Here is an 897,196-nt window from a genome sequence, read left to right on the forward strand (position 1 = left end):
CGGCTCTGGCCGCGATGGAAGGCAACAACCCGGAAATCGGCGAAGAGAAAATCAAGGAACTGATGGCGGCTGTTGATGACTACATCGACACCCCTGAGCGCGCCGTTGACCAGCCGTTCCTGATGCCGATCGAAGACGTGTTCTCGATCTCGGGCCGTGGTACCGTTGTTACGGGGCGTGTCGAGCGTGGCGTGATCAACGTTGGTGACGAGATCGAAATCGTCGGCATCCGCGACACCGCGAAAACCACCTGCACCGGCGTTGAAATGTTCCGCAAGCTGCTGGACCGCGGTGAAGCCGGCGACAACATCGGCGCCCTGCTGCGTGGTGTGGACCGTGACGGCGTTGAGCGTGGCCAGGTTCTGTGTAAGCCGGGTTCGGTTACACCGCACACCAAGTTCGAAGCCGAAGCCTACATCCTGACCAAGGAAGAAGGCGGCCGTCACACTCCGTTCTTCGCGAACTACCGTCCGCAGTTCTACTTCCGTACAACTGACGTGACCGGCACCGTGACCCTGGCCGAAGGCACCGAGATGGTCATGCCCGGCGACAACGTATCGTTCGGCGTTGAGCTGATCGCACCGATCGCGATGGAAAACGGCCTGCGCTTCGCCATCCGCGAAGGCGGCCGCACCGTCGGTGCGGGTGTCGTTTCCAAAATTATTGAATAATTCGCACTTGCGAATGATCAAACGGAAAGGGCGTCCCTCGGGACGCCCTTTTTGTTTGAACGCAATGATCCCGAGACACACCAAATGTAGTGTGTCGAAGATCATCGAGTAATCGGTAGGCCAGGCTTCAGCCCGGCTCGTCGTTGAGATTGAGAAGGCCGCTCCCTAAGGGGCGGCCTTTTTTGTGGCGAGCCCTTCGCTGCGAAAGTCATCGCCGAACATTTGGCGTTAGCGCATAGTACTCAATAATACGACCGGGTTCCGCGATTCCGTAGAAAGACTGAACAGTTGATTTCGTCTTACAAAATAGATGTAATTTCATAATCTATTACTTTTCACGATTTTTGTGGGGGATTTCCCATGCCTTTGTCAAAAAATGAAATGCAGGAACTAAGACATCCTACTGAGACTCCACGCTTTTACATAACCTTGTTTGTTTTGATTCCGTTTGGTTTCGTAACGGCGCTGCTAACAGTCGCAACTTTTGGAACCATTCTTTTGCTGGTTCCGATCATCCTTTTCTCGCTGTGGTTTAGCCTTAGGTTGGCTGTCGCGCATTGGATGAACAATTTTGTCCAGGTTTCAGCGGCGTCTTTCCCTGAAGCCAACGATGCGATCAAAGAAGCGAAGGAGCTTTTTGGTTACAACCGAACGGTCGAGGCATATGTTCATGAGGATGGATCTTACAATGCATCAATCCTGTCGCTTCTCAACACCAAGATATTGCTTCTGAATTCCGAGCTTCTGAGGAACGAAAACACTAAGGACGAACTGCGATTTATTGTGGGGCGATTTGTGGGCGCATTGGCAGCTAAACATTTCCGGTTTGGCTGGTTGCAATTCTTCATTAACAGTGTGGAGAAGCTATTGATCTTCAATATTTTGCTTTTCCCCTACGAACGCGCAACCAAACTATCAGGCGACAGAATGGGATTGCGCATGATTGATGGCAACACTCGGGTCGCTGTGAGGTCCATGATGAAAATGGCTGTAGGCTCCGAGATTGCTGACCGTGTCAACATTCGCGCGTATGTCGCACAGGGAAGAAAATACAATGGGAGTTTCTTTGGCTGGTTGGCCCGTGCTTTTTCGTCTTTCCCACACCACTGCACACGTGTGTCAGAGCTTATCGTCTTCGCGAAACAAAAATACCCGAGAAGCGTTTCCGCTTCCCGTGGCCGGGCCCGAAAACGCCGTGTCAGCGGCGCACGAATGGCTACATAGCGACTGACTTTGTGACCCGGGATCCATTCGGCACAGACCCAGTCAGCCGCCGCCATAAGCTGCTGAATTAGGACAACCCACCCTCAGCCGCCGCGCGAACGGCCCGGATGTTCTCACCATAAACCTCAGGCTGATCCACTGATCCACCCTTGAACACAGCCGACCCGGCCACCAGCACATCCGCGCCAGCCGCCGCAACCAGTGGTGCGGTCTTGGGATCAACGCCACCGTCAATCTCGATATGCACAGGGCGGTCGCCGATCATCTGGCGCAGTTTGCGGACCTTGGCGGTCATGTCGATGAACTTCTGGCCACCGAACCCGGGGTTCACGGTCATGACGCAGATCAGATCGGTCAGGTCCAGAAGATGCTCGACCGCCTCGGCTGGGGTGCCGGGGTTCAGGGCGACGCCAGCCTTCATACCTGCGGCGCGGATGGCCTGCAGGGTGCGGTGGGTGTGCGGGCCGGCCTCGACGTGGGCAGTCAGGATGTCGGCACCCGCATCGGCGTAGGCCTGAATATAGGGGTCAACCGGTGTGATCATCAGATGCACGTCCATCACGGTTTTCACATGTGGGCGGAACGCCTTCACCGCCGGGGGGCCGAAGGTGAGGTTCGGCACGAAATGGCCGTCCATCACGTCGACATGTACCCAATCTGCGCCTTGGGCTTCGATGGCCTGAATCTCGGCCCCGAAATTGGCGAAATCGGCGGACAGGATCGACGGGGCGATCTTGATGGTGCGGTCAAAGCTCATGGCGGCCTCGTGTCAGCAAAAGAGTCGCGGTCGCGTATACCCGCGCCTTGCCCCGATGGGTAGCCCTAGTGGGACGTGCGGCGTTACAAAACTTTCACCGCAGTGACACATATCCGTTTACTGGCATCTGTAGCTGACCGCCAACACGAATTGGGGGTGGCACGTGCTGCGGATCGAGAAACTGACCAAGCGCTTTGGCGAGAATACAGCCGTGGACGCGGCAACGCTGGATGTGGACAAGCCGTGCATGATTGGCATCATCGGGCGTTCGGGCGCGGGCAAGTCGACCCTGTTGCGGATGATCAACCGTCTGACGGATTCGACTGAGGGTCAGATCCTGTTCAAAGGTCGCGATGTAACGCAGCTGAAAGGCCGTGAGAAACGCGCCTGGCAGGCGGATTGCGCGATGATCTTTCAGCAGTTCAACCTGGTGCCACGCATGGATGTCGTTTCCAACGTTCTGCACGGCACGTTGAACCGCCACTCGACGCTGGCGACGATGTTCAATCTGTATCCAATGGCCGAAATTCACCGCGCCATCGATATTCTGGACCGTCTGGGCATCGCCGAACATGCGCCCAAACGAGCCGAGGCGCTGTCGGGTGGACAGCAGCAGCGTGTGGCCATTGCCCGCGCCCTGATGCAGGACCCCAAGATCATTCTGGCGGATGAGCCCATCGCCTCGCTCGACCCGATGAACGCGCAGGTGGTGATGCAGGCGCTGCGCCGTATCCACGAGGAAGATGGCCGCACCGTCATCGCCAACCTGCACACGCTGGACACGGCGCGCCGCTATTGCGACCGCGTCGTGGGAATGCGTGACGGTCGCATCGTGTTCGACGGCCTGCCCGAGCAACTGACCACCGGTGTCGCCCGCGAAATCTATGGCGCTGATGCCAGCTTCTCGGAAGAGGCGACCTCGACCGAGATCGACACTCTGGACGCCACCCAGAAGGCCCTGATGGAAGCAGAAGCCACCATCTAAGCCACCCGACCCCTTTCATCGACCGGCCGATGAAAGGCCGGCACAAAAACCTGGAGAGAGACAGATGAAAAAACTGATTGCTGCCCTTGCTGCAACCACCGCCTTGGCCGCGCCGGTCCTGGCTGACGACATCAGCGAGTTCCGCATTGGTATTCTGGGCGGTGAGAACGCTCAGGACCGCTTGAACAACAACGAATGCCTGCGTGAATACACCGAAGAAACACTGGGCGTTGAAACCAAGCTGTTCGCGCCTGCCGACTATGATGGCGTGATTCAGGGCCTGCTGGGCGGCACCATCGACATGGCGTGGCTGGGCGCATCGGGTTACGCAAAAACCTATCTGAGCGACCCCGAAGCGGTCGAGCCGGTTCTGGTCAAGGTCAACACCGATGGCGGATACGGCTACTACTCGATCGGGTTTGCCCGCAAGGACAGCGGCATCACCTCGCTGGAAGACATGAAGGATAAGACCTTTGGCTTCGGCGATCCGAACTCGACCTCGGGTTACCTGATCCCGTCCATCGAAATCCCTCAGGCCACTGGTTCGACCATGGAATCGGGCGACTACTTTGGTGAAGTGAAGTTTACCGGCGGTCATGAGCAGACCATCGTGGCGGTGAACAATGGTGACGTGGACGGCGGTGTGACCTGGGCCGACGGTCTGGGTGACTGGGAAGACGGTTTCAACTCGGGTGCGCTGCGCCGCGCGGTTGATGCGGGTCTGATCGACATGAACGACATGGTCATGATCTGGCAGTCCAAGCCGATCCCGGAAGGCCCGGTTGTTCTGCGTACCGCTCTGCCTGCGGATGTGAAGGAAAAGATGACTGCGCTGATGGCGGGTCTGGCCGAAAAGGACCGTGAATGCTTCTACGGCGTTGCCGCTGGTGAGGCCAAAGCGTTCGAACCGATCACCCATGACGCTTACGAAATCATCATCGAAGCACGCAAGCTGAAGTCGAACTAAGCCTGCATCCTCCAAGATCGGGGTCCGGTACCTGCCGGGCCCCGTTTTTCCACTCAGGAGCATTCCATGACAGACCTGTCCGCAGGGCCCCCCAGCGTCGCCCAAATCCGGGCCGACTATTCCGAGATGACACGGCGCAAGCGGGTCTATGGTGGTATCCTTCTGATCCTGTTTGTGGCGCTGATGGTCGCCGGCTTTCGCACCGCGGACAGCCGCAATGCGGGCAGCTTTATCGACGGCTGGCACCGCATCTTCGATTACCCGTCCGAGGTTCTGGCCGAGGCGTGGGAGAAGATCGGGGCGATGCCCGAGAATCTGGTCACGTTCTTCCCGGCCCTGATCGAGACCATCAATATCGCCGCAGCATCGACCCTGATCGGGACCATCGCAGGAACGTTTCTGGCCCTGATGTCGACGCGGGGCATGGCGCTTTGGCCTTCGCTGATCCCGCTGTTCCGCCGCATTGCCGACATTTGTCGGGCGATACCGGAGATCGTGATCGCACTGGTCCTGATCTTTGTTCTGGGCGGTGGTCCGGTTCCGGCGATGATCGCGATTGCCATTCATACGGCTGGGGCCTTGGGCAAGCTGTTCTCGGAAGTGAATGAAAACGCCTCGCTGAAACCGGTCGAGGGGCTGCATTCGGTCGGTGCGAACTGGTCACAGCGGATGTATCTGGGTGTGATCCCGCAGGTCGGGCCGAACTATGTCAGCTATGCCCTGCTGCGGTTCGAGATCAACATCCGCGCCTCGGCCATCCTCGGCTTCGTCGGGGCCGGTGGTCTGGGCTATGAGCTGCGCAACTCGATGTCCTGGGGGCAGGGGCGCTATGACGAGGCCGCCGCCATCTTCCTTCTTCTCATTGTCACTATTGTCGTCGTGGACCAGATCTCGGGTGTGCTGCGCGACCGCTTGACCCACGGGTCGGAAAAAGGAGCTTCGGTATGAGCACCTTCGCAACCGATCTGACCGTTGTTGAACTGAAGGCCGAAGCGGACCGTCTGTTCAGCCGAAAACGTCTGGTGAATTTCGGCTTTCCGGCTTTGGTGCTGGTCTATCTTGTCTATGTGTTCTTCGCCTTCGACGTGCCGGGTTTGGCAGGGCGGGCGAACCTGGAAAACGGCAGAACTCTGGTCGCCGACAGTTATAGTTACAAAACCCATATCGAGCGGGACAATCGCACAGGTGAGGTCTCAGCCGCCATCGAAGGAGAACGCAAGGGCGCCTACCCTGATGGCGACGCGCCGGAGTGGGTGACACTGGGCGAAACGACGGTGATCGATCTGGAAGACGGTCATGTCGTGCGTTTTGGTTCGGAGACCATCGAATATGACATTCCCGGCTACGGCACCGTGCGCGCCACGCCGACCCGATCCGCCGGGGTGCAGGCCGAACTGCCGCCGGGTGATGTGCCCGACTGGATCAATGTTTCAAAGAACCGGATGGCGATCACCACGGATGCCGGTCGCCTGACCGTGACCCGGAACCGGGCCGAGGTGTTTCGGTATTTCACCGGGTGGGAGCTGTTTTGGTTCACTTTGGACAGTCCCTATTATGGCCAGTCATTCTCCGATCTCGCCGGGCGCGCTGCATCCGGCGAAGCCGGGGCGATCTTCAACGATTTCTGGACCAACAAGATGTGGCGGCACCAGGACGTGGCCTGGGCCATATTCGAAACGATCCTGATGGCGTTTCTGGGCACGTTCGGCGCGGCCATCGTGGCCCTGCCACTGGCGTTTCTGGCCACGCGCAACTTCAACCCGCTGAAATCCGTTCGGTTCGCCACACGACGTATCTTTGACTTTGTGCGCGGCGTGGACGCCTTGATCTGGACGGTTGTTCTGGCCCGCGCCTTTGGGCCCGGCCCGTTGACCGGCGCTTTGGCCATGCTGGTGACGGATACCGGCACCTTCGGCAAGATATTCTCGGAAGCGCTGGAGAATGTGGACCAGAAACAGATTGAGGGCGTGCAATCAACCGGTGCAAACGCGCCGCAGCGCTATCGCTTTGGGGTTATCCCGCAGATCACCCCTGTTTTGTTGAGCCAGCTTCTCTATTTCCTCGAATCCAACACCCGCAGCGCCACCGTGATCGGTGCGATCACGGGCGGCGGTATCGGCCTGTTGCTGACCCAAGCGATCATCACGCAGAAAGACTGGGAAGAGGTCGCCTATTACATCGTCCTGATCATCCTGATGGTGATGCTGATGGATTGGTTCTCGGGCTGGTTGCGGCGTCGCCTGATCCAGGGTGAGACTGGGAAGGCACGCAAACCGCGCAATCCCAAGCGCAAACCCTTCCTGCTGCCCTGATCTGACAACGGACGAGACAATGCCACGACTGCGCGCGGATCAGCCGTTCATCCATCCCGATTGCCAGATCAGTAACAGCCAGTTCGGGGAATATGTCGAAATCGGCGCAGGCAGCCGCCTCGCCAATACGGTCTGGGGTGACTATTCCTATTGCGACCGGACCTGTGACATTGCCAATGCCGAGATCGGAAAATTCGCCAATATCGCCAGCTTCACCCGGATCGGGGCAACGGATCACCCGATGGAGAAAGCCTCGCTGCACCATTTCCTGTACCGGTCGGCAGACTATTGGGACGGCGAAGAGGACGATGCCGAATGGTTTGCCCACCGCTCCAGCCGGACGGCGCGGATCGGCCACGACACCTGGATCGGTCATGCGGCGATCATCAAGCCCGAGGTTTCCATCGGGCATGGGGCGATCGTCGCCTCTGGTGCCGTTGTGACCAAGGATGTCGCGCCTTACACCATCGTTGGTGGCGTCACAGCGGCCCAGATACGCCGTCGGTTCTCTGACATGGTGTCCGAACGGATGCTGGCCCTGTCCTGGTGGGATTGGGACAATGCCCGTTTGCGGGCGGCCCTTCCGGACTTCCGCGCCCTGAGCGCCGAAGCCTTCCTGGAGAAGTACGAATAGGAAAAAGGCAAACTCTCCCGCGCCCGCTGGTGCATCGGCTGCGCCGATCCCCCTTGGCGGCCTTGGGCCCGGCGCCGCGCTGCGCGCGGCGCTACGCCCAACGGGATGAGGCCTCCGGCAGGAGGTCGAAGACGGGCGGGAGCCCCTTGGGTTCAATCCTCATTCAGGGTCAATGTCACACGCTCGCCGGCGAAAACGGTTCGGCCATATTCCACAGGATTGCCGTCCGGGTCGGCGTTTATGCCGATGGAAAACAAGACTGGAGCCCCTTCTGCCATACGCAAATGAAGCGCCTGTGTTGCGGTCGCCGCCCGCGCTGTCAGCCGGGTCGAAATTCGGGTGTAATCGGAAATGCCACAGGTTTGCAGGGCTTTGGTAACGGACTGCGTGTCCGAGAGGGCCTTGAGCAGATCGGGAAACCGCTCAGCCGGAAACACACTTTGAAACAGGCCGATGGGTTGCCCGTCCGCCAAAGACAACCCGTCATAGACGTGAACCGAGGCACCTTGTTCAAGCTGTAAAGCCTCGGCTTCTGCCTTATCCGCCGCACGGGTGGTCAGCGCGAGAATTTTCTTGCCGGGGATCTTGCCGCCGGCTGAGATATTCTTGTGGTAACGCACCCGCTTGCCAATGGGATAATCTGTGGGCCGCGCTGCCACAAACACGCCCGCTCCGCGCCGTGCGTGGACCAGCCCCTGATCGGCCATATCCGCCAGGGCACGCCGCACCGTATGGCGGTTGACCCCATGGGTTGCCGCCAGCTGCGCCTCGGTCGGCAGGCGATCGCCGGTTTGATACCGCCCTTCGGCGATATCCGACGTCAGGCTCAGGGCGATGCTTTTCCAGATCGGCGTTTTGCTCATGTCACCAAATATTCACAGAGTTCCGATTGCACGGCGGGCGCGCGCACGTTAATATTTGTCTAGTTGTATAGTATAGATAGACAACCCAGCCAAGAGGCTTTGATGACACATCAAACAGAAATCGCGACGGCTGCCCGGCAAGAGTGGATGGGCCTTTTGGCGCGCGCTCCGGAAGATGCGATGTTGACGCTTTGGAAGGATCTTGCGGACCGTCCCCCTTTTGAGTGGCTGCGTCGGCCCGAAACCGGCGGCGTGATGGTGCGCGGACGCGCGGGTGGAACCGGTGCGCCGTTCAACCTGGGTGAAATGACGGTGACGCGTTGCTCGGTCGTTCTGAAGGACGGCACGGTTGGGCATGGCTACGTTCAGGGACGCTCGAAACCCAAGGCCGAGGCGGCGGCGGTGATCGATGCGATGATGCAGACGGCGGCGGCGCCAACCCTGCGGTCCGAACTCCTTGATCCGCTGAAACAGCAGATGCAGGCGGCCAAGGACACGCGGGTTGCCAAAGCAGCCGCAACCAAGGTCGAGTTTTTCACGATGGTCCGGGGGGAAGATTGATGTCGGCGCAAACGCAATTCTCGGGCGGCTTCGACAACGCACCGATTCAGGCCGCCCATGCCTTTCGCGCTGCCATGACGGTGATGGCGCGCCCTGGCGAAATCCGTCCGCTGACCGGTGTCGTGCCACCCAGCCCGCTGTCCGTGGCCGCCGGAACCTTGCTTCTGACGCTATGTGACCCGGAAACCAAGCTGCATCTGGCCGGGGCTGTTGACACCGATGCTGTCCGCAACTGGCTGACTTTTCACACCGGCGCACCGCTGGTACCCGCGCCCGAGGCCGACTTTGCGGTTGGGGCGTGGGATGCGTTGGCCCCGCTTGATGTCTATCGTATCGGAACGCCGGAATACCCCGATCGCTCGGCCACTCTGATTGTCGAATGCGAGGCTCTGGAACAGGTGGGCGCCACCTTGTCCGGTCCCGGCATCAAGGATGTGGCGCATCTGTCTGTGCCCGACATCGCTGCGTTTCAGGCGAATTCGAAACTCTACCCGTTGGGGTGCGATTTCTTTCTGACCTGCGGCGAACAGGTCGCTGCCGTGCCCCGCAGTACGCAGATCAGGGCGGAGGGCTAGGTCATGTATGTCGCTGTCAAAGGGGGCGAAAAAGCCATTGAGAACGCCCATAGCTGGCTTGCCGAGGAACGGCGCGGCGCGACCGATGTGGCGGAACTCAGCCTCGACCAGATCCGGGAACAGCTGAGCCTTGCGGTCAATCGGGTCATGGCCGAAGGGTCCCTGTACGATCCTGATCTCGCCGCTTTGGCGATCAAACAGGCGCGCGGGGATCTGATCGAGGCGATCTTTCTGATCCGCGCCTATCGTACGACCTTGCCACGTTTTGGCTATTCGAACCCCGTCGATACGGGCGCGATGGCCTGCGACCGGCGTATCTCGGCCACGTTCAAGGACGCGCCGGGTGGGCAGGTTCTGGGGCCGACCTTCGACTACACTCACCGTTTGCTGGATTTCAAACTGGCTGCTGACGGCGAAGTGCCAGCCGCGCCCGAAGGCGCCGCTCGCACCCAACCAACGCCGCATATCACTGAGTTCCTTAAAGGTGAGGGGATCATTCAAGACGAACCCCTTAGCGACGAAACCCCCGGCGATCTGACACGCGAGCCGATGGAGTTTCCGTCAAACCGCCCGCTGCGTCTGCAATCCCTGACGCGCGGGGATGAAGGGTTTGTGCTGGGCATGGCCTACTCGACCCAGCGCGGTTACGCGCGCAACCACGCCTTTGTCGGCGAGTTGCGGATCGGCAAGGTCGCGGTAGAAATGGACATCCCCGAACTGGGCTTTGCCATCAACATTGGCGAGGTCGAGCTGACCGAATGCGAGACGGTCAACCAGTTCAAAGGCTCAAAAACCGAACCGCCGCAATTCACGCGCGGTTATGGGCTGGTCTTTGGTCAATCCGAGCGCAAATCGATCTCGATGGCTCTGGTCGACCGGGCGCTGCGGTGGGAGGAGTTGGGAGAGGACAATCTGGGTGCCCCCGCGCAGGACGAAGAATTTGTTCTGAGCCATGCAGACAACATTCAGGCCACAGGGTTCCTCGAACACATCAAGTTGCCGCATTACGTGGATTTTCAGTCCGAACTGGAACTGGTGCGCAAACTGCGCCGCGAGGCGGAAGAACGCATTACACCCAAGGAGGCTGCGGAATGAGATCAGTCGCCGCCACCGCCGCCGTCGCACCCACCGGCATCAAAGCCGCTACCGCCGCTCCATCCGTCAGCGCCGTGATGCCCGTGAGTTTGACCAGAATGGTGACGTTTTCGCGTGGGCAGTCGGATTTTGTAAATCACAAAGGCCAGCGCACCGAGGATAAGCACGACCTGCGCGAAAGAAATATCCAACAAAATCAATTCTCCGTTCGAAAAGCCATGAGGACTGCATCATGAGCGAATACAACTTTGCATATCTGGACGAGCAGACCAAGCGGATGATCCGCCGTGCGATCCTGAAAGGTTTGGCCGTTCCGGGCTATCAGGTGCCCTTTGCCAGCCGCGAGATGCCGATGCCCTATGGCTGGGGCACGGGCGGGGTGCAGGTCTCGGCCGCGACGCTGACGCCGGATGATACGTTCAAAGTGATTGATCAGGGGGCGGATGACACCACCAATGCCGTCTCGATCCGAAAGTTCTTTGAGAACACGGCAGGTGTTGAAACCACGGAAGAGACGGAAAAGGCGACGGTCATCCAGACCCGCCACCGCATCCCCGAGGCCAAGCTGACCGAGGATCAAATACTGGTCTATCAGGTGCCGATCCCGGAACCCTTGCGCTTTCTGGAGCCGCGAGAGACCGAAACGCGGAAGATGCACAGCCTTGAAGAATACGGGCTGATGCATGTGAAACTGTATGAAGACATCAGCCAGCACGGGGCGATTTCGACCTCATACGCTTATCCGGTGAAAGTATCCGACCGCTATGTGATGGACCCGTCGCCGATCCCGAAATTCGACAACCCCAAGCTGGAAATGGACGCGATCCAATTGTTCGGGGCCGGGCGGGAGCAGCGGATTTACGCAGTGCCGCCGCACACCAAGGTCGTCAGCCTCGATTTCGAGGATTATCCGTTTGAGGCCACCAAGGCCGATCACGCCTGCGATCTGTGCGGGGCCGAAGACAGCTATCTGGATGAGGTTATCATTGATGATGCGGGCAACCGGATGTTCGTATGCTCGGATACCGATTACTGCCACTCGCGCCGCGCGGCGGGCCGTTTGGGCCGATTGGGCGAAACACAGCCAGAATTGCAAGGAGAGATGAGATGACAGGAAGGCCTTCGATTGTTCCCTATTTCAGCTATGTCGATGCAAAGGCTGCGGTTGAGTTTTTGCAGCGTGCGTTTGGGTTGGAGGTTGTTCAGGCCTTTGATGGCGAGGACGGTCGGCTGATGCATGGCGAGATGCGATATGGCAACGGCATCATCATGATGGGCACGGTCGACGATGCCGTGCAGGTGCAGAGCCCCGGCGTTTATCTGGTCGTCGAGGATGTGGACGCCCATTTCGAAACCGCAAAGGCGGCTGGCGCCGAAATTGTTTACCCGCCCGAGGATACTGAATTCGGAACGCGCCGTTATCGGGCGCGCGATTCAGAAGGGCATGAGTGGTCGTTTGGCAGCTATCAGCCTCAGACGGTTGCTCCGGATTGGGGCGCGGAATGATGGGGCAAAACGTGCCATTGTTGAGCGTCAAGGGCATCGAGAAACGCTATGGCACGCGGATCGGCTGTGCAGATGTCAGCTTCGATCTCTACCCCGGCGAGGTGATGGGGATTGTTGGCGAGAGCGGGTCGGGGAAATCCACGCTGCTGAACTGTCTGGCCGGGCATCTGGTGCCGGATACGGGGCAGGTGATCTTTGACACCCGTGCAGATGGACCGGTGGACACAGTCACCATGTCGGATCCCGCGCGCCGGATGCTGGGTCGCACTGATTGGGCCTTTGTGCACCAGCACGCGCGCGACGGGTTGCGCATGTCGGTCAGTGCCGGGGGCAACATTGGTGAACGGCTGATGGCCGTAGGCGACCGGCACTATGGCGATATCCGGGACAAGGCGATTGACTGGCTGGGCAGGGTCGAGATCGCTGCATCTCGGGTCGATGACCGCCCGACCGCGTTTTCCGGCGGCATGCAGCAGCGGTTGCAGATTGCGCGCAATCTGGTGACGGGGCCACGGCTGGTGTTCATGGATGAGCCGACCGGGGGGCTGGACGTCTCGGTTCAGGCGCGTCTGCTGGACCTGCTGCGCGGGTTGGTCCGCGAGATGGGCCTGAGCGCGATCATCGTCACCCATGATCTGGCCGTGGTGCGCCTGCTGGCGGATCGATTGATAGTGATGAAGGACGGGCATGTGGTCGAGGCCGGGTTGACCGATCAGGTGCTGGACGATCCGCAACATGCCTATACGCAGTTGCTTGTGTCCAGCGTCCTGCAGGTTTGAGTATTTGGGAAAAGATGAAGTGATGATTGAGCTGAAGGACGTCAGCAAGAGCTTTACCCTGCACAACCAGGGCAGCGCGGTCATTCCGGTGATGGAAGGGGCTTCGCTGAAGGTGGCGCCGGGCGAATGTGTTGCCCTGACCGGGGCGTCCGGTGCTGGGAAGTCCACCTTGATGCGGGTGATCTATGGCAACTATCTGGCCGCGTCCGGTTCGGTTCTGGTTGCTGGGTTGGATGTTGCGCAGGCCGAACCGCGCGAGATTCTGGCTCTGCGGCGGGACACGCTTGGCTATGTCAGCCAGTTTCTGCGGGTTGTGCCTAGGGTACCGACGCTGGAGGTAGTGGCCGAGCCGTTATTGGCAGTTGGGTGCGATCGGCAGATGGCGTTGGACAAGGCGGCGGGATTGTTGGCGCGGCTGAACATACCGGAACGGCTATGGTCCCTGAGCCCGACGACCTTTTCCGGGGGTGAGCAGCAACGTGTGAATATCGCGCGCGGCTTCGCGCATGAGTATCCGGCGATGTTGTTGGACGAACCGACCGCCAGTCTGGATGCACAGAACCGGGAAACCGTTCTGTCCTTGATCGATGAGGCCAAGGCGCGTGGCGCGGCGATTGTTGGGATATTCCACGACGTTGATGCGCGTGATCGGGTCTGCGACCGCGCGGTGGATGTGTCCACATTCACGCCCGGACAGGCGGCATGACACTCGCCCCGGTCATAGCGGTTGTGGGTCCATCAGGCGTTGGCAAGGACAGCGTCATGGTGGCGCTGGAGGCGCGCGCGCCGGGTATTCAGCGATTGCGGCGGGTGATCACCCGGCCCGAAGGGGAAGAGGGCGAGGAGTTCGACCGTGTCTCGGTCGAGGTGTTCAAGCAGATGGTGCTGGACGGTGCCTTTGCCATGCATTGGCCGGCGCATGGGCTGCTGTATGGCGTACCAGCCGGGATCGCCGAACAGCGACAGAGTTGTCAGGCGGTGCTGGTCAATTTCTCGCGCGCTGTGCTGGTGCAGGCGCAGAAGGTGTTTGGCGATCTGATCGTGATTTCTCTGACCGCTGATGCCGAGGTGCTTGCACAGCGTCTGGCCGCGCGGGGGCGCGAAAGCGCGGCGGATCAGGCCAAGCGTCTGGGCCGGGCCAAAACGTCCCTGCCGGACGGGCTGAACCGGGTGATCGAGATCGACAACTCGGGCGCTTTGGATGACACGGTCAGCGAAATCCTTGCGCGGCTTCAGCCGGAAAGGGCGTAGCGATGGATCAGGTGAAACCGACCGTCCTGAGCCTCGCCCATCAGGGCCAGATCGTTGATCTGGAAGGGCGACGGCAGCAGCGGGGCCAGATGAACGGCCAGTGCGCTTTCGACGTCTGTCAGCGTGGCTTTGTCCAATCGCCCGCTGAGCGTGATGTGGAACCGGAACGCGTCCAGCACATAGGGATAGCCCCACTGAACAAGATTGACGTCCTGTTCCGGGGTCAGCTTTGCCGCCCGGCGGCGGGTCAGTTCCGCCTCGGACGCGGGCGCGCGAAACGTATCCAGATCCTGCACGCAGCCAGCGGCCAGAGCGTTCAGGGCATCGGTGTTCCCAACGGGGCGCAAGGCCAGAAACCGGCCCAGACGCGCGATCTCGAGCCCGTCCAGCGTGACCGGCGCGTGACGCGCGGCCAGCGCTGCGCAGGAATCGTGCAACGCGTCAACGGTTTGGCCGTCCCGCAAGCGAAAGGGCGGCTTCATCGTTGCGTGCAGCCCGTATTTGCGCGGAACCTCGGTGACGGTGGCCACGTCGATGCCGTCGACAACCGGGTGCGTAACCTGCGTTCCGGCCTCCATGTCCCAGCCCAGCCAACGGGTGGCAAATCTCGTCCATTCCGCGTCAGCGGGCGGGGCAAAATAGATTGCGTATCGCGTGAATGTCACATTGGCCTCCTAGCTACGTGGCCGTTCAATATCTCAAACTGCGTGAAGTTCAGATGACAGAAGAAATGATCCTTGCCAATGCCACGCTTGTGTTGCCCGAAGAGACCGTTACCGGCAGCGTTCGGATCGTCGGTGACACCATTGCGGAGATGGATAGGGGTACTTCGGTTCCGACGGGGGCGATCGATTGCGGCGGCGACTATGTCTGCCCCGGATTGGTGGAGTTGCACACGGACAATCTGGAACGCCATATTCAGCCGCGCCCCCGGGTGGACTGGCCGCATGCCGCCGCGATCCTTGCCCACGATGCCGAGTTGGCCAGCACCGGGATCACCACTGTCTTCGATGCCATGCGCGTGGGCTCGATCCCGTCAGGGGCCGCGCGATACGGGAAATACGCCCGTGGGCTGTCCCAAGAATTATGGGACCTGCGGGAACAGGATGCGCTGAAGATCAGCCATTTCCTGCATCTGCGGGCCGAGGTGTGCTCGGAAACGCTGGTCGAGGAACTGGATGAGTTCGGCCCCGAGGATCGGGTTGGGCTGGTGTCGATCATGGACCATACGCCGGGCCAGCGGCAGTTTCGCGATCTGTCAAAGTTCGAAGCCTATATGAAGGGCAAATACGCGATGGACGACGATACGTTTTTGCAGCATGTGGCGCAGTTGAAGGGCCTGCGCGACCAGCACGGTGACACGCACGAGGTCGAAACCGTGAAGGCCGCCCAAAGGTTCGGGGCGGTGATCGCCAGCCATGATGACACGACCGAAGATCAGGTGAAGGTTTCTGCAGGCCACGGCATTCGTCTGGCCGAATTCCCGACAACGGTCGAGGCCGCGCGCGCCTGTCATGACCACGGCATCAAGGTGATGATGGGGGCGCCGAACATCATACGTGGCGGCTCTCATTCCGGGAATGTGGCGGCCGAGGAACTGGCCCGGCTGGGTCATCTGGACATCATGTCGTCGGACTATGTGCCGTCGGCCCTGTTGCTGTCGGCAGTGCGTCTGGGTGAGATGTGGGGCGACATGGCACGCGGTCTCAGGACCGTCACTTTGGCCCCGGCGCAAGCCGCAGGGTTGCACGACCGGGGAGAACTGCGCAGCGGCGCGCGTGCCGACCTGATCCGGTTTCAGATGCGGGGCGATGTTCCGGCCTTGAAGGCGGTCTGGTCGCGTGGGCAACGCGTGGCCTGATCAGGCCAGATAGAACAGGTACCGGTCCGGTGCAATGGTTTCGGGCCCTTCGATCTGATCGAAGCCCACCAGTGGCTGGCCCGAGATCAGCAACCCTCCGGGCTGCATCACCTGCGCGATCAACGGGCTGAGGCGGGCAGCTTCGGCCACGTCCTCTTCCTTGATCCCACGTCCGAAATCATAATGCGCCATGGCCATCTTGTGGCCTTCACGGGCCAGCCTTTCCAGCATCGGCTCGGCCTCGCCTTGCAGGAAATCCTGTTCGGGCGGGGTGCTGTCGGGGTGGCATTGCAAAACCCGGTCCATCACCCAGATGCGCCGGTTGGGCAGGATCTCTCGCAGGTGGTCATAGGTGCGCCCGTTGCCCAGGCCCATGTCCAGCACATCGCCGTCCTTATCCGCGATCCGGGATGCAGCCCAGTTCAGCCCGTCGCGCTGGGCTGTCAGGCGACGCAGCATGGAATCCAATCGGCTCATCAGGGGAACTCCGTTCTTCAGGTCTTGGGGGCGGTCCACGCCTGTGCGGGGCCGTCCAGTAGTTTCGTCAGCAGGGCCTCGGTGAAGGCCCAGATGTTCGGGTCGTGGACAAGGTGGTGGGTCAGCACTCCGAACGGTTCAGCATTGTCTGCCCGTCCATTGCGGCGATCCTTGAGAAAGTCCACGACCTGCAAGATCAAAACATCCGGAGCAACCAGCCCGCGTGTTCCACGCCAGTCAATGGGATCGAGATGAGTGTTGATCTGCTCCAGCCCCGGGGCGGCCATCGCAGCCCTGCGCGGCGTTGCCGTGGACAGGATGCGAAAGCCAAGCGCGGGCAGTTGCGCAACGGTTTCATCGCCGATCCTGTTCCAAGGGGGGACAAACATCGGTCGCAGCCGATCACCGAACATCTCTGTCATACGGGTAAGCCCCGCTTTTGCATCGGCGACAACCGCATCCAATGGTCGATGTGCCCTAAACTCGGACTTCTTTTCCCCCTCGGGCGCGTGGTTCTGATGCGCCCATCCGTGGACAACGGGGATCAATGCCGGATGCTGTTCGACATATCCCGCAAGTTTTGCATCCGCATCCCGGGGGATCACAGCCAGATGGACAGTCAAGCCCAACCGCTGGGACAGGTCGGTTAGCCTGTCCAATTGCGGTGTAAGCGTCGTCGCATCATCGTCCCGCCACCACAGGGGCAGGGTCAGGTCGCCCTCGCGCCACAGGGCCAGTTCGGCGTCCAGCGGGCTCCAGTCGGGGTTCATGGCCGTTGCTCCCACAAGTGTTTGGCGATCTTGACGCTGCGCTGTGCGCCGTCAAACCCTGCGCGTTCGGGCTTTCGCCGCCCGTCGGAAATCACGCGTTCAACCCGCTGGGCCAACGCAGACCCGGTCAGGTCCTGACTGTGCAGCAGCTCGATCGCGGGCAAACCCGAGAGACTCTGACCGCGCAGCCCCTGTTCGACTTCCTTGCCATCGTCAAAGGGCACAAACACCGCAGGCGTACCACATTGCAGGATATCCAAAGCGGTGTTGTAGCCGCACATGCTGACCGAGGCCGCGGCATGGGGCAGCATTTGTCGGAAATCCGGGCGCACGGGTTCCAGTGTCACCGGTGCCCCATCAACGTACCCGGACAGCTCGGCAATGCGGTCCTTTGCGTCCCGCCCGCCCACCAACAGGCGCCAGCGCCTGTTGGGCATCTTTCGGGCGGCCTCGATGGCCGCGCGAAAGATCGGCTCGCCGACAGATCCGCCGCCTGTGCTGACTAAAACTTCGTCCCGTCCCACGGCGTCTGGATGCGGGCTTGGAGCTTCTGGTGCGACAAACCCCGTATAATGCAGCCGTTTTGCAAGGTGCTCCGACACCGGCCAACTGACCGAAAGCGGGGTGATGTTTTCATCAGAATGCACCAGCACACCGTCATAATAACGTTGCACAATCTCATCGGCGCGTTCGGCCTTCGCGGGTTTCGAGGGCGGTGCCAGAATGTCCCGGATCGAACAAAGAATGATGGGCCGCGATTCCAGTGCGTGTGCGGCTTCCAGACCCGCTTCAAACTCGGCGGCCAGCACACGGCGGCCAAAGGGGAAAAGCTCGGTGATCAGAACCTGGGGCTGAAAGCTGTGTATCGCCTGAACCAAACCGGTGCTCCGCGCAGTCAGATACCCTGCATCGGCGACCTCGCCGGTCTCTGTCAGAAGGCGCGTGAAATTTGTCCCGTCCGAGCGCAACGGCGGCAGGCCAAGCAGGGTCATGCCGTCCGTGTTCAATTGCGGCGCGGGCATACCGCCCGACACAACCAGCACCTGCTGCCCATCGTCCACAAAGGCGCGGCCCAATGTCAGCGCGCGGCTCAGATGACCTGTGCCCAGCAGATGGGTGACGACGATCATCACTCTCATTGCGTCACTCCGCGAAGGATCAGGCGCACAGGGTCAGGTTCGGCGGTCAGGTCAGGCATCTCAACGATATAAAGCCGATTGCGTTTGATCTTGAAAGGCGCGGGGCCTTCAAAATTCCAACCCCAGGCGCGGGCGAGGATCACCCGCATGATGCCGATATGGCAGACCGCGACCGTGTCCCGCTGCAACCCAGACAGCCATGGTTGCAAGCGACGCCAGACCTCGGCGGGGCTTTCGCCATTGGGCGGGCGGTAGTCCCAGCCCCAGTCTTCGATATGGCGATAGCCGCTTTTGGGGTCTTCAATCAGATCGACGCCGCGCAGCCCCTCCCATTCGCCCCAGTTCATCTCGGTCAGGGCCGGAGATGTATGCGGAATGCGACCCGATACCAACTGCGCCGTCTCGTGGGCGCGGGTCAATGGGCTGGACCAGATGTCAGCCTGCTGCCAGCCCGACGGAAGATCGTAGCCCGCCAATTCAGCCCGCGCGTCATCATCAAGGGAAATATCGCTGCGCCCTTGTATCTGCCCGGCGCGGTTCCAGCTTGTGTGTCCGTGTCGCAAGAGGGCCAGTCTGGTCATGCCGATGCCTCCACCAACGGGCGCACCGTTGACCAGAATATTTCGGTCGCGCGCGGCATCAGGTGATGCGCCGCCACATGCGCCCGCGCGTCGGCACCAAGGGTTCGGCGTCTGGCGGGGTCATCCAGCAGCGCCTGAAGATTCATGGCAAATCCCGGTACCCCGGCGTCCACGGATGGGTAATCCGACGGACAGAGAACATCCCGAACCCCCGGCCGATCCTGCGCCACAACGGGCAGGCCGGCTGCCTGCGCTTCGAGGTAGACCATCCCATAGGCCTCATTCACGCCGGGCCAGACGAACAGGCTGGCGGCTTGGTAGGCGGTTTGCAGAGCGTCCCGATCCAGTTGACCCAAGAAGGTGACGCGATCCGCAAAGGGTGCCATCAGGGTCTCGACCTCGGGGCGGGCGGGGCCGTCCCCTGCGATGTTGAGGTGCCATTCGCCGGTCAGATGCGCCAAGGCTTCGGCGAGAATGGTGTACGAGGCCAGCTTGTCCCCGTGGCGCATCATCCCGACGCTCAGCATCGGGCCGTCCGCGGTGCCGCTTGGCGGCAGGTCGGAGATCGGCAAAAAGGGTGGCAACTCAACCAAAGCCTGATTGTTGCAGCGGTCGCGCTGCAGGGTGATCAGGTCATTTGCCGTGTGATAGAAAATCACCTGCGCCCCATCGCAGGCCGCGTGCGCCGCCCGGGCGAAGCCCGACCAGGGACCGGTCAGGCGGCTGGAGGCGCGGGTGCTTTCCAACTGAACATAAGGAATGCCGCGCGCCTTTGATACGGCAGGGCCCAACAGATCGGGGGCCTTGTAGTAGTTGTGATAGGTCACCCAAAGATCGACGTCCGACGGCAACCGGGAAATCAACCGCTGCGCCTCGGCCTCAGACGCCAAACGCAGCGATTGCTGATGTGCCGCGTCTCCGGTTTTGTCATAGATGCGCAGGTCCGAGATCAGATCGACCCGGTCCCCTTGCGCCGAAATGGCCTGCATCAGGTTGCGGGCCATTTCCCGGTCGCCCGAAGGTTTTGGGCTGTCGGGGGACTTCATCGGCGCATAGAACGCGACGCGCGCCATCAGGCGGCATCCGTGCACAAAGCGCTCAGCCGTTCCGACAATCGAGCGATGCCCGGGTCCATCCGAAACTCGGCAAGCAAACGATCATAAGCGGCTTGGGCCATCTGGGCAGTTGTCGCTGGCTGCGCCGCCATCTGGGCCATCGCCTCGGCCAAAGCCGCCGGGTCGTCCTGGGACAGAACGCCATGCGTTCCGGTTTCGATAAACTCGGGAATCGCGGAAACGGGCGTCGAAAGAATCGGCAGTTTTTGCGAGGCCGCTTCCATCAGGACATTCGGCAACCCGTCCCGGTCTCCGTCATCGGCAATTCGGCTGGGCAGCACGAACAGGTCCGCATCCCGCATCGCCGCAATCACCTCGGGCTGATCACATGCGCCTTTCCAGGTGATGCGGTGCGCAACACCCGCAGCCTTTGCCTGTTCCTGCAGCGCCTGCCCCATACCACCGCCGCCGATATGTGTCCAATGCCAGTCCAGTGTCTTGGGCAGCAGGGCGAAGGCCGCGATCAGACGGTCAAAGCCCTTTTTCTCGACCAGCCGCCCGACCGAGATCATGTGAAACGGCCCATTCGCATCGCGCAACGCGCGCTCGGGCGGGGATGGAAAGCGGCCGAGGTCCAGCCCGTGGTAAATCAGATCGACCCGATCCGGGGTATCCGCCAAACCGCGCAGGTGTTGCGCCCCGATGTCGGTGCAGGTGGCCCCGAAGGCTGCGCCATGGGTCGCTGCCTGCAGCTTTTCGCGTTTCTCCCAGTCCGGCGAGGTCCAGATATCCTTGGCGTGGGCAGAAAAGCTCCATGGAACGCCGCGCATGATGGACGCGTAGCGCGCGACCGATGACGGAGTGTGCATGAAATGCGCATAAAGCGCCCGTGTGTCGCCGGGCAGTTCCGCAGCCAGAACGCAGGCCTGCCCAAAGCGGCGGATGCGGTTGTGGGTGGGATCACGACGCAGGTCTTGCCGCCATACCCGGTATGCCTCGGCATAGCCCGGAAGGCTTTGTGCAATCGCGCGTGCGGACCAGACCCGCTGGGGTTCCTGATACAGATATTCGGGCAGGTAGTGCACGCGACCGGTAAAGCGGTCATGCAGCGGATGGCGTTTGGTGTCCGTCGGGTGGCGCAGTGACCAGATGTCAAACGTGTGGCCCGCGTCCTGAAGGGCGACCAGTTCCTGCGCGATGAACGTCTCGGACAGGCGCGGCCAGCCTTTGACCAGCACCGCCAGCTTCGGCGTATTTGCACTCATCCGGTGGCCCGTTCCTGTTCGCCGGTCAGCAGGGTTTCGATCCGGTCGGTCACGTAATCCAGACCGTCAAGCAGGCCAGCCTGGATCGTCTCAGACGGCAACGGCTGTTGCGGCAGTGCACGAATGGCCTGAATCATTGCATCAGGCGTCAGGCCATCGCGGGTTTCGTCCAGCATTCGGACAAGACCCAACCCCTCGGCCTGCGAGGCGCGGATCCACTGTTCCAGACGCGGTGTGGTACGCGGAACAATGACGGCGCGCTTGTCGAAGGACAGAACCTCGCAAAAGGTGTTGTAGCCCCCCATGCAGACCACACCGGCAGCACCGGCAAACAGGGTTTCGATCTGGGATTCGAAACCCACAGCCGTCACCCGACCATTCAGCGCCGCCACGCGGGCTTCAAAATCCTCGCGCAGTTCGCCGGACAGGAATGGCCCATAGACCAGAACGGCACGGGGCGACAGATTGGGGTCTTGTTCGTAGGCAGACAGAACCAGATTGACCATGGCCTTGCCATCGCCGCCCCCACCGGGGGTGATCAGGATATAGGGCTGTTCAGGCGGTTCACCGACAGGGCCAAGGTCACGCCGCAGATAGCCGGTCCAATGAATGCGGGACTGCGTTGCAGGGTTCAGAGGCAACCCAGCGGTCGGGTCGTAGATCGAGCGCAGGCCATAAACCCAGATCTCGTCATAAAACCGCTCGGTCGCGGTAACGGCGTCTTTCCGGTCCCATTCGGCGGCCAGCACCTCGGGCTCGTCCAGCACATCGCGCAGACCAAGGACCAGCTTGGTGCCGCAGTTGTTTTCCAGATATTCCAGCGTCGGCAACAATTCGCCGCGAAACCCGGTGGGTTCCTTATCGACGATCAGCATGTCCGGATCGAATTGCTGCACGGCTGTCTGGATCAGACCCGCGCGCAGCTCGGTCACTTCATCGATTCCCATGCCGATAGTGCGCGCGGCATAAGATCCGTCGGCGCGCTTGGTCACGCCGGGCAGGCGCACATGGTCGACGCGGCGGGGAAAAGTGAACCGCCCGGCCACGGGCGAGCCGGTCAGGATCAGCGCCGATGCGGTTGGGTCTGCCTGCGTTGCCGCCGCCGCCAATGCGCGCGAGCGTCGCAGATGACCCAAACCAAAGGTATCATGGCTGTAAAACAGGATGCGCGGCGCGCGACCGGATTTAAGAGTGTTTGTGCCGAGGCTCATATTGGTGCCTGTTTTTCTGGTCTTGGTGCAGGATCCGCGCGTTCGCACCAGTTATCTTATATTGTTAAGCCTTGCTTGCCAAAGGCGGAAAGGCCCAATCGCAAATGCGCGAGGCATTGCGAATTGGCAACAGAAGAATGTTGTATCGCGGGCATATTTCTCCGGGGTTTGGCATTGTTAGCGGAATGGTCGAAAAAACGGCCAGTTGGGCAGCGCCTGAGCGCAATACAGGTCATATTCAATTTTTGCGAAGTTGAAAATACCCGCAGTGACCCATTGCGCCAGGACCACGCCCCGGCACGATATTGAGTTCGATGGCCGTGATGGTTTGAACAGAGCGTAAGGGTTCTGTATTCTGAGCGGCATCTTGAGTTTAGGATGCAAGACCCTATGAAACCTAACTTTCTGGCTGGATTGATCCTGGCGTTGCTGACCGTTCTTCTGGTCTTGCCCGTTGGCGTTTCTGCGCAAACCTCTCTGATCCCCGGTTATCCGACAGGATCAACTGACGAGACCGAGACAGCCAGCGAAGGCGATCTGGCCGCCGCGATCCGCGCCGCCAGCGAGGCTGGCGCCAGCGTCATCGTGATCGACAGTGCGGGGCAGGTTGTGACCTCGACCTCTGGCGGAGGGGCTGCGTCCGAGGACTCGGCAGAAAACCCAATGGCCGACGGATCGCAACTGATGCGGGCGCAAGAGCGGTTTTCGAAGTTCCGCGAGTCGGTCGCCTCGCGCCTGGAAGCCTTGCCCTATTCGGTATTCGAGGTTCAGTACGTCCTGCGCCAAACCAGCCCCGATGGGCGCATTCAGACCTATGTCGAGGTTCTGGTCTGGAACGTCCTGTTCCTTTTGTTGGGCCGATGGCTGTCGACGGAAATCTACGGCAAACGCTTTGCCAAACGCTGGGTCGTGGCCCGAAGCAAAGAAAACCCCCAGGGCTATCGCGAAAAAATGCCGTTCCTTGTGTTCCGCTTCCTGATGGGAATCGGCGGAACCATATTTGCGATGCTGATGGCCCTGATCGTCGGGTATCTGTTTTTTGGCGAGGCCGAGGATATCTCGATCCAATTCACGGTAACGGCCATCTTCACAGCCTTTTTCCTGTCACGCACGGTGTCCGACCTGTGGCGGATGGTGCTGTCGCCGTATCTGAGCCAATATCGCCTGCCGCCCTTTTCCGACCGCAACGCGAAGCGGCTGTATATCTGGGCGTCGGCACTGGCCACCTATGACATCTCGGTCGTCATGTTCTCGACCTGGGTGGCGGATTTCGGGCTGAACTACAATGTCTATGCCATGGTCTATGGTGGTCTGACCATGGTGGGGGCCTTGGGCAATATCCTGATGATCCTGTTCAATGCAGGTGCCATTTCCAATGCGATCCGGGGTGGGCGCGCGCCCGGTCAGGTGTCGTGGATCTTGCGGTTCATCTCATTCGCTTGGGCCCCGGTGCTGATCATTTACATGGTATTCAGCTGGTTCAAGCTGGCAGTGGATCTGGTTCTGGAGAATGAAAACTCGGTCCCGATTGTGGCCAGCAGCTACGCGATCTTCATGTCCGTCGTCGTGGCCTATGGTGCGATGAACTATCTGCTGGAACGCTATTTCAACCGCAGCCGCCAGATCGAAGAAAAGAATGCCACGGCGGACGAACCTCTGGAGGGCGAACTCGTTTCGGACACGCCAGAGGCCACGCAACGAAAGCACACGATCCTGACCTACGAGGATCTGGCCCGCCGTGTGGCCGGTATTCTGGCCTTTGTGGTCGGTATGTACGCGCTGGTCGTGATCTGGAACCCCGAGGCCAGTTGGAGCGAGGACCTGCCCGTCGGGCGCGCGTTGGATGTCATGGTGATCCTGTTCATCGGCTACATCCTGTTCAACTTCTTCCGCATCTGGATCGACAGTAAAATCGCCGAAGAATCCGATGACGGGACCGAGGCCGAACTGGGCGATGAAGGTGGCGAAGGCGGTCAAAGTCGGTTGGCGACTCTGTTACCGCTGTTCCGGGGGGCGATTCTGGCCGTTGTCGTGGTCACGATTGTGCTGATCGTGCTGATGGAACTGGGCATCAATGTCAGCCCGCTGTTCGCCGGTGCTGGTGTGGTTGGTCTGGCCGTTGGGTTCGGCTCGCAAACACTGGTCCGCGACATATTCTCGGGCGCGTTCTTCCTGCTGGATGATGCGTTCCGCAAGGGCGAGTATATCGACATTGGGGATGTGAAAGGGACGGTCGAAAAGATCTCGGTCCGGTCGTTCCAGTTGCGCCACCATCTGGGCGCGCTGAACACCATTCCCTTTGGTGAGATCAAGGTTCTGACCAACTATTCCCGCGATTGGGTAATCATGAAGCTGCCCCTGCGAGTGACATATGACACCGATGTGGAAAAGGTGCGCAAACTGATCAAGAAGCTGGGCCAGCAATTGCTGAGCGATCCGGTGATCGGCGAGAACTTTATCCAGCCGCTGAAATCGCAGGGCGTGATCGAGATGCAGGATTCCGCGATGATCATCCGGGTCAAGTTCATGACCAAACCGGGCGATCAGTGGCTGGTGCGCAAGAAGGTCTATCAGGAAATACGCGAATTGTTTGCGCGGGAAGGTATCCGTTTTGCCCACCGCGAGGTCACTGTGCGGCTGGCAGATGACAAGAACGCCGAAGACCTGACACCAAAGCAGCGCGAGGCGGTAACCGGCGCTGTTCAGGCCGCGATTGACGAGGATTATCTGGACGATATCGGCCCCGGCGGCGACGACCGCTAGGTGCTCTCCCGCCCCTTTGGTCTGCGTCTCTGACGAGACGCCACCCAAAGCGTTGGGCCGGGCCGCGCGTGCCGCGCGGCGGGTGTGTCAGGGGGGCGGCGTCGGCCAGACGGGATCGGACGTGCCCAGTTTGTTGGCGGGACGGGGCCAGCGCAGTTCGGTCCCGCCCACGATAAGGGGCGGTTTCAGCCGGTATCCGGGCCCCCAGCCTGAATTTTCCATGGTTTTGGAATAGTCGCTTTTTGTGACTTCCCCGATTTCGTCCGCTGCTTCGGTCTTGCCCAAAACGGCAAGAAGCTCGGCCGTGCGGGCAAGGGACAGTTGCGCATGCATGACCGAGTTGCTTTGCGCCGCCTCGGCCAGTGCAGACAGGACAGCGGCTGCCATCAGGTATCCGGTTGCATGATCCAATGCCTGAACCGGCAACGGGGTTGGTTTGTCCGCCTGCGCCCAGCCCATACCTGTATGCGCAATTCCGGCGCTCATCTGCACCAGACTGTCGAACCCGCGCCGCCCGGCCCAGGGGCCTTGCCAGCCATAGGCATCCAACGTGACCTCGACTCGGTTCGGGGCCAGTTCGTCCCGCTTGGATTTGGTCAGGCCCAAGGCGTCCAAAGCACCGGGACGGTAGCCATGGACAAAGACATCCGCCTCGGCCAGCAGAGCCTGCAGTTGCGCCAGCCCATCAGGTGATTTCAGGTCCAGATAAGCGCAGTGCTTGCCCAGAGAAATATCGGGGATCACGCCGGGTTCATCCCAATCCGGTGGATCAATGCGCAACACGTCGGCCCCAAGCCCGGCGAGCGTACGGGTCGAGACCGGACCCGCCAGAACCCGCGTCAGGTCCAGCACGCGCAACCCTGCCAGCGGGCGTTCAGCGGTGGCCTGGGGCCGATCACGCAGCGTGATATGTCTGGGGCTGTGCCATCCGATCAGCAGGTCTCGGGCGACTGCACGACCTTGGGGGTGGTCCTGCCACTCGACCCGGCTGCGCATTGCAGCGGCAACGCCGCCTTCCGCGACGATGGCGTTTTCCAGATCACCAATGGACCACGACCTGAGGGCCTGCGTGACCGCATCCCGGTCGGCCTCGGTGCCCAGGACCTTCAGCGCGGCGGCCCGGTGGTGCGGCAAGTTGGTGTGCAGCCGAATCCAGCCATCTGCGGCGCGGTAATCCCCTGCGATGGCGTCCCACAGGCTGGGCATTTGCCACCCATCGGGCTTGAAGGAATAGCGAAACCAGAGCGAGGCCAGACGCTGGTTGACCTCGATGTCTGGCGCTGTCGGCGTCAGGTTCAGCGCCACCATCAGGCGCGATACCTCCTGACCCACGGCGGCAAGGCTGGCAGTTGCAAGCTCAGAGACCGCGAAGGCGCTGGGCAAAACCCCGGACCCGGTGGTGCGATAGCCGTCGGACGCCGGTAAGGAGGCAAGCAGGCTCATTGCTGATAGGGATCAAGGCTGTCGCGCAATCCGTCCCCGAGGAAGTTGAAGGCCAGAACAACGACGATGATTGGCAGCATCGGGATGGCGGTCCACGGATAGATCTCGATCGAGGCTAGGTTCTGCGCATCGTTCAGCATCACCCCCCAACTGACCGCCGGTGCGCGCAGGCCGAGGCCCAGGAAGGATAGTGCCGTTTCCCCAAGGATCATCGCCGGGATCGACAGGGTGGCCGAGGCGATCAGGTGAGACATGAAATTGGGCAGCAGGTGCTTGCGGATCACTCGCCCCGAACTGGCCCCCATCATCTCGGCTGCGCGGACATATTCCTCTTCCCGCAGGGACAGGAATTTGGCGCGCACGGATCGGGCGAGGCCGGGCCAGTCGAGGATGCCAAGAATGATCGAGATGATGAAGAACACCGCAACCGGGCTCCAGTTCGATGGCACGGCGGCGGACAGGGCCAGCCACAGGGGAAGCTCGGGCAGAGAGCGCAGGACCTCGATGACCCGGTTGATGGTCCAGTCGATGCGCCCGCCGAAATACCCGGCCATGGACCCGAACAGGATACCAAGAAAAAATGAGACCGAGATGCCGATCAGGCCCACGGTCAGGGACAGTTGCGCGCCGTAAAGGATGCGGCTGAACACATCACGGCCCAGCCGATCCGAACCCCACAGGAACAGGGTTGCGCCGTCCGGGGCGCAGAACAGGTGGGTGTCGGATTTGATCAGGCCGGCCAGCCGGTATTCAGACCCCTCGCAAAAGAACCGAATCGGGCGCGGGTCTTCGGTATCGGGAACGAATTTCCACTGGAACGTCTCCAGATCCGCCTCGGCCACGATGGGATAGATGAACGGGCCTTTGAATTCCCCTTCGTGGAACCAGTTGATCGACTGAGGCGGAGCATAAAGGTGTTCGCCGTTCCGGTCATTTGGGCCATAGGGCGCGATGAACCCGGCGAAGGGCAGCATCAGGTAACACAGCAACAGGAAGATGCCCGAAATCAGGCCCAGCTTATGTGTTCTGAACTTGCGCCAGACCAGCACCCAGTTTGGCGCGTCCAGATCTGCACGTTCCAGCTGCTGGACCGAGGCTTGAGGGTCGAACGGGGCGTCATCGACAAAGCGATCATCGGGGCGGTCGGTCATGCTTCGCGCCCCTCATACCGAATGCGTGGATCGAGCATCACCAGCAGAATGTCGGATATCATGGTGCCGATCAGCGTCAGCAAGGCCACGAACATCAGGATGAAGGCCGACAGGAACTGATCTTGCGTCTTGAGCGCCGTCAGCAGGGTCGGGCCGATGGTCTGCAGGCCCAGAACGACCGAGACCAGAACCGAGCCCGACACCATCGAGGGTAGCAGGTTGCCGATATCGGCCACGAAGGGGTTAAAGGCCACGCGCAGGGGGTATTTGGTCAGCATTCGGGACGGGGCCATACCCTTGGCGATGGCTGTTTCCACATAAGGTTTGCCCAACTCGTCCAGCATATTCGCCCGCAGGCGTTGCATCATGGCCGAGGCTCCGGATGTGCCGATGACGAAAGTTGGCACGATCAGGTGGATCAGGATGGATTTGAGTTTATCCCAGCTCATCGGCTGGCCTTCGAATTTGGGGTCCATAAGCCCACCGATGGGCAAGTTGAAATACTGATGCCCGTAGTAAAACAGGATCAGCGCAAGCAGGAAGTTCGGCGTCGCCAGACCCAGATAGCCCACAAAGGCCGAGGTATAGTCGATCCATGTCCGCGACCGCGCGGCGGCAATCACGCCAAGGGGCAGGGCGACTGCATAGACAAACAGGATCGCGGCAAGGTTCACGACAACGGTCAGCCACAGCGTATCGCCAACGATCTCGGACACCGGGCGGTCGAATTCAAAGGACCAGCCCCAGTTGCCCTGCAACATGCCCGAAAAGCCGTGCGGGCCGGGCCAGAACCCCATCCAGATCAGGTATTGCTCCCACATCGGGCGGTCCAGCGCGTATTCCGTGCGCAGGAACTCGGCCTTGGCCACGCCTGCCGATTGGCCCGAGGCCTGAAGTTCGGCGATCTGATTGCTCAGATAGTCGCCGGGCGGCAGGTTGATGATCACGAAAATCAGGACCGAGACCACCAACAGGGTCAGCAGCATCGTGAAAAAGCGATACACCGCATAGCGCAGCATGACCATTTAGCTGCTCCTGTCAGTCGGCGAAGAAGAACTCATCCGGGCGGTGAACGCCGAAATGCGCGCCGGGCTCCCACGCCCACATGGCCTGTTCCGGAACATTGCGCAAACGGTTCGAGACGACGATAGGCTGCGGTGCGCCGTTCAGGATGCCAATGGCATAAAGCTGATCGGCGTGGATATTCAGCATTTCGGTCCAGGCGGCCTCACGCTCTTCATCCGTGGTGGCGATCTCCCATTCATGGGCCAGTTCCATCAGGCGCTCGGCCTCTGGCATATCGGGGGCTTCGCCAACCTCGCCACCGGTCTGATAATACTGGCCCCATTTCGGCCAGGCCAAAAAGACCTGATCGGTCGGTGCCAGATAAGACGGCGACGTATGGGCCTGCGGCAACCCGTCATCCCACCCGAACCAGACCGAGGCCATGGTGTTCCCGGCAAAGACACGGTTGCGCAGGATGTCGCGGTCCAGCGGGCGCATCACCAGTTTGACGCCAATCTCGCGCCACGTGTCGGTGACGATTTGCAGGGCGTTTTCAACCTCTTGTCGCTCACCGGCGGTTTCGATCACCAGTTCCATGGGGCGGCCATCGGGCAGCAGGCGGATGCCATTCTTGTCGCGCTGATCCAGCCCGGCCTCGTCCAGCAGGGCATTTGCCTGATCGACATCGAAGTCGGCCCAGGCCTTGGCGTTTTCCTCACTGTAGAAGGGTGAGGCGGGCAGGACCGACATCGCCATCGGCTTTGCCAGCTTGAAGTAAAGCGCCTGATTGATCGTGTTGCGATCAATTGCCAGCGACAGTGCACGGCGTACACGCACGTCGCGCAGCACATTGCGCCAAGCTTCGTCCGAGTAGTTCAGGTTGGGATAGATCGCGATCTGCGAGGCTACGCCGGTTTTCCACAGCAATGTCTTGTAGTTGCCAACCTCTTCCCCCTTTTTCAGGATCGAGGCATCGCGGAACGCCAGACCACGGCCTTGCAAATCGCTTTCCCCTGCGTTGGTCTTGGCTGCAACCAGTCCGGGGGCAACAATCTCCATCTCGACCACGTCGATATAGGGCAGTTGCACACCGTTCGAGTCGACGCGGTGGTAATAGGGGTTGCGGATAAAGCTGTGCCGGATCTTCTTGCCCGAACTGGCATTCAACCAGGGCTGCAAGGTAGGCAACTCACTATTGTCGAATTTATACAGGTTATCCAGCTTGTTATGCAGCGCCGCCCAGCTTTTGACGCGGGCATCTTCGACCTGAAAGGCCAGTTCTTCCGGGTCCGCGAATTTCTCGTGATATTGTTTCAGAAACGCAGCGGGCCGGTAGATGAACGGCGGACGGGCCTGCGCCAGCGATTGCAGGAAGTCCGGGTTGGGGTCATCCCATTCGAAGATCACGGTGGTCTCATCCGGGAATGAAACAGTGGGTGTTTTGCCTTCGACGATCAGAAAGTCCGGCGGGCCCGAGGGGCTGAGCAATTCGTTATTGGCAACATCTTCCCACCAATAGCGAAAATCCTCGGAAGTGAAGGGCGAGCCGTCCGACCACTTGTGCCCTTCGCGCAGGTTCAGGGTGAACTTGCGGTTGCCTTCGTTTTCGAACGAGGCCAGCAGGTCGGGGACAATCTCGTAATTCTCGTCAAAGCCGACCAGACGGGCATATCCGTAAACGACCATCTGGCGGATATCCTTGGACCGGGTCACCATGGTGCGCAGGGTCCCGCCGGGCGTTCCGAACTCGCGCCCTTTGGCGGCCAGATCGACGACCAAAGGCTCTTTTGGCAAGCGTTCGGTAACCGGTGGCAAGTCTCCGGCATCAACCTTTGCGGCCCAGTATTCGGCCTCTTGCGGGGTTGGTGTTTCCGCTGCGGCGGCCAAGGTCGAAGAAAAGGCCAGCGATGCGGCAAAAAACAAATGGCGAGTGGTCTTAAACATGACAACGTACCTTATGGCCCGGCTCCAATTCCACAAGTGAAGGTATCACGGTGTCAGAGAAACGAAAGGCTTCATCCCAACTGTCCGGCGCGCCGGCGCCCAATGAGACCATTTTCAGGTCGATCGGGCGGTTGATGTCGGGTTCTGGTTGAGCGGCAATCAACGCCTTGGTGTAGGGGTGGCGCGGATTGTAGAAAAGGGTTTCGGGTGGGGCTTGTTCAACGATCAACCCCCGGCGCATCACAGCGACCTCATCGGCAATGCGCGCCACGACCGCAAGGTCGTGAGAGATGAAGAAGTAGGACAGGTTCAGACTGTCCTGCAGGTTCTCAAGCAGTGTCAGGATTTGTTCCTGCACCGACACGTCCAGCGCCGAGGTCGGCTCGTCACACACAATCAGTTGCGGGTCCAGCATCATGGCGCGGGCGATGGACAGGCGCTGGCGCTGTCCGCCGGAAAAGGCGTGCGGGTAGCGTTTCAGCATGTCGGCGTTCAGACCAACGCGTTGCAACATCTCAGCGGCCTTGTCCCGCTGTTCCGAAGTCGAGCCGATCCGGTGAATCTCCAACGGCTCAGTCATCGCATCCTGAATCCGCATGCGGGGGCTGAGCGAGCTATAGGGGTCCTGAAACACCATCTGCGCCTTGCGCTGAAAGGCGGTGCGCTGGGCGCGGCTCATTTTGTGAACAGGGATCGGGTCTTCGGTTGCGGAGGTGCGGAACAGCACCTCTCCGCCCGGATCGGGCAGTTCCGCACCAAGGGCGATCCGGGCCGCGGTGGTCTTGCCCGAGCCGCTTTCACCTACGATGGCCAGCGTCTTGCCGCGCGCAAGTTTCAGATCGACGCCGCGACAGGCATGAATTTCCTTATCTGCCTGCCAGCCCTTGCTGGCCCGCATTGTGTAGGTCTTGGAAACCCCTTTCATCTGCAGGATCAGGTCTTCGTCGGGCATCGGTATTCCGACTGCATCCTGATCCGGAATCTCGGGCGCCGCATCGAACAATTGTTTGGTATAAGGATGCGCCGGCGCGGTCAGAATAGGCGCGGCGGGGCCGGCCTCCATCACGCGTCCCTTGTGCATGACCACGACTTGCTCGGCCATGTTGGCAACCACGCCAAGGTCATGAGTCACAAGGATCAGGGCCATCCCGGTTTCGCGTTGCAATTCCTTGATCAGCCCAAGCACCTGCGCCTGTGTTGTCACGTCCAGCGCGGTTGTCGGCTCATCCGCGATCAGCAGTTCAGGCTTGGCCACCATCGCCATCGCGATCATCGCGCGTTGACGCATACCGCCGGACAGTTCGAACGGGTACGAGTCATAGGCGCGCTGAGGATCGGGGAAACCGACACGTTCGAACTGCGTCAGCACCTCTTTGCGGGCCTGCGCCTCGGACGCGCCGCGATGCAGCCAGAGAACCTCGCTCACCTGATTGCCGATCTTGTGCAGCGGCGACAGCGAGCGCATGGGCTCCTGAAAAATCATCGAAATCCGATTGCCGCGAATGCCGCGCATCTCACGCTCGCCGATCTTTACAAGATCAGCGGTGCCCTTGGAATCGTTCAGAATGATCGAGCCGCTGCGAATCTGTGCGGTTCGGGGAAGGATGCGCAGCGCTGCCCGGCAGGAAATAGTCTTGCCCGACCCGGACTCGCCCACAAGGGCAAGCGTCTGCCCGGCATCGACGTCGAAATTCACGTCTGTGACCACAGGATCACCCACGCCAAAACCAATGCTGAGGTCTTTGACGGACAACAACGCGCTCATTCGGGTTTTCCACCCCGTTGGCCGTACGGTAGCATCGGCTGTATCAACTCCCCGTGATTTTTTAGTCAGTGTCGCGCGGTTCCGCCCGTCTAGTCAAACCCGTTCTTAGACTGAAATGTCTCGGGAATATGAAAGTTATGTCTTCGCTGCTACACAAACTCTTGAGTTTTTGTCATCTAGTGCACAGCCGCCTGCGTCTATGCTGGTGAGCGGTATCAAGGAGAGATTTCCCCGTGTCCGAGAATCAAAGCCGTCTGGATCTGTTCATCGACCGCATGGTGTCGCAGCGCGCCTGTCTGGATTTTGCGATAGCGCAGACCGCAGGGATGGAGGGGCCGGTATTCGAACTGGGTTTGGGTAATGGCCGGACTTATCATCACATGATCCGGCACATTCAGGACCGCCCGGTTTACGTGTTCGAGCGCGCGGTGGCCTCGCACCCGGACAGCACCCCGCCCGAGGATCGGGTCATTCTGGGCGATGTGCGCGAGACGCTGCCCGCCTCGGTCGCGCGTTTCGGCGCGTCTGCCAGCCTGATCCACGCGGATCTTGGCGGGCATAATCGCGAGAAGAACGATGCCTTTGCGCGCCTTGTTTCCCCGCTGATCGAGCCGCTGCTGGCCGAGGGCGGGCTGATGGTGTCGAGTGACCGAATGTATTTCGAAACGCTGACTGAACTGCCTTTGCCCGAAGGGGCCGTTGAGAGGCGCTGTTTCGTCTATCGCCGATGATCCGAAAAGGACCCAACCGATGATCTTCTATGATTGTTCAACCGCGCCAAACCCGCGCCGGGCCCGCATGTTTATCGCCGAAAAGGGGATCGACATCGAAACGCGCGAGGTCTCGATTGCCAAGGGCGAGCAACTGGAGGATGCGTTTCTGGCGGTGAACCCGCGCGCGACCCTGCCGGTTCTGGTGACGGACGAAGGCGCGGTCCTGACGGAAAACCTGGGAATCGCGGCCTATCTTGAGGCGCGCTTTCCCGAACCGCCCTTGATGGGGCGTACACCTGACGAAAAAGGCCAGGTGTTAATGTGGCACGCCCTTGTCGAACAACAGGGCGGTGCCCCGATTGCCGATGCGCTGCGGAACGCGCATCCGGCCTTCAAGGATCGCGCCATTCCCGGTCCGGTCGATTACGCCCAGATCCCTCAACTGGCGGAACGTGGTGCGGCACGTGTCGGGGCGTTTTTTGACTTGCTTGAGGGCAGATTGGCCGAGAGCCCCTTTGTCGCCGGGGATACCTTCAGCCTCGCCGATATCTCGACCTTCGTTTTCGTCGATTTCGCGCGCGTGATCAAAATGCGGATACCCGAGGGCAATACCGCCACGCAAACGTGGTTTCACACGGTTCAATCCAGGCCCAGCGCCAGTCTTTGAAAGCAGCCAAAACAGGCGGGTGTCTGATTGGGTCGATTACTGTACAGAAATGTCTAGACAGAAGTGAACAGTGCCACTAGCGTCTTTCCAGGTTCTGATTAGGGGAGGTCGGGATGAAATCCCAATACCGTGTCGTGGTCATCGGGGGCGGCGTTGTTGGCGCCTCGGTTCTGTATCATCTGGCCAAATTCGGCTGGTCGGATGTTGTGATGCTGGAACGGCGGCGGCTCGCCTCGGGCTCGTCCTGGCACGCGGCGGGTGGCATCCATGCGCTGAACGCGGATCCGAATATGGCCTCGCTACAGGCCTATACCATCGACCTGCTCAGCGAGATTGAAAAGGAATCGGGCCAGAATATCGGGTTGCACATGACCGGCGGCCTGACGCTGGCTGGCACGCCCGAACGGTGGGAGTGGTTGCAGGCCAATTACCGTATCTTCCAGTCTATCGGGATCGATGACTGCGAGTTGCTGACCCCGCAAGAGGCACAGAAACGCTGCCCGATCATGTCCACCGAAGGCGTTCTGGGCGCGATGTGGGCGGATCGCGAGGGGTATATCGACACCACCGGCACCGTTCAGGCTTATGCGACGGCTGCCAAGAAACGCGGGGCCGAATACTACGAAGAAACCAAGGTCGAACGCCTGACGCAGACGGCCGATGGCTGGGAAGTGGTGACCGACAAGGGCACGATTACCTGCGAACACGTGGTCAACGCCGCCGGTCTCTGGGCCAAGCAGGTGGGCCGCATGGCGGGCGTGGAACTGCCGGTTTCGCCGCTCAAACACCACTATCTGATCACCGACACGGTGCCCGAGGTCGCGCAGGCCGATTTCGAGATGCCGATGACCGTGGACCTCGAAGGGTTCACCTATATGCGGCAGGACCAGAAGGGCGTTCTGGTCGGTATCTATGAGGTCGATCACGAACACTGGGCAATGGACGGCGCGCCGTGGAATTATGGCGAAGAGCTGTTTCAGGAACAACTCGACCGGATCGAGAACGAGTTGACGCTGGGTTTTGAGCGCTATCCTTCGATCCAGAACGTGGGCATCAAGACATGGGTAAACGGCGCGTTTACCTTCTCGCCCGATGGCAACCCTCTTGTCGGGCCGGTGCCGGGCAAGCGGGGCTATTGGTCGGCCTGCGCGGTGATGGCCGGGTTCCTTCAGGGTGGCGGCGTTGGCAAGACGCTGGCCGAGTGGATGATCCATGGTGAGCCCGAAGCCGACGCATGGCCGATGGACGTGGCCCGTTACGGAGACTTTGCGCAGAACAAGCGCTACATCCGCGAGACGACAGGCCAGTTCTATTCCCGTCGCTTTGTGATGACCTATCCGAATGAACAGCTTCCCGCAGGCCGTCCGTTGAAAATGACCCCGGCCCATGATGCGATGACCGAGGCGGGCTGCAAATGGGGCGTCAGCTGGGACCTTGAGGTGCCGCTGTATTTTGCGCCGAAAGGGTTCGAAGAGACGCCGACGCTGAAACGCTCGAACGCGCATGACATCGTGGCCGAGGAATGCAGGGTGATCCGCGACGGCGTTGGGCTGCTGGATATTTCAGGCTTTTCCCGGTTCGAGGTCACAGGGCCGAATGCCGAGATCTGGCTGGACAAGATCATGGCCTCGAAACTGCCCGCGCCGGGTCGGGCCAAGCTGGCCCCGATGCTGGGCGAGAACGGGCGCCTCAAAGGTGATCTGACCGTCCTGAACTGGGGTGATGGCACCTGGTGGATCATGGGCAGCTACTATCTGCGCGCCTGGCACATGCGCTGGTTCGACGATCACATGATCGACGGGGTCGAGGTCCGCGATCTGGGCGAAGAATACTGCGGGTTCGCCGTGGTTGGCCCGAAATCGCACGCAGTGGTCGAGAAACTGGCCGAACAGGATATCTCGGGCCTGAAATTTATGGGCTGCGGAGATTTCGACATTGGTTTGGTCCGCGCCCGCGTGGCCCGCATGTCGGTGACGGGCGAGAAGGGGTACGAGATCAACTGCCGCTATGGCGATCACATCAAACTGCGGCGCATGCTATTGGAGGCCGGGGCCGAGGATGGCATTCGCGAGTGCGGTTTCAACGCAATGCTGTCGACTCGGCTTGAGAAAAGCTTTGGCATTTGGTCCGCCGAGTTCACCCAGGCCTATACCCCCGGCATGACCGGTATGGATCGCTGGATCGACTGGGATAAGAACTTTGTCGGCAAAGACGCTGCCTTGGCCGAGCGCGGTGGCAACGGCCCGGCGCAGGTGCAGGTAACGCTTGAGGTGGACGCGCTGGATGCCGATGCCAGCGGCTATGAACCCATCTGGTCGGGCGAGGACCGCGTTGGTTTCGTCACCTCGGGCGGTTATGGCCATTACACGGGCAAGTCGCTGGCCATGGCTTTGGTCAACCGCGACAAGGCCGCGCCGGGTACGGAACTGACCGTGCATGTGGTGGGGGTCGAACGACCCGCATGGGTGATCGCCCCATCGCCATATGATCCGCAGGGCAAGGCGATGAGGGGCTGAGGATGATCTCGCAAACCCCTGAGCGTGGCAGGCGACGGCGCGGACGCGGGGCCGAGGCCGCGCCCGCACCCAGCCGCGACGTAAATTACCGCCAATTGCGGAACCCGTTCCCGCAAATGGAGGTGTTCCCCGCCGATCAGATCGCCGATATGCACGAAACGGCCTTGCGCACCCTTCAGGAACTGGGGGTCAAAGTCCTGTTGCCCGAGGCCCGACGCCTGTTTGCGGCAGGTGGCGCAAAGGTGGATGACGACAGCGAAATGGTCTTTATCGGGCGCGATATGGTCGAGGCAGCTGTGGCCTCGGCCCCCAAATCGATCGCGTGCCGCGCCGGGGCACGGCGCAGGGATTTTACTTTGGATCTGGGTTCGCTGGTGTTTCAGCCCGGTGCTGGCGCACCCAACGCCACCGATCTGGAACGCGGGCGACGCCCCGCGACCGGGCAAGACTATCTGGAGTTCCTGAAACTCACCCATCATTTCGATGTTTTCCAGATGATCTCGCCCCAGGTCGAGCCGCAGGACGTGCCGACCCATCTGCGGCACTATTTCACCACGCAGGCGCAGATGGAACTGACGGACAAGTTCCCCTTTTTCTATTCGCGCGGCACGCCGCAGGTGATGGACAATTTCCAGATGCTCGCCATGGCACGCGGTCTGACGGATGAGGAGTTCCGCGCCAACCCGCACTGCTACACGATTATCAACACCAACAGTCCCCGCACGCTGGATATTCCAATGGCGCAAGGCCTGATCGACTTTGCGCGGCATGGGCAGATGTCGATCATCACCCCGTTCACACTGATGGGCGCAATGGCCCCGATCACCGTGGCAGGCGCAATCACGCTGTCCCATGCCGAGGCACTGGCGGCGCTGACCCTGACCCAACTGGCGGGTCCCGGCGCGCCGGTTTGTTACGGCACCTTCACCAGCAATGTGGACATGAAATCGGGTGCGCCCGCCTTTGGCACGCCTTCGCACTTCCAAGCCTCGCTTGCGGCAGGGCAACTGGCGCGGCATCTGGGTCTGCCATGGCGGTCGGCGGCGGGGTCGGCATCGAATATCAACGATGTGCAGGCCGCCAATGAAAATCAGTTTGGCCTCTGGGGTTGTCTGATGGCCGGGGCCACGGTGATCATCCATTCGGCAGGCTGGCTTGAGGGCGGTCTGACGGTATCTTTTGAGAAGATGATCTGCGACGCCGAGGTGCTGAACATGGTCGCGGAGCTTTGCGCCGGTGCGCAGGCCGGGACCGCCGAGATCGGCTTTGACACGGCGCTGGCCGAGGTCGAACCCAGCGGCCACTTCTTCGCCTCCAGCCAAACGATGGAGCGCTACAACACCGAGTTCTACCAGCCCCACGTCCACGACTACGCCAATTTCGGCACCTGGACCGAGCGGGGGGCCGCTGATGCCAACCATCGCGCGACCGGTGTCTGGAAGGCAATCCTGAACGATTTCAAGGCCCCTGCTGGCGACAGCGACCGGCTGGGTGCCTTACATGATTTCATCGCGCGCCGGACCGCCGAGGGCGGCGCACCGCCGGAGAGTTGAATGAACACCAAACCAATTCTGCATCGGGATGATCCACTGGCTGAACCCTTGGTCGGCAACATCAAGGTCACGCGCGACGACTGGCTGAATGTGGCCATGGACGTGCTGATCTCGGACGGTGTGGACCAGATCAAGGTCCTGAACCTGGCCGAGCGCATGGCAGTCTCGCGCTCGTCCTTCTATTGGTATTTCAAATCCCGGCAGGAGCTTCTGGACGCGCTGCTGTCGCGCTGGCAGGCCACCAATACGGCTGCGTTGGTCGCGCAGGCAGAGGCACCGGCCAGGACGATCACGGCAGCGGTCTGTAACGTGCATCGATGTGTGGTGAACACCGACCTGTTCGATACGGCGCTGGACTTTGCGGTGCGCGACTGGGCGCGCAAATCCGGCAAGGTGCGCCGGGCATTGGATCAATCGGATGCCCGACGATTGCAGGCGCTTCACGCCATGTTCGCGCGTTTTGGCTATTCCGAGATCGAATCCGAGACCCGCGCCCGCGTGCTGTATTACATGCAGATCGGATACGATCTGGCGCAGCTGAACGAGCCGATGGAGACGCGGCTGTCGATGGTTTCGCATTACCTGTACGTATTCACGGGTGTCGAGCCGCGCCCCGAAGAAGTGGAAGAATTCAGCGCCTATTCCAAGCGCTATTGGGAAGGAGACACAGAATGAGCCAACCGGATGCAATCATCATAGGGACCGGAGTGATCGGCGCCGCCATCGCGTTTGAGATGGCCAAGGCTGGATGGAAGACTCTGTCGCTGGATCGCAATGCGCAGGTCGGGCACGGCTCGACCGCAGGGTCTTGTGCAATCATTCGGATGCATTATTCGACCTTCGATGGCACGGCCTTTGCGTGGGAGGGTTATCACTACTGGCGCGATTGGGCCGAATATCTGGGCCTGCCATCGGATGCCAATCTGGCGCAGTTCCGTGAAACGGGCTGTCTGGTGATGAAAACCGATGCCAATGGCATGCTGGAAAAGCACATGAAGAACAGCGCCGATCTGGATTGCCCGTTCGAGGAATGGTCGCCCGACAAGGTTGTTGAACGCTTGCCGGTCTATTCGCTGGATAGTTTCGCGCCCGCGCGCCGCATGGATGATCCGGAGTTCGGCCAACCCAATGGCCGCAAGATGCAGGGCGGTGTTTACTGGCCACAAGCGGGGTACGTGACCGACCCGGCGCTGTCGGCGCAGAACCTGATGGACGCGGCCAAACAACACGGGGCCGAGGTTCGCACCGGGGCCGAGGTGGTCGAGATCCTGACCGACGGCGGTCGTGTGGCCGGGGTCAAGCTGGCCTCGGGCGAGGAAATCCACGCCAAAGTGGTGGTGAACGTGGCGGGGCCGGGATCGGCCATCATCAACAAACTGGCGAATGTGCTGGACGATATGACCATCGAAACCCGCCCCCTGCGGCAAGAGGTGGTGCATGTGCCCGCCCCCGAGGGGTTTGATTTCGAAAACGACGGCACCATCGTCTCGGACAGCGACATCGCTTGTTATTGCCGCCCCGAGCATGGCAATCACATCCTTGTGGGCTCAGAAGACCCGGAATGCGACCCGCATCAGTGGTGCGAGGATGACATCCACTACAACCGCGATTTCACCGACCAGTGGACCACGCAGGCCATGCGCTACGCTCAGCGTGTGCCCAGCCTTGGCATTCCGTCCAAGACCCGCGGGGTGGTTGACTTGTATGACGCCTCGACCGACTGGATTCCGATCTATGACAAATCCAGTCTGCCGGGGTTTTACATGGCCTGCGGCACCAGCGGGAACCAGTACAAGAACGCTCCGATCGCCGGGAAGTTGATGACTGCCCTGATCAATTATTGCGAGGGCGGAGCGGATCACGACGCCGAACCGCTTCAGTTTGAACTGCCCTACATCAAACGCATGATCGATGTCGGCTTTTATTCGCGCAAACGCCCGATCAACGAGGAAAGCAGTTTTTCGGTTTTGGGGTAGTCGAAAGGCGACCAAACGTTCTGAATGACTGGAGGCCCAAATTCTAGCGGGTCACACCTTGGTCAATATGCTGGTCATTGCCGCGCGACGGAAACACGACGCGGTCCCCGTCAGTTTGCGAAAGTAACCCAGGCCCAGGCCATGGCGATGTAGGTCAGATTGTGCATCAACTGGTCCAGACCTGCCGCGCGCCAGAATGCGGGCTGGTTGGGCTCCAGCCGTTTTTTGTCGGAATAGCTGGCTTTGGCGTAGTCGATATTGAAGTGAATGAACCACTCAAGCGCGCCGATGATCAGGATAAAGGCCAACGGCGTGCCAAAAATCAGAAAGACAATGATCGAGCCAACAACATGCACAGCGGCATGCTGCGCACGGCCCATGTGAAGATATTCACCCCGACCGGACAACATTTTCGGTGTTTGTAAGTAATAGTCAGCGAACATATGTTTGATCTGCAACAAGCAGAGCATGACAAACACTGCGCCAAAACTGGCAGTCAAAAGTTCCCTCCCGAAATCGTCCTTCAGCGGATACTAGGCGTGAATGCGTCAATTGGTAAATGAAGTAGTTCACATTTGGCAAAGAAATCTGAGGCTCGAAAACGTGTTTGCGAAATTTTGCTGGGATTGTGTAGATTTATACTGTTCAGTTTTCCGGCATATCGCCAACCATGAGTTTTGAGTACAAGCAGGGGCAGGTTCCATAGAGCGCACGATCTTTCGTTTTATCTGGAAGTATTCCAAACGCGACCAGCTGATCCTGCTGGCCGTGACCTCGACGCTGTTTCCCTTGCTGTACCTGACGTTGGAGTTGCCCAAACGCATCATCAACGATGCGATCGGTGCCAGCAGCGATATTGTGGATGTCTGGGGATACAGCCTGCCGCAGACCAATTTCCTGATCATCCTGTGTTTTGCCTTTCTTGCGGCAGTTCTGGCCCATGGCCTGATGAAAATGCGCATCAACACCATGAAAGGGGTGCTGAGCGAACGGATGCTGCGGCGCTTTCGCTATCAGTTGATCAGCCGTGCCCTGCGTTTCCCGCAGCCCTATTTCGAGCGGGTCAGTCAGGGCGAGATGGTGTCGATGATCACCGCCGAAAGCGAGCCGATGGGCGGGCTGATGGGGGATGCGATCAGCCAGCCGGTTCTGCAGGCCGGGCAAATGATTACAATCCTGTCCTTCCTGTTCCTGCAAAGCGTCTGGTTCGGTCTGGCGGCGGTGGCTCTGATCCCCTTGCAGGCCTGGTTGATTCCGAAATTGCAGCGCCAGATCAACCTGTTGAACAAGAAACGCATACAAGAGGTGCGCGTGCTGGCCGCCCAGATCGGCGAGAACGCCGCCGGTGCCTCGACCCTGCGCGCCAATGGTGGCTGGCGCTATCGTCGCGCAATGATCTCGGATCAGTTGGGGCGGTTGTTCGGGATCCGGTTCGAGATCTATCAGAAGAAGTTCTTTATGAAGTTTATAAACAACTTCATCTCGCAACTGACCCCGTTCATGTTCTATCTGGTTGGCGGCTTGCTGGTGCTGCAGGGTTCGGTCTCGCTGGGGGCACTTGTGGCGGCTTTGGCAGCGTATAAGGACCTGAGCTCGCCGTGGAAGGAACTGCTGACCTATTACAACCAGACGCAGGATATGTCGCTGCGCTGGGACGTTGTGATCGAACGCTTCGCGCCTTCGGGAATGCAGGACGAGAGACTATTCGAGGGTGAGCCACAGGCACGCCCGCATCTGAACGGCGACATCGTTCTGGATCACGTCTCGGTCCGCGATATGGACGGCAATCAGGTGCTGGACGATCTGAACCTGACGTTCCCGGGCGGCAAGATCATCGGCATCGCGGCCCCAAGCGAAGAAGATCGGCGCGCCGTAAGCGAATTGCTGACGCGCGAGATTCTGCCAAGCGCGGGCAAGGTGGCAATCGGTGAACATAATCTGTCCGAGCTTCATCAGGGTGTGGTGGCGGCGCGGATCGGCTATGCCTCGTCCCGGCCAGTCATGTTTCAGGGCACGCTGGGTGACAATGTCATGATGCCGATGCGGTTCAAGCCCTTGTCCGATCAGACGGATGATCCGGATTTTGCCGAAACCTTGCGGGCGGGCAACAGCGACGATCCGTTCCAGACCGAATGGCTGGACCCGTCCCTTGCCGGTTTGCAGGACGCCAGCGAGTTGCGGGACTGGTGGTTGAAGCTGATCGATGGAATGGGATCGGGTGCCGCCTTGTTCCAACGCGGGGCCGAGCAGGTCTTTGATCCGGACACCCATCCGGAGCTTGCACGCAAATTGATCGATCTTCGCCCAAAGGTTCAGGAGGCTGTTCAAAAAGCGGGCCTGACGCAGCAGGCGCTGATCTTTGATCGCCAAAGCTATAACCCCGCGTTGCCGGTGGCCGAAAACCTGTTGTTCGCCACCCCACGCGTTCCGGTGACGCAGGATTTGCTGGCCAAACAGACCGTCTTCCTGGGCCAGTTGCGAGAGTTGGGTCTGGATGAGACGCTGATCGCCTTGACGCGCGACGTGATCGATATGTTGCGGCAGATCTTTGGTCTTGATGGCACCGATCACCCGCTGTTCCGCAAACTGGGGCTTGAGGCCGCAACCTACGAGACTGCTGTCGAACTGGTTGAGCGGACACGGAAAGAGGGTGCCTCGGGTCTGGACGACGAGCAATTGGCCAACCTGCTGGCCGTGCCATTGGTGATTTCCGCGGAACAAATCGGCCCGGCCTTCACGGATGAGCTGAAGAACCGCATTCTCGAACTGCGGCACAGCCATTCCGACAAGCTTTTAGCGCGGTTGCAAGATGTATTCGTTTCACTGGACCCGGATCAGTTCGCCCCCGGTCTGACGGTGATGGAGAACGCGCTGTTCGGCAAAGTCAGCCAGATCGGTGGCGCGCGATCCGATGAGGCCCGCAAGCTGATCGTCGATGTGCTGGCCGAAAACGGCGCGCGGCTTTTGGTTGTCGAGTTGATCTATGACGTTCCGGTTGCGCTGGGCGGTCAGAACCTGCCCGCCGTGTTTGCCGAGCCGCTGGCCTTCACCCGCGCGACGATCAAGAAACCCGACATCCTGATTCTGGAAAACGCGCTGGCCAGCTATGACATGCAGACGCAGGTAGCGGTCTACAAAAACCTGCGCGAACTGATGCCGGACACCACGGTCGTCTATTTGAACGATCAGTTCGAGAATCCGGACGTATTCGACATGTATGTCGAAATCCGGCAAGGTCGTGTGGTCACGGACGAAGGACCTGCGGACGTGGAAGAAGACAGCGCCGCCTCGGCTGACCTTGCGCGCAAGCTGCGCGCCCTGGAACAAACACCTCTGTTTTCCGGCCTGGATCGCAGACAATTGCGTCTGCTGGCCTTTGGTGCGCGTTGGTTCGAGGCGATCCCGGGGCAGGTCGTGTTCCTGAAGGACGATCAGCCGACCGATGGGGCCTATGTGGTTCTGGAAGGTGAGGCGGGCCTGTTCCTTCCGCAACCGGACGGCCCCGATCAACTGATTACCAAGGTGGGACCGGGTGAGCTGGTGGGCGAGTTGGGCCTGATCCGCAAGGAACCCCGCGCGCTGAGCATGGTGGCCGAGACCAAGATGTCCTGCCTGCGCATTGGTGAGGAGGAATTCCTGGCTGTGGTCGAAAACGACGCTGCGACCGCCTTCAAGCTGATGCAGGTGATTGCCGGTTACGTATCGAACTGACCGCTAACCGTCGGGCTTGCAGAAGAGTTCGTACAGCAACCCGATCACCTGCCGTGTGTTCCCATCTGCCAGCGAATAATAGATGGTCTTGCCATCGCGGCGGGTGGACACCAGATTTTCCTCGCGCAGCCGCGCCAGCATCTGGCTGACGGCCGCCTGCCGGATTTGCAGCAGGTCTTCCAACTGCCCAACCGATTTTTCCCCGTCGCCCAAATGGCACAGGATCATTAGACGCCCTTCATGGGCCAGTGTCTTGAGATAGGCCGCGGCGCTTGCCGCGTTTTCTTTCATATTTGCCGACGTATCAGGGGTTTCGTCGGTTAGTTCATTCAGGGTCACGGGTAGGCCACTTGTCCGATTGGGGTTGGCGCAATATGCCCCAACCCATACGGGCTTGTCACCCCTCGGTGGCGGGGGCTCCGCCCTGAAAGGCGTTGCCGTTGGCATAATCGCAGGGGTCTTCCTGCATTTGCAGGTGCAACCCGTCCCCGGTGTACGGGTGCGCGCGGGCCAGATCTTCGTTGACTTCGATCCCCAGACCGGGCGCGCTTGGTGGCGTGACAAAGCCGTCTTCGACCCGGATTGCGCCATTGATCAACTGATCATGGAACGGTGTTTCGATGGTTTCCAGCAACAGAAGATTCGGAATTGATGCGGCCAGATGCGTATTCGCGGCCCACTCCACCGGACCGGCATAAAGATGCGGGGCCATCTGCGCGTTGAAGACCTCGGCCATGGCGGCGACCTTCTTCATCTCCCATATCCCGCCAGCGCGGCCCAGGGCGGGTTGCAGAATCTCGGCGGCACCGGCGCGCAAAACTGCACCGAATTCGGCCTTGGTGGTCATGCGCTCGCCGGTTGCGACCGGGATGCGCACGTTGCGGGCGACGCGGGCCATATCCTCGATATTGTCCGGCGGGGTGGGTTCTTCGAACCACAGCGGCGAACAGGGTTCCAACGCCTGCCCCAACCGGATTGCGCCCGCCGTGTTGAACTGACCATGGGTGCCGAACAACAGGTCGGCTTTGTCTCCAACCGCTTCACGGATCGCTTTGCAGAACGCCACGGACATCGAGATGTCGGACATCGCGGGCATATGCCCACCCCGGATCGTATAAGGGCCAGCCGGGTCGAACTTGACCGCGGTATAGCCGCGCCGGACCATTTCAGCGGCGCATTCCCCGGCCTGATCCGGAGCGGTCCAGAAATCATTCAGGTTATGCTGGGGCAGGGGATACAAGTAGGTGTAAGAGCGGATGCGTTCGTTCATCAGCCCGCCCAGCAAGGCATAGACAGGCCGGTCCCGATCCTTGCCCAGAATGTCCCAGCAGGCGATTTCGAGCCCCGAGAACGCGCCCATGACGGTCAGGTCCGGGCGTTGGGTGAAACCGCTGGAATAGGCGCGGCGGAACATCAACTCGATATTCTCGGGGTTTTCGCCCAGCATGTGCCGTTCGAACACATCGCAGATCACGTGGCGCATGGCCTCGGGACCGATGGATGAGGCATAGCATTCGCCCCAACCGGTAATGCCTGTGTCGGTGGTCACTTTGACCAGTATCCAATAACGCCCGCCCCAGCCCGGTGCGGGTGGCGCTGTGATGATGATATCGAGGTCCTGCAGTTTCATCCCGTGCCCTCCGGCCCTGTGGGTTTGACGTGTCGACGCGTGCGATGCGCCGGACTGTTTCAGCCACGGTGGCGCGGGAAGATGCAGGCCGCAAGGCGGAAATCGTCAGTTTGATGTCGCTGTTACGCCCTGGATTGGGCGGGCACGCAAAAACAGCACACACCCTGCCAGCATCAGAACCAGCGCCAATAGGAACGGCGCGCCGGGCAGGTAGACAATTGTGTCCGGTCTGATGAACTGCGCGAAGATGCTGGTCATCAGCAGGGGTGAGATGACCATCGACAAGGCATGCAGCGATGTCAGGACGCCCTGCAATTCCCCCTGTTGCGAATCCGGTGTGGCGCGCGACATCATTGCCTGCAGTGCAGGAGTAATGACGGCGCCGATGGCGGTGATCGGGATCAGCATCAGGGCGATCAGGCCGTTGGTCAGAAAACCCAGAATACCAAAGCTGACGATTTCGAAAACCATCCCGTATATGATTGTCACCCGTTCACCCAGATAGCGGGTGGCAGGGCGGATCAACCCGCCCTGAACGGCTGCCATAGCAAGGCCGTACACGCCCAATGACACGCCGATCATCTGCGGGGACCATCCGAACCGCTCGGTCGTGAAATAGGCCCAGATGGCCGGATAGACATAGATCGACACCGAGTAGAGGAAATAGACCCACAGCAAGGGGCGAATGCCGGGCAGGGCGGCAATAGCCTTCAACGAATTGATCGGGTTCGCGCGCCTCAGACTGAAGGCCCGGCGGGTCTTGTCCGTCACCGTTTCCGGCATCACGAACATGCCAATGGCAAAGGTCAGTGCAGACAGGCCCGCAGCCGCCCAAAAAGGCGCGCGGGTGCCGTATTCGCTCAGCAATCCGCCCACGACAGGGCCCAACACAAAACCGACGCCAAAAGCCGCCCCCAACAGCCCGAAATTCGCCGCCTTGTCCTGCGGTTTCGAGACGTCGGCCATGAAGGCGGCCGCCGTTGAATGCGTGGCCGCCGTGATGCCGCCGACGATACGACCCGCCAGAAGCAGCCAGATACTGCCCGCCAGCGCCATGACCACATAGTCCAACGCCATGACAAACAGGGATACCAGCAGAACGGATCGGCGTCCGTAAGCATCGGACAAGTTACCCAGAATCGGCCCGAACACGAACTGCATCGCGGCGAAAGCGGTGCTGAGGATGCCACCCCACACCGCCGCATTGGCCAGCGTACCGCCCTGAACCTCGACAATCAGTTGGGGCATGATCGGCATGACCAACCCGATGCCCATTGCGTCGATCATGACGATGGAAAGAACAAAGACAAAAGGCAGGCGCATCAGAACCGTCACGTCGTTTCAACCCTCGCACCCTAGGCGGGGTTACTACGTTAGGAAAGAGTTGCCCGAGGTCATCTATGTTTGGTGATGCGACAATTGCTGTTTCAGATCAGACAGGATGTTGGCCAGTTGATCCGGGTGCGAAAAGAAGGCCGAATGCCCCGAGTGGATGGTGCGTCGGAACGCGGACGGGATGCCCTCGCTCATCTTGCACTGATACTCGAACGGTACTGTGTGGTCATCGCTGGTGGCGATATAGGCGCGCGGGACCTTTTGGTAGCGCGCGCCAAGATGCAAGGGTGTATCTTGCGGACGAATGGCCTGAGGACACAAGCGTCCAAAGGCGTAGGGCGTGATGTCCGGGTCGCAGTCGTGGTAGAACAGCTCTCTCACGCAGTCCGGACGGACGGTATAGGACAGCCCGTCGGCGGATTTTTCCACCGCGTCGGCAATCGTCTGGCTGGGTCCGCGGCGGCGCATCTCGACCATCGACAGACCATCCTGCGGGACATAGGCGCTGAGGTAGATCAGCGCGCGCATGGCATCCGGCTGCGCCTCGGCCGCGGCACTGATGGGATACCCGCCCCACGAATGACCCACGATGATCGTTTCCGGGGTTGTCGCCGACAGGATAGAATCCCTGCACCCATCCAGCGTGACATCTGCAATGGGGGTTGGATCAGCGCCATGGCTGGGCATGTCGATGGCGCGGACCGAGTGGCCGAGGGATTCCAGCACAGGAATCAGGTCGCGCCAACACCACGCGCCGTGGCAGGACCCGTGGACCAAAAGGAAATCAGCCATGTATTGGCTCCTTCAAATATGCCCGATACCGGTCAAGAATTCGTTCAGCAAAGCTGCGTAGTCTTCAGGTTTTTCCACGCAGGGCAGATGGCCCGCCCTGCGCATCAGTTTAAAATCTGCGCCCGGGATCAACTCGACCGTCTCGCGCACCAAATCCGGTGGGGTCGAGCCGTCCTCGCTGCCGGCGATGCCTAAGGTGGGCAGCCGCAAGCCGCTGGTGGGCGTATAAAAATCCGTGCCCGCAATGGCCGCGCAGCATCCAAGATAGCCTTCGACCGGCTGCCCAACCATCATATCTCGCCACGGCAGATGTTTCTGCGCTGCCCGGAAATCCCGGGAAAACCAGCGCTCCATCGTGGCATCGGCCAATGCTTCGATACCGCCCTGTTGCACGGCCTGTATCCGATCCTGCCAAATCGGCGGGTTGCCGATCTTGGCTGCGGTGTTCGACAAGACCAGCGCGCGGACCTGATCCATGCGTTTGACGGCCAGACCTTGCGCAATCATACCACCGATGGACAGACCGACAAAGACACAGTCGCGCACCTCAAGGTGATCCAGCAACCGTTCGACATCCCGAATCAGAGCACCCATGGAATAAGGGCCACGCGGGACTGAGGATTGCCCATGCCCGCGTTTGTCATACCGGATGATCCGCAGCCCGGCGGGCAGATGGGGCAGAATTGCGTCCCAAAGATGCAGATCGGTGCCCAGCGAATTGGCAAAGACAATAGGGGCGCCATCCGGGGCGCCATCGATCCGGTAATGCAGCTTTACATCGCCAAAATCCGCGCAGGTCATGCGTTTGATCCTTCTGTCCGTGTCGATGTTTTGCACAGAACTGTGGCGATTGTCAGGTCAGGAATTCCAACGCCTTTGCAAATACTTCCGGGTCGGCGTTTCCGCCGGATGCCACCACGATCACGGCGTCACCTTCGATCTCGTCTGTCCGGAACAGGGCCGAAGCCAGCGCCACGGCCCCGCCTGGTTCCAGCACGACTTTCAGGCGTAGGAAGGCCAAGGCCATGGCACGCAGCGCCTCGTCCTCGGTGATCGACAGGCCGGGGCCGCAAAGGCGTTTGAGAATCGGGAAGGTGATTTCACCCGGCTGCGGGGTCAGAATCGCATCGCAAATATTGCCCGAGGTCGCCGCGTTCTTCTGGATCTGCCCCGTTGCCAAAGAGCGTTTTATGTCATCGAACCCCTCGGGCTCACACGGGCGGGGGCGCAGGTCGGGGGCGTGTTTCTCCAGCGCCAGCGCGATGCCCGAGGTCAGACCGCCACCGCCGCAACATACCAGCACATCGGCCTGAGTAACGCCCAACGCTTTGGCCTGACGTGCGATCTCAAGGCCCACCGTGCCTTGCCCGGCGATGACCTGAGGTTCGTCATAGGGGCGGATCAGGGTCAGCCCGCGATCCGAGGCCAAAGCCTCGCCAATCTCTTCACGGCTATCGCTCGCGCGGTCATACAGCACCACTTCACCGCCCAAAGCGCGTGTGTTGTCGATCTTCAACTGCGGCGCGTCCGAGGGCATGACGATCACCGACGCCACGCCATGTTTCGACGCCGCCATGGCAATGCCCTGCGCGTGATTGCCCGAGGAATAAGCGATCACCCCGCGCTGCCGTTGATCCGGTTCCAGCGCCGAGATGGCCGACCACGCGCCGCGAAATTTGAAGCTGCCGGTGTGTTGCAGGCACTCGGGTTTTATCAGAACACGTCGACCTGCGATCTGGTCCAGAAAGGGCGAGGTCAGAATCGGGGTTTCCCGAGCATGTCCATGCAGCCGTTCAGCGGCGGCTTCGATCAGTTCAATCGTACTCATGTCACACTCAGGACCCTGCGAATGATGTCTAAGGATTCGGGTTCATCCAGAAACGGGACATGCCCGCGATTCGGAACCTCGGCCAAAATCAAGCCGGGGTGGCGGTTGTGCATCTCGGTCAGCGTCTCGGCACCCAGAACATCCGAATTTGCGCCCCTCAGCACGCCTGTTGGAATGTCGCGCAGGGCGTCGAAGAACATCCACATATCCGGGATCGCGCCGGTAGCCGCCTGTTCCAGCAAAGCCGTGCGCAAGGCAGGATCGTAGCGCAGGCTCAGGCCGTCAGAGGTTGCCGCGTACTGGATCTCGGCCTGCGCACGCCAGCGTTCGTATGGAACGCCCGGGAATTGCGGCTCCATCACGGATTGCAGGGACTTGGCGGCTTCGTCATAGGTTTTCGAAACCGGGGTCTTGCCGACGTAATCCATGATCTTGGCGATGCCCGCAGGTTCGATCACGGGGCCCACATCGTTCAGGATCACATGCGTCAAGCGTTCAGGGTGGCTGGCGGCAAGGGCCATGGCGATCAATCCACCGCGTGACGTGCCCAGAATCGCAGCTTTCGGCACATCCAGATGATCCAGCAATTCGATCGCGTCGTGGGAATCGCGAAAGATGTTGTAGTTCATGAAATCCGGATCGTAATCGGACTGCCCGCGCCCTCGGTAGTCCATCATGATCAGACGTTTGTCGCCAAGGTGCGGCTGCACGAACAAGAAATCGCGGCTGTTTCGCGTCAAACCCGCCAGACACAGCACCGGTTGGCCAGAGCCTGTATCCTCAAAATGAAGCCGTATGCCGTCGGAGGTTGTGAAGTCAGGCATCAAAGCCCCGCCAGTTCAGGGATCGAGGTCAGGTCGGACAGCACATGCGCGGGTGTCCAGGGCAACCGGTCCATCGGTTCACCGGCGCGATTGACCCATGCGGTGACAAAGCCGTATCCGCTTGCCCCGGCAGCGTCCCAGCCGTTCGAACTGACGAACAAGACCTCGTCACGGGCGCAGCCGAACCTGTCCTGAACCAGATCGTAGACCCGGACATGCGGCTTGAAGACACCAACACTTTCGACCGAAAGCACATCGTCCAGAACGTCCTCGATCCCTGCCGATTTCACCGCGCCTTCCAACATCGGGGGCGAGCCGTTGGACAAGATCGCCGTTTGCAGGCCGCCATCCTTGAGCGCCTTCAGCATGGCCGGAACTTCGGGGTAGGCTTGCAGTTCCCAGTACAGGTCCAGCAGGCGCTGCCGCAGTTTGGCATCGCCTTGCAGCCCTGCGGCTTCCAGCGCCCAGTCCAGACCGTCCTGCGTCACATCCCAGAAATCGGCATGGGCATCGGCGACGGCCCGCAACCACGTGTATTGCAACTGTTTCAGACGCCAATGCCCAGCAACCTCGGGCCAGGTGTCGCGCAATGCCTCAAAGCCGGGCTCGGATGCGGCCTGACGGGCGGCTGCGGCCACGTCGAACAACGTGCCATAGGCATCGAAAATACAGGTTGTGATTGCCATCTGCTCCCCTCCACATTCGCGCGCAGGTTGGCACACAAGGGCAGCGCGTTAAAGGGCGAAGGGTTTACATCATTGTGTAAGACCCTAGGGTTGGCCGCTCATTTCCCAAACGGTCCGGAGGCCCCAATGACCGACATCAAACAAGGCGACACGGTTCGCATCCACTACACCGGGACGCTGCTGGACGGTAACGTCTTTGACAGCTCGGACGGGCGCGATCCGCTGGAGTTTGTCGTGGGCTCGGGTCAGATCATCCCCGGTCTGGACGGCGCCATGCCGGGGCTGGCGGTCGGGGACAAAAAGCGGGTCGAGATTGCCTGCGTTGACGCTTATGGCCCGATCAACCCGGCGATGCGGCAGGTTATTCCTCGGGAAGGCATTCCGGATGACATTCCGCTTGAACCCGGTACGCAGTTGCAGATGCAAACCCCGGACGGTCAGGCGCTGCCGGTTATGGTGGTCGAGGCGAATGAGGCGACCGTGACGCTGGATGCCAACCATCCATTGGCCGGGCAGGACCTGATTTTCGAGATCGAGGTCGTCTCGGTCAACTGATCGTGGGGCTATCCCAGTAGGGCTTCGATCGCGCCGCGCACCTGCGGCTGCGTAAAGAACACGAACAGCACCAGCAGAGTGGTCAGGGTCAGCAACAGCACGCGGGCGCGTTGGCTCAGGAAGCCCGATTTGCGTCGGGCCGTCCGGGCATTGCTTGCGATGATCTGGTCAAATTTGCTCATGCTGCAATCCCTGCCGCTGAAAGATGGTTAAATCTTGGCGGCGGCAGGGAAAGATATGGTCACATGAAATCGGGCTGTGGCATTCCGAGCACGTGAAAACCGCCATCGACGCGGATAATCTCGCCCGATGTGCAGGCACCGGCGTCAGATGTCAGGTAAACCGCTGTCCCGCCAACAGCCTCCAGCGTGGCGTTCGAACGCATCGGTGCGTTCTGGTCGCAGAATTTGTAGGTCTTGCGCGCGCCGCCGATGGCCGCGCCCGCCAGCGTTTTCATCGGGCCGGGTGAAATGGCGTTCACGCGGATGCCTTCGGGGCCCAGATCATTGGCCAGGTAGCGCGTTGCCGACTCCAGCGCGGCCTTGGCGACGCCCATGACGTTGTAGTTTGGAACAACGCGGTTCGACCCCTGATAAGTCAGTGTCAGCAGCGAGCCGCCATTGTCCTTCATCATTGGATAGGCGCGGCGTGCGACTTCGACAAAGGAATAGGCCGAAACGTCCATCGAGTGCTTGAAGTTCGCCCGTGTCGTGTCCAGGAACCGACCCGCCAGTTCCGACTTGTCGGAATAGGCAATTGCGTGAACCAGAAAATCAATCGTGGGCCAACGCGCGGCCAATTCTGCGAAGGCACGATCCAGCGAGGCGTCATCGGTGACATCCGCATCCACCATGAAATCGCTGCCAAGACTTTCGGCCAGCGGCGCCAACCGCTTGCCGAATGCCTCGCCCTGATAGGTGAATGCCAGCTCTGCACCGGCTTCGTGCATGGCCTTGGCGATGCCCCACGCAATCGAGCGGTCATTGGCGACGCCCATGATCAGGCCGCGCTTACCCTTTAGAAGTTCCGACATCACATTCACCCGTTATACTTTGACAGAATCATGGATCCGTTGGTGCCGCCAAAGCCGAAGCTGTTGGTCATGACACTGTCCAGTCCTGCGTTTTCAACTGTTTTCGTTGCAATTTCACCGGGCAGGATGCCTTCGGCAAGTGTGTCGACATTGATCGACGGAGTAATAAAGTCGTTGTCCAGCATCAGCAGGCAGAAGATCGCCTCAAGCGCGCCAGCCGCGCCCTGCGCGTGGCCGGTCATCGACTTGGTCGAGGAAATCGGCGGCACGTTGCCTTCGCCGAAGATGCGGCGGACGGCTTCGACCTCACCCACGTCACCGACCGGGGTCGAGGTGCCGTGCGCGTTGATGTAGCCCACCTTACGGCCTTCGGGCAGCGTATCCAGCGCCAGTCGCATGGCGCGTTCACCGCCTTCACCGGATGGGGCCACCATGTCGTGACCGTCCGAGGTGGCGGCATAGCCCGTGACCTCGGCATAGATCTTGGCACCGCGCGCCAGCGCATGTTCCAGCTCTTCCAGCACGACGATGCCGCCGCCGCCCGAGATCACGAATCCGTCGCGGCGTTCATCAAACGCGCGTGAGGCTTTTTCGGGCGTGTCATTGTATTTCGACGACATTGCGCCCATCGCGTCGAACAGGCAGGACAGGGTCCAGTCCAGTTCTTCGCCACCGCCTGCGAACATCACGTCCTGCTTGCCCAGCATGATCTGTTCCGCCGCGTTGCCGATGCAGTGCAGCGACGTCGAGCAGGCCGAGGTGATCGAGTAGTTGATACCCTTGATCTTGAATGCGGTCGCGAGGTTGGCGGAAATTGTCGAACACATGCATTTGGGAACCGCAAAGGGTCCGATCCGCTTGGTTGCGCCAGTTTTCAGCACCGTCTGATGCGCCGTCAGCATGGCGCTTGTGGATGGCCCGCCGGAACCGGCCACCAGACCGGTGCGCGGGTTGACCACCTGGTCTTCGCCCAACCCGGAATCGGCAATCGCCTGGCTCATGGCGATATGGGCATAGGCTGCGCCGGGGCCCATGAACCGCAGGGTGCGCTTGTCCACATGCTCGGCCACGTCGATCTTCAGCGTTCCGGCGATCTGGCTGCGAAAGCCATGTTCGACCATCTGTTCGTTGGCTTCGATGCCGGATTTGCCAGCTTTCAGCGAGGCCAGAACCTCTTGGGCATTGTTGCCGATAGAGGAGACGATCCCCAGACCGGTGACAACTACTCGACGCATGTGCGTGCTCCTTACATTCGGGCCGGTCAGGCTCAGGCTTCGGACAGAACGACTTTCATGTCTTTGACGTCGTAAATCATTTCACCGTCCGCTTCGACGATACCATCCGCGACGCCCATGGTCAGGCGGCGGGTCTGGATCGCCTTTTTGAAATCAATTTTATACGTCAGCATCTTGCGGTCCGGGCGCACCATTCCGGTCAGCTTGACCTCGCCCACGCCGACCGCCATGCCGCGCCCCTGCCAGCCGCGCCAGCCCAGGTTGAAGCCGGTCAGCTGCCACAGGCCGTCCAGACCAAGGCAGCCGGGCATGATCGGGTTGCCGGGGAAGTGACAGTCAAAGAACCAAAGATCGGGCGTAATGTCGAACTCTGCCAGAACATGGCCTTTGCCATGCGCACCCCCGTCTGCCGAAATATCGGTGATCCGGTCCATCATCAGCATCGGCGGGGCGGGCAATTGCGCGTTGCCGGGGCCAAAAAGCTCGCCTCGGGCGCATTTCAGCAGATCGTCTTTGTCAAAGCTGCTCGGGAATTGGGCCATTCTTGCCGCCTCTCCTGCCAGGGGTCAGTTCGTTAAATCTGGCCTCGTCTAACACCCGTATGCAAGGTCCTGCAAGAGCGGCAGGCCACGTCATGGTGTTCCAGCGACACTCTTTTCCCTGCACCCGCAAGGTTTTTGCGAATGAATTTCATTTGAAATTCCCGACCAAGCGACCCTATATATATAACCAGCAAGAACGGGTATCGGATTTATGACACCTCAGAGCCGGAACATAGCGACAAATTGGTTGGAAGGCGCGGGTTTGCGCCCGACGCGTCAGCGTGTGGCATTGGCCGAATTGCTGGTTGGGGACGGGCGTCATCGTCACGTGACAGCCGAAAGCCTGTTTGACTCGGCCAAGTCCAATGGCGACGCAGTGTCGCTGGCGACGGTCTACAACACCCTGCGTGCTTTTTGCGACGCCGGTGTTTTGCAGGAAATCACGGTGGACGGATCGAAAAGCTATTTCGACACCAACACGCATGACCACCCGCATTTCTTCTGGGAAGACGAGGGCCGCCTGAGCGATGCGCCATCAGAGCAACTGGTCATTCAACGCCTTCCCGAAGCCCCGGAAGGGGTCGAGATCGCCTCGGTCGACGTGGTTATCCGCCTGCGCAAAAAGCAGTAACCTAAAACGCCGTTAGTCTGTCCAGCAGGGTTTGCTCGGCCAGAGCGACTGTTGCATCGACCGGTCCTGTCCCGTGCCGGGCCAATACGACAGCCTCGGGCGCGTCTTTGTCTGTAATCGGAAGGCTGACCAAGGGCTTGGCGTCGTAGCTAAGCGCATTCGAAGGGCTGGCATAGCTGATCGCGATCCCCTCGCCATGTGCGGCAAGGCTGCGTTGAATCTCGAGCGTTGCGGCCCTGTGCGCGACCGTTGGGTGCAGCCCGTTTTGCCGGAACAGGGTCAGCACATGCTGCGCGGACAGGCCTTCCTTGGACAGAATAAGGGGGTCATTTGCTAACCTTGCCAGCGAAACAGTTCCAGCCGACGCCAGGGGATGATCTGGGGGGACAAGGGCGCAAGGCACAGAGTCGAACAGCTTTTGCCGGACAAAACCCGCATCCATGCCCAGATCATAGGTGATGGCAATGTCGATCTGTCCGTCGATGAGGCAGTCCTGCAATCCCTCGAAGCTTTCAACCCGGTAGGACACAGCAACATCCGGCATGACCGCCTTCAGGGCCTGCAACGCCGAGGCCAGATGGAAGGGTGCCAGATCGACGAAACAGCCCAACCTCAACTGGGATGATCCCTGTGACACGGGCGAGGGGCCTTCGGTCGCCGCCGCCGCGCTTACCAACCCTTGTGCCTGTTCGATGAACCGGCGGCCCTGCGGCGTCAAAGCCATGGCCGCCCCGCGCCTGCGGGTGAACAGAGGATAGCCAAGATGCGATTCGACCCGCGTCAGCGCAGTGGACAGCGCCGGTTGCGAGACATTGAGGGCCTGAGCCGCCGCAGACAGGCTGCCATGACGCCCGATGGCGCAGACATATTCATACTGGCGCAGGGAAATATATAACATCAGGTTATTTATAACTTCCAAAGATATGATTTGAACAGAAGACATGGTTGGCATTTAACCGATGCAAACATCAAGGAGGTCGCCATGCCACATCCCCTCGTATCCAAAGAGATGATCGACACTTACCAGACCGACGGCGTTGTCCTGATAAAAGGGCTGTTTGCCGATCACGTGGATCAATTGCGCGACGGCGTGGCGGCGAACATGGCAGAGCCTGGGCCCTATGCCTCGGAGAACAGAAAAGAGGGTCAGACCGGCCTGTTCTTTGACGATTACTGCAACTGGACCCGAATTCCGCAGTTTCGCGAGGTGATTGAGAATTCTCCAGCGGCCGAAGTGGCGGCTGATCTGATGCAGTCGAACAGCGTGCAGATGTTCCACGATCATGTGCTGGTCAAAGAACCCGGCACCTCGATGGCGACGCCCTGGCATCAGGACGGGCCGTATTACTTTGTCGAAGGGCAGCAGACCATCAGCTTCTGGTCACCGCTGGACCCGGTGAAACAGGCCACATTGCGTTGCGTTGCCGGATCGCATCGCTGGGAGAAAGAAGTTCTGCCGACCCGCTGGGTCAGTGAAGAGGGGTTCTTTCCGGATGAAGGCCAGTACATTCCCGTTCCCGATCCGGATGCCGAGGGCATGAAGGTTGTTGAGTTTGAGATGGAGCCGGGCGACGCCGTGGCCTTCAACTACCGCACGCTGCACGGTGCGCGTGGCAATCATTCGGACAGCCGCCGCAGGGCGTTCTCATTGCGGTTGGTTGGGGATGACGCGCGGTATGTGGACCGTCCGGGCCGGACCTCACCGCCATTTCCGGGGCATGACATGGTTCCGGGTCAGCGCCTGCGCGAGGATTGGTTCCCGGTCTTGCTGCAACGCTGATAGGGGGCTCTGCCCCCGCCGCGGCAAGCCGCGGCTCCCCCGGGATATTTTTGGCCAGATGAAGAGCGGATCAGAACCACTGGCCGGGCTCCATCAGACCCAGCTCCATCAACTGATCTGACCGCCATTGGAACGGAACCGAGTTGCGCCAGCGGAAGCTGGGGATGTCGAAGGTGGAGCCCGCATTGCTTTTCAGGGCTTTTGCAGCGCGGAACGAGCAGATCGCAGTCGTCAGGTTGTGATGCCAGGGGCAGGAATAGGTGTTGTATTCGGGCTGGTTGAATGTGTGGTCCGGTTGAAGCGTTAGCTCTTTTTCGGTCTTGAACAGGGCGATTCTGTCGATGCGGCGTCGTTCATAGGGGATATGGTCCTCGAACCGCCAACGCAGACCGCCGGACATGTCGAGTTGACGGTCGAGCGGTTGCCCCGTGGCGTCGTGGCGGGTGTGGGCATAGTAACCGGTGCTGTCGAGCATGGCGCTGTTCGGGGCGACGCCATTGGGGAATTGCGTCAGATCATCCGCGTACAGGTCGATCACATGGCATAGCATCGACGCGCGGCGTTCCTCGGTATGGAAGGCCAGCATCTCGCCCACGCTGCGCGTTTCGCAGAACGGGTAGAACAGGTACTCGGCATTGTAGCAGTAATACAGCCAGATACCCGGCGCGGCCTTTGTGATGCGGTTGACTGTGTCGAAGACAACGGACCCCGGGGCGCATTTCAATGTCACGCGATGCACTTGTTCGCTGATGGCCGCGCTCAGATCGAACTCGGCGGGCATGAAGGCGATCACGGATTTGAACCCGAGGCTCAGGTGGTGGTGCAGCGTGCTTTCGACCTCGACCTCATCCTCGGCAAAGACAAGCGCGACGGGACCTTTGCGCAGAGCGGTCTGACCCGATTTCAGGAAGGTATCGAGGGATTCGTACTGCATCGCCTGTTTTCGTTCGCGCCTTGCTGGAAAGTTCCGCCAAATTCGGGTAATTGCGCCCGCATTGCAAGCGGCGTTCGAAGCATATAGATGACGCCGATCCAGCGACTGCAAAGGCCCGATCCATGTCCGAACCGAAAAAGCTGTTTATCAAGACCTATGGCTGTCAGATGAACGTCTATGACAGCGAGCGCATGGCCGAGACGCTGGGCGGGCAGGGTTATGTCGAGACCAAGTCGGCGGACGATGCGGATATGATTCTGCTGAACACCTGTCACATCCGGGAAAAGGCGGCCGAGAAGGTGTATTCCGAACTGGGTCGGTTCAAGGGGCTGAAGGCCGAGAAACCCGATCTGAAAATTGGCGTTGCCGGGTGCGTGGCGCAGGCCGAGGGCGAAGAGATCATACGCCGTCAACCGTTGGTCGATCTGGTGGTTGGCCCGCAAAGCTATCACCGCTTGCCCGAGATGGAGGCCAAGACGCGTACCGGGGCCAAGGCGCTGGACACGGATTTCCCCGAAGAGGACAAGTTCGAGAAGCTGAAGAACCGCCCCAAGGCCAAGCGCGGCCCGACGGCGTTTTTGACAGTGCAGGAAGGCTGCGACAAGTTCTGTGCCTTTTGCGTCGTGCCCTATACCCGCGGGGCCGAGGTCAGCCGCCCGGCGGATCGTATCATCCGCGAAGCGCAGGATCTGGTGGAACGTGGGGTCCGCGAAATCACCCTGCTGGGTCAAAACGTCAACGCCTATCACGGGGCGGGCCAAAATGGCGACATGACGCTGGCCGGTCTGATCTGGGCGTTGAACAAGGTTGATGGGCTGGAGCGTATCCGCTTTACCACCTCGCACCCCAATGACATGGCGGATGATCTGATCGAGGCGCATGGCACCTGCGAGAAACTGATGCCGTATCTGCATTTGCCGGTTCAGTCGGGCTCGGACCGGATATTGAAACGGATGAACCGCAGCCACACGGCCGAAAGCTATCTGCGCCTGATCGAGCGTATCCGGGCGGCGCGTCCCGATATCGTTATGTCGGGTGACTTCATCGTCGGATTCCCGGAAGAAACCGAAGAGGATTTTCAGGCGACGCTGGATTTGGTTGAGCAGGTCAAATACGGCTATGCCTATTCGTTCAAATACTCGACCCGACCGGGTACTCCGGCGGCAGAGCGGGCGCAGGTGGATCCGGATGCGGCCGATGATCGTTTACAGCGCTTGCAGGCCTTGATCACGCGCCATCAACGCGAAATTCAGGATGCGATGGTGGGCCGGACGGTGCGTGTCCTGTTCGAAAAATCCGGGCGTCTTGACGGGCAGATGGTGGGTAAATCCGAGTATCTGCATTCGGTTCACGTCAAGGGCCCTGAAATAGCGGTTGGAGATCTGCGCGACGTTCGCATCACCGAATCGGGGGCAAATTCGCTGGCGGGTGAACTGCTTTAGGTTGACGATTATCCGTCGATGAATGGCCAATTGTGGTGTTTGTTTCCAAAATTTACCCTTGATTTATTGCTTGGAACTATGTTCCGACGAAGGTCAGATTTTTGACAGACGAATATGGAAGCGTCTTTCAATTGTCGTTGGGCGTCGAATCACAGGCCTTGTCGACGTGTGATGGAGGGTACGAGTGGAAGTTCTTAGGGCATTGAAAATACCGGGTCCCTGGCGTGTTTTGCCGGTGGCCTCGGTCGTGACCATTCTGGCCAGTGCGACCATGGCGGGGGATGTGATCGGGGATATCACCGAACCGGATGTGGTCAGCCCGTTGCGTTACAGCAGCGATGTCCAAGCGTTCTACCTTGGATTGGGGGCAGGTTACGGATCGGGCGGCGATGATCGCTTTGGCCTGAGGACCAGTACCGATGTTTTTGCGATTGGCGAACAGGACGTTAGCGGATCTTACGGTGAAATCCGCGGCGGTTGGCGGGGCGTTGTCCCGACAAGCCTGGGTCGAGACTATGTCTACGGGTTCGAGGTTGGCTACAATTTCGGCTCGTTGGACGACACTGTCTCAACGCAAATCGGCAGCGATACCGTGCGCGGCGGAACCGAGATTTCGAATGTGCTGTCCGTGCGCCTGCGAAATGGCCTGACCAACAAAAGCGGGCGCATCCTGTATTTCGTGAGCGTTGGATATGTCTGGGGCGATATTGAAACCACCAGCAGTATCTCGTCCGAATTCGCCAGCCAGTCGTTTGAAGACTCGGACCGCCGTGGAGGATTCTCGGCCAGTATCGGGGCCGAGCATAAGTTGAACGACAATTGGTCGATCACCGGAGAGTATGAATATATCCGCTTCGACTCGCGCGATGTGGACCTCGGTTCCGACTTTTCGACCAAATCCACGCCCGGATATCAGGGGCTGAAATTCGGCCTCAACTACACGTTCTGACACGGGTCCTTGATGTGTCGCCGCCCCGGTCGGTTGGCGGTTTTGTCATCTGCTGCGGAATTTTTGAATCTGTGGCTTGCGCCCACCAAGATTTGTTGTCTACGCTTGGGGTGAAACGCCAAGACAGGAGAACGGATTGGCCATCGGTGCCCTGACCCCACCGCAAGATGAAATGCCCCAGCGCGAGGCGTTTGTAGAGTTTCCCGATAACCGTTTGTTGATTGATCTTTGCGGCGAATATGACCGCAATCTGACCGACATCGAACACAAGCTGTCCGTGCAGATCGTGCGCCGTGGCAACCAGTTGGTTGTGATGGGCGAAGAGGATGCTCAGAAACAGGCGATTGAGGTTTTGCAGTCGCTTTATGCCCGTCTTGAGGGTGGCCGCGACGTCGAAGCCGCCGATGTGGACCGCGAATTGCGCATGGGCAATTCCGAGCAGGGCACGGGCAGTCGCGACGGCGATCAGCTTGAGATGTTCAAGGGCGGCGCGGTTGAGATCAAGACGCGCAAGAAACTGGTCGAGCCGCGCACGGATGCGCAGAAAGCCTACGTGCAATCGCTGTTCAACAACGAATTGGCCTTTGGCATCGGGCCGGCGGGGACCGGCAAGACCTATCTGGCCGTGGCCGTTGGCGTGTCGATGTTCCTTGGAGGGCATGTGGATCGCATCATCCTCAGCCGCCCTGCCGTCGAGGCGGGCGAAAAGCTGGGCTATCTGCCCGGCGACATGAAGGACAAGGTCGATCCCTATATGCAGCCGCTTTATGACGCGCTGAACGACTTCCTGCCGGGCAAGCAGCTGGCAAAACTGATCGAGGAAAAGCGAATCGAGATCGCTCCGCTGGCGTTCATGCGCGGTCGCACGCTGGCCAATGCCTTTGTGGTGCTGGATGAGGCGCAGAACGCCACGACCATGCAGATGAAGATGTTCCTGACGCGATTGGGCGAGGGCAGCCGCATGGTCATCACCGGTGACCGGTCGCAGGTCGATCTGCCGCGCGGCGTGCAATCGGGGCTGGCGGATGCCGAGCGTCTGCTGAAGACCATTCCAAATATCAGTTTCAACTACTTCACGTCCAAGGATGTGGTGCGCCACCCGCTTGTCGCCGCCATTATCGAAGCGTATGAGGCCGATGCGGGCCGTGAGACAGGTTGATCCATGGCTCCGAGACGGGGCTTTGGGCTGACAATATGAACCTGGAAATAACAATCGAAGACCCGCGTTGGCAGGGGCTGGAGGCGTTGACCAAGCCAGCCATTGCGGCGGTTCTGGAGTATTGCGCGTTGGACGCCGAAATCTGCGCGATCAGCGTTCTGGGCTGCGATGACGACCGCATCGCCCAGCTCAACGCTGAGTTCCGGGGCAAGCCCGCGCCCACGAATGTGCTCAGCTGGCCTGCCGAGGATCTTGCCGCCGAGGAGCCGGGCGGCAAACCCGACCGACCCGAGCCGGATTTCACTGGCGAAATTGCGTTGGGTGACATCGCGATCTCACATGACACCTGCGCGCGCGAGGCTGCCGAGGCGGGGAAATCCACAGATGATCACGTGACACATCTGATCATTCACGGAATGTTGCATTTGCTGGGCTATGATCACATTCGTGACCCGGATGCCACCTTGATGGAGGCTGTTGAGGTCGAGATACTTGGCAAACTGGGTATCGATAACCCATATAATGGATGAAGCGGGTACTTTCACCCGGACAATTGGAACAGGAAAATGGGCGACACAGACGGCAGTTCTAGGGCGGCGCACAGCGCGCAACCACAGGACAGCACCACGGAAATAGCTGAGAGAAGCGGTTTCTTTTCTCGGATTTTTGACGCGTTTACCGGTCAGGACGAAGATCAGGAAAGTTCTGTCAACGGCCAGCAGGTCGCGGCCCATCAGCCCCGAGGCATGATCAACCTGCGCCGGATGCGGGTCGAAGACGTTGCGATCCCCACGGCCGAGATCATCTCGGTTCCCTCGACAACCACCAAGGACGAGTTGGCGCAGCTGTTCCGCGAAAGCGGCCTGTCACGCATACCGGTCTATGAAGGGACGTTGGACACGCCGCTTGGGTTTGTTCACCTCAAGGATTTCGCGCTGACGCATGGGTTCAACGGCGGATCGGCCGAGTTCGATCTGGTGTCAATGCTGCGCACCTTGCTTTTTGTGCCGCCGTCGATGCCGATCGGTGTGCTGATGACCAAGATGCAAACCGAACGCCGCCACATGGCGCTTGTGATCGATGAATATGGCGGCGTCGATGGTCTGGTCACCATCGAGGATCTGATCGAACAGGTCGTGGGTGAGATCGCCGACGAGCATGACGCCGACGAAGATCAGCTATGGGTTCAGGAAAAGCCTGGCTGCTACATCGTTCAGGCCCGCGTGCCGCTTGAGGATTTCGAGGCCGAGATCGGCCGGTCCCTGACCAGCCACGAGGATGTGGACGAGGAAGAAATCGACACTTTGGGCGGTCTTGTGTTCCTGCTGTCGGGTCGCGTGCCTGCGCGGGGCGAGGTCGTCCTGCACCCAGAAGGCCCCGAGTTCGAGGTTCTGGACGCCGATCCCCGGCGCATCAAACGCCTGCGTGTCATGCTGCCGGACGTGACTGCATGACCCCTGTCCGGGGCTGGCCCTTCAGCCTGAGATTTGTTGCAGCCGCCGCGTTGGGGGCGCTGGGCGCATTTGGTCTGGCCCCTTTCGGGTACTGGGTCGCCACTCTGCTGGCTTTTGTGCTGATAGCTCCGCTGTTCCTGTCATCTGAAACCCGTGCTCGTGCGGCTTGGTTGGGCTGGGCTTTTGCGACCGGATATTTCGCCCATGCTCTAAGCTGGATTATCGAGCCGTTTCAGGTAGATGCAGAACGCCACGCCTGGATGGCCCCTTTCGCCCTTGTCTTCATGGCGGGTGGGTTGGCGCTGTTTTGGGCGGCGGCGTTCTGGGTCTCGCACGGGCGCGGGACCGCAATGCGACAGGCCCTGTTTTTGGCTTTGGCCCTATCGCTTGCCGAGTTTGCGCGGGGATATGTGCTGACCGGATTTCCTTGGGCTGGACTGGCTCAGGTCTGGATCGATACGCCTGCAGCGCAGCTTTTGTCCTTGATTGGGCCTTACGGTCTGGGGGCGCTGATGCTGATGGTGACGCTTCCTGTTGGTGCGGCGCTGACGGGCCAGCGAACCGGGCGTGGGTTTCTTGTACCCGCCGTTTTTGTTGTGGCAAGCGTTGCGTTGACACTGGGCTATGCCGGTTCAAGGCCATCTGTTCTGAACACCGAAAACACAGTGCGGCTGGTCCAGCCAAACGCGCCTCAGCACCAGAAATGGGACCCGGCCTATGCGCCCTTGTTCTTCATGCGGCAGATCGAGTTCACCGCGGCCGAGCCGCGGCCCGATCTGATCGTTTGGCCGGAAACCGCGGTTCCCGCATGGCTCAGCAGCGCCGATCCATATCTCGAAGCCATTGCCGATGCGGCGCAGGGCACGCCCGTCGTGCTGGGCATTCAGCGCGGCGACGGCCCGCGGATCTATAACTCGATGATCTATCTGGATGAGGTTGGCGCGCGGACAGGGCTCTATGACAAGCACCATCTTGCCCCGTTTGGGGAATACATCCCGTTTGGCGATCTGCTCGGCCAGTTCGGCATTCACGGTCTGGCTGCAACGACGGGCCACGGCTTCAGCGCGGGTCCGGGGCCAGAGCTGTTGGACATTGGCGCCTTGGGCCGTGCCGTGCCGCTGATCTGTTACGAGGCCGTGTTCCCGCAGGACGTCAACGACGCGCCGGGGCGGGCGGATTTCCTGTTGCAGATCACCAATGATGCGTGGTTCGGCACCCGGTCCGGCCCCTACCAGCATTTGGTGCAGGCTCGTATGCGCGCGATTGAACAAGGCCTGCCCCTGATGCGCGCCGCCAATACCGGAGTGTCGGCGATGATCGACCCGCTGGGTCGGGTTACCGCGTCCTTGCCCTTGGGTGAGGCGGGCTATGTCGATGCCGTTTTGCCACAACCGCAGGCTCAGACCATTTATTCCCAAATCGGGGATAAAGCTGTCTTTGTCGCGCTATTGTTGCTTTTTTCCGGTGTCTTGGCCTTTGCCCGCAGGGGGCGATCTGAATTACCGATTGACCCGGTTTAACAAGGCGCGTATCCCCGCAAAAGCCTGTCACAACGGCTTCCTGGCGTGACAGAGAAATCTTAATGGAGCACTTTTATGTCCAGACAGAACTATACATTTACTTCGGAATCGGTTTCCGAAGGGCACCCGGATAAGGTTTGCGACCGGATCTCGGATGCCGTCCTTGACGCATTTCTGAATGAAGAACCCGAAGCACGCGTGGCGTGCGAAACCTTTGCGACCACGGATCGTGTCGTGATTGGTGGCGAAGTAGGTCTGTCTGATCAGGAAAAGCTGCACGACTATATGGGCCGCATCGACGAGATCGCACGCGCCTGTATCAAGGATATCGGCTACGAGCAGGACAAGTTCCACCACGAAACGGTCGAGGTGACGAACCTGCTGCACGAACAATCGGCCCATATCGCGCAGGGCGTGGATGCCTCGGGCGATAAGGACGAAGGTGCTGGTGATCAGGGCATCATGTTCGGTTACGCAACGACCGAAACGCCCGCGCTGATGCCCGCGCCGATCCAGTATTCACATGCGATCCTGCGGCGTCTGGCCGAGGTGCGTAAAAACGGGTCCGAGCCTGCGCTGGGTCCGGACGCCAAATCGCAGCTGTCGGTTGTGTATCGCGACGGTAAACCGGTTGGCGTCAGCTCGATCGTGCTGTCGACCCAGCATCTGGACGAGGCGCTAAGCTCTGCCGACATCCGCGCCATTGTTGAGCCTTACATTCGTGAAACTCTGCCCGAAGGGTGGTTGAACAACGAAACCGAATGGCACGTGAACCCCACGGGTAAGTTCGTGATCGGCGGCCCCGATGGCGATGCCGGTCTGACCGGGCGCAAGATCATCGTGGATACCTATGGCGGCGCGGCCCCGCATGGCGGCGGCGCGTTCTCGGGCAAAGACCCGACCAAAGTGGACCGCTCGGCTGCATATGCGGCCCGTTATCTGGCGAAGAACGTGGTTGCCGCGGGTATGGCCGAACGCTGCACTATTCAGCTCAGCTATGCGATTGGCGTTTCCAAGCCGTTGTCGATCTACGCGGACACGCATGGTACAGGGGAAATCTCGGATGCCGAGATCGAGCAGGCCGTTGGGCAGGTCATGGACCTGACCCCACGCGGTATTCGCCAGCATCTGCAACTGAACAAGCCGATCTACCAGCGTACCGCAGCCTATGGCCATTTCGGGCGCACACCTGATGCTGATGGCGGTTTCAGCTGGGAACGGACCGACCTGACGGATGCGTTGAAAGCGGCGGTCTGACTTTCTGCTATCAAAAGGTGCGCCCTGACGGGCGCGCTCTTCTTTTTTTGAAATATCTCGGCGGTCGCTATCGGTTGCGCCATTGGTCCGAGAAACCAAGGGCGACGGGCTTGCCCCCACCTCTGCCTCTTGCCACTCGTGAGTTGTCACAGTATGGCGACCGCCATGAGCACCGAGACCCCCCAACGCCCCCGCAGAAACTTCTATGGCCGCTTCAAGGGGAAGACCCTGAAGCAGAGCCAGAAGACGTATCTGAACGAAGACCTCGACGCCCTGTCGCCCGGCGCGGTGGATTGGGAAAGCAATCCTGAACGCCACCCTCTGGACCTGAATACCCTGTTCGGTGGCAAGGATGTCTGGCTTGAGGTCGGCTTTGGCGGCGGTGAGCATCTGGTGCATCAGGCCGCGAGCAATCCGGATATCGGGATCATCGGGGCCGAACCCTATATCAACGGCGTCGCCATGTTGCTGGGCAAGATCCGTAAGGCCGGGGTTGAAAACCTGGCCGTACATCCCGGCGATGCCCGCGACCTGTTCGACGTTTTGCCTGAGGCGAGTATCTCACGCGCCTTCCTGCTGTATCCCGACCCCTGGCCCAAAACCCGGCATCACCGCCGCCGCTTTGTCACGCCCGAGCATCTGGAACCTCTGGCCCGCGCCCTGAAGCCGGGGTCGATCTTCCGGGTTGCGACCGACATTCCCGACTATGTTCGCCAGACGCTTGAGGAAGTCCCCCGCGCAGGGTTCGAATGGCTGGCCGAGCGCCCCTCGGACTGGCGCGAGCCGTGGGACGACTGGATTTCCACCCGGTACGAACAGAAGGCGCTGCGCGAAGGGCGTACGCCCCACTATCTGACGTTCCGTCGACTGGGTTAGCTGTCGTTCAGCGCAGGGAATGCACGCCCTTTGGCAAACCATGCGATCCCAAAGGCCCATAAGGCGATGGCCTCGACAATGAAGGTCAGGTTCAGGCTGTTCCACCATTTAAGGAAACCCGGCCCGCCGATTTCGCCTTTGATCGCCAGCACCGCGACGCAGGCCAGAATGGTCAATCCGCAAATGCTGTAAAGCTTGTTGCGCCGCCGCTTGCTGTCGATCATCACGCCGTCCTTCTCGTGCCGTTGCGGGATGACCCGTTTCAGCACGATCAGGCAGTAGAGACCCAGATAGACGAACAGAATGCCTGCGGCGATCATGTGCCAGTTGCTGGCGGTGCTGAACAGGTTGAAAAAGCCTTGATCCGGTGCCTGTCCGACCTTGATGGGCGGGGCGTTCTTAACCTCGACAAAGACGCGCGACAGGAATGTCTGATGGCTTTCGCAGCCGCTGTCTAATGTGGGGACTGAGGCAACGATAAAAGCGCCGAACCCGGCGACGCTGCTCAGCGTGTCCTCAAAGAATGTATCACCTGTATAGGCGATCAGGAATCCACCAACGAAATAAAGCAACCCGACAAAGATCGCCCCCAGAAACTGGGCATAGTAAAAATGGCTGATACTGTCGCGAAAGCAGCTGCCGCCAAAGACTGCCCCGCCAGCCAGAATCAACGGCAGGCCGAAGGCAACGAGGCCGACAAGGAAAGCCAGCCTTTGTTCAATCTTGCTTTCAGGGCGCAGTGGATCTTTGGGGTGAAACAGGTCTCGGGGCCCTCGGGCCATCAGGGGTAAGGCGTCGGCCATGGCGTGTTCCTTCAATGTCAGGTTCAAAAATCAATCAAATCGAATGGCGGTATTGTAGCACCGAAGCGGCGTTTCTCACAGAATTAGCCGTTCGCCGGACCAAAGCGGCGTTTTGCGGGACCTTTGACGCTGGACCAACCGGTCCCAATTCGCTAAGCGGCTTGGGCACTGATAGCGCAAAAGGAGCCCCCATGTCCGGACACGGTACGCCCATTCCGATGACTTCGCATCCCTGCGGTCCGCTGACCGGTACTGCCGAAGTCCCCGGCGACAAGTCGATCTCGCACCGGTCCTTGATTTTGGGCGCGATGGCGGTTGGTGAGACAAAGATCTCGGGCCTTCTGGAGGGTGAGGACGTTCTGGACACCGCCAAGGCCATGCGCGCCTTCGGGGCCGAGGTGACGGATCATGGCGGTGGCGAATGGACCGTTCATGGCGTGGGCGTCGGCGGTTTTGCTGAACCCGATCAGGTGATCGACTGCGGCAACTCGGGCACCGGCGTGCGGCTGATCATGGGCGCGATGGCAACCTGTCCGATCACGGCGACATTCACCGGCGATGCCAGCCTGAATAAACGCCCGATGGCGCGGGTTACGGATCCTCTGGCGCTGTTCGGGGCGCAATCGGTGGGCCGCTCGGGTGGGCGTTTGCCGATGACTATTGTGGGTGCGGCAGAGCCTGTGCCGGTGCGCTATGAGGTTCCCGTGCCTTCGGCGCAGGTGAAGTCAGCTGTTCTGTTGGCCGGTCTGAACGCGCCCGGCAAGACCGTGGTGATCGAGCAAGAGGCCACGCGCGACCATTCCGAACGGATGCTGGCGGGCTTCGGGGCCGAAATCACGGTTGAGGACACCGATGAGGGGCGGGTCATCACCCTGACCGGTCGTCCCGAGTTGAAACCGCAAGTCATTGCCGTGCCGCGTGATCCCTCCAGCGCGGCATTCCCGGTCTGCGCGGCGCTGATCACGCCCGGCTCGGACGTGCTGGTTCCGGGCATCGGCCTGAACCCGACCCGCGCGGGCCTGTTTACCACGCTGCGCGAAATGGGCGCGGACCTGACCTATGAGAATGAGCGTGAAGAGGGCGGCGAACCGGTTGCCGATCTGCGCGCGAAATACTCTCCGAATATGCAGGGGATTGAAGTTCCGCCCGAGCGCGCGGCGTCGATGATCGACGAATACCCGGTGCTGTCCGTCGTTGCGGCCAACGCTACCGGCACCACCATGATGGGCGGCGTGAAAGAGCTGCGCGTCAAGGAAAGTGATCGGATCGACGCGATGGCGCGCGGCTTGCGGGCCAACGGCGTCACGGTGAACGAAGGCGACGACTGGTGGTCGGTTGAGGGGCTGGGCATTGGCAACACCCCCGGCGGCGGCACCTGTGAAAGCTTTCTGGATCACCGCATTGCAATGTCCTTCATGATCCTTGGGATGGGCGCCAAGAGCCCTGTGACGGTGGATGATGCGGGCCCGATTGCGACCTCGTTCCCGATCTTCGAGCCTTTGATGGCGCGCCTTGGGGCGCAGCTTGTCAGAAACAATCGGTAAGTCGGACAATGACACACAGTTTCACCGTTGCGATTGACGGTCCGGCTGCGGCGGGCAAGGGCACAGTATCAAAGGCCGTCGCGGCGCATTTCGGGTTTGCGCATCTGGATACGGGGCTTCTGTACCGCGCGGTTGGCCGCCGTACGCTGCAAGGTGTGGAGGCTGTGGAAGCGGCGCAGTCCCTGACGGCAGAAGAACTGGATCAGGGCGATCTGCGCACGGCAGAAATCGCTCAGGCCGCGTCCAAAGTGGCTGTGATCCCCGAGGTACGAGCCGCATTGGTTGATTTCCAGCGCGCCTTTGCCCGGCGGGCAGGGGGTGCGGTTCTGGACGGGCGTGACATTGGTACCGTGATTTGCCCACAGGCCGAGGTGAAACTGTTCATCACTGCCAGCCCCGAGGTGCGGGCGGAACGGCGGTTTCTGGAACTTCACGCCAAAGGGGCCGACGTGACGCGGGCACAGGTGCTTGAGGATGTGCGCGAGCGCGATGCCCGCGACGCCGAACGCAGCACAGCCCCGATGAAAGCGGCGGATGATGCCGTTCTTCTGGATACGTCCGACCTGAGCATCGACGAAGCCCTGGCCGAGGCGCTTGCGGTGATAACACAGAAACTGCCCGCGACACGGTAGCGACGCGGGCAGATCGGTGAGATTACAATTCGCCAACGGCGATGCTTTGAATCTTTGACCACTGATCGTCAGCAGTTTTCGCCGTTCCAGCAACATCTTTCAGGAAGGCGGCGCGGGTTTCGGCGTTCAGGAACAGATACAGCTTGCCATCTGCGACCAGATATTGATCCGGGTCGCCGTCGAACTTCTTGCCGACCGAAACACCAAACGAGCAAAAGCCACCATGTTGCGGCAGGTAAGCGGCTGGGTTGGCCTCGAACGCTTCGCGGTTTGCGGCGGTGGTAAAGTAGTAGGACGCCCCGTCATAGGTGGCGGAATGGGTCGCAAAACCTTCGACCGGGTTACCGTCATTGACCAGCGCAACAAGATCGACGCCGTGGGCGGCCAATGGCGCTCCGGCAGCGGAGATGCCGTTGGACACATTGATTTCATCTGCCGCAAAAGCGGGTGCGGCGGCCAGCGGCAGGGTTGCGATCAGAGAGGCCAAAACAAGTTTCTTCATGGTCTAGTCCTTTTCATTTTCTGTTTCGGGCCGAACCGGGTGTCGGCCTGTGAAACAGACATAGAGGCGGGGTTTTGAACGCGTTATCGCAGAAAGGCCCGCGTTTCTTGCAGATCGTTCAAACCTACGGGCCTTGCATAAAATCCTGTTCACTAAGCTTTGTTTGGTCAGGGGCCATGGCAGCGCCTATGGTTGGCTGGACACTTGCAGGAGATTGATCATGATCCGCCTCGCCCTTGCGCTGATGTTACTGGCCGGAAGTCTTGCCGCCCAAGAGGCTGAGCCTCCGATGGATTATGAAAGGCTGGGCAAGATCCTGTTTGCCCTGGACCCCGAGGCGCAGCCGATTGGGCCGGGGTTTCAGCTTACGATCTCGGACGTGCCGGTTCTGGTTGTCACAGATGTCAGCACCAACCGGATGCGCGCGATGGTGGCGGTTCGCAGTGCCGATGAGCTGACGAAAGCGGAACTTCACCGCATGATGCAGGCCAATTTCGACACCGCCCTTGATGCCCGTTACGCGATTGCCAACGGAACCGTTTGGGCGACGTTCATCCACCCGCTTGCATCCTTGCAAAAGGACCAGCTGATCTCGGGTCTGGCGCAGACGGTGAATATCGCCGCGACCTATGGCACATCCTACACCGGCGGCGCGATTCAATTCGGTGGCGGCGACAGCGATGAGTTGCAGCGGCAGCTGATCGAGGATCTGCTGAAGAAGGGCGAGGAAATCTAGGGGTTTACGTTGAACTTGATGCTTGTCGCTTGCAGCGTTCACAGGTCCGGGCAGTGTGGGAACCCCCAACAAAATATAGCGTCATAGACCCTAGCTGGACACAAGAAAGATGCTATAGTCTCCCATAGCAAAAAGGGACAGCTGCAACAAAAAACCCAAACAATAAAGGGAAGCAGCCATAAAATCCCCCAAGCCAACAGGGACAGAAATACATGAACAATCGTTTGCGCAAAATCACCATCGTGGGTGGCGGCACGGCGGGATGGATGACCGCGCTTATCCTCGAAATGGTGCTTTCCCGCACATCCGCTCCCAAAGACCGCCCGCGCATCTGCCTGATCGAAAGCCCCAACATCTCGACCGTGGGGGTGGGCGAGGCGACGGTTCCACGCATGCCGGTCACACTGCGTCAGGCGGGCATTTCCGAGCGCGACTTTTTCCGTGAAACCAATGCTTCGTTCAAGCTGGGCGTGAAGTTCTGCAACTGGAACAAAGACGCCAAGGGCAATCGGATCGACTACGTAAACCCCTTTGCCCATGGGCAGTTGCTTGAGGGGTTGGAGGCCGCCGAGTATTTCCTGCGTTTTGGCAATGGGGATCGGGACTTTACGCAATCGATCTCACCGCACGACGATCTGGCCCGTCTGTGCAAGGGCGGGCGGGCCTTGGGCCAGCCGGAATTCGAACAACGCTTTGGCTATGCCTATCATCTGGATGCCGTGAAATTTGCAGGCATGCTGACCAAGGTCTGCACCAAGCGCGGCGTCGAACATATTCAGGATGAGGTGCAAGCGGTCGAGCTGGACGAGCAGGGCAATGTCAATCACCTGATGCTGGAACGCAAGGGCCGCCATGACGTCGAGATGGTCATAGATTGCACCGGCTTCCGCGGATTGATCATCAATCAGGCCCTTGGCGAGCCGTTCAAGGACTATTCCGAATACCTGCCGAATGACCGCGCCATGGCGTTGCAGGTCGAACATCCCGATCCGGAAAAGATCGAAAGCGTTACGCGGTCGACTGCATTGGGTGCGGGCTGGACGTGGCGGGTGCCGCTCTATAACCGTGTGGGCACCGGATATGTGTATTCGTCGGCGCATCGGACCGATGATCAGGCGGCGGATGAATACCTTGAATGGCTGGGCGACAGCGGCAAAGGTCTGACGCCGCGCGTCATCCCGATGCGCGTCGGGCGCGTGCGCAATGCCTGGGTCAAGAACTGCGTCGCTATCGGCCTGTCCGGCGGCTTCATCGAGCCGCTGGAAAGCACCGCGATCCACATGATCGACCACGCCGTCCGCTGGTTTGCCGAGCATCTGCCCACGCGGGACATCGAGCCGCAGTTGCGCGACAGATACAATCGGCAGGTGAACAAGCTGTATGACGAGGTTCTGGATTTTATCTGTCTGCACTACCGGTTGGGCAACCGCACGGATGACCAATACTGGATCGACGCGCGTACCGAGATGAAAATCCCGGATCGACTGGCCGAGAATCTGGAATTGTGGCAGCACCGCCTGCCGATGGAACACGATATCGAGTTCGCAACGCTGTTCAATTTCCGTGTCTATCAGACGGTGCTTTTGGGCAAACAGGTCTATGACACGGGATATGGCACCGGCATTCGGGATCGTATTCGTCCGTTGAAAAAGCCGATCTGGTTCCAGTGGTGGAAAGGCGCAAAGGTGGACCTTGCGCAGATCCTCAAGACGATGCCGGACCACAAGACGCTGCTGCGTGATATCCGGGGTGAGTTGAAGCGACCTGCCTTTGACAAGGCCGTAGCGGCGAAACCAACGGTGGCGATGCCCGGCACGGCTCCGGCACCGCTGGTGGTTCAGAACATGCCGAACCTTGCCGAGATTCAACGCGGCGAGAAGGACTTGCAATTGTTCTAGCAAGCCCTTCGGGTGCGCGAAAAACCAAGATGATGGCGGTTTACGCCGGTACAGGCACCGGCGTCCGCTCACCCAGCAGATAGCGGATCACATCGACGTAGTCGAAAGCCAGCGAGATCACGATTGTCAGCAGGGCAAAGCGGATGATCCATCTGGGCGGTGTCGGCATATCCGCGCGGGCCTGTTGGAACCACAGGTAAATGGCCAGCGGCGTCCAGAACGGGATATGGCCCAGCCCCATCAGCCGCACATAGCCCATCTGAGTGAAGATAAACTTGACCCCCAGCGCCGCCAGCACGGTGCCGACGACCGTGACAACCGCAACAAGGCGCGATTGCCGCCAGATCAGCAGCGCAAAGGGCAGGATAAAGGCCCCGAGGGCCAGGACTTTCATCCAGATCTGGATCCACTGGGGCTGCTGTGAAACGATAAGGTCGAACTCTCCCATGGGGCGACGGCTCCTTGTCTTGTTGTGATTGACCGTCAGGTGCCGTGTCCCGCCAGCAGGGGCAACCGGCCAGGCGCGGCATCAAGCAATTGTGAAACCGGCGGGTTCGGGCATGTCTTCGGGCGCGGATGGCTTTCGACTTGCGGGACCGGACCCAACCCGCTATAGAGCACCCGTCTTAACACGGGCGGTCAACGTCCGGATGACGTATCTGAGCAGGGCCGGGTCACCTCGGCCCTTTGTGTTTGTGTAATCGGATGCGCCCCGGATCACGCCTGAAGGCACCATGAAACAAGACCGGCGGAGACAACCGCTCGGCCAGCAAAAACGTATGTAAAGGAAAACAACGCCACATGGCTAACGCATCCATGGAGGAATTCGAAGCCCTCCTGAATGAAAGCTTCGAAATGGACACACCCGAAGAGGGTTCTGTTGTCAAAGGCAAGGTTCTGGCGATCGAAGCTGGCCAAGCCATCATCGACGTCGGCTACAAAATGGAAGGCCGCGTTGATCTGAAAGAATTCGCAAATCCCGGCGAAGCCCCTGAAATCGCTGTAGGTGACGAGGTCGAAGTTTACCTGCGCGCCGCAGAAAACGCCCGTGGCGAAGCCGTCATCTCGCGCGAGATGGCCCGCCGTGAAGAGGCATGGGATCGTCTGGAAAAAGCATATGCCGACGACCAGCGCGTCGAAGGTGCAATCTTTGGTCGCGTCAAAGGTGGCTTCACCGTCGATCTGGGTGGCGCAGTTGCGTTCCTGCCCGGCTCGCAGGTTGACGTTCGCCCCGTGCGCGACGCTGGCCCGCTGATGGGTCTGAAGCAGCCGTTCCAGATTCTGAAAATGGACCGCCGCCGTGGCAATATCGTTGTGTCGCGCCGCGCAATCCTGGAAGAATCGCGTGCCGAACAGCGTGCCGAAGTCATCGGCAACCTGTCCGAAGGTCAGACCGTCGAGGGTGTCGTCAAGAACATCACTGAATACGGTGCATTTGTTGATCTGGGCGGCGTTGACGGCCTGCTGCACGTCACCGACATGGCATGGCGTCGTGTCAACCACCCGTCCGAGATCCTGACGATCGGCGAAACCATCAAGGTTCAGGTCATCAAGATCAACAAAGAGACCCACCGCATCAGCCTGGGCATGAAGCAGCTTCAGGAAGATCCGTGGGATCTGGTTGCTGCGAAATACCCGCTGGGCTCGGTCCATCAGGGTCGCGTCACCAACATCACCGACTACGGCGCGTTCGTCGAGCTGGAAGCTGGTGTCGAAGGTCTGGTGCACGTGTCCGAGATGTCCTGGACCAAGAAAAACGTCCACCCCGGCAAGATCGTTTCGACCAGCCAGGAAGTCGACGTCATGGTTCTGGAAATCGACGGCGCCAAGCGTCGCGTGTCTCTGGGCCTGAAGCAGACCATGCGCAACCCGTGGGAAGTGTTTGCAGAAACGCACCCCGAGGGCACCGAGGTCGAAGGCGAAGTCAAGAACATCACCGAATTCGGTCTGTTCATTGGCCTCGAAGGCGACATCGACGGCATGGTTCACCTGTCGGACCTGTCCTGGGACGAGCGTGGCGAGGATGCGATCCAGAACTACCGCAAAGGCGACGTCGTTCAGGCGGTTGTCTCGGAAGTGGACGTCGAGAAAGAGCGTATCTCGCTGTCGATCAAAGCCCTGGGCGGTGACAAGTTCGCCGAAGCCGTGGGCGGCGTGAAGCGTGGCTCGGTCATCACTGTCGAAGTGACTGCTATCGAAGATGGCGGCATCGAGGTCGAGTACGAAGGCATGAAGTCCTTCATCCGTCGTTCCGACCTGTCGCGCGACCGTGCCGAACAGCGCCCCGAGCGTTTCTCGGTCGGTGACAAGGTCGACGTCCGCGTGACCAACGTTGACAGCAAGACCCGCCGTCTGGGCCTGTCGATCAAGGCACGCGAGATCGCCGAAGAGAAAGAGGCCGTGGAACAGTACGGTTCTTCCGACTCGGGCGCATCGCTGGGCGATATCCTGGGTGCAGCGCTGAAATCGGGCGACTAAGTCCGGGCGCAGTCCCAAACATGAATTACGGCCTCGCGCACCCGCGCGGGGCCGTTTTTGTTGCGAATCAATATGTTCCGATTCATCGGCTTATTCGGGGTATCGCTCGCGCATTAAGTGTGGAAAACGGGAAAACTGGCAAAAAATCGCGTGAGTCCGCGCCAAATTCCCATGCCTTCGCCCATAGTTTGCTTTCCCCTGATCCGGCTTTTTCCCTATACTGTCAGAACAGTAGACCTGTCACACCGGCCGCCTGGGAGGGGTAGTACGAATGATCCGTTCAGAATTGATTCAGAAGATTGCCGACGAAAATCCACATCTTTATCAGCGTGACGTCGAGCGGATCGTGAACACCGTATTTGAGGAAGTGACAGATGCCATGGCCCGCGGCGACCGGGTCGAGCTGCGCGGATTTGGTGCATTTTCTGTGAAAAAGCGCGATGCCCGTGTCGGGCGAAACCCTCGCACCGGTGAGACCGTTCAGGTCGAAGAAAAATGTGTACCATTTTTCAAGACGGGTAAGTTGCTAAGGGACCGATTGAACGGTAAAGCCTGACCCCATGATGCGCTACCTTCGATATGCTTTTCTCGGGACCCTTGGGATCATCCTGATTTCGGTGTCTCTGGCCAATGTTCAATCGGTTGAACTCAAGCTGATGCCTGACGCTCTGGCCGAGTTGCTGGGGTTCAATCTGACCACCACTTTGCCCTTGTTTCTGGTGGTGCTGGGTGGAGTTGTGGCCGGTCTGGTCATCGGGTTCCTGTGGGAATGGCTGCGTGAGCACAAGCATCGCAAGGACGCGACCGTGAAAAAAGGCGAAGTCCGCAAGCTTGAGCGTGAAGTCAAGAAGCTGAAGAAAAAGCAGAACGAAGGCAAAGACGAAGTTTTGGCCATTCTGGACGAAGCCAGCTAAGGCGCACCCAATGTCCGATGTAAGGTTCAAGATCTGCGGCTTGTCCGTCCCTGATCATGTGCGCGCTGCGGTCGAGGCCGGGGCGGGCTATGTTGGGTTTGTGTTCTTTCCCAAATCGCCCCGTAATGTGACGGCAGCAGACGCGGCCGAATTGGCGCATCTGGTTCCGGCAGGTGTTGCAAAAGTGGCTTTGGTCGTCAACGCGACGGATGAGGAATTGGACGCCATTACCTCAACCGTCGCGCTGGACATGTTGCAACTGCATGGCAAGGAAAGCCCCGACCGTGTGGCGCAAGTGCGGGCACGCTACGGCCTGCCCGTGATGAAAGCCATTGGCGTGGCCGAGGCCGAAGATCTGGCCGCGATTGACCTATATTCAGATGTGGCCGACCAACTGCTGATCGATGCCAAGCCACCCCGCAATGCAGAGCTTCCCGGCGGCAACGGGTTGGCCTTTGACTGGCGCTTGCTGGCCGGTCGCAAATACTGGCGGCGTCCCTGGATGCTGGCCGGCGGCCTGACGCCTGAAAACGTGGCTGAAGCGGTGCGCATGACCGGTGCGCAGCAGGTCGATGTTTCATCTGGCGTTGAATCGGCCCCGGGCGAAAAGGACGCGGCCCTGATCAAAGCCTTCGCAGCCGCGCTGGGGTGATCTGATCCGCGCCTTGTTTCGTATCTCCTGCAAGGGGAGATGGAACATGCTGGCAGCCATTGGCGGTATTTCGTTGAAACATTGGTATAACGCGCCCGAGTTCTTCTGGCGCACGCGACAGGCGTTGCATCAGGCCAAGGGCGACCCGCTATGCGTCCATGCGGACGTGTTCCATCAGGCGGGCCTCTATTTCTCGCTCAGCGTCTGGCAGGATATCGAGGCGATGCTGACCTTCGCGCAATCCGGCCCGCATCGCCGCGTGATGCTGGCGGCTGACCGGCTGGCAAATGTGAACCGGTTTTATCACTTTCCTTGCATTGGCGTACCGACGCCCCAGCAGGCCGTGGACGTTTGGCAGCAGTACACAGATCGCGCGTCATGATGCGTTTTGCCCATGGCAAATCCCGCCGCCACCTCCTATGAACAACGGGTACGACGAGTGGAGACACCCATGGCCAACGATCTTTTCAACTCTTTCATGTCCGGCCCCGATGAACAGGGGCGTTTCGGTATCTTCGGCGGACGGTTCGTCAGTGAAACGCTGATGCCCCTGATCCTGTCGCTGGAAGAGGAATACAACAAGGCCAAGGATGATCCGACCTTCTGGGCCGAGATGGATGATCTGTGGGCCAATTATGTGGGCCGCCCCTCGCCGCTGTATTACGCCGAACGCCTGACCGAGCATCTGGGCGGCGCGAAGATCTACCTGAAACGTGATGAGCTGAACCACACCGGCGCGCACAAGATCAACAACGTGTTGGGCCAGATCATTCTGGCACGCCGCATGGGCAAGACCCGGATCATCGCCGAAACCGGGGCAGGGCAGCACGGCGTGGCCACCGCCACCGTCTGCGCCAAGTTCGGCCTGAAATGCATCGTCTACATGGGTGCCCACGACGTACAGCGTCAGGCCCCGAACGTGTTCCGCATGCGTCTGCTGGGGGCCGAGGTGATCCCGGTAACAAGCGGCAGAGGCACGCTGAAAGATGCGATGAACGACGCGTTGCGGGATTGGGTAACCAATGTGCGCGACACATTCTACTGCATCGGCACCGTCGCTGGCCCTCACCCCTATCCGGCAATGGTCCGCGACTTCCAGTCGATCATCGGCAAGGAAGCCAAAGAGCAAATGATGAAGGCCGAGGGCCGTCTGCCTGACACGATCATCGCAGCCATTGGCGGTGGTTCGAACGCGATGGGCCTGTTCTATCCGTTCCTCGACGACAAAGAGGTCAACATCATCGGCGTCGAGGCCGGCGGTAAGGGCGTGAACGAGAAGATGGAACACTGCGCCTCTCTGACCGGTGGTCGCCCCGGTGTGCTGCATGGCAACCGCACCTATCTGTTGCAGGATGACGATGGCCAGATCCTCGAAGGCTATTCGATCTCTGCCGGGCTGGATTACCCGGGTATCGGACCGGAGCACTCATGGCTGAATGATATTGGCCGCGCAAACTATGTCGCAATCACCGACAAAGAAGCGCTGGAGGCGTTCCAGCTGTGCTGCGCTACCGAAGGTATCATTCCGGCGCTGGAGCCCAGCCATGCGCTGGCCCACGTGATGAAAATCGCGCCGGAACTGCCCGAAGATCACCTGATCTGCATGAACATGTGCGGTCGCGGGGACAAGGATGTGCAGACCGTGGCGAAATACCTGAACTTCGACATGTCAGACACCGAAGGCCGCACAGCGGACTAAGCGCTAAAGCCTTTGAACGGATGGAACCGGCCCCACATGCATGGGGGGCCGGTTTTTCTTTGTCCTACGTGCAGAACGGTTTCGAACCCTTCGAACTACGCGGTGCCAAACGGACCTAAAAACGGTTCATTGCAATAAAGTTCAGGTGCTCCCTCGTGCACTCTCGAGGACGCGTTGGCCAATCGGGCCTTGGCGGGCTGTGGTCTTTGATGCCGAATTTAAGGCGGCGTCAGTTGGTTTTGGTGGAGTGTTGACGCAATATGTCCAGCGGCACAATCTCCAGCGCCCGCTGATGCGTGGCCTCAAGATGCACCTGCGGGGCGCAGCCTTCGTCATGGGCTTGCAGGAACCGGCCCGCACACAGGCACCAGCTATCGCCGGGTTTGAGGCCGGGAAAATCGAATTCGGGACGTGGGGTGCTTAAGTCGTTTCCGACATATTTCGAATAGGCCAGAAACTCGGCGGTCATCACAGCGCAGACCGTATGGCTGCCCTGATCCTCGGGACAGGTGTTGCAGGCCCCATCGCGGAAGAACCCGGTCAGGGGATCGCGCGAGCAGGGGGCGAGAACGCCCCCCAACACATTGATGCTGTCCTGCTTTTGCATGGACCTACCTTACAGGCTTTCGGCAATCTTGCGAAACATTCCCAAATTCACATCGTTCATGCCCGGTTCACGGAACTTACGATCCGCAGCCGTCGAGACGATCAGAACACCGCGCGCCCGGTCGATATAGATGTGCTGTCCATAGACACCACGGGCCATAAATTCACCTTCATGCGCGCCGGGCGGGATCCACCATTGATAGCCGTAGCCGTATTCATCGGGCGCTGTCGGGGCGCTGGGCGCAACGGCTTCGGCGATCCATTCAGCCGAAACGATCTGCTTTCCGTTGTATTCGCCCTCTTGCAGGATCATCTGACCGAACCGGGCGAAGTCTCGGGTGGTGAAGTTCAGACCGCCCAACACAAACGCAACCCCGTCACCATCGGTGATGTAGAAGCCATCTTGTTCCAGACCCAGCGGCTGTATGACCTTTTCCGTCAACAGGTCTGTCACGCTGCGCCCGGTCGCACCACGGATCACCATGCCGATGACATGGGTGTCGATCGATACATATTGCCAATCCTCGCCCGGGGTTACGAACGTGTCCTGCAACGAGGCCGCGAAATCGTCCAACTCACCGCCCAAAGCAATAACGCGGCCCATCCGGTTAATGTCCGAGTCGTAGTCCAGATAGTCTTCGTCGAAGGTGACGCCGCTGGCCATGTTCAACACATTGCGGATCGTCGCGCCGTCATAAGCTGTGCCCTTCAGGCTTGGCGCGTATTTCACCACCGGATCATCCAGCGAGTCGATAGCCCCCTCGGCCATCACGATACCGAACAAGGTGGCAAGATAGCTTTTGGCGACCGACCAGGAGATTCGCCGATCCTCGGGCGTGGTGCCCTGATAATAGTCTTCGAACAGAATCTGCCCGTCCTTGATCACCAGCAAGGATGTCAGCGACCGTTCCTCAAACCATTGGTCGGTTCCGTCAGGCAGCTCGATACCAGCGCCATAAGGAAGTTCGGACACCGGCCCGTCACCGCGCGGCAGGTTCGCCGTTAGGAATGCCTCATCCATATGAGAGAAATTGTAGACAATTTTCTCCTCCGAAAACAGAGAGTTCACGGCCATCAGGCGCTTGATCTCTTCGCGCTTCCAGAATCCGACAACCGCCGCTGCAAGCACCAGAATGAGCAGGATGCGCAGCACCCACTTCAACAATTTTCTCATAGATCTCCTCCAATTTGCGGATTGTTGTAGAACGCGGTTCGTTCAATTCGCAATTGGGACGTGGCGGCACTGCACGCGGATTCTACTTGAACTTATCCAGCAGTTTTTGCATCGCCGAACGACCGTCCGGCTGGGTCTCTGGTTCGGCTTTGATTGCAGGCGCGGCCGGTTTTGAGGCGGGCTTTGACGATCGCGGTGGTGCGGTGCGCAGGGCGACCGCATTCATGAACTTGCCGCCATCGCCATCGGCCAGGTGCCCGGCACCATCCGAGACACCGCGCAGCACATCCTCAAGCCAATCGCCATCGGCTTTGGCAAAGTCGCCCAGCACAAAGGGCGACACCATTTCCTTGCGCCCCGGATGCCCGATGCCCAGCCGAACCCGGTCGTAGGCAGGGCTGATATGTTCGTGGATCGAGCGCAAACCGTTATGCCCGGCATGCCCGCCGCCCGCTTTGACGCGCACTTTGCCGGGGGCCAGATCCAATTCGTCGTGAAACACGGTCACGTCGGTCGAGTCCAGCTTGTAGAACCGCATCGCCTCGCCCACGGATTGGCCCGAGCGGTTCATGAAGGTCTGCGGTTTGATCAGCAGCACTTTTTCGCCGCCAAGACGCCCTTCGGCGATCTCGGCCTGAAATTTGGACTTCCAGGGGCTAAACCCGTGATCCTCGGCAATCCGGTCCACGGCCATGAAGCCGATATTGTGCCGGTTGCGGGCGTATTTCGAACCCGGGTTCCCCAATCCGACAAACAGTTTCATCGTCTCGCCCTTCGTGCAGTGCAGGGGGTTGATGGCACGGAATACCACCCGATTCCAGCCCTACCAAAAGAAAACGGGGCCCGAAATGAGCCCCGTTTCAAAATCCAAACCGTTGGGTCCGGATTTATTCTTCTGCAGCTTCCTGGCCGACGACTTCTACTTCGTCCGCGGCCACTTCTTCGCCTTCTTCATCGTCGCTGGTCGACAGACCGGTCGGCGCCGAGATGTTGGCGATCACGAAGTCACGGTCGATGGTCGGCTTGGTGCCAGCAGGCAGATCAACCGACGAGATGGTGACAACGTCGTTGATGTTCAGGCCGGTCAGATCAACGGTGATCTTCTCGGGAATGTCACCGGCGGTGCACATCAGTTCGACTTCCGGGCGAACAACAGTCAGAACGCCGCCCTTCTTGATACCGGGTGCTGCTTCTTCGTTGATGAACTCAACGGGGATGTACAGCGCGATCTTGGTGGTCCGACGCAGGCGCATCAGGTCCAGGTGGGTCGGCAGGTCTTTGACGACATCACGCTGAACGTCGCGGCAGATGACGCGAACGTCTTCGTGGCCTTCAACCTTCAGGTTCCACAGGGTCGACTTGAACCGACCTGCTTTCAGGCGCTTGAACAGAACGTTGAACGGGATCTGAATTGGCAGCGGCTCTTTATCGCCACCAAATACAATGCCCGGAACCATGCCGTCGCGGCGTGCTTGACGAGCGGCGCCCTTGCCTGTCCCCGTCCGTTCCAGAGCTACGAGATCAGGAATCTCTCCAGCCATGATAATTCTCCAATGTTAGGGCGGGCATCCTCCAAGGCTGTATGCCCGCGTGAAGTCGCGTCCTTAGCTTGATTCATTGGGTTTGGAAAGGGGTTTTTGGCGGTTTTCCTTTTTGCGAGGCTCTGCCTCGCGCTCCGGGATATTTATAGCCAGATGAATAAAGGATCCATGCTTCATCTGGCCACAAATATCCCGGGGGAGTCGCCCGGAGGGCGGCGGGGGCAGAGCCCCCTACACACGCCCATCAGCTTTGCCAACGCCCGCCGAAATCTTCTGGGACCAACAGGTTGTGACGACCCAGATCGGTCACTTTGCGTTCTCCGCAAAGCGCCATAGTGGTGTCGAGCTCTTTTTGGATCACCTCAAGGGCGGTGGTCACACCGGTTTGTCCCATCGCACCCAAGCCATAGACGAAGGCGCGACCGATATAGGTGCCTTTCGCACCAAGCGCCAAAGCTTTCAGAACGTCCTGCCCCGACCGGATGCCGCTGTCCAGATGCACTTCGGTATCTCCGCCAACCGCATCCATGATTTCCGGTAACACCCGGATCGAACTGAGCGCGCCGTCCAGTTGGCGACCGCCGTGATTTGACACAATAATAGCGTCTGCCCCCAGTTTGGCCGCCATTTTTGCGTCGTCGGCGTCCAATATACCCTTCAGGATCACCTTACCGCCCCATTGCTCCATCAGCTTTTCGACCTTCGTCCAGTCCAGGCTTGGATCGAACTGTTCCGCGGTCCATGCGCCCAGCGAGGACGCATCCGAAATGCCCTCGACATGGCCAACGATATTCCCGAACTCTCGCCGTTTGGCGCGCAGCATTTCGATGCCCCAAGACCATTTGGTCATCAGGTTCGCGATGGTTTTCGGGGTCAGCTTTGGCGGTGCGGACAGGCCGTTTTTCAGATCCTTGTGCCGCTGGCCCAGGATTTGCAGATCCAGCGTTATGACCAGAGCGGAACAATTTGCATCTTTCGCGCGCTGGATCAGTCGGCTGACATAATCTGTATCCTTCATTGTATAAAGCTGAAACCAGAACGGATTGGTTGTGTGCTCGGCCACATCCTCGATCGAGTTGATGGACATGGTGGACAAGGTGAACGGCACGCCGAATTCCTCGGCGGCCTTGGCGGCTTTCATTTCCCCATCCGCATGTTGCATTCCGGTCAGTCCGACAGGTGCAAGCGCAACAGGCATCGCTACATCCTGTCCGATCATTTGCGACGCTGTCGAACGCCCGGCCATGTCCACCGCGACCCGCTGGCGCAGTCGGATTTGTTCGAAGTCCGAGCTGTTTTCGTGAAAGGTCTGCTCGGTCCAGCTGCCGCTTTCCGCATAGTCGTAGAACATGCGTGGTACGCGGCGTTCATAGATGCGTTTGAGGTCTTCGATATTGGTAATCACGGGCATGAAGCAGACCTTTTAGGTTTTGGTTAGAATTTCTTACCAAGTTTTGAAGATCCTCACTACGCCTTTCGTGATTGCCTTTTCCGTGTTCACTCCCCGGCAAAACAAAAGCCGCAGCGGGGTGACCCGGCTGCGGCTTGATTCAAGTAGTTTATGATGTGTTTATTCAGACGGAATGTGCCCCGTCGGACAGGGATTTGACAAAATCCAGCACCTCGGCAACCGGCTTGCCTGCGCCGATCTGGCTGACAATGGCCGAACCGACGACCGCGCCGTCTGCAACAGTTGCAATCGCGCGCGATTTTTCAGGTGTGTTGATGCCAAAGCCGACGATGACGGGCAGATCGGTTGCGGATTTGATCCGTGCGACCTCGGGTCCGACATTGGTGGCTTCGGCCTCTGCCGCGCCGGTGATGCCCGTGATCGAGACATAGTAGACAAAGCCCGAGGTGTTCTGCAGGACGCGCGGCAGGCGTTTGTCGTCGGTTGTAGGCGTGGCCAGGCGAATGAAATTCAGGCCCGCCGCCTGAGCGGGCAGGCAAAGCTCTTCATCTTCTTCCGGCGGCAGGTCAACAACGATCAGGCCATCGATTCCCGCAGCCTTGGCATCCGCCAGAAACGCGTCCACACCCCGGCTGTAGATCGGGTTGTAGTAGCCCATCAGCACAATTGGCGTCGTGTCGTCGCTTTCACGGAAAGCGCGCGCCAGATCCAGTGTCCGCTGCAAGGTCATGCCGCCGTCCAGCGCGCGTTGACCTGCGGCCTGAATGGTGGGGCCGTCGGCCATCGGGTCGGTAAAGGGTAAACCCAGTTCGATCACGTCCACGCCTGCGCCCGGCAACCCTTTGACCACCTCCAGCGAGGTGTCATAATCGGGGTCGCCCGCCATGACATAGGCAACAAATGCTTTCTTGCCTTCAGCTTTCAGGGCGGCAAACTTGGCGTCGATACGGGTCATCGGATGTCCTTGCAATCAGGTTTGGACCTGATGTGCAGAAAGTTTCACCGAAAATCAATCCCGCCCGGACCAGAACGGATCAGAAGCCCAGATGATACCGCAAGAGAAGGGTGTTCACGCCCGGGTTCGGGTCCTGCGTGCTGGCGTTCGACTTGTGGGTGATCGCAACCGAGATTTTGTCGCCGCCATTCAGCGTATAGCCGAGGCCCAGAAGGCTGCGGATCTGGAAACTGCCGCCCAGATCGTTTTCATCGCTGCCTTCATTGTAGTATCCCGGCATCACGCTGCCTTCGACAAACCAGCGGTCGTTGAGGCTGTATACCCCGATCAGACCGGCCCCGAGATGGGCGCCGCCATCGGCGTCAACTGACAGGGCCGCACCCCAACCGGCGCTGAACCGGGTCGCCTGGTGAAAGGGTTGATGCTGGTATTCCAGCGAAACAAGTGCCTGATCATCGGCGGCATCATCGGAAAAATCCGCGTATCCGGCACCAAAAATCAAGGATTGAGCCTGGGCTGCTGCAGGAAGGGCAAGCGCCAAAGCAGAGGCGAAAAGAAACTTCTTCATAACCGTATTTCTAAGGCTGTTACATCGTTACGCGCTAAGTGGTTATCGTAAGATGTAAATTTCAATTCGCGCAAGAACACGATTTAGGAACAGTTTCGTGATGTGGCCATTTGGGCTCGGTCCGTTTCGCGTCACGCTACTGCTTGCGCATTCCACCGCAGGTGCATAGAAGACGCCGTCACATCGCTTTCAGGAGGCCGCAATGGGCTTTAAAATGGGAATCGTGGGTCTGCCGAATGTGGGCAAGTCGACCCTCTTCAACGCGCTGACCAAGACCGCGGCCGCGCAGGCGGCGAATTTCCCGTTCTGCACCATTGAACCCAATGTGGGGGATGTGGCGGTTCCTGACGACCGGCTGGACAAGCTGGCGGCGATTGCCTCATCGAAGCAGATCATCCCGACCCGGATGACGTTCGTGGATATCGCTGGTCTGGTCAAAGGGGCTTCAAAGGGCGAGGGGCTGGGCAACCAGTTTTTGGCCAACATTCGCGAGACGGACGCCATCGCCCATGTGCTGCGTTGTTTCGAAGATGGCGACGTGACCCATGTGGATGGTCGCGTCGATCCGGTGGCCGATGCCGACACCATCGAGACCGAGCTTATGCTGGCCGATCTGGAAAGCATCGAAAAGCGTCGCGCCAATCTGGTGCGCAAGCTGAAGGGCAACGACAAAGAAGCGCAGCAGCAGGAGCGTCTGCTGGCCGAGGCGCAGGCCATGCTGGAAAACGGCAAACCCGCGCGTCTTGTCGAAGTGTCGGATGAGGACGCCAAGGCGTGGAAGATGCTGCAACTGCTGACCACCAAGCCGGTGCTCTATGTCTGCAACGTATCTGAGGAAGAAGCCGCCGAGGGCAATGAATATTCGGCCCGCGTGGCCGAAATGGCCGCAGCGCAGGGCAATTCTCACGTCATCATCAGCGCCAAGATCGAAGAAGAGATCAGCCTGCTGGAACAGGACGAAGCGCAGATGTTCCTGGAAGAGATGGGCCTGGAAGAACCCGGCCTCGACCGTCTGATCCGGGCCGGTTACGACCTGCTGAAGCTGGAAACCTATTTCACCGTCGGCCCGAAAGAGGCCCGCGCCTGGACCATCCGCACCGGCACCGCCGCGCCGCAGGCCGCTGGCGTGATCCACGGGGACTTTGAAAAGGGCTTCATCCGTGCAGAAACCATCGCCTATGACGACTACATCGCCGCCAATGGTGAGCAAGGGGCCAAAGAGGCGGGCAAGATGCGGGCAGAGGGCAAGGGCTACATCGTCAAGGATGGCGATGTGATGCACTTTTTGTTCAACACCTGAGGTTGTGTTGACCCTGCGCGTTGCGGATCGGTCGGATGCGTCCAACATCGCCGCGATCTCGATCGAGGTCTGGATCGGCACCTATCTCAAACGCGGGGTCAGCGGCTTTTTTGCGGACTATGCACTGGCCGAGTTCACGCCCTCGCGGATCGCGGAGCTGATCTGCGATCCCGAGGAATTCATTCTGGTATCGGACAATGCTGAGGGGATCGACGGGTTCATCCGTTTGTCCCCAGCACGCGATGCGCCGGTTGCAGGGTGGTCTGGCACAGAGATTTCCACCTTTTACGTTCAGCCGCGTCATCACGGTAAGGGTGTTGGTACGCGCCTGTTGAATGCGGCGCTGGCGCATTGTCGGGAACAGCAGGCCGGGACGGTCTGGCTGACGACCAATGCCGAAAACGATCCCGCCATCGCCTTTTATCTTGCGCAGGGGTTTGAGCAGATCGGCGAAACCCAATTCCGTATCGGGGATCAGGGTTTTCTGAACAATGTCTATGCATTGCGCCTGACCTGACTCTTTTCCCTGCTGCAAAAGCAGCTAGTCTGAGCCTCTGACCTAAACTTGGGAAACCGGTGCATGATCGAAATCCGCGACCTCCAACTGCTCAGCGCCCTCGCGCGGCATCGTCATTTTGCCAAGGCGGCCGAGGAATGTGGAATCTCGCAGCCTGCCTTCTCAATGCGTATCCGCAACCTTGAGGATCGGTTGGGCGTTTCCATCGTCCGCCGTGCCAACCGGTTTCAGGGCCTGACCGAAGAGGGCGAGATGATTGTCCAGCGGGCGCGGCGCATTCTGGACGACACCAAGGCATTGGAACAGCAGGTGCTAGCCGCCAAGGGTGAGATCACCGGGACGCTGATCCTCGGCGTGATTCCCACCGCGATTGCTTTCACCGGGCGTCTGGTCAAGCGGTTGCGGGACGCTCATCCCCGTATCGTCACGCGGATCGAGACCATGTCCGCGACCGCGATCCAGCACCGGCTGGACGAGGGCAGTTTGGATGCGGGCATCACCTATGGCGACAGCATCGGCACCGATCTGCGGCAGGTGCAGCCCTTGTATGAAGAGACCTATGTTTTGCTGGTCCCGTCTCACATGACGGATGAAACCGGCCCGATCCCATGGGCGCAGGTGGCCGAATTCCCGCTCAGCTTGTTGGAGCCGCAGATGCAGAACCGGCGCATTCTGGATCGGATTTTCGCCGAACAGGGCCTGCACCCGGATGTGGTGGCCGAGACCAGCGGCTTCACCGCCTCGATGGTGATGGCGCGTGAGGGGTTGGCGGCCACCGTTGTCCCCCGCGTTTTGGTGCGGGCGCTGGGCGATCTGAGGGGGACGCGCGTGTTGCCTCTGGTCGATCCCGTAGTCAGCAAACCGATTTGTCTGGCGACCCTGACCCGCGACCCGGAACTGCCCACGGTCGAGGCCCTGCGCGCTGTGGTGACGTCTTTACGGTGATAAGCTGTCGTTATCGTGCGATTGCGACAAGCGATTTGACGATATGCTAGTCTGATGAGACACGAGCCTTAATCGGAGGGCATCATGGCACCATTAGACACCAAGCCATCAGGCGCACCCAAGGGCGTCTGGAAGTCAGGTAAAGGCAAGGGGCGGCACACGCCCAAAGGCCGTCAGTTCACGGATGAGGCACAGGCGGAAATCACACGCCTGCTGGGCGACCGCCCACGCCGTCGCGACCTGCTGATCGAGTTCCTGCATCTGATACAGGATGCGCACGGCCATATCAGCGCCGACCATATCGCCGCGCTGGCGGTTGAGATGCGGATCGGACAGGCCGAGATTTATGAGACCGCTACATTCTACGCCCATTTCGACGTGGTAAAAGAGGGCGAGACGCCCCCGCCCGCGCTGACCATCCGCGTCTGCGATTCTCTGTCCTGCGAAATGGCCGGTGCCCAGCAGTTGCAGAAGGCGCTGGAAGACGGCTTGGACGCGTCGCAGGTCCGCGTGGTGCGCGCGCCCTGCATGGGCCGCTGCGACACGGCTCCGGTGCTTGAGATCGGTCATAACCACATCGACCGCGCCACCCCCGAAAAGGTGCAGGCGGCGATTGCGGCAGGTGACACCCACGCTCATCTGCCCGACTACGAAACCTTTGCCGCCTACGCCGAAAATGGCGGCTATGCCAAGCTGAAAGACCTGCGCGACAGCGGCGATTGGGAGAAGGTGCAAGAGGACGTTCTGGCCTCGGGCCTGCGTGGTCTGGGCGGCGCTGGCTTCCCGTCCGGCAAGAAATGGGGTTTCGTGCGCATGAACGAAGGCCCGCGCTATCTGGCCGTGAACGGGGACGAGGGCGAGCCGGGCACGTTCAAGGACCGTTACTATCTGGAACGTACGCCGCATGTCTTCCTCGAAGGCATGTTGATCGCCGCTTGGGCGGTCGAGGCCGAGACCTGCTTTATCTACATGCGCGACGAATATCCGGCGGTGCTGGAGATCCTGCGCCGCGAAATCGCCGCGCTGGAAGATGCGGGGATTGTCGAGAAAGGCTATATCGATCTGCGCCGCGGTGCCGGTGCCTATATCTGCGGTGAAGAATCCGCGATGATCGAGTCGATCGAGGGCAAAAAGGGTCTGCCGCGTCACCGTCCTCCGTTCGTGGCGCAGGTTGGGGTCTTTAACCGTCCGACCTTGGTGCACAACGTTGAGACGCTGTATTGGGTCACCAAAGTCTGCCGCGAAGGTCCGAAATGCCTGAGCAGCACAGAAAAGAATGGTCGTAAGGGCCTGCGCAGCTATTCGGTCTCGGGCCGGGTGGCGCAGCCGGGGGTCTACCTGCTGCCTGCGGGCTCGACCATTCTGGACGTGATCGAGGCTGCCGGTGGCATGGCCGAAGGGCAGACCTTCAAGGCGTATCAGCCGGGTGGGCCGTCCTCGGGCCTGTTGCCCGCATCGATGGATGATATCCCGCTGGATTTCGACACGCTGCAACCGCATGGCACCTTTATCGGGTCGGCCGCCGTGGTGGTCCTGTCCGATCAGGACACCGCCCGCGATGCGGCGCTGAACATGCTGCGGTTCTTCGAGGATGAAAGCTGCGGCCAGTGCACGCCCTGCCGGGCGGGCTGTGAAAAGGCGGTGAAGCTGATGCAGGCCGAAAAGTGGGATCAGGACCTGCTGGAAGATCTGTGTCAGGTCATGGGCGATGCGTCCATCTGCGGTCTGGGGCAGGCGGCCCCGAACCCGATCCGCCTTGTCATGAAACATTTCGCTGATGAAATCTGAGGGGAGACAGAGCCATGCTTGATGCAAGCCCAAACAAGACCGTCACCTTCAACCTGAACGGCGAAGACGTCACCGTGCCCGAAGGCTGGACCATCTGGGAAGCCGCCAAGGGGCAGGGGTTCACTATTCCGCACCTGTGCCACAAGCCGCAGCCGGGCTATCGGCCTGACGGCAATTGCCGCGCCTGTATGGTCGAGGTGGAAGGCGAGCGTACGTTGGTCGCCTCGTGCATCCGTCCGGCGGCGGACGGCATGGTGGTCAAGACCGACAGCGACCGCGCCGAGAAATCGCGGGCCATGGTCATGGAACTGCTGGTCGCCGACCAGCCCGAAGAGGCGCATGACACCTCAAGCCATTTCTGGGATATGGCCAAGCTGAACGATGTTTCAGACAGCCGTTTCCCGGCAAAAGAGGCCGAGAAAATCCCGCTGCTGGATGACAGCCACGTCGCGATGCGCGTCAATCTGGATGCCTGCATCAACTGCAACCTCTGCGTTCGCGCGTGTCGTGAAGTGCAGGTGAATGACGTGATCGGCATGGCCGGTCGCGGGCATACCGCGCAGGTGGTGTTCGACCAGAACGATCCTATGGGCGATTCAACTTGCGTGGCCTGTGGCGAATGCGTTCAGGCCTGCCCGACCGGTGCCCTGATGCCTGCCACCGTGCTGGATGACCAGCAAAAGGGCGACAGCAAGGATTTCGATAGCGAAACCGAAAGCGTCTGCCCGTTCTGCGGTGTCGGCTGCAAGGTTTCGCTGAAGGTCAAGGACGGTAAGGTCAAATATGTCGAAGGCATTAACGGCCCCGCCAACGAAGGCCGCCTGTGTGTCAAAGGTCGGTTTGGTTTCGACTATATCCACCACCCACACCGCCTGACCACGCCGCTGATCCGTCGTGAAGACGCGCCTGAAAAGGGCTTGAACGTCGATCCCGGCAATCTGGACACCCATTTCCGCGAAGCGACCTGGGAAGAGGCGATGGATCTGGCGGCCTCGAAGCTGAAAGCCCTGCGTAACGAAGACCCGCGCAGCGTTGCGGGCTTTGGTTCGGCCAAATGCACCAATGAAGAGGCGTATCTGTTCCAGAAGTTCATCCGTCAGGGTTTTAAGCACAACAATGTCGACCACTGCACGCGTCTGTGCCACGCGTCGTCTGTTGCGGCTCTGATCGAGAACGTGGGTTCCGGCGCTGTGACTGCGACCTTCAATGAGATCGAAAACGCGGATGTGGCGATCATCATCGGGGCGAACCCGATTGAAAACCACCCCGTCGCCGCGACCTATTTCAAGCAGTTCACCAAGCGCGGTGGCAAGCTGATCGTGATGGACCCGCGCGGTGTTGGTATGCGCAAGTTCGCTGATGAAATGCTGCAATTCCGTCCGGGGGCGGATGTCTCGATGCTGAACGCGATCATGAACGTGATCGTCGAGGAAGAGCTGTATGACAGCCAGTACATCCACCGCTGGACCGAGAACTGGGAGGCCGAGAAAGAGCATCTGCGCGCCTTCACGCCCGAGGCGATGGCCCCGATCTGCGGTATCGAACCGGATCAGTTGCGCCGCGTGGCGCGGACCTTTGCGCAGGCCAAGGCCGGTCTGATCTTCTGGGGCATGGGCGTCAGCCAGCACATTCACGGCACCGACAACTCGCGCTGTCTGATCAGCCTTGCGCTGATGACCGGCAATGTCGGCAAACCCGGCGCGGGTCTGCATCCGCTGCGGGGGCAGAACAACGTGCAGGGGGCCTCGGACGCAGGTCTGATCCCGATGTTCTTGCCGGATTACCAGTCGGTCATGGACGATGGTATTCGCGCCAAGTTCAACAACGTCTGGAACTCGGACGACTTTTCGAACGAGAAGGGCCTGACCGTTACCGAGATCATTGATCAAGCCTATGCGGGCAACATCAAGGGCATGTACATCATGGGCGAAAACCCGGCCATGTCCGACCCGGATGTGAACCACGCGCGCGATGCACTGGCCAAACTGGATCTGATGATCGTGCAGGACATTTTCCTGACCGAAACGGCGAACTATGCCGACATCATCCTGCCAGCTTCGGCGCTGTATGAGAAAAACGGCACGGTATCGAATACCAACCGTCAGGTACAGCGGGTGCGGCCCGCCGTGACCCCTCCGGGTGAGGCGCGCGAGGATTGGAAGATCACGGTCGAACTGGCGCAACGGATCGGGCTGAACTGGGATTATACCGACGTGTCTCAGGTCTTTGCTGAGATGAAGCTGACCATGGCCTCGCTGGACAACATCACGTGGGAACGGCTTGAGACCGAAACCATCACCTACCCGTCGCTGTCCGAGACCGACCCGGGGCAGGCGATTGTGTTTGGCGATGGCTTCCCCCGCGCGGATGGCAAGGCGCGCTTCACCCCGGCCAGTGTCATCCCGCCGGATGAAGCGCCGGATGACGAATACCCGATGATCGCCACCACGGGCCGTCAGTTGGAGCATTGGCACACAGGGTCGATGACCCGCCGTGCCACCGTTCTGGACGCCGTGGAACCGGAAGCGAACTGTTCGATGAACCCGCGTCAGCTAAAACTGATGGGGATCGAGCCGGGCGAAACGATCCGCCTGACCACGCGCCGCGGCTCGATTGAGATCATGGTACGGGCCGACCGGGCGATTGCCGAAGATATGGTGTTCATCCCGTTTGCCTATGTCGAGGCGGCGGCGAATATCCTGACCAACTCGGCCATCGACCCCTACGGCAAAATCCCCGAGTTCAAGTTCTCGGCCATTCGCGTCGAAAAGATCGAAGACGCTATCGCGGCGGAATAGGCAGGAAAGCCATCTGAAACGACCAAGGTCGGCCCAAGCAAGAGCCGACCTTGGTTGCACTGTTTCTTTTCCCAAGACCGGAAAGAATTAGCCCGAGACCAGAACCTTGCCTTTCTGGGGTTTTGGCATCTTGCCTTTTGCCTGCTGCACGACATGGGTGATTTCATGGGCAATCAGCTTATTGTTCTTTGAATCCGCACCCTTGCCAAAGTAGATGTCGTTTCCGTTGGTGAAGGCCTTAGCCTTTAGCTCTTTGCAGATATCGGCGGCATTCCCGCCGATGTGAACGCGGACCTTGGACAGGTCGGCACCCAACGCGCCTTCCAACCCGTCGCGCAGTTTCTTCTCCAGCTTGGTTGCCTTGGTCCCGGACACTTCGGTTCCGATCGCCTTTACTTTCGCCTTTTTGTTTTTCAATGCCCCGACGATTTTCTCGGCTTCTTCCGCTTTCATAAATGGCTCTCCGTATTGATTTCGAAGCCTTTTTTGCGCCGACCCGGTTCTGGGTTCAGTGACACGTTTCACATATAGAAATCAGATTTTTTCTTTTTTTTGAGAAAGGATTGGATTTTACCCGACGTAGGTAGCGCAGCGTTGTGGTCACACACTTCCATACTGGACAGACGGGAAGTTTATCGGCCTCATATTCTGACCCAGCGGAGACGACTTCAGATGACCAATAGCCCCCTGTCCGGATATGACGGACCTTACCCGGCCCCTGTGGAAATCCGGGGCTTTGACGTGAAACCGGAATGGATCGACTATAACGGCCATATGAATGTGGGCTATTACGGCGTCGCCTTCGATAATGCCTTCGAGGTTCTGCTGGTCGAGCATCTGGGGCTTGGTGAACCTCAGGTACAGGCCTACGGGCAGGGGCCGTACATTCTGCAGGCCCATCTGCATTTTTTGCGTGAGGTGATCGCTGGCGCGCCGTTCTACTTTCGGTTCCGATTGCTGGACGCTGATCACAAGCGCGGCCACTATTTCGCTCAGATGATCTCAGAGGAAGACGACGCCGTCTGCGCGACGCAAGAGGCGCTGTTCATGAATGTCAGCCAGCAGACCGGGCGGTCGGTTGCTTATCCGGATTGGGCCATTGCGCGCCTGGCGCGGATGGTGGAGGACCACAAAACCTTGCAGAGCGCCCCTCAGATCGATCACCCAATCGGTATTCGCCGTTAGTAATCGCGTTCGAAGAACAGGCCTATGCCGGTTTCGCCCCGGCCATCGACCGTGCCCCGGACCGTAAAGTTATCGTTCACGTCCAGGTTCAGGTTCACCTCGGTATCGCCCTCGGTGTTGACGGTGAAGTCCGTGTAGAGATTGTCGCTGAGATACGCGCCCGCGCCCAGGCGACCTGCGCCGCCCTCGGTCGCGCCGATATCGATGGTGTCGACGCCGGTAGAGTCGCGCAGCCCTTTGGTGGCGTCGCCGCCCGCACCGCTGAGCTGCGCCAGCGACGCGGCCATTTGCGCGATGATAAACGGCGAGAGTTCCGAGAACCGGTTGCCGAACAACAACATGGCCAGCGCCTCTTCGGCGGGGCGTTCGGGGTCCGAGAATACATCGACTTCCGGGGAATCCAGCGGTCCGGCGATTTCAATCGTGGCGGTTCCATCCGAGGTGCTGGCAGACGATTCGAACTCGATATACGGGGTCAGATCGCCTTGCAGTGTCACGATCCCCTTGGTCAGAGCCAGCCTGCGGCCCAGAATATCGAAATTACCCCGGATCAATTCAATCTGGCCCGAGGGGACAACGGATCGTGTCGTGCCTCCGATGAAAATCCGCCCACCCAGTTCCGCGTTCACGCCGCGCCCGCGCACAAAGACGGCTTTGGGGGCCAGCAGACTGATATCCAGCGCAATGCGCGAGTCGCTTTGGGCGGCTTCCTCTTTCACCACCAATTGCGCCCGTTCGCGGGTGACATATTGCGCGCGGCTTTCGCCGATATGCGTAATCTCGGGGATCGGTGCCGCGCCCACGGCACCCGAGGCGGCGGCGAGGTTGATATTGGTTTCCTCAAACGTGATCTGACCTGACAGGGAACTGTTTCCGGCCAAAGCCCCCGCAATGACAATCTGACCGTTGAGCGTGGTCTCATACAGCAGTTGATCGGTCAGCACGAGGCTATTCAATGCGGTGGTGATCTGGGCGTTGAACGGCGGCGTCAGATCGACCGGGCCAGACACGGTAAACCCGCCACCGGCGCGCATGCCGCCATTCATTGAGATGGTAGCGCGGCTTTGCGCCAGATCAACCGACCCACTGATCCCTGTCACCGTCTGTCCCGCAGTTGGAATCGCAAAGGACGTTCCGGATGTGGTGATAGACCCGCTTAGGGACTCAAGCGCCGGTGCGCCCTTCAGCGTCAGATCGAACCGGGCCGCGCCTTCGATCTTGTTCGGTGTGATGAAGATATTGGCGATGCCAAGGTTGACGCCGCCCTGTGCCCTCAGATCAGCCGTGCCAGCGGTTTCGTCGAACGTCCCCGCCACGGTGCTGTTGATCCCGGCAGGTCCTTCAGCCTTGGCGTCGATGGTCCAGACCCCGTCTGACCGCTTTGCATTGCCGGTTGCCGCGACGGTGCCGGGGAAATCCGGCACAAACCGCTCGATCCGGTTGAGCCTGGCGTCAAAGTCCAGATCGGCAGAGCCATCGGTATCGACCGTTCCGACAAGGCTGGCGTAAGAGCTGTCGGGCCCCTGCAGATTGGCCGTGCCTTCCAGCCCCGATCCGGTTGGCGCAACATTGCCGTCCAGTTTCAGGGGGCCGGTGAGTGTTTCCGACAACCGCCCCAAGTCGTCGAGGGCGGCGGTAAAGTTCAGCCCCCCGGTCTCGCGGCTCAACTGACCCGAAGCATTGGCGGAAAGGGCCGTTCCTTTCAGGCGGAAGGTGCGGATGTTCAACCCGTTCTCATCGTTCAGGGCATCCACGGTCAGGGTCGTGCGCCCCTGCAGCAGCGCATCCACCTGCTCGATCCCCGCGCGGATGTCATCTGCCTTGACGCTGCCGTTCACATCGAAGGCCTTGCTGCCCACTGCGCCCTTGCCTTGAAGCTGCGCCTCGACCGATCCCGCCAGATCGCGGTTTGCAAGGCCCGAGAACAAGGACAGGTTTGGAACATCCACACTGGCCGTACCATCGACCGCAATATCTCCGGTGGGATCGTCAATCGTGGCCGCAACCTGGGCTGTCACGGCGTTTCCGTTGACCTTGGCCTCGCGGATCGTAATCTGATCCTCAGACACGGCCCCGTCAAACTCGACCGAAGTTTGCCCTGTCAGAAGCGGATCGATATCCGCCATCCCGGTTTTGATGTCCCGGCTTGTCATGCTGGCCTTACCATCAAACCGAGGCGTTTTAACGGCCCCGCTCCCTTGGACGCTGGCGTTGACCGACCCCGCCAGATCGCGGCCCGCAAGGCCCGAGAACAGCGTCAGGTCGGGAATAGACGCACTGGTCGCGCCATCGAAAGCAATGTCGCCGGTTGGATCGTCAATCGTCGCCGCGACTTGGGCCGTTACGGCATTCCCGTTGACCGTTGCCTCGCGGATCGTGATCTGATCTTGCGACAGCGCCCCGTCGAATTCGACAATGGTTTCGCCTTTCAGAAGGGGGTCAATCTCGGCCATCCCGGTTTTGATGTCGCGTGCCGTAACGCTGGCTGTGCCGTCGAATTCAAGGGTTTGAACCGTTCCGGCCCCTTGCAGGCTGGCCTGAACCGAGCCGCCAAGTTCGCGTTTCGCCAGACCGGAAAAGACTGACAGATCGCGCGCGGATAGTTTGGCCTGACCGTCAATTGACAGGTTGCCATCAGGGGTTGTGACCGTCCCGCTTGCCTGCGCCCGTGCCGCATCCGCAATCAAGGTAAAGTCGCGCAGGGTGATTCCATCGGCTCCGCGTTTGGCATCGACTGTGATGGTTGTCTCGCCCCGGATCACCGGATCGATGTCGTCGCGCCCGGTGGACAGATCGCTGCCCTTGACCTCTAGCTTGACGTCAAAGCTGCCCTCCAGCGGTGAGCCTTTGCCCACCAGCCGGGCTGATGCCTGCCCGCCCAGCTGCAACTGCGCGAGATCAGAGAACCGGGACAGATCCGTTGCGTCCAGCGAGGCCGAGCCATCCACGGCCAGCCCGCTGGTCAAACCGCTGATCAGCGCATCGACGCCCAGCGTATAGTCCGAGCCCACCAGCTCGAACCCCGACAGGTCAAGCGACTGATCGCTGCCATAGTCGAACGCCCCGTCCAGCGTGATCCGGTCCCCCAGCGCGGTGTTCATCGCAGGGTCTGCCAGATCAAGCCCGTCCAGCGCCGCCTGCACGTCGCCATCGACGTTGACGATGTCGCCCTGTTCCAGCGTGCCCTGCGCGGTGATCTGCGCCCGGTCCAGACTGATCTGAGGCGATTTGAACGCGTTGGCCGTCAGACTCAGGTCCCACAGATTGCCATTCGCCTGATCGAACAGGGCCGAGATTTGAGCGGCTTCAATCGATGTCTCACCGCCCGAGGCTGGCAAGACAACAGTTTCCCCATTGGGCGGCGAGATGCGCCCTTGCAACGCTGCCAGTTGCAAGGTCCCACCCGCCGCCAATTGCAACTCGCCTTCCAGATTCAGGGCTTGGGACGTGAAATCCAGATCGCTGATCTGCAACGCGCCTTCGGGCTGTGTCTTGCCGTCGACAAACAGGCGTGTGTCCTGACCAAAGAATACGTCCATGTCGTCGGCGACAAAGGGGGTCAGATCACCGCTTAGGTCCGCAGTGAAGGCAATCCCGTCTTCGGCCGTTTCATCCTCGGCCGTTGCCGAACGCAACCTGACCTGACCGGCCACCCGTTGCTGGTTGTCGCTGCTCAGTCCGATATCGGCGGTGAAATCGGTCAGCGGCCCTGATCCCTTGGCGGTCAGTCCAATGGGCGGGCTATCGGGGATTTTCAACGCCGTCGAGATCAACCCGCCCGAAGCTTCGGTCACGTTCAGATCCAGATCGATCTGACTGTTCGAGTTCTGGAACCCTGCCGCCAGCGTGATCTCATCCCCTGCACGGTCCAGCCTTGTAATGTCGAGATTTGTGTCCAGCGTACCGTCCGCCAATGAAAGGTCGCCAGTGACGGTCAGTTCTGCGGCCACGCCGATCAAGGGCTCACCCAAGGCCAATTCATCGATCCGGATCTCGCCGATTTCGATTGAGACCGGCAATTCCGGCAATTGAAACGGCTGGGTTTCTGCTGACGGGGGTGGGGCCTCGGTCGTTGTAGTGCCCGGAGCGCGGGCCACGTCGATCTCTTGCGCGGTCAGGGCGTTGACCGAAAACCGGCCCCGGATCAGGGCAAGACGGTTCCAGTCCAGTTCCGCCCCTTTGATCGTCAGCCAGACGCCTTCGTCATCGGCCACCGTGATCTCTTCTATCGTTGCGCGTGAGCTCAGCGCGCCTTCCAAGCCTTTTACAGTTACGTTCTGATCGTCTCCCGACAGCGTGTCCTGCAGGAACCGCTCGATCATGCTGCCGCCTTCGTCCTGTGCGTATGCCGAAACCGGCGCGCAGGTCAGTGTGACGACCAGAACGGGGTATGAAAGACGCTGTATCAAAAGGCCTGTCCGATCCCGATGTAGAACTGCAACCCGTCGCCCGTGTCGCCCTGAACGGGCACGGCAAGGTCAAAGCGCAGCGGGCCAAAACCGCCCAGATCATATCTGACCCCAAGCCCAGCCCCGGCATGATCCTCGGCCCCGGTGCCGACGAATGAGGACGTGTCTACAATACCGTAGTCATAAAACCCAACCAGCGACAGGGTGTCGGTGATCTTGCCGCGCACCTCGCCAGAAAAGCCCAGGAACGATTTGCCGCCCGCAACGCCGGTGCCTACCGGAATGCCAAGGCTTTCAAACGGTTGCCCACGCACCGTCCCGGCCCCGCCCGAGAAGAACAGAAAGTCCGGCGTCACCCCATCCGGTGGTGGCCCGATGACCGAGCCCAGCTGGACCCGCCCCGCCAGAACAAGCCGGCCGCCGGTTCCAAGGCTGGTATAGGCGCGACCGTCAAAGAACAGCCGGATGCCGGTATCCGTACCCGAAAGCCCAACAAACGGCATGACCTGCGAATCCAGATAAAACCCTTTTGTCGCACTGACCTTGCTGTCGCGCTGATCCCATTCGGATCGGAATGGCAGGATAAAATACCGGAACTTGCGCCCGTCACCATAGGCATCATCTGCGTTCGACCACTGAAAGCCCGCCGACGCCTCGGCGTATAGCTGATCCGAAAAGGTGCGCCGTGCACCATAAGCCAGCGAGGCGACGGTCACGTTGTAATTGTCGGTGTTTCGACGCTCCAGCAGCGCGCTCCAGAAGGTGTTGTCGTCGGGGCCCAGCCGGTCGGGTTGATCCAGTCGCAGGCCAATGCGTCCATCCAGATCCTCGGCCCCGCCGATATTGCGCAGGGCGGCTTCGAACCGCAGACGTTCGGCCCGGCGAAAGACATTGCGGTGGGTCCAGGTGGCGGTGACGTCGACACCATCGCGGGATGCAAGCTCGACACCAAAGGTCAGACGGCGTTTGGGCAGATCTTCGAAGGTTGCGTCGAAATCCAGCGTCCCATCGGGGTTTGGCGTCTCACGCTCTTGCAGGGACACCACGTTGAACGTCCCGGTGCGGCGCAAGCGGGTGCCGACTTTCTGGATTTTGGCGGGCGAATAAACCTCGCCGCTGGGAAAGCCAGCGATCTTTTCAATCGACCGGTGACGAACATCGGTGTCGCCCTTGATGAACATCTGGCCAAAAGTCAGTCGCCTGTCCGGGTCCAGATCAATCTCGGCGTCCAGCCGCGCCTGGGCATGGCGCGCGATCACCCGTTGCCCGGCCACACTTGCCTTGGCGTGGCCCGCATCGCGCCACGCCTGAACACCGGCCGAGGCCGCCTGTTGGATCGCGCCCGTGGTGGCCAGCTTGCTGGTGGCGAATTCCTCGGGCAGCACCGTGTCAGGGGCCAGAGGTTGCACAACTGCCGTGCCGAATTTGAAGGTCGGGCCGGTTTCCACTGTGATAACCGCGCGGTTGATCTGATTGGGAACGGTGAGCGAGCTCATCTCGGCCGCTTCCTGCCCGTCCAGTTTGATACTAACGACCGGGCTGAAATACCCCTCGTCATACAGGATCTGTACCAGCGTCCGGTAATCCGACAGGGCGGCAGACAGAATTTCCAGCGGCGTGTCCAGCCCGCGATCTTCGGCGGTGGCGACGGAAGAGGTTTCTTTCAGGCGCTCGACAACTTCCTTGGGGGCTCCGGGGGCGGTCAGTGTGGTTTCCAACGCAACCAGCGTTGTTGGCGCAAGGGCGGTGACAGCGCCCAATAGCCAGCATCTCAGACCGCGTCGCGGCTTGCTTCCCTGCATCAGTTGGCTCCAACTGCCCCCGAGTCGAAATCTCTTGTGCCGTGTTTCTGCACGGCTCTTTGAATTCAAGTTAGAGCATCTGAAACCGTTTGGGGGAAGGGGTTAATCGCGCGATGCGCCGAATTGCCGTGATCCGTGACCGCGTTACAGCCCGGCGTTGCGGACCCATCGGATGATGGCATCGCGATCTTCTGGTTCCATAAAGGTCACATTGGCCGGCGGCATCGCATGGGTCACACCGGCCTGCAGGTAGATCTGCTGCGCGTTGCGGGCAATATCCGCCTCGGTTTCCAGCAAAACGCCTTTGGGGGCCCAAAGGATGCCCTCCCAAACCGGCTCACGTGCATGACACATCGAACAGCGCCCCAGAACGATATCATGTGCCTGCTCAAACCCCTCGGCAGCCGCGAATTTCTGTTCATAGGGCGTCAATGGCTGCGCCTCGGCCTCTTCAATCGGTTCATACATCGGTGCGGTCGACAGCCACATGATGGCGATGAACAGCAAGGCGGTTGCCAGCCAGGTCCAGGTGGGGTTGCCTGCACGCGCGTGGCGGGTGTTGAAATAGTGCCGGATGGTGACGCCCATCAGGAACACCAGCGCGGCAATGATCCAGTTGTACTGGGTCGCGAATGCCAGCGGGTAGTGGTTGGACAACATCAGGAACAGAACCGGCAGGGTCAGATAGTTGTTGTGGGTCGAGCGCAGCTTGGCGATCTTGCCTAATTTCGGGTCGGGCGTGCGGCCATTCTTCAGATCATCCACAACGATGCGCTGGTTCGGCATGATGATGAAGAACACGTTGGCCGTCATGATCGTGGCGGTAAACGCCCCAAGATGCAGCATCATCGCGCGCCCGGTGAAAATCTGGTTGTAACCCCAGCCCATAGCCACCAGCAGGACGAACAGCAGTACCATCAACAGGGTTGGACGCTCGCCCAGACCGGATTTGCACAGAAAGTCATAGACCAGCCATCCGATAGTCAGGGACGCTGCCGAGATCAGAATGCCTTGCCACAGTGCCAGATCGGCCTTTTCGGCGTCGATCAGGTATAGTTCTCCGCCGACCCAGTAGACGATCATCAATAGCGCCGCACCGCTGAGCCAGGTCGAATAGCTTTCCCATTTGAACCAGGTCAGGTGGTCGGGCATCCGCTCGGGCGCGACCAGATATTTCTGAATGTGGTAGAAGCCGCCGCCATGCACCTGCCATTCCTCGCCATCCGCAGGGCCGGGGATATTGCGGTTCAGGCCCAGATCCAGCGCGATGAAGTAGAAGGACGATCCGATCCACGCCATGGCCGTGATCACATGCAGCCAGCGCACGGCAAATGCCATCCAGTCCCAGAACACGGCAAAGTCGTACATGAATGAGGTCTCCGATTGGTTGCCGCCACACTAGGCAAACGGGCTTTTCTTCGGTATTCCCGTATATTGTCAAACTGTATCAAAAAAAACGATAAGATGTCCTATCTCGACAATATCCGCACCTTCGTCAGGGTTTATGATCTGGGCAGCATGTCCGCCGCCGGGCGCGATTTGCGGATTTCACCCGCCGTGACCTCGGCCCGGATTTCTCAGCTTGAGGATCATCTAGGCGTGCGTCTGTTTCAACGCACGACGCGGAACCTGTCACCGACCGAGCAGGGCAAGGCGTTTTACCCCGGCGCGGTGGCGGTGCTGGATGCGGTGGATGAGGCCGAAGCGCAGGTGACGCATCTGACCGAAGCCCCGCGTGGGTCTCTGTTCGTGGCGGCTCCGCTGGGGGTGGGGCGGCGGTTGCTGGCCCCGCATGTGCCTGATTTTCTGGCGGAATATCCCGAAATCGATGTGCGTTTGCGCCTGACGGATCGATCCGTTGACCTTACGACCGAGGGGTTGGATCTGGCCTTTTTCATCGGTCAGCCCGAGGACAGCACCTTGCGCATCCGCAAAATCGCCGATTGCCAGCGCGTGCTGTGCGCCGCCCCTGACTATGTCACGCGGCGGGGGATGCCTGCGACGGGGGCTGATCTGGTGAAGGACAAACACGAATGCCTGAACCTGCGCTTTCCCGGCGCGACCGAGTTTCAGTGGATGCTGGAAACCGCCGACGGCCCGAAACGCTATGCGGTGTCAGGCCGGTTCGAATGTGACGACGGAGACGTCCTGACAGATTGGGCGCTGTCCGGGCAGGGCATTGCCATGAAGCCGGTGTTTGAAGTGGCCGATCACCTAAGCGCGGGTCGTCTGGTGGCCGTCGCGCAGGATACGCCGCCCGTGCCGGTGCAGATGGCGTGCCTTTATACACACCGCCGCCATCAGGACCCCAAGGCGCGCCTGTTCATGGATTTCATGATCGAGCGGATCGGAAAAGTCGTCCGAAACTCGGAATTGCCAGCCGGGTAGCGCTCCTGCCCCTGTTTGTGCCGTTCCGGCACCGCACAGCGTTGGGCCGGGCGCCGCAGCTGTGCTGCGGCGCGGGTGCGACGGGATCGGGTGTGGCGTTGCCATTGATAAAAGCGCAACCGCGCCGGGCCCGCAGGGCGCGGCGCTGGGCCCAACGGGAAGGGACCCTGAAAGGGTCTCTGACCGGCGGGAGGGTTAGCTGCCGCGATAGGTCGAGTAGCCGTAAGGGGAAAGCAGCAGGGGCACGTGGTAATGTGCGTCGGGGTCGGACATACCAAACCGGATCGGCACCTGATCCAGAAACAAAGGGTCATCCCCGTCTTGTCCTGTCGCGCGCAGGTAATCGCCGGCGAAGAAGATCAGCTCGTATGTGCCCGTCTTGAATGTCTCCTGCGGCAGGATCGGGCTGTTCGTGCGACCATCGGCATTGGTTTCCATCTCGACCAGCTTGCGATGGGAATTGCCGGACACGCTGTACAACGCGATTTTCAACCCGGCGGCGGGGCAGCCCCGGGCGGTGTCCAGAACATGAGTTGTCAGATAGCCTGCCACGAAAGCCTCCCTCAGATACGTCACTTTGCTGTGACACAGTGTGGCGCAAAGATCAAAACAGGGGAAATGCCGAAAGAACCGGAAACAGCGTTCGGATTGATTTGATAATCATTGGCGAATTTCTAGGATAAGCCTGTCGAAACATCCAAAACCGGAAGACGCCATGCAACCGCCTCGATACCCCCGCGACATGATTGGATACGGTGCCAACCCGCCAGCGGCGCAATGGCCGGGCGGGGCCAAGCTGGCCGTCCAGATCGTACTGAATTACGAAGAGGGTGGCGAGACCTGCGTTCTGCACGGTGATGCCGCGTCCGAGGCGTTTCTGTCCGAGATCGTCGGCGCGGCGCAATGGCCGGGGCAGCGTCATTGGAACATGGAATCGATCTATGAATACGGCGCGCGGGCCGGGTTCTGGCGGCTGCATCGCTTGATGCAGGACCTGCCGATCACGGTTTACGGCGTGGCATCGGCTTTGGCGCGGTCGCCGGATCAGGTGGCCGCGATGAAAGACGCCGGTTGGGAGATTGCCAGCCATGGGCTGAAATGGGTGGAACACAAAGACATGCCCGAGACGCAGGAGCGCGCCGAAATTGCCGAGGCGATCCGGCTTCACACCGAGGTCGTCGGTGAGCGCCCGCGCGGCTGGTACACCGGGCGCTGTTCCGAGAACACGGTGCGTCTGGTGTCCGAAGAGGGCGGGTTCGATTATGTCGCCGACACCTATGACGACGATCTGCCCTATTGGGCACAGATCGACGGTCGGGATCAGCTAATCGTGCCCTACACGCTGGATTGCAACGATATGCGCTTTGCCACGCCGCAAGGGTTCAATGCGGGCGATCAGTTCTTTTCCTATCTCAAGGACAGTTTCGACGCATTGTATGAGGAAGGGCAGGCGGGGGCGCCCAAGATGCTATCCATCGGGTTGCATTGTCGTTTGATTGGGCGACCGGGCCGCGTCATGGCGTTGAAACGTTTTCTGGAATACGCGCGCAGCTTCTCGGATGTGTGGTTTGCCACCCGGTTGCAGATTGCTGAACACTGGGCACAGACCCACCCGCCGCAATCCCATCCGAAGCCGTCGCAGATGGGACGGGACGCGTTTGTCGAAGCCTATGGGGGCATTTTCGAACACTCGGCCTGGATTGCCGAGCGGGCCTATGATCTGGAACTTGGGCCTGCGCATGACACCGCAGGCGGGTTGCACAACGCCTTGGCGCGGATGTTCAGGTCGGCCTCTGAGCCCGAGCGGTTGGGGGTTCTGACAGCGCATCCTGATCTGGCGGGCAAGCTGGCGCAGGCCAAGCGGTTGACGCAGGAAAGCACGTCCGAGCAGGCCTCGGCCGGTTTGGACGCGCTGACGGATGAGGAGCGCGTGGCCTTTACCGAATTGAATACGCGGTACACTGAAACGTTCGGATTTCCGTTCATCATTGCGGTGCGGGATCATGACAAGGCTTCAATCCTTGCGGCCTTTCAGCGGCGGATTGAACAGGATCGCGATACCGAGTTTGCCGAGGCCTGCCGTCAGGTTGAACGCATCGCCGAATTCCGGCTGCGGGACGTGTTGCCCTCATGAGCCGCCGGATCGTTGCCGAGCCGCTGACCGCTGAGCAATTTGCGCCTTTTGGTGATGTAATCGAAGGGTCCGGCGATGCCGACAAGATCATCAATCAGGGGCAGTGTGGCCGGTATCATGATCGGGCGCTGCTGGATTTCTCTGACGGGCGCGCCGGGATCAGCCTGTTCAACGCCAACCCGCGCGCGCTGCCATATGCGCTGGATATGGTCGAGCGGCACCCGGAGGGCAGTCAGGCCTTTATCCCGATGACCCATCAGCCGTTTCTGGTTGTCGTAGCACCCGATGAGGGAGGGCAGCCTGGGCGGCCCAGGGCCTTCATGACACGGGCCGGGCAGGCCGTGAACTATCACCGCGCTACGTGGCATGGGGTGCTGACGCCTTTGCATGGTCCGGGCCTGTTTGCCGTGGTGGATCGCATCGGTGAGGGTGCGAATCTCGAGGAATTCTGGTTCGACACCCCCTATGAGGTGATCGCGGGCTGACCCCGGAAGGCTCCCGCCCGGTCAGAACGCATCGAAGATGCGCGCTGACCCGTTGGGCCCGGCAGCGCGCGGGCAGGCCCGCCCGCTGCGGTCAGTCCGGATCAACCCGTCGCCATCAAACGGGCCACGTCCAGCATGCGGGCGGAAAAGCCCCATTCATTGTCATACCAGCCGAAGACACGGACCTGATTGTTGCCGACCATTCGGGTCTCGGGGCCTGCGATAACCAGCGATTCGGGGCGGGATCGCAGATCGGACGAGACCAGAGGCAGATCGGTCCAGCCAAGAACCGCCGAAGCATCGACCGCTTCGCGAAACGCGGTGTCGAAAGCCTGTTCGCTCATGCCGCGCCCGAGCGTTACCACAAGGTCCACCGCCGAAACGCTGGCGGTTGGAACCCGCACCGCTGCGCCCGAAATCCGTCCGGCCAGATGCGGGAGAACAACGTCGATCAGGTGGGTCGCGCTGGACGTGGTCGGCACCATCGACAGCGCCCCTGCGCGCGAACGCGCAAGATCGCCGCGCGGCGCGTCGACCATCGGCTGGCTGTTGGTGTAACAGTGGATAGTGGTCATATGGCCCGAGACGATGCCGCCGATCTGATCCAGTGCCCGAACCAGCGGCGCGAGGCCATTGGTGGTGCAGGATGCGTTCGAGACGATGCTGGCATCACCCAACTGATCCTCATTGGCACCCAAAACCACCGTCAGTTCAGCCGCAGGCGAAGGGCCCGAGATCAGCACCTTGCGCGCGCCAGCCGTCAGCCCCCGGCCGGCGACATCGGATGAGCGTGCAATGCCGGTGCAATCCAGCAGGACGTCAACGCCTGACAGATCGATATTCGCCAGATCGGAACTGTGCGTCATCGGCACCGTGCGCCCGTCAATGATCAGGGCTTCGTCACCAGCGGACACGTCCCCCGCATAGGGGCCAAAGGTGCTGTCGTATTTGAACAGATAGGCACAGGTGTCCAGCGGTGCGATATCGTTGATCAGCACCAGCTCGATATCTGATCCTTGCGGCTGGGTCAGAACCTGCCGCAGGATCGTGCGGCCGATGCGGCCGAATCCGTTGATCGCGAGTTTCATGCGCAAGCTATGGCAGGCAGATCAGGCGATCTCAACGAAAGTATTGTACCAATTTCAACCGCAACTGACCTGCGAGAAGAACTGCCCCGAGATGTTCTGATACATGCTGGCCACGATCGGTTTGCATCCGGTTGCCTGCTGGATCGCCGCGATGGCCTGCAGGGTGCGCAGGCGTGGTGGCGGGCCGAACGGGTTGAGGTTGTTGTTGTCGCGGGTGGCGCGGTAGATGACCGGCTCGTCCGAGACTTTGGTCACGGCCCACGTCCGGCTCATGACAAAGACCGATTTGGTCTCATCCTTGGCAGCGACCGGCGTGGACAAGGTTGCGGCCACGATGGCGCATGCGGCCAGAGCCATCAGGGGGGTACGCAGTTTCATCAGCCAGTCTCCAATACTCAAACAATGGAATTTGCTGGGATTTCAGCAAATTCCGGGGCCGCTGTGAACCCCTGCAGGGGTAAAAGGCGATGAAACCGGGTTTAGCGGGGCAAGGATAACGGCATATGCCGGTTCACGTCCTTGTACAGAAGATACCGGAATCGCCCCGGCCCACCCGCGTAACAGGCCTGCGGGCAAAAGGCGCGTAGCCACATGTAATCGCCCGCCTCGACCTCCACCCAGTCCTGATTGAGCCGGTAGACGGCCTTGCCTTCCAGCACGTAAAGCCCGTGCTCCATCACATGGGTTTCAGCAAAGGGGATCACGCCGCCGGGTTCGAAATTGACGATGTTGACATGCATGTCGTGACGCAAGTCCTGCGGGTCGGCAAAGCGGGTCGTGGACCAGCGCCCTTCGGTTCCGGGCATTTCAATCGGGGCCACGTCGCGTTCATTGGTGATGATCGGATCGGGGACGGGCAGGCCGGGCACGGCCTCATAGGCCTTGCGGACCCAGTGAAACCGTGCCACGGCGTCAGATCGGTTGTGCAACGTCCAGTCCGCGCCGGGTGGGATATAGGCGTACCCCCCTGTATCCAAATTATATTCCGTTCCGTTCAGCGTCAGATGCACGGCCCCCTCGACCACAAACAGAACGGCCTGAGCGCGCGGGTCTGTTTCCGGCTGATCGCTGCCACCGCCGGGCTGAACCTCCATGATGTATTGCGAAAACGTCTCGGCAAAGCCGCTGAGCGGGCGCGACAGGACCCACAGGCGCGTGCCCTCCCAAAATGGCAGATAGCTGGTCACGATGTCGCGCATCGTACCCTTGGGAATGACCGCATAGGCATCGGTGAACACGGCCCGGTCGGTCAAAAGCTGGTCCTGGCCGGGGTGCCCGCCGAGGGGCGAAAAATAGGTTGGTTGTGTCATCATGTGCCTCGGGTTCGTTTGCGGGACACTATGCGGGCAAACCGGGTGCGGCCTCTAGCGCTGGGCTTGCGATAGGTTTGTTCGGGATAATTTGAAGGTCGCCGCCGTAGGGGTTGGCCACGCCCCCGCGCAGGTATATCCTTGAAGTCAAAATTGATTTCAGTTCAGCGAGGCAGAAATGAAAGCCCGGGTCTTTTTCGCATTGGCACTACTTAGCATGGCAGGCGTTACGACGACCGCCTCGGCCAAACCCTTGTCCCGAATCATCGCCGAAATGGGGCTTTCGCCTGCGGATTTCGAAGTGGCAAACAAAGCGTCACGCAGCTTGCTGACCGACGGCACGCCCAGCGTCGGCAAGGAGATCGGGTGGAGCAATGGCGAAACCGGATCAAAGGGGACAATCCGGATTGATGCGGTCGAGGGCAATTGCGTCCGGCTGCAACACGACATTCAGCCCGAAGGCAAAGAGGCCTCGCGCGGGGTCAGAACCCGTCAATGCAAGGATGCGGGCGGCAACTGGGTGATGGCGCCCTGATTGCGCTAGTAACCGCGCGCCCGGTCGACCTCATTCAGCAGCGGCGCGCCGGTTGTCAGCCGCTGGAAGTTTTCTGCCACATCCGACAGCGCATCGCCCAGATGCCAACCGGACACATGGGGCGTGATTGTAACGCTTGGGTGCTGCCAAAGCGGGTTGTCGGCTGGCAGCGGCTCGTGACTTGTCACATCCAGAATCGCATGGCCGGGCGTGCCCTGATCCAGCGCGGCAATCAGCGCACCCTCGTCAATCAGATCGCCGCGACCGGCGTTCAATAGCTGGCTGCCGGGTTTCATCGCCGCCAGCATCTGCGCGTCGAACAGACCCACCGTTTGCGGGGTCGAGGGCAAGATGGCGCAGACATGATCGCACTGCCCCAGCAGACCGGGCAAGGCATCGTCGCCATGCAGGCAGGTGACGCCCTCGATCTGCTTTGGCGACCGGCTCCAGCCCAGGACCTTAAACCCAACGGCGCGCAGCATCCGCGCGGTGCGGTCCCCGATATGACCCAGACCCAGAACGCCGACGGTTGTGTGGGGCGTGAAGGTTGGTTCCTTAGGCAGCCATTCTGCGCGGGCCTGCGCGGCTTCGTGAAATGCCATATGACGCTGGGCGCGCAGGATGTAGGCGACGAACCATTCGGCAATGCCCTGTGCCGGTGCATCCGGTTTCAGGCGCGCAACCCGCATGTGGTCGGGCAGGTTGGGATTTCCGACAATCGTTTCGACACCCGCCCCAAGCTTTTGCACCAGTTTCAGGTTTGGCAGCTGGTGCAGGTGGTCGTCTTTCAGGCCCACGACCGCAACCATCGTAATCTCATCGGCGTTGCCGATTGCGTCCGGCGTGCGAATATCGGCACCGGGGATCGCGGACCGGATGTCATTGGCGATGTCCGCATCGCTGATCCAGTTGGTCAGGCCGGTGTCTATCAACAGCGCCATGGGCGGTTCCTTCTCTTGAAATTGAACGTGGTGACGTTCCGTCACGCAACTGGACAGAGTCGCAACAGTTAAGCCATCCTCGGTCCGTAAGGTACAGCCCGGATTTCACCCGGCAGGAGGGAATTTCATGAATATGTCATTTGGTTTGCGCGAGGAAAACCGCGCCCTTTTGCAACGTGTCGCCGACATGGTCCGGGATGAGATCATGCCGCTGGAAGAAGAATACCAGGCCGAGATCAACAAGGACGACCGCTGGCAATATACCGAACGCCAGGCCGAAATCCTTGAGGGGCTGAAAGCCAAAGCCAAGGCCGCCGGTCTGTGGAATTTCTGGCTGACCGACAGCAACAAAGGGTTCGGGCTGACCACGGTTGAATATGCTTATTTCGCCGAAGAGATGGGCAAGACCCCCCTTGGGGCCGAGGTGTTCAACTGTTCCGCCCCCGACACCGGCAATATGGAAGTGTTCGAGCGTTACGGCACCGAGGCGATGAAACAACAGTGGTTGAAGCCACTGCTCGACGGCCAGATCCGCTCGGCCTATCTGATGACCGAACCGGATGTGGCTTCATCCGATGCGACCAATGTGTCGATGTCCTGCGTGCGGGACGGCGATGACTATGTCCTGAATGGCGAGAAATGGTGGTCATCCGGCGCGGGCGATCCGCGCTGCAAGGTCTATATCGTGATGGTCAAAACCGGCGGCGAGGATCAGCCCAAGCACAAGCGCCAGTCGATGATCGTGGTGCCCGCCGATACGCCCGGGATCGAGGTTCTGCGACCCATGCAGGTCTACGGCCACGACGACGCGCCGCACGGCCATATGCATATTCGGTTTACCGACGTGCGCGTGCCCGCAGAGAATATCCTCTTGGGCGAAGGCCGCGGGTTCGAGATTGCGCAGGGCCGCTTGGGGCCGGGGCGCATTCACCATTGCATGCGCGCAATCGGTCAGGCGGAAAGCGCACTGGAGCAGATGTGCAAGCGTTCCATGCAGCGTGAGGCGTTCGGCAAGAAGCTGGCGCAGCTGGGTGCCAATTACGACATCATCGCCGAATGCCGGATGGAGATCGAGATGGCCCGCCTGCTGTGTCTGAAAGCGGCGTGGTACATGGATCAGGGCGATGCGCGGGCCGCGGCCCCGTGGATCAGCCAGATCAAGGTGGTTGCGCCTCGGGTCGCGCTGAAGGTGATCGACGAGGCGGTGCAGATGTTCGGCGGGCAAGGGGTCAGTCAGGACACACCACTGGCCACCGCCTGGACTCATGTGCGAACCCTGCGACTGGCCGACGGACCAGACGCGGTTCACCGCCGTCAGGTCGCGCGGGCCGAATTGAAGAAACACACGCAGGAAAAGGTCTGACGCACCGCATGACCAGGTACGAATTCGACAACGTCGCCTATTTTCATCAGCGAGAAGATGGGGCTTTTGTCGGCAACGACCCGGCGCGCGGCCCCTGGTCAGCCGATCATTGTCACGCGGGGCCCGTCAGCGGCCTGATCGTGCGCGCTGCTGAAACCGAGGTTGGGCCCGAGAAGATGCTGACCCGTCTGACGGTTGATCTGCTGCGCCCTCTGCCCCTGTCGGGCTTGCGGGTGGCGGCAGAGACTACACGGCACACCAAAACGCTAGCCACCACGCGGGTGACGGTGCACGATCTGGACGACACCCTGTGCGCTACGGCGACAACCATGCATCTGGCGCGTCGTGATCTGGGCACAGTGCCCAATGTCCACGTCACTCAGCTGCGGTTCGAAGATGCGGTTGATGGGCCTTTCCCGATCGGTGAACTGCGCCACGACCTTCCGGGATTTGCCCATTACAGCGACATCAGATACCCGGCAGGGGGCAAACAGGGGGCCGGGCCGAAAGCCATCTGGATGCGCACGCCGAACCTGTTGGGGGGTGAGGTGCAATCGCCGATCCAGTCGCTTTGCCCGCTGGCCGATTGCGGCAACGGTATCTCGTGGAATGCGCCAACGGCGGAAATGGGGTTCATGAACACCGATCTGACGGTGAACATCCATCGCGAGCCGGTCTCGGACTGGTTGGCAGCCGACTCGATCTCGCACTGGCAACCTTCGGGCGTCGGCATGTCGCAATCGGTTCTGTATGATGCCGAAGGGCCAGTGGGGACAGCGCTGCAAACGTTGGTTCTGTTCCCACCCACATGATGCGCTCGGCCGGTTTCTGCGGTGAAGCCGGGAAACGCATTGCCGCTGCGGTGTTGCCGCCCTATCTTGCCGGCATGCGTTGGCTGATACCCATTCTGACTTGCTGCCTGCCGATCCCCGCGCTGGCCCACCCGCATGTCTTCATTGACACCGGGCTGGAGTTCATCGTGGACGAAGCAGGCAACCTGACCCATGTGCGCGTGACCTGGGCGTATGACGAATTCTACTCGCTGCTGGTTCTGGAGGATTTGAAGCTGGATCAGGACGCAGATGGCGTTCTGACAGAAAGCGAAGAGGCGTATCTGACCGGGTTCGACGCGCAATGGGTCGAAGGCTACAACGGTGATCTGGTCGTGACTGCCGGTGGTGCGCCGGTCAAGCTGTCCGGTCCGCTGGAACCCCACGCGACAGCCGAGAACGGGCGCGTCGTGACCACGCATCTGCGCGAGGTCGAAGGGGGTGCCGTGCCAGCTTACGCCTTGTCGGCCAAACCGTTTGATGAGACCTACTATACCGCATACGAAGTCAACCGGCCCGTGACCGTGTCCGGCCCGTCCACATGTTTTATCGAGCGTGTCGATCCCGATATCGATGGCCAATTGGCGCAGATGCGGGCGTTTCTGCTGACATTGGATGCGGATTACGATCTGGAGGAAAACGACATCCCTCTGGTGGGCGAGAACTTCGCGACTGAGATCCTCGTGTCATGTCCAAATACCTGATCGTTCCGGTTGCCATCGCCTTTGGCCTGTTGGCCTGGTTCTGGGGAAGCGGTGGCTTTGACAGCCTCGCCGCCTGGGCCGCGGGTGAGCAGCGCGAGTTTCAGAACCAGATCGCACGGGCCTTGCGGGCAGCGCGGGCCGAGCAGCCGCAAGCCGTGGCAACGCTACTGACCGTTTGTTTCGCCTACGGGTTCTTTCACGCGATCGGTCCCGGTCACGGCAAGGTCCTGATCGGAGGGTACGGTCTGGGCCGCCGCGTCGCGTTCTGGCGCTTGTCCGCGATCAGTGTGCTGTCCAGCCTTGGGCAGGCGGTGACGGCGGTTGTTCTGGTCTATGCCGGAGTGCTGGTTTTTCAGCTGTCGCGCGAGACCTTGGTAGGAACGACCGAGCAGGTGATGGCCCCCATCAGCTACGCGGCGATTGCAGCGATTGGCCTGTGGCTGGTTTTTCGGGGGGTGCGTAGCTTTGTCAGGCGGTCCCGTAACGATGCCAAGCCTTCCCATGCCCATGATCACGACCATGACCATCACCACCAACACGATCACGATCACGATCACCACCACCATCATCACCACGAGGGCGAGGTCTGTTCGGATTGCGGCCACCGCCACGGCCCCAGCGCGGAAGAAGTCGCCAATGTCGGCAGCCTGCGCGAGGCGATCATCCTTATCGCAGGCATAGCCGCGCGCCCCTGTACCGGGGCGTTGTTCGTTCTGATTCTGACCTGGCAGATGGGTATCGCAATGGTCGGTATCGCCGGAGCCTTCTCGATGGCGCTGGGCACGGCACTGGTTACCACCTTGGTCGGCTGGACGTCATTTGGGCTGCGCGGCGGGCTGCTTGCTTCGGCCTCGGCCACCCGGTTTGCATCCGTTCTGGCCCCGACCATCGAATTGGTGGCGGGGCTGGTGATCGCGGTTATAGCCGGTGGTCTGCTGTTGCGCGCGATCTAGGTCAGTCGAAAACCGGCTCGGGGTAACCGACCCGCGCCAGATACAGCCCTTGCGGCGGGCATACCGGCCCACAGGCCGCGCGGTCGGTGGCCTGCAACGCGTCGCGCACGTCCTCGGGTGACCACGAGCCCGCGCCAACGCGTTCCAGCGTGCCGACGAAACTGCGCACCTGATTGTGCAGGAAGGACCGGGCGCGGACGTGGAAATGAACCTCGGGGCCGGAAAAGCCCTGAACCCGCTCGACCCGCAACTCATCCAGAGTTTTGACCGGGCTGGCCGCCTGACAGATCGACGAGCGGAACGTGGTAAAGTCATGCCGCCCGATCAGCATGTCGGCGCCCTTCTGCATGGCATCGACATCCAGTTGATGGTTGACGCGCCAGACCTGCCCCTTGTCATGGGTCGCAGGCGCACGGCGCATTAGGATGCGGAACAGGTATTGGCGTTCGACCGCCGTGAACCGCGCATGCCAGTCGTCCGCAACCTGCGCGGCCTGCACAATGGCCACCGGTTGCGGCTTGAGGTGATAGTTCAGCGCCTCGGACAGGCGGAACGGGTCCCAGTCCTTGACCAGATCGCAATGGGCCACTTGCCCCAACGCGTGCACACCCGCATCGGTACGCCCGGCGGCGGCAATGGTGTGATCGCCCGGTAGAATGCGGGACAAGGCGTGCTCGATGGCACCTTGCACCGACGGCAAGTCCTTCTGCCGCTGCCAACCGGCAAACGGTTCCCCTTGGTATTCGACTTTCAACGCATATCTGGGCATGCGCCGCTGGTAACGCGCGGCGCGCAAACGGGCAAGGGGGCGAAAGCACTGGCATGTCCGAAGGCGGCTACCTATCTTGGGCAAAACGATAATTGCGGGGCGACAGTTTGGTCATCTCATCCCTGGCAGACAGTCTGGTGCGCGGCGTCGAAACCATTGGCGACAGCGTGTCCGAGACGTTTTTCGAGCCGGTCATCCGTCTGGGCGTCACCGGTCTGGCGCGATCTGGCAAGACGGTTTTCATCACCTCGCTGGTGGCAAACCTGCTTGATCGGGGCCGCATGAGCGGCCTTGTCGCGCAGCAGGAAGGCCGGATCAACGCCGCATATTTGCAACCGCAACCGGACGATACCTTGCCCCGGTTCGACTATGAATCGCACCTGTCCGACCTGACTGGCCCTCAACCACACTGGCCCGACAGCACCCGCGCCGTGTCCGAGCTGCGTCTGTCGTTCAAAGCCCGCCCTGCCGGGTTGCTGGCCGGTCTACAGGGGCCGCGCACCGTGCACCTGGACATTGTGGACTATCCGGGTGAATGGCTACTGGACCTCGCGCTGTTGGACAAATCCTATGAGGATTGGTCGCAGGAGACGCTCTCGCGCATCGAAAACCGACCTGACGCGGCAGAGTTTCTGAAACAAGCCCGCGCAACCGATCTGACGGGCGTTCATGACGAACCGACTGCACAATCCCTGGCTGCCGCCTTCACGACTTACTTGAACCAAGCACGGGACGCCGGGTTCTACGACTGTACGCCGGGGCGGTTCCTGTTGCCGGGCGATCTGGCAGGCTCTCCGGTTCTGACCTTTGCGCCATTGCCGGTTTCCGAACCCTCGCGCCGCCGTACCCTCCAGCGCGAGATGGAGCGGCGGTATGAGGCCTACAAGGCGCAGGTGGTAAAGCCGTTTTTCCGCGACCACTTCTCGCGCATTGATCGGCAGGTGGTTCTGGTCGATGCGCTGGGCGCGATCCACAAAGGCCCGCAAGCGGTCGAGGATATGCGCCGGGCCATGGGCGATATCCTGTCGGCTTTCCGTCCGGGTCGTAACGCGTGGCTCAGCCAGTTGCTGCTGGGCAAACGGGTCGAACGTATCCTGTTCGCCGCTACCAAGGCCGACCACCTGCACCACACGCAGCACCCCCGTCTGACCGCGATCATGGAGGCGCTGACACGTGAGGCGCGCGACCGGGCAAGCTTTGCGGGGGCCGAAACAGCGGCGCTGTCGCTGGCCTCGCTGCGGGCCACAACCGAAGAGATGCGCAGCCATGACGGGGTCGAATTGCCCTGCGTGCGTGGCACGTTGCAGGACAGTGGCAAGCAGGCGGCGTTTTACCCCGGTGAACTGCCGGACGATCCGGCCCACTTGCTCGGCCCGGCCCGGAACGGGGCCGAGACTTGGCTGGGCGATGATTTTGGTTTCATGAGGTTTGCCCCGGCGCATCTGACCCTGCGCCCCGGCGATGGCCCACCGCATATCCGGCTGGACCGGGCCGCGCAGTTCCTGATCGGAGACCGGTTGTGATCGTAACTTTGCGCCCGGCCCGCAGCACCGATGCCGGAACGACCGGGGAAATCCTGCACGGGTTTGCCCGCGAAAACGACTGGATGCCGGAATTGCACAGCTGTGCCGAAACCATCGCCTTTTGCGGTCGCATGATTGATCAGGGCTGGGTCACGGTGGCTGAAACCTCGGATGGGGTGGTTGGGTTTCTGGCGTTGAACGGGTCGGATATTCATTCGCTGTACCTGACGGCCGCTGCGCGCGGGCAGGGGATCGGGGCGCAGTTGCTCGACCATGCCAAGGCGCGACATCCGCAACTCAGCCTCTTTGCCTTTCAGGCCAATACCGACGCGTGCAGGTTCTACGAACGTCATGGCTTTGCCGAGATTGCCCGCAGCGACGGGGCCGACAATGATGAAAACCTGCCGGACATCAAATATGTCTGGCGTACCGAAAGGGCAGCACATGGCTAAAGGCCCGGTTCTGATCGATCTCGAGGAAGATGCGCCCGCCGCTGACGTGGCCATGGCCCCGCCGGTTCCGGACCTCGCGCAGCCTCAGGGTCAGGCGATGCAAAGCGCGGCCCGTTTTGCTGCCCGCAAGCCCTCGGCCCTGTCGCGGTGGTTCTGGAGCTTGGCGCTGGCGGTTGTCGGCGCTGCGATCTCGGTCGCCGCGTGGGACTTCGCCACCTCGCTGGTCGCCCGCGCGCCTGTGCTGGGGTGGATCGTCACCGGATTGATCGCGGCGCTGGTTTTTGTTGCTCTGATCATCGCAATCCGTGAACTTGCAGCGATTGGCCGCCTGTCCCGCGTCGACGGGCTGCGCCGCGCTGCGGATGAGGCGCTGGCCGACGCCGATCTGGCCAAGGCCCGTGCCGTTACGACTCGCCTGATCGCCTTCTACAAAGGTCGGGATGAGACCCAATGGGGCCGCAACCGCTTGTCCGAACGAATGCCCGAGCAATTTGACGCCTCAGGTCTGCTGGCTTTAGCCGAAGATGAACTGCTGGCCCCTCTGGACGCTGCCGCCAGCCGCGAGGTTGAAGCGGCAGCCCGGCAGGTGGCAACGGTAACCGCTTTGGTGCCGCTGGCGCTGGCGGATGTGGTGACGGCTTTGGCCGCCTCGCTGCGGATGATACGGCGGATAGCGGAAATCTATGGCGGACGGGCCGGGTTTCTGGGCAGTTGGCGTCTGACCCGCGCCGTTTTTGTACATCTGGTCGCAACCGGCGCAGTCGCGGTGGGCGACGATTTGCTAGAGCCGGTTTTGGGCGGCTCGGTTCTCAGCAAACTGTCCCGCCGGTTTGGCGAGGGGCTGGTGAACGGCGCACTCAGCGCCCGGGTTGGCGTTGCCGCGATGGAGGTGTGCAGACCCTTGCCGTTCTCGGATCGTCACAAACCGTCGACCGGCGCTGTGATCAAACGCGCCTTGAAGGGGCTGTTTTCCAAGGGTTGATCTGACGCAAAGCGCATCTGCCAGCCATTCGTCACACTGAATGTGACGGAGGGCCAGCCATGACAGATCACGGTCACAGCCAGCAGGAGATCGCCCAGCGGATCAATGCCCCGCCCGGTCGCGGCGTTCTGCGCGATGTGGTCTATGGCGGTATCGACGGTTCGGTCACCACCTTCGCCATCGTGGCAGGTGTCGCCGGGGCAGGGTTGTCGTCCTTTGTCATCGTGGCGCTGGGGTTGGCGAACGTTCTGGCCGATGGATTCTCGATGGCGGCGGGCAACTACTCGGGCACCAAGGCGGAACTGGACAACATCAAGCGGATTCGCGCCATCGAGGAACGCCACATCGCCCTTTACCCACAAGGCGAACGCGACGAGGTGCGCGCGATTCTGGCGCAGAAGGGTCTGTCGGGACCCGTGCTGGAGGATGCGACTGCGGCCATAACCTCGAACCACGAAAGCTGGATAGACCTGATGATCGAAGGCGAATATGGGCTGGGCAGTGTCGATCCGCACCCGATGAAGGCCGCTCTTGCCACGTTCTTTGCCTTTCTGGTGGCCGGGATGATCCCTTTGTTGCCGTTTCTGGTGTCGCTGAACAACGCCTTCGCTGTTTCGGCGTGGATGACGATGGGTGTCTTTTTCGCCATCGGAGCGCTGAAAAGCCGCTGGTCGCTGGCCCCGTGGTGGCGTTCGGGTCTGGAGACGCTGCTGATCGGCGGTGTCGCGGCGCTGATTGCCTATCTGGTGGGGTCGCTGTTTCACCCCTGACCCTGCGGTTTTGTCGCAGATCGCCTGACACGTCTGGCGCGTTCCCATGTTTCCGTTAGGCTGAGGCAAAACGGATTTGACAGCCAATGCATTCTGACGATCTGCGCGGGAAAAACATACTGGTTCTGGGCGCTTACGGGTTTATCGGTGCCGCTGTTGCGCGCGCATTGACGGCTGAAGGTGCAAGCGTGCGCGGGCTGGTGCGCAGCTTGCCGATGGGGAACAAGGTTCTTCCGGGGACACAACTCATACAGGGCGATCTGTGCAATCTGAACCGACCGAAGGACTGGCAGGACCTGCTGCAGTCGGTCGATATCGTGGTCAATTGCGCAGGTGCCCTGCAGGATGGCGGGCAGGACGATCTTGAAGTGGTCCACCACACTGCAATCGCGGCCTTGGGTCAGGCTTGCGCTGCACGGGACATCGCGGTGATCCAAATCTCGGCCATTGGGGCAGAGCCGGATGCGCCGACGCCATTCCTGAACACCAAGGCCGCCGGGGACGCCGCTTTGCGGTCCTCGGGCGCGCGCCTTTGGGTGCTGAAGCCAGGGCTGGTGATTGGGCAGAGCGACTACGGTGGCACCGCGCTGTTGCGCATGCTGGCCGCGATCCCGTGGGTACAGCCGCTGGCTTATCCGGACACCCCTGTGCAGTGCATCGGAATGCCGGATCTGTGTCGCGTCGTTCTGTCCGCCGCCATGGATCGGCTACCACAAGGCACTTATGATCTGGTCGAGGACACACCCCATCCGCTGGCAGAGGTGGTTGCGGCCACGCGCCGTTGGCTTGGGTTTCGCCCAGCCTCGGCCCATTTGAGGATTCCGTCCGCATTGATCAAACCCATCGCTGCCGGGGCTGATCTGCTGGGTCGGTTGGGGTGGCGATCCCCGCTGCGCAGCACGGCAATGACGGTCATGGCGCAAGGCGTGATCGGTGATCCTGCACCATTTCGGCAGGCCCCGGGGCAGGCGCTGGCGTCCTTGCCGCAGATCTACGCCGGATTGCCCTGCGGTCGCGAACACAGGCTGACCGCGCGCATGACCCTTCTGATGCCACTGGTCGTTGGGGTGCTGAGCCTGTTTTGGCTGCTCTCGGGTCTTTTCGGGCTTTTGGGGCTGTCCAATGCGGCGCAGGTCCTGATCGGGGCAGGGTGGGCGGTGCCCGTCGCGATGCTTGGCGTGGCGTTCTGGTCGATGGTCGACATTGCGCTTGGGCTGGCCATTCTGTGGCGACCCTGGGCCACCCGCGCATGTCTTGCGCAGATCGGGGTGGCGCTGATTTACCTGATTTCCGCCTCGGTTCTGGTGCCCGGCTTGTGGGCCGATCCACTGGGTCCGTTGGTCAAAGTGCTTCCTGCAATGACCTTGTCCCTGATTGCCATTCCGATGTTGGAGAGCCGCTGATGGACCCCGATCTGATCCTGCGCTGGCTGCATGTCATCGGCGCCTGCGTGTTGTTGGGAACCGGCGCTGGCATCGCGTTTTTCATGCTGATGGCCCACCGTAGCCGGGACGCACATCTGATTGCGCATACCGCAGGCATCGTGGTGCTGGCTGATCTGATCTTCACAACAACCGCCGTCATCCTGCAGCCGATCACCGGGACCGCGCTGGCCTGGCGGTTGGGCTGGTCGCTGAGCGAGGGTTGGATCGCCTTGTCGCTGGTGCTGTATGTGCTGACCGGGTTGTTCTGGTTGCCGGTGGTGTGGATACAGATCAGGCTGCGGGCCTATGCGCGGGTTGCTGCGGATGCAGGAAGCCCAATGCCCGCAAACTACACCCGCCTGTTCCGTATCTGGTTCATATGCGGAATTCCGGCGTTTCTGTCGGTGCTGTTGATCCTTTGGCTCATGATCGCGCGCCCGGCGATCTCGGTCCTTTAGCGTGTTTCCCGCAACAGCGCGCCTTTACCGGGATTTCCGTACTGTCGCCCGATCGCTCGCGCGGTATAGCTTGCCCGAACGATATTGAACGGAGCCTGAATTGGAATCGCTGCTTGTTCTTCTTGGCCTGATTGTACTGGCCATTCCGGTAACGATTGTCGTGCTTTTGGTTGGCCAAGCGCGCTTGCGCCGCCGGGTTGAGCACCTTGAGCGGCAAGTACAGGCGCTGTCGCCGGGTCAGGCTGAGGTCGAACTGCCAGAGGCCGTGGCATCGGCGCCAGAGCCAAAAGCCGAGGTGGATTTGCCCGCATCAGAGGCCGCGCCCGGCCCATGGTCGCCACCTGAACAAAAGCAGGATCCTCCGGCTGCCGACGAGACCGAGCCATCAGGGGCCGTTGTTTTCCGGCAGGATCGCTTTGCGGCCCTCGGGCTGTGGCTGCGCGAGAACTGGTTTTATGCGGTTTCGGCCCTGTCTTTGGCCTTGGCCGGTATCTTTCTGGTTCAGTACGGGGTTGAAAATGGGCTGCTGCCCCCGGCGGCGCGGGTCGCTGCGGCTTTGGCCTTTGGGGTCGCGCTGATCGTGGTGGGCGAAGTCATTCGCCGCAGGTTCGGCGATGACGATACAGCCTCGACCGCGTATCTGCCATCGGTCTTTTCCGGCGCGGGCTTGGTGACATTGTTCGGCGGCATTCTGGCCGCCCGGCAACTCTATGACCTGATCTCTCCCGAAACGGCGCTGGCCGGCATGGTTCTGGTCGCGCTGGTGGGTCTGGTGCTGGGCTGGTTCCACGGGCCGCTGCTGGCTGCTGTGGGACTGATCGGAGCCTTCTCGGCCCCCTTTATGGTCGGCGGCTCATCCGATGATCCGACCTGGCTCTATGGCTACTTTGTCATCCTGACCTTGCTGGGTCTGGGTATCGATACGGTGCGGCGCTGGGCGTGGATTACGGTGCTGACGCTCTTTGCCGCCTATATTGCCTGCCTGCTGCTGGTTCTGTCTTCCCCGTTGACCGAGCCCGGTTATCTGACCAGCGTCACCGTGCTGGCACTTCTGGCCATTGCAATTCCCAACCGGCGCATCTGGCCCGATCACGCGGGCCCCATGGTGGCCGAGATCATCCGGCGCAAGAAGGGTGATCCGTGGCCCGCCTTCCCAACCCGCGTGGCATTTTCCGCAGTGGCCGTCAGCTCGGCCATCCTGTCCCTGCACTGGGCGGATTCGGCGGGTGAGTTCTGGCTGACCACATGCTTGCTGCTCGGGTTGGCTTTGGCACTGCTTTTGTGGGCCAAGGACGCACCTGCCTTGCAGGATGTCACGGTGTTCCCGGCTGTTGGTCTGATCGGTTTTGTCGTCGCGCATGGCCTCGAAAACGGCACCGTCGCGCGCACCTTCGCGGCCACTTATGCCGAGACGCCCGAAGCAGATGCCCCGCTGGTCGTCACGATACTGGCCGCGTTGGGCGTGCTGGTGTCAGTTCTCGCGGCTTGGCGATCCTTCAACGCGAACCGATACGCCGCCATCTGGGCCGGGGCCGCCGCCGTATTCGCGCCCGCCATGGCCATCGCGCTGGAGGTCGGCTGGCATCCGGCCAAGGTGATCGGCCCGTACCCTTGGGCGCTGCACGCCATCGTTTTGGGTGCGGTGATGGTTGGTATGGCGGAACGCTTCGCCCGCGTTGATGGCGAGAACCGGATGCGGCCCGCGCTGGCCACGCTCTCAGCGCTGTCCTGTCTGGCCTTTGCCTGCGTGATCGTCCTCAGCTCAGCTGCCCTGACGATTGCGCTGGTCGTGACCATCGTGGTCGCCGCTGCGCTGGACCGACGGTTCACCTTGCCGCCGCTGAGTTGGTTCATCTGGGCAGGTGTGTTCACAGTAACCGTACGGTTGGTTCTGGACCCCGGCCTGCGCTGGGCCGAAAGCGCACCACTTGCCGAGATGGCGCTGGTCTACGCTTCGGCGACGCTTGGGTTCTTTGTCGGCTGGGTGCTGATCAAACCGTTGGACCGTCCGATCGCCAAGCTGCTGCTCGAAAGCGCGGCCTGGGCGACCGGAGGCATCTTGCTATCGCTGCTTCTGCTGCGCTGGCTGGAGGCGTTTGGTGAGGGCGGGGCCGAGAACAGCCATTGGGGTCTGGGCCTGCTGTCCGTCATCTGGCTGCTGCTGGCCTATGCGCAGGTGCAACGCTTCGAACTGGGCGGCAAGCTGACCTATGCGCGCTATGCTCTGGCGATTTTCTTCGCCGGTCACGGGGTGCTGCGTCTGGTCGAAGCTCTGGTAGATCGCAATCCGCTGTTGAACCCCTTGGCCGAGCCGGTTCTGGGCCCTCCGCTGTTGAACACACTGGCGGTGGCCTATCTGATCCCCGCGCTGGCCATCGGGTTTTCGGCCTGGCGGATTACGTCCATGCCCAAGCATTTGCGGCAGGTCAGCTACGGTGCAGCTTCGGGTTTGGCGACCGTCTGGCTGGGCCTGACCATCCGCCATGTCTGGCAGGGTGCCGAGGGCATGTACGAGGGCAACGGTGTGACACAGCCCGAGCTTTACACCTATACGCTGACCCTTTTGATTGTCGGTGCGGCGTTGTTCTACCAATCGCTCGCGCGGCGGTCCGACCTGATGCGCAAGGCGGGGCTGGCGGTGATCGGACTGGCGGTGGCCAAGGTGTTCCTGATCGACATCGCGGGCCTTGGCGGTCTGATCCGCGTCTTCTCGCTGCTGGCGCTGGGCCTCGCGCTGGCGGGGCTTGCATGGCTCAATCGTTGGGCCAAGCTGCGCCATTTGCCGCAAGGCTCGGAACCTCTGGACCATTGAGAGCGGGCGTCATATAAGCGCGGCCATGTTTGACCGTTTGGCCATCATTATTCGAATTATATCCCCGGCGCTCTGATCCTCGAGACGCCGGGCAAAGGTGTTTGAGACTTCGCACCGACCGCTTCGATCCTAGTACGACCAGATCACCCAAAGGACGCCCCCAATGTGCGCCGACACGACCCAAACACCTGACTACAAAGACACGCTGAACCTGCCCAAAACCGATTTCCCCATGCGCGCCGGCCTGCCCAAGCGCGAACCCGCATGGCTGGACCGTTGGGCAAAGATCGGCGTCTATGACCGCCTGCGCGAGAAAGAGGGCCGCACGCCCTTTACCCTGCATGACGGCCCACCCTACGCGAACGGCCATTTGCATATCGGCCACGCGCTGAACAAGACCATCAAGGACATGATCGTGCGGTCCCATCAGATGATGGGGTTTGACGCGCGCTATGTGCCCGGCTGGGATTGCCACGGCCTGCCGATCGAGTGGAAGATCGAGGAACAGTACCGCAAGAAAGGCAAGAACAAGGACGAGGTGAACGTCGTCGACTTCCGTCAGGAGTGCCGCAAGTTCGCCGAGGGCTGGATCGACATCCAGCGCGAAGAGTTCAAGCGTCTGGGCATCACGGGCAACTGGGCCGATCCCTATATCACCATGGACTATCACGCCGAGGCGGTGATCGCCGACGAGTTCATGAAGTTCCTGATGAACGGCACGCTCTATCAGGGTTCGAAACCCGTTATGTGGTCGCCTGTTGAAAAGACCGCGCTGGCCGAGGCCGAGGTCGAGTACCACGACAAGGAGAGCTTCACGATTTGGGTGAAGTTTCGAGTTGAGAAGACTAGCGTTCCTCAGTCAGGCGTCTTTCTCTCGGAGCAACTGGAAGAGGCAACTGCACTACGTGAGAAGCAAGTTGCAAAAGCTAAAGAACTACTCGGTGCTTACGTTGTAATTTGGACCACAACACCGTGGACCATGCCCTCGAACAAAGCAGTCGTGTACGGCAAGGATATTTCCTACGGCCTGTACGAAGTCACCGACACGCCGGAGGAATGCTGGGCCAGTGTTGGCGACAAGTTCCTGCTGGCTGACAATCTGGCCGCCGACGTGCTGGGCCGTGCGCGTCTGAACGACGATCAGTGGACCCGCGTCCGTGACGTGACCGCGGATGAGCTGGAAGGCGTTCAACTGACCCACCCACTGGCCGGGGCCGAGGGCGGCAATGGCGAATGGGACGGCATCCGCGACTTCCGCGCCGCTGAGTTCGTGACCGACACCGAAGGCACCGGTTTCGTCCACTGTGCGCCGTCGCACGGGATGGAAGAATTCGAACTCTATCGTGATCTGGGCATGCTTGAGCAGGTCATCACCTATAACGTGATGGACGATGGCAGCTTCCGCGCTGACCTGCCGTTCTTTGGCGGCAAATACATCCTGTCCCGCAAGGGCGGTGAAGGTGACGCGAACAAAGCTGTCATCGACAAGCTGGCCGAGGTTGGCGGGCTGCTGGCCCGTGGCAAGATCAAGCACAGCTATCCGCATTCGTGGCGCTCGAAGGCTCCGATCATCTACCGCAACACGCCGCAGTGGTTTGCATCTGTTGATCGCAAGCTAGACGACGGCATGGGTGAGATGGGCGACACCATCCGCGAACGCGCCCTGCGGTCCATCGACGAGCTGGTGAAATGGACGCCGCAGACCGGCCGCAACCGCCTGTATTCCATGATCGAGACCCGCCCGGACTGGGTTCTGTCGCGCCAGCGCGCCTGGGGCGTGCCGCTGACCTGCTTCACCAAGAAGGGGGCGCTGCCCACCGACGCGGATTACCTGCTGCGCAACGAGGAACTCAACGCCCGCATCAAGGCTGCGTTCGAGAAAGACGGTGCAGACGTCTGGTACACCGACGGCTTCAAAGAGAAAATCCTCGACGGCATTGCCAACCCGGATGACTACGATCAAGTGTTTGACGTGCTGGACGTTTGGTTCGACTCGGGCTCGACCCACGCATTCGTTCTGCGTGACCGTGAGGACGGGACCGAAGACGGCATCGCCGACGTCTATATGGAGGGCACCGACCAGCACCGGGGATGGTTCCATTCGTCGATGCTGCAGGCCTGTGGCACTAAGGGCCGTGCGCCGTACCGGAACGTGGTGACCCATGGCTTCACGCTCGATGCCAAGGGCAACAAGATGTCCAAGTCGCTGGGCAACACCATTGTCCCGGAGGAGATCGTGAAGCAATACGGCGCGGATATCCTGCGCCTGTGGGTTGCTCAAACCGACTATACCGCTGACCAGCGGATCGGACCGGAAATCCTGAAGGGCACCGCTGACAGCTATCGCCGTTTGCGCAACACGATGCGGTTCATGCTGGGTTCTTTGGCCGACTTCACCGAAGCTGACCGGGTCGATCCGCAGGACATGCCGCGTCTGGAACGCTGGGTGCTCAGCCGTTTGGCGGAACTGGATGAACAGGTGCGCAAGGGCTATGCGTCCTTCGACTTCCAAGGTGTGTTCAGCGCCGTGTTTACCTTTGCCACGGTCGATCTGTCGTCTTTCTATTTCGACGTCCGCAAAGATGCTCTCTATTGCGACGGTGATACCCTGCGCCGCCGATCAGCCCGTACGGTGCTGGACATCCTGTTCCACCGCCTGACCACATGGCTGGCCCCTGTACTGGTTTTCACCATGGAAGAGGTTTGGCTGGAGCGGTTCCCGGGCGACGACAGCTCGGTCCATCTGGTGGATTTCCCCGAAACGCCCGCCGATTGGCGCGACGTCGAGTTGGAAACCAACATGGCCAAGGTTCGCCGCGTGCGACGTGCCGTGACCGCCGCACTTGAGGTGCAGCGCCAGGACAAGGTGATCGGATCGAGCCTTGAGGCCGCGCCGATTGTAAATGTCGAGGATGGCGAAACCCGCGACTTGCTGGCGACGTTTGACGTGGATGACATGTGCATCACCTCCGGCCTGACCGTCACGGGCGATCCGGCCCCGGCCGAGGCGTTCCGCGTACCGGAAATCGAAGGTGTTGCGGTGATTTTCGAGAAAGCCGAGGGCAAAAAATGCCAGCGCTGCTGGAAGATCCTGCCGGATGTCGGGCTGCACGCGCATGAAGGCGTATGTGGACGCTGCAACGAAGCACTGGGCTAAAGCGAACCGCCCCCTCGGGTATCTGAGGGGGCGATTTCAGTTCAGGGCTGCTTGGTCTGAGGTGTCGGGTTGAACAGGTCGAACCCGATTTTCGGGTCCGTCAAAGCTTTCCAGACCTCATAATCGGTAAAGTACCCGGAATGCCCTCCGGGATTGACCGGTATGTTGCGATCCGAGAATATCAGACCGCTTTCGATTTCAGTGCCGACGAAATCATCCTGCCGGAAGATGTTGAACCACGCGGCATTCAGTTTTCCGGCAACGACCGTAAACATCTCGGGGAAATAGCGCTGGTAGATATGCGTGACCGGGCAGCCCATCGTGATCAATGTCAGGTTCCGCCCGTTTATCAGCCGTTGCACCCGCGGATCGGCCAACATCTGGGTCGCAATCACAGTGCCCTGAGAATGCGAGATCACGGTGATATGGTCCGCCGGAAAGATGTCCAGTACATAGTGCATTGTGCGATAGAACCGCTCGTCAATGGCGGTACGGTCCGGGTAGTTGTGGATTCTGCTGTTCAGATCTGCGCTGATGAAACATCTGTCGCGAATGGCATAAGTCACAATGTCCCGCGCCACGCCCAGCCCGGCAGCAACAAAATCTGAAAACCGGTACATCAAAGCCGTCGCGCCCAGCACGATCAGGCCGATCTCACCGTGAAAACAAGCAAGCCGATCCAAAGCCCAGGCAATGACGTAAGCGTCGTTCAGGGTGGTTTTGCAGACAGAGCCATGGTGCGGGTTCGTGACAATCTCGCGGATCGTCACCAGAACCAGCACAATCGCCCCAAACAAAAAGACCCATTGCGCAAACCGATTGACAATCGCGCGGCTGATCAGCCCGTTGCGGGCATGCAGGTTCGCCTTGAATTTCCGACGACCGGCAAACAGCCCGCCACCGACCAAAAGCAACAGAACGATGGCGATGAACACGGCGCTTAGCGTTTCGATCGAGTCGCGGAGGTTGGCGTCGAACAAGGTCTGGAGCTGACCGTCCGACAAGAAATCAACGGTTTTCAACATCTGTTCGATGGTTAACCACAGGCCCGAAATGAAGAACATCCAGAAGATCATCATGCCGGCGCAAATGCTTGGATAAAGCCGCCTGTGTTCTGTCAGATTGTCGTTGATCTGAATGGGGGCGGCGGACATCAAATACAGAAGTAGTGTCAGGAAGATCAGCGTGGCCCAGAAGACCGACAATATGTAGATCTGAAAGCCAACAAAGGGTTCCAGGATCAAAGGACAGAACGTTGTCTCTGACGGGATGCAGTTGCGAAATTCAGCGCCAACCGGCCCGAGGGCCAGGCCAAGCGCCAGAACGACGCCCATCCCGAACATGCCGCGCCAAAACACCCGTCGCAGATAGGTCGGGGCGGAAAAACCACGCAGCAGACCAACAACAGCTCCGCCCGCGTAAAGCGCGAGAAGCAGCCAGAACAGCAATGTCGGGCTTTGAAAAAATCCGACCGGGATTCTGTCGATCATTATCACCGCCGCGCCCAGCAACAGGTAGGCGTTCAGGGTCGCGACCGCGCCAAAAAAGATCCAGGTGAACAGATGAACCAACTGTGCGGCGAAGGTGTTCCTGCCGTTGGGGGCGTCCGGGGCGATATTCTTGCGCTGATGGGTCTGTTCGACATTGTCCATCGCCAGATAGCCCAGCGCCAGAACCACCCAGATCAGATCCAGTATTGTCTTGATGGCCCCTTTTGGCGCGGGCGAACGATCTGCCCAATAAACCTCGGCAAACAGGGCCTCGTCGCTGGGGACCGAGGGTTTGGTTACTTTCCGCAGGTTAACCTTATAGAGCTTGGCATTGCGCGGGGTGCCGTTGAACGTTGTCTCGGCCAGCTCGATCATGCCGCGTTCGACCTCGATCGGGGGTTTGGGTCGCCCGTCCAGCCAGGTCGTGGCCGCGCCAACGACCTGATCTACCGTTTCACCGGGTTTCTGTTCGCCGATACCATGAACTGTGAGGACAAGATGCCGTCCCATTCCCCCAAAACTCCAACGCATAAAACAATGCCATCAGCATAGCACGGGCCGAGGGTTTTCCCAAAAGGACGCGCTTATCTGGCGATTTGTCTAAATTTGCGACGCGGGAATTGGCCAACTGGGCCCGGCCAAGACCAACTGCGCCCGCGCTGTTTCAGCAGGCGGGTGCAGGATGAACTTGGACCTCTGCGGCGTTGTCAGGCGGACGGTCAGCCTTCCTCTTCCTCGGGATCGAAATTCGCGATCACAAGGTTTTCGAGGAATGCGATCAACTCGTCCTGCTGTTCCTCGGGCAGCGCAATGAACGCGTTCTTGCTAAGCTCCGCCGCGCCGCCATGGGCCATAATCGCCTCTCGCAATGTGGTGGCATGGCCGTGGTGCAGCCACGGTCCCGTCGAACCGACACCTGCCAGCGACCGCGTGGGCCAAACCGAGGCACCGAAGCCATAAGCGTCAATCGGATCGGCAAGCTTGGGACCCATGTCGTGACGGCGGAAATCGGTGTACCAGAACACGGTTGCGCCGGTCTCGCCCTTGCTTGGGAACGCGCCCAAATGGACCTCGCTGCCATCGGCCATTGCGATCCGGTTGTTGGGCTGATCTTTGGTCAGGTCAAACCACATGGGGTTTTTCCCGTCCAAACCCAGTTTGGCAGCGATTGCGCCGCTGGGCAGTTCTTCCTCGCTATATCCCGGCACGGCGCTGGGTTCGGAAAACACTGCATTGTTCAGATCGACGCTTGGCACGTGGCAGGACGTGCACCCGGCATCCACCAGCCGCTGTTCGCCGCGCAACAGCTTGTATTTCTCATCCTGGGTCAACTCGACCAAACCCAGTTCCGCAAGTTCCAGCTTGGAGGTTGGCCGCTCTAACGCAGCCATATAGAGCGTGACAGCGGTGACGTCTCCGACTGTCAGTTCGCCGGTCACACCATCAAAATCTCCGTCCTCGTTTCCGACCAATTCGACCGCCTGCATCCCCATCTCGTTATGGGCCGCACTTCTGGCAAAGCTGCGCAGGGTCGCGTGCAAGCCTTTCCAACCGAAAGGACGCACGATCAGGTCCTCATCGATTCCGTAGACCTCATCGTAGTTAATGTTGGCCTTGCAGGTTGTTCCGTCCACCTCGGCCGAGGCTGTAAGCGCGCCAAAGGAAATTCCCTTTGAGACGAGGTAATGCTTGATCGGGAAGCTTTCGTTACAGGTTTCCTTGGCCAGCGCGGCTTCCTGTTGCTTCAGGTCTTGGGTGATTTCCTCGGCGACCCGCTGCACTGCTCCAAGGCCGAACAGATGCAGGGTGTTGCGTTCCAGAAAGCTGGATGGATCACCCGAATGCGTCGGGTCGATCACAACGTTCATCGCCATCGGTCCCGCCCCGTTGGCCAGCGGGGCAGAGTGGCAGGAAATGCACGAATGCGCCTGTGGGCCGCCTTCGCGGGCGGGAAAATGTTCGGCCCAATCCCCGGCGCTGGCCAGATCGGCGCGTGGCAGGCGCGAGAAATACTGGCCATCTGAGACACGTGCACCAACCCCGCGCTCCATCGTATAGTCCGCTTCGGTTATTTCGTCGCCGGCCTCAAAGGCATAGACGAAAGCCTTGAGCCGGTCCTTGCCCAACCGCGACATCAGGTCTTTCTGATCGACCGGCGGAGGCGTTTCGGCCAAAGCAACTGAAGCTGATAAAACAAGCGAACCTACAACAATAACGCGAATCTGATTTCGCATCCCATCCCCCATTGGCGTTGATTTCAGCTGCCCTCACGTTAGGGATAACAATTCATCACGACAACGTTTTATGTGAATGCGTGTTTGTTTAAGTGGATGAGCGCCGAGCCTTGCGAAACTGAGCCCGCTCTGACAGCATCGCGACATGCCGATGATTGCCGTTGAAACGCGTTTTGGATGCCTTGGGGTGGAAGAGCAGGACGGCTTTGTCAGGCGTCTTGTTTGGCATGGTGCAGACGAAGGTGAACCGACGGCTCTGCTGCACGAGGCCGCGGCCCAGTTGCGGGCCTATGATGCGGGTCAGCTTGACCGTTTCGACCTGCCGTACCGTGTCGAAGGGTCCGCGTTTCAAAAGCAGGTTTGTGATCTGATGTACGCGATCCCATTGGGTGAGACACGCACATACGGGGACATCGCAAAAGAGCTGGGCCAACCTGCGCAGCCGGTGGGGCAAGCCTGCGGGGCAAACCCGATCCCGGTCATTATTCCCTGTCATCGGGTGCTGGCCGCCAACGGTCTGGGCGGGTTTTCCGGTGATGGCGGGATCGAGACGAAGGTGGCCCTTTTGCGTCATGAAAAGGCAGCGGGCCTGTTGATCTGAGTGACGGAAATCAGTTGCAATCCGAAATCCGGATGCTCAACTTATATTTGATGCTGATTTTGAAGGATCCTATTGCATGATGACCGACGCAGACCGTGCCGCCCGCAAGAAGGCCATTATTGACAAGCTGATGTCGTTAGAGGCGCAGGAACTGGCGACCGCTCAGGCGCATTACGATGCCTTTCTGAAAGACGCTCAGCTGGATGACCGCGAGGGCCACGACAAGGACGATATTGCCGCCTCGCGTGAGAATGCCGATCTGGCGGCCGCTTTTGACGCCCCGGTCCATGCGCATCACGCCAAGATCGACGTCATTGAAAACACCGATTTCGGCCTGACCGATACGGTGCAGCCGGGTGCGATCATCAAGTTCAACAACCGCCGCTTTGTTGTCTGCGTTTCCACGACGCGGTTTGACGTGGACGGCAAGACCTATATGGGCATTTCAACGCAAAGCCCGATCTATCTGGCCATGGTTGGGCTACAGGCCGGAGATGTCTTTACCCATAACGGCACCGAGTTCGAGGTTCAGGACGTCCTGTAACCCCCTCTAGGTATTGCGCTGCGGTATGATCTGCTGCGCGATACCGGCAAAGGTCAGATACAGGCTGGTGACAACCAGCCCCCAATGCGCCCAGCTTTCAGGGTGGAAATCGACCCAGGCTGCCCAGCCCGCAAAGAAGGTCCAGGCCAGGGCCATCGGCAAGGTCAGGCTGCGCCAGCGTTCGGTCCGTACGGGATGGACGAATTTCAGCGGCAGGAACATTGCAATCGACAGCAACGTCACCAGCACCAGGCTGAACCAGAAGTTGGGTTCAAGCGCGAAAATCACGATAACCACCATATTCCAGCATCCAGGGAAGCCGGAAAACGAGTTGTCCTTGGTTTTCATGCGCGTATCGGCAAAATACATCGCGCTTGCAAAGGTGATGACAATGATTGCAAACCATCCGGTCCAGCCATCCATCAACCCGGATTTGAACAGGGCATAGGCCGGAATGAACACGTAGGTCAGGTAATCGATGATCAGGTCCAGCAGGACGCCATCGAATTCAGGCGCGTTTTTCTTGACGTGATAGTGTCGGGCCAAAGGACCGTCGATGCCATCGACTATGAAGGAAACGACAAGCCAGAGATACATCAGGCTCCACTTTTCCTCGACGGCGGCCAGCATGGCCAGCATGGCGAAAACGGCGCCCGTTGCGGTGAAAAGATGGACGGCTAATGCTTTGAATCTAAGTGTCATGCGGCTGTCATGTACGATGCGTTGGCGAGATGCAAATCAAAAGCCCGCTTAAGTTGCAGAAGTCTTCAGGACGCAGCGTTCCAGGCGTCACGCTTTGGGATGCGCACGGTTGTAAACCTCCATCAACCGCGCGGTATCGACGGCAGTGTAAGCCTGAGTGGTCGATAATGAGGCGTGGCCCAGCAGTTCCTGAATTGCACGCAAATCCCCCCCGGCCGTAAGCAGGTGGGTGGCAAAGCTGTGTCGCATGGCATGAGGTGTGGCCGTTGACGGCAGGCCCAGTTGCATCCGCGCCTTGGCCATCGCGCCCTGAATGGCCCGCGGGTTCAGCCGCCCGCCGCGCACGCCGCGAAACAAGGGCGCATCGTCGGCCTGAGGGTGCGGGCAGAGTTTCAGGTATCGGGTCACGGCCTCACGGGCGGCGGGTATGACCGGAACAATGCGTTCTTTCCCGCCTTTGCCCATGATGCGCAGGGTTGCAGGCAGCGGGGCGTCGGCTCCGGTCAGGGACAAGGCTTCGGATATCCGCAAACCGCAACCGTAAAGCAGAGTGACCACCGCCACATCGCGGGCAGAAACCCAGTCCGAGGTCGATTGCAGCTCGACCGTGTCGATCATCGCGCGGGCGGCGTCTTCTGCAAGGGGGCGGGGTAGTTTCTTTGTGAACTTGGGCGCGCGGGTGGACAGGACGGCGGTGGGTTCAAAGCCTTCACGTTCGGCCAGCCAGCGGTAGAAGCTTTTGACAGCGGAGAGTTTACGCGCCAGCGACCGCGCGCCGACGCCCGATCCGCGCTGATCCGCCATCCAGGCCCGCATGTCCGATACGGTAATGCGTTCCAAAGCGGCCAAACCCTGACGATCCCCGTGGTGCGGGGTCATGAAGGACAGGAAATCGGTGACGTCACCGCGATAGGCGGTTTGTGTGTTGTCCGATCGCCCGGCCAGCGCGCTGAGGCTCTCCAACCAGTGTTGGAGGGCGTCCCGGCAGGCCGGGGAGATCAGGCTCACGACAGCCAGTGACGCATCGACCGTTCGAAAACGCCTGCAAAAAAGGCCAGAAGATCAGTGCCAAGCTGCGGGGTAAAGTGGCGCGGATCCGACGCGCCCATCACGATCATGCCGGGCAAACGGCCCGCGCCCAGATCCAGCTTAAGGCAGGCCTCGGACCGCAGATGGGTTGCTCCGGTTCCATAGACGCGCGGGTTTGCGCGTTGAATTTCGCGCAACGTGACCTCGCGGGCCGGGCCGCCGCGGTCATAGGTCAGGTAGGTATCGACAAAACCGGGCTCGACGACGGTCAGAACACCGCCCAGCTTGTCGATGGCCGGATCGTCCTGCACCACCGTGGTTTCCAGAACCAGCGTGACGCGGTCGACCCGCAGGATCTCGGCCACGTCATTGCCCAGAACCTTCAGGAAGTCCTCGAACTCGACCGGTTCCAGCAGCCGCAGAATGGCGCGGTGCACTTGATTGGTGCCCGCCAGATTCTCGTAAGCGGCGGCGATGACCGAGCGGTGCGTGTCTTCCAGCCGGTCCAGCCGCGCCTCGAGCCGTTGCATGGCGATACCGCGCAGGTCGATCACATTGTCTCCGCGCGCCTGTTCATTGGCGGCCACAAGCGCCTGCATCAGATCCTTGTCGTCCAGCAACGCGTCGGGCTTGGCCAGAATCGCGGCGCGGAGGTTATCCTCGAGTTTTGGGTTGCTGCTCATGTCCCGTCCGGTCGGTTTTTTGTTTTGGCGGCTTATACCATGACAGGTCGGGATTGCCTTGGAAAAAATGCACGTATGGGTGGATTTTGGTGCGATCTGTGCTCGAACGGCTCCCGCCTGCAACATCCTGATCCGGGGATCAGGCGTTTGCAGTTGGGCCGGGCGCGGCACCTGTCGGTGCCGCGCGGGCGCTAAGGCTTTGAGGTCAGAGGATCTTCTGACCGGTTTTGGCCCAGTCGGCCAGGAAGGTTTCAAGGCCCTTGTCGGTCAGCGGGTGATCGGCCAGTTTCTTGATAACGGCAGGCGGTGCGGTAATCACGTCTGCACCGATGCGGGCGCTGTCGGTCACATGGTTCACGGTACGGATCGAGGCGGCCAGGATTTCGGTCTCGAACCCGTAATTGTCATAGACCTGACGGATATCGGCGATCAGGTCCATTCCATCGAGGTTGATGTCGTCCAGACGACCAATGAAAGGAGAGATGAAGGTCGCGCCCGCTTTGGCGGCCAGAATCGCCTGATTGGTCGAGAAGCACAGCGTGACGTTGACCATCTGGCCTTCGTCGCTGAGCGTTTTGCAGGTTTTCAGGCCCGCCCAGGTCAGCGGCACTTTGACCGCGATGTTCGGCGCGATCTTGGCCAGCTTGCGGCCTTCGGCGATCATGTCCTCGGCCTCGGTCGCGACCACCTCGGCGGACACGGGGCCGTCGACCAGATCACAGATTTCCTTGGTCACTTCCAGAATGTCGCGGCCCGATTTCAGGATCAGCGAGGGGTTGGTGGTCACACCGTCCACCATGCCCAGATCGTTCAGTTCGGCGATGGCGTCGATCTCGGCTGTGTCTACGAAGAATTTCATGAGGGCAGTCCTTTGATGGGTTGGCCTTGGTCGCGGATGGCTTTACCTCAAAGAAACCCCTGCTGGAACCCCCTGCATAGGATATGCCGTGAGCGCTAACGGATTTTTCGACGAAGGAGAGCTGGTAGCGGTGCTGACAACGCAGCCGCTGGACCGGACGCTGGATTACAAGGCGCCCGAGGGTGGGTGCTTTCTGGGCGCGTTTGTCGAGGTGCCGCTGGGGCCGCGCAAGGTGTTGGGCGTGGTTTGGGGGCCGGGGCAGGGTGGTTTTGACCTTGCCAAGGCGCGGTCGGTGATCCGCGTTCTGGACGTTGCGCCAATGCGGGAAGAGATGCGTCTGTTTCTGGGCAAGGTGGCCGATTACACGTTGACACCCATGCCCGCGATGCTGCGTCTGGCGACGCGCGCGCCGGGGTTGGGTGATCCGCCATCGATGCGCAAGATTTACCGGCTGGGCGACCGTGAACCGGACCGGATGACCGATGCCCGGACGCGGGTGCTGGAGGTGTTGCGCGATTATGGCGGGCTGGCGTTCACGCTGAAGGAACTGGCCGAGCAGGCGGGTGTGACCTCGTCTGTTGTCAAAGGGTTGGTCAAGCAGGGCGCGGTGCGCGAAGAGGACAGCCCCCGCGATCTGCCCTATCCGCATCTGGACCCGGATTTGCCCGGCAAAGACCTGAGCGAGGATCAGGCCGCAGCCGTGGCGCGGTTGCAGGCCGGGCAGCGGACCGGGGATTATGGCACCACGCTGCTGAAAGGCGTGACGGGGTCTGGCAAGACCGAGGTCTATCTTGAGGCCGTGGCCGAGGCGCTGCGGCAGGGGCGGCAGGCGTTGGTCTTGTTGCCTGAGATCGCTCTTACCGCCGAGTTCCTGACCCGGGTTGAGGCGCGGTTTGGTGCCCGTCCGGCGGAATGGCATTCGGGCGCGACGATGACCGAGCGTCGCCGGGTCTGGCGCATGGTCGGGCAGGGGGATGCGCAACTGGTGGTAGGCGCGCGCTCAGCTTTGTTTCTGCCGTTCCGCAATCTGGGGCTGGTCGTTGTCGATGAGGAACACGACACCTCGTACAAACAGGAAGACGGCGTGCATTACAGCGCCCGTGACATGGCGGTTTTGCGGTCGGCCATCTGTGGCGCGCGGGTGATTCTTGCCAGCGCGACGCCGTCGCTGGAAAGCTGGGCCAATGCCGAGGCGGGGAAATATGATCGGCTCGACCTGACCTCTCGGTTCGGAGCGGCGGTTCTGCCCGAGATGAAGCCCCTCGAAATGCGGGCCGAGCAGATGCAGCCGGGGACGTGGATTTCTCCGTCGCTGCGGCAGGCGGTGCGGCAGCGGATCGAGAGGGGCGAACAGTCGTTGCTGTTCATCAACCGTCGCGGCTATGCCCCCGTGACGCTGTGCCGGGCCTGTGGGGAACAGATCGCCTGCGACCATTGCGACGCGCGGATGGTCGAGCATCGGTTCCTGAAACGCCTGATGTGCCACCAATGTGGTGAAACCAAGCCGATGCCCGAGACCTGCCCGTCCTGCGGGGTCGAGGGTAAGCTTGCCCCGGTAGGGCCGGGGATCGAGAGGCTGGCGGAAGAGGCCGAAGCGACATTCCCCGAGGCGAAGATTGCGATGCTCAGTTCCGACTTGTTCGGCTCGGCCCGGGCGCTGAAGGCCAAGATCGAAGAAATTGCCGAGGGGGATGCGGATATCGTCATCGGCACGCAACTGGTGGCCAAGGGGCACAATTTCCCCAAGCTGACGCTGGTGGGCGTGATTGACGCCGACCTCAGCCTGCATGGCGCCGATCTGCGGGCGGCGGAGCGGACGTTCCAGTTGATGCGGCAGGTGGCCGGGCGCGCAGGGCGGGCGGACAAGCCGGGGCAGGCGCTGTTGCAGACCTTTCAGCCGGAACATCCGGTGATCCGGGCGATCTTATCGGGGGATGAAGAGGGGTTCTGGAAGGCCGAGGCCGCCGGGCGGCAGGCCGCCGGGGTGCCTCCTTACGGGCGCATGGCGGGGATCGTCCTGTCGGGGCCCGAAGTTGGGCCGGTTTTCGACATCGGCAACGCCATGGCCCGCAACGATGCGCCTTTGCGCCAGATCGGCGCGCAGGTGTTTGGCCCCGCGCCTGCGCCGATTGCGCGTATTCGGGGCCGCCACCGCGTGCGTTTGCTGGTCAAGGCCCCCAAGGGTGCTCCTATTCAGGACGCCATCGCCCGCTGGATCGCGCCTTTGCGTCTGAAAGGCGATATTCGCCTGACCGTGGATATCGATCCGCAGAGTTTCTACTGACCTCTGCATCTGCGCAGGGCGGCTGTGCAGCATACCCCTCGCCAAGCTGCGAAAATGGGCGTAGAGGGGTCTCATGCTGAAACCCATGCCGCTATCCGAGGCGCAAAGCCTGCCGTTCTGGCGTCGCCCCATCACGCTGTTGTTCGTGATGGCGATGACCATGCCGATTGCCTTCAACGGGTGGAGCGCGCTGCTGAACAACTTCGTTATCGAGGTGGCGAATTTCGACGGCGCGGATATCGGCCTGCTGCATACGGTGCGCGAGATCCCCGGCTTTCTGGCGGTCGGCGTCATCGCGGTGATCATCTTTATCCGAGAGCAGGTTCTGGCGATGATCTCGCTGATCATGCTGGGCGTGGCGACGGCTGTCACGGCGTGGTTTCCCAGCCTTGGCGGGCTGCTGTTCGTGACGCTGTTCAGCTCGATCGGGTTTCACTATTACGAGACGGTCAATCAGTCGCTGCAACTGCAATGGCTGCCCAAGGACCGCGCACCGCAGGTGCTGGGCTGGCTGGTGGCGATGGGCTCGGCAGCGACGATGGTGGTCTATGGGCTGATCGTGCTGACCTGGGACCGGTTCGATCTGTCCTATAACTTCGTCTTCATGGCGGCGGGCGGCGTGACTGTCCTGCTGGCGCTGTTCAGCCTGATTGCCTATCCGCAATTCGACGCGCCGACGCCGCAGACCAAAAAGATCATACTGCGTCGCCGCTACTGGCTGTACTACGCGCTGCAATTCATGGCTGGCGCGCGGCGGCAGATCTTTGTCGTGTTCGCGGGCTTCATGATGGTCGAGAAATTCGGGTTCGAAGTGCACGAACTGACCAGCCTGTATCTGATCAACCTGATGATCAATATGATGGCCGCGCCGCTGCTGGGCAAGGCGGTGGCCAGGTTCGGCGAACGCCGCACGCTGATTTTCGAATATGCCGGACTGGCGATTGTGTTTGCAGCCTATGGCGGCATCTACTGGTTCGGCTGGGGCGTGCTGCTGGCGGCGATCCTCTATGTGATCGACCATGTGCTGTTTGCGCTGGCGCTGGCCCTGAAAACCTATTTCCAGAAAATCGCCGACCCGGCGGATATCGCGCCCACGGCGGCGGTGGCCTTTACCATCAACCACATTGCGGCGGTGTTCCTGCCTGCGCTTCTGGGCTTGCTGTGGGTCGTCTCACCCGGTGCGGTGTTCGGGCTGGCCGCGGCGATGGCGCTGATCTCGTTGGCGCTGTCGCTGCTGATCCCGCGCCACCCGGAACCGGGCAATGAAACAATCCTGGCGAAATACGCCCCGGCCCCCGCTGAATAAGCACCAGTGCTTGACCTTGGCGGGCCCGCGCCATAGGCGCTGTTTCAACTGAGACAGGAGGCCCCCATGCCCACATTCACCGCGCTTACCACTGTGACCGGCAAGACCGCCGCCGAAGGTCTGGGCGAAGCGATGGAGCGTCTGGACCCGGAACCAACCGGTGTCGGCGTGTTCGAGGTCGAAGACGGCTCGGGCCTGTGGGAGGTTGGCGGCTATTTCACCGAAGCGCCGGATGAGACCGCGCTGGCCGTGCTTGCGGCTGCGTTTGACGCCAAGCCCTTTGTCGTCTCGGAACTGCCCGAAACCGATTGGGTCGCCCATGTGCGCCGTGAACTGGCCCCGGTCGAGGCGGGGCGGTTTTTCGTCTATGGCAGCCATGATGCCGACAAACTGCCCGAAGGCCGCATTCCGCTGCTGATCGAGGCGGCGATGGCCTTTGGCACCGGACATCACGGCACGACTCTGGGCTGTCTGAAAGCGTTGGATCATTTGCTGGATCAAGGCTTCACCGCCTCGAAAGTGGCCGATATCGGCTGCGGAACCGCCGTTCTGGCCATGGCCGCCGCGCGCGTTTGGGATGGCGACATCATCGCCAGCGACATCGATCAGGTTGCCGTCGATGTAGCCGAAGCAAACCTGACCGCCAATGGCATGTCCGGTGCCGTGCGCTGTGTCGAGGCGGCGGGATTTGACCATTCCGAGTTGCAGGCCCTGGCACCTTACGACCTGATCTTCGCCAATATCCTCAAAGGTCCGCTGGTGGCCCTGTCTCCGGAAATCGCCGCGAATCTGCGGCCCGAAGGCTATGCCATTCTGTCGGGAATCCTGAATGAGCAGGCCGATGATGTTGTAACCGTTTATTCCCAAAATGGATTTAATCTGGCAAATCGAGCCGAGATTGGTGAATGGACGACGCTAATCTTAAGCAAACAGGGCTGAATTTAGGCCATTTACAGGAGTTTTGTGGATTTTCGCCACGCTTTTGTCGCAATCTCTACTTACCGTTTTCCAATCAAGTCGAGGGGGGCGGTTTTGAGGAGGCTGCCATGACGGTAAAGCAACTGGATTTCGATCAGCGCGTTCATCGCCTGAACAAGAAACATCAAAAGATGAGCCGGGGCTACCGCGCCACGATGCGCAAAGACGGCCTGGTTGTCATGAAACCACAGCGGGTCCGATCTGCGGTGCCCGCAAAGGTGCTGCTGTTCTGTCTGCTCGGGTTCTTCGGGTTCAAGGCGTTCCTGCTCTCCAGCCTCGGACCAACGGGGTACCAGTTCCGGATCGACAGCCTGAACGAAGGAACCTCGGTCGAGAAAGCGGGTGCCTGGGTCATGCAGATTGACCCTCTGTCCGAGACTCTCGCGGTCCAACTGAACAAAATTCTCTACTAAACGAACCTCCTGAAGAAAAAAACACCGCATGCTGAATGGCACGCGGTGTTCTTTTTTGCCCCTCAGGGAGGAGGAAGGGGCCTATACGCGGTCGCCGCTTTTAGCGACGACGCTGGATGATGTCGTCGATATCGCCACGGCACAGGCCGATATCGCTCAGTTCACGATCCGTCAGGCCAGCCAGCGCCTTGCGGGTTGCGCGGGCGTCGTTCCATTCTGCAGCGACGTTGAACGCCGATACGAAAAACGCGCCGATACGGCCAGCGAGGCCGAACGAGCCAGTGGTGGCGATGCGGGTGGTGTCCAGTGCAGCCATATCCTGTTTCCTTCTGGTTTGTGTTTACGTTTGATCAGTCGATCTGAGCGGCATCTAGTGTTGTCATATAACCTTCACAAGATCATTTTTTGCATGTGTCCTATGCATTTTTTGCAAGGCTTCACGAGGCTGTAATCCCCTTAAATATTTGGTGAATTTACCTTCATCCGGGTGCCGCTTTCAGACCCGTTTCAGGTCGCAAATACACCTTTGGGTCGCGGGTGGGATACTGGTGTCGCTTTCAGACTTCCGGTCAATTCGCTTGGAAAATGTTCACGCTTCGTGCTAGGCGTTGAAAAAACATCACATAACCCGAGCAGGCCGAGGCACAACATGCGAATTCTGGGCATTGATCCGGGGCTGAGAACCCTGGGATGGGGCGTCATCGAATCAAATGGCAGCCGCCTGAGCCACGTTGCCAATGGCTTGTGTAAGTCGGATGGGGATGATCTGGGTGAACGGCTGCTGTCCCTGCACAATCAGATTGTCGAGGTTATCGCGGATCATCAGCCGGATCAGGCCGCAATCGAACAGACATTCGTGAACAAGGACGGGGCAGGGACCCTGAAACTGGGTCAGGCGCGAGGGGTTGCCCTGCTGACACTGGCGCAGGCCGGTCTGCCGGTGGGGGAATATGCACCCAACCGGGTCAAAAAGACCGTGGTCGGCGTCGGCCATGCCGAGAAAGAACAGGTTCTTCACATGGTCAAACTGCAGCTGCCCGGCTGTGCGCCGAAAGGCGCGGACGCGGCGGATGCGCTGGCGATTGCGATCTGTCATGCGTATTACGGCAAGACGCAGCAATCGCGGGTGAAAGAGGTACGGGCATGATCGGAAAGCTGACGGGGCGTTTGGACTATCGCGCGGCGGATCACATTCTGATCGACGTGCGCGGGGTTGGGTACATCGTCTATTGCTCGGACCGGACAATGGCGGCGTTGCCCGGCGTAGGCGAGGCGGTCTCGATCTATACCGACATGGTCGTGCGCGAAGATCTGATGCAGCTTTACGGATTCCTGTCGCTGGTCGAGAAGGAGTGGCATCGGCTGCTTTGCTCGGTTCAGGGTGTGGGGGCTAAGGTCTCGCTGGCCATTCTGTCGGCGTTGGGGCCGGATGGCGTGAGCCGTGCGATTGCGCTGGGTGATTGGGCTGCCGTCAAGGCGGCCAAGGGCGTGGGCCCTAAAACGGCGCAGCGGATCGTGTTGGACCTGAAAGACAAGGCGCCGGGTGTGATGGCCATGGGCGGCACTGTGACCGAGGCTTTGGATGGTCCCGCGCTGGACGTGGTTGAGCGGTCCGAACCTGCGCCTGCACCAAGGCGGGCGGCAAAAGCGGCCTCGGGCTCGGCGGCGGCTTCGGCGGGCGCTTTGTCTGCGCTGTCCAATCTTGGATACGGCCCGTCCGAGGCGGCCTCGGCCGTGGCAGAGGCGGCGGCCAACCTGCCGGAGGCGGGTGAGGCGGACCTAATCCGCGCTGCGCTGAAACTGCTGGCACCGAAAGGGTGAGTGAATGGTAGACGCTGATCCCACCCTACGCCCCGATCCGTTGCCCGAGGATAACGACCGCGCCCTGCGCCCGCAGGGTCTGGATGAGTTCATTGGTCAGGCAGAGGCGCGGGCCAACCTGCGCATTTTCATCCAATCGGCCAAACAACGCGGCGAGGCGATGGATCACACGCTGTTCCATGGCCCTCCGGGGCTTGGGAAAACGACTCTGGCGCAGATCATGGCGCGCGAGTTGGGGGTGAATTTTCGCATGACATCCGGCCCGGTTTTGGCCAAGGCGGGCGATCTGGCGGCGATCCTGACCAATCTCGAAGCGCGCGATGTGCTGTTTATCGATGAGATTCACCGCCTGAACCCGGCGGTGGAAGAGGTGCTCTATCCCGCGATGGAGGATTTTGAGCTGGATCTGGTGATCGGCGAAGGCCCCGCTGCGCGGACGGTTCGGATCGAGTTGCAGCCGTTTACGTTGGTGGGGGCGACCACCAGGATGGGGCTGCTTACGACGCCACTGCGGGACCGGTTCGGAATCCCGACGCGGTTGCAGTTCTATACGGTGGATGAGTTGCACGAGATCGTCACGCGAAACGCCCGCAAGCTGGGCGCGCCCGCTGATGATGATGGCGCGCGCGAAATTGCGCGGCGATCACGTGGGACGCCTCGGATCGCGGGGCGGTTGCTGCGGCGGGTGGTGGATTTTGCCATTGTTGAAGGCGACGGGCGCATTACCCGCGAACTGGCTGACGGGGCCTTGACGCGGCTGGGCGTGGATCATCTGGGGCTGGACGGTGCGGACCGGCGGTATCTGAAGCTGATCGCCGAGAATTACGGCGGTGGGCCAGTGGGGATTGAGACAATGTCAGCGGCTTTGTCGGAAAGTCGGGATTCGCTGGAAGAGGTGATCGAGCCCTATCTGTTGCAGCAGGGTCTGATCCAGCGCACGCCACGCGGGCGGATGTTGGCGCAGAAGGCCTGGACGCATTTGGGTATGGCCGCGCCACGGGGTCAGAACGATCTGTTTGGTTGAAGTGCTTGCCTTTAGATTTTATGCCTCCGGCGGGAGTATTTTTGAAAAGATGAAGGGCCTGGCGTGACACCCGATCAGATTGAGGCACTGTTTACGCGTGAAAGCGGTGAGTTCCTGTTTGCGCGTTGGGGGCGGCCCATCGTGCCGATTGTCTTTGGTGTCGAGGACGAGACGCTGGCGACTGTCAAAGGCGCGTTCGAGGCGGTCGTGACGCTGGCCGGGCACAAGATGGCCGAGACCGACCCTGAATTGGGTGCCAACTGCATGGTGTTCTTCTTTCGCGATTGGCAGGAACTGCTGGAGGTGCCGGATCTGGATCGTCTTGTTCCCGACCTTAGCCCTTTGGTCGAGCGATTGTTGGCAGTGGATGCCAATCAATACCGGATTTTCAGGTTTGAAGAGGATGGCGCGATCCGGGCGGCCTTTGTGTTCCTGCGAATGGACAAGGAATTGTCCAAGGTGCCCGCGGAAACCCTTGCGCTGAGTCAGGTGGTGCAGACCATCTTGTTGTGGTCCGACACCGCGTTTCGCGCGCAGTCGCCCTTGGCTGTGGCGGGCGGGGCGACGATCCTGCGGCCTGACATTGCCGGGCTGATCCGGGCTGCTTATGATCCTGTTTTGCCGGGGGCGGCGCAGGATGTGTCACATGCGCTCAGGCTGTTTGCCCGGTTGGAGCCGTCGCAATGAAACACATCTACCCGGTGCGCGTTTTTTATGAAGACACCGACATGGGCGGCGTCGTCTATCACGCGAATTACCTGCGGTTTATCGAGCGCGCGCGTTCGGATTGGGTACGCAATCTTGGCAACGACCAGAACGCCATGCGCGAGGAAGGCATTGTCTGGGTCGTGCGCCGGGTCGAGGCCGATTACCTTTCGCCTGCGAAGTTTGATGACGAGTTGATTGTCGAAACCGAAGTGACCGACATATCGGGCGTGCGCCTGACCATGGCGCAGCTTGTGCGGCGGGGTGAGACCGAGATATTCCGCGCCTCGGTCACCGCTGTGTGCATCAACAAGGACGGCAAGCCGATCCGCCTTCCGGCAGAGATTCGCGCATTGATGTAACAATTTGTAGGGCAAGGGTGGTTCTGTTGGCTTTTCAGCCCCAACTGCGTTAGCGTTTGGCAAAACAAGGCCAAACGAACGGCCGTCAGGCAAAAACAAAGAGCAGGTTCATGGAAGCTGAAACGCTGGCGCTGGCGCAGGAGATCGACTTCTCCATGTGGGGGCTGTATGCCCGCGCGACCTTTATCGTCAAACTGGTGATGTTGATGCTGGTTGGGGCGTCCATCTGGTCCTGGGCGATCATCATTCAGAAACTGATCAACTACCGGGCCGCTCGACGCGAGGCGCAGGTGTTTGATGAAAGCTTCTGGTCCGGGAACCCTCTGGACGAGCTGTTCGAACAGATCGGCACGCAGCCCGGTGGCAGTTCGGAAAAGATTTTTGCCGCTGGCATGATCGAATGGCGCAGGTCGCATCGTACCGATGGCGGGCTGATTGCCGGGGCGACGGCGCGGATTGATCGGTCGATGGATGTGGCCATCGCGAAAGAGGCTGAGACCTTGCAAAAAGGCTTGCCCATTCTGGCCACCGTCGGTTCGACCGCTCCGTTTATCGGCCTGTTCGGAACCGTTTGGGGCATTATGAATGCCTTTATCGAGATTGCCGAGCAGCAGAACACCAACCTCGCCGTGGTTGCTCCGGGGATTGCCGAGGCGCTGTTGGCCACTGGTTTGGGCCTTCTGGCTGCGATCCCGGCGGTGATTTTCTACAACAAGCTGAGCGCGGATAGTGACCGGATTGTAGGCGGTTACGAAGCCTTTGCCGATGAATTCGCGACGATCCTGTCGCGTCAGTTGGATAGCTGAGACATGGGGGCGGCGGTTCAGCAACCTGCGGGCGGGAACGGGCGCCGACGCGGACGGCGGCGTGGGCGCGCGCAGCCTATGGCCGAGATTAACGTGACGCCTTTTGTCGATGTCATGCTGGTTTTGCTGATCATCTTCATGGTGGCGGCGCCGTTGCTGACGGTCGGTGTGCCGGTTGATCTGCCCAAAACCGCCGCAAGTGCATTGCCGGGCGACAGTGAAGAGCCGCTGACCGTCACCCTGACAGCCGATGGGCGCGTTCAGATCCAGACCACGGATGTGTTGCGGGAAGAACTGGTCGGACGGTTGCGCGCCATCGCGGCGGAACGCAGCAGCGACCGCGTATTCCTGCGGGCAGACGGGGCGATCCCCTACGCGCAGGTCATGCAGGTTATGGGCGCGCTGAATGCGGGCGGGTTTTCGAATGTGGGTCTGGTGACGGATACCGGCGGGCCGACGCTGGACGATGGGTAAAGGTGGGGTTGCGCGGTGGATACCGGCACCAAAATCTCGGCGATTGCGCATGTCGGCCTGATCGGCTGGGCCTTGTTCGGCGGCACCTTCCGGTCCGAGCCGTTGCCGATGGCTGTGCAGGATGTTTCCGTGATTTCGTCTGAGCAGTTTGCGGCGCTTCAGGCGCAGACGGACGCGCCCGAGGTGCCGGAACAGCCCGGCACCCTGGAACAACCTCCGGAGCCCGAGATTGAGGCCAGCACGCCCGAGGCAACGCCGGAAGAACAGCCGCGCCCCGGACCCGTGGCCCCGCCAGAACCGGAACCTGAGACGATCCCGGAAACGGTTGAAATACCACCAGAACCCGAGTTGCCGGAAGAACCTCCGACTCTGACGGAACCGGAAACAGCAGCCTTGCCCCTGCCGCCGGGCCCCGAGGCGCAACCCAGCCCGTCCGAGCGGGTCGCGCCCGAAGCCATCGCGCCACCGCCGCCCGAAGCCAAGCCGGACGAGGTGGAAACGCCGCCTGTGCCCTTAGACGAGGGCGCCGAGACGCAGCAGGAACAGCAGGATCAGACCGCCCCAGAAGAGGCCGCGCCCGAGATCGTGACAGAGGCCGAGGAAACCGAGGAGCAATCGCCGCTGACCTCGCCGCGTCCACGTGTGCGTCCCAACCGCCCGGCACCTGCGCCGGAGCCAGAGGTGGCCGAAACCCCGAATCCCGAGCCGGAAGCGCCGGCGCAAACCAATGACGATGCCATCAATGACGCCTTGGCCGAAGCCTTGGGCGGAGGCAGCGAACCGTCCGGCCCGCCGCTGACCAGTGGCGAGAAAGACGCCATGCGCGTGGCGGTGTCCCAGTGCTGGAATGTCGGGTCGTTGTCGACCGACGCGCTGAATGTGGTTGTGGTCGTCGGCTTTTCGCTCAACCCTGATGGAACGGTTATTGGGGGCAGCGTTCGGCTGCTGGACAGCTCTGGCGGGTCTGCGGGTGCTGAAAATCAGGCTTATCAGGCGGCAAGGCGTGCAATTTTGCGCTGTGGCGCGCGTGGATACGATCTGCCTGCTGACAAATACGATCAGTGGCAGGATATTGAGATTACATTCAATCCCGAGAGGATGCGGATCAAATGATGAAACTTCTGACCAGCCTCTTCCTTGGTCTGACCCTGATGTCGGCCCCGGTATACGCGCAAAGCGGGCCGTTGCGTCTGGAAATTGACGAAGGGATCATCGAACCCTTGCCCTTTGCGGTTCCGAATTTCGTGCCCGACGGGCCTTCGGCGTCGCAATATGCAATTGATATTTCGCGGGTCGTCGCGGCTGATCTGACTGGAACGGGGCTGTTCCGTGAAATCTCTTCGGACGCGTTCATCAGCCGTGTCAGCAGCTTTGATGCGCCGGTCCAGTTCGTGGACTGGAAAGCGATCAACGCGCAGGCGCTGGTGACCGGGGCGGTGAATGTCTCGGGCAAGCGTCTGACGGTCCGGTTCCGGGTGTGGGATGTGTTCTCGGGGCAGGAGTTGGGCAACGGTCTGCAACTGGCCGGAACCACCGACGGGTGGCGGCGGATGGCGCATAAGGTGGCCGATCAGGTCTACAGCCGGATTACCGGCGAGGGCGGGTATTTCGACAGCCGTGTTGCGTTTGTGTCGGAAAGCGGCCCCAAGGATCAGCGCCTCAAGCGGTTGGCGATCATGGATTACGACGGGGCGAATGTTCAGTACCTGACCGACAGTTCCGCCATCGTTCTCGCCCCGCGCTTTTCGCCGACCGGGGACCGGCTGCTTTATACCAGTTACGAAACCGGCAGCCCGCGCATTTACGTGCTGGACGTGGGCAGCGTTCGGCGGCAGGAGTTGAACACGCAGGGCGGCACCATGAGCTTCTCGCCCCGCTTCTCGCCGGATGGGCGGTCGATTGTCTATTCGCTGATCCAAGGCGGGAATACTGACTTGTGGAAAATGGATCTGGCCTCGGGCCAAAGCACACGCCTGACCAACACACCTGCCATTGAAACTGCCCCCAGTTATTCGCCGGACGGCAGCCAGATCGTTTTTGAAAGCGACCGTTCGGGCACGCCTCAGCTGTATGTCATGCCCGCTAATGGCGGTGAGGCGACGCGGATCAGCTTTGGTCAGGGCCGCTATGGCACGCCCGTCTGGTCTCCGCGCGGTGACCTGATTGCGTTCACCAAGCAAAACAAAGGCCGGTTCCATATCGGTGTGATGCGCACCAATGGAGATGAGGAACGGCTATTGACCTCTTCCTTCCTGGATGAAGGGCCAACATGGTCGCCGAACGGGCGCGTCATCATGTTTACCCGCGAAACGCAGGGTGCCAGCGGTCGGGCGACACTGTATTCGGTGGATATATCAGGTCGAAACCTGCGCCCGGTGCGCACGCCGGACGGGGGCAGCGACCCGTCCTGGGGACCGTTGCAAAATTGATCACCGCAAAAGCGCGGCAAAGTTCACAAGAAACCGTCTCTGTGATAGACAGGCGGCAATAAACAAAACGACGAGGCACATGAGATGAACGTATTGGGCAAAATCCTGGCCGTGGGCGCGCTGAGCGTTGTTGCGGCCTGCACCAGCAATGATCCTTCGGATTTGGGGGGCTTCGGCTCGGGCGGTGCTGGTGGCGCGCTTGTACCGGGTTCGCCAAGTGATCCACGCTCACCCGCGTATTTCCAGCAGACGGTTGGGGATCGGGTGTTGTTTGCGGTGGATCAGTCGACCCTGTCGCCACAGGCGCAAACGGTACTGCAAGGGCAGGCGGATTGGCTGCTGGCCAACCCGGACTACGTGGCCACAATCGAAGGGCACGCGGACGAGCAGGGAACGCGCGAATACAACCTGGCACTGGGCGCACGGCGCGCGAATGCAGCGCGCGAGTTTCTGATTTCGCGCGGGGTGGCGGGCAACCGTCTGACCACTGTCAGCTACGGCAAAGAACGCCCGATCGAGATTTGCAGCACCGAGGATTGCTATTCCAAAAACCGCCGCGCGGTGACGGTGCTGACCGGTTCAACCTTGGGGTAAGACGATGAGACTTGCAGGATGGGTTTTGGCCGCAGTTGTTGCAACGGCGGGCGTGGCACAAGCGCAGGATCAGCAGACGCTGGCGGATATCCGGCAGGAACTGACGGTGCTGCATGTGGAAATACAGCGCCTGAAGCGCGAGTTTTCGACCACCGGCTCGCCCGCGCCAAACCTGTCCGGCAGTTCGGTCCTTGAGCGCGTAGACGCGATTGAGGCCGAGTTGCAGCGGCTGACACGCCAGACCGAGCAGTTGAACCAGCGGGTGCAGAATATCGTGACCGATGGAACCAACCGGATCGGGGATCTTGAGTTCCGATTGGTCGAACTGGAAGGTGGCGATCTGTCCACTTTGGGAGAGACGTCAACGCTGGGCGGAGAAACTGAGACGACCGCCGCGATCACCCCTGCGCCCACGCAGCCCAGTACCTCGGACCAAGGTGAACTGGCGGTGGGTGAGCGGGCCGATTTCGACGATGCCTCGCAAGCGCTGGCCGATGGCGATTTCCAGACCGCCGCGACGATGTTTGCACAGTTTGATACCTCGTACCCCGGTAGTCCTTTGGCCCCCGAAGCGCATCTAAAACGTGGACAGGCGCTTGAAGGTCTAGGTGACACGCGCGAGGCGGCGCGGGCGTTTCTGGCCAGCTTCACCGGGGATTCCGAGGGGGCCGTTGCGCCCGATGCTCTGTTCGAACTTGGCGCGGCGCTTGGCCGTTTGGGCCAGACCGAACAGGCTTGCATAACACTCAGCGAGGTCGGAGTGCGCTTCCCCTCCTCTGGCCCGGCGGCAAGCGCCACGCAGGAAATGGCCACCTTGGGGTGTTCTTGAACAAGACCCCCACCAGCCTGACATCCGAGATTCGCGCGCGGCTGCCTGAACGGTTGCCGCAACGGCTGGGCATTGCCGTCTCGGGCGGGGGTGACTCGGTGGCGTTGATGCATCTGCTGGCTGAGATTGCGGCGAACGACGGTGTTAACCTACGCATCGCAACAGTGGATCACGGCCTGCGCCCAGAAGCCGCGCAGGAGGCCCGGCTGGTTGCAGGGCAGGCGGCTGAACTTGGCCTTCGACACGACGTTCTGAAATGGCAAGGTTGGGACGGCAAGGGCAATCTGCAGGATCAGGCGCGTCAGGCGCGCTATGCCCTGCTGACGGACTGGGCGCGGCAGAATGAGATTCCGATGATTGCCTTGGGTCACACGGCGGATGATCAGGCGGAAACGGTGCTGATGCGACTGGGTCGCGCCGCTGGTGTCACCGGTTTGGCAGCGATGCCCGTCTCGCATCATCGGGACGCCATCGAAATGATCCGGCCCATGCTGGGGATCACGCGTCAACGCCTGCGTGACCACCTGACCCAAACGGGCGTCACATGGGTCGAGGACCCATCGAATCAGGACAAAAGGTTCGACCGGATCAAGGCGCGCGAGGCTTTGGCCGGGCTAGAACCTTTGGGCGTAACTGCAGAATCCCTTTCGCGTGTGGCAAAAAATCTTGCACAAGCGCGTGAGGCACTGGCGCTTTATGCGCAGGATTCCGCACGCAAGACCACCACAGTTGTGGACGGGGACGTGTGTCTTGATCGGTCGGCGTTTGCCGCGCTGCCCGCTGAAATCCAGCGGCGCGTATTGATTGGCATAGTCGCCTGGATTTCCGGACCCGGTTACCCACCGCGCCAAACGGCCGTGGATCAGGCCATTGATGCCCTGCAAAGCGGGCAGGCCGGGTCGTTGAACGGCTGCCTGCTGGTGCCAAGGGGCGGGAATACTTGGATTTGCAGAGAGTTTCAGGCCGTCTGCAACCTCTCATCAACCCCGTCGGACAGTTGGGACGGTCGCTGGGTCCTGACCGGTCCTGCACCCCAAGGCGTAGAAATTCGCGCATTAGGTGAGGTCGGTCTGGCGTTGCTGCCGGATTGGCGCGCGACCGGTCGCCCGCGCCTTGCGTTGCAGTCCTCGCCAGCGGTCTGGCGCGGGGATGACCTGTGCGCGGCACCTCTGGCAGGTTTCCCGAATGGGTGGACCGCAGAGCCCGCGCCGAACCGGCCCGAGCTCTACGCTTCGTTTTTATCGCATTGAACCTGCCACAATCCTCTCTATTTTAAGAGACAACACGGCAGATCCCCATCTGCTGATATCTTTTGGGAGAATTTCCTTGGGCAACGCTCGCAATATCGCCTTCTGGGTCGTTCTGTTCTTGCTGATCCTTGCACTGTTCAATCTGTTCAGCGGACCAGGCGGAACACTTCAGAGCAATGAACGAACCTATTCCGACTTTGTCAGCGCCGTGCAGAACGGTGAGGTCAAGAATGTGACGCTGGATGGCGAACAGATTCGCTATACCACAGAAACCGGCGGGACCTTCGTGACCATCAAACCCGGCGATGCCGAAGTCACCAAACTGCTGATCGACGAAAACATCCCCGTGCGCGCTGAGAAACAGCAGCAATCGGGTTTCCAGTCGTTCCTGATCACGCTGCTGCCCTTCCTGCTGCTGATCGGTGTCTGGGTCTATTTCATGAACCGGATGCAGGGCGGCGGCAAAGGCGGTGCGATGGGCTTTGGCAAGTCCAAGGCCAAGATGCTGACCGAAAAGCATGGCCGTGTGACCTTTGACGACGTGGCAGGCATCGACGAGGCCAAGGAAGAGCTGGAAGAAATCGTTGAATTCCTGCGCAACCCGCAAAAATTCTCGCGTCTGGGCGGCAAGATCCCCAAGGGCGCGCTGCTGGTTGGCCCTCCGGGTACCGGTAAGACGCTGCTGGCCCGTGCCATTGCGGGTGAGGCGGGCGTGCCGTTCTTTACCATTTCGGGCTCGGATTTCGTTGAAATGTTTGTGGGTGTCGGTGCCTCGCGCGTGCGTGATATGTTCGAGCAGGCCAAGAAGAACGCGCCTTGTATCGTGTTCATCGACGAGATCGACGCCGTTGGTCGCCATCGCGGTGCTGGCTATGGCGGCGGGAACGACGAACGCGAACAAACCCTCAACCAGTTGCTGGTCGAGATGGACGGGTTCGAAGCCAATGAGGGTGTGATCATCCTGGCCGCGACTAACCGTAAAGACGTGTTGGACCCCGCGCTGCTGCGTCCGGGCCGGTTTGACCGGAATGTGACCGTTGGCAACCCAGATATCAAAGGTCGAGAGAAGATTTTGGGCGTGCACGCGCGCAAGACCCCATTGGGCCCCGATGTCGATCTGCGCATCATCGCGCGCGGGACGCCGGGCTTCTCGGGTGCCGATCTGGCAAACCTCGTGAACGAGGCCGCCCTGATGGCTGCCCGTGTGGGTCGTCGCTTTGTCACCATGGAAGATTTCGAGAATGCCAAGGACAAGGTGATGATGGGGGCTGAGCGCCGCTCGATGGTGCTGACCCAGGACCAGAAGGAAAAGACGGCCTATCACGAGGCTGGTCACGCTGTGGTCGGTCTGGAATTGCCGCTGTGCGATCCGGTCTATAAGGCGACGATCATTCCGCGCGGTGGCGCGCTGGGTATGGTTGTGTCGCTACCGGAAATGGACCGCCTGAACTATCACCGCGATGAGTGTGAGCAGAAGCTGGCGATGACCATGGCCGGTAAGGCTGCCGAGGTCATCAAATACGGTGAAGATCACGTCTCGAACGGTCCGGCTGGCGACATCATGCAGGCCAGCCAGTTGGCCCGCGCGATGGTGATGCGCTGGGGCATGTCGGACAAGGTCGGCAATATCGACTATGCCGAAGCGCATGAAGGCTATCAGGGCAACACCGCCGGTTTCTCGGTTTCAGCGCACACCAAAGAGCTGATCGAGGAAGAGGTGAAGCGCCTGATCCAGCAAGGCTATGAGCGCGCGCATAAAATCCTGACCGACAAGAACGAGGCTTGGGAACGTCTGGCGCAGGGGCTGCTGGAATACGAAACCCTGACCGGCGATGAGATCAAGCGCGTCATGAATGGCGAGTCGCCCACCGAAGGCGACGACGAAGGCGACAAGCCGGATGAGGGCAGCGCGCCCAGCGTCACGGCCATTCCCAAGACCAAACCCAAGAAAACCCCGCCCGAAGGTGGGATGGAACCTGAGCCAACCGCATAAACAAAAAAATCCCGGAGCCAGCCTCCGGGTTTTCTCTTTTCATCAGGTCGGTGCCGGGCATTATGCGCGCAAGGACGCTGATAAGAAGGGAAGGCCTATGCCGTTTTTGCGCGAAACCGAGTTCACTGGCGAAGTGATCTGGCTGGGCCATGTACCGGCAGGGCAGTCGTTGCGGGCTGAGCCGGTTGATACCTTGCAGCTAGATTTCGACGGTGTGCGCGGCGAACGGCATGAAGGGCTTAACCGGGCGTCCTGCGTGCGCGTCAAGAACCTGTATCCGCAGGGCACCGAGATCAGGAACGTCAGGCAGCTGTCGGTCCTGTCGGCCGAGGAATTGGCCGGGATATCGGCCGAGATGGGGTTGGATGATCTTGATCCGTCGTACCTTGGGGCGTCGATTGTCGTGAAGGGTATTCCCGATTTTTCGCATGTTCCGCCATCCTCGCGCTTGCAGGCCGACAACGGTGCGACGATCACCGTGGATATGGAAAACGCCCCCTGCGTTCTGCCGGGGCGTGAGATTGAACAGGATCACAGCGGTCACGGTGCCGCCTTCAAACCCGCAGCCAAAGGGCGGCGCGGGGTGACGGGTTGGGTCGAACGACCCGGTTCCCTGCGAATTGGCGGCAAAATGCGATTGTTTGTCCCTGATCAGCCAATCTGGCAGCCATAAGGCCCATTCGTTTCCGATTTGAAACTCACGATATCCGGCGACGCCGTTTCGCGGCATGAATATGTCGGAATCCATAGCCATCGGAATTGTGTACGACTGTATGGGTTGCACAGCGCCGACGCGCTGCGTCGGTTTTGCAAGGCATTCAATCAGGGACCCTGGCCAATGAGCTACAAATCCGACATCGAAATCGCCCGCGAAGCGAACAAGAAGCCGATTCAGGAAATCGGCGCCAAGATCGGCATCGATTCCGCCGATCTGCTGCCCTATGGCCACGACAAGGCGAAAGTCAGCCAGGACTTCATCAACTCGGTGCAGGACCGTGAAGACGGCAAGCTGATCCTTGTAACCGCGATCAACCCAACCCCGGCAGGTGAGGGTAAGACCACGACCACTGTGGGGCTGGGTGACGGTCTGAACCGCATCGGCAAGAACGCGATGATCTGTATCCGTGAGGCCTCGCTCGGCCCGAACTTCGGCATGAAGGGCGGCGCTGCAGGTGGCGGGTATGCGCAGGTTGTTCCGATGGAGGAAATGAACCTGCACTTCACCGGCGACTTCCACGCGATCACCAGCGCGCACAGCCTGCTGTCGGCGATGATCGACAACCACATCTATTGGGGTAACGAGGCCGAGATCGACACCCGTCGCGTTGCATGGCGTCGCGTGGTCGACATGAACGACCGTGCCCTGCGTCAGATCACGGCGTCTCTGGGCGGCGTCAGCAACGGTTTCCCGCGTGAGGCCGGTTTTGATATTACCGTGGCCTCTGAGGTTATGGCGATCCTGTGTCTGGCGAACGACCTGAAGGATCTGGAAAAGCGTCTGGGTGACATCATCGTCGCCTACCGCCGCGACAAGACCCCGGTCTACTGCCGCGATATCAAGGCCGAGGGCGCAATGACCGTGCTGCTGAAGGACGCAATGCAGCCGAACCTGGTGCAGACGCTGGAAAACAACCCGGCCTTTGTCCACGGTGGCCCGTTCGCGAACATCGCACACGGCTGTAACTCGGTCATCGCGACCAAGACCGCTCTGAAAGTCGCAGACTATGTCGTGACCGAAGCGGGTTTCGGGGCCGATCTGGGTGCCGAGAAGTTCATGAACATCAAGTGCCGCAAAGCGGGCATCGCTCCGTCGGCTGTGGTGCTGGTTGCCACCGTGCGCGCGATGAAGATGAACGGCGGCGTGGCCAAGGCTGATCTGGGTGCCGAGAATGTTGATGCCGTGAAATCGGGCTGCGCCAACCTGGGCCGTCACATCGAAAACGTGAAATCGTTCGGTGTTCCGGTTGTGGTCGCCATCAACCACTTTGTCACCGACACCGATGCCGAAGTAAAGGCCGTGAAAGACTATTGCGGCGATCACGGGGTCGAGGCGGTTCTGTCACGTCACTGGGAACTGGGGTCCGAAGGCTCGGCTCCGCTGGCCGAGAAAGTGGTCGAAATCGTCGAGGGCGGCACCGCGAACTTCGCGCCGATCTATCCTGACGAGATGCCGCTGTTCGAAAAGATCGAAACCATCGCCAAGCGCATCTACCGCGCTGACGAGGTTCTGGCCGACAACAAGATCCGCAATCAGCTGCGCGAATGGGAAGACGCGGGCTATGGCAACCTCCCGGTCTGCATGGCGAAAACCCAGTATTCGTTCTCGACCGACCCGACCCTGCGGGGCGCGCCTACCGGCCACTCGGTTCCGGTGCGCGAGGTGCGGCTAAGCGCCGGTGCGGGCTTCATCGTGGTTGTCTGCGGTGAGATCATGACCATGCCCGGCCTGCCCCGCAAACCCGCGGCTGAGACGATTCGCCTCAACGACGAAGGCCAGATCGAGGGCTTGTTCTAAGCGCCTGAATGATACATCTCGTGGTTCGGGGGTATCCCCGGACCACAGGAGATTAAAATGTCCATTCTGACACTGCCGCAAGACTGTCACTCGATGCCGGAGTTGCGGGTTCAGATCGACAAGCTGGATCGCCAACTGATCGAATTGCTGGTGACGCGCGCGGGCTATATCGACCGCGCATCCCAGTTGAAACCGGCCGAGGGCCTGCCGGCCCGTATCCCGGATCGTGTTGAAGAGGTGGTGCAGCGCGTGCGCGCAAGCTCTGACGAATTGGGCATGGACCCGGATTTGGCCGAAAAGCTGTGGCGCATTTTGATTGACTGGTCGATCGCGCGGGAAGAGCGCGTGCTCGGCCCTGACTGAGAAACCGGGCGCTTCCTGCGCCCGATCCGTTTTGAAAGAAGGGATCACAGGATGGTAGCCCAGGTTATCGACGGGAAGGCTTTTGCCGCCAAGGTGCGCGCTCAGGTCGCCGATCAGGTCGCAAAGCTGAAAGAAGAAAACGGCATCACGCCCGGTCTGGCGGTGGTGTTGGTGGGCGAGGACCCGGCCAGCCAGGTCTATGTGCGGTCCAAGGGCAAGATGACTGTCGAGGTCGGCATGAACTCGTACGAGCACAAGCTGGAGGCCGACACTTCGGAGGAGGATCTGCTGGCGCTGATCGACAGGCTGAACAATGATCCGGCGGTTCACGGCATTCTGGTGCAACTGCCGCTGCCGGGGCATCTGAACGAAGACCTGGTGATCAACTCGATCGATCCGGCCAAAGATGTGGATGGCTTCCACATCTCGAATGTGGGCCTACTGGGGACCGGTCAGAAGTCGATGGTGCCTTGCACGCCACTGGGCTGTCTGATGATGCTGCGCGACCACCATGGCTCGCTGTCCGGGATGGATGCGGTTGTGATCGGGCGGTCGAACATCGTGGGCAAACCGATGGCGCAACTGCTGCTGGGCGACAGCTGCACCGTGACCATCGCGCATTCGCGCACCAAGGACCTGCCGGATGTGGTCCGCCGCGCCGATATCGTCGTGGCCGCCGTGGGCCGCCCCGAGATGGTGCCGGGCGACTGGATCAAGGAAGGGGCCACCGTGATCGACGTGGGCATTAACCGCATCGAACGTGACGGCAAGAACAAGCTGGTGGGCGACGTGGATTATGCCAGCGCGGCAGAGCGCGCAGGCGCGATCACTCCGGTTCCGGGGGGCGTCGGTCCGATGACCATTGCCTGCCTCCTGGCCAACACACTGACCGCGTGCTGTCGTGCCAACGGTCTGCCGGAACCCGAAGGTCTGACCGCCTGACCCTGCTGGCGCGGGTGCATCCCGTGCTATAACCCGGAATACTCAAGATGCCCTGTCCCCTATATCCGGGGGCAGGGCATTTCTTTGAATGGGTTTGCTTGTATTCGATTTCGTGATATGTCCGATATTCCAAGTGGTTACTAAGTAAGATCGTAGTTTTCCGGGCAAGTGTTTGTGTGACGCGGGAAATTGCGCTCGGAATACGTATGAATATCGAAGTCAGTGAGATCAGAACTGTTCTAAGCCCTCAGCGCATCGTCGCGGCGCTCGTTTTTCTACCATTGCTGGCTTATGTGTTTCCGCCCTTCATGGACGGGGAATTGCCGTTCGGTCTGCGCCTTGTGTTCTGGGTCGGTGTGATGATCATCGCACTCAGCGCGACATGGACTGCCCGGAAACTGCTGCGTGACAAATTGGTGCTGGTCAAACTGCCGTGGCGTGATCTTGCTTTTGCCACCGTGATGCTGGCTTTGCTGACGCCGATGTTGTGGTTGCTGGCCTGGGTGTGTTTCACCTGTATCGGCAAGATGGCGCCCGAGGCGCATGCGGTCGCCGTCTACGGCATCCTGTTCGCCGCAGGTCTTGTGCTGGTCCGCCGCGGTGATCTGCATACTCGGGAGGCCGAAGAGAAACCTGTCCAGCCGCGACTTGTCCGACGTTTGCCCGCCGGGTTCGAAGGAAAGATTTTCCGCCTGACCGTGAAGGACCACAACGTGGATGTCGTCACCTCTGAGGGGACGTTCACAATTCGGTCCCGACTGACAGACGCCATCGATGAAATGGAGCCTGTACCGGGCCATTGCTCGCATCGCTCGCATTGGGTCACGGACGCGTCGATCATGGGCGTCGAGAAGGCCGAGGGCAAAACCTTCCTGCGACTGGTCAATGGCGATCTCGTGCCCGTCAGCCGCAAGTACAAGCCCATGCTGGAAGAGGACGGGCTGATCTGAGCCTAACGTGGCATCGGCACCATCTGAGGGGTTGGGCCGGTCAGAATGGCCTTGGCCCGAGGTCCCAATAGCGTCGTCAGAACATGATCTGTGCTGCGCAGCCCGCCGGTATAGGTGCCGTAGGCTGGCAGGATCAGCCGGGCGTGGTCCAACAGGAAGGCAGGCCGGGAAATCGACCTGCCCCTGAGCGTCAAACGCGCTTTGGGGTGAAAATGCCCTGAAACCTCGCCTGTTGCGTCGGGTTGTGCGATGTGGCGAAAGACAAGCGGCCCGCAGGTCCATTCAGACAGATGTGCGCCGCCCAGCTCGATCGGTCCCGGATCGTGATTGCCTTCGATCCAAATCCAACGTCGACCAGCTTGCAGCGCCGCTATTCGCAGCTTTTCATCCGCTGCCAAAGCGCTGGAAGCGTCCAGATCGTCAAAGCTGTCGCCCAGACAAACCACGACCTCACCCCCTGTCCGGTCAAGGTCCGCCGACAACCGATCCAGCGTTTCACGGCTGTCATAAGGCGGAAGGGTCAATCCACTGCGCCGCGCCATCCTTTCGGACTTGCCCAGATGCAGGTCCGAGACACAGAGCATGCTCTGCCCCGGCCACCAAAGCGCGCCGGAGGGCAGGGCAAAAAGATCCGCACCGCAAAAGGAAAATCCCAATTTGTTCATGGTAGGTTCATTATATGTTTCAGCGTTGCGCGCAAGGTATTTTATAGATTGTCCAGCCCGGCGGCTTCCAGCAGGCGGGCACTTTCCTCTGCCAGCAAGCGTTCCTCGGCCGCGCCTTTGACCGGGATTTTACCGACTTCCAGAAACAGCGGTGCCGCCAGCGGTGAAACCCGATCAAGGCGCATCAGATCAATCCGGTCGCCGATACGCGCGATCATCGCTTCGATGCGGCCAAAATCGACCAGACCGCGCATGGCTTCTTCGCGGGTGATTTGCATCAAAAGGTGGTCCGGGTCGTATTTCAGCAGCGTGTCATACAGGATGTCCGATGAAAACGTCGCCTGCCGCCCGCTTTTGCGTTGCCCGCCCGTGTTGCGCTCGATCAGACCAGCTATTGTGGCCGAGGCGCGGAAGGTTCGTTTCATGACGGCATTTCCCGCCAGCCATGTGTCCAACCCCTGCCGCAGCGCGTCCAGACGGAACAGCGGGCTGGGGTCCGTGACCGCATCCAGACCCCAGATCAGGGTGGCATAATCCGTGGCGACAAAGCCAAGGGGGGCCAGACCCGTCTCCTCCATCCGTTTGGTCAACAGCAGGCCGAGCGTCTGCTGCGCATTGCGCCCGGCAAAGCCGTAGACGCACAGATGCTCGCGCCCGTCGCTGGGGAAGCTTTCGATCAGCAGGCGGTCGCGCTGGGGCAGGCGGGACATGTCCCGTTGCAGGGCCAGCCAGTCGGCGGTGTGGCGGGGCAGTTGCGGCCAGTCGAGTTGGGCGAACATGCGCAGAATACGGTCGCTCAGCTGGGTCGAGGTGGCGAATTTCGTCCCCATGAAGGTGGCGATCTTGGGCTTTTTATCGGCGCGGCGGCTGACCTCGACCACCATCTCGCGCAGGCCTTCATAGCGCACGATCTGACCACCGATCAGGAAGGTATCTCCGGGTGTAAGCGAGGCGGCAAAGCCTTCCTCGACCTCGCCCAATGGCTTGCCGCCGCGGTTGCGTTTCAGGCGCACCTTCAGGGTGTCGGTGTCCTGTATGGTCCCAAGGTTCATGCGGATGCGCGCGGCGGCACGGGGGTCGCGCAACTGCCACAGCCCATCGGGGCGCTGCAGCAGCCGCTGCCAGCGGTCATAAGCGCGCAGGGCATAGCCACCGGTTGCGCAAAACTCCAGACATGCGTCGAATTCCAGACGGGTCAGATCGGCAAATGGCCCGGCTGAGGTCATTTCCGTGAACAGTGCGTCAGCCTCGAACGGCCCCGCCGTCGCAGCAATCAGGATATGCTGGCAGAGCACATCGCGGGGGCCTGCGCCGCGTGGCTCGCCGTCCAGTTCATGCGCTTTTGCAGCCTCTAGCGCGGCGACGCATTCCACCACTTCAAACCGGTTGGCAGGCACCAAAAGGGCCCTGGACGGCGCGTTGTAGCGGTGGTTCGCCCGCCCGATCCGCTGCACCAATCGCTTCACGTTCTTGGGCGCACCGATCTGGATGACCAGATCGACATCCCCCCAGTCGATCCCCAGATCCAGAGAGCCGGTGCAGACGATGGCCCGCAGATCACCACGCACCATGGCGGCCTCGACCCGTTCACGCTGTTGACGGTCCAGACTGCCGTGATGGATACCGATGGGCAGGCCATCATCATTCGCAAGCCACAGATTGTGAAAGAAAATCTCGGCCTGCGCGCGGGTGTTGTGGAAGATCAGCGTGGTCTTGTGCTGCCGGACCTGCTCCAGCACTGCCGGGATCGCATAAGCCGCACCGCCGCCGGACCACGGGGGCATTTCTTCGGTTGTCAGCATCGCGATGTCGGGGTTAGGGCCGGGATCGGCCTGAATGATCCGGCACGGGTCCGGGTGCCGCGCCAGAAAGCGGGCGATCCCTTCGGGGTCTTCGACCGTCGCCGAAAGACCCACGCGGCGCAGATCGGGGCAGAGGGTTTGCAACCGTGCCAGCGCCAGCATCAACTGATCCCCACGTTTGCTTTCGGCAAGGGCATGGATTTCATCCACGATCACCCTCTGCACCCCATCAAACATGCGCGGGGCGTCCTCGTAAGAGGTCAGCAGGGCCAGACTTTCAGGTGTTGTCAGCAGGATATGCGGGGGGTCCGCCCGCTGACGTTTCTTTTGCGTCGCGGATGTATCGCCGGTGCGGTCTTCGATGCGGATGGGCAGGCCAATCTCATCCACCGGCGTGCGAACGTTGCGTTTGATATCCGCCGCCAAGGCTTTCAGCGGTGAGACATAGATCGTGTGCAACCCGCTATGTGCGCCCTCGGCCAGTTCAGCCAGAGACGGCAGAAACCCGGCCATTGTCTTGCCGCCCCCGGTGGGGGCGATCAGCAGCGTGGCCGGATCACGCGCCCGGTCGAACATGTCTTGCTGATGGGGGTGGATGGACCAGCCTTTGGCCGAAAACCAATCGGTGATCCGGGCGGGAATCTGCGTCATGGGCGCAGATTAACCGCCCTCGTGCCGGAATGGCACGGCGTTATTTGACGATTTTCTCGTCCTTGACGAACATGTTGGCCCAGGCGCGGTCAATCAGGTCGGGGCTCATCTGATAAGGGATGCCCTCAAACTCGCAGATCGAGATCATCTGATCGATCAGGAAGATCGGCTGATAGTTCGCATAGATATTGTCGATGGTCGGGTATTTGACCTTCAGCAGGTGGACCAGAGCGGCCTCATCCAGCGGCATGCCGCGTTTGCGGGCCACCATGGCGAAGATCTTCAAGAAGTTCTCCTGATTGGGGCCGTCGATCTTGATCTTGAAAAAGATCCGGCGCAGGGCCGCTTGGTCGAAAATCTCGTTCGGGTGGAAGTTGGTCGAGAAGATGACCAGCGTATCAAACGGCACCTCGAACTTTTCACCCGATTGCAGGCCGAGGATATCCTTGTTCTCTTCCAGCGGAACAATCCAGCGGTTGACCAGCGCCTGCGGCGGTTCGGCCTGTCGCCCAAGGTCATCCACGATGAAGATGCCGCCGGTCGATTTCAACTGCAACGGGGCCTGATAGGTCCGCGCGGTGGGGTTGTAGACCAGATCCAGCATGGACAGCGACAGTTCACCACCCGTTACAACGGTGGGGCGTTCGCATTGCACATAGCGCGAGTCGAACCGTTTGCGGCGGCGCAGGCTGTTGGGGTCGTCGGCTTCCTGCTCGATCGCGGTGTGCACGATCGGGTCATAGACGGTGATTACCTGACCGGCATATTCGATAGCATAGGGCACATAAACATTGTCGCCCAAAGCATCGCGGATACCGTTCGAGATCGAGGATTTACCATTGCCCGGAGGGCCATACATCAGGATCGAGCGGCCCGCACTGACCGCCGGACCAAGATGGTCCAACAGGCTGTCGGGCAGGACCAGATGGCCCATGGCACCGACCAATTGCTCACGCGTGACCTGAATGTTACGGATCGACTGGCGCTTGACCTGCTCGCGATAAACGTCCAGCGGCACCGGCATCGCGCCGAAATATTCAGACTGGCTCAGCGCGTCCAATGCGCGGGCCTTGCCTGCATCGGTCAGCTGATAGCCCATCTCATTGCCGCTATTGGCGTTCAGGGTGCCTGTCGCTTCGATCAGTTTCTGTTCGCGCGCGATGTCGATCAGTTCCTGCGTGACCGAACCGGGCAGGCAGACCGCCTCGGCAACTTCGGACACAGTACTGGCGTTCTTACGGAAGATCGTTTTCAGCAGAATGTCCCGCATCATCACCAGCGGAAGCTGCATCTCCCCCAAACCTTTGGGGGCGGGAGGGGCCATAACAGAGGAAGCTTGCATATTCATGAGCGACGCTCGTCCATCCAAAAAATCACACAAATGCCCGCAAACGGGCGACTTGTGGGAAATCTGGCCCAGCTTTATGGCGGGACCAAGGCAGCGGCATGGCGCGGTGATGATAGTTTACGAACCGTAAACAGTGCCCAAAATCAAATACATCGCCAAAGCCCCGGCAAGGGCAAGGCCCATCGGGAACTTTTTGCCCCGGTCCCAGCTTTCCCAATGCGGCGCGATTGCGCGCAAGCGGGTGTGGCGGGCCAGCCGATGCGTGACTACGGCACCCAAAACGGTTGCCATCAAAATCGCAAGCACGACACCCAAGTCCTGAACCCAGACAAACGGTGCAGCCGCCGCCAGAAACTTGGCATCACCCGCGCCGACAGCGCCGATGGCATTCAGGACCATACCGGCGATCAGGATCACGGGAAGATGCAGCAATTGCCAGACATAAGGCGGAAAGGCGACGGGGAATGGCCCCAGCTTTCCGCTGAGTGTGCTGGTCGACCACGGGGGCAGGGCGATCAGCCCGACAACCACATAGACCAGCGCCAAAGCCACAACGGCGTGGTTCTTGATCCGCATCTCACGCATATCGGTGAAGGCGACGTAGAAACAGATCGGCAGAATGAACGGCAGAAACCACACCGCCGCCCGAACAGGGATGTCCATTTAGGTGGATTCCTCAAGCGCACGCAGCGAACGGACGGCTTCGTCGAAATGCTGCGGATGGGTCGAGATCGCCTCGCGGAACAGGTTCTTGGCTGTGGTTACGTCGCCCTGTTTCACAGCCGAGATCCCCATGGTGTTCAGCAGGCGCGCCCGTTCGATCTGTGACATGGGAACAACCGGCAGGCTGTAATTTCCCTGTGCAGAGCGGGCCAGAACCAGATTGTTCTTTGCGGTAAACAGCGAACTGTCCTGCCGGATTGCATCGGTGAACAAACGCTCTGCCTCGGCGTATTGCCCGCGTGAGAGTTTTGAGAACCCCCAGTTGTTCATCACGCTGCCCGGGCGCGTGGTCAGGCCAACCGCAGTTTCATAGAAATGGTCTGCGCGTTTCCATTCTTTTCTGGAATCGGCCACGACCGCCTCGAGCCGGTAACGTTTGAACGTCTCATAGGTTGGCGGAACCGTGTCCAGAACCGATTTGGCCTGCGCCCAATCACCATTTCTGACCAGAGCATCCGCGTACTCGACCTTGTCCGAGCTGTTGGCCCCTTTCATTGTCGTCACGCGTTTCCAGGCCGATACCGCTTCGGTCGTGCGTTTGGCGCGCCCAAGTGAAATGGCCAGACCGCGTTGAAGGTCGATCCGGTTGGGGCTTTTGCTGGCTGCGTTGTGGAAATATGTCACCGCCTCATTCGGGTCCGCCGCGTTCAGCAGAACATCGTTCAGGTTGGTTTCGTCGATGACGTTCACTTCCTGAAACGTGCGTTCAACCTTTTCTTCGGCGGTTTCCTTTTCGCAAGCGGCTAGAATGAGCCCACTGAGAATGAGGGATGGAATCAAGAATTGGTGGCGCATTTTTGCGTCCTTTACTGCTCTTGCCTCGATTACTGGATTTTGCGTAGCGTAAATTGCCCGTCGCCAAGCTGCTCCAGCGTATATTCTTGTTCTTGGGGGGTATTATTAACAGGATTTTCCATTTTTGCGAGTGCTAAGCGCAGATTGTCGCGAATTGCGTCACTTTCGCCATTGTCCAGCGCAAAGGCCCGTTGAAAGACCTGAGCGGCTTCGGGGTATTCCTGCAATTCCATCAGCAGAACACCCAGATTATTCCAGGCGATGGGCCAGTCCGTATCATCCTCGACCGCCTGCCGCAGCAGGGGTTCCGCCTGACCCAATCGACGCAGCCCAACATTGGCGGTTCCCATCGAGGTCAGGACCTCCGGGGTCATCCCCTGATCCAATGCGGCGCGGGTAAAGCTTTCCAACGCAAGTTCGTATTCACCCGCCGCCATCAACCGGTTGCCAACGGTGATGTGGTCGACCGACTTGCCTTTGGGATCGACGCCCGGCGCATCCAGCCCATTGGACAGACCGCCTTCTGTGCAAGAAGCCACCGTGGCGATCACCACAGTGGCTTGAAGCAATCGGCGTAGCCGGGACCGGACGCACCTGAGTTTTGTTTTCATAAGCGATCCATCAGCGACCAAAGCTCGAAATCACGTTTGCCGAGGGGCCGACCAGAATGATCAACAGCGGCGGCACCGTCAGCATCATTGTGACCAGAGTCATTTTCGTAGGCAACTTGTTTGCGGCTTCTTCTGCCCGCATGACCCGTTTGTCACGCATTTCACCGGCATAAACCCGCAGAGCTTCGGCAATCGATGTACCAAATGTCGCCGATTGGATCATCACGGTCACAAATGAACTGACATCCTGCACCCCGCAGCGGGTTCCAAAGTCCCGCAAAACGGTGTCCTTGTCCTTACCGGCCTTCATCTCATAGGCGACGACCTCAAATTCCTGAGCGATGTCGGGGTAGGAGGATTTCATTTCACTTGCGACGCGCACGATGGCCTGATCAAGGGACTGCCCTGCTTCGACACAGACCAGCATAAGGTCGAGAGTATCAGGAAACCCGGACGTGATTGCCTCTTGCCGTTCGGCGACCCGGCGCGTGATCCAGTATTTCGGGATCATGTATCCCACGCCGCCCGGCAACAGCACCCGGATGACCATTTGCTGAGTGGTGAATTCCTGGTCACCGGAAAACACGGTTATCAACAGAACGCCCAGAACAATACCAATGATCCCCAGGGCGAACTGCGCAAAGTGGAAAAACCGAACCGCGTCCTTGGACTGATAACCTGCTTGTCTCAGTTTCAGCTGGACGGCCGAGTATTCTTCCTGGTCCTTCGGCTCAAGGAAAGTTGCGAATTTCTCAAGCTGCTCATTCTGGCTGCCGTGCCGCAGCTTGTCTTTCTTGTCCTTCTTGGTCGCCTTTGGTGCCGCATTGGCGCGCTGAAGCTTTTTGAGCGGATCCTCGGGCTGGCTCATCATCAGCGAGACAGCAACACCGATCAGGACAAGGCCAAGAATTCCAACCACGATCAGAGGGCCAAACTCTCCCAAGTTCTCCGTAAGCAAATCATTGATTTTTGTCAGAAACTCCATGGGATCGCCCTCAGACCTTGATGTTTGTGATGATCTTCATGACGATCAGGTTCAGCGTCAGCATGATACCAACGATGAAACAGGCCGGGATGAACCACTGGTGGTCCAGAACCTCGTCGTAGTATCCGGGATCTTTTACCAAAACGAAAACCAGACAGAAGATTGGGAAGCCGGACAGGAATTTGCCGGACCATTGCGCTTCGGCCGTGATCGCCTTGACGCGGCGGAATAGGCGGAACCGGGCGCGAATGACTTGGGCCAGGCCTGCCAAAATCTCAGCAAGGTTGCCACCGGATTGCTGTTGGATACCCACGGCAACCGCTAGGAACCGCAAGTCCTGCATATCCAGACGTTCGGCCATATCCTTCAGCGCTTCGCCCACGTCGCGACCATAGGCGCATTCATCCGCGATGACACCAAATTCGGTGCCTAGCGGGTCCTGCACTTCGTTCGCAACCACCTGAATAGTCGACACAAACGGGTTACCAACCCGCAGCGAGCGTACCATCAGTTCAACAGCGTCAGGCAATTGCTCTTCGATCATTCCCATGCGCTTTTTGGCCTTGTGGTTGACCCAGGCGTAGACGCCACCAACGCCAATCGCGATCGAGATGGCGACGCGCAGAACCATCTCAGTGGCGGTTCCGATGCTCAGCCCCATGAATGCCACAACTGACACAAGGCACATGATCATGATCAGTTGGCGGGGCGAGAACGCGATGGCCGCCTTCTGCGCCTTGTCTGCCAGCAATGAATACAGAGGGATGCTCTGCGATTTCATATGCTGTTGCATTTCCTTGCGCAGCTGTTCCAGCACCTGCTCGCGCCCGGCGCCTTTTTCCAGCATGTCGAGGCGACGGTTGACGCGGCTGTTCAGGCTGATCGACTTGCCGAAGGCGACAAGATAGATGCCTTCGACCAAGGCGAGAACCCCCACAAAGATGGCGACATAGATGATCGCCTCCATAGGCACTTGCATGTAAGTTTCTCCTACATTGTGGTTGGGTCGTAGATCGACGCCGGTAGATCAAAGCCCCACAGACGGAAGCGTTCGGAATAGTGGCTGCGCACACCCGTGGCGGTGAAATGCCCGATGATTTTGTTGTCGGGTGTCAGGCCAACACGTTGAAACCTAAAGATTTCCTGCATCGAGATCACGTCGCCTTCCATCCCCGTGATTTCGGTGATCGAAGTCATGCGACGCGAACCGTCCTGAAGACGGCTGGCTTGCACGATCAGGTTCACAGCGGATGAGATCTGGCTGCGTACGGCCTTGATCGGCATTTCAATCCCGGCCATCGCGATCATGTTTTCCAGACGCGAGATACCATCGCGGGCCGAGTTGGCGTGGATCGTGGTCATTGATCCGTCGTGACCGGTGTTCATGGCCTGCAGCATGTCGATCACCTCGGCGCCACGCGTCTCGCCCACGATGATGCGGTCGGGGCGCATACGCAGGGCGTTTTTCAGACAGTCGCGCGGGCTGACCTCACCTTTGCCTTCCACGTTGGGCGGGCGGCTTTCCATCCGGCCTACATGTGTCTGTTGCAGCTGAAGTTCCGCCGTATCCTCGATGGTCAGGATGCGCTCGGCGTCATCAATAAAGCTGGACAGCGCGTTCAGCGTTGTCGTTTTACCCGAACCCGTACCGCCCGAGACGATGATGTTCAGACGGGTCGATACCGCAGCTTGCAGATAGGCGGCCATTTCCTCGGTGAACGCGCCGAAATTGACCAGATCGTCAATGCCCAGCTTGTCTTTCTTGAACTTACGAATGGAAACCAGCGAACCATCGACGGCAATCGGCGGCACCATCGCGTTGAAACGCGAGCCATCGGCCAGACGGGCGTCAACATAAGGGTTTGATTCATCAACACGACGGCCCACGGCGGACACGATTTTGTCGATGATCCGCATCAGGTGCTTTTCATCCTTGAACGTGATGTCGCTGAGTTCCAGCTTACCGGCGCGTTCCACAAAGATCTGCTGCGGACCATTGACCAGAATATCGTTGACCGTGTCGTCCTGCAGAAGCGTTTCCAGCGGGCCAAGGCCGGTGACTTCGTCGTAGAGCTCTTTGTTCAGCTGGGTTCGGTCGTCGCGGTTCAGAACAATGTTCTTGGCTTCCAGCACTTCGCTGGCGATTGCGCTGATTTCCGCGCGCAGTTCCGCTTCACCTGCGTTCTCCAACGCTGCGAGGTTCAGGTTTTCCAGCAGTTCGCGATGCAGTTCGATCTTAATCTCGCCCAGACGCTCTTTGCGTTTTCGGTCGCGGTCCGAACCCATCGCCTCGGCCGATTTCTTTTGCAGTGGTTTGCGGGCCACGGCGTTTGGGGTAGGGGCCGCTGCCGGTGCAGCCGCTTCAGACGCTTTCGTCGGCGCTTGTACTGGCTGCGCTTCGGGCTGTTTCTTGTATCTTGAAAACACGGCTTATCCCCCCTTGGGATGGTTTTACGCGGCCTCGGCGCTGCTGCTGCCCAGGCTGTGAAGTGATTTCGCAAGTTTTGCGAATTCGCGGCGCAATGGGTTCTTTGCCGCAGAACTTGCCAAGGGCAGACCGTGATCGCCGCTTTGCATCACGGGTTTACCGCCATCCGGCAGTTGCAGATCGATCGAAATCCCAAGGCTTTCGCCCATACGTTTGACCCGGCCTTTTCCATTCAGGTCGGTGAATTTGGGTGCACGGTTCAGGGCAAAGCGCAGCTTGTTGAAGGGCAGTTCTTCGGCCTGCAAGGCGCGTTTCAGGCGCAGCGCGTTCTGGGCCGACCGCATGTCCAGCTCGATCATGGCAAAATAAACATGCGCCGCCTGCAAAACGGTTTCAGACCAAAGAACCAGCGTTTTGGGCATGTCCACGATGACATAGTCAAAATGCTTGCGCGCCATGTCGATGACGCGCTGAATGTCTTCCGGCGTGATCAGGTCTAGCGGCACCATATCGGAGGGCGCTGTCAGCACCTGCAGCTTTTCTTCATAACTTTGAAGCGCTTGCGAGAAGACCTCATCATCCATATTGGCCGTATCCGACAGCATTTCGAACACAGTTTCCCGACGCGGCAGATCCAGATATGTGGAAACGGTGCCGTACTGAAGATCCAGATCGATCAGGCAAACAGTCGGTGCGTCCTTGTCGGAAACACAGGCAAGCTCCCACGCAAGGTTCACCGCCATTGTGGTCGATCCGACACCACCGGCCAGACCATGCACAACGAATAGGGCACCTTCCTTGGCATCTCCGCCCGCCAGCGGCACCGCAGCCGCTTGCGCAACGGCAACCGGGTCAGGTTGGTTCATCCGCTCGATGGCTTCCTGCAATTCGCCTTCGGGCAGAGGGTAGGGGACAAACTCGTCCGCGCCCTTGCGCAGCAATTGGTGAAGAGCAGCAGGTGTGACGTCCTCGGCGATCAGGACCACTTTGATTTTTTTGTCTTTTGCCTGGGTGATGATCTCGCCCATCAAAGACAGGTTGTCCTCATCCTCGCCATCTATGGCCAGCGCAACAAACTGCAGTGATTCGGCTTCGGGCTGGCTGAAAAAGGCCAGCGCTTCGGCAAAGCCCAGATCACCCCATCGTTCGCCCAGCGCGGCTTCCATGTCTTCGATGAGCAGGTCGAAGTTCTGGACATCCCGGCTGATCGTGCAAGCCAAGATACCGGTGTTGTCATCTTGCGGCGTCGCGCTGGTCATAAACAATATCCTCGTTGAGAGAGGCCAGCTTCTCTTGCGGACGGATATCGTGCCGGTTGATTTGCTGTCGCCCCTATGCGGTCAATTCAGGCCGCAGGTCACCCAATTGTTGACAATGTCGCTGTGAAGTTGGGCGAGAATTTGGCGCAAAAGAACCAATTGTAGGGAAATGGGCGACGATGTCGCCCATTTCTGTCGTATTATCCACCGCTCCCCGAGTCGGCTACATTGGAAGAATCTTCAATGTAACTCGGTCGCGTCGCGCTTTCGACGTATTCGCGGTAAATGACCTGGGCGTATTTTCCGTCCAGCGTCTGCGGGCCACCGTCCACAAAGCCTGACACTTCGGTCACTGTGCGGCGATTGCGGCGGTCGCGATTCGAAGTAGCAACCAGGGGCTGGGTTTTGCCGAAGGATACGACGGCTTCCAATCTGGACCGGGAAATACCCTGTTGGACCAGGAAATTCACCGCTGCCTGCGCCCGGCGCAAACCCAGGCTCTGGTTGTAACTGTTTGAACCGACGGCATCTGTGTGCCCATAGACCCGGAACCGTGCCTCGGGGAATTGTTTGATCCAGTCTGCCTGCTGCAACAGAATGCTTTGGGCGGATGCATCCAGTTGCGAACTGTCGAAGGCAAAGTTGATCTGGCTGGGCACATCAGCCGCAAAGCGACGGCTCAGGATCTCAGCATAAGACAGTTCACCATTCATAACCTGAACGTTGTTGAGCGTCGCGTTGCCAAAGGCCCCTTGGTCGGCTTCGTAACCGGCCTCACGAGTACAGGCCGAGACGGCGACCGTAAGACCCAGTGTGATGATCCACTTGTTCATTGGTCTATCCTCCTCATCAATCCAGGACGTAGCCGTATGAGCTGCCGAAATCCTGTTTGGCGACTTCAGAAGCGGCACCTACACCTGCGCGGGTCGTGCGTGCTGTCTTACCGTTAATAAACAGGTCGAACTCACTGGGTGGCTTGACACGGTCGGTTGGCAGAGCAAGCGCCTCGCCGCGTATCGGTGATACCAGATGTGCGGTGACGATGATAACGAGTTCGCTCTGATCCCGCTGGAAATCGGCGCTGCGGAACAGGGCGCCAAGGACGGGAACATCGCCCAGCCAGGGAACTTGGCTGGCTTGATCGACAAAGTTGTCCTGAAGAAGCCCGGCGATGGCAAAGCTCTCACCGTCGCGCAGTTCCACGGTGGTCTTTGCTTGACGCACGATAAAGCTGGGAACGTTGTCCCCGTTGATCGTGAAGCTTGAGCTGGTGTCGATGCTCGATACCGACGTGCCCATTTCAAGATTAATCAGATCGCCGTCCACAACCCGTGGCGTGAACAGCATTTCGACACCGAAGGGTTTGAATTCGATGGCCACGACACCATCGTCCTGAGGAACCGGGATTGGAACCTCGCCGCCCGCAAGGAAGGACGCTTCCTGACCGGACAGAGCTGACAGATTCGGCTCAGCAAGGTTGCGGACAAGGCCCTTGGTTTCCAAGGCTTGCAACAGCAGATTGACCTGTGCCGACCCGACCCCGAAGCCAAACAGCAGCACACCGTTTTCAACAGTGACAGGCGGCACGAGGTTTTGCGGGTTGAAACCACCAACAAAGTCATCGGTTGCAATGGAAAGCGTTGAAGAGAGCTCTTTCGCGACAGAGCGGTTCATTTCCGCAAACCGTACTTTCAACATGACCTGCTGGACGCCGCCAACAGACATCAGGTTCGAAACGCGTTCAGGCGCATAACGTTCCGCCAGTTCCAGTGCGCGGGCCAGTTTGGCTGCGCTTGAAACCGTACCGGATAGAACGATGCCGTCATTCGCTGTGCGAACCTCAATCGGTTCGGCGGGCAGGATCTGACGCAAACGCTCTTTGAACTCGGTCACATCCGGGGCAACCCGGACCCGAACGTTGGCCAACAACATACCGGCGCCGTCAAACAGCGTCAGCGTCGTCAGACCGGGTGCTTTACCCAAAACATAGATGGTACGATCGGAAAGCGACGAAATGTCAGCAATGCCCGCGTTGGCAATGCTGAGTTCTGCAAAAGGTTGCTCGCTTTCAACAACGATCGCGCGGTTCATTGGAACTTCCAGTGTTTCCACTGTGCCCTTTTTGACCACGCGAAGGGTTTCAGCCCAGGCGGCATCGCCGACCGGGCCCACAACAAGCGTCAACCCCAGCAGGGTTGCGCTGATCCAGGAACGTATTGTCATGTGACCTGCCTCTCCGATCACGCCTCGTTTTTGGGTCTTATGCCCTATGGTTCAAAAGACTGCGCGAATTCCGAATTTATTGCAATAATCAATGGTTTCTGGAATTTTGTTTATGTGGACAATAGGCAACAATAACAAAAAAATGAGCCGCGCGAATGGCGCGGCTCTTAACCTGTAACGCTCTGAATTGACGTCAGTTTGTGCAGGGGATCTGGGTTTCGAACGTATCGCCGCCGCGGCGGATGCGCGTGGTGCAAATCTCTTCCTTGGCGACTTCCGGTGCAGGCGCCGTCTCTTCGATGCCCAAGAGCTTTCGCTGGTCGACTTCGATCGCAGTTGCAACCGATTCATCGCTAACCCCTACAAGGGCAAGAGAAAGCCGGCCCGTGTTTTGTGCCTGAGCCAATGCAGCGACCTGTTCCGGTGTGGCTGCAACGGTTACAGTTCGTGCAATCGTTGTCCCTGTCACATCTGAACCTGTGCTTTGGTCCACGGCAACAAGCTGAATGTTCGTCTGAATCAAGCGCGTGATCCCGCCGGTGTTCCCTTCGGTCGTACCGCTGGAGCCGGTCCAGTAAATGTCCACGTTGTCGCCAGGGCGCAGAAAACCCGAAACGCCGGATGCCACATCAACGCTGATGGCAAAAGCGCGCATTCCTTTTTCAAGGCGAGACGTCAGTCCGGCCTTCTCACCAGGTTCGGTGACCTTAACGGCCAGAATGGCCTCGTCCTTTTCCATGGTTCTCAGAATAAAGCGCTCTTGCGGGCCGGTCTCTGGGAACAGGGCCACAATTTCAGTGAACGTGCCTTCCGGGATCGCGTTTTCGGGCCAGTCGACGGCACGCACATCTTCCTGTGTCAGGCGCTCACCATATTTCAGAGGTCGATTCGAAACGTATACCGTCACCGTTGGAACAACTTCGACCTGAGCATTCGCCAGCGCTTCGGCCGCTGCCTGCTTCTGGCGGGCGAGTTCATTCTGGTACTCGGCAATATAGTTGCGCGCCATGTAAACCGCGCCCCCGGCCAAAGCCACCCCGACAATCAGAACAAGTCCGAATACCGCTCGCATGTATGCACCTCATAATTTCGTCGGTCAAAAAGTTAGCGACAGTATCGCGACTTTTGAACAGCATTATTCCTAAACTGCAATTGTGTCGAAATGTGGGACAAAATTGCCAGCAACAGCGGATTTTTACTATTCGTCTACAGGATTGCAGCCGAACCTAGGAGGAAGAGCAGTCGCAACTTCGGTTGGCGGGGTGCGCGAAAAACGACCGTCAAAGCCACGCTATCAACGGTCGTGTCAACACGTTCATTTTTTGGGAAGTTGCGTCTGGCCTTAGCCGTCGCCACCCACTGTTCCGCCACCTGAAGACGATCCTCCGCTGGAACTGCTGCCAGAAGAAGACCCTCCGCTGGAGCTACCACCAGATGATCCGGACCCTGAGCCTCCGCCAGCGGTGCCAGCAACGGTGATACCGCCGGCATTGTCGTTGTCACCAGTGCTAATGGTTGCGCTTGTCAGGGCTGTGTTCACATTTCCGCCGAAGTCGTCCGTCGCGGTGGAGATAGCGAAAAACAATGCCGAGCCCAGCCCAATGATCATGGCGGTCAACACAACCCAATCAACGGTGATGGCACCTTCTTCTTCTCTCGAAAATCGGTTAACGAACCTAAGCATGTTTCCTCTCCGCCCTCTCAGTTCCCGAGAGCCCAATAGCCCTATTTCCGGGTGCAAGTTTTCTGGGTTCATTTTAGCGTGATGTCAGTGGCGGAAATGCGGCCAAAGATTGAATTTCACGCCTTAGTCCAAGGATTGCCGGATATTTCACTCTGGGCGGTCAGAGAAAGAGACTCATGTGTGTAAAGCCCGGCATGCAGTTTTTGATGTTTATGTCCCAAACGAAAAAACCGCGCCAAACTGGCGCGGTTTGTGTTTTATGCGAAGCGCTGGCTTAGTTTCCGCCGGCGACGGTGATACCGCCTTCTGCGCCGGTGTTGTCGCCGGTCGAGATGGTCGCTGCGTTCAGAGCGGTGTTCACGTCAGTCGCCAGGCCGGTCGCGCCGCCTTCGATCTGGTTGTATGCAACGGCTGCCAGGCCGATGACTGCTGCGGTCAGAACAACCCAGTCAACTGTTACTGCGCCGTCTTCGTCTTTGCGGAAGTTCTTGAAGAACTTGATCATGTTACGTCCCTCCTAAAGGATCAAAATAAGTCTGTTAAACCTTGGCGTGTTTCAGAGCTTTCTCTCTCAGTCCGCTCCAGTCCGTCTCGGTATGCATCTATGTTTGCCCGTTGCGCGTGGCAGGAATTGGGCCAAACGCATATTTTTTTTCGTCAACCTTAACTTTTTAGATACGATTTGCGTAAAGCATTGAAATACAAGAGATAAAAATACAAACAATCGATGTGATACAGGGGTGGGCGGTGCAAAATTGCGCCAAATGAGGCGAAATTGCCCCAATTCGCTTTGTTTTTCTGGCCTTGCGGGACGTTTTGAGGTTCAAATCACCTAAAAAGAGAACATGAGGCAGGCAAATGAATCTCCGGGACGCACTTACATGCGCCGGTGCACTGGTGTTTCTGGCATCTGGTGTTGCGCCCGCGGTCGCGACCGAGCCCGAACCCCGTGGCGTATACAAAAGGATCAAGGCACCGCAGCCGGGCGAGCGTCGGCGCGTGACCGTGCAGATTTCACCTGAAGAACACGCAGCACGGCCCTCTGCGCCCAGCACCGGCACCGAGCTTGTGGTGCCAGAAATCATCAAACGCGCCAAAGTTCCGCCCGCCACCGCGCCTGACGCAGGCGTCAAAAGCAATCCCAAAGGGTCCTATAAGGCGTTCTGGGATCGCGTATCGCCCGAGATGGCGCAGGCTGGGGCGGGGCGTCTGGATGATGCGATCAACGCGCTGGCCGCGACCAGCGTCAGGTCCCCCCGTTTGCAGACATTGCAGAACATCGCGCAAGAGCAGGGGATCGAGATTTTGCGCTCGACCGTCGGGACCAATGTTTCGCCTGCTTTGGTTCTAGCCGTGATCGCTGTCGAATCCGCCGGGCGCGCCGATGCCGTAAGTTCCGCAGGTGCGCAGGGATTGATGCAGTTGATGCCCGCAACGGCGGCTCGGTTCGGCGTCAGCGACAGCTTCCAGCCCGGTCAGAACATTTCCGGGGGGGTGAAATACCTGAACTGGCTGATGGAAGAGTTCGGGAACGACCCGATTCTGGTTCTGGCTGGCTATAACGCGGGCGAAGGCGCGGTGCGCAAGCATAGCGGTGTGCCGCCCTATGCGGAAACGCGGGACTATGTGCCCAAAGTTCTGGCGGCGTTTCAGATCGCGCGGGCTTTGTGCACCACACCGCCCGATCTGATCTCGGACGGGTGCGTGTTTCAGACCAGCAGATAGAAAAAGCCCGCCCTGAATGGCGGGCTTTCTTTTTTAGTCTGGTTCAGTTGACCAATTGCGCTTCGGTTGCGGCGCGGATTTCGTCTTCGGTCACGCCCTCGGCCAATTCGATGATCTTCAGACCGCCCTCGACCACATCCAGAACGCCCAGATTGGTGATGATGCGGTCCACCACCTTCTTGCCGGTCAGCGGCAGGGTGCATTTTTTCAGCAGCTTGGATTTGCCGTGTTTGTTGGTGTGATCCATCACAACGATCACACGGCCCACACCGGCCACCAGGTCCATTGCGCCGCCCATACCCTTGACCAGCACGCCGGGGATCATCCAGTTGGCCAGATCGCCTTCTTCGTCGACCTCCATCGCGCCCAGCACCGCCGCAGCAATCTTGCCGCCCCGGATCATAGCAAAGGACGTGGCGCTGTCGAAATACGAGGTGCGGGACAATTCGGTGATCGTCTGCTTGCCTGCGTTGATCAGGTCGGGATCCTCTTCCCCCTCAATGGGGAAAGGGCCCATGCCCAGCATACCGTTCTCGGATTGCAGGGTGATGTCCTTGTCGCCCACATAGTTTGCCACCAGCGTCGGAATGCCGATGCCGAGGTTCACATACATGCCGTCTTCAAGCTCTTGCGCCGCGCGGGCGGCCATCTGATTGCGGTCCCAGGGCATTATGCGTCCTCCTTCTTGCGGGTGGTGCGCTGTTCGATGCGCTTTTCATGATCGCCCTGAATGATGCGGTGCACGTAGATGCCGGGCAGGTGGATCTGGTCAGGGTCCAACGAGCCGCGCGGCACGATCTCTTCCACCTCGGCCACGCAGATCTTGCCGCAGGTCGCAGCAGGGACGTTGAAGTTACGAGCGGTCTTGCGGAAAATCAGGTTGCCCGTGTCATCCGCTTTCCACGCCTTCACAATGGCCAGATCGGCAAAAATACCTTCTTCCATGATGTAGGTTTCGCCGTTGAAGTCTTTGTGCTCTTTGCCGTCGGCGATCACGGTGCCGACGCCGGTCTTGGTGTAGAACCCGGGGATGCCCGCGCCGCCAGCCCGCATCCGTTCAGCCAAAGTGCCTTGCGGATTGAACTCCAACTCCAGCTCGCCGCTCAGATATTGACGCATGAATTCTGCGTTCTCACCGACATACGAGCTGATCATCTTTTTGACCTGCTTAGTCTGCAGCAGAATACCGATGCCGAAATCGTCGACGCCCGCGTTGTTAGACGCGAAAGTCAGGTTTTGCACGCCGGATTGTTTGATCGCATCCAGCAGCAGTTCGGGAATACCGCACAGGCCGAACCCGCCAGCCGCAATCAGCATGCCGTCCGACAGCACTCCGTCGAGTGCCTCAGAGGCATTGGCATAGATTTTCTTCATGGAAAACTCCCCCAATGACACGGTGATGCCGCAGGTTGTGCCGCCACGTCATTGGGAAGTCAATGAAACCAAAGCGCGTAGGTATTTCTACCCGGTCGGCAAAGCATCTGCGCTGTATTGTTCCGCAAAGGCGGCAGAGGGCGGGATCGGGGTGATGACGTCAATCAGTACCCCGTTGGGGTCAGCAGCGATAAAGTGCCGTTGACCGAAATCTTCATCGCAGAGCGGTTTCAGAATTCGCAGACCAGCGAGTGTCAGACGCTTGTACTCAGCTGCTGCGTCGGCGACTTCAAAATTCAGGATCAGCCCGGCGGCACAGCCACGCCCAGCGGCTGGAATAGTGTCGTGATGGGCATCCAGAATCGCCAGATTGACGCTGGGGTCCGTGTCAGATTGCAGGTGAACGTACCAGTCGGCGGCAAAGGCAGGGCTGAACCCAAAGTGAGTTTGATAGAATTCGGCAGTGCCTTGCACATCGTTTGTTTGGATGACGGGGTAATATTGTGTGGTCTTCATGTTGCGCTCCTTCAAATTTACGTACAATCTGTATGTATGTTGAAATAAACATACAGGCTGTTTGTATGCAAGAAAAAACTACGACACCCGTCCCGAATGCAGATCGTCGCGCAGCGATGCGTGCCCGTCTGATTTCACACGCCCGCGCGCTGTTTGTTGAAAAAGGGTATGCGGACACGTCGACACCCGAGATCGTGCGCGCCGCAAATGTCACGCGTGGCGCGCTGTATCATCACTTTACGGACAAGCAGGACCTCTTCCGCGCTGTTGTCAGGGCCGAGGCTGAAGCCTTGGCGCAAGCGATCGACAAAAGCGCACAGTCCACGAGCGAGGCGCCGATGACTGCAGGCAGCATGGCGTTCTTTCAGGCCATGCGTGTATCCGGACGGGCTCGTTTGTTACTGATCGACGGCCCCGCCGTGCTGGGACACGCGGAAATGGTGGCCATCGATGCGGGCGGCGGACGCCGAAGCCTGCACGAGGGGCTTGCGGCCGCGTTGCCGCAAGCTGATTCCGCTGAACTTGAGGCGCTCTCCGACGTCTTGTCGGCCGCTTACGACCGCGCGGCATTGGCCATTGCCCAAGGGCAACCGCAAAAGCCTTATGTTCAGGTCATGACCCGACTGATCGAGGCCGCAACGCGCAGTTAAGAGCTTTTGGCCGCTGTCTTCTTGGCTGCCGTCTTCTTGGTCGCCGTCTTTTTGGCTGCGGCTTTCTTCTTTGGGGCCGCCTTTTTCTTGGTGCCCTTCTTCGCCGCCCGCTCGTTGACCAGTTCGATGGCCATCTCTTGCGTTACGTCTTCGGGCTTGATGTCCTTGGGAATGGTGGCGTTCACCTTCTCCCATTTCACATAGGGCCCATAACGTCCGTCCAGGACCTGCATCGCGCCACCATCGGGGTGCTCGCCCAGCTCTTTCAAAGGTTTGGCCGCAGCCCGACGGCCGCGCCCCGGATTGGCGCGTTTTTCGGCCAGTAGCTCAACGGCGCGGTTCATGCCGATCTCGAACACGTCGTTGGGGTCTTTGAGATTGGCGTAAACCGGCTTTGCCTCGTCGGCCAGCTGATGCATGAGGTAAGGCCCAAACCGCCCAAAGTTCGAGGTGATCATGCCGCCCTCGGGGTGTTCGCCGATCTGGCGGGGCAGGGACAGCAGGGTCAACGCCTTGTCCAGATCCATGTCATCCCTGCTCCACCCGCGGGGTAGCGAGGCGCGCGGAGGTTTCTTGTTCTCGGGCGTCGGTTCGCCGCGCTGAACATATGGACCGAACCGTCCGGATTTCAGCCAGATCTCGTCCCCCGCATCTTCGCCCAGCAGACGTTCCTCGCCCTCGGCCCCTTCACCTGCGATGGGACGGGTATAGTTGCATTCGGGGTAGTTGCCGCAACCGACAAAACCGCCGGTGCGTGAGGTTTTCAGGTGCAACTGGCCCACACCGCATTTCGGGCAGACACGCGGATCGGACCCGTCCTCGCGCGGCGGATACAGCTGAGGCGCAAGCGCTTCGTCCAACCTGTCCAACACTTCTGAAATGCGCAGTTCCGACGTCTCACCAATCGCAGCCGAGAAGTCGCGCCAGAACTTGCCCAGAAGGTCTTTATAGTCGCGGTCACCGGCGCTGACGTCGTCCAGTTCTTCTTCCAGATTGGCCGTGAATTCATAGCCCACATACTGACGGAAGAAATTCAGCAGGAAGATCGTGACGATCCGGCCCTTTTCCTCGGGGATCAGCCGGTTCTTGTCCTTGCGCACATATTCGCGGTCCTGAATCGTTGTCACGATTGAGGCGTAGGTCGAAGGGCGACCGATCCCCAATTCCTCCATCCGCTTGACCAGCGTGGCCTCGGTATAGCGCGGGGGGGGCTGGGTGTGATGTTGCAGCGCTAGCACGGCTTCGTTGTCGGATAGAATGGCGGCTTTATCTTCGGCTTTTGCGAACTGATCACGCAGCGACACCTTGGCGAACCGCGCCGGATCGCCCTGCATGATCTGCGGCAGGCGCTTTTCGTCATCGTCGGCCACATCGTCGCGGCCTTCTTCGTAGACGCGCATGAACCCGTCGAACAGCACCACCTGACCGGTAGCGCGCAGGCCGACCTGACCGTCATCGCTGCCGATCTCGACAGTTGTGCGTTCCAGCCGTGCAGCGGCCATCTGACAGGCAATGGTGCGTTTCCAGATCAGATCGTAGAGTTTGCGCTGATCTTCGTCGGTGACCTTCAGCGCCTTGGCGTCGCGCGACATATCCGTCGGGCGGATACATTCGTGGGCTTCCTGCGCGTTCTTGGCCTTGTTCTTATACATGCGCGGGCTGTCTGGCACATATTCAGCGCCATAGCGATCCGCGATTGTCTCACGCGTGGCGGCCACCGCCTCGGGTGCCATGTCGATGCCGTCGGTTCGCATATAAGTGATATAGCCGGCCTCATACAACCGCTGCGCCACCTGCATCGCGTGACGTGCGCCCATCCCGAACTTGCGGCTGGCCTCCTGCTGCAGGGTTGAGGTCATGAAGGGCGCGCTGGGGTTGCGGGCAGCCGGTTTCGCCTCGACCGAGGTCACGCTCAGTGCGCGGCTGGTGATCGCCTGAACCGCCAGTTCCGCCTGTGTCGCGTTGGCCAGATCGTGCTTATCCAGTTTCTTGCCGGCCAGAGTCACCAGACGCGCCTCATAGGTCTGGCCACGCGGCGTTTCGAACAGCGCGCGCACGGACCAGTATTCAACCGGTTTGAACGCCTCGATCTCCATCTCGCGCTCGACGATCAGGCGCAGGCAGACCGATTGCACCCGGCCCGCCGACCGGGCGCCCGGCAGTTTGCGCCACAGAACCGGAGAGAGGTTGAAGCCCACCAGATAGTCCAGCGCGCGACGGGCCAGATATGCCTCGACCAGCGGCATGTCGACCTGACGCGGGTTCTGCATCGCCTCGGTCACCGCCTCTTTGGTGATGGCGTTGAAAGTGACGCGGCTGACGGGCGTGTCCTTCTTGATCGAGCGGCGCTTGGTCAGCGCCTCTTGCAGGTGCCAGCTGATCGCCTCGCCCTCGCGATCGGGGTCGGTGGCGAGGATCAGCGCGTTGTCTTCCTTCAGCGCGTCGGCGATGGCTTTGACATGCTTGCGGCTGTCATTTCCAACCTCCCATTTCATCGAAAATTCATGGTCGGGATCGACAGATCCGTCCTTGGGCGGCAGGTCGCGAACATGACCGTATGAGGCCAGAACCGTGTAGTCGGGGCCAAGATACTTGTTGATCGTTTTTGCTTTGGCCGGAGATTCTACAACAACTACGGGCATTTAAGAGGAATCCTCGCTCGACGGGCTTTGCGCTTTGTATGGCCGTGCAAAATGTGTGCGGCAAGATCGAATTGTCAATGCGTTCCTTTGGTCACCAATGGGGGCGCGTCGATTTGGTGCGTCTTCCGGTGGGCTAATGGCCCGTTTTGTCGCCACTTTGGCGTCAACCGGCCAAGGACAGAAGACCGCCGGGTTGGCGTTGAATCCGCCCATCCAGTTCCAGATCGACCAGTATGGGGCCGATTTCCCCTGCGGTTGCGGCGATGTCGCGGATCAGCTGGTCCTCGGCAATGGGTGAGGGGCCAAGCCGCATCAGAATTTCGTTATGCAGCGCAGCGGAATTGGAGGTTGGCTTTGGGTTTGGCACAACTGCGGAGGGCGGTTTCCTGAACATCTCGGCTTGTTCAGGTGGCAAGGCGTCAATCACATCCTCCGCCGAGCGCACTAAAGTCGCCCCGTCGCGGATCAGCAGATTGCACCCCGCGGCGCGTGCATCGAACGGATGTCCCGGAACCGCCAGAACCTCGCGCCCCTGATCCAAAGCGTCGCGGGCCGTGATCAGGCTGCCGGATTTGGCGGCGGCTTCAACCACCACAACCGCTTGCGCCAGGCCTGAAATGATCCGGTTGCGGCGCGGAAAATGCCGCGCCTGCGGGGTCACGCCGATGGGTTGTTCGGACAGGCGCAGGCCGGTTTCGGCAATGTCCCGTGCAAGATCCGTATTCTCAGCCGGGTAGATCACATCCACACCACCGGCCATAACCGCAATCGTCCCGGTATCGACCGAGGCCAAATGTGCGGACGTATCGATCCCTCGGGCCAGCCCCGAGACGATGACGAACCCTTTCTCACCAAGCTCTTTCGCCAGCCCGCGCGCCATGCGGGCCCCCAGGGACGAGCAATTGCGCGCGCCGACCATCGCAATCGACCGCCGTTTCAGGACGGACGTATCCCCAATCGCCCACAGCAACGGCGGGGCGTCGGACAGGTCCATCAAGGCATCTGGGAAATCGGCGGCCCCAAGGCACAAAAGCCGCGCTTTGGCGGCTTTTGCGGCCTTGAGCTCCGCCTCAATCACGCCGGGGGGGCAAATTTCATACCCTTCTATTCCGGCAGCGCGTGCCATTTCCGGCAGCGCGGCCAGCGCATTCTGCGCCGAGCCATGTTCGCGCAGCAGCCGACGAAACGTCGCCGGGCCAACCTTGCGCGAGCGCAACAGACGGAGCCAGGAAAACCTGTCCTCTTCCGTGGTGGGTGGGAGTGGGGGGTGATTGGAAGAAAGCTGCTCTTCGGTCATCCGATGCTCCGCCTGATTGCAGAACTGGTTTACGATTGCGCGGGTTAACAGCCTGTGAATCTTGGAAAATTATACACAATCTCTTTCGAAAAACCGCAAGAGTATTCGCTAAACTGTTGAAATTTAACAAAACAAAATCTGCAGTGAATTTTTTGTCAAACGGTGGAACGCGTTGACACGAAGCCAAAAGAAAGGCGCAGGTTAACCCTGCGCCGTCCGTATCACTGGTTCGTCCGACTCAGGCGGCCGAGCCGCCGACCGTCAAACCATCCATCAGAACCGTGGGCTGACCGACCCCGACCGGAACCCATTGGCCATCCTTGCCGCAGGTGCCCATCCCCGGATCCAGTGCCATGTCATTGCCCAGCCCCCGAATCCGCTTGAGCGCCGACGGCCCGTCCCCGATCAGCGTGGCCCCTTTGACCGGCGCGCCGATCTTGCCGTTTTCGACCCGATACGCCTCGGTGCAGGAGAACACGAATTTGCCGTTGGTGATATCCACCTGACCGCCCCCGAAGCCAACGGCCCAGATACCGTCCTTGATATCGGCCACCAGCGCGGCCGGATCAGCCTCACCGCCCAGCATGATAGTGTTGGTCATGCGCGGCATGGGTTTGTGCGCATAGCTTTGCCGCCGCCCGTTGCCAGTGGGCGCAACGCCCATCAGGCGCGCGTTCTGGCGGTCCTGCATATAGCCGGTCAGCACACCGTCTTCGATCAACACAGTCCGCGAACTGGGCGTGCCCTCATCATCCACACTGATCGAGCCGCGACGGTCGGAGATCGTGCCGTCATCGACCACCGTGACGCCCTTCGAGGCGATCTGCTGGCCCATCAACCCGGCAAAGGCCGAACTGCCCTTGCGGTTGAAGTCGCCTTCAAGCCCATGACCGATGGCTTCGTGCAGCAGGATGCCGGGCCAGCCGGGGCCAAGCGCCACTTCCATCACGCCAGCCGGGGCAGGGACCGCATCCAGATTGACCAGAGCGATTCGCAACGCTTCGCGCGCCTTGTCCTGCCAATCGGTCGGATCCAGCAGCCCGCTTAGGCCAATGCGCCCGCCACCGCCTGCCGAGCCGCTTTCACGACGGCCATTCTGTTCGACAATCACCGAGACATTGACCCGTGTCATCGGGCGCACATCGCGCACCAGCACACCATCGGGGCGCAGAATCTCGACCTCTTGCACCTCGGCGCTGATCGAGGCGCTGACCTGCACGACGCGGGAATCAAGGTCGCGGGCGAAGGCGTCAATCTCGCGCAAGGTTTCGATTTTCACCGGAAAGGCGGCGGATTCGATGGGGTCCTCGTCCGTGTAAAGCCGCGTATTGGTGGCGCGCGGGGCCTCGGCCAGAGTACCGCCACCGTCGCCCACGGCCAGTCGCGCCGTCTCGGACGCGCGCTTTAGTGCGGGGATCGAAACCTCGGTCGAATGGGCATATCCGGCAACCTCACCTTGCACCGCACGCAGGCCGAACCCTTCGGACGCATCGTAGGATGCGGTGCGCAAACGCCCGTCATCAAAGACCAGAGCCTCGGATTTTCGCCGCTCGACAAACAGCTCTCCGTCCTCGGCCCCGGCTGTCGCGGACTGCAGTATAGACAGCGCTTCGTCATGCGGCAGAGCGTTTTCAAAGGGGCGAAACGGGGCTTGAGCCATGGGTTGGGACCTTTCGGGTTTGATCCAGATCAAAAATAGCGTCTGTTTGACGCAAGCATTTTGCTTTATCTACCAGCAGGAATATGGTTTTTAACGCGGCCAAAGACAACGGGAGAGGTGCGACCGATTCACACCTTTTCGCCAGGGACGCAAAGATCAAACGATCAGGACAGAACATGAAGAATGCTTTGATGCTTTCGGGCTTTATGACAGCCCTCTCCAGCCTTCCCGCCATGGCTCAGGAGCTTGAGATTATTGGCAAGCCGGTCGATGGCGGCCTTGGGTTCCAGCCTGCGGCCACCAGCCTTGCCGAAGGCATCCACAAGTTGGATACGATGATTCTGGTGATCATCACCTTGATCTGCGTGTTTGTTGCCGCGCTGCTGGTTTACTGCATCGTGCGCTACAATCAGCGTGTAAACCCAACCCCGGCGCGGTTCTCGCACTACACCCCGGTCGAGATTGCGTGGACCTTGGGCCCGATCCTGATTCTGGTCTTTATCGGTGCCTTCTCGCTGCCGGTGCTGTTCAAGCAGCAGGAGATTCCCGAAGGCGACATCACCATCAAGGTGGTCGGGAACCAGTGGTACTGGACCTATGAATATGTCGATCACGATTTCGCGTTTGACAGCTATCTGCTGGGCCATCCGGCCACGCTGGACGAAGGTGCGCGGCCTGCGGATGCAGACGTCACTCCGTTCGTGCTGGACGATGCGATGCGCGCCAAGCTGGCCGACTCGGGCTACAGCGATGATGAGTGGCTGCTGGCCACCGACACCGCCGTGGTTGTTCCGGTTGGCAAAGTGATCGTGATGCAAGTCACCGCATCAGACGTGATCCATTCGTGGACCATCCCGTCCTTCGGCGTGAAGCAGGACGGCGTGCCCGGACGTCTGGCCGAGCTGTGGTTCGAGGCTGACAAGGAAGGCATCTATTTCGGTCAGTGCTCGGAACTGTGCGGCAAGGACCACGCTTATATGCCGATCACTGTGAAGGTCGTCAGCGAAGAGGCCTATGAACAGTGGCTGCAAGGCGCGATCGACGAATATGCGGGCCTGCCGCAAAGCTATCAGGTTGCTTCGAACTAAGCACTGTGCGGGCAGGGCGACCTGTCTGCAATAAACAGCCAGCTGCGCGGGGGATCGCGCAGCTTTCGCCGCAAAAGGACCCGGAATGACCGACGCAAGCATCAATGCCAGCGCAACGACCGCTCAGGCGCACGCGGATGAGGCCAGCTTTGGCGATTACTTCGCCCTGCTGAAGCCCCGCGTCATGTCTCTGGTCGTGTTCACGGCCTTGGTCGGTCTGCTGGCAGCTCCGGTTGCGGTGCACCCCTTCGTGGGTTTCTGCGCCATTCTGTTTATCGCCATCGGCGGCGGAGCCTCGGGCGCGCTGAACATGTGGTGGGATGCGGATATCGACAAGGTGATGAAGCGTACCAAGAACCGCCCGATCCCTTCCGGTAAGGTAGAAGAAGGCGAGGCGCTGGCGGTCGGGCTGGCCCTGTCCGGTCTGTCGGTAATCATGCTGGGCCTTGCGACCAACTGGTTCGCGGGTGCGTTTCTGGCCTTCACCATCTTTTTCTACGTGGTCGTCTATACGATGTGGCTGAAGCGCACGACGCCGCAGAACATCGTGATCGGCGGCGCTGCGGGTGCGTTCCCTCCGGTGATCGGCTGGGTTGCGGCAACCGGGTCGATGTCGATCGAGCCCTGGCTGATGTTTGCCCTGACTTTCATGTGGACACCGCCGCATTTCTGGGCGCTGGCGTTGTTCATGCGCTCGGACTATGACGACGCAGGCGTGCCGATGCTGACCGTCACGCATGGTCGTCGCGCAACACGCTGGCATATTCTGGTTTACACCGTGCTGCTGGCCCTGCTGGCAGTCGGCACGTCCTTCTCGGGCATTGGCGGCCCGGTCTATCTGACCGTCGCGCTGGTGCTGAACGCGCTGTTCCTGCGCGGCGCATGGCAGATCGCGCGCCGGACCGAGGACGATTCCGAGGCAGACAACTTCAAAGTCGAGCGTGGGTTCTTCAAGCTTTCGCTTCTCTACCTCTTCCTGCATTTCGGGGCTATTCTGGTCGAAGCCCTGCTGAAACCTTACGGCTTGGGAGGCTGGTCATGAGCCTGCGCAAAAGCCACGAACTGCACCAACGCCGCTTTGGCCGCAACCTTGGGGTCGGGCTGACTCTGGCGGCGTTCATCGTGATCATTTTTGGCCTGACGGTCGTGAAAGTGTCAGGCACAGACTTTGGCATGGCGACTGAGGAGGTACAGAACTGATGGCATTGACCGGCCCGCAGAAGACGGTTGCACAAACGGTGGGTGTGGTTGTCCTGATGGGCAGCCTGGCCTGGGCCGCTGTCCCCTTCTACGACTGGTTCTGTCGCGTCACCGGGTTTGGCGGCACCACCGGCGTGGCCGAAGCGGCCCCCGAAGACATCCTGGACCGCACCGTCACCATTCGCTTTGATGCCTCAAAGGCCAAGGGCATGGCATGGGAGTTCAAACCTGTCGAGCGCGAGATGGAAGTGCGCATCGGCGAGACCGGGCTGGCCTTTTATGAGGCCTACAACCCGACCGACCGCCCTATCGCCGGGCAAGCGTCGTACAATGTGGCGCCTTATTCGGCCGGCGGCTATTTCCAGAAAATCGCCTGTTTCTGCTTTGAGGAACAGGTGCTGCAACCGGGCGAGCGGGTAGAGATGCCCGTCAGCTTTTTCGTCGATCCCGAGATGGTCGAGGATCTGGAAGCGAAATATGTGCATACGATCACTCTGTCGTATACATTCTACGAAATTGACCTGCCCGAGGGCTTTGCCGCCCTGGACGCGCAGACCGATACAAACACGAACTAACGCCTTTAGGTGAGGGACACTGATGGCACACGCAAAAGACCATGATTACCACATTCTGAACCCCTCAATTTGGCCGCTTGTCGGCGCGATTGGGGGCTTTGTGATGCTGTTCGGAGCCGTCCTGTGGATGCACGGCATCACGCCATGGATGTTCTGGGCCGGTTTGGTGGCTGTTCTTTACACCATGTTCGCCTGGTGGTCCGAAGTGGTGGTCGAAAGCCGCCAGGGCGATCACACACCGGTCGTGCGCATCGGCCTGCGTTATGGCTTCATCCTGTTCGTGATGTCCGAGGTGATGTTCTTCTTTGCCTGGTTCTGGTCGTTCTTCAAACATCGCATGTATCCGATGTACGACTATGCAGGCACTGAATACATCCAGCCGGATATCCATGCGGTTGACCCGTTCCACCTGCCGCTGATCAACACTCTGGTCCTGCTGCTGTCGGGCTGTGCGATCACCTGGGCGCACCACGCGCTGGTGCACGACAATGACCGCAAGGCGCTGATCAACGGTCTGGCCATCGGTATCGTTCTGGGCATCGCCTTCACCGCGCTGCAGGGTTTCGAATATTATGAATTGCTCGCGCATGAGGACTGGAAGTTTGGCGGCGACCAGTTCTACTCGAACTTCTTCATGGCGACCGGTTTCCACGGCGCGCATGTGATCATCGGCACGATCTTCCTGTCGGTCTGTCTGATCCGCGCGCTCAAGGGCGACTTTACCCCTGAAAAGCACGTGGGTTTCGAGGCTGCTGCCTGGTACTGGCACTTTGTTGACGTCGTCTGGCTGTTCCTGTTCTTCGCCGTCTACATCTGGGGCCAGGCCCCGCTGATGTAACACCGGTCAGGTGATCCAATTGCAAAAGCCGCCCCTTGGGGCGGCTTTTTCTCGATTAGGGCGCTTTTCGTTTTATCTAGATTTCTTCATCAGAATGCGCGTTCGACCGAAGGGAGAGGCAGCGCATTCTGATTCAAAACAAACGAAAAGCGCTTCAAGGGCGCAAGATTGCGCCCGATACAATTGCGTGGTTGCAATCCGGCCCGCGCCGCCCTTAACAAGACGCCGGTTCCTGCAATGAGGTTTGCCCCCGCCATGCGCCGCTTTTTGTTTCTGCTGATCTTCGGCCTTGCCGGTCTCGCCGTGCTGGTGTCGCTGGGCGTGTGGCAGGTGCAAAGGCTGGCATGGAAACAGGGCGTGCTGGCGGAGATCGACAGCCGCATTTCAGCCGACCCTGTGGCGCTGCCGCAGCAGATCTCCGAGGGTGTTGACAAATATCTGCCGGTCGTCGTCGAGGGCGACATGGAACCGGGTGAAATCCACGTTCTGGTCTCGGTCAAGCAGGTCGGGGCAGGGTACCGCATCATCCAGTCCTTCAGCACGCAGGGCCGGACCATTCTGGTAGATCGCGGATTTGTGCCGACCACGGCGAAACAGACCGACCGCCTGACCGGGCCTATGCAGATCACCGGCAATCTGCACTGGCCAGATGAGATCGACAGTTACACGCCCGAGCCCGATATCGATGCCAACATCTGGTTTGCCCGCGACGTGCCCAATCTGGCCGCCGCTTTGGGGGCAGAGCCTGTCTTGATGATCGCCCGGTCGCAAACCGACCCCGGCATCACGCCCTTGCCCGTCAGCACGACGGGCATTCCGAACGATCATCTGCAATATGCAATCACTTGGTTTGGTCTGGCTCTGGTCTGGGCCGCGATGACCGGGTACTTCCTGTGGCGCAGCCGTGCCAATTCTGAAAGTGACGCGACATGAAATATATCTCGACCCGTGGGCAGGCGCCCGAACTGAGTTTTGAAGAGGCGATGCTGACCGGGCTGGCCCGTGATGGCGGCCTGTACCTGCCCGCCGAAATCCCGGTGATGAGCCACGACGACATCGCCGCTTTGGCCGGTCTGCCCTATGAGGAAATCGCGTTTCGGGTGATGTGGCCCTATGTCAGCGGCTCATTTGCCGAAGGTGAGTTCAAGGACATCATCGCCCGCGCCTATGAAGGCTTCGGCCACGATGCCCGCGCGCCGCTGAAGCAGTTGAACGAGAACCACTTCCTGCTGGAGTTGTTCCACGGGCCGACGCTGGCCTTCAAGGATTTCGCCATGCAGCTGATCGGTCAGCTATTCCAGGTGGCGCTTAAACGGCGCAATGATCGCGTGACCATCGTGGGCGCGACCAGCGGCGACACCGGCTCGGCCGCGATTGAGGCGTTCCGGGGGCTGGACGCGGTGGACGTGTTCATCCTGTTCCCGCATGGCCGCGTGTCCGAGGTACAGCGCCGTCAGATGACGACACCCGCCGACAGCAATGTTCATGCACTGGCCGTTGATGGCGATTTTGACGATTGTCAGGCCGCCGTGAAAGATATGTTCAACGATTTCGACTTCCGCGACGGGGTCAAACTGGCCGGTGTGAACTCGATCAACTTTGCGCGCGTGCTGGCGCAGGTGGTGTATTATTTCTCGGCGGCCACCAGCCTTGGCGCACCGCATCGCAAGGTCAGCTTTACCGTGCCCACCGGAAATTTCGGTGACATCTTTGCCGGTTACATCGCCAAACGCATGGGCCTGCCCATCGACCGTCTGGTGGTGGCGACGAACCAGAACGACATCCTGCATCGCTGCCTCTCGGGCGAGGGGTATTTCAAGGGCGATACCATCCCTTCGATCAGCCCGTCGATGGATATTCAGGTCAGCTCGAACTTTGAGCGCGCGCTGTATTACGCTTATGGCGAGGATGGCAGCGCCGTGGCGCAGTTGATGGATGAACTCAAGTCCGGTGGCTTCAACGTCAGTCAGGGCGCGATGGAGGCGCTGCGCGAGAATTTCGACTCGGGAAGGGTGTCCGAGGAGGAAACGCTGGCGACGATCAAATCCACGCTGGGTCGCAGCGCCGAGCTGGTCTGCCCGCACACCGCCGTTGGCATCAAGGTCGCCGAGGATCACCGCGCGGCGGACGTTCCGATGATCACGCTGGCCACCGCGCACCCGGCGAAATTCCCGGCGGCGGTCGAGACGGCGAGCGGCGAACATCCGCCTCTTCCATCCCGCATGTCTGATCTGTATGAACGTCCGGAACGGGTGACGCGGATTGCCAATGATCTGGGCGCCCTTGAGGATCATATCAGAAGGCATATTGCTGAGTGACAGTCAGACAGGACCAGCTGAAGAACGGTTTTCGTATCGTCAGTGAACATATGCCGGGGCTGCAATCGGCGGCCATCGGCATCTGGGTGACCGCCGGCGGGCGGCATGAACGGATCGAACAGAACGGCATCGCCCATTTCCTTGAGCATATGGCGTTCAAGGGTACGGAACGGCGGTCCGCGCTGCAAATCGCTGAGGCGATCGAGGATGTGGGCGGCTATATCAACGCCTATACCTCGCGCGAGGTCACGGCCTATTACGCGCGTGTGCTGAAAGACGATGTGGCGCTGGCGATGGATGTGATCGGCGACATTGTTCTGAACCCGGTTTTCGACCCGCGCGAGATTGAGGTTGAGCGTGGTGTGATCCTGCAGGAGATCGGTCAGGCTTATGACACGCCCGACGACGTGATCTTTGACTGGTTGCAGGAGCAGAGCTATCACGATCAGCCCTTGGGGCGAACCATACTGGGACCAACCGAACGGGTCAGCGCGTTCTCGCGTGAGGATCTGTCGGGGTTCGTGGCGGAACATTACGGGCCCGAGCAGATGATCCTGTCCGCAGCGGGTGCCGTGGATCACGATGCGCTGATGAAAATGGCCGAAGAAATGTTTGGTCATCTGCAACCGCGCAAGGGTCTGATCCCCGAAGCGGCCCGTTTCACCGGCGGTGAGGCTCGGCAGGAGAAAGAGCTGGAGCAGGCCCATTTCGCGCTGGCTCTGGAAAGTCCGGGCTACAGTGACGATGCGATCTATACGGCGCAGATTTACTCGACTGCCTTGGGCGGCGGCATGTCCTCACGCTTGTTTCAGGAGGTGCGTGAGACGCGCGGGCTGTGCTATACGATCTTTGCCCAGACCGGGGCCTATGCCGATACCGGAACGACCACGATCTATGCCGGAACCTCGGCCGATCAGGTGGGCGAACTGGCGACGATCACAATTGATGAGATGAAGCGCGCGGCCGAGGACATGAGCCCCGAAGAGGTCGCCCGCGCCCGCGCCCAGATGAAGGCGGGGATGCTGATGGGGCTGGAAAGCCCATCGAACCGCGCGGAACGTCTGGCGCGTCTGGTGCAGATCTGGGGAAGGGTGCCCTCGCTTGAGGATACGGTCGCCAAGATCGACGCGGTCAGCACCGAGGATGTATGTGCCTTTGCCGAGAAGATGGCGGTGCAGGCCCCGGCGGCGCTGGCGCTGTATGGCCCCGTTTCGGGCGCGCCGTTGCTGGCGGAATTGCAGGAGAGGCGTGCGGCGTGATGCTGTTGGGCAGACGCAAGCTGAAACTCGAAACCGAGCGCCTGAGCCTGCGCCCGCCCGTCCATTCCGACTTCAACAACTGGACCGCGCTGCGCCGATCCTCGAAAGACTACCTGACCCCGTGGGAGCCGATCTGGGCCAAGGACCATCTGAGCCGGAAATCTTTTACCAATCGCGTCTACTGGGCGCAGCGCTCGGTCGCCAGCGGCACCGCCATTCCGCTGTTTCTGTTCCGGCGTGAAGATGACGTGCTGTTGGGTGCAATCACACTGGACAATATTCGTCGCGGCCCGGCACAAGCGGGCACGCTGGGGTATTGGACTGGGCAGGCATTCGCGCGCCGTGGTTACATGCGCGAGGCCATTGGGGCGGTTGTTCACCACGCTTTCACGCGTTTGGATCTGAGCCGGATCGAGGCGGCCTGTCTGCCGGAAAACGCGGCCTCTCGGGGGTTGTTGGAAAGCTCGGGGTTCAAATACGAGGGCGTGGCGCAGTCCTATTTGCAGATCAATGGGCGGTGGCGGACGCATGTTCTGTACGCGAGCCTTCGATCGGATCGGCGCGGCAAGACGGACGCGGGGTAAGGGGGCTCTGCCCCCGTCGCGGCAGGCCGCGACTCCCCCGGGATATTTTTGGCCAGATGAACAAGGGGCATGTCACACAAAAGTTGGCACCTGATTTGTGCCGCTCGGATATGCACAACTAAAGCGCATGACTTGGGGGCGTTCTGCGCTACACTCTGGGTATGCGCTGGTTGGTTGCGGCATTGATGGTGATTTCGGGCGAGGCTGCAGCGCAAGAGCGGCGGCCGAGCCATTGCATCGCCATTGCGGATGCAGCTCCGGGGATCGCGTATATCCACAAGGCGGCCTGGCAGGATCCTGTGCCTGAGTTTTCGGTCCGGATCAGTTATGTCGCCCATGCGTCGTTTCTGATCCAGACTCGTGGCGGGTTGAACGCAGTGACGGATTTCACCGGGTTCATTGGTGGTGCCGACCTGATCCCGGACATCGTGACCATGAACCACGCCCACAGCACCCATTGGACGGCTCACCCGGACCCCGCGATCCCGCATGTTCTGCCGGGATGGGGCGAGTTCGGTCAGGGCATCGATCACTACCTCGATCTGGGTGAGATGCTGGTGCGCAATGTCTCGACCGACATCCGCTCGGTCTATGGCGGGGTGGAGGAACAGGGCAACTCGATCTTTGTCTTCGAGGTTGAGGGCTTGTGCATCGGTCATCTGGGGCATCTGCACCACGTGCCCTCGGATGAGCAATTCGCGGCGCTGGGGCGGTTGGACGTGGTCATGGCGGCGGTGGATGGGGGTACGACAATGCCATTGCCCGACATGATTTCGGTGCTGAGGCGGCTGAAAAGTTCGGTCATCATCCCGATGCACTGGTTTTCCAGTTTCTCGCTGGATCGGTTTCTGGTCGATATCCGTGATGAGTTCCCTGTTGTGCGTGAAGGCACGTCCGAAATCACCGTTTCTTTGCGCACGTTGCCTGACCGGCCGACCGTTGTGGTGCTTGAGCCGGAATATCTGATTGATCTGGAATAAGGCTTGTGGGTGCCGTGCACCTTGGGCAATGAAGAGCAATGACCCTGAACCCCGCTGATGACCATCTTGCAGACCTGATCCGCTCAACCGTGGGGATCGATGTGCTTCGCCCGATTTCAGAGCGATATCTGGAAGAACCGCGTGGTCGGTTTTCCGGGCAGGCGGGTCTGTTGGCTTTGCCGCATTCGGTAGAAGAGGTTTCCGCCCTTGTCCGGCTTGCGTCCGAGCAGGCGGTGCCCGTTCTGCCCTATGGCGGCGGTACAGGTCTGGTCGGGGGGCAGGTGATGCCTGACGGGCCGACCCCGTTGGTGATCTCATTGGAACGCATGACCGCGATACGTGAGGTCTATCCCACCGAGAATGTCATGATCGCCGAAGCGGGCGCTGTGCTGGCCGATGTGCAGGCCGCGGCCGAGGCGGCGGGCCGGTTGTTTCCTCTGGCATTGGCGGCGCAGGGGTCATGCCGGATTGGCGGCAACCTTGCGACCAATGCGGGTGGGGTCAATGTGCTGCGCTATGGCAACGCCCGCGATTTGTGTCTTGGGCTTGAAGCCGTGCTGCCAAGCGGTGAGATCTGGCATGGTCTCAGCCGGTTGCGGAAGGACAACACGGGCTATGATCTGCGCAATCTGCTGATCGGGTCCGAAGGCACGTTGGGGATCATCACGGCGGCGTCGCTAAAGCTGTTCCCGCGCCCTGCGGCGACCGGGACCGCGATTTTTCAGGTAGCTTCACCCGAGGCCGCGATCGACCTGCTTGGCGTGGCGCGCGATCAGGTGGGTGAGACGGTAAGTACGTTTGAGTTGATCCACAGGCAGGGGCTGGACTTCTTGACCGAGGTGTTGCCGGATGTGCGCCAGCCGTTTGACACGCCGCCGGACTGGTCCGTCCTGATCGAGCTGGGCCTGCCTGCCGGGCAAGACCCATACGATGCTTTGGAGGCGCTGTTCAGCGCTGCAAGCGCAAGGGGTTTGGTCAATGACGGGGTGATCGCGCAAAGCGAGGCGCAGCGTCAGGAGCTTTGGGCGGTGCGGGAAAACATCCCCGAAGCAAATCGCTTGATCGGTTCGGTCTCGAGCCACGACATCTCAGTGCCGATTTCGGCAATCCCCGAGTTCATTCAGCATGGGGCTGAGATTATCGGGGCGCTGGGGCCGTTCCGGATCAACTGCTTTGGTCATCTGGGCGACGGCAACCTGCATTACAACGTATTTCCGCCCAAGGGGCAGAGCCGGGCAGATTTTGCCGAAGACCGCATGCTGGTCAAACAGGCGGTGCACGATCTCGTGCATGCGTTCGAAGGATCTGTCAGCGCGGAACATGGGATAGGTCGGCTTAAGACAGAGGATCTCGAGCATTTCTCTGACCCGACGAAACTGTCTGCCATGCGGGCGATCAAGGCGGCTTTGGACCCCAAGGGCATCATGAACCCGGGCGCTGTTCTAAAAATGTGATCACGGCCCAGCCGGGGCCGGGCCGTGAAGAACAGTGCTTAGGACGCAGGCAGGATCACCTTGTCGATGACGTGGATCACGCCGTTGCTTGTCTCGATATCGGCCTGAACAACGTTGGCGTCATTGACCATCACGCCCGAGTCCAGATCGATGGTGATGTCACCACCCTGAACGGTCGCTGCGGTCATGTCGTCGGACAGATCGCTCGACATCACTTTGCCCGGCACGACGTGGTAGGTCAGGACCGCCACAAGCTGATCTTTGTTTTCCGGCTTCAGCAGGTCCGCAACCGTGCCTTCGGGCAGCGCTGCAAAGGCTTCATCGGTTGGGGCAAAAACGGTGAACGGGCCCTCACCCTTCAGCGTATCCACCAGCTCGGCAGCCTGAACAGCTGCAACAAGGGTTTCAAAGCTTCCGGCGACGACGGCGGTGTCGACAATGTCTTTGCCGTGGCCATCGGCCATGGCCGAGGTGCTCAGAAGGATCGAAGCAACACTGACGGCGGCGAATTTGCGAAACATATCGTAGTCTCCCTGGTTTGGGATGCTCTCAGCAGCATCAACCGGGATACGCCGGGCGCATGGAACAGATCACATGAAACGCGCAAAGAATTGGCTTGAAAACCGGCGAAGCCGGGCTAAGCCCGAGCCTTTTCAGATTTCCACTCAAAAATATGTGATTTTGTTTGGGTCAAAGACCGTCGAATTCGCAAAGGATGTGCACATCCATGCCCATCTCTTCCAGAACCTTGCGGCCGCCCAGCTCGGGCAGGTCGATGATAAAGGCGCAAGAGACGATTTCGCCCCCCAGACGTTCGATCAGCTTGATCCCGGCCGCCGCAGTGCCGCCTGTCGCCAGCAGGTCGTCGACCACCAGGATTTTCTCGCCGGGCAGGATGGCGTCATCGTGGATCTCGACAATCGCCTCGCCGTATTCCAATTTGTAATCCTGACTGATGGTGGTGCCCGGCAGTTTGCCCTTTTTGCGGATCGGCACAAAACCGACGCTAAGCTGGTGCGCGATGGCGCCGCCCAGAATGAACCCGCGCGCTTCCAGCCCCACAACCTTGTCGATCCGTTCACCCGCGTAGGGGTGCAGCATCTGATCGATGGCCATGCGAAAACCGCGGGGATCGGCAAACAGGGTCGTCACATCGCGGAACATGATCCCTTCATGGGGGAAATCGACGATAGTCCGGATGTAATCTTTGACCGTCTTGTTTCTGGACATGAGGCAACCCTTTGGCGTCAAAACACGCCGGGCTGTTTGGCCCATCGGGGTCAGTCATGCAAGAAAAGAATACCGCCTGCGCCTATTTGCGGCGGTCTGGTGACGCCTTGGGCAACCCGTAATAACGGTACAGCGCTGCGGGCAACCACGACAGGTGCGGTTTGCGCCAGTTGCGCTGATCTCGCAAAAGAAATGCCTGAGCAGTATGAAGGTTCATTGCCATAATCCTATTTTTGTTGTTATGTGCCCGATATCTACAACCTCTATGCCATGTATATACATTGCATCGCAAAGAGATTCAAGGTTCAGACGGGAAAAAGACGCGTGGCAAAGAAAGACGGTAAGGGTTCCACCAAGAAAAACAGTCAGTTGGTCTTGCGTCTGGACAAAGATGAGCGCGATGCTTTTGTCGAATTGTGCAAAGAGCTCGACACCTCGGCAGCGCGCGAAATCCGCCGCTTTATTCGCGGTTTCATGAAGGAAAACGCCGAGGAATAGGTCAAGCAGGGCGGCGCAGTACCGCAGTCGCGATGCCCATTCCGATCAGTGCGATCCCCCCGGCGCGTGTCAGTGCGGTGATCACCCCCGCGCGTCCGATCATCACCCGCAACCGGTCGGCCAGCAGCGCATAGGCCAGCGCATTCAGCGCGGCAAGTCCGACGAATGTGGCGATCAGGATAACGAATTGCGGACCCAGAGGCTCGGCGGGGCGCAGGAACTGGGGCACAAAGGCAATGAAGAACGCAATGGATTTGGGGTTCAGCGCGGTCACTGCGGCAGCGTGACCAAAGACGCCTCGGGCGGTTACATCGCGCCCGGTCTCTACCGGGGTCAATCCGCCAGACGGGGCGCTGCGCAGCAGCTTTAGCCCTAACCAGACCAGATAGACCGCTCCAACCCATTTCAGGACAGTGAATAACGTTGCCGAGGCCAGAACCAGCGCGCCCAGCCCCAAAAGCGAGGCCGTCATTGCAATCAGATCACCCAGCGCAACCCCGGTGGCCGAGGCCACGGCGACGCTGCGCCCTTTCGACAGCGCGTAGCTGAGGACCAACAACACTGTTGGTCCAGGGATCAGCAGCAGCGCAGTTGATGCGGCGACAAAGGCCAGCCAGAGTTCGAAAGACATGGTTCACCCGGATTTGTGCAACCCGCAGCAAGCCCATTTGGCGCGCTGGGGTCAAGAGTTTTGCTGTGAGCGCCACAACATTAACCCTAGATTAAGCTTGGCGTATGTTTCTTGAATCTGGCAAACCGGCCCCCAGACTAAGGGCATCACTGCATTCGGCGGAGTCATCGATGAACCAAACTCAAAAAGTAGGGCAGGGCACCGCGCCAAGCGATGCGCCCGGTACGCGTCGCGTGATCCGGTTGTTTGTCACCTTGTTTGCTTTGGTCGCCGTTCTGTATCTGGCCGCTGTCGGATACATGTACGTAAATCAACGCAACTTGCTGTTCAAACCGATGGGGGATTTGCCAGAACCCGGCGCAATCGGGTTGGCGGATGTGGACGTCATCTCAATCCCCATGTCGGATGGAACCGAACTGACCGCATGGTCCGCACCGCCAGCCAGCGAAGATGCGCCAACCGTGTTGTTCTTCCACGGTCAGGGCGGCAATCTGGGCGACCGGGCTGCGCGCCTTCGGGAAATCCTCAACAGCGGCTACGGGCTGCTTGCGCCCAGCTATCGCGGCTATCCCGGCAGTGCAGGTGAGCCGTCCGAGGTGGCGTTCGTGTCGGATGGGCTGGAACTGTTCGACTGGCTGAACGATCAGGACAAACCCGTCGTTTTGCATGGCCAAAGCCTGGGCACGGGAGTTGCGGCTGCCGTTGCGGCGCAGCGTCCAGCGGCCGAGTTGCTCGTGCTTGAAGCCCCATTTACCGCAACCGTTGACGTGGCGGGTGAGCGTTACCCGTGGCTTCCGGTCAAAGCGTTGATGAAGGACCATTTCGCCACCCGTGACATCATCGCGGATATCGAGGTCCCAACGCTGATCTTCCACGGCTCGGCGGATACGGTCGTTCCTTCCCATCACGGACAGGCTTTGGCGTCACTGGCCGAGGATACGGCCAGCCTGTATCTGATCATCGGTGGAACACATGATGATTTGTGGTCACATGGGCTGTGGCAGGTGGTTCAGGACACGCTGCCCCAGCCCTGAGCGCATCAAAGCACTCGCCCGGCCACCGCGTCCAGCTTGGACAGCATGACCAGATCGCGCTTTTCCGGGGCCGTAAGGATCGCATATTCCAATGCCCGGTCACATCCGTGCGGGCAGGGCACGCGCACGGCCCCCAACAAGGATGGCAAACCTTTGACCAACGCCTGTCCCTTTTCGGCATTGCCGGTCAGGGTTGCGATGATGGCGGTGACATCAACCTCGCCATGGTCCGGGTGCCAGCTGTCATAATCTGTCACCATTGCGATGGAGGCATAGCAAAGCTCGGCCTCACGGGCGAGTTTCGCCTCGGGCATATTGGTCATTCCGATGACATCACAGCCCCATTGCTCGCGGTACATTTTGGATTCGGCCAGAGATGAGAATTGTGGCCCCTCCATCGCCAGATAGGTTCCGCCGCGATGGATGTTGATACCTGCAGCCTTACCGGCGGTCTCACACGCATCGCTCAGCCGCGGGCAAGTGGGGTGGGCAACGCTGACATGCGCAACGCATCCGGTGCCAAAGAAGCTTTTCTCGCGTGCAAACGTCCGGTCGATGAACTGATCGACGATCACAAAATCGCCCGGAGCCATATGCTCGCGAAACGATCCACAGGCCGAGACCGAGATCACATCCGTCACGCCCAAGCGTTTCAGCGCATCGATATTGGCGCGATAGGGCACTTCGGTGGGCGAATGCACATGCCCGCGCCCGTGGCGGGGTAGAAAGGCCATCTCGACCCCATCCAGCGATCCGGTCAGGATCTGATCGGACGGTGCGCCCCATGGCGTTTCGACCGTGACCCATTGCGCGTTTTGCAGGCCATCGATGTCATAAATACCCGATCCTCCGATCACGGCGATTTTTGTTTGGGTCACGTTCGGCCTCCGCACTGAATTTCTGATACCCGAGTTCTGCGACCCGGCGATCAAATTGGCAAGTGCAGTCAACTGTTTGTGTCTTGTGCACGTGTCCTAAGGGTGAAGTTATGCAAGAAATGCATAGCGGGTTCCCGTTAATGTGGTATCTCAGCCCGGGCTTAACCGGTAGAAGGCCCCCTTCGCGCGAACATAACGACCCACAGGACCGTCTCATGCCCCGAGCCATGCTGGCAAGCTTTGCCAACCGTATAGCCAAACCCGATCTGCGTTGGGTTCCGGACGAGGGGCTGACCGTCTCGCGCCTGCGGATCGAGCTGTTGTCGGGTCTGACGGTGGCACTGGCGCTGGTGCCCGAAGCGGTGGCGTTTGCCTTTGTTGCGGGTGTGCACCCGCTGGTCGGCCTGTACGCGGCGTTCTTGGTCGGTCTGATCACGGCTCTGATCGGTGGTCGCCCGGGCATGATTTCGGGCGCAACGGGTGCCTTGGCCGTTGTGATGGTGGCACTGGTGGCGCAACACGGGGTGGAATACCTGTTCGCGACTGTGGTTCTGATGGGTATTTTGCAGGTCATCGCCGGTGCCATGCATTGGGGCCGGTTCATTCGCCTTGTGCCGCACCCGGTGATGCTGGGCTTTGTGAACGGTCTGGCCATCGTGATCTTTCTGGCGCAGATGGGCCAGTTCAAAGTGCCCGGTTCCATGGAAAACACCGGCCATGGGATGAGCGGGGGCGAGTGGCTCTCGGGCGCGCAGCTGTATACCATGCTGGGCCTTGTGGCGCTGACCATGGCGGTGATCTGGGTGATGCCTCGGATCACGCGCATCATTCCTGCGCCACTGGCCGGTATTCTGGTGGTTGCGGCGCTGGTGATCGGCTTTGGCCTGGACGTGCCGCGCGTCGGCGATCTGGCCTCGATCGAAGGCGGGCTGCCCGCGTTCCACATCCCGATGGTGCCTTTGAACTGGGAAACACTTGAAATCATCCTGCCCTATGCCGTCATTCTGGCTGCCATCGGCCTGATCGAATCCCTGCTGACGCTGAACCTTGTGGGTGAAATCACCGGCAAACGAGGCGGAGCTTCGCAGGAATGTATCGCTCAGGGCGCATCGAACATTGTCACCGGTTTCTTTGGCGGCATGGGTGGTTGCGCGATGATCGGTCAGTCGATGATCAACGTGAAATCCGGTGGCCGAACCCGGATCGCGGGCATCGCGGCCGCCCTGTTCCTGCTGATCTTCATCGTGTTTGCCTCGAAGCTGATCGAGCAAATCCCGCTGGCCGCACTAGTGGGCGTGATGTTCATGGTGGTAATCGGCACCTTCGCCTGGAACTCGTTCAAGATCATGCGCAAGGTCCCTGCCATGGACGCCTTTGTGATCGTTCTGGTGACTGTCGTGACCGTGATGGAAGACCTTGCGGTTGCCGTTGTGGTCGGTGTGATCGTCTCGGCGCTTGCTTATGCCTGGAACAATGCCAAGCGTATCCATGCGGTCACGCGCGACTCCGAAACCGAAAAAGGCGCAAAGGTCTACGAAATCCAGGGCCCGCTGTTTTTTGGGTCCTCAGACGGTTTTGTTGAGTTGTTTGATGTGCCCAACGATCCCGACACGGTGATCGTGGACTTCGCCGAAAGCCGGGTGGTGGATCAGTCCGCGCTGCAGGCCATCGAGAACATTGCCGGTAAATATGAGGCCGCAGGCAAGCGCGTGATGCTGCGCCATCTTAGCCATGACTGCCACAAACTGCTGAACAAGGCGGGCCATCTGATGGTGGACAGTGACGATGACCCGGATTACGGCCTCGCCGTCGACTACTCTGTCCGCACCGGCATTCTGGGTGGTCACTGAGGCTTTGTGCGAGGCTCTGCCTCGCGCTCCGGGATATTTAGGGCCAGATGAATGAAGGATCCCTTGCTTCATCTGGCTGAAAATATCCCGGGGGAGGCGCGCGCAGCGCGGCGGGGGCAGAGCCCCCCAACCCCGTCAATCGTCGGGGCGGTTCAGTGAGAATAACTCGTTGACTACGGAATAATCCCGATACCCAAGCCGTGCCAGCGGTTTGAACGAGGTCACGTCGAATTTCCCGTCGCGGATGTGGTCGTCGTCGAGGTGGACGCCTGTGACCTCGCCGAATACGACCCTGTTGGCTTCACCCGGCAGGGTGACGATCTTGGTCAGTTTGCATTCCAGCGCTGCCGGCGCGCCTGCGACCCGGGCGCATGGGATGGTTTCGCACTCGACAGGTGTCAAACCGGCATGTGCAAACTCGTCGGTCTCTTTTGACAAACCCGCTGAACTTGCGTTCATTGCGTCCTGATGGGCATGGGCGACGACGTTTACGCAAAAAACCTGTGTGGCTTCGATATTCGCAATGCTGTCTTTGCCGCCGTTCTGATCATGCTTGGTGCCGGTGGTTGCAAACATCACCTGTGGCGGCGTGTAGGCGACCCCGTTGAAGAACGAATAAGGGGCCAGATTGTTGATCCCATCCGCATCGCGGGATGAGATCCAGCCGATCGGGCGGGGCGTGATGATGGCATTGAACGGGTTATGCGGCAGGCCGTGGCCGTCTTCGGGGCGATAGAACATCTGATCTCCAAGCGTTTGCCCAAGGCGTAGCGAAGTGCTAGGGCGATTGCCAGCTAGGAAAAGAGGGCAGGCGTGCAGCAATTCGGGATCAGGCCGGAAGAGCCGGACGATTGGTGGGAGGTCGAGGCCCTCTATGACCTGTGCTTTGCGCCGGGGCGCGAGGCGCTGTCGTCCTATCGTCTGCGCGACGATGTCCCTCCGGTCTCGGGCCTGTCTTTGGTGGCTCGGGACGGGCAGGGCATTCTGGCGGGCGCTATTCGGTTCTGGCCGGTCCATGTGGGCGCGGATGACGCTTTGTTGTTGGGGCCGGTTGCGGTGCATCCCACGCATCAGGGTGAAGGGTTGGGCGGATACCTGATCCATGCCGGGATCGACGCCGGGCGGACCAAGGGTTGGAAACGGGTCATGCTGGTGGGCGACGCGCCCTATTACGCAAGGTTTGGCTTTGCCCGGTTGAGTGGAGTGGAAATGCCCCCTCCGACAAACCCGGATCGTGTTTTGGGAGTGGAATTGGACTCTCAAGCGTGGGCAGGTGTGCGCGGCCCCGTTACACGCTGGATGCGCTGAGCTATTGAAACCGCGCCCGTCAGCCCCGATGTTTCCAAGACAGGAGGGCACAGATGCAGGACGTGGTTCTTGTCGAAAACGTAGATGCCGAGGCCGTGCTGGACCGGCTGGCGGAGCATTACAAATCTGCTGGCGGGGCCGGGGTAAAACTGCTGAACGCGCTGGGCGGGTCGGCGGAGTCTCTGCTTGATCAATTGCCCGAACCGGTGCGTCATGGCCTGACCGGAGCGACGGAACGGGCGCTGTGGTTGGCGATTCATGCGGCTCAGGGTTCTCGTCGCGCAATTCCGGATCAGAAACCCTGGGTCAATACCGCTGTGACAACCGCAATGGGGGCGGCGGGCGGAATGGGCGGTCTGTCCACCGCCTTGATGGAACTGCCTGCAACGACAGCGATGCTACTGCGCTCAATTCAAGGGGCGGCGGCGCGGGAAGGCTTTGATCCGGCTGAGGAAAGCGTCAAGTTCGATTGCGTTCGGGTTCTGTCGGCGGCTGGACCGCTGTCCTACGATGACGGGGCAGATCTTGGGTTCTTTTCCGTTCGTTTGACACTGACGGGCCCGGCGATGCAGCGCTTGATTGCTGCTGTGGCACCTCGGCTGTCGATTGTCTTGGGGCAAAAGCTGGCGGCGCAGTCTGTACCGGTGCTGGGCGCCTTGGCCGGAGGCGGCACCAATTACGTCTATACACGCTACTACCAGCAGATCGCCCATGTGCATTTCGGCCTGCGCCGATTGGCCATTGACGCCGATATTCCACATGTCGAACTGGTGCGGAAACTGTCGGCCAGAATGTAGGCCAATCCGCCTGTTCCTTGGCTTGAGCCTCATTATGTGGTATCCAGACAGGTAAGGGCCGCAAAATAGGATAAAAACCGGCGGTCTGGCAGACAGGCATGACCCTCATGGCGAAAGGGATTGGCGGCGATGAATGCCCGGCTTTCATCCGATCTGTTGCACGGCGCTGGAAATCTTCCGGTTTTGCCGCAAGTTGCCGCCTTGTGCTATCGGATTGAAAAGGGGCGGCCCGAAGTTCTTTTGATAACGACGCGTCAGACCCGTCGGTGGATCATTCCAAAAGGGTGGCTGATGCCTGGGCTGTCAGCGGCCGAGGCTGCCGCACAGGAAGCCTGGGAAGAGGCAGGCGTGATCGGGCGGTGCAGCCCACAGCAGCTGGGGCATTTTCCCTTTGTCAAACTGCGCGCCAAGAAGGGGCCGGCACTTTGCATGGTGGATGTCTTTCCGCTTTTTGTAAAATCCGTTGCCCAGAAGTTTCCTGAGAAAGGGCAGCGCAGGCGAGAGTGGTTCTCGCCCAAAAAAGCGGCCGCAAAGGTTGCGTCACCTGAACTTGCCGCGATTTTGCGCGACTTTAAGCCTCGGCTGCATTGAAGGGCGGCCAGAGGGGCTTGATATTGCCTTGTCGGTCGGTATCTATTCGGCAATCGATTTTTGGACGGACCATGATTCAATACGCATTGAAATGCCGTGAAGGCCACACTTTCGAAAGTTGGTTTCAGTCAGCGGAAGCGTATGACAAGCTTGCGGCGACGGGGCTTGTGACATGTGCCGTTTGTGGCAGCGCGCAGGTGGAAAAGGCGATCATGACGCCGCGGGTTCGTCCCGCACGCAACGCCGCGAAACAGCCAGAGGCTTCGACGCCGGCGCAGAACGATGTCAGCGTGGCAACTCCCGCGCCCGATGTCCAAAAGGTGCTGGCCGAGTTGCGGCGCAAGGTCGAGGAAAACTCGGATTATGTCGGCAAGGATTTTGCCAGCGAGGCGCGTAAAATCCATCTTGGCGAAGCGCCGGATCGGGCGATCTATGGTGAGGCCAAACCGGATGAGGCGAAAGCCCTGATCGAAGATGGTGTACCAGTTGCGCCGCTTCCCTTTGTTCCCAGCAGAAAGACCAACTGAGACATGCATATCCTGATTACCGGGGCCAATCGCGGTATCGGAAAAGCGCTGGCAGATCAGTATCGTAACGACGGCCATCAGGTGACGGGGACAGCGCGGGACGACAGTGCCGAAATGCGTCTGGACGTGTCTGACCCCGCGCACCACAGCGCCATGGCGGATCATCTGCAGGGACAACCAGTGGATCTGCTGATCTGCAATGCAGGGGTCTATCTGGACAAGGGGCAGGGCATTGATGGCTACCCGGCCGAGATGTGGGCGCAGAGTTTTGCGACAAATGTGACCGGTGTGTTTCTGACCGTTCAGGCGCTGTTGCCGAACCTGCGCGCGGCGCGGGGTCGGATTGCGATCATTTCATCTCAGATGGCGTCACACACACGTGCGCCGGGCGGTAGCTATATCTACCGGTCTTCCAAAGCCGCTGTGCTGAACCTGGGCCGGAACCTGGCCACCGATCTGCGCTCGGACGGTATTGCGGTTGGAATTTATCACCCCGGCTGGGTCAAGACGGATATGGGCGGATCGGCCGCAGACATCCATTTGGATCAGGCCGTATCCGGCCTGATTGACCGTTTCGACAGCTTGTCGCTGGATACCTCGGGGTGTTTTGAAACCTATGACGGGCAGGCGCACGCCTACTGAGTGTTCAGGGCCGCCTTGGGCAGTTCATAAACCTCTCCGGGTTCGATGAAGATCACCAGCAAATCGCCGCGGGTCTCATAGGTGAGTTTCGAGGTCGAACTGCTGGAATCGGGAATGCCATCGGTGAAATAGATGTTGCGCACCTCGCCATTGCCCAGACCAACGGCAAGTGTTGCGCTGCCATCGTCGCGCCGGCGCAGTTCGGCATTGCAGGTTTTCAGTGGATCTCCCGCGTTTGCGGCGCATGGGATTGTGCCCAATGCGTTCTGACCATCGGTTCCAGCCAGGCTTGTAACCTGAGCCGTGGCGGCAGAGGACAAAAGGGCGAAGGCAGCGGCAAGACGGAGCATGAATAACCTCTTGGAATGATTGCGATGCGCAGGCTGACACCGCGCCTGCCCATTGTAAAGCGGCCCTGCGTCGCAGGCAAAGCCTGTTTGCGCCCTTGCCCTTGTTCCCCCCCTCGCATATGAGGCACGGAACCATAAGTCCAAGGCGCGGAGACACCTGCCCCCATGCCCGTACTCGTAATGAAATTCGGTGGCACTTCGGTTGCCAACCTTGACCGCATCCGCCGCGCTGCAAAGCGCGTGGGCGTCGAAGTGGCCAAGGGATACGACGTGATCGTCATCGTCTCGGCCATGTCCGGCAAGACCAATGAGCTTGTGGGTTGGGTCAACGAAACCTCGCCCCTGTTTGACGCGCGCGAATATGATGCCGTGGTGTCCTCGGGCGAGAATGTGACCGCCGGTCTTATGGCGTTGACCCTGCAGGAAATGGACATTCCGGCGCGCAGTTGGCAGGGCTGGCAGGTGCCGCTGCTGACCAACGGGGCGCATTCCGCCGCCCGGATCGAGGAAATTCCGACCGATAACCTGAACCAGAAGTTTGGTGAGGGCATGAAGGTTGCCGTTGTGGCCGGGTTCCAGGGCATCAGCCCGGAAGGCCGTATCACAACGCTGGGTCGCGGTGGATCGGACACGACCGCTGTGGCCTTCGCCGCCGCGTTTGATGCCGAGCGCTGCGATATTTACACGGATGTGGACGGCGTCTACACGACCGACCCGCGCATCTGCGAAAAGGCGCGCAAGCTGGACCGGATTTCGTTCGAGGAGATGCTGGAACTTGCCTCGCTGGGCGCAAAGGTTCTGCAAACCCGCTCGGTCGAGCTGGCGATGCGCTATAAGGTGAAATTACGCGTTCTCTCAAGCTTTGAGGAACAATCCGACGAGGCCGGTACACTGGTCTGCGACGAGGAGGATATCATGGAATCCAATGTTGTGGCCGGTGTGGCCTATTCCCGCGACGAAGCCAAGATGACCGTTGTATCGGTGGCCGACCGCCCCGGTATTGCCTCGATCATCTTCACCGCGCTCAGCGATGAGGGGGTGAATGTGGACATGATCGTGCAGAACATCTCGGACGAGGGGCGCACAGACATGACCTTCTCGTGCCCGACCGATCAGGTGGCACGCGCCGAAAAGGCGCTGCTGGCGATCAAGGAAAAGGGCGAGCTGAACTATGCCGAACTGGTTGCGGATAACGATGTCTGCAAGGTCTCGGTTGTGGGAATCGGTATGCGCTCTCAGTCCGGTGTGGCGGCCAAGATGTTCAAGGTGCTCTCGGATGAGGGGATCAACATCAAGGTCATTACAACCTCTGAGATTAAAATTTCCGTGCTGGTCGACAGGAAATACATGGAACTTGCGGTTCAGGCACTGCATGATGCCTTTGAACTGGACAAGGCGGCCTAAGCTGATCGGCCAAAGGTTTCGCCTGACACGCTAATTTGGGTGGGCCATGGCGGACGGCACCGAAACAGAATCCCGCAAGCTGCTGGGGCGGCTGCGCGAAGAAATGGCGAGCGAGGCCGCCGGTCAGGAACGTCTTGACCGGATCACGCAACTGATTGCGGACAGCATTCAGCGCGAGGTGTGCTCGATCTACCTGTTCCGGGACGAAGAAACCCTTGAGCTTTGCGCAACCGAAGGTCTGTCGCCCGAGGCGGTTCACAAGACCCGTATGCGGCTGGGCGAAGGTCTGGTGGGGCGCGTCGCCAAATCCGGCAAAGTGGTGAATACGGCCGATGCGCCGTCGGCCAAGGGCTTCCGTTTCATGCCCGAAACCGGCGAGGAGCGGTATTCCTCGTTTGTGGGTGTCCCGGTGCAGCGGCTTGGTCAGAAGCTGGGCGTGCTGGTTGTGCAATCCCGCGAGGCGCGCGAGTTTTCATCCGACGAAGTATATGCGCTGGAAGTTGTCGCCATGGTACTGGCCGAAATGGCCGAGCTTGGCGCCTTTGTCGGCGAGGGCGCGGCCCTGTCGCCGTTGCACCAGCAATCTGTTCTGCTGCGGGGCGGACCAGCGCAGGAAGGGGCGGCGGAAGGCCATGTCTGGCTGCACGAACCCCGCGTGGTGGTCACCAACCCGATTGCCGACGATCCGCATCGCGAGCGTGAGCGTCTGGTCGAAGCGGTCGAAGAACTGCGTGTTGGCGTCGACAAAATGCTCGAGATTTCTCAGGGCGGCGACTCGGATCAGTTGAAGGTGCTGGAAGCCTATCGGATGTTTGCGAACTCCAAAGGCTGGATGCGCCGGATGGAAGAGGACATCGCCCTGGGCCTCAGCGCCGAGGCGGCGGTGGAAAAGGAACAATCGCAGGCCCGTGCCCGTATGGGTCAGGTGACCGACCCGTATCTGCGGGAACGGCTGGCCGATCTGGATGACCTCAGCAACCGGTTGCTGCGCATTCTGACAGGACAGGGCAAAACCGACAGTTCCGACCTGCCGCCCGATCCGATTCTGGTGGCGCGCAACATCGGCCCCGGTGATCTGTTGGAATATGGTCGCTCGCTGAAAGGTATCGTGCTGGAAGAAGGATCTGTCGGCAGTCACGCGACCATTGTGGCGCGGGCCTTGGCGATTCCGTTGGTCGTGCATGTGGGTCGGATCACGACCGAGGCTTTGAACGGCGATCACGTCCTTGTCGATGGCGATCAGGGCGTGGTGCACCTGCGCCCCGAGGACACTGTGGTCAGCGCCTTCCGCGACAAGATCGCGATGCAGGCCAAGGCGCAGGAACGCTATGCCTCGATCCGGGAAACGCCGACTGTCACGCAAGATGGCGCGCGGATAAATCTGGTCATGAACGCGGGGCTGATGGCGGACCTTCCGTCGCTGGACAATTCGGGCGCAGAAGGCGTGGGGCTGTTTCGGACCGAGTTGCAGTTTCTGGTCCGCAACCAGATGCCCAAACGGTCGGAATTGGTCACACAATACAAGCGCGTGCTGGATGCGGCGGGTGACAAGCGTGTGGTGTTCCGCACGCTCGACATCGGCTCGGACAAGGTTCTGCCTTACATGAAGCACGTGGCCGAGCCGAACCCGGCGCTAGGCTGGCGCGCGATCCGCGTTGGGCTGGACAAGCGCGGCGTGATGCGGATGCAGTTGCAGGCGTTGATCCGGGCTGCAAACGGGCGGCCGCTGACGATCATGTTCCCCTTCGTCGCGCAGGCCGATGAATTCCGCGAAGCCCGGTGGGAGGTCAACAAGACCATCGAGCGGGAAAAGCGTCTGGGTCACGTGCTGCCCGAAACGCTGGAAGTGGGCGCGATGCTGGAAACGCCCTCGCTGGGGTTCGCGCCGCAGAAATTCTTTGACGAGGTCGATTTCATCTCGATCGGTGGCAATGACCTGAAGCAGTTTTTCTTTGCTGCCGACCGCGAAAACGAACTGGTCCGCCGCCGCTATGACACGCTGAATGTCAGCTTCCTCAGCTTTATCGAGCGTATCGTCGAACGCTGCGATATCTCGGACACCCCGCTCAGCTTCTGTGGTGAGGATGCCGGGCGTCCGGTCGAGGCGCTGTGTCTTGCGGCCATGGGGATTCGGACCTTGTCGATGCGTCCGGCTTCGATCGGGCCGGTCAAAACCCTTCTTCTGCGCTCGAACCTGCAGGATGTGCGCAAGATCATCGCGGATGCGCGCCACAGGGGTGAGCAATCCGTAAGGCCATCGGTGATGGAGTGGCTGCGCAACCAGCCATAGGTGGAAAACCTGTCGCATTCCGCAAATCCAAGCTTGATTTTTCTGCGCGGCCTTTCTATTGACGCCTTAAATGTTAGCGATAACAGTTTCGCGTTTTGGGCGCTTCGTGCCGAAAGAGCCGGTCGTGCTAAGCTGACGACAGAGAATTCGAAAGGAACCTTGCCATGGTGTCTCGCGTAATTCCGGTGGATCCGTTCGACCTGGTGCTGTTTGGTGCGACAGGCGACCTGGCGCAGCGGAAGATCATTCCGGGCCTCTATCATCGGTTCCAGGTGGGCCAGATGCCGGAAGACGCCAGGATCATCGGCACAGCGCGGTCAGATATGGACAGCGCCGCGTTCCGGGATCAGGTGCGCAAATCGATGGATGAATTCGCGCCCGGCTTTGACAAGGCCACGCTGGACCGCTTTCTTGAGCGGGTCGAATATGTCCCCGTGGACGCCCTTGGCGCGGCGGGCTGGGATGATCTCAAGTCCGTTTTGCGCGAGGATGTGGTCCGCGCGTTCTATTTGTCGGTGGGGCCAAGCCTGTTCTCGGGAATCGCAAAGCGCCTTCAGGATCAGGGTCTTGCGACACCCGACAGCCGCATCGTCGTGGAAAAGCCATTTGGGCATGACCTGGCCTCGGCCAAGGCGCTGAACGAAGGTCTGCGCGCCTGTTTCGAGGAACATCAGATTTACCGCATCGACCATTATCTGGGTAAGGAAACGGTGCAGAACCTGATGGCGCTGCGCTTTGCCAATTCGCTGTTCGAACCGCTCTGGAATTCGACCCATATCGATCACGTTCAGATCACCGTGGCCGAAACTGTGGGGGTCGAAGGGCGCGGCGCGTATTACGACCAGTCCGGCGCCATGCGGGACATGATCCAGAACCACCTTGTGCAGCTTTTGTGCCTGACCGCGATGGAACCCCCCTCGAAGTTTTCGCCAAACTCGGTGCGCGACGAAAAGGTCAAGGTGATCGAGGCGTTGGAGCCGGTTGATGCCAAAGACATCGCGCGCGGCCAGTACCGTGCGGATAAGGGCGAAGGCGGATATGTCGATCACGTCGGCGATCCGGCCAGCCGCACCGAAAGCTTCATTGCGCTCAAGGTCCATCTGGGCAACTGGCGCTGGGCCGGGGTGCCGTTCTACCTGCGCACGGGCAAACGGCTGCGGGCGCGCGAATCCGAGATTGCGGTGTTCTTCCGCGACCCGCCCCATACGATTTTCCCCAATGTCGGCCCCTTGCGCGGCAATGTGCTGGTGATCCGCCTGCAACCGGATGAAGGCATCACCCTGCGTACCACGATCAAAGACCCGGGTCCGGGCGGCTTCCGCCTGTCCGACGTCTCGCTGGATATGAGCTTTGCCGACGCGCTGGGCGACGATGCCAGCGCCCCGGACGCCTATGAGCGCTTGATTATGGACGTGATCCGCGGCGACCAGACCCTGTTCATGCGCGGGGATGAGGCCGAGGCCGCCTGGGCCTGGGTCGATCCTATCATTCAGGGGTGGGAACAACGCGGCGACCGCCCGTCACGCTATGATCAGGGCAGTTCGGGGCCGGAAGAAGCACTGATGCTGATGCATCGCGATGGACGCCGCTGGCGTCAGATCGGAGGTTAGGAATGGTTCACACCGTCATCAAGGACGTCACCCAGCGGATCATCGACCGCAGCGCCGACCTGCGTGGCCCGCATCTGGAACGGATGGAACAGGCCAAATCCAAGGGCCCCGCGCGGGGGCATCTGTCCTGCAGCGGTCAGGCCCACGCCTATGCCGGCGCGGGCGATGATCAGCAGGCCATGGCCACCGGGACAGCCGGAAATTTGGGCATCGTCACCGCCTATAACGACATGCTGTCCGCCCACCAACCGTTCGAGCGCTACCCCGAGCTGATCCGTCAGGCCATTCGCGCCGCAGGCGGAACCGCTCAGGTCGCAGGCGGTGTGCCCGCCATGTGCGATGGCGTCACCCAAGGCGAGGCGGGGATGGAACTGTCCCTGTTCTCGCGCGACGTGATCGCTTTGGCGACCGGAGTGTCGCTCAGCCACAACACCTATGATGCTGCCGTGTTCCTTGGCGTCTGTGACAAGATCGTCCCCGGCCTTGTGATCGGCGCACAGGCGTTTGGTCATTTGCCCGCGGTGTTCCTGCCTGCCGGTCCGATGACCAGTGGCTTGCCGAATGACGAAAAGGCCAAGGTGCGCCAGAAATTCGCCGCCGGAGAGGTTGGTCGCGAAGAACTCATGGCCGCTGAAATGGCCGCCTATCACGGCCCCGGCACCTGCACCTTCTACGGCACTGCCAATACCAACCAGATGCTGATGGAGTTCATGGGCCTGCACCTGCCGGGCTCCAGCTTCATCAACCCCAACACGCCGCTGCGCGATGCCCTGACTGAGGAAGGCGCGCGCCGTGCGCTGTCGCTTAGCGCTTTGGGCAATCACTACACACCGGTCTGCCAGATCCTGGATGAACGCGCCTTTGTGAACGGGATCGTGGGTCTTATGGCTACCGGTGGGTCCACGAACCTGCTGATCCACCTGATCGCTATGGCCCGCGCGGGTGGTATCGTGCTGGACTGGCAGGATTTCTCGGACGTTTCTGCCGTGGTCCCCTTGGTTGCGCGGGTTTACCCCAACGGTCTGGCCGACGTGAACCACTTCCACGCCGCCGGAGGGTTGGGCTACACCATCGGCACCTTGCTCGAGGATGGCCTGCTGCATCCCGACACACTGACAGTCGCTGGGCAGGGCCTGCACAACTACACCAAAGAACCCAAGCTGATCGGCGGAGAATTGACGTGGCAAGACGGCACGGGCCACAGCCTGAACGAAAAGATCGTCCGTTCAGCCAAGGACCCGTTCCAACCCACCGGAGGCCTGTCGCGCCTGACCGGTAATCTGGGCACCGGGGTCATGAAAGTGTCCGCCGTCGCGCCTGAACATCAGGTGGTCGAAGCCCCGGTCCGCGTGTTCCACGATCAGGACGAAGTCAAAGCCGCCTTCAAAGCCGGTGAGTTTACCGATGACGTCATTGTTGTCGTCCGTTTTCAGGGACCAAAAGCCAACGGGATGCCCGAGCTGCACTCTCTGACCCCGATTCTGTCGATCCTTCAAGGACGCGGGCAGAAGGTCGCGCTGGTCACAGATGGCCGCATGTCCGGCGCGTCCGGCAAGGTTCCGGCGGCAATCCATGTCTCGCCCGAGGCGCTGGATGGCGGCGCAATCGCATATCTGCAGGATGGCGATCTGGTGCGGGTCGATGCGGTGAAAGGTGAGCTGGAAATCCTCACAGATGGCGTTCTGGACCGGGTGCCTGCGAAGGCCGATCTCTCGGCCAATCAATTTGGTGTCGGGCGCGATCTGTTCGGCACATTTCGCGCCAATGTCGGGTCCGCCGACACCGGCGCCAGCATTTTCGGAGTGTAAGCCATGTCCAAAACCCAACGCACGCGCGAGATTTGCGCCCTGGCCCCGATTGTTCCGGTTCTGGTCGTGGACGATGCTGCCACAGCGCGCCCGCTGGCCGAAGCACTTGTCGCTGGCGGCCTTCCGGCGCTTGAGGTCACATTGCGCACTCCGGCGGCTTTGGACGCAATCCGGGCCATGGCCGACGTGCCGGGCGGTGTCGTTGGGGCCGGAACGCTGGTCACGCCCGACGATGTCCGCGCCGCGAAAGAAGCGGGCGCGCAATTCGGTGTTTCACCCGGCGCGACCGACGCTTTGATTGCTGCCTGTGAGGCAGAAGGCCTGCCCCTGCTGCCCGGCGCGGCCACTGCCAGTGAGGCGATGGCGCTGCTGGAACAGGGCTATGACATGCTGAAATTCTTCCCTGCCGAAGCCTCGGGCGGCGCGCCCGCATTGAAAGCGATCGGAGCACCTCTGCCCCAGATCAAATTCTGCCCCACAGGCGGAGTTTCCCCGGCAAATGCGCGCGATTACCTCTCCCTGTCCAACGTGGTCTGCGCCGGTGGCAGCTGGGTCGCGCCGAAACAGATGGTGCAGGATGGCGACTGGGCAGGCATTGAAACTCTTGCGCGCGAGGCGTCCCGCCTGACGGATTGACGCCGCCCAAAGCAACGCTAGGGTAAGGATCAATTCATACAGGTTGATCCCATGACAAACCAAATCTCCCTTGCGCAGGGGCGCGGGTATCTGGCGATTCCGGGTCCGTCCGTCATACCCGACGCGGTTCTGCAGGCGATGCACCGACCGTCGCCCAATATCTACGAAGGCGCGCTGATCGAGATGATGCCCGCGTTGACCCGCGACCTGCGTCGCGTGGCCCGCACGGATCACAATGTCGCCATCTACATCTCCAACGGCCACGGCACGTGGGAGGCGGCGCTGTCCAACGTGATCGCACCGGGTGAAACGGTGCTGGCCCCGGCTTCGGGCCGGTTCACCCATGGCTGGGCCGAGATGGCCGATGGGATCGGCGCCAAGGTCCAACTGCTGGATTTCGGCACCGCGTCGCCGTGGGATTTCGACCAGATATCCGAGGCCCTGCGCGCGGATACCGCCCACCAGATCAAAGCGGTGCTTGCCGTGCATGTCGATACCTCAAGTTCGGTCCGCAACGATATTCCAACCCTTCGCGCGCTGCTGGACAATCTGGATCATCCGGCGCTTCTGATGGCCGATTGCATCGCCTCGCTGGGCTGCGACCGGTTCGAGATGGATGCCTGGGGCGTCGATGTCATGGTGACCGCCTGCCAAAAGGGGCTGATGACCCCGGCAGGCGTTGGTTTTGTCTTCTTCAACGACAAGGCACAGGCGAAACGTGCAACCATGCCCCGCGTCTCGCAATACTGGGACTGGGTGCCGCGCGCCAATCCCGATCTGTTCTACCAGTATTTCAACGGTACCGCGCCCACCCACCACTTATATGGTTTGCGCGCCGCGCTGGACATGATCCATGCGGAAGGGATCGAGCATGTCTGGGCCCGCCACGAACGTCTGGCACAAGCCGTTTGGGCCGCCTGCGAGATCTGGTCCCAGGGCGATGCCCTGCACATCAACATCGCCGACCGCCAGCACCGCAGCCACGCGGTGACCGCGCTACGCCTGACCGATGGACGCGGAACATCACTTCGCAGATACACCGAGACCCAATTGGGCCTGACACTGGGGATCGGGCTTGGAATGGCGGATGAAGACGGCTGTTTCCGCCTTGGCCATATGGGCCATGTAAACGGGCAGATGATCATGGGGATGCTGGGTGGCGTCGAATCCGGCCTTGCTGCGCTGAACATTCCCCGCGGCTCAGGCGCGCTCGATGCTGCAGCTGCCGTTCTTGCGGGGTAACCCCTCAACAGGATCCGCTGCTTCATCTGGCCAAAAATATCTTCGGGGGGGAAATCGCGCAGTGCGCGATTGGGGGGCAGACAGCCCCCCTGCGCCGATCACATCCCGCGCGCCGCGTTCAGCGCTTTGGGCAACGCGACCGCAAATGCATCCAGATCAGCATCCGTCCCGCAACTGACCCGGATACAGCGATTTTGCGGGGCCACAAAGGGCATCCGCACAAAGATTCCCTGCGCGATCAACGACTCCAAAACCACCTTGGCAAAGACACCATCCCGACCGCAGTCAATCGCCACGAAATTGGTGGCCGAGGGCAAGGGCACCAACCCGTTGTCCCGCGCAATCTGGTTGATCCGATCCCGAGCCGCTTCGATCAAACCCTGAACCTGTGCCAACCAAGCCCCATCCGCCAACGCGGCCAGCGCCCCGGCCTGCGCCGCGCGGTTCATCCCGAAATGATTGCGCAGCTTGTTGAAGGCCAAAATCAGTTCAGGCGCACCAATTGCATAGCCGACCCGTGCTCCGGCCATCCCGAAGACCTTGGAAAACGTGCGCATTCGGATCACGCGCGAGTCTTCCGCCGATACCGGCGCCGCCGTGCCTTCGGGCGCGCATTCGACATAGGCTTCATCCAGCACCAGCAGGCAACCCTCGGGCAGTGCCTCCATCGCGGTCACGATATCCTCCCCGCTGTGCCAACTGCCCATCGGGTTGTCCGGGTTGGCAAGATAAACCAGCTTGGCCCCAACCTCAGCGGCCTTGGCAAACAGGGCAGTTGGGTCCTCGTGGTCCTTGGCATAGGGCACCTTGTGCAAATCGCCCCCATAGCCCGCCACGTGGTAGTTGAACGTCGGATAGGCCCCATCCGAGGTCACAACCGCGTCGCCCGGACCTACAAGCAAACGCACGAGATAGCCCAGCAGCCCATCGATGCCTTCACCAACCACGATATTCTCGGCTGACACAGCATGATGGTCGGCCAGAGCAACGCGCAGATCGTGGTTTTCCGGATCTCCATACATCCAGATCTCGGCCGCTGCCTGTCGCATCGCCTCAATGGCGCGCGGCGAGGGGCCGAACACGCTTTCATTCGCGCCCAGCCGGGCCGTGAATGGCGCACCGCGCTGACGCTCCTGTGTTTCGGGACCGACAAAGGGCACGGTGGCAGGCAGGGATTGCGCAAGGGATGTATATCGTGGTCCGGTCATACGTGCAGATAAACGTAAGTCGCGCGGCTCGACAAGGCTCAGCCAAGGCCGGCCTTTGCCCTGACGTCGCAGTGGAACTCGGCCCGCCTTTCGGGGCATGCTGACAAAAACCAGAGTTGGGAGGCCCTGCATGGCGCGCGTATCCGTCGAATACAAAGACCACATTGCCCACGTAACGCTGACACGCGGCGACAAGATGAATGCGCTGGATGACGCGATGTTCAAGGCGATTGTGTCGGCCGGGCAGGACGTCGCGGCCTCGGACGCCCGCGCCGTTGTGCTGTCGGGTGAAGGCAAAAGCTTTTGCGCCGGGCTGGACATGGCCAGCATGGCGGGGCTGGCGCAGGCCGATCCGAACGAGATGCTGATGCCGCGCACGCATGAGGACGCCAACCCCTTGCAAGAGGTCGCGATGATCTGGCGGCGCGTGCCGGTGCCGGTGGTGTGCGCCATTCAGGGCGTGGCCTATGGCGGCGGGCTGCAAATCGCGCTGGGCGCGGATATCCGCATCGCCCACCCCGAGGCCAAGCTGGCCCTGATGGAGATGAAATGGGGCATCATCCCGGATATGGGCGGCATGGTTCTGCTGCCGAATCTTGTGCGCTCGGATGTGCTGCGCCTGCTGACCTACACCGCGCGCCCCATCGGCGCGGCACAGGCCGCCGAGTGGGGGCTGGTCACAAAACTCTCGGACGATCCGCTGACCGAGGCGCAGGCACTGGCCGAAGACATCGCGGGCAAAAGCCCCTCGGCCATCCGTGCGGCGAAACGGCTGATTGATGTGGCCGAGACCCGGCCCCGCGCCGACGTGCTGCTTGAGGAGTCCGCCGCGCAGGTGGAACTGATCGGCAAGCCGGATCAGATGGAGGTCGTGATGGCCCAGATGCAGGGCCGCAAGCCCGAGTTCAAATAGTCACCGCATGAAGGCCCGTCGCGCATCGCGGGCCATGTTGTATCGCATCTCAAGTTCGGCGATGCGGGCCATGGCGGCCTTGCGGGCCTCGGGGTCAGTCAGCGCGGCATAATCCTTGCGGGCGGCGTCCAGATTTTTCCGGATCTCGAATTCTTCGGGCAGCACACCGGCCTGCGCCATGATCCGGTGCCCGGCGGCAATGGCGGGATCGCCTTGCGCCTCGGCAGACCGGTCGGGCAGGGGTTTGCCTTCGCCCTCAAGCCCCTGCAACTGGCCCTCGGCCTGCGCCTTTTTGATCTGGCATTCGATCAGTTTTCCCAGCGGTCCAAACATGTCTTCACTGTACCTCAATCTCGGTCCCGGCAGCTAGCGGATTCGGTTTGTCGCCAGATAAGCGATGCCACCCGCCGCCAATCCCCAGACCGCGGCACCCAGCCCAAAGACCGTAATCCCCGAAGCGGTGATGGCAAAGGTAAGGATGGCCGCCTCGCGTTCGGCAGGCACTTCGAGCGCGGCAAAGGTTGCGTTCGCCATCACGCCGATCAGCGCAACTCCGGTCAGGGTTCCCATCAACAGCGGGTCGGCATGGGCAGCAAACCCGGTGATCGCCACAGCAAAAACGCCAAACAGGCAATAGAATACACCGGCCATGACCGCCGACCAATAGCGCTGGTCCCGGTCCGGGTGGCTGTCCTCGTTCGAGCACATCGCGGCGGTGATTGCGGCAAGGCAGGTGGCGGGGGCGCCGAACGGGGCCGACAGGATGCTGGCCCCTCCGACCGCCGAGAACAGCTTGCCCGCATCCGGCGTGTAACCAAAGCTGCGCATCACCGCGATGCCGGGGATATTCTGCGTGGCCATGGTGACGATGAACAGGGGGATGCCGATCCCGACCGCGGACGCCACCGAGAATGTGGGCATGGTCCAGACCGGCGCGGCCACCAGATGCTCGGGGCGGACGGGGCTGCCTCCGGCGTTCAGGACAACGACGATTGCCGCCGCGACCACGGCGGCGGGGACGGCGAACAGCCGGTTGAAACGGCCCGCAATGAACCAGGTCAGGATCACCGACAGGGCCTGCCACGGCAGTTCCACGGCGGCTTTGAAGGGAATGATGCACAGGGGCAGCAGCACCCCGCCCAGCATGGCCTGCGCCAGTGTCGTCGGTATCGCCGCCGCCAGCCGCCCCAGCGGTCGCCAGAGACCGGCCAGAACGGTCAGGGCCCCGGCGCACAGAAACGCGCCGACTGCCCCCGAAAAGCCAGCAGCAGGCGTGGCCGAGACCGCAAGCAGCGCCGCACCGGGCGTGGACCATGCCACACTGATCGGCTGCTTGTGCCAAAGGCTGAGGATGATGGCCGCCAACCCCATCGCAATCGCCGCCATCATCAGGCCGGATGCGGATTCAGCGCCCGATGCGCCCATCGCCGCAAGACCCTGCAACACAATCGGAAAAGAGCTGAAGAACCCGACCACCGCCACCACGAGGCCGGTCGAGATTGTCTGCACGGGGGGAAGCGGGTGCGCCATTGCTGCCTCGGGCTTGTTTGAGCAGATTGCTAACAATCGCGGGCTATCATGAGCAAGTGGAAAGCTGTGTCGCCCATAGAAAACCCCGCCAGACGGGTGGCGGGGTTCGGGATTTCCGTATTTGGAACGAGAAGAAGATCAGGCGATTTCGGCCAGACGGGCGAGCGCTTCGTTCAGTTTCGCTTCTTCCTCTTCGCGAGCGGCGAGGTTGGCTTTGGCTTCCGCGACAACCTCTTCCGGGGCCGAGGCCACGAATTTGGGGTTGTTCAGACGACCGCGCAGGCCACCCAGTTCCTTGGCCAGCTTGCCTTTGGCTTTTTCCAGCCGTTCCTTTTCCGCGCCGATGTCGATGATATCCGCCAGCGGCAGACCGAAGGAGGCTCCGGGCGCGGCGATGGAGATGGTGCCTTTGGGCAATTCGTACGCTTTGGTCAGGCTGTCGATCCGCGCCAGACGTTTGATCAACGTCTCGTTGCGGTCCCAAGCGGCTTGGCCGTTGGCGTCGATCTCGGTCACCAGCATCGGCACGTACAGACCCGCCGGAACCCGCATCTGCGCACGGGCCGAGCGGGTGTTTTCGATCACCGAGATCACCCAGTTCATCTCACGATCCGCATCGGCGTCGATCAGGTCGGCGGCGGCATAGGTCGGCCAGTCGGCGTGGACGACCATTTTCGCGCGGGTGCCGGTCAGGCCCCAGAGTTCTTCGGTGATGAAGGGCATGATCGGGTGCAACAGGACCATGCACTGATCCAGAACCCAGCGCATGGTAGCGCGGGTTTCGGCCTGTGCTTCGGTGTCGTCGCCTTGCAACAGGGGTTTCGAGAGTTCGACGTACCAGTCGCAGACCTTGCCCCAGACAAAGGAGTATAGCCCGTTGGCCGCGTCGTTGAAGCGATAGCTTTCCAGCGCCGCGTCGACTTCTTCGCACACGCGGGCGGTCTCGCCGATGATCCAGCGGTTCACGGCCGCCTTGGGTTTCAGGTCGGCGACATCCAGTTGTGGGACGGCGTCGGTAAAGACCTCGTTCATCTCGGCAAAGCGGACGGCGTTCCACAGTTTGGTGCCGAAGTTGCGATAGCCGGTGATGCGCTCACGGGACAGTTTCAGCACGCCGCCAATCGCCGCCATCGAGGCGTTGGTGAACCGCAGCGCGTCGGCGCCGAATTCGTCCACGATCTCCAGCGGGTCGATGACGTTGCCGGTGGTTTTGGACATCTTCTTGCCCTTCTCGTCGCGGACGAGCTGGTGCAGGTAGACGGTGTGGAACGGAATCTCGTTCACCACGGCCAGTTGCATCATCATCATCCGGGCGACCCAGAAGAACAGGATGTCGAAGCCGGTGATCAGAACATCCGTGGGGAAGTAGCGCTGCATATCCTCGGTCTGCTCGGGCCAGCCCAGCGTGCCAATGGGCCAGAGGCCGGAGGAGAACCATGTGTCGAGGACGTCCGGATCGCGCCAGAGACCAACCTCAGTTTGTAGACCCTGAGTTTGATCGCCAAATTGCTCGAACTCAGCCTCTGCTGACTTTGCAGATTCGGATTCGAAAAATCCGAGGTGCGTTTCAACTGTGTGGACCCGCAGGTCCAAGAGTTTCTCAGCTACCGGGCGATAGTATTCCCGAGCTTTACTTAAAGCCTCTTCGAAGTTCGCGCCGCAGAATGCAACGGGCTCTGAGAAATCTGGTTCCCATTGAGTATCACTGTATTTTGCGATACTCGGCCCATACCAAACCGGAATCTGATGCCCCCACCAAAGCTGGCGCGAGATGCACCAAGGCTCGATGTTTTCCAGCCAGTGGTAATAGGTCTTCTCGCCCGACTCGGGGATGATCTTGACCGTGCCGTCCTTCACCGCGTCCAGCGCGGGGCCGACGACCTTTTCGGCGTCCACGAACCACTGGTCGGTGAACATCGGCTCGATCACAACTTTCGAGCGGTCGCCGAAGGGCTGCATGATCGGTTTGCTTTCGACCAGCGGGACCAGCACTGCCGGGTCGTCATCCTCGCCCAGCTTGGTGCCCAGAACCGGATTGTCGGCGCGGGTCATGACGGCCAGACCGTCATTGGTGATTTCTTCGACGACCTTCGCGCGCGCCTCAAACCGATCCAGCCCGCGCAGGTGATCGGGCACGAGGTTGATCGCGTCGATCTCGTTCTCGGTGAACGCGCGCCCACGGGCGTATTCCTGCGCTTTGCCTGCCTCTTCGGCATAAGGCGCGCCATCGGCCCGCATCGCGCCTTTGGTATCCATCAGGCGGTACATCGGGATGCCGCCACGCTTGGCCACCATGTTGTCGTTGAAGTCATGCGCGCCGGTGATCTTTACCGCGCCCGAGCCGAAATCAGGATCGGGATAGTCATCGGTGATGATCGGGATCTGACGGCGATGCTCTTTCGGGCCAACCGGGATTTCACAGAGTTTTCCAACGATTGGCGCATACCGCTCATCTGACGGGTGAACCGCGACCGCACCGTCGCCTAGCATGGTTTCGGGGCGCGTGGTGGCGATCGAGATGTAATCGCGTTCTTCTTCGAGGATGACGTTCCCATCCTCATCCTTCTCGACATAGGTATAGGTTTCACCACCCGCCAGCGGGTATTTGAAGTGCCACATATGACCGGCGACTTCGATATTCTCGACCTCAAGGTCCGAGATTGCGGTCTCGAAATGCGGGTCCCAGTTGACCAGACGCTTGCCGCGATAGATCAGGCCCTTTTCGTACATATCGACGAAAACCTTGATGACCGCGTCGTGAAAATTCGGAGAATTTTCGTGCCCCGTGCGTGGGTCGCGCGGCGCGCCTGCCATGGTGAAGGCGTTGCGCGACCAGTCGCAGGAGGAACCCAGGCGCTTCAGCTGCTCGATGATCGTGCCGCCATATTCGCCTTTCCATTCCCAGACCTTGTCCAGAAACGCCTCACGCCCCAGTTCGCGGCGGCTTGGCTGTTGCTCGGCGGCCAGTTTCTTTTCCACCTGCATCTGGGTGGCGATGCCTGCGTGGTCCTGACCGGGCTGCCACAGCGTATCGAACCCGCGCATCCGATGCCAGCGGATCAGGATGTCCTGCAGCGTGTTGTTGAACGCGTGACCCACGTGCAAAGCCCCCGTCACGTTGGGCGGCGGGATCATGATGGTAAAGCTTTCGTCGCGCGATTTGTTCGCGCCTGCCTTGAAGGCTCCGGCCTGTTCCCAGGCCTTGTAAATGCGGGCCTCGGCCTCGGCCGCGTCGAATGTCTTTTCCATCGCCATGGGGTGCGTCCTGCGTCGTCAATCTCGGGTCAGCGCCTGCAATAGCGAATGGACGCGGGAAGGGGAAGGGCCTGCGCGCCTAGGTCATGCCAAAGCGGGCTTTGAAATAGGCATCGACGCGTTGATAGGCCGGTTCGTGGAAGTCGAGGGTCAGAAGCGAGTGGTCCTTGCCCGGATATTCCTTGGTTTCCAGCAGATCGCCAAAGGCCCGTTCCAACGCGTCCATCAGTTTTTTCGGGGCCAGCTTGTCGCCTTCGTATCGCATTGCCAGTCCGGGGCCTTTCGCCGTCATACCGGCCGAGGCTGCGGCGATGTCCTGCGCGCTCATATGCAGGTGCTTGCCGCCAAAAATGGGCAGGGCGGGCTGGCTGGCCACACCGCCCACCACGGCATCTTCGGCCATCAGCGTCAGGGCGAAGCTGCCACTAAGGCACATGCCGATGACACCGACTCCCGCGCTGTTTTCGCGCTGCTTGATCTCTTGCGTCAGGGCGCGCATCCATCCGGCGATGGGGCTTTGCTTGCCTCTTGCGAAGATGTTGAACTCTTTTCGCACGCAAAACAGCCGGGCGGCGTTCTTGGCCATTTCAATCTTGCCATAGGTGCCGAACAAATGCGGCAGGTAAACGCGGAACCCTGATGCGTTCAGCTTGGTTGCCAGATCCAGCGTTTCAGGCCCGATGCCCGGCAATTCCTGAAGGATAAGGATCGGAGGGCCGTTGCCGCCGACATAAACATCGTGCGTGGTGTTCTGCCCACCGGTCAGCGGGGCTGTGAATGGGAAAACGATGTCATGTGTCCAAGCCATGGCTTGCATGCTACCTGATTTCTGAAACGCAGCAACATTTGGGCGCACGGGTACCGAAAATCGCTGCTTTGGTGTGGGTTCGCAACGTGAGGCGCGTCACAGACCATGCGCTAACAATCTGCTACAAATTGTAACTCAGATAGCAATACCGCGAGCAGATCGGCTGCCCAAAAACTCATATCTGGGGTAGCTGCGACGCTCAGGTGATAGCTTTGGTCTGATATGTTGTGTTGTTTGTGTTTTGTTAATGGTTTCAGTGTCATGAAGATCATAACGCGTTTGAAATCTCTGGTTTGGGATGCTGTCGATCCGGCGGTGAGATTGGCCGTGATCCTTGGTGCCAATCGGCAACGGCTCACGCCTTCGTTCATGGCCTGTGCCTTGCCCCAGGCGTTTGGGATACCCATGATCAGGTTTGCCCCGGCGGTTGTGTTGGCGATACCTGTATCTTCGGGATCGGCGGCAGAGACCGGGGCAGCTAGGCAGGCGCACCGGTCGCTTGGAAGATACGGCCGGAGACGTGCCCAAGGCGTACAGGGTGCAGCGGGCTGAGATGTCCGCCACATCCCAAAACGAATAGGAAGTGCTGAAAGATGAATTTGTCGCGGTTGAGTAGGAGGGTTCTTGGATGGCTCGGACGGCCATTGCGATCCGAGCATTCCGCCGAGACGCCGCATCGCGAGCCGATCAGCCATGTCATCATTCTTGACGGTACCATGTCGACGCTGGAGCCGGGGTTTGAGACCCACGCCGGTCACACCTACCGTTTGTGCCGCGAGGCCGGAAGTCAGGTCTCGGTCTTCTACGAATCCGGTGTTCAGTGGGAAAACTGGAAATCTTCGCTGGACGTGATGATGGGGCGCGGCATCAACCGGCAGATCCGCCGGGCGTATGGGTATCTGGCGTCTCGGTACAAGCCGGGCGACCGGATCTATTTCATCGGCTATTCGCGGGGGGCTTATGGGGTGCGCAGTCTGGCCGGGGTGATCGACATGATCGGGTTGCTCAAGGCTGAACACGCAACCGAGCGCAATATCAAACAGGCCTACCGCCATTACGAGTGCAACCCCAGTGGCGCCGCGGCACGGGATTTTCGACAGCAGTTTTGCCATGACGAGATCGCTATCGAGATGATCGGCGTGTGGGACACGGTGAAAGCGCTGGGTCTACGCCTGCCGCTGCTGTGGCGCTGGGCCGAGGATCGGCATGCCTTTCACAACCATCATCTGGGTCGCGCCACCCGTCACGGCTATCACGCTATGGCGCTGGATGAAACCCGCGAAGTCTTTGAGCCCGTCTTGTGGAAATGCACGCCCGACTTTCAGGGCCATGTCGAGCAGGTCTGGTTTCGCGGCAGCCACGGCGATGTGGGCGGCCAGTTGAACGGGTTTGAGCAGGCGCGGCCGCTTAGCAATATCTCTCTGATCTGGATGCTGGATAAGGCCGAGATGCACGGTCTGCCGCTGCCCGAAGGGTGGCGCGACCGGTTCCCCACAAATGCCCATGCGCCGTCTGTTGGCACGTGGCGCGGGTGGGGCAAGATTTTCCTGCTGCGCAAGCATCGAAAAGTGGGGAAGGATCGGTCGGAACGGCTGCATGTCTCGGTCGCACCGGATGAGTTGCCGCGCTGGGTGCCGATGCCGGATTTCCCGTCACATCCGGCGCAGTAACCTTCGGTTTAATCGAACAGTGCCGAGGGGTGTTGGGACCGAAACGCTTCGAACGCCGCCTGAATGTCCTGTTCAAGGTTCCGTGTCAAAGAAAGGTCGGGCAGGCTGTCCCTCGGGAAAAACGCCACGTCGCTTGTCTCGGGTCCCGGTTTCGGTGTGGCCGCTACCACCTCATCACACAGAAAGAACAGCTTGTAGAAATCCCGAATGTCAGCCGGGTACGGGTGCCGTGCCTTGTGCCGAAGCGCATAAAGGTGCCGTGCACGAACGCGCAATCCGGCCTCTTCCCAAACTTCACGCTCGATGTTTTCCGCCGGAGAGCTTCCAATATCCGCAAATCCGCCCGGCATCGCCCATGTTCCGTCACTGCGCTCGCGCACCAGCAGGATGTGGCCGTCGCGGATCACGGCCCCTCGAATGTCGATGCTGGGCGTGGCGTAGCCGCCCGCATGTTCGGATACCAAAGCGTCGAGTTCCGACAGAGGGATGCGCCCCAGATCGGCCAGCATAGCGCGGGCCATGTCGGCAATCTCGTCATAGCGTTCGCGGTCGAACGGGTCTTTGGTGAAATGTTGGCCGGTTTCGGCCAGAGCCAGCAGTCTTTTTGCCCGGGTGAGCCAGGTATCCTCCATCGCGGTCGGATCCTGGCGCATCGGATTTAGCGGCGACGGTCCCGGCGCGAGCTCATGGGCTGGAAGGCCACACCCACATGTGCCTCGCAATAGGGTTTGCCAGCCTCAACGGGCAGGCCGCAGAACCAGAAATCATCGGTCGCGGGGTCACCGACGGGCCATTTGCAGGTCTTCTCGGTCAACTCCATCAGCGTCAGCTTCTTGGCCTTCTTCTCAACCTCGTTGACCTTAGCCAGCGCCTCGGGGCTGATTTCGTTGGCCGAGGGCTGCGGCGGCAATGGCTGACCGGCAGGGATGATCTGACGACGGGCCGGGACCGCTGGTTTGGCTTCTGCCGCCGGGGCAGGGGCCGGGCGCGCCGGTTCGGTTTTGGGCGCAGGCTTGGGCTTGGCCTCGGCCTTGGGTGCGGGCGCGGGTTTTTCCTTGGGTTCGGATTTCGCCGGGCTGGCGCCGGTTGCCCGGTTCGACAGGCCCAGACGATGCACCTTGCCGATCACCGCGTTGCGCGTCACGCCACCCAGTTCCTTGGCGATCTGACTGGCCGACTGGCCCTCGCCCCACATCTTTTTCAGCAGTTCTACGCGCTCGTCGGTCCAGGACATGGGTTGCCTTTCAAAAAACGGGAAAGCGGCCCCGGATTCGGGCCGCCTTGGGAATTCGTGTCAGCCCCCTATTCTAATCACTGCGCCCCGAGTTACAAGCAGTCTTCGAATCGGATTGAGGTCAGATGATGCAGAGCCCCGCAGAGCAGAGTGAACCACGGTTTGGTCCGTTCAACTGGATGGGTCTTTATACGCTGGCGCAACGCGAAACGCTGCGCTTTCTGGCGGTCTGGACACAAACCTTGCTGGCCCCGTTGGTGACCGCCGGTCTGTTTCTGCTGATCTTCAACATCGCCATCGGCCCCAGCCGGTCGGACGTCATGGGTGTGCCGTTTCTGACCTTTCTGGCCCCGGGCATCATGATGATGACGGTGATCCAGAATGCATTTGCCAATACGTCCTCGTCGATGGTGATCTCGAAGGTACAGGGTAACATCGTCGATACACTGATGCCGCCGCTCTCTCCTTTGGAGATCCTTCTGGGCTATCTGGCAGGCGGTATCGCGCGCGGCGTGCTGATCGCCTGTGTCGTTGCGGCTGCGCTGGCTTTGGTGTTGGGGATCGTGCCGCAACACCCGCTGGTCGCGTTGATCTTTGTTATCATGGGCGGCGCATTCATGGGGGCCCTGGGGCTTTTGGCCGGGATATTCGCCAACAAGTTCGACCAGATGGCGGCGATCACGAACTTCATTGTGACCCCGCTGGCGTTCTTGTCGGGCACGTTCTACTCGGTCGAGGCGCTGCCGCCGCTTCTGAACCGGATCAGCCATGTAAACCCGGTGTTCTATCTGATCGACGGGTTGCGATACGGCATGATCGGAGTCTCGGACAGCGCACCTGTTTTGGGGTTTGCGGTGTGTGGGTTGGCCACGTTGATCGTCTGTTGCGCCACCTGGCAGATGCTGCGCACCGGTTACCGGCTCAAGGCCTGACGCTGCCGCGTTTCACGCCAGACCAGGATTAGTGCTCCGGTCAGGATGACCGAGGATCCGATGACGCTGACGACATCGGGGATCACTTCGAAGATCGCGAAATCGTAAAGCGCAGCAAAGATCAGCGTTGCATAGCTGATCGGGGCGACAAATGACGCATCCGCCCGCGCCATTCCGTTGACGAAACACGCCTGCGCGCAGGCCATCAACCCTCCGATACCAGCCAGCGCGGCCCATTGGGCAGGGGTTGGAGGCTGCCACACGGCGATCACGGCGACCGTTGCAATGGCCAGCCCCATCGAGTTGTTCACCAGCAGAATCTGGATCGGAATTTCCCGGCCCGCCAGCTTTTTGATAAAGATCAGCTCCATCCCGATCACCGCCGCCGCCGTCAGCGCCAGCAACGCAGCGGGCTGAAAGCTTGCAGGCGTCGGGCGCAGCAGAATAAGCGCCCCGGTCAGGGCCACCGCAGCGGCCAGCCAGCGCCAAGGCCCAACACCTTCCTTCAACAGCGGGATGGCCAGCACCATCGCAAAGACGGGGTTGAGGAAAGAGATCGCGGTGGCATCCGCTATTGGGATGTAAGCGACCGAAGCAAACATCAGCGTGATCCCCAACCAGCCAAAACTGGTGCGACCAATGTGCAAACCCCAATGCGGCCGCCGAAGCCTGGGACGCAGCACGGCGACAGCGCTGATGATCACCAGAAACGCGAACAGAAACCGCCCATGGCTGATTTGCATCGGGTGCAAGGGCGGGCCCAGAGTGTCAGTGCCCAACGCCTTGGCCAACAGCGTCGTGGCGGCGATCAGGGCGCTTGCGACAAAGATCAGCAAAGCCGCAAGCGGTGGGTTCTGGGGCGCGGGTGTCATGTCCAAGCGGTGCGTTACATCCGGGGAAATGGCAAGTGGGAAAACCCGCGCCTTATGCCTTTCGGGTATCAGCGCAGATTCGGGGTTTTCAGATCCGACACATCCCGCTATACGACCGGCCATGATCAAAACAGCACATATCCTGCGCCTCCGACGCCGACGCCGCACAGCGTAACCGGCCCGTTTGATCCAATTGCGCGCTGTAAATCCGCGCAAACCCCACCAAATCAGTTGACGACCATGGCCCTTGTGTATCAACCACAGGGCTTAACCTACCCGAAAAGGATGATCCGATGATCCCGTCCGTTCTGCCGACCTATAACCGCGCGCCCCTGACTTTTGTGAAGGGTGAAGGCGCCTGGCTGACCGAGGCGGATGGCCGACGTTTTCTGGATCTCGGCGCCGGGATCGCGGTAAACGCGCTGGGCCACGCGCATCCGGTTTTGGTCAACGCCCTGACCGAGCAGGCACAGGCGCTATGGCATGTCTCGAACCTCTATCACATCCCGCAGCAACAAGCGCTGGCTGACAAACTGGTCGAGCACAGCTTTGCCGACACGGTTTTCTTCACAAATTCCGGGACCGAGGCCTGCGAACTGGCCGTGAAAATGGCCCGCAAGTATTTCTATGACAAAGGCCAGCCGGACCGGGTCGAAATTATTACCTTCGATGGCTCTTTCCACGGTCGCTCCTCGGCCGGGATCGCGGCGGCGGGGTCCGAGAAGATGACAAAGGGCTTTGGCCCGCTGTTGCCCGGCTTTGTCCACCTGACCTTCGGTGATCTGGATGGCGTGACCGATGCAATCACCGAAAAGACAGCCGCAATCATGATCGAGCCGGTTCAGGGCGAGGGCGGTATCCGCCCGGTTCCCGACGCGGAACTCAAAGCCCTGCGTCAGATCTGCGACGAACACGGGCCTCTGCTGATCCTGGACGAGGTCCAATGCGGCGTCGGGCGCACCGGCAAACTCTTCGCCCATGAATGGGCGGGGATCACGCCCGATATCATGATGGTTGCCAAAGGCATCGGTGGCGGCTTCCCGTTGGGCGCGGTGCTGGCCACGGAAGAGGCCGCCAGCGGCATGACCGCAGGCACTCATGGCTCGACCTATGGCGGCAACCCGCTGGGTTGCGCCGTCGGATGCGCGGTGATCGATCACGTCGCAACCCCTGAATTCCTGGAAGGCGTTAACCGTAAGGCGGGCCTGCTGCGCCAGAAACTCGAAGGTCTGATCGCCGATCATCCGGACGTCTTTGAAGAGGTCCGCGGTTCCGGCCTGATGCTGGGCTTGAAATGCAAGGCGACCAATCTGGACGTGGTGAATGCAGGCTACGACAATCAGGTTATCACCGTGCCTGCCGCCGATAACGTGATCCGCCTGCTGCCGCCTCTGACACTGACCGAAGACGACATCGCGCAGGCTGTCATCCGCCTGGACAAAGCCGCCGCGCAAGTCGAAGGCCAACTTGCCACTGCCTGATCTTCATCTTTTCCCAAATACTCCGGGGGTGTGGGGGCTGGCCCCCACCTGCCGATCAGCCAAAAGCGAAACGATATGAACCATTTCCTTGATATCCACATGACCGATCAGGGTGACCTGCGGGCCATGATCAATCAGGCCGCAGCAATGAAACAGGCCCGTCTGGGCCGCCCCAAGGCAGCACTGGACGACGAACAACCGCTCAAGGACCGCATGGTCGCCCTGATCTTCGAAAAACCGTCGACCCGGACGCGCGTGTCCTTTGATGTAGGTGTCCGGCAGATGGGCGGGCAGACCATGGTGCTGTCGGGCAAGGATATGCAGCTGGGCCATGGCGAAACCATCGCCGACACCGCCCGCGTCCTGTCGCGCTATGTCGACATGATCATGATCAGGACATTCGACGAAACGATCCTGACGGAAATGGCCGAATACTCGGATGTGCCCGTAATAAACGGTCTGACCGACCGTACCCATCCCTGCCAGATCATGGCCGACGTGTTGACGTTTGAGGAACATCGCGGCCCAATCAAAGGCAAAAAGGTGGTCTGGACCGGGGACGGCAACAATGTCTGCGCCTCGTTCCTGCACGCTGCCGGTCAGTTCGGGTTTGACCTGACCTTCACTGGCCCCGCGCAGTTCGATCCCGAGCAAGAGTTCATGGGGTTCGCCCGCCAGAAAGGCTCGAAGATCGTGGTGGAACGGGACCCGTACAAAGCGGTAGAAGGCGCGGATCTGATCGTTGCCGATACATGGGTGTCGATGCACGATTCCCAATCGGCCAAGGAACGCCGCCACAACCTGCTGCGCCCCTATCAGGTCAATGCCGAGCTTATGTCGCACGCCAAGCCCGGCGCGTTGTTCATGCACTGCCTGCCCGCGCATCGGGAAGAAGAGGTCACGTCCGAGGTGATGGACGGCCCGAACTCGGTCATTTTTGACGAGGCTGAAAATCGCCTGCATGCGCAGAAGTCGATCATGCGGTGGTGCCTCGGCGTTTAGGCCCGCCGCCTGACATCCCACACCCGCAATTTGGTGAGCGCCCGGGCGCTCGCCAGGACCACCAGAACGCACAAAGCGGTCTTGGACATGATCTCCATCGTGCCTTCGATCAGCATGGCGTGGATCACGCTGCCCAGAATGGTAATCATCGCCAGCCCCGCATGACCCAACCGCCATAGGCGAAACCGCAGGTTCAGGCGCGCCCGGCAGATGCCCAGAACAGCGGCCCCAAATGCGGTCCACATCGCAATCACGCCCCATGCCGAAAACGGAGTTGGCGATGTAAAGAGAAGGGCATCCACGACATCCGGCGGGCTTGTGATCCACAATCCACCCACGTGGATCAGGATGGCCAAGATCAGTATTATTCCAATCGCACGATGCAAGCGCCGGCTGGTCACGGGCGACGGTCCCGGCAGGTCCTTGGCTGCCAGAAGCGGCTGTAGCAACAAAAGACCCATGCTCAGAACGCCTGCGAACCCGGCGGTAATGTAGATGGGGTCACGCCATTGCAAATACGGGCTGGACGCCGCTGCAATCAGCGGAATAAGCAAGGCAACCGTCAGCGCCCCCCAGATTGCCAAGTTGCGGATCACGCGTCAGACGGGTTTTAGGACGAAATGCGCCGCCAGGGTTTTGTCCCTTGAACTGGACATGACCGGGCGCAGGAACACGGTTTCGAAGTCGCCACTGTCATAGGCCAGATGCCCGTGTGGCTGGCCAAAGGCGGGCACGATCTGCGGCATTTCCAGCCGGAATTCACCATTGGCGTCGGTCAGGGTTGCCCCATGGCTGTGCGGATCGCGCTCGTGCCCTTCGGTGGTATGTGCCCAGATCTGGATGCGTTGACCGGGCAGGGGTGCCCCGTCACCAGCGCGCCGCACGGTTCCGGTCATCCAGAACCCGCCGCCGCCAATCCGTTCGACGATCGGCGCGCCGGGGCGGTAATTGTTCGACCCGCCCCGCATCGATGGCGTGGGGGCAAGACCTGCTGCACGCGCGGATTTTGGGCGTAGGGCTACAACGCCGACCGCAGCTGCTGTACCCGTTGCAATAAGGGTTCGACGTGTCATCAGTATACGGGTCATGAATAACGCTCCTATCGATCCTGCGGCGACCTTGTGTGATCCAACCATTCAGGCGCAATCGATGGCTAAACATAGCACACCCAAGCTGGATTCCGAGTTTCTACCCTTTAGTATTCGGCAGGATTCCCCTCACGCCTGTGTGAGTGGTTGGGCCGAGGCGGCCGCTTCGGCATCGGCTTGCACGGGCACTGTGCGCTCGTGCGCTTTCCCTACTTGTTTTGCGGTATATATTTGCACTCATGAACACAATGCGGTGCAGTGGCCGCTTCTTGAGGGAGAAGAGAAATGAGTTGGAATCCGACCCACAATCCCGAATGCGTGTCCGAAAACCCGGCGCTGGATACTTTGATCATCCCGCGTGCGCGCGATTTGGGCGGGTTCGAGGTGCGTCGCGCCCTGCCATCGGTTCAGCGACAGCTTGTCGGCCCTTTTATCTTCTTCGACCAGATGGGCCCGGCGGAATTCATCACCGAAGGCGGCATCGACGTGCGACCGCATCCGCATATCGGTCTGGGCACCGTTACCTACCTGTATAAGGGCGAGTTCGAACACCGCGACAGCCTTGGCACGCATCAGATGATCTACCCCGGCGAGGTCAACTGGATGGTCGCCGGGCGCGGGGTGACACATTCCGAGCGCACAAGCGACGAAACGCGCGGCAAAAGAAACAGCCTGTTTGGTATTCAGACCTGGATCGCGCTGCCGGAACAGCATGAGGATATGGCCCCGGATTTCGAACATCACAAACAGGGTGCGCTGCCTTATATTCAAGATACCGGCGTCACCGCGCGGCTGATCCTTGGCTCGGCCTACGGCGAAACAAGCCCGGTGACCATGATGTCCGAGACCTTCTATCTGGATGTCCAGCTTGATCCCGGCGCGTCCTTCCCTCTGCCCGACGACCACGAGGACCGCGGCGTCTATGTCACCGAAGGTTCGGTTGAGATCGCGGGCGATACGTTCGAAGCCGGGCGCATGATGGTCTTTCGCCCCGGCGACAAGCTGTCCGTCAAGGCAGGGCCTTTGGGCGCGCGGCTGATGCTTCTGGGTGGCGCGACTTTGAACGAAGATCGCTATATCTGGTGGAATTTCGTCTCGTCTTCGAAGGAAAAGATCGAAACAGCGACGCGGGAATGGAAGACGGCTGATTGGGCCAACGGCGCCTTTCACCTGCCGCCCGGTGACGATCAGGAATTCATTTCGATTTCCGAGGATCTGGAACGCACCAAGCCTCGGCTCGCGCGTCGAACGTGACGTCATACGGCGGCAGGGTTGTTCTGCCCCTGTAACGCTGTGATCCTTCCCTGAAGGAGGGATCGCCATGAAAATTGTCGTCGCAGGCGCTGGTAGCATCGGGTGCTATTGCGGGGCTTTGCTTGCCGCCTCGGGGCATGAGGTCACCTTGCTGGGGCGCGCGCGCGTATTGGACCCGGTCCGGAAAGATGGTCTGACAGTCACCGATTTCACCGGGCTGCGCCGCACAGTGTCGGCTGAGGCCCTTGTGTTGAGTGAAGACCCCGCCTGTCTGGGCGAGGCCGACCTTGTCATCGTGACCGTGAAATCCGGGGCCACGTCCCAAATGGCCGAATTGATTGCGTCCAACGCTGCACAAAACATCCCCGTCTTGTCCTGGCAAAACGGGATGGAGAACGCTCGCGTCCTGAAAGACATCCTGCCCGGTTATGACGTTCGCGCCGGGATGGTGCCCTTCAACGTGGTGCCGACCGATCCGGGGACCTATCACCGGGCAACCTCGGGCGACATTGTTATCGAAGACGGCCCCGGCGGTTTGGCGGCGCGGCTGAGCAGCCCGGACCTGCCCGTCTCGGAAAGCGACCGGATCGAGGCGGTTCAGTGGGGCAAACTGGTTATCAACCTCAACAACGCCCTGAATGCGCTGTCAGGTTTGACGCTGGTGGATCAATTGACGGATCGTAACTGGCGGTGTCTGATGGCCGACCAGATGGCCGAGGCTTTGACCGTTCTGAAAGCGGCGGGCCAGCCGGTTGCCTCGACCACCCCGCTGCCTGCCGGGATGACGCCGCACATTCTGCGCCTGCCGACGCCTCTGTTCACCCGCATCGCGTCAAAAATGCTGACCATCGATCCGGCGGCGCGAACCTCGATGGCCTATGACCTGATGGAGGGTCGGCCGACGGAAATCGACTCGCTGCAGGGTGAGATCATGCGTCTGGGTCAGAAAACCGGGGTGCCGACACCGATTTGCACGCGCGTTTCAGACCTGATCCTGCAACGGCCTTCGACCCGGCTGACACCGGATCAAATCCGGCCCTGACGGCTCTGGCCTCACGCGAAGGCTGTCAGGACCCAGAAGATCAATGCTGACATGGTCGCCGCTGCCGGTACGGTGACGACCCACGCGGCAACAATGGTCATGAAATGCGACCGCCGCACCAGCTTGCGCCTTTGGTGTTCTTCGCGCGCCAGTCGCTTTTCGCTGGGGCGTTGCAGGTTCGACTGTTTCCAGCGCCGGTCCGAGTGCCATTCGCGATAGAACCCAACACCGAACACGGCCCCCACCGCGATGTGGGTCGAACTGACCGGCAAGCCCAGCCAGCTTGCAACGATAACCGTGATCGCGGCAGACAGGGCCACGCAAAACGCGCGCATCGGGTTCAGTTTGGTGATTTGGCTGCCAACCATCCGGATCAGTTTCGGGCCGAACAGGAACAGACCAAAGGAAATCCCGAACGCGCCGATGACCATGACCCAGATCGGGATAGAGACCTTGGCGGCGAAATCACCGAACTCTGCCGCATGTACGATCGCGGCCAAGGGGCCAACGGCGTTGGCCACGTCATTTGCCCCATGCGCGAAGCTCAGAAACGTGGCAGAGATCACCAGCGGCAGGCCGAACAGTGTTTTAAGCGACCGCGTGCGGTTCTCAAGCCCTTCGGATTTTCGTTTGACCCATGGCACGGTGACCGACCACGCCAGCGCACCAGTGGCCAAGCCGATCAGCAGGGCGGTCTCGGGTTCGATCTTGACGATCCGTTTCAGGCCCTTGACGGCCAGATAGGTGGCAAACGCACCGGCCATCAGCGCCACAAGGATGGGCACCCAGCGGCGGGCGGCGGCGATCTTGTCGTCTTGGTATTGGATTTTGGCCTTGATCAGCGCCAGAAAGGCGGCTGCGATCAACCCGCCCAGAACCGGAGAGATCACCCAGCTTGCGGCAATCGCGCTCATGGTGCTCCAGTTCACGGCGCTCATCCCTGCGGCTGCGATACCGGCGCCCATCACCCCGCCGACAACCGAATGGGTGGTCGAAACCGGCGCACCGACCCATGTGGCCAGATTGACCCACATCGCAGATGAGATCAGCGCGGCCATCATGGCCCAGATAAAGACATTGCTGTTTTGCACCGACATCGGGTCGATGATGCCCTTGGATATGGTCGAGACCACATCGCCCCCTGCCAGCAGCGCGCCAGCGCTTTCGGCGATAGCGGCGATGGCAATTGCTCCGCCCATGGTCAGCGCGTTGGCCCCGACCGCAGGCCCCATGTTGTTGGCCACGTCGTTTGCGCCGATATTGATCGCCATATACGCGCCAAAGGCTGCCGCAGCGACGACGATCAGGCCCCCGTCGAAGCGCCCGAAAAAGACTGCGGCTGTCAGTCCGGCCAATGCCATGAAGGCCAATGCCAGACCGGGTCCCAGCAGCGGGCGCGCGACATGAGAGTTCGCGGTTTCGACGCGCGAAATACGGTGGAGGTCAGTGTCCAGCGACTGCCAGCGGGCTTTGGATTGTGTATTCGACATTGGCTCGATCAGATCATCTATGCAATCACAGGCCGCTATCGGTTTACGGACAGCAGGGCAACGTGTCTGTCATCAAATTTTTGCAATCTCGTTACATTTCGCCAGCAATGACTGCAATTCCGGCTCGGCAACCAAGGTAGCCGCCGTTTCGGGCGAGACCCAGTTGCGGGTACGCTGATCGGCTTCGGGGAAATCCTCGGACAATTCTGCCACGGTGACATGGTAGACCGTGGTCAGAACCGGTTGTGCAGACCCGTCTTTGAGGATCTTGTCATAGGTGTAGTGACCGACCGGTTCTTTCCGGACCGCCTCGGACCGGACGCCAGCCTCTTCCCACGCTTCCTGAGCAGCCGTTTCCGCCCCGTCCAGCCCATCGATGGGCCAGCCTTTGGGGATGACCCAGCGCCCGGTGTCGCGGCTGGTGATCAGCAATATCTCTGTCCCGGCTTCGGTCTGACGGGTGCACATGGCTGCGAACTGCACCCGACGCGGGCGCAGGAACAGGGGTCTTGCGACCTCTTCCCAGATGTTTCGAAACCAGTGTGTCATTGGCACAGTCTAAAATAAGCCCCGGTCTTTCAGAGCGGCTGAGGTAACAATTACGTCAGGTAATTTCAATGAAATCGTAAAGTTTCGGTGAATTTTAGCCTGTTTTGGCGGAAATATGTGACTTTTTGTGGGGTATTGCCGTGCGTCGGGCTGGGTCAGCCTTTCAACTGACCTTGCCTGCGTTTGGCGCGCAGGGTCGGATCGGCCTGCGTTGGGTCTTCGGGCCAGGGGTGTTTCGGGTATTGCGCGCGCATGTCCTTGCGCACGTCCGCGTAGGACCCGGCCCAGAAACCGGGCAGGTCGCGGGTGATTTGAATGGGCCGCTGTGCCGGAGACAGCAGGGTGATCTTCAACGGTGTGCCCCCAACTACCGGGTGCTGAGTAACCCCAAAAAGCTCCTGAAGGCGCACCGCAATTTCCGGGGCTGCGCCACTGTAATCAATGGGAACTTTACGACCCAAAGGCGTGACAAATGAACCCGGCGCGCGCCGGTCCAGTTCCTGCGTTTGCGTCCAGTCCAGACGGGCGCGCAGGGCGGGCAACAGGTCAAACCGTTTCCAGTCTTCGGCCGAGCGGACGCCGGTGAGCATCGGCAGCAGCCAATCCTCAAGCGCGTTCATCAAGCCGTCCACCGAGAAATCGGGCAAATCGACCCCGTCCGCGCGCACCAGTTCCACCCGCGCGGCAAGGCGCGCGGCGGCTCCGTCCAGGCGCAGCCCCAGATCACGCACGCCGTCCAGCATGGCCTCAGCTACCGCGTCCTCAGGCACGTCCTTCCAGATACGATCCCCAAGCGTGATCGCGCCGAATTGCTCCTGCCGTCTGGCGACGACGCGACGATCCCGTTTGGACCAGACGCAACTGTCGACCCAACGGATCTGATCGCCGAATTGATCGCGAATCTCACGTTCCGAGATCTGAACTGCCATCCGAACCCGTGCCTCGCGCGCGTTTCCGTCGGTGTCTAGCGCAACTAGATAGGGGGCTTCGGCCAGTGTGTCGTCGTTTTCCAGAATAACCCCTTTGCCTCCTGACAACACATATCGCGGCGCATCGCCCTTGCGTCGCTGTCCAATCCTGTCGGGATAGGCCAAGGCCGCCATCGCGGCGGGGCTTTGGGTTTCGGTCTGGGGTGGGGCGACGGCCCGCAGGCGTTTTGCCTCGGCCTTGATCCGGTCCAGCGCACTCACGTTCACCTGCCAGGGCTTCCCCCTTTGAAATGCGCGCAGGTCTTTCATTGCATCCAGCCGCAACGCCAAATCGACCGGAGCGCCACGCAGCGGGTCCCGCTCGGCCAGCAAGGCAGCAAGCGGCGCGGCCTGAGCCCCGGCGCTTACCAGCATATGCCCCAGACGCGGATGCAAAGGCAGAGCTGCCAGATGACGCCCGTGATCGGTGATCCGTCCTTTGCCGTCGATGGCATTCAACATACCAAGCAGGGCTCTGGCCTCGGTCAACGCGCCTTCGGGCGGCGGCGTCAGAAAGGCCAGATCGCCAGGGTCCGCACCCCAAAGGGACAGCTCCAAAGCCAATCCCGTCAGGTCTGCCGACTCGATTTCGGCAGGTGGGTAGGCGGCCAGCGCGCCCTCTTCCCCCTTGGACCACAGCCGGTAGCAGACGCCTTCGGTCACACGCCCGGCGCGGCCCATGCGTTGGGTTGTTTCGGCCCGCGTGACCCGCTCGGTTACCAGACGCGACATGCCCGAGCCCGGATCGAACCGTGCCCGGCGCGCCTGTCCCATGTCCACGACCACGCGAATATCGGGAATCGTCAGCGATGTTTCGGCGATTGAGGTGGCCAGTACGATTTTGCGCCCGTTTTCAACCGGAGCGATGGCCGCGCGCTGGGCGGCAAAGGGCAGGGCACCGAACAGGGGTCTCAGAACACAATCCTTCGGCAAGCGTCGCGCCAGCGTTGCCTCGGCCCGCCGGATTTCCCCCTCGCCGGGTAAAAAGACCAGCACGCCGCCGCCTATTGAGCGAGTCTCGTGCACTGCGGTTTCAACCAGATCGCACAGCGCATCCAAACGGCGGGCTTGGGTGCCCAAAGGCCGATCCAGCCACCGAGTTTCGACCGGATAGCTGCGCCCTTCGGATGTGACCAACGGGGCGTCGATCAACTGCCTGACGGGCTCGGCATCCAGTGTTGCGGACATGGCCACCAGTATAAGATCGTCACGCAGCGCCCCTGCAACCTCAAGACACAGCGCCAGACCCAGATCGGCATTCAACGAGCGTTCGTGGAACTCATCGAAGATCACGGCTCCGACCCCGGGCAGGTCCGGGTCGGATTGCAGCATCCGGGTCAGAATGCCTTCGGTAACGACCTCGATCCGCGTCTGTTTTGAGACCTTGGCATCGCCGCGCACGCGGTAACCGACGGTTTGGCCCGCGCGCTCGCCCAGCGTTTCGGCCATCCGTTCGGCGGCGGCACGCGCGGCCAGTCGGCGGGGTTCCAGCATCACGATCCTGCCGTCGCACAGCCCGGCCTGCAGCATGGCCAGCGGCACGCGCGTGGTTTTCCCCGCGCCCGGTGGAGCCTGCAACACCGCACGGCGATGGTCGGTCAGGGCCGAGAGCAGTTCGGGCAGGGCGTCATCGATAGGCAGTCGGGTCATGTCGCCTTATCGCCAAAGCTTGCGGCAAGGTCCAGAAGGCCCTGCGGGAACCACGCATAAGTGCTCTGGACAAACAGGGTTCCGACCCTTCATTTAGGGCAAAATTCCAAAAGGGTCGCACGCATGGATATTGCTGAACTGGGTGAGAGGATTTTGCAGGGCGAACGCCGTGCTTTGGCGCGTGCGATTACTCTGGTCGAAAGCATCCGGGCCGATCACCGGGCACAGGCGTCCGAGCTTTTGGCCTACCTCGCCAAATCTGGCCGCCAATCGCTGCGGATTGGTCTGTCAGGCACACCGGGTGTCGGCAAATCCACGTTTATCGAAAGCTTCGGCATGATGCTGATCAGTCAGGGTCTGCGCGTCGCGGTTCTGGCGGTAGATCCCAGTTCGGCCCGGTCGGGTGGCTCGATTCTGGGCGACAAGACCCGGATGGAACGCCTGAGCCGCGAGCCAAACGCGTTCATCCGCCCCTCACCCAGTCAAAGTCATCTGGGCGGCGTCGCGCGTCGCACCCGCGAAGCCATTGCGCTGTGCGAGGCGGCAGGGAATGACGTTGTGCTGATCGAAACCGTCGGCGTCGGTCAGTCCGAGACGGTGGTCTCCGAACTGTCTGATCTGTTCCTGCTGCTGCTGGCCCCGGCTGGCGGGGACGAGTTGCAGGGCGTCAAGCGCGGCATCATGGAGATGGCGGATATCATTCTGGTCAACAAGGCGGATGGCGATCTGAAGGCCACGGCAACGCGCACCTGCGCCGATTATGCAGGGGCCCTGCGGCTGCTGCGAAAACGACCTCAGGACCCCGAGGGGTTTCCCAAGGCCATGACCGTTTCTGCGGTTGAGGAACATGGGCTGGATCAGGCTTGGGACGAGATGCAGGCCCTTAGCCAATGGCGACGCGACAAGGGGTATTGGGCCGCAAGCCGGGCAACACAAGCGCGGTACTGGTTCGATCAGGAGGTTCGGCATGCCCTGCTGGCCCGGCTGGACACGCCCTCGGCCCGCGCCGAAATGGACCGGCTGAGCACTGAGGTCGGCGCAGGCACGCTCAGCCCTTCGGTTGCGGCGCGGCACATGCTGACCGCCCTGGCGGCGGACTGACCCGACCGCCCTTGCGCGCAACGCTTGGCTAGGGACCGGTTGTCGGTGTAGTCTGAACGCAATGTGTTGATACGTTGCTTTTTACATTGATTTCAATCGGTCTTGGCCCCGGCGGTTTTGTCTGGTGCTAAGCTGACAGACGGGAACTGCCGACCATGCCCAATATTCGCGGCACCAATGGCAATGACATAATCGACGTCACCGATGACAACGGGACGTTGAACGGCACGCCGCAGGGAACGCCGATTGACAACGTTCGCGGCCGACGCGGTGATGACGAGATAACGGTCACCAACAGCACGGTTGTTGGCATCGTAGGCGGTGGGGGCGGTGATGACGACATCACAGTCACCGGCAGTACCGTGGGAACCGTGGGCGGCGGAGGCGGGGCCGATACCGTCGTTGTGCGCGGATCGGACATCTCGAACATCAATCTGGGCAATGGCAACGACACGCTGGACTTTCAAAGTTCAACCGTCTCGGGTTCGATTGATGGCGGCGGGGGCACCGATACGCTGAACCTGCCGGAAGGCACGGTGATCAATGACAGCACATTCGGGACGATCACGGTTGTGGCGGGGACCAGTTACTCCCTGTCCAGCGGATCGTTTACGCTGCCATCGGGCACGACGGTCACCTATACGGCGTTCGAAAACGGGGCCGGGTTTCCCTGTTTCACTCGCGATACCCTGATCCGGACGGATCAGGGGAACCGCCCCATTCAAACCCTGACGACCGGTGACATGGTTCTTACCATTGGCAATGGTCTGCAGGCTATCCGCTGGGCGGGCAGAAGGCGGTTCGACCTGGCAGCGATGGAGCATGACCCCAAGCTGCGTCCGGTTCGGATATTGGCCGGTGCCTTGGGGCAAGGGGTGCCGGACCGGGACCTTCTGGTGTCGCGGCAACACAGGATGCTGGTGCAGTCCAAGATCGCCCAACGGATGTTTGGCGCGGCCGAGGTTTTGATCCCCGCGATAAAACTGACCGCGCTGCCCGGTATTTTCGTGGACCAAGAGGTGCAGGAGGTTGAGTATTTTCACCTTCTCTTCGACCGGCATGAAATCATCGAAGCCGAAGGCGCACCGACCGAAAGCCTTTTCACCGGCCCCGAGGCGCTGAAATCCCTCAGCCGCGACGCGCGGGCCGAGATTTTCGGGATATTCCCGGAACTGGCGGACATAAACCACCAGTCGGATCTGGCGCGCTTTGTGCCCAAGGGGCGGCACCAGATGAAACTGGTGGCACGGCATCTGAAAAACAACAAACCCCTGTTGCAACGCCCTTGATACCGATACAGGTTCCGAGGGCCGGGCAATGCCTGCTGACATAGTGCAAAGAATTCGTGCTGGCTGTCTTGACCCTTCCTGCGATTCCCACTACACGCATCCAACCAGTTTTCGGGCGCGACTTCGGGTTGCGCCCCTTGTGATTTGGCCGCAGGCATTTTGCCCGGCCTCCAGAAACAAAGGAAGAAACCATGTCGCGCCGTTGCGAACTGACCGGAAAAGGCCCGATGACTGGCAACAATGTCAGCCACGCCAACAACAAAACCAAGCGTCGTTTCCTGCCGAACCTGAACGACGTCACCCTGCAGTCCGAAGCTCTGGGCCGTGGCGTCAAGCTGCGCATCTCGGCTGCTGCTCTGCGTTCGGTTGACCACCGCGGTGGTCTGGACGCGTTCCTGGCCAAAGCCAAGGACGAAGATCTGTCGGCGAACGCGCTGAAAGTGAAGAAGGAAATCGCCAAGGCACAAGCCTCGGCCTGATTGCTTCCACTGCCAAGCATTCTTGACCCCGTACCAGTCTGGTGCGGGGTTTTTCTGTGTTAGGGGTGCTCTGGCGTGGCGCTATTGTTGACGATTTGGAAATAAAATCACCAAACCGTGAACTAGTTCACATACAGTCAGGCGGGCGCGACGTACCGTTGATGTATTCTTCTGGCGGGGGCCGTCCGATGTCATTTAAAAGTTTCTATATTTTTCTGTTGCTTACCAGTGTTTTCAAAAAGGCATACTTGGCTTGTACCCGTATGCAGCGCCGGGTGAATCATTCCCACACCAGCCTGACCAAGGGCACCGTCAAACGGCCCGGGCTGGACTACTAAAATCCGCTTCAAGCGCGACCCTTTGGCGCTTGAAGCGTTTTCTGTCTGTGAATTATATGCGGATCAGGATGAGATCTGCTGTTCATAGCCTGTTCCCCATTGTGCTTTCCCTGTTTGTGGTTCTGACCGGGCAGGGGGTCGCCGTCTCGCGCGGCGTGGACAAGGCTGTGGGTCAGATGGTGCTGTGCACCGGAAACGGGCCGGTTGTCGTTTACATGGACGAGAACGGGCAACCTACTGCACCCCCGCACTATTGTCCCGACTATGCGCTGACGCTGCTGGGGGCGGTTGCGATTTCGCAGCCGTCACTGCCCCAAGCCCCGTTGCCCGAAATGCCGCCCCTTTTGCGGGTCGCAGAGAGCCTGATTGCACCGCCTGTTCCGCAAACACCGGCGCGCGCGCCTCCTTCGATCGTCTGACTTTTTCCAAAAAACTCAAATCTCAAGAAAAAGGAGACGTAAGATGTCCCTCAAAACCACTCTGTTTGCTGCCCTTGCAACCGCCATTCTGGCTGGTCCTGCCCTTGCCGAGGGCACAATTGTTGTCGACGACGCCTACGCCCGGTCTGCAGGCAAGGCCGCCAAGGCGGGGGCGGCGTTCATGATGATCAAGAACACCGGCGACACGGATGACCGCCTGGTCAGTGTCACCTCGGATGTATCGGCCCGGGTCGAGTTGCATACGCACAAGATCAACGATGACGGGGTCGCCCAGATGATCCATGTCGAGGAGGGCTTTGTCATCCCGGCGGGTGAAACGCACATGCTGAAACGTGGTGGTGACCACGTCATGTTCATGGGTCTGAAAGAGCCGTTCGAGCAGGGCGCGACGGTTCCGGTGACGCTGGTTTTCGAACAAGCGGGCGAGATTGTGATCGAGGTTCCGGTCGATCTTGAGCGGCAGGATAAGCACGGCCACGAACATAAGCACGAGCACGGATCGGAGTCGAACTAAGACGTCGCCTGTCTTCGGGCCGCTCCGCGGCCGTCATCCATGCGACAGGCCGGGCGATGCCCGGCCTGTTGTCGTTTGTGGCTGGTTTTGGTGAGTATGTGTTCAGCGGTTCACCGTCTTTAGTCCCACGCGGCTTTTGGCATTGCGAAAGCGCATCGCCAGCCAGACCATGACGGCTGAAATGGCCAGGGCCGAGAACGCGATGGCCCATCCCAGCGCCACGAGCGCAATGGCGGGCCAGATCATCAACACCAACCCGACAATCAGTGCAGCAAACCCCGACCCGCGCATCGAGCCGCGCTGTGGGTCGCGTTCGTGCATCTGACCGGCTGCCGCCAATGAACCGATGCCGATGATAAGCGCCCAAGCCCCCAACAGGAAAAACGCCAGTTTGACGGTGCCTTCGGGCCAGATCATCAGGATCAGACCGATCAGAACACCGCCAATGGCGGCCCCGCCCAGCAGTCCCCGACGCCCAACACCGAACAATGTCAACGCGCCATCCAGGATCAGCAACGCCCCCACGAGCCTCAGTAACAAGGCGATACTGCCCGAGGGCCAGAACAGGGCGGCGATGCCCACAGCCCCGGCCAGCACCCCGCGCAATAGAAAGGTCCACCACAGGCCGGCCAATTGCGCGCTGAGCATGTCGCGGCCCGCCATGCTGCCTTCGTCCATGATTTCACCGGTTCGGGGATCTTGGTCTGTCATGACATGGTCTCGCTTTGGTTATGTGGTCCGCTTATCGATGGTTTGTTATGTCTTGGCCTGTAACAGCCGATCAACCCATAGCGGCACAGTTTCGGTTGCCTTGCCGACCAGCCTGTCATCAAAGCTGTTGTCTGTGGGTTCGAGATTAATCTCGATCGTATGCGCCCCGAACGCCTGCGCCTCGCTCGCAAAAGCAGCGGCGGGATAGACCTGGCCGGATGTTCCGATTGCGGCAAAGATCGAGGCTGTCGCCAGATGGCCGAAGATGTCATCCATGTGATAGGGCATCTCGCCGAACCAGACCACATCGGGCCGCGCGGCAGGGGCGTTGCAGGCCGGGCAGGGCTCGGCCACGGCCATCTCGGGCGGCGCGGTCCAGCGATGTCCGCAAGAGGCGCACAGCGCACCGGCCAAAAGGCCGTGCATGTGGATGACACCCTCGGCCCCTCCGGCCTCATGCAGGCTATCGACGTTCTGCGTCACGATCACGACCTCGCCGGGCCAGTCCCGTTGTAGCCGGGCCAGAGCGTGATGGGCTGCATTGGGTTGCACCCGCGCGGCTTGAACACGGCGAGCGTTGTAGAACCCCTGAACCAGGGCCGGATTGCGGGTAAAGGCTTCGGGCGTTGCGACATCTTGAATCCGGTGCTGCGCCCAAAGCCCATCTTCGTCGCGAAACGTGCTGAGCCCGCTTTCGGCGGAAATACCGGCCCCGGTCAAAATGACGATCTTTTCCATATGTCCTCGGCGCGTTATGAGATGAGTCATGACACACCGTATCCTCTTTGTCTGTCTGGGCAATATCTGCCGGTCCCCTGCGGCCGAAGGCGTGTTTCGCGCCCGTGCCCCTCAATACAAGTCCGACAGTGCCGGAACCTCGGGCTGGCATATCGGCAGCCCGCCGTACGGCCCGATGCAAGAAACCGCCCGCACGCGCAACATCGACCTGAGCGATCTGCGCGCGCGCCAGTTCTTGGCCGAAGATTTTAACCGGTTCGATCTGATCGTAGGGATGGACGCGAACAATATCGCCGATATTGAAGCCCTACGTCCTTCAGGCAATGAAACCCCTGTACGGCTGCTCACCGATTTTGCACCTCAGACAGGGGCGGATCACGTGCCTGACCCTTACTACACGCGGGATTTCGACGGGGCTTTGGATTTGATCGAGGTCGCGGTTGACGGCCTTTTGGACCATTTGGGCGATTAGCCGTCCATCACCTTCAACTGACCGCTCAACCACGGCAGTTTCGCCATGGCGGGATCGATGATCTGGCTTTGCATCAGACGCCGCATCATCCCGGCGACCTCTTGCGGAACCTGATCGGACCAATCGGTCCGCGTGAACAGCGAGATTGTCCGGGAAAACGCGCCAAACGGGCACGGATGGGCCTGCAGATCATCATGGAACCGCGTCGCGCGCATATAGCCCAGCGGTGTCGTGATCGCCCAGCCCAACCCTCGCGCGACCATGGCCATCAGCGCCAGATGCGAGCCGATCTCGAACCGTTCCTCGAACTCCATCTGTTGTCGGGCCACATGGCTTTCGATCTGGCGGCTGATCAGTTGCTCGCGCGCATAGCGCAGGAATGGCAGCTTCTGCACAACGGCATCCGCTGAGCCTGCGCCGTTAGGGGCCACCAGAATGAACGGATCCTGAACCAGGGGGTATTCGACCACACCTTCCAGCACCTCGCCGCTATGGGCCGAGACCGCCAGATGCAGGCGCTGGGCGTCCAACTCGGCAAACAGGTCCAGACTGGGCAGGGTGATCAGCTTGAATTTCGACCGGGTCAGGCTGTCGGCCAGCAAGGTGGCCAGCCGTGGCGTTAGGTCATTGTCGAAATCGTCGATCAGGCCAATGGACAGAGTGGTCAGATGCCCCAAGTCCATCACGGTCAACTCGCTTTGCGCCATTTGCAGCTCGGCCAGAACCGCTTCGGCCCGCGACAGAAAGCTGCGCCCGGCCTGCGTCAGACGCATGGGCCGCCGCCCGTGATCCACCAGATCGGTGCCTAACGCCTTTTCCAGATTGCGCAATTGCTGGCTGACCGAGGGCTGGCTGAGCCCCGTGATCTCGGCCGCTTGCGCCACCGATCCCGTCCGCGCCAACGCCTCGAACACTTCGAGACCGCGCAGGGTCAACCCTTTCATTACCATGCAACGTCCTTTCGCTGCGCCTTTTCTGAGGGGCAGCGGGCGTCAGGTCAAGAAGAGGAAGCGCTTAGCTACAGATTGCCTGCGCCATTTGGCCGAAGTTCTGATACCGATCCCACAACGCATCATCGCGCGCCGTGCGCGACATCTTCAATTCCTGCGCCTGATGGGGGTCTTCGAACCATTTCGAGACGGTTTTCTGATCGCTGCGCGTCAACGCCTGATCCGCCACGCGTTGAATGCAACTGCACCGATCCCGCGTCGCCGCCTGACGATCTGACGCCAGACATGCCCGTTTGATCTGGGACGCGTCCACAGTCGGCGCAAATGCCGTCAGCGACGTCGCACAAAATGCGATTAAGAGGAACTGTTTCATACTCGAGCCTCGTTTTTTGCCTGCCCGGAGGGGTCTTGTGCCCCTCTCGGTCTGCGGCGGAGTATGAATCAAACAGGGGAGCGGATCAATTGGGTTGTTGGGAAAAGCGAATACACGAGTCGGAAACACCCCACCCGTAGGCCGGGCTTCGGCCCGGCGCCGCTTACGATAGATACGGCAGCCACCGTTCAATTGCTTCGATCAGCCCCTCGATTTTTTCGGGATACTTGGCAGCATATCCCGCTCCGGTCGCAGGAATACCCCACTTGATCAATGTGTCGACCGCAAGATCGCCTTTGCCTGCACACCACCTGATAAAGCTTGCCAACCCAGATTTGAACTTAGCTAGGATCGCCTCGATCCACTCGCGAGTAGGATTTTCATCTTCTAAGGCGGTCGAGAGTTCTTTCTCTGCTTCCCAGATCAACGAAATCGAACCAACCAAAAGCTCATCTTGAATGCTCTCAGGCGGGTTGTTCCCTCCGATACCGTGGCGCGCAGAGGTTCTGGAATAAGGGTCGTCGTCTAAGCCTTTGAGGGCTGTTTCAACATCCCAGCGAGCCCGAATTTGTTCGATTTCAAGGGCGACGGCATCTAGCCCGGAGCTCCAGATATCTTCGCTGATTAATGCGATCCTTCTTTGAAGCTGCCAGTCTAGCGGCTTTCCAACTAAAAACCCGTGATGCCACTCACGCCAGAATGCGAACCTCTGCCCATGAAAATACTCGCTGTAGTTGATGCGCTGATCCAAAGGCACTTTGAAATCGACAGTGTCATTCCAAAGTGGTCGATCGAATGCATCTCCCTTTGGGATACGCGAGTCGGCAAGGCTTGTGTTTAACAGTAATGCAAATGCAGCATCATAAGCATGCCGAGTTGAGAAATCTCTAGGAGTTTGGCCAAACAGGAATTGCTCCTGATCAGCCTCTGACGCAAATGATACTGCTACGCTTTCGATAGTCTCTATTGCACTAGTACTGTCACGGTTAAGCGTGGCAATGGCTGCGAGATATGCTGATGACTGCCCTATGAAACGTTCACGTGCGATTAGGTGAGCTATGGTTTGATTCAATGCGTTTTTGGACTCGATACAATGAAACCGAGAATGGACAACTGCCTGCAGCAATAGTCGCCCGTACGGAAAAACATTCTTCTCACTCGCATCGATGTTGCCGCTCAGGTTTGGAGGGGTGAAATTCCTAAAGGCCGCTCGAAGTGCAACTTCGATGCACTTGTCTATTGAGTGGCGCTCAAGTGCCAATCTGAGCTGCTCCAAATCTTCCACTTCGACCATCGCTATCTCATCGCAGAGGATTGGCGTTCCCAGACACTAAACGTGCCACCTTGACCAACCCACGATTCCTCTACATATCCCCAACCCATGACAGACCTCGCTCATATCCGCAATTTCTCCATCGTCGCGCATATCGACCATGGCAAATCCACCCTTGCTGACCGGCTCATCCAAGAGACCGGAACGGTCAAGGATCGCGACATGAAGGAGCAGTTGCTCGACAGCATGGATATCGAGCGTGAACGCGGCATCACCATCAAGGCCAACACGGTTCGCATCGACTATACCGCCGATAATGGCGAGGCATACGTGCTGAACCTGATCGACACCCCCGGCCACGTGGACTTTGCCTATGAGGTCAGCCGGTCCATGCGCGCAGTTGAGGGCTCGCTGCTGGTCGTGGACTCGACCCAAGGGGTTGAGGCGCAGACGCTGGCGAATGTGTATCAGGCCATCGACGCCGATCATGAAATCGTGCCGGTGCTGAACAAGATCGACCTACCTGCCTCTGACTGTGACCGCGTGGCCGAACAGATCGAGGATGTGATCGGCATCGACGCGACCGACGCCATTCAGGTCAGCGCCAAGACGGGGCAGGGCATCCATGAGACGCTCGAGGCCATCGTCACCCATCTGCCCGCGCCGCAAGGCACCGTGGATGCGCCGCTCAAGGCGATGCTGGTAGATTCGTGGTACGACGCCTATCTGGGTGTCATCGTTCTGGTCCGCATTATGGACGGCACGCTGAAAAAGGGGATGCGGGTCAAGTTCATGTCGAACGGCACCCTGCATCACGTCGACCGCGTCGGCGTGTTCCGGCCCGAGATGGAGATGGTCGACAGCCTCGGCCCCGGTGAGATCGGGTTTCTCACCGCATCCATCAAACAGGTCCGCGACACCCGCGTCGGCGACACGATCACCAATGATCGCAACGGCACCGAAGTTGCGCTGGACGGCTTCAAACCTGCGCAGCCGGTGGTGTTCTGCGGCCTCTTCCCCGTGGACAGCGCCGAGTTCGAAGATCTGCGCGACGCGATTGAGAAACTGGCGCTGAACGACGCCTCATTCTCGTACGAAATGGAAACCTCGGCCGCGCTGGGCTTTGGCTTCCGCTGCGGTTTCCTGGGCCTTCTGCACCTTGAGGTCATCCGCGACCGCATTGAGCGCGAATATAATATCGAACTCATCACAACGGCGCCGTCGGTGATCTATCACGTCTACATGAAAGACGGTGAGATGATCGAGCTGCACAATCCAGCCGACATGCCGGACCTGTCCAAGGTCGATCATCTTGAAGAACCGCGCATTAAGGCGACCATTCTTGTTCCGGACGAGTATCTGGGCGACGTGCTGAAACTGTGTCAGGACCGCCGCGGCATTCAGCTGGACCTGACCTATGCGGGTTCACGCGCGATGGTTGTCTATGACCTTCCCCTCAACGAAGTTGTGTTCGATTTCTATGATCGCCTGAAATCCGTAACAAAAGGTTACGCCAGCTTTGACTACCAGATGACCGGTTATTCCGAGGATAATCTGGTCAAGATGTCGGTGCTGGTGAATGACGAGCCGGTCGATGCGCTGTCGACCATGGTTCACCGCGACCGGGCAGAGATGCGGGGCCGGGCGATGTGCGAAAAGCTGAAAGACCTGATTCCGCGCCATATGTTCAAAATCCCGATCCAGGCCGCCATCGGAGGCAAGGTCATCGCCCGCGAGACCCTCTCGGCCCTGCGCAAAGACGTGACCGCGAAATGTTATGGCGGGGATGCAACACGTAAGCGAAAACTCTTGGATAAACAAAAAGCTGGCAAAAAGAAGATGCGCCAGTTTGGAAAGGTTGATATCCCGCAGGAGGCATTCATCTCTGCGTTGAAAATGGACAGTTAAATGCATCTTGTAACAAAGTCGTACTTCGATTCTTTTGTTGAAAAAAATCAGTTGTCACTGGAGCCAACAAAAGCCTTCGAAGCATTTGGGAACTTTTGTGTGTTTTCCAAGTTTTCCGCCGATTCAATAGACCCTCTTGAGTTGATTTATGAAGGTGATGACCCAGGTGTTGATGGTGCGTTAGTTTTCTTGGATGATCGCTTGATTTCCTCAGTCGAAGAGCTAATGGAAATAATGGCGTCAACCAAACGAGAGTTTGATGTAAGAATCGTTCTTGTCCAAGTAAAGAGTTCGGAATCTTGGAATAAGATGCAAATTGATTCGTTCGTCGCCAACTCAGTTGACCTACTTTCAGAAAACCCCGCTCAACCTCACTCGGAATATCTCAAGAACTTTAGAGACGTTTTTCTAGAGCTTTTTAAGAATATTGGGAGAGTTCGAGGCGGATTGCCCACGCTCAGTGCTTTCTTTGTTTCTGCAGGAGATACACCTCAGGCGGTGGAGATAAAAGCTGCCTTTGATGTCGGCTATGAGACCTTTAAAAGAACGGGCCTTTTTCAAAGCTTGTCGTTTGATCCAATCGACAGAAATGAGATCCATTCGTTGTGGTTGAGTTCAAGTGGTAGTATTGAGGCTACCTTGCCAACTATCGGATATGCGCCGTTTCCAGAAGTCCCAAATGTAACTGATGCGTATGTCGCAACAGTTAGCGCAAGAAACTTCGTAGATAAAGTTCTTAAGGATGAAGCAGGTGCGCATAGGAAGAGGCTGTTTGAAGAAAACGTCCGGGACTTCCTTGGCATCGACGCTGACGTCAATTCCGAGATTGCCGAAACCTTAAATAACGAAGAAAGAAAATCACGATTTGGATTAATGAATAATGGTATTACAATTGTCGCCCCCGAGGTTAGGCCCGCTGGACAAAATATCTTTATTCGCGACTTTCAGATCGTAAATGGCTGTCAAACCTCGAATATGTTGATTAATTTCGATCATCTTATTGATAATAGCGTGTCGCTAATGGTGAAATTGGTGAAGGCCGATGATGCGGAAATAGTTGACGACATCGTCCGAGCAACAAATCGGCAATCTAAGGTCGAAGACGCTCAATTTGCTTCAACACTCGCGTTTTTGAGGACAATCGAGACTTATTTTGTCGCTAAGGGTGGTTCGGATGCTAACCGATTGTATTTTGAGAGACGAAAGGGCCAATACAGAAACGAAAATGTACCGGCGCTGAGATTGTTCGACGTTCGAGAAACAGCTCGATGTTATGCTGCGACCGGCCTGCTGCGACCTGACATTTCGAGTCGATACCCCAATCGCCTCACTGCAGAGCTACTAAACGAAGTCTATAGTCGGGATGTCCCTGAGAATGCATATTACTCTTCGTGCTTTGCGTTATATCGAGTCAAAATCCTGACTTCAAATAGACGGTTAGATACTCGATATTCGAAACTCCGGTGGCATATTCTTACTGCTATATCGCAATACTGCAGGCTTACTAAAGCCCGAAGAGCCGACCTTTTCGATGAGATAGCAAACTTGTTCAATGCTTCTACAGATGAAAGCTTTTCTAAGCTTTCTAGAATTATTGAGGTGGCAATCCCTGATCCAGATATTTCTAGAGATGTTTTAAAGGGGCAGTCTCTTACACAGAATATTTTTTCTAATTTGCAAAGGGAATACGGATAGAGTTTGAGAATTAGCCGTAGGGCTAATAAAGCACTGGAAGAGCGTCTCAAACCCTTCGTTAAGTTTCCTTTAGGTAAGTTGTAACCGCCTCTCCCCCTCCCAATCTGTTCGACAAGGCCATTGACGGCCACGATCTGACGGAGGAGAGACCATGACCAGATATATGACTGCCGGAGCGGCCGCTTTGGCCTCGACCCTCGCCCTTGGCAGCGCGGCTGCCGACACCACGCCCGATCTGCGCGGCACCTGGACGGCCAGCCAGACCACCGTGTCGCCGTCAAACGCGGCCACGGGCGATGCGCCTCGGTTCAACCAGTCGGAATGGGTGCTGGAGATCCAGACGCAGCAGGAGAACGTGTTCTGGGGGCCCAGCATGTGGCGGCGCAATGCGATGGATGACTGGACGTTGTATGAGGCGACCGGTTCGATCAGTCAGGACGGCTCGGGCAAGATCGGGATCGTCGAAAGCTCGGCCGAGCCAGCCGTCGGTGTGAACGCGCTGATCGATGCGCGGTATGAGGATGGCAGGATCTATGCGGATTTCCGTAGCCTGCGGACCGGAACGACCTACAGCACCGTTCTGGAACGACAGGTGAACTGAAGCGTTTTCGGCCTGATCGCATGTAGGGGGTACCTGCCGTCCATTCCGGCGGCCTGTAATAGGTAGCTAAGGTCAGGTCGGAGCGCTTCTCAGATCAACGGCCCCGAGTCGTTCGATTCGGGGCGGTTTGGGGGTGGATTCGGCTGCGAGACCGTTTGTTTTCAAGTTCGCACCTGCAGCATCGGGCGATTTTTGGACCTGTGCCCGGTGTTTCGACTTTTCCGGCACCAAGCCTGCGCGGTTGCAAAACTTCTCGATTTATCCACATCGCACTCCAGCCAGATATCAACAGGTTATCCCCGTCTAATTTCCATGCTGCAGTGCTATTTTCTTGCCGGATAAAGGGCGCAATGTAACAGTCTTACTACCGCAGCACTTCTTCGGATAGGGCGGCGGGGCGCAAGGGCCAAGGTGGCCGGAGAAAGTTGAGTAGATCTTAGGATTTGGCTTAGTTTGCAAAGGTTTGCCAGGCGGTGATCGGTCAGTGTTGGGTGTCCGCCCAGTGGTGATAGGTCAGCGTTTGAAACGGTTCAGGCGCGCTGCGATGGCCTTCGGGTTCAAAGCGGCAGCCACAGTTTCGCAAGGGGCTGAGGCAACTGGATCGACGCACCCCTCGGGGCAAGTCGGACCGGTAAGGCGTCAGGAGTGTCCGAAAGGATGCATGCAAAGACCGCGTCTGCGCACCTGACGCCTTTTCCTATTCAGGATCAAGGTTCCATACAGGCTACCACTTACGACCCCCGCAAATGGCAACGGGGTTCTTTCGTTCGCACGAAAGAACCCCGTCTTAACGCCAGAAATGCAATGCCGCGTCTATGCACCTGTGCCTGTCAGCCTAGCGCCTTCGGATCAGGTTTTCAACAATATGTTGATGCAATTCTACGCGACCCCGCAATATGCTGGGCGTGTCAGATGCTTTCCTGAACGTCGGTCGCGGCGTTCTGGATCGCGTCTCCGGCCTTTTCAATGTCTTTGCCAGCGCCTTTGGCTGTTTCGCAGGCGGTCAGTGCAAACAGGCTCAGGCCAATCAGAATTGCGCGGATCATGCTTGTCTCCTTAGTGCTCGATCCTGTGTTCGGTAGCACCTTTTCCAACGACGGGCCAGCGTTAGGCAACGTCGTCCTGACAAAACAGTTCGTAGACGGTTTCCAGCATCTTGCGGGGGCGATCATCCGCGAGCCGGTAGTAAATGGCTTTGCCCTCGCGTCGCGGCAAGACCAGACCTTCCAACCGCAGCCGGGACAATTGTTGCGACACGGCGGCCTGACGGGCGGACAGCAACTCTTCCAGTTCGGTTACAGATTTTTCGCCGGACACAAGATGACACAGGATCATCAACCGACCTTCGTGGCTGATCGCCTTCAGAAAGTTTGAGGCGCGGGTCGCATTGTCGACCATTCGGTCTAGATCATCTCGAGTCATGTCCGAAGATAGCTGGGGAAGGGCCATCACTTCTTTTCCTTGCAGGCCCGATGAGCGGGCGTTGTTTTCATTCCATAAGTGCTTTGCGTGCGAAACACTCCGTTACGTAGTTTGGACGTATTTTCCTATATGCATGAATCAAAATGTCGTGATGAATGTAAGGGGAATTTATCGTAACCCTTGTCCCTTATGATCCAGAGGCATTCGCGGAACAGGTCGGTTTCAGGCATGTCAGCCGTCGCAAACCACCAACAATTCCACAATCGGGGGCCGATGTTTGCAGCCCCCCTTGCAGCCCCCCAGTGGCGACACTAAGACTCGGGTAATACTTGTTGGGATAGTCTCCCGAACCATAGCAAATCAGGCAGGTTACGAATGTTCGATCCAGTAGACACCTACATGAATACGCTTGTCCCCATGGTGGTCGAACAGACCAGCCGGGGCGAGCGCGCATATGACATCTTCTCGCGTCTGCTGAAAGAGCGGATCATCTTTATCAACGGTCCGATCCATGACGGGATGAGCCATCTGGTCGTGGCCCAGCTGCTGCATCTTGAGGCGGAAAACCCCAACAAGGAAATCTCGATCTACATCAACTCGCCGGGTGGTGTGGTGACCAGCGGTTTGTCGATCTACGACACAATGCAGTACATCAAGCCGAAATGTTCGACGCTGGTGATCGGTCAGGCGGCCTCGATGGGGTCGGTTCTGCTGGCCGGTGGTGAAAAGGGGATGCGGTTCTCTCTGCCCAACAGCCGGATCATGGTGCACCAGCCCAGTGGTGGTTATCAGGGCCAGGCCAGCGATATCATGATCCACGCGGCCGAGACGCAAAAGCTGAAGGATCGTCTGTATGACATTTACGTGCGTCATACCGGCCAAACCAAAAAGGCGGTTGAAAAGGCGCTGGATCGTGACAATTTCATGAGCCCGGAAGAGGCGAAAGAATGGGGCCACATCGACGAGATCGTTGAAAACCGTGCCAAGATGGACACGGAAGAGGCCTAAGAGACGGACCCCGCGCCCATCGCGCGGGGGTCATTTTGAGATTGTAGCCGCCACAGTGCTGGCCTAAGCTGCACGAACATGCGCAAGGGCGCCCCGGCAGACAGGGGCGCAGGGACGAAGCCCGAAAGGTAGATCATGGCGACGAATTCAGGCGGTGACGGCAAAAACACGCTCTACTGTAGCTTTTGTGGAAAAAGCCAGCATGAGGTGCGCAAGCTGATCGCAGGACCGACCGTTTTCATCTGTGATGAATGTGTCGAGCTGTGCATGGATATCATCCGCGAAGAGACCAAAGCCAGCGGGCTGAAGTCATCCGATGGTGTGCCGACGCCCAAGGATATCTGCGAGGTTTTGGACGATTACGTGATCGGTCAGGCCACCGCCAAGCGCGTGCTGTCCGTGGCGGTGCACAACCACTACAAACGTCTGAACCACGCCCAGAAAGCGGGCAGCGATATTGAACTCGCCAAGTCCAATATCCTGCTGATCGGCCCGACGGGCTGCGGTAAGACGCTTTTGGCACAGACTCTGGCGCGTATTCTGGATGTACCGTTTACCATGGCGGACGCAACCACGCTGACCGAAGCCGGTTACGTGGGTGAAGATGTCGAGAACATCATCCTGAAACTGCTCCAGGCCAGCGAATACAATGTCGAGCGCGCGCAGCGCGGTATCGTCTATATCGACGAGGTCGACAAGATTACCCGAAAGTCCGAGAACCCCTCGATCACGCGCGACGTCTCCGGCGAAGGTGTTCAACAGGCGCTGTTGAAGCTGATGGAAGGCACCGTGGCCAGCGTTCCGCCGCAAGGGGGGCGCAAGCACCCGCAGCAGGAGTTCCTGCAGGTGGACACCACGAACATCCTGTTCATCTGTGGCGGGGCCTTTGCGGGGCTCGACAAGATCATTGCGCAACGTGGCAAGGGTTCGGCCATGGGCTTTGGCGCCGATGTGCGTGACAATGATGACCGCGGCGTGGGTGAGATTTTCAAGGATCTCGAGCCTGAAGATCTGCTGAAATTTGGCCTGATCCCGGAATTTGTCGGCCGTCTGCCGGTATTGGCGACGCTGGAAGATCTGGACGAAGATGCTCTGGTCACCATCCTGACCAAGCCCAAGAACGCTCTGGTCAAGCAGTACCAGCGCCTGTTCGAACTGGAAGATGCCGAGCTTGGCTTTACGGACGATGCGCTGAAGGCGATTGCCAAGAAAGCGATCGAACGCAAAACGGGCGCGCGGGGACTGCGGTCGATCCTTGAGGATATTCTTCTGGATACGATGTTCGAGCTGCCGGGCATGAAGAACGTGACCGAAGTTGTCGTCAATGAAGAGGCGGTCAGTTCGGACGCGCAGCCCCTGATCATTTACGCAGATGCAGCACCGGAATCTGCATCCGCAGGTTAACCCAAGCGACGGTTCAGGGGGGCTCGGCCCCCATCGTGGCAAGCCACGATTCCCCCGAGGTATTTTGAAACAGAAGAAGTGCGGATCCTTTCTTCATCTGGCTAAAAATATCTCGGAGCGCGAGGCAGAGCCTCGCAATGAATCCGGTTTGCGTGGTGGAGTCCTTTTAAGTTCTCGGTACGGTGGATCGCAGTGAAACGTATTTCTTCAGGTGGCGAATTCGAAGCCAAGGCCGGGTATTGCCGCGCCGTGGTTGCAGGTGGTTGGGTACATGTTGCCGGGACCGTCGGGCAGGGAGATGACGTTGTCTCACAATGCCGGTCTGCGTTGTCCATCATAGAAAAAGCACTGGCAGAGGCCGGAGCGGAATTCTCAGACGTTGTTCGCGTCACCTACATGTTGCCGGATCGTCATGAATTTGAACCTTGCTGGCCCATTCTGGCCGAAACCTTTGGCGCAAACCCTCCGGCGGCGACGATGATCGAGTGTGGTCTGATCGATCCGAAATACCGTATTGAAATCGAAGTGACGGCATTCTTGCCCGAGTGACGCAGTCACGCGGGTGGTACTGGACCTTTGCCCGCCTTTCGGTCATATCTTGCCTGACGAACACGCCGGAGATCACCTATGGGACTTCTGAACACTCTTTTGCAGGCTGTGACTTGGTGGAACGGGGCGACCCTGAACACGAAACTTTATACAGCGCGCAAAGGTGTCAAAGTTGGTGAAGACAATGAAGGCAACGTGTTTTACCGCAATGCGGATGACAGCAAACGCTGGGTGATTTTCAACGGTGAGGCAGAGGCGAGCCGCGTTGATCCGGACTGGCACGGTTGGTTGCACCGGACTTGGGATGAGCCGCCGACCGACAAGCCGCTGCCCCACAAATCCTGGGAAAAGCCGCATCAGGAAAACCTGACGGGCACTGCATTGGCATACACTCCGGCAGGATCGTTGCGCAGGCCTGATCCGGTCGAGCGCAAAGATTACGAGGCCTGGAGCCCCGAATAACAGAGGCGAGCAATGTCGACCCATAATTGGACCGAAGTTTTTGTCGGTGGCGCCGTATTGGCCGTTGCCGTAGCATTTGGCGTTTATGCCAGCCAATCGACCGGCCTGTCCCAGGGCGGCACTGGTTACGAGCTGGGCGCGTCCTTCCGCTCGCTCGAAGGGGTTGGTGTTGGCACCGATGTCCGTCTGGCTGGCGTCAAGATCGGCACCGTAACCGGTGTTGAACTAAACGCGGACACGTACCGTGCGGACACGACCTTCACGATTTCTGACGGCATTCTGGTGCCCGATGACAGCGCCATTGTGATTTCGTCCGAGGGGTTGCTGGGTGGCAACTTTGTCGAGGTGATGCCCGGCGGCTCTCCGTTCTTTTTTGAGCCAGGGGACGAGATTGAGGACACACAGGGCGCGGTCAGCCTGATCTCGTTGCTGGTCAAATTCGTTGCCGGAGACGGCGGCGAATGAGGGGGCTGGCGCTGACCGCTCTGCTGCTCTGCGCGACCGGCGCGGCGGCACAGCAGAAGGTTGAATCCGGGCCCGGGGCGATGCTGCGTGGCCTGGACAAGGTCAACGGTCAGACGGTCGATGTCGAAATGCAAAGCGGCGAGACTCAGCCGGTGTTTGGTCTGGACGTCGCACTAGGGGATTGCCGCTATCCGGCGGACAACCCGACGGGCGATGCCTTTGCCTATCTGACGATCTGGGAAACCGGCAAAGCCGATCAGCTGTTTGATGGTTGGATGATCGCCACGTCGCCCGCGCTGAACGCATTGGATCACGCGCGCTATGACGTCTGGGTGATCCGCTGTATCACACCGTCGGCCGACTGAGTTATCGGGGCCGTAAAATCGGCGCTGGCGTTTATCGCATCTTCCAGTGCTTTCCTGTAGCGGCTGCGCGGTATTTCGATTGCCCCGAGTGAGGCAAGGTGGGCCGTCAGAAACTGGGTATCGAACAGTTGAAACCCGGTTTGGCGAAGCCGATCGACCAGATAGGCAAGGGCGATTTTTGAGGCATCGGTGCGGCGCGAAAACATGCTTTCCCCAAAGAAAGCTGCGCCCAGAACAACCCCGTAAACGCCTCCGACCAATTGGTCATGGTCCCAGATTTCAAGCGAATGCGCGTGGCCGGCCTGATGTAGCTGGCTATAGAGATCTCGCAGTTCGGCGTTGATCCAGGTGTCGGCCCTGTCGGCGCAGCCGTCGACGACTGTGGCAAAATCCCGGTTGATAGTGACGTCGAAACCGCAATTGCGGATACGCCGGGCCAGACTGCGTGAGATGTGAAACCCGTCCAGCGGGAACACGCCCCGCAGTTTCGGGTCGACCCAGAACAGGTCCGGGTCATCCCGATGTTCGGCCATCGGGAAAATGCCGATGGAATATCCATGCAGCAGAAGTTCGGGGGTCAGGCTCATCGGATATGCCCGAAGGCCGGAGGGGTGGATCCGTCCGGCCTTGCGACTTTATTCGCCCATATTCTCCGCAAGCCAGTGCTCCAGCCAGTGGATGTTATAGTCGCCGCTATGCAGGTCGGGTTCCTGCAACAGCGCGTGAAACAGCGGCACGGTGGTGTCGATGCCGTCTACGATCAACTCTCCCAAAGCGCGGTCCAGACGGGCCAGAGCCTCGGCCCGGTCGCGGCCCTGAACGATCAGCTTGGCGATCAGCGAGTCGTAATAGGGCGGGATCGAATAGCCGTCATACAGCGCCGAATCCATCCGAACACCCAGGCCACCCGGCGCGTGATACGCGGTGATCTTGCCGGGGCAGGGCGAGAAGTTGGGCAGCTTTTCGGCGTTGATCCGAACCTCGATGGCGTGGCCATTGATTTCCAGATCGTCCTGACCGAAGGACATCGGCTCACCTGCCGCGACAAGGATTTGCTCGCGCACCAGATCGACGCCAAAGATGCCCTCGGTCACCGGGTGTTCCACCTGCAGGCGTGTGTTCATCTCGATGAAATAGAACTCGCCGTTTTCATACAGGAACTCGATGGTGCCCGCGCCGATATAGTTGATCTTGGCGACCGCATCGGCGCAGACCTTGCCGATCTTTGCGCGTTCTTCGGGAGTGATGCAGGGGCCGGGGGCCTCTTCGAACACTTTCTGGTGGCGGCGCTGCAACGAGCAGTCGCGTTCGCCCAGATGGACGGCGTTGCCTTTGCCGTCGCCGAAGACCTGAATCTCGATATGGCGCGGCGTGGTCAGGTATTTCTCGATATAGACCTCGTCATTGCCAAAGGCGGCTTTGCCTTCTGCACGCGCGGTCATGAAGGCGCTTTCCATCTCGGCAGCGTTCATCGCGACTTTCATGCCGCGCCCGCCGCCACCTGCGGTGGCCTTGATGATGACGGGATAGCCAAACTCCTCACCGATGCGTTTGGCGTCTTCCAGCGTGGGAACGCCACCGTCCGAGCCGGGAACACAAGGCACACCCAGTTCCTTCATCGTGTCCTTGGCGGTGATCTTGTCGCCCATGACGCGGATATGTTCAGCGGTGGGGCCGATGAAGGTGATGCCGTGGTCTTCGACGATCTGCACGAACTCGGCATTCTCGGACAGGAAGCCATAGCCGGGGTGGATCGCCTGCGCGCCGGTAATCTCACAGGCCGAGATGATTGCGGGCACCGACAGATAGCTTTGCGGGCTGGGCGGAGGACCGATGCACACCGATTCGTCGGCCATGCGCACATGCATCGCGTCGCTGTCGGCGGTCGAATGCACGGCGACCGTCTTAATCCCCATCTCGCGCGCGGCGCGGATGACGCGCAGGGCGATCTCGCCTCGGTTGGCAATCAGGATCTTGTCGAACATGGGCCCGCCTTACTCGATGATGACCAGAGGGGTGCCGAATTCCACAGCGTCGCCATCGCCGACCAGAACACGCTTGATGGTGCCCGATTTGGGCGCGTGAATGTGGTTCATGGTTTTCATCGCCTCGACGATCAGCAGCGTGTCGCCTTCGGACACGGACGCACCAACCGAGATAAAGGCAGGCGCGCCAGGTTCGGGCTGCATGTAGACCGTGCCGACCATGGGTGACGTCACAGCGCCGGGGTGGCTGGCCGGATCTTCCTGTGCGGCGGGGGCTTCGGCGGCGGCCGGGGCTGCTGCGGCAACGGGTGCGACGGGTGCAGCCGCAGGAACGGCAACCTGCACCGGGGCGGCAACCGCCTGAGCTGCACGGCTGACGCGGACATTCAGGCTGTCGTCGTCGCCATATTCGCGCATGACTTCCAGTTCGGTCAGGTCGTTTTCGCGCAGCAATTCGGCCAGTGCCTTGATGAACGCCACATCCGCTTCGTGTTTGGTATCTGTCATGAGTGTCCTCGACGGTTCCCCTTTGGCCCGTCTGTTCGCGCGGGCTTTGGTATGATTACGCAGCGTTATAAGCCAAGCGACCGGTCATGAAAAGCGCAGTCTGACAGGAGAAAACGAACCTTTTGCCCCTGCTGCACAGGCAGTTTCGCGTCACAGGGGCATGCCTGACAGTTTCGCCACCAGTTCCGGCAGTTTGCGCGCCCCGAATTTTTCAAGCAGGCGGGCGCGATAGGCCTCGATCGTGCGGTAGCTCAGCCCCAGTTCCATGCCGATTTCTTTTGCCGAAAGACCCCGGCAGGACAGGATTGCGACCTCGCGTTCGCGCACGGTCAACTCGACAAGGGGACGTTCTTCGGAGATATCGGAAAAGCTCCAGATTCCATGGCGAAACGGGTCGTCGGGTGTCAGAGACCGTCCACGCGCCCGGCACCAGAACAGATCGCCATTGCGCCGCCGCATCACCCGTTCGTCGGTATAATAGCCGGTGCTGCGCATCACCTGCAGGCTGCGTTCCCCGATCCGTTCCCAATCAGCGACCGAAGGGTACAGATGCAAAAGCGGCATGTTGCGATAATCGACTTCCTCGCCCCCGAAGGTGCGTGCGAATTGCAGATTGCACCGCCGGATGATCCGGTTTTCCAGTTCAACCAGACCGATGGGGGCGTATTCGAATGCGGGGTCGCTCATGGTCTTATCGTGCCGGGAATTGAGGCGGATTAGAAGGGGCCTTGCGCAGTCGCCGGATATTCTGCGCCATCGTGCTTTTTGCCGTCGGTGTCAAAGCTGTAAATCCATAGTGAAAAGTACGACTTAACTGAATGCAAAAAATAGAATAATCTGAAAACAACTGGATCATTCGCAACGCTCAGGAGGTGGAGCTATGCGCGACACTCTTACCGGAAGCCGCATACGTGAACGGCGCCAGATTGCCGGGCTGCGGCAGGCTGAACTGGCGCGTCGTGTCGGAATTTCTGCGTCCTACCTGAACCTGATCGAGCACAATCGCCGCCGGATCGGGGGCAAATTGCTGGTCGATATTGCCGGGGCACTGGCGGTTGAGCCATCGCTGCTGACGCAGGGGATCGAGGCTACGCTGATCTCGGCCTTGCGAGAGGCGGCGGTTGATGCGGTCGGGCAAGAGGCTGAGGTTGACGGGCTTGAGGAATTCGCCGGGCGCTTTCCGGGCTGGGCGGGTGTCCTGGCGCAAATGCATCAGCGGGTGATCTCGTTAGAGCGCACGGTGGAAACCCTGTCAGACCGCCTGACCCACGACCCGCATCTGGCGGCCGCGATGCACGAGGTTCTGTCGACGGCAGCCGCGATTCGCTCGACGGCGGGCATTCTGGCGGACACGCAGGACATTGATGCCGAGTGGCAGGAGCGGTTTCACAAGAACCTTCATCAGGATGCCGAGCGGTTGGCCGACAGCTCCAAGGCGCTGGTGACCTATCTGGACGAAAGCGACTCGGCCACGGACCCGCGGGGCGTACCCTTGGAGGAGGTCGAAAGCCATTTTGCTGCACGCGGTTACAGTTTCCCCGAACTCGAGGAGGGCGGGTCCGCCGATGTCAATCTGGACGGGCTGAACACAACCGCCGCGCGCACCGTGGCGCGCGAGGTTCTGGACCTGTGCGCACAGGACGCAAGGGCGATGCCGCTTGCCCAGCTTAAAAAGCTGATGGAGGAGAAAGAGCCGGACCCAATCGAACTGGCCCGCCTGTTCTCGGTCGATGTTGCAACGGTTCTGCGGCGGTTGGCCTTTCTGCCGGAAAGTGTACTGCACCGCCCGGCCGGGTTGGTTCTGTGCGACGCATCCGGCAGCATCCTGTTCTTCAAGCCGCTTCCCGGTTTTGTTCTGCCGCGACATGGAGAGGCCTGCCCGTTATGGCCGCTGTTCACCGCGTTAAGCCGTCCCTTGGTACCGGTTCGAAAGCAGATCGCGCAGCTTGGGCGCAGTTCGGCTGAATTTGAATGCCACGCCTATGCCTGGCTTCATTCAACGCCCGGATACGATCAGGACCCTGCTTATCGCTCGGCGATGTTGGTGCGCCCGGTCGGGGATGGGGTACAGGGTGTCGCCTCGACCCGGGTTGGGGCAAACTGTCGGGTGTGCCCCAGCAAAGACTGTGCATCCCGGCGCGAGCCTTCGATTCTAAACGAAGGCTTTTGACAGTATCCTGACTGAGCGCTTAATCTGGCGGTGGCAGCAGGCTTTGTGCGCCAGTTGCCATGGGGAGGAACTGCAAATATGAGCCGCAAGGTTCTGTTGATCGAGGATGAGCCGAACATAGCTGAGGCAATCCGATTTCTGCTGACCCGCGAAGGGTGGCAGGTTGAAACACATGCCGATGGGGCAGACGCCGTTCAGGTGATCCGGGCAGCGAACCCGGACCTTGTGATTCTGGACGTCATGCTGCCCGGGAAAAGTGGCATGGATATTCTGCGCGACTTGCGAGACCTGGACGACATGCAAAGCCTGCCGATCCTGATGCTGACCGCGCGCGGACAATCCAGGGATCGGGAAATGGCCGAGAATGCGGGTGTCAGCCGCTTCATGACCAAACCCTTTTCCAATGCAGAGGTGCTGACTGCGGTGCGGGATCTGCACGCGCAGGCATCCCGATTATGAGCCCCCCGGAAGAGACAGACCCCAAGCCAAAAGGCACGCGCCCCTCGCTGTTTCTGGGACGCCAAAGCTATCGCCGCCGCAGGCTGACCGACGCGGCGCGGTTGTTGCCTTTCATGGGGGCCGCGTTGCTGGCGATTCCGTTGCTGTGGCCTGACCGGGCGTCTGGGGATCAGGCGGTGCCGTTGTCCTCGGCGATGTTCTACATCTTCATCTGCTGGGGGTTTCTGATCGCCGTTGGCCTGATCTTTGGCCTGACCGCCCGTCGTCTGGGCATGCGCGGCGACTTTGACGCGGACGCCGAGTGATGGCGACGCTCAACATCCTGATTCTGGTCAGTTTGGGCTATGTGGTGCTGTTGTTCGGCGTTGCCTTTGCCGCCGACAGAATGGCTGCGGCAGGGAAGGGGAAGTGGCTACGCTCACCTCTGATCTACACACTGTCTCTGTCGATCTACTGCACCGCCTGGACGTTTTATGGTGCGGTCGGCAACGCAGCCCGATCCGGGTTGGAATATGTGACGATCTATCTGGGCCCGACGCTGGTGATGGTCAGCTGGTGGTGGGGATTGCGTAAACTGGTCCGCGTCGGGCGCAGCCAGCGGGTGACATCCATCGCGGACCTTTTGTCGTCGCGCTACGGCAAATCCAATACGCTGGCGGTCTGCGTCACCATTCTGGCCGTTCTGGGCGGCACGCCCTATATCGCCCTGCAGCTTCAGTCGATCACGCTGTCCTTTTCGATCTTTGTCGAGGCTGATCCCTCGGGCCTCTATCGTGGCGGGTCGAACGTGTTCTGGGTTGCCGCCGGGCTGGCCGTCTTTGCCATTCTGTTTGGCACCCGAAATCTGGATGCGAATGAGCGCCACCATGGCGTGGTCATGGCGATTGCGGTTGAATCCGTGGTCAAGCTGTTTGCCCTGATTGCGGTTGGCGTCTTCGTTGTCTGGGGCATTGCTGGCGGCATCGGTCCGATGATGGACAAGATTGATGCGTCCGAGATTGGCCAGTGGCATGTGGATGCCGGGCGCTGGACCACCTTCATCTTTCTGTCTGCCGCCGCCTTCGTCTGCCTGCCACGGATGTTTCAGGTCATGGTCGTGGAAAACGACGACGAAGGCCACCTGAGAACCGCCGCCTGGGCCTTTCCGCTGTATCTGCTGTTGATGAGCTTGTTTGTCGTGCCCATCGCTGTCGTCGGGCTGGACCTGTTGCCGCCCGGATCAAACCCGGATTTGTTTGTTCTGACGGTGCCGCTGTCTCAGGGCAATGACTGGCTGGCCATGTTGTCCTTTATCGGCGGGTTTTCCTCGGCCACATCGATGGTGATCGTGACGGCCATGGCCTTGTCGACGATGGTGTCGAACCATGTGGTCATGCCGATCTGGCTGAATACCCATGAAAGCGCGGGCTCGGTTTCAGGCGATGTGCGCAACATCGTTTTGATGGCGCGGCGCGTATCCATCGCGGTGATCATGGCGCTGGGGTATTTCTACTACAGCCTGTCCGGGGGTGGCGCGGCGCTGGCCTCGATCGGGTTGATCGCCTTCGCCGGTATCTCACAAATTCTGCCCGCTCTGGTCGGTGGTCTGTTCTGGCGGGGGGCGACGCGGACGGGCGCTTTGGTCGGGCTGTCGGTCGGGTTTGTGCTGTGGATTTACACGCTGCTTCTGCCCGGGATGGGCGGGGCTTGGATGCCGCAGTCGGTGTTGGACAACGGGCCGTTCGGGATCAGCTGGCTGCGCCCGCAGGCGATGTTCGGCATCGAAGGAATGGACCCGATGGTCCACACCGTGATGTGGTCCATGTCCCTGAACACAATCGCCTTCTGCGTTGCCTCGCTGCTCAGCTTTCCCAGCCCGTTGGAACGCCTGCAAGGCGCGCAGTTCGTCAACGTCTTTGACCATTCCGTCGCCCCGCGCGGGTGGACCGGATCGGTGGCGCAAAGCGAAGACCTGATGATCATGACCCAGCGGATTCTGGGCACAGGTCCCGCGCAGGAGTTCTTTCTGGCCGAAGCAGAACAACAAGGGGCCCGTTCGCACATGCCCGAACCGACGCCGGGCTTTCTGAACCGGCTTGAGCGCGAGCTCAGCGGTTCCGTCGGGGCGGCGACGGCCCATGCGATGATTGGCCAGATCGTCGGTGGCGCGTCGGTGTCGGTCGAGGATCTGCTGGCTGTGGCCGACGAATCCGCTCAGTTGCTTGAATATTCCAGCCAGTTGGAAATGAAGTCGGCCGAGCTGAGCCGTACCGCCCGTCAACTGCGTGAAGCGAACACAAAGCTGACGCTGGTGTCTGAACAGAAGGACAGCTTCCTCAGCCAGGTCAGCCATGAATTGCGTACGCCGATGACGTCGATCCGGGCGTTTTCCGAGATCATGCGCGACACCGAGGGGCTGAGCGCCGAAGAGCAAACGCGCTATGCGGCGATCATTCATGACGAAGCGCTGCGGCTCACCCGGTTGTTGGACGACCTGCTGGATCTGAGCGTTCTGGAAAACGGGCAGGTCAATCTGAACATGGGCGAGGGGACTTTGCGCTCGATCCTGGATCGCGCTGTGTCCAGTGCGTTGGCTGGATCGAACAAGGACCTGACCGTGCGTCGCAGCCGGGCGTCCGAACGCTTTGCACTGCATACGGATCTGGACCGGCTGCGGCAGGTGTTTATCAACCTGATCTCGAACGCGCAAAAATACTGCGATGCGGACGAGCCTGTTCTGACCATCTCGGCCCATGATGTCGGTGGGCGCCTGGTGATTGATTTCATCGACAACGGCGGCGGCATCCCCGCCGAGGCGCAATCGCTGGTGTTCGAGAAATTCGCCCGTGTCGGCGCCGACAAGGCCGGGGGCGCAGGGCTGGGTCTGGCAATCTGCCGCGAGATCATGCAGCGACTGGGGGGCGAGATCACCTATCTGCCGGGGCAGGGCGGGGCCGCGTTCCGTGTCAACCTGCCGCTGGCCTATCAGCAGGCGGCGCAATAAGGACCGTCTAAAGAACTTCGTAACACTCGGCGGGTTACACCAATGGTCAGGGACACGACAAATTGGTGAACTTTGGGCATGGCACAGACTGTGAACGCGGCATTGGCGCGCAAGCTTTCGGTGGGACGAGAGGATTTGAAGAACCGGCCCCGCTCGATTCTGCGGGCCTTGCGTCTGGGTTTTGCGCGGGCCGCAGCGGATCGGCTGAACCTGCCCTTGGCAGTTATCGGGGCCAAACAGTCCAACCAGCCCGCTACCGATCTGGTTGCGGATGTGGGCGACGATTGGTTGCTGTTGTTCTTCCGGGGTCCTGACGGGGTTGCCGCAGCTTGTCTGGACCCGAACACTGTGTCGGCAATTGTGCAGACCCAGACGATTGGACAGCTCACCCCCACACCGCCCGAGGCGCGCGCCTTCACCAACACCGATGCGGCAATGGTCGCACCTTTGGTGGAAGAGGCTTTGGTCAAGGCTGCAGAACTGGCCGAGATGGCAGAGGAAGAGGTCGACCTGACCGGTTACGAGTACATGGCCCGCGCCGGGGATTTGCGGTCGCTTTGCCTGACACTGGTGGAAGAGGTCTATTGCGGTTTCGAACTGACAATCGATCTGGCCGGAGGGGTCCGGCAGGGCCATATCGCATTCCTGTTGCCCCAACGCCCCTGCGACGTCGAAGAGGATGCCGGAGCGCAACCGGATGCGGGGGCACGCCTTGAGCAATCCTCGGGCGTTGTGCGGGCCGAGTTGAACGCCGTGCTGTGCCGTATGAATGTGCCGCTGTCCGATTTGTCAGCGCTGGGGATTGGCGACGTTTTACCCTTGGAACGGGCCCGTCTTGATCGCACCGAGGTTCTGGCGATCGATCGCACGCGGGCTGCAGTGGGGCGACTTGGGCAAAGTGGCGGTCTGCGGGCCGTTCGCATCAATGAACACGCAGCTTTGCCCGCCCTGTCCGATATTGAAGCACAAGACTTCATCGCAAGCCGCGCCGGAACGCCGAACCGGGACGCTGACGCAGTGGATGTCACCCCATACCCCAATGTCGCCGAAATTCCCGACCCGCTGGACACCGATCTATCATTTGCGGATTCAGATCAGATGGTCGCGGAAATCTCGCAACTGGCGGGCCTGACCGGCCCGGATGATGGCGTAGATCCGATGTGACCGAAGGGCCGCAACATCACTCTGCGTTGTTGCGAATTTGATCCAGGGCTGGGCGCAGGTTTTCCAGCTGATAGCCCGCGTTGGTTGTCGCGGAGAGAATCTCATCCGTGCTCATCCGGTCGCACTGCCCAAGCGCCCAGACGACCGAGCAGCGTGTACCGGACGCGCAATAAGCCAGCACCGGTCCGCTGCAGGTCTCGGCCATGTCGCGCTGACGCGACACGTTTTCAGGTGTCATGGTCTGATGGGTCAGTTCCAGAACTTCATATTCCAGACCCGCTGCACGCACGGCTTCGCCGATTGCATCCGACTGCATGTCAGCCGGAACTTCGGCATTCGGACGGTTGCAGATCACCTTGACGAAACCGGCTTCGGCGATGGCCGGTACATCCTCGACCGTGATCTGGGGTGAGACGGCGTAGCGGGGGGTAATAGGTCGAATCTCCATGCCAATTCCTTAGGCCGCGTTTGCAGCCCTGTCTAGCTGTGGCCCCACGTGAGGGGCGAGGAACATTCCCGTGATCATGGCCAGCAGAAACACCACCCCGCCGCTGCCGCCAAAGCTGAGCGAGGCCAGCGCCGGACCGGGGCACAGTCCCACCATGCCCCATCCCATCCCGAACAAGATCGAGCCCACAATTAACCGCCGGTCAAACTCGGCGCGCGTCGGGGCCGGAAACTCGCCGCCGGCTATGGGATGCCGTCCGGTCGTCAGACGCCATGCAAGGATCATTGGCAGGATCGCACCACCCATCACAAAGGCAAGGGTCGGGTCCCAATCCCCGAAAACGTCCAGCCAGCCTTGCACTTTAGTCGTATCGGTCATGCCAGAGATCAGAAGACCAATGCCAAACAGGGACCCGGCAAGTGCTGCGATCAATACCCGCATCATGCGATCCCCAGAATATGCCGCAGGCCCAGCACGGTCAGCCCGCCTGCTGCGATATAAATCAACGTGGCCACGATCCCACGCATTGAAAACCGGGAAATGCCACACACGCCATGCCCCGAGGTGCAGCCGTTGGCAATGCGCGTACCGACACCCACCAACAGCCCCGCTGCAATCACCAGCACCAGATTGCCGGTCAAATGCGTTTCGGCCCCCGGTGCGATCCATGGCCGCAGCAGCAAGGGCATCCCGATCACCCCGGCGAGGAAAGCCAAACGCTCGACCGCTTCGTTGCGCGCACTACCATCGACCAGTCCACCCAAAATGCCGCTGGCCCCCATGATGCGGCCATTGCCCAACAGGTATACCGCGCCGCCAAGGCCAATCAGCACGCCGCCGATCAAGCCCATCACCCAAGCCGTCGTCATGTTCGATTGATCCCTTTGTTAAAGCTTATTGATCGGCAGCTTCAGCATCACATCGCCCTGTTCATCTGCCGGCGGCATCTGACCCGCGCGCATGTTGACCTGCAAAGACGGCAGGATCAGGCGCGGCATTGCCAAAGTCGCGTCGCGCGCATCCCGCATTTCGACAAACTCTTCGATGCTGCGCCCCTGGCCAATGTGGATGTTCAGCGCCTTCTGCTCACCCACCGTGGTTTCCCAGGCATATTCATCGCGCCCGGGGGCTTTGTAATCGTGTCCGACGTAAACGCGAGTGTCATCGGGCAAGGACAGGATCTTCTGGATTGACGCATATAGCGTAGATGAAGAACCGCCCGGAAAATCGCATCGCGCGGTGCCGAAATCGGGCATGAACAGCGTATCCCCGACAAAAGCCGCATCCCCGATCACATAGGTCAAACAGGCGGGCGTATGACCCGGCGTGTGCAGAACGTCCCCACGCATCTGCCCGATGTGAAAGCTGTCGCCTTCCGCAAACAGGGCGTCAAACTGGCTGCCATCCCGTTGAAATTCGGTCCCTTCGTTGAAAACTTTGCCGAACGTGTCCTGCACGGTCACGATCTGGTCGCCAATACCGATCTTTCCGCCAAGCTTATCCTGCAAGTAGGGGGCCGCCGAAAGATGGTCGGCATGCACATGGCTTTCCAGGATCCATTCGGTCCTGAGCCCCTGGGACCGGACGTAGTCGATAATCTCATCCGCTGATTTGGTCGTGGTACGACCGGAGGCGTGGTCAAAATCCAGAACACTGTCGATGATGGCACAAGCCCCTCCGTCGGGTTCATTCACCACATAGGACACCGTGAAGGTCTGATCGTCAAAAAACGCTTTCACATTTGGGGTCATGGGGTCCTCCGCTCCTGTCCATACCTCATATATTGACGATGGAATATGTTTCAATATCCGATTTGGTTTTTGATGTCCGTCAAGGCAGGTTTGATTAATTTGGCTTAAACTTTAACCGTACCGCGCCGGATTGCCGAAAATGACGGACTCTCCGGCGGGTTTCCGCACAGTATCAGAGTAATCTGTTCCGGTCTTAATCCCGTTACCTATATCGGAGATACTGGCACCACTGGGGAGGAGCGATATGGAACCGAAATCCATCTATTCCGAAGTCGAGAAGCTTGAACAAAAGCTGGAAAACGCGTGCCTGGATACGCGTCTGGCTCTGCAACCAAGTGTCAGCAAGATTGTCGATCATATGCGCCGACAGGGCATGCATGTTCCATCCCGCCTGCGTCGGTTGGATTCCGCGTTGTGCGAAGATGCAATGGAAGCGCGGTTCGACAATATGCCGATCTAGCGCCGGGCGGTCATCCGAAGGAGATCCCGAGGATGACCAGCATCAAGCCAATCACGGACAGAAACAGGGACCCCAGGTTCCATGGCAGAACGCCCTGAACCACGGCACGCAATTCATCATCCGACAATCCGGCCTTGCGCGCCTTCATCACGCGCAGAATGCACCAGACCAGTCCGGCAAGCCCGGCCAGTGACAGGGCGGCCCCGCCCCAGGTGATGACTTCAAACATGGCGCCCCAAAAAGTTGCTGCGAATTGAACCTGCGCTTACTGGATCGCACCGGCACAGACAAGCCCGGTGACGGATTGGGTGCTTGCGACCTGCGCGGACCCGATGTATCCGCGAGGTAACTGCATCCAATTCAAGCCTTAGGGAAAGACGTCGATGGAAGATATGACCGAAGATCAGGCCACCGCAAATTACCGCGTAACCGCTGGCGAATTGCGCCAGTTTATCGAGCGGTTCGAGCGTCTGGATGCCGAAAAGAAGGACATCGCCGAACAGCAGAAAGAAGTGATGGCCGAGGCCAAGGCCCGTGGCTATGACACCAAGGTCATGCGCAAAGTGATCGCGCTGCGCAAGCGCGACAAAGACGACATCGCCGAAGAAGAAGCGGTTCTGGAGATGTATAAGGAAGCGCTGGGGATGTAACCCGGCCTAGACGTCCAGAACCCGAATGTTTGGCAGGGTTCGGATTTTCGCCATATCCTGCGCGTAAAGTTCTGAAAACGCGCTGACGATATCTGCGTTCCAGCCCGGCAGATCCAGTTCCTCTTCGATCTGGTCGGGCTGCGCATAGTCTTCAAACAAGGCGATCAACTCATCGCGCGAGGCAAGCCTGGCCCCCGATTGTTCCTGTTGGATCAGCGGCAGAAGCTGGTGTTTGCCTTGCTCGGTCAACAAAGAGGCCAGCAGCGTATGCTCGCCCTTTATCGCAACGTCATTCCCCAAACCGGCCATGGCACGCACGATGTCGCCCCAGATCAGGGGTGTGTCCTCGTTTTCCCACAGCGTGATCTTCACGTTGGGCGCCAGGTCGCTCAGGTCTTCGATCATGCTGACCCAGCTCAGGCAGCTCAGGTCCGTGGTGTCCAGAATTGACCGCGCGCGGTCAGGGTCCATTGCCGTCAGAATCTTCGGAATGAACGATCCCGGGTTCATCAGCCCGGCAAAAACCTCGACCTCTGCCCCTTCCAGAACCTCTTGCGAGTATGCAATGCGCCGTCCGGCAAACGGATACATCTGGCCATGTTGCAAGGCAGTCTTGATCGGGCCAAAGAATTTCTCGCCGGACACGATCAAACGCCCGAAACCCGAGGTATCTGGCAGAAGCGCCCGCAACTGATCCCGGGTGTCGGCGAGAGGCAGGTTTTTCAGGATCGAATCCGACATAATCCTTTCAAAATGCCGACACTTGCGCGGCCCCAGCGGAAAAGCCCCGGTCTGAGTGATGACGCCTTTGTTGGCGACCAGCGAGTCCAGCAATTGCCCTTCATCCGTGAAGGCGACCCCAGCGTGAATGACTACCTGCATATTTTCCTTGCGCCCAAAGGTTTTGCCAAGCGTTCCTCGACCTGCATCACATAGAACGAAGCCCGCCGCTTCGATAGGTTGAGTTTCACACAATCGCAGAAATTTCGGCAATCCCCAACCGAATGCTGAAATTCCGACTTGCAGTCCTGTTCCGAAGGCAGTAATCGGCAGCCAGTGCCCCTATAGCTCAGCTGGTAGAGCAACTGATTTGTAATCAGTAGGTCCGCGGTTCGAGTCCGTGTGGGGGCACCACTTAAGCCATTAAAATATTTACGTAATCCTAGAAAGTATGCGTTGGGATTTTTCTAGGTATCGGCTTTAGGTATTCAAAACCCGTCATGGTGCCGTGTTGGACCGACTAACCATCGGTCGAATCCTACCTAATACCTAATTCTTTCGTTTACATCCCAAAACGCACGCCGCCTACTATTTAAGTAACATTATCAGATGGTTGCGCGATGTCTGTACTCAAGACCTATAGCCTCACGCCGGAAGCCGCCGAACTCATCGACCTGCTTTCAGAAGAAAGGAGCATCAGCAAATCGCAACTCATTCGATCACTCGTGGAGAAGGAGATTCCAATGGCCGCGAAGCAAACTCAGATCGCCAAGGCCGACGATATCGTGGCCAAATTCTTTTCGGGCATTCCAACGACGCCGGATACTTCATGGCTCACAGCCAGAAACGCTGCCGGGGAACTGCTGGAAAAACCGAACCGCTCACTCTCATCCAAACACGCGACCGCCGTTTGGCAAAAGAGCAGCAAGCGCGCGAAGACGCCATCGACCGGGCCGACGAACTGCTTACTCGGTTCAGCCCAGAAATGCTTGCGGCGAAATACGATGCTGAGACCAACCGAGAGGCCCGCAGAGCCGCTGTACAGTTCGATCTAGACATGGCCGAGGGCGTAATAGCCTACGCCGAAAGAACCGCTGAGAGGCTTTCTGAGGCGGTGGCGGAAGACCGCCAATCAGACGCCTTACGTCCGGCTGATAAGCGCATCGCGGATTGGGAGGCTTCTATGTTGGCCAAGATCGGTGAAGCCGACCGCAAGATGGCTGAAATCGACGCCGCGCATGAGGTCGCGAGCTTGAAAGCCTTTGATCCTTTGGCCGAAATGGAAGGGCTACTTCAAATCAAGAGTCATCCCATTGGGTCGAAATGTGTTTAAGCTAGATTAGGCTTATTATGTGCTTGAGTTTTGCGTCTATGATTGAAGTGACAGAGATGTTTCGGTGATTAATTCCTTGATAAGTGCAGTATGCGGCTGCAGATTAACGAAATAGGTATCAAAGAGAGAACCCAAAATGTTTTTTCGAGTGATAGTTTTTGCACTTTTAGTTGCTAGTCCTGCCAGCGCTCAAAATATTGATTTGAACCTGCCCGAAGCCAGGCTGTTCTGCCATGAAGCTCTGACGATTTCTAACTCAAGGTTGGACGGTCAACGCGCGCAGGCTCAGGCCTGTTTAGACGCTTGTAGACAGCGACTTTACGTTCCAGACCCACAGAGCGTGGCTTGGGCATTTTGCGTAACACTGCGGGACCTAAATAGAAGAGCGAACAGGCCGGGTTGGTTCAGTTTCCAGTGACATGCTGACGACTTGGCACATACTAGATAGCTTCAGTTATCTGTTGTTTGGAATTCTCTCCTCGCTCACGGCGTCGGTGATAGTGTTTTTGGCGTACTCAATGGTTCCACGCTTAACCGCCGACGACGACTATAAAGCGCAAATAAAGTCTGAAGTCCTAGAAGGGTTTTTGATTTCTATTCCGCTTTCTTACCTTGCATGGATCGTAGGGTACATGACCGGATTTAGTCGGACGGGGGCAATTTCAGACGTAGTACCGGCAGTTCTAACCTTCTTTGGCGCTTCGGCGGCCATTCTTTCGCTCAAATTTTCAAAGGTCGTCCAAACCTCAATGGTAATTATTAGTTTCTCTACCTGCTTGTTTATTGGAGCAACGTTGGGATCAAAGCTCCTAGCGATGGAACATGAACATGACAAACGGCTTCATCTCGAATTTTTGAAGGAGCAGGCGGATGTGGAAGCAGTAATCAAGAAGTATCGGCAAGATCTTAATTTGGATTGGCCGCCTACGTATGGACTGCCAACTGGTACAAATTCCAAATAGTGGCAATAATTTCGTTTGGTAAAATGCGATTGCTTTTGATCCTCAAAGCTTGAAGCAAAATCTTGTGCATTAGTTCAGGAGTGCCCGCCGCCTAGCTTTAGGCGACGAGGCAGGGGACACGCATACGCAGTCCCTATGGCTTTTCAGCGGTTATCCCGGAGCTATTTTCCACCGCTGTCATGCCATAATTGATGCCTGTGCCTTGATGTGCTGGATAACCTTGATACGGTCGGTCCAAAGCATAGGGACACCCCGGTGGCGGTTAAATCGGCTGGTTACAATCCCTTTGGGATAACCCATGCGTTCAACCTCACGCGTGTAATGTTCAATCGCTTCTTCAGAAGCGATTTCGCGATAAGTCCAAGTGCCGCCAGTGGGTTTTGACCGACTACGTGACGTGATATCCTTGACATTCACGTCACCAACCATGTTCGGCACAATACCCTGTGATCCTAAGTACAGACAAAGGATGGCGTCCTCTCCAAGCGGGAACTGGGAAATATCCGGCATTGGAGGCAGGTCCTTTAACCGGAAATAGCTGGTTTCGTAATAGATCCGTGTCCCCAGAGGACGAACGCCGCGATATACACCGCCTGACCACATAGTAGCTTTCATCAGAAAGCCCCAAGGACCAGCCTTTTCCAGTTCATTTAAGCGCGACTTGAAGTGTTCAATGTCGAAGGACTTTTCACACTTGAAAAGCTGGCTTTCTACGCCATCGAACTTAAGCGTTTGTAGGTTGGTGTCGTCGTCCAACATCAAGACGCCATCATGCCCAAACTGTTCCAAAATCCACTGCCGTGTATCCCCGATGTGCTGGATTCCAGCTGGCAAAATGGCGACGTGCTGGGACGGCAGATCGTAGTTGGCAGCGTCTTCTGGGCGAAGGACCACCAAAGGGTCCAACTCCTTGATCTGCTCATACACACATTCCGGGTTCTTGATAAACTCCGGTCGCTTGTAGGACGGAATAGCGATACGCATCACTTACCTCCCGTCTTCTGGGAGCGAGCAAGAGCTTCTTGGCCGACTGCGGCTTGGAGCTGCATTAGTTCAGCGTCACTCAGGATCGCAAGTTCGTAGCTGATAAGGTTGATGACCTTCGATGCGAAAGTCAGTTTGGGGCGGTCCGAACGGACCATTCTTACTGAGTTTGCCATGCTATTTTTCCTTCAGCATTAGCGCGCACGGATTCCGTGCGAGGGATTCAGAATGTGTCGTGAAGGTTCGGGAGGCACGGCAGACCCAGGGCCCGTAGTTTCTTAACCGCTTTTCGCAAGCCAGTTGACTTCCCGAGGCGTAGTCGGGTCTGGACAGGGACTTAATCACTAGCAGGATCATTTATCGGCAGTCAAGCCCCGGGGAACATCGGGGATTTTCGATAGCCAACAGTCAACAGGCTTCGTGTAGGTGAGCCTTCGAAGGCCAGTAGGGATGTATAAATTATTCAACATTTACTGCGGGTTAGAGATAAATTAGGGTTAACATACTCAACCTAAGATTGCAAGAAGGGTAAGTTAATGAGTGACTATTCTCCACGGATTTCTTTGGAAGTTGGTGCATTGGATCCATTCATTGCGTCACTTACCGAAGATCAGCAACGAGTGCTCAAAATTCAGCTATCACAAAGACTGTTTGGGCAAAACCGAACAGCGGCTGCAAGCGAAGTAGAGGCTGGAGAAAACGGCATGGTTAAAACAATGCTAGATACCGTTGCAAAGCTAGGAACCAAAAGCTAACCGACTGTTGTGCCGCTCGTCAGCGCCGGTGGGTCGTTGGTGGTTGTGGACGCGGCCCTACTCTGCCTGAAGGCCGAGCATCGACCTTTTAGCCTTAATATGCTACAAGGTGGTCATTCTATCAGCAATGTTTTGGATCAGGCATGCGCGCGGCAATTATTTTATTCTTACTTTTTTCATCTCAAGCGATGGCGCTAGATTGTGGGCCTCTTGAACCATCCGCGGACGATAGGGTTTCCGTTGAGTTTCAAGGCAAGATCGACGGCGAGGTGAGCGGTTTGATATCTAGCTTGGGAGGTGTCAATGCTGGAATCGACGGGGCTTATAAAGAGATAACTCGAGCCCCTGATCTTTCCACTCTGTCCAGAGGCGAGCAGCTCTACATATGGGAAAAGCTAATTTTTTTGAAGTGTGAACTTTTGAACGAATCTCGCCTTTCGGATTCGGAAAAAAGTCGTGAATTTGATAAGTTGCTCGAACAAATGACAATTGGTCCGGCTTACGAGGATTCCAAGCTAGAGTGCGAGTTTCCCTATAATCATCTTGCTGACTTGTACCCTGGGGATGGGAAAGACCATAGCCTCCCGGAAGGTAGCAAACGGGTAGGTTTTTCTAAAGTTGGCGGAAAATCAGAATGTGATCTGGAGTGCTTGGTTCAAAGGGGCCAGTATGGAATGGCAATATCCATGTCTGCGAATTCGTTTAGAAGTTCCTCAAAGCAATTTGGTCCATACTCTCAGAAGACATATTTCCAAGCAGATAGATTTGCCTTTGTTCTACGATCTTTACTTAGCTCAGATGGAAAGGACATACAGTATGTACGAGGCTTTTCTCCAGCGGCAGAATTGAACGACCTGATGAAAAAATATGGTGCCGAAATTGGGAAATTCAATTGCATCTCAAGCGTGGAGCCAACATAGGGAGAAGCGATGTGCTCTGTCTCTGGTCCGTGCCCGTGGCACCAACGGCCGATGTCGTGAAGAAAGTTATCCACCAGGTGTAGTCATACAAGACTGACGTCAATGATCTAATTCTGGAACACGAATGCGCACCGCTATCGCTCTTTATTTTTTATTCACATCTCAAGCTATTGCGCTTGATTGCAATCCCCTTGAGCCTTCAGCCGATGACACAGTGTCACGTGAATTCCAAGGAATGATTGACGGTAAGGTCGACAGTTCGATGACACGCCTTGGTGGCGTTAACGCGAAAATCGATGGTTCGTTTAAAGAGATTATTCGTGCTCCCGATTTGTCTAATATGTCTCGAGGAGAACAGCTTTATATTTGGGAGAAACTTATTTTTCTGAAATGCGAGATTCTCCGTAATTCTCAGCTTTCAGACTCTGAAAAAAATAAAGAGTTTAACGAATTATTTGAAAAAATGCTGATTGGCCCAAATCAAACAGCAGAGGCGTCGAACTCTCAACTTGAAGCTTATAATGAAAGGGTGCGCCTGCTGGCAGATTCGATTGTCTTTGGTAGCTCTGCAAGCCAGAGCAGGATTGCGAGACAACGGTCGCCAGGTTCGCTAAATATTCAAAAGGAAGAATGCAAGAGAATTGGACGTCAAGTCCAAAAAATTGCAGAACCGATCCCAAGCATATCGGATGATCTAGAACCTGCTGCCTTTGAGCAAGTGTATAAGGAAGTTCTCAATGAGCAGTTCTACAAAAGTTCAACTCTGCTTTCTCTGCGATCCGAGGCATTGAAGTTAAAGTGCTACAACTAAATTGGTAGTTCCCAAAAAGCCGACGCAACTCTAAGCAAAATGCAAAACCTTTCTTGACGGAGAACACAAAGGCATAAACCTTGTAAGTGAAATTAGCTAACTCAAATGCCCGTTCTCTTCTTATCAAATCATAAGTGAAACGTGTTATGCTTTGGGTTCGTGGATCAGGCGGTAAGGATCTTTTGCGCTGTTCGAAAGGCACAGGTCCAACGTTGCCTACTGTCGCAAATGCAGGCATGAGCGCAGCTGCAACTAAAGCACGCTTCGTCCGCTCCGCGGTCTTTGCCCGCGTTTACAGCCAACGTGCGCCGTTGGGTGAAGTCGCCCTAGAGGTTGAGCCTGTTTTTGGGTCCTGACCCTAGCACGACACGTTCGTATTCGTATCGACCGGGCCGGGCGTTTAAATTAACCGACTACTGTAGCCCCTGTACGCCCACAGCGGCCCCGGTATAGCCGCCAACACCTTACCGACGCCCTGTGGCGCTTACAGCGTCCCTCAGCTATCTACTTTGAGCCTGCCGCCGCCCCCAAATACAACCGCTTCCACCGCCCGAACATTGTCCGGGTCAGCCGCCGCCTCAATCATTCCTACCTTGACCTCATGGAGTACCTCGGCCCGTCGTTCACCGAGTTCAATCCCGTCAACTACCCGTCCATCAATCAACGCCGAAATCACTGAGTCATCGCCGCAATAACCAAGCAGTCTATTGGTCACAGATTGAGCAGACGCCCGCAAGTCTTCAACGGTTACCTCGGTATAGACCTCCTGCGTCACACCGGACATAGCATGGACCATCAACTGCTTTCGTTGGGGTTCGAACATCGCAAACGATGCCTCGGAGCTAAACGTCCTGCGCAATCCGTGAATATTACACTGCCCACCGATTTTCTTCATCAGCCTATCCAAGACCGACCTCGGTTCAGCTAGATACCCAGCCTTACCCGAGCTAGGAAACATCCAACCATTTACAGCCTTATCAGTGCGTCGGTCCAAAATAGCAGCGACTTCCTTGGAGACCGGTATGGATACTTCACCTGTTTTCCCTTTCAGTCGACCCTCAGCAAAAGTCAGTATCTGCCCATCGCTGTCCCACTCGGAAACCTTCATGGCGCAAGCTGACTGCCTTCTTAATCCAGTAAGCAGCATCACGGCCACCGCATCCCGACCAACGACGAAATCATCCCTTACCAGCACCCTCCAGAAATCACCGAGTTTCGCTGACTCAATACGGTCTTTCTTCACTGGGGTCTTGCGAACAGCCTTGACCTTGGCCAAATTCCCAACTGGGTTCGGTGGTATGCCGTGTCGCTCGCCTTCGAGTATCCCAACATAATTCCACATCGCGGAAAGCCCACGCAATACTGCGTTCGCTGTGGCAACACCTGGCGCTGTAGAACGAACCGACGGGCCGTGTTTTCGTGCTTTGACCTCTTGGATGATCCTGCGGTATTCGACCTCAATCCGCCCAGCATCGATATCGGCCAATCTCACATCCAGTAGGTCGGCCATATACTTGCGAACACCATTGCCGTAGCCGTCGCCTTTGCCAGATTCGGCCCGAGCGATCATATCCCGCAATGTCGCTATCCGTCCTTCTTCGGCAGCAGCAACCTCCTTGGGGTCTATGCCTTGGGCCATCATGCCAAGGATTTCCCGACCCTTGGCCAAAGCATCAGCCAACCCGATAAGATCAGTCCTGCCAATGGTAATCCGCCTGGGTCGCTTTCGGGTCCCAACCTTGACGGACCCTTTGGCAACGTACACCGAGCCTTTCTTTCCGACCCGGACACCGAAACCACCCATGTCCGGGTGCCAAAAGTCTTCTTGGATCTTACCGTCTGGCAGCACCAACCCATCGATTTCTCGCTGGGTCACCTGCCCGCGACAATTTCTAGGTATACTAGCCATCGGCAGGCCCTCCGCGTTCTATGGCTTTCAACATGTCGCTGACGACATAGCGGGGGGCTTGTTTGTGTGGACGGGGATTCACCCAATTCAAATCAAACGGTCCAATAACGCGATCAATAGAGCCATCGTTGCAAACAAAAACGACCACCAAATCATCGACTTCAAGGCGGGATTTTTCAGTAATCGCTACATATGTCCCGCTGTCTGGATGCGCGCCAGATACCTTTGCCTTAACTGACAGCCGTCGTCCATTTAGGAATCCGTCGTACCCCTTCGCGCCCTTCGGTGCCTTTTCCATGCCAAGAGCTTCCTCGGCATATACTTCACCTACTGCACCCATTACCGAGTTGTCGTAGTCTCCGCATTCGCACAGCAGGCGATAGGCGAGTTGGACTTTTTCGAGCCGGGATAACCCGCTCAAATCAACCATATTCGTTACTCCATTCTAGGTATTCAAATCCCGCCGGAAGACCTTGAAACGCGTCCCTAGATTAGTCTAGGTATCCAAAATAGGTCAACTCGGCGTTTTACGTATTAGTAGGTTATACCGGCTTTAAACCGTTGAAGTAAAGTGATTTAATGCTCAAATGTCTTGAAGGTGGGTACCTAGTATACGTCTATATTACTAATTTGTAATCAGTAGGTCCGCGGTTCGAGTCCGTGTGGGGGCACCACTATCACGCCTCAGAACCATTTACCTGATTTCAATGGGCTGCCATCCCTAAAAATCGGGGTAAATTGCAGACAGTTTTGATATTCAAAAGTGATTATAGTGTGAACAACAAGCCGCTTCATCCGCACGATTAACACCGCAGTCAGGTCTGCCGCACGAGTTTGCGGAAAACTGTGCCACTAACCCTCTTGATAAAGGTCGGTCGCCTCGCAACGCCGTCCAAATTTTGCAGCTTTGAGCACAGTTGATTTGTTAGTACGGTGCTACCACAGACGCAGTCATTCAGTGTGTTAAGCGATGAAAATCAACGCTCTACTTGTTTCCGCGCTGCTGGTGAGCAGCGGGATTGCCATATGGGGGATTATTGACCCTCAAGGGCTGGGGTCCGTCTCGGTCAGCATCGTGGCGGTGCAGTTCGAAAGCCGAGGTTGGTTTATCATGCTTGAAGCCAGCGCGCTTTTGTTGCTGGCGATCTACCTTGCATTCTCCAGGTTCGGCTCGATCAGAATTGGCCCTGAAGGATCCGAGCCCGAGTTTTCCACGCCCGCGTGGATTGCGATGCTCTTTGCGGCGGGTATGGGGGTGGGGTTGCTGTTTTTTGGCGCATCCGAGCCGCTGACGCATTTCTCGGTTATTCGCGCGTTCAGCCCGGATTCTCAAGCGGCAAGTCAGGCTATCTTTGTCACCTATCTGAACTGGGGTTTTCACGCCTGGGCGATATACGGGGTCGTCGGGTTGATCATTGCCTATTTCGCTTTTCGACGAGAACGCTCTTTGTCGCTCAGCGCGCCAGTTTTGGATGTGTACGGAGACAGGGCCTGGACCCGTGCATTGGCTTGGGTGTTCGATTTTTTGTCGGTTGTCGCCATTGCAGTCGGCTTGGCGGGTTCTTTGGCCATGGGCGTGTTTCAAATCCAGACAGGTTTGGCTGGGGTCCTTGGAATACCCAACTCGTTTTACCTGACAGCGCTCATATTTGTCGTCATGTGCGTTGCCTTCCTCATCCCGCTCAGACGGGATCTGGGCGAGGGGATGTCCAAACTGTCAAATCTGGCGATGAGTATCGCGATCATCCTGTTGGTCTTTCTGTTGGTTGTCGGGCCCACGTCTTTTGCAATGAACACGATCGTTTCAGGGTTTGGGCGGTATGTTTTCAACGTCCTTCCCGCCGGGTTTTCGACAACCGAGTTTTTTGACCAAACCATATCGACCTGGTTCCAGGACTGGACACTGAATTACATGATCTGGTGGCTGGCATGGTCCCCGTTTGTGGGCATCTTCATTGCCAGAATTTCACGCGGGCGAACGATCCGAGAGTTTTTGACCGGCGTCATTATTGCGCCAACGCTGTTTTCAATCTTCTGGTTCGGTGTTTTCGGCGGGATCGGCATTTTCGACGTGCTGCAAGGAAACGGACAGTTGTTGGAGGTCAACGACCAAAGCCTTGATGCGACGACCTTTGCGTTGCTTCAACAGTTTCCCCTGCAATATGTGACGCAGTTGGCGACAATTGCAGCGGCGTTCCTGTTTGTTGTGACCAGCGTTGTCAGCGCAGGCTTTACGCTTGCAATGATTGGAACAGGCGGGGACGAAAACCCGTCGCCCGGCATTCGCACAATCTGGGGCGCGGTGCTTGGGGCCCTTGGTCTGGCCATGATCTTTGTGAACGACGTTTCTCTGGTCCGGTCGATCATCGCGCTTTCAGCCATCGCCTTTGTTTTTATCGTTCCGGTTTTGGTGATTTGCCTTCTCAAGTCTCTGTCAAAGGAGGTTTTGAAATGACTGGCACAATTGTCGATACGGTTCTGAACGTTACCGTTTTTGTGTATATCGGCTTTCTGATCTGGCTGGCGCTTTATCGTGTTTGACTAAGGACGGCAGGCAACACACCTGTCAGGTGTTTGTCGACATCTGCCGTTTCTTTTCCGGCCAGAACTCATCCACCACGACATAGGCAACGATCACAAAAATCGCAGCACTGGCAACTTGCAAAACGCGGGTGATGCTTTTGACGTCGGCCTCATCCGAAAACGGAGAGATTGATCCACCATAGACGATCAGCACCGTTGTCAACGCCGAGCCTGCCGCGGCGGCGAGCGTAGCCTGAGATTTTCCGAGTGCTCCAAGCGTTATGCAGAAGAAAAAGCACAGCAGAATTGGCGTCAGAATAATCGGGGCGATGACGTTGATTTCGTAGCAAAGGATCGACACTGCCGCACCCAGCAGGTTTGCCGTCAGCATTGCCTTGGCCACGGTTTTGCCCGCGGCAGGCATTGCCGCCAGCTGCTGGCTGAGAAGTGCCACAAAGAACAGAACCAGCAACGCCGATGCGCCGGACACAAAGAACGCCAAGGCAAATGGAACCGTGACAAGCGACATTCTGACAATCCGGCGGTGCGGGTCAAAGTCAGTTGGGGGTGCTGCTTTTTTCTCGGCCGCTGTCTGGGGTGCGGCTGGTATCAATACAAACATCAATGTCGAAACGAACCCTGCAAACAGCAGGTTCAGTGGTATCCAGAACACTAGCACCAAAGCCAGATCCTGGGATTGCAGCGCAAGGTTGGGGATCATCAATGCCCCCATCAGGGCGATGACTCCGGGCAGAACACCTGCGCCGGATACCGACCAAATGAACGACAGGATAATCCCGATGGCCACCAGAATGAGGAAAACCACCGGATAGGGCGCGAAGGTCGATGACAAAAGGAAGGAAATGAACATCAACCCAATCGAGAAGACAAACAGCTTCGCGAAGGCCGCCAGTGGCAAAGCGGCTGGGGCCTGAAGAAACAGGGCCGTGAACACGGCCCCGACAACGGCCAGAGGCCACCCCAGAAACAGCCCCAGCGCGAAGACGCCAGTTACACCCAGCGCAAGTCTGTGTACTGCGCGCCGATCCTCAGTACGCATAGGACAGGATCGAAACCGCGCGAATGTAGGCGCGGCCCACCGCGTTCAGCAGAGAACTGTCGCTAAGGTACATGATCACGTCGGCTTGCCCGTTGAGCTGAAAGCGCAGGTCATCCTCGGTGCTTCCGGCCTCGTAACCCGGCAGCACGATACGGACCGGGAAGCGCTCGGGTTCGCGAAGAAACCCCTTGGTGCTTGGGGGGCTGGCCAGTTGACCGGGTGTGTCGCCGCCGCTTAGGGAAACGGCTGCGCTAAAGCTTTCGATGACGCCGGGAACAATTTTGCCGGGATGCATGTCCAGCACCACATCTACAGGCGATCCAACCGACGCCCGACCCAGGTTGTTTTCGGTAAAATACGCCTCGATCCAGACATCCGTCGCATCCAGGAAAGTCAGCAGGTCCTGCCCGGATCGGGCATAAGTTCCGGGTGCGATCAGCAGATTTGAGATCACGCCTGTCGCCGGGGCGCGCAGTTCCGTCCATTCAAGGTTAAGCTCTGCATCCGCCAACGCGGCCAACGCGCGCTGAATCTTCGGGTTTTCAATGCCCTCGTCGCCGAGCCTCTGCTTGGCTTTCTCCAGATCTGCTTTGGCGTTTTCAAAATTCGCCTCGGATTCGGCCAGTTGCCCCCGCGCATCATCTGCTTTCGAAACGGCAATCAGCCCTTTCTTTTCAAGCGCAAAAACGCGTTCTGTCTGGATGCGCATGGTGTCCAGATCACTTTGCGCCCGTGCCAGTTTGGCCTGAGCGGCGCTGACCTCTGCCGACGAAGCGCCAACCTCTTGTGTTGCGGCTTCCAGGTCCGCTTCGGCTTTGTCGCGGTCAATTTCGTATGGTCTGGGGTCGATCCGAACCAGTACATCTCCGGCCGAGACGACCTGACCATTTTCGACCAAAACCTCGATCACCGTTCCGGTGACTTGCGGGACGATCTGGGTTGCAACGGCCTTGACCCTGGCGTTTCCCGTAAATGGCGTTTTTCGATCAGCAACCAGATACCAGACGAGAAGAACCAAAATGACGGCCAGCGTCGTCCATATTGTCTTCCTCATTGCGCCGCTCCGTCCGCGGCGTCATTGCCTTCCGGCGAGGCATCGATCCAAACCTTGAACAGTTCGTAGAAAACGGCAAACAGAACCGGTCCCATGAAGATGCCGATCAATCCATAGGCCATCATGCCGCCGAGAACACCGATCAGGATCACCAGCATTGGCGTTTCGAGACCTTTTGAGATGAAGACGGGCCGCAGGAAGCTGTCCATTACCGTCGTGGGAATGGCCAGAATGGTGAATGCCAGGGCCGCACCACCTGACATCGAACTCCACGCGTAGATGATGACCGGTAACAGAACCAATCCCGGCCCGATCTGGATGATCGAGAGGATCAGGCAAATGAATGCCAGTGTCGCAGCAGAAGAAATCCCGAACAGTGCCAGCAAAATCCAGACAACTACGGCCTGAATGGCAGCAACACCGATGACACCTTTGGTCACATTCCGGATCGTCGCCCCCGCCAGCGTCACGAATTCGCCGCCTCGCGGCGCGAACACCCGGTTGGCAAAGCGCTGAAGACCTTGCACCAATGTCGGTCCGGGGCTGAACAAGCCCCCCATGATCAACACCGAAAGGGCAAGACCCAACAACCCGATTCCGATGCCCAGAACCTTTCCAAACAGCGATTTTGTGATCTCAAGAATCTGCGCCCCGTATTTTGCAAGCGCACCATCCAGATTTCGTTCAAACAACCCCCAGACTTCGGCAATTCTTTCTCCGATCAGGGGCAAGTCCTTGATGCTGTCCGGGGCAGGTGGAATTTCCAATTCACCGCTGTCAGCCTGTTCGGCAAACTCGGACCCAAGTTCAGCAGCCCCCGACACCGCAGTGGCAATCGGCCCCAAGGTCAGCACAAGGCCAAGCAAAACCAGGATCGTTGCGGCAAGCGACTTTCGCCCGCCCAGCTTGGACTGTAGCCAATCGAATACCGGGTAAAGCGCCACACAAAGGATCGTGGCCCAGATCACCACACTTGCCAGCGGGGCGATCATTACCAATGCGCTGTAAAGGAATAACCCGAGAAAGAGCAAACGTATTGCGAGATCGACGATCTTGGCGTCCTGTGTCTTTTCCATTCCATCCCTCCGTTCCTTTGTTAACAATACACTCAAAAAATTTAATATGAATATCTTTTGTGATTTCCGGGATTTGGTCGTAAATTGGACCTTTGCGCCGCCTTGGACGGCGATCAGCCCAATCAATAAAGTCCAACCTTCAGGCGACCTTGCGGCGCTTTTATCCTTTGGCGTTTTTTTGGGTGACTATTCGTCGTCCTGAGACAGGATCGTGTTTGCGATTGTCGTCGCCGCAGCCACAAAGATGCCCAGACCTACGATGATGTAGGCCATCGTAAAGATCTTTCCTGCCGCAGTCTGAGGGGAAAAATCACCAAACCCTACGGTCGAGATTGTCACGACAGAAAAGTAGATGGAATCGAGCCAACTCCAGCCTTCAACATAGTGGTAGAAAACAGATGCCCAGAGGATCATTCCAAGCGTGAAAGCAAGCAGGCTTTTGACCCGGCCGTCCCGAAACGCGACACCTATGCCCCGTGTAATTCTTTTCAGTGAGTTCATCGGTCCCTCATATATATTGGAAATCGTATATATCATTAATTTGATGATATAAGAAACCGGGACGAGTTGGCCGTCAGAACCGTCAGAAAGATCGCGCATAAAATGACTGTTCGTTTTCAAAAAAACCCAAAAGGGCGGGTGTTTCCGTTTTTTGGTGCTGGACTGCCCGGCATCACGGTAACGCAAGTGTTCACGCGGACCGAAGTTGATTCCTGTTTGATTAAGTCACTGGAAATTGGCAACTTATCGCTAAGGTGCGCCCAGTGCTCGGAACATCAGCAGAGCCGCGTATTCAAGTGTCGCACGTGGAATTGGCCCAGCCACACAGTGCATCGAAACCAAAGGAGTAGAACGTGCGTTTGATTTTCAAAGGCGTTTTGATTTGCTGCGCGATCGCGTTTGTTGCTGTTTTGGCGGCTTGGCTGTTCCTGTCCTCGGCGCTGTTTTCTTCGCTTAGGACCGGTTTCGTTGAAAACCTGATCTCCAAAAAACTTGGTCAGGACGTCTTGATCGAGGACGAGGTGCGTTTGGGCCTTGGTCGGCAACTGCAGGTCTCGGCGGCGGGGCTGGTGCTTCCCGGTTCGTCTGGAACTGACGCCAATTTGGCGGTCATCGACGCGATTGAGTTCGAAATCTCCGCCCGCGATCTTTGGAACAGCAAGCTGTCGCTCAGCAACCTTGCCATATCGGGTGTTCACCTGAACCTGATCACCGACGAAGACGGAAATGCGAACTGGCAGTCACTTTCTACAGTGGAAACCGAAAAGCCTGCGAAGTCTCAGAACCCCTCTGTCGGCGGAATTCTGGCGGATCGTCGAGTTGACCTGACCGACGTCACCATTCTGTACCAGAACGGCCTGAACGGACTTGATCTGGATCTTCAGCTTAGGGATCTGGTGCTGGCGCGTGATGAGGGAACGAACACCGCGTCTGCCGTTGGGACCGGTTCGCTAAATGGCGAGCCGTTTTATCTGAATGGGTCATTCCCCGCGGAAGACCCGTTTCAGATGGCGATGGATTTCGAACAAATATCGATTGCGGCTGAACAGATCCCCCAAGAGAACGGGTTGCAGGTCAAGACGACCGTAGAGATTGCAGAACTTGGACAGCTTCTGGACGTGCTGAAACTTAACCGCGTGCTGGAAGGGGCGGGCAATGTGGCGGCAACCTTCAAATCGGCTGATGGCATGGCCCGGATTGATGATCTGAGCGTATGGGCTGAATTGGATGGCGGGCAAAGCCTATCGCTGACGGGCCAAATCGGAGAGTTGGGGAACCCCACAGATGTGTCGCTGACAACCCGTATTCGGCTTTATCCCGAAGACGCGGAACCGGGCCCTGCGGCATCTCGCTATGACCTCAAGCTAGTTGCGGTTGATATGGTTATGGACAGCGTGCCGGGGCAGGTGCCTCAGCGGCAAATGGTCATTAAAACCAATGGGTTCACGCTGGACACCGCGGGTGAAGGGCCGCCGCCGGTCAAGTTTTCGGAACTTTCCAGAACGCCGGACGGTGCTTTGCGGGTCGGAAACATCAATCTGCGGATCGGAAACCCGGCTGATCCGTTTGTCATTTTGAACGGATCTGTTGACGATGCGCTGCAATTGCAAGGCGTATCAGCCGAAGGTCTGATGGATATTCCCGCCAGCAGCTTGATCTCGCCCGAACTCATGGGGCCAGACGATCAGCTTGGCCGGTTTTCGGGCGACTTTCATTTGAACGGGGACATTAATCAACTTTCACTGATCAACCTTGATGGCAAGACGAGCGAAACGGATGTCTGGTCCCTTGAGGTGCACGGTACGGTTAAGAATGTCCTCAAGTTCGAAAACCTGGATCTGGCAATCGATGTTGATGTTCCGTCCGGTGCAGACCTGATGGCTGCATTGTCGCTGGACCCCGTTGAAACCGGGCGCGCGCGCTTTGGGATCGATTTGGTGAGCGAAGGCACCGATTGGAATGCAAACGCCAGCGTCGAACTTGCCGAGTCCGTATTGCTCGTGAAGGCCGATCTTGATGACGCGACAAGCGATCCTGTGCTGCGGGGCGCGATTGAAAGTGACCTGATTAAGATCGATCAACTGCGTGATATCGTTCAGGCCGCCGCGCAATTGAGAAAGCTTGGCAGCGCAGCGCAGGATGTCGAAGACGCCAGCGCCGAAGCCGATGGACCCGGCGCATTGAGAGATGTGACGCTGAAACCCATCGGACGTTCCATTCTTCTGTCGGGTATTGATATCGATGTTGATATCGACCTTCGGCATATCGAAGGTGCCAAAGGCGTCAGCAGCTTGCAAAGCGAACTGACGCTCGACGAAAACGAGCTTCGCGCCGGTCCGCTGGCATTTGAATATGGCGGGGCTCAGTTCGACGTAAGTGGGCAGATGGATCTTTCGAATGAGGCGCATCTGCTGACCCTGACCGGCAAGGCGGGCGGTTGGCGGTTGGACGACATCCTTCACACCCTGAACTTCAAAAAGGGCGCAAGCGGCACGATCTATGCGGATTTTTCGGTGACCGGAGGAACCGAGTCCGCCAAACACTTTGCCAGCACGATGAGCGGCAGTGCGACGGTTTCCATGCGCGACGGGTCAATCGAAACGCAGTTGTTGGATCTGGCAGGGCTGGGCGTTTTGCCCTGGGTATTTTCCAAGGAAAAGCAGAAGGTCGCGCCAATCGTATGTCTGCGCGCACCCCTCAGCATTTCCAACGGCAACATTTCGACCAAACAAACCACGTTGGAAACGGATCAGGTTCAGGTCGTCGTCTTTGGCGGTGTCAATATGGCCAACAAGGCCCTAGACCTGAACCTGCAACCGCGCAAGATAGGCGAGCCGCTTTCGCGCAGCCCTTGGCCGGTCACGTTGAAAGGCCCGCTGGCCAAGCCGAACGTCAAGGTCAAGGACGGGCCAAAGAGGCTCAAGCGTTCCGACGGTGCGGATCAAATGCCGGCGCAGCGGAAGCTTTGCATTCCGGATATCCTGCAATTGCAGTAGCAGTGCGTTCGAAAAATCAGTTGGGCGCGGGCACGGTCGAAATCTCGCGATTTTCCCACATTGCCTTGGCTTACCGCATTGTTTTCATTTATTCGCGCCTGTAATGAGGGCGGACGGGGGTCGCCCCTGATCACGACATGCCCGCGTGGTGGAATGGTAGACACAGGAGACTTAAAATCTCCAGGCGGAAACGCCGTGCCGGTTCGAGTCCGGCCGCGGGTACCAATCTTGTTTCGATCAGAGCTTTGGCAACAAGTTCCGACATCTGTTTTCGGCGCAACCCAAGCGATCTTGAGGCTACACCTTCCAATTTTCGCATGTTAGCCTTTTGCAGAAGGCAAGAAATCACGAGGTGCATATGCCGGTTACAGTGAAAGACATGATGGCGGCGGCCAACGCTGTCGTCCCACGGGTTGATATGGTCAAGGCGCGCGAGCTGATCGAACACGGCGCGTTACTGTTAGATATTCGCGGCACTGCTGAGGTGCAGAAAACCGGTCGGGCAAAAGGGGCGGTGCATATACCCCGTGGAATGCTCGAATTCCGGGCAGATGAAGGCCTGGAGTCTCATGACCCAAACATGCGCAAAGACCGGCCTGTTGTGATCTATTGCGCCTCCGGCGGTCGCGCCGCTTTGGCGGGCAAGCTGTTGAAAGATATGGGCTATGAACAGGTGTTCAATCTGGGCGGTTTCGCCGACTGGGTGAAAGGCGGCGGCGAGGTCGAAGACACCTGAAGCGTGGCCTGCCCGATCAACACACGGCGATTGGTTCAGGCGTTCAGAAACGCCCGGACGGCGGCTTCGAACTCGCGCGGTTTTTCGGCATGCAGCCAGTGTCCGGCACCCGGAATTTTGGCAAAGCGCGCACCGGGAAATAACGCTCGGATTTTGTCGCGGTGTTCCGGCAGGACGTAGTCAGACGCGCCGCCCGACAAAAACAGGGCCGGGCCATCCCATGCGCCATCCAGCTCTGGAAAGCTCATGATGTTTGGCATCTGATCGGCCAGCACATCCAGGTTCAACAGCCACCGTTTCCCAGCGACATCCAGCGATTGGGTGAAAAAGCTCTGCAGTGCTTTTTCAACGCCTTGATCCGCCAGTTGCAGTTCCGCATCTGACCGTCGGGTGATCGTTGAAAAATCGACTGCCCGCATCGCCTCGATGAACTGAATCTGGCTGTGCCCATAGGCGACCGGGGCGATATCGGCGACCACAAGCTTGCGCACCAGCGCGCCGTGCCGCAAGGCCAGCGTCATCGCCGCTTTGCCACCCATGGAATGCCCCAGCACATCGACCGGGCCACCGACATTTTCGATCACCTGCGCGATATCCTCGGCCAATGCAGAATAGTCGTGCCGGGGGTCCCAAAAGCTGTGCGCATGGTTTCGCATATCCACCGCAATAACCTGCCGTTCATCCGACAGCCTTCGCGCAATCACACCCCAGTTCCGAGCCGATCCATACAAGCCATGAGCGATTATAAGGGGCGGCAGCGCAGTGGGTTCGCCGTGAATGATCGTGTTCAGCATAGCCGCGTGATACCGCCCTTGCTCTAAAACAGCCAGCCCCATTGTCGCGCACAGCATCAAAGGCTAGTGTCGCGCGTCAGGAGGGGCCATGGCGCAAGACACCGACATTCAGGACCGGATCACGGAAACCGTCGCATTGCTGCGGGCCAAGCTGGGTGTGCGGGACAAAACGCTCGAGGCATCGATCCGCCGCGCCCGACACCGTTTGCCGCGCCGGGTGTTCAAACAGGCGATGATTCTGGCCAGGGCCGAACAGATGGCGGCGCACCCCAAACTGCGCCGCGTTCTGGATACGCCTGCCTTGACGAAAGCCTCGGACGAGGTTCAGTCGCACCTGACGGCGATCAATCTGGCGGATCGGCGCTGGGGTTGGTTCCTCGGCATGTTGGGCGGTCTGGCCTTCAACTTGCTGGCTTTGACCGTGTTGGTTCTGGTGTTTCTTCTGTGGCGCGGCTTGATCTGATCGCAGGTTTTGTCCTTTGCGCGGCGCTTGCCCTAGCCTTTTCTTCGCATGTTTGATGCATGCCAAAAGGGGCGGGAACGTCTACTGAAAAAAAACGGCGCCCGTTCTGGGCGCCGTTTTCTTTTTCCAAGCCGATCCGATTACAAATTCGGATAGATCGGGAACTTGGCGCAAAGGTCTGCGACCTCGGCTTTGACCTTGGCCTCGACGGCGCCGTTGCCGTCTTCGCCATTGGCGGCCAGACCGTCGACAACCTCGATGATCCAGTCGGCGATCTGACGGAACTCGGTCTCGCCAAAGCCGCGCGTGGTGCCTGCGGGGCTGCCCAGACGGATGCCCGACGTGATGGTCGGCTTTTCGGGGTCAAACGGCACGCCGTTCTTGTTGCAGGTGATATGCGCCCGGCCCAGAGCCTTTTCGGTGGCGTTGCCCTTGACGCCTTTGGGCCGCAGGTCGACCAGCACCACATGGGTGTCGGTGCCGTGGGTCACCGTGTCCAGACCGCCCTTGATCAGCTGATCCGACAGCGCCTGCGCGTTGGCCACGACCTGCTGGATGTAGGATTTGAACTCGGGCCGCAGCGCCTCGCCAAAGGCCACGGCCTTGGCCGCGATCACATGCATCAGCGGGCCGCCCTGAATGCCGGGGAAGATCGCCGAGTTCACTTTCTTAGCGATATCTTCATCATTGGTCAGGATCATACCCCCACGCGGACCGCGCAGGGTTTTGTGAGTCGTCGTGGTCGCCACATGCGCATGCGGGAAAGGAGAGGGGTGTTCGCCCGCCGCCACCAGACCGGCGAAATGCGCCATGTCCACGTGCAGATACGCGCCGACCATGTCGGCGATTTCCCGCATGCGGGCAAAGTCGATCTGACGCGGGATGGCCGAGCCTCCGGCGATGATCAGCTTGGGCTGGTGTTCCTTCGCCAGCGCCTCGACCTGATCATAGTCCAGCATGTTGTCTTCTTTGCGGACACCATACTGCACCGCGTTGAACCACTTGCCCGACTGGTTCGGGCGTGCGCCGTGGGTCAGGTGGCCGCCTGCGTCCAGGCTCATGCCCAGAATGGTGTCGCCGGGCTGGATCAACGCCTGAAAAACGCCCTGGTTGGCTTGGCTGCCTGAGTTCGGCTGCACATTGGCAAAGCCGCAACCAAACAGTTCCTTGGCGCGGTCAATGGCCAGATTCTCGGCGATATCGACGAACTGGCAGCCGCCATAATAGCGGCGACCGGGATAGCCCTCGGCGTATTTGTTGGTCATCACCGAGCCCTGCGCCTCCATCACGGCGGCAGAGACGATGTTCTCGGACGCGATCAGCTCGATCTCATCGCGCTGGCGGCCCAGCTCGGATGTGATCGAGCCGAAAAGTTCCGGGTCGCGGTCAGACAGGGATTGGGTGAAAAAGCCCGTATCACGAAGGTTGGCGTTCATTTGCGCTCCATAAACTGGGGTAAAAACTTGCGGATTTCCTATCGGAAACCCACCATCGGCAAAAGGCATAAAGCGACGATTTGGCCCGCTGCGGCGTCAAGTCTGGCCTATTGAGGAAAGGTATGTTTGTTTCGGAACCAAATGTGTAGCACCGGAAACCAGACCCAATGAAAAAAAGAATCGCCTTCCTCGCCAGTGAGGCCGAGATGGCGCAGGACGCCCGCGATCGCCTGATTGAACAATATGGCAATGCCGCCCCGCGCGACGCCGAGGTTGTGGTTGCCCTGGGCGGTGACGGTTTCATGTTGCGCACATTGAAGAACATGCAGCATCTCGACGCGCCGGTATACGGTATGAATCGTGGCACAATCGGGTTCCTGATGAACAATTTCCACGAAGAGGACCTGATGGCCCGTCTTGCCGATGCGCAGGAAGAGGTCATCAACCCGCTGGCCATGCGGGCCATGGACCAATCGGGAAAGCTGCACGAGGCATTGGCGATCAACGAGGTCTCACTGCTGCGCGCAGGCCCGCAAGCCGCACGGTTGAAAATCAGCGTCGATGGGCGCGAGCGGATGGCGGAACTGGTCTGCGACGGTGCGCTTCTGTCCACGCCTGCCGGTTCGACGGCGTATAACTACTCGGCCCATGGTCCGATTCTGCCAATCGGGGCGGACGTCCTTGCCTTGACCGCAATTGCCGCATTCCGGCCGCGCCGCTGGCGGGGGGCTTTGCTGCCGAAGATTGCCAAGGTTCGATTCGACGTACTGGACGCAGACAAACGCCCCGTCATGGCCGACGCCGATTCCATTTCCTTCCCGGATATCGACTGGGTTGAGATTCGGTCAGAGCCTGCAATCACCCATCGCATCCTGTTTGACCCGGGGCATGGTCTGGAAGAGCGCTTAATCTCTGAGCAATTCACTTAAACTGCGATTTTTTTAGATTTATTTTCTCTTGTGTGAAGAAGTTCACACGGCATTCGCTACGGATTGGCTAATCTGACCGTGCTCGGAGATCACGCTATGGTGGGAGTGAGTGGCCACCTGTACGGCGTTTTCGAATGATTGCGTAAATTTCGCGCTGGCGAGGGTGGGTGGTGCTACGCTCGTCATCAGAAATCCGGGCACATTTAAGCAGCTGGACCCCGGGCCCAATAACCCGGGGTCTATTTTGTTTTGGGGCGGTTACCCGCCCGAAAGACTGTCCCACAATGGCAGACACATCTGTCCGACACGCTCTTCGATGGCGGCGGCGGCGTCCACGGCCAGATCTTCGCGCCAGCGCCGCGCGGCAATCTGGACATTGATGGGCTGCGGACCTTTCGGCAACTGAGCCAGACGGGCAGGGACGCAGGCGGCGGGCAGGCCCAGAAAGTTCATCGCGTAGGAATAAACAGCGCAGCCCAGAACCTCATGCACGCCTTCGGCCCCTTCGGTGTCGCGGTCCGGCTTAAAGAAGGGTTGCGGCAGGAAGGGCGACAGGACCAGCGGGTAATCTTGCAGAAACAGCGACCATTCGCGCGCATAATGGCTGCGTTTGGCCAGCATTTTAAGCAGTTCGGTTTCGACGATAGGCGGGAATTCCTGAAAATAGACGTCGAAGATGTCCTGAATGGTCTGAGAGCCCGCAGCCTCGACATCCGACTTCATCAGGGTCAGCACTTCGCCCATCAAAGAGCGATAGCCAATCCGCCCGCATTCAAAGACATCGGGCGGATCGATTTCTTCCACCAAATACCCGGCATCCGTCAGAGCGTCGCGCGCAGTGTCCAGTGCTTTTTCGACCTCGGGGTGAAGGGCATAGTCAAAGGTGTTTTTGGTTAAGGCAACTTTGATCGGCCCTTCCAGATCGTCCCCGCGCCAAGGCATCGGCACGTGGAAAGGGTCTCGCGCGTCGGGCGCGATCAGGCTTGGCATCGACAGGTGCAGATCCGCGGCGGAGCGGGTCAACAGCCCTTGCACCGACATGGATTGGGCCAGCGATCCGCGCTCGGCCTTTTGGCTGGGGTTCCAGGCGGGCACGCGGCCCAGGCCGGGCTTGACCGTAACCGCGCCATTGGCGGCGGCGGGAAACCTGAGGCTGCCACCGATGTCATTGCCGTGACCCAGCGCGCCGATACCCGCCATCACGGCAGCACCGGCCCCACCAGACGATCCCCCGGGCGAGATATGCTGACCCCAAGGGTTATGGGTGCGCCCGTATAGCGGGTTGTCCGTATCGGCGCGGAAGGAAAACTCTGGCGTGTTCGTGCGACCGATCACAATGGCCCCGGCCTTTTGCAGGTTCGACACAACCGGGGCGTCATCCGGCGCGATCACGTCTTTCAACGCGACCACGCCGTTTGTGGTGGCGTGACCCTTTTGATCGACATTCACTTTGATCGTGACCGGGACGCCGAACAGCGGGCCGGGATATTCGCCCTTTGCGCGCGCCCGATCCAGATCGCGGGCACGGTCAAGCGCCGGATCGCTCAGGTCTTCGACCACCGCATTGAGGCTGGGATTGACCGCATGCATCCGATCAATCGCGGCTTGAGTTGCGGCTTCGGCGCTCAAGTCGCCGCTGCGGGTCAGCTGTGTCAACTCGGTGGCGCTGAGACGCCAGATATCGCTTTGTGTCATGGGCCCTCACTGTCTGATCGTGACAGTAGGGGGCCTGTACCTGGTTGCAAGGGGGGCGGTGCAGGCCGCCCCGGACTTATTGCGCGTATCCGATGGTTTGCAGGGCCGCTTTGATCTCGTCCAGAATGGCCGGATCATCAATGGTTGCAGGCATCTTGTAGTCCTGCCCGTCGGCAATCGACACCATGGTGCCGCGCAGGATCTTGCCCGAGCGGGTTTTGGGCAAACGATCCACCACGACAGCCAGCTTGAAGGCCGCGACCGGCCCGATCTTGTCGCGGACCATCTTGACGACCTCCTGAACCACGTCGCCATGATCGCGTGCGGCACCCGCGTTCAGACACAGGAAACCCACCGGCATCTGGCCTTTCAGCTGATCCGAGACGCCAATCACGGCGCATTCTGCGACGTCGGGGTGGGCGGCCAGTACCTCCTCCATCCCGCCGGTCGACAGGCGGTGGCCAGCCACGTTGATCACATCGTCGGTGCGCGCCATGATATAGAGGTATCCATCCTCGTCGATCATGCCCGCGTCGCCGGTTTCGTAGTATCCGGGGAAATGTTCCAGATAGGATTTCCGGAAACGGTCCTCGGCATTCCACAGCGTTGGCAACGTGCCTGGGGGCAGGGGGAGTTTTACTGCAATCGCCCCCAACTCACCCGGTTTCATCGGGTGGCCGCCCTCGTCCAGGATTTGCACATCATAGCCGGGCATCGGTTTGGCGGGCGAGCCCAGTTTGGTAGGCAATTCCTCGATCCCCAGCGGGTTACCTGCAATGGTCCATCCGGTTTCTGTCTGCCACCAGTGGTCGATCACCGGAACCTTCAGCGCGTCCTGCGCCCAGATGATCGTATCGGGGTCAGCACGTTCGCCCGCCAGATACAGCGCGCGCAAGCCGGAGAGGTCATATTTGGCCAGCATCTCGCCTTTGGGGTCCTCGCGCTTGACGGCGCGGATGGCGGTGGGGGCGGTGAAAAAGCTGCGGACATTGTGTTCCGAGATCACCCGCCAGAAGGTGCCCGCATCAGGGGTGCCGACAGGTTTGCCTTCGAACACAATAGTGGTGTTGCCGTGGATCAGCGGCGCGTAGCAGATGTAGGAATGTCCCACGACCCAGCCCACATCCGAGGCCGCCCAGAACACTTCGCCCGGATCGACATTGTAGATGTTCTTCATCGACCAGTTCAGCGCAACCAGATGCCCGGCGGTTGGTCGCACAACCCCTTTCGGCGCACCCGTGGTACCCGAGGTATAGAGGATATAGGCCGGATCATTGCCCGCAACCGGCACACATTCCGCCGGTTCAACGCCGTATTGGAAGCCATGCCAATTGAAGTCGCGTCCTTCAATCAGCTGCGCAACCTCTTGTTCACGCTGGAAAATCACGCAGAACTCGGGCTTGTGCTTTGCCATGTCGATGGCGCCGTCCAGCAAGGGTTTGTAGTGCACTACGCGGCCCGGCTCCATCCCGCATGAGGCGGCGATGATCGCCTTGGGCTGTGCGTCATCGATGCGGACGGCCAGTTCGTTACTGGCAAAACCGCCGAACACCACTGAATGCACCGCGCCAAGCCGGGCGCAGGCCAGCATCGCCTCAAGCGCTTCGGGGATCATCGGCATATAGATGATGACCCGGTCGCCCTTTTCGATACCCTTGGCCCGCAACGCCCCGGCCAGGGTGGCGACGCGGTTGCGCAGCTCGACATATGAGATCTCGCGCTTGGTATGGGTGATCGGGCTGTCATAGATTATGGCGGTCTGCTCGCCGCGCCCGTTTTCCACGTGACGGTCGACGGCGTTCCAGCAGGTATTGACCTGCGCGTCACTGAACCATTCATAAAGCGGGGCGTTATCGTCAAACAGCGCTTTGCTCGGAGGTTTGTCCCAATCGATCCCTTTTGCAGCGTCCATCCAGAACGCCTCGGGGTCGTTTTTCCAGCTATCGTAAACGTCCTGATATGCCATTTTGTCTTCCTCCCAAAGCACTGAGCACGTTGTTAGGTATCCGCCGCGTATCAAACAAGCGGCGCTTGTGACGCCGCGTCAGTTTATCGCAAAATCTTTGCAGTTCGGGTCGGAATGATCTGCAAATTATTGCAAACCTGTTTGGTTTTTTGGGCTTAGTTGAATAACCTTGCGGAAATTGCAAATTTGTTAACTTTTCTGTGCAAAGGCGACGACTCGCCGAACGCCAAAGAAGGCGTTCGGCTTTATAATCGCGCATCGCATCAGCCGTAATGTGCGACCGGGGTGCCGGCGATGGCCGCCATGTTCAGCAACCCGCGCGCTGTGATCGACGGTGTCACGATATGGGCTTTGTTTCCCATCCCCATCAGAATCGGACCAACCTCGATCCCGTCGGCTTTCATCTTCAGAATGTTCCGCACTCCGCTTGCCGCATCGGCATGGGCAAAGACCAACACATTTGCCGCCCCTTCCAAACGCGAGGCCGGGAAGATCCGGGCCCTGAGCTCCGGGTCCAGCGCGGCATCAAGGTTCATCTCGCCTTCGTAGATGAAATCTCTTGGTCGCTGATCGAGTATTTCGATGGCAGCACGCAGGCGTTTGCCCGAGCCTTCGGCCTGATTGCCGAACTGAGATTGCGAACAGAAGGCGATTTTGGGCTCCAGCCCGAAACGCCGCACATGGCGGGCCGCGCCTATGGTGGATTCGGCCAGTTCCTCGGGCGTTGGCAATTGTCGGACATGGGTGTCGGCAATGAACAGGGGGCCGTCTTCCAGAATCATCAGCGACAGCGCGCCATGCGGACGCAGGTCGCCCTTGTTCAGCACCTGCTCGACATAGTTCAGGTGCCAGCGATATTCGCCAAACGTACCGCAGATCATGCTGTCCGCTTCCCCCCGGTGCACCATGATCGCCCCAATGGCGGTTGTATTGGTGCGCATGATGGCCTTGGCCAGATCCGGCGTCACGCCCCGGCGTTGCATGATCTTGTGGTACGAGCTCCAATAGTCGTAATAGCGCGGGTCGTTCTCCGGGTTCACGATCTGGCAGTCTTTGCCGGGGCGGATGGTCAGGCCCAGCCGGTCGCAGCGGGCATCGATCACCTCGGGCCGTCCGATCAGGATCGGTGTTTCGGTGGTTTCCTCCAGAACGGCCTGCGCCGCACGCAGGACGCGTTCATCCTCGCCTTCGGCAAACACGATCCGGCGCGAGGCTGCGGCTGCGGCTTCGAACACAGGCCGCATCAGCAGGGCGGATTTGAAGACGGTCTGGTTCAGCTTTTCCCTGTAGGCATCCAGATCCTTGATGGGACGTTTGGCAACGCCGCTGTCCATCGCTGCGCGCGCCACGGCCGAGGACACAACGCCCACCAGACGCGGATCAAAGGGTTTCGGGATCAGATAATCCGGGCCGAAATTCAGCTGCTCGCCCTTATAAGCAGCGGCAGCCTCGGCGCTGGTGGTGGCACGGGCCATTTCGGCGATGCCATCGACGCAGGCGATTTGCATCTCGTCATTGATCTCGGTCGCGCCAACGTCCAGCGCGCCGCGGAAGATGAACGGAAAGCACAGTACGTTGTTCACCTGATTGGGAAAATCGCTGCGCCCTGTGGCGATGATCGCATCCGGCGCGACCTCGCGCGCGGCTTGGGGCAGAATTTCCGGGGTCGGGTTGGCCAACGCGAAGATGATCGGCTGATCGGCCATTCGGCTGACCATTTCGGGCTTCAGAACGTTCGGGCCGCTGAGACCCAGAAACAGATCGGCCCCGTCGATCACGTCGTCCAGTGTGCGCAGGTCGGAATTCTGCGCGAACTGATCCTTGTGCGGGTTCATATCCTCTTCGCGGCCCTCATAGACCAGCCCGTGAATATCGCACAGCCAGATGTTTTCGCGCTTCACGCCCAGCTTGACCAACATGCTCAGACACGCGATGCCCGCCGCGCCACCGCCGGTTGAGACGATTTTGATGTCCTCGAAGGACTTGCCGGCGACGTGCAGCGCGTTTTTGGCGGCTGCTCCGACCACAATGGCCGTGCCATGCTGGTCGTCGTGAAAGACGGGGATGTTCATGCGCTCGCGGCACAGCTTTTCGACGACAAAGCAATCCGGGGCCTTGATGTCTTCCAGATTGATTGCGCCGAACGTGGGTTCAAGCGCGCAGACGATATCGGCCAGCTTTTCCGGGTCGGGCTGATCGACTTCGATGTCGAAACAGTCGATTCCGGCGAATTTCTTGAACAGGACCGCCTTGCCCTCCATCACCGGCTTCGAGGCCAGCGCGCCGATATTGCCCAACCCCAGAACAGCCGTTCCGTTCGACACCACAGCCACCAGATTCCCGCGCGAGGTATAAAGCTCCGCGTTCGACGCATCGGCCTTGATCTCAAGGCTCGCCTCGGCCACGCCGGGCGAATAGGCGCGGGCCAGATCGCGACCATTGGCCATTGGCTTTGTGGCCTTGATCTCAAGCTTTCCGGGTTTTGGATGGGCGTGATAGTCAAGCGCGGCTTGTCTTTGGCTGCGTGAGTCAGACATCAGCGATACGGCTCCCTTCTGGTATCTAACCGTGTGGTAACCGAGTTTTTGCGGCTTGGCTACGTTGCGTCACCTATCACAGCTTGATGTCTCTTAATCCGGGCTTGGTTGATTTCCGTTGTAAAATATTTACATTCGGCCAAATCCACTCACTCAAACTGCCGAACCAGCAGAACCAAGATAGGCATGACTTTCAGCACTGAAACCAAAGCAGAGCGTTTGACTCTGCCCGTTCGATTTGCACCCGCAACCGGCGTTGCGGTGACCCATTGTGTCATGTTGGCGACGCTGCTGTTTTGCGTGGTTGGGATACTGTGGCCAACCTGGGCGATCACGCATGTTAATGAAGGCGGGATTGTCGAGATTGCATCGGCTGTGATGCTGTTCGGCGCGGCTGTGGCGGCGTTGGTAACTTTGAAGGGGTTGCCGCGAGTGTATATTTCGCTGGGCTGTTTCCTTCTGGCAGAGCGAGAGATCGACACCGAGATCTTCGCCGCAGACAGCTCGCTTGCGGCTGTATTCAACGCGATTGACAACATGCTCGATCCCACTTGGGTGCGGGTGGTTCTGGGTCTGGTCTTGCTGTTCGGAGTGGTCTGGCACGGGATCCCAACGATCTGGAAAGCCCGCAAGGCCCGTGCGCCATTCCTTACCGTTTTTGCTTTGGCAGTGTTGGCTGTCGTCGTGGCGCAAGTTGTGGATCAGGTCGCACGGCCCAAATATACGGACTTTTCCCAACTGACGCTGATGCGGCTTTTTGTTGTGGAAGAAACGCTCGAGCTATTGTTTTCGATTGGCATTTTCGCTTCGGTTCTGATCGGATGGCGTAAACACCAACAGCACGAGACACTGCCCGATGCGCCCTTTGCGTTCGAACCAGACGATAGCCGAGTTCCGCTTACCAACGAATGAGCTAAGGGACGACATCCCATTTTACACCAAGGTTCTGGGGATGCGGATGGATATGATCTATCCCGCAGACGATCCGCGGACTGCCGTGTTCTCAGGTCATGGGTTGCGTCTGCGCATCGAAAAAGATGCGCCTGAAGGTGCCGGAACGCTTCGCATCCTGACCGAAGACCCCGATGCATTTGCCGGCGGCGAAAGGGTTTTGATCGCGCCAAACGGAACCCGAATCGAGATTGAAGACCGCGACCCGCCGCTGGTCATGCCCGAAACGGTCCATTCCTTTGTCGTCCGTCGCCTTAGAGATCAGGCCCCTTGGATCATCGGGCGAGCCGGGATGCACTATCGCGACCTCGTTCCGGATCGTTTGGGCGGCTCGATCATCGCCAGCCATATCCGCATCCCCGATGGCGGGCCGGTGCCGGATATGGTGCATTTCCACAAGGTGGGTTTTCAGCTGATCTTCTGCATCCATGGCTGGGTCGATGTTGTCTACGAAGATCAGGGTGACAAGATGCGCCTGACCGCCGGGGATTGCTTTATCCAGCCCCCGGAAATCCGCCACCGTGTGCTGGAAGCCTCGGACAACGTGCAGGTGATCGAGATCGGCGTTCCGGCCGAGCATGTCACCGAGATTGATCATGAGATGGAGTTGCCGACGCCTCATTTGCGTCCGGACCGGGAATGGCAGGGCCAACGCTTTGTCTACAATCAGGCCAAGGATGCCGAGTGGATACCCTTCCGGCTGCCGGGCTATGTTTGCCGCGACACGACGATTGCCGAAAACACCAAAGGCGTGGCCGGGGTACAGGTCATCCGCCGTGGGCAGGGGGACACGGTTTGGGCCAGCCATGATACCGACATTCACTTTACCTTCGTCATGACCGGAGAGGTTACGTTGGAAGGCGAAGGGCGCGAGCCATACCGGCTGGAACAGGGGGATGCCTTTGTTATTCCGCCGGGAATGCGCACGCGGCTGGCGGACCCGTCCGAGGATATCGAATTGCTGGAAGTGACATTACCGGGAACCTTCAACACAATGCTGGAATAGGCGAAAAACACATGCTGGGGGCTTCAACTTCCCCGGCGCTTGCTATTAGGGTACGTTTTTCTGACCAACTGATCAAAAATTGGGGAATCGCCATGTCGCTCAAAGATGCTGCCCTGAAGGTTCGCGAAAACGCCCATGCGCCTTATTCGAATTTCAAGGTTGGTGCGGCGATCCTGTCGGGGTCCGGTACGCTTTACGTCGGCTGCAACGTCGAAAACGTGGCTTATCCCGAAGGCACCTGTGCCGAAGCAGGGGCGATAGCCGCCATGGTTGCCGCAGGTGAGACCGAACTGGCCGAGGTCTACGTCGTGGCCCAAAGCCCACAACCAGTACCGCCCTGCGGGGGGTGCCGTCAGAAACTGGCCGAGTTCGGTGGGCGCGACGTGAAGGTCACTCTGGCGACGACCGGCGGGATGGAAATGGAAACCACCATCGGCGATCTTCTGCCGGGCGCGTTCGACGCGTCCCATATGCAGGACGCCTGAGCCAATGGATGCCCGCTCGATCATCGCAAAACTGCGCCGGCATGAGGTGCCGACCAGCGAAGACCTGTCATGGTTTGCACAAGGGCTGGCTGATGGCGGGGTCAGCGACGCGCAGGCCGGGGCCTTTGCGATGGCGGTTTGCATGGGCGGGCTGGGCGCGCAGGGGCGGGCAGACCTGACCCTGGCAATGCGCGACAGCGGTGATGTTCTGAATTGGGACGTGAACGGGCCGGTGATCGACAAGCACTCGACCGGGGGGGTGGGGGACTGCGTCAGCCTGATACTGGCCCCGGCGCTGGCGGAGTGCGGGGCCTATGTTCCGATGATTTCCGGGCGGGGCCTTGGTCATACAGGTGGCACGCTGGACAAGCTTGAGGCCATTCCCGGTGTCACCACGCAGATCGGGCAGGACCGTCTGGCCCAGATACTAAGCGAAACTGGGGCCGCGATTGTTGGCGCAACCGGTCAGATCGCACCGGCCGACAAGCGGCTGTATGCGATCCGGGATGTCACGGCGACGGTCGAAAGCCTCGATCTGATCACCGCGTCAATCCTGTCCAAGAAACTGGCGGCCAGCCCCGAGGCTCTGGTGCTCGATGTCAAGGTCGGCAGCGGGGCGTTCATGAAAACGCTGGATGAAGCGCGCACACTGGCACAGGCCTTGACCGAGACTGCGAATGCGGCAGGGTGCCGGACCTCGGCCGTGATCACTGATATGCATCAACCCTTGGCCCCGGCGCTGGGCAATGCGCTGGAAGTGGCCGAGGTGATGAATGTTCTGACAAATGCGCATTACGCGCCGCTGGCCGAAATTTCGGCCGAGCTGGGCGGCGTATTGCTGACCGATGCCGGCATGGTCGCCACGGCGGATGAGGGGCGAGACAAGATCACTGACGTTATCCGCGACGGGCGCGCAGCCGAGCGGTTTGGCCGCATGATGGCCGCTGTCGGCGGGCCGCTGCAGTTCGTCGAAAACTGGTCACGCTTCCTGCCCGAAGCCAGCGTGATCCTTGAGGTTCAAGCCCCGCGCGGTGGGTATATCAACGCGATAAATGGCGAGGCATTGGGCCTTGCCGTGGTTGCCTTGGGCGGTGGTCGGCAGGTCGAAAGTGACGTGATCGACCCGGCGGTCGGTATGTCCGGCATTGTCCGGCTGGGCGACAAAGTCGACAAAGGCGCGCCCTTGGCCGTGGTGCATGCCGCGCGGGAAGACGCCGCGCGGCAGGCCGCAGATACGATCCTGCAAGCCATCTCGATCGGCGATGATGCACCGATGACCCCGGCGCTGGTTCATGAAAGGATCACCGCATGAGACGGGCTTTTCTGGTCGTCATGGACTCGGTCGGTATCGGCGGCGCACCGGATGCGGGCCAGTATTTCAACGGCGACGTGCCGGACATCGGGGCCAACACGGTTACCCATATCGCGCAGGCCTGTGCCGAGGGTCGCGCCGAGGACGGGCGCTCTGGCACGCTAGACCTGCCCAATCTGGACGCGCTGGGCCTTGGTGCTGCGGCGCGCCTGGCGTCGGGGGATGATACGCCGGGACTTGATGCTGAACCCTCGGGCCTCTGGGGCTGCGCGCGCGAACGTTCGCCGGGCAAGGACACGCCCTCGGGCCATTGGGAACTGGCCGGTTTGCCCGTACCGTGGGATTGGCACTATTTCCCCGACACCACCCCGGCCTTTCCCGCTGATCTGAGCCGCGCCGCGGCCGAGGCCGCGGTCACCGGCGGCATTTTGGGCGATTGCCATGCCTCGGGCACCGCGATCATTGCGGAACTGGGGGCCGAGCATATGCGGACCGGCTGGCCGATCTGCTACACATCAGCCGACAGCGTGTTCCAGATCGCCGCGCATGAAGACAGCTTTGGCCTCGACCGCCTGCTGCAGATGTGCCGGACGCTCGCGCCGCGTTTGCACCAGATGAAAGTGGGCCGGGTGATTGCGCGGCCCTTTGTCGGATCGCCTAAGGACGGATTCACCCGCACTACCAACCGCAAGGATTTCGCGATCCTGCCGCCTGCGCCGGTGCTGACCAATTGGGTGCAGGATGCCGGTCGCAAGGTGCATGCCGTGGGCAAGATCGGCGACATCTTTTCGATGCAGGGGGTCGACACGCTGCGCAAAGGTTCGGACGCCGAGTTGATGAGGCACCTTTCCGATCTGGTGGACGAGGCCGAAGAGGGCAGCCTGACTTTCGCCAATTTCGTCGAATTCGACAGCCTCTATGGTCACCGCCGCGACATCAGCGGTTACGCCCGTGCTCTGGAATGGTTCGACCGGGAAATCGGCGTGATCCTGCAAAAGCTGCGCCCGGACGACCTGCTGCTGCTGACCGCCGATCACGGCAACGATCCCAGCTGGACCGGAACCGATCACACGCGCGAACAGGTGCCTGTTCTGGTCGCTGGAAAAGGCAGCGGCCAGATCGGGCAAATCGCATTCGCCGACGTCGCTGCCAGTATTGCCCATCACCTGAACATTCCGGCGCAAGGGCCGGGGAGAAGCTTTCTATGACCGTCGCAGACCTGCCCAAAATCGAGTTGCACCTGCACCACGAAGGCGCGGCCCCGCCCGCCTTTATCCGCCAACTCGCCCATGAAAAGCGCGTTGACCTGAGCGGGATATTCAAACCCGACGGCAGCTATGACTTCCGGGATTTCGCCCATTTCCTCAGCGTGTATGAGGCCGCTTGTGAGGTTCTCAAAACGCCCGAGGATTTCCGCCGCCTGACGCTGGCGATACTTGAAGAAAGCGCCGCAAATGGCGTGGTTTATTCGGAAACCTTTCTCAGCCCCGAGTTCTGCGGCGGCGGGGATCTTCATGCCTGGCGCGACTATCTGACCGCCATTCAGGACGCCGCTGACGAGGCTGAGCGCAAATTCGGCATCACCCTGCGCGGTGTTGTCACCTGTGTCCGTCATTTCGGTCCTGAACAGGCCAAACGCAGCGCCCATTGCGCGGCGGAAACCGCAGGCGACTGGATTACCGGTTTTGGCATGGGCGGCAACGAATCCGTGGGCACCCAGGGGGATTTCAAATGGGCCTTCGACTGCGCCCGCGAGGCGGGGCTGCGTCTCACCACCCATGCGGGCGAGTTTGGCGGCCCGGAAAGTGTCCGTGATGCGATCCGCGATCTTGGTGTGGAACGCGTCGGCCACGGGGTGCGCGCGATTGAAGATCCTGACCTTGTGCACGAAATTACCGACCGTGGTATCACGCTAGAGGTCTGTCCGGGATCAAACGTGGTCCTTGGCCTGTTTCCTGATTTCGCAGCCCACCCGATTGCGCGGTTGCGCGATGCAGGCGTCAAGGTCACCGTTTCCACCGACGATCCGCCCTTTTTTCATACCACCATGCGGCGCGAATATGAGATGCTGCACGCAGCCTTCGGCTGGGACGCCGAAGACTTTGCCGCACTGAATGAAACAGCCCTGAACGCGGCTTTTTGTGACGAAGACACCCGCGCGCGGGTCAAGAAAAGACTGGAGAACTCATGAGCGATCACCTGACCGTCGTCGACCACCCGCTGGTGCAACACAAGCTGACGCTCATGCGGGACAAGGGTACCTCGACCGCCGTGTTCCGGCAGTTGCTGCGCGAAATCACGCTGCTGTTGGCTTATGAGATCACGCGGGAAATGCCGCTGACGACGCGGCATATCGAAACCCCGATGGAGGAGATGGACGCCCCCATTCTGGCCGGCAAGAAGCTGGCGCTGGTCTCGATCCTGCGGGCGGGCAACGGGATGCTGGATGGGGTTCTGGAATTGATCCCCTCGGCACGGGTGGGATTTGTCGGCCTATATCGCGATGAAGAAACGCTGAAACCCGTTCAGTACTACTTCAAGGCCCCCGAGGGGCTGAAAGACCGTCTGGTCATCGCCGTGGACCCGATGCTGGCCACCGGCAACAGCTCTGCCGCCGCGATTGATCTGCTGAAAGAGCAGGGCGCGACCGATATTCGCTTTCTCTGCCTGCTGGCCGCACCCGAAGGTGTCGAACGCATGAAAGAGGCGCATCCAGATGTGCATATCGTCACCGCCGCGCTGGATCGCGAGTTGAACTCGAAAGGCTATATCATGCCCGGTCTCGGTGATGCCGGGGACCGGATGTTCGGCACCAAGTAAGGCGGATCACTCGCCGCAGATATTCTGTAGCCGGACCCAATCGCGGTCCGGCAACACCTGTTCCAACGTGCGCCCGGCCATCGGGTCGGCCTCGATCAGGCCCAGCACGGTTTCCCCGGTGATGTCACGTGCATAGGCATAAGGGGTCGAGGGCAGGGCGGCCTGCGCGAACATCGCCAGCAACGCCTCATCCGTGACCGAGGGGCGGGGTTCGGACAAGACCTGTTCGGTATAGCTGTCGACGATCTGAGGCGTCAGCCCTCCGGTTGTCAGCAATCGAAACGCCGAGGACGCGCCCGTCCGGTCCAGCAAATCATCCAGCGGGTCCTGCTGTTCGGACCGCGCCCGTTCTGCAATAACATATCCGGCGGCGACGGCTGGATCCTCATGATCCTCGACCAATGACCGGCTGAGTAGCACGGTACCGCCCGGCAGGCTGAGGCTGTCCTGCACCCCTGCAGGCAGGATGATGATCTGCCGCACGCCGGTCCGTTTCGCCAACCGATCCAATGACGCCTGCGCATCGCGTGAGGTACAGGCACGCCCCGACACACGCTCGATCCGTTTCAGAATCGCGCCGCCGATTTCCTGCCGCTTCACCTCGGGCACGACGGACACCACATGGCTTTGCAGCGCTCCGGGCAGCCACAACAGCATGACCGCCAGAACAGCGGCAACAACGCCCCCAACGCTGAGCCACCGCAGACGCCCGGGATGCGGACGTGCCTTGTCGATGGCGCGTTGCAGCCGGTCGATGGCTTCTAGCATGGTCTTTTCGCTTTCGGCCAGCTCCAGCGTCTCATCCGGGTCGCCATCGGGGTTGAAGATCGCCGGGAAGACGCCCGGATTTTGCCGTTCCAGCGCCGCCAGTGACCAATGCGTCAACGCCCGGTCATTGAAATCCGAGATGGTGAGCGTGGCCTCACCAATCGAGACGACAACCTCGCGCCGTTGTTCATCGGGCGAGGGGCGCCACAGACCGGTGGCTTCGATCCGCTGGTACTGTTTCAGGGCGGTCATCTGGATGGGTTCTGCTCGTATTTCTTTTGCCGCAGCTTAGCACGCCCAAATCGCGTGGCGCAAACTTGTTGCGTCGGGATTGGCAATTGTGCTGGATGGCGGGACGCAGAACAGGAACATGTGGCAGATGCAGGCAGCTAAACCGACCTCACCGATTTTGGCCGCGGCCCTGATGGTCAGTTCCATGGCCATCATCGGGGTTGTGGACAATGTCGTGATTCTGCTGGCCGAGACAATAGGGCTGTGGCAATTCCACCTGAGTCGGGCCGCTTTGATGTTGCCCTTGATCGCAGGGCTGTCGCTGCTGGGCTTTGGCACGCTGCGCCCCAAACGGTTAGGGCCTGTCGTGGTGCGCAGCCTGCTGATCACCACGGCCATGCTGTTCTATTTCGCCTCGCTGGCTTTGATGCCGATTGCGCAGGCGCTGGCCGGGCTGTTTACCTCACCGATCTTTGTGCTTCTGATCTCGGCACTGGGGCTGAAACAACCTATCGGTCCGTGGCGTATCGGGGCAGTGATGATCGGGTTCATCGGCATCCTGTGCGTTTTGCAACCCAACCCAACCGATTTCGACGCCCGAACCCTGTTGCCGGTGGCGGGCGGGTTTTTCTATGCGCTCAGCGCCATTGTCACCCGCAGTCATTGCTCGGACGAAAGCACGGTGGCTCTGCTGGCGAATATGGTGATGACCCTGGGACTGGCAGGCGCAATCGGGTTGGCCTTTTTCACCGCCTTTCCGGTGGATACGCCCGAGGGGCCGGATGGGTTTGTGACCCGAGGGCTGGTCTGGGACTTCCAACCGGCCATCCCGTGGATCGTCGTGCAAGCCGTGGGGTCGACCATCGCGGTCTTCATGCTGATCAAGGCGTATCAAGTGGGCGAGCCGTCCTTTGTTGCCGTGTTCGAATATTCGGTGATGATCTTCGGCCCGCTTTTTGCCTGGGTGGCGTTGGGGCAGTCCATCGGCGTGATGCAGGTCTTTGGCATCGGACTGATTGCAACGGCGGGGGCCGTGCTGGGATGGCGCGCCAGTCGCGCAACGGCAGAGCAGGGCGTGGCGTGATCATCTCGACCGGACGCCGTTATGTGTTCGTGCATATCCCCAAGACCGGGGGCACGTCGCTGGTGTTGGCGCTGGAACAGCGGGCGATGAAGGATGACATTCTGTTGGGGGATACGCCCAAGGCGCTGAAACGTCGACGCCGCGCCAAATCCCTGAACGCGCGCGGGCGCTTGTGGAAGCATTCAACGCTGTCCGATATCGACGGGGTTCTGTCTGCCAAGGCTTTGACGTCGATGTTCGTGTTTACGATGGTGCGCAATCCGTGGGACCGGATGGTGAGCTATTATCATTGGCTGCGGGTACAGAGCTTTGATCACCCGGATGTCGGGCGCGCCAAAGATCTGGATTTCGGGTCGTTTGTCCTGCATCCGTCCACGCTGCGATCCTTTCGGCACCACCCCGCGCGCGCCTATGTGACCATGGCCAACGGGGCCGAAAGATGTGACGCATATATTCGCCTTGAGCATTTCGCACAGGACGCGCGGCCTCTGATCGAACATCTCGGGTTTGACGTGGAGCTGCCGCATCTGAACCGGTCGAAGCGGGATCGCGATTACCGTCGGTACTATACGACGCAAACAGTGGATGCGGTTGCCCAAGCCTGCGCGGAAGATATTCGGAGATTCGGATATCAGTTCGACGGATCGGCCCAGTAATCGTTTCCGAACGCGGATCAAAAGAAGTATTTACCCCGCATTTGTCTGTAAAATGTGCGCAAAAGGGGCCTCAAAAGGCCCAAATTGGGCGCAAATATGTCAGAAATAAGTCACCTCTTAAAATTCATGCTATCCGTTTTGCATCGTTAGTTTGTGCCACAAGGGGGTGAGGCACGTGTTTGAAGTAGTGAGTGTTTCGGGGTTTTCGGATCAATCTGGTGACGTTGATTTCGCCGACCCGAATAAAGCGGTAAACGCACGCCGTGGTGGTTTGTTGCGCGGCACCAAAGTTGCTACCACAAGTGGCTGGAAGTTGATCGAACGGGTTGCCGTGGGCGATCTGGTGCGAACTTTGGATAACGGGTTTCGCGAGGTGCGCCGGATTTCGACCTGTTGCGTCGTTATTCCGGCCGATGAAACCCGCGCCGATTACATGCCGATATTTGTACCCGCACGGGCGACCTATAACGGGCGGCCTGTCTGGTTGATGCCCGAGCAGGGCATGGCGCTGGATCTTGGGAAACTCGATCCCGACGCGGCGGGTGTCTCGGTTATTCCGGCCCGGATGTTGAACGGCGCGTGCCGGATGTCGGCGCAGGTGCCGGGGTCATCGTTCCAGGTGACGACTTTGTTTTTTGACACGGATGAGGTGATCTTTGTCGAGGGTGGGCTGCAGGCCTTTTGCCCGGCTGGTCGGTTCAGTGCCCGTTCGGCACAGGATCACGCGCCCTATAGGGTGGCGGATGAACAGACCGCGACGGCTTTGGTCAATTCGATTGCAATCAGGGGCGACGTTTCAGCCCTTGCAAACCCGTTGGGTGCACTGCCTGCACCCATCCCGCAGGAACCGATTTTTCCGATCCGCCCGCCATCCGGCATGCGCAGACCGGGGCGTCCGGGCAGGCCCAATGCGCCTGTCCTGTTTCTGCGGCCTGAATGGCAGACCTAACCAAACACGAAAAGAACGATGCAGGCGCGTGGTGTCACGCGCCTGCATCACTTGATCAAGCGGCTTTGGCTTCGGGGTCGAAGCGGCCATAGAAGGTCTGACCCTTCTCGGCCATCTCACGCAGCAGCGGCGGGCAGGCAAAACGCTCGCCATAGGCTGCGGCCAGTTGGTCGCAACGCTCGGCGGCGTAAGGCGCGCCGATGATGTCAAGCCAGCTCAGCGGACCACCGGACCACGGCGCAAAGCCCCAGGCCAGAATGGCGCCCACATCGCCTTCGCGGATGTCTTCCAGTACACCCTCTTCCAGCGCGCGCACCGCTTCCAGAACCTGCGCGAACATCAGACGTTCCTGCACTTCGATCAGGTCGGGCTGATCCTCGGCCAGCGGATACTTGTCCTGCAGGCCGTTCCAGTACCCGACGCGCTTGCCCTTTTCGTCATAGTCAAAGAAGCCTGCGTTCGATTTGCGGCCCAGACGGCCCTGTTCTTCCATCCAGAAGATCAGATCGTCCGAGGGGCTTTCGGGATAGGCATCGCCCATCGCCGCCTTGGTGGCACGGGCGATCTTGGCCCCCAGATCGATCGAGGTCTCATCAGTCAGCTGAACCGGACCCACCGGGAAGCCCAGTTGCCGCGCGGCGTTGTCGATCAGCACGGGGCTGACGCCCTCGGTGATCATGCGCGCACCTTCGTTGATGTAGGGGATGATGCAGCGGTTGCAGTAGAAGAAGCGTGCATCGTTGACCACGATGGGCGTCTTCTTGATCTGGCGCACATAGTCCAGCGCCTTGGCGACCGCGCGATCCCCGGTTTCCTTGCCCTTGATGATCTCGACCAGGAACATCTTCTCGACCGGCGAGAAGAAGTGGATGCCGATGAACTGATCCGGACGCGCCGAGGCTTTGGCCAGATCGGTGATCGGCAGGGTCGAGGTGTTCGAGGCAAAGATGCAATCCTCGGGGATGATCGCTTCGACCTTCTTTGTCATCTCGGCCTTGACGCCCATGTCTTCGAAGACGGCTTCGATGATCAGGTCACAGCCTTTCAGGTTGTCCAGATCCGGGGTCGCGGTGATGCGGCCCAGCATGGCCTCTTTCTTTTCAGCGGTGACCTTGCCGCGCTTCATGCCCTTGTCCAGATAGGTCTCGGTATAGGCCTTGCCCTTGTCGGCGGCTGCTTGATCACGGTCGACCAGAACCACTTCCATACCGGCCTGCGCCGACACCAGCGCGATGCCCGCACCCATCATGCCCGCGCCCAGAACGCCGATCTTCTTGACCGACTGATCGGGAACACCAGCGGGACGCACAGCGCCTTTTTCCAGCGCTTCCTTGTTCAGGAACAGCGAGCGGATCATGGCACCCGAGGACGGGTTCATCAGCACGGATGTGAACCAGCGCGCCTCGATCTTCAGCGCGGTGTCGAAATCGACCAGAGCGCCCTCATAAACCGCGCTCAGCAGCGCCTTGGCAGCCGGGAAGGCGCCTTGGGTCTTGCCATGCACCATCGCCGAGGCTCCGACGAAGTTCATGAAGCCCGCAGGATGGTAGGGCGCGCCGCCGGGCATCTTGTAGCCCTTGGCGTCCCAGGGCTTGACGATGTCGCCGTCCTTGGCATTCAGCACCCATTCCTTGGCCGCAGCCATCGGGTCTTCGGCGATCTCATCGATATAGCCTGCGCCCTTGGCTTTCTTGACGTCCAGCATCTTGCCTTCCAGCAACAGTGGAGCCGCCGCGATCGCGCCAACCTTGCGCACCATCCGCGTGGTGCCGCCCGCGCCGGGGAAGATGCCGACCATAATCTCGGGCAGGCCGAACTTTGCCTTGGGGTTTTCGGCGGCAAAGATGCGGTGCGTGGACAGCGGCAGTTCCATACCGATGCCCGCGGCGGTGCCGGGCAGAACGGTGGCAATCGGCTTGCCGCCCTTCTTGGTCTTGGGGTCCATGCCCGCAAGCTCGATCTTGCGCAGCAGGGCGTGCATCTGCATCGTGCCCTCGAACAGACCCTTGGCCGGATCGTCGCCCGCCTGTTCCTTCATCACCGCCAGCAGGTTCAGGTCCATGCCACCGGCAAACGACCCTTCCTTGCCCGAGGTGATGACGATGCCCTTGACCGCGTCATCGGCCAGCGCATCATCGATGCAGCTGCTCAGTTGCGCCAGCCCGTCAAAGGACATCACGTTCATGGTTTTCCCGGGCACATTCCAGGTGATGACGCCCACGCCATCAGAGTCTTTTGTCAGAGTGAATTCAGTCATTGTCATCTCCAATCTGGTCAGCCGTCAGCGGGCTGCCGTCTTTGCGGGTAAAGCGAAAGCCGTCGGCATCGAACTTCACCATCATGTCTAGGTCGCTGTAATAGCCGGTCTCGGTCGGGGTCCGTGTGCCCACCACCAGAAAGGTCGCGGGCGCATCGGTTTTGTTCACAAGGTGGTGGCCGTTGGCCTCACCTGCGGGAAAAGCGGCGCAATCACCGGGCTGCATCTCATGCTCACCATCATCGTCGATCAGGGTACAGGTGCCGCTGAGGACGATGGCGAACTCGTCCTGTTCCATGTGATAATGGCGCAGCGAGGACAGCCCCTGCGGTTCCAGCCGCACGATGTTGACCCCGTACTGGGTCAGCCCGCCAGCATCCCCCACAGGCTGGACAAAGCGGCCATCGCCTGCCTTTGCCAGCTTGCCGGGATAGCCCGAACCGCCCCTGAATGAGATCTGAGAGAGATCCAGCTTGGGCATCAGACCCTCTCGATGATGGTTGCCGCACCCATGCCGGACGCGATGCAAAGCGTTGCCAGACCCATTTCCTTGTCCTGACGCTCAAGCTCGTCCAGCAGCGTGCCGATGATCATCGCACCGGTTGCGCCCAGCGGGTGACCCATCGCGATCGAGCCGCCATTTGGGTTGACCAGCGCCGGATCGACGTCAAACGCCTGCTGGAACCGCAGCACGACCGAGGCGAAGGCTTCGTTCACTTCGAACAGGTCCAGATCGCTGATCTTCATGCCATTGTCGGCCAGAATCTTCTCTGTCACCGGAACAGGGCCGGTCAGCATGATGGTCGGATCGGTGCCGATCTTGGCGGTCGCCTTGATACGCGCGCGCGGTTTCAGGCCGTATTTCTCGCCAAACTCCTTGTTGCCGATCAGCACAGCAGCGGCCCCATCCACGATGCCCGAGCTGTTGCCCGCGTGGTGGACGTGGTTGATCTTTTCCAGATGCGGGTATTTCAGCATCGCTACCTTGTCAAAGCCCGGCATCTGCTCGCCCATCATCTGGAAGGACGGGTTCAGCGAACCAAGGCTTTGCATGTCGGTGCCGGGGCGCATGTACTCGTCGCGGTCCAGAATGGTCAGCCCGTTCTGATCCTTGACGGTGATGACCGATTTCTCGAACCGGTTGTCCGCCCAGGCCTCTGCGGCACGGCGCTGCGATTCAACCGCCAGCGCGTCCGCGTCATCGCGAGTAAAACCATATTCGGTGGCAATGATGTCGGCCGAAATGCCCTGCGGCACGAAATAGGTGCCCATCGCCAGCGAGGGGTCCACGGCAATCGCCGCACCGTCGCTGCCCATGGCCACGCGGCCCATCATCTCGACACCGCCGGCGATATAGGCCTCGCCTGCGCCGCCTTTGACCTGGTTCGCCGCCAGGTTCACCGCTTCCATGCCCGAGGCGCAGAAACGGTTGATGGCCAGACCGGGGATCGATTCATCCAGATCCGAGGCCAGAACAGCCGAGCGCGCCAGACAGCCGCCTTGCTCCATCACCTGCGTGACGTTGCCCCAGATCACGTCCTCGACAGCGTGGCCTTCCAGATTGTTACGCTCTTTCATCGCGTTCAGGGTCAGGGCGGACAGGCGCACCGAGGTCACCTCGTGCAGGCTGCCATCCTTGCGGCCCTTGCCGCGCGGGGTGCGCAGGGCATCATATATGTAAGCTTCGGTCATGAGACTTCTCCTTAAGCTCGATCCGACGGGTTGCCGGGCATCAGGTCATAGGGGTGTTTCCAGCCGGGCTGTTCGCTGAGACGGGTCAGCCAGGCGTCGATATTGGGCCAGTCGGCACGGTCAAAGCCGAATGGTTCGGGATAATAGAGATAGCCGCAGCAGCTGAGATCGGCGTTGGTGACACCATCACCAACAATCCAGTCACGGCCTTCCAAATGGGCATTAAGGACTTCGTAAGCCGCTTTCAGACGGCCCTGATTAAACGCAATCACATCCGGGTTACGGTGTTTTTCCGGCAGGAAATTGACCAGAAACCGCGTCAACCCGGCCATCGAGCTGAGCTTGTGGTTGTCCCACAACACCCAGCGAAGGATTTCGTAGTTCTCGTCACGGTCCTTACCGCCGAACTTGCCGGATTTTTCGGTCACATAAGCCTGAATGGCGCCGGACTGACTGGTGCGAAAATCGCCATCGACAAGAAACGGGGATTCGCCCATCTCGTTTGCGTCCTTGCGGAACTCTGGCGTGCGGGTCTCACCGTTGAAGAAATCGACAAAGACCGGCTCCCACTGCAGCCCGGACATCTCCAACGCCAGCGCCGCCTTGTAGCTGTTTCCGCTTTCTCCGAAGCAGTGCAGTTTGATCGTCATGCGATTGCCCCTCCCAAGGCGCATGTGGTCAGGTTGGAATTGAGTATTTGTAAAAAGATGAAGTGGCGACGTTTACCATTTATCAAACCGGATCTGTTTCACTCGGCTTGCGGTACAGGCTGGAGAGCCGATGACCGCAAAAGGTGAAGTCGTCCCTGTCCTGATGGCGAGTGCGCCCGGTGGCAGGGGCGCATCACGTCTTCATCTTTTCAGAAATACTCCCGCCGGAGGCGTCCGGCCGTAAGGCCGTAGCAGGCAGTTGGTTGGTGCGTGCCCTCACCGTTTTCGCGCTTCCAGCTCAGAGTTGAAGATGCGCAGCCGGTGGGTCAGATTCTCCTCGTCAATCACGCTGTTGAAGTTCTCGAACAGAAAGGATAGCGCCTCACCTTCATCCAGACCGGCCTCACGGGCAAAACCCTTGAGCTTGCGATACCCGTCTTCAGTCATGGCGACCGGAAAACGGCGGGTCAGGCGAAAACGTTTTGGCATCTTGTATCCTCTCAATAGCTGGGTCCGGGCATGAGCGCCCGGACCCAGACTGAGATCAGAAGCTCGCCGCGTCCAGAGCCATCACAGTGTCTGCGCCGGTCTGGATACGGGCCAGATGCAGCGCCGTGGCGGGCAGGCGGCGGGCCATGTAGAAGCGGCCGGTGTTGATCTTGGTCTCGTAGAACTCTTTGTCCGACGCACCACCGTCCAAGGCACCCTGCGCGGCCTTGGCCATCTGTGCCCACATCAGGCCCAGGCAGACATGGCCGAACATATGCATGAAGTCATAGGACCCCGACAGCGCGTTGTTGGGGTTCTTCATGCCCTGCTGCATGAAGTACATGCCAGCGGCCTGCAGATCCTTCGACGCCGCCTTCAGCGGTTCGATGAACGCCTTGTCATAAGCTTCGTCCTGGCCACCGTTTTCCTTGCAGAAACCCTTGACCATTTCGAAGAAGGCCATCACGTGCTTGCCGCCATCCTGTGCCAGTTTGCGGCCCACCAGATCCAGCGCCTGAACGCCGTTGGCGCCTTCGTAGATCTGGGCGATACGGGCGTCGCGGGTGTATTGCGACATGCCCCATTCCTCGATGTAGCCGTGGCCGCCATAGACCTGCTGCGCCTGAACCGTCATGTCGTAACCCTGATCGGTCAGGAAGCCCTTGATCACCGGTGTCAGCAGCGAAATCAGACCGTCCGCGTCCTTGTCACCCGAGCGATGCGCCTTGTCGATCATCGTCGCGCCCCACAGGATGAACGCGCGCGCGCCTTCGGTAAAGCTTTTCTGATCCATCAGGTTGCGGCGGATGTCGGGGTGCACGATCAGCGGATCGGCGGGGCCGTCCGGGTTTTTCACGCCGGTCACGTCGCGGCCCTGCAGGCGGTCCTTGGCGTATTCGACGGCGTTCTGATAGGCGGCCTCGGCCTGCGCCAGACCCTGCATGCCCACACCCAGACGCGCTTCGTTCATCATGGTGAACATGGCGCGCATGCCTTTGTGTTGGTCGCCCAGCAGCCAGCCGGTCGCCTCGTCATAGTTCATCACACAGGTCGAGTTGCCGTGGATGCCCATTTTTTCTTCGATCTTGCCGACCGAAACACCGTTGCGCTCGCCCGGGGTGCCGTCTTCGTTCACGATGAATTTGGGCACGATGAACAGCGACACGCCTTTGATGCCTTCGGGGCCACCGGGGATCTTGGCCAGCACCAGATGGATGATGTTGTTGGACATGTCGTGATCGCCGGCCGAGATAAAGATCTTCTGGCCCGAGACCTTATAGCTGCCGTCTTCCTGCGGTTCCGCCTTGGTGCGCATCAGGCCCAGATCGGTGCCGCAATGCGGTTCGGTCAGGTTCATGGTGCCGGTCCATTCGCAGCTGACCATGTTGGGCAGGTATTTGTTCTTTTGCTCGTCCGAACCGTGCGCCAGAATGGCCGAGGCCGCGCCGTGGGTCAGGCCCTGATACATGGTGAAGGCCTGGTTCGCGGCCGAGAACATCTCGCCCACAGCAGTACCGATGACATAGGGCATGTTCTGGCCGCCATATTCTTCCGGCATGTCGAGGCCAGTCCAGCCACCTTCTTTCACCTGCTCGAAAGCGTCCTTGAACCCGGTCGGCGTGTAGACGATGCCGTTTTCCAGCCGACACCCTTCCGTGTCGCCCACGGTGTTCAGCGGATGCAGCACATTCGCGGCAACTTTGCCTGCTTCTTCCAGAACTGCGCCGGTAAATTCGGCTTCCAGTTCATCATAGCCGGGAATATCCGACTGCGAGACTTTCAGAACGTCATGCAGGATGAACTGCGTGTCTTTGGTAGGCGCGTTATACACGGGCATGGAAAGCTCCCTTAATTCATATTTCCAGCCGGCAGGCCGAAGTTACTCGGCTGCCTTTTTTTCCTGTTTCATCGAGGCGATGACTTTTTCGCCCCAACGCAACTGTTCTTTCAGATCGTCGATTGCCTGCGTCAGTTCTTCGCGGCGCGATTCCATGTCTGCCAGACGGTCGCACGCGATCTCATAGGTGCGGGTCATCTGGGTCAGTTGCTGATCGCCCACATGGTACAGATCCAGAAGCTGGCGAATTTCCTCCAGGCTGAACCCGAACCGCTTGCCGCGCAGAATCAGCTTCAGCCGCGCGCGGTCGCGTTTGGTGAACAGGCGTTTCTGACCCTCGCGGATCGGAAACAGCAGTTCCTTCGCCTCGTAGAACCGCAAGGTACGGGGCGTGACATCATAGGTCTCGCACATCTCACGGATGGTCATCAGATCTTCGGTCATTCGTCATACTCTCGTCACTGGCGTCACTGGACATGACTTGCGCAGTTGCTGGTCGCTTTACAACATGAGAGTGACGTTTACGTAATCCAAACGCTGCGTCATTTCCAAGTTGACGTAACTTCCGAACGCGTAAACAGACTCAGGGGCAATTTTATTTCCCCCGCGTCAACCGGGAATCGGGGCGGACGCCGCCAAAACGACTGGCAGATTTATGGGCGCTTGCGGCACCCGGCAGGCATTGAGCCTGTCAGTTCAGAGATTTTGCTGTCTGGTCGCGCAGGCGCTTGAGCTCGCCCATCGCCTCGTCCAGTTGCTGGCGTTGCTGGTTCAGTTCGTCCATCTGGCGGTCGGCCATTTCGACAAAGGCAGCCATTTGCGCCTCGTTGCCCTGATCTTCATAGATCAGCAGCCACTGACGAATCTCTTCCAGCGGAAAACCGAATTTGCGCCCGCGCATGATCAGCGTCATGCGCGCACATTCGCGGGGGCCGTAAAACCGCGACCGGCCTTCCCGATCGGGCTGCAACAACTCGATATACTCGTAGTAACGCAGGGTACGCGGAGTCACATCGTACTCAGCGCACATCTCTTTGAATGACAAACGGTTGTCGGACATTCCTGGTCTCCTTGGCAGCACCGTAGGGTGTCATGAGGACGAGCGCAACAGGCGGGCTTGCCCTTTGCATCGTCCGCGGCTCATAAAGGGGCAACTTGACGACAGGAGCCAAATGTATGGCGGATATCTCAAAATTTGCGCGCCAGTTCATCCAGGCCATTCCTCACGCACAGGCACTTGGGTTAGAGCTGACGTATATTAACAATGGTGAAGCGGAAATCACCATGCCTTACAACGAGGCGCTGGTTGGCGATCCCCGGACCGGTGTCATTCATGGTGGTGCCGTATCGACAATGCTGGACACGTGCTGCGGCGCAGCGGTGATGAGCAATCCGGTGAAGCCGACAAGCACCGCAACCATCGATCTGAGGATAGATTACATGCGCGCCGCAAAGCCGGGCCAGACCATCACGACACGCGCCAAATGCTATCATATCACGCGGAACGTGGCCTTTGTGCGGGCCACGGCAACCGATGAAGATCAGGACAATCCGGTCGCCACCGCATCGGGTGCCTTCACCGTGGAGGTCAAGTAAATGGCGCGTGCACGTCCCGAACCCATGCAGGTTGTCAAACAGCGCCGGGATGCCGCGCTGACCGCTTTGGTCGAAGGTGTTCCGTATATCCGCTTTCTCAATATCAGCTTCGACCGGCGTGGCGATGAGCTGACCGGCGTTCTGAATTTTGACGAAAAGTTGATCGGAAACCCGCTATTGCCCGCCCTGCACGGTGGCGTGACGGCGGCGTTTCTTGAAGTCACAGCCCTTATTACCCTAAGCTGGGAACGTCTGTTCCCCCGGATCGAAAGCGGTGAGCTGGATGTTGCGGATATTCTGAAATCGGAAGAGACACGCTTTCCCAAGACGATCGATTTCACGGTGGATTTCCTGCGCTCAGGCCTGCCGCGCGACGCCTATGCCCGCGCCTTTATCAACCGATCCGGTCGGCGTTATGCCTCGGTTCGGGTCGAGGCCTGGCAGGACAATCACGACAAGTTGTTCGCGCAGGGCACAGGGCATTTCCTGATCCCCCAAAGCCGCTCTGACAAGAGCTAAGGAATGCACGATGCCCCGGCACCCATAACGCACGGGCGGGTGCTGAAGATCGCGGTTCCGATTGTGCTGTCCAATATGACGGTGCCGATTCTGGGTGCGGTGGACACGGGCGTTGTCGGGCAGATGGGTCAGGCCGCGCCGATAGGGGCAGTGGGGATCGGCGCTGTGATCCTGTCTGCGGTCTACTGGATTTTCGGTTTTCTGCGCATGGGCACCACCGGTCTTGCCGCGCAGGCGCGCGGGGCAGGGGATTTGGCCGAGATGCGTGCCCTGTTGATCCGGGGGCTGATGCTGGGTGCGGCGGCGGGGCTGGTTTTCATCGTTGCACAGGTTGCGATTTTCAGCGGCGCGTTTCTGCTGTCTCCGGCCAGCCCCGAGGTCGAGGCGCTGTCCCGTGCCTATCTTGAAATTCGGATCTGGGGGGCGCCAGCCACCATCGCGCTTTACGCGGTGACCGGATGGCTGATCGCGGTCGAGCGGACGCGGGGCGTGTTCCTGCTGCAAATCTGGATGAACGGGCTGAATATCGCTCTGGACCTGTGGTTTGTTCTGGGTCTCGGCTGGGGCGTTGAAGGCGTCGCCATCGCAACCCTGATCGCCGAGTGGACGGGGCTGGCGCTGGGGCTGTGGTTGTGCCGCGACGGGTTCCGGAACCGGATCTGGCGGGATTGGGCCCGTATCTTCGATGCGGCCCGTCTGCGGCGGATGCTTCAGGTGAACAGCGATATCATGATCCGCTCGGTCCTGTTGACCGGGTCATTCACAACGTTCCTGTTTGTTGGGGCCGATCTGGGCGATGTCAATCTGGCCGCCAATCAGGTGTTGTTGCAATTTCTGGAAATCACCGCCTTTGCGCTGGACGGGTTTGCGTTTTCTGCCGAGGCGCTGGTCGGTGGCGCAGTTGGCGCGCGGGACCGGTTTCAGGTCCGCCGCGCCTCTGTCGTGTCGTCGCAATGGGGCGTCGGCGGGGCCGTTCTGCTGGGCGGGGTTTTCTTTTTCGCCGGACCTGCGCTGATCGATCTGATGTCCACCTCGCCCGAGGTACGCGAGGCCGGGCGCGTGTTCCTGTTCTGGGCGGCGATTGCCCCGGTCATTGGCGTGGCAAGCTGGATGTTTGACGGCATCTATATCGGCGCCACCTGGACCCGCGAGATGCGCAATGCGATGCTGCAATCGGTGGCCATCTACGTCGTGGCCCTGTTCCTGCTGGTGCCCAGCTTCGGCAACCACGGTTTGTGGGCCGCGCTTATGGTCCTGAACCTTGCGCGCGGCGTGACAATGGGCTGGCGCTATCCCCGGCTTGAGGCTCAGGTCGCTTAAAGCAGGTCCAGCAGGTTTTCCGGTGGGCGCCCGATGGCGGCTTTGCCCCCGGCGATAGCAAGGGGGCGTTCGATCAGGATCGGGTTCTCGGCCATGGCCTTGATCAGCTCTGCGTCCGGTGCATCTTTTGACAGGCCCAATTCCTTGAATCGCTTCTCGCCCGTGCGCATCATCTGAACAGCGGATACGCCCAGAAGGACCTGAGCCGCGCGCAGTTCCTCGACCGAGGGCGCATCTTCAAGATATTTCCGAACCTGAACCTCCGCACCGCGCTCTTCCAGCAGTGCCAGACCCGTGCGGGATTTTGAACAGCGCGGGTTGTGCCAATATTCGATCACAGCCAATCCTCTCGTTTGCTACCCACGGCCTGCGCCACCGAGTCGAACCCGTCACGCGCCAGCAGGGCATCCAGCCCCTGCGCGATCTCCGCAGCCAGCGACAGACCGCCATAGACCATTGCGGTATAGAACTGCACCGCGGACGCCCCGGCGCAAATCTTGGCATAGGCTTGTTCCGCCGTGCTGACGCCGCCGACGCCGATCAGAGGGATGTTGCCGCCGGTGAGGTGACTCAACCGGGCCAGCACGCGTGTCGATTTCTCGAACAAGGGCGCACCCGACAGGCCGCCTTTTTCGTCCTTGTGCGCACTGCGCAGACCGTCACGGGACAGGGTGGTGTTGGTTGCGATCACAGCGTCCACGCCGGTCTCGGCGGCGACCTCGGCGATGTCCTGCAATTCGGCCTCGGTCAGATCGGGCGCGATTTTCAGGAAGATGGGCAGGGGGCGGGGCAGGGCATTGCGCGTCTCGATGACGCCGCTCAGCAGCGCACCAAGCGCGGCTTTGCCCTGAAGATCGCGCAGCTTTTCGGTGTTCGGGGACGACACGTTAACGGTGGCAAAATCCAGATGCTCGGCGCAATGGGCCAGCACTTTGGCGAAATCTCCCGGCCGGTCGTCGCTGTCTTTATTCGCCCCAAGGTTCAGGCCGATCACAGCATCCTTGGGACGGTTAGCCAACCGTCCGGCCATGACCTCCATTCCGTCATTGTTGAACCCAAAACGGTTGATGGCGGCCTTGTCCTCGATCAGGCGGAACAGGCGGGGCTTGGGATTGCCGGGCTGTGGGCGCGGGGTCACGGCCCCGACCTCGATAAACCCAAAGCCCGCGCGGGATAGAGGGGTCAGGACCTCTCCGTTCTTGTCAAATCCAGCGGCCAGCCCCACCGGGTTGGGCAGGCGCAGCCCCGCAACTTCGGTGCTCAGCCGGGCCGAGGTGATCGGCCCCGGCGCAGGGGCCAGCCCGGCTTTCAGTGCCTTGATCGACAGCCCATGGGCGGTTTCCGGATCCATCCGGCGCAGGGCGGCCAGCCCAAGTTTTTCGGTCAGTTTCATCCGAAGGATGCCCCGCCCTCGGTCGAACCGCAGCGGATCAGGCGCGAGGTTTCGACCGCCGCCTGACGATGCACAACGGCTTTCTGATAGTCGGGGTCGGTGACCATTTCCAAAAACACATGAGCGCTGGGATAACGGGCGATGAACACTGCATCCCACGCTTCATCCGTCGGTCCGATCAGGGTTGCCTGAAACACGCCGCGCCACAGGATCGACGCGCCCAACCGGGCAATGATGGGGGCGGTCTCAAGCCCGTATTTGCCATAGGCATCCGCCCCGGTCAGGTCGGCCCCGGCCAGTTCGTGACCCGCCGGATAGGCGGCCTTGGCGCGAAACTTGACCAGATTCAACATCTCGATGGGGTGATCGCGATCCAGCGTCTTGAAGGTTTCGAATTGCTCGCGTTCGGGATCGATATAGGCGGTCATGCCATCTCCTTCGGGAAGTGGTGGGTTTGGCCATCAAAGGGCAGCGCGCGCGACCAGACCACATCACTCATGCGGATCTGGCGATAGAGATGTGGGAACAGGGCCCCGCCGCGCGACACCTCCCATTTCAGGTCATCGCCCATGGCATCCGCGTCGCAGGCCAACAGGGTCAGCCCCTCGATACCGGCGAAATGCTTGGCTGCGGTTTCAGCCGCCTGTTCAGCGGTGGAAAAATGCACGAACCCGTCGGACAGATCGATCGGAGCCCCGTCCGATGCCCCATTGGCCTGCAACTCGGCCCATTCATCGGCCCGGAAAATTTTGTAGATCAGCATGTCTTGGGTGATGCCTCGCGCTGCGGGGGGAATCAAGTCGGATTTGCCCCTTTGACTCTTTCCCGTCCACAGCGCACGATCTGCGCAATCAAAGATAGGGAGTATTCAAATGTTGACCCGTTTCCTAACATCGGCCGCCGTGTTGGCCCTGACCGCAGGTGTTGCGGCGGCTGAGTATAAGCTGACGATTTTGCACACAAACGACATTCACAGCCGCATCGAGTCGATCAACAAATACGATTCCACCTGTGACGCCGAAGACGAGGCCGAGGGCAAGTGTTTCGGCGGCGTGGCCCGGCTGAAAACAGCCGTGGACGCCAAGCGGGCCGAGCTGGCGGATGAAAACGTGCTGCTTCTGGATGCAGGTGACCCGTTCCAGGGCTCGCTGTTCTACACCACCTACAAGGGCGCGGCCGAGGCCGAGTTCATGGAAGGTATCGGCTATGATGTCATGGCGGTCGGCAACCACGAGTTCGACGATGGCCCCGAAGGTCTTGCCGCTTTCATCGACGCGGTCAGCTTCCCGGTGATCTCGGGCAATCTGGATCTGTCGAATTCTGCTGAGCTGAAGGACAAGGTGCAAAACCACGTGGTTCTTGAGGTTGGCGGCCAGAAGATCGGCATCATCTCGGCGCTGGCAACGGATACGGTCGATACCTCCAGCCCCGGCAAGGACGTGGTGTTTCAGGACGAAATCGAAAGCCTGAAGGCCGACGTCGCGGCGCTGCAGGAAGACGGCGTGAACATCATCATCGCGCTGAACCATGTGGGTCTGGCCAAAGATCTGGAGATCGCCGAACAGGTTCCCGACTTGGATCTTGTCGTTGGCGGCCATTCGCACACGCTGTTGTCGAACACGGACGAAGGTGCTGCGGGCGCCTATCCGACGATGGTGGGCGATGTGCCGGTGGTGCAGGCCTATGCCTATTCGAAATATCTGGGCGAAGTGGTTCTGACCTTCGACGATGACGGCAATCTGATTTCCGCAGAGGGCGAGCCGATCCTGCTGGACGCCTCGGTCACTCCTGACCCGGATGTCGCAGCGCGTGTCGCCGAAATGGGCGCACCGATTGAAGAGATGAAGCAGCGTGTGGTTGCTGAAACCGGTGCAGCGGTCGAAGGGTCGCGCGATATTTGCCGGGTGCAGGAATGCGAGATGGGCAACCTTGTCGCCGATGCGATGCTGGCGCGGGTTGCGGATCAGGGGGCCCGGATCGCCATTGCAAACTCGGGCGGTCTGCGCGCCTCGATTGACGAAGGCGAAGTGACCATGGGCGAGGTCCTGACGGTTCTGCCGTTCCAGAACACGCTGTCGACCTTCGAGATCAGCGGACAGGGCGTCATTGACGCGTTGGAAAACGGTGTCAGTCAGGTGGAAGAAGTCAAAGGCCGCTTTCCGCAGGTTGCCGGTATGACCTTCACCTGGGATCCCTCGGTCGCGCCGAACGAAGGCCGTATCACCGAGGTGATGGTTGCCGAAGGTGACGGATTTGTGCCGATCGATCCAGCGGCGACCTATCTGGTCGTGACCAACAACTACGTGCGCAACGGTGGTGACGGGTACAGCATGTTTGAAGGCGACGACAAGAACGCTTATGATTTTGGTCCTGATCTGGCGGATGTGACAGCGGAATATCTGGCCGAAAACGCACCGTATACGCCTTATGTAGATGGGCGTATCAAGCAGAAGTAAGGCGCTGGTATATCAAAGAAAGCCGCATCATTTCGATGCGGCTTTTTTCGTTTGGATCAGCTGAAATCGTACTCAGGCCACAGATCGGGATCGAACCCGTCCAGCATGGGCTGAATATGCTCGGCGACGGCGCGCCAGCCACCGATCGACTTGGTCGAGATCTTGTTGCGCACCTGATCGATACTGGCTGTTCGCACTTGTTTCGTATTGTCCTCGGGGCGCACCATCGCGGGGTGCCATTCAATCTCGCAGAACGCGGCGATGTCTCTGCTGTAGGTTTCCGGGTCGGCAACCAGTTTTTCATAAGGCACGGTCAGGATGCGGCCGGCAAACGCGGCATCCCAATGCGCCATGTACCGACGGTACAGGTTGGCCGTATGCGCAATCGACTCCAGGTTCGAGGCATAGTTCATGCCGCCGGCCGGGAAACGCCGAATCCATTTTGACAGGCCAACATCCCGAGGATCGCGCAACATATTGATAACTTTCGCGTTCGGGAACGCCGCAAGGACGAAGCCGACGCGCTGGAAGTTATGGGGCATTTTGTCGACAAAGGCTGTCGAATCCTCGGGGATCGGCGGCATTAGCTCACGAAACTGCTGTGCGAACTCGCGTGCTGCATCCGCGTCGAAAGCGCGTTCGCCCGATTGGAACTCGACAGACAGATCCGCCGCCAAAGTCAGTTCGCCACAACCCGCGATACCGGGCGCGGCGCTGAGCATCATTTCCATCAACGTTGTGCCAGAGCGGGGCTGCCCGATCACGAAAATCGGGGCGGGGGCCTCGACCAGATCAGAACTGACTGATGGCTCGCCAACCGGAAACAGGTTCGTAATCGTGTTAAACTTCTTATCTTCCGCCGCAAAATGGTAGGGATTGGTTCCGTGCTGCGTCGCGTTGGCTTGCGCGAAATGCGGCATCGCCGCACCCAGCCCGTCAATCTTCGAGGTCAGGTGGGCCTTTGCGAATTGAAGCTCTTGCAAGTCGTGATCACTGGCATCTATCGCCGCTTCAACCTTGTTCAAAAGGGCAGAGGCATTACCCTTGTCGGCAATGGTCGACAATTGCAGCAACGCGTTCTTGTGGTTCGGGTCCTTGTCCACAATCGCGCGAAAAAGCGTGCCAGAGCCCTCTTTGTCGCCGCTTTGGTGCAAGGTAACTGCTTTGGCAAAGGCGACTGCCGGATTCTCGGCGTCCAACTCGAATGCGCGTGAGACATCGCGCGTATTTTCCTCCACAAAGCCGATCCTTGCGAAAGCACGCGCCCTTTTGATCAGCAGATCAGCATTATCGGGATCATTGGCCAGTTTCTGCGTCGCGTAGTCGATGATCGACCGCCAGTTGCTGCCCTTCAGCGAAATCTCTTCGATGACCCGCGCAAGTTCCTTGTTGTTCGGAAACTTCTCGGATTTTTGTTCCGCATAGGTCAGCGCGCGCTCGATCTGGCCGGTCTGCATCAACGCATTTGCAAGGTTCTCGACAAATTGCGGGTCTTCCGGCTTCATACGCGAGGCTTCGACGAATTGCGGGATCGAGCGTTTGTATTGCTTCATCTCGGTCAGGACGAACCCGGCGATGGCGCGAAAATCGCAGTCCTTCGGGAATTTCTTGATCCCCAGCTCGGCCTTTTTCAACGCCTGTGGCAGTTTTCCTGCCTCCAAAAGCTCGATTGCCTTGTCTTTCAGGGATTTCGCCGTTTGATTTTTCATGTCACCCCATGAGACCTTGTGCCTGAATGAAACACTTTCGAGGGTTCATTACCCATGTGCGGACGGTTTGCAATAACTCTTCCCAATGATGCCATGGCACAGCTTTTTGCCGCCAGGCCTGCCAATGCCTTGCCTGCCGTCACCAACTACAACATTTGCCCGACAAATCAGGTCCACGCCGTGCGGTTGGGTGAGGGCGGTCGGCAGTTGGACGCGCTGCGGTGGGGATTTCTGCCCCGTTGGTACAAGACCGAAACCGCAGGGCCCTTGTTGATCAACGCCCGCGCTGAAACACTGGCTGAAAAACCCGCTTTTCGCGATGCCTGCCGCGCGCGACGGTGCCTGATCGTAGCCACCGGTTTCTACGAATGGACCAAGACGGAACAGGGCACCCGTCTGCCCTGGTATATTCATCGCAAAGATGGGGCTCCCATCGCGTTTGCAGGGGTCTGGCAGGATTGGGGCCCTGATGACGCCCGGCAATCCACCTGCGCCATCGTCACCACGCAGGCAAACCAAAACCTGTCGGCCATTCACCACCGGATGCCCTTGATCCTTGAACCAGACGATTGGTCCTTGTGGTTGGGTGAGGCAGGCAAAGGTGCCGCGCGGCTGATGACGCCCGGAGCCGAGGATGTGTTGGAGTTTCACCGGGTCGACCCGGCCGTCAATTCCAACCGCGCGTCCGGCCCCGAATTGATCAAGGCAATCGAAGAATGAGCGCTGACAGGCTTTCCATAGGTCGCGCGGACAGCTAGATCGTTGCCATGGCTTTGAAATTCTCTGATCTCACACAGCTTTATACGCATGGGTTCGACACCGTGATCGACGTGCGCAGCCCGGCAGAGTTTGCCGAAGATCACCTGCCCGGTGCGATCAACCTGCCTGTTTTGGACAATGAAGAACGCGCGCGGGTGGGAACGATCTACAAACAGCAAAGCCCGTTTCTGGCCCGCAAGCTTGGGGCCGCGTTGGTGTTTCGGAACGCGGCCAATCACATCGAACACAGGCTCAGCCATCATGAGGGCAACTGGCGTCCACTGGTCTATTGCTGGCGCGGCGGTCAGCGCTCGGGCTCATTCACATGGACATTGCAGCAGATCGGGTGGCGGGCCGAAGTGGTAGAGGGCGGGTATCGCACCTATCGCCGTTTGGTGAATGCCTATCTGTATGACCAACCGCTGCCGTTTCGGCTGGTGGCGTTGGATGGATATACCGGGACCGCCAAAACCGACCTGTTGCATTGTCTGAACCAGCGAGGTGTTCAGGTCGTCGATCTGGAAGGTCTGGCCAATCATCGCGGGTCTTTGCTGGGGGAAAGGCCGGGCGGGCAGCCCAGCCAGAAGGCTTTTGAATCCGCTCTCTCTGCCGCTTTCTGCGCTTTGGACCCGGCACGCCCGGTTGTGGTCGAGGCGGAGTCGTCCAAAATCGGAGAGCGCATATTGCCGCCCAGCGTCTGGACCGCGATGTGCAACGCGCCGCGCATTCACGTCAGCGCCCCGATTGAGGCTCGCGCAGCCTATCTCGCCCGCGCATATGACGACATCCTGTCGGACACCGAACGTCTGCGCGACCGGCTGTCACCGCTGCGCCTCCATCGTGGGCACGAGGTTGTTGATGGGTGGTTGCACCTGATCAATGCCGGGGACAAACCGGCCTTGACCCGCGCCCTGATGGAGCAGCATTACGATCCCGCCTACACCAAGTCCCGACGGTCTTTTGCGACCGACACACTGGCGCAGATCGAGGTCGCGCGCTTAGATGAGCCGGGCTTGAATGCGGCAGCCGCCCGGATCGAACGGGCTCTGGATCAGCTTTGAAGCCGCAGGCCCGATGCTTCGGTCAAGTAACCGATGCGCACCGCCGGATAACCGGCGTTTTGCAGGTCTTCCAACACCGCGTCGGCATCGTCAGGCGCGATGGCTGCCAGCAACCCACCTGCGGTTTGAGGGTCGAACAACAGCGCCGCCTTGCCGTCCGAGGGAAGTTCGGGCGCGATTGATCTGTTATCCGCGAACAAGGTGGAATGCATACCGCTGTCGCTCAGGTCCAAGGCCCCGGGCATTGCAGGAACAGCCTCCAGATCCAGAACCGCGCCACAGCCCGAGGCGTCGCACATGCCCTTCAGGTGACCCGCCAAACCGAATCCGGTGACGTCGGTCATAGCATGAGCGTCGGCCAGAATATGCGACGCAGCGCCCTGCGGTTGCGTCATGATCTCGTAGGCTTTTGCCACGCTGGCACCATCGGCGCGCTGCGCCATTTCCGCAGCCATCATGACGCCGCTGCCAATAGGCTTGGTCAGGATCAGCACATCCCCCGGTCGGCCACCGGCCAGAGTGATCGGCGTATCCCGGCACAAACCCGTCAGCGTAAACCCAATCGTCATCTCATCGCCCATCGAAGAGTGACCGCCGACAATCTCGGCCCCGGCCTTTCGCATGACCTCGTTGGCGGTGGTCATGATCTCGCTCAGGGTGCGTTCCTGTAATGCTGCGGACATGCGGGGCAGGATCAGTGTCGCCGTCGCAGCCTGCGGTTCGGCCCCCATGGCCCAAATATCCCCCAAAGCATGCACCGCCGCGATACACGTCATCAGCACCGGGTCATTGGTCATGCTGCGCAAATGGTCTGAGGTCATGACCTGCCGCACCCCACCCGTCGTCAAAAGCGCAGCGTCGTCTCCGGGCAGGGGCGTCACGTCGGTCCGGGTTGGATCAGGCAAAGCCGCCAGCGCCTGTTGCAATGCACCGCGCCCAACCTTGGCCCCGCAGCCGCCGCACATGGGTTTGTCGCCCAGTGCCTCCGTCACTCCTGCCGCATGATCGCGCGGCAGTTCCGGGGCTTGCATCGCGGGAAGATCGCGGAACTTATTCATAAAACTCTGATCGATGTGGTTCTTCCACCGCCACATCAATGCGCCGCTGAACGAGGTGCCCAGCCGCTCGCCCAATGCGGATTTGCCGCCCAGAGAGATCAGTTTCAGGTAATCCTTTTGCGGCATATAGCGCCGCATCGTCCCGGCCCCCAGCGCCGCCCGCAGGTTGTGAAACAGAACCGGGGCTTCACGCACCGCATAAACGCCCGCCTTGGGGCGTGGGTTTTCCGTCAGATGGGCACAGTCCCCAGCGGCGAAAACGGCCGGATGGCTGGATTGAAGGTGGCCGTTCACCCGTATGAACCCGTCCTGCAGGTCCAGCCCGGTGCGGGTGATCCAGTCATAGGGGCGGGCCCCTGCGGCTCCGGTTACGAACTGGGCCTCGATCTGGCGACCATCCTGCAACGCCACATGATCGGCGGCGATTTCCTTGATCGCGGTCTGTTCCAGCACCTCGACGCCAAGCCCGGCCATTGCCCGGCGGATCGTCGCGGCGGCTTTGGGTCCGGTCGCTGTCAGGGCCGAGGCATTGTCGATCAGCGTCACCTGCGCCGCGCGCTTGCGGGATTTCAAGGCATGGGCCATGGCCATGGCCAGCTCGACACCCGCAACCCCTCCGCCGATCACGGCAACCGATGCGGGGCCGCTGCCATCCAGATACGCAGCCCAACGGGCGGCGAAAGGGCCCAAGGGTTTGGCAGGCACCGCGTGTTGGGCAAAGCCGGGCAGGGCGGGCATGTCCGAGGTAATCCCGACGTTGACCGAGGCCACGTCGAACGCCACCGGCGGACGCCCCGGTACATGAACGCAGCGCTGTGTGGTATCGATGCCATCGACCGCCCCCAGAATGACCCGCGCACCGGCAAATCGGGCCAGCTTTACCAGATCGATATCCAGTTCCCACCGGGCATAGTGCCCCGCGACATGGCCGGGCAGCATCCCGGAATAAGGCGCGGTCGGGCCGGGGTTGATCACTGTCACCCGTGCACCGGGCAGCGGGTTCATCCCCCATTTGCGCAGCAACAGCGCGTGGGTGTGGCCTCCGCCAATCAGAACCAGATCACGGGTCAGGGGCAGCGGAGGTCTATTCATCAGGATCAGTTCGTACTGTGGTCAGGGACGTCTTCGACCTGCTCGACCGCGTGGGTGGCCCAAAGCTCATCCTCACCCGCGTCCGGCAGATCCTCGGGCTTTTCATGGCGATGTATGTGCCATTTGGCAATGAACAGGGCCGTGATCGGGGCGGTCAGGAACAGAAACAGGGTGATCAGCAACTCGTGCAGGGAAAGTTTGCCTTCCAACAAGACAGAATGCGCGATCGAGGCCAGCAGCACGCCGCCAACCCCCAGCGTGGTCGCTTTGGTGGGTGCGTGCAGACGCGACATCGGGTCCTTCAGTTTGATCATCCCGAAAGAGCCCACAAAGCCGAAGATGCCAGACATGATCAGGAAGGCTGCAATCAGAAGTTCGACGAGAAAAGTCATGCCGCCCTCACTCGATAATATTGCCGCGCAGCATAAAGCGCGCGTAGGCCACGGTTGAAACAAAGCCCAGCATGGCAATGATCATGGCGGCTTCGAAAAAGATCTCGGTACCCTGATCCAGACCGTAAAGGATCATCAGGGCGATGGTGTTGATCACCATCGTGTCCAGTGCCAGAACGCGAGTGCCGACGCCATCGGCGGTGATGATCCGCCACAGGCACATCATGATTGCTGCTCCGAAACAGGCGAAGGCAAACCAGATCGCATAGTCAATCATTCGAAAATCTCCTTCAGGCGGCGCTCGTAGCGGTGCTTGATCTGGTCGCGGACCGCGTCGGGGTCGGGCGCGTCGAGGCAGTGCACCAGCAGGTTATGCCCCTGCGCTGACAGATCGCAACTGACGGTGCCGGGCGTCATGGTGATGGTGCCGGCCAGAACGGTGATCGCCTCGGGCGTGCGCAGTTCCAGCGGGATACAGACCCAGTTGGGCTGGCGGTCCCCGTCGCGCTTGAACAGGATGATCCGGGCCACGGTGATGTTGGCCATCACGATGTCCCACAGAACGACCAGCATGTATTCAACGACCATCGGCCAGTTGCGCAGCTTTGGGCGGTCGGGCCAGTAGGGTTGAGTAATAAAGGGAATGATGATCCCCAGAATCAGCCCGAAGACCAACGAGTTCAGCGACGGTTTGTTGGCCAGCAGCATCCAAACCACCGTCAGCAGGAAGGTCAGGTGCGGGTGCGGGAATACGCGGCGTAGCAGCTTGATCATTCTTCCCCTCCCAACACGGCCGAGATGTAGTGCTCGGGCGTGAACAGTTGTTCAGCGGTTTTGCTGGTGTAGGTCAGTGCGGGCCCGGCAAATATAGTCAGCAGGATCAGCCCGGCGACCAGACCGCAGACGGATGTAAAGGCCAGTCCGGGTTGCGGCTCGGGCGCGGTTTTGGGGGTGTCGTCATCTTCCGGTGTTGATGCATCGTGGCTTTTCCAGAATATCAACGAGCCTGCGCGCGCCAGTCCGACGATGGTGACGAAGGACCCGATCAGGATCACGGCCCAGACCCATCTCGCATCCGGCGCCCCGCGCGAGGCATCCAGCACCAGCAGCTTACCGACAAAGCCCGACAGCGGCGGCATACCGGCCATGGCAATGGCCCCGACAAAGAACAAGGCCGAGATCAGCCCGGTCTGCGCCATCGGTGCTTTGGGCATGATCGCGCCGCCCCGTCGTTCCATCACCAGATCGGCGACAAGGAACAGCAGCGCCGTGGCGAGCGTCGAATGGAACACGTAATACAGTGCGGCGGCGCTGGCCTGAGGCGCGAACAGCGAGATTGCGATCAGCAGCGTCCCCATCGAAGCAATAGCGCAGAAGGCCACCATCCGCGCGATATGCTGCGATCCCAGAATGCCGATAGCCCCGACCGCAAGCGTGACCAGCGCGGCGGGTTGCAGCCAGTCGCCGACCAGCCCTTGGGTCGCCTCGACCTCGGGACCGAAGGCCAGCGTATACATCCGGATGATCGAGTAGGCGCCGACCTTGGTCATGATCGCAAACAGCGCGGCCACCGGCAGCGGCGCGTTGGCATAGCTGGCTGGAAGCCAGAAATGCAGCGGCAAAACGGCGGCCTTGATGCAGAAGACCAGCAGCAGCAGCACCGCACCGACGCGCAGCAGAGCGGTGTCTTCGGGCGGGATCTCGGCCACGCGCAGGGCGATATCGGCCATGTTCAGTGTGCCGGTCACACCGTAAAGCGTGCCCAGAGCAAACAAGAACAGGGTCGAGCCCAGCAAGTTGTAGGCCACATATTGCACACCGGATTTCAGCCGCACGGACCCGCCGCCATGGGTCATCAGACCGTATGAGGCGATCAGCAGAACCTCGAAGAACACAAACAGGTTGAAGGCGTCACCGGTCAGGAAGGCGCCGCAAACGCCCATAAGCTGGAAATGGAACAGGGCGTGGAAGTGTTTCCCCCGTTCATCCCAGCCCGAAGCGATAGCGTAGAGCACAATGGGCAACGCCAGCAAAGCGGTCAGCAGAACCATCATCGCCGAAAGCCGGTCCAGCACCATGACGATGCCAAAAGGCGCGGGCCAGTTGCCAAGCTCATAGACCTGAATATCCCCTCCCGCTGCTTGGGCGGTGACGGTCAGGGCAATGCCCAGCAAGGCAACGACGCCCGAGACCGAGAAGATGCGTTGCAGGTCCAGATGATAGCGCAGGACCATGATAATGAACGGGGCCAGGATCGCGGGAAGGACGATCGGCGCAACGATCCAGTGGTTCATGCGTCTTCCTCCGGCGCGTCCACGCTGTCGCTTGCGCTCATGTCGATATGGTCGTCTTTCGAGGACAGATAGGCGGACAGGGCGATCATCACGATCACCGCCGTCATTCCGAACGAGATCACGATGGCCGTCAGCACCAGCGCCTGCGGCAGCGGGTCGGTATAGGGGACGTCTTCGTATTTGTTCAGAACCGCAGGCGCATTCAGGGCCAGACGTCCGGTGGCAAACAGAAACACGTTCACCGCATAGGTGATCAGCGACAGGCCAAGAATGACCGGGAATGTCCGTCGGCGCAGGATCAGGAAGATCCCGGCGGCGGTCAGAATGCCTACGGCAGAGGCAACCAGCGCTTCCATCAGGCCTGCTCCTTCTCTTCTACTTCGTCCTGTGGGGCATCCCGCAGCGGGTTGATATCCATCGGGAATTCCTGCGCCATGCCCGGTCGCCACGCAAAGCGCGACAGGCTGTCGAGCGCCAGCATCACCGCCCCCAGAACGGCGAGGAACACGCCTACGTCAAACAGCATGGCGGTGGCCCATTCGAACTCTTCCAGCGGGGGCCAGTTGATGTAGCCGAAGTCGCTGGTCAGGAAGGGACGCTCGTTGAACCACGCCCCCAGACCTGTGGCGGCGGCGATCAGCACGCCCCAGCCGATGGTGCCGTGATAGTAGAACCTTTGTCGTTCAATCGCCCAGGTATAGCCGCTGGCCATGTATTGCATCAGGAACGCAATCGCGACGATCAGACCGGCGATGAAGCCGCCGCCGGGCTGGTTGTGCCCCCGGAAGAAGATATAGGCCCCGACCATAAGCGCGATGGGCATCATCACGCGGGTAACGACCACCATCATCAGCGGGTGTGAATCCCCCGATTGCGGCCAGTGCGGTTTGCGATTCAGCAGGTAGCCGCGCACATTGGTGCCCAGAACCGCCTCGGTCAAGGCAAAGATGATCAGCGCGGCAATGCCCAGAACAATGATCTCACCAAAGGTATCAAAGCCCCGGAAGTCGACCAGAATGACGTTCACCACATTGGTGCCGCCACCGCCTTTGTACGAGTTCTCCAGATGGAACTCGGAAATCGTCGGGAAGGCGAAGTCGCGCAGCATGATCGCATAGATCAGCGCCCCGGTTCCCACGCCAGCAACCACGGAAATCGCCGCATCCCGCCAGCGCCGCGCGGCAGAACTGTCCCATGGCGTCTCTGTCGGCAGGAAGTTCAGCGACAAAAGCAGCAGGATCATCGTCACCACTTCGACCGAGATCTGGGTCAGTGCCAGATCCGGTGCCGACAGATAGTTGAAGGCAACCGAAACGATCAGGCCAACAACGCCGATCAACACCAGCGAGAGCAGACGGTTGCGGTGGAACCACATGATGCCCAGCGTCGCGCCGACCAGACAGATCCAGCCAATGATGGGAATGATCTGCGCGGGAATCGGAACACGGGTTTCGACACCAATGGTTCCCGTCGAATAGGCGTAATAGCCAAGCCCCACGGTGAAGGCGACGAAAATAATGGCGTAACGGCTCAGCACCCCATTGTGCAGCTCATCCGTGATCCACTGGCTGAGGCGCGTGAAGGCGTTGATGACGGCCTCGAAAATCACCTTGGCCTCGGGGCGGGGCAGAGCGTCCCACACATACTCGCCCCGTTTGTGCAGCGCCAACAGGAACAGACCGCCCAGCGTGGCCACGACTGACATATACAGCGCCGGAGTAAACCCGTGCCACAATTTCAGCGAGTAATAGGGCAGTTTCTCGCCCCCGATCACAGCGCTGGACACAACGGCCACCAATGGGCCGACGATAGCGGCGGAATAGAAGCCGATCAGCACAACCAGAACCACAAGGAACGCCGGGGCAATCCACAGCCCGACGGGTGGATCATGCGGATGCGCGGGGTAGTCGTCGCGCTGCGGTCCAAGGAACACATGGCTGACAAAGCGGAAGGAATAGGCGGCAGAGAACAACGCCGCCAGCAGGGCCAGACCCGGCACCAGATAATGCGAGTTCAGCCATGTGGTGTGTACGGTTTCTTCCAACATCATCTCTTTCGAAAGGAACCCGTTCAGCGGCGGCAGGCCCGCCATCGAAAGTGCAGCGATGGTGCCGATTGTGAAGGTGATCGGCATCAGGTGGCGCAGACCGCCCAGCCGTTTGACGTCGCGCGTTCCCGTCTCGTGATCGACGATCCCGGCGGTCATGAACAGTGCGGCTTTGAAGGTCGCGTGGTTGATGATGTGGAACACGGCGGCCACGGCGGCAAACTTGGTGCCAAAGCCCAGCAGCATGGTGATCAGGCCCAGATGCGAGACAGTTGAAAACGCCAGCAGCGCCTTCAGATCATCCTTGAACAGCGCGATCACCGCCCCCAGCAGCATGGTTACCAGACCGGTGGTGGCAACGATATAGAACCACGCATCGGTGCCCGACAAAACCGGCCACATCCGCGCCATCAGAAACAGGCCCGCTTTCACCATCGTGGCCGAGTGCAGATAGGCCGAAACCGGCGTCGGTGCGGCCATTGCGTGTGGCAGCCAGAAATGGAACGGGAACTGCGCCGATTTGGTGAAACAGCCCAGCAGGATCAGGATCAGCGCGGGCATATAATAGGGCGATGCCTGTATCAGTTCCTTGTTCTGCAGAATCACGCTCAGGTCATAAGACCCCACGATATTGCCCAGGATCAGCATCCCAGCGATCATCGCCAACCCGCCGCCACCGGTTACAGCCAGTGCCATCCGCGCGCCCTGACGGCCTTCGGGCAGGTGTTTCCAATAGCCGATCAGCAGGAAGGAACTTAACGAGGTCAACTCCCAGAAGATCAACAAAAGCAGAATGTTGTCGGACAGAACGATCCCGACCATCGCGCCCTGAAACAGCAGCAGATAGGTATAGAACTGCCCCATCGGATCTTCGCGCGACAGGTAGAACCGTGCATATAGAATGATCAGCAGACCGATGCCCAAAATCAGCAGGGCAAACAGAAAGCCAAGCCCGTCCAGCATGAAGTTCGCGTTCAGCCCCAGGCCCGGTATCCAGTCGAACCGGGCGGTCACGACCTCACCTCGCATGACCGAGGGGATGTGGATCAACAACCCCATCAGGGCCAGGAAGGTGGTCAACCCAGCGGCCGAGGCGGCTGCGTTTCGTCCCGCCCGGATCAGGAGGGCTGGAAAAACAGCTCCGATAAAGGGAAGGGCCGCGATGAGGAATAGGGACAAGTGCGATACTCCGGTCTGAGCGGTCAATATGATTGAATTGGTAAGGATAATTTATTGACTGTCCAAAAATTGCAAGGTTTCGAACGGCCTCAAAAGATGTATTCCGGATGTGATTAACCTGCGTAATAATGACGCGAACTTGAACGGGTAGCCGGTTTTCCGCGCAGCACCGGCCCCGCTGCTGTGTTAGAAAACTCCCGTCAGTGCAGGAGGGCCCCGCATGGCAGACAGGACAAACCGGACCCGAAGGTGGGTTTTGCTGGGTGGCGGGGCCGCTATCGCAGCCGGGTTTGCGATACGGGAATACCGTCTGATCCCGCAGGATTATTCTGGTGGACAGCTGGACGTATCTCAGGCGCATCAACAGGCGGTTTCGGGCGATGTTCTGCTGGTGGATATCCGCACGCCGCGCGAATGGCGCGCAACTGGCATCGGGCAGGGGGCGCAGCCGCTGGATATGCGGCGGGACGATTTTGTTCAGGCTTTGACGACGTTGACGGGCGGAGATCAATCCGCCCCCGTTGCCCTGATCTGCGCCCGCGGGGTCCGCTCAGCCCGGCTGAGCAACCAACTGACCGAGGCGGGTTTCACCAATATCATCGATGTGCCCGAAGGCATGCTGGGGTCTGCCGCCGGGCCGGGCTGGGTGCGCGCCGGGTTGCCGGTCGAAGCTTATACCGAGGGGACGTGATGGAAACGAAATACTGGCTGTCTTTTTGTTTGGCTTTTGCAGGAAGCTCGGCCCTTGCCGATTGTGGTCCGGATCAAGGGACCTGCCAGACGCCGTCGGGCGAATATCACATAGAATTGCCAAACGCCGAAAACCCGCCATTGGTGGTTTTCCTGCATGGCTATGGGGGCAGCGGTGCCGGAACCATGAGAAACCGCGCTATGGTGGACCCATTGCTAGAGCGTGGCTATGCCGTCATGGCCCCCGAAGCGCTGGAACGACCGGACAGGGGCGGCACCAAAAGCTGGAACTTCTATCCGGGCTTTGGGGATCGTGATGAAACCGCGTTTCTTAGCGAAACGGTCGAAGATGCGGCCGCGCGCTTTGGCATCGACAGTGAACGCGCGATACTTGGCGGGTTCTCGGCTGGTGGCTTCATGGTGAATTACCTGGCCTGCGCGGCACCCGATACATTCTCGGCCTATGTGCCCGTCTCGGGCGGGTTCTGGCGTCCGCATCCCGAAGCCTGCGAAGGGCCGGTTCGGATGTTCCACACCCATGGTTGGACCGACAATGTGGTCCCGTTAGAAGGGCGTCTGCTGGGCGGCGGGCGCTTTCATCAGGGCGATATCTTTGCGGGCCTCGAAATCTGGCGCATCGCCAACGAATGCGAGGATACGAAGCCCAGCGGGTTTTCGACCACCGGGCAATTCATGCGGCGCAACTGGATGGGATGCGCCGAAGGCAGTGCGCTGGAATTTGCGCTGTTTCCCGGCGGTCACAACGTGCCCAGTGGCTGGGCTGACATGATGCTGGACTGGTACGAGGGGTTGCCCGGCGGCTGATTACTCCGCCGGGGTCATTGTGCCTTTGCCTTCGATCAGCCGCTTCAATTCATCCCGGTGACGACGGGCCGAGCGGGTGATGGCCGGTTCGGCAAAATCCTCGCGCATGCCAACCATGCGGCGGGCGGTGCCTGCGGACACGCCGCTGAGCGCGGACAGCGGGATCGCCAGCGCAAGGCTGATCGCAATCGGGGCGAGCCAGACCGAGACCAATCCGGCGAGAATACCAACGCTCAGCGCGATGCCGCTGATGGTTTCCAGCGTGTGGCACAGGATCAGGGTGCGCAAGGAATAGCTGCCGCCATCGCGTGCTTGCGGCGACCAGCCCTTTTGCAAGCCCAAGGCGGTGCGGAACACGGCGATCATCTGCTGTACCATCAGGATTGGTGCATAGAGGATCGACAGGATGACCTCGAACAGGAACGAGGTGAAGAACCGCCGCCAGCCGCCGAAATCCGAATAGCGCACACCGCTCAGGGGCAGGGCGGCCACACCCAGAACCTTGGGGGCCAGCAGCATGGCGTACATGACCAGAATGATCAGCACGTGGCGCGTCTCGGTCATTTCGGGCCATTGCGGGAACAGCGGATTATCGGGGCTGAAGTAATGCAGAACCGAGGCCTCTTCGCCCTGACCGATCAGCGCCCACATCAGCAGCAGCGCAAACCACAGCGGCGACATCAGATATCCAACCGCCCCATGGAACATGTGAAACCGCGAGACCGAGCGGAACCCGCGCGAGCCCAGCAGTTTCAGATGTTGCAGGTTGCCCTGACACCAGCGGCGATCCCGCATGGCGTGGTCGATGAGGGTGGGTGGCGTTTCTTCGTAAGACCCCCGAATGCGCGGCAGGAACCGCACAGCCCAACCGGCGCGGCGCAGCAGACCGGCCTCGACGAAATCGTGGCTCATGATCAGCTTTTCCTGCCCGGTCAAGGACCGCAGCTTGGGCAGACCGGCACAAGTGGCGAAGGCCTTGGTGCGGATGATGGCGTTGTGGCCCCAATAATTGCCCTCTTGCCCGCACCAGCGGGCCAGACCTTCGGCAAAGGCGATGCCATAAACGCCATTGGCAAACTGCTGCATCCGGGCAAAGACCGATTGCGCGCCGATCAGTTGAGGGTAGCTTTGGATCAGGCCTGCGCCGGGGTCGCGCGCCAGCGAATCCGTCAGGCGGGCAATGGCGCGGCCGGTCATCAGGCTGTCGGCATCCAGAACCAGCATCGCGTCCCAATCCGCGCCCCAGCGGCTGACCCAATCGGCGATATTGCCAACCTTGCGGTCGGTGTTCTGCGGGCGGCGGCGGTAATAGAGCTTCAGGTCCGGGGCCAAGGTCGTGCGCAGCGCTTCGATACTGGCTTGCTCTTGCGCGGCGATATCCGGGTCGCGCGTGTCCGAGAGGATGAACATCGCGTATTCATGCTGACCACCACGCGCGCACAGTTCTTCCAGCATGGTGCGGGCATTGCCCAGCACGAACCACGGCACCTCGTTATAGGTTGGCATCAACAGGGCGACGCGCAGCGGTTGCGCGCGTTCCCGTCTGACCGGACGGTCCTGCCGGGACAGGGAAATCATGCCCAGAAGCACGGTGCAGACAGTGAACGAGATCCAGAAGAAGTTGAACGAGATCAGAGCCAGCAGAATGCCTTCGACCAGATTGATGCCTTCGGCCCCGAACCAATCGCTCATGACCCACAGCAGGCCCAGCGTTGCCGCCATGGCGGGCGAAAAGGCCAGCGCGCGCCAGAACCCGGCGGATCGGCGTTTGCCCGACGGCGCCCCGGCATCGCGGAACCCCGCGCGGAAATCCTGCGCGGGCATGGCCAAAGGCGCCTCGGGCGGCATGATATGCAGATCGCGGCTCATGTGGTCCAACGGTACAGCCAGACTTCGGAGGCCGGTTGCTTGCCCACCAGCAGTTGCGCGCGCAGTTCAACATAATCGCGCTCGCCGGGCTGGAACGAGAAGGCCAGACGCACACCGCCTGTATCGGGGTTGCGCTGCAACACGCCGTCCGAAGTTTCGGCATGAGGCGAATTAGCAAAGATGCGAATGGCGTCCAGATCGTCGAACAACTCGCTGGGTTCGAAGTCGATCACGGCCAGACGGCCTTCGCCGAAGGTGTTTTCCCCCATCGCCGTGTTGATGACACGCGGCATCGAGGTGCGCTGGGGTTCCTCGCCCCAGATCAAACGGTAGGTCAGATCAACCCGACTGCCTGCAGCATAGGGTTCCGCCGGACGCCAATAGGCAACGATGTTGTCATAGATTTCCTGATCGGCCGGAATCTCGACCAGTGTGACGGTGCCCTTGCCCCAGTCATCCCCCGGTTCGACCCACAGGCTGGGGCGCTTGTGATAATTCGCCTCAAGATCCGCATAGTCCGAGAATTCGCGCTTGCGCTGCATAAGACCAAACCCTTTGGGGTTGGTGTCCACGAAAGATGAGATTTGCAGGCGCGTCGGGTTGGCCAGAGGCCGCCAGATAACCTCACCCGCGCCATTGCGGATCAGCAGCCCGTCGCTGTCGTGCACGGCGGGGCGGAAATCGTCGAACCGGCTGTGGTTGGTCTGATCAAACAGGAACATCGAGGTTCCAGGCGCGATGCCGACGTGATCCAGCTCGGTGCGCGGGAACAGGGTGGCTTCGACATCCATGATGCAGTCGGCACCGGCGGTAACGTTGAAACGATAGGCCCCGGTCACGCTGGGGCTGTCCATCAACGCGTGGACCACCATGTTGCGCTGGCCCGGTTCCGGGCGTTCCAGCCAGAAGCGGATAAATTCCGGGAATTCCTCACCATCCGGATCGCCGGTTTTCAGCGCCAGACCGCGGGCGGACAGACCGTAAACCTCGTGCAGGCCGATGGCGCGGAAATAGCTGGCCCCCTGCCAGACGCAGAACTCATCTGTTTTGCCGGGGCGGTGCATTTCGGTGCGCAGGCGCAGGCCCGAGAAGCCCAGCGTGTCGTCGATAGGCAGGGTCGGAACCTCATCCGACTTGTCGAACATCGCAAGATCGAAGGCCACCGGTTTGGTCATGCCATTCTCCACCGTCGACACTTTGACCGTGCGCGGGAAGTACAGGCCCGGCGTGAAGAAATCGACGTTGAAGGGGGTCTCGGTCTCGTACCAAAGGGCGCGATCCAGACGGAACCGGATCGAGCGGTATTGCTGGTACGTCAGGTCCTGCCATTCCTGCGGCACCATCTCACGCTCGGCAAAGGGGCGGCTGGCCAGTTCACGGGCCAACTCGATCACATGATCGCGGTCAAATGGCACGTCTCCGCCCGAGGCAAAGGTGGCGGGCGCCAGAAACAGCGCGGAGGTTGAGGCCAGAAATGCGCGGCGCGTCAAAGTCATTTCTTAGATTTCCACGGATGAGATTTGAACCAGCCGGCCAGATAGGCCACTGCAATGATCATGGCAAAGCCAATCATGTTGGCGGCGAAAACGGTGGCACCATCCCGCCCAGCCTGATCCAGCGCAACGCCGATCAGACGGGCTGCCGCCATCGAGAAGACGAACACCGCAAGCGATTGCTGGCCGACCTTGGTCACCAGCTTCAGCACCACCTGCCAAACCCGTGCGCCGACACTGTGGCCCGAGGCGATCAGGCGGTGGCCATGCTCACCCGCGACGACCCAGCCCAGATAGGCCAGCGACAGGAAGTGGATGTAGCGGAACAGGCCAAACTCGGTCTTGCCGCGCAGTTCCTTGGTCAGGGGCCAGATCTCGCGGATTTCTTCGGCCAGGCCGGGGGCTGCAGATTGCACCCACAAGAACACTTTCCACGACCCGATAGGCGCGGACAGAACCAGAAACGCAATCGCCGCCCAGATCAGTGTTTTTGACACCGGCGGGGCAGGGATCCAGCCGCGCATGAAGGCAAAGCCGGTGAAGAACAGCAACTGCCAGCCGAACGGGTTGAAGAACCATTGCCGGTCCGACCAAGGCTCGGCCGGAAGGGCAAGCGCGCCGGTCTGAGCCACCAGCCAGATCGACACCGAAGCCAGCGCGACGGCCCAGAACCCGATGCGCGACAACGCCATGAACAGCGGCATCATCGCCAGCACGACCAGATACATCGGCAGGATGTCAAAGTAGTTGGGCACATAGGTCAGGGTGAAAATCCCGACCATCTGCGGCAGCGGATCGTTGAAGAAATGCTGCAGGTTCAGGGACGAGACGTAGTTCTTTGTAAACAGGCCGGAATTATCCAACGCCGCCATGGTCATGGCGACAAAGAAGAACAGACAGATATGCGCCCAATAGACCTGCCAGATGCGGAACGCCACGCGGGCGGTGCCCATCCACCAACCCTTGCGCAGAAACGCGCCGCCAAAGGCGATGGCCGAGGCCATGCCGGAACAAAACACAAAGATCTCGGTAGCGTCGGAAAACCCGAAGCGCGCCGGAATCCAGCTTGTCCAGGGGTTGCCGGGGATATGGGCAACCAGAATGATGAACATCGCGATGCCGCGATAGAAATCCAGTCGCGGGTCGCGCACGGTTGCCGGATCGGCCACCGGGGCCGCCACAGGCGCAAAATCAGAAGCGGGCGATGCAGTCGCCATACGTTTTCTGTCCTTCTTGGTCTTTTTGTTATTCGGCCGGGACGCTTTGAGCGTCTCCGCTGTCGCGGGCCGCGTCGATCAGGGCGCGGCGCGCAAGTGCGTAATTGTCCTCGCCCCCGGCACGTTTGGCGCGCCGGTCGTCCAGGATGCGCTCCACCGCGTCCAGACGCCCGGCGCGCAGGCCGGAATCGATTGTGATGCGCTCGAATACATCACGTTGTGCGTGGCTGCCACCTGCCATTTGCATGCCAGCGCGCGCGGTCGACAGGAAATCGAAGGCCGCGCCATAAAGCCCGTCGCCGAAGGCCTCCAGGCCCTTGGCCGCAGCAATGCCCGGATCGGACATACGGATCGGGGTGTCCCCCTGATTGCGTTGCGCATCCTTCTGAATGCGCTGCAACATTTTGCCCGTCGCGTCCGCGCGGTTGTCACCGGTCAACGCCAGCAGGTAATGCAAGTCGGCAAAGATCAGGCAGCCATCCTCGGTCCGCGCGGCGCTGAGGTCGGCGAGTTCTTCCCAGCGGTTGCCGACATCGATGCCCTCAAGCTCCAACCGGGACAGCAGCGAGGTTGCGTTCGAGATATCGCGGTAATCGTCCGTCTTGTCCTTGCGGATATGCTGATCATACAGCGCCATCACCTGATCGACCTGACCCAGATCCAGATGCATCAACGCCTTGTGCCACCAGACGTGATAGCGGAAGTTGTTGCAATGCGCCCAGGCGTCCTCGCGCCCGGCAAGCCAATCCAGACCCAGTTGCGCGTTGCCCGTCATCTCGTGGACGTGAGCGACAGCATGCAGACCCCAGGCATCGTCTGACACCATCCACAGTGCCTGACGACCGGCAATCTCGGCCTTTTCATAGGCGCCAGTTTCTTCCAGCGCGAAGGAATGGCAGCCCAGCAAATAGCCGCGTCCGGCATGATCCGGCTCATAAGCGGGCAGAACCCGTTCAATCGACCGGCGCATTCCCGCCGAGTCGCCCAATACAAACCGCGTTGCATGGCTGAGTTTCATCGCCAGCGTGTCGGTAGGATGGGCGCACAGAACCTCTTCGAATTTCTGCACAGCTTGCGAGGGCAGGTCGGCCAGATAGAGCGACAAAGCGTCGACATACAGCTTCTCACGCGCCGACACGGTCTGGCGTGTCATTGCCGTGTTGGCTGCGGCCAAAGCCTCGGTCGCGACGGGCAACATCTCGCGCCGACCCAGCAGAACCATGAACAGACCCTTGATCGCATGACCCAATGCGAAATCCGGCTCAAGCTCGAGCACTTTGCCCAGATGCTGAGGGGTGATTGCCGCGTGCGCCATGAACCCAAGCAGAACACCATCCCACGCTTCGACGGCTGCCGGGTGGCTGAGGGTGTTCATTTGTCCAAAAACGTCTTGTTTCATACTTGGGTCCAATCTGATTGCGATATTTGACACTGTTCGATTTATCAGAGTGTGCGGGCGCGTCGTAACAGTATCGACCCTGCTCTCGAATTGGTGAAAAGCCGTGTGCGCAAAAATTGAAAAAAACCGCCGATTCAAGGGCATGTTTCAGCAACTTGCCGCCGAAATGGGCAAGTGTTTCAGTCTTCGAAGGGGTTTTCAGCGCCTAAAACTGCATCAGTATCCGCACCGAACGCCGGCGGGGCATGCCGATATGTTACAGGCGTGCGTGACAGGTTCAGAGGATTCCCGATCAGTTTCACCTCGGCAGGATCGGCCTGCATGGCGATCTGCATGCCACGGGCCGCCACCTGATCCGAGGCAAAAACCTGATCCAACGTCCGCACCGGGCCAACCGGCACTTTGCGGGTTTCAAGCTCGGAAATCACCGTGGCCGTTGCCTGGGATTTCATTGCCGGACGCAGCACCGCGTTCAGGGCATCGCGATGTTCAAGCCGCGCGGGGTTGGTTGCAAAACGCGGATCGTCGGCCAGTTCGGGATGCCCGATGAAATCGCAGAAGCGGCGGAACTGGCTGTCATTGCCAACTGCCAGAATCACGTGGCCATCGGAGGTTTCATAAACCTCGTAGGGCACGATATTGGGATGCCCGTTACCGCGCCGCTGGGGCACATCGCCCGAGGTCAGATAGTTCACGCCTTCATTGATCAACCAGGCCACCTGCGAATCCACCAGCGCCAGATCGATCTGCTGGCCTTCGCCGGTCAGGTCGCGGTGACGCAGCGCTGCCAGAATGCCGACAGTCGCATACATGCCGCACATGACATCGGCGATGCCAACACCCACTTTCATCGGCGCGCCGTCGGTATCGCCGGTCAGCGACATGATCCCACCATAGCCTTGCGCCATCAGGTCATAACCGGGCTTGCTGGAATTGGGGCCCGTCTGCCCGTATCCGGAGATCGAGCAATAGACGAGTCCCGGAAGATCCTGAGACAAGCTTTTGTAATCCAGCCCGTATTTCGCCAGCCCGCCGGGCTTGAAATTTTCGATCAGAATATCGGCATGCGAGGCAAGGCGTTTGATTTCAGCCTGTCCCTCGGGCGTTGCGATGTCGATGGCAACGGATTTCTTGTTGCGGTTGGCGGACATGAAATAGGCGCTCAAGTCCGAGCGGTTGCCATCCCCATCCGCAACGTAAGGAGGGCCCCATTGCCGCGTATCGTCGCCGCCGGTTGCGGGGTTTTCGATCTTGATGACGGTTGCACCCAGATCGCCCAGCAATTGCGTGCAGGTCGGTCCGGCCAGAATGCGCGACAGGTCCAGAACCTTGACGCCCTTCAGCGGTCCTTCAGATGCGGCCATCATACCCTCCACGATCAATCTCGGCGGCGATCACAGTAAAGCGGTCGGCCTTTATCGCCTCGTTCAATGCTGCGCGCAGTTCTGCGCGGTTGCGCACGGTATGTCCATAGCCGCCAAAGGCGCGGCCCATCGCGGCAAAGTCGTGGCGGTCGAAATCAACGCCCCGGTTGCCCATCTGGCGCTGGCGCTGTTTCAACTCGATCAGGGCCAGCGAGGCATCGACAAAGACCAGAAAGATCGGGTTGCCCCCCATCTCGGCGGCGGTCGAAAGCTCTCCGGCGATCATCAGGAATCCGGCATCGCCCGAAAAGCTGATCACCGGGCGGTCAGGTTCGGCCAAGCTCAGGCCCATCGCCATCGGAAGGGCGCAACCCATTGTGCACAAAGCAGAAGACTGGATCAGCCCGCGCGGCTCTTGGCACTCCCACATCTGGCTCAGCAGGATACGGTGTGCGCCGCTATCGGCCGAGGCCAGCGTGTTGCCGGGCAGCACGGCGCGGGTTTCGGCGATCACACCCGCAGGGCCCCAATCGTCGTCCTGCGGGAAAGCGTGCGCCAGCGCGGCCCTGACACGAGCGGGTTCTCCACCGGGCCACGTGGCGCGCGCCGGGTTGCCTTTGGCAATAGCCTCCAGCGTCTGGCCGGTATCGGCCACCAGATTCAGCCCGGCCTGATGCATATAGTGATCGTTCACCACGGCAGAGATGTCGATGACGCGCTTTTCGTCCGGATCCCAGATCTCGCGCCAGCCGGGGCGCATTTCGATGGGGTCATAGCCAAGGCACAGAACCAGATCGGACTGTTCGATCAGTGGCACCAGATGTTTGTCGGCCAGAGGCGACAGCCCCGCGCCGCCCAGACACAAAGGGTGATCCTCGGGGATCACGCCCTTTGCCTTGTAGGTGGTGACAAAAGGAATGCTGAAATGTTCCAGAAACGCCTGAACCACACTGCGTGAGTCGTCATACAGCACATCCAGCCCGATGATCGCGACGGGACGTTCGGCCTCGGCCACCCAGCGGCGGGCCTTGGACAGGCAATCGCCTTCCGGCGCTACGGCTGCCACCTTGGCCAGACGGCGACGTTTGGGCGAAGACACACGCGCATCCGCAACAGCGATTGGCACGTCGATATGAACCGGGCCGGGGCGGGGCTGATTGGCCAGAGAGACTGCCTTATCCGCAATGATATCCGCGCCTTCGGCGGTCATCACATAGGTGGCCTTGGTGATCGAGCGGTAGACCTGTGAATGGTCCATAACCTGATGGGTATAGGTCAGCGCCTCGTCTGCATCCACACAGCCGGTCAGCACGATCATCGGCACCCGGTCCTGAAACGCGTTGGCGACGACATTGATCCCGTTCATCGCACCTGGCCCGATGGTCGCAACCAGAATGGCGGGCGCGCCGTCGCGGTGATGCACGGCCTCGGCCATGAAGCCCGCGGCGTTTTCGTGTTTGGTCAGATGGAAGGTGATACCCGCCTTTTCCAGCGCATCAACCAGCGTCAGAACCTCGCCGCCCGGCATCCCGAATGCGTGGCGGCACCCCGCCTCGTATAGCCGTTGGGCCAGAAGATCCGCAGCGCGGGGGGACAGGTCCTGCATCAGTCATGCTCCGAATTAGCCAATGGGAAGCAAATGTCTGACATCCCTAACAGAGGCAAGCCGGATCACGCCAGTGTGACTATTTGACTGCGGAATCCGCGATGGATTGAAACTTTGCGTCCAATTCTTCGGCAATCGCAGACAGCGCCGCGCCGCCTTCGTCAGCGTAAGGCTGGAAGACAAAGCTGGGCGTTTTGTAGGACAATGTCGCCGTGCCATCGTCATTTTCGGTGACGTAAAATCGGATCGGCGCTTCGATCATCGCGGCGGTCGAGCTTTCCAGAACGCGCACGGCAAAATCGTTGTTGAAAACGCCGATTACACGGTTGCCGGGGATGGTAATCCCACGCGCCGCGGCGGCCTTGGTCGGACCGGCCTGAGTGACCACGATTAGCCCATTGGCCTTCACTGCCGCTTTCGTGTCAGCGACCAACGCCTCATAGGATTTTTTGCTGTCAAACACGGCCCATCCGGGCAAAGGCTCATCCGCAAGGGCGGGCAGAGCCAGCAAACACGCAAACGCAACGACAGGTTTCATCGCAGGCCCTCCGTCAACTTGGCTGCCTGCTTGATGCCAGAATTCGCGTGTCGGCGCACTCACATTCTTGTGCTGTTACTTGTTAGTCAGCGCGTCGCTTCAACAGATAGATATCCATGATCCATCCATGTGCGGCCCGATGTCTGGTGCGATTGGCCAGAATTTCTTCGGCCACGTCGGCCAGCGGTCCGTGGATCAGAATCTCTTCCTTCATTCCGACATAGGCGCCCCACCAGATGTCATACTCGGCCATGTCCAGTGACTGGAACGAACACTCTCCATCCAGCATGACGGCCACATTCGACGCGCTCGGGGGCCAGCCCTCGTCCCGCAAACGCCGCCCGGTTGTGACGACATAGGGCGCGCCGATCTCGTTGATCGGAATGGCATGGGCCGCCGTCAGCGCTTGCAACGCGGTGATGCCCGGGATCACCCGCTTGTTCGGCTGCGGATCCAGCCGGGTCGCGATGCGCAAGGAACTGTCATAAAGCGACGGATCGCCCCAGATCAGCAGCGCGACTTTGCTGGCCGTTGGATGGGCCGAGATCGCCTCCTGCCAGCGCAGCGCAATGGCGTCGTGCCACTCATCCACGCCTTGCAGATAACCGTCCTCGGACCGCCGTTTGGGAATGTCGAAATAGGCGATCTGCGGCGAGCGGTCCGTGACCGTGGCAATGATCTCTTCGCGCAGCCCGGCCAGATCGGCCTTGTTCTCACCCTTGCGCGGGATCAGGATCAGATCGGCCTCGCGGATTGCCTGAACGCCTTGCCGGGTCACATGATCGGGGTTGCCGGTACCGATCCCGATCAGGGTCAGGTCATACATCATCCAACTCCGCCAATGGACCATAAAGGATCAGGGCAGGGGCCGTGCCGATTTCGGATTTCAGCGTGTCTGCAAGCGCGCCGATGGTGGATCGATGCAGCGTCTGATCGGGGGTCGACACGGATTCAGCCATCAGCGCCGGCGTGTCCAACGGCAGGCCATGTGCATGCAGCGCCTCGACCAGCAGGGGAAAGGTGCGCTTGCCCATGAACACAACCGTCGTGGCCATTCCGTCGGCCAAAGCGGGCAGGTTCAGATCGTCCGGTAACTGCCCGCTGACGTCGTGGCCGGTGACAAATTGCACCCGCCGTGCCGTCAGGCGACGTGTCAGCGGGATACCAGCAGCGGCGGCTGCTGCGACAGCCGAGGGGATGCCCGGAATGACCTCGTACTCGATCCCGGCCTCGCGCAACGCCACCAGTTCCTCCTCCAGCCGCCCGAACAGCCCGCCATCGCCGGATTTCAACCGCACCACGCGTTGACCGGTCTGCGCATATTCGACCAGCAGGCGGCTCACGTGATCCTGCTTGGGCGAGGGGCGTCCGGCGCGTTTGCCGACGCCGACCAGATCCGCATCCTCGCGCGCATGCGTCAGGATCGGCCCGCTGCTCAGGTCATCGAACAGCACCGCGTCGGCCTTTTGCATCCGGTCCACGGCCTTGAGCGTCAACAGCTCCGGGTCGCCGGGGCCTGAGCCTACGAAAGAGACAAAACCGCTCATGCCGAGGCCTCGGCAATCAGGTGAAAGAACGTGCCGGTGACGTTGCCGCGCACCGATCCGGTTTGGGGGCCTTCGGTTCCCTCGGCATCAAACACCCGCGCCAAGGGGGCATCGGGCTGTTCGACAATCGAGGAATAGTGGAACTCATGCCCCCGCAGGGCGGTGCCCGCCGCAAGTCCCGGCATCGGGGCGAGCAGTTCAGCCCGGCGATAGCCCAGATTGAATTTGCGCTTTTCGTAGGATGTGACCAGCCCAAGCAGCCCGGCCATCTTATGCCGCGTGCCGTCCTTGTCGATCAACCCTTCGCCCAACGCCATGTACCCGCCGCATTCGCCGTGAACCGGTTTGGTTTCGGCGTGGCGGCGCAGTCCGGTCAGGAAGGTATCAGCAGCCGCCAGAGTGCCCGCATGTAACTCAGGGTATCCACCCGGCAACCAGACCAGATCGGCATCCGTCGCCGGAGCTTCATCCGCCAAAGGCGAGAAGGGCGTCACTTCGGCCCCAGCCGCCCGCCAGCCTTCCAGCAAATGTGGGTAGGTAAAGGAAAATGCCGCATCCCGCGCCAATGCAATCCGCTGGGCCGGGGGGCGCGGCAGCGCGGCTGACGATGGCCCAGCTGGGCCTGAGGAGGCCGCCCGCTTGATCGCTTCCAGATCTACATGCTCACGCAGGAAGGCCGCATATCCGGCGATGGCGCTTTCCAGATCGGGATGTTCGACGGCCTGGATCAGGCCCAGATGCCGTTCGGGCAGGGTCAGATCACCGCGTCTTGGTAGCACGCCCAGAACCGGCAGCCCCGCGCGTTCCATGCCCAAGCGGGTCAGACGCTCGTGGCGCGGGCTGGCACAGCGGTTCAGGATCACGCCGGCAAAGGGCAAGTCGGGGGTGTACATCTTGAACCCCAGCGCCGTCGCCGCCGCCGATTGCGCCTGTCCGCCCACATCCAGCACCAGCACCACCGGCCAGCCCATCCGCTGCGCTGTCTCGGCGCTGGACCCATGCCCCAGCTCTCCGGGCTTCGCGACGCCATCAAACAACCCCATCGAGCCTTCGGCGACCACAATATCCGCCCCGTCCGCCTGCGCAGAGATCGCGTTCAACAGCGGATCGCCCATCGCCCAACTGTCGAGGTTGAACGAGGCCCGCCCCGCCGCCGCCCGGTGAAAGGCCGGGTCGATATAGTCGGGGCCACTTTTGAACGGTTGAACGGTCAGGCCGTCCTCGGCCAACGCACGCAGAAGACCCAACATAACGGTGGTCTTACCGGTGCCGGAAGACGGGGCCGAGATCAGAATGCCCGGAGGATTAGTCATCACCATGGCTCCAGCTTGACCACGGGCTGTCCGCGCCTTGCGGGCGATACCGGCGGTCATAGGTCTTGGAATACAGGCAGCTTTCGTCGAACCCTTCGCCCGCCAGCGCTGGTCCGACCATGATCAGTGCAGTGCGCGAGATGCCCTCGTCCAGTGCATCTTTCAACGTTTCCAAGGTCGCGCGGATGATCCGCTCATCCGGCCAACTGGCGCGGTAAACAACGGCCACCGGGCAATCCGCGCCGTAGGCCGGGGTCAGGTCAGCGATAACCTTGTCCAGATTGCCAATCGACAGGTGAACGGCCAGCGTGGCCCCTGTGCGGGCGAAGTTCTCCAACGTCTCACCTTCGGGCATCGAAGATGCACGGCCGGGCGTCCGGGTCAGAATCACCGATTGCGCGAGGCCGGGCAGGGTCAGTTCAGTGCCCAGAGCCGCCGCCGCCGCGGCAAAAGACGGCACGCCGGGCGTGACGCTGACCGGAATGCCCATCTCTTTCAACCGACGGATCTGTTCCCCCATCGCGGACCAGACCGACAGATCGCCTGAATGCAGTCGGGCCACGTCTTGCCCCGCTTTATGGGCCGCTTCAATCTCGGTCATGATCTGGTCCAGATCCATCGGCGCGGTATTCACGATCTTCGCGCCTTCGGGGCAATGGCTCAGGATCTCCTCCGGCACCAGCGAGCCAGCATAAAGGCACACCGGGCAAGAGGCGATGATATCGCGCCCGCGCAGGGTCAGCAGGTCGGCGGCACCCGGTCCGGCACCAATGAAATGAACGGTCATGTCTGTCCTCCGATGGCAATGGCGCAGGTGGCCAGCCGGTCGTCTGAGATGTGTCTGGGTGTAAGCAGCCGCGCGCCGAACCCGGCGGCAGCCAAAGCGGATGCTTCGGCCACGCTGCCGGTGCCATAGCTGGCGCGGCTGCGGGCTGAGCATGTCAGGGTGCGCTGTCCGACCAGGTCAGCGGGTGCAACAAGGTGCAAGGGCAGGTCAACGATTGCCGCAAAGGCGTCCAACGCGGCGTGGCCGTCCTTGTCCGCAACCGTCGCCAGCGCATCCACGGCATGGCCCGAGGACGCCTGATCGTAGGCCGCTTTCAGGCTGTCCACCGTGGCGGAGCTGGAAAAACCAAGACCGGCGACGATCATAGGGTCACGCTCCACTGCACCACAGGGTAGGCGGATTTCCATCCGCGCCGAGGGCCCAGAGCGCCCGCCTGCGCCAATTCAATCCGCAGCAAGTCGCCGCCAAGGGCCTCGTGCCATTGGGCAAGCAAAGCCTCGCTTTCCAGCGTCACGGCATTGGCGACCAGCCGCGTGCCCGGTTTCAGGTTGTCGCGCAGCCAGACCAGCAAGGCCTCGGACAGCCCGCCGCCAATAAAAACCACATCAGGCATGGCCAAGCCGGGCAGAGCGTCGGGCGCGGTGCCATGGACGACCTCCAGCCGATCCTGCCCCAAAGTGTCCGCGTTGCGCCTAATGCGGTCTGCACGCTCGGCCAGCGGCTCGATCGAGGTTGCGGTCAGGGTCGGGTCGCACATCAGCCATTCGATGCTGATCGAACCGGTTCCGCCGCCGATGTCCCACAGATGCTCGCCCCGTTGCGGTGCCATCGCGGACAGGGTCAGCGCGCGGATGGGTCTTTTGGTGATCTGACCATCCGTTTCAAAGATGTCGTCCGGCTTGCCGGATGCTTTGGGGAACGCCAGTCCGGGGCCGGTGACCTCAAGCCCGACACAGACCGGGTGATCGAACGTGCCCAGCAAGGCTTCGGTCAGCGTAACGGTTTGCGTGTTTTCGCGTGGCCCGCCCAGGGATTGCATCACATGCAGCGCGCTGTCGGCGAAACCTGTTTCGGTCAGATAGGTGGCCAATTCAGCCACCGCCTTGCCATCGCGCAGCAGCAAAATGGCACGCAACCCCGCCGCCAGATGCGGTCTCAGCCGTGTCAGCGGCGCGGCGTGCAGCCCAAAGGTCAGCGTGCTTTCCAGCGGCCAGCCCAGCCGGGCGGCGGCCAGCGAAAAGGTGGATTGACCCGGCAGGGCAGTCCATTCGCCCGCGTCAAAGGTTCTGGCAATGACCGAGCCCGCACCGAACCAGAACGGATCGCCCGACGCCAGCACAACCGTTGGCTGCCCGCGCAGTCCCGTCAGTATCGGGATGCCATCGGCAAACGGCACGGGCCATTCGATCCGTCCAGCCTGTGTTTCGGGGATCAGCGACAGATGACGGGGCGGGCCCATGACGACCTCGGCCCGATCCAGCACTTGACGACTTGCGGGCGGCAGGCCATCCAGTCCATCTTCGCCCAGCCCCAGAATGGTCAGCCACGGAGCCTTATTCATGCCCAACCTCCTGCTTCTTGGCGGCACGACCGAAGCCAATGCGCTGGCCCGCAGCCTTGCCGAAAGGGGGGTGAGCGCAATCTACTCTTACGCCGGGCGTGTGGACAATCCTCGCCCGCAACCTTTGCCGGTGCGCGTCGGCGGGTTCGGAGGGGCCGACGGACTGCACAGCTATATCTGCGACAACGCGATCACGCATGTCGTGGACGCAACGCATCCCTTTGCCGCGCAGATGAGCCGGAATGCCATCGCCGCCTGCGAAGCCGCAGGTGTTCCGCTGGTTTCGTTGACCCGACCGGCCTGGGTTCCGCAGCACGAAGACCGCTGGCAGCATGTTCCGGACATTCCGGCGGCTGTTGCTGCGCTTGAAGGCCCCGCTCGGCGCGTCTTTCTGGCTGTGGGCCGGATGCACCTGCAGGATTTCGCTGCCCAACCCCACCATGACTATTTGCTGCGGCTGGTTGACGAACCTGACAATGTGCCGCTGCCTAACGCCGATATTGTTGTCTCGCGCGGGCCGTTCACGGTTGAGGGCGACCTTGCGCTGATGAAACGCCACGCCACCGAACTGGTGATTTCGAAAAACGCAGGCGGCACCGGCGCGCGCGCCAAGCTGGACGCCGCGCGGGCGCTGGGCGTGCCAGTCCTGATGATCGACCGGCCCAGCCTGCCGCCCCGGCAGGAACTGTCCTCGGTCGTGCAAGTTCTGGACTGGCTGGCTCATCCCTGACCCTCGGCCAGAGTGAACCTTGGCGTGTAGACAATCGGCGCGCCGTCGCGTTCGATCACGCGCGTCAGAGAGGATCCGACAATCACAACCGTCTGCATGTCGGCCATATCCGGTGTCGCCTCGGCCAGCGTTGAGATTCGGATTGCTTCATCTGCCCGGGTCACGGCCCGTGCGAACAGGATCAACCGTTCTGGCTCACATTCTTCCCGCAGGATTTCCAGCGTTTTTACAAAACCTTCCGGGCGGGACTTTGAGCGCGGATTATAGAACGCCATGGCGAAATCGCCCTGTGCCGCAAGGCGCAGGCGCTTTTCGATCAGGGACCATGGCTTGAGGTTGTCGCTCAGGTTAATGGCGCAAAAGTCATGGCCCAAAGGCGCACCCGCACGGGCCGAGGCGGCCAGCATCGCGGTGATGCCGGGCAGTACGTCTACCGGAATATCACGCCATTCACGCGGCCCGTTTTCCATCGCCTCGAACACTGCCGCCGCCATGGCAAACACGCCCGGATCACCCGACGAAACCACGACCACGCGCTTCCCTTCTGCCGCCATTTGCAACGCATGTTGGGACCGGTCGATTTCGACACGGTTGTCGCTGGCATGCAGGGTCAAGCCCTCACGGTCGGCAACGCGGGCGACATAGGGAATGTAGCCGACAACATCAGTGGCCTTGGCCAGCGCTGTGGATACTTCGGGCGTCACCAGTTGTTCATCACCAGGGCCCAGCCCGGCGATCTTGACCCATCCGCTCATGGTCGCCGTCCTTGGCCATGCACGATGATAATCGAGAAATAAGGGGTAATGCCGTCCCCGTCCTCGGACAGCTTCCGCACCCGTTGATTGGGCATCTGCGCAAACTCGACGATCCAGGCCCGGTCAAAAAGACCCGCTGTCTTCAACGCCCGTTTGACCTTGTCGATATTGCGCCCGATCTTCATCACAACCAACGCATCGGTTTGTGCCATACGTCGCGCCAGATCATCCTCGGGCAGGGTTCCGACCAGCACGGTCAGCACATCATCGCCCCAGGTGATCGGGTCGCCCGTTGCCGTCCACGCGCCGGACATGCCAGTGATTGCAGGCACCACATCTACATCAGCTTCATCTCGTAAGCGGCTGTAAAGATGCATGAATGACCCGTAGAAGAACGGATCACCCTCACACAGAACAACAACGTCCTCGCCTTTGTCGGCCAGCGTTTTCAGATGCCGTGCGCAATCTTCATAGAAAGCGGCGAGCAATTCGTTGTAGCGCGGGTCTGTCACGGGAATTTCCGTGGTAACAGGGTATTCCATCGGGAATTCCACCGCGTCTCCGGGGATCATGCCGTTGACGATCTTGCGCGCCTGACCGCTGCGGCCCGGCTTGCGGAAAAACGCCACGTGCCGTGCATTGCGCAGCAGCCGGTCGGCCCGGACGCTCATCAGGTCCGGGTCGCCGGGGCCGAGGCCCACGCCATAGATTTTACCCGCGCTCATTCGGCGCGGCTCGCGATGGCGTTGATAGCGGCCACGGTGATGGCGCTGCCGCCCAGACGGCCCTTGACGATGCAGGACGGCACCGGCTGTGCCTCCCACAACGCGTCCTTGGATTCCATTGCGCCGACAAAACCCACCGGGCAGCCGATGATGGCGGCGGGGCGCGGGCAGTCGGGGTCTTCCAGCATGTTCAGCAGGTGGAACAGGGCGGTCGGCGCGTTGCCGATGGCGACCAGAGCGCCCTCCAGATGCGGCCGCCACAGCTCCAGCGCAGCGGCGGAGCGGGTGTTGCTCATCTCAGCCGCCAGCGGGCGCACGCGGTCGTCATGCAGGGTGCAGATCACCTCATTGTCGGAGGGCAGGCGGAAGCGGGTCACACCTTCGCTGACCATCCGCGCGTCGCACAGGATCGGCGCACCATTTTCCAGCGCGGTGCGGGCGGCGGTCACGAAACCGGGCGAGAAATGCACGAACTCTTCCAGCCCAACCATACCTGCGGCGTGGATCATGCGGACGGCGACCTGCTCCTCGTCGGTATCAAAACGGGCCAGATCGGCCTCGGACCGGATGGTGGCAAAGCTCTCCTTGTAGATCGCCGCGCCGTCGGTTTCGTATTCATAGGGCATCAGGTCAGGTCCATGGTCAAAAGTGTTTCGGGGCTGAGCCCGCGCTGACAGGGCTCATCCCCCGCGCGGCCCCGTTTGACAAGATCAAATCGTCCGTTGTTGCCGACCAAAGTGACGTCGGAGGGGCCCATGCGGGCACATCCCTTGGCGCAGCCCGAGACATGCAGGCTGCCGGGAACGCGCGCGGCCAAAGCGCGGGCGATGTCGCGGGTTTCCACATGCGCCTGCGGGCAGAATGGCGCGCCGGGGCAGGCGTCGGTGGTCATCAGCGGGTCGGCACCATCCGTGACAAAGTCCGGGGCAGGTATCGCCGTCCCGCCTTCCAGCAGGATCAGCCGCCACGGAGTGACACGCAGGGCTGTTGCGCCACTGTCGTCAATCAGATCGTAAAGTTTGCGGGCCGGCAGCGACCCAAAAGCTGCGCCATACAGCGCACCCAGTTCATAAAGGCCGGGGTGCAGTTTTTCGCCGACCGGGCCGGGCGCGTGTCCCTGCCATTCCTGCGGCAGCGCGTCGATGACCCGTGCCATGCGGCGCGTCTCGGGCGTATATGTTTCTGCAAACCACCGTGCCAAAGCGATGACATGGACAATGGCATTGGCCTCGGCCACAGGCCGCCCGGTCTCGCAGCCGTCGGCGCGCAGGATCAGACCGTCAGCGCCGGTTTCCAGACGAATATCCGCCGAATCCGCGCTCAGCAGTCGCGCGGGCCCGGTGTCGATGGCAAAGCCGAACTTTGCGGGCAGGGCAGGCAGTTCCGCCAGCCGGTCAATCAGTTCCTGAGTCAGGCGCGCGGTCAGATCGCCCGCCTGATACAGCGGCGTGACCAGAATGTTGCGCCGCACCTCGATGCCCGGTTCCGCATCCAGCAGGTCCAGTGCCGCCAGTTCCTTGAGCAGTGGCTGGTGGTCATAGTCCTCGACCCCCCGCAGTTGCAGATTGGCGCGGTTGGTCAGGTCGATCGAGCCATTTCCAAACCGATCTGCAAGGTCGCACAGACCCAGCGCCTGATCGACCGTCAGACGCGCCAGCCGAGGCCGCACCCGCACAACCAGCCCGTCGCCCGACATCATCGGACGGTGTGCGCCGGGGCACCAGCCCTGGACGACGGGGGCGCTCATCCCAGCCCCTCCAGATCAGCGCGGATCGAGTTTCGGCGGGTGTTCCATAGCCCGGCCTCCAAAAGGGCGCGGAACCGGTCCTGCATGGCCTGATGCGCCTGCGGGTTGGCCTCGGCCAGAAAGGCATCGACCTGCGGATCGCCCAGCGTCGCGTCGTGATACAGATCGAACAGATGCGGCGCGACCGTGCCCGACAGATGCGCGAAGGAGGCCATGTGATCCAATGTCGCCGCGATCTCGGCAGCGCCCCGGAACCCGTGCCGCTGCATCCCCGCGATCCAACTGGGATTGGCGGCGCGGGCATGGACGACACGACTGATTTCCTCGGGCAGGGTTCGCGCGCGGGGATTGTCCGGGTTGGTATTGTCCAGATGGTACAGCTGCGCCTCGCCGCCCGTCACCTTTTTGGCCGCTGCAAACCCGGCCTCATGGGTGGCGTAATCGTTGGCCAGCAACAGGTCGGTCTCGGTCAGGTCCTGCAGGTGGACAAAGCTGTCGGCATTGGCGACGCGCTGCGTGATCCCGTTGATGTCCTGCGCGATATGCTCACCTTCCAGTGCGAAGGAGCTGGCTTGCAACCATGCCTCACCCGCTTGCGCGCGGGCCTCGTCGGTGTAGGTCTCGGACAGGAGGGTCATGTTCACGCCATAGCTGCCCGGCGCGGGACCGAACACGCGCGCAGCCGGGGCCTGCCCGGCATAGGGGTTCCAGTCCGGTGCCTCATCCCGTTCGGACAAGACCCGCACCGCTTGACCGTAAAGCGCAGAGAGCGTCGGGAACACGTCGCGGAAAAGTCCCGAGACGCGCAGGGTGACATCCAGACGCGGGCGGCTGAGGTCGGTGATCGGCAGAACTTCGATGCCTGAGACGCGCTCGGACCCCTTGTCCCAGACCGGCTTGACGCCCAGCAGGTGCAGCGCCATGGCGAATTCTTCCCCGGCGGTGCGCATGGTGGCCGAGCCCCAGAGGTCGACGATCAGCCCCTTGGGATAATCGCCCTCTTCCTGCAAATGCCTCCGCACCAGTTCCTCGGCCAGTTTGACCCCTTGGGTATAGGCGGCACGCGTGGGCACGGACCGTGGATCGGTGGTGTAGAGGTTGCGCCCGGTGGGCAGCACATCCGACCGACCCCGATAGGGGGAACCCGAAGGGCCAGCCTCGATCCGTTTGCCCGCCAATGCGTCCAGCAAAGCGGTGCGTTCGGCATGGGCCGAGGGCGCGGGGTCGAAATTGCCGGTCACGTCGGGCACCCGGCCAAAGACATGCAGCCCGTCGCCGAACTGGCTTTCCTTGATGTCACAGACAAAGCGGTCGATGCGGGTAATCGCCTCGGCGGTACAGGTGGCCTGATCGAGGTCCAGGTCGCTTTCCAGCCCGATGGCCTGCGCCTCATCCCGGATATCCTCTTGCAGGCGGTCGCGGCGCTTGGGGTCCAGCCCATCGGCGTTTGAAAACTCGTCCAGCAGAGATTCCAGCCGCACCATCCGATCCGGCGTACCGCTTTCCTTGAGCGCGGGCGGGATATGGCCCAGCGTGACGGCCCCGATCCGGCGTTTGGCCTGCGCGGCCTCGCCGGGGTCGTTGACAATGAACGGGTAGATGACCGGCAGATCGCGGATCAGCGCCTCGGGCCAGCAATCGGCGGACAGGGCGACGGATTTGCCGGGCAGCCATTCCAGCGTGCCATGCGCGCCGATATGGATCAGCGCATCCGCACCCAGCCCTTGGCGCAGCCACAGGTAAAACGCCACATAGCCGTGGCGCGGAGTGCGCGAGAGGTCGTGGTAATCGTCATCGCGCAGCTCGGGCGAGCCGCGTTCCGGTTGCAGTGCGATCAGGGCCTTGCCGCGTCGCAGGGCGGTGAAATGGAAGGCTCCATCGGCGCAGGCCGGGTCATCTTCGGGCTTGCCCCAGACGGATTGCAGATCACTGCGCAGGGTTTCGGGCAATTCGGCCAATGCGGTCAGGTAGTCCTGCAGCGGCCATGAAATCCGGGCATCCGGCAGCGCATCGGCAATCGGCTCGGCAGGGGTGGTGTCATAGCCTGCGCCTTGCAGATCGGACAGCATCGCCTCGGCCGAGGTCAGCGCGTCGAGGCCTACCGCATGGGCCATCTGCCAGTCCTTGCCGGGATAGGTGGACAGCACCAGCGCAGGCGTCTGATCGGCTTTGGGTTTGTCGTGCAGGTTAAGCCAGCCTGACACGCGGTCGATGATCGCTTCGATCCGCTCGGGCTCGGCCCGGTGGGCGAAACGGGAATATTCCAGATGCGGGTCGCGCTTGCCCGGTTCCTTGAACGAGGCGATGCCCGCTGAAATCCGCCCGTCCACTTCGGGCAGTACCACATGCATGGCGAGGTCGGCGGGGGATAGCCCGCGTTCCGCCTCGGCCCATGCCTTGCGGCGCGAGGTGGCCAGCGCGACCTGAAACACCGGCACGTTGGCGGCGTCCAGAGGCGAGGTGCCCGACGCGCCTTTGCCCGAGAATGAGGTGGCGTTGATGATGGCCGACGGGGCCAGTGCCACGACCTGTTCACGCAGCCAATCCGCCGCTACAGGGGCTTTCAGCGACGGAGCGAACAGGCCCACCGCCTCAAAACCCCGAGCGCGCAGGCTGCGGATCAGGACCGCGACCGGGGCGGTGTCGGCTGAGGTCAGATAGCCGCGGTAGAAGGTGACGAGGATGCGTTTCGCATCGCCCGAAAACGCCGTATCCACCGGGATCACGCCGCGGTCCGGGCACCAAGCGCCACATTCAGGCAGAGTCTTGGCCCCCATCACCGGTCCGGCATAAAGCCCCGCCGCCAGCGCCATCTGCGCCAAGGCGGCCTGTGCCGCGACCTCTCCACCGGTGTCGCACAGATGCGCCAGCCGCCGCAGGGTCGAGACGGGAAGGGTGGAATAGTCATCCAGCCGCGTATCCTCGCGCCCATCCGCAGGCAGCACCGCCAGCGCGATGCCCTTGGCCTGCGCCAGTGCCAGAACCTGTTGCAACCCGTAGGACCAGTAGGGCACCCCGCCGATCAGGCGGATCAGGATGCCCTTTGCACCCTCCAGCGTCTGTTCGACATAAGTATCGACCGACAAAGGGTGTTTCAGCGCCGTCAGGTTCGCCAGCCGCATCGTCGGCATCCGCCCGTGAGCGCCCCCACCGCGATGCCAGCCCGCCGCAAAAGCGCCAAGGTCACTGTCCGAGAACGACAGCACCACCAAATCCGCCGGGCTCTGGCCCAGATCGGTCGGGGTCTCGGTTTCCTCTAACCCGTGGCTTTCGCGGAAGACGACGTGCATGGCTTACTCGGCAGCCTCGGTCACACCCACGAGGATATTGCGGATCGCGGCTTCTTTGATGTCGTCATGCTCGGCAATGACCACAAGGCGCGAGCGGCGCTCCTCACCGGGCTCCCAGGGGCGGTCATATTGGTGCCGGACGCGGGCACCGACGGCCTGCACCAGCAGACGCATGGGTTTGCCCTGAACGGCGGCATAGCCCTTGACGCGCAGGATGTTCAGCTCATTCGCCAGACGTTCGATCTTGGCGACCAGATCGGCGGGTTCGGTCTGTTCCGGCAGTTCGACGATGATGCTTTCGAAATCGTCATGCTCGTGGTCGTGGTGGCCGTCGTGATGCGACGGTCGAGCGTCCATGTCATCCTCGGCGGCGGCCTCAAGGCCCAGCACGACGCGCACGTCCACGGCACCTTCGGCCACTTCAACCACGGGCAGAGGGCGCGGGGCTTCGGCCGCGATGATTTCTTTGGCTTTCGCCACACCTTCGGGACCGGCCAGATCGGGTTTGGTCAGCAGGATGATGTCGGCGCAGGAGATCTGGTCCTCGAACACCTCCGACAAAGGTGTTTCGTGGTCGATCGAGTCATCGGCCAAGCGCTGGGCATCCACCGCCTCGACATTCGGGGCGAAGCGACCGGCGGCGACAGCCTCGGCATCTGCCAAGGCGATCACGCCGTCCACGGTGATCTTCGACCGGATATCGGGCCAGTCGAACGCCTTCAGCAGCGGTTTCGGCAGGGCGAGGCCTGAAGTTTCGATCAGGATATGATCCGGGCGCGGCTCCAGCGCCATCAGCGCCTCGATGGTGGGGATGAAGTCATCGGCCACGGTGCAGCAGATGCAGCCATTGGCCAGTTCCATGATGTTTTCCGCCGGGCAATCCGGGATCGCGCAGGATTTCAGGATGTCGCCATCAACGCCCACATCGCCGAACTCGTTGACCACCACGGCCAGACGTTTGCCTTGCGGGTTCTGCATCAGATGCTTGACCAGCGTCGTTTTGCCCGAGCCCAGAAAGCCGGTGATGACGGTGACGGGGAGTTTTTCGAGGTTGCTCATTTCAGGGCTCCAATCGGGGGAATGCGCGAGGCGCAGTTTTTGCGAAAATGTTCGGGGCGCTCGCGCCATTTGACCAAGCCGTCCTCGGTGGCCAGATACTTGGTCGCTCCGTCGACGATGACGTCAACGTGATCGGTTTCGTTGAGGTTCTCATAGACAAAGGTCCAGCGATCCGGCCCGCCACGCAGCACGATGGAACAGCCCTGATCGCAATTCGACAGGCATTCGACGGCTTTCAGTGTGACGCCCTCGGGCAGGTCCGCCTGTTCCAGCGCTTTGTGCAGCAATGTGCCGGGGCGCTGGTCATCATCCTCGATGGGCAGACCACGGCGGCACGTGGTGCAAACCAGCAGCTCGACCGGCGCAGTCTCGGTCATGTCTCTCATCCCCCCAAATCCTCTTCGCGGGGGACGGGGTTTCATGCGGGCCACGCGATGCACATGGACCCGACACCGGAACACCCCGCCCGGTTTCAACTTCGGGTGCTGGCAGGTCTCCCGGCTTGCGGATGTCAGAGGCCCGGTTCGTCTGGCTCCTCTGTCGGATGTCCCGCCTTCCCGGCCTGGCAGGCCAGTGGCATTGGGCACCCTCTCCGGTCACGGTCGCGGGGGCGGCTGCGTTTGGCGGATAAACCGTTGACGCATTCCCTTTTCATCGGCTGTCGCCGACACCAACGACAGGGACATGCGGCACGTGTGGGCAGGTTGTCAAGCGCGATGCGACCACCATCGCGTGGCTAGGATGAAAAGCGACCTGCCAGCGTCGCTGGGCGGCATGACGCGGTGCCCGCGACATGGTCGCATACCGGAAAACACGCAGGGAGACGCGAATAATGAAAGTTGGGTTCATCGGACTTGGAAATGTGGGCGGAAAACTCTCGGGCTCGTTGCTGCGCAACGGGATCGACCTGACGGTCCATGACCTGAATGCAGACCTGGTGGAAGAATTCGTCGAAAAGGGCGCAAAGGCCGCCGAAAGCCCGGCCCAGCTGATGCGCGATTGCGACGCGGTGATCACCTGCCTGCCATCGCCTGCCGCTTCGGACGCGGTGATGCAGGAGATGTTGCCCGAGGTCGGCCCCGGCAAAATCTGGATGGAAATGTCCACCACCGACGAGGCCGAGGCCAAGCGGCTGGGTGCCATGGTCATCGAGCGGGGCGGGGCGGCGGTTGATTGCCCGGTTTCCGGCGGATGCCACCGGGCGGCAACCGGCAATATCTCGATCTTCGCGGGTTGCGACCGGGATACCTTTGAGCGAATCCTGCCCTTCCTGACAACGATGGGCCGTCGGGTGTTGCATACGGGCGATCTGGGCTCGGCCTCGGTTCTGAAAGTTCTGACCAACTATCTGGCCACCGCCAACCTGATCACCTGCGCCGAGGCATTGGTGACCGCCAAAGCCGCCGGGATGGACCTGAACACGACCTATGAGGCGATCAAGATCTCGTCCGGTACGTCGTTTGTGCATGAAACCGAAAGCCAGGTCATCCTGAACGGTTCGCGCGATATTTCCTTTACAATGGACCTTGTCAAAAAGGATATCGGCCTGTTTCAGGACGTCGCCGACCGCGCGGGTGTCCCACTTGAGATCAACCCGATCATGATCAAGATCTTCGAGGACGGCATCGCTCGTTACGGTGACCGCGAGCTGTCGCCCAACATCATCAAACGCCTGGAAGACGCCACCGGCCTCGACATCCGCGCGCCCGGCTTTCCACCTGAAATGCAGGACGATGAACCTGAAGAACCGGGTTATGAGGTTGTCCCGGCGGGGCGCGATTCCTAAGGGAGGCGCGCTTTCGTCTTTGCGTCGCGAGGTGAAGGTATTGAAGGAAGTGGAGGCGAGTACCGGAATCGAACCGGTGTACACGGATTTGCAATCCGCTGCGTCACCACTCCGCCAACTCGCCTTTTCAAGTAAAATCAAATACTTGCCGTGGTGTGACAGGCGTTTTAGCAGCTTTCTTATGGGGCGTCCAGAGGATTGCGTGTAATTTTGGCGCCTGAGGCGGGAAATGCTGATCTGGGCCGGATCACAAACCTGTCGCACGGGCCGGGCTGTGGCAACAGGGCCGTTGCCGGTTGCTGCGGGATGTGGCAAAAGCCAAAAAAACGTGGGAATTCAGACGAGAGATCACATGACAGATTTCGCAACCCGACGCCGCACTATGGTCGATACGCAGATTCGGCCCTCTGATGTCACGAAATTCCCGATCATCGATGCCATGCTGACCGTCCCGCGTGAAAATTTTGTGCCGGATGCGCAGCGCGAGGCCGCCTATGTTGAAGGCATAATCGATCTGGGGGACGGGCGCAGCATGCTGGAGCCTCGGACTCTGGCCAAGATGCTGGACGCTGTGAATATTTGCAAAGATGAGGCGGTTCTGGATATCGCGCCGGGGCTGGGGTATTCCACCGCCGTTGCCGCGCGCATGGCTGAACTGGTGGTTGCTGTTGAAAGCGATGAGGCGCTGGCCGCAGAAGCGCAGGATGCCCTGACCGAGGCGGATGCAGACAATGCCGTGGTGCATGTGGGCCCGCTGGAGCAAGGGGCCGAGGAACACGGGCCTTACGACGTGATCATGATACAGGGCGGCGTGCAGCAGGTGCCGGACACTCTGCTCGGTCAGTTGAAAGACAACGGGCGCATCGCCTGTCTGTTTGTGCAGGATGGTCTGGGCGTCGTTCGGATCGGGCGCAAGGCTGGTGACCGGGTCAGCTGGCGCGACGCTTTCAACGCCAGTGCGCCGACACTGGACAGTTTTTCAGTCGAGTGTGCATTTTCGCTATAGTCGGGCGGTGGTTTTTTCTGCCACCTTGATTAGTTGAAAACGGCAACGCAAACTTCCCGCAGGGCAGTGTAATTTTGATTTGAGAGGATTTGGTGATGCGTGGAACGGCAACTGGTAAGCTGGTCAGGGCCTTGGCGGTGACCGCTGGTCTGGCCCTTAGCGTTATGCCTGTACGCCTGGCATGGGCGGACAACCTGACCGATGCCTTTATCGGGGCGTATAACACCAGCGGTCTTCTTGAACAGAACCGCGCGCTGTTGCGTGCCGCTGATGAAGATGTTGCCATTGCGGTGTCCGCGCTGCGTCCGATCATCAACTGGACAGTGCGCGTTTCGCAGGATTACACGCGGACAACGACTAGCGGTATAGTGGTCCGGAACGAGCCTTCGACATTCTTTACCGGCCTCACGCTGGCCCAGTTGATCTATGATGGCGGGTTCTCGATTCTCGGTAAGCAATCCGCGCAGGAAATCGTGTTGTCCACGCGCCAAAGCCTGATCGATGTCGAGCAGGCCATTCTGTTCCGCGCAGCAAACGCTTATCTCAACGTCGTTCTGCAGGAAGAAACCGTGCAGATTCAGGTGAATGACGTCGATGTGTCGGCCGAGGAGCTTCGGGCCTCGCGGGACCGTTTCGAAGTGGGTGAAGTCACGCGCACGGACGTCGCCCTGTCCGAGGCACAGCTGGCCAGTTCCCAGGCCGATCTGGCAGTTGCACGCGGTAACCTGAGCACGGCGCAGGCGGAATATGTAAATGCCGTCGGCAAACTACCGGGGGCGACCGCTGGTCAGCCCAGCCTTCCGTCACTGCCCCGGTCCGAGTCCGAGGCGATCTCGTTCGCGCGCCGCAACCATCCGGCCATTCTTGCGGCCCAGCACGAAGTGCGTGCGCTTGATTTGCAGGTCCAGCAGCAGCGGGCGAATCTGGGACCGAATGTCACGCTGAATGCGGATGCGGGCATTACGGAAAGCTATGACAATGACGATGACACCGAAAATGCGAGTGTCTCGCTGAACTTCAACCAGCCGATCTATGCCGGCGGACGTCTGGCGGCATCGGTGCGCCGGGCGATGGCCACCCGCGATGCGTCGCGCGCGAACCTTCTGAACGTGCAAAAGGACATCACGCAGGGCGTGTCCGAAGCCTATGCAAACTTTCAGGCCGCTTCGGCCAGCCTGCGGGCGTCGACCGAGCAGGTGCGCGCCTCGCAGGTCGCCTTTGACGGGATTCGCGAAGAGGCAACGCTGGGCGCACGGACCACGCTGGACGTTCTGAACGCGCAGCAGGATTTGCTGGATGCGCAGTTGAACGAGGTCGCCTCGCGCACCGAGCGTTCGCGCGCTGCGTATCAGCTGTTGCAGGCTCAGGGCCTGTTGACGGCGGAACGTCTGGGTCTGGCGGTGCAGATCTATGACCCGACGCTCTATTATAATCTGGTCAAGAAAGCCCCTGCACAGGTCAGCAAACAGAGCAAAGACCTGGATCGCGTCCTCAAAGCGTTGCGTCGGGACTGACGGGCAATACTATCTGTTGTTCGCTCTGACAGGATTGGCTACACTCGGGCCTGAGGAAAGAGCGGTAGAGCAAAATGACGGACAATGTCGTAAAAGCCGGGATCGAAGACGTTTTGTCTTCGGTCAAACGTCTGGTCAGCGAAGAGGGGCGCAAAGCCCCGTCCTCGGGTGCGCGCAAGCCCGGGCGTTTGGTGCTGACCGAGGCGTTGCGAATCTCAAAACCCGCTCAGGTTGAACAGCCCCCGCTGAAGCTGGAACCGAAATACAGCGCCGAGGAATCGGCGAAACCAATGTTGCTGCGCGCCTGTGACATCGTTAAGGCCGACGCAGCGGCCAACAGTGACGTTCCGCGTCAGGAAGAGGCCACGCCAGAGCCTGAGGCCAGCGAAGACCCGGCAACCAGCCTGAGCGCGAAGATCGAAGCGCTGGAGGCTGCGATCGCCCGGACCGAGGATCAGTGGGAACCCGATGGCGACAGTGACGATGCCTATTCGGGGACACCGACTCAGGGCCTCGCCTGGACGACGGATTCAGGGTTCGAAGAGCCCGAGCCAGAGGATGTGCCTGCAGAGCAGGCAACAGGCGTTGAGGACACAGTTGCAGCGGCCGAGCCTGAACAGGAAGAACCGCAACCGGCCACCTTCATTCGTTCGCCCGAAGTCATGCCTGTGGCTGAACCGATGGCCGAAGACGCTGTGCCCGCGCGCGACGTGGCCATCGACGAAGACGCGCTGCGTGACATGATTGCCGAGGTTGTCCGGCAAGAGCTTCAGGGCGTGCTGGGCGAGCGGATCACCCGCAATGTGCGCAAGATGGTCCGGCGCGAGATTCACCGGGCGCTGGCAGCGCAGGAGCTGGAATAACCGCTCAGTCCCGCTGCGGCGGCTGCGCAAGGTCCAGCAGCAAATCCAGGTTCATGTTCTGCTCAAGGTGATCGGCCAGATCATCCAGCGTTTGCTCGACACCATCCTCATAGGCGGTTTCGGATTTCACACCCAGTTTTGCCAGAAACTGCGCCCGAAACGCGTCGGACGAAAATATGCCGTGCAGATAGCTGCCCAGAATGCGCCCATTGGCGCTGGCTGCGCCTTCCGGGCGGCCCTCAACCTCCAGCCAGGCCCGCGCACAATCCGGGCCTTCCGTTTCACCCATGTGAATCTCGTACCCGCTGACCGGTTCGCGGTTGGGCAGGGCGCAGGCTTCGGTCAGCGTGACATGCTTTTTACCGGCCATGACAGTGTCCACATCCAGCAGGCCCAGCCCTTCAACCTTGCCCGGCCGACCGTCCACCCCGTCGGGGTCCGCGATCGTTTTGCCCAGCATCTGATAGCCGCCGCACAGGCCAAGAACATGCCCGCCGCGGCGTACATGGGCGAGAAGGTCAATATCCCAGCCTTGCGCCCGGAAATAGGTCAGATCGCCAATGGTGGATTTGCTGCCCGGCAACAGCACAAGGTCGGCATCGCCGGGCAGGGGGCGGCCTGCGGGGATGACCTCGACGCTCACACCGGGTTCGGCGGAAAGCGGGTCCAGATCGTCGAAATTGGCCATGCGCTCAAGCTGCGGCACAACGACCTTGCACGCCCCGCCGGTGTGTGAGCGGATGTCCATCATATCCTCGGCGGGCAGCTTCCACGCATCGTGAAACCACGGCACCACGCCCAGACAGGGCCAGCCCGTGCGTGCGGCTAAATCGTCGCGGCCCTCATCAAACAGCGACACGTCGCCCTTGAACCGGTTCACGGCAAAGCCCTTGATCATCTCAAGATCGCCGGGGTCCAGCACGGCCTGAGTACCAACGATCTGCGCAATCACGCCGCCCCGGTGAATGTCACCGACCAGCACCACCGGCACACCGGCAGCGCAGGCAAAGCCCATATTGGCAATGTCGCCTTTGCGCAGGTTGGTTTCCGCCGGGCTGCCCGCGCCTTCGATCAGCACCAGATCGGCGTCGCTGCACAGCCTGTCGAAGCTTTCCAGCGCGGCCCCCAGCAGTTTGGATTTGTCCTTGCGGTAATCCCCGGCCTTCATCGTGCCTGCGCGCTGGCCCTGAACGATGATCTGCGCGCCGGTGTCGGTTTCAGGTTTCAACAGGATCGGGTTCATATCCGTATGCGTCGGACGGTTCGCGGCCCACGCTTGCAGGGCCTGAGCGCGCCCGATCTCGCCTCCGTTTTCGGTCACGGCGGCGTTGTTGGACATGTTCTGAGGTTTGAACGGGGCCACCCGCAACCCGCGTCGCGTATAAGCGCGCGCCAACCCGGCCACCAATACCGATTTTCCGACATTGCTGCCGGTGCCTTGAATCATGATGGCGCGAACCATGGTCGTCTCCTATACCTTGTCGCGCAGATGACCTGATTTAAGGCCAAAGGGAAAGCCCCGGATGAACACGCCAGCGCATCTTTTGATCGGTGCTGCCGCCTTTGCGCGGCCTGCGCGGGGGCGCGTCCTGTGGGCGGCGGTGCTGGGATCACTGCTGCCGGATCTGTCCCTGTACCTGATGGCGGGAACGTCGTTGTACATCCTCGGCATCCCGCCACAGGTGGTGTTTGACGAACTTTACTTCTCGCCCGCCTGGCAAACGGTCTTTGCCATCGACAACTCATTCATTCTGTGGGGGTTGGCTTTGGCGTTGGGGATGTGGCGGGGCTGGTCGTTTCTGACGGTGGCCGCTTCCGCAGGGCTGCTGCATCTGGTGATGGATTTTTTCCTGCACGCGGGCGACGGGCGGCCTCAGTTCTGGCCGATCAGCGATTGGGTCTATCACAGCCCGGTCAGCTATTGGGACAGTGCCCATCATGCGCTGTGGGTGGCCCCTGTATCCGCCATGATCTGCCTGTTGGCCTATGTCGCCTTATGGCAGCGCGGCCTGTCCATCACGGCAAAGCTGTTCTTTGCCCTGCTGCTGATGGCCGAGGTCTGGGTGCTGCGGCAGTGGTTACTGTTTTTCTGACCCCGCAACAGAAAAGCGCGCCCCTGTTGGCGGAGCGCGCTTTTTCAAAGGGAAGTCGCCCGGTGTCTAGGCGGCTTCGGCCTGCTGAGCGGCATTGCGACGCTCGCTTTCTTCACGCGACAGCGCGACCGAGGTCCGCACGCCACGGCCAACGAACTCCATCAGTCCGCTGACAACCCGCTCATTCGGGTCGATACCGGCGCAGGACAGCACCTCGCGCCCATCGCGCGAGCGTGCCCAGCGGGCGATCTGTTCGGGGCCATTGCCGTATTTCTTGTCATCGGCGATAGCGTCATCAAGTGCAGCCAACACAACGGCCGCGAAAAGTTTGCGTGCACGATTGCCTTGCTCGTTGTTAAAGGCAGTGCCGTCAACGAAATCTCTCATCTCGTCTTCCTTGTTGTTCTTGCTCTTGCATTTTCGGCGTGACGGTCCTTATGACCTATTAGGTGCGATTCGGATACACCTAAAATGCATAGTTGCGTTGCGTCATGTGCATGGCTTGCTGCAAGTGCAGCACTAGGTCTCGTTGTCTTGTCAGGGTTGGTCCAGCCAGATATAGGGACCGCAACTGACGCATCAACCGTTTGTGAAGGATTTATGTCATGCCCAAGATAAATGGGAACGAAATTCGCCCCGGCAACGTGCTTGAGCATAACGACGGGCTGTGGGCGGCTGTGAAAGTGGATCACGTAAAGCCCGGTAAAGGCGGCGCTTTTGCCCAGGTCGAGCTGCGCAACCTGCGCAACGGATCGAAGCTGAACGAACGGTTCCGCTCGGCGGACAAGGTCGAACGTGTGCGTCTGGAACAGAAGGATCAGCAGTTCCTATACGAGTCCGACGGGATGCTGGTGTTCATGGATGCCGAGACCTATGAGCAGATCGAACTGCCCGCTGACCTGCTGGGCGAACGCCGCCCGTTTCTGCAGGACGGCATGACCATCGTGGTCGAATTCTACGAAAGCGAAGCGCTGAACGCGACATTGCCCCAGAAAGTGACCTGCAAGATCGTCGAGACCGAGCCGGTGGTCAAAGGTCAGACGGCTGCGAACTCGTTCAAACCGGCGATTCTGGACAACGGCGTCAAGGTCATGGTGCCGCCCTTCATCGGGCAGGACGAGATGATCATCGTGAACACCGAATCCATGGAATATTCCGAACGCGCGTAACGCTGCGTTACCGGATCGAAAAGACCGCGCAGGCACCCGCCCGCGCGGACTTTTATTTTCTGTGCATCTTCCGATAGCGGGTCGGATCCGGGCCGAAAAGCTCTAGCATCAGTTCGTATTTGATGCGGTTGGCGCTGACCTGCCGGTAGAAGGCGATCAGAAAGGCCGTCGGCCCCTGGATGCGTCCCAGCCCGCTGACGGCGGCAACCACGGTGCCCACATCGGTTCTGCCTTGCAGGACCAGCCAGCCGCCCAGCATCAAAACCCCGACCGTGCCCGCGCCGTTGATGACGCTCAGCAGGAACTTGGCGGACAGTTTCCATAGGAACATCCTCCGCCGGGTTTCGTAGATATCGTCGAACATCGCATCGATGTCTTTTTCGACGGCCTCAAGGTCTTCGACCGTCAGGCTGTCGGTGGCACTGCGCAGAATTTGTACGCGCCGGGCGACGAAGACGTTCACTTTGCGCTGGGACAGGAGGACAATGATGATCTGCGGCACGATCATCGAAAACGCAATCATCCCAAGCCCCGGCTGGGTGGACGAGATATAGCCGATCACGCTGATCAATGTGCCGATCTGCACCACAGGGTCCGAGAACGCGCCACCTGCGAATTTGCCCAACTCTTCAGCCTCGGCAGAGATGGCCGTGCTCATCGCGCCCTTGCGGACCGTTTCACCGGATTCGTTCAAATCGGTCGAGCGCCAAAGCAGCCGTTGCCGGATCATGCGAATGAGGTCTTCGCCCAGAGTGCCCGCGCGGTAGCCCAGAACCCATTTCAGCCCGAGGCTCAGCAGGATGACACCCATCATGCCCAGACCCAGCAGGATCAAGCGCTCGGTTCCTACATCGTCCGAGGTCAGGTGGTTGATGATGTCGCGCTGAAACTCAAGGGGTACGGCGGCCAGCGCCGCAACGGCCAAGGACAGCACGATCAAGATGATCTGCCGACCGGCACTGGCGCGCCAAATCGCAAGGTAAAGCTGTAGCATGCGGGCATCCGGGTGGTTCCGTTGCCCGTACTGTGACAGTGGGGAGGACTACGTCAAACCGGCAGGGTGTGCATAGCAACCCAAGCGTAACGGATCGGCAACAGCGTCGGATCAATCCGCCAGAGTGACAATAGCGTCTGCAGCTTGCATCGGCCCGCTTGCGCGGTCAAAGCGCAGATAGGCAATGGCGTGGTCGCCGGATCGCGTGAACAGGATGCCCACCGGTTTGCCATTGGCAGTGATCTCGGTCCCGGCGGACGCATCGCCGGTGATCCGGACGCGGCGCAGCCCTTTGCGCAGTTCGGTTTTGTGCTTCATGCGGGCGGTGACTTCCTGACCGACATAACAGCCCTTTTTGAAATCCACGCCGTTCAGACCCTCGAACCCGGATTCCAGAATGTAGCTGTCCGGTGTCAGTTCCACCCCGCTTTCGGGGATGCAGTGGCGCACGCGGATCGCGTCCCAATCGGTACCGTCATCGCCTTCGGGAATGTCAGAGTATGCGCGCCAGCCCATATCGGCATGGCGCGGATCGGGCAGGGCGCCGTCCGGTGCAGGCCCGGTACCGCGTTGCAGGTTCAGGCCAGACGGTTCGATTGTCACATCCGCCCGCAGCTTGTACATGCCCAGTCGCTTGGCCAGCCCATCCGCCATGTCCTCGGCCACGTCCAGCAGCACAGCATCGCCGTCACGCTTCAGGAAGAAGTCAGCCAGATATTTGCCCTGAGGCGTCAGCAGCGCCGCATAAACCAGCCCAGTTTCCAGCCCGCCGATATCGTTGGTGATGAGGTCCTGCAAAAAGCTCTCGGTATCCGAGCCGGTCAGGCGCAGGATGCGGCGATTGGGCATGGCAGGGTCCTCGTCATTTGCCTTGGCCTCGTGATATAGGAAGTTCCGCTGCCAAGACCAGAGGTTATCCGCCGTGCCCGCCCCGATCAGCATCGTGATCCCCACGCTTAACGCTGAAACCGCGTTGCCCGCCTGCCTTCAGGCTCTGATGGAGGGGCTGCACGCCGGTCTGATCCGCGAACTGATCATCAGCGATGGCGGATCAACCGACCAGACGTTGGTAATCGCCGAGGAAGCCGGGGCCGAGGTTGTCGAAGGACCTGCCTCGCGCGGGGGGCAGCTCAGGCGCGGCTGCGCGCTGGCCAAGGGCGATTGGGTGTTGGTTTTGCATGCAGATACCGTGTTGGATCCGGGGTGGACAAAACCTGTGGCGGATCATTTGGCGTCCAAATCGCCGGGGGCGTTTCGGTTGGCGTTTCGGGCCAAGGGGTTTGCCCCGCGTTGGGTCGCCGGTTGGGCCAACCTGCGCAGTCGCCTGTTCAGCCTTCCGTATGGAGATCAGGGGATGCTGGTCCCGCGCGAGATGTACCTGCGGGTCGGCGAATACAAAGATCAACCGTTGATGGAGGACGTCGCCCTTGCGCGCGCCCTGCCGCGGATCACGTTGCTGGACGTACGCGCCGTTACGAGTGCGGAACGCTATGAGCGGGCGGGCTGGCTGCGGCGGGGTGCTCGGAATCTTTGGACTCTGACGCGGTATTTTCTTGGGGCCGATCCGGAACAGCTGGCGCAGGCGTATCGGCGATAAGAGTTGTCCGCAGCTCGACAATGGATTTCCCCAACCGGAAAGGTGCTGCGAAACTCACCAGACACAAGGCGACGATCTGCAGGACCAGAATATGCGCGTTGGCTTGCAGATATTCCCATTCGTCTTTCAGCTTGCTGACCTGCTCGATCAGGTCGTCATAGCTTTGGGCCAGGATCAGGTAATCTCCGGCAATCGCAGGCACCTTGCGGCGCATGTTGTCGATGGCGGTTTGCGTTTCGTCATCCATCGAAGTGAAAACCAGGAACTGGTCGATATCGAACGCGTCGGCCTTGGCGGCCATCTGCTCCATCTCGTCCTTGTCGTCCCGACCGAACAGGAAATGCAGCCCTTGCAGCGGCGCGACCTCATTCGTGACTTCGATGAACAGGGGCAGATCTGCGTTGCTGGCGGTTGAGGCCGACAGAAACTCGACCTTCTCGCACAGAACGCCTGTATCCGGGTCATAGGCCGGATCGCAGAACCGCAACCGGAACCGCGCAGCGTCGCGGTCAAAGGCTGATGAGGCCGCAAATGCCACATCAATCTGTCGGTCCAGCCGAGAGCTGTCGGCCGTGTAAAGCCCCGCCAGAACCGCCACCAAAGCCCCGATGCCGCCCAATACGACCCAGACCAGATCAGCCAGTTTCCAAGCCCGGTGCCCTGCTGGCTTGCGGAACAGAAAGCCTGTTCCGACCGATCCGATCAGAAAGAACAGGATGAGCAGTGGCAACTGGTTTTCGGTCACAAATGTCATGGGGCTGAGTTTAAGTGGTCCGCCCCCTCACGCAACAGCGATCACGCGCAGTTGTTTCGTTTTACAGGATGCTCATACTGGACGCGCTGAGGTGGGAGATTTTCATGACCAAAGACATCGTTCTGATCCACGGCGCGTTTGCGGGCCCATGGTGTATGGAAGATTACGCAGGTTTTTTCCGTGATCGCGGCTGGACCGTCCACACCCCGGCGCTGCGCTATCACGGCGGTGACCCGAAGGCTGAACCGGACCCGGGTCTGACCGATACCAGTGTCACGGACTATGCCGGTGACATTGCCGAGTTCGTTCAGGGATTGGACAGCAAACCCGTCCTTCTGGGCCACGCGATCGCGGGCGTCGTGGCGCAGCAGGTGGCCGCGCGCGGCTTGGCCAGTGCGATTGTCCTGATCAACCCAAACGCCGCCTGGGGCACGCTGCCCGAAACCGACGACGAACGCGCCGTCCCGCGCGCATTGATGGAGGGCGGGGCGTTTTGGAAACAGCCCATGCGGGTCGAGTTCGACCTGATGGCCCCCTTCGCGCTCAACAAGATGCCCGAGGCTCAGCAGCACGCGGTGTTCGACCAACTCGGCCCCGAAAGCGGGCGGGTGATGTTCGAGATGTTCTTTTGGATGTTCGATGACCACCACGCCATGAAGGTCGATATCGACAAGGTCGACTGCCCGGTACTGATCGTTTCCGGCACCGAGGATCGGGCTGTGAACCCCAACACCTGCCGGGCGCTGGCGAAACTGTATGGAGACCGCGCGACTTTCCTGCCGGTCGAAAACCACGCGCATTTCCTGTTTATGGAGCCGGGGTGGGAGCGTCCAGCCGCACAAATCGCCAATTGGCTGCAGGAAAAGCTGGGTTAGGCCACACATCCCGTATTGAGATCGCCCAAACGCTGTGCAAACTCCGCGATTGACCCAATCAGGGCCAATACTCAGCGCGGAAGGCACAAGCGTGACACTGTTTGTCATCCTCATCATTCTCACGGCGGCTTTGCTGCACGCGGTTTGGAACGCCATCGTCAAAACCGCCGCTGACCGTACCACGACGTTGGGCCTTGTGGCGTTTGGGCACGTCATTCCGGCCTCGGTGATGATCCTGCTGCTGCCGCTGCCGAGCGCCGAGAGCTTCATCTACATCGCGCTCTCGACCGTCGTGCATTTCGGCTATTACTTCATGCTGGGCAAAGCGTATCAGCACGGCGATCTCAGCGTCGTCTACCCCATCGCGCGCGGCATCGTGCCCGCGCTGGTCTCGCTTTGGGCCATGCTGCTGGTGGGCGAGGTTCTGCCCCTGCAAGCCTGGGCCGGGATCGCCCTGATCGCGCTGGGCATCCAACTCAGCAGTTGGAGCGCCCTGCGATCCGGCGTCGGGCGCAGCGCGCTGGGCTTTGCGCTGGGCACCGGATTCTGTATCTCGATCTATTCGGTGGTCGACGGGATCGGTGTGCGGCTGTCAGGCAATACGCTCAGCTACTGGGCCTGGGGCGCGTTCCTGCACCTGTTCATCGCGGGGTTCGTGGGCGTGCGCAAGCGGGACACGCTGGCTGCACTGCCCGCCAAGGTCTGGATGATCGGCATCCTTGGCGGGCTGGTGTCGATGACGGCCTATGGTCTGGTGCTTTACGCCAAGAACTTTGCCCCGCTGGGCGCGGTCTCGGCCCTGCGCGAAACCTCTGTCATCTTCGCCGCCCTGATCGGGTTCATCTTCCTGCACGAGGGCAACTGGATCCGCCGCCTCGGCGCAGCCGTCCTGATGGCGGGCGGCGTCGCCCTGATCGGACTGGCCGTTTGACAGGCGTTACTTGCTGACCTGAAACGTGCTTTGCGGCTTCCAATGCATCGGCCCGGCCTCGCTTGGGACGCAGCGCAGCAGCCGTTCCTCACGCGTGTTGACCGTGGGTGTGACGGTATTGTCGCCGCTGATGACGATGAACGAGTCCATCGAATAGGCCATGCCTTCGTAATAACAAAACCGGGTCTCGGCCCCATCCGGGATCGGAGAAGCGGTGCTGAGCATCTGCTGCGCGGCGGCTGCCGAGGCCAGCAGGCCAAAGGCCAGCCCGAGGGTTAGTGTTTTCATGTCGTCCTCCCGTTCGAAAATCTGTTCGTGGTCAAATTGGGTCTTGGACGCCCGGAGCCTCAAATGTCGTTCTTGGATGACGGGTTGAGGGTAAGTGTGAAGGGGATCAACGGGTTAGGCAAGGGGGTTGCGGTGTGCCGGGCTGAAGCCCGGCCTACGCGTTGTGGAGATGTGCTGCGCTGCCCGTCCAATGCTTGATGCTTTGAACCAAGCACGCGCCCAACCAGCCCGCGATCAAAAGGCGCGGCGATTGTAGGATGGGTGTTTACACCCATCATTGAACGGTAGATTTGCCAAGTGATGGGTGCAAGCACCCATCCTACGCTTGCTGGTATTTGTTTAGTCTCGCTAGGAAGGCATCAATATCAGCTTTGTATTTTTGCGACTTAATCGTTTTGGGGCGCACTACAAGCCCGCGTTCGCGCACGTTTAGGACACCTTTGTCGTTCGTCTTCCCCCAAAGCAATCCAGATAGTTGCGCAAGTAGCTTAGCACCTACTTTGTCTTTCTCCGGTTCATTAATCACCCAACGAAAAGATCCTACTACTATGTCGGTGACAGAGTTTAGGTGGGACATGCCGTTTTGCGTAGTTCCAACTGCAATTACGCGATCTAACTTCTTTCGTGTGCCGGCTTCACTTTGAACACCCAACTCTGAGATTTCTCTCAGAAACTTATTCTGATTGTAGTCTTCAGTGTGGTCGAAGTGCGCAGAACCAGGGATGCTACCACTTTCCTTAAGAAATTGGTCAAACTTGATGAGTAGTGTGTTCACAGCAAATTTTAGTCGGTCCTCGTGCGGCTTTCCTTTCGCAATAGCATGGGGAATGACATAACAGCAGGCTTTGCAATCGTTTTTGACGGCAAGGCGTAGGATTTCTGCCTTAATCGCCGTGTGTTGTTCCCGGCTTACATCGTCGGGCTTGGTGCCGGTTGAGAACTTCAAACTATCCCCATTGCGGAAGCCGTGTTTGCCACGAAGCTGGGATACTCTGTTAGAAATGTTAAGAAGGTTTTTTGCGGGAAAGAAAACGGAAGCGTAAACGAGAAACTCTCGTTGACCATCTTGGTCCGCTTCGTCAGCGTACATAAGGTACAATTACGCCTCCTGAAAAGTGCTTTTTAAGTATTAAACATCCAACTCCTCCACAAACCGCGCATTCTCCTGAATATATTGGAACCGCAGTTCGGGCTTCTTGCCCATCAGGCGCTCGACCAGGTCGCCGGTTTCGCCGGGTTCATCCTCATCAATCGTGACGCGGATCAGTTTGCGGGATGCCGGGTCCATTGTGGTCTCTTTCAGGTCCTTGGCGTCCATTTCGCCAAGACCCTTGAAGCGCGAGACGTCGATCTTGCCCTTGCCGCCCAGACCTTTCTCAAGCCACTCGTCACGCTCGGCCTCGTCCAGACAATAGACGCGTTTGGCGCCCTGCGTCAGGCGGTACAAAGGCGGGCAGGCCAGATACAAATGGCCCGCGTCGATCATGGGGCGCATCTGGGTGAAGAAGAAAGTCATCAGCAGCGAGGCGATGTGCGCCCCGTCCACATCCGCGTCGGTCATAATGATGACCTTGTCATAGCGCAGGTCGTCGACGTTGAACTTGGTGCCAAGCCCCACACCCAGCGCTTGGGTCAGGTCGTTGATCTCGGCGTTCGTACCCAGTTTCGAACTGGCCGCGCCCAGCACGTTCAGGATCTTGCCGCGCAGGGGCAGCAGGGCCTGGGTCTTGCGGTCGCGGCCCATTTTGGCTGACCCACCCGCCGAGTCGCCCTCGACAATGAATAATTCCGTGCCGTCGCGTGTTGAACTGGAACAGTCCACCAACTTGCCGGGAAGACGAAGTTTCTTAGTGGCGGACTTGCGTTGTGTTTCCTTCTCGGCCCGTCGGCGTAGACGTTCTTCGGCTCTCAGTATCAGGAAGTCGAGAATGGCGCCGGCGGATTTCGTATCGGCGGCTAGCCAATTGTCGAAATGGTCGCGGACCGAGTTTTCCACCAGCCGCTGCGCCTCGACCGTGGCCAGACGGTCTTTGGTCTGGCCGACGAATTCCGGCTCGCGGATGAAGCACGACACCAGCGCACAGCCGCCGGTGATCAGGTCATCGCGGGTGATCTGCGCGGCCTTCTTGTTGTTGATCAGCTCGCCATACGCCTTGATCCCCTTCAGGATCGCCGCCCAGAACCCGGCCACATGGGTGCCGCCTTCGGGCGTGGGGACGGTGTTACAGTAAGACTGAATGAACCCGTCGCGCGAGGGTGTCCAGTTGATCGCCCATTCGACCTTGCCGGGGGTGCCGAATTTCTCGTTGAAGTCCACGGTTCCCGCGAATGGTTGTTCGGCATAGGTAGACGAGCCGTTCATCGTCTCCTTGAGGTAGTCCGACAGTCCGCCGGGGAAGTGGAAGGTCGCCTCGGTTGGGGTTTCCCCGTCGTCGATGGCGGATTTCCAGCGGATTTCCACGCCCGAGAACAGGTAGGCTTTGGATCGGATCGATTTAAACAGCCTTGCGGGCTTGAACCGGTGGTGGCCGAAGATGTCGGCATCCGCGTGGAACGTCACCGTAGTGCCGCGCCGGTTTGGGGCCGCGCCGATCTTTTCCACGGGACCAAGCGGGACACCGCGAGAGAATCGTTGTTCGAACAGCGTCTTGTCGCGCGCTACCTGCACGACCATCGAATCCGACAAGGCGTTGACCACGGATGCACCCACGCCATGCAGACCGCCCGAGGTCTGGTACGCTTTGCCCGAGAACTTGCCGCCCGCGTGCAGGGTGCACAGGATCACCTCAAGCGCGGATTTGTCCGGGAACTTGGGGTGCGGATCGATTGGAATACCACGCCCGTTGTCGCGCACGGTCAGGGCGTAATCTGCGTGCAGCTCAACCTCGATCCGATTGGCGTGGCCTGCCACGGCCTCGTCCATCGAGTTGTCGAGGATCTCGGCCACCATATGGTGCAACGCACGCTCATCTGTGCCGCCGATATACATGCCGGGGCGTTTGCGCACCGGTTCCAGACCTTCCAGCACCTCGATGGACGAGGCGTCATAGGTAGTGGTCGCGTCAGGCGTCAACAGATCGTCGGGCATATGGGCTGCTCTTGCTTTTGAGTTTCCCCCATTATGGCAGGGGATGTGGTTCGGGGGAAGAGGGCCACGAGGTGTTGTGGACAAATTGCTTGCGATCACCGTCGAACTTGGATTGACGGTGTGCCGTCCCTTTCAAACGCTAAAGCGGAAAGACAGTTCCGGCAGGAGAGGTTAGATCAGATCGCAGCAAACGCGCCTCATGCGGTTTCAGGACAGGTAGGGCGGTTTCGCTGAATGGACCATTGGGCGTCATGAGCTCGGGAAACAGGTCCAGAAGCTCTTGCCGGGTGGCACGTGTCATGGCGTCAAGGCTTGTGTCGCCGGGAAAGAATGTCTCGGACCAGACGCCTTCGACACGGACAAGTTCGTGCTGGTCGAACAGGATATGAACATAATCCACGTCCCGGTCCGGCGGCAGTTGAGAGATCGCGTCGCCGGTTACAAGACCCTTGGCCGGGGCCAGCATCAGGTCGTCGCCGAAAAACAGCTGAGCATTGTATGACGACACAACGATCCGGTGCTGCGGCGAAACCAGCAGGTCGCGCGCCGGGCAGCCGTGCGAAAAACTGTTGGCCCTGATGCGAATGGGGCAGAATTTCGGTTGTCTTCTCAGGTCGCGCACCGAAAGGTGCCGCCGCCCGATCCATCGGACAGGGCGGCTGCTGCCATCCGCAACGATCACGGGGTCGCCCGGGCGCAGGGTCTCGATCCGCCTGTCTCCCGAAGGGGTCAGGATCAGCGACCCGGCAGTGAAGCAGACGAAAGAGGGCAGGGTGTCATAATCCACCGGCGGGGCGGTGATGATTGAATTGTTGGTGTTTTCGATCGTGTCGCCGACATCCACATTGCCTGAGGTGACAATGATATATTGGGGGTCGGAAAACTGAATCAGCGTGAATGTGACCGGCGATCCGCCAATGTCTCCGCTATAGGTTTCAAAGGTCTGAAAGTTTGTTGAATCACCGATGAACCCCGGAACGCTGGATACATCCAACTGCTGACTGCCATCGGCATCGGGGTCTTCCAGCGTATCGTCATCGTCAATAACGGCGACCTGAAAGGAATTCAGGACGGTGACATCCGTAAAGCCAAGCGGGTCGTTATCTATTTCTAGAATCGTGACAAATTTCATTCTGCCAACTCGCGCGGTACAACTTTTTCAACAAATAGAATTCTACAATACACGACATGGGTGTGAAAAAACACATTTCAGTCGTGTTTAGTGATTACCGGGGGCTGGCAGGGATGTTCAGGCGATACACGCTCTTCTCGGGCATGGGTTCTGTTGTTTATATGTTGCCTGAAACTCTCCAAAAACGGGCAGGCCGCGTATGAGCTGGATCAGAACAATTCCCTTTGCCGAAGCCACGGGGAAGCTACGAACCCTTTATGAGCGGGTCACAGGGCCCGACAACAATGTGGACAACATCATGATGGCGCATTCGCTGCGGCCACATTCGATGGAAGGCCATATGGCGATCTACAAAAACGTGCTGCATCATTCGGGCAACACGGTGCCGAAGTGGTTTCTTGAGACGCTTGGTGTTTGGGTCAGTTCGCTCAATCAATGCAGCTATTGTGTCGAGCATCATTTCAACGGCTTGCAAAGGCTGCTGAAGGACCCGGCACGTGGCGATAAGATCCGATCAGCGATTGAGCAGCGTCGTCCCGATGATGCGCCACTGAACGCGGCGCAGATTGCGGCGATGGGGTATGCGCGAAAGTTGACCGAAGCTCCGGCGGAAATGGTCGAGGCGGATGTGATTGCCCTGCGGGAGGCCGGGTGGGACGATGGCGAGATCCTCGAGATCAATCAGGTCTGCGCCTATTTCTCTTACGCGAACCGCACGGTTCTGGGGCTGGGCTGCTCGACCAAGGGCGATGTGCTGGGCCTGTCGCCCAACAATTCGGACAATCCTGACGATTGGGGGCATCGGTAAGGTTTAGGAGGGATGTCCGCGCCAGCCCAGGATCGCCTCGGCCAGGGCTTTGGGGTTCTGGTGGTGCAGCCAATGATCGGTGCCCGGAATCGCGATCCGCGTCAGGTCTGGCGCAAAGTCCTCCAACCCATCTGTTGTTTCGGGCAACAGGGCCTTGTCCTCTGGGCCCCACAGCAAAAGATGGGGGCAGGTGATATGAAGCCGGTCCAGCGGCAATTCAGGTAGCTCGGTCAGCGGTTCACCCGGTTTGGCCACAACTAGGGGTGAGGCGCGGTACCAGTTCAACATCGCCTCCAGCCGTCCGGGGCGCGCCCACTCGGCCCGGTAGTCCTCCATCCGGTCATCAGACAGCCAGTCAAGGCCCATACCGTGGCGGAAGAACCGCTCTAGCCTGGCAAAGCGGTTATCGGCCAGCTTTTGCACGGCATCGGACGCGCGCAAATGGTTGATGTATTGCGAGGCCTCGGATTGCGCGCCTCCCGCCGCCATGGCCCGCTGAAACGGAACCGGATGCACACCGTTGGCGATGATCAGATGGCTGACCAGATCAGGCCGGAACATCGCCAACCCGTAGGCCACCGATGCACCCCAGTCGTGCCCAAAAACGGCAACTGGTGCACCCAGGTGTTCGATCAGCGCCGCCATGTCACCGACCAGCTTTGAAAGCGCATAGTGCCGAACGCCTTCTGGCGCCCAGCTTTGTCCGAATCCGCGCTGATCCGGTGCGACGCAGAGGAAGTGATGTGACAGATACGGGGCAAGATCGGCCCACGCACCGCCATATTCCGGAAACCCGTGCAGCATCAGCAACGGAGGATTACCCTTGCCGCCCCATGTTCGGACAAAAAATGTCTGGCCGTTCAGATCGGTGAAGCTGCTGTCCAACTCTTACTCCTGCGACTTCGGAACAATCGGCGCTTTCGGGCATCAGTTTGATACCAATCAAAGCGCATTTCCACTGTTTCTGCTAGGGCTTCTACAGGATAGTGAAAAAGGAAAATGTGCATGGACGCAGTGTCTCAACTCGATCTGAAATCCGTTCCGAACCAGCAGGTTCCGCCCCAAAACACGCAAAACTCAACACCCGGCCCGGAAGAAATCCGCAAGGCGTTCGAAAGCGGGAAATACCCCTATGGGCGCAAGATGGCCCGTCCGGCCTATGAAAAGCAAAAGGCGCTGTTACAGGCCGAGTTGCTGAAGGTGCAGCTTTGGGCACAAGAGACAGGGCAGCGCTTTGTCCTGTTGTTCGAAGGGCGCGACGCGGCCGGCAAGGGCGGCACGATCAAACGGTTCATGGAGCATCTGAACCCGCGTCAGGCGCGTGTGGTCGCGTTGAACAAACCGACATGGGAAGAGAAGGGCCAGTGGTATTACCAACGCTACGTGCAGGAATTGCCGACAGTCGGCGAAATGGTGTTCTACGACAGATCCTGGTACAACCGGGCAGGTGTCGAGCGTGTGATGGGGTTCTGCACGCCCAACGAGTATCTGGAATTCATGCGGCAGACACCGGATCTGGAGCGGATGCTGGTCCGCTCGGGCATTCAGTTTTACAAATACTGGTTCTCGGTCACGCAGGACGAGCAACAGCGCCGGTTCAAAAGCCGCGAAACCGATCCGTTGAAGCAATGGAAGCTGTCGCCCATCGATAAGGCAAGCCTGGACAAGTGGGACGACTATACCGAGGCGAAAGAGGCGATGTTTTTCTACACCGATACCGCTGATGCGCCCTGGACCATTGTCAAATCGAACGACAAGAAACGCGCGCGTTTGAATTGTATGCGCCATTTCCTGTCGACGCTGGACTATCCCGGCAAGGATCATGAGATTGTTGGCGAACCCGATCCCCTGATCGTCGGGCAGGCTCATCATGTTATCCATCGGTCCGAGCATATTCTGGGCACTGCCCTGCACCCCGAGGCGCGCTGAAGGTTCCCCCTGTTCCGCGTTGCACCGATGGCAGGCAGAGGTCGGATTAGTCTCAATTTGAAATTTGTTTGATCTGGTCTTGTCCCTGCGTCAAGCCGGGCATATGGCTGGTCGGATGAACAAGGTGATGACATATCCGGCCCATTTCAAGGCCATTGCTGTGCTGGGCCTGCCATTGGTCGGCGGTCATCTGGCGCAATTTGCCATCGGCCTGACCGATACGATCATGCTGGGCTGGTACGGGGTCGAGGCTTTGGCGGCGGTGACGCTGGCCAGCAGCTATTACTTTGTTTTGTTCCTGTTTGGGGCGGGGTTCGGCTGGGCCGTCATGCCCATGGTGGCCACCGCTGCGGCCGAAGAGGATGAGACCAGCATTCGCCGCTCGACCCGGATGGGGCTGTGGCTGTCCTTGCTATACGCGGCGCTGATGATGCCGCTGCTGTGGTGGTCGCACCCGATTCTGATTGCCTTGAAACAAGAGCCGCAAGTGGCTGAAACCGCAGCGGAATACTTGCGCGTGGCCGGATGGGGGCTGTTCCCTGCGCTGCTGGTGATGGTGCTGAAATCCTACCTTGCGGCGCTGGAACGGACGCAGATCGTTCTGTGGATCACGGTCGTCGCAGCGGTCGTCAACGGCCTGACCAATTATGCGCTGATCTTCGGCAATTGGGGCGCGCCCGAGCTTGGGGTCATGGGGGCGGCGATCGCCTCGATCGTGACGCAGGTCGTGTCGCTGGTGGCGGTTGTGATTTATGCCGTGAAAGTGCTGCCGGAACACAGCCTGTTCCGCCGGTTCTGGCGGCCCGATTGGGAGATGTTCGGAAGCGTCCTGCGCCTTGGTGTACCCATCGGACTAACGACCTTGGCCGAGGTGACGTTGTTCGCCACATCGGCGGTGATGATGGGCTGGCTGGGGCAGGTACCTCTGGCCGCGCATGGGATCGCGCTCAATCTGGCATCGGCCACGTTCATGGTGCATCTGGGCTTGTCCAATGCCGCGACCATTCGGGCCGGCAATGCGCTGGGCCGGCGGGATCGCCCGCATCTTGAGAAAGGCGCCATCGCGGTGACCGCCATGTCGCTGGTGATGTCCGTGCTGACGATCATCCTGTTCCTGACCTGTGCCGAACCGCTGATTTCCCTGTTTATGGAGGCGGACGACCCGCAGCGCGCCCAGATATTGCTGATCGGCACCGGGTTGCTGGCCATGGCTGCGCTGTTCCAACTGGTCGATGGCGCTCAGGTCATTGCGCTGGGGCTGCTGCGCGGCTTGCAGGATGCGAAAATTCCGATGCTGATGGCGGCGCTCAGCTATTGGGTCGTGGGGCTTCCGTCGTCTTATTACTTTGGCTTTATCCGGGGGATGGACGGAATTGGCGTCTGGCTGGGCCTTGTGCTTGGACTGGCCTGCGCGGCGGTGCTGCTGATGGCCCGGTTCTGGATGCGTTCCGTGCGCGAGGTTGGGGTTCCGGCGGAGTAGCCGTCAGTCTTTCCCCATCCGATCCGCCTTTTTACGCACCAGGACCGAGCGCAGATCGTGCATCGCCATCAAAAGCCGGTCAGTCACATCCTCTAACTGTCCGTCCGAGGCTTTGGACTGCGCCCACTGGGTGGTCAGGTTCAAGTAATCGACCGCGCGGTGAATGTCGTCTATGTCGCGCTGGGCCAACAGGGCCTTACGCTCGTCCATCCAGCGCGCGATTTCGGCCTTGTCAGCCTCGCTCAGCGTGCGTTGCCCGTGCGGCTTGACCTCGCCGTTGCGGACATTGATGACCGCGATCTGGTCCATCTCGATCCGGCGTTGGCGGTTCTCGGTGTCGATCCGAAAGACTGCCGCACCATTCTCGCGGACACGAAAGTAGTATTCGGGCAATTCAGTGGACATGAGAGGCTCCGCCTAGGTTAAGGACGCACAGAAGGTCTGAATGCGGGTGCAGGCCTGGGTCAGGGCCTCGTCCGAGGTTGCGTAGCTGACGCGGAAGTTCGGCGACAGACCAAAGGCGGCACCAAAGACGACGGCGACATCGGCCTCTTCCAGCAAGGCGGTGGCAAAGGCTTCATCATTGTCGATCAGGGTACCTGCCGGGGTGGTCTTGCCGATCAGCCCGGCGATGGACGGGTAGACATAAAACGCGCCTTCGGGGGTAGGGCATTGCACCCCGTCAATCTCGTTCAACATGCCGATCACCAGATCGCGGCGGCGTTTGAAAATCTCGTTGTTGGAGGCCAGAAAATGCTGTGTCCCATTCAGCGCCTCGACCGCGGCCCATTGGCTGATCGTGCAGGGGTTCGAGGTCGACTGAGACTGGATCTTCCGCATGGCTGCGATGATCTCGACCGGCCCGGCCGCGTAACCGATCCGCCAGCCGGTCATCGCATAGGCCTTGGAAACCCCGTTGCAGGTCAGCGTGCGATCATAAAGCCCCGGTTCCACCTCGGCAGGGGTGCAAAACTCGAACCCGTCATAGGCCAGATGCTCGTACATGTCGTCGGACATGATCCAGACCTGCGGGTGGCGCATCAGCACATCGGTGAGGGCTTTCAACTCATCCCGGCTGTAGCCCGCGCCGGTGGGGTTCGACGGTGAGTTGAAGATGAACCACTTGGTCTTGGGGGTGATCGCGGCCTCAAGCTGCTCGGGCGTCAGTTTGAAGCTGTTCTCGACGCTGGTTTCGACAACTACCGGTGTGCCACCCGCCAGCAGCACCATATCCGGGTAGCTGACCCAATAGGGGGCGGGAATGATAACCTCATCCCCGTCATTCATCGTGGCCATCAGCGCGTTATAAAGCGTCTGCTTGCCGCCGGTCCCGACCGAGATCTGTGCGGGTATGTAATCCAGCCCGTGATCGCGCTTCATCTTGGCACAAGCGGCCTGTTTCAGCTCGGGGATGCCGTCGGGGGCCGTGTATTTTGTCTTGCCAGCGGCAATCGCCGCGACGGCGGCTTCCTTGATGTTCTGCGGCGTGTCAAAATCCGGTTCACCGGCGCTGAGGCCAATGACATCCCGCCCGGCGGCCTTCAATTCGGCCGCTTTGGCCGTCATTGCGACGGTCGGCGAAGGTTTGACGCGGGACAATGTCGCAGACAGGAAACTCATGGGCGGCCTCGGTTTGTATGTTCAGCCTGACTGTCATAGGGTGCGCCCGAATGACGATCAAGCGATATGAAACCGGGAATCGGAGACCTGAATGAGCGACGAAAACGATTGGTTTGGACCAGACGCGGCGACATTTGGGGATCGGCTGGCAGGCGCGCGCGAGGCGGCGGGGATGACGCAGGCCGAACTGGCGCGTCGGCTTGGGGTCAAGAAGTCAACGATCGGGGATTGGGAAAACGACCTGTCCGAGCCGCGCGCCAACCGTCTGTCGATGATGGCGGGGATGGTCAACGTCTCGATCAAGTGGCTGCTGACCGGCGAAGGCGAGGGGATGGATGCGCCTGTGGACGAAGAGCATGCAAATCTGGATCTGGCGGGGGCCGTGGCCGAACTGCGCGCCATCCGGGGCGAGATGCGCGCCTGCTCGGAACGCGCCGCGCGGCTGGAAAAGAAACTGCGCCTGATGCTGGAGGCCAGCAAATGACCGAACCCCGCGATATTCGGATCAAACGGATGAAAATGCGGTCGATGCGGCGGGGCATCAAAGAGATGGACCTGATCCTGACCGCCTATGCCAACCGCAATCTGGACGAAATGGATGCCGACGGTCTGGACACCTATGATGCGATGCTCAGCGAAAACGATCAGGACCTGTATCAATGGGTGACAGGGCAGGTCCAACCGCCCGAGGCACTGGCCGACCTGATCGCAGATATTGCCCAGACCTTTCAAAAGTAAGGATAAAACCGGCTTAACTGATTTTTCGGGATTTCGGTTCATCGTGTCGGAAAGGCACGACTGAATCGGAGGGTCGGATGAGTATGGAATTGCAGGTCTCGGCACCGGGGACCAAAGGGTTCATGACCAGCTATCTTGAGGCGCTGGCCCTGGTGGAACGGTTGCACCGCTTGCTTCTGGACGTGATCAAGGACGAGTTCGAGCGGGTCGGCGTGCTGGAAATCAACGCAGTTCAGGGGCTGTTGCTGTTCAACATCGGCGATCATGAGGTGACGGCGGGTGAGTTGAAAAGCCGGGGCTACTATCAAGGCAGCAACGTCAGCTACAACCTCAAGAAACTGGTTGAAATGGGGTATATGCACCATCAACGGTGCGAGATCGACCGACGCTCGGTCCGGGTGCGCCTGACGCCGCGCGGGCGCGAGATTCGGGACATCGTGTCAGACCTGTTTGCCCGCCATGCCGAAGGGTTGCAAAATCGCGGTGTTCTGGGTCTGGAAGGGATCGATGATATCACAAACTCATTGCGCCGGGTCGAGCGTTACTGGACGGACCAAATCCGCTATATCTACTGATCCGGGGCGCGCGTCCGACAGCACAAGGCCCTCCAGCTCTCGGACCAGTTTGCGCGCCATGGCATCTTCGTAGGCGTCAAATCCCAGCGCGACCTCGACAAACGCATCCGGGCCGAGGATGACCCATGTGTTGTAATAAGCTGAAAGCTCACCGACCTGCACCTGCCGTTGATCGCCTTGCCTCGGATCGTCTGCGCCAATGACCAGCACGTTGATTGTGATGCCGGTGGAGTGCAGTTGAGATTTCACATTGCGCGGATGCGGCCCCAGATTGTGTTTGCCATCGCCGGATAGGTCCAGCGTCCGCTTCCAACACTCTTGCTGGTTCAGCAGGTTGGCACCGAACGCCATGGCCGAACCCACGGCGGTGCCTTGCGGGGCAGGGCTGCGTTTCACGGCATCCAGCTGTTGCCCAATGCGGGTCAGATCATCCTGGGTGCGGATCTCGGTCCAGTCCAACAGCAGTTTCTGATGATCGGGTTCGCTCCATTCGAACACGGCAATCCGTACGGGCGCGCCGGGATTGGACAGGATCAAACGCGCTACGTCCGGACGACGCAGAGCTGCCGCAAGCCCGCGCAGTTGCAACCTGTACTCTTGCGCATCGACCGAGCCCGACACATCCAACCCCAAGGCCAGAGCCTGCCTGCACTGAGCGGTGGCGTGAGTCGCGAGCAGACACAGCGATGTCATCAGGATGCGCAGCATCATTCGGTCACGTCCTGCAACGCCCCGATTTGCAGGCCCCGCAATTCCCGTTCCAGTTTCCGGCGCATTGCGCGTTCGAAATCTTCAAACCCCTGCGCCACCTCAAGAAACGCGCCGGGGCCGTGCAGAACGTTGTTCTCAAAAAACGGGATCAGGAACAATTCACCTTCAAAATCAGCGGCATTGATGACCAGCCCGTTGACCACCACGTCGCGAAAGGGAAAGTGCCGATAGGCGTTTTGCGGGCCATACCCGTCATTGTTCGACCCGTCGCCGGACAGATCGATTGTCTGAAACAGGCAGGGCGGGGCCCGCTGCAGCAAGGTCGCGCCAAAGGCCAGCGCATAGCCCATCGCCGTAGCCGACCCGGCATCCGACCGTTCGGATTGGCTGATCTGTGTCGCGGCGGCCAGCAGATCGCCGGTGTTCCGGATCATCCGCCAATCCATAATGATATGCTGTGTGTTTCGTCCGCTCCATTCGTAAACGGCCAGGGCAACGGGCATGGGCGAGGAGAAAAAGGCCTCCTGAACCTCGGGCGCGATCAGGGCGGCGGCCAGCCCTTGCCGTTGCAGCGCGTCTTCGCTTTCATCCACCGACACCGAAATATCCAGCGCCAGTGCCAGGGCCAGACGGCAGGTCTCGGCCTGGGCAGGGCTGGCCAGCGCGGCCAGACCCACGGCTATCAAGGTGCGGATCACCAGTGGCCGGTGTTGCCCATGCTGACCCAGGGTTCCGCCGGTTCCAGCGCATCGCCGTTCTGCAGCAGTTCGACCGAGATATTGTCGGGCGAGCGCACAAATGCCATGCGCCCGTCACGCGGGGGCCGGTTGATCACCACGTCATTGTCCTGAAGGTGCTGGCATGTCTCGTAAATATTGTCGACCCCATAGGCGAGGTGGCCGAAATGGCGGCTGTCATTTGGCAGCTCGTCGTCGCCATCCCAGTTATAAGTCAGTTCAATCGGTCGATCCTCTTGCCCCGGAGGCGCCATGAAGATCAGCGAGAACCGGCCCTCTTCACTGTCATAGCGGCGTGTTTCCTTGAGGCCGAGCAACTCGTAGAACGCCAGAGATTTTTCCAGATCTTTCACCCGAACCATAGTGTGAAGATATTTCAGCCCCATCACGGCAATCCTTATTCTGCATGAGTTCGCCATCAGCTTAGCGCGCTTCGGGGGCGTGTCGAGGGGGGCTGCGCACACATTTCCGGAAATCGTCCATGTGCGGCACATCATGCGGTTCCAGCGCCGGAACTGACGATATATAGTAGGCGGCGACTCATTACCGGAAAGGATGTTTTCATGCCGCTGTCTGCCGACCAACAGGCCGAGATCGAGGCGCAACGCGCGCAGTCGCATCAAACACGCCGCGTCGTTGCAGCGGGAATGGAAGATCACCTGTATACTGCGCATCAGGTGCTGGATCACGGCTTTGTCCGTGTGATCGACTATATGGGCGATGATGCCGCGATCTGTCAGGCGGCGCGCGTGTCCTATGGCAAAGGCACGAAATCCGTTCAGAATGATGAGGGTCTGATCCGCTATCTGATGCGGCACTGGCACTCGACCCCGTTCGAGATGTGCGAGGTCAAGCTGCACGTCAAGCTTCCGGTCTTTGTGGCCCGTCAGTGGATTCGCCACCGGACCGCCAATGTGAACGAATACTCGGCGCGGTATTCGATTCTGGATCGTGAGTTCTATATCCCCGCGCCCGAACATGTCGCCGCCCAGTCCGAGGTGAACAATCAGGGGCGCGGTTCGGCGCTGGAAGGAGAAGAGGCCGCGCGCGTGCTGGAAATCCTGAAGGCAGACAGCACCCGTTGCTATGACAATTACGAGGCGATGATCAATCAGGACGGCCAACAGGGGCTGGCGCGCGAATTGGCGCGGATGAACCTGCCCGCGAACGTTTATACGCAGTGGTACTGGAAGGTCGACCTGCACAACCTGTTCCACTTCCTGCGCCTGCGCGCTGACCCGCATGCGCAATACGAGATCCGGGTCTATGCCGAGATGATGTGCAAGATCGTGGCCGATTGGGTCCCATTCGCATATCGCGCGTTCGAGGATTATCGCCTTGGCGCGGTCAATCTGTCGGCTCAGATGGTCAACAGTCTGCGTCGGATGTTGGCGGGTGAAACGGTCACGCAAGACAACTCGGGAATGACCGCGCGCGAATGGCGTGAGTTTGAGGCCATCATCCGCGAAGGCTGAACCGGGCGCATATCAATCCGCTATACAGGTTGTCATGAAACTGTTACCTTGGTTTCATGACCCATGCTTCGTTTCTTTCCGTTCTGGGCCTGACCTTTGCGCTGGCTGTGCCCGCGCAGGCCAAATCCCCGATTGCCGAGGTGTTGTGCGAGCCGACTCAACGGCTGCATGACAAGCTCAAGGGGCAATTCCGGTCCGAGCGTGTGGCCACGGGAATGCGTGGCCCTGAACAGATTATGGAAGTCTGGAGCAGCGAAAGGGGCGACTGGACCATGGTCGTGACCTATGCCGCCGGTACGTCCTGCATCGTTGCGATGGGACAAGACTGGCACACGCATGCCGAGGACAAGCCAGCACGGGGGTAGGGCATTCGCCGGAAAGGGGGCGATTGACGGCCGGAAATTGGCCGCCAATCTTAATTGAAGAACCCCGTGTGACACAGGGGCGTCGTTACAACGGCTTCAAATCAGCTGCCATCTGACGGCCATCGCGCCCGTCCTGCAACTCGTACGAGACTTTCTGATTGTCTGCGAGCCCGGTCAGTCCGGACCGTTCTACGGCCGAGATATGAACAAACACATCTTTGCCCCCTTCGTCAGGGGCAATAAACCCATAGCCTTTGGTGGTATTGAACCATTTCACGGTGCCAGTTGGCATCTCCCGTGTCTCCTTCTACTTTCGCATTGTCCCACAAATTGGTGGGGCGGTGGTTGGCAAGACCGCAAAAAACGGACTGTTTCCTGATCGGGTTACAGTCCGATTTGCATGTTTCACCTTTTTCAACATTGCACGGTGAAGTAAAAAATCAAGAATAACCGCTGGAAACTGGCACAATCGCCTAAAATTGAAACAATTACCGGAGCAGTCCCCAAATGCGCCTTTATGGTCTGAAAACATGCGACACCTGCCGTAAGGCGCTGAAATCACTACCAGATGCCAAGTTTTTAGACGTGCGCAGCGACGGAGTTCCCGAAACTGTACTGGAGCAGGCTATTGCCGAGTTCGGCGGGGCTTTGCTCAATACCCGTTCGACAACCTGGCGTGGATTGGATGAGGCGCAGCGCACGCGCCCGGCTTTGGAATTGCTGCAAGAGCATCCGACGCTGATGAAGCGCCCGCTGATCGAAAATGACGGAGCATTGACGTTAGGTTGGACCGCCGAGGCGCGCGCAAAGCTTGGCGTGGCGTGATCGGGTACTTATCTGATCAGGCGCAACTGCGAGGATAATTTATGCGAAACGCCGCAATGATTTTGGGTGTCATCGCCGGTTTGGTCGGGATGATTGTTGGGTTCTTTGGTTATGGCTATGTCGAGGCGATCAAGCATTTCGGCGATATCGATGGCATCGCCGAGCAGGTGGACAATCCCGCTTTGATCCAGACGGCGTCCATCGTGGCACCGCTGCTGGCTCTTGTCGGTGGAGCAATGGCCCATGCCCGCGCGCTGGTGGCGGGTGTCTTGCTGTTGGTGTCCGCGGCGGGGATGTACTACGCGTTTGGGTTCGGTGTCTTCACCATGTTCCCCATTGCGTTTGCCGGCGTGGCCGGGGTACTTGGGCTCGCCGCTGGAAAACCGGACGAGCCCAAGGCGCATTTCTGAAGCGCTTTGCGTTAAACTTGAATCGGAATGCGCTGCCTCTCCCTTTGGTCGAACGCGCATTCCGATGAATGTGTCTCAGATAAAACGCAAAACGCTGTAGATCATTTCAGGCGCAGCAAGCGGTCCAGGGACAGCGGACCTGCGCCATGGATGACGATCACCAGGAACAGGAAGGTCCACATCACACGCTGATCCATCAGATCGGGCGCAGCGTTGAACAGGCTGCCCAGTTTGACGCCGTGGCCGGTGACATCAACAATGGTTTGGACCCAGACAAAGCCGATCATGGCCAGCGCGGCCAAGCGTGTGAACAGGCCAACCAGCAGCAGGGCGGGCAGGACAAATTCGGCCACGGTGCCAAAGAAGATCACGATGCGCTGGAAGAAGGTCATCTGCGTGACGTCCCACAAGACCGCCTCGGCCGCTTTGGGAAAGATCTGCCCGAACGCCCCGCTGGAGGGCGAAAAGATCGACCCGTCGATCTTCAGCATGGCCGAATTCCAGTAATAGACCAGCAGAACCGCGATGAAGATCAGCCGCGCAAGCGTCGGTGTGAGCCAGCCGGACGCGTGGTCCACCTTACCCAGAACGTTGTTGTGGATTGAAATCAGGGCAGTCATGTCGCCAGCCTTTCGATAGTCACAGAGGTTATTGCACCGCCTTGCAGAAGCAGTGCCAGAGTGGTTCCAAGATCAAAGTCAGGTGTTTCTGCAGCGGTTTTTTCGAACGCTTCGCCGATGGTATTGCCTGACTGAATATGTCCGATCCAGTTTGCGCCGCCCGGTGGCAGCAGATGTGGGGCCGGATCAAATTCGGGGCGGGTGATCAGCACATCCTCGGCCCCGGTGGTGGGTTTCGGGGCATCGGGTTCTGAATTGAACCGCCAGATCGCGTGAATGGGCCAGTCCGAGCAGATGATCCGCATCGACGGCGCGAACGTCAGCCGCGCTTGCATCACATCCTCGGGCGGGACGGCAAGCGCATCGGCCGGGGCCGCTTGGCTGTCGGCCGCATGGTAGGATTGCCGCAGGGCCAGTTCCAGCCGCGCCACATCTGGCAGATAGGCCAGATGCGAAAGTTGCGGCATGTTGGCCAGAAACGCGGGAAACGCCTCGCCATAGAACATCATCAGGGGCGAGGTCGGCGGGTGTTGCCGCAGAAAGATACCGGACAGCCCGTCCATGTTCTGCGCGCCCAGAAGCTTGGCGATCACCGGAAAGGCCTGATGCATGGCCTCGGTCAGGGAAACGGCGACGTTGTTGCGGTAGACGCTGAACCGACGGCCCGCCGGTTGCGCCTCGGCATCGGTCAGCCCGTCCGGAACCGGGGTCTTTGCGTCCAGTAAGGCCGCGTGAAACTCCGTTTGCGAGACGGTCATGCCGGAACCCTGTCCAGCGCCGCTTGCGCGCGTTCGGCCTCGGCCCGCAGAACCGGCCAGTCGGGGACATCCGTGTCCCATTCAACCAGCAGAGGTTTGGGGCCAGAGCGCTCCAAAACATAGTCCAGCAACGCCCAGACCGGATCCACAACTTCGCGCCCGTGGCTGTCGATCAGCAGGGGGTGGCCGTGGTCATCTTCGTCCTCGTCATGACCGCCGAGGTGAATTTCGCCCACCTGATCCAGCGGATAGGCGTCGATATATCCTTGCGGCGAGAAGTCCAGATTGGTGGCTGAAACAAACACGTTGTTCACATCCAGCAACAGCCCGCAGCCGGTGCGTTTGGCGATCTCGCGCAGGAAATCGGGTTCCGACCATGTGCTTTCCTCGAACGCCAGATAGCTGGAGGGATTCTCTAGCAGCATCTGACGACCGACGGTTTCCTGCACCTGATCGATATGCGCGCAGACCCGTGCCAGCGTCGCATCCGTGTAGGGCAGGGGCAGCAGGTCGTTGAAGAAATGGCTGTCATGGGTGGACCAGGCCAGATGTTCCGAGAAGCTGGCCGGGTTCAGCCAGCCGACCAGATGTTTCAGCCGGGCCAGATGATCCGGGTCCAAGGGGCCTTCGCCGCCGATGGAAAGGCCGACGCCATGAACCGAGATCGGGAATTGTTCTGAAAGATGGCGCAGTTGCGCCAGCGGGCGACCACCGTCGCCCATGTAGTTTTCGGCATGAATCTCAAGCCATGCGACGGGCCGGGCGTGGTCCAGAATCTGGGCGAAGTGCTGCGGCTTGTATCCGACACCCGGCGCTGCGGGCAGGCGGTTCGACCTGAGGGCATCATCCAGCATTTGCACGCTCCTTCATCGCGAAGAAAAGGGCGGGCGATATTGCCCGCCCCCAACGAGTCGTTTGGCCGAAGCTTATGCCGGCAGGTCGCGGTCCAGCTCTTCCAGCGAGCCTTGGCGCGGGGTGCCGTCTGCCTGTGCGGGCAGTTCGATATCGGCACAGGTGCCTGCATCGACCAAGGTCCATGCGTTGCCCTGATAATCAACGGTCGAGGTGCCCGCGCAGGTGGTGCCGGGGCCTGCTGCGCAGTCATTCTGACCAGCCAGCGAAACGCCATAGCACTTTTCTTTGGCCTGAGCGGTTGCTGTGGTCGCTGCACCCGATACGGCGGCTGCGACTGCGCTGGCGATGACAAGGGTTTTTGCTGTGTTCGACATCTCTGAAATCCTCTTGATGACTGGGTATGTCTGCTTGTGACAGTGACTAAGGTAGTGGGTAGTTGGCTACAGTTAAACTCACGAGCCCGTGTCTCACAACCGTGTCAGGGTACAGATTGCCCCCTTGCAGGTTAATATACTGTTTTTAAGAAAGAAAAGAGGAAATGTTACAATCCGACCCCTTCCGAGGGGTCGGATTTCCGGCGATATGGTGCCGAATGTTACAGCAGGTCGGGCGGGGTTGCGGCCTGGCCCAGCTCAATTGTTACAGCCTCAAGGGATTGAACCTGCGTCTGTTTTTCGCCAAGGCGGCGGACACTGACGGTGCGGTCTTCAACTTCACGGTGCCCGACGGCCAGAATGACCGGCACTTTGCCGACCGAATGCTCGCGGACCTTGTAGTTGATCTTCTCGTTGCGGATGTCGGCTTCGGCGCGGACACCTGCAGCCTTGAGCGTTTCGACCACGTCCATCACATAGTCATCCGCATCCGAGGTGATCGAGGCGACAACGACCTGACGCGGGGCCAGCCAGAACGGCAGTTTGCCCGCATGTTCCTCGATCAGGATACCGATGAAACGTTCGAAGGATCCCAAAGTTGCCCGGTGCAACATGAAGGGGCGGTGTTTGGCACCGTCGGCCCCGATAAAGCTGGCATCCAGACGCTCGGGCAGGTTGGGGTCAACCTGAAGCGTGCCGCACTGCCACGTCCGGCCGATGGCGTCGGTCAGAGTGAACTCCAGCTTGGGACCGTAGAATGCGCCTTCGCCTTCGAGAACTTCAAAATCGTACCCGGCAGCCTTGCAGGCGTCGCCCAGCGCCTTTTCCACCAGATCCCAGCTTTCATCCGACCCAATCCGCTTTTCCGGGCGGGTGGACAGTTTGATGGTCCAGTCGTGGAAACCCAGATCAGCATAGACCTTGGACAGGAAGGCAATGAACTTGGCGGTCTCGGATTCGATCTGATCCTCGGCACAGAAGATGTGGCCATCATCCTGCGTAAATCCGCGCACCCGCATGATCCCGTGCAGCGCGCCCGAAGGTTCATACCGCGCACAGGACCCGAACTCGGCCATCCGCAGCGGTAGATCGCGATAGGATTTCAGGCCCTGATTGAACACCTGCACGTGGCAGGGGCAGTTCATCGGTTTCAGCGCATTAATCGCCTTTTCGCGGGCATGTTCTTCGTCAACTTCGACGATGAACATATTCTCCTGATATTTGTCCCAGTGGCCCGAGGCTTCCCACAACTTACGGTCCACGACCTGCGGGGTGTTCACCTCGACATAGCCGTCGCGTTCCTGCATCCGGCGCATATAGTCCTGCAACGTGGTGTAGATTTTCCAGCCGTTCGGGTGCCAGAAAATCTGACCGGGGGCCTCCTCCTGCATGTGGAACAGGTTCATCTCGCGACCCAGCTTGCGGTGATCGCGCTTGGCGGCCTCTTCCAGCATGTGCAGGTGAGCTTTGAGCTTTTCCTTGCCGGTGAAGGCCACGCCGTAGATGCGCTGCAACATCTGGCGGCTGCTGTCGCCGCGCCAGTAGGCACCGGCGATGGACATCAGTTTGAACGCGTCGCCGGGAACCTGCCCGGTGTGCTGCAGGTGCGGGCCGCGGCACAGGTCCTGCCAGTCGCCATGCCAGTACATGCGCAGCGGTTCGTCGCCCGGGATGGCTTCGATCAGTTCGACCTTATAGGGCTCGTTGTTGGCGGTGTAGAAATCGATCGCGCGCTGACGGTCCCAGACTTCGGTGGTCACGGTGTCGCGCTTGTTGATGATTTCCTTCATCTTTTTCTCGATCAGGCCGAGGTCTTCGGGGGTGAAGGGTTCGGCGCGGTCGAAGTCGTAGTACCAGCCGTTATCGATCACCGGGCCGATGGTGACCTTGGTGTCGGGCCAGATTTCCTGCACCGCGCGCGCCATGATATGGGCCAGGTCGTGACGGATCAGTTCGTTGGCCTGAACTTCGTCCTTCATGGTGTGAATGGCGATGTCGGAATCGGCTTCGATGGGCCATTGCAGGTCCCAATGCTGGCCGTTCACCGTGGCCGAGATAGCCTTTTTCGCCAGCGAGGTAGAGATATCGGCAGCCACCTGCGCGGGCGTGACGCCTGCGTCATAGGATCTTGCATTGCCATCGGGAAAGGTGAGTGAGACGGATTTTGAATCCAGGGCCATGGTCTGGCTCTCCTCGTCGGTTTGGCGCCCACTGAACGCCCGGTTGCGGGTTATGTGTGTTCGGGTGATTTGGCAGGAGGATGTGCTTGTGTCAAGGGAGGAAGCGAGGGGCCAGCCCCTCGCGCTCCCCGAGATATTTTTGGCCAGATGAAGTTGGATCCGGGAATTGTGGATGGCTCTGTGTCGTGCATGATGTGGGGAGCAGTAATGAGAGGGTTTCATGGCAGCGACGAATTTTCTGGAGACGGCGCAGGGGCGGCGGTTGGCTTATCACAAGAGTGAGGGGGCGGGGCCGACCATCGTTTTTCTGGGCGGGCTGAAATCGGATATGGAAGGCACCAAGGCGGTGCATCTTGAAGCCTGGGCGCAGGCGCGGGGGCAGGCTTTTTTGCGGTTCGACTATTCGGGGCACGGAGAGAGTTCCGGGGCGTTTACCGATGGCTGCATCGGGGATTGGCATGAGGATACACTGGCCGCTGTTGCGGCTTTGACCGAAGGGCCGTTGATCGTTGTCGGTTCATCCATGGGCGGGTGGCAGGCGCTGTTGCTGGCGCGGGCGAACCCCGAGCGGATTGCAGGCCTGGTCACAATCGCGGCCGCACCGGACTTTACCGAGGATGGGTATTGGGCCTCGTTCACTGACGCGCAGAAGGCGGCATTGGAGGAGGTTGGCCATGTCGAACTGCCCTCGGACTATATGGAGCCTTACATTATCACCAAACGGATGATCGAGGACGGGCGGCAGCGATTGGTGCTGCGGTCGGCCTTGAACCTGCCATTCCCGGTGCGGTGCTTGCAGGGAACGGCGGATACGGCGGTGTCCACGGAAACCGCTGTGCGTCTGCTTGAGCACGCGACCAGCCCGGATATGCGTCTGTTGCTGGTCAAAGATGCGGATCATCGGTTCTCGGACGGTCCGTGTTTGGGGCTGATCGAACAAGCGGTTCTTGACGTGATGGGGGAGGGCTGATGCGGCGTTTTGGATGGATTCTCGGGCGCCTGCTGTTGGCGCTGATTGTCGTGGGTGGTCTGATTTATTGGTTCGGGCCGCGGGAAGAGGTGAACCTTCACCCAAGCTTTGATCCGCGCAAGTTCGGCGAGGGCGTTCAGGTCTATTTCGAAAGCACCGAAGCGGCCTATGACGATATTGTTCCGGGCGTCGAAAAGCGTGTGATCTGGCAGGATGGCTTCAACGAGCAGCGCACGCCCTATTCGGTGCTGTATGTGCATGGATTCTCGGCCAGTTCCGAGGAAATCCGGCCCGTTCCCGACAGGGTCGCCGACGCGCTGGGGGCCAATCTGGTCTATACCCGCCTGCAAGGCCATGGGCGCGATGGGTCTGCGATGGGCGATGCAACCGCCTCGGGGTGGATGCAGGACATGGCAGAGGGGTTGGCCGCCGCGCGGGCCGTGGGGGACAAGGTGATCGTCATGTCAACCTCGACCGGGGGCACACTGGCTGCGGCTGCTGCGCTTGATCCCGAGCTGAGTGCGGATGTCGTTGGCATGGTGTTTGTGTCGCCCAACTTCGGCGTCAACACCCCTGCGGCCTTTATCCCCGGCCTGCCTTGGGCGCGGGAGTGGTTGCCGGTTCTGATGGGGGAGGAACGTGATGTATCCGGCCCGGATCCGGAAAAGAACAAATACTGGTCTTCGGTCTATCCGTGGGAGGCCGTGGTGCCCATGACAGTTCTGGTCGAAACGGTCTATGCGCTTGATTTCTCGGGCGCTCTGGTCCCGGCGCTGTTCTGGTTCTCGGATGACGATCAGGTCGTTCGCCCCGATCGGACCCATAAGGTGGCCGAGGCCTGGGGTGCTCCGGCAACGGTTGAGTTGGTCACGATGGGACCGGGGGATGATCCGATGTCCCATGTCATCTCCGGCCGTTTGATGTCACCCGGGCAGACAGACCCAACGGTTGCCGGTATTCTGGATTGGTTGAAAGGGTTGGGGGTGCAATAGCCGCCCTTGCCGTTTCCGATCGGAGCCGATGATGCGTAAACCGGCCAGTATGTGGAGCCTTGAGACGCTGGGCCGTGTGCGCCTGTCGCGGCATTTCTTCATGCGGGACTTTCTGTATTCCGAGATTGGCAATTTTCACGAACGCCAGAACATCCCCGACAACCCGGATCTGGCGATTGAGACCGGGCGCGCCTTTTGCCAGACGCTGCTCGACCCGCTAGAGGAAACCTTTGGCCGAATAGCAGTGCGGTCCGGTTATCGGTCGCCGTCGCTGAACCAATTCGGCAATGAAAACAAACTGAACTGCGCACGCAATGACAACCCTTTGGAATGTCACATCTGGGATCGCGACGAGGGCGCGGCGCGGATTGCCGGGGCCTCGATTGTGATCCCGTGGTTCACCGACCAATACGAACAGGGGCGCGATTGGCGCGATCTGGCGTGGTGGATGCATGATCATCTGGACTATTCCGAGATCTGGTTCTTCCCCAAACTCTGCGCTTTCAACCTCGTCTGGCGACCTGCGCCGATACGTCGGATCGACAGCTATATCGCGCCGCGCGGATGCCTGCTGCGGCCCGGAGCCGAGCCTGAGGAAACACTGGCAGCCCGGCAGGCCCGATATGCTGATTTTCCCAGTTTTCTCGGCATCACCTACCCGTGAAGTTTCGCTTGCCCGGTCGCGGCAAAACTCTCATTCTGGGGGAAAACGAAGGGGTTCGGATATCCGAACTGATGGAGGCCCCGCGTGATCGAGCCGCTGGTGTTGTTACCTGGTTTTATGTGTGACGCTCGACTGTTTCGCCCGCAGATCGACGTGCTGTCGCGCGAACGGGCCGTGACTGTTGCCCCCATTTCACTGGGAGAGCGGGTCGAAGAAATTGCATCGAGCCTATTGGATCAGTTGCCGCATCGGTTTGCGCTGGCGGGGCTTGCCTTGGGCGGTGTGGTTGCGTTGGAAATAATGCGGCGCGCACCGGATCGGGTGTCGCGGCTGTGTCTGATCTCGACCGATGCGCAGGCCGACACGCCGCAAATCGCGGCTGCACGCGAAGACCTGATCATCGGGGCGCAGGCGGGGCGGCTGGACGAGGTAATGCGCAAGGTCGTGGGCTCGGACGCGCTGGCGCCGGGGCCGCAACGGATCCCGATCCTGAACGATCTGCTTGCGATGGCGGGTGATCTGGGCCCCGAGGTTTTTGTGCGGCAGATGCGTGCCTTGCAAAGGCGACCGGACCAGCAAGGCACCCTGTGCCGGATCAAAGCGCCCAGTCTGGTCTTGGGGGGAAAGCATGACACGCTGACCCCTGCGCGCAAACTCGGCTTTATGGCAGACATGATCCCGAACGCAGATTTGCACCTGTTGGACAATGCAGGGCATTTGCCGACGTTAGAGGCACCGGGCGTTGTGACCAATGCGATGCAAAGCTGGCTTCAGGTGCCGTCCAGACCCCGCTACGGGTAAAGCGCGTCGCGTTCGGATTTGTCGATCAGTTTGGGGGGCACCACAGGTTCGCCTGTCGCCGGGTCGAAAAACGGAGTTTTCTTCCAACTGCCGGACAGACGGGATTTGGCAACACGTCGAACCAAGCCGATGATGGCCGGGCCAAGCCCCTCGTGCTTTTGCTTGCCGTTGGGCTGGGGAATGAACCCGCGCGTTGTGATCGGACCAAGGGCCGAGTTATCGGCGATCCGGGCGGCAATCACACCGGCAAATGGGAATTTTGGTCCGCGTGGTGTGGTCGCAAGCGGCGCGTTGCAGCATTGGGCATACCAGCGCAACATGCCACTGGGGCTGAGTTTCATTGCCGCCAGATGTTCATGGCCCGTTTCGATCACAAACTCTTCGGGGGCGATCTGGAAAACCTCAACCGGACCGGGGGCTGGGTCGGGCTGACCGAAATACAACTGGGCCGCGCGGCAATCATGGCAGAAGCACTCGGCATGCGTGGCGAGGCGCGCACCGTCACGCGTGATGCGGCCCGTCAGCTTGCCGCACTGGCAGGAAAAGGCGAGATCGGTTGTGTCGCTCTCGCCCATGTCAATCACGCGACCTTGTTTCTGTTCGCGGCGCGGCGCTGTGGTTTGCGGCTGTTTTCATTCATGAAATCAATCACAAGCGGGCGAATGTTGTCGCGCCAGCTGCGCCCCGCAAAGATGCCATAATGGCCGGCGCCGGGCTCGACATGGCTGGCCTTTTTGCTGTCCGGCAAGCCGGTGCAAAGGTCCAGCGCCGCGATGCACTGACCGGGGGCCGAGATGTCATCATTTGCGCCTTCGACGGTTTTCACGGCAACATTGGTGATCTTGCTCATATCGACCTTGTGACCGGCCACAACAAATTCGTTGCGCGCAATCTCGCGATTTTTGAAGACACGCTCGACCGTGGACAGATAGAATTCGGCGGTCATGTCCATGACGGCCAGATATTCATCGTAAAAGCGGTTATGCGCGTCGTGGTCCGAGGCCTCATCCCGGATCACCCGCTGGATCTGGTCCGAAAAGGCTTTGGAGTGTCGCTCGGCATTCATCGACATGAACGACGCAAGTTGCAGCAGGCCCGGATAGACCATGCGACCGACGCCCTTGTACTTGAACCCGACCCGCTGGATCATGGTTTCTTCCAACTGACCCATTGTCACCCTGCGGCCGAAATCCGTGACATCGGTGGGCGTTGCATCCGGATCGACAGGCCCGCCAATCAGGGTCAGAGTGCTGGGCTGCGCCTTCGGTTCCAGCTCGGCCAGATAGGCCGTTGCGGCCAGCGTCAGCGGCGCGGGCTGGCAAACAGCGACGACATGGGTGTCGGGCCCCAGCTCTTTCATAAAATCGACAAGGTAGAGGGTGTAATCCTCGACATCGAACTTGCCTGCAGACACGGGAATGTCACGCGCGTTATGCCAATCGGTGATGTAGACCTCACAATTGACCAACAGACTTTTGACCGTGGAACGCAGCAATGTTGCATAGTGACCGGACATCGGCGCAACCAGAAGGACCTTCCGCTGTTGCTTTTCCCGCCCGTTTACCTTGAAATGGATGAGATCGCCAAAAGGGCGTTCCAGAACAGTGGTAATGTCGACAAGATGATCTTTGCCGTCCTCGCAGGTGAATGTACGGATCCCCCAGTCAGGTTTCACGACCATGCGCTGGAAGGTCCGCTCGGTCACCTCGCCCCAGGCGGCCATCCAGCTGAAGGCCGGGTTCGGAACCATCGCAAACAGGGGGTAAGAGGCCATCGCGCTGGCGGTAGAACCAAGCCATTGGTTCGTGTTGCGCATGGTCTCCATCAGGTCGTAGGTCATCATATAGCGCATGGAAGCTGCCTCCGGCGTGTAAGGCTAATAGTTTTGGACCATTCGCCGCTTTGCCCCCCGACACCCACGACGTTATTCTGCATAGCAGCGAGGTTAGGGGGATATTGTTAAAATGACAACAAGTGAAGACCAAATGCCTGACGTGACTGAAGAACATATTGAACGCCTTAAAGAAAATATGGACAAGGTCGAGACGCTGTCCAAGCGCCTGATCGAAATTATGGCGACAAAGAAGACCCATACCCCCGCTTTGGATGGTCCGAATCAAGAGCTTTTCGCAAGAGCAGCAACAGCCTACTGGGCCGAGGCGTGGCAAAATCCCGCCAAGCTGCTGGAACAGCAAATCGAATATTGGGGAAAATCGGTTCTGAACTTCGCCGAGGCGCAGCAGGCACTGGCCACGGGTGAGGTCGATGACGAGGAAAATGCGCCCGGAGACAAGCGTTTCTCGAACCCTATGTGGGAAACCAACCCCTATTTTCGCCTGATCCGCCAGCAATATCAGACAAACGCGCAGGCTATTGCGCAGGCTGTCGCCTCGGTCGACGATCTGGGCGACAAGGACAAGCGGCGGTTGCAGTACTTCTCGCAACAGATTGTCGACATGATGGCCCCGACCAATTTTCTGGCGACAAATCCTGACGCTTTGCAGAAGGCCGTCGAAACAGAAGGGCAGTCGCTGGTTCAGGGGCTCGAAAACCTCGTCTCGGATCTGGAGGCCAATGATGGCGAGTTGGTCGTAAAGTTGGCCGACGAGAACGCGTTTGAAGTTGGCGGCAATCTGGCCACCACACCGGGCGAAGTGGTCTATCGCAACCGCATGATGGAGCTGATCCAGTACAAGCCTACGACTGAGACGGTTTACGAAACGCCCGTGGTGCTGTTCCCGCCCTGGATCAACAAGTTCTATATCCTGGACCTGAAGGCGCAGAACAGCCTGATCAAGTGGATCACGGAACGGGGCTATACGCTGTTTGTCGTCAGCTGGGTCAACCCGGATGAAAGCTATGCCGAAACCGGCATGGAAGATTACATTCAGGACGGCTTTCTGACGGCGATCGAAGAGGCCAAGAAGATCTGCAAGGTCAAACAGGTCAACGCAATCGGCTATTGCATCGCCGGCACAACGCTGAGCCTGACGCTGTCCCTGTTGAAACAGCGCGGTGACAAATCGGTAAAGTCCGCCACGCTGTTCACGGCCCTGACCGATTTCTCGGATCAGGGGGAATTCACCCCGTTCCTGCAAAACGACTTCATCGACGGGATCGAGGAAGAAGTGAACAAAGAGGGCGTTCTGCGGTCCTGGATCATGGCGCGCACGATGTCCTTTCTGCGATCCCGGGATCTGGTCTATGGACCTGCCATTCGCAGCTACATGATGGGCGAGATGCCCCCGGCCTTCGATCTGCTGTATTGGAACGGGGACGGTGCGAACCTTCCGGCAAAGATGGCCGTCGATTATCTGCGCGGCCTGTGCCAGCGGAACGAGTTTGCGGGCGACGGGATCGAATTGCTGGGCCATAAGCTGAAGGTCAGCGACGTCGACGTTCCGCTGATGGCGATCACGTGCGAGACCGATCACATTGCCGCCTGGAAAGATTGCTATCGCGGCGTGCAGAAAATGGGCTCACGCTCGAAGACATTTGTGGTCTCGGAATCTGGTCACATTGCGGGCATCGTCAATCCGCCCAGCAAGAAGAAATACGGCCATTACACCAACCCCGAGATGAAGGTGGATTCCGACACCTGGTTGAAAGAGGCGGATTTCCACGAAGGGTCCTGGTGGCCGATGTGGGAGGCATGGCTGAAAAAGCGGTCCGGCAAGCAGGTACCGGCGCGTGACACGGGCGATTCGGATCATCCCGCCCTTGCACCGGCCCCTGGAACCTACGTTGTGGCCAATCCAAACGCCTGATTTCATTTTGAAACTAAAATTTTCTGCATTGCAGCAAAAAATACTTGCAATGCTGCAATGCAGAAACCATATTGTCCTCAAGCTGATGAAAGCCGGGGTGGGCCCGGTTCGGCAAAAAGGATTAGGACAATGGCAAAGACCCAAGACTTTACCGCGATCATGAAAGACGTCATGGGCGCATTTCCGGTAGACACCACCGCAATGGAAGGTGCCTTCAAATCGACCGCAGCCCTGAACGAAAAGCTGTCGGGCGTTGCACTGGACGCGGCTGAGAAATCGGCCGAGATCTCGAACAAATGGACCAAGGACACCCTGGCCAAGCTGAGCGAGATGTCCAAAGCAAAGGCAGAGCCTGCTGACTACGCCAAAGCGGCAACCGACTTCGCAAGCGCGTCGGCTGAAGTTGCAGCTGAAAACCTGGCCGCTTTCGCAGAAATCGCGAAAAAAGTTCAGACCGAAACCGTCGAGCTGCTGATGGCCGCTGGCAAAGACGCTGCTGAAGAAGCAACCGCAGCTGTCAAGAAAGCCACCAACGACGTGACGACTGCTGCAAAGAAAGCAGCCGCCGCCAAGTAAGAACGGCCGCGACAGGCACCTTATCCTCCCTACAGGTGCAATCGCGTTGGGCAGGTCCATTGACCTGCCCTTTCTTTTTGTGCTGCAGTCGCATAACCTGCGCTGCAACGCATCATCCTTGGGGAGGGTACAAGGTGTCGGACCAAGAAAAACCGCTATTGATCAAGCGCTACGCCAGCCGTCGGCTGTATAACACTGAGACCAGCGATTACGTGACGCTCGAAGACATTGCGGGGTTCATTCGGGACGGGCGCGAAGTTCAGATCATCGACCTGAAAACCGGCGACGACCTGACCCGTCAATATCTACTACAAATCATCGCAGAACATGAAAGCCGGGGCGAGAATGTGCTGCCGGTCAATGTGCTGAACGATCTCGTGCGCAGCTATATGGTGCCGGGCGGGGGTATGATGCCTCAGTTCCTGCAAAGCTCGTTCGAGATGCTGCGCGAAAGCCAAAGCAAGATGATGGAAAACATGAACGCCATGAATCCGATGTCGCAGATGCCCGGGTTCGACGCGTTGCAGGCGCAGCAGCAGGCGTTTCTGAAAGCCATGACCGGTGGTCTGTCCGGCGGCTGGTCCGGACCGGACAAGGAAGAAGAAAAGCCTGAGGCCAAGGAAGATCTGGACGATATCAAAAAGCAACTGGCCGAGCTGCAGAACAAGCTGTCCAAGTTGAACTGATACCACTATCAGAAAAAGCAAGGCCCGCATCGCGCGGGCCTTTTTCGTGTCAGGTGCCGTACACCGGAACCGGGCCCGTCACCTCACCGACCGAGGCCAGCAGGATGTCGGCGATCACATCCAACTCCTCGCGCGTCAGGCGGACGGGAAGGCGCACATCGCAGGCTTTCATCAGCATGTCGCGGGTCTGGGGCAGATCGAATGTTTCGGGCAGGAACTGCCAGTTCCAGAAGGCGCGGGCGTTGTTCTCGCTCAGACCAAAAACCTGAACCTTGACGCCGCGCGCGTCCGAGGCGGCGGCAAAGGCGCGGATCTCGTCCTCATCCAACCCGACCAGATTGAACTGGATCGAATCCGGCGCGCGACGTTCGGGCGCCAACGGGGCAGGGACGTTGATATACGGAGAACCGTTCAGGCGCTCGGCAACATAGTCATGGTTTGCCAGCCCATCTTTCACCCGACGCGCCAGTTCCGGCAGTTGCGGACGGATCACGGCGGCGCTGAGGTTGCTCATCCGCAAGTTATACAGCGGCAACTGGTTCTGCCAGCGGGCAAAGGCCTGCTCCAACTCGGGCGAGTTATCGCCGCGCGGGGTTTTGTGTTTCTTCCAGTTGCTCTCATACGCGCCGGACATGATCACGCAACGGGCCACCAGATCAGCATCGTCGGTGATCAGAATGCCGCCTTCACCTGCATTGATCATCTTGTAGGACTGGAACGAGAAGCAGCCGATCTTGCCGATGGTCCCGATGTTGCGACCGTGCCATGTGGTGCCCAGCGAATGGGCGGCGTCTTCGATCACCGGAATGTCGCGCGCGTCACACAGCTCCATGATCGCGTCCATATCCGAGGTGTGGCCGCGCATATGGCTGATGATGACGGCCTGCACATTGTCCAGCTTGGCTGTGAAATCAGCCATGTCGATGCGATAGTTCTCGGCCACTTCGCACAGAACCGGAATGCAATCTGCATGCACGACCGAGGAGGGCACCGCCGCAAAGGTGAAGCCCGGAATCAGCACCCGCGCATCGCGGGGCAGGCCCAGCGCCTTCAGCGACAGAAACAAAGCCGCCGAGCAGGACGAAACCGCCAAAGCGAATTTCGAGCCCAGAAGTTCGGCGAATTCCGCCTCCAGCAGCGCGACCGGCGCATCCTGTGGTGCGGTATAACGAAACAGGTCGCCTGATTGCATCAGGGCATCGATGGCATCTCGTGCAGCGGCGGGGATGGGTTCGGCGTCGTGGACGTTGGGGGGCAGCGTCATATTTGGATTTCCCGAATTCTAACTTTCGTTTATTTAAATCAAGCGCACAGCCCGTGCCAAGCCCCCAATCGCCGGATCGGCAAAATTTCACCAAACTGTCGCAATGGAAAATGGGGTCAGATGCCCAGCCGGTCCCGCATCGCATACCAGGTCATCGCCAGCACCAGCAGCGGGCTGCGCAGGGCGGGGCCACCGGGGAAAGGCAAGGCGGGTACGCGGGCCAATGTATCGAACCCTTCGGCCTGTCCCTGAATGGCCAGAGCCATCAGTTGACCCGCATGAGTCGCAGTCCCGACCCCGTGGCCGGAATAGCCGGAGGCTGACAAAATATTGGGCGCAACCCGCGCAAGATACGGCATCCGGCGCATCGTAATCGCAAGCGTGCCGCCCCAGGCAAAATCGATTTTGACGTCCCGGAGATGCGGGAAAATCTCGGTCATCGGTTTGCGCACCGTCGAGGCGATGTCGGACGGAAACCGATACCCATAGCTTTCACCGCCGCCAAACAACAACCGCCCATCCGCGCTGAGGCGGAAGTAATTCACCACAAATTTCGTATCCGCAACGGCAACGTCCTGAGTGAGCACGCGCGCGGCGTCGTCCCCCAACGGCTCGGTCGCGGCGATGAAGTTGTTGATCGGCATAACCCGCGCGGCCACCTTCTGGTTCAACGCACCGAGATAGCCGTTACAGGCCAGAATGACGTTCCGGGCGCGAACAGCGCCATGCTGGGTGCGGACCAAGGCGGGGTCGCCTTCGTCGATCCCCAGAACCTCGGTGCCTTCAAAAACGCGCGCGCCTGCCATATGCGCCGCCTTTGCCAGCCCAAGCGCATAGTTCAACGGATGCAGATGCGCCGCGCCCCTGTCCAGATAGCCGCCTTTGTAGGTGGGTGAAGGGCACAGCGCATGCCCCGCCTCTTCGTCCAGCAACTCGATCTGGTCATAGCCATACCGGTCCGACAAATGGGCAGCGTGGTCATGCAGGTCGTTCTGTTCCGCAACTGACAGCCCAAGCCCCGCAACGCCGGGTTTCAGGTCGCAATCAATTTTGTGCTTCGTGATCAGGGACTTGACCAGATCCTTCGCGTCTTCGGCCAGATCCCACAGCTTGGCGGCATCGTCCAGCCCGACCAGCCGTTCCAGATCTTCCTGATCCACCCGCTGCGCGCTGCCCAACTGCCCGCCATTGCGGCCTGAGGCTCCGAACCCGACACGGTGCGCCTCAAGCAGCACTACATCCATCCCGGCTTCGGCCAGATGCAGTGCGGCCGACAACCCAGTATAGCCGCCGCCAACGATACATACATCGGCGCGGGCCTCGCCCTCAAACGCCGGGAACGGCTCCAACGGATTGGCAGTCGCGGCGTACCAGCTTGCCGGATACTCGGCCTTGCGGTCATTGGAGTAGAGCAGATTCATCTTCTTCTCGTTCCAAATACGGATATCCCGAACGCCTCAACAGGCTCAGACGTTCAGCAAAAGATGCTCACGCTCCCAGGGGGAGATCACCTGCAGGAACTCCTCATATTCGGCCCGCTTCACGATGCCGTAGACGCGGGCAAATTCGGGGCCCAGAATGTCATGCAACGCGGTGGCTTCGTCGAACAGATCCAGCGCGTTGCCCATGACCTGGGGGATATCGCCGTCGCCTTCATACGCGTCGCCATAGAACTGACGACGGGGGCGTTCCTGTTGGATCAGCCCCAGATACCCGCAGGCCAGCGACAAAGCGATGCCCAGATACGGGTTGCAATCCATCCCGGCGATGCGGTTCTCGATGCGCCGCGCCTCGGGGCCCGACAGGGGCACGCGAATGCCGGTGGTGCGGTTGTCCCGCGCCCACTCCAGATTGATCGGCGCAGCGTGATCTTTGACGTAGCGGCGATAGGAATTCACGTAAGGCGCCATCACCGCCAGACCAGCGGGCAAATGGCTCTGCAGCCCTGCGATGAAGTGATAAAACGCATCCGTCTCGCCACCTTGCGGGCCGGAAAAGATGTTCTGACCGGTCTCGATATCCGTGATCGAGTGATGGATGTGCATGGCCGAGCCGGGCTCATCCTCAATCGGTTTTGCCATGAAGGTGGCGAAACAGTTGTGACGCAGGGCGGCCTCGCGGATCAGGCGTTTGAAGTAAAACACCTCATCGGCCAGCTTGACCGGATTGCCGTGGCGCAGGTTGATCTCCAGCTGTCCCGCGCCGCCTTCCTGAGTGATGCCGTCGATCTCGAACCCCTGATGCTCCGCGAAATCATAGATGTCGTCGATCACCGGGCCGAATTCATCCACCGCAGTCATGGAATAGGCCTGCCGGGCGGCAGCCGGACGTCCAGACCGGCCCATCATCGGCTCGATTGATTGGGCGGGGTCGACATTGCGGGCGACCAGAAAGAATTCCATCTCGGGCGCGACGACAGGTTTCCAGCCTTTGTCGTGATACATCTGCACAACGCGTTTCAACACGTTGCGGGGGCTGTAGGGGATGGGCTCTCCGTCCCTGTCATAGGCGTCGTGGATCACTTGCAAGGTCCAGTCACCGGTCCAGGGTGCGGCAGATGCGGTCGTGAAATCCGGCTTCAGGATCATGTCCCGTTCGATGAACCCGTCCTCGCCCGCAGCCTCACCCCAGCCGCCCGTGATGGTCTGGTAGAAGATACTGTCGGGCAGGTGGAAATAGGATTGGCGGGCAAATTTCGAGGCCGGAACGGCCTTGCCCCGCGCGATACCGGGCAGGTCCGAGATGATGCATTCCACTTCGTCCAGCCGGTGCCCGTCGATATAGTTCTGCGCGGCCTGCGGTAAGTCGTCTGTCCAATCGGCCATCAGGCCCTCGCTTTCTTCAGGAAATCTGCCATGACCTGCGCGATCCGGGCGTTGTGATCCGGCGCGGTTTGCCGGTTTGCGGCGGCTTGCATCAGATCATCGGGCACCACGCCCTTGCCGCGTGTGCGCATCAGGCCCGAAACGAAGGCGTTGGTGAACTCGGGGTGGGCCTGAACCGTCCAGATCTGATCGCCATAGCGCAGCATCGCATTCTGGCAGAAGTCGTTGTGCCCGGTGACCTCGGCCCCGTCCGGCACAGCGACAACCTGATCCTGATGCCAGGCGTTCAACCAGACTTTTTCGCCGTCATAGTCATATTCTGTGCGCCCCACGGCCCAGCCGCCATCGAATTTCCGGACGGTTCCACCCAAGGCCTGCGCGATGATCTGGTGGCCGAAACACACGCCCACAAGCGGTTTACCACTTTGATGGATTTCGCGGATCAGCGCCTCAAGCCGGGGGATCCACGGCAGATCTTCATACGCGCCATGGCGCGAGCCGGTGATCAGCCAGCCCTCGGCATCCTCTGCACCGGTCGGGAAGATTCCATCAACGACGGGGTAGCTTTCAAAATCCAGCCCGTGCCCGTCTAGCAGGTCGGGAAAGAGTGAATCGTAATCCCCGAATGTATCCCGAAGCGCATCAGGGGTGTGGCCGGTCTGTAGAATGCCGATTTTCATAAGTCACCAAATTTGATCAAATTCAGAAATACCCGAGTCCCACTCGGCGGGCAAGGGGTCAGACTGCTTCGAGGTAACTCAGCCAGTGCTGATCTTCGGGACGGTCCGCAAAGCGCGCGATTTCCTGCCGCTTGGTCATTGCCATGTTGCGGATCAGTTCGGCCGGGAACAGGCGCGTCATCAGCGGGTCCGTTTCGAACGCGTCGATGGCTGCCGCCCAACTGTCTGCCAGTTGCGGCAAGCCGTCAATCTCGTATGCGTTTCCGGTGATCGGGGCGGGGGGCGTCAGGCCGTCTTCAATCCCCAGCAGCGCCGCGCCAAGGACAGCGGTCAGCATCAGGTAAGGGTTGATGTCGCCCCCGGCCACACGGTGTTCGATCCGCCGTGCCGCCGGGGCACCGCCCGGAATGCGAATGGCTGCGGTTCTGTTTTCATAGGCCCAGCTTGCCCCCGTCGGGGCATGCGCGCTGGGCACAAGCCGGGTGTAGGAGTTCCCGTGCGGCGCAAAAATCAGGGTGCTGGCGGGCATGGCGGCAAGGCATCCGGCGACTGCAGCGCGCAGCAGATCGGTGCCTTGGGGTCCGCCATCGTCAAAGATGTTCTGGCCGTTCTGATCGAGGACTGAGAAATGCACATGCATCCCATTTCCGGCGTCATCAGCGTAAGGCTTTGACATGAAGGTCGCGGCAAACCCGTGTTTGCGCGCCAATCCGCGTGTCAAACCCTTGAAAAGCCATGTATCATCGGCGCAACGCATGGCGTCCTGATGGTTCAGGTTGATTTCGAACTGGCCGATCCCGCTTTCGGAAATGGCGGTCTGCGCAGGAATGCCCATTGCCGCGCAACCGTCGTAGAGGTCATTGAAGAACGCCTCGAACGCGTCCATTTCGGCGACGGACAGCACCGCCTCATCTGCCAGACGGTGACCTGTCACCGGGTTGATCGGCGGCTGAGGCTGAGGGCCTGAGGCGTCCAGCAACGTGAATTCCAACTCGGTCGCGGCGACCACGGACCAGCCGCGCTGCGCATAGCGCGACAGGATAGCCCCCAGCGCATGGCGCGGGTCGCCCGCAAAGGGTGCGCCGTCATCGTCATAAAGGCTCATGGGCACCAGGGCCGTTTCGGCGTTCAACCACGGGACCGGAACCGCGCCGCGTTCAGTTGGCAGCAACACGCCATCGGCGTCGCCGGTTTCAAACACCAGCGGGCTGCCTTCGATATCCGCGCCCCACAGGTCGACATTCAGTGCGGAAAACGGCATCCGAACCGCGCCTTTGGGCAGCTTGTCCGCATAGGCAGGTGGCACGCGCTTACCCCGCATCTGCCCGTTGAGATCACAGGCCGCGACGCGGAAATTGTGAAGGGCATTCAGGTCCATTGGGGCCTCCGTTCCTCGGGTTATCCGAGATGTATCGAAGGCATGTGCCCTTGTCACGAAATTTGATCAAATTTTTTCCGGCTAGAAAATTACAAGACCGCGCCGAGTCAGAACGACCCGGCGCGGCGTATTGCGGATCAGGCGAAGCTGACCCCGTTTTCAGCCATCGGAAGCTCGGCCACCAGATTGCCCGACATTGCGCGAATAGCGTTCGCCAGGGCAGGGGCCGAGGGCGGCGTTCCGGGTTCACCCACGCCAGTTGGTGCTTCGGCAGACGGCACGATATGGACGTCGATCGCGGCAATATCGCCAATCCTCAGCGGCTCGTAATCGGGGAAGTTGAACTGATCCACCGCTCCGCTGGTCAAGGTGATCTGGTCGCGCATGACGTGCCCGATCCCGTATCCGATGCCACCTTCCATCTGGGCGCGGACAACATCCGGGTTCACGGCAATACCGCAATCGACAGCACAGGTGACCTTTTCGATCTTGATACCGCTGTCCGGATCGCCCGAAACCTCGACCACTTCGGCCGCGTAAGACCCGAAGGACTTGTGGACTGCAATCCCTTGGGACCGACCCTCTGGCGCGTTGCCCCAACCCGCTTTTTCGGTCGCCAGCTTCAAGACGGCGGCCTTGCGCTGCTGGTCCGCGTTGCTGGTGTCGGACAGATGCGCCAAACGGAACTCGACCGGGTCGCGCCCTGCGGCTTCGGCCACCAGATCCATCATGGTTTCCATCGTGTAAGCGGTGTGGGTGTGACCCACCGAGCGCCACCACAGAACCGTGGTTGCCTTCGGCGTGTCCGTCAGACCCACCGCCATGCCGGGGATCGAATAGGGACTGTCTGAAACACCCTCGACCGAGCTGTGGTCGATGCCGTCATGCACCAGAACCGCCTCGAACGGAGTGCCTTTGATGACAGATTGACCTGCGATCTGGTGCTGCCAGCCGACGATGTTGCCGTCGGCGTCCAGACCCACACGAACCTTGTGACCAAAGGCAGGGCGGTAGTACCCGCTGCGAATGTCATCCTCGCGCGTCCAGACCAGCTTGACCGGGCGCGAGCGGTCGGTGACGACAAAGGCCAGCGCAGCCTCGACCTGATAATCCGCGTCCGGTGTTGCGCGGCGACCGAAAGACCCGCCTGCCAACATGGTTTTGATGTGGATCTTCTCGGGCGGCAGTTGGAAGATCTGCTGATAGGCCATATGCGGCCCGGTCGGCATCTGCGCGCCGTCATGCAGGACGATGTCACCCTCTGCCGTCTGCTCGATGGTGCAGTTCAGCGGCTCCATCGGTGCATGGGCCAGCAGCGGGAAGTAGAAGGTCTTTTCGACAACCTTGTCTGCCCCGTCGATGGCGGCTGCCACAGCGGCGACGTCAGCCTTGTTCACGTTATATGTGGGTGCTGCGTCCAGCGCCGCCATGATCTCGGCCTTGATCTGGTCCGAGTCGCGGGTTTCAGCGCCGGACATATCCCACTCGACCGCAAGCGCATCGCGTGCCTGAATCGCTGCCCAGGTGTTTTCTGCATACACGGCAACACCCGCCTGATTGGGCAGGACAGCAGCGTTGATATAGCCTTTGACGTCTTTCGACGCGCTGTCGTCAAAGCCAAGGGCGATGCCGCCCTTCGATTCCGGGCGCTTGATCATGGCGACCATCTGGTTGGGCAGGTGAACGTCCATGGCATACATCGCCTGACCGTTGCCCTTGATGGCCGAATCCTTGCGGCGAACGGCGTCATTGCCGATCAACCGGAACTCGGACGGGTCTTTCAGGCGGGGTTCAGCAGGGGCCTCCAACTGAGACGCAGCAGCCACGAATTCAGCGATGGGCGCCGACTTGTCGCCTGCCTTCACGATGCCTTCCTCGATGGTGATGCCCGACGCATCCACGCCCCAGCTTTGTGCGGCAGCGTTGATCAGCATCTCACGCGCCGCAGCCCCGGCCTGACGATATTGCAGCCACGAATTCGCCATCGCGGTGGACCCGCCGGTGCCCTGGAACGGGCCGAACAGAAGGTTGTTGTAGACATTCGGATCGGACGGGGCGAACTCGTATTCGATCTGGTCCATGGTCAGGCCGATTTCCTCGGCGATCAGCGTCGGCAGACCGGTTGCAGGGCCCTGACCTTTTTCAAAGTGCTTTACGATGGCCGTCACGGTGCCATCGGCATCGATTTTCACAAACGGGTTGAACGTCGCGGTCTCGGACGAGGCCGCCGCCAGCGCACCATCGGGTCGGGCACCAACCAGAAGCACGGCACCAGCGGCAGCAGCGCCTTTCAGAAATCCACGGCGAGAGGTGTTGATGGTCATGATCAGGCCTCCAGAATTTCGGATGCGCGCTGGATACCGGCGCGGATGCGTTGATAGGTGGCGCAGCGGCAGGCGTTGCCAGCCATGTAGTCGTCGATTTCTTCAACTGACGGTTTGGGGTTTTCAGACAGCAGCCCAACCGCAGACATCACCTGACCGGATTGGCAGTACCCGCATTGAACGACATCAAGTTCAACCCAGGCCTGTTGAACAGCAGCGCCGATTTTGTCATCGCCAATGGCTTCGATTGTGGTGATCTCGGCACCTTCGACATCTTCGACATAGGTTTGGCAGGACCGAACGGGTTCACCATCCAGATGCACGGTGCACGCGCCGCACGAGGCGACACCGCAACCAAATTTGGTTCCTGTCAGCTTCAGCTCATCACGGATCACCCACAAAAGGGGCGTGCCGGGTTCGGCGTCGACCGTGTGGGTCTGGCCGTTCAGTTTCAAAGTAAGGGTCATAGGGGGACTCTCCTGTTGGCTAATTACCTGAGTCGGTAAACTGGCGCGTTTACAAGTGGCATAATTTTCGCGACCTGTAAACTGGTGAGTTTACATAGGGTTTGACCCGCGCCGGTCAATGGGTCTATAGCTCGGGTATGAACGAATGCAGCGCCCCGAATGCGTCCAAATACGCACAGATCATTGATGCGGCCGTGGCCGAGTTTCTGGAAAAAGGGTTCGCCGCGGCCAGTATGGATCGCATTTCGGCCAAGGCCGAAGTGTCCAAGCGCACGCTGTATAAGTATTTCGAAAGCAAGGAGAACCTGTTCCGCTCTATCGTGGTGGAACTGTCAAACAGGTTCGCGGAAGTGGTCGAGATCAAGTACGAAAAGGGCCGCGATATACGCGCGCAACTGACCGAGCTTGCCTGGGCCGAAGGCCGCATTCTGATGCTGCCGGATGTGATCGCGATGTCGCGCATGGTGATAAGCGAAACCCTGCGCAACCCGTCCCTTGCGGTCGAGGCGCAGGGCAAGCTGGACAAAACAGCCGTGTTTTCGGACATGCTGCGCAATGCGGCAGAAGACGGGCAGTTAAAGATCGACAACCCCAATCAGGCCGGGAAAGAGTTTATCGGCTTGATCAAGGCCCGCGCCTTTTGGCCGATGCTGTTCAGCGGTTCGGTCCTGAGCCAATCTGAAATGGCCGAAACGATCGAGAACAGCGTCGATATGATGATCAGCCGCTACGGCATCGAGACCTGACACACACCGTGAACGACGGGCGCGTCCACCATTTGTGCCGGCGATAGGCCTTGAGAATTTAGTCTAAAAACAATGGATTGACGACCGTCGCATGCGTCCGGCACCTGATGGTTTGGAAAATTTCCACCACCGGGTAAGATGAAATTGCATCTGCTCAAAGGAAATTTCTAGTGCCTTGGGGTGATTTGGTCGAACTTCTGGGGGGCTCAGCCATCATTCTGGCTGTACTTGCCGTGTTCTGGAAGGGTGACGACTGCATATCGAAAGAGTTCAGGGATGATCTGGCCGCCTGGCTGATATTGCTTAAGCCACCCCCTGGAAACAGCCCCGTCGTTCAATCCGTTCTTGCGATGTTCGAGAAGTTCTTTGGGGAACGGCACTTGAGCTGGAAATGCCTTAGCAGATCGTTTGTTCTTTCAGCCGTTTTCTTTTTCTCGGTAGTCTTACTGATGCGACTTTTCCTTCCGGACAGTCGACAACCATTGGGCGACGAAGAAATAACTGCGTCAAACATATTCATGCTCCTATTGGCAGGATTGCTTTTCAACGGGATCGGAGACTATCCGGCGCTTTACGTCACCAGAAAGGTCTTGCAGCAGAGTTTAAAAAAATCGATGTCGCTAAGCTGGGCAATATTCTTCGATCTGGTGTTCACAGCCCTCATCATTTTTGTCATCATATTAGTAATCATATGGCTGTTCACTCAGGCCTTCGGCGCCACGTCGTCCGGTCTGCTAAAAACCGCTTTTGTCTTTCTCTATGGGTTTTTGGGCGCATTTGGCTTTGATGCTGACGGCATTGACAGCCCCTTGGGCTTTGCCGTTCTTTTTACAGCTTTCATCACCAGCTTTTGGCTCTGGGCAGCTGCGCTTGGAACGCTGCTGATCCGCTTGCTGGCCCGCTCTGGCCCGATCCTTTCCGCGCTGCAATATGCGCTGCCAATCGAAGAGAAGCCTATCCGGTCAATGGGAATCGTCGGCTTTCTGGTCTTTTTTGCCTACCTGCTGATCACAATAGCTCTGTGATCAGTTTGAATAGCGGCAAGTTGGGTGCGCCGAATTGAAACCCATCCAAAGCTATGGCTGAAAGATCTGGTTCGCGCACCGTTGAAGACCTGAAAGGTCGATAGTAATTCCAGACAAAGAAGTGCTAGACCGGACCAGCCGGGTTTCGACGGCAGGGGGGATGCAACTTGTACCCGGACCAAGACGGAGATTTGCTGTGACTGGCAAAGCAAAAACAGCAGCGCGTTTAAGCGTGGCACCGATGATGGACTGGACGGACCGCCATTGCCGGTATCTGCACCGGCTCCTTAGCCGTGAAACGCTGCTGTATACCGAGATGGTGACAGCCCCGGCACTGGTGCGGGGTGGGGCGCTGCATCTTCTCGAATACAGCCCTCAGGAACATCCGGTTGCTCTGCAACTTGGCGGCTCGGACCCGCAAGAGCTGGCGCAGGCGGCGCGGCTTGGGGCGGATGCGGGCTATGATGAGATCAACCTGAACTGCGGCTGCCCCTCGGACCGTGTGCAATCGGGAACCTTCGGGGCCGTGTTGATGCGAGAGCCGGCGCGCGTTGCCGACTGTGTCGCGGCGATGCGCGAGGCTGTGGATGTTGACGTTACGGTCAAATGCCGGATCGGGGTGGATGATCAGGAGCCGCAAGAGGTTCTGCCCGATTTTCTGACCCAAATCCGGGCTGCGGGCTGTGATCGGGTCACGATCCACGCGCGCAAGGCGTGGTTGCAGGGCCTCAGCCCCAAGGAAAACCGGGATATCCCGCCTCTCGACTATGATCTGGTGCATCGGATGAAGGCTGAATTTTCGGACATGCATGTCTCGATCAATGGGGGCATCACCTCATTGAACGAAGCGCGTGTGCATCTGGATGCCGGTTTGGATGGGGTCATGATCGGTCGGGCTGCCTATCATCAGCCCACGGATATTCTGGCCGAAGCGGATGTTCAGATTTACCAGACCGGAACGCCGTCAGACCCGATTGCAGTCGTTCAACAAATGGTGCCTTATGTCGAACGCCACCTTGCCAATGGTGGGCGTTTGCACCAGATCACGCGACATATGCTTGGCCTGTTTGCCGGGCGTCCGGGGGCCAGAGCATGGCGGCGGGCCTTGTCCGAAGGTGCGGTGCATGAAGGCGCCGGGCCCGAGGTGATGCTGCAAGCGCTGGACCGCGTCGCGCCCTTGGCCGAGGCCTGAACGAGTAACACCGGCCCGAGCCGGTATTTTTGGGGGAAAGATGCCCGAGACGATGTTGCTGGCCCAAATGCTGGGTCTTTTGCTTGTGATCGGTGCGTTTGCCGGGGTGCTGGCAGGGCTGTTGGGGGTCGGGGGTGGCATTGTTCTGGTACCCGCGTTCTTCTACGCCTTTCAGACGCTGGGCTATGGCGGTCCACAATTGATGCAGCTGTGTCTTGCCACGTCGTTGGCAACCATAATCGTGACGTCCATCCGTTCTGTTCTGGCCCATAACAAGAAGAGCGCGGTGGATTGGGACATCCTGCGCGGCTGGGGGCCGGGGATTGCTGTCGGTGCGATTGTCGGTGTTCTGGTGGCGTCGGCCCTGCGGACCGAGGCGCTGCAGGCCCTGTTTGGCGTTTTGGGTATGGTGATTGGTGCCTATCTGGGCCTTGGCAAATCCGAATGGCGCTTGGGCGATGCGATGCCAAAGGGCGTGAAACGTGCGGCGCTGTCGCCGTCGGTCGGGTTTCTGTCCGTGCTGATGGGCATCGGCGGTGGCAGCTTTGGTGTGCCGTTGATGAGCCTTTATAACACACCCATTCACCGCGCCGTCGCAACCGCTGCCGGGTTTGGCGTGATTATTGCCGTCCCATCGGTTCTGGGCTTCCTGTTCCTTGGCATCGCGGCCGAGCACCGACCGCCGCTGACGATCGGGGCCGTGAACCTTGTGGCCTTTGGAATTGTCGTGGCCATGACCATGATCACCGCGCCATGGGGGGTGAAGCTGGCCCACGCGATGGACCCGAAACCCCTGAAGCGGGTCTTTGCGGTGTTCCTGACGCTGGTTGCGCTGAACATGCTGCGCAAGGCGCTGGGATGGTAGATGACTTCTGGTCCAAGGGCTGGGTGAAGTTCCCCTATGATCCCTTGCTGGCGGCATGGGTCGCTCATGCACTTCCGGTGGCCCGACAGTCCATAGACGACCCGGTCTATGCCGAATGGCTGGATTGCGAAGGAACGTGGTTTGTGGGCGTGGATGCCTTGGCCAATGATGCGCAGGGCAGGGTCGGGCAATCGGGTCCTCTGACCGGGGTTGCGATGTCATTCATTCAGGATCACTACGGAAACCTGCCGCTTCATAGGGGGCAGGTCTCGGTCATCCATCCGGGCTATCCGCGTCCCCGGCGTGGGGAGAGTGAGGCCGCCGCGCGCTATCGCCGAAACCGGGATGCTGCGCATGTGGATGGGTTGCGCCCGATGGGTCCGGACCGCCGCCGCCGGGTTGATGAGCCTCACGCATGGATTTTGGGTATCCCGCTGACCGAGGCCAACGAAGACGCCGCCCCGATGGTGCTGTGGGAAGGCAGCCATAAGCTGCTGGGCGACATGTTCCGGGACGCTTTGGCCGGGCATCCAAGGGACGGTCTGCACAAGGTCGATATCACCGACGCCTATCAGGCCGCGCGGCGAGAGGTGTTCGAAACCTGTCCCCGGATCGCTTTACCCGCCAAACCGGGCGAGGCGTATCTGCTGCATCGCCATTGCCTGCACGGGGTTGCACCATGGGGCGACAGCGCCACCGCTGGCCCTGATGGTCGAATGATCGCCTATTTTCGCCCCGAGTTCACGGGGGGAGTGGCCGAATGGATCGAATCTCCGTAGTCTCCGCCCATTGATTTTTGGTGGAGAATTAGGGTCATGATTACAGTTCATAGAAATTCTGACGGCGCATTGATCGAAGTTGAACTGTCCGGTCAGGTCACCAGCACCGACTACTCTGAAACCCTTGTTCCCGCGATCGAGGCCGCATTGGCCGAACATGATACGGTCGGCCTGCTGGCCATCGTGCAGCCCGAATTCAAAGGGTATGACCTGGGGGCCGCGTGGTCGGACACCAAGCTGGGCCTGAGCCATTGGCGCGGCTTTGACCGGATTGGTGTGGTTGCCGATCAGGGATGGGTTCAGACCAGTGTCCGGCTGGCCGCCCCGATCCTTCCATGTCCTCTGCATGTATTCGAATTGGCCGAGCTAGAGGCCGCACGGCGCTGGATGCGGGAATCGCTGGGATCGATCCATGTCACCGATCTGGGTGGATCCTGCGTGCAACTGAGCCTTCTTGGAAAGCTGGACCCCGAGGAATATGCCAAGGCCGGGCGCGATCTGGACCTGCTTTTGCAGGATCGCGAGGGGTTCCGGCTGCTTATTGACCTGCGTGAATTTGACGGGTGGCAGGGATTGTCGGCATTGGCTGCGCATTTTCGTCTGGCCAGCGGCCATATCCGGATGCTGGATCGCGCGGCGATTGTCGGCAACAAGGCATGGCAGCAGATGGCGCAACGTGTCGCCAGTCACGTCCTTGGCACGCGCACGCAATTCTTCCCCTCGGAAGAGATCGAAAACGCCAAATCCTGGCTGTCTGCGGGCTGATTTCTGACCACATTTGATTCGAAAGCGGGCCCAACACCCGCAAAATGGCCTTTTGGGCCCTGAATATCGTCATTTTGTGACGTAAGGGAATTTGTTGGAATTTGTGGGGTTTAGTGTTTTCAACCTCAAAAACGAGGAAAATCTGAGTGTTTTCCCCGTAAAAATGAAGTTTGCATTGATTAGCTCAGCCTCGTTGCCGCGGGTTGCCACTCACATTCAGCTACGTTCTTGAGCCGACCCTCGGAGCTCGGACGCGACCCGCGGCGACATCGATTATTTAATTCACTACAGGATGCTCGAAATGACGTTCAGGACTGTCTTAAATAAAATCTTTTCCGGAAACGGAGTTGTGCTGCCTTTGCCCGGTGATTTGGCCCGTGACGATCAACAAGGCCCGATCTCCGACCAGCCTCGGACAAGCCAGTCCGAGATCATCAATCTGTTTGCAGAAGAATTGCGCGGTCGGGAACCGATTCACAGCGCGACCGATGCCAAGGACGAGGACCGGCGCGTCAAAACGAACTAGGGGTTCAGGAACCGTTCAACCGGGCCGCCCGACCGCCGCGACGTTTTGCCAGGCGCGGCTTGCGGGCGGACAGGTCTTCCATGATCTCGGCGCGTTCGCTGCTGTCCATCTTGGACCACCGGGTGATCTCGTCGATGGTGCGGTAGCAGCCGGTGCAGATCCGCTCGGTCGGGTGTACGACACAGATCTGGACACACGGGCTTTCAACCTCGTTCCGTTTCCAAACCATATTTGTCATCAGCGGTCTCCGACCAGTTAGAGAAAGCGCAGCCTGTCCAGCGCTCCCTGCAGGATATAACCGGCTGCGACGTGGTCGATAACCTGTCCGCGACGTTTTCGTGTCGTATCCGCCTCGAGCAGTGCCTTTTCTGCCGCAACCGTGCTGAGCCGTTCGTCCCAGAACCCGATGGACACGTCGGTCAGGCGCGACAGATTGCGGGCAAAGGCGCGGGTCGATTGGCACCTTGGCCCCTCAGTCCCGTCCATGTTTTTCGGCAGTCCCAGAATGACGCCGCCGATCTCGCGATCTGCGATGATCTCAAGCAAACGGGCGGAATCCAGAGTGAACTTTTTGCGTCGCACGGTTTCCAGCGGGCTGGCTACGCCGCGTATCCGGTCCGAGACCGCGACGCCGATGGTCTTTTCCCCAAGGTCCAGCCCCATCAGCGCGGTCATCGGGGGCAGGGCGGCTGCGAAATCTTCGAACGCGTCGTGGATCATTGCGCGATACCGGCTTGCAGGGCGGCCGCGTCCAGCATCTGCAACGCATCCGCGTTATCGGCAAACACCACTTTCGCTTCCTTGTGGATATCTATGGCCCGCTGGCCTTGCCCCAGTACCCCAAGTGCTGCAATCAGACGGGCCCATTCCTCGGGCGAGCCGCCTTCGGTCGCCAACCGGTCTGAAAGCTGGTCGACCATGCCCTGAATCATCTCCTGCCGTTCTTCCGGCGTCAGCTCGGCTGCGGCGGCCATATCCTCTTGGCTCGGTCCGGGGGCCGGTGCAATGTCCGGCACGTTGAAAACACCTGCTCGGAAGGCAAGCTCATCCAGTTGAACCCTGATCGCCTCGGCCCAGGGCGCGCCCTGGGGGGCGTCGCGCAGGGTTTCGATCCACATGCGATAAGCGATGTCCGGGCGTCCGACCTGCGCCAACATCTGGCCCAGATAGTACCGGGCCGGCCCGTGCCGTGGATCGCGATCCAGCGCTTGCGACAGCGCCTGCTCGGCCTCGGGCGAGACATATCCGTTGGCCGCCAGAATCATCATCTCGGCGAAATCCGCATAGGCATCGGCGGTTGCGGTGTCTCCGGACAGCTCGATCACCCGCTGCTGCGCCTGGTATCCGGCCTTGAAGTTGCCAGCGTTGGTTTCGTGCTGAGCCAACAGCATATGCCCCTGCAAATCATCGGGCCGTGCTTCAACTGTTTCGCGCAACTGGTTGAGAAGGTTCGCGTAACTTTCATCCAGCTCGCGCGGTGGTGGTGGTGTCGCCAACTCCTCGGCAGCGGCTTGCGGCGGACGGTTTGCACGCACCTCCTCGGCCAGTTCGATGCGGTCGGTCAGGGGCATGTCCGGCAGACCAACCGCGCCGATCCGCTGATACATCCACAACCCGCCGCCCGCCAGAACCACGGTCAGACACGCAATTGTGATCGCGGAAACAACGCCCGACGGCCCGGCACCCGCGACCTCTTTGGCCATCTGTGCATCTGCTGCCAGAATGCGGCGCGAGATTTCGGTACGGACCCGTTCGGCATCCGCTTCACCAATGACACCGCGCGCCAGATCGCGGTCAACGCTGGCCAGTTGTTCCCGATAGACCCGCAAATCATACGCCGCCGCAGGCTCGGCGCCGCGACGGCCACGCAGCAGGCTGTAGCTCAGGAACGCTGCGATCAACAGCGCAATGGTCAGTAGCAGAACCCAGAACGTCATGGTCTCTCCGAAATAGCTGCTTTGACTTAGACCCGTCGGACGTCCGACAAAAGGGACAAATGGCCGCGAAAGGGCGACATGTCGCAATAGTGCTATATTGTGGCGTTGCCCGGCAGGGGTAGAGTCGGCCAACACGGCATATCTGCGCACAATCACCGAACCGGATGGATTCGCTTATGAAACACTATTCAGCCTTTGCTGTGGCGCGCGAAGCGTTGCGCTATCACACAGGATGGGAACGCGCCTGGCGGTCCCCCCAGCCCAAGAAACGCTATGACGTGATCATCGTCGGTGCGGGGGGGCATGGTCTGGCGACGGCCTATTACCTTGGCAAAAACTACGGCATCCAGAACGTCGCCGTGATCGAAAAGGGCTGGCTGGGTGGCGGCAATACCGGGCGGAATACGACCATCATCCGGTCGAACTACCTGCAGGATCCGTCGGCGGCTTTGTACGAAAAGGCGCGTAGCCTGTATGAAGACCTGAGCCAGGACCTGAACTACAATGTCATGTTCAGCCCGCGCGGTGTTATGATGCTGGCCCAGACCCAGCACGAAATTCGCGGCTATCAGCGCACCGCCCACGCAAACGCGCTGCAAGGCGTCAAGACCGAGTGGATCGGCCCCGAGCGCGTCAAGGAACTGGTCCCGATCATCAATATCGACGGCCCCCGCTATCCGGTACTGGGGGCGCTGTGGCAGGAACGCGGCGGCACCGCGCGCCACGATGCGGTGGCCTGGGGCTATGCCCGCGCATGTTCGGCGATGGGGATGGACATCATCCAGCAATGCGAAGTCAAAGGCGTTCGGTCCGAAAATGGTCGCGTTGTCGGCGTTGATACCACCAAAGGCTCAATCGACTGTGACAAGCTGGGGATCGTGGTGGCAGGCCATTCCGGTCAACTGGCCGAGATGGCGGGCTTCCGTCTGCCTTTGGAGGCGATTGCCCTGCAGGCTCTGGTGTCAGAGCCGATCAAACCCTGCATGGACGTGGTCGTGATGGCCAACACCGTGCACGGTTACATGTCGCAGTCCGACAAGGGCGAGATGGTGATCGGTGGCGGCACCGACGGGTTCAACAACTACACCCAGCGCGGCAGCTTCCACCACATCGAGGAAACGGTACGGGCACTGGTCGAGACCTTCCCGATGATCTCGCGCCTGAAAATGCTGCGCCAATGGGGCGGGATCGTGGACATGACCGGGGATCGCTCTCCCATCCTGTCGTCAACACCTCTGGGCAATTGCTTCATCAACTGCGGATGGGGCACCGGCGGCTTCAAGGCCATTCCGGGCTCGGGTTGGGGCATGGCACAGCTGATGGCCACGGGGCATTCGCCACTGACCGAGGCCTTCTCGCTGGACCGCTTCAAAGAGGGCCGCTTCATCGACGAAAGCGTCGCCGCCGGGGTGGCGCACTAAGGGGCTGCCCGAAGGTGCCAAAGAACAGAATTCTGATCGGCCCGCGCGCCGACTGACCGCCAAAAGGATGACCACATGCTGATCCTGAATTGCCCCTATTGTGGCGTTGACGCCGAAGAAACCGAACTGGCCGCCGGTGGCGAGGCGCATCTGAAGCGTTTCGGCCCCGGCTCGTCGGATGACGAGTTCCACGACTACCTGTTCATGCGCGAAAACCCAAAGGGCGTTCACCTTGAACGCTGGCGCCACGCCAATGGCTGCGGCAAGTGGTTCCACGCCGCGCGCTGCACCCAGACGCTCGAGGTGTTCGGCACCTACACCGCCCAGACCTCTGAGCCGCCGCAAGAGATCAAGGACGCCATCGCCGCCAAACGGCCCGGCTGGACGTGGAGAGAGTTCTCCTGATGCTTCATCTTTTCCAAAATACTCCCGCCGGAGGCCCTGACGCCTCCACCTGCGAAAGGTCCGCACAATGAGCACCCGTCTCGCAAAACAAGGCCGTCTGATTGATCGGTCGAAAAAGGTTACCTTCACCTTCAACGGCACCTCGATGCAGGGGTACGAGGGCGACACGCTTGCCTCGGCCCTGCTGGCCAATGATCAGATGATGATGGGCCGGTCGTTCAAATACCACCGCCCGCGCGGCGTGGTCGCCAGCGGCGCGGAAGAGCCGAACGCTCTGGTCGGACTGGGGCAGGGTAATCGGTTCGAGCCGAACCAGCGCGCCACCACGACCGAGCTGTTCAACGGACTGACCGCAGCGTCGCAGAACCATTGGCCGAATCTGGAATTCGACGTGGGCGCGATCAACACCCACCTGTCGCGGTTCCTGCCCGCCGGGTTCTACTACAAGATGTTCATCCATCCGAAACCGTTCTGGAAGCATGTGTATGAACCCTTCATCCGCCAGTCCGCCGGTCTGGGCAAGGCCCCCGACAAGGACAGCCGCGATGCGGACACTTATGAGCACTTCTATGCCTTCACCGACGTCCTGGTGATCGGCGGCGGAGTGGCTGGTCTGCAGGCAGCCAAGACGGCAGCGGCGTCTGGTGCCAAGGTCATGCTGATCGAACAGACCGCGCATTGGGGCGGTCGCGCTCCGGTTGACGGCGGGTTGGTAGATGGTGAGCCTGTGGATAAGTTCGTGGAACAATTGGTTTCCGAACTCGAAACAATGGACAATGTCACGATGCGGTCCCGCTGCATGGGCGCGGGGGTCTATGACCACGGTTACGTGCTGGGATACGAGCGTCTGACCGACCACAACCCGGGCGCGCAAGGCCCGCGCCATCGTCTGTGGCGTATCCGCGCCAAACAGGTTGTGACGGCGACCGGAGCCATCGAGCGTCCGCTGTCCTTTGCGGGTAACGATGTGCCGGGCGTGATGCTGGCCTCGGCCATGCGTGACTATGTCGTGAACTGGGGTGTAACCCCGGGCGAGAAGGTGATCGTCGCCACCAACAACGATGACGCCTATCGCACGGCTATTGCCCTGAAACAGGCCGGAGTGGATGTGATCCGCGTGGTCGATGCCCGCGCCACCGCCGGACCGCTGGCGGAAGAGGCGCGCCAGCTTGGCATCCGCGTCGATCCGGGCAAGGCCATCGCCAAGGTCAAGGGCGGCAAGCGCGTCAAGAAAGTTGCCATCTGTAATCAAGAGGGCGTCGGCGGCGCGCGGGAAGAGGTCGAATGCGACGCGGTTGCCATGTCGGGCGGTTGGTCTCCGGTTGTGCATATGTGGTCGCATTGCGGCGGCAAGCTGATCTGGGATGAGGCGAACGCCCATTTCCGCCCCGACCCGTCGCGCCCGCCTCTGGGTGCAAATGGCGAAGGGTTCGTTCTGGCCGCCGGGTCGTCGAACGGTCCGCTGGCTTTGGCGGATGTTATGGCCGACGCGGATGCGGCTGGTAAGGCCGCAGCCAAAGCAGCCGGTCACAAGCCTAAGCGTACCAAGGCCCCGGTGGGCGAGACCACGGACGAGGCTCCGATGGAGGCCGTCTGGCTGATGCCCGCCAATGCCGACATCCAGCTGCGGATGAAGTCGTGGTTGGATTTCCAGAACGACGTCAAAGTCTCGGACGTTCAGCTGGCCGCGCGCGAAGGCTACGAAAGCGTCGAACATACCAAGCGTTACACCACGCTGGGCATGGCGACCGATCAGGGTAAGTTGAGCAATATCAACGGCTTAGCGATCCTTGCTGATGCGCTGGAATCAGAGATTCCGAAGGTCGGCACCACCACGTTCCGCCCGCCCTACACGCCGATCTCTCTGGCGTCGATTGGCGGTGAAGCGCGCGGAGAGGTGTTCCAGCCGATCCGACAGACGCCGATGCACAACTGGCACGACAAGAACGGCGCCGATTGGGAGCCGGTCGGCCAGTGGCGCCGGACCTATGCCTATGTGCGTCCCGGTGAATCCGTGCATGACGCGGTGAACCGCGAGGTGAAGAACACCCGCGACAACCTCGGCCTGCTGGACGCCTCGACTCTGGGCAAGTTGATCGTTAAAGGCCCGGATGCGGGCAAGTTCCTCGACATGATGTATACCAACATGATGTCCACGCTGAAGATCGGCAAATGCCGCTATGGTCTGATGTGCTCGGAAAACGGGTTCCTGATCGACGACGGCGTTGTCGCCCGCATCGATGAGGATACATGGCTGTGCCACACCACCACCGGCGGGGCCGAGCGCATCCATGGCCATATGGAAGAGTGGTTGCAGACCGAATGGTGGGACTGGAAAGTCTATGTCGCCAATGTGACCGAGCAATACGCTCAGGTCGCCGTGGTTGGCCCCAATGCCCGCAAGGTGCTTGAGAAACTGGGCGGGATGGATGTGTCGAAAGAGGCGCTGCCCTTCATGGAATGGCGCGACGGAAAAATCGGTGACTTCGATTGCCGCGCTTACCGCATCTCGTTCTCGGGTGAGCTGTCCTATGAGATCGCCGTGCCTGCGTCGCAGGGACAGGCGTTTTGGGACGCGCTGATGGAGGCTGGCAAAGAATTCGGTGTGATGCCGTACGGCACCGAATGTCTGCACATCCTGCGGGCCGAAAAGGGCTTTATCATGATCGGGGACGAGACCGACGGCACCGTGATCCCGCAGGATCTGGGGCTGCACTGGGCGCTGTCGAAAAAGAAAGAGGACTACCTCGGCAAACGCGCCCATTCGCGGACCCATATGGCCGATCCCGAGCGCTGGAAACTGGTCGGCTTGGAGACTGTGGATGGTTCCGTTCTGCCGGACGGCGCTTACGCAGTGGGCGAGGGCGTCAACGCCAATGGTCAGCGCAACATGATCGGGCGCGTGACCTCGACTTATTACTCGGCCAATCTGGGCAAAGGCATCGCCATGGGCCTGATCAAGCACGGCCCCGACCGGATGGGCGAGATTGTCGAGTTCCCGGGCACGGATGACAAAATCTACAAAGCCAAGATCGTGGACCCGATCTTCTTCGACAAGGACGGGGAGAAGCAGAATGTCTGAACCCATCAGCGCACTGAACCACGCCAGCTATGACGGCATCGCCAGGGTCGAGGAAACCGGCCTGCAGGGCATGATCACCCTGCGCGGCGACCTGTCCGACAAGGTGCTGGCCAAGGCCGTCAAGGATGCCACCGGGCAGAAAATGCCCGGCCAGCGTGAGGCTCTGGTCGATGGCGACACCGGCGTCTGCTGGATGTCCACCGACGAGTTGCTGGTGCTGGTGCCATATGCCGAGGTCGAGGCCAAACTGGCGGCGATGACCAATGCGCTTGGCGGCACGCATGCCCTGGCGGTCAACGTCTCGGACGCGCGGGCGGTGTTCCGCATTTCGGGCGCGTCCGCGCGCGAGGTTCTGGGCAAACTGTCCCCGGTCGATCTGTCACCCGAGGCCTTCCAGCCCGGCCAAATCCGCCGCTCGCGTCTGGCGCAGGTGGCCGGGGCGTTCTGGATGGACGACGCCGAAACGTTCCGTGTGGTTTGTTTCCGCTCGGCTGCCGACTATGCGTTCAACCTGCTGAAGGTTGCGGCGCAGCCGGGCAGTGAAGTGGGCGTTTATTGACCCGCCCACACACCTAAGGGATCATTCGATGGCCACCTCGTTTCAGACAGGTGGCCATTTTCCTTTTTAAGACTTTTTTCGTGATTGAAGTGTCAAGTTGCGCGACAGATGCGCGCGCGAGTTAGGATTGGTAAGTTCCCCTGTTGCGGGTGGAAAGGGGCTGCTTTATCGATATGAAAAAGACTTAAACTAAAGACATTTGGATGAACATTTTTAGACTAATCGCCATCGGTTTAATCGCCGTTTCAACTATACCTGATGCAGCGCGATCCGAAACCTATTCAGAGTCGTTCGAGTGTGTTTTTAAAAAAGGTCTGGCAAACCGGCCTACGCCCGCGCGCGTCATATTCTCGGTTGACAAGTATGGGCGCTCGGCCCTGTTGCACGAAGTTGAATTGCAGGGGATCGACACACCCAAAATCGCGGCTTCAATCAATAGAAACAGCTTTCGTTTGCTCTCCATCAGTTGGTCTGGTGAGGCGTATACGTTTTCGCGCACCGGTCGACGTACAAGGGCAGGTGATCCCCGGCGAATGGTTCTTGATTTGGGGCGTCTGGATTTTTCGATCTTCTTGAACCGTAAAACGATGCGGGCAATTGCTAGCTCAAAATCAAACGTACAAGCGTCCCATGATGGCAACGCCAATGGGACCTGCGTTGAAATTCAAACGCCAAAATAACGATATGTTGGAGCAAACTATGAAACTACAAGCAATTGCATTGGCAGTCGGACTTGCGATCGTCCCGACTGTTTCAGTTTCTCAGACCTTTAAAGAGACGTATGAATGCAACTTTAGCCGTGGCATTGCCAACAAGCCGACGCCAGAGTTCTTGATCTTTTCAGTGGATGAGTACGGGCGCTCGGCGTTCATCCATGAGGCGCGGACGCCGAATATCGATACGCAACCCGGGCCCGCCAGGGTAAAGCGCGATAGTATTCGAAACCTGTCAATCGCATGGGTCGGACAAGACTATGTCTACTCGGATTCAGGCAGAAGCTATGCGTCGAACGAGTCGCGAATTGATGCCATTGACCTGCTTAATCAGGAGTTTGCGGTCTTTGTGGACCGCCGAACGCTAAAAGCAACGGCGCGGTCATCCTCATACAGCGCATATCTGCCGAGAGACGGTTTCGCGCGAGGCAAATGTGCAAAAATCCCAACGCCGTCAAACTGATACTGATAAGGTGCTGAACATGAAAATAAGACTTCTTGCCATCGGTCTGTGTTTTTTCGCCTCGGCGGCACAAGCTGAGGTGGTAAACTATGACTGTGAACTTCACAGTATTGAAGCGCAGGGATGGATTCCCTCGCGCGTTTGGCTGAGTGTCGACGCCGAAAACAAGCGGGCCCGCGTTTATGATGGCGCGATCCGTGAAGACAACAGATTGAACGGCCAGAACGACGACAAGCCCAAGGACGCGAAGTTCAAGGTGAATCGACGCGGTGAATATCAGTTGAGTTGGCGAATTTCCCTGGTGGCCAGTGCTGGCGGTCAATTGCGCGTGTCTTACACTGGGATGCTGAACCCGCAAACCAATGAGTTTGAGATGATCGCGCGGTTCCCGCAGGCCAATGTCAGCAATCGGCCCAGCGGTGTCGGGCGCTGCAAAGCGGTCAATACGCCCGCCCTCTACTGATCGGGCGGTTAATTTGGGAAGGGCATTCAGAATGTGCTTCCCAGCCCGCACGGATAGCGCGTTCTGACTGCGTCATGACGTGAGCAAATACGTCTGGAACCTAGCTAAGGCGTCTTCATCGGTCATCGGGTGACCGGACGGTGACGCCGGACCTTCACGCTGGCATGTATGGTAGAAGGACAAAAGTTCAGCCAGGTTGCCCATCTTCTCAGCCCTGTCTTCATCGCCAAGCAAAGGCGCGTGTGTTGACAACAGCAAAGCCGGGCGTTGCCGTTTGAGCCATGAGATCAGCGCGGGCAGGACAAAGAACTCAGCCCCTTCGATATCCATCTTGACCAACGAAACGCCGGACAGGTCATTGGCCGCCTCGAACTGTTCCCACGCAATCGTCAGGGCATCCGTTCCATGCGCGCCGTCATGCAGCAGGGAACTGGTCGAATCCCCCGGCTCTCCGCGGACCGAGGCCATACGGGCCACGCCGAACTGATCCGACAGGGCGACCCCGAAGGCTGAAACATTGTGGATGTCGTTCAGGTCCAGATTCCACGCCAAATGCCGGAACGCGGTCGGGTCGGGTTCGAAACACCACACATGTCGCGCTTTGCGGGCACCGTACAGCACGGTGGGGCCGATCCACGCCCCGATATCCAGATAGTCACGATCAGGCGACAGGTATTGGTCCAGAACCGCAAAGGTTTCGGGCTCCCAGTCGCCCGCAGAGGCTTTGCGCCAGAATTTCGAATGATAGGGGTCCAGGCGGAACGGCTCGCCGTTCAGGGTGCCCGCATAGTATCCGCGGGCGCGGTAGAACATCTTGCGCGCCTGTGTCAGCATCGCGGACCTCCGGGTTTTCTTGTCTCGGCTCTTGACCTGCGGCTGCTGCCAAAGCATTTAACCTTGGGAACCGCAACTTACATTTTAACAGGGGGCCGACATGGCTTTTGAACTTCCTGATCTTCCTTATGCACATGACGCGCTGGCAGCCAAGGGTATGTCCGCGGAAACACTGGAATATCACCACGACCTGCACCACAAGGCCTATGTCGACAATGGCAACAAGCTGATCGCCGGGACCGAGTGGGACGGCAAGTCGCTGGAAGAGATCATCGTTGGCACCTACGACGCAAACGCCGTGGCGCAGAACGGTATCTTCAACAACATCAGCCAGCTGTGGAACCACAACCAGTTCTGGGAGATGATGGGCCCCGGCGGCAATGCCATGCCCGGTGAGCTGGAGAAGGCTCTGACCGAAAGCTTCGGCTCGGTTGACCAGTTCAAGTCGCAATTCAGCGCCGCAGGTGCCGGCCAGTTTGGCTCGGGCTGGGCGTGGCTGGTCAAGAACGCGGACAGCTCGCTGGCCGTGACCAAGACTGAAAACGGCGTGAATCCGCTGTGCTTTGGTCAGACCGCGCTGCTGGGATGTGATGTGTGGGAGCACAGCTACTACATCGATTTCCGCAACAAGCGCCCGGCTTACCTGTCGAACTTCCTCGACAATCTGGTAAACTGGGAAAACGTTGCATCGCGGATGTAAACCTTGACCCGACGAGGGTTCATAAAGGGCCTGCTGGCGGTGACGCTGGCAGGCCTTTTTGCTGCGTTTTACGGGTTTTTCATCGAACCGGCGCTGCGCTTGCGTGTGCGTCGGTGGCGGGTGAAGCGCTCGGATTGGCCGCAGGATCGCCCAGTCAAGGTCGCGGTCCTGACCGACCTTCATATGGCTGAGCCGACGACGCCGCTGTCTCGGCTAGAGAAGATCGTGGCGCGCACAAATGCCCTGGGTGCCGATCTGATCGTGGTTTTGGGCGATCTGACGGCCGGGCATAGCTATGTGACCAAGGATGTTCCGGTGCGTGAGACGGCCACGGTTTTGGGGGCATTGTCGGCTCCGCTAGGTGTTTACGCGATATTGGGCAACCACGATTGGTGGCAGGACAAAGCCGCGCAAGACCGGGGGCGCGGGCCGGTCGAAACCGCTGTCGAGCTAGAGCGCAACGGTATCCCGGTGTTGGAAAACAAGGCGGTAGCCTTGCCAAACGGTGTCTGGTTGGCGGGCCTTGGGGATCAGATCGCCATACGCCATAGCCGAGGTGTTTATACCGGGGTGGATGATCTGCCCGGAACGCTAGCGCAGATCCCGCAGGACGCCCCGGCAATTCTGTTGGCACATGAGCCCGACATTTTTCCCAAGGTGCCCGGCCGTGTTGCATTGACGTTGTGCGGTCACACTCATGGAGGGCAGGTGCGGCTGTTCGGGTGGTCCCCGGTCGTGCCATCGCGGTTCGGCAATCGCTATGCGTATGGCCATGTGCACGAAGATGGGCGCGATCTGGTTGTGTCGGGCGGCATTGGCTGTTCCATGCTGCCGGTGCGTTTTGGCGTAACGCCCGAGATCACCGTGATCGAGCTGTCGGCCTGATCAGAAAAATCCCGCCGATGAACAAAGTTTCATCCTGAGACGGCATTGTACCCCACCCGCCAATGCTTACCTAAGGTGAGCGGAAGGAGAAACCCGCCAACAACAAAACAGACGGCAACCGCCACACCTGCGCGGCTGTGGGCAGACGCTATGCCTGACGGATGAGGGATGCCACCTGACATCGCTACGGGAGAACACGATGGTCGCACTTGCACAAGGAACCTGGGTTATTATTGCAGACGGGGAAAAGGCGCTGTTCATGGAGAACATCACCGACGCCGAAGACCCCAATCTGGTTGTTGTTTCGGTCGAAGAACCGGATGCGCTGCCTGCAAAGCCTTCAGATCGTGCAGGGCGTCGAAATGACGGTGGTCCCAATCAGAAATCGGCGATGGAGGAGGCGTCCTGGAAAACCCATGCCAAGTCCCTGTTTGTGCAGGACCTGGCAAATCTGCTGAACCGCAAGGGGTTGAAGGGCGCGTATAAACGTCTGGTTCTGGTCGCCAGCCCCCATGTGCTGGGGCTGTTGCGGCGGCGTTTGCACAGCGACGTGCTGGCCAAGGTCGTGGCCGAGGTCGATAAGACGCTGACCAACCATCCGCTGCACAAGGTCGAGCAGGTTTTGCGGCAACGGCTAAAGCCCGCACCGCGACTTGCGTAACTGCGGCTTGGGCGGCATTTGTCGCCCAGACTATCCCAACGTATCGCGCAAAGCGGCCACGGCAGCCTCGGCGCTTTCGGCCCAAATGATGAAATCGGCCAGCGATGCGTCGGCAAAGCCCTGACCGATGACCTGATCCAGCAGCGTTTGCAGCGCGTCCCAGTAGCCATCGACATTCACCACGACGATGGGTTTGTCATGCAGACCCAACTGCCGCCATGTCAGCGCCTCGAACAGCTCATCCAATGACCCGGGGCCGCCGGGTAGAACAACGACCGCGTCGGCATTCATGATCATGACCTTCTTGCGCTCGTGCATCGTTTCGGTGATCACGAAATGGGTCAGGTCGGTTTTGCCAACCTCGCGCTGCACCAGATGTACCGGGATAACGCCAAAGGTCTCGCCGCCTGCGTCCTGTGCGGCGCGGGCGACTTCGCCCATCAGGCCAACATCTCCGGCGCCGTAAACAAGCCGCCAGCCTTCCTTTGCCAGCAAGGTGCCAAACGTTCGGGCCGTATCGGAATAGGCCGGTTTTGCGCCATTGCGTGACCCGCAATACACACAGACAGATTTCTGGGACATCGAATGGGGGCTCCGGGGTTGTGTCAGGGGTTTTGACCCGTGATAGCGGGATTGATAAATTGGCTCAACTGTCCGCCGGAACGCATTAGGAATGAATGCCTTCGCGCTGCGGAGCGAAAGGAAAAGAATGGACGCCAAGTCGGGAAACGGAAGCTCGGGCAACTTCGTATGGGGGGTGGTTGCCGGTATCATCGCAATTCTGGGGGCCGGCGGGCTGTATCTGTCCGGGGTCTTCACCTCGGCCCCGGCACCGGAAGACGTCCCTCAGGAACAAACGGCTGCGGTGCCGGCGGACGAGACTGAGCAACCGACTGAAGAAGCAGAGCCTGAGCAAGCAGCCGAAGCCCCCGCGCAGGACACCGCCGAGGTTGCGTCGGATGAGGCCGAAACCGCCGCGGAAGAGCCCGCGCCTGAGGTTGCCGATACCGCGACCGACGAGCCAACCCAAGCAGAGCCTGAGGCGGAGACCACCGAAGAGGTGGCCGAGGCCCCCGCAATCGCCGCTCCTGTCCTTGATCAGATTTTCGTTGAAAAAGACGGCAATGCTCTGCTGTCCGGCGAGGCCGCGCCCGGCAGCGAGATTCAGGTACTGCTGGACGGAGAACCCCTTCACAGCTTCACCGTGGACAGCAGCGGGCAGTTTGCCGAGTTCGTGTCGATCCCGTTCAGCGATGATGCGCAAGGTCTGGTGCTGCAAACCTCGGACGGCCAGCAAACTGCGCAGTCGGATGACTACCTGATTGCGGCGCTGCCGAAACCGGTTGAAGGCGAACAGGTGGCCAGCGCCGATCCGGTGCCAGAGCCGGAGGAAGCGCCAGCGGCACCAACCGAAGCGGACAGCAGCGATGCCCCGGCGCAACCGGAACAGCCTGCTGAAGACACGCAGGTTGCCGAAGCCGCCCCGGTCGAGGATGAAGCCGACGATCAACAGATTGCCGTTCTACGCTCGGGCGAAGAGGGGGTTGAGTTGGTTCAGTCACCATCCGCATCTGCCAGCGAACCGCAACAGGTCGAGTTGGATACGATTGGCTATTCCGACACCGGTGAGGTCGAACTGACAGGCCGCGTCAGCGAAGGCTCTGCCGTTCGCCTTTACCTGAACAACCGTCTGGTTGCGGACCTGACACCTGCCGATGATGGCAATTGGCGGGGTGAGTTGGAGGGTATCGATCCGGGCGTCTACACCTTGCGGGTGGATGAGGTTGCCACCGATGGCACCGTCATCAGCCGGGTGGAAACGCCCTTCAAACGCGAGCCGGTGGAAGTTCTGCAAGCAGCCGAGGCGACGGCTTCGGAAGAGGTTGCGGAACAGGCGGCCCCGATCCGCTCGGTCACTGTGCAAAAGGGCGACACGCTATGGGCCATTTCGCGCGAGCGTTTTGGTGATGGCATTCTGTATGTCCGGTTGTTTGATGCCAACCGCGACCTGATCCGGGACCCGGACCTGATCTATCCGGGGCAGGTCTTCACGATCCCTGAATAAAGAAACCTCTGGCCCTTTTGGGGCCAGAGTATATCTCTGACCGCAGACAAGGTACGTGATGAGACGGACGGTCCCAATGACATCTGAGGAATTGGCCGAAATCGACGAGCGAAAGTCGGGCTGGCGCACGATCCGCAAGGTCACGCCTTACCTGTGGCCGGATGATGAGCCCTGGGTGAAGCGCCGGGTCGTCATTGCGATGTCGATGCTGGTGCTGGCCAAGCTGATCGCGGTCTATACACCGATCCTGTATAAAGGGGCCGTTGATGCGTTGGCGGGGGAAGGGGTTCCGCCCGTTGCGCTGGGCGCGGTCGGGTTGACCGTCGCTTATGGCGTTGCGCGCATGATGACAGTTGGGTTTCAGCAATTGCGCGATGCGTCCTTTGCCCCGGTGGGTCAACGCGCCCTGCGTGCCCTTGCGCTTGAGACCTTCGGGCATATCCACCAGTTATCGATGCGCTACCACGTCACCCGCCGCACCGGCGGCCTGAGCCGCATCATCGAGCGTGGGGTCAAAGGCGTCGATTTTCTTCTGCGGTTCCTGCTGTTCTCGATCGGGCCCCTGATCCTGGAACTGCTCTTGATCGCCGTCATCCTGATGTGGCTGTTCGACATTTGGTATCTGGTGGTCGTGGCGGTCACCATCGCGCTTTATATCTGCTTTACTTTCGTCGTCACCGAATGGCGCGTAAAGCTGCGGCGCGAGATGAATGATCAGGACACCGAAGCCAACCAACGCGCCATCGACAGCCTTCTGAACTTTGAAACCGTCAAATATTTCAACGCGGAAACGCGCGAGACCGAACGCTACGACGTTTCGATGAAGGCCTATGCCGGGGCTGCGTTGAAAACAGCCTATTCTCTGGCCTTCCTGAATTTCGGGCAGTCTTTCCTGATCACCTGTGGTCTGATCGGGGTTATGGTTCTGGCGGCCGTCGGGGTGCAAAACGGGTCGCTGACCGTAGGCGATTTCGTGATGGTGAACGCCTACATGATCCAGATTACCGTGCCGCTGAATTTCCTCGGCACCGTCTATCGCGAAATCCGGCAGTCTCTGGTGGACATGGGCCAGATGTTCGACTTGTTGGAACAACCCGCCGAGGTCAAAGACAAGCCCAATGCGCCCAAGCTGAACGTCAATGGCGGTGAGGTGACGTTGCAGGATGTACGCTTTGGCTATGACCCGGATCGTGAAATCCTGAAAGGCGTGTCTCTGACCGTTCCGGCAGGGAAGACGGTGGCCATCGTTGGGGCGACCGGGTCCGGGAAATCCACCATCGGACGCCTGCTGTTCCGTTTCTATGACGTCACCGGAGGGGCTCTGAAAATCGACGGGCAGGATGTGCGGGACGTGACCCAAGCCAGCTTGCATGGCTCTATCGGCGTTGTGCCGCAGGACACGGTTCTGTTCAACGACACCATCCGCTACAACATCGCCTATGGCCGGGATGGCGCGACGCAGGAAGATGTCGAAGCGGTCGCGCGGGCGGCACAGATTCACGACTTCATTGCCTCCTTGCCCGAAGGCTATGACACCAAAGTGGGCGAGCGGGGGCTGAAACTGTCCGGCGGTGAAAAGCAGCGCGTTGGGATCGCCCGCACGCTGCTGAAGAACCCGCCGATCCTGTTGCTGGATGAGGCGACCTCGGCCCTTGATACGGATACCGAGCAGGACATCAAGGATGCGCTGGCCCGCGCGGGTGAAGGGCGCACTGTGATCACCATCGCCCATCGGTTGAGCACGATTGCCGAGGCCGACCGCATCGTCGTGCTCGAGGCCGGTGAGATCATCGAGCAGGGCACCCATGACGAATTGCTGGCCCGCGAGGGGCGCTATGCGCAACTGTGGAGCCGACAGCAATCCGACAGTCAGGCCGCCTGAGGCTTTCGATCAAATCGGTTGAGCTTTGAATTGACCTTTCTCCCATGGGGTGAAATTCAGGGCTGGCGCAGCGAAATGCTGCGGCGAGGTTCAACAAAGGAAATATCTATGAATAAGTTTACGGCGGCGCTGACCGCTGCGCTTTTGGTGTCGAGCACAGCGGCCAAAGCCGAAGATCTTAACTTCCTGCTGGTTAACGAGACCAGCTCGGATCTGGTTGAATTCAACGTTTCAACAAGCTCGTCCGATGAATGGGAAGAAGACCTGTTAGTCGACGGGTATCTGGCATCGGGTTACGAGGTCGAGGTTCTGATCGCCGACGGCCTGAGCACCTGCGTTTATGACATTCGCGGCGTCTTCGATGACGGCGGTACCTACGAAGATTTCGGCTTGGATTTGTGTGATCTGGGTGAATACACGTTCACCGAATAATCGGGACCGGGAGCCGGATTATTGAAGAGGGCGAACCATAGCGGTTCGCCCTTTTGTTTTACTCGGCGGCTTTCAACGGTGCGCCGGGCGGGGTGTCGGGGCGATCCTCGGGTTCGACCCGATTTGGCAGAGGCTGATCGTCCCACACAATCTCGGTCGATTGCATGGCGCGGGCGGTTCGGCCAATTGCCATGTCCTGAGCGATCCTGCTGGAACGGCCTGCGGACACCCGTGCCAGAAGCTTGCCCAGCCAAACCGCATAGGTCGTCACCCAGACGCGCAGAGCCAGGAAGGATGGCGTCACAATCAGGGTCAGCACGGTCGCGATACCCAGACCAAACACCACGGCGGTCGCCAGTTGCTTCCACCACAGCGCGGTGGGGCTGTCGATCGTGTAGCCCCCGTTTACGAAATCCAGCGACAGGCCAAACATCATCGGTGTCAGACCGGCCATTGTGGTCAGCGTGGTCAGCAGAACCGGACGGATACGCGCCTCGGCCGTGCGCACGATGGCATCGATCCGGGGCATATAGCGGCTGTATTCCTGATAGGTGTCGATCAGAACGATGTTGTTGTTCACCACGATGCCTGCCAGCGCCACGATCCCGGTGCCGGTCATGATGATCGAGAAGGGCTGCTCCATCACCAGCATCCCGATCAGGACGCCAGTCGTGGACAACACCACCGCCAGCAGCACCAGAACCGAGTTGTAGAAGCTGTTGAACTGCGCCAGCAGGATCACGAACATCAGTCCCAAAGCGGCCAGAAACGCGCTGGACAGGAAGGCCTGGCTTTCGGCCTGTTCTTCCTGATCGCCGGTCCATTCCCAGCTGATTGCGGGATCGAACGGGTCGGTTTGCAGCCACTCGGTCAGAACGGCGATACGTTCGTTTGGGTTGATCAGGCTGATGCGGGCGTCACCTGCGTCGATCACGCCGCGCAGCTCTTCAACGCTGCCTGCACCGGTCAGTTGAACAAGGTCGAACTGCTTGCCGTCCGGCGTTGTCAGGGTCGAGGGTGAAGGCGCGGCACCATCCTCAAGCGCGCGCAGAACGGCCAGACGTTTGTCGGTGCCATCGGGTCCATCGGTCACCACCTTGCTCAGACCGGGTTCGACATCGGCCTTGACGTCATAGTAACGCTCCTGATCGATGCGGTTGATCTCGGCCAGTTTGGCCACGGGTTGACGCGACACGAAGTTGGACAGCGGCACCAGCCCGTCAGGCGTGCGGACTTTCAGCGTGTCCAGGGTCGACAATACGCGGTCTTCCTCGGGCAGGCGGACGCGGATCTCGATCTCTTCATCCGTGGAGTCGGGGCGCATCTCACCCAGCAGGATACCGCGCGTGACCAGTTGCACCATGGCGCCAACAGTTGCCACGTCGGCCCCGAAACGACCCGCCTTGGCGACATCCACGTCGATCTGCCAGTCGATGCCGGGCAGGGGCAGAGTGTCTTCGATCTTGATCAGGCCGGGCATGGTATCGAACGCCTCACGCGCGGCCAGAGTGGCGCTTGTCAGACTGTCCCAACCATCACCCTTGATCCGCAGATGCACGGGCTTGGCCGAGGCCGGCCCTTGTTCCAGCGGCAGAATCTCGACCACGAAGCCGGGCAGTTCGGCCAGTTGGGTATTCAGCTCGTCCAGCACATAGTCGCCGTCATATTCAGGGGCGACAAAGTGGCGATCAAACAACCCACCCAGAATGGGTTCCGAGATGTTCGGGCGGTCTTCCCATGGGATGATCTCGAACTGAACGCGCCCGACGGTATCCGCCGGGTCCTGTGCACCGCCGTTGTTCTGGTCCAACCCGCCTTCACCGGCGAAGGAAAAGACGTTGATTACCGCAGGATGGGCCGCGATTACCTGTTCGGCGGCCAGAACCATGGCGTCTTTTTCCGCCAGCGACAGGTTGCCCCGCGCCCTTACGAAGGCGGTGGCCTGCTCGGGCTCGCTTTCGACGAAGAACTCAACGCCGCGGTTGTTTTCGCCAAAGATCGTCATCACGGTCATCACTGCAAACCCGACGGCGGCGATGGACACAATCGGCATGATCGGGTTGCCGACGAGGAACTTGATGAAATAGCCGAATGGCGTGTGCTCTTTCGCGGTATGAACCTTGGTGTCCGGCTTGCGTTCGATCTTGGCCGCACCCAGCGTGACCGATCCGGCGAACGCGCCAAAGATCATCATGACAGCGCCGATGAAGGAGCCACCACCGGGCACAAGGTAGTTCGGGTTCAACACCTGCATTGCACCCAGGAACACAAGGTAGAACGAAGGGGCCACCAGCAACGCACGCAGCCACCACGGCGTGCGGGCCCGCAGCCAATTCGAGCAGCGGTCAAAGACACGGCTGAGGCGTCCCGACACGCCGCCCATGACCGGCAGATAGATCAGCGCAACGATCAGCGAGGCGGACAGAACGAAGATCAGGGTGACGGGCAGCATCCCCATGAACTCACCCGGTACGCCCGGCCAGAACAGCATCGGCAGAAAGGCACACAGCGTTGTTGCCGTGGATGAGACGATGGGCCAGAACATCCGCTGCGCCGCCTCGACATAGGCGTGCATCGGGCCGACGCCTTCCTTGATGCGCTTGTCGGCATATTCGACCACCACAATCGCACCATCCACCAACATACCAACCGCCAGGATCAGACCAAACATCACAATGTTCGAAATACTGACGCCCATAACCGCCAGGAACGCGAAACACAGAAGGAACGAGGTGGGAATGGCAAAACCCACCAGCAACGCGGCGCGCGACCCCAGCGAGGCCAGAACAACGATCATCACCAGCGCAATCGCTGTCAGGACCGAGCCTTCCAACTGGCTGACCATCGATCCCACGATGCGGCTTTGGTCGTTCGACGTGCCGACATCCACGGCGGCTTGCAGTTCTGGCGGCCATTTGCTTTGCGCTTCGGCAACGGTTGCTTTGACCTGTTCGACCGTGTCGATCAGGTTGAACCCTTTCCGCTTGACCACCTGCAGCGCGACGGTCGGCACATTGTCGAAACGGGCTGTGCCTTCGCGGTCTTCGAAGGTGTAATTGATCTCGGCCAGTTCACCCAGCGTGATCACCCGGTCGCCGTTGACCTTGACCGGCAGCCCATAGACATCCTGCGCGGTTTTGAAGGACGAGGGGATCTTGACCGAGAATGTGCCTTGCGCCGTTTCAACCTCACCCGCTGCGATCAGCTGGTTGTTGTTTTGCACGACATTGATCAGTTCTGCTGCGGTGACGTTGTAGGCTTCCAGGCGAAGGGGGTCGATGACGACCTCAAGCAATTCGTCCCGGTTGCCCGCAATACCGGCCTCCAGCACCGAATCCAGCGCCTCAAGCTCATCCTGCAAGTCCTTGGCTACGCGGGCCATTGTGCGTTCGGGCACGGCCCCGGTCAGGTTGACGATGACGATGGGGAATTCGGAAAAGTTAATCTCGTGCAGCGAATATTGCTCGGCCCCTTCCGGGAACTCGGCCTGCGCGCTGTTCATGGCGTCGCGCACATCGGCCATGATGGCCGTCTTGTCCCAGCCAAAGTCGAATTCGAGCGCCACACCGGCATAGCTTTCGGCGGCGGTTGCCGTCATCTCTTTCAGACCGTCAAGATCCGCAAGCTCGGTCTCCATCGGTTTGACAAGCAGGTTTTCGGAATCCTCTGCCGAGATGCCCGGAAACTGGACCGACACAAACAACGCCGGGATTTCGATATCCGGCTCGCCTTCTTTTGGCAAGCTGACATAGGCAAACCCGCCGATGACCAGCGAGATGGCGATAAAGGCCAGAACCATTCGGGCCCGATCAGCGGCCCAAGCAACAATACCTGTCATTGTGACGCTTCCTGATAGGTCGGGGCGACGGTGACGCCCCGGGTCACGAATTCTTGTCCGACAACGATTATATCAGTTTTTTCCGGCAATCCGCCAATCCAGACGCCATCGGCGGTATCTCGCAATACGCGGACCGGCATGAAATCGACCGCATCGCCCGCGCCAATGGTGCGCACGCCCAACTGGCCTTCATTGTTCAGTGTCAACGCCGATTGCGGCAGCAAATGTGCCTTGGCCCCTTCGGCTGCAATGCGGATCGTTGCGGTCTGGCCGTCGCGGATGGTCAGATCGGGGTTCGGTACGGTGATCTCAACCTCGAAGGTACGGGTGGTTTCATCCGCCGACCGGCTTAGGAATGTCACGCGCCCTTCAACCTGCCGCCCGGTAACCAGTTGCGCCGAGGCTTCGGCACCGACCTGCACGCGGTTGACCTCGGTCTCCGGCACAAAGCCGACCAGCTTGATGGGGTCAAGCTGGATGACCGTGGCGCATAGCGAACCGGGCTGCATCAGGCTGCCAAGCTCTGCCGTGTCGCTTTCCAGCAGGCCCTGAAACGGGGCTTCGATGGTCAAGCGGTTGATCTCACGCCGTGCGGCTTCGACCTCGGCTGTGGCAGCTTCGATCCCGGCGCGGGTGGCTTCCAGCCCGGCTTCGGCGGACTTGATGCCGGCTTCGGCAGTGCTCATCGCGGCTTCGCTGGAAATGCGCCGGGTCTCGGACCCGAACCCGGTTTCTGACAGTTTCTGGGCGGCAGTAAGATTGATCTGCGCCTCGGCTACAAGCGCGTGCGCTTCTTCCAGCCGCGCTTCGGCCTCGGGAATGCGGCTTTCGGCTTCCAGTTTTCCGGCCATGGCTTCCGCCAGGCTGGCAGGGCGCGTGCCCGGATCAAGTTCGCACAGCAGATCGCCGGTCTCTACAAACGTACCCCGGCGTTTGGGTTCCGAGACAACGGTCGAGGTTGTTTCGGCCAGAACCTCAACCTGCCGGTTGGCTTTGGTTTGTCCACGCAGCAGCACGGCGCTGTCGATTTCGCGCGCTTCCGAACGCAGCGCGACGACGCGAATAATTGCTTCATCTGCGGCTGCAACCTGGGTTGCTTCGCCCTCGGTTGTGGAAGAGTCCTCGGCGTCACCCCGTCCGGCAAACGCAAACAGCGCGTCACGCTCGAACACAAGAAAATACAGTGCAACAATGACCAAAAGGGCGTTGATGAACGAAATCAACCGCATAAGGTACTTCTCCCAGAATTTCACGTCAGGCGGACCTGACATACATGTCTGAAAATGGGGGCGGACATGTATATTTTCTACGCTAAACTGAATAGTTCGGTTCACTTTTTTGCGCAAGAGCGGACTGCCGCTACGGTATTGTGCACAATCCGGGCCTTGGCTTGGCCGTGGTGCCGGGGTATGACATGGCGCACGAAAGCAGAAGACACAGCCCGGGGGCAGGGATGAGCGACACCGACAGTTTCATTGATGAGGTCACAGAAGAGGTACGCCGTGACCGCATGTATCTGCTGTTGCGCCGATGGGGCTGGGTCGGTGTTGTTGCCGTCATACTGGTCGTCGGCGGGGCCGCTTTCAACGAGGTTCGCAAGTCCCGCGATACGGCTCAGGCGCAAAAACTGGGCGACGAAATCCTTGCTGCGCTTGAGGAAAACGATTCTGCTGCGCGGGCGACCGAATTGCAGGCAGTTCAGCCACAATCGCCGGGCGGTGATGCCGTTCTGAGCATGCTGTTGTCCGCCGCGCAATTGGATGCCGGATCCGAACAGGACGCTGTTGCCAGCCTGAACGCAATTGCCGTTCAGGGCGATTTGCCGGAAATTTACCGGGCGATTGCAAGTTTCAAGGCACTGTTACTGCAAGCGGATACGTTGCCTGCCGCAGATCGCCGCCTGCAGTTCGAGGCTCTGGCCGCGCCGGGCGCACCGCTGCGCCTGCTGGCCGAAGAGCAACTGGCCCTGATCGATATTTCCGAGGGTGAGGTTGACGCGGCGCTGACCCGATTGCAGGCCTTGCGGCAGGATGCCGAGGTGGGTGTAGATTTGCAGCAACGCGCTGCGCAGTTGATTGTCGCCCTGGGGGGCGAGCCGGACCCGTTGGTGGCACAACAGGGCTAAGCTGGCGGTATAATAAAGGACAGGCGAGTTCGGATTGACATGGTAACACGACTATTTTCCCGTATGGGATTGCCGGTTGCGGCAATTGCCCTTACCGCTCTGGCCGCCTGTGAAGAGCCCGAGTCCATTCTGCCCGGCGCTCGCGAAGACATCCGGCCTGCCTCGGACACCGAGGTTGTGGAAACGCGCGGGTCTCAGCCGATCAGCCTGCCAGCGCAAACGGCTAACTCCAGTTGGTCGCAGAGTGCCGGAACCCCGGCTTTCCGCACCACCAACGCGGCCCTACGCGGTACGCCGCAGCGGATCTGGTCGGCGCCGATCGGCAAGGGCGACTCGCGCAAACAGCGCATCACCGCCGAACCTGTCGTGGCCGGAGGGTTGATTTACACTCTGGACGCGGTCGCGACCGTGACAGCGGTTTCGCCGCAAGGGCAGGTTGTGTGGGAGACCAACCTGATCCCCAGAAATGACGGTGATGTGGACGCGACCGGCGGCGGCATGGCCCATGCCGACGGTGTTCTGTACGTCTCCTCTGGCTTTGGCCGCCTGACCGCGATGGATGCACGAACCGGAGCGATCCGGTGGCAGAAACGCCTGAACGCCACAGGCAGCGGATCGCCGCTGGTTGCGAACGGGCTGCTGTATCTGGTCGCAGGGGACGAAACCGGCTGGACCATCGACACCAAAGACGGCCGGATTGCCTGGCAGATCGAAGGCACGCCGAGCGTCGGCAACGTTCTGGGCGCTCCGGCCCCGGTTCTGGCCTCGGACCTTGCGGTTTTTGCCTTTGGTTCCGGTGATATTGCCGCCACCTTCCGGCGGGGCGGTATCCGCCGCTGGAACGCGTCGGTTGCCGGTGGGCGCCGGGGACGGGCCGCCGCGCAGATCATCGACGTGACTGGCGGGCCGATGGTGGCGGGCGACACGATCTATATTGGCAACCATTCCGGGCGCACCGTCGCATTCGACGCGGGTTCGGGCGAACGTCGCTGGACCGCCGATGAAGGCGCGGTGGATACGGTCTGGCCTGCGGGCAACAGCATCTTCCTGATCAGCGACCGAAGCCAGTTGGTGCGCCTGAACGCTGCTGATGGCTCGATCATCTGGGCACAGGACCTGCCGGGCTTTGTCAAAGACCGTCCCGGACGGCGCGGACCGATTGTGGCCCATTACGGCCCGATTCTGGCGGGTGGACGTCTTGTCGTGTCCTCAAACGATGGCTATGTGCGCTTCTTCAATCCGGTTGACGGTTCGCAGATTTACCAGGTCGAGGTTCCGGGCGGGGCCACCACCTCACCAGTTGTGGCGGGGCAGACGCTGTATGTCGTTTCGACCAAGGGCGATCTACACGCTTTCCGTTGACGTTCAGATGCGCTAAAGGGCGCTTCTTGAGTCTTGAAAGTTGAGAACATGTCGCTGACCCTCGCCATCGTGGGGCGCCCGAATGTGGGCAAATCCACCCTGTTCAACCGCCTTGTGGGCAAACGTCTGGCCTTGGTCGACGACCAGCCCGGCGTGACGCGCGACCTGCGCGAGGGCGAAGGGCGGCTGGGCGATCTGCGTTTTACCGTGATCGACACGGCGGGGCTTGAGGATGCAACCGATGACAGCCTGCAGGGCCGGATGCGCCGCCTGACCGAGCGTGCGGTGGACATGGCCGATGTCTGCCTGTTCATGATCGACGCGCGGACCGGTCTGACCCCAACGGATGAGATGTTTGCCGAGATTCTGCGCAAACGTTCGAAACACGTGATTCTGGCGGCCAACAAGGCCGAAGGGTCCGCGGCGGATGCCGGTGTGCTTGAGGCCTATAATCTGGGCCTCGGCGAACCCGTACGCCTGTCGGGTGAGCATGGCGAAGGGATGACGGACCTCTACGCGCAACTGATGCCGCTGGCGGACGCGGCTGAGGACAAGGCCGAGGACGATACCCCCGAAACCGATATCGAGCTGGATGAGGATGGCGAAGGTGAAACGCCTCTGATCACCGCCGCCAAGCCGCTGCAGGTTGCGGTGGTTGGACGTCCGAATGCCGGTAAATCCACGCTGATCAACAAGATCATCGGCGAAGACCGCCTGCTGACCGGCCCCGAGGCCGGGATTACCCGCGATGCCATCAGCCTGCGCATCGACTGGGCCGACCCTGATGGGGACAGCACCCCGATGCGGATCTTCGACACCGCGGGCATGCGCAAAAAGGCCAAGGTGCAAGAGAAGCTGGAAAAGCTCTCGGTCTCTGACGGGCTGCGCGCCGTGAAATTTGCCGAGGTTGTCGTGGTTCTATTGGATGCTGCGATTCCGTTTGAACAACAGGACCTGCGCATCGCCGATCTGGCCGAACGCGAAGGCCGCGCCGTGGTTGTCGCTGTCAACAAATGGGACATCGAAGAGGACAAGCAGGAAAAACTGCGCGAGCTGAAAGAGTCCTTCGAACGCCTGCTGCCGCAACTGCGCGGCGCGCCTTTGATCACCGTCTCTGCTAAGACGGGCCGGGGGCTCGAGCGTCTGCGCGCCGCAATCCTGCGCGCCCACGACATCTGGAACCGGCGCGTGCCGACCGCTGCGCTGAACCGCTGGCTGACCGCAATGCTGGAACAGCACCCGCCGCCAGCCCCACAGGGCCGCCGGATCAAGCTGCGCTACATGACTCAGGCCAAGACCCGCCCGCCGGGTTTTGTGGTCATGTGCTCGCATCCCGACAAGATGCCCGCCAGCTACACCCGCTATCTGGTCAACGGTCTGCGCGAAGATTTTGACATGCCCGGCACACCGATCCGCCTGACCCTGAGGGGGCAGGGCGACAAGAACCCCTACAAGGGGCGACGCAAGAAAAATGCGGGTGCTTTGGCCAAACATCTCAAGGGTAAGGCGTAACTGCGCCAATTTTCAGCGTTTTTAGCCTCGGGGCGTGACAGCGCCTTTTCCCCGCGCTAGCATTCAGTTGCGTGCATTTGTTTCGTGTGCGCTGCTTGTACGCGGACACTCCGCACATATTTTTGGGTTAATTTTTGTCGGGCCATCGTGGGGAGCGGGCTGGATGGATCTTAGGGAATACACAAGACAATACGCGGTTCAGGACAACAAACTGGCAGCGTTGAGCTATTTTGGGACCTTCGCGGTGTATTTCGCATCGCTGGCGCTGGCGATCACATACGTGGATCGCTGGTACATCATGGTCCCGGCGGGGATTGTTTTTGCCTTTTCGGCAGTGCGTCTTTACGTGCTGCAACATGATTGCGGGCATCATTCGCTGTTTGAGACACGGCAACAGAACGAATGGGCCGGGCACGGCCTGTCGCCTTTCACCTTCGCTCCGTTCGAGGTGATGAAGCAGAACCACAACCTGCACCACGCCGGAATTGGCAATCTGGAGCACCGCGAAACCGGCGAGATCCATACGATGACCTTGCGGGAATGGAATGAGGCGGATTGGAAAAAGCGCCTGTTCTACAGACTTTATCGCAACCCGTTCATCCTCGTGCCGGTTGGGGCGTTGTTTACTTATTTCATCCGCTACCGCTGGCCCAAGAACACCGTTCGGTTCGGAGTGAAGGGCGTTGTGCTGCACAACCTTTCCATCGTCGTATTCCTGGGGCTTCTGTGGTTGATTGCGGGCACAACGGGCATTCTGGTCTGGCTGGTATTCTCTCTGCTCGGGGGGATGCTGGGCGTATTTCTTGTCTACCTGCAGCATAATTTCGAGGATACATACTGGGATCGTCGGCCTGATCTGGACCCTCAGCTGGCGGCCTTGCAAGGGTCATCGGCGCTGGATTTCGGGTGGTGGTTCGACAATGCGGTTGCCTGCATCACTTTGCACGACATCCACCATTTCAACGCGCGCATCCCGTCCTACCGGCTGCGGGCGTGTCACTACAACCTGCCGCCAGAATTTACCCCGCGTCGGATCAAATTCCCCGAGGCTGTGGCCGCGCTGACCCTTAAGCTATGGGACGAAGACGCCAAACGTTTGGTGCCGTTTCCCAAGCAGCGGCAGGACGCCAAGCTGGCTCACGGCAGGTGAGAACGCGGCGGGACAGCATCACGACTTGAAGGATTGTATATCCTGTGTATATACGGATATGCAGGGAGACAGAGAAAGGACCCATAATGACCGCATTGACCGATGTTAAGGGCGTGGGAGAAGCGCTTGCCACAGCCTTGTCCGCGAACGGTTTCAAGACAGCCGAGGCCGTGGCGAAAGCCAAGCCCGAAGATCTGGTCAAGGTCCCCAGAATAGGTCTGGCACGGGCCGCTGTGCTGATTGCTGCCGCGAAAGAGGCCGTCGCTGCGAAACCCGCCGCCGCCAAGCCTGCCGCCAAGCGCGCGCCAGCGGCACGTCGCGCGACGCCGCGCAAACCTGCGGCGCGACGCCCCGCGGCCCGCAAGACAGTCGCCGCTGCAGCCGCCGAAAAACGCGCGGAAGAGGCCGCGAAGAAAGCTGCGGCTGAAAAGGCTGCCGCCGAAGCCGCCGAGGCGAAGGCGAAGAAGAAGGCCAAGGCAAAAGCAAAGGCTGAAAAGGCCGCCAAGAAACGTGCCGAGATGGAGGCCGCGTTCTCGAAAGCCAAGGACAAGGTGAAAGCCAAGTCGAAGAAGGACAAGAAGTCCAAGAAGGACGACAAGAAAAAAGACGCTGCCAAGAAGGACAGCAAAAAGAAAGATAAAAAGAAGGATAAGAAAAAGGCGAAGAAGTAAGCGTTCCTCGCCCTTTTGGAAAGACCGGCGCTTGTCGAAGCGCCGGTTTTCTTATGCCAGTGTGCCGTCTGTTTGCAGGGTCCGTTTGCCGCCCAGATAGGGGGCCAGAACCTCGGGCAGGGTCACAGTGCCATCTGCGTTCTGCCCGTTCTCCAGCACGGCGATCAGGCAGCGCCCCACGGCCAGCCCCGAGCCGTTCAGGCTGTGGACATATTCCGGTTTGCCACCCGCTTCGGGGCGGAAACGGGCATTCATGCGACGCGCCTGAAAATCGCCGGTGGTCGAGACCGAGCTGATCTCGCGATAGGTATGCTGACCGGGCAGCCATGCCTCGATGTCAAAGGTGCGGCGCGCGCCGAAGCCCATATCACCGGTGCACAGGACAACGGTGCGGTAGGGGATGCCCAACTGTTCCAACAGGTCCTCGGCGCAGCGCAGCATCCGTTTTTGTTCCTCGTCCGATCTATCGGGATGAGTGATCGAGACCATCTCGACCTTTTCAAACTGGTGCTGCCGCAGCATCCCGGCGGTGTCCTTACCGGCGCTGCCAGCTTCGGACCGGAAGCAGACGGTGTGGGCGGTCATGCGGATGGGCAGGGCGGCCTCGTCCAGAATCTCCCCGGATACCGAATAGGTCAGTGTGACCTCAGAGGTCGGGATCAGCCACCAGCCATTGGTGGTCTGATAGCTGTCATCGCCGAATTTCGGCAGTTTGTCGGTGCCATACATCGCCTCATCCCGGACCAGAACGGGGGTCTGCATCTCGGTCAGACCGTTCTTGTCGATATGGGTGTCCAGCATGAACTGGGCCAAGGCGCGGTGGATACGCGCGACGCCTTTTGACAGGTTCACAAACCGGCTGCCGCTGGTCTTGGCGGCGGTCTCGAAATCCATTGCGGCGGCGACGGCGGGAATGTCGAAATGCTCTTTCGGAGCGAAATCGAACGCACGCGGCGTGCCCCAGCGGTTGACCTCGACATTGTCATTCTCGTCCGCGCCTTGGGGTACATCCTCGGCGGGCAGGTTGGCGATGCGGGCCAGTTGATCGGTCAGCAGCGCGTCCAGATCCTTGGCTTCGGTCTGCATCCGCGCAATCTCGGCCTTTTTTTCGGCGACCAGAGTGCGCAGGCGTTCGAATTCCGCCTCATCTCCGCGCCCCTTGGCGGCACCGACCTCTTTGCTGGCTTTGTTCTGTTCGGCCTGCGCCGTCTCGGCGGCCAGAATTTTGGCGCGGCGGCTTTCGTCCAGGCGCAGCAGGTCTGACGACACCGGCGCGTCCCCACGGCGCGCAAGAGCGGCGTCGAAGGCGGCGGGGTTTTCGCGAATGGCGCGGATGTCGTGCATGTCTCAGATCCTTAATGCGTGAATCACTAAAGCTGCTTATGCACCATATGGCTGGAAGGGTGTAGCGCTGGTTAACCAAATTGCGCTTAACTGTCTGGCGTCTCTTCGTGATGCGCCAGATGACCATCCCAATCCCCGGCTGGGATCTTCGGCTCGGGCGGGTCGGCCATGTAGGACGGGGTCATGATCTGCACATTGTTCTCGTTAAACACAGCCACGATGTTGCGGTGCAGGTCTGACCGGATTTTGGGGATAATACTGCCGCGTGTGGTGTACCCATTGATCTGATAATTGATCGCGTAATCGGCCAGCGCGGTCCACAATACAAAGGGTTCAGGCTTGGCCTTGATCCCCTTGGTGCGATGGGCGGCTTCGATCAGCATCGCCTCGACCTTTTCGGGCGGTTCCTCGTACCCGATGCCGACAGTGGTGTGCAGCAACAGACCGCTGCCGTCGGTTTTCTTCGAGAAATTCACCACATCCGAATTCATCAGCTGCGCGTTGGGGATCGAGATCAGCTCATTCTTGATGGATTTCAGATGTGTCTCCATCAGCTTGATCTGCACCACGTCACCAATGTGATCCCCGATCTGAATTCGATCCCCGATCGAGGTCGAGCGGCGATAGATCACAAACAGCCCCGCCAGCATATTCGACACGACCGAGTTTGCGCCAAGCGACAGCATCGCGCCCACCAGAATGGTCAGCCCCTGAAACGCCGCGGAATCCGAGCCCGGGATATAGGGCACAGCAAAGACCAGCGCGATCAGGATCACAACGACCCGCGCGATGTTGAAGGTTGGGTTGATCCAGTGCTTTTCGAAATCCGCCAACTCGAACGAGCCTGCTTCGACCGCGTCAAAGAACACCCGCATGCCCTTGATAATATACATCGTTACCCAGGTGATCAGGCCAAGCATGATCATATTCGGGATATAGCTGAGGATGCCTTTGAAGATCAGAAGGACGGGTTCCGTCAGGTAGGTCAGAAGCAACTGCGCGAAATATCGGGTTTCAGCAAAGGCCAGCAGGACGAAGGACAGATAGTAGTAAAAGCCCAGAAAGAAGATCACCAGCAGGACAAAATTCAGCCCATAGCGTACCAGGGCAGCAATTGCCTCGGCCTGAACGCTTTTGGCGGTGGCGGTTTCAACGTCCTTCAGGTGGCGTTTGACGAATTTCAGGGTGCGCCGTCGGATCCTGCGATGCAGCCACAGGATGGCGACGACAAAGACAATAAAGCCCAAGGTCCAGGCCGCAGCTTCGATCGCGCCCGACACGCGCGCCTGATCCGTTCTGTTCGAACGGTAGGCTTCGATGGATTGCTTGATCGCATTGCCGTGCAGAACGCTGACAACGCTCAACTCCATCTGATCCAGTTCGGCATCGGCTTCGGTGACGATTGAGACCCTTTCACCATCTGCCAGAATCCAGGTGCCAAAGTCGGTTTCTTCAAAGCTGATTGCGACCTCGGTCGCGTCCGAGGCTTCGGCGATTTCGATGATCTTGTTCTGAACACCCTCGGCCCGTTCGGGCGCGGGCAGGGCGCTTGAGCCGCGAACCTGAAACAGGATGTCCCCGTCCACGATGACTGGGGCCATAAAGGCCTCTGATTCAGCCGTTTCAGGCGCGGTCGCTTCCGCAGGTGCGTCCTGTGCCCGGACAGGACCGTCAAACCACAGGATCACCGCCAAAGCGGCCAGGAAATAACGTAACAAAAGGAAGGGCTTGAATTGCCGTGCCATATGTCCCCCTTACCCCGGACTATACCCGGTTTGGGCCATGTTCCTAGGACATATCTGCAACGCTTTGACTGTTCTTGCGGTGACAGGGTCGCGTTCAGGTGGGTCACACCGCCGCCTTTGCTTGCAAACAGACATATCAGCGCATAGGTTCCCGCCAAATTTGCGGAACGGTGCCGCAACACAAAGCAAAAGGAATATCCCATGGAAGGTGGCGCAATCGCCCAGTTTCTCCCGCTGATCCTGATCTTCGCGATCATGTATTTCCTGCTGATCCGTCCGCAGCAAAAGAAGATGAAGGAACATCAGGCCATGGTCGAGGCCGTGCGCCGGGGCGATCAGGTCGTCACGCAGGGTGGCCTGATTGGCAAAGTGTCCAAGGTCAAGGAAGGCGAGAACGAGATCGAGGTCGAGATCGCCGAAGGTGTGAAGGTGCGCGTGGTCAAATCGACCATCGCCCAGGTTCTGAACAAGACCGAACCTGCGAAGTAACTTCGCCTGACAATTCCTTGAAAAGGCAGGGTAATGCTGCAAATTGATACCTGGAAGCGGGTTCTGATCTGGCTGGTCTGTGTGACCGGCCTGATCCTTGCCCTGCCGAATGCGTTTTACACGCGGGTCGAACAATCCAACGACGCCAAAGCCGCGATTGAGCTGGGCGCAAACACCCCCGAAAATCAGGCGCAAGCCGAACAATGGCCCAACTGGCTGCCATCGTCCTTGGTCAATCTGGGCCTTGATCTGCGCGGCGGTGCCCATCTGCTGGCCGAGGTTAAGGTCGAAGATGTCTACGAATCCCGGATGGAGGGCATGTGGCCGGAAATCCGCGACGCCCTGCGGGACGAGCGGGCGACAGTTGGAACCATCCGCCGTCAGGACTCGGCCCCCGATCAGATTCGCGTCCGCATCAGCCAGCCCGAGGGGATGCCCCGCGCGCTGGAGGTTGTGCGCGGTCTTGCCCGTCAGGTGCAAACCCTGACCGGGGTTGGCGCGACCGACATCGAAGCCTTCGCCGACGGTGACACGATAGTCGTGCAACTGTCCGAGGCTGAAAAACTGGCCTCTGACGACCGCACCGTGCGCCAGTCGCTTGAGATTGTTCGCCGCCGGATTGACGAAGTCGGAACTCGCGAACCCACCATTCAGCGCCAGGGCGCGGATCGTATCCTGATCCAGGTGCCGGGGATCGGCAGCGCCGGAGAGTTGAAAGACATCATCGGAACGACGGCGCAGCTGACCTTCAACCCTGTGGTCAATCGCGGCACCGACCCTGATGCGGTTGCTGGTATTGGTCAGGAAGTCGTGCCCTCAATCGACGAAAGCGGTGTTTACTACATCATCGAATCCGCCCCGGTCGTGACGGGTGAGGAACTGGTGGACGCGCAGCCATCCTTCGATCAGAACGGCCGTCCGGCGGTCAGCTTCCGTTTCAACACATCCGGTGCGCGCAAATTCGGTGATTACACGCGCGACAATATCGGCGCGCCCTTTGCCATCGTGTTGGATGACGAGGTGATCTCGGCCCCTGTCATCCAAAGCCACATTCCGGGCGGGTCGGGGATCATCACCGGCAACTTCTCGGTCGAGGAAAGCACCAATCTGGCCATCCTGCTGCGGGCAGGGGCCTTGCCGGCCGAGCTGATCTTTCTGGAAGAACGCACAATTGGCCCCGAGCTGGGCCAAGACAGCATCGACGCCGGTAAAGTCGCCACAATCGTGGCCTTCGCCGCAGTGTTGGTCTTCATGGCGCTCAGCTACGGGCTGTTCGGTATCTTTGCTAACATCGCTCTGATCATCAACGTCGGTCTGCTGTTCGGCTTGCTGTCCCTGATCGGGGCCACTCTGACCCTGCCGGGCATCGCCGGGATCGTGTTGACCGTGGGTATGGCGGTGGACGCCAATGTGCTGATCTTTGAACGGATTCGCGAGGAACTGAAATCCGCCAAAGGTCCGGCCCGCGCCATCGAGCTTGGCTATGAAAAGGCGCTGTCGGCCATCCTGGACGCCAACGTCACCACATTCATCACTGCGACCATCCTGTTTGCCATGGGCAGCGGTCCGGTGCGCGGCTTCGCTATTACGCTTGGGCTGGGTATCATCACCTCGGTCTTCACTGCGATCTTCGTGACGCGCCTGATGGTGGTCATGTGGTTCGAACGCCGCCGTCCGAAAATGATCGAGGTTTGACATGAGACTGAAACTCGTACCCCAGGAAACCTCGTTCGATTTCTTCAGCCGGTGGAAAGTCTGGCTGGGCATTTCGGGCCTGATGATGGTGATCGCCTTTGTTTCATTCCTGTTGCAAGGTCTGAATTTCGGCATCGATTTCCGGGGCGGCACCACGATCCGCACCGAAAGCGCTCAGCCGATTGACGTGGGCACCTACCGCGACGCCATCGCGCCGCTGGAATTAGGCGATGTCACGATAACCGAGATTTTTGACCCGACATTCGGGCCGGACGAAAACGTCGCCATGATCCGCATTCAGGCGCAGGCCGATGCCGAAGCGGTTGAAGCTTCGACCATCACAGCGGTAGAAAGCGCATTGCAAACTGTGATCCCCGACATCCAATTTGTCTCGGTTGAATCTGTCGGCCCGAAAGTGTCCGGCGAACTGATCCAGACGGCGGTCATCGCCGTGGCCTTGGCCATCGGCGCGGTGCTTGTCTATATCTGGCTGCGGTTCGAATGGCAGTTCGCGTTGGGCGCAGTGGCCGCGTTGGTCCATGACGTAATCCTGACCATCGGCATCTTCTCGGAACTGCAAATCCGCTTCGATCTGGCCATCATCGCAGCACTTCTGACCATCGTTGGCTACTCGCTGAACGACACCGTGGTTGTGTTCGACCGGGTGAGGGAGAACCTTCGCAAGTACAAGAAGAAAGACCTCAAGGAAGTTCTGAACATCTCGATCAACGAAACGCTCAGCCGGACGGTGATGACCTCGGTCACAACCCTGCTGGCGCTGATTTCGCTTTATGTTTTGGGCGGCGACGTGATCCGGGGGTTTGTGTTTGCGATGATCTGGGGCGTGATCGTGGGGACCTATTCGTCGGTCTTTGTGGCCTCGACCATCCTGTTGTGGCTGGGGGTCAAGCGTGACTGGTCCAAGCCATCCAACACCGCCGGCAACCAGTTTGCCAACATAGATGCCTGAGGTTTTCGGCCAGTCCCCGCAGGGTCTGGCCGTTATCTTTTTTGCAGCGTTTCTGGGCGGGGTCGTGCGCGGCTTTTCGGGATTCGGAACCGCTTTGGTATTCCTGCCCATCGCCACGCCTTATCTGGGCCCATTCGGCGCTCTGATCGGTCTGACCATCATGGATATCTTCGGCCCCTTGCCGAACCTGCGCCGGGCTTGGGGCGCGGTGAACAAAGGCGATCTGGCACGTTTGGTGATCGGTTGCGCCGCGATTCTGCCGGTCGGTCTATGGGTGCTAACGCAAGTCGATCCCGAAGTGTTTCGCTACGCGGTCAGCGGCCTTGCCCTGATCATGCTCGCCATCCTGATCCTGGGCCTGCGCTATCACGGGCAGATCAGCCGCGCGATGGTCACGGGCATCGGCGGGGCGGCGGGGTTTTTGGGCGGAGTCGCCGGTTTGCCCGGACCAGCCGTTATCCTGTTCTACATGTCGCGCCCGCTGCCTGTGGAAGTAATCCGCGCAACCATCCTGCTATTCCTGTTTGCCTTTGACTTCCTGCTGCTGGGCTATCTCACTGGCATGGGGCAGGTAACGCTGGCCGCAGCGGGACTGGGGTTTGCGCTGGCCGTGCCAAACCTGATGGGCAACTTGCTGGGGGCCTGGTTGTTCCGACCCGACCGCGAACACCTCTACCGTGCTGCCGCCTATCTGGCGATCGCGCTGGCAGCCTTGTCCGGCCTGCCACTTTGGGGATAAATACCACCCATGCGATTGAATGAGATCACCTATACCAACGCCCAACCCATCGACGGCTACGGACCGGGCTTTTTTCGTATCGGAGGGCAGGTCCATAACGGAGGCGTCCTGACTGGTGCAACCGGAACCCAATCGTGGGAGGGGTATTCCGACTCTGAACCTCTGCTGAACCTTTCGGGCGCAATAGACGTACTGTTGATCGGCACCGGAGCCGAACTGACACATATCCCCACAGATGTGCGCAATGCCTTGGAAAATGCGGGTATCGGGATCGAGATCATGAACTCCCCAGCCGCTTGCCGCACCTATAACGTCCTGCTGTCAGAAGGTCGCCGCATCGCGCTGGCCCTGATCCCCGTGTAACCGGATCCCCCTTCATCTGGCCAAAAATATCCCGGAGAGCCGCCATTAGTGCGCCATTGGTTCGAGCGCCAATGGCGGCGAGGCTGGCCTCTCGCTCCCGCAATCACCAATATGCGCCGACATCGCCACCCTGCGGCAAATCCCGCCTTTTGCCTGCGTCCCCAATCGGATAAGCGGGTCACATGACGTTAACCGTAACCGATCTGACCATCACCCGAGGCGGCATTCCAGTGCTGGAGGGGCTGAGCTTCACGCTCCATCCCGGTCAGGCCCTGATCCTGCGCGGGCCGAACGGGATCGGCAAGACAACCCTTTTGCGTACGCTGGCCGGGTTGCAGCCCCCATTGGCCGGTCAGATAGACGGTGCCGAAGATCAGATCGCTTACGCCTCGCATTCCGACGGGTTGAAACCAACGTTGACAGTGACTGAAAACCTCAGCTTCTGGGCCTCGGTTTTTGGGACGCAGCAGATCCAGCCCGCCCTGGACGCCTTTGCGCTGAATGAGCTTTCGGACCGTCACGCTGGCAACCTGTCCGCCGGACAAAAGCGGCGATTGGGGCTGGCGCGGATGCTGGTCACGGGGCGACCGATCTGGATGCTGGACGAACCAACCGTTTCGCTGGACAAAAACGCCGTGCAGATGTTCGCAGATGCTGTGCGCGCGCATCTGGGGCAGGGTGGCTCGGCCCTGATCGCCACCCATATCGATCTGGGCCTTGATGGCGAGGTCCTGGACGTAGGCCCCAACAAAGCCAAACCCGCCCCCATCGACGACTTTGACGGAGGTTTCCTGTGATCGCCCTGTTGCTGCGTGATCTGAAACTGGCCTTCCGGGCGGGCGGCGGCTTCGGTCTGGGGCTGGCCTTCTTCCTGATTGTGACGGTTCTGGTGCCCTTTGCGGTCGGCCCGCAATCGTCGCTGCTGTCCACGATCGCGCCGGGTGTCCTGTGGCTCGGTGCGCTTCTGGCCTGCCTGCTGTCGCTCGACCGCCTGTTGGCGCTGGATTGGGAGGACGGCTCGCTGGACTTGCTGGCGACCGCACCGCTACCGCTTGAAGCGGTTGTCTCGATCAAGGCGCTGGCCCATTGGATCACCACCGGCCTGCCGCTGGTCCTTGCTGCACCCTTCCTGGGTGTACTGTTGAACCTGCCGGTTCCGGGCTTTTTCTGGCTGGTGATCTCGCTGTTGCTGGGCACCCCGGCCATGAGCGTCATTGGCACCTTCGGCGCAGCGCTCACCGTCGGCCTGAAACGGGGCGGGTTGCTGTTGTCCTTGCTGGTCCTGCCGCTTTACGTCCCGACACTGATTTTCGGCGCTGAGGTCGCCCGCCGTGGCGCCATCGGGATGGAGACACAGACACCGCTTCTCATGCTGGCCGGGATCACCGCTGCAACCATCGCCCTGCTGCCCTTTGCCAGCGCAGCGGTGCTGCGGATCAATCTGCGGTGAAGCGCCACATCTTTGACCGAGGTCAATTGAGAAAACCTCCGATTCAGACTAAATAACGGCCATGACAATCGCAGCCAAAGCCAACTCCCTCTGGGAATATGCCAACCCGCGCAAGTTCCTTGCCACCAGTGAACGTGTCCTGCCGTTTTTCTGGATCACTTCGGCAGTGTTTATCGTGGTCGGGCTGGTCTGGGGCTTTTTCTTCACGCCGGACGATTACAAGCAGGGATCGACCGTCAAGATCATCTACCTGCACGTCCCGTCGGCGCTGATGGCGATCAATTGCTGGCTGATGATGCTGGTGACCTCGCTGGTCTGGCTGGTGCGTCGCCACCATGTCAGTGCACTGGCCGCGCGGGCCGCCGCCCCGATCGGCATCGTCATGACACTGATCGCGCTGGCAACCGGGGCGATCTGGGGCCAGCCGATGTGGGGCACGTGGTGGGCCTGGGATCCGCGCCTGACATCGTTCCTGATCTTGTTCCTGTTCTACCTCGGCTACGTCGCCTTGTGGGAGGCGATTGAAGACCCCGATACCGCTGCCGACCTGACCTCGGTCCTGTGTCTGGTGGGGTCGGTCTTTGCGATCCTCAGCCGCTATGCAGTGAACTTCTGGAATCAAGGCCTGCATCAGGGCGCGTCCGTCATGCGGGCGGGTGCCGTCACCGGCACCGATACCGAAGAGAAGGTCAGCAATATCTTCTTCTATCCGCTGCTGGCGTGCATCATCGGCTTTGTGCTGCTGTTCATCGCGCTGGTGCTGTATCGCACCGGCACGGAAATCCGGGCGCGGCGGATCAAGGCGTTGCTTGCACGGGAAAGGGTGGGCGGATGATCCCTGATCTTGGAAAATACGCGGACGCGGTCCTGTCGTCTTATGCAGCCTCGATTGCACTGCTGGTCGCGCTGGTTGTCTTAAGTATCCTGCGCGGACGCAAGGTGCGGGCCGAGATGGAAAAGATCGAACAAAGGGTAACCCGGAATGGCTAAAATCTCGCCCCTGATGCTCGCGCCGCCCCTGATTTTCGGGGCTTTCGCGGTTCTGGCAGGGATCGGCATGTTCCGCGAGGATCCAAACGCGCTGCCCTCTGCGCGAGAGGGGCAGCCTGCGCCCCCGGTCGTACTGACCGAGTTTCCCGGCAAGGCCCTGTTCGACGACACGACCCTGAGGGATGGTGAGGTCAAGCTGGTCAACTATTGGGCCAGCTGGTGCGCTCCATGCCGGGCCGAGCACCCGAACCTCGAGGCGCTGTCGGACGAAGGCATCCCGGTCTACGGCATCAACTACAAGGACAAGTTGGACAACGCCGAGGGATTCCTGGTCGAGTTGGGTGATCCATACGAAGCCATCGGCCGCGACGAGCAGGGACGCATGGCGCTGGATTGGGGCCTATACGGCGTGCCGGAAACCTATGTGATTGACGGCGAGGGTACGGTAATTCTGCGCTTTGCCGGGCCGATCACTCAGCGCGTGATAGAAAGCACAATCCGCCCTGCTTTGGAAAAGGCGGCGGGCGGATAACCCCTTTGCCTAAAGCCTGTAGCCCCCGGTAACCGCCAAGGTCTCACCGGTGATGAATGCAGCGTCATCCGATGCGAGGAACCGAACGGCCTTTGCAATGTCTTGCGGTCGTCCGACGCGCCCAATGGCTGTGTCTTTTACAAACAGGGCTGTCAGATCATCGGGCCGCGGGGCCTCGGGGATGTTGATGGCCCCCGGTGCGACTGCGTTCACCCGGATACCTTCGGGCCCAAGCTCTTTCGCCATGCCGCGGGTCCATAGGTTCAGTGCAGCCTTGCTTGCCCCATAGGTTACCGCGTCTTTCGGCGGCAAAACGGCGTTCATCGAAGATATGCTGACAATCGCCGCACCCGGTTTCAGATGCGGCAACGCGGCAGTCAACAAGGCTGCGGGCACAAGCAGGTTCAAATCCAGAATGGCGCGGTGGTCGTCGCGATTGAACACCTCTTTTGGGGTCGATTTCACCGCCCCCGCGTTGTTTACGATCACGTCCAGCCGGCCAAACTTGTCGATGATCTGCTGAATCACGGCCTCCGGCTGCCCATCCTCAGTCAGGTCGGATCGAATGGACAGAGTCCCGTCACTCAAAAGCGTATGCGTCGGCTCGGTCGAAAACCACGTGAATGCGATGTGATGGTCGCGGCTCAACTCCTCGACAATCGCGCGCCCAATGCCGCGCGCGCCTCCGGTTATCAATGCCACCTTGTTCATCGCGACCTCCCCGGCGCAGCAAACCCGGTCTCTTGCGCCAATTCAACTTCTTCTGTTCAAAAATACCTCGGAGCGCGAGGCAGAGCCTCGCAAAAAAAAAGGACGCCCGAAGGCGTCCTTTCTGATCAAGTCCAAAGGCGCAGCTTTACCCCGCCTTTGCCAGATTCCGCAGCACATACTGCAGCACGCCGCCGTTTTCGATATATTCAATCTCGGGCGCGGTATCGATCCGGCATTTCAGAGTGATGGTCTTCTCGGATCCATACCCATAAACGATAGTGCAGGGCACCTCTTGCAGCGGCTCGACTGTGTCCAATCCGTGGATCGAGACGGTTTCATCCCCCTTCAGACCCAGCGACTTGCGCGTGTCGCCGCCTGTGAATTCCAGCGGGATCACACCCATGCCCACAAGGTTCGAGCGGTGGATACGCTCAAAGCTCTCGGCGATCACCGCCTTGACGCCCAGCAACGCGGTGCCCTTCGCGGCCCAGTCACGGGACGAGCCCGCGCCATATTGCTCGCCGCCGAACACAACCAGCGGGACGCCCTGTTCCTGATAGGCCATCGATGCATCATAGATCGAGGTCTGCGCGCCATCCGGCCCGACGGTGTAGCCGCCCTCGACGCCGTCCAGCATCTCATTCTTGACGCGGATATTGGCGAAGGTGCCGCGCATCATGACCTCGTGGTTGCCACGGCGGGACCCGTATGAGTTGAACTCGCGCGGCTGAACCTGGCGGTCGGTCAGGTATTTGCCAGCCGGTGTGGTCGTCGCAAACGATCCGGCGGGCGAGATGTGGTCGGTGGTGATCATGTCGCCCAGGATCAGCAGAACCTTGGCACCTTCAATGTTCGAGATCGTGCCCGGCTCGGGGCCCATGCCCTGAAAATAGGGCGGGTTCTGGATGTAGGTCGAGCTCGGTGGCCAGTCATAGGTTTCCTGTTGCGGAACCTCGACGCTTTGCCATTTCTCGTCGCCCTTGAACACGTCCGCATATTTGGTCTGGAACGCCTCGCGGGTCACGGTTGCCTCGACCAGCTCGGCGATTTCGCTTTGGCTGGGCCAGATATCTTTCATGAAGACGTCATTGCCATCCTTGTCCTGACCGATCGGCTCCGAGGTCAGGTCGATATCCAGTGTGCCCGCCAGCGCGTAAACCACGACCAGCGGCGGCGAGGCCAGATAGTTGGCGCGCACGTCCGGGCTGATACGACCTTCGAAGTTGCGGTTGCCCGACAGAACCGAGGTGGCGACCAGATCGCCCTCGGCAATTGCTTCGGACAGTTCTTTCTGGATCGGACCCGAGTTGCCGATACAGGTGGTACAGCCATAGCCAACAAGGTTAAAGCCGATCTTGTCCAGATCATCCTGCAGGCCAGCGGCCTCAAGATAGGCGGACACAACCTGCGATCCCGGTGCCAGCGAGGTCTTGACCCACGGCTTGCGGTTCAAACCCAGCGCGGCGGCTTTTCGCGCCACCAGACCTGCGCCGATCATCACATAAGGGTTCGACGTGTTGGTGCAGGAAGTGATCGAGGCGATCACGACCTTGCCCGATTCCATCGTGTAGTCTTCGCCTTTGACGGGGACCTCTTTGCCCATGGGGCGCTTGAAGGTCTCGGCCATCTCGTGTGCAAAGGCGGCCTTGGCGTCGGTCAGCGCGACATAATCCTGCGGCCGTTTCGGGCCGGAAATCGCCGGGACAATAGTGCCCATGTCCAGTGACAGGGTGTCGGTATAGATCGGCGCATAGTCCGCCCCGCGCCAGAATCCGTTTTCCTTGGCATAGGCTTCGACCAGCGCGATCCGGTCCTCGTCGCGGCCCGTATTGCGCATGTAGCGCAGGGTTTCGCCGTCGATGGGGAAGAAGCCACAGGTCGCGCCGTATTCCGGTGCCATATTGGCGATGGTGGCACGGTCGGCCAGCGGCAGGCGATCCAGACCGCTGCCGTAGAATTCGACGAATTTGCCCACGACGCCTTTCTCGCGCAGCATTTCCACGACCTTCAGCACCAGATCGGTGCCGGTGGTGCCTTCGACCATCGCGCCGGTCAGCTCAAAGCCCACAACCTCGGGGATCAGCATCGAGATCGGCTGACCCAGCATCGCGGCCTCGGCCTCGATCCCGCCAACGCCCCAGCCCAGAACGGCCATGCCGTTGACCATGGTGGTATGGCTGTCGGTGCCGACCAGCGTGTCGGGATAGGCGACCTCATCCCCGTTCTGGTCGGCATCGGTCCAGACGGTCTGGGCCAGATATTCCAGGTTCACCTGATGACAGATGCCGGTGCCGGGAGGCACGACGCGGAAATTGTTAAACGCGTTCTGACCCCATTTCAGGAACTGATAGCGTTCCATATTGCGCTCATATTCGCGATCCACATTCATCTGGAAGGCGCGGGGGTTGCCGAACTCGTCAATCATGACCGAGTGGTCGATGACCAGATCGACCGGGTTCAGCGGGTTGATCTTTTGCGCATCGCCGCCCAGCCCCTTGATACCATCGCGCATCGCTGCCAGATCGACCACCGCCGGAACGCCGGTGAAATCCTGCATCAGCACGCGGGCAGGGCGGTAGGCGATCTCACGCGGGTTCTTGCCGCCATTCGCGCCCCATTCGCCGAAGGCCTTGATGTCCTCGACCGAGACGGAAAAGCCGTCATCCTCGAACCGCAGCATGTTTTCCAACACGACTTTCAGCGCGGCGGGAAGCCTGGAAAAATCACCCAGCCCGGCCTCTTGCGCTGCGGGGATTGAGTAGTACGAGATGGTTTTGCCATTCACGCTCAGGCTGCGGCGCGTTTTGGCGGTGTCCTGTCCGACTTTGATGGGCATCTGTTGGCCTCCCTCTCAAACAACTTGGAATTCAGGGTCGCTGCATTTTATCTGCATCACTCGGGCCACCGGTTCAAGAAGGATCGGCTCGTTAAGTGCATTTTTTGTATACCATTGCACACATTTTGGTGGAAATCCTTGCAACCGGTCTCAAGAAACCTTGATTGGAGGGTGATGAGCAAAGGGTTTAAACCATTACCACACCTTATCGAATCCAGAGAATAAAGCTATTAGCCCGAGGCCAGACATGATCCGAACTGCCGCCATTGCCACTGCATTTTCCCTTTTTGCGCTTGTCCCCGTTGTGGCCAAAAGCGATCCGGTGGTGATCGAGCTGTTTACCTCGCAAGGCTGTTCGTCCTGCCCGCCAGCCGATGACATCATGCACGAATTGGCCAAACGCGACGATGTGATCGGTCTGGCCCTGCATGTGGATTACTGGGACTATATCGGCTGGAAGGACGAATATGCCGACCCCAGCCACACTGACCGGCAGCGCGCCTATGCACGGCAAGGCGGACGGACGATGATCTACACACCGCAGATGGTGGTAAACGGACAGCAGGATGTGGTCGGGGCACAAGCCCGCCAGCTTGATCAGCTGATCAATGCACATCTGACGGCGGCCCCGCAAGCCTCGGTTCAGGCGCAGCGGGATGGCGGTGCCGTGACTGTTGAGGTCTCACCCGTCGAGCTGCCCGAGGGGCAGGTCTATGACGTCCGAGTGGTCCAATATTCGCCGATGCGCCATGCCTCGATCCGCCGGGGTGAGTTGGCGGGGCATGAACTGGATTATGCCAATGTGGTCGAATCCTGGCAGATCGCCGGGCAGTGGGACGGTGTTTCGTCGCAAAGCTACACGGCGGAACTGGTGTCAGACCTGCCTGCGGTCGTGCTCGTGCAGCAAGCCGGGCACGGGCCCATTGTTGCCGCCGCCAAGGTCAGGTGATCAGGGCATTTCCTCGGGGCTGACGCCCAGCCCGTTCCAGTGTTTCCACCGGCGATGGATCCAGAACCATTGGCCCATGTGCTGACGAACCATCTTTTCCAGATCGTTATTGGTGAACTGCGTCATTTCCTTGGGATCGGTGTGCGGAACCGGCTCATGCAGAACGATTTCAAAGTCGATTCCGTTGGGTTGACGCACCGCGTAAACCGGGATCAGGACCGCTTTGTACTTCATCGCAAGTTCGGCGTTCAGAACCGAGGTGATCGCGGGTTTGCCAAAGAACTGCAGCTGTTCGCCGCCCTGAACATGCAGGTCTGATACGATCGCGATAATGCCACCACTTTTCAGCGACCGCACCATTTCCACCATTCCGCGCCGACCCTGCTCGAACATGGGTGAGCCGGTTTTGTAGAAGGCTTTGACGTAATCGTCGTTGAAATAGGGGTTTGCCATTCGGCGATAAAGGCATCCAATGGGCTTGCCGCACCGGGCCTGAAGCGCGACCCGAGCGGCCAGGTAGTGACCGAAATGAGCGGTGATCATCATCACCGGACGGCCCTCGGCAATGGCGGCATCAAGTGCCGCGATCCCGGCACCACTGATTTTGGCAGTCTTCTGACGCGCCATGAAGCCTTCGGGCGAAAAATGCTCCATGATCGCGCGCCCGGCATTGTCCGACACATCGCCCGAGATCTTGCGAATCTCGGCCTCGGACAGGTCCGGGCAGGTCAGGTTCAGGTTGCGGCGCACGCGTCTGCGAAATCCAACCACCGGGGCAAGGCCGCGCACGATGGCACCCATTGTCGCGATGCGCCGTTCATACGGCAGCAGGCGCATGGTGCCGATGACTCCCTTCAGGAACAGATTGGCGACATAGTATTTTGCAAGCTCAGTCTGGCTGAGCTCTGACTTTTCGACAGGCATGAAGGCGTCTCACCGCATATTGCGCGTTTCCCGATCAGACATACAGACCGGGGCTGGCAACCTCAAGCATCCTCATGGGTCCATGGCGACCCAATCTACGCGTCCTCTTCCTCGGCTTCGATCAGGGTGAGCGTGCCTGCATCCACCAGATTGCGAATGGCACCGACGATCTGCGTCATCGCCTCCTCGGCTTCGGCTTGTTTGACGCGGCCGCGTTCGCCCATTTCTTCGCGCAGGTTATCGGCCATGCGGGATGAGATGTTCGAAAGCACATATTCCACCGACGCCTTGTCGTCATCCGCCGCAGCACCCGCCAGGGCGGTGATCAGAACGGGTTGATCTACCTCGCGCAGGATGGCCGGAATGTCGCGGGCGGCGATACGGGTCGTGATATGGGCGAAGGTGAAAATGGACTGGCGCACAACGCTGGCGAAATCCGCATCCTCTTCGTCCAGCGCGGTCAGCAACCCGTCGCGTGTCGAGGCCGCCGATTGGTTGAGAATCGCCCCGACCCGCGCGCCGGGTCCGTCGCTGAAAGCCTGGGCTGGGCGCTGATCCAGTTGCGAGGCCAGCGACCAGCCAATCCGTTCGACCGCTTCAGGGGTGACATTGGCGGTTTTGGAGATGGCATAGGTGATCCGTCGGGCCACAGGTCCGGGTAAATGACCCAGCAATTGCGCCGCCCGCGCTGTATCGAGCTTGGAGACCATGACCGCCGCAATCTCGGTGCTTTCGGCTTGCGCCATTTGGGCAAGGTCTTCGGTTGGAATTTCGCGCAACCTTTGCCACGGGTCACCGATCTGGCGCACGCCCGCGACTTTGCGCAATCGGGCCGCCGTGGCGGGCGCGATCTTGCCGTTGATTGCGTCCAGAGCACCGGCTAACCCATGCGGGAAGGACAGTCCGATATTGTCCAGCGCATCGCCAAATTCACGCGCGACGGCATCCAGTGTAACGCGATCCACCAACCCCATCTGACCCAATTGATGGGTCAGCTTTTCCTGCAAATCGTCAGGCAGGTCTTCCAGCGGTATATCCGCGCCTTCATTCAGCAAAAGCCGCACAACAACCGCGGCCTTTTGCAGAGAGCTGAGCGATCGGGGAACAACCCTTGGGGCGTCGTTGCTGTCACCGGCGGGGGTGGCCGCCCCCGGTGCCATTTGTATCAGCGCGTTCGTATCCTGCATCTGCCTGCCGAGCGAAAATCAAGTCCACAGGCAGATTAGCGGGAATCGGGTAAAGAAAGGCTGAAGCCTAGTAGCTATATGTCAGCCCGGTTTTGATCGCGTCGCGCAGTGAGGCTTCGGCCCAGGTGCCTTCGCCGCCACGGGCCTTGATCTCGCGCCATTGTTCGATGGCCAGATCGGTGCGGCCTTCCGAGACAAAGCCCTGACCCATGTAGCTGCGCGCCAGAATGTTGTCGGGGTTTGCAGTAATCGCATCCTGATAGAACGCATTGGCCAGCGCCAGTTCGCCCATCTTGCGGTAGGTAAAGCCCCAATAGGTCAGAACACGGTCATCGCCTTGATCCATCACGCGCAGAATGTCCTGCGCATGTTCATACTGCCCGTCATAGGCCAGTTCGCGCACCGCGTCGTACAACTGATCTTGGGTGAAATTGGATTTGTTCGGCTTCACACAGCGGCCCGCAGCCTCGTCATACACACGGCCAAACAGGCATTTCTTCGTCGTGTTTGTCGGTTTCGGCGGGCTGCTGTCGCCGCCTGCGGCATGAACAATGGGGGCAAAGGCAAATGCCTGAAATGCAATCGCGGATGCTAGGACTAGGCGCATAATTTAACTCCGTTCTCGGGTCTGCTAATTGAAATCATAGTGCGATCTTCAAAAAAGCTAACACCGGACGGGTCGCATTTATTCACAAACAGGAAAGAAAACTCTTAGCTGTTTATGATTTTTGTGCAGCTTTGCGATTCCTGATCCCAAACGGCGCCATCGGCGCAGGATTGGGTCTGCTTGGAATGGCCGGTGCAGGCAAGGCTGGCCGAGGCAAAGCAGACAAGGGCGATCGAGCAAAGAACGGTTCGGATCATGATCAGTTCCTTTTGCAGAGACGTCCCGTGAAGAGTAACCGATTCTTGCTGAATCGCAAAAAAGCCCGGCCTGCTGCTGTGGCAGACCGGGCTGGTTCATGGCTTACGATGGTTTATTCACCAAAAACACGCTCGAAAATCGTGTCGACATGCTTGGTGTGATAGCCAAGGTCGAACTTCTCTTCGATCTCTTCGGGGCTCAGCGCGGCGGTGACGTCGGCATCTGCCAGCAGCTCTTGCTTGAAATCGGTCCGGTGTTCCCAGACCTTCAGCGCGTTGCGCTGCACCATGGCATAGGCGTCCTCGCGGCTGACGCCAGCTTGGGTCAGGGCCAGCAGAACGCGCTGGCTCATCACCAGACCAGGGAACTTGTTCATGTTCTCCAGCATGTTCTCGGGGAAGATCAGCATCTTGTCGATCACGCCGGTCAGACGGGCCAGGGCAAAGTCCAGCGTGATTGTGGCGTCGGGCCCGATCATGCGTTCGACAGAAGAATGCGAGATGTCGCGTTCATGCCATAGCGCCACGTTCTCCATTGCCGGGATCACAGCCGCGCGCACCATGCGGGCCAGACCGGTCAGGTTTTCGGTCAGAACCGGGTTTTTCTTGTGCGGCATGGCAGACGAGCCCTTTTGACCCATCGAGAAGAACTCGGCCCCTTCCAGCACCTCGGTCCGCTGCATGTGGCGGATTTCGATGGCGATGTTTTCGATGCTGCTGGCGATCACGCCCAGTGTGGCAAAGAAGGCGGCGTGGCGGTCGCGGGGGATAACCTGCGTGCTGATCGGTTCGGGCACCAGACCCAGCTGGTCGCAGACGTGTTCTTCCACGCGCGGGTCAATGTTGGCGAAGGTGCCAACCGCACCGCTAATTGCGCCGGTTGCGATTTCCGCACGGGCGTCGCGCATCCGGGACAGGTTGCGGTCCATCTCGGCGTAGAAGCGCGCAAAGGTCAGGCCCATGGTGGTGGGCTCGGCGTGGATGCCGTGGCTGCGGCCGATGCGGACGGTGTGCTTGTGTTCAATCGCGCGGCGTTTCAGGGCGGCCAGCAGACCTTCGAGATCGGCGATCAGCAGATCGGCGGCGCGGGTCAGTTGCACATTCAGGCAGGTGTCCAGCACGTCGGAGCTGGTCATGCCCTGATGCACGAAACGCGCCTCTTCACTGCCAACATGCTCGGCCAGATGGGTCAGGAAGGCGATGACGTCGTGCTTGGTGACGGCCTCGATCTCGTCGATGCGGGCGACGTCGAATTCCACGTCCTTGGCTTTCCACACGGCCTCGGCATTCTCACGCGGGATCACGCCCAGATCGGCCATGGCGTCGCAGGCATGGGCCTCAATCTCGTACCAGATGCGGAACTTGCTTTCGGGCGACCAGATGGCGACCATATCGGGGCGGGAATAACGTGGAATCATAAGCAGCGGCACCTTATTGTGTTTGGGCAGGAGGCGATGCGGCGGGGTTTAAACCCGCACCATCAAAGGAACAAGGTGTGAGTGCGGATATGAGACGGTTTGCCCTGATTTTAGCGATCTGGCCCGGTTTTCTGGCGGCTGAAGAGTTTCAGACCCTGTCCGGCGAAGGAATTCTGGCGGCGCTGACCGAACAGAAGCTGGATTATGGGGATGGCGTCTGGCAGACCTTTGAGCCCTCGATGCTGACCCAGTATTTCGCGGGCGGCCCAAGTGAGGGGCGCTGGGCTGTGCGGGGGGATCAGTATTGCTCGCTCTGGCCGCCATCGGATCTGTGGGCGTGTTATGATGTTCTGCAACAGGGTCAGACAATCCGCTTTGTCGATGACGCCGGCAACACAACAGATGGCGTGCTTGTTAAGCGGGGGAACTGACCCAACCCCTCCCGCAAGGATTTTCCGTTGTTGGGCAAGGCAGTACTGGACAAAGCAAGCGCGCCCGGTTCAATCTGATGGCAGCGAAACCATCAGGTTATTGAGATATGCGTATTTTTCTAGCGTCAACACTTGCTGCCTGTGCGGCCCTATGGGCGGCAGGGGCTGCGCCTGTCCGGGCCGAGACGCCTGTGACCTATACCGATGCGGGTCGGGCCTTGTTCCGGTTCTCGGTTCCGGATTTCTGGGCCCTGCGCACCGGCGGGCCGCGTGACATTGAAGATACCGAGTTAGGGGATGCCCGCGCCGTTGCGCGCGTGATGGCCATTCGACCGGTTACTGACGACACGGTCTGGATGGGCTTCGTATCGCCAGCCGGAGTTGAAGATATTCAGGACGGGGAGCGGTATCTTGAAGATATCGACAAGTTCCTTGTCAAAGATCCAAGCGTCACCAGCACCAGCGATACCCGCATCGGGGGGTTGCCCGCCCGTGTCTACCGTGGCACCGGCAACCGCGATGGTCGCCGGATCAATTTCACGGCGACCCTGATCGACCTGCCGCGAAACCGGGTGGCCGTCGTGGTGGCGATCCTGCGCGATGGGGCTGATCCGGCCTATGTGGATGATCTGAACGCCGTTTTCGCGTCGTTCCGGTCGCTGCAATGACGGAGGTTGGTATGACACGCAAACTGATCAAACGTTCTGTGCTAGCGCTGGGCTTGGGGGTCGCAGGTCTGACCCTGTCAGGCTGCGATGGCGTAAGTGTCGGCGTGGGCTATGGGTACGGGTACGACCCGTTTTACGACTCGATGCTGTGGAATGATTATTACCACGACGTCGATGTCGATATCGACGTGAACCGACCGGACCGGCCCAGACCGCCGGACGGCAAGCCGCCCAATCGACCGAAGCCCCCGGCGGGCAAGCCACCTGCGCGTCCGAAGCCGCCAATTGCCAAGCCGCCGTCGCGTCCGCGTCCTCCGGTTGCAAGACCGCCTGCGGCGCGGCCTCCGATCCATCGGCCTGCGTCGCGGAGACGCTGATTTGGGATCTGTTCCGCGCCCGGCACACAGCCGGGCCGGGCCTAGCTTTGTTCTGCCTGATCCCAAATCCGCTCGACCCAGGTTGCTGGTCGTACAAATTGGCGGATTCCCCAAAGCTTGTGCTTTGATCTGAGCGCGCGCCAGATGTGTTGGCCGGGCGGCAGGTGCGGAACCTCGGCGTGGTACTGGCCTTTGATCGCATCGGGCGGGTTGAGCGATCCGGCAAAGATCACAACGCGTGCGTCCTTGGGTGCGCGCGTGTCCAGAAAGTAGTTCAGCGGGAACTTGGGAATACACTCGATCCGGAAATGGCGGACCCAGCCGGACGGCCAGAACCTTATCCCGTTTGGCGCGTTTTTTGTCACAAAATGCTGTTCAAACCGATACGTATCCGCCACGCCCTTAGGGTCGGCGGCAAAGATATCCTGCAGCGGGGCAAGCGCACCGACCGGCATACGGTAGATCGACGTTTGCCCCAGACGGCTGAGGGGTTTGGCCACGTTGCGTGCAAGGATAACGTCGTCCGGGTCGCCGAACTCGAAGAACGGATCCAGCGAGCCGGTGATCGCGACGTCCAGATCCAGAAACAGGAATGGCCCCGTCAGATCAGCCAGCTCTGCGGCCCACAGTCTGGATTTCGGCCATTGGCCAATGGTTCGCTGCGGCATGAAGCCGGGCATCTCGGGCAGGTCATAGCATTCGACACCGGGATCGACACCGTCGCGCGAATCCGTGAAGGCCACGAACCGGAAAGGCGGCGTCGTTCTGGCACAGACCATCCGATAAAGGCGGTTGATATAGGGGGCGCCGTAGAGCGTGCCCCAGTTTATGCACACGATCTGTTTTTCCATGGCCGCGTGGGTAGCAGCCACGCGAAACAGTTCCGTGACAGGATTTCAGGTCACGCGTCCAGCAGGATCGTGGTCACAACGGAGGAGCCTTCCAGCGTGCGGTGCACGGGGCATTTATCCGCAATCTCCAGAAGGCGCGCGCGTTGGTCGGGGGTCAGGGGGCCTTCCAGCCGTATCTTGCGTTTGAACTGATCGATCTTGCCCTCGTTTGCCAGACCCGCATCCTGCGCGTGAACCTTGTCGTGGCACACATCGACGGTGATGCCGGTCAGCGGCCACCGTTTGCGCCGCGCATACATGCGTATGGTCATCGAGGTACACGCCCCAAGACCCGAGGAGACAAACCCGTAAGGCGACATGCCACGATCCGTGCCGCCATATGACACCGGCTCGTCCGCCACGACGTGATGGCGCGGCCCCGATTGAATGTCCTGCAAGAAACCATTGGGGTCCGACTCGGTCACTCGAATGACGCCTTCGGGCGCGCCCGGCGGTGGGGCAGGCGGGCAAAGCGAGACATAGCGCGACACCCAGGCTGCGATCACATCGGCCGCATATTCGGCATCTGCGGCGCGGGTGATCAGGTGGTCGGCATCGTCAAGGGTGACAAAGCTTTTGGGGTGTTTGGCCGCAAGAAAGATTGTGCTGGCATTGTCGATGCTGACCGTTTCATCCATCGGCGCGTGCAGGATCAGCAATGCGGCTTTCAGATCAGCAACCGATGGGGTCAGTGCTGCTTCGGCAATATCATCGACAAAGGCCTTGCCAATGCGGAACGGACGCCCGCCCAGCGAAATCTCGGCGCTGCCGTCCTGTTGGATCTGCGGCAGGGCATCTTCGAAATGGTGCGAGACGTGGCTGGGATCGGCCGGGGCCCCAAGGGTCACAACCGCCTTGACCGAAGGGATGCCCGCACGGGCGCGCAAAACCGCAGCACCGCCGAGCGAGTGACCGATCAACAGGGCAGGGGCCATATTCCGGCCCGCAAGATACTGAGCCGCCGCAATCAGGTCTTCGACATTCGAGGTGAAGGTGGTGTTTGCGAATTCGCCTTCCGAGTGGCCCAGACCCGTAAAGTCGAACCGCAAGACCGCGATGCCCATTGCCGCCAGCCGGGCCGAGATGCGGCGCGCGGCTGGAATGTCCTTGGAACAGGTAAAGCAATGCGCGAACAGGGCGGTTGCCAGCACCGGACCGTCGGGCAGGTCCAGTCGTGCTGCAAGTTGACCGCCGTCATGTCCGGCAAAAGTGATGCGTTCCGTGGGCATTTCGGCTCCTTCGGTTTGGGGGGATGCCTGCAATACTGTGGTGAAGCAAAGCCAGTCTCAAGGGATATGTCAAAGGCGTAACGGTAAGGTGAGGACTTGGCGGACAGGTGCACAGGACCTGTGCACTTGCGCAGGTAAGCGGTGTTGCGGCGTCCAATTGAATGACCAAACATCACAATTGGTGATGTTGTGTCGATTAAATATTCATTTTCATAATTCAACTGCCTCCCCCATCTTCACGGTATCCACACCATCGCCGGAGGAAAGCATGACACATATTACAGCAACCCCGCAGTCGCCCGGTATCGGGGCAGGCACATTGGTTACTCTTGTTCTGGTTGGCGCATTGGGTTTTGCGCTGGGACAGTCCTGGCCACTGGGCGAATTCGCAAGCGACCCGCAATTGACGCAGCCGATTGAAGACTGGCACGGCAATGTGCGTCGTTCAAATTGGTCAGAGTGAGGGCAACCTCACTCTGACCCCATAAGCCGCCCATCAAACGGGTATTTTGTCAGGTTCTCATAGCCGTCCTCGGTTATCAGTACCTGATCTTCCAGCTTGATCGAGAAATCTCCGCCCACTTCGCCAACGGCGGCTTCGACACAGAGCACCATGCCGGGTTCCAATGGATAGTCATAGGCCCCGGCAACCGCCTTGTCGGGATAGGCGACCAATGGCCATTCGTCACACAATCCCACGCCATGCATCAGGCAGCCGTACTTCTGCGCCTGAAACTTGTCGTCCAACCTGTGAGAGTTGGCCGTCAGCTCGGGGATCATCACACCGGGTTTCAGCATCTCCATATTGGTCATGATGTGTTCATGCGCGTGCTGCATGGCATAGATCATATCGGCGCGCGGTTTCTGGTCGCCGATCCACCATGTGCGTGAAATATCGATGCAAATCCCGTACGATCCGATCAGGTCCGTGTCGAATGCAATGATCTCATTCTGCTGTGTAATGCGGGGGCCGCATTCCTGAAACCACGGGTTGGTGCGCTGGCCCGAGGCCAAAAGGCGGGTTTCGATCCACTCACCCCCGCGCCGGATGTTTTCGGCGTGCAGAACGGCCCAGATGTCATCTTCCGAGGTTTTTCCGTCGCCGACATTGGTACGGGCGAATTTTTCCATCTCGGCCACGGCGGTCTCGCAGGCATGGCTGGCGCAGCGCATGGCCAGAATCTCGTCCGGGCCTTTGATGGCGCGGGTCTTTTCGGTCAGTTCCTCGCCTTCCATGATTTCGAACCCCTGCGCCTCAAGCGCGCGCAGCCCGTGCAACATGATCTTGTCGACCGCCAGACGCTTGTTTCCGCCGCCATGTTCGCCGATCAGCACGCGCACTTCGTTCGAGAACACGTCCGCCGCGATATCCACCTTGTCGCCCCGGTCGAAATAGAACAGATCCGCGCCCGACCGCTGTTCGCGCACCAACGGGTTGAACGTCGACAGGAAGGGCGAGTTCTTGTAGTCCCAGATCACCATATACCCGTCGGCGCATAGCAGCACGGCCCGGAACGGGTTGTGGGTGTTCCATAGCTGCATGTTGGTGCTGTCAGTGGCGTAGCGGATGTTCAGCGGGTCAAAGATCAACAGGCCGCCGTATCCGCGATCGACAATCGCCTGCGTCAGGCGCTTCCAGCGGTATTCGCGCATCCGTTCAAGGTTCGGTAGTTTCAACCCGGCCGCATCCCATTCGTCAAAGGCCAGTTGGGTCGGTCCGATCTCGATCCGGTTGTTGTCGTTGGGTGTTCCGTCGCCCAGTGTTTCCCCTCGGGTCGGATCGATTTTGCGGGTATCCCGGTAGTGTTGATTCACGTCACGCCTCCCTGACATGGGGTCGAGTGTGTTGAGGCCCTGATCCGTCGTCGCAGAAGATTGCGACCGTCTGCGGGTCGTTTTTTGACCGACATTGCATGGATTCGGTGGTAGCTGGGTCTCATGACTATCATTTTGCAGGAAAAAATCCCGTATGATCCGCGCAACGCGCGTGCGCTGCCCGGTGTGCAGCCTGCGTCGCCGGACGCGTGGCTGCATCAGGATGACGCCTTTGCCGCGCAGATGAGCCATCGGGCGACCCTGTTGAAAGAACGGCGCGATCAGGTGCTGGCGCTGGACCAAGGTGCCGAACCTGCGGCGCAAGAGCTTTTGGAACTGGTTCTGGCGCAGGTCTATCCTGCTGCTGCGGACAGCGTGCAGCGGCCTGACGGCGTGTCGGTTGACATCGACAGGACCCGGCCACTGGATACGCTGTGCCATCTGGTTCAAGAGGATTTCTGCATCCTGCAAAAGCAAGCCGATCAGCATGTTCTGACAGGCGCGATCCTGTGTTTTCCAGCCAGTTGGCGTTTGAGTGAGAAATTCATGCGCCCGCTGGTGGATATTCATGTGCCGGTCGCCAGCTACGACGACAATATCGCCCGGCGCGTGCAGCGATTGTTTGATGGGATTCAACCAGATCGCCCGCTTTGGCGCTTCAATGCGCTGTGGTACGAGGACCCGGAGCTTTTTCAACCCCGCAGTGCCAGCGAACCGCGGGAAAAACCAAAAGCGGGGACCACCTCATACCTGCGGAGCGAGCGTCAGACTTTGATGCGTCTGCCCAAGACTGGCGCGGTCGTTTTCTCGATCCACACCTATGTTCTGGCCGCGCACAGCCTGGCAGAAATGGAAAACCCCGCCTGACGGCGGGGCCTCCAAGGAGGGTTCTTGTAATTCGGTTACATGCCCAGAGCGGTGGCAACGTCGGCAAAAGCGTTGCTGGCATTCAGGGCGACAATGGCAAAGGTGAAGACCAGAACCTGAGTGTTCAGTCTGAAATCCTCACCCCGGATCAGGTTAACCGCCGCCATGGACAGCGCAATCGGGGTGGAGACACTGGCGATCACGCCTGTCATGCACCAGCTGCTGAGCCGCAGAATGTCGCTTGGCCGCTCGTCTTCCTCAGCGGGATCGCTGGGCGGGGTTTCTGTTGGGGTTTGGGGTTCGTCCGTGCGAAACGCGATGCTGAGCAGTTGTTCGTCTGACAGCTGGATCGGACGGGCCGCAGGTTTGGCTGCTTCGATAGGATCTTGCGGTTCGGGGATATCCAGACCTGCAAACTGACCGGTCACAGATTGAAAGATCTGTTTTCGGTTTCTGGGTTTGCTGGGGGCCAGCGTGTCAAAGGCGCTCATGAACTGTTCGACGGTCAATACCGTGTGCGGTGACAGCCATTCCACCCGCCGGGTCGAGCAGATATCGACCATGCGGTACAGAATGACGACCAGCATAAGTTCCGAGATCTCGGGATCGTCCAGCAGCGGCGACACCGGAGTAACCGTCAGGACCAACCGGTTCTGAGGGTTGGACACAACGGGCCGGGCGAGCGTCCGCAGGCCAGCCGCGCGATCCATACGTTCGTAACGTGTGTCGGTATCCGCCGCTTCGGTATCCAGCGTCAGGCGCACCATATACTGGCTTGAGACGACGCTTGCCTCGGTCCGTGACAACAGCGCTTTGCGTTCGACCAAATGGCCGTAATCTTCAAGCGTCGTGGCGACAATTGTGCCAAACCGCTCGATCGCGCCGTCTGTGTCGCCATCGAATTGCAGGCCGCCATGGTAGCTGTGCTTCCGAGCCACTGGAGTGTTCCTTTGCCGCTTATTGTCTAAGCCGACAAACTATCAACGGTTTTTGGACAGAATTTGACCAAAATGGAAAAAAATCGAAATTTCCGAGGATTGATTACGCTTTGGAAACCCTGAATCCAAGGCGTTTTGGTGGCCACTGTGGCAATTTTGTGGCCGAATTGCGTGTAGGACGTGGTGACGGAGTGTCGGGCCTAACCATCGATTCGGGCGGCCATGATGGCGATGGATTGCTGATAGACCGATGCCGCATTCCATTGTTGGATGACCGCGAAATTCGGCTGCCCCGGCTGATAGCCACGCCCCGGTTTCCATCCTTTTTTGCGAAGGAAATTCGCGGTCGAGGCCATTGCATCCGTCAGGTTGTAAAAGTCCACACGTCGGTCGCCGGTGGCATCGACACCGTATTCCAGGGCGTTGCCGGGCAGGAATTGCGTATGGCCCAGTTCGCCATGTTTTGCCCCTTTTGTCGCCATGGTGATGCTGCCCTGATCGACCAGTTTCAGTGCCCCGATCGCATGGGGGATAAAGAAATCCGATCTGCGGCAATCGTAGGCTAATGTTGTGATTGCGGAAACAACCTGACTGTCGCCCATGAAGCTGCCAAAGCCGGTTTCCATGCCGTGGATGGCCAGCAAAATTCCGGATGGCACGCCGTATTGGCGTTCCAGTGCAGCGTAGAAATCCGGGTTTCTGGCTTTGCGTTTGCGCCCTTGCGCAACAATCGTGTCGGCGCCGCGCACACGCATGAATTTATCCAGCGAGTATTTGAAACTCTTCTGATTTCGGTCGGCTGCAATGGTGCGGGTGGCGTATTGCGTTTGCGCCAGCGCATGCAGACCCTTCTTTTTAACTCCGGCACGGCGCGCCTGTTTGGCAAAGTCCGCTTTCCAGGCCTCGAACCCTGCGCTGGTATTCCCGCAGGGCGCGGTCAGTCCGACGGTCGGGATGGTCAGGGCAAGCGACAGAAAAAGCGCGCGCAGCATAGGGGCACTCCGATTGGCTGTGGTTGTGAAAGCGTAAATGCCAAGGGCGAAATGGCAAGTCGGTTAATACAGGTCCAGTTCGTCCGTGGCTTTTAGGCTTTCGAACCATTCCTCGGGCGTTTTGTCGATTTTCGCGTGTTTGACCATCATTGCATTCATGTTCGCCAGTTGCGAGGCATCGGGCCAGTGATCGGGTTGCCACAGGTTCCCACGGATGACGCATTTGGGGCAGTGGGCAAAGGCAGTTTCGACATGGATCAGCAGGACAAGTTTCGGCACCCGCCCGTTCACGGCCATACCGCTTAGCAGGTCGGGGTCAGCGCATATTCGCGCCGTGCCGCGAATGCGCAGAGTTTCCATTTTGCCGGGAACAAAGAAAATCACACTGACGCGCGGGTCTTTCAGAACGTTGTGAAACGTGTCCACCCGCTTGTTGCCGGGGCGATCCGGGATGGCGATCAGGGTGTCCGAGACCACTTGAACAAACCCCTCAGGGTCGCCGCGCGGTGAGATGTCCAGATACCCATCCGGGTTGGCCGAAGCGATCAGGCAGAAGGTGGATTTGTCGATGAAGTCGCGGCACATCTGATCCAGTGCGGACAATTCCTTGGCGATGATCTGGGGCAGAGGCGCGCCGGTGATGCGTTCCAGATCTTCGACCGAGGTTACGATGTCCGAGAATTGTGCAAACGAGGTATCGGATGACATGCGCTCTCTCCTGACCGGTTTGCATCCGAGTGTGAAAGATCATGCCAAACGAAGCAAGGGCGCCCGTTTGGACGCCCTTGCAGATGTAACCCTGTTCCGGATCAGCAGCTGTAGTACATGCCGTACTCAACCGGGTGCGGGGTATGCTCGTAGGTTTCGACCTCTTCCATCTTCAGGGCGATGTAGCCGTCGATCTGGTCTTTGGTGAACACGTCGCCCTGCAGCAGGAAGTCGTGATCGGCAGCCAGAGCTTCCAGAGCCTCACGCAAGCTGCCGCAGACGGTCGGGATATCGGCCAGTTCTTCGGCGGGCAGGTCGTACAGGTTCTTATCCATGGCTTCGCCCGGATCGATCTTGTTCTTGATGCCGTCCAGACCGGCCATCAGCAGCGCAGCAAACGCCAGATAGGGGTTTGCGGCCGGGTCGGGGAAACGGGCCTCGACGCGCTTGGCTTTCGGGCTTTCGGTCCACGGAATACGGACACAACCGGAACGGTTACGGGCCGAATAGGCGCGCAGAACGGGGGCTTCAAAGCCCGGGATCAGGCGCTTGTAGCTGTTGGTCGACGGGTTGGTGAAGGCGTTCAGGGTCTTGGCGTGTTTCAGAACACCACCGATGAACCACAGGGCCTCGTCCGACAGGTCGGCGTATTTGTCGCCTGCAAACAGTGGCTTGCCGTCTTTCCAGATCGACATGTTCACGTGCATGCCGGTGCCGTTGTCGCCTGCGATGGGCTTCGGCATGAAGGTCGCCGATTTGCCGTAGGCGTGCGCGACGTTGTGGATGACGTATTTGTACTTCTGCAGCTCGTCCGCCTGTTTGGTCAGGCTGTCGAAGATCAGGCCCAGCTCGTGCTGGCACGAGGCAACCTCGTGGTGGTGCTTGTCGACCTTCATGCCCAGACGCTTCATGGTGCTGAGCATTTCCGAACGCAGGTCCTGGGATTCGTCGATCGGGTTAACCGGGAAGTAGCCACCCTTGACGCCCGGACGATGGCCCATGTTGCCCATCTCGTATTCGGTGTCGGTGTTCCACGACGCGTCGGTCGCATCAACTTCGTAGGATACCTTGTTGATCGTGTTCGAGAAACGGACATCGTCAAACAGGAAGAATTCAGCTTCGGGGCCGAAGAAGGCCGCGTCGCCGATGCCGGAGGCTTTCAGGTAGGCCTCGGCTTTTTGGGCGGTACCGCGCGGGTCACGCTCATAGGCTTCGCCGGTGTCGGGCTCGACAACCGAGCAGTGCACGCAGATGGTTTTTTCTGCATAGAACGGATCGACATAGGCGCTGTCGGTGTCGACCATCAGTTTCATGTCCGATGCTTCGATCGACTTCCAGCCCGCAATCGACGAACCGTCGAACATGAAGCCTTCTTCCAGGAAGTCTTCGTCAACCTGATCAGCCATCAGGGTCACGTGCTGAAGCTTGCCGCGCGGGTCGGTGAAACGGACGTCGACGTAATCGGCGCCTTCGTCTTTGATCAGCTGAAGAACTGCGTCCTTGCTCATTCTATTGTTCCTCTGGTTTGAGAATTCGGTAATGGGTTACAGCGCGTCCGAGCCGGTCTCGCCGGTGCGGATGCGGATGGCTTGTTCAACGGGTGAGACAAAGATCTTGCCGTCGCCGATCTTGTCGGTCTTGGCGGCCGAGACGATAGCCTCGATGGCGGCATCGACCTGATCGTCGTCCAGAACCACTTCGACCTTCACCTTGGGCAGAAAATCGACCACGTATTCGGCACCCCGGTAGAGTTCCGTGTGACCCTTTTGGCGGCCAAAGCCTTTGACTTCGATCACGCTGAGGCCCTGGACGCCAACGTCCTGCAATGCCTCTTTCACTTCGTCCAGTTTGAACGGCTTGATGATCGCTTCGATCTTTTTCATCCCGGCTCACCTCGCATGGTTGTCAGACCCGCAGTGATCACGTCTAAGATCGCTCAGCAATGTGATTGCGAAAATGATGGCCTTAGGGCGGGGCGAAATTTGGCGCGGGGTGAAATTTTAGTCACTTTGCACAAAAAGTAATCAGAATTGAATCGCGAAGGGGTTTCGGATGGCAGAATTGCTGACAGCGGCACAGATGCGGGCGATCGAGCAGGCGGCGATTGAGTCCGGTCAGGTGACGGGCCTGGACCTGATGGAGCGCGCCGGGCAGGGCGTTGTCGACGCGATTTTCGAGGAGTGGCCAGAGTTGAGGGATCGAGGGGCCAGCCCCTCGAGCTCCCCGGGATATTTGGGGCCAGATGAAGGGGATCCCTTGCGCGCCGTTGTGCTGTGTGGACCCGGGAACAACGGGGGCGACGGGTTTGTCGTGGCGCGGTTGTTGCGGGAGTTGGGTTGGGAGGTTGAGGTTTTTCTATATGGCGATCCAGAGAAGCTGCCGCCCGATGCGCGCGTGAATTATGAGCGGTGGAAGGGGCCTACGCTGAGCGCCAACGAACTTGCTCAGTCGAGTTTCAAACATCCAGACGTTTCCATCGATGCGCTGTTCGGAACCGGCTTGGCGAGACCGATTGAGGATCCGTCCGTGTGGGAGCTTTTGTGGGCGCATGACGATGCCGAAGATGCTTGGGAGATGCGCAGGCAAGGTTTGGGGACAGATATTATTCCCCCACGAACAGTTGCCGTGGATGTCCCGTCTGGAATTTGCTCTGACTCGGGGAGAGTTTTGGGGGATGCGTTTCCCCAGCATGGCCGCCGCAGTGCCCGCTCTTCGCTGACGGTCTCGTTCCACTCAAAAAAACTGGGGCATGTCCTGAACGAGGCACCCGAGTTTTGCGGGTGTTTGGTCGTCAAGGATATTGGGCTTCATCATGAACACGTAAACACCGAGATTGCGGAAATTGTGGAGCGCCCGAATGGGGTGCTGATCGGCAAGGGTGGTGGTGTTCACAAATATGCCCATGGTCACGCCCTTATCCTCTCGGGTGGCGCGGGAAAGACCGGCGCGGCCCGGCTGGCGGCGCGGGGGGCTTTGCGGATCGGGGCCGGTTTGGTGGCGATTGGGGTGCCGCCCTCGGCCCAGATGGAGGTTGCGGCGCAGGTGACGGCCATCATGTTGCAGCGCGTTGAGGGTGCAGATGGGTTGGCCGAGGTGTTGCAGGATGAGCGGTTGAATGCTGTGTGCCTTGGCCCGGGGCTGGGAGTGAAGCGTGCGCTGCAATTGGTGCCGGTCGCGTTGGCGGCGCGGCGGGCAACAGTGCTGGACGCGGATGCGTTGACGGCTTTTGCCGACGACCCGGACGCGCTGTTCGGATTGCTGCACGCAAACTGCGTGCTAACACCACATGGTGGAGAGTTTGCGCGGCTTTTCCCGGATATTGCTGAGAAACTGACTGCGGTTCCCTTGAAAGGCCCGGCTTATTCCAAAGTGGATGCCACCCGCGAGGCCGCGAAACGGGCCGGGTGTGTTGTTCTGTTCAAAGGGCCGGATACGGTGATTGCCGATCCAAATGGCCAGTGCTCGATCAACGTGGCGCATTACGACCGTTCCGCCCCGTGGTTGGCGACGGCCGGGTCGGGGGATGTGCTGGCCGGGTTCATCACAGGGCTGATGGCACGAGGGGTTTCAGCCATGCAGGCCGCCGAGAGCGCGGCCTGGTTGCACGTGGAATGCGCGCGCCATTTCGGCCCTGGGCTGATCGCAGAAGATCTGCCCGAGCAGCTTCCATACGTATTTAGGCAATTAAATATATAAGTATATTGGGCGGGGAATGGCTCAGCGGGGCGCGAGTCGGCGGAAATCCGCCGTCAAGACCTGCGCAGATGCATAGCGAGTGTTTGCCAGACGCATGGCTCGGCGTCACAATTCACTTGTGGTGCTTGGCGAGATCTAGTGTGTGAATGTTCAAGCCTTTATAAACATTAACAAATATCAAATTTTGCGAGTTTCTGCTGTTGCGAAAAAGCAATGCTCGCGCGGGACCGATTGCGGCGCACTGGAACGCTCACGTTCCGTAAACATCTGAGCAGTACCTGAAACCTGAATTTTTCATGGTGAGTGAAATGACCCTGAACTTTAAATCCACTTCGGTTGTTGCAGTCCTTGCCGCATCAACGGCAATTCCGGCTGCGGCTGAATTGAAATATGAAAACAACAGTGGCGGCTATGTCGAGCTTTATGGCCAGCTGAACCCGGCCATTATTTCGGTCGACGATGGCGAAGAGACCGAGACCCGGCTTTTGGACAACGATCTGTCTAACAGCCGCGTTGGCCTGCGCTTGCTGCAGCCTTTTGGCAGCAACGAGTTTACCTTCCGCTTTGAAACCGGCCTGGGTCTGCCCGGATCAGCCTCGGCGGATCAGTTCGGCACCAATGGCGATGGCTGGACGCGCGAAGATCTGCGCCATGTCGATTTCGCCTTGAAAGGCGATTGGGGTAAATTCTCGGCCGGGCAGGGCAGCATGGTGTCCGATGGTGCAGCCGAAGTGGATTTGTCCTACGTCGGCACAGCGCTTTATTCGTTCACCAACGACGAGAACGCGGGCTTCTTCTACCGCGGAACTGACGGCATGCTGAGCGATATCACCGTTGGCGACTCCAGCAGCAACCTGGACGGTTCGCGCCGGGGCCGCATTCGTTATGACACGCCGACCGTCAACGGATTTTCCGCCGGGATCGCCTATGGTCAGAACATCCTGTCCAGCAGCGATGACGACGATTACTACGACATTGGCCTGTCCTACGAAAACACCTTTGCGGGCGGGGTCGAATTTGCGGCCGGTCTGGCCTATGCCGTGCGCGACCGCGACGACAACTCGGGTGAGCGCAAAGACACGATCGGCTCGGCCTCGGTTCTGTTGCCCAGTGGGTTCAGCTTTACCGTTGCAGCGGGTACGCGCGACGACGACGCGGATGGCGCGTCCGATCCCAATTACTGGTACGGCAAAATCGCCTATGAAGGGAACTGGGTGCCATGGGGCAAAACCGGCGTCGGGATCGACTATTTTGACGGTTCGGATTTTGACTCGGACGGGTCCAGCACCAAGGCGTGGGGCATCGCGGTGGTGCAGAAGATCGACGCAATCAACACCGATGCTTATCTGAAATACCGCAACCACGACTTTGACGACGGCACCTCGTTCGACAACAACGAGGCTTGGGTTCTGGGCGCGCGCTGGCGGTTCTGATCACCCGGACGATTTCCTGAACAAACGCCCCGGTCCAATCCGGGGCGTTTTTTATACTGAGAGGCGGTAAATCCGGGGTGATCCGGCCTTTGCCCCCTTGCACGCGGGCGGCTGGGCAAATAGAAGGCGTCAAATTTGCCCGGCGCGCCGTTTTGCGCGCCCCGAATCCTATGGGGACTACCATAATGCAGGTTACCGAGACGCTGAACGAAGGTCTGAAACGCGGCTACAACATCGTTGTGACCGCAGCCGAGCTGGACGACAAGGTCAACGAAAAGCTGACCGAGGCGCAGCCCGAAGTTGAGATGAAGGGCTTCCGCAAAGGCAAGGTGCCGATGGCGCTGCTGAAGAAGCAATTTGGCCAGCGCCTGCTGGGCGAAGCGATGCAGGAAACCATCGATGGTGCGATGAACAAGCACTTTGAAGACAGCGGCGACCGCCCTGCGCTGCAGCCCGAGGTCAAGATGACCAATGAGGACTGGAAAGAAGGCGACGACGTCGAGGTCGCAATGTCCTACGAAGCGCTGCCGGAAATCCCCGAGGTTGACCTGAAATCGGTCGAACTGGAGAAGCTGGTTGTCAAAGCCGATGACGCAGCCGTGGAAGAGGCGCTGAACAATCTGGCCGAAACTGCACAGGATTTCAAAGCGCGCCGCAAGGGTTCGAAAGCCAAAGACGGCGACCAGATCGTGTTCGATTTCGTCGGCAAGGTTGACGGCGAAGAGTTCGAAGGCGGCTCGGCGGAAGACTACCCGCTGGTGCTGGGCTCGAACAGCTTCATCCCCGGCTTTGAAGAGCAGCTGGTTGGTGTGAAAGCCGAGGAAGAAAAAGACGTCAACGTCACCTTCCCCGAAGAATACGGTGCCGAGCATCTGGCCGGTAAAGACGCTGTTTTCACCTGCACCGTCAAAGAGGTGAAAGAGCCGGTCGCCGCCGAGGTCAATGATGAGCTGGCCAAGAAATTCGGTGCCGAGGATCTGGAGGCTCTGAAAGGTCAGATTTCCGAGCGTCTGGAAGCCGAATACGCTGGTGCGTCACGCGCTGTGATGAAGCGCGCGCTGCTGGATGCGCTGGACGAGAAGGTGTCCTTTGACCTGCCGCCGTCGCTGGTAGAGGCCGAGGCCAAGCAGATTGCTCACCAGCTGTGGCACGAGGAAAACCCCGAGGTCGAAGGCCACGATCACGATGAGATCGAACCCACCGACGAGCACAACAAACTGGCCGAGCGCCGCGTGCGTCTGGGCCTGCTGCTGGCCGAGCTGGGCCAGAAGGCTGAAGTTGAAGTGACCGATGCCGAGATGACTCAGGCGATCATGAACCAGGCGCGTCAGTACCCGGGTCAGGAACGCCAGTTCTTTGAGTTCGTGCAGCAAAACGCCCAGATGCAGCAGCAACTGCGCGCGCCGATCTTTGAAGATAAGGTTGTCGACTACGTGTTCGAACTGGCCACCGTTGCAGACAAAGAAGTCAGCAAGGACGACCTGCAAAAAGCCGTTGAGGCACTGGAAGAGGAATAATCCTCTTCCCCCCTTTTCGGGGACCAAAAGTAAAGCGGAGCCGCCTGAAATTGGCGACTCCGCATGGGTGGCTTTGTACTATGAGGTGAGGGGGTCAGGCCTCATGAGCAAAAGCACGGGGGGTCTGTAGCAGAGCGGTCTTCTGCTCTGGCGTGAAGGTGTCGGTCAGCGCTTCGATCAGCTTCAGAACATCTTGCCGTTCCGCTTCGGTGCGCGCTGCGCTCATCTGTTCGACAAAGTATTTTTCGAGGTCAGTGAGCGGTTTGTGATCGCGATTGGCCGGATTGGGCTCAACAGCTTTCTTCGAGTTGAACAGGGCCAGCGCCTCTTCCTCGTCCAGGAAGACATCGCCTTCGATGCCAGCGAAGTCGCGGACGCCCTGAATGCGTTCATCGGTGCAATCCAACAGCGCGGCCAGTGCCGACACTTTGCCCATCGGGACAGTTTTGCCGACATAGTCATAAGGGGCACAGTTCGACCGCTGCAGAACGCGATCCATAACCGGATCGATTACGGTGATGATGTCCTGGATACCTGCGTTCTTGGCATATTCCAGCGAGCCAATCATCAGTTCACAGGTGGCATACGACACCGAGTTCTTGTCCTTGCCGCGTTTGAGACGCTGCGTGTCGACGCAAAAGCGCGTGGATTCCCACATCGTCGCGCTGCGCAGCGGTGCTTCGCCATCCAGAATGGCCGAGAAGACATCGGAAAGCATGTGAGGTCCGGTGGTCTGCAGGGCACGCACGGCTGCGACGACATTCCCCCCGTCGTCGAGTCCGATTACGTATGCAGGATCCAGGTGATCGAATTCGTCGATCTCTTTCCCGTCTTCGATATTAACGTCCCATCCAAGACGTCCGCCGAATACGCGTGCGCGCAGTTCAAACATTTCGTCGAGAACTTCGCCGAACAGGTGTCTGTTCAGCCCATCTACCACGATGATCATTTTTTCCCCCTTCGAGTGGTTGTTCGGTAAACTAGAAGTTACCGTTTTGAGGGGGTTTTTCTATTGGGGGTTTCCCGTATTTTGACGGAATTTGGGGAATTTTGTGTTTAACCTGGGGTAATAAGCCCAATTGCGATGGCCCGGCCGACGGCTTGCGGCGTGGTCAACGCGCTCAGCTTTTCGCGGCTTGATCGCAGATGCACCTCGACGGTGCGGTGCGAGATGGACAGGATGTCGCCGATATCCTGCTGCGACTTGCCTGCCGCGACCCATTGCAGGATCTCGGCCTCACGCGTGGACAGGGTAGGGTGGTACAGCGCACCGGTCAGTTCATCTGAGGTCACGACATGGTCGTGAATGTGAACGGCCATTGATTGCAGGTCGCTGATGACATGGGTGTACAGTTTACGCCATTCTTCCTTGCTGCAATTGCGGGTCGCGCTGAGCAATCCAATATCGCCGTAAGGCCCTCGCACAGGAATGGTAACGCCTTGATTCGGAATGCCAAAATCATGTGCGTCCCTGAAAACGCGCTGAAACTCCGGGCTGCGTTCAAGACGGCTCCAATCCACGGGGGCGATGCTGCGTCGGGCCATGTGGATTGTGGGGTCGATCATGATCAGACCCTGGTTCTGGTAGTGTTCGTTCCAGGCGTCGTCGTAAGTCACAAAACCGGCTACGGTACCAGCCGCAGGATTCATGCCAGCATAGGCGGCATGGTCCATTTCATGCTTGTCGCAAATCTGCTTAAGAAACTCGGTATACCGAGTTTCTGCATCCGGCAGAGTGCTCAGATCGAAAATTTCCATGCGGCGCCTACCAACTGCGGCCCATACCACAAGTCTGATGGTGTCGTCAGACCGGCAGTAAACTTAGAGTGGAACCCAACTTACCTCACGGCAGCCAGCACAACATACTTTTGAAAACATGACAAGGCGACGTGCGAAATGTCTGCGCTTTTCGACGCTGCTGGTGACGTATTAGAACATTTTTGTCACTATCGGAACGCAACTGCTAACAGAAGATCATTCCGATTGACCGCCCCATTTCACGGCGCGGGTCGTAATCCTGTCTCAACCAGCATACCGCGTGCCTTGGCTTCGGGATAGTACCCTTTTGCATATAAAAAGATGGCGCGTTGCTGATCGCCATCGGAAAGCAGCCATGCACCGCGCAGATATTTTCCCGCAAACTCAAGATTGGTGTCAGCGTCCAGCAGACCTTGCGCGTTGCCCTTATATCCCATCGAGCGCGCCGTGGCAGGCAGGATCTGGAGCAGGCCGTAATAAGGGCGGTTCACAGCCCAGGGTCTGTGCGTGCTTTCGCGGATCGCCAGCTTGTGCACCAACTCACGCGGCAACTCGTAGTGATCTGCCCATTTGTTGATCGACGCGCGCAGTTCCGGGGTCTCGTTGGGGTAGAGCGGCGGATCGAACGGTTCCGCGTCACCTCGGGATACTTCGGCGCCGCTACAGGCGGCAAGGGTGGCCATTGCGAGGAAGGCGATGATGCTGCGGCGGGGGAAAACTGCCATCTAAATTCTCCAGGTTCCGGTGCGCGATGATATGGATCGCAGTCGACGCCGCAAGATTAGCTGTGAAATTGGGCTGAATTTTGCTGGCTCGGGCAAGAAAAAGGGCCGCGCGGATGGCGCGGCCCTTTCTGTAAGGTCAGCTTGGCCAGATCAGGCTTTTGCTTCGTCTTCTTGGGCAGGGGCGTCTTCGGCCACCAGATCGTCGTCGTCCGAAGCGGCCGAGCCGATGTCGTCGAACAGTTCGGCGATTTCGAATTCAGCGGCAGCTTCTTCTTCAGCGGCCAGTTCCTGAATCGATTTGCCCGATGCCTGCAGTTCGGCTTCTTCTTCTGAGCGGGCAACGTTCATCTTGATCTCGACTTCAACCTCGGGGTGCAGGCGAACGGCGACCGAGTGCAGGCCCAGTTCCTTGATCGGAGCGATCAGGATGACCTGTTTCTTGTCGACGGTGAAACCTGCTTCGGTTGCGGCATCTGCGGCGTCACGCGGGGTGACCGAGCCGTACAGAGCGCCAGCATCCGATGCCGAGCGAATCACGATGAACTGCTGACCGTCCAGCTTTTCAGCCAGGGCTTCAGCTTCTTTCTTGGTTTCCAGGTTGCGTGCTTCCAGCTGCGCTTTCTGGGCTTCGAACGACGCGATGTTGGCGTCCGATGCGCTCAGGGCTTTGCCCTGGGGCAGCAGGAAGTTGCGGGCGTAGCCGGGCTTGACGTCAACGACGTCGCCCATCTGACCCAGTTTCGCAACGCGTTCCAGAAGGATAACTTGCATGTCAGTCTCTCCTTACTTCACGGCGTAGGGCAGCAGGGCGAGAAAGCGGGCGCGCTTGATAGCACGGGCCAGTTCACGCTGCTTTTTCGCCGAAACGGCGGTGATGCGCGAAGGAACGATCTTGCCACGCTCAGAGATGTAGCGCTGCAGCAGACGGGTGTCTTTATAGTCGATCTTCGGCGCGTTCTCACCCGAGAACGGGCAGACCTTGCGGCGGCGGAAAAATGGTTTTGCGGCCATGGTTTAGTGTCCTTTTCTCAGGCGTTGATCAACGACGCTCGCGGCGGTCGCCACGTTCGTCACGCTTCTGCATCTGAACCGACGGGCCGTCTTCGTGACCGTCGACCTTGATGGTCAGAACGCGCATGACGTCGTCATGCAGGCGCATCAGGCGTTCCATTTCCTGAACCGCACCCGAGGGGGCATCGGTCTTCAGGAAGGCATAGTGGCCTTTGCGGTTCTTGTTGATCTTGTAGGCCATCGTCTTGACACCCCAGTACTCGCTATCCACGAGGTTGCCGCCGTTGTCGGCCAGCACGGTGCCAAAGTGTTCGATCAGGCCTTCGGCCTGCGCGTTGGACAGGTCCTGACGCGCGATCATTACATGCTCATACAGTGGCATGTTCACTCCTGTTTATATCAAGGCGCATTTCATAGGCGGGGCCATTGTGATCCTTCGCGACCCTGCCACGAGAGGCTGCGCGATTCATGTGTCGTGCGAAGGATGGCCCCGTATACACGTTTCCCCGTCCGGGGCAAGGCCTGCCGGGACTGCCATGGTGAAGTCGTCCAATTTCCTTTGCTGCGCCCAATTCCTGACGCTTTTCGGCTCAAAGTTGTTAAGCAAGCCGGAACACATCCGGACAGCCAAATCTAAGACGGTAACCTTATACAGGGTGATGATGTTATGACCGCGACGAACACGAACACACTTGGCAAGCAGGCGCAGGGCGCGGGCTTTGAACATTCCGTGCCGGTCAAGATTGCATTCAAAGTGAACTGGAAAGCCCGGATCGTTCTGGCCCGCATCGTCGGAGCCTTCCTGATCGTGTCGGCCTTTTCGATGTGGCTGATGCCGGGGTCGGTGATCGGGGCCGAGGTCTGGCCGATCAAGATGGTCGCGTCGATGCTGTTCCTGATCGTCGGTGTCAGCCTGTTGACCATCGAAGTGATGGATTCACGCCCGGATGCCTATTTCGATCCGATCCGCCGTGAAGTCCGCATTCTGCAGAAGAACGAGAATGGCCGCCCCCAGACGGTTCTGCGTCGCAGCTATGAAAGCCTTGGCGGTGCCCGTTTCGAGGATGATGAAGTCCAATTGTATGACGTCGACGGCAGCCTGCTGATGAAACTGCCGTTGCAATCGGCGGATGTCAGCCGAGCGCTGAAGGGCCAACTGAGCCAAAGCGTAACAATTTTCGCCTGAGTTTTATTCTGTTCAAAAAGGAACAGAGTTTGTGAATCAAAAATACTTGTGTGCCGCCCTTGGGCGGCACATTTTTGTTTTGAGCAACCCAATCGGTTTGCATTCACAAAAAAGCGGAGACTGTTATGAAATCCACCCTGCTTGCTGCTGCCCTGGCCATGACGGCGACCACTGCCTTCGCCAGCGCCGAGAAATACGTTCTGGATCCAAGCCACAGTCAGGTCATTTTCAGCTATGACCACCTGGGATTCTCGACCACCACTGGCATGTTCTCGGGCTTTGAAGGCGAAATCATGTTCGATCAGGAAGACCCTGCCGCATCCAGCGTGTCCGTCTCGATGCCTGTGATGTCGATGTTCACCGGCTGGGAAGCGCGTGAAGATCACTTTATGACCGAGGACTTCTTTGGTGCGTCCGAAGGCGATCTGATCACCTTCACCTCGACCGGGATCGAAGTTACCGGAGACGACACGGCCAATATTACCGGCGACCTGACCATGAACGGTGTGACCAAGTCGGTCGTTCTGGATGCCAAGCTGAACAAGGTCGACCAGCACCCGATGGCCAACAAGCCCTGGGCCGGATTCAACGCGACCACAACCCTGACCCGCAGCGAGTTTGATCTGGGCCAGTTCGCCCCGTTCGTCAGCGACGAGGTACAGGTTCAGATTTCGGTCGAAGCGCAGAAAGCCGAATAAGCGCAGTTTGATCGTTACGACAGGAAACCGCCGGGTCAGCCGACCCGGCGGTTTTTTTTGTCACTCTTCGTCCCGCTCGGCAGTCAACTCGACCGAGACTATAACGTTAAAGCCCAGCGAGTCCTCTGTCGGTTGAGATGTGCCAACGTCGAAATCCATCCGGTTCAACTGCAACTCGCCTGACATGGTTGCCTGATCCTCCTGCAACTCCAGTGTGAAAGGCAGAACAACGTCCAGGGATTTGTCGCGGATCGTCAGAGGCCCCCGGGCCTCATAGCCTGTTTCGGTCTTGAACAGATCGGCCTTGAAGGCGGCGGTCGGGAATTGCGCGCTGTCAAAGAAATCCGCGCCCATCGCCTGATCGCTCACCGTACCCAGGCTGAGCGATCCGATGGCAATCGTCACATCGACCGAGCCTGCCAATCCCGGTTCGGCGGGGTCTTCGAAGGCAATCGCGGCTGTCCAGTCGCCAAAAGTCCCTGTCACAGGGCTGCCCAGCTGAGAGATAGTGATCGACAAGGTGCCATCCTCGACCTCCCATTCAGATTGCACGTCTTCAAGCTCGGCCGTGTCGGTTGCCGCTTTGGAGTGGTCATCAAATGTGCCGTTGGTCCAGCCAAAGCCCAGAACCCCCAACCAGACGATCAAGGCAGCGAATGCTGGCAGGGCCGAGTGGTGTTGTGCTGGCGGTTCGGGTGCGTCCGCCTGACCGGGCAGCATGCGACGCAGGGTGCTGTCCTTATCGACAACGTGGTGTTTCAGGGCACCCATGATGTGCAGAGCCAGCGACCCGCCCAAAACCCAGATGAACAGCCAGTGCAGCCCGGCGGTCACCTCGGCCACGTATGGCGATTTCGGAACAAACGGCAGGTTTTGGCCGAAGGGCCACAGGATCGGCGCAAACCCTTCGGCGGCGGCGTGGTGAAGCCAGCCGGTCAGCGGCACCAGAACGAATGAGGCGTAAAGCATCCAATGCACGGTTTCGGCGGCAAAAGCCTCGGGCTTGTTTTCAGCGTTCAGCAATCCCGGTTTTGTTTGAGAAAATGCCCACAGAATGCGGGCCAGTGCGACAAAGAACACCGTCACGCCAACGGTCTTGTGCAGCGAGAACAGACGGGCCGCGTGGGCAATATCCTCTTCGGATGTCGGGATGTTAGGGTCATAGATCGCGTGGGCCAACTGGTTGGCGTACCAGCCCAGTGGCAGGGCCGTGAAGATCAGCAAAGCCGTCAGCCAGTGAAAAGCCTTGGCGACGCTGCCATAGCTGGAAAAGGTATTGCTTGAGGGCATCGAACAAACGCTCCGGTATGGGTGGGCTGCCCCCAACCTAAAGCGCACGCGCAATGACACAAGTACGAGACTGCGCACATTCAAGGTGCCGCAATGCACCCTACTTGTGCCGCGTCCCATGTCAGTTTACACCCCGCCGCAACCTAACGTCATCCATGAGGTTGCAATGACACGCGCGTTCGTTTTTCCGGGGCAGGGCGCCCAGACCATCGGAATGGGTAAAGCACTGGCCGAAGCCTACCCGGCGGCCCAAGCCGTTTTTGATGAGGTCGACGAGGCGCTGAGCGAAAAGCTAAGCAGCCTGATCTGGGACGGCGAGATCGAAGAACTGACGCTGACTCAGAACGCGCAGCCCGCGCTGATGGCCACGTCGATGGCCGCGATGCGTGCGCTGGAGGCCGAAGGTGTGTCTGTAACTGATGCGGCCTATGTGGCCGGGCATTCGCTGGGTGAATATTCCGCACTGGCGGCGGCGGGTGCCTTGTCGGTGGCCGATACCGCCCGCCTGTTGCGCAAGCGCGGTCAGGCGATGCAAAGCGCGGTGCCGGTGGGTGAAGGTGCAATGGCGGCTGTTCTTGGTCTGGACCTTGAAGCGGTGCGCGCCGTAGCGGACGAAGCCGCGCAGGGCGAGGTGTGTCAGGCGGCAAATGACAACGACCCAACGCAGGTTGTCGTATCCGGCGCCAAGGCGGCGGTGGAACGGGCTGCCGAGATTGCCAAGGAAAAAGGCGCAAAGCGGGCAATTTTGTTGCCGGTAAGTGCTCCATTTCACTGTGCGCTGATGCAGCCTGCTGCAGATGTAATGGCAGACGCCTTAGCCGCGGTCGAAATCAAGGCCCCCGCAGTTCCGGTTGTCGCCAATGTGCGCGCCGAGGCCGTAAGCGACCCGGACCTGATCCGGCGGTTGTTGGTCGAGCAGGTGACGGGCTCGGTTCGGTGGCGCGAAAGCGTGCAGTACATGGCGGCGCAGGGCGTGACCGAGACGTGGGAAATTGGCGCGGGCAAAGCCCTGTCCGGCATGATCCGCAAGATTGACCGGGCCATCGCGGGCAAAGCGGTTGGAACGCCAGAAGATGTCCTAAAGGCCGTCGCGGCCGAGTCGTAAGCATAGAACGCGCCGTTCAGGGCGCCTCACGAGGGAAACAGTATGTTTGATTTGACGGGTAAGAATGCGCTGGTTACTGGCGCTTCGGGCGGGATCGGGGGCGATATCGCCCGCGCTCTGCATGGCGCTGGTGCCAATGTGGGCCTTTCGGGTACGCGGGTTGAGCCACTGCAGGCTTTGGCCGATGAGCTGGGAGAGCGGGCGCATGTGCTGCCCTGCAACCTGAGTGACACACAGGCCGTCGAGGCGCTGCCGAAACAGGCAGCCGAGGCGATGGGATCGGTCGACATTCTGGTCAACAACGCCGGCATCACGCGTGACAACCTGTTCATGCGCATGTCCGATGAAGAATGGCAGAGCGTCATTGACGTGAACATGACCTCGACCATGAAACTGTGCAAAGGCGTGATCCGGGGCATGATGAAGGCGCGTTGGGGTCGGATCGTGAATGTCTCGTCCGTGGTGGCCGCGATCGGCAATCCGGGGCAGGCGAACTATGCGGCGTCGAAAGCCGGAATGATCGGCTTTTCCAAGGCCTTGGCCCACGAAGTTGCCACGCGCGGCATCACCGTTAACGCTGTGGCTCCGGGTTTCATTACCACGGCCATGACCGAGAAGCTGACCGAGGAACAGAAAAAGGGTCTGTTGCTCAAGGTTCCGGCGGGTCGTATGGGCGACCCCGAGGAAATTGCGGCCGCCGTTCTGTATCTTGCCAGCCCCGAAGCGGGCTATGTTACCGGAAGCACCTTGCATGTGAATGGCGGTATGGCCATGTTGTGAGCGCATAACAGGACAGGCGCGAAAGCGTTTGCCTTGTGCGCGGACTATGTTATAGGCGGCGCATCTATGCAGGGGCCGGTCGTTCAGGTCGGCCTTCTACTTTCCCGGTGAGCCGGGACCCAAACCGCCCGGAACGGGCAAATCAAAGCCAACCCGTGCGGGCAAGGGCAGAACCGGGCAAACCGCCCTGAATAGGAATGAGGAATAGACATGAGCGACGTCGCAGATCGCGTTAAAAAGATCGTTGTTGAGCACCTGGGTGTTGAAGAAGACAAGGTTGCGGAAAACGCCTCCTTCATCGACGATCTGGGCGCAGACAGCCTGGACACCGTCGAGCTGGTCATGGCCTTCGAAGAAGAGTTCGGCATCGAAATTCCTGATGACGCAGCCGAGACCATCCAGACCTTCGGCGACGCGGTCAAATTCATCAGCGAAGCGTCCTAAGCGTTTCATTTCTGATCAAAAGCGGCGCTTCCGGGCAACGGGGGCGCCGTTTTTTATTGTCGGCCCAACTTTCAGGCTTGCGTGACGCCTGTTCGCTTAGCACTGTTTCCACTGAGGCGTTATTCCAAGTGGGCAGGCGATGATAAGATCCACACCGATGATCAATACGGCACGGCTGACGCTGTGTGCGATGCGGCCCGAGGATTTTGAGCGCTTTGCCGAAATCTGGCGCGACCCTTGCGTGGTTCAGCATATCGGCGGCCAGCCCCGGTCGCGCGGTGAAGCCTGGGATTCGTTCCTGCGCAATGCGGGCCACTGGCAGATGGCCGGGTTCGGGCAGTGGGGCGTTCTGCAACAATCGAATCGCAAATTGATAGGTCAGGCCGGGTTTTTCTACGCCGATCGCGGGATGGGTGAAGAATTCGACGCTTTCCCCGAGGCCGGTTGGGTCCTCGCTACCGAAGCCCAAGGGCAGGGGCTGGGGTATGAGGCCGCCCAGGCCGCGCATGACTGGTTCGACCGGATCATGCCGGGGCCGTTGGTTGCCATGGTGAATGCAGGCAACGCGACCTCGCAGAAACTGGCAAAAAAGCTGGGCTATGTGCTGACGCGCGAGGCCGAGTACAAAGGCACTCCGGTCCACTTGCTGCGTCGCAACGGACCACCGGCGCGGGCGTAACTCCGCCGAAGGCAACTTATGCCGCAAATTGACCAGACTTTGCCGATCCCGGTAAATTGGGCCGATCCATCGCATGTATGCTATTCTGGATTTCCAGAACGACTGAGCGGAGGAGAATGCTCATGCGGATTTACCCCACGATGGAATTGCAGAACGGGCGGTGCGTCACCCTGGACAAGGGTCGCCTGGACGATGCAATGATCTGGCATGTGGACCCGGTTGAAACAGCGCGCAGCTGGGCTGCCGTCGGTGCTGAATGGATGCATCTGACCGATTTCGACGCGATCGAAGGGCGCGATACCAACGCGGGGCTGGTCGAAGAGATCATCCGCAGCGCTGAAATCCCGGTACAGCTGGGCGGCGGTATGCGCAGCCGCGAACATGTCGAGCATTGGATCGACAAAGGCGCGGGCCGTATCGTGATCGGGACGTTGGCGGCGCGTGATCCGCAACTGGTGAAGGAACTGGCCAAGCTGTACCCCGATCAGATCGTGTTGGCGGTGGATGTCTGGCAGGGCTACGTGATGACCGAAGGTTGGCGCAGCCAGAGCGCTTTTACACCCGAGGCATTTATCGACGCGTTCGAAGGCACGCCTTTTGCGGCCATCGTGGTGACGGATATTGACAGCGACATGGAAGATGTCGAAGCCCAGCTTGGGCTGATTTCCGGCCTGGCGCAGCATTCGCGTACGCCTATCGTAGCAAACGGCGTGGTGCGTTCGGCTGATGATATTTCGCGGCTGGCCTATATTCCCAACATTTCGGGTGCGATGTTCGCGCGCGCATTGTTCCGCAAAACGCTGGATCTGTCTGAGGCGCTTGAGGTTGCGACGGCTGCCCATGAACCGGTAGCGCAGTTCCAATAGGACTGACCGAGAGATTTGTTCCGCCCTTTTCCACATCCGGGAGAGGGCGGTTTTTTTGTTCCAGCGGGGTGGTGAAACCCGGCTGCACGGCAAGATATGACCGGAATTGACAATATGATGTCGGTAAGGAATGCGCCCTTGCTCTTGCCCCCGTACCCCGGGGCGGGGTATGAGCGGTTCTCATAACAGGAAGCAGGCAAGAGGCACTTCATGCGCAGAGTCGTCGTAACCGGTCTGGGATTGGTCACTCCTTTGGCCAGCGGGGTCGAAGAAACCTGGTCACGTCTGCTGGACGGAGAGTCCGGCGCTGGCCCGATCACACTGTTCGATGCCGAGGCAAGCGGGGTCACCACGACCTATGCCTGCGAAGTGCCACGCGGGGACGGAACCAACGGGACGTTCAACCCCGACGACTGGATGCCGCCGAAAGAGCAGCGCAAGATCGAGGACTTTATCCTGTACTCCATCGCGGCGGCCGAGATGGCGTGCAAGGATGCGGGCTGGACGCCCGAGGACGAAGAGGATCGTCTGCGGACTGGCGTTTTGATCGGGTCGGGCATTGGTGGTCTGGGATCGATTGCGGAAACTGCAAACCTGATCCGCGACAAGGGTCCACGCCGCGTATCGCCGTTCTTTATTCCCGGCGCGCTGATCAACCTGGCGTCTGGTCAGGTTTCGATCCGGTTCGGTTTCAAGGGTCCGAACCATTCGGTGGTGACGGCCTGTTCGACCGGTGCCCACGCCATTGGCGATGCCAGCCGGATCATCCGGTCGGGCGATGCGGATGTAATGATTGCCGGAGGTGGCGAAGGCTGCATCTGCGAGATTGGGATTGCAGGTTTCAACGCGTGCAAGGCGCTGTCGACGAAGTATGCAGACGATCCGAAGAAGGCCAGTCGCCCCTATGACGTTGATCGCGATGGGTTCGTGATGGGCGAAGGCGCAGGCATCGTGGTTCTGGAAGACTACGAGCACGCCAAGGCACGCGGAGCGAAGATTTATGCCGAAGTGCTGGGCTATGGCATGTCGGGCGACGCCTATCACATCACCGCACCGTCCGAGGATGGCGACGGGGCCGAGCGTTCGATGAAGGCCGCGCTGCGCAGTGCCGGGCTGGAGCCGAAGGATCTGGACTATATCAACGCCCACGGTACCTCGACCATGGCGGATACGATTGAGCTGGGCGCAGTGGAGCGTCTGCTGGGCGATCATGCCAGCAGCGCCACGATGACCTCGACTAAGTCGGCCACCGGTCACCTGCTTGGGGCTGCTGGTGCGATTGAGGCGATCTTCTCGATCCTGGCGATCCGCGATCAGGTTGCACCGCCGACGATCAATCTGGACAATCCAGCGGTTGAAACGCCGATTGATCTGGCACCAAACGCCAAGCGCGAGCGTGAGATTAACGTGGCCCTGTCGAACTCGTTCGGGTTTGGCGGAACCAATGCCAGCGTGATCTTCGGAAAGGTCAGTTAAATGTGGCGTGCCCTGGCATCGAACGCGCTGACCATTCTGGTGGTCGGCCTGTTCCTGATGGGCGGTCTGATCCTTTGGGGCCAATCCCAGTACAAGGCCGAAGGCCCGCTGGACACCGCGATTTGCCTGCAAGTGGCAAGCGGGTCGAACATGACCCGCGTCAGCCGCGATCTAGAGGATCAGGGCGCGATCACCAGCGCCACGATCTTTCGGATGGCTGCGGATTACACCGACCGGGCGCAGCAGTTGAAGGCGGGCAGCTTTCTGGTGCGCGAAGGCGCGTCGATGGAGCAGATCATTGACGAAATCACCAGCAGCGGGGCCAGCACCTGCGGGTCCGAGATTGAGTATCGGATCGGCGTGACCCGTGCCCAGACCCGTGTACGCGAGTTGAACCCGGCGACGCTGGACTTCGACGAGATCGCGTCATTCGATGCCGCAGAAGACGAAACGCCCGAAGCCTATACTGAGAAGCGCAACGAAGCGGATACCCGCTATCGTGTGTCGCTGGCCGAGGGCGTGACCTCGTGGCAGGTGGTTGAGGCGCTGAAGGGGTTTGAAGCGCTGAGCGGTGAGGTGACAGAAATTCCCGCCGAAGGATCGCTGGCGCCGGACAGCTATGATGTCGTCGCCGGGCAGGACCGGAACGAAATCCTTCAGGCGATGCAGGAAACTCAGCAGTTGCGCATCAATGCAGCTTGGGAAAGCCGTCAGGATGGCCTGCCGCTGCAAAGCCCCGAGGAAATGCTGATCCTTGCGTCGATCATCGAGAAAGAAACCGGTGTCCCGGAAGAACGTGGTCAGGTGGCGAGCGTGTTTGTGAACCGTCTGAATCTGGGTATGCGGCTGCAAACAGACCCGACCGTGATTTATGGCGTCACCAAGGGGCAGGGCACGTTGGGCCGTGGGTTGCGACGCAGCGAGTTGAACCGCCCGACGCCGTGGAACACCTATCAGATCGATGGTCTGCCGCCGACGCCGATTGCCAACCCCGGTCAGGCCAGCCTGCAAGCGGCGGTTGCCCCGGACAGAACGGATTACATCTTCTTTGTTGCGGATGGCACCGGTGGTCACGCCTTTGCCGAGACCCTGCAGGAACATAACCGCAATGTCGCCAAATGGCGCGAGATTGAGGCCGAACGGAATTCGGGCAACTAAGCTCTGAATTTGAAAGAAAAAACAGCGCCGGTTCGGGCGCTGTTTTTTGTTGGATCAAGCTGCGGGTTTGCGACGGGGCCGCCTGCGTTTGGATTGCGACGGCTTTGCGCCGCCATTGGCGGGCTTGGGTCGGAATCCACGGCGGCGATTGTTCTGCCCGCGCGCGGGGCGTTCGGCCTGCACGGCTTCGGGCATTTCTCCGCTGGCTACGGGAATGTCGATTTTCATCAGCTTCTGAATCTGGCGCAGCAGATCGACCTCTTCCGCTGAGCAGAACGCGATGGCTTCGCCCTCGCGCCCGGCCCGTGCGGTGCGGCCGATGCGGTGGACGTAGTTGTCGGGCACCTCGGGCAGATCGTAGTTGATCACATAGGCCACGCCCGGAATGTCGATCCCACGTGCGGCCACATCTGTTGCGACCAATACGTTGATCTCTCCGGCGCGGAAGGCCTTGATGGCACGGTCACGCTGGCCCTGACTTTTGTTGCCGTGGATCGAAGCGGCGTTATAGCCATCGGCGACCAGCCCTTTCATCAGCTTCTCGGCCCCGTGTTTCGTGCGCGAGAAGACAAGCGTCAGGGCATCGGTGTCCTGCGACAGGATTTCCCGCAGCTTGCCGGGTTTTCCCGGTTTACTGACAAAGTGCACCGACTGAGTGATCTTGTCCGCAGCCTTGCCCGGAGGCGAGACTTGTACGCGCTGCGGGTTGGTCAGATACGCGCGGCTGAGTTCTTCCATCTGCTTGGGCATGGTGGCCGAGAACAGCATTGTCTGGCGCGGCGTCCCCAATGCCGGCGCGATCTTGCGCAGCGCGTGGATGAAGCCGAGGTCGAGCATCTGGTCTGCTTCGTCCAGCACCAGATGGCGGACGGCGCTAAGGTCAACCGCGCCGCGCTCCATCAAATCGATCAGACGTCCGGGGGTGGCGACCAGAATGTCGGTGCCACGGGACAGGAACATGATCTGCTTGTTGATGGACTGTCCGCCCAAAACAGTGGCCACACGCAGCTTTGTCTTTTGGGTCAGGGTGCGCAGGCTGTCGGCGATCTGGTTCACCAGCTCGCGGGTGGGGGCAAGGATCAGGGCCTTGGCGGTTTTGGGATCGGGCTTGCCCGGCTGGGCCAGCAGGTGATCGATCAGCGGCAGGCCAAAGGCCAAGGTTTTGCCGGTACCCGTCTGGGCGAGCCCCAGAATGTCATGCCCGTTCAGGGCCAACGGAATGGCCTGGTTCTGGATCGGGGTCGGTTGCGAAAATTTCGCGCGTTTCAGCGCGTCATTCAAAGCTGGCGCAAGGCCCAGCATGTCAAAGTCGAACAATGTCTATCCTTTTTCCACCCCGGGCCGAACTGGCCGGGGCGCATTTGAAACGGGTCACGCGGCAACCGCGCAACCGGCAGGGGTTTTGCGCGGCCTCGGGACTCACAGGCGAACCCTGTGCCATCCGGCCATCGCATCAAGAACCCTGCGTGAAGGGGAACTGGAGAAGTGTCTGTAGGGCGCTGTGGGGCGGAAGAAGCCCGCCAATGCTCACGCGTCAGCGCTTTGATGGGGCACATGAAGTCTGTGGCGGCGTTTGTCAAGGTGTTGAAGCTGCATTGGGTAAACCCCAAGCGCCTCGTGGTAGAGAATCTGCTGGTGTTCCTGGGCGGTTTGCGGCATCGATTTTGTGGTCCAGGCCGCTGCAATTTGAGCGGGTTGTGCCGCAACCGGAAATGATCGGCACCGAGTATCACAGATGATGTCAAGAAACTTGCACGGCTCTAACCTGAAGGTCGCAAGTGTCGCCCTTGTGTTTGGCGGCATGATGTGGGGGCTGTATTGGATCCCGGTCCGCTTTTTCGTTGATCAGGGACTAAGCGGCGCTTGGCCCGGCATCGTTATGTATTCGGCTGCTCTTGTTGGTCTGGCACCCTTTTTGTGGCGCGACAGGCGGGACTTGTTGCTTCGCTGGCAGGACCTGATGTTCAGTGGCGTGTTCACTGGTGCAGCTTTTGGCCTGTTCACGATCAGCCTGATCTATACCGATGTCGTGCGCGCGATCCTGCTGTTCTACCTCACACCAGTATGGGGAACGATTGTCGGCCTTGTCTTTCTGGGCGAGCGGCTGACCCTGATCCGGCTGTTGGGGCTTGCCTGTGGGCTTGGCGGTATGGTCATCGTCCTCGGGGGCGAGCAGATCATCCCGTGGCCCAGCAATGTCGGGGATTGGGCGGCCCTTCTGTCAGGAATGGCCTGGGCTGTGGGAACACTTGGGCTGTACCGGGCGTCAGGTATTTCTGTTCCGGGGCAGGTCTTTGCGTTCATCACCGGGGCATTGTTGCTGTCAGTGGCCAGTCTGGCCTTCAGCGCGGGCGCGTTGAGCGAGCAGAGCGACGTTATTGTCCGGGTGCTTCCGATTGCGCTGCTGTCGGTCCTATACACGCTGCCGATGATTTTTCTGACAATTTGGCCCGCAACGCTGTTAACGCCTGCGCGGGTCGGTTTGCTTTTGATGAGCGAGATTGTCGTTGGCCTGATTTCCGCTGCCGTGTTCTCGGGCGAACCTTTTGGGCTGCGCGAATTCATCGGCGCGACCCTGATCGTCAGCGCGGCATTGTTGGAAATCGCGCGGGGGTAAGGCCTGAAATCGTCAGGAGATTGACGGCGAAGTGTAAACAGGCCGCACGGTGCGTGTTGCGCGTGTGTTGCGTAAAGCATTGACTTCGCGCACTTTTTTCTATATCGATTGTGCCATGCTAGAAGAGGTGGGCAACGGCCCCGGGGCGACCCGGTGGCCGTTTTTCGTTTCTCTCGTGCGGAGAAAACTCACGCATGAGGTCACAGGCAAACATGACTTTGATTACCCCGGAAGAGCGGATTTCCCAGACGGCTGACTTGTTGCAGTCGCTTGAGCGATCCATTCGCGATCTGCGCCAGGCAGCGGAAGAACTGCGCAGGCAGATCGGAGCCGGGGAGGATGCAGATCTTGCTGGTTCAGCACGGCAACTCGGTCAGCTGGAGGGGCTGATCCGAACGTGCCAGAAAGTGGAGGCAAACTTTGTCGAACAACATCACAGACAAGCCGGAATTGCCCAAGGGGGCTATGCGCTCGACCTTGAGCGCGCTCGATTTGAAATCGGGTGCAGGTTGGCTCGCCTCCGCCGATGCTGCGGTGCGGGAGAGATTTCTGAGTGAGATCGGGGAGGGGGGGCTGTGTGCCCTCCCTTTCCTGTTCGAGTTCTGGGCGCTGCCGCATCAGTTGCCGCCCGAGGGGGACTGGCGATCCTGGGTGATCATGGGCGGGCGTGGCGCGGGCAAGACGCGCGCCGGGTCTGAATGGGTGCGACGGGTGGTCGAGGGGGCCAAGCCGTTGGATCGTGGCGAGGCCAGTCGCGTGGCGTTGGTTGGCGAGACCTTCGATCAGGTGCGCGACGTGATGATCTTTGGCGACAGTGGGATATTGCAATGCTCGCCACCGGATCGTCGGCCTGTGTGGAAGGCGTCCGAGCGCAAACTGATCTGGCCCAATGGGGCCGAGGCGCAGGCGTTTTCCGCGCATGATCCCGAGGGGCTGCGCGGCCCGCAATTCGATGCGGCCTGGGTGGATGAGTTGGCCAAATGGAAAAAGGCGGGCGAGACCTGGGATATGCTGCAATTTGCTTTGCGTTTGGGGGATCGGCCTCGGGTCTGTGTGACCACGACACCAAGGAATGTGAAGGTTTTGAAGGAATTACTGGCCTCTCCGTCCACGGTCCAGACCCACGCGCCGACTGAGGCGAACCGGGCCAATCTGGCGGAGTCATTTCTGGACGAGGTACGCGCCCGTTATGCGGGTACGCGGCTAGGGCGGCAGGAGTTGGATGGTGTGCTGCTGTCTGACGCGGAGGGGGCGCTGTGGACGGGCTCGATGCTAGAGGCGGCGCGCTGTGCGCAGGTGCCCGATTTGGATCGGATCGTTGTGGCGCTGGACCCGGCGGTGACATCCGGTTCAGGCGCAGATGCTTGCGGGATCGTGGTGGTTGGCGCGCAGGTGCAGGGGCCGCCCGGGGACTGGCGCGCCTATGTGCTGGCCGACCGGACGGTGCAGGGCGTTGGCCCGGCGGGCTGGGCGCAGGCGGCGATTGACGCAATGGATGAGTTCGGGGCCGAACGTCTGGTGGCCGAGGTCAATCAGGGCGGGCAGCTGGTGGAAGTGGTGGTGCGGCAGGTGGATCCTCTGGTCCCTTATCGCGCAGTGCGGGCCTCCCGCGGCAAGGTCGCGCGGGCCGAGCCTGTGGCCGCGTTGTACGAGCAGGGGCGGGTGAGCCACGTGGCCGGGCTGGACGCGCTGGAGGAGCAGATGTGCCAGATGACCGCGCGCGGGTTCGAGGGGCAGGGTTCGCCCGACCGAGTCGACGCGCTGGTCTGGGCACTGCATGAGTTGGTTGTGGGACCAGCGGGAGCGTTTCGGTGGCCGAGGGTGCGGAGTTTGTGAGGCTCCTATTTGGTTAAGTTACAGAAGCCCACAGATCGCATTGTCCCTGTAATACCCGTAATCAACTCGTCTTCTTCTTTGCCTGGAAAGACTGTTCTTGATGGGGACATCTTGGGATGCGCACATTCCAGTTTAGCGGTTTTCCTTGATAATCATCACATCGCAAATGTCCCCGATCTTTGAGTAATCCGCTACTAAATGTCCAAGTTCATAGAACGAGTTCACCAGCCCCGCGGAAAAACACGACAGATACTCCGAATTCTCCAAGTCCTCTGGGGAAGTGCCAGTCATATCCATTTTGAGTTTCAGCAAATTTACTGAAAACACAAAAACGTCAGACTTTATAGAGCTGCCGAAGTTGTCCTCGGATAATCTGTATAGATGAGTATCGACCACCGACATAACTTTAATCAGGGGCGTTTGCAGAACCGCAGGGATAAATTTACCATCCTTAGAGTCCGAAAGAAAAATCACTAAGACATCGGAGTCGTCTGGATTGACCCAAGTCAGATTCCGATCAAATTTCCCAACACCTCGATCATGCTGGAGAAGGTAAGAAACGAAGTGCTGTGGCGCGGCAAATGTACTAACGGAAAGCGATTCACTCGCACGACTTTTGGTTGCAGAGCTGAATGCAACTAACCCTGCAGCAAGAAGTGGAATAAGAAGTAGACGCAAATTTACAACCCCAAATACGTGCTTCGAAGAAACCTCACGCACTTATCGGCAGAGGTAAGCAATCACTTAATCTCAGCGCTCATACTCTGCATAGCATTAAGATGAAAGCAAGACGGGGGCATTTGTCTTGGTATTTTGTGGAGCCACAACCATTCGCCGCTACACCTTTGTTTAGTTTGATTGCAGCAAAGGAGCTTTAGGGCCGTTGCCCAACCGCCGTACGCCCCATTCCCAAGCCCTAAACTTCTTTCCGTCATAACTCCTTTCAACAAGCCGGGCAGAGCGGCGGCAGAAAGGAGCACAGATGGTATTCGATTTCTTGCGTCGTGGATCGGCTGGCGAGGCACTCGAGGCGAAGGCGAGCGCGGCGGGACCTGTGGTGGCGTGGCAGACGGGCGGGCGCGTGGCGTGGAGCCCTCGGGACGCGGTGTCGCTGACGCGGACTGGGTTTTCGGGGAACCCGGTGGGGTTTCGCTCGGTCAAGCTTATTGCCGAGGCGGCGGCGGCTCTGCCTTTGGTGTTGCAGGATCAGGCGCAGCGGTTTGATACTCATCCGATCCTGTCGCTGATGCGCCGTCCGAATGCGGCGCAGGGACGGGCGGAGTTGATGGAGGCCCTGTTCGGGCAGTTGCTGCTGTCGGGCAATGCTTATGTTGAGGCTGTACAGGCCGAGGAAGGCTTGCCGGTAGAGCTACATGTGTTGCGCTCGGATCGGATGAGCGTGGTGCCGGGGGCGGATGGCTGGCCTAAGGCGTATGATTACGCGGTCGGTGGCAAGAAGCATCGGTTCGCGGCGGAAAATATCTGTCATATCAAATCGTTCCACCCTCAGGATGATCACTATGGGTTTTCGCCGATGCAGGCGGCGGCGATGGCGATTGATGTGCATAACAGCGCGTCGCGGTGGTCGAAATCGCTTTTGGACAATGCGGCGCGGCCTTCGGGGGCGCTAGTGTGGAAGGGCGATGGCCATGGGGTGATGGCCGAGGATCAGTTCCGTCGTCTGTCGGACGAGATCGAGCAGAACTATCGCGGGGCGCGGAATGCCGGGCGGCCGATGGTTCTGGAAGGGGGGCTGGATTGGAAACCGATGGGTTTCTCGCCCTCGGATATGGAGTTTCAAAAGACCAAGGAAGCCGCCGCCCGCGAGATCGCGCTGGCCTTTGGGGTCCCGCCGATGCTGCTGGGGATTCAGGGCGACGCGACCTATTCGAACTATCAGGAGGCCAACCGGGCGTTTTATCGCCTGACCGTGTTGCCCCTGGTGACGCGGGTGGCGGCGGCGGTGTCGGACTGGCTGGCGGGCTTTACCGGCGAGGAGTTGGTGTTGAAGCCCGATCTGGATCAGGTGCCCGCATTGTCGGCGGAACGCGATGCGCAATGGGCGCGGGTCAACGGGGCCGATTTCCTGAGCGATGCCGAGAAGCGCGCCTTGCTGGGGCTGCCGGAGCGTGCCGATGGCTGAGGGGTATCCCCCGTTCGAATGCGCGCCGGGCCTGCGTCTGGCCGCGCATGAGCGGGTGGCCGAGATCCAGCACGCTCATCTTTGTCGGCGGTTGGATCAGATCGAAGAGATGATGGAACGGCTGGAGCGGCGGTTGTGGCTGACGGTCTATGGCGTGGCGGCGGTGATCCTGGCGCAGGCGTTTCAGTCATTCCTTGTGGCATCGCCATAAAATCAGTGAGTTACATGGAGAAGTTCATGGATTTGGAACATAAATTCGCGCGGTTTGGGGACGGTCTGTCCGTCTCGGTTGATGCGGTGATTGAAGGCTATGCCAGCCTGTTCGGGCAGGTCGATCAGGGCAGTGACGTGGTGCAGCACGGGGCGTATCAAAGCTCGCTTGCAGGGCTGGCCGAGGCGGGTCAGCGGGTCAAGATGCTGTGGCAGCACGACCCGGCCCAGCCCATCGGCGTCTGGGACGAGGTGCGCGAGGATGACCGGGGCCTTTGGGTCAAGGGACGTCTGCTGGAGGCCACGCAGAAGGGCCGCGAGGCGGCGGAGTTGATCCGCGCCGGTGCCATGGATGGGCTGTCGATTGGCTATCGCACAAAGCGGGCCGTGAAGAATGACAAGGGCCAGCGGGTCCTGACCGAACTGGAGCTGTGGGAAGTGTCTTTGGTGACCTTCCCGATGCTGCCCAGTGCGCGGGTGGCGGCAAAAGGGATAGACCCCGAGACCGCGTTTACCTGGCGCAGTATTGCCGAGGTGTTCCGAGATGCCCGGCAGGAGCTGGCGCGGATCTAGCGCCTCAACCCCCCAATAAGGAAGTGCTGATGAGCAAGACCGAGACCCCGGCCTTGACCGGAGAGGGTGCGCCCCTGGTTCAGGAGGTGAAGCAGGCAATGGCTGGCTTCGTGAATGAATTCAAGGGCCTCAAGGCCGAAGTTAAAACCAAACTGCAACAGACAGAAGAGCGACTGACTATGCTGGATCGTAAATCAACCTTCGCGGCGCGTCCGCATCTTGCGGCCTCGATCGAAGACGGCGCACCGCATCAGAAGGCGTTCGACGCTTATGTGCGGTCCGGCGAGGATGACGGGCTGCGCGGGCTCGAGATGGAAGCGAAATCGCTGTCCACCGCGGTCAACAGCGATGGCGGCTATCTGGTCGATCCGCAAACCGCTGAGACGGTCAAGTCGGTGCTGAACTCGACCGCTTCGATCCGTTCGATTGCGTCGGTGGTGAATGTCGAGGCGAACTCGTTCGACGTGCTGATCGATCACACAGATGTGGGCGCGGGCTGGGCGGATGAGGCGTCGACTACGACAGAGACCTCGACACCCGTGATTGACCGGATCTCGATCCCGCTGCACGAGCTGAGCGCGCTGCCCAAGGCCTCGCAACGTCTGCTGGATGACAGCGCGTTTGACGTCGAAGGCTGGCTGGCGGGCCGTATCGCGGACAAGTTCGCTCGTGCCGAGGCCTCGGCCTTTATCAACGGCGACGGGATCGACAAGCCCAAGGGTCTGATGATCCATCGTGCGGTGGCGAACGACACCTGGTCGTGGGGTAGCCTGGGCTATGTGGCCACTGGCATCGATGGCGGCGTCGATGCGGATGCGATTGTCGATGTGGTCTATGCGCTGGGCGCGCAGTACCGGGTCAATGGCACTTTCGTCATGAACTCGAAAACCGCCGGTCAGATCCGCAAGCTGAAGGACAGCGATGGCCGCTTCCTGTGGTCGGACGGTCTGGCCGCTGGTGAGCCTGCGCGTCTGATGGGCTATCCGGTGCTGATTGCCGAGGATATGCCGGATGCGGCGTCCGACAGCTTTGCCATTGCCTTTGGCGATTTCCAGGCGGGCTACACCATTGCCGAACGCCCCGATCTGCGCGTGCTGCGCGATCCGTTCAGCGCCAAGCCGCATGTCCTGTTCTACGCCACCAAGCGCGTGGGCGGTGACGTGAGCGATTTTGCTGCGATCAAGCTGCTGAAATTCGGCACTGCCTAAGCGGTGACGGATCCGGGGGGCCTTTTGGGCCCCTCGGGCGGCGGGCGCGGGCCGGGGTAAGATCCCCCGCGTTGTCTAGCTGCTCCCCTCCGTCCGAGCAACGTGGGGCGGCGCGTGCCCGTCATTTTCCTGAAGTGACCCCGGAGGGGTCCGAGATTGCGGAGTGAATGGATGATGTTGATCGAAGAAACCGCCATCGCGGATGCGGCGCTGCCGGTGGATCAGTTCAAGGCGCATCTGCGGCTGGGCACAGGCTTTGCCGAGGACAATGTGCAGGACGAGGTGCTGAAGGGTTTTCTGCGGGCAGCGATTGCCGCGATTGAGACGCGCACGGGCAAGGTTCTGATTGAACGCGCTTTTTCCTGGAGCCTGAACGGCTGGCGCGATCCGTCGGGCGAGGTTTTGCCGGTTGCCCCGGTCTCGGCGATTGATGTGGTCACGGTGACCGATGCGGCCGGTGTGGACAGTGTTGCTGATGACGGTGCTTATCGGCTGGAGCGCGACAGTCAGCGCCCCCGGCTGCGGCCTGTGGCGACTGCTTTGCCCAAGATCCCGACCGGGGGCAGTGCGAAGATTGATTTGACCGCCGGGCTGTCGGTGGATTGGGGCGGATTGCCCGCCGATCTGGGGCAGGCGGTGCTGCTGCTTGCTGCCCATTACTACGAATATCGCGATGAAACAGCGCTTGGCGCGGGCTGCATGCCCTTTGGCGTCACCAGCCTGATCCAGCGCTACCGGATTGTACGCTTTGGCGCAGGGGTGACCCAATGAGCGCTCCGCATCTGAACCGCAAGCTGGTGCTTGAGGCCCCCATACGCGTGGCCGACGGTGCGGGTGGCTTTGCCGAGACCTGGGAGGCGCTGGGCACAGTATGGGCCGAGATAACAGCGCGCAGCGGGTCCGAGCGATCCATCGCCGGGGTGCCGGTGTCGCGCGTTGGTTATCGCATTGTCGTGCGCGGCGCGCCCGAGGGGTCCTCGATGCGGCCTTCGCCGGATCAGCGTTTTGTGGAAGGCGCGCGCCGCTTTGTGATCCGCGCGGTTGCGGATCGGGACCCGCAGGGCCGGTATCTGACCTGCTTTGCAGACGAAGAGGTGGCAGCATGAGTTACGGCGTTTCAGCTGCTTTGCAGGCGGCGGTGTTTCAACAGCTTTCGAACGACGCCGATGTCAGCGCCCAATCCGGTGGCGCGATCTATGACGCGGTGCCCACCGGAACCATCCCCCAGACCTACGTGACGCTGGGCCCAGAGGAGGTCCGGGAAGCCTCGGACAAATCCGGCGCGGGTGCATTGCATCGGTTCACGGTTTCCGTGGTGTCCGAGGCGGCTGGTTTCAGCGCGGCCAAGATGCTGGCCGGGGCAGTGTGCGATGCGCTGGAAGGCGCGGACCTGACCCTGGATCGGGGGCGTCTGGTTGGGCTGTGGTTCGAACGTGCCCGCGCCCGGCGCACCGGAACAGGCGGCGCGATCCGCCAGATCGACCTGAGATTCCGCGCCCGCGTGGAAGACGACTAAGCAATCAACGGAGAGAGCACATGGCTGCCCAGAACGGAAAAGACCTGTTGGTCAAAGTGGATATGAACGGCACGGGCCTGTTCGAGACCATCGCGGGCCTGCGCGCCACGCGGATCAGTTTCAACGCGGAAAGTGTGGATGTGACAACGCTGGAAAGCCAGGGCGGCTGGCGTGAGTTGCTGTCGGGGGCGGGGGTTAAGTCGGCCTCGATCTCGGGCTCGGGCGTGTTTCGGGACGAAGGCACGGATGAGCGCGCGCGGCAGTTGTTCTTTGATGGTGAGACGCCGGGCTTTCAGGTGATCATTCCCGATTTCGGCATTGTCGAAGGCCCGTTTCAGGTGACCGGCATCGAATACGCAGGCTCGCACAATGGCGAGGCGACCTATGAGATGAGCCTGGCAAGCGCCGGTGCGCTGAGCTTCACGGCGCTCTGATGGCCAATCCGTGGACGGGCGAGGTGGCATTGACCATCGATGGGGAGCGGCGGGTGCTCAAACTGACTTTGGGTGCCTTGGCGGAGTTGGAGCAGGAACTGCAGGCCGGGTCGCTGGTCGATCTGGTGCAGCGGTTCGAAGGTGGGGCCTATTCCAGCAGTGATGTGCTGGCGCTGATCGTGGCCGGATTGCGCGGCGGTGGGGCCGATGTGGCGCGGGCCGATGTGATGCATGCCGAGATCACAGGCGGCCCCATGGCAGGCGCAAAAGCGGCGGCAGAACTACTGGCGCGGGCCTTCATGGTGCCGGGTGGCGCATGAGCGGGTTCGACTGGCCTGTTCTGATGCGGGCCGGTTTCGTCGGCTTGCGCCTGACGCCGGAACAGTTCTGGCGTCTGACCCCTGCCGAGCTGCGGCTGATGCTGGGGCAAGGCGCCGGGATTCCCGCGATGAACCGCGCCGGACTGGACGCGCTGTTGGCGGCCTACCCGGACAAGCAACTAGGAGAGCGTGATGACGGATCGTGACGGGTTTGACGACCTGCAGGAACGGGGCGAGGCACTGGGCGACTCGCTGAGTGATGCGGCCAGCATGGCAGCGGCGTTTGACGGGCAGATGAAGCGCATCAGCGCAGCTTTTGAAGAAACCGGCAAGGATGTCGCCACGCTGGAACGCGGCATGTCCAGCGGGTTGCGCAAGGCCTTTGACGGCGTTGTGCTGGACGGGATGAACCTGTCGGATGCGCTGGACGTGTTGAAGAACTCGCTGATCCAGACGGCCTATGCGGCAGCGATCAAGCCGGTGACGGATCACTTTGGCGGGTTGCTGGCCAACACAGTCGGCAGCGTGGTGCAAGGGGTTCTGCCCTTTGCCGATGGCGGCAGCTTCAGTCAGGGGCGCGTGATGCCCTTTGCCAATGGCGGCGTGATCAGCGGCCCGACCACCTTCCCGATGCGGGGCGGCACGGGGCTGATGGGTGAGGCGGGCCCCGAGGCGATCATGCCCTTGGCCCGCGGGCCGGATGGCAAGCTGGGCGTGCGCACCTCGGGCGGTGGGCGCGCGGTCAATGTCGTCATGAACATCACAACACCTGACGTTCAGGGGTTCCGCCGCAGCCAGGGCCAGATCGCGGCACAGATGAGCCGGGCCCTGGGGCGCGGCAATCGCAACAGATAATTCCGGGAGCAGATCATGAATTTTCACGAGGTCAGATTTCCGGCCAGCCTGAGCTTTGGCTCGGTCGGCGGGCCAGAAAGGCGCACCGATATCGTGACGCTGGCCAACGGGTTCGAAGAGCGCAACACACCCTGGGCGCATTCGCGCCGTCGCTATGATGCGGGGCTGGGCATGCGCTCACTGGACGATATCGAGACGCTGATTTCCTTCTTCGAGGCGCGACAGGGGCAGATGTTCGGCTTCCGCTGGAAGGACTGGTCTGATTTCAAGTCCGGCGTGGCCTCGGCAGATGTTGCGATGGATGATCAGGTCATCGCACTGGGCGACGGGGTGCGCGCCGCGTTTCAACTGGTCAAGACCTATACATCCGGCGGCGTCAGCTATATGCGTCCGATCACCAAGCCGGTTCTGGGCACAGTTGTGCTGGGGCTGGATCAGGACGCCGTGCGCGAGGGCGTGGATTTTGAGGTCGATCTGAACACCGGCTTAGTGACCTTTTCTGATCCGCCACCCGAAGGGGTCGAGATCACGGCAGGGTACGAGTTTGACGTGCCGGTCCGGTTCGACACTGACAAGATCCAGACCAGCGTGGCCAGCTTTCAGGCCGGTGACGTCCCGAATGTTCCCGTGGTCGAGGTGCGTGTCTGATGGCCGGAGATGTTCAGGGACTGCATGGTCATCTGCGAAGCGGGCTGACCACGGTTTGCCGCTGCTGGGCGATAACGCGCACGGATGGGCAGGAATACGGGTTCACCGATCACGATTTGGAACTGGCCTTCGAGGGTCTGACCTTCAAGGCCAGCACCGGCTTGACCGCCGCCGCCATCGAGCAGGCCACCGGCCTGTCAATCGACAATACCGAAGCGATGGGTGCGTTGTCCGATGCAGCTGTGCGCGAGGAGGACATTGAAGCCGGTCGGTTCGATGGCGCTCAGGTACGGGCCTGGCTGGTCAATTGGGCCAATCCGGACCAGCGGATTTTGCAGTTTCGCGGTTCAATTGGTGAGTTGCGGCGCGCTGGTGGTGCTTTTCATGCCGAATTGCGCGGGCTGACGGATTTGCTGAACCGGCCCGTGGGGCGGGTGTATCAAAAGCCCTGCACCGCCGTCCTTGGCGACCGGTCCTGCCGGTTCAATACGGATGCCGAAGGTTTCTGGGTCGAAGCGGATATCGTCGGGTTCGACGGGGGCACTCAGATCCGACTGGCGGGTGGAGCGGCCTCCGCGTCCGGGTGGTTCAAGCGCGGGCGTCTGGACGTGCTGTCCGGATCTGCCAGTGGGCTTTGGTCCTCGATCAAGACGGATCAGAAAACTGCCGGTGGGCGAGAGATCACCATGTGGTCCAGCATCGGCGGCGGGCTTGCCTTGGGCGACCGCGTCCGTCTGACCGCCGGATGTGACAAACGCATGCGCACCTGCCGGTTGAAGTTCAACAACCTGCTGAATTTCCAAGGGTTCCCTGATCTTCCGGGCGAAGACTGGATGATGGCTGTGCCCAAGAAAAGCAATCCGAACAAAGGGGGAAGCAGGCGGTGAAGCCCAACAGACAGGATATCGTGGACGAGGCGCGCGACTGGCTTGGTACGCCATACGTCCATCAGGCCTCGACCAAGGGGGCGGGTACAGATTGCCTGGGGCTTTTGCGCGGTGTGTGGCGGGCGCAAATTGGCCAGGAACCGGAAGAGGTGCCGATCTACAGCATGGATTGGTCCGAACCTCAGGGCGAGGAACGGATGTGGGCGGCGGCGCAGCGTCATCTGACCGAAAAGCCAATCGCGGATCTGGCCCCGGCGGATGTGGTGTTGTTCCGCATGCGTGACGCTGGCGTTGCCAAGCATCTTGGGATTGTGACCGGCATCGGCGCGGTCCCGCGATTCATTCATGCCTATTCCGGATACGGCGTTGTGGAAAACGCACTCAGCGATCCGTGGCGTCGCCGCGTGGTCGCTTGTTTTGAATTCCCGTTGGAGGACCGCTGATGGCGACTATTCTATTATCCGCAGCCGGGGCTGCGCTGGGCGGCTCAATCGGTGGTACGGTTGCGGGCCTTTCGACTGCCATCATTGGCCGCGCCGTCGGGGCCACACTGGGACGTGTGATTGATCAGAGATTTCTGAGCCAATCCGTCATGGGCGGCGGCAGCGAAGTGGTGGAAACCGGCCGCATGGACCGGTTTCGCCTGACCGAGACAGGCGAGGGTGCCCCGGTTTCGACCGTGTTTGGCCGGATGCGGGTCGGCGGGCAAGTGATCTGGGCATCGGACTTTCTGGAAACCCGCAGTGAAACCACCGAAGGCGGCGGGGGTGGCAAAGGCAAGCCCAAAGCCCCCGAGGTTACGACCGTCACCTACAGCTACTCGATCTCGCTGGCGATTGCTGTTGGCGTCGGCACGATTGCCGATGTCGGGCGTATCTGGGCCGATGGGGAAGAGCTGGAGCACAACAGCTTGAACATGCGCATCTATCGCGGAACGGCAAATCAGTTGCCGGACCCGCTGATCGAGGCGATTGAGGGCGCGGGAAATGTTCCGGCCTATCGCGGCACGGCTTATGTGGTGATCGAGGATTTTCAGCTTGCCGCATTCGGCAACCGCGTCCCGCAATTCTCGTTCGAAGTTGTGCGTCCCGCACAGAGTGACATGCCGGACTATGAAACCTCGCTTCCCCAACTGGTGCAGGGCGTCGCGCTGATGCCCGGCACGGGTGAATATGCGCTGGCCAGTCAGCAAGTGAACTATGCGCTGGGCTACGGCAAGAGCGCACCGGCCAATGTCAGCTCGGCATCAGGTCGGACCGATCTGGTGTCGTCCACGCGGGCGTTGGGACGGGAACTGCCGGGGTGCGACGCGGCCTCGCTTATCGTTTCGTGGTTCGGGGATGATCTGCGCTGCGCGTCCTGCGAAATCCGGCCAAAGGTCGAACGCCGGGATGCGGATGGTCAGGGAATGCCATGGCGTGTCTCGGGCGTCCGGCGCAGTTACGCTCAGATCGTGGCGCATGACGACAATCGACCGGTCTATGGCGGAACCCCGGCGGATGCTTCTGTGGTCGAGGCGATCCGGCACCTGAAACAGCGCGGCAAGCGGGTCATGTTCTATCCGTTCATTCTGATGGAGCAGTTGAAGGGCAACGGTTTGCCTGACCCCTGGTCTGATAACGCCAACCAGCCGCACCTGCCGTGGCGCGGGCGCATCACCTTGAATATCGCGCCGGGACGAACCGGATCACCGGATCAAACCATCTCGGCAGATGTGCAGGTGGCGCAGTTCTTCGGGACGGCACGCGCCAGCGATTTTGTGGTTGGCGACGGCGTCGTCACCTATACAGGTCCGCAGGAATGGGGCCTTCGCCGCTTCATTCTGCATTATGCGGCGTTGTGCAAGGCCGCAGGCGGGGTCGATTCTTTTTGCATTGCCTCCGAGATGCGGGGCCTGACTCAGATCCGCGGCGCTGATGGGTTCCCGGCGGTGGCGCAGCTGCGCGCGCTGGCGTCCGAGGTGCGCGAGATTTTGAGTCCAAACACAAAAATCGGCTATGCGGCGGATTGGAGCGAATATTTCGGCTATCAGCCACCCGGCACCAGTGATCGGTTGTTCCACCTCGATCCCTTATGGGCAGATGATGACATCGATTTTGTAGGCATCGACAACTACATGCCCCTGTCCGACTGGCGCGACGGCGAGAATCATCTGGATGCCGCCGCAGGCGCACCGTCGATCTACGATCTGGACTACCTTCGCAGCAATATCGAAGGCGGCGAGGGCTATGATTGGTACTATGCCTCGCCGGAAGAGGACGTGGCGCAAATTCGCACTCCGATTGAGGATGGCGAGCATGATGAGCCGTGGATCTGGCGGTACAAGGATCTGCGGAACTGGTGGTCGAACACGCACCACAACCGGATCGATGGCGTAAGGCAGGCAAACCCGACCGATTGGGTGCCGGGATCGAAACCGATCTGGTTCACGGAATTGGGCTGTGCCGCGATCGACAAGGGCACGAACCAGCCGAACAAGTTTCTGGACCCCAAATCCTCGGAATCCCGGCTTCCGGCCTATTCGAACGGGATGCGCGACGATTTCATTCAGGTTCAATACCTGACGGCAATGCTGACCTATTGGGCTGATCCTGAGGTGAACCCAAAATCACCCGTCTATGGCAAGCCAATGGTCGATCTGTCGAACGCCTATGTCTGGGCCTGGGATGCGCGACCGTTCCCGGCCTTCCCGAACCGCCGCGGGAAATGGAGCGATGGGGCGAACTACGCCCGTGGCCATTGGTTGAACGGGCGGTCCGGTGCGCGCACGCTGGCCTCGGTCGTGACCGAGATCTGTCATGGCGCAGGTGTCACCGATATTGACGTCAGCGGCCTATACGGCGTGGTGCGGGGCTATATGATCGAGGATGTCACCAACGCGCGCTCGGCCTTGCAACCGTTGATGCTGCGCTATGGGTTCGACGCGATCGAGCGGGATGGCGTGTTGCGGTTCCAAATGCGGGACGGCCTTGGCGCCATTGACGTAGATCCGGACCACTTGGCGATCAGCACCGATCTTGACGGCACCGTCGAATACCGCCGCGAGGCCGAGGCCGAGATGACCGGTCGGGTGCGCCTGCGTTTTGTCCAATCCGATTCCGACCACGATATTGTGGCGGAGGAGGCGATTTTGCCTGACGACAAAACCCATTCTGTCGCGGTCAACGAAATGCCCTTGTCGATGACACGCGGCGAGGGGCGGCAAACTGCTGAGCGGTGGTTGAGCGAGGCACGGGTGTCCCGTGACTCAGCGCGTTTCGCGTTGCCGCCCTCCATGATGCATCTCGGGGCAGGGGATGTGGTGCGGTTGTCTGACGACGACACTAGTGCCCGGTACAGGATCGACCGGCTGGAAAGCGCCAGTTTGCAACTGGCCGACGCGGTTCGCATTGAACACGGTGTCTACAAGCTGTCGGATATCGAAGACGAACCCCCGACTGTGCGGCCCTATCTGGCCCCGGTGCCCGTTTTGCCGGTCTTCATGGACCTGCCGCTGATCACCGGGGCCGAGGTGGCGCACGCGCCGTATCTGGCTGTTGCAGCGGACCCATGGCCGGGAAATGCCGCTGTCTATAGCTCGACCAATGATCAGGGCTATTCGCTCAGCGATGTGATCACCGCCCCGGCGACGATTGGCCTGACCGAAACGCCCCTGCGACGCGCGAGTGCCGGAGTCTGGGATGAAGGCCCGTTGCTGCGGGTTCGGCTGATTGACGGTCGGTTGGAATCCCAGCCGCGCGAGTCGTTGCTGAACGGTCTCAATCTGGCGGCCATCGGGGATGGAACGCCCGGCAACTGGGAAGTCTTCCAGTTCTCAAATGCCTATCTCGAAAACCCCGGAGTTTATGCCTTGTCCGGGCGATTGCGGGGCCAGCTGGGGACGGACGCCTTGATGCCGGATGCCTGGCCCGACGGCTCACTCTTTGTGCTGCTGAATGACAGCGTCTCGCAGATCAACCTGCTGCGGACCGAGCGGCGCGTGGACAAGCACTATCGCATCGGACCGGCAACGCGCGGTTATGATGATCCGGCGTATGAGCACCTGATTCACGCCTTTGACGGCAACGGGTTGCGGCCCTATTCCCCCGCGCATCTGGCGGTGCGTCATACCCCCGCCGGTTATGAGGCGACATGGGTCCGGCGCACCCGGCTGGACGGTGATGATTGGTCTGGTCTGGATGTTCCGCTGGGCGAAGAGACCGAGTTTTATCTCGTTCGGGTCCACTCGGGCGGCGCGGTCATTCGCGAGGATCTTGCGACACAGCCCCGCTGGACCTACTCAACGGCGATGCGGACGGCGGATGGCGTGACCGGAGCATTCGAGATTGAGGTCGCGCAGGTCTCGGCCATATTCGGGCCGGGCGCAACGGCGCGCGCGACCGTTGGGTAAACCGCCGCCATGCGTCCGGTTCTTCACGGCGATCTCAGTTCGGCGGCGCGGGCCTTGCTGGCCGCGCCGCGCCTTAGCCGCAAGCGCCTGTGCGTGCAGATGATTGCCGAGGCGGAGCTGGCCGACGCCCATGTTCAGAAAACCGGGCGTCTGCATCCGCTTTATGGCAACGGCTCGCTTATGGCCACAGCGTGCACTCGGGTTCTGGCGGATGAGCCGGGGTTTGACGACGTGCAATATTGTCAGTGTTTTGAAATGGTTCTGCGACAGTTGATCCGTTTTCACATCAGCCGGACGCGCAACTGACACATTTACTGGCCGCCAGATCCAGCTTCAGGCGGCCATCGGGAATCCGCTCGCCACAATCCTCGCAATAGCCGTATTCACCGTCCTCAAGGCGTTGCAATGCGGTGTTCAGGCGGTGGGCTTCAATATCTCGGTTGGCCTGCTGCGCCTTGGCCATGGCCTGATTTTGCAGCGCATCCATGCGGCTGAGCCGTCCGACCGCTTGCTGATCCAATTCCACCACAGCCTGTGCCTGCTGCCCCGAGGCGGAAAGTGCCGACAATTCGGCCAATCGCTCGCGAATTTGTGTCTCAAAATAACGGCGCTGGGACTCTTCATTTTTGTTGCGATGCAGTTCACGGGTTTGCGTTTGGTGTTTTTGCCACTAAATGGCATTCTAGGCGCAGCAAAGGATCAAAAGCTATGTTCAAAAAGCGCAGCCATGTGACACAAGTCGACCCGGTTTGGGATCGCATCACCTCGGAAGCCACCGAAGCGGTGGAGCAAGAGCCGCTGATGGGCGGGCTGGTGCATGCCTGTATCCTGCACCATCGCAGCCTTGACCGGGCTTTGTCCTATCGGGTTTCGGCCAAGCTGTGCTCGAACGAGATGTCGATGATGGTCCTGCGCGAGATCGTGGATGAGGCTTATGCCGACGATCCAAGCCTGGTCGAAGCGGCGCGGGCCGATTTGATGGCCGTATATGAACGCGATCCGGCGTGCCACCGCCTGTTGCAGCCGATTCTATATTTCAAGGGCTATCAGGCCATGCAGGCCTACCGGGTTGCACATTGGCTGTGGACCAAGGGCCGGCACGATCTGGCCTATTTCTTCCAGATGCGCTCGTCCGAGATTTTCGGGATCGACATTCACCCGGCTGCCAAGATCGGCAAGGGCATCATGATCGACCACGCCCACTCCATCGTGATCGGCGAAACTGCGGTTGTGGGCGACAATGTCTCGATGCTGCATTCGGTGACGTTGGGCGGGACCGGCAAGGAAGAGGAACAGCGCCATCCCAAGATCGGGAACGGTGTTCTGATCGGTGCCGGAGCCAAGGTTCTGGGCAATATCGAGGTCGGCCATTGCAGCCGTATCGCGGCCGGGTCCGTGGTTCTGCAACCCGTGCCATCGTGTAAAACCGTGGCCGGTATTCCCGCCAAGATCGTGGGCGAGGCCGGATGCGATCAGCCCTCGATCTCGATGGATCACATGCTGGGCAAGGACCAGTAAGGATCAGTTCAAGCGGTTCTTCTTTCGGTTCAACCGCTTGAGCCGTCGTTCCTCACGCCGTTTTTTCCGCTCTTCAAAGCGCTGTTTCTGCTCGGCTTTTTGCTGGGCGATCACGGCGGGGTCGCTGGATTTGAACTTGGAGTTCTCACCCGGATAACTGTTGGGCTTGGCGATGGCCGCAGCGGGCAGCGCGGTCGCCGTCAGAGCGATCAGTAACAGGGTTTTTGTGGTAGTTCCTAAAGCCATGGCGCACCTGTGCATCTGTGTGTTCGATGCATCCAAGGTGGTATGGGATCGGGTATTGGGCAATTGCCCGGGCGATCACGCCCGCTCACATCATGGCGGTGATCGCAAAAGGTCCCGCCGGGTTTGGACCCGGCGGGAGCGTTTCGTTCAGGCCAGCATGACCATCGGGTTTTCCAGATTGTCGACGATGGCCTGCAGCAGTTCAGCCCCAAGCGCGCCGTCAATGACGCGGTGATCGACCGACATGGTAACGGACATGACGGTGGCAACGGCCAGTTCTCCGTCATCGCCCACAACCGGTTTCTTGACACCGGAACCAACAGCCAGAATGCCCGCATGCGGCGGGTTCACGATGGCGTCGAAATTGTCGATGCCAAACATGCCCAGGTTCGAGATTGCAAACGTGCCGCCCTGATATTCATGCGGGGCCAGCTTTCGCTCGCGCGCGCGACCAGCAAGATCTTTCATCTCGGTCGAAAGGGCCGAGAGCGATTTGGTGTCGGCATCCTGCAGGACCGGAGTGAACAAGCCGCCTTCGATGGCGACGGCGACAGCCACGTCCGAGGGTTTCAATTGCAGCACGCGGTCACCCGCCCAAACCGCATTGCAGGCCGGAACCTGTTGCAGCGCGTTGGCGACGGCCTTGATGATGAAGTCATTGACGCTCAGCTTGACGCCACGGCCTTCCAACTGCTTGTTCAACTGGCTGCGGAATTTCAGCAGCGCGTCCAGCTTGATGTCGCGGCGCAGGTAGAAATGCGGGATGGTCTGTTTCGCTTCGGACAGGCGCGCGGCGATGGTTTTGCGCATTCCGTCGAGTTTGATTTCCTCGTACTCGCGAGTTTCGTACATCCGGGCGACAGCATCTGCCGATGGGCCAGCCGGGGCAGCAGCCGCCGGAGCCGCTGCGGCGGGTGCCGGGGCGGCAGCAGGTGCCGTTGCGGTTGCGCCTTCGACATCCGCCTTGACGATACGACCATGCGGGCCGGACCCAGCGATCTGCGCCAGATCAAGACCTTTCTGCGCAGCGATGCGACGGGCCAGCGGCGAGGCAAAGATCCGTCCACCATCCGCCTTGACCGGAGCCGCTGGGGCAGGGGCGGGTGCCTCGGATGCCGCTGGCGCGGCAGCCTCGTTACCCGCGGCGGCTGGGGCCGCCTCAGGAGAATTGGCAGGTGTGGCCGCGATATCATCAGCGCTTTCGCCATCTTCCAGCAGGACTGCAATGGCGGTGTTGACCTTGACGCCTTCGGTGCCCTCGGGGATCAGGATTTTTCCGATGGTGCCTTCGTCGACGGCCTCGAACTCCATCGTGGCCTTGTCGGTTTCGATCTCGGCCAGCAGATCGCCGGAGGATACGGTGTCGCCCTCTTTGACCAGCCATTTGGCAAGCGTGCCTTCCTCCATGGTGGGCGAAAGGGCGGGCATCAGAATTTCGGTGGGCATGTCTTCATGTCCTCTTACTTCGAAAATGAGTAGATCAGCGTTGCGATATCGATCAGGAGAATGGCTGCGCAGAAGGTGACGAACACCCCCACGACCACAGAGCGCGCCTTGGAGACGCGCGGATGGTTCTGTTCAAGCCATTCGGTGAACTGGCCCAGGGCGGCTGCGTCGCTGTGTTCGATGGCGGCCAGATAATCCATGCCCAGCTGCAGGCGCTGCTGTTCGAGCACGATGTAAATGACCGAGGCATAGGACACGACACAGGCGACACACAGCATGGCCCGGATCGGCCAGGCGCTTGTCAGACTGCCTTCGACTGACAGCAGATCGAACTGAAGCTGGTCGAAGGCATCCAGATTGAACGCGATGCTGACAAAGGAGACCAACAGGAACGCCGCACAAACATAAAGAAGGTTGCGGTTATTGTCCTTGCGCGCCGAGACGAGGCTTTCGAAAAGCCAGTCCACGCCCGCAGGATTATGTACGTTCCCGGGGGTCATTGCCTATCGGTAGGTCACTTGTTTGACCGCCGCGATGACCTCATCCGTGGTCACCAGCGCCAGCTTTTCAAGGTTCGCCGCATAGGGCATCGGAACATCCTTGCCGGTGCAGTTGATGACTGGTGCGTCGAGGTAATCGAACGCTTCCTGCATCACCACCGAGCTGATGTAACTGCCGACCGAGCCTTGCGGCCAGCCTTCTTCGACCGTGACCAGACGGTTGGTTTTCATCACCGAGTTGATGATCGCGCCGGTGTCCATCGGGCGGATGGTGCGCAGGTCGATCACTTCGGCGCTGATGCCGTCTTCGGCCAGCTTGTCGGCGGCTTCCAGCGCGTATTGCATGCCGATGCCAAAGCTGACGATGGTCACGTCCGAGCCCTCGCGCCAGATGCGCGCTTTGCCCAGTGGGATGGTCAGGTCATCCACTTGCGGCATGTCGAAGGACCGGCCGTAGAGGATTTCGTTTTCAAGGAAGATCACCGGGTTGGGGTCGCGGATCGCCGATTTCAGCAGGCCTTTGGCGTCAGCTGCGGAATAAGGCATGACGACTTTCAGGCCGGGGATCTGCATGTACCATGCCGCGTAGTCCTGAGAGTGCTGCGCGGCCACGCGGGCGGCGGCACCATTGGGACCACGGAACACGATGGGGCAGCCCATCTGACCACCGGACATATACAGCGTCTTGGCGGCAGAGTTGATGATCTGGTCAATCGCCTGCATGGCGAAGTTGAAGGTCATGAACTCGACAATCGGTTTCAGACCACCAAAGGCCGAACCGACCGCGATACCGGCAAAGCCATGTTCGGTGATCGGGGTGTCGATCACGCGTTTGGAGCCGAATTCGTCCAGCAGGCCCTGGGAGATTTTGTACGCGCCCTGATACTCGGCGACTTCCTCGCCCATCAGGAAGACATCCTGGTCGTTGCGCATTTCCTCGGCCATCGCGTCCCGCAGGGCTTCGCGTACGGTTTCGGACTTCATTTCGGCATCGGCGGGCCAGTCGGGGGACAGATCGACCACCGGGGCAGCCTGGGCAGGAGCGGGGGCCTCAACCGCCGCAGGGGCGGCCTCGGCCACCGCTGCGGCTGCGGGTGCAGCCGCGGGCAGGGCGGAGGCGTCTTCGCCTTCCTCAACAAGGATCGCGATGGGGGTGTTCACCTTGACCCCTTCGGTGCCTTCGGCGATCAGGATTTTGCCGACGATACCTTCATCCACCGCTTCGAACTCCATCGTCGCCTTGTCGGTTTCGATCTCGGCCATGATGTCGCCCGAGGATACGGTGTCGCCTTCCTTGACCAGCCATTTGGCCAGCGTGCCCTCTTCCATCGTAGGCGAAAGGGCGGGCATGAGAATTTCGGTTGCCATGTCTTAGTCGTCCTCTCAGGCGTAAATATCGGTCCAGAGCTCTTCGACGGAAGGCTCGGGGCTTTCTTTCGAGAATTCGGCGGCCTGATTGACGATCTCTTTGATTTCCTTGTCGATCGCTTTCAGGTCATCCTCGGAGGCGTGTTTGCCGGACAGCAGCAGCTCACGCACATGCTCGATCGGGTCGCTTTGTTCGCGCACCTTCTGAACCTCTTCCCGGGTCCGGTACTTGGCCGGGTCGGACATCGAGTGGCCGCGATAGCGGTAGGTCTTGACCTCAAGGATGTAAGGGCCTTTGCCCGAACGGCAGTGAGCCACGGCTTTTTCACCGGCTTCCTTGACGGCCAGCACATCCATGCCGTTCACGATTTCGCCGGGGATGCCGAACGCCTCGCCCCGGTGATAGATGTCCTTGGTCGAGGTCGACCGCGCCTGAGCGGTACCCATGGCGTACTGGTTGTTCTCGATCACGAACACCACGGGCAGGTCCCACAGGGCGGCCATGTTGAAGGTCTCATAGACCTGTCCCTGGTTTGCCGCACCGTCCCCGAAATAGGTGAAGGTGACACCGCCGTTTTCTTTGTACTTGTCCGCAAAGGCCAGACCGGCCCCAAGCGGAACCTGCGCACCAACGATGCCGTGGCCGCCATAGAAATGCTTCTCTTTCGAGAACATGTGCATCGAGCCGCCTTTGCCCTTGGACAAGCCGCCCTCGCGCCCGGTCAGTTCGGCCATCACGCCGCCCGGATCCATGCCGCAGGCCAGCATATGGCCGTGATCGCGGTACGAGGTGATGCGTTTGTCACCGTCCTGTGCCGCAGCCTCGAGGCCGACAACCACCGCTTCCTGACCGATATACAGGTGGCAGAACCCGCCGATCAGACCCATGCCATAAAGCTGGCCAGCCTTTTCTTCGAATCGGCGGATCAGCAGCATTTCGCGGTAGTAGGTTTTAAGCTCTTCCGCAGAAACATTTGGTTTCTTTGTGGTTTTTCGCGCAGCCATCGTGGCGATCTCCCCCTTTCGGACAGATAGTTTAGCGTTAAACTATCTTTTAGAGCATTTGCGACAGTCTGGCGAGTGCAAATGTGACGCAGCGTCGCCAGACGCGGATTCCGGCTGGCACGTGATGATAGGTTTTCGAAAAAATATGGGGCAGCGGGTGTGGGGCGGTTTACCGGATCACGATCTCATCGGCGCGGATCATGCCCAGAACCGAGCGGGCCTGCTGATCCAGAAGGTCCAGATCCAGATAGGTATCCGATAGCCTGCGGGTCAGGTTTTCCATTTCGGTGATCTCCGCATCCAAATTGGCCAGATCGCGCGACAGAGCGTCCCGTTCCGCTGCAATCTCGACCCGTCGGAACAGGCCATAGTCACCCTGCACGGCGGCAAAGGTGAAATAGACACCCAGCATGAAAGCCACCGAGAAGAAAGCAACTGAGCCCAAACCGGGGCGATTGGAACGGGACACTCTGTTTACCGCCGTATGAAAACTTGCCTCAATAACGGGTCCTTTTCGAACCTCTGTCAGCACTATGTCACAGGCGATTCGCGATGTGAATCCCCTGATTCGCAAAAATGTCAGCCTGAGTCAGAATGTCTCGCCGCGCAGGCCTGCGTCACTGTTCCAGCGCTGCGACGCCGGGCAGGGTTTTGCCTTCCATCCACTCAAGGAACGCGCCGCCCGCTGTCGAGATGTACGAGAAATCATGCGCAGCGCCCGAGGCATTCAGCGCCGCAACCGTGTCACCGCCACCCGCGACCGAGACCAATTGGCCCGACCGTGTCAGCGCCGCGGCTTTCAGCGCGGCGGCATTTGTGGCCGCGTCAAACGGTTCCAGTTCGAACGCGCCCAGCGGGCCGTTCCAGATCAGCGTCTGGCTTTTTGCGAAAATCTCCGAGATCGCGGCGACGCTTTCTGGGCCTGCGTCAAGGATCATACCCTCGTCAGGGCAGTGATCGGCGGGCAGCACCTGATGCGGGGCATTTGCCGCAAAGTTCTCGGCCACAACGATATCGGTGGGCAGGACAATAGTGCAGCCCGAGGTTTCGGCCTTGGCCAAGATCTCGGCAGCGGTGTCCTTCATCTCACGCTCGGCCAGCGATTTGCCGACGCTGATCCCCTTGGCGACAAGGAAGGTGTTCGCCATGCCGCCGCCGATCACCAGGTAATCCACCTTGTCGATCAGATTGCCCAGCAGTTCCAACTTAGTCGACACTTTCGCGCCGCCCACAACTGCGGTCACGGGGCGTTTTGGGGCACCCAGAGCGCCCTCCAAAGCCTGCAATTCAGCTTGCATCAAACGGCCCGCGCAGGCGGGCAGAAGGCGGGCCAGCGCCTCGGTCGAGCTGTGGGCGCGGTGCGCGGCTGAAAACGCGTCGTTGCAATAGACATCGCCCAGCTTGGCCATACCTGCGGCCAGGTCAGCGTCATTCTTGGTCTCGGCTGCGTGAAAGCGGGTGTTTTCCAGCAGCAGAACCTGACCCGGTTGCAGGGCCTCTGCGGCCAGTTCCGCCTCGGTGCCGACGCAATCGGCGGCAAACAGGACAGGGGCATCAAAGGCGCTTTCCAATGTCGGGACCAGCTGCTTCAGCGACAAGTTCTCGCGCCGCTCGCCGCCCGGACGCCCGAAATGTGCCAGCAGGATCGGTTTGCCACCCGCCGCCAGAATGTCGCGCACGGTGGGCACAATCCGTTCGATCCGCGTGGCGTCGGTGACAACGCCGTCCACGACGGGCACGTTGATGTCCACGCGCACCAAGACGCGTTTGCCGTTCAGGTCCATGTCGTCCAGCGTTTTCCAGCCCATCGTGCAATCCTTCGTGAGTTTGATACCGATTTAGGCGGTTCTTTTCCTTCATTTTGCCCTCAGGTCAATGCGTCACTTGGCATTCACGCGCCCGGCGCATAGGTATTTGCGCAAGACAAAACGACAGGAGGGCCAGATGGCCGAAATCAAGGATCCCGAAAACACCATCATCATCGAGCTGAAAGACGGCAATGTCGTGATCGAGCTGCTGCCCGATGTGGCCCCGCAGCACAGCGCGCGGATGAAGGAACTGGCCCGTGGGGGCGAGTATGACAACGTGGCCTTCCACCGTGTGATCGACGGCTTCATGGCGCAAACCGGCGACGTGCAGCATGGCGACATGGAAGACGGGTTCAACCTGCGCATGGCGGGCACGGGTGGCTCATCGCTGCCGAACGTTCCGGCGGAGTTTTCGAAGTTGCCGCACGATCGCGGGACGCTGGGCGCGGCACGGTCGCAGAACCCGGACTCGGCCAACTCGCAGTTCTTCATCAACTTCAAGGACAACCACTTCCTGAACGGTCAATACACCGTTTATGGCCGCGTCATCGAAGGTATGGAGCATGTGGACGCCATCACTCGTGGCGAGCCGCCTGCAAGCCCCGATCGCATGATCAGCGTGAAAGTGGCTGCAGATGCGTAAGCTGGCCGCCGCTTTTGCCCTGCTGGCCAGCCCGGCGCTGGCCACGGGGCTTCAGATCGAGGTCGAAGGAGAAGGGGCCAACGGCACCATCACCGTCGACCTGTTCGAAGATCTGGCGCCCCAGCATGTCGAACAGATCACCGCGCTGGCCAGCGAAGGCCAATATGACGGTGTCGTGTTCCACCGCGTGATCGACGGATTCATGGCCCAGACCGGGGATGTTCAGTATGGCGACCAGTCGGACGCGTCCTTTGATATGCGTTACGCCGGTCGTGGCGGCTCGGACCGTCCTGATCTGCCTGCCGAGTTTTCGGACCGCACCTTTGATCGCGGTATCGTTGGCATGGCGCGGTCAAACGACCCGGATAGCGCGAACTCGCAGTTTTTCATCATGTTCGATCCGGGCCCGTTCCTGGATGGTCAGTACACCGTCGTCGGTCAGGTCACCGAAGGGATGGAGGTGGTCGATGCGATCAAACGCGGTCACTCTCAGACCGGGGCGGTCACAGGCCAGCCTGACGTGATGAAAACCGTCACGGTCATCGAATAAACCTGTGTCCCGGCGCGGCTGACCGCGCCGGGATACCCATTTCGGATCAGTTCACCTTTTCCGAACGGCGCGGCGGGGTTGGCAGAACAGCTTGCCGGATCCGCGCCAGCATTCCGTATTCATTCACATGCCGCTGATAGGCCCGGTACGACGGTGCCTGAGACAAGCACCGTTCCTCATGCCAGGCGCGCAGGAAATAGATGACGTTGATGCCCAACAGCGCCACGCAATTGGCCACACCGGTCCAGAAATCCACGGCGATGAACGGGATCGATACCATCCACCAGCTGAGGTTCTTGCTGATATAGGCGGGGTGTTTGGTGATGTTATAGGGGAAATCGCAGGCCAGACCGCGATAGGTGAGGTTCGAAAACCGCAGCCCCATTCGTGCTGAGGCCAGAGTGTAGATGAACAGGCAGAACAGGATCGTGCAGCCCCAGATCGTATAGATGACCGGGTAATCCCACAGCCACGCGCCCCAGGCGAACCCGTCCTGCACATAATTGAAGTACTCGCGCGACAGCACCTGCCAGAAGGGCGAATAACACAGCACGCAGACCAGCCAGCCGCTGACGGTCGTTTCCGTCCACCGGATATGGGACATCAACAGTCGCGTGGCCGTTGCGTATCCGATCACCACGATGGTCAGGTCAAGGAAGAAGGAAAACCGGTAGAGGTATTCGTAAACCTCGGGAAAGGTTGTGGCCTCCCATAGCGATCGCGACTGAAAGAAGCTCCAGTCATAGACCAGATAGCAGAACATCAGTGGCAGAAAGAAGCCTTTGACCAACAGGCCCAGCAGATAGACCTTGAGGCCGCGCGCGTGCAGCGACTCTTGCCCAAGCGTCAGGACAACCCGGCCCAGATGCCACATCCCGTCGCGGGGATGGCGCATCATGAAATGGACGGATGTGACGACGCTTAGAACGACGGTCAGGATCAGCCACCAATAGTCGGCAAGCAGGGAAAAGAAGGGCCAGTACCAGTCGCCGTGGTACAGGTCGGCGGACCAATAGACCAAGGCCAGTAGCGCGGCGCTGGTTGCCAACCCCACCAGCTTGATCTGGTAGGCCCGAATATAGGCGGGGTCACGGAAGTTCTGTGGTTTGTAGACCAGCCCGCTGCCGGGCATCCGGTGCAGCTTGCAAATGGCGAATTCAGCCGCAGCCATCAGCGCAAAGATCGTCAGGGCAAACAAAACCGTTTGATCCCGGTCAGACACACTTGGCATTTCAGGCCAGAGGTAATGCAGGATCGGAATGCCCAGCATCGCAATCCATCCGGGCGTCACCGGAATAGCCGAGGCAGGGCGTTTGAAACCGGTTCCGGAGGTCATGAAAAATCTCTCATACACATAAGCCGGAGTTTTCGCCGCTTTTGGGCGAAATTCAACCAGCCAGTTCCAGGTACAAGAATTCTGCGCAGACTTGTGTCTTGCCGCAGTTCAACCGGCGCGACCCTTTTGGCCGCGCCGTGAAGGGGTTCAGTCGTCGGACGCCATTGCCTTCCAGATCAGGGCACCAATGGCTCCGCCGATCAGTGGCGCGACCCAGAACAACCAAAGCTGCGCAAGGGCAGGGCCGTCGGCAAACAGGGCAACCCCGGTCGACCGCGCCGGGTTGACCGACGTGTTGGTCACCGGGATCGAGATCAGGTGGATCAGGGTCAGGCCCAGACCAATGGCGATGGGCGCAAAGCCAGCAGGTGCTTTGTCGGACGTTGCGCCAAGGATGATCAGCAGGAAGAACGCGGTCATCACGATCTCGATCACCAGCGCGGACATCATCGAATAACCTTCCGGCGATGCCTCGCCATACCCGTTCGAGGCGAATCCTCCGACACCCTCAAACCCGGGCGCGCCGCTGACAATCACATAAAGAACAACGGCTGCAACAATGGCCCCGGCGACCTGAGCGATCCAATAGGGGATCAGATCCTTGGCGTCGAACCGCCCGCCGAACATCAGGCCAAGGCTGACAGCCGGGTTGAAATGCCCGCCCGAGATCGGACCGACCGCATAGGCCATGGTCAGAACCGTCAGGCCAAAGGCAAAGGACACGCCCAGCCAGCCGATCCCGACATCGGCAACACCCGCCGCCAGAACCGCACTGCCGCAACCGCCCAGCACCAGCCAGAATGTGCCGATAAACTCGGCCATCAATTTGGATGACATGGAAACTCCTCCGTTAAACCAATGGTTTTTAGTCTAATTCAGGAAATGCCATTTGTTAATTTTTTTGAGAAAGGGGAGTTTTTCCCGGCTTTCGTCAAATGCGGTAGGTTTGGCTAATTCCAGCTGACCGGGTCCAGCTGAAACAGTTGAGACAGTTGGTCATAGACGTCTGGATTGCTGGATTTCAGCGCCCGCGGTCGTTCGAAGAAAACCTCGACCGAGACGGCAAAGAACTCTTCATGGCCTTCGGCACCGTATGGGTCGATGACAGTGGGGTGTCCGGCTTCGACGGCGCGGACATGGGCGTCATAGGCGGATACAAAAACGCGTTCCCAGTCGGCATAGCTTTGTCCTCGGCTTAGAACCGGCACGCCATCCGTGCCGCCTGAAAGGTCGTCGATCTGATGTGCGAATTCGTGAAAGACGACGTTGTGCCCGTCATGGTCGTTCAACGCGCCTTGCTGGCTGTGCGCCCAGGACAGGATCACCGGCCCCCGGTTCCAGCTTTCCCCGGTGCGCACGATCTCTTTCTCGGTCACAACATAGCCGCTGCGCCGTTGTTGGCGGGACTTAAAGGCGTTCGGATAGATCAGAATGGTGGTCAGGTTGTCGAACCACATATCGGTGTTCACGACCAGCAGGCAGGCTTGGGCTGAGATCGACAACCGCATATCCTCGGTCACTTCCAGCCCGTCACAGCCATAGAAGCTGACCTGGTTTTGAAACAGGTTCATCTTGCCTTCAAGCTTGGCGCGCAGCTCGGACGGCAGGCGTTCGACAATCGGGACCATCGTCTCAATCGTCTGGCGCTGAGACGCAGTTAGCGGCGTTGCCAGCAACTGCGCACGCGCCTGTCTGCGCGACCACAGGTAGTAGGCAACGACAGCAGCGATCAGGGCAACAACGCTTAGAAACATGAACATGGCGCGAGCCTAAGCCAGTTCCCGCCTGACGGGAAACGCAAAACGGCCCGGCGCAGGTCCAAAAGAAAAACGCCGCAGGAAAGTCCTGCGGCGTTTTCGAATTCTATTCAGCGAATGGCTTACTGCTTGACTTCCGCCGCAGGGTTGCCACCGGATTTCGCGCTGCGACCCGGGTTCAGCGGATCGTCCTGACGCTGGACCGAGCCTTCGAAATGCGCGCCGCTTTCGATGGCGATGGTCTTGTGGATGATGTCGCCTTCAACCCGTGCGGTCGAGGTCAGGCGAACCTTCAGACCACGCACGCGGCCGACGATACGGCCATTGACCACAACGTCGTCGGCGGTGACTTCACCCTTGATGGTGGCGGTTTCGCCGATGGTCAGCAGATGCGCGCGGATGTCGCCTTCGACAGTGCCTTCAACCTGAATGTCGCCGGTTGTCTTGATGTTACCGGTGATGTGCAGGTCCGAGGACAGAACCGACGCGGGCGGCTTGGGCTTGGGCGCGGTGCTGGCCTTGGGCTCGGATGGTGCAGGGGCCGCCGGAGTCGCCGGAGCAGCAGGTTTCGCCGCCTCAGAATCCTTGGATGCGGGCTCGTTGATTTTGCTCTTAGAAAACATTTCTCGCAGCCTTAATGTAAGTCATTGGGTTCACAGGTTTTCCGTTCACGCGCACCTCATAGTGCAAATGCGTGCCGGTGGACCGTCCGGTGCTACCCATATCAGCAATATGATCCCCGCGCGAGACCCTTTGGCCAACCTTTACGTTGATCTTGGTGTTATGAGCATAAAGTGTCTCAATCCCGAAGGCATGCTTGATCTTCACAAGGCGGCCAAATCCGGATTGCCAGCCTGCATGGGTGACCACTCCATCAGCGGTTGCAAAGATGTCGGTGCCCTGAGGCCCGGCAAAATCAACGCCATTATGCATCCGCCGACCGCCGCTTTTGGGATCGCGGCGGGTGCCGAAGCCGCTGGTGAAACGCACGGCGGAATGGACCGGATTGGCAAAGGGCGCTTTTTCCGCAGCCAGACGGTACAGGTTCAGCTGATCCATCTGTTGCAGCAGTTTGTTGGCCCGGATTTCGTCAGCCGTCAGCTCTTCTTCAGTGCCGCGGCTGCTGAAGGATAAAGGGGTCAGCGGACCGCCCATACCGCTATATCCGCGCCGGACCTCTTCGATGATACGATCTGTGGGCATGCCTGCCTGACGGAACATTTTGTCCAGCGGCTCGACCGAGATTACCATGGCCTCTTCCAACTGGCGGAAGATCTCGTCGCTGCGTTCCTGCATCAGCTGGATTTCCAGCTCCAGCTCGTCGCGCTGATCCAGGGCATCCTGCGCATCGGTGGCGATCTGATCGCGTTCCTCCGCTGTGCGCGCCAGTGCCTCGGTCATGAATTCCATTTGTGCGGGGTTGGCGACCGCCGCCATATACATGTCTGATCCGTCAGCACCCTGTTGCAGGTTGGCAAGCTCGGTCCGAACCTCTTCGCGCTGTTTCATGGTCGCGCGCAGGGTGGTCTGGATGACTTCGATCCCGGTTTCCAACTCGCGCCGGCGGTTTTCCGAGGCCAGCAATTCGGACTGCATGGCCGAGATCTGCTCAAGCGCTGCATTGAACCGTTCATGCGCAGCCAGTGCTTCCTGCGCGCGGGAATCGCGTTCTGTGGACAGAATGTTCAGACGTTCCTGATAAGTCGCCTGATCGCGCTTTGCCTGCTCGCGGAAATTGCCGGATCCGATGCTGTCCATCAGCAGGATCGCGGTGGCAACCGTCGTCCAGCCCACCATCACGGCCACACCGGCAACAGCAGCTACCTGCGTTTCCGAGCTAAGCCGGATGAACCGCGTGTCTTGATCAGATTTCAGAAAAACCCGGCGTTCCGGAAAGCGGCGTTCAAGCCACGAGTGAAACTTAATTGCCAGACGTGTTCGCACGCGTCTTACCTCTCATCCCCAAGATCGGGACCGGTCGTGGTGCAGTAGCCGTCCCTTGGGGCGATTGCATAAACGGGTCGTGGCCATGCGGCAAGTTTGTTGACCAATTTGCCACAAACCTCGCAATTTTACCCCACGTGATCGGCGGGATTTTGCCGAAATTAACCGGCAAGGATCACTTTGAGACGGTGCCCGGCAAGGGCAGGTCTTCGGTCAGCGGCCAGTAGAAGTCGGGCGGCAACCCGGCCTCGGCGCGTTTTTCCTCGTTAAAGGGCGGTTTCAGCACGCCGTGGAAGTAACGCCTCACAAGCGTATGGAACACGTCCTTGGGGTCGGCATTCTCGCGCCCGCAGAGGAAGTGAAACCATTTCGAGCCATAGGCGACATGGCCCACCTCTTCGGCATAGATCACCTCTAACGCCGCGATGGCCTGTTCGGCTTTGGCCTTGCGGAAGATGTCGATCATGCTCGGCGTCACGTCCAGCCCGCGCGCTTCAAGCACCATGGGCACCACGGCCAAACGCCCCATCAGGTCCTCGGCGGTGTCTTCAGCAGCGCGCCACATGCCTGCATGGGCGGGCAGGGCGCCGTAATGGCTGCCCATCTGTTCCAGACAATCGCAAACCATCTCGAAATGGCGCGACTCTTCTTCGGCGCATTTGACCCAATCGTCGTAAAAGCCGATGGGCATGGGAACATGGCCAAAGCGCGCGATGATGTCCCAATGCAGGTCGACGGCGTTCAGCTCGATATGAGCAACCGCATGCAGCAGGGCGATCCGCCCGGCCTCGGTCCCCGGTTTGCGCTTTGGAACCTCGCGGGGCGACAGCAATTCGGGTTTGTCGGGGCGTGAGGGTTGCAGCGGTGGCGTTGCGGTGCCGATCTCAATCGGCTCGCCCTCACCCTTGCGGGCGGCAAACCAGGCGGCGGCATGGCGTTTGGACAGGGCGGTTTTCGCCCGCCCGTCCGCTGTGGTCAGAACCTCGGTGGCCATCTGGGTCAGTGTTTTGGGCACGGGTGCGCTCCGCCTGTTGATTGCAAGGCTGCGACATAAACCGGATGGCCGTCGGGGTCGAGGGACTTACATCGCCTTAACGGCCTCCAACACGGCCTCGACATGGCCGGGCACTTTGACCTTGCGCCAGATCTGCGCGATGCGCCCGTCGCCGTCGATGATGAAGGTAGACCGTTCGATCCCCATCGATTTGCGCCCATACATGTTCTTCTCGACCCAGACGCCATAATCCTCGCACACGGTTGAGTTCTCGTCGGACAGCAGCGGCGTGGTCAGCCCGTGTTTGGCGACGAACTTGTCATGCTTGGCCACGCTGTCGCGCGAGATGCCGAAAACTTGAGCGCCCGCATCCGCAAAGGCCTGAAGTTGTTCCGAGAAACCGATGGATTCCTTGGTACAGCCCGGCGTATCATCCCGAGGATAGAAGAACAGAACGACGGTACTGCCGCGCAGGTCCGAAAGGCGCACCTCGCCACCGCCGTCGCGCGGCAGGGTGAAATCGGGGGCCATGTCTGAAATGTCGGGCATTGGAAACTCCGCTAAAGGTTTTTAAAGGCTGCCCGAGATCATAGGGCGATACCAGCGGGTTAAAAGGCGTGAACAGCAAATTGGCGCAGCAGGAACAGCAAGGGGGCGATCCGCCGGAACGCACCCCACGCCGACGCTCGCGCCGACGGACGGCAGGTCTTTGGGCGATGCGGGGCACCATTCTGCTTGTGGTGCTGGCAGTGGTGGTCGGGTTCATGATGATCGGCCAGCGCATGCATGCCCCGGCATGGGTACGCGACCGGGTCGAGGCGCGGCTGGAACAGACCTTGGGCGGACTGCAAATCCGGTTCGGAGATGTCAGCTTTATCATCCACGAAGGATGGCGACCCCGCCTGCGCCTGACCGATGTCAGCATCAGCGATGCGGCGGGTCAGCAGATCGCTCAGGTCTCGGATATGCGGGCCAGCCTGGCCATGCGCCCGTTGCTGCGCGGCAACGTACGCCCCAAACGCATCATGCTGAGCGGCGCACAGATCGCACTGACCCGAGGGATGGATGGGGCGCTGACCCTGACGGTGGGCACCGATAGCTCTCCGGTGCAGGAGGCACCAAACCTGGCGCAGTTGATCGAATCCTCGGACGAGGTGTTCCTGTCGCCCATGTTGTCGGCGCTGACCTCAGTGCAGCTGGACGCGATCACACTGGATTACCGTGATCTGCGGCTGGGGCGGTCCTGGGTGCTGGATGGCGGCCACATCCAACTGACCCGCAACGACAATGAGATGCGGCTGGCGACGGGCTTCTCGGTTCTGTCGGGGCGCGATTATGTCAGCGGGATCGAGGCGAACTATACCAGCGTTCTGGGCACACCCGAGGCGCGGTTCGGTGTTTCAATCACCGATCTGCCGGCCGAGGATGTCTATGGCCAAAGCCCGGCGTTGGCGTGGTTGCAGGTGCTTCGAACGCCAATCTCCGGCGCGCTGCGCGGCAGTATTGACGGCGAAGGCGCGGTTGGGCCGCTGTTTGCCACGCTCAACCTTGGGGCCGGGGCGGTACAACCCAACCCCGAGACACGGCCAGTTCCCTTCGACTCGGCCCGCACCTATTTCACCTACAACCCCGTCGGGCATCAGATTGATTTCAACGAGGTTTCGGTGGTGTCCGCCTGGGGCTCGGTCCAGGCGGAAGGGAAGGCGTTTCTGCAAGGGGTGGAAAACGGCACCCTGGACAGCCTAGACGCACAGTTGCGCCTGACCGGCATCGACGCCAACCCGGCAGACCTGTTCCCCGAGGCGCTGAAGCTGCGGCAGGCCGATCTGGATTTCAAGATGACCTTCGCGCCGTTTCATCTGCGTCTTGGTCAGATGACCATCGAAGATGGGGATCACCGGGTGCGTGCGTCCGGTGATCTTGTGGGCCTGCCTGACGGGTGGTCGGTCGATCTGGACGCGCATCTGGATCGCATGACCTCGGATGAGGTGCTAAGCTACTGGCCCGAACGTCTGGCCCCCAAGCCGCGGGAGTGGGTGACAAAGAACCTGTATCAAGGCCTGCTGTCGGACATGGATTTTGCGCTGCGTCTGCGACCCGGGTCCAAGCCGGACCTCTATCTGGATTTCGGGTTCGAGGATGCAACGATCCGCTTTGTCAAAACCCTGCCGCCTATCGAAAACGCGCAAGGACAGGCCAGCCTGATAGATCGCCGCTTCACCGCGACAGCGCAGCGCGGGATTGTGATCGCGGATGAGGGCGGTGAGGTGGATGCCTCTGGGACGTCTTTCATCATTCCGGATACAAGCATCAAGAAATCCTCACCGGCGATTGCGCGGATCAAGGCGTCGGGCAGTGTCACGGCAGCATTGTCCTTGCTGGACCGGCCGCCGTTGTCACTGCTCAGCAAGGCCGGGCTGCCGGTTGATCTGGCGGATGGGACCGTCGCGCTGGCGGGTACTTTGTCACTGCCAATGAAGAAAGAGCTGCAGTTTCAGGACACGCAGTTCCACTTTGACGGCGATCTGGGAAATCTCAGCAGCGACAGGCTTGTCCCCGGATTTTTCGTCAGCGCCGATCTGCTGGATCTAAGCGGAGATCAGACCGGAGTTGAGATCGACGGTCAGGGCAACTTTGGCGACGTTCCGATTCAGGCCGCGTGGCGCCAACCGATCGACGGAAAAACGGCGCAGCGCAGTGAGCTGACGGGCCAGATCGAACTGTCCCCAAGGCTGATGCAGGAAATCAACGCAGGCCTGCCGGACGGGATGCTGACCGGGCAAGGCACGGCGGATATCAGCTTGGGCATCGGTGCAGGCGAACCGCCCAAGCTGTTGGCGACATCGGATCTGTCCGGGGTCGTGCTTGCCATCCCCGAACTGGGTTGGCGCAAAGGCGCGAACAGCACCGGTACTTTGATTGCCGACGTCACGTTGGGCGACCAGCTGAGCGTCGACTCCCTGCGTGTAGATGCGGCGGGATTGCGTACCAATGCTTCAATCTCTTTCCGCGAAGACGGCGAATTTGATCGCGTCCGCTTTAGCTCGTTCGATCTGGGCAATTGGCTGGCCGTTCCGGCGGAACTGATCAGCCGGGGCGGGGCGGTGCCGGATATTCGCGTTCTGGGCGGTGTCATGAATATGGGCGATGCAACCTTTGGCGAGGGCGGAGGTTCGGGCGGTGGCGGTCCGGGGCCAAAGCTGGATGTAACGCTGGATCGGCTGCAAGTGACCGAGACCGTGGCGCTGACCGGTTTCAAGGGGAACTTCCAGACCACGGGCGGTGTCACCGGCGGTTTCACGGCTGCGGTCAATGGCGGGGCCGCTGTGCGAGGGCAGGTGACACCGCGCGGCAACCGCAGTGCGGTCAGCCTGACGTCAAAGGACGCTGGGGCGGTGCTGCGATCAGCGGGGGTGCTGACGCAGGCGCGGGGCGGTGATCTGGACCTGCAGCTTGAGCCGGTGGCGGCCCTCGGCAGTTATGATGTGATCGTCAAGATCGTGAACACTCGCATTACCGACGCGCCCGCCATGGCGGCCCTGTTGAACGCCATCAGCCTTGTTGGCCTGCTGGATGAGATGGCGGGGCAGGGCATCTTCTTTTCGTCCATCGACAGCCGCATGCGGCTGACCCCAACGGACATCAAGGTGCTAAGCGGCAGTGCCGTTGGCCCGTCCATGGGCCTGTCGTTTGATGGCACAATTGATACCGTCAACGGTATGCTGGACCTGCGCGGCGCGATCTCTCCGATCTATCTGGTGAATGCGATTGGCAGTGTTCTGACGCGCAAAGGCGAAGGCGTGATCGGCTTTAACTACAGGCTGACCGGACCGCTGAGCGCGCCGAAAGTATCGGTGAACCCGCTGTCCGGTCTCGCACCTTTGTTCTTGCGCGACCTGCTGCGCCCACCTGCACCCAAAGTGTCCGACGGGCCAAATTCCCGGCCTCAGAAACCCGATGAGGTGAAACGTACCTATGGATCACCGCCAAGGGACAACTGATCCGGGGATATGGCCGAATCTGTTTTGGCCTTGTATGGCGCGGCCATGAAACTCAGCGATTTTGATTTCCACCTGCCCGAAGACCTGATTGCAACGCGGCCCGCCAATCCGCGATCCTCGGCGCGTCTGCTGGTGGCGCGGGGGGGTGCGGTTGCGGACAGCCATGTGTTCGACCTGCCTGACTGGCTGCAACCCGGTGATCGGTTGGTGCTGAACGATACGCGGGTGATCCCGGCAAGACTCAGCGGCAGGCGTCATCGTGACAGCGCACAGGGCCCTGTGTCGGCCGCGATTGAGGCCACCTTGCTGGACCCGCAAGCCGATGGCAGCTGGGCGGCATTGATCAAGCCGCTGAAAAAGGTCAAACCGGGGGAAGAGATCGTCTTCTCGGACGATCTGACCGCAACATTGGATCGCGTGGAAGACGGGCAAGCCTATCTGCGGTTCAACCTGACAGGCGAGGATTTCGACACCGCGCTGGAACAGGCCGGTGCAATGCCCTTGCCGCCCTACATCGCCGCCAAGCGCCCTGCGGACGAGCAGGACAAGACCGATTACCAAACCATCTGGGCGCGGAATTCAGGCGCGGTTGCCGCCCCGACGGCTTCGCTGCATTTCGACGAACCGCTTATGCAGGCGCTAAAGGAACGCGGTATCGAATTCAGCCATGTGACCCTGCATGTTGGCGCGGGCACTTTCCTGCCGGTGAAGGTCGAAGACGTGACCACCCACAAGATGCATGCCGAATGGGGCAGGGTCAGCGACACCGCCGCCGCCGAGATTCGTGCCACCAAAGCCGCAGGCAGGCGTGTCATCCCCGTGGGAACCACCGCGCTGCGCCTGATTGAAAGCGCCGCGCGAGGTGGTGAGATCCAGTCATGGGAGGGCGAGACCGATATTTTTATCTATCCCGGTTTCCAATTCCACGTCACCGACGCGCTGATGACCAACTTCCACCTGCCAAAATCCACCCTGTTGATGCTGGTATCAGCGCTGATGGGACAGGACCGGATGCGCGAGGTGTATGCCCATGCCATTGCACAGAAATATCGCTTCTTCTCTTACGGTGACTCGTCGCTTTTGATCCCATGAAAGACGCGTTTCGGGCCGCAAACGACAGGAAAGTCGTAGACAAGCGCGACCAGAGCGTTTTTTGATCGCACCAACGAATCCAAGTTAAGAACGGCATTTCATCGGAGGCCCCAATGTTTCAGGTCCTGTCCAGCGCGTGGGCGCTGTTGCTCGGAATGGGTCTTTTGATGATCGGCAACGGCCTGCAGGGCACCATCCTGGGCGTTCGTGGCGAGATCGAGGGGTTCTCGACCCTTCAGATGTCCTTTGTGATGTCGGCGTATTTTCTTGGGTTCCTCGGCGGATCGCGCCTGACGCCCGAGATGATCCGCAGGGTCGGGCACGTCCGGGTCTTTGCCGCGTTGGCCTCATTCATCTCGGCCGTGATGATCATGTATCCGATGCTGACCGACCCGATTGCATGGGTTCTGGGCCGCGTCGTGATCGGGTTCTGTTTCTCGGGTGTGTATGTCACTGCCGAAAGCTGGCTGAACAACGCCGCCAGCAATGAAAACCGCGGCCAGGCCTTGTCGCTGTATATGATCGTCCAGATGACCGGGATCATCAGCGCGCAAGGGCTTGTTTTGCTGGGCGATCCGGCAGGCTATGAAACATTCGTCATCGCCTCGATCCTGGTTTCGGTCTCGTTTGCGCCCATTCTGCTGTCAATTTCCCCCACGCCGGCCTTCGACACCACCAAACCCATGACTCTGCGCGAGTTGATGGGGAAATCGCCCCTGGGCTGCGTCGGCATGTTCCTGCTGGGTGGTGTATTCTCGGCCCAGTTCGGCATGGCACCAGTCTATGGCGCACGCGCCGGGCTGACATTGGTCGAAATCTCATCTTTCGTGGCCGCGTTCTATATTGGGGCAGTGGTTCTGCAATATCCGCTGGGCTGGTTCTCGGACCGGATGGATCGCCGCGTTCTGATCATGCTGGTTTCGGCTGGCGGCGGCATCGGTGCCGTGGTTGGAATGATCTTTGGTCTGGCATTCCCGGTGCTGCTGGGCGCTGCCTTCCTGATCGGCGGCATGTCCAATCCGCTCTATTCACTGCTGATTGCCCACGCCAACGACTTTCTGGAGCATGAGGATATGGCGGCGGCCTCGGGCGGGCTGATCTTCATCAACGGTCTGGGCGCAATTGCCGGTCCGCTGATCACCGGCTGGCTGATGGGTGATGCCATTTTCGGACCGCAGGGCTTCTTCCTGTTTATCGCCGCCCTGTTGTTCATGACCGCAGTCTATGCACTCTACCGGACGACACAGCGCCCGACTGTGCCTGTCGACGAAACCGGCACCATGTCCCCGGTTTATCCCACCGCATCGCCGGTTGCGCTTGAAGTGGCACAAGAGGTGGCCATCGAGGCCGCCGAAGCCGAGCAGGATACGCAGGAAGTCGCTTAAGACACGTAAATATGTCGCTAATGTTGCAATATTTTACTGTTCCAATTCTGTAAAACAGCCTTTAATGACGTTACGTCCCTGGGGAGGGCACAAGTTGGAGTTTAGGGCAATGGTAGGGCCTGAAGACGTATTGAGTTATTGGTTAGATGAAGTTGGTCCCAAAGGTTGGTATCTACAGGATGACGCGTTGGACGCGGAAATCCGGGACCGTTTCCAAACAACATGGGAGGCCGCAACCGAAGGGACATTCTCTCTTTGGCTGACCTATCCCAGCGGGGTGTTGGCCTACATCATCCTGACCGACCAGTTTCCACGCAACATGTTCCGAGGCAGCGCAAAAGCCTTTGCAACGGACAAGGCGGCGCTAACCGCCGCCAAATGCGCGGTGGATAAGGGTTGGGATATGAGGATCGATGAACCGGCCCGGCAGTTCTTTTATCTGCCCATGATGCATTCAGAAAACCTGTGCGATCAGGAACGCTGTGTGCGCCTGATGTGCCAGAACCTCAGCAGCAACCCGGGCAATCTGTTACATGCTCGGGCCCATCGTGAGGTGATCCGCAAATTCGGCCGGTTCCCCTATCGGAACGAGGCACTGTCGCGCCACTCGACCGAACATGAGACAGCATATGTCAACATGGGCGGCTACGGCACAACAGTGCGCGAGCTTCAGGCGGCGAGTTAAGTCTCGGGGACGCACCCCCTGACGGCAAGGACCCGGTCGGCGACAACGTCGCCCGAGGTCTGAATGGCTTTTTCGATCAACAGGTCCGGTTGCTCTGCCAGGTCAGAGAACCGGGCCTGAGTTGTTTGCAGCTTGTCCTCGATCGCGTTCAGCCGGTTCAGCGCCGACTTAATCCGGCGCGACGTGGCGATGTCGATAACGCTGCCATCGGTTGGCAGGGCTGCAAGCTCGCTGCGCAAAGCCGCCAGTTCCCCCCGGATACCTTGTGCTTCGTCCCGCAGAGGTGTCACAACCTGTAGTGTTTCGGCGAAATCGGTTGTGACATTCTCGACGCTCGAGGCCAGCTTCCATCCCAGAAACAGGCAAAGCGCCACCAGAATCAATGTGGCGTTGAGCAGGGCAAGAAATAGATCTTTCAGAGTTTTGGCCATGGTAAGCCTTTCGAATGACTTGTGATTAGGAAAGCGGCGCCGCAGTCGGCTGTTCTTTTCTAGCCTTTGGGATGGCGCGGGTATAGGCTGAAAACAGCGCAATCCTGCCACTGTTTACCCTGCGTCGCTTTTGTCGCGGGTAGGGTGTGTTGATGCGTTCTGAAAAATAGTTTAATGGTAAACTAAATTTCATCCGACCTGCGCCGAGAGGGACACATGGCAGCACAATCTTTTGATCTGATCGTAATCGGGGCAGGCCCCGGAGGCTATGTTGCTGCCATCCGCGCGGCGCAGCTGGGGCTGAAAACCGTTGTGGTCGAGCGTGAGCATCTGGGTGGTATCTGCCTGAACTGGGGTTGTATCCCCACCAAGGCGCTGCTGCGCTCGTCCGAAGTGTTCCATCTGATGGAGCGGGCCAAGGATTTCGGCTTGAAAGCGGACAAGATCGGCTATGATCTGGATGCGGTTGTCAAACGGTCGCGCGGTGTTGCAGGGCAGCTTTCCGGCGGCATCGGGCACTTGCTGAAGAAAAACAAAGTGTCCGTGATCATGGGCGAGGCCACGATCCCCGCCAAGGGCAAAGTGACCGTCAAGACAGACAAAGGCACCGAAGAACTGACGGCCAAGAACATCGTGCTGGCCACCGGCGCACGGGCGCGCGAACTGCCGGGGCTCGAGGCTGACGGCGATCTGGTCTGGACCTACAAACACGCGCTGCAACCGCCCCGGATGCCGAAGAAACTGCTGGTCATCGGGTCGGGCGCCATCGGCATCGAATTCGCCAGCTTCTACAATACGCTTGGCGCGGATACCACTGTGGTCGAGGTGATGGACCGAGTCCTGCCTGTCGAGGACGCCGAAATCAGCGCCTTCGCCAAGAAAGCCTTCACCAAGCAAGGCATGACCATCATGGAAAAGGCGATGGTCAAGCAGCTGGATCGCGCCAAGGGCAAGGTCACAGCCCATATCGAGGTCAAAGGTAAGGTCGAGAAACACGATTTCGACACCGTGATCTCTGCCGTTGGTATCGTGGGCAATGTCGAGAACCTGGGGCTAGAGGCTCTGGGCGTCAAAATCGACCGTACCCATGTGGTCACAGACGAATATTGCCGCACGGGGGTCGAGGGTCTCTATGCCATCGGCGACATCGCGGGCGCGCCTTGGCTGGCGCATAAGGCAAGCCACGAGGGCGTCATGGTCGCGGACCTTATCGCGGGCAAACACGCACATCCGGTCAAACCCGAAAGCATCGCAGGCTGCACCTATTGCCAGCCGCAGGTTGCTTCGGTCGGCTACAGCGAAGCCAAGGCCAAAGAACTGGGCTATGACATCAAAGTCGGCCGCTTCCCCTTCATCGGCAACGGCAAGGCCATCGCGTTGGGAGAGCCCGAGGGCCTGATCAAAACCGTATTCGACGCCAAGACCGGAGAACTTCTGGGTGCCCACATGATCGGCGCGGAAGTGACCGAACTGATCCAGGGTTACGTGGTTGGTCGACAGTTGGAAACAACCGAAGAAGATCTGATGAACACCGTCTTCCCGCACCCAACGCTGTCCGAGATGATGCACGAAGCCGTGCTGGATGCCTACGGGCGTGTGATCCATATGTAAGAAAAGGGGGCTCTGCCCCCGCCGCGGCAAGCCGCGACTCCCCCGAGGTATTTTCAAACAGAAGAAGCAGGGGATCCATACTTCTTCTGTTCCCAAATACCTCGGAGCGCGAGGCAGAGCCTCGCAAAAGACTCTTACTTATTCAAAGCGTCCAGAATGCGGGCCCAGGAGCGGATACCTTTGTGGAAGCTTTTGACGTCGTATTTCTCGTTGGGTGAGTGAATGGCGTCGTCGTCATTTGCATAGCCGACCAGCATCGAATCCAACCCGAGCACGGTATTGAAGTAACCGACAACCGGAATCGATCCGCCCATTCCGGTAAAGACGGCCTCGCGGTCCCATTCATCAGACAGCGCACCGCGCGCGGCTTCAAATTCAGGGCGGTCCAGGTTCATGACCGAGGCGGGTGAGCCTTCAAGGTCATTGTCCCACGTGACTTTGGCGTCCGGCGACAGGCGGTCTGCGACATGTTTGCGGATTTTCTTGCGCAGGGCGTCCGGGTCCATGTCGCCAACAAGGCGGCAGGTGATCTTGCAATGCGCCTCGGACGGGATCACCGTTTTGGACCCTGCGCCGTTGTACCCGCCCCAAAGGCCGTTGACCTCAAGCGTCGGGCGCGCCCATTGCTGTTCGAGGGTCGAGTAGCCTTTTTCCCCATGGGGCTGGCTGTAGCCTACCGAGTTCAGATAGTCGGCTTCGTCAAAGCCGCAGTTTTCCCACTGGCGCAGCTGCTCGGCAGGAACCTCGTGCACGCCTTCGTAGAACCCCTCGACCGCGACGCGTCCGGTTTCATCGTCGTAAAACGAGGCGATGATCTTGGACAATTCGCGCAGGGGGTTCAGCCCCGGGCCGCCGTAATGGCCGGAATGCAGGTCGATGCGTGGGCCGATGATGGTGAATTCGTCCTTCAGCATCCCGCGCAGTTGCGATGAAATCGAGGGCACGCCGCGTGACACCATCGAGGTGTCACAAACCAATGCCAGATCGGCCTGCAATTCTTCTTTGTTGGCCTCAAGAAAGGGCACCAGCGAGGGCGAACCCGATTCTTCCTCGCCTTCGAAAAAGAAGGTGATGCGGCAGGGCAGGGTGCCGTGCACGGCTTTCCAGGCGCGGCAGGCTTCGACAAAGGTCATCAACTGACCTTTGTCATCCGACGACCCTCGTCCCCGAATGACCGGGCCGTGTTCGGTGTCTTCGATGGCCGGATCGAAAGGATCGCGGTTCCACAGGTTCAGGGGATCAACCGGTTGCACATCGTAGTGGCCGTAGAACAGCACATGCGGACCGTCCAAATCCTCGCCCACATGTCCGACAACCATGGGATGCCCCGGGGTTTCGCGTTTTTCGGCCTTGATACCGATGCTTTGCAGATCGGCCACAAGCCAGTCGGCGGCCTGATCCACTTGCTCTTTGAAGGCGGGGTCGGTCGAGATGGACGGGATGCGCAACAGCTCCATCAACCGGTCGATCGAAGTTTGCAGATCGGAATCGATCCGGCTCAGCACGGCGTCTAGCGACATAACAGGGCTCCTGCGTGATTTTGGATTGTGGCGAACCTACCAGCGTAGCCGCTGCCGTCCAGAGGCGTTGAGGTGGAATTTGTGCTATCATTGGAAACCGGGCGGGCTAAGACACGGGGCCTGCGTCGTTTCCTCGCGTCTGGGGGGCGTAACTATACTTGCTCGACCCGAATGAAGTTTATATTTGATGCAGGTCAAAGTTAGGTTCTTCCGTTCGCCTGTAGTCAGGTAGCACGAGGGAACGAAAAACCGCCGGAACGCTTTAGGCTGTGACAGGTGGTGGAATACGCGCTTAGGGTGGGTGTATCACCTTGGGTGAATTAGGAGGGTCCGGTGGACTATACTGCTCAGCTCGATACAGCGATTGCCAGGCTGCATGACGAAGGACGTTACCGGACCTTTATCGACATCGAACGTCGGAACGGGCATTTCCCGCATGCGGTTCGCACTCGTCCTGATGGGTCAACGCAGAACATCACTGTGTGGTGCGGCAATGACTATCTGGGCATGGGTCAGCACCCGGTTGTTCTGGAGGCGATGCATGAGGCTGTGGATGCGGCTGGTGCAGGCTCGGGCGGGACGCGCAATATCTCGGGAACCACGGTCTATCACAAACGGCTTGAGGCCGAACTGGCCGATCTGCACGGCAAGGAATCGGCCCTGCTGTTCACCAGCGCATACATCGCTAACGACGCGACGCTTTCCACTCTGCCCAAACTGTTCCCCGGTTTGATTATCTATTCCGATGCGCTGAACCATGCCTCGATGATCGAAGGCGTGCGCCGCAATGGCGGGGCCAAGCGCATCTTCCGCCACAATGACGTCGCCCATCTGCGCGAACTGCTGGAAGCGGATGATCCCAATGCGCCCAAGCTGATCGCTTTTGAGTCGGTCTATTCCATGGATGGCGATTTCGGCCCGATTGAAGAGATCTGCGACCTGGCCGATGAATTCGGCGCCCTGACTTATATCGACGAGGTCCACGCAGTTGGCATGTACGGCCCGCGCGGCGGTGGCGTGACCGAGCGTGATCGTCTGGCCCATCGTATCGACATTATCAATGGCACGCTGGCCAAAGCCTATGGTGTCATGGGCGGCTATATTGCGGCCAGCGAGAAGATGTGTGACGCCGTGCGCTCTTACGCGCCGGGCTTCATCTTTACCACGTCTTTGCCGCCTGCGGTTGCGGCAGGGGCGGCTGCCTCGGTGGCGCATCTGAAAACGGCCCCTGAGCTGCGCGAACAGCACCAAACTCAGGCCAGTATCCTGAAGCTGCGCCTGAAAGGGCTGGGCCTGCCGCTGATCGACCACGGCAGCCATATCGTCCCGGTCATCGTCGGGGACCCTGTGCACACTAAAATCCTCAGCGACCGGTTGCTTGAGGATTATGGCATCTATGTGCAACCGATCAATTTCCCGACCGTCCCGCGCGGGACCGAGCGTTTGCGGTTTACCCCGTCTCCGGTGCATGGACCGGGCGAATTGAACCGTCTGGTGCAGGCCATGGACGAACTTTGGTCACATTGTGCGCTAAATCGCGCCGAACTTGCCGGATAACCTCACGCCAAAGTGTGCAACTTATTTGCCACGTGTTAAGCTTACGCTAACAAAAGTGACGGACGAATCGTTATGGGGGCGATTCGCCGTTAGCGCGAAACGCGTGACAGGCAGAATGGGGCAGCAGGATGATTGGGCGCAGATCACAGCGCGAAGCCGAGGAAGGTGTAGACGTCAGACCCAAAGGGTTTGACGATTACGAGGTTCGGCTTGGTGATCGAATGCGCGGTGAGCGTGCCACCATGGGCAAATCGCTTCTGGACGTTCAGCGCGAGCTTCGCATCAAAGCCAACTACATCGCTGCCATTGAAAACGCCGACCCCGACGCATTTGACACACCCGGCTTCATCGCCGGGTATGTGCGTTCCTATGCCCGTTATCTGGGTATGGACCCCGACGAAACCTTCGCCACCTTCTGCGCAGAAAGCGGGTTCGAGGTGGCACATGGGATGTCCGCTCAGGCGTCGGTGGTGCGCAAACCCTCGGGCGATTTGCCCGCGCGCGGACCGATGGGGCGTGACCCCTTCATTTCGCCCAACACGCCCTACATTCCTGGCAAGGAATCTCTGGTCAGTCAGATCGAACCGCGCGCCATCGGGTCGTCACTGGTGCTGTTGGCGCTGATCGGTGGTATCGGCTATGGCGGCTGGTCCGTTCTGAACCGGATCCAGCAGGTGCAGGTCAGCCCGGTTGAACAGGCCCCCGTCGTGCTGTCTGATCTTGATCCGCTGGATGCCGCCCGCAGCGTCTCGCCTGAGGTCGAAACAGCAGAAGCACCCAGTGTCGAGGCGCTGGACCGTCTGTACCGCCCGCAGGCCTTGGATGTTCCGGTTCTGGTGGCGCGCGATGCACCGATCTCAACGCTCGATCCGCGTGATGTGGGCACGTTCCGCCCGCCTGAACTGCCCGAGGTTGTAGTGGCCGACATCCATACCGTGGAACGCCCGGCCTTGCCGCAGGTTGTCGAACAGATCGACACCACGCTGAAGATCGTGGCCGTTGATCCGGCCTGGATGCGCGTCACGGCCGCCGATGGCAGCGTGATATTCGAAGGTACTCTGGGCACAGTCGAGCAGGGCAATGTGTTCGAAGTGCCGCTGACCGAAGAACCGCCGCAGCTGCGCGCTGGCGCTTCGGGTTCGGTCTATTTCTCGATGAACGGCAAGCATTACGGCCCCGCCGGTGCACCGGGCACCGTGGCGAAAGGCGTCGTCCTGTCCAAGGATGCGGTTTCCGAGGTTTATGCCGAGGCCGATCTTGAGGCCGAGCAGAACAGCGCCCTGAAACAATTCGTGGCCGAGCTGCAGACCGAAGTCGCGGAACAACCGTCCGAGTGATCTAGCCATTGCGGTACCCCGGTTCGCGGACTATCTAATGTCGCAACCCAGCTAGACGCGGACAGGTTCTCATGTCTCTTAATCATGTACGCCCTTGGCGCGACATTTATCGCCGCAAATCCCGTCAGATCATGGTCGGCAATGTGCCGGTCGGGGGCGACGCGCCCATCGCCGTGCAGACCATGACCAACACCCTGACCACGGATGTGGCTGCGACGGTTGCGCAGGTGCAGGCGGCGGCCGAGGCTGGTGCGGATATCGTTCGCGTGTCGGTCCCGGATGAGGCATCCGCGAAAGCGCTGAAAGAGATTGTGCGCGAAAGCCCGGTGCCGATTGTCGCCGACATCCACTTTCACTACCGTCGAGGGATCGAAGCCGCCGAGGCCGGTGCCGCCTGTCTGCGGATCAATCCGGGCAATATCGGGGATGAAAAGCGCGTCAAAGAGGTGATCAAAGCCGCCCGCGACCACAATTGCTCGATCCGCATTGGTGTGAACGCGGGGTCCTTGGAAAAGCACCTGCTTGAGAAATATGGCGAGCCGTGCCCCGAGGCGATGGTTGAAAGCGGGTTGGAGCATATCCGCATCCTGCAAGACAACGACTTCCACGAGTTCAAGATCAGCGTGAAGGCCAGCGATGTCTTCCTGTCGGCAGCCGCCTATCAGGGCATTGCCGAGGCCACGGATGCTCCGATCCATCTGGGTATCACCGAGGCCGGTGGGCTGGTCAGCGGCACCATCAAATCCGCCATCGGTCTGGGCAATCTGCTATGGATGGGCATTGGCGACACGATCCGCGTCAGCCTGTCCGCCGATCCGGTGGAAGAGGTCAAGGTCGGCTTTGAAATCCTGAAATCTCTGGGCCTGCGCCATCGCGGCGTCAACATCATCTCGTGCCCGTCCTGCGCACGGCAGGGGTTTGACGTGATCAAGACGGTCGAGGCGTTGGAGCATCGTCTGGAACACATTAAAACACCGATGTCCTTGTCGATCATCGGTTGCGTCGTAAATGGTCCGGGTGAGGCGCTGATGACCGATGTGGGCTTTACCGGCGGCGGGGCGGGGTCCGGCATGGTCTATCTGGCGGGCAAGGCCATCCACAAGATGTCGAACGATCAGATGATCGATCACATCGTGGAAGAGGTCGAGAAGAAAGCCGCCGAACTGGATGCAGCGGCAGAGGCGGCGGAGTAGCCTTCTGTCCCACAAAGGGAGGATTGGCATGTATCTCAAGGCAATTGAACAGGGCGGTGTGGCCGTCGTCACAGGGGCGGCCAGCGGTGTGGGCCGCGTATCGGCCATCCGGTTTGCGCAGGCAGGTCTTAGTGTCATTCTGGCCGATCTGCCCGGTGAGCCGCTGGATGAGGCCGTGGCTGAGGTTCGTGGCCATGCTGCGGACGAAGCCCAGGTGTTTGCTGTTCCGACTGATGTCACCAAGCAGGAAGACCTCAATGCGCTGGCCGACAAAGCTTTTGCCACGGGGCCGGTCGCCGTATTGATGAACAATGCTGGTATCAGCCTGCCGACCAAGGCATGGTCCGAGATGGAAAACTGGCTGAAACTGCTTGAGGTTAACTTTCTGGGTGTTCTGCGCGGGGTACAGGCCTTTGTTCCGCGCATGATCGAGGCCGGTCGCCCCGCCGTGGTGATCAATACCGGCTCGAAGCAGGGTATTACCACGCCGCCCGGCAATCCGGGCTATAATGTCAGCAAGGCGGCTGTACGCGTTCTCAGCGAACAATTGGCGCATGAATTGCGGCAGGCCGAGGCCCCGATCTCGGTGCATCTGTTCGTTCCCGGTTTCACATATACCGGCATGATTGCGGCGTTCCTTCCGGAAAAACCCGATGCCGCCTGGACCAGCGAGCAGACGGTGGATCATTTCATAAGCCGCATGTCAGAAGGTGCGTTCTACATTCTTTGCCCGGACAATGACGTGGACAGCACCCGCGACAACCGCCGGATCCAGTGGAATACGGTCGACCTGATCAAAAACCGCCCTCCGCTATCGCGCTGGCACCCGGATTATGCGGAGAAATTCGCCGAGTTTGAAAAAACCGGAAAGTAGAACCTTCCGCAGAATCGGCGTAACTTGGGATAAACCGCGTTGGCCCGGTTAGTTTGACGATGGCAGCGTTGACAGATCAAGAACGAGAGATTGCCCGCCTCCGGCAAAATAAATCGGGTGTACCTTTAGATTTTTGTCAGTTGGACCCCTTTGAGGGCGACCCCACAAATCGAAATGAGCGCCTTGGCATGGATCGAAGAACCCGTCGTAATCACCAGCCTTGGTCAGGACGATGCACCCAAAACCTCCGGTATTGATAGGGCTGACGATGAGCCATTCGATGCGTGCAAATTCCTCGGGTCCAAGGAGCGTTGCGAGCGATCCATCATTCAATGCTTCGGCCCAGTCTTCCTGGGGAATGCTCGGGTCAGCTTGCGACATTGCCGCTGCCATCTCTGCTTGGTCGCGGCGCCATATAACGACGGGCTTACGGCCAAAAACTAGGGTTCTAACGTCGCCAGGTTCCCAACTTTCAATAGGTACGGTTTGCATTCTCGCCTGATAGCGGGCTTCAACGTCCGCAGTTGGTTCGGCACTGGAAAACAGGTAATACAGCCCAACTGTGACTATCAGCGCAGCCCATCCTGCGGTCAGGTAGTAAAGGAAATTGCCTTTGGTCTGCATGAAATAAGTAATCTGAATCGGTTGAGAAACGGCTGATGTCTGCACTTCGCCCGGTATCGCGAATGCGTTGATTTTCGGCGCGGAGTGAACTGCGGTTTTAGGTGGGGCGGTCAACCCGCCCCATCGCGTTACCCGCGATCCGCGCGAACCCCATCCGCAATCTGTTGCATCTGATCGGCGGGCAGGAAGCCGCGCAGCATCTCAGTGCCCAGAACAAACGAAGGCGTGCCCGAGATTTGCATCCGCTGTGCCAGAGCGCGGGTGTGCTGGATTTCATCGGTGACCTGATCGCTATCCATTGCGGCGATGATCGCGTCGCTGTCCAGCCCCAGACCGTCCGAGATACGGCGCAGGGTCACTTCGGACGGCTCGCCGCTGAATTCAAGCAGGGCGTCGTGGACCTGTTTATAGGCATCAGCGCCCGCCACATGTTTGGTGGCCACGGCAAAGCGCGAGGACAGGACCGAGGCGTCGCCAAGGATCGGGAATTCTTTGATCACCAGCCGGATGTTGCCATCAGCTTCCAGCAACTGTGCCACTTCGGGCACCGCGCGGCGGCAATAGCCGCAGCGATAGTCCATGAACTCGACCAGAGTGATATCTCCGTCCGGGTTGCCGCCGACCCAGCTGAAGCCGTCATTGAACAACTCATCCGCGTTGGCCGCGACCAGTTCCTTGTCCGCGGCGGCTTCGGCGGCGGCGTTGCGCTGTTCTAGAATGTTGATCGCTTCCAGAATGACCTCGGGGTTTTCCAGAAGGTACTCACGGACCTGGGCGCCAAATTCGGCGCGCTCGGTCTCGGTCATGGCGTTCAGGTCCAGCGCCTGTGCCGGGCCTGTGATCAGGGAAAGCCCCAGAAGGGCGGGTGCTGCATGTCTGAGGATCATTTCCTGTTCCTTTTTGCTTTCTTTGCGCGTTCCGAGGCAATCAACACATCCTGTGCCCTTTGCCAACCCGGAGAGCCCTCGGGCAATTGCCCGACGGCGCGCCTTGCGTGGATCCCCGCATCGGCCAACCGGCCTTGCAGGGCATATCGTTCCGCGGTGACGGTCGCCGCCATCCCGTTATTTCCAACCTGCGAATAGGCGAGGCCCAGGTCGCGCATCAGGCGGGCGTTTCGAAAATCACGCGCCCGCGCTTTTTCAAGCACGCCCAAAGCCTCGTTAGTCTTGCCTTGCGCCAGCAATGCGCGCCCGTATCCGGCTAGAATCAATGAATCATTCGGAGCCATCTCGACCGCTTGCCCATAAGCTTGAACAGCCTCGGACAATTGTCTGTTTTCCAACAGGATTTGCCCCTTGAGCTCGTAGTAGAACGGATCGTCCGGGCGAATGGCCAGCGCTTCGTCAATGGCTGCGCGGGCACGGGCGAGATTGCGGTTTTGGTGATGGGCCGACGCCTCGCGCATCATGCGAATGTCGCGGTCGGTTTCCTCTTTGGCGCGGCGCAAGGTCCATGTGGGCGAGCGCAGAAAGGCCGAAAGCTTGCCCTTGACCCGCGCGAACCAGTAGTCGGCATTGGCGTTGGGCTCGGCCTTGTCTCCGAATTCCTCCAAAAACGCCTCGGCTGCGCGCAGACGTTCGCGGCTGGTGGGGTGAGACCGCATATAGGGGTCCTGATTGGTCAGGCTCAGCAGTTCCTGCCCGGCGAATTTGCGATGCAGCGTGACCATGCCGCTGGGCGAAATCCCGGCCCATCGCAGATAACTGGCGGCGCTTCGGTCGGCTGAGGCTTCTTCGGCCCGTGTATGACCCAGAAAGCTGCGTATGGCGGAACCTTGAACACCAGCGGCAATCCCGGCTGCGGCTTCCCCACCGCCAGCGACGGCGGCGATCAGGGCCAAGGCGGTGCCCAGGCCCGCATTGCGGTTTGCCGCCCGCAGGTTCTCGGCACGACGGGCGAGGTGCCCGTTGGCGATGTGCGCGGCCTCGTGTGCGATCACCGCTTGCAGCATTTCGGGGCTGTCGACACCCAGAATCAGACCGTAATTCAGGTAGATGGCGTTGTAGTCGATGACAAAGGCGTTGAACGTGCTGTCATTGACCACCAGAATCCGAACCCGGTTGGTGTTCAGACCGGCGGCGCGCAGTACCGGAAAGGCCAGCTCTCGCAGCCCATATTCGATATCGGGGTCGCGGATCAGGCTTTGGGCATGGCTTTGCGCTGCGGCCGTCAGCCAAACGACAGCCGCCAGTATCAGGGCCGGGATTGACGCCAGCCGGGATACGCGTTCAAAAGCCATGGCTGCAACATGGGAGATGGGCATGAGAAACTCAACCCGGTCCGGGGTCGATCCGTTTATTGTGATGGACGTGATGGAGGCCGCGCGCAAAGCGGAAGAGGCCGGACGCCACATCATCCACATGGAGGTCGGCCAACCCGGAACCGGTGCCCCCAAAGGCGCGACCGAAGCTTTGGCCAAGGCGATGCAGCAAGGGCCATTGGGCTATACGGTGGCTTTGGGCCTGCCCGCGCTGCGGCAGCGGATCGCGCGGATGTATGGCGAATGGTACAATGTCGATCTGAACCCCGAGCGCGTGGTGATCACGCCCGGCTCATCCGGCGGGTTTCTGCTGGCTTTCACCGCGCTTTTTGACAGTGGCGACCGCGTGGGAATTGGCGCGCCGGGTTATCCGTCTTATCGACAGATCCTGAAGGCCCTTGGCTTGGTACCGGTCGATCTGCCGACTGCGCCTGAAAACCGGCTGCAACCGGTGCCCAGCGATTTTGCCGGGCTGGATCTTCAGGGCCTGATGGTCGCGTCCCCGGCCAATCCAACCGGCACCATGCTGGATCACGCGGCTATGGGTGCGCTGATCGACGCAGCACAGGGGCAGGGCGCATCATTCATCAGCGACGAAATCTATCATGGGCTGGAATATGAGGCCAAAGCCGTCACCGCGCTGGAACTGACGGATGAGTGCTATGTGATCAATTCCTTCTCCAAGTATTTCTCGATGACCGGCTGGCGGGTCGGCTGGATGGTGGTCCCGGAAGATCAGGTGCGCGTGGTCGAACGGATCGCTCAGAACATGTTCATCTGTGCGCCCCATGCCAGTCAGGTGGCCGCGCTGGCCGCAATGGATTGCGACGAAGAACTGCAGGCCAATCTGGATGTCTACCGTCAGAACCGTATGCTGATGCTGGACGGGTTGCCCAAGGCCGGATTCACCAATATCGCGCCGCCGGATGGGGCGTTTTATGTCTATGCCGACGTCTCGGACCTGACCGACGACAGCCGCGCCTTTGCGGCAGAGATTCTGGACAAGGCCGGCGTTGCGGTCACGCCGGGGCTGGATTTCGACCCCGCGCGCGGTCACACGACCCTGCGGTTCTCTTACGCGCGGGCCACTGCAGATATCGAAGAGGGGCTGTCGCGGCTGCACAGATTCATGTCCGAACGCGGTGCCTTGGCCGAACAGGTCTGACCCGTTCACAAAAGGCCCTGCGTGGTATAGGCTGCCAGCCAAACGATCTCGGGAAAACTTGAGGCTATGAGCAGGATTTTCTTTTGCATCGCCCTGATCTGGGCGCTAGCCAGTGCTGCGTTTGCGCAGGATTTCAATGCGCTGGCGCGTATTCAGCCGGATCAAAGCCGCATCGTGGATACGGGGCGCACGGGTGTCCGCGTCGATCTTGGCCTTAGCCAGGGGGTGCCGTACCGCATCTTTACCCTGCGCGACCCCTATCGCATGGTCATGGACTTTCAGGAGGTCGGCTGGAGCGGCCTGAACCGAGATGATTTTCTGCAATCGGACCGGATCAGCGGCGTGCAATTTGGGGCTTATGTGCCCGGTTGGTCACGTCTGGTGCTGGATCTGGGTGCGCCGATGGCGGTGGACACGGCCGAGATGAAGATCGACCAAAACGCAGGCACGGCAGTACTGTCGCTAAACTTGAAGGGGGTCGATTTTGACGCCTTCAATGCCACCGCAGGCGTACCACATAACCCCGGCTGGGACTTACCGGAACCGGCGGTGACCGCCAAAGTGGCCCCGCCAAATGCAGATCGACCGCTGCGCGTGATGCTGGATCCGGGTCATGGCGGTATCGATCCGGGGGCCGAGGTTGGCGGGATCGATGAGAAAACCATGATGCTGACCTTTGCCCGCGAACTGCGCGAGCTGCTTTTGCGATCAGGCGGTTACGAGGTTTATTTGACGCGAACCGGCGATCATTTCGTGTCGCTGGAACGCCGCATCGCTCTGGCGCATCAGGCGGGTGTGGATCTGTTTGTCTCACTGCACGCGGATTCACTGTCCGAAGGGCAGGCCCATGGCGCGGTGGTCTATACCCTGTCGGAAGAGGCCTCGGACATGGCCAGTCTGAAACTGGCCGAGCGGCATGATCGCGGCGATCTACTGTCCGGCGTCGATCTGAGCGGGGCGGATGATCAGGTCACTGACGTTTTGCTGGATCTGGCGCGGCAGGAAACCCAGCCGCGCACGGATGCGCTGGCGCGGGCGGTTGCGAACGGCATGGCGCAGCAGGGTGGGCCGATGAACAGCAAACCCTTGCGGTCTGCCTCCTTCTCGGTGCTCAAGGCAGCCGACATCCCCTCGGTTCTGGTCGAGCTTGGATTTCTGTCCAGCCCCAGAGACCTGAAAAACATTAAAAATCCCGAATGGCGCGCCCAGATGGCGCTGGGGATTTATCAGGGGCTGGAAGACTGGCGGCAGCAGGATGTGATCAGACGATCCCTGATTGGACAGTGACCTGAGGGCGCAAAGCGGCTAGAATGCGCTTGTGGTTTTGACCCTTGGGCGGTGCGTCCCTATATAGGCGGCAGCGCGAGAAAAAGGCAGTAACGTGATCCGGTTCATTCTTTCGATTTTCGGGGCGATCTTCAGCCTCGTGACTTTGGGTATTTTCATGACCGCGCTGGTGATCGGCGCGGTATTCTGGATGTATGGCCGCGATCTGCCCAGCCATGAATCGCTGGCCCAATACAAGCCCCCGACGATCAGCCGGATTTACTCGGGCGAAGGCCAGTTGATCGACGAATTCGCGCAGGAACGTCGTTTGTTCACCCCGTCCGAGGAAATTCCCGATCTGGTAAAACAGGCCTTTATTTCGGCGGAAGATAAGAACTTTTACAGCCACCAGGGCTATGATCCGCGCGGAATCATCGCGGCAGGGGTTGAGGCGGTGCGCACGAAGGGTGAGACCGTGCGCGGGGCGTCGACCATCACGCAGCAGGTGATGAAGAACTTCCTGCTGTCCGGCGACCGTCGGGCCGAGCGCAAGATCAAGGAAATCATCCTCGCCACCCGGCTTGAGGATACGCTGGACAAGGAACAGATCCTCGAACTTTATATGAACGAGATCTTTCTGGGTCAGAACTCCTACGGCGTGACCGCTGCGGCGCAGACCTATTTCAACAAGACGCTGCAGGAACTGGCCCCGCATGAGGCCGCGATGCTGGCCGCGATGCCCAAAGCACCGTCTGACTATCACCCGGTTCGCCAAAAGGAACGCCTGCTGGCCCGCCGCAACTATGTGCTGCGCGAGATGAACCAGAACGGCTATATCGATCAGGCGACCTATGAGGTCGAGGTCGAAATGCCTCTGCGCTCGGTTCAAAACGGAGATTTCGAAAGTTTCCGTACCGCGCTGCCGCCGCGCGACTATTTCACCGATGAAATCCGCCGCCAGCTGAGCGAGGATTTTGGTGAGGGTGAATTCTTTACCGGCGGCTTCACCGTCCGCGCCTCGGTTGACGAAGAGATGCAGGTCGAAGCCGCCCGCGCGTTGCGTGAAGCGTTGCAGAAATACGACCTGTCGCGCGGCAAATGGCGCGGAACCGGCGAGGTGATCCCAGAAGAACAATTGGCGGACGAGGCGCAGTGGCGTCAGGCGCTTGCGCTGATGGAAATCCCCCGCGACGTGGTGCTGCCGACCCAATGGTACCCGGCGGTTGTGATGGACGTGGCCGAACAGCAGTTGACGGTCGGGATCGAGGATGGCCCGTCCGATGGCACAATCCCGCGATCTGACATCAAATGGATGCAGGGCAACTTCTTCGACAATTTCAAACGCGGCGACGTGATCCTTGTCATGGCCGGGGAAGAGGGCCAATGGTCCGCCCGTCAGGTGCCCGAAGTGCAGGGCGGTTTTGTCGCGATGGATGTGAACTCGGGCCGTGTTCTGGCGATGCAGGGCGGGTTCTCGTATCAGGATACGGTGTTCAACCGCGCCACACAGGCGCAGCGTCAGCCGGGATCGTCCTTTAAGCCCTTCGTTTATGCTGCAGCGCTGGACAGTGGCTACAGCCCGGCAACCATCGTCGTGGACGCCCCGATTGAGGTGAACACGCCGCAGGGCCTGTGGCGACCCAAGAACTCGTCGAACAAATTTTACGGCCCGACGCCGCTGCGCACGGGGATTGAACAATCTCGGAACCTGATGACCATCCGTCTGGCGCAAGAGGTCACGATGCCCGTTGTCGCCGGATACGCGGAACGCTTTGGGGTCTATGACCGGATGGGCGCGTTTCTGGCCAACTCCTTGGGGTCCGAGGAAACCACGCTCTACAAAATGGTTGCCGCCTACGCGATGTTCGCCAATGGCGGTGAACGGGTCGAGCCCACTCTGGTCGACCGTATTCAGGACCGCTTCGGCAAGACGATCTATCGCCATGACGACCGGCAATGTCTGGATTGCAACTCGAGCTGGCTGGAGCCGGACGAGTCACCCACTATCGAGACCAACCGCTCTCAGGTCATGGATGCGATCACCGCGTATCAGCTGACGTCCATGATGAAGGGCGTTGTGGATCGTGGCACTGCGTCGCGCTATGTGAACCTGCCGGTTCCAACGGCGGGCAAAACCGGAACGACCAACGAGTCGAAGGACGCGTGGTTCATCGGCTTCACCTCGAACATCGTAGCCGGTTGCTATATTGGTTATGACCGTCCGCGTCCGATGGGCCGGGGGGCCTATGGCGGCACAATGTGCGGCCCGGTCTTCCAGAGCTTCATGGAAAAGGCCGTTGAGAAATACGGTGGCGGCCCGTTCGAAGTGCCCGAAGGTGGCCATTTCATCAAGATCGACCGCTTTAGCGGTGCGCGCCTGCCTGCGGATGCAACGGGCGACTATGTGGTGGCCGAGTATTTCCGGGATGGCGTCGATGGCTTCATCGACCGGATTTATGACGGTGGCTTTGCTATCGGCTCGGACCTGCCGCTGTTCGAAGAGGTTCAGCGCGCAGGCGTTCAGGTGCAGACCTCGACCGGTCAGACGGTTACGGTTGGGCCAAAGGCCACGCAAGGCGACGTGACGACGGGCGGGCTTTACTGATCCGCAGCCCTGAGAAATGAGTGCAAAAGATCGGCCTCGTCATCCCTTGTGACGAGGCCGTTTGACCTCCAGAAGATCGACATGGCGCATTTGGCTGCCGCCCATTGGGCAAGCCGTTCGCGCGAAACACCAAGAGCATCGGCATAGAGCGTCAGGCAGCGTTCGATCTGCTTTGACTGGCGCACCAAATCCGGCATTCCTTTCGGGTGACGGATTGCATTTGCCAGTTCAAATGCGGGATCGCCCAGATACCCTTTGGCATCAAACACACGTGGGCCGCTGTCTGTCAGGATGACGTTGTCCGGGTGCAGGTCGCCATGCAGCGGCTGGGATGTTGGTTGGGTTTCCAACAGATGCTTGGCCAGAGCGATGGCGCGCGTCATGTCCTGCGTCAGGGGCGTTGGGCATTCCGGGGCGAACCTGTATTGAAAGAGGGGTGTCATGACGTCGGCAAGCGGGCGCAGCCCTTGCAGTGTTGGTTGTGGCGATGCGTGTAACCTTGTGGCAGTTTCTGCCAGCGCGTTCAGAGCCTCAATCACCGCGCCTTGCCGGGCTATGTCACCGAGGGTTGGGCCCTCGAGCCATTCCATCAAAATCGCCGTTTCGGTTTCTCGCAGGATTGTAACGGCACCCCGGTCTTGCCATGCTCTCAACAGATCGGCCCCACAGGCTTCGTTGCCCCGATCGGCGCGGAGATAGAATTTCAGCGCGGCATCTGCGCCGCTCGCATCGCGCACCTTCCACACCCGCGCGGCACCGGTTTCGGCGACGGGGCTGACCATGGTCAGTTGCCAGCGATCCAGAATCTCTTGCGATGGGGCCTGCATTCACTTCTTGCCTGTCTTGTGGTGGCCTTCACCTCTTGCTATCACGCAGGCCTGATTGAGCAAGTTGGGACAAGACCATGCGCGCCGAAACCCAGAATATCGTGGCGGAAATCGAAAAGTCGCTGGAGCTGTTGGCGCAGCGCATGGACTATGAAACCGCACCGCACCGGCTTGAGGAATTCAACGCGCGCGTCGAGGATCCCAACCTGTGGGACAGCCCCGAAAACGCGCAGAAACTTATGCGCGAGCGTCAGATGCTGGTCGATGCGATTGAGACCTATGAGACCATCAAAACCGATCTCAGCGACAATATCGAGCTGATCGAACTGGGCGAGATGGAAGAGGACGAAGAGGTTGTTCAGGACGCCGAAGCGGCCATCAAGGCGCTCGGGGCCAAGGCGGCGAAGAAAGAGCTTGAGGCGCTGCTGGATGGCGAGGCCGACAGCAACGACACCTTCCTCGAGATCAACTCGGGCGCGGGTGGGACGGAAAGCTGCGACTGGGCCTCGATGCTGGCGCGGATGTATGTGCGATGGGCCGAAAAGAAAGGTTATACTGTCGAGTTGCAGTCCGAGACGGCGGGCGAAGAGGCGGGGATCAAATCTGCCGCCTACAAAATTTCCGGCCATAACGCCTATGGCTGGCTGAAATCGGAAAGTGGCGTGCACCGGCTGGTGCGGATTTCGCCTTATGACTCGGCGGCAAAGCGGCATACCTCGTTCAGCTCGGTCTGGGTTTATCCGGTGGTGGACGACAATATCGAGATCGAGGTGAACCCAGCCGATATTCGGATTGATACCTATCGGTCCTCGGGTGCGGGTGGTCAGCACGTGAACACCACCGACTCGGCGGTGCGGATCACGCACATTCCGACCGGGATTGTTGTGACGAGTTCCGAGAAATCGCAGCACCAGAACCGCGACATTGCCATGAAGGCGCTGAAATCGCGGCTGTATCAGCAAGAGCTGGACCGCCGGAATGCCGACATCAACGCGGCGCATGAGGCGAAGGGCGATGCGGGATGGGGCAACCAGATCCGGTCTTACGTCTTGCAGCCCTATCAGATGGTGAAAGACCTGCGGACAAACCATGAGACCTCGGACACCAAAGGTGTGTTGGACGGGGATTTGGACGGGTTCATGGCGGCGACGCTTGCGTTGAACGTGGCGGGCAAAAGCCGGTCCGAGGCGCAGGGCGACTAAGTGGGTCGGGGGCTCTGCCCCCGCCGCGGCAAGCCGCGACTCCCCCGAGATATTTTTAGCCAGATGAAGGGGATCCGGGCGGCACAGGCTGACCCGGGAAAGATGTATTTAAACAGTGGGTTTTATTGATCTTGCGGCCCGGCTAGGCTGATTGTGACGTGAGTTGCATTGCTGCCGGAGCCCATATGAACCTCTCAGACCATTCCGCGCGGACGCTGATTTCTGACCTGTCGCACAGGCGGGTGACAGCGGTCGAGGTGATGCGCGCGACGCTGGAGCGGATCGGGCAGGTGAATGGCGTGGTGAATGCCATTGTCGCCTTGCGGGACGAAGATGCGTTGTTGGCCGAGGCGCAGGCGATGGATGAAGGGCCCATTCGCGGACCGCTGCACGGGGTGCCGATCGCAGTGAAGGATTTGGTCAATGTGGCGGGCGTCGTTTCATCACAGGGGTCGCCTTTGTTCGATGGGTTTGTGCCTGACACGGATGATCTGATTGCGGCGCGGATGCGTGCGGCGGGAGCGATCCTGATTGGCAAGACCAATACGCCGGAATTCGGGTTGGGCTCGCATACGTTCAATCCGGTCTATGGGGCGACGCGGAACCCATATGACGCCGCGCGCACCTGCGGCGGGTCCTCGGGCGGGGCGGCGGTGGCCTTGGCGACGGGGATGGTGGCGCTGGCCGATGGTTCGGACATGATGGGCAGTTTGCGCAACCCGGCAGCGTGGAACAATGTGTATGGCTTTCGGCCCAGCTGGGATCGGGTGCCGTCGGACCCGGTTGGCGATGGGTTTTTGCATCAGTTGTCGACTTTGGGACCGATGGCGCGCAGCCCGGAGGATCTGGGCCTGTTGTTGGATGTGATCTCGGGCCCCGATCCGCGCCTGCCTCTGGCTGCTTCAAGCGCACCGGTCTCACCGGTGGGACCCGCCGATCTGAGCGGCGTTCGGATTGGGTGGCTGGGCGACTGGGGTGGGGCGTTTCCGATGGAGGAGGGGGTTCTGGACCTCTGCCAAGTGGCCACACGGGTCTTTGAAGACCTGGGGGCTGAGGTCACGCATGTGCCGCCGCCCTTTGATGCCGAACAGATGTGGGACAGCTGGATCACTCTGCGATCCTGGTCGGTGGCTACCGGTCTGGAGCCCTTGTCCGGGCAACGGTCGGCCTTGAAGGACAGCGCGCAGTGGGAGTTGGACCGGGGCCTGGCGCTGACCGCCATGCAGGTTCATCAGGCGAGCGTGGTGCGGTCCGAATGGTTCCGGACGGCGGCGGAGGTGTTTCGAAGCTATGACGCGCTGATCCTGCCTGCCGCGCAGGTCTGGCCCTTTGCGGTTGAGACACCGTATCCGACCGAGATTGCCGGGCGTGCAATGGACACTTATCACCGCTGGATGCACGTGACGGTGCCGGTCAGCCTGATTGGCTTGCCCTGTCTGGCGGTTCCAGCCGGCTTTGGGGCGCAGGGGCTGCCGATGGGCTTGCAACTGTTCGGGCCGCGCGGGTCGGACGCGCGATTGTTGTCACTGGGGGCGGCCTATCACGCCGCAACCGATTGGCCAAAAAGAAGACCGGCAATGCCATAGCGCCGGGCAGGGAGGGAGGAAACGAGATGGAGAAGCCTTTTGGCGTTCCACAGATGCAAGCGGTCAACACCGCGATGTTGCGCAGCGCTTTGCGACAGGCCTGGGCCGATTATCGCCGCGCGCCGGTGTTTGGTCTGATATTTGCCGGGTTCTATGTTCTGGCCGGGTGGGCGATGGCCTGGGTGACGGTGCAAACAGGCACAACCTTTTGGCTGGTTCTGGCTGCCATCAGTTTTCCGTTGCTTGGACCTTTTGCAGCGGTTGGGTTGTATGAGGTCTCGCACCGGTTGGAACGGGGTGAACCACTTGATATGAAGGCGATTTTCGGGGTGGTGATACAGCAAAGCCGCCGTCAATTGCCTTCGATCTGCGCCATTATTGTGGTGGTGTTTCTGTTCTGGTTCTTTCTGGGTCACATGATCTTTGCCCTGTTCATGGGGCTGTCGACCATGACGAACGTGTCCACGTCGATCGAGGTATTTCTGACGCTGAACGGATTGACGATGCTGGCCGTCGGCACCGTTGTTGGCGCTGTGTTTGCGACGCTTCTTTACATGATTTCCGTTCTGTCGATTCCGATGCTGCTGGATCGCGAGCTGGATTTTGTCACCGCCATGATTGCCAGCTTTATGTATGTTTCCGAAAATAAGGCCGTGATGCTTGCATGGGGGGCGTTCATTGCCGTGCTGACATTTGTCGCCATGATTCCGTGGTTTCTGGGCCTGCTGATTGTCCTGCCACTGTTGGGGCACGCAAGCTGGCACCTGTATCGAGAAATCGCGCAAGCCGACAAGGCCGAGATCGCTAGCTGACAGCCAGCCCACCCGGCGCGGACAACGTGCTGGATTTCATGGATTGCCGGGCCGTGTGGAACACGGCACCGGCGTTCTGGCCAAGATGCTGCAACATGACCGGTTTGGGCTCCTGCGCCGTAGAAGGCCGGATCACCGTGCCGCGCCAGTGATCTGCATCGGGGGTGATGACGTAGATCTTGCTGTTTGCCCCGCCGCGTTGGGATGTCAGGATCGAGACGTGATCCCCGGAACTGGCGGCGATGCCCTGAATCTCGCGGGCTTTTGGTGGTGCGCCAGGCATCAGGCCGCGCGGTGTGTATCCGCGGACCAACGTGCATTGCGGCAAACGGGTTGCGTACAGCATCGACACTTGCGGCGTAAGGGGCTGGCTTTCGACAACTGCATAGAAGCCGGATGGAAAGGGGGTCGCGGCGCTGGGTTCGGACCCGGAGCCAAGAAACTGGGTCAGGACAGAACTGGCCGGGTGGCCCTCGGACTTGGGGATGTCGTTCAGCGGTTCCAGAACAATTCGGGCATCAATGTCGAAGAACCGGCAGATGCGATCCAGCACGTCGGGGCGGGGAAAACTTTCACCTGCCAGATAGCGGTTGAACTGGGTCCGGTTGATCCCAAGTTTCCGACACAGGGCCGAGACAGACGGATGCTGTCGCGCAAGCTGTCTGAGATTCGAACCGAACATGGCGCGAAGCTCAGCAGGGCTGCGAATGTCGTCGGTCATGTCTGTCCCCGGCGTTACCAATTCCCTGCAAAAACATGATAGCGGCGTCCGGATAACCGTACGCATATCAGCAATCGTAAAGATGACCCCAAGCAACGTATCCCCACGTCGCGTTGCGGCCACGAGGCTAACGCGCCGTAAGCCAAAGGCAATAGGCTTTATTCCAATTTGTTTGATGTTTATCCGAGAGAGGGCGGCGTTATGACAAAATTAACGCACATAAACTCAATCAGAGGCTGTCAGGCGCAGCATATTGGCACGTCAGGCCTGTCCTTGCCCCGGTTTCAACCGGTGAACCGGGGCAGAGCGTTGGTTTTTTAGTCGCCGCGCAGCAAGGCGGCGACGCCAGTGCGGGCAATCTCGATCAATCCCAGGGGGCGCATCAGATCGGCAAAGGCGTCGATCTTGTCCGGCGCACCGGTGATCTCGAAGATGAACGAATTGAGCGTGCTGTCGACCACATTGGCGCGGAAGATATCGGCCAGCCGCAGCGCCTCGACCCGTTTGTCGCCTTCGCCCACCACCTTGATGATGGCCAGTTCACGCTCGACCGAGGGGCCCTCGACCGTCAGGTCATGCACGTCATGGACTGGCACAATACGGCCAAGTTGCGCCTTGATCTGCTCGATCACCTGCGGGGTTCCGGCGGTGACAATGGTGATCCGGCTCAGGTGGCCGGTGTGATCCACCTCGGCCACAGTCAGGCTTTCGATGTTGTAACCACGGCCCGAGAACAAGCCGATCACGCGGGCCAGAACACCGGGTTCGTTCTCGACCAGAACCGCGATGGTGTGGCGTTCCTGAACGTCCGAAAACGTAGGCCGTAGGTTATAGGCCGAGTGGCGGGTGGAGCCTTTTTTGATATGTAGGGCAGACATTTATGTCCCTTTCATCATCCATCTGTGGCCGGACGCGCGAGGCGTCCGACTGAAATCTTCAAATGCGTCAGACCAGAACCGAGCCTTTGGAGTCGATCACGCCCTGTGTCTCGGCCTCGCCCAGCAGCATTTCGTTATGGGCCTTGCCCGACGGGATCATGGGGAAGCAGTTTTCGTGCTTTTCGACCAGACAGTCGAAGATCACCGGGCCGTCATAGGTGATCATCTCCATGATCGCATCGTCCAGATCGGCGGGGTCGGAACACAGGATGCCTTTCGCCCCAAACGCCTCGGCGAGTTTTACGAAATCGGGCAGGGCCTCGGACCAGGAATGTGAATACCGCTCGCCATGCAGCAGTTCCTGCCACTGGCGCACCATGCCCAGACGTTCATTGTTCAGGATGAACTGCTTGACCGGCAGGCGGTACTGAACGGCGGTGCCCATTTCCTGCATGTTCATCAGCCATGACGCCTCGCCCGCAACGTTGATCACCAACGCATCCGGGTGCGCCATCTGCACGCCAATCGAAGCCGGGAAGCCATAGCCCATCGTGCCCAGACCACCGGATGTCATCCAGCGGTTCGGATCTTCGAACCCGAGGTACTGCGCGGCCCACATCTGGTGCTGGCCCACTTCGGTGGTGATGTAGCGGTCGTGTTTCTTGGTCAGCTCTTCCAGCCGCTGCAGCGCGTGCTGCGGTTTGATGGTCTTTTCGCTGGCAGTAAAGGCCAGGCAATTCACCTTGCGCCAATCCGAGATCTGAGCCTGCCATTGCTTGACCGAGGCCGCATCGGTCTTGCGCCCGCGCGACTTCCAGACCTTCAGGATGTCTTCCAACACATGGGCCACGTCGCCGACAATCGGGATGTCCACGCGGATCACCTTGTTGATGGACGAGGGATCGATATCCACATGCGCCTTCTTCGAATTGGGCGAGAACGCATCGATGCGCCCTGTGATCCGGTCATCGAACCGCGCGCCTATATTGATCATCAGATCGCAGTCATGCATCGCCATGTTGGCTTCATACAGCCCGTGCATGCCCAGCATGCCCAGCCAGTTTTCGCCCGACGCCGGATACGCCCCCAGACCCATAAGGGTCGAGGTGATGGGGAAGCCGGTCGCGTCCACCAGCTCGCGCAGCAATTGGCTGGCTGCGGGGCCGGAGTTGATGACGCCGCCGCCAGTGTAGAAAACCGGCTTCTTGGCGGTTTCCATTGCGGCAACCAGTTCGGTGATCTCTTCCAGATCGCCTTTCAGAGCCGGCTGGTAATGCGATGTCGACGGCTTCGGCGCGTTGTATTCACCGCTTGCAAACTGCACGTCCTTCGGGATGTCGATCAACACCGGGCCGGGACGGCCGGATTTGGCGACGTGAAAGGCTTCGTGAATGGTTGCGGACAGGGAATCCGTATCCTTCACCAGCCAGTTATGCTTGGTGCAGGGGCGGGTAATGCCAACGGTGTCGGCCTCCTGAAACGCGTCCGAGCCGATCATGAAGGTCGGAACCTGCCCGGTCAGAACCACAATCGGGATCGAGTCCAGCAGCGCGTCGGTCAGGCCGGTCACCGCGTTGGTCGCGCCGGGGCCGGATGTCACCAGCGCAACGCCCGGCTTGCCGGTCGAGCGCGCATAGCCTTCGGCGGCGTGCACCGCGCCCTGTTCGTGGCGCACCAGAATGTGGCGAATGTCGTTTTGCAGAAAAATCTCATCATAGATCGGTAGCACGGCGCCGCCGGGGTATCCGAATACCGTGTCCACGCCCTGATCCTTGAGGGCCTGAACCACCATCTTTGCGCCGGTCATCTCACGTGTCATCTGCTTTGCTCCGTTCGCGACATGTGTCTTGCGTTTCGCATAAAAAAAGCCCCCGATTTTTTCGGAGGCGCATGGGTTCGATTATGGTTTACCGTTACCGGCCCATGCGCGTGGTTCCTACGATTACGACTAGCGTTCTCATCGCCAGAGGCTCCTTCTTTGCGTGCAGGGACATTATGGTCGGCGCGCAGGGGCGTCAACAGGCAATTGCACCAATTTTCTATCCTGAGGACCTGATTTTGCGACATTTTGTTGCGCAGATTGCCGCATGCTGGGAACTTCCGGCAATTTGTGGTGGAAAACCGCCGGTTGAACGGAATTTGAACTGGTCGGAATGCGTCAATGGAATGTCCGAAACGGGCATGATTGGCGGTTGTGTCTGCGCCACGCTGTGGGGGACGGAACCAACTGCGAGGCTCATCATGCTGCACGATCTGGTGGATTTGGGGCGCTATCCGATAGACTGTCCGGGGTCTCATGCCTATGACCGGATGATCGGCGACATTCAGCGCGAGTTAGAGCAGGATGGATGCGCCGTTTTGCCGGGGTTCGTGCATCAGGACGGGTTAAATCTGCTGGTGCAGGAGGCGGACGCCGTCGCGCCGCAGGCGCATCGCTCGTTCAATCGCACCAACGCCTATTTCACCAAAGACGACCCCCGGTTTGGCATCGGCCACCCGATCCGGCGCTTTTATGATCGGTCAAACGCGTTTGTCCCGGCTGACAACTTCCCGAAATCCAGCCCGCTGCGCCGGATTTACGAGTTTGACGGGTTCCTGCCGTTCATACGCGTCGCATTGGATGAACCCGAGGACAGGTTCTTTCGTTATGACGACCCGCTGGCGGATGTGATTATCAATGTAGTGGAAGAGGGGCAGGGTTTTCCCTGGCATTTCGACACCAACAATTTCACCGTCACTCTTGCCATCCAGAACGGGGAACAGGGCGGGGCGTTTGAGTATGCGCCGAACCTCCGCACCGCAGAGGATGAGAATTTCAATGCGGTGGCCTCGGTTCTGGATGGCGATATGTCCCGTGTCTGTCAGCTGGAACTTCAACCGGGCGACCTGCAGATATTCAAGGGGCGGTATTCACTGCACCGGGTTGCGCCGGTTTCCGGGGCGCGGCGTCGCTATGTGGGGATTTTTTCCTTTGTCGAGGCCGAGGGGATGTGCGGCGGGATCGAGCGGACGCGACAGCTATATGGCCGCGTTCTGCCGCACCATTACGAACGGGAAGGAACGCGCAAAGATCAGCTGCTGGATTGATACGGCCCAGCGTGTAGGATGGTGCTGTTTCTTGCGGAGGCCGGAATGTCCAACATCCTGCAACTCACGCCATTTGTTCTGTGCGCGTCACTGGACGCGCAGATCGCGTTCTACTGCACGCGGCTGGGATTTGAATGCAACTTCAGGCAGGACAATTACGCCTTTTTGAAGAACGGCCCGATTGCCATTCGGCTGTTGGAATGCCCGCCACGCGAAGATGGCAAACCCTTGGGGGACAATCAGTCCTATTATATCGACGTTCAGGACATTGACGCGCTGTATGACAGCCTGAAAGACGGGCTAAGCGACCTGCCCGAGGGGCGCGTGCGTCCACCGTTTGACCAGCCGTATTTGCAACGGGAATTCCACGTCATCGATGAGGACGGAACGCTGATCTTTTTTGGCGAGGATATTCGGCCAAGGGAGTAAGCCTCCCGTCCATCGTCGCAGCGCCTGCGGCGCATCTCCTCTGGTTGGGCCAGGCAGCGCGTGCCGCGCTGCGGCTGCGTCAGTAGCCGACGCCGGTGCCCTGCAAGACACCGTGTTCCAGAGCATAACGGGTCAGGCCTGCCGTAGACGAGATGCCCAGCTTGCGTTTGATGTTCTTGCGGTGGGTTTCAACGGTGCGGACCGAGATATCCAGCGCCAGCGCGACCTCTTTGTTCGATTTGCCCTGCGCCAGTTCCAGCAGAATGGTCTGTTCGCGGCCCGTCAATGCCTCGCGCGTGCTGTCGCCCTTGGGTTTCAGCGATCCGCTTGCGCCGGTGCACAGGTATTGCTGACCCTGCATCACGGCGTCGATGGCCTGTTTGATCTCATCGGTGGGGACGTCTTTGAGGATATACCCCTTGGCCCCGTGGCTTAGTGCGGTCGAGATATATTCGGGGCTGTCATGCATCGACAGGATCAGGATGCGCGTTTCGGGCAGGCGTTCGAGGATGATCTCGGTCGCGCTCAGGCCGCCAAGGCCGGGCATGTTCAGATCCATCAGGATCACGTCGGGGGCCAGCCCGACCGCCTGATCCACCGCCGCCTGACCGCTGCCCAATGTGCCGACCACCTCGATCTCATCATAGCTTTCCAGGATCGACTGGATGCCTTCGGCCACCATCGGGTGATCGTCGACGATGAGAACTCGGATTGTCATGTACCGGCCTTTCGGTTCGGGGTTGCGTCTTCCTGCGGCGGCAGCAGGCGGCTGAGCGGCAGGCTGGCCTCGATCGCCGTGCCCCCGCGCGGGCCGCGTGATGACAGAATACGCAGCGATCCGTCAAGCTGTTCGATGCGTTCCTGCATATTGCGCAGCCCGATCCCGGTGGTGATCTGGCCCGGTTCCGTCCGCAACCCGCGCCCGTTATCGGTGATCCGCATGGTCGCGCCCTTCTTGTGGCCACGCAGATCGATTGTAACACGGGTTGCATCCGCGTGGCGTTCGATATTGGTCAGCGCCTCTTGCGCAATACGGTAGAGGGCGATCTTGCTGTCATGGTCCAGCCGGTTGCGGAACACGACGGTCGAGAACTCGGTCTCGATTCCGGTGCGGTCGCGGAAATCATCGGTCAGGGCCTTCAATGCAGGGCCGAGGCCCAAATCGTCCAGCACGCCGGGGCGCAGGTCGCGGCTGATGCGCCGGACCTCGGTAATGGCAGTCCCGAGGTGATCGATGCCCTTGTCCAGCGGGTCCTGAGCGCCCGCATCATCGCCGCGCGACAGGCGGCGGCGGGCATTGTCCAAAGCGTAGCGCACGCCGACGAGGATCTGGCTGATACCGTCATGCAATTCACGCGCCACCCGGCCACGTTCTTCTTCCTGCGCATCAAAGACGCGCTGAGTCAGTTCCTTCAGCTTGGCATCGGCCAACCGCCGCTCGCGGATATTCAGAAGCATGCCCGAGGCAAAGACGATCAGCACAGCAGCCAGAACGATGCCGCCGATATACATGAAGGTGCGCTGAACCCGCGCCTCGACCTCGGCGCGGGCATTGGCGACGGTGGCCACGATATCGTCGATGAAGACGCCGGTGCCGACGGCCCAACGCCAATCCTGCAAACCCACCACGTAGGCGATCATCTGCGCCTCTTCCCCGGTCGAGGGCTTTTGCCACATGAAGCTGTGCCACCCGGCCCCCTGACGGGCCAGAGTGATGAATTCGTCGACAATCGGGGTGCCGTCACTGTCGGTCAGCCCTTCCCAATTGCGGTTGATGAATTGGGTCTGGCGCGGGCTGACCAGATTGGTGCCATCGTAATCGTAGACAAAAAAGAACCCGTCCTGTCCGTAGATCATGGCGGACAGGATCTGAGTGACAAGGGTTTTGGCGACATCATCATCCGGTTCGGCGCGACCGTAGATATAGGCAAACCCGTTGCGTGCCTGGGTGACGTAATTCTTCAACTCTTCCTTCTTGGCCTGGATCAGGCTGCGCTCCAGCGCTTGGATCTCGCGCTCGGCGGTGGCGCGGGCCTGATAGGCGACCAATATGGCAATCGCGGCAACGGCAACGACCAGAGGGATGGCCGCAACCAAAGACAGTTTCTGCGCATAGGTCAGCGAAACCAGATTTCTAAGTCTTTGCATGGTCGAATCGATACGCAAGCGGCGGCAAAAATGCAAAAAGATTGAACAATTCGGGCTCAAAAGGGCTGAAAAGACGCGATTGGGCTGGAGTTTCACAGGGATTAACCCGCGAAAAAGGGTCAGAAATCCGGTTTTCTACGCAGTAGTAGGTATTCCCTTTCACATCTTCGGCATTACGCTCCGGCCTATTGAATGCGACAGGCCCGGAACTGTCCGGGTTACGACTATAAAGGGGAGGAACACTTATATGGATCGTCGTTCATTTCTGAAAAAATCCGCTCTGGGCGGCTCGGCTGCTGCGGCAACGGCACTGGCGGCTCCGGCCTATGCGCAGGGTCAGCGGACCCTGACCATGGTAACCTCGTGGGGCCGTGGCCTTGCGGGCGTGTTCGACAGCGCACAGCGCTGCGCCGACAGCATCAACGCGATGTCGGACGGCAGCCTGAACGTTGAAATCAAAGCTGCGGGCGAGCTGGTTGGCGCGTTTGAAGTGTTTGACGCCGTTTCGTCGGGTCAGGCCGATATGTACCACGCGGCGGACTACTACTTTGTGGGCCAGCATCCGGGTTATGCCTTCTTCACCGCTGTTCCGTTCGGCATGACCGCGCAGGAACTGGTGAACTGGTACTATCACGATGGCGGCATGGAGCTGCATGACGAGCTGGGCTCGATCTTCGGCCTGAAATCCTTCCTGGCTGGCAACACCGGCGCGCAGGCAGGTGGCTGGTACTCGAAAGAGATCAACGGCCCCGAAGACTTCCAGGGTCTGAAATTCCGTATGCCGGGTCTGGGTGGACAGGCGCTGGGCAAGCTGGGTGCATCGGTTCAGAACATTCCGGGTTCGGAAGTGTATCAGGCGCTGTCCTCGGGCGCGATTGACGGGACCGAGTGGATCGGTCCGTGGGCCGACGAAAAGGCCGGTTTCCAGGAAATCACCAAGACCTACTACACCGCAGGCTTCCACGAGCCGGGCGCGGGTCTGTCGCTGGCTACCAACCGCGACGTGTTCGACGAACTGACACCGGCGCAACAGAAGATCATCGAGATCGCAGCCGCCGAAGCGCACCAGTGGAACCTGGCGCAGTTCCTGGCCAATAACGGTGCAGCCCTGCAGCGTCTGCAGTCGGGCGGCGTTAAGGTCATGGAATTCCCGGATGCCGTTTGGGACGCCTTCGGTCAGGCCAGCCAAGAGGTTCTGGACGAAAACATGGGCGACGAGCTGTTCAAGCGAATCCACGACAGCGCCATGGAGTCGATGGCAGCATCGTCGGCGTGGAACAACCTGTCGTCGGGTGTCTATACCTCGCAGCGCGACCGCGTTCGCGGCTAAACGCCAGTCATCAGACTAAACGGTTTCCCCGCCTGCGTGGGGAAACCTTTCCTGTTGCATATGCGCGGACCCATCATGCCGCTATAATCAGCGATGCAACTGACGCGACCCGGGGACAACATGCAGGACGATAACGGTATCTCGTTTTTCGGCGCCCTGTGGAATGGACTGATCTGGTTCATTCAGAACATTGCCGAAGCCTTCTATAATTTCGGATATGCGGTCACGCATCCGCAGCTGTGGCTGAACTGGTCCGACAAAGAAGCGATCATGCGCTTTGTCTATTACGGCGGCTCGGTCGAGTTCTTCTTTGTGGTCTTCACCCTGTTTCTGGTGCTGACGGCCATTGGCCTCTACTACCGAAACTTCATGTGGGGCATGGTGCGCGGCCTCGAAGGGTTTGCGAACACAACCGGGCGCTTCTTTGCCTGGGCGGGTTTGCTGATGGTGATCCAGCAGATCGTAATCGTCTTCATGCAACGGGTGTTTGCGCGGCCCGATATGTCTTTTGGTCTGGGTATCCCTTTTAGTCAGGATATCAGTTGGTTCGCGGAAGAACTCAAACTTTATAACGCCATGGTCGTTTGCCTGTGCTGCACCTATACATTCGTTCAGGGCGGGCATGTGCGGGTTGACCTGATCTATGCGGGTATCAGCCACCGAGCCAAGCGCGTGGTCGATATGTGTGGCGCGGTGCTGTTCATGATGCCGATGGCAGTGCTGACATGGATGTATGGCTGGTACTTTATGTGGCGGCACCTGATCGTGCCGAAACCATCGGCCAGTGACACGCTGGATCGCCTCGTGGCCAAGTCACGCGCCCTGCGCTGGAACGTGGAAACCATCGGGTTCAGTCCCAACGGGTTCAACGGCTACTTCCTGTTCAAAATCCTGCTCGTTCTATTTGCGGGCATGGTGTTCCTGCACGCGGTCGCGTTCCTGTGGCGGTCGTATCTTGAATACGTGGAAGGCCCGGAAAGCGCCGGAAAATACCTCGACAAGGACAGCCTTGGCGAGGGTGAAGAAGCCTATGAAGGCGCACATTAAGGACGGAGACCAAGACAATGCTATTCGGACTTGATGGCGTCGAGATCGGCCTCATTATCGTATTCTTCTGCCTCTTCGGAGGTATCCTGTCCGGGTTCCCGGTGGCCTTTGCCATCGGCGGGGCCGGGGTTATCTCATTCGGTATCATCGCCGCGCTGGACAGCGCCGGGCTGCTGATCCATCAGGCAATCGATACCAGCTCGCAAATGTACCGCGATCTGGTCGCAACGGGGGTGAAACCGGATTCGGTCTCGGTGTTCCGATACCCTGACTTGCCGAGGATAGGAGAACCGGTTTTCCCTGCAGGCTGGGAAACCGCGCTGGATCGCAACGTGTCCTTCATCGTGAACCGCATGAACGAACGTGTTCTGGCCGGTCAGTCGATTGAGACGCTGCTGGCCGTGCTGATGTTCGTTCTGATGGGCATCACACTGGAACGCTCGAAGATCGCAAACGATCTGCTGACCACAATGGCCCGTGTGTTCGGCCCGTTGCCGGGTGGTCTGGCGGTGTCTATCGTGGTTGTGGGTGCGTTTCTGGCCGCCTCGACCGGTATTGTCGGAGCGACCGTGGTGACCATGGGCTTGCTGGCCCTGCCGACCATGTTGCGGAATAACTACTCGCCCGAATTGGCAACCGGTGTCATCGCGGCCTCGGGGACGCTGGGGCAGATTATTCCGCCCTCGATTGTGATCGTTCTTCTGGGGACTCTGGCGGGTGATCTTTATTCGACCGCGCAGGAAACCCGCGCGGTTGAGGCCGGGTGTACCGATGCGCTGACCTATCTGGGCGAGCCTGCGGTGGTCTCGGTCGGAACCCTGTTCCAGGCGGCGCTGCTGCCCGGGATCATGCTGGCCTTGCTCTATGCGCTTTATGCTTTTGGCTACGCGCTGCTGAACCCCGACAAGGCCCCCGCAGTAGAACTGACCGGCGGCTCGGGCGAGGCGATCACGCGGTCCGAAGGTCTGACATGGTTGCTGGGTGCGCCCGCTGCGATCATTATTGGTGCGATCCTGTTGGGCAGCGCCGGGGTGATCGGCAGCCAGAATATCTCGGTCTCGGCCTTCTCGGATGTGGGGCAGGGCGCATCACTGCGCACGAACGTGTCCGAAGAGTGTAAAGCGTCGATGATCGACCTGCACGGTCAAGCGGCCTGGGATCAGGCGGTGGCCGAGCAGGAAGAGATCGACGCCGCCGGTGGCATCGCCAACGCCGAACGCCTGAGCGAAGAGGAACTGGCCACCGCGCGCGAGGCCAAGATCGCCAGCGCCGCGCCTATCGGCACGGGTGTCGCGATCGTCGTTGTTCTGCTGGCGCTGACCCTGGTTCTGGGTCGGGGCATCGCCCCGTCGCGTTCGCCGCAGCCTTTGATCGTGGGGGCGATTGGCCTGCTGTTGATGTTGCTGGTCGATATTCTGTTTATCGCACCGACGACCTCATCCGGGCTGACCTTTGTTCTGCTTGCCATACCCTTTGCCATCGCGATTTACGGGTGCAGAGAGGCCGCCGCACGCTGTGCGACAAACGATCTGATCCGGGTGGTGTTCCCACCGCTGGTTCTGATCATCGCCGTGCTGGGTTCGATCCTGGGCGGTATCACAAACCCCACACCCGCTGCGGCGCTGGGGGCGGGTGGTGCGATCATGCTGGCAGCCTATCGCAAGCTGCAGGATCAGGAGCGGTCAGGCAGCGTGATCATCTGGTCAACCTTTGCAGTGATCATCTGCCTGCTGATGGGCGTGAATTTCGATCTGCGCATCTCTCAGGGGAATGTGCCGGTCGAAACCTGGATCGCGTTTATTCTGGCTTATGCGGCATACCTTTATGCTCTGTTTGGTCTGATCTTTGGCTGCTGGGTCTTGTTCTCGAGCGGGGTTCTGAGCCCGGTGGTGCGGGAAACGGCCAAAGTAACCTCGATGGTGTTCACGATCCTGATCGGCTCGCAGTTGCTGAACCTTGTGGTGATTTCCTTCGGGGGCGAACACTATATCCAGCAATTCCTCAAGAGCTTTGACAACGAGTTCACGGTCTTCCTGATCGTGATGCTTGTGCTGTTCATTCTGGGTTTTGTGCTGGATTTCCTTGAGATCATCTACATCGTGATCCCCATCGTGGGCCCGGTGATCTATGGCGGGTCGTTTGATCCGAAATGGGTGACGATCATGGTGGCGGTGAACCTGCAGACCTCGTTCCTGACGCCGCCGTTCGGGTTCGCGCTATTCTACCTGCGCGGGGTTGCGCCGAAAGAGGTGACGACGGGCCATATCTATCGTGGCGTGGTGCCGTTTGTGATCATTCAGGTGGTGGGGATTGCGATCCTGTGGTCCTTCCCGGCGATTGTGACTATTGTGCCGGATTTGATCCCGAATTGATCTGATTGGGTGATCAAATTGAAAAAGGGGGCCTGCTGGCCCCCTTTTGCTTGTTTGTTTGGCGTTAAGGGGCCAGCCCCTTCTTGGCCTGCGGCCAATTCAACCCCGAGATATTTTTGGCCAGATGAAGAATGGATCAGGTGAACTGGATCAGGTCCCAGCGATTGCCGAACGGGTCGCGCCAGACGGCGACCGAGCCATAGGGTTCATGGCGCGGCTCTTCTTCGAAGGTGACGCCTTTGCCTTGCATGTTCGTGTGGTCGCGTTCGAAGTCATCGGTTTGCAGGAAGAAACCGACCCGGCCGCCCGTTTGGTTGCCGATGGCGGCGCTTTGATCCGGGCCGTCGGCTTTGGCCAGCAGCAGGGAGGCACCGTCAGAGCCGGGAGGTGTGACAAGGACCCAGCGTTTACCGCCGCCGAGGTCGATATCCTGTGTCAGGGCGAAGTCCAGCGTTTCAGTGTAGAATTCGATTGCAGCATCATACTCCGGCACCACAAGGGTGACGGCGTGCAGGGTTTGTTTCATGTTGGGTCAGCCTTTGGTGGGGTGGCGGTCTGGCAGATGGATATTCGCCACCTGTTCGGCAATGGGTGCCGAGGACAGAGGGTGATGAGACTCGTCCGAAAAGGTGTCGGGGTTCCGGATCTTCTGCCATTGCCCCTGCACATAGGCTTCGAGCCCTGAGAACTTGGCCTTGTACCCCATTTTCGGACTGCCGGGCACCCAGTAACCCAGGTAGATATAGGGCAGGCCGGCCTCGCGCGCGATTTCGATATGGTCGAGTATCATGTAGGTGCCCAGAGAGTTCTGAGGCTGCAGCGGATCATAGAAGGAATAGACCATGCTCAGCCCGTCATCGAGCACATCGGTCAGGCTGACGGCAATCAGGTTGCCGGTTTCGGGGTCGGCATATTCCACAACGCGGCTGCGGATCGGGGTTTCCTCGATCATCGCGGCGAATTCGAAGACGTCCATATCGGCCATGCCCCCATCGGCGTGGCGGGTGTCGAGGTAGCGGCGGAACAGTTCGTATTGTTCGTCCGTGGCCCAGGGCGATGTGGCGCGGCGTTGCAGGTAAGAGTTGCGTTTTGCCGCGCGTTTTTGGCTTTTGGTCGGGTGAAAGGCGGCAACGTCGATCCGGGCCGACAGGCAGGCCGCGCAATCTGTGCAGGACGGGCGATAGAGCACGTTCTGCGACCGGCGAAATCCTTGTTGTGACAGGGAATTGTTCAGCTGGTCTGCGCCTTCGCCTTGCAGGGCGGTAAAAAGCTTACGTTCCATCCTGCCCTCAAGATAAGGGCAGGGCTGGGGGGCCGTCACATAGAATTGTGGCGCAATTGGCAGCGTGTGTCGCATGAAGGTCTCATGTAGCCTCGGACCGGATGATAGCAACGGTTTTTGATGCCGCCAAGTGATTCACGCGAAGGCTGTTCAGGCCCGCTGATTGATCATGACTGTGCCCAGGAAGGCATCGGTCAGGCCCTGACAACGGGCGCTGGTCAGCATCATGATGATCGAGATGATCTGGACCACGAAAAACGCCATGCTGATGAAGTATCCGGCGGTATGGGCCACGGCTTTGCCCATATCCATACGCTCGCCGAAGGCATCGCGCAGCTCGATCCCCATGAAGCGCATGCCCAGCGTGGCCGAGCCGTTCGAGATGGTGATTACCCGGTAGACAAAGCTGATGACCGCATAAATCAGCGGCAGGAAGAACAGCCCCGCGCCAAATGTCAGGAAGACGGGCACGATGCACAGCAGTGAGATAAAGGCGATGTCGAACAGCCACGCGAAAAAGCGTTTGGTCGCGACGGATCGGTAAAATTCGGGCTGGCGATCAGGATCGGGCAGGTGGGTCATGTATAGCTGTCTCAGAGATAAGGTCGTGTCACCCTGTCCCGAAAATTCGGGACAGGGCAAGGGGCTTTAGGCAGGTTCGCCTTTGCCTTCGTCTTCGGTGTTCTCGCGGGCGCGTTCATCCATGAACTGGTCGAACTCGGCCTTGTCCTTGGCTTCACGCAGGCGATGCAGGAAGGCCTCGAAATCCTGCTGTTCGCGTTCCAGCCGTGCCAGAGTGTCTGCCTTGTAGGCGTCGAACGCGCTGTTGCCGGAAGGTTTCATGGCGCTCATATGGCTGTGCCAGGATTTGCGGCGGCTGCAGGACTTGCTGAACATGCGTTTGCTCCAGATCATATAGGCCAGAAGGGCCAGGCCCAGGGGCCAGAAGAAGATGAAACCAAGGACCATGGCGGCGATCCAGGCGCCTTTGCCTTTGTCGTCCATCCAGGCCTCGGTGCGGTGAAGCCATCCCGGGTTTGCAGGGGCGGCGGGTTCGGACAATGCGGTCATGTGGTCTCTCCAGGGTTTGATGTAAATTCCTTTCACATTGTCTAGATGGGGAGGTTCTGGCCGGTTGCAAGGGGTCGATGTGAAAAAGATTTACATTTTGTGGATCGGTTGACGGCAGAAGGCTTCGCACGCAGGGTGCAGGCATGACTGTAGAAATCGAAACCGCCCCTTCGCTTGCTGATATTCTGAAGCTTGAAACGCAGGTCTGGGCCGCATTGGTTAATGGTGATGCCAGCGCCGACAGGGCGCTGCTGAGCGCTGATTTTCTGGGTATTTACCCCTCTGGCTTTGCCAATCGTGACGACCATGTGGGTCAGTTTGCAGATGCACCGACAATGGCGGAGTTCAAGCTGAGCCAGGAAAAGCTGCGGATTCTGACGCCTGACGTCGTGCTGTTGTCCTATAGGGCGGATTACCTGCGCCCTGACGCCACCGAATGGGATGCGATGCTGATTTCCTCCCTGTGGGAGCGTCGGCATGGGGTTTGGGTCAACAGCTTTAGCCAGGACACTCCGGTTCAGGACCTGTGATGCGTTTGCCCCATTGACCTTGCCCTGCGGCGATGCGCAGGGTCCGGGTATGAATAATAGCCTGTCCATCAATCGTCTGCCGCGTGCGTTTGATCCCTCGCTGGGGGATGAAACGCGCGCTTTGATCCCGGATCTGAATGCTGAGCAAGGCGATCTGATCGCCGGGACGGCTGGATCAAGCCCCTATCTGAAAGGTCTGATCGAGCAAGAAAGAGAGTGGTTGCCAAACGCGCTGCACCACCCGGATGAGGCGCTGGACGAGGTTATGGCAACGGCCCGCGCGCTTGCGCCTGACCAGCTTAAACCGGGCCTGAGACTTGCCAAGCGCCGCATGGCAGTGCTGACCGCTTTGGCAGATATCGCGGGCGCATGGCCGTTGGAAAAGGTGACGGCTGCGCTGACCGATTTCGGAGCCTTGGCGGCGGATGTGGCGGCCAAGGCCGAGATTGCCACCCTGATCCGCCGCAACAAACTGCCCGGCATGACCGAGGATGACGTCGAAACCGCCGCCGGTATGGTCATTCTGGCGATGGGCAAGATGGGTGCGCATGAACTGAACTACAGCTCGGACATCGATCTGATCGTGTTGTTCGACGAGACGCGGTTTGACCCGGATGATTTCTACGAAGCCCGGCAGGGGATGGTGCGGGCCACGCGCAACTTCTGTGCCACGCTCAGTGACAAGACCGCTGAGGGTTATGTATTCCGCACGGATCTGCGCCTGCGTCCCGATCCGGCGGTGACTCCGGTCTGCATGGCGATGGAAGCGGCCGAGCGGTACTACGAAAGCTTGGGCCGCACGTGGGAGCGTGCAGCCTATATCAAGGCGCGCGCCTGCGCGGGCGACATTGCAGCCGGGCAGCGGTTTCTGGAAACGCTGCGCCCCTTTGTCTGGCGTCGGCATCTGGATTTCGCCGCCATTCAGGACGCCCACGACATGCGCCTGCGCATTCGTGAGAACAAGGGGACGGGCGGCAGCCTCTCGATCCCGGGCCACGACATGAAGCTGGGGCAGGGCGGGATACGCGAGATCGAGTTCTTCACCCAGACCCGCCAGTTGATTGCCGGGGGGCGCGACCCGGATCTTCGCGTGCGTGGGACGGTGCCCGGACTGGCAGCCTTGGCGGCAAAGGGCTGGGTGCCGGAAGACGTTGCTGAAAAGCTGACCGATCACTATCGCGCCCATCGCGAGGTCGAACATCGCATCCAGATGATCCACGACGCTCAGACCCATAAGGTGCCGAAATCTGCGGACGGGATCGAACGCGTCGCCTGCCTGATGGGGGCCACCAGCGCGGACCTGACCGCTGACCTGACCCGCCGCCTGAGCGAAGTGCACGAGCTGACCGAAGGGTTCTTTGCCCCCGGACCCGGGGCGTCTCCGACACCGGAACAAGAGGTTACGTTTGACAAGAGCATTCTGGCCCGATGGGCGACCTATCCGGCGCTGCGCTCACAACGGGGCAGGCGGATCTTTGACCGGCTCCGGCCTGAGCTTTTGTCGCGCCTCGCCAAGACGGCCAAGCCCGAAGAGGCGCTGTTGGCGCTGGACGGGTTTCTGGCCGGTCTGCCCGCTGGCGTGCAGTTGTTTTCCCTGTTCGAAGCCAACCCCCAACTGATTGATCTGTTGATCGACATTGTGGGCACGTCGCATGCGTTGGCCTCGCACCTGTCGCGCAATGCCTCCGTGTTCGATGCCGTGATCGGTGGCAGTTTCTTTGCCGACTGGCCGGGGCAAGCGGCGTTGCAGGCGGAACTGGCGCAGGCGCTGGAGGACGAGGCGGATTACGAGACCCAGCTTGATCTGGCGCGGCGCTGGTGCAAGGAGTGGCATTTCCGTGTCGGTGTGCACCATTTGCGGGGCCTGATCGATGGCGCGCAAGCCGGTCGCCAATACGCCGATCTGGCGCAGGCGGTCATCGCGGCGATCCTGCCTCATGTGGCCGACAATTTCGCCCGCAAACACGGGCCTGCACCGGGACGTGGTGCGGCGGTTCTGGGCATGGGGTCGCTGGGGGCAGGGCGGATCAATTCACAATCCGATCTGGACATGATCGTGATCTATGACCCGCTGGATCAGGATATGTCCGATGGCCCGCGCCCGCTGGCGACGCGCACATACTATGCCCGTTTCACGCAGGCGCTGATCACGGCACTGTCGGCCCCGATGTCTCAGGGTCGCCTATACGAGGTCGATATGCGCCTGCGCCCCTCGGGCAATCAGGGGCCGGTTGCCACCAGCTGGGCTAGCTTCACTCACTATCAGCAGGAAGAGGCATGGGTCTGGGAACACCTCGCCCTGACGCGCGCCCATGTGGTCGCGGGCGACGCCGGTCTGGCAAGTGATATTGAAACTTTCCGGGCCGAATTCCTGTCGCACCCGCGTGCGACCGACAAGGTGCTGCATGAAGTGGCCGAGATGCGCACCCGTCTGGCCGCCGCAAAGGCACCTGCTGGCGTTTGGGACGCCAAAAACGGCCCCGGCCGGATGATGGATATCGAGTTGATGGCGGAGACCGGCGCATTGCTGGCGGGTATCGCGGAGCGGGATGTCCGCTCGGGCCTCGACGGTGCAGTCGCTGCCGGTTTGCTGGATGTCGCGCAGGCACAAACGCTCAAGGACAGTTACGATCTATGCTGGTCGGTGCAATGCGCGGCGCGGCTGCTTTCGGGCAAGGTGATCGAAGCGGATGACATTGGCGAGGGCGGAACCGCCTTCCTCTGCCGGGCCACAGGGTTCGATCAGGTCGATGCGCTGCAAGCCGCGCTGCAAGACAGTTACACATCCGCCGCCGCGATCATCGGCAGCGTAACCAAAGAGGGCGAAGATGGCGCGCAGCACTGATCCCAACGACCCCAAGGGCCTAATCCGCGAGGCGTATAACATCGAAGGTATCGCCCTGCCGGAATGCCGCAGCATCTTCCTCGACTGGGCGCTGAGCTTGCCGGACGGGTTGGATCAGAAACAGGCGCTGACCACCTTGCACGCCGCCTATGCCGCGCAGGAGGCCGATCACCCGATGACACAGGTGCTGGCCGAGGGGTTGCAATCCGCTCAGGCCCCGAAACGACGTGGCGGCTGGCGCTCGCGCCCGCGCTAAGGGCTTTTCCTTCGCTCTGTTCGCGACTATGAGGCGGTCATGACCCAAACCGCCGAACGCCCCCGTATCCGCCTGAAACCCAAAGCCAATGCGCGCGGTCTGCGCCACGGGTTCCCGTGGGTCTACGCCAATGACATCGTCACCGACCGCCGCACCCGCAAAATCCCCGCCGGGGCAATGGCTGTGCTCGAAGATGACAAACGCGCGCCAATTGCCTTGGTGGCCGTCAACCCCGAGTCCAAGATCATGTGCCGTGTGCTGGACCGCGACCTCGACGCCGAGTTGAACGCGGATTGGTTCGAAACCCGCCTGCGCCGCGCGCTTGACATGCGCGAGCGTCTGTTCGATGCGCCATACTACCGCCTGATCCACGCCGAGGCGGACGGCTTTCCCGGTGTGATCATCGACCGCTTCGGGGACGCCTGTGTGATCCAGCCCAACGCGGCCTGGGCCGAGGCACATCTGGAAACACTGACCGAGGCGCTGGTTAAGGTGACCGGAGTGACGACCGTCCTCAAAAACGCCTCAGGCCGCACCCGCGGGCTTGAGGGGTTGGATGACGAGAACCAAATCCTGCGCGGGTCGGCCCCGGACGCGCCGGTACCGGTGCCGATGAATGGCGCGACCTATATGGCCGACCTGACTGGCGGCCAGAAAACCGGCCTGTTCTACGATCAGCGCCCGAACCATGCCTTTGCTGCCCGGCTGGTTCATCCCGGCGCACAGGTGCTGGATGTGTTCAGCCATGTGGGCGGCTTTGGCCTCGCCATGCTGGCCGGAGGGGCCGCGCAAGCTACCTGCGTCGATGGCTCCGCTGCCGCTTTGGACCTGGCAAGCAAAGGGGCCGAGGCTACCGGCTGCTCGGGTCGTTTCCGGACCCGCCAGGGCGACGCTTTCGACGTGCTGACCCAACTGGGCGAGGAGGGCGCGCAGTTCGACGCTGTCATCTGCGACCCGCCCGCCTTTGCGCCGTCGAAACAGGCACTGGATGCGGGGCTGCGCGCCTATGAACGCATCGCGCGTCTGGCCGCGCCGCTGGTTAAGCCCGGTGGCTATCTGGGCCTCTGCTCCTGCTCACACGCCGCCGATCTTGGACGCTTCCGCGACGCCTCATCGCGCGGGATCGGCCGGGCCGGACGCCAAGCGCAACTGATCCACACAGGTTTCGCAGGCCCCGACCACCCGCAACTGCCGCAACTGGCCGAAAGCGGTTACCTCAAAGCCGTGTTCTACCGGCTGTGAAGGCGGTTCTGGACACCTGCGTCATCTACCCCACGGTGATGCGAGAGATGCTGCTGGGTGCCGCCAAACTCGGCCATTTCACCCCGATCTGGTCGGCCCGCATCCTAGAGGAATGGGCCCGCGCCGCCCGCAAACTCGGCCCCGAGGGCGAGGCCCAGGCCCGCGCTGAAATCGCCCTGACTCAGGCGCGATGGCCAAAAGCCGAACGCGCGCCCGCACCGGGGCTTGAACAGCGCCTGTGGCTGCCTGACCCGGCAGATATCCACGTTCTGGCAACTGCCATTGACGCCTCAGCCGACCTTATCGTCACGGTCAACGCAAAGGATTTCCCCAAAAACATCCTTGCGGAAGAGGGGCTTGACCGCCGCGACCCCGACACTCTGCTTCACAGCTTCTGGCAAACCGACCCCGACGGCATGACCAATACCGCCACCCAAATCCTGGCCGAAGCCAACCGCCTGTCCGGCGACCAATGGACCTTGCGCGCGCTGATGAAAAAAGCCCGCCTGCCGCGTCTGGGCAAAGCACTCACTCAATAGGCGGGATCCCACTTCATCTGGCTGAAAATATCTCGGAGAGCCGCCATTGGTGCGCCATTGGTTCGAGCGCCAATGGCGGGAGGCTGGCCTCTCGCTGTGCAACCTCAGCCACCCGCCCAACGCTGCTCAAGCGCCTCCAACGCCGCAATCCGCTCACCCGTCTTCGGATGGCTCATGAGCCAGGCAGGCACCATTCCAGCCCTCTGCTGCGTCAGATCTTCCAGCTTGTGAAACAGGGATTTCTGCGGCTCGATCCCGATCCCGGCCTTGGTCAGCAAAGCAGCGGCGTATTCGTCAGCCTCATACTCATCCTGCCGCGACAGGCGCGAGGCCAGCAGTGAGGTCAGCGCATTGGCGATCATCGCGCCGACAAACGGAATGAACCGGTTCAGCACCAGGATCAGCGCCGTGCGCAAGGCGTTCTGTCCCGAGAAATCGATCATCCGACGCCGCGCATGACCCAAGGCCACATGCCCCAGCTCATGCGCAATCACGCTGGCCATTTCTTCGGCCGAAACCTCACCGTTCCGGAACTTGCGATAAAACCCGCGCGTGATGAAAATCCGCCCATCCGGCGCGGCCAGACCGTTCACCGGATCAATCTCATAAATATAAACCGGCACCCGCGCGATATCCAAAGCGGCGGCCAGCCGGTCGGTCATCCGCTTCAACGCCGGATCAGCCAGCTCGGTCGACTTCTGGTCCAACTCACGATGGGTGCGCCAGACGGAAATCCGGTACATCACAAGGCCATAAGCAATGGCGAGAAGGATCGGGGTGAAACGCAACATGGGGTAGATATGGTAGCGCTTCACGTCGAGAGCAAACAAAAAAGCCTTAAGTCGGCTGTGTGTACAAAGCGAGCTTTCCCTGCAGTTGCACCGACGTCTGCTGTTGTATTCACAGAGATCAACCGGGTTTGTCTTATTTACAAGCAGGGGTGCACGTGTAAGCGTTGAGGCATTCAAACGAAGCCGTCTTACCCATGCCTGACAAGAAGACCATCATTGAAAACCTGAATTGGACAACATCGCGGATCAGCGACCGTGTCTGGACAGTCTCTGTCGGTATTTTGGTTACTTGCATGTCTTTTGTTATCGAAGGCACTGCGAGTGACGGGGACGGCTTCTTGAGCCCTGCACGAATTGCAGGTCCGGCTTGCTTAGCAATCCTCTCGCTGGTCTGCGATTTGTTGCAGTATGTCGCAGCGGACTATCAAAACCGGGGCCTACTAAAAATTCTTGAAGAAAAGGACGAAGAAAGCGGCAGGTATCCGTACCCGTCAGCTTCAGGTACAATCAGGCGGCTGACTTACAACCTAAAGATTTTGTTTTGCGTCGCTTCTGCCATCTGGATTGGATTTGAGATGGCGCGCGCAACCATCAATGTGATTTAGGGTCGTTATGAGCGATTGGGACGGACCACGACATATTGCGCCTGAGCGGCGCATAACTCGAGCCGCTTACGGTGGCGAACCCGAGCCTCCTAACAAAGGCCCCGGGAAGTATCGAGCGCTGGCAGTATTGCTAATTGTGATTGCTGGTGGCTTCGGAGGGGCACGGTTCTACTACCATGGAGACGGTGTTCACGACTTAGTTGGCGAAGTGGCGCAACCCGGCGAGAGTCTTTCAGGTGAAGACCAAATAAGTATTACTTTGGCGTTGATTGAAGAAGGCGGGCGGGAGAACCTTGAACTTGCCCTTGGTGTTTTGATGCAGCTTTCCAGTGACCAAGACACCGAAACAGATACCAGAATTTCCGCGTTGATCCTTGTGGCGGAAATGTACGATCCAGCAACCTTCAATGCGGAAAGGTCTCCATTTCCTGTTCCAAACTCAGACGCAGCAAGAAGAATATACGCTCGCGCAGCTGACTTAGGTTCAGACGAAGCTCGAAAGCGAATGGAACGACTGGGCGAATAGTTACCTGCCCACCGCTACTTCGGAACCCGCAAATCCACAAAAAAAGCCTCACCCTCATCGCGGAACCAGCGCTCACCCTTGACGTGTTGATCTTCGTCCGTGAGCACCAAGGTGACCAGGGCGGGTGGTAGATGCGTCCGCTTTGCGGGATGTTGCCCTTGATCGGACAGCCTTCGGGCGCGTGTTCTTCCTCAACCTTGGCATTTTCCAGCGTTGCTCAGGGCAGTACCCGCTGGAAATTGGTGAATTTCGATCCGAGGCCATCTGGGTCTGCGAGAAGATGCAGCGTTCCCTAACCTCGCGACTCTACCAAGTCGGGCCGCTTGCCGAAGGGTCTGGTGCAGAAACTCCGCTAATCAGTTTTTAGAACTGCGTTTTGCAAGGCATTGCGGATTGATAGAGGACATTCGTGTACCGTACAGTAATCGGAAGTGTGGGCGCAAACCCGGCACACTGCTCACCGCGTCAGGTCCCGCATGCCCTGTTCCAGCCCGGCCAGCGTCATGGGCACCATCCGGTTCTCGAAAATCTCGCGGACCGTGCCGATGGAATGGGTGTATTCCCAGTACTTCTCGGGCACCGGGTTGATCCACAGGTTGGAACTCCACTGTTCGCGGGCACGTTGCAGCCAGACTTGCCCGGCCTCCTGGTTCCAGTGTTCGTTGGCACCGCCGGGATAGGCGATTTCGTAGGGACTCATCGAGGCGTCGCCGACAAAGATGCATTTGTAGTCCGGGCCGTAGGTGCGCAGAACCTCATGCGTTGGGGTCTGTTGATCCCAGCGGCGGCGGTTGTCGCGCCAGACACCTTCATAGAGACAATTGTGGAAGTAGTAGTATTCCAGATGCTTGAATTCGGTCCGCGCGGCTGAAAACAATTCCTCAACCACCTTGATATGCGGGTCCATTGAGCCGCCGACGTCCAGAAACAGCAGCACCTTGACTGCATTATGGCGCTCGGGCCGGGTTTTGACGTCCAGATAGCCGTGTTCAGCCGTGGCGCGGATGGTGCCGTCCAGATCCAGTTCCTCGACCGCGCCCTCGCGCGCCCATCGGCGCAGGCGTTTCAGGGCGACCTTGATGTTGCGGGTGCCCAGTTCAACTGTGTCGTCCAAGTTTCTGAATTCACGCTTGTCCCAGACTTTCACGGCACGCTGATGGCGGCTTTCCTTCTGGCCGATGCGCACGCCTTCGGGGTTATAGCCGTAAGCCCCGAACGGAGAGGTCCCGGCGGTGCCGATCCACTTGTTGCCGCCCTGATGGCGGCCTTGCTGTTCCTGCAAACGCTCGCGCAGCGTCTCCATCAGCTTGTCGAACCCGCCAAGCGCCTCGATCTCGGCCATTTCCTCATCGCTCAGATGTTTCTCGGCCATTTTGGCCAGCCAGTCGGCGGGGATGTCGACGGCATCCAGCACCTGATCAAAGCTGATCTCGCCCAGCCCTTCGAAACTGGCGGCAAAGGCGCGGTCGAACTTGTCGATGTTGCGCTCGTCCTTCACCATCGAGACACGGGCGAGGTAGTAGAACGCCTCGACATCATAGGTGGCCAGACCCTTCTTCATGCCTTCCAGAAAGGTCAGATATTCGCGCAGGGATACGGGGATGCCTGCTTTGCGAAGGTTTTCGAAGAAGGGCAGGAACACGGGCTACCCCACAAACCGCACAAGGATCAGCGACAGGATCAGGCCCACCAGGGCAAAGGCAATGCCATAGCCTGCCGCGTATTGCGCCATATCCGCAGCGTTGCCGTTGCGCTTGCGTGCGCTCAAAACGCCCAGGATTGCACCCAAAACAGCCATTCCCAGTACTACGAGCATTCGTTTGTCATCCGCTTGTATTGTTGTCCAAACGTCCAGCCGCGCCGCTTTCCACCAGCGACTGCACCACCAGATCCGAGCCAAACCCGTATCGCGCCCACCCCAGACTGTCCACCCTGACGGCGCGTGCCTGCTGCATCTGTCCGTCCTGCTTCAACGCCTCGGATTTCAGCAGTAGCAACGTCGCGAGGAGTGAGGCATTTTCGGCACGGGTCATCACATCAATGGCGCTGTCCAGCTGCGGCAGCACGTCCGGCCCGCGATCCTGTGCCAGGGCAAAGGCGGCGGTCTGGGTTGTGACGTGGGCGCGGTGCACCTCGGTTCCCGGTGTGGCGTTCAGGAACTGCATGGCGATCTGATATTGTTGCAACGCCGCTGCCGGATCGCGGAACTGGACCATGCGGCCCATCAGGTAATGCGGATAGGCGCGGCGATGGTCGGTCCATCCCAGTTGCCGACCGATTTCGGCGGCCCGTTGGGCGGCACGCATTTGCCGGGGGGATCCGGGGCCGGGGCCGAGGGATTTGTTGATTGCGTCGATCCATTCGCGCGGTGTTTCGGTCAATGGCTGCACTGCCAGCCGATCGCCGCGCGGGTTCAGACGGCTCAGCACACCCGGGATCACCGCCTCGACCTGTTCGCGGGTCATGCCGGTGCGCAGCTCGGGCGCATAGGCCGCCCGCAGGATCAGCATGTCGAACCCGGTCAGAACGGTGTGGATATTGTCGTCGTTGAACACCGAATCCGGCAGGTGATACAGGTCGTTCAACGGCCCCAGCGCCTGTGCCAGTTCTTCATGCAGGCAATCGCGCATTTCCTGAGGGCTGACATCGTAAGGGATAAAAATCCCCAATCGCTCGCGCTGGCGCAGCTCGGTCCAGCTGCTTTTGATCTTGCGCCGGTCGCGGCGGTATTCTTCCAGGCTGGAGGAGTTGGGCACCACGAAACAGGCCGCGTTTGGCAGGATGCGGTGAATGTCGCGCTGGCTGACGGCCTCGATAGTGATGTTGGACTGACCCTCGGTGATCTGGCGAATATCGATCCGGGCTTCGCGTTGCAGCCGCGACAGAAGGCTGGTCAGATCACGCTGCATACTGGGCGTGGGCCTGCCGGTCAGACGGACCGTGACCGGTGTCTCGAACCGTGTGAACACCGGCAGTTTTGTACCGCCTTCCAGTGCGAAATGCAGATCGACAAAATCCGAAGCGATGTTGGTGTTCGATCGCGCCGGAGGGGTAGGGCGCGCCGTTAAAAACGTCTTGGCCGGGGGCAGTGACCGTTCGACAACTTTCACGCTGTCCGGCAGCTCGATCCGTTCGACGGATGCGCAGGCGGAAAGCACCAGTGCCGCAGCAAGCGCGCCCCAACGCATCATGAGCGATTGTACCTGATAAAGGGCGTCAGCGTGCCGATCCGGTCATATAGCTTTCGTGCCGTGTGGTTGAAATCCTGCGTCAGCCAGTAGACCGACGGCGCGCCTTGTCGGTCAGCCTCGTCATACACCGCCTGGATCAGGGCGCGCCCGACTCCGGTACCGCGTGCTTCGGGCCAGGCAAACAGGTCCTGCAGATAGCACACCTTTTCAACCTTCCAAGCGTGGCGGTGGAACAGATAATGCGTCAGGCCGACAAGCCTGCCATCCTGTTCAGCGACAAAGCACGAGAAATCCTGCGGATCATCGCCTAACAGGCGCTCAAACGTGGTGTGGTAGACCTCATCCGGGACGGAGGTTTCATAGAACGCCAGATAGGCGTGCCACATCTCGGCCCATTGATCCCTGTCCTCAGTCGTGAGGGGGCGAATTTTCGGTGCGTTGGCCAAGCGATGCGTCCTGTTCCTGAGATAACCTTAGGTCTTTCGATGCTGACATCCACCCCGTCGCAAGGCAAGCCGCGTTCACAGCCTGTTCAAAGGCAATTTAGCGCTTGCTGCGCGCCATAAAGGCCAGACGCTCGAACAGATGCACGTCCTGCTCGTTCTTCAGCAGCGCCCCGTGCAGCTTGGGCAGGGCATTGGCCCCATCGCGTTTCAGATCCTCGGCGGTCAGATCCTCGGCCAAGAGCAGCTTGAGCCAGTCCAGCACTTCCGAGGTCGAGGGCTTTTTCTTCAGCCCCTGCGTCTCGCGGATTTCGTAGAACTGCGTCAGGGCGGTGGTCAGCAGTGCATCCTTGATGCCGGGGTGATGCACCTCGACAATGCGGCGCATTGTGGCCTCGTCCGGGAAGCGGATATAGTGGAAGAAACAGCGGCGCAGGAAGGCGTCGGGCAGTTCCTTTTCGTTGTTCGAAGTGATGATGACGATGGGGCGGTTCTGGGCCCGGATGGTCTCGCCGGTCTCGTAGACATGGAACTCCATCTTATCGAGTTCCTGCAGCAGGTCGTTTGGAAACTCGATATCGGCCTTGTCGATTTCGTCGATCAGCAGAACGACCTTTTCGTCCGCCTCGAACGCCTGCCACAGTTTACCCTTGCGGATATAGTTCGCGACGTCATGCACGCGCTCTTCACCCAGCTGACTGTCGCGCAACCGGCTGACGGCGTCGTATTCATAAAGGCCCTGCTGCGCACGGGTGGTGGATTTCACATTCCACTCGATCATTTTCAGACCCAACGCGCCGGCCACCTGCTTGGCCAGCTCGGTTTTGCCGGTGCCGGGTTCCCCCTTGACCAACAGGGGACGTTCCAGCGTGACGGCGGCGTTCACGGCGATATTCAGGTCGTCTGTGGCAACATATTCGGCTGTGCCTTGGAAACGTGCGGTCATGGGCCCCTCATGTGGTAGCGCGCGGATGCGGGCGATCTTGGTTCCGGGTTACAGAGGGGTGGGGTTTTTGACAACCCGGGTCGCTGCGTCGATTCAGCGGAAAATCGCAACGACTCCAAACCCTTTTACGTGATTCGCAGGTGCCCCGTTGTGCCGCCGGTTGAAACTTGCCCCAAAAAAACCTGCGTATGACCACTGAAAAACAACGTTTTGTTGTTTCAAGTCTCATATTTAGACAGCCCAGCGACCCGGCGCGCCGGTCCTACGTTTGTGTAGTGACAATCGTGTGCCCGTCGGATAAACGCTGCGCAGAAGGGGGTGCCAAATGTCAGGTGATACTACCGCTACCGACGTTTCAGGCCATACCGAGGGAGCAAATATGAAGCAGGAAGTTTTTCTGCCGGACGATTACCGCCCGGCCGAAGATGAACCTTTCATGAATGATCGGCAGCTTGAGTATTTTCGGCGCAAGCTGCTGGATTGGAAGACAGAATTACTCGCAGGCAGCCGCGACACGATCGAAGGGCTGCAAGACAATACCCGAAACATTCCCGATGTCGCCGATCGCGCAAGCGAGGAAACCGACCGTGCGCTGGAACTGCGCACCCGGGATCGTCAGCGCAAGCTGGTGGCCAAGATCGACTCGGCCCTGCGCCGGATCGACGAAGGCGAATACGGGTATTGCGAAAAGACAGGCGATCCGATTTCGCTGAAACGTCTGGATGCACGTCCGATTGCAACCATGACGCTAGAGGCGCAGGAACGCCACGAGCGGCGCGAGAAGGTTCACCGCGACGATTGATCGCTGCGGAATCCACAAGAACACAAACGCCGGGGCCTGTCGCCTCGGCGTTTTTGCGTTAAGCCAAGGGCATGAATATCGACGGGCTTAGATTCTGTGTCATCGGCGGCGGCATCGGCGGGCTGGCCGCAGCGCTGGCTTTGCGCCAACGCGGGGCGCAGGTGACAGTGCTGGAACAGGCCCCCGCCTTGACCGAGGTCGGGGCGGGCCTGCAGATCAGCGCAAACGGGATGCGCGTTCTGCACGCCCTGAACGTGGTCTCGGACATCCCCGAACTGGGGCAGCGATCTTACGGCACGGTGTTGTGCGACTATCGCAAAGGGCGTGTGATCAGCCGCGTTCCGGGCCCGACGGCGGGGGCGACCTATTACTACCACCGCGCCGATCTTCTGGATCTGCTGCATGACGCGGCCAAAAAGGCGGGCGTGGACATACGATTGAATGCGCGCGTGACCCAGGTGCACAAGCACCCCGCAGAAGCCGAGATTGTGTTGGCTAACGGGGAACGCCTCCGCGCCGAATGTGCCATAGCCGCCGATGGCGGGCGAAGCGCCATCCGGCCCGACTTGAACGGGCCCGAGATGCCCAGTTTCACCCATCAGGTCGCCTGGCGCGCGACGCTCCCGTGGAGTGGTGCCGAAGCAGAGCCGCGCGCAACCCTTACAATGGGTCCACGCCGCCATGTGGTGACTTACCCTCTGCGCGACCAGAAACTCATGAATATCGTGGCAGTAGAAGAGCGGTCTGACTGGCAGGAAGAAGGCTGGCGCAAGCAGGGCGATCCAGATGATCTGCGCGCCCGGTTCGCTGACTTCGGTGGCCCCGTGCGCGATATTTTGGCCGAGGTGAAGGAAGCGCATGTCTGGGCGCTGTTCCTGCGGCCCGTCGCCCAGACATGGCAAAACGGGCGTGTTGCCTTGCTTGGGGACGCCGCGCACCCAACCTTGCCTTTCATGGCGCAGGGGGCCTGTCTGGCACTGGAAGACGCCTGGGTATTGGCGCGGTCCTTCACGGACCAATCGGGCGTGGCCCGCGCCCTTGCGGCCTATGAGGCAACACGCATCCCTCGCGCCCAGCGTGTCGTCGCCACAGCTGCCGCAAACGCCCGCAACTTTCACCTGCAAGGCCCCATGCGGTTTGCCGCGCAGCTGGCGCTTTCAGCCCTGGGGCCGCATCTGACGCGCCGGTACGAATGGATTTACAGCCACGACGTGACCGCCTGATCTTTCAGATATCCAGATCCACCCAGACCGGAACGTGATCTGACGGCTTTTCATGCCCACGGACCTCGGCATCAATCCGGCAGTCGCGCATCAGGTCGGCGGCTTGCGGCGTCAGTAGAAAATGGTCGATCCGAATGCCGTCATTCCTGTTCCAGGCCCCCGCTTGGTAATCCCAAAACGAGTAATGCCCGGGCCCTTGGGTGCGGGCGCGAAACGCCTCGGTAAACCCAAGATTCAGGATCTTGCGAAAGGCCGCGCGGCTTTCGGGGCGAAACAGAGCATCCTCGCGCCACGCGTCGGGGCGTTTCGCGTCTTCGGGCTGCGGAATGATGTTGTAATCCCCGGCCATCAGCGCCGGTTCTTCACTGGCCATCAGGTCCCTGGCGCGTGCATATAGGCGTTCCATCCAAGCAAGCTTATAGTCGTATTTCGGGCCCGGAGCCGGGTTACCATTGGGCAGGTACAGCCCGCAGATCCGAATGGCCCGCTTGCCGACAACAGTCGCCTCGATCCAGCGCGCCTGCTCATCCTCGTCATCGCCGGGCAATCCGCGCGAAACATCCTCAAGCGGCAGTTTCGACAGGATGGCAACCCCGTTGAAACTCTTTTGGCCATGGGTTTCGACATTGTAACCACGCTCTTCGAACAATTCGCGCGGGAAGTTCTCGTCCACCGATTTGATCTCTTGCAGCAGAACGACATCGGGGTGCGCATTATCCAGCCACCGGGGCAGGGCCTCGGCCCGCGCCTTGATACCGTTGATATTGAACGTGGCGATTTTCATGCGCGCTCCTCCGATGCCTCAAGGCAACCTATCGCGCAGAACCGGCCCAACGGCAAGGCGGATGGCGGGTTTGCGAGGCTCTGCCTCGCGCTCCGAGGTATTTGGGAACAGAAGAAGTGCGGATTTTCTGCTTCTTCTGTTTGAAAATACCTCGGGGGAGTCGCGGCTTGCCGCGGCGGGGGCAGAGCCCCCAATTTTTCTACTACATGGAAAAAGAGGTGCCGCAGCCGCAGGATGAGGTGGCGTTGGGATTTTCGATTACAAACCGCGCGCCGATCAGTTCCTGGGTGAAGTCGATGACGGCATTTTCAAGAAACGGCAGGGAAACGGAATCCACGATGACCTTTTGGCCCTTGCCCTCGAGAACCAGATCGTCGTCCTGAGGTTTATCCAGCGCGATTTCGTATTGAAAACCGGAACATCCGCCGCCTTCCACCGCGACGCGCAGGGCTTGACCCTGATCCGCTGCGCCGATCTCGGCGAGGCGATCAAAGGCGCGTTCCGTGACTGTTGGGGGCAGATTCATGCCAATCTCCAAAGGTTTATTTCCTAAGCCGGGTACAATATATGAAACCTCAGGACAGGCGACAAGGACAAGACCTTTGGAAAGAGCGGGTTTTGCCTCGGACCCAGCCCGCGCGCGGGGGCGGCTGGTGCCGGAGGAGGAGAGCAGTTTCCGGTCATGCTTTCAGCGTGATCGCGACCGGATTATTCATGCCAGCGCGTTTCGGCGGCTCAAACACAAGACGCAGGTGTTTGTCGAGCATGAAGGCGACAGCTATCGCACCCGTCTGACCCATTCCATCGAAGTCGCTCAGGTGGCGCGTACCATTGCCGGGGCGTTGGGGCTGAACCCCGAACTGACCGAGGCCGTGGCTTTGGCTCATGATCTGGGACACACGCCGTTCGGGCATACAGGCGAGGACGCCTTGCACGCGCTGATGGCGCCCTATGGCGGGTTTGATCACAATGCGCAGGCCATTCGGATCGTGACCAAGCTGGAACGTCACTATGCCGAGTTTGATGGCTGCAATCTGACATGGGAATGTCTGGAAGGGATCGCCAAGCATAATGGCCCGGTGGTCGGCGAACTGCCCTGGGCACTGGCCGAATGCAATCAGGGGTTTGACCTTGAACTGCACACCCATGCCAGCGCCGAGGCGCAGGTGGCGGCACTTTCAGACGATATCGCGTATAACAACCACGATCTGTTCGACGGGTTGCGGGCGGGCCTGTTCACGGATGCGGACATTCAGGATCTACCGATTGTCGGGGCCTGTTTTGCCGAGGTGGGCGCCAAATACCCGGGTCTCGACCCTTATCGCCGTCGGCATGAAGCGCTGCGGCGGGTCTTTGGTGTTATGGTCTCGGACGTCATTGACACCTCGGCTGATCTGATCGCGGCGTCGGGGGCGGGGTCTGTCGAAGATATCCGGCACCTTGGGTCTCCGGTCATCCAGTTCTCGGGCGATCTCTGGACCCAGTTGAAAGAAATCCGCGCCTTTCTTTTCACGCGAATGTACCGCGCGCCTTCGGTGATGGAGGTGCGGGCCAAGGTCAGCAAAGTAGTCGAGGAACTGTTCCCTATCTATCTGAATGACCCGAAACAGATGCCGGGTCATTGGCATGACGATATCGAAGCCGCCGGTGATGAGACGGCTTTGGCCCGGATCGTATCGGATTACATCGCGGGCATGACGGACCGGTTCGCCCTGCAGGATCATGCGCGGCTGACCGGAGGCTGATCACTCGATCCCGATATAGGCCAGTGCCCAGACCTGCTGACTGGCCTGTTCCTGCGCCAGATCGGGGTCGTCGGTGGGCGGGAAGACGATCATGGTCGGGCCATAACCGCCGATGCCCATCGGGTTTCCATCGACGTGCGTGGCAACAATCGGTTGATGTGCTGAGATGCTGTCCCACGGGATTTCGGCCTGATAGCCATCCATCGCCATCGGCTTTGCCGTTTTCCCCTCGGCCCCGGCCATGGTCATCACATCTGACAGGCGCGGGCCGGAGAATGCGATGTCGCGCTGATTTCCCTCGGGGCCGTAGGCTATGGTGATCTCGACCTGTTCGAGCCCGTCCAGCATCACAGCATCGAAACCAGCCGCGCCGTCGTGCTGGACCTCAAGATAACCCAGCAGCCCGCCGTCATTCTGGCCGCGGGCGGGCAGGTTGGTCTCGGTCACGGCTCCGCCCAGTGTCAGCAGCACATGGCCCTGCGGCGCGGGCATATCGGCCCATAGTGGCGGGGCAGTGGTCAGCATCAGGCTCAGCGGCAGGGCAAGGCGCATTGTCGGATCTCCGGTTCGTGGATTTCTGCCGACACTAGCGGGCTTTGACGGTAAACCAAGCGCAAACTTTAGGCGTCCATTGACCTTGGCGTGGTGCGTGGTAAACCGCGCGGCAAGCAAAAGGACATCCGTAATGAACCTGTTTTCCGAGATCCGCGCCCTTGTACTGGACGCGCTGGCGCAGATGCAGTCCGAAGGCGCGCTGCCCGAGGGGCTGAGCTTTGACAACGTGGCGGTCGAACCTCCGCGCGATGCGGCGCATGGCGACATGGCGACCAACGCGGCGATGGTGCTGGCGAAACCGGCGAAAATGAAGCCGCGCGACATTGCCGATATGCTGGCCGGGAAACTGGCCGAGGACGCGCGCATCACCAGTGCCGAGGTGGCCGGGCCGGGCTTTCTGAACCTGCGGCTTGCGCCGACCGTCTGGCAGGGCGTACTGGCGGCGGTGCTGGAGCAGGGCACCGACTATGGCCGCTCGACCATGGGGCAGGGGCAGAAGGTTAACGTGGAATATGTCTCGGCCAACCCCACCGGCCCGCTGCATGTGGGCCATACGCGGGGGGCGGTGTTCGGCGATGCCTTGGCAAGCCTCTTGGCCTATTCGGGTCATGACGTGACCCGCGAGTATTACATCAACGATGGCGGCGCGCAGGTGGATGTGCTGGCACGCTCGGCCTATGAACGGTATCGCGAGGCCAATGGCCTCAGCCCCGAGATTGCCGAAGGGCTGTATCCGGGCGACTACCTGATCCCGATTGGCGAAGCGCTGAAAGAGAAATACGGCGACAGCCTGATCGACAAGCCCGAGGCCGAGTGGCTGGAAGAGCTGCGGGAATTCTCGACCGACGCGATGATGGACCTGATCCGCGCCGACCTGAAGGCGCTGGGCGTTGAGATGGATGTGTTCTTCTCGGAGAAATCCCTCTATGGCACAGGTCGGATCGAGGCTGCGCTGGAGTCGCTGACCGACAAGGGCCTGATCTATGAAGGCGTACTGGAACCGCCAAAAGGTAAAAAGCCCGAGGATTGGGAACCCCGTGAGCAGACTCTGTTCAAGTCGACCGAGCATGGCGATGACGTCGACCGCCCGGTAAAGAAATCCGATGGCAGCTGGACCTATTTCGCCCCCGATATCGCCTATCACTATGACAAGGTGAGCCGTGGTTTTGACGCGCTGATCGATGTGTTTGGCGCGGACCATGGTGGTTATGTCAAACGGATGAAGGCGGCGGTGTCGGCGCTGTCCGATGGCAAGGTGCCGCTGGATATCAAGCTGACTCAGTTGGTGAAGCTGTGGAAGAACGGCGAACCGTTCAAAATGTCCAAGCGGGCGGGGAATTTTGTCACCCTGCGCGATGTGGTCGATCAGGTTGGCCCGGATGTGACCCGTTTCATTATGCTGACCCGCAAGAATGACGCGCCTTTGGATTTCGACTTCGACAAGGTGTTGGCAAGTGGTCAGCAAAATCCGGTTTGGTATGTCCAGTACGCACACACACGGGTCATGGGAGTGCTGCGTAAAGCCGCAGAGCTCGACATAGCTGCCGATGACGCGACGCTCGCCAAAGCTGATCTCACTATCATCAATCGTGAGGCTGAGTTGGTCGTAGCAAAGAAACTGACAGAGTGGCCGCGTCTGGTGGAGATAGCAGCTCGTACTAACGAACCGCATCGGGTAGCCTTCTATCTCTATGAACTCGCTGGGGATTTCCATTCTCTGTACAATAAATTCAAAGATGATGAATCCTACAGCTTCATTCACGATGGCGATGTTGCCACAAGCCAGTCGAAAATCGCCTTGGCGCGGGCTGTTTCTGTTGTGATTTCAGCGGGCTTGGGTATTCTTGGCGTCACTCCGGCGCAGGAGATGCGGTAACAAAATCGCCCGAAACGCCGGTCTGAGGTAGGCAAGAAATGACCCGCGCGCCGTGTTTTTAAGGCGCAAACGGGCAGTGAGGCGGATATGGCGAGTTACGATTACTCGGGGCAGCAAGGCCCCGAGCATATGCATTACACGAATCAACCGCATGCACAGGATGCGCAGGCTGGCGATGCGCCGCGTGGCTCTTTCGGGCTGGGCAAGGCGGTGAATGTGCTGGGGGCGGTGGCTTCTCTGGCGCTGGTCGCCGGTGTCGGTATCTGGAGCTACAAGTTGGTCATGCGGGATGTCAGTGGCGTCCCGGTTGTGCGCGCCGCCGAAGGGCCGATGCGTATTCAGCCCGAAAATCCGGGTGGCCAGCCTGCCGACCATCAGGGGCTTGCCGTCAATGCCGTCGCTGCCGAAGGCTCGGCTGCGGCACCTGCGGATCGCCTGATCCTTGCCCCACGCCCGGTCTCGCTGACCGACGAAGACCTGCCCGCCGGAGAGTTGAAGCCAACCCAGGCGCTGCATGTGGTGGAAGAGCCGATTTCGAACCAGGAGGCGGCGGAGCTGCGGCAGAACGCGGTTGACGCGCTGGTCGCTGAACTGGCGGGTGAGGCTGCGCGGAATCAGCAAGAGGCGGAACCCGGTGTGCAGGTTGCCGCGCTGGCAACACCCGAGGAAGAACCCGCCATTGACCCCGCCGATCTCGCCGCATCTCTGCCCGATCCGGCGATTGCGGAGCTGCCGGGCGTGCGCCGCTCGCTGCGTCCCAACACGCGGCCCGCGCGCCGTGTTTCGGCCGCTGCTGCCTCGGAGGATGCGATCAATGCCGCCGTGAAGGCCGCGGCTGGTCTGGATGTTGACCCCGACACGCTGAGCAAGGGCACCCGTTTGGCGCAGCTTGGGGCATTTGAAAGCGCCGATGTGGCCAAGGCGGAATGGTCCCGTCTGGATGGCCGATTTGGCGAATATATGAAGGGTAAACAGCGCGTTATCCAGCGAACCTCAAGCGGTGGACGCACGTTTTATCGCCTGCGGGTACTGGGATTTGAAGACCTGAGCGACTCGCGTCAATTCTGCGCCGCGCTGGTGGCGCAAGGGGCTGACTGCATCCCGGTGGCCGTCAGGTGAGTTTCGGTGCCGCAATCACCGATGCCGAAGGTCTGCGGCTGACCGACGATGAAAGGGCCTTGTTCCGCGAGTTGAACCCGTTCGGGTTCATTCTGTTTGCCCGGAATATTGAAAGCACCGATCAGGTGCGCGCGCTCTGCGATGATTTTCGCGAATCCGTCGGGCGCAACTGTCCCATCACAATCGATCAGGAAGGCGGGCGCGTGCAGCGCCTGCGCGCGCCACTGGCCCGCGAATGGATGCCGCCACTGGATCACGCGGAACGGGCAGGGGATCAGGCCGAACGGGCCATGTATCTGCGCTATCGCCTAATCTCGCATGAATTGTTCGAGCTTGGGATCGACAGCAACTGCGCCCCAATGGTGGATACCGCACGGGCGGAAACCCATGCCTTTCTGCGCAATCGCTGTTACGGCGAGGATGCGGGCACGATTGGTCAGATCGGGCGCGCCGTGGCTCAAGCGCATCTGGATGGCGGGGTTCTGCCCGTCGTAAAACACATGCCGGGCCATGGTCGGGCGACGCTGGACACACATTTCGACCTGCCGCGTGTTGATCTGTCGCTGGACGAACTCACCGAGACGGATTTTGCGCCCTTCCGAACCCTGAACGATCTGCCCATGGGGATGACCGCGCATCTGGTGTTCGAACAGATTGACCAGACCCCGGCCACAATTTCAGCCCCGATGATGCGTGTGATCCGCGAGGTTATCGGGTTTGAAGGGCTGATCATGACCGACGACATCTCGATGAAGGCGCTCAGCGGTTCTGTCGCGGACCTGTCGCGGCAGGCGCTACAGGCGGGCTGTGACGTTGTTCTGCACTGCAATGGCAGCTTTGCCGAACGGGCCGAGGTGCTGGAAGCTGCGGGCCAGATGACGCAGGCGGCGCAGACCCGCGCAGAGCGCGCCCTGACCATGCGCAAAACCCCTGCGGAACTTGACATTCAGGCCGCCGAGGCGGAACTATCTGCCCTAATGGGCGGGCAGGTATATGAACGATAACCTTTTCAGCGAAGACCCGGTCTCGGTCGCCGATCGGCTGGCCGCCGAGGCGCTGATTGTTGACGTTGACGGGTTCGAAGGCCCGCTGGATGTGCTGCTGACCTTGTCGCGCACGCAAAAGGTCGATCTGCGAAAAATCTCGGTTCTTGCGCTGGCGCAGCAATATCTGGCCTTTGTTGAAAAGGCGCGGGCGCTGCGGATCGAACTGGCCGCCGATTATCTGGTGATGGCCGCTTGGTTGGCCTTTCTGAAATCCCGCTTGCTGCTGCCGCCGGACCCGGATGACGAAGGGCCGTCGGGCGAGGAACTGGCGGCGCATCTGGCGTTCCAGTTGGAACGTCTGCAAGCCATGCGCGACGCCGCCGCGCGTCTGATGGCGCGCGACCAGTTGGGGCGCGATTTCTTCAAGCGCGGGCAGGGCGAGGATGTGACCCGCATCCGCACCGTGACCTATTCCGCCACGCTGCTGGACCTGATGCAGGGCTATGCGCGTATCCGCACCCGCGACGAATTCCGCCCCTTTGTGATGGACCGCGATGCCGTCTTCACGATGGAGCAGGCATTGGAACGAATGCGCCCGCTGATCGGGTTTGCGGGGACATGGACGGATATGGAGACCTATCTGCCCCAAGGCTGGGACGCCGACCCGGTGCGGCGCAGATCAGCCACGGCGGCGACCTTTGCGGCCTCGCTGGAGTTGGTGAAAGAAGGACACATGGAGATCAAGCAAAGCGACACCTTTGCCCCGATCCAATTGCGCAAGAGGACCGAAACACGTGACTGACACCCCCGAAGAGACCGGCACCCTGTTCGAAGCGCCCCCGTTGGCCGAGCAGGAACGCATGGTCGAAGCGGTGCTGTTTGCCAGCGCCGAGCCGGTCACCATTGCCGACCTCGAAGCGCGGATGCCTCATGGCAGCAACGCCGCGCAAGCGGTTGAATTGTTGCAGAAACGTTATGAGGGGCGCGGTGTTCGCGTTGTGCGCGTCGGCGACGCGTGGGCGATCCGAACCGCTGCCGATCTTGGTTTTCTAATGCAAAAAGAAACGGTCGAGACCCGCAAGCTAAGCCGTGCGGCAATCGAAACGCTGGCTATCGTGGCCTATCACCAGCCCTGTACTCGGGCCGAGATCGAGGAAATTCGTGGTGTCTCGGTGTCTCGCGGGACCATCGACCAGTTGCTTGAGATGGAGTGGATCAGGCTCGGCCGCCGCCGGATGACGCCGGGCCGCCCGGTGACGTTCGTGGTGACGCCGCAGTTTCTGGATCACTTCGGGCTGGAAAACGCCCGAGACTTGCCCGGGCTGAAAGAACTGCGCGCCGCGGGGTTGCTGGAAAACCGCCCACCGCCGGGCACTATCCCGCTGGGGGAAAGACAGGACGACGCTGAGAATGAGGATCAAAGCGAGCTGTTCGAGGAAGAGTGATCGCGCCGCCCTTTTGTTGCCGCACAGGATGCCTATCTTGTGGTTTGAGAAACGGAGTTGAGCAATGAATGCCAATCGGATCATCGACATGATCGTGCGACAGGTCATGCGCCGTCTTGTCAACAAGGGCGTGGACAAAGGGTTTGATATGGCCGCCCGCAAAGGTCAAAAGCCCGATGCAGCGCCGGGTCCGCAGAAACGCCCCAACACGGCAAATCACGCAAAGAACCTGCGCCAAGCCCAGCGGATGACGCGGCAGATGCGCCGGTTCATGAAGTTTTGAGAACTACCCTACGGCCTTGAAATGTTTGGACAGTTTCAGGCCCTGACCCTGATAGTTCGACGCAATGCCCGCACCGTATAGCTGCGTAGGCATCTCGGCCATTTTCTCATAAACCAACCGCCCGACGACCTGCCCGTGCTCCAGCACAAACGGGGCCTCGTGGCAGCGTACCTCCAGCACTCCGCGCGACCCGGCACCGCCTGCGGCGGCATGGCCGAATCCGGGGTCGAAGAAGCCCGCGTAATGCACGCGAAACTCGCCGACCATGGCCAGATAGGGGGCCATTTCGGCGGCATACATGGGCGGGATATGCACCGCCTCGCGGCTGACCAGAATGTAGAACGCGCCGGGGTCGAGGATGATGCGACCGTCCGTGGTGCGCACCTCTTCCCAATATTCCTGCGGGTCATATTCGCCGATCCGGTCCAGATCGATCACCCCGGTGTGGGGTTTTGCGCGGTACCCCACCAGATCGCTGTCGGGCAGTTGCAGATCGACCGAGAACCCCAGCCCGTCCTGAATCACCGCAGGCCCATCGACCAAAGGCGATTCCCCGTGCAGCGTCATCAGTTCCGCGTCGGTCAAAGCGGCTTGTCCCTGACGGAACCGGATCTGGTTCAGACGCATCCCTGGACGGACAAGCACCGAGAATGATCGCGGGCAAATCTCGGCGTATAGCGGTCCGGCATAGCCTGCGGGGACGCGGTCAAACTCGGTTCCGCCATCGGTGATGGTGCGGGTCAACAGATCAAGACGCCCGGTCGAGCTTTTGGCATTTGCCACGGCCGTGATGCTGTCGGGCAGGGCCAGCGATTCCATCAGCGGCACCAGATAGACGCAGCCCTTTTCCAGAACGGCCCCGTCGGTGATGTCGATGCGGTGCATCTCGAACTCGGCCAGCCGGTCGGCGACTGAGCGCCCTTCGCCCGCCAGGAACGAAGCGCGTACCCGGTAAGCCACTGTTCCCAAACGCAGATCAAGGCTGGCCGGTTGCACCTGTGCAGGGATGACATCCGGGCTGGCGGTGATCTCACCGCGTGCGATCATCGCTTCGATCTGTTGGTTTGGACATACACCTGTCATTCCGATCCCCCCTGATGCCAGAGCGGGATCTGGCCAATCTGCCATAAACGTCGGTGTGATTTGGTCGGGCTAGCAGGACTCGAACCTGCGACCTTCCGTCCCCCAGACGGACGCGCTACCAGGCTGCGCCATAGCCCGACGTTGAGGTGTTCATAAAGAATTTCCCGGCAGGGGCAAGAGGAAAACACTGCCTTTTTGTCCTATCCCGCCGCTTGGGTTTCGACCCGATCCAGCCATTTGCGCAGGTCTTTCGCCAGTGGCGCGATTCGGCCCAGAAGTTCCTCATCATACTCGGACCGGTTCCAGGCCAGTGAGGCGATTCCCCCCATCAGCGGGGCTGCGTCCAGTTCGGGTTCCTGCGCGGGTGCATCGTCTGGCTGCGCCGCCTGCGGTTCGCCCAAATCCATATGAATCTGTTTCGACGCAGGGGCAGGGGCGGAAGTGAAGGGCACGACAGTATCATCACCGGCGCTTTCAGACGCTGCAACATCGTCCAGCTCTGGCGACAGCGACGCGACATGCGCGATGCCCTGTTCGCGCAGAATGCGCTGCACGCCTTTGATCGTTATGCCATCTTCATGCAGCAGCTTTTTGATACCGCCCAGCAGGCGCATATCATTGGGGCGGTAGTACCGCCGTCCTCCGGCCCGTTTGACAGGTTTGACCTGGGTAAACCGGCTTTCCCAAAACCGCAGAACATGGGCCTGAACACCGAGCCAGTCCGCAACCTCAGAGATTGTGCGAAACGCGTCGGGAGATTTGCTCATGTCCGTGCGGCCCTCGGGTTACTTGCGATTCCCGGCAGCGACGCGATCTTTCATCAGATGCGACGGGCGGAAGGTCAGCACGCGGCGCGGCTGAATCGGAACCTCTTCGCCGGTTTTGGGGTTGCGACCGATACGGGCGGTTTTGTCACGAACGCTGAACGTACCAAAAGACGAGATTTTCACCTGCTCGCCGCGCACCAAAGCGTCAGACATGTGGTTCAGAACGCTTTCGACCAGCTGCGCGCTTTCGTTTCGTGAAAGGCCCACCTCACGAAAGACGGCCTCGCTCAGATCCATTCGGGTCAGTGTTTTGTCGCCCATACCTTTTTCCCCTGTTGATATCAAAGCATAGGGTCCACGCAAATTCGCTGTCAATATCAATGAATTGCAGGCGGGTGTGTAAGCTGGAATGCGCTTGTTACCAGCGCAGGACAACCGCGCCCCAGGCCAAGCCGCCGCCGATGGCTTCGGTCACCAACAGATCGCCGGGCTTGATTTGCCCGCGCTGTTTGCCCACCGACAGGGCCAGCGGGATCGAGGCGGCCGAGGTGTTTCCGTGGTCCTGCACGGTTACGACCACGTTTTCCATCGGCAGGCCCATTTTTTTGGCGGTGCCTTGAATGATGCGGATATTGGCCTGATGCGGCACGATCCAGTCGACATCCTCGTTGGACAGGCCAGCGCTCGACAGGGCGGTTTCGGCCGTTTTGGTCAGCTTTTCAACAGCGTGGCGGAAGACCTGATTGCCCTGCATGCGCAGATAGCCGGTGGATTGCGTCGATACGCCACCATCCACGTACAGCAACTCCCGATAGCGCCCGTCCGAGTTCAGATCGGTGGCCAGGATGCCCCGGTCATCTGAGGTGCCGTGGCCTTCCTGATGCTCAAGCACCAGTGCCCCCGCGCCATCGCCGAACAAGACGCAGGTCGAGCGGTCCGTCCAGTCCATGATTCGCGAAAACGTTTCGGCCCCGATGACCAGAACGCGTTTGGCCTGACCCGACAGAATCAGCGCGTTGGCATTGCTGAGGGCAAAGACAAACCCGGCGCAGACGGCCTGTACGTCAAAGGCAAACCCCTTGGTCATGCCCAGCCGCGCCTGAACCATCGTCGCGGCGGAAGGGAAGGTCAGGTCAGCAGTTGAGGTGGCCAGGACGATGGCGTCGATATCGTCCGCCTCAAGCCCGGCATCCGCAAGGGCCGCCTGGGCGGCGTTGGTGGCCAGATCCGAAGTGGTTTCCCCATCGGCTGCAAAATGGCGACGTTCGATCCCGGACCGGGTCCGGATCCATTCATCGGTGGTGTCGAGTGTCTTTTCGAACTCGGAATTCGGAACAACGCGTTCTGGCAAATAATGCCCGACACCTACAACAACTGAGCGGCCTGCCATGCTGGGGTACTGCCTTTTTTGTTATTTTTCCGTCTGCGGCGCAGACTGCGCGGCATCTTGTGCAAGCTGGGCCGTCGATGCAACCCGTGCCGCCAATTTTTCGGCAAAACCCGACTCGGCCAAGGTGAAGGCCAGTTTGACCGCCGCCGACACACCGGTCGGGTCAGCGCCGCCATGGGATTTAACCACCGTGCCGTTCAGCCCAAGGAACACACCGCCATTTACACGTCGCGGGTCGATCCGCTTTTTCAAACGGTTCAGCGAGGTGATGGCAAGGATCGAGGCCAGCCGGGACAGTGGCGTGTATTTGAACGCCTGCCGCAGCAGGTCGCCAATCAGGCTGGCGGTGCCTTCCCCGGTCTTGATCGCGACGTTGCCGGTAAACCCATCGGTTACAATGACATCTGCCTTGTCGCCGGGAATGTCGCTGCCTTCGACAAAACCCACGAAATCGAAATTCGCAGGCTCGGCGAAATCGGCGATCATGGCATGCGCCTCTTTTAACTCGGCGCGGCCCTTGTGTTCTTCGGTGCCCACATTCAGCAGCCCGATCCGGGGGCGGTGCAGGGCCATGCCGTTACGGGCATAAGATGCGCCCATCAGGGCGTATTGCAGCAGATCCTTGGCGTCGGCGCGCACATCCGCACCGACATCCAGCATCACATTGAACCCCTGCGGGTTGCGCGAAGGCCACAGAATCGCAATCGCCGGGCGGTTCACACCGGGCAGTTTGCGCAGGCGCATCATCGACAAAGCCATCAGCGCGCCGGTATTGCCGCAGGACACCGCGCCATGCGCCTCGCCCTGACGGACGGCCTCAAGCGTGGACCACATCGAGGTCTGCTTGCCGCTGCGCACAACCTGGCTGGGCTTGTCTTCCATCGTGACCACGTCGGGGCAATCACGAAAAGCGACGCGCCCTTCAAGGACGCGCCGTTTTGCCACGAGCTTGCGCAGCATGTCTTCCGGACCGTGCAGAAGAAACCCGATATTGGGGTTCTTTTTGGCCGATTCCGCGAGGCCTGCAACAACAACTGCGGGACCTTCGTCCCCCCCCATAGCGTCAACCGAGATGGTGATCCGTTCGGCTTGCGTGGGTTGTTCAGTCATGCCTTGGCCTGCGCTCAATCAGGCTTAGGCTGCGTCTTCGTCCAGGTCGATTTCGTCGGCCTGCGCGACGACTTCACGATCGTCATAGTGGCCGCAGGATGCGCAAACGTGGTGCGGGCGCTTCAGCTCGCCACAGTTCGGGCATTCGTTCGGGTTTGCAGCAACCAGAGCGTCGTGTGCGCGGCGGTTGTTGCGACGCGACTTGGAAACTTTGTTCTGTTGGACGGCCATGGTCTCAACCTTTGTCTACTGAGGGTCAGCAGATTCGCCGCCGACCGTGGTTTCATATTTCGTTTATCGTGGTTTGACGCGCGTTTAGGGGACCAGCCCCGAAATGTCCAACCCAAAATCCGATGAGCGCGCGAAAATACTGCGATTCTCGTCATGTTCAAGTGATTTTTCTGACCGCCTGCTATGACAGGAAATCAGACCTCTGTCACTCGTCTTTTTTCAGGGCATCGCGCAATTCCGCCAGCCCTGCGAAGGGTTTGACATCCTCATCCGTCATCGCCTGTTTGCCCGGTTCGGTATAGTCGGCCTGACCCAATTCGGCCCCGTCCTTGCGTGGGTATTGGGGCAGGGCCAGCGAAAGCGCCTCGACCATCACGGCGGCTGGGTCGATCTCAGCGCCCAATGGCTCGGTCTCGTCATCTTCGGGGATTTCGAACTCGGGCTCGTCAGGGTCGGTCCAATCGGCCACAAATAGGCGCGAAACTGGGATGTCGATCCGGGTGGTCACGGGTTCAAGCGTTACCACACAGGGCTGAATCACAGTCGCCCCCAGTTTGCCGGACAGCGCCCAGTCGCGTTTTCCTGCTGCGCGCAGATCCCCGACAAAGCTGAGCTTGCGCAGGCCGAGCAGGCCCAGATCCCGGCCAATAGCCTCCAACACGTCCTTTCCCGGGCGCAATTCGAACGGGGTTGGGGCGTTTTGTGGCAGGTCGGCCACCCGCAATGCAGTAACGTCGCTCATTCGTGAGCCTTTCTATGTGTTGAACCGTGGCAGCGGTTTCTGTAATCGGATAGAAGCCGCAAGAGGCCAAGGCAAGAGGGTGCGTATGTTGATGATTGGAAACAGGTCGAAATCGGCGATGCGTTCGCTTGCGTTGGTGGCCTGTCTGGCTGTGATCACCGCCTGCACTCCGATCTTCCGGAATCACGGCTATGTGCCTCCGGCCGAGGATCTGGCCGAGATCAAGGTGGGCACGGATACACGCGAAAGCGTTGCCGAGGCGGTTGGCGCGCCCGGTGTCTCGGGGGTGGTGCGCGATTCCGGCTATTACTATGTCCGGTCCCGAATCCGCCATTATGGCCCCAAACGGCCCGAGGTCGTTTCGCGCGAGGTGGTTGCCATCAGCTTCGATCAGCGCGGTGTGGTCAGCAATGTCGAACGCTTTGGCCTGGAGGACGGGGTCGTCATCCCGCTGGAACGCCGCGTGACCGAATCCAGTGTCGAGAACACCGGCTTCCTGCGTCAGCTGCTGGGCAATATCGGCAACTTCAACCCGGCCAACATTCCGGGCGCGTCGAACTAAGTCACGGGATCGTCTTGTGAGGTTCACAGGAAGGTCACATGTCTTATGATATCGGGGCGGTAACTTGGATCTCCGGTCAGCAACCTCGGAGGATGCGACCATGGCAACAGCCGTTTTGTTGAACAAAGGGCGCTATCGGGCCCGGTTGGCGCAGTCTGAACGGGACGTGGCGGCGGCGCAGGCGCTACGGACGCTGGCCTTTGCGACGGAAAAAACCGACGCGGACGCGTTTGACGCGGTATGTTCCCATGTGCTGGTCGAGGATATGCAGGCCGGTGGGCAGCTTGTGTGCAGTTTCCGGATGTTGACAATGGGGAGCGGGTCCGAGATCGCGCACAGCTATTCGGCGCAGTTCTATGACCTGTCCAGTCTGGAAGGGTTCGGCGGGCGTATGGTCGAGATGGGCCGTTTCTGCATTCACCCCGATTGGACCGACCCGGACATTCTGCGCGTGGCCTGGGGGGCGATGACCGCGTTTGTCGACCAAAACCGGATCGAGATGTTGTTTGGCTGCTCGTCCTTCGCCGGGATCGAGACCGAGCAATACCTGGATTCCTTTGCCATGCTCAAACACCGCCATCTGGCGCCGAAACGGTGGTTGCCACGCGTCAAGGCGCCGGATGTTTTCCGTTTCGCCGCGCGCCTGCGGCGCAGGCCGGATGCGAAACAGGCAATGCTGCGGATGCCGCCTTTGCTGCGGACATACCTGCTGATGGGCGGCTGGGTCAGCGATCATGCGGTGGTGGACCGGCATATGAACACTCTGCACGTGTTCACAGGGCTCGAGATTGGGGCGATTCCCCCGGCACGGAAACGTTTGCTGCGAGCGGTGGCCGGGTGAATCCGTATTTTTAACGAGAAGAAGCAGGGGCGTTGACGCGCCAGCCCAGCCGGTTTAGCTGGCGGGCATGGCGAGAATTCCTTTGTTGCAGATGTCCGGCATTTCCCTGACCTTCGGGGGCGATCCGGTATTTTCCGAGCTTGATCTGGTGGTTCAGCCGGGCGACCGCGTGGCCCTTGTGGGGCGGAACGGGTCGGGTAAGTCCACGCTGATGAAAGTGATGGCGGGTCTGGTCGAGGCCGATCAGGGCGAGATCGTCGTGCCGCCGGGCAAGTCGGTCGGGTATATGGAGCAGGACCCCGGAATGAAGGGGTTTGCCACGCTGGGCGACTATGCCGCCAGCGGGTTGGAACCCGGAGAGCTGTACAAGGTCGAGCGTGCGGGGGAGGGGCTGAAATTCGACCCCACGCGCCCCGTTGAAACTGCCTCGGGCGGCGAGCGGCGGCGGGCGGCCTTGGCCAAGCTGATGGCCGAAGCGCCGGACCTGATGCTACTGGACGAGCCGACCAACCATCTGGATATCGAAGCCATCGCGTGGCTTGAGCGCGAGTTGGGGGCGACGCGGGCGGCTTTTGTGCTGATCTCGCATGACCGCGCCTTTTTGCGGGCGTTGACACGGGCGACGCTGTGGATTGATCGCGGTGCGGTGCGGCGGCAAGAGCAGGGATTTGATGCGTTCGAGGCCTGGCGCGACAAGGTTTGGGAAGAGGAAGATCAGCAACGCCACAAGCTGAACCGCCTGATCAAGTCCGAGGCGAAATGGGCCGTCGAAGGCATCAGCGCCCGGCGCAAGCGCAATCAGGGCCGGGTGCGGGCGTTGCAGGCGCTGCGGGCCGAGAAGGCGGCGCAGATCAAACGTCAGGGCTCGGCCGCGATGACGCTGGAGGCCGGGCCGAAATCGGGCCGCAAGGTGATCGAAGCCAAAGGGCTGGCCAAGGGATTCGGCGACACCCAGATCGTGCGAAATTTCGACCTGCTGGTGCAGCGTGGGGATCGCGTGGCCTTTGTCGGACCCAATGGGGTGGGCAAGACCACGTTGTTGAAAATGCTGTTGGGGCAAGTAGAGCCGGATGCCGGCGCGGTCGCTTTGGGCACCAATCTGGAGATTGCGGTGTTCGACCAGACCCGCGCTCAGCTGGACCCGGAGATGACCCTGTGGGACAGCCTGACCGGCGACCCCGAAATGCGGGTGTCGGGCAAGGCCGATCAGGTCATGGTGGGTGGGCAGCCCAAGCATGTGGTGGGTTATCTCAAGGAATTTCTGTTCGACGACGCGCAGGCGCGGGCCGCCGTCAAATCCCTGTCGGGTGGTGAAAAGGCGCGGTTGCTGCTGGCCAAGCTGATGGCGAAATCGTCAAACCTGCTGGTGCTGGACGAACCGACCAACGATTTGGATGTGGAAACGCTGGACCTGTTGCAAGAATTGCTGGACGACTATGACGGCACGGTCCTGCTGGTCAGCCACGACCGCGATTTTCTGGATCGGGTGGCCACAACTACTATCGCGATGGAAGGCAACGGGCGTGCCACTGTCTACGCCGGGGGCTGGTCGGACTATATCGCTCAGCGCGGAGAGGTTGCTGGGAAAAAGGGAGAAAAACCAAAGCCCTCCAAGCCGAAGGTCAAGCAGGAGGCGAAGCCGAAATCTGGCTTGTCCTTCTCGGAAAAACACCGGTTGGAGAAACTGCCCGCCGAAATCTCGCGCCTTGAGGCCGAGATCGGTAAGCTGGAAGAGTTGATGTCTGACCCCGACCTGTTCACGCGTGAGCCGGTCAAGTTCCAGAAGGCGTCTGAGGCACTGGTTGAACGGCAGGAAAAGCTGTCGGCGGCAGAGGAAGAGTGGCTGATGCTGGAAGAGAAGGCCGAGGCCGGGTAAACGGGGTCTCTTCGACGCGCAAAAGGCCACATTGAAAAAGTTTCACAAAACCGGAGCCTGGCGACTGCTCCGGTTTTGCCGTGGATGGGATCAACTTATCCGTGTCATTTCGTTCAGCGTAAACTCGGCCACGGCCCCTTCGGTGGCTTTCATATAAGCTGCGAGATGAGGCGCGTTCATATGCGTTTGCCACAGGTCACGGCTTTCCCAATTCTCATAAAACGCAAAAACACCGGGATTGCCTGTGTCCACATGCAGGTCGTATTGAATGCATCCGTCTTCGCCACGGGTGATTGGGATCAGCTTTTCAAGCTCGGCGCGGACAAGGTCTTCCTTACCCGGATGGGCCGTGATTTGAGCGAGAATGGTCAGGGCCATGATGTCTCCTTACAGGGTTGAGTTGCGATGATCCGGGATATGTGACACGTATGCAAAACACGCAAGTACGCACTATTTGTGCAGGTAGGTACCTTTTGTATACTGTCAAAGGCAGGAGGCGGCGGTGGATCGATTTGAAAGATATGACTGCAGCGCAGGCTGCCCGGTTGAGGCCGGGTTGGAGCAGATATCGGGAAAATGGAAAGGGCTGGTAATCTATCATCTTCTTGGCGGCACCATGCGCTTTAACGCCTTGTCCCGTGCGCTGGGTACGGTGACCCAGCGCAGCCTGACCAAGCAATTGCGCGAGCTTGAGGCAGATGGAATCGTGCATCGAAAGGTATTTGCCGAGGTGCCGCCCCGAGTGGAGTACAGCCTGACTGAAAAGGGGCAAGCGCTGCGCCCTGTGATCGCGGCTTTGGCGGATTGGGGTCAGAACAGGGTTATCGGAGGGGGTGAATAGGCCGGGCGGGGTTGCCGACCACGGTTTCTTTGGCCGCGACATCTTTGGTGACGACACTGCCAGCGCCGATGGTTGCGTTGTCGCCGATGGTGATACCGGGCATCAGAATGGCACCGCCGCCGACCCAGACATTCCGCCCAATGGTCACGGGCAGGGCGATTTCCAGACCCTGGGCGCGCTCGGTTGGGTCTTTGGCGTGCTGAGCGCAATAGATCTGAACATGGGGGCCGAACATCGTGTCGTCACCGATCCGGACCGGCGCTGTGTCCAGAATCACGCATCCGGCGTTGAAATAGACCCGGTGTCCAAGGTGGATGTTCATCCCGTAAGCACAGTGAAACGGTGCTTCGAGATAACACTCGGACCCAAGGTCCGAGAACAGCGCCTGCAATTCAGGGGCCAGCGCGCCGCGATCGTCCGGCGGGCAAGCGTTGTGCGCGTGAACTGCGCGGCGGGCTTGCGCCCGCAACGCGTCCAACTCGGGGTCCAGGCAGCAATACCACTGCCCGGCCTGCATCTTTTCACGCTCGGTCATTCGACAGACCTAGCGCATACGCAGCGCTCCGTCGATGCGGATGACTTCGCCGTTCAGATAGCCCATCTCGACAATGAAACCGGCAAGGCGGGCGTATTCGTTGGGATCCCCCAGGCGGGCGGGGTTCGGAACGTCAGCAGCCAGTTGCTGTTGCACCTCTTCGGGCAGGCCCGCCAGCATCGGCGTCATGAAAATGCCCGGAGCGATGGCCATCACGCGGATACCGGTCGAGGCCAGATCGCGCGCCATGGGTAAGGTCATACCCACCACGCCGCCTTTTGACGCCGCATAGGCCGCCTGGCCCTTTTGGCCGTCGAATGCGGCAATTGAAGCGGTGTTGATGATCACGCCGCGCGCGCCATCCGGCTCGGGTTCGTTTTTGGCCATTTCAACGGCTGCCAGTCGCGACACGTTGAAAGTGCCGACCAGATTGATGTCGATGGTGCGCTGAAAGGCGTCCAGCGGGTGCGGGCCATCGCGGCCCACGGTTTTGATCCCGTAGGCGATCCCGGCACAGTTCACCGTGGCGGTGATCCGACCCATTTTGCTTGCTGCGGTGGCAATAGCAGCCGCGACCGAGCTTTCGTCGGTGACATCGGTTTGTGCAAAATGGCCGCCGATCTCATTGGCAACTTGCGCGCCGCGGTCTTCATCCCGGTCCAGAATCGTGACTTGCGCACCGTGTTGCGCGAAATGGCGGGCGGTGGCCTCGCCAAGACCCGACGCGCCTCCGGTGACGAGTGCGGCTGTGTTCGACAGGTTCATGCGGATGCCTCCCAGATTTATGAACGTATGTTCAATAAGCGGCTTGGGTCGGGTGTGTCCAGATGTTTGGCCAAAGACCAAGCGTCATTTGCATCCGACGTGGGTGACGCCAGGTTAACAAATCTTCAGCCAGCGTTCATCCGGACCTCACCAGACGTCTCCATCTCGTGATCGAATAGCCTGACATGGTCAGGTGTTTCTATGTCAGGAGGTACCGACATGTTAACGAGTACGAAGCACAAATTGGGTGCGTTTGCGATTGCACCATTTGTTGGAGTTTTGATGGCAAGCAGTGCTGCGGCCGCGCCCGAGGTTTGCGATTGGCGAACAGCGCGGACGGCGGCGAATAGCGGCGATTATGCTGCGCTGTGTGACTGCACGCAGGTCACGCCGAGCTTTCTGAAGCAGCTACAGCGGCGTGCGGATTTCGAGACGACGTTGCAGAACACCGGCGCGATGTGCCCCGGTCTGGCGGCGTTGCTGACAGATCTGCCGACTGCGTCGATTTCGGACGCAGGCAGCACACGGGGCGAAGACCGCAGTTCGGATCGGGTAGCACAAGGCCCGACGGGTGGTGGAAACGATGGCGGCAATACCGGCGGCGGAGGCCAGGGCCCGGGTAATGGTGGCGGCGACGGTGGTGGTGACGGTCCCGGCGACGGTGGCGGTGACGGTCCCGGTAACGGTGGTGGTGACGGTCCCGGCGACGGTGGCGGCGATAACCCCGGCAATGGTGGTGGTGACAACCCCGGCAATGGTGGCGGTGAAGGCCCCGGCAAAGGCGGTGGTAAAGGTGGCGGCAAAGGCGGCGACGGTAAAGGTGGCGGCAAGGGCGGCGGCAAAGGCGGCGACGGCCCCGGAAACGGCAACGGGAATGCAGGCAACCCCGGTAACGGCGGCGGTAACAACAACGGTTCCGGACCAGGTACCGGCAACAACGGTAACAACAATGGCCAGGGCAACGGTTCCGGAAACGGCAAAGGCGGCGACGGCAAAGGCGGCGGCAAAGGTAGAAAGTGATGCGACAGCCTTGAACAATAATCGGCCACTTTCGGGTGGCCGAGTTTTTGTTGGCATCGGCTCTTCCCTAGCGCCCGGTCATCCTCAATTCACAAAAAAGACCAGTCGATCAAAGATCCAGCGAAAAGTTGGGCGGCTTGATCTTTGTGGCGACTGGCATTTTTTTGGCGACAGACGGCGGCAGTGCTGATTTAGCAATGCGTTCGCTTGTTTTTCCTTTCCGAAAGAAACTATCGAACCTCCAGTTGGCATCGATCGACTTTGGAAGCCCCCGCAACATCCGCTTTGTCTCTTCGGTCGCTTGCCCATTCCACCAGGGCTTCTTGTTACCCACACATTTCGCATAGAATTTTATGCGAACGCAGTATCCGGATTGTTGCTCTTCCTTTTTGATGGCCTCCAGCAGTTTGATCAGCTTTGCTTCAAAACTGTTTCGATAGATCGCATTTGCGCTGGCTGACATTGGCGTCAGGTTCTGGTTCGTGCCCGGCCCGCCAAGGCTCTGACTCAGGATATGACCTTTTTTGAACGTCTGTGCCTGAAACTCGGAGTAATCCGCAAGCATACGGATTTCGGACAAAGCCAACAGGTCGAGTATCTTGTCAACTGATGAGGCGCTGGCCAGCGCTGCCAGCGTTGACTTCTTCGAAAGCGCTTTTTGCACTTCCTTAACATCAATCAGGTCTTTGACATCCCATCGAGAATTGAAGCGTTCGACAATTGTGCATTGCCCGGCCTTGGGTGGGCTTCCTTTTTGCGACAGGCTATCTGTTGTCAGCGTACAGGAAACTTCATTCGCCCCGACCGAAAATTTTTCCCCTTCAAAGGTAATGTCGTTTCTTTTTGAAAACTTGAACGTATTTTTTAGCACCATGACACAACAATCTGCGAAACCAATACCCCGAACAGGTTAGCACAGAATGCGTCACGGCAAAGAAGTCGAGTTCACAGAAGGCCCCTGAGCACGCCCGTACGCGCTCAGGGTCAGTCGGTTTAGCCCAGTTGCACCAGCGCGTGCCGTTTCTTGCCTGCGCTTAGTTTGATGGGTGAGGACAAGGCACCCGCATCGATCATCAGCCCCGCATCTGTCAGCGGCGCGTCGTCCAATTTGGCGCCGTTTTCGGCAATCAGGCGCTTGGCCTCTTTGCCGGATTTGGCCAGACCGGATTTCACGATCAATTGCACGATCGACATACCGTCGCCCAGCTCAGCGGCGCTGAGGGTCAGGGTCGGGAGGTCGTCGCCCACGCCGCCTTTTTCGAACACTTCGCGGGCAGTTGCTTCGGCGGTTGCCGCGGCCTGTGCACCGTGGGCAAGCGTGGTCACTTCGTTGGCGAGGCGGATTTTGGCCTCATTGATCTCGGACCCTTGCAGCGCGCCCAGCCGATCACACTCATCCACCGGCATTTCGGTGTAGAGCTTCAGGAACCGCCCCACGTCCGCATCGGTAGTGTTGCGCCAGAACTGCCAGAACTCATAGGGCGAGCGCATGTCGGCGTTCAGCCAGACTGCACCGTCCTGGGATTTGCCCATTTTCTTGCCGTCGCTGGTGGTCAGCAGGGGCGAGGTCAGGCCGTAAATCTCGTGATCCAGCACCCGGCGGGTCAGGTCGATGCCGTTGACGATGTTGCCCCACTGGTCCGAGCCACCCATTTGCAGAACACAGCCGTAACGGCGGTTCAGTTCAAGGAAGTCATAGGCCTGCAGGATCATGTAGTTGAATTCGAGGAAGCTGAGCGACTGCTCGCGATCCAGCCGCGATTTCACCGATTCAAAGCTCAGCATCCGATTGACCGAGAAATGCCGCCCGATATCGCGCAGGAAATCAAGGTAGTTCAGGCCATCCAGCCACTCGGCATTGTTCAGCATCAGCGCCTTGTTCTCGGCGTCGCTGTCATAGTCGACATAGGCGGAGAATACCTTTTTGATGCCCGCGATGTTCTCATTGATCTGCTCGGGCCCTAGCAGGGGGCGTTCATCCGCACGAAACGACGGATCGCCCACCTTGGTGGTGCCGCCGCCCATCAGGGTGATCGGCTGGTGGCCGGTCTTCTGGAACCAGCGCAGCATCATGATCTGGATCAGGCTGCCCACATGCAACGACTTGGCCGTTGCATCAAAGCCGATATAAGCCGGTTTGCACCCACTGATCAGCGCCTCATCAAGGCCCTGATAATCGGTGCAGTCGGCGAGAAAGCCGCGCTCGATCATCGTGGCGATGAAATCCGATTTGGGGTGGTAGGTCATATCGTGCCCTCGGGGTTACTATTGCGGGGCACTGTATAGGCGGCAGGATGGGTAAGGGAAAGGCACCATTTTGCAAGAATTGGCAGCCTAATGCGCGGCAGTCTCAGCACCGGTTCCGGTGGCGGGCAATCGAAAGGCATAGAGCATCGCGACCACGTTCAAAATGGCCAGCGCGATGATCGGCGTTACCGGGTCGTGCAGATGCGCCACGGCACCCAGAACGGCGGCAAAGGCGATGCCGACCAGACCGGCCGTTACATCGCCCAAAGCGACCAGATAGGACCGCTCTTGTTCCTGCGTCATCTCGATCACGTAGAGGTAGCGCCCATAGATCACTCCGTTGCCGCCAAGGGACAGAAGCAGGATGACCGCGGCATAGATCCAGACATTGCTGGCATGGCCGGTCATGGTGAACACCAGCGCCATGATTGCCGAAAGCGCCGAGGTCAGACAGCCCAGCCACATCACATGCTTTACCGACACCCGACCGCTGAGCCAGCCCCACAGAATGGATCCGATCACGATCCCTGCGCTGGCACCGATCACAAAATAGCTGAGCGAGTGTTCGGTGCCGATATGGTAGGTGGCTGCGTGAATTGTGTAAAACGGCATCGCCAGCTCGACCGAGATGAACAGAACCCGGGCCAACAGGAACTTGCGGTACCACGGGTAGGCCATCCCGGTCCTGAAGCCTGTTGCAAGTTCGGTCAGGGGTTTCGGTTTCTCGACGCGTTTCGGCGGGCGCTTGATCTCTTCCTCGAACAGTCGCACCCCGGCAAAGCTGATCCCGGCTGCAAACATGGCGACCACGCCGCACCACATCACCACGATATGCCGCTGCATCGGCTGATCCGAAGCCAGCAGATCCTTGGTCACCCAGACCACAATGATGGCCAGCACACCGGATATGGTCGCCTGCGCAAACACCATCCGGTTGCGTTTGGACTCGGGCACCGAGGTGCCGTATATCTGGCTGGTGCCAAGGCTGTTGATACCCTGACACAAGCCCATGATGATGGCGGTCAGCAGGAACAGCAAAACCACCATCACCTGTGTCAGGTTGGTGGCGAACAGGGCGACAACGGCCAGAATGGCCCCCGTCAGGATGTTGGGCACATAGACGGCAAGTTTTGCGCGCGTCACGTGGTTGACGAAAGGCGAGACGAAGATTTCCGCAATCAACCGCGCCCCTGTTACGAAAGGCAACAGCAGGCCCGCGACAAAGGTAGGCGCGCCAAGGGCCAGGTACAGGAACGGCAGTACCAGACGCGGGTTCACCAACTGGCCGCCAATCGTAGCCAGCGCGCCGGACCAGAAGATCAACTGGTAGTTCCGGCTTTCAACTGCTTTTGCGTCTTTTGGCGTTTGCGCCTCGGTCATTCCCGCCCCGTTATTCGAAGATGCCCTGCAATGCTGGCGCAGAAGCAGGAATTGCGCAACGGGTTCGGTCGGGCCGAGTGTGGGCCTGCGGTCGCGCCTGCCCAAAAACGCGGCTTCTGTTTCTATTCGTCTTGCTTTGGCCGGGAAATGGCGGGCAGTGTCGAACCCGCAAGGGTAGAAAAAGAACGAGCAGGAGAATGACAGGTGCGCCCGGCCATTAAGACAAACAAGCCGATCCGAGCCCTTGGCACTATGTCCGGCACCTCGATGGATGGGGTGGACGCGGCGGTGGTGGAAACCGATGGCCACCGCATCTATGGCTTCGGTGACAGCGGATACCGCGCCTATTCCGAAGAAGAGCGTCAGATCCTGCGCGCCGCAATGGGACAGTGGCACGGGCCAGATGTCGATGCGGCGGCCGAGCTTGTGACAATCGCCCATGCCGAAGCGTTGTCGGAGTTCGACAATATCGACCTGATCGGCGTGCACGGTCAAACCCTTGCGCATGAGCCGCGCGGGCGTGGCACGTTGCAGGTTGGCGATGGCAAAGGTCTGGCGCAGGCGCTGGGCGTGCCTGTGGTCTGGGATTTCCGCAGCGACGATGTGGCCATGGGGGGTGAGGGCGCGCCGCTGGCCCCGTTCTTTCACTTTGCTTGCGCCAAATGGATTGGGGCTGATGCGCCCCTGTGTTTCCTCAATCTTGGGGGGGTCGGGAACCTGACCTATGTGGACCCAAGCTTTGACGGGCCCGAACAACCCGGCGCCCTGCTGGCGTTTGACACCGGGCCTGCGAATGCGCCGGTTGATGATTTGATGCAGGCGCGCTTGGGTCAACCGATGGACCGGGATGGCGCGGTTGCGCGCGAGGGCACCGTTGAAATGGGCGCGCTGGAACTGTTTCTGGCCGAGCCGTTCTTTACCAAGATGCCACCGAAGTCTTTAGATCGGAACGATTTTGCCGAGATGATCGGGCTGGTTCAGGAACTCAGTGATGCGGATGCGGTGGCGACTCTGACGGGGATGTGCGCGGCAGGGGTTGCGCAGGGGATCGGGTATTGTCTGAAACCTCCGTCCCGCGTTCTGGTCACCGGTGGCGGGCGGCGTAACCCGGTGTTGATGGAGATGCTGCGGGTCTCGCTCGATTGCCCGGTCGAACCGGTCGAGGCTGTTGGTCTGGACGGTGACATGCTGGAAGCTCAGGCATTTGCCTATCTCGCCGTACGTGTGGCGCGGGGTTTGCCGACCTCGTGCCCCGGCACGACCGGTGTGCAGGCGCTGGTAGGGGGCGGTGTCGTGAGTTCGGTCTCGATGAATCGGGCCGGGTGAGCCGGAACCGGAAAACAGTTCAAAAAAACAACTCATTGTGCGACGGTTGCGCGACACCCATGCAATGAGGGCCCGAGAGTATGGCAACCAAAGCCGAGCTTGAATCCGAGTTGGAAGCGCTACGCAGCCGCAATGCCGAGTTGGAGGCGAAGGGCGGGGCGGCTTCGACCCCCGGGGATCAGACCGAGCCCGTCAAAACCTCGGATGAGATTCGAAAGCTGCTGGAAGAGCACGGGATCGATCTGAGCAAAGCGCAGGCAATGGGAGAGGACGTGGTCGAGGAATTCGGCCGCCTGCAGAAGGATTATCCGATCACAGCCCTGCTGATTGCGTTTTCGCTGGGCTATGTGGTTGGGCGGGTACAGGGGTAGGAGCAACGTTATGAGCAGGCTGAGCAGAAATCTGGTCACGATCTACCGAACCGAACGCCTGATCGCGCGCCGTCGTCTGGCCGTTATGCAGCAGCAGACCATTCTGATGGTATTGGCGGGGATTGCCGCCATGTTGGCGCTGGTTCTGCTGAACGTCGCGCTGTTCTTTGCGCTTCGAAGCACGATGTCACCCGCTGCGGCGGCCGCGCTGCTGTCCATTGGTAATTTTGTACTGGCCGGGCTGCTTGTGCTGATTGCACGGCGCAGCAATGCCGAAGATGAGGTCGCACCAGCCGTTGAGCTGCGTGATATGGCAATTGCGGATATCGAGGACGAGCTTGAGGATATGGCGACCGAGGCACGCGACGTGGTGCGTGCGGTCAAAGGCATTGGGGCGAATCCTCTGGGGTCTCTGACGGCGGTTTTGGTGCCATTGATCAATATGCTGATCAAAAGCCGGACCGAGAAATAGGGGGCCGCTGCCCCCGTCGCGCAGGCGCGACTCCCCCGAGGTATTTTTGGCCAGATGAAGAACGGATCCTAGGAGTTGAGCGTGCGGGCGTAATCTTTGGTGAAGCCTGAATAGCCGTCGGATGTGGATTTCAGGTGGGTCCGGGTCCAGTCGTGGAATGCGGGAAGCTGGTGGAAGGGCACGTTCGGAAAGGCATGATGTTCGGCGTGGTAGGGCATGTTCCAGGCCAGAAACCGTATGATCCGGTTGGTGAAGGTGGTGCGCGAGTTTTCCAGCATATTGGCGACCGGTGGGCAGAGGCCGTGTTCGGCCAGAAGGTACAGGCGCAGCGCGGGCTGGGCGATCAGGACGGGGATGATCCAAAGCCAGAGCAGGAGCGTTGAGGAAAGCAGGCTGAGCAGGGCCAGTGCGTAAAGTGTGAGCAATATGCGCGCTTCGGTTCGGATCGCAGGATGCTGGCGCGTGGGCAGGTAGGGGGCGTCGATCTGTCCGAAGGCGTTTTGAGCCAACACTTTGCCCATGCCGGACCAGTAAGGTGCGCCGCTGAGGTAGAGTGCAAGACTGTGCCAGCTGTCAGGGCGCGGTTTTCCGCCAAGTTCGGGGTCTTTGTCCGGGTGGTTGGTCCATTTGTGGTGCGCCAGGTGGAAATACCGGAACCATGTGAAGGGCAGAGCGATTGGTACCGAGACCAAGTGACCAACCGTATCGTTGATCCACCCGGTTTTGAACGGTGTCTTGTGGGTGCATTCGTGGCTGAGCGTGAACAGAAAGACCAGCAGGACGCCTTGCGGGACCATAAGGGCCGGCCAGAGTGGAATTTGCGTGGCGATACCGATGCTACAAAGGGCCAAGAGCGCGAAATAGACCGCCAGATGTTTCAATCCTGCCGCGTCGGACCGGCGTTGCAGCTTGTCCTTGGTTTCGGCCGGAATTGAGGCGATGAGGGCGCGGTGGTCCATGGATTATGCCCTCGGAATGTCGAAGCCGGGTGGGGCCAGATCGAAGCCATCGAACTCGAACCCCGGCGAGACGGTGCAACTGACCAGCGTGTAATCGCCGGTGCTGCGCGCCGCCTGCCAGTGGCCTTCGGGCACGATCAGTTGCGGGGCGCCTGCGTTCAGATCGGGGGTCAGAAGGTGATCGGTCGCCGGCCCCTGATCACTTTCGCTGAGCGACAGCACCAGTGGCGCGCCGGAGTGATAAAGCCAGATCTCGGTCGCATCGACGCGGTGCCAATGGCTGCTCTCACCTTCCTGCAGCAGGAAGTAGATGCAGGTGCCCGTTGCGCGGCCCGCGTTGTCGGCGCGCCAGGTTTCTTTGAACCAGCCACCTTCCGGGTGGCGTTGCAGGTTCAGGTGGTCGATAATCTCTTGTGCGGTCATGGTATCCTCGGGGGTTTGAGGTGATTATGCACGGGTGCAAGTGATCCGCTATGGCAATTGTCGGTTCAGGTCATATGTTTGGCGCATGACCCTGACGATCCCGTTCGACAATTCTTATGCCCGCCTGCCGGATACTTTTTTTGCGCGGCAGGCACCGGTTCCGGTAAGTGCCCCTCGGTTGATTGCGTTCAACACCGATCTGGCCCGGTTGCTGCAGATCGCACCCGGGGATGTGCAGGAAATGGCCGAGGCTTTTGCAGGCAACAGCCTGCCAGACGGGGCCGAGCCTTTGGCACAGCTTTATTCCGGGCATCAGTTCGGCACTTTCAACCCGCAACTGGGCGACGGGCGTGCGGTTTTACTGGGTGAGACCATCGGGGCCGATGGGGTGCGGCGGGATATTCAGTTGAAAGGCTCAGGTCCCACGCCGTTTTCCCGACGGGGTGACGGGCGCGCGTGGTTGGGGCCGGTATTGCGCGAATATGTCGTGTCCGAGGCGATGCACGCGCTGGGCGTGCCGACCACACGCGCGCTGGCCGCGGTCGAGACGGGCGAGCAGGTGTTTCGCGAAACCCCACTGCCGGGAGCCGTTCTGACGCGCGTGGCGCGCAGCCATTTGCGCGTGGGGACGTTTCAGGTCTTCGCGGCGCGGGGGCAGGTCGACAGTTTGCGACGCCTGACGGAATACGCCATCGAGCGCCACTATCCCGAGGCCGATGGGCCGATGGGCTTGCTGCGCGCGGTGCGCGATGTGCAGGCGCGGCTGATTGCGCATTGGATGAGCGTCGGGTTCATCCATGGGGTGATGAACACCGACAATTGCTCGATTGCCGGGGAAACCATCGATTATGGCCCCTGTGCGTTCATGGACACCTATCACCCGAACACGGTGTTCAGTTCGATTGACCGGATGGGGCGTTATGCCTATTCTAACCAGCCCGACATCGCCGTGTGGAATCTGGCGCAGCTGGCGACCGCCCTGATCCAGCAGATGGAGGATAAAGAGGCCGCCGTGGAAGAGGCGACCGAGATTGTCCATGCGATGCCCGAGCAGATTCAGGATCATTGGCTGACCCGCTTTCGCGCCAAGATCGGGATTTCAGGCGCCGAAGCTGGGGATCTGGAGTTGATTTCCGATCTGCTGAAACGCATGGCCGAGCAACAGGCGGATTTCACCAACACGTTCCGCGCGCTCAGCGGTCAGGCGGCGCGGGATCAATTCACCGACCCGCAGGCCTTTGACAGTTGGGCCGAGGGCTGGACCGCGCGGTTGCAGCGCGAGCCGGAGCCGCAAACGGTCATGAACGCGGCAAACCCCGCCTTCATTCCACGCAACCATCGGTTCGAGCAGATGATCGAAGCGGCGGTGCAGGGGGATTACACTTTGTTCCAGCGTCTCGATACGGTGTTGTCGCGGCCCTATGACGACCAGCCGGATGAGGCCGACCTGACGCGCCCACCGACGCAAGGCGAGGTGGTTCACGCCACGTTCTGCGGCACCTGATTGCGGCCCAGCAGTTCGAACTGCAAACAGGTCTCGGACATTTCGATGGGCAGGGTCGGGGAAATCAGGCCGCTATCGGCCAGCATGACGGATTCGCGTTTCAGCTGGATTTCACGCCCCGACTCGGATTTCACATAGGTTCCCGAAGTGCTGCGATCGGTCAGGATCAGTTTGCCCGCCTTCATCGCAAGCACGGCGTGAAGGCGCGAAATCCAGGGTTGCGACAGAACCACATGGCAATCCGGAGAGCGCCCGATATTGAACTCGCCATTGCCCAGACACCGCCAGACCCGGTCTTCATGGCGCAGGATCAGCGTCAGTCCTTCGCGCGGCTGCCAGTTTTCCTCGGACCGCCCAAAGTTCTGGGGCAGCCTAGTCTGCATGATCGAATCCGAGTCCGGATGGATCAGTGAATAAGCAGTCTGCGGCTCGTTAAGGCCCTTTAGGCTCAGCTGGCCCAAGGGGATCAGAGTTTGCCGCAATTCATTTGGCAGCAACACAGCAACGCCCTGACTGAAACAGGCCTCACCCGGATTGGCCGCTGTCGCAAACCGGGCGGTGACGTTGACGGCCTCGCCGTATATCCCGCGCTGGCCGATCACGATGGGGCCGCAATGCACACCGATATGTACGGACAGAGGCGTGTGGGTCGAAGGTTCAATCAGCTTGAGCGCGGCCTGGTACGCGGCGCTTGGGTCTTCGAAATAGCTGAGAACATCGTCGCCCTTCTGCCCAACCGGTACGCCGCCGAACTCCAGCAGAACCGAGCGAAGCCGGTCGATCTCAAGCTGGATCAGTCGCTGGGCCTCATCATCGCCTACAGCTTTGTAAAGCGGCGTGCTGCCCACGATATCGGCAATGATCATCGTGGCGAATGTGGATTCAACGTCCAATAGCGCGGTTCCTTTTTGCGGCAGTTTAACCCCGCAGAATTTTGTGTACACTGACTTAATCTAATACTCTTAGACCATTGAATATACGCCCCCGGTATTGCAAGTCGCAAGACGCGCAGAACACCACAAATACGGGTTAATCCCGGTCGTTTTGTGACAATCTCGGGGCGGGGCGCTTGTCGGGGGCAGTGAACATCAAAAACGACTTCCAAAAACCACCGACCCTGCGCCTTGCCAGCTACAACATTCAGAAATGTGTCGGGCTGGATTTTCGGCGTCAACCGCAGCGGATCATGCAGGTTCTGAACGGCATGCAGGCCGATATTGTCGTTCTGCAAGAGGCGGATAAGCGCTTGCCGCCGCGCCCGGCCGCTTTGCCGCATTTCATGCTGGATGAGGCCGGATGGCAGATCGTCGATCTGGGCGGGGCCGGCAGTCTGGGCTGGCATGGCAATGCTGTGATCTGGCGCGGGGATCAGATCTCGGTCCGTCAGACCGGCCACCACGACCTGCCGGGGTTTGAGCCGCGTGGCGCTGTACGGGTCGAGTTTGATACGCAGATCGGACCGCTGCGTGTGATGGGGATGCATCTGGGGCTGCTGCCCGCATCCAGGCGGCAACAGATCACGCATATCCGGCGCTTCGACGATGATCTGGACCAGATGCCCACTGTCTGGGCCGGGGATTTCAACGAATGGTCGCGCCAGCCTGTGCTGGACACATTGGCGCCCGAGATGCGGTTTCTGCCGCCTGTGGCCAGCTTTCCGGCGGCGCAACCGTTGGGCGCGTTGGATCGGATTGCGCTGGGGCAGGGGATCGAGGCGCTGAACCACGGTGCACATCTGGACCGGCCCGCCCATATCGCCTCGGACCATCTGCCGATCTGGGCCGATTTGCAGCGCGCCGGATGATCTGCGCCTTGGGCGTCGAATCCCTGTGGCGCTGGGCACGCAGACGGTTTAAGACAGCACCCCAAGTAACTTCTGAGGGGCAGCATGTCCGACACGATCATCGCGCGGTGCGAGGCCAAGGGCCTGCGCATGACTGGCCAGCGGCGCACCATTGCGCAGGTGCTTGAGCAGAGCGCAGACCACCCCGATGTCGAGGAACTGTATGCGCGCGCCTCGGCCATCGATGCGGGGATATCGATTGCCACGGTCTATCGCACGGTAAAGCTGTTTGAGGAGGCCGGGATACTCGACCGTCTGGAATTCGGCGACGGGCGCGCCCGCTACGAGGATGCCGAGCGTGACCACCACGATCATCTGATCGACATGCAATCGGGCGAGGTGATCGAGTTTGTCGACCCCGAAATCGAGGCGCTGCAGGAAAAGATCGCCGCGAAACTGGGCTATAAGCTGAAAGGCCACCGGTTGGAACTGTACGGCGTTCCGCTGGACAAAGACTGACTCATCACCAATCGCGAAGGTCAGCCGCACGGGATATCATATATTCCGGGCGGTTAAGGCTTGCCTGAACGGGCGTCTTTCGATTTGGGTGAGTCAAAGAGCGGTAATTCGGGCCGCTGGTTTCAACGGATGTGATCATGAACAACGTGCACGGCATTTTGCTGGTCGTCGGCGCGATGGCGGCGTTCTCGCTTGAGGATATGTTCATCAAGCACATGTCGGCGACGGTACCGACCGGTCAGATCATGGTATTGCTGGGTCTGGCCTGTGCGGTGCTGTTTGCCCTGATGGCTGTGGCAACACGCAAACGCATCTTCAACACAGAAGCATGGCAACCCCTGCCGCTGATCCGCGCGGCGTGCGAAGGGGTTGGGGCCGTGGCTTTCCTGACCGCGCTGTCCCTGGTTGATCTGTCGACCGTGGCGGCTGTGTTTCAGGCGATGCCTTTGGCGGTGACGATGGGCGCGGCGCTGTTTCTGGGCGAACAGGTCGGCTGGCGACGGTGGAGCGCTATCGGTCTGGGTTTCATCGGTGTCCTGATGATCATTCGGCCCGGATTGGACGGATTTCAGCCGGAAACGCTGTTCGTCGTGCTCAGCGTCATTGCCATCGCCGCGCGAGACCTGATCACGCGGCGGCTGGACGCGCGGATTGCCTCATCCGTCGTGGCCTTGCAGGCCTATGTCGCGGTGGCATTGGCCGGGCTGACCCTGATGGTTCTGAACGCGCAGCCGGTGGCCCCGATGGGGTCGGCGCAAATCTGGCCGTTTGTCGGGGCGGTCGGCTTTGGCGTTCTGGCCTATTACAGCATCGTCACCGCAATGCGGATCGGCGAAGCCTCGGCCCTGACACCGTTTCGCTATACCCGCCTGATCTTCTCGATTGCGGCAGGGATGCTCATGTTCGGCGAGCGCCCGGATACGATGACGCTGGCCGGTGCCACGCTGATCATCGGATCGGGCATGTATACATTCATCCGTGAACGCAGGCTGGCGCGCGCGTTAGCAGTTGCCGCCTGACGGATCGTCGCAGGTTGGCGCAAACATTTGCCCAGAGTCGTGTTAGCGATAACATGAATGGTTTACTTTTTGCCCTGTGATGCTAAGAGGCGTGCAACTGAACGCAGCCACAGGGACGGGCCTCATGAGCACCATCATCGACATCCACGCACGCGAAATTCTGGACAGCCGGGGCAATCCGACCGTTGAGGTGGACGTGATTCTGGAAGACGGCACCATGGGCCGCGCTGCCGTGCCTTCGGGCGCATCGACCGGCGCCTATGAGGCAGTGGAAAAGCGCGACGGCGACAAGGCGCGTTATCTGGGCAAGGGCGTGCTGGAAGCTGTTGCCGCGGTGAACGGTGAGATTGCCGAAGAACTGGTTGGCTTTGACGCCACCGAACAGGTCGCCATCGATCAGGCCATGATCGAACTGGACGGGACCGAGAACAAAGGCCGTCTGGGGGCCAACGCCATTCTGGGTGTCTCGCTGGCAACCGCCAAGGCGGCGGCAGATTTCACCACGCAACCTTTGTACCGCTATGTCGGCGGCACCTCGGCCCGTGTTCTGCCGGTGCCGATGATGAACATCATCAACGGCGGTGAACACGCCGACAACCCCATCGACATTCAGGAATTCATGATCATGCCGACCTCGGCCACGAATATCCGCGAAGCCGTGCGCATGGGCTCCGAAGTGTTCCACACGCTGAAGAAAGAGCTGTCTGCCGCGGGTCTGGCGACTGGTGTGGGCGACGAGGGCGGTTTTGCCCCGAATATCGCAAGCACCCGTGAGGCGCTGGATTTCATCCTGAAGTCCATCGAAAAGGCAGGCTACAAGCCGGGTGAGGAAATCCAACTGGCGCTGGATTGTGCGGCGACCGAATACTTCAAGGACGGCAAGTATGTTCTGGCGGGCGAGGGGATCTCGCTGTCATCCGACGAAAACGCGGCCTATCTGGCCGCATTGGTCAACGACTATCCGATCATCTCGATCGAAGACGGTATGTCCGAGGATGACTGGGACGGCTGGAAAGCCCTGACCGACGCCATCGGCGACAAGGTGCAACTGGTGGGCGACGACCTGTTCGTGACCAACCCCGCGCGTCTGGCCGAAGGGATCGAGCGTGGTTGTGCCAACTCGATGCTGGTCAAGGTCAACCAGATCGGGTCGCTGACCGAGACGCTGCGTGCCGTAGATATGGCCCATCGCGCGCGCTATACCAACGTGATGTCGCACCGCTCGGGCGAGACCGAGGACGCCACCATTGCCGATCTGGCGGTGGCAACCAATTGCGGTCAAATCAAGACCGGCTCGCTGGCTCGCTCGGACCGGTTGGCCAAGTACAACCAGCTGATCCGCATCGAGGAATCGCTGGGTGAGGTCGCGGAATACGCGGGCGCGTCGATCCTGAAACGTTAAAAGAACAGGGTTGACCCCGTGGCGGCGCAAACCGCTGCGGGGTCGGCCACATTACTGTCGGCTGATCGGAACGAAGCTGACGACCAGCCCGGTTCCCGTTACACCCGCCGAATTTTCCTTGCTGAGTTCGGCAACCAGCTCGGGTTCCAGCACTTCAAGGGCCGCCGACAAATCGCCTGACGCGTTCGAGGTCGACTTGCGCGCAAAGACGATGTCCCCGGAAATCACCGACTGAATCTGATAGGCCGCCCAGTCAAACTGCCCGACATTTTCCCGCCAGCCACTGCATTTGGGCCCGTCGCCCTGTTCATTGAACAACCGGGATGCGTCCTGCAGTGTCACGGATGATTTCCTGGCATTGGTCAGCTTGTAGGAATAGTAGCGATCAATGCCGCCACTCAGCCCGGCCGAGGCGAATTTGGTTTCTATCCCACCCAACTCACCGGACGCTTCGAGCTTTTTCAGAAGGTCGATATCAGCGACGCGCTGGTCCGCTTCAAGCGTCACATCGGACAAAGGCAAGTCAAAGAAACACAGGCTTTCCAGGTTGGCAGGGCGGGTCAGGTCGTTGGTGGGGTTTTCGCGAACGTAGTACAAAGATCCGACACGGATGCCTTCACGCGGGGGTTTCAATTCACGACCGCCGGTTTCATCTGCGATAGGAACGGTTTCTCCGCATCCTACCAAGGCCGCCAGGCACAGTGCCGAAAGAGAAAAATAGACTGATTTCATATTAACTTACCTCTTAATCTAAATGCGGATACAGGATACCAAAGCGAGATTCGTTCCAAGTCTTACTTTGGCTTCCCCAAAAACCGCATGGATGGCTTCAGCCTTTGCTGCCGTGCGAACTCAAATGGAGAATGCGCACGCGCAAATGTGGGCATGACATCATCAAAAGCGCACCGAGCAGCCGAAGCGCATGTAAAACAGCTTATCAGGGCTGCCTGCTAAAATCCAAATTTCAGGTGAAACCGACGGCACCGGGTGGGTGGGAACGAGGTGGCGACAAAGAGCCTTGGCAAGTCAAAAACATCTGATTTTTCACCATTTTGATGCGAAAAAACTGACAATAACATGCTCATATGTGAACTTGTTCCTATATGAGGTACAATAATCGCGGTAATCCTTAACATATTACAGAAAGGGGGACGCGATGTCTGCTTCAAGATTCCTTCTTGTTCTTTCAGTGATTTCTGCTGGCGTTTTATCTGCCTGCACCGAGCCCGGAACCTATCCGATTACGGGGGCAGAGATCTCTCAGGATGACCCGGTTCAAGAGATGTACAATCCGGGTCTGATTTTCCGTGGGGAATCCCGCTAGAGCGGCTTGCTCATCAACATGTAGCGCTCACGCGGTTTGAAGCCCGTGCGCAGATACAGCTTTTGCGCCGTTTCATTGGTGCGATCGACTTCCAGATGCAGGGCAGTCAGCCCGGCCTCGGCCAGCGCTTTGGGCAAGTCCAACAGCACTTCGGTTGCGATGCCACGGCCCCGGACGGCAGGGCGGATGTAGATCTCGTCGACAAAGCCGTCCATGCCGCCGAACTCGACCGACCAGCCGAAGGTCAGGATAATGTAGCCCAATGGCGCGCGGCCCGGACCGATCAGATAGATGCAGCCATGCGGGATACCTTCCAACAAAGGCAGCAACGCCTCGCGTCGTTGGTCGGCATCCTGCGCGATCTGTGCCTCGGTGTGGAAAGCAGTGACCAGACCCATCAGGCGATCCAGATCCTCGGGGCGGGCAAGTCTCAGTGCGGCGCTCATAGGCGGGCCAGCCTTTCTGTCAGCAAGTCGAAAAATCCTTCGGCGTCGACATCACCCATGAACATCGCGTTCGGCGCACGATCCGTGACCCGCCACCAGTCGGCAACGGTCATGCCCAGCGTCAGCTCTGACTGGGTTTCGATCTCAACATTGATGTGGCGGCCCGAGAACAGGTCTGGCCGGATCAGATAGGCCGTCACGCAAGGGTCGTGCAGCGGTGCGCCTTCCGAGCCGTATTTTTCCTTGTCAAAGCGTTCGAAGAAATCGGTCATTTCGGCAACCGCATGGCCAACCTTGCTGTCCAGCGCCCGGAACGCATCGTTGCGATGGGGCGTGACCAGGGCGTCATGGGTTACGTCCAGCGGCATGACCACGATATGAGCGCCGGATTTGAACACAATTTCAGCAGCTTCGGGGTCGACATAAATGTTGAATTCCGCAGCCGGAGTGATGTTGCCGACTTCAAAATAGGCTCCGCCCATCAGCACGATTTCCTGCACCCGGTCGATGATCTCGGGCGCTTTCTGGAACGCTGTGGCAATGTTTGTCAGCGGTCCCAACGGACACAGCGTAACCGTTCCCGGATCCTGCGCGCGCAGGGTGTCGATGATGAAATCGACCGCGTGGCCCTCGGCCAGCGGCATCTCGGGATCCGGCAATACAGGGCCATCCAGCCCGGTTTTGCCATGCACATGCTCGGCGGTGATCAGCGGGCGGTTCAGCGGGCGGTCGCACCCGGCATAGACCGGGATATGAGTATGCCCGGCCAACTCGCACACTATGCGGGCGTTCTTGGCCGTCAGCGCCAGCGGGACGTTTCCGGCGACGGCGGTGATGCCCAGAACCTGGATCTCTTCGGGGCTGGCCAGCGCCAGCAGGATGGCGACGGCATCGTCCTGTCCCGGGTCGGTGTCGATGATGATCTTGCGCGGTGCCATGCTGTGCCTCCGGGGTCTTGAAGCGCGGACACTCGCAAGTGTCACCACACTTGTCCAGCGGTTTCAGGCCCCGGTCGGTGCGTCCACAGGCGGGAGTTTGCCGTTGGCGCGGTGTTCCTCGATCTTGACCTCATCCCACAGCGCATCCATCTCGGCCAGATCGCTTTGAGACGGCGTTTTGCCTCGGGCAGCCAGCCGTGCCTCAACCTGTTCGAACCGGCGGGTGAACTTGGCGTTGGTGCGGCGCAGGGCGGCTTCGGGCTCGATGCCCAGATGACGGCCCAGATTGACCATCACGAACAGCAGATCGCCGAACTCATCCTCAAGCGCATCGGCGTCCTTGCTGTTGCGCGCCTCTTCCAGTTCGGCAGCTTCTTCGGTGATCTTGGCCAGCACGTGGCTGGCATCGGGCCAGTCAAACCCCACGCGGGCGGCGCGTTTTTGTAGCTTATGTGCGCGCAGCAGGGCAGGCAGGTTGGCGGCGACACCGTCCAGCGCGCCTTTCTGTTCCTTTCCCGCACGCTCAGCCGCTTTGATGGTTTCCCAGTCGCGCGTCTGCTGTTCAGCCGATTTGTCGCGGGGTTCGTCGCCGAACACATGCGGATGGCGGTCGACCATCTTGTCCGACATGGTGCGCACCACGTCCTGAAAGGTGAAATGCCCGGCTTCTTCGGCCATCTGGGCGTGAAAGACGGACTGGAACAGCAGATCGCCCAGCTCTCCTTGTAGCTCATCATAGGCCTCACGTTCGATGGCGTCGGCAACCTCATAGGCCTCTTCGATGGTATAGGGGGCAATCGTCGAAAAATCCTGTTCGATGTCCCACGGACAGCCTGAATCCGGGTCGCGCAGGCGGCGCATGATTTCCAGCAAACGTTCGATACCCGCATCGCTGTCGTGGATCAGAGGATTTTCGGCCATTGCGAACCCTTTCGTTCCGGTGTCAGATGCATCCATTCCGCAGTCCCGATCAGGAGTCCACCCCAGATGCCCGTCGTCAACCGAATTGCCGATTTCTCAGCCGACATGGCCGCATGGCGCCAGCATTTGCACACGATCCCCGAACTGGAGTTCGAGTGCTTTGAAACCGCCGCCTTTGTGGCCGAGCGGTTGCGCGAGTTCGGTGTGGATGAACTGCACGAAGGTATTGCGAAAACCGGGATGGTCGCGATCATCAACGGGCAGGGTGAGGGGCCGACCATTGGCCTGCGCGCCGACATGGATGCGCTGCCGATCACCGAGGAAACCGGCGTTGACTATGCCTCGAAACACCCCGGCAAGATGCACGCCTGCGGCCATGACGGGCATACCACGATGCTGCTGGGTGCTGCGCGCTATCTGGCCGAGACGCGAAACTTCCGCGGCCGTGTGGCGCTGATTTTCCAGCCCGCCGAGGAAGAGGGCGGCGGGGCCAATGTCATGGTTCAGGAAGGCATCATGGACCAGTTCGACATCGCTCAGGTCTACGCGCTGCACAACGCGCCGGGCTTTGCCGAAGGCGCGTTCTACACCACGCCCGGTCCGATCATGGCAGCGGTCGATACGTTCGAGGTGCATATCCAGGGCGTCGGCGGCCACGGCGCGATGCCGCATGAGACCCGCGACCCGGTCATGGCCGCCTGCGCCATTGCGCAGGCGATTCAGACGATTGTCAGCCGGAACCACTATGCCTTGGACGATCTGGTCGTTTCGGTCACGCAGATCCACACCGGGACGGTCAACAACGTGATCCCCGATACGGCCTACATCAACGGCACCGTCCGCACATTCGACCCTGCCGTTCAGAAAATGGTGATGCAGCGGATGGAGCAGATCGTGCAGGGGCAGGCGGCCTCGTACGGGGTCGAGGCACGGCTGGATTATGTCGTCAGCTATCCCGCAACGATCAATGATGCCGACAAGGCGGGTTTTGCGGCCGAGGTTGCGCGGGACGTTGCAGGACCCGACAGGGTCACCGCAAATACCGGGCGTGAGATGGGGGCCGAGGATTTCTCGTACATGCTGCAGAAACGCCCCGGCGCGTATCTGTTCTTGGGACAGGGCGAGGGCGCGGGCCTGCATCACCCGAAATACAACTTCAACGACGAGATCGCGCCGGTGGGCGCATCGTTCTTCGCGCGGATCGTCGAAAAGGCCCAGCCGCTGGGCTGATGGGGGGCAGGTATGGCACTGGAAGACGCTAAGCATCAGGTAGACGAGGCCTTTACCAACCCCGATCTCAAGGGGTTGTCCTATGAGAACACATTCGGCGGCGCGACCTCGTTCCTGCGGCGGCTTTACACCAAAGAGCTGAAGGGCGTGGACATCGCCGTGACCGGGGTGCCGTTCGATCAGGCCGTGACCAACCGCCCCGGCACACGTCTGGGGCCGCGTGCGATCCGCGAGGCCAGCGCCCTGCAATCGCCCGATGCGCCGTATGGCTGGCCCTTTGATGCACTCAGCGAGCTGGCCATCGTTGACTATGGCGACATGGCCTATGACTACGCCAATATCCCGGCCTTTCCGGACACGCTAACCGATCATATCCGGACTATTCTGGCCGCCGATGTGGCCTCGGTCACGCTGGGCGGGGATCACTATATCAGCTTTCCGATCCTCAAAGCCTATGCCGAGAAATTCGGGCCGATGTCTCTGCTGCAATTCGATGCGCATACCGACACATGGGCCGACGATGATATGTCGCGCGTGGATCACGGGACGATGTTCTACAAGGCGGTGAAATCAGGGATCGTGGACCCCAAACGCTCGGTCCAGGTGGGTATTCGCACCCATAACGAGGACACGTTGGGCGTCAACATCATCGACGCGCGCGAGGTTTACGAATCCGGCCCCGCCGCCGTGGCGCAGAAGATCAAGGGCATTCTGGGCGACAATCCCGTCTACCTGAGCTTTGATATTGACGGTCTGGACCCGGCCTTTGCCCCCGGCACGGGGACGCCGGTCTGGGGTGGCCTGAGCTCGATTCAAACGCAGATCATCCTGCGGGACATAGCTGGGATCAACATCAAGGGCGGCGATGTGGTCGAGGTTTCGCCGCCTTTCGATACATCCGGAGCAACCGCGATTGCCGGGGCGCATGTGGCCACGCAGATCATCTGCCTGCTGGGGTGGAAACGCCTGATGGCTGGCAAAACGTAAACGCGACCCCTCGGGCGTTAACCAATGGTTAGCCATACCTCCGGTATGTGCTGAGGGACGTGATTTGATGGAGTGGGAACCAAACGCGCATGACTGAGTATAATCAACCGATCAGCGGCAATGATCTGGCGCGGTTTTCCGGGCCGAACACCTTTATGCGTTTGCCGCAGGCGACCTCGCTGGCGGGGCTGGACGTTGCGCTGCTGGGGATTCCGATGGATATCGGCACGTCCTGGCGCTCGGGCACCCGGTTTGGCCCCAAGCAGATCCGCAGCGAAAGCGCGATGATCCGGCCCTATAACATGGCCACATCTGCTGCCCCGTTCGACAGTTTGCAGATTGCCGATATTGGCGATCTTGCAATCAACACCTTCTCGCTGTCCGAAAGCCTAAAGATCATCAAGGACAGCTATGACGGTATTCTGGCGAAGAACGTGATCCCGGTGGCGATGGGCGGGGATCACTCGATCACTTTGCCGATCCTGCGGGCGATTGCGGCCAAACACGGGCCGGTGGCCCTGGTCCATGTAGACGCCCATGCGGATGTGAACGATGAGATGTTTGGTGAGAAGGAAACCCACGGCACCGTCTTCCGTCGCGCCTATGAAGAGGGGCTGATTGTCCCCGACAAGACCTTTCAGATCGGCATTCGCGGCTCGGGCTACGCCGCCACCGACTTTACCGAGGCCAAAGACTGGGGCTTTCGCCAGTTTCCGGCGTGGGAGTTGTGGCAACAGAACCTGACCCAGATCGGCTCGCAAATCCGCAAGACGGTCGAGGATCACCCGGTTTACATCACCTATGACATCGACAGCCTCGATCCCGCCTACGCCCCCGGCACCGGCACGCCCGAGATCGGTGGATTGACCACCCCGCAGGCGCTGCAACTGATCCACGCCTTGCAGGGGGTGAATGTGGTGGGCTGTGATCTGGTCGAGGTCTCTCCGCCTTACGACCCGTCGGGCAACACGGCGCTGACGGCGGCGAACCTGCTGTTCGAGCTGTTGTGCATCCTGCCCGGCGTGACGTCGCGGTAAAGCCGTACGGGGCACCTTGTTCCGGTGGCGGATCGGGATAGGCTGACGGGAAAAGGTTGAGGTAGGTGATGAAGATAGCCCTTGGTTTGCTTCTTTTTCTGGCCGTTGGGATGGCGGCGTATATCCGATTGGCACCGTCAGACCCAAAGCGCTGGCACGTGGCCCCTCAGGCCGATGCGGATCGTGACTTGCAGGGCGGCGTTTTGCGCGTGGTTGAGGCGGGTCCGGATGGCCTGGCGCGTCTGGATGCGATCGCAAGGGCGGCACCGCGCACCACGGTTCTGGCCGGATCGGTTGGAGATGGGATGATCACCTATATCACCCGCACCAAGGTGATCGGCTTCCCGGACTACACGACGGTCCAACAGGATGGGGATGTCCTGCGCATCCACGGGCGTTTGCGCTTTGGCCGCAAGGATTTTGGAGTGAACAAGGCGCGGGTTGATGGGTGGTTGGGGCAGATGTGACGCCGCAGGTGTCGCTTAGGACTCGGCGGTGTCGGGCGCAGGTTCCAGATCCGGCCAGTCGGACGGCAAACCAGACGACAAGCACCCTTCCTGCACCTCGCGCCACATGGGCACGTTCAGCGACATCTGGCATTGCGCCATGAACATGCGGCCATCGACCTGCAGGCAGATCATCTCACCCAGTTCAACGCGCGTGCCGGTTTTGTCGGTGCAATAACAGTCCTGAACCTTGCCATTCGGGCCGGTCACATCCGCCATAACAGGCGAGGCACACAGCAGGAATCCAAGAACGAACCGTTTCATGGGCGGAATCTTAGCACAAGGCTAGCCCTTGACCAAAGCCCCGGATTAAGAGACACCGCCGGGATGATCCCCGAAGAACGCCTTGAGCAGATAACCCAGCGATTCCAATACCTCGAAGCGGCCATGGCCGATGGCGCCTCGGGCGGGGATATTGCGGCTCTGGCCAAGGAGTATTCGGACCTCAAGCCGGTGGTTGACCAGATCATGGCGTGGCGTCAGCTGGTTGCCGATCTGTCCGAGGCCGAGGCGATGCTGTCCGACCCGGACATGAAGGAACTGGCCGAGGAAGAAATCCCGGAATTGCAGGCGCAGATTCCGCAGGCCGAACATGCGCTGCAACTGGCCTTGCTGCCCAAGGACGAGGCGGACGCCCGCCCGGCGATGCTGGAAATCCGACCCGGCACCGGCGGGGACGAGGCCGCGTTGTTTGCGGGGGACCTGCTGCGAATGTACCAGCGCTATGCGGAAAGTCGCGGCTGGCGGTTCGAGATTATCGAGGAACAGGCCTCGGATCTTGGGGGCGTCAAAGAAGTTGTGGCCCACATCAAAGGCGACAATGTCTTTGCCCGGATGAAATACGAATCCGGCGTGCACCGCGTCCAGCGGGTGCCCGAAACCGAAAGCGGCGGGCGTATTCACACCTCGGCGGCGACGGTGGCGGTTTTGCCCGAGGCTGAAGATGTGGACATCCAGATCGACGCGGGCGACATCCGCATCGACACGATGCGCAGTTCGGGCGCGGGTGGGCAGCACGTGAACACGACCGACTCGGCGGTGCGGATCACCCACTTGCCGACAGGCCTTGTGGTGACCAGTTCCGAGAAGTCGCAGCACCGCAACCGCGAGATCGCGATGCAGGTGCTGAAAACGCGGCTTTATGATCTGGAACGGCAGCGGATCGACAGCGAACGCTCGGCGGATCGGGCCAGTCAAGTGGGGTCGGGCGACCGGTCGGAACGGATCAGAACCTATAACTTCCCGCAAGGCCGCATGACGGATCACCGCATCAACCTGACGCTCTATAAGCTGGATCAGGTGATGCAGGGCGATCTGGATGAGGTGATCGACGCGCTGACCGCTGACGAGCAGGCCCGGCTGCTGGCCGAGATGGCGCAATGACCGGGGTGCAAACAGCGGCACAGGCCATGGTGGCCGCCACGGCGCGCCTGAGGGCTGCGGGCGTGGATGATCCGGCACGGGACGCGCGGGTCCTGCTGGCCCATGCGGCGCGGATCGAAGCCAGCCGCGTAACCCTGATCGCACCCGAAGAACTGCCGCCCGATATTGCCGAGCGTTACGACCAGTTGATCTCGCTGCGCGCCATCCGGGTGCCAGTCTCGCATCTTCTGGGCGAGCGCGAATTCTACGGTCGCCGGTTCCATGTCAGCCGCGACGTTCTTGACCCGCGCCCCGAGACCGAAGCGCTGATCGAAGCCGCGCTGAGCGAGCCGTTCGACCATGTGCTGGATCTTGGTGTCGGCTCGGGCTGTATCCTGATCACATTATTGGCTGAACGCACCAGCGCAAGCGGGGTGGGCGTGGATCTGAGCGAGGCCGCCTGCCTGCAAACCAGCGCCAATGCAGTGCAGCACAATGTGCAGGCGCGTGCCGAAGTGCTGCGCTCGGACTGGTTCGAGGTGGTCGAGGGCAAGTTCGACCTGATCGTCTCGAACCCGCCATACATTGCGCTGACGGAAATGCCGGACCTGTCCCCGGAAGTGCGCGAGCATGAACCCCGGATGGCCCTGACAGATGAGGGCGACGGGCTTAACGCCTACCGCCATCTGGCCGCCGATGCGCCGGATTTTCTGCTGCCTGGCGGGCGCATTCTGGTTGAAATCGGCCCTACACAGGCCACGCAGGTTGCCGCGTTGTTTGACGCCTCTGGTCTGGCGGATATCCGCGTGATCCCGGATCTGGACGGGCGTGACCGCGTAGTGGGCGCACGTCTGCCTGCTTGAAATCAACAGTATGAGGCCGAAAAACGCCGGTTTAGGTAAAAAAGCTGCGAAATATCCGAGAATCCTCTTGTCTGCCGGGGCAGGACATGTTTACTCAGGATTAGTCGGCGAGGTTGACGCTGTTGCAGCGCACCCCTGACGCCAAGCCCAAAAAAGTTGACTTCCCGTCATGGCAAACGCCGCAGAGCAGTGCAGAACACGGGTTGGTCGACAGCGAATGACAAGGCTGACGTAAAGTAAGATGAGATCTTCCAAATCCCGCTCGCGGGCCAAGAACAACCGCAATCGTCCTTCCGGCGGTAACGTCGTGAACCGTGTTTTTGACAGCTCGGGCCCCGAGGGCAAGGTACGTGGCACGCCGCAGCAGATCATTGACAAATACAACCAGCTTGCCCGCGACGCTCAGTTGTCAAACGACCGTGTCGCAGCCGAGAACTTTCAGCAGCACGCGGAACATTATCTGCGGATGCTGAGCGAGGCACAGCGCGAGATCGAAGCCCGCCGCGAAGAGCAGGAGCGCCAGAACCGCGAGCGTCAGGCTGAGCGTGACCGCGAACGCGCCGAACGGCAGGAACGCGAAGCCGCCCGTCAGGCCGACCCGGCCGAGGCACCACAACCCGATGTGATGGATTTCTCGCCCGAGGCGTCGGCGCCTGAAAGCGGGTTGGTCGAAACACCGGAAAGCAAAGGCGACGCCCAAACGGCTGAAGCGCCCGAGAAAAAAGAAAAACCCGCCCGCAAACCGCGTGCCCGCAAGCCCAAGGCCGCGCCTGCGTCAGAGGGTGCGCCCAAAACGGATGGGGATACCCCGGAAGCGGCTGAGTAAATCCCGATAGACGAATTCAAAAAGCCCCGGACACTGTCCGGGGCTTTTTTGCTCAGCGGTTCGTAATTTGGCGCGCCAGCGCACAAAAACCTTCAAGCGGGACTTGTTCGGCGCGTTCTGTGGGTTTGATCCCGGCTGCGATCAAGCGGTCCTCGATGTCGGGGGCCACGCCTTTCAGCGAGGCGCGCAGCATCTTGCGGCGTTGGTTGAAGGCGGCGGCCACAACGCGCGACAGCGTGGCTGCATCGGCCGGATAGCGCGGCTCGGGCAGGGCAGTCAGGTGGACCACGGCGCTGGAGACTTTGGGCGGGGGCGTAAATGCGCCGGGGGGCAGTGACATGGCGATGCGCGACTCGGCCCGCCATTGGGCGAGAATGGCAAGGCGGCCATAGGCCTTGCTGCCGGGTTGGGCGACGATGCGCTCGGCGACCTCGCGCTGGAACATCAGGGTCAGGCTTTGCCAGAAGGGCGGCCATTTGGGCGGGGTCAGCCAGCGGACCAGAAGCTCGGTGCCCACGTTATAGGGCAGGTTGGCGGCGACGCGGATCGGTGGCGTCAGATGTTCCAGCGGGTTGATTTCCAGCGCGTCGCCGTTGATCACCTCTAGCTGGCCCGGATAGGCCGCAGCGATGTCGTTCAGGGCGGCGATGCAGCGGGTGTCTTTTTCCACTGCCACAACCTTGCGCGCACCTTCCGAAAGCAGCCCCCGCGTCAGGCCGCCGGGGCCGGGGCCGATTTCCAGAACGTCGCATTGCGTCAGATCCCCGGCCTGACGTGCGATCTTGGCGGTCAGGTTGAGGTCCAGCAGAAAGTTCTGGCCCAGCGATTTGCGGGCCGACAGCTGGTGGGTCGCGATGACCTCGCGCAGGGGGGGGAGGGTGTCGATAGCGCTCATGATCCGGTTACCGTGGCGCGGGTTGATGGGGGAGCGCCAGAGATTTTTTGCCTCCGGCGGGGATATTTTCAGCCAGGTGAAGGATCAAGGGGTTTGTGCCATCTGTTGGGCGAGTTTCAGGGCCTCGATCAGGCTGGTGGGGTTGGCGATGCCTTGTCCGGCAATGTCCAGCGCGGTGCCGTGGTCGGGGGATGTTCGGATGAAGGGTAGGCCGAGCGTCACGTTGACGCCTCGGTCGAAATCCAGCGTCTTGATCGGGATCAGGGCCTGGTCGTGATACATGGCGATGGCCGCGTCATAGCGGGCGCGGGCGGCGGCGTGGAACAGCGTGTCTGCCGGATGCGGGCCGGTGACGGAGCAATCCTTGCTGTCCAGACCGGCGATCAGGGGCGCGATCCAATCCAACTCCTCGGTGCCCATCTTGCCGCCTTCACCGGCATGGGGATTCAGCCCCGCAATAGCGATCCTTGGATGCGCGATGCCGAATTGGCGGCGCAGCCCGTCGGCGGTCAGCGCGATTGTTTCGGTCAGCAGATCGGGCGTCAGTTCCTGTGGCACCCGTGACAGGGGGATGTGAATGGTGGCGGGAACAACCCGCAACTGCGCGCTGGCCAGCATCATCACAACGCGCTGTCGCCCCGCCAGTGCGGCCAGAAACTCGGTATGGCCCGGATAGGCAAACCCGGCCCCGTCGATCAGGGCCTTTTTGTGGATCGGCGCGGTGCAGAGCGCCGAGGCCGCGCCAGATTGCACCAGCGCCACGCCACGTTCGATCGCGTCGATCACGCTTGGGGCGCTGGCGGGGTCGGGCTGTCCGGGTGTGTTTTGGGCCGGGAAGTCCAGATGCAGTACCGGCAGCGCGTTTGGGCTGATCTGAATAGCTTCGGCCGGGTCTGCGATGTGTTGGGTTGGTGTGCCCGCAGGCAGGTGGGATGCATCGCCGATAAGGAAAAACGGGCAGGTGCCACGCAACTCAGCCCATGCCTTGGCAGCGATTTCGGGGCCGATGCCTGCCGGATCACCGCAGCTGAGCGCGATGGGGGCTGTCATTGCTCGGTTATGGATGCGTCGGCGCGCAGCTGTTCCAGCAGGCTTTCGGCAAAGGCTTGCAGGCGTTGCTGGGTCAGGGCGTTGGCGACATCAACGCGCGAGGTATCTTCACCCAGATCGCGGGTGCGGTTGCACAGCATCAGGAACATCAGCGTTTGCCCATTGTTGCGGGTCAGCGCCGTAGACACCTCGTTGCGGTCCAGCTTAGCCAGTTCCACGGCAACATCCTGCGGGATTTCCGATGGCGCGGCCTCGATCCGTTCCAGCACCTCGGCGGGTTGGTCCTTGGCGATGCCGTACAGGTCGTCGCAAGTGTCGATATCCTCGCGCAGGCGGGCAGCCTGGGCCAGCGTGTCACCGCTGCGCCCGCCGGGCAGGTAGTAGATCGCGTAGTCGATTTTCGAATATCGGGGTGCGCCGGTCGAGACCTCGCGAATACCGCGCATCTGGAACAGCGCGATGGCGTTGGGCAGGCCCACGGGCTCGGTGATCTCACCGTTTTCCAGTCCCAGAATCAAGGGTTGCAGCGCAGGTGGCAGGTTGGTGATGTTCAGCCAGTCCAGCCGTCCGCCATTGTTGCGGGTGGCAGCTGCCGAGTATTGCGCGGCGGCTGAGGAAAACGCGTCAAACCCTTGCAGGCGCGAGATTTCTTCGGCCAACAACTCGGTTTGTGCCAGGGTTTGCTGGTTCACCGGAATGATGATCTCGGACAGCAGGACCTGAAGGCCGCCACCGCCGCCCTGACCAAGGGCGCGGTTGATCTCGTCTTCGGTGGGGCGGGCCTGAGACAGAAAACGCGCGCTGATATAATCGCGCCAGGCCAACTGATCGGCCACGAAATCGCGTACCGTTTCGGGGTCAACGCCTGCATCGTCCAGCAATTGCAGGAACTGATCGGTGCTGAGTTGGCCGCGCGCGGCGAATTCGTCGATGCCGACCTGCACGTCTTCGGGGGCGGCCTGAATTCCGGCCTCACGCATGGCTTGTTTGCGCAGACGTTCATCGATCAGGGCCTGCCGGACCTCGGCCTCGGTGCCGCCGGGGATGCCCAGAACGTTCAGAAACTGGATCCGCTGTTCCAGTTCGTACCAGGTGACGATGTCCTGATTGACGCGGATCGCGGGTGAGAACAGGCTTTGGGCGCCCGACTGAGGGGCGGACAAGGCCAAGATGGCTGCTGCCAATGCCAAAGTAACCGGTTTGGAGCAACCGGAACGGAGAAACCTGACGAAACCTGTAATCAACTGCATTTTCTCTTGTATGTCTTTCCGCCGCCTTCAACGGCATATCCTGTCAGCGAAAGGGTAAACCCGAATTCGGTCGAAGGCTCAATAGTTGTTGTCGATGTAAAGCGCCTGCTTACGGACATGTTAACTTGCACGCACTCGTTCTGATAAGTCACGCCCAGCCCCAGACGAATGGGTTCCGAGGCGGCAAGATCATAGCGGGCCGAGGCGCGGGTCAGCCAGTTTTCGTCAACCCGGTAGCGCCCGCGCAGCCAGATTTCCGAAATCTCGTCATCCAGGTTTTCGGCGGGATCCGCTTCTTGCCAGACATAGCTGCCGGTGATCGCACTGCCTTCTCCGGTCCAGCCGCCGCGCAGCTCGGCCTTGGTAAAGCTGAAATCACCATCGATCAGCCCACGCCCGGCCAGCGACCAACCGTTGGCTGTATTGATCTGACCGGCCAGCAGCAGATCAGAGGTTGTGCCCTGTAGGCCCGAGGTCAGGTTGAAATTCGGGTCGGCTTCGCTGCGAAAGACCTGACCCACGGTGGCCAGCGCCTGCCAGCCGTTCGCCTTGTATCGCGCCCAGTTCACGCCAAAGACGGCGGTGGCCCCATCCTCGCGCTGGTCTTCTGCCGGGAAGCGGGACAGGGACAGAAGGTTGCCCTGATCGAATTCCTGAAACGTGCTTTCGTCATTGGGCACATCGGTATCGGACACATCGGTCCAGCCGAATTGCGCGATCGGTTCCAGAAACTGGGTCGCGCCGGATTGTTCCCGGCGGGTCATCGGATAGCGCAGGGTCAGTGCCGCGCGTGGCGTTGCACGTGTGACCTGATCCGGGAACGCGCTGTCATTGCGGATGTCGAACGTATCCACCGATGTGCCCAGCTGCACGTCGGCCCGAAGCCCTGTGGCAAAGGTCCAGCTGCGCAGCCACTCGGCGTCAAAGGTTGCACGTGCAATGTCACGCCCAACAATATCCTCGTCGCTGGTGCGTTCATGGGCGTGGGTGATAAAGCCCAGCCGCACTTCACCGCCGATGGCATTGGGGAAATAGCGCCTTTCATAGTTCAGATCGAACACACGCGAGGGGATCTCATCCTGATCCTCGCTGTCGCGCAGGGTCTTGTAATGGATGAAACTGGTGCGGAACGCGGTGTCGCGTTTGATCCGGGTCAGCGCGATTTCGCTGCGCAGGCGGTCGAAATCCGGCAGGCCGTAATCGGCGAGATAGGCGTCATCGGATGTGGTGCGCAGATTGAAGCTCAGCCGGTAGTCGTTCTTGAGGTTGAAGAAACCGTTGGCGAACAAATAGCCGCGATCCTGATCCGGTTGCACATCATCACGGGTAAACGCGCCTTCGATCTGAATGCGGCCGTTCTTGAAGGCCTGACGATAGCGATATCCCAGCGTTTTGGTCTGGGCCGACACATAAGGCGTCAGCGTCAGGTCCTTATGATCGCCGATTTTGAAGAAATACGGCACCTGCACGCCGGTCCCCAGTTGCGAGGTGCTGCGGATCGATGGCACCAGAAACCCGGTTGCCCGGTCAAGTGTCGGATCCGGCAGGCGCAGATAGGGGAAATAGAACACCGGGAAATCCAGCACCCGAAGCTGAGCGCCTTCGAAATACAACTGTCGTTCGAGCTGGTCGTGGATTACCTTGCGCGCCCTGATCTGCCACAGAGGCGGTCTGCCATTTGCGCAGACATGACAAGACGTGGCCGAGACCTTGCTGAACTGCGTATAGCGCCCCGCCGCCCGATTGGCCTGAACCGAGGCGATCTGGACCTGTTGGTCAAACACCATCCGCGCGCCGATCAACAGGCCGTTTTGAATACCTTCATCCAACTCGCCCGAATCCGCCAGCAGCGTGGTCTGTCCGGCCTGATCGATGCGGATCGGACCTTCAAGGACAAGCTGCCCGGTTTCCTGATCGAAAGTGACTCGTTGGGCGGTCAGTTTCACATCGCCCTGAAACGCCTCGACATTGCCTTCGGCGACCAGCTTTCGCTCGGGCGTGATGAAGATTTTGTCGGCCACCAGCAAGGCGGGCTGTTCCTGCTGCGCCGCTCCATCCGCAGGCGCGGGTCCAGGCGCGGTTTGCGCCTTCAACCCGGTGGTCGGGGCTGCAAAGACTAGGACACCTGCCAGCAGCGCAGATACGAGGCGCGGCATTACCCGTCCTCCGCATGCAGCAACAGGCCAAGTGACAGGAATATGGCGGCAACGGGCGGGGCCCAGGCAGCGACGTAGATGGGCAATTGACCGTTTTCCCCAAGAATTTGCGCAAAATTGCGTACGAAATAGATGGCAAAGCCCAACAGAACCGCCGTCAGAACCGCCACACCGGTTCCACCGAAACGCACGTGGCGCATGGTAAATGCGGCTCCGATCAGAACCATCGACACCAGAAAGAAGGGGCGCGCCAGTTGGACTTGCAGCCAGACCTCGTACTGCTTGGTCGAGAATCCGGCCTCGCGCAGATCCTTGATAAGCTGCGGCAGGTCGTACACAGAAACGGAGTCCTGTTGGCCCAAAGTGTCCAGAATGCGCTGACGGGTCAGCGAAGTGGGCAGGTCCAGCCGGTCATGCTCGACCGCGTTCAGTTCGGGGTTCTGGCCGTCCTCAAAGTTCCAGACCTTGGCCTGCATCAGAACCCAGCTTCCATCGATCAGCCGGGCACGGTCTGCAACGATCTGTTGGGTCGGTTTGCCGTCGGGATCGAACGAGACGATGGTGACATCACGCAGGCGCAACTCATCCCCGTTCGACGTGCCTCGGGCGTGGATCACGGCCTGACCTGTGTCGGTGCTTTGACGCAGCCACAGGCCTTCGCTGCTGATCGACAGGGCGGAACTGCCGTTGTTGCGGTAGGAATCGGACAGGCGCTGATATTCCTCGGAGGTGGCTGCTGCGATCGGATTCAGCAAGGTCACGGCAAGCGCACCGATGATCAGCGCCAGCAGGACAGGGGCCACCAGCGCCCGGATGCCGGACCGACCCGTGGCCCGCGTCACCACAAGTTCAGAGGTGCGCGCCAGCCCCACGAACAGCGCGATAGTGGCCAGGATCACCAGCAGGGGCAGCATTTCGCTGATCGCGGCGGGCGTGTTCAACAAGGTCAGTTGCAACAAGCGGCCAAAGGACAGGTCAACCTCGTTGAACCGACGCACCTGTTCGATCAGGTCGATCAGAATCATCAGGGTCAGAAAGATGCCGCCGATGACCAGAAAGCTTTGCAAAAAGCGGCGGGCGAAGTAGCGGTCCAGTATCACGGGCACAGCCCCGCTGGGCTTACATCGCAGGCAGTCTGGCCAAGGCCTGTCCCGCATATGGTCATGCGCGACGGCGTGTGCCTGCCGTTTAGTGCCACTGTCGTCTCCCCTCGAGCCTGCCGAATATTTTTTCAGGACTTTAATGCAATTGGTGGTCGGGGAAAACTGCTATCTGGTCAAGCCGGGCGACGCGGGCTAGGTCTTGGGGAACAGATTTTGAGGAGCGCGCAATGAGCAGTCTAGTCCCCATCCAGTTTCAGGCCTTCGACGTGGACGCGATGGCACAGGCCGAGGGGCGTGTCGTCGTCGTCATTCCCGCGGACCGAAAGCTGAGCCCGGCGGCCAAACGCGCCAATCGCCTGACGCGCGGCGCCGTGGCGCGGCTGCTGGAAAGCGACCGGTTTGAAAAGGTGAATGTCGGGGATGTGGTGTCGCTGGCCTGGCCAAGCGGAATGGCGGCCGAGGCGCTGGATATCCTGATCCTGCCGCGCCGCCCTGATGCAGATGAGGCGCGAAAGGCCGGGGCCAAGCTGGCCAAGCTGTCGGATAACCAACCTTTGCTGGTCATGGCCGGAAATCTGTCCCGGACCGAGGATCTGGCGATGGGCATTGCCCTGCGTTGCTATGATTTCGACGCGCACAAGTCCAAGGACAGCGACGCGCCGGGGCCGGTCACGATCAGCCATAACAAACCGGACGAGGTCGAAGCCGCCTTTGCGCCGATGTACGCGGTCGCCGATGGTGTGCGGATGACCCGCGACCTGACCAACGAACCCGCAAATGTGCTGACCACCACCGAATTCGCGGATCGTTTGGCCGAGATGGCCGAGCTGGGTCTTGAGGTCGAAGTGCTGGACGAGGACAAGCTGGCCGAACTGGGCATGCGCACATTGCTGAGCGTCGGGCAGGGCTCGGACAGCCCGTCGAAAGTGGTCGTCATGCAGTGGAATGGCGGTGACAAGGACGATGCGCCTCTGGCGCTGGTCGGCAAGGGCGTGGTGTTTGATACCGGTGGTATCTCGCTGAAACCGGCTGGTGGCATGGAAGACATGACCATGGATATGGGCGGTGCGGGTGTTGTTGCGGGCACCATGCGGGCGCTGGTCAAACGCAAGGCCAAGGCCAATGTGGTCGGGCTTGTCGGGCTGGTTGAGAACATGCCCTCGGGCAACGCGACGCGTCCCGGCGATGTGGTCAAATCGATGAAGGGCGACACGGTCGAGATCATCAACACCGATGCCGAAGGGCGTTTGGTGCTGTGCGACGTGATGTGGTACGCGCAGGAACGGTTCGAACCGGTGGGCATGATCGATCTGGCAACCCTGACCGGCGCGATCATCATCGGGCTTGGGCACGAAAATGCCGGTGTCTTCTCGAACAATGACACGTTCTGCGATGCCTTCCTGAAATCGGCGCAGGCCGAGGATGAGGGCGCATGGCGGATGCCGCTGGGTGAGGCTTATGACAAGCAATTGAAATCCCGCATTGCCGATATGAAGAATGTGGGCGGACGGCCCGCAGGCTCGATCACGGCGGCGCAGTTCCTGCAACGGTTCGTCAAGGATGACACGCCGTGGATTCATCTGGACATTGCCGGGGTGGCCTCGGTCGCGTCCGAGACCTCCTACGCGCCCAAGGGGGCCACTGGTTGGGGTGTCCGTGCGCTCAGCCGCTTTGTGCAGGACAATTTCGAGTAAACCATGGCGGCCGTCTATTTCTACCACCTGACCCAGAGGCCGCTGGAGCACACTTTGCCGGTGCTGCTGGACAAAGCGCGTCAAGCCGGGTGGCGGATTGCCGTGCGGGGCACCGATCCCGCCCGGCTGGACTGGCTGGATGAAAAGCTGTGGCTGGGGCCGGAGGAAACGTTCCTGCCCCATGGCCGCGCAGGCGGGCCGCATGATGCGATGCAGCCGATCCTGCTGACCTCGGAGATGCAGGCGGCAAATGACGCCACCTGCGTTATGTCGGTGGATGGGGCGGCGGTGGAACCGGACGAGGTTGCCGCGTTGGATCGGGTCTGCATCCTGTTTGATGGCAATGACGAACAGGCCGTTAACCATGCGCGCGGACAGTGGAAAGCCCTGACCGGCGCGGGGTGTTCGGCACAGTACTGGTCCGAAGAATCGGGCCGTTGGGAAAAGAAAGCCGAGGCGTAACGCGCGGCTGTCGCAAATTTCAGGAGGGTGACGGATGGAAATGAAGCCATTGGGTCGTACCGGCATCATGGTCTCTGATCTGTGTCTGGGAACGATGACCTTCGGGACGCAGACGTCCGAGGCGGATGCGCATGCGCAGATGGATCTGGCGCTGGGGGCAGGGATCAATTTCGTCGATGCCGCCGAGATGTATCCGGTGAATCCGGTCTCGAAGGAAACCATCGGGCGGACCGAGGAGATTCTGGGCAACTGGAACGCGGCCAACGCGGCACGCCGGGGCGATTATGTTCTGGCCACCAAGCATTCGGGGTCGGGCATGTCTTACGTGCGCGACGGCGCGCCGATCTCGGCGCAGACCATCCCTGAGGCAATCGAAGGCTCTCTGCGGCGGTTGCAGACTGAATATATCGACCTCTATCAGTTTCATTGGCCCAATCGCGGCAGCTATATGTTTCGGCAGAACTGGAATTACTCCCCGTCGGGTCACAACACCAACGAGGTTCTGGACAACATGCAGGAGTGCCTTGAGGCCCTGCAGGCGCAGGTCGACAAAGGCAACATCCGCGCCTTCGGCCTGTCGAATGAAAGCGCCTGGGGCATCGCGCAGTGGCTGCGCCTGTCCGAACAGATGGGCGCGCCTCGGGTCGCGTCGGTGCAGAATGAGTATTCGTTGCTGTGTCGGCATTTCGACACCGACATGGCCGAGCTGAGCGTTCATGAAGACGTGGGCCTGATGGCGTTTTCGCCTTTGGCGGCAGGGTTTTTGACCGGCAAGTACCAGGGCGGCGCGGTGCCCGAGGGGTCGCGCATGTCGATCTCGGCCGAGATGGGCGGGCGCAAGTCGGACCGGGTGTTTGATGCGGTGGCAGCCTATCTTGAAGTTGCCTCGGCGCATGGTCTGGACCCCACCCATATGGCGCTGGCATGGTGCCGGACGCGTCCCTTCATGATGTCGGCCATTTTCGGTGCGACTTCGGTAGCGCAGTTGGAACATATCATCGCAGGGAAGGATCTGCAGCTTTCGGCTGAGGTTCTGAAGGACATTGGACATGCGCATCGCGCGCATCCGATGCCATTTTAGGGGGCTCTGCCCCCGTCGCCTTTGGCGACTCCCCCGAGGTATTTTTGGCCAGATGAAGCGGATCCGGTCAGTGATGGGTGGGGTGCGCGCGCTCTTGCCTCAGGTCGCGCGCAGATTGGCCGTGGGCGGTGCGGAAGGCGCGGGCGAAGCTGGATTGTGAGGTGAATCCGGTGGCCAGTGCCACATCCATCAGCGGAATGTCGGTGTCGGTGACCAGACGGCGGGCCTCGGCCAGGCGCAGTTGCAGGTAGTGGTCTTGCGGTGTGGTGTTGAGGCGCAGGCGGAACTGCTGTTGCAGCGTGCGCGGGCTGGTGCCCAGACGGTCGGCGATATAGGCGAGCGGCAGGGGGTCGTCGAGCGCGGATTCCATCAGGCTGTTCGCTTTGGCCGTAAGCGCAGAGTGGCGGTGCGGGGCACCGGTGCGGCTTTGCGGTTTGGTGGGTTCCGGCGCGCCTTCGTACAGGAACAGGCCCGAGACGCGCGCGGCAAAGCCTGCGCCGTGACGCGCGGCGATGATGTGCAACATCATCTCGACCGCCGGGATCGCGCCGCCGGATGTCAGGCGGTTTTCGGATACTGTGAAGCGGTCGGGGCGGACATCTACCTCGGGGAAGCGGGCCGCGAAGTTGTCGAGGTCTTCCCAGTGGGTTGTGGCCGCGTGGCCATCCAGCAGACCAGCCTCGGCCAGCAACCAGGGGCCGCCGTCAATGCCGGCCATTGTGGCACCCGTGCTGGCAATACGGCGCAGACCGGCCAGCAGGCTGGGGGTGGCGTGGCGGGCCAGTTGGAACCCGGCCACGACGATCATCAGGTCGCAGCTTTGCAGCCGCGCCAAGGGGATGCCGGGGACGCTCAGCGCGCTGGTCAGCATCGCGGGTTCCGCTGTGGCGGTCACGTAGTCCCAGTCAAAAGCCGGGCGGTCCGCCAGACGGTTGGCGGCGCGCATCGGATCAACCGCCGAGGCGAAGCTGAGCGTGTTGCATTCATCCAGCACCAACACCGCCGTTTTCAGGGCGCGATGTTCGGGCTGGAGTATGTTTTTTGCGGATTTCATCAAGTTCGATTCGCATTCTGGCAAGTGTTTCCCCAAGGCTGCGTCAGAGTCGGGGGTGAACGCAAATCGATTGCCGGGGAGAAGCCTGGGGAAAACTCAGGGCGAAACCGGGTATAACTTGGGGAAAACACCATGCCTCTGGAAATGAACCGCGATGTCTTCATTACCTGCGCTGTTACCGGCTCGGGTGGAACGCAGGATCGCAGCCCGCATGTGCCACGCTCGCCGCAACAGATTGCCGATAGCGCAATTGCTGCCGCCAAGGCCGGTGCGGCGGTGGTGCATTGCCATGTGCGCGACCCTGAGACCGGCGCACCCAGCCGTCGGCTGGATCTGTATCGCGAGGTGACGGACCGTATCCGTGACGCCGACGTGGATGTGGTCTTGAACCTGACGGCGGGTATGGGCGGGGACATCGTGTTTGGCGGGGTCGAGAGCCCGTTCCCGGTGAATGAAGCCGGAACCGACATGATCGGGGCCTCGGAGCGCGTGGCGCATATTGCCGAATGTCTGCCGGAGATTTGTACTCTGGACTGCGGCACGATGAACTTTGCCGAGGCTGACTATGTCATGACCAACACCCCCGGTGCGCTTCGGGCGATGGGGCAGATGATGACCGATATGGGCGTGAAGCCTGAGGTCGAGGCCTTTGACACCGGCCATCTTTGGTTTGCCAAGCAGTTGGTGAAGGAAGGGATTCTGGAACCGAATGCGCTGGTGCAACTGTGCATGGGGGTTCCGTGGGGGGCACCGGATGATCTGAACACGTTCATGGCGATGGTGAATAATGTACCGGATGACTGGACGTTCAGTGCCTTTTCGCTGGGGCGGAACCAAATGGCCTATGTGGCGGCAACGGTGCTGGCAGGAGGCAATGTGCGTGTCGGGCTTGAGGACAATCTGTGGCTGGACAAGGGCGTCTTGGCTGAGAACTGGCAGTTGGTCGAACGCGCGGGCACCATCATCGAGAACATGGGCGCGCGGGTGATCGGACCGCAGGAGGTGCGCGAGAAGCTGGGCCTGGTGAAGCGGGCACCGGTTGCGAAGTGACACCTGCGGGGAAATTGGGGGCCAGCCCCCAAACCCCCGGGATATTTCTGGCCAGATGAAGAGGCGGATCGTGGACAAAGAACAACGAGCAAAAACAGCGGCAATCATAGGGGGCGGTGTGATCGGCGGCGGATGGGCTGCCCGGTTTCTGCTCAATGGCTGGGATGTGCGGGTATTCGACCCGGACCCGGAAGCCGAGCGCAAGATTGGCGAGGTTCTGGACAATGCGCGGCGGTCTTTGCCGGGGTTGAGCGATGTACCTTTGCCGCCCGAGGGGGCGTTGACCTTTCACGACGACATTGGGGACGCCGTTCGGGACGCGATCTGGATTCAGGAGAGCGTGCCGGAACGTCTGGATTTGAAGCTGAAGGTTTACAAAGGGTTGCAGGAGGCGTGCGATCCGGACGCGATCATTGGCTCTTCGACCAGCGGGTTCAAGCCGTCGGAATTGCAGGAAGGCGCGCTGCTGCCCGCGCAGATTGTGGTGACGCATCCGTTCAACCCGGTCTATCTGCTGCCATTGATCGAGTTGGTGCCGACCGCCAAGAACCCGCCCGAGATGGTGGAACGGGCGCAGGAGCTGTTGAAATCGGTTGGATTCTTCCCCCTGCACATCAGGAAAGAGATCGACGCGCATATCGCGGACCGCTTTCTGGAGGCGGTTTGGCGCGAGGCGCTGTGGCTGGTCAAGGACGGGATCGCCACGACCGAAGAGGTGGATGAGGCCATCCGCATGGGCTTTGGCATTCGCTGGGCCCAGATGGGGTTGTTCGAGACTTATCGCGTGGCCGGTGGCGAGGCAGGGATGCGGCATTTCATGGCGCAGTTCGGGCCCGCTTTGAAATGGCCCTGGACCAAGCTGATGGATGTGCCCGAGTTCACAGATGAACTGGTCGATATGATCGCGGATCAGTCGGACGCGCAGTCCGGGATGCATTCGATTCGGGAACTTGAACGCATTCGGGACAATAACCTTGTGGGCATGATGCGGGCGCTGAAGGCGCAGAATTACGGCGCGGGGGCGGTGTTGAACCGGCATGACGCGCTGCTGAAACCGGGCGCGCTGCCGACGTTGGATCAGGCGGATCTGAGCCAGCCGATCCTGACCTTGTCACGCGCCGTTCCCTTGGATTGGACAGATTACAACGGCCACATGAACGAGGCGAAGTATCTGGAAGCCTTTGCTGCTGCAACCGACCGGTTCATGGAAATCATCGGCTGCGATGCGGACTATATCGCCTCGGGCGGCAGCTATTTCACCGCCGAAAATCACATCCGCTATCATGATGAGGCCCATGCAGGCGCGAAGATTCAGGTGCGGACGCAAATGCTGTTGGGGCAAGGCAAGAAGCTGCACCTGTTCCACAGCATGTATGAGGGCGACACGCTTTTGGCCACGGGTGAGAGTTTCCTGCTGCATGTCAGCCTGCAGACCCGCCGCCCAAGCCCGCCGTTGCCCGAGATCGAAGCCGCCATGGCCAGGATAGCCAATGCGCAAGCTGATCTTCCCTATCCGGAAGGAGCGGGTGCCGCGATCCGAAAACCCGCATGACGCAGCGGGTGTTGATCACCGCGGGCGCCTCGGGCGTCGGGCGCGCGATGGCCGAGGCGTTTGATGCCGCAGGGGCGCAGGTTTGGGTGGTGGATGTCGACGAGGACGCTTTGCAGGGCTGTCCGGACCATTGGCAGTCCTCCAAGGGAGATGTGTCGGACGAGGCGCATGTCGCCGAGGTTTTCGCGCAACTGGAACAGGCCTGGGGCGGGTTGGATGTTCTGTGCGCCAATGCAGGTGTGGCCGGGCCAACCGCACTGGTTGAGGATGTGTCTTTAACAGATTGGAAAAAATGCCTTTCCGTCAATCTTGAGGGCGCGTTTCTGTGTTCAAAATACGCAGTGCCGATGCTGAAACGTGACGGGCGCGGTGCGGTGATCATCACATCATCCACGGCGGGGCAATATGGCTATCCGAACCGCGCGCCTTATGCGGCGGCCAAATGGGGTGTGATCGGGCTGGGCAAGACACTGGCGATGGAACTTGGCCCTCACGGTGTGCGCTGCAACGTGATTTGTCCGGGCGCTGTTGAAGGTCCGCGCATGGAAGGCGTCCTGCAGCGCGAAGCCGCCGCAAAGGGCATGACGCGGGATCAGGTCTATGCGGGCTATGCCTCGGGCACCTCAATGGGGCGCTTTGTCGAGGCGCATGATATTGCTGAAATGGCGGTCTTTCTGGCCTCGGACGCGGCGCGGCTGGTTTCGGGGCAGGTCATCGCGGTGGATGGTCACACGGTCAATCCTGACCCGAAACTCTGATCTGCTTTGTCAGCCTTGATTCGGGCCGCGGATCTGGCGGATTGTGCTGCGCACGGCCTGCCAGTCTTTGGCTTCCTGCGTGTTTCCGGCGGCCTCACATTCGCGCATCTTTTTAGCGGCTTCCGCCTCGGCCTGGTCGCCATGGGCCGTGTACAATGCGCGTGCATATTGGGCAGTCTGTAATGCGTCCATTCCTGTCAGCCTCCATGGAATGTCTGAGGGTTCGCGCGGTCACTATACTACACGACCCGCCAAATCGCACGATTGGGGGATTCCCTTTAGCCCTCAGCCGTCGGCAATCTGGGCGCGCAACTGGCGCAGATGTTCTGGAAAATGGCGCGCTGTCATATCCGCCTCGCGGATCAATGTGTCGAAGTGGCGGGTGAAAACCTCGATCCGGTCGCGGTCCCGGAAGGCCATATAGTGACCGCCAGCATAGAAAACACACAGCAGCGGGCCGAAGATTGTGACCGGCGCGGAATACAGGCGTTTTGCGTCGAACAGATAGATGCGCAAACGTGGGTAGAGCTGTTCACAGAGGCTCAGCAGGTGGTCGATTTGTTCCAGGCGGAAAGAAAGCGGCAGGCCCTGATAGTATCCCTCGGCCTGCGCAAAGCTGCGCATTTCAAACAGCGGCATGGCGATTTCATAGTCTGACTGCGCGCTGCGCATCCAGGACAGACGATCCTCGGAGGCACCGATGGCCTGATCTGCCGTGCGACCCAGATGCGGGGCGTATTCCCATTCCAGCACCGCGCGGGTCTTGAGCATGTCGGGTAGAGTAGCCGGCACATAGCGGATTTTGTAGCCCGCAGCCTCTTGATGCCATTGAAAAATCCGCTCATCCACCAGTGCGCGGGGGGCTTCGGTCATGGTCAGGGAACTGGCCAGTAGTTCCGCCGCGCTTTCGGGGCGGTTCGACAGGCTCAGCAGCCAATCCGCTGAAACCCCAAGCGCCGAAGCACAGCCGCCGATCACATGCGCATTGGGCAAGCGCGCGCCTTCATCGGCCAGTAGTTGAGACACTGTGGACCGGTCTACCCCGATGCTGCGGGCCAGAGCGCTTTGGCTGACATGGCGGTCCTCCATCGCGCGGGCCAGTCGCAGGCGAAACTGCGCAGCGCGGACGCGTTTGTCGAGTTTTTCATCCATGTGTTTGAAAATATCACAGGTGATGAATTTTGTTAATCATATTCAGAATTCCCAACGTCCGGGCCGGTAAGTAACACTTTTGTGAGAACAATAAAAACTGGGGTCCGGAATGGAAACGCGACGAAGATCGGTCGTGAAAGCAATCATTTGGAATGCTGTTGGGTTGGCGGTCATGACATTGGTCGGTCTGATCGCAACAGGATCGGCGGCCATTGGCGGTGCGCTGGCGCTGGTCAATACGGCCATTGGTTTGACGCTTTATGTCCTCTACGAGCGCATTTGGGCCGGGATTTCGTGGGGCCGCCATGGGTGAGCCAACGACGCCGAAGACACCCGAATGGGGCACGTTTGCGCTGATCGTCGCGTGCTATGCCACTTGGCTGGCGGTGCTGTTTTGGTTGGCCGCCTGGTCGTTATGGTTGGCGATTCCGGCGATGGGGTTGGTCGGGGCCTTGCATTCTTCGCTGACGCATGAGGCGCTGCACGGCCATCCGTTCCGCGCCAAATGGTTGAACGAGGCCCTGTTGGCCTTGCCCCTGACACTGTTTATCCCGTTCAATCGCTTCCGCGATCTGCATCTTGCGCATCATCAGGATGCCAACCTGACCGATCCATATGACGACCCCGAGACGAATTACTTGGACCCCAAAATCTGGGCGCAATTATCCGGGTGGAAGAAGCGGCTGTTTGCAATCAACAACACGCTTCTGGGCCGGATCGTGCTGGGCCCGGCCATTGGGCAGGTCATGTTTGTTCGGGACGAATGGCAGGGGATGATCCGGGGGGATCGCGCGGTTCTGGTGGCATGGGCGCTGCATATTCCGGGCGTCGCGGTGGTTTTGTGGGTTGTTGCGCAGTCGACCATGCCGGTCTGGGGATTTGTCCTGTCGGCCTATATCGGTTTGGGGCTGGTCAAAATCCGCACCTTCCTGGAACACCGCGCGCATGAGAAATCGCGCGCCCGGACCGTGATAATCGAAGATCGAGGGTTGCTGTCCTTTCTGTTTTTGAACAACAACTTGCACGTTGTTCACCACATGAACCCATCCGCGCCTTGGTATCAGCTGCCTGCGCTCTATCGGGCCGGGAAAGAGCGGTATCAGGCGTGCAACGAGGCGTATGTCTATCGGTCTTACGCGCAGATATTCAAAGAGTATTTCTGGCGGGCGAAAGACCCGGTGGCCCATCCGCTCTGGCCAAAGCCCTGATTTCGCGACAGAAGGGAAGCCATGAGCTTGTGGATTCCCGTCACCATCGCAGCCGCCTCGTTCCAGACGGTGCGGTTCATGCTGCAAAAATCGCTGAGCAGTGTGAAACTGTCCGCGGCTGGTGCGACCTTTGCGCGGTTTGCCTATTCGATGCCGCTGGCGGTTTTGGGATTGGCTGTGGCGCTGTGGCTGACCGGTGCGGCGATGCCGCCGCTGACGGCGCAGTTCTGGCTGTTTGTTGCCATCGGTGGGACCGCGCAGATATTGGCGACGGTCTGCGTTGTCGCCCTGTTCAAACAGCGCAATTTTGCGGTGGGAATTACCTTTAAGAAGACCGAGGTCATCCAGACCGCAATTGTCGGGTTTCTGATCCTTGGGGATAAGGTCTCAGCCGGTGCGCTTGGCGCGATCCTGTTGGGATTGCTGGCGGTTCTCTTGTTGTCCAAAACACCGGGCGGGGACGGGGCGTGGTGGCGTCATCTGACCAACCGCGCATCGCAACTGGGGCTAGGCTCTGGCGTTCTGTTTGCCTTCTCAGCCGTCAGCTATCGCGGTGCGTCTTTGGAACTCGGGGAAATTGACGCCTGGTTCCGCGCCTTAGTGACCTTGGCGGCAGTGGTCACGTTCCAGTTTCTCAGCATGGGCCTGTGGCTGCTGTGGCGCGACCGGGCCGAGTTGCGCGCGGTCTGGGAAACCCGATCCACCGGCGTTTTCGTCGGGCTGACCAGCCTCGGCGGCTCGTTCTGCTGGTTTCTGGCCTTCACCTTGCAAAACGCGGCCTACGTCAAAGCGCTGGGGCAGGTAGAGCTGATACTCAGCCTATTGGCCTCGATCCTGTTCTTCCGCGAGACAATCACCCGGCGCGAAATCGCCGGGATGGGTTTGCTGGGCGTTTCGATACTGACGCTGGTGCTGACGATCTAGCTGGCGCGGCGTTCGTCGAAGCTCAGCGCGATGAAGCTGGGCAGATGATCACCCATGCCGACAACCGCTGGGCCAGTATCGTCCCGGCGACCACGGCCCTTGGCGGGCTTGTCCTGCTTGCGCTCATCCTTCTTGCGGTCGCGCTTTTTCTCGTCTGTGGGCTTGACCTTTTTCTCGGGCTTGGGCGTGTCCGGCTTCGGCTCGTCCTTTACCGGGTTGTCGATGCGCGGAATGTCCTTCTGGATCAGCTTCTCAATCGCATCCAGCGCCTTCTCATCACGGCCCGAGCAGATTGTAACAGCCTTACCTTCGCGGCCCGCGCGACCGGTACGGCCGATACGGTGCACGTAATCCTCGGCATGGCCGGGCACGTCGAAGTTGAACACATGGCTGACCGATGGAATGTCCAACCCGCGCGCGGCCACGTCAGATGCCACCAGCAAACGCAATGAGCCATCGCGGAATCCGTCCAGCGTTTTCATCCGCTGGGACTGATCCAGATCGCCATGGATGGCGGCGGCGTTATAGCCGTATTTCTTTAGCGACTTGGCGCAGATGTCCACATCCGTCTTGCGGTTGCAGAAGATGATCGCGTTGGTGCATTTCTCACCCTCGGCATCGATCAACGCACGCAGAACCTTGCGCTTTCCACTGGCCTCGCGATCCCGACGCCCACCTTTGAACATGACGACGCCCTGTTCGATGGTCTCGGAGGCGGTGGCCTGACGGGCAACTTCGATCCGGGCGGGGGCGGACAGGAACGTGTCGGTGATGCGTTCGATCTCGGACGCCATGGTGGCCGAGAAGAACAGGGTTTGACGGGTGAAAGGCGTCAGCGAGAAGATGCGCTCGATATCGGGGATAAAGCCCATATCCAGCATCCGGTCGGCTTCGTCCACCACCATGATCTGAACGCCTGTCAGCAGCAGCTTACCGCGCTCGAAATGGTCCAGCAAGCGGCCCGGCGTAGCAATCAGAACGTCCACACCCCGGTCGATCAGCGCCTCTTGCTCCTTGAAGCTGACGCCGCCGATCAGCAGCGCCTTGGTCAGTTTCAGGTGCTTGGAGTAGGTGTCGAAATTCTCGGCCACCTGCGCGGCCAGCTCGCGCGTCGGGCACAGCACTAGCGAGCGCGGCATCCGCGCGCGGGCGCGGCCACGGGCCAGCAGGGTGATCATCGGCAGCGTGAAGCTGGCGGTTTTACCTGTGCCGGTTTGCGCAATGCCCAAAACGTCCTTGCCTTCAAGCGCAGGCGGTATCGCGCCTTCCTGGATCGGAGTGGGGGTTTCGTATCCGGCTTCCTCAATGGCTTTGAGGACCTTCGGGTTCAGGTTCAGTTCGTTAAACTTTGTCATGTATGTCCGGTTCAAGCGGACACTTGACCTGGCCCGCGCATCAAAATCTGCCGGGCCCGGATGGCCACGCGCAACAGGCGCGTTTCGGCTTTGGGCGCGGACATAACAAAAAGGTAGGTCAGGGTCAAATGAAGACCAGTCTGACGTTGCGCGGTTGCGTCAAATCGGGATTTTGCGCAACAATTCAGGCCCTTCCGGGAAAGTGTTTCGCGATCTTGTCGGGCAGGTTCAAGGGCCTGTGCCGGATCAGCCCGTGTTGTTCCAGCCGTGCACGCACATCGGGGTCCTGACCGCTCATTTCCGCGTAGAAGGCCCGCAGCCCGTCCATGCCTTGCTCGGCCTCGATCCAGCTGAGCAGTTCGTTTTTGCTCAGACCGCCCTTGTAACGCGGTACATTGGGCGACATTCCTGGCTGGTAAGAGCCTCGATTCATTCGGAAATCATAGTGACCGATCCAATGGTCCCAGTCCGGTGCGTGGCGGTGGCACAGCTCAAGCTGGGGCAGTTCGGTTTTGCAGGGCAGCAGTTTCTTGTTCTGAAACAGATTGTGGATTCGAAAGCTCAGGTTCGGCAATCCGGCCCGCACGAACAGCTTGCCCTGCACGTGGCTTAGAAATCCGCCCAGCACAAACCCGCCATAGGTGGGGTAGAGGTCCTGCACCAGCGCCTCGCGGCCTGGCCCCTTGGGGATATGCGCTTTGTAAAGGTCGTCGCCCCCGGCCAGCGCCTCGATCGGGCGCACCCGAAAACCGGGAATGTCTGCCGGAACCGAGCGCAAAACACCCGCAATCGGCTCGGACGACCACAGGAACTCATCCACATCGATATGGGCCAGCCAGTCCAGATTGGTACGCTTGTAGATATGGGTGGCGTGCACGGTTTGACGGATCTGGTGCTTTTCCGGCCGTGTGCGTTTTCGTTTCACCCAGAACGCGTCGTCACAAAGCCGGACCCGAACCTTTGGATGCGCGCGAAGTGCCCGAAAGGCGCGCCGGTTTGGTTCGTCAAGGTAGATGTATAGTTGGTCCGCCCCAAGCTCCAGATGGTGCGCGACAAAGCCAAGGATGTCCTCGGCAGACCCCCGCACCATTGACACGATACCCCAGGTCGGAACGTGCGTGTGATTGTCTTGGTCTGAAGCCATGCAAGTCATTGTGGCGGGGTCTGTTTTTGAGCCTGTGCCGAAATGTGATACGATAGCGCCACTTTATGAGTTCTTACATTTGTTATTGAGGAGATTACAATGCCTCGTGTTGTTCCCGCGTCATGGATGCCCGATGTCAATATGGAGCGCATCCATCTTCATTGGACGGCCGGAGCGCATAGCGCCAATGCCAATGATAAGAACAGCTATCACATTCTGATCGAATCCGATGGCACTCTTGTGCGCGGAAACAAGTCGATTGCTGAAAATGCACGCCCCATGAGTTCGAACTATGCGCGGCACACACGCGGTGCCAACACGGGCGCGATTGGTGTGTCGCTGTGCTGCATGCTGGGGGCTGAACGGTCGCCTTTCGATCCCGGCAACTACCCCATGACGCGAACCCAGTGGGATCAGGGAATGCTGGTCGTGGCGGATCTGGCCGAGAAATATAACATATTGGTCACGCCCACCAAGATCCTGACACATGCCGAGGTCGAGCCAAATCTAAACGTCCCGCAAAACGGAAAATGGGACATTGTGCGGCTGGCCTTTGACCTGTCGGTCAAGGGGTATGACGAAGTCGGACAGTTGCTGCGGTCCAGCGTCGCCGCCGCGTTGGATGATGGCCCGTTGATTGCTGCGGACGCGATGCCCGAAGACGCGAAGGCCCCAAGATACCGTGTGACGGGTGTCGCGCCTTCAACACTGAATTTGCGCCGCACACCCGGCGGTGAAAAAATCGGGGCACTGCCCGAACGTACAACCGTGGAGCGACTGGGTGTCGATGGCGAGTGGTGGCGCGTTCGCACAAGGCAAGGGTATATCGGTTACGTCTTTTCCACGTATCTCAAGGCGATAAACCCCTAGCCTTGGTCAGACCATCATCTCTTTGGTGGCCGTCAGGTTCAGCGCCGGATAGTCGCGCACGACCCGGTCGATGTCCCATTGCAAACGCGTCAGATAGACGATGTCGCCATCATGGTCATGGGCAATGTGCTGCTTGTTGGCGTTCACGAATTTCTCGACCTCGGCCTTGTCGCCGCTGACCCATCGGGCCGAAGTGAATTGCGACGCTTCGAAGCGCACGGGCAGGCCGTATTCCATCTCGATCCGGCTGGCGAGCACTTCGAATTGCAGCGCGCCGACGACGCCGACGATAAAGCCTGACCCGATCGAGGGTTTGAATACCTTGGCCGCGCCTTCCTCGGCAAATTGCATCAGGGCTTTTTCCAGATGCTTGGCCTTCATCGGATCGCCCGCGCGGACACCCTGCAGCAGTTCCGGCGCAAAGGACGGGATGCCGGTCACACGCAGCGCCTCACCCTCGGTCAGGGTGTCACCGATGCGCAACTGACCGTGGTTGGGAATGCCGATGATGTCCCCGGCCCAAGCTTCATCCGCTAGTTCGCGATCCGAGGCCAGAAACAGCACCGGGTTCGAGATCGCCATTGGCTTTTTCGACCGCACATGGGTCAGTTTCATGCCACGCTTGAAATGGCCGCTTGCCATTCGCACAAACGCCACCCGGTCGCGGTGCTTGGGGTCCATATTGGCCTGCACCTTGAAGACAAAACCGGCGACCTTTTTCTCATCCGGTGCAATCTGACGCGGCTCTGCCGATTGAACCTGCGGTTGCGGGCCATAAGCGCCGATGCCTTCCATCAGTTCCTTCACACCAAATGAGTTGATGGCCGAGCCGAACCAGATCGGGGTCATATGCCCCTCAAGCACCGCTTGCGGGTCCAGCGCGGGCAGCAATTCGCGCGCCATTTCGACCTCTTCCAGCAGCTTGTCCAGCAGATGCTCGGGCACGTGTTCCGCCAGTTTCGGGTCGTCCAACCCGTCGATCTGGATGCTCTCGGCCACCTTGTTGCGGTCGGCGCGGTCCATCAGCTCCAGCCGGTCGCGCAGCATGTCGTAGCAACCGATGAAATCACGTCCCACGCCGATGGGCCAAGCGGCGGGCGTGACGTCGATGGCCAGCATTTCCTGAATTTCGTCGATGATCTCGAACGTATCGCGGCTTTCGCGGTCCATCTTGTTACAGAAGGTCAGGATCGGCAGATCGCGCAGGCGGCAAACCTCGAACAGTTTCTGCGTCTGGCTTTCCACACCTTTCGCGCCGTCTATCACCATCACGGCGGCATCCACGGCGGTCAGCGTGCGATAGGTATCCTCGGAAAAATCCGAGTGGCCGGGCGTGTCCACCAGATTGAACCGGAAGTTCCCATAGTCGAACGACATCGCCGAGGCCGAGACCGAGATGCCGCGATCCTTTTCCATCTGCATAAAGTCCGACCGGGTCCGCCGTGCCTCACCCTTGGCGCGCACCTGACCGGCCATCTTAATCGCGCCCCCGTACAGCAGGAACTTTTCCGTCAGCGTCGTCTTACCCGCATCCGGGTGCGAGATGATGGCGAATGTCCGGCGCCGGGCGATCTCGGGCGGCAGAGAGGGTTGGTTCGAGGTATCAAGCATAAACGCGCGTATAGGCGGGGAATCCCGCCGAGGCAAGACAAAGGGGTGGTTCGAATCGGCGGGTTGTGACAGAAGGAACATATAGTGAACAAAATATGGAGTGGACCAATGAATTTGAAAGAAATCGCCGAAGAACTGGTCGCGGGATGCCGCGAGAACCGGGCCAAGGAAAACCTGAGCAAGCTCTACGCACCTGACGCAGTTTCGGTCGAGGCGCAGGACATGTCGGGTATGGGCCGGGAAACCCAGGGCCTCGAAGGCATTCGAGGCAAGCACGATTGGTGGGAAAACGCGCACGACGTCTCTGGCGCAACGGTTGGTGGGCCGTTTCTGCACGGCGACGACCGCTTTGCCGTGATCTTCGAGGTTCAGGGCACAGTGAAAGACAGCGGCGAAAGCTTTGATATGCGCGAGGTGGCGATTTACCACGTCGCGGACGGAAAAATCGTGCGCGAGGAGTTTTTCTACTGACAAAGCTCGTCTGGTCCTTCCGGTCGGGCCGGTGCAAGATAAGGCAGGACAGGGAGGATCAGAATGGATCTTGGAATTCGCGGCAAACGCGCGCTGGTCTGTGCCAGCAGCAAGGGATTGGGTCTTGGGTGCGCCGAAACCTTGGCCGAAGCAGGCGTTGATTTGGTGATGAACGCCCGCGGGGCCGAGGCGTTGGAGGCCGAAGCGGCCCGCCTTCGTTCGGACCACGGCGTGGATGTTCAGACGGTGGCCTGCGATGTGACCTCGGCCCAGGGGCAGGCGCAGGTGATCGAGGCCGCGCAGGGCGTGGATATTCTGGTGAATAACGCAGGCGGGCCACCGCCGGGAATGTGGTCAGACTGGGACCGCGAAGATTTCATCAAGGCGCTGGACGCCAACATGCTGACACCGATTGCCTTCATGAAAGCGCTGTTGCCGGGGATGATGGACAAGGGCTGGGGCAGGGTGGTCAACATCACCTCGCAATCCGTGCGTGCGCCGATTGCGGTGCTTGGCCTATCGAATGCCGCACGCACCGGGCTGACAGGGTATGTTGCCGGGACGGCCCGGCAGGTCGCGCCAAACGGGGTGACCATCAACAACCTGCTGCCGGGCATTCATGCGACGGACAGGGCGGATTCGCTCGACAGCGGCGTGGCGGCGCAGCAAGGGATTTCGATGGATGAAGCGCGTGCTGCGCGCGCGGCCACGATCCCCGCGCGCCGTTACGGCACACGCGCCGAATTCGGGGCCGCCTGTGCCTTCCTGTGTTCGCAACATGCCGGGTTCATCGTCGGGCAGAATATCCTGCTGGACGGTGGCGCAACCAATCTGACAATGTAGCCATGGCGCAAGGGTTTTCGCTGAAAGACCAGCTGTTTAACGATGAAAAAACCCGTTATCTCGCGGGGTTGTTCGCCAAGGCCGATGCATCCTTTGACGCGGATGCATTTCACGCACGGGTCATGTCGCGCCTGCTTGAGCTTGAGTTGAAAGAGCGGATGACGTGGATCGCGGACTGCCTGCAAGAGGTTGTTCCGGGTGAACTGCCGCAGGTCGCGCCCGTAATCCTGCGCGCGCTTCCTCCGCCTTTGGATCCGACAAAAACCGATGATGATTTCGGCGATTTCATCTTTGCCCCTTTGGGTGAGTGGGTGGTGTCGGTTGGGTTGGAAAACCCTGATCAGTCGCTGGACCTGCTGGCCGAGATCACGCAGCGCTTTTCGATGGAGTGGGCGATCCGCCCGTTTTTGAACCGCTGGCCCGATCAGGTTCTGGCCCGGATGCAGGACTGGTGCGCGCATGACAGCTATCACGTGCGTCGGTTGGTCAGCGAAGGCACCCGTCCGCGTCTGCCATGGGGGCAGGCCATCGGGCTGGAACTGGATGATCCGTTGCCTTTGCTGGACCGGCTGCACAGCGATCCGACACGCTATGTCACCCGATCGGTCGCAAACCATTTGAATGATGTTTCCAAGAAACAGCCTGATCAGGTGCTGGCGCGGCTGCAACAGTGGCGGGATGCGGGCGCGCAGGACGCGGATGAACTGGCTTGGATGACGTCGCACACGTTGCGGGGCCTTGTTAAGGCTGGTCATCCGGGGGCGATGGCGATGCTGGGCTATGATCCTGACGCCGACGTGGCAGTGACGATTGACCTCAACACGCAGGCCCGGATTGGCGAGGCACTGGAGTTCTCGGTGGATTTGAAAGGCCCGGATGGTCAGCCTGTACTTGTGGATTATATCATTCACTTTCAACGCCCTGGCGGAAAAACCTCAGCCAAGGTGCACAAGTTGAAACAAGCCGTTCTGAAAGATGGAAAGCTGCGACTGGACAAGCGGCACAAGCTGAAGGGAGATGCCACGACGTTCAAGCTGGTGCCCGGCGCGCACCGGCTTGAGGTTCAGGTCAATGGCAGGGTGCGGGCGGGGATCGATTTCGATCTGTTGGGTTAAATCCCCCCTCACGCTTTCGTCAAAACCCAAGATGCCGGATTGCACCGGGCGCAGCCGTGCACTAGCTGCGGTGCAGCTGTTTGCGAAAGGAAAGCTGAGATGAAGCATGAATCGGTGCAGAACTATTATGGCGAAGTGCTGCAAAGCAGTGCGGATCTGCAAACCAATGCCTGCTGCACACCGGATGACATGCCGGATCACCTCAAGCGTATCCTGTCCAAACTGCACGATGAGGTGCTGACCCGCTACTACGGCTGCGGCCTGATCGCGCCGCTGGATCTGGAAGGGATGAGCATCCTCGATCTGGGTTGCGGCGCGGGTCGGGACGTCTATGCCCTGTCCGCGATGGTGGGCGAAACGGGCCGGGTGGTTGGCGTGGACATGACACCCGAGCAGCTGGATGCGGCCCGCGCGCATCAGGAGTATCATGCCGAGGCATTTGGATATGCGGCCAGCAATGTCGAATTTCACCACGGCTATATCGAAAAACTTGACGAGCTGGACCTGGAGCCCGGTTCCTTCGACATCATTGTTTCGAACTGCGTCATCAACCTGGCAACCGACAAAGAGGCCGTTCTGCGGGGCGCGCATCGTTTGCTGAAAGACGGCGGCGAGATGTATTTCTCGGACGTCTACGCCGACCGCCGTATCCCTCAGGCAATGGCCGAGGATGAGGTTCTGTATGGCGAATGCCTGTCGGGCGCGCTGTATTGGAACGATTTCCTGTCGATCTCGCGCAAAGCAGGCTTTGGTGATCCGCGCCGCGTCACCCATCGCCCGCTGACCATCGAAAACCCGGTGCTGGAGCAGCGGGTTGCACCGCTGAACTTCCTGTCGGCCACCTATCGGCTGTTCAAACTGCCCGAACTGGAACCGGCCTGCGAGGATTACGGGCAGGCCGTGATCTACAAGGGCACCATCCCCAACGCGCCGCATCTGTTCGAGTTGGATGATCATCACGCGATTGAAAAAGGCAAGGTCTTTCCGGTTTGCGGAAACACCTGGATGATGCTGAAAGACACGCGTTTTGCGCGTCACTTCGACTTTATCGGCGATTTCTCGACCCATTATGGGATCTTCGATGGCTGCGGCGGCGAAAGCCCGTTTGAAGCGGTTGGCGAGACTGCATCGTCGGGCGGGTGCTGCTGATCCCTTGAACCTGCGGGGCGGGGTTGCTATCCCCGCCCAAGCCCGATGCTTTTGATCGGGAAAGGCAACGGGGTCCCTTGGTGACAGAAGACGCAACTCCTCCACGTCTGGAAATTCGCAATATGGTCCGCCGGTTTGAAGGGCGGGTCGTTGTCGATGACGTGTCGCTGACCATTCAGGCCGGGCAGGTGACGTGCCTGCTGGGGCCGTCGGGTTGCGGCAAATCCACCACCTTGCGCATGATTGCCGGGGTCGAGATGCAGGACTCGGGCGAAATCTATGTCGATGGAAAGCTGATCTGCGACACGGTGTTCCGGGTGCCGCCCGAACGGCGCGAGATCGGGCTGATGTTTCAGGATTTTGCCCTGTTCCCGCATCTGAGCGTGGCCCAGAACGTCGCTTTCGGCCTGAAGGGCAGCAAAGACGAAAAACGCGCGCGCGTTGAGGAGTTGCTGCGTAAAGTCGACCTGATGCGCTTCATCGACGGGTTTCCGCATCAATTGTCGGGGGGCGAACAGCAACGTGTCGCGCTGGCTCGTGCCTTGGCCCCACGCCCCCGCATCATGCTGATGGATGAGCCTTTCTCGGGCCTCGACAATCGTCTGCGCGACGGTATCCGGGATGAGACGCTGGCAATCCTGAAAGAAGAGGATGCCGCCGTTCTGCTGGTCACGCATGAACCCGAAGAGGCGATGCGCATGGCCGACGAGATCGCCCTGATGCGCCGTGGCAAGATCGTACAGCAAGGCGCGCCCTATAACGTCTACACCAGGCCAGCCGACAAGGCGGCGGTTGCTTTCTTCAGCGATGTCAATGTTTTGCGGGCTGAAGTGAATGGCGCGTTGGCGCAGACGCCATTTGGTCAGTTCCTTGCCCCCGGCATCCCGGATGGCACCGATGTCGAGATCGTCTTTCGCCCGCAACACATAAAGCTGGATTTCGACCGCAACGGCAAAGGTCCATCGCCCACCGCCACCGATGGGGTTGCCGCACGCGGCACCGTGGAACGTGCGCGTTTTCTGGGCAATGAAAGTCTGGTCGAGTTTCGGATGGACCATGACGGCTCGATCCTGAAAGTGACGGTGCCAAACGTGTTTGTGCCCAATCCCGGGCGCGTCATGTGGCTGACCATCCGGCGCGACCGCTGCTTCGTTTTCCCGGTCTAGGCCGCAATTTCCGCCAAAGTGGTGCGCGAAAGCCTCAGATTGCGTATGCGCTTTGCTTGCCGCAACGCAAGGGCGGGTCTATCAAGGGCCAAACGTGGGGATGATCGGGCACATGCGTATTCTTTTGACCAATGATGACGGGATCAACGCACCGGGTTTGATCACGCTTGAGGCGATTGCCAAAGACCTGGCCGGGCCGGACGGCGAGGTTTGGGTTGTCGCCCCGGCGTTCGAGCAATCGGGCGTCGGGCATTGCATCAGCTACACCCATCCTATGATGGTCGCCAAACTGGGCGAGCGTCGTTTCGCGGCCGAAGGCTCTCCGGCGGATTGCGTGTTGGCGGGGCTGCATGATGTGATGAAGGACACGCCGCCCGATCTGGTGCTGTCCGGGGTAAACCGGGGTAATAATTCTGCCGAGAATACGCTTTATTCCGGCACAATCGGCGGCGCGATGGAGGCCGCTTTGCAAGGCGTACCCGCAATTGCCTTGTCGCAATATTTCGGGCCACGCAATCTGGGGCTGGACGATCCGTTCGAGGCTGCAGCGCGCTTTGGGGCCGATCTGGTGCGGCGTATTCTGGATGCCACCCCCGCTGAGCAAAGCGATTACCGCCTGTTTTACAACGTGAATTTCCCGCCGGTCCCGGCGGATGAGGTTCTGGGCACCCGCACCGCGCCGCAGGGCTTTCGCCGCGACACGCGGTTCTCGGTCGAGCCGCACAGCTCACCTTCGGGGCGGCGGTTTTTGTGGATCAAGGGCGGGTATCAGCACAATCCGACCGCGCCGGGCACGGATGCGGCGGTCAATCTTGCCGGGTATATCTCGGTCACGCCGATGCGGGCGGATCTGACGGCGCATGATGCGCTTGAGGCGTTGAAGTCGATCGAATGAGCGGACTGGACCCTGAAACCGTAATGCAGTTCCTGTTTGCCCTGCGCAAACGGGGCGTGACAGATGCGCGCGTGCTGGCCGCGATGGAGCAGGTCGACCGGGGCCGTTTTGTGACAGGTCTGTTCGCGGATCGCGCATATGAGGATATGCCGCTGCCCATCGCCTGCGGGCAGACGATCAGCCAGCCTTCGGTCGTTGGTCTGATGACGCAGGCGCTGGATGTGCGCCCCAGGGACACTGTTCTGGAGGTCGGTACCGGCTCGGGCTATCAGGCGGCGATCCTGTCGAAGTTGGCGCGCCGGGTCTATACGGTGGAACGGCACCGGCGGCTGGTGCATGAAACAGGCCAGTTGTTTCGCGCGTTGGGTCTGACCAACGTGACCGCGATGTTGTCTGATGGCTCGTTCGGTTTGCCGGAACAGGCGCCTTTTGACCGGATCATCGTGACAGCTGCGGCTGAGGACCCTCCGGGCCCGCTCTTGGCGCAGCTTAAAATCGGGGGTATCATGGTGCTACCCGTAGGACAGTCAGATGCGGTGCAGCAGTTGATCAAGGTGACGCGCACCGAGGATGGTCTGGACTACGACGAATTGACGTCCGTCCGTTTCGTGCCTCTGCTTGAGGGGCTTGGGAAGGACGAGGCATAACAGGTCTTAGAGTTTTGTCGCCAAAACCCCGGAGAACAGGGGCAGGTGTTGAGGATCGACGTGATGAGAGCAGTTTCCAAATCGGCAATGCGCCGCTGTGTTACCGGGGTCGCTGCCTTGGCAATTCTTGCCGGGTGCGAAGGGCCGCTGGATTATGACCTGCGGGGGCAGATCGGCGGGTTTTCGACCACCGGTGCCGCGCAAAGCGCCACGGCCAGCCGTCCGGCACCGGATGCGCGTGGTGTGATCACCTATCCGAACTATCAGGTCGCCGTGGCCCGCCGGGGCGATACCGTCCGCGACGTGGCCGCGCGTGTGGGCCTGCCCGAAGGCGAGCTATCGCGGTTCAATGGGTTGCAGACAACAGACAAGCTGCGCGAGGGCGAGGTCTTGGCCCTGCCGCGCTCGGTCGGGGCGGCGAGCGGTGTTGACATCGCCTCGATCGCAGGCTCGGCCATTGATCAGGCGCCCGAGACGGGCTCGGTTCAGACTACAACGCTGGAACCGGCCAGAACCGCGCCAGCCCCGGCCCCAGTGCCCGCTGGGCCTGAACCGATCCAGCACAAGGTCAAACGGGGCGAAACAGCTTATACGGTATCGCGCCTTTATCAGGTTCCGGTTGAATCGCTGGCAGAATGGAACGGGTTGGGTCCGGATTTTGCGATCCGCGAAGGTCAGTACCTGTTGATCCCTGTCAAGAACCAGCCTGCGCCGCGCGCGGCTGCGGCGGCCCCGGCGGCTGAGGCAACCAACGTGACGCAACCGGGGCAGGGCTCGCCCACTCCGACACCCCCAAGCGCTACGCAGCCGCTGCCGGATGAACAGGTCGCACCGCTGACCGAGTCGCCCGAAGCTCCGGACGTTACTGCCGAAGCCCCCAGCAATACGGGCACATCGGCGCTGTCACTGCCGGTATCCGGCAAGATCATCCGGACCTATGAGAAGGGCAAAAACGAAGGCATCGATATCGCTGCCGCGCCGGGTACATCCGTTCAGGCGGCTGAGGCGGGGACTGTTGCGGCCATCACAGCAGATGCGGATCAGGTGCCGATCATCGTGGTCAAGCACAACAATGACCTGCTGACGGTCTATGCCAATGTAGATAATATTGCCGTCAAGAAAGGCGATCGGGTCCGGCGCGGGCAGAAGATTGCGGCACTGCGGGGCGGCGACAACGCCTATGTGCATTTCGAAGTGCGTAAGGGGTTCGAGTCGGTTGATCCCGAGCCATATCTGAAGTGACGTTGAATGGCCCGTTCCGGGCCATGCCTCCGGCGGAGGTATTTTTAGCCAGATGAAGCCGGGATTACGCGTTTGGGTCGTAGTCGCTCAGGCGTTTGCCGGGTTCATCTGTGAAGAGTTCCGGTTGGGGCGTGATGGATTCGATCAGGTCGATGCGGAAGACGCGAAAGCCTTCGCGTAGTTCGCACCATGCTGTAAGGGTCCAGACTCGGCCCCAGTATTCCATGTGCAGCGGGCGGATGATGCGGTCGGTCAGGGTGCCGTCGATGCGGCGATAGACGAGGTGCAGTTTCTGTCGTGCTTTGATGGCGGCGCGGATCGGGGCCATATGGGCCAGTCCGCGCGCGGCGTCAGCAAAGGGGTAGACCGCGAATTTCCAGGCATCCGCTTCGGCTACGACCTGCGTGGGCAGAACCGCGTCGATCTTTTCCGCCAGCGACTCGGCGGCTGATTTGAGGTCCGAGTCTGCAGCCTCGGCCACGATGGCCATGCCGAGGTTCAGGGCTTCGAGTTCGGAGGGTGTCAGGTTCAGCGGGGGCAGGGTGATCTGCTCGCGCACCATGTAGCCCACGCCGCGCTCGCCCTCGACCGGAACGCCCGAGGCGACCAGCGTATCCATGTCGCGGTAGATGGTGCGGACTGACACCTCGAGCCGATCCGCGATGTCCTGCGCGCGGTGCAGTTTGCCGTCGCGCAGGATCTGTATGATGTCGAACAGACGGTCAGTGCGGCGCATGACACGCCGATCTAACCGGGGTTACGCGGTCATGTTCCATAGCACAGTCTCATGGCGCATCTGGACGCTGTCGGGATTGATCACCGCCATCATGGCGGCGGCGCAATCCTGCTGCATGAATTGCGCAGCGGCATCTTGCGCGGCATTCATATCGGTCCAGACGACATAGTCGGTCCACCGGCCATCCTCGCCCTGGCTCAGCTGACGATGGGCAAAGCCGGGGGCCGACCGGACAAATGCCTCGGACGCCTGGCTGAGTTTCACGAACTCTTCCGCCGTGGTGCCATTGGCGAGGCTGAAGGTGACGATTTCCGCAACATGGGTCATTTGATTCTCCGTTGACCAGGTTTCGATGACCTCTGCCTAGTCCCTTACAACTGACATAAACCTGTCAGTTGAGAAATGCGAGCCCCATGAATCCATCCGATCACATCAAATTTGAGCACCAATTGGGGCCAGTTCCCTTTTGACGGGCAGGTTTGCGGCGTAAACACAGGCTCAGATCATATTCCGGGCGCACGGCGCCCAAGCAAAGGAGAAGAGACATGCTCAACAATATCGGCCTTCCCGGTCTTCTGCTGATTGCGGTTGTGGTGCTGGTGCTGTTTGGTCGCGGCAAGATCAGCTCGTTGATGGGTGAAGTCGGCAAGGGCATCACCGCGTTCAAGAAAGGCGTCAAGGACGGTTCGGAAGAGATCGAACAGGACGCGTCCGAGCTGGCCAAGGATGTCACGCCCGAAACCGAGAAAGACAAGGTCTAAGCGCAGATGTTTGATCTGGGCTGGACCGAGCTTCTGGTCATCGGCATCGTTGCGCTGATCGTGGTGGGGCCCAAGGACCTGCCGGTGCTGTTTCGCAATGTCGGGCGCTTTGTCGGCAAGGCGCGGGGCATGGCGCGCGAATTCAGCAGCGCCATGAACGAAGCGGCGGATCAGGCGGGTGTGAACGAGATCAAGAAGGGTCTTAATGCTGCGACGAACCCTGTGAACACGGCCATGGATGGTGTGAAACAGGCGGCGCAGGACATGGCCAAAAGCATCGACCCAACCAAATACGATCCCGACAGCGCAACCGGGAAACTGGCGGCCGAGCGGGCCGAACAAGCCAAGAAGGTTCAGGCCACGAGCGCCCGCGCCACGGCCGAGCGCAAGGCCAAGGAAGCCGCTGATGCGCTGGCCAAGGCGGAAGAGGCCGAAGCGGCGCTGAATTCCGAGAACAAGACATGAGCAAGACCGACGAAATCGAAGACAGCTCGGCCCCGTTGATCGAGCATCTGGCGGAACTGCGTACGCGGCTCATTCATTGCGTTGTGGCGTTTCTGGTCGGGATGATCATCTGCTTCACCGTGGCAACGCCGCTTTTCAACTTCCTGACGCACCCGCTGTGTGAGGTGCTGAACGAACGTGGGCAGGATTGCGGGCTGATCTTCATCTCACCGCAGGAAGGCTTCTTTGTCGCCATCAAGGTTTCGCTGCTGGGCGGGTTCATTCTGGCTTTCCCTTATATCGGAATGCAGATGTGGCGGTTCGTGGCACCGGGGCTGTATCGGTCGGAAAAGAACGCGTTTCTGCCCTTTATGGTCGCGTCACCCTTCATGTTCCTGCTGGGTGCTAGCTTTGCCTTCTATGTCGTCACGCCTTTGGCTTATGACTTCTTCCTTGGCTTCCAGCAGTTTGGCGCGGAAGGTGAGGCTGTGGTCGATGGTGCGACTGCTGCTCCGCTAAGCGTTGTGTTTCAGGGCTCGGCACAGGAATACCTGAACCTGACGATCAAGTTCATTGTGGCCTTTGGCCTGTGCTTCCAACTGCCAGTCCTTTTGACCCTGATGGGCAAAGCCGGGTTGGTCAGCGCCGAAGGGTTGGGTGCGGTGCGCAAATATGCGGTTGTTGGCATTTTGGTGTTGGCCGCGCTGGTGACGCCACCCGACGTGATCACTCAGGTCATCCTGTTCGTGGTCGTCTATGGCCTTTACGAAGTGTCGATCTTCCTCGTCGCCCGTGTCGAGAAAAAGCGCGAAGAACAACTGCGTGCCGATGGCTATTATGATGACGAAGCCGAAGCGGATGAAGAGATCATTCAGGAAGAAGAAGGCAAGTAACCTTCCCTGATCCCGGACAAAGGCGCGCCTCGGTTGGCGCGCCTTTTTCATTGGCGGCTCTTGTCGTAGTGGGCGGATCATGGTTTGAAACCGCCAGACCCTGACCCGGAGGCCCCGATGGACGATCAAGCCCTGAACCGTATCGCCGACGCGCTGAATCGCATGGCACCCGCCCCATTGGCCGCCCCGGATTTCAACCAGGCCCCGGCCTTTGTCTGGCATGTCGAGCCGGACCGGCTGGAGCCGGTGACGCAAGTCAACCGGGTCGATCTGGATCTGCTTGTGGGCATCAACCGCTCACGCGACACATTGCTGGACAATACGCGCCGGTTTGCCGACGGGTATAAGGCCAATAACGCCTTGCTCTGGGGGGCGCGGGGGATGGGGAAATCCAGCTTGGTCAAAGCAGTGCATGGCACGCTGCAGGCAGATCACCCAAACCTGAAACTGGTGGAATTGCAGCGCGAGGATATGGGCTCGGTCGCGCGCCTGCTGAACCATCTGCGGGCCGCGCCGTACAGGTTTATCCTGTTCTGCGATGACCTGTCCTTCAGCCATGATGACCAGCACTACAAATCGCTCAAGGCCGTGCTGGATGGCGGTATCGAGGGCCGCCCCGAGAATGTGGTCTTCTACGCCACCTCAAACCGCCGCCACCTGATGCCGCGGGACATGATTGAGAACGAACGCTCCAGTGCCATAAACCCGTCCGAAGCGGTCGAGGAAAAGGTCTCGCTCTCCGACCGGTTTGGTCTGTGGCTGGGCTTCCACCCCTGCGATCAGGACGAGTACCTTGCCATGATCGGCCGCTACTGCGGTGCCTACGGGGTTTCAGTCGACCCAGAATCCCTGCGCGCCGAAGCCATCGAATGGCAGGCCACCCGAGGCGCGCGCTCGGGCCGCGTCGCCTGGCAATTCTTCGTCGATCTGGCAGGGCGCAACGGCGTCCATATCGCCTGATCCCAGCTTCATCTGGCCAAAAATATCTCCGCCGGAGGCATTGCCCGGAACGGGCCATTCCCCTATAGCAGTGCCAAAATCCGCGCCGCCTCATCTGCTGTGCTGGTCAGTGCATCCCGATCTTCGCCGGGATGAAACCGCGCGCGTACGGCTGTCGGCATCGGCGCAGGTTCCACGATGGAAACCCGTGGGCCGGTGCGTTCGGTCTCGACCTGCCAACTGCGGGCCAGTGCCATCTGTGCAGCCTTAGTGGCCCCGTAGATGCCATAGAACTTCTCGCCCGCCTTGGGGTCGTCAAAGAACACTGCGTGACCGGCTTCACCCAGCAAAGGCGTTACATAAGGGATCAGGACCGAGGTGGCATTGGCGTTTGTGTTCATCGCCTTCGTCCACTCTTTCGGATCAACGAAATGCGCCGGTGTCAGGGCCGATGTATGAACGGCCGTGTGCAACCAGAGATCAACCTTGCCCCAGCGATCGTGAATGCCCCGACACAGGGTCGCCATGGCGTTTGGATCGGTGATGTCCATTGGGGCTAGGGTGGCGGATCCGCCCTTTGCCTTGATCCGGTCGTCCAGTTCTTCCAGCCCGCCGGTGGTGCGGGCAACGGCGACGATGTGATAGTCGGGGGCCAGCGCTTGGGCAAGGGCTGCGCCCAACCCGCGTGAGGCCCCGGTGATGAGGGCAATTTTGGTCTGATCGGTCATGGCAGCGGTTTGAACCCCATCGCGCAGGGCGTCAAGAGGGGGTTAGCCCCCCGGAATCGCGATCCGCCGGGTCTGGCCGCTTTGTCGCAGCATGATCCCATGTTCATCGATGGCAACAATGGTGCCCGAGCCGACCCGGCTGCCGGTCTTGACCTCTTTGACACGACCCGACGCCATACGCATCAGGGCGCGCAATTCGGCCTTGGGGCCAAAGATCCCAAGAACAGACACAGAGTTTTTCTTCAGCGCGCCCTTTTGGGTGGCCGCGCTTTTGACGGTAGCGTTGGACATGAACTGCGGTCAGGGCAGGACCCGGACCCCTTTGGTGAGTGGTAGCAGAACGGTGGTTAACAAAGGCCAAAGGGGAACAAAAGACTGCCGCCGCGTCGCAGGTTTCGGCATAAAATTCCGTTCCACCGAAACCTTTGCAAAACCAAAGGGTTCAACTTGGGGGTGTGGCGGCAACTTTTCGTGATCGGCCCGTCATCGACCAAATCGCGCAAAACCCGGACCTGAATGCCTCAACTTGATTCGCCGCTGACCTCAGCCCGAGGCCAGCTTGGCCCCGTTCCAAGATCCGCCAACGACCTCCATATCTTCGCGCTTTTTACTGACCCGGCTGCTGTTTTCCAGACTGTCGAGGTAATCGTCGCTGACACTGCCCGTGATGTAATCGCCGTCAAAGCAGGAGCAATCGAAGGCTTCGATCTCGGGGTTGCCTTCCTTGGCCGCCCAGACCAGATCGTCGAGATGCTGATAGAACAGGGCATCCGCGCCCAGTTCCTCGCGGATTTCTTCGATTTCTTTGCCGTTGGCGATCAGCTCATGCTTGGTGGGCATGTCGATGCCGTAGACATTGGGATATTTCACCGGAGGCGACGCGCTGGCGATATAGACCTTTTTGGCCCCGGCCTCGCGGCACATCTGCACGATCTTCTTGATGGTATTGCCGCGCACAATCGAGTCGTCGATCAGCAGGACATTGTGATCCTTGAACTCAAGCGGAATGGCGTTCAGCTTGCGGCGGACGGATTTCTGGCGTTCCTCCTGACCGGGCATGATGAATGTCCGACCGACATAGCGGTTCTTCACCAGACCTTCGCGATAGGGGATGCCGGTGATCTTGGCCGCTTCAAGCGCCACGGGGCGGGCGCTGTCGGGAACCGGGATGATCCGGTCAATCTCAAGCCCGGAATCCTGAATCTGCTTGGCCAACGTTTGACCCATGCGCATCTGGGTTTTGTAGACCGATACGCCATCCAGCAGAGAATCCGGACGGGCCAGGTAGACATATTCGAAGATACAGGGGGTCAGCTTGCCTTCGACCGCCTGGAATTCGTGCATGTTGCCGTCCAGATCGATCAGGATCGCCTCACCCGCGCGCAGGTCGCGCAGTTTCTTGAACCCGTTGATGCCAAAGGCCACATCCTCGGAGGCAAAGGCATAGTCGTTGCCGTCGCCATCGGTTTCGCGCACAGCCACAGACAGGGGGCGAATGCCGTACGGATCGCGGAAGGCCAGCATCCCGACTCCTGCAATCAGGCAGATGACTGAATAGGCACCCTGCACCCGCTCCATCGTCATCTTCACGCCCGCGAAGATGTTGCGGATGGGTTCGACATTGCCGTTGACCTTGATCGCATCGGCCACCTTGTCGGCCAGCACGTTCAGCAGAATCTCGGAATCCGACGTGGTGCGCAGGTGGCGGCTGTATTTGCCTGTCACCTTCTCACGCTGCTCGGCGGTGTTGGTGATGTTGCCGTTATGGACCAGATAGATCCCGTAGGGCGCATTCACAAAGAATGGCTGCGCCTCAGCCGCGCTGAGCGAACCTGCGGTCGGATAGCGCACATGGCCCATGCCAACCTTGCCCAGCAGGGTTTCAGCGTCCGTTGCGTTGAAGACGTCCTTGACCAGACCGTTGGCCTTTTTCTCGCGAAAAAACTCACCATTATACGTGACGATCCCCGAGGCATCCTGACCCCGGTGCTGCAGCATCAGCAGCCCGTCATAGATTTCCGCAAACACATCATGTGTCCGGCTTGCGATCCCCAAAATCCCACACATGTACGGGCTCCAATTTCTATGACGTTGTAACGAGAGGTTTGACCGGCATGGGGGATCGGATGGCCTGCGCCAGACGCGGGATTGGGTGTGTTTCCAAAGCCAGATGGCCAATCATCGATGCGGCGCACGCAGATGAAAACACAAAGAACAAGACCGGCAGCTCCGATTCCGTGGCGGGTTGGCCCCCACATAATGCCTTAGAACGCGCCTGTCATCAAAGGATCACAAATACACAATGCCGCAGGTGGGTTTTGTGCAACCGTGATCCGGGGCCAAGGCTGATGACATATGATTTCATTTATGCTGACATGTCGGAAAGGGCACGAAAACCAGCGGATATAGCGGGCAGGGGGCTTTTATGTGGCAAAACAGGGCACCATCGAAGAAAGATGAAACACCCAAGCGGCGGTGCCATCGATGTCGCGGCATGGGGCGGGCGCCCTGTCAGATCTGCAACGGCTCGGGCGAGGTCATCAAAAGCCGCGATATTCACGGCAAGCCGATCACCAGTCGCTGCGACGGCTGTTTCGGGCTGAAGACGATCCGATGCACCGTATGCGGTGGCGAGGGTTTCGTTTAGTTTGACACAAAAAAGCCCGGGCAGTGCCGGGCTTTCCGTAGACTGGTTAAGCAGCAATCAGTTGCCGGTGCTTTCAGCAGCAGGGGCCGAACCGTTCGAGGTGCAGCTTGCTACCAGCTCTTCATACTGCGCAGTGACCCAGCCCAGAGCGGCCTCGGGGTTCTGCTCTTCGATCTGCGAACTGAACTGTTCGAATACCTTGGCCGAGCGGCTTTCATCCACGATCGTATAGGACTGGCCGGTCATGACCGTGTCGTAGACAAAGAAGGCGATGGCAACCAGCAGGATGCCACGTGCAATGCCGAAGAAGAAGCCAAGCGCCTGATCCAACCCGCCCAGAGCGGAACGCTGCACCAGTGACGAGAACAGCGGTGTGAAGATGCTGACCACGATCAGGGCGATGGCGAAAACGGCGGCGAACCCTGTGATCACCGACAATTCGCAACTGTCGCGCAGGAAATCCCCGACAACCGGGATTTCCTTGACCAGCGGAACAGCCTGCGGTGCAAAGATGAATGCAAGGACTGCCGCCGCGACCCAACCTGCGATGGCCAGAACCTCGCGCATGAACCCGCGCGAATAGGCCAGCAGACCTGACAGCACGATGATCAGGGCCACAACCCCGTCAATTATTGTAAAACCTTCCATGGCCCTCGCCTGTTCTTTTTCTGCCCCTCGCGGCGCGACTTTAACCTGCTCCGAAGGTTTCGCCAACAAACCCAACCAAATCAGAGGGCCGGGTGAGTGTCAGACCTGCCACAGTACCGGTTTTGCCGCCAGCCGGAGCGATTGCCGACGTGAAACCAAGTTTTTGGGCTTCTTTCAACCTGTTTTCGGTCTGCGGGGCCGGTCTAAGTGCCCCGGATAGAGAGATTTCTCCGAAAACCACCGTGTCGGCGGGCAGGGCGGTGTCTTCACGCGCGCTTAGCAACGCGGCGGCAACGGCCAGATCGGCGGCGGGTTCGCCGATTTTCAGGCCTCCGGCGACGTTCAGATAGACGTCCAGGCCAGTGAACGGAACGCCGCATCGCGCCTCGAGCACCGCAAGGATCATCGCCAGACGCCCGCTGTCCCAGCCAACAACCGTACGGCGCGCCTGCGAATGGGGCGAGGGCGCGACCAGAGCCTGCAATTCCACCAGAACGGGGCGGGTGCCTTCGATGCCTGCGAACACGGCGGAACCGGGGCTTGGGGTGCCGCGTTCCGACAGGAACAGGGCCGAGGGGTTGGTGACTTGAGCCAACCCCTTGCCGGTCATCTCAAACACGCCGATCTCATCAGCGGGGCCAAAGCGGTTCTTGACGGCGCGCAGGATGCGGAACTGATGGCCGCGCTCGCCTTCGAAATAAAGAACGGTGTCAACCATGTGCTCGACGACCCGAGGGCCCGCGATCTGGCCTTCTTTGGTGACATGGCCGACCATGATGATCGACACGCCATGTCGTTTCGCAAACGTGGTCAATTCATGCGCGGCAGCCCGGACTTGTGATACCGATCCCGGCGCGCTGTCCACATTGTCGGCCCACATTGTCTGAATCGAGTCGATGATGGCGAGGCCGGGTTTTTCGGCCTCTAGCGTTGTAAGGATGTCGCGCAGGTTGGTCTCAGCCGCCAGTTGGACGGGCGCATCTTCCAGCCCCAAACGGCGGGCGCGCATGCGGACCTGCGCGCTGGCTTCTTCGCCTGAGACATAGATCGTCTTGACGCCCGCGCGCGCGAACCGGGCAGCCGCCTGCAACAACAGGGTGGACTTGCCGATGCCGGGATCTCCGCCGACCAACAGAGCAGAGGCGGGGACGAGGCCGCCGCCCAACACGCGGTCCAACTCATCCACCCCGCTGAGTGTACGGGGTGGCGGTGTCTCCTCGGTCGACAAGTCCGTGAGTGCGATGGACGTGCCCCGCTTGCCGCCGAGGGATTTCTTGGCCGGACCTGCCGAAAGTGGCACGTCCTGGGTGATTGTGTTCCATTCGCCGCACGCATCGCAGCGGCCGGACCATCTTGTATGCGTGGCACCACAGGCCGAGCAGGAGAAGGAAGTCGTCTTTGCCATGTGGCCTTTGGTGCCCGAGGATGGGCGGTTCTTCAAGCCCTTGCGGGCTTTCATCCCCGCCGGTGGCGCGCTGCGGGCTCAGGCCCGACGGGCCATCCCCCGCAGCGGGCGCTGACGCGCCTATTCCGCCGCCCGAGGGGGGGACATTGCGATGACGCTGGACGCGCTTGGATCGCTGTCATCAGGGGGGGATTGCAATTGGGCGGAAAGTTCCGGCAGCAACTCGAACAACTCGTCCCGCAGGCGGCTGAGTTGGGATTTGGCGATGGATTCCTCGATCTCGATGTCGCGGGTCCATTGGCTGAGCTCGTGCAGGATGGTCTGCGCATCCTCGATCCGCTTCTGAAACAACTCAACCTCTTCCTGCCGCTGTTGCAGGAAGGTGCGGGCGCGTCTGACACGATCCTCGCCGTAGGTTTCGGCCAGTTCCTGACTGACCTGACTCATCTGGGCCGCCGTTTCCAGAACTTCAGGTTCCAGCGCCTGCAGGTCGGGGTGATCCCGCAGAAAGGCCATCCGTTCCTTCACCGCGTCGAATTCCGAGGCCAGCGCAAACGCCCCGCTACGGTCGGCGGCATGGGCCACCTGATAGGCATGGGCGATGTCCTCCATGTTCAGCGAGAACTTCCGATGCGCGTTTTCCAGCGCCATCATCCGCGCATTGGAGGGCAGGTAGAAGGCCAGCATCAGAATCAAGCAGGTCAGGCCTATCTGGATATAGACGCCCGCATCGATGGTGCCGCCGGCAAATCCGGCCTGCATCGACAACCACGGCCAGACGCCAAGCGCGGACAGGGATGTAGCGACAACTGCGCCAAGCGCTGCGGCGCAAATCAGGAAAAAAGTCAGTCTTAAAAAGGCATTCTGAAATTGCAATGTAATGTTATGGAGCGCGGCCATGATAGTCCTTCTCCTTTTCAAACCGGTACACACCGGGCCGAAGCGGAGGGAAAGATCAAACACGCAAGGTGATCCGCTGCGGACCCGTAAACGACAAAAAACTTTGCTGCTCGAATATTAAAATGATACTCAGATTAATGTTTTCAATCAATTAGGTCTGAGGATTTCGTGAACTGGATGTCATCTCGGTAATATAACCCAGCGCAAGCGAGGCCAGAATGCAGGCGGTGAACAGGTACAGGCCCCAAGCGGTTTCGACGGTGGCGTATGAGATGCCTTTGGCCAGCGTGATATAAAGCGCGATCAGGAAGATGTCGGCCATGGCGAGCCTGCCGAGGATGTTGAGCGCGGGTTGCACGCGGGCGTCCAGTAGGTCCCATTGGATCAGGGCGGTGCCGATGGTTTTGATGTAAGGCGCGACAAGGGCGAAGATCGTGACGACCAGCGCGAGGAAGATGTCGGATTTCCACAAGGACTGGAGGCCGGTGATGACGCTGATTTCGGATAGGCCGAAGATTGGGAGGAGCCCCGCGCGCATCAGCGGGGCGAACCACGCGATGGGGTAGAGGATCAGGAGGGAGAGGGTGGCGAGGCGGAGGGTCATCGCACTAGTCGCGATGCCACGTTAGTTTTTCTTCACGCAACCTGAGCTGAATGGCTTGGATAACGATCATAAGTGCCTCAATGTCAGGTGTGGCGTGGCTTCCGAGGTATGGATACCGAGAAACGTATGGGCGGTCGTACACCTGATCAAGCAGATCTACGTGTATTCCCAGTGTCCGGTACAATTCGGTAAGTTCCTCCGCTTCAAGGTGCTCGTTTACTTCAACTAGCTCTTCCGGCAGTTCGACGTTTTGAAGAAGAGCTGAGATCTCGGCCTCAAGGCTAGGGTCGTCAAGGATTTCAAAAAGCTTAGAAATACTATGTGTTTTGCAGTTATCGATGCCGCGACACGCTATCAGCCCCTTGAGGCTAGTTTCGAGAGAAACGCCTACCAATTGCGAAAGGGGGCGTAAAATAAGTAGTTTGTCCCAATAGAAGCGATGCCGGTTAGCGAACTCAGCTTCCCAAATAATCTTCGCTGCTTGTAAGTATTTCTCAGAAATTTGAGCGAACAAGTGGGGGCTCATTGACTCCCGTTCTTCTAAGAACTTTGTCACCGCACCGCCTCAATCGGCCCTTCTGCACTCCCGCTAATGAACTGCTCCAGATACGGATCGCCCGAGGCGTCCATCTGGCCCACAGGCCCGGTCCACTGGATCACCCCGTCATGCAGCATCGCCACGTTGTCGGCAATCGCGCGGACGGAGCTCATGTCGTGGGTGATGGTCATCGCGGTGGCACCCATCTCGGTCACGATTTCTCGAATCAGGTCGTTGATGACGCCGGACATGATCGGGTCCAACCCGGTGGTGGGCTCGTCGAAAAAGATGATCTCGGGCTCGGCGGCGATGGCGCGGGCGAGGCCTACGCGTTTTTGCATACCGCCGGACAGTTCAGCAGGAAAGCGGTCGGCGACGTTGGATTTCAGACCGACGCGGCGCAGTTTTTCGATGGCGATTTCGCGGGCTTCCTCGGCTGGGCGCTTCAGGGAACCGCGCAGCAGGCGGAAGGCGACGTTCTGCCAGACGGGTAGTGAGTCAAACAGCGCCGCGCCCTGAAACAGCATCCCGAACCGGGCCAGAAAGGCATCTCGGTCGCCTTTGGTGGCGTCTTTGCCGTCCACATAGATCATGCCGCTGTCGGGTTTGATCAGGCCGAGGATGCATTTCAGCGCTACCGATTTACCGGTACCCGAGCCGCCGATGATGACCATCGAGGTGCCCTTGGGGATCTCAAGGTTCAGCCCCTGCAACACATGGTTGTCGTCAAAAGCTTTATGTACGTTCTCCATCCGGATCATAGCGAGAAGAACACCCCTGTCAGAACGAAATTGGCGGCCAGGATCAGCACGGCGGCGGCCTCGACCGAGCCTTTGGTGGCGCGGCCCACGCCTTGCGCGCCGCGGCCTGAGCTCATGCCGTAGTAGCAGCCCATGACGGCGGCGATCATGCCGAAGGCGGCCCCTTTGACCAGTGATGAGACGATGTCGCGCGTCTCAAGGAAATCCACCGTGTTTTTCAGGTAGGTCGCCGGGTTGAAGCCCAGGTTTTGGGTGGCAACCGTATAGCCGCCCATGATGCCGATCACATCGCCCACCGCGACCAAAGCAGGAACGGTGATCACCGCCGCCAGCACGCGAGGGGCGGTCAGGTATTTCATCGGATGGGTGGACAGCGTGACCAGAGCGTCAATCTGCTCGGTCACTTTCATGGTCGCGATCTCTGCCGCGATGGACGAAGTCACGCGCGCGGCGATCATCAGGCCGACCAGTACGGGGCCAAGTTCCCGCACCATGCCGATGGCGACGATCTGGGGGACCACGGCCTCGGCATTGAAACGTGCGCCGCCGGAATAGATCTGTAGGGCCAGCGCGCCACCGGTGAAGATTGCGGTCAGGCCTACCACGGGCAGGGACAGCCAGCCGATATTCAGCAATGCCATGGCGAATTCGCGCGGGTAGAAGGGCGGTCGAAAGATATGCGACACCGCGTCCAGCGCGAATAAGGCGACGCGTCCGAACGCAGCCAGCATGTTCAGGACCGCGCGGCCCAATCCGCCAAGCATCAGAATGGGGTTCATTCCACGTAACCCCGCGAGTACCTGCGGCCCAGTGACGTCAGAATTTCATAACCGATCGTCCCTGCGGCCTCGGCCAGATCATCCACCGTCTGATGGCCGTTCAGGATGCGCAGGCGTTCGGGGTCCTGCGGCAGGTCGGTGACATCGACGGTGATCAGATCCATCGAGATACGGCCCACGACCGGGCAGGGCTGATCGCCCGAAAACGTATCAATGCCGCCGCCAATCGCGCGGTGCAGTCCGTCCGCATATCCCGCCGCCACTGTGGCGATGCGCGATGGACGCCGGGCAGTCCAGCTGTTGCCATAGCCTACGGATTCTCCGACTTCCACGGCGCGGACCTGAATGACCGGCAGATCAACCGTGACCACCGGCTTGGCCCCGGCAAAGGGCATGCCACCGTACAGGCCGACGCCCGGACGGCAGAAGTCGAAATGGAACTCGGGCCCCAGCAATGTCCCGCCCGTCGCCGCAAGCGAGCGCGGCGCGGTGACACCGTCGGTCATCTCGCGGAAGGTTTTCAACTGCTGCTGGTTCATCGGGTGATCGGGCTCGTCCGAACAGGCGAGGTGGGACATCACGACCAACGGGTTCAGCGCCTCGGCCTTGGGACGCAGCTCGGCCCAGTCGGCGGGTTCCAGCCCCAGACGGTTCATGCCGCTGTCAAGCTGGATGCCGAACGGATGATCTGGCAGGGCCTGCATATGGCGCTGGAACTGCTCGGCCGAGTTGATCAGCGGCGTCAGGTCGTGATCGCGCAGCAGATCAGTGTCGCCCTCCATATGGCCGGAAAACACGGCAACCATCGGTCCGGGGCCCACAGCCTTGCGCACGGCGACGCCTTCCTCGGCGACGGCGACGAAAAACTTGCGCACACCTTCCTCGGCCAGCGCGCCGCTGACGGGTCCGGCCCCCAGCCCATAGGCGTCGGCCTTGACCACGGCGCCGGTTTCAACATTGGTCTTTGCATCCAGCGCCCGCCAGTTGCTGGCAACGGCCTGAAGATTGATTGTTAGTCGTGCTGTACTCATGCGTCGTTCATGCCATTGCGTCGTGGCAGGTCAAGGGGGTATCGGGCTTTTCCCGACAAGATACGCTGCGACATAGGCAGCATCTGGCTGAGTACAAACGGTCCGCGCGGCTGTCGAGCGTAATCTTCTGCAAAAACACCATTGTTTGAAAGGGGTTTGGATTATGTGACATCTGGCGTCAAACGCGGCGGAACCTTGGTATCGTTGATCCTCTGAGGGTCAAGCCGATCCCTGCGCAGGCGGCGACAGCAGCGGTTTTTCGTTGCTCAGATGCCGCGCCACCAGTTTGCGCTGCTGCCTGCCGCTGGGAATGAAACAGGCAGGCTTGCCGGTTTGTGCCTCAGCCGCGTTCAGCGCGGGGAACAAGGCCAGCAATTCAGCCCGCGGCTCTGGCGTGACGGCAAACACGGCCTGCGGGCCGGTGAACAGGCTTTCGCTGGGCGCGCCTTCGGCGAACAGGACAACATGACAATCAAACACCAGATGATGATAGGTGACCTGAGTGATGCTGTCGTCGATGAAGATACCGGGCAGGTCGGTCAGCCGGATTGCCGAGATCAGCACGTCCTGCGTTCCAAACATCCGCCCGGCAATCGGCGACCGCACCAGCATACGATGTTGACGCGAAACCAGCAGATCGCGCCCCGGCAAACTCTGGCCCAAGGCTCCGGCCACGATACGGATCGGGCGCAGCTCGGGTTGCGAGATCAACTCGGACTGTCGCAGAGCGCGGGAGAGATTCAGCCGCAGAGGCAGATACGCCCCGGTTGCGGTCAGGACCAAGTCGCCGGGTTTCAGGTCTTCGACGGCAATCTGCCCGCTGTCGGTCTGGATCAGAGTGCCGGTTGCAAAACAGGGCGCGCCCGGGCTGGGGTTGTCGTTGACGACGTAGTTGATGCCATCGGTCGACGTGACCGACTGCGTTGAATCCGTCAGGTCCGGATCGCTGTCGTTGCCAATGCGGTTTGCGGTCAGACCATCGGCGGCCCCTTCGGTGGCCGTGACGTCGCCGTCGAATGACACGAACCCCAGAACGGTGCCATTGTCATCGAGGGATACCGCGCCAAAGCGATTGATGCGCGCGTTCAAAACGTAATAGTCGAACCCGCCGACTGTGGTCATGGTGCCGCTATCGACCGACGTTGTGCTGCGCACTGTGCCGTTGGGGTTATACACCTCGACCGTCAGGCCCGAGACACTCTGGCCCGTGGGCACCCGGATTTCGATGAAGTCGTCATCCGGGTTGTTGAAGCCCGGACCGTTGCGATAGCGAATTTCCGAGATGATGGCTGGCAAATTCCGCGCGTCCTTTTCAGAGCATGGCCTCTATTTAGCCCCATACCCAGCCTGCCGTACAGGTGAGAGGAAACGGCATTCTCCCCGTAGGACAGGGGTGCCCGGCACCAGCTTGGGTCAGTACCCTTCGATCTCGCCGCCCTGTTGCCAGGGTTTGACCAGATTGCCAAAGCGCGTGAACTGCGCCTCAAACGACAACTCGACCGTGCCGATGGGGCCGTGGCGTTGCTTGCCGACGATAACCTCGGCCTTGCCATGCAGGCGTTCCATGGCCTGCTTCCACTCTTCCATCTTTTCCAGCTCGTGATCGCCGGGCTTTTCGCGCTCCTTGTAATATTCCTCGCGGAACACAAACATCACCACATCGGCGTCCTGTTCGATCGAGCCCGATTCCCGCAGGTCGGACAGTTGCGGGCGTTTGTCATCGCGGTTTTCGACCTGACGCGATAGCTGGGACAGGGCGATCACCGGGATGTTCAACTCTTTGGCGATGGCTTTCATGCCCATCGAAATCTCGGCGATTTCGTTGACGCGGTTGTCGGCCATGCCGCGGCACAGTTGCAGATAGTCGATCACCAGCAGGTCCAGCCCATGCGTCCGCTTTAACCGCCGTGCGCGGGCGGCAAGCTGAGAGATGGGCAGGGCAGGGGTGTCGTCGATGAACAGCGGGCAGGCTTCCAACTCTTTCGCGGCATCGACGAAACGGCGGAACTCGGCCTCGGTCATGTCGCCCTGACGGATCTTGTGGCTTGAGATTTCGGACGCCTCGGCCAGAACCCGGCCCGCCAACTGCTCGGCGCTCATTTCAAGCGAGAAGAACCCAACCACACCGCCGTCAATTGCGCCCTCGGTGCCATCCGGTTTCAGCCCGCGCTTGTAGGCTTTGGCCACGTTGAACGCCACGTTGGTCGCCAATGAGGTTTTCCCCATCGACGGGCGCCCCGCCAGAATGATCAGGTCGGATGGGTGCAACCCGCCCAACTGCTTGTCGAGATCGGCCAGACCGGTGGAAATCCCCGCCATACCGCCACCGCGCTGGTAAGCCTCGTTGGTGACGTTAACGGCTTCTGTGACCGCCTTGAGGAAGGATTGAAACCCCTGTTCGGTCTGGCCCTGCTCGGATAGCTGATAAAGCTGTTGCTCGGCCTCGACGATCTGTTCTTTCGGCTCGCTGGACACATCAACCCGCGCCGCCTTGTCCGAGATGTCCCGGCCCAGCCGGATCAGCTCGCGCCGGATGGCGAGGTCATAAATCATCTGAGCATAGTCATGCACCGCAAAGGCACTGATCGACGCGCCCGCCAGCTTGACCAGATAGGCGGGACCGCCCAGTTCCTTCAGGCCCTCATCCTCGGCCATGAAGGATTTCAGCGTCACGGGCGAGGCCAGCGCATTCTTGGCGATACGGTTGGCCGCGACCTCATAGATGCGGGCATGGACCGGGTCATAGAAATGCTCGGCCCCGATGATCGAGGCGACCCGGTCATAGAGGTCGTTATTGGTCAGGATTGCACCCAGAAGCTGCTGTTCGGCCTCAATGGAATGCGGCATGGTTTCGGCATTCTGAATCTGTGCCGCTGCCTGCTCGATACTGCTGATCTCGTTCATTGCTGCTCTCACCGTCCCTTGGGACAAGGTCCATAGCTTAGCCCTGCGAGTCGGGGCAAATTGTATGTTTTCTGGGGATATGCTGTGAATATCTCCGGGCCCCATCATCTTGAAGCATGAGGGGGCCGGACGTCAACATATTGTGCGGATTAAGTCCGCCGACCTGCCACTGTTTCCGTTTAGAAAACAGATTTCGCGACGTCAGCTTTTGTTCGCTTCCTGCCAGCCGCGCGGGTCGTTCAGGAAGGCTTCGACGCCGCTAAGGGTCTCTTCGTCAAAGGCCTTTTGCGCCTTGGCTTCGGCCAGAACATCCCACCATGTGCAAAGGCTGTGCAGCTTCACGCCATGATCGCCCAGCGTCTTTTCTGTCTCGGGAAAAATTCCGTAGTAGAAAATGACTGCCGTATGCCCACAGGATGCACCAGTTTCGCGGATCGCATCGACAAAGGACAGCTTGCTGCCGCCATCGGTGGTCAGGTCCTCGACCAGCAGCACGCGTTCCCCTTCGCTCATCGCGCCTTCGATCCGGGCGTTGCGGCCGTAGCCCTTGGGTTTCTTGCGCACATAGGTCATTGGCAACGCCATACGCTCGGCCACCATTGCGGCAAAGGGGATGCCCGCCGTCTCGCCGCCTGCGATATTGTCGAACGCCTCGAACCCAGCCTCACGCATCACAGTGACGGTCAGGAAATCCATCAGGGTCGAGCGGATGCGGGGGTATGAGATCAGCTTGCGGCAGTCGATATAGGTCGGGCTGGGCAGGCCAGAGGCCAGCGTGAACGGCTCGCGCGAGTTGAAGTGCACGGCCTTGATCTCCAGCAGCATCCGCGCGGTCAGGCGGGCGATTTCGGTGCTATCGGGGAATGAGCTGGGGATCATGGTGCAAACCTCTGGGCTGAAAACGCGTTGCGGGCTGATAGCCTGACCCTTTGGCCGGAGTCGAGGGGGTGAAAAAAGAAAAGCGGACCCCCAAGAGGTCCGCTTAGGCCCTTACGGGCAGAGCATGCCAAGGTGGGCTTAGCTGCTCATGTCATAGGCCCGCTCGCCGTGTACCGACAGATCGAGCCCGTTTGTTTCGGTCTCGGCGTCTACGCGAAGTGGGGTGATCAGTGCAACCACCTTGACCAATACAATCGTGACAACTGACGTAAAGACACCCACGATCACCAGCCCGCCCAGTTGCGCGGTCCAGGTGCCCAGACCGAACAGTGCAATCATCAGGGTGCCAAAGATGCCGCCAACCCCGTGCACCGCGAACACGTCCAGCGTGTCGTCGATATTCAGCTTGTTGCGGATCACGAACACGGCCTCCTGGCACAGGATGCCTGCCACAGCGCCGATGATCAGCGCCTGAACCGGGCCGACAAAGCCCGAGGCCGGCGTGATCGAGGCCAGACCCGCGATGGTGCCGGTCACCAGACCGACCATCGAGGCTTTGCCAAAGCGGATCTTCTCCCACAGCGCCCAAGTCAGCGAGGCGGTGGCGGCGGACAGATGTGTGACGGTCATGGCCATCGCGGCCCCTCCGTCAGCGGCCAGTTGCGAACCGCCGTTGAAGCCGAACCAGCCGACCCACAGCATCGCGGCACCGACCATAACAAAGCCCGGATTGTGCGGCGGTGTCGTGCGGTTGCGACGCGGTCCGAGGATGACAGCGATGATCAGCGCGGCCAGACCGGCGGTTTCGTGGACAACGATGCCGCCCGCAAAGTCGCGCACGCCGATCTCACCCAGAATTCCACCATCGGCCAGCATCCCGCCGCCCCAGATCCAGTGCACCACCGGCGCATAGCACAGCAACATCCACAGCGCCGAGAAAGTCAGGACAAAGCCAAAGCCCACGCGTTCCACATACGCGCCGACGATCAGCGCGGGTGTGATGATGGCAAAGGTCATCTGAAAGGCGAAGAACAGAATCTCGGGCAGGGTGCCTGCAAGGCTGTCCACATCGACGCCGCTCAGGAAAGCTTTGCCCAAACCGCCCCACAGCCCGCTTTCACCGGGGCCGAAGGCGATGGAATACCCGGCGACCAGCCAAAGAACGCTCATCAGGCAGGCGATGCTGAAACAGTGCATGAAAACGCTCAGCACGTTGCGGGCGCGTACAAGGCCGCCATAGAACAGGGCAAGCCCCGGTAGTGTCATGAACAGGACCAGTGCGGTTGCAACGATGATCCAGGCTGTGTCGGCTCCGTTCATGGGCCGGTCTCCTTTTCCCTGCGGATGCTCCGGGACGCCCATCTGGGCAGGTCGGAGCCGTGTGAGTGATTGTGCGGGGCGTTGAAGCGGAGGCGAGGTGAGGAAAAAAGAGGCAGGGGTGGAAATATGCGCCTAATTTGGCGTCTTTTGTTCAACTGATGACAGTTTTTGCATCCGTTGCGGGCGAATGCCTGAAAAACGGGCGGTTTAGGAAAAGGCCTGATGCAGCAGGGCCAGCGCATGATCCCGCGCCGCTTTGCGCACATGGTCCCGTCCCAAAGCACCGAATTCGACGGTTTCGGTGCAGGTTTCCAGCCCGTCACCGGCCAGCCCAAAGCACACGCGCCCCTCGGGCTTGAACTCGGATCCGCCGGGGCCTGCGATGCCGGTGACCGATACGGCCAATTGCGCCTGCGAGTTGCGCAGCGCGCCTTCGGCCATTTCGCGGGCGACCTCTTCGGACACTGCGCCGTAGGCGTCCAGAGTGTCAGGGCGCACACCCAGCAAGTCCTGCTTGGATTGGTTGGTGTAGGTCACAAACCCGCGTTCGACCACGGCGGAACTGCCGGGAATATCGGTCAGGGCGGCGGCCACCATACCTCCGGTGCAGCTTTCGGCCGTGGCGATCATGACGCCGCGTGCCTTTGCCAGATCAAGCAGGGCGGCGGCGGTCACAGCCCCAGAACCCCATGTGCGATACCGGCCAGAACCGCGACGCCAATCGCAGCGAACACCCCGGCGATCACATCGTCCAGCATCACGCCCATCGCGTCATTGCGCCGGTCGGCCCAGCCGACGGGGCCGGGTTTGGTGATGTCGAACAACCTGAACAGCAGGAAACCCGCAATCCAACCGGGCCAGAGCGCCGTGATCTCAATCCCGTGCGCCCAGGCCGGATAGGACACGGCCCAGAGCGCGATGAACTGGCCCGCGACCTCATCAATCACGATTTCCGACGGGTCGTGATCGTCCTGACCAGCGGTCATCACGCGCGTTGCCCACACGCCTGCGATAAAGGTCGCAACGGTGGCAATGGCCAGCAGCGGAAAGCCACCCAATGTGTGCAACAGCCAGGCCAGGGGCTGGGCGGCCAGCGATCCCCAGGTCCCCGGAGCCGGACGCAGGTGGCCCACGCCACAGACGGTTCCGATCAGGCGCGCGGCGTTCATGCCTTCACCAGACAGGCGGTGGCCAAAGCGGCGATGCCCTCACTGCGCCCGGTAAAGCCCAGACGCTCGGATGTGGTGGCCTTGACCGAGACCTGACCGACCTGCAAACCCATGATTCTGGACATCTCTTCCCGCATCGCCTGCGCATGGGGTCCGATCTTGGGGTATTCGCAGACCAGCGTGCAATCGGCGTTCGAGATGCGATAGCCCATTTGCCCGGCCAGTTCGACGGCGTGGCGCAGAAAGATCTCGCTGTCGGCCCCCTTCCACTGCGGGTCAGATGGCGGAAAATGCTGCCCGATGTCGCCCTGCGCCAGTGCGCCATAGATCGCATCCGTCACCGCGTGCATGCCCACATCCGCATCCGAATGGCCCTGCAACCCACGCTCATGCGGGATTTTCACGCCGCACAGGATTACGTGATCCCCCTCGCCAAAGCGGTGCACGTCATAGCCGTTGCCCAGCCTTACATCCATATCCAGCCCCAATATGCGTTCTGCCCGGGCAAAATCCTCGGGTCGTGTGATTTTGATATTATCCGGGTCGCCCGGCACGATGGTCACGTCCAGCCCTGCGGCGCGCGCGACCTCGACATCATCCGCTGCGCCGCCGGGATGGGCGGCATGTGCTTCGGTGATCGCCTCGTAATCAAACCCCTGCGGGGTTTGCGCCGCAAACAGGCCCGTGCGGTCCTGCGTGCCAGTAACCGAACCATCCGCCCCGGTCCAAAGCGCGTCCGTGACCGCCAGACCCGGTGCAGCGGCCTTGGCCGAGGTCAGAGCCTCCAACACGTTTCGAATAGTGTTTTCCGCCACGCAGGGGCGGGCGACATCGTGGATCAGAACGCGGGTGACGCCTTGGTCCGCCAACGCCGCCAACCCGTTGCGCACGGATTCGGACCGGTCATTGCCGCCTGCGGTCAGGGTCAGGCCACTGGTTCGATATGCCGCCCACGCCGCGTCGTCGTCGGGCGAAAGCACCAGAACGATCTGATCGACCTGACCGCGAAACCTGGCGATGGTCCAGTCTGCCACTGTGCGATCGCCCAGCGTGCGCCATTGCTTCGGCGCACCCCCTCCGGCGCGGGTTCCGCGTCCGGCGGCGACGATGATGGCGGCGGTTGTCATTTGGGGCTCGGCCTTCCGTGGTTCTCGCCATTGTTTAGGGGGCGGTGAATGCAGAGGCAATCACCCGCGTTAACGTGATTAAAAAATAGGCAAGTGATGATTTTGCAGGCTTGTGACCCGCCGTTTTGTTGTTCATATGCGCGGAATTCGATATCAAAACCCCAAATGCTCAAGGATTAGGCACGTTGACCCTGCATCTTGCTGACAAAACCCTGAACCCGCCGGTGTTACTGGCCCCAATGGCCGGAATCACGGACCGGCCCTTTCGCGATCTGGTGATGCGCTTTGGGGCCGGAATGGTCGTCAGCGAAATGGTCGCCAGTCAGGAGATGGTGCAGGCCAAGCCGGGCGTGCGCGAACGGGCCGAATTGTCTGCGGACGTGGAAAACACCGCCGTCCAGCTTGCCGGGCGTGAGGCACATTGGATGGCCGAGGCCGCCCGTCAGGTCGCGGACCGCGGCGCGCGGGTGATCGACATCAACATGGGCTGCCCGGCCAAGAAGGTCACAAATGGCTATTCCGGCTCGGCCCTGCTGAAAACGCCCGATCACGCGCTGACGCTGATCGAGGCGGTGGTCGAGGCCGTGGACGTGCCCGTCACCCTGAAAACACGGTTGGGTTGGGACGATGCGCTGCTGAACGCGCCGGATGTGGCGCGCCGGGCCGAAGGGGCGGGCGTTCAGATGGTTACGATCCACGGGCGTACGCGCTGTCAGTTCTACAAGGGTCGGGCCGATTGGCAGGCGATCCGCGCGGTGAAAGAGGCGGTCTCGATCCCCGTCATCGCAAATGGCGATATTGTTGACACCAAAGCGGCGCGTACGGCGCTGGACCATTCCGGCGCTGACGGTGTCATGGTCGGGCGCGGGGCGCAGGGAAAACCCTGGCTGCTGGCGCAGATCTGCCATGAGGTTTACGGCACCGATGCCCCTGCAATCCCGGAAGGTGCTGATCTGATCGACATGGTGCGTTCGCATTATCAGGCGATGCTGGGTTTCTATGGCGCCGATCTGGGCCTGCGCGTCGCGCGCAAACATCTTGGCTGGTACATGGATGAGGCCGGAACACCCGCGCCGTTGCGCCGGGCGGTTCTGACCTCACGGGATACAGACGAGGTCCTGCGCCTGCTGGGCGATGCCTTGAACGGCACGGCAGAGGTGGCGGCATGACCTCGGATCAAAGCATCTGGAACTCGCTGCCGGTTCCGGCCTTTATCATTGATGCCGAGGATCGGATTGCCGACGTGAATTCCTCGGGTGAGGGGTTTCTGAATGCCTCGCGCAAAGCGGTGATTGGTGAGCCGGTCTGGGATCAGATCGCCGTGGATGCCCCGCTGGAAGAGGCGTTTCTGCGCGCCCGCCAGCACGGCACGCCCTTGTTCGTCAATGATGTGGATGCAGGCTCGGGCAACCGCGCGCCGTTGCAATGCGCGCTTCAAATCGCGCCTTTGGTCGGGCATCCGGGATCGATGATCATGATCATCTCGCCCCGCGAACTGGCCGGGCGCATGACACGTGGCAATACCGTCAAATCCGCCGCCCAAGCAGCGATTGGCATGGCCGAGATGCTGGCGCACGAGATCAAGAACCCTCTGGCCGGTATCACCGGGGCGGCACAACTTCTCAGCATGAATATCCCGCCGCAAGATCTTGAACTTACAGATCTTATCGTCGCAGAAAGCCGCCGGATCGTGAAGTTGCTGGAACAGGTTGAGCAGTTTGGAAACCTGCAGCAACCTGACTTCAAACCGGTCAATATTCACGATGTTCTGGACCGCGCCCGCCGTTCGGCCTTGCTGGGGTTCGGTGCGGACATGACCATTATCGAGGATTACGATCCGTCCCTGCCGCTGGCCTTTGGGGATCCCGACCAGATCCTGCAAGTGGTTCTGAACCTGCTGAAGAACGCCTCCGAGGCCGCAGGGCCGGACGGTGGCACAATTCGCCTGCGCACCTATTTCGAACATTCGTTCCGGCTGCGCCGCAGTGATGGCTCGGGCCATTCGCTGCCCCTGCAGATCGAAATCATCGATGACGGGCCGGGCCTGCCAGAGAAAATCCGCAGCGATATTTTCGACCCTTTTGTGTCTGGCAAGGAAAACGGGACCGGACTGGGGCTGGCATTGGTCAGCAAGATCATCTCGGACCATGACGGCTGGATTTCAGCCGATTCCGTTCCGGGACGCACCGTCTTTAAACTGTCGCTGCGCCGCGCACCGGCAGAGAGCATATCGAAGGAGAGCACCTGATGGATGGCACCGTTCTGGTCGCAGATGACGACCGCACGATCCGCACTGTTCTGACCCAGGCCCTGACGCGGGCTGGATGCAAGGTGCACGCCACCTCTTCGCTGACCACGCTGATGCGCTGGGTGGGCGAGGGCAAGGGGGATGTTGTGATCTCGGACGTGGTCATGCCGGATGGGAACGGTCTGGAAATGCTGCCGAAAATCGCTCAGGACCGGCCCGGATTGCCGGTCATCGTGATCTCGGCCCAGAACACCATCATGACGGCGATTCAGGCGGCCGAGGCGGATGCCTATGATTACCTGCCAAAGCCCTTCGATCTGCCCGATCTGATGAAGCGCACCGCGCGCGCGTTGGAGCAGAAACAGCGCCTGCATACCGAGCCTGAAACCGAACAAAGCGACCGCCCCGATGAGTTGCCCCTTGTTGGGCGCACCCCGGTCATGCAGTCGCTGTATCGTTTGGTGGCGCGGGTGATGAATACCGATCTGTCGGTGATGATTTCTGGTGAAAGTGGGACCGGTAAGTCCCTGATCGCGCGCGCCATTCATGACTTTTCGGACCGGCGTACCTTGCCCTTTGTCACCGCAACCGCAGCCGATTTGCGTGATCTTGAGGGACCCGCGCGCGTCATGGCGCGTGTGCGCGGCGGCACGCTGCTGATCGATGAGATTGCTGACATCGATGACGAGATTCAGGCCCGGATCGTGCGGATGATGGACACGCCGGGCGAACACGTGCCGCGCTTTATGGCCACCAGCCAGTCGGACCTGACCGACGGAATGGAAAGCGGTCGCATTCGGCAGGACCTGTATTACCGCCTGTGCGGCGCTACGATTCATGTGCCAGCCCTGCGCGAGCGGGTCGATGACATCACCCTGCTAGCCGAGCACTTTCTGGCCCGCGAAGAACGTGACAGCGGCGCCAAACGCTGGCTCAGCACTGATGCGGTGGAACTGGTCCGGCGTTATTCCTGGCCCGGCAACGTACGGCAGTTGGAAAACGCGATCCGACGTCTGAGCCTGACAAGCCGCGCGGACGAGATTTCCAAGGCTGAGGTCGAGATGGTGCTTGGCAGTCAGCCCGAGGCCGAACCGGTTCTCGGCGGGGGCGAGCGCGAGAAGCTGTCCACGTCCGTTGAGCGGCACCTGCGGCGGTATTTCGACCTGCACGGCAACATGCTGCCGCCTCCGGGCCTGTACCAGCGTATCCTGCGCGAGGTTGAGGCCCCGCTGATCGAAATCGCGCTGGAAGCGACCGGTGGAAATCAGGCGAAATGCGCGGATTTGCTGGGAATCAACCGCAATACGCTGCGGAAAAAGATTACAGACCTCGATATTCAGGTGACACGCCGTCGCAAACTGATGTAATATCGCCACACAAAGCGTGGCATCCGGGTATCGCCTAGGCAACGACCACGACATATGGCGGTTCGTCGCGCAAGCGACACATCAGAATGAGGGCAGACGGTGGCAACCCGAGCACAGAGCGGGATGATCCCATCGATTAGTCGATGGCGAAAATCCCGAAAACTGCGCAATTTCGGCACCTTGGGGCTGGTTCTTCTAGGACCTGCCTTGGCGCTTGCAACCTATCTTGTCATTGGTCCGTTTGATCTGGGGGCGACCGCTCCGACATTGCGTCTGATTCTTCTTGCAGATCTGGTATACGTGCTGGTTGTCGCGGCCCTTGTGCTGAGCCAGTTGGGCAGCCTGATCGCGGCGCGACGGGCGAAATCGGCAGGCTCTCGCCTGCATTTGCGTCTGATCGGGGCCTTTACGCTGCTGGCGCTGGTGCCCACAGTCACCGTGGCGATTTTTGCAGGGCTGACGGTGAATATCGGCCTTGAGGGCTGGTTCTCGGACCGTGTGCGGCAGGTTGTAGGCTCATCCCTGACCGCAGCCGAAGCGTATGAACTTGAACACCGCCAAGGGCTGACACAGGACGCGGCTGTTCTGGCGCTTTATCTCGACAATGCCCGCTCGCGCGATTTCTACATCTCGGACGCAGAACTGCGCGAGGTTCTGGCGCAGGGGCAATCCCAGATCCAGCGCGGCCTGCGCGAGGCCTATGTGATCGATGGCAGTGGTGAGATCCGCTCGCGCGGGGATCGGTCTTACCTGTTCAACTACGAAGCCCCGACGCCCGAGCAGATGATCGAGGCCACGGATGATGGCCTTCTGATCATCGCCGATTGGGAAAACAATGAATTCCGCGCACTTGTGCCCTTGCAGGCCTATCTGGACCGGTATCTCTATGTCAGCCGCGAAGTGGACGGTCAGTTGCTGACCCTGCTGGACGACACCAAGGAAACGGCGCAGTTCTACCAACAGCTTGAAAGCGAACGGGGACGGGTGCTGTTCGAATTTGGTCTTTTGTATCTGGGCTTTGCGCTGATCCTGATCCTTGCGGCCATGTCCCTGGGCATGTGGTTTGCCGAGCGTCTCTCGCGCCCCGTGGGACGTCTGACAACCGCCGCGCAGCGCGTCGGCGCGGGCGACCTGAGCGTTCAGGTGATCGAAGAGGCCAGCGACGACGAAATCGCCATGCTGGGGCGGTATTTCAACCAGATGACCCGACAGTTGAAGGGCCAGCGCGACACGCTGCTGGAAAACACGCGCCAGATTGAAAGCCGCCGCCGCCTGTTCGACTCGGTGCTAAGCTCGGTGACATCGGGCGTTGTCGGGGTAGACCCGGATGGGTGCGTGACCTTCGTCAACCGTTCAGCCGAACGCTTGTTGGACTGGTCCCGCGGCGACCAGCATCTGGCCATCGGTATTGCGGTGCCTGAGTTTTTGCCTCTGTTCGAGAGCCTGAAGGACAGCGGGCAAGAGGCTGTGCAGGGCGAAATTAAAGTGACTCGCAAGGGGCAGTTGGAGAACCTTCTGGTCCGCATGGCCACCCGGCGGGGTGAGGATGGCGGATTAGAAGGCTATGTTGTGGCCTTTGATGACGTCACCGATCTGGTCAGTGCGCAGCGGATGGCCGCCTGGGGCGACGTGGCCCGGCGGATCGCGCACGAGATCAAGAACCCGCTGACCCCGATCCAGCTGAGCGCCGAGCGGATCAAACGCAAATTCTCGCGCAAACTGGACGAAGAGGATTGCGATAGCCTCGAGTCGATGACCGACGTGATTGTGCGGCAGACCAACGACTTGCGGCGGATTGTGGACGAGTTTTCGAAATTCGCACGTATGCCCGAGCCGGAACGGCGCGAAGAAGATGTTGTCGCCTTGGTGCGCGAGGCTGTGTTGCTGCAGCAGGCCGGGCAGCCAACCGTGCAGATCGATGCGGATTTGCCAGATCAACCAATCTCGGCGGATCTGGATGCGACCATGCTCAATCAGGCGCTCACAAACCTGATCAAGAACGCAGGCGAAGCCATTGATACCTTGAAGGAAAAAGGCGCGCCTGAAAACCTGAAACCACAGATCAAGGTGGCCGTTTCCGACGATGACGCGGGTACGATCATCACCATTGCGGACAACGGTATCGGTCTGCCCGAAGACCGGGCGCGGTTGTTTGAACCCTATGTGACCACACGCGACGAAGGGACCGGGCTGGGCCTGCCCATCGTCAAGAAAATTATCGAAGAACATGGCGGAGCGCTGACGCTTGAAGACGCGCCCGTATTCGACGGACAGGACCATTTTGGCGCGATGGCCGTGATCCGTTTGCCGGGGGCGAATCTGCCCACCAATTCAGCGCCACAGAAGCAGGCGATTAAAACCAACAAACTGAAAGCAGGCCAAAGATGAGCGACATTCTTATCGTAGATGACGAACGCGATATTCGCGAGCTGGTGTCCGACATTCTGGAGGACGAAGGCTATTCCACACGGCTGGCGGCAAACTCGGACGAGTGCATGTCGTCGATCAATGCCGAACCGCCGGGGCTGTTGATCCTGGATATCTGGCTGAAAGACAGCCGCATGGACGGGATCGACATTCTGAAGGCGGTCAAACGCGACAACCCGGATGTGCCGGTGGTGATCATTTCGGGCCACGGCAATATCGAGATCGCGGTCGCCGCGATCAAGCAGGGTGCGTATGACTTTATCGAAAAGCCCTTTAACATTGACCAGTTGATGGTGGTGATCCGCCGTGCGATGGAGACCTCGCGCCTGCGTCGCGAGAATGCCTCGCTCAAGCGCAAAGAGGTCAGCAATTCGGACATGATCGGCAAGTCGGCCTCGTTCCGGGCGATGCAGGGCCAATTGGACAAGGTCACCAAGTCGAACGGCCGCGTGATGCTGAGCGGCCCGGCCGGGTCGGGCAAGGAAATCGCCGCGCGCTATATCCACGCCCATTCCAACCGCGCCAACGCGCCGTTTGTGACCGTCAACTGCGCGGGGATCGAGCCGGAGCGGGTCGAGGAGGTTCTGTTTGGCCGCGAATCCTCGGAACGCGGGGTGGATTCGGGCTTGCTGGAAGAGGCTCATGGCGGTGTGATCTACTTTGATGAGGTCGCCGATATGCCGCTGGGCACGCAGTCGAAAATCCTGCGGGTGCTGGTCGATCAACAATTCCAGCGGGTTGGTGGCAGCGACAAGGTGCGGGTCGATTTGCGCGTGATCTCGTCTACGAACAAGGATCTGGACGACGAGATTGCGGCCGAACGCTTCCGGGAGGAACTGTATCACCGCCTGAACGTCGTGCCGATTGCGGTGCCGTCGCTGGAAGACCGGCGCGAGGATATTCCGGTCCTGGCCCAGCACTTCATCGAAATGTGCAACGAAACCCAAGGTCTGCCGATCCGCGAATTGTCGGAAGAGGCCGTCGCGCTGCTGCAAACCATGACCTGGCCGGGCAATGTGCGCCAGTTGAAGAACCTGATCGAACGGGTGCTGATTCTGGGCGATGGCACCGGGCCGATTGAAGCTCGAGAATTGCCGAGCGACGAGGATAAGGCCGAAGAGTCGGGCCGTGTTGTCCTGTCCGGTGCGCTGGCGACCTTGCCTTTGCGTGAAGCGCGTGAAGCGTTCGAGCGTGAATATCTGCTGACCCAGATCAATCGCTTCGGCGGCAATATCAGCCGCACCGCCAGCTTTGTCGGGATGGAGCGCAGCGCGCTGCACCGCAAGCTGAAATCGCTGGGCGTTGTGACCTCGAACAAATCCGGTGCACGCGTGGCGCAAATCGATGAGCCGGAACCGGCGGAGTGATGTACCGGAAAGGCTGTGCTGGCCATGAGCGTTCTGACATCAGGGAACAGGCTTGAAACACGCGGGTACCCCGGCTTTGACAAACGCCTGAAACGGTTGCGCCGGTCGGTCGGGTACAAGCAATCTCATCTGGCCGAGTTGCTGCAGGTGGATCAGGCCACCGTTTCAAGGTGGGAGCGGGGCGGGCAAACCCCGCCGCCGGACACTCAGCAGGCTGTGTTTGCCGCGCTAGGGCCTGCACGTGCGGATAACAGCGCCTTGCGGCGGCTGGTCATGACCTCGTCCGACTGTCTGCATCTGGTTGAAGAGGCCAGCCATAAATGCCTTGCCTATTCCGCCAGCCGGGCACGGGATTGGAAGACCAGCCAAAACGCTCTGCTGGGCGTATCACTCTGGCAATTTGCTACGGAAGAAATTCAGCAGGCCGAGGCCGAACTGGACGCCGACGGCTGGTGGGACATGCACACGCCTGCGCCAAAGGCGTTTCAGACGTCTGAGGCTGTCCATGACCGCATCCGCATCAGCGCCGGAGAGATCATCTGGGAACGTCTGTATCTGTCTGATGGAACACCGGTGCGTCTGGTCAGCGGGTCCAGACATTAGGGCCGCATAATTTATGCGTTCCGTGGTCTGATCGGGCGCTGTAGAAGCGGCGTATGACACAAGCTTTTCAAGTCCTTCTGCTCTGGCTGGCCGGGCTGGGCGCGGCGACGCAGTTTGCCAAGATCGCGGTGCCGTTCCCCCAGCTTTTGCAGCTGTATCCCGATCACGCGGAGACGATGGGTTGGCTGCTGTCGATCATCAGCCTGCTCGGTGCCGTGCTAGGGGCCGTGTCCGGGGCAATCGTGGGTCGGGTGGGGCCATTGAAGCTGCTGACCTTCGGCCTGTGTCTTGGGGGTGCGATTTCAGTGTTTCAGGCAACATGGCCCGGGTTTTACGTCATGTTGGCCAGCCGGTTTGTCGAGGGTCTGTCGCATCTGGCAATCGTCGTCGCCGCCCCATCGCTGATCGCGCAGATCACCAGCGGCAAGGCGCGGAACATGGCCATGGTGCTGTGGAGCACTTTCTTTGGCGTAGCCTTTGCGCTGAATGCGTGGCTCGGGCTGCCTTTGATCGAGCGGTTTGGGCTGACTGCGTTCTTCCTGCTGCACGGTTTTCTGATGATCGGGGTCGCGGCGTTGATCCTGATAACTCGGTTGCCCGTGCAACCCGCCTCGCCAACAGTGCCGTGGCGGTGGAGCGAGGTGCTGCATGTCCATCTGCGCACCTACCGGTCGCCTTTCGTGTCCGCGCCAGCCGTCGGGTGGTTCTTTTACACGCTGACCTTTGTGTCCTTGCTTGCCATCCTGCCGGGCCGTCTGCCCGAAGAGACAAGCGGTCAGATTGCCGGGCTGATGCCGCTGGCGGGGATCGTGCTCAGCTGGGTGGCCGTGCCATTTCTGCTGAACGTGATGCCGTGTGTTGCCGTGATTAATCTGGGGTTTGGGCTGGGTATACTGTCCATTGCTGGCGGTTTCCTCGGCCTGCCGCTGGAAATTGTCTGCGTCCTGCTGTTTGCGGTTCTGGGTCTTGTGCAAGGGGGCAGTTTTGCCGCCGTGCCGATCCTGAACCAAACCGCCGAGACGCAGGCGCTCAGCTACGGGGCCATGGCGCAGATGGGGAATGCGGGCAACCTGCTGGGCACGCCGGTTTTGCTGGCCGTTCTGTGGCGGGTTGATGAGGCCGGAATGCTGATCACCGTGATTGGTATCTACGCGTTAGCCATTTTTGCGCATCTGGCCTTGTCCCGCCGACGCGCGGCGCAAGGTTCAACCTGATTGACCGGGCGAGATGATCTGGAATGATCCGTCATCGAACTTTACAAAACAGGATTGCGTGGTCAGCGGGGGCAGGGTGGTTGTGCGGGCAAGTGGCACGCTGGATTTCACGCCCGATTTGCAGGGCGGCAGGCTGACCGGGCGATAGCCCTTTTGCGCCATGCACTGCGCCTCGACCTTGTTGCGTAGGGGTTTGTTGACATCCACCGTGTAGACATTTCCCGGCTCCCACCATCCGGGTGAGCGGTAGCACCTGCCGCGCCCGTCGCAATAGGTCCGACCGGGCCAATAGACCGGCGGGCTTTGCCGGATCTGATTGGCAACCGGCGCATCCTTGAGGGCCTGAACCTGACACTGGGTGGTTTCCGTCTGCATGCGCGAGACGCTCTCACCCTCGCGATAATACAAAGACAGGGGGCCACAGGCGCTGAGCGCCATCAGGGGAACCAGCAGGGCAACAAGTGTTTTCATGTGCTTATCTTGCCCCAGACCAACAGTTAAGACAATTCAATTGACCCCTATCGGGCCATCTGTCATTCAAAGATTTCAGGCAGAAGGGCCAGGAACATGAAGGTCATCATTTGCGGTGCGGGTCAGGTTGGTTGGCAGATTGCACGGCACCTTTCGGGCGAGCTTAACGACGTCACCGTGGTGGACAACAACCCTGACCTTGTGCGCCGCGCGACCGAAACGCTGGACGTGCAGGGCATCGCAGGCTTTGCCAGCTATCCGGATGTTCTGGATCGGGCCGGGGCGCGGGACGCGGATATGATCATCGCCGCGACCCACTCGGACGAGGTGAATATGGTCACCTGTCAGATGGCGCATTCGGTGTTCTCGATCCAGCGTAAGATCGCGCGTTTGCGGTCGAAATCCTATTTGCAGGCGATCCATTCCGACCTGTTCCGCCGCGATCACCTGCCTATTGACGTGGTCATCAGCCCTGAACGTGAGGTTGCCGCCGCCGCCATGCGCCGATTGTCGGCCCCGTCCGCCTTTGACACCGAATTGTTCATGGATGGTAAGGCGCAGCTTCTGGGCATTCGGGTGGATGAGGATTGCCCCATCGTGAACACCCCGCTGCGCCAGTTGACCGACCTGTTTTCGACCCTCAGCTCGATTGTTGTCGGGGTCCGGCGCGAGGGCACCTTGTTTGCTCCTGAATCCGAGGACCAACTGTTTGTGGGCGACGAATGCTATGTCTTCACAAGCGTAAATGACGTCGACCGCACGATGGAGGTGTTCGGCAAGTCGCAAAAACGACAGGACCGTGTGGTGCTTGTGGGCGGCGGCAATGTTGGCCTTGAGGTTGCCCGCACTCTGGAAGAACGCGAGGGCCGAGTCAGGGCGAAGATTATCGAGCGGGATCGCCAATGCGCCGAAAAAGCCGCCGAAGCGCTAGAGCGGACGATTGTATTGCATGGCGACGGCTTGGATTCCGCGTTGCTGAGTGAGGCAGGCATTGACCGCGCCGATGCGATGCTGGCGGTTACGGATGATGATCGTACCAACATGCTGGCCGCCGTGCGGGCCAAGGCCGAAGGCTGCGCGTTAGCGATTGCCTTGATCAACGACCCCAGCATGGTCGCTCTGATGGGCCCGCTGGGCATTGACGCCTATATCAACCCGCGCGCCACGACGGTCAGTTCGATCCTGCGTCATATCCGCCATGGACGCGTGCGGCAGGTCTATTCGATTGGCGATGCCGAGGCCGAGGTGATTGAGGCCGAGGTTCTGTCAACCTCGCCCATGGCCGGTCAAAGACTGCGTGATATCGACTTTCCCGAAGGTGTTTTGGTGGGGGCCGTCCGCAAAGGGGATGATGTATTGCGCCCCACGGGCAGCCTGCGGATCGACGAAAAGGACGTTGTTGCGATCTTTGCCATGGCCAAGGACGTGCCCGAGGTTGAGCGGCTGATGCAGGTCTCGATCGATTTCTTCTGATGGCACGCGTGAAACCACAACAGGTTGGGCTATTGCGGCGGTTGCCGCTGTTTTTGCTGATCTGGGGATGCGTTTCGATCTCGATGTGGGTGCCGGCGGTCTTTGCGCTGGTGCTGGATGACCACGATACCTCGCGCGCCTTTCTGTATTCGGGTCTTTTGGGGCTGTTTCTGGTGGCGACCATTTCCCTTGCATCCTCAAACCGGGTGCCGCGGCGGGGCACTTTGGGACAGCTGGCGGTGCTGTTGGGGTGTTTCACGGTCCTGCCGCTCTTTCTGGCCATCCCGTTTCACGAGGCGCTTGGCAACACCACGTTTCTGAACGCCTATTTCGACATGGTCAGCGCCCTGACCACAACAGGTGCGGATCTGTTTCCCAACCCTGATCGACTGAGCGCGCCGCTGCATTTGTGGCGGGCGATGGTGGGCTGGATGGGCGGTCTGCTGATGTGGATTTCAGCGGCGGCGATCCTGGCCCCCCTGTCGCTGGGCGGGTTCGAAGTGACCGCGAAGGGCCAGCCGGGGCGCCCCGTCTCGGGCGTGGCACAAAGTGAGACGGTTGACCCACGCGGCCGCCTGATCCGGGTGACACGCACGCTGACCCCGGTCTACGCCGGTTTGACGGCCGTGATCTGTATCCTGCTGTTGATCGCCGGAGAGCAAGGCCTGACCGCCATCTGTCACGCGATGTCGGTCATGGCGACCTCGGGCATTTCGCCGGTCGGCGGGCTTGAGGGGGCACAGGCCGGGATCACCGGTGAGGCAATTCTGCTTCTGTTCCTGTTCTTTGCCTTGTCCCGTCTGACATTCTCGGCGGATACTGCGACAAGCGGCTTTTCGCGGCTGGACAAAGACCCCGAGTTTCGGATCGGCCTGCTGATCGTGCTCGCGGTTGCCGCTCTGCTGTTTTTCCGCGTTTGGGCCGGGGTTAACGAAATTGGCGGGCAACTTCAGCCCTTGCAGGCGCTGCATGTCATCTGGGGCATGCTGTTCACTGGACTGTCTTTTCTGACAACCGCCGGGTTTGAAAGCGCCAACTGGAACGACGCGCAACAGCTTTCGGGGCTGGGAACACCCGGTCTGATTCTGATGGGCCTTGCGCTGGTCGGCGGCGGCGTCGCCACCACGGCAGGCGGCGTGAAATTGTTGCGGGTCTTTGCGCTGTACCTGAACGGCGCGCGCGAGATTGACCGGCTGATCCACCCCTCCTCGGTTAGCGGGGCCGATGGCGGCAACCGGCGCATCCAAAGCGACGGCGCATTTATTGCCTGGATCTTCCTGATGCTGTTTGCCCTGACGCTTGCGGTGTTCAACCTGCTGCTGGCCATGATGGGGTCGGGGTTCGAACAGGCGATGGTCCTTAGCGTTGCCGCACTCAGCACGACCGGCCCGCTGATCGAGCTGGCCACGGATGTCCCGATCCGGCTGATCGACCTGTCGGGTGGGGCCAAACTGACGCTGTGCGCCGCAATGGTGATTGGGCGGCTCGAGACGCTGGCAATCATCGCCCTGATCACCCCGTCGCTGTGGCGGGATTAGGCCAATGTTAAGTCTTGGCATTACTGCCTGATTTTTCATCTGGAATATCTGGGCGCAGCACTCCATACTCTGCCAGAGGGAGCGCGTTGGTCCGCAGCGCGTAGCAAGAACAACGGCGAGATAACAAAATATGGCTTCGGACAGACAGAATCTTCAGGACGCGTTCCTGAACAATGTACGGAAAGCAAAAGTCCCGGTCACGATTTTCCTGATCAATGGTGTAAAATTGCAGGGTGTGATCACCTGGTTCGACAATTTCTGCGTGCTGCTGCGCCGCGACGGACAGTCGCAACTGGTCTACAAACACGCGATTTCGACGATCATGCCATCGCAGCCGATCAGCCTGTATGAGGGCGAAGACGCCTCTTGATGGAACATGAACGGAGGCGCACCCGGGCTTGGGTGCTGCATCCTGAAATCAAGTCAGATGAACAGCGCCGTGTCCCCGAATCAGCGCTGGAAGAAGCGGTGGCACTGGCTGCCGCATTGCCCGATCTGGATGTGGTCGGGTCCGAGATCGTGCGCCTGCAACGCGCCCAGCCGGGTCTGCTGTTCGGCAGCGGCAAGATCGAGGAACTGGCCGAACGACTGCATGACGCCGAGGTCGAGCTGGTGCTGATCGATGGTCCGGTGACCCCGGTCCAGCAGCGCAACCTGGAGAAGGCGTGGAAGGTCAAAATCCTCGACCGGACCGGTTTGATTCTGGAGATTTTCAGCGACCGTGCCCGCACCCGCGAAGGTGTGTTGCAGGTCGAAATGGCAGCGCTCAGCTATCAGCGGACGCGGCTGGTGCGGGCCTGGACCCACCTGGAACGTCAGCGCGGCGGGTTGGGCTTTGTCGGTGGTCCGGGTGAAACGCAGATCGAGGCCGACCGACGCGCGATTGATGAACAACTGGTCCGTCTGCGGCGTCAGTTGCAGAAGGTGGTCAAGACGCGCACGCTGCACCGTGCGGCGCGGGCCAAGGTGCCGTATCCGATTGTGGCGCTTGTGGGTTACACCAACGCAGGCAAATCCACGCTGTTCAACCGCTTGACCGGGGCCGAAGTCATGGCCAAGGACATGCTGTTTGCCACGCTGGACCCAACCATGCGCCGCGTTGTTCTGCCTGATGGCCCCGAGGTGATCCTGTCGGACACGGTGGGCTTTATCTCGAACCTGCCCACCGAACTGGTCGCTGCCTTCCGCGCCACGCTGGAAGAGGTGCTGGGCGCCGATCTGATCGTGCATGTGCGCGACATCAGCCATGAGGAATCGCAGGCGCAGGCCGAGGATGTGCAGGCCATTCTGACCTCATTGGGGGTCGATGATGAACGCCCGATGTTGGAGGTCTGGAACAAAACCGACCTGCTGGACCTTGATGAACGCGAGGCGACACTGGCCCGCGCGGACCGGGATCCTGCGATCTTTGCGATCTCGGCCGTGACGGGGGATGGGATTGACCCGCTGCTGGCGGAAATCGCAACGAAACTGCAGGGCGTCCGCCATCAGGTCACTCTGTCCCTTGGGTTTTCCGAGGGCAACAAACGCGCCTGGCTGTTCCGGCAGGATGTGGTCCGATCCGAAGAACAGACCGAGGATGGTTTCGAAATCACCGTACTTTGGAACGACAAACAGGCGGCTCAATACTCTTCGTTATAGTATGATCAAAAGGTCCAATCATGTCTGACACGCCAGACAAACGCATATTCCTGAACGGGTATCTGGATTTCCCTGCAGATCGGCTGAACGATGTGCGCACGGCATTGCCAGATCATATCGCGCTGACGCGAGCAGAACCCGGCTGCGTGTCTTTCGAGGTTGATGAAGATCAGGACCAGCCGGGTCGGTTCAACGTTTCCGAGGTGTTTGTCGATCAACCGGCGTTTGACGCGCATCAGGCCCGCACGCGCGCGTCCGATTGGTTCAGTGTTACGCAGGGGATCGCCCGGCATTATGTGATTGAAACCGCAGGCGACAGGCGGGGCTAAATCAGCTCCTACCGACCTGCCTTTGATACTCGGCCAGGTCAAACCACCAGGATGAGGATCGCACCTTGTGGTTGGCGTCTAACTCCCATTCCTCCCACCCGCGGGTCACGACCGGGTTGCCGGTTTGCGCGTGGTTGCCCTCCAGCGTCCAAACGAACAGGGCGTGGGTTCCGGCCCATCGCAGCATATCGCAGCGCAGGTCCAGATCGGGGAGTTCCGCGTACAGATCGCGCGCCATCGTGGCTATTGCCTCGCGACCTTCCAGCGGCGTGCCGCCGTTGATGGTCATCTGACAGTCCGGCGCAAAATAGCTGGCGACAGCATCGGCATTACCGGAACTCCAGGCAATGGCGTAGTCGCGCGCGAGGTTGTTCAGGACATCCCGAATACTGGCCATGATCGCCCCCTTGGTCCCACATAGTCGGTAGGGGGATGGTAGGCGAAACCGGGCAGGGGTGCCACGGTGCCTTGCAGCATAGGGCGGGGACTCGCCGACCCGGCGGATTATCGCGGAATCAGAGTGGTCACACCAACGGCGGCGGCCCGCGCCAGATCGATGTCGAGTGACATGGGGATGTATTCTCCGCGCCGCCACAGTTGCGCCTGATCGTCATAGTAGCGCGACAGGAAATGCCCTGACTGACCGGTGGCCGTGATAAAGACGGAACTGTCGGGGTCAGCGAAATCATAGACGCCGCGATAGCCTGCGCCGTGGACATTCTGGAACGGATCCGGCCCTTCGCCCGAGGTGCGCCCGCGCAGCAGCGTGTTGTCACCCCCGCTGGTCGATTGCCGGATATTTACGAAATAGCGCAGGACCGGGACCTGTCCCAGAACCGGATGATCATGCGTCGCCTGATGCGCATCGCCCCAACGCAGCGATTCCAGGGCCGAGCCGTAATTCTCGGAAATCCAGATCAGCGCGTCATCCAGCGCCAGCCGCGCCATGTCGGTGCAGGTTTCCACCGGGGCGCTTTGGCGGACGTCGCACCAGACCGAGGCACCATCGATGTCGCGATAAACCCGTTCGATGAACAAGGGTTCCACATGCTTGAACTCGCTGGCCAGCGGGCCAAGTTCATCCGCGATCAGGCGGATCTGCAACGCGCGCAGCCAGGCGGCATAGATCAGGGGTTCGGGCAGATGCTCGTTCATCTCGCCGTTCCATTCTGCCAGCAGAGACAAGGCGATCTCGCGCTGGCGCTCGGGCGTGCCTTCGGGGGCTGACGCGCCGGTAAACCACAGATCAGCCCCGATCAGCGGCAGCAGCGACCGGGCGGTGAAGCTGACAGTGTCAAGCTGCGCCTCGATAAAGCTGTCGCGGGTGTGGACCTCTCGCGATTGCATCAGGCGTTCCCAGCGATGAACGCGCTGGGTGTCGCCCCATTCATACGAGACATGGTTGGGAAAGGGGCGGTCGATGACCTTGTTATTGGTGTTGCCTAGCAGGCCTCCTAAGGGGGCCACGAATTCGGGGTTGTTGGCATAAGGCAGGCGGCCCTGCCAGCGGTTGGCGTCAAGCCAGCCGGGGGTCGGGATACGGCCCTTGCTCTGGTTTCGCAGGTTGCGTTGCGGCATGGCGCCGATCAGTTTCATGCCGATCGTGTCCCCATCGACCAGTGACAGGTTTTGCGACGGAGCGATAAATTTCTCTCCAACCTCAAGAGCTTCCCGCACGGTGTTCACGTTCATCAAACCCATCGACGCGCTCATCGACGTGTCGTTCGGGCTGAGCGCGGTCCAGGACAGGGAAACCACATGACCGGGTGGCGTGATCGTTTCCAGATCGTAATGGCTGCCGGGCAGAACCGGACCATTCTCGGTCCAGCGCAGGGTCAGGGTAATGGGGGCTTCATCCTTGATCTCGATGATCGAGGGGCGGGTGCGGAATTCCTTGTAGCCGTCTGGGGTCAGGTATTCTTCGGGATTGTCGGGGTTCAACTGCTCGATATGCAGGTCCTGGTCGTCCAGATACGAGGATGTCAGGCCCCAGCCCAACCGGTCGCTGCGTCCGCTCATGACGGCAGGAATGCCGGGTATTGTCGCGCCGATCACGCCGCCATTGGCCAGCCCCAGATGCGCCAGATACCACACACCGGGCGCGGTGAAGCCCAGATGCGGGTCATTCGCTAATAGCGTTCCACCGCTGGCAGACCGTGTGGGTGCTGCGGCCCACGCGTTCGACGCACCGGCAAGCCCGCGTTTGGGGAACGGCGACAGCGGCGTGTCCGGCATGTCTGTTCCGGCTGCATAGCGGGGCAGACCGGGGAACAGCGCGGCATATTCTGGCAGGGCGGCGATGCCGGGGCCGGGGACGTCTGGCAGAATGTCAGAAAGGCGCGCGGGGTCGTTCAGCATCAGGGACGTGCGCGCGCGCAGAACCTCATCCTGCAAATGGCCCGACAATTGCAGCCCCATCAGCTTGATCACCGCAAGGCTGTCACCCGGTTGCCAGGGCGACACGGGGGCGTTGAACAGAAACATCTCGGGCGCGCCACGGCCCAAAGCCTCTTCGTTGATCTGAGTCAGGCGGGTGTTGACGCCAGCGGCATAGGCCCCTAGCGCGGCCTTTGTGTAATCGTCCTGAGCGTCAACCGACCGATGGGCCAAACCATAGAGGTCGAGCCGGCGCAACAGCTTATCGATGGGCACCGTCCGAGCGCCAAAAACCTCGGACAAACGACCCTGAGCGGTGCGGCGCATGACGGTCATCTGCCACAAGCGATCCTGTGCATGGGCATAGCCCAGACCGTAGAACACATCCGGGTCGGTTTCGCCAATGATATGCGGGACGTTTGCAGTGTCGCGAATGATTTCAACCGGGGAGGTTAAGCCTTGAACCTCAAGGGTTTGATCGTATTCGGGCAGGGACTGGCTGGCCAGAAAATAGACCAGCCCGATCGCGGCAAGCACCAACAGGATCAGACCCGAGGCGATACGCACCAGCCAGCGAAAAACAAGACCCATAAATGCCCCTCAATCCCGTTCGATTATCGTTTGCGCAAAGACTAATGGATGGGGCCAGCAACCGAAAGAGGAACGCGGCAGGAACCTGCCCTGACGTACCGAAAATAAGTGCCCCGCCGCACCGGAATGCGACGGGGCTTGCCAGAGGGGTGTGGTGTTCGAAACTTACGGAATGATCCGGGTGTATTTGGTGCCTTCGACCGTTGCGCCGATCTGCAGGCCCGCCTGTCCGAAGACAGCGGCCAGAACCGGTGTGCGCAGCGTGGTTGTGTCGGTCGACAATGAATCGCCCTGATCGCTGACCACGTAGCCGATGTCAGCCCCGGCGGTCCAACCGCTGGAGCGGCGGAAATCGTTCAGTGCGTCCTCGGTCATGAAGAACAAGACGTGTGCGTATTGCTGCGCGCCGATCTGAAGGCCCGCGCTGCCTTTGACGGCCGAGTAATAATCAACCGTCGCACCGTTGATCTGCAACGCGCCGCGCCCGTAGCCGCCACCGAAGACAAACCCGGCTTCGGTGATCAGGGGCATGACCAACAAGCCATTGGCCTTGTTGGCAATTTCAACCGTGTTTGGATAGCGGCTGTACATCTCGGTCAGCGTTGCGGCGACGCGTGCATCAATCGTGGCTGCGTTCGAATTGCCAACGCCGTTGCCGCATGCGGCGGTCAAGGTCAGCCCAGCCATGCCAAAAGCAAAGCCACGACGGCTCAGTCGGGGGGATTGGGAACTGCTCATATGTCCTGTCTCTTGATAAAGGTGCCTGATATGTCGGGTGATCCCGATCTTATGTGCAAGAATACGCCGATTGCCCGTATATGTCACGGGAAAGCTTTGCGCGCCTGCGTATCAATAGGCGAAATATCGCGACAATCCGGGGTTTTAGCCCTGCAGTATCTGTGCAACCTTGGGGGCGAAATAGGTCAGGATACCGTCGCACCCGGCGCGTTTGAAGGCCAGCAGGCTTTCCAGCATGACCTTGTCGCCATCGATCCAGCCGTTCTGCACCGCTGCCTGGATCATCGCGTATTCACCCGAGACCTGATAGGCATAGGTCGGCGCGCCAAACGTGTCTTTCACCCGGCGGCAGATGTCCAGGTAGGGCATACCGGGTTTGATCATCACCATATCCGCGCCCTCGGTCAGGTCGCGTTCGATCAGGCGCAGCGCTTCGTTCGAGTTCGCGGGATCCATCTGATAGGTTTTCTTGTCACCAGTCAGCGCGCCCGATGCGCCAACCGCATCGCGGAACGGACCATAAAAGGCGCTGGCGTATTTGGCGGCGTAGCTGAGGATCATCACGTTATGGTGCCCTGCGCCTTCCAGCGCCGAACGCATCGCCCCGATGCGGCCATCCATCATGTCAGACGGGCCAATGATGTCCGCGCCGGCCTCGGCCTGAGCAAGGGTCATCTTGACCAAGGCTTCAACGGTCCGGTCATTCACGATCTTGCCATCGACCACATAGCCGTCATGGCCGTTGATATTGTAAGGGTCCAGCGCCACGTCGGTCATGATCGCGATCTCTGGCGCAGCCGCCTTGATCGCGCGGATTGCGCGGTTGGACAGGTTGTCGGGGTTCCAGGCTTCGGCGCAGTCTTCCGTTTTCAGTGCTGGATCGGTGTAAGGAAAGATGCAAATCGCCGGGATTCCAAGGGCCTGAGCCTCAACCGCTGCCTTGGCTATCAGATCGACCGAGCGGCGAATGACGCCGGGCATCGAAGGCACCGGTTCTTCCACACCTTCGCCGTCGCGCACGAAAACCGGCCAGATCAGATCGTCCGTAGTCAGCGTATTCTCACGCACCAAGCCCCGAATTGCCTCGGACTGCCGGGCCCGGCGAAAGCGGGTCATGGGGTAGGGGGCGATGGTCGGTTTCATGGCGCGTGCTCCTTGAACATTGCCGCATTGGGTGGCATGAATTCGCCTAGGGCTCAAGGGTACCAATGGACGCGCCGCTGCGATAGAACCCCCTGAGGATTTTGAATAAAGGGCTGGGTTTGGACTGGTACACCTCGATCTTCGAACTCATCGACATGCGCAGCTTTTCGAATCTGTGGTTCTGGATCGTTCTGGCGGTGATGTGGTCCTCGGCCAGCCATTGGGTGATGGGGGTGCCTTACGACCTGGTCGTGCGGGCGCGCCGGATCGGCGGGCAGGTCGAGCTTGATCTGCTGGACATCGTGCGGATCAATTCCAACCGTTTGCTGTATCTGGTGGAAGTGTCGGGCGCAGTCCTTCTGGCGCTGGCCTGTTTTATATTCACCGGATTGGCAACGCTTGGGTTTTATTACGGGGTCGAATTTGCGCAGGCCCTGTTCCTGTTGATGTTCCCGATGACCATCGTCACGGTTCTGAACGTCGTCTACGCCCGTCGCTTGCGCCAGCATGAACTGACGCTGGAAAGGGTGGCAAAAGCCTTGTCTCGGTGTCGGCTTTACACCCAGATCATCGGCATGATCTCGATACTGGTCACTTCCCTCTGGGGCATGTATCAGAACCTCTCGATTGGCGTTCTTGGATAGCGAAATCTGAAAGGCAAGGCGATGAAGGCTCCGAACCACGTGACAGTCGGCGGCGCCCCGGAAGGGTTTGACGCGCAGCTTGTCCTGAACGAGATCGCGCGTTCGGGTGGGCCGGTCTGTCACGTCGCGCGGGATGACAAACGGATGGAGGCGATGCGCGCCGCATTGGCCTTCTTTGCCCCGGACATGCCGGTCTTTGTGTTTCCCGGCTGGGATTGCCTTCCTTATGACCGGGTGTCGCCCAATGCCGATATTGCCGCGGCGCGAGTGGCAACTTTGGCGGCTTTGGTGCACCAGATGCCCGAGCGGTTCGTGCTGCTGACCACGCTAAACGCCGCGACCCAGCGGGTGCCCGCGCGTGACGTCCTGCGCGAGGCTGCATTCACCGCCCGTGTGAACCATCGCGTGGATGAGGACGCGCTGCGCAAGTTTCTGGTGCGCATGGGGTTCACCCAAAGCCCCACGGTGATGGAGCCGGGCGACTACGCGATCCGGGGTGGCATCATCGACATTTTCCCGCCGGGTGAATCCGGGCCTGTCCGGCTAGACCTGTTCGGCGATGTGCTGGACGGCGCGCGTCGGTTTGATCCAGTGTCCCAGCGCACGACCGAGAAGCTGGAGGTGGTTGAACTCGCACCGGTTTCCGAGGTCATTCTGGACGAGGCTGCAATCACGAGGTTCCGCCAGAACTATCGCATCGAATTCGGCGCTGCCGGAACTGATGATCCGCTGTATGAAGCAGTTAGCGCAGGCCGAAAACACCAAGGCGTCGAACACTGGCTGCCGTTCTTCCACGAAAAGCTTGAAACGCTGTTCGATTATCTGCCGGATGCGACAATCACGGTTGATGATCAGGTGACACCGGCACGGCTGGCACGTTGGGATACGATTGCCGATCAGTACGAAACCCGTCGTCTGGCGCTGGAAAACCGCTCGCGCATGGATACGGTTTACAAGCCGACGCCGCCCGGATTGCTGTATATGGATGACGCGGCTTGGGAACAGGCTGTGGGTGACCGGCGGGTGATGCAGTTCAGCCCGCTGCCGCAGGCCAGCGGTCCCGGCGTGATCGATGCAGGCGGGCGGATAGGGCGCAACTTCGCGCCCGAACGGCAGCAGGAAAGCATCAGCCTGTTCGGCGCGCTGGCAGGTCACATCACTGACAAGCTGTCCAAAGGCCCGGTCCTGATCGCCTCGTATTCCGAGGGCGCGCGCGAACGTCTGACCGGGTTGATCGAGGATGAAGGCCTGGCCGAAGCCATTCCCGTCACCGACGGCACCCGTGTCGGCAAACGGGGGTTGCATCTGGCGGTCTGGGCGCTGGAACACGGGTTCGAAACCCCGGACCTGACGGTGATTGCCGAGCAGGACGTGCTGGGCGACCGCCTGATCCGCCAGCCCAAGAAACGCCGCAAGGCCGAGAATTTCCTGACCGAGACCCAATCGCTGTCCCCCGGCGATCTGGTGGTTCATGTCGATCACGGCATTGGCCGTTACATGGGCATGGAAGTGGTCACCGCCGCAGGGGCCGCCCATGAATGCCTGCTGCTGGAATATGCCGAACAGTCCAAGCTGTACCTGCCGGTTGAAAACATCGAACTGCTGTCGAAATACGGCCATGACGAAGGGCTGCTTGACCGTCTGGGTGGCGGCGCTTGGCAGGCCAAGAAGGCCAAGCTGAAAGAGCGCATCCGCGAGATGGCGGACAAGCTGATCCGCATCGCGGCCGAGCGTGCCTTGCGCAAGGCTCGGGTGATGGACCCACCGCCCCACGCGTGGGAGGAGTTCAGCGCGCGATTCCCCTATCAGGAAACCGACGACCAGCTACGCGCGATTTCCGAGGTGATGGAGGACATGCATTCCGGCGCGCCGATGGATCGTCTGATCTGCGGCGACGTGGGGTTCGGCAAGACCGAGGTCGCCATGCGCGCCGCCTTTGTTGCCGCCATGTCGGGCGTGCAGGTGGCGGTGGTTGCGCCGACCACCTTGCTGGCCCGTCAGCACGCGGCCAGCTTCAAGGAACGGTTTCGGGGCTTCCCGCTGGAGGTGCGGCAATTGTCGCGCTTTGTCTCGGCCAAAGAGGCGCAACAGACCCGCGACGGGTTGGCGCGCGGCACGGTGGATATCGTGATCGGCACCCATGCCTTGCTGGCCAAAGGGGTGCGGTTCCAGAATCTCGGCCTGCTGATCATCGACGAAGAACAGCATTTCGGTGTCGGCCACAAGGAACGCCTGAAGCAACTGCGCTCGGACATTCACGTGTTGACGCTGACCGCCACTCCGATCCCCCGGACATTGCAATTGAGCCTGACCGGCGTGCGCGATCTGTCGATCATCGGCACTCCGCCCATCGATCGTCTGGCCATCCGCACCTATGTCAGCGAATTCGACGCAGTCACCATTCGCGAGGCGCTGCTGCGCGAACACTATCGCGGCGGGCAGAGCTTTTACGTCGTTCCCCGCATCTCGGATCTGCCCGAGATCGAAGAATTCCTCAAAGACCAGCTGCCCGAACTGTCTTATGTCGTCGCGCATGGCCAGATGGCGGCGGGTGAGCTCGACGACCGGATGAACGCGTTTTATGACGGCAAATACGACGTGCTGCTGGCGACGACGATTGTCGAAAGCGGGTTGGATATTCCGACTGCGAACACAATGGTTGTGCACCGGGCGGATATGTTCGGTCTGGCGCAGCTCTATCAGATCCGGGGGCGGGTCGGGCGCTCAAAAACCCGCGCCTATGCTTACCTGACCACCAAGCCGCGCCAGAAACTGACCGCGACGGCCGAAAAACGGCTGCGGGTTTTGGGCTCGCTGGACACGCTGGGGGCAGGGTTCACGCTGGCCAGCCAAGACCTCGACATTCGCGGCGCGGGCAACCTGCTGGGCGAGGAACAATCCGGTCAGATGCGCGACGTGGGCTATGAACTCTACCAATCGATGTTGGAAGAGGCGATTGCCAAGATCAAGGCCGGTGAGATGGAGGGGCTGTCGGATGCCGACGACCAGTGGGCCCCGCAGATCAATCTGGGCGTCCCGGTTCTGATCCCCGAGGAGTACGTGCCCGATCTGGACGTGCGTCTTGGCCTCTATCGACGTCTGTCGTCGCTCTCGACCAAGGTCGAGTTGGAAGGCTTTGCCGCGGAACTGATCGACCGCTTCGGTGCTTTGCCGAAAGAGGTGAACACCCTGATGCTGGTGGTGCGCATCAAGGCGATGTGCAAACGGGCGGGGATTGCCAAGCTGGATGGCGGGCCGAAGGGTGCTACGATCCAGTTCCACAATGACAAGTTTGCCTCGCCTCAGGGGCTGGTGGAGTTCATCCAGAACCAGCGCGGCCTTGCCAAGGTCAAGGACAACAAGATCGTCGTGCGCCGCGACTGGAAGAAGGACAGCGACAAGATCAAGGGCGCTTTTGCCATTGCCCGCGATCTGGCGGAAAAGGTTGTGGCCGAGAAGAAAAAGGCGAAAGCCTAATCCCCGGTCACAAAGGTACAAAGCTGCCAGTCGCCCGCGTCGGATTTCACCAGTGCGGCGCGGTAGCCCACCATGGACCACAGGAAATCGCTGTGCATATAGCCGAGTGTGCCATCAGTCAGGCGGACCAGTTGGTATTCGGCGCCGTCCTGATATTCGGGCACCAGAACGACCTCGTGGCTGATGAAGTCCAAAATACCGCCACTGCGCGCTGCGGACCGGCGCAGGGTGACCCGGTCTCCGGTCACGAAATAGGCCAGAAACGGATCCAGCGCGGCGGGCAGAGAGATCTGCCATTGATGCGGCATCCAGAATTCGCCCTGATCATCGAAATAGCCGGGCTGGGACAAAGTGTCTTCCAACGCAGTCCAATAGGCTTCGCGCAGCGCGTCGGCCTGGTGGCGTGTATCCTCGGCCAGCGTTTCGGGCGGTACGGTCAGGCTTTGCCGAAACGCTTCGGGGCCGCTTTCGGTGCCGTGACTGATATAGATATCGGGGCAGGCGGCGGCGATCACGGCCTCGGTATCGCGAGCGGCGACTTTGGCCAGCAGGTTGTCGCGAAACGCCACCAGAGACGGGTCACTGCCCGCCTGATCCACGGGGGTGAAACTTTGGCGATCCGCCCAGACCGGCCCACAGATCAGCGCGGCCAGCGCAAGTTTCAGTGATTTCATTCGGCAGCTCTCATCGCGGCTTGGGCGCAGAAACAGGATGCGCCGACTGCACCGTCGGCTCGTGCCAGCGCAAGGTCAAGCCGTTGTTTGATCTGTTTGATTTCAACCGTCTCGCTGCGCGCTTTCAGGCAATCATGAAGGCCCTTCAGGCTCCAGACATTGTCCGGATGGATCGAGGCGCGGCTGAGGTTTCCGCCCAATCCCAGATCCTTGCGATAGACCGCTTCGGCCTCGGCCACATGGCCTTGTTCGAACAGCAGGGCCCCAAGTGCGTGGCGCGTGGGTTGCATCCAGCCCCACGGCTCATCATAGGGCAAGGTGTCGTCCAACTCGACCGAGCGGCGCAGGTGCGCAAAGGCGATCTCGAAATTGCCTTTGCGGTATTCAATCTCGCCGCGCAGCATCTCGGTTGCGACCTCCAGCAGATCGATAACGCGGTTGTTGTGCAGCCGCCGCGCCTCGGGCACGCAGGCTTTGGCGCTGAGGAACAGCTGTTCCTCGGCTTCGGCCTGCGCCACATCGCCGGTTGCGGCATGGGCGATGGCGCGGGCGTAATGGGTGGTTGCCGTCAGCGTGCGGAACAGGTCGGGGTCTTCGGGCAACTCCAGTGCCTTGGCCTCTTCCCAGCGGCCAAAGCGGATCAGGATATGAGGGCCCATCGACATATAGCTTTCGAAGAAATCCGCCATGGGCGGGCTTTCAACGCGCAGCATTTCTTCGGGCGTGGTGTCCCAAAGCCCCTGATTGGCGCGCAGTGCGGGCTCCATCTGGCCCAGAAACAGCGCGCCATAGATGGTGAAGTGATAGTTGTGCTGGCGATAGCCGGTATAGATGTTGAACGCGCCTTCACGTTCGTAATACTTCAGATCGGCGACCGAGGCCTTTTCGTTCCAGTGCACCACATTCTGATAGTGCCCGCAAAGCACATCGATATGGGTCGGCATATGCACAAGATGCCCGGCATCGGGGACCAGAGTGCGCAGCACGTCGCCCGCTTTCAGAGCCTTCTCGGGGGTCGGCGACATTTCCATCAGGTGAACATAAAGGTGCAGCAGGCCGGGATGAGACATGGCGGCGGGGTCGTTCTCCATCGCCCATTCCAGCACCTCTTGCGCCTCAAGTGTGGCAGCCCCGTCGGCGGGTTTCCCGGTGCTCAGGTCCCACATTTTCCAGGGCGTCAAGTTCAGCAGGGATTCGACATAGATGGTGCGCAGGTCCAGATGTCCGGGCTGGGCAGCGAAGGCTGCGCGCATGGCGTCGGCAAAGTCGAAATCCCATCGATGCATATCCTCGACCGGATCCCGTTGCGGGTAACGCGCAGGCAGGGCGTTGATCAGCGCCTTTTCGACATCGGTACATGTGTCCGTCAGCGCCAGCGCCTTCTGCGCGGCGTCATAGGCTATGCCAAGGGCCTTTTGCCGCCCCCGGTCATCCTGCAATTCCCATGGCAGGTTGTAGTTCGGACCGGCGGCATAAGCGACGCCCCAATGGGCCATGGCGCAGGCCGGGTCATGCTCAACCGCTTTCTGGAAACAGACCACAGCCTCACCGTGGTTATAGCCATAGGTCCAAGCCAGACCCCGGTCGAACCAAAGCTGGGCCTCGGCCGATGATGTGGTGACGGGGCAGGAATAGGTGCCCAAATCGTAATCATAGCTCATCAAATAACCTCCCCCGGAATGTTCAAGGCAGGTTAGCGCGTTTCACGGGATCTGCACAGGGTCAGGCGGGCAGGCGGTTTTCGATCCGGCCCATGTGAACCATCAGACCAAAGGCGACGATGCACATGGTCAGGATGCCCGTTGACAAAGGCGTGATCGAGCCATCGAACAGCAGCCCCACAGGCGCTGCGATGCCAGCGGCCAGCACCGTGGCAACCGATCCGATGACTGATGCGGCCATGCCTGCAATATGTCCCATCGGCTCCATCGCGATGGCGTTCAGGTTGCCCAGCGTGACGCCCGCCATGAAGAAAATCGTGGTTTGCCACACCACAAACAGCGCGAATGAGGCGTTGGGCGACATTGGCAGAGCGTTCAGCGTAATCACCACGGCGGTGATCAGAATCTGGCCCCCCAGCGCCCATGTGACCATGCGGCGCATCCCAACCCGCACCACGAGGGCCGCGTTCAGCAGACTGGCCGAGCCCGAGATCAGGGCCACAAACCCAAACCAGAACGGAAAGCTGTCCGCCCGGTCATGCACCACGTCATAGACGGGCTGCACCATGGTCAGCATGGTGAACAGGATACCCATGCATAAGGTCTGAACCATGATCGACAGGCGCACCGTGGGATGGGCAAACATCTCTTTCGTGGCGGCAACCATCAGTGGCAGCCGGAAGGGGCGGCGGTTTTCCACTGGCAGAGACTCGGGCAGGCGGGTGCCCATCCATGTGACTGTAATCAGGGCAAACAGGATGAACGAGACAAAGATGCCGCGCCATCCGAACAGGGCGATCACGCCTGCGCCCATCATTGGCGCGGCTGCGGGCACCAGCGTAAAGATCATCATCGCAATCGAGATGATCCGCGCCATGATGCGCCCCGAATATAGATCTCGGATAATCGCCATCGCCACAACACGCGGACCCGCCGCGCCAAGGCCCTGAACCACGCGGGCCGCCAGAACCAGTTCCAGAGAGGAACTGGCCCAGGCCACGACCGAAGCCACGATATACAGCACAACGCCGCCGTAGATGACCGGCTTACGCCCAAAGGCATCCGACAAAGGGCCGGTGAAGAACGTCCCAATCCCCATGCCCAGCACAAAGGATGTCAGGATCAGCTGCGCGCGGTTGACGTCATCGGGGCTGAGCTGCGCGCCGATCTCGGGCAGGGCGGGCAGCATCGAGTCGATTGAAAAGGCGATGGTCGAGAACATCATTGCGATCAGCGCAATGAATTCCCCTCGGGACATGCGATTGGCCATGGGCGCTCCTTACCTGTTCGCGCTATCACGGCAGATCAGGTTGCGCCAGACCGGAATTTTGCACAGAGCTCTGTGCTTCTATGCAGAGGAAGCCTCAAGTTGAGACATGATCTCGGCAATCACTTTTTCCCACATTTCAGGGGGTTGCGCGCCCGGAACGGCGTGTTGATTGGCAACGATATAGGTGGGCACCGAATTCACACCCATTTCGCGCGAATGGGTGTCGCGTTTGCGGATATCCTCGCGGTCGGCGTCTGATTTGAGAAGTTTCATGACCACGGCGGCGTCCATACCCGCGCTGTCGGCGATGTCCGAAAGAACCTCGGGGTCGCCAATGTCGCGCGCCTGAACGAAATAGGCGTCGAACAACGCATCGACGACGGCGTTCTGTTTGCCCTCGATCGCGGCCCAGTGGATCAGGCGGTGGGCGTCCAGAGTGTTGGGTGTGCGTTTCATCCCTTCGAAATCAATCGTCAGACCGGCGTTTTCGGCATGTTCGACCACAGGCGCATAGGCGCGCACCGCGCCTTCTTTACCGCCGAACTTACGCTCAAGGTATTCGCGCCGATCCATTCCGGCGTCCGGCATCTCGGGGTTCAGTTGGAACGGGTGCCATTCGATGACAAAAGGATGATCCGGCACCTTGGCCAGCGCCTTGTCCAGATGGGTCTTGCCGATATAGCACCACGGGCAGATCGGGTCGGACAGGATATCAAGCTTGACGGTCTGGGTCATTCGGAGGTCGCCTTGAAATAGGCCGGCAATGCGCGGCGCAGGAGTTTGCCGTTGCCGCCGGTCGGCAACTCGGGAAGGTGAACAAAGGCGCGCGGTTGTTTGTAGCGTGCCAGATTGGCTTGGACATAGGCGTGCAGGGCCGCGTCGTCCAGTCTTTGGGGGCCTGTGTAGAAGGCGGCGATCACAAACGTGTCTGGTTTGACCTCAACCGCAGCCGCGCCGACCTGGGTGATACCGGGATAGTGGGACAGCGCCGATTCAACCTCGACCGGTGAGACGCGATAGCCGCCTGCGTTCATCATGTCGTCGTCGCGGCCCAGATAGGTGATCTGCCCATCCACGGCCATGGCGCCCTGATCGCCGGTCAGGAACCAATCGCCCTGCATCCGGTCCGCGACTTCGTCCGGGGCGTTCAAATAGGTCAACATCAGGCCCGGGTCCGAGCGATGGATGGCGATGGTACCTTCCTGTCCCTGAGGGACTGGCCCGTCCGGTCCAAGGATCGCCACACGGCGGCCCGGCTGTGGTTGCCCGAGCGCTTCGCCGCGTGCCGGATGCGCCGGGCTGGACGAAATGAAGGTCGAGCATTCGGACATGCCATAGGCTTCATACAGCTCGGTCCCGGTGGTCGTTTGCCACTGCGCGTGCAAAGACCGCGACAGCTTTTCGCCCGCGCAAAGCCCATGGCGAAGGTCAGGCAGATCGATCTTGTCGGCTGCTTGCAGCATCTTGCGAACCACGCCCGGAGCAGCCGCAAAAATAGTTGCGCGGCTGTGGCGCAGAAGCTGGGGCAGTGCTGAGATGTCGGTGCCCGGCTCGGGGATCAGGGCGGTCGCGCCAATTGTCCACGGGTCCATCAGGCCGGTGCCCAGCGTGTAGGTCCAGTTGAACGCCCCGGCATGGCACAGGCGGTCGTTCTGGGTAAGCCCGTACCAGCCATCCACCATCATCTGCCGTGCCCAGATCGCGCGGTGGGCGTGGGCCACAGCGCGCGCCTTGCCCGAGGTGCCCGAGGTGTAGACCACATAGGCCAGTCGCTGGGGATCGCCCAGATCAAACGCAGCAGGGGGCAGGTCACGCATGGCGGTCAGCGCAGGCAGGTCGATCTGATGCGGATGCGGGGCGCAGGCCACGGACGGGTCTCGCAGGATGACGGCGGGGTCCAGATCGGCGATCATGCGGGCCGTTTCCGGTTCGGTCAGTTGCGACGATGTTGGGACCGGTACGATCCCAACGGCAATCGCCCCAAGATAGGCGATGGGGAAATCCACCGTGTTTCCCAAGCGCATCAGTGCAATGTCACCGGGTTTCAAACCGGCCTGCAACAACCCGGTGCCCGTGCCCAGAATGGCGCGTTTCAGTCGGCTGTAGCTCCAGTCATCCGTTCCATTCTGGCCGAGGACGGACAGGGCGGTTTTGTCAGGCAACTGATCCGCCTTACGCAAAACATGTGCGGCCAGATTGAACGGTTCAGGGCAGGGGGCGGGCGGCCCCTGATCAAAGATCGACAACATGCTGTCTGGCTAGCGCGGCGCTTGTCGCGTTGCAAGCACGGCTGGCTGGTTCTATAGAAAGGCCATGAGCGACCAAGATCCCAAATCCCTAATCCGCATCGCCCGCGAGTCTGGCGTCGAGACTGAACTCGAGCCGCTGGATCTTGGCGCGCGGGTGCGCGAGCTGCGCAAGGCGCGCAACTGGACGCTGGAACAGGCGGCAACACAGGCGGGTCTGGCGCGTTCAACGCTTAGCAAAATTGAAAACGGGCAGATGTCGCCCACCTATGACGCGTTGAAGAAACTGGCCACCGGGTTGGAAATTTCGGTGCCGCAGCTTTTCACCCCGCCGCAGCGGGATCAGGTGATCGGGCGGATGGCCGTCACGCGTATGGGCGACGGAACCGCGCATGCCACGGTGACATACGAGCACGAATTGCTGGCCGAGACGTTGACCAAGAAGCAGATGTTGCCCTACCGCGCGCGCGTGCGGGCGCGGTCAATGGATGAGTTCGACGGCTGGGTGCGCCATGACGGGGAAGAGTTTCTATACGTGCTGACCGGCGTTGTTCGCCTGTATACCGAGTTCTACGAACCCGTCGAAATGCGTCGCGGCGACAGCGCTTATTACGATGGCAGTATGGGGCATAACGTGGTGTCTGTCAGCGACGAAGACGCAACGATCCTGTGGGTGACGTCACTTAACTAGATGAGCGTGGGACAGTTCGTGGTTCAGGCGTTCCGTGAACAGAAAATCCTCAACCTCTTCCCGGGCTTCGTTCACGGTCAGATGATGACGCTCGGCCAGGTAGGCCTCGAACTGTTCACGGTTGTTCCACACGCGATCCATGTCCTGATCCCTCAGGTTTGGAAATCGTCGTTTGGCACGGGCATAGGTCGCGCCCAGGTCCTGCGTCAGATCTGTCCAGTTCAACATGTGCGAGCTTCCCTTGGTTTGCTTAGGACTGCTCTCCCCCACAGACAGCGTACGTATGTGTTGGCGTGACCTCGGACATGACAAAATGTCGCAGTCTGTTTTGGGGTGGTGCCGAACGAAAATGCCCGCTGCGGACATCCCGCAACGGGCGATCGGACCTGCAGTTCAGTGTGAGTGGCAGCTGGTCCGTTTGTTCTGTGTCAGGACATGAGCGACACGCGATAGGTGTCCGTAAAATAACAATTAAATCGCAGTGTTGATCTGATCTGACTAACTACAAGGTATATCGGTAAATTGCGCATAGTAAAGCGTTTTGAGGCGTCAAATTGATCTTTCGCTAAGATTTGTTGGCTGCGCGGAATATAGCCGAGGGCTTCGCGCAACATACCAGATTTGGGGGTTGGTCCCGCATGTGCCAATTTTTGCCGAACCCGGTCGATTGATCGCCGGATTGAACAGCCGGGGATTGATCTGCACCCGACGTCCTTGGGTCAGTTAGCTGTCAGCAAAAGGATCACGCCGGACCGTTACTCTTCGTACCACCAGACTTCGGGCATGTACTGAGGGCCGTCGCCATAGATCGGAAGCGTCTCGGGGAACTTCAGCGCATTTACATGCGCGATGCGGCCGACATCAAAGCTCCAGATCGGGATAACATAGCGGCCGGCGGTCAGAACTCGATCCAGCGCACGGGTGGCGGCGACGAAATCTTCCCGCGACTCCGAGGCCAGCATCGCGTCGATCATCCCGTCCACGGCGGGTGAGGCGACGCCCATCAGGTTGCGTGTGCCCGGCGTATCGGCATTTTCGCTGCCCCAATACAGGCGCTGCTCATTCCCCGGTGACAGGGACAAGGCGCGGCGGAACGGGGTCACGTCGAAATCCAACTCGGACGTGCGACCGGTGTACTGTGCGCTGTCGACCTGTTCTGTCATGACCTGAATGCCCAAACGTTCCAACGCGCGGGCATAGATTTCGACGGCGGTTTCCATCTCGGCGTCGCCCTGTTGCAGCAAAACGGTCATGCGGAATGCCTCGCCGTTCTGGTTTTGCAACACGCCGCCCTGAATGGTCCATCCCGCCTCGGCCAGCAGCTTTGTCGCTTTGCGGATATTGGCGCGGTTGCGGGCCGAGCCATCCCCTTGGGGCAGGGCATAACCTTCCAGGGTGCCGGGGGTCAGGTCCGAGGCAAAAGGCTCCAGCAGCTCTTTGACCTTGCCGGTTGCCGGGCCGGGCTGCATCGCCAGATCCGAGCCCGAGAAATACGAGGTGATCCGAGGCTGCGCGCCACCGGTGATTGTGTCATTGATGAATTCGAAGTTGAACGCCAGCGTCAGCGCCTCGCGCACGCGCCAGTCGTCAAAGGGCGCTTTGCGCGTGTTCATCACAAACCCGGTCATGCCCGAGGGCTTGCCGTGCGGGATCTCGGTCTTGATCACGTCGCCGCGCTGGATGGCGGGGAAGTTGTACTGGGTGGCCCATTTGTCGGCATTGAACTCGCGCACGGCGGACAGTTCCCCGGCTTTGAACGCTTCGAACAGTACCGTGGCGTCGCCATAGAATTCGATCCGCATGTCATCCAGATTCATCGTGCCCCGGCGGAACGGGACATCATTGCCCCAGTAATCGGGGTTCCGCTTCAGGTTGACATATCGCCCGGCCTCATAGTCGTCGATCACATAGGGGCCGCTGCCGATTGGCACATCATGCAGTTGGGCGTCGGCAAAGCTGCGACCTTCCCACTGCGCCTTTTGCAGGATCGGACGCAGACCGGCGATCAGCGCAAGTTCCCGATCCGGTTCATTAAAGGTGATCCGGACAGAACGCGGGCCGGTCTGTTCGATGCTGTCGATTTTGCCCCACAGACCGCGATAGCGCAGATGCCCTTCGGTCCCGAGGGTCTGGTAGGACCAGATCACATCTTCGACAGTTACCGGGTTTCCGTCTGAAAATTCAGCCTCTTCCCGCAGTGTAAATTCGACCCAGGACCGGTCTGGTGCAGTCTCAACTGATTCGGCTAACAGCCCGTAAAGAGTGAAAGGTTCGTCCCAGGACCGGCCCATCAGGCTCTCGTGCGTCCAAAATCTAAGCTGCCAGGGCGAGGTGCCTTTTTGCACAAACGGGTTCAAGCTGTTAAAGCCGCCCGTGTTTCCAAAAACGACCCTGCCACCTTTCGGCGCATCCGGATTGGCGTAGGGCAGCGACACAAAATCCGGTGGTAGGGCCGGGTCGCCATACATAGCTATGCCATGGGCCGAATCTGCATGGGCGAAAGAGGTCGCCAAAATGCAGGCGATTCCCGCTGCGAATGGACGAAGAGGGCTTAGGAAATCCGGGCGCATTTTGGAAACAATCCTGCTCTGGCCTTATTTTGTTGGGGATCACCGTACCGATGATTTTTCTTATTTTCAAACTTTTAGCTTGGATGAAGGCACAGAATTGCTTATAAAGGTCTCACTGCTCGATAGGTTTCTTGCCTGTATGAAACCTGCCTCAATAACTTAACGCCCGCTTCGTGCGGGCGTTTTTTTTGGTCGGTTCGCGCGGTCTTACCGCGGTATTTTAGCGGCGTCTTTCCCCGTTTTCTTTGCAGGTGCAGCATGGCATGCTGTGCCCAATCTGATGCTAAGGGAGAACGGTCATGAGCCTGTCGGGCAAAACAGCAATCATTACAGGATCAAACTCGGGGATCGGGCTGGGCGTCGCGCGCGAACTGGCCAAGGCCGGGGCGGATGTGGTTCTGAACTCGTTCACCGACCGGGATGAGGATCACGCCTTGGCCGCCGAGATTGCCAAGCAGACCGGCACCAATGCGCGCTACATCAAGGCGGACATGTCGAAGGGTGACGAATGCCGGGCGCTGATCGAACAGGCCGGGACCTGCGATATTCTGGTGAACAACGCGGGTATTCAGCATGTGTCGCCAATCGATCAGTTTCCGGTCGAGAAATGGGACGCGATTATTGCAATCAACATGAACTCGGCCTTTCACACCACGGCGGCGGCCTTGCCAATGATGCGCGCAGTGGGCTGGGGGCGGGTCGTCAATATCGCCTCGGCGCACGGGCTGACGGCCTCGCCCTTCAAGGCGGCTTATGTTGCGGCCAAGCATGGGGTTGTCGGGATGACCAAAACCGTAGCGCTGGAAACCGCGCAAGAGCCGATCACCTGCAATGCGATCTGTCCCGGTTACGTGCTGACACCGCTGGTCGAGGCGCAGATTCCCGACACGATGAAGGAATACAACATGAGCCGCGAGGATGTGGTGAAGAACATTCTGCTGGAGCGGCAGCCGTCGAAAGAGTTCGCAACGGTTGAGCAATTGGGCGGAACCGTGCAGTTCCTGTGCTCGGACGCGGCGGCGCAGATCACCGGCACGACGATCTCGGTCGATGGGGGCTGGACGGCTTTGTGAGTTTCCATGGGGGCTCTGCCCCCATACCCCCGAGGTATTTTTGAACAGAAGAAGGGGCGGGGTCTTGAAACAGATCAACCTGGCATTGCAGGGCGGTGGGGCGCATGGGGCGTTTACCTGGGGGGTGCTCGACCGGTTTCTGGATGAGGAAGATATTGAGGTTGCGGCGATCACCGGAACCTCGGCGGGGGCGCTGAACGGGGCGGCGTTCAAATCCGGCATGGTGCATTCGGGCCGAGACGGCGCGCGGGCGCGGTTGGATGAGCTTTGGAAGCGGATGGGGGCCGTGGGCGATATGCGGCTGGCCAACTGGTTTCGCGGGTTGGAGCCTGCGAGCATTGCGCAGGCCATGGAGTACTCGCTGCCGTATTCCATTGGCGATGCGTGGTCGCGGATGGTGTCGCCCTATGCCTACGGGCCGTTCTATACGAACCCGCTGGAACCCGTTGTGGACCGGTTCAATTTCAAGGAAATCTGCGCCGATCAGGGGCCGCGCCTGTTTGTCTGCGCAACCTGCGTGCGCAGCGGCAAGATCCGGGTGTTCACCGGGGAGGAGATTTCGACCGATGCGATCCTCGCCTCGGCCTGTTTGCCGACGCTGTTCAAGGCGGTTGAGATTTACGACCCCGAGACGGAGCGGACCGAAGCCTATTGGGATGGGGGCTATACCGGCAACCCGGCCTTGTACCCGTTGTTTGGCGATGATTTGCCGGATGATGTGGTGATCGTGAATATCAACCCGCTGGAGCGCGATGAACTGCCGGTGACGCCGCAGCAGATTCAAAACCGGATTAATGAGATCAGCTTTAACTCATCCCTGTTCCGCGAGTTGCGGGCGATCAATTTCGTTCAGCGATTGCTGGAGGAGGGCAAGCTGAAGGCCGGAGAGATGAGCCGCGTTCTGGTGCATATGATTGCGGATAACGAACTGATGAACAGCCTGTCGGTTGCCACCAAGACGGTGCCCAACCCGGTGATCCTGCATAAGCTGAAACAAGCGGGTCGTGACGCCGCAGACGGGTTCTTAAGGCGCCACAAATCGGACTTGGGCCAGAACAGTACGGTTGATCTGCCCGCGATGTTCGGCTGATCACTCGGGCGGCTGGGTCGGGTCTTTTTCGTTGGGATAGACCAGACCGGCCGAGATCACCAGTTTCGCGGCGTCTTCGATGCTCATGTCCAGCAGGATGACGTCTTCGGCTGGAAAGAACAGCAAAAAGCCCGAGGTCGGGTTGGGTGTGGTCGGGATAAACACGCTCAGCAGATCGCCGCCGGTTTCCGCGCGGGTGCTGACCTCTCCCTTCGCGGTCGTCGATACGAAGCCGATGGCCCAGATGCCACGGCGCGGATATTGCACCAGGCAGGCTTTTTCAAAGGACCGCTCGGTCTGGGCAAAGACCGTTTCCGAGATCTGTTTGATGCCGGAATAGATCGACCGCACGATGGGCATCCGGTTCACCAGACTTTCGGTGAACGAGATGAAGGACCGGCCCAGAATACCCTTGGCCACCCAGCCGACCAGTACGGTGAACACCAGGAAGATGATAACGCCGACGCCGCGCAGGTTGATGCCCACATATTGTTCGGGCCGGAATTGCTGTGGCACCAGCGGCAGAACGGCGCTGTCGATCCAGCCGACAACGGACCAGATCAGCCACACGGTCAACCAGACCGGAGCAATGACGACGATCCCTGTCAGGAACGACGCGCGCAGGCGCGAAAACAGGCCGGGGCGGCGGTGGGGTTCTTCGTCAAACGGTGTATTCATTACAGGTCCGGGTGATTTGCGGAATTAGTTAAGCAGTCCAACGCGCCCGTGCAATAGGGCGGAGTTACACACCGTTTGCCAACGCTTTAGCGATGTTCGCCGCCAAACGGGCGTTGTTGCGGACCAATGCGATATTGGCGGTTAGCGAGCGGCCCTGGGTCTTTTCAAAGATCCGTTGCAGCAGATACGGCGTCACGGCTTTGCCGGTGATCCGGTGGGTTTCGGCATCGCCTTGCGCGGCGGCGATGATCGGGGCCAGCTCGTCGGCCGGGATCTGGTCGGCTGCGGGGATCGGGTTGGCGACCAGTTGGCCACCGGGCAGCCCCAGCGCGCGGCGGGTGGCGTGGGCTTTGGCGATGGCCTCGGCACTGTCCATTCGCAGGGGCGCAGCGTAGGGGGATTTCGCAGACCAGAAGGCGGGGAATTCGTCCTGCCCATAGGCGATCACCGGGACGCCCAGAGTTTCCAGAACTTCCAGCGTTTTGGCCAGATCTAGAATGGCCTTGGCCCCTGCAGCCACCACTGTAACCGGCGTTTGGCCAAGCTCGTGCAAATCGGCGGAAATGTCGAACGAGGTTTCGGCACCCTGATGCACGCCGCCAATGCCACCGGTGGCAAACACCTCGATCCCCGCATATTGTGCGGCGATCATGGTGGCGGCGACTGTGGTGGCCCCGGTGCCCCCGGTTGCGATACAGGCGGCCATATCCGCGCGTGAGAGTTTGGCGACGCCCTGCGCCTGACCCAAAGATTGCAACTGATCGGGTTCCAGTCCGACATGCAGCACGCCTTCGATCACCGCCATGGTGGCCGGAACGGCCCCGGCGTCGCGGATGTCCTTTTCCACCTGGGCTGCGACCTCGACATTCTGCGGGTAGGGCATGCCATGGGTGATGATGGTGCTTTCCAGCGCCACGATGGGCTGGCCTGCGTCTTTGGCGGCGCGGACCTCGGCTGAGTAGTGGATGTTGATCACAGGGGAGTTTCTCCGGAAACGTAAGTTGCGGCGGCGTTCAGCGCGCGGGTCAGGGCCGTCTGTTCGTCGGCACCGCCCGCTTCTGAGGCGATATGGGCGGCCATGAAGGTGTCACCTGCGCCAGTGACGCGGGTTACCAGAACCGAGGGCGGGGTTTGGGTCAGAACACCCGACGACGAGCCGACGGTGGCCGAGTTGCCCCCGTCTGTCACCAGCACGCGCAGCGCGCCCCGGTCCAGAAGGCCCTTGGCGGCGGATTCGGAATCGGCAAACTCGCGCTGGCAGAGCAGACCGGCCTCTTCCAGATTGACATACAGCGTCGCGCGGGCGTGTTTCAGGAAGGGCAGCAGGCGCTCGGCCTTGCCGGGCGAGGCGGGGGCGACCCTCAGGTCGGCTTTGCCAAAGGCCGGGCTTTGCGCGATCTCTTCCAGCAGGTTCAGCGTCAGGTTGCCGTCCAGCGCAATCGGGCCTTCGAAGGGGGTGTTTTCGTATCCCAGCGGACCATGCATCAGGGGGCGCAGGATCTTGGCCCCTGCAGCCTCAAGCGAGTGTGCATCGGCAATGGCGGCGATCAACCCGTTGGCCCCTTCGACGGCCATATAGCGGTCGGTGGGCAGGTCCTGCGAGCGATAGATATGTTCAGTCACCATTCCCAGCCGTGCGCAGGAATTGACCAACTCGTCCCCCTCGGGGTCGCGGCCAATGGCGGTCAGCAGGGTCGGGGTCATGCCAAAGCGCACCAGCGTCATGGCGATGTTCATGGCAACGCCACCGGGCAGGCGGGTGATCCGGCCCGGCACGTCCGATCCCTGCCGCATGGCGCTGGCCGACCGCCCGATCACGTCCCACAGGACCGAACCGATACACAGGATGTCGCTGTTCTGAGTCATGCCGCTGTCATGCCGCAGCACCGGGGGCCTTGCAAGTCCGAACGTTAACGCCAACACAGATAAACCGCCTGTGCTGTGCGTTCAGGCTTGCGATCTGATGCGTTCGGCGGGAAACTCGGCCCGGTATGATTTGTGATTTGATTTCTATTGCAGAGCGTTGCGCATGAGCGGCTTTTTCCGCCTGATGATGGGTCTGATGCTGTTGGCGATGCCCGTCCAAGCCCAGACCCCGCCGCCGACGATTGTCGAGTTCTGGACCAAGGCAGACAGCCTGTTTCTTGAAATCACCCTGAACGCCGAGATGTTTCTGGCGGGGATTGATCCTGAAACCCATCCTGACCTGACCGACAATGCTGGCTACCGGGCGCTACGCCAAAGGGTCTCGTCCGAGTTGGAGCCCGAGGTCCGCGCGTTTGTCACCGACTGGAAGGCGCGCTTGCAGGTTGAGGCCGGTGGCCCGGTCGTTCTGGCCTATGAAGGGGTGCGCATTCCCGTTGTCGGCGATACCGCCAACCCCCGGGTTTCAAGGCTGTTGCTGACAGCGCCCTTGCCGAATGGGGCGTCCAATTTGCGCCTGACATGGCCTGCGGGTCATGGGCCGGTTGTTTTGAAACAGCAACAGGTGGCCGCCCCTTACACCGGTTATCTCATGGCCGGAGAATCCAGTCCTTCGATCCCATTGCAAGGCGGCGCGGCCCTCAGCCCTGAACAGGCGGTGCAGGTGTTCTTCCCCAAAGGGTTTTCGCGTATCGTGCCCAACGGTTTGCAAGAGATCGCGCTGGTTCTGGCCTTGGTTTTTCTGTCCCTGACACTGCGCGCAGTAATCGCCCAGATGGTGTTCCTGTCGATCGGATTGGTCTTCGGACTGGCGCTTTCGGTTTACGGAGCGTTGGGGCTGTCACCATTTGTAGCCTCTATCGCCCTCACATCCGCCATCGTCATTCTGGGGCTCTGGAACCTGATCCTGAGGCGTCTTCACGTCTTTCGATTACTGGCGGTTTTTGCTGCCGGTTTGCTTCTGGGCAACGTGCTCAGCGCCTCCGTGATCGCGATTGGCGTGCCGCCCGATCACCTGCCACCCGCCATCCTGGGATTTGCCGGGGGTGCGGTGGCTGCACTCAGCGCGGTTGCGGCGGCAGGCTATGCCGGTGCTGCCCTGATCTCTGGCGGGTCGCATCGGATGCGAGGCCGGGTATCGGTTCTGGCCTCGATCCTGATTGCGGGTGTCGGGGTCTATTGGATGGTCGCGCCGTGGATGCTTAGCTAGGCATGTGGGCCAATAGCGCGTTCAGCGCGGCCAACGGATCCTCGGCTGACCAGATTTCATCGCCGATGCCGAAGAAATCGGTGCAGGGCGACAGGTCGCGGATCAGGTCGGGGGTCAGGCCGCCCTCGGCCACAACGGGAACTTCGATCATCTCGGACCACCACTGGAACAGGTCCCTTTCAGCCAGCGTACCATCGCCCAACGACGACGTGCCGACCGGGCCAAAGGCGACGTAATCGACGCCAGCCTCGCCAGCGGTCATTCCGTCATGGCTGGACGCCCCGCAGAAACTGCCGACAATCGCGTCCGCGCCCAGTTCCTTGCGGGCCGCACGCACGGACCGGGCGGCATCATCCAGATGTACCCCGTCCAGCCCCAGCCGTTGCGCCAGCAGCACGTGGTTCGAGATTACGATGGCCACGTCGCGCGCATGGGCCACCTCGCGGCAGGCATCGGCAGCGCGGGCGATGGTGTCCTCGTCATTGCCGGCCAGCGCCAGACGAATGCACGCGATCTCGGCCCCGTCCAGCACCCGCGCCAACTGGTCCGGATAGGTGCTGAGCGTGATGGTCGGCGGTGTGATCAGATAAATCTGCGGCTGCTCGGGGGTGTCCATTGGCGCGTCCTTCGCTTTCAGTCTTTGGCGCGGTTTAGCGGATTGCGGCGGGGAAGCAAACTTTTAAGCCTGCCGAGCGGGTATTTGGGAACAGAAGAAGAGGATCGGGTTGCTCTGTCAAAGCTGGCGGATTAGAGCGGGCGGAGTTTTTCGGAGACAGCCATGCCCAGCGATACATCCCAGCCTTCCTTCGTGCTTGTGCGCCCGCAGATGGGTGAAAACATCGGCGCCGCCGCGCGGGCGATGTGGAATTTCGGGCTGGACCGGATGCGGATCGTGGCCCCGCGCGACGGGTGGCCGAACCCCAAGGCGGTGGCGATGTCCAGCGGGGCGGGGCGGCTGCTGGACGAGGCGCAGCTGTTCGATGATCTGGCAGGCGCGCTGGCCGACAGTACATTCGTATTCGCCACCACGGCGCGGCAGCGCGGGTTGACCAAACCGGTCTACAGCCCGGAACGCGCCATGCAGGTCGCGGCCCAGAAGGTGGCGGCGGGTGAAAAGGTCACCGTTTTGTTCGGCCCCGAACGGGCAGGGCTTGAGAATGAAGATATCGCCAAGGCAAACGCCATCATCTCGGTGCCGGTGAACCCGGAATATGCCTCGCTGAACCTTGGGCAATGTGTCTTGCTGACCGCTTATGAGTGGATGCGCCAGACCGGCGATGTGGTGCATGAAGCCACCGATTTGGGCAAGGGCGACTGGGCCACCGGCATCGAGGTCGAGAAACTGGTCGAGCATTACGAAGATCGGCTGGAAGAGGCCGGGTTCTTCTATCCGCCCGAAAAGGCCGACGGCATGAAGACCAACCTGCGCAACCTTTGGTCGCGGATGCGCATGACGCGGGCCGATGTGCAGATGTTGCACGGGATCATGCGGCAGATGGTCCGTTGGAAAGATAAGGGCTGAGGCTGGACCTCGCCCGTCAGTGGCCCTAGCTTGCGACGAAATCCAGGACACATGAGGACAGCATGAGCGCCAAGCGCAGCATCTTCGAAGACGTCTCAGACAGCGAAAAACAACAAGCCGTGCAGCCGGGTATGATCGACAAGGGACGCGGTGGCGCGCGCAAGGCGATCCGCGCCTGGCTGATGATCCTGTTCGCCTTGGTCGTTGTAATGATCGCCGTGGGCGGGTTGACCCGTTTGACCGACAGCGGCTTGTCGATCACCGAGTGGCGTCCAATCACCGGGGCGATCCCGCCGATGACCGAGGCCGACTGGCAGGCGGAATTCGACAAATACAAGCAGATCGACCAGTGGCGCATCCAGAACCAGTGGATGCAACTGAGCGATTTTCAGTTCATCTATTGGTGGGAGTGGGGCCATCGACAGTTGGGTCGCCTGATTGGTCTGGTCTGGGCGCTTGGCTTCTTCGGCTTCCTTGTCGCCCGCAAAATCCCGACCGGCTGGACCGGCAAGTTGCTGATCCCCGGCGCTTTGGGTGGTGTTCAGGGCGCGGTCGGCTGGTGGATGGTCGCCTCGGGCGTCACGCAGGGTGAGGGGATGACCGCCGTCGCCAGCTATCGCCTAGCGGTGCATCTGGGACTGGCCTTTGTGATCCTGGGCTTCCTGGCCTGGTACATCTTTGAACTTGGGCGCGAGGAACGCGACCTGATGCAGGCCCGCCGCGCGAAAGAGGCGAAACTGTTCTCGCTGTCGACCGGCCTGCTGCATTTCACCTTTTTGCAAATACTCATTGGCGCGCTGGTCGCCGGGATCGATGCCGGGCGGTCTTTCACCGATTGGCCGCTGATCGGCGGGCAGCTTCTGCCACCGGATGCAACCGCAATAGACCCCCTGTGGCGCAATTTCTTTGAAAGCCCCGGATTGGTGCAGTTCATCCATCGCTGCGCCGGGTATCTGCTGTTCATCTTCGCGATCATCGTCTGGCGGCGCGGCCAGACCAGTGCGCATCCGCAAACCCGGTTCGCCTTCAACGCGGCCTTTGCGGCGCTGTCGCTACAGGTCGTGGTTGGTGTCATCACCGTGCTGTATGCCGCGCCATGGCAGATCGCGATCTTCCACCAGTTCATGGCCGTCGTGGTCTGGACTCTGATCCTGCGCGCCCGCTTCCTGAGCGGCTATCCCATTGCAACTTCAATTCGTGGAGCCTGAGCCCGATGACTGCCTTTGACGACCTGATGGCCTTTCAACGCGAAACCTCGGCCCTTGGGCAGATCGCTGGCCGCCTAGGCTGGGATCAGGAAACGGTGATGCCGCGCGGGGCCGCGCCCCAACGGGCCGAGGAAATGGCCGCGATCGAGGCGGTTCTGCATGCCCGACGGTCCGACCCGCGTGTGGCGGAATGGCTGGAGCAGGCCGAAGCTTTGGACACAGCAGGTCAGGCACAGCTACGCGAAATCCGCCGGTCCTATGAGCGTACCGTCAAAGTGCCCGCCGATCTGGCGAAAGCCATCGCCCGTGTCACTTCGGCAGCGCAGGGAAAATGGGCACAGGCGCGCGCGGATGAGGACGTGTCAGCCTTCCTTCCGGTTCTGGAAGAGGTCGTGACCCTGAAACGCGAAGAAGGTGCCGCTCTGGCGCAGGGCGGCGACATCTACGACGCGATGGTCGAGGATTACGAGCCCTACACAACCGGCGCACAGATTGCGGCGATCTTCGATCAGATGCGCCCGCGTTTGGTGGCGTTGCGCGCGGCCGTTCTGGACAAGCCTGCGCCGCAGGCGCTGGCCGGTACGTTTGACGAGGCGGCCCAGATGCGCGTTTCGCAGACCCTGGCGCTGGCGTTTGGATACGACCTGAACCGGGGCAGGGTGGACAAGGCGGTGCACCCGTTCAGCTCGGGCAGCGGATCGGATGTGCGGATCACCACACGCACCAGCGAAACGGACCCGTTCAACTGCTTCTACTCGACCATTCATGAGGTCGGACACGCCGCCTATGAGCAAGGGATCGACCCGGCCTATGCGCTGACCCCATTGGGAAGCGGCGTGTCTATGGGCGTACATGAAAGCCAAAGCCGGATTTATGAAAACCAGATTGGCCGGTCGCGTGCGTTTACCGGATGGCTCTACACCCAAATGCGCGACGCGTTCGGGGATTTCGGGATCGCAGATGCCGATGCATTCTATGCCACGGTGAACCGCGTCCATAACGGCTATATCCGGACAGAAGCGGACGAGGTGCAGTATAACCTACACATCATGCTGCGCTTCGACCTGGAACGCGCGCTGATGGCCGGAGACCTTCAGGTCAGCGATCTGGAAGCCGCGTGGAATGACCGCTTCAAGGCCGATTTCGGTTATGCTGTCGACAAACCTTCGAACGGCTGCCTGCAGGACGTCCATTGGTCGGTTGGCCTGTTCGGCTATTTCCCGACCTACTCGCTGGGCAACGTTTATGCCGGGTGTCTGTATCAGGCCCTGCGCAACGCGGTGCCGGGGCTGGATGGTCAACTGGCCGAAGGGGACACCTCGGGCGCGACCACTTGGCTGCGCGAAAGCGTGCAGCAATACGGGGGGCTTTTCGCCCCGCGCGAGATCATCCGGCGCGCCAGCGGGGTCGAGCCGGGGCCGGAGCCCTTATTGGCTTATCTGGAGCAGAAATTCGGGGCGCTTTACGGGCTCTGACGATCTGCCGTCACGTTGTTGTGTGACAGCGTGGCGTTTGGCGCTGTGGTGCGTAAACTGGACATGTCCAAGCCACTTTGATCGCCGGTTCTGCGTGAAAACACAGATTAAATCCCACTTGGCTGCCGCCATAACCAGCGGCAATCTGCAATCGGCGCGCAGAGGCGTGGCAGAGCTTCGACGCAAGCTGCGCGGTGCAGAGCATGAGGTGCATTATTTTCATGATGTCGCCGATCCCTATTGCTATCTGACCGCGCAGATCCTGCCCGAATTTCAGGAGCGCTATCGCGTTAAACTGTGCATTCATGTGATCTCTGGCCCGCATTCGGATGCGATCCCCGCGCCCACGGAACATCGGCAAAACGCCCTGATGGATGCAGGGCGTCTGGCCCGCCGGATCGGGCTGGATGCGCCGCAGGAACCGGCGGCAAAGAAGGTGGAAACCGCAAAGCGCCTTCTTGCAGATGCTTTAGGAAAACCTGACGCCGCAGAACGCCTGCGTGCTGTCACCGCAGGCGTTTGGGGCAGGGAGACTATGCCCGACGACGGTGGCGTGGATCCCGGGCAGGCGATGGAGGTCGGCGACCAAAAACTCGCCGCGATGGGACATTACCTGGGTGGAACGTTTTACTATGGCGGCGAATGGTATTGGGGCGTTGATCGGCTGCACTATCTGGAGGACCGGCTTTCGCAGCTACACCTGCGTCAGGGTGATGCGCCGGTAGCGCCCTTGAAAGAAAACGCGCGGCTACCGAACATTCAGGGCAGTATGGAGCTGGAGTTCTTTTTCTCATTCCGCAGCCCATATTCCTACCTGGCTTTTGACCGCGTTGTTGATCTTGCCAACCGCTACAACGCTCGCCTGATCCTGCGCCCCGTTCTGCCGATGCTGATGCGGGGGCTGCCGGTACCCAAGCTCAAGTCCGGCTACATCCTTGGCGATTGTGCGCGTGAAGCGCGCAGAATGAAGATCCCGTTTGGTCGAATTTGTGATCCTTTGGGGCCTGGCGTCGAACGCGGGTACGCTTTGTTCGACCATGCCGAGGATCTTGATCGGTTGGCGACCTACTGCTCGACCTTCATGCGTCTGGTCTGGTCCGAGGGAGTGGACGCAGCCTCCGACAAGGGTATGGCGCGAATTGCGGGCGCCAGTGGTCTGGATTGGGGGGCCGCGCGTCAGGCTCTGGCCACTCAAACATGGCACGACCGGGTTGAGAAAAACCAAAGCAGACTGCAAGAGATTGGTCTGTGGGGCGTTCCCAGTTTCTACGTAGCCGGTCAGGCGATTTGGGGGCAGGATCGGTTATGGGCTGTGGAGGATTTGCTGCGGGCTCAAGGGTCGGGCACGGGTGGACGCTAGACCACCTGAACCAATTCGATCCGCGCGGCAACGGCGGCAAAGAACAGGACGCTGCCGACCAGCACAAACATATGCCAGATCGTGTTGTGGAACGGCAACCAATCCAGCAGATAGAATGCGACGCCCGCGGTGTAGACCAGCCCTCCGGCGATCATCAGTGTGATGACTGTGGGCGATAGCTCAGCCAGCATCGATTGACCGGCCCAGACGGCGGCCCAGCCCATGAGCAAATAAAGCGCCAATCCGAACCAGCGGAATCGGTTCGGGTCAAACATCTTCAGCGCCGATCCCAGGGTTGCCGAAAACCAAAGCCCGATCAGCAGCCCCGTTGGTTGCGTACCCGACAACAGCAGGAACGGCGTGTAGGTGCCCGCGATTTTGACGTAAATACCCGAATGGTCGAGGCGGCGCAGGAACGCGCTCCAATCGTCGTGTTCGATCATGTTGTAAAGCGCTGAGAAGGTCAGCATCAAAACCAGCGTCACGCCATAGATCGACGCGCCCAGAACGGCCACTGGGTCCGATCGGTAGTAGATCGTCAGGATGATCAGCATCGGCACGGCGATCAGGGCGGACGACACGCCAAGCACATGGATCACACCATCGCTTACGCGCTCGGCGCGGCTGTAGGCGGGGCGGATATGGGCAAAGGACCACATGTTAAGAAAGCTAGGCCTCGGATTGGCCTCGGGCAAGCGCGCCAAACGGGCGCTTGCCGATAACGTGATCCAGAACGGCAAAACGCCCGCAAGAACGGGAGCTTTGTTTCATAAGTGTTGGAAAATGTGAGGGTTACTCCTCGGTTTCCTCATCCCCTTGGTCTGCAATCCAGGCGACCGAGACAACCTCTTCCCCCTTGCCGGTGTTGAATACCCGCACGCCACCCGCGCTGCGCGAGCGGAAGGAAATGCCATCGACCGGAACCCGGATCGATTGGCCCTTGGAGGTCGCCAGCATGATCTGATCGTCGATTTCGACCGGGAAGGACGCCACCAGTTCGCCGCCGCGCATAGCCTTGTCCATCGCCGCCACGCCCATGCCGCCACGTCCACGCACCGGGTAGTCGTGGCTGGAGCTCAGCTTGCCTGCGCCGCCGGTGGTGATGGTCAGGATCAGGTTCTCGGCCGCCGACATCTCGGCATAGCGTTCCTGCGTGATCACGCCGGGGGCTGCTTCGTCCTCATCGGTCTCGCCATCGTCCGCGATACCCGCCACGGCGCGGCGCATCTTGAGGTAAGCGGCGCGTTCATCCGGGTCAGCCTCGAAATGGCGGATTACGGACATCGAGACCACGCGGTCACCATTGGTCAGCTTGATACCACGCACACCGGTAGATTCGCGCGAGTTGAAGACCCGCACATCGGTGGTGCGGAAGCGGATCGCGCGGCCCGAATTGGTGACCAGCATCACGTCTTCATCTTCCGAACAGATGCGCGCGTTTACCAGTTCCACATCCTCTGGCAGTTTCATCGCGATCTTGCCGTTGCGGCGGACATTGGTGAAGTCCGACAGACGGTTGCGGCGTACGTCTCCGGCGCTGGTGGCAAAGACGATTTGCAGGTTTTCCCATTCCTCATCCGGCACATCCACCGGCATGATCGCCGCGATGGAAACCCCGGTCGGGATCGGCAGGATGTTGACGATCGCCTTGCCCTTACCTGTCCGGCTGGACTGCGGCAGACGCCAGGTCTTGAGCTTGTAGACCATGCCTTCGGTGGTGAAGAACAGCAGCTGCGTATGGGTGTTCGCCACGAAGAGGTTGGTGACCACATCCTCTTCCTTGGTCTGCATCCCCGACAGGCCCTTGCCGCCACGCTTTTGCGCGCGGAAATCGGCCAGCGGCGTGCGCTTGATGTAACCGCCCGAGGTGACGGTGACGACCATATCCTCACGCTCGATCAGGTCCTCATCTTCCATATCGCCGGACCAGTCGACAATCTCGGTGCGGCGGGGTACGGCGAATTGCTCACGCACACTGCGCAGCTCATCACCGATGATCGACATAATGCGCTCGCGCGAGGACAGAATATCCAGGTATTCCTTGATCTTGGCGGCCAGTTCTTCCAGCTCGTCCGTGACCTCTTTGACGCCCAGTTGGGTCAGGCGCTGCAGGCGCAGGTCGAGGATGGCGCGGGCCTGAACTTCGGTCAGGTTATAGGTGCCGTCGTCGTTCATCTTGGACAGAGGATCGTCGATCAGGCGCAGATAGCCTTCGATCTCGGAGGCTGGCCAACGGCGGGTCATCAGTTTTTCGCGCGCCTCGGCGGCATCAGCCGACGAGCGGATGGTGGCGACCACTTCATCCACGTTTGACACAGCCACAGCCAGACCACACAGGATATGGCTGCGTTCCCGCGCCTTGCGCAGGTCGTAGGCGGTGCGGCGGGCGACAACATCCTCGCGGAAGTCGATGAACGAGGTCAGGAACCGGCGCAGGGTCAGTTGCTCGGGGCGGCCACCGTTCAGGGCCAGCATGTTGCAGCCGAACGAGGTCTGCATTGGTGAAAAGCGGTAAAGCTGGTTCAGCACCACCTCTGGTGTTGCATCGCGCTTCAGCTCGACCACGACGCGCACGCCGTTGCGGTCGGATTCGTCCTGAACGTGGGCCACGCCTTCGATCCGCTTCTCGCGCACGGCCTCGGCGATCTTTTCGATCATCGCGGCCTTGTTCACCTGATAGGGGATTTCGTCCACGATGATGGCATAGCGATCCTTGCGGATTTCCTCGGTGCGGGTCTTGGCGCGGATGATGACGCTGCCGCGCCCCTCAAGATATGCCTTGCGGGCACCGGACCGGCCCAGCATCACGCCGCCAGTCGGAAAATCGGGGCCGGGGACGTATTCGATCAGTTGCTCGGATGTCAGGTCCGGATCGTCGATCAGCGCCAGCGTGGCATCGACCACCTCGCCCAGGTTATGCGGCGGGATGTTGGTTGCCATACCCACGGCGATACCACCGGCACCATTGACCAGCATGTTGGGGAAACGGGCGGGCAGGACGGTTGGTTCGCGGTCCTTGCCGTCATAGTTGTCCTGAAAATCGACCGTGTCTTTTTCGATATCGGCCAGCAGCGAGGCGGCGGGCTTGTCCATCCGAACTTCGGTATAACGCATCGCCGCCGGGTTATCGCCGTCCATCGAGCCAAAGTTGCCCTGACCATCCAGCAGCGGCAAAGACATCGAGAAATCCTGCGCCATCCGCACCAGCGCGTCATAGATAGCTGAGTCCCCGTGCGGGTGGTATTTACCCATCACGTCGCCAACCGGACGGGCCGATTTGCGATACGCCTTGTCATGGGTGTTCCCGGTTTCGTGCATGGCGTACAAAATCCGCCGATGCACCGGTTTCAGCCCGTCGCGCAGATCGGGGATCGCGCGGGAAACGATGACCGACATGGCATAGTCCAAGTAGGACGTGCGCATCTCGGATTCGATAGAGACCGTCGGGCCGTCATACACTGGGCGCTCGGGCGGGGTTTCGTCCATGTTTTCAGGGATTTCTGGCGTATCGCTCACGTAAACTGCTCGTCCTTAGTGCAGACTCTATATTTTGTGGTTACATCCTATCAGACCCGGCACATAAGGTGCAAGCAAGCAACGAATCTTGCCCGGAAATTCCGAAGTAACACTCAAGTAACATCTTGTTATCCAAGTATTAGGCAGTTTCGGTGTTACTTTGAAGAGACCTTGCACGGAATTGGAGGTCTGAATGGAGCAGAGCGAAACGGAATTGATGCTAAAGGGATACGGGCTGACGACGGCAGAGTTTTTCTATCACATGCCCGACTATATCCACGTCCTGAACACGTTTATCTGGCAGGAATATGATCTGGCCCCGGATCACCCGAAACTGTTTGAATTCATCGATTTTTGGCAGCGTGAGATCGAAGGTCCGCTGCACTCGGTCAAGTTCACCCATCGCAAGATGATCGCGCCTGGCGAATGGCGCAACATGGTGGGTGAGTTTCGCGTGAATTAACGGCTTATCCCGCACGCCAGGCGTATACGGAACAGCCGGTCGAGCCTGAGGCGGTAAAGCTGTTGCCATCTTCGGCCAGACGCCCGCGCCATTTGACGGTGATACCGGGGAAATAGTCCGTCCCGCTGATCTGACCCTCGTTCACGAACATCACCGTATTGGCGGTTTGACCCAGTGAGTCGGTCAGGCGCCCGGTATATTTATTGCCGCCCGCATGTGTGTAGCGCGTCGTGCCTGTCACTTTGACAACCAAAGCGCAGGTTGCCTTGAATTGCCACGTCCCGGCCATGGACAAGCCGGTATCGGCAGGTTTTGGGGCGGGTGCCGTGGCTTTGCAGATGGTGCCGGATTTGCCTTGCAACTCTTCCAACGCATGTCTGGTTCCCAGATCATCAGCACCCAGATTTGAGCCACTGGCCGACCGATACCGGGCAAAGGCTTGCCGGGTCCGGGGGCCTGCAACTCCATCCGCGCCACCAGCACTGCATCCGAGCGCATTCAAAGCCGCTTGGGTGGCGCGCATCACCTCTTGCGTGTCTGAAACCGTAGGCGCGGACGGGGCAGAGGTGCGCTCAACATCCACTGATGTATCGGCCGAGGCCAAGCCGTCGCGCAGTTGCAGGGCGACCTCGTAGGCATAAGTCTCGGACTGATCGGCATATTTCTGAAGGAAACTGTCCAGCGCAGTCACCGTTCCAAGCGAGCGCGCAAGCTCAAGATCCGCGCGCATGTCGTCGCTTGGGCGCGCCGATGGGCTTTCTGGCGATGTGGTGCTTATGGCAGGGGTGAAATAGAATTCCCCAAGCAATTCATCGTAATAGGCCGGGATTTGCGTGTGCTGCACGCTGCTGGACAAGTCCCGTACTTCGCGCCGCAGGTCGGCCACCATGCTGCGCAGTTCCAGACCCGGCTGCGACAGGCGTGGCAGCAAGGCACGGGTGAAGACTGAATTCTCGGCTGGTTCATTATCGCTCAGCCGGTCCAGCGCCATCTGTCCGGCCCCGGCTGAAAAGATCACGAACATGCCTTCGGGTGCGTTGATGCGGCCCAGCCCACGCGTCCGTCCGACACTGCGCCCGGCGACGGTGTCAAACGGGTTGTCGCGGCAGGCGTCGATGATGGCGATTGAAGTGCGCGCACCGGTTGAGCGTACGCGGTCCAGCAGATCTGAAAGGGCGATGGATTCGGATTTCACGAAATCGGTCTCACCCGACAGGGGCGCGACGATATCTGTGGGCAACAGATAGTTTTCGCCGTCGATTTCCACCCCATGTCCGGCAAAGAATACAAACGCCGTATCGCCGGGATCCAGGCGAGAGGTGAATTCGGAGATCCTCTGGTTCATGCCGCGCCGGTCGAGGTTCAACCCCTCGATGGTCTCAAAACCCGCACCCTGCAACTTGTCCGAGACAGCGCGGGCATCGGCCACAGCTTTCTGAAGGTCGGTGACAGATTGGTATTGGTCATTGCCGATAACCAAGGCCAACCTTTCTTGCGCGCAAAGCGGCGCGGCGCAAAGTGCAAAAGCAAAAACAAGAAATCTGAACATCACAACAGCCCAACAGCAAATGACCCTTTTCCTTCTATACAGAAAAAGGGCGCAAAGGCTCAGTGACTTACATTACTTTTTGTTTTTGCCGGATCAGCCCGAACAACTGGCCCCGCCCAGAACGCAGAATTTGGCACAATGGGGGTGGTTCAGATGCACATCCGCCTCAGCCTCGGCCAGGGTTGCGCCCATTTCGAATTCGGGGGCGTAGGGCAGAAGAGTGCAGGCCAGCACAGCAGGGCGTTCAGCGCCTTTGCGTTTGACGACCATGCGCGCGCTGGCGCACATCACGGCGTCGGGGGATTTGTTCAGGATACCCCAGCAAGCGGTCGTGATTTCAGGGACTTCGACGGTTTCGTCCATTTCCGGGAACAGCACGGTCTGGCCGGGGTTCGTGGCGTCGATCTCAAAGCCGTGTTTTTCGAAAAACGCAGCGTATCCGGCGCGGCTGTCCGCGTCGCTGTCGCCCCAGACGGTGCGCCCAGCGACGGCCATATTGAAGCCGTTGTCGCGCAGCCATTCCATGCCCATCACGGTCTTGGCGAAACTTCCCTTGCCGCGTTCCTCATCATGCAGTTCGGGGCGGTAATGATCGACGGAAATCCGCAAAGTCAGCTTGTCGTTGTAGTCGCGCTGCAAGTCCAGCAGACCTTCGCGCATCTTGCGGCGCATCATCGGCAGCATGGCGTTGGTCAGGATCAAAACCTCGTACCCGCGTTCCAGTGCGGCGCGAGTCATCTCGATCATCTCGGGGTTCATGAACGGCTCGCCGCCCGTGAAGCCGATTTCGCGGATGGGCCAGTTGCGCTGTTCGATCTGGTCCAGATAGTCGGTCACTTCAGCCGCAGTGATATAGACCAGCGCATCGTTTATGGGGCTGCTTTCGATATAGCAGTTTACACATTCGATATTGCACAAGGTACCGGTATTGAACCACAGGGTTTGCGGATTTGTCAGCGCAACCGAGGCGCGGGTCTGCCCGTCTGCCGTCACCAATCTGTCTTGAAACTTGCCGATATTGGCAAGCTGGGGGGCATTGTCTTTCATTCCCGCATCCGGTTCTTTGAAGTGGTTTGACTGACTTAGCTGTTTATTGTCCTGTTGGTAAGGGCTTGGGGCTGTTCTGACAGAGTTTTGATGAATGAGAAAAAATCTCAAAAAACCTCGATGTGATTGCGCTAACATTGGACATGCCGACAGGGGCAGGGTAAGGACGGGCCATGGTTTCTCGCGTCATACCTGTTGACCCATTTGATCTAGTCATTTTCGGCGGCACCGGCGATCTGGCGCAGCGCAAGATTCTGCCTGCTTTGTTTCGCAGGTTTTGCGCAGGGCAATGGCCCGGTGATGCCAGAATCATCGGCGCAGCCCGCAGCGACCTGACCCCGGATGGGTTTCGCGAAATGGTGGCCGGTTCGCTGAGGCTGAACGCGCCCAGACGGGCGGCAGATTCGGATGCATTGCGCGGATTTTTGCAGCGTGTCGATTATGTTGCGCTGGATGCGATGTCGGCGGACGGGTGGGGCGATCTGTCGATCAGACTGACGGATGATCGCGTTCGGGCCTTTTATTTCTCGGTCGGGCCGCGCCTGTTTGGTCCGTTAGCGGAACAGATCAGATCGCATGGCTTGGTCACGGCGCAGACCCGGATTGTGGTCGAAAAACCCTTTGGTCATGATCTGGAAAGCGCGCGAACGCTCAACGCCACGCTGGCCGCGCATTTTGACGAGGGGCAGATTTACCGGATCGATCACTATCTGGGTAAAGAGACGGTCCAGAACCTGATGGCCGTGCGCTTTGGCAACATGCTGTTCGAGCCGTTGTGGAACAGCCAGTATGTCGATCACATCCAGATCACCGTCGCGGAAACTGTCGGCGTGGATGGGCGCGAGGAGTATTATGAGCGCGCCGGTGCCATGAGGGATATGGTGCAGAACCACCTGATGCAGCTGCTCTGCCTGATCGCGATGGAGCCGCCGGCCAAGTTTGACCCCGACGCGGTGCGGGATGAAAAGCTGAAAGTCATTCGCGCGCTTGATCCGGTCGAACCGCATCACATCGTTCGCGGTCAGTTCGCGGCTGGGCCGGACGGGCCGGGCTATCGTGAGGTCGTGGGCCACCCACGCTCGACCACTGAAAGCTATGTGGCCCTGAAAGCGCATGTCAGCAATTGGCGGTGGGCGGGAACGCCGTTTTATCTGCGTACCGGCAAGCGGCTGGTCGCGCGGTCCTCGGTCATCAATGTGCAGTTCAAGGACGCGCCGCATTCGATCTTTGGTGAGGCTGCGGGGCGGCACGCGAATGCGCTGTCCATCCGGCTGCAGCCGAACGAAGGCATCACGTTGAAGGTGACGATCAAGGAACCGGGGCCGGGTGGAATGCGTCTGATCGACGTGCCCTTGGACATGAGTTTCGCCGAAGCGCTGGGGCCTGAAAATCAGGATCCGCCCGACGCCTATGAACGGTTGGTGATGGACGTGATCCGGGGCAATCAGACCCTGTTCATGCGCGGCGACGAGGTCGAGGCCGCATGGACCTGGACCGACCCGATCATCGCCGGTTGGCAGGCGCGCGGCGATGTGCCCAAACCTTATGACAGCGGCAGCACAGGCCCCGGCGACGCCGAGCTGCTGATGAAACGAGACGGTCGCCTCTGGCAAGGAATAAAGCCATGAAAATTCAGGACTATGCCGACCGCGATATGCTGGCCATCGACGTCGCGAACGCCTTGGCCGGAGAGCTTGAGGCGGCGCTGCTGCACAATGAAACGGTTGCACTGGCGGTGCCCGGTGGCACCACGCCGGGTCCGGTGTTCGACGTGCTCTGCGCAGCCGATCTGGCATGGGATCGCGTGCGCGTCATGGCCACGGATGAGCGCTGCGTGCCCGCTGACAGCGACCGTTCGAACGAGCGCTTGATCCGCGAGCGGCTGCTGACCAACCGCGCCTCGGTCGCGCAGTACATCCCGCTTTATGTTCCAGGAGCCGAGCCAGAGGCTGCTCTGCCGGAAATCGAGTCCCTGATCGCGCCGATTCTGCCGCTTTCGGTTCTGGTTCTGGGGATGGGCGAAGACATGCACACGGCCTCGCTGTTTCCGGGAATGGAGGGTCTGGCCGCTGCGCTGGACAGCCACGCGCCAACGCTTGCCGTGGCCCGGACCGAGGTTCAGCCGGAACCCCGCATCACGCTGACCGCGCCGGTTCTGGATGGGGCACTGTCCAAACACCTTATTATCTTTGGTGCGGCCAAACGGGATGCGCTGGAACGCGCCATGTCTTTGCCCCCCGAGGATGCGCCGATCGCCGCCGTTCTGAGTGGCATGACCGTACATTGGGCGGAGTGAATGTTATGAAACTGGATCACCTGAAATCGCTGGCAGGCAACGCCGGGCGCATTCTGAATTTGTTCGACGCTGACCCGAACCGGGCGCAGGGCTTTTCCGCCTCAACCGGTGACATGGTGTTTGACTATTCAAAAACCCTGATCGACGCGGACGTGCGCGCAGGGCTGATCCGCCTGTGTGACGAGGCTGACCTGACCGCGCGGCGCGAGGCGATGTTCTCGGGTCAAAAGATCAATGAAACCGAAGGGCGCGCGGTGCTGCATACGGCGCTGCGCAATCTGGATGGGGGTTCGATGCAGGTCGATGGGCGGGACGTCATGCCCGACGTGCTGGACACGCTGCACCGGATGCGGGTCTTTGCCGAAGAGGTGCGCGGCGGTGCGATCTCGGGCGTTGGGGGCAGTTTTACGGATGTGGTGAATATCGGCATCGGCGGCTCGGACCTTGGCCCAGTGATGGCGACCCATGCGCTGTCGCCGTATCACGACGGCCCGCGCGTTCACTATGTCTCGAACGTGGACGGGGCGCATATTGCGGATACGCTGCGACAGCTGGACCCGACGCGAACGCTGATCATCGTCGCCTCAAAGACGTTCACGACGATTGAGACCATGACCAACGCCCGCACCGCACGGGCATGGATGAGCGACGGGGGCGGCGACCCGACCAAGCAATTCGCAGCGGTCTCCAGCGCGTTGGACAAGACACATGAATTTGGCATCCCGGCAGAACGAGTCTTTGGCTTTGCCGATTGGGTCGGTGGGCGCTACTCGGTTTGGGGACCGGTAGGTCTGCCGGTGATGATCGCCGTGGGGTCGAACGCGTTTGATGCGTTTCTGCGGGGCGGGCAGGCGATGGACCTGCATTTCCGCTCGGCCGAATGGGGAGAAAACATGCCGGTTCTGCTGGCACTTGTCGGCATCTGGCACCGTCAGGTGTTGGGCTATGCCAGCCGCGCGGTTCTGCCCTATGACCAGCGTTTGCTGCGGCTTCCCGCCTATTTCCAACAGCTTGAGATGGAATCGAACGGCAAATCGGTAGCGATGGATGGATCGGACCTGACCGTTCCCTCTGGCCCGGTTGTCTGGGGCGAACCCGGCACAAACGGTCAGCACGCGTTTTACCAGCTGATCCATCAAGGCACCGACGTCATCCCCTGCGAGTTCATGGTGGCCGCCGAAGGGCACGAGCCGGAACTGGCCCATCATCACCGCCTGTTGCTGGCAAATTGTCTGGCCCAGTCCGAGGCGCTGATGCGTGGCCGGTCACTGGACGAGGCCCGCGCCCGGATGGCCGAAAAAGGCTTTGAAGGGGCCGAACAGGACCGTCAGGCCCGCCACCGCGTGTTCCCCGGAAACCGCCCCTCGACCACGCTGATCTATCCCAAGCTGACTCCGTTTGTTCTGGGCCAGATCATTGCCCTTTATGAACACCGCGTGTTTGTCGAAGGCGTGCTGCTGGGCATCAATTCGTTCGATCAGTGGGGCGTGGAATTGGGTAAGGAACTTGCCACCTCGCTGGGCCCCATTGTGGATGGTGATGAAAGTGCGGCGGGTAAGGATGGATCGACCGCGGCATTGGTTGCATATGCTTTACGGTACCGCGATTAGCGCCATTTAACGCAGCTTGCCCTGCGGGCGGGTTGCATTTTTTAATTGTCAGACAATTAAATGCTTGGCAGGGTTCCCCCTGAGGATAAGTCTGAATTGACGCGCGGGGCCACACCCCCAGGTGTCGAGGACAAGGCGATGGCCGCACATGGCCGCGCCGAAAATGGGGAGGATGTCCATGCTGGGACAGATGATGACGCAGCCTTTGCTGATCTCGTCGCTGATTGATCACGCCGAACGTTATCACGGGCAGACCGAGATCTACTCGGTCGAAACCGATGGCACCGTGACACACACGAACTGGGCCGAGGTCGCCGGCAATGCGCGCAAACTGGCTTCCGCGCTGACCAAGCTGGGATTAGAGCCTCAGGACAGGATCGGCACGTTGGCCTGGAACAACCGGCGACATCTTGAGATCTACTATGGCACTTCGGGCGCGGGATATGTGTGCCACACGGTCAATCCGCGTCTGTTCCCCGAGCAACTGTCCTATATCATAAACCACGCGAAGGACCGGGTTCTGTTTTTTGATGCCACCTTTATCCCTCTGGTCGCGGCTCTGAAATCCGCGCTGACCGAGGTCCGGCACTTTGTCCTGATGGGACCACGTAATGACGAGGCGCTGTCCCAGATCGATGGGGTGGAGTTCTATGATGAACTGATCGAGACCGGCGATGCGGATTTTGTCTGGCCCAGTTTCGATGAAAACATGGCGTCGAGCCTGTGTTACACCTCGGGCACGACGGGGAACCCCAAGGGTGTCTTGTATTCCCATCGTTCGACTTTGCTGCACAGTTTTGGGTCAAACACCCGCGATTGCATCGGGTTTTCGGCCCGCGATGTGGTGATGCCGGTTGTGCCGATGTTCCATGTGAATGCTTGGGGCTCGCCCTATGCCTGTGCGATGTCGGGGTCCAGAATGGCGTTGCCCGGCCCGGATTTGCATGGCGAGGCGCTGGTTAACCTCATCGACACCTACGGCGTGACGCTGGCTATGGGCGTTCCCACGATCTGGCAGGGATTGCTGGCCCATGCGGCGCAATCGGGCAGCCAGCTGACCAGTCTGCAACGCACCGTGATTGGCGGCGCGGCGTGCCCGCCATCGATGATCGACACGTTCCGCGACACCTATGGCGTTGACACGATTCACGCCTGGGGGATGAGCGAGATGAGCCCGCTGGGCACAACCAATACGCCGCTTGCCAAGCATCTGGACCTGCCCATCGAAGAACAGCGCAAAATACGCGAGAATCAGGGCCGTCCGCCGTTCGGGGTGGAACTGAAAATCGTTGATGACGATGGCAATGATCTGCCCCATGACGGCGAAACCCAAGGCGATCTGATGGTGCGCGGCCACTGGGTTCTGGACAGCTATTTCCAGATGCAGGATCAGGAGTTGTTGCAGGATGGCTGGTTCGCCACCGGCGATGTGGCGACCCTGGACCCGGACGGCTACATGACGATTCGGGACCGGTCCAAGGACATCATCAAATCCGGTGGCGAATGGATCAGTTCGGTGGAACTGGAAAACATCGCCGTTGCCCATCCAAAGCTCGCCACCGCTGCCGTTGTAGGTGTACCGCATCCGAAATGGGACGAACGCCCCTTGTTGGTGGCTGTGAAAGCCGAAGGGCAGGACCCAAGCGAACAGGAACTGCTGGCCTTCTTCGATGGAAAAACCGCCAAATGGCAAATCCCGGACAAGGTTGTTTTCGTTGATGCTTTGCCACTGAACGCAACCGGCAAAGTGCTGAAACGCAACCTGCGCGCGGATTACAAGGACGCCCTGGCGGGATGATCTTGCGCGTGTGAGGGTGAATGGCTCCGGCGGTAGGGATCGAACCTACGACCAATTGATTAACAGTCAACTGCTCTACCGCTGAGCTACGCCGGAACGGTCCGCGCCGTATAACAACCAGATTTCGCGTCGTCCAGAGGGTACAGGCAAGTTTTTTTGACAGGGCAACTCTGGCCGCAATTCATTGGTGATTGCGCCCAATAGAAGCATGATTTTGAGGGGGAAGATTTTGGCTCCGGCGGTAGGGATCGAACCTACGACCAATTGATTAACAGTCAACTGCTCTACCGCTGAGCTACGCCGGAACTGAGGGCGCGTATAACAACCCGGATTTTCCTCGTCCAGTGGGGAAGCGTGCGTTTCGTAAAATTTTTTCGGGCTCAATCCTGCCGGGCAAAAACGGCGTCTGCGGACAAGGCGCCGCTATGGGTTGCCTTGGATTTTCCAACCAGATCAACCAGATGGGCAAACACATTGCGTTCCGCTGCGGGCAGAAGGGATTTGGGAGTTTCCGTGTAGATACGCTCGGCCAAGTCTCGGGCCGTGCCGGGGCGGTCTTCCAGCGCCGACAGGATTTGCGCCTCGCGCCCACGGCGGTGCTGAATCAGCCACTCCAACCGCCCGGACGGGTCGGTGATGGGCGCTCCGTGCCCGGCGTGGAAGACCGCCCATTCGCGTTCCTGAAGCCGGTAACAGGCGGTCATGAAATCGGTCAGGTCTCCGTCAGGTGGTGACACCAGCGAACTGGCCCAGCCCATCACGTGATCTGCGGTGAAACAGGTCTGGCCCCAGGCCAATGCGATGTGGTTGCCCAGATGTCCCGGCGTGTGGATCACCTCAAGCTGCCAATCCTCTCCCTCAATCACCTCTCCATCGGCGACTTCGATGTCCGGGCGAAACTGCGTATCGATGCCTTCACCGCCTCCGGCCAGACCGTTTTGGGCCAGTTGGGACATGACCGCGCTGCGCCCGGCCTCGGGCCCCCCAAAGGCGTAGATCTGCGCTCCGGTGCGTGTAGCCAGTGGTGCCGCCAGCGGTGAGTGATCCAGATGGCTGTGCGTCACAAAGATATGACTGATCTTCTGGCCCGGTTCCAAAGCCTCCAGAATCGCATTTAGATGCGCGTCCGACAAAGGGCCGGGATCAATGATTGCGATATCCCGCTGCCCCAGCAGATAGGTATTGGTGCCCCGATAGGTCATGGGCGAAGGGTTGGGGGCCAGAATGCGCCGCACCCCCGGTTGCAACTGCGTGGCAATCCCGGCGGGCGGGTTGAAATCGTCTGGGGCCTGCATTCTGTCCTCTTCCTCTTACCCGGGCAGCCCGCTAGGTTTAGCGCATGTCTTCGCAATGGCTCAAACCCTATCTGCCACACAGTCTTTACGCCCGGGCGGCGTTGATTCTGGTTGTGCCGGTGATCGTCCTGTTGCTGGTGGTCGGGAATGCGTTCCTGCAACGGCATCTTGAGGACGTGACCGCGCAAATGGTCCGTGCTGCCGCGCGCGAAGTTGATCTGATCACAAGCGCGATGAGTGACGTCGAGACGCAGCAACAGGCCATCGCTGCCGTGCGTCCCGATCTGGTTGCGCTTGAAATCAGCGCGCGATTCCTTGGCATCAATGAAGAGCCGAATATCGGAACGCGGCGCTGGTATGATTTCATTGCGCCGCAGGTCGAGGCCAACCTGCACGCCCTTTTGCCGGATCTGGATGCCGTTGCACTGCCCAACGGCCCAGACGCCCGGCTATATCTGAATACGCATCTGGGGACACTCGAGCTTGTGTTCGACCGCAGGCGACTGGCCCCGACAGCACCGCACCAGTTGATCGTGACAATGCTGTTCTTTGCGATTGTCATGACGTCGATTTCATTTCTTTACATGCGCAACCAGTTGCGGCCGATTACGCGGTTGGCTGATGCAGCACAGGCGTTCGGACGTGGGCGCGTTGTACCTTACAACCCCGGCGGGGCGATTGAAGTACGTGCAGCCGGAAACGCTTTTCTGGACATGCGTGCCCGCATTGAACGCCAGATGGAGCAGCGGACGCTTATGCTGTCCGGCGTCAGCCACGACCTGCGGACCCCCTTGACCCGTCTGAAGCTTGGCCTGTCGATGTTGCCCGAAGATGAGGCCGCGCCGCTGCAGCAAGACGTCACCGAAATGCAGTCTCTGCTGGATGCTTTTCTGGATTTTTCCCGCGGCGCTGCCGAAGGTTCTCCGGAAGAGGTCGAGCCCAAGGCGCTTGTGCGCCAGATCGTCGAGGATGCCAAACGGGCCGGTTATCAGGCTGAACTGGTTGACGTTGACGGGCAGGGCTCCGTCATGCTGCGCCCCATGGCCATTCGACGCGCGGTCGAAAACCTGATCGGGAACGCCGTCCGCTATGGCAATCGCGCTGATATTAGCCTGTCGGTCACGCCGAAAACCCTGCGCATCCGGGTCGAAGATGACGGCCCGGGCATCCCCTCGGAGATGCGGACCGAAGCGGTCAAGCCTTTCACCCGCCTTGATCCTGCGCGCAACCAGAACCAAGGCAGCGGCGTCGGCCTTGGCCTTGCCATCGTCGCTGACGTCGCCCGCGCACATGGCGGAGTGCTAAGGTTGGGCAAAAGCGACCGATTGGGCGGATTGTGCGCCGATATTATCATTGGGCGGTAGATGCGGCAGACATTTGGGCAAAGCCGTGTCGGATCAATTCGATAGCGGAACGAGAAATCTACGACCTGATTCCGTAAGAAAACCCGGTTTTCTGGTAGGCCCGGCAGGACTTGAACCCGCAACCAAAGCGTTATGAGCGCTCTGCTCTAACCAATTGAGCTACAGGCCCGCCTGAGGCTTTGAGTACCACGGTGAACGCCCGCGTCAAGCCTGACCGTTGCATAGATGCGCACAATCGACTAACCCGCCCGCAAAGCATTCGTAAGGGACCTACCATGACAGCGGGCAAGAACGGAATCACCTATGCCGATGCAGGCGTTGACATTGATGCAGGCAACGCTCTGGTCGACCGGATCAAGCCCGCCGCCAAGCGGACCAACCGCCCCGGCGTGATGAGTGGGCTGGGCGGGTTCGGAGCCCTGTTTGACCTCAAGGCGGCTGGGTATGAAGACCCCATACTGGTCGGGGCGACCGATGGTGTCGGCACCAAGCTGCGGATCGCGATCGATACCGGCGTCGTGGATGGCGTTGGGATTGATCTGGTGGCCATGTGTGTCAACGATCTGATCTGTCAGGGCGCTGAGCCCTTGTTCTTCCTCGATTATTTCGCCACCGGCAAGTTGGACACCGATACCGCTGCGCGGATTATCGAAGGTATTGCCGAAGGTTGCGCCCAATCGGGCTGTGCCCTGATCGGCGGTGAGACGGCGGAAATGCCGGGTATGTATCCCGATGGCGATTTTGATCTGGCGGGCTTCTCGGTCGGTGCGATGGAGCGTGGGGCGGACCTGCCGGATGGGGTGCAGGCGGGCGATGTGCTGCTGGGGCTGGCCTCGAACGGGGTGCATTCCAACGGTTATTCTCTGGTGCGCAAGCTGGTTGAGATTTCGGGGCTGGGCTGGGACGCTGAATCTCCCTTTGGCGGCGGCTCGCTGGGTGAGGCGCTGCTGACGCCAACGCGGCTGTATGTGAAGCCCGCGCTGGCGGCGATCCGGGCAGGTGGCGTGCATGCGCTGGCGCATATCACCGGTGGTGGCCTGACCGAGAACCTGCCGCGCGTGTTGCCCGAAGGGCTGGGTGCGCAGATCGATTTGGATGCGTGGGAGTTGCCGCCGGTCTTTGGCTGGATGGCTGAAACCGGCGGGATTGCCGAGGCCGAGATGCTGAAAACCTTCAACTGCGGTATCGGCATGATCGTTGTCTGCGCTGCAGATCAGGCAGATGCGCTGTCGGCGTTGTTGAGCGACGCAGGCGAGACCGTCTCGCGCATCGGAACGGTTACAGAGACAGCGGGCGTGGCTTATTCGGGCAAGCTGCTGTGAGTCACAAGCGCGTCGCCATCCTGATTTCCGGGGGCGGGTCGAACATGGTGTCGCTGGTCGACAGCATGACCGGCGATCATCCGGCACGGCCCTGTCTGGTTCTGTCCAACGACGCGCAGGCAGGCGGTCTGGTCAAGGCCCGGGATCGCGGGATCGCGACCGCAGTCGTCGATCACCGCCCGTACAAAGGCGACCGCGCCGCGTTCGAGGCCGAACTGCTGAAACCGCTGGAAGAGGCACAGCCGGATATCGTCTGCCTGGCCGGGTTCATGCGGGTTCTGACCGGCGATTTCGTCTCGCGCTTTCAGGGCCGGATGCTGAACATCCACCCGTCTCTGCTGCCGAAATACAAGGGCCTGAACACCCATGCACGGGCCATTGAGGCGGGTGATTCGGAACATGGCTGCACCGTGCACGAGGTGACGGCGGCGCTGGATGATGGTCCGATTTTGGGTCAGGCGCGGGTCCCCATTTCGCCCGAGGATACGCCCGAGGATCTGGCCGCAAAGGTTCTGGTGTGGGAGCATCAACTCTACCCAGCGGTGCTGCGCCGTTACGCAGAAGGCAACAGGTCTGTTCTTATGCTGCCCTGATCGCCCTTGGGTGATTTACACGCGCGTAAAAATCGTCTTATGGTCGCCTGTATCGCTCGGGACGCGGAAAAACGGGCAGTCACACAAAGAACAAGAGCAAGAATAGTACGGCGCATGAAAACCCTGACGACGACGCAAGAGCTGGCTGAATTCTGCTCGGCTGCTGCCGGATACCCCTATGTCACAGTAGACACCGAGTTTCTGCGCGAGCGGACCTATTATTCCAAACTGTGCCTGGTGCAGCTGGCTGTCCCGTCCGAGGATGAGGACAGCGCCGTTCTGGTCGACCCGCTGGCGGATGGCCTGTCGCTGGAGCCTCTGTTCGAGTTGTTCAAAAACGAAGATGTGGTCAAGGTGTTCCACGCGGCCCGGCAGGATCTTGAGATCTTCTGGGTCGAGGCCAATGTATTCCCGACCCCTCTGTTCGACACCCAGGTCGCCGCGATGGTCTGCGGTTTTGGTGAGCAGGTCGGCTATGAGACACTGGTGCGCAAGATTTGCAAGCAGGGCGTGGACAAGACATCCCGATTCACCGACTGGTCCAAGCGCCCGTTGACGGATGCGCAAAAGACCTACGCCCTGGCCGACGTAACCCATCTGCGCCGGATTTACGAACATCTTGCGGCCGAGCTTCAAAAGACCAAGCGCAGCCATTGGGTATCCGAGGAATTGCGCACGCTGACGCAGCCGGGAACCTATGACATCCGACCCGAGGATGCGTGGAAACGGGTGAAAACCCGCACAAACTCGGCCAAGTTCCTCGCCGTGGTGCGGGAACTGGCACAATTCCGTGAATCGTATGCGCAGGAAAACAACGTGCCACGCAACCGTGTTTTCAAGGATGATGCGCTGATCGAGCTTGCCTCGACCAAGCCCAAAAACCCGTCGGAACTGGGCGGATCGCGCCTGTTGCTGCGCGAGGCGCGTAAGGGTGAGATTGCCGATGGTATTCTGACTGCCGTGAAGCGTGGCGTGAACTGCCCGCCGGACCAGATGCCCAAGGTCGATACCTCGCGCGACAAGCTGAAGGTCAACCCGGCGCTGGCGGATTTGCTGCGCGTACTGCTGAAATCGAAAACCGAAAGTTCGGGCGTGGCCGCCAAGCTGATCGCGACCAGTTCCGAACTGGATCAGATCGCAGCAGGCGAGCGCGAATTGCCTGCCATGTCAGGCTGGCGGTTCGAAGTGTTTGGCGAGGATGCTTTGAAGCTGTGCGAGGGCAAGATTGCACTGTCTGCCAAAGGTCAGGCCGTCAAGGTCGTTTCACTGTAAACGCCCTTAACGCCGCCGCGATTCCAGTGCGTTTTGCTGTCCGACCACCCGGACCACGCGGATGCCCTCCAGGTCTTGCTTGGTGACATTGATCGCGTCGGACACCATGCGCGTCCTTTCAGACCCTTGTGCGGTCTGATAGGTCGGGTAGTTCACGCGAAACACAAACTCCAAAACGCCATTCTTCCGGTTTTCTTCTGATTCCAAAGGTACAAGCCGCGCCTCATATGCGCCCTGACGGATTGCAGTGCCCGAGGCATATACGATTGCCCCCGAAGGTATGGCATCGATCCGCAATTCATCGATTTTGGCGATAGGAACGCTGGTATCAACCTCTTCAGGGCGCGCAAACAGACCGCGACCGCCGCGTTGTTCGGGAATCAACGCATCCGCGTTATTTGCCGGAGCTGTCTCGACCGGGGCCGGGGTGCTGGAGCCAAACCAGTTCGACGGGTTCACCCGCGACTCGCGCCAACTGTTACAGGCGGTCAGGGTCAATGCGGCGACGACAAGGATGGACAATGATTTTTGCATGGACCCACGGTTCTTTGGCTGTATTTCAGTCAATGGGTTAGCGCAATTTCCGTCCCTTGAAAAGCCACGGCAGGGGCTGGACAGCCGTGCATCGCCGCCTTAGGTCACAATTGTGAATGCAACGGAAGGACCGCCGCACAATGGCAACGCCCGCCTTTGAAGACATCGTCGAGGATTTTGAGTTTCTGGAGGACTGGGAAGACCGGTACCGCCATGTGATCGAGCAGGGCAAGGCGATGGACCCGCTTGACGATGCACTCAAGGTTCCGGCGACCAAGGTGAACGGCTGCGCCAGTCAGGTGTGGCTGCACCCAATGATCGAAAACGGCGTGTTCCGGTTTGACGGCGATAGCGACGCATTGATCGTGCGCGGGCTGATTGCGGTTCTTCGGTCGCTGTATAACGGTTTGCCCGTTGCCGAGGTTCCCAAGGTGGACGCAGGCGGTGAATTGGCGCGGCTTGGGCTGAACGACCACCTGTCAGCGCAGCGTTCAAACGGCTTGCGTGCCATGATCGAACGTATCCGCGACGTCGCGCAAGAGAACGCCTGACCCTAACCCGGTCGCTTGGCCCAGTCTTTCAGCGTGACCTCAAGATCGCCGTATCCGGTGAGGCGGCGTTCAAATTCCAGACCCATCTTGTCGGCACAGGCGCGGGCGCGTTCGGTCAGGGCAGGGTCATCGGTCTGGGCCTGATAGACGAGCTTTGTGTAATTGCCGAAATACATGTCCCGCAGTTCCGGGTGACGGTCCAACCCTAGTGGCTTCCATACAAAGGCATCGAACTGCCGGGCCAGAAAATCCGTCAGATAGAAAGCCGTCGTTTCATCGTCGCCGTGGTCGGCGAAGGTCTGATTGCCTTCGAAAAACGAATAGCAATGGGGGCCTTTGACCATCTCAACCCCCAGACGCTCGCAGGCTTGTTGCAGCAGTCCACCGGTGCCGCAATCGGCGTAGACCACAAAGATCTGGTCGTAATGATCGCGGTGTTTGGCCACGGCGTCCTCGACCGCCTGCGTGATCCGTTCAGGATGAATGTGCAGAATCGCCGGCAGACAGGTGAGCGCCATGTGATCCCAGCCATTGCGTTTTTTCAGATCCAGGATCTCGCGCGCCAAGGCTCCGCAGGCGATCAACAGGATGCTTCCGGACGTATCGGTGGAGTATCCCTGATTGGTCAGGCTTGTATCGTCGGGCAGGGTGTCGTTCGGCATGGCTGTGCTTTCTGCGGCGCTGTGTTCAGAAAAGGACGAATGACGGATTAGGGCAAGCCTTGCACCGACATCCTGTGTCAGGTCGCCGACGCCTTGGTTCCGGACCGCTTCACTTGAGACAATCCAACAAAAAAGCCGCCCATGTGAGGGCGGCCTTTCAATCAGATATGTCTGACGGGTCAGCCTGCCAGTTGGTTGTGCTTGCGCGATACGAATTCTTTCGCTGTCTCCACCGCAACAGCGGCGTCCCGGCAATAGGCGTCTGCACCGATGGCCTTGCCGAATTCCTCGTTCAAAGGTGCGCCGCCGACCAGAACGATGTAGTCGTCGCGCACGCCTTGCTCGACCATCGTGTCAATCACCACCTTCATGTAAGGCATGGTGGTGGTAAGCAGGGCGGACATGCCCAGAATGTCGGGCTGTTCGTTTTCCAGCGCTTCCAGGTAGTTCTCGACCGGGTTGTTGATGCCCAGATCGACAACCTCGAAACCCGCGCCTTCCATCATCATCGAGACAAGGTTCTTGCCGATGTCGTGGATGTCGCCCTTCACGGTTCCGATCACCATCTTGCCTACGCGCGGGGCGCCGGTTTGCGCCAGCAGAGGCTTGAGGATAGCCATGCCACCTTTCATGGCGTTGGCGGCCAGCAGAACCTCGGGCACGAACAGGATACCGTCGCGGAAGTCATGGCCGACGATGGTCATGCCACCGACCAGTGCTTTGGTCAGAACGTCATAAGGCATCCATCCGCGTTCCAGCAGGATGTTCACACCTTCTTCGATTTCTTCCTTCAGGCCATCGTAAAGGTCGTCGAACATCTGTTCGACAAGTTCGTCGTCGTTCAGTTCGGACAGGATGATGTCTTCTTCATCAGACATGGGGCGATTCCCTGAGTTGTTTGGACCAAAGGTCCATGGTGGCATTTGTTCCGTTTTGGCTAAAACGTCGCAGTTTGACTGTGACGATTACGACCTCAGTGGTTTCGGGACCGACCTATAGGATAGAAATTCGCAACCTGCGACTGAATTCTTCGCAAGATCATTCTGCATATGGTTCAGGTCGTTAGGCGAAATCCCTTGGATTCTGTTTTTTGGCCGGAAAGCCACGTGGCACTTGCCGTAGCGGCGGTCTTTGGTTACTTTGCCGAAAGGAACAAAAAGCGAACAAATGGCCGATCATTTCACAATCCGGGGGCGGGGAACCGCATCAAACGACGCTGGTCGGTTTGAACGCTATGCCACTGTCGCAACCGATGATGGCTGGTCGGCGGACGAAGACCTGCCACCCCTGCGTACCGAGGTTCGGGATGAGGTCGCGCGGAGTGTGATCACCTATAACCGATCTCCGGATTTGCCCTTTGATCGATCGATTAACCCATATCGCGGGTGCGAACATGGTTGCGTGTACTGTTTTGCCAGACCCAGCCACGCTTATTTGGGTCTGTCCGCAGGGCTGGACTTTGAAACACGTTTGGTTGCCCGCCCGAACGCGGCGGATGTTCTGCGCAAAGAACTGTCATCGCGGTCCTACCGCGTGGCGACCATCGCTTTAGGAACCAACACGGATCCCTACCAGCCCATAGAGAAAACCCGTTTGATAACAAGGGAATGCTTGCAGGTTTTGCAGGGTTTCAACCACCCGGTTGCCATTGTCACCAAAGGCGCGCTGATCGAGCGGGATCTGGATATTCTGGCCCCAATGGCCGAGTTGGGACTGGCGCGGGTCGGCATATCGCTGACCACGCTGGATGCGGATTTGTCGCGTCGGATGGAACCTCGGGCCCCGTCACCAAACCGACGGTTGCAGATGATCCGCAGATTGACCCAAGCCGGGGTGCCGGTGCGCGTGATGACATCCCCGCTGGTTCCGGGGCTGACCGATCACGAATTGGAACAGTTGCTGGAGGAAGGCCGGGACGCCGGTGCAGACACCGCAAGTTGGATCATGCTGCGCCTACCCAGAGAGGTCTCGGGACTATGGCAAGAATGGCTGGCCCAGCATGAACCCGCGCGCGCGGGTAAGGTGATGTCCCGGCTGCGCGACATGCACGGAGGTCGGGATTACGATCCCCGTTGGGGTCACAGAATGCGAGGCGAGGGGGAGTATGCGCAGGTCATTGCGCAGCGTTTTACGAAAACCTGCAAGCGCCTTGGGCTGGCAATCAAATCCGACGCTCTGCGCTGCGATCTGTTCTCGATCCCGCCGCAGGCCGGGGACCAACTGAGCCTGTTTTGAGATGGACCGGGCATAGTCATTTCTGGGCCAAAAGGCTGCTACCGCCTTCTTCTCTGGCCTCTTGTGGACCAATTGGCTGGGCCGCTGGTTCACTTACAGCAAGGACCAAAGCCCTGACCGAAACCCGCAAACAGAGGCATTGGTCAAGAAAAAGAGCATTGGCGGCGCCAGAAGAATTCGAAGCGGCGGCACAACGAGGTTTACCGTTGTCGGCCGGATCCACATTTGACTGCTCAAAAAAAACCCCGCAAATCGCGGGGTTTTTCTCGTGTCATGCCGCCTCAGCGGTTTTCGATATCCACGTAGTCGCGGTTGGTCTCGCCCAGATACAACTGACGCGGACGGCCGATCTTGTTCTGTGGATCGGCAATCATCTCTTTCCACTGGCTGACCCAGCCAACGGTGCGCGAAAGGGCAAAGATCGGGGTGAACATCGAGGTGGGGAAGCCCATCGCCTCGAGGATGATGCCCGAATAGAAGTCCACATTCGGGAACAGTTTTTTCTCGGCGAAATACGGATCTTCCAGCGCCTCACGCTCAAGTTCCTTGGCGACCTGCAGCTTCGGATTGTCTTCGATGCCCAGCAGATCCAGCACTTCGTCAGCCGACTGCTTCATCACCTTGGCGCGCGGGTCGAAATTCTTGTAGACGCGGTGGCCAAAGCCCATCAGGCGGAACGGGTCGTTCTTGTCCTTGGCGCGGGCGATGTATTCAGGGATACGGTCAACGGTGCCGATCTCTTCCAGCATCTCTAGACAGGCCTGGTTCGCACCGCCATGGGCCGGACCCCACAGGCAGGCGATGCCAGCGGCGATACAGGCAAACGGGTTTGCACCGGACGATGACGCCAGACGCACGGTCGAGGTCGAGGCGTTCTGTTCGTGATCCGCGTGCAGGGTAAAGATGCGGTCCATTGCACGGCTGAGGATCGGGTTCACCTCATACTCTTCCGCGGGAACGCTGAAGCACATGCGCAGGAAGTTCGACGCATAGTCCAGATCATTGCGCGGATAAACGAAAGGCTGACCGGTGTGGTACTTGAAGGCCCAGGCCGCGATGGTGGGCATCTTGGCGATCAGACGGTGCGAGGCGACCTCGCGCTGATGCGGGTCCGAGATGTCGGTCGAATCGTGATAGAAGGCCGACATCGCGCCAACCACGCCAACCATGATCGCCATCGGGTGCGCATCCCGGCGGAAGCCGCGATAGAAATACTGCATCTGCTCGTGCAGCATGGTGTGACGGGTGATCGTGGTCTCGAAGGTTTCAAGATCCTTGGCGCTCGGCAACTCTCCGTACAGCAGCAGATAGCACACTTCCAAGAAGTGGGATTTCTCGGCCAGTTGGTCGATCGGATAGCCCCGGTGCAGCAGCTCGCCCTTTTCGCCATCGATATAGGTGATGGTGCTGTCGCAGCTTGCGGTCGAGGTAAAGCCGGGGTCATAGGTGAACACACCCGCCTGACCGTACAGTTTGCGGATATCGACAACGTCAGGCCCAGCGGTAGGCGAGTGAACCGGCAACTCATACTCTTTTCCATGCACGGTCAGAGTGGCTGTTTTGTTGCTATCAGTCATGATTGTCCCTTCTTCATTCGTGCGCAGGCCAGATCGTTGCCGAATCCTGCGGGCAATGACCGCGCGCAAGCGCGCAGTCCGGGTGTTAGCGGAGCAGCGTTACCCGTTTATGAAGCTTGGGTTTATTTCGCTGCCTCAGAAAGCCGCGCCAGGGTTTCTTCGCGTCCCAGCACAAGCATCATGTCAAAAACCGAAGGTGTGACGGCCCGACCAGCCAATACAGCCCTAAGCGGGCCTGCCAGCTTGCCGAACTTGACCTCCCTTGCTTCGGCAAAGGAATTCAACGTCTCTTCCAGCTCGTTCCGGGACCAGCTAGCATTTTGCAACTGCGGCGTCAATTCATTCAGTATACCATCGGATACTGATGCCAGCGCTTTTGCGGCTTTCTCATCCGGGGCAATCGGCCGTTCGGTCAGTACAAAATGCGCTTTTTCAAGCAGTTCCGGGAAAGTGCGCGCGCGATCCTTGAGGCAATACATCGCACGTTCCAGATCACCCGATTGTGTCTGTGTGAGAGCGGGCAGCTCTGCTGCCGCGAGGTAATCTCCAATTTCTTGCCGCAGCGCAGCATCATCCGAGATCGCGATGTGCTGACCGCACAGGTTTTCCAGCTTTTTCAAGTCGAAACGCGCCGGGCTTTTGCCGATTCCATCCAGATCGAACCACTCTTTCGCCTGTGCGTCGGTGAAGAATTCGTCGTCACCGTGGCTCCAACCCAGACGCGCCAGATAGTTGCGCATACCGGCGGCGGGATAGCCCATCGCCTGATATTCCTGCGCGCCCAAAGCGCCGTGGCGTTTGGACAGTTTCTTGCCGTCAGGCCCGTGAATCAGCGGAATGTGCGCCCAGACCGGAACGTCCCAGCCCATCGCCTCGTAGATCATCATCTGCCGGGCGGCGTTGTTCAGGTGATCGTCGCCGCGGATCACATGGGTGACGCCCATATCGTGGTCATCGACCACAACCGCCAGCATATAAACCGGTGTCCCGTCCGAGCGCAGAAGGATCATATCGTCCAGCTGATCGTTGCGGATGGTCACGTCGCCCTGAACCTGATCCCGGATCACGGTCGCGCCGTCCTGCGGCGCCTTGATGCGGATCACAAAAGGCGCATCGGGGTGGGTTTGCGGGGCCGCATCACGCCAGGGGCTGCGGAACAGGGTCGATTTCCCCTCGGCCCGCGCCTGTTCGCGGAAGGCGGCGATTTCATCCTGGGTCGAGAAACACTTATAAGCCTTGCCCTCGGCCAACAGCTGATGCGCAACCTCGGCGTGTCGCGCGGCCCCTTCGAACTGAGAAATCACGTCGCCGTCGTGATCCAGCCCAAGCCACTCCATGCCTTGTAGAATCGCTGCGGTGGCCTCGGGGGTCGACCGCTCGCGGTCCGTGTCTTCGATTCGCAGCAGGAACTTGCCACCGCGCCCGCGCGCATAAAGCCAGTTGAACAGCGCTGTGCGTGCACCGCCGATGTGCAGAAAACCGGTGGGTGAGGGTGCAAAACGGGTGACGACCTGATCGGACATTATTTTGATTAACCTTTTGGTAACCGCGACGGGCATAGTGTGGCGCTTGTCTAACGAGCCCGAAGGACGGGGGCAACCATGCGTGTTCTTGCACGGGCCCAGGTGGCGCTGCTGAACCAGACGGGGTTCCTGTTTCCATGGTCTCCGGTGTGTCTGTCGCTTGGGATCGGCCTGTATTTCGGATTGCGGTTTGAACCGGGCTGGCCGATCTATCTGGGCTTTGCGACCACCGGCTTGGTGCTGATCGGCCTGTGCCGCTTGTTACCTGCCGGATGGGGATCGTTGGCAATCGGGGGGGCGCTGGTTGCTGTCGGCTTTCTGCTGGCAGGTGCCCGCGCCCATATGGTGGCGGAACCGGTTTTGTCATGGCGGTATTACGGCCCCGTCGAGGGGAGGGTCGTCGCCATGGACCGGTCTGCCTCGGATGCGCTGCGACTGACGCTGGATCAGGTGCGGGTAGGGGACGTGCCGCATGATCGGCGACCGCAGCGCATCCGTCTTTCCGTTCATTCTCAGGTTGGTCCCATTGCGCCGGGGCAGCGGATTATGACCACCGCCCATCTGTCGTCGCCGCAAGGCCCGGTCGAGCCCGGCGGTTTCGATTTCCGCCGCCACGCCTGGTTTCAACGCCTTGGCGCTGTTGGATACACCCGCGTTCCGGTCATGACCATTGCCCCGCCGCAGGACGCGATGGATGGGGTTCGGATTACCGCGATCCGCATGAAGATTTCCGAGCGGGTGCGTGAGATCTTGCCGGGGGAGGTTGGCGGCTTTGCCGCCGCCGTCACCACCGGAGACCGCAGCGGTATGGGGCAAGCCGCGCTTGGGGCGTTACGGGCCTCGAACCTCGCGCATTTGCTGGCAATCTCGGGCTTGCATATGGGGCTGTTGACCGGGTTTGTCTTTGTGGCCTGCCGGATCGGGCTGTCCGCGATCCCGGCCTTGGCCCTGCGCGTTCCGGTTCGCAAACTGGCCGCTGGCTGTGCGCTGGTCGCTGCGGTGATCTACTTGATGCTATCGGGCGGAAACGTGGCGACCGAACGTGCATTTGTCATGGTCACAGTCATGTTGGGCGCGGTTCTGATCGACCGCCGTGCCATCTCGTTGCGGGCGGTTGCCGTGGCGGCGTTGATCGTGCTGGCCTTGTGCCCGGAAACCCTGTTGAGCCCCGGTTTTCAGATGTCATTTGCGGCAACCACGGCCCTTGTGGCCGTCTTTGGCACATTGCGTGACTTCGGCCCGATGCCCGGCCCCAAATGGGTGCGGCCGATAGCGGGCGTTCTTATGTCATCTGCAATCGCCGGTCTTGCCACTGCGCCAATCGGAGCGGCACATTTCAACACCATGTCGCATTATGGCCTGCTGGCGAACCTTCTGTCGGTTCCGGTGATGGGGTCGGTTGTGGTGCCCTTTGCCGTGGTGGCGGCGCTGCTGGCCCCGTTTGGGTTGGAGGCGATTGCCATTCAGGTCATGGGCATTGGCCTGCGATGGATCTTGATGATAGCGGACTGGGTCTCGGGCCTTGAGGGCGCGCAGGGTTACGTTGTCAGCCCGCCCTGGTTTATGCTGCCGGTGATGGCCCTGGGCGCGCTTTGGATTGCCCTGTGGCAGGGCCGGGCGCGGTGGATCGGCCTTGCCCCCGTTGCCCTTGCCTTTTTGTTCTGGACGTCTGGCCATCGCCCCGAGGTGCTGATCGCCGAGTCCGGTGGATTGGTGGGCGTCATAACCGAACAGGGCAGGGCGCTGAGCAAAGAAAAAGGCAGCGGTTTTGTTGCGACTGTCTGGTTAGAGAATGACGGGGACGGGCAGGATCAGGGGCACGCCGCCGGTCGTTGGCCGGGGCAGTCCGGCCTTATCCAGCGGATTGCCTTGCAGGACAAAGAGGTCATCCATGTCACCGGCAAAAGGGCCGCGCAGGAATTCACCGAATGTCATGAGAATCAGATCGTTGTTTCAGCCATAAATCTGGACATGGACGGAGATTGCAGCGTTTTTGACCCCGAACGGCTGTATGAGACCGGTAGCCTCTCCATCACTGATGGAAAGCTGATCACCAGCGCCGATCTGACAGGGCATCGTTTATGGTCCCCGAAACCTTCCGAGGACCGGCGCCAGAAGCGGGATCAGTAGGTGCGGATCAACCCGACCAGACGACCCTGAACCTTGATTTTGTCTTCGGGCAGCACCCGCGTTTCATAAGCCGGGTTTGCGGCCTCAAGCGCGATGGCCTGACCGCGGCGGAAGAAACGCTTCAAGGTGGCCTCCTGATCCTCGACCAGAGCAACAACGATGTCGCCATTATCGGCGGTCGATGTCTCGCGGATCACAACGACGTCGCCATCATTGATCCCGGCATCGATCATCGAGTCACCCTTTACCTCAAGCGCGTAATGCGAGCCCTGACCCGAAACCATGGGGCCGGGCACGGCCACACGATGCGAGACGTGGCTGATCGCCTCAATCGGCACACCAGCGGCGATCCGGCCCATAACGGGCAGTTCCATAGCGTCCACCGCAACAGGTTCAAAGTTTGCCGGGCGTTGGCCTTCAGGCTTGTCACCATCGATCACGCGCGGGCTGAACCCCGCCGTGGGTTGTCCGCCAAGGCTTTCGGGCAGTTTCACAATCTCGATCGCGCGGGCACGGTGGGCCAGACGGCGGATAAATCCACGCTCTTCCAATGCCGTGATCAACCGATGAATGCCGGATTTCGAACGCAGGTCCAGCGCGGCCTTCATTTCGTCAAAGCTGGGCGGAACACCGTCCGCCTGCACGCGTTTGTGGATGAATTCCAGCAAATCCAATTGCTTCTTGGTCAGCATCGCTCACACCTCGTCGCTCATGCGTTTTCTTTTGTTCTACGCATGTTCACGTTTTGTGTCAACGAATTTGACGATGTTCTATATCGGCAGGTAGCGCACCGTTGCCCCCGCAGGCAGAGCGGGATCGTCGGGCGGGCGCACCAACAAGGCGTTGGCCTGCGCCAGAACGCTCAGCAGGGAACTGTCCTGATCAGCACAGGCGCGGATGCCGTTTTCGTCAAGGATTGCGCGCATGTAGTGCTCGCGCGGACCATTCTCCGACAGTGGCTCGACTAAAGTGGCGGTCCTGAATGGTGTCACAACCGTATCCAAACCCAACATGCGCCGCACCATCGGGGCCAGAAACAAATAGCCGCAAACCATTGCGCTGACGGGATTTCCGGGCAGACCGACCATGGCCGCATCGCCCATCCGTCCGGCCATCAGGGGCTTTCCGGGCCGCATTCGGATCTTGTAGAACGACCGTTCCATCCCCAGCGCCTCGGACACGTCGGACACCAGATCATAATCGCCGACCGACGCGCCGCCGATTGTCACCACCAGATCAGCGCCCTCGGCCAGACCAAAGGCGGTTTCAAGCGACGACACCGTGTCCTGCGCGATGGGCAGGACGCGGACATGCGCGCCAAGCCCTTCCAGCAAGGCTTTGAGCCCGAACGTATTCGAGGCGATGATCTGGTCAGGGCCGGGCGTTTCGCCGGGCATGACCAATTCATCCCCGGTCGAAATCAGCGCGATCTGAGGTTTCCGCGTCACCGGCACCTTTGCGATATTCATGGCGGCCATCAGGGCGGCATCTTCGGGACGGATCAGACGCGGGGCCGTGATTTTGGTACCCTTGGCGAAATCCACCCCGGCGGGCCGGATGTTGGTTTTGGGACCAGGGGCGTCGGTTATGGTAATCAGGTCGCCCCGGCGCTCCACATCTTCCTGAATGACAATGAAATCAGAACCTTCCGGCACAGGCGCGCCGGTGAAAATGCGCACGGCCTGACCCGGCCCGACACGTCCATCGAAGCGATTGCCCGCAGCGGATTCCCCTACGACTTTGAACATGGAATGCAGTTCAACCTCAGCCGCTTTGACCGCGTATCCATCCATGGAAGAGGCCGCAAAGGGCGGTTGATCGCGCGTCGCTGCGACGTCTTCGGCCAGGACCCGGCCTGCGGATTGGGCCAGTGGAATATGCTCGACCGGCAGAGGGACCACCAGATCGAACAGCAGGGCGCGGGCGTCTTCAACCGTGATCATTGCGCTTCGTAACGCCCTGATTTTCCGCCGTCTTTCAGAAGGACCCGAATGCCGCCGATCTCCATCGCCTTGTCCACGGCTTTGGTCATGTCATAGACCGTCAGCGCGGCGGTCGAGACGGCCGTCAGCGCCTCCATCTCAACCCCGGTCTGGCCCGAGGTCTTTACGGTGGCTACGATCTGAACACCCGGTAAATCAGGGTCCAGCGTCAGCTCCACTGCAACCTTGGTCACCGGCAAAGGGTGGCAAAGGGGGATCAGGTCAGGCGTTTTCTTGGCCCCCATGATTCCGGCCAGTCGCGCAACGCCCAGAACATCGCCCTTCTTGGCGCGGCCTTCTGAAATCAAATCAAAGGTTTCCGGCGCCATCTTGATGTATCCGGATGCGACAGCCACGCGGTCGGTCACCTCTTTATCCGAGACATCGACCATATGGGCCTGACCTTGCGCATCGAAATGGGTGAGCGGCATCACATCACTCCGGGGATCAGCGGGTTTGACAGGATGTGCCGGGTCGCGGCGGTCACGTCGTCCTGACGCATCAGGCTTTCGCCGATCAGGAAACACCGCGCGCCGTAACGGGCGATATCGGCCAAATCCTCGGGCGCGCCCAGACCGCTTTCGCAGACGATCGTCCGGTCTCCTGGAACCAGCTTCGACAACCGCCGGGTCGTATCGAGAGTGGTCTCGAACGTCTTGAGATTGCGGTTATTTATTCCGATCAGGGGGCTTTTCAGCTGCGTTGCGCGCTCCAACTCGGCCGCGTCATGAACCTCGATCAGAACGTCCATGCCCCAGTCAAACGCGGTTTGTTCCAGTTCAGCGGCCTGAGCGTCCTCGACCGAGGCCATGATGATCAGGATACAATCTGCCCCCAATGCGCGCGCTTCGACGACCTGATAGGGGTCATACATGAAATCCTTGCGCAGGGCGGGCAGGTTGGTGGCGGCTCGGGCTGTGGTCAGATAGTCTTTGGCGCCCTGAAAGCTTGGTGTGTCCGTCAGCACCGACAAACAGGCCGCGCCACCATCTTCATAGGCTTTCGCCAGAACCGGTGGATCAAAATCCGGACGGATCAAGCCTTTGGAAGGGCTGGCCTTTTTGACCTCGGCAATCAGTCCATACCCGGTGCGGGACGCATCGTGCAGCGCTGCAGCAAAGCCGCGAACTTCGGGCGCTTCGCGCGCCTCGCTTTCCAGTTCGTCCAGCGATTTTTGCGCCTTGTCCGCTGCGATCTCTTCCAGCTTGTAGGCTTTGATTTTGTCCAGAACAGTCTCGGTCATGCGGCTTCCTGTGTGATCCGCGCCAGGGCGGTTATTTTCTCTTTTGCTTTGCCACTGTCGATGCTTTCGGCAGCCTTTTCAACACCTTCGCGCAGGTCCGAGGCCGCTTCGGCCACGACCAGAGCGGCAGCCGAATTCAGCAGTACGGCGTCGCGATAGGCCGACGACGCGCCATCCAGCAAGGCGCGAAAAGCGGTGGCGTTTTCTTCGGGCGTGCCGCCGATGATGTCCTCGAACGGGTGCACAGGCAGGCCCGCGTCTTCGGGATGCAGTTCGACCTCTTTGACGGTATCGTCTTCCAACGCAGCAACCCAGCTGACGCCGGTGATGGTCAATTCATCCGTGCCGTCCGAGCCATGCACCAACCAGGCGCGGTCGGAGCCCAACAGACCCAGCGTCTCCGCCATCGGTCGGATCAACTCGCGCGAGAACGCACCGGTCAACTGACGCTTGACGCCCGCTGGGTTGGTCAGCGGCCCGAGAATGTTGAAGATCGTGCGCGTCCCAAGCTCTTGCCGCGAGGGCATGACATGGGCAATCGCCGGGTGGTGCATCGGCGCCATCATAAAGCAGATACCGGCTTCATTCAGTGCCTTTTCAACCACTTGCGGGCCAACCATCACGTTGATTCCCATCTGCCCCAATGCGTCCGCCGCGCCGGATTTGGAACTGAGGTTCCGGTTGCCATGCTTGGCCACCGTGACACCGGCCCCCGCCACGACAAAGGCCGTCGCGGTCGAGATGTTCAGGGTTCCCTTGCCATCACCACCCGTGCCTACAATATCCATTGCACCGGTAGGTGCGGATACGGCGTTGCACTTGGCGCGCATCACAGCGGCGGCGGCGGCGTATTCGTCCACGGTTTCGCCACGTGTGCGCATCGCCATCAGCAGCCCGCCAATCTGGCTGGGGGTGGCTTCGCCGTCGAACAGAATGCCAAAGGCCTGTTCCGCCTCGGCACGGGTCAAAGGCCGATCAGCCGACGCGCCGATCAGCGGTTTCAATGCGTCGCTCATGCGGGGACTTTCAGTTCTTGCAGGAAGTTCTTGAGCAGGGCGTGGCCATGCTCGGATGCTATGGATTCCGGGTGGAACTGGACGCCGTGAATGGGCAGTTCCTTGTGTTGCAGCCCCATGATGGTGCCGTCTTCCAGTTCCGCCGTGATCTCAAGGCAGTCCGGCAGCGTCTCACGCTCGACGATCAGCGAGTGATAACGGGTCGCTTCAAAGGGTGAGGGCAGTCCGGCGAAGACGCCTTTGCCCGTGTGTTTCATCGTGCCCATCTTGCCGTGCACGATCTCATGGCAGCGCACGACTTTGCCGCCAAAGACCTGTCCGATGGTCTGATGGCCCAGACAGACGCCCATCAGGGGTGTCTTTGTCTCGGCAGCGGCTTCGGTCAGGGCAAGGCATATCCCGGCCTGATCCGGGTCACAGGGGCCGGGGCTTAGCAGGATACCGGCGGGGTTCATCGCCATGGCTTCCTGCACATCCAGCGCATCGTTGCGGCGAATGACCATTTCGGCCCCAAGTTCGCCCAGATAATGCACCAGGTTGTAGGTAAACGAGTCGTAGTTGTCGATCAGCAGCAGCATTTGGGCACTTATCTTCGCTTGGGCATTTCAGGCTGGCGATGCAGCCCCCGGCCACGGTATAATGTCGGGACATACATGCTCAGGCTTGTGCGGCAGCGTCAAGAGGACATCCCGTTCCCGGCGCGTCATCAGGCCAAGCGTCGCAGCAGACGGCGTCGGGATGGGCAATGCAGTAGACAGGCGAAAGGCACTGGTCATGGGCGGATTTATCGGGGGAATGGTCGCGGGCGCGGTCGTTGTTTTGATTCTGGGCGCGGTACTGTCGTTGCAGGCGCCGTTGGCTCAGCGAACCGCGGTCACGACCGAAGCGCCGCAACCCGAAGACGTGGTGACATCCGAGGCCCCGGAAGGTGTGGCCGAGACCGGATCGGATGCGGATCTGGTCGAAGTGCCCCCCGCTGCGCCAAATGTTGCCGAGTACCAAGAAGAGGACGCAGCCGATCTGTCAGGTCTTGAGGCCGAGGCAGATGCCCAACCTGTGATCACCGACCCGGCGCAACAGGCCGAACAGCCTGATCCTGCGGTGTCCGAGGACGTCGCGGTGCTGACGGATCCGCCCGCCGCGCCACAACTGCCGGGGGCTGCGCCAGAGGCCCCTCAGGACGATAGCCAACCACTGGTGATCGACGAAACACCCGCGCCGCCTGCAAACGAAGATGTGGCTGGACTGGAACCCCAGCCAGAACCGGCACCATTGCCGGGCACGTCCAACGAGGACACCGAAGAGAACCCGTTTGAAAACAGCCCGATTGCCGTTGAAGGCGACGAGGATGTTTTGCCCCGGACCTTGCCGCGTCTTGCAGCTCTGCCTCAGATCGGGGGGGAGGGTGAGACCAGCACCAGCTCAATCATTGGCAAACGCGTTGTTCCCTTGACCGAACGGGACGATCCGCCAGCGACGGATACGCCGGCCACGGACACGGCAGGTACGGACGGATCGATTACCATCGCGGTCGGAAAGCCCATCGAGGCGTACGCCGCGTCGTTCGATAACCCCGAGGCCAAACCGCTGATGTCGATCATTCTGATCGATGACGAGGACGCGTTTGGAGCAGAAGCGCTGCAGGATTTTCCCTATCCGATTAGCTTCGCCGTCAGCCCGTCCGACCCGAATGCAGCCGAGAAGATGGCCCGCCACCGAGCCGCCGGGTTCGAGGTGATGGCCCTGGTTGATCTGCATGAGGCAGCCAGCGCGCAGGATGCCGAGGTTTCGATGTCCGTGTGGCTTGAAGCGCTGCCCGAAACCGTGGGCATTCTGGAAGGGGTCGATACCGGCATTCAGGGCAATCGCAAACTGGCCGATCAGGTGGCCGAGATTGCGGGTGTGACAGGCCGGGGTCTGATCACGCAGGATAACGGGTTGAACACGGTCCAGAAGATCGCGGCCCGCAACGGTGTGCCGTCGGGCGTGGTGTTCCGCGATATCGACGGGGCTCGTCAGGACCCCAAGATCATGCGCCGGTTCCTGGACCAGGCCGTGTTCCGCGCCGGACAGGAAGGCACGGTTGTGATGCTGGGTCGCGTGCGGCCCGAGACGATCTCGGCCCTGCTGCTTTGGGGATTGGAAGATCGCGGCAATCGGGTTGCGATGGCTCCGATCTCGGCCGTCATGATGCGCGAAGTGCAGTAAGATAAAGAAAGGCGGCTGATCCGGGATCGCCGCCTTTTCTTATTAGTTGCCGTTGCCGGTGAACCGGGCAGCATCTGCCGCAGCCCGTCGGATCGCATTCGATTTGTGGACGGTCTCCATATATTCCGCCTCAGGGTCGCTGTCGTAAACAACGCCGCCACCGGCCTGAATATAAAGCTTCTGATCCTTCACGATCGCTGTGCGCAGGGCGATGCACATATCCATATCGCCACCCGCGCTGAAATAGCCGACACCGCCGCCATAGACGCCGCGCTTTTCCGGCTCCAGTTCATCGATGATCTCCATCGCGCGGACCTTGGGCGCGCCCGAGACGGTCCCCGCAGGCATCCCGGCAAAGAAGGCATCCAGCGCGTCTTTGTCCTCGGCCAGTTCGCCAACCACGTTCGAGACGATGTGCATCACGTGACTGTAGCGTTCGATGATGAACTCTTCTGTTGGACGTACGGTGCCGATCTTGGCAACGCGGCCTGTGTCGTTGCGGCCCAAGTCGAGCAGCATCAGATGCTCGGCCAGTTCTTTCTTGTCAGCCAGCAGATCGACCTCATTGGCCTTGTCTTCTTCGGGCGTCGCGCCGCGTGGGCGGGTGCCTGCGATGGGGCGAATGGTGACTTCATCGCCGAAGACGCGCACCAGAATTTCGGGGCTCGCGCCCACAACCTGAAAGCCGCCGAAGTTGAAGTAGAACATGAACGGCGACGGGTTGGTGCGGCGCAGCGAGCGATAGAGCGCAAAGGGCGGTTGCGGGAAATCCTGCGTCCAACGCTGGGCCGGGACGACCTGAAAAATGTCGCCCGCGCGGATGTATTCCTTCGCCTTTTCAACCGCTTCCATGTAGCCGGATTTGGTGAAATTCGACACGGGCGGCGCAACCTCGGACGCGTCCCCAAGATCGCGGGTCTCGGCAGGCATGGCGCGTTCCAGATCGCGGACCGCGTCCATCACACGCTCAGCCGCTTGGGCATAGGCGGCCTTGGCGGATTGCCCCTCACTGACCCAGGCGGGCGAGACAACGGTGACCTCGCCCTTCACACCGTCCAGCACCGCGATGACCGAGGGGCGCAGCATGATCGCGTCCGGCAGACCCAGCGGGTCGGGGTTCACGTCTGGCAGATATTCGACCAGACGCACCATGTCGTAACCCAGATAGCCAAACAGCCCGGCAGCGGCCTGCGGCAGATCATCGGGCAGGGCGATCCGGCTTTCGGCCAGCAATGCACGCAGATTGTCCATCGGATTGCCGTCCTGAGGCGCAAACGCCTCGGGGTCGAATCGGGCCGAGCGGTTCAGTTCAGACACTTCACCCTGGCAGCGCCAGATCAGATCCGGCTTCATCCCGATGATCGAATAGCGCCCGCGTACCTCTCCGCCAGTGACGGATTCAAGCATGAACGCATCTTTCTGCGCGCCGGTCAGTTTCAGCATCAGCGAGACTGGCGTGTCCAGATCAGCGGCGAGACGTGTGTAGACGACCTGATTTTCACCCGCCTCATAGGCGCGGGCGAAACTGTCGAAATCGGGGGTCAGTGCCATCTTGGTCTCGTTTAATAGCTTGCCTGCACGGCGTTCAGGGCTTGCTGATCGACCACAGGGCGGGCCCGTGTTTGCGCATCGCGCACATAGGCGTCAAAGATATTCTGGGCCAGTGCCTGATCCAGTTGAGCGGTCAGTGCTTCCTGCACCTGACGCAGTTCGTCGGTCTCGGCCGGAGGCAGAATCTCATCCAGACGCACGATCATGGCCGCGTCGTTGCCGCTGATCACGCGCAACTCGCCGGGTTCCATTTCGAACACTTCGGCCATGAAACTGGGCGGCACATCGTCCAGAAACGCGGTGCGGGTCAGGGCGTTTTCGACGCGGAACGGCAAGCCGGTTGCAGTGAAATCGCCGTCGGTTGCCAATTCCACCAGGACCGAGGCCGCCTGATCCAGCAGTGCTTTGTTTGTCTCTGCAGCAATCCAAGCGGCGGCGACGCGATCACGCGCGCTGTCCAGCGGTTCAGGGCGCGGCGGCAGTTCTTCATCCAATCGCAGGGCAAAGATCGAGCCGTCCTCAAGAAAGCCGATCTCGGGGAAGTCGCCTTCACGCACGGCTTCGGCGGCGGTGCGGAACCCGTCATAGGCGGCAACACTTTCGTCGCTGTCGCCGGTCCAGTCGATCTGGCCCAATTCCATCTCGGTCTCGGCAACCAGTTCTTCCAGGGTGGCACCACCGGCCAGCATGTCGTTGATGTCTTCCGACTGCGCCTCGATCAGACGGCGGGCGCGGTCCGAGGCGATTTCTTCGCGCAGGGCCGGTTCGGCGTCTTCAAACGGAGTGTTGTTTGCGGCCAGCGATCCGTTGATGCGGAACAGGGCAGGGCCGAAGACCGACGGCAACGGACCGACGACCGCGTCCAGTTCGGCGGCAAACACCGCATCGGCGGCCTCGCCCAGATCATCGCGTGTGACGTCGCCCAGATCGATATCGCTCAGCTCCAACTCGCGGTCGCGAACCAGTTGTTCGAAAGTCGTACCGCCGACTTCAAGCTGCGCCTTGGCATCATTTGCGGCCTCTTCGCTGGGGAAGTTCAGACGCTCGACCAGACGGCGTTCGGGCTGCTGGAATTCCTCCGCGCGCTGATCGTAGAGACGACGCAGCGTGTCCTCATCGACCTCGACCGTGTCCACCAGCATCTCGGGCGACAGGATGGCATAGGTCAGGCTTTTGGTACGAGGCAGGGTGAACTGATCCGTGTTCCCATCGTAGTAAGACTGAACCTGATCTTCGGTCGGCTCGGCGACCGGCGTGGTCAGCGCGTCAACGCCAAGCGTGGCCACGGTAAAGCTGCGACGCGCGCCGATATAGTCGACCATGGTTTCGGTCAGCGTTGCGGGCATCTTCACGCCACCAGTCACAGCGGCCTGAATGATCGTGCGCGAGGACTCCTTGCGCAGATCGTCTTCGAACTCGGTATCGGTCATGCCGATCTGTTCCAGCTGGAACCGATAGGCTTCGCGGTCAAACGTGCCGTTCACGCCCTGAAAGGCCGGGATCGCCACAATCTCTTCCTGCAGGTTTTCATCCCCGATCGAGATACCAAGCTGAGCGACCTCGTTGTCCAATGCGGCCAGCGCAGTCAGGCGCGACAGGGCCAGTTGGTCCAGCCCAAATTCACGGGCCTGAGACATTTGCAGCGGCTGACCGGTCTGCGCCTCGACGGCGCGGATTTCGCGCTGTAGCTCGCGCACATAAGCCTCGACCGAGACGCTTTCGTCGCCCACTTGCGCCACGGTCCGCACCGTACCGCTGAGATTGGTTGCGCCAAAGCCTGCGAGACCTACGAACAGAAGGCCCATCAGTATCCAGACAAAGGTTTTTGAAAGACTGTTCTTGCCTGCAGCCATAATGCCCTCTTGGTGTTTTTGGCAGGTCTCTGCCCTGTTGGTCGGGGCCCTGAATACGACGCGTGCCGCCGGGGGGCAAGCTTAGAAGGAAAGCGTCTGCAAACGATCGAACAACCGGCCGATTCCGGCCCTGTCCAGATTGGCAAAAGCCACACGGACTTGCCGTTCCCTGGCAGGGTCGCCTGCGGGCATAAACATGGTGCCCGGCAACAGCAGGATACCTGCTTCGGGGACCAGACGACGGGCCAATTCATCCGAAGGCATGTCGAACGGATGTTCGAGGTATGCGAAATAAGCGCCCAGCCCCAAAAGCCGCCAGCCTTTTGCCGTCAGTGCCTGCATCCCCTCAGCGATGGCAGAGCGGCGGTCGAGGATTTCGTCGCGCTCACCGGCCAGCCACTGGTTCAGGTTCTGCATGCCCCACAGGGCCGCAAACTGGCCGATTTGGCCGGGGCAAATCGCAACGGTGTCCAGAAATTTCTCGATCTCGGCCAGCAAGGTCGCGCTGGTCGCAATGGCGCCGACCCTGTGCCCGGTCAGGCGATAGGCTTTCGAGAAGGAATAGAGATGCACCAGCGTCTCGTCCCAGCCGGTCTGTTGGAACAACTCATGCGGTGGGCCACTGCGGCTGTCGAAATCGCGATAGGTTTCATCGACCAGCAGGTAGATGCCCGCCTCGCGCGCCAGATCATAGAAGGCGCGAACCAGATCAGCCGGGTACTCGACCCCGCCGGGATTGTTGGGCGTGACCAGGGAAATCGCGCGCGTCTTGTCGGTGATCAGAGCGCGCGCCTGATCCGGGTCGGGCAGCAGATCCTCACCGGTGGGCAGATCGATAGCTTGCACGCCTGCCATGTCCAGCCACATTTTGTGGTTGAAATACCAGGGGGTTGGCAGGATCACCTCATCCCCCTGATCGGTGATGGCCGAGATGACGGCTGAGAAGGCCTGATTGCAGCCCGAGGTGATCGCAACCTGTTCCGGCATCACAGTGGCGTCGTAATGATCTCCGATCTGGTTGGCCAGTTCGGTGCGCAGATCGTCATTGCCCAAAACGGGTCCGTAGAGATGCGCGCTGTCCTGCTGCACCGTGAAGTCGGCCATGGCCTGCCGCAGGGCCAGCGGCGGAGGATCCACCGGCGCGGCCTGGCTGACATTGATCAGAGGGCGATCATCGGGAAATGTGACGCCGTCCAGCCAACGCCGCGCCTCCATCACCGGGGGTGGGAAGGTGGCGCTGGTGCGGGTCTGGGTCATGGCGTGCCGATCTTTTGCGAGGCTCTGCCTCGCGCTCCGAGGTATTTTTAAACAGAAGAAGGGATCAGTCGGTGCCGCGATAGGGCTCGACATATTGCAGGGCCATATCCCACGGGAAGAAAATCCAGGTGTCCTGGCTGACCTCGGTGATGAACGTGTCCACCATTGGGCGGCCTTTGGGCTTGGCGTAAACGGTGGCGAAATGCGCCTTGGGATACATGGCGCGTACCAGTTCCAAGGTTTTGCCGCTGTCGACCAGATCGTCGATGATCAGAACACCTTCGCCATCTCCCATAAGCGCCGCATCTGGGGCTTTCAGAACTTCGGCCTCGCCCTGTTCCTGATGGTGGTACGAGCGGACGCTGATTGTATCGACGGTGCGAATATCAAGCTCGCGGCTGACGATCATTGCCGGGGCCATACCGCCACGGGTGATCGCAACAACCGCGCGCCATGCGCCGTCATCGGGGCCTTGCCCGTCCAGCCGCCACGCCAAAGCGCGCGAATCGCGGTGGATCTGATCCCAGCTGATGTGAAATCCCTTTTCGTGGGGCAGGCGGTCCTTGGCGCTCATGTCTTTAGCCTTTCTCGACGTCCGGGGCATCGACGGCCTTCATGCCGACAATGTGATAACCCGAATCCACGTGCAGGTTTTCCCCGGTCACACCGCCGGACAGGTTCGACAGCAGATACAGCGCCGAATTGCCCACATCGTCGATGGTCACGTTGCGGCGCAGGGGCGAGTTATACTCGTTCCACTTCATGATATAGCGGAAGTCGCCGATGCCGCTGGCGGCCAGCGTCTTGATCGGACCGGCCGAGATCGAGTTCACGCGGATGCCGTCCTTGCCCAGATCTTCGGCCAAGTATTTGACCGATGCCTCAAGCGCCGCTTTGGCCACGCCCATCACGTTATAGTGTGGCATCACCTGTTCTGCGCCGTAATAGGTCAGCGTGATCGCGCTGCCGCCTTCGGACATCATCTTTTCGGCCCGTTGCATCACAGCGGTAAAGGAATAAACCGACACATCCATGGTCAGTTTGAAATTCGCCCGGCTGGTGTCGACATAGCGACCGCGCAATTCGTTCTTGTCGGAAAATCCGATGGCATGAACGACGAAATCCAGCTTGCCCCATTTTTCTTCCAGCGCGGTGAACAGCGCATCGATCGATGCTTCGTCACTTACGTCGCAGGGCAGGACAACCTCGCTTCCCAACTGAGCCGCCAATGGATCGACGCGCTTTTTCAGAGCATCGCCCTGATAGGAAAAGGCCAGCTCGGCCCCGGCGTCGGACAAGGCGCGGGCGATTCCCCATGCGATTGATTTGTCATTGGCCAGTCCCATGATGAGGCCGCGTTTTCCGGCCATCAACTGATTTGACATGTTTGGTTCTCCGCCTGTCTTCGCGATGTGTTGCGTTGGTTTATGCCATTGGGTGCGCTGCATCAAGGCCGTGCACCCTTGCCCGCAGCAGGTTCTCGCCTTAGGCTCGGGGACAATACTTTCCAGGGGATGGAAATGACCGAGCGTGATGGCATCTTTGCTGGCTCCGATCCGTTTGAAATAGCGGCTCGGTGGTTAGGCGAGGCTGAAAAGACTGAATCAAACGACCCCAATGCAATTGCCCTGGCAACTGTCGATGCGGATGGCATGCCCAATTCGCGCATGGTTCTGTTGAAAGATATTGAACCGAACGGTTTTGTTTTCTACACAAACTATGAAAGCAAAAAGGCGTCCGAGTTGGACGGTGCAGGGAAGGCCGCTTTTGTCATGCACTGGAAATCATTGCGGCGTCAGATCCGAGTTCGTGGTACAATCACCCGCGAAGATGGGCCGAAAGCGGATGAATATTATGCATCCAGGTCACTGAAAAGCCGGTTGGGGGCTTGGGCATCGCGGCAATCACAACCGCTCAGCAGTCGGGCCGCGCTGATGGCCGAGGTCGCCAAGGTGACGGCAAAGCACGGTCCTAATCCTGCACGGCCACCGTTTTGGGGAGGGTACAGATTAGCACCAACCGAAATCGAATTCTGGGCTGACGGGGCGTTTCGTCTGCACGACAGATTCAGGTGGCAACGGGAAAAGCCGGATTCGGCGTGGCATGTGGAAAGGTTGAATCCATGACGTTCACGTGTCGCGAAATGCAACAGTCAGAAAATAAACGACTTTTTCAGCTTGAAATTGTGGGTCATTCCCATAAACAACAAACCCTTAACGAACTGCTAAAATTCGCGATGGGAAAACAGTGCCAGAAGATCTGAACAACATGTATCGCGTCCAGGGACACGTAAAATGGTTCGATCCCGCAAAGGGATACGGATTTGTTGTGTCTGACGAAGGCGGTCCGGATATTCTGTTGCACGTGAACGTGTTGCGCAATTTCGGTCAAAGCTCGGTCGCGGACGGGGCAGGGATCGAGATCATGACCCATCGCACCGATCGCGGCGTTCAGGCGGTCGAGGTGATCAGTGTTGATCCGCCTGCACGCACGGACTCGATGGTGCTGGCTGATTTTTCCGAACTTGATCCTGACGTGATCTCTGACGCCCCGCTGGTGGCGGCGCGGGTCAAATGGTTCGACAAGGGCAAGGGCTTTGGTTTTGCCAATGTCTTTGGTCGCGGCGAAGATGTGTTCCTGCATATCGAGGTTCTGCGCCGCTCGGGCCTTGCGGATCTGCAGCCGGGCGAGGCGCTGGCGATGCGGGTGATCGATGGCAAACGCGGGCGCATGGCGGCACAGGTTCTTGCCTGGGAAGCCGCGCTGGACGACTAATACTTTCATGATGCGCTGCCTTACCGTTCCTGCCGTGATCCTTACGATGTGGGCAGGAAACGTGTTTGCCGAATGCCGGCCCGACCGAGTCGAGCTGAAAAACGATCAGGCGCAGATTCGGTTCGACGTCGAGCTTGCCGTTACCCAGCAAGAACGATCCCGCGGCCTTATGTTCCGCGAACACCTTGCGAACCGGTCGGGCATGTTGTTCGTGTTCGATCCGCCGCAGCCGGTTGTGTTCTGGATGAAGAATACTCTGATACCGCTCGACATCATCTTTCTGGACAAGACCGGAGCCGTGACGCGCGTGCATCAGGGGGCCATTCCGGGCGATTTGACCCCGATTGAAGGGGGCGATGCCGTGTTTGCGGTGTTGGAAATCAACGCCGGTTTGTCCGCACGATACGGGATCGAGGCGGGAACCCAGATGCGGCACGAAATTTTTTCGCAGGGCCCCGCAATTTGGCCCTGTTAGGGCTTTTCAAATCAGATAGGCATCGTTAGGAAGGCGCACGGTCCGGGGCGTGGCGCAGTCTGGTAGCGCACCTGTTTTGGGTACAGGGGGTCGTAGGTTCGAATCCTGCCGCCCCGACCACTTTCTTCCCTTCAAGTCGGCGAGCCACCCAACGCGCGGTAAAGCGTGCTCATCGTCTTGTCCAATTCTTCGCTTTCCACCGGAACCTCAACTTTTGATCCGTTTTTCTGCGGCACTTCAAACACCAGCGACGCATCGACCCTGTAGCCGCCCGAGGTTTTGGTCGGGATCAGCCGCATGATGCTTTTGGGCAGGTCCTGAGGATCCCCGTCGTAGTTCAGAATCAGAAAGGCGGTCGCTTCGGGCGGCAAAAACTCGCTGCACGCAAAACCGCGATCCCCGAGTTTTTGAAAGGTTTCGCCGGGGCCGGAACAGCTGGCTTCGAAAGTTTCGAACAGGCGCGTGGGGTAGGTATCGAACTGCGCGCTGCGTGACGCATCGGGCACATCTTGTTGTGTGCAGGCCACGATCAGGGCCAGTGCCGGGAGAAAGCGAAACGGCTGCATCTTCTTGTAAGCCCTCAATCATTTGCGTTTTTGTCACGCGCCGGATTTGCCGGATCGCAAAGGCGCGGGATGATTCTGTTTCAGCCTAGCCAGTCGGGCGTTGGTTGATCAAACGCTGATAACTGTGCTGGTAAAAACAACAATTCCATTTTGAGAGGTTTGGGTTCGGCGGAATTTCGCCGTGGATCATTCTGTGGAGGAATCGCAGCACCGGGCCCCGACGCCTTTGTCGGGGATCGGGTCAACACAAAAGATTTCAAAAATGACCCAAAAATGCCGTTGACGATCTATGGTGAGATACGTCAGATTGTATGAGCCGAACAAGACGCCACTACATCTGGTATGAAATCCGGGGACGGCGCGGGCGAGGGACGGAACGCACACCAAAGAAATGTGCAACCGCTAAGACGGTTATGCGTTGCCACGGGCAACGCCTGATCTTCTGCGTCTGTCAGGTTCGGCATGGTGGTGGGCCCGGTATTTCATGGGTCTGACGCTGGGTAGACGGTCATTAATTCGAAGGCAGCGGACATGAAAATTGAAAGAAAATTCACCAAACCGGGGCAGGACGCATACGCAGATCTTGATTTCGTGTCTGCAACATCAGAGATCCGGAACCCCGACGGAACCATCGTTTTTCGGTTGGACAACATCGAAGTTCCGTCAAGCTGGAGCCAGGTGGCCAGCGACGTCATTGCGCAGAAATACTTCCGCAAGGCCGGTGTTCCGTCCAAGCTGAAGAAAGTAAAAGAGAAAGACGTCCCCGAATTCCTGTGGCGCTCGGTTCCTGCCGATGGTGCTGAATTCGATGGTGAGACGTCCTCGAAGCAAGTGTTCGACCGTCTGGCAGGCGCGTGGGCCTATTGGGGCTGGAAGGGCGGCTATTTCTCGGATGAAGAGGACGCGCGCGCCTATTTTGACGAGATGCGCTATATGCTGGCGTCACAGCGCGCTGCGCCAAACTCGCCGCAGTGGTTCAACACCGGTCTGCACTGGGCCTATGGCATCGACGGCCCGGCGCAGGGGCACCATTATGTCGATTACAAAACCGGCAAGCTGACCAAATCGAAATCCGCTTATGAACACCCGCAGCCGCATGCCTGCTTCATCCAGTCCGTCGATGATGATCTGGTGAACGAAGGCGGCATCATGGATTTGTGGGTGCGTGAGGCGCGCCTGTTTAAATACGGTAGCGGAACCGGAACCAACTTCAGCCATCTGCGGGCCGAAGGCGAGGCGCTGTCAGGTGGCGGCAAATCCTCGGGCCTGATGGGCTTCCTCAAGATCGGCGACCGCGCCGCCGGTGCGATCAAATCAGGCGGGACAACCCGTCGGGCCGCAAAGATGGTGATCGTCGATGCCGATCACCCGGATATCGAGCAATTCATCGAATGGAAGGTGATCGAAGAGCAGAAAGTGGCCTCGATCGTTGCCGGTTCGAAGATGCACGAGAAGATGCTGAACGGCATTTTCGAGGCCATCCGGTCCTGGGACGGGGCTGCCGATGACGCCTATGATCCGAACGCAAACGACGCCCTGAAAAAGGCGGTGCGTGAGGCTAAAAAGGTCGCGATCCCAGAGACTTATATCAAGCGCGTGCTGGATTACGCCAAGCAGGGCCACGACAGTATCGAGTTCCCGACCTACGACACCGACTGGGATTCCGAAGCCTATAGCTCGGTCTCGGGCCAGAATTCGAACAACTCGATCCGGGTGACCAACGCTTTCCTGACCGCTGTTGAGAAAGATGCCGATTGGGAGTTGATCAACCGCACCGACGGCAAAGTTGCCCGCACCGTCAAGGCGCGCGACCTGTGGGAAAAGGTCGGCCACGCCGCATGGGCCTGTGCTGATCCGGGTATCCAGTTCCATGACACCGTGAACGAATGGCACACGTGCCCCGAAGACGGTGAGATTCGCGGCTCGAACCCGTGCTCGGAATATATGTTCCTCGATGACACGGCCTGTAACCTGGCCTCGATGAACCTGCTGACTTTCCTGAAGGATGGTGAGTTCCAGGCGGCGGATTACATGCACGCTTCACGCCTGTGGACACTGACGCTGGAAATTTCGGTGACCATGGCGCAATTCCCGTCGAAGGAAATCGCGCAGCTGTCCTATGACTTCCGCACCTTGGGTCTGGGTTACGCCAACATCGGCGGTCTGCTGATGAACATGGGCTACAGCTACGACTCGGACGAGGGGCGCGCGATCTGTGGCGCGCTGACTGCGATCATGACCGGTGTGGCCTATGCGACTTCGGCCGAGATCGCCGGTGAGCTGGGCGCATTCAAAGGGTATGAGCGCAACGCCGACCACATGCTGAGGGTCATCCGCAACCACCGCCGCGCGTCGCAGGGCGTGACAGAAGGGTATGAGAAACTGGCCGTGAAGCCGGTGCCTCTGGACCACGGCAACTGCCCGGACAAGCGTCTGATTGATCTGGCCATGTCGGCTTGGGACGAAGCGCTGAGCCTCGGTGAGAAAAACGGCTATCGCAACGCGCAGGCCACCGTGATCGCGCCGACAGGGACCATCGGTCTGGTGATGGATTGCGATACCACGGGGATTGAGCCGGACTTCGCTCTGGTCAAATTCAAGAAGCTGGCCGGTGGCGGTTACTTCAAGATCATCAACCGCTCGGTGCCCTCGGCGCTGGAGAAGCTGGGCTATTCCTCGTCTCAGATCGAAGAGATCGTGGGCTACGCGGTCGGCCACGGCACCATCGGCAACGCGCCGGGGATCAACCACACCTCGCTGACCGGCCATGGTTTTGGCCCGAACGAACTGGCCAAGGTGGACGCGGCGCTGGAAAGCGCGTTCGACATCCGGTTCGTCTTCAACCAGTGGACACTGGGCGAGGATTTCTGCACCGGCGTGCTGGGCATCCCGGCGACAAAGCTGAATGACCCGACCTTCGATTTGCTGCGCCATCTGGGCTTTACCAAAGCGGATATCGACGCAGCCAACGACCATGTCTGTGGAACCATGACGCTGGAAGGCGCGCCGCATCTGAAGGAAGAACACTACGCGATCTTCGACTGCGCCAACCCGTGCGGCAAGAAAGGCAAGCGTTTCCTTGGGGTTGACAGCCACATCACCATGATGGCGGCGGCGCAGAGCTTTATCTCGGGCGCGATCTCGAAAACGATCAACATGCCGAATGACGCGACCATCGAGGATTGCCAGAAAGCCTACGAACTCAGCTGGTCGCTGGGTGTGAAGGCCAACGCGCTGTACCGCGATGGCTCGAAACTGTCGCAGCCTCTGGCCGCGGCGCTGGTCGAGGATGATGACGAAGCAGCGGAAGTGCTGGAGAGCGGTTCGACGCAGGAAAAAGCCGTCGTTCTCGCCGAGAAGGTGATCGAGAAGGTTGTGGTCAAGGAAATGATCCGCAGCCATCGCGAGAAACTGCCCCATCGCCGCAAGGGTTATACCCAGAAGGCGATCGTGGGTGGCCACAAGGTCTATCTGCGTACCGGCGAGTTCGAAGACGGCAAGTTGGGCGAGATTTTCATCGATATGCACAAGGAAGGCGCTGGCTTCCGGGCGATGATGAACAACTTTGCCATCGCGGTCTCTGTCGGCCTGCAATACGGCGTGCCGCTGGAGGAATTCGTCGACGCCTTCACCTTCACCAAGTTCGAACCGGCGGGGATGGTGCAGGGCAATGACTCGATCAAGAACGCGACCTCGATCCTGGACTACATCTTCCGCGAACTGGCCGTGTCCTATCTGGACCGCACCGATCTGGCCCATGTGAAACCCGAAGGCGCAAGCTTTGACGATCTGGGTCGCGGTGAGGAAGAGGGCGTCTCGAACGTCTCGGAAATTAGCGACAGCGCCGCGTCCAAGTCCTTAGAAGTGCTGAAGCAAATCAGTTCGACCGGTTATCTGCGCAAGCGTTTGCCGCAGGATCTGGCGGTGTTTAACGCGGGTCAGGCCGAACTGAACGGCATGGCGGAAACTGCAGCGGCCTTCGATACCCCGGTCGCGGAAACAGCCGTGGCAACCGGCATGGACGCCCGCACCAAAGCCAAGATGCAAGGGTACGAGGGCGACCCGTGCGGCGAATGCGGAAACTACACGCTGGTGCGCAACGGTACCTGCATGAAGTGCAACACCTGCGGCGCGACAAGCGGGTGTAGCTAAGGAATTGTAGGTTGGGGACCAGTGGTTGCAACACTGATCCCCGGCTGATCTCGCAATCGATTAGCGCGCTGCGAGATAAACCAAATCCGGCCCAAGTAGGGTCGACAGATGAAAAGGAAGCAGATCGGTATTTGGTGATCAATAGCGTGCTTAGAAATACAGAGTTGTCCCGAGACTTACCAACAGGAAATCGTGACCGCCTGTGAATAAGGAGCCTGCGAAATGGCAAAAAATACCGGAGACGGATATCGCCGAGGCGCTGTAACTGGACGCACACAGTTTCAGCGAGACGATGGAAATTGGCAAAAGCGTGATGAACGTACTGGCCAGTTCATGCCCGTGAAGGACGATGGCAAACCCTACAAGGGTGTCGCCAAGGAGCCTGATGGGCGAGACACTCCCAACGCTTAGTTGGGAAATATTAGCGCCCCGGCACCCCGGGGCGCAGGGGTCGGATAGCTGCCACAGGTACCGACCCCGACGAATACGGAGAATGGTCGCAAGACTTACCAAAGACCTTTCTCCACTTGGCCGACATGCCCGTGTTGGCCGCAAACAGGGTGGGGCGGAATATTTGCTCCCTCCCACTCTTTCACGGGGCGGGTGCGCTCGCCCCATGCGCAGTCCAGGCCGCAGGCAAAAAATACCGGGCGGTCAACGAAATGAGCCTGGAAGGCGAAACTGACAGGGGGCTTCGGCCCCCTTTCTTTTTTGCTGCGCCGAGTCGCCTCTTATCAGCAAGCCCTTGCCGGATCGGCTGCATTTCGTCGGGCAAGAATCGCCGACGGGCGGGTTGCGCGTTTCGTCCAGCAAGGGATTGCGGACCCGACTCGGGGAAAGTCGCAAATAATGGCGCGAAATCCCGCAGTTCAGGTCAATGGGGTGACCAGAACCGGGTTGAAGGTGTTTGTAAGACCTGTCCGGACGCAAACACGAAAAACTCACTCAGGAGGCACTAACATGAAACCGCAAAATCTGGCCGTTATTTCGGCAATCGCACTCGGGCTGCCCGCGCTGGCACTGGCGCAATCGGCGGCGGACACGAACGGGGATGGCGTGCTGACCATCGACGAAGTGCAGGCCGTCGTGCCCGAGGTGGACGCCGATACCTTCTCGGCCATGGATGCCAACGGCGACGGCGCGTTGGATCAGGACGAAGTCGCAATCGCACAAGAGGCCGGACTGCTGCCCAACAACGGGTAATCCGGCATGACAAAAGGCGGTCCGATCCCCATCGGACCGCCTGTTTTCAATATGTTACGCGGGCAAGTGAATGTTGAACTTGCTGCGCAGTTCCGCATCCAGAAGCGGATCAAAGCGGGCAGGCGAAGGCATCCCGAGGATTTCTTCCTTCCGTGCGGTGGCCTTGTCCAGCAAATCCGGCTTGCCCAGTTCGGCCCATTCTTTTGGCGACGTCCGATCCCCGAAGGTGGGGTAGACGTAATCGACCTGCATCCGGCTAAGGGTGGCGTCGGTTCCAAGATAATGCCCGGGGCCGCCCATGCAGACCTGAGCAATCTGGTCCAGAGCGAGCGTTTCGTCATTGACTTCGATCCCGCGAACACAGCGCTGCGCCTGTCCGATCAGATCGTCGCTGAGGATAAGGCTTTCGAAACAGAAACCCAGCAGCGAGGCGTGCATACCGGCGGATTCATACACCATGTTCAGCCCGGACAATCCGGCCATGACGTTCGAGCACATCTGCTCCCACCCGGCCTGCATGTCGGGCATTTTCGAATCCGAAGCACCCGCAGCAGCGCCGCCCGGCAGGTCGTAGAACTGATGCATCTGGGCGCAGCCTGCGCTTAGCAATGCCTGCTCTCCGGACCCGATGGACATGGCACCGGTCCGCAGGTCCAGACCGAAAGGCCAGGTGCCAAAAATCGCGGGTGCGCCTGGCTTTACGGCATTTACATAAACCAAACCGGCGAGACATTCTGCCGTTGCCTGAGTGATGGCGCCGGCGATGGTAGAAGGCGCGGTGGCCCCGGCCATGCCTGCGGACAGCAACAAAACCGGCATTCCGGCCTTGATGCATTCCTCCATCACTTCGCAGCTTTCGGTGGCGAATTTCATTGGAGGAACGACAAAGCAGTTCGAATTGGAAACAAAAGGCCGCTCGCGCCACTTGTCCTCGCCACCTGCAATCATGTGCAGCATCTCCATGGCCGGGGCCACGTGCGACGGTTCGGTAAACGAGGTGCCGATATGCTTGTAAGTTCCTGAACAGGCAGCATAAACCGTGTTGTAGTCCATTTCCATGTTGTCGAGAATGTCGCGACACACCATTGGGCGCTGGACAAAGTGGATGTTGTCGAGCTGCTGGCAAATCCGCGCCGCGTCATGCAGATCCTGCACGGTTGAATCGCGGTATTCGCGGCCATGGACGTCAACCATGCTGACAGCGGCTCCGGCGGTGCCATAGTGGACCTTGGTCCCGGTCAGGTCCAGATCGTGTTGCCCGTCGCGGCTGTATAGGGTGATCGACCGGTTTGCCTTGGCGATCGTATCTTCGACCAACGCGCGGGGAAACCGGATGCGCCCGTCATCGCCCAGCGTACATCCTGCACCAACCAAATAGTCGATTCCGCTTTGCGGGGCGTCGGCAAGGCCAATGGTTTCAAGGGCTTGCAGCGCGGCGTTGTGAATTTTCTCGATCTGCGCCTGCGTCAGGGGCTTGTAGGTTCCACCCTCCATGCCGGGGCGGATCGGGCGCAGATGCTCGGGCAGCGCCGAGGCACGGGCTGCTCGGCGCGCAGAGCGCCCACCGCTGCGAGAGGTGTTACGGGGTTGGTCATTCATGTCAGGGGTCCGGTCTTTGGAATCAGTCTTGAGTGTGAAGGATCAAGACAGCTGCGGACGCCCGCGCGCCGCACGCCCGCGATCCGCGCCGATGGTGCGGCTGATCAGACGTATTTTCCAAATTTCGTTCGGCATGGAACCTCGCTATTCGTGGTCGCAATAGTTGCAGCGAAGGGCGACGCGATCTGTCCCGTTTGCGACGCGGTGGTAAAAAACCGGCAGGTTTCGAAGCGGGCCTCGCGAGATAGGTGTCAGAGTCAGATTTTCTCCCGTTAGGGAAGAAATCTGTTATAGTTTATTAACTTATTGCTGAATAACTCGTGAAGTGAATTGAATTTCGGTCCCTGTAGACCACCTGTTATGTTAAGCCTGTTGCCGCTTATTTTGGATTGAGCGTGTCCTGATGACGGAGATGAAATCGCTTTCGGCCCTGATTGTCTGGATGACAATCGCCAGTGTCGGTCCCGCCTTTGCGCAGGACTGGACCGGGGCCTATGCCGGTTTCAGTTTCGGATACGCCGAGGCGGATGGCCCGGCTGGGTCCAGCGGCGACAACACCGTCTTTGGGGCGCATATCGGGTACGATCAGGATTTTGGCAATTTCGTATTGGGTGGCGAACTGGAATATAACCGTTTGTCCCTGAACCTGAGCCAGGATCAGGGCAGTCTGGACAGCATGACCAGCGTCAAGCTGCGCGGTGGATACGATTTTGGTGGTGCGTTGGGATATGTTGTTGTCGGCGCCGCCCGCGCAGAGACCTCAGCCGACAGCGATACGGCAGCTGTCTATGGGATTGGCGTGGCCTATCCGATTGGCGAGAATTTTATCATCAGCGGTGAGGCGTTGCGCCAGAACTTTGACGATGTGACCCGGTCCGAAGGGGGCCTTGGGTCGAACGTTTTCAATCTGCGCACAACTTTCCGGTTCTAGGCCGGTTACTCTGCCGCCCGTTGATCCGCCAGATTGGCCGCACACTCACAAAGGATCTGCAAGGCCGAAGCGAACCGATCATCATCCACCGTCATGGCAACACGAATGTGACCAGCAGCAGCGCGTCCAAAACTTTCACCCGGCATCACGGCAATCGCGTGTTGATCCAGCAGGGCATTCGCGAACTCTTCGCCGCTCAGCCCGGTCGCGCGCACGTCCAGCATCAGGTACATCGCGCCTTGTGCGGGGACGAGGCCAACGGTTTGCTGCCGGGCCAGAATCTCTTTGGCCAGCGCGCGGCGGCGGCGGAAAGGGGCGGCGATTTCGGCCTCTAACTCAGTTCCCGCATTCAGGGCAAAACTGGCGGCGTCCTGAACGAAACCGGGCACCCCGTAAGTGGTATGTGTTGCCAGATTGATCAGATGTGAAATCACCTCTTCCGGGCCTACGATCCAACCGCAGCGCGAGCCGGTCATGGCATGGGATTTCGACATCGAACCAACGACCAGCGTCCGCTCGACCATGCCGGGCAGGGCGCGGGGCGAAATGTGCTCACCTTCCCAAACCTGCGTATCATAGACCTCGTCCGATATCAGCCACAGGTCGCGGAGAGTGCATAATTCGGAAATGTTTTCAATCGTTTCGCGGGAATAGACAACGCCAGTGGGATTGTTGGGTGAGTTGATCAGCAAGGACACGGCCCCATCCGCGACCGCATCAATATCTTCAGCGCGGGGCTGAAAGGCATTGTCGGCCGACGTTTGAACAGCGCGCGCAATGGCTCCGGCACCGCGGATCGTGCCGGGGTAGGTCGCGTAGTAGGGATCAAGGTAAAGACCCAAACCCCCCGGATCACAGACTGCGGTATGCGCCGCGAACAGGGCGGCTTGTCCGCCGGGGGTGATCAGCACGTTGTTGCGGGACGTGGGCACGCCGGTCCGCATCTGAACCCGTGCTGCCACCGTGTCGCGCAAAAGATCGGTGCCAGGCACCATGGCATAGCCGGTATGGCCGGACCGCGCCGAAAGATCCATGGCTTGCAGGATCGAGGCATCGGTGCGGATGTCATGCTCGCCAATCGTCAGTTCGGTTACAGCGTGACCCTCGCTGATCATGCGACGCGCGCGGTAGAACACGTCCCACCCGTCGCTGCCGCCGCCGGTAAGATGCGTGATGCGATTTGACAGTTTCATGCAATGCCCCTGTTTGTCTTGACGCTGAATGGGGCAGAGCCGTCAGCGAAAGTCAATCAGCTTCGCGCGGGCAGGGTGGCCTGAACCTTTTTGGTGAGCGATGCGCGCACCAGATCGTACGAAGCGGCCAACCGATGCCGCATCTCTTCCTTATCCGCATCAAAGGGCAGGTGCACCCAACTGCGGTGAAAATACGGGGCTTTGACGCCCACGCCTGCGTCGATCAGCATCTGGGCGGTTTCGATGTCCGGTGTCTTGACCGAGACACCGTCATTTGCCGTGCCGATGCAGGCAAACATCTTGCCGCCCACCTTCCAGGCGTCATGGCCACCACCCCAGGGGTCCGACCATTCGGCCCCCGGCAGGTCGCGGCATACGGAGTTGACGAAATCCCGGCTCATGGTCGCAGAGTGCCGGGGAAGGTCCGCAAACTCAAGCCTTGGCTTGGCGCGTGACGCGTGTTATGCCACGTGCCATGAACCGGATGAACTGCATCATTATCTGCTGCATTACCTGCTGATTTATCAAGCGGGCCGGTTTCTTTCGTTTTCATCTCTGAGACAAGTTGCTAAGCCCGCGCCAACGCGCAAGCTTTAGGAGCCCGAGTGATGACGACAATCAAGCTGCACAACACGCGGACGCGGACGAAGGAAGATTTCGTTCCGATCGATGCCGAAAACGTGCGGATGTATGTCTGTGGACCCACCGTCTATGACCGGGCCCATCTGGGTAACGCGCGGCCGGTGGTGGTGTTCGACACGCTGTATCGGGTGTTGCGTCATGTCTTTGGCGCGGATCATGTGACTTACGTGCGCAATTTCACCGACGTAGACGACAAGATCAACGTGACCGCGCTGAAGCGCAAACAGGCCGGGGCCGAAGGGTCTCTGGAGCAGTTGGTCCACGAACGCTCGGATGAGACCATCGGGTGGTATCTGCACGATATGGGCGCGCTTGGGACGCTGGAACCGAACCAGATGCCACGCGCAACTGAGTTTATCCCTCAGATGATCGAGATGATCGAAGACCTGATCGCCAAGGGCCACGCCTATGCGGCCGAAGGTCATGTGTTGTTCGCGGTGGACTCGTGGAAGGAAGGCTATGGCAAGCTGTCGGGTCGGTCGGTCGATGACATGATCGCGGGCGCACGGGTCGAGGTTGCGCCGTACAAGAAAAACCCGATGGATTTCGTGCTGTGGAAGCCCTCGACCGATGATCTGCCGGGGTGGGAGTCGCCCTGGGGCCGGGGTCGACCGGGTTGGCATATCGAATGCTCGGCCATGAGCTATGAGCTGCTGGGGGAGAGTTTTGACATCCACGGCGGCGGCAACGACCTGATGTTCCCGCACCACGAAAACGAGATCGCGCAAAGCTGCTGCGCGCACCCCGAGGGTGAGTTCGCTCGGGTCTGGATGCACAATGAGATGCTGCAGGTCGAAGGTAAGAAGATGTCCAAGTCGCTGGGCAATTTCTTCACCGTGCATGACCTGTTGGAACAGGGCGTACCGGGTGAGGTGATCCGCTTTGTTTTCCTGCAGACCCATTATCGCAAGCCGATGGATTGGACCGAAAAGAAGGCGGGTGAGGCCGAGGCAACGCTGCGCAAGTGGCGGGCGCTGACAGCGGGCATCGAGCCCGCCGCCAGCGCGGCACCCTCGGTGATCGCGGCACTTGCGGATGATCTGAACACGGCGGGTGCCATTGCAGAACTCTACCGTTTGGAACGCCAGATCAGCCGTCAAAAAAACGCATCGAACGAACCTGTGAATTTGCAGGATGGATTATTGCAGAACTTCTTGGCTTCTGCACAATTGATGGGACTTCTGTTACCCGAAATGGGAGCTTGGGCGGACGCAGCATCCGTTGATCTGACCTCTCATTCCGATCGATTGGCAACGGCCCGCGCCTCAGCGATGCAAAACAAGGATTTCTCGGAGGTTGATCGTCTAAAGTCAGCCTATATCGCCGCCGGTCTTGAGGTCCGCATGAGCAAGAATGGCGTTGAACTGGTCCCCGGTCCGGGTTTCGATCCTTCGAAGTTGGAGAAAATATAGATCACCGTTCAACCCGGGGCTTGCCCGGGCAGCGCCCGACCGCCCCCATGGGCGGGCGCTTCGCATCCACCCTCGGTCGGGCACCGCCCGAACAAGCCAAAGAGCCAGAATAATGACCAAGGAACGCCTCTACCTCTACGACACGACCCTGCGCGACGGGCAGCAGACGCAGGGGGTGCAGTTCTCGACCGCCGAGAAGGTGCAGATCGCGCAGGCGCTGGATGAGTTGGGGGTCGATTATATCGAAGGCGGCTGGCCCGGCGCGAACCCGACCGACAGCGCGTTTTTTGAGGTGGCTCCAAAGACCTCGGCCCGGTTGACGGCGTTTGGGATGACCAAGCGCTCTGGTCGGTCGGCCGAGAACGACGACGTGCTGGCGGCGGTGATGAATGCGGGCACGCGGGCGGTCTGTCTGGTCGGTAAGTCGCATGACTATCATGTGACCCACGCGCTTGGGATTTCGCTAGAGGAGAATGTCGAGAACGTCCGCGCCTCGGTCGCGCATCTGGTGGCGCAGGGGCGCGAGGCGCTGTTCGATGCCGAGCATTTCTTTGATGGGTACAAGGACAACCCCGGCTATGCGACCGAGGTGTGCCGCGCTGCGCTGGAGGCTGGCGCGCGCTGGGTTGTGCTGTGTGATACCAACGGTGGCGCTTTGCCTGCCGAAGTTGGGCGCATTGTGTCCGACCTGATTGCTGCGGGGCTGCCGGGGGATCGGTTGGGCATTCACACCCATAACGATACCGAGAATGCGGTGGCCTGTTCGCTGGCCGCCGTGGATGCAGGCGCGCGGCAGATTCAGGGCACGCTGAACGGGCTTGGAGAGCGTTGTGGCAATGCGAACCTGACGGCACTGATCCCGACCTTGTTGCTGAAAGAGCCTTACGCCTCGCAATTCGAGGTCGGTGTCAGCCTTGACGCTCTGGCCGGTCTGACGCGGATCAGCCGGATGCTGGACGACATCCTGAACCGGGTGCCCAGCAAGCAGTCGGCCTATGTGGGGGCCTCGGCTTTTGCGCATAAGGCCGGGTTGCACGCCAGCGCGATTCTCAAAGACCCCTCGACCTATGAACATGTCGATCCGGCGACGGTGGGCAATGCGCGGATCATCCCGATGTCGAACCAGGCGGGGCAGTCGAACCTGCGCAAGCGCCTGACCGAGGCCGGGTTGACCGTGAAAAAAGGCGACCCGGCATTGGGGCGCATTCTTGAGCGGATTAAACAGCGCGAGGCCGAGGGTTATTCCTATGACACCGCGCAGGCCAGTTTCGAACTGCTGGCGCGGGATGAACTGGGGCAGTTGCGCGAGTTCTTCGAGGTCAAGCGCTACAAGGTCACCGTCGAGCGGCGCAAAAACAAGTACAACAACATGGTCAGCCTGTCCGAGGCCGTGGTTGTGGTGAAAGTAGATGGTGAAAAGAAACTGTCGGTCAGCGAGTCTCTGGACGAGCAAGGCAGTGACCGGGGGCCGGTGAACGCGCTGGCCAAGGCGCTGGCCAAGGATCTGGGACAATATTCGCAGGTATTGGCGGATATGCGGCTGGTCGACTTCAAAGTGCGGATCACCCAGGGCGGGACCGAGGCCGTCACGCGCGTCATCATTGACAGCGAAGACGGGCAGGGGCGGCGGTGGTCCACCGTTGGGGTCAGCGCGAACATAGTCGACGCGTCCTTCGAGGCGCTGTTGGACGCAATCCAGTGGAAGCTGGTGCGGGACTGTGACCCTCAGCAGGCGGCGGCAGAGTGACGGCGACGTTTGACGAGGATGTCAAAGCCTGTGCCGCTTTGGTGCACAAAGCCGATCCTGATCGGTTTCTGGCGGCAATGGCCGCTCCTGTCCCGGCGCGGGCGGTCCTGTTTCCGATCTATGCGCTGAATGTCGAGGTCGCGCGCGCGCCCTGGGTCACGCAAGAGCCGATGATTGCCGAGATGCGCCTGCAATGGTGGCGCGATGCTTTGCAGGAGATTGCGCAGGGTCCGACCGTGCGGCGGCACGAGGTTGTGACGCCTTTGTCTCGGGTCCTGTCGCCCCACCTGGCCGGGATGCTGGACGAATATGTGGCGGTGCGGCGGTGGGACATCTATCGTGACCCGTTCGAGGATCAGGGCCACTTTGACGCCTATATCAATCACAGTTCCGGTTCGCTGCTGGTGGCCGCGGCACAGGCCCTTGGGGCTGCGGATGAGGGTGTGCTGCGTGATTTCGGCTATGCCATAGGCGTTGCGAACTGGTTCCGCGCGATCCCCGAGCTTGAGGCGCGCGGGCGCATTCCTCTACTGGATGGCACGCTCGATGGGGTGAAGACGCTGGCAGAGGCAGCTTTGGTGCGATTGACGCGGGCCCGATCTGACCGCGATGCGGTATCGGCAGACGCCCGTCCGGCGCTTTATGGCGGGTGGCAGGCCGAATGGATTTTGAAACAGGTGATTGCACGCCCGGATCGCGTCGCGGCGGGTGCTTTGACGCAGGGTGAGGCGCGGCGGCGGCTGTCTCTGATGTGGACCGCTGCGACGGGTCGGTGGTGATCAGGCTGTTTTCGGATCGGCTGGCCTGAGGACCAGCCACAGCAGCGCTCCGCCCGCCAGGGTCAGCAACGGGATCATAGCGAGGTTGACGGCCGTCCAACCCTCGACCGGCGAGCCACCGGAACAGTTCATCAACCCGCCCGAGGCCAGCGAAGCAATCGTCACTCCTCCGAACACCAGCAGGTCGTTGAGGCCTTGCATCCGGCCTCGTTCATGCACTTCGTGCGAGGCGGCGAGCATGCTGGTTGCGCCGATAAAGCCAAAGTTCCAGCCGATGCCCAACAGGATCAGGGCGATGAAGAAATTGCCCAGTTCGACCCCTTGCAGGGCGACGACTCCTGCGCCTGCGAGGATTGCAAGGCCCAGGGCCACGATCTTTTCGACGCCGAAACGTGCGATCAGGTGGCCGGTGAAGAAGCTGGGGACATACATGGCCAGCACGTGGCTGGTGACCACATCCGCCGCGTCATTGGCCGAGAACCCGCAGCCGACAACCGCCAGAGGGGTCGAGGTCATCACAAGGTTCATCAGCGCGTAGGAGACCATGGCGCAGATGATCGCAACGGCGATGCGCGGGGTTTTCAGCAACTCCAGCCGCGACCGGCCTTTAGGTGCGTCTGCGGTGGGTTTTGGCGGCGTCGGGATGTCCAGAAAGAAGAACAGGGCCGAGCCAATGACGTTGACGGCAATCACCGCGATATATGTGCCCAGAAACGGAATGACATAGGCCTGCGATGTCAGTTTGACGATTTGCGGGCCGATGATCGCGGCGGCCAGACCGCCCGCCATGACATAGGAAATCGCCTTGGGCCGGAACGCGTCCGAGGCGGTATCGGCTGCGGCAAAACGGTAAAACCCGTGCGCGCTCATGTAGATGCCCGTCAGCAGGCTTCCCAGCAGAAAGATCGTGAACGAGCCGAGATAGAGCCCATATGCCCCGACCAGACCGCCCAACGCTCCGGCTGTTGCGCCGACCAGAAAGCCCGCACGACGGCCCCAACGCTGCATGATAGCCGAGATCGGCGTAGCGGCCAGCATTGAACCCAGAACAATCAGCGAAATCGGCAGTGTCGCAAGGCAGGGGTTGCTGGCCAGCGATTGCCCGGCCAAGCCACCAACGATGAAAATCATCGGCATCTGCGCACCTAGAATCGATTGCGCGGCGACCAGAACAGCAACATTGCGTTTGGCTTGCGAGTCGTCCGGGGTGGCTGTAGTCATCGTCATGCGCCAATGCGTATCGGTGAAAACGCTGACGCACAAGCGGCTTGCATATGCGGCTGTGGCCCCTAACGTGCGAAGCGTGTCACAAAGCAGAGATCCCATGGCCGTAGGGCGCATCATTGAAACCCCCGACTGCGTGACGGAAGGGGCCGAGTGGCTGGCCAATGCGTGCCCGCGCATGGCTTATGCGATGGAGCAGACCGGTCCTTTGCCCCTGCGGCGTAAGCCCGACGGCTTTGCCCAACTGCTCAGCGCGATTGTCAGTCAGCAGGTCAGCGTGGCCTCGGCCAACGCGATCTGGAAGCGGATGCAGGACGCAAAACTGACCGGGCCGCGCAAGATCATGTGGGCTACGGATGATGATTTGCGGGCTGTTGGATTGAGCCGTCAGAAGATCCGATACGCCCGTGCTCTGGCTGAGGCGCGTATTGATTACAAAGCGTTACGAGACGTCCCTGATGCAGATGTCATTGCCACGCTGACGCAGGTTCCGGGCATCGGCGTCTGGACCGCCGAGATATACGCCATGTTTTCACTGGGGCGCGCGGACGTCATCGCGCCGGGCGATCTGGCCCTGCAGGAAGCCGCGCGCGTTCTCTACGATCTGCCCAAGCGCCCGACCGACAAGGAGCTTCGCCAGATGGCCGAGGCGTGGTCGCCCTGGCGCTCGGTTGCGGCCCGGGTTTTGTGGGCCTATTACCGGGTGGCCAAGAAAAGAGAAGGGATCAGATGACTCGGGTTTTGAACGCGCTCAGGAAAGAGCCGGTTTCGGGCGATACACGCTCGGTCGTGGTGTTCGTGCACGGCTATGGGGCCAACGGGGCCGATTTGCTGGGCCTTGCCGACCCGCTGGGTGAACACCTGCCGGATACGCTGTTCGTGGCCCCCGACGCGCCCGAGCAGATCCCGGGAATGCCGAACGGCTTTCAATGGTTTCCGATCCCGTGGATCGATGGCTCGTCCGAAGAAGAGGCGCGTCGTGGGATGGAAATGGCGGTCGAGGATTTCAACGCTTTCCTCGACGCGCTGATGGTAGATGAGGACGTGCTGCCCGAGCAGGTCGTTCTGTTCGGCTTCAGCCAGGGCACGATGATGAGCCTGCATGTGGCCCCCCGCCGCGAAGACCCGGTTGCCGGGATCGTGGCGTTTTCGGGCCGGTTGCTGGAGCCTGAACTGCTGGCCGACGAAACCGTTAGCCGAATGCCCATCCTGCTGGTCCATGGCGATGCCGACGATGTGGTCCCGCCGCAATCGCTGCCCGAAGCCGCCGAGGCGTTGCAGGCTGCTGATTTCAAAGAAATCTATGCTCATGTGATGAAGGGCACGGGCCATGGTATCGCACCCGATGGCCTAAGCGTCGCTTTGGCCTTCATGCGCGACAAGCTGAGCCTGTAGCGATGATCGCCATCCGCCCGATGATGCCCGAGGATGTGGCCGAGGCCTGCCGCATCCTCAACCACATCATCGCGGCGGGTGGCACGACCGCATTTGAAATCCCGTTTTCAGAGGCATTGTTCGCGCAAAGCTATCTGAATGGTGCTGATAAGATCTGTTGCCATGTTGCCTTGGACGACCAGGGCGCGGTTGCCGGGTTTCAGTGGTTGGGCACCTATGACGCGTTGCCCGATGAGTGCGCCGATATCGCAACCTTCACCCGCCGCAACCCGGTGCTGCGCGGCGCGGGCCGGGCCTTGTTTGACGAGACGGAGAAGACGGCCTGCGCGCTGGGGTTTTCTGCGATCAACGCCACGATCCGGGCGGATAACCTTCTTGGCCTAAGGTATTACGAAAAAATGGGTTTCCGGGACTACTCGGTCGCGTATGGCGTTCCGCTGCGCGACGGCACCCCGGTCAATCGAATCTCGAAACGTTATGATCTGAGGAAGGGAGCGTAGTGCTGGTTGTCACAGGAATTGTCGAAGTGAACGAGGCCGGGGTTGAACAGGCCCGCGAGGCCGCTCAGGCGATGGTTGCGGAAACCGTGAAAGAGCCCGGTTGTCTGGTCTATGAATTCAGTCAGGTGCTGGGACATCCCAACCGCTTCCGTGTCTATGAGGAATGGCAGGATCAGGCTGCGTTAGAGGCGCATTTTGCGACACCGCACATGGCCGTGTTCCGCGCGGCCTTGAGTGAGGTTGGCCTGACCTCTCGCGAACTCTACACGATTACAGGTGGGCAGAAGCAGCCGCTTGGCTAATCGGGTTCAACCCCACAAGTGACCTTCGGCAAACTCGACCGAATTGCCCGCCGGGTCGCGGATATAAAGGGATCGCGCACCGCTGGGCCAGTCGAACTCGGCATCGATGGGGACGTTCCAGTCCAACAGGTGCTTGCGCATGGCGGAGATTTCATCGCGGGTCAGCACAAGGCAGACATGCCCCGGACCCCGCGCGCCATGCGGCGGAACGGGCAGGTCCGGGTTCAGGGGCGGTTGTTCGGTCTGATCCGGGTTGAACAGCAACAGGACGGACCCGCCGACACGGTAGAACACATGCCGATCGGTGATCCGCTGAATGCGCTCCAGCCCCAGAACCTCACCATAAAACTGCTCTGCCGCGTCCAGATCGTCAACGTAAAGCGCGGCCTCCAGAATGGCCGACGGGGCAGGTATGTCCGGCGTGAGTTTCATACCCGCATTTTAGCAGAGATGAGCCGCCCGTGTCACCGCCGCGTACGGCGGTCGCGTTTGCGCTGTGGGGCTGTGTTGAGGTCGGGCAAGGGCAGGCTGTCCCATTGGCCGGGCTCCAGATCATCCAGCGTCCAGTCGCCGATGCGATAGCGGATCAGGCGCAGGGTCGGCAGCCCGACCGCCGCCGTCATCCGGCGCACTTGTCGGTTCTTGCCTTCTCGGATGGTCAGTTCGATCCAACTGTCCGGCACGGACTTGCGTTCGCGGATCGGTGGTGTGCGGGGCCAAAGGCCATCCGGCTCGTCCATCTCACGCGCTTTGGCGGGCCGGGTCAGGCCGTCTTTCAATTCGACTCCATCGCGCAGCGCCTTCAGCGCGGCTGCATCGGGCTCGCCTTCGACCTGAACCCAATAGGTCTTGGCCATCTTGTGCTTGGGGTCCGAGATCTGCGCCTGAAGCCGCCCATGATCGGTCAACAGCATCAGCCCCTCGCTGTCCCGATCCAAGCGCCCGGCCGGGTAGACCCTGGGCAGATCGATGAAATCGGACAGTGTTCGACGTGGCGACTCGGCGCTGCCGCGATCGGTGAACTGCGGCAGCACGTCAAAAGGTTTGTTGAATCGAATGAACCACGACATGCCTCCGCCATAGCCTGCAAAACATGCTGTGTGCAACCTGTGGATAACTGTCATGTGCCTGTTACGGAACAGGCTTACCCAGTCTTCGAGATATTGTGGAAACTCAGGGCTTGTCAGAGATTTACCACGATATATAGTTATCTTAAGGCCGGGGCGGGTGCTCCCCGCTCTGGTGTCACAAACGGGCAGCTGAGAGCGAGGAGCGATTCTGTTATGGACGGAGACTTCAGGACCGAATTTGTAAGAGAGCCGGGGACGCTCAAGCATCACCCGGCGCTGGTTTTGAATGCCGATTACCGCCCCTTGTCCTATTACCCGCTGTCGCTGTGGCCCTGGCAAGAGGCGATCAAGGCCGCTTGGCTGGACAGGGTGGACATCGTGGCCGAATACGACGAAGTCGTCCGAAGCCCCAGCACCGAGATCCGAATACCCTCGGTCGTTGTTTTGAAAGACTATGTAAAACCCAGAAAGCGCGTGGCCTTCACGCGCTTTAATTTATTTTTGAGGGATGAGTTCCGCTGCCAGTATTGCGGCAGTCGCGACAACCTGACGTTTGATCATGTGGTGCCGCGCGCCGCGGGTGGGGTGACAAGCTGGCAGAATGTGGTTGCGGCGTGCAGTCCTTGCAACCTGCGCAAAGGGTCCAAATCACTGCGCCAGGCAGGCATGACCCTGCGCAAACCGCCGCGTCAGCCCGATGCCGAAGCGCTGCGCAATATCGGGCGAAAGTTTCCGCCGAACCACCTGCACGAAAGCTGGATCGATTTCCTGTACTGGGATGCCGAACTGGACGAAATCTAAGCCTTCGCGCGCCAGGCGGCGAGCCAGAACAGAACCAGCACCGCCGAGATTACCGCGTTCCAACCGGCCATGGACAGGCCCAACATCTGCCATGGGATCTCATCACAGCGCACCAGCGGGGCGGACATGATCTGATCCATCAGCTCTTGCGCCGATAGCCCCCCTATATCGCCCGAGGTGCAGCTGGTCGGGCCTTCCCACCAGCCTTGCTCGACGCCCGCATGAAAAAGACCGATGGCAGCGGTTGTCAGCGCGGCCAGGGCACCGGCCAGGGGCAGCAAGCGAACAGTTGGCAGGGCCAACGCCAATGCGCCGATCACAATGGCGACGCTGTGGGGGTAGCGCTGCCAGATGCACATTTTGCACGGTGCCAACCCACCGACATACTGAAAGGCCCAGGCCCCCAGCAACAGGGCAGCTGATCCGCCGGCCGCCAGCACCACATAGGTTGCGCGTTTCGTCATAGGTATCGCACCGCAAGAAAGCCGCCGAACAGCAGGATGATGAACAGCGTGAACATCAGGCCCAGACGCTTTTCAATGAAGTCCCGGATCGGCTCGCCAAATTTCCAAAGAAGGCCCGCCACCAGAAAGAACCGCAACGCGCGCGCCAGAATCGAGGTCGCGACGAAGGTTCCAAGCGGCATGCCCGTCCAGCCCGACATAATGGTGATGACCTTGTAAGGGAAGGGCGTCACCCCCGCCGCCAGCACAGCCCAGAAGCCGAAATCGTTGAAGCGGGTGTTGAACTCTTCCATTGCGTGGGCTTTGCCCATCGCCTCCAGAATGGGTTGGCCGATGCTTTCATAGGCAAAGGCTCCGATCGCATAGCCCAGCAGACCGCCCAGAACCGAGGCCACCAGAGCAACGCCGGCAATCAGCCAGGCGCGTGAGGGGCGGGCCAGAATCATCGGGATCATAAGCACATCAGGCGGGATCGGAAAAAATGAGCTTTCGACAAAGGCGACAATCGCCAGCGCCCAAAGCGCCCGAGGATGCTCGGCCAGTCGAATGGTCCAGTCGTAAAGCGATCGTAACATGGTTTACTCAGATCCCGGTCTTTGACCGTGCCAGCCAAATCACGCACCCGTGGACCCGTCAACCGCTGGGGTGCAAACAATCGCTACGAAGGTTGATTTTTGCCTCTGGACCTTCCCCGCTCTGGGCGCTAATCCAGTGTCCGTGGCCCAAGTGGCGGAATGGTAGACGCAGGGGATTCAAAATCCCCCGCCTTCACGGGCGTGAGAGTTCGAGTCTCTCCTTGGGCACCACATTTTTATCCCTGATACATGCTGAGAAACGGTTTGTTGTTCTTCATGTGGCGGCTGATCAGTGTTTTTTGCTGTTTGCCGTTTGGAACAATGCAGGCGGGTTCAACCTGTGTCGTTGCGCAGTCCAACTCGGGAAACAAAGTCAGTATTTCTTCGCGCATGGCGGCGGGGAACATTTTCAGGGCTTCGGGGCCTGTGAACAGGCTTTCGGTTGGTGCGCCATCGGCAAAAATCACCTCGTGAGAGTCAAACAAGATGTGGAAATACTCGACATCGGTGACACTGTTGTCCACGTAGATTCCCGGCCATTCGGTCATCTTTACGGCGGCAATCAGGGCTTCGGTTTGACCGAACATCCGTTGGGCGATTTGTGACGATACCAGCATTCGATGCTGGCGTGAAACCAGCAGGTCCCGGTTTGGTAAACCATTACCCAATGCGCCCTGAGTGATGCGAACCGGCCGGAGCTTCGGGTTTCGGGACAAGGCGCTTGCATCCAGCTTGCAAGACCCGATCCAACGGATGGGCTTGGCACCGTTTCGGGTTTCGACCAGATCACCTTCTTTGAGCATTTCCACCGGAATCAGCCCACCCGGCGTGGCAATCCCTGCGCCTCGCGTCAGGCAAACAGCCCCTTCAATGTCGTCATATTGAGGCGAGTTGCCGGGGATCGTGTTCGACACGGTGATCGTATAAACAACACCCGGGACAAGAGGTTCGGACGGCAGATACCCGGCAAGTATCCCAGCACCAGCGGTAGAGTTCGGGTTCGAGTCAACTTCGATCTGATACAACGTGATGGTGCTGCCATCGGGGGCCGTCAGGGTATATTGCTGTTCTGAATATACCGTAGTTGTCGGACCACCCAAAACCGTGCCGTCCGCAAAAGTGGCGGTTCCGAACTGGTTGGTGTCGTTGCCGTCTTCGTTGCGAAACAGGTCCCCATCCAGCACGTCATCGTCATCGTCAACGACCAGAATGACATCGTTGCTGCCATCATAGCCCCCAACCAACGAGACCGTATTGCCGGAAAACACCAGATCGGTACTCAGGTAGAGTTCATAGGTGGTGATCGGCATGTTTCAGATGCTCGGTAAAATAGTAATCACAAACTTTTGATCACGTTAGATCAACGTTCCAGCCTGTCAAGTCATGGTCCCGCCACCTAAAGGCCGGTTCGTTTCCCACGGGGAAAGTTACAAAAGACGCGTCACATCTGAGCGAATGGGCGAAGTATCGACAAGGCGCACTTGACAACTTGCGTCTCGGAATGAAACCTCGAAATTGTTGGGAGACATTGGAAAAATTCAAAAGTTGCACGGGTTGCATGACGAACTGATCTGACGTATCGGCGCGTCCCTCGCATTCGCGGGGCTTTTGTTCTTTCCCGCTCACACAATAAAAAATGGGAGTTCTTACATGAAAAACAGCAGCAAGCTTAGCCTCGGCGCATTTGTCACCGCGGCGATGATGGCACCGGCAGCCTATGCCGAAGAGTTCATCACAATCGGTACCGGCGGCGTGACCGGAGTTTACTATCCGACCGGTGGCGCGATCTGCCGTCTGGTGAACAAGGGCCGCAAGGAACATGGCGTGCGCTGCTCGGTCGAATCGACCGGCGGATCGGTCTACAACATCAACACCATCCGCGAGGGCGAGCTGGAGTTCGGTGTGGCGCAGTCCGACTGGCAGTACCATGCGTATAACGGCTCTTCGAAATTCGAAGAGGCTGGTCCGTTCGAAAACCTGCGTGCGGTCTTCTCGGTTCACCCCGAGCCGTTCACCGTTGTGGCCCGTGCCGATGCCGGCATCACCAACTTCGAGGACCTGAAAGGCAAGCGCGTCAATATCGGCAACCCCGGTTCCGGTCAGCGCGGCACCATGGAAGTCCTGTTGGGCGAAATGGGCTGGACCACCGATGATTTCGAACTGGCGACCGAACTGAAGGCGGCTGAACAGTCGGCGGCCCTTTGCGACAACCAGATCGATGCGATGGTCTATACAGTCGGCCACCCCTCGGGTTCGATTCAGGAAGCAACCACAGCCTGCGATTCCGTTCTGGTGAATGTCAGCGGTGACGCGGTCAGCAAGCTGGTCGACGACAACTCGTTCTACCGGACCGCGACCATCCCGGGTGGTATGTATCGCGGATCGGACGGTGACACCGCAACCTTTGGTGTCGGCGCAACCTTCGTGACCTCGGCGGATGTGTCGGAAGACGCGGTTTATGCGGTTGTCAGCTCGGTCTTCGAGAACTTCGACGACTTCAAAAAGCTGCACCCGGCATTTGCCAACCTCAAGCCCGAAGAGATGATCGCGGACGGCCTGTCGGCTCCGCTGCACCCGGGTGCCGAGAAGTACTACAAAGAAAAAGGCTGGATTCAGTAATCCGGACCCAAAGCAGGGTGCCCACGGGCGCCCTGCCACCCAAACCCGTAGCAAACGGGTGATTCAGAAGGCCGCAAAAGGCCGCGACGGGGAGACATTTGCATGAGTTCCGACACACAATCCAATCGTCCGCTATCCGAAGAAGAGCTACAGGAATTAGTTGCTTCCTCCGATGCGGGTGGGCGCAACCCGGTCGGTAATGTCGGGATATTCCTGGCCATTGTGGCAGCGATCTGGTCGATCTTTCAGGTGGTTCTGGCCTCGCCGCTGGCGAATTACATATTGCCCGGCAGTATCGTGAACAATTCGCGGCAGTTCCATCTGGCCTTTGCCATGTTTCTGGCCTTTGCGGCCTATCCGGCGCTGAAGTCCAGCCCTCGGAACTATATTCCGGTTCAGGACTGGATCATGGGCCTGCTGGGCGCGTTTGTCGCGCTGTACGGCTATTTCTTCTACCAAAAAATCGTCGATGCGGGCGGTTTGGCCGATGACACGGACAAATGGGTCGCTCTGGGCGGTCTGCTGTTGCTGTTCGAGGCCGCACGCCGCGCGCTTGGTCCCGCAATGGCGATCATCGCGACGATCTTTCTGGCCTACGTGTTCTTCGGCTCGTCCGAATGGGTGCCCGAGGTTATCCGCTGGAAGGGTGCCAGCCTGAAAAAGGCGATGAGCCATATGTGGATCACGTCCGAGGGCGTGTTTGGCATCGCGCTTGGGGTTTCAACCAAATTCGTGTTCCTGTTCGTACTGTTCGGCGCGTTGCTGGATAAGGCCGGGGCAGGGAACTACTTTATCAAAATGGCCTTTGGCGCTCTTGGCCACCTGCGCGGTGGTCCGGCCAAAGCGGCGGTTGTTGGTTCGGCGGCGACCGGCCTGATCTCGGGCTCGTCCATCGCCAATGTTGTGACCACCGGCACCTTCACCATCCCGCTGATGAAACGCGTGGGCTTTTCCAGCGAACAGGCGGGCTCGGTCGAGGTTGCCTCGTCCGTGAATGGCCAGATCATGCCCCCCGTGATGGGCGCTGCGGCCTTTCTGATGGTGGAATATGTGGGCATCTCGTATGTCGAGGTGATCACCCACGCCTTCTTGCCTGCCGCGATTTCCTACATCGCGCTAGTCTATATCGTGCATCTTGAGGCCGTGAAGCGGAACATGCCCACGCTGGGCGACCGTGACGTGCATCTGGCGCGGACCGTTGTGGGGATGTTCTCCTTCTTCATCGTCTTTGCCGGGCTCTGCTATGGCTCGCAATTCCCGGTCGATGCGGTGACCGCATGGGTGCCGTCAGCGGCTGGTCTGGTGCTGAGCCTGATTGTCTGTGCCGTCTATGTCGCGCTTTTGTATCTGGCCGCTCAGGTGCCAGATCTTGAACCGGATGATCCGAACGCCAAAGAGGTGCAACTGCCCGTCATCGCAGACATCTACAAGGCCGGTCTGCACTACCTTCTGCCGATCATCGTGCTCGTTTACTTCCTGATGATCGAACAGAAATCGCCGGGCCTGTCAGCCTTCTGGGCGACTGCTTTGCTGTTTGTGATCCTGCTGACGCAAAAGCCGCTCAAGGCGATGTTCCGGGGGCAGAGCAACCTTTACAACAGCTTCATCGATGGAGTTGCCGATCTGTGGCAGGGCATGATCGACGGTGCGCGCAACATGATCGGGATCGCCTTGGCCACGGCCACGGCGGGTGTGATCGTGGGGACGGTGACGCTGACCGGTGTGGGGCAGGTGATGGCCGATCTGGTCGAGTTCCTGTCGGGCGGCAACCTGATCCTGATGCTGATCATGGTCGGTATCCTAAGCCTGATCCTGGGCATGGGCCTGCCGACCACGGCGAACTATATCGTTGTCAGCTCGCTGATGGCGGGCGTTGTGGTCGAACTGGGCGCGCAAAGCGGGCTGATCGTGCCGCTGATCGCGGTGCACCTGTTCGTGTTCTACTTTGGGATCATGGCGGATGTGACGCCTCCGGTCGGGTTGGCCAGTTTCGCAGCGGCTGCCGTATCGGGTGGCGATGCGATCAAGACCGGGTTTACCGCGTTCTTCTACAGCTTGCGCACCGTGGCGCTGCCGTTTGTGTTCATCTTCAACACCGACTTGCTGCTGATCGATGTGACATGGGTCGAAGGGATAATCGTCGCCATATTCGCGACCATAGCCATTCTGGTCTTTACCGCCGGTACCATGGGCTATTTCCTGACCCACAGCCGTATCTACGAAAGCGTTGCGCTGATCTTTGTCGCCTTTGCGCTGTTCCGACCGGATTTCTTCATGGACCGGATCTCACCCCCGTTCCAGTCGGTGGAACCTGCCGCGTTTGAAGAAACGATCGGGCAGACGCCACCAGGGTCCGAGGTGCGACTGGTCGTGTCCGGGCCGGATTTCGACACGTTGGAGATGGTCGACACGACGGTCGTCGTCACTGTGGGCGAAGAAGAGGGTGGAGCGGCCCGGGTCGAAGCGATGGGTCTACTGCTGATCCCCGAAGACGGGCTGATCAAACTGGAAGAGCCGCTGTTTGGCGCGCCGGTCGCGGATGAGCTGGGCATCTTCGACTATTACGGGGACGAGGCCGTGCGCCTGACCTCGGTCAGCCTGCCGTCCAGCCAACCGCCCAAGCAGTTGATCTACCTTCCGGCGATGCTCTTGCTGGGTCTGATCGCCTTCCTGCAACGTGGCCGTGCCGCCAGACAAGAAGAGGTGCCCGCATGACAAAGTCAGTTCTTTGCGCCGTCGATATCAGTAACGGAGATCTGGACAGCCCGGTCCTGAAACAGGCTGCGGCGCTGGCGGATTTGGATGGGGCCCAGTTGGATGTGGTGACGGTTCTGCCTGATTTCGGGGAAAGCTGGGTGTCGGGCTTTTTCGAGCCCGACTTCCACGACAAGGCGCTGGAAGAGGCCCATAACAAACTGACCGCGCTGTGTGTGTCGGCGTTGGGCTCGGACCGCAATGCCTCGATCCGTCATGTGGTTGCAACTGGTACGGCCTATCAGGAAATCCTTAAAACCGCCGACAGCGCCGGGTCGGACCTGATCGTGATCGGGGCGCACAAGCCGGATTTCAAGGATTACCTTCTGGGCCCCAACGCTGCGCGCGTAGTGCGGCACGCGGCGGTTTCGGTCTACGTCGTCCGCTGATCCAGAGTGTGCGACCTTTGAGCTGAAGTATCATGCGACAGGAATGGCCCGAGAGCGCCGTAGGCGTGGCAGGGTATTCCTGTCTCAGAATAAAGGTCGCACGCTTTAATACCCGGTCATCTCAAGGTAGCCGCGCCCTGCGTGGCTGCCTGAGACGGTGACCGGGCCTTCCCAATATTCAAATCGCGTCGCCATCCAGGCGTCAGGGATCAGGGCCGAAACCTCGACGTTTATGTCGCGGTCAGGCAGGGTGACGTTCCATCGAATTGGCACATCCCGACCCGCAACGCGTGCGGTTTCAAGTGGTGTGAACTGGGCCGATCCATCAGGCAGTGTCTGGCTGCTGCCATCCGCATTGATCCACGTGGCCGCCGTGAAATCACTCCGTGCCCCGCGCAGGCGAAACGCCATCAGCTTGTCACCATCATCGAAGCTGAGCGAGAACCAGTCCCACCCGCTTTGATCCTCGGCCAAGGGCTGCGACGACCACTCGCGATCCAGCCAGGCATGACCGGTGACGGCGATGTCTCCGTCCGGCAAATGCAGGGTGCCTTCGACGGCGTAGAACGGTTGGGAATAGTAATAGCTCGCCTGACCGTCTGCGGATTTCACGGAATATCCGCCGTCTCCGTGAAAGACCAACGGACCTTGGGCGTTCAGGGACAGGGTATAGCCGAAATCCGCTCCATTCGCAGTCAGCGACAGCGAGTCGAAATCCGGCCCGCTCATACGCCATTCGTCGATCCATGCGGCAAAGGGTTGGGCGGTTACTCCGGCCTGACCGATGCCGCCGCGCGACAGGCGTTCCGCGAAGTAATGGCGTTCGGGCGTGGTGACGGCTGCGTGACCCATCCAGATCTGCGGGCTTTGCCAGCCGTCGGTGTCAAAGGGTTTCAGGGCGGATCGGAACAGTGTCCACTGGATGCCATAGTCGCGCCCGTCTTCGCCCATCAAGTTGGCTGTCAGGTACCACCATTCGATGCGATAGCTGGGATGCGCGCCGTGATCCCTTGGAAAGACATATTGAAAGTCGCTCTGCGGCACGTCGAACCCATCCGCCGAGCCGCCCAGACCCGCGTAGCCTTGCGCCAGAGCGGGTATCGGTAGCCAGCAAAATAGGATCAGAAAAAGGGCCTTAACGTTCATTGGCAAAAACCCTCAGTAAGTTGGCCGGGGGCAGGCGTAACAGTCGCAGCGCGGGCAGGGCGGCTGCGACAAGTGCGGCAACCAACGTCAGCAGAAACAGATACAGCCAATCCCACGGGAATACGTACATCGGCAGGCGCCATCCAAAGGCCTGGACATTAATGACAGCAAGCAGCACCCAGGCCAGAACCAGCCCCAAAGGCAGTGCCAGACAGGCTGTCAACGCCGCCAGAAGAACACTGCGCAACAGCTCGAATTTCGCCAGTTCTGCGCGATTCAGACCCAAGGCCCAAACCGGCGCGATCTGAGGCAGGCGCTGGGTCCACAAGGTCAGAAGGCTGGTTAAAATGGCGAACCCGGCGACCCCAAGCGTAAGGATGTTGAGTGAGGAGGTCACGACAAAGGTTTTCTCAAAAATCGCCCGCGATTGCGCCTTCATCGCGGCCTGCTGCACCACGTTTCGGGGCGGCAGATCGAAACGCGCGCGTAGCGATTGCGCCATCTCGGTCGCCGCGCCCGGGTTCATACGTATCCCAAAGCGCCTTGCGTCTGTCCCCGGCGCGATCTGATCCAGTTTGGTCATGGACACAATCGCCTGACCGGTGGGGTTGCCATAATCGGAATAGACGCCCGCGATTGGCAATTGATGGTCCGGCGCGATCGTCAAAACATCCCCCGGCCAAAGCTGCGCGCGGCGGGCCAGTTGCTCATTGATCAAAATGGCCTCACCCGCCATCACCCTGTTCCAATCGCCATCGGATCGGGCAATCAACGGCCAGTTATCCCGGTAGACCGGATCGTCTACGACCCCATACAAGAACAAAGGCCCGGTGGTGTGAGGCAACTCGACACTGCGGATCGGCAGGATCGCATTGACCTGAGGGGCCAGCCATACGGCCATCTCGCTGGCTTGCTGGTCATTTTGGGCAGTCACATAAATTTCGGCGGTCAGGCGTTGGTCGAGCCATCCGATGAAGGTTAGCCGGAAGCTGGAGACCATGGTGCCAACGCCGATATTTGCAGCCAGCGCCAGCAGCAGGGCCATCAGTGCCAGAGAAAGCCCCGGCAATTGCGCCCGCATATCGGCCCAGATCCATTGCGATACAGGGCCGCGCGCTTGTTTAGCACCTACCGATAGGGCGATAGACAGAAGCAGGGGCAGCAACAGGGCGGCCCCGGTCAACAATCCGGCGAGCAAGACAAACCCGGCAAGCAGGCCACCGAGGCTGGTATAGAAAAGAGTACCGCCGACAATCAGAAACACTCCGATGACCCCGGCCAATCGGTGTGTCTGTCCCGAACCGCTCCAGGCCTGCACGCCGGGCCCTTCAAGCAGTGGCATCCGGGCCAAACGCCAAAGCGCGTGGCCGCTGGCCCCCAAGGTGCCCAGCAGCGCCATGGCCAGCCCCGCAAGCGCCCATTCGGTTTGCAGGGTCAACTGTCCCGTCACAGGCGCGCCGTATAGCCCGCGCAATGTTGCGGCCACGTCGGGCAGCAGCGCGCCTGCCAGAAAGAAACCCAGGATCAGTCCCAGTGCGCCGCCGATACAGGCCAGCAGGGTCAACTCGGCCAGGATCAGCCAGACCAGCCGCCGCATCGAAACACCCAGGGCGCGCAACGTTCGGATCATCCCGCGCCGTTGGGCAAAAGCCAGCCCGACCGTGCCATTGACGATGAAGAGGCCAACGGCGAAGGACAGCAGTCCAAAGGCTGTCAGGTTCAGGTGGAAGCTGTCGGTCAGTTGCGCGGTATCGACCTGCGAATCCGGGCTGATCTGTTGCAGTTCCGGTGCGACATCCGACAGTGGCAACCGCCCGCGCGGTTGGCTCGGCAGAACGACAAGGCGCGAGATCGCACCGGGTTGACCCAGTAGAGTCTCGGCCACGCCAATGTCGGTCAGAATGACATCCGGGGGCAGGGAACGGGAAAGAAGAATGGGCGGCAGATCGCTCACCGGTTCCAGAACAGGTGCAAGATCGGGGTGCACGACAAGACGTCCAGGCGCGGTCAACATATCCGCAGGGTCGGGTGGGTCGGCGTCCTGTTCGGTCTCGGTAACGGCGGGCAGGGCCGGGTATGCCACCATATCCACACCCATCAGGCGCATTGTCCGCCCCCCAACGCGGAAAGTACCCTCGAGCACAGCTGCAACCTGCCAACCGGCCTGACGCAGTTGGGCATAACGCGCAACGGGGATGGGGCCGGTGGGATCGCGCAGTTCATCGAACTGACCAAGTGCCAGTTGTGCGTTTGCGCGGGCATAGCTGGCGCGCGCTTCGGCATTGATCGCCTGCACCGCAGACCACAGACCAGTGGCCAATGCGATCCCGATCAGCAATGTCGCAAGTTGCAGCCAGTGCGCGCGCCAATGGGAAAGCAACGCTTGTATGACCGGTCGCGTCATTGGATCCGGCCACCGGCCAGATGCACGCGCCGTTCAAGCCGCGCAGCAATTTCGGCGGAATGGGTGACCAGCAGCAGCGCCGCGCCTGTATCCGCCACAAGCGATAGCATCAGGTCCAACACAGTGGTGCTGGCGGTTTCATCCAGATTGCCCGTGGGTTCATCTGCCAGCAACAGTTTCGGGCGCGCACCCATGGCGCGGCCGATGGCCACCCGCTGCTGCTGCCCGCCGGACAGGTTCTCGGGGAAGCGATCCAGAAGATCGGACAATCCCAACCTGTCCGCCAGATGGGCGCTCCAGTCGGGATCATGGCACCCGGCCAGCCGGGCGTGGAACGAGAGGTTCTGTGCAACCGTCAGCGACGGGATCAGGTTAAACTGCTGAAACACCAACGAAACATGACGGCGGCGCAGGTCGGCCCGTCCAGCATCATCCAGCGAGGACAGGCGCGCTCCGTTCAGCGTGATCTCGCCCCCGTCGAACCGATCCAAAGCGGCTGCGAGGTTCAGCAGAGTGGATTTGCCGCTGCCGCTTTCTCCGGTCAGCGCCAGCGTCTGCCCCTGATCCAGTTCCAGCGACACGTCGCGCAGCACCGGCCGCCCGCCGGGATAGGATTTCTGCACCTTGTCTATTGTCAACAGCATCGACCGACCCACTTTTTCCCAGCAGGATGTGCAACAGTTTTGACCTATGTCCAGTGCAGACCGACCCCCGGTGCGTTTCGCCGCAGGGGCAAAATCCGCCAACCGGGCTTGTGCCAAGGCGCGGCACGGGCCATTCTGGCTGACAGAGTCATGGCTGCAATTCAGGGTGAAAAAACATGAGCTTGCTGCACCAGATTGTATGGGGCAGTGCCTTTCTGGGGCTCTGCTTTGTGGTCGAGATCTTTTTGCTGACCTGGTGCACAATCGTCATCATGAGGATGGAGCCGAAATGGTCCAAAAGCGGGCTTTTTCTGGCGACTGCTGCACCGATTGCAGTGGCTTTGGTGTTCATTGTCCTGACACACACCATTCAGGTCTGGATCTGGGCGGTTGTTTGGGTCCTGCTTGAGGTGCTGCCCGACTGGAACACGGCCCTTTATTTCTCGTTGGTCACATTCACCACGCTGGGCTATGGCGACATCGTTTTGGGCGAGGCGTTGCGAATTTTCGGCTCGTTCGCGTCGGTAGCGGGGCTTTTGGCCTTTGGCCTGTCCACCGCCTATATGGTGGCCCTGATGACCCGCGTGTTTCAGGAACGGTTCTTTTCCTAAAGGATGGGCGCAAACAGCCGGGCCAGCGGTGCCCCGAACCGGATATGGGCCGGTTGTTGTTGCAAAGACCGGGTGAGTTCATAGCAGTTCTCGAAATCCGCCAGCAGCATCCGTTCAACGGCTTGCGTTGCCCTTTGATCGAAGAACAGGGCCATCGCTTCAAAATTCAGGCGGAAGGAACGGTTGTCCAGATTTGTTGTTCCAACCGCGGCCAGCGTGTCATCAACGACAAACACCTTCTGGTGCATGAACCCGTCGGTATAACGAAACACCCGCGCGCCGCAGTCGCGAACCTCATCGAAATAGGCGAAAGCGGCCAGCCAGGGCAGGCGGTGATCGATCATGTCGGGTACCAGGATTCGCACATCGACGGCACGCATCGCCGCGTGTTGCAGGGCGGTCATGATGTCGATATCGGGCACGAAGTAGGGTGAGGCGATCCACAGCCGTTCCTTCGCCTCGGCGATGGCGGAAAAGAACAGCATCGCCCCGGTTTCGGTATCGTCTCCGGGCCCGGTTGCGACCAGCAGGGCGTTCATATCCTGCTCGGACTCGGTTCCGGCCCAATCCACTTCGTCGATCAGGTCTTCGTCGCGGGCCCAATGCCAATCCTCGGTGAAGATAAGTTGCAGCTGCCGGACGATATGCCCGGTCATCTTGATATGCGTGTCGCGCCAATGGCCAAAATGCTTGCTTTGGCCAAGATACTCGACCCCGACATTATGCCCGCCGATAAACCCGATCTCGCCGTCGATCACCACGGTCTTGCGGTGGTTGCGGTAGTTGAGTTGGAAACGGAAATTCGGCCCGCGCTGATCCTTGGGATTGGCTACGTCGATCCCGGCAGTCTGCATGGTCTCAAGATACTCGGTCGGCAGCCCGTAACTGCCCACAGCATCGGTCATGAACCGGACATGCACGCCGCGTTTTGCGGCAGCGATCAGCTTTTGCTGCAGTTTCAGACCCAGATCATCGGCGCGTACGATGTAGAACTGGATTAGGATGTAGTTTTTGGCCGCATCGATGGCGTCAAAGATCGCATCAAACGTGGCTTGCCCGTCGATCAGCAACTCGGCCCCGTTGCCGCGCGACACCGGGAGGTGCGCCAGAAACTCGAACGGGCGGGGGTTGATCGACATCGTGGACGGGTCGGGCTTGGAATAATCCGCAAAGCTTTTGATGCCTTCGACCACACGCTCGCTTTCCTGTCGTGCGATGCGATAGCCGCGAAACCGGTGGTGGCCCAGAAACAGGTACATAGGCACCGCAAAGAACGGGGCCGAGACCAGAAAGACCACCCAACCCACCGCACCTTGCGGGGTTCGGGCGGTCTGCGCGGCGCGAACGGAAAACACGACCGCCGTTACGTACAGGGCAAAAACGGCGGTCGAAACAAGCAGTGTCCACATAAGGTTCCAGGATCCGGGTGGTTTTTAGTTCGCCCCAGTGTAGACGCGAGACCAGTCCTGCGCCATATCCACGATCACCCATCCCATATCTGGGCCTTTGGCCAACCCATCGACCAGCTTGCCAATTGGGCTTTCGCGGTCATAAGCCCATTCGCGGTCTGCATCCGTGTGATGAATCAGGACACCCAATCTGGGCCCTTCGCCTGCGGTAACCCACTCCATCATCGCGAAATCCCCGTCCGAGTTTCCACCCGCAAGGATCGGTCGCTTGCCGATGGTGCGTTCGATATTGATCGGCTTTCCTTCCTTGTCATCAATGAAAGCGATGCCCGGCGTCTTGACCACGGTGGGCACGCCATCGACATGGTCGAAACTGGTATTGCCGTAGGTGCCCAACACCTGATGAGGGGGAATGCCATAGGCATCTTCGGCAAAGACCCGCATGAAATGGATGCCGCCGCCGGAGACGATATAGGTGGTGAACCCTTCGTCACGCAGATAACGCAGCAGCTCGACCATCGGCTGATAGGTCATTTGATCGTAAGGCAAGTCAGTATCCGGGTGGCGCGCCGTTTCCAGCCATTGGGCCACGGCGGCCTGAAACTCGGCAACGCTGGTGCCGGAATGCGAGGCATTGACGACCTCGATCAGCGCGTCATGACCGCCTTGCAGGATCGTGGCCAGATCGCCTTCGGCGGCGGCCTTCAGGGCAGGCGTTGTCAGGATCGACGGATCCTGCTCGGCCATGTCCGCAAGGCGATCCATGGCAAAAATGAACTGAAAATAGACGGGCTGTTCTGCCCAAAGTGTGCCGTCATTGTCGAACACGGCAATCCGGTCGGATGGGGTGACATAGGCGGGGCCATCCGGATCGGTCACGCCCTCGACAAAGTTGATAATCCGGGTGCGGGCATCGGTATCCTGCCAGCTTGGCAGCGGGTCAGCCTGTGCCATCAGGGGCAGGGCAAGCGCGGACACAACAGCGGTCAATCGCAGCATGAGAATTACTCCGTTCAATAAAGGAAGGGCCGCCATCATCGGCGGCCCCCTGAGTGGCAGGCGAACTTAATTGCCTGTCGGTGTGCTGAGCTTTTCCATCACCTGATCCAGGCTGAAGCTGGCGGCTTTCTGGCGTGGTGGGAATTCCTGGAAGGTGCTCAGGAAGTTGCCCACATATTGCTGCGCCGGCACCAGGAAATACGCCCGGTCGAGGATCCAGTCGTAATAGGTGTTCGAGGTGCGATAGCCACGCTCGTACGGGTCGCGGCGCAGGTTGACGATGATCGGCACGCGCAGTTCGGTGAACGGCTCCATCCACGCACGGAAGGTTGCCCATGCTTTCTGCTCAAGGAAGATCAGTTTCCAGTCGTCAAAGCGCAACGCCGACAGATCGCCATCGTCGGTGAAGTAAAAGATCTCGCGACGGGGGCTTTCTGTGGTCTCACCAGTCAGCAGGGGCAGGATGTTGTAGCCATCCAGATGCACTTTGTAGTCTCGGCCCATCGCGGGCGAGGAATAGCCTGCTTTCAGCTTGTCCTTGATCTCGGGGTCACCGGCAACGGCCAGGTAGGTCGGCAGCCAGTCCATGTGATGCACGATTTCGTTGTTGACGGAACCGGCCTCGATCTGTCCGGGCCAGCGCACCATCGAAGGCACGCGCCAGCCGCCTTCCCAGTTGGTGTTCTTCTCACCCCAGAACGGGGTCGAGGCCGCGTCGGGCCAGGTGTTGTAGTGTGGTCCGTTGTCGGTCGAGTAATGCACGATGGTGTTGTCGGCGATGCCCAGTTCGTCCAACAGGTCAAGCAACTGGCCAACATGCATGTCATGTTCGATCATGCCAGCGGTGTATTCGTCCGCCGGACCGCCAAAGATCTCATTGGCCTGCTGCCGCATCTCGTCTTTCACATGGGTGCGGAAGTGCATCCGCGTCCCGTTCCACCAGACATAGAACGGCGTCCCGTTGGCGTTGGCTTCGCGAATGAACTCAACAGCGGCTTCCAGCGTTTCCTCGTCCACCGTCTCCATCCGTTTGCGGGTCAGGGGACCTGTGTCCTGAATCTCGCCCCCGGCGGAGGAGCGGATTACGCCGCGCGGACCATAGGCTTCGCGGAAGGTGCGTCCGTCAGGCAGGATCGCGTCACCGGGATAGTCTTCGTGTTCGGGTTCTTCTTCGGCGTTCAGGTGGTAGAGATTGCCGAAAAACTCATCAAATCCGTGGTTTGTGGGCAGATGTTCATCCCGGTCACCCAGATGGTTCTTGCCGAACTGACCGGTGACATAGCCATGGTCTTTCAAAAGGCCGGCAATGGTAGGATCTTCGACCTGCATGCCTTCTTTCGCGCCGGGCAGACCAACCTTGGACAGGCCGGTGCGGAAAACCGATTGCCCCATGATGTATGACGACCGCCCGGCGGTGCAGGACTGCTCGCCATAGTAATCCGTAAAGATCATCCCTTCCTTGGCGACACGGTCGATATTGGGTGTGCGATACCCCATCAGGCCCATCGTATAGGCCGAGATATTGGATTGACCGATATCGTCACCCCAGATGACCAGAATGTTTGGCTTTTGATCCTGCGCCCAGGCGGGCAGGGCCAAAAGCACCGAAAGCGCACCGACGGCTGCGCGGCGTATCCCAGTACGCCAGTGTTCCACCAATTGAATAGAAGGTCGCATGTCTTGCTCCTGAATTTGCGGGCAGAACCGCCCGAGAGAATTTTTTGTGCTTTAACGTCGAGAGCCGGATCGACTACTCTGCGGATAGCTGTAAACGTCCTGTTCAAGCCCAGCTTGCGCAGGAATCGCTTGGCACCAAATTAGGCCAACAGCATGGGCCAAAACTTATCACATGATGATTTTCAAATATACCGATGTTAAAAAACAAACCTGATCTCAAGCCGTTGCAAGATTCAAATTGGCTGCAAACCCGGTCTGCCGGGTTCCGAACGGCGTTGATGGCCTGCGCCGTACACCGCAGGTATGAGGCCGGAGAAGCGCTGTATAACCACGGTGATCCGGCAGACGGCATTCATGGCGTGCTGGATGGTGGTGTCAGGCTGACCACCCCTGCGGATGACGGGCAGGAGTACGTTCTGCATCAGGAAGGGCGTGGGTTCTGGGTCGGTGATCTGGCGCTGTTTGCCAACGCGCACCGGCTGGTTGGGGTGGTCGCGACAAAGCACACCGAGGCCTTGTTTTTTCCGTCGGCCATGCTGGACAGGATGGTGCAGCAAAACCCGGAATACCTGCGCGATTTCTATGTGTTGTCACATGAAAACATGCAAAAAGCCCTGCGGATCATTGCCAACCTTGGCGTAACGGGTACGGAAAAGCGTCTGATCCTGCGGTTGCTGCATCTGGAGGAGGTTGCCGCAGACGCCGATGGCTGGCTACAGGTTTCGCAAGAGGAACTGGCCGCGATGATCGCCGTATCCCCGCCGACGCTGCACCGGACGCTGCAACGGCTGATCAAACAGGGCCTGATTGCTGGCGGCTATGGGCGCCTCAAGCTACAGGACCGCCCGGCTCTGATCGCGCTTTGCCAAAGCTGAGGTCAGGGCTGATCATCCCCTAGTCGCCCGTCCAGCGACATCAGGATGGCCACCGGGCGCAAGGCGGGGATGTGGCTGAATACGATCAGGATGCAAACGGTTAACGGCACGCTCAGGAACGCTCCGATAAGGCCCCAGACGGTGGTCCAGAACATCAGGGCCAGAACGACCAGAAACGTGGACATGTTCAGCGACCGGCCCAGCATCGCCGGATCTACGAAATTGCCGATCAGGAACTGGATGGTGCCGCAGCCCAGAACCACCACCAGAAACGGGCCGATGCTTTCGAATTGCACAAGCGCGATCATGGCCGGGAAGACCACGGCAATGATCGACCCGATCGAGGGGATGAAGTTCAGCGCAAAGGTCAGAACCGCCCATGTTTCGGCATATTCCAGTCCGAGGATGCGGAAGACGGTGTAGCTGATGCCCGCCGTGATCAGACTGATCAGGGTTTTGACCCCCACATAACGCTGCAGGCTGAATGAAATTGCATCCAGCATCGCCGAAAACTCTTTGCCGGTTTCGGGGTTGCCTGCGGCCAGTTGGATTTTCTTGCGAAAGGCCAGTCGTTCGGCCATCAGGAACGCGACATAAAGGCTGATCAGAAAGAACTGATTCAGCAGCGAGGTCGCGCTGCCCAGCAACAGCCGCGCCAGATAAGACATGTCGATACTGACCAGATTGTCGCGAATGAAGGTCGTGACATCACTGCCCACCAGCCCCGCCACGCGGTTCACCGCATCATCGAACTGGGTCTCATACGTGTTGATGCTGCGGGCGAACTGTGTCGCCTGACTGCCCAGAATATACATGATCATGAACAAACCGGCCAAAACCACAGTTACTCCGGCAATATTGGCCAGCCAGACGGGGGCTCGGGTCACCGCAATGACCCGGTCGCTGAGCGCGATGATCAGAACATTGATCAACAGGGCCATCGTCAACGGAATCAGAAAAGCGGCACCCGCATACAGCCCCAAAACAACCAGAGCTGCGATGATACAACTGTCGCGTACCACGGACAGGCTGGGGCGATAGCGATCTTTCGGGCTGTTTGGATCAAGGGTCATTCGCAAACCTGAACTATGATAGGGCGGGCGCATGCAAAGCGGGTCGGGTTGTCCTGATCCTGCACAGCCGGGTAAGTTTATGCAATGCAGTCAGTTATTTATATATCGGGATTTACGACTTCCCGGGTTCTACCGGGGCTGCGGGCGGGCTAGGGTTTCAGAATGTCGCAACCATCGATTCTACTATCCGGCCGTCTGATCAAAGCGCTGTTTCTGGCGTTTCGGCGGTTCAGCGAGAAAAACGGCTTTGTCATGAGCAGCCATGTCGCCATGTCGATGATGATGGCGTTGTTTCCGTTTGTACTGTTCACCGTGGCGCTGGCAGGGACGTTGTCGCAAGGCTATGTGACGGACGAGTTGATCGACCTGATTTTCGGCGCGTGGCCGCAGGATGTGGCTGGCCCGATTGTGTCCGAACTGCGGGCGGTTCTTCAGGGGTCAAGCTCGGGCGTGATCACGATCGGCGGTTTGCTGGCGGTGTATTTTGCTTCGAACGGGGTGGCGGCGGTGCGGGCTGCGATGAATCAGGCCTATCACGACCGGGACAGCTGGCCGTTCTGGAAGACGAGGCTGCTGTGTATCGTTTTGGTCATTCTGGGCGGGGCCGCCATTCTGATCGTCGCTGCGGTCGAGGTCGTGCTGCCCGTCTACACAACGCTGGTGTCCAAGCATACGGACGTGGATGTCTCGACTTGGCTTTCGGTGGACCGGTTGCGCTGGACCTTTACCGTGGCCGTGCCGGTGGCGACCATACTGCTGGCGCATCTTGTTCTGCCGACGCGGCGCCACCGGGTGATGCAGATCCTTCCGGGCGTGGTGCTGACCCTGCTGCTGTTGGGCGGCGGCGGCTGGGCCTTTTCGATCTATATCGCCCAATTCGCCAGCTACAGCGCCACCTATGCCGGTCTGGCCGGGGCCATGGCCGCCCTGATCTTCCTGTACCTTTGCGCAGCGATCCTGATCTTGGGCGCGGAATATAACGGCGCGCTGATGGACCTGCATAGCGAGGATGACAGCGCATGAAGTGGCTCGCCTTTGCGGTTTCCGTGTTGATATCCGGGATCGCCTACGCTCAGACCCCATCATATGTTGGATCCGAGCAATGCGCCGATTGTCATACCGAAGAAACAGCCGCCTGGGCCCAATCCCATCACGCATTGGCCTGGACCGGGGTTGAAGACGGGGCGCTGGTCGCGGGTTTTGACGGCACGGTGTTCGAACATGACGGCATGTCGGTCCGCTTCGGTTATCGTGGTGCGACGCCTTATGCGGATGTGACCGAGAAAGATGGTGTGACGACCAGTTATGACGTGCACTCCGTCGTCGGGATCGAGCCGTTGCAGCAATATCTGTTCGAAACCGAACCCGGACGATTGCAAAGCTTTGATGTCGTCTGGGACACCGAAAACAAGCGTTGGTTCCACCTCTATCCCGATCAGGACCTGCCGCCGGATGACGGGCTGCATTGGACCGGGCCGTATAAGAATTGGAACGCACGCTGCGCCGAATGCCACGCCACAGGATTCGAAAAGAACTATGATGTTCAAAGCCGAGCCTATCAGTCCCGTCAGGTCGAAATCGGTGTCGGGTGCGAGGCCTGCCATGGTCCGGGCTCGGCGCATATCGACTGGGTTGGCGGAAAATCGGTTGCAGAAGGTCTAAGCGAGTCTGGCTTTCTGATGTCATGGGGCAGGGGCCAGACCGAGGCGGAAATCCAGCAATGCGCCGGGTGCCATTCCCGGCGCGAGGCGCATGAGCAAGGCAACTCTCTGCCCGGCACGCCCTATCACGATGCCTATAATCTGGCCCTGCTGCGGCCCGGAACCTATCACCCGGACGGGCAGATTCTGGACGAGGTTTATGTTTACGGCTCGTTCCTGCAATCGAAGATGTACGCGCAGGGCGTTGGCTGTATGAACTGCCACGAACCCCATAGCGCCGAGCTGCGGGCCGATGGTAATGGCGTTTGCACGCAATGCCATTCCCCGGCGGGCAACCCCGATTTTCCGACTTTGGCGCGCAAGGAATACGACACGCTGGCGCATCACCACCACCCCGAGGGCAGCGCGGGTGCGCAGTGCAAAACCTGTCATATGATCGAACGTGTCTATATGGGCGTCGATGGTCGCCGCGATCACAGTTTCCGCGTGCCGCGCCCGGATTTGGCGCTTGGACAGGACGCCTGCACCGATTGCCATGAGGATAGGGATCAGCCTTGGGCGGCTGCCCGGATTGAAGAATGGTTCCCGAATTCATCGCATCGCGGCCCGCATTTCGGATCGTCCTTTGCCCCGGCGATGGCGGGGCAGGCGGACAGTCCCGAAGGGTTGCTGGCCATTGCCCTCGATCCCGCACAGCCGGGCATCGTCCGGGCCACGGCAGCTTATCTTTTGCAACCGTTTGGCTCTGCAGACGTGGCAGAGGCGACAGTTGCGCTGCTGGCGGATGCCGACCCGCTAATACGGGCCAATGCGGTCGCCTTGCAGCGACAGGCATCCTTCGTCGATCAGGTGCAGCGGCTTGAGCCGCTCTTGTCCGACTCGCTGCGCAATGTGCGTATATCGGCGGCGAAAGAGTTTCTGAACATTCCGCCGCAAGCCCTGACGCCGGATCAGCAAGCCCTGGCCGGGCAAGCGATGGCCGAATGGCAGGACGCAATTGCCAACCGTCTGGATTTCCCCGAGACCCATATGGTGCTGGGCGGCATGGCGCTGACCTTCCGCAATGCACCCGCCGCCGAACGGGCGTTTCGCGAGGTTGTCACGCTTGATCCGCAACGGGCCGAGGCCTGGCCGATTCTGGTGCAACTGGCGCAGATCAACCGGGGGCCGGATGCAGCACATGAGGTCGTGAAAGAAGGCCTAGGGCGCATCCCGGACGACCCAAACCTGCAAGAATTGTCCAGACAAATCGGGCCATAACATTGGCATCTGCCTGCCCGTATCGCGCCATTTTCCCGGCAAATTCTGACGTTAACCCTTAGGTCGAGGGTGTCGGCCTAAGGTGCAGTCAAAGGTGGCAATATGTCGAAGCATTCAAAGAAACTGACCATTCCACGGGGGAAGTGGGTCTCGCTTGACCAGCGGATCGCGCAGTTGCGCGAGCAAAAGCCGGTTGATCTGAACCACGGAGAGGGCCTGATGCTGCAAGGCATCGCAACCGCATCGCTGAGAGAGCAGCGTTTGCCCGGCCAGATCTCGCTGGAAGATTAACTTCAGCCGCGAAACCCGGTTGCCACCACGAATTTCTCGGAACTGTCTGAACGGGATGCGGGCGGTTTGACGTTGGCAACCTTGTCGAATTTCTGCTTCAGCAGCTTCTGCAAATCGCCCTCGGCCCCTCCGGCCAGAACCTTGGCCACGAATGTGCCGCCTTCTTCCAGCACGTCAAAGGCGAAATAAGCCGCCGTTTCGCACAGCGCCATGATCCGCAGATGGTCAGTCTGTTTGTGGCCCGAGGATGCGGCGGCCATGTCCGACATCACCACATCCGCCTTGCCGCCCAGCCAGTCTTTGACCTTTTGATCGGCGTCATCTTCCATGAAATCCAGCACATGCGCTGTGGCTCCGGCCACGGGTTCGACCTCTTGCAGGTCGACGCCCAAAACCGTTCCGATCCGCTTGCCACTTTTTTCGCCCAGCGCGTTCACCCGTTTGACGGCCACTTGCAGCCAGCCGCCGGGCGCGCAGCCCAGATCAACCACACGGGCACCCGGCACCAGAAACCGAAACTTCTCGTCCAGTTCCAATATCTTGAACGCCGCGCGTCCGCGATAGCCCTCGGCCAGCGCGCGTTTCACATAGGGGTCATTCAACTGCCGCTCGAGCCAGCGGGTCGAGCTGAGCTTGCGCCCGCGCGCAGTCTTCACCTTGACCTTCAGGTCGCGTTGCCCACGGCCTGAAGTGTTTTTGCCACTCGGTGTCTTCGCCATCAGAACGGTCCGTCTTCCAATACACCGTCCGCACTCATCTGCGCATAAAGCAGACCCTCGCGCAGCCCCCGGTCCGCCACGGAAAGGCGGTCGGTGGGCCAGCATCGAAGCAGCGCCTGCAAAATGGCCGAGCCGGACATGATCAGGGCCTGCCGGTCATCCCCGATCCGGGGGTCGCGGCGGCGCCCGTGAGGGCCGAGTTCTAAATACCCGCGTATGACTTTGTCAATCTGATCGCTGGTCATGCGCAGACCGTCCACCTTGGTCCGGTCATAACGTTTCAGCCCCAGATGGGACGCCGCAACTGTGGTCACAGTGCCGCTGGTGCCGACGATCTGAAACCCGGCGCGGGCCTGTTCGTCCTTGTAGGGGGCAAAATCGGCCAGATTTTCTTCGAAAAACCAACTCATCAGGGCGAAACGGGCCGAGTCATCTTCGACATCGTTGAACTGATCGCGCAGCGTGGCGACGCCCAAGGGAACGCTGATCCAATCCACCACCTTGGCGGCGGGAAATGGGCTGTCGGCAGTGTGGAACCCATTGTGGAGGCGCATGATTGCCGCCGGACGGTCGCGGCGCGGGACCGAGGAAATGTCGATCCACACCAACTCGGTCGAGCCTCCGCCGATGTCGACGACCAGTAATTGCTCGGTCTTGGTCGAAACCAGCGGCGCACAGGAAATCACCGCCAGACGCGCCTCTTCCTCGGGCTGGATGATCTCAAGCGTCAGGCCGGTTTCGCGCTTCACCTGACGGATGAAATCGCGCGAATTCTTGGCCCGGCGGCACGCTTCGGTGGCGACCAAACGCATGCGTTTGACCTTGTTGCGTTTCAGCTTTTGCTGACAGATTCGCAGCGCCTGAACGGTGCGCGACATCGAGGCCCGGGACAGCCGCCCGGTCCGTTCCAGACCCGCGCCCAACTGCACGGATTTGGAGAAACTGTCGACCACATGGAACCCGCTACCCTTGGGTTGGGCTATCAACATGCGGCAGCTATTTGTCCCCAGATCCAACGCAGCATACAGCGCATCAGGATCGGGTCTTGCCGGCGCGGGGCTTTCGACCGCCTTCGGGAACGCGCCCGCACCTTTGGGACGCTTGGGCGCCATTCGTCACGCCCTCCGATTTTCGAGTTAATTTGACCCTAGGCGGGGTATCGCCGACGCGCAAGTGATTTCAATATTGAATTTAACGTGAGTGTCACACAGCGTTCATACTGGAATGCGATCCCCGCGCGGGATCCCCGATACGGGATTCTCTACCAGCTTTCAGCCAGATACGGAGATTGCCATGAAAGACGAACGCACCCTGTCCTTTGATGAATACGATGAGGTCGTAAACCCACGTCCCGAAGAATGTGAATTTGATCGCGTGGTCGAACGCGCCTTGTCGCGTCGCGGATTCCTGGGCGGCGTTCTGGCTATGGGCAGCTTCACCGCCGTTGGCGGCGCGCTTATTCCTTCTGGCGCGCGCGCAGCGGCGGACCGGTTCTCGTTCGAGGCGATCCCTGTATCCACCGCAGACGACGTGATCGTACCGCCGGGCTACAAGGCCGAGGTCATGGTCCGTTGGGGTGACCCGCTGTGGTCTGATGCGCCCGAGTTTGATCACGCGACCCGTGGGACGGCCGCCAGTCAGGAGCGCGCCTTTGGCGACAATACCGATGGTCAGGACGTGTTCTATCAAGACGGGCACGTGTTGCTGGTGGTGAACAACGAATACACCAACCGCGACATTCTGTGGGGCAACAATCCCGATGCCAAGGCAGCTTCGGACGACGACGTCGCCAAGGGCATGATGGCCCACGGCGTGACCGTGGTTGAGATCGCCAACACCGACGGTACATGGGGCATCGTCAAGGACAGCCCGTATAACCGCCGCATCACGCCGCAGACCGATATGACGATCACCGGCCCTGCCGCTGCTCATGATTTGATGAAAACCGCTGCTGATCCGACTGGGACCACATCGAAAGGCACCTGGAACAACTGCGGCAACGGTATGACCCCGTGGGGCACGTACCTGGCCTGCGAAGAGAACTTCAACGGCTACTTCTCGGCAGAAGACGAAAACCACGAGGTCAGCGCTGAGTTGAAGCGCTATGGCGTCTCGGCCAGCGACTGGGGCTATGGCTGGGCCAAGATCGACGACCGTTTTGATGTGTCGAAAAACCCAAACGAGCCGAACCGCGCCGGTTATGTGGTTGAGATCGACCCGACCGATCCCAACTCGACCCCGCGCAAACTGACCGCCCTGGGCCGATTCAAGCATGAAAACGCCGAAGCGGTCGTTAACAATGATGGTCGTGTTGTCGTGTATATGGGCGATGATGAACGCGGCGAGTTCCTGTATCGCTTTGTCTCGGACGGCGTCTATGCCGCTGGCGTGGACACCAACGCCCTGCTGGAAAACGGAACCCTGTCGGTCGCCAAGTTCAATGACGACGGCACCGGTGAGTGGCTGGATCTGACGCCCGAGACAACGGGTCTGGCCTCGCAAGCCGAGATCAGCATCCACACCCGTCAGGCAGGCTCCGCCGTTGGCGCGACCACCATGGACCGCCCGGAATGGGTTGCTGCCAACCCGAACGTGGCCGAGGTGTATTGCTGTCTGACCAACAACAAGAACCGGGGCGTCAAACCGAATGCCGGGGGTGACGACACCTCGGTCAACGGTCCCAACCCGCGCGAGGCCAACAATTACGGCCAGATCGTGCGGTGGCGCCCGGACGGTGGCGATCACACTGCCTCGGGCTTTGCTTGGGATCTATATGTTCTGGCGGGTAACCCCAATGTGCATCAGGATGCCTATGGTGGCTCGGACAACGTCAACGCCGACAATATGTTTAACTCGCCCGATGGTCTGAAATTCGACAGCAACGGCCTGCTGTGGATCCAAACCGACGGCAACTATGGCAACGAAGGCGATTTCGAAGGGCAGGGCAACAACCAGATGCTGGCAGGTGACCCGGTCACCGGTGAAATCCGCCGCTTCCTGGTTGGTCCGAACGAATGCGAAATCACCGGCCTCAGCTGGTCTCCGGATCGCCGCACCATGTTCGTGGGCATCCAGCACCCGGGCGAGGACGGCAACAGCCACTGGCCCGAAGGGGGCGATGCAGTGCCGCGTTCGGCGATCATCGCGGTGACTCGCGAAGATGGCGGGCTGGTGGGTTAACCCCTCTGGACCCTTAAAAACATGCCCCGGACGCGGTTTCCCGTCCGGGGCTTTTTGGTTTTATGAAGCGGTTTCATAGTGAATTGAGGATTATGATATGCGCAATTGCAGGGGCACTGTGTAAAAGCCCGGTACACCACCCTGGGCAAAAACGTCGTTTGGAAAGCGTTGGGTGTCGAAAATCGACTGACCCGAGCCCAGATTGAAGTTTAGAACCGCCCCATCGGGTTAGGAGGAATCACAGCAATGCCTGACGTCACCATCGTTTACTGGCGCGACATTCCCGCTCAGGTCATCGTCGGCAAGGGCCGTCGTGGGGCCAAGCGGCAGTTGGAAGAACGGTTCGAGCAAGCCATCGACCGGGCTGCCATGAAGGTGAACGCCAAGGACAGTGATGCCTATCTGGCCGAATGGCGCAAGGCCGAGCCTTTCGCGGTTGAGGGCGACCCGTCCGAGATTGCCGAGGCGCAGGCCGTGCGTCTGGAAACGGAATACGATCAGGACCGCATCAAAGCGCTGATCGCCAATGACGGTTGGGCATGAGCCCGAGACAGCTATGGGAGGCCGCAATGGCTTTGCTGAACTTCAAGAAACGTGATGCGGTCGAAAACGGGCCGGTGAATCCGACCGTCGAAGCCTTCTTGCAAGGCTATTCGATCGAGGTGATGCCCCGCACCGCCGAAAAGGTCGAAGATTTCCGCTCGCTGCTGCCAGAAGGCACCCGCGTCTACATCGCCCATATCGAGGGCACGCCCATCGAAGACATGGTCAAGACCGCCAAGCGTATCGCAGCCGAGGGCTATCCGGTCATGCCGCACTTCCCGGCGCGTATCATCAAGGACGCGGCGACGCTGGAGAACTGGATCTCCATGTATCAGGGCGAAGCGGGCGTCGAGCAAGCGCTGCTGCTGGCAGGTGGCGTTGCCAATCCGCATGGTGATTTTGACAGCTCGATGCAGTTGCTGGAATCCGGTCTGTTCGACAAGGCGGGTTTCAAGCGCCTGCATGTTGCCGGCCACCCCGAGGGCAACAAGGACATCGACCCGGACGGCTCGACCAAGAATGTTGACGACGCGCTGCGCTGGAAACAGAAGTTCAGCGAAACCACCGACGCGGAAATGGCTCTGGCCACCCAGTTTGCGTTTGACGCCAAGCCGATCATCGCATGGGCCGACAGCCTGAAAGAGGCGGGGATCGACATCCCGGTCCATATCGGTATCGCGGGCCCGGCCAAGCTGCAGACGCTGATCAAGTTTGCCATCGCCTGCGGTGTTGGCCCCTCGCTGAAGGTTCTGCAGAAACGCGCCATGGACGTGTCCAAGCTGCTGCTGCCCTATGAGCCGACCGATGTGATCACCGAACTGGCCAACCACAAAGCGGCCAACCCGGATTTCAACATCACCAACGTCCACTTCTTCCCGCTGGGCGGGATCAAGACCAACGCCAACTGGGCGATCAATAACGGCGGCGCTTCGGCAAAGCCTGCAAACTCCTAAGGAACGGATATGACCCGTACAGTCGTAGAATCAAAAACAAAAACTGCCGTTCTGGGCTTTGACGAACCGTTCTGCGTGATCGGCGAGCGGATCAACCCCACAGGCCGCAAGAAACTGGCGGCTGAACTGGAAGCGGGCGACTTTTCGACCGTGGAAAAAGACGCTCTGGCACAGGTTGCGGCAGGCGCGACCGTGTTGGATATCAACGCGGGCGTTGTCTACAACTCGAACCCCAACCCGAACGAGACCGAGCCGCCGCTGATGACCAAGATCGTCGAGCTGGTGCAGGGGCTGGTTGACGTGCCGCTGTGCATCGACTCGTCGGTTCCGGGTGCTTTGGAAGCCGGTCTTGAAGCGGCTGAAGGCCGCCCGCTGCTGAACTCGGTCACCGGCGAAGAAGAACGTCTGGAACTGGTTCTGCCGCTGGTCAAAAAGTACAATGTGCCGGTTGTGGCGATCTCGAACGACGATACTGGCATCTCGGAAGACCCTGATGTGCGCTTTGACGTCGCCAAAAAGATCGTTGAGCGTGCAGCCGATTTCGGCATTCCCGCACATGACATCGTGGTTGACCCGCTGGTCATGCCAATCGGCGCAATGGCAACAGCCGGTCAGCAGGTGTTCGCTCTGGTCCGTCGTCTGCGTGAGGAACTGGGTGTGAACACCACCTGTGGTGCGTCCAACATCTCATTCGGTCTGCCGAACCGTCACGGTATCAACAACGCCTTCCTGCCGATGGCTATGGGTGCTGGCATGACCTCGGCGATCATGAACCCGGTGGCTCTGCCGGTGACACAGAAGAAGATCGCCGAGAAGAAAGAGGCCGTTGCCGCCGCTGGCATCATCCTGCCCGAAGGCATGGATGATGAGACCTTCGTGCAGATGTTCGGTCTGGGTTCCACCCTGCCGCGCGCCGGTAAGGAAATGGAAGCCATCCGCGCCGCCAACCTGCTGACCAACAATGACCCGCATGGCGGCGAGTGGATCCGGTTCAACAAAGCGCCCGAAGCGCCCGGCGCTGAGGGCGAAGGCCGCGGACGCCGTGGTGGTGGCCGCCGCCGCCGCGCCTGATCCAAAGGCTATCGCAAATTTCAGAGGCCGGGCATTTGCCCGGCCTTTTTTCGTCAATGCCGAAGCCCGATGGCCCGGTTGATCTCGCCCCCGGTGTTCACTGCGCAATAGGTGGGGAAGGGTGCCCGAGCGGATAGATCGATATCCCGCTGGATCCACTCACGCTCTTCCAATTGGTGCAGGGCGGATGACAGGGCGCGATCGGTGACCGAGGCCAGCGTTGTTTTCATGGTCGAAAAGCGCTGCGGGGTTTCCGTCAAGGCCAGTATCGGAACTGACCAATTGCGCCTCAGCAAGGTGAATTCGGTCTCATCAGGAACGGTCGCCACAATTCTGCTTGCGATTTCAGCGGCCTTCACGCCCTCTGCGGTCAATCTGAACTCGGGTCGCAGGGGGTGACCGTGACCCGGGTTTCTTTCCAACAGGCCCAATTGAAAAAGATGATCCAGACTGGCGGCAAAGGACGTCCGGCTTGCACTGGTCGCGGCAAGCAACGGGGCCTGACGGCCCGGAACCCCAGAATGCAGCGCTGCCAGAATGTTCAACGACCACGCCCTAGAGGTCAGCTTGACAAGTGTCGCAATGTCCATAAAGTATAGTTAATATAATTTCAGACATAAGGAAAGCGCAATGGCCCTGATTTCTCTGGACAACACGATTACGCTCGCAATCTCGGTTCGTGATCGTCATGCAAGCGCGGATTGGTATGGCGAAAAGCTTGGCTTCGAATTAATCCACCACATTGACGAAGCCGGGTGGAGCGAAATGCAAACCAAGACCCAAGGCGTGACCCTTGGATTGGGCGAGCAGGCAGAACCAGCGCCGGGCAACACCGTTCCGGTATTCGGCGTGGCCGACATTGCAGCGGCCCGAACTGCGCTGGAAGGGGCCGGAGTGCGGTTCGATGGCGAAACCGAAACCATTGAAGGCATGGTCAGCACCGCAACATTCTACGACCCGGACAACAATGCCCTTATGTTGGCGCAGGATTTGACCAAAGCCGGATAAGCACGTGTTTCAGAGGTAAGTCGGGAATACCCTCTGAGTGACCACCACACCTAACAGCCGCGCATTTCCTTGCAATATGGACCTGTTCCGGGAACAGTGACGACGGCGTCGGCACGTAAAAAGGTGGTCACTATGTCCAAACATCACCCCCCGAAACTCTCGGACGCGGATCTGACCAGTAAGTTGGGAAAGAAGGACTATTTCGACCAGTTGATCGATCTGCAGGCCAAGCTGGCCATCGTCCAGCAGGCGTTTCTGTTCCATGGCCTGAAAGGCGTGATCGTCTTTGAAGGCTGGGACGCGGCGGGTAAGGGCGGCACGATCCGACGGATCAGCCAGGCGCTGGACCCGCGCAGCTTCAAGGTCTGGCCCATCGGCGCGCCGCGGAATTATTACCTCAACCGCCACTACCTGTTGCGATTCTGGGAGCGTCTGCCGCCCTCGGGCGCAATTTCGGCCTTTGATCGCAGTTGGTACGGGCGCGTTCTGGTCGAACGGATCGAAAAATTGACGCCCGAACATCGCTGGCGCGCGGCTTATGACGAGATCAACGCTTTTGAACGGATGCTGACGGACGACGGCACGCGGATCATCAAGCTGTTCTTCCACATCTCGCAGGACGAGCAGATGGAGCGATTCACCGAACGGCTCACAAATCCGCTGAAACGCTGGAAACTGACCTACGAAGATTTTCGAAACCGCGAAAAATGGGCCGAGACAGAGGTGGCCGTGGACGAGATGCTGGCCCGCACCTCGACCCAGAACGCGCCCTGGCACGTGATACCGGCAAACAACAAAAAATATGCGCGTATCAAAGCGATGCAGGTTATTGTTGATGCATTTTCGAAGGATGTTGACCTGAACCCGCGCCATCTGGACAGCGAAACCCTGGATGCCGCGTGCGAGGCGCTTGATGTCGATGAGACGCTGATCGAAAGCCTGCGCGCGCGGACCGAGTGAGTTTTGAGCCGAGCCGGGTGACAATCCCGCTTGAACCCTTGTTCCCGGTGGTGCTATCCACTTCCATGCGGCGGGTATGATGTAATGGTAGCCTGTCAGCTTCCCAAGCTGAACGCGCGGGTTCGATTCCCGCTACCCGCTCCAGAGTTTTCCCCATCGGACCAAAATACTGCCGTTCGCTGGTACACTTGCGCGCGGAGTCGCGACCTTAAATTCGAAGCAGGTCGCGACCGTGGTCTTTTTGGGCTTACCCCCGGCGTCGGCGACGGCGGCCACCGCCTGTTTCGGCGTCTGCGCCACCCGTGTTAAAGCTGGGCGCGGGCAGGGTGACGACCTGACCGAGTTCCGGGAACGGGTCGGTTTTGTGCGGGATGGCGTTGGCGGCGACGAAATGGTCCTGAAACTTGGGCTCGATGGCGGTTTCGATCTTGGTGATCTCGCGCACGACCCGTTCGATCTCGGCGCGCGATCCGATGTTGCAGAGCGCAATCCGCGCACCGGTGCCAGCGGCGTTGCCCGCGCTTGTGACCTTGTCCAGCGGCGCGTCTGGGATCATGCCCAGAACCATCGCGTGTTTGGTCGAGATATGCGCGCCAAACGCGCCCGCCAGAACGACGCGATCCACGCGGTCGACCTCCATCTCGTCCATCAGCAAACGTGCACCGGCATAGAGCGCGGATTTGGCAAGTTGGATGGCGCGAATGTCGCCTTGGGTGACGGTGATGCGCGGGCCGCCTTCGGCGCTGGCGTCGTGGATCAGATAGGCATGGGTGCGGCCTTCGGGCACGCAGCGGGGGGTGCCGGTCTGCTCGGCCGAGCCAATCAGGCCGCTTTCGTCCAGCAGCCCCGCGATGCGCATTTCGGCAACGGCTTCGATGATGCCGGACCCGCAGATGCCGGTAATGCCGGTGGTGGCGATGTCTTTGTCAAAGCCTTCCTCGTCGGACCACTTGTCCGACCCTATGATGCGGAACCGGGGTTCTTTCGTCACCGGATCAATCTCGATCCGTTCGATGGCACCGGGCGCGGCGCGCTGGCCGGAACTGATCTGAGCGCCCTCGAACGCAGGTCCGGTGGGCGAGGAACAGGCCAGAACGCGGCTGGTGTTGCCCAGCAGAATCTCGGCATTGGTGCCCACGTCGACGATCAGCACCAGATCCTCGGATTTGCCCGGCTCTTCCGACAGGGCCACGGCGGCGCAGTCCGCGCCCACATGGCCCGCGATGCAGGGCAGGATGTAAATCTGTGCGCGGGGGTTCATCGCGGTCAGGTCCATCTCGCGCGCGGGCAAGGACATGGATTCCGACGTCGCCAGCGCAAACGGGGCCTGTCCCAGCTCAACCGGATCGAGGCCCAGCAGCAGATGGTGCATGACCGGGTTGCAGACAAACACCGTCTCGACAATCAGCGCGGCGTCGATCCCGGCCTCCTCGGCGATCGAGGTGGTCAGGTCATTGATCGCCTCGCGCACGGCCCTGGTCATCTCGGCATCGCCGCCGGGGTTCATCATGGCGTAGGACACTCGGCTCATCAGGTCTTCGCCGAACCGGATTTGCGGGTTCATCAGGCCCGAGGACGCCTTGACCTCGCCCGTTTCCAGATCGGTCAAGTGGGCTGCGATTGTGGTCGAGCCGAGGTCGATGGCCAGACCGTAGAGGCCGTGTTCATGCAGGCCGGGCCAGATCTCGACGATACGGCCCACCGTGTCCTTGTGGCCTTTGTGGACGGCGACGGTGACCTCCCATTTCCCTTTGCGTAGAACCGGTTGCAGCTTGGACATCAGCGACAGATCGGCGGTCACGGCGTCGATGTTCCACTGCTGGCGCAGGGCGCGTTCCAACCGCTCCAGATCGCCGGTGGGGGAATGCATGTCGGGTTCCTCGACCACCACGAAATACAGGCGTGTTGCCGGGTCCATGGTGATGGCGCGCGCGGCGGCGGCCTTGCGCACGACCTGACGGTGTACCTGGCTTTCAGGCGGGACGTCGATCACCACGTCGCCCTGCACCGACGCCTGACAGCCCAGACGGCGACCGGGTTTCAAGCCGCGCTTGTCGTCGTAGCGCTGCTCGACCGCGTTCCATTCGCTTAGCGCGTCTTCGGATACGGTGACGCCATGCTTGGGAAACTCGCCATAGCTTGGCGTGATCTGGCATTTCGAACAGATGCCACGCCCGCCGCAGACCGAATCCAGATCGACGCCCAACTGGCGCGCTGCGGTCAGAATCGGGGTGCCAACCGGGAAATGCCCCCGTTTTCCAGAGGGAGTGAAGACGACAAGAGGGTCGGTGGTCATGAATGGCCTGCCTTTGTATTCGCGCGTATGCCGCGCAAGATATGAGTTTATGCGCAAAGGGAAAGGCCATTCAGCGGCAGGTTTTGATCAACCAGCGTCGTTTTGGGCGCGGCATTCGCCGACATTTGGCAACAACTTGGGGTCAGGGGCTTTTCCTTGGGGTTGATCCATGCAATAGGGTCACCGCCAAACGGGCTTTTGCATGGGGTGAACAGATGCAGATTCGCGAGGCGCTTACCTTTGATGACGTTCTCTTGGTGCCGGGGGCTTCCTCGGTTCTGCCTGCGACGGCGGATACCAGCACGCGTGTGACGCGGCAGATCACCATGAACATCCCGCTGCTCAGCTCGGCCATGGACACGGTGACCGAGGCGCGCATGGCGATTGCGATGGCGCAGGCGGGTGGCATCGGGGTGATCCACAAGAACCTCTCGGTCGAGGAGCAGGCCCGCGAAGTGCGCCGGGTCAAACGGTTCGAATCGGGGATCGTCTACAACCCGGTCACGCTGCGTGCCGATCAGACGCTAGCTGACGCGCAGGCGCTGGTGCAGCGGTACAATTTCACCGGTTTTCCTGTGGTGGACGATCAGGGCCGAGTCGTCGGCATCGTGACCAACCGCGATATGCGCTTTGCGACCTCGGACGACACGCCGATCCACGCGATGATGACCTCGGACAATCTGGCGATGCTGCAAGAGCCTGCGGATCTGGAAGAGGCCAAAAGCCTGATGCGCGCCCGCCGGATCGAGAAACTTCTGGTAGTCGATGGCGAAGGAAAGCTGACCGGACTGTTGACGCTGAAAGACACCGAACAGGCGGTCCTGAACCCAACTGCCTGTAAAGACACCCTTGGACGTCTGCGCGTCGCGGCAGCAACCTCGGTTGGCGATGCCGGATTTGAACGGTCCGAGTTGCTGGTCGATTCGGGTGTGGACATCATTGTTGTCGACACCGCGCACGGCCATTCGCAAGGCGTTCTGGATGCGGTGAAACGGGCCAAGACCCTGTCGAATGAGGTTCAGATCATCGCAGGCAACGTGGCCACGGCGGATGCGACCAAGGCCCTGATTGATGCGGGCGCGGATGCAATCAAGGTCGGGATCGGGCCGGGCTCGATCTGTACCACGCGGATGGTAGCCGGTGTTGGTGTGCCTCAGCTGACCGCGATTATGGATTGTGCGGCGGCTGCCGGGGACGTTCCGGTGATTGCCGATGGCGGCATCAAGTTCTCGGGCGATTTCGCAAAAGCGATTGCGGCGGGCGCGTCCTGCGCCATGGTTGGTTCGATGATCGCAGGGACAGACGAAAGCCCGGGCGAGGTTATCCTGTATCAGGGCCGTTCGTTCAAATCCTATCGTGGCATGGGCAGCCTGGGCGCGATGGCGCGCGGGTCTGCGGACCGGTATTTCCAGAAAGACGCCGCCAATGACAAGCTGGTGCCTGAAGGGATCGAAGGACAGGTGCCCTATAAAGGCTCGGCCAGCGCGGTTGTTCACCAGTTGGTCGGCGGCCTTCGGGCGGCCATGGGCTATACCGGCTGCGGCACGGTTGAAGAGATGCGCAAGAACTGCAATTTCGTTAAGATCACCGGGGCCGGTTTGAAGGAAAGCCATGTGCATGACGTTCAGATCACGCGTGAAAGCCCGAACTACAGGGTGATGTGATCCGGTATTTGGATGCAGACGGCACCCTTTAGCGGGTGCCGTTTTGCATTTGCGCCGCGCCTAACAGGAAACGGAATAGGCAATGACACCTGCAGCCCGCGTTCAGGCCTCGATTGAAATTCTGGATCAGATTCTGGATGGCGCGCCGGTTGAGAAGGCTCTGACCGGCTGGGCCCGTCGCAGCCGGTTTGCAGGGTCAAAAGATCGCGCGGCGGTTCGGGATCACGTTTTTGATGCCCTGCGCTGCAAGCGGTCCTTTGCCGCGCTTGGCGGCGCATGCACCGGGCGCGGGCTTATGATCGGGGCGATCCGTGCAAAAGATGGCGATGTGGACACCCTGTTCACCGGCGATCGGCATGCCCCTGCACCTGTTCAATCATCTGAGACTGCGCGCGCGTTCACGACGGACGCGGAACGTTTTGACATCCCAGACTGGCTCTGGCCTCGGTTCTCGGCTTCGCTTGGAGATGACGCCATAGCGGCGGCTGAGGCTTTGCAAAACCGGGCTCCGGTGCATCTGCGGGTGAACCTTCTGAAGGCCGACTTGTCCCTTGCCACGGAACGCCTGAAAGCCGACGGCATAACCGCTCAACCGCTGGAGATCTGCCCAACGGCTTTGGAGGTAACCGAAGGCGCGCGCAAGATTGCGCAGAGCCGCGCCTATCTCGACGGTCTGGTCGAGCTGCAGGACGCCGCGAGCCAGGCGGTCGTCGCGGCGCTGGACTTGCGGCCGGGCCTGCGGGTTCTGGATTATTGCACCGGCGGCGGTGGGAAGGCTTTGGCCTTGGCCGCGCATCAAGGGGTCGAGGTCTTTGCGCATGACGTGAATGCCTCGCGGATGCGCGACTTGCCCAACCGGGCCGAACGCGCCGGTGCCAAGGTGACGTTGGTGACGTCAGACGAGTTGGCCCGACACCAGCCGTTTGACATTGTTCTGGCCGACGCGCCTTGTTCAGGCAGTGGCTCATGGCGGCGCGCGCCTGCGGGTAAATGGGCGCTAACCGAGGCGCGATTGCAAGAACTGACCCGCATTCAGGCGGATATTCTGGTCACGATTGCGCCTTTGGTCCGGGACGGTGGCGTACTGGCTTACGCGACCTGTTCGATGTTGGATAGCGAGAACGCAGACGTTGTTGACGGGTTCCTGAATGCAAACCCGGAATGGCGTGAACAGCTACGCAAATCGTGGCGAGTGGCACACGGAACGGATGGATTCTTTACGGCACACTTGACGCGGTAGCGCGTCACCGAATAGCAACCTTGGGTAGAAGTCCGTTGTTCTATTTTCGTTAAGCGGGAATTAACCAAATTGGGGTCGAAATACCCCAACGCCCAATTGACCGAACCGTTCATGTCCGACGCTGCCGAGTTTTTTCCCGATCCGCCCGACCAGAAATCACCGCCCGCGTGGCGCGCGGGCTCTTTGGCTGTTGTAGCGCTTGCTTTGACCCTGGCGCCGATGTCCGGTCTTTTGTCCTCGGATTGGATGTACGGCTTGTGGGTGTCGGGTGGGTCCTTGCTGGTCGTCGTGCTGGGCGTCGTCGCAAAGACGATGCTGGCAAACCGCTCGGCGCAACAGATGGCCTCGGTCATGGCCGCCTTTGCGCAGCAAGACCCGTTTCCATGCCTGATCGCGAACGCGCATGGCGACATCCTTATCGCGAACGCACAGGCCCAAAAAAGGTTTCAAGCCGATCCGGGTGCAGGCCTGGCCAAATGTTTGCGATCGGTCTTTGCCAATCCCGCCGCGATTCTGCTGCGCCTTCAATCGCAGGCGCAGGCTCAGGGGCGCGCGCATGAGGATATTGTCACCCATGACGCAACCATCCCGGTTTCTGTTTTCGGGCTTGGAAACGGCCTGTTTTGCTGGCGGTTTCACCTCAATGAGGGCGGTCCGTGGACGGATCTGTCCCTGCCGGTTTTGACCGAGGGGCGAAACGGCGTCGTGCTGGACCTTAACGCCGCCGCTGAACGTCTTTTGGGATATCGGCCCGAAAAAATGGACCAGTTTCTGCCGGATAGCCTTGGGCCCGAAGGCGGAATTCGGCAACTCACAACACAAAACGGCACGACGCCTGCCGCCGTGACACAACTGTCGCGCTCGGGTATTGGGCGCAATCTGGCGCTGGTGCCTTTGGCCGAGACACCAAGCCATGGGGTCGGAACATGCTTTGCCGATCTGCCTGTTCCGATCATGTGCCTGCTGCCGGACGGAACGATTCAGGAAGCCAACCGTCTTGCGCTGAAACTGCTGGGCGGAAGCCATCTGAACCACACCAACATCAGCCACATCATGCAGGGGCTGGGCCATCCGATCCTCGAATGGTTGGAAAGGACCGCGGCCGGAGAAGACACGCAGCGGTCCGAATTCCTGCGCCTTACCCGCGATGACAAAGAGATTTTCGTGCAGGTGACGCTGAGGCGGGTGATCGATGACGGGCAGGTCTGCCTGATTGCCGTTCTGAACGACGCGACCGAGCTCAAGACCCTTGAGGCCCAGTTTGTGCAGGGGCAGAAGATGCAGGCCGTCGGGCAGTTGGCGGGTGGCGTGGCGCATGATTTCAACAATTTGCTCACCGCCATCTCGGGCCATTGCGATTTGCTGTTGCTGCGCCATGACCACAATGATCCCGACTATGCCGATCTCGTCCAGATCAACCAGAACGCCAACCGCGCCGCAGCCTTGGTCAGTCAGCTTCTGGCGTTTTCGCGCAAACAAACCCTGCGACCCGAGGTTTTGGACCTGCGCGACACAATCTCGGACCTGATCCATTTGCTAAACCGGCTTGTGGGGGAAAAGGTGCAGTTGACCCTCAGCCATGATCCGGTTCTGAAACCCGTGCGCGCCGATAAGCGCCAATTGGAACAGGTGCTGATGAACCTTGTGGTCAACGCCCGCGACGCCATGCCGGATGGGGGTGAGATTCGGATTGAGACCGAGGTGCTGGCCCTGACAGAACCCCTGCGCCGCGACCGTGCGAGTGTACCGCCGGGCGAATATGTGACTGTAAAGGTCAGCGACAGCGGCATCGGCATTCCCGCCGACAAACTGCAAAAGGTGTTCGAGCCGTTTTATACGACCAAACGAACGGGTGAGGGGACGGGGCTGGGCCTGTCCACCGTCTATGGCATCGTCAAGCAGACCGGCGGTTTCATTTTTGTCGACAGCGCGCCGGGGCGGGGAACCGATTTCACCGTGTTTCTGCCGGTCTGCACTTCGGCCTCGGCCCCGGAGGTGGTGGAAGAGGCGCCACCGGTCGTCCAATCAGCGCGTCAGGGCGAAGGGGTTGTGCTGCTGGTGGAAGACGAAGCGCCGGTCCGCGCTTTTGCAACCCGGGCCTTGCGCCTGAAAGGCTATACGGTGCTCGAGGCGGAATCGGCCGAGGATGCCCTGCGCCTTCTGGAAGACCCTGACCTGATCGTGGACGTCTTTGTCACGGATGTGGTCATGCCGGGTATGGATGGGCCGACCTGGGTGGGCAAGGCGTTGGAAACCCGGCCTGATGCGCGGGTGGTCTTTATGTCGGGCTACACCGAAGGTGCATTCGGGGATTCAGGGCCACAGATCGCCAACTCGACCTTCCTGCCCAAGCCGTTTTCACTGAACCAACTGACCGAGGCCGTGCACCAGCAGCTTGCCTAAAGCGTGCGACCTTTAGCCTGAATTACCCTGCGACAGGAATGGCCCGCGAGCGCCCAAGGGTATTCGCGTCTCAGATTTAAGGTTGCACGCTTCAAAGGGCGACGTCATGGGTTGCGAATTCCTCGGCGTGTTTGCTGCGGAACTTTCGTTCGGTCTCGGCTGACAGGGTCAGGTCGCCCGGCGGGGAAACATTCTCGCGCGGCAGAGAGATGTCCATCTGCAACCGGTCCTGCAAAAAGCTCAGGACCTTGTCCTGATGTTCGTATTTGAAGATATGGGTTGCACCGACCCCGTTGTTTCTGGTCCGAAAAAACTGGCTTTGGCTGCCTACATCCGCAAACCCGGGGCGCGGGTTCTGCATATAGGCGCGAACATACTCATCAAAGCTCAGGTTGCGGGTCGAATGGGGATGGCCGATCCGATCCTCGCGGCTGCGAAAGCGGTACCAACTGCCCAGCCAGTCAATCGGTTCGCGTACGACGGCCATGATTTCCATCTCGGTGTCGTACATCTTTCGATACATGTTCTGAAAAAACCGATCAAACCGGCGCACCGGCGCGTGTTTCAACTCGGGTGGGCCGGTCACAACCAGATCGGCCCGCGCACCCAACGCGGTGTGGTAAGCCGTGCTGCCAGTCTTGGGGACAGATAAAAACGCAAGGCGTTCTTTATAGAAAACAAGCATTTATCGGCCCCGAACTGTATTTCACCATGATGGCAGAGTGTCGTAAACGACTCTTTAACACAATTGCCCAAAAGTAAGTTCTGTAAGTTTTAGTTGAAATGTTCTCTTTTTGGTCCCATAAGGAACAAGAGGCGAACAAAGCAGCGATTGCCGCCCGGCAAAGGGTGTGACAAAAGGGAAGGCGACAGGACAATGGCGGATCTTCTGACGATGAGCGACAAGAAAAACGCGGATAAGCAAAAGGCGCTCGACAGTGCGCTGGCCCAGATCGAACGGCAGTTCGGCAAAGGCTCGATCATGAAGCTGGGCGAGGATGCCAAGCAGGATATCGACGCAAGCTCGACCGGATCGCTGGGTCTGGATATCGCGCTGGGAATCGGCGGTCTGCCGATGGGGCGGATTGTTGAAATTTACGGGCCGGAAAGCTCGGGTAAAACGACCCTGACGCTGCATTGTATTGCCGAACAGCAGAAACGTGGCGGTGTCTGCGCCTTTGTCGATGCGGAACATGCGCTGGACCCGCAATATGCCCGCAAGCTGGGCGTCGATCTGGATGAGTTGCTGATCTCGCAACCCGATACCGGCGAACAGGCGCTTGAGATTACCGATACGCTGGTGCGTTCGGGGGCTGTGAACATGGTCGTGGTCGACTCGGTGGCGGCGCTGACGCCGAAATCCGAGCTTGAGGGCGACATGGGCGACAGCAACGTGGGCGTTCAGGCCCGCCTGATGAGCCAGGCGATGCGTAAGCTGACCGGCTCGATCAGTCGTTCGAACTGTATGGTGATCTTCATCAACCAGATCCGGATGAAGATCGGTGTCATGTTCGGCAGCCCGGAGACCACCACCGGTGGCAATGCGCTGAAGTTCTACAGCTCGGTCCGTCTGGACATCCGCCGCATCGGCGCGATCAAGGACCGCGACGAGGTGGTCGGCAACCAGACCCGCGTGAAGGTTGTGAAGAACAAGGTGGCACCGCCGTTCAAGCAGGTGGAATTCGACATCATGTATGGCGAAGGTATCAGCAAGATGGGTGAGTTGCTGGATCTGGGCGTCAAGGCTGGCGTGGTCGAGAAATCGGGCTCGTGGTTCAGCTATGGCGACGAACGGATCGGGCAGGGGCGCGAGAATGCCAAGCAATACCTGCGCGACAATTCCCGCATCGCGCTGGAGATTGAGGATAAGATTCGCGCGGCCCACGGTCTGGATTTCGACATGCCGCCCGGCGCTGCCGATGATGACGACATCCTCGAAGCGTAAAGGACGCTGACGGGAACAGCAGAAATCCCCCGGCACCCCGATGGTGCTGAGAATACTGGGAACAGGGCGGTCCATCGGGGCCGCCTTGTTTCGTTTGGAACGGCTATGCTGTGGACACTCCCCGGACGCGGCGGTAAACCTGCGCAAACGAGTATGATTTCGCGCTGAGAGAGCCTGATGCCCACGCTGAACGATATCCGATCGACCTTTCTGAACTACTTCGCCAAGCAGGGGCACGAGGTGGTTGCGTCCAGCCCATTGGTGCCGCGCAACGACCCGACGCTGATGTTCGTGAACTCGGGCATGGTGCAGTTCAAGAACCTGTTCACGGGCGTTGAAACCCGCGACTACCAGCGCGCCACCACGGCGCAGAAATGTGTGCGTGCCGGCGGCAAGCACAACGATCTGGACAATGTGGGTTACACCGCGCGGCACCATACGTTTTTCGAGATGTTAGGGAATTTCTCGTTCGGCGACTACTTCAAACCCGAGGCGATTCCTTTCGCGTGGGAGCTGATCACCAAGGAATTCGGTATCGACAAGAACCGTTTGTTGACAACGGTTTATCACACCGATGATGAAGCGTTCGAGATCTGGAAAAAGGTCGGCGTGCCTGAGGATCGGATCATCCGCATCGCCACCAGTGACAATTTCTGGCAAATGGGCCCGACCGGCCCCTGTGGCCCGTGCACCGAGATTTTCTATGACCACGGCGACCACATCTGGGGCGGGCCACCGGGATCAGCCGAGGAAGATGGCGACCGGTTCATCGAAATCTGGAACATCGTTTTCATGCAGAACGAGCAGTTCGAGGACGGCTCGATGGTGGAACTCGACATGCAGTCGATTGACACCGGTATGGGGCTGGAACGGATTGGCGCGCTGCTGCAGGGCAGCCATGACAACTATGACACTGACCTGTTCAAAACGCTGATCGAGGCGTCGGCGGATGCAACTGGCGTTGATCCCTATGGCGACCAGAACGTGCACCACCGGGTGATTGCGGATCACCTGCGCTCGACCTCGTTCCTGATCGCGGATGGTGTGATGCCATCCAATGACGGGCGCGGCTACGTGCTGCGCCGGATCATGCGCCGCGCGATGCGCCATGCGCATCTGCTGGGCGCAAAAGATCCGGTTATGCACCGGCTGGTTCCGACTCTGGTGCAATTGATGGGCGCGCAATATTCCGAACTTGGACAGGCGCAGCCGCTGATCGAAGAGACTCTGCTGCTTGAGGAAACCCGTTTCAAACAGACATTGGATCGCGGCCTGAAACTGCTGGATGATGAAGTTGCAGGCCTGCCCGAAGGTGCGGCTTTGCCCGGCGATGCGGCGTTCAAGCTGTATGACACATATGGGTTCCCGCTGGACCTGACGCAGGATGCGCTGCGCGAAAAAGGCCGAACCGTCGATACCGATGGGTTCGACGCCGCCATGGCCGAGCAAAAGGCCAAGGCCCGTGCCGCGTGGGCGGGTTCGGGCGAAGCAGCGGATCAGGCCGTTTGGTTCGACGTGCTGGACAGCGCGGGGGCCACGGACTTCCTGGGTTACGATACCGAGAAAGCCGAAGGTCAGGTTGCCGCGCTGATCGTCGATGGCGCTTTGGTCGACAAGATCGAGCAGGACAACAGCGGCTGGGTCGTGGTGAACCAGACGCCGTTTTACGGCGAGGCCGGCGGTCAGGTTGGCGACACGGGTGAAATTCGACGGCTGGAGGAGCGCGATGATGTTTCGCGCGTCGAAGACACAAAGAAATTCGCAGACGGGAAGGTCTATGCGCACAAAGTAACCGTGGATCACGGCGCTTTGTCCAAGGGCGACGCGGTTGAGTTGGAGGTTGATCACGCGCGCCGTTCGGCGATCCGTGGCAATCACTCGGCGACGCATTTGCTGCACGAGGCCTTGCGCGAAACACTGGGTGATCACGTGGCGCAGCGTGGGTCGTTGAATGCATCCGACCGCCTGCGGTTCGATTTCAGCCACTCCAAAGCGCTGACGCTGGACGAAATCCAAAAGGTTGAACGCGAGGTGAATGATTTCATCCGCCAGAACTCGACCGTCGAGACCCGGATCATGACCCCGGATGACGCGCGGGGGCTGGGTGCGCAGGCCCTGTTTGGTGAGAAATACGGCGACGAAGTGCGCGTTGTGTCGATGGGCAAGGCGCCGACCGGTAAGGGACAGGATGGTGAGACCTGGTCGATTGAACTGTGCGGCGGTACGCATGTGCGCCAAACCGGCGACATCGGAACCTTTGTTGTTCTGGGCGACAGCGCCAGCAGCGCCGGTGTCCGGCGGATCGAAGCGCTGACCGGGGATGAGGCGTTTCGCTATCTTTCGGCGCAGGATCATCGTCTGGCCCAGATCGCGACAGAGTTGAAAGCACAGCCGGATGATGTGGTCAGCCGTGTCAAATCCTTGCTGGACGAACGCAAGGCGCTTCAAAACGAGGTCGCTCAGCTGCGCCGTGACCTGGCCATGGCTGGCGGCGCGGGGCAGGGCAACGGGGCCGAGGCGCGCGAGGTCAATGGCATCAAGTTCCTGGCCCAGGCGCTGAGCGGTGTATCGGGCAAGGACCTGCCTGCGCTGATAGACGAACACAAAGCCCGTCTTGGCTCGGGCGCGGTATTGTTGATCGCGGATGCTGGTGGCAAGGCCGCCGTTGCGGCCGGTGTGACGTCGGACCTGACCGACACGGTTTCCGCGGTGGATCTGGTGAAGGCCGCTGTTGTGGAACTGGGCGGGAAAGGCGGCGGAGGCCGTCCCGATATGGCGCAGGGCGGGGGCAAGGATGCCTCCAACGCCGACGCGGCGATCAAGGCCGCCGAACAGGTATTAGGAGCGTAACATGCCCGCACTCTGGATTTCGCACGTAACGGTGACCGACGCCGAATCATATGGAAAATACGCCGAGCTGGCCGGACCCGCGATCGCCAAACATGGCGGTGAGTTCATCGCCCGCGCCGCCCGTTACGTTCAGTTAGAAGGGAAAAAGCGGCCACGGAATGTGGTCGCCCGGTTCCCGTCCGTCGAAGCGGCGGTGGACTGTTATAATTCGGATGACTACCAAACGGCGCTGGATCACGCGCGCGATGCCAGCGAACGTGAGTTGGTCGTGGTTGAGATCACCGACTGAGAATCACCAGACGCGGTGCGTTTCGGGCGCGTCGCGTGCAAGTGGGCCGTAAGTAAGCGAAAATCAGCCAAGGCGCGGATGGCATGATTGTGGCAACTGCAGGCTCGCGAAAGGCGTGAGTTTTACTTCATAAATGTCATACACTTAAGCCTGCTCAGGCGAGTATCCGATCAGGTTTCCCGTCACAATTGTGGCCATCTGAACCCATTTCTTGCCCGAAATGGTCAAAATAAGTGACGAATTTCCGCCCTTTTTCCCCTTCAGTTTCGACCTAGATTGCATAATCGGCCACGTTTACGGATAGTTTCTGAAAACGGAATATGGTCCGGTTTGACGACAATCGCTCGGAGAGACTTGGATCGAGGGACAGGCATGAAATCGAATGGCGGGAAATTCACGTCCATCTTAGGGCGCGCTGCGGCAGGTTCGGGGCGCTTTTTGGGTGTCGTTGCCATTACTTTTGGCACGTTCCTTGGGGGAACCGTTTCCCAGGCCTCGGAAGGGGCTTTCATCACCAGTGTATCCGCGTCCCCTCCGCCAACCGGCGCACGTCAGTTGTGCCGCCAGTATGATTGGGCGTGCACCACGAAACGGTCCGGGTCCCTGACCAGCCAGCAAGAGATGCAGATCGTTCAGCGCATCAATCGCCACGTAAACGCCACCATTCGCGAAGTGACCGATCAATCGCAATACAGAACTCGCGAACGTTGGGCGCTTCCGACCTCGCGCGGTGGCGATTGCGAGGATTTCGCGTTGCTGAAAAAGCGCGATCTGATCAACGCAGGTATCGATCCCAGAAAACTGCTGATTGCAACTGTGCTCGACAAACACCGCAATGCACATGCTGTATTGGTCTACCGTTCGGCGCAGGGGGATTTGGTTCTGGACAATCTGACCAATCGAATTAAGCCCTGGTCCGCGACCCAGTATCTGTTCCTTCGCATGCAGGATCCCAAACAACCTCGGCGTTGGGTTGGTGTCTACGGTAGCAGTTAACGTAAGACCAAGAACGCATCGCAAAAAGCCAGCGGCGACAGTTGCAACCGCTGGCTTTTTTGCATTCTAACCCGAGCTTAGTTCGTGCCCTGATCACCGGCTTCAGGCGAGCCGCCGCCTTCGGTTCCGTTACCTTCGGGCGAGTCACCCCCTTCGGTTCCGCCGCCTTCAGATCCACCGCCGGAGCTGGACCCACCAGAACTGGACCCACCAGAACTGGAGCCACCTTCGGACCCACCAGAGCTGGAGCCACCCGAGCTTGAACCACCAGAGCTGGAGCCACCCTCAGACCCACCGGAGCTTGAACCGCCTGAGCTTGAACCGCCCGAGCTGGAGCCACCTTCAGAACCGCCGGAACTGGAGCCACCCGAGCTTGATCCACCAGAGCTGGAGCCACCTTCGGACCCACCGGAGCTGGAGCCGCCCGAGCTCGATCCGCCGGAGCTGGAGCCACCTGAGCTTGATCCGCCGGAGCTGGAGCCACCGGAACTTGATCCGCCGGAGCTGGAGCCACCGGAACTTGATCCGCCCGAGCTTGATCCACCACTGGAACCGCCAGTAGGCGTCACGCCGCCCGAGCTTGAGCCGCCGGAGCTTGATCCACCACCGGAACTGGACCCACCACCGGAACTGGACCCACCGCCAGAGCTTGACCCACCGCCGTTTTCGTCAGCCGGACCGTCGCCGGAACGTTGTGACGGCGCGCCAATCGACGCTGTCGGGAAGTCGGTCAGAACTGCTGCGAACGCGGGGCAGGTCTGAAGCGTCCGGGCCAGAATATCTTCGAAATCCGAACGACGCTGCAGATACCGCAGCATACGGGATTCAACGACGGTACAAGCACACAGGGTTTCCGTCGATACAGACTGTTTGGCGGTCCGAACTGTACATTTCCCATCAGCCAATGCGGGACCAGCCGCGAGCAAAGGAAGTGTAGCTGATGCAAATATAACGGGTAGTATACGAGACTTGATGCGCATGGCGCTACTCCTTGAAACTCATTACTTACTGCGTCGATCTTATGCACTATTGAAACCGTGCGTTGTATGAACGACGTCACACTTTAGTCATGAATACACCTTTCTCTGGCCGAATTTACAAGGGCCGGATTGGGTGAGTCACTTGATTTTAACTTTACTAAAAGTTGAACGGCCATGAAAAACAGGGGTTAGACCTGCCGTTACGGAAGGTCTCCCCATTTTCATCATTTTTGGGATGGATGAAAAAATGTCACACTCGTGTCATTGTTTCCAATTTCGAAATCGACCATTTGCCACAATTTAGGCGGATTTCGCCATGCGCTTGCGTTCATGGGGGTCCAGAAAGCGCTTGCGCAGACGAATGGCGTTGGGGGTTACCTCGACCAGTTCATCATCGTCGATATAGGCAATCGCCTCTTCCAGCGAGAACTGAACATGCGGCGTCAGGCGTACAGCGTCATCAGATCCGCTGGCGCGCACGTTGGTCAGTTTCTTGCCCTTCAGAGGGTTCACTTCCAGATCGTTGTCGCGCGAATGCTCACCGATCACCATGCCCTGATACACTTCTGCCTGAGGGCCAACAAACATGCGGCCACGCTCTTCCAGATTCCACAGCGCGTAAGCGACAGCCTGACCTTTTTCCATCGAGATCAGAACACCAGCGCGACGACCGGGGATCTGGCCTTTGTGAGCGGCCCAGTCATGGAACACCCGGTTCAGTACGCCGGTACCACGGGTGTCAGTCAGGAATTCGCCGTGATAGCCGATCAGGCCGCGCGAGGGGACATGGGCGATAATGCGGGTTTTGCCCGCACCAGCGGGGCGCATCTCGACCAGCTCACCTTTGCGCGCGCCGGTGATTTTTTCGATCACCGCGCCCGAGTATTCGTCATCCACGTCAATGGTAACTTCTTCGACCGGTTCCAGCCGCTGACCGTTTTCTTCGCGGAACAGAACCTGCGGGCGCGAGATGCTGAGTTCGAACCCTTCACGGCGCATGTTTTCAATCAGAACGCCCATCTGCAATTCGCCACGGCCTGCAACCTCGAACGCTTCACCTCCGGGGGTGTCGGTGATGCGGATGGCAACGTTGGATTCGGCCTCTTTCATCAGGCGGTCACGGATGACGCGGGACTGCACCTTTTTGCCGTCCCGCCCGGCCAGGGGCGAGTCGTTGATGCCGAAGGTCACAGTGATGGTGGGCGGGTCGATGGGTTGGGCGGGCAGGGCTTCGTCAACCTGCGGCGAGACCAGCGAGTCGGCGACTGTCGCCTTGCTCATACCCGCGATGGTAACGATGTCGCCTGCTTCGGCCACATCGATGGGCTGTTGCGCCAGACCACGGAAGGCCAGGATTTTCGAGGCGCGGAAGTTCTCAATCAGCGTGCCGTCGCGGCTGAGCGCCTTGAGGGTGTCGCCGGCTTTCAGGGTGCCGCTTTCAACGCGACCAGTCAGGATACGGCCAATGAACGGGTCGTTGCCCAGTGTTGTGGCCAGCATGCGGAAAGGTTCGTCTTTCTTTTCGGCCTGCTTGGGCGCGGGGACGTGATCCACGATCAGGTCGAACAGGGCGGTCAGGTCCTTGCGGGGACCGTCCAGCTCCATATCGGCCCAGCCGGACCGGCCGGAGGCGTACATTGCGGGGAAATCCAGCTGGTCGTCATCGGCGCCGAGGTTGGCGAACAGGTCAAAGCATTCGTCCAGCGCCCGGTCGGGCTCGGCATCGGGCTTGTCGACTTTGTTCAACACCACGATTGGACGCAGACCCAACGCAAGCGCCTTGGAGGTCACGAACTTGGTCTGCGGCATCGGGCCTTCGGCGGCGTCGACCAGCAGGACCACACCGTCCACCATGCTGAGGATCCGCTCAACCTCACCACCGAAATCGGCGTGGCCAGGGGTGTCAACGATGTTGATGCGTGTGCCCTTCCACTCGACCGAGGTGGCTTTGGCCAGAATGGTGATGCCACGCTCGCGTTCCAGATCGTTGCTGTCCATGGCGCGTTCCGCCACGGCCTGGTTTTCCCGGAACGCGCCGGATTGTTTGAGCAGCTCATCCACCAGGGTCGTCTTGCCGTGGTCCACGTGAGCGATGATTGCGATGTTGCGCAGGTCCATGAGAGGTCAGCCTTTGAACGGGAAGTTGCCGCGCGCATAACGCGGCACGCGCAAAGTTACCACCCCTAACAGGCGTTCAATGGCCCGCAGTCTTCGAAAACAGGTGAATGATCAGAATTCCGGCCAGGATCAGGGTCAGCCCCAGAACGGCCCAGATGTCCAGTTTTTGTCCAAAGACAACGAAGCCAATTATTGCGATGAAGAATATCCCCAATCCGGACCAGATTGCGTAGACGATACCAACCGGCATGAATTTCAGGGTCAGGCCCAAAAGGTAGAAGGCAAACCCATAGCTGACAACGACCAGAACCGACGGCCAAAGCCGCGTGAATTGCTGGCTGGCCTGCAACGCAGTTGTCCCTACGGTTTCTGCAAAGACCGCAAGCAGCAGGATCAGGTAGGCTTTGGGCATGTTTTATACCTTTGTCTCAATAAACCCAGGCAAGCTTGACCACGACTTTGCAATCTGCGGCAAGCACATTCAGTTGGAAAGCAGTGCCGACCCACAACATGAAGGTCAGGTATACCTGACTATGGGTAAAGTTGAATTTGTGTAAAGTTCCCCGTGTATTGGTTTTTTTTGTTACTGAGTATTGTTTCATGACGTTATTTGCAAAAACCGTCATTCTTGCTGCGTTTGTTATCGTAGCGCTTGGGTGGCTTGCTGGCGGGGGGTCCGTCGATACTGATGCAGCCAATATGGTTGAAAAGTTGGATGGTAGCGTAATTTAAGCGCCGATCAGAACGAAGCAGAGGGAAAAGGGGCCTTTGGGCTCCTTTTTCTATTTCTGGCTATGCGCCCGCTGTGCTGTGCGTTTGAAAATAGGCGGCCAGTTGCGGCTGTAGCCACTGCCAAAGCTGCGGGGCACCGCCTTCAACCGCCGGTCGTACCCGTGTTTCCAGCTGAGCATAGGTTACGTTGTAATCGACCCACGACCCGCCACCTGTTTCCAGATTGGCCACCGGGGTCTGGAACCGGTCAACGGCCTTGGCAAACCGCGCATCCGGCGTCTCCGCCGCCTCGAACTCGTGCCACAGAGCCGCGAATTGCGTTTGCTGCGGTTCGGGAAGCAGGCCGAACAGACGTTTTGCTGCCGCCTCCTCTTTGGCGGTTTGGGCGGCGTGATCCACTTGTCCGTGGATCGGGTGATCTCCGGCGTCGATTTCGACGATATCGTGCAGCAACAGCATGCGCAGGGCGCGGGCCTCGGACACTCCGTCCTCGGCATATTCCGCCAAGACCCAAGCATAGAGCATAATGTGCCAGGAATGCTCGGCAGAATTCTCAAACCGGTCGGACGCCATCAGGCGCGAGGCGCGCAGGACTGTTTTCAACTGATCAGCCTCGGCCAGGAAGGGCAGGCGTGTTGTAAATGCGTTGGAGTCCGTATCCGCGCCGTCCAGCAGTGCCCGCGCATGACCAAAGGCCAAAGGGAAATCCTGCGCCAGATAAGCTGCGCGCCCACCGTCCAGATTATCTTGCACGACGTCAATATGATCGGCCCGAGGATGCTGCGCGCAGAGCACCTGAAATAGGGGCTGAGAGCGATCCAGAATTTTTGCAAAACGGGCGTCGGCGGATTGATCGGCCTCGAACTCCTGCCAGAGGCTTTGAAACTCCGCCGCCTGATCGGCGGGCAGCAGGCCAAACAGTTCCGAGGCCGCGGCTTGTTCAGCCTTGGCGACGGCCTGCCAGTCGGTCTGCAGATGGATCGGATGGTCGCCCACGATGATCTCAACCAGATCATGCAACAGCAACATGCGGATCACCCGGTCAATCGAAACCTCGGGTCCGGCCAATGGCTCCATGACCAAAGCCCAAAGGGCCAGATGCCAGCTATGCTCGGCCGAGTTTTCACAGCGGGACAGGTCCAGCAGGACGTTTGCCCGTTCCACTGTTTTCAACCTGTCGGCCTGTTTCAGAAAGGCGATTTGGGCCGACAGACGATCACTCATTGCTTTTCGATAGCTTTCACTTTTGAGCGGTGGTCGCTGAGACGCTTGATCACAAAGGTGCGCGCCTTGCGTTCCGCCATCCGGACGCGGATTTCGGTCAGAAATGCCTCTTCCAGCGATTGCGACGCCGCGCCCAGAACCTCACCCACCTCGACAAAGAACCGGTCGTCGCCGGTTTCGTCCATAACCTTCATCGTATCCTCGGCCAGTTTGGCGGCGAGGGTGGTGATGGTGTCAGACATCAGCGCGTGGTCTCGGTCAGGCGGCGTTTCACATAGTCGCTGACATCGGTGATCAGTGTATCCATGTGACGGTCCTGGAAGAAATGGTCTGCACCTTCGACCTCGTTATGGGTGATGGTGATGCCTTTCTGTTCATGCAGCTTGTTCACCAGCGATGTGGTGTCCGCCGGAGGGGCAACGCGGTCGGCTGATCCGTTGATGATCAGACCGGAAGACGGGCAGGGCGCCAGGAACGAAAAGTCATACATGTTCGCCGGGGGCGACACGCTGATAAAGCCCGTGATTTCGGGCCGGCGCATCAGCAATTGCATCCCGATCCACGCACCGAACGAAAAGCCAGCGACCCAGCAGTGTTTCGAGTTGTTGTTCATCGACTGCAGGTAGTCCAGAGCCGAGGCCGCATCGCTCAACTCGCCTACGCCCTGATCATATTCGCCCTGGCTGCGGCCCACGCCGCGGAAGTTAAAGCGCAACACGGTGAAACCCATGTTGTAGAACGCATAGTGCAGGTTGTAGACGACCTTGTTGTTCATGGTCCCGCCAAACTGTGGGTGCGGGTGCAACACGATGGCGATCGGTGCGTCTTTTTCCTTTTGCGGGTGGTAACGGCCTTCCAGGCGGCCTTCGGGTCCGGGAAAAATCACCTCGGGCATGTGTGCTTTGGTCCTGTCTTTTTCTTCCGAGAGCCCGGATATACTTGACGATAATCGTCGGGCACCTTAGAACGGTTCTAATATGTAGCGGCGCGTACCGTCGCTGTCCGTCGGAGATACGCACTGGCGGCGGCGGCGTCAATGATTTCGCGCGCATCTTGCCATGAGGGATTGTCAATGAAGCTTTCGACGAAAGGTCGTTACGCCATGGTTGCGCTGGCTGACATTGCGCTGCAGCCCTCGGATCAGCTTGTGACGCTGGGCGAGATCTCAGAGCGTCAGGACATATCGCTACCGTATCTTGAGCAATTGTTCGTCAAGCTGCGCCGGGCCGAGCTTGTGTCTTCGGTCCGTGGCCCCGGTGGCGGCTATCGACTGGCGCGCCCGGCCTCGGACATTCGCGTGGTCGAGGTTCTGTCAGCCGTTGACGAAACCGTTGACGCGATGACCAAAGGGGCAGGTGCATCCGGCGCGTCCTCGGGCAGTCGCGCGCAATCCCTGACCAATCGTCTGTGGGAGGGGTTGAGCGCGCATGTTTACGTATTCCTGCATCAGACGCGGCTGTCGGATGTGATCAAGAACGATCTGGCGCCTTGTCCTGCTGTTCCCAGCCTGTTCGCTGTGGTGGATGAGTAAGGCGATGGTGTTTCACGTTACAGGCAACCGAAAAAAGATGCATCCATGAATCGCGTTTATCTGGATCATAACGCGACCACGCCGTTGCGACCCGAAGCGCGGGACGCGATGATCGCGGCGATGGAGGTCTGCGGGAACCCGTCCTCGGTCCATGCAGAAGGGCGTGCCGCCAAGGCGCTGATCGAACGCGCGCGGGCGCAGGTCGCATCGGCCTTTGGGGCGGATGGAGCGGATGTGGTGTTCACTTCAGGCTCGACCGAGGGTGCGGCCTTGACGCTGGCAGGGCGCGATATGCATGGGCCCGCGATTGAACATGATGCAGTAAGAGCCTGGATTGATGAAGATATTCCTGTTTTATCAACGGGACTGGTTTCTTTGGAAGATCCGGCGCGCGCCACACTGCAACTGGCCAATTCCGAAACCGGTATTGTGCAGTCCTTGCCGTCGGGTCTGGCCGTGACGGATGCCACGCAGGCGTTTGGCAAATTGCCTGTTGCGTTCAATTGGCTGGACGTGCAGATGGCGCTGATCTCAGCTCACAAGCTGGGCGGGCCCAAGGGCGTTGGCGCGGTTGTGATGAAACGCGGCACTGATCTGGCGGCGCAGATCAAGGGCGGCGGACAGGAAATGGGGCGTCGGTCCGGAACTGAAAATGTGATTGGAATCGCGGGGTTCGGGGCTGCAGCTGAAGCAGCCGCGCGGGATTTGGCCAACGGTGTTTGGGAGCAGGTCGAAGAATTTAGAAATATTCTAGAAAACGCTCTTGAGGCCGGAGTTAAATCACCTATTTTTGTCGGGAAAGGTCAAAAGCGACTGCCGAACACTCTGTGTTTCGCGACCCCCGGCTGGAAGGGCGAGACGCAGGTCATGCAGATGGACCTGTCGGGTTTTGCAGTCAGTGCGGGCTCTGCCTGCTCCAGCGGCAAGGTTCGTGCCAGCGCGGTATTGACTGCAATGGGATTTGATGAGGTCACAGCAGCCAGCGCGATCCGCGTTTCGCTGGGTCCTTTGACAACAAAAGAGAATGTGCTGCGTTTCGCTGAAACGTGGCTTGAGAAAGAGAAAAAGCATCGCGCGCGCGCCGCGTGATCTGACGGAGGGTAAGTTATGGCCGCTTTGGACCAGACCCAGGTGAAAGAAGGTGTCGATCAGGAAACCGTGGATGCGGTACGCGAGGTCGGAACCTACAAATACGGCTGGGACACCGATATCGAGATGGAGTATGCGCCCAAAGGCGTGAACCCGGATATCGTGCGGTTGATTTCGGAAAAGAACGAAGAGCCTGAATGGATGACCGAATGGCGTCTGTCGGCCTTCGAGCGCTGGACCAAAATGGATGAGCCGAAATGGGCCATGGTGCATTACCCGCCGATCGATTTTCAGAACCAGTATTACTATGCCCGTCCGAAATCGATGGAGGAGAAGCCGAAGTCGCTGGATGACGTCGATCCCAAGCTGTTGGCGACTTACGAAAAGCTGGGTATCCCGCTGAAAGAACAGATGATTCTGGCCGGGGTCGAAGGGGCCGAAGATGCGCCCGCCGAAGGCCGCAAGGTCGCTGTGGACGCGGTGTTTGACTCGGTTTCGGTAGGGACGACATTCCAGGCCGAATTGAAAAAGGCCGGGGTGATCTTCTGTTCGATCTCCGAGGCGATCAAAGAACATCCTGAGCTGGTCAAGAAATACCTGGGCACCGTGGTCCCTGTGTCGGACAACTTCTATGCCACTTTGAACTCGGCCGTGTTCTCGGATGGCTCGTTCGTCTACATCCCGCCGGGCGTCCGCTGCCCGATGGAGCTGAGCACCTATTTCCGCATCAACGCGGAGAATACCGGTCAGTTCGAACGCACGCTGATCATCGCCGACAAGGGCTCGTACGTGTCTTATCTGGAAGGTTGTACTGCACCTCAGCGTGACACCGCCCAATTGCACGCGGCTGTGGTCGAGATCATTGTCGAAGAAGACGCCGAGGTGAAGTATTCGACCGTTCAGAACTGGTTCCCCGGGGACGAGAACGGCAAGGGCGGCATCTATAACTTCGTAACCAAACGCGCCGATTGTCGGGGTGATCGGTCCAAAGTGATGTGGACTCAGGTCGAAACCGGCTCGGCCGTGACCTGGAAATATCCGTCCTGCATCCTGCGCGGCAATGAAAGCCAGGGTGAGTTCTACTCGATCGCGATTGCGAACAACTATCAGCAGGCCGATACCGGCACCAAGATGGTTCATTTGGGCAAGAACACCAAGTCGCGCATCGTGTCCAAGGGCATCAGTGCGGGCAAGGCGCAGAACACCTATCGCGGTCTGGTTTCGATGCATCCGAAAGCCAAGGACAGCCGGAACTACACGCAGTGTGACAGCTTGCTGATCGGCGACAAATGCGGCGCGCATACGGTTCCGTATATCGAGGTCAAGAACAACTCGTCCCGCGTTGAGCATGAGGCGACGACGTCGAAGGTGGATGATGATCAACTGTTCTACTGCCGTCAGCGCGGCATGGATGAGGAAGAGGCCGTGGCGCTGGTCGTGAACGGGTTCTGCAAAGACGTGTTGCAGGCGCTGCCGATGGAATTTGCCATGGAAGCGCAGCAACTGGTAGCGATTTCACTGGAAGGCTCTGTCGGCTGATGACGCGGTCACCCCGGAACGGCATCCAGAAGGATGATGTGCTGACCTGGCTGGGCTATGCGCTGCCGGTTTTGGGCGGCCTGCTGGGGGTGGCTTACGTGAACATCAATCACATGGCTTTCATCAACCCGGTCTGGGCGGTTGGTGGTGGGGTAATCCTGGGTTGGATTGCTGCACGGCTGATCCGCAAGGTACTGGGATAGGGATTTATCGGGGCGACGATGCCCCTTGCGAGATGCAAAAGGACAAAACATGCTGGAAATCAAGAACCTGCACGTACAGCTTGAAGAAGAAGACAAGCAGATCCTCAAAGGTGTAGACCTTACGGTCGAGGCCGGCAAGGTACACGCGATCATGGGGCCGAATGGCTCGGGCAAGTCGACGCTCAGCTATGTGCTGTCGGGTCGCGATGGATACGAAGTGACCGACGGTTCGGCCACTCTGAACGGTGAAGACCTGCTAGAGATGGAGCCGGAAGAGCGCGCCGCTGCTGGTGTGTTCCTGGCGTTCCAGTACCCGGTCGAAATTCCGGGCGTCGGCAACATGACCTTCCTGCGTACGGCTGTAAACGCTCAGCGAAAGGCACGCGGGGAAGAGGAACTGTCGGCCGCCGACTTCCTGAAAGAGGTGCGCGCCAAGGCCAAGACCCTGAAGATCGACGCGGACATGCTGAAACGTCCTGTGAACGTTGGTTTCTCGGGCGGTGAGAAAAAGCGCAACGAGATCCTGCAGATGGCCATGCTGGAACCCAAGATGTGCATCATGGACGAGACCGACTCGGGCCTTGACGTGGATGCGATGAAGCTTGTGGCCGAAGGTGTGAACGCGCTGCGCGACGAAGGGCGCGGGTTCCTTGTGATCACCCACTATCAGCGCCTGCTGGATCACATCAAGCCCGATGTGGTGCATATCATGGCGAACGGTCGCATCGTCAAATCCGGTGGCCCGGAACTGGCGCTTGAGGTCGAAAACAACGGTTATGCCGACATTCTTGCCGAGGTGAACTGATGGCCTTGCCCGAAGTCAAACAAACCGCAACCGAGGCGCGGCTGGCAGCGCTGACCATGCCGGATGCCGGATGCACCCGCGCCGCGCGCGAAGATGCGCTGGCCCGCGTGCTTGAGATGGGTCTGCCCAACCGTCGCGACGAATATTGGAAATACACACGGCCCGACACTCTGGTCGCGCCTGCGGCCATGCCCGCTGCAGTCTTCGTGGATGATGAACCCTTGGTGTTCGACGAGTTCGACCGCCTCAAGATCGTGTTTATCGACGGTGTTTTCAGCGCCGAGGAATCAGATGATCTGACGCAGGAAGGCGTGAGCATTGATCGTCTGGAGGATATCTGCTGCAAGGATATCCACTGGGCCAAAGACCTGTATGGCGTTCTGGAAGCCCGCGGACAGGTTCCGGTGCAGCGCCCACTGGCCGCGCTGAACACCGCCTTTGCGTCGGACGGGGTTGCCATTCATGTAACGGGCAAGCCGTCCAAGCCGATCAACCTGATCTACCGGCACGAGTCCGCGACGTCTGACGCGATCCTGCACCACGTAATCCGCGTCGAAAGCGGTGCCGAGGCGACCATTCTGGAAACCGGCCCCGCCGCGTCGCGCTTCAACAAGTGTATGGAGATCGACATTGCCGATAACGGCACGCTGCATCACGTCCGCGCGCAGGGCAGGGATTGGGAGCGTCGGGCCGCGACCCATATGTTCACCCGTCTGGGCACCGAGTCTGTCTACAAGTCCTTCACCCTGACCGTGAATGGTGTGCTGACCCGAAATGAACAGGTTGTCGAACTGACCGGCGATGGCGCCGTCGCGCATGTGGCGGGGGCCTGTGTCGGCGATGGTGACTTTCACCACGATGACACCGTCTTCATCACCCATGATGCGGTAAATTGCGAAAGCCGTCAGGTGTTCAAGAAAGTGCTGCGCAACGGTGCGACCGGCGTTTTTCAGGGCAAGATCCTTGTGAAAGAAGGTGCTCAGAAAACCGACGGCTATCAGATCAGCCAGTCGCTGCTTCTGGACGATGACAGCCAGTTCCTCGCCAAGCCCGAGCTTGAGATCTACGCCGACGACGTGGCCTGCTCGCACGGCTCAACCTCGGGCGCGATTGACGAGACCGCGCTGTTCTACCTGCGCTCGCGCGGGGTTCCGACCAAGGACGCGACCAATATGCTGACGCTGGCGTTTCTGGCCGAGGCCGTCGACGAGATCGAAGACGGCGCATTGGCCGAGGCCATCGTAAGCCGTCTGGAAGGTTGGTTGGCGCGCCGCAGCTGATGCCTGTGTCGTCAGATATCGTTGCCACATACCGGGGGCCGGGGCGTGTCGTGCGCCGGCTTCTGGATATGGGTCCGCGCGAAGACCGGGCGCTGATTTTCGTCATGGCCTTCTGCATTGTGTCCTTCATCGCTCAGATGCCAAGCCTTGCGCGCCGTGCGCATCTTGAAGGGGTGGAGCTGAACATGCTGCTGGGCGGTGCCTTGCTGGGCTCGGTCTTTATCCTGCCGTTGTTCTTTTACAGTCTGGCGCTGATCTCGCATTGGGCCGCGCGTTTGGCGGGTGGCAAAGGGACGCCCTATGGCGCGCGTCTGGCGTTGTTCTGGGCCTTGCTGTCTTCCGCACCCTTGGTTCTGCTGAACGGACTGGTTGCCGGGTTCATCGGCTCTGGTCCAACGCTTACCCTTGTGGGTTTGATTTGGGTTGCCGTTTTTGTCTGGTTCTGGTTATCCGGACTGCGACAAGTACAAAGGTCCGCTGAATGAATACTCCGAACCTGGGTCAACTGGCGGTTCTGACGCTAAGACAACCCGCCGAGGCGGCGCGTCAGCTCTTGGCCCTGAACCCGGGGCGCGAGGTGCTGTGGCTGGCGTTTTTCCTTGCTGTTGTGCTGAACTGCATAATCCAGTTGGGCATTGACCTGTCGATTCCGGTTGTCGAAGGCGATGCTGGCCCGATTACGGAAAGCGTTCCGATTGTATTGGTTCGCTCGGCAGGTACGATGATGTTCAGCATCCTTGCCTTCCTGTTCGTCGGCCGTTTTCTGGGCGGAACGGCGCGGTTCGAGGGGATGATGGTGCTGATCGTCTGGGTGCAATACCTGCAGATCGCGGCATTGCTTGGCGTCCTGATCCTGAGCCTGACGATCCCGTTCCTGATGGCGGTGTTGCTGTTGGCCACCGCGATCCTGAGCCTCTACATCACGTTGCATTTCCTGAACGAAGCGCATCAGTTCGGATCGCTGTGGAAATCGTTCGGCGTGGTTTTGTTGTCCGCTTTGGTTGCGGTTCCTTTTGTCCTTATGCTCGCCCCCGTGGCGCCCGTCTAGGAAGACAACCCTATGTATGATGTGCAGAAAATCCGCTCTGATTTTCCGATCCTGTCGCGGCAGGTGAACGGCAAGCCGCTGACCTATCTGGACAACGGGGCCTCGGCGCAGAAACCTCAGGCGGTGATTGATGCAGTGACCCGTGCCTATGCCGAGGAATATTCGAACGTCCATCGCGGTTTGCACTACCTGTCAAACCTCGCAACCGAGAAATACGAAGGCGTTCGCGGCACGATTGCACGTTTCCTTGGGGTGGCGAATGAGGACGAGATCGTCCTGAATTCGGGCACCACCGAAGGGATCAATCTGGTCGCGTACGGCTGGGCCATGCCCCGGCTTGAGGCTGGCGACGAAATCGTGCTGAGCGTGATGGAGCATCACGCCAATATCGTGCCCTGGCATTTCCTGCGCGAACGGCAGGGCGTTGTTCTGAAATGGGTCGATGTGGATGCCGATGGCGGCCTTGATCCGCAGGCCGTTCTGGATGCGATTGGACCCAAAACCAAACTGGTGGCCGTGACGCAATGCTCTAACGTTCTGGGCACGGTTGTGGATGTCACAGCCATCACCCAAGGCGCCCATGCCAAGGGTGTTCCGGTTCTGGTGGACGGTAGTCAGGGCGCGGTTCATATGCCTGTCAGCGTCGATGAGATTGGCTGCGATTTCTACGCGATCACCGGGCATAAGCTCTACGGCCCCTCGGGGTCCGGCGCGATCTTCATCAAATCCGAGCGTATGGCCGAAATGCGCCCCTTCATTGGCGGCGGCGACATGATCAAAGAGGTCAGCAAGGACCAGATCACGTACAACGACCCGCCGATGAAGTTCGAAGCCGGAACACCCGGCATCGTTCAGACCATCGGTTTGGGCGTGGCTTTGGACTACATGATGGATCTGGGGATGGAGAACATCGCCGCCCATGAATCCAGCCTGCGCGATTATGCGATGCAACGCCTGACCGGGTTGAACTGGCTACAGGTCCAGGGCACCCGCCCGGACAAGGCCGCGATCTTCAGCTTCACGATGGATGGAGCAGGGCACGCGCATGACGTCTCGACCATCCTTGACAAAAAGGGCGTCGCCGTGCGCGCCGGTCATCACTGCGCGGGTCCGTTGATGGATCATCTGGGCGTTACTGCGACCTGTCGGGCGAGTTTTGGCCTGTATAACACCACCGATGAGGTCGACACGCTGATCGAAGCGCTTGAACTGGCGCATGATTTGTTTGCGTGAAACCTTGCCGGGACCCGCAGATTTCCAGTTGCACCCGACCCGGAACAAGGTTAGCTAACGGCCAAGGCACCTGTAGCTCAGCTGGATAGAGCGCTGCCCTCCGAAGGCAGAGGCCAGAGGTTCGAATCCTCTCAGGTGCGCCATCTTTCATTAGATTTAGGATCCGCACTCCGGTCGGATCGCCCGGTCGGATTGCATTGCGCAAAACAAACCCCCGTCAGAGGATCTGTGGGGGTTCGGAACAATTGGTTTTAACGAGGCGGATTAGCCGCGCCAGGTGCGGACCACGCCGCAATCCATATGTACGAAGTTCGACCGGTAGTATTGGCCTACACCGCCCGCGCGGCACGACATCGCCGCTTTGGCCATTTGCGAGACGGAACGCGAGCCAAGGCGAAGGTCTGCCGCCTGGCCTTGCATGTGCAGGGAGTTCCGGGCAACGCGGCGGGATCTGGAACGCAGCATGGCGTTTGTCTGCGGCGAACGATAGCCGGACAGCAGCATGTAAGGCTCGTTCACGTCCAGAAGATTGTGGGCGGCGGCCATGATGTCGACCGTGCGCAAATCCATGCTTTTGACCTGATCGGTCCGCCAGTCGCGCATGAAATGGTTCACTTCCTTGACAGCATCCTTGATGTATTTGCCGTCAACCCAATATATCATATCGATCCGTTCGCCTGTGCGACCGGAATACATGCGGATACGACGAATGTCGCCGCCGCCGCGAAGAAAACCTGCTGCATTGGAATAAGTCGGTGCTGCAGCAACTGCTGTGGCTGCGAATGCCCCCAATAGGGCACGCCGGGTCAAGCCCGATGTACTGCTCTTGGTCATTTTTGTTTCGTCCCGTACTGTTCCTGCCTGCGCACGATGTTACGCGCGCTGTATTAATATTTTCCCATCCCAGATGGCGAATTTATGGCACAATCGGATTCGGTCGCCAAGAAGTGTTTGATACTCACCTTTTCAAGGGGGAATTTTCGGCAGTTTTTTGCGCAGATGGGGCAACCGGCACATTTTTTGCGCAATTGAGGCGTTTCGGCACCGCTTCGATGCAAACGCGCATCAGGCCGAAATAGAAGAGGCCGAGTAAGGAATTTGTGAATAGACAAAGGCAGAGTGCAAAAATGATATTTGTTCGGCGCATCCCCATCAGCGCAAACTATTGAATAACCAAGGGCATCCCATGTTCTCAGTATTGCGGACCAGTACCAGTATCCTTGTCGCGGCATGTTTTGCGGCCACAGCAGCCATTGCCAACACAACGTCTGACCCGATTCAGGGCACCGCGTTTCAAATGGCTGTGGCCGAGCACACTCCGACATCCAGCGATATTGCGGCGTTTTACCGGACCAACGGGTTTTCGCCTGTCTGGGTCGGAGCCTCGCAAGATCATGCCGACCGGCGCGCCGCGTTGATCAACGCGCTGTCCAACAGCCATATGCACGGTCTGCCCTCAGCAGGTTACGATGTAGACGCGCTGGTTGAACAGATGCGGCAGGCGCGATCTGTTCGGGATTTGGGCGCGGTCGAGGCTGAACTGACGCGGGTGTTTCTGGCTTACGCCGACGATCTGTATTCCGGTGCCCTGCGCCCGGCCAGCATTGACGACGGGCTGGTCCGCAAGGTGGAACGGCGCAGCCCCGAGGAACATCTGCAGCAACTGAACACGCATGGTGCGGCCTATCTGGATCAGCTCGCACCGCAGACGCGCCAGTATCGTGCGCTGATGAAGCAGAAACTCGCACTGGAGGCTCTGGTCGATCAGGGCGGCTGGGGCGCGAGTGTTCCGGTGGCCAAGCTGGAACTTGGGGATTCAGGGCCAAATGTCATCAAGCTGCGCAACCGTTTGGTGGCGATGGGCTATCTGAAACCCACTGCCAGCCCTTCGTTTGATGCCACTTTGCTTGAGGCTGTTCGCAGCTTTCAAACCGCGCATGGGTTGGAGCCGGACGGTGTTGCCGGGCAGGGCACGATTTCGGAACTGAACCGCCCGGCATCGGACCGGTTGAAGTCGGTTCTGGTGGCGCTGGAACGCGAGCGTTGGTTGCCGCGTGAACGTGGGACCCGCCATATTCTGGTGAATCAGGCCGATTTCTCTGCCAAGATCGTCGATGACGGGCAGGTCACGTTCGAGACCCGCGCAGTAATCGGCAAAAACGTGCATGACCGCCGCAGCCCCGAGTTTTCGGACGAGATGGAGCATATGGTGATCAACCCCAGCTGGTATGTGCCACGCTCGATCATCACAAAGGAATATCTGCCCAAGCTGCAATCCAACCCGAATGCCGTGGGTCATATCCAGATCACCGATCGCAGTGGCCGTCAGGTCAACCGCGGGGCCGTGGACTTCACCCAATTCACCGCGCGCAACTTCCCGTTTGCGATGCGTCAACCGCCGAGCAAAAGCAATGCACTGGGGCTGGTGAAGTTCATGTTCCCCAACAAGTACAACATATATCTGCATGATACGCCTCAGAAATCTCTGTTCGCGCGCGAGGTGCGGGCCTTCTCGCATGGCTGTATCCGATTGGCGCAACCGTTCGAATTCGCCTATGCGTTGCTGGCCAAGCAAGAGGAAGACCCAAAAGCGTTTTTTCACCGAGTGCTGAATACCGGCAAGGAAACCACAGTGAAACTGGACCAGAAGGTTCCGGTGCATCTGATCTATCGCACCGCCTATATGGGCCCGAAGGGCGAGGTGCAGTATCGCCGCGACGTCTACAACCGCGACGCCAAGATTTGGGACGCGCTGCAAAAGGCAGGGGTAGCCCTGCCGGACGTTCAGGGGTAAGCACGGGGGCAAATCCTGCCGAAAGAAAGCCCGCCATGCAGTTTACCATTCAGCAAATCGCCGACAGCCTTGGTGCCGAGTGCCAGGGCGACACCGGCCTGACGATTGTGCGCGCGGCCGAGCCCGGTGACGCCGGACCCACCGATCTGGCCATGGCGATGTCACCGAAATATGCCGAGGCTCTGGCAGGTGGTGAGGCACGCGCGGCGGTTCTGTGGGAAGGTGCGGATTGGCAGGCCATGGGCCTGCGCGCGGCGATTTTTGTGAAACGTCCGCGCATGGCGATGGCAGGCATAACATCGATGCTGGATCGCGGGCAGGGGGTTGAGCCCGGCATTCACCCCTCGGCCGTGATTGATCCGACGGCAGAGATTGGCGCAGATGTGTCGATTGGGCCTTTGGCGGTTGTCGGGGCCAGGGCGCGGATCGGGGCCGGATCGGTAATTGGCGCCCATTGCACGATTGGTATCGACGCTGTTCTTGGCGAACAGGCGCTGCTGCGCGAAATGGTCAGCATCGGCGCGCGCGCTCAGATCGGGGATCGCTTTATCGCCCAACCGGGCGCGCGGATTGGTGGAGACGGTTTCAGCTTTGTAACTCCCGAAGTATCTGGCGCAGAAAACGCGCGCAAAACCATGGGGGATCAGGGTGAGGCGAAGGCGCAAAGCTGGCTGCGCATTCATTCTCTGGGCGCGGTTGAAATTGGTGACGATGTCGAGGTCGGCTCGAACTGTACCGTAGACAATGGCACAATTCGCAACACCCGGATCGGCGATGGGTCGAAACTGGATAACCTTGTGCATGTGGGCCACAACACCCGTGTGGGGCGTGACTGCCTGCTGTGCGGACAGACCGGCGTGTCCGGCTCGGTCGATATTGGCAACAACGTGGTGTTGGGCGGCCAGACCGGCGTGGTGGACAACATTTTCATCGGCGACGGCGTAATCTCGGGCGGCGGCACCAAAATCCTGTCCAATGTGCCCGCCGGTCGGGTGATCATGGGCTATCCGGGGATCAAGATGGAAACCCATACCGACATCTACAAAGCGCAACGCCGGTTGCCGCGTCTGGCCCGCGACGTTGAGGCACTTAAAAAGGCTGTTTCCAAACAGCCCCCGAGCGATTAAATCATCCTCAGATTGATAATCAGGGGATCGATATGAGCATCAGCGACCGCGTCATCGCAATCATTGCAGAGCAGGCCGTGCTGGAGCCATCGGATGTGACACCCGAAAGCACGCTGGAAGATCTGGGCATCGACAGTCTGGGTCTGGTCGAAAGCATCTTTGCGATCGAGGAAGAGTTCGACATCTCGGTTCCCTTCAACGCCAACGAACCTGAATCGAACGATTTCGACATCTCGAACGTGGCCGCGATCATTGCGGGCATCGAACAGCTTGTGTCGGAAAAGGTCTGACCCGGAACAATGAAACGGGTTGTTATCACCGGCGCGGGCACCATCAACTCGCTGGGTCACTCTGTCCCCGACACGCTGGAGGCCATGCGTGAAGGGCGCTGCGGTATCTCGGAACTGGAGTTTCGCGATGTCGATCGTCTGGCCATCAAGATCGGCGGTCAGGTGCGCGGGTTCGAGGCCGAAGGGCGCTTTAATCGCCAACAGATGTCTCTGTATGACCGGTTCACGCAGTTCACACTGACCGCAGCCAAAGAAGCCATCGAGCAATCGGGGATCGAATTCCACGGGGAATTGGCGGCCCGGTCCGGCGTCGTGCTGGGCACGGCAGGCGGCGGTGTTTCGACCTGGGACGACAATTACCGGTCGGTCTACGAAGACGGAAAAAACCGCGTGCACCCCTTTGTTGTCCCAAAGCTGATGAACAATGCGGCCGCCAGCCATGTGTCAATGGAACATAACCTCAAAGGACCCAGCTTTACCGTTTCAACAGCCTGCGCATCGTCGAACCATGCGATGGCGCAAGCGTTCCAGATGGTCCGCAGCGGTGCTGCGCCTGCGATGGTCACCGGCGGGTCGGAATCGATGCTGTGTTTTGGCGGCGTGAAAGCCTGGGAAGGCTTGCGCGTCATGTCCAAAGACGCCTGCCGCCCGTTCAGCGCTAACCGTAACGGGATGGTTCAGGGCGAAGGTGCCGGCATTTTTGTCTTCGAGGAATACGAACATGCCCGCGCGCGGGGTGCAGAAATCCTGTCCGAGGTCGTCGGGTTCGCCATGTCCTCGGATGCGGCCGATATTGTCATGCCCAGCAAGCAGGGCGCATCACGCGCCATGGCCGGGGCTTTGGCTGACGCAAAGCTGAACGCCAGCGATGTCAGCTATATCAACGCGCATGGCACCGGAACGGCAGCAAATGACAAAACGGAATGCGCCGCAGTTGCAGACGTGTTCGGGCCGCATGCGGATGACCTGATGATCTCGTCCACCAAGTCCATGCACGGGCACCTGATCGGCGGCACTGGTGCTGTCGAATTGCTGGCCTGCATCATGGCTCTGCGGGATGGCGTTATTGCGCCGACCATCGGGTACGAGGAACCCGATCCGGAATGCGCGCTGGATGTGGTACCGAACGAGGCGCGCGAGGCCAAGGTGGATGTTGCCCTCAGCAACGCCTTTGCCTTTGGCGGCCTGAATGCTGTTCTGGCTTTGAAGAAGGTCTGAAGACGATCCAAAAGTCGCCGCAGCGTTTCCACCGCGGCGACGAAAGCATCGCTTAGTTTACGTTGACGCTCAGGCTGTCAAAGCCTGAGGTGAAGCCAGACAGCGACATGTCCATGGTCAGAACCTGATCCGGGAAGCGTGCGGGCACCAGCGAGAAGGTCGCCTTGCTGCCCGCCTTCATGGCATCAATGTCACCCTGGCTCAGACCCAGTTGGGCGACGCAGCCGACCGGCACACAGTGGTGATAGTTATACAGCTTGCGCGGCGCGCCATCGATGGACAGCGCCAGTTGCGCCTGCAGCAGGGTTTCCAGCGGGACGATCACATTCGCCCAGGCCACGGCGGCCCCACCTTCGGGTAGTTTGCCAATGGACACCTCGGCAATCGGATCGCCTTGCTGGCCGTTGAGAACCTGAACGATGGCGCATGGGTCTTCGCCTTCCTGCGCCTTGATGCAGGACACCTCCCAATCGCCGGAAGTTTCTTTGACGAACTGTTCACCCGCACGCGGACCGGTCTCGCCCAGGTCCAGCCCGTTATCGGCCTCGGGTTCCGAGGTTTCCTGTGCACTGACAGCGCCGCAAACAAGGACAGCAGCGAGCGTATTGATCGAAAGGAGTGACTTGATCATGAATGCCTCGATATTTGGTGATTGAGTTTTTTTCTTCCTCTAGCACCGTTCACGGCTGGTGTCAGGCACTAAGCGATGCGTCGGTTCGAAAATGAACAATTTCTTGCCACTCAGGTAGGGTTTCCACCCCTTAAAAACAAGAAAAAGGGAGCTGGTGGAGCAGCTCCCTTCTATAAATGTTTCTCCCCGTCGGACTGGCCGACTTAGTTATGTGGCAGACGTTACGAGAGGGGAACGCAGTGGTCAACTGCTAACCTGAACTTTTAATATACTCGTCAGTTCAGTTTAATCCGCGTGAACGGGCAAAAAAGCCGTGCCCGAAGGCACGGCCAGTCAACAGGGAGGAAGTGCGCCTTTGCGGCTGGCACCACAAAGCGCGCAAAATGACTATCGCAGTCAAAGGTTAACTTTGTATGCTGGGTCCGGATCGGTGAGACATAAGGCAGTGAAAACATGGGCGAAGATATCTTTCTGGGCGGTGGCGGTCAGGACTATGGCCAGCCGCAGGGGCTGACGCTGAAATACGCGAACCGGCATGGGTTGATTGCCGGGGCCACCGGGACCGGCAAGACGGTGACTCTGCAAATTCTGGCCGAAGGATTTTCCAAGGCAGGCGTTCCGGTATTCCTGTCGGACGTCAAAGGTGACCTGTCCGGGCTGGCATTGCCGGGAACCGAGACACACAAACTGCATCAGGCTTTCATGGATCGCGCCACGCGGATCGGATTCACCGATTTTGCCTACGCCGCTTGCCCGGTGACCTTCTGGGACTTGTTTGGTGAGCAGGGGCATCCGGTTCGTACGACAGTGACTGAGATGGGGCCATTGCTATTGTCCCGCCTGATGGAGTTGAGCGAAGCGCAGGAGGGGATACTGAACATCGCCTTCCGTGTGGCAGATGAAGAAGGCATGCCGCTGCTGGACCTTAAGGACCTGCAAGCGCTGTTGGTCTGGATTGGTGAGAACCGGGCGCAGCTTTCATTGCGTTACGGCAATGTCTCGACCTCTTCAATCGGTGCGATCCAGCGCCGGTTGCTGGTGTTGGAGAACCAGGGCGGCACCCGACTATTTGGGGAACCGGCGCTGGACCTTGCCGACCTCATGCGTACGGATGAGGCCGGGCAGGGTGTTGTGAACATCCTCGCCTCGGACAAACTGATGGGATCGCCGCGCCTTTATGCAACTTTCCTGCTATGGCTGCTGAGCGAGTTGTTCGAAGAACTGCCCGAGGTTGGTGACCCCGAGAAACCCAAGCTGGTCTTCTTCTTCGATGAGGCCCATTTGCTGTTCGAAGACGCGCCGAAGGTTCTGATCGACAAGGTGGAACAGGTGGCGCGCTTGATCCGCTCCAAGGGTGTGGGGGTCTATTTCATCACGCAGAATCCGGCCGATATACCCGAAGATATTCTGGGACAGTTGGGCAATCGCGTGCAGCACGCCCTGCGGGCCTTTACCGCGCGCGACCGGAAGAACCTGCGCCTTGCCGCAGAAACCTATCGCGAGAATCCGGCTTTTGACACCGAAGAGGCAATACGTGAGGTCGGCGTGGGTGAAGCCGTCACATCAATGCTGCAAAAGAAGGGTGTGCCGGGCATTGTCGAACGTACACTGATCCGCCCGCCGGGTTCCCAGCTGGGGCCGATTTCCGACGCTGAACGCCGGACGGTTATGACCGCGTCACCAATGGCTGCGAAATACGACACACCCGTCGATCGAAAATCGGCCTTTGAGATCCTTCAGGCCCGCGCCGAGGCCGCCGCCAAGGAAGCCGAAGCCGCCGAGGCCGAAGAGGTCGTGGAAATGCAGACGGCGATGGAGCGCGAATTCGCCTCGGCCCGCAGATATTCGGGCAGTCGGGTGGGGCGGTCTTCCTCGCGCGTGACACGCAAGAAAGACACGTTTGCCACCGCGATGAGCGAGGCCGTGATCAAGGAACTGAAAGGCACCACCGGTCGCCGCATCGTGCGCGGCATCCTGGGTGGTTTGTTCCGAAACCGCTAGCTTAACCTTTCAGGCGGCGCTGGCCTTCCTGACGGCAATAGGCATCCGCCTGACGCACCGACATCTTGGTCGCCGGGAAATCAATGGCCCGGTCCCAGGTCACGCGGTCATGGCGATAGAGCTGACAGGTCACCACACCCTCGGGCGTGTTGACCTTGACCGGTGTGGTTTCCAGATCTTCGGGCGAAGGGACGCAGGCCGCAACTGCCGCAACAAGCGGCAACAGGATGACAACTTTGCTGAGTGGTTTTTTCATGGTTCTAAGATCTACTCTTTAGACTGGGTAACTGGCCTTATAAGACCGGCGAGAGGGTGTGTGAGTGAGCGTCGACAGAAATGAAGACGTATCCAATGCCGGGAATGGTGGGTTGGTTTAGTCAAAAAATCTTTAAGAATCAAGAAGCCGCGCCGGTATTCGCCGACACGGCTTTGTGATTTGAGAAGATTTCAGCCTATTTCTCGGGGATCAGCCCCCTTGGACTGAATCTGAGAACAATCAAAAGCACCAGCCCCATGGTAAACAGGCGCATATGCGCGGCGCTTTCGATCAGGTGCGCTTTCAGGGCGCTGCCGTCCGGCAGGCCGGATGTAATCAGGTTCATGATCCACAGGCCCATCGGTTCGACCTGAACCCACAGGAACCAGATCAGGAACGCGCCCAGAACCGCGCCAAAGTTGTTGCCCGAGCCGCCAACGATCACCATGACCCAGACAAGGAAGGTAAAGCGCAAAGGCTGATAGGCGCTGGGGGTCAACTGCCCGTCCAGCGTGGTCATCATCGCGCCTGCAATCCCGCAAATGGCCGAGCCCAGTACAAACACCTGCAAATGACGGCGGGTGACATCCTTGCCCATCGCCTCGGCGGCCACTTCGTTGTCGCGGATCGCGCGCATCATGCGGCCCCAAGGGCTGTGCAGCGCCTTTTGCGCCATCCACAGCAGCACCAGCAGCACGATCAGGAACAGAAGTGAATAACCCAGCTTGACCGACAGGGTCGAAGCGGTCACCGGGTCAAGCCCCAGCCATTCCGCCCGCGCGATAAAACCGGGATCCTGTTGCAGGTCGATCTCATACCCGACCACGGGGGCGGGGCGGGGAAGGCCGTAGACGTTCTTGACGCCGCGGGCCAGCCAATCTTCGTTCTTGAGGACCGCAATGATGATCTCGGCGATACCAAGCGTGGCAATGGCCAGATAGTCGGACCGCAGGCCCAAAGCCGTTTTGCCAATCAGCCAGGCCGCGCCCGCCGCCAGCAGCCCGCCCGCAGGCCAGGCCAGAAGAACCGGCAGGTTCAGCCCACCTAGATTTCCCGCAATCGCCGGATCGATGGCCTCGACCCCCGCAACGCTGGGGTCAAACACCGCGCGATAGATGAAAAAACCAGCCACAAGGATGCCGAGGATGGACAGGTTGCGCACATTGCCCTTGGGCAGTTTCTGCGCCGCCATCACGGCCGCAACAACGGTCGCCGCACCCAATAGCAAAGCAAGCACAATACCATACCCGCCAGAGGACCACGCCCCGGGCGTCGGCGGCGTAGATACCAACACAACAGCCAGACCGCCCAGCGCGACAAAGCCCATGACGCCAACGTTGAACAGGCCCGCAAAGCCCCATTGCAGATTCACCCCAATCGACATGATGGCCGAGATCAGCCCCATGTTCAGGATCAGAATCGCCGCGTTCCAGCTTTGCGTGAATCCGGTCATCAGGATCAGCCCGCCGACCACGGCAAACAGAAGCGTGTTTTTGGTTGCTTCGCTCATACCGCTTTCCCTTTGAACAGGCCCGTGGGCTTAAACAGCAAGACGATCAGCAGGATCACAAAGCTGACGGCGAATTTGTAATCGGTGGACAGGAACTGCACCAAACCCGACGGCGCCAGAGTCTCTGGTGCGAGATAGGTCAGGACCTTTTTCCAGGCATAAGTGATCGTCACCTCGGAAAACGCGATGATGAACCCGCCGGCGATTGCGCCCAGCGGGTTGCCCAGCCCGCCGACAATGGCCGAGGCAAAGATCGGCAGAAGAAGCTGAAAATAAACGAAGGGCTTGAAGCTCTTGTCCAGCCCGTAAAGCACCCCGGCGGTGGTCGCCAGCGCCGCCACGATGATCCAGGTGATCATTACAACGCGTTCAGGGTTGATGCCGGACAGAAGGGCTAGATCTTCGTTATCCGAATAGGCCCGCATCGACTTGCCCGTGCGCGTCTTGTTCAGAAACCAGAACAACAGCGCCACCGCAACGACCGCCACGACAACGGTAATCGCTTGGGATGTGCGGATCGCCAGACCCTCACTCAGCCCGGTCATCGCCTTGAAATCCCGTGCGGAAATCAGGAACCGCGCGCCGTCGGAAAACCTCTGATCGTCGGGTCCGATTACAAAGCGCACCAACCCGTTCATGATGAACATCACGCCCATCGACACGATCACAAGGATCACCGGCTTGGCCTTTTGCTCGCGATAGAACCGATAGACCAGCCGATCCGTGATCAGAACCAGAACGATACAGCCAAGGATCGCAAAGGGCAGCGCCAGCAGGGCGGTCGGCAGAGGCCCAAAGCTGACACCGGCAGCCTGCAGGCCCCAGGTTACCAGCACGGCGATCATCGCGCCAAAGGCCATCGTATCGCCATGGGCGAAGTTGGAAAACCGCAGGATGCCGTAGATCAGAGTGACGCCCAGCGCCCCCAGCGCAAGTTGGCTCCCATAGGCAATCGCAGGAACGATCACAAAATTCGCAAGCGCAACAAGCGCGTTCAGTAAATCCATCAGTTCTTCTCACTGTCCGAGTGCAGCCTTATGGCATGCCCTGCCTGCCGGGCACAATATTTTGCGCCCGTTTTTGGGTCGTAAATTACAGTTCCAGTGAGAAAATTGTACGATCCGTCAGCTTATCGGATCATCACAAGCACCATGGTCCTGGGTGGCGTGCGGACCCTTGATTGTCAGGTCATAGCTCAGGTTGTCGAAATCAACCACAAAGGTGATCACGTCCCGCTCCATCAGGTGTAGAAATGTCAACGACCCGATGCCCGACAGGATGGTCGCTTCGCCCCGGATGGCGTCGGTTACGATATAGCCCTTGTTGGTGCCACCCGAACTGGCGAGGGTCACCGAGCTGCCGTCTTTGTCCGACACGCAATTGACGACAAAATCCGCGCCGTCCAGTGGGCCTGCATTCTGGGCCGAGGCCAGCTGGGGGATCATCAGCGAAAGGGTCAAGGCGATCATCTTCTTCATCGGTCACATTTCCAACTTTTGGGCGGTCTACGGGGCGCTGATTTTCACGCCACTTACCGCCTGGTCTTAGGTCTGATGAGATCAGGTTTGGCGTCGAATCCAAACACGGATCACATCAATAGACCTAAGCCAGAAAGTCGGCTGGGAAACGGTGTTACATCCGTTCTCACCGTCAGTTGAGTCGCGGTGAATATTCCGTGTAATGACGCATTATATCACATTGATATTTAACGGTTAAGTTTACTCAACCGTGCCAAGATCAAACTTGCCCTTCCGTGCACGTCCCTTTGTCATTTGCCGAGTGTTCCCCATTGATCGACAAATCATAAGTCATATCGGAAAAGTTCACGACATAGGTCAGAACCTGCGTTTCCTGCATCGACAGGAAAGTGACACTGCCCACACCTTTCAACACCTGGGCGTCAAAGGCCACAGTGTCGCCAGCGATGTCGATGGTCGAAATCGTGCCCGCACTGCCTTCCGACGCGCTGTTGAGGACGAATTCAGTTCCGTCCAGATTTGAAACGCATGAAAAAACATGCTCCTCTGCTGCGGCTCCCGACGCCACCAATGCGAACAGCGTCGCCATCATCCATTTTGTCATTTTTGTTGTTCCCTGTCGTTCTTCATTGATGTTGTGCGCACGCCAATCCGAGCAGCGCGATGTCAGGCGCAGGTGGAACTGGACCATCTGCACGCACGCGATAGGAGAAGATTCTGACCGGAATGTATCCTTAAACGGGCAATCTTTGGATTGAATGGCAGCTAAATCGAACCGATGTGATGCTGATTAGATGTGTAATAACATAAGCTTACAATGCATCTTTGAAAGACGATCTGTTACGCCGAGCATCTTCGCCGCAAAACCGCCTTATTTTGGCGCGGAATCACTCAATCCTCCGCGCCCCAGGATACCGGCGTCAGCCGCCCAGGAAACTCTTGCGCACTTCCGGGTCTGCCAGCAGTTCCTTTCCGGTGCCGGAATAGGCATTGCGGCCCTGTACCAGCACATATCCCTTGTCCGCAATCTCCAGCGCCTGACGGGCGTTCTGTTCCACCATCAGGATCGGCAACCCGGTGCGCGATACCTCGATAATCCGGTCGAACAACTCATCCATCACGATGGGCGAGACACCGGCGGTCGGTTCATCCAGCATCAGCACTTTCGGTTGCGTCATCAGCGCGCGGCCCACGGCAACTTGCTGGCGTTGACCGCCGGACAGCTCGCCGGCGGCCTGGTTGCGTTTGTCGCGCAGGATCGGGAACAGGTCATAGACCTGCTCCATCGTTTGGCTGATATCATCCCGACGAATGAAAGCCCCCATCTCAAGGTTCTCTTCCACCGTCATCGAGGTAAAAATATTCTGGGTTTGCGGCACAAAGCCCATCCCCTTGTTCACCCGGTCTTGCGGGGACAATGACGTGATATCTTCTCCGTCCAGCCGAACAGAACCGGCGCGCACGTCCAGCATCCCAAACACGGCCTTCATCGCGGTGGATTTACCGGCCCCGTTCGGGCCAACGATCACCGCAATCTCGCCCTTGTCCACGGCGATGGTACAATCATGCAGAATATCCGGCCCCTTGCCATAACCGCCGGTCATGGTGTCCCCGATCAGAAACGGCTCAGCCATTCACAGGATCCTTCTTCATCTGGCCAAAAATATCTCGGGGGTCATGGGGGCAGAGCCCCCAATAAAACAATTCAAGCGCGCCGCAGGCGCACATCTGGATCACTCCATTCACGCGCCTGCCTCCAGTTTGTCTTTGTTCTTCAACCCGGTTCCCAGATACGCCTCGATCACATGCTCATTGGCCTTGATCTCGTCCAAGGTCCCCTCGGCCAGTACCTTGCCTTCGGCCATACAGATGACCGGATCGCAAATCTTGCCGATGAAATCCATGTCATGCTCGATGACCACAAAGGTATAGCCGCGTTCCTTGTTCAGGCGCAGAATTGTGTCGGCAATGGTCATCAGCAGGGTGCGGTTCACGCCCGCGCCGACCTCGTCCAGAAACACGATCTTGGCGTCGACCATCATGGTGCGTCCAAGCTCCAGCAGTTTCTTCTGCCCACCCGACACCTGACCGGCCTTGTGAGCGGCCAGATGTTCGATGGTCAGGAACTCTAACACCTCATCCGCCTTGGCCTTCAGCGCGCGCTCTTCATCCGCGATCCGCTTGCGCCCGAACCACGTGTTCCACAGCGATTCCCCAGCCTGCGCGCCCGGCACCATCATCAGATTCTCGCGACAGGTCATCGAGGAGAACTCATGCGCGATCTGGAACGTGCGCAGCAAACCCTTGTGGAACAGATCATGCGGGGGCAGGCCGGTAATGTCTTCGCCATCCATGAACACGCGGCCAGACGTCGGTGGCAGAACACCCGCAATCACGTTAAACAGCGTGGTTTTTCCAGCACCGTTCGGGCCGATCAGCCCGGTGATCGAACCCTTCTGGATTTCCAGCGATGCCCCATCCACCGCGTGAAATCCGCCGAAATGCTTGTGCACGTCCTCGACGACGATCATCTTTTCCCCTAGCCGCCGTTTTCGGCGTTCTTATCCCATCCTCGAACCCGAGGTGCGGCCTTTTTTCATTGAAACAGCCCGGACACAAGGCCCGGGCTGCTTTGTTTTATGACGCTTAGCGCAGGATCAACGGAAGTTGACGGTCTTGTTCTCGCCGTCGGTCACTTCGATCTCACGATACGAGCCCGCGCTTTCGCCGGGGCCGATCAGTTCAACACCCGAAGCGCCGACATAATCGATGTCCTGACCCGCGGCGATAAGTTCCAGACCCTTGACCAGCTCACCCGGATAGATCTTCTCACCCGGCGCGTTCGCGACGTCCATCACCTTGGCACCGTAATCCGCCGGGTTGGTGGATCCTGCGGCCTGCATTGCCAGCATGAACAGCGCGGCGGCGTCATAGGATTCAGGCGAATACGGCGACGAGCCGTCAAAGCCCGCGGCTTCCGCCATGGCAAAGTACTTCTCGGCGCCTTCACCACCCGAACCGGCGATCTGCCCGAACGAGCCGTTCAGGTCGGGACCGACATTTGCAGGCAGCGAGTCACCGATCATGCCGCCAGGCAGACCGAACGTGTCAAACGCGCCGCTGTCCAGCGCCGACTGGATGATGCCCAGACCACCCTGATCCAGATAGCCAGCAACAACCAGAATGTCGCCACCGGCCGAAGCCAGCGCGCCCACTTCGGCCGAGTAATCGGCTTTGCCGTCTTCATGCGCGGCCACGATGGTCACTTCACCCCCCGACGCCTCGAACGAGGACTGGATCGCATCCGCCAGGCCCTTGCCGTAGTCGTTGTTGGTGTAGGTCAGCGCGATCGAGCTGATGCCTCGGTCATTCAGAATGTCCGCCATCACCTGACCTTCACGCGCATCCGACGGTGCGGTGCGGAAGAACAGGCCGTTGTCTTCCATGGTCGACAGGCCGGGCGACGTGGCCGAAGGCGAGATCATGACCATGCCGTTCGGAATCGCCACGTTCTGCAGGATCGCGCCGGTCACGCCCGAGCAGTCACCGCCGATGATACCGGCAACGCCATCCGCGATCATGCGCTCACCGTTCGAGGTGGCCAGACCGTTGTCGATACAGCCGGTATCGGCGCGGGTGCCAACAACTGTCTTGCCGTCCAGCAGTTTGCCCGACTCGCTGACCTCGGCAATCGCCATTTCTGCGCCCGAACCCATGGCCGGTGCCAGAGATTCGATGGGGCCGGTGAAACCGAACAGAATGCCCAGCTTCACATCCTCGGCCATGGCGGTGCCCGCCAGCAGAGCGGTTGCTGCAGTTGCTGTAAGCAGCTTTTTCATAAGGTTACTCCCTGATGTCGTAGTCTAACTGGGCACGACCCTAGGCAAGCTGTCGGGAAAAGAAAAGTCTTATAGAGGTCCTGCTTTTTGACAAAGCGCACCTATCTGTTTGACGTATCGGCTTGCCCTGACGACTGAACCCCAACTGATGGAGGTCACATATGATCCGGCTTTTCGCGTTTTTCGTTCTGATCTGGTCCGGCGGCGTGGCTTATGCCCAGACATTGCAGACAGCCGACGGCCCGGTTCGGGCCACAAAGATGCTGGGCGGGCTGGATACGCCTTGGGCGCTGGGTCTTCTGCCCGACGGCAGCTATCTGGTGACCGAGCGGGACGGCGCGCTGATCCATGTGTCTGACGGCGAGGCCCGGAATGTGTCGGGCGTGCCAAAAGTCGCTGCCTCGGGGCAGGGCGGTTTGCTGGATATCACCATTCCCCGCGACTTCAACCGCAGCCGTGAGATTTTTCTGACCTTCTCCAAACCGCAATCCGGCGGCGCGGGCACCGCAGTGGCCGTTGCGCGCCTTTCCGAGCGTGGGGACAAGCTGACCAATGTAAGGGTCGTGTTCGAGGCCAAACCGGGCGGCTCTGGCGGTCGCCATTTCGGCTCGCGCGTGGTCGAGGCGCAGGACGGGACCCTGTTCATTACCATCGGAGATCGGGGCGACCGGCCTTCGGCGCAGGACACCAGCACCCATATGGGGTCGGTCATTCGGATCAACCGTGATGGTTCGGTTCCTGCGGACAATCCGTTTGTCGGGCAATCCGGTGTGCGACCAGAAATCTGGTCCTATGGCCACAGAAACCCGCAAGGGGCCGGTCTGGATGCGCGCGGAACATTGTGGGTGTCCGAACACGGCGCGCGCGGCGGAGATGAGGTCAATCTGGTGCAACCCGGTAAGAATTACGGCTGGCCCGTGATCTCGTACGGTACCCATTATTCCGGTCAGAAAATCGGAGAGGGGACGTCAAAACCGGGTTTGGAGCAACCGGCGCTGTATTGGGACCCCTCAATCGCGCCCTCGGGCCTGCTGGTTTATTCCGGTGACATGTTCCCGCAACGGAAAGGCGACATTTTCGTAGGTTCGCTCAAGTTCGACTACATCGCACGCCTGTCCGGCTCACCCTTGCGCGAGGTTGAACAGATCAAAGGTCCGGAAACCGAACGCGTACGCGACATCATTCAAGGGCCGGACGGATCGATCTGGTTCATCTCTGTGGGGCAGGGCGCTGTTTACAGGCTCACACCCGGCTAATCAGATCGACAGCCGCCCGCTCTGCGAGCCGCGCTCGCGATAAGGCGTCGTATTGTAATGCGCCCGGTAGCATTTCGAGAAATGACTGGGTGAGGCAAAGCCGCAGGCCAAGGCCACGTTGATAACACTCATATCGGTCTGCATCAGCAGGTTACGCGCTTTGTGAAGGCGCAACTCCATGTAATACCGCTTGGGAGACCGGCTCAGATACCGGCGGAACAGGCGTTCCAGCTGGCGGGTCGACATGCCGACATCTTTGGCAAGGATCGAGGGCGAAATCGGCTCTTCGGTGTTTTTCTCCATCATCAGGATGACCTGGCTCAGCTTTGGGTGCCGCACCCCGATCCGGGTCGGGGTGGACAGGCGCTGGGTGTCCTGATCGGTGCGGATCGAGGAATAGATCATCTGATCCGCCACCGCGTTGGCCAGTTCCTCGCCGTAATCATCCGCAATAAGCTTCAGCATCAGATCGATCGAGGATGTACCGCCCGCCGTTGTCATGCGGTTGCCGTCCACGATGAACACGGATTTGGTCAATTCGACCGCGTCGAATTCCTCTGAAAAGCTGTCGGCGTTTTCCCAGTGGATTGTCGCCCGCTTGTCATCCAGCAATCCGGCCTTGGCCAGCGTATAGGCGGCGGTGCAAAGACCGCCAATCTTCAGACCCTTGCGCGCCTCGCGCCGCAACCAGTTCAGAACCTTCTTGGTGGTCGAAGCTTGAACGTCCACCCCGCCGCACACCAGGATCACATCGTCGCGATGCAGCTCTTCAAGGTCCGAATCGAGCTTGAATGTTGTTCCGGCGGAACACGACACCAGTTCGCCGCCTTCGCCGACCAACGACCAGCTATAGATCTCGCGCCCGGCCATGCGGTTGGCAATGCGCAGGCTGTCCAGCGCAGACGCGAACGACAAAAGCGAGAACTTGTCCAGCAAAATGAATACGAAATTGACAGGCTTATCCGACCCGCCGTCCACTGTGACAACTTGGCGTTGCTCTTGCATGGCTGTTGTTTCCCCGAATCCACGACGGCTGAACCCCCGTCGCGTGTGATTTGCCAGACACCATGCTCAAAGCTTGTTTCCGGCGTCAAGAGGCGCAAATGGGATATGGTCACTCTGCAATGCATTTTGTATAGAGGCGACCTGAACACTTCAGCGGAGATCAAAGCTATGACCGAATGGCAAAAATCGAACTGGCGCAACAAGCCCCGGGTTCAGATGCCAGACTATACCGACGCGGCCGCGCTGGCCAAAGTCGAGGCTCAGCTTTCGCAGTATCCCCCGCTGGTCTTTGCGGGCGAAGCGCGGCGTCTCAAGCAACATCTGGGTGCCGCCGGTCGCGGCGAGGCCTTCCTGCTGCAGGGCGGGGATTGTGCTGAAAGCTTTGAACAATTCAGCGCGGATGCGATCCGTGACACGTTCAAGGTGATGCTGCAGATGGCGATGGTTCTGACCTATGGTGCCAAGGTTCCAGTGGTCAAGGTGGGCCGCATGGCGGGCCAGTTTGCCAAACCGCGCAGCGCGCCGACCGAGGTTGTGGATGGCGTGGAACTGCCCAGCTACCGCGGCGACATCATCAATGAACTGGCGTTCACCCCTGAGGCGCGGATTCCGAATCCGGCCAAGATGCTTCAGGCCTACACGCAGGCGGCGGCGACGCTGAACCTGTTGCGCGCCTTCTCGACCGGCGGTTTCGCGGATATGAGCCGCGTTCACTCGTGGACCCTTGGGTTCACGGACGAGCAGGACGTGCAGAAATACTCCGAGATTGCCGACCGCATTCAGGACACCATCGACTTCATGGATGCCGCTGGGATCACGGCGGATACCACGCATGAATTCTCGACCGTTGAATTCTACACAAGCCACGAAGGTCTGCTGCTGGAATATGAAGAGGCGCTGACGCGTCTGGATTCCACCTCGGGCAACTGGCTGGCTGGCTCGGGTCACATGATCTGGATCGGCGACCGCACCCGTCAGCCTGACGGTGCGCATGTGGAATTCTGCCGGGGCGTTCAGAACCCGATCGGTTTGAAATGTGGCCCGACAACAACTGCCGAAGACCTCAAGGTTCTGATGGCCAAGCTGAACCCCGAAAACGAAGAGGGTCGCCTGACCCTGATCGCACGCTTCGGGGCTGGTAAGGCAGGCGAGCATCTGCCGCGTCTGGTCAAGGCCGTGAAGGAAGAAGGGGCCAAGGTCACTTGGGTCTGCGACCCGATGCATGGCAACACGATCAAGTCGGCCACAGGCTATAAGACACGTCCGTTCGATTCCGTCCTGCGCGAGGTGCGCGACTTCTTCGGTGTGCATCAGGCCGAAGGCACCATTCCCGGCGGCGTGCATTTCGAGATGACAGGTCTGGATGTGACCGAATGCACCGGCGGCGTGCGGGCCGTGACGGAAGAAGACCTGTCCGACCGCTACCATACCGCCTGTGATCCGCGCCTGAATGCGTCGCAGTCGCTGGAACTGGCCTTCCTGGTGGCAGAAGAACTGACCAACCTGCGCCGGAACGGCTCGAAACGCGCCGCAGGCTGAACACGGCAGATATGAATGCGAAACGGCGGGCCAAAGGCTCGCCGTTTTTCGTTAATCGTCGCGGGACACAACCAGACGCAAATGACTTGCCGCCGGTTTGAACCCGGCCTGATCTTCGGCAAAGCCTGCGGATTCTCTGGCCGCATGTGCCGCCGGGCTCTGCAACTCGGAGACCGGCTTGATGCGCTGATCCGAGATCGTGAACCGGCGCGGGGTAGGGCCGATGGTGCCATCGCAAAGCATGACGCCCATGATCCGGCTGACATCGCCCAGATCGCTTTTCAACGGCAACAGGATCAAACGGGCCTGCAGGCGGGTGCGACCGAACCCTCCGCCGGACACAAGCCCCATCTCGGCCGTTGCGGGGGCCGAAAACACCTGTTCCAGCGTGTATTTGACCTTGGGCCGGGCATCGGCCTCGAAAAACGCGGTGAACGGCATGCCGCGCACTTCCATACCGGCAAGCTGGTTCAGATGCGTACCCGCCAGCCGAAACCGGGCCAGACCGGGTGCAATACGTTCCAGAATGAACGTGTATTGCAGAACGTTTTCCAATCCACGCGGGTCGATCTGCGACCGCATGGGCACACCGTCTTCCGAAAGCAACGCGGTCCAATACGCCTCGGCCTGACGGATCGGCGAAAGAGAGCGTCCACTGTCAAAGCGATCCATTGCGACGATCTTTCCAAATTCTGAGCCGGAGCCAGTCCCGAAAAAGGTTTTCATTACCATCACCCTACCGTCAATTGATCGCCATTTTCCTAAAATGCAGTGCATCGGGGGCATTCGCGGCCCGACAGCCTGTGCTACGGCCAAATTGACACGGGTTAATACAATTTTGGAGGAATTCTTTAACGAATGGTTAACTTCTGCGGATGAATTGCGTGTTGAGCAAACTCTTGCTCTGGACCGGCCAATGGCATTAGGTGCGGCAGACAAGAAAAAGACGTGTGGGACAGAAAGGGCAGTCATGATCAGATCCATGACCGGGTTCGCCTCGGGGACGGGGGAGTTTGGCCCGCATAGCTGGAGTTGGGAGCTGCGCAGCGTCAATGGTAAGGGCCTGGACATGCGCATCCGCGTGCCGGACTGGCTGACCGGGCTTGAGGCTGCGTTGCGCGCCACCCTGTCCAAATCGCTGAGCCGGGGCAATGTGACCCTGTCGATGCGCCTCAGCCGTGATGAATCGCAACCCGATCTGGCCTTGAACGCAGCCGCAATGGCTGCGGCGCTGGACGCCTTGCAGCAAACGCAGGAGTTGGCCGAAGCCAAGGGGATCACCTTGGCCCCATCCAAGGCAACCGACTTGCTGGCACTGAAGGGGATGATGGAGGCAGGCACCGAAGCCGATGATCCCGCGCCGCTGGTTGCGCATCTGACATCCGAGTTTGCGTCCCTGTTGGCGGCTTTCATCGACATGCGCCGGACCGAGGGGGAGGCGCTGGCCCAGATCCTGCGGGCTCAACTGGATCAGGTTGAAGCCCTGACAGCGCAGGCTGCCGATCTGGCCGAACAGCGCAAGGACAAGATGGCAGACGCCCTGCGCGACAACCTTGCGCGGGTCTTGGATAATGCACAGGGGGCTGATCCGGATCGTGTGGCGCAGGAACTGGCGCTGATCGCGGTCAAGGCCGACATCACGGAAGAGATTGACCGCCTGACCGCCCATGTTGCCGCCGCGCGCGATCTGCTGGCGCAGGACGGGGCCGTGGGGCGGAAACTGGATTTCCTGATGCAGGAGTTCAATCGCGAGACCAATACCCTATGCTCCAAGGCGCAAAGCGCGGAACTGACGTCGGTCGGGCTGGAACTCAAGGCCGTGATCGATCAGATGCGCGAACAGGTGCAGAATGTTGAATGAAAATAGGAAGAACTGAAATGGCAGATCGCCGCGGGCTACTTATCATCCTGTCTTCGCCATCCGGCGCGGGCAAATCCACTTTGGCCCGTCGGCTAATGGCCTGGGACACCGGCCTGGAATTCTCGATCTCGGCCACAACCCGCGCCCCGCGTCCGGGCGAAGAACACGGGCGCGAGTATTATTTTCAGACCGAGGATGAGTTCAAACAGCAGGTCGCCAATGGCCAGATGCTGGAACACGCGCATGTGTTCGGTAATTTCTATGGCTCCCCCGCTGGCCCGGTGCGCGAGTCGATCGATGCAGGCAAGGACGTGCTGTTCGACGTGGATTGGCAGGGCGAGGTTCAGATCCGTAATTCGGACCTTGGAAAACACGCGTTGTCGATCTTCATCCTGCCGCCCTCGATTCCCGAACTGCGCCGCCGTCTGGAAGGCCGGGGTCAGGACAGCGAGGACGTGATCGCAAAGCGGATGCTGAAAAGCTGGGATGAGATCAGCCATTGGGGCTATTACGACTATGTTCTGGTCAATGATGATCTGGACGCGACCGAGGAAAAACTGAAAACTATCGTCAGTGCCGAACGGATGCGCCGCATTCAGCAGCCGAAGCTTCAAGACCACGTCCGCACATTGCAAAACGAATTCGAGGCCCTGTCATGACCATTTACGCCCTGGGTGATCGCGTGCCCGAAATCCATGAAGACACCTGGGTCGCGCCGGATGCCAATCTGATCGGCAAGGTCGTTCTGGAAGAAGGTGCCTCGGTCTGGTTCGGCTGCACGATCCGCGCCGATCATGAAGAGATTCGGGTGGGCGCAGGCAGCAATGTTCAGGAAAATTGTGTCATGCATATCGATGCGGGTTATCCGCTGACCATCGGGGCGAATTGCACCATTGGTCACAAGGTTATGCTGCATGGCTGCACCATCGGTGAAAACACTCTGATCGGTATGGGCGCGATTGTTCTGAACGGGGCAAAGATCGGGAAGAATTGTCTGATCGGGGCAGGGGCCCTGATTACCGAGAACAAGGAAATCCCGGACAATTCGCTGGTCATGGGATCACCGGGCAAGGTTGTGCGCCAGTTGGATGATGCCTCGGCCCAGCGGATCACGTTCAGCGCGCTGCATTATCAGCAGAACATGCGCAAATTTCGCGAAACCATGAGGCCTGTGTCCTGACAGATCGGGACAAGTACGGAATCAGCCGATGTCAGAAGACCTGCTTACGGAAATAGTGTCGGCCATTCCGATGCCCGCGCTGATGGTAGATCAGACCGAGCGCATCATCGCCGCAAATACCGATGCCCGCACGCTGCTGGGGCAAAATATGCAAGGTCGGCATTTCGCGACCATCTTGCGCCAACCGCAGGTGATTGACGCGATGGAGCAGAGCCTGCGCAGCAAAGGGCCCAGCAAAACCCGGCATCTGTCCAATGACGGCGCGCAGGATACGACGTTCGAAGTTCAGTGCCGCTATATGAACGGTGTCGGTGCCGTCTCGGGCGGGGCGGTTCTGGCCATCTTTCAGGACATTACCCATCTGGAACAGGCCAGCCAGATGCGCCGTGACTTCGTCGCAAATGTCAGCCACGAATTGCGCACGCCCCTTACGGCGCTGATGGGCTTTATTGAAACCCTGCGCGGCCCCGCGCGCGAGGACGCAGCGGCGCGGGATCGGTTTCTTCAGATCATGACGGATGAGGCGAACCGGATGAACAGGCTTGTTGGCGATCTGCTGTCGCTCAACCGTGTGGAAAGTGAAGAGAGGGTGCGCCCCAAGGAACAGCTGGAACTGACGGGGCTTTTGCAGTCGACGCTGAACTCGCTGAAACCCTTGGCCGAGGATGCCAGTGTCGTCCTGAATTTGAACGCGCCGCAGGACCCGGTGTCATTGATCGGTGACAGCGACCAGTTGCGGCAAGTGTTCACGAACCTGATCGAGAACGCCATCAAATATGGCGGCAGCGGCGGCAGTGTCGAAGTGCGCATTGTCCCGTCCGAGCGTGACACAGCCATGCGCGGCCCGGCGGTCCGGGTTCAGATCGTGGACAAAGGCCCGGGCATCGACGCGGTGCACCTGCCACGCCTGACCGAGCGATTCTATCGCGCCGACAGCCACCGCTCGCGTCAATTGGGTGGAACCGGGTTGGGGTTGGCGATTGTAAAGCACATCGTCAATCGCCACAGGGGGCGGTTACGCGTGGAAAGCGATCTGGGCAAGGGATCGGTCTTTACTGTTATTTTACCACGGTAATGACTGGGTCCGCGGTTGAACCCGCCGGTATGTAAACGGCGCATGGCAGCTTTGCGTCACGTCACTCAGTTTTCATAACGACTGTCATAAAGCTGTTACATACCTGTCACAAAAGGCTTACGCACCTCACTTAAACGTGCCCGCAAGATCATCATGGGGGTGATCAAGTTCTACTTTTCAGGGAGACTGAAATGTCCTTTGTAAAACTGTCGGCATCTGCGCTGGCAATCGCTGCCGTCTCGGCAACCACTGCTGCAGCTCGTGACAACGTACAGGTTGCCGGTTCGTCGACCGTTCTGCCTTATGCCTCGATCGTTGCTGAACTGTTTGGTGAAAACACCGATTTCCCGACACCCGTTGTCGAATCGGGCGGTTCTTCGGCGGGCCTGAAGCGTTTCTGTGAGGGCGTTGGCGAAAACACCATCGACGTTGCAAACGCATCGCGCGCCATCCGCGAAAAAGAAATCAAAGCCTGTGCCGAAAACGGCGTGACCGACATCATGGAAGTCCGCATCGGCTATGACGGCATCGTTTTCGCAAGCCAGCAGTCTGGCCCTGCCTTCACCGCGTTTGAGCCTGCAGACATCTTCAATGCCCTAGGCGCGAAGGTTCTGAAAGACGGTGAGATCGTCGACAACCCCTACAACGCCTGGGCCGAGTTCAACGGCGACCTGCCTGACGTTGAAATCGCCGGTTTCATTCCGGGCACCAAGCACGGCACCCGTGAAGTGTTCGAAGAAAAAGTTCTGCTGATCGGCTGTGAAGCAACCGGTGCAATGGAAGCCATGGTTGCAGGCGGCATGAGCGAAGATGATGCCGAAGATGCATGTCTGGACGTGCGCACCGATGGCAAGTCGGTCGACATCGACGGCGACTACACCGAAACCCTGGCCCGTATCGACACCAACCCGAACGGCATCGGCGTCTTTGGTCTGGCGTTCTACGAGAACAACACCGACAAGCTGAAAGTTGCGACCATGTCCGGTATCGCACCGTCGACCGAGACCATCTCGACCGGTGAATACCCTGTGTCGCGTCCGCTGTTCTTCTACGTGAAGAAAGCCCATATCGGCGTGATCCCCGGCCTGAAAGAATACGCTCAGTTCTTCACCGCTGACGAAATTGCTGGCCCGTCGAGCCCGCTGGCCAACTATGGTCTGGTTGCTGACCCTGAGCTGTCCAAAACTCAGGAAGCGATTGCCAACGAAGTCACCATGGGTTCGGGCAGCTAAGCCCCCTTCGATATGATTTGCGGGGGGCGGCATTCTGTGCCGCCCCCATGTTTCTTCTCTTCCCGATCAAGACCTGTGGGGGCGTTATGCCGATAATTTGGCTTTTTCTGATTGTCTTGGCGATTGCGGCAGTCGGTTATGTGTTGGGGCGGTCTCGCGCCTTGCAAAGCGCCGGGGGCGACAGTCGGGAACTGCATTCCCTTCCGTCCTTTTACGGTGCCAATGTCGCGCTGAAGGTGGTCATACCTGCCTTTGGGTTGTTGATCGTGTGGCTGCTGGCGCAGCCGTTATTCGTGAACTCTCAGATCTCTGGGATGATCCCGGACTCGGCCATTCAGGAAGGCTCGTCGCGCGGGCTGGTCATGGCCGAAGTGCGCCGTACCGCGTCGGGGCTGGATGCCGCCATCACTCAGGGTCAGCTGGACGAGGCTGTCGCCCAAAACCCAAGCGCGGATGTCGCCGACATCACGCAACTTTTGAAAGACGCCGGGCAGGTTGTGACATCGACCATCACGCAACCGGTTCTTCAAGCCGCGCAACGCTATCGCGTGATGAATGCAAGCGGCTATCTGGTGATGACGATCGCTGTGATCCTTGTTGCACTGGCAGGGGCAGCCGTCAGCCTGGTGCAAACCAATGCCAGCTATCGCGCGCGAAATGTGGTTGAGCAGGGCGTCCGCGTTTTGCTACTGGCCGCCGCGTCCATCGCCATCCTGACAACCGTTGGCATCGTTCTGTCACTGGTCTTCAATACGTGGGAGTTCTTCCGACTATACCCCGCCTCTGATTTCTTCTTTGGCACCACCTGGGCCCCCAGCTTTTCGGGTCGGGGTGGCGCGTCGGATCTTGGCATCCTGCCGCTGCTGTGGGGCACGCTGTATATCTCGGTCGTTGCCTTGCTGGTGGCGGTGCCGATTGGCCTGTTCGCTGCGATTTACCTCAGCGAATATGCCTCGCCCGCCGTTCGTTCGATTGCCAAGCCGCTGCTCGAAGTTCTGGCCGGTATCCCGACCATCGTCTACGGCCTTTTCGCCCTGCTGACTGTTGGCCCGATGCTTCTGGGTGTCTTCGGCGATGAAGGTTTGGGCTGGATGAAAGCCGGTACGGCTGTGATGACCGCCGGTCTGGTCATGGGCATCATGCTGATCCCGTTTGTCTCATCCTTGTCAGACGACATCATCAACGCCGTGCCACAAGCGATGCGCGACGGGTCCTATGGATTGGGTGCCACGCAGTCCGAGACCATTCGTCAGGTGGTTCTGCCTGCCGCATTGCCGGGGATCGTGGGGGCCATCCTGCTGGCAGCCTCGCGCGCCATTGGTGAGACCATGATCGTGGTTCTGGGGGCAGGGGCCGCAGCGCGGCTTAGCCTGAACCCTTTTGAGGCGATGACAACCGTCACCGCGAAAATCGTAAGCCAGCTGACCGGTGATGCAGATTTTGCCTCGCCCGAAGCGCTGGTTGCCTTTGCGCTTGGCATGACACTGTTCGTTGTCACGCTGGGCCTGAACGTCTTTGCCCTTTACATCGTGCGCAAGTACCGGGAGCAGTACGAATGACCGACGCAAGCATGCAAACCTCTGAGCCGCGTCGCAAATCTGTGTCGCTCACGGCGTCAGACGCACATACCCGCAAACGTGCCAATGCCGAAAAACGCTTTCGCGCCTATGGGATCGTGGCCATTGCCACCGGCCTGTTCTTTCTGCTCGTCCTGTTCGCCTCGATCCTGTCCGAAGGGATCCCGGCCTTTACCCGGACCGTTGTCAGCGTGGAATTCACACTGACCGAGCAGGAACAGGAAGAAGCCGAAAGCACCTTGTTCAAGACCAAGGCCTATTCTGACCTGTTCATCGCGGCCTTGAACAAAGAGCTGGATGAAAGCGGACTTGAGGTCGATTTCGACGAGGCCGCGATTGAGCGTCTTCTGGGTAAAGTCGGCGGAACCATTCGGACGTTCTATGCGGACAACCCGGATCAGTTGGGCCAACCGGTTGAGTTTGATCTGGCAGCGTCCAGCCGGGTGGACGGATACTACAAGGGCCGAGTGTCGCGCGACAGCATTCAGGACAGCCGCTTCCTTCAGAAAAGCGACCTGGATCTGGTGGATGCGCTGGAAGAGGTCGGGATCATCAAGCAGGTCTTCAACTGGCCCTTCATCACCGGCGCAGACTCGGGCGTGGACAACCCCGGCGGTGCTGGTATCGGCGCCTCGGTCGTGGGTTCGTTCTTCATGATGCTGGTCGTTCTGGGCCTGTCCCTGCCGATTGGTGTGGCGGCATCGATCTATCTGGAAGAATTCGCGCCGCAGAACAAGTTTACCGATCTGATCGAGGTAAATATCTCGAACCTCGCCGCTGTTCCGTCGATTGTGTTCGGTATCCTCGGTCTGGCTGTGTTCATCCAGTTCATGCACCTGCCGCAATCGGCCCCGCTGGTCGGTGGTCTGGTGCTGACGCTGATGACATTGCCGACGATCATCATCTCGACCCGCGCGTCGCTGAAGGCGGTTCCTCCGTCGATCCGCGATGCCGCACTTGGGGTAGGGGCCTCGAAAATGCAGGCGGTGTTCCACCACGTGCTGCCGCTGGCTGCGCCCGGTATCCTGACCGGAACCATCATCGGTCTGGCGCAGGCTTTGGGAGAAACCGCGCCGCTGCTGCTGATCGGGATGGTAGGCTTTGTGGCCCGTGGCTACCCCGACGGCTTCCTTGCTGGCTTTACCGAAGCAAACTCGGCCATGCCCGCCCAGATCTACACCTGGGCCGCCCGCGCCGATGTGGGTTTCTACGAAAAGGCCTGGGGCGGGATCATCATTCTGCTGATGTTCCTGCTGACCATGAACATCATCGCAATCATCCTGCGCCGCCGCTTTGAACGCCGCTGGTAAAAAGGGGCTATACTATGAACGACATGTCGCGAGTGGAGAGACAAGTGGACACCAATGAAATCAAGCTGGAGTGCCGGGACTGCCAAGTCTACTACGGCGACACCCACGCCATCAAAGATGTGAATGTCGACATCGAAGACAAAACCGTCACCGCGTTCATCGGCCCGTCGGGCTGCGGCAAGTCCACCTTTCTGCGCTGCCTGAACCGGATGAACGACACAATCGACGTGGCGCGCGTTAAGGGCAGTTTCAAACTGGATGGCGAAGACATCTATGACAAGCGCGTCGATCCGGTGCAATTGCGCGCCAAGGTCGGTATGGTGTTCCAGAAACCGAACCCGTTCCCCAAGTCGATCTATGACAACGTAGCCTACGGCCCGCGCATCCACGGCTTGGCCAAGAACAAAGCAGAACTGGATGAGATCGTTGAGAAATCGCTGCGCCGCGGTGCAATCTGGGACGAGGTCAAGGACCGCCTCGATGCCCCCGGCACCGGCCTGTCGGGTGGTCAGCAGCAGCGCCTGTGCATTGCTCGCGCCGTAGCGACTGAGCCGGAAGTTCTGCTGATGGACGAGCCATGCTCGGCGCTGGACCCCATTGCGACCGCGCAAGTCGAGGAACTGATCGACGAACTGCGTGCGCAGTATTCAGTGGTGATCGTCACCCACTCGATGCAACAGGCCGCGCGCGTCAGCCAGAAAACCGCGTTCTTCCATCTGGGCAACCTGGTCGAGTTCGGAGAAACCGGCCAGATCTTCACCAACCCCGTAGATCCGCGCACGGAAAGCTACATCACAGGCCGCATCGGCTGAGCACAGGTATTCAGATATGACCGATATGAGCGAACAACATATTGCATCTGCTTTCGATCGTGACCTTGAGGCCATCCAGGCGCATATCATGAAGATGGGCGGCTTGGTCGAAGCCGCCATCATGAGCGCCGCCCGCTCGCTTGAATCCCGCGACGTGGAACTGGCGCAGGAAGTTCGGCAGGGTGACAAGGCCATCGACGCGCTGGAAGAGGTGATCGACGAGGAAACCGCCCGCCTGATCGCACTGCGCGCGCCAACAGCCAGCGACCTGCGTCTGGTTCTTTCAGTGTTGAAAGTATCCGGCAACCTCGAACGGATCGGTGACTATGCCAAGAACATCGCCAAGCGTACCACGGTTCTGGTCGATGCAGGCGAGGTCAACGGCAGTGCCGCCGCCCTGCGCCGCATGGCGCGCGAAGTCGAACGGATGCTGCGCGACGCCCTGGACGCCTATATCCAGCGCGATGCCGAACTGGCGACCGACGTCATCAACCGTGATGAAGATGTCGACCAGATGTATAACGGCCTGTTCCGCGAGTTCCTGACCTATATGGCCGAGGACCCGCGCAACATCTCGGCCTGTATGCACCTGCATTTCATCGCCAAGAATATTGAACGGATGGGCGATCACGTTACCTCGATTGCCGAGCAGGTGGTCTATCTGGTCACGGGTGAACGCCCGGCCGAAGCGCGGCCCAAGGCCGACACCACGTCACAAACCGTCTAGGAGACGCAGAAGATGTCCGCAGATCAGCCAACTGTCCTGGTTGTCGAGGATGAACTCGCCCAGCGTGAAGTGCTGGCATATAACCTCGAGGCCGAAGGGTTTCGGGTTTCCAAAGCCGCCAGCGGTGACGAAGCATTGCTTCTGGTGGATGAAGACAGCCCCGACATCATCGTTCTGGACTGGATGATGCCCAATCTCAGCGGGATCGAGGTTTGTCGGCGGTTGAAAACCCGGCCCGATACGCGCTCGATCCCGATCATCATGCTGTCGGCGCGCTCGGAAGAGGTCGACAAGGTGCGCGGCCTTGAAACGGGCGCAGACGACTATGTTGTCAAACCTTATTCGGTTGTCGAACTGATGGCCCGCGTGCGCACCCAATTGCGGCGCGTGCGTCCGGCGACCGTGGGCATCCTGTTGGAGTTCGACGACATTGTTCTTGATTCCGAGACGCATAAGGTCAGCCGCGACAGCAAGCCGCTGAAACTGGGCCCGACCGAGTTCAGGCTGCTGAGTACCTTCATGGAAAAACCGGGACGCGTCTGGAGCCGCGAGCAACTGCTGGATCGGGTCTGGGGCCGCGACATCTATGTCGATACGCGGACCGTCGATGTTCATATCGGTCGGCTGCGCAAGGCATTGACCCAACATGGCGGTGAAGACCCTGTGCGCACTGTGCGCGGCGCCGGTTACGCTTTGGGATAACACATCAAGGGCAGGGACCTCGGACACCGGTTTCCTGCCCATGACAATTGCTTGTGGACACGTGCCAAACTCTTGCTGTTTTTTGCGGCAGACCCACGTTAGGGTGCAGCAAATCTGATCAAGCGGAGAAGCACAATGAACGCGCCTCAAACGAAACCGACCTTGCGTGCAAAAGATGCGCCGGATCTGGGTAAATTTTCGTGGGAAGACCCGTTTCGCCTGTCTGACCAACTGCAAGAAGACGAACGGATGATCACCGACAGCGCCCGGGCCTATGCTCAGGAAAAGCTGCTGCCGCGCGTGACCGCTGCTTACCAGAACGAAGAAACCGATCCTGAGATTTTCTGTGAGATGGGTGAGATGGGCCTGCTGGGCACCACGATCCCGGAGGAATACGGCGGTTTGGGCGGCAACTACGTGTCCTACGGCCTTGTAGCGCGCGAGATTGAGCGTGTGGATTCCGGATATCGCTCGATGATGTCGGTGCAAAGCTCGCTGGTCATGTATCCGATCTATGCCTACGGCAGCGAAGAACAGCGTCAAAAATACCTGCCGAAACTGGCTTCTGGCGAATGGATCGGTTGTTTTGGCCTGACCGAAGCTGATGCAGGCTCGGATCCCGCAGGCATGAAAACGCGGGCCGAGAAAATCGACGGTGGCTACCGGTTGACCGGCAGCAAAATGTGGATCTCCAACGCTCCGATTGCGGATGTATTCGTGGTCTGGGCCAAGTCCGATGCGCATGACGGCAAAATTCGCGGGTTTGTTCTGGACAAAGGGTTGAAAGGTCTGAGCGCGCCGAAGATTCAAAACAAACTAAGCCTGCGCGCGTCGATCACCGGTGAAATCGTTTTGGACGGCGTTGAAGTGGGCGAGGGTGCGTTGCTGCCGCATGTTCAGGGCCTCAAAGGTCCGTTCGGCTGTCTGAACCGCGCCCGCTATGGCATCAGCTGGGGCGTCATGGGGGCTGCGGAACACTGTTGGCACGCGGCGCGTCAATATGGGCTGGACCGTAAGCAGTTCGACAAGCCGCTTGCTCAGACGCAATTGTTCCAGCGCAAACTGGCGGATATGCAGACCGAGATCGCCTTGGGCCTGCAGGCCAGCTTGCGTGTCGGTCGTTTGTTGGACCAGGCCGAGGCCGCGCCCGAGATGGTGTCGATTGTGAAACGCAACAACTGCGGCAAGGCGCTGGACATTGCACGCATGGCCCGTGACATGCACGGCGGCAACGGCATTTCGCTGGAGTTCCACGTAATCCGCCACATGGTCAATCTGGAGACCGTGAATACTTACGAAGGCACGCATGATGTCCATGCGCTGATACTGGGGCGTGCTCAGACGGGGTTGCAGGCGTTTTATTAAGCCTTGCGCCCAATCCCAAATCTGCCGCCAACCGCGCGTTTGGCGGCAGTGAGAGCAGTGTTCTGGTAAGCGTATAATCAGTATTATGTAAAATAATTTAATTTGAAAACACTGCAAAACCTTACGCTTAGCGCACATAACTGAACCACATCGGAAACGCCCCATGGATCTAAATGGAAAAACAGTTGTTGTAACCGGCGCCGCTGGCGGCATTGGCAAAGGTCTGGCTCAGCGGTTTGCGCAGGACGGTGCAACGGTCGTGTGTTCGGACATTGATCTTGCAGCCGCACAAGCCGTTGCCGCTGGTATCGGCGGCCATGCCTATCCCTGTGATGTGTCCAGCGAAGCGCAGATCAAAGCTTTGATCGATCATGTTGAAAGCGAGATCGCGCCGATAGATCTGTTCTGTGCAAATGCTGGCATCCTGACGCTTGGCGGCCCGGATGTTCCGGATGACGACTGGAACAGGATCTGGACCATCAACGCTATGTCTCATGTCTGGATGGCGCGTCATCTGGTGCCGCGCATGATCGAACGTGGCAAAGGCTATGTGCTGATCACGGCCTCAGCAGCCGGACTTTTGAACCAACCGGGCGCAGCGCCGTATGGGGTCACGAAACACGCAGCCGTCGGATTTGCCGAATGGTTGTCCTTGACCTATGGCCATAAAGGCCTGGGCGTATCGGTCCTGTGCCCTCAGGCCGTGCGGTCCGAGATGACGCGCGGGCACGAGGCTTCGGTCGCCGCCATAGACGGAATGCTGGAACCCGAAGACGTCGCAAACGCCTGTGTCGAGGCCATTCGCGCCGAACAGTTTCTTGTTCTGCCACACCCTCAGGTTCTGGATTACATCCGCCTCAAATCCGCCGACTATGATCGTTGGCTGATCGGAATGCGGAAGTTAAATCAACAGTTTGTGGAAGATAACTAAACCCTCGACTGTGGCTTGCGCATCAAACCTTCCTGCGCGACCGACGCAACCAAAACTCCGTCCTGCGAATAGATCGAGCCGCGATTGAACGAGCGTCCCTGCCCTGACCACGGTGAATCCATCGCGTAAAGATGCCAGTTCTCGAAACGCACCGGCGCATGAAACCACATTGTATGATCAAGGCTTGCGCCGTTCACCTGTCCGGTGAACCAGCTTAGCCCATGCGGGCGCATTCCCGAACTCAGCAGACCCATGTCCGAGGCATATGCCAGCAACAGGTGCTGTGTTCGGGCATCAGCGGTTGCGGCGGCCCCCATGCGGAACCAGATCTGGTTGCGGTCATCTGCCACCGCCGGATTGAACGGGTCCAGATGCCCAACCTCTCGTACTTCGATAGGACGTTCGCGCATCAGTTCCTTGCGAAGTCTCTCGGGAACGCGGTCCAGGTATTTGCCCCGAAGCTCGGCTCGGGACGGATAGGTTTCTGGCCCGTTCAGTGCGGGCATCGCATGCTGATGTTCCCATCCTTCATCCTGAACATGAAACGAAGCCGACATGTTCAAAATTTGCCGCCCATGCTGAACCGCAACGACCCGACGAGTTGTAAAAGAGCCTCCATCCCGCGCCCTATCAACTTGATAAATAACTGGAATGGATGGATCGCCGGGACGAATGAAATAGGCGTGCAAAGAGTGGCAAAGCCGATCCTCAACCGTTCGATAGGCTGCGGCCAGGGCCTGGGCGATCACCTGCCCGCCAAAGATGCGGGTCGGGGTTTCGCCGCCAGACCCGGTGCCCCGGAACAGATCAACCTCAAGCCGTTCAATATCCAGAAGGTCAAGAAGAATACGTTCGGCTTCGGTCATGGTCCTGTCTCCGGAAGTGATCGTGTTTTGGGTATCAGCCGGTATCGGATCATTCAATCATGGCGGCCAGAACCAGCGCCTTTAACTCGGCCCGGGACGGATAGGAACTGGATGGCGACAATTGCGTAAAAAACACGGCTGTCAGATCGTTTTTCAGGTCGAGCCAGAAATAGGTCGAGGCCATGCCGCCCCAGCTGAAATCCCCGACCGACCCCGGCACACGCACCCTGCCCGGGTTCAGGACGACCGATCCGCCCAGACCAAAACCCATCCCCTCCATCGGTTGTTCCGCAAAACTGCTGGGGCCCATCGAGGCAATATCGCCCGGTAAGTGGTTGCAAAGCATGAAGTCTACGGTCTTCGGCCCCAGCAGACGGTGACCGTCAAAAGCCCCCCGATTGCGCAGCATTTCGACAAACCGCGCATAATCGTCGATGGTGCTGATCAACCCGCCGCCGCCGGAAAATGTGGTCGTGCGTTCAAAGGGCGATGATCCGGCCTCATCCACAAGGCGCAGAGTTTCCGTGCCCCGCTCGGCAGAGTTCAGCGCCATGGCGTCGCCGGACAAGGGCGAGTAGAGCGAGGCAAACCGGTCCCCTGCCCCTTGAGGCACCGAAAAGCCGGTTTCGGTCATCTGAAGTGGTGCGAATATCTCTTGCGCGAAGTACCGATCCAGCGGCAAGCCGGACACGATTTCGATCACGCGGCCCAACACATCCGTGCTGACCGAGTATTCCCAGCGCGTACCGGGTTGAAACGCCAGCGGAAACGCGGCCAGATCACGGATACAATCTGCCAAAAGCCCTTGGTTAGGCTTGAATAACAGATCCTGTTCATCCATCGCTTTGGGCAAAAGGCCTGGATTGAACGGATAGCTGAACCCGCTGGTATGCGTCAGCAACTGATGAAGCGTCGGCGTCGGTGCATCCTCGGTTTGATCCAGCCGTTCGGCACCGGGAATAAGCGCCTGCATCCCACTGAATTCCGGAAGAAAATCGGACAGAGGCGCATCCAGGTGGAACAGCCCCTTCTCGGCCAGCATCATCAGCCCGACCGACGTGATCGGTTTGGTCATTGAGTAGATCCGGGTCAGCGTGTCCCGCTGAAACGGCAGATTATTTTCAACACTACGCTGGCCGCAGGCGTGAAAGAACACTTCGGAGCCTTGATGTGTCAATAAAAACGCGCTGCCCGCGTATTTTCGCTGCGTGACATACCGATCCATCCAGGTGCGGATGCGGTTCAGGCGGTTTGGGTCGAAGAATGTCATGGTGAACCTGTCTGAAAGCTGCCTGATTTCACCCTATGCCAGCACCGCGAAGTTTGTCCCTTGCAATGTGCAGGCCATAAGCGATTACTTTCTATGAAAGACTGCCCCCGTCGCAGATTCGTTGCGTGCCTGTTCTAAAGATCTGCCGACACCTTCCTCTGGAGTACCGACATGGCGCAAACCATAGATTTCGTTTACGATTTTTGCAGCCCGAATGCGTTTCTCGCGTATAAAATGCTGCCGAAAATCGCCAAGGGGCACAAGGCGACGGTCGTGCCGGTCCCGGTGATGTTGCCGGTTATCTTCAAATCCACGCATAACCAAAGCCCGTTCGAGGCTTTTTCAGAAAACCGTCAGAAATCATCCTATCTGACCCATGATCTGCATCGCTTTGCCCGCCGTCGCGGCGTAAGCTTTCACATGAGCCCGCATTTTCCGGTGAACACCAAATTCGCCATGCGCGGCGCGTATTATGCGTCTGGAAAGCCGTGGGAAAACAAATATATAGACGCAGTATTTGATGCGATTTGGGTGCACGGTCAAAAGGTCGATGAGCTGAATGTGTTGTCCGAGATCCTGCGCGAGGCCGAACTGCCCGTCCGCAAAATCCGCGAGGCCATCGCCGCGCCCGAGACCAAGCAATTGCTGAAAGAGCAGACCAAAGACATCGTCAGACGCGGTGCCTTTGGTGTTCCCAGCATGTTCGTGGGGTCCGAGATGTTTTTTGGCAAGAACAGCCTTGCCAATCTCGACCTTGAACTTTCTCTGAAAAGTTAAATGCTTGACGACCCAACCTAACGTTGTTCCAGCGCGGCCAGCCCGTGTTGCGCGAAGATGGGAACATAGGCTCCGAACGCCTGGGCGCGTTTTGGATCGGACGCGTTGCCATCCAGCGCGCGTTTGTAGACGCCCTGCAAAATCCCCGCCATCCGAAAGAAGTTAAAGGCCAGGTAGAAGCCGAAATTGTCGATCCCCGGCAGACCGCGCCGTTCGCAATATTGTGCGATAAAGGCCCGATCACTAGGCAGGCCCAGAGCTTCCCGGTCGATTCCGGCCAGCCCGCGCCCCTCCTTTCCCGGAGGCATTTGCCACTGCATGATCACGGCGGCCAGATCTGCATAGGGATGACCGATGGTCGACAATTCCCAATCCAGAACACCGATGCAGTCGGTGCCGTCTGCGGCGAACATCAAATTGTCGATGCGATAATCACCATGCACCAGCGTCCGCTGCCCATCATCCCGCGGAAGTGACGCCTCTAGCGCATCAATCAACCTGTCCATGTCCGCAATGGTCGCGGTTTCGGATGCGCGGTATTGCTTGGTCCAGCGTGAGATCTGGCGTTCGAAATAGTTCCCCGTCGGGCCGTAGTCAGTCAGACCAGCGGCGTCGATGTCCACCATATGCAACTCTGCCAGAACCCGGTTCATTTCGTCGATGACCGCGCGGCGGGCATCGTTGCTTTCGCCCTCCATCTGCGGCTCAAGAAAAACCCGGCCTTCCAGATGTTCCATTAAGTAGAAGGCCGATCCGATCACCGAATCATCCTCGCACAGTAACAGCATGCGCGGCACCGGAACGCGGCTGTCTGCAAGGGCGCGTTGCACCCGGAACTCTCGATCCACCGCATGGGCGGATTTCAGCAGCACACCCGGGGGTTTGCGGCGCAAAACGTACGACTGTTTTGGGGTACGCAACCGGAAGGTCGGGTTCGACTGGCCGATGGCGAATTTCGTGGCGTCCAGCGGACCTTCATACCCCGCCAGATGTTGGGACAGGTAGGCGTCGACAGCATCCAGGTCCAGATCGGTTTCGGTGCTCATAACTGGCCCTCGCACTTAGAACGCGGCTTCAAAGATATTGCCAGCGGTCACAACGTTAATGCCACCTGACACCGGGATAACCGCACCGGTCACGTAACTGCCACCGCGTCCGCACAGAAACAGCATACAGCCCGCAATATCCTCGTCCCGGCCCACGCGGCCCAGAGGGACGGATTTGCCGACCTTGGCGCGAGTATCTTCGTCCGCTGTGGCAAAAGCTGTCATGCGCGACACGAACGGCCCCGGGGCCAGGGCGTTCACGGTGACATGGTAAGGCGACAATTCTTTCGCCAAGATTTTGGTCAGGTGCAGCACCGCAGCTTTGGACGCCGAATAGCTATAGGCCCCATCGCCCATCGGAACCTCACCCATGACCGAGCCGACATTGACGACCCGCGCAGGATCTTCGGCGGTGCCGGATTTCATAAGCAAGGGCAACAGTTTCTGGGTCAGATCGAATATGCCAGCAACGTTGACGGACATGACCTTGTCCCAAGCGTCATATGGGAACTGCCCCATTGGCGCGCCCCAGCTAACGCCGGAATTATTCATAAGAATATCAAGGCGGTCAGTGCGCGCATTAATGTCCGCAACCAGCGCGTCAATCCCTTCCTGGCTTCCCAGATCCCCGCCAAATCCAACCGCGCCGCCCGGTGCATCCAGCGCGTTCAACTCTTCGGCAACTGCTGCGCAGGCATCGCCTTTGCGCGAGGCGATCAGGACATGGGCCCCGGCCCGGACCAAAGCCTCGGCCGCCATGCGCCCGATGCCGGTTGCACCACCTGTCACCAGCGCGGTTTTGCCTTGCAGCGAAAATAGGATCTCGGGGGTCATGGTCTGCTCCTCACTGACATCTGTGGGCAGGTGCCGTTGCGGGAACCAAGGGGATGGCCCGTTGACAACACATGATCCTGCACCAAAGCTTCCTGTGACAGAATAACAGAGACATCAGGGTCAACATGCAAGCATTACTCAGCGTCGCGCCCGGCGGGCCCGAGACTTTGGAACTGACCACCCTGCCCGATCCAACCCCCGGTAATGGCGATCTGTTGATCGGAGTGAAAGCGGCTGGCGTGAACTTTCCCGACACGCTGATCATCCGCGATCTGTATCAGATGAAGCCCCCGCGCCCCTTCGCCCCCGGCGGAGAAATTTCCGGAGAGGTTCTGGCCGTCGGTGAAGACGTCACCGGATTTGAACCGGGTGATCGGGTGCTGGCGCTGACTGGTCACGGCGGATTTGCGACGCACCTGACACTTAAGGCTGCGACGGCGATCAAGATCCCGGACGAGATGCCGTATGAGGACGCCGCCTGTTTCATTTTCACCTACGGCACCTCGTACCACGCTCTGAAAGACCGCGCGCATCTGCAATCCGGCGAGACACTCTTGGTTCTGGGCGCGGCCGGAGGCGTCGGTTCGGCCGCGATTGAGTTGGGTAAGGCCATGGGCGCGCGGGTGATTGCGGCGGTGTCGTCGCAGGACAAGGCCGAGTTTTGTCGTCAGGTCGGCGCGGATGAGACCATCGTGTACCCGAAAGACATGGACAAGCAGGCGCAAAAGGACTTCTCCGGCCAGATCAAAGCATTGGCCGGGCCAAATGGTGTGGATGTCGTCTATGACGCGGTCGGAGGACCCTTTGCCGAGCCCGCCCTGCGCAGTATGGCGTGGAACGGGCGCTTTCTGGTTGTCGGCTTCCCGGCAGGGATACCGAACATCCCGTTGAACCTGCCCTTGCTCAAAGGGTGTCAGGTCGTTGGAGTATTCTGGGGCGCGTCCGTATTCCGTGACCCAAAGGGGCACGCGGAAAATGTTGCCGAGTTGTTTGGCCTCTATGCTGCGGGACACATCAAACCGCGCATCAGTGATCGATTCCCGCTGGCCAAAGCCGGACAGGCGCTGGATCTGCTGGCCGGGCGTTCGGTTCTGGGAAAGCTGGTCGTCACACCCGGTTCAGACTGAAATTCGCGCTGAACAAGCGGCACAAGATCACAGCCCGGGGCGCTTATGCTGCAATGCGACACAGCGCAGTAGACAATCTGGCCTATTCATGTCTATGAACCTGTAATGGGGATAGTAAAGACATGAATAACGTTCTGGTTTTGAATGGTCCGAACCTTAATTTGCTGGGCACGCGCCAGCCCGAGGTTTACGGCAGCACCACCTTGCAGATGGTCGAGGATTTGTGTGTCGAACATGGTGCGTCCATCGGTCTGAACGTCACGCATTTCCAATCCAACCACGAAGGCGCGTTGATCGACGCGATTCATGCGGCGCGGCGCGCGCAGGACGGTCTGGTTCTTAACGCGGGTGCATACACGCATACCTCTATCGCGCTGATGGATGCGATTGCCTCTGTCGAACTTCCGATGGTCGAGGTTCATCTGTCCAACATCCACGCCCGCGAAACCTTTCGCCATACGTCCTATATCGCAAAGGTAGCACTGGGGCAGATTTGCGGGTTCGGGGCGCAGAGCTATGTTCTGGCGCTTGACGCGCTGGCCGCCCATTTGGGGTCAAGAGGTGCCGGATGACTCTGAAAGAATACCTGCATTTCGTAAGCTACGCCAAAACCCTGGAAGAGTTGTGGGACGCGCATTGCCGGCAGATGGCTGAATATGGCTTTGACCGGCTGATTTATGGCTATACGCAGTTCCGCACAGAAACCTCGCTGGGCGACCCCGAGGATTTCGTGATCCTGACCAATCACTGCCACAACTACGTGGATGGTTTTCTGAAGGGCGGACTGTACTTCCATGCCCCGATGCTCAAATGGGCGCTGGACAACGAAGGCGCTGCCAGTTGGCGGATGATCCAGGACATGATGTCCAGCGGTCGTATGACGGCGCAGGAACGCAAGGTCTTTGAGTTCAACAAGTCGATGGGCGTTGTGACGGGCTACACGGTTAGCTTCAATTCCGTCTCAATGCGGTCGAAGGGTGCGATTTCACTGTCCGCAAAAGGTGGGCCAAGTCAGAATGAAGTTGACGAGATCTGGGCAGAGCATGGCGAAGACATCCTGTTGATGAACAACATGGCGCATCTCAAGATCCTGACCCTGCCGTATAATCCCCCGAACCGGGCGCTTACCAAACGACAGCGCGAGGCGTTGCAATGGGTCGGGGATGGCAAGACGACTCAGGACATTGCGCTGTTGATGGGGCTGACCTCGGCCACCGTGGAAAAGCACCTGAGGCTCGCGCGCGAGTCGCTTTCGGTTGAAACCACGGCGCAAGCGGTCCTCAAGGCCTCGCTACACAACCAAATGTTCATCATGGAGGCCTGATGTCGTTGATTTCTGACGCTAAACTGCGTCAATTTACCTTAGGTAAGGAAATCATGACTTCCGGTTCACGCGATAAAGTTGCAGATTGATATTGTTCCGTGAGTGGTGGCTTTAGCCAGGGAACACATCGATCAGATCTTTGCAATTTCAGAGCTCTCTGGTCACTCTGACACTGAGGCGCCTATTTGTCCGCGTCACGAGGTCGGAAATTTGGGGGGCCTCGACCATCCCCATCATGCGGGGCCCTCCATCCTTCTTCCTCTTGGTTTGCGTCGGCCTGACGTTGGCCAAAAAGAAAACCGGTTACGCTGGGCGTAACCGGTTTTTTTGTTGTGTCGGGCCTCTGACGAGGCCCTGAATGGTCGCTTAGCCTTGCGCTGCTTTGGCGACTTCGGCTGCGAAGTCTTCTTTTTCGACCACGATGCCTTCGCCAACTTCCAGACGGATGAAGCCGGTGATGGTTGCGCCCGCTTCTTTGGCCGCTGCTTCAACGGTCAGGTCAGGGTTCACAACGAACGACTGGTTCAGCAGAGTCGATTCCGCGACGAATTTCTTCATGCGGCCTTCGATCATCTTCTCGATCACCTGCTCCGGCTTGCCGGATTCGCGGGCGATGTCCATCTGAACCTGCTTTTCCTTTTCGACAACAGCCGGATCCATGTCCGCTTCGGACAGGGCCGCCGGGTTCACAGCCGCGATGTGCATCGCAACCTGCTTGCCGATTGCTTCGTCGCCACCGGTCAGCGCGACCAGAACGCCGATTTTGCCCATGCCGTTGGTGGCTGCGTTGTGGACGTAGGACACAACAGTGTCGCCCGACAGCTTGGCCATACGGCGTACCGACATGTTTTCGCCGATGGTGGCGATCTTGTCGGTCAGGGTGTCGGCAACGGATTTGCCACCCAGATCAGCGGCCAGCAGCGCGTCAACATCTGCAACGCCTTCGGCTGCGTAAGCGATCTTGCCAACCATTTCCTGGAACTCGGCGTTTTTCGCAACGAAGTCGGTTTCCGAGTTCACTTCGACAGCAACACCGTTGCCACCGTTGACGTGAACAGCAACCAGACCTTCTGCTGCGGTACGGCCCGATTTCTTGGCCGCTTTGGCCAGACCTTTGGTGCGCAGCCAGTCAACGGCTTCGTCCATGTTGCCGCCGGTTTCGGTCAGCGCTTTTTTTGCGTCCATCATGCCTGCGCCGGTTGCGTCGCGCAGTTCTTTAACCATTGCTGCTGTGATTGCCATCTCTTGGCTCTCCTCAATTCAAACGGAATTGGGGCAGGTCATACCCTGCCCCATATGTCATTTACGTGACGGGCAGCTTACGCTTCGGCAGGTGCTTCAGCTTCTTCTGCAACGGCTTCTTCAACCGGGGCTTCTTCGAACTCGCCCAGGTCAACGCCTGCGGCACCCAGCTGAGCGGTCATGCCGTCCAACGCGGCACGGGCTGCCAGATCGCAGTACAGAGCGATGGCGCGCGCTGCGTCGTCGTTGCCGGGGATGATATAGTCAACGCCGTCGGGCGAGCAGTTGGTATCGACAACGGCCACAACCGGGATACCCAGCTTGTTGGCTTCGGCGATGGCCAGTGCTTCTTTTTTGACGTCGATGACGAACAGCAGGTCAGGAACGCCGCCCATCTCGCGGATACCGCCCAGCGACGCCTGCAGCTTGGCCTGGTCACGTTCCATGCCCAGACGCTCTTTCTTGGTCAGGCCTTCGGCGCCTGATTCCATCGCTTCGTCGATCTGGTTCAGACGGTTGATCGACTGGGAAACGGTTTTCCAGTTGGTCAGCGTGCCGCCCAGCCAGCGGTGGTTCATGTAGTACTGAGCCGACTTTTCAGCGGCTTCGGCGATCGGGCCGGCGGCCTGACGCTTGGTACCAACGAACAGAACGCGGCCACCTTTTGCAACGGTGTCACGAACGGCCTGCAGCGCCTGGTCCAGCATCGGAACAGTCTGGGTCAGGTCCATGATGTGGATGCCATTGCGCGAACCATAGATGAACGGGCCCATGCGGGGATTCCAACGCTGTGTCTGGTGACCAAAGTGAACGCCAGCTTCCAGCAGCTGACGCATGGAGAACTCGGGAAGAGCCATGCTATTTTCCTTTTCCGGTTTACGCCTGGGCGGGGGTGAAAGAAGCGGATGCTCCAACCGGCGGTCTTGATGAGGATGTCTCCCTCAAAAAGCCCAAACCCCACCTGCGGGTTTGAATGGCGCGCGTATACGGCAGGTTTTGATGCAGTGCAAGGGCCTTTTGCCCTTATTTTTCAAGCCGCGCCAAGCTGTGCGCATGCCGCACAGCCTCTTCACAATGCGCCGCCAGCGCCTTGCGGTTTTCAAAGTCGCTGACCTTGGCGGGCGCGTGGTAAATCAGTTCGACCGAACCCTGACGCCGTGCGCCGAGTGTCTTGAGAAGGTGCGGACCGAACTCCATATCACCCCACCAGCCATAGAACCGATCCGGTTGCTCCTTTGGCGCGTGAAACACGACGGAAACAGGCTGCACATACATAAAATCACGCAGTTCATCTGCGAAGAATGCCGCGAAGAGCGTTGTTTTAAATGGCAAAACCCGCAATCCATCGGTCGAAGTCCCTTCGGGGAAGAACAACAGTTTGTGTCCGGCCTTCAGGCGAGACTCGAACACTTTGGTCTGCTCGCGCGCCTTTTTTGGGTTCCGCTCGATAAATACGGTTCCGGTCGAACGGGCCAGCCAGCCGATTCCGGGCCATTTCGCGACCTCGGCCTTGGACACAAAGTAAATCCGCTTGCGCGCGTTCAGGGCGAAGATGTCCAGCCAGGACGTGTGGTTCGCCACCACAGCTCCGCGCTGCTGCATCAACTCGCCCGACGTTCGAAAACCGATACCCAGAAACCGGAGTGCATTGCGGCACACAAATTGCGCGATGAACGGAGTAATCGGACGACGAACCCCGAAGAGAGGGAGTTCGAACAGGCGAATGGTCAGAAGGACGATCAGGCCCCCAAACACCAAAAGCGCCAGAGGCACCCCGCGCAAGATGACAAGAACCCAGCCCAGCGGACCCAGATTGATCGGGTCAGGTGCCTCGTCACTATTCCACAATGGATCGTTCACGCCGGTTATGCCCCACCATAGATGCGTTTTTGCCGCTCGTTCATACGGGCGGTATCCAGGATCAGGCAAACATCCGTGGTGTTGAACGCATGGTCGATAAAGGCCCCCTCGCCCACAAATCCACCCAAACGCAAATAGGCTTTGATCAGCGCGGGCACCTGCACCATCGCGGCGCGGCGGTCGAGGTCTTCGGGCGCGACCAGATCCATCGATTGAAACACGTCCGGCTGTGCCCGCACCCGCAGATCCTCGGGGGCCAGATGGTTGTGGTGCAGCATGGACAGGGATTGCGCGAGGGGTTGAACATCGGTGCCGTGAAAGCTGGCGACGCCGAACAGAACTTCGATCCCGCGTTCGTTCACATAGGCGGCCAAGCCATTCCACAGGTGATACATCGCAGTACCACCGCGATAATCTGCATGCAGGCAGGACCGGCCCAATTCCAACAGCTTGCGTCCGCTTTGCTTTAAGACGGTCAGATCATACTCGTCTTCGGAATAGAACTGCCCGATTTCCGCAGCACGTTCGCCCGGTAACAGCCTGTAAACGCCCACAACTTCGCCACTCAGGTCGTCAATGGCCAGCATGTGATCGAAATACGGGTCGAACTTGTCCTGTTCCAGACCCGCGTCGTGATCGACCATCTCGCCGCCGCCGCCCAGTTCGCGCACGAACACATCATAGCGCAGCCGTTGCGCGGCGCGCAGGTCATCCTCGGTTTCGGCGAGTTTGATGGTAAATGAGGGGCCTGTATCCGGCATGTCTATCCTTTGAATTGCCCCCGGCTGATACCGCAGGTTTTCACGTAAAGGCAACACGGCCACATCTGGTGTTCAGCGTTAACCTTTCCTAAACCAGTTTCACGGATCAAAGACCGGCACCAGGGCAATGCGTGTCCCGTCGATTACCACTTTCCCCTGCTCGCGAAAGTTAACGGTGATCTTGCCTGCGATGTTGGACTGCACCTGTCCGATACCCCAATCGGGGAAATCCGGGTGGCGGACATACATGCCCGGTGCAAGAATGGCATTGAGGTCTGACATTTGGGCTCCGGTCCGGTGGCAGATACAGCAGGAGGTACGCATGGGCGCTACGGACGTCAACCTGGCCGAGCTGATCGGCTCGCGGATCTGTCACGATCTGATCAGCCCGATTGGGGCAATCACCAACGGATTGGAACTGTTGGACATGGTTGGCGCAGTGCAGGGCCCCGAGATGGAGTTGATCTCGGGCAGTGTTGGCAGCGCGGGCGCGCGTATCCGGTTCTTTCGGGTGGCGTTCGGGTCGGCCAGCGATCAGCCGCTGGGGAAGACCGAAGTCGCTGAATTGCTGAAGGATATCGAACGCGCCGGACGTGTGCGGGTGAACTGGAACCTGACCGAGCCGGTGCCGCGCAATCAGGTCAAGCTGGCCTTTCTGGCGCTGATGTGTTGCGAAAGTGCGATGCCCTTGGGTGGCGAGGTCGAGATTTCAGTCAATGGTACCGGCTGGCAGGTGACCGGGACGGCGGACAAGTTAAATGTCGACCCTGATCTTTGGAAGAACGTCACAACGGGGCGGTTTCCCAAAAAGATCACGCCCGCGCAGGTGCAGTTTGCCCTTCTGCCGGAGACGGCGACCGCGATGGGGCGGCGGGTTAGCGTAGAAACCAACTCAACCCGCGCCGCCCTTCGGTTTTAGGCGCGGGTTGTGCCGTTGCCGCGCACCAGGTACTGAAAACTGGTCAGTTGCGCCGCGCCCACCGGTCCGCGCGCATGCATCTTGCCGGTGGCAATCCCGATTTCAGCGCCCATCCCAAATTCACCACCATCAGCAAACTGGGTTGAGGCGTTGTGCATCAAAATCGCACTGTCGAGCCGTTCGAAGAAGCGCCCTGCGGCAGCAGTGTCCTCAGTCATGATACAGTCGGTGTGGTTCGAGCCGAACTGTTGGATGTGCGCAATCGCCGCGTCGATATCGGCAACGGGTTTGGCAGCGATGATGCTGTCCAGAAACTCTTTGCCCCAATCATCGGCGGTGGCTGCGACGGTCCCTTCTGTGGCCAGAGCGCCCTCGGCATGGACCTCGACACCCGCTGCAATCAGCGCCGCGATCACGTCACGCCCCAGCGTGTCTACGACATCTTGATGGACCAGAAGACACTCAGCCGCGCCGCAAATTCCGGTCCGGCGGGTTTTTGCGTTCAGCACCACGTTCAGCGTCTTTTGCGGGTCAGCGGCTTTGTCGATGTAGATATGCACGATGCCTTCCAGATGCGCGAAAACCGGAACGCGCGCCTCGCGTTGAACCAGCCCGACAAGGCCTTTGCCGCCACGGGGTACGATGACATCGACGTAATCGGTCATGGTCAGCAATTCCTGAACCGCGGCGCGATCCCGGGTCGGCACCAGTTGAATCGCATCCTCAGGCAGTTTCGCGGCCTTCAACCCTTCGACCAGACACGCGTGGATGGCAGTTGAGGAGTGGAAGCTTTCGGATCCACCGCGCAGAATCACCGCATTCCCGGATTTCAGGCACAAGGCCCCAGCGTCTGCCGTCACATTGGGGCGGCTTTCGTAAATCACGCCGATCACACCCAACGGCGTGCGCACCCGCTGAATATTCAGGCCCGAGGGCATGTCCCATTCGGTGATCACCTCACCCACAGGGTCGGTCTGGTCCGCGACAGTGCGCAGCCCGTCAACCATGCCCTGAATGCGGGATTCGTCCAGCATCAGGCGATCCATCATTGCGGGGCTCAGGCCCTTGTCACGACCAAACTCCAGATCTTTCTTGTTGGCCTCGATGATTTCCGCACGGTTGGCCCAAACGGCCTCAGCAGCCGCGATCAGGGCCGCATGTTTGCGCTCGGCGCTGGCAAAGGCCAGTTCGCGCGCAGCCTCTTTGGCGCGTTTGCCAAGGTCGGCCATCAGGGCGGGGATATTGTCGAGGTCCTTCATATCATATGCCTTTCTGCGCCATTACAGCGCCAAATCATCCCTGTGGATCAGCGCCGCGCGACCGGGATAGCCCAGCGTCGCCTCAATCTCCGAGGATTTGCGCCCCTTGATCGCGTCCGCTTCCTGCGCGGTATAGCGGCTGATCCCTTGCGCCAGTCGCCGCGCCTGCGGGTCGAGGATTGCAACGGGGTCGCCGCGCCCGAAATCTCCGGTGACTTCGACGATACCGGCGGGCAGCAGGCTGTTGCCATTGGCCAGCGCTTTTGCGGCACCCGCATCCACCTTGATCTCCCCACGTGGTTTCATGGCTGAGATCCAGCGCTTGCGGGCTGCATGCGGGTCCAACGTCGCCGTGAACCACGTGCAGCTCGCGCCATTTTCAAGCAATTTCAATGGGTTGAGGGGCGATCCTTCGGTTATCGCCATGTCACAGCCCGCCGCAGTCGCCATTTTGGCGGCCAGCAACTTGGTCTTCATCCCGCCTTTGGACAGGCCGGACCCGGCATCGCCTGCCATCGCCTCAATCTCGGGCGTGATGGTGTCGATGGTGTCATAGCGGGTGGCCGAGGGGTCTTCGTTCGGATTGCCGGAATAGAACCCATCGACGTCGGACAGAAGGATCAGCTGATCGGCCCCGACCGTCACCGCGATTTGCGCGGCCAGACGGTCATTGTCGCCATAGCGAATCTCGTCCGTGGCGACGGTGTCGTTTTCATTGACGATGGGCACAACACCCAGCCCCAACAAAGTCTCAAGCGTGGCGCGCGAGTTCAGATAGCGCCGCCGATCCTCACTGTCCTCCAGCGTAACCAGCACCTGAGCCGTGGTGATGTCATGAGGGGCAAGCGCCTCTTCATAGGCGCGCGCCAGCCTGATTTGACCCACTGCCGCTGCCGCTTGCGATTTCTCCAGTGGCAAGTCTGCCATCGGCAATCCCAGAACGCCGCGACCCAATGCGATTGAGCCGGAGGACACCAGAATGACATCCGCGCCCTGCCCCTTGAGCCACGCCACGTCCTGCGCCAGTGATTTCAGCCAGTCCGAGCGCAGCAAACCGGTGTGCCGGTCCACCAGCAAGGCAGACCCGATCTTGACCACCAAGCGGCGTGCTGCGGTCAGGGTTGCCAAGACTGAGCCTCCTCAGCGGGCTTTTGGCGCAGGCGGTTTTCGTCGATCTGCGCGCGCAAGGCCCGCAGCACTTCGGTCACGCCGAGATGAGCAACACCTGACATGGTCATGACGGGGCCACCAACTGCCTCTTCAAGTTCGGCCTTGATCAGGTCGCGTTCTTCCTCGTCCAAAGCGTCGATCTTGTTCAGCACGGTGATGCGCGGCTTGTCCGCCAGCTCTCCGCCGTAGGCTTCGAGTTCGGTGATGATGGTGCGATAATCTTCGACCACGGTTTCCGAGGTGCCATCGACCAGATGCAGCAGAACCGCGCAGCGTTCCACATGTCCTAGGAACCGGTCGCCGATCCCCCGCCCCTCATGCGCCCCTTCGATCAGGCCGGGGATATCGGCCACGACGAATTCGACGTTATCGACGCCAACAACACCCAGATTGGGATGCAGCGTCGTAAACGGATAGTCGGCGATCTTGGGCCGGGCATTCGACGTGGCGGCCAGAAAGGTCGATTTGCCCGCGTTGGGCATGCCAAGCAGACCCACATCCGCGATCAGCTTCAGCCGCAGCCAGATGGTGCGGTCAATCCCCGCCTGCCCCGGATTTGCGCGGCGCGGGGCCTGGTTGGTGGCCGATTTGAAGTGCAGGTTGCCGAACCCGCCATTGCCGCCCTTGGCCAGCAGGAACCGCTGTCCAACCTCTGTCAGGTCGCAAATGACGGTCTCTTCATCCTCGTCCAGGATCTCGGTCCCGATAGGCACGCGCAGGATAATGTCGTCACCATCCTTGCCGGTGCGTTGCTGACCGCGACCGGGTTGGCCGTTCTTGGCGAAGAAATGCTGTTGATAGCGGAAGTCGATCAGGGTGTTCAGCCCATCCACAACCTCGGCCCAGACAGACCCGCCCTTACCGCCGTCCCCGCCATCGGGTCCGCCGTATTCGATGTATTTTTCGCGTCGGAAGCTGACGCAGCCGCTACCGCCGGCCCCGGACCGGATGTAGACCTTTGCAAGATCGAGAAATTTCATGTCAGTCCCCTACTGCAAAGGCCCCATCGGCCACAAGTCAGAGTTTTTTACTATAGGTCCAGGTGGGCACATTTGCGTCGCGCGCCACCGAATAGCTTTCGGCGTCCCCCAGATATTCAAACCCGCAATGGGTCAGCACCCGGGCCGAGGCCGGGTTGTCCTGAAACACGCTGGCGAACATGGTCGAGTTTTCCAGCGGATTCGCCAGAACCAGAGCCTCGACCGCCAAGGACGCGATGCCTGTGTTCCAGTAAACCGGAGCGACCCAATAGCCGACCTCGGACTGGTTGCGATCCAGCCGCTGCAACGAGATCAGGCCGATCAGTTCAGGCCCGCCATCCTTGGTGGCGTCCATCGCCCAGACGTCTTCGTCCCGGTCTTCGGCCATCGAACGGGTCACAAAGGCCTCAATCGAGCCCGGTGGCAATGGGTGCGGAATCGACGTCGTCATCCGCGCCACGCGCTCATCGCCTGCATAATGTTCAATGAGACCCATATCCGACCGGCGCAGGGGGCGCAGGTCGAACCGCTCGGTTTCGATGACCGGCTGATTGATTATCGTCTCAAGTTTCATGAGTGCGTTCCTCCTCCGAACAACACAAAAAGTACGGACGCAACGGTTAAACTGGCTAACGTCCACATCAGATATTTTTCCGCAGGCCGACCTTCAACCGTCTGGGCGATCCGATCGCCTGCAAAAGTCCAGACCGGGTGCAATAAGACCTGACAAAACAACAGGCAAAGAGCGATTGTTAACGTCGCTTCAAAACTTGATGTGCCCGCGGCCACAAAGCCCGTAAACCCGGCAATGATCATCGCCCAGGCCTTGGGGTTCAGTGGGTGAACGATCAGCCCGGCCAGAAAACCCGGCACTTGCGTGTCAGCGTTTCCGCGCGACAGCCGCAGATTGGCAATCTTCCACGCCAGCCAGATAATATAAGCGGCCGAGGCATATTTCAGCACCTCAAACACCAACGGCGCCTGATCGGCCACCTGCATCAGCCCGAACCCAACAGGCCAGATGATCAACTGCTTGCCCAGAATAACGCCGCCCACAAAAGGCAACGCCGCCCGAAAACCATAGCGCGCACCTGTTCCCAGCAGGACCATATTGGCTGGTCCCGGCGTGCCGACCTGGCTGGCGGCAAAGATCAGGAAACTAGTGGTGGCGACTGTCATTCGGGTGGTCAATCACGACTGCGTTAAAACGAAAAAGGGACCGGCACTTTCTGCCGGTCCCCCATGAATTTTTTATTAACCTTATGGGTTTCGGCTTACTCTGCGGCCTCCGCCACTGGCAGGACCGAAATGAAGGTGCGGTTTTTCAGTCCCTTGTGGAACTTCACGGCGCCATCGGTGGTTGCAAAGATGGTGTGATCCTTGCCCATGCCTACGCCTTCGCCCGGCCAGAACTTGGTGCCGCGCTGACGTACGATGATGTTGCCTGCGATGGCTGCCTGGCCACCATAGAGTTTCACGCCAAGGCGACGACCCGCTGAGTCGCGACCGTTACGGGAGGAACCGCCAGCTTTTTTATGTGCCATTCTCTCTCTCCTTAGCCCTGAGCCAGCTCTTTGGCTTGCTCAACCCATTCGGGTTTCACTTTGATGGTGTCGATAGCAGCAATCTGCTCGTCCGACAAGGCGGCCAGAGCGGCAAAGCTCTCGATACCGGCTTCGGCCAGCTTTTTGGCAGCGGCAGGGCCGACACCGTTCAGCGCGGTCAGATCGTCAGAAGCAGCGGCAGCCGGAATTTCTGCTTTTGCAGCAGCTTTTTTGGCGGGCTTTGCAGCCGGAGCCGCCTCACCTGCCGGTGCCGAACCGGTTGCAGCTTTGATGCCCGACTTGTCAGCGCCCGACGACAGGATGTCGGTGATTTTGACCAGAGTCAGCTTCTGACGGTGGCCAACGGTACGCTTCGAGCTGTGCTTACGACGGCGCTTGACGAACTTGATGACCTTGTCACCTTTGATCTGTTCGATCACTTCGGCCTGTACGCCTGCGCCTTCAACGAAAGGTGCACCAACAACCGGAGCGTCACCGCCCAGCATCAGAACATCGTTGAATTGAACTTTTTCACCTGCGTCGGCAGCCAGTTTTTCAACGCGGAGGATATCACCCGCCTGAACCTTGTACTGCTTGCCGCCAGTCTTGAGGACCGCAAACATGCGTCTTTCCTTTTCATACCCGCGTTCTGTGGTCCCCGTATGGGTGTTGCCGGCTTTCGCCACCTCGAACAGCGCGCCCTTTTCGGGCTGTGTGACGACCCCGGGACAATCCCGATGGGTCAAATAATAACGAGACCCGGCGCGGAAAACCGGCCGGGATGCGCGCTTATCCATAGATTGCGTGGCAAAGTCAACACCCAACCGGGCCTAAAGATCCGGGGCGTTCAGAACCTGTGCAACGGCCTCGCCCAAGCGGAAGGAAATTCCATCGAACATCCGGTCGAACCCGTCAAACAAGGCGTCGTTCAGGGCCTTACCCGTCTCGGTTCGGGAAAAGGCAATGTATTCGCGCATCTGCGTCTCGTCCAGCGGGGCATAGGCCATCAGCAGAAAGGAATAGACCCATGAGGTCGTATCTGCGGTAACCGCATCCTGTTCGGCCAAAAGCTGCGCCAGCAACTCGGCATCGTCAGAGCTGGGGCCGTATTCCAACCCCTTGAAGAAATTGTAATCGGCACTCAGCGCGCCCTGAACGTTCAGGTCAATCAGATCGTTTACCTGTATAAACTCGTCCACCAGTTCATAATGCACGTCGTCCTTCGAGGCATTTTCATAAGCCTCCCGTGCCATATCCTCGATGGTTTCATCCAGAAATGCCCGCCGGGCCGAGTTTTCCAGCGTGATAATGGTCTGTCCCAGGTCGCTTTCGAAAAACACGATTGCCTGATCCAGTTGAGCATCGGTCAGTCCGACCTCAAAAGCGTCGGTCATCCGGTTGCGCATCCAGACAGGGTCAAAGATGTCCTCGACCTGCGCCTCAAAGAACTCGCCACCGGAATTGTCCAATAGGGTCTTGTCCAGTTCCTGCCGCTGGGTGTCGCCTTCGTCGACAATAATGTCCATCGCCTGCATTAAATGCATGGCCAGGGCCAGCCGTTCGACCTTTTCACTGGCAAAGCCGGGCGCAACCCAGAAAAGCAGCGCGGGAATAAGTGTCAGCAGACGCATCATATGTCTTGCGCGGGGTGCAATTCAGCCATTCGGGCTGCCAGAACTTCGAACCGCATGGCCATGATCTCGTATTGGATTGCGTTCAGCAATTCGTAGACTTCCTGCATCAGAGGGTGTTCCAGCGCCTCGACATAGTCATCCACTTCGGCGTCCGAGAAGCTCTGATAGGTATACGCAGCCCCCGCCAGCCCCGACAATTGCAGCGATTGGCGCATCCCGGCCTCATTGTGTTTGAGCATTTCCCGCAACTCATCCGCGCTCAGCTGCAATTCGATAACGCCCGAAGCGCTTGCCGCCAGCAGAAACCGCACCTGAATCTCCTGCAAGGCCCGCAATGCAGTCCCCGACGAGTCAATCGCCGCGTTCATGCGCTTGTAGCTTTCAACCCGTGGCGACCCCGCCTCGACCAGCGCGGCAAAGATCTGCTGTCCTTCCAGTTGCTTGCCGTCCTCATCCTCTTTCAGGTGCGAGGCATTTTCGGCCACGACCAGGCGCTGACCCAGATCCGAGGCATAAAAGTCAACCGCATGGTTCAAAGCCTCGTCATTCAGGGTCTGCTCAAGGATCGACACGGCTGTTTCATGCATGCCCTCGGTGTCGAACACCTCTTCCGTCAGGCGCGTCCAGTCCGAGCCGAATCCGTCCGGGTCTATTCCAAGCATTTGCGGTGCCGACCCGGACGCAAGTGCGATGCTTTCCAGGGCAACGTCAAATCCCGTGGTGGTCAGAAAAGCCTCAATCCGGTCACGATTGGCTGCGGCCACAAGTGAAGGCAAAAGCAACAGCGCGATAAGCGGGGCCAAAAACGAAAGAGCAAGGCGTTGGGCATGATGTGTCATACCCATCAGCCTAGGTGTTTTGATCCGGCAGGCAATGGAAAATCACGGCTTTCTGAATTTGAGGAATTTTCTGCTTGCACCCCTGCCCGTTCCTCACTAAATCCCCCCCTCACAGACCCCCGCGGAGAGGTGCCGGAGTGGTCGAACGGGGCGGTCTCGAAAACCGTTGTGGGTGCAAGCCCACCCAGGGTTCGAATCCCTGTCTCTCCGCCACTCAATCAGAGTAGCCAGAAATTCCGACATCATAGGGCGCGCAACTTTCAAGTGGTGTGCGGCCAGAAATCCAAGATCATCGTGCGGGTTGGCGTGTTATTGCCGTGCCGGACCGGCTGGATCAGCGTAGCATGGCGCATATCTCGCAGATGCAGAAAAACTCGCGGAATTCCCCTTTGAGAACAGTTAGTTTTGCCGCATCCCGGCGACACAAATTCCAAAGGAGATTCACATGTCGCGTACTCTTATTCTGGCCATTGTCATCGCTGCAATCGGCGCTGGCGGCTATTTTTATCTGAACCAACCCGAGCCCACCCCGGCCGAGCAACTGCAGGACGCCGCACAAGATGCAGCCGAAGCTGTGAACGATGCGGCGACAGAGGCACAAGACGCGGCAAGCGACGCGGTGGCCGACGCGCAAGAGGCTGTGACTGACGCGGTTGAATCCGCGCAGGATACCGCCTCGGAAGCGTTGGATGCTGCTGCGGATCAGGCAGCCGAGGCCGCGTCTTCGGTCGCGGATCAAGCCGCGGATGCGGCCGAGCAGGCCGGCGATCAGGTTGCGGCGCTGGCAGGTCAGGGTCAGGAACTCTTTAACTCGTGGCTGCAGGACGGAATGCTGACCGCGCAACAGTTCGACTATGACGCCATGGTTGCCTCAGTCCAGGACAGCGCGCTGTCGGAAGAGCTGAAAACCCAGGCGGTCCAGATCTTTGATGAGATCAAAGCCTCGCCCGAGACAATTCTGCAAAAGATCCAGGACCTGCGCAATCTGTTGACGCAGCAATAAAAAAAATGGGGGTCAGCTTTCAGGGCTGACCCCTTTTGGACGTCACCGTCCCTTCCGTTGGGTCAGGTATCCGCGCGATTGACGCAGCAGCCCCCATTTGCTTGGCTCACGTTACACCCAAACCATCGCCATATCGCAGGGTCCTTCGGATTCAAGAGGTACAACGGCGACAATTTTGAGGACGTAACCGTGACCGATATCCCCTCTTCCATGTTCGCAACCATCCTCAGGCATGAGGGGTATTCCGGCACCATGACTGGCCCGGTGATCGAGAATGCCGGTGACTGGTTGGCCGAAGCGGAACTGCCCGTTCCCCAGCCCGGCCCAGGTCAGGTTCTGATCAAGCTGCGTACGGCCTCGGTCAATCCATCGGATCTGCATTTCATCAAGGGCGAATACGGACAACCTCGGGTCAAGGGGGCTGCGGCGGGTTTTGAGGGGTGCGGCGATGTGGTGGCCACCGGCAAAGGGGCCGAGTCGTTACAGGATCAGCGCGTGGCCTTTGTGGCGGCAGGTTCCGGCGCGTGGGCCGAGTATGTGGTGACCCAGATGCAGATGTGCATCCCGCTACGCCCGGATATTTCAGACGATGACGGAGCGGCGCAGATCGTCAACCCGCTGACCGCGATGGCAATGGTCGACATGGCGAAAGAGGCAGGCGACGCCTTTGTCATCTCGGCCGCGACCAGCCAACTGGGCAAGCTGATGTGCAGCTTGGGGCGCGATCTGGGTCTGAAACCCATCGCTCTGGTCCGGCGGGCCGAGACTGTCGATACGCTCAAAGACCTCGGCGCGTCCGAAGTGTTGGTCACCTCGGACTCTGATGTGGGCCAGAAATTTGCCGAGTTGAGCCGCACATTAAAGCCGCGCATGTTTCTGGATGCGGTGATGGATCAACTCTCGGAACAGGTGTTCTGCGCCATGCCAAACAAGGCGCGGTGGGTGTGCTATGGCAAGCTGGGCAGCGAGGCCCCGACGCTGACGCAAACCGGCCAGTTGATCTTTATGGGCAAGCGGATCGAAGGCTTCTGGCTGACGCAATGGATGATGTCCACGCCGCCCGCAGACCAGATGCGCGTTGTGACCGAAGTTCAGGCCCGGTTTGCCGATGGGCGATGGAAAACCGATGTGTCAGAACGGCTTACACTCAGGAATCTGATCCCAAATCTTGCCGATGCGCTAAAAAAGAGTGACGGGAAGGTGATTATCACGCCATAGTAGAACGAACGCCGCACCTTTGCTGTGCGGGTTGGACATGAACCGGATAACCGGCATGGGGAGGGTGAGCTTGGATAACGCGCAGCTGCTGATCAGCGGGCTGGCGAACGGGTGTGTGTACGGCCTGATCGCGCTTGGTTTTGTTCTGATCTACAAGGCGACCGAAGCGGTGAATTTCGCACAGGGCGATTTCATGATGCTGGGGGCCTTTGTCACGATCGGCCTGACAAACACCGAATATATGGGCCTGCCTTTCTGGATGGCATTGCCGATTTCTCTGGGGATCATGGGGGCGCTGGGGTATCTGCTGGATCGCCTGATCATCCGTCGCATGTTTGGCCAAAGCCAGACCGCCGTTGTCATCCTGACCATCGCTTTGGGTTTTGTGATCCGCTTTGTCGCCGGGCTGATCTGGGGGCACGAGCCGCAGACACTGCAAAACCCACTGGCCGGAAAAGAGGTCCGCTTTGGCGGGCTTGTTCTGGGGATGGAGGACGTTGCTGTCATCGTCGTCACCATCCTGCTGACCTGGAGTCTTTATGTGTTCTTCAGCAGAACCAAGCTGGGGCTGGCGATGCAGGGTGCGTCACAGAACCAGTTGGCGGCCTATTACATGGGCATTCCGGTCAAGCGCGTGCAGGGGTTCATCTGGGCGCTGGCCGGAGTTGTGGCCGGGATCGCCGGTATTCTCTTCGCCGCGAAGGGCTCGGTCGATCCAACGACGGGCTTGCTGGGGATCAAGGCTTTTGCTGCCGCCGTGATTGGCGGCTTCGGCAGCCTGCCCGGCGCGTTGGCGGGTGGTCTGATCGTCGGCGTGATCGAGCCGTTTGCCAGCCGTTATATCGCCGCAGGCTACAGCCAGATCGCCCCTTATGCGCTGCTGCTGGCCGTGCTGATCTTCCGGCCCAACGGCCTGTTCAGCCAGGTTCGGGTCAAGAAGGTCTGACCCATGCGTATCGTTTTCAAAACCAACTACATGCAGGATATTCGGCCCTGGAAGGACCGCTACCAACTGGTTCTGTATCTGCTCCTGCTGGTCGTCGTCGCGGCAGCCCCGTGGTGGCTGGATGATTTTTATCTGGGTGAGCTGACCAATGTCCTGATCTGGGCCATCGCCGGTCTGGGGCTGATGATCCTGACCGGTCATACGGGGCAGGTCAGCCTCGGCCACGCTGCATTTCTGGCCTTTGGCTGTTATGCCAATGTGATCCTGATCGAGGCTGGAGTGCCCTTTCTGATCGCCTTCCCGCTGGCCGGTGTCCTGACCGGAATAGCCGGAGTCACCGTCGCCATCCCGGCCCTGCGCCTGCATGGGATCTATCTGGCGATCTTCACCATGGCCCTGTCGATCCTCATGGATGACGTGATCGTTCTGGCCGAGCCTCTGACGGGTGGCGTGGCGGGCAAGTTCATCGGCGGCGTCGACATCTTTGGCCTCAGCGTTGATCGCTGGGGCACCCCCGCCCCATTCTTCTGGCTGGTGCTGAGCGTCGCTGTTCTGGTCACGCTGGGCTATATCAACCTGCTGCGCGCACCTTTGGGGCGCAGCTTCATCGCCGTGAGGGATTCCGAAGTTTCTGCGCAAGCCATGGGTGTCGATATCGCCCGCACCAAGATGATCTCGTTCGCGCTTTCCTGTGCCGTGACCGGATGGGCAGGTGCACTGATGGGCATGTTTTCCGGGGCGTTCAACAACGAGACCTTCTCGGTCCTGATCTCGATCCAGCTGCTGATGATGATCGTGATCGGCGGGCTGGGCTCGATCCACGGCGCATTTCTGGGGGCTATCGTGATCGGCTTCCTGCCGCAATTTCTGTCGATCTCGAAGGAGTACGTTGGTGCCCTGTTCGGCGGCAACACGGTTGCCATTCCCGGCCTCGAATTCGGCATCTTCGGCATGATCCTGATCGCCTTCATCCTGTTCGAACCCCTGGGCATGTATGGCCGCTGGCTAAAAATCCGCACCTGGTTCGAGCTGTTCCCCTTCTACCGCAAGGACATGTTCAAACGGCAGAAATCCTACCTCAAGACGGAGCGTCTGAGATGAGTCTGCTGGAGTTCGAAAACGTCACCCTGAAATTCGGCGGCGTCACCGCGGTCGACAATCTGTCGTTTGAGGTCGAGGAGGGCGAGGTGTTTGCCATCGTCGGCCCCAACGGCGCGGGCAAGTCCACTGTGTTCAATCTGATCTCACGCTTCTATGACCCGGTCGCGGGCTCGATCCGCTTTGACGGGCATGATCTGTTGCGGGTGAAACCTTCGGGCGTGGCCGCCTTTGGCGTGGCGCGGACCTTTCAGAATATCGAGTTGTTCGAACATGCCACCGTGCTGCAAAACCTGCTGGTCGGTCGGCACCGGCACCGCAAAACCAACCTGCTGTCCGAGGTTCTGTTCCTACCCTCGGCCCGCAGGCAGGAACTGGAAAACCGCGAGAAGGTCGAACAGATCATCGACTTCCTCGACCTGCAGGCCTATCGCGACAAAATGATCTCGGGCCTGCCCTATGGTGTGCGCAAAGTGGTCGAGGTGGCGCGCGCGCTGGCCACCGATCCAAAGCTGTTGCTGCTGGACGAACCAGCCTCAGGCCTGTCGGTCGAGGAAACCACGGATATGCGCTGGTGGATCGATGACATCCGGCGGCAGATGGGGATCACCGTGCTTATGGTCGAACATGACATGGGTCTGGTCTCGGGCGTCTCTGACCGGGTTCTGGCGATGGCGGATGGGGCCAAACTGGCGCTCGGAACACCCGCCGAGGTGCAATCCCACCCGGCCGTGGTCGAGGCCTATCTGGGGAAAGCCTTATGAGCGAGCCGATCCTGAAAATCCGCAATATAGAAAGCTTCTATGGCCCGATCATGGCCATTCGCGGTGTCTCGCTGGATGTGCATCCGGGTCAGATCGTCTCGATCCTTGGGGCCAATGGAGCGGGTAAGACCACGCTGATGAAAACCGTCTCGGGCGTCATGGACCCCGAAAAAGGCAAGATCACCTTCGACGGGCGGGATATTCAGGGGTCCGAGCCGCATAAGGTTGTGCAACAAGGCATCGTTCATGTCCCCGAGGGGCGCGAGGTGTTTCCCCTGCTGACCGTGAACGAAAACCTCAGCCTCGGGGCCTACACGGCCAAGGACAAAGCCCAGATCGAACAGGATCGCGAGATGGTGTTCAGCTATTTTCCGGTTTTGAAGGAACGTCGCGGGCAAGAGGCCGGAACCCTGTCAGGCGGTCAGCAGCAAATGCTGGCGATTGGCCGGGGCCTGATGGCCAGTCCAAAGATCATGCTGCTGGACGAACCTTCGCTGGGGCTATCACCCCTGCTGGTGCAGGAAATCTTTGGCATCCTCAAGCGGCTGAACGACGAACAGAACATGACGATGATGCTGGTTGAACAGAATGCCCACGCGGCGCTGGAACTGGCGCATCATGGCTATGTGATGGAGGTCGGACGCATCGTCATGGACGGGGCCGCAGACACGCTGCTGCAGTCCGAGGACATCCAGAACTTCTATCTGGGTGTGCAGGAAGAAGGCGCGCGGGAAAACCGCCGCTGGAAGCGGAAAAAGACGTGGAGGTGACACGGATGGACAGCACCCCCCTGCCCCCTCAGACCACGATCAACGGCGTGCAGTTGAACGCAACGCCCGGGCAGCGCCCCGTGCGTGTGGATGGCTGCATCACGATCTCGGATCTTTTCCAAACCCGCTGCGCCGAACTGGGTGATCGCACGGCCCACCGGGAAAAGGACTTGGGGATTTGGAAATCCTATTCCTGGGCCGACTATTGGCAACATGCCAAATGGATCGGTCTGGCGTTGCGCAAACTTGGGCTTGAGCGTGGCGAAGTGGTCTCGATCCTGTCCGAAGACCGCAAGGAATGGGCCTGGTTTGATATGGGTATTCAATGCGTTGGCGGGATTTCCTCGGGCATCTACACCACTGACGCGGCCAAGCAGGTGCAATATCTGATCAATGACAGCGACAGCCGGTTTCTGATCGTTGAAAATGAAGAACAACTGGACAAGTTCCTTGAGGTCGAAGACGACGTTCCGGGGCTGCTCAAGGTCATCATCCTGGAAGACGAAGGTCTGCACGATCTGGATCATCCCCGCTGCATGATGATCGAAGACCTCTATGCGCTTGGCAAACGGGCCGAAGCCGAAGATCCGGGCCGGTTCGAGGCCGAGATTGCGCAAGCCAAACCGCAGGACACCGCCTTGCTGGTCTACACCTCGGGCACCACTGGCCAACCAAAAGGCGCGATGCTGAGTCACGAGAACATTCTGGCCGGTATCGAATGCGGTGCAAGGGCGCTGCCGACCCTGGCCAGCGACGAGCAGCTCTGCTTCCTGCCCCTGTGCCATATTCTCGAACGGGATGTTTCCGTCTTTTTCCCCTTGGCCGCCCGCTGCACAGTCAACTTCGCCGAAAGCCCGGAAACAGTGTTCGCCAACCTGCAAGAGGTCTCGCCCACCACGTTCACCGCTGTTCCTCGTGTGTGGGAGAAGATCTATGCGCAGGTCCAGATCATGTCGCAGGATGCCACGCCGCTGGGCCGGTTGGCCTTTGGTCTGGCGGTAAAGGCCGGGTTGGCAAGGGCCGAGTACTTGACAACGGGCCAGCCTGTCCCGACCAGCATTGCCGCGCAGTTCTGGGTCTGGGATCATCTGGTGCTGCGCAATCTGCGGCGGATGCTGGGCATGGACAAAATGCGCCGCGGCGGGTCCGGGGCGGCACCGATCTCACCTGATCTGCTGAAATGGTATTGGGCCATCGGTGTTCCTTTGATCGAAGGGTTTGGCATGACCGAGACCTCGGGGCTGGCATCCCTGAACACGATCGAAGACAACCGCGTCGGCACCATTGGCCGCGCGGTCGAGGGGTGTGCCATGCGTATCTCGGAGGACGGGGAAATTCAGGTAAAGGGCCTGAATGTCTTTCAGGGCTACTGGCGCAACAATGCCAAAACCGCTGAAAGCTTTACCACCGACGGTTGGCTGCGCACCGGCGATGTCGGGAAAATTGACGAGGACGGGTTTCTTTCGATCACCGGTCGGATGAAGGACATTATCATCACGGCGGGCGGCAAGAATATCACCCCGGCTGAAATCGAAAGCCGGTTGAAGTTCAGCCATTATATCTCGGACGCGGTGATCGTGGGTGATCAGCGCAAATACCTGACCGCGCTGATCATGATCGATCAGGAAAACGTCGAGAAATTCGCACAGGACCGTAAAATCCCCTTCTCGAACTTCGCATCACTTTGCGCGGCAACCGAAATCAAGGACCTGATCGGTGCCGAAGTCGCCTCGGTCAATTCCGATTTCGCGCGGGTAGAGCAGATCAAGGATTTCCGCCTTATCGATGTATTGTTGACGGCCGAGGATGACGAACTGACAGCCACGATGAAATTGAAACGCGGGCTGGTGGAAAAGAAACACGCACATTTGATTGAAGATATGTACAGTTAACCAAGGGATAAAACGGGAGGAGAAAGATGAGCAAGCTGAGGAACCGGCTGATTGTTGCTGCGGCGCTGACTGCAGCGGCAACGATGGGTTGGGCGCAAACGCAAGGGGTCACCGACGATGAGATCGTGATCGGCTCGGTCAATGATCTGAGCGGTATTTTCGCCGCCGTGGGTGTTCCGGCCACCAAAGGCGCGAATGTGGTCTTTGATCGAGTGAACGCGGCAGGTGGCGTGCATGGTCGCACGATCCGCTATGTGGTCGAGGACAATGGCTATCAGATGCCGCGCGCGATGCAGGGCTATAACAAGCTGCTGAACCGCGACAAGGTGTTTGCCATGCTGCAATCGCTGGGCACACCGATGAACCTGGCCGGGTTCAAGTTGCTGGACCCCAAAGGTATTCCAAACGTTGCCCCTCTGACCGCCGCGCGGCAGATGCTGCAGGAACCGATGGACAACAAGTTCACATCCTTCTCGACCTATTATGATCAGGCCCGGGTTGGCGTGAAATACCTCAACGGTGAGTTTGGATCACAATCTGTCTGCACCATGTATCTTCCCACCGATTTTGGAGAGGAAATTCTGGAAGGCAGCAAAGCCGGAGCTGAAGAAGCCGGGATTTCCTTTGTCGCCGAAACCACCCACAAGCCGGATGAGACGGACTTTGTCGGCTCGCTGAGCAAACTCAAGGAAGAAGGCTGCGACATCGTCACCATGGCGCTTGGCGTGCGGCAGGCGATCACGGTCGTTGGGACTGCCAAGAAAATGGGCCTGACCGACATGAAATTCCTGGGCACCTCGGCCAGCTTCCTGACCGTTGTCGCGCAGGTGCCGGGCGGTGTGACTGACGGTTTCTACGCGGCGGCATCGTGGAAGGATCTTTGGGCACGCGCCGACGAACCTGCGCCGGCTGCGTTTATCGAGGAGTACAAGGCCGCAACGGGTGAAGATCCGGTTGGCTTTGCGATGTTGGGCTATTCCGCTGCGGAAATGATGGTCAAGGCGCTAGAGGCCGCCGGTCCTGACCTGACCCATGAAAGCTTTATCGCGGCAATGGAGTCGCTGGACTACACCGACGAACTGGTCGGCAACCACATCACCTACGGCCCGGATGATCATCAGGGCGCAGACACGGTCTTTGTGAACGTGGTCGAAAACGGAGCGTGGAAACTGGTTTACGAGGAGTAATCGCAAAGAAAAAGGGCTCGCAAATGCGAGCCCTTCGAATGTCGTATTCCGCAGCGATTAACGCTTCGAGAACTGGAACGAACGACGCGCTTTGCGCTTACCGTATTTCTTACGTTCCACAACGCGGCTGTCGCGGGTCAGGAAGCCAGCGGCTTTCAGAGCGCCGCGCAGCGACGGATCGTACAGTTGCAGCGCTTTCGAGATGCCGTGCTTGACCGCACCGGCCTGACCGGTCAGGCCACCGCCTTTGACGGTTGCGACAACGTCGAACTCACCTTCAACGCCGGCAACCTGGAACGGCTGGCGCAGGATCAGCTGCAGAACGGGACGCGCGAAATACTTATCCTGATCTTTGCCGTTCACGGTGACCTTGCCGGAACCCGGCTTGATCCAAACGCGGGCAACAGCGTCTTTACGCTTGCCGGTGGCATACGAACGGCCCAGTTCGTCACGCACGGGTTCACGTGCGATGACTTCTTCGACTACGGTTTCTACGCCTGCGACGGCGCTCAGCTCTTCGAGAGTATTGATCTGATCAGCCATCGGTTATTAGCTCCGGGTGTTTTTCTTGTTCATGGACTTGACGTCCAGAACTTCGGGCGCTTGCGCCTCATGAGGGTGCTCGGCACCGGCATAAACGCGCAGGTTGGTCATCTGCTGGCGCGCCAGACGGTTGCCCGGCAGCATACGCTTGACCGCCTGGGTCACGACGCGCTCGGGGTGTGCACCTTCCAGGATCTGCTGTTTGGTGCGCGACTTGATGCCGCCCGGGTGGCCCGTGTGCCAGTAGAAGTTTTCTTCGCGCTTCTTGCCGGTCATCTGGATTTTGTCAGCGTTGATCACGATGACATTGTCGCCCATGTCCATGTTCGGGGTGAACGACGCTTTGTGCTTGCCACGCAGGCGCATGGCGACGATCGAGGCAAGACGGCCCAGAACAACGCCCTCGGCGTCGATCAGGATCCATTTCTTGTCGATGTCTGCAGGTGTTGCAGAAAAGGTTTTCATGGCAGGATAGTCCTGTTTGATGTGAAAGACCGCCCCAGCGGAGCGGCCCGAATTCGATGGACGGGTTTTAGTCGCGCGGGAATGCCGCGTCAACAACCGAAAACCTTATTTTATGACGTAATTACAAAGTGTTAAAAAATAGGTATTATTTTACCCCATCTAAATTCCACCTCGCGCAGTATCCTGCAGCCCTATTTTTCAATTTCTGACAGTTTCCAAAACGCGATTGCATCGCAAGCACATATTTCAGGAGGGGAACATGCTGGACCTGTCCGCGTTAGACAAAATCGATCCGGGTACACGACTGGATGACCTGAACAAAACCCGACTGGCCGCCGTTCAAAGAGGGTTGGCCATCTGCGCCCACCCCCTTGGCGAAGCGGATGGGTTGATCGGACCCAAAACCCGAAACGCCTTTGCCGAACTGGTGCAGAACATAGGAAATGGCCATCCCTTAGTGGTGTCTGATGCGGTGATCGATCACCTGAAGAAAAAGGCCAAACGGCTGCGCACCATTCTCGCAATGCCCGCCGACAGCAAGGATGACGTCAAAGACAGCATCGCCGCCATGTTCCGCTTTATCGGTTTGGGAATGAAGACCCAAATCGCCTACGGCCTTGCAACCGCGCAGTGGGAAACCGGGCACACTTTCGAACCGGTAAAAGAAGCCTACTGGCTCAGTGAAAAGTGGCGGAGGGACAACTTTCGCTACTATCCCTACTACGGACGCGGCTATGTGCAACTGACCTGGGAGAATAACTACAAGGTGTATTCCAGTATTCTGGGGCTTGATCTTGTCGGCGACCCCGATCTGGCCCTTCGGCACGACGCGTCCCTGTTCACCATCGCTCATGGCATGAAGATCGGCACATTCACGGGGCGAAAGCTGGAAGATTATGTCTCGAAGGGAAAGACCGATTTTCTTGAGGCGCGACGGGTCATCAATGGTACCGACAAGCAAAAGGAAATCGCCGATCTGGCCGAGGATTATCTGGACGAGTTGTAACCGCTTAGACGCTGATTTGTTCAGGTGGGTTGTCCAGCAGTGCCCGCAGCCGCAGCATGGCATCCTCGAACCGCTGCAATGAGACGTGACCGTTCATTGCAATACGCACAGCGTTCGGCGCGCGCCCGTCGCGCAAGGCGAACTCATCTGCGGATCGCAATTGGATCCCTTCCCGCTCAGCCGCGCGGCTGAAGGCGGCGGCGCGCCAGCCGGATGGCAGGTTCAGCCAGACAAAGGGCACATCCGGCGCCCAGTTCAGATCAAAGCCCCCCAACGCATTCACCGTTACCCGCACATATTCGCCCATACGGGACCTTACGTCCTGCGCGATCTGACGGGTGCGGGGATCGGAAAGGATCAACCGGGTAAGTTCCGCAAGTGGCTGCGCCAGACCGAAATACCCGTATTCGGCCGAGCGTCGCAGATCCACGCTGCGTTCCTTCGGAGCAATGGCAAACCCGACCCGCAAGGCCGGGGTCAGGGTTTTCGAGATTGACGAGACATGCCAACCCCGTTCCGGTGCCAAAGCGCGATAGCTGGGTTCGCGCGCGTCGCCCATACGATAACAATCATCCTCAACGATTTGCAGATCGAAACGGCGGGCCACTTCGACAACCTCTTTGCGCCGCTCCAATGGCGTATGTGCGCCGGTTGGGTTTTGCACTTCGGGCGAGACGCAAACAGCCTGCGCCTGGTTCTGCCGCAGCACATGCTCCATCGCTTGCGGGTCGATGCCCCATTTGTCCATTTTCACACCAATGACCTCGGCCCGCATCAGCTCTCCGGCCCGACGGAACCCGGCATAAGACAGGTCTTCGACCAGAACAGTCGGCTTTGGACCGCGCAGGATTGTCTGGAACACAAGGCACAATCCGTTCTGACCGCCGTGGGTCAGTACAATGTCGTCATGCGAGACGGCACCCAACGGCAAGTCCGACAACCAGTCGACAACCGCCTGACGCATCGGTTGATAGGCATCACGCGTTGGATAATTCAAAAACAGCCCCGGATCGGCTTGCGAGACCTTTTGCAGACACTCCCGGATCAACGCCACCTGCCCGGCATCTGCCAAACGAGGACTAAACAGGCTGACATTGGCATTGTACTTATCGTCCCGCAGATGCAGCTGCCGCGCCCAGACATCGTCCAGAATCGGTGATTTTGGCGGGGCCACGAATGTACCACGCCCAACCTCGGCTTGTAGCAAGCCTTCGTCCGTCAGAATCGTATAAGCCCGCGCAACTGTGCCTGGAGTGATTTTCAATCGATACGCCAGCTCACGCACCGGCGGCAGCTTGGTTCCGATGTCTAACGTTTTGCTTTCGATGGCTTTTCGTATTGTGTCGGCGACCAGAGTGTATTTTGGCCCCTTGGATTTTGGCAGTGCTTCTGGCCAAATTGTATCCATTACAATTCTTCCTTTGCATTTGACACAATATCGAATGTATCAAGCAACTGTACCGAACAACAATGCTTTGTGTCAATACAATTTGAAAGGAATACTGAGATGACACGCACAATGCACAACCCCGCCCTCTTGCTGCTGAACGACAGCCCCCGGCTGCCGCTGATCGCCGCGCTGGCCGTGCGGTTTGCGGCGGCGGTCACTCAATGGGAACGCCGTCGTCGCAGTCGTATTAACCTGAGCTATCTGGATGACAGGCTGCTTGAAGATGTGGGTTTGACCCGCATGCAAGCCACACGCGAAGTAAAACGCTATTTCTGGCAGCTTTGAATTATCCCCAGTCCCATCACGGGACCTCTTCCTAGGCCGGGGTTCGTCCCCGGCCCTTTTTCAACCGAATTTTGCCGCAGCCGAGCCTTCGGGCGGGATGGAATAGGTCATATTGGCCCGCGCCACAGGCTTGTTCGACCCTTCCGAGAAGATCAGCACATCCCCGACCGCAAGGCTGCGCCCCAGTTTCAGCAACCGGCATTCGGCGATCAGATCCTTGCCGCCTTCCGGTTTGCGCAGAAAATCCAAGGATCCGTTGGTGGTGACAGCCAGGGATTGACGCCCCTTGCGCGCCAAAACCATCGCATAGACGCTGACATCCGCCAGGCTGAAAATGGACGGGCCAGATACGGTGCCACCGGGGCGCAAGTGACGCTCGGCCACCATCATCCGCATGGTCACACTGTCTTCGGTCAGGTCCTCGACAACAAAATCCTGTTTCACCTGCGGAAATACCTGGTGAAGGTATTGTGACAGTTCGTCCTTCTGCAGCGCTAAACCCATACTTCCCCTCCTGAACGTCGCGCCCTAGAGTTGGACCAACAGCCAGCGGGAGGGCAAGATGGCAATTTTGGAACGTAACGACACAGGCGCGGTTGCTCAGTTGAAACTGAACGCGCCTGACAGGCTGAATGCCCTGAGCGATGAGATGCTGGCCGCCCTTCAATCCGAGTTCGACGCGCTGCGCGAGGACAGCTCGATTCGAGCGATCACGCTGTCGGGCGCGGGCAAGGCCTTTTGTGCCGGGCACGACCTGAAACAGATGACCGCAGGACGCCAGTCCGAGGATGGCGGCAAGGCCTATTTCCAGGACCTGTTCGCGCGTTGCGCCAAAATGATGATGTCCATTCAAACCCTTCCGCAACCGGTTATCGCGCAAGTGCACGGCATCGCCACGGCTGCGGGCTGTCAATTGGTGGCAACCTGTGATCTGGCGGTCGCTGCCGAGGGCACGCGATTTGGCGTGAATGGTGTGAATATCGGGCTGTTCTGCTCGACCCCCATGGTCGCGCTCAGCCGCAATATCCCCAGAAAACATGCGTTTGAGATGCTGACAACGGGCGATTTCATCTCGGCTGAACGGGCCGCGGAATTGGGTCTGGTCAATCGTGTTGTGCCCGAAATGCTGCTGGAACACGAGACGATCTCATTGGCCGAGCAATTGGGCAGCAAGCTGGGAACGGCCGTCAAAATCGGAAAAGAGGCGTTTTATCAACAGCTTCAAATGTCGCTGGATCAAGCCTATGCCTATACCGGAGAGGTAATGGCGCAGAATATGCTGCATCGGGACACAGAAGAAGGCATTTCCGCCTTTATTGAGAAACGCCCCCCGAATTGGACGCAATGACGCAATTGTTAGGTACATTTTTTGCCACTGTTTTCATTTTTGCACTTTTCAAAAGGGCGACACTGTGGCAAAGCTGAGACGAGGCTGAGGCCTCAGGTACACTTTTGGGTCGCCGTGGGCGGAAGGTCCCTCCAAGCTGGTTTCTCTCACCGGCGTTGACATTCCCGCAGCGGCGACCCCAAGACCCTCCCATAAAATTCGAAGCTGCTGACAGGGTTGAGTTGCGTCTGCCTGCCCCCTGCCCTATGTGGCAGCGCATGACACAAGTTTTGCATATCGTGGGCGGCGGCATGGCCGGGTCCGAGGCCGCATGGCAAGCCGCCGAGATGGGCGTGGATGTTGTGATCCATGAAATGCGCCCCAATGTCGGCACTTTCGCGCACCAGACCGGCAATCTGGCCGAGATGGTGTGTTCGAATTCCTTCCGGTCCGACGATGACGAAC

General features: G+C 59.9%; 891 protein-coding genes, 12 tRNA genes, 3 pseudogenes and 2 riboswitches (1 of these 908 cut by a window edge). Of the genes and pseudogenes, 479 read left to right on the forward strand and 427 right to left on the reverse strand.

Annotated elements, in window-relative coordinates:
• Both ACR0E6_RS00005 and ACR0E6_RS00010 read left to right on the forward strand, forming a co-directional pair.
• On the forward strand, positions 1-671 hold a 671-nt coding region (locus tag ACR0E6_RS00005), incomplete at its 5' end, for an EF-Tu C-terminal domain-related protein (protein ID WP_480579957.1).
• A 360-nt stretch (positions 672-1,031) separates the two neighbouring features.
• Complete coding sequence (locus ACR0E6_RS00010; protein WP_170454561.1) at positions 1,032-1,895, forward strand: M48 family metallopeptidase; 864 nt, start codon at positions 1,032-1,034, stop codon at positions 1,893-1,895.
• Between the two features lie 67 nt (positions 1,896-1,962).
• Here ACR0E6_RS00010 and rpe read toward each other — a convergent pair whose 3' ends face one another.
• The gene (rpe, locus tag ACR0E6_RS00015) at positions 1,963-2,652 is read right to left on the reverse strand and encodes a ribulose-phosphate 3-epimerase (protein WP_170632700.1); all 690 of its coding nucleotides are present in this window, start codon (positions 2,650-2,652) and stop codon (positions 1,963-1,965) included.
• A 163-nt stretch (positions 2,653-2,815) separates the two neighbouring features.
• Between rpe and phnC the strand changes: the two genes are divergently transcribed.
• The 5 genes from phnC (at position 2,816) to ACR0E6_RS00040 (ending at position 7,550) form a co-directional block, all read left to right on the forward strand.
• Positions 2,816-3,637, forward strand: coding sequence for a phosphonate ABC transporter ATP-binding protein (gene phnC / locus ACR0E6_RS00020; RefSeq protein ID WP_170520349.1), 822 nt, complete (start codon positions 2,816-2,818; stop codon positions 3,635-3,637).
• A 64-nt stretch (positions 3,638-3,701) separates the two neighbouring features.
• Positions 3,702-4,604, forward strand: coding sequence for a phosphonate ABC transporter substrate-binding protein (gene phnD / locus ACR0E6_RS00025; protein WP_170454555.1), 903 nt, complete (start codon positions 3,702-3,704; stop codon positions 4,602-4,604).
• A 66-nt stretch (positions 4,605-4,670) separates the two neighbouring features.
• On the forward strand, positions 4,671-5,552 hold the full coding sequence (gene phnE, locus ACR0E6_RS00030) for a phosphonate ABC transporter, permease protein PhnE (protein WP_480579960.1): 882 nt from the start codon (positions 4,671-4,673) through the stop codon (positions 5,550-5,552).
• Positions 5,549-6,916, forward strand: coding sequence for a phosphonate ABC transporter, permease protein PhnE (gene phnE / locus ACR0E6_RS00035; protein WP_480579962.1), 1,368 nt, complete (start codon positions 5,549-5,551; stop codon positions 6,914-6,916). Before phnE (ACR0E6_RS00030) ends, phnE (ACR0E6_RS00035) begins: the two co-directional genes overlap by 4 nt.
• Before the next feature lie 19 nt (positions 6,917-6,935).
• Positions 6,936-7,550, forward strand: coding sequence for an LbetaH domain-containing protein (locus tag ACR0E6_RS00040; RefSeq protein ID WP_480579965.1), 615 nt, complete (start codon positions 6,936-6,938; stop codon positions 7,548-7,550).
• A 152-nt stretch (positions 7,551-7,702) separates the two neighbouring features.
• Here the strand turns inward: ACR0E6_RS00040 and phnF are convergent, their stop codons facing one another.
• Positions 7,703-8,413, reverse strand: a complete 711-nt coding sequence (gene phnF / locus ACR0E6_RS00045; RefSeq protein WP_480579968.1) for a phosphonate metabolism transcriptional regulator PhnF — start codon at positions 8,411-8,413, stop codon at positions 7,703-7,705.
• A 102-nt stretch (positions 8,414-8,515) separates the two neighbouring features.
• Here phnF and phnG point away from each other — a divergent pair, with 102 nt between their 5' ends.
• From phnG to ACR0E6_RS00090, 9 genes are read left to right on the forward strand one after another with little or no spacing between them, the layout of a single operon-like run.
• On the forward strand, positions 8,516-8,974 hold the full coding sequence (phnG, locus tag ACR0E6_RS00050) for a phosphonate C-P lyase system protein PhnG (protein WP_480579971.1): 459 nt from the start codon (positions 8,516-8,518) through the stop codon (positions 8,972-8,974).
• A complete protein-coding gene (gene phnH / locus ACR0E6_RS00055) occupies positions 8,974-9,549 on the forward strand; it encodes a phosphonate C-P lyase system protein PhnH (protein WP_480579973.1) in 576 nt (191 codons plus the stop codon). The genes phnG and phnH overlap by 1 nt, the downstream gene beginning before the upstream one ends.
• Positions 9,550-9,552: 3 nt before the next feature.
• Positions 9,553-10,644, forward strand: a complete 1,092-nt coding sequence (locus tag ACR0E6_RS00060) for a carbon-phosphorus lyase complex subunit (protein ID WP_480579976.1) — start codon at positions 9,553-9,555, stop codon at positions 10,642-10,644.
• The gene (locus ACR0E6_RS00065) at positions 10,641-10,880 is read left to right on the forward strand and encodes a hypothetical protein (protein WP_480579979.1); all 240 of its coding nucleotides are present in this window, start codon (positions 10,641-10,643) and stop codon (positions 10,878-10,880) included. The genes ACR0E6_RS00060 and ACR0E6_RS00065 overlap by 4 nt, the downstream gene beginning before the upstream one ends.
• Positions 10,877-11,755 (forward strand): alpha-D-ribose 1-methylphosphonate 5-phosphate C-P-lyase PhnJ, encoded by an 879-nt coding sequence (locus ACR0E6_RS00070; RefSeq protein WP_480579982.1) that lies wholly within the window; start codon positions 10,877-10,879, stop codon positions 11,753-11,755. Before ACR0E6_RS00065 ends, ACR0E6_RS00070 begins: the two co-directional genes overlap by 4 nt.
• Positions 11,752-12,150 (forward strand): VOC family protein, encoded by a 399-nt coding sequence (locus tag ACR0E6_RS00075; protein WP_480579985.1) that lies wholly within the window; start codon positions 11,752-11,754, stop codon positions 12,148-12,150. Before ACR0E6_RS00070 ends, ACR0E6_RS00075 begins: the two co-directional genes overlap by 4 nt.
• Positions 12,150-12,929 carry a phosphonate C-P lyase system protein PhnK gene (gene phnK, locus ACR0E6_RS00080; RefSeq protein WP_480582170.1) on the forward strand — a complete coding sequence of 260 codons (780 nt, stop codon included), beginning with the start codon at positions 12,150-12,152 and terminating at the stop codon, positions 12,927-12,929. Before ACR0E6_RS00075 ends, phnK begins: the two co-directional genes overlap by 1 nt.
• A 22-nt stretch (positions 12,930-12,951) precedes the next feature.
• Positions 12,952-13,635, forward strand: a complete 684-nt coding sequence (phnL, locus tag ACR0E6_RS00085; protein ID WP_480579988.1) for a phosphonate C-P lyase system protein PhnL — start codon at positions 12,952-12,954, stop codon at positions 13,633-13,635.
• A complete protein-coding gene (locus ACR0E6_RS00090) occupies positions 13,632-14,180 on the forward strand; it encodes an AAA family ATPase (RefSeq protein WP_480579991.1) in 549 nt (182 codons plus the stop codon). Before phnL ends, ACR0E6_RS00090 begins: the two co-directional genes overlap by 4 nt.
• Here ACR0E6_RS00090 and ACR0E6_RS00095 read toward each other — a convergent pair.
• Positions 14,162-14,845: a DUF1045 domain-containing protein gene (locus tag ACR0E6_RS00095; protein WP_480579994.1), complete on the reverse strand. Its 684-nt coding sequence runs from the start codon at positions 14,843-14,845 to the stop codon at positions 14,162-14,164. The genes ACR0E6_RS00090 and ACR0E6_RS00095 overlap by 19 nt on opposite strands.
• Positions 14,846-14,898: 53 nt before the next feature.
• Here ACR0E6_RS00095 and ACR0E6_RS00100 point away from each other — a divergent pair, with 53 nt between their 5' ends.
• The gene (locus ACR0E6_RS00100; RefSeq protein WP_480579997.1) at positions 14,899-16,041 is read left to right on the forward strand and encodes an alpha-D-ribose 1-methylphosphonate 5-triphosphate diphosphatase; all 1,143 of its coding nucleotides are present in this window, start codon (positions 14,899-14,901) and stop codon (positions 16,039-16,041) included.
• Here ACR0E6_RS00100 and ACR0E6_RS00105 read toward each other — a convergent pair whose 3' ends face one another.
• From ACR0E6_RS00105 to ACR0E6_RS00135, 7 genes are read right to left on the reverse strand one after another with little or no spacing between them, the layout of a single operon-like run.
• Positions 16,042-16,518 (reverse strand): class I SAM-dependent methyltransferase, encoded by a 477-nt coding sequence (locus tag ACR0E6_RS00105; RefSeq protein WP_170454521.1) that lies wholly within the window; start codon positions 16,516-16,518, stop codon positions 16,042-16,044.
• 17 nt (positions 16,519-16,535) lie between these two features.
• Positions 16,536-17,288, reverse strand: coding sequence for a polysaccharide deacetylase family protein (locus ACR0E6_RS00110; RefSeq protein ID WP_480580000.1), 753 nt, complete (start codon positions 17,286-17,288; stop codon positions 16,536-16,538).
• Positions 17,285-18,427: a glycosyltransferase family protein gene (locus ACR0E6_RS00115; RefSeq protein ID WP_480580003.1), complete on the reverse strand. Its 1,143-nt coding sequence runs from the start codon at positions 18,425-18,427 to the stop codon at positions 17,285-17,287. Before ACR0E6_RS00115 ends, ACR0E6_RS00110 begins: the two co-directional genes overlap by 4 nt.
• On the reverse strand, positions 18,424-19,008 hold the full coding sequence (locus tag ACR0E6_RS00120; protein WP_480580006.1) for a histidine phosphatase family protein: 585 nt from the start codon (positions 19,006-19,008) through the stop codon (positions 18,424-18,426). The genes ACR0E6_RS00115 and ACR0E6_RS00120 overlap by 4 nt, the downstream gene beginning before the upstream one ends.
• On the reverse strand, positions 19,005-20,081 hold the full coding sequence (locus tag ACR0E6_RS00125) for a glycosyltransferase family 4 protein (RefSeq protein ID WP_480580009.1): 1,077 nt from the start codon (positions 20,079-20,081) through the stop codon (positions 19,005-19,007). Before ACR0E6_RS00125 ends, ACR0E6_RS00120 begins: the two co-directional genes overlap by 4 nt.
• On the reverse strand, positions 20,081-21,328 hold the full coding sequence (locus tag ACR0E6_RS00130; protein ID WP_480580012.1) for a glycosyltransferase: 1,248 nt from the start codon (positions 21,326-21,328) through the stop codon (positions 20,081-20,083). Before ACR0E6_RS00130 ends, ACR0E6_RS00125 begins: the two co-directional genes overlap by 1 nt.
• Positions 21,325-22,539: a glycosyltransferase gene (locus tag ACR0E6_RS00135; protein WP_170520394.1), complete on the reverse strand. Its 1,215-nt coding sequence runs from the start codon at positions 22,537-22,539 to the stop codon at positions 21,325-21,327. The genes ACR0E6_RS00130 and ACR0E6_RS00135 overlap by 4 nt, the downstream gene beginning before the upstream one ends.
• Before the next feature lie 390 nt (positions 22,540-22,929).
• On the opposite strand from ACR0E6_RS00135, the gene ACR0E6_RS00140 reads away from it, so the two are divergent.
• Complete coding sequence (locus ACR0E6_RS00140; protein ID WP_480580015.1) at positions 22,930-25,302, forward strand: mechanosensitive ion channel domain-containing protein; 2,373 nt, start codon at positions 22,930-22,932, stop codon at positions 25,300-25,302.
• Between the two features lie 87 nt (positions 25,303-25,389).
• Here the strand turns inward: ACR0E6_RS00140 and ACR0E6_RS00145 are convergent, their stop codons facing one another.
• From ACR0E6_RS00145 to ACR0E6_RS00165, 5 genes are read right to left on the reverse strand one after another with little or no spacing between them, the layout of a single operon-like run.
• Positions 25,390-26,745 (reverse strand): CoA transferase, encoded by a 1,356-nt coding sequence (locus tag ACR0E6_RS00145; protein WP_480580018.1) that lies wholly within the window; start codon positions 26,743-26,745, stop codon positions 25,390-25,392.
• On the reverse strand, positions 26,742-27,896 hold the full coding sequence (locus tag ACR0E6_RS00150; RefSeq protein ID WP_170454501.1) for an ABC transporter permease: 1,155 nt from the start codon (positions 27,894-27,896) through the stop codon (positions 26,742-26,744). The genes ACR0E6_RS00145 and ACR0E6_RS00150 overlap by 4 nt, the downstream gene beginning before the upstream one ends.
• A complete protein-coding gene (locus tag ACR0E6_RS00155; RefSeq protein ID WP_170454498.1) occupies positions 27,893-28,921 on the reverse strand; it encodes an ABC transporter permease in 1,029 nt (342 codons plus the stop codon). The genes ACR0E6_RS00150 and ACR0E6_RS00155 overlap by 4 nt, the downstream gene beginning before the upstream one ends.
• A 13-nt stretch (positions 28,922-28,934) precedes the next feature.
• Positions 28,935-30,845 carry an ABC transporter substrate-binding protein gene (locus tag ACR0E6_RS00160; protein WP_170520401.1) on the reverse strand — a complete coding sequence of 637 codons (1,911 nt, stop codon included), beginning with the start codon at positions 30,843-30,845 and terminating at the stop codon, positions 28,935-28,937.
• The gene (locus ACR0E6_RS00165; protein WP_170454494.1) at positions 30,838-32,610 is read right to left on the reverse strand and encodes an ABC transporter ATP-binding protein; all 1,773 of its coding nucleotides are present in this window, start codon (positions 32,608-32,610) and stop codon (positions 30,838-30,840) included. The genes ACR0E6_RS00160 and ACR0E6_RS00165 overlap by 8 nt, the downstream gene beginning before the upstream one ends.
• Positions 32,611-32,843: 233 nt before the next feature.
• On the opposite strand from ACR0E6_RS00165, the gene ACR0E6_RS00170 reads away from it, so the two are divergent.
• From ACR0E6_RS00170 to ACR0E6_RS00195, 6 genes are all read left to right on the forward strand, one after another.
• Positions 32,844-33,341, forward strand: a complete 498-nt coding sequence (locus ACR0E6_RS00170; protein ID WP_480580023.1) for a class I SAM-dependent methyltransferase — start codon at positions 32,844-32,846, stop codon at positions 33,339-33,341.
• Between the two features lie 19 nt (positions 33,342-33,360).
• The gene (locus tag ACR0E6_RS00175; protein ID WP_170520407.1) at positions 33,361-33,990 is read left to right on the forward strand and encodes a glutathione S-transferase; all 630 of its coding nucleotides are present in this window, start codon (positions 33,361-33,363) and stop codon (positions 33,988-33,990) included.
• Positions 33,991-34,103: 113 nt separating this feature from the next.
• A complete protein-coding gene (locus ACR0E6_RS00180; RefSeq protein ID WP_480580027.1) occupies positions 34,104-36,506 on the forward strand; it encodes a GcvT family protein in 2,403 nt (800 codons plus the stop codon).
• Between the two features lie 2 nt (positions 36,507-36,508).
• Entirely contained in the window at positions 36,509-38,059 is a 1,551-nt protein-coding gene (locus tag ACR0E6_RS00185; protein WP_480580030.1) for a trimethylamine methyltransferase family protein, read from the forward strand.
• Positions 38,060-38,734, forward strand: a complete 675-nt coding sequence (locus ACR0E6_RS00190) for a TetR/AcrR family transcriptional regulator (RefSeq protein WP_170454484.1) — start codon at positions 38,060-38,062, stop codon at positions 38,732-38,734.
• The gene (locus ACR0E6_RS00195; RefSeq protein WP_480580034.1) at positions 38,731-40,035 is read left to right on the forward strand and encodes an NAD(P)/FAD-dependent oxidoreductase; all 1,305 of its coding nucleotides are present in this window, start codon (positions 38,731-38,733) and stop codon (positions 40,033-40,035) included. Before ACR0E6_RS00190 ends, ACR0E6_RS00195 begins: the two co-directional genes overlap by 4 nt.
• Before the next feature lie 110 nt (positions 40,036-40,145).
• Here the strand turns inward: ACR0E6_RS00195 and ACR0E6_RS00200 are convergent, their stop codons facing one another.
• Positions 40,146-40,505, reverse strand: coding sequence for a DUF3307 domain-containing protein (locus ACR0E6_RS00200; protein ID WP_480582172.1), 360 nt, complete (start codon positions 40,503-40,505; stop codon positions 40,146-40,148).
• 244 nt (positions 40,506-40,749) lie between these two features.
• On the opposite strand from ACR0E6_RS00200, the gene ACR0E6_RS00205 reads away from it, so the two are divergent.
• Positions 40,750-43,746, forward strand: a complete 2,997-nt coding sequence (locus ACR0E6_RS00205; protein ID WP_480582174.1) for an ABC transporter transmembrane domain-containing protein — start codon at positions 40,750-40,752, stop codon at positions 43,744-43,746.
• A 3-nt stretch (positions 43,747-43,749) separates the two neighbouring features.
• On the opposite strand, the gene ACR0E6_RS00210 is transcribed toward ACR0E6_RS00205, so the two are convergent.
• The 8 genes from ACR0E6_RS00210 to ACR0E6_RS00245 all read right to left on the reverse strand — a co-directional run bounded on the left by ACR0E6_RS00210 (position 43,750) and on the right by ACR0E6_RS00245 (position 50,841).
• Positions 43,750-44,037: a metalloregulator ArsR/SmtB family transcription factor gene (locus ACR0E6_RS00210; RefSeq protein WP_170623909.1), complete on the reverse strand. Its 288-nt coding sequence runs from the start codon at positions 44,035-44,037 to the stop codon at positions 43,750-43,752.
• A 106-nt stretch (positions 44,038-44,143) separates the two neighbouring features.
• Positions 44,144-45,376 carry a mandelate racemase/muconate lactonizing enzyme family protein gene (locus ACR0E6_RS00215; RefSeq protein ID WP_480580037.1) on the reverse strand — a complete coding sequence of 411 codons (1,233 nt, stop codon included), beginning with the start codon at positions 45,374-45,376 and terminating at the stop codon, positions 44,144-44,146.
• A gap of 105 nt (positions 45,377-45,481) precedes the next feature.
• On the reverse strand, positions 45,482-46,699 hold the full coding sequence (locus ACR0E6_RS00220; RefSeq protein ID WP_480582176.1) for a TCR/Tet family MFS transporter: 1,218 nt from the start codon (positions 46,697-46,699) through the stop codon (positions 45,482-45,484).
• A 75-nt stretch (positions 46,700-46,774) separates the two neighbouring features.
• A complete protein-coding gene (locus ACR0E6_RS00225) occupies positions 46,775-47,503 on the reverse strand; it encodes an alpha/beta fold hydrolase (protein WP_480580040.1) in 729 nt (242 codons plus the stop codon).
• A 12-nt stretch (positions 47,504-47,515) separates the two neighbouring features.
• Complete coding sequence (pcaD, locus tag ACR0E6_RS00230) at positions 47,516-48,304, reverse strand: 3-oxoadipate enol-lactonase (protein ID WP_170623846.1); 789 nt, start codon at positions 48,302-48,304, stop codon at positions 47,516-47,518.
• A 52-nt stretch (positions 48,305-48,356) separates the two neighbouring features.
• A complete protein-coding gene (locus ACR0E6_RS00235; RefSeq protein WP_480580043.1) occupies positions 48,357-49,331 on the reverse strand; it encodes a threonine ammonia-lyase in 975 nt (324 codons plus the stop codon).
• On the reverse strand, positions 49,328-50,155 hold the full coding sequence (locus ACR0E6_RS00240) for an alpha/beta fold hydrolase (RefSeq protein ID WP_480580046.1): 828 nt from the start codon (positions 50,153-50,155) through the stop codon (positions 49,328-49,330). The genes ACR0E6_RS00235 and ACR0E6_RS00240 overlap by 4 nt, the downstream gene beginning before the upstream one ends.
• Positions 50,155-50,841, reverse strand: coding sequence for a haloacid dehalogenase type II (locus ACR0E6_RS00245; protein ID WP_170520429.1), 687 nt, complete (start codon positions 50,839-50,841; stop codon positions 50,155-50,157). Before ACR0E6_RS00245 ends, ACR0E6_RS00240 begins: the two co-directional genes overlap by 1 nt.
• Before the next feature lie 126 nt (positions 50,842-50,967).
• Here ACR0E6_RS00245 and ACR0E6_RS00250 point away from each other — a divergent pair, with 126 nt between their 5' ends.
• Entirely contained in the window at positions 50,968-51,396 is a 429-nt protein-coding gene (locus ACR0E6_RS00250) for an FKBP-type peptidyl-prolyl cis-trans isomerase (protein WP_170520431.1), read from the forward strand.
• An 8-nt stretch (positions 51,397-51,404) separates the two neighbouring features.
• Here the strand turns inward: ACR0E6_RS00250 and ACR0E6_RS00255 are convergent, their stop codons facing one another.
• The 4 genes from ACR0E6_RS00255 to fabA are packed head-to-tail and all read right to left on the reverse strand — an operon-like array spanning position 51,405 to position 54,206.
• On the reverse strand, positions 51,405-51,578 hold the full coding sequence (locus ACR0E6_RS00255; protein ID WP_170454464.1) for a hypothetical protein: 174 nt from the start codon (positions 51,576-51,578) through the stop codon (positions 51,405-51,407).
• A gap of 59 nt (positions 51,579-51,637) precedes the next feature.
• Positions 51,638-52,429 (reverse strand): enoyl-ACP reductase FabI, encoded by a 792-nt coding sequence (locus ACR0E6_RS00260; protein ID WP_170454462.1) that lies wholly within the window; start codon positions 52,427-52,429, stop codon positions 51,638-51,640.
• Between the two features lie 5 nt (positions 52,430-52,434).
• Positions 52,435-53,664 carry a beta-ketoacyl-ACP synthase I gene (gene fabB / locus ACR0E6_RS00265; protein ID WP_480580053.1) on the reverse strand — a complete coding sequence of 410 codons (1,230 nt, stop codon included), beginning with the start codon at positions 53,662-53,664 and terminating at the stop codon, positions 52,435-52,437.
• 32 nt (positions 53,665-53,696) lie between these two features.
• A complete protein-coding gene (gene fabA, locus ACR0E6_RS00270) occupies positions 53,697-54,206 on the reverse strand; it encodes a bifunctional 3-hydroxydecanoyl-ACP dehydratase/trans-2-decenoyl-ACP isomerase (protein ID WP_170326986.1) in 510 nt (169 codons plus the stop codon).
• A 211-nt stretch (positions 54,207-54,417) separates the two neighbouring features.
• On the opposite strand from fabA, the gene irrA reads away from it, so the two are divergent.
• The gene (irrA, locus tag ACR0E6_RS00275; protein WP_170454458.1) at positions 54,418-54,837 is read left to right on the forward strand and encodes an iron response transcriptional regulator IrrA; all 420 of its coding nucleotides are present in this window, start codon (positions 54,418-54,420) and stop codon (positions 54,835-54,837) included.
• A gap of 1 nt (position 54,838) precedes the next feature.
• On the opposite strand, the gene ACR0E6_RS00280 is transcribed toward irrA, so the two are convergent.
• Entirely contained in the window at positions 54,839-55,735 is an 897-nt protein-coding gene (locus ACR0E6_RS00280; protein WP_170623839.1) for a LysR family transcriptional regulator, read from the reverse strand.
• Between the two features lie 84 nt (positions 55,736-55,819).
• On the opposite strand from ACR0E6_RS00280, the gene ACR0E6_RS00285 reads away from it, so the two are divergent.
• Entirely contained in the window at positions 55,820-56,617 is a 798-nt protein-coding gene (locus ACR0E6_RS00285) for a phytanoyl-CoA dioxygenase family protein (RefSeq protein ID WP_170623837.1), read from the forward strand.
• A gap of 70 nt (positions 56,618-56,687) precedes the next feature.
• Here ACR0E6_RS00285 and ACR0E6_RS00290 read toward each other — a convergent pair whose 3' ends face one another.
• A complete protein-coding gene (locus ACR0E6_RS00290) occupies positions 56,688-57,551 on the reverse strand; it encodes a glycosyltransferase family 2 protein (protein ID WP_480580056.1) in 864 nt (287 codons plus the stop codon).
• 122 nt (positions 57,552-57,673) lie between these two features.
• On the opposite strand from ACR0E6_RS00290, the gene miaB reads away from it, so the two are divergent.
• From miaB to trmB, 8 genes are all read left to right on the forward strand, one after another.
• Complete coding sequence (gene miaB, locus ACR0E6_RS00295; protein ID WP_480580059.1) at positions 57,674-58,993, forward strand: tRNA (N6-isopentenyl adenosine(37)-C2)-methylthiotransferase MiaB; 1,320 nt, start codon at positions 57,674-57,676, stop codon at positions 58,991-58,993.
• Positions 58,994-59,177: 184 nt separating this feature from the next.
• Entirely contained in the window at positions 59,178-59,942 is a 765-nt protein-coding gene (locus tag ACR0E6_RS00300; protein WP_480580062.1) for an outer membrane protein, read from the forward strand.
• Positions 59,943-60,078: 136 nt separating this feature from the next.
• Complete coding sequence (locus ACR0E6_RS00305; RefSeq protein ID WP_170520443.1) at positions 60,079-61,101, forward strand: PhoH family protein; 1,023 nt, start codon at positions 60,079-60,081, stop codon at positions 61,099-61,101.
• A 35-nt stretch (positions 61,102-61,136) separates the two neighbouring features.
• On the forward strand, positions 61,137-61,631 hold the full coding sequence (gene ybeY / locus ACR0E6_RS00310) for an rRNA maturation RNase YbeY (protein ID WP_480580065.1): 495 nt from the start codon (positions 61,137-61,139) through the stop codon (positions 61,629-61,631).
• Between the two features lie 36 nt (positions 61,632-61,667).
• Complete coding sequence (locus ACR0E6_RS00315) at positions 61,668-62,555, forward strand: hemolysin family protein (protein WP_170454429.1); 888 nt, start codon at positions 61,668-61,670, stop codon at positions 62,553-62,555.
• A complete protein-coding gene (gene lnt, locus ACR0E6_RS00320; RefSeq protein WP_480580068.1) occupies positions 62,552-64,075 on the forward strand; it encodes an apolipoprotein N-acyltransferase in 1,524 nt (507 codons plus the stop codon). The genes ACR0E6_RS00315 and lnt overlap by 4 nt, the downstream gene beginning before the upstream one ends.
• Before the next feature lie 21 nt (positions 64,076-64,096).
• Positions 64,097-64,145, forward strand: a riboswitch (SAM-SAH riboswitch).
• Positions 64,146-64,150: 5 nt separating this feature from the next.
• Positions 64,151-65,332 (forward strand): methionine adenosyltransferase, encoded by a 1,182-nt coding sequence (gene metK, locus ACR0E6_RS00325; RefSeq protein ID WP_480580071.1) that lies wholly within the window; start codon positions 64,151-64,153, stop codon positions 65,330-65,332.
• A 165-nt stretch (positions 65,333-65,497) separates the two neighbouring features.
• Complete coding sequence (gene trmB, locus ACR0E6_RS00330) at positions 65,498-66,208, forward strand: tRNA (guanine(46)-N(7))-methyltransferase TrmB (protein ID WP_480580075.1); 711 nt, start codon at positions 65,498-65,500, stop codon at positions 66,206-66,208.
• Here the strand turns inward: trmB and ACR0E6_RS00335 are convergent.
• On the reverse strand, positions 66,205-67,011 hold the full coding sequence (locus ACR0E6_RS00335; RefSeq protein WP_480580078.1) for a hypothetical protein: 807 nt from the start codon (positions 67,009-67,011) through the stop codon (positions 66,205-66,207). The two genes, trmB and ACR0E6_RS00335, sit on opposite strands and share 4 nt — an antisense overlap.
• Before the next feature lie 191 nt (positions 67,012-67,202).
• Between ACR0E6_RS00335 and aroA the strand changes: the two genes are divergently transcribed.
• Both aroA and ACR0E6_RS00345 read left to right on the forward strand, forming a co-directional pair.
• Entirely contained in the window at positions 67,203-68,555 is a 1,353-nt protein-coding gene (gene aroA / locus ACR0E6_RS00340) for a 3-phosphoshikimate 1-carboxyvinyltransferase (protein ID WP_480580081.1), read from the forward strand.
• Between the two features lie 8 nt (positions 68,556-68,563).
• A complete protein-coding gene (locus ACR0E6_RS00345; protein WP_480580084.1) occupies positions 68,564-69,187 on the forward strand; it encodes a (d)CMP kinase in 624 nt (207 codons plus the stop codon).
• A 22-nt stretch (positions 69,188-69,209) separates the two neighbouring features.
• On the opposite strand, the gene ACR0E6_RS00350 is transcribed toward ACR0E6_RS00345, so the two are convergent.
• Positions 69,210-69,689, reverse strand: a complete 480-nt coding sequence (locus tag ACR0E6_RS00350; protein ID WP_170736803.1) for a YHS domain-containing (seleno)protein — start codon at positions 69,687-69,689, stop codon at positions 69,210-69,212.
• A 220-nt stretch (positions 69,690-69,909) separates the two neighbouring features.
• Here ACR0E6_RS00350 and ACR0E6_RS00355 point away from each other — a divergent pair, with 220 nt between their 5' ends.
• The gene (locus tag ACR0E6_RS00355) at positions 69,910-70,425 is read left to right on the forward strand and encodes a hypothetical protein (protein ID WP_480580087.1); all 516 of its coding nucleotides are present in this window, start codon (positions 69,910-69,912) and stop codon (positions 70,423-70,425) included.
• A gap of 212 nt (positions 70,426-70,637) precedes the next feature.
• Positions 70,638-72,323, forward strand: coding sequence for a tryptophan halogenase family protein (locus ACR0E6_RS00360; RefSeq protein ID WP_480580090.1), 1,686 nt, complete (start codon positions 70,638-70,640; stop codon positions 72,321-72,323).
• 40 nt (positions 72,324-72,363) lie between these two features.
• Here the strand turns inward: ACR0E6_RS00360 and ACR0E6_RS00365 are convergent, their stop codons facing one another.
• Positions 72,364-72,771 carry a hypothetical protein gene (locus ACR0E6_RS00365; protein WP_480580093.1) on the reverse strand — a complete coding sequence of 136 codons (408 nt, stop codon included), beginning with the start codon at positions 72,769-72,771 and terminating at the stop codon, positions 72,364-72,366.
• A gap of 353 nt (positions 72,772-73,124) precedes the next feature.
• Between ACR0E6_RS00365 and rpsA the strand changes: the two genes are divergently transcribed.
• From rpsA to trpB, 6 genes are all read left to right on the forward strand, one after another.
• Complete coding sequence (gene rpsA / locus ACR0E6_RS00370) at positions 73,125-74,801, forward strand: 30S ribosomal protein S1 (protein WP_170454410.1); 1,677 nt, start codon at positions 73,125-73,127, stop codon at positions 74,799-74,801.
• Between the two features lie 271 nt (positions 74,802-75,072).
• Positions 75,073-75,357 (forward strand): integration host factor subunit beta, encoded by a 285-nt coding sequence (gene ihfB, locus ACR0E6_RS00375; protein ID WP_050603110.1) that lies wholly within the window; start codon positions 75,073-75,075, stop codon positions 75,355-75,357.
• A 7-nt stretch (positions 75,358-75,364) separates the two neighbouring features.
• Complete coding sequence (locus ACR0E6_RS00380) at positions 75,365-75,715, forward strand: LapA family protein (RefSeq protein ID WP_170454588.1); 351 nt, start codon at positions 75,365-75,367, stop codon at positions 75,713-75,715.
• Between the two features lie 10 nt (positions 75,716-75,725).
• Complete coding sequence (locus ACR0E6_RS00385) at positions 75,726-76,367, forward strand: phosphoribosylanthranilate isomerase (protein WP_480580096.1); 642 nt, start codon at positions 75,726-75,728, stop codon at positions 76,365-76,367.
• Positions 76,368-76,413: 46 nt separating this feature from the next.
• Positions 76,414-76,749 carry a hypothetical protein gene (locus ACR0E6_RS00390; RefSeq protein ID WP_480580099.1) on the forward strand — a complete coding sequence of 112 codons (336 nt, stop codon included), beginning with the start codon at positions 76,414-76,416 and terminating at the stop codon, positions 76,747-76,749.
• 69 nt (positions 76,750-76,818) lie between these two features.
• A complete protein-coding gene (gene trpB, locus ACR0E6_RS00395; RefSeq protein WP_480580102.1) occupies positions 76,819-78,066 on the forward strand; it encodes a tryptophan synthase subunit beta in 1,248 nt (415 codons plus the stop codon).
• A 229-nt stretch (positions 78,067-78,295) separates the two neighbouring features.
• Here the strand turns inward: trpB and ACR0E6_RS00400 are convergent, their stop codons facing one another.
• From ACR0E6_RS00400 to ACR0E6_RS00430, 7 genes are all read right to left on the reverse strand, one after another.
• Positions 78,296-78,673 carry a DUF2237 domain-containing protein gene (locus ACR0E6_RS00400; protein WP_170520463.1) on the reverse strand — a complete coding sequence of 126 codons (378 nt, stop codon included), beginning with the start codon at positions 78,671-78,673 and terminating at the stop codon, positions 78,296-78,298.
• 9 nt (positions 78,674-78,682) lie between these two features.
• Positions 78,683-79,846 (reverse strand): serine hydrolase domain-containing protein, encoded by a 1,164-nt coding sequence (locus tag ACR0E6_RS00405; RefSeq protein ID WP_480580105.1) that lies wholly within the window; start codon positions 79,844-79,846, stop codon positions 78,683-78,685.
• 82 nt (positions 79,847-79,928) lie between these two features.
• The gene (gene pth / locus ACR0E6_RS00410) at positions 79,929-80,609 is read right to left on the reverse strand and encodes an aminoacyl-tRNA hydrolase (RefSeq protein WP_480580108.1); all 681 of its coding nucleotides are present in this window, start codon (positions 80,607-80,609) and stop codon (positions 79,929-79,931) included.
• A gap of 124 nt (positions 80,610-80,733) precedes the next feature.
• Positions 80,734-81,387 (reverse strand): 50S ribosomal protein L25/general stress protein Ctc, encoded by a 654-nt coding sequence (locus ACR0E6_RS00415; protein ID WP_170454398.1) that lies wholly within the window; start codon positions 81,385-81,387, stop codon positions 80,734-80,736.
• Positions 81,388-81,631: 244 nt separating this feature from the next.
• Complete coding sequence (locus ACR0E6_RS00420) at positions 81,632-82,798, reverse strand: alpha-hydroxy acid oxidase (RefSeq protein ID WP_480580111.1); 1,167 nt, start codon at positions 82,796-82,798, stop codon at positions 81,632-81,634.
• A gap of 163 nt (positions 82,799-82,961) precedes the next feature.
• Positions 82,962-83,753, reverse strand: a complete 792-nt coding sequence (gene trpA / locus ACR0E6_RS00425; protein WP_170454394.1) for a tryptophan synthase subunit alpha — start codon at positions 83,751-83,753, stop codon at positions 82,962-82,964.
• A 79-nt stretch (positions 83,754-83,832) separates the two neighbouring features.
• Entirely contained in the window at positions 83,833-84,321 is a 489-nt protein-coding gene (locus tag ACR0E6_RS00430; protein ID WP_170454392.1) for an acyloxyacyl hydrolase, read from the reverse strand.
• Between the two features lie 202 nt (positions 84,322-84,523).
• Between ACR0E6_RS00430 and ychF the strand changes: the two genes are divergently transcribed.
• The 5 genes from ychF to fdhF all read left to right on the forward strand — a co-directional run bounded on the left by ychF (position 84,524) and on the right by fdhF (position 91,669).
• Positions 84,524-85,621: a redox-regulated ATPase YchF gene (gene ychF, locus ACR0E6_RS00435; RefSeq protein ID WP_480580114.1), complete on the forward strand. Its 1,098-nt coding sequence runs from the start codon at positions 84,524-84,526 to the stop codon at positions 85,619-85,621.
• A gap of 7 nt (positions 85,622-85,628) precedes the next feature.
• Complete coding sequence (locus ACR0E6_RS00440) at positions 85,629-86,138, forward strand: N-acetyltransferase family protein (RefSeq protein ID WP_480580117.1); 510 nt, start codon at positions 85,629-85,631, stop codon at positions 86,136-86,138.
• A gap of 63 nt (positions 86,139-86,201) precedes the next feature.
• Positions 86,202-87,083, forward strand: a complete 882-nt coding sequence (locus ACR0E6_RS00445) for a LysR family transcriptional regulator (RefSeq protein ID WP_170520472.1) — start codon at positions 86,202-86,204, stop codon at positions 87,081-87,083.
• A gap of 84 nt (positions 87,084-87,167) precedes the next feature.
• Positions 87,168-88,871, forward strand: a complete 1,704-nt coding sequence (locus ACR0E6_RS00450) for an NAD(P)H-dependent oxidoreductase subunit E (RefSeq protein WP_480580120.1) — start codon at positions 87,168-87,170, stop codon at positions 88,869-88,871.
• A 14-nt stretch (positions 88,872-88,885) separates the two neighbouring features.
• Positions 88,886-91,669: a formate dehydrogenase subunit alpha gene (gene fdhF, locus ACR0E6_RS00455; RefSeq protein ID WP_480580123.1), complete on the forward strand. Its 2,784-nt coding sequence runs from the start codon at positions 88,886-88,888 to the stop codon at positions 91,667-91,669.
• 87 nt (positions 91,670-91,756) lie between these two features.
• Here the strand turns inward: fdhF and ACR0E6_RS00460 are convergent, their stop codons facing one another.
• Positions 91,757-92,122, reverse strand: coding sequence for an eCIS core domain-containing protein (locus tag ACR0E6_RS00460; RefSeq protein ID WP_170736818.1), 366 nt, complete (start codon positions 92,120-92,122; stop codon positions 91,757-91,759).
• Between the two features lie 219 nt (positions 92,123-92,341).
• Between ACR0E6_RS00460 and ACR0E6_RS00465 the strand changes: the two genes are divergently transcribed.
• Entirely contained in the window at positions 92,342-92,854 is a 513-nt protein-coding gene (locus tag ACR0E6_RS00465) for a thioesterase family protein (RefSeq protein WP_480580127.1), read from the forward strand.
• Here ACR0E6_RS00465 and ACR0E6_RS00470 read toward each other — a convergent pair.
• From ACR0E6_RS00470 to ACR0E6_RS00480, 3 genes are all read right to left on the reverse strand, one after another.
• Positions 92,851-97,260 carry a translocation/assembly module TamB domain-containing protein gene (locus ACR0E6_RS00470; protein ID WP_480582178.1) on the reverse strand — a complete coding sequence of 1,470 codons (4,410 nt, stop codon included), beginning with the start codon at positions 97,258-97,260 and terminating at the stop codon, positions 92,851-92,853. The two genes, ACR0E6_RS00465 and ACR0E6_RS00470, sit on opposite strands and share 4 nt — an antisense overlap.
• Positions 97,260-99,065, reverse strand: a complete 1,806-nt coding sequence (locus ACR0E6_RS00475) for a BamA/TamA family outer membrane protein (RefSeq protein WP_170454377.1) — start codon at positions 99,063-99,065, stop codon at positions 97,260-97,262. The genes ACR0E6_RS00470 and ACR0E6_RS00475 overlap by 1 nt, the downstream gene beginning before the upstream one ends.
• Positions 99,066-99,209: 144 nt before the next feature.
• Positions 99,210-100,433: a urate hydroxylase PuuD gene (locus ACR0E6_RS00480; protein ID WP_480580131.1), complete on the reverse strand. Its 1,224-nt coding sequence runs from the start codon at positions 100,431-100,433 to the stop codon at positions 99,210-99,212.
• Positions 100,434-100,529: 96 nt separating this feature from the next.
• On the opposite strand from ACR0E6_RS00480, the gene ACR0E6_RS00485 reads away from it, so the two are divergent.
• Positions 100,530-101,453, forward strand: coding sequence for a LysR family transcriptional regulator (locus ACR0E6_RS00485; RefSeq protein WP_480580134.1), 924 nt, complete (start codon positions 100,530-100,532; stop codon positions 101,451-101,453).
• Positions 101,454-101,648: 195 nt separating this feature from the next.
• Here the strand turns inward: ACR0E6_RS00485 and uraH are convergent, their stop codons facing one another.
• Entirely contained in the window at positions 101,649-102,005 is a 357-nt protein-coding gene (gene uraH / locus ACR0E6_RS00490) for a hydroxyisourate hydrolase (protein WP_480580137.1), read from the reverse strand.
• Between the two features lie 163 nt (positions 102,006-102,168).
• On the opposite strand from uraH, the gene puuE reads away from it, so the two are divergent.
• Positions 102,169-103,587, forward strand: a complete 1,419-nt coding sequence (gene puuE / locus ACR0E6_RS00495; RefSeq protein ID WP_480580140.1) for an allantoinase PuuE — start codon at positions 102,169-102,171, stop codon at positions 103,585-103,587.
• Positions 103,584-104,072, forward strand: coding sequence for an ureidoglycolate lyase (locus ACR0E6_RS00500; protein WP_480580143.1), 489 nt, complete (start codon positions 103,584-103,586; stop codon positions 104,070-104,072). The genes puuE and ACR0E6_RS00500 overlap by 4 nt, the downstream gene beginning before the upstream one ends.
• A gap of 101 nt (positions 104,073-104,173) precedes the next feature.
• On the opposite strand, the gene ACR0E6_RS00505 is transcribed toward ACR0E6_RS00500, so the two are convergent.
• The 3 genes from ACR0E6_RS00505 to ACR0E6_RS00515 form a co-directional block, all read right to left on the reverse strand.
• On the reverse strand, positions 104,174-105,160 hold the full coding sequence (locus tag ACR0E6_RS00505; protein ID WP_480580146.1) for a type I glyceraldehyde-3-phosphate dehydrogenase: 987 nt from the start codon (positions 105,158-105,160) through the stop codon (positions 104,174-104,176).
• 54 nt (positions 105,161-105,214) lie between these two features.
• On the reverse strand, positions 105,215-105,538 hold the full coding sequence (locus ACR0E6_RS00510) for a hypothetical protein (RefSeq protein ID WP_480580149.1): 324 nt from the start codon (positions 105,536-105,538) through the stop codon (positions 105,215-105,217).
• 101 nt (positions 105,539-105,639) lie between these two features.
• Complete coding sequence (locus ACR0E6_RS00515) at positions 105,640-106,470, reverse strand: bifunctional allantoicase/(S)-ureidoglycine aminohydrolase (protein WP_170737024.1); 831 nt, start codon at positions 106,468-106,470, stop codon at positions 105,640-105,642.
• 178 nt (positions 106,471-106,648) lie between these two features.
• On the opposite strand from ACR0E6_RS00515, the gene ACR0E6_RS00520 reads away from it, so the two are divergent.
• Positions 106,649-107,005 (forward strand): hypothetical protein, encoded by a 357-nt coding sequence (locus ACR0E6_RS00520; RefSeq protein ID WP_170520495.1) that lies wholly within the window; start codon positions 106,649-106,651, stop codon positions 107,003-107,005.
• 5 nt (positions 107,006-107,010) lie between these two features.
• On the opposite strand, the gene ACR0E6_RS00525 is transcribed toward ACR0E6_RS00520, so the two are convergent.
• Positions 107,011-107,946, reverse strand: a complete 936-nt coding sequence (locus tag ACR0E6_RS00525) for a 2-hydroxyacid dehydrogenase (protein WP_480580154.1) — start codon at positions 107,944-107,946, stop codon at positions 107,011-107,013.
• Positions 107,947-108,073: 127 nt separating this feature from the next.
• Between ACR0E6_RS00525 and ACR0E6_RS00530 the strand changes: the two genes are divergently transcribed.
• Genes ACR0E6_RS00530 through ACR0E6_RS00545 form a run of 4 tightly spaced genes read left to right on the forward strand, consistent with a single transcriptional unit; the run spans position 108,074 to position 111,796 of the window.
• Positions 108,074-109,309, forward strand: a complete 1,236-nt coding sequence (locus ACR0E6_RS00530) for an acyl-CoA dehydrogenase family protein (RefSeq protein ID WP_480580157.1) — start codon at positions 108,074-108,076, stop codon at positions 109,307-109,309.
• Positions 109,310-109,317: 8 nt separating this feature from the next.
• Positions 109,318-110,121 carry a thioesterase family protein gene (locus ACR0E6_RS00535; protein ID WP_480580160.1) on the forward strand — a complete coding sequence of 268 codons (804 nt, stop codon included), beginning with the start codon at positions 109,318-109,320 and terminating at the stop codon, positions 110,119-110,121.
• On the forward strand, positions 110,118-110,843 hold the full coding sequence (locus tag ACR0E6_RS00540; protein WP_480580163.1) for a DUF1007 family protein: 726 nt from the start codon (positions 110,118-110,120) through the stop codon (positions 110,841-110,843). Before ACR0E6_RS00535 ends, ACR0E6_RS00540 begins: the two co-directional genes overlap by 4 nt.
• Complete coding sequence (locus tag ACR0E6_RS00545) at positions 110,828-111,796, forward strand: nickel/cobalt transporter (RefSeq protein ID WP_480580166.1); 969 nt, start codon at positions 110,828-110,830, stop codon at positions 111,794-111,796. The genes ACR0E6_RS00540 and ACR0E6_RS00545 overlap by 16 nt, the downstream gene beginning before the upstream one ends.
• A gap of 1 nt (position 111,797) precedes the next feature.
• On the opposite strand, the gene truA is transcribed toward ACR0E6_RS00545, so the two are convergent.
• Positions 111,798-112,565: a tRNA pseudouridine(38-40) synthase TruA gene (gene truA / locus ACR0E6_RS00550; protein ID WP_480580169.1), complete on the reverse strand. Its 768-nt coding sequence runs from the start codon at positions 112,563-112,565 to the stop codon at positions 111,798-111,800.
• Between the two features lie 107 nt (positions 112,566-112,672).
• Between truA and ACR0E6_RS00555 the strand changes: the two genes are divergently transcribed.
• The 8 genes from ACR0E6_RS00555 (at position 112,673) to ileS (ending at position 124,143) form a co-directional block, all read left to right on the forward strand.
• Positions 112,673-114,088, forward strand: coding sequence for a YcjX family GTP-binding protein (locus tag ACR0E6_RS00555; RefSeq protein ID WP_480580172.1), 1,416 nt, complete (start codon positions 112,673-112,675; stop codon positions 114,086-114,088).
• The gene (locus ACR0E6_RS00560; RefSeq protein WP_480580174.1) at positions 114,085-114,540 is read left to right on the forward strand and encodes an N-acetyltransferase family protein; all 456 of its coding nucleotides are present in this window, start codon (positions 114,085-114,087) and stop codon (positions 114,538-114,540) included. Before ACR0E6_RS00555 ends, ACR0E6_RS00560 begins: the two co-directional genes overlap by 4 nt.
• A complete protein-coding gene (locus ACR0E6_RS00565) occupies positions 114,533-115,522 on the forward strand; it encodes a YcjF family protein (protein ID WP_480582180.1) in 990 nt (329 codons plus the stop codon). Before ACR0E6_RS00560 ends, ACR0E6_RS00565 begins: the two co-directional genes overlap by 8 nt.
• 59 nt (positions 115,523-115,581) lie before the next feature.
• Entirely contained in the window at positions 115,582-116,292 is a 711-nt protein-coding gene (locus tag ACR0E6_RS00570; RefSeq protein ID WP_170454343.1) for a VIT1/CCC1 transporter family protein, read from the forward strand.
• An 86-nt stretch (positions 116,293-116,378) separates the two neighbouring features.
• The gene (locus ACR0E6_RS00575) at positions 116,379-117,695 is read left to right on the forward strand and encodes an SDR family oxidoreductase (protein ID WP_480580178.1); all 1,317 of its coding nucleotides are present in this window, start codon (positions 116,379-116,381) and stop codon (positions 117,693-117,695) included.
• Positions 117,695-118,174 carry a DUF2269 family protein gene (locus ACR0E6_RS00580; RefSeq protein WP_480580181.1) on the forward strand — a complete coding sequence of 160 codons (480 nt, stop codon included), beginning with the start codon at positions 117,695-117,697 and terminating at the stop codon, positions 118,172-118,174. Before ACR0E6_RS00575 ends, ACR0E6_RS00580 begins: the two co-directional genes overlap by 1 nt.
• A 100-nt stretch (positions 118,175-118,274) precedes the next feature.
• The gene (locus ACR0E6_RS00585) at positions 118,275-120,986 is read left to right on the forward strand and encodes a DUF2339 domain-containing protein (protein WP_480580184.1); all 2,712 of its coding nucleotides are present in this window, start codon (positions 118,275-118,277) and stop codon (positions 120,984-120,986) included.
• A 163-nt stretch (positions 120,987-121,149) separates the two neighbouring features.
• Positions 121,150-124,143: an isoleucine--tRNA ligase gene (gene ileS, locus ACR0E6_RS00590; RefSeq protein ID WP_480580186.1), complete on the forward strand. Its 2,994-nt coding sequence runs from the start codon at positions 121,150-121,152 to the stop codon at positions 124,141-124,143.
• A gap of 41 nt (positions 124,144-124,184) precedes the next feature.
• On the opposite strand, the gene ACR0E6_RS00595 is transcribed toward ileS, so the two are convergent.
• Positions 124,185-126,143, reverse strand: coding sequence for a hypothetical protein (locus tag ACR0E6_RS00595; RefSeq protein WP_480580189.1), 1,959 nt, complete (start codon positions 126,141-126,143; stop codon positions 124,185-124,187).
• A 209-nt stretch (positions 126,144-126,352) separates the two neighbouring features.
• Entirely contained in the window at positions 126,353-127,867 is a 1,515-nt protein-coding gene (locus tag ACR0E6_RS00600; protein ID WP_480580192.1) for a di-heme oxidoredictase family protein, read from the reverse strand.
• Positions 127,868-128,012: 145 nt separating this feature from the next.
• Here ACR0E6_RS00600 and ACR0E6_RS00605 point away from each other — a divergent pair, with 145 nt between their 5' ends.
• Both ACR0E6_RS00605 and ACR0E6_RS00610 read left to right on the forward strand, forming a co-directional pair.
• A complete protein-coding gene (locus ACR0E6_RS00605; protein WP_170623768.1) occupies positions 128,013-128,468 on the forward strand; it encodes a methylated-DNA--[protein]-cysteine S-methyltransferase in 456 nt (151 codons plus the stop codon).
• Between the two features lie 76 nt (positions 128,469-128,544).
• Entirely contained in the window at positions 128,545-129,012 is a 468-nt protein-coding gene (locus ACR0E6_RS00610; RefSeq protein ID WP_480580196.1) for a hypothetical protein, read from the forward strand.
• 6 nt (positions 129,013-129,018) lie between these two features.
• Here the strand turns inward: ACR0E6_RS00610 and ACR0E6_RS00615 are convergent, their stop codons facing one another.
• The 4 genes from ACR0E6_RS00615 to fsa form a co-directional block, all read right to left on the reverse strand.
• The gene (locus ACR0E6_RS00615; RefSeq protein WP_170454326.1) at positions 129,019-129,714 is read right to left on the reverse strand and encodes a CDP-alcohol phosphatidyltransferase family protein; all 696 of its coding nucleotides are present in this window, start codon (positions 129,712-129,714) and stop codon (positions 129,019-129,021) included.
• 87 nt (positions 129,715-129,801) lie between these two features.
• Positions 129,802-130,722 (reverse strand): tyrosine recombinase XerC, encoded by a 921-nt coding sequence (locus ACR0E6_RS00620; RefSeq protein ID WP_480580199.1) that lies wholly within the window; start codon positions 130,720-130,722, stop codon positions 129,802-129,804.
• Positions 130,719-131,426 (reverse strand): DUF484 family protein, encoded by a 708-nt coding sequence (locus tag ACR0E6_RS00625; RefSeq protein ID WP_170454322.1) that lies wholly within the window; start codon positions 131,424-131,426, stop codon positions 130,719-130,721. The genes ACR0E6_RS00620 and ACR0E6_RS00625 overlap by 4 nt, the downstream gene beginning before the upstream one ends.
• Before the next feature lie 205 nt (positions 131,427-131,631).
• Positions 131,632-132,285: a fructose-6-phosphate aldolase gene (fsa, locus tag ACR0E6_RS00630; RefSeq protein ID WP_170520531.1), complete on the reverse strand. Its 654-nt coding sequence runs from the start codon at positions 132,283-132,285 to the stop codon at positions 131,632-131,634.
• An 88-nt stretch (positions 132,286-132,373) separates the two neighbouring features.
• On the opposite strand from fsa, the gene ACR0E6_RS00635 reads away from it, so the two are divergent.
• The 4 genes from ACR0E6_RS00635 (at position 132,374) to ACR0E6_RS00650 (ending at position 137,266) form a co-directional block, all read left to right on the forward strand.
• Entirely contained in the window at positions 132,374-134,569 is a 2,196-nt protein-coding gene (locus ACR0E6_RS00635) for a primosomal protein N' (RefSeq protein WP_480580202.1), read from the forward strand.
• Between the two features lie 73 nt (positions 134,570-134,642).
• Positions 134,643-135,875 (forward strand): MFS transporter, encoded by a 1,233-nt coding sequence (locus tag ACR0E6_RS00640; protein ID WP_170454316.1) that lies wholly within the window; start codon positions 134,643-134,645, stop codon positions 135,873-135,875.
• A gap of 66 nt (positions 135,876-135,941) precedes the next feature.
• Entirely contained in the window at positions 135,942-136,814 is an 873-nt protein-coding gene (locus ACR0E6_RS00645) for a 50S ribosomal protein L11 methyltransferase (RefSeq protein ID WP_480580205.1), read from the forward strand.
• A 107-nt stretch (positions 136,815-136,921) separates the two neighbouring features.
• Positions 136,922-137,266, forward strand: coding sequence for a hypothetical protein (locus ACR0E6_RS00650; RefSeq protein WP_170454312.1), 345 nt, complete (start codon positions 136,922-136,924; stop codon positions 137,264-137,266).
• 100 nt (positions 137,267-137,366) lie between these two features.
• Here the strand turns inward: ACR0E6_RS00650 and ACR0E6_RS00655 are convergent, their stop codons facing one another.
• Positions 137,367-137,582, reverse strand: a complete 216-nt coding sequence (locus ACR0E6_RS00655; RefSeq protein WP_170520539.1) for a DUF1127 domain-containing protein — start codon at positions 137,580-137,582, stop codon at positions 137,367-137,369.
• Positions 137,583-137,915: 333 nt separating this feature from the next.
• Here ACR0E6_RS00655 and ruvC point away from each other — a divergent pair, with 333 nt between their 5' ends.
• From ruvC to ACR0E6_RS00745, 18 genes are all read left to right on the forward strand, one after another.
• Positions 137,916-138,413, forward strand: a complete 498-nt coding sequence (gene ruvC, locus ACR0E6_RS00660) for a crossover junction endodeoxyribonuclease RuvC (protein WP_170623761.1) — start codon at positions 137,916-137,918, stop codon at positions 138,411-138,413.
• Positions 138,410-139,087: a Holliday junction branch migration protein RuvA gene (ruvA, locus tag ACR0E6_RS00665; RefSeq protein WP_480580209.1), complete on the forward strand. Its 678-nt coding sequence runs from the start codon at positions 138,410-138,412 to the stop codon at positions 139,085-139,087. The genes ruvC and ruvA overlap by 4 nt, the downstream gene beginning before the upstream one ends.
• Positions 139,088-139,091: 4 nt before the next feature.
• The gene (ruvB, locus tag ACR0E6_RS00670) at positions 139,092-140,111 is read left to right on the forward strand and encodes a Holliday junction branch migration DNA helicase RuvB (RefSeq protein ID WP_480580212.1); all 1,020 of its coding nucleotides are present in this window, start codon (positions 139,092-139,094) and stop codon (positions 140,109-140,111) included.
• Positions 140,112-140,174: 63 nt separating this feature from the next.
• Positions 140,175-140,798, forward strand: coding sequence for a hypothetical protein (locus ACR0E6_RS00675; protein ID WP_480580215.1), 624 nt, complete (start codon positions 140,175-140,177; stop codon positions 140,796-140,798).
• A complete protein-coding gene (gene ybgC / locus ACR0E6_RS00680) occupies positions 140,795-141,178 on the forward strand; it encodes a tol-pal system-associated acyl-CoA thioesterase (RefSeq protein WP_170454300.1) in 384 nt (127 codons plus the stop codon). Before ACR0E6_RS00675 ends, ybgC begins: the two co-directional genes overlap by 4 nt.
• A 110-nt stretch (positions 141,179-141,288) precedes the next feature.
• Positions 141,289-141,984, forward strand: coding sequence for a protein TolQ (tolQ, locus tag ACR0E6_RS00685; RefSeq protein ID WP_480580218.1), 696 nt, complete (start codon positions 141,289-141,291; stop codon positions 141,982-141,984).
• A 3-nt stretch (positions 141,985-141,987) separates the two neighbouring features.
• Positions 141,988-142,458 (forward strand): protein TolR, encoded by a 471-nt coding sequence (gene tolR, locus ACR0E6_RS00690; RefSeq protein WP_170520550.1) that lies wholly within the window; start codon positions 141,988-141,990, stop codon positions 142,456-142,458.
• A gap of 15 nt (positions 142,459-142,473) precedes the next feature.
• Positions 142,474-143,571, forward strand: coding sequence for an energy transducer TonB family protein (locus ACR0E6_RS00695; protein WP_480580221.1), 1,098 nt, complete (start codon positions 142,474-142,476; stop codon positions 143,569-143,571).
• Entirely contained in the window at positions 143,568-144,887 is a 1,320-nt protein-coding gene (gene tolB / locus ACR0E6_RS00700; RefSeq protein WP_170454293.1) for a Tol-Pal system beta propeller repeat protein TolB, read from the forward strand. The genes ACR0E6_RS00695 and tolB overlap by 4 nt, the downstream gene beginning before the upstream one ends.
• A gap of 84 nt (positions 144,888-144,971) precedes the next feature.
• Positions 144,972-145,481: a peptidoglycan-associated lipoprotein Pal gene (pal, locus tag ACR0E6_RS00705; RefSeq protein ID WP_170454291.1), complete on the forward strand. Its 510-nt coding sequence runs from the start codon at positions 144,972-144,974 to the stop codon at positions 145,479-145,481.
• A gap of 4 nt (positions 145,482-145,485) precedes the next feature.
• Complete coding sequence (gene ybgF / locus ACR0E6_RS00710; RefSeq protein WP_170454289.1) at positions 145,486-146,310, forward strand: tol-pal system protein YbgF; 825 nt, start codon at positions 145,486-145,488, stop codon at positions 146,308-146,310.
• Positions 146,301-147,560, forward strand: coding sequence for a tRNA lysidine(34) synthetase TilS (gene tilS, locus ACR0E6_RS00715; protein WP_480580225.1), 1,260 nt, complete (start codon positions 146,301-146,303; stop codon positions 147,558-147,560). The genes ybgF and tilS overlap by 10 nt, the downstream gene beginning before the upstream one ends.
• Positions 147,561-147,636: 76 nt before the next feature.
• Positions 147,637-149,553, forward strand: coding sequence for an ATP-dependent zinc metalloprotease FtsH (ftsH, locus tag ACR0E6_RS00720; RefSeq protein ID WP_170520560.1), 1,917 nt, complete (start codon positions 147,637-147,639; stop codon positions 149,551-149,553).
• 97 nt (positions 149,554-149,650) lie between these two features.
• Entirely contained in the window at positions 149,651-150,226 is a 576-nt protein-coding gene (locus ACR0E6_RS00725) for an MOSC domain-containing protein (protein ID WP_480580228.1), read from the forward strand.
• Positions 150,227-150,391: 165 nt separating this feature from the next.
• Positions 150,392-152,068, forward strand: coding sequence for a formate--tetrahydrofolate ligase (locus ACR0E6_RS00730; protein ID WP_170623747.1), 1,677 nt, complete (start codon positions 150,392-150,394; stop codon positions 152,066-152,068).
• A 57-nt stretch (positions 152,069-152,125) separates the two neighbouring features.
• Positions 152,126-152,431, forward strand: a complete 306-nt coding sequence (locus ACR0E6_RS00735) for a chorismate mutase (RefSeq protein ID WP_170454283.1) — start codon at positions 152,126-152,128, stop codon at positions 152,429-152,431.
• A gap of 51 nt (positions 152,432-152,482) precedes the next feature.
• Positions 152,483-153,373 carry a bifunctional methylenetetrahydrofolate dehydrogenase/methenyltetrahydrofolate cyclohydrolase FolD gene (folD, locus tag ACR0E6_RS00740; RefSeq protein ID WP_170454281.1) on the forward strand — a complete coding sequence of 297 codons (891 nt, stop codon included), beginning with the start codon at positions 152,483-152,485 and terminating at the stop codon, positions 153,371-153,373.
• 206 nt (positions 153,374-153,579) lie between these two features.
• Positions 153,580-154,323, forward strand: a complete 744-nt coding sequence (locus ACR0E6_RS00745) for a LytTR family DNA-binding domain-containing protein (RefSeq protein ID WP_480580231.1) — start codon at positions 153,580-153,582, stop codon at positions 154,321-154,323.
• 2 nt (positions 154,324-154,325) lie between these two features.
• On the opposite strand, the gene pdeM is transcribed toward ACR0E6_RS00745, so the two are convergent.
• From pdeM to ACR0E6_RS00820, 15 genes are all read right to left on the reverse strand, one after another.
• Positions 154,326-154,988, reverse strand: coding sequence for a ligase-associated DNA damage response endonuclease PdeM (pdeM, locus tag ACR0E6_RS00750; protein ID WP_170454277.1), 663 nt, complete (start codon positions 154,986-154,988; stop codon positions 154,326-154,328).
• Positions 154,989-155,029: 41 nt separating this feature from the next.
• On the reverse strand, positions 155,030-157,441 hold the full coding sequence (locus ACR0E6_RS00755; RefSeq protein WP_480580234.1) for a ligase-associated DNA damage response DEXH box helicase: 2,412 nt from the start codon (positions 157,439-157,441) through the stop codon (positions 155,030-155,032).
• Positions 157,442-157,481: 40 nt separating this feature from the next.
• On the reverse strand, positions 157,482-158,789 hold the full coding sequence (locus ACR0E6_RS00760; protein ID WP_170454273.1) for an ATPase: 1,308 nt from the start codon (positions 158,787-158,789) through the stop codon (positions 157,482-157,484).
• A 117-nt stretch (positions 158,790-158,906) separates the two neighbouring features.
• Positions 158,907-159,452 (reverse strand): prepilin peptidase, encoded by a 546-nt coding sequence (locus ACR0E6_RS00765; protein ID WP_480580237.1) that lies wholly within the window; start codon positions 159,450-159,452, stop codon positions 158,907-158,909.
• Positions 159,453-160,307, reverse strand: a complete 855-nt coding sequence (locus tag ACR0E6_RS00770) for a tetratricopeptide repeat protein (protein ID WP_170454269.1) — start codon at positions 160,305-160,307, stop codon at positions 159,453-159,455.
• 29 nt (positions 160,308-160,336) lie between these two features.
• A complete protein-coding gene (locus tag ACR0E6_RS00775) occupies positions 160,337-160,918 on the reverse strand; it encodes a tetratricopeptide repeat protein (RefSeq protein ID WP_480580240.1) in 582 nt (193 codons plus the stop codon).
• Between the two features lie 10 nt (positions 160,919-160,928).
• Complete coding sequence (locus tag ACR0E6_RS00780) at positions 160,929-161,903, reverse strand: type II secretion system F family protein (protein ID WP_170454265.1); 975 nt, start codon at positions 161,901-161,903, stop codon at positions 160,929-160,931.
• 10 nt (positions 161,904-161,913) lie between these two features.
• The gene (locus ACR0E6_RS00785; protein ID WP_170454263.1) at positions 161,914-162,882 is read right to left on the reverse strand and encodes a type II secretion system F family protein; all 969 of its coding nucleotides are present in this window, start codon (positions 162,880-162,882) and stop codon (positions 161,914-161,916) included.
• An 11-nt stretch (positions 162,883-162,893) separates the two neighbouring features.
• Entirely contained in the window at positions 162,894-164,330 is a 1,437-nt protein-coding gene (locus tag ACR0E6_RS00790) for a TadA family conjugal transfer-associated ATPase (protein ID WP_480580243.1), read from the reverse strand.
• A gap of 24 nt (positions 164,331-164,354) precedes the next feature.
• A complete protein-coding gene (locus ACR0E6_RS00795; protein ID WP_170454259.1) occupies positions 164,355-165,590 on the reverse strand; it encodes an AAA family ATPase in 1,236 nt (411 codons plus the stop codon).
• Between the two features lie 200 nt (positions 165,591-165,790).
• Entirely contained in the window at positions 165,791-166,423 is a 633-nt protein-coding gene (locus tag ACR0E6_RS00800) for an OmpA family protein (protein WP_170520576.1), read from the reverse strand.
• A 16-nt stretch (positions 166,424-166,439) separates the two neighbouring features.
• A complete protein-coding gene (locus ACR0E6_RS00805; protein WP_170454255.1) occupies positions 166,440-167,813 on the reverse strand; it encodes a type II and III secretion system protein family protein in 1,374 nt (457 codons plus the stop codon).
• 193 nt (positions 167,814-168,006) lie between these two features.
• On the reverse strand, positions 168,007-168,885 hold the full coding sequence (gene cpaB, locus ACR0E6_RS00810) for a Flp pilus assembly protein CpaB (protein ID WP_480580247.1): 879 nt from the start codon (positions 168,883-168,885) through the stop codon (positions 168,007-168,009).
• Positions 168,886-169,155: 270 nt separating this feature from the next.
• Entirely contained in the window at positions 169,156-169,497 is a 342-nt protein-coding gene (locus ACR0E6_RS00815) for a hypothetical protein (RefSeq protein WP_170519844.1), read from the reverse strand.
• A 274-nt stretch (positions 169,498-169,771) separates the two neighbouring features.
• Entirely contained in the window at positions 169,772-170,002 is a 231-nt protein-coding gene (locus ACR0E6_RS00820) for a hypothetical protein (protein ID WP_170454251.1), read from the reverse strand.
• A gap of 353 nt (positions 170,003-170,355) precedes the next feature.
• Between ACR0E6_RS00820 and ACR0E6_RS00825 the strand changes: the two genes are divergently transcribed.
• Positions 170,356-171,222 (forward strand): lytic transglycosylase domain-containing protein, encoded by an 867-nt coding sequence (locus ACR0E6_RS00825; RefSeq protein WP_480580250.1) that lies wholly within the window; start codon positions 170,356-170,358, stop codon positions 171,220-171,222.
• 43 nt (positions 171,223-171,265) lie between these two features.
• Here the strand turns inward: ACR0E6_RS00825 and ACR0E6_RS00830 are convergent, their stop codons facing one another.
• The 3 genes from ACR0E6_RS00830 to ACR0E6_RS00840 form a co-directional block, all read right to left on the reverse strand.
• Complete coding sequence (locus ACR0E6_RS00830) at positions 171,266-171,892, reverse strand: CoA transferase subunit B (protein ID WP_170520578.1); 627 nt, start codon at positions 171,890-171,892, stop codon at positions 171,266-171,268.
• Positions 171,892-172,596: a CoA transferase subunit A gene (locus tag ACR0E6_RS00835; RefSeq protein WP_170454246.1), complete on the reverse strand. Its 705-nt coding sequence runs from the start codon at positions 172,594-172,596 to the stop codon at positions 171,892-171,894. The genes ACR0E6_RS00830 and ACR0E6_RS00835 overlap by 1 nt, the downstream gene beginning before the upstream one ends.
• Positions 172,597-172,683: 87 nt before the next feature.
• Positions 172,684-173,112: a VOC family protein gene (locus tag ACR0E6_RS00840; protein ID WP_480580253.1), complete on the reverse strand. Its 429-nt coding sequence runs from the start codon at positions 173,110-173,112 to the stop codon at positions 172,684-172,686.
• Positions 173,113-173,177: 65 nt separating this feature from the next.
• Here ACR0E6_RS00840 and ACR0E6_RS00845 point away from each other — a divergent pair, with 65 nt between their 5' ends.
• Positions 173,178-173,762, forward strand: a complete 585-nt coding sequence (locus ACR0E6_RS00845; RefSeq protein WP_480580256.1) for a TetR/AcrR family transcriptional regulator — start codon at positions 173,178-173,180, stop codon at positions 173,760-173,762.
• Here the strand turns inward: ACR0E6_RS00845 and topA are convergent.
• From topA to tldD, 3 genes are all read right to left on the reverse strand, one after another.
• A complete protein-coding gene (gene topA, locus ACR0E6_RS00850) occupies positions 173,759-176,404 on the reverse strand; it encodes a type I DNA topoisomerase (RefSeq protein WP_480580259.1) in 2,646 nt (881 codons plus the stop codon). The genes ACR0E6_RS00845 and topA overlap by 4 nt on opposite strands.
• A gap of 163 nt (positions 176,405-176,567) precedes the next feature.
• A complete protein-coding gene (dprA, locus tag ACR0E6_RS00855) occupies positions 176,568-177,701 on the reverse strand; it encodes a DNA-processing protein DprA (protein ID WP_170736899.1) in 1,134 nt (377 codons plus the stop codon).
• Positions 177,702-177,939: 238 nt separating this feature from the next.
• On the reverse strand, positions 177,940-179,361 hold the full coding sequence (tldD, locus tag ACR0E6_RS00860) for a metalloprotease TldD (protein WP_480580262.1): 1,422 nt from the start codon (positions 179,359-179,361) through the stop codon (positions 177,940-177,942).
• A gap of 176 nt (positions 179,362-179,537) precedes the next feature.
• On the opposite strand from tldD, the gene coxB reads away from it, so the two are divergent.
• The 11 genes from coxB to ACR0E6_RS00915 all read left to right on the forward strand — a co-directional run bounded on the left by coxB (position 179,538) and on the right by ACR0E6_RS00915 (position 189,657).
• Positions 179,538-180,449 carry a cytochrome c oxidase subunit II gene (coxB, locus tag ACR0E6_RS00865; protein WP_170632913.1) on the forward strand — a complete coding sequence of 304 codons (912 nt, stop codon included), beginning with the start codon at positions 179,538-179,540 and terminating at the stop codon, positions 180,447-180,449.
• Between the two features lie 85 nt (positions 180,450-180,534).
• Positions 180,535-181,491 carry a heme o synthase gene (gene cyoE / locus ACR0E6_RS00870; RefSeq protein WP_480580265.1) on the forward strand — a complete coding sequence of 319 codons (957 nt, stop codon included), beginning with the start codon at positions 180,535-180,537 and terminating at the stop codon, positions 181,489-181,491.
• A complete protein-coding gene (locus tag ACR0E6_RS00875; RefSeq protein WP_170632917.1) occupies positions 181,488-181,649 on the forward strand; it encodes a hypothetical protein in 162 nt (53 codons plus the stop codon). Before cyoE ends, ACR0E6_RS00875 begins: the two co-directional genes overlap by 4 nt.
• A complete protein-coding gene (locus ACR0E6_RS00880; protein ID WP_170454229.1) occupies positions 181,649-182,224 on the forward strand; it encodes a cytochrome c oxidase assembly protein in 576 nt (191 codons plus the stop codon). The genes ACR0E6_RS00875 and ACR0E6_RS00880 overlap by 1 nt, the downstream gene beginning before the upstream one ends.
• Before the next feature lie 22 nt (positions 182,225-182,246).
• Positions 182,247-183,062: a cytochrome c oxidase subunit 3 gene (locus ACR0E6_RS00885; protein WP_170454227.1), complete on the forward strand. Its 816-nt coding sequence runs from the start codon at positions 182,247-182,249 to the stop codon at positions 183,060-183,062.
• Positions 183,063-183,317: 255 nt separating this feature from the next.
• Complete coding sequence (locus ACR0E6_RS00890) at positions 183,318-183,995, forward strand: SURF1 family protein (protein ID WP_480582182.1); 678 nt, start codon at positions 183,318-183,320, stop codon at positions 183,993-183,995.
• The gene (gene thrC / locus ACR0E6_RS00895; RefSeq protein WP_480580268.1) at positions 183,992-185,380 is read left to right on the forward strand and encodes a threonine synthase; all 1,389 of its coding nucleotides are present in this window, start codon (positions 183,992-183,994) and stop codon (positions 185,378-185,380) included. Before ACR0E6_RS00890 ends, thrC begins: the two co-directional genes overlap by 4 nt.
• A complete protein-coding gene (locus ACR0E6_RS00900; RefSeq protein ID WP_480580272.1) occupies positions 185,377-186,639 on the forward strand; it encodes a M16 family metallopeptidase in 1,263 nt (420 codons plus the stop codon). The genes thrC and ACR0E6_RS00900 overlap by 4 nt, the downstream gene beginning before the upstream one ends.
• Positions 186,639-187,223, forward strand: coding sequence for a GNAT family N-acetyltransferase (locus tag ACR0E6_RS00905; protein ID WP_170454219.1), 585 nt, complete (start codon positions 186,639-186,641; stop codon positions 187,221-187,223). The genes ACR0E6_RS00900 and ACR0E6_RS00905 overlap by 1 nt, the downstream gene beginning before the upstream one ends.
• A 161-nt stretch (positions 187,224-187,384) precedes the next feature.
• Positions 187,385-188,203 carry an MBL fold metallo-hydrolase gene (locus ACR0E6_RS00910; protein ID WP_480580276.1) on the forward strand — a complete coding sequence of 273 codons (819 nt, stop codon included), beginning with the start codon at positions 187,385-187,387 and terminating at the stop codon, positions 188,201-188,203.
• 38 nt (positions 188,204-188,241) lie between these two features.
• Positions 188,242-189,657, forward strand: coding sequence for an FAD-binding oxidoreductase (locus ACR0E6_RS00915; RefSeq protein ID WP_480580279.1), 1,416 nt, complete (start codon positions 188,242-188,244; stop codon positions 189,655-189,657).
• Positions 189,658-189,695: 38 nt separating this feature from the next.
• Here ACR0E6_RS00915 and ACR0E6_RS00920 read toward each other — a convergent pair whose 3' ends face one another.
• From ACR0E6_RS00920 to ACR0E6_RS00930, 3 genes are all read right to left on the reverse strand, one after another.
• Positions 189,696-190,178, reverse strand: coding sequence for a fasciclin domain-containing protein (locus ACR0E6_RS00920; RefSeq protein WP_480580282.1), 483 nt, complete (start codon positions 190,176-190,178; stop codon positions 189,696-189,698).
• Positions 190,179-190,347: 169 nt separating this feature from the next.
• Positions 190,348-190,887 (reverse strand): adenine phosphoribosyltransferase, encoded by a 540-nt coding sequence (locus ACR0E6_RS00925; RefSeq protein ID WP_480580285.1) that lies wholly within the window; start codon positions 190,885-190,887, stop codon positions 190,348-190,350.
• Between the two features lie 82 nt (positions 190,888-190,969).
• Positions 190,970-191,104, reverse strand: a complete 135-nt coding sequence (locus ACR0E6_RS00930) for a hypothetical protein (protein ID WP_480580288.1) — start codon at positions 191,102-191,104, stop codon at positions 190,970-190,972.
• A gap of 107 nt (positions 191,105-191,211) precedes the next feature.
• On the opposite strand from ACR0E6_RS00930, the gene ACR0E6_RS00935 reads away from it, so the two are divergent.
• Entirely contained in the window at positions 191,212-191,385 is a 174-nt protein-coding gene (locus ACR0E6_RS00935) for a hypothetical protein (RefSeq protein WP_170520607.1), read from the forward strand.
• A gap of 1 nt (position 191,386) precedes the next feature.
• On the opposite strand, the gene ACR0E6_RS00940 is transcribed toward ACR0E6_RS00935, so the two are convergent.
• The gene (locus ACR0E6_RS00940) at positions 191,387-192,016 is read right to left on the reverse strand and encodes a LysE family translocator (RefSeq protein WP_170454209.1); all 630 of its coding nucleotides are present in this window, start codon (positions 192,014-192,016) and stop codon (positions 191,387-191,389) included.
• A 170-nt stretch (positions 192,017-192,186) separates the two neighbouring features.
• Here ACR0E6_RS00940 and ACR0E6_RS00945 point away from each other — a divergent pair, with 170 nt between their 5' ends.
• Positions 192,187-193,050, forward strand: a complete 864-nt coding sequence (locus ACR0E6_RS00945; RefSeq protein WP_480580293.1) for an alpha/beta hydrolase — start codon at positions 192,187-192,189, stop codon at positions 193,048-193,050.
• Positions 193,051-193,055: 5 nt separating this feature from the next.
• Here the strand turns inward: ACR0E6_RS00945 and ACR0E6_RS00950 are convergent, their stop codons facing one another.
• Positions 193,056-193,928 (reverse strand): S-methyl-5'-thioadenosine phosphorylase, encoded by an 873-nt coding sequence (locus ACR0E6_RS00950; protein ID WP_480580297.1) that lies wholly within the window; start codon positions 193,926-193,928, stop codon positions 193,056-193,058.
• A 215-nt stretch (positions 193,929-194,143) separates the two neighbouring features.
• Here ACR0E6_RS00950 and ACR0E6_RS00955 point away from each other — a divergent pair, with 215 nt between their 5' ends.
• A complete protein-coding gene (locus tag ACR0E6_RS00955; RefSeq protein WP_170454204.1) occupies positions 194,144-195,778 on the forward strand; it encodes a SulP family inorganic anion transporter in 1,635 nt (544 codons plus the stop codon).
• Between the two features lie 135 nt (positions 195,779-195,913).
• Here the strand turns inward: ACR0E6_RS00955 and ACR0E6_RS00960 are convergent, their stop codons facing one another.
• Positions 195,914-196,519, reverse strand: coding sequence for a flavin reductase family protein (locus ACR0E6_RS00960; RefSeq protein WP_170623717.1), 606 nt, complete (start codon positions 196,517-196,519; stop codon positions 195,914-195,916).
• A 72-nt stretch (positions 196,520-196,591) separates the two neighbouring features.
• Between ACR0E6_RS00960 and ACR0E6_RS00965 the strand changes: the two genes are divergently transcribed.
• The 5 genes from ACR0E6_RS00965 to ACR0E6_RS00985 all read left to right on the forward strand — a co-directional run bounded on the left by ACR0E6_RS00965 (position 196,592) and on the right by ACR0E6_RS00985 (position 199,643).
• A complete protein-coding gene (locus ACR0E6_RS00965; protein ID WP_170736922.1) occupies positions 196,592-197,086 on the forward strand; it encodes a GNAT family N-acetyltransferase in 495 nt (164 codons plus the stop codon).
• A 53-nt stretch (positions 197,087-197,139) separates the two neighbouring features.
• Positions 197,140-197,883: an EcsC family protein gene (locus ACR0E6_RS00970; protein ID WP_480580301.1), complete on the forward strand. Its 744-nt coding sequence runs from the start codon at positions 197,140-197,142 to the stop codon at positions 197,881-197,883.
• A gap of 129 nt (positions 197,884-198,012) precedes the next feature.
• The gene (locus ACR0E6_RS00975; RefSeq protein ID WP_170623711.1) at positions 198,013-198,474 is read left to right on the forward strand and encodes an NUDIX hydrolase; all 462 of its coding nucleotides are present in this window, start codon (positions 198,013-198,015) and stop codon (positions 198,472-198,474) included.
• A gap of 71 nt (positions 198,475-198,545) precedes the next feature.
• Positions 198,546-199,001, forward strand: coding sequence for a DUF1178 family protein (locus ACR0E6_RS00980; protein WP_480580304.1), 456 nt, complete (start codon positions 198,546-198,548; stop codon positions 198,999-199,001).
• A gap of 3 nt (positions 199,002-199,004) precedes the next feature.
• Positions 199,005-199,643, forward strand: coding sequence for an SDR family NAD(P)-dependent oxidoreductase (locus ACR0E6_RS00985; RefSeq protein ID WP_480580307.1), 639 nt, complete (start codon positions 199,005-199,007; stop codon positions 199,641-199,643).
• On the opposite strand, the gene ACR0E6_RS00990 is transcribed toward ACR0E6_RS00985, so the two are convergent.
• Positions 199,637-199,993: a hypothetical protein gene (locus tag ACR0E6_RS00990; RefSeq protein ID WP_170454191.1), complete on the reverse strand. Its 357-nt coding sequence runs from the start codon at positions 199,991-199,993 to the stop codon at positions 199,637-199,639. The genes ACR0E6_RS00985 and ACR0E6_RS00990 overlap by 7 nt on opposite strands.
• Positions 199,994-200,158: 165 nt before the next feature.
• Here ACR0E6_RS00990 and ACR0E6_RS00995 point away from each other — a divergent pair, with 165 nt between their 5' ends.
• From ACR0E6_RS00995 to ACR0E6_RS01020, 6 genes are all read left to right on the forward strand, one after another.
• The gene (locus ACR0E6_RS00995; protein ID WP_170454189.1) at positions 200,159-201,397 is read left to right on the forward strand and encodes an aspartate kinase; all 1,239 of its coding nucleotides are present in this window, start codon (positions 200,159-200,161) and stop codon (positions 201,395-201,397) included.
• Between the two features lie 46 nt (positions 201,398-201,443).
• Positions 201,444-203,687: a phosphoenolpyruvate--protein phosphotransferase gene (gene ptsP, locus ACR0E6_RS01000; protein WP_170454187.1), complete on the forward strand. Its 2,244-nt coding sequence runs from the start codon at positions 201,444-201,446 to the stop codon at positions 203,685-203,687.
• 164 nt (positions 203,688-203,851) lie between these two features.
• Positions 203,852-205,297, forward strand: coding sequence for a glucose-6-phosphate dehydrogenase (zwf, locus tag ACR0E6_RS01005; RefSeq protein ID WP_170632942.1), 1,446 nt, complete (start codon positions 203,852-203,854; stop codon positions 205,295-205,297).
• A 2-nt stretch (positions 205,298-205,299) separates the two neighbouring features.
• Entirely contained in the window at positions 205,300-207,105 is a 1,806-nt protein-coding gene (gene edd / locus ACR0E6_RS01010) for a phosphogluconate dehydratase (protein ID WP_480580311.1), read from the forward strand.
• A 3-nt stretch (positions 207,106-207,108) separates the two neighbouring features.
• Positions 207,109-207,741 carry a bifunctional 4-hydroxy-2-oxoglutarate aldolase/2-dehydro-3-deoxy-phosphogluconate aldolase gene (locus ACR0E6_RS01015; RefSeq protein ID WP_170632946.1) on the forward strand — a complete coding sequence of 211 codons (633 nt, stop codon included), beginning with the start codon at positions 207,109-207,111 and terminating at the stop codon, positions 207,739-207,741.
• 51 nt (positions 207,742-207,792) lie between these two features.
• The gene (locus ACR0E6_RS01020) at positions 207,793-208,983 is read left to right on the forward strand and encodes an aminotransferase class V-fold PLP-dependent enzyme (protein WP_170454180.1); all 1,191 of its coding nucleotides are present in this window, start codon (positions 207,793-207,795) and stop codon (positions 208,981-208,983) included.
• Positions 208,984-209,081: 98 nt separating this feature from the next.
• Here ACR0E6_RS01020 and ACR0E6_RS01025 read toward each other — a convergent pair whose 3' ends face one another.
• A complete protein-coding gene (locus ACR0E6_RS01025) occupies positions 209,082-210,191 on the reverse strand; it encodes a pyridoxal phosphate-dependent aminotransferase (protein ID WP_480580315.1) in 1,110 nt (369 codons plus the stop codon).
• 130 nt (positions 210,192-210,321) lie between these two features.
• On the opposite strand from ACR0E6_RS01025, the gene ACR0E6_RS01030 reads away from it, so the two are divergent.
• Positions 210,322-211,104, forward strand: coding sequence for a crotonase/enoyl-CoA hydratase family protein (locus ACR0E6_RS01030; protein ID WP_170623700.1), 783 nt, complete (start codon positions 210,322-210,324; stop codon positions 211,102-211,104).
• Here the strand turns inward: ACR0E6_RS01030 and ACR0E6_RS01035 are convergent, their stop codons facing one another.
• From ACR0E6_RS01035 to ACR0E6_RS01055, 5 genes are all read right to left on the reverse strand, one after another.
• Positions 211,105-211,437, reverse strand: coding sequence for a DnaJ family domain-containing protein (locus ACR0E6_RS01035; RefSeq protein WP_480580318.1), 333 nt, complete (start codon positions 211,435-211,437; stop codon positions 211,105-211,107).
• A gap of 33 nt (positions 211,438-211,470) precedes the next feature.
• The gene (locus tag ACR0E6_RS01040) at positions 211,471-212,634 is read right to left on the reverse strand and encodes a benzoate/H(+) symporter BenE family transporter (protein WP_480580321.1); all 1,164 of its coding nucleotides are present in this window, start codon (positions 212,632-212,634) and stop codon (positions 211,471-211,473) included.
• A gap of 138 nt (positions 212,635-212,772) precedes the next feature.
• On the reverse strand, positions 212,773-215,889 hold the full coding sequence (locus tag ACR0E6_RS01045; protein WP_480580324.1) for a valine--tRNA ligase: 3,117 nt from the start codon (positions 215,887-215,889) through the stop codon (positions 212,773-212,775).
• Positions 215,890-215,968: 79 nt separating this feature from the next.
• Positions 215,969-216,697, reverse strand: coding sequence for a dienelactone hydrolase family protein (locus ACR0E6_RS01050; protein ID WP_480580327.1), 729 nt, complete (start codon positions 216,695-216,697; stop codon positions 215,969-215,971).
• A 110-nt stretch (positions 216,698-216,807) separates the two neighbouring features.
• The gene (locus ACR0E6_RS01055) at positions 216,808-217,104 is read right to left on the reverse strand and encodes a hypothetical protein (RefSeq protein WP_480580330.1); all 297 of its coding nucleotides are present in this window, start codon (positions 217,102-217,104) and stop codon (positions 216,808-216,810) included.
• Between the two features lie 186 nt (positions 217,105-217,290).
• Between ACR0E6_RS01055 and ACR0E6_RS01060 the strand changes: the two genes are divergently transcribed.
• On the forward strand, positions 217,291-218,367 hold the full coding sequence (locus ACR0E6_RS01060) for a T6SS phospholipase effector Tle1-like catalytic domain-containing protein (protein ID WP_170454161.1): 1,077 nt from the start codon (positions 217,291-217,293) through the stop codon (positions 218,365-218,367).
• Between the two features lie 8 nt (positions 218,368-218,375).
• Here the strand turns inward: ACR0E6_RS01060 and ACR0E6_RS01065 are convergent, their stop codons facing one another.
• Together ACR0E6_RS01065 and ACR0E6_RS01070 are read right to left on the reverse strand one after the other, a co-directional pair.
• Complete coding sequence (locus ACR0E6_RS01065) at positions 218,376-218,999, reverse strand: NUDIX hydrolase (RefSeq protein ID WP_480580333.1); 624 nt, start codon at positions 218,997-218,999, stop codon at positions 218,376-218,378.
• Between the two features lie 26 nt (positions 219,000-219,025).
• Positions 219,026-219,601 carry a GcrA family cell cycle regulator gene (locus ACR0E6_RS01070; RefSeq protein WP_170454159.1) on the reverse strand — a complete coding sequence of 192 codons (576 nt, stop codon included), beginning with the start codon at positions 219,599-219,601 and terminating at the stop codon, positions 219,026-219,028.
• 128 nt (positions 219,602-219,729) lie between these two features.
• Here ACR0E6_RS01070 and ACR0E6_RS01075 point away from each other — a divergent pair, with 128 nt between their 5' ends.
• Positions 219,730-220,533: an ABC transporter permease gene (locus tag ACR0E6_RS01075; RefSeq protein WP_170737033.1), complete on the forward strand. Its 804-nt coding sequence runs from the start codon at positions 219,730-219,732 to the stop codon at positions 220,531-220,533.
• On the opposite strand, the gene ACR0E6_RS01080 is transcribed toward ACR0E6_RS01075, so the two are convergent.
• Positions 220,515-221,405, reverse strand: a complete 891-nt coding sequence (locus tag ACR0E6_RS01080; RefSeq protein WP_480580336.1) for a DMT family transporter — start codon at positions 221,403-221,405, stop codon at positions 220,515-220,517. The genes ACR0E6_RS01075 and ACR0E6_RS01080 overlap by 19 nt on opposite strands.
• A 293-nt stretch (positions 221,406-221,698) precedes the next feature.
• Here ACR0E6_RS01080 and ACR0E6_RS01085 point away from each other — a divergent pair, with 293 nt between their 5' ends.
• Both ACR0E6_RS01085 and argF read left to right on the forward strand, forming a co-directional pair.
• Complete coding sequence (locus ACR0E6_RS01085; protein WP_480580339.1) at positions 221,699-222,886, forward strand: acetylornithine transaminase; 1,188 nt, start codon at positions 221,699-221,701, stop codon at positions 222,884-222,886.
• A gap of 75 nt (positions 222,887-222,961) precedes the next feature.
• Positions 222,962-223,888: an ornithine carbamoyltransferase gene (gene argF, locus ACR0E6_RS01090; protein WP_480580342.1), complete on the forward strand. Its 927-nt coding sequence runs from the start codon at positions 222,962-222,964 to the stop codon at positions 223,886-223,888.
• Here argF and ACR0E6_RS01095 read toward each other — a convergent pair.
• Both ACR0E6_RS01095 and ACR0E6_RS01100 read right to left on the reverse strand, forming a co-directional pair.
• Complete coding sequence (locus tag ACR0E6_RS01095) at positions 223,885-224,472, reverse strand: ferric reductase-like transmembrane domain-containing protein (RefSeq protein ID WP_480580345.1); 588 nt, start codon at positions 224,470-224,472, stop codon at positions 223,885-223,887. The two genes, argF and ACR0E6_RS01095, sit on opposite strands and share 4 nt — an antisense overlap.
• 15 nt (positions 224,473-224,487) lie before the next feature.
• Positions 224,488-224,976 carry a twin-arginine translocation pathway signal gene (locus ACR0E6_RS01100; protein WP_480580348.1) on the reverse strand — a complete coding sequence of 163 codons (489 nt, stop codon included), beginning with the start codon at positions 224,974-224,976 and terminating at the stop codon, positions 224,488-224,490.
• 285 nt (positions 224,977-225,261) lie between these two features.
• On the opposite strand from ACR0E6_RS01100, the gene ACR0E6_RS01105 reads away from it, so the two are divergent.
• On the forward strand, positions 225,262-226,230 hold the full coding sequence (locus ACR0E6_RS01105) for a pirin family protein (protein WP_480580351.1): 969 nt from the start codon (positions 225,262-225,264) through the stop codon (positions 226,228-226,230).
• Positions 226,231-226,297: 67 nt separating this feature from the next.
• The gene (locus ACR0E6_RS01110) at positions 226,298-227,272 is read left to right on the forward strand and encodes a 2-dehydropantoate 2-reductase (protein ID WP_480580354.1); all 975 of its coding nucleotides are present in this window, start codon (positions 226,298-226,300) and stop codon (positions 227,270-227,272) included.
• 11 nt (positions 227,273-227,283) lie between these two features.
• Here ACR0E6_RS01110 and ACR0E6_RS01115 read toward each other — a convergent pair whose 3' ends face one another.
• The 3 genes from ACR0E6_RS01115 to hrpB all read right to left on the reverse strand — a co-directional run bounded on the left by ACR0E6_RS01115 (position 227,284) and on the right by hrpB (position 231,929).
• On the reverse strand, positions 227,284-228,762 hold the full coding sequence (locus ACR0E6_RS01115; protein WP_480580357.1) for an inorganic phosphate transporter: 1,479 nt from the start codon (positions 228,760-228,762) through the stop codon (positions 227,284-227,286).
• A gap of 72 nt (positions 228,763-228,834) precedes the next feature.
• Positions 228,835-229,311: an NUDIX hydrolase gene (locus ACR0E6_RS01120; RefSeq protein WP_480580360.1), complete on the reverse strand. Its 477-nt coding sequence runs from the start codon at positions 229,309-229,311 to the stop codon at positions 228,835-228,837.
• Positions 229,312-229,466: 155 nt separating this feature from the next.
• Entirely contained in the window at positions 229,467-231,929 is a 2,463-nt protein-coding gene (gene hrpB / locus ACR0E6_RS01125; protein ID WP_480580363.1) for an ATP-dependent helicase HrpB, read from the reverse strand.
• 123 nt (positions 231,930-232,052) lie between these two features.
• Between hrpB and meaB the strand changes: the two genes are divergently transcribed.
• From meaB to ACR0E6_RS01150, 5 genes are all read left to right on the forward strand, one after another.
• A complete protein-coding gene (meaB, locus tag ACR0E6_RS01130) occupies positions 232,053-233,030 on the forward strand; it encodes a methylmalonyl Co-A mutase-associated GTPase MeaB (protein WP_170736961.1) in 978 nt (325 codons plus the stop codon).
• A gap of 155 nt (positions 233,031-233,185) precedes the next feature.
• Positions 233,186-234,319, forward strand: coding sequence for a Hint domain-containing protein (locus ACR0E6_RS01135; protein WP_170736962.1), 1,134 nt, complete (start codon positions 233,186-233,188; stop codon positions 234,317-234,319).
• A gap of 191 nt (positions 234,320-234,510) precedes the next feature.
• Positions 234,511-234,798, forward strand: a complete 288-nt coding sequence (gene rpmB / locus ACR0E6_RS01140; RefSeq protein ID WP_170454133.1) for a 50S ribosomal protein L28 — start codon at positions 234,511-234,513, stop codon at positions 234,796-234,798.
• Between the two features lie 406 nt (positions 234,799-235,204).
• Positions 235,205-235,555 carry a hypothetical protein gene (locus tag ACR0E6_RS01145; RefSeq protein WP_480580366.1) on the forward strand — a complete coding sequence of 117 codons (351 nt, stop codon included), beginning with the start codon at positions 235,205-235,207 and terminating at the stop codon, positions 235,553-235,555.
• 43 nt (positions 235,556-235,598) lie between these two features.
• Positions 235,599-236,090 carry a copper chaperone PCu(A)C gene (locus tag ACR0E6_RS01150; RefSeq protein ID WP_170454129.1) on the forward strand — a complete coding sequence of 164 codons (492 nt, stop codon included), beginning with the start codon at positions 235,599-235,601 and terminating at the stop codon, positions 236,088-236,090.
• Positions 236,091-236,192: 102 nt separating this feature from the next.
• Here the strand turns inward: ACR0E6_RS01150 and ACR0E6_RS01155 are convergent, their stop codons facing one another.
• Both ACR0E6_RS01155 and ACR0E6_RS01160 read right to left on the reverse strand, forming a co-directional pair.
• Positions 236,193-236,801, reverse strand: coding sequence for an HdeD family acid-resistance protein (locus ACR0E6_RS01155; RefSeq protein WP_480580369.1), 609 nt, complete (start codon positions 236,799-236,801; stop codon positions 236,193-236,195).
• Between the two features lie 45 nt (positions 236,802-236,846).
• Entirely contained in the window at positions 236,847-237,539 is a 693-nt protein-coding gene (locus tag ACR0E6_RS01160; RefSeq protein ID WP_480582184.1) for an NAD-dependent deacylase, read from the reverse strand.
• A 28-nt stretch (positions 237,540-237,567) separates the two neighbouring features.
• Here ACR0E6_RS01160 and ACR0E6_RS01165 point away from each other — a divergent pair, with 28 nt between their 5' ends.
• Complete coding sequence (locus tag ACR0E6_RS01165; RefSeq protein WP_480580372.1) at positions 237,568-238,011, forward strand: low molecular weight protein-tyrosine-phosphatase; 444 nt, start codon at positions 237,568-237,570, stop codon at positions 238,009-238,011.
• Here the strand turns inward: ACR0E6_RS01165 and ACR0E6_RS01170 are convergent.
• From ACR0E6_RS01170 to ACR0E6_RS01180, 3 genes are all read right to left on the reverse strand, one after another.
• Positions 238,008-238,961 carry a LysR family transcriptional regulator gene (locus ACR0E6_RS01170; RefSeq protein ID WP_480580375.1) on the reverse strand — a complete coding sequence of 318 codons (954 nt, stop codon included), beginning with the start codon at positions 238,959-238,961 and terminating at the stop codon, positions 238,008-238,010. The two genes, ACR0E6_RS01165 and ACR0E6_RS01170, sit on opposite strands and share 4 nt — an antisense overlap.
• A gap of 64 nt (positions 238,962-239,025) precedes the next feature.
• Positions 239,026-239,334 carry a hypothetical protein gene (locus tag ACR0E6_RS01175; protein WP_170632997.1) on the reverse strand — a complete coding sequence of 103 codons (309 nt, stop codon included), beginning with the start codon at positions 239,332-239,334 and terminating at the stop codon, positions 239,026-239,028.
• A 163-nt stretch (positions 239,335-239,497) separates the two neighbouring features.
• Entirely contained in the window at positions 239,498-240,628 is a 1,131-nt protein-coding gene (locus ACR0E6_RS01180) for a hypothetical protein (RefSeq protein WP_480580378.1), read from the reverse strand.
• A gap of 87 nt (positions 240,629-240,715) precedes the next feature.
• Between ACR0E6_RS01180 and lepA the strand changes: the two genes are divergently transcribed.
• From lepA to ACR0E6_RS01195, 3 genes are all read left to right on the forward strand, one after another.
• Positions 240,716-242,515 (forward strand): translation elongation factor 4, encoded by a 1,800-nt coding sequence (gene lepA, locus ACR0E6_RS01185; RefSeq protein WP_480580381.1) that lies wholly within the window; start codon positions 240,716-240,718, stop codon positions 242,513-242,515.
• Complete coding sequence (locus ACR0E6_RS01190; protein ID WP_480580384.1) at positions 242,516-244,210, forward strand: AIPR family protein; 1,695 nt, start codon at positions 242,516-242,518, stop codon at positions 244,208-244,210. It abuts the gene before it with no gap.
• A gap of 151 nt (positions 244,211-244,361) precedes the next feature.
• The gene (locus tag ACR0E6_RS01195) at positions 244,362-244,811 is read left to right on the forward strand and encodes a hypothetical protein (protein ID WP_170736980.1); all 450 of its coding nucleotides are present in this window, start codon (positions 244,362-244,364) and stop codon (positions 244,809-244,811) included.
• A 908-nt stretch (positions 244,812-245,719) separates the two neighbouring features.
• Here the strand turns inward: ACR0E6_RS01195 and ACR0E6_RS01200 are convergent.
• Positions 245,720-245,857: an entericidin A/B family lipoprotein gene (locus ACR0E6_RS01200; RefSeq protein ID WP_170454105.1), complete on the reverse strand. Its 138-nt coding sequence runs from the start codon at positions 245,855-245,857 to the stop codon at positions 245,720-245,722.
• A 61-nt stretch (positions 245,858-245,918) separates the two neighbouring features.
• Entirely contained in the window at positions 245,919-246,260 is a 342-nt protein-coding gene (locus ACR0E6_RS01205) for a metalloregulator ArsR/SmtB family transcription factor (protein ID WP_170454103.1), read from the reverse strand.
• A 348-nt stretch (positions 246,261-246,608) separates the two neighbouring features.
• Here ACR0E6_RS01205 and ACR0E6_RS01210 point away from each other — a divergent pair, with 348 nt between their 5' ends.
• The 6 genes from ACR0E6_RS01210 to ACR0E6_RS01235 all read left to right on the forward strand — a co-directional run bounded on the left by ACR0E6_RS01210 (position 246,609) and on the right by ACR0E6_RS01235 (position 250,486).
• The gene (locus ACR0E6_RS01210; protein ID WP_170454101.1) at positions 246,609-247,241 is read left to right on the forward strand and encodes an ATP-dependent Clp protease proteolytic subunit; all 633 of its coding nucleotides are present in this window, start codon (positions 246,609-246,611) and stop codon (positions 247,239-247,241) included.
• A gap of 135 nt (positions 247,242-247,376) precedes the next feature.
• A complete protein-coding gene (gene clpX / locus ACR0E6_RS01215) occupies positions 247,377-248,645 on the forward strand; it encodes an ATP-dependent Clp protease ATP-binding subunit ClpX (protein WP_170454099.1) in 1,269 nt (422 codons plus the stop codon).
• Positions 248,646-248,831: 186 nt separating this feature from the next.
• Positions 248,832-249,194 carry a RidA family protein gene (locus tag ACR0E6_RS01220; RefSeq protein ID WP_170454567.1) on the forward strand — a complete coding sequence of 121 codons (363 nt, stop codon included), beginning with the start codon at positions 248,832-248,834 and terminating at the stop codon, positions 249,192-249,194.
• A 78-nt stretch (positions 249,195-249,272) separates the two neighbouring features.
• The gene (locus ACR0E6_RS01225) at positions 249,273-249,656 is read left to right on the forward strand and encodes an NADH:ubiquinone oxidoreductase subunit NDUFA12 (RefSeq protein WP_170454097.1); all 384 of its coding nucleotides are present in this window, start codon (positions 249,273-249,275) and stop codon (positions 249,654-249,656) included.
• 12 nt (positions 249,657-249,668) lie between these two features.
• Positions 249,669-250,121, forward strand: a complete 453-nt coding sequence (mlaD, locus tag ACR0E6_RS01230) for an outer membrane lipid asymmetry maintenance protein MlaD (RefSeq protein WP_170454095.1) — start codon at positions 249,669-249,671, stop codon at positions 250,119-250,121.
• Positions 250,118-250,486 carry a DUF2155 domain-containing protein gene (locus ACR0E6_RS01235; protein ID WP_480580388.1) on the forward strand — a complete coding sequence of 123 codons (369 nt, stop codon included), beginning with the start codon at positions 250,118-250,120 and terminating at the stop codon, positions 250,484-250,486. The genes mlaD and ACR0E6_RS01235 overlap by 4 nt, the downstream gene beginning before the upstream one ends.
• On the opposite strand, the gene aat is transcribed toward ACR0E6_RS01235, so the two are convergent.
• From aat to ACR0E6_RS01255, 4 genes are all read right to left on the reverse strand, one after another.
• Positions 250,441-251,073 carry a leucyl/phenylalanyl-tRNA--protein transferase gene (gene aat, locus ACR0E6_RS01240; protein WP_480580391.1) on the reverse strand — a complete coding sequence of 211 codons (633 nt, stop codon included), beginning with the start codon at positions 251,071-251,073 and terminating at the stop codon, positions 250,441-250,443. The two genes, ACR0E6_RS01235 and aat, sit on opposite strands and share 46 nt — an antisense overlap.
• Positions 251,074-251,121: 48 nt before the next feature.
• Positions 251,122-252,471, reverse strand: a complete 1,350-nt coding sequence (gene accC, locus ACR0E6_RS01245; protein ID WP_480580394.1) for an acetyl-CoA carboxylase biotin carboxylase subunit — start codon at positions 252,469-252,471, stop codon at positions 251,122-251,124.
• 9 nt (positions 252,472-252,480) lie between these two features.
• Complete coding sequence (accB, locus tag ACR0E6_RS01250) at positions 252,481-252,978, reverse strand: acetyl-CoA carboxylase biotin carboxyl carrier protein (protein ID WP_170520700.1); 498 nt, start codon at positions 252,976-252,978, stop codon at positions 252,481-252,483.
• Positions 252,979-253,128: 150 nt separating this feature from the next.
• Positions 253,129-253,665 carry a LuxR C-terminal-related transcriptional regulator gene (locus ACR0E6_RS01255; protein ID WP_480580397.1) on the reverse strand — a complete coding sequence of 179 codons (537 nt, stop codon included), beginning with the start codon at positions 253,663-253,665 and terminating at the stop codon, positions 253,129-253,131.
• Positions 253,666-253,858: 193 nt separating this feature from the next.
• On the opposite strand from ACR0E6_RS01255, the gene ACR0E6_RS01260 reads away from it, so the two are divergent.
• From ACR0E6_RS01260 to ACR0E6_RS01280, 5 genes are all read left to right on the forward strand, one after another.
• Positions 253,859-255,148 (forward strand): helix-turn-helix domain-containing protein, encoded by a 1,290-nt coding sequence (locus tag ACR0E6_RS01260; protein WP_480580400.1) that lies wholly within the window; start codon positions 253,859-253,861, stop codon positions 255,146-255,148.
• Between the two features lie 78 nt (positions 255,149-255,226).
• Entirely contained in the window at positions 255,227-255,607 is a 381-nt protein-coding gene (locus ACR0E6_RS01265) for a response regulator (protein ID WP_170454082.1), read from the forward strand.
• Entirely contained in the window at positions 255,604-255,912 is a 309-nt protein-coding gene (locus ACR0E6_RS01270) for a hypothetical protein (protein ID WP_170454080.1), read from the forward strand. Before ACR0E6_RS01265 ends, ACR0E6_RS01270 begins: the two co-directional genes overlap by 4 nt.
• Complete coding sequence (locus tag ACR0E6_RS01275; protein ID WP_480580404.1) at positions 255,912-258,590, forward strand: ATP-binding protein; 2,679 nt, start codon at positions 255,912-255,914, stop codon at positions 258,588-258,590. The genes ACR0E6_RS01270 and ACR0E6_RS01275 overlap by 1 nt, the downstream gene beginning before the upstream one ends.
• Positions 258,591-258,668: 78 nt before the next feature.
• Positions 258,669-259,754, forward strand: coding sequence for a FliM/FliN family flagellar motor C-terminal domain-containing protein (locus ACR0E6_RS01280; RefSeq protein ID WP_480580407.1), 1,086 nt, complete (start codon positions 258,669-258,671; stop codon positions 259,752-259,754).
• Between the two features lie 16 nt (positions 259,755-259,770).
• Here the strand turns inward: ACR0E6_RS01280 and ACR0E6_RS01285 are convergent, their stop codons facing one another.
• Genes ACR0E6_RS01285 through ACR0E6_RS01300 form a run of 4 tightly spaced genes read right to left on the reverse strand, consistent with a single transcriptional unit; the run spans position 259,771 to position 261,953 of the window.
• Positions 259,771-260,202 (reverse strand): protein tyrosine phosphatase family protein, encoded by a 432-nt coding sequence (locus ACR0E6_RS01285; protein WP_480580410.1) that lies wholly within the window; start codon positions 260,200-260,202, stop codon positions 259,771-259,773.
• A gap of 9 nt (positions 260,203-260,211) precedes the next feature.
• Complete coding sequence (locus tag ACR0E6_RS01290; protein WP_480582186.1) at positions 260,212-260,643, reverse strand: DUF6691 family protein; 432 nt, start codon at positions 260,641-260,643, stop codon at positions 260,212-260,214.
• Positions 260,643-261,071: a YeeE/YedE thiosulfate transporter family protein gene (locus tag ACR0E6_RS01295; RefSeq protein ID WP_170633019.1), complete on the reverse strand. Its 429-nt coding sequence runs from the start codon at positions 261,069-261,071 to the stop codon at positions 260,643-260,645. Before ACR0E6_RS01295 ends, ACR0E6_RS01290 begins: the two co-directional genes overlap by 1 nt.
• Positions 261,072-261,089: 18 nt before the next feature.
• Positions 261,090-261,953 carry an MBL fold metallo-hydrolase gene (locus ACR0E6_RS01300; RefSeq protein ID WP_480580414.1) on the reverse strand — a complete coding sequence of 288 codons (864 nt, stop codon included), beginning with the start codon at positions 261,951-261,953 and terminating at the stop codon, positions 261,090-261,092.
• Between the two features lie 244 nt (positions 261,954-262,197).
• Between ACR0E6_RS01300 and ACR0E6_RS01305 the strand changes: the two genes are divergently transcribed.
• Positions 262,198-262,413, forward strand: coding sequence for a hypothetical protein (locus ACR0E6_RS01305; protein ID WP_170454068.1), 216 nt, complete (start codon positions 262,198-262,200; stop codon positions 262,411-262,413).
• A 10-nt stretch (positions 262,414-262,423) separates the two neighbouring features.
• On the opposite strand, the gene ACR0E6_RS01310 is transcribed toward ACR0E6_RS01305, so the two are convergent.
• Complete coding sequence (locus ACR0E6_RS01310; RefSeq protein WP_170454066.1) at positions 262,424-262,642, reverse strand: hypothetical protein; 219 nt, start codon at positions 262,640-262,642, stop codon at positions 262,424-262,426.
• Positions 262,643-262,796: 154 nt separating this feature from the next.
• On the opposite strand from ACR0E6_RS01310, the gene ACR0E6_RS01315 reads away from it, so the two are divergent.
• Positions 262,797-263,063 (forward strand): DUF2312 domain-containing protein, encoded by a 267-nt coding sequence (locus tag ACR0E6_RS01315; RefSeq protein ID WP_170454064.1) that lies wholly within the window; start codon positions 262,797-262,799, stop codon positions 263,061-263,063.
• Between the two features lie 6 nt (positions 263,064-263,069).
• On the opposite strand, the gene ACR0E6_RS01320 is transcribed toward ACR0E6_RS01315, so the two are convergent.
• The gene (locus tag ACR0E6_RS01320; RefSeq protein WP_480580419.1) at positions 263,070-263,945 is read right to left on the reverse strand and encodes a hypothetical protein; all 876 of its coding nucleotides are present in this window, start codon (positions 263,943-263,945) and stop codon (positions 263,070-263,072) included.
• A gap of 176 nt (positions 263,946-264,121) precedes the next feature.
• Here ACR0E6_RS01320 and ACR0E6_RS01325 point away from each other — a divergent pair.
• From ACR0E6_RS01325 to ACR0E6_RS01335, 3 genes are all read left to right on the forward strand, one after another.
• Positions 264,122-264,197, forward strand: a tRNA-Thr gene (locus tag ACR0E6_RS01325).
• A 415-nt stretch (positions 264,198-264,612) separates the two neighbouring features.
• Positions 264,613-265,116, forward strand: coding sequence for a hypothetical protein (locus tag ACR0E6_RS01330; protein ID WP_480580422.1), 504 nt, complete (start codon positions 264,613-264,615; stop codon positions 265,114-265,116).
• A gap of 518 nt (positions 265,117-265,634) precedes the next feature.
• The gene (locus tag ACR0E6_RS01335) at positions 265,635-266,078 is read left to right on the forward strand and encodes a hypothetical protein (RefSeq protein ID WP_480580425.1); all 444 of its coding nucleotides are present in this window, start codon (positions 265,635-265,637) and stop codon (positions 266,076-266,078) included.
• A 177-nt stretch (positions 266,079-266,255) separates the two neighbouring features.
• Here ACR0E6_RS01335 and ACR0E6_RS01340 read toward each other — a convergent pair whose 3' ends face one another.
• Positions 266,256-267,062 carry a hypothetical protein gene (locus tag ACR0E6_RS01340; protein ID WP_480580428.1) on the reverse strand — a complete coding sequence of 269 codons (807 nt, stop codon included), beginning with the start codon at positions 267,060-267,062 and terminating at the stop codon, positions 266,256-266,258.
• Positions 267,063-267,598: 536 nt separating this feature from the next.
• On the opposite strand from ACR0E6_RS01340, the gene ACR0E6_RS01345 reads away from it, so the two are divergent.
• The 3 genes from ACR0E6_RS01345 to ACR0E6_RS01355 all read left to right on the forward strand — a co-directional run bounded on the left by ACR0E6_RS01345 (position 267,599) and on the right by ACR0E6_RS01355 (position 269,548).
• Positions 267,599-267,817, forward strand: coding sequence for a hypothetical protein (locus tag ACR0E6_RS01345; RefSeq protein ID WP_480580431.1), 219 nt, complete (start codon positions 267,599-267,601; stop codon positions 267,815-267,817).
• A 143-nt stretch (positions 267,818-267,960) separates the two neighbouring features.
• Complete coding sequence (locus ACR0E6_RS01350; RefSeq protein WP_480580434.1) at positions 267,961-268,737, forward strand: hypothetical protein; 777 nt, start codon at positions 267,961-267,963, stop codon at positions 268,735-268,737.
• A gap of 124 nt (positions 268,738-268,861) precedes the next feature.
• Positions 268,862-269,548, forward strand: a complete 687-nt coding sequence (locus ACR0E6_RS01355) for a hypothetical protein (protein ID WP_480580436.1) — start codon at positions 268,862-268,864, stop codon at positions 269,546-269,548.
• A gap of 496 nt (positions 269,549-270,044) precedes the next feature.
• On the opposite strand, the gene ACR0E6_RS01360 is transcribed toward ACR0E6_RS01355, so the two are convergent.
• Positions 270,045-271,457 (reverse strand): tyrosine-type recombinase/integrase, encoded by a 1,413-nt coding sequence (locus tag ACR0E6_RS01360; RefSeq protein ID WP_480580438.1) that lies wholly within the window; start codon positions 271,455-271,457, stop codon positions 270,045-270,047.
• Positions 271,450-271,887, reverse strand: coding sequence for a hypothetical protein (locus ACR0E6_RS01365; RefSeq protein WP_480580440.1), 438 nt, complete (start codon positions 271,885-271,887; stop codon positions 271,450-271,452). The genes ACR0E6_RS01360 and ACR0E6_RS01365 overlap by 8 nt, the downstream gene beginning before the upstream one ends.
• Positions 271,888-272,427: 540 nt before the next feature.
• On the opposite strand from ACR0E6_RS01365, the gene ACR0E6_RS01370 reads away from it, so the two are divergent.
• Positions 272,428-273,912: a BCCT family transporter gene (locus ACR0E6_RS01370; RefSeq protein WP_480580442.1), complete on the forward strand. Its 1,485-nt coding sequence runs from the start codon at positions 272,428-272,430 to the stop codon at positions 273,910-273,912.
• A gap of 111 nt (positions 273,913-274,023) precedes the next feature.
• Here ACR0E6_RS01370 and ACR0E6_RS01375 read toward each other — a convergent pair whose 3' ends face one another.
• The 4 genes from ACR0E6_RS01375 to ACR0E6_RS01390 form a co-directional block, all read right to left on the reverse strand.
• Complete coding sequence (locus ACR0E6_RS01375) at positions 274,024-275,040, reverse strand: DUF2955 domain-containing protein (RefSeq protein WP_480580444.1); 1,017 nt, start codon at positions 275,038-275,040, stop codon at positions 274,024-274,026.
• Positions 275,030-276,094 carry an HlyD family secretion protein gene (locus ACR0E6_RS01380; protein ID WP_480580446.1) on the reverse strand — a complete coding sequence of 355 codons (1,065 nt, stop codon included), beginning with the start codon at positions 276,092-276,094 and terminating at the stop codon, positions 275,030-275,032. Before ACR0E6_RS01380 ends, ACR0E6_RS01375 begins: the two co-directional genes overlap by 11 nt.
• Positions 276,091-277,170 carry an AI-2E family transporter gene (locus ACR0E6_RS01385; protein ID WP_480580448.1) on the reverse strand — a complete coding sequence of 360 codons (1,080 nt, stop codon included), beginning with the start codon at positions 277,168-277,170 and terminating at the stop codon, positions 276,091-276,093. The genes ACR0E6_RS01380 and ACR0E6_RS01385 overlap by 4 nt, the downstream gene beginning before the upstream one ends.
• Positions 277,171-277,356: 186 nt before the next feature.
• A complete protein-coding gene (locus tag ACR0E6_RS01390) occupies positions 277,357-277,671 on the reverse strand; it encodes a potassium channel family protein (protein ID WP_170454052.1) in 315 nt (104 codons plus the stop codon).
• Positions 277,672-278,024: 353 nt separating this feature from the next.
• Between ACR0E6_RS01390 and ACR0E6_RS01395 the strand changes: the two genes are divergently transcribed.
• The 3 genes from ACR0E6_RS01395 to ACR0E6_RS01405 all read left to right on the forward strand — a co-directional run bounded on the left by ACR0E6_RS01395 (position 278,025) and on the right by ACR0E6_RS01405 (position 281,403).
• Positions 278,025-280,667: an AsmA family protein gene (locus ACR0E6_RS01395; RefSeq protein ID WP_480580450.1), complete on the forward strand. Its 2,643-nt coding sequence runs from the start codon at positions 278,025-278,027 to the stop codon at positions 280,665-280,667.
• Positions 280,668-280,806: 139 nt separating this feature from the next.
• A tRNA-Leu gene (locus ACR0E6_RS01400) sits at positions 280,807-280,892 on the forward strand.
• Positions 280,893-281,025: 133 nt separating this feature from the next.
• Positions 281,026-281,403, forward strand: coding sequence for a rhodanese-like domain-containing protein (locus ACR0E6_RS01405; RefSeq protein ID WP_480580452.1), 378 nt, complete (start codon positions 281,026-281,028; stop codon positions 281,401-281,403).
• A gap of 35 nt (positions 281,404-281,438) precedes the next feature.
• Here ACR0E6_RS01405 and ACR0E6_RS01410 read toward each other — a convergent pair whose 3' ends face one another.
• On the reverse strand, positions 281,439-282,239 hold the full coding sequence (locus ACR0E6_RS01410) for an alpha/beta fold hydrolase (protein WP_480580454.1): 801 nt from the start codon (positions 282,237-282,239) through the stop codon (positions 281,439-281,441).
• 46 nt (positions 282,240-282,285) lie between these two features.
• Here ACR0E6_RS01410 and ACR0E6_RS01415 point away from each other — a divergent pair, with 46 nt between their 5' ends.
• The gene (locus tag ACR0E6_RS01415; RefSeq protein WP_170454046.1) at positions 282,286-282,660 is read left to right on the forward strand and encodes a hypothetical protein; all 375 of its coding nucleotides are present in this window, start codon (positions 282,286-282,288) and stop codon (positions 282,658-282,660) included.
• Between the two features lie 140 nt (positions 282,661-282,800).
• Here the strand turns inward: ACR0E6_RS01415 and glyA are convergent, their stop codons facing one another.
• Positions 282,801-284,096 (reverse strand): serine hydroxymethyltransferase, encoded by a 1,296-nt coding sequence (gene glyA, locus ACR0E6_RS01420; RefSeq protein ID WP_480580456.1) that lies wholly within the window; start codon positions 284,094-284,096, stop codon positions 282,801-282,803.
• Positions 284,097-284,263: 167 nt separating this feature from the next.
• On the opposite strand from glyA, the gene ACR0E6_RS01425 reads away from it, so the two are divergent.
• Positions 284,264-285,025, forward strand: a complete 762-nt coding sequence (locus ACR0E6_RS01425; RefSeq protein ID WP_170449318.1) for an NAD kinase — start codon at positions 284,264-284,266, stop codon at positions 285,023-285,025.
• Between the two features lie 258 nt (positions 285,026-285,283).
• Here ACR0E6_RS01425 and ACR0E6_RS01430 read toward each other — a convergent pair whose 3' ends face one another.
• The 3 genes from ACR0E6_RS01430 to ACR0E6_RS01440 all read right to left on the reverse strand — a co-directional run bounded on the left by ACR0E6_RS01430 (position 285,284) and on the right by ACR0E6_RS01440 (position 291,223).
• On the reverse strand, positions 285,284-286,720 hold the full coding sequence (locus ACR0E6_RS01430; RefSeq protein ID WP_480580458.1) for an amidase family protein: 1,437 nt from the start codon (positions 286,718-286,720) through the stop codon (positions 285,284-285,286).
• A gap of 76 nt (positions 286,721-286,796) precedes the next feature.
• Positions 286,797-288,686: a propionate-CoA ligase PrpE gene (gene prpE, locus ACR0E6_RS01435; protein ID WP_170735306.1), complete on the reverse strand. Its 1,890-nt coding sequence runs from the start codon at positions 288,684-288,686 to the stop codon at positions 286,797-286,799.
• Positions 288,687-288,949: 263 nt separating this feature from the next.
• Positions 288,950-291,223 carry an NADP-dependent malic enzyme gene (locus ACR0E6_RS01440; protein WP_480580460.1) on the reverse strand — a complete coding sequence of 758 codons (2,274 nt, stop codon included), beginning with the start codon at positions 291,221-291,223 and terminating at the stop codon, positions 288,950-288,952.
• A 186-nt stretch (positions 291,224-291,409) separates the two neighbouring features.
• Between ACR0E6_RS01440 and ACR0E6_RS01445 the strand changes: the two genes are divergently transcribed.
• The 7 genes from ACR0E6_RS01445 (at position 291,410) to upp (ending at position 297,797) form a co-directional block, all read left to right on the forward strand.
• The gene (locus ACR0E6_RS01445) at positions 291,410-292,135 is read left to right on the forward strand and encodes a hypothetical protein (RefSeq protein ID WP_170449325.1); all 726 of its coding nucleotides are present in this window, start codon (positions 291,410-291,412) and stop codon (positions 292,133-292,135) included.
• Positions 292,080-293,180 (forward strand): cupin domain-containing protein, encoded by a 1,101-nt coding sequence (locus ACR0E6_RS01450; RefSeq protein WP_480580462.1) that lies wholly within the window; start codon positions 292,080-292,082, stop codon positions 293,178-293,180. Before ACR0E6_RS01445 ends, ACR0E6_RS01450 begins: the two co-directional genes overlap by 56 nt.
• Positions 293,181-293,272: 92 nt before the next feature.
• Positions 293,273-293,665 (forward strand): cytidine deaminase, encoded by a 393-nt coding sequence (locus tag ACR0E6_RS01455; RefSeq protein ID WP_480580464.1) that lies wholly within the window; start codon positions 293,273-293,275, stop codon positions 293,663-293,665.
• 4 nt (positions 293,666-293,669) lie between these two features.
• Positions 293,670-294,977 (forward strand): thymidine phosphorylase, encoded by a 1,308-nt coding sequence (locus tag ACR0E6_RS01460; RefSeq protein WP_480580466.1) that lies wholly within the window; start codon positions 293,670-293,672, stop codon positions 294,975-294,977.
• The gene (locus tag ACR0E6_RS01465) at positions 294,974-296,185 is read left to right on the forward strand and encodes a phosphopentomutase (protein WP_480580468.1); all 1,212 of its coding nucleotides are present in this window, start codon (positions 294,974-294,976) and stop codon (positions 296,183-296,185) included. The genes ACR0E6_RS01460 and ACR0E6_RS01465 overlap by 4 nt, the downstream gene beginning before the upstream one ends.
• The gene (locus tag ACR0E6_RS01470) at positions 296,182-297,168 is read left to right on the forward strand and encodes an adenosine deaminase (RefSeq protein WP_480580470.1); all 987 of its coding nucleotides are present in this window, start codon (positions 296,182-296,184) and stop codon (positions 297,166-297,168) included. Before ACR0E6_RS01465 ends, ACR0E6_RS01470 begins: the two co-directional genes overlap by 4 nt.
• Entirely contained in the window at positions 297,165-297,797 is a 633-nt protein-coding gene (gene upp, locus ACR0E6_RS01475) for a uracil phosphoribosyltransferase (protein ID WP_170524854.1), read from the forward strand. Before ACR0E6_RS01470 ends, upp begins: the two co-directional genes overlap by 4 nt.
• Positions 297,798-297,803: 6 nt before the next feature.
• Here upp and ACR0E6_RS01480 read toward each other — a convergent pair whose 3' ends face one another.
• Positions 297,804-298,817, reverse strand: a complete 1,014-nt coding sequence (locus ACR0E6_RS01480; protein WP_170449339.1) for a hypothetical protein — start codon at positions 298,815-298,817, stop codon at positions 297,804-297,806.
• Between the two features lie 127 nt (positions 298,818-298,944).
• Between ACR0E6_RS01480 and ACR0E6_RS01485 the strand changes: the two genes are divergently transcribed.
• The 3 genes from ACR0E6_RS01485 (at position 298,945) to ACR0E6_RS01495 (ending at position 301,485) form a co-directional block, all read left to right on the forward strand.
• Positions 298,945-299,880, forward strand: coding sequence for a DMT family transporter (locus ACR0E6_RS01485; protein ID WP_170622083.1), 936 nt, complete (start codon positions 298,945-298,947; stop codon positions 299,878-299,880).
• A complete protein-coding gene (locus ACR0E6_RS01490; RefSeq protein ID WP_480582188.1) occupies positions 299,877-300,536 on the forward strand; it encodes a sulfotransferase family 2 domain-containing protein in 660 nt (219 codons plus the stop codon). Before ACR0E6_RS01485 ends, ACR0E6_RS01490 begins: the two co-directional genes overlap by 4 nt.
• A 175-nt stretch (positions 300,537-300,711) precedes the next feature.
• Positions 300,712-301,485: a Hint domain-containing protein gene (locus ACR0E6_RS01495; protein ID WP_480580472.1), complete on the forward strand. Its 774-nt coding sequence runs from the start codon at positions 300,712-300,714 to the stop codon at positions 301,483-301,485.
• A gap of 55 nt (positions 301,486-301,540) precedes the next feature.
• Here ACR0E6_RS01495 and ACR0E6_RS01500 read toward each other — a convergent pair whose 3' ends face one another.
• The 8 genes from ACR0E6_RS01500 to ACR0E6_RS01535 form a co-directional block, all read right to left on the reverse strand.
• On the reverse strand, positions 301,541-303,742 hold the full coding sequence (locus tag ACR0E6_RS01500; protein WP_480580474.1) for a 3-hydroxyacyl-CoA dehydrogenase NAD-binding domain-containing protein: 2,202 nt from the start codon (positions 303,740-303,742) through the stop codon (positions 301,541-301,543).
• On the reverse strand, positions 303,735-304,223 hold the full coding sequence (locus tag ACR0E6_RS01505; protein WP_480580476.1) for a cupin domain-containing protein: 489 nt from the start codon (positions 304,221-304,223) through the stop codon (positions 303,735-303,737). Before ACR0E6_RS01505 ends, ACR0E6_RS01500 begins: the two co-directional genes overlap by 8 nt.
• Positions 304,223-305,434 (reverse strand): acetyl-CoA C-acetyltransferase, encoded by a 1,212-nt coding sequence (locus ACR0E6_RS01510; protein ID WP_170449347.1) that lies wholly within the window; start codon positions 305,432-305,434, stop codon positions 304,223-304,225. The genes ACR0E6_RS01505 and ACR0E6_RS01510 overlap by 1 nt, the downstream gene beginning before the upstream one ends.
• An 11-nt stretch (positions 305,435-305,445) precedes the next feature.
• Positions 305,446-306,084, reverse strand: coding sequence for a glutathione S-transferase family protein (locus ACR0E6_RS01515; protein WP_480580478.1), 639 nt, complete (start codon positions 306,082-306,084; stop codon positions 305,446-305,448).
• 276 nt (positions 306,085-306,360) lie between these two features.
• Positions 306,361-306,573, reverse strand: coding sequence for a hypothetical protein (locus ACR0E6_RS01520; protein WP_005981899.1), 213 nt, complete (start codon positions 306,571-306,573; stop codon positions 306,361-306,363).
• 55 nt (positions 306,574-306,628) lie between these two features.
• Entirely contained in the window at positions 306,629-308,410 is a 1,782-nt protein-coding gene (locus tag ACR0E6_RS01525; RefSeq protein ID WP_480580480.1) for an acyl-CoA dehydrogenase C-terminal domain-containing protein, read from the reverse strand.
• 42 nt (positions 308,411-308,452) lie between these two features.
• On the reverse strand, positions 308,453-308,854 hold the full coding sequence (locus ACR0E6_RS01530; protein ID WP_170449353.1) for a MerR family transcriptional regulator: 402 nt from the start codon (positions 308,852-308,854) through the stop codon (positions 308,453-308,455).
• A 247-nt stretch (positions 308,855-309,101) separates the two neighbouring features.
• Positions 309,102-309,470, reverse strand: coding sequence for a MerR family transcriptional regulator (locus tag ACR0E6_RS01535; protein WP_170449355.1), 369 nt, complete (start codon positions 309,468-309,470; stop codon positions 309,102-309,104).
• Positions 309,471-309,586: 116 nt separating this feature from the next.
• Between ACR0E6_RS01535 and ACR0E6_RS01540 the strand changes: the two genes are divergently transcribed.
• Genes ACR0E6_RS01540 through ACR0E6_RS01550 form a run of 3 tightly spaced genes read left to right on the forward strand, consistent with a single transcriptional unit; the run spans position 309,587 to position 311,845 of the window.
• Positions 309,587-310,006, forward strand: coding sequence for a PaaI family thioesterase (locus tag ACR0E6_RS01540; protein ID WP_170524846.1), 420 nt, complete (start codon positions 309,587-309,589; stop codon positions 310,004-310,006).
• On the forward strand, positions 310,007-310,525 hold the full coding sequence (locus tag ACR0E6_RS01545) for a PaaI family thioesterase (RefSeq protein ID WP_170449359.1): 519 nt from the start codon (positions 310,007-310,009) through the stop codon (positions 310,523-310,525).
• Positions 310,526-310,528: 3 nt separating this feature from the next.
• Positions 310,529-311,845 (forward strand): MATE family efflux transporter, encoded by a 1,317-nt coding sequence (locus tag ACR0E6_RS01550; protein WP_480580483.1) that lies wholly within the window; start codon positions 310,529-310,531, stop codon positions 311,843-311,845.
• Here ACR0E6_RS01550 and arsC read toward each other — a convergent pair.
• Genes arsC through ACR0E6_RS01570 form a run of 4 tightly spaced genes read right to left on the reverse strand, consistent with a single transcriptional unit; the run spans position 311,842 to position 314,001 of the window.
• On the reverse strand, positions 311,842-312,183 hold the full coding sequence (gene arsC / locus ACR0E6_RS01555) for an arsenate reductase (glutaredoxin) (RefSeq protein ID WP_480580485.1): 342 nt from the start codon (positions 312,181-312,183) through the stop codon (positions 311,842-311,844). The genes ACR0E6_RS01550 and arsC overlap by 4 nt on opposite strands.
• The gene (locus ACR0E6_RS01560; RefSeq protein WP_480580487.1) at positions 312,180-313,238 is read right to left on the reverse strand and encodes a quinone-dependent dihydroorotate dehydrogenase; all 1,059 of its coding nucleotides are present in this window, start codon (positions 313,236-313,238) and stop codon (positions 312,180-312,182) included. Before ACR0E6_RS01560 ends, arsC begins: the two co-directional genes overlap by 4 nt.
• Positions 313,235-313,666 (reverse strand): DUF1330 domain-containing protein, encoded by a 432-nt coding sequence (locus ACR0E6_RS01565; protein ID WP_170524835.1) that lies wholly within the window; start codon positions 313,664-313,666, stop codon positions 313,235-313,237. The genes ACR0E6_RS01560 and ACR0E6_RS01565 overlap by 4 nt, the downstream gene beginning before the upstream one ends.
• Positions 313,663-314,001, reverse strand: a complete 339-nt coding sequence (locus tag ACR0E6_RS01570; RefSeq protein WP_170524832.1) for a DUF952 domain-containing protein — start codon at positions 313,999-314,001, stop codon at positions 313,663-313,665. The genes ACR0E6_RS01565 and ACR0E6_RS01570 overlap by 4 nt, the downstream gene beginning before the upstream one ends.
• 109 nt (positions 314,002-314,110) lie before the next feature.
• Here ACR0E6_RS01570 and ACR0E6_RS01575 point away from each other — a divergent pair, with 109 nt between their 5' ends.
• On the forward strand, positions 314,111-315,694 hold the full coding sequence (locus ACR0E6_RS01575) for a bifunctional metallophosphatase/5'-nucleotidase (RefSeq protein WP_480580490.1): 1,584 nt from the start codon (positions 314,111-314,113) through the stop codon (positions 315,692-315,694).
• Between the two features lie 56 nt (positions 315,695-315,750).
• Here ACR0E6_RS01575 and ACR0E6_RS01580 read toward each other — a convergent pair whose 3' ends face one another.
• Positions 315,751-317,403, reverse strand: coding sequence for a tetratricopeptide repeat-containing sulfotransferase family protein (locus ACR0E6_RS01580; protein WP_480580492.1), 1,653 nt, complete (start codon positions 317,401-317,403; stop codon positions 315,751-315,753).
• A 54-nt stretch (positions 317,404-317,457) separates the two neighbouring features.
• On the opposite strand from ACR0E6_RS01580, the gene ACR0E6_RS01585 reads away from it, so the two are divergent.
• A complete protein-coding gene (locus ACR0E6_RS01585; protein WP_480580494.1) occupies positions 317,458-318,123 on the forward strand; it encodes an SOS response-associated peptidase in 666 nt (221 codons plus the stop codon).
• A 47-nt stretch (positions 318,124-318,170) separates the two neighbouring features.
• The gene (gene mnmH / locus ACR0E6_RS01590) at positions 318,171-319,223 is read left to right on the forward strand and encodes a tRNA 2-selenouridine(34) synthase MnmH (protein WP_480580495.1); all 1,053 of its coding nucleotides are present in this window, start codon (positions 318,171-318,173) and stop codon (positions 319,221-319,223) included.
• On the opposite strand, the gene selD is transcribed toward mnmH, so the two are convergent.
• Genes selD through ACR0E6_RS01625 form a run of 7 tightly spaced genes read right to left on the reverse strand, consistent with a single transcriptional unit; the run spans position 319,214 to position 327,285 of the window.
• Positions 319,214-321,373, reverse strand: coding sequence for a selenide, water dikinase SelD (selD, locus tag ACR0E6_RS01595; RefSeq protein WP_480580497.1), 2,160 nt, complete (start codon positions 321,371-321,373; stop codon positions 319,214-319,216). The genes mnmH and selD overlap by 10 nt on opposite strands.
• 5 nt (positions 321,374-321,378) lie before the next feature.
• Positions 321,379-321,765, reverse strand: a complete 387-nt coding sequence (locus tag ACR0E6_RS01600) for a Na+/H+ antiporter subunit G (RefSeq protein ID WP_170524815.1) — start codon at positions 321,763-321,765, stop codon at positions 321,379-321,381.
• A 7-nt stretch (positions 321,766-321,772) separates the two neighbouring features.
• Complete coding sequence (locus ACR0E6_RS01605) at positions 321,773-322,042, reverse strand: K+/H+ antiporter subunit F (RefSeq protein ID WP_170524812.1); 270 nt, start codon at positions 322,040-322,042, stop codon at positions 321,773-321,775.
• The gene (locus ACR0E6_RS01610) at positions 322,039-322,536 is read right to left on the reverse strand and encodes a Na+/H+ antiporter subunit E (RefSeq protein WP_170630878.1); all 498 of its coding nucleotides are present in this window, start codon (positions 322,534-322,536) and stop codon (positions 322,039-322,041) included. The genes ACR0E6_RS01605 and ACR0E6_RS01610 overlap by 4 nt, the downstream gene beginning before the upstream one ends.
• The gene (locus ACR0E6_RS01615; RefSeq protein ID WP_480580499.1) at positions 322,536-324,059 is read right to left on the reverse strand and encodes a monovalent cation/H+ antiporter subunit D; all 1,524 of its coding nucleotides are present in this window, start codon (positions 324,057-324,059) and stop codon (positions 322,536-322,538) included. Before ACR0E6_RS01615 ends, ACR0E6_RS01610 begins: the two co-directional genes overlap by 1 nt.
• Complete coding sequence (locus ACR0E6_RS01620) at positions 324,056-324,415, reverse strand: Na+/H+ antiporter subunit C (protein ID WP_170449386.1); 360 nt, start codon at positions 324,413-324,415, stop codon at positions 324,056-324,058. The genes ACR0E6_RS01615 and ACR0E6_RS01620 overlap by 4 nt, the downstream gene beginning before the upstream one ends.
• Positions 324,415-327,285: a monovalent cation/H+ antiporter subunit A gene (locus tag ACR0E6_RS01625; RefSeq protein WP_480580502.1), complete on the reverse strand. Its 2,871-nt coding sequence runs from the start codon at positions 327,283-327,285 to the stop codon at positions 324,415-324,417. The genes ACR0E6_RS01620 and ACR0E6_RS01625 overlap by 1 nt, the downstream gene beginning before the upstream one ends.
• Positions 327,286-327,505: 220 nt before the next feature.
• Between ACR0E6_RS01625 and ACR0E6_RS01630 the strand changes: the two genes are divergently transcribed.
• Both ACR0E6_RS01630 and ACR0E6_RS01635 read left to right on the forward strand, forming a co-directional pair.
• Positions 327,506-327,976 carry a rhodanese-like domain-containing protein gene (locus tag ACR0E6_RS01630; protein WP_170524806.1) on the forward strand — a complete coding sequence of 157 codons (471 nt, stop codon included), beginning with the start codon at positions 327,506-327,508 and terminating at the stop codon, positions 327,974-327,976.
• Complete coding sequence (locus ACR0E6_RS01635; protein WP_480580505.1) at positions 327,976-328,800, forward strand: CE1 family esterase; 825 nt, start codon at positions 327,976-327,978, stop codon at positions 328,798-328,800. The genes ACR0E6_RS01630 and ACR0E6_RS01635 overlap by 1 nt, the downstream gene beginning before the upstream one ends.
• Here ACR0E6_RS01635 and mdoH read toward each other — a convergent pair whose 3' ends face one another.
• The 13 genes from mdoH to cbiE form a co-directional block, all read right to left on the reverse strand.
• Positions 328,801-330,669: a glucans biosynthesis glucosyltransferase MdoH gene (gene mdoH / locus ACR0E6_RS01640; RefSeq protein WP_480580507.1), complete on the reverse strand. Its 1,869-nt coding sequence runs from the start codon at positions 330,667-330,669 to the stop codon at positions 328,801-328,803.
• Entirely contained in the window at positions 330,666-332,165 is a 1,500-nt protein-coding gene (locus tag ACR0E6_RS01645; protein WP_170449395.1) for a glucan biosynthesis protein G, read from the reverse strand. The genes mdoH and ACR0E6_RS01645 overlap by 4 nt, the downstream gene beginning before the upstream one ends.
• The gene (locus ACR0E6_RS01650) at positions 332,162-333,379 is read right to left on the reverse strand and encodes an OpgC family protein (RefSeq protein ID WP_480580509.1); all 1,218 of its coding nucleotides are present in this window, start codon (positions 333,377-333,379) and stop codon (positions 332,162-332,164) included. The genes ACR0E6_RS01645 and ACR0E6_RS01650 overlap by 4 nt, the downstream gene beginning before the upstream one ends.
• A 28-nt stretch (positions 333,380-333,407) precedes the next feature.
• Positions 333,408-334,778, reverse strand: a complete 1,371-nt coding sequence (locus ACR0E6_RS01655) for a tetratricopeptide repeat protein (RefSeq protein WP_170524795.1) — start codon at positions 334,776-334,778, stop codon at positions 333,408-333,410.
• A gap of 179 nt (positions 334,779-334,957) precedes the next feature.
• Positions 334,958-336,142: a CaiB/BaiF CoA transferase family protein gene (locus ACR0E6_RS01660; protein ID WP_480580511.1), complete on the reverse strand. Its 1,185-nt coding sequence runs from the start codon at positions 336,140-336,142 to the stop codon at positions 334,958-334,960.
• The gene (locus ACR0E6_RS01665; RefSeq protein ID WP_480580513.1) at positions 336,129-337,748 is read right to left on the reverse strand and encodes a thiamine pyrophosphate-binding protein; all 1,620 of its coding nucleotides are present in this window, start codon (positions 337,746-337,748) and stop codon (positions 336,129-336,131) included. The genes ACR0E6_RS01660 and ACR0E6_RS01665 overlap by 14 nt, the downstream gene beginning before the upstream one ends.
• 79 nt (positions 337,749-337,827) lie before the next feature.
• A complete protein-coding gene (locus ACR0E6_RS01670) occupies positions 337,828-338,286 on the reverse strand; it encodes a DUF302 domain-containing protein (RefSeq protein WP_480580515.1) in 459 nt (152 codons plus the stop codon).
• Positions 338,287-338,368: 82 nt separating this feature from the next.
• Entirely contained in the window at positions 338,369-339,112 is a 744-nt protein-coding gene (cobF, locus tag ACR0E6_RS01675) for a precorrin-6A synthase (deacetylating) (protein WP_480580517.1), read from the reverse strand.
• A complete protein-coding gene (gene cobA, locus ACR0E6_RS01680; protein ID WP_480580519.1) occupies positions 339,105-339,833 on the reverse strand; it encodes a uroporphyrinogen-III C-methyltransferase in 729 nt (242 codons plus the stop codon). Before cobA ends, cobF begins: the two co-directional genes overlap by 8 nt.
• On the reverse strand, positions 339,830-341,152 hold the full coding sequence (locus tag ACR0E6_RS01685; protein ID WP_480580521.1) for a cobyrinic acid a,c-diamide synthase CobB: 1,323 nt from the start codon (positions 341,150-341,152) through the stop codon (positions 339,830-339,832). The genes cobA and ACR0E6_RS01685 overlap by 4 nt, the downstream gene beginning before the upstream one ends.
• Positions 341,139-341,933 (reverse strand): precorrin-4 C(11)-methyltransferase, encoded by a 795-nt coding sequence (gene cobM, locus ACR0E6_RS01690; protein ID WP_480580523.1) that lies wholly within the window; start codon positions 341,931-341,933, stop codon positions 341,139-341,141. Before cobM ends, ACR0E6_RS01685 begins: the two co-directional genes overlap by 14 nt.
• Positions 341,930-342,298: a cobalamin biosynthesis protein gene (locus ACR0E6_RS01695; protein WP_480580525.1), complete on the reverse strand. Its 369-nt coding sequence runs from the start codon at positions 342,296-342,298 to the stop codon at positions 341,930-341,932. Before ACR0E6_RS01695 ends, cobM begins: the two co-directional genes overlap by 4 nt.
• Entirely contained in the window at positions 342,295-343,494 is a 1,200-nt protein-coding gene (gene cbiE / locus ACR0E6_RS01700; RefSeq protein ID WP_480580527.1) for a precorrin-6y C5,15-methyltransferase (decarboxylating) subunit CbiE, read from the reverse strand. The genes ACR0E6_RS01695 and cbiE overlap by 4 nt, the downstream gene beginning before the upstream one ends.
• Between cbiE and ACR0E6_RS01705 the strand changes: the two genes are divergently transcribed.
• Positions 343,493-344,224, forward strand: coding sequence for a cobalt-precorrin-6A reductase (locus ACR0E6_RS01705; RefSeq protein WP_480580529.1), 732 nt, complete (start codon positions 343,493-343,495; stop codon positions 344,222-344,224). The genes cbiE and ACR0E6_RS01705 overlap by 2 nt on opposite strands.
• Here ACR0E6_RS01705 and cobJ read toward each other — a convergent pair.
• The 7 genes from cobJ to ACR0E6_RS01740 are packed head-to-tail and all read right to left on the reverse strand — an operon-like array spanning position 344,215 to position 352,177.
• Positions 344,215-344,979, reverse strand: a complete 765-nt coding sequence (gene cobJ, locus ACR0E6_RS01710) for a precorrin-3B C(17)-methyltransferase (protein WP_480580531.1) — start codon at positions 344,977-344,979, stop codon at positions 344,215-344,217. The genes ACR0E6_RS01705 and cobJ overlap by 10 nt on opposite strands.
• Positions 344,976-345,704 (reverse strand): precorrin-2 C(20)-methyltransferase, encoded by a 729-nt coding sequence (locus ACR0E6_RS01715; RefSeq protein WP_170449424.1) that lies wholly within the window; start codon positions 345,702-345,704, stop codon positions 344,976-344,978. The genes cobJ and ACR0E6_RS01715 overlap by 4 nt, the downstream gene beginning before the upstream one ends.
• A complete protein-coding gene (locus ACR0E6_RS01720) occupies positions 345,701-346,330 on the reverse strand; it encodes a precorrin-8X methylmutase (protein ID WP_480580533.1) in 630 nt (209 codons plus the stop codon). Before ACR0E6_RS01720 ends, ACR0E6_RS01715 begins: the two co-directional genes overlap by 4 nt.
• Positions 346,330-347,451 (reverse strand): precorrin-3B synthase, encoded by a 1,122-nt coding sequence (cobG, locus tag ACR0E6_RS01725; protein ID WP_480580535.1) that lies wholly within the window; start codon positions 347,449-347,451, stop codon positions 346,330-346,332. The genes ACR0E6_RS01720 and cobG overlap by 1 nt, the downstream gene beginning before the upstream one ends.
• Positions 347,448-350,741, reverse strand: a complete 3,294-nt coding sequence (gene cobN / locus ACR0E6_RS01730; protein WP_480580537.1) for a cobaltochelatase subunit CobN — start codon at positions 350,739-350,741, stop codon at positions 347,448-347,450. Before cobN ends, cobG begins: the two co-directional genes overlap by 4 nt.
• A 3-nt stretch (positions 350,742-350,744) precedes the next feature.
• Entirely contained in the window at positions 350,745-351,800 is a 1,056-nt protein-coding gene (cobW, locus tag ACR0E6_RS01735; RefSeq protein ID WP_480580539.1) for a cobalamin biosynthesis protein CobW, read from the reverse strand.
• Positions 351,797-352,177, reverse strand: a complete 381-nt coding sequence (locus tag ACR0E6_RS01740) for a DUF1636 domain-containing protein (RefSeq protein WP_170735228.1) — start codon at positions 352,175-352,177, stop codon at positions 351,797-351,799. Before ACR0E6_RS01740 ends, cobW begins: the two co-directional genes overlap by 4 nt.
• 93 nt (positions 352,178-352,270) lie before the next feature.
• A riboswitch (cobalamin riboswitch) is annotated at positions 352,271-352,490 on the reverse strand.
• A 103-nt stretch (positions 352,491-352,593) separates the two neighbouring features.
• Here ACR0E6_RS01740 and ACR0E6_RS01745 point away from each other — a divergent pair.
• Positions 352,594-353,586 carry an NAD(P)-dependent oxidoreductase gene (locus ACR0E6_RS01745; protein WP_480580541.1) on the forward strand — a complete coding sequence of 331 codons (993 nt, stop codon included), beginning with the start codon at positions 352,594-352,596 and terminating at the stop codon, positions 353,584-353,586.
• 50 nt (positions 353,587-353,636) lie between these two features.
• Here the strand turns inward: ACR0E6_RS01745 and ACR0E6_RS01750 are convergent.
• Positions 353,637-353,710 (reverse strand) — tRNA-Cys (locus ACR0E6_RS01750).
• A gap of 228 nt (positions 353,711-353,938) precedes the next feature.
• Between ACR0E6_RS01750 and ACR0E6_RS01755 the strand changes: the two genes are divergently transcribed.
• The 3 genes from ACR0E6_RS01755 to ACR0E6_RS01765 all read left to right on the forward strand — a co-directional run bounded on the left by ACR0E6_RS01755 (position 353,939) and on the right by ACR0E6_RS01765 (position 356,969).
• Entirely contained in the window at positions 353,939-354,592 is a 654-nt protein-coding gene (locus ACR0E6_RS01755) for a protein-L-isoaspartate O-methyltransferase family protein (RefSeq protein WP_170628433.1), read from the forward strand.
• Between the two features lie 95 nt (positions 354,593-354,687).
• A complete protein-coding gene (locus ACR0E6_RS01760; protein ID WP_170449564.1) occupies positions 354,688-356,106 on the forward strand; it encodes a TolC family outer membrane protein in 1,419 nt (472 codons plus the stop codon).
• 74 nt (positions 356,107-356,180) lie between these two features.
• On the forward strand, positions 356,181-356,969 hold the full coding sequence (locus ACR0E6_RS01765; RefSeq protein ID WP_480580543.1) for a hypothetical protein: 789 nt from the start codon (positions 356,181-356,183) through the stop codon (positions 356,967-356,969).
• Between the two features lie 4 nt (positions 356,970-356,973).
• On the opposite strand, the gene ACR0E6_RS01770 is transcribed toward ACR0E6_RS01765, so the two are convergent.
• Positions 356,974-358,431, reverse strand: a complete 1,458-nt coding sequence (locus tag ACR0E6_RS01770; RefSeq protein WP_480580545.1) for a cobyric acid synthase — start codon at positions 358,429-358,431, stop codon at positions 356,974-356,976.
• 61 nt (positions 358,432-358,492) lie between these two features.
• Here ACR0E6_RS01770 and ACR0E6_RS01775 point away from each other — a divergent pair, with 61 nt between their 5' ends.
• A complete protein-coding gene (locus ACR0E6_RS01775; protein WP_480580547.1) occupies positions 358,493-359,062 on the forward strand; it encodes a cobalamin biosynthesis protein CobQ in 570 nt (189 codons plus the stop codon).
• A gap of 66 nt (positions 359,063-359,128) precedes the next feature.
• Here ACR0E6_RS01775 and ACR0E6_RS01780 read toward each other — a convergent pair whose 3' ends face one another.
• Positions 359,129-359,449, reverse strand: a complete 321-nt coding sequence (locus ACR0E6_RS01780) for a DUF6280 family protein (protein ID WP_037310273.1) — start codon at positions 359,447-359,449, stop codon at positions 359,129-359,131.
• A gap of 218 nt (positions 359,450-359,667) precedes the next feature.
• On the opposite strand from ACR0E6_RS01780, the gene efp reads away from it, so the two are divergent.
• The gene (gene efp, locus ACR0E6_RS01785; protein WP_170449576.1) at positions 359,668-360,231 is read left to right on the forward strand and encodes an elongation factor P; all 564 of its coding nucleotides are present in this window, start codon (positions 359,668-359,670) and stop codon (positions 360,229-360,231) included.
• A 52-nt stretch (positions 360,232-360,283) separates the two neighbouring features.
• Here efp and ACR0E6_RS01790 read toward each other — a convergent pair whose 3' ends face one another.
• Together ACR0E6_RS01790 and ygfZ are read right to left on the reverse strand one after the other, a co-directional pair.
• Complete coding sequence (locus tag ACR0E6_RS01790; RefSeq protein WP_170449579.1) at positions 360,284-361,225, reverse strand: ABC transporter transmembrane domain-containing protein; 942 nt, start codon at positions 361,223-361,225, stop codon at positions 360,284-360,286.
• A gap of 111 nt (positions 361,226-361,336) precedes the next feature.
• Positions 361,337-362,074, reverse strand: coding sequence for a CAF17-like 4Fe-4S cluster assembly/insertion protein YgfZ (ygfZ, locus tag ACR0E6_RS01795; protein ID WP_480582190.1), 738 nt, complete (start codon positions 362,072-362,074; stop codon positions 361,337-361,339).
• A 73-nt stretch (positions 362,075-362,147) separates the two neighbouring features.
• Here ygfZ and ACR0E6_RS01800 point away from each other — a divergent pair, with 73 nt between their 5' ends.
• Positions 362,148-362,822 carry a TIGR04283 family arsenosugar biosynthesis glycosyltransferase gene (locus ACR0E6_RS01800; protein WP_480580549.1) on the forward strand — a complete coding sequence of 225 codons (675 nt, stop codon included), beginning with the start codon at positions 362,148-362,150 and terminating at the stop codon, positions 362,820-362,822.
• A gap of 7 nt (positions 362,823-362,829) precedes the next feature.
• Here the strand turns inward: ACR0E6_RS01800 and ACR0E6_RS01805 are convergent.
• Positions 362,830-363,576, reverse strand: a pseudogene (locus ACR0E6_RS01805) (hypothetical protein); the annotation flags it as partial.
• A 104-nt stretch (positions 363,577-363,680) separates the two neighbouring features.
• On the opposite strand from ACR0E6_RS01805, the gene ACR0E6_RS01810 reads away from it, so the two are divergent.
• Positions 363,681-364,451: an alpha/beta hydrolase gene (locus ACR0E6_RS01810; RefSeq protein ID WP_480580551.1), complete on the forward strand. Its 771-nt coding sequence runs from the start codon at positions 363,681-363,683 to the stop codon at positions 364,449-364,451.
• A gap of 91 nt (positions 364,452-364,542) precedes the next feature.
• On the forward strand, positions 364,543-365,382 hold the full coding sequence (locus ACR0E6_RS01815) for a DMT family transporter (protein WP_170449587.1): 840 nt from the start codon (positions 364,543-364,545) through the stop codon (positions 365,380-365,382).
• Positions 365,383-365,388: 6 nt separating this feature from the next.
• Here the strand turns inward: ACR0E6_RS01815 and ACR0E6_RS01820 are convergent, their stop codons facing one another.
• From ACR0E6_RS01820 to ACR0E6_RS01835, 4 genes are all read right to left on the reverse strand, one after another.
• Complete coding sequence (locus ACR0E6_RS01820; RefSeq protein WP_170519658.1) at positions 365,389-365,670, reverse strand: hypothetical protein; 282 nt, start codon at positions 365,668-365,670, stop codon at positions 365,389-365,391.
• Between the two features lie 319 nt (positions 365,671-365,989).
• Positions 365,990-366,769, reverse strand: coding sequence for a hypothetical protein (locus ACR0E6_RS01825; RefSeq protein ID WP_480580553.1), 780 nt, complete (start codon positions 366,767-366,769; stop codon positions 365,990-365,992).
• A 30-nt stretch (positions 366,770-366,799) separates the two neighbouring features.
• Entirely contained in the window at positions 366,800-368,758 is a 1,959-nt protein-coding gene (gene parE / locus ACR0E6_RS01830) for a DNA topoisomerase IV subunit B (protein ID WP_170449595.1), read from the reverse strand.
• A gap of 139 nt (positions 368,759-368,897) precedes the next feature.
• On the reverse strand, positions 368,898-369,890 hold the full coding sequence (locus ACR0E6_RS01835) for a Hint domain-containing protein (RefSeq protein ID WP_480580555.1): 993 nt from the start codon (positions 369,888-369,890) through the stop codon (positions 368,898-368,900).
• A 199-nt stretch (positions 369,891-370,089) separates the two neighbouring features.
• Between ACR0E6_RS01835 and ACR0E6_RS01840 the strand changes: the two genes are divergently transcribed.
• Entirely contained in the window at positions 370,090-370,698 is a 609-nt protein-coding gene (locus ACR0E6_RS01840) for a peroxidase-related enzyme (RefSeq protein WP_170628458.1), read from the forward strand.
• Between the two features lie 3 nt (positions 370,699-370,701).
• Here the strand turns inward: ACR0E6_RS01840 and ACR0E6_RS01845 are convergent, their stop codons facing one another.
• Positions 370,702-371,583 (reverse strand): alpha/beta fold hydrolase, encoded by an 882-nt coding sequence (locus tag ACR0E6_RS01845; protein WP_480580557.1) that lies wholly within the window; start codon positions 371,581-371,583, stop codon positions 370,702-370,704.
• Between the two features lie 120 nt (positions 371,584-371,703).
• On the opposite strand from ACR0E6_RS01845, the gene ppk2 reads away from it, so the two are divergent.
• Together ppk2 and ACR0E6_RS01855 are read left to right on the forward strand one after the other, a co-directional pair.
• Entirely contained in the window at positions 371,704-372,627 is a 924-nt protein-coding gene (gene ppk2 / locus ACR0E6_RS01850; RefSeq protein WP_480580559.1) for a polyphosphate kinase 2, read from the forward strand.
• A 127-nt stretch (positions 372,628-372,754) separates the two neighbouring features.
• Positions 372,755-374,107 (forward strand): MATE family efflux transporter, encoded by a 1,353-nt coding sequence (locus ACR0E6_RS01855; RefSeq protein WP_480580561.1) that lies wholly within the window; start codon positions 372,755-372,757, stop codon positions 374,105-374,107.
• A gap of 3 nt (positions 374,108-374,110) precedes the next feature.
• On the opposite strand, the gene ACR0E6_RS01860 is transcribed toward ACR0E6_RS01855, so the two are convergent.
• Entirely contained in the window at positions 374,111-374,512 is a 402-nt protein-coding gene (locus ACR0E6_RS01860) for a hypothetical protein (protein ID WP_480580563.1), read from the reverse strand.
• A gap of 12 nt (positions 374,513-374,524) precedes the next feature.
• Positions 374,525-375,727 carry a pyridoxal phosphate-dependent aminotransferase gene (locus tag ACR0E6_RS01865; protein WP_480580565.1) on the reverse strand — a complete coding sequence of 401 codons (1,203 nt, stop codon included), beginning with the start codon at positions 375,725-375,727 and terminating at the stop codon, positions 374,525-374,527.
• A gap of 91 nt (positions 375,728-375,818) precedes the next feature.
• On the opposite strand from ACR0E6_RS01865, the gene ACR0E6_RS01870 reads away from it, so the two are divergent.
• From ACR0E6_RS01870 to ACR0E6_RS01880, 3 genes are all read left to right on the forward strand, one after another.
• Positions 375,819-376,211: a helix-turn-helix domain-containing protein gene (locus ACR0E6_RS01870; RefSeq protein WP_170622043.1), complete on the forward strand. Its 393-nt coding sequence runs from the start codon at positions 375,819-375,821 to the stop codon at positions 376,209-376,211.
• Positions 376,208-376,465, forward strand: coding sequence for a succinate dehydrogenase assembly factor 2 (locus tag ACR0E6_RS01875; RefSeq protein WP_170735194.1), 258 nt, complete (start codon positions 376,208-376,210; stop codon positions 376,463-376,465). Before ACR0E6_RS01870 ends, ACR0E6_RS01875 begins: the two co-directional genes overlap by 4 nt.
• A gap of 77 nt (positions 376,466-376,542) precedes the next feature.
• A complete protein-coding gene (locus ACR0E6_RS01880) occupies positions 376,543-377,040 on the forward strand; it encodes a MarR family winged helix-turn-helix transcriptional regulator (protein WP_480580568.1) in 498 nt (165 codons plus the stop codon).
• Here ACR0E6_RS01880 and ACR0E6_RS01885 read toward each other — a convergent pair.
• Genes ACR0E6_RS01885 through ACR0E6_RS01895 form a run of 3 tightly spaced genes read right to left on the reverse strand, consistent with a single transcriptional unit; the run spans position 376,987 to position 378,874 of the window.
• Positions 376,987-377,751 carry a DUF1194 domain-containing protein gene (locus ACR0E6_RS01885; protein ID WP_480580570.1) on the reverse strand — a complete coding sequence of 255 codons (765 nt, stop codon included), beginning with the start codon at positions 377,749-377,751 and terminating at the stop codon, positions 376,987-376,989. The two genes, ACR0E6_RS01880 and ACR0E6_RS01885, sit on opposite strands and share 54 nt — an antisense overlap.
• A complete protein-coding gene (locus ACR0E6_RS01890; RefSeq protein WP_480580572.1) occupies positions 377,748-378,449 on the reverse strand; it encodes a DUF1194 domain-containing protein in 702 nt (233 codons plus the stop codon). The genes ACR0E6_RS01885 and ACR0E6_RS01890 overlap by 4 nt, the downstream gene beginning before the upstream one ends.
• Complete coding sequence (locus ACR0E6_RS01895) at positions 378,446-378,874, reverse strand: VOC family protein (RefSeq protein ID WP_170449626.1); 429 nt, start codon at positions 378,872-378,874, stop codon at positions 378,446-378,448. The genes ACR0E6_RS01890 and ACR0E6_RS01895 overlap by 4 nt, the downstream gene beginning before the upstream one ends.
• A gap of 177 nt (positions 378,875-379,051) precedes the next feature.
• On the opposite strand from ACR0E6_RS01895, the gene thyX reads away from it, so the two are divergent.
• Positions 379,052-379,963, forward strand: a complete 912-nt coding sequence (gene thyX / locus ACR0E6_RS01900) for an FAD-dependent thymidylate synthase (RefSeq protein WP_170622040.1) — start codon at positions 379,052-379,054, stop codon at positions 379,961-379,963.
• Positions 379,964-380,019: 56 nt separating this feature from the next.
• The gene (locus tag ACR0E6_RS01905) at positions 380,020-380,328 is read left to right on the forward strand and encodes a hypothetical protein (protein WP_170519620.1); all 309 of its coding nucleotides are present in this window, start codon (positions 380,020-380,022) and stop codon (positions 380,326-380,328) included.
• A gap of 85 nt (positions 380,329-380,413) precedes the next feature.
• On the opposite strand, the gene ACR0E6_RS01910 is transcribed toward ACR0E6_RS01905, so the two are convergent.
• Positions 380,414-380,620 (reverse strand): cold-shock protein, encoded by a 207-nt coding sequence (locus ACR0E6_RS01910; protein ID WP_008758035.1) that lies wholly within the window; start codon positions 380,618-380,620, stop codon positions 380,414-380,416.
• A gap of 215 nt (positions 380,621-380,835) precedes the next feature.
• On the opposite strand from ACR0E6_RS01910, the gene ACR0E6_RS01915 reads away from it, so the two are divergent.
• Both ACR0E6_RS01915 and ACR0E6_RS01920 read left to right on the forward strand, forming a co-directional pair.
• Positions 380,836-381,153: an ArsC/Spx/MgsR family protein gene (locus ACR0E6_RS01915; RefSeq protein ID WP_170519618.1), complete on the forward strand. Its 318-nt coding sequence runs from the start codon at positions 380,836-380,838 to the stop codon at positions 381,151-381,153.
• 41 nt (positions 381,154-381,194) lie between these two features.
• The gene (locus ACR0E6_RS01920; RefSeq protein WP_170449639.1) at positions 381,195-381,563 is read left to right on the forward strand and encodes a hypothetical protein; all 369 of its coding nucleotides are present in this window, start codon (positions 381,195-381,197) and stop codon (positions 381,561-381,563) included.
• Positions 381,564-381,664: 101 nt separating this feature from the next.
• Here ACR0E6_RS01920 and ACR0E6_RS01925 read toward each other — a convergent pair whose 3' ends face one another.
• The 5 genes from ACR0E6_RS01925 to thrS form a co-directional block, all read right to left on the reverse strand.
• Positions 381,665-382,183: a DoxX family protein gene (locus ACR0E6_RS01925; protein ID WP_170622038.1), complete on the reverse strand. Its 519-nt coding sequence runs from the start codon at positions 382,181-382,183 to the stop codon at positions 381,665-381,667.
• Positions 382,180-382,941 (reverse strand): HvfC/BufC family peptide modification chaperone, encoded by a 762-nt coding sequence (locus ACR0E6_RS01930; RefSeq protein ID WP_170519612.1) that lies wholly within the window; start codon positions 382,939-382,941, stop codon positions 382,180-382,182. The genes ACR0E6_RS01925 and ACR0E6_RS01930 overlap by 4 nt, the downstream gene beginning before the upstream one ends.
• Positions 382,938-383,795, reverse strand: coding sequence for an MNIO family bufferin maturase (bufB, locus tag ACR0E6_RS01935; protein WP_170519609.1), 858 nt, complete (start codon positions 383,793-383,795; stop codon positions 382,938-382,940). The genes ACR0E6_RS01930 and bufB overlap by 4 nt, the downstream gene beginning before the upstream one ends.
• A 72-nt stretch (positions 383,796-383,867) precedes the next feature.
• Positions 383,868-384,170, reverse strand: coding sequence for a BufA1 family periplasmic bufferin-type metallophore (locus tag ACR0E6_RS01940; RefSeq protein WP_170449650.1), 303 nt, complete (start codon positions 384,168-384,170; stop codon positions 383,868-383,870).
• Between the two features lie 221 nt (positions 384,171-384,391).
• On the reverse strand, positions 384,392-386,350 hold the full coding sequence (gene thrS / locus ACR0E6_RS01945; RefSeq protein WP_480580577.1) for a threonine--tRNA ligase: 1,959 nt from the start codon (positions 386,348-386,350) through the stop codon (positions 384,392-384,394).
• 220 nt (positions 386,351-386,570) lie between these two features.
• Between thrS and ACR0E6_RS01950 the strand changes: the two genes are divergently transcribed.
• The 4 genes from ACR0E6_RS01950 (at position 386,571) to ACR0E6_RS01965 (ending at position 389,777) form a co-directional block, all read left to right on the forward strand.
• Positions 386,571-387,320, forward strand: a complete 750-nt coding sequence (locus tag ACR0E6_RS01950) for an alpha/beta hydrolase (RefSeq protein ID WP_480580579.1) — start codon at positions 386,571-386,573, stop codon at positions 387,318-387,320.
• Entirely contained in the window at positions 387,320-388,312 is a 993-nt protein-coding gene (locus ACR0E6_RS01955; RefSeq protein WP_480580581.1) for an alpha/beta hydrolase, read from the forward strand. Before ACR0E6_RS01950 ends, ACR0E6_RS01955 begins: the two co-directional genes overlap by 1 nt.
• A gap of 49 nt (positions 388,313-388,361) precedes the next feature.
• Entirely contained in the window at positions 388,362-388,976 is a 615-nt protein-coding gene (locus ACR0E6_RS01960; protein ID WP_480582192.1) for a hypothetical protein, read from the forward strand.
• An 84-nt stretch (positions 388,977-389,060) separates the two neighbouring features.
• Entirely contained in the window at positions 389,061-389,777 is a 717-nt protein-coding gene (locus ACR0E6_RS01965; RefSeq protein ID WP_480580583.1) for an alpha/beta fold hydrolase, read from the forward strand.
• Here the strand turns inward: ACR0E6_RS01965 and ACR0E6_RS01970 are convergent.
• Positions 389,768-390,352, reverse strand: coding sequence for a DUF6151 family protein (locus ACR0E6_RS01970; RefSeq protein WP_480580585.1), 585 nt, complete (start codon positions 390,350-390,352; stop codon positions 389,768-389,770). The genes ACR0E6_RS01965 and ACR0E6_RS01970 overlap by 10 nt on opposite strands.
• 5 nt (positions 390,353-390,357) lie before the next feature.
• Positions 390,358-391,629, reverse strand: coding sequence for a polyhydroxyalkanoate depolymerase (gene phaZ, locus ACR0E6_RS01975; RefSeq protein WP_170628501.1), 1,272 nt, complete (start codon positions 391,627-391,629; stop codon positions 390,358-390,360).
• Between the two features lie 112 nt (positions 391,630-391,741).
• On the opposite strand from phaZ, the gene ACR0E6_RS01980 reads away from it, so the two are divergent.
• From ACR0E6_RS01980 to phaR, 3 genes are all read left to right on the forward strand, one after another.
• The gene (locus tag ACR0E6_RS01980) at positions 391,742-393,544 is read left to right on the forward strand and encodes a class I poly(R)-hydroxyalkanoic acid synthase (protein WP_170519586.1); all 1,803 of its coding nucleotides are present in this window, start codon (positions 391,742-391,744) and stop codon (positions 393,542-393,544) included.
• Between the two features lie 129 nt (positions 393,545-393,673).
• Positions 393,674-394,120, forward strand: a complete 447-nt coding sequence (locus ACR0E6_RS01985; RefSeq protein WP_170449690.1) for a phasin family protein — start codon at positions 393,674-393,676, stop codon at positions 394,118-394,120.
• Between the two features lie 134 nt (positions 394,121-394,254).
• Complete coding sequence (gene phaR, locus ACR0E6_RS01990; RefSeq protein WP_170449693.1) at positions 394,255-394,806, forward strand: polyhydroxyalkanoate synthesis repressor PhaR; 552 nt, start codon at positions 394,255-394,257, stop codon at positions 394,804-394,806.
• A 49-nt stretch (positions 394,807-394,855) separates the two neighbouring features.
• Here phaR and ACR0E6_RS01995 read toward each other — a convergent pair whose 3' ends face one another.
• The 7 genes from ACR0E6_RS01995 to ACR0E6_RS02025 all read right to left on the reverse strand — a co-directional run bounded on the left by ACR0E6_RS01995 (position 394,856) and on the right by ACR0E6_RS02025 (position 403,744).
• Positions 394,856-396,070, reverse strand: a complete 1,215-nt coding sequence (locus tag ACR0E6_RS01995; protein WP_480580588.1) for a DegT/DnrJ/EryC1/StrS family aminotransferase — start codon at positions 396,068-396,070, stop codon at positions 394,856-394,858.
• 116 nt (positions 396,071-396,186) lie between these two features.
• Positions 396,187-397,491 (reverse strand): NAD(P)/FAD-dependent oxidoreductase, encoded by a 1,305-nt coding sequence (locus tag ACR0E6_RS02000; RefSeq protein ID WP_480580590.1) that lies wholly within the window; start codon positions 397,489-397,491, stop codon positions 396,187-396,189.
• A 45-nt stretch (positions 397,492-397,536) separates the two neighbouring features.
• Entirely contained in the window at positions 397,537-398,895 is a 1,359-nt protein-coding gene (locus ACR0E6_RS02005; protein WP_480580592.1) for a glutamine synthetase family protein, read from the reverse strand.
• Positions 398,895-399,575, reverse strand: a complete 681-nt coding sequence (locus ACR0E6_RS02010) for a type 1 glutamine amidotransferase (RefSeq protein WP_170519580.1) — start codon at positions 399,573-399,575, stop codon at positions 398,895-398,897. The genes ACR0E6_RS02005 and ACR0E6_RS02010 overlap by 1 nt, the downstream gene beginning before the upstream one ends.
• Before the next feature lie 58 nt (positions 399,576-399,633).
• Entirely contained in the window at positions 399,634-400,953 is a 1,320-nt protein-coding gene (locus tag ACR0E6_RS02015) for a glutamine synthetase family protein (RefSeq protein ID WP_480580594.1), read from the reverse strand.
• Positions 400,954-401,090: 137 nt separating this feature from the next.
• Positions 401,091-403,277, reverse strand: a complete 2,187-nt coding sequence (locus ACR0E6_RS02020; protein ID WP_170519574.1) for a xanthine dehydrogenase family protein molybdopterin-binding subunit — start codon at positions 403,275-403,277, stop codon at positions 401,091-401,093.
• A gap of 2 nt (positions 403,278-403,279) precedes the next feature.
• Positions 403,280-403,744 (reverse strand): (2Fe-2S)-binding protein, encoded by a 465-nt coding sequence (locus ACR0E6_RS02025; RefSeq protein ID WP_170449709.1) that lies wholly within the window; start codon positions 403,742-403,744, stop codon positions 403,280-403,282.
• Between the two features lie 101 nt (positions 403,745-403,845).
• On the opposite strand from ACR0E6_RS02025, the gene ACR0E6_RS02030 reads away from it, so the two are divergent.
• From ACR0E6_RS02030 to ACR0E6_RS02060, 7 genes are all read left to right on the forward strand, one after another.
• The gene (locus ACR0E6_RS02030; RefSeq protein ID WP_480580596.1) at positions 403,846-404,490 is read left to right on the forward strand and encodes a TetR/AcrR family transcriptional regulator; all 645 of its coding nucleotides are present in this window, start codon (positions 403,846-403,848) and stop codon (positions 404,488-404,490) included.
• A 170-nt stretch (positions 404,491-404,660) separates the two neighbouring features.
• Positions 404,661-405,515, forward strand: coding sequence for a hypothetical protein (locus tag ACR0E6_RS02035; RefSeq protein WP_480580598.1), 855 nt, complete (start codon positions 404,661-404,663; stop codon positions 405,513-405,515).
• Between the two features lie 160 nt (positions 405,516-405,675).
• Positions 405,676-406,707, forward strand: a complete 1,032-nt coding sequence (dusA, locus tag ACR0E6_RS02040) for a tRNA dihydrouridine(20/20a) synthase DusA (RefSeq protein ID WP_480580600.1) — start codon at positions 405,676-405,678, stop codon at positions 406,705-406,707.
• Between the two features lie 40 nt (positions 406,708-406,747).
• A complete protein-coding gene (locus ACR0E6_RS02045; RefSeq protein ID WP_170735166.1) occupies positions 406,748-407,572 on the forward strand; it encodes a sulfite exporter TauE/SafE family protein in 825 nt (274 codons plus the stop codon).
• On the forward strand, positions 407,566-408,351 hold the full coding sequence (locus tag ACR0E6_RS02050; RefSeq protein ID WP_170735164.1) for a hypothetical protein: 786 nt from the start codon (positions 407,566-407,568) through the stop codon (positions 408,349-408,351). Before ACR0E6_RS02045 ends, ACR0E6_RS02050 begins: the two co-directional genes overlap by 7 nt.
• A 36-nt stretch (positions 408,352-408,387) precedes the next feature.
• Positions 408,388-409,116 (forward strand): SpoIIAA family protein, encoded by a 729-nt coding sequence (locus ACR0E6_RS02055; RefSeq protein WP_170449726.1) that lies wholly within the window; start codon positions 408,388-408,390, stop codon positions 409,114-409,116.
• Positions 409,117-409,465: 349 nt separating this feature from the next.
• On the forward strand, positions 409,466-409,642 hold the full coding sequence (locus ACR0E6_RS02060) for a hypothetical protein (RefSeq protein ID WP_170622023.1): 177 nt from the start codon (positions 409,466-409,468) through the stop codon (positions 409,640-409,642).
• Between the two features lie 4 nt (positions 409,643-409,646).
• On the opposite strand, the gene ACR0E6_RS02065 is transcribed toward ACR0E6_RS02060, so the two are convergent.
• The 3 genes from ACR0E6_RS02065 to ccmI are packed head-to-tail and all read right to left on the reverse strand — an operon-like array spanning position 409,647 to position 411,579.
• Positions 409,647-409,880 (reverse strand): DUF1289 domain-containing protein, encoded by a 234-nt coding sequence (locus ACR0E6_RS02065; protein ID WP_170735163.1) that lies wholly within the window; start codon positions 409,878-409,880, stop codon positions 409,647-409,649.
• A gap of 17 nt (positions 409,881-409,897) precedes the next feature.
• Complete coding sequence (gene ruvX, locus ACR0E6_RS02070) at positions 409,898-410,362, reverse strand: Holliday junction resolvase RuvX (RefSeq protein ID WP_480580603.1); 465 nt, start codon at positions 410,360-410,362, stop codon at positions 409,898-409,900.
• Entirely contained in the window at positions 410,359-411,579 is a 1,221-nt protein-coding gene (gene ccmI, locus ACR0E6_RS02075; RefSeq protein WP_480580605.1) for a c-type cytochrome biogenesis protein CcmI, read from the reverse strand. Before ccmI ends, ruvX begins: the two co-directional genes overlap by 4 nt.
• 176 nt (positions 411,580-411,755) lie before the next feature.
• On the opposite strand from ccmI, the gene ACR0E6_RS02080 reads away from it, so the two are divergent.
• The 7 genes from ACR0E6_RS02080 (at position 411,756) to ACR0E6_RS02110 (ending at position 418,685) form a co-directional block, all read left to right on the forward strand.
• Positions 411,756-413,000: a sarcosine oxidase subunit beta family protein gene (locus ACR0E6_RS02080; RefSeq protein ID WP_170519556.1), complete on the forward strand. Its 1,245-nt coding sequence runs from the start codon at positions 411,756-411,758 to the stop codon at positions 412,998-413,000.
• Between the two features lie 75 nt (positions 413,001-413,075).
• Positions 413,076-413,405, forward strand: a complete 330-nt coding sequence (locus ACR0E6_RS02085) for a sarcosine oxidase subunit delta (RefSeq protein WP_480580607.1) — start codon at positions 413,076-413,078, stop codon at positions 413,403-413,405.
• 67 nt (positions 413,406-413,472) lie between these two features.
• A complete protein-coding gene (locus ACR0E6_RS02090) occupies positions 413,473-416,487 on the forward strand; it encodes a sarcosine oxidase subunit alpha family protein (protein WP_480580609.1) in 3,015 nt (1,004 codons plus the stop codon).
• The gene (locus tag ACR0E6_RS02095; RefSeq protein WP_170449750.1) at positions 416,480-417,046 is read left to right on the forward strand and encodes a sarcosine oxidase subunit gamma family protein; all 567 of its coding nucleotides are present in this window, start codon (positions 416,480-416,482) and stop codon (positions 417,044-417,046) included. The genes ACR0E6_RS02090 and ACR0E6_RS02095 overlap by 8 nt, the downstream gene beginning before the upstream one ends.
• Before the next feature lie 203 nt (positions 417,047-417,249).
• On the forward strand, positions 417,250-417,726 hold the full coding sequence (locus ACR0E6_RS02100) for a hypothetical protein (RefSeq protein WP_170449753.1): 477 nt from the start codon (positions 417,250-417,252) through the stop codon (positions 417,724-417,726).
• Between the two features lie 19 nt (positions 417,727-417,745).
• Positions 417,746-418,222: a hypothetical protein gene (locus tag ACR0E6_RS02105; RefSeq protein WP_170449755.1), complete on the forward strand. Its 477-nt coding sequence runs from the start codon at positions 417,746-417,748 to the stop codon at positions 418,220-418,222.
• Complete coding sequence (locus ACR0E6_RS02110) at positions 418,194-418,685, forward strand: hypothetical protein (protein ID WP_480580611.1); 492 nt, start codon at positions 418,194-418,196, stop codon at positions 418,683-418,685. Before ACR0E6_RS02105 ends, ACR0E6_RS02110 begins: the two co-directional genes overlap by 29 nt.
• 72 nt (positions 418,686-418,757) lie before the next feature.
• On the opposite strand, the gene ACR0E6_RS02115 is transcribed toward ACR0E6_RS02110, so the two are convergent.
• Positions 418,758-419,519, reverse strand: coding sequence for an FkbM family methyltransferase (locus tag ACR0E6_RS02115; RefSeq protein ID WP_170449759.1), 762 nt, complete (start codon positions 419,517-419,519; stop codon positions 418,758-418,760).
• 100 nt (positions 419,520-419,619) lie between these two features.
• Between ACR0E6_RS02115 and ACR0E6_RS02120 the strand changes: the two genes are divergently transcribed.
• The 3 genes from ACR0E6_RS02120 to ACR0E6_RS02130 all read left to right on the forward strand — a co-directional run bounded on the left by ACR0E6_RS02120 (position 419,620) and on the right by ACR0E6_RS02130 (position 421,765).
• Positions 419,620-420,219 carry a superoxide dismutase gene (locus tag ACR0E6_RS02120; protein WP_480580614.1) on the forward strand — a complete coding sequence of 200 codons (600 nt, stop codon included), beginning with the start codon at positions 419,620-419,622 and terminating at the stop codon, positions 420,217-420,219.
• Positions 420,220-420,222: 3 nt separating this feature from the next.
• The gene (locus ACR0E6_RS02125) at positions 420,223-421,104 is read left to right on the forward strand and encodes a metallophosphoesterase (protein WP_480580616.1); all 882 of its coding nucleotides are present in this window, start codon (positions 420,223-420,225) and stop codon (positions 421,102-421,104) included.
• A gap of 199 nt (positions 421,105-421,303) precedes the next feature.
• Entirely contained in the window at positions 421,304-421,765 is a 462-nt protein-coding gene (locus tag ACR0E6_RS02130) for a baeRF12 domain-containing protein (RefSeq protein ID WP_480580618.1), read from the forward strand.
• A 30-nt stretch (positions 421,766-421,795) separates the two neighbouring features.
• Here the strand turns inward: ACR0E6_RS02130 and ACR0E6_RS02135 are convergent, their stop codons facing one another.
• Positions 421,796-422,347 (reverse strand): LOG family protein, encoded by a 552-nt coding sequence (locus tag ACR0E6_RS02135; protein WP_480580620.1) that lies wholly within the window; start codon positions 422,345-422,347, stop codon positions 421,796-421,798.
• A gap of 127 nt (positions 422,348-422,474) precedes the next feature.
• Here ACR0E6_RS02135 and ACR0E6_RS02140 point away from each other — a divergent pair, with 127 nt between their 5' ends.
• From ACR0E6_RS02140 to ACR0E6_RS02150, 3 genes are all read left to right on the forward strand, one after another.
• On the forward strand, positions 422,475-423,830 hold the full coding sequence (locus ACR0E6_RS02140; protein ID WP_480580622.1) for a LysM peptidoglycan-binding domain-containing protein: 1,356 nt from the start codon (positions 422,475-422,477) through the stop codon (positions 423,828-423,830).
• Positions 423,831-423,906: 76 nt separating this feature from the next.
• Positions 423,907-425,712: an ABCB family ABC transporter ATP-binding protein/permease gene (locus tag ACR0E6_RS02145; RefSeq protein ID WP_480580624.1), complete on the forward strand. Its 1,806-nt coding sequence runs from the start codon at positions 423,907-423,909 to the stop codon at positions 425,710-425,712.
• A 108-nt stretch (positions 425,713-425,820) separates the two neighbouring features.
• Complete coding sequence (locus ACR0E6_RS02150; protein ID WP_170519523.1) at positions 425,821-426,144, forward strand: hypothetical protein; 324 nt, start codon at positions 425,821-425,823, stop codon at positions 426,142-426,144.
• 58 nt (positions 426,145-426,202) lie between these two features.
• Here ACR0E6_RS02150 and ACR0E6_RS02155 read toward each other — a convergent pair whose 3' ends face one another.
• Entirely contained in the window at positions 426,203-429,982 is a 3,780-nt protein-coding gene (locus ACR0E6_RS02155; RefSeq protein ID WP_480580626.1) for an efflux RND transporter permease subunit, read from the reverse strand.
• The gene (locus ACR0E6_RS02160) at positions 429,979-431,211 is read right to left on the reverse strand and encodes an efflux RND transporter periplasmic adaptor subunit (RefSeq protein ID WP_480580628.1); all 1,233 of its coding nucleotides are present in this window, start codon (positions 431,209-431,211) and stop codon (positions 429,979-429,981) included. The genes ACR0E6_RS02155 and ACR0E6_RS02160 overlap by 4 nt, the downstream gene beginning before the upstream one ends.
• 224 nt (positions 431,212-431,435) lie before the next feature.
• Between ACR0E6_RS02160 and ACR0E6_RS02165 the strand changes: the two genes are divergently transcribed.
• The 5 genes from ACR0E6_RS02165 to ACR0E6_RS02185 all read left to right on the forward strand — a co-directional run bounded on the left by ACR0E6_RS02165 (position 431,436) and on the right by ACR0E6_RS02185 (position 436,802).
• On the forward strand, positions 431,436-432,107 hold the full coding sequence (locus tag ACR0E6_RS02165) for a hypothetical protein (RefSeq protein ID WP_480580630.1): 672 nt from the start codon (positions 431,436-431,438) through the stop codon (positions 432,105-432,107).
• A gap of 39 nt (positions 432,108-432,146) precedes the next feature.
• Positions 432,147-433,469: a PQQ-binding-like beta-propeller repeat protein gene (locus ACR0E6_RS02170; protein WP_480580632.1), complete on the forward strand. Its 1,323-nt coding sequence runs from the start codon at positions 432,147-432,149 to the stop codon at positions 433,467-433,469.
• A gap of 48 nt (positions 433,470-433,517) precedes the next feature.
• Complete coding sequence (gene der / locus ACR0E6_RS02175) at positions 433,518-434,981, forward strand: ribosome biogenesis GTPase Der (RefSeq protein ID WP_480580634.1); 1,464 nt, start codon at positions 433,518-433,520, stop codon at positions 434,979-434,981.
• Positions 434,982-435,144: 163 nt separating this feature from the next.
• The gene (locus ACR0E6_RS02180; protein WP_170449785.1) at positions 435,145-436,131 is read left to right on the forward strand and encodes a fatty acid desaturase; all 987 of its coding nucleotides are present in this window, start codon (positions 435,145-435,147) and stop codon (positions 436,129-436,131) included.
• 86 nt (positions 436,132-436,217) lie between these two features.
• Positions 436,218-436,802 carry a helix-hairpin-helix domain-containing protein gene (locus ACR0E6_RS02185; RefSeq protein ID WP_480580636.1) on the forward strand — a complete coding sequence of 195 codons (585 nt, stop codon included), beginning with the start codon at positions 436,218-436,220 and terminating at the stop codon, positions 436,800-436,802.
• A 51-nt stretch (positions 436,803-436,853) separates the two neighbouring features.
• Here the strand turns inward: ACR0E6_RS02185 and serS are convergent, their stop codons facing one another.
• Both serS and ACR0E6_RS02195 read right to left on the reverse strand, forming a co-directional pair.
• The gene (gene serS / locus ACR0E6_RS02190) at positions 436,854-438,146 is read right to left on the reverse strand and encodes a serine--tRNA ligase (protein WP_480580638.1); all 1,293 of its coding nucleotides are present in this window, start codon (positions 438,144-438,146) and stop codon (positions 436,854-436,856) included.
• 86 nt (positions 438,147-438,232) lie between these two features.
• Entirely contained in the window at positions 438,233-439,891 is a 1,659-nt protein-coding gene (locus ACR0E6_RS02195) for a mechanosensitive ion channel family protein (RefSeq protein WP_480580640.1), read from the reverse strand.
• Positions 439,892-440,092: 201 nt separating this feature from the next.
• Between ACR0E6_RS02195 and yajC the strand changes: the two genes are divergently transcribed.
• The 10 genes from yajC to ACR0E6_RS02245 all read left to right on the forward strand — a co-directional run bounded on the left by yajC (position 440,093) and on the right by ACR0E6_RS02245 (position 447,119).
• Complete coding sequence (gene yajC / locus ACR0E6_RS02200; RefSeq protein WP_170449793.1) at positions 440,093-440,380, forward strand: preprotein translocase subunit YajC; 288 nt, start codon at positions 440,093-440,095, stop codon at positions 440,378-440,380.
• A 33-nt stretch (positions 440,381-440,413) separates the two neighbouring features.
• Positions 440,414-442,075 carry a protein translocase subunit SecD gene (secD, locus tag ACR0E6_RS02205; RefSeq protein WP_170519499.1) on the forward strand — a complete coding sequence of 554 codons (1,662 nt, stop codon included), beginning with the start codon at positions 440,414-440,416 and terminating at the stop codon, positions 442,073-442,075.
• Between the two features lies 1 nt (position 442,076).
• Positions 442,077-443,045 carry a protein translocase subunit SecF gene (secF, locus tag ACR0E6_RS02210; protein ID WP_170449797.1) on the forward strand — a complete coding sequence of 323 codons (969 nt, stop codon included), beginning with the start codon at positions 442,077-442,079 and terminating at the stop codon, positions 443,043-443,045.
• Positions 443,038-443,784 carry a TSUP family transporter gene (locus ACR0E6_RS02215; RefSeq protein WP_480580643.1) on the forward strand — a complete coding sequence of 249 codons (747 nt, stop codon included), beginning with the start codon at positions 443,038-443,040 and terminating at the stop codon, positions 443,782-443,784. Before secF ends, ACR0E6_RS02215 begins: the two co-directional genes overlap by 8 nt.
• Positions 443,785-443,793: 9 nt before the next feature.
• On the forward strand, positions 443,794-444,147 hold the full coding sequence (locus tag ACR0E6_RS02220; protein WP_480580645.1) for an Mth938-like domain-containing protein: 354 nt from the start codon (positions 443,794-443,796) through the stop codon (positions 444,145-444,147).
• A gap of 182 nt (positions 444,148-444,329) precedes the next feature.
• Positions 444,330-444,944 (forward strand): heme ABC exporter ATP-binding protein CcmA, encoded by a 615-nt coding sequence (gene ccmA / locus ACR0E6_RS02225; RefSeq protein ID WP_170519489.1) that lies wholly within the window; start codon positions 444,330-444,332, stop codon positions 444,942-444,944.
• Positions 444,941-445,597 carry a heme exporter protein CcmB gene (gene ccmB / locus ACR0E6_RS02230; RefSeq protein WP_170449804.1) on the forward strand — a complete coding sequence of 219 codons (657 nt, stop codon included), beginning with the start codon at positions 444,941-444,943 and terminating at the stop codon, positions 445,595-445,597. Before ccmA ends, ccmB begins: the two co-directional genes overlap by 4 nt.
• A 61-nt stretch (positions 445,598-445,658) precedes the next feature.
• Positions 445,659-446,432: a heme ABC transporter permease gene (locus tag ACR0E6_RS02235; RefSeq protein ID WP_480580647.1), complete on the forward strand. Its 774-nt coding sequence runs from the start codon at positions 445,659-445,661 to the stop codon at positions 446,430-446,432.
• Positions 446,429-446,587 carry a heme exporter protein CcmD gene (ccmD, locus tag ACR0E6_RS02240; RefSeq protein WP_480580649.1) on the forward strand — a complete coding sequence of 53 codons (159 nt, stop codon included), beginning with the start codon at positions 446,429-446,431 and terminating at the stop codon, positions 446,585-446,587. The genes ACR0E6_RS02235 and ccmD overlap by 4 nt, the downstream gene beginning before the upstream one ends.
• Positions 446,580-447,119: a DsbE family thiol:disulfide interchange protein gene (locus ACR0E6_RS02245; RefSeq protein WP_480580651.1), complete on the forward strand. Its 540-nt coding sequence runs from the start codon at positions 446,580-446,582 to the stop codon at positions 447,117-447,119. The genes ccmD and ACR0E6_RS02245 overlap by 8 nt, the downstream gene beginning before the upstream one ends.
• A 9-nt stretch (positions 447,120-447,128) precedes the next feature.
• Here ACR0E6_RS02245 and ACR0E6_RS02250 read toward each other — a convergent pair whose 3' ends face one another.
• Positions 447,129-447,830, reverse strand: coding sequence for an SDR family oxidoreductase (locus ACR0E6_RS02250; RefSeq protein WP_170449812.1), 702 nt, complete (start codon positions 447,828-447,830; stop codon positions 447,129-447,131).
• Positions 447,831-447,975: 145 nt separating this feature from the next.
• Entirely contained in the window at positions 447,976-450,666 is a 2,691-nt protein-coding gene (gene acnA / locus ACR0E6_RS02255) for an aconitate hydratase AcnA (protein WP_480580653.1), read from the reverse strand.
• Positions 450,667-450,913: 247 nt separating this feature from the next.
• On the opposite strand from acnA, the gene ACR0E6_RS02260 reads away from it, so the two are divergent.
• Positions 450,914-451,615: a DUF1223 domain-containing protein gene (locus tag ACR0E6_RS02260; protein ID WP_480580655.1), complete on the forward strand. Its 702-nt coding sequence runs from the start codon at positions 450,914-450,916 to the stop codon at positions 451,613-451,615.
• On the opposite strand, the gene ACR0E6_RS02265 is transcribed toward ACR0E6_RS02260, so the two are convergent.
• From ACR0E6_RS02265 to purB, 5 genes are all read right to left on the reverse strand, one after another.
• Positions 451,616-452,539, reverse strand: a complete 924-nt coding sequence (locus ACR0E6_RS02265; RefSeq protein ID WP_170628577.1) for a lysophospholipid acyltransferase family protein — start codon at positions 452,537-452,539, stop codon at positions 451,616-451,618.
• Between the two features lie 95 nt (positions 452,540-452,634).
• Positions 452,635-453,726, reverse strand: coding sequence for a flagellar motor switch protein FliG (locus tag ACR0E6_RS02270; protein ID WP_480580657.1), 1,092 nt, complete (start codon positions 453,724-453,726; stop codon positions 452,635-452,637).
• Between the two features lie 67 nt (positions 453,727-453,793).
• Positions 453,794-454,333: a tetratricopeptide repeat protein gene (locus tag ACR0E6_RS02275; RefSeq protein ID WP_480580659.1), complete on the reverse strand. Its 540-nt coding sequence runs from the start codon at positions 454,331-454,333 to the stop codon at positions 453,794-453,796.
• A gap of 104 nt (positions 454,334-454,437) precedes the next feature.
• The gene (locus ACR0E6_RS02280; RefSeq protein WP_170449824.1) at positions 454,438-454,590 is read right to left on the reverse strand and encodes a hypothetical protein; all 153 of its coding nucleotides are present in this window, start codon (positions 454,588-454,590) and stop codon (positions 454,438-454,440) included.
• 113 nt (positions 454,591-454,703) lie between these two features.
• Positions 454,704-456,008 carry an adenylosuccinate lyase gene (purB, locus tag ACR0E6_RS02285; protein WP_480580661.1) on the reverse strand — a complete coding sequence of 435 codons (1,305 nt, stop codon included), beginning with the start codon at positions 456,006-456,008 and terminating at the stop codon, positions 454,704-454,706.
• Between the two features lie 89 nt (positions 456,009-456,097).
• Here purB and ACR0E6_RS02290 point away from each other — a divergent pair, with 89 nt between their 5' ends.
• The 3 genes from ACR0E6_RS02290 (at position 456,098) to ACR0E6_RS02300 (ending at position 457,484) form a co-directional block, all read left to right on the forward strand.
• A complete protein-coding gene (locus ACR0E6_RS02290; protein ID WP_480580663.1) occupies positions 456,098-456,439 on the forward strand; it encodes a hypothetical protein in 342 nt (113 codons plus the stop codon).
• Between the two features lie 107 nt (positions 456,440-456,546).
• Entirely contained in the window at positions 456,547-457,107 is a 561-nt protein-coding gene (locus ACR0E6_RS02295) for a hypothetical protein (protein ID WP_170519458.1), read from the forward strand.
• Positions 457,108-457,118: 11 nt separating this feature from the next.
• Complete coding sequence (locus ACR0E6_RS02300; RefSeq protein ID WP_480580666.1) at positions 457,119-457,484, forward strand: hypothetical protein; 366 nt, start codon at positions 457,119-457,121, stop codon at positions 457,482-457,484.
• 41 nt (positions 457,485-457,525) lie between these two features.
• Here the strand turns inward: ACR0E6_RS02300 and ACR0E6_RS02305 are convergent, their stop codons facing one another.
• Both ACR0E6_RS02305 and ACR0E6_RS02310 read right to left on the reverse strand, forming a co-directional pair.
• On the reverse strand, positions 457,526-458,335 hold the full coding sequence (locus ACR0E6_RS02305; protein WP_480582194.1) for a glycosyl transferase: 810 nt from the start codon (positions 458,333-458,335) through the stop codon (positions 457,526-457,528).
• A 50-nt stretch (positions 458,336-458,385) separates the two neighbouring features.
• On the reverse strand, positions 458,386-459,603 hold the full coding sequence (locus ACR0E6_RS02310) for a bifunctional alpha/beta hydrolase/OsmC family protein (RefSeq protein WP_480580668.1): 1,218 nt from the start codon (positions 459,601-459,603) through the stop codon (positions 458,386-458,388).
• Positions 459,604-459,871: 268 nt separating this feature from the next.
• Between ACR0E6_RS02310 and ACR0E6_RS02315 the strand changes: the two genes are divergently transcribed.
• A complete protein-coding gene (locus ACR0E6_RS02315) occupies positions 459,872-460,066 on the forward strand; it encodes a hypothetical protein (RefSeq protein ID WP_170735112.1) in 195 nt (64 codons plus the stop codon).
• 8 nt (positions 460,067-460,074) lie between these two features.
• On the opposite strand, the gene dddP is transcribed toward ACR0E6_RS02315, so the two are convergent.
• A complete protein-coding gene (dddP, locus tag ACR0E6_RS02320) occupies positions 460,075-461,418 on the reverse strand; it encodes a dimethylsulfonioproprionate lyase DddP (RefSeq protein WP_480580670.1) in 1,344 nt (447 codons plus the stop codon).
• A 123-nt stretch (positions 461,419-461,541) separates the two neighbouring features.
• Between dddP and ACR0E6_RS02325 the strand changes: the two genes are divergently transcribed.
• Positions 461,542-462,285: a heme-dependent oxidative N-demethylase family protein gene (locus tag ACR0E6_RS02325; protein ID WP_480580672.1), complete on the forward strand. Its 744-nt coding sequence runs from the start codon at positions 461,542-461,544 to the stop codon at positions 462,283-462,285.
• Between the two features lie 35 nt (positions 462,286-462,320).
• Here ACR0E6_RS02325 and ACR0E6_RS02330 read toward each other — a convergent pair whose 3' ends face one another.
• The 5 genes from ACR0E6_RS02330 to ACR0E6_RS02350 all read right to left on the reverse strand — a co-directional run bounded on the left by ACR0E6_RS02330 (position 462,321) and on the right by ACR0E6_RS02350 (position 466,806).
• Positions 462,321-463,223 carry a hypothetical protein gene (locus ACR0E6_RS02330; RefSeq protein WP_480580674.1) on the reverse strand — a complete coding sequence of 301 codons (903 nt, stop codon included), beginning with the start codon at positions 463,221-463,223 and terminating at the stop codon, positions 462,321-462,323.
• 200 nt (positions 463,224-463,423) lie between these two features.
• A complete protein-coding gene (locus ACR0E6_RS02335; RefSeq protein ID WP_480580676.1) occupies positions 463,424-464,215 on the reverse strand; it encodes a lytic murein transglycosylase in 792 nt (263 codons plus the stop codon).
• A gap of 63 nt (positions 464,216-464,278) precedes the next feature.
• Positions 464,279-464,923, reverse strand: coding sequence for an MSMEG_1061 family FMN-dependent PPOX-type flavoprotein (locus ACR0E6_RS02340; protein WP_480580679.1), 645 nt, complete (start codon positions 464,921-464,923; stop codon positions 464,279-464,281).
• 101 nt (positions 464,924-465,024) lie between these two features.
• A complete protein-coding gene (gene glnA / locus ACR0E6_RS02345; RefSeq protein ID WP_170449848.1) occupies positions 465,025-466,431 on the reverse strand; it encodes a type I glutamate--ammonia ligase in 1,407 nt (468 codons plus the stop codon).
• 36 nt (positions 466,432-466,467) lie between these two features.
• Entirely contained in the window at positions 466,468-466,806 is a 339-nt protein-coding gene (locus tag ACR0E6_RS02350) for a P-II family nitrogen regulator (RefSeq protein WP_050602105.1), read from the reverse strand.
• A 169-nt stretch (positions 466,807-466,975) separates the two neighbouring features.
• On the opposite strand from ACR0E6_RS02350, the gene ACR0E6_RS02355 reads away from it, so the two are divergent.
• The 3 genes from ACR0E6_RS02355 (at position 466,976) to tig (ending at position 471,569) form a co-directional block, all read left to right on the forward strand.
• Positions 466,976-468,619, forward strand: a complete 1,644-nt coding sequence (locus ACR0E6_RS02355) for an NAD(P)H-hydrate dehydratase (protein WP_480580682.1) — start codon at positions 466,976-466,978, stop codon at positions 468,617-468,619.
• A gap of 308 nt (positions 468,620-468,927) precedes the next feature.
• Positions 468,928-470,052 carry a porin gene (locus ACR0E6_RS02360; RefSeq protein WP_170449853.1) on the forward strand — a complete coding sequence of 375 codons (1,125 nt, stop codon included), beginning with the start codon at positions 468,928-468,930 and terminating at the stop codon, positions 470,050-470,052.
• Positions 470,053-470,237: 185 nt separating this feature from the next.
• On the forward strand, positions 470,238-471,569 hold the full coding sequence (tig, locus tag ACR0E6_RS02365) for a trigger factor (protein ID WP_480580685.1): 1,332 nt from the start codon (positions 470,238-470,240) through the stop codon (positions 471,567-471,569).
• A gap of 94 nt (positions 471,570-471,663) precedes the next feature.
• On the opposite strand, the gene ACR0E6_RS02370 is transcribed toward tig, so the two are convergent.
• From ACR0E6_RS02370 to rpsF, 6 genes are all read right to left on the reverse strand, one after another.
• The gene (locus ACR0E6_RS02370) at positions 471,664-472,518 is read right to left on the reverse strand and encodes an acyl-homoserine-lactone synthase (RefSeq protein ID WP_170449855.1); all 855 of its coding nucleotides are present in this window, start codon (positions 472,516-472,518) and stop codon (positions 471,664-471,666) included.
• Between the two features lie 107 nt (positions 472,519-472,625).
• Positions 472,626-473,327, reverse strand: coding sequence for a LuxR family transcriptional regulator (locus ACR0E6_RS02375; RefSeq protein WP_170449857.1), 702 nt, complete (start codon positions 473,325-473,327; stop codon positions 472,626-472,628).
• Positions 473,328-473,566: 239 nt separating this feature from the next.
• Positions 473,567-474,052 carry a lytic transglycosylase domain-containing protein gene (locus ACR0E6_RS02380; RefSeq protein ID WP_170449859.1) on the reverse strand — a complete coding sequence of 162 codons (486 nt, stop codon included), beginning with the start codon at positions 474,050-474,052 and terminating at the stop codon, positions 473,567-473,569.
• Positions 474,053-474,202: 150 nt separating this feature from the next.
• A complete protein-coding gene (rplI, locus tag ACR0E6_RS02385; RefSeq protein WP_170449861.1) occupies positions 474,203-474,823 on the reverse strand; it encodes a 50S ribosomal protein L9 in 621 nt (206 codons plus the stop codon).
• A gap of 12 nt (positions 474,824-474,835) precedes the next feature.
• The gene (gene rpsR, locus ACR0E6_RS02390) at positions 474,836-475,063 is read right to left on the reverse strand and encodes a 30S ribosomal protein S18 (protein WP_005608650.1); all 228 of its coding nucleotides are present in this window, start codon (positions 475,061-475,063) and stop codon (positions 474,836-474,838) included.
• Positions 475,064-475,091: 28 nt separating this feature from the next.
• The gene (gene rpsF, locus ACR0E6_RS02395; RefSeq protein WP_170449863.1) at positions 475,092-475,445 is read right to left on the reverse strand and encodes a 30S ribosomal protein S6; all 354 of its coding nucleotides are present in this window, start codon (positions 475,443-475,445) and stop codon (positions 475,092-475,094) included.
• Between the two features lie 285 nt (positions 475,446-475,730).
• Here rpsF and ACR0E6_RS02400 point away from each other — a divergent pair, with 285 nt between their 5' ends.
• Together ACR0E6_RS02400 and ACR0E6_RS02405 are read left to right on the forward strand one after the other, a co-directional pair.
• On the forward strand, positions 475,731-476,249 hold the full coding sequence (locus ACR0E6_RS02400; RefSeq protein ID WP_170449865.1) for a hypothetical protein: 519 nt from the start codon (positions 475,731-475,733) through the stop codon (positions 476,247-476,249).
• Positions 476,250-476,374: 125 nt separating this feature from the next.
• Positions 476,375-476,947 carry a YceI family protein gene (locus tag ACR0E6_RS02405; RefSeq protein ID WP_170449867.1) on the forward strand — a complete coding sequence of 191 codons (573 nt, stop codon included), beginning with the start codon at positions 476,375-476,377 and terminating at the stop codon, positions 476,945-476,947.
• A 60-nt stretch (positions 476,948-477,007) separates the two neighbouring features.
• Here the strand turns inward: ACR0E6_RS02405 and ACR0E6_RS02410 are convergent, their stop codons facing one another.
• A complete protein-coding gene (locus tag ACR0E6_RS02410) occupies positions 477,008-478,237 on the reverse strand; it encodes a cytochrome b/b6 domain-containing protein (RefSeq protein WP_480580689.1) in 1,230 nt (409 codons plus the stop codon).
• 166 nt (positions 478,238-478,403) lie between these two features.
• On the opposite strand from ACR0E6_RS02410, the gene fabD reads away from it, so the two are divergent.
• The 7 genes from fabD to mltG all read left to right on the forward strand — a co-directional run bounded on the left by fabD (position 478,404) and on the right by mltG (position 484,745).
• Positions 478,404-479,342: an ACP S-malonyltransferase gene (fabD, locus tag ACR0E6_RS02415; RefSeq protein WP_480580691.1), complete on the forward strand. Its 939-nt coding sequence runs from the start codon at positions 478,404-478,406 to the stop codon at positions 479,340-479,342.
• Positions 479,343-479,384: 42 nt separating this feature from the next.
• Positions 479,385-480,122 carry a 3-oxoacyl-[acyl-carrier-protein] reductase gene (fabG, locus tag ACR0E6_RS02420; RefSeq protein ID WP_480580693.1) on the forward strand — a complete coding sequence of 246 codons (738 nt, stop codon included), beginning with the start codon at positions 479,385-479,387 and terminating at the stop codon, positions 480,120-480,122.
• A 210-nt stretch (positions 480,123-480,332) separates the two neighbouring features.
• A complete protein-coding gene (locus ACR0E6_RS02425; protein ID WP_008756330.1) occupies positions 480,333-480,566 on the forward strand; it encodes an acyl carrier protein in 234 nt (77 codons plus the stop codon).
• Between the two features lie 139 nt (positions 480,567-480,705).
• Positions 480,706-481,245 carry a GNAT family N-acetyltransferase gene (locus ACR0E6_RS02430; protein WP_170449876.1) on the forward strand — a complete coding sequence of 180 codons (540 nt, stop codon included), beginning with the start codon at positions 480,706-480,708 and terminating at the stop codon, positions 481,243-481,245.
• Between the two features lie 122 nt (positions 481,246-481,367).
• On the forward strand, positions 481,368-482,111 hold the full coding sequence (locus ACR0E6_RS02435) for a 1-(5-phosphoribosyl)-5-[(5-phosphoribosylamino)methylideneamino] imidazole-4-carboxamide isomerase (RefSeq protein ID WP_170449877.1): 744 nt from the start codon (positions 481,368-481,370) through the stop codon (positions 482,109-482,111).
• A 210-nt stretch (positions 482,112-482,321) separates the two neighbouring features.
• Entirely contained in the window at positions 482,322-483,587 is a 1,266-nt protein-coding gene (fabF, locus tag ACR0E6_RS02440) for a beta-ketoacyl-ACP synthase II (protein WP_170519396.1), read from the forward strand.
• Entirely contained in the window at positions 483,588-484,745 is a 1,158-nt protein-coding gene (gene mltG, locus ACR0E6_RS02445) for an endolytic transglycosylase MltG (protein WP_480580696.1), read from the forward strand. It begins immediately after the preceding gene.
• A gap of 54 nt (positions 484,746-484,799) precedes the next feature.
• Here mltG and ACR0E6_RS02450 read toward each other — a convergent pair whose 3' ends face one another.
• The gene (locus tag ACR0E6_RS02450; RefSeq protein ID WP_480580698.1) at positions 484,800-486,062 is read right to left on the reverse strand and encodes a DEAD/DEAH box helicase; all 1,263 of its coding nucleotides are present in this window, start codon (positions 486,060-486,062) and stop codon (positions 484,800-484,802) included.
• Between the two features lie 418 nt (positions 486,063-486,480).
• On the opposite strand from ACR0E6_RS02450, the gene ACR0E6_RS02455 reads away from it, so the two are divergent.
• From ACR0E6_RS02455 to ACR0E6_RS02465, 3 genes are all read left to right on the forward strand, one after another.
• On the forward strand, positions 486,481-487,362 hold the full coding sequence (locus ACR0E6_RS02455; RefSeq protein WP_170621992.1) for a DMT family transporter: 882 nt from the start codon (positions 486,481-486,483) through the stop codon (positions 487,360-487,362).
• 212 nt (positions 487,363-487,574) lie between these two features.
• Entirely contained in the window at positions 487,575-487,919 is a 345-nt protein-coding gene (locus ACR0E6_RS02460; RefSeq protein ID WP_170621991.1) for an aldehyde dehydrogenase family protein, read from the forward strand.
• A complete protein-coding gene (locus ACR0E6_RS02465) occupies positions 487,828-489,198 on the forward strand; it encodes a DNA-packaging protein (RefSeq protein WP_480580701.1) in 1,371 nt (456 codons plus the stop codon). Before ACR0E6_RS02460 ends, ACR0E6_RS02465 begins: the two co-directional genes overlap by 92 nt.
• 132 nt (positions 489,199-489,330) lie before the next feature.
• On the opposite strand, the gene ACR0E6_RS02470 is transcribed toward ACR0E6_RS02465, so the two are convergent.
• Positions 489,331-489,876, reverse strand: coding sequence for a hypothetical protein (locus ACR0E6_RS02470; RefSeq protein WP_170621990.1), 546 nt, complete (start codon positions 489,874-489,876; stop codon positions 489,331-489,333).
• A gap of 304 nt (positions 489,877-490,180) precedes the next feature.
• On the opposite strand from ACR0E6_RS02470, the gene ACR0E6_RS02475 reads away from it, so the two are divergent.
• The 16 genes from ACR0E6_RS02475 to ACR0E6_RS02550 all read left to right on the forward strand — a co-directional run bounded on the left by ACR0E6_RS02475 (position 490,181) and on the right by ACR0E6_RS02550 (position 502,688).
• On the forward strand, positions 490,181-491,341 hold the full coding sequence (locus tag ACR0E6_RS02475; RefSeq protein ID WP_480580703.1) for a phage portal protein: 1,161 nt from the start codon (positions 490,181-490,183) through the stop codon (positions 491,339-491,341).
• A complete protein-coding gene (locus ACR0E6_RS02480; protein WP_170735087.1) occupies positions 491,334-491,552 on the forward strand; it encodes a GTA head formation protein, RCAP_rcc01685 family in 219 nt (72 codons plus the stop codon). The genes ACR0E6_RS02475 and ACR0E6_RS02480 overlap by 8 nt, the downstream gene beginning before the upstream one ends.
• Positions 491,553-491,578: 26 nt before the next feature.
• Positions 491,579-492,124, forward strand: a complete 546-nt coding sequence (locus ACR0E6_RS02485) for an HK97 family phage prohead protease (protein WP_480580705.1) — start codon at positions 491,579-491,581, stop codon at positions 492,122-492,124.
• Positions 492,125-492,153: 29 nt separating this feature from the next.
• Complete coding sequence (locus ACR0E6_RS02490) at positions 492,154-493,332, forward strand: phage major capsid protein (protein ID WP_170735083.1); 1,179 nt, start codon at positions 492,154-492,156, stop codon at positions 493,330-493,332.
• 171 nt (positions 493,333-493,503) lie between these two features.
• On the forward strand, positions 493,504-494,103 hold the full coding sequence (locus ACR0E6_RS02495; RefSeq protein ID WP_480580707.1) for a head-tail connector protein: 600 nt from the start codon (positions 493,504-493,506) through the stop codon (positions 494,101-494,103).
• The gene (locus ACR0E6_RS02500; protein ID WP_170449902.1) at positions 494,100-494,438 is read left to right on the forward strand and encodes a phage head closure protein; all 339 of its coding nucleotides are present in this window, start codon (positions 494,100-494,102) and stop codon (positions 494,436-494,438) included. The genes ACR0E6_RS02495 and ACR0E6_RS02500 overlap by 4 nt, the downstream gene beginning before the upstream one ends.
• The gene (locus ACR0E6_RS02505) at positions 494,435-494,848 is read left to right on the forward strand and encodes a DUF3168 domain-containing protein (RefSeq protein WP_480580709.1); all 414 of its coding nucleotides are present in this window, start codon (positions 494,435-494,437) and stop codon (positions 494,846-494,848) included. The genes ACR0E6_RS02500 and ACR0E6_RS02505 overlap by 4 nt, the downstream gene beginning before the upstream one ends.
• A gap of 20 nt (positions 494,849-494,868) precedes the next feature.
• Positions 494,869-495,282, forward strand: a complete 414-nt coding sequence (locus ACR0E6_RS02510; protein ID WP_170449906.1) for a phage major tail protein, TP901-1 family — start codon at positions 494,869-494,871, stop codon at positions 495,280-495,282.
• Complete coding sequence (locus ACR0E6_RS02515; protein ID WP_170449909.1) at positions 495,282-495,602, forward strand: gene transfer agent family protein; 321 nt, start codon at positions 495,282-495,284, stop codon at positions 495,600-495,602. Before ACR0E6_RS02510 ends, ACR0E6_RS02515 begins: the two co-directional genes overlap by 1 nt.
• Positions 495,599-495,808, forward strand: coding sequence for a rcc01693 family protein (locus tag ACR0E6_RS02520; RefSeq protein ID WP_170449911.1), 210 nt, complete (start codon positions 495,599-495,601; stop codon positions 495,806-495,808). The genes ACR0E6_RS02515 and ACR0E6_RS02520 overlap by 4 nt, the downstream gene beginning before the upstream one ends.
• A complete protein-coding gene (locus ACR0E6_RS02525) occupies positions 495,795-496,457 on the forward strand; it encodes a phage tail tape measure protein (protein WP_170449913.1) in 663 nt (220 codons plus the stop codon). Before ACR0E6_RS02520 ends, ACR0E6_RS02525 begins: the two co-directional genes overlap by 14 nt.
• A 15-nt stretch (positions 496,458-496,472) precedes the next feature.
• Entirely contained in the window at positions 496,473-497,105 is a 633-nt protein-coding gene (locus ACR0E6_RS02530; RefSeq protein ID WP_170449915.1) for a DUF2460 domain-containing protein, read from the forward strand.
• Positions 497,105-497,992, forward strand: a complete 888-nt coding sequence (locus ACR0E6_RS02535) for a DUF2163 domain-containing protein (RefSeq protein WP_480580712.1) — start codon at positions 497,105-497,107, stop codon at positions 497,990-497,992. The genes ACR0E6_RS02530 and ACR0E6_RS02535 overlap by 1 nt, the downstream gene beginning before the upstream one ends.
• Positions 497,989-498,435 carry an NlpC/P60 family protein gene (locus ACR0E6_RS02540; protein WP_170449919.1) on the forward strand — a complete coding sequence of 149 codons (447 nt, stop codon included), beginning with the start codon at positions 497,989-497,991 and terminating at the stop codon, positions 498,433-498,435. The genes ACR0E6_RS02535 and ACR0E6_RS02540 overlap by 4 nt, the downstream gene beginning before the upstream one ends.
• Positions 498,435-502,382 (forward strand): baseplate multidomain protein megatron, encoded by a 3,948-nt coding sequence (locus ACR0E6_RS02545; protein ID WP_480580714.1) that lies wholly within the window; start codon positions 498,435-498,437, stop codon positions 502,380-502,382. The genes ACR0E6_RS02540 and ACR0E6_RS02545 overlap by 1 nt, the downstream gene beginning before the upstream one ends.
• Before the next feature lie 9 nt (positions 502,383-502,391).
• A complete protein-coding gene (locus ACR0E6_RS02550; protein WP_480580717.1) occupies positions 502,392-502,688 on the forward strand; it encodes a DUF7742 family protein in 297 nt (98 codons plus the stop codon).
• On the opposite strand, the gene ACR0E6_RS02555 is transcribed toward ACR0E6_RS02550, so the two are convergent.
• Positions 502,669-502,950 (reverse strand): TraR/DksA family transcriptional regulator, encoded by a 282-nt coding sequence (locus ACR0E6_RS02555; protein WP_480580719.1) that lies wholly within the window; start codon positions 502,948-502,950, stop codon positions 502,669-502,671. The genes ACR0E6_RS02550 and ACR0E6_RS02555 overlap by 20 nt on opposite strands.
• 140 nt (positions 502,951-503,090) lie before the next feature.
• On the opposite strand from ACR0E6_RS02555, the gene cysE reads away from it, so the two are divergent.
• Positions 503,091-503,900 carry a serine O-acetyltransferase gene (gene cysE, locus ACR0E6_RS02560; protein ID WP_170519339.1) on the forward strand — a complete coding sequence of 270 codons (810 nt, stop codon included), beginning with the start codon at positions 503,091-503,093 and terminating at the stop codon, positions 503,898-503,900.
• A 3-nt stretch (positions 503,901-503,903) separates the two neighbouring features.
• On the opposite strand, the gene ACR0E6_RS02565 is transcribed toward cysE, so the two are convergent.
• From ACR0E6_RS02565 to ACR0E6_RS02595, 7 genes are all read right to left on the reverse strand, one after another.
• Positions 503,904-504,146, reverse strand: coding sequence for a hypothetical protein (locus ACR0E6_RS02565; protein WP_480580721.1), 243 nt, complete (start codon positions 504,144-504,146; stop codon positions 503,904-503,906).
• Positions 504,147-504,293: 147 nt separating this feature from the next.
• Positions 504,294-505,592, reverse strand: a complete 1,299-nt coding sequence (locus ACR0E6_RS02570) for a pyruvate dehydrogenase complex dihydrolipoamide acetyltransferase (protein ID WP_480580723.1) — start codon at positions 505,590-505,592, stop codon at positions 504,294-504,296.
• Between the two features lie 14 nt (positions 505,593-505,606).
• Positions 505,607-506,092 carry a hypothetical protein gene (locus ACR0E6_RS02575; protein ID WP_170449933.1) on the reverse strand — a complete coding sequence of 162 codons (486 nt, stop codon included), beginning with the start codon at positions 506,090-506,092 and terminating at the stop codon, positions 505,607-505,609.
• Between the two features lie 3 nt (positions 506,093-506,095).
• Complete coding sequence (locus tag ACR0E6_RS02580; RefSeq protein WP_480580726.1) at positions 506,096-507,460, reverse strand: pyruvate dehydrogenase complex E1 component subunit beta; 1,365 nt, start codon at positions 507,458-507,460, stop codon at positions 506,096-506,098.
• A gap of 15 nt (positions 507,461-507,475) precedes the next feature.
• Complete coding sequence (gene pdhA / locus ACR0E6_RS02585) at positions 507,476-508,465, reverse strand: pyruvate dehydrogenase (acetyl-transferring) E1 component subunit alpha (RefSeq protein WP_170449937.1); 990 nt, start codon at positions 508,463-508,465, stop codon at positions 507,476-507,478.
• A gap of 169 nt (positions 508,466-508,634) precedes the next feature.
• Complete coding sequence (locus ACR0E6_RS02590) at positions 508,635-508,934, reverse strand: septum formation initiator family protein (protein WP_170449939.1); 300 nt, start codon at positions 508,932-508,934, stop codon at positions 508,635-508,637.
• A gap of 148 nt (positions 508,935-509,082) precedes the next feature.
• A complete protein-coding gene (locus ACR0E6_RS02595) occupies positions 509,083-510,273 on the reverse strand; it encodes a phosphoglycerate kinase (RefSeq protein ID WP_480580728.1) in 1,191 nt (396 codons plus the stop codon).
• Positions 510,274-510,409: 136 nt separating this feature from the next.
• Between ACR0E6_RS02595 and ACR0E6_RS02600 the strand changes: the two genes are divergently transcribed.
• Complete coding sequence (locus ACR0E6_RS02600) at positions 510,410-510,916, forward strand: peptidylprolyl isomerase (protein WP_170449943.1); 507 nt, start codon at positions 510,410-510,412, stop codon at positions 510,914-510,916.
• On the forward strand, positions 510,909-511,466 hold the full coding sequence (locus ACR0E6_RS02605) for a peptidylprolyl isomerase (RefSeq protein ID WP_480580731.1): 558 nt from the start codon (positions 510,909-510,911) through the stop codon (positions 511,464-511,466). Before ACR0E6_RS02600 ends, ACR0E6_RS02605 begins: the two co-directional genes overlap by 8 nt.
• 46 nt (positions 511,467-511,512) lie before the next feature.
• On the opposite strand, the gene ACR0E6_RS02610 is transcribed toward ACR0E6_RS02605, so the two are convergent.
• The 7 genes from ACR0E6_RS02610 to ACR0E6_RS02640 all read right to left on the reverse strand — a co-directional run bounded on the left by ACR0E6_RS02610 (position 511,513) and on the right by ACR0E6_RS02640 (position 518,046).
• Entirely contained in the window at positions 511,513-512,802 is a 1,290-nt protein-coding gene (locus ACR0E6_RS02610; protein WP_480580733.1) for a hypothetical protein, read from the reverse strand.
• A gap of 147 nt (positions 512,803-512,949) precedes the next feature.
• Positions 512,950-513,639, reverse strand: a complete 690-nt coding sequence (gene aqpZ, locus ACR0E6_RS02615; RefSeq protein ID WP_480580735.1) for an aquaporin Z — start codon at positions 513,637-513,639, stop codon at positions 512,950-512,952.
• A gap of 113 nt (positions 513,640-513,752) precedes the next feature.
• The gene (locus tag ACR0E6_RS02620) at positions 513,753-514,562 is read right to left on the reverse strand and encodes a M90 family metallopeptidase (RefSeq protein WP_480580737.1); all 810 of its coding nucleotides are present in this window, start codon (positions 514,560-514,562) and stop codon (positions 513,753-513,755) included.
• A 119-nt stretch (positions 514,563-514,681) separates the two neighbouring features.
• On the reverse strand, positions 514,682-515,182 hold the full coding sequence (locus ACR0E6_RS02625; RefSeq protein WP_170519312.1) for a polymer-forming cytoskeletal protein: 501 nt from the start codon (positions 515,180-515,182) through the stop codon (positions 514,682-514,684).
• A complete protein-coding gene (locus ACR0E6_RS02630) occupies positions 515,172-516,503 on the reverse strand; it encodes a DUF5930 domain-containing protein (RefSeq protein WP_170449955.1) in 1,332 nt (443 codons plus the stop codon). Before ACR0E6_RS02630 ends, ACR0E6_RS02625 begins: the two co-directional genes overlap by 11 nt.
• Positions 516,504-516,678: 175 nt before the next feature.
• Positions 516,679-517,497: a ferritin-like domain-containing protein gene (locus ACR0E6_RS02635; RefSeq protein ID WP_480582196.1), complete on the reverse strand. Its 819-nt coding sequence runs from the start codon at positions 517,495-517,497 to the stop codon at positions 516,679-516,681.
• 87 nt (positions 517,498-517,584) lie between these two features.
• Positions 517,585-518,046, reverse strand: coding sequence for a peroxiredoxin (locus ACR0E6_RS02640; RefSeq protein WP_480580739.1), 462 nt, complete (start codon positions 518,044-518,046; stop codon positions 517,585-517,587).
• A 68-nt stretch (positions 518,047-518,114) separates the two neighbouring features.
• On the opposite strand from ACR0E6_RS02640, the gene ACR0E6_RS02645 reads away from it, so the two are divergent.
• The 4 genes from ACR0E6_RS02645 to ACR0E6_RS02660 all read left to right on the forward strand — a co-directional run bounded on the left by ACR0E6_RS02645 (position 518,115) and on the right by ACR0E6_RS02660 (position 524,660).
• A complete protein-coding gene (locus ACR0E6_RS02645) occupies positions 518,115-521,498 on the forward strand; it encodes a YhdP family protein (protein WP_480580741.1) in 3,384 nt (1,127 codons plus the stop codon).
• Positions 521,499-521,543: 45 nt separating this feature from the next.
• The gene (queA, locus tag ACR0E6_RS02650) at positions 521,544-522,590 is read left to right on the forward strand and encodes a tRNA preQ1(34) S-adenosylmethionine ribosyltransferase-isomerase QueA (RefSeq protein WP_480582198.1); all 1,047 of its coding nucleotides are present in this window, start codon (positions 521,544-521,546) and stop codon (positions 522,588-522,590) included.
• A gap of 113 nt (positions 522,591-522,703) precedes the next feature.
• Positions 522,704-523,975, forward strand: a complete 1,272-nt coding sequence (locus ACR0E6_RS02655) for an MFS transporter (RefSeq protein WP_480580743.1) — start codon at positions 522,704-522,706, stop codon at positions 523,973-523,975.
• A 109-nt stretch (positions 523,976-524,084) separates the two neighbouring features.
• The gene (locus tag ACR0E6_RS02660; protein WP_170449964.1) at positions 524,085-524,660 is read left to right on the forward strand and encodes a DUF924 family protein; all 576 of its coding nucleotides are present in this window, start codon (positions 524,085-524,087) and stop codon (positions 524,658-524,660) included.
• Here ACR0E6_RS02660 and ACR0E6_RS02665 read toward each other — a convergent pair.
• The gene (locus ACR0E6_RS02665; protein WP_480580745.1) at positions 524,657-525,091 is read right to left on the reverse strand and encodes a hypothetical protein; all 435 of its coding nucleotides are present in this window, start codon (positions 525,089-525,091) and stop codon (positions 524,657-524,659) included. The genes ACR0E6_RS02660 and ACR0E6_RS02665 overlap by 4 nt on opposite strands.
• Before the next feature lie 216 nt (positions 525,092-525,307).
• On the opposite strand from ACR0E6_RS02665, the gene lpdA reads away from it, so the two are divergent.
• Positions 525,308-526,702 (forward strand): dihydrolipoyl dehydrogenase, encoded by a 1,395-nt coding sequence (gene lpdA, locus ACR0E6_RS02670; protein ID WP_170449968.1) that lies wholly within the window; start codon positions 525,308-525,310, stop codon positions 526,700-526,702.
• Positions 526,703-526,836: 134 nt separating this feature from the next.
• Here lpdA and ACR0E6_RS02675 read toward each other — a convergent pair whose 3' ends face one another.
• On the reverse strand, positions 526,837-528,222 hold the full coding sequence (locus tag ACR0E6_RS02675) for a dipeptidase (RefSeq protein ID WP_170519293.1): 1,386 nt from the start codon (positions 528,220-528,222) through the stop codon (positions 526,837-526,839).
• Positions 528,223-528,555: 333 nt separating this feature from the next.
• On the opposite strand from ACR0E6_RS02675, the gene hemA reads away from it, so the two are divergent.
• The 4 genes from hemA (at position 528,556) to ACR0E6_RS02695 (ending at position 533,183) form a co-directional block, all read left to right on the forward strand.
• A complete protein-coding gene (gene hemA / locus ACR0E6_RS02680; protein WP_170449972.1) occupies positions 528,556-529,779 on the forward strand; it encodes a 5-aminolevulinate synthase in 1,224 nt (407 codons plus the stop codon).
• A 128-nt stretch (positions 529,780-529,907) separates the two neighbouring features.
• The gene (locus ACR0E6_RS02685) at positions 529,908-531,116 is read left to right on the forward strand and encodes a helix-turn-helix domain-containing protein (RefSeq protein WP_170735041.1); all 1,209 of its coding nucleotides are present in this window, start codon (positions 529,908-529,910) and stop codon (positions 531,114-531,116) included.
• Positions 531,117-531,187: 71 nt separating this feature from the next.
• A complete protein-coding gene (gene ispG, locus ACR0E6_RS02690; protein WP_480580748.1) occupies positions 531,188-532,309 on the forward strand; it encodes a flavodoxin-dependent (E)-4-hydroxy-3-methylbut-2-enyl-diphosphate synthase in 1,122 nt (373 codons plus the stop codon).
• Between the two features lie 28 nt (positions 532,310-532,337).
• Positions 532,338-533,183 carry an SDR family NAD(P)-dependent oxidoreductase gene (locus ACR0E6_RS02695; protein ID WP_480580750.1) on the forward strand — a complete coding sequence of 282 codons (846 nt, stop codon included), beginning with the start codon at positions 532,338-532,340 and terminating at the stop codon, positions 533,181-533,183.
• A 48-nt stretch (positions 533,184-533,231) separates the two neighbouring features.
• Here ACR0E6_RS02695 and ACR0E6_RS02700 read toward each other — a convergent pair whose 3' ends face one another.
• From ACR0E6_RS02700 to ACR0E6_RS02710, 3 genes are read right to left on the reverse strand one after another with little or no spacing between them, the layout of a single operon-like run.
• Entirely contained in the window at positions 533,232-533,921 is a 690-nt protein-coding gene (locus ACR0E6_RS02700; RefSeq protein ID WP_480580752.1) for a Rieske (2Fe-2S) protein, read from the reverse strand.
• A 14-nt stretch (positions 533,922-533,935) separates the two neighbouring features.
• Positions 533,936-534,694 carry a DsbA family protein gene (locus ACR0E6_RS02705; protein ID WP_480580754.1) on the reverse strand — a complete coding sequence of 253 codons (759 nt, stop codon included), beginning with the start codon at positions 534,692-534,694 and terminating at the stop codon, positions 533,936-533,938.
• On the reverse strand, positions 534,691-536,073 hold the full coding sequence (locus tag ACR0E6_RS02710; protein ID WP_480580757.1) for a M48 family metalloprotease: 1,383 nt from the start codon (positions 536,071-536,073) through the stop codon (positions 534,691-534,693). The genes ACR0E6_RS02705 and ACR0E6_RS02710 overlap by 4 nt, the downstream gene beginning before the upstream one ends.
• On the opposite strand from ACR0E6_RS02710, the gene ACR0E6_RS02715 reads away from it, so the two are divergent.
• From ACR0E6_RS02715 to ACR0E6_RS02725, 3 genes are all read left to right on the forward strand, one after another.
• Complete coding sequence (locus tag ACR0E6_RS02715) at positions 536,072-537,235, forward strand: pyridoxal phosphate-dependent aminotransferase (protein WP_480580759.1); 1,164 nt, start codon at positions 536,072-536,074, stop codon at positions 537,233-537,235. The two genes, ACR0E6_RS02710 and ACR0E6_RS02715, sit on opposite strands and share 2 nt — an antisense overlap.
• A gap of 66 nt (positions 537,236-537,301) precedes the next feature.
• Positions 537,302-538,522, forward strand: a complete 1,221-nt coding sequence (locus ACR0E6_RS02720) for an N-acetylmuramoyl-L-alanine amidase (protein ID WP_480580761.1) — start codon at positions 537,302-537,304, stop codon at positions 538,520-538,522.
• Between the two features lie 94 nt (positions 538,523-538,616).
• Positions 538,617-541,106, forward strand: coding sequence for a PBP1A family penicillin-binding protein (locus ACR0E6_RS02725; RefSeq protein ID WP_170449988.1), 2,490 nt, complete (start codon positions 538,617-538,619; stop codon positions 541,104-541,106).
• On the opposite strand, the gene ACR0E6_RS02730 is transcribed toward ACR0E6_RS02725, so the two are convergent.
• Positions 541,100-541,933, reverse strand: coding sequence for an aminoglycoside phosphotransferase family protein (locus ACR0E6_RS02730; RefSeq protein WP_480580763.1), 834 nt, complete (start codon positions 541,931-541,933; stop codon positions 541,100-541,102). The two genes, ACR0E6_RS02725 and ACR0E6_RS02730, sit on opposite strands and share 7 nt — an antisense overlap.
• 77 nt (positions 541,934-542,010) lie before the next feature.
• Between ACR0E6_RS02730 and prfB the strand changes: the two genes are divergently transcribed.
• From prfB to ACR0E6_RS02745, 3 genes are all read left to right on the forward strand, one after another.
• Positions 542,011-543,135: a peptide chain release factor 2 gene (prfB, locus tag ACR0E6_RS02735; protein WP_170628925.1), complete on the forward strand. Its 1,125-nt coding sequence runs from the start codon at positions 542,011-542,013 to the stop codon at positions 543,133-543,135.
• Positions 543,136-543,320: 185 nt separating this feature from the next.
• A complete protein-coding gene (locus ACR0E6_RS02740; protein WP_480580765.1) occupies positions 543,321-544,721 on the forward strand; it encodes an amidase in 1,401 nt (466 codons plus the stop codon).
• Positions 544,722-544,747: 26 nt separating this feature from the next.
• On the forward strand, positions 544,748-545,533 hold the full coding sequence (locus tag ACR0E6_RS02745; protein WP_480580767.1) for a DUF2189 domain-containing protein: 786 nt from the start codon (positions 544,748-544,750) through the stop codon (positions 545,531-545,533).
• Here ACR0E6_RS02745 and ACR0E6_RS02750 read toward each other — a convergent pair.
• The 3 genes from ACR0E6_RS02750 to ACR0E6_RS02760 form a co-directional block, all read right to left on the reverse strand.
• Entirely contained in the window at positions 545,526-546,254 is a 729-nt protein-coding gene (locus ACR0E6_RS02750; RefSeq protein ID WP_480580769.1) for a helix-turn-helix domain-containing protein, read from the reverse strand. The genes ACR0E6_RS02745 and ACR0E6_RS02750 overlap by 8 nt on opposite strands.
• Positions 546,255-546,571: 317 nt before the next feature.
• Complete coding sequence (gene ilvN, locus ACR0E6_RS02755) at positions 546,572-547,132, reverse strand: acetolactate synthase small subunit (RefSeq protein WP_170449999.1); 561 nt, start codon at positions 547,130-547,132, stop codon at positions 546,572-546,574.
• Between the two features lie 67 nt (positions 547,133-547,199).
• Positions 547,200-548,951 (reverse strand): acetolactate synthase 3 large subunit, encoded by a 1,752-nt coding sequence (locus tag ACR0E6_RS02760; protein ID WP_480580771.1) that lies wholly within the window; start codon positions 548,949-548,951, stop codon positions 547,200-547,202.
• A 422-nt stretch (positions 548,952-549,373) separates the two neighbouring features.
• Between ACR0E6_RS02760 and ACR0E6_RS02765 the strand changes: the two genes are divergently transcribed.
• On the forward strand, positions 549,374-550,219 hold the full coding sequence (locus tag ACR0E6_RS02765; protein WP_170453007.1) for a HalD/BesD family halogenase: 846 nt from the start codon (positions 549,374-549,376) through the stop codon (positions 550,217-550,219).
• A 45-nt stretch (positions 550,220-550,264) separates the two neighbouring features.
• Entirely contained in the window at positions 550,265-550,648 is a 384-nt protein-coding gene (locus ACR0E6_RS02770; protein WP_170450003.1) for a bleomycin resistance protein, read from the forward strand.
• Positions 550,649-550,727: 79 nt separating this feature from the next.
• On the opposite strand, the gene ACR0E6_RS02775 is transcribed toward ACR0E6_RS02770, so the two are convergent.
• Positions 550,728-551,366, reverse strand: coding sequence for a response regulator transcription factor (locus ACR0E6_RS02775; protein WP_170450005.1), 639 nt, complete (start codon positions 551,364-551,366; stop codon positions 550,728-550,730).
• Complete coding sequence (locus ACR0E6_RS02780; protein WP_170450008.1) at positions 551,363-552,796, reverse strand: cache domain-containing protein; 1,434 nt, start codon at positions 552,794-552,796, stop codon at positions 551,363-551,365. Before ACR0E6_RS02780 ends, ACR0E6_RS02775 begins: the two co-directional genes overlap by 4 nt.
• Before the next feature lie 247 nt (positions 552,797-553,043).
• Here ACR0E6_RS02780 and ACR0E6_RS02785 point away from each other — a divergent pair, with 247 nt between their 5' ends.
• From ACR0E6_RS02785 to ACR0E6_RS02795, 3 genes are all read left to right on the forward strand, one after another.
• A complete protein-coding gene (locus ACR0E6_RS02785; RefSeq protein ID WP_170450010.1) occupies positions 553,044-554,126 on the forward strand; it encodes a TRAP transporter substrate-binding protein DctP in 1,083 nt (360 codons plus the stop codon).
• 120 nt (positions 554,127-554,246) lie between these two features.
• Complete coding sequence (locus ACR0E6_RS02790) at positions 554,247-555,173, forward strand: TRAP transporter small permease subunit (protein ID WP_170450012.1); 927 nt, start codon at positions 554,247-554,249, stop codon at positions 555,171-555,173.
• A 17-nt stretch (positions 555,174-555,190) separates the two neighbouring features.
• Complete coding sequence (locus ACR0E6_RS02795) at positions 555,191-557,545, forward strand: TRAP transporter large permease subunit (protein ID WP_170519245.1); 2,355 nt, start codon at positions 555,191-555,193, stop codon at positions 557,543-557,545.
• Between the two features lie 136 nt (positions 557,546-557,681).
• Here the strand turns inward: ACR0E6_RS02795 and ACR0E6_RS02800 are convergent, their stop codons facing one another.
• From ACR0E6_RS02800 to ACR0E6_RS02815, 4 genes are all read right to left on the reverse strand, one after another.
• The gene (locus ACR0E6_RS02800) at positions 557,682-558,071 is read right to left on the reverse strand and encodes a VOC family protein (RefSeq protein ID WP_170450016.1); all 390 of its coding nucleotides are present in this window, start codon (positions 558,069-558,071) and stop codon (positions 557,682-557,684) included.
• A gap of 6 nt (positions 558,072-558,077) precedes the next feature.
• On the reverse strand, positions 558,078-558,902 hold the full coding sequence (locus tag ACR0E6_RS02805) for an arginyltransferase (RefSeq protein WP_480580775.1): 825 nt from the start codon (positions 558,900-558,902) through the stop codon (positions 558,078-558,080).
• 75 nt (positions 558,903-558,977) lie between these two features.
• Entirely contained in the window at positions 558,978-559,409 is a 432-nt protein-coding gene (locus tag ACR0E6_RS02810) for an RDD family protein (protein ID WP_480580777.1), read from the reverse strand.
• Between the two features lie 66 nt (positions 559,410-559,475).
• The gene (locus ACR0E6_RS02815; protein ID WP_170450023.1) at positions 559,476-559,898 is read right to left on the reverse strand and encodes a DUF2852 domain-containing protein; all 423 of its coding nucleotides are present in this window, start codon (positions 559,896-559,898) and stop codon (positions 559,476-559,478) included.
• A gap of 143 nt (positions 559,899-560,041) precedes the next feature.
• On the opposite strand from ACR0E6_RS02815, the gene ACR0E6_RS02820 reads away from it, so the two are divergent.
• From ACR0E6_RS02820 to ACR0E6_RS02840, 5 genes are read left to right on the forward strand one after another with little or no spacing between them, the layout of a single operon-like run.
• Positions 560,042-560,428: a DUF4440 domain-containing protein gene (locus ACR0E6_RS02820; RefSeq protein ID WP_480580780.1), complete on the forward strand. Its 387-nt coding sequence runs from the start codon at positions 560,042-560,044 to the stop codon at positions 560,426-560,428.
• 49 nt (positions 560,429-560,477) lie between these two features.
• Complete coding sequence (locus ACR0E6_RS02825; protein ID WP_480580782.1) at positions 560,478-563,273, forward strand: bifunctional [glutamine synthetase] adenylyltransferase/[glutamine synthetase]-adenylyl-L-tyrosine phosphorylase; 2,796 nt, start codon at positions 560,478-560,480, stop codon at positions 563,271-563,273.
• Positions 563,257-563,529: a hypothetical protein gene (locus tag ACR0E6_RS02830; RefSeq protein ID WP_170629029.1), complete on the forward strand. Its 273-nt coding sequence runs from the start codon at positions 563,257-563,259 to the stop codon at positions 563,527-563,529. Before ACR0E6_RS02825 ends, ACR0E6_RS02830 begins: the two co-directional genes overlap by 17 nt.
• A gap of 39 nt (positions 563,530-563,568) precedes the next feature.
• Positions 563,569-564,771 (forward strand): RSP_2647 family RNA methyltransferase, encoded by a 1,203-nt coding sequence (locus ACR0E6_RS02835; RefSeq protein ID WP_480580784.1) that lies wholly within the window; start codon positions 563,569-563,571, stop codon positions 564,769-564,771.
• Entirely contained in the window at positions 564,768-565,310 is a 543-nt protein-coding gene (locus ACR0E6_RS02840) for an RSP_2648 family PIN domain-containing protein (protein WP_480580786.1), read from the forward strand. The genes ACR0E6_RS02835 and ACR0E6_RS02840 overlap by 4 nt, the downstream gene beginning before the upstream one ends.
• Before the next feature lie 104 nt (positions 565,311-565,414).
• Here ACR0E6_RS02840 and ACR0E6_RS02845 read toward each other — a convergent pair whose 3' ends face one another.
• On the reverse strand, positions 565,415-566,101 hold the full coding sequence (locus ACR0E6_RS02845; protein ID WP_480582200.1) for a M48 family metallopeptidase: 687 nt from the start codon (positions 566,099-566,101) through the stop codon (positions 565,415-565,417).
• Positions 566,102-566,295: 194 nt separating this feature from the next.
• Between ACR0E6_RS02845 and ACR0E6_RS02850 the strand changes: the two genes are divergently transcribed.
• Together ACR0E6_RS02850 and ACR0E6_RS02855 are read left to right on the forward strand one after the other, a co-directional pair.
• A complete protein-coding gene (locus tag ACR0E6_RS02850) occupies positions 566,296-566,706 on the forward strand; it encodes a hypothetical protein (protein ID WP_480580788.1) in 411 nt (136 codons plus the stop codon).
• Positions 566,707-566,713: 7 nt separating this feature from the next.
• On the forward strand, positions 566,714-567,232 hold the full coding sequence (locus ACR0E6_RS02855) for a flagellar basal body-associated FliL family protein (RefSeq protein ID WP_480580790.1): 519 nt from the start codon (positions 566,714-566,716) through the stop codon (positions 567,230-567,232).
• A 457-nt stretch (positions 567,233-567,689) separates the two neighbouring features.
• On the opposite strand, the gene ACR0E6_RS02860 is transcribed toward ACR0E6_RS02855, so the two are convergent.
• The 5 genes and pseudogenes from ACR0E6_RS02860 to ACR0E6_RS02880 form a co-directional block, all read right to left on the reverse strand.
• Positions 567,690-568,874 carry a vWA domain-containing protein gene (locus tag ACR0E6_RS02860; protein WP_480580792.1) on the reverse strand — a complete coding sequence of 395 codons (1,185 nt, stop codon included), beginning with the start codon at positions 568,872-568,874 and terminating at the stop codon, positions 567,690-567,692.
• Positions 568,875-568,877: 3 nt separating this feature from the next.
• Positions 568,878-569,048: a hypothetical protein gene (locus ACR0E6_RS02865; RefSeq protein ID WP_170519210.1), complete on the reverse strand. Its 171-nt coding sequence runs from the start codon at positions 569,046-569,048 to the stop codon at positions 568,878-568,880.
• 7 nt (positions 569,049-569,055) lie between these two features.
• Complete coding sequence (locus ACR0E6_RS02870; RefSeq protein ID WP_480580795.1) at positions 569,056-570,423, reverse strand: DUF2927 domain-containing protein; 1,368 nt, start codon at positions 570,421-570,423, stop codon at positions 569,056-569,058.
• Positions 570,420-570,878: pseudogene (locus ACR0E6_RS02875) on the reverse strand (N-acetyltransferase family protein); the annotation flags it as partial. The gene ACR0E6_RS02870 and the pseudogene ACR0E6_RS02875, both read right to left, overlap by 4 nt.
• An 88-nt stretch (positions 570,879-570,966) precedes the next feature.
• Complete coding sequence (locus tag ACR0E6_RS02880; protein WP_170450048.1) at positions 570,967-571,812, reverse strand: AAA family ATPase; 846 nt, start codon at positions 571,810-571,812, stop codon at positions 570,967-570,969.
• Positions 571,813-572,191: 379 nt separating this feature from the next.
• On the opposite strand from ACR0E6_RS02880, the gene dksA reads away from it, so the two are divergent.
• Both dksA and ACR0E6_RS02890 read left to right on the forward strand, forming a co-directional pair.
• Positions 572,192-572,614, forward strand: a complete 423-nt coding sequence (gene dksA, locus ACR0E6_RS02885; protein WP_170450050.1) for an RNA polymerase-binding protein DksA — start codon at positions 572,192-572,194, stop codon at positions 572,612-572,614.
• Between the two features lie 71 nt (positions 572,615-572,685).
• A complete protein-coding gene (locus ACR0E6_RS02890) occupies positions 572,686-573,837 on the forward strand; it encodes an FAD-dependent oxidoreductase (RefSeq protein ID WP_170450052.1) in 1,152 nt (383 codons plus the stop codon).
• A 4-nt stretch (positions 573,838-573,841) separates the two neighbouring features.
• Here the strand turns inward: ACR0E6_RS02890 and xth are convergent, their stop codons facing one another.
• Positions 573,842-574,621, reverse strand: a complete 780-nt coding sequence (xth, locus tag ACR0E6_RS02895; RefSeq protein WP_480580798.1) for an exodeoxyribonuclease III — start codon at positions 574,619-574,621, stop codon at positions 573,842-573,844.
• A 202-nt stretch (positions 574,622-574,823) separates the two neighbouring features.
• Positions 574,824-575,147 carry a HesB/IscA family protein gene (locus ACR0E6_RS02900; protein ID WP_170450056.1) on the reverse strand — a complete coding sequence of 108 codons (324 nt, stop codon included), beginning with the start codon at positions 575,145-575,147 and terminating at the stop codon, positions 574,824-574,826.
• Between the two features lie 76 nt (positions 575,148-575,223).
• On the opposite strand from ACR0E6_RS02900, the gene ACR0E6_RS02905 reads away from it, so the two are divergent.
• The gene (locus ACR0E6_RS02905) at positions 575,224-576,366 is read left to right on the forward strand and encodes a deoxyguanosinetriphosphate triphosphohydrolase (RefSeq protein WP_480580801.1); all 1,143 of its coding nucleotides are present in this window, start codon (positions 575,224-575,226) and stop codon (positions 576,364-576,366) included.
• Here the strand turns inward: ACR0E6_RS02905 and ACR0E6_RS02910 are convergent, their stop codons facing one another.
• The gene (locus tag ACR0E6_RS02910) at positions 576,367-576,918 is read right to left on the reverse strand and encodes a putative pterin-binding protein (RefSeq protein WP_480580803.1); all 552 of its coding nucleotides are present in this window, start codon (positions 576,916-576,918) and stop codon (positions 576,367-576,369) included.
• Positions 576,919-577,051: 133 nt separating this feature from the next.
• On the opposite strand from ACR0E6_RS02910, the gene argS reads away from it, so the two are divergent.
• The 6 genes from argS (at position 577,052) to ACR0E6_RS02940 (ending at position 582,630) form a co-directional block, all read left to right on the forward strand.
• The gene (gene argS, locus ACR0E6_RS02915) at positions 577,052-578,797 is read left to right on the forward strand and encodes an arginine--tRNA ligase (RefSeq protein ID WP_480580805.1); all 1,746 of its coding nucleotides are present in this window, start codon (positions 577,052-577,054) and stop codon (positions 578,795-578,797) included.
• An 87-nt stretch (positions 578,798-578,884) separates the two neighbouring features.
• Positions 578,885-579,916, forward strand: coding sequence for an SPOR domain-containing protein (locus tag ACR0E6_RS02920; protein WP_480580808.1), 1,032 nt, complete (start codon positions 578,885-578,887; stop codon positions 579,914-579,916).
• Positions 579,913-580,920 carry a beta-N-acetylhexosaminidase gene (gene nagZ / locus ACR0E6_RS02925; RefSeq protein ID WP_480580810.1) on the forward strand — a complete coding sequence of 336 codons (1,008 nt, stop codon included), beginning with the start codon at positions 579,913-579,915 and terminating at the stop codon, positions 580,918-580,920. Before ACR0E6_RS02920 ends, nagZ begins: the two co-directional genes overlap by 4 nt.
• Entirely contained in the window at positions 580,910-581,704 is a 795-nt protein-coding gene (locus ACR0E6_RS02930) for a segregation and condensation protein A (RefSeq protein ID WP_170450066.1), read from the forward strand. The genes nagZ and ACR0E6_RS02930 overlap by 11 nt, the downstream gene beginning before the upstream one ends.
• A complete protein-coding gene (scpB, locus tag ACR0E6_RS02935; protein WP_170629146.1) occupies positions 581,697-582,347 on the forward strand; it encodes an SMC-Scp complex subunit ScpB in 651 nt (216 codons plus the stop codon). The genes ACR0E6_RS02930 and scpB overlap by 8 nt, the downstream gene beginning before the upstream one ends.
• Positions 582,348-582,411: 64 nt before the next feature.
• A complete protein-coding gene (locus ACR0E6_RS02940) occupies positions 582,412-582,630 on the forward strand; it encodes a hypothetical protein (RefSeq protein ID WP_170450070.1) in 219 nt (72 codons plus the stop codon).
• A 3-nt stretch (positions 582,631-582,633) separates the two neighbouring features.
• On the opposite strand, the gene ACR0E6_RS02945 is transcribed toward ACR0E6_RS02940, so the two are convergent.
• The 8 genes from ACR0E6_RS02945 to ACR0E6_RS02980 all read right to left on the reverse strand — a co-directional run bounded on the left by ACR0E6_RS02945 (position 582,634) and on the right by ACR0E6_RS02980 (position 587,953).
• Entirely contained in the window at positions 582,634-583,713 is a 1,080-nt protein-coding gene (locus ACR0E6_RS02945; protein WP_480580814.1) for a 2'-deoxycytidine 5'-triphosphate deaminase, read from the reverse strand.
• 61 nt (positions 583,714-583,774) lie between these two features.
• Positions 583,775-583,851: transfer RNA gene (locus tag ACR0E6_RS02950), tRNA-Pro, on the reverse strand.
• A gap of 62 nt (positions 583,852-583,913) precedes the next feature.
• Positions 583,914-584,480 carry a MerR family transcriptional regulator gene (locus ACR0E6_RS02955; protein ID WP_480580815.1) on the reverse strand — a complete coding sequence of 189 codons (567 nt, stop codon included), beginning with the start codon at positions 584,478-584,480 and terminating at the stop codon, positions 583,914-583,916.
• Positions 584,481-584,498: 18 nt separating this feature from the next.
• Complete coding sequence (gene ihfA, locus ACR0E6_RS02960) at positions 584,499-584,801, reverse strand: integration host factor subunit alpha (RefSeq protein ID WP_008755922.1); 303 nt, start codon at positions 584,799-584,801, stop codon at positions 584,499-584,501.
• A 97-nt stretch (positions 584,802-584,898) separates the two neighbouring features.
• Positions 584,899-585,870 (reverse strand): beta-ketoacyl-ACP synthase III, encoded by a 972-nt coding sequence (locus ACR0E6_RS02965; RefSeq protein ID WP_170519165.1) that lies wholly within the window; start codon positions 585,868-585,870, stop codon positions 584,899-584,901.
• A 21-nt stretch (positions 585,871-585,891) separates the two neighbouring features.
• A complete protein-coding gene (plsX, locus tag ACR0E6_RS02970) occupies positions 585,892-586,980 on the reverse strand; it encodes a phosphate acyltransferase PlsX (protein WP_480580818.1) in 1,089 nt (362 codons plus the stop codon).
• A gap of 24 nt (positions 586,981-587,004) precedes the next feature.
• Entirely contained in the window at positions 587,005-587,211 is a 207-nt protein-coding gene (gene rpmF / locus ACR0E6_RS02975) for a 50S ribosomal protein L32 (RefSeq protein ID WP_008756996.1), read from the reverse strand.
• Between the two features lie 205 nt (positions 587,212-587,416).
• Positions 587,417-587,953 carry a DUF177 domain-containing protein gene (locus ACR0E6_RS02980; protein WP_170629173.1) on the reverse strand — a complete coding sequence of 179 codons (537 nt, stop codon included), beginning with the start codon at positions 587,951-587,953 and terminating at the stop codon, positions 587,417-587,419.
• An 85-nt stretch (positions 587,954-588,038) separates the two neighbouring features.
• Here ACR0E6_RS02980 and ACR0E6_RS02985 point away from each other — a divergent pair, with 85 nt between their 5' ends.
• The 3 genes from ACR0E6_RS02985 to ACR0E6_RS02995 all read left to right on the forward strand — a co-directional run bounded on the left by ACR0E6_RS02985 (position 588,039) and on the right by ACR0E6_RS02995 (position 591,232).
• On the forward strand, positions 588,039-588,515 hold the full coding sequence (locus ACR0E6_RS02985) for an outer membrane protein assembly factor BamE domain-containing protein (RefSeq protein WP_170519160.1): 477 nt from the start codon (positions 588,039-588,041) through the stop codon (positions 588,513-588,515).
• Positions 588,516-588,615: 100 nt separating this feature from the next.
• Positions 588,616-589,356 carry a GNAT family N-acetyltransferase gene (locus tag ACR0E6_RS02990; RefSeq protein WP_480580821.1) on the forward strand — a complete coding sequence of 247 codons (741 nt, stop codon included), beginning with the start codon at positions 588,616-588,618 and terminating at the stop codon, positions 589,354-589,356.
• A 67-nt stretch (positions 589,357-589,423) separates the two neighbouring features.
• Positions 589,424-591,232 carry an ABC-F family ATP-binding cassette domain-containing protein gene (locus ACR0E6_RS02995; protein WP_480580823.1) on the forward strand — a complete coding sequence of 603 codons (1,809 nt, stop codon included), beginning with the start codon at positions 589,424-589,426 and terminating at the stop codon, positions 591,230-591,232.
• Positions 591,233-591,322: 90 nt separating this feature from the next.
• Here ACR0E6_RS02995 and ACR0E6_RS03000 read toward each other — a convergent pair whose 3' ends face one another.
• On the reverse strand, positions 591,323-591,610 hold the full coding sequence (locus tag ACR0E6_RS03000; RefSeq protein ID WP_480580825.1) for a putative quinol monooxygenase: 288 nt from the start codon (positions 591,608-591,610) through the stop codon (positions 591,323-591,325).
• Between the two features lie 124 nt (positions 591,611-591,734).
• Between ACR0E6_RS03000 and ACR0E6_RS03005 the strand changes: the two genes are divergently transcribed.
• On the forward strand, positions 591,735-592,073 hold the full coding sequence (locus ACR0E6_RS03005; protein WP_170450088.1) for a winged helix-turn-helix transcriptional regulator: 339 nt from the start codon (positions 591,735-591,737) through the stop codon (positions 592,071-592,073).
• Here ACR0E6_RS03005 and ACR0E6_RS03010 read toward each other — a convergent pair.
• Positions 592,054-592,608: a sugar O-acetyltransferase gene (locus tag ACR0E6_RS03010; protein WP_480580828.1), complete on the reverse strand. Its 555-nt coding sequence runs from the start codon at positions 592,606-592,608 to the stop codon at positions 592,054-592,056. The genes ACR0E6_RS03005 and ACR0E6_RS03010 overlap by 20 nt on opposite strands.
• Before the next feature lie 9 nt (positions 592,609-592,617).
• A complete protein-coding gene (locus ACR0E6_RS03015; protein ID WP_480580830.1) occupies positions 592,618-593,373 on the reverse strand; it encodes a 3-hydroxyacyl-CoA dehydrogenase in 756 nt (251 codons plus the stop codon).
• Positions 593,374-593,655: 282 nt separating this feature from the next.
• On the opposite strand from ACR0E6_RS03015, the gene ACR0E6_RS03020 reads away from it, so the two are divergent.
• A complete protein-coding gene (locus ACR0E6_RS03020) occupies positions 593,656-594,393 on the forward strand; it encodes a hypothetical protein (protein ID WP_480580832.1) in 738 nt (245 codons plus the stop codon).
• 109 nt (positions 594,394-594,502) lie between these two features.
• Here the strand turns inward: ACR0E6_RS03020 and ACR0E6_RS03025 are convergent, their stop codons facing one another.
• The 3 genes from ACR0E6_RS03025 to ACR0E6_RS03035 all read right to left on the reverse strand — a co-directional run bounded on the left by ACR0E6_RS03025 (position 594,503) and on the right by ACR0E6_RS03035 (position 598,020).
• Entirely contained in the window at positions 594,503-595,267 is a 765-nt protein-coding gene (locus ACR0E6_RS03025; protein WP_170519142.1) for a hypothetical protein, read from the reverse strand.
• A 119-nt stretch (positions 595,268-595,386) separates the two neighbouring features.
• Positions 595,387-596,640, reverse strand: coding sequence for a tyrosine--tRNA ligase (gene tyrS, locus ACR0E6_RS03030; RefSeq protein ID WP_480580834.1), 1,254 nt, complete (start codon positions 596,638-596,640; stop codon positions 595,387-595,389).
• An 87-nt stretch (positions 596,641-596,727) separates the two neighbouring features.
• A complete protein-coding gene (locus tag ACR0E6_RS03035) occupies positions 596,728-598,020 on the reverse strand; it encodes an MFS transporter (protein ID WP_480580836.1) in 1,293 nt (430 codons plus the stop codon).
• A gap of 252 nt (positions 598,021-598,272) precedes the next feature.
• On the opposite strand from ACR0E6_RS03035, the gene ACR0E6_RS03040 reads away from it, so the two are divergent.
• From ACR0E6_RS03040 to ACR0E6_RS03050, 3 genes are all read left to right on the forward strand, one after another.
• A complete protein-coding gene (locus ACR0E6_RS03040; protein ID WP_480582202.1) occupies positions 598,273-599,346 on the forward strand; it encodes an anhydro-N-acetylmuramic acid kinase in 1,074 nt (357 codons plus the stop codon).
• A gap of 80 nt (positions 599,347-599,426) precedes the next feature.
• Positions 599,427-599,717, forward strand: coding sequence for a hypothetical protein (locus ACR0E6_RS03045; protein WP_480580838.1), 291 nt, complete (start codon positions 599,427-599,429; stop codon positions 599,715-599,717).
• A 10-nt stretch (positions 599,718-599,727) separates the two neighbouring features.
• Positions 599,728-600,189: a hypothetical protein gene (locus ACR0E6_RS03050; protein WP_480580840.1), complete on the forward strand. Its 462-nt coding sequence runs from the start codon at positions 599,728-599,730 to the stop codon at positions 600,187-600,189.
• A gap of 68 nt (positions 600,190-600,257) precedes the next feature.
• On the opposite strand, the gene ACR0E6_RS03055 is transcribed toward ACR0E6_RS03050, so the two are convergent.
• Together ACR0E6_RS03055 and ACR0E6_RS03060 are read right to left on the reverse strand one after the other, a co-directional pair.
• Positions 600,258-601,148, reverse strand: a complete 891-nt coding sequence (locus ACR0E6_RS03055) for a fatty acid desaturase (protein ID WP_480580842.1) — start codon at positions 601,146-601,148, stop codon at positions 600,258-600,260.
• A gap of 3 nt (positions 601,149-601,151) precedes the next feature.
• Positions 601,152-601,571, reverse strand: a complete 420-nt coding sequence (locus ACR0E6_RS03060) for a cupin domain-containing protein (RefSeq protein WP_480580844.1) — start codon at positions 601,569-601,571, stop codon at positions 601,152-601,154.
• Between the two features lie 85 nt (positions 601,572-601,656).
• Here ACR0E6_RS03060 and ACR0E6_RS03065 point away from each other — a divergent pair, with 85 nt between their 5' ends.
• Positions 601,657-603,075: a protein adenylyltransferase SelO gene (locus ACR0E6_RS03065; RefSeq protein ID WP_480580846.1), complete on the forward strand. Its 1,419-nt coding sequence runs from the start codon at positions 601,657-601,659 to the stop codon at positions 603,073-603,075.
• On the opposite strand, the gene ACR0E6_RS03070 is transcribed toward ACR0E6_RS03065, so the two are convergent.
• A complete protein-coding gene (locus ACR0E6_RS03070) occupies positions 603,051-603,968 on the reverse strand; it encodes an adenylate/guanylate cyclase domain-containing protein (RefSeq protein WP_170450110.1) in 918 nt (305 codons plus the stop codon). The two genes, ACR0E6_RS03065 and ACR0E6_RS03070, sit on opposite strands and share 25 nt — an antisense overlap.
• A gap of 188 nt (positions 603,969-604,156) precedes the next feature.
• Between ACR0E6_RS03070 and ACR0E6_RS03075 the strand changes: the two genes are divergently transcribed.
• From ACR0E6_RS03075 to eno, 4 genes are all read left to right on the forward strand, one after another.
• Positions 604,157-604,879 carry an endonuclease/exonuclease/phosphatase family protein gene (locus tag ACR0E6_RS03075; protein WP_480580848.1) on the forward strand — a complete coding sequence of 241 codons (723 nt, stop codon included), beginning with the start codon at positions 604,157-604,159 and terminating at the stop codon, positions 604,877-604,879.
• Between the two features lie 84 nt (positions 604,880-604,963).
• Entirely contained in the window at positions 604,964-605,377 is a 414-nt protein-coding gene (locus ACR0E6_RS03080; RefSeq protein ID WP_170450112.1) for a Fur family transcriptional regulator, read from the forward strand.
• Between the two features lie 137 nt (positions 605,378-605,514).
• A complete protein-coding gene (locus ACR0E6_RS03085) occupies positions 605,515-606,396 on the forward strand; it encodes a DMT family transporter (RefSeq protein ID WP_480580850.1) in 882 nt (293 codons plus the stop codon).
• Positions 606,397-606,520: 124 nt separating this feature from the next.
• A complete protein-coding gene (gene eno / locus ACR0E6_RS03090) occupies positions 606,521-607,798 on the forward strand; it encodes a phosphopyruvate hydratase (protein ID WP_480580852.1) in 1,278 nt (425 codons plus the stop codon).
• Between the two features lie 51 nt (positions 607,799-607,849).
• Here eno and ACR0E6_RS03095 read toward each other — a convergent pair whose 3' ends face one another.
• The 4 genes from ACR0E6_RS03095 to mazG all read right to left on the reverse strand — a co-directional run bounded on the left by ACR0E6_RS03095 (position 607,850) and on the right by mazG (position 611,427).
• On the reverse strand, positions 607,850-608,530 hold the full coding sequence (locus ACR0E6_RS03095; protein WP_170519121.1) for a hypothetical protein: 681 nt from the start codon (positions 608,528-608,530) through the stop codon (positions 607,850-607,852).
• Between the two features lie 588 nt (positions 608,531-609,118).
• Positions 609,119-609,568 carry a GNAT family N-acetyltransferase gene (locus ACR0E6_RS03100; protein WP_170450121.1) on the reverse strand — a complete coding sequence of 150 codons (450 nt, stop codon included), beginning with the start codon at positions 609,566-609,568 and terminating at the stop codon, positions 609,119-609,121.
• Positions 609,565-610,506 carry a nucleoside hydrolase gene (locus ACR0E6_RS03105; protein ID WP_170519118.1) on the reverse strand — a complete coding sequence of 314 codons (942 nt, stop codon included), beginning with the start codon at positions 610,504-610,506 and terminating at the stop codon, positions 609,565-609,567. The genes ACR0E6_RS03100 and ACR0E6_RS03105 overlap by 4 nt, the downstream gene beginning before the upstream one ends.
• 63 nt (positions 610,507-610,569) lie before the next feature.
• Positions 610,570-611,427: a nucleoside triphosphate pyrophosphohydrolase gene (mazG, locus tag ACR0E6_RS03110; protein WP_480582204.1), complete on the reverse strand. Its 858-nt coding sequence runs from the start codon at positions 611,425-611,427 to the stop codon at positions 610,570-610,572.
• 66 nt (positions 611,428-611,493) lie between these two features.
• Here mazG and ACR0E6_RS03115 point away from each other — a divergent pair, with 66 nt between their 5' ends.
• The 4 genes from ACR0E6_RS03115 (at position 611,494) to ACR0E6_RS03130 (ending at position 615,148) form a co-directional block, all read left to right on the forward strand.
• Positions 611,494-612,657: a M20 aminoacylase family protein gene (locus tag ACR0E6_RS03115; protein ID WP_480580855.1), complete on the forward strand. Its 1,164-nt coding sequence runs from the start codon at positions 611,494-611,496 to the stop codon at positions 612,655-612,657.
• A 12-nt stretch (positions 612,658-612,669) separates the two neighbouring features.
• The gene (gene speB / locus ACR0E6_RS03120) at positions 612,670-613,644 is read left to right on the forward strand and encodes an agmatinase (protein WP_170621926.1); all 975 of its coding nucleotides are present in this window, start codon (positions 612,670-612,672) and stop codon (positions 613,642-613,644) included.
• An 89-nt stretch (positions 613,645-613,733) separates the two neighbouring features.
• Positions 613,734-614,681, forward strand: coding sequence for an agmatinase (speB, locus tag ACR0E6_RS03125; RefSeq protein ID WP_480580857.1), 948 nt, complete (start codon positions 613,734-613,736; stop codon positions 614,679-614,681).
• 68 nt (positions 614,682-614,749) lie between these two features.
• Complete coding sequence (locus ACR0E6_RS03130; protein WP_170621924.1) at positions 614,750-615,148, forward strand: DUF1499 domain-containing protein; 399 nt, start codon at positions 614,750-614,752, stop codon at positions 615,146-615,148.
• Positions 615,149-615,163: 15 nt separating this feature from the next.
• Here ACR0E6_RS03130 and ACR0E6_RS03135 read toward each other — a convergent pair whose 3' ends face one another.
• The gene (locus tag ACR0E6_RS03135) at positions 615,164-615,451 is read right to left on the reverse strand and encodes a hypothetical protein (RefSeq protein ID WP_480580859.1); all 288 of its coding nucleotides are present in this window, start codon (positions 615,449-615,451) and stop codon (positions 615,164-615,166) included.
• A 63-nt stretch (positions 615,452-615,514) separates the two neighbouring features.
• On the opposite strand from ACR0E6_RS03135, the gene prfA reads away from it, so the two are divergent.
• The 3 genes from prfA to ACR0E6_RS03150 all read left to right on the forward strand — a co-directional run bounded on the left by prfA (position 615,515) and on the right by ACR0E6_RS03150 (position 618,238).
• A complete protein-coding gene (gene prfA / locus ACR0E6_RS03140) occupies positions 615,515-616,570 on the forward strand; it encodes a peptide chain release factor 1 (RefSeq protein WP_480580861.1) in 1,056 nt (351 codons plus the stop codon).
• Positions 616,567-617,412 (forward strand): peptide chain release factor N(5)-glutamine methyltransferase, encoded by an 846-nt coding sequence (gene prmC / locus ACR0E6_RS03145; protein WP_480580863.1) that lies wholly within the window; start codon positions 616,567-616,569, stop codon positions 617,410-617,412. Before prfA ends, prmC begins: the two co-directional genes overlap by 4 nt.
• Positions 617,413-617,653: 241 nt before the next feature.
• On the forward strand, positions 617,654-618,238 hold the full coding sequence (locus ACR0E6_RS03150; RefSeq protein ID WP_170450140.1) for a DUF4167 domain-containing protein: 585 nt from the start codon (positions 617,654-617,656) through the stop codon (positions 618,236-618,238).
• Between the two features lie 52 nt (positions 618,239-618,290).
• Here the strand turns inward: ACR0E6_RS03150 and rsmA are convergent, their stop codons facing one another.
• The 5 genes from rsmA to lptG form a co-directional block, all read right to left on the reverse strand.
• Positions 618,291-619,133 (reverse strand): 16S rRNA (adenine(1518)-N(6)/adenine(1519)-N(6))-dimethyltransferase RsmA, encoded by an 843-nt coding sequence (rsmA, locus tag ACR0E6_RS03155; protein ID WP_480580865.1) that lies wholly within the window; start codon positions 619,131-619,133, stop codon positions 618,291-618,293.
• Positions 619,134-619,217: 84 nt separating this feature from the next.
• Entirely contained in the window at positions 619,218-620,183 is a 966-nt protein-coding gene (gene pdxA / locus ACR0E6_RS03160) for a 4-hydroxythreonine-4-phosphate dehydrogenase PdxA (protein ID WP_480580867.1), read from the reverse strand.
• Positions 620,180-621,433, reverse strand: a complete 1,254-nt coding sequence (locus tag ACR0E6_RS03165) for a peptidylprolyl isomerase (protein ID WP_480580869.1) — start codon at positions 621,431-621,433, stop codon at positions 620,180-620,182. Before ACR0E6_RS03165 ends, pdxA begins: the two co-directional genes overlap by 4 nt.
• Positions 621,424-623,589 (reverse strand): LPS-assembly protein LptD, encoded by a 2,166-nt coding sequence (locus ACR0E6_RS03170; RefSeq protein WP_480580871.1) that lies wholly within the window; start codon positions 623,587-623,589, stop codon positions 621,424-621,426. Before ACR0E6_RS03170 ends, ACR0E6_RS03165 begins: the two co-directional genes overlap by 10 nt.
• Positions 623,589-624,689: an LPS export ABC transporter permease LptG gene (gene lptG, locus ACR0E6_RS03175; protein ID WP_170453017.1), complete on the reverse strand. Its 1,101-nt coding sequence runs from the start codon at positions 624,687-624,689 to the stop codon at positions 623,589-623,591. Before lptG ends, ACR0E6_RS03170 begins: the two co-directional genes overlap by 1 nt.
• Before the next feature lie 230 nt (positions 624,690-624,919).
• Here lptG and ACR0E6_RS03180 point away from each other — a divergent pair, with 230 nt between their 5' ends.
• The 3 genes from ACR0E6_RS03180 to ACR0E6_RS03190 are packed head-to-tail and all read left to right on the forward strand — an operon-like array spanning position 624,920 to position 627,929.
• Positions 624,920-626,386 carry a leucyl aminopeptidase gene (locus ACR0E6_RS03180; RefSeq protein WP_480580873.1) on the forward strand — a complete coding sequence of 489 codons (1,467 nt, stop codon included), beginning with the start codon at positions 624,920-624,922 and terminating at the stop codon, positions 626,384-626,386.
• Between the two features lie 3 nt (positions 626,387-626,389).
• Positions 626,390-626,848 carry a DNA polymerase III subunit chi gene (locus tag ACR0E6_RS03185; RefSeq protein ID WP_480580875.1) on the forward strand — a complete coding sequence of 153 codons (459 nt, stop codon included), beginning with the start codon at positions 626,390-626,392 and terminating at the stop codon, positions 626,846-626,848.
• 34 nt (positions 626,849-626,882) lie between these two features.
• On the forward strand, positions 626,883-627,929 hold the full coding sequence (locus ACR0E6_RS03190; protein WP_480580877.1) for an aldo/keto reductase: 1,047 nt from the start codon (positions 626,883-626,885) through the stop codon (positions 627,927-627,929).
• A 67-nt stretch (positions 627,930-627,996) separates the two neighbouring features.
• Here ACR0E6_RS03190 and ACR0E6_RS03195 read toward each other — a convergent pair whose 3' ends face one another.
• On the reverse strand, positions 627,997-628,983 hold the full coding sequence (locus ACR0E6_RS03195) for a GlxA family transcriptional regulator (RefSeq protein WP_480580879.1): 987 nt from the start codon (positions 628,981-628,983) through the stop codon (positions 627,997-627,999).
• Positions 628,984-629,115: 132 nt separating this feature from the next.
• Between ACR0E6_RS03195 and bcoG the strand changes: the two genes are divergently transcribed.
• The 3 genes from bcoG (at position 629,116) to ACR0E6_RS03210 (ending at position 632,343) form a co-directional block, all read left to right on the forward strand.
• Positions 629,116-630,033 carry a 3-dehydrocarnitine:acetyl-CoA trimethylamine transferase BcoG gene (bcoG, locus tag ACR0E6_RS03200; RefSeq protein ID WP_170450158.1) on the forward strand — a complete coding sequence of 306 codons (918 nt, stop codon included), beginning with the start codon at positions 629,116-629,118 and terminating at the stop codon, positions 630,031-630,033.
• A gap of 70 nt (positions 630,034-630,103) precedes the next feature.
• Entirely contained in the window at positions 630,104-631,585 is a 1,482-nt protein-coding gene (locus ACR0E6_RS03205; RefSeq protein ID WP_480580881.1) for a carnitine 3-dehydrogenase, read from the forward strand.
• Positions 631,582-632,343 (forward strand): SDR family oxidoreductase, encoded by a 762-nt coding sequence (locus tag ACR0E6_RS03210; protein WP_480580884.1) that lies wholly within the window; start codon positions 631,582-631,584, stop codon positions 632,341-632,343. Before ACR0E6_RS03205 ends, ACR0E6_RS03210 begins: the two co-directional genes overlap by 4 nt.
• A gap of 9 nt (positions 632,344-632,352) precedes the next feature.
• Here ACR0E6_RS03210 and ACR0E6_RS03215 read toward each other — a convergent pair whose 3' ends face one another.
• Together ACR0E6_RS03215 and ACR0E6_RS03220 are read right to left on the reverse strand one after the other, a co-directional pair.
• The gene (locus ACR0E6_RS03215) at positions 632,353-632,535 is read right to left on the reverse strand and encodes a hypothetical protein (RefSeq protein ID WP_170450164.1); all 183 of its coding nucleotides are present in this window, start codon (positions 632,533-632,535) and stop codon (positions 632,353-632,355) included.
• A 93-nt stretch (positions 632,536-632,628) separates the two neighbouring features.
• Positions 632,629-633,495 carry a helix-turn-helix domain-containing protein gene (locus ACR0E6_RS03220; RefSeq protein ID WP_480580886.1) on the reverse strand — a complete coding sequence of 289 codons (867 nt, stop codon included), beginning with the start codon at positions 633,493-633,495 and terminating at the stop codon, positions 632,629-632,631.
• A gap of 109 nt (positions 633,496-633,604) precedes the next feature.
• Here ACR0E6_RS03220 and ACR0E6_RS03225 point away from each other — a divergent pair, with 109 nt between their 5' ends.
• The 3 genes from ACR0E6_RS03225 to ACR0E6_RS03235 are packed head-to-tail and all read left to right on the forward strand — an operon-like array spanning position 633,605 to position 635,627.
• A complete protein-coding gene (locus ACR0E6_RS03225; RefSeq protein ID WP_170734948.1) occupies positions 633,605-633,808 on the forward strand; it encodes a DUF2061 domain-containing protein in 204 nt (67 codons plus the stop codon).
• On the forward strand, positions 633,801-634,703 hold the full coding sequence (locus tag ACR0E6_RS03230) for a fatty acid desaturase (protein WP_480580888.1): 903 nt from the start codon (positions 633,801-633,803) through the stop codon (positions 634,701-634,703). The genes ACR0E6_RS03225 and ACR0E6_RS03230 overlap by 8 nt, the downstream gene beginning before the upstream one ends.
• A gap of 21 nt (positions 634,704-634,724) precedes the next feature.
• A complete protein-coding gene (locus ACR0E6_RS03235) occupies positions 634,725-635,627 on the forward strand; it encodes an EamA family transporter (protein WP_480580890.1) in 903 nt (300 codons plus the stop codon).
• On the opposite strand, the gene ACR0E6_RS03240 is transcribed toward ACR0E6_RS03235, so the two are convergent.
• Positions 635,624-636,982 carry a DEAD/DEAH box helicase gene (locus ACR0E6_RS03240; RefSeq protein ID WP_480580892.1) on the reverse strand — a complete coding sequence of 453 codons (1,359 nt, stop codon included), beginning with the start codon at positions 636,980-636,982 and terminating at the stop codon, positions 635,624-635,626. The genes ACR0E6_RS03235 and ACR0E6_RS03240 overlap by 4 nt on opposite strands.
• 184 nt (positions 636,983-637,166) lie before the next feature.
• Positions 637,167-638,126: a glycosyltransferase family 2 protein gene (locus ACR0E6_RS03245; RefSeq protein ID WP_480580894.1), complete on the reverse strand. Its 960-nt coding sequence runs from the start codon at positions 638,124-638,126 to the stop codon at positions 637,167-637,169.
• 99 nt (positions 638,127-638,225) lie between these two features.
• Between ACR0E6_RS03245 and ACR0E6_RS03250 the strand changes: the two genes are divergently transcribed.
• Complete coding sequence (locus ACR0E6_RS03250) at positions 638,226-638,996, forward strand: amidase (protein WP_170629401.1); 771 nt, start codon at positions 638,226-638,228, stop codon at positions 638,994-638,996.
• A gap of 6 nt (positions 638,997-639,002) precedes the next feature.
• Here the strand turns inward: ACR0E6_RS03250 and ACR0E6_RS03255 are convergent, their stop codons facing one another.
• On the reverse strand, positions 639,003-640,607 hold the full coding sequence (locus tag ACR0E6_RS03255; protein ID WP_480580897.1) for a peptide chain release factor 3: 1,605 nt from the start codon (positions 640,605-640,607) through the stop codon (positions 639,003-639,005).
• Between the two features lie 108 nt (positions 640,608-640,715).
• Here ACR0E6_RS03255 and ACR0E6_RS03260 point away from each other — a divergent pair, with 108 nt between their 5' ends.
• The 8 genes from ACR0E6_RS03260 to ACR0E6_RS03295 all read left to right on the forward strand — a co-directional run bounded on the left by ACR0E6_RS03260 (position 640,716) and on the right by ACR0E6_RS03295 (position 648,135).
• On the forward strand, positions 640,716-641,078 hold the full coding sequence (locus ACR0E6_RS03260) for a nuclear transport factor 2 family protein (protein ID WP_170450180.1): 363 nt from the start codon (positions 640,716-640,718) through the stop codon (positions 641,076-641,078).
• 63 nt (positions 641,079-641,141) lie between these two features.
• Entirely contained in the window at positions 641,142-641,921 is a 780-nt protein-coding gene (locus tag ACR0E6_RS03265; RefSeq protein WP_170450182.1) for an SDR family oxidoreductase, read from the forward strand.
• A 2-nt stretch (positions 641,922-641,923) separates the two neighbouring features.
• The gene (locus ACR0E6_RS03270; protein ID WP_170450184.1) at positions 641,924-643,036 is read left to right on the forward strand and encodes a hypothetical protein; all 1,113 of its coding nucleotides are present in this window, start codon (positions 641,924-641,926) and stop codon (positions 643,034-643,036) included.
• Between the two features lie 99 nt (positions 643,037-643,135).
• On the forward strand, positions 643,136-644,185 hold the full coding sequence (locus tag ACR0E6_RS03275; protein WP_480580899.1) for a methyltransferase domain-containing protein: 1,050 nt from the start codon (positions 643,136-643,138) through the stop codon (positions 644,183-644,185).
• A gap of 122 nt (positions 644,186-644,307) precedes the next feature.
• Entirely contained in the window at positions 644,308-645,351 is a 1,044-nt protein-coding gene (locus ACR0E6_RS03280; protein WP_480582206.1) for an ABC transporter ATP-binding protein, read from the forward strand.
• A gap of 112 nt (positions 645,352-645,463) precedes the next feature.
• The gene (gene surE, locus ACR0E6_RS03285) at positions 645,464-646,246 is read left to right on the forward strand and encodes a 5'/3'-nucleotidase SurE (protein ID WP_480580901.1); all 783 of its coding nucleotides are present in this window, start codon (positions 645,464-645,466) and stop codon (positions 646,244-646,246) included.
• On the forward strand, positions 646,243-646,893 hold the full coding sequence (locus ACR0E6_RS03290; protein ID WP_170450192.1) for a protein-L-isoaspartate(D-aspartate) O-methyltransferase: 651 nt from the start codon (positions 646,243-646,245) through the stop codon (positions 646,891-646,893). The genes surE and ACR0E6_RS03290 overlap by 4 nt, the downstream gene beginning before the upstream one ends.
• Before the next feature lie 63 nt (positions 646,894-646,956).
• Positions 646,957-648,135, forward strand: coding sequence for a peptidoglycan DD-metalloendopeptidase family protein (locus ACR0E6_RS03295; protein ID WP_480580903.1), 1,179 nt, complete (start codon positions 646,957-646,959; stop codon positions 648,133-648,135).
• A 64-nt stretch (positions 648,136-648,199) separates the two neighbouring features.
• On the opposite strand, the gene ACR0E6_RS03300 is transcribed toward ACR0E6_RS03295, so the two are convergent.
• Positions 648,200-648,871 carry a helix-turn-helix transcriptional regulator gene (locus ACR0E6_RS03300; protein ID WP_170621904.1) on the reverse strand — a complete coding sequence of 224 codons (672 nt, stop codon included), beginning with the start codon at positions 648,869-648,871 and terminating at the stop codon, positions 648,200-648,202.
• Positions 648,872-648,892: 21 nt separating this feature from the next.
• Positions 648,893-649,198 (reverse strand): hypothetical protein, encoded by a 306-nt coding sequence (locus ACR0E6_RS03305; protein WP_170450198.1) that lies wholly within the window; start codon positions 649,196-649,198, stop codon positions 648,893-648,895.
• A gap of 218 nt (positions 649,199-649,416) precedes the next feature.
• Between ACR0E6_RS03305 and ACR0E6_RS03310 the strand changes: the two genes are divergently transcribed.
• The 4 genes from ACR0E6_RS03310 to ACR0E6_RS03325 all read left to right on the forward strand — a co-directional run bounded on the left by ACR0E6_RS03310 (position 649,417) and on the right by ACR0E6_RS03325 (position 651,929).
• Positions 649,417-649,632 (forward strand): twin-arginine translocase TatA/TatE family subunit, encoded by a 216-nt coding sequence (locus ACR0E6_RS03310; protein WP_170450201.1) that lies wholly within the window; start codon positions 649,417-649,419, stop codon positions 649,630-649,632.
• A gap of 6 nt (positions 649,633-649,638) precedes the next feature.
• Positions 649,639-650,097 (forward strand): Sec-independent protein translocase protein TatB, encoded by a 459-nt coding sequence (tatB, locus tag ACR0E6_RS03315; RefSeq protein WP_170450203.1) that lies wholly within the window; start codon positions 649,639-649,641, stop codon positions 650,095-650,097.
• On the forward strand, positions 650,094-650,969 hold the full coding sequence (gene tatC / locus ACR0E6_RS03320; RefSeq protein WP_170519024.1) for a twin-arginine translocase subunit TatC: 876 nt from the start codon (positions 650,094-650,096) through the stop codon (positions 650,967-650,969). Before tatB ends, tatC begins: the two co-directional genes overlap by 4 nt.
• 117 nt (positions 650,970-651,086) lie before the next feature.
• On the forward strand, positions 651,087-651,929 hold the full coding sequence (locus ACR0E6_RS03325; RefSeq protein ID WP_480580907.1) for an ATP-binding protein: 843 nt from the start codon (positions 651,087-651,089) through the stop codon (positions 651,927-651,929).
• Positions 651,930-651,991: 62 nt separating this feature from the next.
• Here ACR0E6_RS03325 and ACR0E6_RS03330 read toward each other — a convergent pair whose 3' ends face one another.
• From ACR0E6_RS03330 to radA, 5 genes are all read right to left on the reverse strand, one after another.
• On the reverse strand, positions 651,992-652,636 hold the full coding sequence (locus ACR0E6_RS03330; RefSeq protein ID WP_480580909.1) for an SDR family NAD(P)-dependent oxidoreductase: 645 nt from the start codon (positions 652,634-652,636) through the stop codon (positions 651,992-651,994).
• Positions 652,637-652,678: 42 nt separating this feature from the next.
• The gene (locus ACR0E6_RS03335; RefSeq protein WP_170734915.1) at positions 652,679-652,927 is read right to left on the reverse strand and encodes a hypothetical protein; all 249 of its coding nucleotides are present in this window, start codon (positions 652,925-652,927) and stop codon (positions 652,679-652,681) included.
• A gap of 252 nt (positions 652,928-653,179) precedes the next feature.
• Positions 653,180-654,703, reverse strand: coding sequence for an amidophosphoribosyltransferase (gene purF, locus ACR0E6_RS03340; RefSeq protein WP_480580911.1), 1,524 nt, complete (start codon positions 654,701-654,703; stop codon positions 653,180-653,182).
• A gap of 637 nt (positions 654,704-655,340) precedes the next feature.
• Positions 655,341-655,931 carry a CvpA family protein gene (locus tag ACR0E6_RS03345; RefSeq protein WP_170519014.1) on the reverse strand — a complete coding sequence of 197 codons (591 nt, stop codon included), beginning with the start codon at positions 655,929-655,931 and terminating at the stop codon, positions 655,341-655,343.
• Between the two features lie 40 nt (positions 655,932-655,971).
• Positions 655,972-657,336 (reverse strand): DNA repair protein RadA, encoded by a 1,365-nt coding sequence (gene radA, locus ACR0E6_RS03350; RefSeq protein WP_170519011.1) that lies wholly within the window; start codon positions 657,334-657,336, stop codon positions 655,972-655,974.
• On the opposite strand from radA, the gene ACR0E6_RS03355 reads away from it, so the two are divergent.
• Positions 657,293-657,451 carry a hypothetical protein gene (locus ACR0E6_RS03355; RefSeq protein WP_480582232.1) on the forward strand — a complete coding sequence of 53 codons (159 nt, stop codon included), beginning with the start codon at positions 657,293-657,295 and terminating at the stop codon, positions 657,449-657,451. The two genes, radA and ACR0E6_RS03355, sit on opposite strands and share 44 nt — an antisense overlap.
• A 5-nt stretch (positions 657,452-657,456) precedes the next feature.
• Here ACR0E6_RS03355 and ACR0E6_RS03360 read toward each other — a convergent pair whose 3' ends face one another.
• The 13 genes from ACR0E6_RS03360 to ACR0E6_RS03420 all read right to left on the reverse strand — a co-directional run bounded on the left by ACR0E6_RS03360 (position 657,457) and on the right by ACR0E6_RS03420 (position 669,348).
• Positions 657,457-658,236 (reverse strand): kinetochore Spc7 family protein, encoded by a 780-nt coding sequence (locus ACR0E6_RS03360; protein WP_480580914.1) that lies wholly within the window; start codon positions 658,234-658,236, stop codon positions 657,457-657,459.
• A gap of 151 nt (positions 658,237-658,387) precedes the next feature.
• A complete protein-coding gene (locus tag ACR0E6_RS03365; RefSeq protein ID WP_170519005.1) occupies positions 658,388-658,840 on the reverse strand; it encodes a paraquat-inducible protein A in 453 nt (150 codons plus the stop codon).
• A 4-nt stretch (positions 658,841-658,844) separates the two neighbouring features.
• The gene (locus ACR0E6_RS03370; RefSeq protein WP_170519002.1) at positions 658,845-659,354 is read right to left on the reverse strand and encodes a hypothetical protein; all 510 of its coding nucleotides are present in this window, start codon (positions 659,352-659,354) and stop codon (positions 658,845-658,847) included.
• Between the two features lie 38 nt (positions 659,355-659,392).
• Positions 659,393-660,139 carry an ABC transporter ATP-binding protein gene (locus ACR0E6_RS03375; RefSeq protein WP_480580916.1) on the reverse strand — a complete coding sequence of 249 codons (747 nt, stop codon included), beginning with the start codon at positions 660,137-660,139 and terminating at the stop codon, positions 659,393-659,395.
• Positions 660,136-660,918, reverse strand: a complete 783-nt coding sequence (locus ACR0E6_RS03380) for an MlaE family ABC transporter permease (RefSeq protein WP_170450224.1) — start codon at positions 660,916-660,918, stop codon at positions 660,136-660,138. Before ACR0E6_RS03380 ends, ACR0E6_RS03375 begins: the two co-directional genes overlap by 4 nt.
• A complete protein-coding gene (gene alr, locus ACR0E6_RS03385) occupies positions 660,915-661,949 on the reverse strand; it encodes an alanine racemase (protein ID WP_480580919.1) in 1,035 nt (344 codons plus the stop codon). Before alr ends, ACR0E6_RS03380 begins: the two co-directional genes overlap by 4 nt.
• Before the next feature lie 219 nt (positions 661,950-662,168).
• The gene (locus tag ACR0E6_RS03390) at positions 662,169-663,245 is read right to left on the reverse strand and encodes a Hint domain-containing protein (RefSeq protein WP_480580921.1); all 1,077 of its coding nucleotides are present in this window, start codon (positions 663,243-663,245) and stop codon (positions 662,169-662,171) included.
• Between the two features lie 117 nt (positions 663,246-663,362).
• Complete coding sequence (locus tag ACR0E6_RS03395) at positions 663,363-664,853, reverse strand: replicative DNA helicase (protein ID WP_170450230.1); 1,491 nt, start codon at positions 664,851-664,853, stop codon at positions 663,363-663,365.
• A gap of 201 nt (positions 664,854-665,054) precedes the next feature.
• Positions 665,055-665,732, reverse strand: coding sequence for an orotate phosphoribosyltransferase (locus ACR0E6_RS03400; RefSeq protein WP_480580923.1), 678 nt, complete (start codon positions 665,730-665,732; stop codon positions 665,055-665,057).
• Positions 665,733-665,870: 138 nt separating this feature from the next.
• Positions 665,871-667,052 (reverse strand): ammonium transporter, encoded by a 1,182-nt coding sequence (locus ACR0E6_RS03405; protein WP_480580925.1) that lies wholly within the window; start codon positions 667,050-667,052, stop codon positions 665,871-665,873.
• A gap of 207 nt (positions 667,053-667,259) precedes the next feature.
• On the reverse strand, positions 667,260-667,727 hold the full coding sequence (locus ACR0E6_RS03410; RefSeq protein WP_480580928.1) for a CinA family protein: 468 nt from the start codon (positions 667,725-667,727) through the stop codon (positions 667,260-667,262).
• On the reverse strand, positions 667,724-668,221 hold the full coding sequence (locus ACR0E6_RS03415; protein WP_480580930.1) for a phosphatidylglycerophosphatase A family protein: 498 nt from the start codon (positions 668,219-668,221) through the stop codon (positions 667,724-667,726). The genes ACR0E6_RS03410 and ACR0E6_RS03415 overlap by 4 nt, the downstream gene beginning before the upstream one ends.
• A complete protein-coding gene (locus ACR0E6_RS03420) occupies positions 668,218-669,348 on the reverse strand; it encodes a bifunctional 2-C-methyl-D-erythritol 4-phosphate cytidylyltransferase/2-C-methyl-D-erythritol 2,4-cyclodiphosphate synthase (RefSeq protein WP_170621891.1) in 1,131 nt (376 codons plus the stop codon). Before ACR0E6_RS03420 ends, ACR0E6_RS03415 begins: the two co-directional genes overlap by 4 nt.
• A 185-nt stretch (positions 669,349-669,533) precedes the next feature.
• Between ACR0E6_RS03420 and dusB the strand changes: the two genes are divergently transcribed.
• The 7 genes from dusB (at position 669,534) to ACR0E6_RS03455 (ending at position 678,574) form a co-directional block, all read left to right on the forward strand.
• Complete coding sequence (gene dusB, locus ACR0E6_RS03425; protein WP_480580932.1) at positions 669,534-670,517, forward strand: tRNA dihydrouridine synthase DusB; 984 nt, start codon at positions 669,534-669,536, stop codon at positions 670,515-670,517.
• Entirely contained in the window at positions 670,514-671,596 is a 1,083-nt protein-coding gene (locus tag ACR0E6_RS03430; RefSeq protein ID WP_480580934.1) for a two-component system sensor histidine kinase NtrB, read from the forward strand. The genes dusB and ACR0E6_RS03430 overlap by 4 nt, the downstream gene beginning before the upstream one ends.
• Positions 671,596-672,963 (forward strand): response regulator, encoded by a 1,368-nt coding sequence (locus ACR0E6_RS03435; protein WP_480580936.1) that lies wholly within the window; start codon positions 671,596-671,598, stop codon positions 672,961-672,963. Before ACR0E6_RS03430 ends, ACR0E6_RS03435 begins: the two co-directional genes overlap by 1 nt.
• A 123-nt stretch (positions 672,964-673,086) precedes the next feature.
• Positions 673,087-675,351: a sensor histidine kinase NtrY-like gene (locus ACR0E6_RS03440; protein ID WP_480580938.1), complete on the forward strand. Its 2,265-nt coding sequence runs from the start codon at positions 673,087-673,089 to the stop codon at positions 675,349-675,351.
• The gene (gene ntrX, locus ACR0E6_RS03445) at positions 675,348-676,757 is read left to right on the forward strand and encodes a nitrogen assimilation response regulator NtrX (protein WP_480580940.1); all 1,410 of its coding nucleotides are present in this window, start codon (positions 675,348-675,350) and stop codon (positions 676,755-676,757) included. Before ACR0E6_RS03440 ends, ntrX begins: the two co-directional genes overlap by 4 nt.
• A gap of 24 nt (positions 676,758-676,781) precedes the next feature.
• Positions 676,782-677,360: a helix-turn-helix domain-containing protein gene (locus tag ACR0E6_RS03450; RefSeq protein ID WP_480580942.1), complete on the forward strand. Its 579-nt coding sequence runs from the start codon at positions 676,782-676,784 to the stop codon at positions 677,358-677,360.
• 53 nt (positions 677,361-677,413) lie between these two features.
• Entirely contained in the window at positions 677,414-678,574 is a 1,161-nt protein-coding gene (locus ACR0E6_RS03455; protein WP_480580944.1) for an MFS transporter, read from the forward strand.
• Here the strand turns inward: ACR0E6_RS03455 and ACR0E6_RS03460 are convergent.
• The gene (locus tag ACR0E6_RS03460) at positions 678,566-679,045 is read right to left on the reverse strand and encodes a hypothetical protein (protein WP_480580946.1); all 480 of its coding nucleotides are present in this window, start codon (positions 679,043-679,045) and stop codon (positions 678,566-678,568) included. The two genes, ACR0E6_RS03455 and ACR0E6_RS03460, sit on opposite strands and share 9 nt — an antisense overlap.
• Before the next feature lie 96 nt (positions 679,046-679,141).
• Here ACR0E6_RS03460 and trkA point away from each other — a divergent pair, with 96 nt between their 5' ends.
• From trkA to ACR0E6_RS03485, 5 genes are all read left to right on the forward strand, one after another.
• Positions 679,142-680,518 carry a Trk system potassium transporter TrkA gene (gene trkA, locus ACR0E6_RS03465; RefSeq protein WP_170450259.1) on the forward strand — a complete coding sequence of 459 codons (1,377 nt, stop codon included), beginning with the start codon at positions 679,142-679,144 and terminating at the stop codon, positions 680,516-680,518.
• Positions 680,518-682,056 (forward strand): TrkH family potassium uptake protein, encoded by a 1,539-nt coding sequence (locus ACR0E6_RS03470; protein ID WP_170450261.1) that lies wholly within the window; start codon positions 680,518-680,520, stop codon positions 682,054-682,056. Before trkA ends, ACR0E6_RS03470 begins: the two co-directional genes overlap by 1 nt.
• 130 nt (positions 682,057-682,186) lie before the next feature.
• Positions 682,187-682,426, forward strand: a complete 240-nt coding sequence (gene hfq / locus ACR0E6_RS03475) for an RNA chaperone Hfq (protein WP_010440340.1) — start codon at positions 682,187-682,189, stop codon at positions 682,424-682,426.
• Positions 682,426-683,697: a GTPase HflX gene (hflX, locus tag ACR0E6_RS03480; protein WP_480580948.1), complete on the forward strand. Its 1,272-nt coding sequence runs from the start codon at positions 682,426-682,428 to the stop codon at positions 683,695-683,697. Before hfq ends, hflX begins: the two co-directional genes overlap by 1 nt.
• A gap of 20 nt (positions 683,698-683,717) precedes the next feature.
• Positions 683,718-684,026 carry a putative quinol monooxygenase gene (locus ACR0E6_RS03485; protein WP_170621885.1) on the forward strand — a complete coding sequence of 103 codons (309 nt, stop codon included), beginning with the start codon at positions 683,718-683,720 and terminating at the stop codon, positions 684,024-684,026.
• A gap of 1 nt (position 684,027) precedes the next feature.
• On the opposite strand, the gene ACR0E6_RS03490 is transcribed toward ACR0E6_RS03485, so the two are convergent.
• The 4 genes from ACR0E6_RS03490 to hemB form a co-directional block, all read right to left on the reverse strand.
• Positions 684,028-684,423, reverse strand: a complete 396-nt coding sequence (locus ACR0E6_RS03490) for a nuclear transport factor 2 family protein (protein WP_170621884.1) — start codon at positions 684,421-684,423, stop codon at positions 684,028-684,030.
• 107 nt (positions 684,424-684,530) lie between these two features.
• Positions 684,531-686,993 (reverse strand): penicillin acylase family protein, encoded by a 2,463-nt coding sequence (locus tag ACR0E6_RS03495; RefSeq protein ID WP_480580950.1) that lies wholly within the window; start codon positions 686,991-686,993, stop codon positions 684,531-684,533.
• A 165-nt stretch (positions 686,994-687,158) separates the two neighbouring features.
• Complete coding sequence (locus ACR0E6_RS03500) at positions 687,159-687,731, reverse strand: YSC84-related protein (protein WP_170450268.1); 573 nt, start codon at positions 687,729-687,731, stop codon at positions 687,159-687,161.
• 144 nt (positions 687,732-687,875) lie between these two features.
• A complete protein-coding gene (hemB, locus tag ACR0E6_RS03505; protein ID WP_480580952.1) occupies positions 687,876-688,874 on the reverse strand; it encodes a porphobilinogen synthase in 999 nt (332 codons plus the stop codon).
• A gap of 119 nt (positions 688,875-688,993) precedes the next feature.
• On the opposite strand from hemB, the gene ACR0E6_RS03510 reads away from it, so the two are divergent.
• Entirely contained in the window at positions 688,994-689,518 is a 525-nt protein-coding gene (locus ACR0E6_RS03510; protein ID WP_480580954.1) for a component of SufBCD complex, read from the forward strand.
• Between the two features lie 21 nt (positions 689,519-689,539).
• A complete protein-coding gene (gene mfd, locus ACR0E6_RS03515; protein ID WP_480580956.1) occupies positions 689,540-692,995 on the forward strand; it encodes a transcription-repair coupling factor in 3,456 nt (1,151 codons plus the stop codon).
• Here the strand turns inward: mfd and ACR0E6_RS03520 are convergent.
• From ACR0E6_RS03520 to ACR0E6_RS03540, 5 genes are all read right to left on the reverse strand, one after another.
• Positions 692,992-693,669 (reverse strand): SH3 domain-containing protein, encoded by a 678-nt coding sequence (locus tag ACR0E6_RS03520; protein ID WP_170450274.1) that lies wholly within the window; start codon positions 693,667-693,669, stop codon positions 692,992-692,994. The genes mfd and ACR0E6_RS03520 overlap by 4 nt on opposite strands.
• A complete protein-coding gene (locus tag ACR0E6_RS03525; protein WP_480580958.1) occupies positions 693,666-695,330 on the reverse strand; it encodes a hypothetical protein in 1,665 nt (554 codons plus the stop codon). Before ACR0E6_RS03525 ends, ACR0E6_RS03520 begins: the two co-directional genes overlap by 4 nt.
• Positions 695,331-695,391: 61 nt before the next feature.
• A complete protein-coding gene (locus ACR0E6_RS03530; RefSeq protein WP_170450279.1) occupies positions 695,392-696,600 on the reverse strand; it encodes a multidrug effflux MFS transporter in 1,209 nt (402 codons plus the stop codon).
• Positions 696,601-696,678: 78 nt separating this feature from the next.
• Entirely contained in the window at positions 696,679-697,335 is a 657-nt protein-coding gene (locus ACR0E6_RS03535; protein ID WP_480580960.1) for a DsbA family oxidoreductase, read from the reverse strand.
• Positions 697,332-698,849, reverse strand: a complete 1,518-nt coding sequence (locus ACR0E6_RS03540; RefSeq protein ID WP_480580962.1) for a class I adenylate-forming enzyme family protein — start codon at positions 698,847-698,849, stop codon at positions 697,332-697,334. The genes ACR0E6_RS03535 and ACR0E6_RS03540 overlap by 4 nt, the downstream gene beginning before the upstream one ends.
• Before the next feature lie 64 nt (positions 698,850-698,913).
• Between ACR0E6_RS03540 and ACR0E6_RS03545 the strand changes: the two genes are divergently transcribed.
• On the forward strand, positions 698,914-699,537 hold the full coding sequence (locus ACR0E6_RS03545) for an XRE family transcriptional regulator (RefSeq protein ID WP_170450285.1): 624 nt from the start codon (positions 698,914-698,916) through the stop codon (positions 699,535-699,537).
• Here ACR0E6_RS03545 and ACR0E6_RS03550 read toward each other — a convergent pair.
• Positions 699,526-699,765 (reverse strand): SPASM domain-containing protein, encoded by a 240-nt coding sequence (locus tag ACR0E6_RS03550; RefSeq protein ID WP_170450287.1) that lies wholly within the window; start codon positions 699,763-699,765, stop codon positions 699,526-699,528. The genes ACR0E6_RS03545 and ACR0E6_RS03550 overlap by 12 nt on opposite strands.
• A gap of 527 nt (positions 699,766-700,292) precedes the next feature.
• A complete protein-coding gene (locus tag ACR0E6_RS03555) occupies positions 700,293-702,107 on the reverse strand; it encodes an extracellular solute-binding protein (protein WP_480580964.1) in 1,815 nt (604 codons plus the stop codon).
• A 299-nt stretch (positions 702,108-702,406) separates the two neighbouring features.
• On the opposite strand from ACR0E6_RS03555, the gene ACR0E6_RS03560 reads away from it, so the two are divergent.
• Both ACR0E6_RS03560 and ACR0E6_RS03565 read left to right on the forward strand, forming a co-directional pair.
• The gene (locus tag ACR0E6_RS03560) at positions 702,407-703,180 is read left to right on the forward strand and encodes a 3-hydroxybutyrate dehydrogenase (RefSeq protein WP_170450291.1); all 774 of its coding nucleotides are present in this window, start codon (positions 702,407-702,409) and stop codon (positions 703,178-703,180) included.
• Between the two features lie 64 nt (positions 703,181-703,244).
• A complete protein-coding gene (locus tag ACR0E6_RS03565) occupies positions 703,245-704,270 on the forward strand; it encodes a patatin-like phospholipase family protein (RefSeq protein WP_480580966.1) in 1,026 nt (341 codons plus the stop codon).
• Here the strand turns inward: ACR0E6_RS03565 and ACR0E6_RS03570 are convergent, their stop codons facing one another.
• The 3 genes from ACR0E6_RS03570 to ACR0E6_RS03580 all read right to left on the reverse strand — a co-directional run bounded on the left by ACR0E6_RS03570 (position 704,271) and on the right by ACR0E6_RS03580 (position 706,814).
• Positions 704,271-704,948: a DUF502 domain-containing protein gene (locus tag ACR0E6_RS03570; RefSeq protein ID WP_170450295.1), complete on the reverse strand. Its 678-nt coding sequence runs from the start codon at positions 704,946-704,948 to the stop codon at positions 704,271-704,273.
• A gap of 64 nt (positions 704,949-705,012) precedes the next feature.
• Positions 705,013-705,924 (reverse strand): pseudouridine-5'-phosphate glycosidase, encoded by a 912-nt coding sequence (locus ACR0E6_RS03575; protein WP_480580968.1) that lies wholly within the window; start codon positions 705,922-705,924, stop codon positions 705,013-705,015.
• On the reverse strand, positions 705,921-706,814 hold the full coding sequence (locus ACR0E6_RS03580) for a PfkB family carbohydrate kinase (RefSeq protein ID WP_170621872.1): 894 nt from the start codon (positions 706,812-706,814) through the stop codon (positions 705,921-705,923). Before ACR0E6_RS03580 ends, ACR0E6_RS03575 begins: the two co-directional genes overlap by 4 nt.
• Positions 706,815-706,977: 163 nt before the next feature.
• Here ACR0E6_RS03580 and ACR0E6_RS03585 point away from each other — a divergent pair, with 163 nt between their 5' ends.
• Complete coding sequence (locus tag ACR0E6_RS03585; protein WP_480580970.1) at positions 706,978-708,081, forward strand: HupE/UreJ family protein; 1,104 nt, start codon at positions 706,978-706,980, stop codon at positions 708,079-708,081.
• Here ACR0E6_RS03585 and ACR0E6_RS03590 read toward each other — a convergent pair.
• On the reverse strand, positions 708,074-708,697 hold the full coding sequence (locus ACR0E6_RS03590; RefSeq protein ID WP_170629638.1) for a thiamine phosphate synthase: 624 nt from the start codon (positions 708,695-708,697) through the stop codon (positions 708,074-708,076). The two genes, ACR0E6_RS03585 and ACR0E6_RS03590, sit on opposite strands and share 8 nt — an antisense overlap.
• 162 nt (positions 708,698-708,859) lie before the next feature.
• On the opposite strand from ACR0E6_RS03590, the gene ACR0E6_RS03595 reads away from it, so the two are divergent.
• The 4 genes from ACR0E6_RS03595 (at position 708,860) to ACR0E6_RS03610 (ending at position 713,646) form a co-directional block, all read left to right on the forward strand.
• A complete protein-coding gene (locus tag ACR0E6_RS03595) occupies positions 708,860-709,603 on the forward strand; it encodes an RNA methyltransferase (protein ID WP_480580972.1) in 744 nt (247 codons plus the stop codon).
• A gap of 62 nt (positions 709,604-709,665) precedes the next feature.
• Positions 709,666-710,811, forward strand: a complete 1,146-nt coding sequence (gene ctaA / locus ACR0E6_RS03600; protein ID WP_480580974.1) for a heme A synthase — start codon at positions 709,666-709,668, stop codon at positions 710,809-710,811.
• Positions 710,812-710,816: 5 nt separating this feature from the next.
• Positions 710,817-712,286: a carboxypeptidase M32 gene (locus tag ACR0E6_RS03605; RefSeq protein WP_480580976.1), complete on the forward strand. Its 1,470-nt coding sequence runs from the start codon at positions 710,817-710,819 to the stop codon at positions 712,284-712,286.
• Between the two features lie 166 nt (positions 712,287-712,452).
• Complete coding sequence (locus ACR0E6_RS03610; protein WP_480580978.1) at positions 712,453-713,646, forward strand: DsbA family protein; 1,194 nt, start codon at positions 712,453-712,455, stop codon at positions 713,644-713,646.
• On the opposite strand, the gene trhA is transcribed toward ACR0E6_RS03610, so the two are convergent.
• Positions 713,643-714,305, reverse strand: a complete 663-nt coding sequence (trhA, locus tag ACR0E6_RS03615) for a PAQR family membrane homeostasis protein TrhA (RefSeq protein WP_480580980.1) — start codon at positions 714,303-714,305, stop codon at positions 713,643-713,645. The two genes, ACR0E6_RS03610 and trhA, sit on opposite strands and share 4 nt — an antisense overlap.
• A 133-nt stretch (positions 714,306-714,438) precedes the next feature.
• Positions 714,439-717,132 (reverse strand): DNA gyrase subunit A, encoded by a 2,694-nt coding sequence (gyrA, locus tag ACR0E6_RS03620; RefSeq protein WP_480582209.1) that lies wholly within the window; start codon positions 717,130-717,132, stop codon positions 714,439-714,441.
• Between the two features lie 223 nt (positions 717,133-717,355).
• On the opposite strand from gyrA, the gene ACR0E6_RS03625 reads away from it, so the two are divergent.
• The gene (locus ACR0E6_RS03625) at positions 717,356-717,625 is read left to right on the forward strand and encodes an usg protein (protein ID WP_170450317.1); all 270 of its coding nucleotides are present in this window, start codon (positions 717,356-717,358) and stop codon (positions 717,623-717,625) included.
• A gap of 4 nt (positions 717,626-717,629) precedes the next feature.
• On the opposite strand, the gene ACR0E6_RS03630 is transcribed toward ACR0E6_RS03625, so the two are convergent.
• Both ACR0E6_RS03630 and ACR0E6_RS03635 read right to left on the reverse strand, forming a co-directional pair.
• Positions 717,630-719,174 (reverse strand): caspase family protein, encoded by a 1,545-nt coding sequence (locus ACR0E6_RS03630; RefSeq protein WP_480580982.1) that lies wholly within the window; start codon positions 719,172-719,174, stop codon positions 717,630-717,632.
• A gap of 93 nt (positions 719,175-719,267) precedes the next feature.
• On the reverse strand, positions 719,268-720,221 hold the full coding sequence (locus ACR0E6_RS03635; protein ID WP_480580984.1) for a radical SAM protein: 954 nt from the start codon (positions 720,219-720,221) through the stop codon (positions 719,268-719,270).
• 173 nt (positions 720,222-720,394) lie between these two features.
• Here ACR0E6_RS03635 and zwf (ACR0E6_RS03640) point away from each other — a divergent pair, with 173 nt between their 5' ends.
• The 4 genes from zwf (ACR0E6_RS03640) (at position 720,395) to ACR0E6_RS03655 (ending at position 725,925) form a co-directional block, all read left to right on the forward strand.
• Positions 720,395-721,849, forward strand: coding sequence for a glucose-6-phosphate dehydrogenase (gene zwf, locus ACR0E6_RS03640; protein ID WP_480580986.1), 1,455 nt, complete (start codon positions 720,395-720,397; stop codon positions 721,847-721,849).
• Complete coding sequence (gene pgl / locus ACR0E6_RS03645; protein WP_480580988.1) at positions 721,846-722,517, forward strand: 6-phosphogluconolactonase; 672 nt, start codon at positions 721,846-721,848, stop codon at positions 722,515-722,517. Before zwf (ACR0E6_RS03640) ends, pgl begins: the two co-directional genes overlap by 4 nt.
• A gap of 5 nt (positions 722,518-722,522) precedes the next feature.
• Positions 722,523-724,127 (forward strand): glucose-6-phosphate isomerase, encoded by a 1,605-nt coding sequence (gene pgi, locus ACR0E6_RS03650; protein WP_480580990.1) that lies wholly within the window; start codon positions 722,523-722,525, stop codon positions 724,125-724,127.
• A 178-nt stretch (positions 724,128-724,305) separates the two neighbouring features.
• Positions 724,306-725,925, forward strand: a complete 1,620-nt coding sequence (locus tag ACR0E6_RS03655; protein ID WP_480580992.1) for a long-chain-fatty-acid--CoA ligase — start codon at positions 724,306-724,308, stop codon at positions 725,923-725,925.
• Between the two features lie 21 nt (positions 725,926-725,946).
• Here the strand turns inward: ACR0E6_RS03655 and ACR0E6_RS03660 are convergent.
• The 3 genes from ACR0E6_RS03660 to ACR0E6_RS03670 form a co-directional block, all read right to left on the reverse strand.
• Positions 725,947-726,021: transfer RNA gene (locus tag ACR0E6_RS03660), tRNA-Asn, on the reverse strand.
• A gap of 134 nt (positions 726,022-726,155) precedes the next feature.
• Positions 726,156-726,230, reverse strand: a tRNA-Asn gene (locus ACR0E6_RS03665).
• A 75-nt stretch (positions 726,231-726,305) separates the two neighbouring features.
• Entirely contained in the window at positions 726,306-727,220 is a 915-nt protein-coding gene (locus ACR0E6_RS03670; protein ID WP_480580994.1) for an MBL fold metallo-hydrolase, read from the reverse strand.
• A gap of 44 nt (positions 727,221-727,264) precedes the next feature.
• Between ACR0E6_RS03670 and ACR0E6_RS03675 the strand changes: the two genes are divergently transcribed.
• Entirely contained in the window at positions 727,265-728,584 is a 1,320-nt protein-coding gene (locus ACR0E6_RS03675; RefSeq protein WP_480580996.1) for an ATP-binding protein, read from the forward strand.
• A gap of 92 nt (positions 728,585-728,676) precedes the next feature.
• Here ACR0E6_RS03675 and ACR0E6_RS03680 read toward each other — a convergent pair.
• Positions 728,677-728,753 (reverse strand) — tRNA-Ile (locus ACR0E6_RS03680).
• A gap of 106 nt (positions 728,754-728,859) precedes the next feature.
• Between ACR0E6_RS03680 and purM the strand changes: the two genes are divergently transcribed.
• The 3 genes from purM to rnd all read left to right on the forward strand — a co-directional run bounded on the left by purM (position 728,860) and on the right by rnd (position 731,771).
• Positions 728,860-729,906 carry a phosphoribosylformylglycinamidine cyclo-ligase gene (purM, locus tag ACR0E6_RS03685; RefSeq protein WP_480580998.1) on the forward strand — a complete coding sequence of 349 codons (1,047 nt, stop codon included), beginning with the start codon at positions 728,860-728,862 and terminating at the stop codon, positions 729,904-729,906.
• Complete coding sequence (gene purN, locus ACR0E6_RS03690; protein WP_480581000.1) at positions 729,903-730,499, forward strand: phosphoribosylglycinamide formyltransferase; 597 nt, start codon at positions 729,903-729,905, stop codon at positions 730,497-730,499. The genes purM and purN overlap by 4 nt, the downstream gene beginning before the upstream one ends.
• 114 nt (positions 730,500-730,613) lie before the next feature.
• On the forward strand, positions 730,614-731,771 hold the full coding sequence (rnd, locus tag ACR0E6_RS03695; protein WP_480581003.1) for a ribonuclease D: 1,158 nt from the start codon (positions 730,614-730,616) through the stop codon (positions 731,769-731,771).
• Between the two features lie 6 nt (positions 731,772-731,777).
• Here rnd and ACR0E6_RS03700 read toward each other — a convergent pair whose 3' ends face one another.
• Positions 731,778-732,305, reverse strand: coding sequence for a hypothetical protein (locus ACR0E6_RS03700; RefSeq protein WP_480581005.1), 528 nt, complete (start codon positions 732,303-732,305; stop codon positions 731,778-731,780).
• A 140-nt stretch (positions 732,306-732,445) separates the two neighbouring features.
• On the opposite strand from ACR0E6_RS03700, the gene ACR0E6_RS03705 reads away from it, so the two are divergent.
• Positions 732,446-732,856, forward strand: coding sequence for a SufE family protein (locus ACR0E6_RS03705; RefSeq protein WP_170518846.1), 411 nt, complete (start codon positions 732,446-732,448; stop codon positions 732,854-732,856).
• Positions 732,857-732,858: 2 nt separating this feature from the next.
• Here ACR0E6_RS03705 and ACR0E6_RS03710 read toward each other — a convergent pair whose 3' ends face one another.
• Both ACR0E6_RS03710 and ACR0E6_RS03715 read right to left on the reverse strand, forming a co-directional pair.
• Positions 732,859-733,518 (reverse strand): DUF1638 domain-containing protein, encoded by a 660-nt coding sequence (locus ACR0E6_RS03710; RefSeq protein WP_480581007.1) that lies wholly within the window; start codon positions 733,516-733,518, stop codon positions 732,859-732,861.
• Positions 733,519-733,697: 179 nt separating this feature from the next.
• Positions 733,698-734,396 carry a cobalamin B12-binding domain-containing protein gene (locus ACR0E6_RS03715; protein WP_170450348.1) on the reverse strand — a complete coding sequence of 233 codons (699 nt, stop codon included), beginning with the start codon at positions 734,394-734,396 and terminating at the stop codon, positions 733,698-733,700.
• A gap of 289 nt (positions 734,397-734,685) precedes the next feature.
• On the opposite strand from ACR0E6_RS03715, the gene ACR0E6_RS03720 reads away from it, so the two are divergent.
• Positions 734,686-735,753: a PA0069 family radical SAM protein gene (locus ACR0E6_RS03720; RefSeq protein ID WP_480581009.1), complete on the forward strand. Its 1,068-nt coding sequence runs from the start codon at positions 734,686-734,688 to the stop codon at positions 735,751-735,753.
• Between the two features lie 281 nt (positions 735,754-736,034).
• Here ACR0E6_RS03720 and gltA read toward each other — a convergent pair whose 3' ends face one another.
• Together gltA and gltX are read right to left on the reverse strand one after the other, a co-directional pair.
• Positions 736,035-737,330 (reverse strand): citrate synthase, encoded by a 1,296-nt coding sequence (gene gltA / locus ACR0E6_RS03725; RefSeq protein ID WP_170450352.1) that lies wholly within the window; start codon positions 737,328-737,330, stop codon positions 736,035-736,037.
• Positions 737,331-737,452: 122 nt separating this feature from the next.
• The gene (gltX, locus tag ACR0E6_RS03730) at positions 737,453-738,853 is read right to left on the reverse strand and encodes a glutamate--tRNA ligase (protein ID WP_480581011.1); all 1,401 of its coding nucleotides are present in this window, start codon (positions 738,851-738,853) and stop codon (positions 737,453-737,455) included.
• Positions 738,854-738,931: 78 nt separating this feature from the next.
• On the opposite strand from gltX, the gene ACR0E6_RS03735 reads away from it, so the two are divergent.
• Positions 738,932-740,983, forward strand: a complete 2,052-nt coding sequence (locus tag ACR0E6_RS03735; protein WP_480581013.1) for a ComEC/Rec2 family competence protein — start codon at positions 738,932-738,934, stop codon at positions 740,981-740,983.
• Here ACR0E6_RS03735 and lexA read toward each other — a convergent pair.
• The 6 genes from lexA to ACR0E6_RS03765 form a co-directional block, all read right to left on the reverse strand.
• Positions 740,977-741,675: a transcriptional repressor LexA gene (gene lexA / locus ACR0E6_RS03740; protein ID WP_170450359.1), complete on the reverse strand. Its 699-nt coding sequence runs from the start codon at positions 741,673-741,675 to the stop codon at positions 740,977-740,979. The genes ACR0E6_RS03735 and lexA overlap by 7 nt on opposite strands.
• A 78-nt stretch (positions 741,676-741,753) precedes the next feature.
• Positions 741,754-742,926: a molybdopterin molybdotransferase MoeA gene (locus ACR0E6_RS03745; RefSeq protein ID WP_480581015.1), complete on the reverse strand. Its 1,173-nt coding sequence runs from the start codon at positions 742,924-742,926 to the stop codon at positions 741,754-741,756.
• Entirely contained in the window at positions 742,923-743,396 is a 474-nt protein-coding gene (gene moaC / locus ACR0E6_RS03750; protein WP_170629752.1) for a cyclic pyranopterin monophosphate synthase MoaC, read from the reverse strand. The genes ACR0E6_RS03745 and moaC overlap by 4 nt, the downstream gene beginning before the upstream one ends.
• Positions 743,396-744,208 (reverse strand): indole-3-glycerol phosphate synthase TrpC, encoded by an 813-nt coding sequence (gene trpC, locus ACR0E6_RS03755; protein ID WP_480581017.1) that lies wholly within the window; start codon positions 744,206-744,208, stop codon positions 743,396-743,398. Before trpC ends, moaC begins: the two co-directional genes overlap by 1 nt.
• A complete protein-coding gene (gene trpD / locus ACR0E6_RS03760; protein ID WP_480581019.1) occupies positions 744,205-745,224 on the reverse strand; it encodes an anthranilate phosphoribosyltransferase in 1,020 nt (339 codons plus the stop codon). The genes trpC and trpD overlap by 4 nt, the downstream gene beginning before the upstream one ends.
• Positions 745,221-745,802, reverse strand: coding sequence for an aminodeoxychorismate/anthranilate synthase component II (locus ACR0E6_RS03765; RefSeq protein WP_170734830.1), 582 nt, complete (start codon positions 745,800-745,802; stop codon positions 745,221-745,223). The genes trpD and ACR0E6_RS03765 overlap by 4 nt, the downstream gene beginning before the upstream one ends.
• Positions 745,803-745,998: 196 nt before the next feature.
• Between ACR0E6_RS03765 and ACR0E6_RS03770 the strand changes: the two genes are divergently transcribed.
• On the forward strand, positions 745,999-747,432 hold the full coding sequence (locus ACR0E6_RS03770; protein WP_480581021.1) for a divergent polysaccharide deacetylase family protein: 1,434 nt from the start codon (positions 745,999-746,001) through the stop codon (positions 747,430-747,432).
• A gap of 42 nt (positions 747,433-747,474) precedes the next feature.
• On the opposite strand, the gene trpE is transcribed toward ACR0E6_RS03770, so the two are convergent.
• The 5 genes from trpE to fabI form a co-directional block, all read right to left on the reverse strand.
• Positions 747,475-748,983, reverse strand: coding sequence for an anthranilate synthase component I (gene trpE, locus ACR0E6_RS03775; RefSeq protein ID WP_480581023.1), 1,509 nt, complete (start codon positions 748,981-748,983; stop codon positions 747,475-747,477).
• Between the two features lie 11 nt (positions 748,984-748,994).
• Positions 748,995-750,836, reverse strand: a complete 1,842-nt coding sequence (locus tag ACR0E6_RS03780; RefSeq protein ID WP_480581025.1) for a peptidyl-prolyl cis-trans isomerase — start codon at positions 750,834-750,836, stop codon at positions 748,995-748,997.
• Between the two features lie 81 nt (positions 750,837-750,917).
• Complete coding sequence (locus ACR0E6_RS03785; protein WP_480581027.1) at positions 750,918-752,093, reverse strand: aminotransferase; 1,176 nt, start codon at positions 752,091-752,093, stop codon at positions 750,918-750,920.
• Between the two features lie 64 nt (positions 752,094-752,157).
• Entirely contained in the window at positions 752,158-752,667 is a 510-nt protein-coding gene (gene gpt, locus ACR0E6_RS03790; protein ID WP_170450379.1) for a xanthine phosphoribosyltransferase, read from the reverse strand.
• Positions 752,668-752,671: 4 nt separating this feature from the next.
• Complete coding sequence (fabI, locus tag ACR0E6_RS03795; protein WP_170450381.1) at positions 752,672-753,478, reverse strand: enoyl-ACP reductase FabI; 807 nt, start codon at positions 753,476-753,478, stop codon at positions 752,672-752,674.
• 135 nt (positions 753,479-753,613) lie between these two features.
• Here fabI and pdxH point away from each other — a divergent pair, with 135 nt between their 5' ends.
• From pdxH to ACR0E6_RS03815, 4 genes are all read left to right on the forward strand, one after another.
• Complete coding sequence (gene pdxH / locus ACR0E6_RS03800; protein ID WP_170450383.1) at positions 753,614-754,219, forward strand: pyridoxamine 5'-phosphate oxidase; 606 nt, start codon at positions 753,614-753,616, stop codon at positions 754,217-754,219.
• 142 nt (positions 754,220-754,361) lie between these two features.
• Positions 754,362-754,868: a cold-shock protein gene (locus tag ACR0E6_RS03805; RefSeq protein ID WP_480582211.1), complete on the forward strand. Its 507-nt coding sequence runs from the start codon at positions 754,362-754,364 to the stop codon at positions 754,866-754,868.
• 7 nt (positions 754,869-754,875) lie between these two features.
• Complete coding sequence (locus ACR0E6_RS03810; protein WP_480581030.1) at positions 754,876-755,343, forward strand: DUF192 domain-containing protein; 468 nt, start codon at positions 754,876-754,878, stop codon at positions 755,341-755,343.
• 43 nt (positions 755,344-755,386) lie between these two features.
• Positions 755,387-755,463 (forward strand) — tRNA-Pro (locus ACR0E6_RS03815).
• Positions 755,464-755,474: 11 nt separating this feature from the next.
• Here ACR0E6_RS03815 and ACR0E6_RS03820 read toward each other — a convergent pair.
• Positions 755,475-755,909, reverse strand: a complete 435-nt coding sequence (locus ACR0E6_RS03820; protein ID WP_170734821.1) for a hypothetical protein — start codon at positions 755,907-755,909, stop codon at positions 755,475-755,477.
• 531 nt (positions 755,910-756,440) lie between these two features.
• Between ACR0E6_RS03820 and ACR0E6_RS03825 the strand changes: the two genes are divergently transcribed.
• Both ACR0E6_RS03825 and ACR0E6_RS03830 read left to right on the forward strand, forming a co-directional pair.
• Entirely contained in the window at positions 756,441-760,061 is a 3,621-nt protein-coding gene (locus tag ACR0E6_RS03825; protein ID WP_480581032.1) for a vitamin B12-dependent ribonucleotide reductase, read from the forward strand.
• A 960-nt stretch (positions 760,062-761,021) separates the two neighbouring features.
• Positions 761,022-761,264, forward strand: coding sequence for an EF-hand domain-containing protein (locus ACR0E6_RS03830; protein ID WP_170450391.1), 243 nt, complete (start codon positions 761,022-761,024; stop codon positions 761,262-761,264).
• 54 nt (positions 761,265-761,318) lie between these two features.
• Here ACR0E6_RS03830 and ACR0E6_RS03835 read toward each other — a convergent pair whose 3' ends face one another.
• Positions 761,319-762,863, reverse strand: a complete 1,545-nt coding sequence (locus ACR0E6_RS03835) for a trimethylamine methyltransferase family protein (RefSeq protein WP_480581034.1) — start codon at positions 762,861-762,863, stop codon at positions 761,319-761,321.
• Between the two features lie 403 nt (positions 762,864-763,266).
• On the opposite strand from ACR0E6_RS03835, the gene ACR0E6_RS03840 reads away from it, so the two are divergent.
• The gene (locus ACR0E6_RS03840) at positions 763,267-763,794 is read left to right on the forward strand and encodes an outer membrane protein (RefSeq protein ID WP_480581036.1); all 528 of its coding nucleotides are present in this window, start codon (positions 763,267-763,269) and stop codon (positions 763,792-763,794) included.
• 5 nt (positions 763,795-763,799) lie between these two features.
• Here ACR0E6_RS03840 and ACR0E6_RS03845 read toward each other — a convergent pair whose 3' ends face one another.
• A complete protein-coding gene (locus ACR0E6_RS03845) occupies positions 763,800-764,987 on the reverse strand; it encodes a pyridoxal phosphate-dependent aminotransferase (protein ID WP_480581038.1) in 1,188 nt (395 codons plus the stop codon).
• Between the two features lie 56 nt (positions 764,988-765,043).
• Positions 765,044-765,388, reverse strand: a complete 345-nt coding sequence (locus ACR0E6_RS03850) for an MmcQ/YjbR family DNA-binding protein (RefSeq protein ID WP_480581040.1) — start codon at positions 765,386-765,388, stop codon at positions 765,044-765,046.
• 207 nt (positions 765,389-765,595) lie between these two features.
• Between ACR0E6_RS03850 and cysS the strand changes: the two genes are divergently transcribed.
• From cysS to ACR0E6_RS03865, 3 genes are all read left to right on the forward strand, one after another.
• Entirely contained in the window at positions 765,596-767,041 is a 1,446-nt protein-coding gene (cysS, locus tag ACR0E6_RS03855) for a cysteine--tRNA ligase (RefSeq protein WP_480581042.1), read from the forward strand.
• 112 nt (positions 767,042-767,153) lie between these two features.
• Positions 767,154-768,788: a citramalate synthase gene (gene cimA / locus ACR0E6_RS03860; protein ID WP_480581044.1), complete on the forward strand. Its 1,635-nt coding sequence runs from the start codon at positions 767,154-767,156 to the stop codon at positions 768,786-768,788.
• Positions 768,785-769,567 (forward strand): squalene/phytoene synthase family protein, encoded by a 783-nt coding sequence (locus ACR0E6_RS03865; RefSeq protein ID WP_480581046.1) that lies wholly within the window; start codon positions 768,785-768,787, stop codon positions 769,565-769,567. The genes cimA and ACR0E6_RS03865 overlap by 4 nt, the downstream gene beginning before the upstream one ends.
• Here ACR0E6_RS03865 and ACR0E6_RS03870 read toward each other — a convergent pair whose 3' ends face one another.
• Positions 769,568-770,794 (reverse strand): MFS transporter, encoded by a 1,227-nt coding sequence (locus ACR0E6_RS03870; RefSeq protein WP_480581048.1) that lies wholly within the window; start codon positions 770,792-770,794, stop codon positions 769,568-769,570.
• Positions 770,795-770,891: 97 nt separating this feature from the next.
• Here ACR0E6_RS03870 and ACR0E6_RS03875 point away from each other — a divergent pair, with 97 nt between their 5' ends.
• The 4 genes from ACR0E6_RS03875 to ACR0E6_RS03890 are packed head-to-tail and all read left to right on the forward strand — an operon-like array spanning position 770,892 to position 772,988.
• Positions 770,892-771,524, forward strand: coding sequence for a DNA-3-methyladenine glycosylase family protein (locus ACR0E6_RS03875; protein ID WP_480581050.1), 633 nt, complete (start codon positions 770,892-770,894; stop codon positions 771,522-771,524).
• Positions 771,521-772,186 carry an alpha/beta hydrolase gene (locus ACR0E6_RS03880; RefSeq protein ID WP_480581052.1) on the forward strand — a complete coding sequence of 222 codons (666 nt, stop codon included), beginning with the start codon at positions 771,521-771,523 and terminating at the stop codon, positions 772,184-772,186. Before ACR0E6_RS03875 ends, ACR0E6_RS03880 begins: the two co-directional genes overlap by 4 nt.
• Before the next feature lie 2 nt (positions 772,187-772,188).
• Positions 772,189-772,686, forward strand: coding sequence for an N-acetyltransferase family protein (locus ACR0E6_RS03885; RefSeq protein WP_480581054.1), 498 nt, complete (start codon positions 772,189-772,191; stop codon positions 772,684-772,686).
• Positions 772,686-772,988, forward strand: a complete 303-nt coding sequence (locus tag ACR0E6_RS03890) for a putative quinol monooxygenase (protein ID WP_170450410.1) — start codon at positions 772,686-772,688, stop codon at positions 772,986-772,988. Before ACR0E6_RS03885 ends, ACR0E6_RS03890 begins: the two co-directional genes overlap by 1 nt.
• Positions 772,989-772,994: 6 nt before the next feature.
• Here the strand turns inward: ACR0E6_RS03890 and ACR0E6_RS03895 are convergent, their stop codons facing one another.
• Both ACR0E6_RS03895 and ACR0E6_RS03900 read right to left on the reverse strand, forming a co-directional pair.
• Positions 772,995-773,420, reverse strand: coding sequence for a VOC family protein (locus ACR0E6_RS03895; RefSeq protein ID WP_170450412.1), 426 nt, complete (start codon positions 773,418-773,420; stop codon positions 772,995-772,997).
• Between the two features lie 32 nt (positions 773,421-773,452).
• Entirely contained in the window at positions 773,453-774,058 is a 606-nt protein-coding gene (locus ACR0E6_RS03900; RefSeq protein ID WP_170453029.1) for an rRNA large subunit pseudouridine synthase E, read from the reverse strand.
• A gap of 213 nt (positions 774,059-774,271) precedes the next feature.
• Between ACR0E6_RS03900 and ACR0E6_RS03905 the strand changes: the two genes are divergently transcribed.
• Positions 774,272-774,859 carry an HNH endonuclease gene (locus ACR0E6_RS03905; RefSeq protein ID WP_170450414.1) on the forward strand — a complete coding sequence of 196 codons (588 nt, stop codon included), beginning with the start codon at positions 774,272-774,274 and terminating at the stop codon, positions 774,857-774,859.
• Here the strand turns inward: ACR0E6_RS03905 and ACR0E6_RS03910 are convergent.
• Positions 774,856-775,323 carry a disulfide bond formation protein B gene (locus ACR0E6_RS03910; protein WP_170450416.1) on the reverse strand — a complete coding sequence of 156 codons (468 nt, stop codon included), beginning with the start codon at positions 775,321-775,323 and terminating at the stop codon, positions 774,856-774,858. The genes ACR0E6_RS03905 and ACR0E6_RS03910 overlap by 4 nt on opposite strands.
• The gene (locus ACR0E6_RS03915) at positions 775,320-775,898 is read right to left on the reverse strand and encodes a YqaA family protein (protein WP_170621844.1); all 579 of its coding nucleotides are present in this window, start codon (positions 775,896-775,898) and stop codon (positions 775,320-775,322) included. The genes ACR0E6_RS03910 and ACR0E6_RS03915 overlap by 4 nt, the downstream gene beginning before the upstream one ends.
• A gap of 145 nt (positions 775,899-776,043) precedes the next feature.
• On the opposite strand from ACR0E6_RS03915, the gene ACR0E6_RS03920 reads away from it, so the two are divergent.
• A tRNA-Leu gene (locus ACR0E6_RS03920) sits at positions 776,044-776,129 on the forward strand.
• 5 nt (positions 776,130-776,134) lie between these two features.
• Here ACR0E6_RS03920 and ACR0E6_RS03925 read toward each other — a convergent pair.
• Positions 776,135-777,208, reverse strand: a complete 1,074-nt coding sequence (locus tag ACR0E6_RS03925) for a Hint domain-containing protein (protein WP_480581057.1) — start codon at positions 777,206-777,208, stop codon at positions 776,135-776,137.
• Between the two features lie 340 nt (positions 777,209-777,548).
• Between ACR0E6_RS03925 and ACR0E6_RS03930 the strand changes: the two genes are divergently transcribed.
• The 3 genes from ACR0E6_RS03930 (at position 777,549) to ACR0E6_RS03940 (ending at position 781,660) form a co-directional block, all read left to right on the forward strand.
• Complete coding sequence (locus ACR0E6_RS03930) at positions 777,549-778,517, forward strand: TAXI family TRAP transporter solute-binding subunit (protein WP_170450535.1); 969 nt, start codon at positions 777,549-777,551, stop codon at positions 778,515-778,517.
• Between the two features lie 102 nt (positions 778,518-778,619).
• The gene (locus ACR0E6_RS03935) at positions 778,620-781,232 is read left to right on the forward strand and encodes a TRAP transporter permease (RefSeq protein ID WP_480581059.1); all 2,613 of its coding nucleotides are present in this window, start codon (positions 778,620-778,622) and stop codon (positions 781,230-781,232) included.
• Positions 781,229-781,660 (forward strand): universal stress protein, encoded by a 432-nt coding sequence (locus ACR0E6_RS03940; protein ID WP_170450539.1) that lies wholly within the window; start codon positions 781,229-781,231, stop codon positions 781,658-781,660. The genes ACR0E6_RS03935 and ACR0E6_RS03940 overlap by 4 nt, the downstream gene beginning before the upstream one ends.
• Before the next feature lie 105 nt (positions 781,661-781,765).
• Here the strand turns inward: ACR0E6_RS03940 and ACR0E6_RS03945 are convergent, their stop codons facing one another.
• Genes ACR0E6_RS03945 through ACR0E6_RS03955 form a run of 3 tightly spaced genes read right to left on the reverse strand, consistent with a single transcriptional unit; the run spans position 781,766 to position 785,854 of the window.
• The gene (locus tag ACR0E6_RS03945) at positions 781,766-782,806 is read right to left on the reverse strand and encodes a lipocalin-like domain-containing protein (RefSeq protein ID WP_480581061.1); all 1,041 of its coding nucleotides are present in this window, start codon (positions 782,804-782,806) and stop codon (positions 781,766-781,768) included.
• Positions 782,796-785,210: an FtsX-like permease family protein gene (locus ACR0E6_RS03950; protein ID WP_480581063.1), complete on the reverse strand. Its 2,415-nt coding sequence runs from the start codon at positions 785,208-785,210 to the stop codon at positions 782,796-782,798. Before ACR0E6_RS03950 ends, ACR0E6_RS03945 begins: the two co-directional genes overlap by 11 nt.
• Positions 785,207-785,854, reverse strand: a complete 648-nt coding sequence (locus ACR0E6_RS03955) for an ABC transporter ATP-binding protein (RefSeq protein WP_480581065.1) — start codon at positions 785,852-785,854, stop codon at positions 785,207-785,209. The genes ACR0E6_RS03950 and ACR0E6_RS03955 overlap by 4 nt, the downstream gene beginning before the upstream one ends.
• Before the next feature lie 176 nt (positions 785,855-786,030).
• Here ACR0E6_RS03955 and ACR0E6_RS03960 point away from each other — a divergent pair, with 176 nt between their 5' ends.
• Positions 786,031-786,465, forward strand: coding sequence for a potassium channel family protein (locus ACR0E6_RS03960; RefSeq protein ID WP_170621838.1), 435 nt, complete (start codon positions 786,031-786,033; stop codon positions 786,463-786,465).
• Here ACR0E6_RS03960 and cls read toward each other — a convergent pair.
• From cls to ACR0E6_RS03975, 3 genes are all read right to left on the reverse strand, one after another.
• The gene (gene cls / locus ACR0E6_RS03965) at positions 786,462-787,874 is read right to left on the reverse strand and encodes a cardiolipin synthase (protein WP_170621837.1); all 1,413 of its coding nucleotides are present in this window, start codon (positions 787,872-787,874) and stop codon (positions 786,462-786,464) included. The two genes, ACR0E6_RS03960 and cls, sit on opposite strands and share 4 nt — an antisense overlap.
• 24 nt (positions 787,875-787,898) lie before the next feature.
• Complete coding sequence (locus ACR0E6_RS03970) at positions 787,899-788,873, reverse strand: HAD family hydrolase (RefSeq protein ID WP_480581068.1); 975 nt, start codon at positions 788,871-788,873, stop codon at positions 787,899-787,901.
• A gap of 66 nt (positions 788,874-788,939) precedes the next feature.
• The gene (locus tag ACR0E6_RS03975; protein WP_170450554.1) at positions 788,940-790,550 is read right to left on the reverse strand and encodes an arylsulfatase; all 1,611 of its coding nucleotides are present in this window, start codon (positions 790,548-790,550) and stop codon (positions 788,940-788,942) included.
• A gap of 224 nt (positions 790,551-790,774) precedes the next feature.
• On the opposite strand from ACR0E6_RS03975, the gene ACR0E6_RS03980 reads away from it, so the two are divergent.
• Positions 790,775-791,425: a Crp/Fnr family transcriptional regulator gene (locus tag ACR0E6_RS03980; protein WP_480581070.1), complete on the forward strand. Its 651-nt coding sequence runs from the start codon at positions 790,775-790,777 to the stop codon at positions 791,423-791,425.
• Positions 791,426-791,427: 2 nt separating this feature from the next.
• Here the strand turns inward: ACR0E6_RS03980 and ACR0E6_RS03985 are convergent, their stop codons facing one another.
• On the reverse strand, positions 791,428-792,498 hold the full coding sequence (locus tag ACR0E6_RS03985) for an AI-2E family transporter (protein WP_480581072.1): 1,071 nt from the start codon (positions 792,496-792,498) through the stop codon (positions 791,428-791,430).
• A 162-nt stretch (positions 792,499-792,660) separates the two neighbouring features.
• On the opposite strand from ACR0E6_RS03985, the gene ACR0E6_RS03990 reads away from it, so the two are divergent.
• The 3 genes from ACR0E6_RS03990 (at position 792,661) to ACR0E6_RS04000 (ending at position 795,710) form a co-directional block, all read left to right on the forward strand.
• Positions 792,661-793,521, forward strand: a complete 861-nt coding sequence (locus tag ACR0E6_RS03990; RefSeq protein WP_170450560.1) for a YihY/virulence factor BrkB family protein — start codon at positions 792,661-792,663, stop codon at positions 793,519-793,521.
• On the forward strand, positions 793,518-795,419 hold the full coding sequence (locus tag ACR0E6_RS03995) for a cytochrome c3 family protein (protein WP_480581074.1): 1,902 nt from the start codon (positions 793,518-793,520) through the stop codon (positions 795,417-795,419). The genes ACR0E6_RS03990 and ACR0E6_RS03995 overlap by 4 nt, the downstream gene beginning before the upstream one ends.
• 102 nt (positions 795,420-795,521) lie before the next feature.
• Complete coding sequence (locus tag ACR0E6_RS04000; protein WP_170621833.1) at positions 795,522-795,710, forward strand: hypothetical protein; 189 nt, start codon at positions 795,522-795,524, stop codon at positions 795,708-795,710.
• Between the two features lie 2 nt (positions 795,711-795,712).
• Here ACR0E6_RS04000 and ACR0E6_RS04005 read toward each other — a convergent pair whose 3' ends face one another.
• Both ACR0E6_RS04005 and ACR0E6_RS04010 read right to left on the reverse strand, forming a co-directional pair.
• Positions 795,713-796,429 (reverse strand): RlmE family RNA methyltransferase, encoded by a 717-nt coding sequence (locus tag ACR0E6_RS04005; protein ID WP_480581076.1) that lies wholly within the window; start codon positions 796,427-796,429, stop codon positions 795,713-795,715.
• Positions 796,429-797,541 carry a Ppx/GppA phosphatase family protein gene (locus ACR0E6_RS04010; protein WP_170518736.1) on the reverse strand — a complete coding sequence of 371 codons (1,113 nt, stop codon included), beginning with the start codon at positions 797,539-797,541 and terminating at the stop codon, positions 796,429-796,431. Before ACR0E6_RS04010 ends, ACR0E6_RS04005 begins: the two co-directional genes overlap by 1 nt.
• Before the next feature lie 181 nt (positions 797,542-797,722).
• On the opposite strand from ACR0E6_RS04010, the gene ACR0E6_RS04015 reads away from it, so the two are divergent.
• The 4 genes from ACR0E6_RS04015 (at position 797,723) to ACR0E6_RS04030 (ending at position 802,176) form a co-directional block, all read left to right on the forward strand.
• On the forward strand, positions 797,723-799,609 hold the full coding sequence (locus tag ACR0E6_RS04015) for a PhoX family protein (RefSeq protein WP_480581078.1): 1,887 nt from the start codon (positions 797,723-797,725) through the stop codon (positions 799,607-799,609).
• A gap of 246 nt (positions 799,610-799,855) precedes the next feature.
• The gene (locus tag ACR0E6_RS04020) at positions 799,856-800,152 is read left to right on the forward strand and encodes a virulence factor (RefSeq protein WP_170373668.1); all 297 of its coding nucleotides are present in this window, start codon (positions 799,856-799,858) and stop codon (positions 800,150-800,152) included.
• A gap of 26 nt (positions 800,153-800,178) precedes the next feature.
• Complete coding sequence (locus tag ACR0E6_RS04025; RefSeq protein WP_480581080.1) at positions 800,179-801,105, forward strand: methylenetetrahydrofolate reductase; 927 nt, start codon at positions 800,179-800,181, stop codon at positions 801,103-801,105.
• A gap of 9 nt (positions 801,106-801,114) precedes the next feature.
• Complete coding sequence (locus ACR0E6_RS04030; RefSeq protein ID WP_480581082.1) at positions 801,115-802,176, forward strand: methyltetrahydrofolate cobalamin methyltransferase; 1,062 nt, start codon at positions 801,115-801,117, stop codon at positions 802,174-802,176.
• A 53-nt stretch (positions 802,177-802,229) separates the two neighbouring features.
• Here ACR0E6_RS04030 and ACR0E6_RS04035 read toward each other — a convergent pair whose 3' ends face one another.
• On the reverse strand, positions 802,230-802,721 hold the full coding sequence (locus ACR0E6_RS04035; RefSeq protein ID WP_480581086.1) for a winged helix-turn-helix transcriptional regulator: 492 nt from the start codon (positions 802,719-802,721) through the stop codon (positions 802,230-802,232).
• 85 nt (positions 802,722-802,806) lie between these two features.
• Between ACR0E6_RS04035 and ACR0E6_RS04040 the strand changes: the two genes are divergently transcribed.
• The 3 genes from ACR0E6_RS04040 (at position 802,807) to ACR0E6_RS04050 (ending at position 804,288) form a co-directional block, all read left to right on the forward strand.
• Positions 802,807-803,184: a VOC family protein gene (locus ACR0E6_RS04040; RefSeq protein WP_170450578.1), complete on the forward strand. Its 378-nt coding sequence runs from the start codon at positions 802,807-802,809 to the stop codon at positions 803,182-803,184.
• 132 nt (positions 803,185-803,316) lie between these two features.
• Positions 803,317-804,144 carry a polyphosphate kinase 2 family protein gene (locus ACR0E6_RS04045; protein WP_480581089.1) on the forward strand — a complete coding sequence of 276 codons (828 nt, stop codon included), beginning with the start codon at positions 803,317-803,319 and terminating at the stop codon, positions 804,142-804,144.
• A 70-nt stretch (positions 804,145-804,214) separates the two neighbouring features.
• Positions 804,215-804,288 (forward strand) — tRNA-Gly (locus tag ACR0E6_RS04050).
• Positions 804,289-804,391: 103 nt separating this feature from the next.
• Here ACR0E6_RS04050 and ACR0E6_RS04055 read toward each other — a convergent pair.
• Positions 804,392-806,440 carry an ASKHA domain-containing protein gene (locus tag ACR0E6_RS04055; protein ID WP_480581092.1) on the reverse strand — a complete coding sequence of 683 codons (2,049 nt, stop codon included), beginning with the start codon at positions 806,438-806,440 and terminating at the stop codon, positions 804,392-804,394.
• A 215-nt stretch (positions 806,441-806,655) separates the two neighbouring features.
• On the opposite strand from ACR0E6_RS04055, the gene guaB reads away from it, so the two are divergent.
• The 3 genes from guaB to ACR0E6_RS04070 all read left to right on the forward strand — a co-directional run bounded on the left by guaB (position 806,656) and on the right by ACR0E6_RS04070 (position 811,747).
• The gene (gene guaB, locus ACR0E6_RS04060; RefSeq protein WP_170450584.1) at positions 806,656-808,104 is read left to right on the forward strand and encodes an IMP dehydrogenase; all 1,449 of its coding nucleotides are present in this window, start codon (positions 806,656-806,658) and stop codon (positions 808,102-808,104) included.
• An 82-nt stretch (positions 808,105-808,186) separates the two neighbouring features.
• Complete coding sequence (locus tag ACR0E6_RS04065; RefSeq protein ID WP_170518712.1) at positions 808,187-809,344, forward strand: RsmB/NOP family class I SAM-dependent RNA methyltransferase; 1,158 nt, start codon at positions 808,187-808,189, stop codon at positions 809,342-809,344.
• A 111-nt stretch (positions 809,345-809,455) separates the two neighbouring features.
• The gene (locus ACR0E6_RS04070) at positions 809,456-811,747 is read left to right on the forward strand and encodes a two-component system sensor histidine kinase NtrB (RefSeq protein WP_480581096.1); all 2,292 of its coding nucleotides are present in this window, start codon (positions 809,456-809,458) and stop codon (positions 811,745-811,747) included.
• A 91-nt stretch (positions 811,748-811,838) separates the two neighbouring features.
• On the opposite strand, the gene ACR0E6_RS04075 is transcribed toward ACR0E6_RS04070, so the two are convergent.
• Positions 811,839-812,432, reverse strand: a complete 594-nt coding sequence (locus ACR0E6_RS04075; RefSeq protein WP_480581099.1) for a gamma-glutamyl kinase — start codon at positions 812,430-812,432, stop codon at positions 811,839-811,841.
• A gap of 192 nt (positions 812,433-812,624) precedes the next feature.
• Here ACR0E6_RS04075 and recA point away from each other — a divergent pair, with 192 nt between their 5' ends.
• The 4 genes from recA to ACR0E6_RS04095 all read left to right on the forward strand — a co-directional run bounded on the left by recA (position 812,625) and on the right by ACR0E6_RS04095 (position 817,827).
• Entirely contained in the window at positions 812,625-813,692 is a 1,068-nt protein-coding gene (gene recA, locus ACR0E6_RS04080) for a recombinase RecA (RefSeq protein WP_170450592.1), read from the forward strand.
• 177 nt (positions 813,693-813,869) lie between these two features.
• The gene (gene alaS, locus ACR0E6_RS04085) at positions 813,870-816,542 is read left to right on the forward strand and encodes an alanine--tRNA ligase (RefSeq protein WP_480581102.1); all 2,673 of its coding nucleotides are present in this window, start codon (positions 813,870-813,872) and stop codon (positions 816,540-816,542) included.
• 1 nt (position 816,543) lies between these two features.
• Positions 816,544-816,831: a DUF1330 domain-containing protein gene (locus ACR0E6_RS04090; RefSeq protein WP_480581105.1), complete on the forward strand. Its 288-nt coding sequence runs from the start codon at positions 816,544-816,546 to the stop codon at positions 816,829-816,831.
• A gap of 372 nt (positions 816,832-817,203) precedes the next feature.
• Positions 817,204-817,827, forward strand: a complete 624-nt coding sequence (locus tag ACR0E6_RS04095) for a transglutaminase-like cysteine peptidase (protein ID WP_480581109.1) — start codon at positions 817,204-817,206, stop codon at positions 817,825-817,827.
• 77 nt (positions 817,828-817,904) lie between these two features.
• On the opposite strand, the gene ACR0E6_RS04100 is transcribed toward ACR0E6_RS04095, so the two are convergent.
• The 6 genes from ACR0E6_RS04100 to ACR0E6_RS04125 all read right to left on the reverse strand — a co-directional run bounded on the left by ACR0E6_RS04100 (position 817,905) and on the right by ACR0E6_RS04125 (position 823,776).
• Positions 817,905-818,645, reverse strand: a complete 741-nt coding sequence (locus ACR0E6_RS04100; protein ID WP_480581111.1) for a hypothetical protein — start codon at positions 818,643-818,645, stop codon at positions 817,905-817,907.
• Between the two features lie 462 nt (positions 818,646-819,107).
• Positions 819,108-820,925 carry a translational GTPase TypA gene (gene typA / locus ACR0E6_RS04105; RefSeq protein WP_170629969.1) on the reverse strand — a complete coding sequence of 606 codons (1,818 nt, stop codon included), beginning with the start codon at positions 820,923-820,925 and terminating at the stop codon, positions 819,108-819,110.
• 76 nt (positions 820,926-821,001) lie between these two features.
• A complete protein-coding gene (locus ACR0E6_RS04110; protein ID WP_170518694.1) occupies positions 821,002-821,337 on the reverse strand; it encodes an SMR family transporter in 336 nt (111 codons plus the stop codon).
• A gap of 380 nt (positions 821,338-821,717) precedes the next feature.
• The gene (locus ACR0E6_RS04115; protein ID WP_480581114.1) at positions 821,718-822,881 is read right to left on the reverse strand and encodes an HD domain-containing protein; all 1,164 of its coding nucleotides are present in this window, start codon (positions 822,879-822,881) and stop codon (positions 821,718-821,720) included.
• On the reverse strand, positions 822,878-823,123 hold the full coding sequence (locus tag ACR0E6_RS04120; RefSeq protein WP_170450608.1) for a hypothetical protein: 246 nt from the start codon (positions 823,121-823,123) through the stop codon (positions 822,878-822,880). The genes ACR0E6_RS04115 and ACR0E6_RS04120 overlap by 4 nt, the downstream gene beginning before the upstream one ends.
• Positions 823,123-823,776: an alpha/beta hydrolase gene (locus ACR0E6_RS04125; protein WP_170450609.1), complete on the reverse strand. Its 654-nt coding sequence runs from the start codon at positions 823,774-823,776 to the stop codon at positions 823,123-823,125. Before ACR0E6_RS04125 ends, ACR0E6_RS04120 begins: the two co-directional genes overlap by 1 nt.
• Positions 823,777-823,953: 177 nt before the next feature.
• On the opposite strand from ACR0E6_RS04125, the gene iscR reads away from it, so the two are divergent.
• The 10 genes from iscR to ACR0E6_RS04175 all read left to right on the forward strand — a co-directional run bounded on the left by iscR (position 823,954) and on the right by ACR0E6_RS04175 (position 831,752).
• Positions 823,954-824,412 (forward strand): Fe-S cluster assembly transcriptional regulator IscR, encoded by a 459-nt coding sequence (gene iscR / locus ACR0E6_RS04130; RefSeq protein WP_170450610.1) that lies wholly within the window; start codon positions 823,954-823,956, stop codon positions 824,410-824,412.
• 45 nt (positions 824,413-824,457) lie between these two features.
• Positions 824,458-825,501: a cysteine desulfurase family protein gene (locus ACR0E6_RS04135; protein WP_480581117.1), complete on the forward strand. Its 1,044-nt coding sequence runs from the start codon at positions 824,458-824,460 to the stop codon at positions 825,499-825,501.
• Positions 825,502-825,519: 18 nt separating this feature from the next.
• Positions 825,520-827,040 carry a Fe-S cluster assembly protein SufB gene (gene sufB, locus ACR0E6_RS04140; RefSeq protein WP_170518684.1) on the forward strand — a complete coding sequence of 507 codons (1,521 nt, stop codon included), beginning with the start codon at positions 825,520-825,522 and terminating at the stop codon, positions 827,038-827,040.
• The gene (locus ACR0E6_RS04145) at positions 827,040-827,243 is read left to right on the forward strand and encodes a hypothetical protein (RefSeq protein WP_170450615.1); all 204 of its coding nucleotides are present in this window, start codon (positions 827,040-827,042) and stop codon (positions 827,241-827,243) included. Before sufB ends, ACR0E6_RS04145 begins: the two co-directional genes overlap by 1 nt.
• A gap of 49 nt (positions 827,244-827,292) precedes the next feature.
• Entirely contained in the window at positions 827,293-828,048 is a 756-nt protein-coding gene (gene sufC, locus ACR0E6_RS04150; RefSeq protein WP_170450618.1) for a Fe-S cluster assembly ATPase SufC, read from the forward strand.
• Complete coding sequence (locus ACR0E6_RS04155) at positions 828,048-829,328, forward strand: SufB/SufD family protein (protein ID WP_170450620.1); 1,281 nt, start codon at positions 828,048-828,050, stop codon at positions 829,326-829,328. Before sufC ends, ACR0E6_RS04155 begins: the two co-directional genes overlap by 1 nt.
• The gene (locus ACR0E6_RS04160; RefSeq protein WP_170450622.1) at positions 829,328-829,813 is read left to right on the forward strand and encodes a YIP1 family protein; all 486 of its coding nucleotides are present in this window, start codon (positions 829,328-829,330) and stop codon (positions 829,811-829,813) included. Before ACR0E6_RS04155 ends, ACR0E6_RS04160 begins: the two co-directional genes overlap by 1 nt.
• Positions 829,810-830,376, forward strand: a complete 567-nt coding sequence (locus ACR0E6_RS04165; protein ID WP_170450624.1) for a YIP1 family protein — start codon at positions 829,810-829,812, stop codon at positions 830,374-830,376. The genes ACR0E6_RS04160 and ACR0E6_RS04165 overlap by 4 nt, the downstream gene beginning before the upstream one ends.
• 12 nt (positions 830,377-830,388) lie before the next feature.
• Positions 830,389-831,609 carry a cysteine desulfurase gene (locus tag ACR0E6_RS04170; RefSeq protein WP_480581121.1) on the forward strand — a complete coding sequence of 407 codons (1,221 nt, stop codon included), beginning with the start codon at positions 830,389-830,391 and terminating at the stop codon, positions 831,607-831,609.
• 66 nt (positions 831,610-831,675) lie between these two features.
• A tRNA-Arg gene (locus ACR0E6_RS04175) sits at positions 831,676-831,752 on the forward strand.
• 121 nt (positions 831,753-831,873) lie between these two features.
• Here ACR0E6_RS04175 and mepK read toward each other — a convergent pair.
• A complete protein-coding gene (gene mepK / locus ACR0E6_RS04180) occupies positions 831,874-832,443 on the reverse strand; it encodes a peptidoglycan L,D-endopeptidase MepK (RefSeq protein WP_170450628.1) in 570 nt (189 codons plus the stop codon).
• Positions 832,444-832,795: 352 nt separating this feature from the next.
• Between mepK and ACR0E6_RS04185 the strand changes: the two genes are divergently transcribed.
• Genes ACR0E6_RS04185 through ACR0E6_RS04200 form a run of 4 tightly spaced genes read left to right on the forward strand, consistent with a single transcriptional unit; the run spans position 832,796 to position 837,038 of the window.
• On the forward strand, positions 832,796-834,403 hold the full coding sequence (locus tag ACR0E6_RS04185) for a L,D-transpeptidase scaffold domain-containing protein (RefSeq protein ID WP_170450630.1): 1,608 nt from the start codon (positions 832,796-832,798) through the stop codon (positions 834,401-834,403).
• A 35-nt stretch (positions 834,404-834,438) separates the two neighbouring features.
• Positions 834,439-835,530, forward strand: coding sequence for a UDP-3-O-(3-hydroxymyristoyl)glucosamine N-acyltransferase (lpxD, locus tag ACR0E6_RS04190; RefSeq protein ID WP_170450631.1), 1,092 nt, complete (start codon positions 834,439-834,441; stop codon positions 835,528-835,530).
• A gap of 32 nt (positions 835,531-835,562) precedes the next feature.
• On the forward strand, positions 835,563-835,820 hold the full coding sequence (locus ACR0E6_RS04195; protein ID WP_170450632.1) for an acyl carrier protein: 258 nt from the start codon (positions 835,563-835,565) through the stop codon (positions 835,818-835,820).
• Positions 835,821-835,829: 9 nt separating this feature from the next.
• Positions 835,830-837,038, forward strand: coding sequence for a beta-ketoacyl-[acyl-carrier-protein] synthase family protein (locus ACR0E6_RS04200; RefSeq protein WP_170450633.1), 1,209 nt, complete (start codon positions 835,830-835,832; stop codon positions 837,036-837,038).
• Between the two features lie 52 nt (positions 837,039-837,090).
• Here ACR0E6_RS04200 and ACR0E6_RS04205 read toward each other — a convergent pair whose 3' ends face one another.
• Complete coding sequence (locus tag ACR0E6_RS04205) at positions 837,091-837,669, reverse strand: invasion associated locus B family protein (RefSeq protein WP_170450634.1); 579 nt, start codon at positions 837,667-837,669, stop codon at positions 837,091-837,093.
• 453 nt (positions 837,670-838,122) lie between these two features.
• On the opposite strand from ACR0E6_RS04205, the gene ACR0E6_RS04210 reads away from it, so the two are divergent.
• A complete protein-coding gene (locus tag ACR0E6_RS04210) occupies positions 838,123-839,670 on the forward strand; it encodes a helicase HerA-like domain-containing protein (RefSeq protein ID WP_480581127.1) in 1,548 nt (515 codons plus the stop codon).
• A gap of 1 nt (position 839,671) precedes the next feature.
• Here ACR0E6_RS04210 and ACR0E6_RS04215 read toward each other — a convergent pair whose 3' ends face one another.
• The 8 genes from ACR0E6_RS04215 to ACR0E6_RS04250 all read right to left on the reverse strand — a co-directional run bounded on the left by ACR0E6_RS04215 (position 839,672) and on the right by ACR0E6_RS04250 (position 846,753).
• Positions 839,672-839,926, reverse strand: a complete 255-nt coding sequence (locus ACR0E6_RS04215) for a hypothetical protein (protein ID WP_170450636.1) — start codon at positions 839,924-839,926, stop codon at positions 839,672-839,674.
• A 196-nt stretch (positions 839,927-840,122) separates the two neighbouring features.
• A complete protein-coding gene (locus tag ACR0E6_RS04220; protein ID WP_170450638.1) occupies positions 840,123-841,436 on the reverse strand; it encodes a branched-chain amino acid ABC transporter permease in 1,314 nt (437 codons plus the stop codon).
• Positions 841,433-842,443: a branched-chain amino acid ABC transporter permease gene (locus tag ACR0E6_RS04225; protein ID WP_480581132.1), complete on the reverse strand. Its 1,011-nt coding sequence runs from the start codon at positions 842,441-842,443 to the stop codon at positions 841,433-841,435. The genes ACR0E6_RS04220 and ACR0E6_RS04225 overlap by 4 nt, the downstream gene beginning before the upstream one ends.
• Positions 842,444-842,560: 117 nt before the next feature.
• Positions 842,561-842,914, reverse strand: a complete 354-nt coding sequence (locus ACR0E6_RS04230) for a hypothetical protein (RefSeq protein WP_480581135.1) — start codon at positions 842,912-842,914, stop codon at positions 842,561-842,563.
• 259 nt (positions 842,915-843,173) lie between these two features.
• Positions 843,174-843,605 carry a hypothetical protein gene (locus ACR0E6_RS04235; RefSeq protein WP_480581137.1) on the reverse strand — a complete coding sequence of 144 codons (432 nt, stop codon included), beginning with the start codon at positions 843,603-843,605 and terminating at the stop codon, positions 843,174-843,176.
• Between the two features lie 229 nt (positions 843,606-843,834).
• Positions 843,835-844,548, reverse strand: coding sequence for an ABC transporter ATP-binding protein (locus ACR0E6_RS04240; RefSeq protein WP_170518649.1), 714 nt, complete (start codon positions 844,546-844,548; stop codon positions 843,835-843,837).
• Positions 844,549-844,656: 108 nt separating this feature from the next.
• Positions 844,657-845,445, reverse strand: a complete 789-nt coding sequence (locus ACR0E6_RS04245; protein ID WP_480581139.1) for an ABC transporter ATP-binding protein — start codon at positions 845,443-845,445, stop codon at positions 844,657-844,659.
• A 126-nt stretch (positions 845,446-845,571) separates the two neighbouring features.
• Positions 845,572-846,753: an ABC transporter substrate-binding protein gene (locus tag ACR0E6_RS04250; protein ID WP_170450650.1), complete on the reverse strand. Its 1,182-nt coding sequence runs from the start codon at positions 846,751-846,753 to the stop codon at positions 845,572-845,574.
• Positions 846,754-846,914: 161 nt separating this feature from the next.
• Here ACR0E6_RS04250 and ACR0E6_RS04255 point away from each other — a divergent pair, with 161 nt between their 5' ends.
• Positions 846,915-848,009 (forward strand): PQQ-dependent sugar dehydrogenase, encoded by a 1,095-nt coding sequence (locus tag ACR0E6_RS04255; RefSeq protein WP_480581142.1) that lies wholly within the window; start codon positions 846,915-846,917, stop codon positions 848,007-848,009.
• Here ACR0E6_RS04255 and ACR0E6_RS04260 read toward each other — a convergent pair whose 3' ends face one another.
• Positions 848,010-849,014, reverse strand: a complete 1,005-nt coding sequence (locus ACR0E6_RS04260; protein ID WP_170518641.1) for a GlxA family transcriptional regulator — start codon at positions 849,012-849,014, stop codon at positions 848,010-848,012.
• A 168-nt stretch (positions 849,015-849,182) separates the two neighbouring features.
• On the opposite strand from ACR0E6_RS04260, the gene ACR0E6_RS04265 reads away from it, so the two are divergent.
• On the forward strand, positions 849,183-850,553 hold the full coding sequence (locus tag ACR0E6_RS04265; RefSeq protein ID WP_170450655.1) for a class II 3-deoxy-7-phosphoheptulonate synthase: 1,371 nt from the start codon (positions 849,183-849,185) through the stop codon (positions 850,551-850,553).
• A gap of 51 nt (positions 850,554-850,604) precedes the next feature.
• Here ACR0E6_RS04265 and ACR0E6_RS04270 read toward each other — a convergent pair whose 3' ends face one another.
• Positions 850,605-851,225 (reverse strand): PAS domain-containing protein, encoded by a 621-nt coding sequence (locus ACR0E6_RS04270; RefSeq protein ID WP_480581145.1) that lies wholly within the window; start codon positions 851,223-851,225, stop codon positions 850,605-850,607.
• Between the two features lie 298 nt (positions 851,226-851,523).
• Between ACR0E6_RS04270 and ACR0E6_RS04275 the strand changes: the two genes are divergently transcribed.
• From ACR0E6_RS04275 to ACR0E6_RS04330, 12 genes are all read left to right on the forward strand, one after another.
• On the forward strand, positions 851,524-852,414 hold the full coding sequence (locus ACR0E6_RS04275; protein ID WP_480581148.1) for a YicC/YloC family endoribonuclease: 891 nt from the start codon (positions 851,524-851,526) through the stop codon (positions 852,412-852,414).
• A gap of 17 nt (positions 852,415-852,431) precedes the next feature.
• A complete protein-coding gene (gene gmk / locus ACR0E6_RS04280) occupies positions 852,432-853,073 on the forward strand; it encodes a guanylate kinase (RefSeq protein WP_170450661.1) in 642 nt (213 codons plus the stop codon).
• Positions 853,070-853,594 carry a gamma carbonic anhydrase family protein gene (locus tag ACR0E6_RS04285; RefSeq protein ID WP_480581150.1) on the forward strand — a complete coding sequence of 175 codons (525 nt, stop codon included), beginning with the start codon at positions 853,070-853,072 and terminating at the stop codon, positions 853,592-853,594. Before gmk ends, ACR0E6_RS04285 begins: the two co-directional genes overlap by 4 nt.
• 28 nt (positions 853,595-853,622) lie before the next feature.
• Positions 853,623-854,669 (forward strand): ATP-binding protein, encoded by a 1,047-nt coding sequence (locus ACR0E6_RS04290; RefSeq protein ID WP_170450665.1) that lies wholly within the window; start codon positions 853,623-853,625, stop codon positions 854,667-854,669.
• Between the two features lie 191 nt (positions 854,670-854,860).
• Positions 854,861-855,901: a substrate-binding domain-containing protein gene (locus ACR0E6_RS04295; protein ID WP_480581153.1), complete on the forward strand. Its 1,041-nt coding sequence runs from the start codon at positions 854,861-854,863 to the stop codon at positions 855,899-855,901.
• A gap of 86 nt (positions 855,902-855,987) precedes the next feature.
• Positions 855,988-857,460, forward strand: a complete 1,473-nt coding sequence (gene pstC / locus ACR0E6_RS04300) for a phosphate ABC transporter permease subunit PstC (protein ID WP_170519766.1) — start codon at positions 855,988-855,990, stop codon at positions 857,458-857,460.
• Entirely contained in the window at positions 857,457-858,788 is a 1,332-nt protein-coding gene (gene pstA / locus ACR0E6_RS04305) for a phosphate ABC transporter permease PstA (RefSeq protein ID WP_480581156.1), read from the forward strand. The genes pstC and pstA overlap by 4 nt, the downstream gene beginning before the upstream one ends.
• A gap of 23 nt (positions 858,789-858,811) precedes the next feature.
• Positions 858,812-859,600: a phosphate ABC transporter ATP-binding protein PstB gene (gene pstB / locus ACR0E6_RS04310; protein WP_480582213.1), complete on the forward strand. Its 789-nt coding sequence runs from the start codon at positions 858,812-858,814 to the stop codon at positions 859,598-859,600.
• Positions 859,601-859,625: 25 nt separating this feature from the next.
• The gene (gene phoU / locus ACR0E6_RS04315) at positions 859,626-860,327 is read left to right on the forward strand and encodes a phosphate signaling complex protein PhoU (protein WP_170450675.1); all 702 of its coding nucleotides are present in this window, start codon (positions 859,626-859,628) and stop codon (positions 860,325-860,327) included.
• Between the two features lie 12 nt (positions 860,328-860,339).
• Positions 860,340-861,029, forward strand: a complete 690-nt coding sequence (gene phoB, locus ACR0E6_RS04320) for a phosphate regulon transcriptional regulator PhoB (RefSeq protein WP_170450676.1) — start codon at positions 860,340-860,342, stop codon at positions 861,027-861,029.
• 135 nt (positions 861,030-861,164) lie between these two features.
• Entirely contained in the window at positions 861,165-862,394 is a 1,230-nt protein-coding gene (locus ACR0E6_RS04325; RefSeq protein WP_170450678.1) for an acyl-CoA dehydrogenase, read from the forward strand.
• Between the two features lie 163 nt (positions 862,395-862,557).
• Positions 862,558-863,325: an SDR family oxidoreductase gene (locus ACR0E6_RS04330; protein WP_480581159.1), complete on the forward strand. Its 768-nt coding sequence runs from the start codon at positions 862,558-862,560 to the stop codon at positions 863,323-863,325.
• Here the strand turns inward: ACR0E6_RS04330 and ACR0E6_RS04335 are convergent.
• Complete coding sequence (locus ACR0E6_RS04335) at positions 863,322-864,191, reverse strand: acyl-CoA thioesterase (RefSeq protein WP_170450682.1); 870 nt, start codon at positions 864,189-864,191, stop codon at positions 863,322-863,324. The two genes, ACR0E6_RS04330 and ACR0E6_RS04335, sit on opposite strands and share 4 nt — an antisense overlap.
• A gap of 49 nt (positions 864,192-864,240) precedes the next feature.
• Positions 864,241-865,461, reverse strand: a complete 1,221-nt coding sequence (locus ACR0E6_RS04340) for a serine hydrolase domain-containing protein (protein WP_480581162.1) — start codon at positions 865,459-865,461, stop codon at positions 864,241-864,243.
• 171 nt (positions 865,462-865,632) lie between these two features.
• On the opposite strand from ACR0E6_RS04340, the gene ACR0E6_RS04345 reads away from it, so the two are divergent.
• Positions 865,633-866,238, forward strand: coding sequence for a 2-hydroxychromene-2-carboxylate isomerase (locus ACR0E6_RS04345; RefSeq protein ID WP_170630037.1), 606 nt, complete (start codon positions 865,633-865,635; stop codon positions 866,236-866,238).
• A 17-nt stretch (positions 866,239-866,255) separates the two neighbouring features.
• Here ACR0E6_RS04345 and ACR0E6_RS04350 read toward each other — a convergent pair whose 3' ends face one another.
• Entirely contained in the window at positions 866,256-867,284 is a 1,029-nt protein-coding gene (locus ACR0E6_RS04350) for a phosphotransferase family protein (protein WP_480581165.1), read from the reverse strand.
• Between the two features lie 15 nt (positions 867,285-867,299).
• On the reverse strand, positions 867,300-868,118 hold the full coding sequence (locus ACR0E6_RS04355; RefSeq protein WP_480581167.1) for an SDR family oxidoreductase: 819 nt from the start codon (positions 868,116-868,118) through the stop codon (positions 867,300-867,302).
• A 125-nt stretch (positions 868,119-868,243) separates the two neighbouring features.
• Between ACR0E6_RS04355 and ACR0E6_RS04360 the strand changes: the two genes are divergently transcribed.
• The 3 genes from ACR0E6_RS04360 (at position 868,244) to ACR0E6_RS04370 (ending at position 870,569) form a co-directional block, all read left to right on the forward strand.
• Positions 868,244-869,245, forward strand: a complete 1,002-nt coding sequence (locus ACR0E6_RS04360; protein WP_480581170.1) for an NADPH:quinone oxidoreductase family protein — start codon at positions 868,244-868,246, stop codon at positions 869,243-869,245.
• Positions 869,246-869,367: 122 nt separating this feature from the next.
• Positions 869,368-869,817 (forward strand): type II 3-dehydroquinate dehydratase, encoded by a 450-nt coding sequence (gene aroQ / locus ACR0E6_RS04365; RefSeq protein WP_480581172.1) that lies wholly within the window; start codon positions 869,368-869,370, stop codon positions 869,815-869,817.
• The gene (locus ACR0E6_RS04370) at positions 869,814-870,569 is read left to right on the forward strand and encodes an autoinducer binding domain-containing protein (protein WP_480581175.1); all 756 of its coding nucleotides are present in this window, start codon (positions 869,814-869,816) and stop codon (positions 870,567-870,569) included. Before aroQ ends, ACR0E6_RS04370 begins: the two co-directional genes overlap by 4 nt.
• A gap of 366 nt (positions 870,570-870,935) precedes the next feature.
• Here ACR0E6_RS04370 and tsf read toward each other — a convergent pair whose 3' ends face one another.
• The 5 genes from tsf to ACR0E6_RS04395 form a co-directional block, all read right to left on the reverse strand.
• Positions 870,936-871,811, reverse strand: coding sequence for a translation elongation factor Ts (gene tsf, locus ACR0E6_RS04375; protein ID WP_480581178.1), 876 nt, complete (start codon positions 871,809-871,811; stop codon positions 870,936-870,938).
• Positions 871,812-871,888: 77 nt separating this feature from the next.
• A complete protein-coding gene (rpsB, locus tag ACR0E6_RS04380; RefSeq protein ID WP_170450699.1) occupies positions 871,889-872,668 on the reverse strand; it encodes a 30S ribosomal protein S2 in 780 nt (259 codons plus the stop codon).
• A 166-nt stretch (positions 872,669-872,834) separates the two neighbouring features.
• Positions 872,835-873,671, reverse strand: coding sequence for a lyso-ornithine lipid O-acyltransferase (olsA, locus tag ACR0E6_RS04385; protein ID WP_480581181.1), 837 nt, complete (start codon positions 873,669-873,671; stop codon positions 872,835-872,837).
• Positions 873,672-873,676: 5 nt separating this feature from the next.
• Positions 873,677-874,432, reverse strand: a complete 756-nt coding sequence (gene olsB / locus ACR0E6_RS04390) for an L-ornithine N(alpha)-acyltransferase (protein ID WP_170450703.1) — start codon at positions 874,430-874,432, stop codon at positions 873,677-873,679.
• Between the two features lie 99 nt (positions 874,433-874,531).
• Positions 874,532-874,714, reverse strand: coding sequence for a DUF3553 domain-containing protein (locus ACR0E6_RS04395; protein ID WP_170450705.1), 183 nt, complete (start codon positions 874,712-874,714; stop codon positions 874,532-874,534).
• Positions 874,715-874,754: 40 nt separating this feature from the next.
• On the opposite strand from ACR0E6_RS04395, the gene ACR0E6_RS04400 reads away from it, so the two are divergent.
• Positions 874,755-875,351: a histidine phosphotransferase family protein gene (locus ACR0E6_RS04400; protein WP_480581184.1), complete on the forward strand. Its 597-nt coding sequence runs from the start codon at positions 874,755-874,757 to the stop codon at positions 875,349-875,351.
• On the opposite strand, the gene ACR0E6_RS04405 is transcribed toward ACR0E6_RS04400, so the two are convergent.
• From ACR0E6_RS04405 to ACR0E6_RS04445, 9 genes are all read right to left on the reverse strand, one after another.
• The gene (locus tag ACR0E6_RS04405; protein ID WP_480581187.1) at positions 875,348-876,610 is read right to left on the reverse strand and encodes a glutamate-5-semialdehyde dehydrogenase; all 1,263 of its coding nucleotides are present in this window, start codon (positions 876,608-876,610) and stop codon (positions 875,348-875,350) included. The two genes, ACR0E6_RS04400 and ACR0E6_RS04405, sit on opposite strands and share 4 nt — an antisense overlap.
• 21 nt (positions 876,611-876,631) lie before the next feature.
• On the reverse strand, positions 876,632-877,738 hold the full coding sequence (proB, locus tag ACR0E6_RS04410) for a glutamate 5-kinase (RefSeq protein ID WP_480581189.1): 1,107 nt from the start codon (positions 877,736-877,738) through the stop codon (positions 876,632-876,634).
• A complete protein-coding gene (obgE, locus tag ACR0E6_RS04415; RefSeq protein WP_170621802.1) occupies positions 877,726-878,760 on the reverse strand; it encodes a GTPase ObgE in 1,035 nt (344 codons plus the stop codon). The genes proB and obgE overlap by 13 nt, the downstream gene beginning before the upstream one ends.
• Positions 878,761-878,797: 37 nt before the next feature.
• Positions 878,798-879,334, reverse strand: coding sequence for a GNAT family N-acetyltransferase (locus ACR0E6_RS04420; protein ID WP_170450716.1), 537 nt, complete (start codon positions 879,332-879,334; stop codon positions 878,798-878,800).
• Positions 879,331-879,939, reverse strand: a complete 609-nt coding sequence (locus ACR0E6_RS04425) for a LysE family translocator (RefSeq protein WP_480581192.1) — start codon at positions 879,937-879,939, stop codon at positions 879,331-879,333. The genes ACR0E6_RS04420 and ACR0E6_RS04425 overlap by 4 nt, the downstream gene beginning before the upstream one ends.
• Before the next feature lie 95 nt (positions 879,940-880,034).
• On the reverse strand, positions 880,035-880,304 hold the full coding sequence (gene rpmA, locus ACR0E6_RS04430) for a 50S ribosomal protein L27 (protein WP_039535512.1): 270 nt from the start codon (positions 880,302-880,304) through the stop codon (positions 880,035-880,037).
• Between the two features lie 11 nt (positions 880,305-880,315).
• The gene (locus ACR0E6_RS04435; protein ID WP_480581195.1) at positions 880,316-880,927 is read right to left on the reverse strand and encodes a 50S ribosomal protein L21; all 612 of its coding nucleotides are present in this window, start codon (positions 880,925-880,927) and stop codon (positions 880,316-880,318) included.
• Positions 880,928-881,134: 207 nt separating this feature from the next.
• On the reverse strand, positions 881,135-881,935 hold the full coding sequence (locus ACR0E6_RS04440; protein WP_170519763.1) for a DUF2059 domain-containing protein: 801 nt from the start codon (positions 881,933-881,935) through the stop codon (positions 881,135-881,137).
• Positions 881,935-882,777, reverse strand: a complete 843-nt coding sequence (locus ACR0E6_RS04445) for a DUF2059 domain-containing protein (protein ID WP_170518569.1) — start codon at positions 882,775-882,777, stop codon at positions 881,935-881,937. Before ACR0E6_RS04445 ends, ACR0E6_RS04440 begins: the two co-directional genes overlap by 1 nt.
• A gap of 123 nt (positions 882,778-882,900) precedes the next feature.
• On the opposite strand from ACR0E6_RS04445, the gene ACR0E6_RS04450 reads away from it, so the two are divergent.
• The 9 genes from ACR0E6_RS04450 to ACR0E6_RS04490 all read left to right on the forward strand — a co-directional run bounded on the left by ACR0E6_RS04450 (position 882,901) and on the right by ACR0E6_RS04490 (position 891,655).
• Positions 882,901-882,990: transfer RNA gene (locus ACR0E6_RS04450), tRNA-Ser, on the forward strand.
• A 232-nt stretch (positions 882,991-883,222) separates the two neighbouring features.
• On the forward strand, positions 883,223-883,780 hold the full coding sequence (locus ACR0E6_RS04455; protein WP_480581199.1) for a hypothetical protein: 558 nt from the start codon (positions 883,223-883,225) through the stop codon (positions 883,778-883,780).
• Between the two features lie 189 nt (positions 883,781-883,969).
• Entirely contained in the window at positions 883,970-884,998 is a 1,029-nt protein-coding gene (locus ACR0E6_RS04460) for an alcohol dehydrogenase catalytic domain-containing protein (RefSeq protein WP_480581202.1), read from the forward strand.
• 70 nt (positions 884,999-885,068) lie between these two features.
• Entirely contained in the window at positions 885,069-885,944 is an 876-nt protein-coding gene (locus ACR0E6_RS04465) for a branched-chain amino acid ABC transporter permease (protein WP_170450732.1), read from the forward strand.
• A gap of 3 nt (positions 885,945-885,947) precedes the next feature.
• On the forward strand, positions 885,948-887,045 hold the full coding sequence (locus ACR0E6_RS04470; protein ID WP_480581205.1) for a branched-chain amino acid ABC transporter permease: 1,098 nt from the start codon (positions 885,948-885,950) through the stop codon (positions 887,043-887,045).
• Positions 887,042-887,806, forward strand: coding sequence for an ABC transporter ATP-binding protein (locus ACR0E6_RS04475; protein WP_480581208.1), 765 nt, complete (start codon positions 887,042-887,044; stop codon positions 887,804-887,806). The genes ACR0E6_RS04470 and ACR0E6_RS04475 overlap by 4 nt, the downstream gene beginning before the upstream one ends.
• Positions 887,803-888,576 (forward strand): ABC transporter ATP-binding protein, encoded by a 774-nt coding sequence (locus tag ACR0E6_RS04480; protein WP_170518554.1) that lies wholly within the window; start codon positions 887,803-887,805, stop codon positions 888,574-888,576. The genes ACR0E6_RS04475 and ACR0E6_RS04480 overlap by 4 nt, the downstream gene beginning before the upstream one ends.
• 5 nt (positions 888,577-888,581) lie before the next feature.
• Positions 888,582-890,468: an AMP-dependent synthetase/ligase gene (locus ACR0E6_RS04485; protein WP_480581211.1), complete on the forward strand. Its 1,887-nt coding sequence runs from the start codon at positions 888,582-888,584 to the stop codon at positions 890,466-890,468.
• A gap of 26 nt (positions 890,469-890,494) precedes the next feature.
• Positions 890,495-891,655 carry an ABC transporter substrate-binding protein gene (locus ACR0E6_RS04490; protein WP_480581213.1) on the forward strand — a complete coding sequence of 387 codons (1,161 nt, stop codon included), beginning with the start codon at positions 890,495-890,497 and terminating at the stop codon, positions 891,653-891,655.
• 57 nt (positions 891,656-891,712) lie between these two features.
• On the opposite strand, the gene rpsI is transcribed toward ACR0E6_RS04490, so the two are convergent.
• Positions 891,713-892,198, reverse strand: coding sequence for a 30S ribosomal protein S9 (gene rpsI, locus ACR0E6_RS04495; protein WP_170518545.1), 486 nt, complete (start codon positions 892,196-892,198; stop codon positions 891,713-891,715).
• Between the two features lie 6 nt (positions 892,199-892,204).
• Positions 892,205-892,663: a 50S ribosomal protein L13 gene (rplM, locus tag ACR0E6_RS04500; RefSeq protein ID WP_039536983.1), complete on the reverse strand. Its 459-nt coding sequence runs from the start codon at positions 892,661-892,663 to the stop codon at positions 892,205-892,207.
• A gap of 259 nt (positions 892,664-892,922) precedes the next feature.
• On the opposite strand from rplM, the gene ACR0E6_RS04505 reads away from it, so the two are divergent.
• Complete coding sequence (locus tag ACR0E6_RS04505; RefSeq protein ID WP_480581216.1) at positions 892,923-893,669, forward strand: glycoside hydrolase family 19 protein; 747 nt, start codon at positions 892,923-892,925, stop codon at positions 893,667-893,669.
• A gap of 4 nt (positions 893,670-893,673) precedes the next feature.
• On the opposite strand, the gene ACR0E6_RS04510 is transcribed toward ACR0E6_RS04505, so the two are convergent.
• Positions 893,674-895,077 (reverse strand): aminotransferase-like domain-containing protein, encoded by a 1,404-nt coding sequence (locus tag ACR0E6_RS04510; RefSeq protein ID WP_170518538.1) that lies wholly within the window; start codon positions 895,075-895,077, stop codon positions 893,674-893,676.
• Between the two features lie 99 nt (positions 895,078-895,176).
• On the opposite strand from ACR0E6_RS04510, the gene ACR0E6_RS04515 reads away from it, so the two are divergent.
• Positions 895,177-895,404, forward strand: coding sequence for a YjiS-like domain-containing protein (locus ACR0E6_RS04515; RefSeq protein WP_170450749.1), 228 nt, complete (start codon positions 895,177-895,179; stop codon positions 895,402-895,404).
• A gap of 60 nt (positions 895,405-895,464) precedes the next feature.
• Here ACR0E6_RS04515 and ACR0E6_RS04520 read toward each other — a convergent pair whose 3' ends face one another.
• Positions 895,465-895,908 (reverse strand): PaaI family thioesterase, encoded by a 444-nt coding sequence (locus tag ACR0E6_RS04520; protein WP_170450751.1) that lies wholly within the window; start codon positions 895,906-895,908, stop codon positions 895,465-895,467.
• 49 nt (positions 895,909-895,957) lie between these two features.
• On the opposite strand from ACR0E6_RS04520, the pseudogene ACR0E6_RS04525 reads away from it, so the two are divergent.
• Together ACR0E6_RS04525 and trmFO are read left to right on the forward strand one after the other, a co-directional pair.
• A pseudogene (locus ACR0E6_RS04525) lies at positions 895,958-896,752 on the forward strand (enoyl-CoA hydratase); the annotation flags it as partial.
• A gap of 257 nt (positions 896,753-897,009) precedes the next feature.
• Positions 897,010-897,196 carry the beginning of a methylenetetrahydrofolate--tRNA-(uracil(54)-C(5))-methyltransferase (FADH(2)-oxidizing) TrmFO gene (gene trmFO / locus ACR0E6_RS04530; RefSeq protein ID WP_480581219.1) on the forward strand. Its footprint extends 1,154 nt past the window's final position, so 187 of the gene's 1,341 nt are visible here — the first part of the coding sequence; the start codon lies at positions 897,010-897,012; its stop codon lies beyond the right edge, outside the window.

The organism is Ruegeria sp. AP12, assembly GCF_056540025.1.

Coding starts and splice junctions, on each gene's coding strand:
- ACR0E6_RS02830 (WP_170629029.1), top strand. CDS start 563,257: ATGGCGCGCAGCACTGATCCCAACGACCCCAAGGGCCTAATCCGCGAG.
- ACR0E6_RS00505 (WP_480580146.1), bottom strand. CDS start 105,160: ATGAAACTCGCGATCAACGGATTCGGCCGCATCGGCCGCACGATCCTG.
- ACR0E6_RS01170 (WP_480580375.1), bottom strand. CDS start 238,961: ATGGTAATGAAAGGGTTGACCCTGCGCGGTCTCGAAGTGTTCGAGGCG.
- ACR0E6_RS02655 (WP_480580743.1), top strand. CDS start 522,704: ATGTTTCAGGTCCTGTCCAGCGCGTGGGCGCTGTTGCTCGGAATGGGT.
- ygfZ (WP_480582190.1), bottom strand. CDS start 362,074: ATGCCCAATCGCCGCATCCTGCGCCTGACCGGCTCGGATACCGAGAGC.
- accC (WP_480580394.1), bottom strand. CDS start 252,471: ATGTTCGACAAGATCCTGATTGCCAACCGAGGCGAGATCGCCCTGCGC.
- ACR0E6_RS04205 (WP_170450634.1), bottom strand. CDS start 837,669: ATGATCAAGTCACTCCTTTCGATCAATACGCTCGCTGCTGTCCTTGTT.
- ACR0E6_RS01110 (WP_480580354.1), top strand. CDS start 226,298: ATGAAAATTGTCGTCGCAGGCGCTGGTAGCATCGGGTGCTATTGCGGG.
- trpD (WP_480581019.1), bottom strand. CDS start 745,224: ATGAGCGACGCATTGAAACCGCTGATCGGCGCGTCGGCTGATCGGCCT.
- ACR0E6_RS01535 (WP_170449355.1), bottom strand. CDS start 309,470: ATGTCCGACAACCGTTTGTCATTCAAAGAGATGTGCGCTGAGTACGAT.
- ACR0E6_RS02900 (WP_170450056.1), bottom strand. CDS start 575,147: ATGAATCTGCCCCCAACAGTCACGGAACGCGCCTTTGATCGCCTCGCC.
- ACR0E6_RS00140 (WP_480580015.1), top strand. CDS start 22,930: ATGAAACCTAACTTTCTGGCTGGATTGATCCTGGCGTTGCTGACCGTT.
- clpX (WP_170454099.1), top strand. CDS start 247,377: ATGGCGACGAATTCAGGCGGTGACGGCAAAAACACGCTCTACTGTAGC.
- ACR0E6_RS01790 (WP_170449579.1), bottom strand. CDS start 361,225: ATGCTACAGCTTTACCTTGCGATTTGGCGCGCCAGTGCCGGTCGGCAG.
- ACR0E6_RS03715 (WP_170450348.1), bottom strand. CDS start 734,396: ATGTCTGATGAAGAAGACATCATCCTGTCCGAACTGAACGACGACGAA.
- ACR0E6_RS01445 (WP_170449325.1), top strand. CDS start 291,410: ATGACTTTCAGCACTGAAACCAAAGCAGAGCGTTTGACTCTGCCCGTT.
- yajC (WP_170449793.1), top strand. CDS start 440,093: ATGGAAGGTGGCGCAATCGCCCAGTTTCTCCCGCTGATCCTGATCTTC.
- ACR0E6_RS04170 (WP_480581121.1), top strand. CDS start 830,389: ATGTATGATGTGCAGAAAATCCGCTCTGATTTTCCGATCCTGTCGCGG.
- ACR0E6_RS00745 (WP_480580231.1), top strand. CDS start 153,580: ATGAATATCGAAGTCAGTGAGATCAGAACTGTTCTAAGCCCTCAGCGC.
- ACR0E6_RS02720 (WP_480580761.1), top strand. CDS start 537,302: ATGAGCAGGATTTTCTTTTGCATCGCCCTGATCTGGGCGCTAGCCAGT.
- folD (WP_170454281.1), top strand. CDS start 152,483: ATGGTAGCCCAGGTTATCGACGGGAAGGCTTTTGCCGCCAAGGTGCGC.
- ACR0E6_RS04260 (WP_170518641.1), bottom strand. CDS start 849,014: ATGCAAGAGCAACGCCAAGTTGTCACAGTGGACGGCGGGTCGGATAAG.
- ACR0E6_RS02480 (WP_170735087.1), top strand. CDS start 491,334: ATGGCTGAGGGGTATCCCCCGTTCGAATGCGCGCCGGGCCTGCGTCTG.
- ACR0E6_RS03215 (WP_170450164.1), bottom strand. CDS start 632,535: ATGGACGCATTACAGACTGCCCAATATGCACGCGCATTGTACACGGCC.
- ACR0E6_RS04185 (WP_170450630.1), top strand. CDS start 832,796: ATGTTCTCAGTATTGCGGACCAGTACCAGTATCCTTGTCGCGGCATGT.
- dusA (WP_480580600.1), top strand. CDS start 405,676: ATGCAACTTGTACCCGGACCAAGACGGAGATTTGCTGTGACTGGCAAA.
- ACR0E6_RS02745 (WP_480580767.1), top strand. CDS start 544,748: ATGGAGAAGCCTTTTGGCGTTCCACAGATGCAAGCGGTCAACACCGCG.
- ACR0E6_RS04425 (WP_480581192.1), bottom strand. CDS start 879,939: ATGACAGTCGCCACCACTAGTTTCCTGATCTTTGCCGCCAGCCAGGTC.
- ACR0E6_RS00615 (WP_170454326.1), bottom strand. CDS start 129,714: ATGACACTTAGATTCAAAGCATTAGCCGTCCATCTTTTCACCGCAACG.
- ACR0E6_RS03850 (WP_480581040.1), bottom strand. CDS start 765,388: ATGAGCCGGGATTTCGTCAACTCCGTATGCCGCGACCTGCCGGGGGCC.
- ACR0E6_RS02625 (WP_170519312.1), bottom strand. CDS start 515,182: ATGTTTTCTAAGAGCAAAATCAACGAGCCCGCATCCAAGGATTCTGAG.
- ACR0E6_RS04440 (WP_170519763.1), bottom strand. CDS start 881,935: ATGCGTCTGCTGACACTTATTCCCGCGCTGCTTTTCTGGGTTGCGCCC.
- ACR0E6_RS01150 (WP_170454129.1), top strand. CDS start 235,599: ATGTCCCTCAAAACCACTCTGTTTGCTGCCCTTGCAACCGCCATTCTG.
- ACR0E6_RS04160 (WP_170450622.1), top strand. CDS start 829,328: ATGCCTGTGTCGTCAGATATCGTTGCCACATACCGGGGGCCGGGGCGT.
- ACR0E6_RS04020 (WP_170373668.1), top strand. CDS start 799,856: ATGCCTGACGTCACCATCGTTTACTGGCGCGACATTCCCGCTCAGGTC.
- ACR0E6_RS01350 (WP_480580434.1), top strand. CDS start 267,961: ATGCGCGCGGCAATTATTTTATTCTTACTTTTTTCATCTCAAGCGATG.
- ACR0E6_RS00065 (WP_480579979.1), top strand. CDS start 10,641: ATGAGATCAGTCGCCGCCACCGCCGCCGTCGCACCCACCGGCATCAAA.
- ACR0E6_RS03020 (WP_480580832.1), top strand. CDS start 593,656: ATGGCAAGCAGTGCTGCGGCCGCGCCCGAGGTTTGCGATTGGCGAACA.
- ACR0E6_RS01505 (WP_480580476.1), bottom strand. CDS start 304,223: ATGCCCAAGCTGGATCTCTCTCAGATCTCATTCAGGGGCGGTTCGGGC.
- ACR0E6_RS03130 (WP_170621924.1), top strand. CDS start 614,750: ATGAAGATAGCCCTTGGTTTGCTTCTTTTTCTGGCCGTTGGGATGGCG.
- radA (WP_170519011.1), bottom strand. CDS start 657,336: ATGGCAAAGACGACTTCCTTCTCCTGCTCGGCCTGTGGTGCCACGCAT.
- ACR0E6_RS04090 (WP_480581105.1), top strand. CDS start 816,544: ATGCCCGCACTCTGGATTTCGCACGTAACGGTGACCGACGCCGAATCA.
- ACR0E6_RS02360 (WP_170449853.1), top strand. CDS start 468,928: ATGACCCTGAACTTTAAATCCACTTCGGTTGTTGCAGTCCTTGCCGCA.
- ACR0E6_RS01040 (WP_480580321.1), bottom strand. CDS start 212,634: ATGGCGCACCCGCTTCCCCCCGTGCAGACAATCTCGACCGGCCTCGTG.
- ACR0E6_RS00190 (WP_170454484.1), top strand. CDS start 38,060: ATGAACACCAAACCAATTCTGCATCGGGATGATCCACTGGCTGAACCC.
- ACR0E6_RS04115 (WP_480581114.1), bottom strand. CDS start 822,881: ATGAGTGATCGTCTGTCGGCCCAAATCGCCTTTCTGAAACAGGCCGAC.
- ACR0E6_RS03290 (WP_170450192.1), top strand. CDS start 646,243: ATGAGCGGACTGGACCCTGAAACCGTAATGCAGTTCCTGTTTGCCCTG.
- prpE (WP_170735306.1), bottom strand. CDS start 288,686: ATGGCATATCAGGACGTTTACGATAGCTGGAAAAACGACCCCGAGGCG.
- ACR0E6_RS02370 (WP_170449855.1), bottom strand. CDS start 472,518: ATGATCATCGTGGTAGATGGGCTGAACAGACACCTGTTCGGCGAAGTT.
- ACR0E6_RS04340 (WP_480581162.1), bottom strand. CDS start 865,461: ATGACATTCTTCGACCCAAACCGCCTGAACCGCATCCGCACCTGGATG.
- recA (WP_170450592.1), top strand. CDS start 812,625: ATGGCGGATCTTCTGACGATGAGCGACAAGAAAAACGCGGATAAGCAA.
- ACR0E6_RS00180 (WP_480580027.1), top strand. CDS start 34,104: ATGAAATCCCAATACCGTGTCGTGGTCATCGGGGGCGGCGTTGTTGGC.
- ACR0E6_RS03165 (WP_480580869.1), bottom strand. CDS start 621,433: ATGCAGTTGATTACAGGTTTCGTCAGGTTTCTCCGTTCCGGTTGCTCC.
- ACR0E6_RS03240 (WP_480580892.1), bottom strand. CDS start 636,982: ATGACAAAGTTTAACGAACTGAACCTGAACCCGAAGGTCCTCAAAGCC.
- tatB (WP_170450203.1), top strand. CDS start 649,639: ATGTTTGATCTGGGCTGGACCGAGCTTCTGGTCATCGGCATCGTTGCG.
- ACR0E6_RS04265 (WP_170450655.1), top strand. CDS start 849,183: ATGACCGAATGGCAAAAATCGAACTGGCGCAACAAGCCCCGGGTTCAG.
- ACR0E6_RS04155 (WP_170450620.1), top strand. CDS start 828,048: ATGGCCTTGCCCGAAGTCAAACAAACCGCAACCGAGGCGCGGCTGGCA.
- ACR0E6_RS00530 (WP_480580157.1), top strand. CDS start 108,074: ATGAATATGTCATTTGGTTTGCGCGAGGAAAACCGCGCCCTTTTGCAA.
- ACR0E6_RS02815 (WP_170450023.1), bottom strand. CDS start 559,898: ATGACCGCATTGTCCGAACCCGCCGCCCCTGCAAACCCGGGATGGCTT.
- ACR0E6_RS03230 (WP_480580888.1), top strand. CDS start 633,801: ATGGGTGAGCCAACGACGCCGAAGACACCCGAATGGGGCACGTTTGCG.
- ACR0E6_RS03260 (WP_170450180.1), top strand. CDS start 640,716: ATGAATTTGAAAGAAATCGCCGAAGAACTGGTCGCGGGATGCCGCGAG.
- ACR0E6_RS02135 (WP_480580620.1), bottom strand. CDS start 422,347: ATGTCCCAGAAATCTGTCTGTGTGTATTGCGGGTCACGCAATGGCGCA.
- ACR0E6_RS03400 (WP_480580923.1), bottom strand. CDS start 665,732: ATGATCCCCAGCTCATTCCCCGATAGCACCGAAATCGCCCGCCTGACC.
- ACR0E6_RS00930 (WP_480580288.1), bottom strand. CDS start 191,104: ATGAACCTTCATACTGCTCAGGCATTTCTTTTGCGAGATCAGCGCAAC.
- ACR0E6_RS04210 (WP_480581127.1), top strand. CDS start 838,123: ATGGGCGAAGATATCTTTCTGGGCGGTGGCGGTCAGGACTATGGCCAG.
- ACR0E6_RS00385 (WP_480580096.1), top strand. CDS start 75,726: ATGTCCGATGTAAGGTTCAAGATCTGCGGCTTGTCCGTCCCTGATCAT.
- ACR0E6_RS03220 (WP_480580886.1), bottom strand. CDS start 633,495: ATGGATGAAAAACTCGACAAACGCGTCCGCGCTGCGCAGTTTCGCCTG.
- ACR0E6_RS03520 (WP_170450274.1), bottom strand. CDS start 693,669: ATGAAATCACTGAAACTTGCGCTGGCCGCGCTGATCTGTGGGCCGGTC.
- ACR0E6_RS03190 (WP_480580877.1), top strand. CDS start 626,883: ATGGAAATGAAGCCATTGGGTCGTACCGGCATCATGGTCTCTGATCTG.
- ACR0E6_RS01525 (WP_480580480.1), bottom strand. CDS start 308,410: ATGCCCGTGTATAACGCGCCTACCAAAGACACGCAGTTCATCCTGCAT.
- ACR0E6_RS03095 (WP_170519121.1), bottom strand. CDS start 608,530: ATGAAATCAGTCTATTTTTCTCTTTCGGCACTGTGCCTGGCGGCCTTG.
- ACR0E6_RS04045 (WP_480581089.1), top strand. CDS start 803,317: ATGTCCAAACATCACCCCCCGAAACTCTCGGACGCGGATCTGACCAGT.
- ACR0E6_RS01455 (WP_480580464.1), top strand. CDS start 293,273: ATGTCGCTCAAAGATGCTGCCCTGAAGGTTCGCGAAAACGCCCATGCG.
- ACR0E6_RS04325 (WP_170450678.1), top strand. CDS start 861,165: ATGAACGCGCCTCAAACGAAACCGACCTTGCGTGCAAAAGATGCGCCG.
- ACR0E6_RS02270 (WP_480580657.1), bottom strand. CDS start 453,726: ATGCAGGATACGAACGCGCTGATACAAATGGCACCGGGGGCGGCCACC.
- ACR0E6_RS03985 (WP_480581072.1), bottom strand. CDS start 792,498: ATGACCCTTGATCCAAACAGCCCGAAAGATCGCTATCGCCCCAGCCTG.
- aat (WP_480580391.1), bottom strand. CDS start 251,073: ATGAGCCTGACCCCCGAACTTCTGCTGCATGGATATTCCATCGGCATT.
- ACR0E6_RS02865 (WP_170519210.1), bottom strand. CDS start 569,048: ATGCTCGTAGTACTGGGAATGGCTGTTTTGGGTGCAATCCTGGGCGTT.
- pstB (WP_480582213.1), top strand. CDS start 858,812: ATGTCGCGAGTGGAGAGACAAGTGGACACCAATGAAATCAAGCTGGAG.
- ACR0E6_RS02220 (WP_480580645.1), top strand. CDS start 443,794: ATGCGATTGAATGAGATCACCTATACCAACGCCCAACCCATCGACGGC.
- rpsI (WP_170518545.1), bottom strand. CDS start 892,198: ATGGCTGATCAGATCAATACTCTCGAAGAGCTGAGCGCCGTCGCAGGC.
- ACR0E6_RS00945 (WP_480580293.1), top strand. CDS start 192,187: ATGAACCAAACTCAAAAAGTAGGGCAGGGCACCGCGCCAAGCGATGCG.
- ACR0E6_RS02505 (WP_480580709.1), top strand. CDS start 494,435: ATGAGTTACGGCGTTTCAGCTGCTTTGCAGGCGGCGGTGTTTCAACAG.
- ACR0E6_RS02520 (WP_170449911.1), top strand. CDS start 495,599: ATGAGCGGGTTCGACTGGCCTGTTCTGATGCGGGCCGGTTTCGTCGGC.
- ACR0E6_RS00185 (WP_480580030.1), top strand. CDS start 36,509: ATGATCTCGCAAACCCCTGAGCGTGGCAGGCGACGGCGCGGACGCGGG.
- ACR0E6_RS03080 (WP_170450112.1), top strand. CDS start 604,964: ATGTCCGACACGATCATCGCGCGGTGCGAGGCCAAGGGCCTGCGCATG.
- ACR0E6_RS01820 (WP_170519658.1), bottom strand. CDS start 365,670: ATGAAAACACTAACCCTCGGGCTGGCCTTTGGCCTGCTGGCCTCGGCA.
- pdxH (WP_170450383.1), top strand. CDS start 753,614: ATGACCGAGCGTGATGGCATCTTTGCTGGCTCCGATCCGTTTGAAATA.
- ACR0E6_RS00400 (WP_170520463.1), bottom strand. CDS start 78,673: ATGCAAAAGCAGGACAGCATCAATGTGTTGGGGGGCGTTCTCGCCCCC.
- ACR0E6_RS01775 (WP_480580547.1), top strand. CDS start 358,493: ATGAACACGCCAGCGCATCTTTTGATCGGTGCTGCCGCCTTTGCGCGG.
- ybeY (WP_480580065.1), top strand. CDS start 61,137: ATGAACCTGGAAATAACAATCGAAGACCCGCGTTGGCAGGGGCTGGAG.
- ACR0E6_RS02610 (WP_480580733.1), bottom strand. CDS start 512,802: ATGACCTCCGGAACCGGTTTCAAACGCCCTGCCTCGGCTATTCCGGTG.
- ACR0E6_RS03415 (WP_480580930.1), bottom strand. CDS start 668,221: ATGAACGCCGCGCGCCTGATCGGAACCGTCTGTGGCGTGGGCCACCTG.
- ACR0E6_RS03235 (WP_480580890.1), top strand. CDS start 634,725: ATGAGCTTGTGGATTCCCGTCACCATCGCAGCCGCCTCGTTCCAGACG.
- ccmI (WP_480580605.1), bottom strand. CDS start 411,579: ATGACGTTCTGGGTTCTGCTACTGACCATTGCGCTGTTGATCGCAGCG.
- ACR0E6_RS00875 (WP_170632917.1), top strand. CDS start 181,488: ATGAGCCTGCGCAAAAGCCACGAACTGCACCAACGCCGCTTTGGCCGC.
- ACR0E6_RS03955 (WP_480581065.1), bottom strand. CDS start 785,854: ATGCTGTTGACAATAGACAAGGTGCAGAAATCCTATCCCGGCGGGCGG.
- ACR0E6_RS00885 (WP_170454227.1), top strand. CDS start 182,247: ATGGCACACGCAAAAGACCATGATTACCACATTCTGAACCCCTCAATT.
- ACR0E6_RS03935 (WP_480581059.1), top strand. CDS start 778,620: ATGAGTTCCGACACACAATCCAATCGTCCGCTATCCGAAGAAGAGCTA.
- ACR0E6_RS01430 (WP_480580458.1), bottom strand. CDS start 286,720: ATGACACAAAGCGATATCTGGCGTCTCAGCGCCACCGAGTTGACACAG.
- ACR0E6_RS01300 (WP_480580414.1), bottom strand. CDS start 261,953: ATGACCCCAAATGTGAAAGCGTTTTTTGACGATCAGACCTTCACGGTG.
- lpxD (WP_170450631.1), top strand. CDS start 834,439: ATGCAGTTTACCATTCAGCAAATCGCCGACAGCCTTGGTGCCGAGTGC.
- ACR0E6_RS01105 (WP_480580351.1), top strand. CDS start 225,262: ATGAGTTGGAATCCGACCCACAATCCCGAATGCGTGTCCGAAAACCCG.
- thyX (WP_170622040.1), top strand. CDS start 379,052: ATGCCGCTGTCTGCCGACCAACAGGCCGAGATCGAGGCGCAACGCGCG.
- mazG (WP_480582204.1), bottom strand. CDS start 611,427: ATGGCCGAAAATCCTCTGATCCACGACAGCGATGCGGGTATCGAACGT.
- ACR0E6_RS00600 (WP_480580192.1), bottom strand. CDS start 127,867: ATGCGAAATCAGATTCGCGTTATTGTTGTAGGTTCGCTTGTTTTATCA.
- eno (WP_480580852.1), top strand. CDS start 606,521: ATGAGCACCATCATCGACATCCACGCACGCGAAATTCTGGACAGCCGG.
- ACR0E6_RS03000 (WP_480580825.1), bottom strand. CDS start 591,610: ATGGCCCTGACCATTCTCGCTCAAATCACGGCCCATCCGGGTAAGGAA.
- ACR0E6_RS03830 (WP_170450391.1), top strand. CDS start 761,022: ATGAAACCGCAAAATCTGGCCGTTATTTCGGCAATCGCACTCGGGCTG.
- ACR0E6_RS02130 (WP_480580618.1), top strand. CDS start 421,304: ATGGTCGCACTTGCACAAGGAACCTGGGTTATTATTGCAGACGGGGAA.
- ACR0E6_RS03490 (WP_170621884.1), bottom strand. CDS start 684,423: ATGGCCAGTATTCGGGATGTCCTGAACAACCTCGCGCGCGACTACGCC.
- ACR0E6_RS00040 (WP_480579965.1), top strand. CDS start 6,936: ATGCCACGACTGCGCGCGGATCAGCCGTTCATCCATCCCGATTGCCAG.
- ACR0E6_RS00010 (WP_170454561.1), top strand. CDS start 1,032: ATGCCTTTGTCAAAAAATGAAATGCAGGAACTAAGACATCCTACTGAG.
- ACR0E6_RS03765 (WP_170734830.1), bottom strand. CDS start 745,802: ATGCTGCTGCTGATCGACAACTACGACTCGTTTACCTACAACCTGGTG.
- ACR0E6_RS01520 (WP_005981899.1), bottom strand. CDS start 306,573: ATGCCAAAACGTTTTCGCCTGACCCGCCGTTTTCCGGTCGCCATGACT.
- ACR0E6_RS01950 (WP_480580579.1), top strand. CDS start 386,571: ATGGCAGCGACGAATTTTCTGGAGACGGCGCAGGGGCGGCGGTTGGCT.
- ACR0E6_RS03530 (WP_170450279.1), bottom strand. CDS start 696,600: ATGGCCAATCGCATGTCCCGAGGGGAATTCATTGCGCTGATCGCAATG.
- ACR0E6_RS02490 (WP_170735083.1), top strand. CDS start 492,154: ATGAGCAAGACCGAGACCCCGGCCTTGACCGGAGAGGGTGCGCCCCTG.
- ACR0E6_RS03010 (WP_480580828.1), bottom strand. CDS start 592,608: ATGACCGAGCGTGAAAAGATGCAGGCCGGGCAGTGGTATTGCTGCCTG.
- ACR0E6_RS03940 (WP_170450539.1), top strand. CDS start 781,229: ATGACAAAGTCAGTTCTTTGCGCCGTCGATATCAGTAACGGAGATCTG.
- ACR0E6_RS00160 (WP_170520401.1), bottom strand. CDS start 30,845: ATGTTTAAGACCACTCGCCATTTGTTTTTTGCCGCATCGCTGGCCTTT.
- cobF (WP_480580517.1), bottom strand. CDS start 339,112: ATGTATGACCTGACCCTGATCGGGATCGGTACCGGCAACCCCGATCAT.
- ACR0E6_RS03430 (WP_480580934.1), top strand. CDS start 670,514: ATGACCTCGGATCAAAGCATCTGGAACTCGCTGCCGGTTCCGGCCTTT.
- ACR0E6_RS00975 (WP_170623711.1), top strand. CDS start 198,013: ATGAATGCCCGGCTTTCATCCGATCTGTTGCACGGCGCTGGAAATCTT.
- ACR0E6_RS00115 (WP_480580003.1), bottom strand. CDS start 18,427: ATGAGAGTGATGATCGTCGTCACCCATCTGCTGGGCACAGGTCATCTG.
- ACR0E6_RS01015 (WP_170632946.1), top strand. CDS start 207,109: ATGTCCAAAACCCAACGCACGCGCGAGATTTGCGCCCTGGCCCCGATT.
- ACR0E6_RS00220 (WP_480582176.1), bottom strand. CDS start 46,699: ATGCGCCTGCCTTTTGTCTTTGTTCTTTCCATCGTCATGATCGACGCA.
- ACR0E6_RS02930 (WP_170450066.1), top strand. CDS start 580,910: ATGAACGATAACCTTTTCAGCGAAGACCCGGTCTCGGTCGCCGATCGG.
- ACR0E6_RS02085 (WP_480580607.1), top strand. CDS start 413,076: ATGCTGATCCTGAATTGCCCCTATTGTGGCGTTGACGCCGAAGAAACC.
- cobM (WP_480580523.1), bottom strand. CDS start 341,933: ATGACCGTTCATTTCATTGGTGCCGGACCGGGTGCCGCCGACCTGCTG.
- ACR0E6_RS01940 (WP_170449650.1), bottom strand. CDS start 384,170: ATGTCGAACACAGCAAAAACCCTTGTCATCGCCAGCGCAGTCGCAGCC.
- speB (WP_170621926.1), top strand. CDS start 612,670: ATGGCACTGGAAGACGCTAAGCATCAGGTAGACGAGGCCTTTACCAAC.
- ACR0E6_RS02045 (WP_170735166.1), top strand. CDS start 406,748: ATGCCCGAGACGATGTTGCTGGCCCAAATGCTGGGTCTTTTGCTTGTG.
- ACR0E6_RS01330 (WP_480580422.1), top strand. CDS start 264,613: ATGGCTCACAGCCAGAAACGCTGCCGGGGAACTGCTGGAAAAACCGAA.
- ACR0E6_RS02855 (WP_480580790.1), top strand. CDS start 566,714: ATGAGCGATTGGGACGGACCACGACATATTGCGCCTGAGCGGCGCATA.
- ACR0E6_RS00545 (WP_480580166.1), top strand. CDS start 110,828: ATGTCCAAATACCTGATCGTTCCGGTTGCCATCGCCTTTGGCCTGTTG.
- tolQ (WP_480580218.1), top strand. CDS start 141,289: ATGGAAGCTGAAACGCTGGCGCTGGCGCAGGAGATCGACTTCTCCATG.
- trpB (WP_480580102.1), top strand. CDS start 76,819: ATGGCCAACGATCTTTTCAACTCTTTCATGTCCGGCCCCGATGAACAG.
- prmC (WP_480580863.1), top strand. CDS start 616,567: ATGACCGGGGTGCAAACAGCGGCACAGGCCATGGTGGCCGCCACGGCG.
- guaB (WP_170450584.1), top strand. CDS start 806,656: ATGCAGATTCGCGAGGCGCTTACCTTTGATGACGTTCTCTTGGTGCCG.
- cimA (WP_480581044.1), top strand. CDS start 767,154: ATGACCAAGGAACGCCTCTACCTCTACGACACGACCCTGCGCGACGGG.
- ACR0E6_RS03705 (WP_170518846.1), top strand. CDS start 732,446: ATGGCAACGCCCGCCTTTGAAGACATCGTCGAGGATTTTGAGTTTCTG.
- ACR0E6_RS04270 (WP_480581145.1), bottom strand. CDS start 851,225: ATGGATCGCTTTGACAGTGGACGCTCTCTTTCGCCGATCCGTCAGGCC.
- ACR0E6_RS02430 (WP_170449876.1), top strand. CDS start 480,706: ATGATAAGATCCACACCGATGATCAATACGGCACGGCTGACGCTGTGT.
- zwf (WP_170632942.1), top strand. CDS start 203,852: ATGGTGTCTCGCGTAATTCCGGTGGATCCGTTCGACCTGGTGCTGTTT.
- ACR0E6_RS03015 (WP_480580830.1), bottom strand. CDS start 593,373: ATGAACCTGTCGAACACAGCCGCACTCGTCACCGGAGGCGCGTCGGGT.
- ACR0E6_RS03590 (WP_170629638.1), bottom strand. CDS start 708,697: ATGGACACCCCCGAGCAGCCGCAGATTTATCTGATCACACCGCCGACC.
- pdhA (WP_170449937.1), bottom strand. CDS start 508,465: ATGGCTGCGCGAAAAACCACAAAGAAACCAAATGTTTCTGCGGAAGAG.
- ACR0E6_RS00260 (WP_170454462.1), bottom strand. CDS start 52,429: ATGTCGGAACTTCTAAAGGGTAAGCGCGGCCTGATCATGGGCGTCGCC.
- ACR0E6_RS03930 (WP_170450535.1), top strand. CDS start 777,549: ATGAAAAACAGCAGCAAGCTTAGCCTCGGCGCATTTGTCACCGCGGCG.
- ACR0E6_RS03900 (WP_170453029.1), bottom strand. CDS start 774,058: ATGTCGTGGTTCATTCGATTCAACAAACCTTTTGACGTGCTGCCGCAG.
- ACR0E6_RS01835 (WP_480580555.1), bottom strand. CDS start 369,890: ATGAAATTTGTCACGATTCTAGAAATAGATAACGACCCGCTTGGCTTT.
- ACR0E6_RS02140 (WP_480580622.1), top strand. CDS start 422,475: ATGGACGCCAAGTCGGGAAACGGAAGCTCGGGCAACTTCGTATGGGGG.
- ACR0E6_RS03055 (WP_480580842.1), bottom strand. CDS start 601,148: ATGGACCACCGCGCCCTCATCGCCTCAATTCCGGCCGAAACCAAGGAC.
- ACR0E6_RS00940 (WP_170454209.1), bottom strand. CDS start 192,016: ATGTCTTTCGAACTCTGGCTGGCCTTTGTCGCCGCATCAACTGCGCTG.
- ACR0E6_RS01470 (WP_480580470.1), top strand. CDS start 296,182: ATGACCGTCGCAGACCTGCCCAAAATCGAGTTGCACCTGCACCACGAA.
- ACR0E6_RS02485 (WP_480580705.1), top strand. CDS start 491,579: ATGGATTTGGAACATAAATTCGCGCGGTTTGGGGACGGTCTGTCCGTC.
- ACR0E6_RS03300 (WP_170621904.1), bottom strand. CDS start 648,871: ATGCGCCGCACTGACCGTCTGTTCGACATCATACAGATCCTGCGCGAC.
- ispG (WP_480580748.1), top strand. CDS start 531,188: ATGTCTCTTAATCATGTACGCCCTTGGCGCGACATTTATCGCCGCAAA.
- ACR0E6_RS03325 (WP_480580907.1), top strand. CDS start 651,087: ATGGACGATCAAGCCCTGAACCGTATCGCCGACGCGCTGAATCGCATG.
- ACR0E6_RS00780 (WP_170454265.1), bottom strand. CDS start 161,903: ATGGAGTTTCTGACAAAAATCAATGATTTGCTTACGGAGAACTTGGGA.
- ACR0E6_RS02065 (WP_170735163.1), bottom strand. CDS start 409,880: ATGACAAATATGGTTTGGAAACGGAACGAGGTTGAAAGCCCGTGTGTC.
- ACR0E6_RS04245 (WP_480581139.1), bottom strand. CDS start 845,445: ATGATCGTCGTCGAGGACGTGCACAAGCATTTCGGCGGATTTCACGCG.
- rpsF (WP_170449863.1), bottom strand. CDS start 475,445: ATGCCACTGTATGAGCATGTAATGATCGCGCGTCAGGACCTGTCCAAC.
- ACR0E6_RS04275 (WP_480581148.1), top strand. CDS start 851,524: ATGATCAGATCCATGACCGGGTTCGCCTCGGGGACGGGGGAGTTTGGC.
- ACR0E6_RS01180 (WP_480580378.1), bottom strand. CDS start 240,628: ATGGTCGAAGTGGAAGATTTGGAGCAGCTCAGATTGGCACTTGAGCGC.
- ACR0E6_RS02250 (WP_170449812.1), bottom strand. CDS start 447,830: ATGAACAAGGTGGCATTGATAACCGGAGGCGCGCGCGGCATTGGGCGC.
- aroA (WP_480580081.1), top strand. CDS start 67,203: ATGTCCGGACACGGTACGCCCATTCCGATGACTTCGCATCCCTGCGGT.
- sufB (WP_170518684.1), top strand. CDS start 825,520: ATGGCCGCTTTGGACCAGACCCAGGTGAAAGAAGGTGTCGATCAGGAA.
- ACR0E6_RS02845 (WP_480582200.1), bottom strand. CDS start 566,101: ATGTTGCGTTTCACCCCGATCCTTCTCGCCATTGCTTATGGCCTTGTG.
- rpsR (WP_005608650.1), bottom strand. CDS start 475,063: ATGGCCGCAAAACCATTTTTCCGCCGCCGCAAGGTCTGCCCGTTCTCG.
- ACR0E6_RS03380 (WP_170450224.1), bottom strand. CDS start 660,918: ATGAACCCCATTCTGATGCTTGGCGGATTGGGCCGCGCGGTCCTGAAC.
- ACR0E6_RS00120 (WP_480580006.1), bottom strand. CDS start 19,008: ATGACCAGACTGGCCCTCTTGCGACACGGACACACAAGCTGGAACCGC.
- upp (WP_170524854.1), top strand. CDS start 297,165: ATGAGCGATCACCTGACCGTCGTCGACCACCCGCTGGTGCAACACAAG.
- ACR0E6_RS02730 (WP_480580763.1), bottom strand. CDS start 541,933: ATGCAGGCCCCATCGCAAGAGATTCTGGATCGCTGGCAACTGACCATG.
- ACR0E6_RS01645 (WP_170449395.1), bottom strand. CDS start 332,165: ATGACTTTGACGCGCCGCGCATTTCTGGCCTCAACCTCCGCGCTGTTT.
- ACR0E6_RS01425 (WP_170449318.1), top strand. CDS start 284,264: ATGAAAAAAAGAATCGCCTTCCTCGCCAGTGAGGCCGAGATGGCGCAG.
- ACR0E6_RS03100 (WP_170450121.1), bottom strand. CDS start 609,568: ATGAGCGCCGCACTGAGACTTGCCCGCCCCGAGGATCTGGATCGCCTG.
- ACR0E6_RS00845 (WP_480580256.1), top strand. CDS start 173,178: ATGCAAGAAAAAACTACGACACCCGTCCCGAATGCAGATCGTCGCGCA.
- ACR0E6_RS01765 (WP_480580543.1), top strand. CDS start 356,181: ATGACGGACAATGTCGTAAAAGCCGGGATCGAAGACGTTTTGTCTTCG.
- ACR0E6_RS02235 (WP_480580647.1), top strand. CDS start 445,659: ATGACAATCGCAGCCAAAGCCAACTCCCTCTGGGAATATGCCAACCCG.
- ACR0E6_RS00525 (WP_480580154.1), bottom strand. CDS start 107,946: ATGGCGCTGTTGATAGACACCGGCCTGACCAACTGGATCAGCGATGCG.
- ACR0E6_RS00915 (WP_480580279.1), top strand. CDS start 188,242: ATGACCCTGAACCCCGCTGATGACCATCTTGCAGACCTGATCCGCTCA.
- cysE (WP_170519339.1), top strand. CDS start 503,091: ATGTTCAAAAAGCGCAGCCATGTGACACAAGTCGACCCGGTTTGGGAT.
- ACR0E6_RS03305 (WP_170450198.1), bottom strand. CDS start 649,198: ATGACCCATGTTGCGGAAATCGTCACCTTCAGCCTCGCCAATGGCACC.
- ACR0E6_RS03975 (WP_170450554.1), bottom strand. CDS start 790,550: ATGCGACCTTCTATTCAATTGGTGGAACACTGGCGTACTGGGATACGC.
- ACR0E6_RS03345 (WP_170519014.1), bottom strand. CDS start 655,931: ATGGAAGGTTTTACAATAATTGACGGGGTTGTGGCCCTGATCATCGTG.
- selD (WP_480580497.1), bottom strand. CDS start 321,373: ATGAATAGACCTCCGCTGCCCCTGACCCGTGATCTGGTTCTGATTGGC.
- ACR0E6_RS00650 (WP_170454312.1), top strand. CDS start 136,922: ATGACGGTAAAGCAACTGGATTTCGATCAGCGCGTTCATCGCCTGAAC.
- ACR0E6_RS01930 (WP_170519612.1), bottom strand. CDS start 382,941: ATGACCGTCTCGCAAACGGAGTTTCACGCGGCCTTACTGGACGCAAAG.
- ACR0E6_RS02500 (WP_170449902.1), top strand. CDS start 494,100: ATGAGCGCTCCGCATCTGAACCGCAAGCTGGTGCTTGAGGCCCCCATA.
- ACR0E6_RS00445 (WP_170520472.1), top strand. CDS start 86,202: ATGATCGAAATCCGCGACCTCCAACTGCTCAGCGCCCTCGCGCGGCAT.
- ACR0E6_RS02010 (WP_170519580.1), bottom strand. CDS start 399,575: ATGAAAATCGGCATTCTACAGACCGGCCACACCCCTGATGCGCTTCGG.
- ccmA (WP_170519489.1), top strand. CDS start 444,330: ATGACGTTAACCGTAACCGATCTGACCATCACCCGAGGCGGCATTCCA.
- ACR0E6_RS04395 (WP_170450705.1), bottom strand. CDS start 874,714: ATGTCAGACCTCAATGCCATTCTTGCACCGGGCATGTATGTCCGCCAC.
- ACR0E6_RS01165 (WP_480580372.1), top strand. CDS start 237,568: ATGACACACCGTATCCTCTTTGTCTGTCTGGGCAATATCTGCCGGTCC.
- alaS (WP_480581102.1), top strand. CDS start 813,870: ATGCCCACGCTGAACGATATCCGATCGACCTTTCTGAACTACTTCGCC.
- ACR0E6_RS02665 (WP_480580745.1), bottom strand. CDS start 525,091: ATGGCCAAAACTCTGAAAGATCTATTTCTTGCCCTGCTCAACGCCACA.
- ACR0E6_RS01175 (WP_170632997.1), bottom strand. CDS start 239,334: ATGAAACAGTTCCTCTTAATCGCATTTTGTGCGACGTCGCTGACGGCA.
- ACR0E6_RS01310 (WP_170454066.1), bottom strand. CDS start 262,642: ATGTTTGAAGTCATCACCTGGGGCGGGGCCGCCCTGTCACTGGCCGGG.
- ACR0E6_RS02550 (WP_480580717.1), top strand. CDS start 502,392: ATGCGTCCGGTTCTTCACGGCGATCTCAGTTCGGCGGCGCGGGCCTTG.
- ACR0E6_RS04095 (WP_480581109.1), top strand. CDS start 817,204: ATGAAATCGAATGGCGGGAAATTCACGTCCATCTTAGGGCGCGCTGCG.
- ACR0E6_RS02380 (WP_170449859.1), bottom strand. CDS start 474,052: ATGGCAGTTTTCCCCCGCCGCAGCATCATCGCCTTCCTCGCAATGGCC.
- mdoH (WP_480580507.1), bottom strand. CDS start 330,669: ATGAGCCGCGATCTGCATATCATGCCGCCCGAGGCGCCTTTGGCCATG.
- ACR0E6_RS01355 (WP_480580436.1), top strand. CDS start 268,862: ATGCGCACCGCTATCGCTCTTTATTTTTTATTCACATCTCAAGCTATT.
- ACR0E6_RS00285 (WP_170623837.1), top strand. CDS start 55,820: ATGCCACATCCCCTCGTATCCAAAGAGATGATCGACACTTACCAGACC.
- rplI (WP_170449861.1), bottom strand. CDS start 474,823: ATGCAAGTTATCCTTCTGGAACGCGTTGCGAAACTGGGTCAGATGGGC.
- accB (WP_170520700.1), bottom strand. CDS start 252,978: ATGACAGATACCAAACACGAAGCGGATGTGGCGTTCATCAAGGCACTG.
- cobN (WP_480580537.1), bottom strand. CDS start 350,741: ATGCACGTCGTCTTCCGCGAAAGCCACGGGTTAGAGGAAACCGAGACC.
- ACR0E6_RS02965 (WP_170519165.1), bottom strand. CDS start 585,870: ATGGCAGGCCGCTCAGTTGTTGTAGGTGTCGGGCATTATTTGCCAGAA.
- ACR0E6_RS00985 (WP_480580307.1), top strand. CDS start 199,005: ATGCATATCCTGATTACCGGGGCCAATCGCGGTATCGGAAAAGCGCTG.
- fdhF (WP_480580123.1), top strand. CDS start 88,886: ATGCTTGATGCAAGCCCAAACAAGACCGTCACCTTCAACCTGAACGGC.
- ACR0E6_RS00235 (WP_480580043.1), bottom strand. CDS start 49,331: ATGAGTACGATTGAACTGATCGAAGCCGCCGCTGAACGGCTGCATGGA.
- ACR0E6_RS01205 (WP_170454103.1), bottom strand. CDS start 246,260: ATGGCCCTTCCCCAGCTATCTTCGGACATGACTCGAGATGATCTAGAC.
- ACR0E6_RS01265 (WP_170454082.1), top strand. CDS start 255,227: ATGAGCCGCAAGGTTCTGTTGATCGAGGATGAGCCGAACATAGCTGAG.
- ACR0E6_RS03050 (WP_480580840.1), top strand. CDS start 599,728: ATGAGCAGGCTGAGCAGAAATCTGGTCACGATCTACCGAACCGAACGC.
- ACR0E6_RS01290 (WP_480582186.1), bottom strand. CDS start 260,643: ATGCGGGTATTGATCGCAGCACTTGCCGGGTCCCTGTTTGGCATTGGT.
- ACR0E6_RS03910 (WP_170450416.1), bottom strand. CDS start 775,323: ATGACGAAACGCGCAACCTATGTGGTGCTGGCGGCCGGCGGATCAGCT.
- ACR0E6_RS00145 (WP_480580018.1), bottom strand. CDS start 26,745: ATGAGCCTGCTTGCCTCCTTACCGGCGTCCGACGGCTATCGCACCACC.
- ACR0E6_RS01410 (WP_480580454.1), bottom strand. CDS start 282,239: ATGGGGCTGGCTGTTTTAGAGCAAGGGCGGTATCACGCGGCTATGCTG.
- ACR0E6_RS01285 (WP_480580410.1), bottom strand. CDS start 260,202: ATGGAGATTCGACCTATTACCCCCCGCTACGCCGTCTCACCCCAGATC.
- ACR0E6_RS02400 (WP_170449865.1), top strand. CDS start 475,731: ATGACCGCGACGAACACGAACACACTTGGCAAGCAGGCGCAGGGCGCG.
- pcaD (WP_170623846.1), bottom strand. CDS start 48,304: ATGACCTGCGCGGATTTTGGCGATGTAAAGCTGCATTACCGGATCGAT.
- ACR0E6_RS00175 (WP_170520407.1), top strand. CDS start 33,361: ATGATCTTCTATGATTGTTCAACCGCGCCAAACCCGCGCCGGGCCCGC.
- ACR0E6_RS03195 (WP_480580879.1), bottom strand. CDS start 628,983: ATGAAATCCGCAAAAAACATACTCCAGCCCGAACATCGCGCCCTGAAA.
- ACR0E6_RS01275 (WP_480580404.1), top strand. CDS start 255,912: ATGGCGACGCTCAACATCCTGATTCTGGTCAGTTTGGGCTATGTGGTG.
- hflX (WP_480580948.1), top strand. CDS start 682,426: ATGGAACATGAACGGAGGCGCACCCGGGCTTGGGTGCTGCATCCTGAA.
- ACR0E6_RS03365 (WP_170519005.1), bottom strand. CDS start 658,840: ATGACCCTCCGCCTCGCCACCCTCTCCCTCCTGATCCTCTACCCCATC.
- ACR0E6_RS02800 (WP_170450016.1), bottom strand. CDS start 558,071: ATGAAACAAACCCTGCACGCCGTCACCCTTGTGGTGCCGGAGTATGAT.
- fsa (WP_170520531.1), bottom strand. CDS start 132,285: ATGAAATTCTTCGTAGACACAGCCGAGATCGACGCCATCGCCGAACTG.
- ACR0E6_RS01745 (WP_480580541.1), top strand. CDS start 352,594: ATGGTCGCATACCGGAAAACACGCAGGGAGACGCGAATAATGAAAGTT.
- ACR0E6_RS04055 (WP_480581092.1), bottom strand. CDS start 806,440: ATGACCACCGACCCTCTTGTCGTCTTCACTCCCTCTGGAAAACGGGGG.
- ACR0E6_RS02920 (WP_480580808.1), top strand. CDS start 578,885: ATGGCGAGTTACGATTACTCGGGGCAGCAAGGCCCCGAGCATATGCAT.
- ACR0E6_RS04475 (WP_480581208.1), top strand. CDS start 887,042: ATGAGTCTGCTGGAGTTCGAAAACGTCACCCTGAAATTCGGCGGCGTC.
- ACR0E6_RS01255 (WP_480580397.1), bottom strand. CDS start 253,665: ATGAGCGACCCCGCATTCGAATACGCCCCCATCGGTCTGGTTGAACTG.
- ACR0E6_RS03670 (WP_480580994.1), bottom strand. CDS start 727,220: ATGCAGGCCCCAGACGATTTCAACCCGCCCGCCGGGATTGCCACGCAG.
- hfq (WP_010440340.1), top strand. CDS start 682,187: ATGGCTTCGGACAGACAGAATCTTCAGGACGCGTTCCTGAACAATGTA.
- ACR0E6_RS02595 (WP_480580728.1), bottom strand. CDS start 510,273: ATGGGCTGGAAAACGCTGGACGACATGGACCTGAACGGCAAACGCGTC.
- ihfB (WP_050603110.1), top strand. CDS start 75,073: ATGATCCGTTCAGAATTGATTCAGAAGATTGCCGACGAAAATCCACAT.
- ACR0E6_RS03295 (WP_480580903.1), top strand. CDS start 646,957: ATGAGAGCAGTTTCCAAATCGGCAATGCGCCGCTGTGTTACCGGGGTC.
- ACR0E6_RS04290 (WP_170450665.1), top strand. CDS start 853,623: ATGTCAGAAGACCTGCTTACGGAAATAGTGTCGGCCATTCCGATGCCC.
- ACR0E6_RS02080 (WP_170519556.1), top strand. CDS start 411,756: ATGAAACACTATTCAGCCTTTGCTGTGGCGCGCGAAGCGTTGCGCTAT.
- speB (WP_480580857.1), top strand. CDS start 613,734: ATGACTGAGTATAATCAACCGATCAGCGGCAATGATCTGGCGCGGTTT.
- ACR0E6_RS02090 (WP_480580609.1), top strand. CDS start 413,473: ATGAGCACCCGTCTCGCAAAACAAGGCCGTCTGATTGATCGGTCGAAA.
- ACR0E6_RS04040 (WP_170450578.1), top strand. CDS start 802,807: ATGGCCCTGATTTCTCTGGACAACACGATTACGCTCGCAATCTCGGTT.
- ruvC (WP_170623761.1), top strand. CDS start 137,916: ATGCGAATTCTGGGCATTGATCCGGGGCTGAGAACCCTGGGATGGGGC.
- ACR0E6_RS04470 (WP_480581205.1), top strand. CDS start 885,948: ATGCGTATCGTTTTCAAAACCAACTACATGCAGGATATTCGGCCCTGG.
- ACR0E6_RS01910 (WP_008758035.1), bottom strand. CDS start 380,620: ATGCCAACTGGCACCGTGAAATGGTTCAATACCACCAAAGGCTATGGG.
- ACR0E6_RS01660 (WP_480580511.1), bottom strand. CDS start 336,142: ATGGCCGCATCTGAAGGACCGCTGAAGGGCGTCAAGGTTCTGGACCTG.
- ACR0E6_RS00760 (WP_170454273.1), bottom strand. CDS start 158,789: ATGAATATGCAAGCTTCCTCTGTTATGGCCCCTCCCGCCCCCAAAGGT.
- rpe (WP_170632700.1), bottom strand. CDS start 2,652: ATGAGCTTTGACCGCACCATCAAGATCGCCCCGTCGATCCTGTCCGCC.
- ilvN (WP_170449999.1), bottom strand. CDS start 547,132: ATGTCTGCCCTACATATCAAAAAAGGCTCCACCCGCCACTCGGCCTAT.
- ACR0E6_RS02705 (WP_480580754.1), bottom strand. CDS start 534,694: ATGATCCTCAGACATGCAGCACCCGCCCTTCTGGGGCTTTCCCTGATC.
- ACR0E6_RS01235 (WP_480580388.1), top strand. CDS start 250,118: ATGAGGGGGCTGGCGCTGACCGCTCTGCTGCTCTGCGCGACCGGCGCG.
- ACR0E6_RS01070 (WP_170454159.1), bottom strand. CDS start 219,601: ATGTCCTGGACCGACGAGCGCGTAGAACTGCTGAAAAAGATGTGGGGC.
- ACR0E6_RS01155 (WP_480580369.1), bottom strand. CDS start 236,801: ATGACAGACCAAGATCCCCGAACCGGTGAAATCATGGACGAAGGCAGC.
- ACR0E6_RS02165 (WP_480580630.1), top strand. CDS start 431,436: ATGAGCGACACCGACAGTTTCATTGATGAGGTCACAGAAGAGGTACGC.
- fabD (WP_480580691.1), top strand. CDS start 478,404: ATGACACGCGCGTTCGTTTTTCCGGGGCAGGGCGCCCAGACCATCGGA.
- mltG (WP_480580696.1), top strand. CDS start 483,588: ATGTGGCGTGCCCTGGCATCGAACGCGCTGACCATTCTGGTGGTCGGC.
- ACR0E6_RS00210 (WP_170623909.1), bottom strand. CDS start 44,037: ATGAAAGAAAACGCGGCAAGCGCCGCGGCCTATCTCAAGACACTGGCC.
- typA (WP_170629969.1), bottom strand. CDS start 820,925: ATGGACCTGCGCAACATCGCAATCATCGCTCACGTGGACCACGGCAAG.
- ACR0E6_RS02940 (WP_170450070.1), top strand. CDS start 582,412: ATGAATGCCAATCGGATCATCGACATGATCGTGCGACAGGTCATGCGC.
- topA (WP_480580259.1), bottom strand. CDS start 176,404: ATGCCCGTAGTTGTTGTAGAATCTCCGGCCAAAGCAAAAACGATCAAC.
- ACR0E6_RS00350 (WP_170736803.1), bottom strand. CDS start 69,689: ATGAAGAAACTTGTTTTGGCCTCTCTGATCGCAACCCTGCCGCTGGCC.
- ACR0E6_RS04435 (WP_480581195.1), bottom strand. CDS start 880,927: ATGTTTGCGGTCCTCAAGACTGGCGGCAAGCAGTACAAGGTTCAGGCG.
- fabG (WP_480580693.1), top strand. CDS start 479,385: ATGTTTGATTTGACGGGTAAGAATGCGCTGGTTACTGGCGCTTCGGGC.
- ACR0E6_RS04250 (WP_170450650.1), bottom strand. CDS start 846,753: ATGAAAAAGCTGCTTACAGCAACTGCAGCAACCGCTCTGCTGGCGGGC.
- cpaB (WP_480580247.1), bottom strand. CDS start 168,885: ATGCGAGCGGTATTCGGACTTGTTCTGATTGTCGGGGTGGCTTTGGCC.
- olsB (WP_170450703.1), bottom strand. CDS start 874,432: ATGCCGGATACAGGCCCCTCATTTACCATCAAACTCGCCGAAACCGAG.
- ACR0E6_RS03870 (WP_480581048.1), bottom strand. CDS start 770,794: ATGACGATGACTACAGCCACCCCGGACGACTCGCAAGCCAAACGCAAT.
- ACR0E6_RS01190 (WP_480580384.1), top strand. CDS start 242,516: ATGCATCTTGTAACAAAGTCGTACTTCGATTCTTTTGTTGAAAAAAAT.
- ACR0E6_RS00840 (WP_480580253.1), bottom strand. CDS start 173,112: ATGAAGACCACACAATATTACCCCGTCATCCAAACAAACGATGTGCAA.
- ntrX (WP_480580940.1), top strand. CDS start 675,348: ATGAGCGACATTCTTATCGTAGATGACGAACGCGATATTCGCGAGCTG.
- ACR0E6_RS03170 (WP_480580871.1), bottom strand. CDS start 623,589: ATGCCGCGCCTCGTATCTGCGCTGCTGGCAGGTGTCCTAGTCTTTGCA.
- ACR0E6_RS01460 (WP_480580466.1), top strand. CDS start 293,670: ATGGATGCCCGCTCGATCATCGCAAAACTGCGCCGGCATGAGGTGCCG.
- ACR0E6_RS01810 (WP_480580551.1), top strand. CDS start 363,681: ATGACCAAAGACATCGTTCTGATCCACGGCGCGTTTGCGGGCCCATGG.
- rsmA (WP_480580865.1), bottom strand. CDS start 619,133: ATGAGCGCTATCGACACCCTCCCCCCCCTGCGCGAGGTCATCGCGACC.
- ACR0E6_RS01025 (WP_480580315.1), bottom strand. CDS start 210,191: ATGACCGGACCACGATATACATCCCTTGCGCAATCCCTGCCTGCCACC.
- ACR0E6_RS01740 (WP_170735228.1), bottom strand. CDS start 352,177: ATGACCGAGACTGCGCCGGTCGAGCTGCTGGTTTGCACCACGTGCCGC.
- ACR0E6_RS02355 (WP_480580682.1), top strand. CDS start 466,976: ATGGCAGAATTGCTGACAGCGGCACAGATGCGGGCGATCGAGCAGGCG.
- ACR0E6_RS02425 (WP_008756330.1), top strand. CDS start 480,333: ATGAGCGACGTCGCAGATCGCGTTAAAAAGATCGTTGTTGAGCACCTG.
- ACR0E6_RS02620 (WP_480580737.1), bottom strand. CDS start 514,562: ATGTTCATGTTTCTAAGCGTTGTTGCCCTGATCGCTGCTGTCGTTGCC.
- ACR0E6_RS03960 (WP_170621838.1), top strand. CDS start 786,031: ATGAGCTTGCTGCACCAGATTGTATGGGGCAGTGCCTTTCTGGGGCTC.
- parE (WP_170449595.1), bottom strand. CDS start 368,758: ATGCCCGACGATCTGTTGACGCCTGACGCGACCACTACCTATGACGCC.
- ACR0E6_RS02675 (WP_170519293.1), bottom strand. CDS start 528,222: ATGTCGCTAGACGCCGTGCTGAGCCGGATCGATTCCGATCTGCAAACT.
- ACR0E6_RS01335 (WP_480580425.1), top strand. CDS start 265,635: ATGGTTCCACGCTTAACCGCCGACGACGACTATAAAGCGCAAATAAAG.
- ACR0E6_RS01050 (WP_480580327.1), bottom strand. CDS start 216,697: ATGGCTTGGACACATGACATCGTTTTCCCATTCACAGCCCCGCTGACC.
- ACR0E6_RS02335 (WP_480580676.1), bottom strand. CDS start 464,215: ATGCTGCGCGCGCTTTTTCTGTCGCTTGCCCTGACCATCCCGACCGTC.
- ACR0E6_RS01865 (WP_480580565.1), bottom strand. CDS start 375,727: ATGAGTTTCCTGTCTGCGACATTGTCCCGCGTCAAACCTTCGCCGACC.
- tolB (WP_170454293.1), top strand. CDS start 143,568: ATGATGAAACTTCTGACCAGCCTCTTCCTTGGTCTGACCCTGATGTCG.
- ybgF (WP_170454289.1), top strand. CDS start 145,486: ATGAGACTTGCAGGATGGGTTTTGGCCGCAGTTGTTGCAACGGCGGGC.
- prfB (WP_170628925.1), top strand. CDS start 542,011: ATGCGCGCCGAAACCCAGAATATCGTGGCGGAAATCGAAAAGTCGCTG.
- ACR0E6_RS03105 (WP_170519118.1), bottom strand. CDS start 610,506: ATGGCACCGCGCAAGATCATCATCGACACCGACCCGGGACAGGACGAT.
- ACR0E6_RS03420 (WP_170621891.1), bottom strand. CDS start 669,348: ATGACAACCGCCGCCATCATCGTCGCCGCCGGACGCGGAACCCGCGCC.
- ACR0E6_RS04065 (WP_170518712.1), top strand. CDS start 808,187: ATGACACCTGCAGCCCGCGTTCAGGCCTCGATTGAAATTCTGGATCAG.
- ACR0E6_RS00825 (WP_480580250.1), top strand. CDS start 170,356: ATGAATCTCCGGGACGCACTTACATGCGCCGGTGCACTGGTGTTTCTG.
- ACR0E6_RS04030 (WP_480581082.1), top strand. CDS start 801,115: ATGACCCGTACAGTCGTAGAATCAAAAACAAAAACTGCCGTTCTGGGC.
- ACR0E6_RS04400 (WP_480581184.1), top strand. CDS start 874,755: ATGGGCGCTACGGACGTCAACCTGGCCGAGCTGATCGGCTCGCGGATC.
- ACR0E6_RS02530 (WP_170449915.1), top strand. CDS start 496,473: ATGAATTTTCACGAGGTCAGATTTCCGGCCAGCCTGAGCTTTGGCTCG.
- ACR0E6_RS04135 (WP_480581117.1), top strand. CDS start 824,458: ATGAATCGCGTTTATCTGGATCATAACGCGACCACGCCGTTGCGACCC.
- metK (WP_480580071.1), top strand. CDS start 64,151: ATGTCCAGACAGAACTATACATTTACTTCGGAATCGGTTTCCGAAGGG.
- ctaA (WP_480580974.1), top strand. CDS start 709,666: ATGAGCGCCAAGCGCAGCATCTTCGAAGACGTCTCAGACAGCGAAAAA.
- ACR0E6_RS03970 (WP_480581068.1), bottom strand. CDS start 788,873: ATGCTGCGATTGACCGCTGTTGTGTCCGCGCTTGCCCTGCCCCTGATG.
- ACR0E6_RS02715 (WP_480580759.1), top strand. CDS start 536,072: ATGAGAAACTCAACCCGGTCCGGGGTCGATCCGTTTATTGTGATGGAC.
- cobG (WP_480580535.1), bottom strand. CDS start 347,451: ATGAGCGCCCCCGTCGTCCAGGGCTGGTGCCCCGGCGCACACCGTCCG.
- ACR0E6_RS01855 (WP_480580561.1), top strand. CDS start 372,755: ATGACATATCCGGCCCATTTCAAGGCCATTGCTGTGCTGGGCCTGCCA.
- ACR0E6_RS03335 (WP_170734915.1), bottom strand. CDS start 652,927: ATGTCCAACGCTACCGTCAAAAGCGCGGCCACCCAAAAGGGCGCGCTG.
- phoU (WP_170450675.1), top strand. CDS start 859,626: ATGAGCGAACAACATATTGCATCTGCTTTCGATCGTGACCTTGAGGCC.
- ACR0E6_RS03550 (WP_170450287.1), bottom strand. CDS start 699,765: ATGTTGAACTGGACAGATCTGACGCAGGACCTGGGCGCGACCTATGCC.
- fabI (WP_170450381.1), bottom strand. CDS start 753,478: ATGTCAAATCAGTTGATGGCCGGAAAACGCGGCCTCATCATGGGACTG.
- ACR0E6_RS01055 (WP_480580330.1), bottom strand. CDS start 217,104: ATGGGTATCCCAAACGCCTGGGGCAAGGCACAGGCCATGAACGAAGGC.
- rnd (WP_480581003.1), top strand. CDS start 730,614: ATGAAAACCCTGACGACGACGCAAGAGCTGGCTGAATTCTGCTCGGCT.
- phnG (WP_480579971.1), top strand. CDS start 8,516: ATGACACATCAAACAGAAATCGCGACGGCTGCCCGGCAAGAGTGGATG.
- ACR0E6_RS00990 (WP_170454191.1), bottom strand. CDS start 199,993: ATGCTCCGTCTTGCCGCTGCCTTCGCCCTTTTGTCCTCTGCCGCCACG.
- glnA (WP_170449848.1), bottom strand. CDS start 466,431: ATGAGCAAGGACGCAGTTCTTCAGCTGATCAAAGACGAAGGCGCCGAT.
- pal (WP_170454291.1), top strand. CDS start 144,972: ATGAACGTATTGGGCAAAATCCTGGCCGTGGGCGCGCTGAGCGTTGTT.
- ACR0E6_RS02460 (WP_170621991.1), top strand. CDS start 487,575: ATGACTTTGATTACCCCGGAAGAGCGGATTTCCCAGACGGCTGACTTG.
- ACR0E6_RS03035 (WP_480580836.1), bottom strand. CDS start 598,020: ATGACCGAGGCGCAAACGCCAAAAGACGCAAAAGCAGTTGAAAGCCGG.
- ACR0E6_RS03825 (WP_480581032.1), top strand. CDS start 756,441: ATGAAAATTGAAAGAAAATTCACCAAACCGGGGCAGGACGCATACGCA.
- ACR0E6_RS01030 (WP_170623700.1), top strand. CDS start 210,322: ATGGCGCGCGTATCCGTCGAATACAAAGACCACATTGCCCACGTAACG.
- ACR0E6_RS00815 (WP_170519844.1), bottom strand. CDS start 169,497: ATGCTTAGGTTCGTTAACCGATTTTCGAGAGAAGAAGAAGGTGCCATC.
- ACR0E6_RS02055 (WP_170449726.1), top strand. CDS start 408,388: ATGATTACAGTTCATAGAAATTCTGACGGCGCATTGATCGAAGTTGAA.
- ACR0E6_RS01385 (WP_480580448.1), bottom strand. CDS start 277,170: ATGGAAAAGACACAGGACGCCAAGATCGTCGATCTCGCAATACGTTTG.
- ACR0E6_RS00625 (WP_170454322.1), bottom strand. CDS start 131,426: ATGAGCAGCAACCCAAAACTCGAGGATAACCTCCGCGCCGCGATTCTG.
- ybgC (WP_170454300.1), top strand. CDS start 140,795: ATGAAACACATCTACCCGGTGCGCGTTTTTTATGAAGACACCGACATG.
- ACR0E6_RS00755 (WP_480580234.1), bottom strand. CDS start 157,441: ATGACGCAGATTCCCGCCCGGATCACCGATTGGTTTTCGGCCAAAGGC.
- ACR0E6_RS01860 (WP_480580563.1), bottom strand. CDS start 374,512: ATGTCCACTGAATTGCCCGAATACTACTTTCGTGTCCGCGAGAATGGT.
- lnt (WP_480580068.1), top strand. CDS start 62,552: ATGACCCCTGTCCGGGGCTGGCCCTTCAGCCTGAGATTTGTTGCAGCC.
- ACR0E6_RS03360 (WP_480580914.1), bottom strand. CDS start 658,236: ATGGCCGCGCTCCATAACATTACATTGCAATTTCAGAATGCCTTTTTA.
- ACR0E6_RS00090 (WP_480579991.1), top strand. CDS start 13,632: ATGACACTCGCCCCGGTCATAGCGGTTGTGGGTCCATCAGGCGTTGGC.
- phnH (WP_480579973.1), top strand. CDS start 8,974: ATGTCGGCGCAAACGCAATTCTCGGGCGGCTTCGACAACGCACCGATT.
- ACR0E6_RS04200 (WP_170450633.1), top strand. CDS start 835,830: ATGAAACGGGTTGTTATCACCGGCGCGGGCACCATCAACTCGCTGGGT.
- ACR0E6_RS03500 (WP_170450268.1), bottom strand. CDS start 687,731: ATGAGCAGTTCCCAATCCCCCCGACTGAGCCGTCGTGGCTTTGCTTTT.
- ACR0E6_RS01120 (WP_480580360.1), bottom strand. CDS start 229,311: ATGACACACTGGTTTCGAAACATCTGGGAAGAGGTCGCAAGACCCCTG.
- cobJ (WP_480580531.1), bottom strand. CDS start 344,979: ATGAGCGGATGGGTCAAGATCGCCGGGCTGGGCCCTGGTGATGAACAA.
- ACR0E6_RS03045 (WP_480580838.1), top strand. CDS start 599,427: ATGGCAACCAAAGCCGAGCTTGAATCCGAGTTGGAAGCGCTACGCAGC.
- glyA (WP_480580456.1), bottom strand. CDS start 284,096: ATGAACGCCAACCTTCGTGATACGGGCTTTTTCACCCAATCCCTGTCT.
- ACR0E6_RS02245 (WP_480580651.1), top strand. CDS start 446,580: ATGGCTAAAATCTCGCCCCTGATGCTCGCGCCGCCCCTGATTTTCGGG.
- ACR0E6_RS01465 (WP_480580468.1), top strand. CDS start 294,974: ATGAGACGGGCTTTTCTGGTCGTCATGGACTCGGTCGGTATCGGCGGC.
- ACR0E6_RS02310 (WP_480580668.1), bottom strand. CDS start 459,603: ATGCCCACGGAACGCATCACTTTTGCCGGACATGACGGCGGTCAACTT.
- fabB (WP_480580053.1), bottom strand. CDS start 53,664: ATGCGTCGAGTAGTTGTCACCGGTCTGGGGATCGTCTCCTCTATCGGC.
- edd (WP_480580311.1), top strand. CDS start 205,300: ATGGTTCACACCGTCATCAAGGACGTCACCCAGCGGATCATCGACCGC.
- ACR0E6_RS03225 (WP_170734948.1), top strand. CDS start 633,605: ATGGAAACGCGACGAAGATCGGTCGTGAAAGCAATCATTTGGAATGCT.
- ACR0E6_RS04490 (WP_480581213.1), top strand. CDS start 890,495: ATGAGCAAGCTGAGGAACCGGCTGATTGTTGCTGCGGCGCTGACTGCA.
- ACR0E6_RS03270 (WP_170450184.1), top strand. CDS start 641,924: ATGGCGCAAGGGTTTTCGCTGAAAGACCAGCTGTTTAACGATGAAAAA.
- ACR0E6_RS02275 (WP_480580659.1), bottom strand. CDS start 454,333: ATGCGCCTAGTCCTAGCATCCGCGATTGCATTTCAGGCATTTGCCTTT.
- zwf (WP_480580986.1), top strand. CDS start 720,395: ATGGTTTCTCGCGTCATACCTGTTGACCCATTTGATCTAGTCATTTTC.
- ACR0E6_RS00380 (WP_170454588.1), top strand. CDS start 75,365: ATGCGCTACCTTCGATATGCTTTTCTCGGGACCCTTGGGATCATCCTG.
- ACR0E6_RS00515 (WP_170737024.1), bottom strand. CDS start 106,470: ATGACACAACCAACCTATTTTTCGCCCCTCGGCGGGCACCCCGGCCAG.
- ACR0E6_RS01585 (WP_480580494.1), top strand. CDS start 317,458: ATGTGCGGACGGTTTGCAATAACTCTTCCCAATGATGCCATGGCACAG.
- ACR0E6_RS02835 (WP_480580784.1), top strand. CDS start 563,569: ATGACCCAAACCGCCGAACGCCCCCGTATCCGCCTGAAACCCAAAGCC.
- ACR0E6_RS03880 (WP_480581052.1), top strand. CDS start 771,521: ATGACTCGGGTTTTGAACGCGCTCAGGAAAGAGCCGGTTTCGGGCGAT.
- secF (WP_170449797.1), top strand. CDS start 442,077: ATGAGACTGAAACTCGTACCCCAGGAAACCTCGTTCGATTTCTTCAGC.
- ACR0E6_RS00070 (WP_480579982.1), top strand. CDS start 10,877: ATGAGCGAATACAACTTTGCATATCTGGACGAGCAGACCAAGCGGATG.
- ACR0E6_RS00155 (WP_170454498.1), bottom strand. CDS start 28,921: ATGGTCATGCTGCGCTATGCGGTGTATCGCTTTTTCACGATGCTGCTG.
- gmk (WP_170450661.1), top strand. CDS start 852,432: ATGGCAGATCGCCGCGGGCTACTTATCATCCTGTCTTCGCCATCCGGC.
- ACR0E6_RS03780 (WP_480581025.1), bottom strand. CDS start 750,836: ATGGCTGCAGGCAAGAACAGTCTTTCAAAAACCTTTGTCTGGATACTG.
- ACR0E6_RS04005 (WP_480581076.1), bottom strand. CDS start 796,429: ATGGCGAAGACACCGAGTGGCAAAAACACTTCAGGCCGTGGGCAACGC.
- ACR0E6_RS01345 (WP_480580431.1), top strand. CDS start 267,599: ATGAGTGACTATTCTCCACGGATTTCTTTGGAAGTTGGTGCATTGGAT.
- ACR0E6_RS02990 (WP_480580821.1), top strand. CDS start 588,616: ATGGCAACAGCCGTTTTGTTGAACAAAGGGCGCTATCGGGCCCGGTTG.
- ACR0E6_RS03580 (WP_170621872.1), bottom strand. CDS start 706,814: ATGACTCAGAACAGCGACATCCTGTGTATCGGTTCGGTCCTGTGGGAC.
- ACR0E6_RS02115 (WP_170449759.1), bottom strand. CDS start 419,519: ATGCTGACACAGGCGCGCAAGATGTTCTACCGCGCCCGCGGATACTAT.
- ACR0E6_RS00995 (WP_170454189.1), top strand. CDS start 200,159: ATGCCCGTACTCGTAATGAAATTCGGTGGCACTTCGGTTGCCAACCTT.
- ACR0E6_RS02955 (WP_480580815.1), bottom strand. CDS start 584,480: ATGAGCAAATCTCCCGACGCGTTTCGCACAATCTCTGAGGTTGCGGAC.
- ACR0E6_RS02825 (WP_480580782.1), top strand. CDS start 560,478: ATGAATAATAGCCTGTCCATCAATCGTCTGCCGCGTGCGTTTGATCCC.
- ACR0E6_RS02185 (WP_480580636.1), top strand. CDS start 436,218: ATGACCGCATTGACCGATGTTAAGGGCGTGGGAGAAGCGCTTGCCACA.
- ACR0E6_RS00580 (WP_480580181.1), top strand. CDS start 117,695: ATGGACCCCGATCTGATCCTGCGCTGGCTGCATGTCATCGGCGCCTGC.
- ACR0E6_RS00290 (WP_480580056.1), bottom strand. CDS start 57,551: ATGCAGTACGAATCCCTCGATACCTTCCTGAAATCGGGTCAGACCGCT.
- ACR0E6_RS01545 (WP_170449359.1), top strand. CDS start 310,007: ATGGCGCGTGCACGTCCCGAACCCATGCAGGTTGTCAAACAGCGCCGG.
- bcoG (WP_170450158.1), top strand. CDS start 629,116: ATGCCTCTGGAAATGAACCGCGATGTCTTCATTACCTGCGCTGTTACC.
- ACR0E6_RS01135 (WP_170736962.1), top strand. CDS start 233,186: ATGCCCAATATTCGCGGCACCAATGGCAATGACATAATCGACGTCACC.
- ACR0E6_RS00800 (WP_170520576.1), bottom strand. CDS start 166,423: ATGAACAAGTGGATCATCACACTGGGTCTTACGGTCGCCGTCTCGGCC.
- ACR0E6_RS01315 (WP_170454064.1), top strand. CDS start 262,797: ATGGAAGATATGACCGAAGATCAGGCCACCGCAAATTACCGCGTAACC.
- trpE (WP_480581023.1), bottom strand. CDS start 748,983: ATGGCACTGACCCCCGATTTCGACAGTTTCGCCCGCGCCTATGAGGCG.
- ACR0E6_RS04000 (WP_170621833.1), top strand. CDS start 795,522: ATGTCGAAGCATTCAAAGAAACTGACCATTCCACGGGGGAAGTGGGTC.
- ACR0E6_RS03995 (WP_480581074.1), top strand. CDS start 793,518: ATGAAGTGGCTCGCCTTTGCGGTTTCCGTGTTGATATCCGGGATCGCC.
- ACR0E6_RS01540 (WP_170524846.1), top strand. CDS start 309,587: ATGGCGGATATCTCAAAATTTGCGCGCCAGTTCATCCAGGCCATTCCT.
- ACR0E6_RS03460 (WP_480580946.1), bottom strand. CDS start 679,045: ATGAAAACACTTGTTGCCCTGCTGGTTCCCCTGATGGCGCTCAGCGCC.
- cls (WP_170621837.1), bottom strand. CDS start 787,874: ATGTGGACACTGCTTGTTTCGACCGCCGTTTTTGCCCTGTACGTAACG.
- ACR0E6_RS02465 (WP_480580701.1), top strand. CDS start 487,828: ATGCGCTCGACCTTGAGCGCGCTCGATTTGAAATCGGGTGCAGGTTGG.
- ACR0E6_RS04335 (WP_170450682.1), bottom strand. CDS start 864,191: ATGACCGAAGCCGAACGTATTCTTCTTGACCTTCTGGATATTGAACGG.
- ACR0E6_RS00970 (WP_480580301.1), top strand. CDS start 197,140: ATGCAGGACGTGGTTCTTGTCGAAAACGTAGATGCCGAGGCCGTGCTG.
- ACR0E6_RS01840 (WP_170628458.1), top strand. CDS start 370,090: ATGAGCTGGATCAGAACAATTCCCTTTGCCGAAGCCACGGGGAAGCTA.
- iscR (WP_170450610.1), top strand. CDS start 823,954: ATGAAGCTTTCGACGAAAGGTCGTTACGCCATGGTTGCGCTGGCTGAC.
- ACR0E6_RS01195 (WP_170736980.1), top strand. CDS start 244,362: ATGACCAGATATATGACTGCCGGAGCGGCCGCTTTGGCCTCGACCCTC.
- ACR0E6_RS01755 (WP_170628433.1), top strand. CDS start 353,939: ATGACAGATTTCGCAACCCGACGCCGCACTATGGTCGATACGCAGATT.
- ACR0E6_RS03945 (WP_480581061.1), bottom strand. CDS start 782,806: ATGAACGTTAAGGCCCTTTTTCTGATCCTATTTTGCTGGCTACCGATA.
- ACR0E6_RS03250 (WP_170629401.1), top strand. CDS start 638,226: ATGCCTCGTGTTGTTCCCGCGTCATGGATGCCCGATGTCAATATGGAG.
- ACR0E6_RS01500 (WP_480580474.1), bottom strand. CDS start 303,742: ATGACTGAATTCACTCTGACAAAAGACTCTGATGGCGTGGGCGTCATC.
- ACR0E6_RS04360 (WP_480581170.1), top strand. CDS start 868,244: ATGCAAGCATTACTCAGCGTCGCGCCCGGCGGGCCCGAGACTTTGGAA.
- dprA (WP_170736899.1), bottom strand. CDS start 177,701: ATGACCGAAGAGCAGCTTTCTTCCAATCACCCCCCACTCCCACCCACC.
- ACR0E6_RS03630 (WP_480580982.1), bottom strand. CDS start 719,174: ATGTTCAGATTTCTTGTTTTTGCTTTTGCACTTTGCGCCGCGCCGCTT.
- meaB (WP_170736961.1), top strand. CDS start 232,053: ATGGATATTGCTGAACTGGGTGAGAGGATTTTGCAGGGCGAACGCCGT.
- ACR0E6_RS00125 (WP_480580009.1), bottom strand. CDS start 20,081: ATGGCGCGCGTCGCGTTCTATGCGCCGATGAAGTCCCCCGACAGCCCA.
- ACR0E6_RS01415 (WP_170454046.1), top strand. CDS start 282,286: ATGGCGCAAGACACCGACATTCAGGACCGGATCACGGAAACCGTCGCA.
- gltA (WP_170450352.1), bottom strand. CDS start 737,330: ATGACTGATAGCAACAAAACAGCCACTCTGACCGTGCATGGAAAAGAG.
- ACR0E6_RS00200 (WP_480582172.1), bottom strand. CDS start 40,505: ATGCTCTGCTTGTTGCAGATCAAACATATGTTCGCTGACTATTACTTA.
- lepA (WP_480580381.1), top strand. CDS start 240,716: ATGACAGACCTCGCTCATATCCGCAATTTCTCCATCGTCGCGCATATC.
- ACR0E6_RS04345 (WP_170630037.1), top strand. CDS start 865,633: ATGGCGCAAACCATAGATTTCGTTTACGATTTTTGCAGCCCGAATGCG.
- ACR0E6_RS00565 (WP_480582180.1), top strand. CDS start 114,533: ATGGCTAAAGGCCCGGTTCTGATCGATCTCGAGGAAGATGCGCCCGCC.
- ACR0E6_RS01440 (WP_480580460.1), bottom strand. CDS start 291,223: ATGTCTGACTCACGCAGCCAAAGACAAGCCGCGCTTGACTATCACGCC.
- ACR0E6_RS00475 (WP_170454377.1), bottom strand. CDS start 99,065: ATGCAGGGAAGCAAGCCGCGACGCGGTCTGAGATGCTGGCTATTGGGC.
- ACR0E6_RS03605 (WP_480580976.1), top strand. CDS start 710,817: ATGACTGCCTTTGACGACCTGATGGCCTTTCAACGCGAAACCTCGGCC.
- ACR0E6_RS00195 (WP_480580034.1), top strand. CDS start 38,731: ATGAGCCAACCGGATGCAATCATCATAGGGACCGGAGTGATCGGCGCC.
- ACR0E6_RS00460 (WP_170736818.1), bottom strand. CDS start 92,122: ATGAAAGCGGAAGAAGCCGAGAAAATCGTCGGGGCATTGAAAAACAAA.
- pgi (WP_480580990.1), top strand. CDS start 722,523: ATGAAACTGGATCACCTGAAATCGCTGGCAGGCAACGCCGGGCGCATT.
- ACR0E6_RS03905 (WP_170450414.1), top strand. CDS start 774,272: ATGGACGGAGACTTCAGGACCGAATTTGTAAGAGAGCCGGGGACGCTC.
- ACR0E6_RS03720 (WP_480581009.1), top strand. CDS start 734,686: ATGGCCGATCATTTCACAATCCGGGGGCGGGGAACCGCATCAAACGAC.
- ACR0E6_RS04225 (WP_480581132.1), bottom strand. CDS start 842,443: ATGGATTTACTGAACGCGCTTGTTGCGCTTGCGAATTTTGTGATCGTT.
- ACR0E6_RS01280 (WP_480580407.1), top strand. CDS start 258,669: ATGGCACAGACTGTGAACGCGGCATTGGCGCGCAAGCTTTCGGTGGGA.
- ACR0E6_RS03065 (WP_480580846.1), top strand. CDS start 601,657: ATGACCCTGACGATCCCGTTCGACAATTCTTATGCCCGCCTGCCGGAT.
- ACR0E6_RS01080 (WP_480580336.1), bottom strand. CDS start 221,405: ATGACACCCGCGCCCCAGAACCCACCGCTTGCGGCTTTGCTGATCTTT.
- hemB (WP_480580952.1), bottom strand. CDS start 688,874: ATGAAACCGACCATCGCCCCCTACCCCATGACCCGCTTTCGCCGGGCC.
- ACR0E6_RS01605 (WP_170524812.1), bottom strand. CDS start 322,042: ATGATTGACTATGCGATCTGGTTTGCCTTCGCCTGTTTCGGAGCAGCA.
- ACR0E6_RS03925 (WP_480581057.1), bottom strand. CDS start 777,208: ATGCCGATCACCACCTATGAACTCTACCTGAGTACCGATCTGGTGTTT.
- queA (WP_480582198.1), top strand. CDS start 521,544: ATGAAACTCAGCGATTTTGATTTCCACCTGCCCGAAGACCTGATTGCA.
- ACR0E6_RS01320 (WP_480580419.1), bottom strand. CDS start 263,945: ATGCAGGTAGTCATTCACGCTGGGGTCGCCTTCACGGATGAAGGGCAA.
- aqpZ (WP_480580735.1), bottom strand. CDS start 513,639: ATGTCATCCAAATTGATGGCCGAGTTTATCGGCACATTCTGGCTGGTG.
- ACR0E6_RS03280 (WP_480582206.1), top strand. CDS start 644,308: ATGGTCCGCCGGTTTGAAGGGCGGGTCGTTGTCGATGACGTGTCGCTG.
- ACR0E6_RS02160 (WP_480580628.1), bottom strand. CDS start 431,211: ATGCGGTTGATTTCGTTCATCAACGCCCTTTTGGTCATTGTTGCACTG.
- ACR0E6_RS00575 (WP_480580178.1), top strand. CDS start 116,379: ATGCATTCTGACGATCTGCGCGGGAAAAACATACTGGTTCTGGGCGCT.
- tsf (WP_480581178.1), bottom strand. CDS start 871,811: ATGGCAATCACAGCAGCAATGGTTAAAGAACTGCGCGACGCAACCGGC.
- cysS (WP_480581042.1), top strand. CDS start 765,596: ATGACGACAATCAAGCTGCACAACACGCGGACGCGGACGAAGGAAGAT.
- ACR0E6_RS03885 (WP_480581054.1), top strand. CDS start 772,189: ATGATCGCCATCCGCCCGATGATGCCCGAGGATGTGGCCGAGGCCTGC.
- ACR0E6_RS03405 (WP_480580925.1), bottom strand. CDS start 667,052: ATGAACGGAGCCGACACAGCCTGGATCATCGTTGCAACCGCACTGGTC.
- ACR0E6_RS02280 (WP_170449824.1), bottom strand. CDS start 454,590: ATGATCCGAACCGTTCTTTGCTCGATCGCCCTTGTCTGCTTTGCCTCG.
- ACR0E6_RS04165 (WP_170450624.1), top strand. CDS start 829,810: ATGAATACTCCGAACCTGGGTCAACTGGCGGTTCTGACGCTAAGACAA.
- lexA (WP_170450359.1), bottom strand. CDS start 741,675: ATGCTGACCAAGAAGCAATTGGATTTGCTGGAATTCATCCACAAACGC.
- ileS (WP_480580186.1), top strand. CDS start 121,150: ATGTGCGCCGACACGACCCAAACACCTGACTACAAAGACACGCTGAAC.
- ACR0E6_RS02260 (WP_480580655.1), top strand. CDS start 450,914: ATGATCCGAACTGCCGCCATTGCCACTGCATTTTCCCTTTTTGCGCTT.
- ACR0E6_RS00345 (WP_480580084.1), top strand. CDS start 68,564: ATGACACACAGTTTCACCGTTGCGATTGACGGTCCGGCTGCGGCGGGC.
- ACR0E6_RS03265 (WP_170450182.1), top strand. CDS start 641,142: ATGGATCTTGGAATTCGCGGCAAACGCGCGCTGGTCTGTGCCAGCAGC.
- ACR0E6_RS00920 (WP_480580282.1), bottom strand. CDS start 190,178: ATGTTTCGCAAATTCGCCGCCGTCAGTGTTGCTTCGATCCTTCTGAGC.
- ACR0E6_RS03450 (WP_480580942.1), top strand. CDS start 676,782: ATGAGCGTTCTGACATCAGGGAACAGGCTTGAAACACGCGGGTACCCC.
- ACR0E6_RS02695 (WP_480580750.1), top strand. CDS start 532,338: ATGTATCTCAAGGCAATTGAACAGGGCGGTGTGGCCGTCGTCACAGGG.
- ACR0E6_RS01360 (WP_480580438.1), bottom strand. CDS start 271,457: ATGGCTAGTATACCTAGAAATTGTCGCGGGCAGGTGACCCAGCGAGAA.
- ACR0E6_RS03255 (WP_480580897.1), bottom strand. CDS start 640,607: ATGCTTGATACCTCGAACCAACCCTCTCTGCCGCCCGAGATCGCCCGG.
- cobW (WP_480580539.1), bottom strand. CDS start 351,800: ATGAGCAACCTCGAAAAACTCCCCGTCACCGTCATCACCGGCTTTCTG.
- ACR0E6_RS01100 (WP_480580348.1), bottom strand. CDS start 224,976: ATGACCCGTATACTGATGACACGTCGAACCCTTATTGCAACGGGTACA.
- ACR0E6_RS03805 (WP_480582211.1), top strand. CDS start 754,362: ATGTATCGCGTCCAGGGACACGTAAAATGGTTCGATCCCGCAAAGGGA.
- ACR0E6_RS02020 (WP_170519574.1), bottom strand. CDS start 403,277: ATGACCATCAACACCTCTCGCCGTGGATTTCTGAAAGGCGCTGCTGCC.
- rpmF (WP_008756996.1), bottom strand. CDS start 587,211: ATGGCCGTCCAACAGAACAAAGTTTCCAAGTCGCGTCGCAACAACCGC.
- ACR0E6_RS04075 (WP_480581099.1), bottom strand. CDS start 812,432: ATGCTTGTTTTCTATAAAGAACGCCTTGCGTTTTTATCTGTCCCCAAG.
- rpmA (WP_039535512.1), bottom strand. CDS start 880,304: ATGGCACATAAAAAAGCTGGCGGTTCCTCCCGTAACGGTCGCGACTCA.
- ACR0E6_RS01955 (WP_480580581.1), top strand. CDS start 387,320: ATGCGGCGTTTTGGATGGATTCTCGGGCGCCTGCTGTTGGCGCTGATT.
- ACR0E6_RS03835 (WP_480581034.1), bottom strand. CDS start 762,863: ATGAATGACCAACCCCGTAACACCTCTCGCAGCGGTGGGCGCTCTGCG.
- ACR0E6_RS03810 (WP_480581030.1), top strand. CDS start 754,876: ATGATGCGCTGCCTTACCGTTCCTGCCGTGATCCTTACGATGTGGGCA.
- ACR0E6_RS03470 (WP_170450261.1), top strand. CDS start 680,518: ATGGCACGCGTGAAACCACAACAGGTTGGGCTATTGCGGCGGTTGCCG.
- ACR0E6_RS03915 (WP_170621844.1), bottom strand. CDS start 775,898: ATGTTACGATCGCTTTACGACTGGACCATTCGACTGGCCGAGCATCCT.
- cyoE (WP_480580265.1), top strand. CDS start 180,535: ATGACCGACGCAAGCATCAATGCCAGCGCAACGACCGCTCAGGCGCAC.
- ACR0E6_RS01225 (WP_170454097.1), top strand. CDS start 249,273: ATGGGACTTCTGAACACTCTTTTGCAGGCTGTGACTTGGTGGAACGGG.
- ACR0E6_RS01060 (WP_170454161.1), top strand. CDS start 217,291: ATGAATTTGTCGCGGTTGAGTAGGAGGGTTCTTGGATGGCTCGGACGG.
- ACR0E6_RS00655 (WP_170520539.1), bottom strand. CDS start 137,582: ATGGCTGCACTGGACACCACCCGCATCGCCACCACTGGCTCGTTCGGC.
- ACR0E6_RS04240 (WP_170518649.1), bottom strand. CDS start 844,548: ATGGCTGAGCCGTTTCTGATCGGGGACACCATGACCGGCGGTTATGGC.
- efp (WP_170449576.1), top strand. CDS start 359,668: ATGCCCAAGATAAATGGGAACGAAATTCGCCCCGGCAACGTGCTTGAG.
- ACR0E6_RS02820 (WP_480580780.1), top strand. CDS start 560,042: ATGACTGTAGAAATCGAAACCGCCCCTTCGCTTGCTGATATTCTGAAG.
- ACR0E6_RS04255 (WP_480581142.1), top strand. CDS start 846,915: ATGATCCGGCTTTTCGCGTTTTTCGTTCTGATCTGGTCCGGCGGCGTG.
- ACR0E6_RS01720 (WP_480580533.1), bottom strand. CDS start 346,330: ATGCCCTATGAATACGAAACCGACGGCGCGGCGATCTACAAGGAGAGC.
- ACR0E6_RS01615 (WP_480580499.1), bottom strand. CDS start 324,059: ATGAACCACTGGATCGTTGCGCCGATCGTCCTTCCCGCGATCCTGGCC.
- ACR0E6_RS03040 (WP_480582202.1), top strand. CDS start 598,273: ATGTCCGGCACCTCGATGGATGGGGTGGACGCGGCGGTGGTGGAAACC.
- rpmB (WP_170454133.1), top strand. CDS start 234,511: ATGTCGCGCCGTTGCGAACTGACCGGAAAAGGCCCGATGACTGGCAAC.
- ACR0E6_RS00640 (WP_170454316.1), top strand. CDS start 134,643: ATGCTGAAACCCATGCCGCTATCCGAGGCGCAAAGCCTGCCGTTCTGG.
- ACR0E6_RS00060 (WP_480579976.1), top strand. CDS start 9,553: ATGTATGTCGCTGTCAAAGGGGGCGAAAAAGCCATTGAGAACGCCCAT.
- ACR0E6_RS03785 (WP_480581027.1), bottom strand. CDS start 752,093: ATGACCCAGACCCGCACCAGCGCCACCTTCCCACCCCCGGTGATGGAG.
- ACR0E6_RS04235 (WP_480581137.1), bottom strand. CDS start 843,605: ATGGTCCAGTTCCACCTGCGCCTGACATCGCGCTGCTCGGATTGGCGT.
- ACR0E6_RS02765 (WP_170453007.1), top strand. CDS start 549,374: ATGCTGCACGATCTGGTGGATTTGGGGCGCTATCCGATAGACTGTCCG.
- ACR0E6_RS02340 (WP_480580679.1), bottom strand. CDS start 464,923: ATGTCATCCGATACCTCGTTTGCACAATTCTCGGACATCGTAACCTCG.
- ACR0E6_RS01085 (WP_480580339.1), top strand. CDS start 221,699: ATGATCCCGTCCGTTCTGCCGACCTATAACCGCGCGCCCCTGACTTTT.
- ACR0E6_RS00130 (WP_480580012.1), bottom strand. CDS start 21,328: ATGAGTGCAAATACGCCGAAGCTGGCGGTGCTGGTCAAAGGCTGGCCG.
- ACR0E6_RS02575 (WP_170449933.1), bottom strand. CDS start 506,092: ATGACCCCCGGGAACGTACATAATCCTGCGGGCGTGGACTGGCTTTTC.
- ACR0E6_RS04070 (WP_480581096.1), top strand. CDS start 809,456: ATGTCCGACGCTGCCGAGTTTTTTCCCGATCCGCCCGACCAGAAATCA.
- ACR0E6_RS00510 (WP_480580149.1), bottom strand. CDS start 105,538: ATGAAACTGCGTACCCCCCTGATGGCTCTGGCCGCATGCGCCATCGTG.
- ACR0E6_RS01485 (WP_170622083.1), top strand. CDS start 298,945: ATGCAGGCAGCTAAACCGACCTCACCGATTTTGGCCGCGGCCCTGATG.
- ACR0E6_RS01515 (WP_480580478.1), bottom strand. CDS start 306,084: ATGACGATCAAACTGCACTGCTTCGGAGAAAGCGGAAACAGCTACAAG.
- ACR0E6_RS00540 (WP_480580163.1), top strand. CDS start 110,118: ATGATGCGCTCGGCCGGTTTCTGCGGTGAAGCCGGGAAACGCATTGCC.
- ACR0E6_RS00820 (WP_170454251.1), bottom strand. CDS start 170,002: ATGATCAAGTTCTTCAAGAACTTCCGCAAAGACGAAGACGGCGCAGTA.
- der (WP_480580634.1), top strand. CDS start 433,518: ATGTCGCTGACCCTCGCCATCGTGGGGCGCCCGAATGTGGGCAAATCC.
- ACR0E6_RS00725 (WP_480580228.1), top strand. CDS start 149,651: ATGCCGTTTTTGCGCGAAACCGAGTTCACTGGCGAAGTGATCTGGCTG.
- ACR0E6_RS03555 (WP_480580964.1), bottom strand. CDS start 702,107: ATGCGCCCGGATTTCCTAAGCCCTCTTCGTCCATTCGCAGCGGGAATC.
- ACR0E6_RS02025 (WP_170449709.1), bottom strand. CDS start 403,744: ATGACCCTTACTTTGAAACTGAACGGCCAGACCCACACGGTCGACGCC.
- ACR0E6_RS02770 (WP_170450003.1), top strand. CDS start 550,265: ATGTCCAACATCCTGCAACTCACGCCATTTGTTCTGTGCGCGTCACTG.
- ACR0E6_RS02780 (WP_170450008.1), bottom strand. CDS start 552,796: ATGCAAAGACTTAGAAATCTGGTTTCGCTGACCTATGCGCAGAAACTG.
- ACR0E6_RS02985 (WP_170519160.1), top strand. CDS start 588,039: ATGTTGATGATTGGAAACAGGTCGAAATCGGCGATGCGTTCGCTTGCG.
- ACR0E6_RS01380 (WP_480580446.1), bottom strand. CDS start 276,094: ATGAGGAAGACAATATGGACGACGCTGGCCGTCATTTTGGTTCTTCTC.
- alr (WP_480580919.1), bottom strand. CDS start 661,949: ATGAGTACAGCACGACTAACAATCAATCTTCAGGCCGTTGCCAGCAAC.
- ACR0E6_RS03950 (WP_480581063.1), bottom strand. CDS start 785,210: ATGACGCGACCGGTCATACAAGCGTTGCTTTCCCATTGGCGCGCGCAC.
- ACR0E6_RS02605 (WP_480580731.1), top strand. CDS start 510,909: ATGCGTAAGCTGGCCGCCGCTTTTGCCCTGCTGGCCAGCCCGGCGCTG.
- ACR0E6_RS03435 (WP_480580936.1), top strand. CDS start 671,596: ATGGATGGCACCGTTCTGGTCGCAGATGACGACCGCACGATCCGCACT.
- ACR0E6_RS02795 (WP_170519245.1), top strand. CDS start 555,191: ATGCTATTCGGACTTGATGGCGTCGAGATCGGCCTCATTATCGTATTC.
- ACR0E6_RS01065 (WP_480580333.1), bottom strand. CDS start 218,999: ATGGAGGATACCTGGCTCACCCGGGCAAAAAGACTGCTGGCTCTGGCC.
- ACR0E6_RS03310 (WP_170450201.1), top strand. CDS start 649,417: ATGCTCAACAATATCGGCCTTCCCGGTCTTCTGCTGATTGCGGTTGTG.
- gyrA (WP_480582209.1), bottom strand. CDS start 717,132: ATGGACGAAACCCCGCCCGAGCGCCCAGTGTATGACGGCCCGACGGTC.
- ACR0E6_RS01670 (WP_480580515.1), bottom strand. CDS start 338,286: ATGAAACCTGTCGTTGCGTTTGCGTGTTTGCTGGCTCTGCCCGCCCTT.
- ACR0E6_RS04405 (WP_480581187.1), bottom strand. CDS start 876,610: ATGAAGGACCTCGACAATATCCCCGCCCTGATGGCCGACCTTGGCAAA.
- phaZ (WP_170628501.1), bottom strand. CDS start 391,629: ATGCGCTATATGATGACCTACGACCTGATGGAGACCATGCGCAACACG.
- ACR0E6_RS00595 (WP_480580189.1), bottom strand. CDS start 126,143: ATGGGACGGCATCTTGTCCTCACAGTTCATGGTATCGGCGAACAGAAA.
- ACR0E6_RS00215 (WP_480580037.1), bottom strand. CDS start 45,376: ATGAAACTGCAGGACCTCGATATCATCATCACAGCGCCACCCGCACCG.
- ACR0E6_RS01390 (WP_170454052.1), bottom strand. CDS start 277,671: ATGAACTCACTGAAAAGAATTACACGGGGCATAGGTGTCGCGTTTCGG.
- ACR0E6_RS01550 (WP_480580483.1), top strand. CDS start 310,529: ATGCACGATGCCCCGGCACCCATAACGCACGGGCGGGTGCTGAAGATC.
- ACR0E6_RS01635 (WP_480580505.1), top strand. CDS start 327,976: ATGGAAACGAAATACTGGCTGTCTTTTTGTTTGGCTTTTGCAGGAAGC.
- ACR0E6_RS01885 (WP_480580570.1), bottom strand. CDS start 377,751: ATGATGCTGCGCATCCTGATGACATCGCTGTGTCTGCTCGCGACTCAC.
- ACR0E6_RS00645 (WP_480580205.1), top strand. CDS start 135,942: ATGCCCACATTCACCGCGCTTACCACTGTGACCGGCAAGACCGCCGCC.
- ACR0E6_RS04445 (WP_170518569.1), bottom strand. CDS start 882,777: ATGACACATCATGCCCAACGCCTTGCTCTTTCGTTTTTGGCCCCGCTT.
- ACR0E6_RS03395 (WP_170450230.1), bottom strand. CDS start 664,853: ATGAACGAGATCAGCAGTATCGAGCAGGCAGCGGCACAGATTCAGAAT.
- pgl (WP_480580988.1), top strand. CDS start 721,846: ATGAAAATTCAGGACTATGCCGACCGCGATATGCTGGCCATCGACGTC.
- ACR0E6_RS00465 (WP_480580127.1), top strand. CDS start 92,342: ATGACCAATAGCCCCCTGTCCGGATATGACGGACCTTACCCGGCCCCT.
- ACR0E6_RS02775 (WP_170450005.1), bottom strand. CDS start 551,366: ATGACAATCCGAGTTCTCATCGTCGACGATCACCCGATGGTGGCCGAA.
- ACR0E6_RS04370 (WP_480581175.1), top strand. CDS start 869,814: ATGACTCTGAAAGAATACCTGCATTTCGTAAGCTACGCCAAAACCCTG.
- ACR0E6_RS02635 (WP_480582196.1), bottom strand. CDS start 517,497: ATGGCCACCGAGGTTCTGACCACAGCGGACGGGCGGGCGAAAACCGCC.
- phnF (WP_480579968.1), bottom strand. CDS start 8,413: ATGAGCAAAACGCCGATCTGGAAAAGCATCGCCCTGAGCCTGACGTCG.
- ACR0E6_RS03745 (WP_480581015.1), bottom strand. CDS start 742,926: ATGATCACGGTTGAAGACGCCCGCGCCCTGCTGTTCGATCTGGTGGTC.
- ACR0E6_RS02790 (WP_170450012.1), top strand. CDS start 554,247: ATGCAGGACGATAACGGTATCTCGTTTTTCGGCGCCCTGTGGAATGGA.
- ACR0E6_RS01365 (WP_480580440.1), bottom strand. CDS start 271,887: ATGGTTGATTTGAGCGGGTTATCCCGGCTCGAAAAAGTCCAACTCGCC.
- ACR0E6_RS02805 (WP_480580775.1), bottom strand. CDS start 558,902: ATGCGACACACGCTGCCAATTGCGCCACAATTCTATGTGACGGCCCCC.
- ACR0E6_RS04215 (WP_170450636.1), bottom strand. CDS start 839,926: ATGAAAAAACCACTCAGCAAAGTTGTCATCCTGTTGCCGCTTGTTGCG.
- ACR0E6_RS04295 (WP_480581153.1), top strand. CDS start 854,861: ATGTCCTTTGTAAAACTGTCGGCATCTGCGCTGGCAATCGCTGCCGTC.
- ACR0E6_RS00110 (WP_480580000.1), bottom strand. CDS start 17,288: ATGAACCCCGACTGGAGCCCGCTGGACGCCGAACTGGCCCTGTGGCGC.
- ACR0E6_RS00360 (WP_480580090.1), top strand. CDS start 70,638: ATGAACAATCGTTTGCGCAAAATCACCATCGTGGGTGGCGGCACGGCG.
- mnmH (WP_480580495.1), top strand. CDS start 318,171: ATGGCTTTGAAATTCTCTGATCTCACACAGCTTTATACGCATGGGTTC.
- ACR0E6_RS02685 (WP_170735041.1), top strand. CDS start 529,908: ATGATTGGGCGCAGATCACAGCGCGAAGCCGAGGAAGGTGTAGACGTC.
- hrpB (WP_480580363.1), bottom strand. CDS start 231,929: ATGACCCGACTGCCTATCGATGACGCCCTGCCCGAACTGCTCTCGGCC.
- ACR0E6_RS01770 (WP_480580545.1), bottom strand. CDS start 358,431: ATGGTTCGCGCCATCATGATTCAAGGCACCGGCAGCAATGTCGGAAAA.
- ACR0E6_RS00955 (WP_170454204.1), top strand. CDS start 194,144: ATGCCCCGAGCCATGCTGGCAAGCTTTGCCAACCGTATAGCCAAACCC.
- ACR0E6_RS01920 (WP_170449639.1), top strand. CDS start 381,195: ATGCGAAACGCCGCAATGATTTTGGGTGTCATCGCCGGTTTGGTCGGG.
- pstC (WP_170519766.1), top strand. CDS start 855,988: ATGCCGATAATTTGGCTTTTTCTGATTGTCTTGGCGATTGCGGCAGTC.
- ptsP (WP_170454187.1), top strand. CDS start 201,444: ATGGCGGACGGCACCGAAACAGAATCCCGCAAGCTGCTGGGGCGGCTG.
- rplM (WP_039536983.1), bottom strand. CDS start 892,663: ATGAAAACCTTTTCTGCAACACCTGCAGACATCGACAAGAAATGGATC.
- ACR0E6_RS00795 (WP_170454259.1), bottom strand. CDS start 165,590: ATGACCAGCGCGACGCCGCAAGATGACAACACCGGTATCTTGGCTTGC.
- ACR0E6_RS03180 (WP_480580873.1), top strand. CDS start 624,920: ATGAGCAGTCTAGTCCCCATCCAGTTTCAGGCCTTCGACGTGGACGCG.
- ACR0E6_RS04515 (WP_170450749.1), top strand. CDS start 895,177: ATGACACGCACAATGCACAACCCCGCCCTCTTGCTGCTGAACGACAGC.
- ACR0E6_RS02510 (WP_170449906.1), top strand. CDS start 494,869: ATGGCTGCCCAGAACGGAAAAGACCTGTTGGTCAAAGTGGATATGAAC.
- ruvX (WP_480580603.1), bottom strand. CDS start 410,362: ATGATCCACGACGCGTTCGAAGATTTCGCAGCCGCCCTGCCCCCGATG.
- ACR0E6_RS02475 (WP_480580703.1), top strand. CDS start 490,181: ATGGTATTCGATTTCTTGCGTCGTGGATCGGCTGGCGAGGCACTCGAG.
- ACR0E6_RS03060 (WP_480580844.1), bottom strand. CDS start 601,571: ATGACCGCACAAGAGATTATCGACCACCTGAACCTGCAACGCCACCCG.
- ACR0E6_RS00500 (WP_480580143.1), top strand. CDS start 103,584: ATGAGCCGCCGGATCGTTGCCGAGCCGCTGACCGCTGAGCAATTTGCG.
- dksA (WP_170450050.1), top strand. CDS start 572,192: ATGAAGCAGGAAGTTTTTCTGCCGGACGATTACCGCCCGGCCGAAGAT.
- ACR0E6_RS03525 (WP_480580958.1), bottom strand. CDS start 695,330: ATGAGCTATGATTACGATTTGGGCACCTATTCCTGCCCCGTCACCACA.
- ACR0E6_RS02120 (WP_480580614.1), top strand. CDS start 419,620: ATGGCTTTTGAACTTCCTGATCTTCCTTATGCACATGACGCGCTGGCA.
- ACR0E6_RS02600 (WP_170449943.1), top strand. CDS start 510,410: ATGGCCGAAATCAAGGATCCCGAAAACACCATCATCATCGAGCTGAAA.
- ACR0E6_RS00770 (WP_170454269.1), bottom strand. CDS start 160,307: ATGCGCCACCAATTCTTGATTCCATCCCTCATTCTCAGTGGGCTCATT.
- ACR0E6_RS01880 (WP_480580568.1), top strand. CDS start 376,543: ATGAGTATGGAATTGCAGGTCTCGGCACCGGGGACCAAAGGGTTCATG.
- ACR0E6_RS02945 (WP_480580814.1), bottom strand. CDS start 583,713: ATGACAGGTGTATGTCCAAACCAACAGATCGAAGCGATGATCGCACGC.
- ACR0E6_RS01450 (WP_480580462.1), top strand. CDS start 292,080: ATGCGCCCTTTGCGTTCGAACCAGACGATAGCCGAGTTCCGCTTACCA.
- ACR0E6_RS02265 (WP_170628577.1), bottom strand. CDS start 452,539: ATGCCTGTCGAAAAGTCAGAGCTCAGCCAGACTGAGCTTGCAAAATAC.
- ACR0E6_RS02565 (WP_480580721.1), bottom strand. CDS start 504,146: ATGGCTTTAGGAACTACCACAAAAACCCTGTTACTGATCGCTCTGACG.
- ppk2 (WP_480580559.1), top strand. CDS start 371,704: ATGGACGCAGTGTCTCAACTCGATCTGAAATCCGTTCCGAACCAGCAG.
- ACR0E6_RS02570 (WP_480580723.1), bottom strand. CDS start 505,592: ATGCCCACCGAAATTCTGATGCCCGCCCTTTCGCCCACCATGGAGGAA.
- ACR0E6_RS01570 (WP_170524832.1), bottom strand. CDS start 314,001: ATGCTGATCTACAAAATTTTCCGGGCCGATGAATGGGCCGAGTTGCAG.
- ACR0E6_RS03895 (WP_170450412.1), bottom strand. CDS start 773,420: ATGAAACTCACGCCGGACATACCTGCCCCGTCGGCCATTCTGGAGGCC.
- ACR0E6_RS00355 (WP_480580087.1), top strand. CDS start 69,910: ATGATCCGCCTCGCCCTTGCGCTGATGTTACTGGCCGGAAGTCTTGCC.
- gltX (WP_480581011.1), bottom strand. CDS start 738,853: ATGTCCGATCAGGTCGTCACCCGTTTTGCACCCTCACCCACCGGTTTT.
- ACR0E6_RS02100 (WP_170449753.1), top strand. CDS start 417,250: ATGAACATTTTTAGACTAATCGCCATCGGTTTAATCGCCGTTTCAACT.
- prfA (WP_480580861.1), top strand. CDS start 615,515: ATGATCCCCGAAGAACGCCTTGAGCAGATAACCCAGCGATTCCAATAC.
- ACR0E6_RS04025 (WP_480581080.1), top strand. CDS start 800,179: ATGGCTTTGCTGAACTTCAAGAAACGTGATGCGGTCGAAAACGGGCCG.
- tatC (WP_170519024.1), top strand. CDS start 650,094: ATGAGCAAGACCGACGAAATCGAAGACAGCTCGGCCCCGTTGATCGAG.
- ACR0E6_RS03485 (WP_170621885.1), top strand. CDS start 683,718: ATGTCTGACACGCCAGACAAACGCATATTCCTGAACGGGTATCTGGAT.
- ACR0E6_RS03375 (WP_480580916.1), bottom strand. CDS start 660,139: ATGATCCGGATGGAGAACGTACATAAAGCTTTTGACGACAACCATGTG.
- ACR0E6_RS00485 (WP_480580134.1), top strand. CDS start 100,530: ATGTCCTATCTCGACAATATCCGCACCTTCGTCAGGGTTTATGATCTG.
- xth (WP_480580798.1), bottom strand. CDS start 574,621: ATGAAAATCGCCACGTTCAATATCAACGGTATCAAGGCGCGGGCCGAG.
- ACR0E6_RS02005 (WP_480580592.1), bottom strand. CDS start 398,895: ATGGCCGATTGGACAGACGACTTACCGCAGGCCGCGCAGAACTATATC.
- ACR0E6_RS00390 (WP_480580099.1), top strand. CDS start 76,414: ATGCTGGCAGCCATTGGCGGTATTTCGTTGAAACATTGGTATAACGCG.
- ACR0E6_RS00415 (WP_170454398.1), bottom strand. CDS start 81,387: ATGGCTGGAGAGATTCCTGATCTCGTAGCTCTGGAACGGACGGGGACA.
- ACR0E6_RS00225 (WP_480580040.1), bottom strand. CDS start 47,503: ATGGCTGATTTCCTTTTGGTCCACGGGTCCTGCCACGGCGCGTGGTGT.
- ACR0E6_RS00315 (WP_170454429.1), top strand. CDS start 61,668: ATGGGCGACACAGACGGCAGTTCTAGGGCGGCGCACAGCGCGCAACCA.
- ACR0E6_RS03185 (WP_480580875.1), top strand. CDS start 626,390: ATGGCGGCCGTCTATTTCTACCACCTGACCCAGAGGCCGCTGGAGCAC.
- surE (WP_480580901.1), top strand. CDS start 645,464: ATGCGTATTCTTTTGACCAATGATGACGGGATCAACGCACCGGGTTTG.
- ACR0E6_RS04220 (WP_170450638.1), bottom strand. CDS start 841,436: ATGAGCGAAGCAACCAAAAACACGCTTCTGTTTGCCGTGGTCGGCGGG.
- ACR0E6_RS02995 (WP_480580823.1), top strand. CDS start 589,424: ATGGCGAGAATTCCTTTGTTGCAGATGTCCGGCATTTCCCTGACCTTC.
- ACR0E6_RS02535 (WP_480580712.1), top strand. CDS start 497,105: ATGGCCGGAGATGTTCAGGGACTGCATGGTCATCTGCGAAGCGGGCTG.
- ACR0E6_RS00890 (WP_480582182.1), top strand. CDS start 183,318: ATGCGCCGCTTTTTGTTTCTGCTGATCTTCGGCCTTGCCGGTCTCGCC.
- puuE (WP_480580140.1), top strand. CDS start 102,169: ATGCAACCGCCTCGATACCCCCGCGACATGATTGGATACGGTGCCAAC.
- ACR0E6_RS02155 (WP_480580626.1), bottom strand. CDS start 429,982: ATGACAGGTATTGTTGCTTGGGCCGCTGATCGGGCCCGAATGGTTCTG.
- ACR0E6_RS02050 (WP_170735164.1), top strand. CDS start 407,566: ATGGTAGATGACTTCTGGTCCAAGGGCTGGGTGAAGTTCCCCTATGAT.
- argS (WP_480580805.1), top strand. CDS start 577,052: ATGAACCTGTTTTCCGAGATCCGCGCCCTTGTACTGGACGCGCTGGCG.
- ACR0E6_RS04455 (WP_480581199.1), top strand. CDS start 883,223: ATGTCGCGTACTCTTATTCTGGCCATTGTCATCGCTGCAATCGGCGCT.
- ACR0E6_RS02290 (WP_480580663.1), top strand. CDS start 456,098: ATGAGACGGTTTGCCCTGATTTTAGCGATCTGGCCCGGTTTTCTGGCG.
- ACR0E6_RS02890 (WP_170450052.1), top strand. CDS start 572,686: ATGAATATCGACGGGCTTAGATTCTGTGTCATCGGCGGCGGCATCGGC.
- ACR0E6_RS02580 (WP_480580726.1), bottom strand. CDS start 507,460: ATGGCAACCGAAATTCTCATGCCCGCCCTTTCGCCTACGATGGAAGAG.
- ACR0E6_RS03735 (WP_480581013.1), top strand. CDS start 738,932: ATGCGTGTTCTTGCACGGGCCCAGGTGGCGCTGCTGAACCAGACGGGG.
- ACR0E6_RS00430 (WP_170454392.1), bottom strand. CDS start 84,321: ATGAAGAAGTTTCTTTTCGCCTCTGCTTTGGCGCTTGCCCTTCCTGCA.
- ACR0E6_RS02640 (WP_480580739.1), bottom strand. CDS start 518,046: ATGCCCGACATTTCAGACATGGCCCCCGATTTCACCCTGCCGCGCGAC.
- ACR0E6_RS01045 (WP_480580324.1), bottom strand. CDS start 215,889: ATGGCGATGGAAAAGACATTCGACGCGGCCGAGGCCGAGGCCCGCATT.
- ACR0E6_RS04110 (WP_170518694.1), bottom strand. CDS start 821,337: ATGCCCAAAGCCTACCTGATCCTGCTGCTTGCGGTCTTTGCAGAAACC.
- ACR0E6_RS02660 (WP_170449964.1), top strand. CDS start 524,085: ATGGTAGGGCCTGAAGACGTATTGAGTTATTGGTTAGATGAAGTTGGT.
- ACR0E6_RS00405 (WP_480580105.1), bottom strand. CDS start 79,846: ATGAGAAAATTGTTGAAGTGGGTGCTGCGCATCCTGCTCATTCTGGTG.
- ACR0E6_RS00165 (WP_170454494.1), bottom strand. CDS start 32,610: ATGAGCGCGTTGTTGTCCGTCAAAGACCTCAGCATTGGTTTTGGCGTG.
- ACR0E6_RS00105 (WP_170454521.1), bottom strand. CDS start 16,518: ATGAGCCGATTGGATTCCATGCTGCGTCGCCTGACAGCCCAGCGCGAC.
- ACR0E6_RS03455 (WP_480580944.1), top strand. CDS start 677,414: ATGACACAAGCTTTTCAAGTCCTTCTGCTCTGGCTGGCCGGGCTGGGC.
- ACR0E6_RS02000 (WP_480580590.1), bottom strand. CDS start 397,491: ATGAATCTGCTCTACTCCAATGACCGCAAGGCCGAGTATCCGGCAAGC.
- acnA (WP_480580653.1), bottom strand. CDS start 450,666: ATGCCCATCAAAGTCGGACAGGACACCGCCAAAACGCGCCGCAGCCTG.
- ACR0E6_RS01530 (WP_170449353.1), bottom strand. CDS start 308,854: ATGACCGAAGATCTGATGACCATCCGTGAGATGTGCGAGACCTATGAT.
- ACR0E6_RS02810 (WP_480580777.1), bottom strand. CDS start 559,409: ATGACCCACCTGCCCGATCCTGATCGCCAGCCCGAATTTTACCGATCC.
- ACR0E6_RS04015 (WP_480581078.1), top strand. CDS start 797,723: ATGAAAGACGAACGCACCCTGTCCTTTGATGAATACGATGAGGTCGTA.
- ACR0E6_RS00785 (WP_170454263.1), bottom strand. CDS start 162,882: ATGCAAGTGCCTATGGAGGCGATCATCTATGTCGCCATCTTTGTGGGG.
- ACR0E6_RS02515 (WP_170449909.1), top strand. CDS start 495,282: ATGGCCAATCCGTGGACGGGCGAGGTGGCATTGACCATCGATGGGGAG.
- ACR0E6_RS04350 (WP_480581165.1), bottom strand. CDS start 867,284: ATGAGCACCGAAACCGATCTGGACCTGGATGCTGTCGACGCCTACCTG.
- ACR0E6_RS01270 (WP_170454080.1), top strand. CDS start 255,604: ATGAGCCCCCCGGAAGAGACAGACCCCAAGCCAAAAGGCACGCGCCCC.
- moaC (WP_170629752.1), bottom strand. CDS start 743,396: ATGCCGCTCACCCATTTCGATGCGCAAGGTCAGGCCCATATGGTCGAT.
- pth (WP_480580108.1), bottom strand. CDS start 80,609: ATGAAACTGTTTGTCGGATTGGGGAACCCGGGTTCGAAATACGCCCGC.
- ACR0E6_RS01915 (WP_170519618.1), top strand. CDS start 380,836: ATGCGCCTTTATGGTCTGAAAACATGCGACACCTGCCGTAAGGCGCTG.
- purF (WP_480580911.1), bottom strand. CDS start 654,703: ATGTGTGGGATTTTGGGGATCGCAAGCCGGACACATGATGTGTTTGCG.
- ACR0E6_RS01760 (WP_170449564.1), top strand. CDS start 354,688: ATGCGTGGAACGGCAACTGGTAAGCTGGTCAGGGCCTTGGCGGTGACC.
- ACR0E6_RS01705 (WP_480580529.1), top strand. CDS start 343,493: ATGCCCAACCTCCTGCTTCTTGGCGGCACGACCGAAGCCAATGCGCTG.
- ACR0E6_RS00905 (WP_170454219.1), top strand. CDS start 186,639: ATGCTGTTGGGCAGACGCAAGCTGAAACTCGAAACCGAGCGCCTGAGC.
- ACR0E6_RS03440 (WP_480580938.1), top strand. CDS start 673,087: ATGATCCCATCGATTAGTCGATGGCGAAAATCCCGAAAACTGCGCAAT.
- ACR0E6_RS01580 (WP_480580492.1), bottom strand. CDS start 317,403: ATGAAAAATCAAACGGCGAAATCCCTGAAAGACAAGGCAATCGAGCTT.
- ACR0E6_RS01295 (WP_170633019.1), bottom strand. CDS start 261,071: ATGACGACGGCTTGGGTGATGGGCTTGATCGGCGGCGTGCTGATTGGC.
- ACR0E6_RS03635 (WP_480580984.1), bottom strand. CDS start 720,221: ATGAAAGACAATGCCCCCCAGCTTGCCAATATCGGCAAGTTTCAAGAC.
- trkA (WP_170450259.1), top strand. CDS start 679,142: ATGAAGGTCATCATTTGCGGTGCGGGTCAGGTTGGTTGGCAGATTGCA.
- ACR0E6_RS00135 (WP_170520394.1), bottom strand. CDS start 22,539: ATGAGCCTCGGCACAAACACTCTTAAATCCGGTCGCGCGCCGCGCATC.
- gpt (WP_170450379.1), bottom strand. CDS start 752,667: ATGAGCGCCAAGGACCGCCTGCCCCACGAAAAGGGATTTCACATCAGC.
- ACR0E6_RS00765 (WP_480580237.1), bottom strand. CDS start 159,452: ATGGACATCCCTGTTCGGGCGGCGGTGTGGTTTCTGCCGTTCATTCTG.
- ACR0E6_RS00980 (WP_480580304.1), top strand. CDS start 198,546: ATGATTCAATACGCATTGAAATGCCGTGAAGGCCACACTTTCGAAAGT.
- ACR0E6_RS02750 (WP_480580769.1), bottom strand. CDS start 546,254: ATGACCGACGACATTCGCAGCCCTGCTGAGCTTCGCGCCATGTTCGGT.
- ACR0E6_RS03710 (WP_480581007.1), bottom strand. CDS start 733,518: ATGCCGAACGACACCCTGCCCGACGATACAAGCCTGACCAATCAGGGA.
- ACR0E6_RS02410 (WP_480580689.1), bottom strand. CDS start 478,237: ATGCCCTCAAGCAATACCTTTTCCAGCTATGGCAGCGTCGCCAAGGCT.
- trhA (WP_480580980.1), bottom strand. CDS start 714,305: ATGTGGTCCTTTGCCCATATCCGCCCCGCCTACAGCCGCGCCGAGCGC.
- ACR0E6_RS04195 (WP_170450632.1), top strand. CDS start 835,563: ATGAGCATCAGCGACCGCGTCATCGCAATCATTGCAGAGCAGGCCGTG.
- ACR0E6_RS03135 (WP_480580859.1), bottom strand. CDS start 615,451: ATGAAACGGTTCGTTCTTGGATTCCTGCTGTGTGCCTCGCCTGTTATG.
- ACR0E6_RS03275 (WP_480580899.1), top strand. CDS start 643,136: ATGAAGCATGAATCGGTGCAGAACTATTATGGCGAAGTGCTGCAAAGC.
- ACR0E6_RS03210 (WP_480580884.1), top strand. CDS start 631,582: ATGACGCAGCGGGTGTTGATCACCGCGGGCGCCTCGGGCGTCGGGCGC.
- mepK (WP_170450628.1), bottom strand. CDS start 832,443: ATGACCAAGAGCAGTACATCGGGCTTGACCCGGCGTGCCCTATTGGGG.
- ACR0E6_RS02150 (WP_170519523.1), top strand. CDS start 425,821: ATGAATAAGTTTACGGCGGCGCTGACCGCTGCGCTTTTGGTGTCGAGC.
- ihfA (WP_008755922.1), bottom strand. CDS start 584,801: ATGGGCGACAAAACACTGACCCGAATGGATCTGAGCGAGGCCGTCTTT.
- ACR0E6_RS02095 (WP_170449750.1), top strand. CDS start 416,480: ATGTCTGAACCCATCAGCGCACTGAACCACGCCAGCTATGACGGCATC.
- ACR0E6_RS03495 (WP_480580950.1), bottom strand. CDS start 686,993: ATGGGTCTTGTTTTTCGCTGGCTGGTGCGTATCGCCTCGGGTCTGATC.
- ACR0E6_RS00730 (WP_170623747.1), top strand. CDS start 150,392: ATGAGCTACAAATCCGACATCGAAATCGCCCGCGAAGCGAACAAGAAG.
- ACR0E6_RS02870 (WP_480580795.1), bottom strand. CDS start 570,423: ATGATGCGTTGGGGCGCGCTTGCTGCGGCACTGGTGCTTTCCGCCTGC.
- ACR0E6_RS01985 (WP_170449690.1), top strand. CDS start 393,674: ATGGCAAAGACCCAAGACTTTACCGCGATCATGAAAGACGTCATGGGC.
- purM (WP_480580998.1), top strand. CDS start 728,860: ATGACAGCGGGCAAGAACGGAATCACCTATGCCGATGCAGGCGTTGAC.
- purB (WP_480580661.1), bottom strand. CDS start 456,008: ATGATTCCACGTTATTCCCGCCCCGATATGGTCGCCATCTGGTCGCCC.
- ACR0E6_RS00450 (WP_480580120.1), top strand. CDS start 87,168: ATGGCACCATTAGACACCAAGCCATCAGGCGCACCCAAGGGCGTCTGG.
- ACR0E6_RS00480 (WP_480580131.1), bottom strand. CDS start 100,433: ATGTACGACTTTGCCGTGTTCTGGGACTGGATGGCATTTGCCGTGCGC.
- ACR0E6_RS01160 (WP_480582184.1), bottom strand. CDS start 237,539: ATGGAAAAGATCGTCATTTTGACCGGGGCCGGTATTTCCGCCGAAAGC.
- ACR0E6_RS01870 (WP_170622043.1), top strand. CDS start 375,819: ATGAGCGACGAAAACGATTGGTTTGGACCAGACGCGGCGACATTTGGG.
- ACR0E6_RS01905 (WP_170519620.1), top strand. CDS start 380,020: ATGACCCATGCTTCGTTTCTTTCCGTTCTGGGCCTGACCTTTGCGCTG.
- ACR0E6_RS04420 (WP_170450716.1), bottom strand. CDS start 879,334: ATGAAACTTGAGACGATAATCAATCAGCCGGTCATCGAAACCGAGCGG.
- ACR0E6_RS00830 (WP_170520578.1), bottom strand. CDS start 171,892: ATGCCCTGGGACCGCAATCAGATGGCCGCCCGCGCGGCGCAAGAGCTT.
- ACR0E6_RS00150 (WP_170454501.1), bottom strand. CDS start 27,896: ATGACCGACCGCCCCGATGATCGCTTTGTCGATGACGCCCCGTTCGAC.
- thrC (WP_480580268.1), top strand. CDS start 183,992: ATGAAATATATCTCGACCCGTGGGCAGGCGCCCGAACTGAGTTTTGAA.
- rpsB (WP_170450699.1), bottom strand. CDS start 872,668: ATGGCTCTTCCCGAGTTCTCCATGCGTCAGCTGCTGGAAGCTGGCGTT.
- ACR0E6_RS00520 (WP_170520495.1), top strand. CDS start 106,649: ATGAAAGCCCGGGTCTTTTTCGCATTGGCACTACTTAGCATGGCAGGC.
- pdxA (WP_480580867.1), bottom strand. CDS start 620,183: ATGACAGCCCCCATCGCGCTCAGCTGCGGTGATCCGGCAGGCATCGGC.
- trpA (WP_170454394.1), bottom strand. CDS start 83,753: ATGACCCGTATCGACGCCAAGTTTGCCGCCCTGAAAGCTGAAGGCAAG.
- mlaD (WP_170454095.1), top strand. CDS start 249,669: ATGTCGACCCATAATTGGACCGAAGTTTTTGTCGGTGGCGCCGTATTG.
- pstA (WP_480581156.1), top strand. CDS start 857,457: ATGACCGACGCAAGCATGCAAACCTCTGAGCCGCGTCGCAAATCTGTG.
- ychF (WP_480580114.1), top strand. CDS start 84,524: ATGGGCTTTAAAATGGGAATCGTGGGTCTGCCGAATGTGGGCAAGTCG.
- ACR0E6_RS02325 (WP_480580672.1), top strand. CDS start 461,542: ATGACTATCATTTTGCAGGAAAAAATCCCGTATGATCCGCGCAACGCG.
- ACR0E6_RS02295 (WP_170519458.1), top strand. CDS start 456,547: ATGCGTATTTTTCTAGCGTCAACACTTGCTGCCTGTGCGGCCCTATGG.
- ACR0E6_RS04480 (WP_170518554.1), top strand. CDS start 887,803: ATGAGCGAGCCGATCCTGAAAATCCGCAATATAGAAAGCTTCTATGGC.
- secD (WP_170519499.1), top strand. CDS start 440,414: ATGCTGCAAATTGATACCTGGAAGCGGGTTCTGATCTGGCTGGTCTGT.
- ACR0E6_RS00880 (WP_170454229.1), top strand. CDS start 181,649: ATGGCATTGACCGGCCCGCAGAAGACGGTTGCACAAACGGTGGGTGTG.
- ACR0E6_RS02710 (WP_480580757.1), bottom strand. CDS start 536,073: ATGCCCATCTCCCATGTTGCAGCCATGGCTTTTGAACGCGTATCCCGG.
- rpsA (WP_170454410.1), top strand. CDS start 73,125: ATGGCTAACGCATCCATGGAGGAATTCGAAGCCCTCCTGAATGAAAGC.
- tldD (WP_480580262.1), bottom strand. CDS start 179,361: ATGGCTCAAGCCCCGTTTCGCCCCTTTGAAAACGCTCTGCCGCATGAC.
- ACR0E6_RS00735 (WP_170454283.1), top strand. CDS start 152,126: ATGTCCATTCTGACACTGCCGCAAGACTGTCACTCGATGCCGGAGTTG.
- ACR0E6_RS01115 (WP_480580357.1), bottom strand. CDS start 228,762: ATGTCGAATACACAATCCAAAGCCCGCTGGCAGTCGCTGGACACTGAC.
- tolR (WP_170520550.1), top strand. CDS start 141,988: ATGGGGGCGGCGGTTCAGCAACCTGCGGGCGGGAACGGGCGCCGACGC.
- ACR0E6_RS00365 (WP_480580093.1), bottom strand. CDS start 72,771: ATGGGAGAGTTCGACCTTATCGTTTCACAGCAGCCCCAGTGGATCCAG.
- ACR0E6_RS01620 (WP_170449386.1), bottom strand. CDS start 324,415: ATGGAAGCGCTGGTTGCCTCTGCCGTAGGCATTCTGACCGCCGCCGGG.
- ACR0E6_RS00100 (WP_480579997.1), top strand. CDS start 14,899: ATGACAGAAGAAATGATCCTTGCCAATGCCACGCTTGTGTTGCCCGAA.
- ACR0E6_RS01575 (WP_480580490.1), top strand. CDS start 314,111: ATGTTGACCCGTTTCCTAACATCGGCCGCCGTGTTGGCCCTGACCGCA.
- ACR0E6_RS04520 (WP_170450751.1), bottom strand. CDS start 895,908: ATGGGTTTAGCGCTGCAGAAGGACGAACTGTCACAATACCTTCACCAG.
- serS (WP_480580638.1), bottom strand. CDS start 438,146: ATGCACGACATCCGCGCCATTCGCGAAAACCCCGCCGCCTTCGACGCC.
- ACR0E6_RS03655 (WP_480580992.1), top strand. CDS start 724,306: ATGCTGGGACAGATGATGACGCAGCCTTTGCTGATCTCGTCGCTGATT.
- ACR0E6_RS01875 (WP_170735194.1), top strand. CDS start 376,208: ATGACCGAACCCCGCGATATTCGGATCAAACGGATGAAAATGCGGTCG.
- ACR0E6_RS04125 (WP_170450609.1), bottom strand. CDS start 823,776: ATGCCCGAGGTGATTTTTCCCGGACCCGAAGGCCGCCTGGAAGGCCGT.
- ACR0E6_RS02435 (WP_170449877.1), top strand. CDS start 481,368: ATGCGGATTTACCCCACGATGGAATTGCAGAACGGGCGGTGCGTCACC.
- ACR0E6_RS01075 (WP_170737033.1), top strand. CDS start 219,730: ATGCAGAGCCCCGCAGAGCAGAGTGAACCACGGTTTGGTCCGTTCAAC.
- phnE (WP_480579960.1), top strand. CDS start 4,671: ATGACAGACCTGTCCGCAGGGCCCCCCAGCGTCGCCCAAATCCGGGCC.
- ACR0E6_RS01685 (WP_480580521.1), bottom strand. CDS start 341,152: ATGGTGATGACTAATCCTCCGGGCATTCTGATCTCGGCCCCGTCTTCC.
- ACR0E6_RS03585 (WP_480580970.1), top strand. CDS start 706,978: ATGAGCGGCTTTTTCCGCCTGATGATGGGTCTGATGCTGTTGGCGATG.
- ACR0E6_RS01895 (WP_170449626.1), bottom strand. CDS start 378,874: ATGGGGCTGAAATATCTTCACACTATGGTTCGGGTGAAAGATCTGGAA.
- ACR0E6_RS04010 (WP_170518736.1), bottom strand. CDS start 797,541: ATGGCGCCCAAGCGTCCCAAAGGTGCGGGCGCGTTCCCGAAGGCGGTC.
- ACR0E6_RS02760 (WP_480580771.1), bottom strand. CDS start 548,951: ATGACACGTGAGATGACCGGCGCAAAGATGGTGGTTCAGGCCCTCAAG.
- ACR0E6_RS01560 (WP_480580487.1), bottom strand. CDS start 313,238: ATGAAACTGACCGAAAAACTTGGGCTGGCCGCCCTGCGCCGGATGGAT.
- ACR0E6_RS03700 (WP_480581005.1), bottom strand. CDS start 732,305: ATGCAAAAATCATTGTCCATCCTTGTCGTCGCCGCATTGACCCTGACC.
- ACR0E6_RS03875 (WP_480581050.1), top strand. CDS start 770,892: ATGGCCGTAGGGCGCATCATTGAAACCCCCGACTGCGTGACGGAAGGG.
- ACR0E6_RS01145 (WP_480580366.1), top strand. CDS start 235,205: ATGAGATCTGCTGTTCATAGCCTGTTCCCCATTGTGCTTTCCCTGTTT.
- ACR0E6_RS00420 (WP_480580111.1), bottom strand. CDS start 82,798: ATGCCCGTGATTACCAATATCGAAGACCTCAAACGCATCTATGAACGC.
- lpdA (WP_170449968.1), top strand. CDS start 525,308: ATGGCAGCACAATCTTTTGATCTGATCGTAATCGGGGCAGGCCCCGGA.
- ACR0E6_RS01650 (WP_480580509.1), bottom strand. CDS start 333,379: ATGGCGACTGCATCGCCCGCTTCTGATTTTGCGCCTGTGGCGGCCCCG.
- ACR0E6_RS04505 (WP_480581216.1), top strand. CDS start 892,923: ATGCTGGACCTGTCCGCGTTAGACAAAATCGATCCGGGTACACGACTG.
- ACR0E6_RS02455 (WP_170621992.1), top strand. CDS start 486,481: ATGATGTCAAGAAACTTGCACGGCTCTAACCTGAAGGTCGCAAGTGTC.
- ACR0E6_RS01405 (WP_480580452.1), top strand. CDS start 281,026: ATGCCGGTTACAGTGAAAGACATGATGGCGGCGGCCAACGCTGTCGTC.
- ACR0E6_RS02315 (WP_170735112.1), top strand. CDS start 459,872: ATGACACATATTACAGCAACCCCGCAGTCGCCCGGTATCGGGGCAGGC.
- bufB (WP_170519609.1), bottom strand. CDS start 383,795: ATGCTGGATGATGCCCTCAGGTCGAACCGCCTGCCCGCAGCGCCGGGT.
- irrA (WP_170454458.1), top strand. CDS start 54,418: ATGACACCTCAGAGCCGGAACATAGCGACAAATTGGTTGGAAGGCGCG.
- ACR0E6_RS00910 (WP_480580276.1), top strand. CDS start 187,385: ATGCGCTGGTTGGTTGCGGCATTGATGGTGATTTCGGGCGAGGCTGCA.
- plsX (WP_480580818.1), bottom strand. CDS start 586,980: ATGACTGAACAACCCACGCAAGCCGAACGGATCACCATCTCGGTTGAC.
- ACR0E6_RS01305 (WP_170454068.1), top strand. CDS start 262,198: ATGGAACCGAAATCCATCTATTCCGAAGTCGAGAAGCTTGAACAAAAG.
- fabF (WP_170519396.1), top strand. CDS start 482,322: ATGCGCAGAGTCGTCGTAACCGGTCTGGGATTGGTCACTCCTTTGGCC.
- ACR0E6_RS02180 (WP_170449785.1), top strand. CDS start 435,145: ATGGATCTTAGGGAATACACAAGACAATACGCGGTTCAGGACAACAAA.
- ACR0E6_RS02350 (WP_050602105.1), bottom strand. CDS start 466,806: ATGAAAAAGATCGAAGCGATCATCAAGCCGTTCAAACTGGACGAAGTG.
- ACR0E6_RS04100 (WP_480581111.1), bottom strand. CDS start 818,645: ATGCTGCGGTATCTGCAGCGTCGTTCGGATTTCGAAGATATTCTGGCC.
- ACR0E6_RS03840 (WP_480581036.1), top strand. CDS start 763,267: ATGACGGAGATGAAATCGCTTTCGGCCCTGATTGTCTGGATGACAATC.
- ACR0E6_RS00610 (WP_480580196.1), top strand. CDS start 128,545: ATGATGACCGACGCAGACCGTGCCGCCCGCAAGAAGGCCATTATTGAC.
- ACR0E6_RS01565 (WP_170524835.1), bottom strand. CDS start 313,666: ATGACCGCCTATATCGATCCCGAACGCGAGCAATTCGAAACCTTCAAG.
- sufC (WP_170450618.1), top strand. CDS start 827,293: ATGCTGGAAATCAAGAACCTGCACGTACAGCTTGAAGAAGAAGACAAG.
- ACR0E6_RS02015 (WP_480580594.1), bottom strand. CDS start 400,953: ATGGACCTGAATGCCCTTCACAATTTCCGCGTCGCGGCCTGTGATCTC.
- aroQ (WP_480581172.1), top strand. CDS start 869,368: ATGAATAACGTTCTGGTTTTGAATGGTCCGAACCTTAATTTGCTGGGC.
- ACR0E6_RS01370 (WP_480580442.1), top strand. CDS start 272,428: ATGAAAATCAACGCTCTACTTGTTTCCGCGCTGCTGGTGAGCAGCGGG.
- ACR0E6_RS04510 (WP_170518538.1), bottom strand. CDS start 895,077: ATGGATACAATTTGGCCAGAAGCACTGCCAAAATCCAAGGGGCCAAAA.
- ACR0E6_RS04285 (WP_480581150.1), top strand. CDS start 853,070: ATGACCATTTACGCCCTGGGTGATCGCGTGCCCGAAATCCATGAAGAC.
- ACR0E6_RS02215 (WP_480580643.1), top strand. CDS start 443,038: ATGCCTGAGGTTTTCGGCCAGTCCCCGCAGGGTCTGGCCGTTATCTTT.
- mfd (WP_480580956.1), top strand. CDS start 689,540: ATGAAGGCTCCGAACCACGTGACAGTCGGCGGCGCCCCGGAAGGGTTT.
- cobA (WP_480580519.1), bottom strand. CDS start 339,833: ATGAGCGGTTTTGTCTCTTTCGTAGGCTCAGGCCCCGGCGACCCGGAG.
- ACR0E6_RS02495 (WP_480580707.1), top strand. CDS start 493,504: ATGATGTTGATCGAAGAAACCGCCATCGCGGATGCGGCGCTGCCGGTG.
- ACR0E6_RS00245 (WP_170520429.1), bottom strand. CDS start 50,841: ATGGCAATCACAACCTGTATTTTCGATGCCTATGGCACGTTGTTCGAC.
- ACR0E6_RS04230 (WP_480581135.1), bottom strand. CDS start 842,914: ATGAAGAAGATGATCGCCTTGACCCTTTCGCTGATGATCCCCCAGCTG.
- ACR0E6_RS00925 (WP_480580285.1), bottom strand. CDS start 190,887: ATGTCCAGAAACAAGACGGTCAAAGATTACATCCGGACTATCGTCGAT.
- ACR0E6_RS03770 (WP_480581021.1), top strand. CDS start 745,999: ATGGGCGGATTTATCGGGGGAATGGTCGCGGGCGCGGTCGTTGTTTTG.
- ACR0E6_RS01780 (WP_037310273.1), bottom strand. CDS start 359,449: ATGAGAGATTTCGTTGACGGCACTGCCTTTAACAACGAGCAAGGCAAT.
- ruvA (WP_480580209.1), top strand. CDS start 138,410: ATGATCGGAAAGCTGACGGGGCGTTTGGACTATCGCGCGGCGGATCAC.
- phoB (WP_170450676.1), top strand. CDS start 860,340: ATGTCCGCAGATCAGCCAACTGTCCTGGTTGTCGAGGATGAACTCGCC.
- coxB (WP_170632913.1), top strand. CDS start 179,538: ATGAAGAATGCTTTGATGCTTTCGGGCTTTATGACAGCCCTCTCCAGC.
- pdeM (WP_170454277.1), bottom strand. CDS start 154,988: ATGAACAAATTGGGATTTTCCTTTTGCGGTGCGGATCTTTTTGCCCTG.
- ACR0E6_RS01960 (WP_480582192.1), top strand. CDS start 388,362: ATGTGGAGCCTTGAGACGCTGGGCCGTGTGCGCCTGTCGCGGCATTTC.
- ACR0E6_RS02910 (WP_480580803.1), bottom strand. CDS start 576,918: ATGCGCCTTGCCCTGCCGCTGAGCCTGATGCTGACCACTGCCCCGCCA.
- phnK (WP_480582170.1), top strand. CDS start 12,150: ATGGGGCAAAACGTGCCATTGTTGAGCGTCAAGGGCATCGAGAAACGC.
- thrS (WP_480580577.1), bottom strand. CDS start 386,350: ATGGCCCTGGATTCAAAATCCGTCTCACTCACCTTTCCCGATGGCAAT.
- ruvB (WP_480580212.1), top strand. CDS start 139,092: ATGGTAGACGCTGATCCCACCCTACGCCCCGATCCGTTGCCCGAGGAT.
- ACR0E6_RS04330 (WP_480581159.1), top strand. CDS start 862,558: ATGGATCTAAATGGAAAAACAGTTGTTGTAACCGGCGCCGCTGGCGGC.
- ACR0E6_RS00605 (WP_170623768.1), top strand. CDS start 128,013: ATGCCGATGATTGCCGTTGAAACGCGTTTTGGATGCCTTGGGGTGGAA.
- ACR0E6_RS01035 (WP_480580318.1), bottom strand. CDS start 211,437: ATGTTTGGACCGCTGGGAAAACTGATCGAATGCCAGATCAAAAAGGCG.
- ACR0E6_RS01510 (WP_170449347.1), bottom strand. CDS start 305,434: ATGACCGAAGCTTACATATATGATGCCCTGCGCACCCCGCGCGGCAAG.
- ACR0E6_RS00835 (WP_170454246.1), bottom strand. CDS start 172,596: ATGAAGAAAATCTATGCCAATGCCTCTGAGGCACTCGACGGAGTGCTG.
- ACR0E6_RS00280 (WP_170623839.1), bottom strand. CDS start 55,735: ATGTTATATATTTCCCTGCGCCAGTATGAATATGTCTGCGCCATCGGG.
- phnE (WP_480579962.1), top strand. CDS start 5,549: ATGAGCACCTTCGCAACCGATCTGACCGTTGTTGAACTGAAGGCCGAA.
- ACR0E6_RS03990 (WP_170450560.1), top strand. CDS start 792,661: ATGTCGCAACCATCGATTCTACTATCCGGCCGTCTGATCAAAGCGCTG.
- ACR0E6_RS03115 (WP_480580855.1), top strand. CDS start 611,494: ATGCCCGTCGTCAACCGAATTGCCGATTTCTCAGCCGACATGGCCGCA.
- ACR0E6_RS03820 (WP_170734821.1), bottom strand. CDS start 755,909: ATGCAGCCGTTTCGCTTTCTCCCGGCACTGGCCCTGATCGTGGCCTGC.
- ACR0E6_RS01970 (WP_480580585.1), bottom strand. CDS start 390,352: ATGGGCGAGAGCGACACAACCGATCTCGCCTTTTCCTGCCAGTGCGGC.
- ACR0E6_RS03245 (WP_480580894.1), bottom strand. CDS start 638,126: ATGGCTTCAGACCAAGACAATCACACGCACGTTCCGACCTGGGGTATC.
- truA (WP_480580169.1), bottom strand. CDS start 112,565: ATGCCCAGATATGCGTTGAAAGTCGAATACCAAGGGGAACCGTTTGCC.
- ACR0E6_RS04485 (WP_480581211.1), top strand. CDS start 888,582: ATGGACAGCACCCCCCTGCCCCCTCAGACCACGATCAACGGCGTGCAG.
- tyrS (WP_480580834.1), bottom strand. CDS start 596,640: ATGACCTACCACCCCAAATCGGATTTCATCGCCACGATGATCGAGCGC.
- ACR0E6_RS01980 (WP_170519586.1), top strand. CDS start 391,742: ATGACAACAAGTGAAGACCAAATGCCTGACGTGACTGAAGAACATATT.
- ACR0E6_RS03150 (WP_170450140.1), top strand. CDS start 617,654: ATGAGATCTTCCAAATCCCGCTCGCGGGCCAAGAACAACCGCAATCGT.
- phnD (WP_170454555.1), top strand. CDS start 3,702: ATGAAAAAACTGATTGCTGCCCTTGCTGCAACCACCGCCTTGGCCGCG.
- ACR0E6_RS01480 (WP_170449339.1), bottom strand. CDS start 298,817: ATGACCGCCCTGAAACAGTACCAGCGGATCGAAGCCACCGGTCTGTGG.
- ACR0E6_RS02785 (WP_170450010.1), top strand. CDS start 553,044: ATGGATCGTCGTTCATTTCTGAAAAAATCCGCTCTGGGCGGCTCGGCT.
- ACR0E6_RS02980 (WP_170629173.1), bottom strand. CDS start 587,953: ATGAGCGACGTTACTGCATTGCGGGTGGCCGACCTGCCACAAAACGCC.
- ACR0E6_RS01715 (WP_170449424.1), bottom strand. CDS start 345,704: ATGAGCGCGGGTAAAATCTATGGCGTGGGCCTCGGCCCCGGCGACCCG.
- ACR0E6_RS03675 (WP_480580996.1), top strand. CDS start 727,265: ATGTCTTCGCAATGGCTCAAACCCTATCTGCCACACAGTCTTTACGCC.
- ACR0E6_RS02880 (WP_170450048.1), bottom strand. CDS start 571,812: ATGACCGCACGTTTCCAAGGCACAGCCGAATATGTTGCCACAGACGAC.
- ACR0E6_RS02525 (WP_170449913.1), top strand. CDS start 495,795: ATGACGGATCGTGACGGGTTTGACGACCTGCAGGAACGGGGCGAGGCA.
- ACR0E6_RS03330 (WP_480580909.1), bottom strand. CDS start 652,636: ATGACCGATCAGACCAAAATTGCCCTCATCACCGGGGCCTCACGCGGG.
- ACR0E6_RS00570 (WP_170454343.1), top strand. CDS start 115,582: ATGACAGATCACGGTCACAGCCAGCAGGAGATCGCCCAGCGGATCAAT.
- ACR0E6_RS02170 (WP_480580632.1), top strand. CDS start 432,147: ATGGTAACACGACTATTTTCCCGTATGGGATTGCCGGTTGCGGCAATT.
- ACR0E6_RS03560 (WP_170450291.1), top strand. CDS start 702,407: ATGAGCCTGTCGGGCAAAACAGCAATCATTACAGGATCAAACTCGGGG.
- ACR0E6_RS03085 (WP_480580850.1), top strand. CDS start 605,515: ATGAACAACGTGCACGGCATTTTGCTGGTCGTCGGCGCGATGGCGGCG.
- ACR0E6_RS00075 (WP_480579985.1), top strand. CDS start 11,752: ATGACAGGAAGGCCTTCGATTGTTCCCTATTTCAGCTATGTCGATGCA.
- ACR0E6_RS03845 (WP_480581038.1), bottom strand. CDS start 764,987: ATGAAACTGTCAAATCGCATCACGCATCTTACCGGCGGCGGCAGCGAC.
- obgE (WP_170621802.1), bottom strand. CDS start 878,760: ATGAAATTTCTCGATCTTGCAAAGGTCTACATCCGGTCCGGGGCCGGC.
- ACR0E6_RS00240 (WP_480580046.1), bottom strand. CDS start 50,155: ATGCCTGACTTCACAACCTCCGACGGCATACGGCTTCATTTTGAGGAT.
- ACR0E6_RS02740 (WP_480580765.1), top strand. CDS start 543,321: ATGAACCTCTCAGACCATTCCGCGCGGACGCTGATTTCTGACCTGTCG.
- cbiE (WP_480580527.1), bottom strand. CDS start 343,494: ATGAATAAGGCTCCGTGGCTGACCATTCTGGGGCTGGGCGAAGATGGA.
- ACR0E6_RS01020 (WP_170454180.1), top strand. CDS start 207,793: ATGACAAACCAAATCTCCCTTGCGCAGGGGCGCGGGTATCTGGCGATT.
- ACR0E6_RS02545 (WP_480580714.1), top strand. CDS start 498,435: ATGGCGACTATTCTATTATCCGCAGCCGGGGCTGCGCTGGGCGGCTCA.
- ACR0E6_RS02105 (WP_170449755.1), top strand. CDS start 417,746: ATGAAACTACAAGCAATTGCATTGGCAGTCGGACTTGCGATCGTCCCG.
- ACR0E6_RS00335 (WP_480580078.1), bottom strand. CDS start 67,011: ATGGCCGACGCCTTACCCCTGATGGCCCGAGGGCCCCGAGACCTGTTT.
- ACR0E6_RS03570 (WP_170450295.1), bottom strand. CDS start 704,948: ATGAATACACCGTTTGACGAAGAACCCCACCGCCGCCCCGGCCTGTTT.
- ACR0E6_RS00255 (WP_170454464.1), bottom strand. CDS start 51,578: ATGAGCAAATTTGACCAGATCATCGCAAGCAATGCCCGGACGGCCCGA.
- tig (WP_480580685.1), top strand. CDS start 470,238: ATGCAGGTTACCGAGACGCTGAACGAAGGTCTGAAACGCGGCTACAAC.
- ACR0E6_RS01340 (WP_480580428.1), bottom strand. CDS start 267,062: ATGCGTATCGCTATTCCGTCCTACAAGCGACCGGAGTTTATCAAGAAC.
- ACR0E6_RS02195 (WP_480580640.1), bottom strand. CDS start 439,891: ATGGCACGGCAATTCAAGCCCTTCCTTTTGTTACGTTATTTCCTGGCC.
- ACR0E6_RS04120 (WP_170450608.1), bottom strand. CDS start 823,123: ATGTCTGACACCATCACCACCCTCGCCGCCAAACTGGCCGAGGATACG.
- ACR0E6_RS03545 (WP_170450285.1), top strand. CDS start 698,914: ATGAGCGACCAAGATCCCAAATCCCTAATCCGCATCGCCCGCGAGTCT.
- ccmD (WP_480580649.1), top strand. CDS start 446,429: ATGATCCCTGATCTTGGAAAATACGCGGACGCGGTCCTGTCGTCTTAT.
- ACR0E6_RS01695 (WP_480580525.1), bottom strand. CDS start 342,298: ATGATCGTCGCCGGTCTTGGTTTTTCCAGCTCCGCCACGGTGGACAGC.
- ACR0E6_RS01995 (WP_480580588.1), bottom strand. CDS start 396,070: ATGACGCTGCCCCCCAACGTCCACGACGCCGAACCCATCCCCGCCGCT.
- ACR0E6_RS02145 (WP_480580624.1), top strand. CDS start 423,907: ATGACATCTGAGGAATTGGCCGAAATCGACGAGCGAAAGTCGGGCTGG.
- phnL (WP_480579988.1), top strand. CDS start 12,952: ATGATTGAGCTGAAGGACGTCAGCAAGAGCTTTACCCTGCACAACCAG.
- ACR0E6_RS03535 (WP_480580960.1), bottom strand. CDS start 697,335: ATGACCCAGACCGTCAAGCTTGATATCCTGTCCGACCCGATCTGCCCG.
- trpC (WP_480581017.1), bottom strand. CDS start 744,208: ATGACCGAGACTGTTCTGGACAAAATCAAAGCCTACAAGCTGGAAGAG.
- ACR0E6_RS01260 (WP_480580400.1), top strand. CDS start 253,859: ATGCGCGACACTCTTACCGGAAGCCGCATACGTGAACGGCGCCAGATT.
- miaB (WP_480580059.1), top strand. CDS start 57,674: ATGTCCGAACCGAAAAAGCTGTTTATCAAGACCTATGGCTGTCAGATG.
- ACR0E6_RS00250 (WP_170520431.1), top strand. CDS start 50,968: ATGACCGACATCAAACAAGGCGACACGGTTCGCATCCACTACACCGGG.
- ACR0E6_RS01200 (WP_170454105.1), bottom strand. CDS start 245,857: ATGATCCGCGCAATTCTGATTGGCCTGAGCCTGTTTGCACTGACCGCC.
- ACR0E6_RS01600 (WP_170524815.1), bottom strand. CDS start 321,765: ATGACTTTTCTCGTCGAACTTCTGATTGCAGCCTTCCTGATCATGTCT.
- fabA (WP_170326986.1), bottom strand. CDS start 54,206: ATGGCCCAATTCCCGAGCAGCTTTGACAAAGACGATCTGCTGAAATGC.
- argF (WP_480580342.1), top strand. CDS start 222,962: ATGAACCATTTCCTTGATATCCACATGACCGATCAGGGTGACCTGCGG.
- ACR0E6_RS02300 (WP_480580666.1), top strand. CDS start 457,119: ATGACACGCAAACTGATCAAACGTTCTGTGCTAGCGCTGGGCTTGGGG.
- ACR0E6_RS04355 (WP_480581167.1), bottom strand. CDS start 868,118: ATGACCCCCGAGATCCTATTTTCGCTGCAAGGCAAAACCGCGCTGGTG.
- ACR0E6_RS03025 (WP_170519142.1), bottom strand. CDS start 595,267: ATGGTGCTAAAAAATACGTTCAAGTTTTCAAAAAGAAACGACATTACC.
- ACR0E6_RS03625 (WP_170450317.1), top strand. CDS start 717,356: ATGGAGCAGAGCGAAACGGAATTGATGCTAAAGGGATACGGGCTGACG.
- ACR0E6_RS03595 (WP_480580972.1), top strand. CDS start 708,860: ATGCCCAGCGATACATCCCAGCCTTCCTTCGTGCTTGTGCGCCCGCAG.
- ACR0E6_RS01210 (WP_170454101.1), top strand. CDS start 246,609: ATGTTCGATCCAGTAGACACCTACATGAATACGCTTGTCCCCATGGTG.
- ACR0E6_RS02850 (WP_480580788.1), top strand. CDS start 566,296: ATGCCTGACAAGAAGACCATCATTGAAAACCTGAATTGGACAACATCG.
- ACR0E6_RS01665 (WP_480580513.1), bottom strand. CDS start 337,748: ATGCAGGACCTGTCCCCCCGCGCTGCGGATCTTCTGGCCCAACGGCTA.
- ACR0E6_RS02405 (WP_170449867.1), top strand. CDS start 476,375: ATGAAATCCACCCTGCTTGCTGCTGCCCTGGCCATGACGGCGACCACT.
- ACR0E6_RS00775 (WP_480580240.1), bottom strand. CDS start 160,918: ATGAAAACAAAACTCAGGTGCGTCCGGTCCCGGCTACGCCGATTGCTT.
- ACR0E6_RS01925 (WP_170622038.1), bottom strand. CDS start 382,183: ATGACTGCCCTGATTTCAATCCACAACAACGTTCTGGGTAAGGTGGAC.
- trmB (WP_480580075.1), top strand. CDS start 65,498: ATGAGCACCGAGACCCCCCAACGCCCCCGCAGAAACTTCTATGGCCGC.
- ACR0E6_RS02305 (WP_480582194.1), bottom strand. CDS start 458,335: ATGGAAAAACAGATCGTGTGCATAAACTGGGGCACGCTCTACGGCGCC.
- ACR0E6_RS00535 (WP_480580160.1), top strand. CDS start 109,318: ATGACCAGGTACGAATTCGACAACGTCGCCTATTTTCATCAGCGAGAA.
- ACR0E6_RS02375 (WP_170449857.1), bottom strand. CDS start 473,327: ATGGAAATTTTCGATCTGAGCACTCTGCCGGATGCAGAAACTCGGTAT.
- ACR0E6_RS00960 (WP_170623717.1), bottom strand. CDS start 196,519: ATGTTCTATCGCCCCGAAGACGGCCACGGCCTGCCGCATAACCCGTTC.
- ACR0E6_RS04145 (WP_170450615.1), top strand. CDS start 827,040: ATGACGCGGTCACCCCGGAACGGCATCCAGAAGGATGATGTGCTGACC.
- ACR0E6_RS01655 (WP_170524795.1), bottom strand. CDS start 334,778: ATGAAACAAGACGTTTTTGGACAAATGAACACCCTCAGCCACCCGGCA.
- ACR0E6_RS03540 (WP_480580962.1), bottom strand. CDS start 698,849: ATGTTGTCGATCTTTGATCAGGGGCCGCCCGCCCCCTGCCCTGAACCG.
- ACR0E6_RS01630 (WP_170524806.1), top strand. CDS start 327,506: ATGGCAGACAGGACAAACCGGACCCGAAGGTGGGTTTTGCTGGGTGGC.
- ACR0E6_RS00805 (WP_170454255.1), bottom strand. CDS start 167,813: ATGACAATACGTTCCTGGATCAGCGCAACCCTGCTGGGGTTGACGCTT.
- ACR0E6_RS01375 (WP_480580444.1), bottom strand. CDS start 275,040: ATGCGTACTGAGGATCGGCGCGCAGTACACAGACTTGCGCTGGGTGTA.